The 922,746-nt window shown below is 65.3% G+C and carries 810 protein-coding genes, 14 tRNA genes, 2 other RNA genes, 23 pseudogenes and 3 riboswitches (2 of these 852 cut by a window edge); of the genes and pseudogenes, 539 read left to right on the top strand and 310 right to left on the bottom strand.

The window, feature by feature from the left end:
* On the top strand, nucleotides 1-979 hold the 3' portion of the coding sequence (locus AL755_RS16405; protein ID WP_054011920.1) for a sensor histidine kinase. Its footprint begins 497 nt before the window's first position; the window shows 979 of its 1,476 coding nt (coding positions 498-1,476); the start codon falls outside the window, past its left edge; its stop codon occupies nucleotides 977-979.
* 100 nt (nucleotides 980-1,079) lie between these two features.
* Here the strand turns inward: AL755_RS16405 and AL755_RS16400 are convergent, their stop codons facing one another.
* A complete protein-coding gene (locus AL755_RS16400) occupies nucleotides 1,080-1,328 on the bottom strand; it encodes a WhiB family transcriptional regulator (protein ID WP_054013127.1) in 249 nt (82 codons plus the stop codon).
* A gap of 233 nt (nucleotides 1,329-1,561) precedes the next feature.
* On the opposite strand from AL755_RS16400, the gene AL755_RS16395 reads away from it, so the two are divergent.
* Nucleotides 1,562-2,041 carry a hypothetical protein gene (locus AL755_RS16395; RefSeq protein WP_237762514.1) on the top strand — a complete coding sequence of 160 codons (480 nt, stop codon included), beginning with the start codon at nucleotides 1,562-1,564 and terminating at the stop codon, nucleotides 2,039-2,041.
* 28 nt (nucleotides 2,042-2,069) lie between these two features.
* On the opposite strand, the gene AL755_RS23535 is transcribed toward AL755_RS16395, so the two are convergent.
* Nucleotides 2,070-6,203, bottom strand: coding sequence for an FtsK/SpoIIIE domain-containing protein (locus tag AL755_RS23535; RefSeq protein ID WP_054011919.1), 4,134 nt, complete (start codon nucleotides 6,201-6,203; stop codon nucleotides 2,070-2,072).
* Nucleotides 6,204-6,469: 266 nt separating this feature from the next.
* Between AL755_RS23535 and glf the strand changes: the two genes are divergently transcribed.
* The 14 genes from glf (at nucleotide 6,470) to AL755_RS16325 (ending at nucleotide 22,495) form a co-directional block, all read left to right on the top strand.
* A complete protein-coding gene (gene glf, locus AL755_RS16385; protein ID WP_054011918.1) occupies nucleotides 6,470-7,654 on the top strand; it encodes a UDP-galactopyranose mutase in 1,185 nt (394 codons plus the stop codon).
* Nucleotides 7,655-7,668: 14 nt separating this feature from the next.
* Nucleotides 7,669-9,657, top strand: coding sequence for a glycosyltransferase (locus AL755_RS16380; protein ID WP_054013125.1), 1,989 nt, complete (start codon nucleotides 7,669-7,671; stop codon nucleotides 9,655-9,657).
* Nucleotides 9,658-9,663: 6 nt separating this feature from the next.
* Complete coding sequence (locus tag AL755_RS16375; RefSeq protein WP_054011917.1) at nucleotides 9,664-10,542, top strand: ABC transporter permease; 879 nt, start codon at nucleotides 9,664-9,666, stop codon at nucleotides 10,540-10,542.
* A 1-nt stretch (nucleotide 10,543) separates the two neighbouring features.
* Nucleotides 10,544-11,272, top strand: coding sequence for an ABC transporter ATP-binding protein (locus AL755_RS16370; RefSeq protein ID WP_054011916.1), 729 nt, complete (start codon nucleotides 10,544-10,546; stop codon nucleotides 11,270-11,272).
* Nucleotides 11,269-13,347, top strand: a complete 2,079-nt coding sequence (locus AL755_RS16365; protein ID WP_054011915.1) for an acyltransferase family protein — start codon at nucleotides 11,269-11,271, stop codon at nucleotides 13,345-13,347. The genes AL755_RS16370 and AL755_RS16365 overlap by 4 nt, the downstream gene beginning before the upstream one ends.
* A 232-nt stretch (nucleotides 13,348-13,579) precedes the next feature.
* Nucleotides 13,580-14,869, top strand: a complete 1,290-nt coding sequence (locus tag AL755_RS16360) for a nucleotide sugar dehydrogenase (RefSeq protein WP_054011914.1) — start codon at nucleotides 13,580-13,582, stop codon at nucleotides 14,867-14,869.
* A 5-nt stretch (nucleotides 14,870-14,874) separates the two neighbouring features.
* Nucleotides 14,875-15,810, top strand: coding sequence for a glycosyltransferase family 2 protein (locus AL755_RS16355; RefSeq protein ID WP_237762513.1), 936 nt, complete (start codon nucleotides 14,875-14,877; stop codon nucleotides 15,808-15,810).
* Nucleotides 15,807-17,252, top strand: coding sequence for a hypothetical protein (locus tag AL755_RS16350; protein ID WP_150117146.1), 1,446 nt, complete (start codon nucleotides 15,807-15,809; stop codon nucleotides 17,250-17,252). The genes AL755_RS16355 and AL755_RS16350 overlap by 4 nt, the downstream gene beginning before the upstream one ends.
* A 96-nt stretch (nucleotides 17,253-17,348) precedes the next feature.
* A complete protein-coding gene (locus AL755_RS16345) occupies nucleotides 17,349-17,948 on the top strand; it encodes an acyltransferase (RefSeq protein WP_054011912.1) in 600 nt (199 codons plus the stop codon).
* A complete protein-coding gene (locus AL755_RS16340) occupies nucleotides 17,945-19,036 on the top strand; it encodes a DegT/DnrJ/EryC1/StrS family aminotransferase (protein WP_054011911.1) in 1,092 nt (363 codons plus the stop codon). Before AL755_RS16345 ends, AL755_RS16340 begins: the two co-directional genes overlap by 4 nt.
* Before the next feature lie 3 nt (nucleotides 19,037-19,039).
* Nucleotides 19,040-20,032 carry a Gfo/Idh/MocA family protein gene (locus AL755_RS16335; RefSeq protein ID WP_054011910.1) on the top strand — a complete coding sequence of 331 codons (993 nt, stop codon included), beginning with the start codon at nucleotides 19,040-19,042 and terminating at the stop codon, nucleotides 20,030-20,032.
* Complete coding sequence (locus tag AL755_RS16330) at nucleotides 20,032-20,889, top strand: glycosyltransferase (protein ID WP_237762512.1); 858 nt, start codon at nucleotides 20,032-20,034, stop codon at nucleotides 20,887-20,889. The genes AL755_RS16335 and AL755_RS16330 overlap by 1 nt, the downstream gene beginning before the upstream one ends.
* Nucleotides 20,832-21,221 carry a hypothetical protein gene (locus AL755_RS24125; RefSeq protein WP_445290473.1) on the top strand — a complete coding sequence of 130 codons (390 nt, stop codon included), beginning with the start codon at nucleotides 20,832-20,834 and terminating at the stop codon, nucleotides 21,219-21,221. The genes AL755_RS16330 and AL755_RS24125 overlap by 58 nt, the downstream gene beginning before the upstream one ends.
* A gap of 125 nt (nucleotides 21,222-21,346) precedes the next feature.
* Nucleotides 21,347-22,495, top strand: coding sequence for a hypothetical protein (locus tag AL755_RS16325; protein WP_054011909.1), 1,149 nt, complete (start codon nucleotides 21,347-21,349; stop codon nucleotides 22,493-22,495).
* Nucleotides 22,496-22,585: 90 nt separating this feature from the next.
* Here the strand turns inward: AL755_RS16325 and wecB are convergent, their stop codons facing one another.
* A complete protein-coding gene (gene wecB, locus AL755_RS16320; protein WP_054011908.1) occupies nucleotides 22,586-23,650 on the bottom strand; it encodes a non-hydrolyzing UDP-N-acetylglucosamine 2-epimerase in 1,065 nt (354 codons plus the stop codon).
* Between the two features lie 174 nt (nucleotides 23,651-23,824).
* Here wecB and AL755_RS16315 point away from each other — a divergent pair, with 174 nt between their 5' ends.
* From AL755_RS16315 to AL755_RS16305, 3 genes are all read left to right on the top strand, one after another.
* Complete coding sequence (locus AL755_RS16315; protein WP_054011907.1) at nucleotides 23,825-24,463, top strand: glycosyltransferase family 2 protein; 639 nt, start codon at nucleotides 23,825-23,827, stop codon at nucleotides 24,461-24,463.
* Between the two features lie 4 nt (nucleotides 24,464-24,467).
* On the top strand, nucleotides 24,468-24,860 hold the full coding sequence (locus tag AL755_RS16310) for a DUF2304 domain-containing protein (protein WP_054011906.1): 393 nt from the start codon (nucleotides 24,468-24,470) through the stop codon (nucleotides 24,858-24,860).
* A gap of 129 nt (nucleotides 24,861-24,989) precedes the next feature.
* Nucleotides 24,990-26,120, top strand: coding sequence for a glycosyltransferase (locus AL755_RS16305; protein ID WP_150117145.1), 1,131 nt, complete (start codon nucleotides 24,990-24,992; stop codon nucleotides 26,118-26,120).
* A 165-nt stretch (nucleotides 26,121-26,285) separates the two neighbouring features.
* Here AL755_RS16305 and AL755_RS16300 read toward each other — a convergent pair whose 3' ends face one another.
* Nucleotides 26,286-27,680 carry a lipopolysaccharide biosynthesis protein gene (locus AL755_RS16300; protein WP_054011904.1) on the bottom strand — a complete coding sequence of 465 codons (1,395 nt, stop codon included), beginning with the start codon at nucleotides 27,678-27,680 and terminating at the stop codon, nucleotides 26,286-26,288.
* Nucleotides 27,681-27,948: 268 nt separating this feature from the next.
* Between AL755_RS16300 and AL755_RS16295 the strand changes: the two genes are divergently transcribed.
* The 3 genes from AL755_RS16295 to galE all read left to right on the top strand — a co-directional run bounded on the left by AL755_RS16295 (nucleotide 27,949) and on the right by galE (nucleotide 33,071).
* On the top strand, nucleotides 27,949-29,052 hold the full coding sequence (locus AL755_RS16295; RefSeq protein ID WP_160318922.1) for a glycosyltransferase family A protein: 1,104 nt from the start codon (nucleotides 27,949-27,951) through the stop codon (nucleotides 29,050-29,052).
* Nucleotides 29,053-29,183: 131 nt separating this feature from the next.
* A complete protein-coding gene (locus AL755_RS16290; RefSeq protein ID WP_150117144.1) occupies nucleotides 29,184-31,997 on the top strand; it encodes a GH25 family lysozyme in 2,814 nt (937 codons plus the stop codon).
* Nucleotides 31,998-32,057: 60 nt separating this feature from the next.
* Nucleotides 32,058-33,071, top strand: coding sequence for a UDP-glucose 4-epimerase GalE (galE, locus tag AL755_RS16285; RefSeq protein WP_054011901.1), 1,014 nt, complete (start codon nucleotides 32,058-32,060; stop codon nucleotides 33,069-33,071).
* Between the two features lie 68 nt (nucleotides 33,072-33,139).
* On the opposite strand, the gene AL755_RS16280 is transcribed toward galE, so the two are convergent.
* Together AL755_RS16280 and AL755_RS16275 are read right to left on the bottom strand one after the other, a co-directional pair.
* A complete protein-coding gene (locus AL755_RS16280; RefSeq protein WP_054011900.1) occupies nucleotides 33,140-35,107 on the bottom strand; it encodes a DUF6541 family protein in 1,968 nt (655 codons plus the stop codon).
* A gap of 122 nt (nucleotides 35,108-35,229) precedes the next feature.
* The gene (locus tag AL755_RS16275) at nucleotides 35,230-36,567 is read right to left on the bottom strand and encodes an alpha/beta hydrolase (protein WP_054011899.1); all 1,338 of its coding nucleotides are present in this window, start codon (nucleotides 36,565-36,567) and stop codon (nucleotides 35,230-35,232) included.
* Between the two features lie 179 nt (nucleotides 36,568-36,746).
* On the opposite strand from AL755_RS16275, the gene AL755_RS16270 reads away from it, so the two are divergent.
* The 13 genes from AL755_RS16270 to AL755_RS16210 all read left to right on the top strand — a co-directional run bounded on the left by AL755_RS16270 (nucleotide 36,747) and on the right by AL755_RS16210 (nucleotide 47,419).
* The gene (locus tag AL755_RS16270) at nucleotides 36,747-37,970 is read left to right on the top strand and encodes a CpaF family protein (protein ID WP_054011898.1); all 1,224 of its coding nucleotides are present in this window, start codon (nucleotides 36,747-36,749) and stop codon (nucleotides 37,968-37,970) included.
* Nucleotides 37,970-38,824, top strand: a complete 855-nt coding sequence (locus tag AL755_RS16265; RefSeq protein ID WP_054011897.1) for a type II secretion system F family protein — start codon at nucleotides 37,970-37,972, stop codon at nucleotides 38,822-38,824. The genes AL755_RS16270 and AL755_RS16265 overlap by 1 nt, the downstream gene beginning before the upstream one ends.
* Entirely contained in the window at nucleotides 38,821-39,759 is a 939-nt protein-coding gene (locus AL755_RS16260; RefSeq protein WP_054011896.1) for a type II secretion system F family protein, read from the top strand. The genes AL755_RS16265 and AL755_RS16260 overlap by 4 nt, the downstream gene beginning before the upstream one ends.
* 45 nt (nucleotides 39,760-39,804) lie before the next feature.
* On the top strand, nucleotides 39,805-40,083 hold the full coding sequence (locus tag AL755_RS24120) for a hypothetical protein (RefSeq protein WP_445290470.1): 279 nt from the start codon (nucleotides 39,805-39,807) through the stop codon (nucleotides 40,081-40,083).
* Between the two features lie 29 nt (nucleotides 40,084-40,112).
* Complete coding sequence (locus AL755_RS24115; RefSeq protein WP_237762510.1) at nucleotides 40,113-40,457, top strand: TadE family protein; 345 nt, start codon at nucleotides 40,113-40,115, stop codon at nucleotides 40,455-40,457.
* Nucleotides 40,438-40,893, top strand: coding sequence for a hypothetical protein (locus AL755_RS16245; protein ID WP_237762509.1), 456 nt, complete (start codon nucleotides 40,438-40,440; stop codon nucleotides 40,891-40,893). The genes AL755_RS24115 and AL755_RS16245 overlap by 20 nt, the downstream gene beginning before the upstream one ends.
* Nucleotides 40,890-41,354 (top strand): pilus assembly protein TadG-related protein, encoded by a 465-nt coding sequence (locus AL755_RS16240; protein ID WP_237762508.1) that lies wholly within the window; start codon nucleotides 40,890-40,892, stop codon nucleotides 41,352-41,354. The genes AL755_RS16245 and AL755_RS16240 overlap by 4 nt, the downstream gene beginning before the upstream one ends.
* A gap of 54 nt (nucleotides 41,355-41,408) precedes the next feature.
* Nucleotides 41,409-42,524 carry a peptide chain release factor 2 gene (gene prfB / locus AL755_RS16235; protein ID WP_054011895.1) on the top strand — a complete coding sequence of 372 codons (1,116 nt, stop codon included), beginning with the start codon at nucleotides 41,409-41,411 and terminating at the stop codon, nucleotides 42,522-42,524.
* 167 nt (nucleotides 42,525-42,691) lie between these two features.
* Nucleotides 42,692-43,582, top strand: a complete 891-nt coding sequence (ftsE, locus tag AL755_RS16230) for a cell division ATP-binding protein FtsE (protein WP_082369356.1) — start codon at nucleotides 42,692-42,694, stop codon at nucleotides 43,580-43,582.
* Complete coding sequence (gene ftsX, locus AL755_RS16225) at nucleotides 43,579-44,493, top strand: permease-like cell division protein FtsX (RefSeq protein ID WP_054011894.1); 915 nt, start codon at nucleotides 43,579-43,581, stop codon at nucleotides 44,491-44,493. The genes ftsE and ftsX overlap by 4 nt, the downstream gene beginning before the upstream one ends.
* A 78-nt stretch (nucleotides 44,494-44,571) precedes the next feature.
* The gene (locus AL755_RS16220; RefSeq protein ID WP_054011893.1) at nucleotides 44,572-45,993 is read left to right on the top strand and encodes a M23 family metallopeptidase; all 1,422 of its coding nucleotides are present in this window, start codon (nucleotides 44,572-44,574) and stop codon (nucleotides 45,991-45,993) included.
* A 74-nt stretch (nucleotides 45,994-46,067) separates the two neighbouring features.
* Nucleotides 46,068-46,538, top strand: a complete 471-nt coding sequence (smpB, locus tag AL755_RS16215; RefSeq protein ID WP_054011892.1) for an SsrA-binding protein SmpB — start codon at nucleotides 46,068-46,070, stop codon at nucleotides 46,536-46,538.
* A complete protein-coding gene (locus AL755_RS16210) occupies nucleotides 46,538-47,419 on the top strand; it encodes a cytochrome c oxidase assembly protein (RefSeq protein ID WP_054011891.1) in 882 nt (293 codons plus the stop codon). The genes smpB and AL755_RS16210 overlap by 1 nt, the downstream gene beginning before the upstream one ends.
* Here AL755_RS16210 and AL755_RS22950 read toward each other — a convergent pair.
* Nucleotides 47,416-47,736: a hypothetical protein gene (locus tag AL755_RS22950; protein ID WP_054011890.1), complete on the bottom strand. Its 321-nt coding sequence runs from the start codon at nucleotides 47,734-47,736 to the stop codon at nucleotides 47,416-47,418. The genes AL755_RS16210 and AL755_RS22950 overlap by 4 nt on opposite strands.
* Here AL755_RS22950 and AL755_RS16200 point away from each other — a divergent pair.
* A complete protein-coding gene (locus AL755_RS16200) occupies nucleotides 47,735-48,751 on the top strand; it encodes a glycoside hydrolase family 3 N-terminal domain-containing protein (RefSeq protein ID WP_107503871.1) in 1,017 nt (338 codons plus the stop codon). The genes AL755_RS22950 and AL755_RS16200 overlap by 2 nt on opposite strands.
* A gap of 91 nt (nucleotides 48,752-48,842) precedes the next feature.
* Nucleotides 48,843-49,209: a transfer-messenger RNA gene (ssrA, locus tag AL755_RS22525) on the top strand.
* Between the two features lie 151 nt (nucleotides 49,210-49,360).
* Here ssrA and AL755_RS16195 read toward each other — a convergent pair.
* The 4 genes from AL755_RS16195 to AL755_RS16180 form a co-directional block, all read right to left on the bottom strand.
* Nucleotides 49,361-50,758, bottom strand: coding sequence for an L-serine ammonia-lyase (locus AL755_RS16195; RefSeq protein ID WP_054011889.1), 1,398 nt, complete (start codon nucleotides 50,756-50,758; stop codon nucleotides 49,361-49,363).
* A 327-nt stretch (nucleotides 50,759-51,085) separates the two neighbouring features.
* The gene (locus AL755_RS16190) at nucleotides 51,086-51,784 is read right to left on the bottom strand and encodes a hypothetical protein (protein WP_150117143.1); all 699 of its coding nucleotides are present in this window, start codon (nucleotides 51,782-51,784) and stop codon (nucleotides 51,086-51,088) included.
* A complete protein-coding gene (locus tag AL755_RS16185) occupies nucleotides 51,781-52,515 on the bottom strand; it encodes a hypothetical protein (RefSeq protein WP_054011887.1) in 735 nt (244 codons plus the stop codon). The genes AL755_RS16190 and AL755_RS16185 overlap by 4 nt, the downstream gene beginning before the upstream one ends.
* Before the next feature lie 12 nt (nucleotides 52,516-52,527).
* Nucleotides 52,528-52,845 (bottom strand): hypothetical protein, encoded by a 318-nt coding sequence (locus tag AL755_RS16180; protein WP_192841694.1) that lies wholly within the window; start codon nucleotides 52,843-52,845, stop codon nucleotides 52,528-52,530.
* On the opposite strand from AL755_RS16180, the gene AL755_RS24310 reads away from it, so the two are divergent.
* The 4 genes from AL755_RS24310 to AL755_RS16165 all read left to right on the top strand — a co-directional run bounded on the left by AL755_RS24310 (nucleotide 52,814) and on the right by AL755_RS16165 (nucleotide 55,719).
* Nucleotides 52,814-52,936 carry a hypothetical protein gene (locus AL755_RS24310; RefSeq protein WP_272946719.1) on the top strand — a complete coding sequence of 41 codons (123 nt, stop codon included), beginning with the start codon at nucleotides 52,814-52,816 and terminating at the stop codon, nucleotides 52,934-52,936. The two genes, AL755_RS16180 and AL755_RS24310, sit on opposite strands and share 32 nt — an antisense overlap.
* Nucleotides 52,937-53,233: 297 nt before the next feature.
* Nucleotides 53,234-53,533: a DUF4193 domain-containing protein gene (locus AL755_RS16175; protein ID WP_054011885.1), complete on the top strand. Its 300-nt coding sequence runs from the start codon at nucleotides 53,234-53,236 to the stop codon at nucleotides 53,531-53,533.
* A 121-nt stretch (nucleotides 53,534-53,654) separates the two neighbouring features.
* Nucleotides 53,655-55,322 (top strand): AMP-binding protein, encoded by a 1,668-nt coding sequence (locus tag AL755_RS16170; protein WP_054011884.1) that lies wholly within the window; start codon nucleotides 53,655-53,657, stop codon nucleotides 55,320-55,322.
* Nucleotides 55,323-55,332: 10 nt separating this feature from the next.
* Nucleotides 55,333-55,719, top strand: coding sequence for a YrdB family protein (locus AL755_RS16165; protein ID WP_054011883.1), 387 nt, complete (start codon nucleotides 55,333-55,335; stop codon nucleotides 55,717-55,719).
* Here AL755_RS16165 and AL755_RS16160 read toward each other — a convergent pair.
* The 8 genes from AL755_RS16160 to AL755_RS16125 all read right to left on the bottom strand — a co-directional run bounded on the left by AL755_RS16160 (nucleotide 55,716) and on the right by AL755_RS16125 (nucleotide 64,277).
* Nucleotides 55,716-56,501, bottom strand: coding sequence for a metal-dependent transcriptional regulator (locus tag AL755_RS16160; protein ID WP_054011882.1), 786 nt, complete (start codon nucleotides 56,499-56,501; stop codon nucleotides 55,716-55,718). The two genes, AL755_RS16165 and AL755_RS16160, sit on opposite strands and share 4 nt — an antisense overlap.
* A 17-nt stretch (nucleotides 56,502-56,518) precedes the next feature.
* The gene (locus AL755_RS16155) at nucleotides 56,519-57,775 is read right to left on the bottom strand and encodes an Nramp family divalent metal transporter (RefSeq protein ID WP_445290465.1); all 1,257 of its coding nucleotides are present in this window, start codon (nucleotides 57,773-57,775) and stop codon (nucleotides 56,519-56,521) included.
* An 80-nt stretch (nucleotides 57,776-57,855) separates the two neighbouring features.
* Complete coding sequence (locus AL755_RS16150) at nucleotides 57,856-58,620, bottom strand: class I SAM-dependent methyltransferase (protein ID WP_054013118.1); 765 nt, start codon at nucleotides 58,618-58,620, stop codon at nucleotides 57,856-57,858.
* 104 nt (nucleotides 58,621-58,724) lie between these two features.
* Nucleotides 58,725-60,137, bottom strand: a complete 1,413-nt coding sequence (locus AL755_RS16145; RefSeq protein WP_054011880.1) for an aminotransferase class V-fold PLP-dependent enzyme — start codon at nucleotides 60,135-60,137, stop codon at nucleotides 58,725-58,727.
* A 57-nt stretch (nucleotides 60,138-60,194) separates the two neighbouring features.
* Nucleotides 60,195-60,308, bottom strand: a riboswitch (SAM riboswitch).
* A 96-nt stretch (nucleotides 60,309-60,404) separates the two neighbouring features.
* A complete protein-coding gene (gene hisN, locus AL755_RS16140; protein WP_054011879.1) occupies nucleotides 60,405-61,217 on the bottom strand; it encodes a histidinol-phosphatase in 813 nt (270 codons plus the stop codon).
* Between the two features lie 62 nt (nucleotides 61,218-61,279).
* A complete protein-coding gene (rsgA, locus tag AL755_RS16135; RefSeq protein ID WP_054011878.1) occupies nucleotides 61,280-62,410 on the bottom strand; it encodes a ribosome small subunit-dependent GTPase A in 1,131 nt (376 codons plus the stop codon).
* Nucleotide 62,411: 1 nt separating this feature from the next.
* Nucleotides 62,412-63,755, bottom strand: a complete 1,344-nt coding sequence (aroA, locus tag AL755_RS16130) for a 3-phosphoshikimate 1-carboxyvinyltransferase (RefSeq protein WP_054011877.1) — start codon at nucleotides 63,753-63,755, stop codon at nucleotides 62,412-62,414.
* Nucleotides 63,756-63,761: 6 nt separating this feature from the next.
* Nucleotides 63,762-64,277 carry a DoxX family protein gene (locus AL755_RS16125; RefSeq protein WP_054011876.1) on the bottom strand — a complete coding sequence of 172 codons (516 nt, stop codon included), beginning with the start codon at nucleotides 64,275-64,277 and terminating at the stop codon, nucleotides 63,762-63,764.
* 215 nt (nucleotides 64,278-64,492) lie between these two features.
* Here AL755_RS16125 and AL755_RS16120 point away from each other — a divergent pair, with 215 nt between their 5' ends.
* On the top strand, nucleotides 64,493-65,221 hold the full coding sequence (locus tag AL755_RS16120; protein WP_054011875.1) for a sigma-70 family RNA polymerase sigma factor: 729 nt from the start codon (nucleotides 64,493-64,495) through the stop codon (nucleotides 65,219-65,221).
* A gap of 2 nt (nucleotides 65,222-65,223) precedes the next feature.
* Entirely contained in the window at nucleotides 65,224-65,484 is a 261-nt protein-coding gene (rsrA, locus tag AL755_RS16115) for a mycothiol system anti-sigma-R factor (protein WP_054011874.1), read from the top strand.
* A gap of 29 nt (nucleotides 65,485-65,513) precedes the next feature.
* Here the strand turns inward: rsrA and AL755_RS16110 are convergent, their stop codons facing one another.
* From AL755_RS16110 to AL755_RS16090, 6 genes are all read right to left on the bottom strand, one after another.
* Nucleotides 65,514-65,960, bottom strand: a complete 447-nt coding sequence (locus AL755_RS16110; RefSeq protein WP_054011873.1) for a group III truncated hemoglobin — start codon at nucleotides 65,958-65,960, stop codon at nucleotides 65,514-65,516.
* Nucleotides 65,961-66,157: 197 nt separating this feature from the next.
* A complete protein-coding gene (locus tag AL755_RS24675) occupies nucleotides 66,158-66,232 on the bottom strand; it encodes a 50S ribosomal protein bL37 (protein ID WP_373366723.1) in 75 nt (24 codons plus the stop codon).
* A 101-nt stretch (nucleotides 66,233-66,333) separates the two neighbouring features.
* The gene (locus AL755_RS16105) at nucleotides 66,334-66,936 is read right to left on the bottom strand and encodes a PadR family transcriptional regulator (RefSeq protein WP_054011872.1); all 603 of its coding nucleotides are present in this window, start codon (nucleotides 66,934-66,936) and stop codon (nucleotides 66,334-66,336) included.
* Nucleotides 66,936-67,829 (bottom strand): DUF4097 family beta strand repeat-containing protein, encoded by an 894-nt coding sequence (locus tag AL755_RS16100; RefSeq protein ID WP_107503869.1) that lies wholly within the window; start codon nucleotides 67,827-67,829, stop codon nucleotides 66,936-66,938. Before AL755_RS16100 ends, AL755_RS16105 begins: the two co-directional genes overlap by 1 nt.
* A gap of 158 nt (nucleotides 67,830-67,987) precedes the next feature.
* Nucleotides 67,988-68,647, bottom strand: coding sequence for a GDSL-type esterase/lipase family protein (locus AL755_RS16095; protein ID WP_237762507.1), 660 nt, complete (start codon nucleotides 68,645-68,647; stop codon nucleotides 67,988-67,990).
* Between the two features lie 10 nt (nucleotides 68,648-68,657).
* Nucleotides 68,658-72,479: a multifunctional oxoglutarate decarboxylase/oxoglutarate dehydrogenase thiamine pyrophosphate-binding subunit/dihydrolipoyllysine-residue succinyltransferase subunit gene (locus AL755_RS16090; protein WP_054011871.1), complete on the bottom strand. Its 3,822-nt coding sequence runs from the start codon at nucleotides 72,477-72,479 to the stop codon at nucleotides 68,658-68,660.
* Between the two features lie 334 nt (nucleotides 72,480-72,813).
* Here AL755_RS16090 and AL755_RS16085 point away from each other — a divergent pair, with 334 nt between their 5' ends.
* On the top strand, nucleotides 72,814-74,313 hold the full coding sequence (locus tag AL755_RS16085; RefSeq protein WP_054011870.1) for a GuaB1 family IMP dehydrogenase-related protein: 1,500 nt from the start codon (nucleotides 72,814-72,816) through the stop codon (nucleotides 74,311-74,313).
* A 13-nt stretch (nucleotides 74,314-74,326) separates the two neighbouring features.
* Here the strand turns inward: AL755_RS16085 and AL755_RS16080 are convergent, their stop codons facing one another.
* Nucleotides 74,327-75,349 (bottom strand): LacI family DNA-binding transcriptional regulator, encoded by a 1,023-nt coding sequence (locus AL755_RS16080; RefSeq protein ID WP_054011869.1) that lies wholly within the window; start codon nucleotides 75,347-75,349, stop codon nucleotides 74,327-74,329.
* Between the two features lie 241 nt (nucleotides 75,350-75,590).
* Here AL755_RS16080 and AL755_RS16075 point away from each other — a divergent pair, with 241 nt between their 5' ends.
* The 23 genes and pseudogenes from AL755_RS16075 to AL755_RS15960 all read left to right on the top strand — a co-directional run bounded on the left by AL755_RS16075 (nucleotide 75,591) and on the right by AL755_RS15960 (nucleotide 103,468).
* Entirely contained in the window at nucleotides 75,591-76,439 is an 849-nt protein-coding gene (locus AL755_RS16075) for a sugar phosphate isomerase/epimerase family protein (RefSeq protein WP_054011868.1), read from the top strand.
* Nucleotides 76,440-76,541: 102 nt separating this feature from the next.
* Nucleotides 76,542-77,549, top strand: coding sequence for a Gfo/Idh/MocA family protein (locus tag AL755_RS16070; RefSeq protein WP_054011867.1), 1,008 nt, complete (start codon nucleotides 76,542-76,544; stop codon nucleotides 77,547-77,549).
* 318 nt (nucleotides 77,550-77,867) lie between these two features.
* Nucleotides 77,868-79,397: an ABC transporter substrate-binding protein gene (locus AL755_RS16065; RefSeq protein WP_054011866.1), complete on the top strand. Its 1,530-nt coding sequence runs from the start codon at nucleotides 77,868-77,870 to the stop codon at nucleotides 79,395-79,397.
* Nucleotides 79,398-79,472: 75 nt separating this feature from the next.
* Nucleotides 79,473-80,414 (top strand): ABC transporter permease, encoded by a 942-nt coding sequence (locus AL755_RS16060; RefSeq protein WP_054011865.1) that lies wholly within the window; start codon nucleotides 79,473-79,475, stop codon nucleotides 80,412-80,414.
* The gene (locus AL755_RS16055) at nucleotides 80,411-82,282 is read left to right on the top strand and encodes a dipeptide/oligopeptide/nickel ABC transporter permease/ATP-binding protein (RefSeq protein ID WP_054011864.1); all 1,872 of its coding nucleotides are present in this window, start codon (nucleotides 80,411-80,413) and stop codon (nucleotides 82,280-82,282) included. Before AL755_RS16060 ends, AL755_RS16055 begins: the two co-directional genes overlap by 4 nt.
* On the top strand, nucleotides 82,279-83,166 hold the full coding sequence (locus tag AL755_RS16050) for an ATP-binding cassette domain-containing protein (protein ID WP_054011863.1): 888 nt from the start codon (nucleotides 82,279-82,281) through the stop codon (nucleotides 83,164-83,166). Before AL755_RS16055 ends, AL755_RS16050 begins: the two co-directional genes overlap by 4 nt.
* Before the next feature lie 101 nt (nucleotides 83,167-83,267).
* The gene (locus tag AL755_RS16045) at nucleotides 83,268-84,104 is read left to right on the top strand and encodes a sugar phosphate isomerase/epimerase family protein (RefSeq protein ID WP_054011862.1); all 837 of its coding nucleotides are present in this window, start codon (nucleotides 83,268-83,270) and stop codon (nucleotides 84,102-84,104) included.
* A gap of 144 nt (nucleotides 84,105-84,248) precedes the next feature.
* Complete coding sequence (locus tag AL755_RS16040; RefSeq protein ID WP_054011861.1) at nucleotides 84,249-85,415, top strand: Gfo/Idh/MocA family protein; 1,167 nt, start codon at nucleotides 84,249-84,251, stop codon at nucleotides 85,413-85,415.
* Between the two features lie 97 nt (nucleotides 85,416-85,512).
* Nucleotides 85,513-86,559 carry a LacI family DNA-binding transcriptional regulator gene (locus AL755_RS16035; protein ID WP_054011860.1) on the top strand — a complete coding sequence of 349 codons (1,047 nt, stop codon included), beginning with the start codon at nucleotides 85,513-85,515 and terminating at the stop codon, nucleotides 86,557-86,559.
* 59 nt (nucleotides 86,560-86,618) lie between these two features.
* Complete coding sequence (uxaC, locus tag AL755_RS16030; protein ID WP_054011859.1) at nucleotides 86,619-88,043, top strand: glucuronate isomerase; 1,425 nt, start codon at nucleotides 86,619-86,621, stop codon at nucleotides 88,041-88,043.
* A complete protein-coding gene (locus AL755_RS16025; RefSeq protein WP_082369355.1) occupies nucleotides 88,040-89,479 on the top strand; it encodes a mannitol dehydrogenase family protein in 1,440 nt (479 codons plus the stop codon). Before uxaC ends, AL755_RS16025 begins: the two co-directional genes overlap by 4 nt.
* Nucleotides 89,480-89,807: 328 nt before the next feature.
* The gene (gene uidB, locus AL755_RS16020; RefSeq protein ID WP_237762506.1) at nucleotides 89,808-91,295 is read left to right on the top strand and encodes a glucuronide transporter; all 1,488 of its coding nucleotides are present in this window, start codon (nucleotides 89,808-89,810) and stop codon (nucleotides 91,293-91,295) included.
* 39 nt (nucleotides 91,296-91,334) lie between these two features.
* Complete coding sequence (manD, locus tag AL755_RS16015; RefSeq protein WP_054011858.1) at nucleotides 91,335-92,564, top strand: D-mannonate dehydratase ManD; 1,230 nt, start codon at nucleotides 91,335-91,337, stop codon at nucleotides 92,562-92,564.
* A 35-nt stretch (nucleotides 92,565-92,599) separates the two neighbouring features.
* Nucleotides 92,600-94,860: pseudogene (locus tag AL755_RS16005) on the top strand (gluconokinase, GntK/IdnK-type).
* A gap of 86 nt (nucleotides 94,861-94,946) precedes the next feature.
* Complete coding sequence (locus AL755_RS16000) at nucleotides 94,947-95,486, top strand: gluconokinase (RefSeq protein ID WP_237762504.1); 540 nt, start codon at nucleotides 94,947-94,949, stop codon at nucleotides 95,484-95,486.
* Nucleotides 95,487-95,500: 14 nt separating this feature from the next.
* Nucleotides 95,501-96,010 (top strand): redox-sensitive transcriptional activator SoxR, encoded by a 510-nt coding sequence (gene soxR / locus AL755_RS15995; protein WP_054011856.1) that lies wholly within the window; start codon nucleotides 95,501-95,503, stop codon nucleotides 96,008-96,010.
* Between the two features lie 95 nt (nucleotides 96,011-96,105).
* Nucleotides 96,106-96,639, top strand: coding sequence for a flavin reductase family protein (locus AL755_RS15990; RefSeq protein ID WP_054011855.1), 534 nt, complete (start codon nucleotides 96,106-96,108; stop codon nucleotides 96,637-96,639).
* A 210-nt stretch (nucleotides 96,640-96,849) separates the two neighbouring features.
* Entirely contained in the window at nucleotides 96,850-98,217 is a 1,368-nt protein-coding gene (locus AL755_RS15985) for a hemolysin family protein (protein ID WP_054011854.1), read from the top strand.
* Nucleotides 98,214-99,272, top strand: a complete 1,059-nt coding sequence (locus AL755_RS15980; protein WP_054011853.1) for a hemolysin family protein — start codon at nucleotides 98,214-98,216, stop codon at nucleotides 99,270-99,272. Before AL755_RS15985 ends, AL755_RS15980 begins: the two co-directional genes overlap by 4 nt.
* 80 nt (nucleotides 99,273-99,352) lie before the next feature.
* A complete protein-coding gene (locus tag AL755_RS15975; RefSeq protein WP_054011852.1) occupies nucleotides 99,353-100,270 on the top strand; it encodes a metal ABC transporter solute-binding protein, Zn/Mn family in 918 nt (305 codons plus the stop codon).
* Between the two features lie 50 nt (nucleotides 100,271-100,320).
* Nucleotides 100,321-101,136: a metal ABC transporter ATP-binding protein gene (locus AL755_RS15970; protein ID WP_054011851.1), complete on the top strand. Its 816-nt coding sequence runs from the start codon at nucleotides 100,321-100,323 to the stop codon at nucleotides 101,134-101,136.
* Nucleotides 101,133-102,011 carry a metal ABC transporter permease gene (locus AL755_RS15965; protein ID WP_054011850.1) on the top strand — a complete coding sequence of 293 codons (879 nt, stop codon included), beginning with the start codon at nucleotides 101,133-101,135 and terminating at the stop codon, nucleotides 102,009-102,011. Before AL755_RS15970 ends, AL755_RS15965 begins: the two co-directional genes overlap by 4 nt.
* Nucleotides 102,012-102,064: 53 nt before the next feature.
* Nucleotides 102,065-103,468: a lipase maturation factor family protein gene (locus tag AL755_RS15960; protein ID WP_054011849.1), complete on the top strand. Its 1,404-nt coding sequence runs from the start codon at nucleotides 102,065-102,067 to the stop codon at nucleotides 103,466-103,468.
* A 27-nt stretch (nucleotides 103,469-103,495) separates the two neighbouring features.
* On the opposite strand, the gene AL755_RS15955 is transcribed toward AL755_RS15960, so the two are convergent.
* Nucleotides 103,496-103,897: a Fur family transcriptional regulator gene (locus AL755_RS15955; protein ID WP_445290459.1), complete on the bottom strand. Its 402-nt coding sequence runs from the start codon at nucleotides 103,895-103,897 to the stop codon at nucleotides 103,496-103,498.
* A gap of 83 nt (nucleotides 103,898-103,980) precedes the next feature.
* On the opposite strand from AL755_RS15955, the gene AL755_RS15950 reads away from it, so the two are divergent.
* Nucleotides 103,981-104,637 carry an MBL fold metallo-hydrolase gene (locus AL755_RS15950; protein ID WP_054011847.1) on the top strand — a complete coding sequence of 219 codons (657 nt, stop codon included), beginning with the start codon at nucleotides 103,981-103,983 and terminating at the stop codon, nucleotides 104,635-104,637.
* On the opposite strand, the gene AL755_RS15945 is transcribed toward AL755_RS15950, so the two are convergent.
* Nucleotides 104,634-105,716: a PLP-dependent cysteine synthase family protein gene (locus tag AL755_RS15945; RefSeq protein WP_054011846.1), complete on the bottom strand. Its 1,083-nt coding sequence runs from the start codon at nucleotides 105,714-105,716 to the stop codon at nucleotides 104,634-104,636. The genes AL755_RS15950 and AL755_RS15945 overlap by 4 nt on opposite strands.
* 63 nt (nucleotides 105,717-105,779) lie before the next feature.
* Here AL755_RS15945 and AL755_RS15940 point away from each other — a divergent pair, with 63 nt between their 5' ends.
* From AL755_RS15940 to AL755_RS15920, 5 genes are all read left to right on the top strand, one after another.
* Nucleotides 105,780-106,631 carry a sulfurtransferase gene (locus AL755_RS15940; RefSeq protein ID WP_054011845.1) on the top strand — a complete coding sequence of 284 codons (852 nt, stop codon included), beginning with the start codon at nucleotides 105,780-105,782 and terminating at the stop codon, nucleotides 106,629-106,631.
* The gene (locus AL755_RS15935; RefSeq protein ID WP_054011844.1) at nucleotides 106,628-107,677 is read left to right on the top strand and encodes an NAD(P)-dependent alcohol dehydrogenase; all 1,050 of its coding nucleotides are present in this window, start codon (nucleotides 106,628-106,630) and stop codon (nucleotides 107,675-107,677) included. Before AL755_RS15940 ends, AL755_RS15935 begins: the two co-directional genes overlap by 4 nt.
* Nucleotides 107,678-107,685: 8 nt before the next feature.
* Nucleotides 107,686-108,114, top strand: a complete 429-nt coding sequence (locus AL755_RS15930) for an HIT family protein (RefSeq protein WP_054011843.1) — start codon at nucleotides 107,686-107,688, stop codon at nucleotides 108,112-108,114.
* 5 nt (nucleotides 108,115-108,119) lie between these two features.
* Nucleotides 108,120-108,830, top strand: a complete 711-nt coding sequence (locus AL755_RS15925) for a uridine kinase (protein ID WP_202813523.1) — start codon at nucleotides 108,120-108,122, stop codon at nucleotides 108,828-108,830.
* Between the two features lie 124 nt (nucleotides 108,831-108,954).
* Nucleotides 108,955-110,010 carry a matrixin family metalloprotease gene (locus AL755_RS15920; protein WP_054011841.1) on the top strand — a complete coding sequence of 352 codons (1,056 nt, stop codon included), beginning with the start codon at nucleotides 108,955-108,957 and terminating at the stop codon, nucleotides 110,008-110,010.
* A gap of 16 nt (nucleotides 110,011-110,026) precedes the next feature.
* Here AL755_RS15920 and hrpA read toward each other — a convergent pair whose 3' ends face one another.
* The 3 genes from hrpA to AL755_RS15905 form a co-directional block, all read right to left on the bottom strand.
* On the bottom strand, nucleotides 110,027-113,965 hold the full coding sequence (hrpA, locus tag AL755_RS15915; protein ID WP_054011840.1) for an ATP-dependent RNA helicase HrpA: 3,939 nt from the start codon (nucleotides 113,963-113,965) through the stop codon (nucleotides 110,027-110,029).
* 13 nt (nucleotides 113,966-113,978) lie between these two features.
* Nucleotides 113,979-114,938: a hypothetical protein gene (locus AL755_RS15910; RefSeq protein WP_054011839.1), complete on the bottom strand. Its 960-nt coding sequence runs from the start codon at nucleotides 114,936-114,938 to the stop codon at nucleotides 113,979-113,981.
* A 122-nt stretch (nucleotides 114,939-115,060) separates the two neighbouring features.
* On the bottom strand, nucleotides 115,061-115,555 hold the full coding sequence (locus tag AL755_RS15905; protein WP_054011838.1) for a MarR family winged helix-turn-helix transcriptional regulator: 495 nt from the start codon (nucleotides 115,553-115,555) through the stop codon (nucleotides 115,061-115,063).
* 60 nt (nucleotides 115,556-115,615) lie between these two features.
* Between AL755_RS15905 and AL755_RS15900 the strand changes: the two genes are divergently transcribed.
* Nucleotides 115,616-116,518 carry an EamA family transporter gene (locus AL755_RS15900; protein ID WP_202813522.1) on the top strand — a complete coding sequence of 301 codons (903 nt, stop codon included), beginning with the start codon at nucleotides 115,616-115,618 and terminating at the stop codon, nucleotides 116,516-116,518.
* Entirely contained in the window at nucleotides 116,460-116,948 is a 489-nt protein-coding gene (locus tag AL755_RS15895; protein WP_054011837.1) for a GNAT family N-acetyltransferase, read from the top strand. Before AL755_RS15900 ends, AL755_RS15895 begins: the two co-directional genes overlap by 59 nt.
* Before the next feature lie 26 nt (nucleotides 116,949-116,974).
* On the opposite strand, the gene AL755_RS22520 is transcribed toward AL755_RS15895, so the two are convergent.
* Together AL755_RS22520 and AL755_RS15885 are read right to left on the bottom strand one after the other, a co-directional pair.
* On the bottom strand, nucleotides 116,975-117,598 hold the full coding sequence (locus AL755_RS22520) for a maleylpyruvate isomerase family mycothiol-dependent enzyme (RefSeq protein WP_082369353.1): 624 nt from the start codon (nucleotides 117,596-117,598) through the stop codon (nucleotides 116,975-116,977).
* An 89-nt stretch (nucleotides 117,599-117,687) separates the two neighbouring features.
* Nucleotides 117,688-118,116, bottom strand: a complete 429-nt coding sequence (locus tag AL755_RS15885; RefSeq protein WP_054011835.1) for a GNAT family N-acetyltransferase — start codon at nucleotides 118,114-118,116, stop codon at nucleotides 117,688-117,690.
* Between the two features lie 547 nt (nucleotides 118,117-118,663).
* Here AL755_RS15885 and AL755_RS15875 point away from each other — a divergent pair.
* Complete coding sequence (locus tag AL755_RS15875; RefSeq protein WP_160318921.1) at nucleotides 118,664-120,400, top strand: HNH endonuclease; 1,737 nt, start codon at nucleotides 118,664-118,666, stop codon at nucleotides 120,398-120,400.
* Between the two features lie 48 nt (nucleotides 120,401-120,448).
* Here AL755_RS15875 and AL755_RS15870 read toward each other — a convergent pair whose 3' ends face one another.
* The 7 genes from AL755_RS15870 to AL755_RS15840 all read right to left on the bottom strand — a co-directional run bounded on the left by AL755_RS15870 (nucleotide 120,449) and on the right by AL755_RS15840 (nucleotide 127,038).
* Complete coding sequence (locus AL755_RS15870) at nucleotides 120,449-121,081, bottom strand: SAM-dependent methyltransferase (protein WP_054011832.1); 633 nt, start codon at nucleotides 121,079-121,081, stop codon at nucleotides 120,449-120,451.
* Between the two features lie 105 nt (nucleotides 121,082-121,186).
* Nucleotides 121,187-122,617: an MFS transporter gene (locus tag AL755_RS15865; RefSeq protein ID WP_054011831.1), complete on the bottom strand. Its 1,431-nt coding sequence runs from the start codon at nucleotides 122,615-122,617 to the stop codon at nucleotides 121,187-121,189.
* Between the two features lie 2 nt (nucleotides 122,618-122,619).
* The gene (locus AL755_RS15860) at nucleotides 122,620-123,186 is read right to left on the bottom strand and encodes an isochorismatase family protein (RefSeq protein WP_054011830.1); all 567 of its coding nucleotides are present in this window, start codon (nucleotides 123,184-123,186) and stop codon (nucleotides 122,620-122,622) included.
* 23 nt (nucleotides 123,187-123,209) lie between these two features.
* On the bottom strand, nucleotides 123,210-123,662 hold the full coding sequence (locus AL755_RS15855) for a MarR family winged helix-turn-helix transcriptional regulator (protein ID WP_054011829.1): 453 nt from the start codon (nucleotides 123,660-123,662) through the stop codon (nucleotides 123,210-123,212).
* A gap of 29 nt (nucleotides 123,663-123,691) precedes the next feature.
* Complete coding sequence (locus tag AL755_RS15850) at nucleotides 123,692-125,179, bottom strand: carboxylesterase/lipase family protein (protein WP_054011828.1); 1,488 nt, start codon at nucleotides 125,177-125,179, stop codon at nucleotides 123,692-123,694.
* 69 nt (nucleotides 125,180-125,248) lie between these two features.
* Nucleotides 125,249-126,211 (bottom strand): endonuclease/exonuclease/phosphatase family protein, encoded by a 963-nt coding sequence (locus AL755_RS15845; protein WP_054011827.1) that lies wholly within the window; start codon nucleotides 126,209-126,211, stop codon nucleotides 125,249-125,251.
* A gap of 35 nt (nucleotides 126,212-126,246) precedes the next feature.
* The gene (locus tag AL755_RS15840; RefSeq protein WP_054011826.1) at nucleotides 126,247-127,038 is read right to left on the bottom strand and encodes a helix-turn-helix transcriptional regulator; all 792 of its coding nucleotides are present in this window, start codon (nucleotides 127,036-127,038) and stop codon (nucleotides 126,247-126,249) included.
* A gap of 73 nt (nucleotides 127,039-127,111) precedes the next feature.
* Here AL755_RS15840 and AL755_RS15835 point away from each other — a divergent pair, with 73 nt between their 5' ends.
* Nucleotides 127,112-127,624, top strand: a complete 513-nt coding sequence (locus AL755_RS15835) for a VOC family protein (protein ID WP_054013112.1) — start codon at nucleotides 127,112-127,114, stop codon at nucleotides 127,622-127,624.
* Nucleotides 127,625-127,649: 25 nt separating this feature from the next.
* On the opposite strand, the gene AL755_RS15830 is transcribed toward AL755_RS15835, so the two are convergent.
* Nucleotides 127,650-128,114, bottom strand: coding sequence for a hypothetical protein (locus AL755_RS15830; RefSeq protein WP_054011825.1), 465 nt, complete (start codon nucleotides 128,112-128,114; stop codon nucleotides 127,650-127,652).
* 165 nt (nucleotides 128,115-128,279) lie between these two features.
* Nucleotides 128,280-128,352: transfer RNA gene (locus tag AL755_RS15825), tRNA-Arg, on the bottom strand.
* A 175-nt stretch (nucleotides 128,353-128,527) separates the two neighbouring features.
* Between AL755_RS15825 and AL755_RS15820 the strand changes: the two genes are divergently transcribed.
* Entirely contained in the window at nucleotides 128,528-129,799 is a 1,272-nt protein-coding gene (locus tag AL755_RS15820; RefSeq protein WP_054011824.1) for a CynX/NimT family MFS transporter, read from the top strand.
* Between the two features lie 52 nt (nucleotides 129,800-129,851).
* Here AL755_RS15820 and AL755_RS15815 read toward each other — a convergent pair whose 3' ends face one another.
* Entirely contained in the window at nucleotides 129,852-130,793 is a 942-nt protein-coding gene (locus tag AL755_RS15815) for a hypothetical protein (RefSeq protein ID WP_054011823.1), read from the bottom strand.
* A gap of 198 nt (nucleotides 130,794-130,991) precedes the next feature.
* Between AL755_RS15815 and argS the strand changes: the two genes are divergently transcribed.
* The 9 genes from argS to AL755_RS15770 all read left to right on the top strand — a co-directional run bounded on the left by argS (nucleotide 130,992) and on the right by AL755_RS15770 (nucleotide 143,306).
* Nucleotides 130,992-132,644 carry an arginine--tRNA ligase gene (argS, locus tag AL755_RS15810; protein WP_054011822.1) on the top strand — a complete coding sequence of 551 codons (1,653 nt, stop codon included), beginning with the start codon at nucleotides 130,992-130,994 and terminating at the stop codon, nucleotides 132,642-132,644.
* 5 nt (nucleotides 132,645-132,649) lie between these two features.
* The gene (lysA, locus tag AL755_RS15805) at nucleotides 132,650-134,113 is read left to right on the top strand and encodes a diaminopimelate decarboxylase (RefSeq protein ID WP_054011821.1); all 1,464 of its coding nucleotides are present in this window, start codon (nucleotides 132,650-132,652) and stop codon (nucleotides 134,111-134,113) included.
* 23 nt (nucleotides 134,114-134,136) lie between these two features.
* Complete coding sequence (locus AL755_RS15800) at nucleotides 134,137-135,486, top strand: homoserine dehydrogenase (protein ID WP_054011820.1); 1,350 nt, start codon at nucleotides 134,137-134,139, stop codon at nucleotides 135,484-135,486.
* On the top strand, nucleotides 135,486-136,589 hold the full coding sequence (thrC, locus tag AL755_RS15795; RefSeq protein ID WP_054011819.1) for a threonine synthase: 1,104 nt from the start codon (nucleotides 135,486-135,488) through the stop codon (nucleotides 136,587-136,589). Before AL755_RS15800 ends, thrC begins: the two co-directional genes overlap by 1 nt.
* Nucleotides 136,590-136,612: 23 nt before the next feature.
* Complete coding sequence (thrB, locus tag AL755_RS15790; protein WP_054011818.1) at nucleotides 136,613-137,614, top strand: homoserine kinase; 1,002 nt, start codon at nucleotides 136,613-136,615, stop codon at nucleotides 137,612-137,614.
* A 255-nt stretch (nucleotides 137,615-137,869) separates the two neighbouring features.
* Nucleotides 137,870-140,083 (top strand): transcription termination factor Rho, encoded by a 2,214-nt coding sequence (gene rho / locus AL755_RS15785; RefSeq protein ID WP_054011817.1) that lies wholly within the window; start codon nucleotides 137,870-137,872, stop codon nucleotides 140,081-140,083.
* A 291-nt stretch (nucleotides 140,084-140,374) separates the two neighbouring features.
* Nucleotides 140,375-141,448 carry a peptide chain release factor 1 gene (gene prfA, locus AL755_RS15780; RefSeq protein WP_054011816.1) on the top strand — a complete coding sequence of 358 codons (1,074 nt, stop codon included), beginning with the start codon at nucleotides 140,375-140,377 and terminating at the stop codon, nucleotides 141,446-141,448.
* Nucleotides 141,441-142,313 (top strand): peptide chain release factor N(5)-glutamine methyltransferase, encoded by an 873-nt coding sequence (gene prmC, locus AL755_RS15775; protein WP_054011815.1) that lies wholly within the window; start codon nucleotides 141,441-141,443, stop codon nucleotides 142,311-142,313. Before prfA ends, prmC begins: the two co-directional genes overlap by 8 nt.
* 72 nt (nucleotides 142,314-142,385) lie before the next feature.
* A complete protein-coding gene (locus tag AL755_RS15770) occupies nucleotides 142,386-143,306 on the top strand; it encodes an L-threonylcarbamoyladenylate synthase (protein ID WP_082369350.1) in 921 nt (306 codons plus the stop codon).
* On the opposite strand, the gene AL755_RS15765 is transcribed toward AL755_RS15770, so the two are convergent.
* Nucleotides 143,307-144,266, bottom strand: a complete 960-nt coding sequence (locus AL755_RS15765) for a glycosyltransferase (RefSeq protein ID WP_054011814.1) — start codon at nucleotides 144,264-144,266, stop codon at nucleotides 143,307-143,309. It lies immediately after the preceding gene.
* Between the two features lie 2 nt (nucleotides 144,267-144,268).
* A complete protein-coding gene (locus AL755_RS15760; protein WP_054011813.1) occupies nucleotides 144,269-145,168 on the bottom strand; it encodes a glycosyltransferase in 900 nt (299 codons plus the stop codon).
* A 182-nt stretch (nucleotides 145,169-145,350) separates the two neighbouring features.
* On the opposite strand from AL755_RS15760, the gene AL755_RS15755 reads away from it, so the two are divergent.
* From AL755_RS15755 to AL755_RS15685, 15 genes and pseudogenes are all read left to right on the top strand, one after another.
* Nucleotides 145,351-147,234 carry a polysaccharide biosynthesis protein gene (locus tag AL755_RS15755; protein WP_054011812.1) on the top strand — a complete coding sequence of 628 codons (1,884 nt, stop codon included), beginning with the start codon at nucleotides 145,351-145,353 and terminating at the stop codon, nucleotides 147,232-147,234.
* Between the two features lie 17 nt (nucleotides 147,235-147,251).
* Nucleotides 147,252-148,283, top strand: a complete 1,032-nt coding sequence (locus tag AL755_RS15750) for an MraY family glycosyltransferase (RefSeq protein WP_237762503.1) — start codon at nucleotides 147,252-147,254, stop codon at nucleotides 148,281-148,283.
* Nucleotides 148,284-148,401: 118 nt separating this feature from the next.
* Complete coding sequence (locus tag AL755_RS15745) at nucleotides 148,402-148,887, top strand: hypothetical protein (RefSeq protein WP_237762502.1); 486 nt, start codon at nucleotides 148,402-148,404, stop codon at nucleotides 148,885-148,887.
* Nucleotides 148,884-149,198 carry an AtpZ/AtpI family protein gene (locus AL755_RS15740; protein ID WP_054011809.1) on the top strand — a complete coding sequence of 105 codons (315 nt, stop codon included), beginning with the start codon at nucleotides 148,884-148,886 and terminating at the stop codon, nucleotides 149,196-149,198. The genes AL755_RS15745 and AL755_RS15740 overlap by 4 nt, the downstream gene beginning before the upstream one ends.
* Before the next feature lie 97 nt (nucleotides 149,199-149,295).
* Nucleotides 149,296-150,090 carry a F0F1 ATP synthase subunit A gene (gene atpB, locus AL755_RS15735; RefSeq protein WP_054011808.1) on the top strand — a complete coding sequence of 265 codons (795 nt, stop codon included), beginning with the start codon at nucleotides 149,296-149,298 and terminating at the stop codon, nucleotides 150,088-150,090.
* Nucleotides 150,091-150,166: 76 nt separating this feature from the next.
* Nucleotides 150,167-150,385 (top strand): ATP synthase F0 subunit C, encoded by a 219-nt coding sequence (atpE, locus tag AL755_RS15730; RefSeq protein ID WP_054011807.1) that lies wholly within the window; start codon nucleotides 150,167-150,169, stop codon nucleotides 150,383-150,385.
* A 47-nt stretch (nucleotides 150,386-150,432) separates the two neighbouring features.
* Nucleotides 150,433-150,993, top strand: a complete 561-nt coding sequence (locus AL755_RS15725) for a F0F1 ATP synthase subunit B (RefSeq protein ID WP_054011806.1) — start codon at nucleotides 150,433-150,435, stop codon at nucleotides 150,991-150,993.
* Entirely contained in the window at nucleotides 150,993-151,835 is an 843-nt protein-coding gene (locus AL755_RS15720) for a F0F1 ATP synthase subunit delta (protein ID WP_054011805.1), read from the top strand. The genes AL755_RS15725 and AL755_RS15720 overlap by 1 nt, the downstream gene beginning before the upstream one ends.
* A 118-nt stretch (nucleotides 151,836-151,953) precedes the next feature.
* A pseudogene (gene atpA / locus AL755_RS15715) lies at nucleotides 151,954-153,590 on the top strand (F0F1 ATP synthase subunit alpha).
* Between the two features lie 96 nt (nucleotides 153,591-153,686).
* Nucleotides 153,687-154,580 (top strand): F0F1 ATP synthase subunit gamma, encoded by an 894-nt coding sequence (locus AL755_RS15710; protein ID WP_054011804.1) that lies wholly within the window; start codon nucleotides 153,687-153,689, stop codon nucleotides 154,578-154,580.
* An 87-nt stretch (nucleotides 154,581-154,667) separates the two neighbouring features.
* A complete protein-coding gene (atpD, locus tag AL755_RS15705; RefSeq protein WP_054011803.1) occupies nucleotides 154,668-156,131 on the top strand; it encodes a F0F1 ATP synthase subunit beta in 1,464 nt (487 codons plus the stop codon).
* A 2-nt stretch (nucleotides 156,132-156,133) separates the two neighbouring features.
* A complete protein-coding gene (locus AL755_RS15700; RefSeq protein ID WP_054011802.1) occupies nucleotides 156,134-156,424 on the top strand; it encodes a F0F1 ATP synthase subunit epsilon in 291 nt (96 codons plus the stop codon).
* A gap of 10 nt (nucleotides 156,425-156,434) precedes the next feature.
* Nucleotides 156,435-156,866 (top strand): DUF2550 domain-containing protein, encoded by a 432-nt coding sequence (locus AL755_RS15695; protein WP_054011801.1) that lies wholly within the window; start codon nucleotides 156,435-156,437, stop codon nucleotides 156,864-156,866.
* A gap of 102 nt (nucleotides 156,867-156,968) precedes the next feature.
* A complete protein-coding gene (locus AL755_RS15690) occupies nucleotides 156,969-158,336 on the top strand; it encodes an alpha/beta hydrolase (RefSeq protein WP_082369348.1) in 1,368 nt (455 codons plus the stop codon).
* Entirely contained in the window at nucleotides 158,333-160,843 is a 2,511-nt protein-coding gene (locus AL755_RS15685) for a bifunctional lysylphosphatidylglycerol flippase/synthetase MprF (RefSeq protein WP_054011800.1), read from the top strand. Before AL755_RS15690 ends, AL755_RS15685 begins: the two co-directional genes overlap by 4 nt.
* A gap of 82 nt (nucleotides 160,844-160,925) precedes the next feature.
* On the opposite strand, the gene AL755_RS15680 is transcribed toward AL755_RS15685, so the two are convergent.
* The 3 genes from AL755_RS15680 to nucS all read right to left on the bottom strand — a co-directional run bounded on the left by AL755_RS15680 (nucleotide 160,926) and on the right by nucS (nucleotide 163,214).
* Nucleotides 160,926-161,129, bottom strand: coding sequence for a cold-shock protein (locus AL755_RS15680; protein WP_054011799.1), 204 nt, complete (start codon nucleotides 161,127-161,129; stop codon nucleotides 160,926-160,928).
* A gap of 103 nt (nucleotides 161,130-161,232) precedes the next feature.
* Entirely contained in the window at nucleotides 161,233-162,483 is a 1,251-nt protein-coding gene (locus tag AL755_RS15675) for an N-acetylglucosamine-6-phosphate deacetylase (protein ID WP_054011798.1), read from the bottom strand.
* Nucleotides 162,484-162,518: 35 nt separating this feature from the next.
* Nucleotides 162,519-163,214: an endonuclease NucS gene (gene nucS / locus AL755_RS15670; protein WP_054013110.1), complete on the bottom strand. Its 696-nt coding sequence runs from the start codon at nucleotides 163,212-163,214 to the stop codon at nucleotides 162,519-162,521.
* Nucleotides 163,215-163,297: 83 nt separating this feature from the next.
* On the opposite strand from nucS, the gene AL755_RS15665 reads away from it, so the two are divergent.
* Complete coding sequence (locus tag AL755_RS15665; RefSeq protein ID WP_054011797.1) at nucleotides 163,298-163,624, top strand: hypothetical protein; 327 nt, start codon at nucleotides 163,298-163,300, stop codon at nucleotides 163,622-163,624.
* A 10-nt stretch (nucleotides 163,625-163,634) separates the two neighbouring features.
* On the top strand, nucleotides 163,635-164,432 hold the full coding sequence (locus AL755_RS15660; protein ID WP_054011796.1) for an alpha/beta hydrolase: 798 nt from the start codon (nucleotides 163,635-163,637) through the stop codon (nucleotides 164,430-164,432).
* 11 nt (nucleotides 164,433-164,443) lie between these two features.
* Here AL755_RS15660 and AL755_RS15655 read toward each other — a convergent pair whose 3' ends face one another.
* Both AL755_RS15655 and AL755_RS15650 read right to left on the bottom strand, forming a co-directional pair.
* Nucleotides 164,444-165,427, bottom strand: coding sequence for a nucleoside hydrolase (locus AL755_RS15655; RefSeq protein ID WP_054011795.1), 984 nt, complete (start codon nucleotides 165,425-165,427; stop codon nucleotides 164,444-164,446).
* Between the two features lie 126 nt (nucleotides 165,428-165,553).
* Entirely contained in the window at nucleotides 165,554-166,873 is a 1,320-nt protein-coding gene (locus tag AL755_RS15650; protein ID WP_054011794.1) for an AI-2E family transporter, read from the bottom strand.
* A gap of 282 nt (nucleotides 166,874-167,155) precedes the next feature.
* On the opposite strand from AL755_RS15650, the gene AL755_RS15645 reads away from it, so the two are divergent.
* From AL755_RS15645 to AL755_RS15615, 7 genes are all read left to right on the top strand, one after another.
* Complete coding sequence (locus tag AL755_RS15645) at nucleotides 167,156-169,276, top strand: hypothetical protein (protein ID WP_160318920.1); 2,121 nt, start codon at nucleotides 167,156-167,158, stop codon at nucleotides 169,274-169,276.
* Nucleotides 169,277-169,337: 61 nt separating this feature from the next.
* The gene (locus AL755_RS15640; RefSeq protein WP_054011792.1) at nucleotides 169,338-170,273 is read left to right on the top strand and encodes a tetratricopeptide repeat protein; all 936 of its coding nucleotides are present in this window, start codon (nucleotides 169,338-169,340) and stop codon (nucleotides 170,271-170,273) included.
* An 83-nt stretch (nucleotides 170,274-170,356) separates the two neighbouring features.
* On the top strand, nucleotides 170,357-171,148 hold the full coding sequence (locus AL755_RS15635; RefSeq protein WP_054011791.1) for an ABC transporter ATP-binding protein: 792 nt from the start codon (nucleotides 170,357-170,359) through the stop codon (nucleotides 171,146-171,148).
* Nucleotides 171,130-172,713 carry a hypothetical protein gene (locus tag AL755_RS15630; protein ID WP_054011790.1) on the top strand — a complete coding sequence of 528 codons (1,584 nt, stop codon included), beginning with the start codon at nucleotides 171,130-171,132 and terminating at the stop codon, nucleotides 172,711-172,713. Before AL755_RS15635 ends, AL755_RS15630 begins: the two co-directional genes overlap by 19 nt.
* 166 nt (nucleotides 172,714-172,879) lie before the next feature.
* Entirely contained in the window at nucleotides 172,880-173,662 is a 783-nt protein-coding gene (gene nagB, locus AL755_RS15625; protein WP_054011789.1) for a glucosamine-6-phosphate deaminase, read from the top strand.
* 138 nt (nucleotides 173,663-173,800) lie between these two features.
* Nucleotides 173,801-174,118 (top strand): DUF3039 domain-containing protein, encoded by a 318-nt coding sequence (locus AL755_RS15620; RefSeq protein ID WP_054011788.1) that lies wholly within the window; start codon nucleotides 173,801-173,803, stop codon nucleotides 174,116-174,118.
* A gap of 106 nt (nucleotides 174,119-174,224) precedes the next feature.
* Nucleotides 174,225-175,997, top strand: a complete 1,773-nt coding sequence (locus AL755_RS15615) for a DEAD/DEAH box helicase (protein ID WP_054011787.1) — start codon at nucleotides 174,225-174,227, stop codon at nucleotides 175,995-175,997.
* Nucleotides 175,998-176,041: 44 nt separating this feature from the next.
* On the opposite strand, the gene AL755_RS22515 is transcribed toward AL755_RS15615, so the two are convergent.
* From AL755_RS22515 to AL755_RS15605, 3 genes are all read right to left on the bottom strand, one after another.
* On the bottom strand, nucleotides 176,042-176,377 hold the full coding sequence (locus tag AL755_RS22515) for a GIY-YIG nuclease family protein (RefSeq protein WP_082369347.1): 336 nt from the start codon (nucleotides 176,375-176,377) through the stop codon (nucleotides 176,042-176,044).
* A gap of 193 nt (nucleotides 176,378-176,570) precedes the next feature.
* A complete protein-coding gene (locus tag AL755_RS15610; protein WP_054011786.1) occupies nucleotides 176,571-177,191 on the bottom strand; it encodes an isochorismatase family protein in 621 nt (206 codons plus the stop codon).
* A gap of 11 nt (nucleotides 177,192-177,202) precedes the next feature.
* A complete protein-coding gene (locus AL755_RS15605) occupies nucleotides 177,203-178,546 on the bottom strand; it encodes a nicotinate phosphoribosyltransferase (RefSeq protein WP_192841623.1) in 1,344 nt (447 codons plus the stop codon).
* A 37-nt stretch (nucleotides 178,547-178,583) separates the two neighbouring features.
* On the opposite strand from AL755_RS15605, the gene clpS reads away from it, so the two are divergent.
* From clpS to rdgB, 8 genes and pseudogenes are all read left to right on the top strand, one after another.
* Nucleotides 178,584-178,889 carry an ATP-dependent Clp protease adapter ClpS gene (gene clpS / locus AL755_RS15600; RefSeq protein WP_054011784.1) on the top strand — a complete coding sequence of 102 codons (306 nt, stop codon included), beginning with the start codon at nucleotides 178,584-178,586 and terminating at the stop codon, nucleotides 178,887-178,889.
* Nucleotides 178,882-179,448: a DUF2017 domain-containing protein gene (locus AL755_RS15595; RefSeq protein ID WP_054013109.1), complete on the top strand. Its 567-nt coding sequence runs from the start codon at nucleotides 178,882-178,884 to the stop codon at nucleotides 179,446-179,448. The genes clpS and AL755_RS15595 overlap by 8 nt, the downstream gene beginning before the upstream one ends.
* A 94-nt stretch (nucleotides 179,449-179,542) precedes the next feature.
* The gene (murI, locus tag AL755_RS15590) at nucleotides 179,543-180,586 is read left to right on the top strand and encodes a glutamate racemase (RefSeq protein ID WP_082369591.1); all 1,044 of its coding nucleotides are present in this window, start codon (nucleotides 179,543-179,545) and stop codon (nucleotides 180,584-180,586) included.
* Nucleotides 180,583-181,379, top strand: a pseudogene (locus tag AL755_RS15585) (MBL fold metallo-hydrolase). The gene murI and the pseudogene AL755_RS15585 overlap by 4 nt, the downstream one beginning before the upstream one ends.
* Nucleotides 181,380-181,522: 143 nt before the next feature.
* On the top strand, nucleotides 181,523-182,134 hold the full coding sequence (locus tag AL755_RS15575) for a hypothetical protein (RefSeq protein ID WP_150117139.1): 612 nt from the start codon (nucleotides 181,523-181,525) through the stop codon (nucleotides 182,132-182,134).
* A 149-nt stretch (nucleotides 182,135-182,283) separates the two neighbouring features.
* Nucleotides 182,284-182,817, top strand: a complete 534-nt coding sequence (locus AL755_RS15570) for a hypothetical protein (protein ID WP_054011780.1) — start codon at nucleotides 182,284-182,286, stop codon at nucleotides 182,815-182,817.
* A 43-nt stretch (nucleotides 182,818-182,860) separates the two neighbouring features.
* Complete coding sequence (gene rph / locus AL755_RS15565; RefSeq protein ID WP_054011779.1) at nucleotides 182,861-183,607, top strand: ribonuclease PH; 747 nt, start codon at nucleotides 182,861-182,863, stop codon at nucleotides 183,605-183,607.
* Nucleotides 183,608-184,228 carry an RdgB/HAM1 family non-canonical purine NTP pyrophosphatase gene (gene rdgB / locus AL755_RS15560; RefSeq protein WP_054011778.1) on the top strand — a complete coding sequence of 207 codons (621 nt, stop codon included), beginning with the start codon at nucleotides 183,608-183,610 and terminating at the stop codon, nucleotides 184,226-184,228.
* 185 nt (nucleotides 184,229-184,413) lie between these two features.
* Here rdgB and AL755_RS24110 read toward each other — a convergent pair whose 3' ends face one another.
* Nucleotides 184,414-184,686, bottom strand: a complete 273-nt coding sequence (locus AL755_RS24110) for a hypothetical protein (protein WP_150117138.1) — start codon at nucleotides 184,684-184,686, stop codon at nucleotides 184,414-184,416.
* On the opposite strand from AL755_RS24110, the gene AL755_RS15550 reads away from it, so the two are divergent.
* Nucleotides 184,648-186,201, top strand: coding sequence for an NCS1 family nucleobase:cation symporter-1 (locus AL755_RS15550; RefSeq protein WP_054011776.1), 1,554 nt, complete (start codon nucleotides 184,648-184,650; stop codon nucleotides 186,199-186,201). The genes AL755_RS24110 and AL755_RS15550 overlap by 39 nt on opposite strands.
* Before the next feature lie 98 nt (nucleotides 186,202-186,299).
* Here AL755_RS15550 and AL755_RS15545 read toward each other — a convergent pair whose 3' ends face one another.
* Nucleotides 186,300-187,016 carry a VTT domain-containing protein gene (locus AL755_RS15545; protein WP_054011775.1) on the bottom strand — a complete coding sequence of 239 codons (717 nt, stop codon included), beginning with the start codon at nucleotides 187,014-187,016 and terminating at the stop codon, nucleotides 186,300-186,302.
* Between the two features lie 145 nt (nucleotides 187,017-187,161).
* On the opposite strand from AL755_RS15545, the gene AL755_RS15540 reads away from it, so the two are divergent.
* From AL755_RS15540 to AL755_RS15525, 4 genes and pseudogenes are all read left to right on the top strand, one after another.
* Nucleotides 187,162-187,587: a GntR family transcriptional regulator gene (locus AL755_RS15540; protein ID WP_445290442.1), complete on the top strand. Its 426-nt coding sequence runs from the start codon at nucleotides 187,162-187,164 to the stop codon at nucleotides 187,585-187,587.
* A complete protein-coding gene (locus tag AL755_RS15535; protein WP_082369346.1) occupies nucleotides 187,584-188,540 on the top strand; it encodes an ABC transporter ATP-binding protein in 957 nt (318 codons plus the stop codon). Before AL755_RS15540 ends, AL755_RS15535 begins: the two co-directional genes overlap by 4 nt.
* Complete coding sequence (locus tag AL755_RS15530; protein ID WP_054011774.1) at nucleotides 188,537-189,229, top strand: hypothetical protein; 693 nt, start codon at nucleotides 188,537-188,539, stop codon at nucleotides 189,227-189,229. The genes AL755_RS15535 and AL755_RS15530 overlap by 4 nt, the downstream gene beginning before the upstream one ends.
* A 61-nt stretch (nucleotides 189,230-189,290) precedes the next feature.
* Nucleotides 189,291-190,297 (top strand): annotated as a pseudogene (locus AL755_RS15525) (exonuclease domain-containing protein).
* Between the two features lie 15 nt (nucleotides 190,298-190,312).
* Here AL755_RS15525 and AL755_RS15520 read toward each other — a convergent pair.
* A complete protein-coding gene (locus AL755_RS15520) occupies nucleotides 190,313-190,678 on the bottom strand; it encodes a VOC family protein (RefSeq protein WP_054011773.1) in 366 nt (121 codons plus the stop codon).
* 93 nt (nucleotides 190,679-190,771) lie between these two features.
* Here AL755_RS15520 and AL755_RS15515 point away from each other — a divergent pair, with 93 nt between their 5' ends.
* Together AL755_RS15515 and AL755_RS15510 are read left to right on the top strand one after the other, a co-directional pair.
* Nucleotides 190,772-191,734 (top strand): helix-turn-helix transcriptional regulator, encoded by a 963-nt coding sequence (locus AL755_RS15515; RefSeq protein ID WP_054011772.1) that lies wholly within the window; start codon nucleotides 190,772-190,774, stop codon nucleotides 191,732-191,734.
* A 93-nt stretch (nucleotides 191,735-191,827) separates the two neighbouring features.
* Nucleotides 191,828-192,364, top strand: coding sequence for a DUF4395 domain-containing protein (locus tag AL755_RS15510; protein ID WP_054011771.1), 537 nt, complete (start codon nucleotides 191,828-191,830; stop codon nucleotides 192,362-192,364).
* A gap of 62 nt (nucleotides 192,365-192,426) precedes the next feature.
* Here AL755_RS15510 and AL755_RS15505 read toward each other — a convergent pair whose 3' ends face one another.
* Nucleotides 192,427-193,509 (bottom strand): ADP-ribosylglycohydrolase family protein, encoded by a 1,083-nt coding sequence (locus AL755_RS15505; RefSeq protein ID WP_054013107.1) that lies wholly within the window; start codon nucleotides 193,507-193,509, stop codon nucleotides 192,427-192,429.
* A 98-nt stretch (nucleotides 193,510-193,607) separates the two neighbouring features.
* Between AL755_RS15505 and AL755_RS15500 the strand changes: the two genes are divergently transcribed.
* The 7 genes from AL755_RS15500 (at nucleotide 193,608) to AL755_RS15470 (ending at nucleotide 202,019) form a co-directional block, all read left to right on the top strand.
* Nucleotides 193,608-193,964 carry a YidH family protein gene (locus AL755_RS15500; RefSeq protein ID WP_054011770.1) on the top strand — a complete coding sequence of 119 codons (357 nt, stop codon included), beginning with the start codon at nucleotides 193,608-193,610 and terminating at the stop codon, nucleotides 193,962-193,964.
* Between the two features lie 9 nt (nucleotides 193,965-193,973).
* Complete coding sequence (locus AL755_RS15495) at nucleotides 193,974-194,381, top strand: DUF202 domain-containing protein (protein WP_054011769.1); 408 nt, start codon at nucleotides 193,974-193,976, stop codon at nucleotides 194,379-194,381.
* A gap of 64 nt (nucleotides 194,382-194,445) precedes the next feature.
* Nucleotides 194,446-195,378, top strand: a complete 933-nt coding sequence (locus AL755_RS15490; RefSeq protein ID WP_054011768.1) for an aquaporin — start codon at nucleotides 194,446-194,448, stop codon at nucleotides 195,376-195,378.
* Nucleotides 195,379-195,503: 125 nt separating this feature from the next.
* Nucleotides 195,504-196,283 carry a hypothetical protein gene (locus tag AL755_RS15485; protein WP_054011767.1) on the top strand — a complete coding sequence of 260 codons (780 nt, stop codon included), beginning with the start codon at nucleotides 195,504-195,506 and terminating at the stop codon, nucleotides 196,281-196,283.
* 73 nt (nucleotides 196,284-196,356) lie between these two features.
* Complete coding sequence (locus AL755_RS15480; protein ID WP_054011766.1) at nucleotides 196,357-197,523, top strand: exonuclease SbcCD subunit D; 1,167 nt, start codon at nucleotides 196,357-196,359, stop codon at nucleotides 197,521-197,523.
* The gene (locus AL755_RS15475; protein WP_054011765.1) at nucleotides 197,520-200,624 is read left to right on the top strand and encodes an AAA family ATPase; all 3,105 of its coding nucleotides are present in this window, start codon (nucleotides 197,520-197,522) and stop codon (nucleotides 200,622-200,624) included. The genes AL755_RS15480 and AL755_RS15475 overlap by 4 nt, the downstream gene beginning before the upstream one ends.
* A gap of 75 nt (nucleotides 200,625-200,699) precedes the next feature.
* Nucleotides 200,700-202,019 (top strand): MFS transporter, encoded by a 1,320-nt coding sequence (locus tag AL755_RS15470; RefSeq protein ID WP_054011764.1) that lies wholly within the window; start codon nucleotides 200,700-200,702, stop codon nucleotides 202,017-202,019.
* A gap of 22 nt (nucleotides 202,020-202,041) precedes the next feature.
* On the opposite strand, the gene AL755_RS15465 is transcribed toward AL755_RS15470, so the two are convergent.
* The 3 genes from AL755_RS15465 to AL755_RS15455 all read right to left on the bottom strand — a co-directional run bounded on the left by AL755_RS15465 (nucleotide 202,042) and on the right by AL755_RS15455 (nucleotide 205,201).
* Nucleotides 202,042-202,749, bottom strand: a complete 708-nt coding sequence (locus AL755_RS15465) for an IclR family transcriptional regulator (RefSeq protein ID WP_054011763.1) — start codon at nucleotides 202,747-202,749, stop codon at nucleotides 202,042-202,044.
* A gap of 85 nt (nucleotides 202,750-202,834) precedes the next feature.
* Nucleotides 202,835-203,653 carry an alpha/beta fold hydrolase gene (locus AL755_RS15460; RefSeq protein WP_054011762.1) on the bottom strand — a complete coding sequence of 273 codons (819 nt, stop codon included), beginning with the start codon at nucleotides 203,651-203,653 and terminating at the stop codon, nucleotides 202,835-202,837.
* A gap of 153 nt (nucleotides 203,654-203,806) precedes the next feature.
* The gene (locus AL755_RS15455) at nucleotides 203,807-205,201 is read right to left on the bottom strand and encodes an amino acid permease (RefSeq protein ID WP_272946691.1); all 1,395 of its coding nucleotides are present in this window, start codon (nucleotides 205,199-205,201) and stop codon (nucleotides 203,807-203,809) included.
* 212 nt (nucleotides 205,202-205,413) lie between these two features.
* Here AL755_RS15455 and AL755_RS15450 point away from each other — a divergent pair, with 212 nt between their 5' ends.
* The 7 genes from AL755_RS15450 to AL755_RS15420 all read left to right on the top strand — a co-directional run bounded on the left by AL755_RS15450 (nucleotide 205,414) and on the right by AL755_RS15420 (nucleotide 212,282).
* The gene (locus AL755_RS15450; RefSeq protein ID WP_054011761.1) at nucleotides 205,414-205,785 is read left to right on the top strand and encodes a hypothetical protein; all 372 of its coding nucleotides are present in this window, start codon (nucleotides 205,414-205,416) and stop codon (nucleotides 205,783-205,785) included.
* A 97-nt stretch (nucleotides 205,786-205,882) separates the two neighbouring features.
* Entirely contained in the window at nucleotides 205,883-206,596 is a 714-nt protein-coding gene (locus tag AL755_RS15445) for an NUDIX hydrolase (RefSeq protein ID WP_054011760.1), read from the top strand.
* A gap of 72 nt (nucleotides 206,597-206,668) precedes the next feature.
* Nucleotides 206,669-208,021 (top strand): quinolinate synthase NadA, encoded by a 1,353-nt coding sequence (nadA, locus tag AL755_RS15440; protein ID WP_054011759.1) that lies wholly within the window; start codon nucleotides 206,669-206,671, stop codon nucleotides 208,019-208,021.
* Nucleotides 208,018-209,790 carry an L-aspartate oxidase gene (gene nadB, locus AL755_RS15435; protein ID WP_082369345.1) on the top strand — a complete coding sequence of 591 codons (1,773 nt, stop codon included), beginning with the start codon at nucleotides 208,018-208,020 and terminating at the stop codon, nucleotides 209,788-209,790. Before nadA ends, nadB begins: the two co-directional genes overlap by 4 nt.
* The gene (gene nadC, locus AL755_RS15430) at nucleotides 209,787-210,698 is read left to right on the top strand and encodes a carboxylating nicotinate-nucleotide diphosphorylase (RefSeq protein ID WP_054011758.1); all 912 of its coding nucleotides are present in this window, start codon (nucleotides 209,787-209,789) and stop codon (nucleotides 210,696-210,698) included. The genes nadB and nadC overlap by 4 nt, the downstream gene beginning before the upstream one ends.
* Nucleotides 210,699-210,703: 5 nt before the next feature.
* Complete coding sequence (locus AL755_RS15425) at nucleotides 210,704-211,867, top strand: cysteine desulfurase family protein (RefSeq protein WP_054011757.1); 1,164 nt, start codon at nucleotides 210,704-210,706, stop codon at nucleotides 211,865-211,867.
* Between the two features lie 121 nt (nucleotides 211,868-211,988).
* Nucleotides 211,989-212,282, top strand: a complete 294-nt coding sequence (locus tag AL755_RS15420) for a DUF1540 domain-containing protein (protein ID WP_054011756.1) — start codon at nucleotides 211,989-211,991, stop codon at nucleotides 212,280-212,282.
* 12 nt (nucleotides 212,283-212,294) lie between these two features.
* Here the strand turns inward: AL755_RS15420 and AL755_RS15415 are convergent, their stop codons facing one another.
* From AL755_RS15415 to AL755_RS15375, 9 genes are all read right to left on the bottom strand, one after another.
* Nucleotides 212,295-212,732, bottom strand: coding sequence for a GtrA family protein (locus tag AL755_RS15415; protein WP_160318918.1), 438 nt, complete (start codon nucleotides 212,730-212,732; stop codon nucleotides 212,295-212,297).
* Between the two features lie 162 nt (nucleotides 212,733-212,894).
* A complete protein-coding gene (locus tag AL755_RS15410) occupies nucleotides 212,895-213,728 on the bottom strand; it encodes a fumarylacetoacetate hydrolase family protein (RefSeq protein WP_054011754.1) in 834 nt (277 codons plus the stop codon).
* 40 nt (nucleotides 213,729-213,768) lie between these two features.
* Nucleotides 213,769-214,623 (bottom strand): MurR/RpiR family transcriptional regulator, encoded by an 855-nt coding sequence (locus AL755_RS15405; protein ID WP_054011753.1) that lies wholly within the window; start codon nucleotides 214,621-214,623, stop codon nucleotides 213,769-213,771.
* Nucleotides 214,620-215,555: a metallophosphoesterase gene (locus tag AL755_RS15400; protein ID WP_054011752.1), complete on the bottom strand. Its 936-nt coding sequence runs from the start codon at nucleotides 215,553-215,555 to the stop codon at nucleotides 214,620-214,622. The genes AL755_RS15405 and AL755_RS15400 overlap by 4 nt, the downstream gene beginning before the upstream one ends.
* Nucleotides 215,552-216,391 carry a phosphonate ABC transporter, permease protein PhnE gene (gene phnE / locus AL755_RS15395; RefSeq protein WP_054011751.1) on the bottom strand — a complete coding sequence of 280 codons (840 nt, stop codon included), beginning with the start codon at nucleotides 216,389-216,391 and terminating at the stop codon, nucleotides 215,552-215,554. Before phnE (AL755_RS15395) ends, AL755_RS15400 begins: the two co-directional genes overlap by 4 nt.
* A 1-nt stretch (nucleotide 216,392) precedes the next feature.
* On the bottom strand, nucleotides 216,393-217,217 hold the full coding sequence (phnE, locus tag AL755_RS15390) for a phosphonate ABC transporter, permease protein PhnE (protein WP_054011750.1): 825 nt from the start codon (nucleotides 217,215-217,217) through the stop codon (nucleotides 216,393-216,395).
* Entirely contained in the window at nucleotides 217,214-218,026 is an 813-nt protein-coding gene (gene phnC, locus AL755_RS15385; RefSeq protein WP_054011749.1) for a phosphonate ABC transporter ATP-binding protein, read from the bottom strand. The genes phnE (AL755_RS15390) and phnC overlap by 4 nt, the downstream gene beginning before the upstream one ends.
* 30 nt (nucleotides 218,027-218,056) lie before the next feature.
* Entirely contained in the window at nucleotides 218,057-219,082 is a 1,026-nt protein-coding gene (phnD, locus tag AL755_RS15380; RefSeq protein WP_054011748.1) for a phosphate/phosphite/phosphonate ABC transporter substrate-binding protein, read from the bottom strand.
* On the bottom strand, nucleotides 219,079-219,843 hold the full coding sequence (locus tag AL755_RS15375) for an HAD family hydrolase (RefSeq protein WP_054011747.1): 765 nt from the start codon (nucleotides 219,841-219,843) through the stop codon (nucleotides 219,079-219,081). Before AL755_RS15375 ends, phnD begins: the two co-directional genes overlap by 4 nt.
* A gap of 119 nt (nucleotides 219,844-219,962) precedes the next feature.
* Here AL755_RS15375 and AL755_RS15370 point away from each other — a divergent pair, with 119 nt between their 5' ends.
* A complete protein-coding gene (locus tag AL755_RS15370) occupies nucleotides 219,963-221,486 on the top strand; it encodes a M20/M25/M40 family metallo-hydrolase (RefSeq protein WP_082369343.1) in 1,524 nt (507 codons plus the stop codon).
* Here AL755_RS15370 and AL755_RS15365 read toward each other — a convergent pair.
* Complete coding sequence (locus AL755_RS15365) at nucleotides 221,483-221,971, bottom strand: MarR family winged helix-turn-helix transcriptional regulator (protein ID WP_054011746.1); 489 nt, start codon at nucleotides 221,969-221,971, stop codon at nucleotides 221,483-221,485. The two genes, AL755_RS15370 and AL755_RS15365, sit on opposite strands and share 4 nt — an antisense overlap.
* The gene (locus AL755_RS15360; protein ID WP_054011745.1) at nucleotides 221,949-223,079 is read right to left on the bottom strand and encodes an LLM class flavin-dependent oxidoreductase; all 1,131 of its coding nucleotides are present in this window, start codon (nucleotides 223,077-223,079) and stop codon (nucleotides 221,949-221,951) included. Before AL755_RS15360 ends, AL755_RS15365 begins: the two co-directional genes overlap by 23 nt.
* A gap of 202 nt (nucleotides 223,080-223,281) precedes the next feature.
* On the opposite strand from AL755_RS15360, the gene AL755_RS15355 reads away from it, so the two are divergent.
* Nucleotides 223,282-224,757 (top strand): MFS transporter, encoded by a 1,476-nt coding sequence (locus AL755_RS15355; RefSeq protein ID WP_054011744.1) that lies wholly within the window; start codon nucleotides 223,282-223,284, stop codon nucleotides 224,755-224,757.
* Between the two features lie 74 nt (nucleotides 224,758-224,831).
* On the opposite strand, the gene AL755_RS15350 is transcribed toward AL755_RS15355, so the two are convergent.
* The 4 genes from AL755_RS15350 to AL755_RS15335 form a co-directional block, all read right to left on the bottom strand.
* Nucleotides 224,832-225,767 (bottom strand): endonuclease domain-containing protein, encoded by a 936-nt coding sequence (locus AL755_RS15350; protein ID WP_054011743.1) that lies wholly within the window; start codon nucleotides 225,765-225,767, stop codon nucleotides 224,832-224,834.
* A 148-nt stretch (nucleotides 225,768-225,915) separates the two neighbouring features.
* A complete protein-coding gene (locus AL755_RS15345; protein ID WP_054011742.1) occupies nucleotides 225,916-229,158 on the bottom strand; it encodes an efflux RND transporter permease subunit in 3,243 nt (1,080 codons plus the stop codon).
* Between the two features lie 53 nt (nucleotides 229,159-229,211).
* Nucleotides 229,212-230,711: a malate:quinone oxidoreductase gene (locus AL755_RS15340; RefSeq protein ID WP_054011741.1), complete on the bottom strand. Its 1,500-nt coding sequence runs from the start codon at nucleotides 230,709-230,711 to the stop codon at nucleotides 229,212-229,214.
* Nucleotides 230,712-230,838: 127 nt separating this feature from the next.
* Nucleotides 230,839-232,521: an ABC transporter substrate-binding protein gene (locus AL755_RS15335; RefSeq protein WP_237762500.1), complete on the bottom strand. Its 1,683-nt coding sequence runs from the start codon at nucleotides 232,519-232,521 to the stop codon at nucleotides 230,839-230,841.
* 164 nt (nucleotides 232,522-232,685) lie between these two features.
* Here AL755_RS15335 and AL755_RS15330 point away from each other — a divergent pair.
* Nucleotides 232,686-232,770 (top strand) — tRNA-Leu (locus tag AL755_RS15330).
* 58 nt (nucleotides 232,771-232,828) lie between these two features.
* Here the strand turns inward: AL755_RS15330 and bcp are convergent.
* From bcp to AL755_RS15315, 3 genes are all read right to left on the bottom strand, one after another.
* The gene (gene bcp / locus AL755_RS15325) at nucleotides 232,829-233,302 is read right to left on the bottom strand and encodes a thioredoxin-dependent thiol peroxidase (RefSeq protein ID WP_054011740.1); all 474 of its coding nucleotides are present in this window, start codon (nucleotides 233,300-233,302) and stop codon (nucleotides 232,829-232,831) included.
* A 159-nt stretch (nucleotides 233,303-233,461) separates the two neighbouring features.
* A tRNA-Lys gene (locus AL755_RS15320) sits at nucleotides 233,462-233,534 on the bottom strand.
* Between the two features lie 73 nt (nucleotides 233,535-233,607).
* Nucleotides 233,608-233,680: transfer RNA gene (locus AL755_RS15315), tRNA-Lys, on the bottom strand.
* A 334-nt stretch (nucleotides 233,681-234,014) separates the two neighbouring features.
* Here AL755_RS15315 and ilvD point away from each other — a divergent pair.
* From ilvD to metG, 6 genes are all read left to right on the top strand, one after another.
* The gene (ilvD, locus tag AL755_RS15310) at nucleotides 234,015-235,763 is read left to right on the top strand and encodes a dihydroxy-acid dehydratase (RefSeq protein WP_054011739.1); all 1,749 of its coding nucleotides are present in this window, start codon (nucleotides 234,015-234,017) and stop codon (nucleotides 235,761-235,763) included.
* Between the two features lie 334 nt (nucleotides 235,764-236,097).
* Entirely contained in the window at nucleotides 236,098-237,987 is a 1,890-nt protein-coding gene (locus AL755_RS15305) for an acetolactate synthase large subunit (protein WP_054011738.1), read from the top strand.
* A gap of 2 nt (nucleotides 237,988-237,989) precedes the next feature.
* The gene (gene ilvN / locus AL755_RS15300) at nucleotides 237,990-238,502 is read left to right on the top strand and encodes an acetolactate synthase small subunit (RefSeq protein WP_054011737.1); all 513 of its coding nucleotides are present in this window, start codon (nucleotides 237,990-237,992) and stop codon (nucleotides 238,500-238,502) included.
* A 77-nt stretch (nucleotides 238,503-238,579) separates the two neighbouring features.
* On the top strand, nucleotides 238,580-239,605 hold the full coding sequence (gene ilvC, locus AL755_RS15295) for a ketol-acid reductoisomerase (protein WP_054011736.1): 1,026 nt from the start codon (nucleotides 238,580-238,582) through the stop codon (nucleotides 239,603-239,605).
* Nucleotides 239,606-239,890: 285 nt separating this feature from the next.
* Complete coding sequence (gene serA / locus AL755_RS15290) at nucleotides 239,891-241,486, top strand: phosphoglycerate dehydrogenase (protein ID WP_054011735.1); 1,596 nt, start codon at nucleotides 239,891-239,893, stop codon at nucleotides 241,484-241,486.
* A gap of 134 nt (nucleotides 241,487-241,620) precedes the next feature.
* Nucleotides 241,621-243,195: a methionine--tRNA ligase gene (gene metG / locus AL755_RS15285; RefSeq protein WP_054011734.1), complete on the top strand. Its 1,575-nt coding sequence runs from the start codon at nucleotides 241,621-241,623 to the stop codon at nucleotides 243,193-243,195.
* A 107-nt stretch (nucleotides 243,196-243,302) separates the two neighbouring features.
* Here the strand turns inward: metG and AL755_RS15280 are convergent, their stop codons facing one another.
* From AL755_RS15280 to AL755_RS15255, 6 genes and pseudogenes are all read right to left on the bottom strand, one after another.
* Nucleotides 243,303-244,301 carry a hypothetical protein gene (locus AL755_RS15280; protein WP_150117137.1) on the bottom strand — a complete coding sequence of 333 codons (999 nt, stop codon included), beginning with the start codon at nucleotides 244,299-244,301 and terminating at the stop codon, nucleotides 243,303-243,305.
* A 183-nt stretch (nucleotides 244,302-244,484) separates the two neighbouring features.
* Nucleotides 244,485-246,971 (bottom strand): ABC transporter permease, encoded by a 2,487-nt coding sequence (locus AL755_RS15275; RefSeq protein WP_054011732.1) that lies wholly within the window; start codon nucleotides 246,969-246,971, stop codon nucleotides 244,485-244,487.
* Between the two features lie 8 nt (nucleotides 246,972-246,979).
* A pseudogene (locus tag AL755_RS15270) lies at nucleotides 246,980-247,726 on the bottom strand (ABC transporter ATP-binding protein); the annotation flags it as partial.
* 122 nt (nucleotides 247,727-247,848) lie between these two features.
* The gene (locus tag AL755_RS15265; RefSeq protein ID WP_054011731.1) at nucleotides 247,849-248,553 is read right to left on the bottom strand and encodes a response regulator; all 705 of its coding nucleotides are present in this window, start codon (nucleotides 248,551-248,553) and stop codon (nucleotides 247,849-247,851) included.
* Nucleotide 248,554: 1 nt separating this feature from the next.
* Nucleotides 248,555-249,805 carry a sensor histidine kinase gene (locus AL755_RS15260; RefSeq protein WP_054013103.1) on the bottom strand — a complete coding sequence of 417 codons (1,251 nt, stop codon included), beginning with the start codon at nucleotides 249,803-249,805 and terminating at the stop codon, nucleotides 248,555-248,557.
* Between the two features lie 74 nt (nucleotides 249,806-249,879).
* Entirely contained in the window at nucleotides 249,880-251,391 is a 1,512-nt protein-coding gene (locus AL755_RS15255) for an SDR family oxidoreductase (protein WP_237762499.1), read from the bottom strand.
* 62 nt (nucleotides 251,392-251,453) lie between these two features.
* Between AL755_RS15255 and AL755_RS15250 the strand changes: the two genes are divergently transcribed.
* From AL755_RS15250 to AL755_RS15165, 18 genes are all read left to right on the top strand, one after another.
* Nucleotides 251,454-251,939 carry a MarR family winged helix-turn-helix transcriptional regulator gene (locus tag AL755_RS15250; protein ID WP_054011730.1) on the top strand — a complete coding sequence of 162 codons (486 nt, stop codon included), beginning with the start codon at nucleotides 251,454-251,456 and terminating at the stop codon, nucleotides 251,937-251,939.
* 39 nt (nucleotides 251,940-251,978) lie between these two features.
* Nucleotides 251,979-253,130: a polyprenyl synthetase family protein gene (locus AL755_RS15245; protein WP_054011729.1), complete on the top strand. Its 1,152-nt coding sequence runs from the start codon at nucleotides 251,979-251,981 to the stop codon at nucleotides 253,128-253,130.
* Nucleotides 253,131-253,132: 2 nt separating this feature from the next.
* Complete coding sequence (locus tag AL755_RS15240) at nucleotides 253,133-254,038, top strand: phytoene/squalene synthase family protein (RefSeq protein WP_054011728.1); 906 nt, start codon at nucleotides 253,133-253,135, stop codon at nucleotides 254,036-254,038.
* Nucleotides 254,039-254,094: 56 nt separating this feature from the next.
* Nucleotides 254,095-255,801, top strand: a complete 1,707-nt coding sequence (crtI, locus tag AL755_RS15235; RefSeq protein WP_082369585.1) for a phytoene desaturase family protein — start codon at nucleotides 254,095-254,097, stop codon at nucleotides 255,799-255,801.
* Nucleotides 255,798-256,130, top strand: coding sequence for a lycopene cyclase domain-containing protein (locus tag AL755_RS15230; protein ID WP_054011727.1), 333 nt, complete (start codon nucleotides 255,798-255,800; stop codon nucleotides 256,128-256,130). The genes crtI and AL755_RS15230 overlap by 4 nt, the downstream gene beginning before the upstream one ends.
* Entirely contained in the window at nucleotides 256,127-256,435 is a 309-nt protein-coding gene (locus AL755_RS15225; RefSeq protein ID WP_054011726.1) for a lycopene cyclase domain-containing protein, read from the top strand. Before AL755_RS15230 ends, AL755_RS15225 begins: the two co-directional genes overlap by 4 nt.
* Nucleotides 256,432-257,277, top strand: a complete 846-nt coding sequence (locus tag AL755_RS15220) for a prenyltransferase (RefSeq protein ID WP_054011725.1) — start codon at nucleotides 256,432-256,434, stop codon at nucleotides 257,275-257,277. Before AL755_RS15225 ends, AL755_RS15220 begins: the two co-directional genes overlap by 4 nt.
* Nucleotides 257,278-257,309: 32 nt before the next feature.
* A complete protein-coding gene (locus AL755_RS15215; RefSeq protein ID WP_054011724.1) occupies nucleotides 257,310-258,716 on the top strand; it encodes a cryptochrome/photolyase family protein in 1,407 nt (468 codons plus the stop codon).
* Nucleotides 258,717-258,759: 43 nt separating this feature from the next.
* Complete coding sequence (locus AL755_RS15210) at nucleotides 258,760-259,812, top strand: 3-isopropylmalate dehydrogenase (RefSeq protein WP_054011723.1); 1,053 nt, start codon at nucleotides 258,760-258,762, stop codon at nucleotides 259,810-259,812.
* Between the two features lie 174 nt (nucleotides 259,813-259,986).
* Nucleotides 259,987-261,099, top strand: coding sequence for a branched-chain amino acid aminotransferase (locus AL755_RS15205; protein WP_054011722.1), 1,113 nt, complete (start codon nucleotides 259,987-259,989; stop codon nucleotides 261,097-261,099).
* Nucleotides 261,100-261,232: 133 nt separating this feature from the next.
* Nucleotides 261,233-262,009, top strand: a complete 777-nt coding sequence (locus tag AL755_RS15200; protein WP_054011721.1) for a fumarylacetoacetate hydrolase family protein — start codon at nucleotides 261,233-261,235, stop codon at nucleotides 262,007-262,009.
* A 317-nt stretch (nucleotides 262,010-262,326) separates the two neighbouring features.
* On the top strand, nucleotides 262,327-263,772 hold the full coding sequence (locus AL755_RS15195) for an amino acid permease (protein ID WP_054011720.1): 1,446 nt from the start codon (nucleotides 262,327-262,329) through the stop codon (nucleotides 263,770-263,772).
* Nucleotides 263,773-263,921: 149 nt separating this feature from the next.
* Nucleotides 263,922-265,421, top strand: a complete 1,500-nt coding sequence (gltX, locus tag AL755_RS15190) for a glutamate--tRNA ligase (protein ID WP_054011719.1) — start codon at nucleotides 263,922-263,924, stop codon at nucleotides 265,419-265,421.
* A gap of 7 nt (nucleotides 265,422-265,428) precedes the next feature.
* On the top strand, nucleotides 265,429-266,199 hold the full coding sequence (locus AL755_RS15185) for an HAD family hydrolase (protein ID WP_237762497.1): 771 nt from the start codon (nucleotides 265,429-265,431) through the stop codon (nucleotides 266,197-266,199).
* Between the two features lie 138 nt (nucleotides 266,200-266,337).
* Nucleotides 266,338-266,409 (top strand) — tRNA-Gln (locus AL755_RS15180).
* An 89-nt stretch (nucleotides 266,410-266,498) separates the two neighbouring features.
* A tRNA-Glu gene (locus AL755_RS15175) sits at nucleotides 266,499-266,571 on the top strand.
* 118 nt (nucleotides 266,572-266,689) lie between these two features.
* The gene (locus AL755_RS15170) at nucleotides 266,690-268,459 is read left to right on the top strand and encodes a dynamin family protein (RefSeq protein WP_054011718.1); all 1,770 of its coding nucleotides are present in this window, start codon (nucleotides 266,690-266,692) and stop codon (nucleotides 268,457-268,459) included.
* Nucleotides 268,456-270,066, top strand: coding sequence for a GTPase (locus AL755_RS15165; protein ID WP_054011717.1), 1,611 nt, complete (start codon nucleotides 268,456-268,458; stop codon nucleotides 270,064-270,066). The genes AL755_RS15170 and AL755_RS15165 overlap by 4 nt, the downstream gene beginning before the upstream one ends.
* A gap of 104 nt (nucleotides 270,067-270,170) precedes the next feature.
* Here the strand turns inward: AL755_RS15165 and AL755_RS15160 are convergent, their stop codons facing one another.
* From AL755_RS15160 to AL755_RS15150, 3 genes are all read right to left on the bottom strand, one after another.
* Nucleotides 270,171-272,279 carry a family 20 glycosylhydrolase gene (locus tag AL755_RS15160; protein ID WP_054011716.1) on the bottom strand — a complete coding sequence of 703 codons (2,109 nt, stop codon included), beginning with the start codon at nucleotides 272,277-272,279 and terminating at the stop codon, nucleotides 270,171-270,173.
* Between the two features lie 151 nt (nucleotides 272,280-272,430).
* Nucleotides 272,431-272,964, bottom strand: coding sequence for a DUF1697 domain-containing protein (locus tag AL755_RS15155; protein WP_054011715.1), 534 nt, complete (start codon nucleotides 272,962-272,964; stop codon nucleotides 272,431-272,433).
* A 103-nt stretch (nucleotides 272,965-273,067) separates the two neighbouring features.
* On the bottom strand, nucleotides 273,068-273,787 hold the full coding sequence (locus tag AL755_RS15150) for an IclR family transcriptional regulator (RefSeq protein WP_054011714.1): 720 nt from the start codon (nucleotides 273,785-273,787) through the stop codon (nucleotides 273,068-273,070).
* 140 nt (nucleotides 273,788-273,927) lie between these two features.
* On the opposite strand from AL755_RS15150, the pseudogene leuC reads away from it, so the two are divergent.
* The 4 genes and pseudogenes from leuC (at nucleotide 273,928) to AL755_RS15130 (ending at nucleotide 280,730) form a co-directional block, all read left to right on the top strand.
* Nucleotides 273,928-275,477 (top strand): annotated as a pseudogene (leuC, locus tag AL755_RS15145) (3-isopropylmalate dehydratase large subunit).
* A gap of 11 nt (nucleotides 275,478-275,488) precedes the next feature.
* Nucleotides 275,489-276,088, top strand: coding sequence for a 3-isopropylmalate dehydratase small subunit (gene leuD, locus AL755_RS15140; RefSeq protein ID WP_054011713.1), 600 nt, complete (start codon nucleotides 275,489-275,491; stop codon nucleotides 276,086-276,088).
* A gap of 191 nt (nucleotides 276,089-276,279) precedes the next feature.
* Complete coding sequence (locus AL755_RS15135) at nucleotides 276,280-276,801, top strand: MarR family winged helix-turn-helix transcriptional regulator (RefSeq protein WP_107503866.1); 522 nt, start codon at nucleotides 276,280-276,282, stop codon at nucleotides 276,799-276,801.
* Nucleotides 276,798-280,730: an ABC transporter ATP-binding protein gene (locus AL755_RS15130; RefSeq protein WP_054011712.1), complete on the top strand. Its 3,933-nt coding sequence runs from the start codon at nucleotides 276,798-276,800 to the stop codon at nucleotides 280,728-280,730. Before AL755_RS15135 ends, AL755_RS15130 begins: the two co-directional genes overlap by 4 nt.
* A gap of 3 nt (nucleotides 280,731-280,733) precedes the next feature.
* Here the strand turns inward: AL755_RS15130 and AL755_RS15125 are convergent, their stop codons facing one another.
* Complete coding sequence (locus tag AL755_RS15125; RefSeq protein ID WP_160318917.1) at nucleotides 280,734-281,504, bottom strand: hypothetical protein; 771 nt, start codon at nucleotides 281,502-281,504, stop codon at nucleotides 280,734-280,736.
* A gap of 523 nt (nucleotides 281,505-282,027) precedes the next feature.
* On the opposite strand from AL755_RS15125, the gene murA reads away from it, so the two are divergent.
* The 6 genes from murA (at nucleotide 282,028) to AL755_RS15095 (ending at nucleotide 290,138) form a co-directional block, all read left to right on the top strand.
* Nucleotides 282,028-283,365, top strand: a complete 1,338-nt coding sequence (gene murA / locus AL755_RS15120; RefSeq protein WP_054011711.1) for a UDP-N-acetylglucosamine 1-carboxyvinyltransferase — start codon at nucleotides 282,028-282,030, stop codon at nucleotides 283,363-283,365.
* Between the two features lie 57 nt (nucleotides 283,366-283,422).
* Complete coding sequence (locus AL755_RS15115; protein ID WP_054013100.1) at nucleotides 283,423-284,220, top strand: lysophospholipid acyltransferase family protein; 798 nt, start codon at nucleotides 283,423-283,425, stop codon at nucleotides 284,218-284,220.
* The gene (locus AL755_RS15110; RefSeq protein ID WP_054011710.1) at nucleotides 284,217-285,254 is read left to right on the top strand and encodes an NAD(P)H-dependent glycerol-3-phosphate dehydrogenase; all 1,038 of its coding nucleotides are present in this window, start codon (nucleotides 284,217-284,219) and stop codon (nucleotides 285,252-285,254) included. Before AL755_RS15115 ends, AL755_RS15110 begins: the two co-directional genes overlap by 4 nt.
* A 3-nt stretch (nucleotides 285,255-285,257) precedes the next feature.
* On the top strand, nucleotides 285,258-286,400 hold the full coding sequence (locus tag AL755_RS15105; protein ID WP_054011709.1) for a D-alanine--D-alanine ligase family protein: 1,143 nt from the start codon (nucleotides 285,258-285,260) through the stop codon (nucleotides 286,398-286,400).
* A gap of 152 nt (nucleotides 286,401-286,552) precedes the next feature.
* Nucleotides 286,553-288,820: an alkaline phosphatase family protein gene (locus AL755_RS15100; RefSeq protein WP_237762496.1), complete on the top strand. Its 2,268-nt coding sequence runs from the start codon at nucleotides 286,553-286,555 to the stop codon at nucleotides 288,818-288,820.
* Nucleotides 288,821-288,992: 172 nt separating this feature from the next.
* Nucleotides 288,993-290,138 (top strand): methyltransferase, encoded by a 1,146-nt coding sequence (locus AL755_RS15095; protein WP_054011708.1) that lies wholly within the window; start codon nucleotides 288,993-288,995, stop codon nucleotides 290,136-290,138.
* Nucleotides 290,139-290,265: 127 nt separating this feature from the next.
* On the opposite strand, the gene AL755_RS15090 is transcribed toward AL755_RS15095, so the two are convergent.
* A complete protein-coding gene (locus AL755_RS15090) occupies nucleotides 290,266-290,754 on the bottom strand; it encodes a DUF3515 domain-containing protein (protein ID WP_054011707.1) in 489 nt (162 codons plus the stop codon).
* A 117-nt stretch (nucleotides 290,755-290,871) separates the two neighbouring features.
* Here AL755_RS15090 and AL755_RS15085 point away from each other — a divergent pair, with 117 nt between their 5' ends.
* Nucleotides 290,872-291,387 (top strand): hypothetical protein, encoded by a 516-nt coding sequence (locus tag AL755_RS15085; protein ID WP_054011706.1) that lies wholly within the window; start codon nucleotides 290,872-290,874, stop codon nucleotides 291,385-291,387.
* Nucleotides 291,388-291,493: 106 nt separating this feature from the next.
* Nucleotides 291,494-292,528, top strand: coding sequence for an LCP family protein (locus tag AL755_RS15080; RefSeq protein WP_107503865.1), 1,035 nt, complete (start codon nucleotides 291,494-291,496; stop codon nucleotides 292,526-292,528).
* A 20-nt stretch (nucleotides 292,529-292,548) separates the two neighbouring features.
* On the opposite strand, the gene AL755_RS15075 is transcribed toward AL755_RS15080, so the two are convergent.
* Nucleotides 292,549-293,733, bottom strand: coding sequence for a CaiB/BaiF CoA transferase family protein (locus AL755_RS15075; RefSeq protein ID WP_054011705.1), 1,185 nt, complete (start codon nucleotides 293,731-293,733; stop codon nucleotides 292,549-292,551).
* A 145-nt stretch (nucleotides 293,734-293,878) separates the two neighbouring features.
* Between AL755_RS15075 and AL755_RS15070 the strand changes: the two genes are divergently transcribed.
* Both AL755_RS15070 and AL755_RS15065 read left to right on the top strand, forming a co-directional pair.
* Nucleotides 293,879-294,721, top strand: a complete 843-nt coding sequence (locus tag AL755_RS15070) for an IclR family transcriptional regulator (protein WP_082369338.1) — start codon at nucleotides 293,879-293,881, stop codon at nucleotides 294,719-294,721.
* Between the two features lie 190 nt (nucleotides 294,722-294,911).
* Nucleotides 294,912-296,300, top strand: coding sequence for an FAD-binding oxidoreductase (locus AL755_RS15065; protein ID WP_054011704.1), 1,389 nt, complete (start codon nucleotides 294,912-294,914; stop codon nucleotides 296,298-296,300).
* A gap of 887 nt (nucleotides 296,301-297,187) precedes the next feature.
* On the opposite strand, the gene AL755_RS22510 is transcribed toward AL755_RS15065, so the two are convergent.
* The 3 genes from AL755_RS22510 to AL755_RS15055 all read right to left on the bottom strand — a co-directional run bounded on the left by AL755_RS22510 (nucleotide 297,188) and on the right by AL755_RS15055 (nucleotide 300,918).
* Nucleotides 297,188-298,156 carry a DUF2971 domain-containing protein gene (locus AL755_RS22510; RefSeq protein WP_160318916.1) on the bottom strand — a complete coding sequence of 323 codons (969 nt, stop codon included), beginning with the start codon at nucleotides 298,154-298,156 and terminating at the stop codon, nucleotides 297,188-297,190.
* Between the two features lie 196 nt (nucleotides 298,157-298,352).
* Complete coding sequence (locus AL755_RS15060; protein ID WP_202813521.1) at nucleotides 298,353-299,441, bottom strand: histidinol-phosphate transaminase; 1,089 nt, start codon at nucleotides 299,439-299,441, stop codon at nucleotides 298,353-298,355.
* 22 nt (nucleotides 299,442-299,463) lie between these two features.
* Nucleotides 299,464-300,918 carry a purine-cytosine permease family protein gene (locus AL755_RS15055; RefSeq protein ID WP_237762495.1) on the bottom strand — a complete coding sequence of 485 codons (1,455 nt, stop codon included), beginning with the start codon at nucleotides 300,916-300,918 and terminating at the stop codon, nucleotides 299,464-299,466.
* Nucleotides 300,919-301,144: 226 nt separating this feature from the next.
* Here AL755_RS15055 and AL755_RS15050 point away from each other — a divergent pair, with 226 nt between their 5' ends.
* Both AL755_RS15050 and hutU read left to right on the top strand, forming a co-directional pair.
* Entirely contained in the window at nucleotides 301,145-302,323 is a 1,179-nt protein-coding gene (locus tag AL755_RS15050) for an acyl-CoA dehydrogenase family protein (protein WP_054011702.1), read from the top strand.
* Nucleotides 302,324-302,552: 229 nt separating this feature from the next.
* On the top strand, nucleotides 302,553-304,232 hold the full coding sequence (gene hutU, locus AL755_RS15045) for a urocanate hydratase (RefSeq protein WP_054011701.1): 1,680 nt from the start codon (nucleotides 302,553-302,555) through the stop codon (nucleotides 304,230-304,232).
* Between the two features lie 62 nt (nucleotides 304,233-304,294).
* Here hutU and AL755_RS15040 read toward each other — a convergent pair whose 3' ends face one another.
* Nucleotides 304,295-304,711: a hypothetical protein gene (locus AL755_RS15040; RefSeq protein WP_054011700.1), complete on the bottom strand. Its 417-nt coding sequence runs from the start codon at nucleotides 304,709-304,711 to the stop codon at nucleotides 304,295-304,297.
* Between the two features lie 306 nt (nucleotides 304,712-305,017).
* On the opposite strand from AL755_RS15040, the gene AL755_RS15035 reads away from it, so the two are divergent.
* From AL755_RS15035 to AL755_RS14945, 19 genes are read left to right on the top strand one after another with little or no spacing between them, the layout of a single operon-like run.
* Entirely contained in the window at nucleotides 305,018-306,907 is a 1,890-nt protein-coding gene (locus AL755_RS15035) for a phage tail sheath family protein (RefSeq protein WP_054011699.1), read from the top strand.
* Nucleotides 306,908-306,916: 9 nt separating this feature from the next.
* Nucleotides 306,917-307,444 (top strand): phage tail protein, encoded by a 528-nt coding sequence (locus tag AL755_RS15030; RefSeq protein ID WP_054011698.1) that lies wholly within the window; start codon nucleotides 306,917-306,919, stop codon nucleotides 307,442-307,444.
* 6 nt (nucleotides 307,445-307,450) lie between these two features.
* Nucleotides 307,451-308,164, top strand: coding sequence for a T4 family baseplate hub assembly chaperone (locus tag AL755_RS15025; protein WP_054011697.1), 714 nt, complete (start codon nucleotides 307,451-307,453; stop codon nucleotides 308,162-308,164).
* On the top strand, nucleotides 308,161-308,973 hold the full coding sequence (locus AL755_RS15020) for a hypothetical protein (RefSeq protein ID WP_054011696.1): 813 nt from the start codon (nucleotides 308,161-308,163) through the stop codon (nucleotides 308,971-308,973). Before AL755_RS15025 ends, AL755_RS15020 begins: the two co-directional genes overlap by 4 nt.
* Nucleotides 308,970-310,250, top strand: coding sequence for a DUF4255 domain-containing protein (locus tag AL755_RS15015; RefSeq protein ID WP_054011695.1), 1,281 nt, complete (start codon nucleotides 308,970-308,972; stop codon nucleotides 310,248-310,250). The genes AL755_RS15020 and AL755_RS15015 overlap by 4 nt, the downstream gene beginning before the upstream one ends.
* Nucleotides 310,247-312,259 carry an ATP-binding protein gene (locus AL755_RS15010; RefSeq protein ID WP_054011694.1) on the top strand — a complete coding sequence of 671 codons (2,013 nt, stop codon included), beginning with the start codon at nucleotides 310,247-310,249 and terminating at the stop codon, nucleotides 312,257-312,259. The genes AL755_RS15015 and AL755_RS15010 overlap by 4 nt, the downstream gene beginning before the upstream one ends.
* Nucleotides 312,249-312,542, top strand: a complete 294-nt coding sequence (locus tag AL755_RS15005; protein ID WP_054011693.1) for a hypothetical protein — start codon at nucleotides 312,249-312,251, stop codon at nucleotides 312,540-312,542. The genes AL755_RS15010 and AL755_RS15005 overlap by 11 nt, the downstream gene beginning before the upstream one ends.
* Nucleotides 312,535-314,502 carry an eCIS core domain-containing protein gene (locus AL755_RS15000; protein ID WP_054011692.1) on the top strand — a complete coding sequence of 656 codons (1,968 nt, stop codon included), beginning with the start codon at nucleotides 312,535-312,537 and terminating at the stop codon, nucleotides 314,500-314,502. The genes AL755_RS15005 and AL755_RS15000 overlap by 8 nt, the downstream gene beginning before the upstream one ends.
* Before the next feature lie 22 nt (nucleotides 314,503-314,524).
* A complete protein-coding gene (locus AL755_RS14995; protein ID WP_150117135.1) occupies nucleotides 314,525-315,049 on the top strand; it encodes a hypothetical protein in 525 nt (174 codons plus the stop codon).
* On the top strand, nucleotides 315,046-315,696 hold the full coding sequence (locus AL755_RS14990; RefSeq protein WP_054011690.1) for a hypothetical protein: 651 nt from the start codon (nucleotides 315,046-315,048) through the stop codon (nucleotides 315,694-315,696). The genes AL755_RS14995 and AL755_RS14990 overlap by 4 nt, the downstream gene beginning before the upstream one ends.
* A gap of 2 nt (nucleotides 315,697-315,698) precedes the next feature.
* Nucleotides 315,699-316,019, top strand: a complete 321-nt coding sequence (locus AL755_RS14985) for a hypothetical protein (protein WP_054011689.1) — start codon at nucleotides 315,699-315,701, stop codon at nucleotides 316,017-316,019.
* On the top strand, nucleotides 316,012-317,139 hold the full coding sequence (locus tag AL755_RS14980) for a hypothetical protein (RefSeq protein ID WP_054011688.1): 1,128 nt from the start codon (nucleotides 316,012-316,014) through the stop codon (nucleotides 317,137-317,139). The genes AL755_RS14985 and AL755_RS14980 overlap by 8 nt, the downstream gene beginning before the upstream one ends.
* Nucleotides 317,136-317,642: a phage baseplate assembly protein V gene (locus AL755_RS14975; RefSeq protein ID WP_054011687.1), complete on the top strand. Its 507-nt coding sequence runs from the start codon at nucleotides 317,136-317,138 to the stop codon at nucleotides 317,640-317,642. The genes AL755_RS14980 and AL755_RS14975 overlap by 4 nt, the downstream gene beginning before the upstream one ends.
* A gap of 24 nt (nucleotides 317,643-317,666) precedes the next feature.
* A complete protein-coding gene (locus AL755_RS14970) occupies nucleotides 317,667-317,990 on the top strand; it encodes a hypothetical protein (protein ID WP_054011686.1) in 324 nt (107 codons plus the stop codon).
* Between the two features lie 8 nt (nucleotides 317,991-317,998).
* Complete coding sequence (locus AL755_RS14965) at nucleotides 317,999-318,361, top strand: GPW/gp25 family protein (protein WP_054011685.1); 363 nt, start codon at nucleotides 317,999-318,001, stop codon at nucleotides 318,359-318,361.
* On the top strand, nucleotides 318,358-320,997 hold the full coding sequence (locus AL755_RS14960) for a putative baseplate assembly protein (RefSeq protein WP_082369336.1): 2,640 nt from the start codon (nucleotides 318,358-318,360) through the stop codon (nucleotides 320,995-320,997). The genes AL755_RS14965 and AL755_RS14960 overlap by 4 nt, the downstream gene beginning before the upstream one ends.
* The gene (locus tag AL755_RS14955) at nucleotides 320,994-324,173 is read left to right on the top strand and encodes a putative baseplate assembly protein (protein WP_054011683.1); all 3,180 of its coding nucleotides are present in this window, start codon (nucleotides 320,994-320,996) and stop codon (nucleotides 324,171-324,173) included. The genes AL755_RS14960 and AL755_RS14955 overlap by 4 nt, the downstream gene beginning before the upstream one ends.
* The gene (locus AL755_RS14950; protein ID WP_054011682.1) at nucleotides 324,170-326,431 is read left to right on the top strand and encodes a hypothetical protein; all 2,262 of its coding nucleotides are present in this window, start codon (nucleotides 324,170-324,172) and stop codon (nucleotides 326,429-326,431) included. Before AL755_RS14955 ends, AL755_RS14950 begins: the two co-directional genes overlap by 4 nt.
* A 9-nt stretch (nucleotides 326,432-326,440) precedes the next feature.
* A complete protein-coding gene (locus AL755_RS14945; RefSeq protein WP_054011681.1) occupies nucleotides 326,441-327,820 on the top strand; it encodes a DUF6519 domain-containing protein in 1,380 nt (459 codons plus the stop codon).
* 57 nt (nucleotides 327,821-327,877) lie between these two features.
* Here AL755_RS14945 and AL755_RS14940 read toward each other — a convergent pair whose 3' ends face one another.
* Both AL755_RS14940 and AL755_RS24105 read right to left on the bottom strand, forming a co-directional pair.
* Complete coding sequence (locus tag AL755_RS14940; RefSeq protein WP_054011680.1) at nucleotides 327,878-328,666, bottom strand: GNAT family N-acetyltransferase; 789 nt, start codon at nucleotides 328,664-328,666, stop codon at nucleotides 327,878-327,880.
* Nucleotides 328,667-328,739: 73 nt separating this feature from the next.
* Nucleotides 328,740-328,973 (bottom strand): HNH endonuclease, encoded by a 234-nt coding sequence (locus AL755_RS24105; protein WP_082369584.1) that lies wholly within the window; start codon nucleotides 328,971-328,973, stop codon nucleotides 328,740-328,742.
* 512 nt (nucleotides 328,974-329,485) lie between these two features.
* Between AL755_RS24105 and AL755_RS14935 the strand changes: the two genes are divergently transcribed.
* From AL755_RS14935 to AL755_RS14910, 6 genes are all read left to right on the top strand, one after another.
* Nucleotides 329,486-330,502, top strand: a complete 1,017-nt coding sequence (locus AL755_RS14935; protein ID WP_054011679.1) for a thiamine-phosphate kinase — start codon at nucleotides 329,486-329,488, stop codon at nucleotides 330,500-330,502.
* A gap of 40 nt (nucleotides 330,503-330,542) precedes the next feature.
* Nucleotides 330,543-331,481: a DAK2 domain-containing protein gene (locus AL755_RS14930; protein ID WP_237762494.1), complete on the top strand. Its 939-nt coding sequence runs from the start codon at nucleotides 330,543-330,545 to the stop codon at nucleotides 331,479-331,481.
* Nucleotides 331,468-333,684, top strand: coding sequence for an ATP-dependent DNA helicase RecG (locus AL755_RS14925; protein ID WP_054011678.1), 2,217 nt, complete (start codon nucleotides 331,468-331,470; stop codon nucleotides 333,682-333,684). The genes AL755_RS14930 and AL755_RS14925 overlap by 14 nt, the downstream gene beginning before the upstream one ends.
* An 18-nt stretch (nucleotides 333,685-333,702) precedes the next feature.
* On the top strand, nucleotides 333,703-334,281 hold the full coding sequence (rsmD, locus tag AL755_RS14920; RefSeq protein WP_054011677.1) for a 16S rRNA (guanine(966)-N(2))-methyltransferase RsmD: 579 nt from the start codon (nucleotides 333,703-333,705) through the stop codon (nucleotides 334,279-334,281).
* A 213-nt stretch (nucleotides 334,282-334,494) separates the two neighbouring features.
* Nucleotides 334,495-335,889 (top strand): flotillin family protein, encoded by a 1,395-nt coding sequence (locus tag AL755_RS14915; RefSeq protein WP_054013095.1) that lies wholly within the window; start codon nucleotides 334,495-334,497, stop codon nucleotides 335,887-335,889.
* On the top strand, nucleotides 335,864-336,127 hold the full coding sequence (locus AL755_RS14910) for a hypothetical protein (protein ID WP_107503863.1): 264 nt from the start codon (nucleotides 335,864-335,866) through the stop codon (nucleotides 336,125-336,127). The genes AL755_RS14915 and AL755_RS14910 overlap by 26 nt, the downstream gene beginning before the upstream one ends.
* 699 nt (nucleotides 336,128-336,826) lie before the next feature.
* Here AL755_RS14910 and AL755_RS14905 read toward each other — a convergent pair.
* Nucleotides 336,827-337,015: a hypothetical protein gene (locus AL755_RS14905; RefSeq protein ID WP_054011676.1), complete on the bottom strand. Its 189-nt coding sequence runs from the start codon at nucleotides 337,013-337,015 to the stop codon at nucleotides 336,827-336,829.
* Nucleotides 337,016-337,339: 324 nt separating this feature from the next.
* Here AL755_RS14905 and AL755_RS14900 point away from each other — a divergent pair, with 324 nt between their 5' ends.
* Complete coding sequence (locus tag AL755_RS14900; RefSeq protein WP_054011675.1) at nucleotides 337,340-338,395, top strand: zinc-dependent alcohol dehydrogenase family protein; 1,056 nt, start codon at nucleotides 337,340-337,342, stop codon at nucleotides 338,393-338,395.
* A 105-nt stretch (nucleotides 338,396-338,500) separates the two neighbouring features.
* Here the strand turns inward: AL755_RS14900 and AL755_RS14895 are convergent, their stop codons facing one another.
* On the bottom strand, nucleotides 338,501-339,511 hold the full coding sequence (locus tag AL755_RS14895; protein ID WP_054011674.1) for a hypothetical protein: 1,011 nt from the start codon (nucleotides 339,509-339,511) through the stop codon (nucleotides 338,501-338,503).
* Between the two features lie 117 nt (nucleotides 339,512-339,628).
* Here AL755_RS14895 and AL755_RS14890 point away from each other — a divergent pair, with 117 nt between their 5' ends.
* A complete protein-coding gene (locus tag AL755_RS14890; protein ID WP_054011673.1) occupies nucleotides 339,629-340,057 on the top strand; it encodes a polyketide cyclase in 429 nt (142 codons plus the stop codon).
* On the top strand, nucleotides 340,050-340,514 hold the full coding sequence (locus tag AL755_RS14885; protein ID WP_054011672.1) for a MarR family winged helix-turn-helix transcriptional regulator: 465 nt from the start codon (nucleotides 340,050-340,052) through the stop codon (nucleotides 340,512-340,514). The genes AL755_RS14890 and AL755_RS14885 overlap by 8 nt, the downstream gene beginning before the upstream one ends.
* Before the next feature lie 48 nt (nucleotides 340,515-340,562).
* Here the strand turns inward: AL755_RS14885 and AL755_RS14880 are convergent, their stop codons facing one another.
* Both AL755_RS14880 and AL755_RS14875 read right to left on the bottom strand, forming a co-directional pair.
* A complete protein-coding gene (locus AL755_RS14880) occupies nucleotides 340,563-341,336 on the bottom strand; it encodes a spermidine synthase (RefSeq protein WP_192841622.1) in 774 nt (257 codons plus the stop codon).
* On the bottom strand, nucleotides 341,336-342,532 hold the full coding sequence (locus AL755_RS14875; protein WP_054011671.1) for an aminotransferase class I/II-fold pyridoxal phosphate-dependent enzyme: 1,197 nt from the start codon (nucleotides 342,530-342,532) through the stop codon (nucleotides 341,336-341,338). Before AL755_RS14875 ends, AL755_RS14880 begins: the two co-directional genes overlap by 1 nt.
* A gap of 224 nt (nucleotides 342,533-342,756) precedes the next feature.
* Here AL755_RS14875 and coaD point away from each other — a divergent pair, with 224 nt between their 5' ends.
* Nucleotides 342,757-343,272: a pantetheine-phosphate adenylyltransferase gene (gene coaD, locus AL755_RS14870; RefSeq protein ID WP_054011670.1), complete on the top strand. Its 516-nt coding sequence runs from the start codon at nucleotides 342,757-342,759 to the stop codon at nucleotides 343,270-343,272.
* A gap of 281 nt (nucleotides 343,273-343,553) precedes the next feature.
* Here the strand turns inward: coaD and AL755_RS14865 are convergent, their stop codons facing one another.
* Nucleotides 343,554-343,919 carry a hypothetical protein gene (locus AL755_RS14865; protein ID WP_054011669.1) on the bottom strand — a complete coding sequence of 122 codons (366 nt, stop codon included), beginning with the start codon at nucleotides 343,917-343,919 and terminating at the stop codon, nucleotides 343,554-343,556.
* Complete coding sequence (locus AL755_RS14860; RefSeq protein WP_054011668.1) at nucleotides 343,916-344,620, bottom strand: hypothetical protein; 705 nt, start codon at nucleotides 344,618-344,620, stop codon at nucleotides 343,916-343,918. The genes AL755_RS14865 and AL755_RS14860 overlap by 4 nt, the downstream gene beginning before the upstream one ends.
* Before the next feature lie 276 nt (nucleotides 344,621-344,896).
* Between AL755_RS14860 and AL755_RS22500 the strand changes: the two genes are divergently transcribed.
* The 5 genes from AL755_RS22500 to AL755_RS14835 all read left to right on the top strand — a co-directional run bounded on the left by AL755_RS22500 (nucleotide 344,897) and on the right by AL755_RS14835 (nucleotide 348,677).
* Nucleotides 344,897-345,376 carry a YceD family protein gene (locus tag AL755_RS22500; RefSeq protein WP_237762493.1) on the top strand — a complete coding sequence of 160 codons (480 nt, stop codon included), beginning with the start codon at nucleotides 344,897-344,899 and terminating at the stop codon, nucleotides 345,374-345,376.
* Nucleotides 345,377-345,434: 58 nt separating this feature from the next.
* The gene (gene rpmF, locus AL755_RS14850; protein WP_054011667.1) at nucleotides 345,435-345,638 is read left to right on the top strand and encodes a 50S ribosomal protein L32; all 204 of its coding nucleotides are present in this window, start codon (nucleotides 345,435-345,437) and stop codon (nucleotides 345,636-345,638) included.
* Nucleotides 345,639-345,701: 63 nt separating this feature from the next.
* Complete coding sequence (gene rnc / locus AL755_RS14845) at nucleotides 345,702-346,493, top strand: ribonuclease III (protein WP_082369335.1); 792 nt, start codon at nucleotides 345,702-345,704, stop codon at nucleotides 346,491-346,493.
* Entirely contained in the window at nucleotides 346,486-347,457 is a 972-nt protein-coding gene (gene mutM / locus AL755_RS14840; protein WP_054011666.1) for a bifunctional DNA-formamidopyrimidine glycosylase/DNA-(apurinic or apyrimidinic site) lyase, read from the top strand. The genes rnc and mutM overlap by 8 nt, the downstream gene beginning before the upstream one ends.
* 251 nt (nucleotides 347,458-347,708) lie before the next feature.
* Nucleotides 347,709-348,677, top strand: a complete 969-nt coding sequence (locus AL755_RS14835; protein ID WP_054011665.1) for a hypothetical protein — start codon at nucleotides 347,709-347,711, stop codon at nucleotides 348,675-348,677.
* A 192-nt stretch (nucleotides 348,678-348,869) separates the two neighbouring features.
* On the opposite strand, the gene AL755_RS14830 is transcribed toward AL755_RS14835, so the two are convergent.
* Genes AL755_RS14830 through AL755_RS14820 form a run of 3 tightly spaced genes read right to left on the bottom strand, consistent with a single transcriptional unit; the run spans nucleotide 348,870 to nucleotide 353,619 of the window.
* The gene (locus AL755_RS14830; RefSeq protein WP_054013092.1) at nucleotides 348,870-349,874 is read right to left on the bottom strand and encodes an NAD-dependent epimerase/dehydratase family protein; all 1,005 of its coding nucleotides are present in this window, start codon (nucleotides 349,872-349,874) and stop codon (nucleotides 348,870-348,872) included.
* On the bottom strand, nucleotides 349,874-352,579 hold the full coding sequence (locus AL755_RS14825; RefSeq protein WP_054013091.1) for an alpha/beta fold hydrolase: 2,706 nt from the start codon (nucleotides 352,577-352,579) through the stop codon (nucleotides 349,874-349,876). The genes AL755_RS14830 and AL755_RS14825 overlap by 1 nt, the downstream gene beginning before the upstream one ends.
* Nucleotides 352,580-352,593: 14 nt before the next feature.
* Nucleotides 352,594-353,619: a 3-oxoacyl-ACP synthase III gene (locus AL755_RS14820; protein WP_192841621.1), complete on the bottom strand. Its 1,026-nt coding sequence runs from the start codon at nucleotides 353,617-353,619 to the stop codon at nucleotides 352,594-352,596.
* 252 nt (nucleotides 353,620-353,871) lie between these two features.
* Here AL755_RS14820 and smc point away from each other — a divergent pair, with 252 nt between their 5' ends.
* Nucleotides 353,872-357,504, top strand: a complete 3,633-nt coding sequence (gene smc, locus AL755_RS14815; protein ID WP_192841620.1) for a chromosome segregation protein SMC — start codon at nucleotides 353,872-353,874, stop codon at nucleotides 357,502-357,504.
* 36 nt (nucleotides 357,505-357,540) lie between these two features.
* Here the strand turns inward: smc and AL755_RS14810 are convergent, their stop codons facing one another.
* Entirely contained in the window at nucleotides 357,541-358,002 is a 462-nt protein-coding gene (locus AL755_RS14810) for a GNAT family N-acetyltransferase (RefSeq protein WP_237762728.1), read from the bottom strand.
* Between the two features lie 91 nt (nucleotides 358,003-358,093).
* Nucleotides 358,094-360,046: an FAD/NAD(P)-binding protein gene (locus tag AL755_RS14805; protein ID WP_054011664.1), complete on the bottom strand. Its 1,953-nt coding sequence runs from the start codon at nucleotides 360,044-360,046 to the stop codon at nucleotides 358,094-358,096.
* A 307-nt stretch (nucleotides 360,047-360,353) separates the two neighbouring features.
* Here AL755_RS14805 and AL755_RS14800 point away from each other — a divergent pair, with 307 nt between their 5' ends.
* From AL755_RS14800 to AL755_RS14770, 7 genes are read left to right on the top strand one after another with little or no spacing between them, the layout of a single operon-like run.
* Nucleotides 360,354-361,487: an amino acid ABC transporter permease gene (locus AL755_RS14800; protein WP_237762492.1), complete on the top strand. Its 1,134-nt coding sequence runs from the start codon at nucleotides 360,354-360,356 to the stop codon at nucleotides 361,485-361,487.
* On the top strand, nucleotides 361,484-362,290 hold the full coding sequence (locus AL755_RS14795) for an amino acid ABC transporter ATP-binding protein (RefSeq protein WP_054011663.1): 807 nt from the start codon (nucleotides 361,484-361,486) through the stop codon (nucleotides 362,288-362,290). Before AL755_RS14800 ends, AL755_RS14795 begins: the two co-directional genes overlap by 4 nt.
* 12 nt (nucleotides 362,291-362,302) lie before the next feature.
* Nucleotides 362,303-363,316 carry an ABC transporter substrate-binding protein gene (locus tag AL755_RS14790; protein ID WP_054011662.1) on the top strand — a complete coding sequence of 338 codons (1,014 nt, stop codon included), beginning with the start codon at nucleotides 362,303-362,305 and terminating at the stop codon, nucleotides 363,314-363,316.
* Nucleotides 363,313-364,479 carry an LLM class flavin-dependent oxidoreductase gene (locus AL755_RS14785; protein ID WP_054011661.1) on the top strand — a complete coding sequence of 389 codons (1,167 nt, stop codon included), beginning with the start codon at nucleotides 363,313-363,315 and terminating at the stop codon, nucleotides 364,477-364,479. The genes AL755_RS14790 and AL755_RS14785 overlap by 4 nt, the downstream gene beginning before the upstream one ends.
* Nucleotides 364,457-365,296 (top strand): DUF1684 domain-containing protein, encoded by an 840-nt coding sequence (locus AL755_RS14780; protein WP_054011660.1) that lies wholly within the window; start codon nucleotides 364,457-364,459, stop codon nucleotides 365,294-365,296. Before AL755_RS14785 ends, AL755_RS14780 begins: the two co-directional genes overlap by 23 nt.
* Nucleotides 365,293-366,441 (top strand): LLM class flavin-dependent oxidoreductase, encoded by a 1,149-nt coding sequence (locus AL755_RS14775; protein WP_054011659.1) that lies wholly within the window; start codon nucleotides 365,293-365,295, stop codon nucleotides 366,439-366,441. Before AL755_RS14780 ends, AL755_RS14775 begins: the two co-directional genes overlap by 4 nt.
* 12 nt (nucleotides 366,442-366,453) lie before the next feature.
* On the top strand, nucleotides 366,454-367,899 hold the full coding sequence (locus AL755_RS14770) for an NtaA/DmoA family FMN-dependent monooxygenase (protein WP_054011658.1): 1,446 nt from the start codon (nucleotides 366,454-366,456) through the stop codon (nucleotides 367,897-367,899).
* A 152-nt stretch (nucleotides 367,900-368,051) separates the two neighbouring features.
* On the opposite strand, the gene AL755_RS14765 is transcribed toward AL755_RS14770, so the two are convergent.
* Complete coding sequence (locus AL755_RS14765; RefSeq protein ID WP_054011657.1) at nucleotides 368,052-368,831, bottom strand: CPBP family intramembrane glutamic endopeptidase; 780 nt, start codon at nucleotides 368,829-368,831, stop codon at nucleotides 368,052-368,054.
* Between the two features lie 179 nt (nucleotides 368,832-369,010).
* On the bottom strand, nucleotides 369,011-369,982 hold the full coding sequence (locus tag AL755_RS14760) for an ABC transporter substrate-binding protein (protein ID WP_054011656.1): 972 nt from the start codon (nucleotides 369,980-369,982) through the stop codon (nucleotides 369,011-369,013).
* Nucleotides 369,983-370,275: 293 nt separating this feature from the next.
* On the opposite strand from AL755_RS14760, the gene AL755_RS14755 reads away from it, so the two are divergent.
* From AL755_RS14755 to AL755_RS14745, 3 genes are all read left to right on the top strand, one after another.
* Entirely contained in the window at nucleotides 370,276-371,445 is a 1,170-nt protein-coding gene (locus tag AL755_RS14755; RefSeq protein ID WP_054011655.1) for an LLM class flavin-dependent oxidoreductase, read from the top strand.
* Nucleotides 371,446-371,590: 145 nt separating this feature from the next.
* Nucleotides 371,591-372,106: a flavin reductase family protein gene (locus AL755_RS14750; RefSeq protein WP_054011654.1), complete on the top strand. Its 516-nt coding sequence runs from the start codon at nucleotides 371,591-371,593 to the stop codon at nucleotides 372,104-372,106.
* Nucleotides 372,103-372,621, top strand: a complete 519-nt coding sequence (locus AL755_RS14745) for an NAD(P)H-dependent oxidoreductase (protein WP_054011653.1) — start codon at nucleotides 372,103-372,105, stop codon at nucleotides 372,619-372,621. The genes AL755_RS14750 and AL755_RS14745 overlap by 4 nt, the downstream gene beginning before the upstream one ends.
* 7 nt (nucleotides 372,622-372,628) lie before the next feature.
* On the opposite strand, the gene AL755_RS14740 is transcribed toward AL755_RS14745, so the two are convergent.
* Nucleotides 372,629-373,888 (bottom strand): MFS transporter, encoded by a 1,260-nt coding sequence (locus tag AL755_RS14740; RefSeq protein ID WP_054013086.1) that lies wholly within the window; start codon nucleotides 373,886-373,888, stop codon nucleotides 372,629-372,631.
* 98 nt (nucleotides 373,889-373,986) lie between these two features.
* Between AL755_RS14740 and ftsY the strand changes: the two genes are divergently transcribed.
* From ftsY to AL755_RS14700, 8 genes are all read left to right on the top strand, one after another.
* A complete protein-coding gene (ftsY, locus tag AL755_RS14735) occupies nucleotides 373,987-375,183 on the top strand; it encodes a signal recognition particle-docking protein FtsY (protein WP_054011652.1) in 1,197 nt (398 codons plus the stop codon).
* A gap of 543 nt (nucleotides 375,184-375,726) precedes the next feature.
* The gene (locus AL755_RS14730) at nucleotides 375,727-379,803 is read left to right on the top strand and encodes a choice-of-anchor G family protein (protein ID WP_054011651.1); all 4,077 of its coding nucleotides are present in this window, start codon (nucleotides 375,727-375,729) and stop codon (nucleotides 379,801-379,803) included.
* 111 nt (nucleotides 379,804-379,914) lie between these two features.
* Complete coding sequence (locus AL755_RS14725) at nucleotides 379,915-380,667, top strand: DUF5819 family protein (RefSeq protein ID WP_150117132.1); 753 nt, start codon at nucleotides 379,915-379,917, stop codon at nucleotides 380,665-380,667.
* Nucleotides 380,664-381,824 carry an HTTM domain-containing protein gene (locus AL755_RS14720; protein WP_082369331.1) on the top strand — a complete coding sequence of 387 codons (1,161 nt, stop codon included), beginning with the start codon at nucleotides 380,664-380,666 and terminating at the stop codon, nucleotides 381,822-381,824. Before AL755_RS14725 ends, AL755_RS14720 begins: the two co-directional genes overlap by 4 nt.
* Before the next feature lie 274 nt (nucleotides 381,825-382,098).
* Nucleotides 382,099-382,764, top strand: a complete 666-nt coding sequence (locus tag AL755_RS14715; protein ID WP_150117131.1) for a response regulator transcription factor — start codon at nucleotides 382,099-382,101, stop codon at nucleotides 382,762-382,764.
* Between the two features lie 184 nt (nucleotides 382,765-382,948).
* On the top strand, nucleotides 382,949-384,310 hold the full coding sequence (locus tag AL755_RS14710; RefSeq protein WP_082369330.1) for an ammonium transporter: 1,362 nt from the start codon (nucleotides 382,949-382,951) through the stop codon (nucleotides 384,308-384,310).
* Entirely contained in the window at nucleotides 384,307-384,645 is a 339-nt protein-coding gene (locus AL755_RS14705) for a P-II family nitrogen regulator (RefSeq protein WP_054011647.1), read from the top strand. The genes AL755_RS14710 and AL755_RS14705 overlap by 4 nt, the downstream gene beginning before the upstream one ends.
* Before the next feature lie 180 nt (nucleotides 384,646-384,825).
* Nucleotides 384,826-385,665 (top strand): type IV toxin-antitoxin system AbiEi family antitoxin domain-containing protein, encoded by an 840-nt coding sequence (locus AL755_RS14700; protein ID WP_150117130.1) that lies wholly within the window; start codon nucleotides 384,826-384,828, stop codon nucleotides 385,663-385,665.
* A 134-nt stretch (nucleotides 385,666-385,799) separates the two neighbouring features.
* Here the strand turns inward: AL755_RS14700 and AL755_RS14695 are convergent, their stop codons facing one another.
* Entirely contained in the window at nucleotides 385,800-387,200 is a 1,401-nt protein-coding gene (locus AL755_RS14695; RefSeq protein ID WP_054013085.1) for a glucose-6-phosphate dehydrogenase, read from the bottom strand.
* 453 nt (nucleotides 387,201-387,653) lie between these two features.
* On the opposite strand from AL755_RS14695, the gene ffh reads away from it, so the two are divergent.
* From ffh to AL755_RS14570, 25 genes and pseudogenes are all read left to right on the top strand, one after another.
* Nucleotides 387,654-389,228 (top strand): signal recognition particle protein, encoded by a 1,575-nt coding sequence (gene ffh, locus AL755_RS14690; protein ID WP_054011645.1) that lies wholly within the window; start codon nucleotides 387,654-387,656, stop codon nucleotides 389,226-389,228.
* Nucleotides 389,229-389,619: 391 nt separating this feature from the next.
* Nucleotides 389,620-391,299 (top strand): ABC transporter substrate-binding protein, encoded by a 1,680-nt coding sequence (locus AL755_RS14685; RefSeq protein ID WP_054011644.1) that lies wholly within the window; start codon nucleotides 389,620-389,622, stop codon nucleotides 391,297-391,299.
* Between the two features lie 101 nt (nucleotides 391,300-391,400).
* On the top strand, nucleotides 391,401-392,345 hold the full coding sequence (locus AL755_RS14680) for an ABC transporter permease (RefSeq protein WP_054011643.1): 945 nt from the start codon (nucleotides 391,401-391,403) through the stop codon (nucleotides 392,343-392,345).
* Nucleotides 392,342-395,683, top strand: a complete 3,342-nt coding sequence (locus tag AL755_RS14675) for a dipeptide ABC transporter ATP-binding protein (protein ID WP_054011642.1) — start codon at nucleotides 392,342-392,344, stop codon at nucleotides 395,681-395,683. Before AL755_RS14680 ends, AL755_RS14675 begins: the two co-directional genes overlap by 4 nt.
* Before the next feature lie 50 nt (nucleotides 395,684-395,733).
* The gene (locus AL755_RS14670; RefSeq protein ID WP_054011641.1) at nucleotides 395,734-396,492 is read left to right on the top strand and encodes an alpha/beta fold hydrolase; all 759 of its coding nucleotides are present in this window, start codon (nucleotides 395,734-395,736) and stop codon (nucleotides 396,490-396,492) included.
* Nucleotides 396,493-396,501: 9 nt separating this feature from the next.
* Nucleotides 396,502-397,014 carry a GNAT family N-acetyltransferase gene (locus AL755_RS14665; RefSeq protein WP_202813518.1) on the top strand — a complete coding sequence of 171 codons (513 nt, stop codon included), beginning with the start codon at nucleotides 396,502-396,504 and terminating at the stop codon, nucleotides 397,012-397,014.
* A 55-nt stretch (nucleotides 397,015-397,069) separates the two neighbouring features.
* Nucleotides 397,070-397,953: pseudogene (locus AL755_RS14660) on the top strand (VOC family protein).
* A 49-nt stretch (nucleotides 397,954-398,002) separates the two neighbouring features.
* Nucleotides 398,003-398,455, top strand: coding sequence for a hypothetical protein (locus tag AL755_RS14655; RefSeq protein WP_054011640.1), 453 nt, complete (start codon nucleotides 398,003-398,005; stop codon nucleotides 398,453-398,455).
* 210 nt (nucleotides 398,456-398,665) lie between these two features.
* Nucleotides 398,666-399,073, top strand: coding sequence for a 30S ribosomal protein S16 (gene rpsP / locus AL755_RS14650; protein ID WP_054011639.1), 408 nt, complete (start codon nucleotides 398,666-398,668; stop codon nucleotides 399,071-399,073).
* A gap of 1 nt (nucleotide 399,074) precedes the next feature.
* Nucleotides 399,075-399,316 (top strand): annotated as a pseudogene (locus tag AL755_RS14645) (RNA-binding protein).
* Nucleotides 399,317-399,467: 151 nt separating this feature from the next.
* A pseudogene (gene rimM, locus AL755_RS14640) lies at nucleotides 399,468-400,015 on the top strand (ribosome maturation factor RimM).
* Entirely contained in the window at nucleotides 400,015-400,815 is an 801-nt protein-coding gene (trmD, locus tag AL755_RS14635; RefSeq protein WP_054011638.1) for a tRNA (guanosine(37)-N1)-methyltransferase TrmD, read from the top strand. The pseudogene rimM and the gene trmD overlap by 1 nt, the downstream one beginning before the upstream one ends.
* A 100-nt stretch (nucleotides 400,816-400,915) precedes the next feature.
* Nucleotides 400,916-402,469, top strand: a complete 1,554-nt coding sequence (locus tag AL755_RS14630) for an MFS transporter (protein ID WP_054011637.1) — start codon at nucleotides 400,916-400,918, stop codon at nucleotides 402,467-402,469.
* A complete protein-coding gene (locus tag AL755_RS14625) occupies nucleotides 402,450-403,052 on the top strand; it encodes a TetR/AcrR family transcriptional regulator (protein ID WP_202813517.1) in 603 nt (200 codons plus the stop codon). The genes AL755_RS14630 and AL755_RS14625 overlap by 20 nt, the downstream gene beginning before the upstream one ends.
* A 244-nt stretch (nucleotides 403,053-403,296) precedes the next feature.
* Nucleotides 403,297-403,656: a 50S ribosomal protein L19 gene (gene rplS, locus AL755_RS14620; protein WP_054011636.1), complete on the top strand. Its 360-nt coding sequence runs from the start codon at nucleotides 403,297-403,299 to the stop codon at nucleotides 403,654-403,656.
* Nucleotides 403,657-403,668: 12 nt separating this feature from the next.
* Nucleotides 403,669-404,328, top strand: a complete 660-nt coding sequence (gene lepB, locus AL755_RS14615; RefSeq protein ID WP_054011635.1) for a signal peptidase I — start codon at nucleotides 403,669-403,671, stop codon at nucleotides 404,326-404,328.
* Nucleotides 404,329-404,387: 59 nt separating this feature from the next.
* Nucleotides 404,388-405,266, top strand: coding sequence for a signal peptidase I (gene lepB, locus AL755_RS14610; protein ID WP_054011634.1), 879 nt, complete (start codon nucleotides 404,388-404,390; stop codon nucleotides 405,264-405,266).
* Nucleotides 405,266-405,958: a ribonuclease HII gene (locus AL755_RS14605; RefSeq protein WP_054011633.1), complete on the top strand. Its 693-nt coding sequence runs from the start codon at nucleotides 405,266-405,268 to the stop codon at nucleotides 405,956-405,958. The genes lepB (AL755_RS14610) and AL755_RS14605 overlap by 1 nt, the downstream gene beginning before the upstream one ends.
* A gap of 62 nt (nucleotides 405,959-406,020) precedes the next feature.
* A complete protein-coding gene (locus AL755_RS14600) occupies nucleotides 406,021-406,353 on the top strand; it encodes a DUF2469 domain-containing protein (RefSeq protein WP_054011632.1) in 333 nt (110 codons plus the stop codon).
* A 164-nt stretch (nucleotides 406,354-406,517) separates the two neighbouring features.
* The gene (locus tag AL755_RS14595; protein ID WP_054011631.1) at nucleotides 406,518-406,874 is read left to right on the top strand and encodes a YraN family protein; all 357 of its coding nucleotides are present in this window, start codon (nucleotides 406,518-406,520) and stop codon (nucleotides 406,872-406,874) included.
* Entirely contained in the window at nucleotides 406,875-408,428 is a 1,554-nt protein-coding gene (locus AL755_RS14590; RefSeq protein ID WP_054011630.1) for a YifB family Mg chelatase-like AAA ATPase, read from the top strand.
* Nucleotides 408,425-409,657 carry a DNA-processing protein DprA gene (dprA, locus tag AL755_RS14585; RefSeq protein WP_054011629.1) on the top strand — a complete coding sequence of 411 codons (1,233 nt, stop codon included), beginning with the start codon at nucleotides 408,425-408,427 and terminating at the stop codon, nucleotides 409,655-409,657. The genes AL755_RS14590 and dprA overlap by 4 nt, the downstream gene beginning before the upstream one ends.
* A 55-nt stretch (nucleotides 409,658-409,712) precedes the next feature.
* The gene (locus AL755_RS14580) at nucleotides 409,713-410,234 is read left to right on the top strand and encodes an O-acetyl-ADP-ribose deacetylase (protein WP_054011628.1); all 522 of its coding nucleotides are present in this window, start codon (nucleotides 409,713-409,715) and stop codon (nucleotides 410,232-410,234) included.
* An 89-nt stretch (nucleotides 410,235-410,323) separates the two neighbouring features.
* Nucleotides 410,324-411,259: a tyrosine recombinase XerC gene (locus tag AL755_RS14575; protein WP_054011627.1), complete on the top strand. Its 936-nt coding sequence runs from the start codon at nucleotides 410,324-410,326 to the stop codon at nucleotides 411,257-411,259.
* Between the two features lie 226 nt (nucleotides 411,260-411,485).
* Nucleotides 411,486-411,989 carry a DUF3145 domain-containing protein gene (locus AL755_RS14570; RefSeq protein WP_054011626.1) on the top strand — a complete coding sequence of 168 codons (504 nt, stop codon included), beginning with the start codon at nucleotides 411,486-411,488 and terminating at the stop codon, nucleotides 411,987-411,989.
* Between the two features lie 65 nt (nucleotides 411,990-412,054).
* Here AL755_RS14570 and fabF read toward each other — a convergent pair whose 3' ends face one another.
* The 7 genes from fabF to aceE all read right to left on the bottom strand — a co-directional run bounded on the left by fabF (nucleotide 412,055) and on the right by aceE (nucleotide 421,617).
* The gene (gene fabF, locus AL755_RS14565) at nucleotides 412,055-413,314 is read right to left on the bottom strand and encodes a beta-ketoacyl-ACP synthase II (RefSeq protein WP_054011625.1); all 1,260 of its coding nucleotides are present in this window, start codon (nucleotides 413,312-413,314) and stop codon (nucleotides 412,055-412,057) included.
* A 132-nt stretch (nucleotides 413,315-413,446) separates the two neighbouring features.
* Nucleotides 413,447-413,692: an acyl carrier protein gene (locus tag AL755_RS14560; RefSeq protein WP_038462997.1), complete on the bottom strand. Its 246-nt coding sequence runs from the start codon at nucleotides 413,690-413,692 to the stop codon at nucleotides 413,447-413,449.
* 101 nt (nucleotides 413,693-413,793) lie between these two features.
* Nucleotides 413,794-414,858 (bottom strand): beta-ketoacyl-ACP synthase III, encoded by a 1,065-nt coding sequence (locus AL755_RS14555; protein WP_054011624.1) that lies wholly within the window; start codon nucleotides 414,856-414,858, stop codon nucleotides 413,794-413,796.
* On the bottom strand, nucleotides 414,855-415,799 hold the full coding sequence (locus AL755_RS14550; RefSeq protein ID WP_054011623.1) for an ACP S-malonyltransferase: 945 nt from the start codon (nucleotides 415,797-415,799) through the stop codon (nucleotides 414,855-414,857). Before AL755_RS14550 ends, AL755_RS14555 begins: the two co-directional genes overlap by 4 nt.
* Nucleotides 415,800-415,930: 131 nt before the next feature.
* The gene (locus AL755_RS14545) at nucleotides 415,931-417,190 is read right to left on the bottom strand and encodes a PucR family transcriptional regulator (RefSeq protein ID WP_054011622.1); all 1,260 of its coding nucleotides are present in this window, start codon (nucleotides 417,188-417,190) and stop codon (nucleotides 415,931-415,933) included.
* A gap of 189 nt (nucleotides 417,191-417,379) precedes the next feature.
* A protein-coding gene (locus AL755_RS24670; RefSeq protein WP_445290508.1) for an IS3 family transposase occupies nucleotides 417,380-418,680 on the bottom strand; the annotation gives its coding sequence in 2 pieces (ribosomal slippage) (nucleotides 417,380-418,263 and nucleotides 418,263-418,680; 1,302 coding nt in all).
* Nucleotides 418,681-418,869: 189 nt separating this feature from the next.
* Entirely contained in the window at nucleotides 418,870-421,617 is a 2,748-nt protein-coding gene (gene aceE / locus AL755_RS14530; protein ID WP_445290397.1) for a pyruvate dehydrogenase (acetyl-transferring), homodimeric type, read from the bottom strand.
* A 444-nt stretch (nucleotides 421,618-422,061) separates the two neighbouring features.
* On the opposite strand from aceE, the gene AL755_RS14525 reads away from it, so the two are divergent.
* From AL755_RS14525 to AL755_RS14495, 7 genes are all read left to right on the top strand, one after another.
* On the top strand, nucleotides 422,062-422,481 hold the full coding sequence (locus AL755_RS14525; RefSeq protein ID WP_054011621.1) for a DUF3052 domain-containing protein: 420 nt from the start codon (nucleotides 422,062-422,064) through the stop codon (nucleotides 422,479-422,481).
* On the top strand, nucleotides 422,481-422,957 hold the full coding sequence (locus AL755_RS14520) for a peroxiredoxin (RefSeq protein WP_054011620.1): 477 nt from the start codon (nucleotides 422,481-422,483) through the stop codon (nucleotides 422,955-422,957). Before AL755_RS14525 ends, AL755_RS14520 begins: the two co-directional genes overlap by 1 nt.
* Nucleotides 422,958-422,959: 2 nt before the next feature.
* A complete protein-coding gene (locus tag AL755_RS14515; protein ID WP_054011619.1) occupies nucleotides 422,960-423,907 on the top strand; it encodes an NAD-dependent protein deacetylase in 948 nt (315 codons plus the stop codon).
* Nucleotides 423,908-423,993: 86 nt separating this feature from the next.
* Nucleotides 423,994-424,069: transfer RNA gene (locus AL755_RS14510), tRNA-Val, on the top strand.
* 444 nt (nucleotides 424,070-424,513) lie between these two features.
* Nucleotides 424,514-425,317, top strand: coding sequence for an IclR family transcriptional regulator (locus AL755_RS14505; RefSeq protein WP_054011618.1), 804 nt, complete (start codon nucleotides 424,514-424,516; stop codon nucleotides 425,315-425,317).
* A gap of 132 nt (nucleotides 425,318-425,449) precedes the next feature.
* Nucleotides 425,450-426,805, top strand: a complete 1,356-nt coding sequence (locus AL755_RS14500; protein WP_054011617.1) for an MFS transporter — start codon at nucleotides 425,450-425,452, stop codon at nucleotides 426,803-426,805.
* 92 nt (nucleotides 426,806-426,897) lie between these two features.
* Nucleotides 426,898-427,761 (top strand): class I SAM-dependent methyltransferase, encoded by an 864-nt coding sequence (locus tag AL755_RS14495; protein WP_082369325.1) that lies wholly within the window; start codon nucleotides 426,898-426,900, stop codon nucleotides 427,759-427,761.
* Between the two features lie 80 nt (nucleotides 427,762-427,841).
* Here the strand turns inward: AL755_RS14495 and AL755_RS14490 are convergent, their stop codons facing one another.
* The gene (locus AL755_RS14490; protein ID WP_054011615.1) at nucleotides 427,842-428,906 is read right to left on the bottom strand and encodes a D-2-hydroxyacid dehydrogenase; all 1,065 of its coding nucleotides are present in this window, start codon (nucleotides 428,904-428,906) and stop codon (nucleotides 427,842-427,844) included.
* A gap of 80 nt (nucleotides 428,907-428,986) precedes the next feature.
* Between AL755_RS14490 and AL755_RS14485 the strand changes: the two genes are divergently transcribed.
* The 4 genes and pseudogenes from AL755_RS14485 (at nucleotide 428,987) to gndA (ending at nucleotide 433,339) form a co-directional block, all read left to right on the top strand.
* Nucleotides 428,987-429,880, top strand: coding sequence for an NAD(P)-dependent oxidoreductase (locus AL755_RS14485; RefSeq protein ID WP_054011614.1), 894 nt, complete (start codon nucleotides 428,987-428,989; stop codon nucleotides 429,878-429,880).
* 55 nt (nucleotides 429,881-429,935) lie between these two features.
* Nucleotides 429,936-430,706, top strand: a complete 771-nt coding sequence (locus tag AL755_RS14480) for an SDR family oxidoreductase (RefSeq protein ID WP_054011613.1) — start codon at nucleotides 429,936-429,938, stop codon at nucleotides 430,704-430,706.
* Between the two features lies 1 nt (nucleotide 430,707).
* Nucleotides 430,708-431,758, top strand: a pseudogene (locus tag AL755_RS14475) (L-idonate 5-dehydrogenase).
* A gap of 144 nt (nucleotides 431,759-431,902) precedes the next feature.
* Nucleotides 431,903-433,339: an NADP-dependent phosphogluconate dehydrogenase gene (gene gndA, locus AL755_RS14470; RefSeq protein WP_054011612.1), complete on the top strand. Its 1,437-nt coding sequence runs from the start codon at nucleotides 431,903-431,905 to the stop codon at nucleotides 433,337-433,339.
* Between the two features lie 123 nt (nucleotides 433,340-433,462).
* Here the strand turns inward: gndA and AL755_RS14465 are convergent, their stop codons facing one another.
* Complete coding sequence (locus AL755_RS14465; protein WP_054011611.1) at nucleotides 433,463-433,942, bottom strand: DUF4188 domain-containing protein; 480 nt, start codon at nucleotides 433,940-433,942, stop codon at nucleotides 433,463-433,465.
* Nucleotides 433,943-434,009: 67 nt separating this feature from the next.
* Between AL755_RS14465 and AL755_RS14460 the strand changes: the two genes are divergently transcribed.
* Together AL755_RS14460 and AL755_RS14455 are read left to right on the top strand one after the other, a co-directional pair.
* Nucleotides 434,010-434,585, top strand: coding sequence for a TetR-like C-terminal domain-containing protein (locus tag AL755_RS14460; protein WP_237762491.1), 576 nt, complete (start codon nucleotides 434,010-434,012; stop codon nucleotides 434,583-434,585).
* Nucleotides 434,586-434,723: 138 nt separating this feature from the next.
* Nucleotides 434,724-435,605 (top strand): SDR family oxidoreductase, encoded by an 882-nt coding sequence (locus AL755_RS14455; RefSeq protein ID WP_054011609.1) that lies wholly within the window; start codon nucleotides 434,724-434,726, stop codon nucleotides 435,603-435,605.
* Nucleotides 435,606-435,706: 101 nt separating this feature from the next.
* Here AL755_RS14455 and epsC read toward each other — a convergent pair whose 3' ends face one another.
* The 3 genes from epsC to msrA form a co-directional block, all read right to left on the bottom strand.
* Nucleotides 435,707-436,294 carry a serine O-acetyltransferase EpsC gene (gene epsC, locus AL755_RS14450; protein ID WP_054011608.1) on the bottom strand — a complete coding sequence of 196 codons (588 nt, stop codon included), beginning with the start codon at nucleotides 436,292-436,294 and terminating at the stop codon, nucleotides 435,707-435,709.
* A 130-nt stretch (nucleotides 436,295-436,424) separates the two neighbouring features.
* Entirely contained in the window at nucleotides 436,425-437,360 is a 936-nt protein-coding gene (gene cysK / locus AL755_RS14445; RefSeq protein ID WP_054011607.1) for a cysteine synthase A, read from the bottom strand.
* Between the two features lie 101 nt (nucleotides 437,361-437,461).
* Nucleotides 437,462-437,986: a peptide-methionine (S)-S-oxide reductase MsrA gene (msrA, locus tag AL755_RS14440; protein WP_054011606.1), complete on the bottom strand. Its 525-nt coding sequence runs from the start codon at nucleotides 437,984-437,986 to the stop codon at nucleotides 437,462-437,464.
* 74 nt (nucleotides 437,987-438,060) lie between these two features.
* On the opposite strand from msrA, the gene AL755_RS14435 reads away from it, so the two are divergent.
* Nucleotides 438,061-439,182: a Nif3-like dinuclear metal center hexameric protein gene (locus AL755_RS14435; protein WP_237762490.1), complete on the top strand. Its 1,122-nt coding sequence runs from the start codon at nucleotides 438,061-438,063 to the stop codon at nucleotides 439,180-439,182.
* Nucleotides 439,183-439,234: 52 nt separating this feature from the next.
* Nucleotides 439,235-439,972 (top strand): zinc ribbon domain-containing protein, encoded by a 738-nt coding sequence (locus AL755_RS14430; protein WP_054011605.1) that lies wholly within the window; start codon nucleotides 439,235-439,237, stop codon nucleotides 439,970-439,972.
* Nucleotides 439,973-440,083: 111 nt separating this feature from the next.
* On the opposite strand, the gene AL755_RS14425 is transcribed toward AL755_RS14430, so the two are convergent.
* Nucleotides 440,084-440,848: a YaaA family protein gene (locus AL755_RS14425; protein WP_054013080.1), complete on the bottom strand. Its 765-nt coding sequence runs from the start codon at nucleotides 440,846-440,848 to the stop codon at nucleotides 440,084-440,086.
* A gap of 199 nt (nucleotides 440,849-441,047) precedes the next feature.
* On the opposite strand from AL755_RS14425, the gene AL755_RS14420 reads away from it, so the two are divergent.
* The 6 genes from AL755_RS14420 (at nucleotide 441,048) to AL755_RS14400 (ending at nucleotide 446,019) form a co-directional block, all read left to right on the top strand.
* Nucleotides 441,048-442,526 (top strand): glyceraldehyde-3-phosphate dehydrogenase, encoded by a 1,479-nt coding sequence (locus tag AL755_RS14420; protein ID WP_082369323.1) that lies wholly within the window; start codon nucleotides 441,048-441,050, stop codon nucleotides 442,524-442,526.
* A gap of 42 nt (nucleotides 442,527-442,568) precedes the next feature.
* Nucleotides 442,569-442,948, top strand: an RNA gene (gene rnpB, locus AL755_RS22100) — RNase P RNA component class A.
* Nucleotides 442,949-443,312: 364 nt separating this feature from the next.
* Nucleotides 443,313-444,050 (top strand): hypothetical protein, encoded by a 738-nt coding sequence (locus AL755_RS14415; protein WP_054011604.1) that lies wholly within the window; start codon nucleotides 443,313-443,315, stop codon nucleotides 444,048-444,050.
* 135 nt (nucleotides 444,051-444,185) lie between these two features.
* Nucleotides 444,186-444,734, top strand: coding sequence for a GNAT family N-acetyltransferase (locus tag AL755_RS14410; protein ID WP_054011603.1), 549 nt, complete (start codon nucleotides 444,186-444,188; stop codon nucleotides 444,732-444,734).
* Between the two features lie 176 nt (nucleotides 444,735-444,910).
* A complete protein-coding gene (locus AL755_RS14405) occupies nucleotides 444,911-445,753 on the top strand; it encodes an HNH endonuclease family protein (protein WP_082369322.1) in 843 nt (280 codons plus the stop codon).
* 77 nt (nucleotides 445,754-445,830) lie between these two features.
* Complete coding sequence (locus tag AL755_RS14400; protein ID WP_054011601.1) at nucleotides 445,831-446,019, top strand: hypothetical protein; 189 nt, start codon at nucleotides 445,831-445,833, stop codon at nucleotides 446,017-446,019.
* Here the strand turns inward: AL755_RS14400 and AL755_RS14395 are convergent.
* The 3 genes from AL755_RS14395 to AL755_RS14385 form a co-directional block, all read right to left on the bottom strand.
* Complete coding sequence (locus tag AL755_RS14395; RefSeq protein ID WP_054011600.1) at nucleotides 446,016-447,623, bottom strand: peptide chain release factor 3; 1,608 nt, start codon at nucleotides 447,621-447,623, stop codon at nucleotides 446,016-446,018. The two genes, AL755_RS14400 and AL755_RS14395, sit on opposite strands and share 4 nt — an antisense overlap.
* Before the next feature lie 118 nt (nucleotides 447,624-447,741).
* On the bottom strand, nucleotides 447,742-448,602 hold the full coding sequence (locus AL755_RS14390; protein WP_054011599.1) for an acyltransferase domain-containing protein: 861 nt from the start codon (nucleotides 448,600-448,602) through the stop codon (nucleotides 447,742-447,744).
* Nucleotides 448,603-448,642: 40 nt separating this feature from the next.
* Nucleotides 448,643-450,085, bottom strand: coding sequence for a sugar porter family MFS transporter (locus AL755_RS14385; protein WP_054011598.1), 1,443 nt, complete (start codon nucleotides 450,083-450,085; stop codon nucleotides 448,643-448,645).
* 260 nt (nucleotides 450,086-450,345) lie between these two features.
* Between AL755_RS14385 and AL755_RS24665 the strand changes: the two genes are divergently transcribed.
* A protein-coding gene (locus AL755_RS24665; RefSeq protein WP_445290508.1) for an IS3 family transposase occupies nucleotides 450,346-451,646 on the top strand; the annotation gives its coding sequence in 2 pieces (ribosomal slippage) (nucleotides 450,346-450,763 and nucleotides 450,763-451,646; 1,302 coding nt in all).
* Nucleotides 451,647-451,841: 195 nt separating this feature from the next.
* On the opposite strand, the gene def is transcribed toward AL755_RS24665, so the two are convergent.
* From def to orn, 3 genes are all read right to left on the bottom strand, one after another.
* A complete protein-coding gene (gene def / locus AL755_RS14370) occupies nucleotides 451,842-452,414 on the bottom strand; it encodes a peptide deformylase (protein ID WP_054011597.1) in 573 nt (190 codons plus the stop codon).
* A gap of 87 nt (nucleotides 452,415-452,501) precedes the next feature.
* Nucleotides 452,502-452,577, bottom strand: a tRNA-His gene (locus AL755_RS14365).
* Between the two features lie 169 nt (nucleotides 452,578-452,746).
* Nucleotides 452,747-453,349 carry an oligoribonuclease gene (gene orn, locus AL755_RS14360; RefSeq protein WP_082369321.1) on the bottom strand — a complete coding sequence of 201 codons (603 nt, stop codon included), beginning with the start codon at nucleotides 453,347-453,349 and terminating at the stop codon, nucleotides 452,747-452,749.
* Nucleotides 453,350-453,464: 115 nt separating this feature from the next.
* Here orn and mptB (AL755_RS14355) point away from each other — a divergent pair, with 115 nt between their 5' ends.
* On the top strand, nucleotides 453,465-454,961 hold the full coding sequence (gene mptB / locus AL755_RS14355) for a polyprenol phosphomannose-dependent alpha 1,6 mannosyltransferase MptB (RefSeq protein WP_054011595.1): 1,497 nt from the start codon (nucleotides 453,465-453,467) through the stop codon (nucleotides 454,959-454,961).
* Nucleotides 454,962-455,086: 125 nt separating this feature from the next.
* Here mptB (AL755_RS14355) and AL755_RS14350 read toward each other — a convergent pair whose 3' ends face one another.
* Nucleotides 455,087-456,415: a glycosyltransferase 87 family protein gene (locus AL755_RS14350; protein WP_082369581.1), complete on the bottom strand. Its 1,329-nt coding sequence runs from the start codon at nucleotides 456,413-456,415 to the stop codon at nucleotides 455,087-455,089.
* Nucleotides 456,381-457,784 carry a glycosyltransferase 87 family protein gene (locus AL755_RS14345; RefSeq protein ID WP_082369320.1) on the bottom strand — a complete coding sequence of 468 codons (1,404 nt, stop codon included), beginning with the start codon at nucleotides 457,782-457,784 and terminating at the stop codon, nucleotides 456,381-456,383. Before AL755_RS14345 ends, AL755_RS14350 begins: the two co-directional genes overlap by 35 nt.
* A gap of 249 nt (nucleotides 457,785-458,033) precedes the next feature.
* Here AL755_RS14345 and mptB (AL755_RS14340) point away from each other — a divergent pair, with 249 nt between their 5' ends.
* Entirely contained in the window at nucleotides 458,034-459,584 is a 1,551-nt protein-coding gene (mptB, locus tag AL755_RS14340; protein WP_082369319.1) for a polyprenol phosphomannose-dependent alpha 1,6 mannosyltransferase MptB, read from the top strand.
* Here mptB (AL755_RS14340) and AL755_RS14335 read toward each other — a convergent pair.
* Nucleotides 459,581-460,282: a DNA alkylation repair protein gene (locus tag AL755_RS14335; RefSeq protein WP_054011593.1), complete on the bottom strand. Its 702-nt coding sequence runs from the start codon at nucleotides 460,280-460,282 to the stop codon at nucleotides 459,581-459,583. The genes mptB (AL755_RS14340) and AL755_RS14335 overlap by 4 nt on opposite strands.
* A 61-nt stretch (nucleotides 460,283-460,343) precedes the next feature.
* Here AL755_RS14335 and map point away from each other — a divergent pair, with 61 nt between their 5' ends.
* The 7 genes from map (at nucleotide 460,344) to AL755_RS14300 (ending at nucleotide 465,973) form a co-directional block, all read left to right on the top strand.
* Entirely contained in the window at nucleotides 460,344-461,111 is a 768-nt protein-coding gene (gene map, locus AL755_RS14330) for a type I methionyl aminopeptidase (protein ID WP_054011592.1), read from the top strand.
* A 165-nt stretch (nucleotides 461,112-461,276) separates the two neighbouring features.
* Complete coding sequence (locus tag AL755_RS14325) at nucleotides 461,277-462,113, top strand: putative protein N(5)-glutamine methyltransferase (protein WP_237762489.1); 837 nt, start codon at nucleotides 461,277-461,279, stop codon at nucleotides 462,111-462,113.
* A gap of 79 nt (nucleotides 462,114-462,192) precedes the next feature.
* The gene (locus AL755_RS14320; protein ID WP_054011590.1) at nucleotides 462,193-463,560 is read left to right on the top strand and encodes a glutamate decarboxylase; all 1,368 of its coding nucleotides are present in this window, start codon (nucleotides 462,193-462,195) and stop codon (nucleotides 463,558-463,560) included.
* 73 nt (nucleotides 463,561-463,633) lie between these two features.
* Nucleotides 463,634-464,455, top strand: coding sequence for an oxidoreductase (locus AL755_RS14315; protein WP_054011589.1), 822 nt, complete (start codon nucleotides 463,634-463,636; stop codon nucleotides 464,453-464,455).
* A gap of 60 nt (nucleotides 464,456-464,515) precedes the next feature.
* Nucleotides 464,516-464,947, top strand: coding sequence for an ASCH domain-containing protein (locus AL755_RS14310; RefSeq protein ID WP_054011588.1), 432 nt, complete (start codon nucleotides 464,516-464,518; stop codon nucleotides 464,945-464,947).
* Between the two features lie 157 nt (nucleotides 464,948-465,104).
* Nucleotides 465,105-465,491: an ArsR/SmtB family transcription factor gene (locus AL755_RS14305; protein ID WP_054013076.1), complete on the top strand. Its 387-nt coding sequence runs from the start codon at nucleotides 465,105-465,107 to the stop codon at nucleotides 465,489-465,491.
* Nucleotides 465,488-465,973 carry an SRPBCC family protein gene (locus AL755_RS14300; protein WP_054011587.1) on the top strand — a complete coding sequence of 162 codons (486 nt, stop codon included), beginning with the start codon at nucleotides 465,488-465,490 and terminating at the stop codon, nucleotides 465,971-465,973. Before AL755_RS14305 ends, AL755_RS14300 begins: the two co-directional genes overlap by 4 nt.
* On the opposite strand, the gene AL755_RS14295 is transcribed toward AL755_RS14300, so the two are convergent.
* Nucleotides 465,970-466,434 (bottom strand): SRPBCC family protein, encoded by a 465-nt coding sequence (locus AL755_RS14295; protein WP_054011586.1) that lies wholly within the window; start codon nucleotides 466,432-466,434, stop codon nucleotides 465,970-465,972. The genes AL755_RS14300 and AL755_RS14295 overlap by 4 nt on opposite strands.
* A 99-nt stretch (nucleotides 466,435-466,533) precedes the next feature.
* On the opposite strand from AL755_RS14295, the gene AL755_RS14290 reads away from it, so the two are divergent.
* Nucleotides 466,534-467,403 carry an SGNH/GDSL hydrolase family protein gene (locus AL755_RS14290; RefSeq protein ID WP_054011585.1) on the top strand — a complete coding sequence of 290 codons (870 nt, stop codon included), beginning with the start codon at nucleotides 466,534-466,536 and terminating at the stop codon, nucleotides 467,401-467,403.
* A 9-nt stretch (nucleotides 467,404-467,412) separates the two neighbouring features.
* Nucleotides 467,413-468,336 carry an oxygenase MpaB family protein gene (locus AL755_RS14285; protein ID WP_054011584.1) on the top strand — a complete coding sequence of 308 codons (924 nt, stop codon included), beginning with the start codon at nucleotides 467,413-467,415 and terminating at the stop codon, nucleotides 468,334-468,336.
* 62 nt (nucleotides 468,337-468,398) lie between these two features.
* Here the strand turns inward: AL755_RS14285 and AL755_RS14280 are convergent, their stop codons facing one another.
* A complete protein-coding gene (locus AL755_RS14280; RefSeq protein WP_054011583.1) occupies nucleotides 468,399-468,749 on the bottom strand; it encodes a hypothetical protein in 351 nt (116 codons plus the stop codon).
* 237 nt (nucleotides 468,750-468,986) lie between these two features.
* On the opposite strand from AL755_RS14280, the gene AL755_RS14275 reads away from it, so the two are divergent.
* Both AL755_RS14275 and AL755_RS14270 read left to right on the top strand, forming a co-directional pair.
* Nucleotides 468,987-469,442, top strand: a complete 456-nt coding sequence (locus tag AL755_RS14275; protein WP_054011582.1) for a hypothetical protein — start codon at nucleotides 468,987-468,989, stop codon at nucleotides 469,440-469,442.
* 83 nt (nucleotides 469,443-469,525) lie between these two features.
* Complete coding sequence (locus AL755_RS14270; RefSeq protein WP_054011581.1) at nucleotides 469,526-469,951, top strand: VOC family protein; 426 nt, start codon at nucleotides 469,526-469,528, stop codon at nucleotides 469,949-469,951.
* Nucleotides 469,952-470,016: 65 nt separating this feature from the next.
* Here AL755_RS14270 and AL755_RS14265 read toward each other — a convergent pair whose 3' ends face one another.
* Nucleotides 470,017-471,072 carry an SDR family oxidoreductase gene (locus tag AL755_RS14265; RefSeq protein WP_054013075.1) on the bottom strand — a complete coding sequence of 352 codons (1,056 nt, stop codon included), beginning with the start codon at nucleotides 471,070-471,072 and terminating at the stop codon, nucleotides 470,017-470,019.
* A gap of 168 nt (nucleotides 471,073-471,240) precedes the next feature.
* On the opposite strand from AL755_RS14265, the gene AL755_RS14260 reads away from it, so the two are divergent.
* A complete protein-coding gene (locus AL755_RS14260) occupies nucleotides 471,241-472,284 on the top strand; it encodes an LLM class flavin-dependent oxidoreductase (RefSeq protein WP_054011580.1) in 1,044 nt (347 codons plus the stop codon).
* Between the two features lie 59 nt (nucleotides 472,285-472,343).
* On the opposite strand, the gene AL755_RS14255 is transcribed toward AL755_RS14260, so the two are convergent.
* On the bottom strand, nucleotides 472,344-473,087 hold the full coding sequence (locus tag AL755_RS14255) for a PASTA domain-containing protein (RefSeq protein ID WP_054011579.1): 744 nt from the start codon (nucleotides 473,085-473,087) through the stop codon (nucleotides 472,344-472,346).
* Between the two features lie 240 nt (nucleotides 473,088-473,327).
* On the opposite strand from AL755_RS14255, the gene AL755_RS14250 reads away from it, so the two are divergent.
* The 4 genes from AL755_RS14250 to AL755_RS14235 all read left to right on the top strand — a co-directional run bounded on the left by AL755_RS14250 (nucleotide 473,328) and on the right by AL755_RS14235 (nucleotide 476,723).
* Nucleotides 473,328-473,783 carry a DUF6623 family protein gene (locus AL755_RS14250; protein ID WP_054011578.1) on the top strand — a complete coding sequence of 152 codons (456 nt, stop codon included), beginning with the start codon at nucleotides 473,328-473,330 and terminating at the stop codon, nucleotides 473,781-473,783.
* A 166-nt stretch (nucleotides 473,784-473,949) separates the two neighbouring features.
* Nucleotides 473,950-474,867, top strand: coding sequence for a hypothetical protein (locus AL755_RS14245; protein ID WP_150117129.1), 918 nt, complete (start codon nucleotides 473,950-473,952; stop codon nucleotides 474,865-474,867).
* A gap of 10 nt (nucleotides 474,868-474,877) precedes the next feature.
* Entirely contained in the window at nucleotides 474,878-475,765 is an 888-nt protein-coding gene (locus AL755_RS14240; protein ID WP_054011576.1) for a hypothetical protein, read from the top strand.
* Between the two features lie 193 nt (nucleotides 475,766-475,958).
* Nucleotides 475,959-476,723 (top strand): C1 family peptidase, encoded by a 765-nt coding sequence (locus AL755_RS14235; RefSeq protein WP_054011575.1) that lies wholly within the window; start codon nucleotides 475,959-475,961, stop codon nucleotides 476,721-476,723.
* 48 nt (nucleotides 476,724-476,771) lie between these two features.
* Here the strand turns inward: AL755_RS14235 and AL755_RS14230 are convergent, their stop codons facing one another.
* Both AL755_RS14230 and AL755_RS14225 read right to left on the bottom strand, forming a co-directional pair.
* On the bottom strand, nucleotides 476,772-477,308 hold the full coding sequence (locus AL755_RS14230) for a TetR/AcrR family transcriptional regulator (protein WP_054011574.1): 537 nt from the start codon (nucleotides 477,306-477,308) through the stop codon (nucleotides 476,772-476,774).
* Nucleotides 477,305-479,443, bottom strand: a complete 2,139-nt coding sequence (locus tag AL755_RS14225; protein WP_237762488.1) for an MFS transporter — start codon at nucleotides 479,441-479,443, stop codon at nucleotides 477,305-477,307. Before AL755_RS14225 ends, AL755_RS14230 begins: the two co-directional genes overlap by 4 nt.
* Nucleotides 479,444-479,674: 231 nt before the next feature.
* On the opposite strand from AL755_RS14225, the gene AL755_RS14220 reads away from it, so the two are divergent.
* Entirely contained in the window at nucleotides 479,675-481,573 is a 1,899-nt protein-coding gene (locus tag AL755_RS14220; RefSeq protein WP_054011572.1) for an FAD-binding monooxygenase, read from the top strand.
* A gap of 56 nt (nucleotides 481,574-481,629) precedes the next feature.
* Here AL755_RS14220 and AL755_RS14215 read toward each other — a convergent pair whose 3' ends face one another.
* Nucleotides 481,630-482,529 (bottom strand): LysR family transcriptional regulator, encoded by a 900-nt coding sequence (locus AL755_RS14215; protein ID WP_054011571.1) that lies wholly within the window; start codon nucleotides 482,527-482,529, stop codon nucleotides 481,630-481,632.
* 84 nt (nucleotides 482,530-482,613) lie between these two features.
* Between AL755_RS14215 and AL755_RS14210 the strand changes: the two genes are divergently transcribed.
* The 4 genes from AL755_RS14210 to AL755_RS14195 all read left to right on the top strand — a co-directional run bounded on the left by AL755_RS14210 (nucleotide 482,614) and on the right by AL755_RS14195 (nucleotide 485,736).
* Complete coding sequence (locus tag AL755_RS14210) at nucleotides 482,614-483,525, top strand: EamA family transporter (RefSeq protein WP_054011570.1); 912 nt, start codon at nucleotides 482,614-482,616, stop codon at nucleotides 483,523-483,525.
* Between the two features lie 160 nt (nucleotides 483,526-483,685).
* Nucleotides 483,686-484,099, top strand: coding sequence for an SgcJ/EcaC family oxidoreductase (locus tag AL755_RS14205; RefSeq protein ID WP_054011569.1), 414 nt, complete (start codon nucleotides 483,686-483,688; stop codon nucleotides 484,097-484,099).
* Between the two features lie 48 nt (nucleotides 484,100-484,147).
* Nucleotides 484,148-484,483 (top strand): YciI family protein, encoded by a 336-nt coding sequence (locus tag AL755_RS14200; protein WP_054011568.1) that lies wholly within the window; start codon nucleotides 484,148-484,150, stop codon nucleotides 484,481-484,483.
* On the top strand, nucleotides 484,483-485,736 hold the full coding sequence (locus tag AL755_RS14195) for an RNA polymerase sigma factor (protein ID WP_054011567.1): 1,254 nt from the start codon (nucleotides 484,483-484,485) through the stop codon (nucleotides 485,734-485,736). The genes AL755_RS14200 and AL755_RS14195 overlap by 1 nt, the downstream gene beginning before the upstream one ends.
* Before the next feature lie 36 nt (nucleotides 485,737-485,772).
* Here the strand turns inward: AL755_RS14195 and AL755_RS14190 are convergent, their stop codons facing one another.
* The 17 genes from AL755_RS14190 to AL755_RS14115 all read right to left on the bottom strand — a co-directional run bounded on the left by AL755_RS14190 (nucleotide 485,773) and on the right by AL755_RS14115 (nucleotide 502,200).
* On the bottom strand, nucleotides 485,773-486,216 hold the full coding sequence (locus AL755_RS14190) for a GNAT family N-acetyltransferase (protein WP_054011566.1): 444 nt from the start codon (nucleotides 486,214-486,216) through the stop codon (nucleotides 485,773-485,775).
* Between the two features lie 39 nt (nucleotides 486,217-486,255).
* Complete coding sequence (locus AL755_RS14185; RefSeq protein ID WP_192841617.1) at nucleotides 486,256-487,077, bottom strand: aldolase/citrate lyase family protein; 822 nt, start codon at nucleotides 487,075-487,077, stop codon at nucleotides 486,256-486,258.
* Nucleotides 487,062-487,847 (bottom strand): 2-oxo-hept-4-ene-1,7-dioate hydratase, encoded by a 786-nt coding sequence (gene hpaH, locus AL755_RS14180; protein ID WP_054011565.1) that lies wholly within the window; start codon nucleotides 487,845-487,847, stop codon nucleotides 487,062-487,064. Before hpaH ends, AL755_RS14185 begins: the two co-directional genes overlap by 16 nt.
* A 162-nt stretch (nucleotides 487,848-488,009) precedes the next feature.
* A complete protein-coding gene (gene hpaD / locus AL755_RS14175; protein ID WP_054011564.1) occupies nucleotides 488,010-489,083 on the bottom strand; it encodes a 3,4-dihydroxyphenylacetate 2,3-dioxygenase in 1,074 nt (357 codons plus the stop codon).
* Nucleotides 489,084-489,110: 27 nt separating this feature from the next.
* Complete coding sequence (gene hpaE, locus AL755_RS14170; RefSeq protein ID WP_107503861.1) at nucleotides 489,111-490,616, bottom strand: 5-carboxymethyl-2-hydroxymuconate semialdehyde dehydrogenase; 1,506 nt, start codon at nucleotides 490,614-490,616, stop codon at nucleotides 489,111-489,113.
* 49 nt (nucleotides 490,617-490,665) lie between these two features.
* Nucleotides 490,666-491,382 carry a GntR family transcriptional regulator gene (locus tag AL755_RS14165; protein WP_054013072.1) on the bottom strand — a complete coding sequence of 239 codons (717 nt, stop codon included), beginning with the start codon at nucleotides 491,380-491,382 and terminating at the stop codon, nucleotides 490,666-490,668.
* On the bottom strand, nucleotides 491,379-492,851 hold the full coding sequence (locus AL755_RS14160) for a fumarylacetoacetate hydrolase family protein (RefSeq protein WP_054011563.1): 1,473 nt from the start codon (nucleotides 492,849-492,851) through the stop codon (nucleotides 491,379-491,381). Before AL755_RS14160 ends, AL755_RS14165 begins: the two co-directional genes overlap by 4 nt.
* A gap of 144 nt (nucleotides 492,852-492,995) precedes the next feature.
* Nucleotides 492,996-493,583: a TetR/AcrR family transcriptional regulator gene (locus tag AL755_RS14155; protein WP_082369318.1), complete on the bottom strand. Its 588-nt coding sequence runs from the start codon at nucleotides 493,581-493,583 to the stop codon at nucleotides 492,996-492,998.
* A gap of 169 nt (nucleotides 493,584-493,752) precedes the next feature.
* A complete protein-coding gene (gene betT, locus AL755_RS14150; RefSeq protein WP_054013070.1) occupies nucleotides 493,753-495,846 on the bottom strand; it encodes a choline BCCT transporter BetT in 2,094 nt (697 codons plus the stop codon).
* A gap of 265 nt (nucleotides 495,847-496,111) precedes the next feature.
* The gene (locus AL755_RS14145; RefSeq protein WP_054011554.1) at nucleotides 496,112-496,492 is read right to left on the bottom strand and encodes a cupin domain-containing protein; all 381 of its coding nucleotides are present in this window, start codon (nucleotides 496,490-496,492) and stop codon (nucleotides 496,112-496,114) included.
* 107 nt (nucleotides 496,493-496,599) lie between these two features.
* Entirely contained in the window at nucleotides 496,600-496,962 is a 363-nt protein-coding gene (locus AL755_RS14140; protein ID WP_202813514.1) for a cupin domain-containing protein, read from the bottom strand.
* Between the two features lie 50 nt (nucleotides 496,963-497,012).
* Nucleotides 497,013-497,438, bottom strand: coding sequence for a cupin domain-containing protein (locus AL755_RS14135; RefSeq protein WP_237762487.1), 426 nt, complete (start codon nucleotides 497,436-497,438; stop codon nucleotides 497,013-497,015).
* 356 nt (nucleotides 497,439-497,794) lie between these two features.
* Nucleotides 497,795-499,243 carry a purine-cytosine permease family protein gene (locus tag AL755_RS14130; protein ID WP_160318915.1) on the bottom strand — a complete coding sequence of 483 codons (1,449 nt, stop codon included), beginning with the start codon at nucleotides 499,241-499,243 and terminating at the stop codon, nucleotides 497,795-497,797.
* Nucleotides 499,240-499,404 (bottom strand): hypothetical protein, encoded by a 165-nt coding sequence (locus AL755_RS23525; protein ID WP_160318914.1) that lies wholly within the window; start codon nucleotides 499,402-499,404, stop codon nucleotides 499,240-499,242. The genes AL755_RS14130 and AL755_RS23525 overlap by 4 nt, the downstream gene beginning before the upstream one ends.
* Before the next feature lie 400 nt (nucleotides 499,405-499,804).
* A complete protein-coding gene (locus tag AL755_RS14125; protein ID WP_054011560.1) occupies nucleotides 499,805-501,229 on the bottom strand; it encodes an NAD(P)-binding domain-containing protein in 1,425 nt (474 codons plus the stop codon).
* 133 nt (nucleotides 501,230-501,362) lie between these two features.
* Nucleotides 501,363-501,743, bottom strand: a complete 381-nt coding sequence (locus AL755_RS14120) for a cupin domain-containing protein (RefSeq protein WP_054011554.1) — start codon at nucleotides 501,741-501,743, stop codon at nucleotides 501,363-501,365.
* 40 nt (nucleotides 501,744-501,783) lie between these two features.
* Complete coding sequence (locus tag AL755_RS14115; RefSeq protein WP_237762486.1) at nucleotides 501,784-502,200, bottom strand: cupin domain-containing protein; 417 nt, start codon at nucleotides 502,198-502,200, stop codon at nucleotides 501,784-501,786.
* A gap of 492 nt (nucleotides 502,201-502,692) precedes the next feature.
* Here AL755_RS14115 and AL755_RS23520 point away from each other — a divergent pair, with 492 nt between their 5' ends.
* Both AL755_RS23520 and AL755_RS14110 read left to right on the top strand, forming a co-directional pair.
* The gene (locus AL755_RS23520; protein WP_160318913.1) at nucleotides 502,693-502,860 is read left to right on the top strand and encodes a hypothetical protein; all 168 of its coding nucleotides are present in this window, start codon (nucleotides 502,693-502,695) and stop codon (nucleotides 502,858-502,860) included.
* A gap of 10 nt (nucleotides 502,861-502,870) precedes the next feature.
* Nucleotides 502,871-504,364, top strand: coding sequence for a glyceraldehyde-3-phosphate dehydrogenase (locus tag AL755_RS14110; protein ID WP_082369316.1), 1,494 nt, complete (start codon nucleotides 502,871-502,873; stop codon nucleotides 504,362-504,364).
* A gap of 233 nt (nucleotides 504,365-504,597) precedes the next feature.
* Here the strand turns inward: AL755_RS14110 and AL755_RS14105 are convergent, their stop codons facing one another.
* The 9 genes from AL755_RS14105 to AL755_RS14065 all read right to left on the bottom strand — a co-directional run bounded on the left by AL755_RS14105 (nucleotide 504,598) and on the right by AL755_RS14065 (nucleotide 513,821).
* Nucleotides 504,598-506,538, bottom strand: a complete 1,941-nt coding sequence (locus tag AL755_RS14105) for a primary-amine oxidase (protein ID WP_054011558.1) — start codon at nucleotides 506,536-506,538, stop codon at nucleotides 504,598-504,600.
* Nucleotides 506,539-506,617: 79 nt separating this feature from the next.
* Entirely contained in the window at nucleotides 506,618-507,619 is a 1,002-nt protein-coding gene (locus AL755_RS14100) for a heme-dependent oxidative N-demethylase family protein (protein ID WP_237762485.1), read from the bottom strand.
* Nucleotides 507,616-508,593, bottom strand: coding sequence for a PDR/VanB family oxidoreductase (locus tag AL755_RS24305; RefSeq protein ID WP_054011557.1), 978 nt, complete (start codon nucleotides 508,591-508,593; stop codon nucleotides 507,616-507,618). The genes AL755_RS14100 and AL755_RS24305 overlap by 4 nt, the downstream gene beginning before the upstream one ends.
* The gene (locus tag AL755_RS14090) at nucleotides 508,590-509,075 is read right to left on the bottom strand and encodes a dimethylamine monooxygenase subunit DmmA family protein (protein WP_054011556.1); all 486 of its coding nucleotides are present in this window, start codon (nucleotides 509,073-509,075) and stop codon (nucleotides 508,590-508,592) included. Before AL755_RS14090 ends, AL755_RS24305 begins: the two co-directional genes overlap by 4 nt.
* A gap of 8 nt (nucleotides 509,076-509,083) precedes the next feature.
* Nucleotides 509,084-509,464, bottom strand: a complete 381-nt coding sequence (locus tag AL755_RS14085; protein WP_054011554.1) for a cupin domain-containing protein — start codon at nucleotides 509,462-509,464, stop codon at nucleotides 509,084-509,086.
* A 498-nt stretch (nucleotides 509,465-509,962) separates the two neighbouring features.
* Nucleotides 509,963-511,411 (bottom strand): APC family permease, encoded by a 1,449-nt coding sequence (locus AL755_RS14080; protein WP_054011555.1) that lies wholly within the window; start codon nucleotides 511,409-511,411, stop codon nucleotides 509,963-509,965.
* Nucleotides 511,412-511,480: 69 nt separating this feature from the next.
* Complete coding sequence (locus AL755_RS14075) at nucleotides 511,481-511,861, bottom strand: cupin domain-containing protein (protein WP_054011554.1); 381 nt, start codon at nucleotides 511,859-511,861, stop codon at nucleotides 511,481-511,483.
* Nucleotides 511,862-512,355: 494 nt separating this feature from the next.
* Nucleotides 512,356-513,063, bottom strand: a complete 708-nt coding sequence (locus AL755_RS14070) for a cache domain-containing protein (protein ID WP_054011553.1) — start codon at nucleotides 513,061-513,063, stop codon at nucleotides 512,356-512,358.
* Nucleotides 513,060-513,821, bottom strand: a complete 762-nt coding sequence (locus tag AL755_RS14065; RefSeq protein ID WP_054011552.1) for a FadR/GntR family transcriptional regulator — start codon at nucleotides 513,819-513,821, stop codon at nucleotides 513,060-513,062. Before AL755_RS14065 ends, AL755_RS14070 begins: the two co-directional genes overlap by 4 nt.
* A gap of 371 nt (nucleotides 513,822-514,192) precedes the next feature.
* Here AL755_RS14065 and hxlB point away from each other — a divergent pair, with 371 nt between their 5' ends.
* The gene (gene hxlB / locus AL755_RS14060; RefSeq protein ID WP_054009521.1) at nucleotides 514,193-514,792 is read left to right on the top strand and encodes a 6-phospho-3-hexuloisomerase; all 600 of its coding nucleotides are present in this window, start codon (nucleotides 514,193-514,195) and stop codon (nucleotides 514,790-514,792) included.
* A gap of 73 nt (nucleotides 514,793-514,865) precedes the next feature.
* A complete protein-coding gene (hxlA, locus tag AL755_RS14055; protein ID WP_054009748.1) occupies nucleotides 514,866-515,489 on the top strand; it encodes a 3-hexulose-6-phosphate synthase in 624 nt (207 codons plus the stop codon).
* Nucleotides 515,490-515,949: 460 nt separating this feature from the next.
* Here hxlA and tal read toward each other — a convergent pair whose 3' ends face one another.
* The 3 genes from tal to AL755_RS14040 all read right to left on the bottom strand — a co-directional run bounded on the left by tal (nucleotide 515,950) and on the right by AL755_RS14040 (nucleotide 520,335).
* Entirely contained in the window at nucleotides 515,950-517,116 is a 1,167-nt protein-coding gene (tal, locus tag AL755_RS14050) for a transaldolase (RefSeq protein WP_054011551.1), read from the bottom strand.
* A gap of 153 nt (nucleotides 517,117-517,269) precedes the next feature.
* Entirely contained in the window at nucleotides 517,270-519,384 is a 2,115-nt protein-coding gene (gene tkt / locus AL755_RS14045; RefSeq protein WP_082369315.1) for a transketolase, read from the bottom strand.
* Nucleotides 519,385-519,678: 294 nt separating this feature from the next.
* A complete protein-coding gene (locus AL755_RS14040; protein ID WP_054011550.1) occupies nucleotides 519,679-520,335 on the bottom strand; it encodes a TetR/AcrR family transcriptional regulator in 657 nt (218 codons plus the stop codon).
* A gap of 197 nt (nucleotides 520,336-520,532) precedes the next feature.
* Here AL755_RS14040 and AL755_RS14035 point away from each other — a divergent pair, with 197 nt between their 5' ends.
* The 6 genes from AL755_RS14035 to AL755_RS14010 all read left to right on the top strand — a co-directional run bounded on the left by AL755_RS14035 (nucleotide 520,533) and on the right by AL755_RS14010 (nucleotide 527,375).
* On the top strand, nucleotides 520,533-522,272 hold the full coding sequence (locus AL755_RS14035) for an amidohydrolase (RefSeq protein WP_237762484.1): 1,740 nt from the start codon (nucleotides 520,533-520,535) through the stop codon (nucleotides 522,270-522,272).
* A 73-nt stretch (nucleotides 522,273-522,345) separates the two neighbouring features.
* Nucleotides 522,346-523,329, top strand: a complete 984-nt coding sequence (locus AL755_RS14030; protein WP_054011548.1) for an ABC transporter substrate-binding protein — start codon at nucleotides 522,346-522,348, stop codon at nucleotides 523,327-523,329.
* A 31-nt stretch (nucleotides 523,330-523,360) separates the two neighbouring features.
* A complete protein-coding gene (locus AL755_RS14025; RefSeq protein WP_054011547.1) occupies nucleotides 523,361-524,125 on the top strand; it encodes an ABC transporter permease in 765 nt (254 codons plus the stop codon).
* 3 nt (nucleotides 524,126-524,128) lie between these two features.
* Complete coding sequence (locus AL755_RS14020; protein WP_054011546.1) at nucleotides 524,129-524,902, top strand: ABC transporter permease; 774 nt, start codon at nucleotides 524,129-524,131, stop codon at nucleotides 524,900-524,902.
* A 71-nt stretch (nucleotides 524,903-524,973) separates the two neighbouring features.
* Nucleotides 524,974-525,774, top strand: a complete 801-nt coding sequence (locus AL755_RS14015) for an ABC transporter ATP-binding protein (RefSeq protein ID WP_054011545.1) — start codon at nucleotides 524,974-524,976, stop codon at nucleotides 525,772-525,774.
* Nucleotides 525,771-527,375 (top strand): sulfatase family protein, encoded by a 1,605-nt coding sequence (locus tag AL755_RS14010; RefSeq protein WP_054011544.1) that lies wholly within the window; start codon nucleotides 525,771-525,773, stop codon nucleotides 527,373-527,375. Before AL755_RS14015 ends, AL755_RS14010 begins: the two co-directional genes overlap by 4 nt.
* A 90-nt stretch (nucleotides 527,376-527,465) precedes the next feature.
* Here AL755_RS14010 and AL755_RS14005 read toward each other — a convergent pair whose 3' ends face one another.
* The 4 genes from AL755_RS14005 to AL755_RS13990 form a co-directional block, all read right to left on the bottom strand.
* Nucleotides 527,466-528,974: an APC family permease gene (locus AL755_RS14005; protein ID WP_054011543.1), complete on the bottom strand. Its 1,509-nt coding sequence runs from the start codon at nucleotides 528,972-528,974 to the stop codon at nucleotides 527,466-527,468.
* A gap of 204 nt (nucleotides 528,975-529,178) precedes the next feature.
* Nucleotides 529,179-530,588, bottom strand: coding sequence for an aldehyde dehydrogenase family protein (locus AL755_RS14000; RefSeq protein WP_054011542.1), 1,410 nt, complete (start codon nucleotides 530,586-530,588; stop codon nucleotides 529,179-529,181).
* A 146-nt stretch (nucleotides 530,589-530,734) separates the two neighbouring features.
* Entirely contained in the window at nucleotides 530,735-531,709 is a 975-nt protein-coding gene (locus AL755_RS13995) for an AraC-like ligand-binding domain-containing protein (protein ID WP_054011541.1), read from the bottom strand.
* A 171-nt stretch (nucleotides 531,710-531,880) separates the two neighbouring features.
* Nucleotides 531,881-532,468: a TetR/AcrR family transcriptional regulator gene (locus tag AL755_RS13990; protein ID WP_054011540.1), complete on the bottom strand. Its 588-nt coding sequence runs from the start codon at nucleotides 532,466-532,468 to the stop codon at nucleotides 531,881-531,883.
* Between the two features lie 142 nt (nucleotides 532,469-532,610).
* On the opposite strand from AL755_RS13990, the gene AL755_RS13985 reads away from it, so the two are divergent.
* Together AL755_RS13985 and AL755_RS13980 are read left to right on the top strand one after the other, a co-directional pair.
* Nucleotides 532,611-534,548, top strand: a complete 1,938-nt coding sequence (locus AL755_RS13985; RefSeq protein ID WP_054011539.1) for a primary-amine oxidase — start codon at nucleotides 532,611-532,613, stop codon at nucleotides 534,546-534,548.
* Nucleotides 534,529-535,008 (top strand): hypothetical protein, encoded by a 480-nt coding sequence (locus AL755_RS13980; RefSeq protein ID WP_150117128.1) that lies wholly within the window; start codon nucleotides 534,529-534,531, stop codon nucleotides 535,006-535,008. The genes AL755_RS13985 and AL755_RS13980 overlap by 20 nt, the downstream gene beginning before the upstream one ends.
* Before the next feature lie 57 nt (nucleotides 535,009-535,065).
* On the opposite strand, the gene AL755_RS13975 is transcribed toward AL755_RS13980, so the two are convergent.
* The 8 genes from AL755_RS13975 to AL755_RS13940 form a co-directional block, all read right to left on the bottom strand.
* Nucleotides 535,066-535,440, bottom strand: coding sequence for a hypothetical protein (locus AL755_RS13975; protein ID WP_054011537.1), 375 nt, complete (start codon nucleotides 535,438-535,440; stop codon nucleotides 535,066-535,068).
* 140 nt (nucleotides 535,441-535,580) lie between these two features.
* Nucleotides 535,581-536,930 carry an ABC transporter ATP-binding protein gene (locus AL755_RS13970; RefSeq protein ID WP_082369314.1) on the bottom strand — a complete coding sequence of 450 codons (1,350 nt, stop codon included), beginning with the start codon at nucleotides 536,928-536,930 and terminating at the stop codon, nucleotides 535,581-535,583.
* 20 nt (nucleotides 536,931-536,950) lie between these two features.
* Complete coding sequence (locus tag AL755_RS13965; RefSeq protein WP_054011535.1) at nucleotides 536,951-538,690, bottom strand: ABC transporter permease; 1,740 nt, start codon at nucleotides 538,688-538,690, stop codon at nucleotides 536,951-536,953.
* Nucleotides 538,691-538,933: 243 nt separating this feature from the next.
* A riboswitch (M-box (ykoK) riboswitch) is annotated at nucleotides 538,934-539,099 on the bottom strand.
* A gap of 94 nt (nucleotides 539,100-539,193) precedes the next feature.
* Nucleotides 539,194-539,967: an ABC transporter permease gene (locus tag AL755_RS13960; protein WP_054011534.1), complete on the bottom strand. Its 774-nt coding sequence runs from the start codon at nucleotides 539,965-539,967 to the stop codon at nucleotides 539,194-539,196.
* Nucleotides 539,964-540,695 (bottom strand): ABC transporter ATP-binding protein, encoded by a 732-nt coding sequence (locus AL755_RS13955; RefSeq protein ID WP_054011533.1) that lies wholly within the window; start codon nucleotides 540,693-540,695, stop codon nucleotides 539,964-539,966. Before AL755_RS13955 ends, AL755_RS13960 begins: the two co-directional genes overlap by 4 nt.
* On the bottom strand, nucleotides 540,692-541,285 hold the full coding sequence (locus tag AL755_RS13950; protein WP_202813513.1) for a TetR/AcrR family transcriptional regulator: 594 nt from the start codon (nucleotides 541,283-541,285) through the stop codon (nucleotides 540,692-540,694). Before AL755_RS13950 ends, AL755_RS13955 begins: the two co-directional genes overlap by 4 nt.
* A 29-nt stretch (nucleotides 541,286-541,314) precedes the next feature.
* Nucleotides 541,315-541,878: a TetR/AcrR family transcriptional regulator gene (locus tag AL755_RS13945; protein ID WP_054011531.1), complete on the bottom strand. Its 564-nt coding sequence runs from the start codon at nucleotides 541,876-541,878 to the stop codon at nucleotides 541,315-541,317.
* 92 nt (nucleotides 541,879-541,970) lie between these two features.
* Nucleotides 541,971-544,076, bottom strand: coding sequence for a phosphocholine-specific phospholipase C (locus AL755_RS13940; RefSeq protein WP_054011530.1), 2,106 nt, complete (start codon nucleotides 544,074-544,076; stop codon nucleotides 541,971-541,973).
* Between the two features lie 151 nt (nucleotides 544,077-544,227).
* On the opposite strand from AL755_RS13940, the pseudogene AL755_RS22490 reads away from it, so the two are divergent.
* Nucleotides 544,228-544,662: pseudogene (locus AL755_RS22490) on the top strand (DUF1990 family protein); the annotation flags it as partial.
* A gap of 16 nt (nucleotides 544,663-544,678) precedes the next feature.
* On the opposite strand, the gene AL755_RS13935 reads toward AL755_RS22490, so the two are convergent.
* From AL755_RS13935 to AL755_RS23515, 4 genes are read right to left on the bottom strand one after another with little or no spacing between them, the layout of a single operon-like run.
* Nucleotides 544,679-545,104, bottom strand: coding sequence for a glyoxalase (locus tag AL755_RS13935; protein ID WP_054011529.1), 426 nt, complete (start codon nucleotides 545,102-545,104; stop codon nucleotides 544,679-544,681).
* Nucleotides 545,105-545,155: 51 nt separating this feature from the next.
* Nucleotides 545,156-545,551, bottom strand: coding sequence for a VOC family protein (locus tag AL755_RS13930; protein ID WP_054011528.1), 396 nt, complete (start codon nucleotides 545,549-545,551; stop codon nucleotides 545,156-545,158).
* A 51-nt stretch (nucleotides 545,552-545,602) separates the two neighbouring features.
* Nucleotides 545,603-546,757 carry a hypothetical protein gene (locus AL755_RS13925; RefSeq protein WP_054011527.1) on the bottom strand — a complete coding sequence of 385 codons (1,155 nt, stop codon included), beginning with the start codon at nucleotides 546,755-546,757 and terminating at the stop codon, nucleotides 545,603-545,605.
* Nucleotides 546,757-546,933, bottom strand: a complete 177-nt coding sequence (locus AL755_RS23515) for a hypothetical protein (protein WP_160318912.1) — start codon at nucleotides 546,931-546,933, stop codon at nucleotides 546,757-546,759. The genes AL755_RS13925 and AL755_RS23515 overlap by 1 nt, the downstream gene beginning before the upstream one ends.
* A gap of 246 nt (nucleotides 546,934-547,179) precedes the next feature.
* On the opposite strand from AL755_RS23515, the gene AL755_RS13920 reads away from it, so the two are divergent.
* The 10 genes from AL755_RS13920 (at nucleotide 547,180) to AL755_RS13875 (ending at nucleotide 558,958) form a co-directional block, all read left to right on the top strand.
* Nucleotides 547,180-547,509, top strand: a complete 330-nt coding sequence (locus AL755_RS13920; protein WP_054011526.1) for a PadR family transcriptional regulator — start codon at nucleotides 547,180-547,182, stop codon at nucleotides 547,507-547,509.
* 2 nt (nucleotides 547,510-547,511) lie between these two features.
* Nucleotides 547,512-547,877, top strand: coding sequence for a DUF1048 domain-containing protein (locus tag AL755_RS13915; protein ID WP_054011525.1), 366 nt, complete (start codon nucleotides 547,512-547,514; stop codon nucleotides 547,875-547,877).
* Between the two features lie 24 nt (nucleotides 547,878-547,901).
* On the top strand, nucleotides 547,902-548,714 hold the full coding sequence (locus AL755_RS13910) for an ABC transporter ATP-binding protein (protein ID WP_054011524.1): 813 nt from the start codon (nucleotides 547,902-547,904) through the stop codon (nucleotides 548,712-548,714).
* A 10-nt stretch (nucleotides 548,715-548,724) separates the two neighbouring features.
* Nucleotides 548,725-549,486 (top strand): ABC transporter permease, encoded by a 762-nt coding sequence (locus tag AL755_RS13905; protein ID WP_054011523.1) that lies wholly within the window; start codon nucleotides 548,725-548,727, stop codon nucleotides 549,484-549,486.
* 139 nt (nucleotides 549,487-549,625) lie between these two features.
* Nucleotides 549,626-550,348, top strand: a complete 723-nt coding sequence (locus AL755_RS13900; RefSeq protein WP_054011522.1) for a GntR family transcriptional regulator — start codon at nucleotides 549,626-549,628, stop codon at nucleotides 550,346-550,348.
* Between the two features lie 169 nt (nucleotides 550,349-550,517).
* Nucleotides 550,518-552,710 carry an alkaline phosphatase family protein gene (locus AL755_RS13895; protein ID WP_054011521.1) on the top strand — a complete coding sequence of 731 codons (2,193 nt, stop codon included), beginning with the start codon at nucleotides 550,518-550,520 and terminating at the stop codon, nucleotides 552,708-552,710.
* 57 nt (nucleotides 552,711-552,767) lie between these two features.
* Nucleotides 552,768-556,742 carry a LamG-like jellyroll fold domain-containing protein gene (locus tag AL755_RS13890; protein ID WP_054011520.1) on the top strand — a complete coding sequence of 1,325 codons (3,975 nt, stop codon included), beginning with the start codon at nucleotides 552,768-552,770 and terminating at the stop codon, nucleotides 556,740-556,742.
* Between the two features lie 188 nt (nucleotides 556,743-556,930).
* Nucleotides 556,931-557,371: a tautomerase family protein gene (locus tag AL755_RS13885; protein WP_054011519.1), complete on the top strand. Its 441-nt coding sequence runs from the start codon at nucleotides 556,931-556,933 to the stop codon at nucleotides 557,369-557,371.
* Between the two features lie 89 nt (nucleotides 557,372-557,460).
* Nucleotides 557,461-558,054 carry a carboxymuconolactone decarboxylase family protein gene (locus tag AL755_RS13880; RefSeq protein WP_054011518.1) on the top strand — a complete coding sequence of 198 codons (594 nt, stop codon included), beginning with the start codon at nucleotides 557,461-557,463 and terminating at the stop codon, nucleotides 558,052-558,054.
* 10 nt (nucleotides 558,055-558,064) lie between these two features.
* Nucleotides 558,065-558,958: an RNA polymerase sigma-70 factor gene (locus tag AL755_RS13875; RefSeq protein ID WP_054011517.1), complete on the top strand. Its 894-nt coding sequence runs from the start codon at nucleotides 558,065-558,067 to the stop codon at nucleotides 558,956-558,958.
* A 24-nt stretch (nucleotides 558,959-558,982) separates the two neighbouring features.
* Here AL755_RS13875 and AL755_RS13870 read toward each other — a convergent pair whose 3' ends face one another.
* Together AL755_RS13870 and AL755_RS13865 are read right to left on the bottom strand one after the other, a co-directional pair.
* Nucleotides 558,983-560,185: an AI-2E family transporter gene (locus tag AL755_RS13870; RefSeq protein WP_107503859.1), complete on the bottom strand. Its 1,203-nt coding sequence runs from the start codon at nucleotides 560,183-560,185 to the stop codon at nucleotides 558,983-558,985.
* Between the two features lie 66 nt (nucleotides 560,186-560,251).
* Entirely contained in the window at nucleotides 560,252-560,974 is a 723-nt protein-coding gene (locus AL755_RS13865; RefSeq protein WP_054011516.1) for an MBL fold metallo-hydrolase, read from the bottom strand.
* A gap of 106 nt (nucleotides 560,975-561,080) precedes the next feature.
* Between AL755_RS13865 and AL755_RS13860 the strand changes: the two genes are divergently transcribed.
* Entirely contained in the window at nucleotides 561,081-561,767 is a 687-nt protein-coding gene (locus tag AL755_RS13860) for a hypothetical protein (protein WP_054011515.1), read from the top strand.
* A 4-nt stretch (nucleotides 561,768-561,771) separates the two neighbouring features.
* Nucleotides 561,772-562,338, top strand: a complete 567-nt coding sequence (locus tag AL755_RS13855) for a TetR/AcrR family transcriptional regulator (RefSeq protein ID WP_054011514.1) — start codon at nucleotides 561,772-561,774, stop codon at nucleotides 562,336-562,338.
* An 86-nt stretch (nucleotides 562,339-562,424) separates the two neighbouring features.
* On the opposite strand, the gene AL755_RS13850 is transcribed toward AL755_RS13855, so the two are convergent.
* A complete protein-coding gene (locus tag AL755_RS13850; protein WP_054011513.1) occupies nucleotides 562,425-562,772 on the bottom strand; it encodes a VOC family protein in 348 nt (115 codons plus the stop codon).
* Nucleotides 562,773-563,242: 470 nt separating this feature from the next.
* Here AL755_RS13850 and AL755_RS13845 point away from each other — a divergent pair, with 470 nt between their 5' ends.
* Nucleotides 563,243-563,605 (top strand): cupin domain-containing protein, encoded by a 363-nt coding sequence (locus tag AL755_RS13845; RefSeq protein ID WP_054011512.1) that lies wholly within the window; start codon nucleotides 563,243-563,245, stop codon nucleotides 563,603-563,605.
* A 467-nt stretch (nucleotides 563,606-564,072) separates the two neighbouring features.
* Here the strand turns inward: AL755_RS13845 and AL755_RS13840 are convergent, their stop codons facing one another.
* Complete coding sequence (locus AL755_RS13840) at nucleotides 564,073-565,917, bottom strand: sigma-70 family RNA polymerase sigma factor (RefSeq protein WP_082369312.1); 1,845 nt, start codon at nucleotides 565,915-565,917, stop codon at nucleotides 564,073-564,075.
* A 636-nt stretch (nucleotides 565,918-566,553) separates the two neighbouring features.
* On the opposite strand from AL755_RS13840, the gene AL755_RS13835 reads away from it, so the two are divergent.
* The 5 genes from AL755_RS13835 to AL755_RS13810 all read left to right on the top strand — a co-directional run bounded on the left by AL755_RS13835 (nucleotide 566,554) and on the right by AL755_RS13810 (nucleotide 573,530).
* A complete protein-coding gene (locus tag AL755_RS13835) occupies nucleotides 566,554-569,181 on the top strand; it encodes a DUF7927 domain-containing protein (RefSeq protein ID WP_054011510.1) in 2,628 nt (875 codons plus the stop codon).
* Nucleotides 569,182-569,289: 108 nt separating this feature from the next.
* Nucleotides 569,290-570,786 carry a SpaH/EbpB family LPXTG-anchored major pilin gene (locus AL755_RS13830; protein ID WP_237762483.1) on the top strand — a complete coding sequence of 499 codons (1,497 nt, stop codon included), beginning with the start codon at nucleotides 569,290-569,292 and terminating at the stop codon, nucleotides 570,784-570,786.
* Between the two features lie 128 nt (nucleotides 570,787-570,914).
* The gene (locus AL755_RS13825; RefSeq protein ID WP_054011509.1) at nucleotides 570,915-571,856 is read left to right on the top strand and encodes a class C sortase; all 942 of its coding nucleotides are present in this window, start codon (nucleotides 570,915-570,917) and stop codon (nucleotides 571,854-571,856) included.
* Between the two features lie 22 nt (nucleotides 571,857-571,878).
* On the top strand, nucleotides 571,879-572,400 hold the full coding sequence (locus AL755_RS13820) for a hypothetical protein (RefSeq protein WP_150117127.1): 522 nt from the start codon (nucleotides 571,879-571,881) through the stop codon (nucleotides 572,398-572,400).
* A gap of 572 nt (nucleotides 572,401-572,972) precedes the next feature.
* Nucleotides 572,973-573,530: a hypothetical protein gene (locus AL755_RS13810; protein ID WP_054011506.1), complete on the top strand. Its 558-nt coding sequence runs from the start codon at nucleotides 572,973-572,975 to the stop codon at nucleotides 573,528-573,530.
* 481 nt (nucleotides 573,531-574,011) lie between these two features.
* On the opposite strand, the gene AL755_RS23265 is transcribed toward AL755_RS13810, so the two are convergent.
* The 3 genes from AL755_RS23265 to AL755_RS13795 form a co-directional block, all read right to left on the bottom strand.
* Nucleotides 574,012-574,227: a hypothetical protein gene (locus tag AL755_RS23265; protein WP_237762482.1), complete on the bottom strand. Its 216-nt coding sequence runs from the start codon at nucleotides 574,225-574,227 to the stop codon at nucleotides 574,012-574,014.
* Nucleotides 574,228-575,126: 899 nt separating this feature from the next.
* Nucleotides 575,127-576,620, bottom strand: coding sequence for a leucyl aminopeptidase (locus AL755_RS13800; protein WP_054011504.1), 1,494 nt, complete (start codon nucleotides 576,618-576,620; stop codon nucleotides 575,127-575,129).
* Between the two features lie 38 nt (nucleotides 576,621-576,658).
* Nucleotides 576,659-578,335: an AbgT family transporter gene (locus AL755_RS13795; protein ID WP_082369309.1), complete on the bottom strand. Its 1,677-nt coding sequence runs from the start codon at nucleotides 578,333-578,335 to the stop codon at nucleotides 576,659-576,661.
* 848 nt (nucleotides 578,336-579,183) lie between these two features.
* Between AL755_RS13795 and AL755_RS13790 the strand changes: the two genes are divergently transcribed.
* On the top strand, nucleotides 579,184-580,974 hold the full coding sequence (locus tag AL755_RS13790; RefSeq protein WP_202813512.1) for an SLC13 family permease: 1,791 nt from the start codon (nucleotides 579,184-579,186) through the stop codon (nucleotides 580,972-580,974).
* 1,315 nt (nucleotides 580,975-582,289) lie between these two features.
* On the opposite strand, the gene AL755_RS13785 is transcribed toward AL755_RS13790, so the two are convergent.
* From AL755_RS13785 to AL755_RS13760, 6 genes are all read right to left on the bottom strand, one after another.
* Nucleotides 582,290-583,663: an MFS transporter gene (locus tag AL755_RS13785; RefSeq protein ID WP_054011502.1), complete on the bottom strand. Its 1,374-nt coding sequence runs from the start codon at nucleotides 583,661-583,663 to the stop codon at nucleotides 582,290-582,292.
* A 67-nt stretch (nucleotides 583,664-583,730) separates the two neighbouring features.
* A complete protein-coding gene (locus AL755_RS13780) occupies nucleotides 583,731-584,111 on the bottom strand; it encodes a RidA family protein (protein ID WP_054011501.1) in 381 nt (126 codons plus the stop codon).
* On the bottom strand, nucleotides 584,108-584,851 hold the full coding sequence (locus tag AL755_RS13775) for a hypothetical protein (protein WP_054011500.1): 744 nt from the start codon (nucleotides 584,849-584,851) through the stop codon (nucleotides 584,108-584,110). The genes AL755_RS13780 and AL755_RS13775 overlap by 4 nt, the downstream gene beginning before the upstream one ends.
* Nucleotides 584,844-585,836 (bottom strand): membrane dipeptidase, encoded by a 993-nt coding sequence (locus AL755_RS13770; protein WP_054011499.1) that lies wholly within the window; start codon nucleotides 585,834-585,836, stop codon nucleotides 584,844-584,846. The genes AL755_RS13775 and AL755_RS13770 overlap by 8 nt, the downstream gene beginning before the upstream one ends.
* A complete protein-coding gene (locus tag AL755_RS13765) occupies nucleotides 585,836-587,551 on the bottom strand; it encodes a hypothetical protein (RefSeq protein WP_054011498.1) in 1,716 nt (571 codons plus the stop codon). Before AL755_RS13765 ends, AL755_RS13770 begins: the two co-directional genes overlap by 1 nt.
* Nucleotides 587,552-587,553: 2 nt before the next feature.
* Nucleotides 587,554-588,972 (bottom strand): aldehyde dehydrogenase family protein, encoded by a 1,419-nt coding sequence (locus AL755_RS13760; RefSeq protein WP_272946715.1) that lies wholly within the window; start codon nucleotides 588,970-588,972, stop codon nucleotides 587,554-587,556.
* Nucleotides 588,973-589,131: 159 nt separating this feature from the next.
* On the opposite strand from AL755_RS13760, the gene AL755_RS13755 reads away from it, so the two are divergent.
* Nucleotides 589,132-590,019, top strand: coding sequence for a LysR family transcriptional regulator (locus AL755_RS13755; RefSeq protein ID WP_054011496.1), 888 nt, complete (start codon nucleotides 589,132-589,134; stop codon nucleotides 590,017-590,019).
* 115 nt (nucleotides 590,020-590,134) lie between these two features.
* Here the strand turns inward: AL755_RS13755 and AL755_RS13750 are convergent, their stop codons facing one another.
* The 4 genes from AL755_RS13750 to AL755_RS24660 form a co-directional block, all read right to left on the bottom strand.
* The gene (locus AL755_RS13750) at nucleotides 590,135-591,133 is read right to left on the bottom strand and encodes a LacI family DNA-binding transcriptional regulator (protein ID WP_160318911.1); all 999 of its coding nucleotides are present in this window, start codon (nucleotides 591,131-591,133) and stop codon (nucleotides 590,135-590,137) included.
* A gap of 122 nt (nucleotides 591,134-591,255) precedes the next feature.
* On the bottom strand, nucleotides 591,256-593,481 hold the full coding sequence (locus tag AL755_RS13745) for an arylsulfatase (RefSeq protein ID WP_054011494.1): 2,226 nt from the start codon (nucleotides 593,479-593,481) through the stop codon (nucleotides 591,256-591,258).
* Between the two features lie 5 nt (nucleotides 593,482-593,486).
* The gene (locus tag AL755_RS13740) at nucleotides 593,487-594,830 is read right to left on the bottom strand and encodes an MFS transporter (RefSeq protein WP_160318910.1); all 1,344 of its coding nucleotides are present in this window, start codon (nucleotides 594,828-594,830) and stop codon (nucleotides 593,487-593,489) included.
* A 457-nt stretch (nucleotides 594,831-595,287) separates the two neighbouring features.
* Nucleotides 595,288-596,094 carry a recombinase family protein gene (locus tag AL755_RS24660; protein ID WP_192841616.1) on the bottom strand — a complete coding sequence of 269 codons (807 nt, stop codon included), beginning with the start codon at nucleotides 596,092-596,094 and terminating at the stop codon, nucleotides 595,288-595,290.
* A 271-nt stretch (nucleotides 596,095-596,365) separates the two neighbouring features.
* On the opposite strand from AL755_RS24660, the gene AL755_RS13730 reads away from it, so the two are divergent.
* The gene (locus AL755_RS13730) at nucleotides 596,366-596,623 is read left to right on the top strand and encodes a hypothetical protein (protein ID WP_054011492.1); all 258 of its coding nucleotides are present in this window, start codon (nucleotides 596,366-596,368) and stop codon (nucleotides 596,621-596,623) included.
* 276 nt (nucleotides 596,624-596,899) lie between these two features.
* On the opposite strand, the gene AL755_RS13725 is transcribed toward AL755_RS13730, so the two are convergent.
* Both AL755_RS13725 and AL755_RS13720 read right to left on the bottom strand, forming a co-directional pair.
* Entirely contained in the window at nucleotides 596,900-597,604 is a 705-nt protein-coding gene (locus AL755_RS13725) for an NAD(P)-dependent oxidoreductase (protein ID WP_054011491.1), read from the bottom strand.
* 1 nt (nucleotide 597,605) lies between these two features.
* Nucleotides 597,606-598,472, bottom strand: a complete 867-nt coding sequence (locus AL755_RS13720; protein WP_054011490.1) for an SDR family oxidoreductase — start codon at nucleotides 598,470-598,472, stop codon at nucleotides 597,606-597,608.
* A 101-nt stretch (nucleotides 598,473-598,573) separates the two neighbouring features.
* On the opposite strand from AL755_RS13720, the gene AL755_RS13715 reads away from it, so the two are divergent.
* Nucleotides 598,574-598,963 (top strand): winged helix-turn-helix transcriptional regulator, encoded by a 390-nt coding sequence (locus AL755_RS13715; RefSeq protein ID WP_054011489.1) that lies wholly within the window; start codon nucleotides 598,574-598,576, stop codon nucleotides 598,961-598,963.
* A gap of 7 nt (nucleotides 598,964-598,970) precedes the next feature.
* On the opposite strand, the gene AL755_RS13710 is transcribed toward AL755_RS13715, so the two are convergent.
* On the bottom strand, nucleotides 598,971-599,810 hold the full coding sequence (locus AL755_RS13710; RefSeq protein WP_054011488.1) for an IS3 family transposase: 840 nt from the start codon (nucleotides 599,808-599,810) through the stop codon (nucleotides 598,971-598,973).
* Nucleotides 599,811-599,841: 31 nt separating this feature from the next.
* Entirely contained in the window at nucleotides 599,842-600,129 is a 288-nt protein-coding gene (locus AL755_RS24655) for a helix-turn-helix domain-containing protein (protein ID WP_160318909.1), read from the bottom strand.
* 422 nt (nucleotides 600,130-600,551) lie between these two features.
* On the opposite strand from AL755_RS24655, the gene AL755_RS13700 reads away from it, so the two are divergent.
* Entirely contained in the window at nucleotides 600,552-601,292 is a 741-nt protein-coding gene (locus tag AL755_RS13700; protein WP_054011487.1) for a hypothetical protein, read from the top strand.
* A gap of 1,095 nt (nucleotides 601,293-602,387) precedes the next feature.
* Entirely contained in the window at nucleotides 602,388-602,873 is a 486-nt protein-coding gene (locus AL755_RS22485) for a winged helix-turn-helix domain-containing protein (protein ID WP_082369303.1), read from the top strand.
* Between the two features lie 1,649 nt (nucleotides 602,874-604,522).
* On the opposite strand, the gene AL755_RS13680 is transcribed toward AL755_RS22485, so the two are convergent.
* Nucleotides 604,523-604,726, bottom strand: a complete 204-nt coding sequence (locus AL755_RS13680; RefSeq protein WP_054011483.1) for a cold-shock protein — start codon at nucleotides 604,724-604,726, stop codon at nucleotides 604,523-604,525.
* Between the two features lie 305 nt (nucleotides 604,727-605,031).
* On the opposite strand from AL755_RS13680, the gene AL755_RS13675 reads away from it, so the two are divergent.
* Entirely contained in the window at nucleotides 605,032-605,289 is a 258-nt protein-coding gene (locus AL755_RS13675; protein WP_054011482.1) for a hypothetical protein, read from the top strand.
* 39 nt (nucleotides 605,290-605,328) lie between these two features.
* On the opposite strand, the gene AL755_RS13670 is transcribed toward AL755_RS13675, so the two are convergent.
* Entirely contained in the window at nucleotides 605,329-606,012 is a 684-nt protein-coding gene (locus AL755_RS13670) for an ECF-type sigma factor (protein ID WP_107503856.1), read from the bottom strand.
* A 449-nt stretch (nucleotides 606,013-606,461) separates the two neighbouring features.
* On the opposite strand from AL755_RS13670, the gene AL755_RS13665 reads away from it, so the two are divergent.
* The 7 genes from AL755_RS13665 to AL755_RS23505 all read left to right on the top strand — a co-directional run bounded on the left by AL755_RS13665 (nucleotide 606,462) and on the right by AL755_RS23505 (nucleotide 610,835).
* Nucleotides 606,462-606,869, top strand: coding sequence for an Asp23/Gls24 family envelope stress response protein (locus AL755_RS13665; protein ID WP_054011480.1), 408 nt, complete (start codon nucleotides 606,462-606,464; stop codon nucleotides 606,867-606,869).
* A gap of 243 nt (nucleotides 606,870-607,112) precedes the next feature.
* Nucleotides 607,113-607,541 carry an Asp23/Gls24 family envelope stress response protein gene (locus AL755_RS22475; protein ID WP_337589554.1) on the top strand — a complete coding sequence of 143 codons (429 nt, stop codon included), beginning with the start codon at nucleotides 607,113-607,115 and terminating at the stop codon, nucleotides 607,539-607,541.
* Nucleotides 607,538-608,125: a DUF6286 domain-containing protein gene (locus tag AL755_RS13660; protein ID WP_054011479.1), complete on the top strand. Its 588-nt coding sequence runs from the start codon at nucleotides 607,538-607,540 to the stop codon at nucleotides 608,123-608,125. The genes AL755_RS22475 and AL755_RS13660 overlap by 4 nt, the downstream gene beginning before the upstream one ends.
* A 48-nt stretch (nucleotides 608,126-608,173) precedes the next feature.
* Nucleotides 608,174-608,791 carry a hypothetical protein gene (locus AL755_RS13655; RefSeq protein WP_150117125.1) on the top strand — a complete coding sequence of 206 codons (618 nt, stop codon included), beginning with the start codon at nucleotides 608,174-608,176 and terminating at the stop codon, nucleotides 608,789-608,791.
* 105 nt (nucleotides 608,792-608,896) lie between these two features.
* The gene (locus AL755_RS13650; protein ID WP_054011477.1) at nucleotides 608,897-609,142 is read left to right on the top strand and encodes a hypothetical protein; all 246 of its coding nucleotides are present in this window, start codon (nucleotides 608,897-608,899) and stop codon (nucleotides 609,140-609,142) included.
* Nucleotides 609,143-609,959: 817 nt separating this feature from the next.
* A complete protein-coding gene (locus AL755_RS13645) occupies nucleotides 609,960-610,502 on the top strand; it encodes a hypothetical protein (protein WP_150117124.1) in 543 nt (180 codons plus the stop codon).
* A gap of 162 nt (nucleotides 610,503-610,664) precedes the next feature.
* Entirely contained in the window at nucleotides 610,665-610,835 is a 171-nt protein-coding gene (locus AL755_RS23505; RefSeq protein ID WP_160318908.1) for a hypothetical protein, read from the top strand.
* A gap of 1,556 nt (nucleotides 610,836-612,391) precedes the next feature.
* Here AL755_RS23505 and AL755_RS13635 read toward each other — a convergent pair.
* The 7 genes from AL755_RS13635 to AL755_RS24300 all read right to left on the bottom strand — a co-directional run bounded on the left by AL755_RS13635 (nucleotide 612,392) and on the right by AL755_RS24300 (nucleotide 620,267).
* The gene (locus AL755_RS13635) at nucleotides 612,392-612,823 is read right to left on the bottom strand and encodes a VOC family protein (RefSeq protein ID WP_054011474.1); all 432 of its coding nucleotides are present in this window, start codon (nucleotides 612,821-612,823) and stop codon (nucleotides 612,392-612,394) included.
* A gap of 315 nt (nucleotides 612,824-613,138) precedes the next feature.
* A complete protein-coding gene (locus AL755_RS23260) occupies nucleotides 613,139-613,696 on the bottom strand; it encodes a hypothetical protein (RefSeq protein ID WP_150117123.1) in 558 nt (185 codons plus the stop codon).
* Nucleotides 613,697-613,931: 235 nt separating this feature from the next.
* Nucleotides 613,932-614,564 carry a hypothetical protein gene (locus AL755_RS13630; RefSeq protein WP_054011473.1) on the bottom strand — a complete coding sequence of 211 codons (633 nt, stop codon included), beginning with the start codon at nucleotides 614,562-614,564 and terminating at the stop codon, nucleotides 613,932-613,934.
* Between the two features lie 359 nt (nucleotides 614,565-614,923).
* Nucleotides 614,924-615,250: a hypothetical protein gene (locus AL755_RS13625; RefSeq protein ID WP_150117122.1), complete on the bottom strand. Its 327-nt coding sequence runs from the start codon at nucleotides 615,248-615,250 to the stop codon at nucleotides 614,924-614,926.
* A 346-nt stretch (nucleotides 615,251-615,596) separates the two neighbouring features.
* Nucleotides 615,597-616,139 carry a GrpB family protein gene (locus tag AL755_RS13620; protein WP_054011471.1) on the bottom strand — a complete coding sequence of 181 codons (543 nt, stop codon included), beginning with the start codon at nucleotides 616,137-616,139 and terminating at the stop codon, nucleotides 615,597-615,599.
* A 94-nt stretch (nucleotides 616,140-616,233) separates the two neighbouring features.
* Nucleotides 616,234-616,674: a hypothetical protein gene (locus tag AL755_RS13615; RefSeq protein ID WP_054011470.1), complete on the bottom strand. Its 441-nt coding sequence runs from the start codon at nucleotides 616,672-616,674 to the stop codon at nucleotides 616,234-616,236.
* 752 nt (nucleotides 616,675-617,426) lie between these two features.
* Nucleotides 617,427-620,267 carry an RHS repeat-associated core domain-containing protein gene (locus AL755_RS24300; RefSeq protein ID WP_160318907.1) on the bottom strand — a complete coding sequence of 947 codons (2,841 nt, stop codon included), beginning with the start codon at nucleotides 620,265-620,267 and terminating at the stop codon, nucleotides 617,427-617,429.
* Between the two features lie 918 nt (nucleotides 620,268-621,185).
* Between AL755_RS24300 and AL755_RS13595 the strand changes: the two genes are divergently transcribed.
* Both AL755_RS13595 and AL755_RS13590 read left to right on the top strand, forming a co-directional pair.
* Nucleotides 621,186-621,926, top strand: coding sequence for a hypothetical protein (locus AL755_RS13595; protein WP_150117121.1), 741 nt, complete (start codon nucleotides 621,186-621,188; stop codon nucleotides 621,924-621,926).
* Nucleotides 621,927-622,048: 122 nt separating this feature from the next.
* On the top strand, nucleotides 622,049-622,291 hold the full coding sequence (locus AL755_RS13590) for a hypothetical protein (RefSeq protein ID WP_054011465.1): 243 nt from the start codon (nucleotides 622,049-622,051) through the stop codon (nucleotides 622,289-622,291).
* Between the two features lie 506 nt (nucleotides 622,292-622,797).
* Here AL755_RS13590 and AL755_RS13585 read toward each other — a convergent pair.
* Both AL755_RS13585 and AL755_RS13580 read right to left on the bottom strand, forming a co-directional pair.
* Nucleotides 622,798-623,745: a ferritin-like domain-containing protein gene (locus tag AL755_RS13585; RefSeq protein ID WP_054011464.1), complete on the bottom strand. Its 948-nt coding sequence runs from the start codon at nucleotides 623,743-623,745 to the stop codon at nucleotides 622,798-622,800.
* A 1,192-nt stretch (nucleotides 623,746-624,937) separates the two neighbouring features.
* Nucleotides 624,938-625,900 (bottom strand): annotated as a pseudogene (locus tag AL755_RS13580) (IS481 family transposase).
* 442 nt (nucleotides 625,901-626,342) lie between these two features.
* Here AL755_RS13580 and AL755_RS13570 point away from each other — a divergent pair.
* Both AL755_RS13570 and AL755_RS24080 read left to right on the top strand, forming a co-directional pair.
* Nucleotides 626,343-626,906 (top strand): DUF6328 family protein, encoded by a 564-nt coding sequence (locus tag AL755_RS13570; protein WP_107503852.1) that lies wholly within the window; start codon nucleotides 626,343-626,345, stop codon nucleotides 626,904-626,906.
* 217 nt (nucleotides 626,907-627,123) lie between these two features.
* Nucleotides 627,124-628,271: pseudogene (locus tag AL755_RS24080) on the top strand (NRAMP family divalent metal transporter).
* A 186-nt stretch (nucleotides 628,272-628,457) separates the two neighbouring features.
* Here the strand turns inward: AL755_RS24080 and AL755_RS13545 are convergent.
* Complete coding sequence (locus AL755_RS13545; RefSeq protein WP_054011458.1) at nucleotides 628,458-629,048, bottom strand: YciE/YciF ferroxidase family protein; 591 nt, start codon at nucleotides 629,046-629,048, stop codon at nucleotides 628,458-628,460.
* 323 nt (nucleotides 629,049-629,371) lie between these two features.
* On the opposite strand from AL755_RS13545, the gene AL755_RS13540 reads away from it, so the two are divergent.
* A complete protein-coding gene (locus AL755_RS13540) occupies nucleotides 629,372-629,980 on the top strand; it encodes a flavodoxin family protein (RefSeq protein WP_054011457.1) in 609 nt (202 codons plus the stop codon).
* A 68-nt stretch (nucleotides 629,981-630,048) separates the two neighbouring features.
* Here AL755_RS13540 and AL755_RS13535 read toward each other — a convergent pair whose 3' ends face one another.
* The 8 genes from AL755_RS13535 to AL755_RS13495 all read right to left on the bottom strand — a co-directional run bounded on the left by AL755_RS13535 (nucleotide 630,049) and on the right by AL755_RS13495 (nucleotide 639,921).
* Nucleotides 630,049-630,858 carry a GAF and ANTAR domain-containing protein gene (locus AL755_RS13535; RefSeq protein WP_160318905.1) on the bottom strand — a complete coding sequence of 270 codons (810 nt, stop codon included), beginning with the start codon at nucleotides 630,856-630,858 and terminating at the stop codon, nucleotides 630,049-630,051.
* 1,087 nt (nucleotides 630,859-631,945) lie between these two features.
* Nucleotides 631,946-632,827, bottom strand: a complete 882-nt coding sequence (locus AL755_RS13530; RefSeq protein ID WP_054011455.1) for an alpha/beta fold hydrolase — start codon at nucleotides 632,825-632,827, stop codon at nucleotides 631,946-631,948.
* A gap of 171 nt (nucleotides 632,828-632,998) precedes the next feature.
* A complete protein-coding gene (locus AL755_RS13525; RefSeq protein WP_082369297.1) occupies nucleotides 632,999-633,649 on the bottom strand; it encodes a DUF1345 domain-containing protein in 651 nt (216 codons plus the stop codon).
* A gap of 533 nt (nucleotides 633,650-634,182) precedes the next feature.
* Entirely contained in the window at nucleotides 634,183-635,286 is a 1,104-nt protein-coding gene (locus AL755_RS13515) for an enolase C-terminal domain-like protein (RefSeq protein WP_237762479.1), read from the bottom strand.
* Between the two features lie 4 nt (nucleotides 635,287-635,290).
* Nucleotides 635,291-637,084, bottom strand: coding sequence for a thiamine pyrophosphate-requiring protein (locus AL755_RS13510; RefSeq protein ID WP_054011452.1), 1,794 nt, complete (start codon nucleotides 637,082-637,084; stop codon nucleotides 635,291-635,293).
* Between the two features lie 73 nt (nucleotides 637,085-637,157).
* A complete protein-coding gene (locus AL755_RS13505) occupies nucleotides 637,158-638,798 on the bottom strand; it encodes a GMC family oxidoreductase (protein ID WP_054011451.1) in 1,641 nt (546 codons plus the stop codon).
* Nucleotides 638,795-639,442: a gluconate 2-dehydrogenase subunit 3 family protein gene (locus AL755_RS13500; RefSeq protein ID WP_054011450.1), complete on the bottom strand. Its 648-nt coding sequence runs from the start codon at nucleotides 639,440-639,442 to the stop codon at nucleotides 638,795-638,797. The genes AL755_RS13505 and AL755_RS13500 overlap by 4 nt, the downstream gene beginning before the upstream one ends.
* Nucleotides 639,439-639,921 carry a hypothetical protein gene (locus AL755_RS13495; RefSeq protein ID WP_054011449.1) on the bottom strand — a complete coding sequence of 161 codons (483 nt, stop codon included), beginning with the start codon at nucleotides 639,919-639,921 and terminating at the stop codon, nucleotides 639,439-639,441. The genes AL755_RS13500 and AL755_RS13495 overlap by 4 nt, the downstream gene beginning before the upstream one ends.
* Before the next feature lie 142 nt (nucleotides 639,922-640,063).
* On the opposite strand from AL755_RS13495, the gene AL755_RS13490 reads away from it, so the two are divergent.
* Nucleotides 640,064-640,621: a MarR family winged helix-turn-helix transcriptional regulator gene (locus tag AL755_RS13490; RefSeq protein ID WP_237762478.1), complete on the top strand. Its 558-nt coding sequence runs from the start codon at nucleotides 640,064-640,066 to the stop codon at nucleotides 640,619-640,621.
* A gap of 1 nt (nucleotide 640,622) precedes the next feature.
* Here AL755_RS13490 and AL755_RS13485 read toward each other — a convergent pair whose 3' ends face one another.
* The 3 genes from AL755_RS13485 to AL755_RS13475 are packed head-to-tail and all read right to left on the bottom strand — an operon-like array spanning nucleotide 640,623 to nucleotide 643,817.
* Nucleotides 640,623-640,901, bottom strand: coding sequence for a hypothetical protein (locus AL755_RS13485; RefSeq protein WP_054011448.1), 279 nt, complete (start codon nucleotides 640,899-640,901; stop codon nucleotides 640,623-640,625).
* A gap of 34 nt (nucleotides 640,902-640,935) precedes the next feature.
* On the bottom strand, nucleotides 640,936-641,958 hold the full coding sequence (locus AL755_RS13480) for an SDR family oxidoreductase (protein WP_054011447.1): 1,023 nt from the start codon (nucleotides 641,956-641,958) through the stop codon (nucleotides 640,936-640,938).
* Between the two features lie 8 nt (nucleotides 641,959-641,966).
* A complete protein-coding gene (locus AL755_RS13475; protein ID WP_237762723.1) occupies nucleotides 641,967-643,817 on the bottom strand; it encodes a glycoside hydrolase family 15 protein in 1,851 nt (616 codons plus the stop codon).
* A 344-nt stretch (nucleotides 643,818-644,161) separates the two neighbouring features.
* Between AL755_RS13475 and AL755_RS13470 the strand changes: the two genes are divergently transcribed.
* The 6 genes from AL755_RS13470 to AL755_RS13435 all read left to right on the top strand — a co-directional run bounded on the left by AL755_RS13470 (nucleotide 644,162) and on the right by AL755_RS13435 (nucleotide 652,517).
* Nucleotides 644,162-645,616: a sugar porter family MFS transporter gene (locus AL755_RS13470; protein ID WP_082369296.1), complete on the top strand. Its 1,455-nt coding sequence runs from the start codon at nucleotides 644,162-644,164 to the stop codon at nucleotides 645,614-645,616.
* Between the two features lie 81 nt (nucleotides 645,617-645,697).
* Nucleotides 645,698-646,624: a diacylglycerol/lipid kinase family protein gene (locus tag AL755_RS13465; protein WP_054011445.1), complete on the top strand. Its 927-nt coding sequence runs from the start codon at nucleotides 645,698-645,700 to the stop codon at nucleotides 646,622-646,624.
* Nucleotides 646,625-648,424: 1,800 nt separating this feature from the next.
* The gene (locus AL755_RS13450; RefSeq protein ID WP_054013058.1) at nucleotides 648,425-650,746 is read left to right on the top strand and encodes an FdhF/YdeP family oxidoreductase; all 2,322 of its coding nucleotides are present in this window, start codon (nucleotides 648,425-648,427) and stop codon (nucleotides 650,744-650,746) included.
* A 27-nt stretch (nucleotides 650,747-650,773) separates the two neighbouring features.
* Nucleotides 650,774-651,352, top strand: a complete 579-nt coding sequence (locus AL755_RS13445; RefSeq protein WP_054011442.1) for a hypothetical protein — start codon at nucleotides 650,774-650,776, stop codon at nucleotides 651,350-651,352.
* Between the two features lie 31 nt (nucleotides 651,353-651,383).
* A complete protein-coding gene (locus AL755_RS13440; RefSeq protein ID WP_054011441.1) occupies nucleotides 651,384-651,710 on the top strand; it encodes a hypothetical protein in 327 nt (108 codons plus the stop codon).
* 243 nt (nucleotides 651,711-651,953) lie between these two features.
* Entirely contained in the window at nucleotides 651,954-652,517 is a 564-nt protein-coding gene (locus AL755_RS13435; protein ID WP_054011440.1) for a Dps family protein, read from the top strand.
* A gap of 210 nt (nucleotides 652,518-652,727) precedes the next feature.
* Here the strand turns inward: AL755_RS13435 and AL755_RS24650 are convergent.
* From AL755_RS24650 to AL755_RS13420, 4 genes and pseudogenes are all read right to left on the bottom strand, one after another.
* Nucleotides 652,728-653,138 (bottom strand): annotated as a pseudogene (locus AL755_RS24650) (PIG-L deacetylase family protein); the annotation flags it as partial.
* A 65-nt stretch (nucleotides 653,139-653,203) separates the two neighbouring features.
* Nucleotides 653,204-653,536, bottom strand: a complete 333-nt coding sequence (locus AL755_RS23255; RefSeq protein ID WP_150117120.1) for a hypothetical protein — start codon at nucleotides 653,534-653,536, stop codon at nucleotides 653,204-653,206.
* A gap of 371 nt (nucleotides 653,537-653,907) precedes the next feature.
* Complete coding sequence (locus AL755_RS13425; RefSeq protein WP_054011438.1) at nucleotides 653,908-654,105, bottom strand: hypothetical protein; 198 nt, start codon at nucleotides 654,103-654,105, stop codon at nucleotides 653,908-653,910.
* A 297-nt stretch (nucleotides 654,106-654,402) separates the two neighbouring features.
* Nucleotides 654,403-654,894: a hypothetical protein gene (locus AL755_RS13420; protein ID WP_150117119.1), complete on the bottom strand. Its 492-nt coding sequence runs from the start codon at nucleotides 654,892-654,894 to the stop codon at nucleotides 654,403-654,405.
* Nucleotides 654,895-655,208: 314 nt separating this feature from the next.
* On the opposite strand from AL755_RS13420, the gene AL755_RS24645 reads away from it, so the two are divergent.
* The 4 genes from AL755_RS24645 (at nucleotide 655,209) to AL755_RS13400 (ending at nucleotide 658,179) form a co-directional block, all read left to right on the top strand.
* Nucleotides 655,209-655,439: a DUF4235 domain-containing protein gene (locus tag AL755_RS24645; RefSeq protein ID WP_054011436.1), complete on the top strand. Its 231-nt coding sequence runs from the start codon at nucleotides 655,209-655,211 to the stop codon at nucleotides 655,437-655,439.
* A gap of 250 nt (nucleotides 655,440-655,689) precedes the next feature.
* Nucleotides 655,690-656,418, top strand: a complete 729-nt coding sequence (locus tag AL755_RS13410; RefSeq protein WP_160318904.1) for a hypothetical protein — start codon at nucleotides 655,690-655,692, stop codon at nucleotides 656,416-656,418.
* 318 nt (nucleotides 656,419-656,736) lie between these two features.
* The gene (locus AL755_RS13405) at nucleotides 656,737-657,006 is read left to right on the top strand and encodes a GlsB/YeaQ/YmgE family stress response membrane protein (protein WP_054011434.1); all 270 of its coding nucleotides are present in this window, start codon (nucleotides 656,737-656,739) and stop codon (nucleotides 657,004-657,006) included.
* A gap of 87 nt (nucleotides 657,007-657,093) precedes the next feature.
* The gene (locus tag AL755_RS13400; RefSeq protein WP_054011433.1) at nucleotides 657,094-658,179 is read left to right on the top strand and encodes a YihY/virulence factor BrkB family protein; all 1,086 of its coding nucleotides are present in this window, start codon (nucleotides 657,094-657,096) and stop codon (nucleotides 658,177-658,179) included.
* A 160-nt stretch (nucleotides 658,180-658,339) separates the two neighbouring features.
* On the opposite strand, the gene AL755_RS22920 is transcribed toward AL755_RS13400, so the two are convergent.
* Both AL755_RS22920 and AL755_RS24640 read right to left on the bottom strand, forming a co-directional pair.
* Complete coding sequence (locus AL755_RS22920) at nucleotides 658,340-658,642, bottom strand: hypothetical protein (RefSeq protein WP_054011432.1); 303 nt, start codon at nucleotides 658,640-658,642, stop codon at nucleotides 658,340-658,342.
* A gap of 168 nt (nucleotides 658,643-658,810) precedes the next feature.
* Nucleotides 658,811-659,038, bottom strand: a complete 228-nt coding sequence (locus tag AL755_RS24640; RefSeq protein WP_445290352.1) for a hypothetical protein — start codon at nucleotides 659,036-659,038, stop codon at nucleotides 658,811-658,813.
* Between the two features lie 853 nt (nucleotides 659,039-659,891).
* Between AL755_RS24640 and AL755_RS13385 the strand changes: the two genes are divergently transcribed.
* The 15 genes from AL755_RS13385 (at nucleotide 659,892) to AL755_RS23250 (ending at nucleotide 672,414) form a co-directional block, all read left to right on the top strand.
* A complete protein-coding gene (locus tag AL755_RS13385; protein ID WP_054011430.1) occupies nucleotides 659,892-660,158 on the top strand; it encodes a DUF7218 family protein in 267 nt (88 codons plus the stop codon).
* 28 nt (nucleotides 660,159-660,186) lie between these two features.
* A complete protein-coding gene (locus tag AL755_RS23620) occupies nucleotides 660,187-660,660 on the top strand; it encodes a hypothetical protein (protein ID WP_192841615.1) in 474 nt (157 codons plus the stop codon).
* A gap of 515 nt (nucleotides 660,661-661,175) precedes the next feature.
* On the top strand, nucleotides 661,176-661,907 hold the full coding sequence (locus tag AL755_RS13375; protein ID WP_054011429.1) for a GAF and ANTAR domain-containing protein: 732 nt from the start codon (nucleotides 661,176-661,178) through the stop codon (nucleotides 661,905-661,907).
* A 15-nt stretch (nucleotides 661,908-661,922) separates the two neighbouring features.
* Complete coding sequence (locus AL755_RS13370; protein ID WP_054011428.1) at nucleotides 661,923-662,192, top strand: hypothetical protein; 270 nt, start codon at nucleotides 661,923-661,925, stop codon at nucleotides 662,190-662,192.
* A 203-nt stretch (nucleotides 662,193-662,395) separates the two neighbouring features.
* A complete protein-coding gene (locus AL755_RS13365) occupies nucleotides 662,396-663,205 on the top strand; it encodes a GAF and ANTAR domain-containing protein (protein ID WP_054011427.1) in 810 nt (269 codons plus the stop codon).
* A 133-nt stretch (nucleotides 663,206-663,338) separates the two neighbouring features.
* Nucleotides 663,339-663,791, top strand: coding sequence for an N-acetyltransferase (locus tag AL755_RS13360; RefSeq protein ID WP_150117118.1), 453 nt, complete (start codon nucleotides 663,339-663,341; stop codon nucleotides 663,789-663,791).
* Complete coding sequence (locus tag AL755_RS13355) at nucleotides 663,791-664,165, top strand: hypothetical protein (protein WP_054011425.1); 375 nt, start codon at nucleotides 663,791-663,793, stop codon at nucleotides 664,163-664,165. The genes AL755_RS13360 and AL755_RS13355 overlap by 1 nt, the downstream gene beginning before the upstream one ends.
* A gap of 51 nt (nucleotides 664,166-664,216) precedes the next feature.
* Nucleotides 664,217-665,302 (top strand): FUSC family protein, encoded by a 1,086-nt coding sequence (locus tag AL755_RS13350; protein WP_150117117.1) that lies wholly within the window; start codon nucleotides 664,217-664,219, stop codon nucleotides 665,300-665,302.
* A 401-nt stretch (nucleotides 665,303-665,703) separates the two neighbouring features.
* Nucleotides 665,704-665,862, top strand: a complete 159-nt coding sequence (locus AL755_RS23615) for a hypothetical protein (RefSeq protein ID WP_192841613.1) — start codon at nucleotides 665,704-665,706, stop codon at nucleotides 665,860-665,862.
* Between the two features lie 22 nt (nucleotides 665,863-665,884).
* Nucleotides 665,885-666,730: a DUF1206 domain-containing protein gene (locus AL755_RS13345; protein WP_054011423.1), complete on the top strand. Its 846-nt coding sequence runs from the start codon at nucleotides 665,885-665,887 to the stop codon at nucleotides 666,728-666,730.
* A 363-nt stretch (nucleotides 666,731-667,093) separates the two neighbouring features.
* The gene (locus tag AL755_RS13340; protein WP_054011422.1) at nucleotides 667,094-668,515 is read left to right on the top strand and encodes an MFS transporter; all 1,422 of its coding nucleotides are present in this window, start codon (nucleotides 667,094-667,096) and stop codon (nucleotides 668,513-668,515) included.
* A 51-nt stretch (nucleotides 668,516-668,566) separates the two neighbouring features.
* Nucleotides 668,567-669,091: a universal stress protein gene (locus AL755_RS13335; RefSeq protein ID WP_160318903.1), complete on the top strand. Its 525-nt coding sequence runs from the start codon at nucleotides 668,567-668,569 to the stop codon at nucleotides 669,089-669,091.
* Nucleotides 669,092-669,476: 385 nt separating this feature from the next.
* A complete protein-coding gene (locus AL755_RS13330; RefSeq protein ID WP_150117116.1) occupies nucleotides 669,477-669,812 on the top strand; it encodes a hypothetical protein in 336 nt (111 codons plus the stop codon).
* Between the two features lie 256 nt (nucleotides 669,813-670,068).
* Nucleotides 670,069-670,275, top strand: a complete 207-nt coding sequence (locus AL755_RS13325) for a hypothetical protein (RefSeq protein ID WP_054011419.1) — start codon at nucleotides 670,069-670,071, stop codon at nucleotides 670,273-670,275.
* A gap of 942 nt (nucleotides 670,276-671,217) precedes the next feature.
* Complete coding sequence (locus AL755_RS23250) at nucleotides 671,218-672,414, top strand: hypothetical protein (protein ID WP_150117115.1); 1,197 nt, start codon at nucleotides 671,218-671,220, stop codon at nucleotides 672,412-672,414.
* A 1,050-nt stretch (nucleotides 672,415-673,464) separates the two neighbouring features.
* Here the strand turns inward: AL755_RS23250 and AL755_RS13310 are convergent.
* A complete protein-coding gene (locus AL755_RS13310; protein WP_150117114.1) occupies nucleotides 673,465-673,944 on the bottom strand; it encodes a hypothetical protein in 480 nt (159 codons plus the stop codon).
* 1,025 nt (nucleotides 673,945-674,969) lie between these two features.
* Between AL755_RS13310 and AL755_RS24635 the strand changes: the two genes are divergently transcribed.
* Both AL755_RS24635 and AL755_RS13300 read left to right on the top strand, forming a co-directional pair.
* Nucleotides 674,970-675,317, top strand: coding sequence for an immunity protein Imm33 domain-containing protein (locus tag AL755_RS24635; RefSeq protein ID WP_054011415.1), 348 nt, complete (start codon nucleotides 674,970-674,972; stop codon nucleotides 675,315-675,317).
* Nucleotides 675,318-675,732: 415 nt separating this feature from the next.
* Entirely contained in the window at nucleotides 675,733-676,128 is a 396-nt protein-coding gene (locus AL755_RS13300; protein WP_054011414.1) for a hypothetical protein, read from the top strand.
* A gap of 61 nt (nucleotides 676,129-676,189) precedes the next feature.
* Here the strand turns inward: AL755_RS13300 and AL755_RS22460 are convergent, their stop codons facing one another.
* On the bottom strand, nucleotides 676,190-676,921 hold the full coding sequence (locus AL755_RS22460; protein WP_237762722.1) for a phosphotransferase: 732 nt from the start codon (nucleotides 676,919-676,921) through the stop codon (nucleotides 676,190-676,192).
* Between AL755_RS22460 and AL755_RS24075 the strand changes: the two genes are divergently transcribed.
* Together AL755_RS24075 and AL755_RS13290 are read left to right on the top strand one after the other, a co-directional pair.
* On the top strand, nucleotides 676,811-677,110 hold the full coding sequence (locus AL755_RS24075) for a hypothetical protein (RefSeq protein ID WP_237762757.1): 300 nt from the start codon (nucleotides 676,811-676,813) through the stop codon (nucleotides 677,108-677,110). The genes AL755_RS22460 and AL755_RS24075 overlap by 111 nt on opposite strands.
* A gap of 176 nt (nucleotides 677,111-677,286) precedes the next feature.
* Entirely contained in the window at nucleotides 677,287-678,177 is an 891-nt protein-coding gene (locus AL755_RS13290) for a hypothetical protein (protein WP_082369287.1), read from the top strand.
* A gap of 160 nt (nucleotides 678,178-678,337) precedes the next feature.
* Here AL755_RS13290 and AL755_RS13285 read toward each other — a convergent pair whose 3' ends face one another.
* The 3 genes from AL755_RS13285 to AL755_RS13275 all read right to left on the bottom strand — a co-directional run bounded on the left by AL755_RS13285 (nucleotide 678,338) and on the right by AL755_RS13275 (nucleotide 681,155).
* A complete protein-coding gene (locus AL755_RS13285; protein WP_054011411.1) occupies nucleotides 678,338-679,417 on the bottom strand; it encodes an oxidoreductase in 1,080 nt (359 codons plus the stop codon).
* 532 nt (nucleotides 679,418-679,949) lie between these two features.
* A complete protein-coding gene (locus tag AL755_RS13280) occupies nucleotides 679,950-680,324 on the bottom strand; it encodes a hypothetical protein (protein WP_054011410.1) in 375 nt (124 codons plus the stop codon).
* Between the two features lie 198 nt (nucleotides 680,325-680,522).
* On the bottom strand, nucleotides 680,523-681,155 hold the full coding sequence (locus tag AL755_RS13275) for a hypothetical protein (protein ID WP_054011409.1): 633 nt from the start codon (nucleotides 681,153-681,155) through the stop codon (nucleotides 680,523-680,525).
* A 1,070-nt stretch (nucleotides 681,156-682,225) separates the two neighbouring features.
* On the opposite strand from AL755_RS13275, the gene AL755_RS13270 reads away from it, so the two are divergent.
* From AL755_RS13270 to AL755_RS13250, 5 genes are all read left to right on the top strand, one after another.
* Entirely contained in the window at nucleotides 682,226-682,804 is a 579-nt protein-coding gene (locus tag AL755_RS13270) for an RNA polymerase sigma factor (protein WP_054011408.1), read from the top strand.
* An 11-nt stretch (nucleotides 682,805-682,815) separates the two neighbouring features.
* On the top strand, nucleotides 682,816-683,328 hold the full coding sequence (locus tag AL755_RS23245; protein ID WP_150117113.1) for a hypothetical protein: 513 nt from the start codon (nucleotides 682,816-682,818) through the stop codon (nucleotides 683,326-683,328).
* A gap of 83 nt (nucleotides 683,329-683,411) precedes the next feature.
* Nucleotides 683,412-684,113 (top strand): hypothetical protein, encoded by a 702-nt coding sequence (locus AL755_RS23240; RefSeq protein ID WP_160318902.1) that lies wholly within the window; start codon nucleotides 683,412-683,414, stop codon nucleotides 684,111-684,113.
* A gap of 273 nt (nucleotides 684,114-684,386) precedes the next feature.
* A complete protein-coding gene (locus tag AL755_RS13260) occupies nucleotides 684,387-684,677 on the top strand; it encodes a hypothetical protein (protein WP_054011406.1) in 291 nt (96 codons plus the stop codon).
* A gap of 428 nt (nucleotides 684,678-685,105) precedes the next feature.
* A complete protein-coding gene (locus tag AL755_RS13250; RefSeq protein WP_150117111.1) occupies nucleotides 685,106-685,834 on the top strand; it encodes a hypothetical protein in 729 nt (242 codons plus the stop codon).
* A gap of 128 nt (nucleotides 685,835-685,962) precedes the next feature.
* Here the strand turns inward: AL755_RS13250 and AL755_RS13245 are convergent, their stop codons facing one another.
* Nucleotides 685,963-686,367: a VOC family protein gene (locus AL755_RS13245; RefSeq protein ID WP_054011403.1), complete on the bottom strand. Its 405-nt coding sequence runs from the start codon at nucleotides 686,365-686,367 to the stop codon at nucleotides 685,963-685,965.
* A gap of 176 nt (nucleotides 686,368-686,543) precedes the next feature.
* Here AL755_RS13245 and AL755_RS24630 point away from each other — a divergent pair, with 176 nt between their 5' ends.
* A complete protein-coding gene (locus tag AL755_RS24630) occupies nucleotides 686,544-687,044 on the top strand; it encodes a Clp protease N-terminal domain-containing protein (protein ID WP_150117110.1) in 501 nt (166 codons plus the stop codon).
* 62 nt (nucleotides 687,045-687,106) lie between these two features.
* Here the strand turns inward: AL755_RS24630 and AL755_RS13235 are convergent, their stop codons facing one another.
* Both AL755_RS13235 and AL755_RS13230 read right to left on the bottom strand, forming a co-directional pair.
* The gene (locus AL755_RS13235; RefSeq protein WP_150117109.1) at nucleotides 687,107-687,589 is read right to left on the bottom strand and encodes a hypothetical protein; all 483 of its coding nucleotides are present in this window, start codon (nucleotides 687,587-687,589) and stop codon (nucleotides 687,107-687,109) included.
* 148 nt (nucleotides 687,590-687,737) lie between these two features.
* Entirely contained in the window at nucleotides 687,738-688,154 is a 417-nt protein-coding gene (locus AL755_RS13230) for an ArsR/SmtB family transcription factor (protein ID WP_237762477.1), read from the bottom strand.
* A gap of 72 nt (nucleotides 688,155-688,226) precedes the next feature.
* Here AL755_RS13230 and AL755_RS13225 point away from each other — a divergent pair, with 72 nt between their 5' ends.
* Both AL755_RS13225 and AL755_RS13220 read left to right on the top strand, forming a co-directional pair.
* Complete coding sequence (locus tag AL755_RS13225; RefSeq protein WP_054011399.1) at nucleotides 688,227-689,216, top strand: zinc-dependent alcohol dehydrogenase family protein; 990 nt, start codon at nucleotides 688,227-688,229, stop codon at nucleotides 689,214-689,216.
* Between the two features lie 562 nt (nucleotides 689,217-689,778).
* The gene (locus tag AL755_RS13220; RefSeq protein WP_150117108.1) at nucleotides 689,779-690,087 is read left to right on the top strand and encodes a hypothetical protein; all 309 of its coding nucleotides are present in this window, start codon (nucleotides 689,779-689,781) and stop codon (nucleotides 690,085-690,087) included.
* Nucleotides 690,088-690,160: 73 nt separating this feature from the next.
* On the opposite strand, the gene AL755_RS13215 is transcribed toward AL755_RS13220, so the two are convergent.
* On the bottom strand, nucleotides 690,161-691,990 hold the full coding sequence (locus tag AL755_RS13215; protein ID WP_054011397.1) for a 2-isopropylmalate synthase: 1,830 nt from the start codon (nucleotides 691,988-691,990) through the stop codon (nucleotides 690,161-690,163).
* A 51-nt stretch (nucleotides 691,991-692,041) separates the two neighbouring features.
* On the opposite strand from AL755_RS13215, the gene AL755_RS13210 reads away from it, so the two are divergent.
* Together AL755_RS13210 and AL755_RS13205 are read left to right on the top strand one after the other, a co-directional pair.
* Nucleotides 692,042-692,740 (top strand): FadR/GntR family transcriptional regulator, encoded by a 699-nt coding sequence (locus AL755_RS13210; RefSeq protein WP_054013057.1) that lies wholly within the window; start codon nucleotides 692,042-692,044, stop codon nucleotides 692,738-692,740.
* A complete protein-coding gene (locus AL755_RS13205; RefSeq protein ID WP_054011396.1) occupies nucleotides 692,737-693,102 on the top strand; it encodes a cupin domain-containing protein in 366 nt (121 codons plus the stop codon). The genes AL755_RS13210 and AL755_RS13205 overlap by 4 nt, the downstream gene beginning before the upstream one ends.
* Nucleotides 693,103-693,310: 208 nt before the next feature.
* Here the strand turns inward: AL755_RS13205 and AL755_RS13200 are convergent, their stop codons facing one another.
* The 3 genes from AL755_RS13200 to AL755_RS13190 form a co-directional block, all read right to left on the bottom strand.
* Nucleotides 693,311-693,799 carry a hypothetical protein gene (locus AL755_RS13200; RefSeq protein WP_054011395.1) on the bottom strand — a complete coding sequence of 163 codons (489 nt, stop codon included), beginning with the start codon at nucleotides 693,797-693,799 and terminating at the stop codon, nucleotides 693,311-693,313.
* Between the two features lie 1,197 nt (nucleotides 693,800-694,996).
* Entirely contained in the window at nucleotides 694,997-696,391 is a 1,395-nt protein-coding gene (locus AL755_RS13195; protein WP_054011394.1) for a sensor histidine kinase, read from the bottom strand.
* Nucleotides 696,392-696,445: 54 nt separating this feature from the next.
* A complete protein-coding gene (locus AL755_RS13190; RefSeq protein ID WP_054011393.1) occupies nucleotides 696,446-697,177 on the bottom strand; it encodes a response regulator transcription factor in 732 nt (243 codons plus the stop codon).
* Nucleotides 697,178-697,348: 171 nt separating this feature from the next.
* Here AL755_RS13190 and AL755_RS23235 point away from each other — a divergent pair, with 171 nt between their 5' ends.
* Together AL755_RS23235 and AL755_RS13180 are read left to right on the top strand one after the other, a co-directional pair.
* Nucleotides 697,349-697,888: a hypothetical protein gene (locus AL755_RS23235; RefSeq protein WP_150117107.1), complete on the top strand. Its 540-nt coding sequence runs from the start codon at nucleotides 697,349-697,351 to the stop codon at nucleotides 697,886-697,888.
* A gap of 273 nt (nucleotides 697,889-698,161) precedes the next feature.
* A complete protein-coding gene (locus AL755_RS13180) occupies nucleotides 698,162-698,425 on the top strand; it encodes a hypothetical protein (RefSeq protein ID WP_150117106.1) in 264 nt (87 codons plus the stop codon).
* Between the two features lie 849 nt (nucleotides 698,426-699,274).
* On the opposite strand, the pseudogene AL755_RS24625 reads toward AL755_RS13180, so the two are convergent.
* From AL755_RS24625 to AL755_RS22900, 3 genes and pseudogenes are all read right to left on the bottom strand, one after another.
* Nucleotides 699,275-700,466 (bottom strand): annotated as a pseudogene (locus AL755_RS24625) (IS30 family transposase).
* Between the two features lie 131 nt (nucleotides 700,467-700,597).
* Nucleotides 700,598-700,930: a cupin domain-containing protein gene (locus tag AL755_RS22905; RefSeq protein ID WP_160318901.1), complete on the bottom strand. Its 333-nt coding sequence runs from the start codon at nucleotides 700,928-700,930 to the stop codon at nucleotides 700,598-700,600.
* A gap of 48 nt (nucleotides 700,931-700,978) precedes the next feature.
* Nucleotides 700,979-701,584: a TetR/AcrR family transcriptional regulator gene (locus AL755_RS22900; RefSeq protein ID WP_054011388.1), complete on the bottom strand. Its 606-nt coding sequence runs from the start codon at nucleotides 701,582-701,584 to the stop codon at nucleotides 700,979-700,981.
* A gap of 85 nt (nucleotides 701,585-701,669) precedes the next feature.
* On the opposite strand from AL755_RS22900, the gene AL755_RS13155 reads away from it, so the two are divergent.
* The 4 genes from AL755_RS13155 to AL755_RS13140 are packed head-to-tail and all read left to right on the top strand — an operon-like array spanning nucleotide 701,670 to nucleotide 705,187.
* Nucleotides 701,670-702,059, top strand: a complete 390-nt coding sequence (locus AL755_RS13155; protein WP_054013056.1) for an MmcQ/YjbR family DNA-binding protein — start codon at nucleotides 701,670-701,672, stop codon at nucleotides 702,057-702,059.
* Nucleotides 702,056-702,415, top strand: a complete 360-nt coding sequence (locus AL755_RS13150; RefSeq protein WP_054011387.1) for an MmcQ/YjbR family DNA-binding protein — start codon at nucleotides 702,056-702,058, stop codon at nucleotides 702,413-702,415. Before AL755_RS13155 ends, AL755_RS13150 begins: the two co-directional genes overlap by 4 nt.
* Complete coding sequence (locus tag AL755_RS13145) at nucleotides 702,412-703,734, top strand: replication-associated recombination protein A (protein ID WP_054011386.1); 1,323 nt, start codon at nucleotides 702,412-702,414, stop codon at nucleotides 703,732-703,734. Before AL755_RS13150 ends, AL755_RS13145 begins: the two co-directional genes overlap by 4 nt.
* 25 nt (nucleotides 703,735-703,759) lie before the next feature.
* Nucleotides 703,760-705,187, top strand: coding sequence for a carboxylesterase family protein (locus AL755_RS13140; RefSeq protein WP_054011385.1), 1,428 nt, complete (start codon nucleotides 703,760-703,762; stop codon nucleotides 705,185-705,187).
* Between the two features lie 1,476 nt (nucleotides 705,188-706,663).
* Here the strand turns inward: AL755_RS13140 and AL755_RS13135 are convergent.
* From AL755_RS13135 to AL755_RS24620, 5 genes and pseudogenes are all read right to left on the bottom strand, one after another.
* Nucleotides 706,664-707,467 (bottom strand): amino acid ABC transporter ATP-binding protein, encoded by an 804-nt coding sequence (locus AL755_RS13135; RefSeq protein ID WP_054011384.1) that lies wholly within the window; start codon nucleotides 707,465-707,467, stop codon nucleotides 706,664-706,666.
* Nucleotides 707,467-708,456 carry an amino acid ABC transporter permease gene (locus tag AL755_RS13130; protein ID WP_082369284.1) on the bottom strand — a complete coding sequence of 330 codons (990 nt, stop codon included), beginning with the start codon at nucleotides 708,454-708,456 and terminating at the stop codon, nucleotides 707,467-707,469. The genes AL755_RS13135 and AL755_RS13130 overlap by 1 nt, the downstream gene beginning before the upstream one ends.
* Nucleotides 708,453-709,355, bottom strand: coding sequence for an ABC transporter substrate-binding protein (locus AL755_RS13125; protein ID WP_237762475.1), 903 nt, complete (start codon nucleotides 709,353-709,355; stop codon nucleotides 708,453-708,455). Before AL755_RS13125 ends, AL755_RS13130 begins: the two co-directional genes overlap by 4 nt.
* 43 nt (nucleotides 709,356-709,398) lie before the next feature.
* On the bottom strand, nucleotides 709,399-710,007 hold the full coding sequence (locus tag AL755_RS24295) for a succinylglutamate desuccinylase/aspartoacylase family protein (RefSeq protein ID WP_272946714.1): 609 nt from the start codon (nucleotides 710,005-710,007) through the stop codon (nucleotides 709,399-709,401).
* Between the two features lie 146 nt (nucleotides 710,008-710,153).
* Nucleotides 710,154-710,360 (bottom strand): annotated as a pseudogene (locus AL755_RS24620) (succinylglutamate desuccinylase); the annotation flags it as partial.
* Between the two features lie 238 nt (nucleotides 710,361-710,598).
* Between AL755_RS24620 and AL755_RS13115 the strand changes: the two are divergent.
* The gene (locus AL755_RS13115; protein ID WP_054011380.1) at nucleotides 710,599-711,234 is read left to right on the top strand and encodes a GntR family transcriptional regulator; all 636 of its coding nucleotides are present in this window, start codon (nucleotides 710,599-710,601) and stop codon (nucleotides 711,232-711,234) included.
* 635 nt (nucleotides 711,235-711,869) lie between these two features.
* On the opposite strand, the gene AL755_RS13110 is transcribed toward AL755_RS13115, so the two are convergent.
* Nucleotides 711,870-711,942: transfer RNA gene (locus AL755_RS13110), tRNA-Arg, on the bottom strand.
* Nucleotides 711,943-712,128: 186 nt separating this feature from the next.
* Here AL755_RS13110 and AL755_RS13105 point away from each other — a divergent pair.
* From AL755_RS13105 to ettA, 3 genes and pseudogenes are all read left to right on the top strand, one after another.
* On the top strand, nucleotides 712,129-712,788 hold the full coding sequence (locus tag AL755_RS13105; protein ID WP_054011379.1) for a single-stranded DNA-binding protein: 660 nt from the start codon (nucleotides 712,129-712,131) through the stop codon (nucleotides 712,786-712,788).
* A gap of 43 nt (nucleotides 712,789-712,831) precedes the next feature.
* Complete coding sequence (locus AL755_RS24045; protein ID WP_237762474.1) at nucleotides 712,832-713,359, top strand: DUF6993 domain-containing protein; 528 nt, start codon at nucleotides 712,832-712,834, stop codon at nucleotides 713,357-713,359.
* Nucleotides 713,360-713,468: 109 nt separating this feature from the next.
* Nucleotides 713,469-715,149, top strand: a pseudogene (gene ettA / locus AL755_RS13095) (energy-dependent translational throttle protein EttA).
* 216 nt (nucleotides 715,150-715,365) lie between these two features.
* On the opposite strand, the gene AL755_RS13090 reads toward ettA, so the two are convergent.
* The gene (locus tag AL755_RS13090; RefSeq protein ID WP_054011378.1) at nucleotides 715,366-715,833 is read right to left on the bottom strand and encodes an anthrone oxygenase family protein; all 468 of its coding nucleotides are present in this window, start codon (nucleotides 715,831-715,833) and stop codon (nucleotides 715,366-715,368) included.
* Between the two features lie 169 nt (nucleotides 715,834-716,002).
* Between AL755_RS13090 and AL755_RS13085 the strand changes: the two genes are divergently transcribed.
* Complete coding sequence (locus AL755_RS13085) at nucleotides 716,003-716,590, top strand: TetR/AcrR family transcriptional regulator (RefSeq protein WP_054011377.1); 588 nt, start codon at nucleotides 716,003-716,005, stop codon at nucleotides 716,588-716,590.
* A gap of 147 nt (nucleotides 716,591-716,737) precedes the next feature.
* Complete coding sequence (locus tag AL755_RS13080) at nucleotides 716,738-717,973, top strand: MFS transporter (protein WP_192841612.1); 1,236 nt, start codon at nucleotides 716,738-716,740, stop codon at nucleotides 717,971-717,973.
* 188 nt (nucleotides 717,974-718,161) lie between these two features.
* On the opposite strand, the gene AL755_RS13075 is transcribed toward AL755_RS13080, so the two are convergent.
* The 3 genes from AL755_RS13075 to AL755_RS13065 form a co-directional block, all read right to left on the bottom strand.
* Nucleotides 718,162-719,415 (bottom strand): RNA polymerase sigma factor, encoded by a 1,254-nt coding sequence (locus AL755_RS13075; RefSeq protein WP_054011376.1) that lies wholly within the window; start codon nucleotides 719,413-719,415, stop codon nucleotides 718,162-718,164.
* A gap of 18 nt (nucleotides 719,416-719,433) precedes the next feature.
* A complete protein-coding gene (locus tag AL755_RS13070; protein WP_054011375.1) occupies nucleotides 719,434-719,808 on the bottom strand; it encodes a YciI family protein in 375 nt (124 codons plus the stop codon).
* Nucleotides 719,809-719,914: 106 nt separating this feature from the next.
* Nucleotides 719,915-720,823: an acyl-CoA thioesterase gene (locus tag AL755_RS13065; RefSeq protein ID WP_054011374.1), complete on the bottom strand. Its 909-nt coding sequence runs from the start codon at nucleotides 720,821-720,823 to the stop codon at nucleotides 719,915-719,917.
* A gap of 115 nt (nucleotides 720,824-720,938) precedes the next feature.
* Between AL755_RS13065 and AL755_RS13060 the strand changes: the two genes are divergently transcribed.
* Together AL755_RS13060 and AL755_RS13055 are read left to right on the top strand one after the other, a co-directional pair.
* The gene (locus AL755_RS13060; protein ID WP_054011373.1) at nucleotides 720,939-721,451 is read left to right on the top strand and encodes an acyl-CoA thioesterase; all 513 of its coding nucleotides are present in this window, start codon (nucleotides 720,939-720,941) and stop codon (nucleotides 721,449-721,451) included.
* Nucleotides 721,451-722,119, top strand: coding sequence for a hypothetical protein (locus AL755_RS13055; RefSeq protein ID WP_054011372.1), 669 nt, complete (start codon nucleotides 721,451-721,453; stop codon nucleotides 722,117-722,119). Before AL755_RS13060 ends, AL755_RS13055 begins: the two co-directional genes overlap by 1 nt.
* Here the strand turns inward: AL755_RS13055 and AL755_RS13050 are convergent.
* From AL755_RS13050 to pepN, 6 genes are all read right to left on the bottom strand, one after another.
* Nucleotides 722,116-722,697 carry a GrpB family protein gene (locus AL755_RS13050; protein ID WP_054011371.1) on the bottom strand — a complete coding sequence of 194 codons (582 nt, stop codon included), beginning with the start codon at nucleotides 722,695-722,697 and terminating at the stop codon, nucleotides 722,116-722,118. The two genes, AL755_RS13055 and AL755_RS13050, sit on opposite strands and share 4 nt — an antisense overlap.
* A complete protein-coding gene (locus AL755_RS24290) occupies nucleotides 722,694-723,191 on the bottom strand; it encodes a globin (RefSeq protein WP_082369572.1) in 498 nt (165 codons plus the stop codon). Before AL755_RS24290 ends, AL755_RS13050 begins: the two co-directional genes overlap by 4 nt.
* A gap of 125 nt (nucleotides 723,192-723,316) precedes the next feature.
* Nucleotides 723,317-724,015 (bottom strand): mechanosensitive ion channel domain-containing protein, encoded by a 699-nt coding sequence (locus AL755_RS13040; protein ID WP_054011369.1) that lies wholly within the window; start codon nucleotides 724,013-724,015, stop codon nucleotides 723,317-723,319.
* 189 nt (nucleotides 724,016-724,204) lie between these two features.
* Nucleotides 724,205-724,675 (bottom strand): OsmC family protein, encoded by a 471-nt coding sequence (locus tag AL755_RS13035; protein ID WP_054011368.1) that lies wholly within the window; start codon nucleotides 724,673-724,675, stop codon nucleotides 724,205-724,207.
* Between the two features lie 21 nt (nucleotides 724,676-724,696).
* Nucleotides 724,697-725,536 (bottom strand): SGNH/GDSL hydrolase family protein, encoded by an 840-nt coding sequence (locus tag AL755_RS13030; RefSeq protein ID WP_054011367.1) that lies wholly within the window; start codon nucleotides 725,534-725,536, stop codon nucleotides 724,697-724,699.
* Between the two features lie 251 nt (nucleotides 725,537-725,787).
* A complete protein-coding gene (gene pepN, locus AL755_RS13025) occupies nucleotides 725,788-728,337 on the bottom strand; it encodes an aminopeptidase N (RefSeq protein ID WP_082369571.1) in 2,550 nt (849 codons plus the stop codon).
* Between the two features lie 225 nt (nucleotides 728,338-728,562).
* Between pepN and AL755_RS13020 the strand changes: the two genes are divergently transcribed.
* The 4 genes from AL755_RS13020 (at nucleotide 728,563) to AL755_RS13005 (ending at nucleotide 732,082) form a co-directional block, all read left to right on the top strand.
* A complete protein-coding gene (locus AL755_RS13020) occupies nucleotides 728,563-729,585 on the top strand; it encodes a DUF1648 domain-containing protein (RefSeq protein WP_054011366.1) in 1,023 nt (340 codons plus the stop codon).
* A complete protein-coding gene (locus AL755_RS13015) occupies nucleotides 729,582-730,571 on the top strand; it encodes a hypothetical protein (RefSeq protein ID WP_150117103.1) in 990 nt (329 codons plus the stop codon). The genes AL755_RS13020 and AL755_RS13015 overlap by 4 nt, the downstream gene beginning before the upstream one ends.
* Before the next feature lie 62 nt (nucleotides 730,572-730,633).
* Complete coding sequence (locus AL755_RS13010; RefSeq protein WP_054011364.1) at nucleotides 730,634-731,107, top strand: ribose-5-phosphate isomerase; 474 nt, start codon at nucleotides 730,634-730,636, stop codon at nucleotides 731,105-731,107.
* Nucleotides 731,108-731,110: 3 nt separating this feature from the next.
* Nucleotides 731,111-732,082, top strand: a complete 972-nt coding sequence (locus tag AL755_RS13005; protein WP_054011363.1) for an Fpg/Nei family DNA glycosylase — start codon at nucleotides 731,111-731,113, stop codon at nucleotides 732,080-732,082.
* A 114-nt stretch (nucleotides 732,083-732,196) separates the two neighbouring features.
* Here the strand turns inward: AL755_RS13005 and AL755_RS13000 are convergent.
* Nucleotides 732,197-732,267: transfer RNA gene (locus tag AL755_RS13000), tRNA-Gly, on the bottom strand.
* 150 nt (nucleotides 732,268-732,417) lie between these two features.
* Between AL755_RS13000 and AL755_RS12995 the strand changes: the two genes are divergently transcribed.
* From AL755_RS12995 to AL755_RS12950, 10 genes are all read left to right on the top strand, one after another.
* A tRNA-Pro gene (locus AL755_RS12995) sits at nucleotides 732,418-732,490 on the top strand.
* A gap of 88 nt (nucleotides 732,491-732,578) precedes the next feature.
* Nucleotides 732,579-733,952, top strand: a complete 1,374-nt coding sequence (tig, locus tag AL755_RS12990) for a trigger factor (protein ID WP_054011362.1) — start codon at nucleotides 732,579-732,581, stop codon at nucleotides 733,950-733,952.
* 278 nt (nucleotides 733,953-734,230) lie between these two features.
* Nucleotides 734,231-734,851, top strand: coding sequence for an ATP-dependent Clp protease proteolytic subunit (locus AL755_RS12985; protein WP_082369277.1), 621 nt, complete (start codon nucleotides 734,231-734,233; stop codon nucleotides 734,849-734,851).
* A 34-nt stretch (nucleotides 734,852-734,885) separates the two neighbouring features.
* Nucleotides 734,886-735,560 carry an ATP-dependent Clp protease proteolytic subunit gene (locus tag AL755_RS12980; RefSeq protein ID WP_054011361.1) on the top strand — a complete coding sequence of 225 codons (675 nt, stop codon included), beginning with the start codon at nucleotides 734,886-734,888 and terminating at the stop codon, nucleotides 735,558-735,560.
* Between the two features lie 194 nt (nucleotides 735,561-735,754).
* Nucleotides 735,755-737,041, top strand: a complete 1,287-nt coding sequence (gene clpX / locus AL755_RS12975; protein ID WP_054011360.1) for an ATP-dependent Clp protease ATP-binding subunit ClpX — start codon at nucleotides 735,755-735,757, stop codon at nucleotides 737,039-737,041.
* 96 nt (nucleotides 737,042-737,137) lie between these two features.
* The gene (locus AL755_RS12970) at nucleotides 737,138-737,764 is read left to right on the top strand and encodes a mycothiol-dependent nitroreductase Rv2466c family protein (RefSeq protein WP_272946704.1); all 627 of its coding nucleotides are present in this window, start codon (nucleotides 737,138-737,140) and stop codon (nucleotides 737,762-737,764) included.
* Nucleotides 737,765-737,916: 152 nt separating this feature from the next.
* Entirely contained in the window at nucleotides 737,917-740,292 is a 2,376-nt protein-coding gene (locus tag AL755_RS12965) for a carbohydrate binding domain-containing protein (RefSeq protein WP_150117102.1), read from the top strand.
* Between the two features lie 477 nt (nucleotides 740,293-740,769).
* Nucleotides 740,770-741,915, top strand: coding sequence for a glycosyltransferase family 4 protein (locus tag AL755_RS12960; RefSeq protein ID WP_054011357.1), 1,146 nt, complete (start codon nucleotides 740,770-740,772; stop codon nucleotides 741,913-741,915).
* Nucleotides 741,912-743,252: a UDP-glucose dehydrogenase family protein gene (locus AL755_RS12955; RefSeq protein ID WP_054011356.1), complete on the top strand. Its 1,341-nt coding sequence runs from the start codon at nucleotides 741,912-741,914 to the stop codon at nucleotides 743,250-743,252. The genes AL755_RS12960 and AL755_RS12955 overlap by 4 nt, the downstream gene beginning before the upstream one ends.
* Nucleotides 743,253-743,266: 14 nt before the next feature.
* Entirely contained in the window at nucleotides 743,267-744,067 is an 801-nt protein-coding gene (locus AL755_RS12950) for an SGNH/GDSL hydrolase family protein (protein WP_054011355.1), read from the top strand.
* 56 nt (nucleotides 744,068-744,123) lie between these two features.
* Here the strand turns inward: AL755_RS12950 and valS are convergent.
* A pseudogene (gene valS / locus AL755_RS12945) lies at nucleotides 744,124-746,743 on the bottom strand (valine--tRNA ligase).
* Between the two features lie 106 nt (nucleotides 746,744-746,849).
* Here valS and AL755_RS12940 point away from each other — a divergent pair.
* The 7 genes from AL755_RS12940 (at nucleotide 746,850) to ndk (ending at nucleotide 754,438) form a co-directional block, all read left to right on the top strand.
* Nucleotides 746,850-747,371 carry a MepB family protein gene (locus tag AL755_RS12940; RefSeq protein ID WP_054011354.1) on the top strand — a complete coding sequence of 174 codons (522 nt, stop codon included), beginning with the start codon at nucleotides 746,850-746,852 and terminating at the stop codon, nucleotides 747,369-747,371.
* Between the two features lie 82 nt (nucleotides 747,372-747,453).
* Entirely contained in the window at nucleotides 747,454-747,825 is a 372-nt protein-coding gene (locus AL755_RS12935) for a DUF488 domain-containing protein (RefSeq protein WP_054011353.1), read from the top strand.
* Nucleotides 747,826-747,829: 4 nt separating this feature from the next.
* The gene (locus tag AL755_RS12930; RefSeq protein ID WP_107503848.1) at nucleotides 747,830-748,597 is read left to right on the top strand and encodes an SDR family oxidoreductase; all 768 of its coding nucleotides are present in this window, start codon (nucleotides 747,830-747,832) and stop codon (nucleotides 748,595-748,597) included.
* Nucleotides 748,598-748,874: 277 nt separating this feature from the next.
* Nucleotides 748,875-752,171 carry an isoleucine--tRNA ligase gene (gene ileS / locus AL755_RS12925; protein WP_054011351.1) on the top strand — a complete coding sequence of 1,099 codons (3,297 nt, stop codon included), beginning with the start codon at nucleotides 748,875-748,877 and terminating at the stop codon, nucleotides 752,169-752,171.
* Nucleotides 752,168-753,550: a bifunctional folylpolyglutamate synthase/dihydrofolate synthase gene (locus tag AL755_RS12920; protein ID WP_054011350.1), complete on the top strand. Its 1,383-nt coding sequence runs from the start codon at nucleotides 752,168-752,170 to the stop codon at nucleotides 753,548-753,550. Before ileS ends, AL755_RS12920 begins: the two co-directional genes overlap by 4 nt.
* Nucleotides 753,551-753,554: 4 nt before the next feature.
* The gene (locus AL755_RS12915) at nucleotides 753,555-753,986 is read left to right on the top strand and encodes a DUF4233 domain-containing protein (RefSeq protein WP_054011349.1); all 432 of its coding nucleotides are present in this window, start codon (nucleotides 753,555-753,557) and stop codon (nucleotides 753,984-753,986) included.
* A gap of 35 nt (nucleotides 753,987-754,021) precedes the next feature.
* Entirely contained in the window at nucleotides 754,022-754,438 is a 417-nt protein-coding gene (gene ndk, locus AL755_RS12910; RefSeq protein ID WP_054011348.1) for a nucleoside-diphosphate kinase, read from the top strand.
* A 72-nt stretch (nucleotides 754,439-754,510) separates the two neighbouring features.
* On the opposite strand, the gene AL755_RS12905 is transcribed toward ndk, so the two are convergent.
* A complete protein-coding gene (locus AL755_RS12905) occupies nucleotides 754,511-755,173 on the bottom strand; it encodes a vitamin K epoxide reductase family protein (RefSeq protein WP_192841674.1) in 663 nt (220 codons plus the stop codon).
* Nucleotides 755,174-755,537: 364 nt separating this feature from the next.
* On the opposite strand from AL755_RS12905, the gene AL755_RS12900 reads away from it, so the two are divergent.
* From AL755_RS12900 to AL755_RS12830, 15 genes and pseudogenes are all read left to right on the top strand, one after another.
* Complete coding sequence (locus AL755_RS12900) at nucleotides 755,538-758,780, top strand: Rne/Rng family ribonuclease (RefSeq protein ID WP_054011347.1); 3,243 nt, start codon at nucleotides 755,538-755,540, stop codon at nucleotides 758,778-758,780.
* Nucleotides 758,781-758,890: 110 nt separating this feature from the next.
* Nucleotides 758,891-758,989: riboswitch (TPP riboswitch) on the top strand.
* The gene (locus AL755_RS12895; protein ID WP_082369269.1) at nucleotides 758,980-760,560 is read left to right on the top strand and encodes a bifunctional hydroxymethylpyrimidine kinase/phosphomethylpyrimidine kinase; all 1,581 of its coding nucleotides are present in this window, start codon (nucleotides 758,980-758,982) and stop codon (nucleotides 760,558-760,560) included. Its footprint overlaps the riboswitch before it by 10 nt.
* A gap of 313 nt (nucleotides 760,561-760,873) precedes the next feature.
* Entirely contained in the window at nucleotides 760,874-761,182 is a 309-nt protein-coding gene (rplU, locus tag AL755_RS12890) for a 50S ribosomal protein L21 (RefSeq protein ID WP_054011346.1), read from the top strand.
* 53 nt (nucleotides 761,183-761,235) lie between these two features.
* On the top strand, nucleotides 761,236-761,493 hold the full coding sequence (gene rpmA, locus AL755_RS12885; RefSeq protein WP_054011345.1) for a 50S ribosomal protein L27: 258 nt from the start codon (nucleotides 761,236-761,238) through the stop codon (nucleotides 761,491-761,493).
* Nucleotides 761,494-761,633: 140 nt separating this feature from the next.
* Nucleotides 761,634-763,240: pseudogene (gene obgE, locus AL755_RS12880) on the top strand (GTPase ObgE).
* On the top strand, nucleotides 763,230-764,381 hold the full coding sequence (gene proB, locus AL755_RS12875) for a glutamate 5-kinase (RefSeq protein ID WP_082369267.1): 1,152 nt from the start codon (nucleotides 763,230-763,232) through the stop codon (nucleotides 764,379-764,381). Before obgE ends, proB begins: the two are co-directional and overlap by 11 nt.
* Before the next feature lie 20 nt (nucleotides 764,382-764,401).
* Nucleotides 764,402-765,682 (top strand): glutamate-5-semialdehyde dehydrogenase, encoded by a 1,281-nt coding sequence (locus tag AL755_RS12870; RefSeq protein ID WP_054011343.1) that lies wholly within the window; start codon nucleotides 764,402-764,404, stop codon nucleotides 765,680-765,682.
* 262 nt (nucleotides 765,683-765,944) lie between these two features.
* Entirely contained in the window at nucleotides 765,945-766,193 is a 249-nt protein-coding gene (locus AL755_RS12865; protein WP_054011342.1) for a hypothetical protein, read from the top strand.
* Nucleotides 766,126-766,860, top strand: coding sequence for a nicotinate-nucleotide adenylyltransferase (gene nadD, locus AL755_RS12860; protein WP_082369264.1), 735 nt, complete (start codon nucleotides 766,126-766,128; stop codon nucleotides 766,858-766,860). Before AL755_RS12865 ends, nadD begins: the two co-directional genes overlap by 68 nt.
* 7 nt (nucleotides 766,861-766,867) lie before the next feature.
* The gene (locus tag AL755_RS12855) at nucleotides 766,868-768,556 is read left to right on the top strand and encodes a hypothetical protein (protein WP_054011340.1); all 1,689 of its coding nucleotides are present in this window, start codon (nucleotides 766,868-766,870) and stop codon (nucleotides 768,554-768,556) included.
* A gap of 25 nt (nucleotides 768,557-768,581) precedes the next feature.
* Nucleotides 768,582-769,031, top strand: coding sequence for a ribosome silencing factor (gene rsfS, locus AL755_RS12850; RefSeq protein ID WP_054011339.1), 450 nt, complete (start codon nucleotides 768,582-768,584; stop codon nucleotides 769,029-769,031).
* A 32-nt stretch (nucleotides 769,032-769,063) separates the two neighbouring features.
* The gene (locus AL755_RS12845; protein WP_054013049.1) at nucleotides 769,064-769,813 is read left to right on the top strand and encodes a histidine phosphatase family protein; all 750 of its coding nucleotides are present in this window, start codon (nucleotides 769,064-769,066) and stop codon (nucleotides 769,811-769,813) included.
* A 100-nt stretch (nucleotides 769,814-769,913) separates the two neighbouring features.
* Nucleotides 769,914-769,989: transfer RNA gene (locus AL755_RS12840), tRNA-Ala, on the top strand.
* Between the two features lie 53 nt (nucleotides 769,990-770,042).
* Nucleotides 770,043-770,118 (top strand) — tRNA-Ala (locus tag AL755_RS12835).
* A gap of 53 nt (nucleotides 770,119-770,171) precedes the next feature.
* Nucleotides 770,172-770,247: transfer RNA gene (locus tag AL755_RS12830), tRNA-Ala, on the top strand.
* Between the two features lie 100 nt (nucleotides 770,248-770,347).
* Here AL755_RS12830 and AL755_RS12825 read toward each other — a convergent pair.
* Nucleotides 770,348-771,208, bottom strand: a complete 861-nt coding sequence (locus tag AL755_RS12825; RefSeq protein ID WP_054011338.1) for a hypothetical protein — start codon at nucleotides 771,206-771,208, stop codon at nucleotides 770,348-770,350.
* A 162-nt stretch (nucleotides 771,209-771,370) separates the two neighbouring features.
* Between AL755_RS12825 and AL755_RS12820 the strand changes: the two genes are divergently transcribed.
* The gene (locus tag AL755_RS12820) at nucleotides 771,371-771,871 is read left to right on the top strand and encodes a GNAT family N-acetyltransferase (RefSeq protein WP_054011337.1); all 501 of its coding nucleotides are present in this window, start codon (nucleotides 771,371-771,373) and stop codon (nucleotides 771,869-771,871) included.
* An 80-nt stretch (nucleotides 771,872-771,951) separates the two neighbouring features.
* Here AL755_RS12820 and AL755_RS12815 read toward each other — a convergent pair whose 3' ends face one another.
* Genes AL755_RS12815 through AL755_RS12805 form a run of 3 tightly spaced genes read right to left on the bottom strand, consistent with a single transcriptional unit; the run spans nucleotide 771,952 to nucleotide 777,665 of the window.
* Nucleotides 771,952-775,392: an error-prone DNA polymerase gene (locus tag AL755_RS12815; RefSeq protein WP_054011336.1), complete on the bottom strand. Its 3,441-nt coding sequence runs from the start codon at nucleotides 775,390-775,392 to the stop codon at nucleotides 771,952-771,954.
* 51 nt (nucleotides 775,393-775,443) lie between these two features.
* On the bottom strand, nucleotides 775,444-777,018 hold the full coding sequence (locus AL755_RS12810) for a DNA polymerase Y family protein (RefSeq protein WP_054011335.1): 1,575 nt from the start codon (nucleotides 777,016-777,018) through the stop codon (nucleotides 775,444-775,446).
* Nucleotides 777,018-777,665 (bottom strand): hypothetical protein, encoded by a 648-nt coding sequence (locus AL755_RS12805; RefSeq protein WP_054011334.1) that lies wholly within the window; start codon nucleotides 777,663-777,665, stop codon nucleotides 777,018-777,020. Before AL755_RS12805 ends, AL755_RS12810 begins: the two co-directional genes overlap by 1 nt.
* A gap of 110 nt (nucleotides 777,666-777,775) precedes the next feature.
* On the opposite strand from AL755_RS12805, the gene AL755_RS12800 reads away from it, so the two are divergent.
* From AL755_RS12800 to AL755_RS12785, 4 genes are all read left to right on the top strand, one after another.
* Nucleotides 777,776-778,504 carry a FadR/GntR family transcriptional regulator gene (locus tag AL755_RS12800; RefSeq protein ID WP_054011333.1) on the top strand — a complete coding sequence of 243 codons (729 nt, stop codon included), beginning with the start codon at nucleotides 777,776-777,778 and terminating at the stop codon, nucleotides 778,502-778,504.
* The gene (locus tag AL755_RS12795) at nucleotides 778,471-778,887 is read left to right on the top strand and encodes a YchJ family protein (protein WP_054011332.1); all 417 of its coding nucleotides are present in this window, start codon (nucleotides 778,471-778,473) and stop codon (nucleotides 778,885-778,887) included. Before AL755_RS12800 ends, AL755_RS12795 begins: the two co-directional genes overlap by 34 nt.
* 62 nt (nucleotides 778,888-778,949) lie before the next feature.
* Nucleotides 778,950-780,134, top strand: coding sequence for a class I SAM-dependent methyltransferase (locus AL755_RS12790; RefSeq protein WP_082369259.1), 1,185 nt, complete (start codon nucleotides 778,950-778,952; stop codon nucleotides 780,132-780,134).
* 171 nt (nucleotides 780,135-780,305) lie between these two features.
* The gene (locus AL755_RS12785) at nucleotides 780,306-781,517 is read left to right on the top strand and encodes an ROK family transcriptional regulator (protein ID WP_054011331.1); all 1,212 of its coding nucleotides are present in this window, start codon (nucleotides 780,306-780,308) and stop codon (nucleotides 781,515-781,517) included.
* A gap of 29 nt (nucleotides 781,518-781,546) precedes the next feature.
* Here the strand turns inward: AL755_RS12785 and AL755_RS12780 are convergent, their stop codons facing one another.
* The gene (locus AL755_RS12780; protein WP_054011330.1) at nucleotides 781,547-781,744 is read right to left on the bottom strand and encodes a hypothetical protein; all 198 of its coding nucleotides are present in this window, start codon (nucleotides 781,742-781,744) and stop codon (nucleotides 781,547-781,549) included.
* A 451-nt stretch (nucleotides 781,745-782,195) separates the two neighbouring features.
* Here AL755_RS12780 and AL755_RS12775 point away from each other — a divergent pair, with 451 nt between their 5' ends.
* Complete coding sequence (locus AL755_RS12775) at nucleotides 782,196-783,164, top strand: methylenetetrahydrofolate reductase (RefSeq protein WP_054011329.1); 969 nt, start codon at nucleotides 782,196-782,198, stop codon at nucleotides 783,162-783,164.
* Nucleotides 783,165-783,220: 56 nt separating this feature from the next.
* A complete protein-coding gene (gene metE, locus AL755_RS12770; RefSeq protein WP_054011328.1) occupies nucleotides 783,221-785,536 on the top strand; it encodes a 5-methyltetrahydropteroyltriglutamate--homocysteine S-methyltransferase in 2,316 nt (771 codons plus the stop codon).
* Nucleotides 785,537-785,608: 72 nt separating this feature from the next.
* Here the strand turns inward: metE and AL755_RS12765 are convergent, their stop codons facing one another.
* Together AL755_RS12765 and AL755_RS12760 are read right to left on the bottom strand one after the other, a co-directional pair.
* The gene (locus AL755_RS12765) at nucleotides 785,609-787,006 is read right to left on the bottom strand and encodes a sensor histidine kinase (RefSeq protein ID WP_054011327.1); all 1,398 of its coding nucleotides are present in this window, start codon (nucleotides 787,004-787,006) and stop codon (nucleotides 785,609-785,611) included.
* The gene (locus AL755_RS12760; protein ID WP_054013047.1) at nucleotides 787,003-787,692 is read right to left on the bottom strand and encodes a response regulator transcription factor; all 690 of its coding nucleotides are present in this window, start codon (nucleotides 787,690-787,692) and stop codon (nucleotides 787,003-787,005) included. Before AL755_RS12760 ends, AL755_RS12765 begins: the two co-directional genes overlap by 4 nt.
* Before the next feature lie 73 nt (nucleotides 787,693-787,765).
* On the opposite strand from AL755_RS12760, the gene AL755_RS12755 reads away from it, so the two are divergent.
* From AL755_RS12755 to AL755_RS12745, 3 genes are all read left to right on the top strand, one after another.
* The gene (locus AL755_RS12755) at nucleotides 787,766-788,998 is read left to right on the top strand and encodes a UDP-N-acetylglucosamine--N-acetylmuramyl-(pentapeptide) pyrophosphoryl-undecaprenol N-acetylglucosamine transferase (protein ID WP_054011326.1); all 1,233 of its coding nucleotides are present in this window, start codon (nucleotides 787,766-787,768) and stop codon (nucleotides 788,996-788,998) included.
* Entirely contained in the window at nucleotides 788,995-789,987 is a 993-nt protein-coding gene (locus AL755_RS12750; protein WP_107503847.1) for a GDP-mannose 4,6-dehydratase, read from the top strand. Before AL755_RS12755 ends, AL755_RS12750 begins: the two co-directional genes overlap by 4 nt.
* Nucleotides 789,988-790,137: 150 nt before the next feature.
* Nucleotides 790,138-791,601 carry an aldehyde dehydrogenase family protein gene (locus AL755_RS12745; RefSeq protein WP_054011325.1) on the top strand — a complete coding sequence of 488 codons (1,464 nt, stop codon included), beginning with the start codon at nucleotides 790,138-790,140 and terminating at the stop codon, nucleotides 791,599-791,601.
* Here AL755_RS12745 and AL755_RS12740 read toward each other — a convergent pair.
* Both AL755_RS12740 and AL755_RS12735 read right to left on the bottom strand, forming a co-directional pair.
* Nucleotides 791,598-792,044, bottom strand: a complete 447-nt coding sequence (locus AL755_RS12740; protein WP_054011324.1) for an SRPBCC family protein — start codon at nucleotides 792,042-792,044, stop codon at nucleotides 791,598-791,600. The genes AL755_RS12745 and AL755_RS12740 overlap by 4 nt on opposite strands.
* Nucleotides 791,998-792,972 (bottom strand): LysR family transcriptional regulator, encoded by a 975-nt coding sequence (locus AL755_RS12735; RefSeq protein ID WP_082369256.1) that lies wholly within the window; start codon nucleotides 792,970-792,972, stop codon nucleotides 791,998-792,000. Before AL755_RS12735 ends, AL755_RS12740 begins: the two co-directional genes overlap by 47 nt.
* 183 nt (nucleotides 792,973-793,155) lie before the next feature.
* Here AL755_RS12735 and AL755_RS12730 point away from each other — a divergent pair, with 183 nt between their 5' ends.
* The 11 genes from AL755_RS12730 (at nucleotide 793,156) to AL755_RS12680 (ending at nucleotide 802,660) form a co-directional block, all read left to right on the top strand.
* Nucleotides 793,156-793,704: a sugar O-acetyltransferase gene (locus AL755_RS12730; protein WP_202813578.1), complete on the top strand. Its 549-nt coding sequence runs from the start codon at nucleotides 793,156-793,158 to the stop codon at nucleotides 793,702-793,704.
* Nucleotides 793,701-794,261, top strand: a complete 561-nt coding sequence (locus AL755_RS12725; RefSeq protein ID WP_054011323.1) for a TetR/AcrR family transcriptional regulator — start codon at nucleotides 793,701-793,703, stop codon at nucleotides 794,259-794,261. The genes AL755_RS12730 and AL755_RS12725 overlap by 4 nt, the downstream gene beginning before the upstream one ends.
* Nucleotides 794,258-795,565 (top strand): MFS transporter, encoded by a 1,308-nt coding sequence (locus tag AL755_RS12720; protein ID WP_082369254.1) that lies wholly within the window; start codon nucleotides 794,258-794,260, stop codon nucleotides 795,563-795,565. Before AL755_RS12725 ends, AL755_RS12720 begins: the two co-directional genes overlap by 4 nt.
* Nucleotides 795,566-795,869: 304 nt before the next feature.
* Nucleotides 795,870-796,115, top strand: coding sequence for a glutaredoxin-like protein NrdH (nrdH, locus tag AL755_RS12715; protein ID WP_054013044.1), 246 nt, complete (start codon nucleotides 795,870-795,872; stop codon nucleotides 796,113-796,115).
* 152 nt (nucleotides 796,116-796,267) lie between these two features.
* Nucleotides 796,268-796,744 (top strand): class Ib ribonucleoside-diphosphate reductase assembly flavoprotein NrdI, encoded by a 477-nt coding sequence (nrdI, locus tag AL755_RS12710; protein WP_054011322.1) that lies wholly within the window; start codon nucleotides 796,268-796,270, stop codon nucleotides 796,742-796,744.
* 14 nt (nucleotides 796,745-796,758) lie between these two features.
* Nucleotides 796,759-798,879, top strand: coding sequence for a class 1b ribonucleoside-diphosphate reductase subunit alpha (nrdE, locus tag AL755_RS12705; protein ID WP_054011321.1), 2,121 nt, complete (start codon nucleotides 796,759-796,761; stop codon nucleotides 798,877-798,879).
* Nucleotides 798,880-798,992: 113 nt separating this feature from the next.
* Entirely contained in the window at nucleotides 798,993-799,970 is a 978-nt protein-coding gene (gene nrdF / locus AL755_RS12700) for a class 1b ribonucleoside-diphosphate reductase subunit beta (protein ID WP_054011320.1), read from the top strand.
* A 166-nt stretch (nucleotides 799,971-800,136) separates the two neighbouring features.
* The gene (locus AL755_RS12695; protein WP_054011319.1) at nucleotides 800,137-800,502 is read left to right on the top strand and encodes a YciI family protein; all 366 of its coding nucleotides are present in this window, start codon (nucleotides 800,137-800,139) and stop codon (nucleotides 800,500-800,502) included.
* Nucleotides 800,503-800,672: 170 nt separating this feature from the next.
* Complete coding sequence (locus AL755_RS12690; protein WP_054011318.1) at nucleotides 800,673-800,873, top strand: helix-turn-helix transcriptional regulator; 201 nt, start codon at nucleotides 800,673-800,675, stop codon at nucleotides 800,871-800,873.
* Nucleotides 800,870-802,066 (top strand): type II toxin-antitoxin system HipA family toxin, encoded by a 1,197-nt coding sequence (locus AL755_RS12685; protein WP_054011317.1) that lies wholly within the window; start codon nucleotides 800,870-800,872, stop codon nucleotides 802,064-802,066. Before AL755_RS12690 ends, AL755_RS12685 begins: the two co-directional genes overlap by 4 nt.
* A gap of 42 nt (nucleotides 802,067-802,108) precedes the next feature.
* Nucleotides 802,109-802,660, top strand: a complete 552-nt coding sequence (locus AL755_RS12680; RefSeq protein ID WP_082369248.1) for an NUDIX domain-containing protein — start codon at nucleotides 802,109-802,111, stop codon at nucleotides 802,658-802,660.
* Nucleotides 802,661-802,743: 83 nt separating this feature from the next.
* Here the strand turns inward: AL755_RS12680 and AL755_RS12675 are convergent, their stop codons facing one another.
* Nucleotides 802,744-804,375, bottom strand: a complete 1,632-nt coding sequence (locus tag AL755_RS12675) for an AMP-binding protein (protein WP_054011316.1) — start codon at nucleotides 804,373-804,375, stop codon at nucleotides 802,744-802,746.
* A gap of 40 nt (nucleotides 804,376-804,415) precedes the next feature.
* Entirely contained in the window at nucleotides 804,416-805,654 is a 1,239-nt protein-coding gene (locus tag AL755_RS12670) for an FAD-dependent oxidoreductase (RefSeq protein ID WP_054011315.1), read from the bottom strand.
* A gap of 152 nt (nucleotides 805,655-805,806) precedes the next feature.
* On the opposite strand from AL755_RS12670, the gene AL755_RS12665 reads away from it, so the two are divergent.
* The 3 genes from AL755_RS12665 to AL755_RS12655 all read left to right on the top strand — a co-directional run bounded on the left by AL755_RS12665 (nucleotide 805,807) and on the right by AL755_RS12655 (nucleotide 808,077).
* The gene (locus AL755_RS12665; protein WP_237762682.1) at nucleotides 805,807-806,439 is read left to right on the top strand and encodes a DedA family protein; all 633 of its coding nucleotides are present in this window, start codon (nucleotides 805,807-805,809) and stop codon (nucleotides 806,437-806,439) included.
* Between the two features lie 80 nt (nucleotides 806,440-806,519).
* Nucleotides 806,520-807,344 carry a thioesterase family protein gene (locus AL755_RS12660; RefSeq protein WP_054011314.1) on the top strand — a complete coding sequence of 275 codons (825 nt, stop codon included), beginning with the start codon at nucleotides 806,520-806,522 and terminating at the stop codon, nucleotides 807,342-807,344.
* A 4-nt stretch (nucleotides 807,345-807,348) separates the two neighbouring features.
* Nucleotides 807,349-808,077 carry a lipoate--protein ligase family protein gene (locus tag AL755_RS12655; protein ID WP_054011313.1) on the top strand — a complete coding sequence of 243 codons (729 nt, stop codon included), beginning with the start codon at nucleotides 807,349-807,351 and terminating at the stop codon, nucleotides 808,075-808,077.
* Here AL755_RS12655 and AL755_RS12650 read toward each other — a convergent pair.
* The 3 genes from AL755_RS12650 to AL755_RS12640 are packed head-to-tail and all read right to left on the bottom strand — an operon-like array spanning nucleotide 808,064 to nucleotide 810,068.
* Nucleotides 808,064-808,678, bottom strand: coding sequence for an MBL fold metallo-hydrolase (locus AL755_RS12650; protein ID WP_054011312.1), 615 nt, complete (start codon nucleotides 808,676-808,678; stop codon nucleotides 808,064-808,066). The two genes, AL755_RS12655 and AL755_RS12650, sit on opposite strands and share 14 nt — an antisense overlap.
* The gene (locus tag AL755_RS12645; RefSeq protein WP_054011311.1) at nucleotides 808,678-809,763 is read right to left on the bottom strand and encodes an S-(hydroxymethyl)mycothiol dehydrogenase; all 1,086 of its coding nucleotides are present in this window, start codon (nucleotides 809,761-809,763) and stop codon (nucleotides 808,678-808,680) included. Before AL755_RS12645 ends, AL755_RS12650 begins: the two co-directional genes overlap by 1 nt.
* Nucleotides 809,764-809,810: 47 nt before the next feature.
* A complete protein-coding gene (locus AL755_RS12640) occupies nucleotides 809,811-810,068 on the bottom strand; it encodes a mycoredoxin (RefSeq protein ID WP_054011310.1) in 258 nt (85 codons plus the stop codon).
* Between the two features lie 102 nt (nucleotides 810,069-810,170).
* Between AL755_RS12640 and AL755_RS12635 the strand changes: the two genes are divergently transcribed.
* Nucleotides 810,171-810,902, top strand: a complete 732-nt coding sequence (locus AL755_RS12635) for an SOS response-associated peptidase (RefSeq protein WP_082369246.1) — start codon at nucleotides 810,171-810,173, stop codon at nucleotides 810,900-810,902.
* 16 nt (nucleotides 810,903-810,918) lie between these two features.
* Here the strand turns inward: AL755_RS12635 and AL755_RS12630 are convergent, their stop codons facing one another.
* The 4 genes from AL755_RS12630 to AL755_RS12615 all read right to left on the bottom strand — a co-directional run bounded on the left by AL755_RS12630 (nucleotide 810,919) and on the right by AL755_RS12615 (nucleotide 813,919).
* Nucleotides 810,919-811,449: a hypothetical protein gene (locus AL755_RS12630; protein ID WP_054011308.1), complete on the bottom strand. Its 531-nt coding sequence runs from the start codon at nucleotides 811,447-811,449 to the stop codon at nucleotides 810,919-810,921.
* A gap of 12 nt (nucleotides 811,450-811,461) precedes the next feature.
* Nucleotides 811,462-812,757, bottom strand: a complete 1,296-nt coding sequence (locus AL755_RS12625) for an LCP family protein (RefSeq protein ID WP_054011307.1) — start codon at nucleotides 812,755-812,757, stop codon at nucleotides 811,462-811,464.
* 165 nt (nucleotides 812,758-812,922) lie between these two features.
* The gene (locus tag AL755_RS24040; protein WP_054011306.1) at nucleotides 812,923-813,294 is read right to left on the bottom strand and encodes a VOC family protein; all 372 of its coding nucleotides are present in this window, start codon (nucleotides 813,292-813,294) and stop codon (nucleotides 812,923-812,925) included.
* A 118-nt stretch (nucleotides 813,295-813,412) separates the two neighbouring features.
* Entirely contained in the window at nucleotides 813,413-813,919 is a 507-nt protein-coding gene (locus tag AL755_RS12615; RefSeq protein ID WP_054011305.1) for a GNAT family N-acetyltransferase, read from the bottom strand.
* Nucleotides 813,920-814,322: 403 nt separating this feature from the next.
* Here AL755_RS12615 and thrS point away from each other — a divergent pair, with 403 nt between their 5' ends.
* The 4 genes from thrS to pdxS all read left to right on the top strand — a co-directional run bounded on the left by thrS (nucleotide 814,323) and on the right by pdxS (nucleotide 818,592).
* The gene (gene thrS, locus AL755_RS12610) at nucleotides 814,323-816,332 is read left to right on the top strand and encodes a threonine--tRNA ligase (protein ID WP_054011304.1); all 2,010 of its coding nucleotides are present in this window, start codon (nucleotides 814,323-814,325) and stop codon (nucleotides 816,330-816,332) included.
* A 36-nt stretch (nucleotides 816,333-816,368) separates the two neighbouring features.
* Complete coding sequence (locus AL755_RS12605; RefSeq protein ID WP_054011303.1) at nucleotides 816,369-816,929, top strand: HIT family protein; 561 nt, start codon at nucleotides 816,369-816,371, stop codon at nucleotides 816,927-816,929.
* Between the two features lie 27 nt (nucleotides 816,930-816,956).
* Nucleotides 816,957-817,583, top strand: coding sequence for a phosphatidylinositol phosphate synthase (pgsA, locus tag AL755_RS12600; RefSeq protein WP_054011302.1), 627 nt, complete (start codon nucleotides 816,957-816,959; stop codon nucleotides 817,581-817,583).
* A 106-nt stretch (nucleotides 817,584-817,689) separates the two neighbouring features.
* A complete protein-coding gene (gene pdxS, locus AL755_RS12595; protein WP_054011301.1) occupies nucleotides 817,690-818,592 on the top strand; it encodes a pyridoxal 5'-phosphate synthase lyase subunit PdxS in 903 nt (300 codons plus the stop codon).
* 488 nt (nucleotides 818,593-819,080) lie between these two features.
* On the opposite strand, the gene AL755_RS12590 is transcribed toward pdxS, so the two are convergent.
* Together AL755_RS12590 and asnB are read right to left on the bottom strand one after the other, a co-directional pair.
* Entirely contained in the window at nucleotides 819,081-819,779 is a 699-nt protein-coding gene (locus tag AL755_RS12590; protein WP_054011300.1) for a GNAT family N-acetyltransferase, read from the bottom strand.
* Between the two features lie 128 nt (nucleotides 819,780-819,907).
* A complete protein-coding gene (gene asnB / locus AL755_RS12585; protein ID WP_054011299.1) occupies nucleotides 819,908-822,592 on the bottom strand; it encodes an asparagine synthase (glutamine-hydrolyzing) in 2,685 nt (894 codons plus the stop codon).
* A 93-nt stretch (nucleotides 822,593-822,685) separates the two neighbouring features.
* Between asnB and pdxT the strand changes: the two genes are divergently transcribed.
* From pdxT to AL755_RS12540, 9 genes are all read left to right on the top strand, one after another.
* Entirely contained in the window at nucleotides 822,686-823,414 is a 729-nt protein-coding gene (pdxT, locus tag AL755_RS12580) for a pyridoxal 5'-phosphate synthase glutaminase subunit PdxT (RefSeq protein WP_082369569.1), read from the top strand.
* A gap of 2 nt (nucleotides 823,415-823,416) precedes the next feature.
* Nucleotides 823,417-824,172 (top strand): YebC/PmpR family DNA-binding transcriptional regulator, encoded by a 756-nt coding sequence (locus AL755_RS12575; RefSeq protein ID WP_054011297.1) that lies wholly within the window; start codon nucleotides 823,417-823,419, stop codon nucleotides 824,170-824,172.
* Between the two features lie 3 nt (nucleotides 824,173-824,175).
* The gene (gene ruvC, locus AL755_RS12570) at nucleotides 824,176-824,763 is read left to right on the top strand and encodes a crossover junction endodeoxyribonuclease RuvC (protein WP_054011296.1); all 588 of its coding nucleotides are present in this window, start codon (nucleotides 824,176-824,178) and stop codon (nucleotides 824,761-824,763) included.
* A gap of 76 nt (nucleotides 824,764-824,839) precedes the next feature.
* A complete protein-coding gene (ruvA, locus tag AL755_RS12565; RefSeq protein ID WP_054011295.1) occupies nucleotides 824,840-825,475 on the top strand; it encodes a Holliday junction branch migration protein RuvA in 636 nt (211 codons plus the stop codon).
* Between the two features lie 3 nt (nucleotides 825,476-825,478).
* Nucleotides 825,479-826,603, top strand: a complete 1,125-nt coding sequence (gene ruvB / locus AL755_RS12560) for a Holliday junction branch migration DNA helicase RuvB (RefSeq protein ID WP_237762680.1) — start codon at nucleotides 825,479-825,481, stop codon at nucleotides 826,601-826,603.
* 171 nt (nucleotides 826,604-826,774) lie between these two features.
* Nucleotides 826,775-827,230, top strand: a complete 456-nt coding sequence (locus tag AL755_RS12555) for a preprotein translocase subunit YajC (protein WP_054011294.1) — start codon at nucleotides 826,775-826,777, stop codon at nucleotides 827,228-827,230.
* Nucleotides 827,231-827,326: 96 nt separating this feature from the next.
* The gene (gene secD / locus AL755_RS12550) at nucleotides 827,327-829,132 is read left to right on the top strand and encodes a protein translocase subunit SecD (RefSeq protein WP_054011293.1); all 1,806 of its coding nucleotides are present in this window, start codon (nucleotides 827,327-827,329) and stop codon (nucleotides 829,130-829,132) included.
* Complete coding sequence (gene secF, locus AL755_RS12545; protein ID WP_054011292.1) at nucleotides 829,132-830,124, top strand: protein translocase subunit SecF; 993 nt, start codon at nucleotides 829,132-829,134, stop codon at nucleotides 830,122-830,124. Before secD ends, secF begins: the two co-directional genes overlap by 1 nt.
* Before the next feature lie 250 nt (nucleotides 830,125-830,374).
* Nucleotides 830,375-832,657 (top strand): RelA/SpoT family protein, encoded by a 2,283-nt coding sequence (locus AL755_RS12540; protein WP_237762717.1) that lies wholly within the window; start codon nucleotides 830,375-830,377, stop codon nucleotides 832,655-832,657.
* Here the strand turns inward: AL755_RS12540 and AL755_RS12535 are convergent, their stop codons facing one another.
* The 3 genes from AL755_RS12535 to AL755_RS12525 form a co-directional block, all read right to left on the bottom strand.
* Nucleotides 832,658-833,242, bottom strand: coding sequence for a hypothetical protein (locus AL755_RS12535; RefSeq protein WP_054011291.1), 585 nt, complete (start codon nucleotides 833,240-833,242; stop codon nucleotides 832,658-832,660).
* 93 nt (nucleotides 833,243-833,335) lie between these two features.
* A complete protein-coding gene (locus AL755_RS12530) occupies nucleotides 833,336-834,808 on the bottom strand; it encodes a DUF349 domain-containing protein (RefSeq protein WP_054011290.1) in 1,473 nt (490 codons plus the stop codon).
* Between the two features lie 148 nt (nucleotides 834,809-834,956).
* Complete coding sequence (locus tag AL755_RS12525) at nucleotides 834,957-835,688, bottom strand: peptidylprolyl isomerase (protein ID WP_337589593.1); 732 nt, start codon at nucleotides 835,686-835,688, stop codon at nucleotides 834,957-834,959.
* Nucleotides 835,689-835,989: 301 nt separating this feature from the next.
* Here AL755_RS12525 and hisS point away from each other — a divergent pair.
* From hisS to AL755_RS12510, 3 genes and pseudogenes are all read left to right on the top strand, one after another.
* Nucleotides 835,990-837,335: pseudogene (gene hisS, locus AL755_RS12520) on the top strand (histidine--tRNA ligase).
* 263 nt (nucleotides 837,336-837,598) lie between these two features.
* A complete protein-coding gene (gene aspS, locus AL755_RS12515; protein ID WP_082369239.1) occupies nucleotides 837,599-839,377 on the top strand; it encodes an aspartate--tRNA ligase in 1,779 nt (592 codons plus the stop codon).
* A gap of 145 nt (nucleotides 839,378-839,522) precedes the next feature.
* Entirely contained in the window at nucleotides 839,523-840,362 is an 840-nt protein-coding gene (locus AL755_RS12510; protein WP_054011289.1) for a GNAT family N-acetyltransferase, read from the top strand.
* Between the two features lie 24 nt (nucleotides 840,363-840,386).
* Here the strand turns inward: AL755_RS12510 and AL755_RS12505 are convergent, their stop codons facing one another.
* Nucleotides 840,387-840,977: a Vms1/Ankzf1 family peptidyl-tRNA hydrolase gene (locus AL755_RS12505; protein WP_082369237.1), complete on the bottom strand. Its 591-nt coding sequence runs from the start codon at nucleotides 840,975-840,977 to the stop codon at nucleotides 840,387-840,389.
* 81 nt (nucleotides 840,978-841,058) lie between these two features.
* Here AL755_RS12505 and AL755_RS12500 point away from each other — a divergent pair, with 81 nt between their 5' ends.
* The 14 genes and pseudogenes from AL755_RS12500 to nusB all read left to right on the top strand — a co-directional run bounded on the left by AL755_RS12500 (nucleotide 841,059) and on the right by nusB (nucleotide 854,100).
* Nucleotides 841,059-842,516: a replication-associated recombination protein A gene (locus AL755_RS12500; RefSeq protein WP_054011287.1), complete on the top strand. Its 1,458-nt coding sequence runs from the start codon at nucleotides 841,059-841,061 to the stop codon at nucleotides 842,514-842,516.
* A 202-nt stretch (nucleotides 842,517-842,718) separates the two neighbouring features.
* Nucleotides 842,719-843,345 (top strand): 30S ribosomal protein S4, encoded by a 627-nt coding sequence (rpsD, locus tag AL755_RS12495; protein ID WP_054011286.1) that lies wholly within the window; start codon nucleotides 842,719-842,721, stop codon nucleotides 843,343-843,345.
* A 139-nt stretch (nucleotides 843,346-843,484) separates the two neighbouring features.
* Nucleotides 843,485-843,859 (top strand): DUF948 domain-containing protein, encoded by a 375-nt coding sequence (locus AL755_RS12490; RefSeq protein WP_054011285.1) that lies wholly within the window; start codon nucleotides 843,485-843,487, stop codon nucleotides 843,857-843,859.
* Nucleotides 843,860-843,908: 49 nt separating this feature from the next.
* Entirely contained in the window at nucleotides 843,909-844,145 is a 237-nt protein-coding gene (locus AL755_RS12485) for a hypothetical protein (protein WP_054011284.1), read from the top strand.
* A gap of 40 nt (nucleotides 844,146-844,185) precedes the next feature.
* Nucleotides 844,186-846,863, top strand: a pseudogene (gene alaS / locus AL755_RS12480) (alanine--tRNA ligase).
* A 7-nt stretch (nucleotides 846,864-846,870) separates the two neighbouring features.
* A complete protein-coding gene (gene ruvX, locus AL755_RS12475) occupies nucleotides 846,871-847,461 on the top strand; it encodes a Holliday junction resolvase RuvX (RefSeq protein WP_054011283.1) in 591 nt (196 codons plus the stop codon).
* Entirely contained in the window at nucleotides 847,458-848,687 is a 1,230-nt protein-coding gene (gene mltG / locus AL755_RS12470; protein WP_054011282.1) for an endolytic transglycosylase MltG, read from the top strand. Before ruvX ends, mltG begins: the two co-directional genes overlap by 4 nt.
* Entirely contained in the window at nucleotides 848,688-849,584 is an 897-nt protein-coding gene (locus AL755_RS12465; RefSeq protein WP_054011281.1) for a shikimate dehydrogenase, read from the top strand.
* A 29-nt stretch (nucleotides 849,585-849,613) separates the two neighbouring features.
* Entirely contained in the window at nucleotides 849,614-850,813 is a 1,200-nt protein-coding gene (gene aroC / locus AL755_RS12460; RefSeq protein ID WP_054011280.1) for a chorismate synthase, read from the top strand.
* Complete coding sequence (locus tag AL755_RS12455) at nucleotides 850,813-851,391, top strand: shikimate kinase (protein WP_054011279.1); 579 nt, start codon at nucleotides 850,813-850,815, stop codon at nucleotides 851,389-851,391. The genes aroC and AL755_RS12455 overlap by 1 nt, the downstream gene beginning before the upstream one ends.
* Nucleotides 851,388-852,479 carry a 3-dehydroquinate synthase gene (gene aroB, locus AL755_RS12450; protein WP_054011278.1) on the top strand — a complete coding sequence of 364 codons (1,092 nt, stop codon included), beginning with the start codon at nucleotides 851,388-851,390 and terminating at the stop codon, nucleotides 852,477-852,479. The genes AL755_RS12455 and aroB overlap by 4 nt, the downstream gene beginning before the upstream one ends.
* Entirely contained in the window at nucleotides 852,480-852,980 is a 501-nt protein-coding gene (locus tag AL755_RS12445) for a hypothetical protein (protein WP_054011277.1), read from the top strand.
* Nucleotides 852,981-853,090: 110 nt separating this feature from the next.
* Nucleotides 853,091-853,654, top strand: a complete 564-nt coding sequence (gene efp, locus AL755_RS12440; RefSeq protein WP_054011276.1) for an elongation factor P — start codon at nucleotides 853,091-853,093, stop codon at nucleotides 853,652-853,654.
* Nucleotides 853,654-854,100 carry a transcription antitermination factor NusB gene (gene nusB / locus AL755_RS12435; protein WP_054011275.1) on the top strand — a complete coding sequence of 149 codons (447 nt, stop codon included), beginning with the start codon at nucleotides 853,654-853,656 and terminating at the stop codon, nucleotides 854,098-854,100. Before efp ends, nusB begins: the two co-directional genes overlap by 1 nt.
* A 126-nt stretch (nucleotides 854,101-854,226) precedes the next feature.
* Here the strand turns inward: nusB and AL755_RS12430 are convergent, their stop codons facing one another.
* Nucleotides 854,227-855,624 carry a PrsW family intramembrane metalloprotease gene (locus tag AL755_RS12430; RefSeq protein ID WP_082369235.1) on the bottom strand — a complete coding sequence of 466 codons (1,398 nt, stop codon included), beginning with the start codon at nucleotides 855,622-855,624 and terminating at the stop codon, nucleotides 854,227-854,229.
* 163 nt (nucleotides 855,625-855,787) lie between these two features.
* Here AL755_RS12430 and pyrR point away from each other — a divergent pair, with 163 nt between their 5' ends.
* The 13 genes from pyrR to AL755_RS12365 all read left to right on the top strand — a co-directional run bounded on the left by pyrR (nucleotide 855,788) and on the right by AL755_RS12365 (nucleotide 870,997).
* Nucleotides 855,788-856,360 carry a bifunctional pyr operon transcriptional regulator/uracil phosphoribosyltransferase PyrR gene (gene pyrR, locus AL755_RS12425; RefSeq protein WP_054011273.1) on the top strand — a complete coding sequence of 191 codons (573 nt, stop codon included), beginning with the start codon at nucleotides 855,788-855,790 and terminating at the stop codon, nucleotides 856,358-856,360.
* The gene (locus AL755_RS12420) at nucleotides 856,357-857,373 is read left to right on the top strand and encodes an aspartate carbamoyltransferase catalytic subunit (RefSeq protein ID WP_054011272.1); all 1,017 of its coding nucleotides are present in this window, start codon (nucleotides 856,357-856,359) and stop codon (nucleotides 857,371-857,373) included. Before pyrR ends, AL755_RS12420 begins: the two co-directional genes overlap by 4 nt.
* The gene (locus AL755_RS12415; RefSeq protein WP_054011271.1) at nucleotides 857,370-858,695 is read left to right on the top strand and encodes a dihydroorotase; all 1,326 of its coding nucleotides are present in this window, start codon (nucleotides 857,370-857,372) and stop codon (nucleotides 858,693-858,695) included. The genes AL755_RS12420 and AL755_RS12415 overlap by 4 nt, the downstream gene beginning before the upstream one ends.
* Complete coding sequence (locus AL755_RS12410; protein ID WP_054011270.1) at nucleotides 858,695-859,207, top strand: PH-like domain-containing protein; 513 nt, start codon at nucleotides 858,695-858,697, stop codon at nucleotides 859,205-859,207. Before AL755_RS12415 ends, AL755_RS12410 begins: the two co-directional genes overlap by 1 nt.
* A gap of 29 nt (nucleotides 859,208-859,236) precedes the next feature.
* A complete protein-coding gene (carA, locus tag AL755_RS12405; RefSeq protein ID WP_054011269.1) occupies nucleotides 859,237-860,445 on the top strand; it encodes a glutamine-hydrolyzing carbamoyl-phosphate synthase small subunit in 1,209 nt (402 codons plus the stop codon).
* Entirely contained in the window at nucleotides 860,445-863,789 is a 3,345-nt protein-coding gene (carB, locus tag AL755_RS12400; protein ID WP_054011268.1) for a carbamoyl-phosphate synthase large subunit, read from the top strand. Before carA ends, carB begins: the two co-directional genes overlap by 1 nt.
* Nucleotides 863,782-864,612, top strand: a complete 831-nt coding sequence (pyrF, locus tag AL755_RS12395) for an orotidine-5'-phosphate decarboxylase (protein WP_237762679.1) — start codon at nucleotides 863,782-863,784, stop codon at nucleotides 864,610-864,612. The genes carB and pyrF overlap by 8 nt, the downstream gene beginning before the upstream one ends.
* A gap of 147 nt (nucleotides 864,613-864,759) precedes the next feature.
* Nucleotides 864,760-865,080, top strand: coding sequence for an integration host factor, actinobacterial type (gene mihF, locus AL755_RS12390; protein WP_192841673.1), 321 nt, complete (start codon nucleotides 864,760-864,762; stop codon nucleotides 865,078-865,080).
* A 17-nt stretch (nucleotides 865,081-865,097) separates the two neighbouring features.
* Complete coding sequence (gene gmk, locus AL755_RS12385) at nucleotides 865,098-865,703, top strand: guanylate kinase (RefSeq protein WP_054013039.1); 606 nt, start codon at nucleotides 865,098-865,100, stop codon at nucleotides 865,701-865,703.
* A 33-nt stretch (nucleotides 865,704-865,736) separates the two neighbouring features.
* Nucleotides 865,737-865,994: a DNA-directed RNA polymerase subunit omega gene (gene rpoZ, locus AL755_RS12380; protein WP_044575390.1), complete on the top strand. Its 258-nt coding sequence runs from the start codon at nucleotides 865,737-865,739 to the stop codon at nucleotides 865,992-865,994.
* Nucleotides 865,995-866,020: 26 nt separating this feature from the next.
* Nucleotides 866,021-867,349, top strand: a complete 1,329-nt coding sequence (locus AL755_RS12375; RefSeq protein WP_054013038.1) for a bifunctional phosphopantothenoylcysteine decarboxylase/phosphopantothenate synthase — start codon at nucleotides 866,021-866,023, stop codon at nucleotides 867,347-867,349.
* Nucleotides 867,350-867,470: 121 nt separating this feature from the next.
* Nucleotides 867,471-868,655: a methionine adenosyltransferase gene (metK, locus tag AL755_RS12370; RefSeq protein WP_054011265.1), complete on the top strand. Its 1,185-nt coding sequence runs from the start codon at nucleotides 867,471-867,473 to the stop codon at nucleotides 868,653-868,655.
* A 185-nt stretch (nucleotides 868,656-868,840) separates the two neighbouring features.
* Nucleotides 868,841-870,997 (top strand): primosomal protein N', encoded by a 2,157-nt coding sequence (locus AL755_RS12365; protein ID WP_054011264.1) that lies wholly within the window; start codon nucleotides 868,841-868,843, stop codon nucleotides 870,995-870,997.
* A 35-nt stretch (nucleotides 870,998-871,032) separates the two neighbouring features.
* Here the strand turns inward: AL755_RS12365 and AL755_RS12360 are convergent, their stop codons facing one another.
* The 8 genes and pseudogenes from AL755_RS12360 to AL755_RS12325 form a co-directional block, all read right to left on the bottom strand.
* Complete coding sequence (locus AL755_RS12360) at nucleotides 871,033-871,812, bottom strand: type 1 glutamine amidotransferase domain-containing protein (protein WP_054011263.1); 780 nt, start codon at nucleotides 871,810-871,812, stop codon at nucleotides 871,033-871,035.
* A gap of 99 nt (nucleotides 871,813-871,911) precedes the next feature.
* A complete protein-coding gene (locus tag AL755_RS12355) occupies nucleotides 871,912-873,147 on the bottom strand; it encodes a saccharopine dehydrogenase family protein (RefSeq protein ID WP_054011262.1) in 1,236 nt (411 codons plus the stop codon).
* Nucleotides 873,144-874,715 (bottom strand): APC family permease, encoded by a 1,572-nt coding sequence (locus tag AL755_RS12350; RefSeq protein ID WP_082369232.1) that lies wholly within the window; start codon nucleotides 874,713-874,715, stop codon nucleotides 873,144-873,146. Before AL755_RS12350 ends, AL755_RS12355 begins: the two co-directional genes overlap by 4 nt.
* 169 nt (nucleotides 874,716-874,884) lie before the next feature.
* A complete protein-coding gene (locus tag AL755_RS12345; protein ID WP_054011261.1) occupies nucleotides 874,885-876,339 on the bottom strand; it encodes an HNH endonuclease signature motif containing protein in 1,455 nt (484 codons plus the stop codon).
* Nucleotides 876,340-876,607: 268 nt separating this feature from the next.
* Nucleotides 876,608-877,659 (bottom strand): annotated as a pseudogene (locus tag AL755_RS12340) (glycosyltransferase family 4 protein).
* A gap of 53 nt (nucleotides 877,660-877,712) precedes the next feature.
* Nucleotides 877,713-878,648, bottom strand: coding sequence for an alpha/beta fold hydrolase (locus AL755_RS12335; RefSeq protein WP_445290503.1), 936 nt, complete (start codon nucleotides 878,646-878,648; stop codon nucleotides 877,713-877,715).
* 10 nt (nucleotides 878,649-878,658) lie between these two features.
* Entirely contained in the window at nucleotides 878,659-879,492 is an 834-nt protein-coding gene (locus AL755_RS12330) for an aldo/keto reductase (RefSeq protein ID WP_054011260.1), read from the bottom strand.
* Nucleotides 879,493-879,556: 64 nt separating this feature from the next.
* Nucleotides 879,557-880,519 carry a sugar-binding transcriptional regulator gene (locus tag AL755_RS12325; RefSeq protein ID WP_237762678.1) on the bottom strand — a complete coding sequence of 321 codons (963 nt, stop codon included), beginning with the start codon at nucleotides 880,517-880,519 and terminating at the stop codon, nucleotides 879,557-879,559.
* A 132-nt stretch (nucleotides 880,520-880,651) separates the two neighbouring features.
* Between AL755_RS12325 and AL755_RS12320 the strand changes: the two genes are divergently transcribed.
* The 8 genes from AL755_RS12320 to holA all read left to right on the top strand — a co-directional run bounded on the left by AL755_RS12320 (nucleotide 880,652) and on the right by holA (nucleotide 892,700).
* Nucleotides 880,652-882,463 (top strand): glycerol-3-phosphate dehydrogenase/oxidase, encoded by a 1,812-nt coding sequence (locus tag AL755_RS12320; RefSeq protein WP_082369230.1) that lies wholly within the window; start codon nucleotides 880,652-880,654, stop codon nucleotides 882,461-882,463.
* Between the two features lie 82 nt (nucleotides 882,464-882,545).
* Nucleotides 882,546-883,286, top strand: a complete 741-nt coding sequence (locus AL755_RS12315) for an MIP/aquaporin family protein (protein ID WP_054011258.1) — start codon at nucleotides 882,546-882,548, stop codon at nucleotides 883,284-883,286.
* A 127-nt stretch (nucleotides 883,287-883,413) separates the two neighbouring features.
* A complete protein-coding gene (gene glpK / locus AL755_RS12310; protein ID WP_054011257.1) occupies nucleotides 883,414-884,928 on the top strand; it encodes a glycerol kinase GlpK in 1,515 nt (504 codons plus the stop codon).
* A 356-nt stretch (nucleotides 884,929-885,284) separates the two neighbouring features.
* Nucleotides 885,285-887,789 carry a leucine--tRNA ligase gene (gene leuS, locus AL755_RS12305; RefSeq protein WP_445290516.1) on the top strand — a complete coding sequence of 835 codons (2,505 nt, stop codon included), beginning with the start codon at nucleotides 885,285-885,287 and terminating at the stop codon, nucleotides 887,787-887,789.
* A 65-nt stretch (nucleotides 887,790-887,854) separates the two neighbouring features.
* A complete protein-coding gene (locus AL755_RS12300) occupies nucleotides 887,855-888,874 on the top strand; it encodes a DegV family protein (protein ID WP_054011255.1) in 1,020 nt (339 codons plus the stop codon).
* 60 nt (nucleotides 888,875-888,934) lie between these two features.
* Nucleotides 888,935-889,765 carry a ComEA family DNA-binding protein gene (locus tag AL755_RS22440; protein ID WP_082369228.1) on the top strand — a complete coding sequence of 277 codons (831 nt, stop codon included), beginning with the start codon at nucleotides 888,935-888,937 and terminating at the stop codon, nucleotides 889,763-889,765.
* 320 nt (nucleotides 889,766-890,085) lie between these two features.
* The gene (locus tag AL755_RS12290; protein WP_160318898.1) at nucleotides 890,086-891,621 is read left to right on the top strand and encodes a ComEC/Rec2 family competence protein; all 1,536 of its coding nucleotides are present in this window, start codon (nucleotides 890,086-890,088) and stop codon (nucleotides 891,619-891,621) included.
* 71 nt (nucleotides 891,622-891,692) lie between these two features.
* Entirely contained in the window at nucleotides 891,693-892,700 is a 1,008-nt protein-coding gene (holA, locus tag AL755_RS12285; protein WP_082369224.1) for a DNA polymerase III subunit delta, read from the top strand.
* 145 nt (nucleotides 892,701-892,845) lie between these two features.
* On the opposite strand, the gene rpsT is transcribed toward holA, so the two are convergent.
* Nucleotides 892,846-893,106, bottom strand: coding sequence for a 30S ribosomal protein S20 (gene rpsT / locus AL755_RS12280; RefSeq protein ID WP_054011252.1), 261 nt, complete (start codon nucleotides 893,104-893,106; stop codon nucleotides 892,846-892,848).
* A gap of 172 nt (nucleotides 893,107-893,278) precedes the next feature.
* Nucleotides 893,279-893,809 carry a type II toxin-antitoxin system PemK/MazF family toxin gene (locus AL755_RS12275; RefSeq protein WP_054011251.1) on the bottom strand — a complete coding sequence of 177 codons (531 nt, stop codon included), beginning with the start codon at nucleotides 893,807-893,809 and terminating at the stop codon, nucleotides 893,279-893,281.
* 198 nt (nucleotides 893,810-894,007) lie between these two features.
* Between AL755_RS12275 and lepA the strand changes: the two genes are divergently transcribed.
* The 4 genes from lepA (at nucleotide 894,008) to AL755_RS12255 (ending at nucleotide 900,066) form a co-directional block, all read left to right on the top strand.
* The gene (lepA, locus tag AL755_RS12270) at nucleotides 894,008-895,864 is read left to right on the top strand and encodes a translation elongation factor 4 (RefSeq protein ID WP_192841672.1); all 1,857 of its coding nucleotides are present in this window, start codon (nucleotides 894,008-894,010) and stop codon (nucleotides 895,862-895,864) included.
* Nucleotides 895,861-897,090, top strand: a complete 1,230-nt coding sequence (gene hemW / locus AL755_RS12265; protein WP_054011249.1) for a radical SAM family heme chaperone HemW — start codon at nucleotides 895,861-895,863, stop codon at nucleotides 897,088-897,090. Before lepA ends, hemW begins: the two co-directional genes overlap by 4 nt.
* A gap of 66 nt (nucleotides 897,091-897,156) precedes the next feature.
* Nucleotides 897,157-899,313 carry a LuxR C-terminal-related transcriptional regulator gene (locus AL755_RS12260; protein WP_082369219.1) on the top strand — a complete coding sequence of 719 codons (2,157 nt, stop codon included), beginning with the start codon at nucleotides 897,157-897,159 and terminating at the stop codon, nucleotides 899,311-899,313.
* A gap of 3 nt (nucleotides 899,314-899,316) precedes the next feature.
* Nucleotides 899,317-900,066 (top strand): hypothetical protein, encoded by a 750-nt coding sequence (locus AL755_RS12255; RefSeq protein ID WP_054011247.1) that lies wholly within the window; start codon nucleotides 899,317-899,319, stop codon nucleotides 900,064-900,066.
* A 34-nt stretch (nucleotides 900,067-900,100) separates the two neighbouring features.
* Here the strand turns inward: AL755_RS12255 and AL755_RS12250 are convergent, their stop codons facing one another.
* Entirely contained in the window at nucleotides 900,101-900,493 is a 393-nt protein-coding gene (locus AL755_RS12250) for a DUF4870 domain-containing protein (protein WP_237762677.1), read from the bottom strand.
* Nucleotides 900,494-900,552: 59 nt separating this feature from the next.
* A complete protein-coding gene (locus tag AL755_RS12245; protein WP_054011245.1) occupies nucleotides 900,553-901,404 on the bottom strand; it encodes a DUF3097 family protein in 852 nt (283 codons plus the stop codon).
* A 247-nt stretch (nucleotides 901,405-901,651) separates the two neighbouring features.
* Between AL755_RS12245 and hrcA the strand changes: the two genes are divergently transcribed.
* From hrcA to AL755_RS12230, 3 genes are read left to right on the top strand one after another with little or no spacing between them, the layout of a single operon-like run.
* On the top strand, nucleotides 901,652-902,665 hold the full coding sequence (gene hrcA / locus AL755_RS12240) for a heat-inducible transcriptional repressor HrcA (RefSeq protein ID WP_054011244.1): 1,014 nt from the start codon (nucleotides 901,652-901,654) through the stop codon (nucleotides 902,663-902,665).
* A gap of 51 nt (nucleotides 902,666-902,716) precedes the next feature.
* Nucleotides 902,717-903,841: a molecular chaperone DnaJ gene (gene dnaJ, locus AL755_RS12235; protein ID WP_054011243.1), complete on the top strand. Its 1,125-nt coding sequence runs from the start codon at nucleotides 902,717-902,719 to the stop codon at nucleotides 903,839-903,841.
* Between the two features lie 6 nt (nucleotides 903,842-903,847).
* Nucleotides 903,848-904,621, top strand: coding sequence for a 16S rRNA (uracil(1498)-N(3))-methyltransferase (locus tag AL755_RS12230; protein WP_054011242.1), 774 nt, complete (start codon nucleotides 903,848-903,850; stop codon nucleotides 904,619-904,621).
* Nucleotides 904,622-904,672: 51 nt separating this feature from the next.
* Here AL755_RS12230 and AL755_RS12225 read toward each other — a convergent pair whose 3' ends face one another.
* Nucleotides 904,673-905,677, bottom strand: a complete 1,005-nt coding sequence (locus tag AL755_RS12225) for a GerMN domain-containing protein (RefSeq protein WP_054011241.1) — start codon at nucleotides 905,675-905,677, stop codon at nucleotides 904,673-904,675.
* Between the two features lie 395 nt (nucleotides 905,678-906,072).
* On the opposite strand from AL755_RS12225, the gene AL755_RS12220 reads away from it, so the two are divergent.
* The 5 genes from AL755_RS12220 to AL755_RS12200 all read left to right on the top strand — a co-directional run bounded on the left by AL755_RS12220 (nucleotide 906,073) and on the right by AL755_RS12200 (nucleotide 911,709).
* Nucleotides 906,073-907,188 (top strand): PhoH family protein, encoded by a 1,116-nt coding sequence (locus tag AL755_RS12220; RefSeq protein WP_054011240.1) that lies wholly within the window; start codon nucleotides 906,073-906,075, stop codon nucleotides 907,186-907,188.
* Nucleotides 907,185-907,658, top strand: coding sequence for an rRNA maturation RNase YbeY (gene ybeY / locus AL755_RS12215; RefSeq protein WP_054011239.1), 474 nt, complete (start codon nucleotides 907,185-907,187; stop codon nucleotides 907,656-907,658). Before AL755_RS12220 ends, ybeY begins: the two co-directional genes overlap by 4 nt.
* The gene (locus tag AL755_RS12210; RefSeq protein WP_082369214.1) at nucleotides 907,655-909,031 is read left to right on the top strand and encodes a hemolysin family protein; all 1,377 of its coding nucleotides are present in this window, start codon (nucleotides 907,655-907,657) and stop codon (nucleotides 909,029-909,031) included. The genes ybeY and AL755_RS12210 overlap by 4 nt, the downstream gene beginning before the upstream one ends.
* The gene (gene era, locus AL755_RS12205; protein ID WP_054011238.1) at nucleotides 909,024-909,989 is read left to right on the top strand and encodes a GTPase Era; all 966 of its coding nucleotides are present in this window, start codon (nucleotides 909,024-909,026) and stop codon (nucleotides 909,987-909,989) included. The genes AL755_RS12210 and era overlap by 8 nt, the downstream gene beginning before the upstream one ends.
* Before the next feature lie 121 nt (nucleotides 909,990-910,110).
* Nucleotides 910,111-911,709 carry an LCP family protein gene (locus AL755_RS12200; RefSeq protein WP_054011237.1) on the top strand — a complete coding sequence of 533 codons (1,599 nt, stop codon included), beginning with the start codon at nucleotides 910,111-910,113 and terminating at the stop codon, nucleotides 911,707-911,709.
* A gap of 81 nt (nucleotides 911,710-911,790) precedes the next feature.
* On the opposite strand, the gene AL755_RS12195 is transcribed toward AL755_RS12200, so the two are convergent.
* Nucleotides 911,791-913,755 (bottom strand): M13 family metallopeptidase, encoded by a 1,965-nt coding sequence (locus AL755_RS12195; protein ID WP_054013034.1) that lies wholly within the window; start codon nucleotides 913,753-913,755, stop codon nucleotides 911,791-911,793.
* 256 nt (nucleotides 913,756-914,011) lie between these two features.
* On the opposite strand from AL755_RS12195, the gene leuA reads away from it, so the two are divergent.
* From leuA to AL755_RS12175, 4 genes are all read left to right on the top strand, one after another.
* Nucleotides 914,012-915,754, top strand: a complete 1,743-nt coding sequence (gene leuA, locus AL755_RS12190; RefSeq protein ID WP_054011236.1) for a 2-isopropylmalate synthase — start codon at nucleotides 914,012-914,014, stop codon at nucleotides 915,752-915,754.
* Between the two features lie 115 nt (nucleotides 915,755-915,869).
* The gene (gene recO / locus AL755_RS12185; RefSeq protein WP_054011235.1) at nucleotides 915,870-916,622 is read left to right on the top strand and encodes a DNA repair protein RecO; all 753 of its coding nucleotides are present in this window, start codon (nucleotides 915,870-915,872) and stop codon (nucleotides 916,620-916,622) included.
* A gap of 5 nt (nucleotides 916,623-916,627) precedes the next feature.
* The gene (locus tag AL755_RS12180) at nucleotides 916,628-917,440 is read left to right on the top strand and encodes an isoprenyl transferase (protein ID WP_054011234.1); all 813 of its coding nucleotides are present in this window, start codon (nucleotides 916,628-916,630) and stop codon (nucleotides 917,438-917,440) included.
* Nucleotides 917,441-917,628: 188 nt separating this feature from the next.
* On the top strand, nucleotides 917,629-919,413 hold the full coding sequence (locus AL755_RS12175; RefSeq protein WP_054011233.1) for a DUF222 domain-containing protein: 1,785 nt from the start codon (nucleotides 917,629-917,631) through the stop codon (nucleotides 919,411-919,413).
* Here the strand turns inward: AL755_RS12175 and AL755_RS12170 are convergent, their stop codons facing one another.
* A complete protein-coding gene (locus AL755_RS12170) occupies nucleotides 919,414-920,391 on the bottom strand; it encodes an alpha/beta hydrolase (protein WP_054011232.1) in 978 nt (325 codons plus the stop codon).
* A pseudogene (locus AL755_RS12165) lies at nucleotides 920,388-922,051 on the bottom strand (FAD-binding dehydrogenase). The gene AL755_RS12170 and the pseudogene AL755_RS12165 overlap by 4 nt, the downstream one beginning before the upstream one ends.
* 87 nt (nucleotides 922,052-922,138) lie before the next feature.
* On the opposite strand from AL755_RS12165, the gene AL755_RS12160 reads away from it, so the two are divergent.
* On the top strand, nucleotides 922,139-922,746 hold the 5' portion of the coding sequence (locus AL755_RS12160; RefSeq protein WP_054011231.1) for a quinone-dependent dihydroorotate dehydrogenase. It continues 460 nt past the right edge of the window; 608 of the gene's 1,068 nt are visible here — the first part of the coding sequence; the start codon lies at nucleotides 922,139-922,141; the stop codon falls past the right edge of the window.

Genomic DNA, 922,746 nt, shown 5'->3' with positions numbered 1-922,746 from the left:
GGGTTCCCGCCGCGGTGCCCCGCGGGTGGGGGACGGCCTGCTGCGCCTGGACGTCGACGGCATCGTCCAATACGCCAGCCCCAACGGGGTGTCTGCGTTTCGGCGCCTTGGCGACGGCGAGTCGCTGGAGGGCAGGTCCCTGGCGGAGGTCACCACGGGGCTGCTCAAGGACCGGCGCATGGTCGATGAAACCCTCCCTCTGGTGGTCACGGGGCGCATGCCCTGGCGGACGGAGATTGAATCCCGCGGCGTCAGCCTGTCCCTGCGGGCCATTCCGCTGCGGGACGCCACCGAACGCTTTGGCGCCCTGGTGCTGTGCCGGGACGTCTCCGAACTGCGCCGCCGCGAGCAGGAGCTTGTCACCAAGGACGCCACGATCCGCGAGATCCACCACCGGGTCAAGAACAACCTGCAGACGGTGGCTGCCCTGCTGCGCATGCAGTCCCGACGCATGCACAGCGAGGAAGGCAAGCAAGGCCTGGAGCAGGCCATGCGGCGGGTCTCCACGATTGCCCTGGTGCATGAGACCCTGTCCCAGGGGCTGGCCCAAAGCGTCGATTTCGACGAGCTGATCGACCGGCAGTTCCGGCTTTCCGCCGAGGTCGCCTCACCATCCCAGCGTGTCCACACGGAAAAGAAGGGCGCCTTTGGTGAACTTCCCAGTGACTTCGCAACCCCGCTGGCCCTGGTCATCAACGAACTCGTCACGAACGCCGTGGAGCACGGCCTGCAGGACCGGGAGGGCACGGTCTGGCTCATGGCCAACCGGCACAAGAACCAGGCCGACGACGACGCCCTGACCGTTGCGATTGCCGATGACGGCGTTGGACTGCCCGCCGGACACATTGCCGAAGGCCTCGGCTTGCAGATCGTGCGCACGCTGGTGACAAGCGAACTGGGCGGAACCATCGAGTGGACACCGCGCGAGGGTGGCGGCACCGTGGTGACGCTGGAGATGGCGCTCATCCGCCGGCACTAAAAGGCGAAACCGGCTCGCAGCAACACTGGGACGCCACAAAAAAGGTCCGCACCACGTTCGAGACGTGGTGCGGACCTTTTGTAAGTGTTTGGCCGGCAGGCTAGCTGGCGCGGCGGGCGCGGGCGGCGCGGCGCTTCATGGCGCGGCGTTCATCTTCGCTCAGGCCGCCCCAGACTCCTGCATCCTGACCGGACTCAATGGCCCACTTCAGGCAGGTGTCGACGACTTGGCATCGACGGCACACGCTCTTTGCTTCCTCGATCTGCAGCAATGCCGGTCCTGTGTTTCCCACGGGGAAAAACAGTTCCGGGTCCTTGTCGAGGCAGGCTGCGCGACTACGCCAGTCCATGCTGATCACTCACTCCTTTTAGAACGGGAGGCTGTTTGTGAAAAATTTCACGTTTGGCCACATAAGAAAAGGGCCTCTATCGGCCCCTCTAGGTCATCGAGTTAAGCGTGTCATGTTAACTCTTTGTAAACAAGGGGTTTCGATGCATAACTTGGTGCCCAGTCGTGAGCGATGCGTCACAATGAATCAGGCGTTCATGGCTGTTCCTTGACTATCTCCGGTAGGGTGCAGTTGTGTCAAGACCTTCCATGAACCCGTCCGAACAGCCGGATCCGGCGCACCAAAACGGCCCGCAAACGGGCTCCGAGGCATCCCCCACGGCGAGGCCGCCGGGCGTCTATGTCATCGCGATCGTGGTGGCACTGGAAGCCCTGGCATTGGCCGCCGCCGGCATCTGGTTCATCGTCGGGGCCTTTACCCAGACCGCCCAGTCCCTGCCCAGCACGGTGTTCCTGATTGTGCTCGTGTTCGCCCTTGCGGCCGGCCTGGGCGCTGTGGCCGTCAACGCATTCAAGGGGTACAGGTGGACCCGGTCCGCCGCCTTTGTCTGGCAGTTGCTCATGGTGGCAATTGCCTTTCCGGCGCTGTTGGGCGGCTCCACGCTGATCGGCCTTGTCCTTTTGCTGCCGCCGCTGGCCGTCATCTATTTTTTGTTCACGCCCAAGGTTGTGGCATATTCGCTCCGCACCGGTGGCGGGCAGCCGATCCTGTAGTCCCCGGGCCGCCACAGCACGCGGCATGTCACGGTGGTCGCTCGTCGACAACGGGATATTGAAACCACTCGCACCGGCCGTGATCAATAGCTACGGCCCGTCCCGGAGGTTCGGCTCCGGCGGTGTCCAGCCGGACCCCGAGGAGGTCGCCGTCCCGAGGGCGGTTGGGACGCAGCACGATTCCTTGTTCGGCGCCGCGCAGCCCCCATTCGACGGGAAAGCGTGCCATCGTCATGGCGCGGTCCGAGACTGCCAGGAAGACCACAGCGCCGGCCGACAGGGCTTCTGTCAAGGCTGTGACTTGCCCGGGTTCCAGGGGGCCCGCATCATCGATACACATTATTTCCCCGGAGCGACCGGCCGATGAGAGGGCGGGGTTCAGGGCGAGGACGGCGGCCAAGAAGGTCGTCCTGCCCGTGCCGGGACTGCCCAGCACGGGAATCACCGTCCCCGCGGTGACGGCGAGTGCGACCGGAGATTTTCCGTCACCTCCGAGGCCCAGCACGATAGTCCGCATTGCGCCCGGACCCGCCCCCTGCCGGGCCGGGCCGCCGGACGTGCGCAGCATCGCGGCCCGAACCTGCCCCATCGTCAGGGCATCGGGAAGGTCAACAACCTCAAGGGGCGCCGGCGCTATGGCGGCGGCTTCCCCTGCCGGCCCGGGACCTTCCGCCGCCCGGGCCAGCTGCACGACATGGGCGGTGTCTGCCGGCCCGCCGGAAACGGCCGCATTGATCGGACCAAGGACCGCCGCCCGTCCGGGAATCGCTGAAAATGCGGGCATCCTGGGCCACAGCATCCGGGATTCCGGGCTCGCCCCGCAAGGTAGGAACAGCCGGTTGGGAATGGCCGCCATGAAGGGTGCCGACAGCAGTTCCCGCTCGCCACCGATAACGACTGCCAGGTTTGGCAGGCCGAGCCGGACAAGTTCGCCCATCGCGTCCTCCGCCCACGGCCATGGACCGGAGCGAAGGACGGCGGCCCACCGGCCCCAATCGCTCACGCACACCACGAGGGAGGATTCCGTGGCTGCGGCGGACTCAAGCAGGCGGGCCAGGAGCCGTGCCGCGGTTCGAGGCCTGTGCGGGGTTACGTAGCTGCCAACCCCGGCGGCGGTCGAGAGGGCAGCCAGGGAGCCGTCGCCGTCGAGGATATAAAGGAAGTGCCGCGGCGTGCCGCCACCGGGGAATCCTGCTTGCAGAAGACTCCGGGCCAACAGGGCAACAGCGGCCGAAGACTCGGGCCGCGGGCCGATGCAGGCAAGATGTGAGTGTTGCTGCGGCACCCATCGCAGGGGCGCCACCAATTGCCGTTCGGGGATGTCCGCCAGGCCAATCCCCGGTTCCGCCCACGTGTGATGCCTTCCCATTGCCACCACCTCGTCCATGACTGTGGGCAGCTCCGGTGCAACGACGGGCGGGGCGGCCCGCCGGTCCATCAGTTTCCATGCCCGCGTCAGCAATGCCGCCACGGCCGCAACATTGCTTTCGCACTGCGTGTCGCTGGTTCCGGGGCCAATGCAGACCGGCCCAGGGCCACCTGCCGGCCGGACGCCGTTCAACCGATCGACGGCAAACTCCGCGCGGGGTGGCGCGGAGTCGCGGGATCCCGGCACGCCAAGCGTGGCGGACTGGAACTCGGTGGGCCGGCCGCCAGCCCGGCTCATGAACGCCCGGCCAGGTGTGTCAACGCTGATGCCGGCAGCTGCGCCGGTGCCCACCACATCCACCGAGTCGTGGGCGGACTGCACCCGAAGACATACCGAGCTGGTCACATTGGCGCGGATGTCGGCATTCAATGCGCCCTGTGGACGTTGCGTGGCCAGGACAAGGTGCATGCCCAGCGACCGGCCGACGGAGGCAATGCGCATGAGTTCGGCCATGGCATCGGGGAATTCGTCCACGAGGACCCTGAATTCATCGACAACCACCACCAGGTGGGCCACGGAGTTGCCGCAGTCGCCGGGATGTCCCGCAGTCTTCCGCAGCGCAGCGCGGTAGGCGGTGCTGTCGGATGCGCCCGCTGCGGATAGAAGCTGTTCCCGCGTGTGAATCTCCGCCCGCAGGGACCCCAATGTCCTCTCCAGGGACCTCCCGTCAAGATCGGTCACCAGCGTGCTGGTGTGCGGCAACGCCTGCAACGGGCCAAGCCCCGCGCCGCCCTTGAAATCGATGAACAGGAATTGCAGGTCCGCCGGGGAGTGGGCCGCCGCCAAGCCGCCCACCAGCGTGCGAAGGAACTCCGACTTCCCGGACCCCGTGGTGCCGCCAACCAGGAGGTGCGGGCCGTCACGGCCCAAATCCAGATATTCGATCCCGGTGTCCGAGCGGCCAATCGGAACCGCCCCCAGCGGGCCGTCCAGGGCGTTCCGCCAAAGGCGTGCGATCTCCGGCACCGTGCAGCATTCCGGCAGTGGCACGCTTGAAGGTCCAATTCCGAGCGCCGCCAGCCCGGATGTGACACCTTTTGCCCTGAGCCGGCAGTATCGGTCAAAGACGGAGGAAGGGACGCCGTCGGGAACAAATTCCATCCCGGCCAGGCTGCCGGAGACATGGTCGCCGCTGGCCGCCAGGCGCACTGACGGCGCGCCGGGGTCATGTGCAACGGGGTGGCCGGCGGATTCCGATATGAACACCAAGGTGGCGACACCCGGCGGGCAGCTCGGCACGGATTCCTGCGGGGCATTGATAGTGACCAGAACGCACGGCACGTCGCCGGGTTGTGCGGCAGGGGCGGCCGTGGCGGCAAAGTTCGGTCTGGCCGGGGTGGCGGCGGGCGGACACAGGGACGCGATGGCGGCGAGGGCGGCGGCCGGTGTCACCGCGAGCCGAGTGTTGGGAAGGAACCTGGCGCATAGGGGCAACTCCGCCGCGGGGCCCAGCAGCACGGCGGCAATACCGGCTGCATCGAGCTGCATCAGGACGAAATTCAACAGGTGCGCCACGCTCACGTCGGGTCCGAAGATGACGAGCGGCCGATTTGACGGCGGCACCGTGACGGGAAGATCGGCAACCGCCGGCGGCCTGTAGCCGGGATCGGGCGGCGACAACGCCAGCCGGGCCGGCTGCCGCCCGGTCCCGACGCGAAGTTCCCACCGTGCGCCCGCCTGCCATGGCGGCTTGCACCGGTGCTCCGCAGCCAGGGCCATGAGGGTGTCCGCCCCGGGAAACGCCGCGGCCCGGCGGGAGGCGTCCAACGCCGTCCCTGCTGCGACCGCCGCCGAAAATTCCCTGCGCCGGCCTGCCCCGCCCAACAACGGGACCAGCACTGTGGCCATCCCCATGCCCGAAAATGCCAGGAACAGCCACGAGCCCGTCAGCCACGCCAGCGCCACGCCCATGACGAGGGGCAGGACGCCCGCGGCCGCCATGGCGCGGCGTCCGCGGAGCTGACCAGGCCCCGGCGGAAGCTGGACTGGCTCCAGGGCCGCCGCGCTCAAAAGCTGCGGGGCGCCCCCGGACCGTGCCGGGGGAGTCCCCGAGCTGCCAAGCGGCGTGGTCAATTCGATCGTAAAGCTGCTCATGCCGGCGCGGATGATGTCCCCGGCCTCCACGGTGACCTGCTGGCCGTGCCTGGTATTTATTGGTGGGGTTCCTCTTGACCTGACACCTCTTTGCGGACTCGCGCCTTCGGCGCTCGCATCCGGCCGCTGATGCTGCAGGATGAAACCGGCCGAGCCTGGTGCGGTCAGCAGTTTCATGGCGTGGCCGCCCACCACCAGGGTGCCGTGGTGCCGCGACAGCGACGGATCGGCAATGGTGATCCGGCACCGGCCGCGCCCCAGGCGGTAGCTGCCGCGTTGGAGCGCGAAGATGGCGCCGGCTCCCGGGCCCGAACGCACGGCCAGCACGGCGGACCCGACGGCGGCGGCATCCGCCTGCTGCCCCCGAAACCGTGACCGGACCGGTGCAAGACCGCCGGGCCAGACCACCGCCACGGCGCCGTCTTGCAGGGGAGAGCGGTTGAGGGACAGGGCCTCCACGTTCCGTCCGGCAACGGTGAACCGGCAACCCGGCCACCGGGCGGACAACGCGTCCCGCACCAAACAGCCGTCCGGAAACTCCCCATTCACCGGGCCGCCGTCCGGCAGGAGGATGCTCAGTTCCGTGGGTGGAAACGGGTCCGTTCCGGGACCTGCCACCGCGGTGATTTCCAAGCGCATCCGCAGTTCCCTTCCCCGGCGCCCGCCCCGTGGTGTGGCGGGTCTTGGGATGATCCTAGGTGAGGCAAACGAAGTCGCGGCGGCCGGCGTCGGGCATTGTCAACGAGACCGGCCCCGGGGTGCCCTGTGGAGGAATTCCGGGCCAAACGTGCCTCGAGTCATATCCACGCGACGCCAAGTTGCTATAACGGTCGGGTAACCTAGAACGGTAGACAGTGGCATTTCTGTGCCCATAAACCGCTACGCGGGAAACATCAGGAGAGTTTGTGAACGCTGACCTAGTCGTCGTCGGTTCGGGTTTCTTTGGCCTGACCATTGCAGAAAGAGCCGCCACCGAGCTGGGGTTGAAGGTGGCCGTTCTGGACCGCCGGCACCACATCGGCGGCAACGCATACAGCGAAAACGAGGCCCAGACAGGCATTGAGGTGCACCGCTACGGCGCCCACCTCTTCCACACCTCCAACGAACGCGTCTGGGAGTACGTGAACCGCTTCACCGCGTTCACCAACTACCAGCACAAGGTTTACACCTCCCACAACGGCGAGGTCTACCAGATGCCCATCAACCTGGGCACCATCAACCAATTCTTCCGTTCCTCCATGGGCCCGGGTGAGGCGCGCGCGCTGATCCAGGAGCAGGCAGGCGAACTGGCCGGCACCGACCCGGCCAACCTGAACGACAAGGGCATCCAGCTTATTGGCCGCCCCCTCTACGAGGCGTTCATCAAGCACTACACGGGCAAGCAGTGGCAGACCGATCCCAAGGATCTGCCCGCCGAGATCATCTCCCGCCTGCCGGTGCGCTACAACTACGACAACCGCTACTTCAACGACACCTACGAGGGCCTGCCGGTCAACGGCTACACCGCGTGGATCGAGCGGATGGCCGACCACCCGAACATTGAGGTCGTGCTGAACACCGACTTCTTCGACGACGGCGAGTACTCCCGCAAGGCCGTCTCCGGCCAGGTCCCGGTCATCTACACCGGCGCCGTGGACCGCTACTTCGACTACGCCGAAGGTGACTTGTCCTGGCGCACGATCGATCTGGAGCAGGAAGTGCTGCCGATCGAGGACTACCAGGGCTGCGCCGTCATGAACTACCCGGACGAGGAGCAGAAGTTCACTCGCATCCACGAGTTCCGCCACTTCCACCCGGAACGCGACTACACCAAGGACGCCACGGTCATCATGCGCGAATTCTCGCGATTCGCCGAAAAGGGCGACGAGCCGTACTACCCCGTGAACACCAGCGATGACCGCAGCAAGCTGCTGGCCTACCGCGACCTGGCCCGCGGCGAGAAGGACGTGCTGTTCGGAGGCCGCCTGGGCACCTACAAGTACCTCGACATGCACATGGCCATCGGCTCTGCGCTGAACATGTACGACAACAAGATCAAGCCGCACTTCACCGGCGGAGCAAAACTGCAAAGCGGAGGAGTTGACGCGTGAGCGTAGCCGAAAAGATGGAAAACACGACCATGGAAGCACCTGCCCGGCACTGGAACACGCTTCAACGCGTGATCCTGCCCAGCCAGAGCCAGATGGACACCGTCCCGCTCTACATGGACACGGGCAGCGCCACGGGCGTCCAGCTCCCCACCGTGGGCGGCGGCAGGACCGACAAGCCGGCACAGACGGTGTCCGGCCCCAACAAGGAAGTCCACGTTGAGGACTTCCTGTCCCGTTACTCGACGTCGGTGCGCCCGGGGGAGCGCGTGTCCTTCGGCACGTACTTCAACGCGTTCCCGGCCAGCTACTGGCGTCGCTGGACCACCGTGGACAACGTCCGGCTGTCCGTAAAGACCTCCGGTAGCGGCGCCGTCATCGTGTACAAGTCCAACGCCCGCGGCGCCCTGCAGCGGGTCGACTCGGTCCGTGTCGACGGCGATGCCACCAGCACTTTCGACCTGACCCTGAAGCCGTTCGGCGACGGTGGCTGGTACTGGTTTGACCTGGTCGCCGGTTCCTCCACGGTGGTCCTCCAGGAGGCCCAATGGCAGGCCGAGGGCGACGCCGCAACCCCCGGCAGCATCACCTTGGAAATCACCACTCTTAACAAGACCGATTTCTGCATCAACAACCTGCGCCTGCTGGCCGAGAACCCCCAGGCCCTGGCACACGTCAAGGAACTGATCCTGGTCGACCAGGGCACCGAGAAGGTTGCCGAGGCCGAAGGCTTCGCCGAGGTTGCGCAGGCACTCGCCGGCAAGCTGCGCATCATCAACCAGGACAACCTGGGCGGTTCGGGCGGCTTTGCCCGTGGCATGTACGAGGCCGTGGAGAACGGCAGCGACTACGCCCTGCTGATGGATGACGACGTCGTCGTCGAACCCGAAAGCATCATCCGCCTGCTGACGTTCGCGGACCTGTGCAAGACGCCGACCATCGTCGGCGGCCACATGTTCGACCTGTACAACCGGACGGTGCTGCACACCTTCGGTGAAATCGTGAACCCGTACACCTTCCAGCCGGACCTCCCCAGCGAGGAAATGACGCTGGGGCATGATTTCCTTGGCTCCAACCTGCGCCAGACCGGCTGGCTGCACCGCCGCACCGACGTGGACTACAACGGCTGGTGGATGTGTATGATCCCCACCAAGATCATCCGCGAAATCGGCCTCTCCCTTCCGGTGTTCATCAAATGGGACGACGCCGAATACGGTCTGCGCGCAAAGGCCGCCGGCTACCCCACGGTCTCCCTGCCCGGTGCGGCCGTATGGCACGTGTCCTGGATCGACAAGGATGACCTGGTCGGCTGGCAGGCCTACTTCCACGCACGCAACCGCTTCATTGCCGCGCTGATCCACAGCCCGTACGAATACGGCGGCAAGGTGGTTCGCCAGTCGTACGCCTTCGACGTCAAGCACCTTGTCTCGATGCAGTACGCCACGGCGCGCGGGCGCAACATGGCGCTGCGGGACCTGCTGAAGGGACCGGCCCAGCTGCACAGCCTGCTGCCCGGAAAGCTGCCGGAAATCCGCTCCATGATGAGTGAATACTCGGACTCGCAGTTCTCCCCGGACCCGGATACCTACCCGGCTCCGAAGATGGACAAGCCGCCCAAGCACGGCCACGGCGTCCGCCCGCCGTCCTACCTCGGCCTGCTGCCCTGGGCAGCCAAGACCGTGGTGCGCCAGCTTTCCGTACCCGTCGCCGATTCCAGCCTGGAACGTCCGCAGGCCAACGTGGCACACCAGGACAACCGCTGGTGGCGCATGTCCCAGTACGATTCCGCCGTGGTTTCCAACGCGGAGGGGACCGGTGCGTCCTGGTACAAGCGTGACCCGAAGAAGCTGCGTGAAATGATGGCCGAAAGCGCCCGTCTGCACGCCATGCTGCTCAAGGATTGGCAGAAGCTGAGCAGCCAGTACAAGGCCGCCCTGACGGACATCACCTCGATCGCTTCGTGGGAGAAGACCTTCGCCGCCCATAGCGAAAAAAGCGAGCACTAGCCAACCATGTCCCTATCAAACGATGAGCTGGTCCGTCCCGGTGTAAGCGGCGGGCTGTCGGACGTTGTCCGTGACCGGTTCCTGCTGAAGCTGCTGGTCCGCAAGGAACTGAAGGTCAGGTACCGGGGCTCCGTCCTTGGCCTGTTGTGGTCGTACGTAAAACCCGGTGTGCAGTTCATCGTGTTCTACGTGGCATTGGGTGTTTTCCTTGGCCTGGAGCAAAGTGCCACCAACCGCTCGGGCCTGCCCAATTACGCCATCTACCTGTTCTCCGGCATCATCCTGATCAACTTCTTCACCGAAGCCCTCGGCAACGCCTCACGGTCAATTGTCGGCAACGGCGGACTGATCAAGAAGATCTACCTGCCGAGGCAACTTTTCCCGGTTGCCTCGGTGTGGGTGTCGGCCGTGCACTTCTTCCCACAACTGGTGATCCTGCTGGTTGCCTGCTTCTTCTCCGGCTGGCACCCGACGGTGTTCCAAGTGCTGGCGTCAATTGCCGGGTTCATCATCGTCGCGTTGCTGGCCACCGGCTTGGGACTGCTCTTTGGTGCGGCCAACGTGTATTTCCGGGACTCGGAAAACTTTGTCGACATGTTGTTGATGATTGCAACCTGGGCCTCGCCGGTCATGTACTCCTGGACCATGGTCCAGCACAAGCTTGGCGAGGCCTGGTACACGGTGTACCAAATCAACCCCATCACGATCGCCGTGGAAACCTTCCACTATTCGTTCTGGCTTCCGACGACGGACGGCAGCGCCGGCGTGCCACCCCACCTTTTGACCCTGTGGATTCCCGTGGGACTGGTCGTTTCGGCCGCGGTCCTGCTATGGGGACAACTGACTTTCCGCCGGCTTGAAGGCCGCTTCGCGCAGGAGCTCTAAGATGACCACCGCAATTGAAGTCCGGGGCATTAACAAGCAGTTCGTGCTTCGCCACACCCGTTCGCTGAAGGAAGCCTTCGTCTGGTTCATCAAGGGCCGCAAGGGCGAGCTGTCGGAGAAATTCCATGCCTTGAAGGATGTCGACCTGATCGTCAACCAGGGGGAGACGGTGGCCCTGCTGGGCTATAACGGTTCTGGCAAGTCCACCCTCCTCAAGCACATTTCCGGCGTCATGATCCCGGACACCGGAACCGTGCGGACCCGGGGCCGGGTGGCCGGCCTGATTGAGGTTGGCGCCGGGTTCCACCACGACCTCTCCGGCCGTGACAACGTTTTCCTCAACGGCGCCATCCTGGGCATGACCGAGGAACAAATCAACGAGCGCTTCGATTCGATCGTGGAATTTGCCGAGATCGGCCAGTTCATCGACACCGAGGTGAAGTTCTACTCCTCCGGCATGTACCTGCGCCTGGCCTTCTCCGTGGCGGTGCACACCGACCCTGAGGTGTTCCTGATCGATGAGATCCTCGCGGTGGGCGACGAGCCGTTCCAAAAGAAGTGCATCGCCAAGATCAAGGAACTGGCGGATGAGGGCAAAACCCTCGTCGTCGTCAGCCATGACCTGGACCTCGTGTCAAAGATCTGCGCCCGCGGTGTGCTGCTGGATCACGGGGATGTCACCTTCGACGGCCCCATTGACCAAGCTGTTTCTAAGATGCGCGGCGAGTGAGCGGTCCGGCACCCACCGCAACGCCCAAGGTTCGCCGCGATGTGCAGGGGCTTCGCACCCTCGCCGTCGGGCTGGTAGTCCTCTATCACCTGTTTCCGGAGAAGCTGACCGGCGGCTTTGTTGGCGTGGACATTTTCCTTGTCATTTCCGGATTCCTGATTGTTGGTTCCCTGGTCCGGGGAGCAACGGCCACCGGCACGATCAACCTCGCCACGTTTTACGCCCGCCGGATCCGGCGGCTCCTGCCCGCCAGCACCGCAGTGCTGCTGGCCGTCATGGGTGCGTCGGTGCTCGTGTTGCCGCAAAGCCGGTGGCAGGATGTGTCCCGCGACATCGTGGCGTCGGCCCTCCAAGTCCAGAACTGGAACCAGGCCTTCGGCTCGGCCAGCTATGAAGCAGCCGGCGAACTGGTCTCACCCGTCCAGCATTTCTGGTCACTGGCCGTTGAAGAACAGTTCTACCTGGTCATTCCGTTGCTCCTTTTGGCGGCCGTCTTCCTTGGCCGGCTCATGAAGCAAAGCGCGAGGACCGCATGCCTGTGGTTCCTCGCCGTGCTGTGCGCTGCCTCGCTGGTCCATTCGGTGCTGTTCTCCGGTTCGAACCATGATCTTGCCTACTTCGCCACGACCACGCGCATGTGGGAGCTTGGGCTCGGCGGCATCGCAGCCCTGGTCCTGCCCTCGATCCAATTCACGCCGGCTCTCCGCGTGGCTGCCGGTTGGGCGGGCCTTGGCCTGGTGGCCCTGGGTGCGTGCACTTTCACGACGGCCATGGCATTCCCCGGATACATTGCCCTGGTGCCCGTGCTTGGCACCATCTTGATGATTTTCGCCGGCATGGGCGCGGACCCGGGAACTGCTCCCGGCCCGGCAAGCCTCAGCTACTACCTGAGTCTGCGGCCCGTCACCTACATCGGCGACATTTCCTACTCGCTCTATCTGTGGCACTGGCCCGTCATCGTCTTTTACATCCTGCTCCAGGGCCACCAACCCGGACTGGTGGGCGGGGCCGGACTCCTGGCGCTGAGCTTGGTCCTGGCGGCGCTGTCCCACCGCTTCATTGAACAACGTTTCCGCTACGGCAAGCCGTTCCGGCGGAATTCGGGCCGCCGGTTCCCGACCCGCGTGCGGAACCGTTCGGCGTATGGACTGGCTGCCGTACTGGTGGCTGTGAGCTGCGCGGCCGCCGTCGGCCCGTGGTCTGTGGTTGCCGAAAAGACGATTCAGTTGGTGCAGCTGGACAACGACCCCAACTATCCCGGGGCCATGGCCTTCGCCCCGCACCATCCGGCCGCGGTGCCGCCCAACGTTCCCATCAGCCCCGACCCCGCCATTGCCACGAAGGACGTCCCGTTGACGTCGAAGGACGACTGCGGCGTCTACGACCCCAAAAAGATCGATGATTCCCGGTGCTACTACGGCAGCCCGGCCGCCAACCGGACCATGGTGCTCGTGGGAGATTCCCACGCGGCACAGTACATTGACCCGATCGCGGCCGCTGCCGGCAGGAGCAACTGGCAGGTGCGGGCCATGGTCCGCAACGGCTGCCCCTTTTCGGCGGCACCACCGGCCAGCGCCACGACCACCTACACGAACTGTTCGAGCCAGAACGCCGTTTCGCTGAAGAAGATCCTCGCCATGAAACCGGACAGCGTGGTTGTTTCGGGAATGACGGACTTCGGCTACGGCAAGGCCCTGAAATGGCGATGGTCGAGCGAACGGACACTCGTGGACGGGTATGTGGCAATGCTCCGGCCCCTGCGGGACGCGGGCATCAAGGTCAGCGTCATTGCCGACACCCCGTATCCGGGCGTATCGGTTCCGGACTGCGTCGAAAAAAACGGTCCCTCGGCGCCTCGGTGCGATGTGCCCAACGTCGCTGTGAAGGACCCGCTGGTGATCGCGGCCCGCGAAGTGGGCGGCGTCACGACCATTGACCTCAAGGGCTACCTTTGCTCCCGATCCTCGTGCCCGCCGGTCGTGGGAAATGTACTGGTCTACCGGGACAACCACCTGACCGCGACCTTTGCCAGGACGCTTTCGGCGCCCTTGGAGAAGGCCCTGGCCATGAACTAAGTCCCTAGGGGGAGGCGCATCCGTGGCCCGCGGCGTCATTCCCGATTGATGTTCCGCGGACGGTATGCTGTATTGGGGTGCCGATCGTGGCACTCCGCGACGACGTCCGCACGGCGGGACACCGCTCCTGAACGGCGCGATCCAACCGCGCGAATCGACACCCTGGCAAAAGGCACGGGACTGGCTGATAGTCCGCCCGGCACCCAAGTTCGAAAGTAAAGGCAAACCCAACGTGAAGATTGCAGTCATTGCACTCGGTAAGATCGGCCTGCCATTGGCTGTCCAGTTCGCTTCAAAGGGTCACGACGTGGTGGGCGTGGACGTCAACCAGACCGTCGTCGACTTGGTAAACGCCGGAACCGAACCGTTCCCCGGCGAGGCGCACCTGCAGGAAATGCTCTCCGAGCTGGTCCCGGCAGGGAAACTGCGTGCGACGACGGACTACGCCCAGGCTGTCCCCGACGCCGACGCCGTGGTGCTTGTGGTGCCGTTGTTCGTTGACTCGGACGCACGCCCGGACTTTGGCTGGATGGACGTGGCAACCGCCGAACTGGCCCGCCACCTGACCCCCAACACCCTGGTCGCCTACGAGACCACGCTGCCCGTCGGCACCACCCGCACCCGCTGGAAGCCGGCGCTGGAGGATGGTTCCGGCCTGGTCGAGGGCAAGGACTTCCACCTCGTGTTCTCCCCGGAACGCGTGCTCACCGGCCGCGTCTTTGAAGACCTGCGCAAGTACCCGAAGCTGGTGGGCGGCCTGTCGGATGCCGGCGCCGCGAAGGCCGTCGAATTCTACGAATCCGTCCTGGACTTTGACGACCGCCCCGACCTCAAGCGCCCCAACGGGGTCTGGGACCTGGGCTCCGCCGAGGCTTCAGAGCTGGCCAAGCTGGCCGAGACCACGTACCGGGACGTCAACATCGGCCTGGCCAACCAGTTCGCCAAGTTCGCGGCAAAGACCGGCATCGACATCTACCAGGTGATCGACGCGTCCAACTCGCAGCCCTTCAGCCACATCCACCAGCCCGGCATCGCCGTCGGCGGCCACTGCATCCCGGTCTACCCGCGCCTGTACCTGTGGAACGATCCCGACGCCACCGTGGTGCGTGCGGCCCGTGCGGCGAACGCCGACATGCCCGATTACACCATCGGCCTCCTGGAAGGCGCGTTCGGCGACCTTGCCGGGGCACGCGTCGTCGTCCTTGGTGCGGCGTACCGCGGCGGCGTGAAGGAGACGGCGTTCTCCGGCGTCTTCGATGCCGTTGAGGCAATCTCGACCCGCGGCGGCACCGCCCTGGTCCACGACCCCATGTACACGGACGCCGAACTGAACAAGCTCGGTTTCGACGCCTACCACCTGGGCGAGCCCGTCGATGCCGCTGTGGTCCAGGCGGACCACGCCGAGTACCGTGAGCTGGCCCCGGCAGACCTGCCCGGCGTCAAGGTGTTCATCGACGGCCGCCGGATCAGCTCCGCCGAGAAGTGGGACGGCGTCACCTACCGCGTCATCGGCAAGGCATAATCTCTGTGACCATTCGGAAAGTGGCGATTGTCCCCTGCCATAACGAGGCAGGGGCAATCGCCAAGGTGGTCGCCGATCTTCGGGCGGCGGTGCCTGACATGGAAATCTATGTCTATGACAACGCCAGCACCGACGGCACGGACGACGTCGCCCGAGAGGCTGGTGCCCAGGTGCGGTACGAGACCCTCAAGGGCAAGGGCAATGTGGTCCGCCGTGCCCTGGCTGACCTCGACGCCGACGTTTACCTGTTGATCGACGGCGACGACACCTACGACGCGACGGCGGCTCCGGCCATGATCGCGACGCTTCTGGATGGTCCCTTTGACCAGGTGACCGGTGTCCGAACCCAACAATCGGAATCCGCCTACCGGGCCGGCCACGAACTGGGAAACAAGGCGTTCAATTCGGTCGTGAGCGGAATTTTCGGCTACCCCGTCGCCGACATGCTCAGCGGGTACCGGGTCTTCTCGCGACGGTTCGTCAAGTCGTTCCCCGCAGTGTCCAAGGCGTTTGAGATTGAAACCGAATTGACGGTCCATGCCGTCAACGCGCGTCTTCCGCAAACCGAATTCCCTGTCGGCTTCAAGGACCGGGCCGAGGGAACCGAGAGCAAGCTGCGCACCTATCAGGACGGTTTCAGGATCCTGACGATGATCCTGAAGCTTGTCCAAACGGAACGTCCCATGGCCATGCATTCCGTGATCGCCGCAATCCTCTTTGCCATCGGAGTGCTCCTGGGCATCCCGGTGATTGTCGATTTTGTCGACACCGGGCTCGTGCCGCGATTGCCGACGGCGGTGCTTGCCTCATCCCTGGTCCTGCTCTCCGTCCTGGCGCTGATGATCGGCATCATGTTGGAGGGCCTGCGCAAGGTCCGTCAGGAAAACATCCGGACCACCTATCTGAGCATCCCCGCGCCGACCGTGCAGGTTTCCCGATGAGGGGCGGCAAGCGGCTGGCCCCCAAGCCCAGTTCCGCCGGTCGTCGGAACCCATTGCTGCGCAAGGCCCTCCGGCTGGTGGGTCTTTTCGTGATCGGGGCAATAGCGCTGCAGGCCGTCTTCTTTGGCCTGCTCATTGTTGGCCAGCTGGTCCCGGACAAGCCCATTGTCGACGCGCTGGCCATTGCGGTCAACAACAAGACCTATGGTCCGGCGGGCATTCCTGACCGCATGGGCGGGACCGCCGATACCTTCACCGAGTGCGTGGTGGTCGGGACGGGCCTGGGCTCGGTGGACATGAACCCGGTGCAGCGTGCCGCGTTCATGCCGCGCATTGCCAATTGCGAGTCTGGCAGCGGCCAGATCCTCACCCTGGCCGAGGGCAAGGACCTGCCGCCGGACCAGGTGGCCGGTTACTACAAGTATTGGGCCGGTTACACGATTCTCACCCGACCGGTTTTGGCCTTCTTTGGCCTGGGTTCCTTGCGCATCGTGTCGGGAGCCCTGCTCCTGGGGACCGCGATCGGCGCCGTTTGGATGCTCGGATCACGGACGCGGAAGCTGGCCGCCGCGGCACTGTTGCTGCCGCTGGCCCTGGCCTCGAATCTGATGTCGACGCCGTCGACCTCGTTCAGCCAGGCCTTGTCGATCTCGGCAATATTCGCGGGCATCATCATTTGTTCGTGGGCGGCGTCAAAGTCGTTGGCGTGGGCGTTGGCCGGCGTCGGGGTGTCGGCGGGGCTCTTCTGCTACGTTGACCTGCTGACGACACCGGCCATCCCCTGGGTTTTCAGCACCGCAGTCGTGGCGGCGGTGACGTTCACCAAGACCCTGAAAGTCAAGGAGACTGCCATCGCCGGCATTGCCGCGGCCGTCATGTGGCCGGTGGCCTTCGGATTTACGTGGGTGTCGCGGTGGGTCATCGCGGCCCTGTTCCTGGGCGTACGGACAACCGTCGATTTCATCACCTCGAATGTCGAATTCCGGACAGGGGGGAGCCACACCGGCGTGACGCTGGGCTTTGGCAACCCCACCAATGCGAACTGGGCCTACTGGACCTCCCATATGCCCACGGCAACCTTCGTCCTGGTGGTCTGCCTGATCGTCGTGGTGCTGGCGATCGTGGTGGCATGGCTGCGGGCAGGATGGCGCAGGGCGCTGACAGGGCTCATGCTTTCCGCCTCCGGCATCTTCGTGTTCGTGTGGTACGAAGCCGTCAGCAACCACTCCCAGATTCACGCATTCTTCACCTACCGGGGGATCCCTGCAGCTTTGGGCATCCTCGTGTTTTCGTTTCTTCTGGTGGCCGGGTTGCCGCGCAAGCTGCCCCGGGCCACAGTGGAAAATGCCGTACCGTCCGGATCCGGCGAGGCTTCGGCGGCTCCGGTGGCGCAAACCACGGAGGACCCGCGAGCGGAAAGCTCGCTCGAAATGGCCACCTAACGGCCAACCCTTACGTCCAATTCCACTGATTCGACCAATGTGCATGGCATGTTGGGCCGCAAAGACGCTGCGGCGCCAACCGAGAGGAACGAAAGAATGACAACGATGATTGCGGCAACCGCAGACGTCTCAGAGGCTGCATCGTTGGGCGATGGCAGCAAGATCTGGCACCTCGCCCAAGTCCGCGAAGACGCCGTCCTCGGTGAGAACTGCATCGTTGGACGTGGCGCCTACGTCGGCACCGGGGTCAAGATCGGCGACAACACGAAGATCCAAAACTACGCGCTGGTGTACGAGCCGGCCGTGTTGGGAAAGGGCGTCTTCATCGGCCCCGCTGTTGTGCTGACCAACGACACCTACCCCCGTTCCATCAGCCCGGACGGATCGCTGAAGAGCGCCCACGACTGGACGCCGGTCGGCGTCACCATCGAGGACGGGGCGTCCATCGGCGCTCGTGCCGTGTGCGTGGCGCCGCTGACCATTGGCCGCTGGGCCACGATTGCCGCCGGTGCGGTGGTCACCAAGGATGTGCCCGCGTTTGCCTTGATGGCAGGCGTCCCCGCCCGCCGACTCGGCTGGGTTGGCAAGGCCGGATTCCCGTTGAAGGAAGACGGCGGATTTTGGGTCTGCCCGGAAACCGGGGCAAAGTATGTTGAAGATGGAATTTCCCTGAAAGAGGCAAAGGACAACGCATGAGCCAGGACTTCATTCCCGCAGCAAAACCGATCATTGGCGACGAGGAACGGGCAGCGGTCGACGCCGTCATGGCCTCGGGCATGTTGGCCCAAGGCAAGCAGGTGGCCGACTTCGAGACCGAGTTCTCCGATGTGCTCCTGGACGGCCGCGCCAGCGTAGCCGTCAACTCGGGCACCTCCGGCCTCCACCTTGGCCTGCTGGCCTCCGGTGTCGGCGCCGGTGACGAGGTCATCGTCCCGTCCTTCACCTTCGCCGCCACCGGCAACTCGGTGGCGCTCACGGGCGCCACGCCAGTGTTCGCCGACATCGAGCTGGACTACTACACGCTCGACGTGGCCCACGTGGAATCGTTGATCACCGAGAACACCAAGGGCATCATGCCGGTGCACCTGTACGGGCACCCGTTTGCGGCCGAGGCGTTCACCGCTCTGGCGGAAAAGCACGGCATCGACCTCTACGAGGACGCCGCCCAGGCCCACGGTGCCGCCGTGAACGGCAAGAAGGTCGGCACCTTCGGCAAGTTCGGCATGTTCAGCCTGTACCCCACGAAGAACATGACCTCCGGCGAGGGTGGCATGGTCTCGACGTCGGACGCCACGGTGGAACGAAACCTGCGCCTGCTGCGCAACCAGGGCATGGAAAAGCAGTACGAGAACGAGCTGGTCGGTTTCAACAACCGCATGACGGACCTGCACGCCGCCATTGGCCGGGTGCAGCTGACCAAGGTCATGGCCTGGACCAAGCAGCGCCAGGACAACGCCGCGTTCCTGACGGCAAACCTTGAAGGCGTCGGTACCCCCAAGGTCGCCGAGGGCGCCGAGCACGTGTACCACCAGTACACGATCCGCGTTCCCCAGGGCCGCGACGAGCTGCACGCCCGCCTGCGTTCGGAGTTCAACATCGGTTCGGGCGTGTACTACCCGGTCCCGAACCACCGCCTGCCCTCCTTCAACCGCACCGAGGACCTGCCCAACACGGAGATTGCCGCCAAGGAAGTCCTTTCCCTGCCGGTGCACCCGTCGCTGTCCCAGGACGACCTCGAGCGCATCGTCACGGCCGTGAACACCATCGTGAAGGCCGGTGCCTAGAGCATGGCGAATTTGCGCGTAGGACTCATCGGCCTGGGCATGATGGGCCGCCACCACGCACGGGTCATCCGTGAAGTGGAGGGCGTGGACCTGGTGGCCGTCGCCGATGCCTTCGGTGACCCGCACGGTGTGGCCAAGGAACTGCCCGTGCTGGGCAGCGTCGAGGAACTCATCGCCGCCGGCATCGACATGGCCGTGGCCGCAGTGCCCACCGGCATGCACGAGGAAGTCGGACTGGCCCTGGCCGCGGCCGGCGTCCACACGCTCGTGGAGAAGCCCATTGCGGCCAGCGCCCCCGCCGGCCAGCGCCTCGTGGACGCCTTTGCGGCCAGGGGACTCGTGGGCGCCGTGGGACACATTGAACGCTTCAACCCGGCCCTGCAGTCGCTGCGCAAGCGCATCGCCGACGGCGAGCTGGGCGAGGTCTACCAGATCGCGACGCGCCGCCAGGGACCGTTCCCGGCCCGCATCGCCGACGTCGGCGTCGTCAAGGACCTGGGCACGCACGACATCGACTTGACCGCATGGCTCGCCCAGAGCCGCTTCGAGTCGATCTTCGCCCAGACCACCACCCGCAGCGGACGCCCGCACGAGGACATGGTGGCCGCCACCGGCAAACTGGCCAACGGCGTCATCACCAACCACCTGGTGAACTGGCTTTCTCCCATGAAGGAACGCCTGACCATCGTCACGGGCGAAAAGGGCGCGTTCGTGGCCGACACCGTCACCGCGGACCTGACGTTCTACGAAAACGGCACGGTTGCCACGGAATGGGATTCCATGGCGGCGTTCCGCGGCGTGTCCGAGGGCAATGTGACCCGGTTGGCGATCGCCAAGCCGGAGCCGCTGCGCACCGAACACGAAGCGTTCCGCGACGCGGTCCTGGGACTGCGCAACGACGTCGTCACCATGGCCGAGGGCCAGGACACGCTGGTTGTTGCGGAAGCGGTGCTGGAATCCTCCCGCACCGGGCTGCCCGTTGGGATCCCGTCTTAGTGGCCGCACAAAAACCGTTGAAGGTCGTCGTCACCACCCGGCTCTACCCGCCGGAGGTGGGGGCGGCGGCCTTCCGCTTGAAGGCTCTCGTGGACGGCCTGGTGGGCCAGGGGGCCGAGGTTGAGGTCATCACCACGCGGCCGCCGAAGGGGACTGGGCCGTTCAAGCCGGCGTATGCGCTTCGCCGCTGGCCGGTGCTGCGCGACGCCGGCGGCAACGTCCGCGGCTACGTGCAGTACCTGAGCTTCGACATCCCCGCTTTTTTCCGCCTGCTGGCGGCGAAGGCCGACATCGTCGTGTCCGAACCGCCGCCCACCACGGGCGTCGTCGTCGCACTTTCGTCGCTTCTGCGCCGCCGCCCGTTCGTGTACTACGCGGCCGACGTCTGGACCGAGGCGTTGTCGGCGATGGCCGTCCCCGGAGCCGTCAAGCGGGCCATGGGCGCGCTTGAGGGCTTTGTGCTGCGCCGGGCCGTTGAGGTCATCGCCGTCTCGGAACCCGTTGCCGAACAGGTGGCGAAGTTCAAGGTGCCCGCCGAGAGGATCACCGTGGTGGGGAACGGCGTGGACACCACAGTGTTCAACCCGTCCGGCCCGTCGGCCTCCGCGGAGAAGCCGTACTTCGTGTACACCGGAACCATGAGCGAGTGGCAGGGTGCGGATATCTTCATCCACGCACTGCCGCTGGTCCGTGAACGCTTTCCGGACGCCGAAATCAGGTTCTTTGGCCAGGGTGCCGATGAGGAACACCTGCGCGTCATTGCCGGCGAGCTGGCCCGGGCAACGTCCACTTCGGTGGCGTGGTGCCGCCGGCGCAGGCCGCCGAATGGATCCGCGGCGCAACCGCAGCGCTGGTGAGCATCAAACCCGGCCAGGGCTACGACTTCGCCAAGCCGACCAAGATCTACGCCGCCGCCGGTTGCGGCACTGCGGTGGTCTTCGCCGGACAGGGCGACGGCGCCGCGATCGTCGAATCCGGACGGCTCGGTTGCGCTGCGGCGTACGACGCCCGCAGCGTGGCCGATGCCATGATCGCGGTGCTGGAGGACCCCACCCTGGGCGGGGCACAGACCCGCGAATCCCGGGTCGGCTGGGTTGCGGACAACGCATCCTTGCAGGCCTCGGGTCGCCTGGCGGCCGCCGCGGTTGCGAAAGCCGCCGCGGTTGCGAAAGCCGCCTCCACCGCGTGACGGGCGCGGCCGTGCCCACCAGGTGGCACGGCCCGGCGCCTGCCCGCGCCACCCGGCGCCCGGTCTGCCGGGCGCCCCATGCACTAAGCTGACAAACGGCCATATCTACGTAGCGAAGCGGACCAATGAAACCAAAGATTCTCTGCATTTCCTTCTCCGACATCAATGCCGACTCGCGTGTCCTGCGGCAATTGAATGTGTTGGCGGAGTTCGGCGATGTCACGACGCTCAGCTACGGAACCAAGCCCGCTGCCGCGGCCGAGCACCTCGCCATTGACACCGACCTGCCTTCCCTTCCCCAGACGCCGCTGGGTGTCCTGAAGCTTGCGCTGCACCTCCATGCGGGCTCGGAGCTGTCGGCACCCGCCGTGAAGGCGGCCCGGCCACTGGTGGAGGGGCGGTCCTTCGACCTCATCGTCGCCAACGAGACCAGGGCACTGCCGCTGGCGCATCTGCTCTCGGACGAGGGAAACAAGGCCCCCATCTGGGGCGACATGCACGAGTGGGCCCCGGAGGAACGGACCCAGGTTGCCTCATGGCGCATCCTCGTCAAGCCGCTCATGAAGTACATCTGCCAGAAGTACATCGCCAAGACCTCGGCCATCAGCTCGGTGAATGGTTCCATCGCCAAGTTGTATGACGAGAACTACGGCTCGCACTCGGTGGTCGTCCGCAATGCCGGCACGTTCCAGGAACTGGAGCCCTCACCGGTCAATCCCGACCGCATCCGCCTGGTCCACAGCGGCGCAGCCGTCCCCGGCAGGAACCTCGAGGGGATCATCGAGGCGGTCCGTTTGCTCGGCGACGCCTATTCCCTGGACCTGTACCTGATCAAGGCGCGCGACGGCGGACGGTACTGGGACCAGCTGAAATCGCTGACCGCGGGCATGGACCAGGTCACGTTCCACGACGCCGTCGCACCCCAGGAACTCTCGGCGACGCTCAACGAGTACGACCTGGGCATCTATACGCTGCCGCCGAAGACCGTGAACCAGCAGCTGATGCTGCCGAACAAGTTCTTCGACTTCATCCAGGCACGCCTCGGGGTCGTCTTCGGGCCGTCCCCCGAGACCTCGGCGATCATTCGTGAATACGAGCTGGGCGTCATCGCCGAAGATTTCACCCCGGAGGCATTGGCCGCCGCTATCAGCAGCGCAAGCGCCGACGACGTCAGGGGCTTCAAGGCCAATGCGCACGCGGCGGCCCGGGCACTGAGCTCGGACCAGGACGTGGAAGTCCAGCGCACGCTGGTCAAGGGCCTGCTGACCCGCTAGTCTTCCCGCACGCAAAACATAAAGGAACCCGGACACCTTGGTGTCCGGGTTCCTTTATGTTCGGCCCGGCTGGTGGCCGGGAGCCGTGGACTACTTGGCGAACTTCGCCAGGAGGGCGTCGACGGTGCGTTGGGCCGCGTGGCCGTCACCGTACGGGGCTTCGTCGGTCGGGGCCGGGGCGGAGCGCTCCACGACGCCGGCCAGCTGGCTCAGATCGTCGTTGACAAGCACGTTCCAGCCCAACTCCACGGTTTCCACCCATTCGGTTTCCGGGCGGATGGTGGTGCACGGAACGCGCAGCAGGAACGCTTCCTTTTGGAGTCCGCCGGAGTCGGTGACGACGCCGGCGCTGTTGGCAACGGCGTTGACCAGCTGCGGGTAGGCCAGCGGGTCGCTGAGCACCAGGGCTCCGATGTTCAGGTCGATGCCGTGGGTCTCGGCGAGGGCGCGCAAACGGGGGTGCGCCAGAAGCAGCACGGGCTTGCCCAGGGCCGAGAGTGAGTCAACGATCGCCTTCAGGCGGGCGGGGTCGTCCGTGTTGTCCGGGCGGTGGATCGTGCACACGTAGTAGTTGCCCTGTGTGACGCCGTCGGGAAGCGGCTGGCCGGCGCTGGCGAGCTGGTCGCGGACGCTGTACAGGACGTCGGTCATGACGTCGCCCACCATGACGGAGCGCGCGGACAGGCCCTCGGTGGCCAGATGATCCATGCCCACCTGGGTGGGGGAGAGCAGCAGGTCCGAGGCGTGGTCGGTCAACACGCGGTTGTGCTCCTCGGGCATCCGCCGGTTGAAGGAGCGCAGCCCGGCCTCCAGGTGCGCCACGGGGATGTGGATCTTCACGGCGGCGAGGGCCGCGGCCAGGGTCGAGTTCGTGTCGCCGTACACGAGCACGACGTCGGGCTTGGCTTCCTCAAATACGTTCTCCAGGCCGGTCAGCATGGAGCCGGTCTGCTCGCCGTGCTTGCCGGAGCCCACGCCAAGGTTGTAGTCCGGCGCGGGGATGCCCAGGTCCTGGAAGAACACATCGCTCATGAGTTCGTCGTAGTGCTGGCCGGTGTGGACGATGATGTGTTCGGCCCGGCCGTCCATCGCCTTGGCGATGGGAGCCAGCTTTACAAACTGTGGACGTGCGCCCACAACACTTAAAATACGCATAGGGACAGTTTAGGGGACGTGGGCGGATCGCTCCGGTACCTGGGGTTGGGTCGGTCGCCCGGGCCCGCCCGATCCCCGCCCTGCGGCGGGACCGCGCCATGGACCGACGGTTCGTTGCGGAGAGTCCCCGTATGGGACAATGGATTGGTGAGTCGAACTTGGATTGTCATACCGATGTACAACGAGGCGACCGTCGTTGGTTCCGTCATTGAAGGGCTAATACCGGTTTTCCCAAACGTTGTTTGCGTCGACGACGGCAGCACCGACGGATCGCAGGAAGCGGCCCGGGCAGCAGGTGCCGTCGTCGTTCAGCATCCCATTAACCTGGGCCAGGGGGCCGGGCTCCAAACCGGTATCGAGTATGCCCTCCAGGACCCCGAGTTGGGGTGCATCGTCACCTTCGACGCCGACGGGCAGCACCGGGTGGAAGACGCCCAGGCCATGGTGGCCCGCATCTACAGCGGTGAAGCGGACATCGTGCTGGGCTCCCGCTTCCTGGACTCACGGACCAAGATCTCGGCCATGAAGCGGATTGTCCTCAAGACGGCGGCCGTCCAGTCAAGGATGGCAACAGGGTTGCCCCTGACCGACGCGCACAATGGCCTGCGTGCCTTCAACCCGTACGTGGCACGGAAGCTGAACCTGACCCAGAACCGGATGGCACATGCGTCCGAACTGGTCCACCAGGTCGCCAAGATCAAGCCCAAGTGGGTGGAACATCCGGTGGTCATCATCTACACCGAGTATTCAAAAGCCAAGGGACAGTCGCTCCTGAACGCAGTGAACATTCTCGCCGAACTCTTTTTTAGGTAGACACATGCGCATCATTGTTCAAATACTGTTGGTCCTGGCCGTCATCCTGGTTTCGCTCGTGCTCATGCGGGGCGGGTCCAACGCCCGGCACCTGGCGATCCGCCGGCTCATGCTGATGATGTTCGGTGCAACAGCCGTGCTGTCCATCTTCTTCCCCGGAACCCTGACCCAGGTCGCCCGGTTCTTCGGGATCGGCCGTGGCACCGATCTGGTGCTCTACGGCCTGATTGTCAGCTTCCTCGTGTTCATGTCCACCACCTACCAGCGCTTCCGTCAAAGCGAAATCGCCATGACACGCCTGTCACGGCGGGTTGCGCTCCAGGAAACGGTCCGCCCCTGGGAATCTGCGGAGCAGCAGCACCTCCCGGCAGCACACCATGGGCCCGAACACGGCTAGTATCACGGCGCTCCACGCCGGAAATGCGGCATAAGTCATTCCGGCGGAGTGCGTCAAACAGGCAACGGCCAAGAACCCCACTTTGTGCCCAGCGATGGGCCGGACCATACTTCGGAAGGTGGGTTGTTCGTGAAGATCGCCCTGACCAAGGGAACCCTCTCTGTCCCCCCGACCTACTTTGCGTTGACTCACGCGCAAAAGATGTCGGGCGCGAACGACGGAGAGTTCTCCTTTAAGTTCTTTACCCTGGCCGCCAAGATCGAGGATCCCGAGATCGGCATCGAGGTCAGGGACTTTGCACCGCTTCGGCGGGAATCCATTTCCCGACGGCAGGTCTTCTTCCCGGCCGTCCTGCCCCTCATGGCGCGATCCATTGCGGCGTTTGAGCCCCAGGTGATCCATCAGCACTTTGCGACCTGGGCCGGCCCGGCGGTTTCAGCGTCCCGCAGGGCGGGGTCCCCGCTGATCACCACACTGCACGGCGCGGACGTCATGCTGGCCGGCCGGCAACCCCGCAACACCATGGAAAAATACCAGCAACGGACCATGAAGGCTGCGGCCACGGCCAGCGCACGCGTCCTTGCCGTGAGTGAATTCCTCGCCGACGCCGCCATTGCGGGCGGCTTTCCCAAGGACAAGCTGGTGGTCCACTACCAGGGGATTGACACTGACTGGTTCACGCCCGACACCACCGTGGTCAGGGAACGTCCGCAAATTCTCTTCGTCGGCACGCTCAACGACCAAAAGGGGATTCTGCAGGCGGTGGAGGCCTCCATCGGCCTGCTGGGCGAATTCGACCACGACTTCGTCATCGCCGGCGCCGGGCCGCACATGGCCGAGCTGCGCAAGCTTCAGTCCGACCACGGGCACCTGAAGTTGATGGGCAGGCTTGACCGGACCGCCGTCCGGGAACAAATGCGCCGCGCAACGGTGCTTGTCGCTCCGAGCCGGCTCAGCAAGGGCGCCCGGGAAGCCGCCGGGTTGGTCCTCTTGGAGGCGCAGGCCTGCGGTACCCCGGTGGTGGCCTACGACAGCGGCGGCATCGCGGAGATGGTGTCGCCCGAGAGCGGAACGCTGCTTACGGAAAACGACGTGGAAGGCCTTCGCCGCGCCCTTTTGGCCGTATTGGCCGACGATGTGGCCGCCCGGGCCGAACGCGGAGCCGTGGCACGAAACTTCGTGGTGGGCCATCGAAGCCTCGCCGCCAGCGTCTCGGAATTGACCGGACACTACCGGGACGTCAGCGACCCGACAGCGTAGGGTCAGCCGTCCCGCAAGCCGCCAGCTTGTGCAGTTTCGACGTTCCCTGCCGAGCCTCCCCATCAGGGCCATTTCATCGGCTGAGGCCTTTGGGTGCCCTTGTGCGACCAGGGTTGGGAGATCTTGGCGGACGCCCTTGATGTAGGTCTCCGACGGGCAGTTGTGTCAGTGCTCGACGACGCTGACGCGCGACTTGCGGCCAATCCCTCGCAGCGCCAGGACATCTTTGTAGTTGACGAGGGCCCAGACCAGCGCGAAGCCGATGGCCAGGAGCGCACCCTCCCATTTCGGCGGTTCCTCCATTGCGGTGTACACGAGGCCGCCCGTCAACAGGGCAAGACCGATGAAGAGGCGGACCATAAGCCCGGTCCAGCGTTGGGAATCCAAACGCCATGCCCACACCAACGGCAGCACCGAGGTGATGATGGTCGTGGTCAGGTAGCCAACGGCGACACCGATGACACCGAACGACGGCGAAAGGACCAGCCAAAGCACGAGGGCAAGTCCAAGGCCCACCGCGGCAACTATGGAAAGGATCCGCACCCCGCGCAGGCCGGTCGCGTTGAGCCGGTTGACTGCGGCGACGGGAAGAGTGGTGAACATAACGGCCAACAGCAGGATCGGGAGGATGTCCTTGGCATTGGCGAACTTGGCACCGTAAAGAATCTGGACCACCAGGGGGCTTGCCAGGCACAGGGCTCCGAAGACGCCAACCATGCTCACAATAAGTCCGCGGGTCACAGTGTCGGTGTGGGAACGCAAGGCTGCCTTGTCATCCCGGCCGCCGGCTTCGGCCATGGCCGGGAACAGGACCTGGCTCATGGTGCGGGCCAACATGGTGGCGGGTGTGGCCAGGCTCAGTGCCGCCGCGTAGAGGCCGGCGTCTTGCGCCGAACCGGCCAGGTGGGCCGCAACCATGGAGAGCTGGAGGAGTCCCGTGCTCGAGAGGGTGCCCAGGACGCCGTAGGCGACGTACTTGTTCATTGGCGCAACCAGCTCGGGGTCAAGCGGCACGGTGGGCCGCTTGGGCCAACAAACGATCGCGTAGGCCCCGTAGGAGATGGCCAAGGGCAGGAGCAGCAGGCCGTTGGCGTGGAAGATGAGCACGGCGGCAAGCATGACGATGGCGGCGACCGAGCCTGCCACATCCCAGGTTGCGGCACGCGCAATCTGGCCGGCACCGTACTGCACGCCGCGGGTGTAGGACCAGCCGGCATAGCCGAGGAGCAGCAGCCCTGCCCCTAGGGCGGTGAAGATATCGGTGTTTAGCGAGGTGAGGCAGAAGGCCACCGTGATGACGGCCAGTCCCAAAGAGGTCCAAAGCATCCGCCGGCCCAGGTAGCTCGCCACGGCCTGTGCCTGTTCGGGCCGGTCCGCGCCACGCATCTGTGCCACGAATCGTGTGGCGCCCTGACCGGACGACGTGGGCCATAGAAGGCTCAGGAACAGGGCCACGGATATGGCCGAGTTGACGCCGGCCAGGACCGCGACGCCCATGATCCGGCCAATGAGGACGCTGTAGAGGAACCGCACGAGACCCTGGGAAATGCTGCCCATCATGCCGAAAGCCCATCTCGTGGACAGGCTTTTGGTACTGGTTTTGGTCACGTCGGTTCGGGTGAAGGGTGATTGCACGGATGAACTCTCTGGCTGCTTTTTTGCGTTGGACGCCTGTCGGCCCCGCGGCCATGGGTCATTCTACCCGGTGCATCTGGGCCTTCGGGACGGCCCGTTGGCACCCGGCGGCAGGGCTTTATCCGGTTGTCGTGAATGCCCATTAGTATTTGAAAGCGTGACCCCGCACAGCGCAAGTGAAGAATCCGAGTCGATGCCCACATCAGTGTTCCCTTCGGAGGGGCCGCTCATTGACGTGGTGATCGCCGTGCACACCACGGCACGGCCGCTGGCCCGAGCCATTGAATCCTGCGGCCTTGACGGCCGGCCCGGAGTAGTCCGGGTCACCGTCGTCTGCCACAACGTCGGGTCTGCTGATATCCAAGAATCACTCGGCATGGCCCCGTCGCCCGGTTTGCGGTTCATCGAGCATTTCGACGGCCTGAACTCTCCGGCGGGCCCGAAGAATGCCGGGCTTGCCGCCGTCGAGGCGCCCTTCACCGCCGTCCTGGACTCCGATGACTACTTTGAGCCGGGTGCGCTCTCCCACTGGCTCGATGTCCTGGAAACGTCGGGAGCGGACGTTGTGGTGGCCCCCGTTCGCCATCAGGCGGGCGATCTGATCCGTACGCCCCGGGCCCGGATCGGCCGCGTCCACGGGCTCGATCCGGTCAAGGACAGGCTGGCCTACGCGACGGCCCCGCGCGGCTTGTGGCGCACCGAAACCGCTGCCGGCGTTGGCTTCCACTACACGGAAGGCCTGCGCACCGGGGAGGATCTCGAAGCCGGCCTGCGGTTGTACTTTTCCGGAACCCGTTTGGAGTTCCCGGCCCACGGCCCGGCCTATGTGTTGGGTGACGACGCCGAGGACCGGGTGACGGCTGATTTCCTGCCGTGTGCCAGGGAACTCGAGCCCGTCTCCCTCGTATGCGAGGGGTGGGCGGCGCGGCAGACGGCGTCTGTCCAACGGGCCGTGGCCATCAAGCTGGCGCGGACCAACCTGATAGGCGCACTGTCCCGGCGGGGCCCGGAATGGGACTGGTCGGCCCCCGACCTGGCTGCCCTGCGCCAGACAGCCGGCCAACTCCGTGAACTCTCGCCCGGCTATGCCTCGGTCCTGACCATCGCCGAAGGCAAACTGGTCGAAGCCCTCGGAAGTGACGCGGTGACCGGCGAAAAGCTCGCGTCCGTGATTGCCCATTACAAGCGAAGCAGTTTGGTGGCCCGGATTCTTAGCCCGTCGCTGCGTGGCAACCTCGATCCGGAAAGCAACCTCAGGCACGCCGTCAGGCTCTTGTTTGACCGGCGTCGCAAGTAACCCGGACACGGGTACCGACGCGCCCTTTGTTCGGCAGGGGCCTTGATAGGCTGAAAACCTCCAGAGACACCACCTTTCGCCTGCCGCGGGAGATGCAACCCATCACTCGTCCTGGACCACAAGGAGACAACGTGCGCCCGACATCGCTTTTGCCTGCCAAGCACCTGTCCAGGTTCAGGAAGTGTGGCCTGGGCATGCTCGTCGCCCTTGTCGCACTGGGCTTGTCCAGCCCCTCCTTGGCCGCCGCTGCGCCGCTGGGGGCGCCCCAGGAGGCTGCACCGCAGGAATCGGCGCAGGCCGCACTTTCCCCGACTGCCCAGGCCACGACGACGCCGACTGCCCAGGCAACGACGCCGGCAACGGCGTCGGCCACGTCAACCCCAATGCCACCTGCGACGACGCCGAGGCCGACCCCGGAGACACTGTCGACTCCGGAACCGTCCACCGTTGCCCCCACCACCGAGGCGGGCAGCGCGCCCGCGGCCCCGCAAGCCGCCGTGCCGGAAGTCTCATTGGCCCAGCGCGGCCCCTATGGCGCATACATGGGGCAAGGTTTGGCAAGTACCGCCGATTCCGCCAAAGCGGCCAAATCGGCGAGGATCGCCGCAGCGCCGATGGCGGTCGCGGCCGCAGGTCCTTCGGGCGTGCTCGGTGTTGATGTCAGCGGCCACCAGCCAAACATCGATTGGAAGCAGCAGGCGGGGTTGGGTGCAGCCTTCGCATATGTAAAGGCCAGTGAGGGGATCGACTTCAAGAGCCCCACATTTTCCGACCAGTATTCCGGCTCCTACAACGCGGGCCTCATTCGTGGCGCCTACCATTTTGCCCTGCCCCCCGAATCCAGCGGCGCGGCACAGGCAAATTACTTCGTCAAAAACGGCGGAGGGTGGAGCGCCGACGGGATGACACTCCCGCCGCTGCTCGACATTGAGTACAACCCCTACTACCAATACGGCAACGCCTGCTACAACATGAGTGCCAGCCAAATGGTGGCCTGGATCAAGGACTTCTCCAACCGCATGCTGGCCCTCACCAAGAGGCTGCCGATGATCTACACGACGGCGGATTGGTGGCAAACGTGCACCGGCAACAGCCAGGCATTTGCCAACCAGCCGCTGCACATTGCCGCGTACCCCAATGATTTGAACAACAACTTTCAATATGGGCCGGGCAGCCTGCCCGGTGGTTGGCCGGTGTACAGTGTCTGGCAATTCTCGGACAACTGGAAGCTGACCGGCGACAGCAATGTGTGGAACGGAACATACGCGAGCCTGCAAAAGTTTGCGCGGGGAGACGGCGCAACGCCGCCGCAACCCGGCGTGACCGACGGCATCCCCCTGACGGTGGGAATCGGCGACTTCAACTCCGACAAGCGATCCGACCTGCTGCAGACACGCCAGGACGGAACCCTGTGGTTCTACCCCGGAAACAATGACGGCACCTTTGGCAAGGCCATTCAAATCGGCACCGGGTTCAACGTCTACACCAAACTCGTCGCTCTGGGCGATTTCAATGGCGACGGCAAACCCGACTTTGCCGGAATCCGCAAGGACGGCAGCTGGTGGTTCTACGGCGGAACCGGCGTCGTCGATGCAAACAACAAAGGGTACCTACCCGCCATCAGTACCCCCACGCAGTGGGGCCAGTTCTCCTCAGTGACGGGGATCGGCGATCTGACCGGAGATGGGAAACCCGACGTCGCCGCAGTTGGCACGGATGGAACGCTGTGGCTGTTCCCCGGCACGGGCGTGGTCTCCGCCACGAAATCCGGAGTGGGAGCCGGCATCAAGATCGGCAACGGCGGCTGGGGCGCCTACTCCGGCCTTGTCCGTGGCGGCGACATCAACAAGGACGGCAACGACGATTTCCTTGCCGTGGGCACGGACGGATCCCTGTGGATGTATCCGGGCACCGGGAACGCCTCCTCGATCAGCTCGGGCTACTCCGCGCGGATCAAGCTCGGCAATTCCGGCTGGGACAAGTTTTCCACCGTCGTGGGCACCGGCGACCTCAATGGTGACGGACAACCCGACATCATCGGTCGGTACGCGGATTCCTCCTACGTGTTCTACGCCGGCAGCGCCGCGGGCAAGGACGGCTATGCCCCTGCCCGCAAGATCGGCACGTCCGGGTGGGACAGGTTCAAGCAGGTGCTGTCGGTGGGGGACTTTGACGGCGACGGGAAGCCTGACCTCCTGGCCGTGCGCAATGACGGCGTGCTGTTCTTCTACGCGGGAGATGGCGTGGGCGGGTACCAGCCGGGCAGACAGATTGGCACCGGCTGGGGAGTCTATACGGGCATTTACGGGGTGGGCGACTACAACGGCGACGGCCGGCCCGATCTCCTGGCCGTCCGCAGCGACGGATCGTTGTGGTTCTACGCAGGCACCGGAAAGGTCTACGCCGCGGACCAGGGCTATGCCCCGGCACTGAAGGTGGGCCGTTCCGGCTGGAACGCCTATTCCCAAATCATCGGCACGGGCGATATCTCCGGAGACCGCTATGTTGACCTGCTGGGCATCCGGCCCGACGGCTCGGTCTGGCTCTATGCCGGCAACGGAAATGTCAGCGCCACCTCCGAGGGCTATGCCCCGGCGGTGAAGGCCCCCGCGTCCCTGCTGGCCGGCGTGTCCCAGGTGGCGGCCGTGTTCGACTTCGACGCCGACGGCAGGAACGACGTCGTCGCGACCAAGTCCGACGGGTCCCTGTGGTTCTATGCGGGCACCGGAAAGCTCACTGACCAGTACGGCTTTGCCGCAGGGAGGAAGATCGGCAATTCGGGCTGGAACGCCTACCTTTCTCTCCTGGGGGTTGGCGACAGCGACGGCGACGGCGCACCCGACATGGTGGGCATCAACCGCAACGGTTCACTGTGGTTCTACGCGGGGACAAAAATGCAGGCACAGGCAATAACGCCGGGCGTCCGAAAAGGGAACATTCCTTAAAGTCGGGGCGGAGGCACCGTTCTTTCCGGCTCGAATTCACCACAAGATAGGGTTAAACGCATGAAAGTTTTGGTCACCGGCGGCGCCGGTTACATTGGGTCCCATACCGTCCTTTGCCTCCTGGAAGCCGGGCACGACGTCGTCGTCCTGGACAACCTGGCCAACTCCTCCGCCGAGTCGCTGAAGCGGGTCGAGGAACTCACGGGCAAGCACCCGGAGTTTGTTGAACTGGATTTGCTCGACGCCGCCGGCGTGGACGCATTGTTCGCCGAAGGCCGCTTTGACTCCGTGATCCACTTTGCCGGGCTCAAGGCCGTGGGCGAGTCCGTGGCGCAGCCGCTGCGGTACTACCAAAACAACATCGTTGGCACGCTGAACCTGCTGGCCTCCATGGACAAGCACGGCGTGCGGACCCTCGTATTCAGCTCCTCCGCCACCGTCTACGGCGCCAGCGAAGAAGTCCCGCTCATCGAGAAGATGCCGCTGGATGCCACCAACCCGTACGGGCGCACCAAGGAACAGATCGAGGACATCCTCACCGACCTCGGCGCCGCCGACCCCACCTGGCGGGTGGCACTGCTGCGCTACTTCAACCCGGTGGGCGCGCACGAGTCCGGCCGCATCGGCGAGGACCCCAGCGGCATCCCCAACAACCTGCTGCCATTCGTGGCCCAGGTGGCCGTGGGACGCCGCGAGAAGGTCATGGTGTTCGGCAACGACTACCCGACGCCGGACGGCACCGGGGTCCGGGACTACATCCACGTCATGGACCTTGCCGCCGGGCACCTGGCCGCACTGAACTACCTGCCCGGCCACGCAGGCGTGTTCCGCTGGAACCTGGGCACGGGCAACGGATCCTCCGTGTTGGAAGTCATCCAGGCCTTTGGCGACGCCGCCGGCAAGCCCGTACCGTTTGAGTTCGCCCCCCGCCGCCCGGGCGACGCCGCCGTCAGCTATGCGGACCCGTCCTCGGCACTGGCGGACCTGGGATGGTCGGCCCACCGGAACCTGGCCCAGATGTGTGAAGACCACTGGCGCTGGCAGCACAATAACCCGCAGGGCTATTCGGCGTAGCGGGACTGCACAAAAAATGGGCGTGACCTCATCCGTGGGATGAGGTCACGCCCATTCTTGTCTCCGGGCTAGTGCTTGCAGCCGTCGATCCGGTACAGCTTCGCGGGGCCCTGCTGGTCAATCAAGGTCAGCCCGGGTGTCTCGGCAAGCTGTGCCGACGTCGGGAACGGGTTCCTCATGCCGTTGATCTGTTTGCTGCCAAAATCCAGGACGAAATACGAATCCAAGGCGCGGACAGCCGAGCACACGGCCGGATTCGTCGCCAACTGGGTCAGGTGCTTGACGACCATTTGGTCATCCGGGGTAAGGGTTGACCCGACGGCCGGAAGAATGACCCGGCGGTTTTCCAGGGCATAGACCAAGGACGCCCCGGTGGCGGGACTGACGATCACGGTGGCGTCCGCCGGAATTGTCCGGTCCGTGCGGGCAATAAGCGCGGCCTCGTCCGTTGACAGCAGAGGAGCGTTGGCCGAGATCGAGTAGGCGCTGCGTGCGTGTGCGACCGTCGTGCGAATGGAGTCGTCCTGGGCCAGGAATCCGACGGCCAGGGCTGCGACCGTGCCGCCGGCCATGACTGCCATCCAGGGCTTGCGGCCCAACGCCGGCGTCAGCTTCAGCCGGCTGCAGAGCAGGTCGAACAACCAGATCGTGCCAAAAACGCACACTGCCAGGCCGGCTGCCGGGAGCAATGCGGCGAGGCGGTAGCTGTCGTTGTAGAACACCCCGGTCAGCGAGGATCGCTGTTCGCCGGCCTTGAAGCCCGACACGACGACAAAAAGGTAGACGCCGGCTGCCAGCATGCCCAGCAGCCAGAGATGGCGTCCGTTGCGGACAAGGGCATAAATACCAACCACCGTCAGCGTCGCGACCACCCAGGAGAGGGGCCGTCCCATGGGGGCATTGCTGATGGCTTCGCCCAACGCTTGTGGGACGGTCTGGATGGGCGGCCAGAAGGACGCCTTTGCACTGGGCCGGAAGGTAAGCCAGACGTATTTCAGGACCAGGTAAAACACGATTCCGGCGGCGACCGAGACGAACAACCAATACCATGACAGGGTGCGGGCAAGGCAGGAGCGGAGCTGCCGGTAGATCCACAGGGCAATCGCGGGAAGGGCAAACGCCCCCAGGACGATCGCGATGCTTGGATGGCTGAGCGCCACGCCGGGGAGCGCAAACACCATCAATACGGCAGCCCGGACTGCGCCCGGATTCCTGCCCTTCGACAGTCGCAGCACGTCCGCGATCAGGCCCATCATGACCGGCAGCAAGGTGATGGCAAGGAAGTTCGGGTACAGCACCCCGAAGTCCATCAGAAGATACGGGAAGGCGCTGAAGGCGCCCGCCAGGACACCCGTGACTAGGTAAACCGCGGGACGGCTGCCCAGTACCCGGGTGGCAAGGTACATGGCGGAAATGGTCCACACCGCCGCAGCCAGGATGATGTTCACCGCATTGACGCCGACAGGGATGGACGACCCCGAGGCCTGGACCACCAGCGCCACCAAATCATGCCAGGCTCCGGGGTAAAAGGACTTCGCCCCCGAGGTGCCCAGGTTGCCAAGATACAGCGAGGACCCGTTGCCGGAATCGAGGATGAACCGCACGGCGTTGAGGTGGAAAACGTTGTCGTAGGTCTGGGAAATGTTGCCGGGGTGGATGAAAATCGTCTTCAAGCGGTGACCGATCACAACCACCGCAACAGCCAGGCCGCCGAGGAGCCCGAGCCAAACCGGCAGAGGGGGCCGGACCCACAGCGGGGAGGATTCGCGCGTTCGGCGGATCTCCACGAGGTACCTCACGGCCCAGGTCACGGCCGAGGCACCGACAGTGACAAGTAGCAGGGCCGGGAGGGTCCAACGGACGTGGATTATTTGAGCCGCAATTGCACCGACCCCAACCAAGGTGATGGTCAACGGTGCGGACAGCGCCAGCCAGGTAATGCCGCGTGCACCGATCACGCGCGCCAGTATTGCTCCCGGGATGAAGACGATGGCCGCCGCGACGACAAGGGTGGGAAAGGTCTCAAGCCAAGTCATGAATTTTTGCTGTTCTCCTACGGGACGTCCGCCCAATCGTGCCCCGAGCCAGATCCCAGGCTCCTTGATTCTAACAAGCGGGCAGGCTGATCCCGGGCGGGCCGCGTTGGAAGCGTCGAACTTTAGTTGACGCCGAGCCGTCCCATCAGCCAATCCATGTTCTGGTAAACCCCGTACCGCCAGGCCGGCCAGGCGTGCCCGCCCGGCGCGAATTGCAGTTGCACGTCCATGCCGGCGTGGTGCATGGCCTTGTAGACCTCGATGCCCTGGGGCCGGTAGTGCTTGTCATTTGCGCCGACCGTGACGATGCCGGAGACTCCGGTGTAGCTGTGGATCCTGGCGCTGCGGTTCCGCAGCACATCGAGGGCGTCCTGCTTGGCAAATTCCGCCGAATGGCCGTCAAAATACTTCTCCACCAGGGTTGCCTGGCCCTGATCGATGGTCGGCTGCGACTCGCCGGAGCTGTCGATGAAGGTGGGATAGACGTGCGGGTAGTTCGTTGCCAGCGTCATGGCGCAGGTGCCGCCGTAGGAGAAACCGCCGATGGCCCACTGCCGCGGGGAGCTCGTCCCCGCGCCCAGGGTGCTCTTCACCCAATTTGGCACGTCGCGGGTCAGGTAGGTGGCGCTCTGGCCCTGGGCACTGTTCATGCACAACGGCGGGAAGTACGCCCACTTGCCACCGGCGTCGGGCATCACCACGACGGGGGCGAGGCCATGGTGGTCTGCAGCGTATTGGTCCATGAACTTGTTGATCTGCCCGCCGCGCAGCCAGTCGATGGAGCCGCCCGGCACGCCGTGGATCAACACCAGCACGGGCAGGTTGGGCCGGGGCGTCGCCAGGAATGCGGGCGGGAGGTAGACGTAGGCGCTCGAAACCGACTCGTGGGAGATCTTCCCGGGGATGGCAACCTTCAACACCTCACCCTTGGCGGGCATATTTGCCGGCGCCACCCAGTCCGCGGCCGTCACGGGCTTCGCCTTTACGGCCTCCTCAACCTGCGAGAGGGGATTCTCGGCCTGGAACTGGCCCATGGTCTTAATGGTTGTGCCGGTGTCCCCGTAAAGGGATCCGATCGTGGGGTAATACTCAAAACTCTGGTTGATCAACCCCGCACCACTCACCACCACGATTGCCGCCACCGGAAGCACCAGAAGACGTGCCCACCACCGGCGCAGGGAGACGATCTTGGGGACGGCCAGCAGGAGCGCAAACAGTCCCAGCCCGGCATACAGGTAGTTGCTGGTGGGAAGCGGTTCACCCCACAGGTTCCACACCTTCTCGGCCAGGTACCAGAAAACGAGTGTTGCTGCGGCGGCCAGCAACAGTGCAATGGGCATCCACAAGATCAGGTGCCTGCGATTGCCCCACGCGAGCCACAGCAGGCCCAGGATACCGGCGGCAAAGAAGATGGCCGGTGCCGGACCGTTGACGATGGGGAGCTGGGCGAGATTGTTCACCCGCCCAGAATAGTGGCCGCTCCATGAAGATTCGCTGGGAAACGCATGTGAAGAAGGCCACGGTTACCTCGGGACGTTGTCCACAGAAGCCAAAATTGCCAGTGGCGGGCCCCAATCCCGGGGGAGTAGGCTCCCCTTCTAGGGACAGGGCAGGGACCGCAATGAGGCGGGGAGGCAAGATGGATGCGCTCACACTGGTCGAGGATGAGGTTCGTGAACTCATCCGCCGCAAGGGCTTGGATCCCCTGCGGCAGGGCGGCGAGGTGCGCATCCTGGTGGAAGCCGCCGTCAACGACTACGGCGAAAGATCCCTGCTGGGTGCCGTCCCACCGCTTTTCCATGTGGGGGATGCCAAGCGGCACGTGTTCGACGCCGTTGCCGGCTTCGGCCCGTTGCAGCCGTTCCTGGATGACCCCGCAGTTGAGGAAATCTGGCTCAACGCGCCCGACGCGGTGTTTGTGGCACGCAACGGCGAATCCGAGCTGACGGGACTGGTCTTCTCCGAACAACAAGTGCGGGACCTGGTCGAGCGGATGCTCAAGAGCTCCGGGCGCCGGCTGGACCTCAGCAGCCCGTTCGTGGATGCGGCACTCCCCGACGGGTCCCGCCTGCACGTGGTGATTCCCGACATTACGAAGGCCCATTGGGCGGTCAATATCCGCAAGTTCACGGCGCGGGCCAGCAGCCTTGACCACCTGGTGGAGCTGGGGTCGCTCACCCCGGCGGCCGCACGCTTCCTGGGCGCCGCCGTCAGCAGCGGCCTGAACATCCTGGTCTCCGGTGCCACCCAGGCCGGCAAAACCACCATGCTCAACTGCCTGGCCGCCGGAATGGGTTCCCGGGAACGGGTGGTCACCGTGGAGGAGATCTTTGAACTTCAGCTGCCGTTGCGGGACGTGGTCGGCTTGCAATGCCGCCAGCCGAACCTTGAGGGTGCCGGCGAAATCCCACTGCGCCGGCTGGTCAAGGAGGCACTGCGCATGCGCCCCGACAGGCTCATCGTGGGGGAGGTGCGCGAAGCCGAGAGCCTGGACATGCTCGTGGCCTTGAATAGCGGCCTTCCCGGAATGGCGAGCGTGCACGCAAATTCCGCCCATGACGCCGTCGTGAAGATTTGCACGCTTCCGCTCCTGGCCGGGGAAAACATCACGGCGGCATTCGTGGTGCCCACCGTGGCAGCCTGCATCGACCTGGTGGTGCACTGCGTCAGGCTGCCCAACGGCAAACGCCGCGTGGGGCAGATCCTCTCACTGGGCCGACGCGTGGAAAACGGCGTCATCGAATCCGGACTGGTCTTCGACACCGTGGACGGCAGGCTGACCGCCTCCGAAACGGCCATGCCCGCCCCGGAAAAGTTCGCGGCGGCCGGCTACAACGTCGCCGCGCTCATGGGGGAGTCCTAGTGTCGGCGCTGGTGGGGCTGCTGGGCGGCTTGGGATTGTTCCTGATCTGGACCGCCTGCTGGCCGTCCCCGGAATCGACCGGGCACTCGGAGCGGCGCAGCCGGCTCGCCGAGCTCCTGCAGCAGGCCGGTGTGGCCCAGGTGAGTCCGGCATCCCTGGTGGCCAGCACGCTGGGCCTGGCCGCGGTGGCCACCCTGTTGGTCTTTGTCCTGACGGGTGCCGCACCCGTGGCCCTGTGCTTTGGCCTGTTCAGCGGCTACCTCCCGTTTGCGCTGTTGCGGTGGAGGGCACGACGCCGGTCCGCCGTCATGGCCGAACTCTGGCCCGACGTCGTCGATCACCTAAGGTCCGCCATCCGGGCCGGACTGTCGCTGCCGGAGGCGCTGATCCAGCTCGGCGACAAGGGGCCGGTGGAACTGCGGGCCGAATTTCTCGGCTTTGGCGCCGATTACCGTTCCACGGGACATTTTGAGCAGGCCCTGCAAAAACTCAAGGACCGGCTGGCGGACCCCGTCGCGGACCGCATCGTCGAGGCGTTGCGGCTCACCCGGGAGGTGGGCGGCACCGACCTTGGCCGGCTGCTCGGAACGTTGTCGGAGTTCCTGCGGGACCATGCCCGGACCCGCAGCGAACTGGAAGCGCGGCAGTCCTGGACCGTCAATGCCGCCCGGCTCGCCGTGGCCGCACCCTGGATTGTGCTCATGCTCATGGCCACCCGGCCCGAGGCGATCGGCGCGTACAACTCGCCCATCGGGTGGGCGGTCCTGGGTGGCGGGCTCCTGGTGTCCCTTGTCTGTTACCGGCTCATGCTGCGCATCGGTGCGTTGCCGCAGGAACGGCGGGTGCTGCGGTGAACAGCCACCAGGCCGCCGTCCTGGGTGCCGGGTTGGGCCTGGGCTTTGGGTTGTGGCTGGTTCTGATCCGTTTGCCGGTATTGCGGAAACCAACGTTTGCCGACAGGGTGGAGCCGCAGTTGCGCAGCGTCACCAGCCGCTCCAAACTGCTGGCACAGGAGGACGCCGGAGCGCTTTTTGGCCCGCTGGAACGCATCCTGCGACTGTTCCTGGCCGACGCCACAAAAAGGCTGGGCAGGTTCAACATCAGCGTCCACGGCCTCGGTGCACGGTTGGAGAAGGCCGGGCGCACCGAATCGCCGCTCGAGTTCCGGGCCGTTCAACTGCTGTGGGCCGGGGTTGGCATGGTGGCCGGGCTGCTCCTGTCGCTGGCCATGTTCTGGTCGGGGACCGGCAACGCGGCAGCCGGCCTGGCCATCACGGGCGGGCTGATGCTGGGAAGCTACGTGAGCTATGACTACTTGCTCGGCGCGCGCATCAAACGACGGCGGGCCCGGATACTTGCCGAATTTCCCGCGCTCGCAGAGCTCATAGCCCTGGCCGTCGGGGCCGGGGAAAGCGCCGGCAGCGCCCTGGACCGGGTGGCCCGTTCCTCCCGGGGCGAATTGTCCGGCGAGTTCGTCCAGGTACTGGCCCGCACCCGCACGGGAGTGCCCCTCGTGGAGGCGCTCGCCGAATTCTCCGCGCGCCTGGACGTCCCCGCGCTGAGCCGCTTTGTCGACGGCATCAGCGTGGCCGTCAATCGGGGAACACCGCTGGCCGACGTCCTGCGGGCACAGGCCCAGGACGTTCGTGACGTGGCGAAACGCGAACTCATGGAGTCCGCCGGTCGCAAGGAAATCGCCATGATGGTGCCGCTGGTCTTTGGTGTCCTGCCGCTCACCGTCGTCTTTGCCGTCTTCCCCGGCCTGGCCCTCCTTACTTTTGGCCTCTAATGCAGAGCGCCACCCATTCATCACCGCAAAGAAACCATCACAACTATGAGGGAAAACATCATGGAAAAGACCGGCACACCGAGGGAAATGCTACTGATCCTGCTCATCAGCACAAAACTTGCGCTGGGGCGTTGGCTGCGGCTCCTAGGCCGCAAGGTCTCCGTGCTGCGCCCGCGCCCCGTCACCGAAGGGACCCGCGGCGACGTTCCCGGCTGGGTCCTGATCACCTTGATGTCGGCAGTATTGGTGGCGGGGCTGCTTGCGATCGCCGGGCCCGCCCTGGAAAAACTGTTCAACGAGGCCATGGACCAGGTCCATCCCTAAGAGAGGCCGCCGAACGCGGTGCGGCTGTCGTGGACTTTGTCCTGGTCACGACCATCGTTACCATCATGTTCCTTGCCATGGTTCAGCTGGCCCTGGTGCTGCACGTGCGCAATACCGTGGCCGACGCCGCGTCGTCCGCGGCACGGTACGGGGCCCTGGCCGACAGGACCGCCCAGGACGCCGAGGAGCGCGCCAGGCTGCTCATTGAATCCGCCCTCGGCACCGACTACACCCAGGACGTCTCCGCCTCGGTGTCCACGGTCGACGGCGCGCCCGTCCTGACGGTCTCCGTCACCTCGCCGCTTCCCGTGCTGGGCTTGTTCGGCCCCGGGAGGGCCCTGGAAATGAGCGGCCATGCCGTCATCGAACGCTGAAATGCCGCACGCCCCGCCCGCCGACAACGGAGAACGGGGCAGCGCGATCGTGGAATTTGTATTCCTCGCCGTCCTGCTCATGATCCCGGTGGCCTACCTGATCCTTACCGTGGGCCAGGTGCAGGGAGGTGCCTATGCCGTCGTGGGTGCCGCGGACCAGGCCGCCAAGGTTTACGTCAGGGAGCCCGATGAGGCCGCCGCACGCCAGGCCGCCGGCGACGCCGTGGCGATGGCCATCACCGACATGGGCTTTGACGCCGACGCCGCAACGCTCACCATCAGCTGCGACGGTGGCTGCCTTACCCCGGGCACAGTGGTGCGGGCCAGCGTCACCTTGAAGGTTCCGCTGCCCTTCGTTGCCGCGATCCCCGGGATGAACCTGGATGCGACGACCGTGGAATCCTCGGCCATCCAAAAGGTTGGACGGTTCAAATGAAGCACGCCCGGGTCACCAGCCCCGACCGGCAGGAGGATGAGAACGGCCAAATCATGGTGCTCATGATCGGCTACGTGCTGCTGGCCCTGCTGCTCATGACGGTCGTTGCCGCCGGCTCCAGCCTGTACATCGGCCACAAGCTGTTGCTCTCGGCCGCCGACGGGGCCGCGCTCGCCGCCGCCGACACGTTCGTGCTCTCGGGCGGCACCGAAACCGTCGATCCCACTGCGCTGCTCACCGACCGGGGCGTCAATGCCGCAGCGGCAGCATACCTCGCGGACAACCAGGCTCCGGGCTCACTGTCCGGCGTTGAAATTGCGGAGGGCACCGGCTCCCCGGACGGGCACACCGCACAGGTCACCCTGACCGGCGTCGTCCATCCACTGTTCATCAACTTCCTGGTGCCCGGAGGCATCACCCTCACGGTGACGGGCACGGCCCGCGCCCACCTGGTTCGTTGACGCCGTGGCCCGGACCACCCCGGGCGGGGCGCACATGCCGTAGGCTAGAACATCATGGCTGAGATCGATTTTCCCGCAGAGATCCGGGCGCTGCGCGCCACCTACACCTCCATTGAGCAAGTGTCCGAGGTGGACAAGCTCATTGAAAATATTGAGGACCTGTCCGACCAGGCCGGCTCGCCCAACCTGTGGGACGACCCCGCCGCGGCGCAGAAGGTCACCTCAAAGCTCAGCCACGCCCAATCCAAGCTGGAAAAGCTTCGGAAACTCGAGGCCCGGATCGACGATCTCGAGGTGCTCGTGGAAATGGCCCAGGAAGAGGGCGACGCCGATTCCCTCGCCGAGGCCGCCAAGGAACTCCCCAGCCTGCAAAAGTCCCTGGAAGACCTTGAAATCGTGACGCTGCTGGCCGGCGAATACGACGAGCGCGAAGCCGTCATCACGATCCGCTCCGGCGCGGGCGGCGTGGATGCCGCCGACTTCGCCCAGATGCTGCTGCGCATGTACCTGCGCTGGGCCGAACGCCACGGCTACCCCACGGCAGTGCTGGACACCTCCTACGCCGAAGAGGCCGGGCTGAAGTCCGCCACCTTCGAGGTCAAGGCCCCCTACGCCTTCGGCACGCTCAGCGTCGAGGCCGGCACGCACCGCCTCGTGCGGATCAGCCCCTTTGACAACCAGGGCCGCCGCCAGACCTCCTTTGCCGCCGTCGAGGTCATCCCGCTCATCGAGTCCACCGACAGCATCGAGATCCCGGATAACGAGATCCGCGTGGACGTTTTCCGCTCCTCCGGCCCCGGCGGCCAGTCGGTGAACACGACGGACTCCGCCGTCCGCCTGACGCACCTGCCCACCGGCACCGTCGTGTCGATGCAGAACGAAAAATCGCAGATCCAAAACCGCGCAGCCGCCATGCGCGTGCTGCAATCGCGCCTGCTGCTGCTGAAAAAGGCCGAGGAAGACGCCCAGAAGAAGGCCATGGCCGGTGACGTGAAGGCATCCTGGGGTGACCAGATGCGCTCCTACGTGCTCAACCCGTACCAGATGGTCAAGGACCTGCGCACGGAACACGAAGTCGGCAATGCCGCGGCCGTGCTGGACGGGGAAATTGACGACTTCATCGACGCCGGCATCCGCTGGCGCGCGGACAACCGCAACGCCGCCCAATAGCAGAGAAGCACCTCCCAACCGTATTTTCGGCCGCCGACACACCGGGCGAGGAACCAACAAAGGCGCACATTGGTGCCTATAGTCGATACGCTGGTGGTTTCTTCCCCCAAACCAACGCCCAGGCACCGGCATGCCAGTACCGTTCGCTGGAAGGGCAACGAAAAGTCATGATTCGTTTTGAAAATGTGAGCATCGCTTACGACCGTAAGAGCAAACCCGCCCTGGACGATGTGTCGCTGGAAGTTGACCGCGGCGAATTTGTCTTCCTTGTTGGGTCCTCCGGCTCCGGCAAGTCCACGTTCCTGCGCCTTGTGCTGCGCGAATACAAAACCGAACACGGCCAGGTGTATGTGGCCGGGCAAAACGTGGCCAACGTCCCCAGCTGGCGGGTGCCAAAGTTCCGCCGCGGCATCGGCGTCGTGTTCCAGGACTTCCGGCTCATCAACACCAAGACCGTCTTCGCCAACGTCGCCTACGCCATGCAGGTCATCGGCAAGTCCCGCGCCGCCATCCGCATCGAGGTGCCGCGCGTGCTCGAACTCGTGGGTTTGGCGGACAAGGGCCACCGCAAGCCCACCGAACTCTCCGGCGGCGAGCAGCAGCGCGTGGCCATCGCCCGCGCCATCGTCAACCAGCCCGGCATCCTGCTGGCCGATGAGCCCACGGGAAACCTTGACCCCATCACCAGCGCCGGCATCATGGACATCCTGGACAAGATCAACCAAAACGGCACCACGGTGGTCATGGCCACGCACGACTTCGACATCGTCAACAACATGCGCAAGCGCGTCATCGAACTGCGCAACGGCGAGGTGGTCCGTGACGAGGCCCGCGCCCAGTACACCTCCATGATTCCCGTGGTGGCGGCCGCCGATCCCTCCGCACCTGCCCGCACGGACGACGCCGCGCCACAGACCCGCCGCCAGCGCGCAGTGAGCGCCGCCGTCGAAAGCGACGGACCCGCGGCGGAGGACTCCATGCCGCCGCGCCTGGAACGGAACAGGGACCGGGAGATCCCCGAAACCCTTGAAACAAAGACGAATGAGGACCAACCGTGAGACTTGCTTTCATCCTGAGCGAGTTGGGCAGCGGCCTGCGCCGCAACCTGACCATGGTCATCTCCGTCATCCTGGTGACGTTCGTGTCCCTGACCTTCGTGGGCGCCGCAGGCCTGCTCCAGCTGCAGATCGGCCAGCTCAAGGGCTTCTGGTACGACAAGGTCCAGGTCACCATCTACCTGTGCACCGACGTGCCCTCCAACACCAACTGCGTATCCGGGCCTGTCACGGCGGACCAGAAGAACACCATCCAGGGGATGCTGGAATCGGCGGCCGTGAAGCCGTACGTGGAAAAATGGAGCTTTGAAACGCAGGCCGAGGCGCTGACCCACTTCAAGGAGCAGTTCGCCAGCTCACCCATGGTGGACTCGGTGGAGGCCTCCAACCTGCCCTCCTCCTTCCGGATCAAGCTCACGGACCCGGAAAAGTACCAGATCATCAATGAATCCTTCGCCGCAACCCCCGGTGTCGACTCCGTGGTTGACCAGCGCAAGGTGCTCGAACCACTGTTTTGGTGGATGAACGTCGCCACGTTCGTGGCGGTGGGCATTGCCGTGCTGATGATTGTCTGCGCGGCCCTGCTGATCGCCACCACCATCAGGCTGTCCGCCCAGTCACGGGCCAAGGAAATCGATATCATGCGCCTGGTGGGCGCGTCCAAGACGGTGATTCAACTGCCCTTTGTGCTGGAGGGGGTGATCGCCGCCACCATCGGGGCCCTGTTTGCCTCCGGGGCGGTGTGGCTCATCGTCACCTTTGCCACAAGCTGGATCCAGGAAAACGGGTCCACGGGCATGCCGATGATCTCACCCGCCAAATCGCTGGTGATCTATCCGATCCTGATCCTGCTGGGGATTGTCCTGGCCGGCATAGCGTCGGCCGTCTCCCTCCGCAAGAACCTGAAGGTCTAGGCAACCGTCCCCCAGGGGCACGCCGGCACCACCACGAGCTTCACCCCACGGCCTTACAACACGAGGAGCAGTTCCACTATGGTTTCGACATCGGGCGTTCAGCCGGGACAGGTCGCCGGCCCGCGGCAGGGCCGGCGCTGGTATGGCCGGGTCGGTTCCTCTTTTGCCGTCCTGGCCCTGGTGGGCATGCTCGGAATCGTGCCGCCGGCGCACGCCGACAACCTCGATGACAAGGCCGCGACCTTGCAACAGCAGGCCGACGACGCGGCGTCCGCGCTTGAATTCGTCGACACGGGCATTGCGAAATCGGCCGCCGACCTGGTGACCTACCAGGGGCAGCTCCCCGGGGCACAGGCGGCGCTGGCCGATGCGCAGAACCGTGTGGGCGCCGCAACCGCCCAGGTCAACTCCCTGGCCGCGCGGGTCGACCTTGCGGAGCAAAGCAAGGACAAGATCACGGCCCAGATGGCCCTCGACGCCAAGAAGGCCGCCGAAACCAAGAGCCGGATCGGCCAAATCGCCGCCCAGTCCTACAAGGCCGGCGGCATTCCCGCCAACCTCGCCCTGATCCTGGGCGTGGGCAACAACGGCGACCTGGCCAACTCCATCGACCTGGCCGAGCAGGCCATGCGCAGCCAAAACGCCGCCCTGGAGCAGCTGACCAATCAAACGGCCACGAACCAAAACGCCCAGGCCCGACTGGCCGCCGTCGAGGTTGAGATCAAGAACCTGAAGGCCCAGGCCGAAGCAGCCCTGCAGGCCGAGCAGGCCGCCCGCGACCAGGCTGCCGCCAAGAAGGCCACCGTGGACAAGCTCATCAGCGACTCCGCAGCCATCAATGCCAAGCTTGAGGCGCAGAAGCCGGCCATCCAGGCGAAGATGAAATTGGTCGAGCAGCAACAGCAGGCCGTGGCCGCGCAGATCGCCGAACGCCAACGCAAGGAACGCGAGGCAGCGGCGGCCGCCGCCAAGGCCGAGGCCGAACGCATCGCGCAGGAAAAGGCGGCGGCCGAAAAAGCCGCCGGCAACAACGACTACGTGCCCCCGCCCTACGTGCCGCCGGCACCCGGAAACCCGTCCGCGTTTGGCCTGCAGCATCCGTTCGCGGGCATCCCCATCACCTCGGGTTTCGGCTGGCGTCAAACGCCTCCGGGCACGATCGACTTCAACGGCACGGGCGGCTATGTCCACACGGGCATTGACTTCGGCGCACCCTGCGGCACCCCCGTGTACGCCGCGGCCGCCGGAACCGTGGTCTTTGCCGGCTGGGATGTGTGGGGCGGCGGAAACGGCGTGAAGATCACCCACGGCGTGATCCAGGGCAACGCCCTGCTGACCGCCTACTACCACAACACCTCCGTGCAGGTTTCGGTGGGCCAGCACGTCAACCGCGGGCAGCTGATCGCGTACTCCGGCGGTACCGGGAACTCCACCGGCTGCCACGCCCACTTTGAAACCTGGCTCAACGGTGTGGCCGTCGATCCGATGACCCTGCTCTGACCGCAGGCCCGCAGTTGCTAAACTAAAGCTTCGCGCCGCAACTGCGGCACCAACCATCCATGAAGGAGCCCGTTGTGCCGAAGGAAAGTGGCCTGAAGGTTGTGGCCACCAATCGCAAGGCCCGGCACGATTATCACATCATGGACACCTATGAGGCCGGACTGGTCCTGATGGGTACCGAGGTGAAGTCGCTGCGCGAAGGCCGGGCGTCCCTGGTGGACGGCTTTGCCACGTTCTACAACGACGAGCTCTGGCTTGAAGCGGTCTACATTCCCGAGTACCTCAACGGCAGCTGGACCAACCACACGGCACGACGCCGGCGCAAGCTTTTGCTGCACCGCGAGGAGCTGGAGAAAATTGCGTCGAAGACGCGCGAATCCGGCTTCACCATAGTGCCGTTGCAGCTGTACTTCCTGGACAGTCGGGCCAAAGTTGAAATCGCCATCGCCCGAGGCAAGAAGGACTACGACAAGCGCCAGTCGTTGCGCGAAAAGCAGGACAACCGCGAGGCCTTGCGGGCCATGCGGGAGAAGAACCGCAGCTGATGCCTCCCCTGAGCGAATTCCTGCGAACCTGGACCCTTGACCCGTGGGCCCTGGGCCTGTTGCTTGCCGCCGGGGGACTGTACGCGTGGGGCCTGGTGCGGGCCGCCCGCGCCGGCGTCCGCTGGCCGCTGTGGCGCGTTGCCGCGTTCTTCGTGCTGGGACTGGGCAGCTACGCGGTGGTCAACTTTGGTTTCCTCGGCGCCTACTCGGCGGAGCTGAGGTGGGCGTTCTCCGTCCGCATCTCCCTGCTGCTCTTCGTGGTGCCCGCCGGCATGGCCCTTGGCCTGCCCATGGGCCTGGCCCGGGTAGCCATGCGTCCCGGCCGCTTGCGTACACGCCTCGGCGCGTTGGCGCGCCGGCCGCTGGCACTGTTCGCCAACAGTGCCGTGGCGCCGATCCTTGGCCTGGTGATTCTGTCCATGATGCTGACCCCGCTCGCCGGGATCACCCGCATCGACCCCGTCTGGGAAGGGCTGCTCAGCGTCACCATCCCGCTCTTGGGGCTTCTGATGGTGCTGCCCATGGTGGAGGAACGGAGCCGGGTCAGCACGGCATTGATCATGCTGCAGTTCGTGTTTGCGTTCATCGAACTGCTTGCCGACGCCATCCCCGGCCTGCTGATGCGCCTGAGTCCGGCGATTTTCGACGGCGTTGCCGCCCGGGCCGGCGGTGGCCCGTCGTGGTTCCCCCCGGCGCTGCGCGACCAGCAAATTGCGGGGGACTGGCTGTGGTTCATCGCCGAAATCATGGACCTGCCCGTCATGATCCTGATGTTCGTGCGCTTCGCCAAGGTGGACAAGGGCGAACGGAAGGTCCTGGACGAGATGAGCGATGAACAAATGGACGAGCTGAACGCCGCCCACCTGCACCTGCGCAACTAGGAGGCCTTTATGGCGCTGACCAAACGCCATTGGTGGATCATGGGGGCTGCCGCCGTGGTCATCGCCGTGGTGATTGGGCTCGTCATCAACGCCTCCGTCCCTCGCGCAACCACGGCTTCCGGGACCAGCCCCTCCGCCGCGCCAACTACGGCCGTACCGTCCCCGACCGTCCCACCATCGTCCGCGAGCACCTCCCCAAGCCCGATGCCGTCCGCCTCACCAAGCCCGACGCCGTCTGCTTCACCCGGCGCGACGCCGTCGGGCAGTGCGCCGAGCAGCCCGGCAAAGGATGCGGCGGCCCAAAAACTGGCCGCCATGACCCTTGAACAGCGCGTGGGCCAGGTGTTGATGGTGTCCTCGCCGGTCACGGGCGCCGACGCCGATTCGCTGTACGCACTGGACACCCTGCACGTGGGCAATGTGTTCATGAAGGGACGCAGCACGGCGGGTCAGGCCGGCATTGCCGCCGTCGTGCAGGCCGCGACGGCCCACGTCAACGGCGCACGCACGGCAGGGGTGCGGCCCTTCGTGGCGACAGACCAGGAAGGCGGGCTGGTGCAGATCATGCGGGGCCCCGGCTTCGACACCATGCCGGAGGCCATCGAGCAGGGGCAGCTTGCCCCGGACGTCCTGCAGGCCGACGCCACCCGGTGGGGACGGCAACTGGCCTCGGTGGGGGTCAATGTGAACCTGGCGCCCGTGCTGGATACCGTGCCCAGCGCCGCATTTGCCCCGCAAAACGCGCCGATCGGTGCCTTTGGCCGCGAGTACGGTTATACGCCCGCCACCGTCTCCAGCCACGGCGTGGCCTTTGCCAAGGGCATGCTGGCCGCCGGCGTCAGCCCCGCAGTGAAGCACTTTCCCGGGCTGGGCAGGGTCACCGCCAATACCGATATCGCCAAGGACGTCACCGACAACACCACGGTCCGCAACGATCCCTACATTGCGCCGTTTCGCGACGCCGTCAACGCAGGCGTGCCGTGGCTGATGATCGCCAACGCCTACTACCCGAAGATCGACCCCAAGAATCTCGCGCCGTTCTCCTCCGTGATCGTTAAGGACATGGTGCGCGGGGACCTCGGCTTCAAGGGCATCGTCGTCAGCGACGACATTTGTGACGCCGTCCAGGTCTCCGCCGTGCCGGTGTCCGAGCGCGGCGTCGACTTCCTGGCGGCCGGCGGCACCGTGGCCCTGTGCACCAACGAGGCGCTGCTGCCGCAGATGTACGCCGGCCTGCTGTCCGCCGCCAAGGATCCGGGCTTTGCCGCCACCCTGGACGCCGCGGCATTGCGGGTGTTGGAAGCAAAATCCGCCGCGGGCCTGATCGGCTAGTGACGGCGGGAATATCCCGGGCCCCGAATGCGCTAGGATAAGTAGTCCACGGACAGTACCAGTGACTGTGCGTGGGTTTGATAACACAATAGGGGATGATCGGTTTCGACGGTGTTTGTCGAGACAGGTGAAGCGGGTCGAGGATACAGGGTTATCTCGTAAACGATCTCTGTAAAACAATAAGTGCTGAATCAAATCGCACTGACTTCGCTCTTGCTGCCTAAGCAGTAAGACAGTCCGTCAGCCCGGGAATGCTCTCGTCCCGGATCCTGGCGTCATTTAGAGGGCCACTGCTCTAAGTTCTTGTTGTAGGCGCTTAGGGGACTCTTATACAACTGGGCCTGGCAGCTACTTGTTTGCGAGATAGCTGGGGCCGAGAAAAACCGCTGCAAACTGCACCCGGAGAAGCCCTGATGAAACAACATCGGACGGGAGTTCAATTCTCCCCATCTCCACATCCCTATTGGGGCCTGTTCCACGCCGTTGCGGCGGGGGACAGGCCCTTTTGTTTGCCCTGCGGCGGAGTGTTCCTCGTGGAACTGGTGGTGGGTTGTGCGGGGAACGGTGTTCCGCGCGGGACTGGTGGTGGGTTGTGCGGGGAAGAGGTTGTTAGCATTCGACGACGTTGACGGCGAGGCCGCCCATGGCGGTTTCCTTGTATTTGGAGGACATGTCCCGTCCGGTTTCCCGCATGGTTACGATGACTTCATCGAGGGAGACGCGGTGCTGGCCGTCGCCCCAGAGCGCCATTTTGGCGGCGTTGATGGCTTTCGCGGCGGCGATCGCGTTGCGTTCAATACAGGGCACCTGGACGAGCCCGCCGATCGGGTCACAGGTGAGGCCGAGGTTGTGTTCCATGGCGATTTCCGCGGCGTTCTCGACTTGTTCGGGGGTGCCGCCCATGACCTCGGCCAACCCGGCCGCGGCCATCGAGGACGCGGAGCCGACTTCGCCCTGGCAGCCGACCTCGGCCCCGGAAATGGACGCTTGTTCCTTATACAGGACCCCGACGGCGCCGGCGGCGAGCAGGAACTTCACCACCACCGCATCAACCTGCTCCGGGGTGGCCTCGGCCATCCCGGGCGTGTAGTGGGTGGCGTAGAACATGACGGCCGGAATGATCCCGGCAGCCCCGTTGGTCGGGGCGGTGACGACCCGGCCGCCGGAGGCGTTTTCCTCATTCACGGCCAACGCGACCAGGTTCACCCATTCCTGCCAGAACTTCGGATCCCGGTCCGGGTCCTCGGCCCGGAGCCGGGTGTGCCAGTCCGGGGCCCGGCGCCGGACCTTCAACCCGCCCGGCAGCAACCCGGTGCGGGCCAGGGAGGCGTTCTTGCAGTCCTCCATGACGTCGCGGATATGCAACAACCCGGACCGGATGTCCGTCTCGGGGCGGGAGATGCGTTCGTTGGCGAGCATCACATCACTAAAGTTCCCGCCCACGGCGGCGCAGTGCTCCAGCAGTTGGGCGGCGGTACGGAAGGGGTAGGGCAGCCGTGCCTTGGAGGATTCCAGTTCTGCGGCGGCTGCTTCGACTTCGCCCTCGCGGATGATGAAGCCGCCCCCGACGGAAAAGAACGTCGCCTCCGCCAACACCGCCCCGGCGGCGTCGCTGACGGCAAACTTCATCCCGTTCGTATGCCGGGGCAGGATGGTCAGGGGATGCAAGATGATGTCCTCGGCACCGTAGGCGAGTTCGACACTGCCGGCCAGCAATAACGGGTCACCGGCGGCGAACGCGGCCAACCGCTCATCAACCTCCGCCGGCAGAATCAACTCCGGCTCGCGCCCCTCCAACCCCAGCAGCACCGCCGTCATGGTGCCATGCCCACGCCCCGTCGCGGCCAGGGAACCGTACAGGTCCACCCGGACGGCCGCGACACGGCCAGCAAGTCCCTGCTCGGTAAGTTCACGGGCAAACGCCGCAGCGGCCCGCATCGGCCCCACGGTATGCGAACTGGACGGACCAATCCCCACGGAAAACAAATCAAAAACACCAACGGACATGACGGAAACACCTTTCTTGCGGTGCTGTGTCAGCGCCGACCTCGTGCCCCGGTTGCGGCCGCCGATCGGGCACCGCCATGTGCCACGGCCGCGCATCGGGCGGTCATGGTGGGACACCTCCAGTCTACGGCCACCGCGGGACGGTCGATCCGGGATGGCATAGTGTGGAGGCGATCGTTTGTCCAAACGGCGGACTTAAATGACTAAGTGGTGGCCGGGAAACCCTGCCACCACTTACCCCCAAAGTGTCCAGCCGGCCCGGGCAAGCCGCGAGCCGTTCACACATTCATTATTATGACAGACAGTAATGGAAAAGTGCATTTTGCGCTAGGGCTGTTTCAGCGGGTTCCGCAGAAACGACACCCACACGAGGATCAGCCCGGCGGCCACCAGCAGGATCGCCGCGAATGACAGGTCCGTCATGATCGCAAGCTGGTGCCACGGGGTCATCTGCACCACGGCCGTGGTGCAGACCAGGATGAACCCCGCGCACATGGACAGTGCCGCGGCCCGGTCCATGGCCGGACGACTCGAAAAGGCGGCACGCCACGTTGGCACCACGAGGGTGGCGGCCGCGTAGGCCAGATACAACTTGCCGAACCACATGTACACATTGACGGAGGTCTGGTCGAAGAATCCGACAAGTCCGGCGCTTGAGCCGTGCAGATCGGAGACGAAGTAGGTGACCCAGATGCCGGCCGAGCATGCCACCAACACCGAGATGCCCAGCGGCCCGCGAATGAGTGTTCGGCCGAGACTGGAGTTGTAGGCAGCTGAAATCTTTGACGCCAGGAGGAAGAAGACCGCGAACAGGCTCAGTCGCAGAACTACGTTGGCGAGGTTCACTCCGCCCAGCGCACCGTCCACCGGCAGGTAGATGGCCGGAATGCTCAGGCCAATACTGATGCTCATCATGGCGAAAGCCCAGAACAGGCCGCGGTTGCGGCCCCGCACCATGGCCGGAAAACGCCAAAGGGTGCAGCCAAGACAGACCGCCAGGGCCACCCACTGCAATATGCTGCTCATCCGAGGTTCTCCCACACTGATTGGGCCGCTGCGGTGTCTTGTTCCATGCGGCGCATTGTCTTGCCAAGGGCATCCAGGCGTTCGGCGGCCAGCGAAAGCAGGGTGCTGTTGGGCGTTTGCCGCAACATCCCTTCCCTTGCGCCCGCGGTCCAGCCCGCCTCGACGGGGGACAGGAAGCCCGTGGCCACCAGCCCGTTGCCCAGCCCCGCGCCGGCAATTCTCGAACAGGTGATGGCCAGTTCGGGGCTGAGCCGGTTGGCGGAGATCTGGGCCGAAAGGTTTTGCGGGGCGATGCCGGCCTCCCGGGCCACCCGCTGGCGAAGATCGCCCGGATCAATCGCGTCCAGCCAGGACCGGACGGATGCCCGATGCGGGATGGCGGAGAGGGCAACTGGCTCCGGCGCGGTGCCGGCGTCGGCAGCGGCACTGCGGCTGAGGATTTCGGCCAGCAGGTCCATGTCGGAGATCTGGCTCAACAGTTCCGCCGCCGACGGGGCCTTGACCCCGGTGGCAAGATCGGCGTACTCGGGAAACGCTGCGATCGACTCAAGCACCGGCAGTTGCAGGGAGCGTCCGACGGCGGCAACGGTCGCCATGGACACCCGGCCGCGGACCAGCTGCTGGGCCAGGGTGGAGCGTTTGATCCCGGCGGCACGGCACACCGCGGCGTGGCTGGTGGTTCCGGCCACGCCGTCGAGCCAGTGCTGGAAGAGTTTGGCGGGGACACTCACGGCGAAGGGCGCTTAGGAGTCCTGGGTGTCGACGATTCCACGGAACCGGCTCCCCACGCCGTCAAATTCGCTGCGCCGCCAGCCGTCCGCCGGCCACGGCAGCTCGTCATTGCGATGGAAGTCGCAAATGACGAAAGAAAACTCCGGCCACCACTTCTTGGGCCGGGCAACTTCGTGAAAATCGCACAGGTAGCAGCGCAACTCCACCCAGACGGGTCGTTTGCCCGTGGAATTGGCCCGTGACTGGGCCAGCCAGGCCGGCGGATTCGCATCAAGTTCGGCGACGTCGGCAGCTTTCATGCGCGACGGTATTCCGTTCCGCGCGGCCATCTCGGGCGGAATGTTCAACGCCTGGGCAATTTGCCGGCGGTTGAGCGAAGGTTGTGAGGAAGAGTTGTTTGCCATGTTCTATCAAGGATAGGGCGTACCACTGAACGCCGCGAATAGCCGGCACCGCGGCTGTTCCGGCGTCGCCCGTTTCCGTGCCCGCACGGGGCCAAAACGGCTCCCGGAGCACGTGAGACTTGACACAGTAAAACGTGATAAATGGGCGAAAACAAAGGTCTTTTGGCGCATTCGTACGAAAAAAGCTTTGGCGTACCCTATGCTGTGGGAAAACAAGAGGGAATTAAGGGCGCAAATCCTGCTTTGAGGGGCTAGGATGGGGCGCTGAAATACCCCGCCGAAATCACCAGCACCTCAGGAGTTTGAAAACCGCATGGCAACGGATTACGACGCACCACGCAACAAGGACGAAGACCACGAGACAGAGTCGCTGCAGGCTCTCCAGGTGCAGCGCGGCGGTGCCCAAACGGCACACATTGACGTGGAGGATTCCGACACGGCCGAAGGCATGGACCTGCCCGGCGCTGACCTCTCCAACGAAGAACTCGTTGTCCAGGTCATCCCGGCCCAGGACGACGAATTCACCTGTGCCTCCTGCTTCCTCGTCCGCCACCGCAGCCAGGTGGCCCGCGAAAAGAACGGTCTGCTGTACTGCAAGGACTGCGAAGGCTAAAACACCTCTGACGCATGCCCATTTGCTGCGGCCTTTTGAGCATGACGGCCGTACCATGAAAGCCGGAAGGGAAAACCCCCGGCTTCGTCCCGGGCATGCACCGCAAAGGGAGTGAAGAGTATTGTCAGCGCAGGATCGTGTAGCTGAACTGCTGGGCACCTTTGCCGCGCCCGGTGCCAATGCCGCAGAGCTGCTCTGCGACAGGCACCCGGCCGACGACGTTGCCCTGACGGTGATCGCGGACACCCTGGATTTTGTTGATGTCACGTACGGCGAACTGCACGAGAAATCCGTGCGGTTCGCTGCTGCGTTAAGGACCATGGGGGTGCGCCGCGGCGACCACGTGGCGACCCTGATGGGCAAGTCCGCCGAACTCGTCGTCGCCCTGTTGGGCATCTGGCGCCTTGGCGCCGTGGACGTGCCCTTGTTTACCGCCTTTGGCCATGACGCCATCGCGTTCAGGATGCAGGCCGGCGGGGCACGGCTGGTGGTGTGCGACGCCGCCCAACGCCCCAAACTGGTGCCGCCCGGGGGCGTCCCCAACGATGCCTCGCCGCTGGTGGTCGTGGCACGGGGCGAAGCCTTTGGCTTTGACGCCTCCTTCGCCGAAATGGTGGCCGGGACGGGCGCGTTCGCCACAACCCCGCAGGACGTCCCCGCCGAGTCCGACGCCGGCCCGGTCGCCGTGGGCGGCGACGGGGAAATCGTCCGGCTGTTCACCTCCGGAACCACCGGCTCGCCCAAGGGGGTGCCGGTCCCGCTGCGCAGTGTGGCCTCCTTTGTGGGCTACCAGGAGTTCGGGCTGGATGTCCGGGCCGGGGACGTGCTGTGGAATGCGGCCGATCCCGGCTGGGCCTACGGACTGTATTTCGCGCTGCTGGCGCCGCTGGCCACCGGAACCCGGACGTTGCTGCTTTCGGCGGGCTTCAGCCCAGAGCTGAGCTGGGCGGTCCTGCAGAAATTCGCCGTGACAAACTTCGCCGCCGCCCCCACCGTCTACCGGGCGTTGCGGGCGGGCTCCGCAACCGGAAGCGGCCATGCGCTGCGCCGGGCCTCGAGCGCCGGCGAACCCCTGACCCCGGACGTCATCGCGTGGAGCCGCGACGCCCTGGCCCAAACGGTGCGGGAACACTACGGCCAAACCGAGCTCGGAATGGTGGCCGGGAACGCCTGGCACGACGAGCTGCTGGCCCCGCTGCGCCCCGGCTCCATGGGAACATCGCTGCCCGGGTGGCGGGTGGACGTGCTCTCCAACGACGCCGATGTGCCCGCCGCCGACGACGAACCCGGCCGGATCGCCGTCGACGTCGCCAACAGCCCCTTCTTCTGGTTCACCGGCTATGCGGATGCGCCGGAAAAGACAGCCGGACGCTTTGCCGGCGACGGTGCCTGGTACCTCACCGGCGATGCCGGGCGGCGGGACGCCGACGGTTTCCTGTACTTCTCCTCCCGTGACGACGACGTCATCATCATGGCCGGTTACCGCATTGGCCCGTTCGACGTCGAATCCGTCCTGGCCGCACACCCCGCCGTGGCTGAGACCGCGGTCATCGGCACTCCCGACGAGCTCCGGGGTGAGGTGCTCGAAGCGTTCGTGGTGCTCAATGAATCGGTGGAACCCGGTGCCGAACTGGTGGCCGAGCTCCAACAGCTGGTCAAAACGAAATTTGCGGCCCATGCGTACCCCCGCCGGGTGCACTTCGTGGCCGAACTGCCCAAAACCCCCAGCGGCAAGGTGCAGCGCTATGTGCTGCGCCGCCAACGTGCCGCCATGACCGAGAACGACTGACAGGGAGCACGTGGGACGTCGCAGCGCGCAAGGAACCAAAGTTCAAGGCCTGGGCCTGAACCTGGCAACTGCATCAATCATTGTTCCGGCCGTGGGCTTTGCCCTGGAGGTGGCCATGGTGGCCGCCTTCCTCTTCTGGGGATTCAGGCAGGGCAGCCCCTGGAACCTGGTCCTGGGCATCGGCGTGCCGGCCCTGGTCGTGGTGCTGTGGGGGATCTTCATGGCCCCGCGCAGCGCGCGCAGGCTGCCGGCCGCGGCCGTCATGTGGGCCTCCCTGATCCTGTTCCTGCTGGCAGGTGCGGCATTGATTGCCGTCGGCGCCGTGGTGCTGGGCGCGCTCATGCTGGTGGTGGCGGTGGCGTATTTCGCCGCCGAATGGCTGCTGCGCGCCCGCTAAGAGGTTGCCTGGCGGGGTTCGGCGTGGGTGTTCATGAGGGAACCGCCCGTGAGCTCACCGACGGTGCAGCCCGGATGGGAGCCCTCCGTGGCCAGCCACAGCGAGGCCGCAGCCTCGTCGCCCAAATCCAGCCGGACGGCGTCGTCCCCGCCCCCGGGGCTGCCGGCGGATGGGAACTTGAGCACCTCCAAGGTGCCGCCAAAGGGGCGCCGGCCCACCACCTGAAGTTCCGTGTCCACGCCGATCCCGTGCTGTTCAAAGTAGCGCAGGAGCTCGGGGTCGTGGTCGCTGATGCGGCTGACCCGGCCGCGGTGGCCCGGATCAAGTTCGTCGAGGCGGTGTGAGGGCGGCATGATGACCCGGCCGTCGACGTCGGGAATGGGATCGCCGTGCGGATCCCGCGTGGGGTGGCCCAGCTTGGCGCTCATCCGTTCGATAAAGGTCTCCGAGACCGCGTGCTCCAATTGTTCGGCCTCGTCATGGACCTCATCCCACGTGTAGCCGAGCTCGCGCACCAGGTACGTCTCCAGCAGCCGGTGCCGGCGCACCATGGCCAGTGCCAGCCGGAGCCCGGTGTCCGTGAGGTGGATGGGGCTGTAGGGCTGGTGGTCCACCAGGCCCTGGTCCTTGAGCTTGCGGACCATCTCCGAGACGGAGGAGTTCGCCACCCCCAAGCGCACGGCCAGCTGCGTTGAGGTGATGGGTTTGTCCTGCCACTCCGTGAAGGCGTAGATGACCTTGACGTAGTCTTCGATGCTGGAGGACGTGGGGGGTTGTTTCACACCCTCCAGCCTACCGGTTACGCCCGTCCGGAGAACGTCAACCACAGCAGCACGGCGTTGAGCGCCACAATGAGCGCCACGCTGACCAGTGCGGCCAGCCGCAGCGCCACGCCGTCGCGGTGCACGCCCATGAGGGATTTGCTGGCGGTGAGCCGCAGCAGCGGAATCAGGGCGAACGGGATGCCGAAGCTGAGCACGATCTGGCTGGCAATGAGCGCCCAGGTGGGGTCCACCCCGGCACCGAGCAGGATCAGGGCGGGGATCAGGCTCACCATGCGCCGGGCCAGCAGCGGAAAGCGGACCTTGAGCAGGCCGTTCATGATGGAGGCGCCCGCATACGCGCCCACCGAGGTGGAGGCCAGCCCCGAGGCCAGCAGGCCCACGGCGAAGACGACCCCGATCACCGGGCCAAGGCTGTTGACGATGGCCGCATGGGCGCCCTCGATTGAATCGGTGCCGGCGACCCCGCCCAGGGTCGAGGCCGCCAGCAGCAGCATGCCGATGTTGACGGCGCCGGCCAGGAGAAGGGCGACGACGACGTCCCACCGGGTGGCCTTGATAATGCGCGCCAGGGACTGCGGAGTGCTGCGGGCGTCCGTGTGGCGGTCCCTGGACAGCTGGGAGTGCAGGTAGATGGCGTGCGGCATGACGGTTGCCCCGAGCATGCCGGCAGCCAGCAGGATGCTGTCCGATCCCTCGAAACGGGGCACCAGGCCGGAGAGGATCCCGGCCGGACTTGGCGGGCTGAGCACCAGGCCGGCCAGGAACCCCACCGTGATGATGACAAGGAGGACAATGATGAGCGATTCAAAATGCCGTTGGCCGCGCCGGTTTTGCACCGTCAGCAGGGCCATGGAGGCGACGCCCACGATCAGCCCGCCCACGGGCAGCGGCACGTGGAAGAGCAGGTTGAGGGCGATCGCGCCGCCCACCACCTCGGCAAGGTCCGTTGCCATGGCGACAATTTCCGCCTGGACCCAATACAGCCTGCGGGCTGGTGTGCTGAAGCGTTCGCCCAGCAGTTCCGGAAGCGACTTTCCCGTCACGACGCCGAGCTTGGCTGACTGGTACTGCACCAGCATGGCCATCAGGTTCGCCGCCACCAAGACCCAGACCAAAAGGTAGCCGTAGCTGGCTCCGGAGGTGAGGTTGGCGGCCACATTGCCCGGGTCCACGTAAGCGATTGCGGCAACGAACGCCGGACCCAGCAGGAAGAAGAGCCCGCCCTTGGCGCGCGAGGGCGCGCGCCCCCGGGTCTTGGCGGTATCTAGCAAGATGCATTCCTTCGATCGGCCTAAAGAATATTTTTAGGTATACCGAAATATTAGAATGACCGGCCCGTGTTTGTCGAGTGCTACGTGTGGGCCCGCCACGTCTGCGTCGTGTACGGCAGCTCAATCTCGGCGCCGGACGCATGGCCCAGATGGTCGTGGAGGTACCAGCGAAGATTCTCCAGCACCTTGGCGCGGATCGTCTCGTTGGCCTTCAGGTAATAGCTCCGGGACTTCACCAGCTCCATGAGATCGGCCGGGGTGAGTAGTTGCTGCCAGGTGGTTTCGTGGACTTCAAGTCCCTGCAATTCCGGCCCGACATGCGGGCGGAAATCGGGTTTGTGCACGTCGCCGGCGTGCATGATCCGGGCCAGCCTGTGCACCCAGGGGACACTGACGTCGAGTTGGTTCCACACCAAGCCGACCATGCCGCCGGGGCGGAGCACCCGGGCCAATTCCGTACTGGCGGCCAGGGGCTCGCACCAGTGCCAGGCCTGCGCCACCACGGCCAGGTCCACGGAGGAATCCGGCAGGCCGAGGTGCTCGGCCGTGCCGGTCAGTGCTGTCACCCCGGGAAGTTTCCGGCGCAACTGTGCCAGCATGTCCGCCGACGGGTCGACGGCGGCCACGTTCCATCCGCGTGCCGCCAACAGTTGCGTGTACTTGCCGGTTCCCGCACCCACATCCACGGCGTCCCGGATGGCCCCGGCGCTGTTTGCGAGCCAGTCGAGGGACTCCTGCGGGTAGCCCGGACGCACCTGTTCGTAGTGTTCGCCGCCTTCCAAGAAGGCGTCAGCCATTTCAATCCGTCGTGCCCCGTCAAAGACCGGTCCGCCCGCGCCTGCCATCATGCTCCGTACCGTTGGTTGTGCCGTTTCGCAGCTCCAACTTTATCCCGGGTGGCCGGGTGCAGACCGTTGAGGGGAGATGCCCCCCCTCAACGGTCTGGCGGTCAGTCGGTGGTGCAGGGGGCGGCGCCCGCCGTGCCGGGGGTGTTGGGCGCCCAGGCCGGGTAGCTGCGCGAATCGTTGGCGGGCACCCAGCGGCCGGCGTCCACCACGTAGTCCCAGCCCAGGCCGTCCGCCAGGAGCGTCCGGATCCCGGCGATCAGCCTGTCCGCGTCCTCGAGCCGGGAACCCACGCCAAAGCTGGCCCGCAAGGAGCCCGACGGCAGGCCCAGGCGGCGCAGCAGGGGGTGGGCGCAGAACTTGCCGTCCCGCACGCCCACGCCGTGTTCGGCCGACAAATAGGCTGCCACGAGTCCGGCGTCGTAGCCCTCCACCGAGAAGTTCACGACGCCGATGCTGCCGGCGTTAGGGTAGGTGTCGGCGTCGCTGAACAGGTGATGCACCGTGACGCCGTCGGTCTCGGACAGTCCCGCCACCAGGTGGGAGCGCAACTGCTGTTCGTGGGCGTGCCATTCGTCGGCGTCGAGCCCGGCCAGCACCTGGGCGGCCCGGGCCAGGGTGGCGGCACCCAGGACGTTGGGGGAGCCGGCCTCGTGGCGGGCCGGGCCCTCGGTCCAGCGCACGGATTCCAGCCGGACGTCCTTCACGGCGCCGCCGCCGGCCAGGTGCGGGGTGCCGGCGTCGAGCCAGTCGGGCCGGCCCACCAGCACGCCGGAGCCGAACGGGGCGTAGAGCTTGTGGCCGGAGAACGCCAGGAAGTCGATCCCGTCGCGGGCCATGTCGATGCGCCGGTGCGGGGCGAGTTGGGCGGCGTCGACCACGATGCGGGCGCCGTACTGATGGGCCAGGGCGGCAAGCTCGGCAACGGGGAGAACCTCACCCGTCACATTGGATGCGCCGGTCACGGCCAGCAGCACCACGTTTCCGGCCCGCAGTTGTGTCTCCACACGGGACAGCGTCGAGGCAAGGCTCTGCCCGGCCACCACCGAGCGGTGCGGCAGGCCCTGCCATGGCAGCAGGTTGGCGTGGTGTTCGATGTCCAGGTACAGGACCTCGCCGTGGGCGTTGGAGACGCCTTCCGTGAAGCCGTTGCCGGCAAGCAGCGACTGCACGCAGCCGGCCAGCAGGTTCAGCGAATCGGTGGTGTTGCGGGTGAAGATGACGGTGTCATCGGCCCGGGCGCCCACAAAACCGGCCACGATGTGCCGGGCGTTTTCGTAGACGGAGGTGCTGACCTGGGAGGCGAAGCCCGCGCCGCGGTGGACGCTGGCGTAATACGGGAGCACCTCGGAGAGATGGGCGGCAACGTCCTCCACGGCCGGCGCCGAGGCGGCATAGTCAAGGTTGGCGTACCGGACGTGCCCGCCGTGAATCAACGGCGCGGCCAGCTCGCTGCCCACCACGGGCAGCAGGGGTTCGGCGGCGACGGGGGCTTTTTCAAGAATGGCAGAACTCATGAGGCTTCCTTAAAGGAAGGACTTCACGTGCGGCGCCGACGAAGGCGCCGGATGGGAAATCCGCGCTTGCCATGACCGCTCCGGCCTGGCCAGGTCGTCACCCGGGGCACCCCGCCGCGAAAGGAGGGTTGCCGGCCAGCAAACCGGGGTTTAGCGCTGGCACTCGTGACCTATGCAAAAAAGGCTAGCCGATTCGCCGCCTCCGCCATATTTATTACGTTGCTTAACGGCACGGCCGGAGTTAACCCGGCCGTGCCATGTCATCCCCTAGAGGAGGTCGTCCCAGCCCGGGTTCAGGCGGCGCAGCACATCCGTGTGCAGGATGGAGTTCGTGGCCAGGGCGTTGCCGCCAAAGGGGCCGTCCACGCCGTCGAGCGAGGTGAAGCGGCCGCCGGCCTCGGTGACGATCGGCACCAGGGCGGCCATGTCGTACAAGTTCAGTTCGGGCTCGCAGGCAATGTCCACGGCACCCTCGGCCACCATGCAGTACGACCAAAAATCGCCATAAGCGCGGGTGCGCCACACGTCGTCGGTCAGGCGCAGGAAATCGTCGCGGTTTCCGCGCTCGGCCCAGCCCGTCAGCGAGGAGTAGGAGAGCGAGGCGTCGGAAAGTTCGGAGACGTTGGAGACCCGGATGCGGGTGGCCGCGGCCAGCGACTTGCCCATGTAGGCGCCCGTGCCCTCGGCCGCCCACCAGCGCTTGCCCAGGGCGGGGGCGCTGACGACGCCGACCACGGGGCGTCCCTCATCCACCAGGGCGATCAGGGTGGCCCAGACGGGCACGCCGCGCACAAAGTTCTTGGTGCCGTCGATCGGGTCGATGATCCAGCGGCGCGAGCCGTGGCCGCTGCTGCCAAACTCCTCACCCAGCACGGCATCCCGGGGGCGGACCCGGGAAAGCTGGCTGCGAATCGACTCCTCGGCGGCCTTGTCCGCATCCGTCACCGGCGTCAGGTCCGGCTTGGTCTCAATCTTCAAATCCAGGGCCTTGAAGCGGGACATCGTCAGCGAATCGACGGTGTCGGCCAGGACGTGGGCCAGGCGGAGGTCGTCGTTGTACGTCTGGGGTGGGGTCGTCATATGCAACACGCTATCGGTAGTTGGGCGAATAGTGCGGATTGCCGGGAGCACCCCGCCGCAGACTAGTCGATCGTGCCGAGTTCCTTGGCCTCCGCGCGGCCCTCGGTGCGGTCGCTGGTGCCCAGAAGTCGGCGCAGTGACGCCAGCCGCGCCGGGCCCGCGTCGCCGGCGTGGCCGTCGGCCACCCACGGGTCCAGGCCGCAGTTGACGGCCGCGGAATCGTGCTTGCAGCCGCGTTCGCAGTCGTCGGTGCCCGGTTGAAGGTCGGGGAAGGCCTGCAGGATCCGGTCGGCGTCCACGTGGGCCAGGCCAAAGGAGCGGATGCCGGGAGTGTCGATGATCCACGAGCGCGGTTCGCCGTCCTGGAGCCGCAGCGCCAGGGCCGAGGAGGAGGTGTGCCGGCCGCGGCCCGTGACGGCGTTAACGCCGCCGGTGGCCCGCTGGGACCCGGTCAGTGCGTTGACCATGGTGGACTTTCCGACGCCGGAATGGCCCACCAGCACGCTGACCTTGCCGTCAAGGTATTCGCGGAGCTGTTCGACGGCGCCGCCGGCCAGGAGGGCGGAGTCGCCGTCGTTGCTGCGGGCGTCGATGGCGGACGCAGCGTCGGCCGCGCCCAGGGAGGCCGTGCGGCTGATGACCACGGTCATGTCCAGGTGTTCGTAGTTGGCCAGCAGCTCGGCCGGATCCTTGATGTCGGCCTTGGTGATCAGCAGGATCGGGGCGATCCCGGAGTCATAGGCGGCCACCAGGGCGCGGTCGATGAAGCCCGTGCGCGGTTCGGGGTTGGCGGCGGCCACCACGATGACCAATTGGTCGGCGTTGGCCACCACAACCCGCTCGATGGGATCGGTGTCGTCGGCACTGCGGCGCAGCAGTGTGCGGCGCGTCTCCACCCGCACCAGCCGTGCCAACGTGTCGGGGTTGCCGGTGGTGTCGCCGACCAGGGCTACGAAGTCGCCGGCCACCACGGGGGAGCGGCGCAGTTCGCGGGCGCGTGCTGCAATGAGGATCCGTTCCGTGGGCAGGTCCTCATCGACAATCGCGGTGTACCGGCCGCGGTCCACCGTGATGATCCGGCCGATGACGGCGTCGTCGTGCGCGGGGCGGTCCTTGGTGCGTGGCCGGCTGCCTTTTTTGTTGGCCCGGACCCGGACGTCGGATTCGTCCCAGTTGCTGTAGTCGCGTGCCACCTTAGTTCCCGGCCGCGATCTCTGCCGGCAGTGTCCCGGCGGCGGTTTGGGTCACCAGGGCGGCCCACATCTGCGGGAATTCGGGCATGGTCTTGGCGGTCGTGGCAATGTCCTCGACCTCGACGCCGGGCACGGCCAGGCCGATGATTGCCCCGGCCGTGGCCATGCGGTGGTCCTCATAGCTGTGGAACAGCTCGCCCCGCAGGGGAGCGGGAGTGATGACGAGCCCGTCCGCGGTTTCGACGGCGTTGCCGCCCAGGGCGTTGATCTCCGCCACGAGTGCGGCGAGCCGGTCGGTTTCGTGGCCGCGCAGGTGGGCGATGCCGCTCAGCGTGGACGGCCCGGTGGCCAGCGCGCACAGGGCGGCGACCGTGGGGGCGAGTTCGCTGGTGTCGGCCAGTTCGACGCCGAGGATCTCGGGCCCGCCCGTGACGGTCAGGACGCCGTCGGCCAGGGTTGCGGATGCGCCAAAGCGGGTCAGGATTTCCACCCACTTGGCACCCACCTGGGTGGTGTTTTCGGGCCAGTTGCGGACCCGGACGGTGCCCCTGGTGGCCAGCGCGGCGGCCAGGAACGGGCCGGCGTTGGAGAGGTCCTGTTCCATGATCCGGTCGAAGGAACTGATGGGGCCCGGTGCCACGCGCCAGTGGTTGGGGACGGAATCGTCCACGCTGACGCCGAGGGAGCGCAGCACCTCCACTGTCATGGCGATGTGGTCAAGGCTTGGCACGGGCTTGCCCACGTGCTCAAGGTGCAGGCCGTTGGTGAAGCGGGCGCCCACCAGCAGGAGTGCTGAAACAAACTGTGAGGAGCCGCTGGCGTCAACCACCAGCCGGCCACCGGCCACCTCACCGGTGCCCTTGACCGTGAACGGCAGGAAGCCCTCGGAAACACCGTCACCGGTGACCTGGACGTTGAGCCCGTGCAGGGCGTCCACCACGGCGCCCATGGGCCGAACCCGGGCGGAAGGGTCGCCGTCGAACGCGGCGGTACCGTTTAGCAGCGCCGCGATGGGAGGCACGAACCGCATGACCGTCCCGGCAAGGCCGCAGTCGACGGCGGTTCCGGCCGCCAGCGGGGCAGCCGCCGTCAGCGGGGTGACCAGCAGGTCGGGACCGAAGTCGCCGTCGCCGGGCACCTCCTCAATCCCGGCTCCCAGGGTGCGCAGGGCGGCAACCATCAACGCCGAGTCCCGCGAATGCAGGGGCGCACGAAGCCTCGAAGGACCGTCGGCCAGTGCGGCCAACACCAAATATCTGTTGGTGAGCGACTTGGATGCCGGCACGGTGACGGTTGCGTCGAGCGGTGCGGGCGAAAATGGTGCGGGCCAAGGGGCTGCGGTCATGGGTGCTTACTGTCCTGTCACGTCGTGGGCAAGGGCTCGAACGCTCTTGTCCGCGTTTTTCAATTGCTTTGCGGTGGTCTTCTTGGAGGAATCCAGCATCTGCCCGGCACGCCAGGCCAGGCCGGGGCGTCCGGCCGTGTCAACGCTGGCCAGCAGGGCCCCGCCCAGCAGGCCGATGTTCTTGGCCAGCTTGCTGCGGCGGTTCGCCTTGCCTTCGGTCGTCGCGGTCTGGGCCGAGCGGTACTCCACTACCGTGGTCAGCCCGGCCGTCAGGGACAGCAGGACCGCGGCGGGGCGGGAAAACTTCCCCATGGCGAGGAGTACGCCGGCGCCCACCTGCGTGCCGGCCACAATGCGCGCCAGGGTTTTCTCGCTGGCATCCACGGGCAGCGCAGCGGACAGCCGGCCCAGGACGGGGGAAAGCTGTTCCGCCGTCTGGTCGGCATGCCGCAGGCGGTCAATGCCGGAGAGGATGAAAGACGAAGCGAGCATGGGGCGGGCAAGTGCGCGAACTATGGACAAGGCGGCCTCCTGGTTGGGGACGTGAACGCTCCGGTCGCGGCGGGAGCCGTAGTCCGGGGACGTTCATGCTTGATCTAAGTCTCGCACTTTGGTGCAGGGTTTGCGGAATATACGGCGCCGCGGCCCGGTTTGCATTGGTATGGATGGAACCGGGCACGGCCCGGCGGCGACTGGACAATGCTTGTTGATCAGGCGGCACGAGTGGAAAGGCGGCAATGCAGACTCTGACAGTAGACTTCTCTGTGATGAACATTTCCGAGCCTGAGCAAGCCCAAGAGACCGCTGCCGAGCCAACCGGCAACGTTCCAGTGGAGAATACCGACGCGGCCACGGTGGATGTTGCCACCGAAAGCGTTGAGGCGCGACGGGCCAGGTTTGAGCGCGACGCCATGCAATACGTGGATCAGTTGTATTCGGCCGCCATGCGCATGGCCCGGAACCCCAGCGACGCCGAGGATCTGGTCCAGGAGGCCTACACCAAGGCGTTCTCGGCGTTCCACCAGTACAAGCCCGGCACGAATCTGAAGGCCTGGCTGTACCGGATCCTGACCAACACGTACATCAACTTGTACCGCAAGCGGCAGCGTGAGCCGCTGCAGTCCAACGCCGATTCCATCGAGGACTGGCAGTTGGCGCGGGCCGAGTCGCACACTTCGCACGGGCTTCGCTCCGCCGAAGCGGACGCACTGGACCACCTGCCGGACTCGGATGTGAAGAACGCGTTGCAGGCCATCCCGGAGGAATTCCGGCTGGCCGTGTATTTTGCCGACGTCGAAGGCTTTGCGTACAAGGAAATCTCAGAAATCATGAACACCCCCATCGGCACCGTGATGTCACGGTTGCACCGGGGACGGAAGCTGTTGCGAGACATGCTGGCCGATTATGCAGTGGATCGCGGTTACGCCAAGGGCGGCCCGGAAGAACTTAAGGAAACGGAGAAATAATCATGGGCGATTGCCAGAGCCTGGGTGACTGCGACGACCAACGCATTGCCCGGATTTACGAATACCTGGACGGGGCCTTGTCCAAGGCGGACCTGACGGACATCAAGGCCCACCTCGATGGCTGCCCCGACTGCGCCCACGAGTACGATCTTGAATGCGTGATCCGCACCGTGGTGAAGCGCTCCTGCAAGGAAGCCGCACCCGAGACGCTCAAGGCCGCCATTTTGGCCCGGCTGCACGAAGGCAAGCCCGCCGGCGTCTAATGCCGGCGCCGCCGTTGTTCGGGAACCCGCTATTTGGGCGGGTCCGGGCGCACGGCGATGGTCCCGTATTCGCTGGCCCGCCGGCCCGTTACGCGGCGGTGGATGGATCCGGCGATTCGCTGGGCCTGCACCTTGGCGAGCTCGGCCTTTTCGCCACTGAACAAATCATCGACCGTTGCGCTCCACAGGTGGAGCCAACGGTCGAAGTGTTTGGCAGTCAGTGGTTGCCTGGCATCAAGGTCAAAGTGCACCTGCAGCGCATTGCGCTTGTACAGTCCGGCGCGGAACAGCACCGTCTGCCAAAAGTCGGCCATGATCGGCAGGTGCCCGGCCAGGTCCATGTGCGCCACCTCGGTGAAAATGGGGCCGATCAGATCATCGGCGAAAGCCCTTGCGTAGAAGGCCTCCACCAGCCGCAGGACGTCGTCCCGGCTCGAAATATCCGCTCTGCCGGAGGTGTTCGCGTTAACGCTCATGCCGCTACGGCCAGGATGATCAGCAGGACACGGGCGGGCATGGGCGGACTTCTCGCTTTTCGGAGTGGGAGTGGTTCCGTTCCATCCTAGCGCCGTCCGCCGCGACCCATTGGTGGGAGGGGCATGCCTGCGCAGGCATGAAAAAGCCCGCCTCCTCGCAAGCGAGGGGGCGGGCTTTTATGTTCATAAGTCAAGACTTACGTGTTGGGGCGCTTACCGTGGTTTGCGCCGCCACTCTTACGGTCCCGACGCTTGCGTGAACGCTTTGACATAGCTGCCTCCAATCATTGAAAAGATCCGAATAAGATCTGCCCTCTAGTCTCCCATAAGTGGCACTTGCTCGCCTAACCGGCACGCCACGGACGCCGCCGGTTCAGCCCTTCATGGTGGTGCGAACGGCGACGGCGGCCTGGTCCAGGATGGTGCGCAGGGTCTCGACGGTCAGCTCGCTCAGTTCCGCGGCGGCCGCCTGCAGGCGCAGGTCGACGCGCAGATCGTCGCGGAACTTTTGCAGCAACAGCTCCGATTCGCGCAGCCTGCGCTGTGTGGCGCCGGGGCCCGGGCGCGCCGGCGGCTCCTTGGCGCGGCTCTTGGCGGCTTCGGCCCCCGCGGCAAGGTCGGCCCGAAGGCTGCGCATGTTTTCGCGGATGTCATGGCGGAGATCGTCGGCCAGGCGCCGGACGGAGGCGGCAATCTCCACCTCCAGCCCCGCGAGTTCCTCGCGCCGGTCCGCAATTTCGGCCCGGCCCGCATCGGTCAGGGTGTAGATGGTGCGGCGGCCGTCAAGGGCCGTCTCCACCAGGCCCTCCTCCTGCAGCTTGGCCAGCCGCGGATACACGGTGCCGGCACTGGGGGAGTAGGTGCCGCCAAAGCGGTCGCTGAGTGCCTTGATGACCTCGTAACCATGCTTGGGGCCCTCCTCCAGCAGTGCCAGGAGGTACAGGCGCAGGGCGCCGTGGGCAAAGACGGCGGCCATCAGCTTCCCTCCCCGGATTCGTTGAAGCCGCCGTCGCCGGGCTCGCCGTCGCCGGGCCCGACGTCGGCAGGCCCGTTCTCGGCGGAACCGGCCGCCATTCCGTCGTCGGCCGGTTCGGCAAAGAGGACCGAAAGGTTTCCGGAGATCGTGGAGGTGCGCACTTCCAGGCGCGGCGCCTTGGCGCCGGCCGAGGTGTGCGTGGTCTGGCCGGGGTTGCTGAAGCGGTCTTCGCCCACCACCACGACTCCCGAGGCGCTGGACGCCGTGACGGCCACGCCCACGGTCTGTGGCAGCCGCACGGTGATGTCGCCGGAGACGGACTTGGCAACCAGGCTGGAAGGCGTGCCGAACACATCGAAGGTGGCGTTGGCCGAGACGGTGCTGGCGCGGATTGAATCCAGCCATCCCGACGCCGTTACTTCGCCCGAAACGCTCTTGGCCGCCAGGTGGCCGGTGTGGTTGCGGGCAATGATCTCCCCGCTGACGGTGTCCAGGCTCAGCATCCCGTGCGTGGCGTCGGACATCAATGACCCGCTCACGGTGCGCAGCGTGGTCTTGTGGCTCCCGCTGACCATGCCGTCGCCGTTCACCGTGGCGGCGTTGACAGTGGTCCCCGGCGGCACGGCGATGCTCATGACGGCCCGCGCGGTGGATTGGAAGTTGATCAGGCGGGTCAGCCAGTTGGCGGCGTTGAAGTGCTCCACCTTCAGCACGCCGTCGGCAAAGGTGACATCCAGCGGCTGGCCCTCCACCTCGCTGATCTCAAGCGTGGCCACCGGGCTTTCCGTCACGACAATGTCGAAGCGCCCCTTGACCAGGGCCAGGCGCACCTCCGACAAGCCGTCAAATTCAATGGTCAGGGGTTCGTCGACCGACCATGTCCGTTCATTCATTGCAACACCCCGTTCACGTTATATCGCGTTGTAGGAACACGATATAACGCGTTCTGGGGGATTTCAAGATATATCGCGAAACTTAAAAAGCTGACCCGCAGCAAAGATCGAAAACCACGTGGATTCTCGATCCCTGCTGCGGGTCGGCTGGGTGGGGCCTAGCCGGCCTCGGGGAGGTCCAGCCATTGGTGCCAGCCGCGGTGCAGCACCAGCCAGGCCATGAGGCCGTAGCCGGCCTGCCCGGGGGCGCCGCCGTTCACGGCGACGTCGTTTCGCCACTGTTCGTGGTTTTGCAGGGGGGAGAACGTGTCCACGTAGTGGTGCTTGCGCCGCGTGGTGACGTCGGCAAACGCCGTGTTCAGCTCCGCCAGTTTTCTGTTCAGGGCAGGGTCCAGCGACGGCGGCGGGCCCACCACGAACACCGGGATGTTCAGCTGGGTGGCGCCGTCGAGGATGTTCGCCAGGTTCAGCCGGCTGCGCGCCGTGGACAGGCCGTACTCGATGTCGCGACCGGAGAGGCCGATGACGAGCCGGTTTTCGTGGAAGTCGTCGAAACGCTTCCCCGCCTCCAGCAGCCAGCGGCCCGCCAGCGCCTCGGTGCCTTCCCGCGGGCTGGCCAGAATGTAAGGTTCAACGCTTACGCTCTCCTGCGGCGTCCTGGCAAGAACCCGGCCAAGCCAGCCCAGTGCTCGGGGATCGCCCACTCCGGCTACCAGCTCGTCTCCCACTGCCACAATTCGCAGTTCCCGCTTTTCCACGGCATCCCTTTCCTGGTCCATCAAATGAAAGATGCCCGGCCTGTCGAGCAGACCGGGCATCGTCACCGCTTTAGTTGCGTTCGAATGCTTGCTTGACGAGCAGCGTCTGCTCCACGGCGTGGTTCTTCGCCGAACCCGTTGCGGTGGATGCGGAGGCCGGACGGGAAACCCGCGTCAGCTTCTTGTCCAGCTCCGGGGCCAGATTCAGGCCCATGAACGGCCACGGGCCCTGGTTGGCGGGCTCATCCTGGGCCCAGACAACCTCGGCGTTCGGGTACTTCGCCAGTTCGGCCTTGATCTCCGCCAACGGCAGCGGGTAGAGCTGCTCGACGCGGATGATCACGGCCTTGGTGTCGTTGGCCTTCTCGCGGGCGGCGAGGAGGTCGTAGTATAGGCGTCCGGAGACCAGCACCACGCGGTCCACGGCGTTGGCGTCAACCTTGGCATGGTCGCCGATCACGGGACGGAAGCCGCCCGTGGTGAAGTCCTCCACGCTGGACGCGGCGGCCTTCAGGCGCAGCAGCTGCTTGGGCGTGAAGATGATCAACGGCTTGCGCGGCTTGCTGTAGGCCTGGCGGCGCAGCAGGTGGAAGTGCGACGCCGGCGTGGTCGGGTTGGCAACGATCATGTTGTCCTCCGCGCACATCTGCAGGTAGCGCTCAATGCGGGCCGAGGAGTGGTCCGGGCCCTGGCCCTCGTAGCCGTGCGGCAGCATGAGCACCAGCGAGGACCGCTGGCCCCACTTCTGCTCGGCTGAGGAGATGAACTCGTCCATGATGGTCTGGGCGCCGTTGGCGAAGTCGCCGAACTGGGCCTCCCACAGCACCAGCGCATCCGGGCGTTCCACCGAGTAGCCGTATTCGAAGCCCATGGCCGCGTATTCGCTCAGCAGGGAGTCGTAGATCCACAGCTTGGCCTGGTCCTCGCTGAGGCCGCCAATGGGGGTCCAGACACGGCCGTTGGCACGGTCGTGGAACACGGCGTGGCGCTGCACGAACGTGCCGCGGCGCGAGTCCTGGCCGGCGAGGCGGACGGGGACGCCTTCAAGGAGCAGCGAACCAAAGGCGGCGAGTTCGCCAAAGCCCCAGTCGATGCCGCCTTCGCGGGACATGGTCTCGCGCTTTTCCAGCAGGGCCTTGAGCTTCGGGTGGACCGTGAAGCCCTCCGGAATGGCCGTGTGGGCGGCGCCGATGCGTCCGAGCACCTGGGCCGAGATGGCGGTGACCTTGGGGTCGTTGACCCCGGAGTCCGCCTGCTGGGCGATGGGCCGCTCCAGGTCGGAGACGGCAGCGGCGTCCTTGGTGATGACCGGGATCGGGGACGTCTGGGCCGCGTGTGTTTCGGCAAAGACGCGCTCCAGGCGTTCCTGGTAGTCACGGAGCAGCTGGGTGGCTTCCTCTTCCGTGATGTCGCCGCGGCCGATCAGGGCCTCGGTGTACAGGCGGCGGACGGAGCGCTTGGCCTCGATCAGGTTGTACATCAGCGGCTGCGTCATGGAGGGGTCGTCACCCTCGTTGTGGCCGCGACGGCGGTAGCAGACCATGTCGATGACAACGTCCTTGCGGAAGCGCTGCTGGAACTGGTACGCCAGCTGGGCCACGCGCACCACGGCTTCGGGGTCGTCGCCGTTGACGTGGAACACGGGCGCCTGGATCATCTTGGCGATGTCCGTGGAGTACACGGAGGAACGCGAGGACGACGGCGACGTCGTGAAGCCCACCTGGTTGTTGACCACCACGTGGATGGTTCCGCCCACGCGGTAGCCGCGCAGCTGGGACAGGTTCAGGGTCTCGGACACAACGCCCTGGCCGGCAAAGGCCGCGTCGCCGTGCACCATGATGGGCAGCACGGGGAAGTTCTCGCCCTGGTCCAGGCGGTCCTGCTTGGCGCGGACGATGCCCTCAAGCACGGCGTCGACGGCTTCCAGGTGCGACGGGTTCGCGGCCAGGTAGACCTTGGTCTCGTTGCCGGCGTCGGAGGTGAACGTACCCTCCGTGCCGAGGTGGTACTTGACGTCGCCGGAGCCCTGGATGCTGCGAACGTCCTGGGTGCCCTCAAATTCGCGGAACACCTGAGCGTAGGTCTTGCCGGCAATGTTGGTGAGCACGTTCAGCCGGCCACGGTGGGCCATGCCGATCGCAACCTCGTCCAGGCCGTCGTCGGCGGCGTCGGAGATGATGGAGTCAAGCAGCGGAATCAGGGACTCGCCGCCTTCCAGGGAGAAGCGCTTCTGGCCGACGAACTTCGTCTGCAGGAACGTCTCAAAGGCCTCGGCCGAGTTCAGCTTCGAGACAATGCGCAGCTGCTCTTCGCGGCTGGGCTTGGAGTACGGGTGCTCAAGCTCGTCCTGGAACCACTGGCGCTGCTCGGGCTCCTGGATGTGCATGTATTCCACGCCCGTGGTGCGGCAGTACGCGTCACGCAGCACGCCGAGGATGTCGCGCAGGAGCAGCTTCTGTGCGCCGCCGAATCCGCCGGTGGGCCATTCGCGGTCCAGGTCCCACAGGGTCAGCCCGTAGGTGAGCACGTCAAGGTCGGGGTGGCGGCGCTGGACGTATTCCAGCGGGTCGGTGTCGGCCATCAGGTGGCCGCGCACGCGGTAGGAGTGGATCAGCTGCTGGATCCGGGCAACCTTGTTGATCTCGTCGGCCGGGTCCACCTGCAGGTCAAGGCTCCAGCGCACGGGCTCGTACGGGATGCGCAGCGACTCGAAGATTTCGTCGTAGAAGTTCTCGGCCCCGAGCAGGAGCTGGTGGATCTTCTTCAGGAATTCGCCGGATCCGGCACCCTGGATGACGCGGTGGTCGTAGGTGGAGGTCAGCGTTAGGATCTTCGAGACCGCGTTCTGGGCGATGATCTTGGGGCTGGCACCCTGGTACTCGGCCGGGTAGTCCAGTGCGCCGACGCCGATGATCGCGGCCTGGCCCTTGGACAGCCGCGGCACGGAGTGGACGGTGCCGATGCCGCCGGGGTTGGTCAGCGAAACCGTGGTGCCGGCGTGGTCGTCGGCCGTGAGCTTGCCGTTGCGGGCACGCTTGATCAGGTCCTCGTAGGTGTGCCAGAACTCGGCGAAGTTCAGGGTCTCCGCCTTCTTGATGTTCGGCACCATGAGCAGGCGGGTGCCGTCCGGCTTGGGCATGTCGATCGCGATGCCGAAGTTTACGTGGGGCGGCTGGACGGCCACGGGCTTGCCGTCGATGACGTCGTAGGAGACGTTCATGGAGGGGAAGGCGGCCAGTGCCTTGATGACGGCGTAACCGATCAAGTGCGTGAAGGAGACCTTGCCGCCACGGGCGCGGGCCAGGTTGGAGTTGATGACAAGGCGGTTGTCAATCAGCAGCTTCGCCGGGATGGCGCGCACGCTTGTGGCGGTGGGCACCTCCAGGCTGGAGATCATGTTCGCGGCAATGGCCTTGGCCGGTCCCTTGAGCACGGTTTCGACGGCCTTGTCGGGGACGGAGTTGTCCTTGGCGGTCTTGGGGAGCTGGGCCGGGATGGGGGTGGTGCCCGTGCGGGCGGCATCCTTGGCGGGGGCCGGCGGACGGGGTGCCGCGGGTGCCTTGGGGGCTGTTGCCGGAGCAGCGGGCGCCGCAGCAGCCGGTGCCGCGGCAGCTGCCGGGGCGGTGGCGGCCGGCGTCGTCGGTGCCACCGGGGCGGGCGTTGCCGCAGCGGGGGCCGGAACTACCGGGATCGGGGCCGTGACAGGGGCGGAATTGGCTGCAGTGTGGCGTCCGTTGCCGGCGGCCTCGTCGGCGTCGAAGGATGCAAAAAGTGGCCACCACTTTGTATCCACGGAGTTCTTGTCGGCCTGGTAGCGCTCGTACAGTTCATCGACGAGCCACTCGTTTCCGCCAAATTCCTCGGGTAGACGGTGGATGGATTGCTCTGGCACGTGTAATACGCCTCTTCCATGAGTTCTTGTTGCCCGCTATGCATAGGCCGTGCGGCGCAAAAACACCCGCAGAGGGATGCCTTCAGCCCCAAAGCCGCAGGACCTATTCGATCGATGGCAAAGGATCCTTCAAACCCTTACCGCCTGTAAGTCTAGTGAGCTTCGCAGGCTGCATGCCAATCTGGGCTTCGGCGCGTCCGCGGCGGGATCAAAATTCCGCATTTCCCCGTCACCGAACCGCCTTGGGCGCGCGTCTTGGCTAGACTCGGGAAGTGCCGCCACCTTGGCCCGACTGGCCGCTGCGGCAACCATCGACCCACTAGTTGGAGTGCACATGCGTTTTCTTACCCCGCCCGCCACGGACCTCACCTATTCGGACGTGTTCCTGGTCCCCTCCCGCTCCACCATCACCTCCCGGCTCGACGTCGACCTCTCCAGCGGTGACGGCACCGGAACCACCATCCCGCTGGTCGTGGCCAACATGACGGCGGTCTCGGGCAAGCGGATGGCCGAAACGGTGGCCCGGCGCGGCGGCCTTGCGATCCTGCCCCAGGACATTCCGTTGAAGGTGCTTGGCGCCGTCACCGAATGGGTGAAGATGCGGGACACCTTGTTTGAGACCCCGTTGACCATGTCCCCGGCCGACATCGTTGTCGACGCCGTCCACCTGATGACCAAGCGGGCCCACAACGCAGTGGTGGTGGTCGAGGACGGCGTATTTGTCGGCCTGGTGCGCGGTGCCGACTGTGAAGGCGTCGATAGGTTCTCCTCCCTGGCGTCCGTGATGCGCAGCAAGGCGCTGACGATTGACGCGACCCCGTTTGACGCCATCCGCGCCCGGGCGGATGCCGGCACCATGACCGCCGCCGAGGCCAAGGCCGAAACGGACCTGGCCCTGCGCGGAGCCTTTGCCATACTGGACTCGGCCGGCACCGACTTTGCCCCCGTGGTGCGGGACGGGCACGTGCTTGGCGCGCTGACCCGCACCGGTGCGCTGCGATCCACCATCTACCAGCCTGCCGTGGATGCCACGGGCCGCCTGCGGATTGGGGTCGCCGTGGGCATCAACGGCGACGTCTCGGCCAAGGCCGCGGCCCTCCTGGAGTATGGCGTCGACGCGCTCGTGGTGGACACGGCCCACGGGCACCAAAACAAGATGCTTGACGCACTGCGGGCCGTCCGCGGCCTGAACCCGGCCGTTCCCGTCGCTGCGGGCAACGTGGTCAGCGCGGCCGGCGTCCGCGACCTGGTGGAGGCCGGCGCGGACATCCTCAAGGTGGGTGTGGGACCGGGCGCCATGTGCACCACCCGCATGATGACGGCCGTGGGACGGCCCCAGTTCTCCGCCGTGCTGGAATGTTCGACGGCGGCCGCGGAGCTGGGCGCGCACGTGTGGGCCGACGGGGGAGTGCGCTACCCGCGCGACGTCGCCCTCGCCCTGGCCGCCGGTGCCAGCCAGGTCATGATCGGCTCCTGGTTTGCCGGCACCTTCGAGAGCCCCGGGGACCTGCAGGTCGACGCCGACGGGCGACGCTACAAGGAGAGCTTCGGCATGGCCTCCGCCCGGGCCGTGCAAAACCGGACCTCGGGAGACCAGGCCTTTGAGCGGGCCCGCAAGGGATTGTTCGAGGAGGGCATCTCCACCTCCAAGATGTACCTTGACCCGGCCCGCCCCGGCGTCGAGGACCTGCTGGACATGATCACCGCGGGGCTGCGCAGCTCGTTCACCTATGCGGGGGCGTCATCGCTGGAGGCGTTCCGCTCCAACGCGATCGTCGGCGTGCAGTCGGCTGCCGGCTACGAGGAGGGCCGGCCGCTGCCGCAGAGCTGGTAACCGTTGTGCGGAGCTAGTGCACGGGTGCCGGCCCGGTGGAGCCCCTGATGGTCAGGTGGGTCGGCAGCACGGCGTGGGTGCGCGGCGTCGTGCCGTAGCCGGGATTGAGCTGGCTCAACAGCATGGTCACCGCATCCCGGCCGGCCCGTTCCACCGGAGCCGTCACCGTGGTCAGCGGCGGGCTGCAGAAGTCGGCTCCAAAGATGTCGTCGCAACCCACGATGCTCATGTCCTCGGGTACGCGGACTTTCCGTTCGCGCAGCCGTTGCAACATGCCGATTGCAATCAGGTCATTGAAGGCGATGCCGGCGGTGGCCCCCGAATGCACCAGGGCGTCCGCCGCCGCGGCGCCCGAGTGCGTGCGCGGGGCGAAGGGACCCAACCGCACCACCTTGACCTGGCGTTCCTCGGCGGCCGCCGACAACGCCTCCCACCGGCGACGGCTGGAACTGGAGGTTTCGGGGCCGGCCAGGTACGCAATATGCGTATGGCCCAGCGAGATCAGGTGGTCCAGTGCCTGGTTGGTGGCGGTGGGCGTGTCGAGCATGACCGAGGGGACTCCCGGAACGTCGCGGTTGATGGTCACGATCGGCATCTTGGCGGCCATTTCCATCAGCGCCTCGTTGCTCAGCCGTGATGCCGTCAAAATGAGGCCGTCCGCTGTTTGCCGCAGTTGCTCGGCCGTGTTGACCTCCACCTCGGTGGATTCCTCTGTATCCACCAGCAACTGCCGGTAGCCGGCGGCCTTGAGCTGCAGCTGGGTGCCGCGGATGATGTCGAAGTAGAACGGGTTGGTGATGTCCGCGACCAGGACGGCAACGGCGCGGGTTTGGCCAAGGCTGAGGGCCTTCGCCTGCGCGTTGGGTACATAGTGCAGCTGCGCCGCGGCCGCTTCGATCCGGGCCCGGGTGCGGAAGTTGACGCGGCCCGGGGTGGACAGGGCACGGGAGACGGTGGACGCGGCAACACCGGAGAGGGCTGCAACGTCATGGATGGTGGCGGGACGGTCCGGCGAAACGTCGAGAGGCAAAGTCATGGAGGCACGTCCTAGGAGGGATTCTGGCAGAAGGCGCAGGGCCAGCCGAAACTGCCATTGTGATGGACGCCACTGTCCTGCAAGGCAACCATAAGGCTTGTTGCACCATTTTGGCAATCGGTTGTCAAAAGGTTTTCCATGCCTTAGGCTCACCATTACGCAATAAAGTGTGCAGTGCGGCACCCAGGCCGGATGTTTGGGCGCGTTTGCACCGTGTAAACCGAACCCCCTGGAGGCCCGCATGCCCAACGCCAACACCGCTACCTGGACCCTTTCCGGCTTCGGCGATGAAATCGATCCCGACCCCGCAGTGCAGGCGGCCGTCATGCTGGCACTCGGCGCCAAGCACATTGAAGTCCGCAGCGCCTGGGGCACCAACGTGGTCGAGCTCGAGCCTGGGCAGGTTGCCAAGCTCAAGGAAATCCTCGACGGCGCCGGCCTGACGGTTTCGGCCGTGGCCAGCCCCATCGGCAAGGTGGACATCAGCCTGCCGGCCGATCACGAGGTGGAGCGCCTGCGCCGCATCATCGGGGTCGCCAAGGCCCTGGACACGCGCTATATCCGCATCTTCTCCTACTTCCGTGCAGCGGAGCAGACGCCCGAAGAGATCCGCGACGCCGTCATGGAGCGCATGGCGCTGCTGGCCGCCGAAGCCGAGAAGGCCGGCGTCGTACTTCTGCACGAAAACGAAAAAGACATCTACGGCGACACCCCGGAGCGCGTCCTGGATCTGATGGAGACCGTCGGCTCGCCGGCCCTGCGCGCCGCCTGGGACAACGCCAACTTTGTCCAGGTGGGGGTCAAGCCCTACACCGACGCCTACGCCATGCTGCGCCCCTACCTGGAATACCTGCAGGTCAAGGATGCCGTTGCCGGCACCGGCGAAGTGGTGCCCACCGGCCACGGTGACGGCGAACTCGAGGAAACCCTTGCCGCCCTGCTGGCCGACGGGTACACCGGCTTCGCGTCGCTTGAACCGCACCTGGCCGCCCAGCACGAACTCGGCGGATTCTCCGGCCCGCAGGCTTTTGGCGAGGCCGCCCGCGCCTTCCGGGCCGTCACCGACAAGCTCGGCGTTGCCCTGGCCTGATCCCGGGACCGGGCGGCCAGGGTTCTAGCAGTGCCCGCGGACGGCATCGGCCATTTCAGCACTTTCCAGCAGCGAACTGTTCAACAGATTGAGGGAGTCCACATGACCCGGGTAGCCATCATTGGATGCGGCGACGTCGCCACCGTCCACTTCGACGCCATTGGCGCCATTGAGGGCGCGGAGCTGGTGGCCGTGTGCGACACCGACCCCGGCCGGCTGGCGGCCGCCGTCGCCGCCCGGGGTGTGCCCGGGTTCGATGACCACGTGGCCATGCTGGAACAGCTGCGCCCCGACGTCGTCCACGTCACCACGCCCCACAACCAGCACGTCCAGCCGGCCGTCGACGCACTGGAGCGTGGCGTCAATGTGATTGCCGAGAAGCCGCTGGCCAACACGCTGGCCGAGGGGCAACGGCTCGCCGATGCCGCCGCAGGCAGCTCCGCCCGGATCGGCATCTGCTTCCAGAACCGTTACAACGCCACCGCGCAAGCCATGCACAAGCTGCTGTCCACAGGGGAATTGGGCCGGGTTCTGGGCGCCTCCGGCACTGTCATGTGGCAGCGCAGCGCCGACTACTACCTCAACCGGCCCTGGCGCGGCACCTGGGAAGGCGGTGGCGGCGGGCTGCTCATGAACCAGGCCATCCACACGCTGGACCTGCTGCAGTGGCTCGTGGGTGAGGTCAGCGGCGTTCGCGGCCACACCGCCACCCACGCACTGGGCGACACGATCGAGGTGGAGGACACCGCCGAGATGGTCCTGGACCACGCCAACGGCGCCCGTTCCGTGTTTTACGCAACCCTGGCCAATCCCGTCAACGCCCCGGTCACGGTGGACGTGGTGACCGAAAAGGCCGTGCTGAGCCTGCGCGGGGACCTCACCGTGACCTACGACGACGGCCGGGTCGAGGTGGTGCCGGAACGTCGCGTGGAAAGCGGCGGCCGTGACTACTGGGGTGTTTCACACCGGCTCCTGATTGAGGACTTCTACTCCCAGCTGGGCCAGGACGGGCCGTTCTGGATCGACCCCGCCGAAGCACAGAAGACGCTGCGGATCATCAAGGACGTCTATGCCCAGAGCTATTCGGACGCGGTGGCGCAGATTTCCTGACCATTTCATCGACTTAGCCTTTCCCCTCCCAAAATGGGCCCCGTTCGGGGCCCATTTTGGCTTGTGGGCTGCCGCCGATGTGACGCTTTGTAAGGCATCCAAACAAGCGGTTGTCATCCACAGAGACCAAGTTTGAAGAGAATTTTTCTGATCCTCCGACACAAAATGCAAACTTTCCCGGAATCTTTTGACAATCGGTTGCCAAAAACTGCCAACCCCCGTAATGTGATCTTCACACGGGGGAAATGTGGCACACGCCACACATAAGTTTTCCGCTTATTCCGACATCCGTCCCTTATAGGAACCGAGGAGCCAACAATGAAGTTTGGTCCAAAATACGCTGCAGTGGCCGCCATTGCAGCGGCAACGATTGCCCTGACCGCCTGTGGCGGTGGCGGCACGGCCGGCGGTGGCGCCGCGGGCGCTCCGGCAACGACGCTCACTCTCGCAAGTGTTCAGGATTTGAAGACGTTCGACCCGACGGATGCGCACATCGGGCACACCATGCCGTTCTATCAGGCAGCCTATGACACGCTCATCCGCCGGGCACCCGATGGCAAGCTCGATCCGATGCTTGCCACGTCGTGGGAGTACAACAAGGACCAGACCGTCCTGACGCTCAAGCTGCGCACAGACGTCACCTTTAGCGACGGCACGAAGTTCGACGCCACGGCCGCCAAGGCCAACCTGGACCACTTCAAGACGGCCAACGGCCAGGACTCCTACCAGGGTGCCTCCATCAAGAGCGTCGCCGTGGTGGACGCGGCCACCGTGGCCATCACCTTGAACGCCCCCGACCCGGCGTTCACCTACTACCTGACCCAGGCCCTGGGCCTGCAGGCAAGCCCCAAGGCCATCGGGACCCCCGGCATCAAGACGGCCCCCGACGGCTCCGGTCCCTACGTCTTCGACGCCAAGGATTCCGTCAAGGGTTCGCAGTACGTCTTCACCAAGCGTGCCGGCTACTGGGACAAGGATCTGCAGAAGTTCGACAAGATCACCATCAAGTACCTGGTTGACCTGACTGCACGTACCAACGCCCTTGTCTCCGGCCAGGTTGACGCCGGGCTGCTGGACCCCAAGACGGGCAAGCAGGCCGAAGCCGCCGGCATGGTGGCCCACAAGTACCAGACGGACTGGCAGGGCCTGCTGCTCTTCGACCGTGACGGCAAGATGAACCCGGCTTTGGCTAACGTCAAGGTTCGCCAGGCCATCAACTACGCCTTTGACCGCAAGACCATCCTGGCCCAGCAGTACCTCGGCGAGGGAACGGTGACGAACCAGGTGTTTGGCCCCGCCAGCGGCGCGTTCGTCCAGGATCTGGACAACACCTACCCGTATGACCCCGCCAAGGCCAAGTCACTGCTGGCCGAGGCCGGATACGCCAATGGCTTCACCCTGACGATTCCGGTGTTCTCCGGCTACGAGAGCATCGTTGCGGTCATTACCCAGCAGCTCGGTGACATCGGCATCAAGGTGCAGGCGGAAACTGTCCCGCCGGCCAATATTGTCCCGGACATGGCGGGCGGCAAGTTCGCGGCGGCGCCGTTCCAGCTCTACCAGGGCGAGCCGTGGGTTGCCATCAACCAGATGATCTCCACCACTGCCTTGTACAACCCGTTCAAGACCCAGACCCCTGAGCTGACAACCCTGATCGATGCCGTCCAAAATGCCGGCGAGCAGAGCGGGGAGAAGGCCAAGGCCGTCAACGACTACATCACCAAGAACGCCTGGTTTGCCCCGCTGTTCCGCATCAACCAGATGTACTTCAGCAACAAGAAGATCGACGTCACGCCGCAGCTGCAGCAGGCCGTCCCGTCCATCTACAACTACGCGCCCGCAAAGTAGCAGCGCACGTGCCGGGGGCGGCCACCGCCCCCGGCACACCCTTCCATCCTTGACCCCCTCCACCGGGAGCACCCCATGGTTACCTTCATCCTCAAACGAATTGTCTCGGGCATCTCGGTGCTTGTCGCAATATCCTTTGTCACTTTTTGCCTCCTGTATTTCTCCAGCGCCAACATCGCCCGCAACATCCTGGGCGAATCCGCCAGCCCGGAACAGGTGGCGGCCAAGGAAGTTGAGCTGGGACTGCACCGGCCACTGCTGACCCGTTACTTCGAATGGGCCTCAAACGCCCTCCACGGTGACTTTGGTGCCTCGTGGTTTACGTCCGAACCGGTGATCAGCGCCATCACCACCCGCCTGCCCATCACCCTGACGCTCGTCAGTGTCTCCATTGTCTGTATCGCCATCGTGGCGACCCTCCTGGGAGTCGCAGCCGCCGTCAAGCGCGGCTGGATCGACCGCATGGTCCAGGGTGCCGCAGTGGTGGGCGACGCGATCCCCGACTTTGTTCTGGCCATCGTGCTGGTCTCGGTCTTTGCCATCAGCCTGAAGTGGTTCCCGGCCACCAGCAGTATCGCCCCGGATGCCGGTGCGTCCGCCTGGGTGGCTTCGATGACACTGCCCGTCATTGCCCTGCTCATCAACGGCATCGCCAGCATCGCCCAGCAGATCCGCAGCGCCGTCATTAAGCAGCTGGAAAAGGACTATGTCCGCACACTTCGCAGCCGCGGCATCTCCGAACGGGAAATCATTCTCAAGCATGTGCTGCGCAGTGCCGCGCCCGCAGGGCTGACTGTACTCAGCCTGAAATTCGTGGGCATGCTCGGCGGCGTCGTCATCATCGAACAAATCTTTGCGCTGCCCGGCATGGGCGCGCTGGCCGTACAGTCCACCAGCACCGGCGACATCCCGCTCGTCATGGGCGTGGTGCTGTACACGGTCATCATCGTCATCATCGTCAACCTGTTGGTGGACCTCATCAACGGCTGGCTGAACCCCAAGGTGCGTGTGTCATGAGCCTGACCCAACCCGCCGAGCTCGTCGGCCAAACCGGGACGGTCGTCCGGTCCCACGTCATTGTGAAGATCCTCAAGAACCCGCTGGGCCTGTCCGCCATCGTCGTGATCTTGTTCATGATCGTCCTGGCAGTTTTCGCCAACCTGCTGGCCCCCTTCGACCCGAACTTCGCCAACATCGGCAAGACGCTGGCCTCCGGCGACGCCGTCAACCTCCTCGGCACCGACAGCGTCGGACGGGACGTGTGGAGCCGCCTCGTGTTCGGCGCCCGCACCACGTTGCTGTCGGCCCTGTTGTGCGCCGCGGTCGCCATCGCCATCGGCCTGCCCTCCGGCCTCATCGCTGGATACTACGGCGGCAAGTTCGACGCCGTTGCGAACTGGGTGGTCAACGTCCTCATGAGCCTGCCCGGCATCATCGTGCTCCTGACCGTCCGCGCGGCCCTCGGCCCGTCCGTCTGGATCTCCATGGTCGCGTTTGGCATCCTGATCAGCCCCGGCTACTTCCGCCTGACGCGCACCGCCGTGCAGTCGGTCCGCAACGAGCTCTATGTTGATGCCGCCCGAGTGGCCGGCCTCAGCGACGCCACCATCATTTCCCGCCACATCTTCTCGGTGGTACGCGCACCGATCATCATCCAAACCGCTGTTATCTGCGGCGTCGCCATCGCCATCCAGTCCGGTTTGGAGTTCCTGGGCCTGGGTGACCCCGCCGTGGCCACCTGGGGCGTCATGCTCAATGAGGGCTTCAAGAACATCTACCTCAGCCCGCTCCTGCTGGTCTGGCCCGCCCTGGCAATTGGCCTGACCATCGGCGCCCTTGTATTGTTGGGCAACGCCATCCGTGATGCGCTCGAAGATGCCGAAAAGATCAAGGCACCCAAGCGGGGAAGCAATTCCGCACAGGCCGCCCTGGCCGCGAGCCGGAAGCGCCCCGACCGCACTAATGCGGCCACCGTCGAGACCGGCACTGAGCACCACCTGGTCAGGGTGTCCCACCTGGGCGTGGGCTACCCGCAGGCGGACGGTTCCATTAAGAAGGTCGTCGACGATGTCTCCTTCCATGTGGACCGCGGTGAAGTGCTGGGCATTGTTGGTGAATCCGGTTCCGGCAAATCCCAGACCGCCTTCTCGATCCTTGGATTGCTTCCCGACAACGCCCGGATCGTGGCGGGCAGCATCCAGTTTGACGGCCAGTACACGGTTGCGCCGACGGACGATCGCGTGAGCCAGGCACGGCTCAGCGACTTCCGGGGCAAACGGATTTCCTATATCCCCCAGGAACCCATGAGCAACCTGGACCCTGCCTTTACCATCGGCTACCAGTTGGTCACGCCCATGGTGCGTGTGCTGAAGATTTCCAAGGGCGAGGCCAGAAAGCGCGCCCTCCAACTGCTCGACGACGTCGGCATTCGGTTCCCGCAAAAGACCTTTGATGCGTACCCGCACGAGGTCTCCGGCGGAATGGCGCAGCGCGTGCTGATCGCCGGGGCCATCAGCTGCGAACCGGACCTGATCATCGCCGATGAGCCCACCACGGCCCTTGACGTCACGGTCCAAGCCGACGTTTTGGACTTGATTCGGGACTTGCAAATGCGCCTCGGCGTGGGCGTGATCCTGGTGACTCACAACTTCGGCGTGGTGGCCGATCTGTGCGACCGGGTGGCTGTCATGCAAAATGGCCGGATGGTTGAAGAAGGGGATGTCCGCGACATTCTGCGCAACCCGAAGGACCCCTACACACAAAAGCTCCTGGGCTCCATGCTTGAAGGCAAGGAACCCATGACCATGCTGGTGTCCGCCGGCATCACCGCCGCGCAGGCAGCAGCACGTGGCGACAATCCCGATGAGAAGGAGATGGCACTGTGAACACCACTGAAGTTCCGGGCACCGGTTCAGAGCTGCTCACAGTAACCGGTCTCGATGTTGAATACCCGTTGAAGGGTTTTCGGCGCAAGCCATTCAGGGCTCTGACCGACATCAACATTTCCATCAAGCCGGGCGAGACCCTGGGCCTGGTGGGGGAGTCCGGCTCGGGCAAGACCACCCTGGGCAGGGCCGTCTTGGGCCTTGCGCCAGTCACCCGGGGCACCATCACTTTTGAGGGCAACGACATCAGTCATGCCAGCCGAACCGAGCGCCGCCGGCTTGGCAAGGACCTGCAGGTGGTTTTTCAGGACCCTTACACCTCCTTGAACCCGGCCCTGCAGATTGGCGACATCCTGGCGGAGCCGCTGAAGGTCCAGGGCCAGGAACCGGCTGCGGCACGCAAACGGGTCAAGGAGCTGCTGGACCAGGTGGGCCTGCCATCCGACGCCGTCGAGAGGCTGCCGCGCGAATTCAGCGGCGGCCAGCGCCAGCGCGTGGCCATCGCCCGGGCCCTGGCCCTGTCCCCGAAGCTGATCGTGTGCGACGAGCCCGTCAGCGCACTGGACCTCTCCACCCAGGCCGTGGTCCTGGATTTGTTCCTGCAGATCCAGCGCGACACCGGAGTCTCCTACCTGTTCGTCTCCCACGACCTGGACGTGGTCCGGCACATCAGCCACCGCGTCGCCGTCATGTACCACGGGGAAATCGTCGAACAAGGCGGCGCCCGGCAGGTCACGACGGATCCGGAGCACCCCTACACCCAGCGCCTGTTGCTCGCTTCCCCCGTGCCCGACCCGGACCGGCAGGAAAAGCGGCGGGCGGACAGGCACCGGTTGCTGGAAATCCAGCGCCAACAAGATGTTCAGGCTGGCCTGCCGGTCTGACCGGCGGGACACTTGAAGGAATTACCCACAAGGAACAACGGCTTCCACCCGGAAGCCACCATCAATGGAGGAATGACGTGGCCGTAATAGGCGTACAAGCAATGATGCTCAAGGACAGCTTTGCCGAGGCGGGTGCGTTCGACACCCTCCGCAAGGTCAGCGAGATCGGCTACAACGCCGTCGAGATTTCACAAATCCCGATGACACCGGAAAATGTTGCGGAACTGGACCGCGCCCAAAGCGAACTGGGAATGGACGTGGCCTCGTTGTCCGTCATGATGGAAAAGCCGGTGGGACGGCCGGGGGAATCCCTCAAGGACGACTTCGAGAAGATCGTGGACGATGCCAAGCGCCTGGACACGAACTTGCTGCGCATCGGCATGTTGCCGTTCCCGGCCATGAAGTCGATCGACGCCGTGGTGGACTTCGCCAAGGAGACCAACAGCTACGCCGAACGGCTCGCCGAGCACGGCATCAGCCTCTATTACCACAACCACCACATCGAGTTCGCGAAGTTCAACGGCAAATACATGCTGGACATCATCAACGAAAACTCCCCGGCCATGGGCCTGGAAATCGATGTGCACTGGGTCCAGCGCGGCGGCCTCGACCCGGTCCGCACCCTGGAGAAGTACGCCGGCCGCACCGCGATGGTGCACCTGAAGGACTACCGGATCGGCGCCCTTGCCGAGGAGGCGTTCGGGATGCTCGACACCGGCGACTTCGCCGGCTTCATGACCGAATTCAAGAACGTGGTCCAGTTCGCCGAGGTGGGCGAGGGCAACCTCGATTTCGCCTCGATCGTGCCCGCCGCGGAGGCCGCCGGCGCACAGTACCTGCTCGTTGAGCAGGACGAGCTCTACGGGCGCACGGTGTGGGAAGCACTGCAAACCTCCCACGACAACCTGGTCGCAATGGGCTTCAAAGACCGCTTCTGACCGCTGGTCGAGCCTGGGCCCACGGCCGCGAGGGGCCCGCTGCGAGCTTGCGAGCAGTGGGAGCGGCTGGGGAGCGAGACCTGTGATTTCGACAAGCTCAATCACCGCACAAAGAACTTCAGCAACGAAAAGGAAACGATACAAGTGAGCAAGAAACTACGCCTCGGCATTATCGGACTCGGCCAGCAGGGCGGCATGTACGCCAAGTTGATCGCGGAAGGCAAAGTCCCGAACACGGTGATCGGCGCCATCGCCGACACCGATTCCGCCAAGCGTGACCTCGCCGGCGAGAACTACCCCGATGTGCACGTCTACGACGACTATGTGACCATGCTGGACAGCGGCGACGTCGACGCCGTCGTCACCTGCGTCCCGCACTACCTGCACCCGGAAATCGGCATCGCCGCGCTCAAGCGCGACATCCACGCCCTCGTGGAGAAGCCGGCCGGCGTCTACACCAAGCAGGTCAAGGAACTGAACGAGTTCGCCGCGAGCAAGCCGGAACTGTCCTTCGGGATCATGTTCAACCAGCGCAACAACCCGCTGTACAAGCGCCTGAAGGAGATCGTCGACAACGGCGAGATCGGCAACATCCTGCGCACCAACTGGATCATCACCACCTGGTGGCGTCCGCAGGGATACTACGACTCCAGCGCCTGGCGCGCCACCTGGGGCGGCGAGGGCGGCGGCGTCCTGGTCAACCAGGCTCCGCACCAGCTGGACCTGTGGCAGTGGATCTGCGGCGTGCCGAAGTCCGTCTTCTCCAAGGTCTCCTACGGCTTCCGCCGGGACATCGCGGTGGAGGACGAGGTCACGGCCATTGTCGACTACGGCAACGGCGCCACGGGCACCTTCGTCACGGCCACGCACGACATGGCCGGCACCGACCGCTTCGAGATCCTCGGAGACCAGGGCAAGATCGTGGTGGAGGGCTCCAAGACCGCCACCGTGACCCGGTTGAAGAAGCCCGAGCGCGAGCTCAGCAAGGGTATGGACATGTCCGACGTCATGCGCCTGTTCACGGGCCAGCTGAACATGGACGACTACCTGACCACCGAGGTCATCGAGTTCGATTCGCAGTGGGGTGCCCAGCATGCCGGCGTCCTGGAGAACTTTGCGGCGAACGTCCTGGACGGGACGCCGTTGCTGGCACCGGGCTCCGACGGCATCAACGGGGTCCGTTTGGCCAACGCCATCCACCTTTCCAGCTGGAAGGGCGAAGAAGTGGGCCTGGACTTCGACGAGGACGAATTCCTGTCCCTGCTCAACAAGCGCATCCGCGAAGAGGGCAAGTACCCCGAACGCGCCTAGTGGGCGGCGAATAGTTCAACAGAGGGGCCGGATATGCCGATATCCGGCCCCTCTGCCGGGTTACGATGGCAGTTGCAGCTACCGCCGGAGGACCTTCTTGAGCGACACACCCACTTCACCCCTCGACGCCGCAAAACACCGCGGCGGCAAATCCGCACCCACGATCTACGACATCGCCGCGCTTGCCGAAGTGAACCCCTCCACGGTGTCCCGGGCGCTGAGCAAACCCGGCAGGGTTTCGGCAAAGACCCAGAAGAAGATCGAGGATGCCGCGGCGCAACTGAACTACCGGGTCAACGTCTTTGCCCGGGCCCTGCCCACGGGGCGCACCAACACGATCGGGCTGATCGTTTCCGACATCACCAACCCCGCCTACTTTGACGTGATCCGCGGCGCCGAGGCCGCCGCCAGTGAGCGCGACTACACGTTGGTCCTTGCCGAGTCCGCCGAGTCAGCCGAGCTTGAAATGCGGGCCGCCCAACGCATGCTGGCCACTGCGGATGGCATCATCCTGGCCAGTCCGCGCCTCTCCGACGACGAAATCCGACTCCTGGCCGCAGACAAACCGATTGCGGTCATCAACCGCTCCGTGGATGGCGTCCATTCCCTCGTTGCCGACACGGACGCCGGCGTCACCGACGCCGTCCGCCATCTGGCCGCCCTGGGCCACACCTCGCTGGCTTATGTGGCCGGCCCGGAACGGTCCTGGATGTCCGCGCGGCGCTGGGAAAGCATCAAGGCCCGGTGCGACTGGTCCTCGATCGAGGTCACCGTGGTGGCCTCGGGCGTGCCCACGGTCGACGGCGGACGGCGCTCCGCCGCGGCGGTGCGGGCCAGCGGCGCCACGGGTGTGTTTTGCTACAACGACCTCATGGCAATTGGCCTCATGCAGGAGCTGCAACTGGCCGGCGTGCGGATTCCCGACGAGCTGAGCATCCTGGGCTTTGACAACATCTTCGGCTCCGATTTCACTACGCCGCCGCTGTCCACCATTAAATCCCCGCTGCGCCAGTCGGGCGACTCCGCGGTACGCCGCATCCTGGCCGATCTGGACGGCGTCGGCGACAGCGCACCATTGCCGCCGCTGAGCACGGAGCTGGTGCTGCGCGGCTCCACGGGACGGGCCGAACGCGAGGGAAACTGACTTCCGGCAACTTTTGGCAACCGGTTGACAAAATGGCGCGGCTGTCTCACGATTGATCTATGTCACAATCAATCGAGCAGTCCACGTCCCTAGCCGCCGATCCGGACCGCCTGCTTCCGGCCGACCCGGGAATGCGCAGCATCGCCCGCTCACTGTTGAGCGAGGTCGAGGCGCTTCCGATCATTTCCCCCCACGGCCACGTCGACGCGGCCATGCTGGAACTCGACACCCCCTTCCCGGACCCCGCAACGCTGCTGGTGAGCCCGGACCACTACGTCACCCGACTGATCCACGCCAGCGGCGTCCCCTTGGAGAAGCTGCGCATGGGCGGCACCACGGCCGTGGAACCGCGCGAGACCTGGCGTGAATTCGCCAAGGCCTGGCCCTTGTTTGACGGCACGGCCTCCGGCTATTGGATGCGCGATTCCTTCGAGCACGTCTTTGGCCTGAGCCGGGAGGTCAGCGCCGAGAACGCCGACGTACTCTTCGATGAGCTGGACGCCAAGCTCAAGAGCCCGGCGTTCCGTCCCCGCCAGCTGTTCAAGGACTTTAACATCGAGGTCCTGGCCACCACGGACGATCCCCTGGACGACCTGGCGCCGCACGCCGCCATCGCCAAGGACCCCACGTTCACCGGCCGGGTGCTCCCCACCTTCCGTCCGGACGCCTACATCAAGTTTGCCGCGGCCGGCTGGGCCGAACGCGTGCAGAAACTGATCGACGCGGCCGGTGACGGCGTGGGCGGCTACGCCGGCTACATCCGCGCATTGGAAAACCGCCGTCAGTACTTCGTGGAGCACGGCGCCGTCTCCGCCGACCACGGCGCCCGCACCGCACAGACCCTGCGGCTGGGCCAGGCCGAGGCGCAGGCGTTGTTCGAGAAGGCCCTGCGTGGGGAGGCCACGGCCGTCGACGCCGATGTCTTCGAGGCGCACATGATGTACCAGATGGCACGCATGTCCGTCAGCGACGGCCTGGTCATGACCATTCACCCGGGCGTCTTCCGCAACCACCACACGGCGTCCTTCAAGGGTTTCGGCGCCGACACCGGCCACGACATCCCGTTCGCCGTCAGCTACACCGAGGCGCTGCGGCCCATGCTGGAGGACTTCGGCACCGCACCCGGCTTCCACTTCATTCCGTTCACGATCGACGAGACCGTCTTCTCCCGGGAGATCGCCCCGCTGGCCGGCTTCTACCCGTCGGTGTTCATCGGCGCCCCGTGGTGGTTCCTGGACGCCCCGGACGCCATGCTGCGCTTCCGCTCCGCCGTGACCGAGACGGCCGGCTTCTCCCGGTCCTCCGGCTTCATCGACGACACCCGCGCCTTCTGCTCCATCCCGGCCCGGCACAACACGTCCCGGCGGATCGAGGCGAGCTTCCTGTCCCGCCTCGCGGCCGAGCGTCGCATCAGCGAGGCCCGCGCCCACGAAATCATCGTCGACATCGTCGACGCCGCACCCCGAAGGGCCTTCAAACTGTGAGCACCACCGAATCCGTCCAACCGCTGACCCGCGCCGCCGCCAACGTGGGGCCCGCCGCCCCCGTGCGGATCGTCCACCTGGGCCTTGGCGCCTTCCACCGCGCCCACCAGGCCTGGTACACCCAACACGCCTCGGACGCCGCAGAGTGGGGCATTGCCGCCTTCACGGGCCGCCGCCCCGACGCCGCCGTGGCACTCGCCGCCCAGGATGGCCTGTTCACGCTCATCGAACGGGCCGAGGGCGGCGACAGCTTTGAGCTGATGACCAGCATTGTCGAGGCCCACGACGGCGCAGACGTGGCCACCCTGGCCCGCCTGGTCGCCGCCCCGGCCACCGCAATCGTGACGCTGACCATCACCGAGGCCGCCTACAACCTGGCCTCCAATGGTGCGCTGGACACCGCGAACCCTGCCGTCGCCGCCGACATCGAAACCCTCAAGGCAGCCGTCAGCAACGACGGCGCCAACGACGGCGGCGAGCCCGGCTGGGCGGTGACCGCGGCGGGGCGCCTGGTCCAGGCACTTGACGCCCGCCGCCGCTCCGGCGCCGGTCCCATCGCCGTGGTCTCCTGCGACAACCTGGCCCACAACGGTGCAGCGGCCCGTGCCGCGATCGTCCCGCTGGCCGAGGCGGCCGACGCGGAGCTGGGTGCCTGGATCGCGGAAAACGTCAGCTTTGTCGGCACTTCCGTGGACCGAATCACCCCGCGCACCACCGACGCCGAGATTGCGCTTGTGGCCGCCGGGACAGGCTTTGCCGACTCCAGCCCCGTGGTGACCGAACCGTTTCGGGACTGGGTGCTCAGCGGCGACTTCCCGGCCGGGCGCCCGGACTGGGAAAGCGCCGGAGCCGTGTTTGTCGAGAACATCGAGGCCTTTGAGAACCGCAAGCTGTGGCTGCTCAACGGCGCCCACTCGCTCATGGCCTACGCCGGGCAGCTGCGCGGCCACACCACCGTGGCGCAGGCCCTGGCCGACCCCGTCTGCGAGGCCATGATCGAAGACTTCTGGGACGAGGCCGAGCGCAACCTGCCCGCCGAAGGCCTGGGCATCCCGGCCTACCGTGCGGCGCTGCGCGATCGCTTCAGCAACAGCCGCATTGCCCACTACCTGGCCCAGATCGCCATGGACGGCTCCAGCAAGCTCCGAATGCGCGCTGTCCCCGTGCTGAAGGCCGAACGTGCCGCCGGCAGGACCGGTGAGGCCGCCGCGCGCATGATCGCCGCCTGGGTGGCGTTCCTGCGCCAGGGCCGGCTCAACGGCGCGGAGATTGCCGACGCCGCCGCTGCGGAACTCGGTGCCGCCCTTGCCTTGCCGGCAGGGGAGGACCTGCGTGCGCTCGTGGCCATCCTGGACGCCGACCTTGCGGCCGAGCCGGAGGTTGTTGCCTTCCTGGCATCCCTCGCCTCGGACCGCTCGATGGTCCGCGCCGCCTAGCTACAACCGGTGATTTCGCGGGCCAAAGTGGCAAGCGATTGACAGTTGACCCCGGCCGCCGGTGCCTTCGGATTGTCCTCTGAAGGCGCCGGCGGCCTACTTGCGCCCGGGTTCGTGGGAAACATGTTAAGAAAATGTTGGCAAACGGTTGCCAAAAGTTGTCTGAGCTGATTTACTAATAGTAATTCAGCTCACAAACGGACGATGATGTTGCGACAAAGGTTCCTGGAAAAGGACCCGGGCGCTTGGGGTACATCTCACCACGGCCGTGGTGGCGCATAGTGCACACGGCCAACATATTGCCGGTGATTGGGTAAAGGAGCCCGTGATGACCATGACACAAGAAAAGACCAGTACCACCGCTGCAGACGGCGCCTCCGCGCGGCCGCTACGCAAGCTCAGCATTGTCGGCTATGGCGCCGGCGATGCCGCCAACAACCTGGCCTTCACAACGGCCACCATGTTCTTGCTGCTCTACTACACGGACGTCGCCGGCATCAGTGCCGCGGCCGCCGGGACGCTGCTGCTCGTGGTCCGCATTTTTGACGCATTCTCCGACATCGTTGCCGGGCGCTTCGTGGACAAGACATACCACAAGAAGCTCGGCAAGTTCCGGCCGTTCATTATGTTCGGCTCCGTGCCGTTGCTGCTGCTCAGCGTTGCAGCCTTCTCGATCCCGCAGATCGGTCAGTCCGGCATGCTGCTCTGGGCTTACGTCAGCTACGCGCTGCTGGGCCTCGCCTACAGCTTCGTGAACATTCCCTACGGCTCCCTAGCCGGGGCCATGACCCAGGTGGTGGGCGAGCGGGCCAAGCTGGCCAGCGCCCGCACCATCGGCGCCGTGGCCGTCGGTTCCTTCCTGGGCATCTTCATTGCGCCGCTGATGAAGGACGGGGCCAAGCTGCAGCCGCTCTTCACCACCATGACGCTCATCTTCGCCGTGGTCGGGACCGCGCTGTACATGTTCACCGTCTTCAGCACCCGCGAACGCGTGGTCCGTGAGGTCGCCAAGGTGTCGATGAAGCAGAGCCTTGCCACCTTGAAGGGCAATAAGCCGTTGCTGCTGCTGTGCGTGAGTTCCTTCCTTTTCCTCACCGGCCAGTTGGCCGTCGGCACGGTCCAGATCTACTACTTCCGCGATGTGCTGCACTCGCTGCCGCTTTACGCAGTCATGTCCATCGTGAACATTTTCCTGACATTCGGGATGGCCGGCTTCCTGCCCCGCTTGGTTCGTGCATTCGGGAAGAAGAACATCTACCTGGTTGCCGGAGTCCTGATGGGCCTTGGCGGGTTGATCGTGTTCTTCGCGCCCTCCAGCATGGTGTGGCTTGCATTCGCGGGCGTTCTTATCACCCAGGTGGGAATCCTGCTGGTCAGCATGCTGGTATGGGCACTCGAAGCCGACACCGTGGAATACGGTGAATGGAAGACCGGCGTCCGCACCGAGGGCATCACCTACGCACTGTTCTCCTTCACCCGGAAGACCGGCCAGGCCGTGGGCGGCGCGCTTGCCGCCTTCGCACTTGCCTGGGGTGGCTACACCGCAGGCGCAGCACAGCAAAGCGAGCATGCCATCTTGGGCATCCGTGCCGGCGCCGGGCTCCTGCCCATGGTGTTCGCCATTCTCGCAATAGTCGTCATGTTCATCTACCCGCTCACCGACGCCAAGCACAAGCAGATCGTCGCCGAGATCACCGAACGCCGCGAAGTACGCCTCGAGGCCTCACGCCAGGCAGTCGCCGGCAACGAACCCGGTGCATCGGCCCAGGCCGGTGACGACGACGGCCCGGCCGCGCCGGCAGCCCCCGCCAACTAGAACTCCACTCAGCAACCACCACCCTGGAAGGACCTCCTCGTGAAAATCGTTTCCGCAGAAGTATTTGTCACCAGCCCCAGCCGCAACTTCGTCACCCTGAAGGTGACCACGGATGAAGGCGTCGTGGGCATTGGTGACGCCACGCTCAACGGCCGGGAACTCGCCGTCGCCGCGTACCTGAAGGAGCACGTGGCACAGCTGCTCATCGGCAAGGACCCGCACCGGATCGAAGACACCTGGCAGTTCCTGTACCGCAGCTCGTACTGGCGCCGCGGCCCTGTCACGATGGCAGCGATCGCCGCCGTCGACATGGCCCTGTGGGACATCAAGGGCAAGATTGCCGGCATGCCGGTCTACCAGCTCTTGGGCGGCGCCTCCCGCAACGGCCTGCGGGCCTACGGCCACGCCTCCGGTGCGGACATTCCCCAGCTTTTCGACTCCGTCCGTGAACACCTGGAACTGGGTTACAAGTCCGTCCGCATCCAGACCGCCATCCCCGGCATCAAGGCCGTCTACGGTGTTGCCGCCCAGGCCCAGGCCTCGGGTGAGCGCTACGACTACGAGCCCGCCGGCCGCGGCGCGTTCCCGCAGGAAGAGGACTGGGACACCCGCGCCTACCTGCGCCACCTGCCCACCGTGTTCGAGGCGGTCCGCAACGAGTTTGGCCCCGAGCTTCCCCTGCTCCACGACGGCCACCACCGCATGACGCCCATCCAGGCCGCCAAGCTGGGCAAGTCGCTGGAACCGTATGACCTCTTCTGGCTCGAGGACTGCACCCCGGCCGAAAATCAGGAAGCCCTGCGCTGGGTCCGCCACCACACCACCACGCCGCTGGCCATCGGTGAAATCTTCAACACGGTCTACGACTACCAGACCATCATCAAGGAACAGCTCATTGACTATGTGCGGGCCGCCTCGACCCACTTCGGCGGCATCTCGCCGCTGAAGAAGGTCATGGACTTCGCCGCCCAGTACCAGATCAAGTCCGGCTTCCACGGCCCCACGGACATTTCCCCGATCGGTTTCGCCGCCCAGCTCCACGTGGGCCTGGCCATCCACAACTACGGCATCCAGGAGTACATGCAGCACTCCGACAAGACCAATGAAGTGTTCCAGCAGTCCATGACGTTCAAGGACGGCTACCTGCATCCGGGCGAGACCCCGGGCATCGGCGTCGAATTCAACGAGGAGGCCGCCAAGGCATTCCCGTACCAGCAGGCCTACCTGCCGTACAACCGCCTCGTTGACGGAACGGTCCACGACTGGTGACCCACGCACCGTCGCCTGCCCGGCACATTGTGGTCATGGGAGTCTCCGGCTGCGGCAAGACGACGATCGGCGCCCTCGTGGCGAACGATCTGGGCCTGCCGTTCACGGACGGGGACTCCCTGCACCCCATGGATAACATCGCCAAGATGGCCGCCGGCACGCCCTTGGACGACGACGACCGCGCACCATGGCTGCAAACGGTGGGCCGTGAGCTGGCCGGCTCCGCCAACGGCCTGGTGGTAGCCTGCTCCGCCCTGAAGCGGAGCTACCGGGACGCCATCCGGGAGCAGGCACCCGAGACGGTCTTCCTGCACCTGGACGGCAGCCGCGAGGTCCTCGGCTCCCGGCTCGAGGGGCGGTCCGGACATTTCATGCCGGCCACGCTGCTCGATTCGCAACTGGCAACGCTCGAACCGCTGGGCGCCGACGAGGCCGCCGTGGTGATGGACATTTCGGCGCCCGTTGAGGCCCTCGTGGCCGGCGCCGTCGTCCGGCTCCGCGGCACCGTGCCCGCCACCAACCTATAGACCCCAAAGCAAGAGGAGTAGCAGTGCCCTACGAAGTGGATTTGCGCGCAGCCCCGTTCAAGCTCGACGACGCCGGCGTGGCCTGGGTGGAGTCGACCATCGGGTCGATGACGCTGGAAGAGAAGATCGGCCAGCTGTTCATCAACCACAACAACGATTACTCCCCGGAGTACCTGGACGGGGTGCTGGAGAACTTCCACGTGGGCGGCATGCGGTACCGGCCCGGTCCCTCGGGGGCGGTGCAGGAACACATCCGCTACGCACAGTCCAAGACCAGGATCCCGCTGCTGGTGGCATCCAACCCGGAAATGGGCGGCGCCGGCAGCTGCGACGACGGCACCTTCGTCTCCACCCACCTGCAGGCCGGCTCCCACCCGGACAAATCCATTGCCCGGAAGATGGGGCAGGTGGCCGGTGTCGAGACCGCGGCGCTGGGCTGCAACTGGGCGTTCGCGCCCATCGTGGACATCCACTACAACTGGCGCAACACCGTCATCTCCACCCGTTCCTTCGGCAACACGCCCGAGGTGGTGGTGGAGCGGGCCAAGGAATACTTCGACGGCATCAGCGAATCCCCCACCGCCTGCGCCATGAAGCACTTCCCCGGTGACGGCATCGACGAGCGCGACCAGCACGTGGTCACCTCCTACAACACCCTTGGCTACGAGGAATGGAACCGCACTTACGGGCATGTGTACCGGGAAATGATCGGCCACGGCGTGCAGTCGATCATGGCCGGACACATCGGCGCCCCCGAGCTTTCCCGCCGCTTCCGGCCCGGACTTGCCGATTCGGACGTGCTCCCGACAACCCTGGCCCCGGAACTGTTGGGGGAGCTGCTGCGCGGCGAGCTCGGCTTCAACGGCCTGATCCTGACCGACGCGTCCCAAATGATCGGCATGACCCAGGCCATGAAGCGCAAGGACCTGGTGCCTGCGGCCATCGCGGCCGGCTGCGACATGTTCCTGTTCTTCCGCAACCCCGCGGAGGACTTCGGCTTCATGCTGGAGGGCTACCGCAACGGCGTGATCTCCGACGAGCGGTTGACGGACGCCCTGCGCCGGATCCTGGCATTGAAGGCATCGCTGGGGCTCCACACGGCGGACCGTGACACCCTGGTGCCGCCCGTCGCGGCGCTGGCCGCGATCGGTTCCCCGGACCACCTGGCCATTGCCGCGGAAATTGCCGACAAGACGGTCACCCTGGTCAAGGACACCGCCGCCAACCTGCCCATCACCCCGGCCACGCACAAGCGCATCCGGCTGTACGGGATCTCCGGCGGCTCCGACTTCACCCGCGCGGACCCCCTGGGCTATTTGGATGTGGTGGCGGAGGAATTGGAGCGGGCCGGCTTTGAGGTGCACACCTTCAAGACCGCGGACCAGCGCACCGAGGCGGGGGAGGAGGGCGTGAACTTCATGTCCGTCATCTCCGAGGAGGCCACGGCCGATTACGCGGACAAGTACGATGCCGCGTTCGTCTTCGCGAATGTGAAGGGTTTCGCCCAGGAGGCCGCCATCAGGATCAAGTGGTCCACCCCCATGGCGGCGGAAATCCCCTGGTACACCACCGAGGTACCCACCGTATTCGTTTCGCTGAACCAGCCCAACCACCTCATCGACATGCCCATGGTCAAGACCGCGATCCACGCCCACGCCGGCACCCGCGAGGCGATCCGGGCCACGGTGGAGAAGATCCAGGGGCTCTCCGAATTCCAGGGCACGTTCAACGAGAACGTCTTCTGCGATTCCTTCGACACCCGGCTCTAGCCCGATCTGCAACAAAGGCTGGCGCGAGCGGCCCGATGCGGCCGCCCGCGCCAGCCTTTGGTATACAAGAGAGTATGGATACGCCAGTGAACATCCCCGAAACGCCCAACGCCGAACGCGCCGCCACCCGAGTCATCGTCATGGGCGTGTCGGGGTCGGGCAAGAGCACCATCGGCGCGCTGGTGGCGGACGCCATGGACATCCCGTTCCTGGACGGCGATTCCCTGCACCCCATGTCGAACATCAGCAAGATGGCCGCCGGCACGCCCCTGACGGACGAGGACCGCTGGCCGTGGCTGGAAATCGTCGGCGACGAGCTCGCCGGAACCACCGCGGCAGGGATCGTCATCGCCTGCTCGGCACTCAAGCACAGCTACCGCGACGTGATCCGCGCCAAGGCGCCGGACACCATCTTCCTGCACCTTGACGGTTCCCTCGAGGTGCTCAGCTCCCGGCTCCAGGGCCGCTCCGGGCACTTCATGCCGCCGGCGCTCCTTGAATCCCAGCTGGCCGCCCTGGAACCGCTGGGTGCCGACGAACGCGCCGTCGTCATCGACATTTCGCACAGCATCTCCGAGATCCTCGCCCAGTCCGTCGCCGGCATTCGCCACACCGCGGGCAACTAGGCCGGAGCCAAGCCATGGAGCTCCCGGCCGTCCCCGCACCGGAGCCCGACGACGCCGGGCAGCCCCTCAATGCCGAACAGCCCCGTGCCGCCGAACTGCTCAGTGTGGGCCAGGTGGCCGAGCGCGGCGGCGTCAGCGTCTCCGCCCTGCACTTCTATGAACGCCAGGGGCTCATTTCGAGCGCCCGAACCGCGGGCAACCAGCGCCGCTACCCGAGGTCGGTGCTGCGCCGGGTTGCCGTGATCCGGGCCGCCCAGCGGGCCGGGATCCCGCTGGCACTGGTGTCCGAGGTCTTTGCCGAGCTGCCCACTGACGGGCTGCCCACGCAGGCGGACTGGCAGCGGCTCTCCGAACGCTGGCGCGAGGAACTCGACGCCCGCATTGCCGCGCTGGAAAAGCTGCGGGGGAGCCTTGGCGGTTGCATCGGCTGCGGCTGCCTGTCGCTGGCCGAATGCGGCTTTGTGAACCCGGATGACGAAGTGGCCGGCAAGGGTCCGGGCGCCCGCGCGTTCGACGGCGGCTGAGGTTGCCGCGATTTGACCTCAACTAATGTTGAGGTTCTAGAGTCGTAACTGGCCCGGGCATCCGCCACGGCCATGTTGAGAGGACTCCGAAGCACATGACGGCGCAGCCATTGGCCACCACGGCCCCCCAGGTCACCCGCGACTTCAAGGACGCCTTTGGCGGGCATCCGGCCGGCGTCTCCATCATCACCGCCGACATTGGCACGGGGCCCGTGGGCATCACCGCCTCCTCCGTGGCGTCGGTTTCCGCCGAGCCGCCCATCCTCGCCTTCTCCCTGGCCTCACAATCGGGCTCCGCGGCCGCCATCGCCGTGGCCGACACCCTCGTGGTGCACCTGCTCACAGCCGACGACCTGGCGCTTGCCCAGGCATTTGCCAGCCCCGTCGCCGAGCGATTCACCGGAGCCATGGACTGGAGCCGCCTCGAGACGGGCGAGCCCTTACTGGGACACGGCGGCTACGCACTGCGCTGCGAGGTGCTCAGCCGCACCCGGGCCGGCGGCTCCCTGCTGGTGGCGGCCGCCGTCGTTGGCATCATCGCCCCGGACACCCCCGGACACCCCATGGTCTACCACCGGCGCGGCTATCACGCCCTGGCCGGCCACCCGGCGCCAAACGCCCTCATGTAGACTGAAAAACCTATGGAAAGTAAATCTAGGGGCCGGCACAACGGTTCGCGGAGCGTCCAGTCACGCTCAAGCGCCACCGTTGCCCATGCCGGCAAATCCCGTACACGCGACCACCATACTTCTACGCCCGCACCGGTCGGCCCCAGCGCCGACCACCCCCCGCCGGCGCCCAACCCCCGGCGTTCAACCGCTGAAACGGGGGTCCTGTAAATGGAGTGGCTCCTTCTGGGCGCAGGCCTCCTGCTCATCCTCGGCACCGGGTTCTTCGTTGCCGTTGAATTTTCCCTCGTGGCCCTTGACCAATCAAGTGTCCAACGCGCCGTGGACGACGGCGACAAGGCCGCCGTGCCGCTGCTGCGCTGCCTGAAATCCCTTTCCACCCAGCTCTCCAGCTGCCAGCTCGGCATCACCTTGACGACACTGCTGACCGGTTTCCTCATTGAACCGTCGCTGGGCTCGCTCCTTGCCGTGCCGCTGGCCGGACTCGGGGTTCCCGAGGCGGCCGTGGCGCCGATCTCGCTGGCCACCGCAATGGTGGTTGCCACCTTGCTGTCCATGCTTATTGGCGAACTGGTCCCGAAGAACATGGCCATTGCGCGGTCCTTTGAAATCGGCAAGGCCGTGGCCCGCCCGCAGTTGGTCTTCACCGCCGTGTTCAAGCCGGCCATCGTGGTGCTCAACGGCTTCTCCAACAAGGTGCTGCACCTCTTCGGCATGGAGGCCAAGGAGGAAATCTCCGGGGCCCGGTCCCCGGCCGAGCTGGCCTCCCTGGTGCGCCGCTCGGCCGCCATGGGCACGCTCGATGAGGGCACGGCCCGTTTCGTGGCGCGTACGCTCAGCTTTGGCGAGCGCACCGCCGCAGACGTCATGACGCCGCGCATGCGCGTGGAAACCATCGAATCCGAACAATCCGTGGCCGACATCATCGAGGCCGCCCGGCGCACCGGATACTCCCGCTTTCCCGTCATCGGGGATTCCGCCGACAACATCCTGGGCGTGGTCCACCTGAAGAAGGCCGTCTCCATTCCGTTCCGCAAGCGGGCCACGATCGAGGCCGGCGCCATCATGACCGATGTGCTGCGCGTGCCCGAAACGGTCCACCTGGACGCCCTGATCCTGGAACTGCGCGAAGGCAACCTGCAAATGGCCGTGGTTCAGGACGAATACGGCGGAACCGCCGGCGTCACCACCCTGGAGGACCTCGTGGAGGAAATCGTCGGGGAAGTCTCCGACGAACACGACCGGACCAAGCCGGGCATCCTGCAAAGCGCCGACGGCAACTGGTTCTTCCCGGGCCTGCTCCGCCCGGACGAGGTCTCCGAGCGCATCGGGCCGCTGAACGTGCCCGACGAGGCCGGCTACGAAACCGTGGGCGGCTTCATGATGGCCGAACTTGGCCGCATCGCCGTGGTGGGCGACACCGTCCCCGTGGAAGGCGGCACCCTGGTGGTGGACCGGCTGGAACGGCACCGCATCGACCGGATCTGCTTCATTCCCGCACCGCAGCCGGACACGGGGGAGACCCCCATCGTGCCCGAAGCCGGCACCGAGGATTCCAAGGGCGGTGATTCGCTGTGAGCGCCGGAGCCGGAATTGCCTGGCTGGTGGTGCTGCTGTTGGGAAACGCGTTCTTCGTGGCCGCCGAATTCGCCATCATGTCCGCCCGCCGAAGCCAGATTGAACCGCTGGCCGACGCCGGGTCCAAACGCGCCAAGATCACCCTGGGCGCCATGGAAAACGTCTCGCTCATGCTGGCATGTTCGCAGCTGGGCATCACCGTATGTTCCCTGCTGATCCTGAACGTGGCCGAACCGGCCATCCACCACTTGCTCGCCGCACCCTTGCACGCGCTGGGCATCGCGGACAACATCTCCGGCCCGCTCGCCTTCGTGGTGACGCTGCTCATCGTGACGTTCCTGCACGTGACGTTCGGCGAGATGGTGCCCAAGAACATGAGCGTTTCCGCCGCGGACAAGGCGGCGCTGCTGCTGGCCCCGCCCCTGGTGGTCATCGGCAAGGTGGTGCGCCCCGTGATCGTGGCATTGAACTGGACCGCCAACCACATTGTGCGGTGGTTCCGGATCGAACCCCAGGACGAGGTCTCCTCCACCTTCACGCTCGAGGAGGTGCAGTCAATCGTGGCCGAGTCCACCCGCAGCGGACTCGTCGATGACCAGACGGGCCTCATCAACGGCGCCCTGGAGTTCTCCCGCCAAACGGCGCAGGGCATCATGGTGCCGCTGGAGCAGGTGGTGACCTTGCCGGCGTCGGCCACGCCCGTGGACTTTGAACACAAGGTGGGCAAGACCGGATTCTCCCGCTTTGTCTTCGCCGACGACTCCGGCGCCTTGCTGGGCTACCTGCACCTGAAGGACGTGCTGCCCATTCCGGTGGAGCGGTACGAGATGCCCATCGGGGAGGGGCGCGTGCGTTCCATGGTCAACCTGGCCGTGGACGAGGAAATCGAGGATGCGCTGGCCATCATGCAGCGCACGGGATCGCACGTGGCACGCGTCATTTCCGCCGAAGGGCGGACCGTGGGCGTGCTGTTCCTGGAGGACGTGATCGAGCAGCTGGTGGGCGAGATCCGCGACGCCACCCAGACGCACATCCACGAACGCCGAAAGGCTTGATGCGAATCATTCCCAATTAGGTTATGCTGATGAGAGTCTTATTGGTAATTATTCTCATTAGCAACCCTTGAAGGAATCACATGCGCCTCCGCCGCCCCCACCGAAGTGCCCTCATCGTGGCCCTTGCCGCGTCAGCTTCGTTGCTGTTGGGCGCCTGTGGGGGCGGCGCCTCCGCAGGTGGAGGCAACGACGGCAAGATCTCCGTGGTTGCCTCCACCAATGTGTACGGCAGCATCATCTCCGCGATTGGCGGGGACAAGGTCTCGGTGTACTCCATCATCGACCGGCCCGACGCCGACCCGCACTCCTACGAGGCAACGCCGCAGGACAAGCTGGCCATGTCCAAGGCGGCGTTCGGCGTGGAGAACGGCGGCGGCTACGACGACTTCTTCGGCCAGCTGGCCTCCGGCGTGCTCGCCGACGACAAGATCGTCAACGTGGCCTCGCTGTCCGGCATGGATACCGGCGCCGCGGACTTCAACGAGCACCTCTGGTACTCCTTCCCCGTCATGGACACGCTCGCCGACCAGCTGGTGGCCCGGCTGAGCGCGGCCGACCCCGCCGGCGCCGCGGCGTTCAAGGACAACGCCGCCACGTTCAAGAAGCAGCTTGGCGCCCTCGAGGGCCAGCTGGCAACGGTGAAGAAGAGCTACGACGGCACCCCCGCCGCGATCACCGAACCCGTGCCGCTGTACATGCTCACGGCGGCCGGGCTCGTGAACAAGACGCCCGAGGCCTACAGCAAGGCCGTCGAGGATGGCAATGACGTGCCGGCCGCCGTGTTGCTGAAAACCACTGCGCTGTTCAGCAGCCACGAGGTCAAGCTCCTGGCCTACAACACCCAAACCGAAGGCCCGCAGACGAAGGCCGTGCTCGACGCCGCCCAGGGCGCCGGGATCCCCGTGCTGGACGTTTCAGAAACCCTGCCGGCCAACACCAGCTACCTGCAATGGATGACCGCGAATGTCGGGAACCTGTTGAAGGCGCTGGCCGGATAACCTTGGACTACGGCAGTAAAACCCGCACCAGCACGAGCCCAAGGATAGTCATGCCCCCACCCGTGGTCAGTCTTCGTGACGCACGCCTGCGTTACGGCCAGCGAACCCTCTGGGACGGGCTGGACCTCGACATTGCCCCCGGCGAGTTCCTGGCCGTCCTGGGCGCCAACGGCAGCGGCAAGACCAGTTTTCTGAAGGTGTTGCTCGGCCTTTCCCCGCTCAGCTCGGGCACCGTTTCCATTGGTGGCGAGCCCGCCAGGCGCGGCAGCCGACGCATCGGCTACGTGCCCCAGCAAAAACACTTTTCCCCCGATACGCCCCTGCGGGCCCGCGACCTGGTGGGCCTGGGCCTTGACGGCCACCGCTGGGGCGTGCGCCTGCACGGGCGCGGCTACCGCGAACGCGTCGACACACTGCTGGCCAAGGTCGGTGCGAGCGACTACGCGAAAATGCCCGTCGGCATGCTCTCCGGCGGTGAACAGCAGCGGCTGCGCGTGGCGCAGGCGCTGGCCAGCGACCCTGAGGTCCTGCTGTGCGACGAGCCGCTGCTCTCCCTCGACCTGAACCACCAAAAGGCCGTCAGCGCCCTGGTGGGCCGGCAGGCCAAGGACCACCAAACCGCCGTCGTCTTTGTCACGCACGAGATCAACCCCATCCTGGACCACGTGGACCGGGTGCTGTACCTGGCCGGCGGCAAGTTCCGGATCGGCACACCCGAGGAAGTCATGACCACCGAAGTGCTCTCCGAGCTTTACGGCACGCACGTCGAAGTGCTCAACACCAGCGGCGGGATCGTGGTGGTGGGCCGGCCCGACTCCGTACTGGACGGCCACCTCGTGGACGACCGGCCGGAGGAGGCGCTGTGAACTGGCAGGACTATCTGAACTCGGTGTTCGACTTCACCAACTACGGGGAGCTGCTGCCCCTGTTCCGCGACTCGATCCTGGCCGGCGCCGTGCTGGGCCTGGTGGGCGGGCTGATCGGCACGTTCGTGATGATGCGGGACCTCGCCTTCGCCGTCCACGGCATCGCCGAGCTCTCCTTCGCCGGGGCGTCCTTTGCCCTCCTGATCGGCGCCGACGTCATTGCCGGGTCGCTCGTGGGGTCGGTCCTGGCCGCACTGCTGCTCGGGGTCATGGGGGTCCGCGCCCGCGGCAAGAACTCCGTGATCGGGGTGATCATGCCGTTCGGCCTGGGCCTGGGCATCTTGTTCCTGTCCCTGTACCAGGGCCGGGCCGCGAACAAATTTGGCCTGTTGACGGGCCAGATCGTCTCGGTGGACTCCAACCAACTGACCGTCCTGGCGTCGACTGCCCTGGTGGTCATCCTGGGGCTCGTGGCCATCTGGCGCCCGCTCACCTTCGCCAGCGCCGACCCCGACATTGCGGTGGCGCGCGGCGTGCCGGTCCGGGCACTGTCCCTGGCCTTCATGTTCCTGCTCGGAATTTCCGTGGCCCTGTCCATCCAGGTGGTGGGCGCCCTGCTGGTGCTTGCCCTGCTCATCACACCGGCGGCGGCCGCCCTGCAGGTCACGGCCGCGCCGAAGATGGTGGTGCTGCTCAGTGTCGCGTTCGCCATGATCTCCACCGTGGGCGGGATCATGCTGGCGCTGGGCGGGAGCATCCCGATCAGCCCCTACGTGACCACGTTGTCGTTCCTGATCTACGTCATTGCCCGCGTGGTGGGTGCGGTGCGGCGCCGCCGCGGCTGGTCCGCCCGGACTTCCGCGGCCACCGCCTGACAGGGACCAACTCGCCCTAACGCCGCAAGGAACTATGGGTTTAGCGTTGAGCCATGGACTGGTTCGGCGCCTCCGGCTACGACCTTGCCCGCTGGGTGCTCCAACGCGGCATCGCCACCGTCTACGTGATCGCGTTCGTCTCCAGCGCCCGGCAATTCCCGGCACTGCTGGGCACGCACGGGCTGCTGCCGGTGCCGCGCTACCTGGCCCGTGCGGGGCGGCCGCCCGGCCCCACGCTTTTCCGGTGGCGGTATTCGGACACCCTGTTCCGCTGGCTTGCCTGGTCGGGGGCGGCGCTGGCACTCGCCGTGGTGCTGGGGCTTCCGCAACGCGGCCCCGCCTGGGTACCCATGGCCGTCTTCGCCCTCTTGTGGCTGGGGTACATGTCCATCGTGAACGTGGGCCAGGTGTTCTACGGTTTCGGCTGGGAGATCCTGCTGCTGGAGGCCGGCTTCCTGGCCGCCTTCCTGGGCTCGGATGAAACCACGACGCCGGTCATCACCCTTTTCGCCTTCCGCTGGCTGGTGTTCCGGCTGGAGTTTGGCGCCGGCATGATCAAGATGCGCGGCGACCCGGCCTGGCGGGACCTGACCGCGCTGTACTACCACCATGAAACCCAGCCCATGCCGAACCCGCTCAGCTGGTGGTTCCACCACCTACCCAAACCGCTGCACAAGGTGGAGGTCCTGGGCAACCATGTGGCCCAACTCGTGGTGCCGTTCTTCCTCTTTGCACCGCAGCCGGTCGCCACCGTGGCGGCCGGCATCGTCATTGCGACCCAATGCTGGCTGGTGCTGTCGGGCAACTTTGCCTGGTTGAACGTCATCACGATCGTGCTGGCGTTCTCCGCGGTGGCCACCCCCACCGGGGCGGGCACGGCGGCCGGCGGGCCGGGCAGCCCGGCCTGGTTCGTCGCCGTCGTGCTGGGCATGGGCGCCCTGATGCTGGTGCTGTCCTGGTGGCCGCTGAGGAACCTGTTCTCCCGGAACCAGATCATGAACGGCAGCTTCAACAGGTGGCGGCTCGCCAACGCCTACGGCGCCTTTGGCACCATCACCAGGGAGCGGTACGAGGTGGTGGTGGAGGGTACCAACGGGGATCCGGACACCGGCGACTGGCTCGAGTACGGCTTCCACGGCAAACCGGGCGAGCCCGGGAGGATGCCGCGGCAATTTGCGCCCTACCACCTGCGCCTTGATTGGCTCCTGTGGTTCCTGGCGCTTGGCTCGCCCGGGCTGAACTGGTTTGTGCCGTTGTTGAACAAACTGCTCGACGCCGATCCGGCCACCCTGCGGCTGCTGCGCCACGACCCCTTTGCCGGGACACCTCCGGCCTGGGTTCGGGCGCGCATTTTCAGCTACCGCTACTCCACCTGGGCGCAGTGGCGGGCCACGGGGGACTGGTGGGTGCGGGAACCGCTGGGCGACTTCGTGCCGCCGTTCAGTGCCAGCGGCTAAGTGGCCGGAACTACTGAGCTTTCGGAACTACTGGGCGGCCGTGCACTCCGGGCACAGGCCGTAAATTTCCACGGTGTGCTGGACCTGGGTGAAGCCGTTTTCCTGGGCGACCCGCACGGCCCAGCTTTCCACGGCGGGCGCCTCGATCTCCACGGTCTTGCCACAGTTGCGGCACAGCAGGTGGTGGTGGTGGCTTGTGGCCGAGCAGCGCCGGTACACGGCCTCGCCCTCGCCGTTGCGCAGCGTGTCAACGAGGCCTTCATCGGCCATGGACGCCAGGATCCGATAGGTGGTGGCGAGGGAAACCCGGGTGCCGTCCTCGTGGAGCATGCGGTGCAACTCCTGCGTGCTGACAAAATCCACCAGGGTGTCCAAGGCGGCGCTGATGGCCAGGCGCTGCTTGGTGACGCGCTGTTCCTTCACCGGCACTTCCGACATGCTTGCCAACCCGCTTCCCATCTTTTAGTCCAATTATCCAGCCTAGCGCACGCGGCCGGGCATATGCTGGCTCCATGTTGCTGACGAAATTCACCCATGCCTGTGTCCGCCTCGAACAGGAAGGCCGGGTGCTGGTGCTGGACCCCGGTGTCTTCTCCGAAACCGCACAGGCGCTGGCCGGAGCGCACGCCGTGCTGATCACCCACGAACACCCCGACCACATCGACCAGGGCGCCGTCGTCGCAGCGCTCGAAGCCAACCCGGAGCTGCCGCTGTACGCCCCGGCCGTGGTGGCCGCCGCACTGCGCGGTGCAGCGCCCGCCGCAGCCGGCCAGATCCACGACGCCGCCGCGGGGGACACCTTCACGGTGGCCGGATTCGCGATTCGCTGCTTTGGCGGCCAGCACGCGCTGATCCACTCCTCGATCCCTGTGGTGGCCAACGTCGGCTACCTGGTGGACGGCTCCGTCTACCACCCGGGCGACTCCCTGACGGTTCCGGCGGGGGTTGAGGTAGGCACGCTGCTGGTCCCGGTCCACGCCCCGTGGTCCAAGGTGGCCGAAGTGATCGACTTCGTGGTGTCGGTGCGCGCGCTGCGGGCCTTCCAGATCCATGACGGGCTGCTGAACGAGACAGGCCTCTCGTTCACCGAATCCCACATTGGCCGGATCGGCGCCCAATACGGCACCGAGTACCGCCACCTTGCCCCCCTGGAGTCCGTGGAGGTCTAACCCCGCCAGATCCCCGTTTCAAAGAACGCGCCGATCGTGGCCAGGTGCGGGGCGGGGTCCAGGCCCTTCTCCGCCAGCCATTCGGGGTTGTTGTAGCTGCCCGCGTACCGTTCGCCGCCGTCGCACATGAGCGTGACGATGCTGCCGCGCTCCCCGTTGGCCACCATGTCGGCCACGAGCTGCCACACGCCCCACAGGTTGGTGCCCGTGGAGGGCCCGGCGGACATACCGGCCAGCTGGGCAAAGTGCATCATGGCGGCCACCGAGGCGGCGTCCGGGATCTCGATCATGTGGTCGATGACGCCCGGCACAAAGCTGGGTTCCATGCGCGGGCGGCCGATGCCCTCGATCCGGGAGGAGCGGCCCGTCACGACCGAGGGGTTGGCGTCCCGCCAGGCCGGGTAGAACGCCGAGCCCTCCGGGTCAACGACGGCCAGCCGGGTGGAGTGCCCGTGGTAGCGGATGTAGCGGCCAATCGTGGCGGAGGTGCCGCCGGTTCCGGCGCCCACCACCACCCAAGCAGGTTCGGGGAAGCGTTCGTGGGAGATCTGGGTGAAGATCGATTCGGCGATGTTGTTGTTGCCGCGCCAGTCGGTGGCCCGTTCCGCATACGTGAACTGGTCCATGTAGTGGCCGTTGGTCTCGGCGGCGATGGCGGCGGCCGCGGAATACACCTCGTCGGCGGCGTCCACGAAGTGGCAGCGCCCGCCGAAGCTTTCAATGAGCGCAACCTTTTCCGGGCTGGTGGAGCGGGTCATGACCGCCACGAAGTCCAGGCCCAGGAGCTGGGCGAAGTAGGCCTCGGAGACGGCGGTGCTGCCGGAACTGGCCTCCACCACGGTGGTTCCCTCGCTGATCCAGCCGTTGACCAGGGCAAAGAGGAACAGGGACCGGGCCAGGCGGTGCTTGAGGCTGCCGGTGCGGTGGCAGGACTCGTCCTTCACGTAGAGGTCCACGCCCCAGTGCGCGGGCAGCTCGATCTTGTACAAGTGGGTGTCGGCGCTGCGGTTGTTCTCGGCCTGGACCTTTTGCATGGCCTGGTGTGTCCAAGCCCAATCGGGCGCGTGCTGTGTGCTCATAACGCACAGCTTAACGTGACTTGCCGCGATAGCTTTAAGCAACATCTTTGTGAAGGAGCCCCCATGCCTGTTTTGACCACCGCCGACGAGCTGGCCGCCCGCCTGTCCGCCGGGACGCGCACCGTGCTGTTGGATGTGCGTTGGGTGCTCGGTGACCCGCACGGCCGTGAAGATTACCTGGCGGGGCACCTGCCCGGCGCCGTGTTTGTCGACATGGACACCGAACTTGCCCGGCACGGTGAGCCCCGCGACGGCCGGCATCCGCTGCCCGCCGAGGCCGACTTCCAGGCCACCGTGCGCCGCTGGGGCATCAACGCCGGGGACACCGTGGTGGTGTACGACGACGCCGGATCGGCCGCCGCCGCCCGTGCCTGGTGGCTGCTGGGTTACGCCGGGATCGAGGACGTGCGCCTGCTCGACGGCGGATTGGCGGCCTGGCGCGCCGCCGGCCAACCGCTCACCCAGGGTGAGGTCAAGGCCGAGCCGGGCGACGCCGTCGTCCGCTTTGGTGCAAAGGCCACGGTGGACACGCAGGGTGCCGGTGAGTGGCCGGGGCACGGGATCCTGCTCGATGCGCGGGCGGGGGAGCGGTACCGGGGCGAAAGCGAGCCCATGGACCCGCGCGCCGGCCACATCCCCGGAGCCGTCAGCGCACCCACCATGGAGAACCTGGCGGCGGGGAAGACTTTCCTGCCGGCGGCGCAGCTGCGTGAGCGGTTCGCGGCACTCGGCGTCCGGGACGGGGCCGAGGTGGCCGTGTACTGCGGCTCCGGCGTGACCGCGGCGCACCAGATCGCGGCCCTGGAAATTGCCGGGTTCACGGCGACACTGTACCCGGGATCGTGGTCCGCCTGGTCCAACCGGCCGGAGCTGCCGGTGGCGACGGGTGCCAACGGCGATAGTGTTGAACCATGACGCAAGCAAAAGCATATGCAGCAACCTCCGCCACGTCCGGGCTCAAGCCCAGCACCATCGAGCGCCGCGAACCCGCCCCCCACGACGTGGAGATCGCGATCGACTTCTGCGGGCTCTGCCACTCCGATGTGCACACGATCCGCTCCGAGTGGGGACCGGCCAGCTACCCGCTGGTTCCGGGGCACGAAATCGTGGGACGCATCAGCCGGCTTGGCACCGATGTCCTGGGCTTTGCCGTAGGGGATACCGTGGGCGTTGGCTGCATGGTGGACTCCTGCCGGGAATGCGACTCCTGCCTGGAGGGCTTTGAGCAGTACTGCGAAAACGGCAACACCGGCACGTACGGCGTGGCCGACAAGCGCAACGGCGGCGAGCTCACCCAGGGAGGCTACGCCTCCTCGATCGTGGTCGATGAGAACTATGTCCTGAACGTCCCGGCGGGCCTGGACCCGGCCGCCGTCGCACCCCTGCTGTGTGCCGGCATCACCACGTACTCGCCGCTGCGCTACCTGGACGTCCAGGACGGCGACAAGGTGGGCGTGATCGGCCTGGGCGGCCTGGGACACATGGCCGTGAAGATCGCCAAGGCCCTCGGCGCCACCGTCACCGTCTTCACCACCTCCCCGGCCAAGGCCGACGCCGCCCGCGAGTTGGGTGCCGACGCCGTGGTGGTCTCCAGCGACCCCGCACAGATGGATGCCGCCAAGCGCTCGCTGAACGCCATCATCGACACCGTGGCCGCCGTCCACGACCTGAACCCGTACCTGCGCACCCTTGACCGCGACGGCGCCCTGATCCAGCTGGGCCTGCCGTCCGAGGCCATGCCCGCCGTCGATCCCGGCCTGCTGATCCGCAAACGCCTGGCCTACGGTGGTTCCCTGATCGGCGGCATCGCCGAGACCCAGGAAATGCTGGATTTCTGCGCCGAACACGGCATTGTCTCCGACATTGAAATGGTGGACGCCTCGGGGCTCGATGAGGCATACGACCGCATGGTGGCCGGCGACGTGAAATACCGCTTCGTACTGGACAACTCAACCCTCTAGGAGCTTTTGTGAGCACGCTTTTTAGCAAGATCATCAACGGTGAGATCCCCGGCCGCTTCCTGTGGCGGGACGAGGACTGCGTGTCCTTTTTGACGATCGGCCCGCTGACCGACGGGCACGCCCTGGTGGTGCCGCGCCTGGAAGTGGACAAGTGGACCGACGCCGAGCCGGAGCTGGTCACGAAGCTGATGGCCGTGGCGCAGACCATCGGCCAGGCCCAGGTGGCGGCATTCGGGGCACCGCGGGCCGGGCTGACCATTGCCGGCTTCGAGGTGGAGCACCTGCACGTGCACGTGTTCCCCGCCTACACGCTGGAGAACTTCGACTTCGGCACGGTGGACAACCACCCGGACCCCGCTGTACTGGATGCCAACGCCGAGAAGATCCGCACGGCGTTGCGCGCGGCCGGCCACGGGGAGTTTGTCCCCGAGGCATGACGCCGGTGGCCGGACCTGGATCGGTGGTCGAGCTTGGACCGGTGGTCGAGCTTGTCGAGACCCTTGCGGCCGAGACGCCCCACGGCCACCGGGGGTTCACCCTGGTGGCCGTGGACGGCGTGGATGGCAGTGGGAAGACCACCTTCGCGGGCACCTATGCTGCCGCACTCCGGGCACACGGGCGCCCCGTCGTCGTCGTCCACGCCGATGACTTCCTGAACCTCCGGGAGGTGCGCCACCGCCGCGGGCGTGCCTCGCCGGAGGGGTTTTGGCTTGATACCTACGATTACGCGGCGCTGGAACGGTGCGTCCTTGCGCCGTTTGGCCCGCAGGGCAACGGCGTCTACCGGGCAGCGTCCTCGGACCACCGCCTGGACGTGGCCGTGGATTCGCCGCCCGTGCGGGCCCGCCGCGGAACCGTCTGCGTGGTGGAAGGCATGTTCCTGCACCGGGGCGAGCTGGCCGGCCGGTGGGACTACTCGGTGTTCCTGCACGTGCCGTTCACCGAGACGGCCCGTCGGATGGCCCTGCGCGACGGCTCACCGGGCGATCCAGAGCATCCTGCCATGCGCCGCTACGTCCGGGGACAGCGCCTGTACTTCGCCGACTCCAGCCCATGGCTGCGCGCCACCCGGGTCGTGGACAACACCGACCCCGCAGCCCCCTTTTTTGCTTCCTCCGCCAGCGCCGGGCCCACGCTGAAAACTCGTTCCTGAAATCTCCTGTGCGCCATTCCGCTTTCGGCTAGCATGCTGGCAACGTACTTTGTCGTCAGGGGGACCGGACCGTGAACATGCTGTGGCCGCGTAATGGTTGGTGCCGCGACGCCAAGTGGGTCCGATGAAGGACGACGCCCCCGACCATTACGCGGGCCTGCCCCGGTCGCCGTCGGGCCGGGTTCCGCAGTGGGTCCTCGACGAGGAGGCCGCCCGGCTCGTCGCCGAGGCCGGCCTCACGCCGGGCAGCGGGCCCGGCGAAGGGCCGGGGCCGGGACGGCCAAAGAAGTCCAGAAGCCCGCACCGTGGCCGTGCCCGTGGCCGGTCCCGCCGCCTGCTGCCGGCAGTCGCCTTGGCCCTGGCGGCCTCGTTTATTGTTAGCTATTTCGTCATGCCCACCCTCCTGCGCCAGGTGGGATCGGCCGTTGGCGGAGAGCAGTTCGACGCGCCACGGTCCGGTTTCAGCCTTACTTCCCAATGGGCTGCCGGATACCCGCCGCGCGGCGTCGAGGCGCAAAAACAGCCGTTGGGCAAGCCCGCCCCCGTGGCACATCCCAGTGAGTCCTACGACTTCATCGACGGCGATTCAAAGGAGAACTTTGTTGCCTATGACCCCTGCCGTCCCATCCACTATGTGACGCGTCCCGACAACGCACCCGCCGGCGGACGCGCCCTGATCACGCAGGCTGTGGCCGCGGCGTCGAAGGCAAGCGGGCTGGTGTTCATCGACGACGGCGACACCACCGAGGGCGACAGCAAGGACAGGAGCCCCTATCAGCCCGATCGGTACGGCAAACGCTGGGCACCCGTGCTGATCGTATGGGCCACAGCCGCGGAACAACCCCAATTCGCCATGAGCGCCGGTGTCGACGCGAAGAACGTGGTGGGGCTTGGCGGCAGCCAGGCCATCCTCGGGGACGCGGGAAGCGAAGTATTTGTCACCGGCGACGTCCAACTCAACGCCCCGGCCCTTGACGAAACGCTCGCGGGGCCCAAAGGAGCAGCCCTGGCAGGCGCCGTGATCGAACACGAATTGGGGCACGTTCTCGGACTGGGGCACGTGCAGGACCCCACCCAACTGATGTATGAACAAAGCCGGGACAATGTCACCGGTTATGCGGCGGGGGACCTCACGGGGCTCGCGCGGCTGGGCGAGGGAAAGTGCTTCCCCAACCACTAGCGGCGCCGGCTGTGCGCTAGGCCATCGCCTTGGCCAGTGCCACGCGGATCCGCTTCTCCGACACCGAGTACGCCGTGCCCAACTCCACCGCGAACAAGCTGACCCGCAGCTCCTCGATCATCCACCGCACATGTTCCAGGGCCGCCGTGGACCGCTGCCCGGGCACCAACGCCGCCACGGCGTCGTCGTACTCGTCCTCGAGCCGCTGCACGGCCGCCATCGACGCCGCGTCGCGGGCAACGTTGGACGGCAGTTTCTCGAGCCGTTTCTCGATCGCCGACAGGTACCGCGGCAGCTGGCTGAGCTGGGCAAAGCCCGTCTTGGCCACGAAACCCGGGTAGACCAGCAGCTCCAGCTGCTGGCGGATGTCGTTCAGGGCGCTGATCAACGGCAGGCTGGTGGTCTCCCGCAATTTCTTGCCGATGCGCAGGTTCGATGCCAGGACCCGTTCTACGACGGCGGTCACCGAGAACACCGTGTCAATCAGCTCGGCCCGGACCACCTCATACAACGCGTCAAAGTCCTTCTCGGTCCACGGCAGGGCCGCGGGCGTGAGCTTGTCGATCGTGGCCAGGGTGCAGTCGGCAATCAGGTCCGTGACGCTGCCGTGCGGGTTTTGGCTGAACGTCAGCTTCTCCGTGTTGCTCAGGTGGTCCAGCACGTACCGGTCCGGGGACGGCACCCGCAGGGCCAGCAGGCGGATGACGCCGCCGCGCATCGCGGCATCCGCCATGTCCTGGCGCTGGAAGACGCGGACGCCGGCCGCGGTGCCCTCATCGACCAGTGCCGGATAGCCCGTCACGGTGTGCCCGGCCACGAGCCGCTTGACCTCCCGCGGCAGCGCACCCACGGTCCAGCTTGTGAGGCCGGAGCGTTCCTGGATGCCGTCGGTGGTATCGGTGGTCGAGCTTGTCGAGACCCCCGATCTCGACAAGCTCGATCCACGGTCGGGGCTCGATCCACGGTCGGGGCTCGATCCACGGGGCGAGACCGTCTTCGGCGTGGCGCCCAGGGACTCGGCGATGGCGCGCCGCGTGGCGGGAGCCAGCTGTTCCTGGAGTTTAGCCAGGTCCTGGCTTTCCTCGAGGATCTTGCCGTTCTTGTCCACCACGGAAAACGTCATGCGCAGGTGCGTGGGCACGGCGTCCCAGTTCCAGGAGCCCGGGGGAATGACGTGTCCCTTGAGCCGGCGCAGGGCCAGTTCCAGGGACGGCTCCAGCGCGTCCACGGCCGGGTCGAAGTCCTCCGCCAACGCGGCGGCGGCCTGGCGTGCCACATCGGGTGCCGGGATGAAGTTCTTCCGGACGGCCTTGGGCAGCGACTTGATCAATGCCGTGACCAGTTCGGCGCGCAGCCCCGGGATCTGCCACCTGAACGGGGCCTCCTGGAGCTGGTTGAGGAACAACAGCGGCACCTGCACGGTGACGCCGTCGGACGGGTTGGGGGCGGAACCGGGCGCGGTCGGATGGAATTCGTAGCTGAGGGGCAGCTCAAATTCGCCCTGGATCCAGGTCTTGGGGAACGCGGCCTCGTCGAGCCCGGTTTCCTCGGCCATGACCACCTGGGCGTCAAAGTCCAGGAGCGCCGGGTTTTCATGCCGGGCACCCTTCCACCACTTGTCGAAGTGCCGTTCGGACACCACCTCGGCGCCCACGCGCTCGTCGTAGAACTCGAAGAGTGTCTCGTCGTCCACGCGCAGGTCGCGGCGGCGCATGCGGGTTTCCAGTTCCTCCACCTCGGCCAGCAGGGCCTGGTTGCGGTGGAAGAACTTGTGGTTGGTGTGCCAATCGCCCTCCACCAGGGCATGGCGGATGAACATCTCCCGGCAGAGTTCCGGATCGATCCGGCTGTACTGGATGCGCCGGTCCGGCACGATCGGCACCCCGTACAGGGTGACCTTCTCGTGCGCCATGACGGAGCCCATTTTCTTGGACCAGTGCGGCTCACTGTAGCTGCGCTTGACCAAGTCCGGGGCCACTTGCTCGGCCCACAGGGGATCGAACTTCGCGGCCACCCGCGCCCACAGCCGGGACGTTTCCACGAGCTCGGCGGCCATGACCCAGTCGGGGGACTTCTTGAACAGGGCCGAGCCCGGGAACACCATGAACTTGGTGCCGCGCGCGCCGGCGTATTCACGCTTGCGTTGATCGTAGAGCCCGATGTGGCTGAGCAACCCGGTCAGCAGGCTCATGTGGATGGCGTCATGGTTTGCCACGGGGTCGATGTCGCCGCCGGGGACCTTGATGTCCAGCGACTTGGCCATTTGGCGCAGCTGCGTGAACAAATCCTGCCACTCACGCACCCGCAGGTAGTTAATGAACTCGGCCTTGCACAGCCGGCGGAACGCGCTGGAGGACAGCTCGTTTTGCTTTTCCTTGATGTAGCGCCACAGGTTCAGGAAGCCGGTGAAGTCGGAGTTCGCGTCCACGAAGCGTTTGTGCTTTTCCGTGGCCAGCTGCTGCTTGTCCGTGGGGCGCTCGCGCGGGTCCTGGATGGTGAGGGCGGCGGCCAGCACCATGACCTCCGCGGCGACGCCACGCTTGGCGGCCTCGACGATCATGCGGCCCAGGCGCGGGTCCACGGGCAGTTGCGAGAGCTGGCGGCCGACGCCGGTGATGCCGCCTTCCGCGCTGACGGCACCGAGTTCGCGCAGCAGTGTGACGCCGTCGGTGATCGCACGGGAGTCCGGCGGCTGCACGAACGGGAACTTCTCCACGTCCTTGGGTCCCTTGGCAACTCCCATCGCGGTCATCTGCAAGATGACGGCGGCCAGGTTGGTGCGCAGGATTTCCGGGTCGGTGAACTCGCTGCGGGCGTTGAAGTCCTCCTCCGAGTACAGGCGGATGCAGATGCCGTCGGAGACGCGGCCGCAACGGCCCGAGCGCTGGTTGGCGGACGCCTGGGAGATGCGTTCGATGGGCAGGCGCTGGACCTTGGTCCTGTGCGAGTAGCGGGAGATCCGTGCCGTGCCCGTGTCGATGACGTACTTGATGCCCGGCACGGTTAGCGAGGTTTCGGCGACGTTCGTGGCCAGTACGATTCGACGCCGGGAGCCCGGCGTGAAAACGGCATGCTGTTCGGCCAGTGAAAGCCGGGCGAAAAGCGGCAGGATCTGCACGTCGCGCAGCCGCGGGTTTGTTTTGGCGCGGCCGTGCAGGGCGTCCGCGGCGTCCCGGATTTCACGCTCGCCGGAGAAGAAGATCAGGATGTCCCCGGGCGCCTCCCTGGACAGTTCGTCCACGGCATCGCACACGGCGTCCAGCGGATCCCGGTCCTCCTCGCTGTTGCCGCCGTCAAGGTGACGGTCGGCACCCGCGCCAAGTTCGTCGTCGTCCTCCCCGGGGGTGGCCGAGAGCGGGCGGTAGCGGATGTCCACCGGGAAGGTGCGGCCGGAGACCTCGATGATGGGGGCGGGGCCCTCGGCGGAGCCGAAGTGGTTGGCGAAGCGCTCGGGGTCGATCGTGGCCGAGGTGATGATGACCTTCAGGTCCCGGCGCCGGGGCAGGATTTGGCGCAGGTAGCCGAGGATGAAGTCGATGTTCAGGGAGCGCTCGTGGGCCTCGTCAATGATGATGACGGAGTATTTGCGCAGGAGCTTGTCACGCTGGATTTCCGCCAGCAGGATGCCGTCGGTCATGAGCTTGATCTTGGTTTGCGGACCCACGTGCCCGGTGAAGCGGACCTGGAAGCCCACCTCCGCACCGATCTCGACGTCGAGCTCGCTCGCGATGCGCTCGGCCACGGTGCGCGCGGCGAGGCGGCGCGGCTGGGTGTGGCCGATCAGGCCCTTCTCGGCCAGGCCCAGCTCCACGCACATCTTCGGAATCTGGGTGGTCTTTCCGGAGCCTGTCTCGCCGGCGATGATGGTGACCTGGTTGGCGGCGATTGCGGCCATGATGTCCTCGCGGCGCTCCGAGACGGGAAGCGCGGCGGGGTAGGTGATAGTCAAAGTCATGGTGCCACCCAGTTTATGCGGTTCCACCCCGGACCGCGCCCCTGATGGTCAGCGCGTCCCTGGCGGCAAGAACCAGCCCGACGACGCCGGCCAGGACCACCGCCACCCCCGCCACAATCGCGGCGATGCCCAAGGCGAAGAGCGGCTGCGCCGGGCTGGTGGCGCTTCCACCCGACGCAGCACCGTTGACCATGGCCAATCCGGCCATGAACGCCGTGCCGCCGAGGTAGGCCAGCAGGGCGCCGGTGACCAGCCGGGCGACGATGCGGGTGGAAATCTCCCGCCAGCGCCGGTCCAGGCCGGCCATCCGCGGATCCGGCAGCGACGGGGCGGTGGCAATGCGGCGCAGGGCCAGGAGCATCGACGCGGCCAGGGCCAGCATCACGAGCATCAACGGGACGCCATAAGACCAACCCGGATACGGGCTAGCCGCCGCGCTGCGGGTGGCATCGGCGAGGCGCAGGAGCCGGTAACCGCCCTGGCTGTCCGTGGCGGAAGTAAGGCCCGCGGTCACAAACACGGCCAGGTTTGCGGCCAGGACAAGCAGCGGAAGCGCAAGGGTCCATCGGCGCCGAAGGGAGGACTTCGCCGGGGGCACCGTCGGAGGCACCGTGCTTGCGCTCGCAGTAGCTGTCGCATAGGGCCGTGCCGGCGGCAGGGCCGAGAACAGCAACAGGCCCGCCGTGACGCAGGCGCCGGCCGACAGCGCCAGCGGCAGGCCCACTCGTCCCGCGACCGCAACCGAAGGCCGGAGCAGGGCGATAAACAGGATCACGGCAAAAATTGCCGAGACCATGCCGGGAAGCTGGGCCGTGAGCATGGCCCGGCCCACAGCCGCGTTCGACGGCGGTCCTGTCGGTGTGCCGGCCTTGACGGAACGGGGGGTTCTTTTGCGCGCGACCCAGGAAACAACCGAGGCAACGGAGTATGCCACGGCGGTGGCGACAAGGAGCAGGACAAGCAGGCGGTTCATGATGGACCCTTCAGGTATGGGGCCATTGAAGCATGACGCGCTGGGCGTGTGTGAATCGCGGCAGGCTGCGGCTTGTTTTGGCGGGCCTGTGGAGGACCCGATTCGGGACTCAGTGGGCAGTCTCAGCCGGCGGCGTCGGCGGAATCCGTGAGGCGCTGGAGCAGGGCGGCCAGCTGCTGCTGTTCGGCCACGGTCAACGCGCCCGTGATGGCGTGTTCGGCGGCCAGATGGTCCGGCAGTGCGGCGTCGATGACGGCCAGTCCGCGCGGCGTCAGCGTGACCAGGGTGCCGCGGCCGTCGTCGGGGTTGGCGGTGCGCTGCACAAGTTTCCGCGCCTCCAGCTTGTTCAGGCGCTGGGCCACGGCGCTCGTGGAGATCATGGCGTCGCGGGCCAGCGCGGCCGGCGTGAGGCTGAACGGGCTGCCGCTGCGCCGCAGGGTGGCGAGGACGTCAAAGGACGGAGAATCCAAATCGTGCCGGGCAAAGTTGGCCGCAAGGCGGGTATCGACGGCGGCCGCGGCGCGACCCAGCCGGCCGATCACGGCCATGGGGGAGACGTCCAGCTCCGGCTTTTCCTGATGCCATTGGGCAATGATGCGGTCCAGTTGCTCGGTCATGCACCCACTCTAGCAATTTGCTAAGACCTTAGCTATATTAACTAAGTGCTTAGCAAAAATATGACTTTGATCTTGATGACCGCCGTGGCTCCCATGCTGTGGGGGACCACCTACCTGACGACGACAGCGTTCCTCCCGGAGGGGCGGCCGCTGCTGGCTGCCACCCTGCGTGCCCTGCCGGCCGGACTGCTCCTGCTCGCCCTGGCCCGACGGCTTCCGCAGGGCTCGTGGTGGTGGAAGTCGTGGGTTTTGGGCGTGCTGAACATCGGCGCCTTCTTTGCGCTGCTGTTCATAGCCGCGTACCGGCTCCCCGGGGGAGTGGCAGCCATCGTGGGCGGCATCCAGCCGCTGCTGGTGGCGGTGTTGGCCAACAAGGTGCTGGGGGAGGCGTTGACGCTGCGACGGGTGGCGGCCGGCACCGTGGGGGTGTTTGGGGTTGCGCTCATCGTGCTGCAATCGCAGGCCCGGCTCGACGCCGTCGGACTTCTGGCAGCGGCGGGCGGCACGCTGTCCATGGCGGCCGGGACGGTGCTGTCCAAGAAATGGGGGCAGCCTGCCCCGCCGCTGGCGACGACGGCCTGGCAACTCATTGCCGGCGGGTTGACCCTGGCGGTGCTGCTGCTCCTGGTTGAGGGACTTCCGGCCACGCCGCTGACCGGGGTCAATGTCCTTGGCTATGCCTATTTGTCGCTTGTGGGAACCGCGCTGGCCTATGTGTGCTGGTTCCGCGGCCTGAGCCGCCTGCCGGCGGGCGCGGCGGCGTTCCTGGGGCTGTTGAGCCCCGTCGTCGCGATTCTCCTCGGCTGGCTCGTGGCCGGGCAGACGCTGGCTCCGTGGCAGTTGGTGGGCATCGCGGTGGTGCTCGGCTCCATTGCGGTCGGGGTAAACCTGAAAGGATGGAGCCATGATTCTCGCAAGCTTCACCCAGGCCGGCTCGACGTTCCAGCTGCGCCGGGCCGCTGAGTCCGACGTCGGCCCGATCATTGAGCTGATTGCCCGCGACCAGCTGCGGGCCTCCATTGAATCCAGCGACCCGGCCGACCGCGGACCCTATCTCGCCGCGTTCCACGCCATCGACGCCGACCCCGCGCAATTGCTGTGCGTCGTGGATTCGGCCGATGGAGAGGTGGTGGCGACCATGCAGCTGACGTTCATTCCCGGTCTGGCCCGTGCGGGATCCCTGCGGCTGCAGATCGAGGCCGTCCGGGTCGATGAACGACTGCGCGGCAACGGGCTCGGTTCGGCCATGATGGAGTGGGCCGTCGCGGAAGGCCGACGCCGGGGTGCGGCGCTGGTCCAGCTGACCAGTGACAATACCCGGCTCGACGCGCACCGCTTCTACGAGCGGCTCGGATTCGCGAAGTCGCATGCAGGGTTCAAGCTGCTGCTCTAGCGGTTGTCCTGGCGGTTGAGTGCGGCTTACCAGGGGCCCAGGGTGGATGTGGCATCCAACGGGCCCCGTCCAGCCAGCCATGCCATGAAGCTGCGCTGTTCGCCGGCCGAGCCAAGCCTTTCCGGGACCGTGGCAAGCAGTTCCTGCAGGTCCCAGGCCACATAGTCGTCGGGCCAGTCCTGGGGCGTGTAGCCGAGCCCAAGATCCACATGGTGCATCTCCACCTCGCGAAGCCTGTGCGCGGGGCAACCGGACACGCCGTAGTGGGCCCCGCCGAGGAAGTGTCCATTGGGCCATCCTGCTGCGGTGCCTTGGGCGAAAACCTCTTCCAGACGTGCGCAACTTTTTTCAAGATCGGCCTGGATCTCCCTTGAAGGGCGGCTGGATCCGTCCTCAATCTCGGCTTGCCGCTGTTCCGCCCCGTTCGCGTATTTGGGCACGTCTTCGCCTCGCAATGCCCCTGACACACGACGCGCGTGCGCGTCGGCGTTGCGGGCAAGATGGGTCAAAACGTGTCCAACGGTCCAGCCGGGCAAATTGCTCGGCGAGCTGATCGCCTCATCCAACAGCTGAGCCACGCTGCGAAGCAACCTGGCCTGAGCTTCGACGCAGAGCCTGGCTGCCTGCTCCGGATCATTTTCTAGATTCACTTCAACAGCTCACTTCTTGAACCCTAGTTTTAACCCCGCATTGGTGGAGCACATGCTGGTGGCACGTTGCCTCGACGTAGTCCGGCCCCTCAAGAACGCACCCATGGCAGTTCCATGCCACGGGAAGGATTGATTTCGGAGAATCCCGCCTGCTCATACAGACGCCTGCCCGGAGGGTCGGCTACGAGAGTGATGTAGGGATTGTCGGGGGCGTTGATGCGGATCTGTGCCACTAACGCATCCAAGACCTGCCGGCCCAAGCCGCGACCTTGGAACTGCGGCAGTGTAGCCATATCGGCAATGTGAAAGCACCAGCCACCGTCGCCGATGATCCGTCCCATGGCCACGGCCTTGCCTGTTTCCCGATCACGAATGTGGCAAAAGTACCAACTGCCCGTCAGGGCGCCTGCACCCTGCTCAGGGGTTTTCAGCGACAAGCCGCAGTCCCTGCGCAGGCTTAGGTACTCCTCGAGCGACGGAGGATTAGCAATCAGGTCAAAGGCGGCCAAATCAGACATGCGTCCAGTCTGTCATCCGGTCCCGATAGGCGAGGCGCCGTCAGGAGTTCGCCGGATTTGCTTGGCGGAGAACGACTTTCGCATTGACGGCCGCTGGCAGGATCACGTGCTGTTCCAAAGGATCCTCCCGGACGTGCTGGGCGGTTGATTCCTCCACAGCCGGTGCCTGGGTTGTGTTCTCCACAGATTCTCCGGAAGGGCCGTTTTTGCGTGGTTTGTGTCGGTGCCTCGATCTAGAATTTATGTAGCAGATAGATAAATCCTTCTCAAACATTAATTCTGATTCAGCATAGTTTCTGGTTAAGCGTTGTTTCTGTTTGATGGGTTCGCAGGGTTTCCGAGGATTCGCGGGCGGGTGATGGGCATGGCGGCACCGGAGTGGTTGGACCCCTCCCACCTCACTACCCCTGCGGACAATTCCACCAGCTTTGACGCCAGCCCAAAGGACTTTCTACCCGTAAACATCACACCGGTCCCGGGCCCCGCACCGGTGGTGGGATGTTGCGAATTACTGGTCGCGGCGTGTGGCACGTTTTTTGATCCGGTGGTGGTGGCGCAGCTCGATGCGGCCCTCGCCCACGTCCTCGCGGACCGGGCTGCCGTGCGGGCCGGCGACGCTGATGATCTGCTCCGCAACGCCCTGGGTGAGGGGCGGTCGTTGGAGGCGGTGGCGGATCTGGCCGGCCACGCCGGCGGCACCAAAACCGCCGCCACGAAGGCCGCGACCCGGGCCGGTGACGCCACGGCTGTCCTTGCCGCCCTGGGCGGGGTAGTGGAGGCGGGGGTGGGTTTTGACCCATTCGTGGTGGACCGGGTGGATCCCGGCGCCCTGGTCGATGTCATCTCGGCCGCTGAAGGGGCGAAGAACGCCCTGTGCGCGGTCCAAGCCCGGGCCGAAGTTCTCTTGATGGCCCAGCAACGCCTCACCCAGGCCCGGGCCGGGATCGAGACCAACAAACTCGGCCAGGGTGTGGGGACCCAAATCGGGTTGGCCCGGGCGGAGTCTCCGCATCGGGGACGACAACTAGGTGAACTCGCCCAAGTCCTGGTGCGGGAACTACCCCACACCCTCACCGCCTTGGGGACCGGAGTGTTGAATGAGTACCGGGCCGGAATCATCGCCCGCGAAACCGTCTTCCTCACCCAAGACCACCGAGCCGCTGTTGATGAGCTTCTCTGTGCCGACCCGAGACAACTATCCGGGTGGGGGAATCGTGAACTGGCCGCCCGGGCCCGGAACGCCGCCTACACCCTGGAACCGGAAGTCTTCGTGCAACGGTTGGAGAAGGCAGAAACCGACCGTTATGTTTCCCTGCGTCCGGCCGCGGACGGCATGACCCTGCTCACCGCACTCCTACCCCTACGCCACGGCGTGAAAGTCCTGGCGACCCTGACCCGGATCGCCGACAGCGCGAAAGCCGCCGGCGACGTGCGGGGCAAGGGCCAACTCATGGCCGACACCCTCCTCCACCGCCTCACAAACCACACCCCCTGCACCCCACACCCAAACCCGAAACCGGGACCCGCGGGACTGTTGGAACCCTCGGGCACTGATCGTCGGAATCCTCGGACCGGGGTCAGCGCGGTCACTGATGCGTGGGTGGCCAGCTGTACGCAGGTGGTGGAGCCGGAGATCCTGGTGGAGTTGATCATGACGGATAGGGCGCTCTTCGACGGTGCGAACGATCCCGCGATCCTGGCCGGCTACGACCCGATCCCAGCCCCGACCGCCCGCACCTGGATCCTAGGCACCACCACCAGCCGTGAAAGTAGTGGGAACAACGACGGTAGTGGAGACGGGCGTGGCGGGGGTCGGGTGTCGCGGGTGTGGTTGAAACGGCTCTTTACCCACCCCGACAACAACATACTGTTGGCCATGGATTCGAAAGCGAGGTTGTTTCCGGAGGGGATGAAGGAATTCCTGCGCCTGCGCGATCAACGCTGTGCGACGCCGTGGTGTGATGCGCCGATCCGCCAATACGACCACATCAAGGCCTACGCCGCCGGCGGACCCACCAGCACCAGCAACGGCCAAGGACTGTGCACCGCCTGCAACCAGATAAAGGAAACTCCCGGCTGGCACACCCACACAAACCACCCAGCAAACCCGGACCCCACCGTTGACCACTACGCCGACAACACCAGCCCAACCAACCACGGCACTACCGCCGACGGCGCCACCCTGCCCGGCACCCGAATCACCACCCCCACCGGCCACCACTACACAACCCAACCACCACCCCTCCCCGGCGCAACAGACAGGTCGTCAATCCAACGGTGCTGAAGCCGAATGGGTCGAGGCCAGTGTGCGTTGAGGCGGCCAACAATCGCTTTAGGCCAGGCGTTCGGCTTTCAGCACAACGTCGTGGACAGTGGTCTGTTCGCCGTCGTCCCCGGCCACATTCCGTGGACGGTCCTCGGCCACAAGAATGCGCCAGGCCGCGGGATCAAGGGAGGCGGCGACGTCATCGGCGGTGAAGAACAAGTCCGGGACATCAGGGCGGTGCGCGCCGGAATGCACGTCCGAGTGCGCGTGCCCCACGATCAACAGCGTTCCGCCGGGCGCCACTGCATCGGCAAGACGGCCGTACAAGGACTCCCGTGGCTCACGCGGAAGATGCATGAACTGGGCGGACACAAGGTCAAAGGCCCGAGCAGGGGGCGTCCAACCCAGCAGGTCGTGCCGAGCCCAGGTGATCAGGTCAGGCACGTCGTCGTTGGCGGCTCCGGCAACATGAGCGGCAGCCCGGTCCAGGGCCACCTGTGAAAAGTCGACGCCGGTGACGCGCCAGCCGTGCCGGGCCAGCCAGATGGTGTCCGCGCCTTCGCCGCTGCCAACGTCGAGCGCAGTCCCCGGCGGAAGTGCCGTGGCTTCGGCGACCAACTGCGGGTTGGGGTTGCCGCTCCATACCTTGGTGCTCGAGCCGTAACGGGTATCCCAAAATTCCGCATCAAATGTCGCCATTGTGGAATCACTTTCAGTTGCACGTTGTTGGTGCCCGGCTCGCCACGAACTCGCGAGCCGGAGGCTTGCTCCAAGTATTCACCCGCCAAGCGGTGGGAAGCGGATTCAGGCGGCCGCGTGTTTTTCCGGAACGGGCGTTTCAGCCTCGTCGGCGGCGTTGGCAAAGCGTGGGATGGCCTTGTCAACAAGCGTCAGGACCAACACTGCCGCGCCGATGCCGCCAATGACCCAGCCGAGGGTGTGGAAGCCGCTATCGGTGGCGGAGGCCCCGAACGTGATACTGATCAGGCTCGCCGAAAAGATTGCGCCAATGTAGCTGAAAGTCCGGTAGAGCCCGGAGGCCACGGCGATGTCATTGGCGGGAGTCTGCACGTACAGGGTGGCCTGGTTTGCGAATCCGCTGAAGCCGTTGCTGAAGCCAAACAGCAAGGACATGCCAATGAGCACCGGAATGCCGGATTCGTGGGTGATCAGCAGCATCACGGCCGCCGTCAGCATCAAGGCCACGCCGGCAAGGACCAGGGGCATGCGCACCCAGCCCTTGTTGGAGACGACTCGGGCAATGACGATGCTCAGCCCGGACAGCGGCAGCAGCACCAATCCCACGGTGGAGGGACTCAGTCCGGCGCTTTGTTCCATCCACTGGCTGGTTCCGTAGAGCGCCGTGTAAATGCCCAACCCCACCAGCATCTGCCGCAGATACGTCCGTTGCAGCGGCCGGTGTCGCGCCAGCATGCGCACATCGATCAGGGGCTTGCCGGCGCGCCGCTCCCAGAGGATCAGGGCCGTTCCCAGGACAAGGACGACGACGGCCAACCACCACTGCGGCCGGGCCAGGTCGGCAAGGAACACCAGCAAGGACGCGACGGTGCCGGCAAACAACATGATGCCGGGAATGTCGACGGCGGTCACCAGTCCCTTGAGGCCCCGGCGTGGTGCCGGGCCGTCCTTGGGCACGCCAACGAGCGTCAGGATGAAGGTGATCAGGGCCAGCGGCACATTGACCAGGAACAAGGCCCGCCAGCCAAAAGCCCCGGCCAACACTCCGCCCAGTGGCAGGCCGAACACCACGGTGATCTGGGAGGCAATGGAGAAGTTGCCCAGAACCCGGCCGGGAACGCCGTCTCCCGCGGCGTCAGCGCGTCCACGGACCAGGGCCATGGCGGTGGGGTAGGCGGCGGACGTACCCACCCCGATCAACGCCCGTGAAAGCAGCAGGAATCCAAATGCGGGTGCCGTTGCGCCCACCACTCCGCCAATGAAGAGGATTACGACTCCGGCCAAAAAGACCCGTCGCGGGCCAAACAGATTGGACAGTTTGCCCATGGTGGGCTGCATGATGGCGCTGCACAGGTACAACACCGAGATCAGGCTTGCCGTGGTGCCGGGGCCCGAATGGAAGTCAACACCGATGCCCACCAGGCCAGTGGCGATCATCGAGCTGTTGATCGGGTTCAGGGTTGAACCAAGCAACAGTGGGGAGATGAAACGCCAGCCGAAGGGTTTCGGCGGGCCCGCGGCGGAGGTGTCTGCCATGGTTAGGCCCGCGATGCGTCCAGGAGGTCGATGATCTCCCGCGTGGTACCGGTTTCGCCCAGGCGCGGGAAGATCCGGCTCACGCTGTTGGTGTGGGCGTCGGCATTCATGTCCGTCATGGCGTCGACGGCGAGGGTGACGTTGAAACCGTGCTCCTGGGCCTGGCGTGCCGTTGATTCGACGCCGATGCTGGTGGCAATGCCGACGACGACGAGCTGCGTGACGCCTTCGCCCTGCAGGATTTCAAGGAGCCCGGTGTTGCTGAATGCGCCCCACGTCCGCTTGGTGACAGTGTGGTCCGACACCTGCTGATTCAGCTCCGGAGCCAGATCCTCCCAGTCCGCCGGGCGTTCGCCGTTTGCGCGCGGCGCCTGTTCCGTTCGTCCGGGTGCGCCGCCGGCAACCGCCACCAGTACCACGGGAAGGTTGCGCTTGCGGAATTCCTCCGCCAGCAGTGCCGCGTTGGCGACGACGCCGGCCGCCGGGTGGGCGGTGGGCAGGCCGACAATGCCGTTTTGCAGGTCGACGACGATGAGTGCGGTCTTGGCGTCAAGGGTTGTCACTGGCATGGGGGTGCTCCTATAAGAGGGGGTTAGGAATTGGCGAGGCGGGTGAGAATGGCAACGCCTTTGGCGAGCTGCCCGGCTTCCTCGTCGGTGAGGTTGGCGGTGATGGTGCGAACCAGCCAGTCGTCCTTGGCGGCGCGGGCGGCCCGGACCGTTTCGACGGCAGTCTCGGTCAGGGACCAGATGGTTTGGCGCCCGTCGGAGGGATCGGGTGCTCCGCTGATCAGCCCTGCCGCGGCAAGAACGGAAAGCTTGGCGCCCATGGATTGCGGGCGCACGCCCTCGGCCCCGGCCAGGGTGGTCACGGTGGCCGGGCCGTCGTTTTCAAGCCTGGCAAGCGCGGCAATTTGTGACGGTGTGAAGTCGCCAAAGGCCTTGCCCTGGTTCATGCGTCGCCGCAGCTTGCCAATGACCACCCGCAGTTCACCGGCCACACGGGTGATGTCTTCGCCCCGGGGGTCGATGTCGTAGTCGCTCATGGCCTCACTCTAGGTGATGCAAAGCTAAACTACAAAGCTTCCTTTGTATCTCCCAGAATGGCGCGCCGTTCATCATCGCGCGGGGCTGCAACCACGGGGTTGGCGTCGCCGTCAAACATCTTCACGGGACGCTCCGCCGTCCAGGCCTGCCAGCCGGGGTCCCCGGAGACGGCGAAGTCCACCCACGCCTTGTGCATCGCAGTGGCCAGGGATTGTGGGGCGTCGGCTCCGGCCAGCCCGATTGAGTCACCGGAGGCAAGGTCGTCAAAGACAAACCCGAGCTCGACGGCGTGCGCGGCCCGCAGGTATTCCACGGGGCTGGGCCAGGAGAACTCGTACACATGGGTGGAGGCGCCGCGGGCCAGCCGGGCGTCGGCCACCTGGTTGACGGGGACGCGCAACAGCTTGTCCGTGGCCAAAGCGCCCAGGATTTCCCCCGTGACCGAATTGGGGCGGTTGCGGGTGAACAGCCTGACGGCGGCCGCGGAGATGCCCACCTTGCGGCGGGCCACGGCCAGGTGCAGCCGGTTGAGCTTCATGACGAGCCCCGTGGGGACCAGCCAGAGCCGGGCCTCATCCGTGGTGGTGCCGATCAACAACTCAATTCCGGCACCGGCCCCGGCTTCCAGCGCGTCCTGCGGATTGGCCGGCACCAGCTCCGGATCCAGCGCAAGGGAGTAACCCGTTCCGCCGGTGATGGGGGTGGAACCGGCCGTGGCGCGGGCCTGGGCGGCCAGCAGTTCCGCGGAGGAGACGTTCATGAACGCGGCCCGCGTAGCCGGGATGCCCAGGTCCTTGGCCATGAGGGCGGTGATCTTGCCGGCCTTGGCCCGGGGGAGTGCGGTGAGCGGCCCGCTTTGGATGATGGCCCGGCCAAACAGTTCCGGCGCCTCGGGGTGCGCCAGCAGCGCGGAAATGGTGTTGCCGCCAGCGGACTGGCCAAAGACCGTCACCCGCTTCGGATCCCCGCCAAAGCGCGAAATCTCCGCCCGCACCCACCGTAGCGCCGCCAATTGATCGGCAAGGCCCAGGTTCAGCGGCGCACCGTCCAGCACGGAGAAGCCCTCGGCGCCCAGCCGATAGTTGGGGGCAACAAAGACGATCCCGTCGCGGGCGAATGCCCCGCCGTCGTAGCCGGCCAGGGCATTGGAGCCGTGCTGCAGGGACCCGCCGTGGAACCACACCATGACGGGCAACAGCCCGGTTCCGCGATCCGCCGGGGTGGCGATGTTCAGGTTCAGGAACTCCTCGCCCGGGATGATGACGGTGGGGAGGATGCGGGCAAGCGCGCCGCCATAGGGATTCTGCGGCGCAGTGGGACCCGCCGAGGTGGCGTCGCGCTCGCCGGCCCACGCGGAAGGCGGCGCCGGCAGGGCGAACCGCAACGGGCCCAGGGGGGCGTCCGCGTAGGGGATGCCCAGGAACCTTTCAATGCCGTCACGGACCGTGCCGCGGACCCGGCCGGAGGAGGTGGTGACAAGGGGCGCGGACTCGGTGCCGGCGTCGTGCGTGGTCATGAAAGTCTCCTCATCGATCAACGAACGGTCCGCGCCGTTGCGCCCGGGATGGACTTACTGTATCGCGGCTCATAGGGTGAAACTGGTGCGCAGGGCGAGGTGGTCGCCAGCACCGGCGCGGAGCACAGTATTCGAGGTGGCGCTCATGCCGCGCTGGAGTACGTGGTCAAGGCGGGTCACCGGGAACGGGGACGCCGGCCAGGTGAATCCGGCCAGCCCCGCGTCCTGGCGGGGCTCGGCAAGGAGGTCCAGCAACGGGGCGAAGTGGCGGTCGGTTGAGGCGGCGTTGAAATCTCCCACGGCCACGATGCGCTTGCTGGGATCCGCCGCGATGGCCCGGGCAAGGCTGGTGAGCATGGTGTCCCGCTCGGCGTGGTCCGCCGGCCGCGCCGACGCCGCATGGACCACATAGATGCGCACGGTACCGGCGGGCGTGGCCAGATCGGCGGACAGCGCCCGGTTCCAGCCCAGGCCCAGGCCCTCCGGCCGGGCGTTGAGGATGGGGTAGCTGCTCCACAATCCCACGGTGCCCACCTGATAGGAGTACTCGTAGCGGGCGCCAAGTTCGGCCGCCACGGAGTCGCGGGCGGTGCCGGCGATCTCCTGCAGCGCCACCACCTGGGCGCCCGAATCGGCGAGGGTTTCAGCGGATTCGGCGGCCGTCCCGGAACCGGCCTGCAGATTCTGGCTGGCCACCGTCATCGGGGTCCCGGCGGTGTGCGGTACCGACCAGGCAAGGGGCACCATGCCGGGAACAAACATGAATGCCCAGACCAGGGCAGGCACAAGCACGACGACGGCAACGCGCTTGCGCCGGGCGGCAAGGGCCAGGAGCCCGAGTGCGGGGATCGCGGCACCCAGCCAGATCAGTCCGGAATCAAGCAACAGACCCATTCCGGCGACGTCAGGCACCTGCGCGTGGCCCAGCAACAGCAGGGACAGGGCGGCCGAACCCGGGACGACGGCGGCGCCGGCGCGAAGGCCGGCCCGGGACCGTGCCGGGGGATTAGGGTGTCGTGCAAGCAGTGCCATCCCCTCAAGGCTTTCACGGAAAAGTTGGAGAAAGCTTAACGGTCGCCGCCCACCGACCGCCGGTAGCTGCTCGGGGTGAACCCCAGGTACCGCTGGAAGTCCTTGCACAGATGAGCATGGTCGGCATAGCCAAGATCGGCGGCGATGTCCGCCAGCTCCGCCAGTGGTTCGGTGCGGGACCTGTCCGCGGCCTCCTGCAGGCGGCGGCGCCGAATGAGCGCCGACGGGCTCAGGCCCACATACTTCCGGGCCAGGCGCTGGAGCGTCCGGGGGGAGGTTGCCAAAACGTCCGCAACATCCTCAATCCGCAGCACCTCGGCGGAGCCGCCGATCACCTCCACCATTCGGTTTGCTGCACGAGCCTCGGCGGATACCGGCCCGACCGCTGCCGCCAGCCAGACCGCAAGGGCATCGGCCGCGCGCTGTCGGCGCTCGCCGGGGTCGGCGCCCGCCATGGCCGCCGTCACGGACGCTTGGAGCTCCGGGGCATCGGGGTGCAGCGATGTGTCCCGCAAACTGCCCGGGTCCGCGGTAAAGGCCGGAATCGCGGCAGGGCGCAGCAGTGCCCCCACTGCCCAGCTCCTGCCACTCAGGTCGCGGTGGGCCACCCGCGTGGTTGGTCCGGAAAATTCGACCCCGCCCGGCTCCACCACGAGGTTCGACGCCGGGAACGCGATCAGCTGCTGCCGCGAGGTGCGGCCGGGGTCGATGTCCCATTCGGGGATCCAAAACCATTGCACCAGCTCGGCAACCTCCGGCCCCGCCGGAAGTCGGTGAAAGTCCGGCAGGCGGGCCGGGTACAGGATGCCTTTGAATTGACTGGCCACGTTGTCGATTCTAGGGGGCGGGCTGTCGCGAATCTACAAGCGCAACGGCATCGGGAAACGTAGCGTTGTTGCCATGACAGATACCCAGAACATTGACCCCACCACCGCGGCCGACGGCCAGTTCACAACAGGAGGCATTCCCCACGGTTTCACGAGCCTCACGCCGTTCATCGCGGTCCCGAACGCCAAGGCGGCCGTTGCGTTCTACCAGGAGCTCTTTGGTGCGCGGCTGATTGGCTCCACCGAGTTTGGCGGGGTCGTGGTCCATGCGGAACTTGATTTCGGCCAGGGCCGCCTGCAGCTTGGCGAACCGAACCCCGACTACCACCTGGTGCCGCCGCCCGCCGGCGAAGACGACTGCTATTCGTTGGCTTACTACTCCGCCGATGCGGATTCGCTGGTGGCCCGTGCCCAGGCGGCGGGGGCGACGGTCCGCGAGCCGCTGGCAAACTTTGTCTCCGGTGACCGCTTCGCGAGCATCCGGGACCCGTTCGGGGTCCGCTGGTCCATCATGACGCGCGTGGAGGACCTGTCCGAGGAGGAGAGCGCGCGGCGAGTGGCAGAATGGGCCGCGACCCAGGGCTGAAACTCCGGCCCCGGCCGCGGCAGGCCTAGTACTCGCCCTTGATCACGAAGTAGGAGCCGCGGATGGTGCCGGCCAGTTTCGACTTTTGCCGGGCGAATTTGAAGCGGGTTGCGAGTTCCTCGGGAATGTCCATGCCGTCGGAGAGCTTGAAGCCCACCGCGCGTTTTGCGCCGTCCTCGATCCCGTACATCACATTGATGGACAGGCCCGACTCATAGAACACGTACGCCATGTGGTACCCCTCGACGTCGAACGAGCTTGCCTCGAGCGGGCGGGAGGAAATGACGATCTCGCGCTCCTCGGAGAGGATCCGGCTCACCCGGTCGATCACCTCCGGCATGTCTTCCGCCGGGCTGACCGTAAACACATGGTCGTACTTGTTCTTGAAGTAGCGTGCTTCATTCGCGCGCAGGCCGGCGAGGGCCTCCGGGACAGGGGACGATTCCACTCCGACGGTGGAAACGTTCACGAAGTCAACGGTGTACGGCATGTGTTCTCCCAAGGTGGTCCGAGCAGGCTGTGTACCGAAAGCGTACCCAAGACCGGCTCCCGGCCGTCCGTCTGCGGGGGAGTCACCCGCTGCGGCCGGAACGGGCAACAAAAAACGGTGTCCGGCTCTGCGAGATATTTCGCAAAGCCGGACACCGTCACAAAGTGCCCTCGATAGGATTCGAACCTACGGCCTGTTGCTCCGGAGGCAACCGCTCTATCCCCTGAGCTACGAGGGCGCGGCAACCGTGGTTGCCGAAGGGAACGTGAAAGAGCTTAGCAGGTGCATGCGGCACAAAGTAAAACCGGAGCAACTTCCGGGTGTCGGCCATGGCCGTCCACGTGGCGCAGGTCATCCCATTAAGGGCCGTATTTTCCGTCCCGGGGAGTTGCCGGCCCGGTAACGTTGTGGAAATGGTGACGAAACTGCCCCGCTCCGCTTGGCTCATCGCAGCAGGCATTATCCTCACGGCCATGACGCTGCGTGCCGCCGTCACCGTGGTGCCCCCGTTGATCTCCACGATCAACCACGACCTCCCCTTGGATGCCACCACCATCGGCATCCTGGGCATGTTGCCCACCGCCGCGTTTGCGCTGTTCGGTTTCCTGACCCCGTACGTGATCCGCTGGGCGTCGCTGGAGCGGCTGATCGTCGGCTCGATCCTGGTGGGCATCGTTGGCCAGATCGCCCGCGTGCTGGCCCCGAACACGCCGCTGTTCCTGATCTTCACGGTGGTTGCCTTTGGCGGCCTGGGCGCCGGAAACGTGTTGCTGCCGCCCTTGGTGAAGAAGTATTTCCCCACCAGGATCGGCCTCATGACGGCCCTCTACGTCACCGTCATGAGCATCGGCACGGCACTTCCGGCCCAACTAGCCGTGCCCATCGCCGACGCCGCCAACTGGCAGGTGTCGCTGGCCACCTGGGCCGGGCTGAGCGTCGTCGCCCTCATGCCGTGGCTCGGCGCGCTCGTTGCCGCCCCGCGCACGACGCCGGAACCGGCCTCCGCAGCCGCCGCGCCTGCCGCCGCGCCCGGTTCTCCGGAGCTGGTGGTCCACCAATCCGCAGCCAAGGCCGCTCCGGCGAAGATGAACCTCTGGCGCTCGCCCACGGCGTGGGGGCTGACGCTGATGTTCGGCTGCACCTCGTTGAACACCTACTCGCTCTTCGCCTGGCTGCCGGAAGTCTTGTTTGAGGCCGGCCTTGACCGCGCCAAGGCCGGCTCCATGCTGGCCCTGTTTGCCTTGCTCGGCCTGCCCCTGAGCCTGCTGATTCCGGTGCTTGCCACCCGGATGCGCAACCCGTTCCCGTTGGTCGTGTTCACGCTGGCCTGCTTCGTGGCCGGTTACCTGGGCCTGATGCTGTCACCGGCCAACGGCACCTGGCTGTGGGTGTCCCTGGCCGGTCTGGGCCCGGGCACGTTCCCGCTCGCCCTGCTGTTGATCAACCACCGCACGCGCACCCAAATCGGCACCGGCGCCCTGTCCGGCTTTGGCCAGGGGATCGGCTACGCGTTCGCCTGCACCGGACCGCTGTTCTTTGGCCTGCTGCACCAGTGGACGGGTTCCTGGACGGCCCCGTTCCTGTTCCTCTTTGCCACCCTGGTGCTGTTGGGCATCGGAGCCTTCATCATTTGCCGCCCCAGGATGCTCGAGGACGACTTCGAGCCGGTCCCGGCCCGCGGCTGAGCGCAGGACGGAACACGCGGGTTCGGGCCCGGCCGCGGTCCGGGTGAAGGTACTAGGTGGCCTGGCCGGCACCGGCCCGGACGTCGGCGTCTCGGACCGGATGCAGCGAGGCGGCCGGGATGGGCTTCAACAGCGGCCACTTGGGCAGGCTCCCGGACGGCAACCCCATCCTGGTCTCGGCCAGTCGGGTGGCCTTCGAGGTGGCGCGCCGTGACAGGCGAAGAAGGATGCCAACGCTTAGCAGCACCGCAGCCAGCGGCAACGACCAGAGAGCGCTTCCTGTAACTTCCGTGCCAATACACATCGTGATGGCAGAAACGGGAATCAAGCCAAAGCCGACGATGGAAGTCACAATGATCAGGCGCAGTGCCTTGGCACGTTCATTGCCGGCTTCGGGGCCAAGCACCCGGATGAGGGTTTCGCGCTGGGTCGGGGCTTTCCTTGCCTTGGAAAGTTGGACGTCGTTGGCCAGCTTGGCTGCAGCCGCCGTGCTCTCGGCCTCTCTGGGTCTCATTCGGGGCAGCGCTGCGATGCCTGCGCTCCGTGCCAAGGATGTCCGTTCGCGCAGGGTGTCTGTGTCCAGGCGTGTTTGGCCGGGCGCCCTGAGTTCAATGCCCGTTCGGGGCTCTAGTTGGGGAAGTGTCACGTAATAGAGACTGTATTTGCCGAAGCAATCCAGCGTGGTGTAGCCGTGCCTGTATTCCCTGCGACGGGCCCTGGTTGCCATGGCCGCCGTGAAGAACATGAAGAGCACACCCGTTGCATAGAGCGCGAGGGCGACGTCGGAAAAGGGATCATAGAAGATCCCGTTCGCCCCCATCGCGCCCATCACCATGCACGGGACCAGTGAGACCAGGAAGACAATCAGCGCCCTTCTCGCCAGGTAGTTCCACCTGGCGGCGCTCGGCGCGCGGAGCATGGCGCGTTGGACAGTGGGTGCCCACGAACCTGCCGGCCTGACACCCGGGCTGCGTCCGGTCAGGGTATCGCGCATCTGGTGCTTCCTTTGCTCGGGAGCGCCGGTGTAGCGGCCCGCAATTATTGGATCGCACCGAGGGTAACACCGGTAACCGGGAACAAGGGCCCACGCACAGGCATGGCGGCATCGGGCCCGGGGCCGTGCCGCGGATACTTTCGGCCACATTCCGGGCCGATTGCAGGAGCCTGCGGGCGGAACCGTACACTTAGAGGCGTGACTCCTGAAGAACTTTCTGCCGCCATTACCGCCTGCCTCAAAGACGCCGTCGACGCCGGTGAACTCACCGTTCCCGCCGAAGCGCTGCCCAAGGAGGTACGAGTCGAGCGGCCCAAGAGCCGCGAGCACGGCGACTGGGCCACCAGCATCGCACTGCAACTCGCCAAGCCCGCCGGCGTGCCCCCGCGCAAGATCGCCGAAGTGCTCAGCACCCGCCTGGCGCAGATCCCCGGAGTGTCCAAGGTCGACATCGCCGGCCCCGGATTCCTGAACATCACCGTGGACGCAGCCGCCGCCGGTGAACTCGCCAAGGCCATCGTCGAAAACGGCAATGCCTACGGCACCACCACGGCCATGGCCGGCACCAAGATCAACCTCGAATTCGTTTCCGCAAACCCCACGGGCCCCATCCACCTCGGCGGCACCCGCTGGGCCGCCGTCGGCGACTCCCTGGCCCGCATTTTCCAGTCGCAGGGCGCCGACGTCACCCGCGAGTACTACTTCAACGACCACGGCAACCAGATCGACAAGTTTGCCCGGTCCCTGCTGGCCAGCGCCAAGGGCGAGCCCGCCCCGGAGGACGGCTACGGCGGAGCGTACATCGAGGACATCGCCAAGGAAGTCATGGCGAACAACCCCGACATCCTGACCAGCGAGGACCCGCAGGAAGAGTTCCGCGCCCAGGGCGTGGACCTCATGTTCGCGGCGATCCGCGCCTCGCTGCACGAATTCGGCGTCGACTTCGACGTCTACTTCCACGAGAACTCGCTGTTCCAGGACGGCGCCGTGGAGAAGCTGCTGGAGCAGCTCAAGGGCTCCGGCAACATGTACCTGAAGGACGGCGCCTGGTGGCTGAACTCCACCGACTACGGCGACGACAAGGACCGCGTGGTCATCAAGAGCGACGGCAACGCCGCCTACATCGCCGGTGACATCGCCTACTTCAAGAACAAGCGCGACCGCGGCTTCGACCTGTGCATCTACATGCTCGGCGCCGACCACCACGGCTACGTGGCCCGCCTGAAGGCCGCCGCCGCCGCGATGGGCGACGACGCCGACCGCGTCGAGGTGCTGATCGGGCAGATGGTGAACCTGGTCCAGGACGGCAAGCCCGTGCGCATGTCCAAGCGCGCCGGCACCGTGGTCACCATGGAGGACCTGGTCGAGGTCGTCGGCACGGACGCCGCCCGCTACTCGCTGGCCCGTTTCTCCTCCGACTCGAACATCGACATCGACCTGGACGTGCTGACCAAGAAGTCCAACGAGAACCCGGTGTTCTACGTCCAGTACGCCCACGCCCGCACCTGCGCCGTGGGCCGCAACGCCGAGGCCGCGGGCGTCGACCGCAGCGCCTTCGACGCCGGCGCACTGAGCCACGCCACGGAGTCCGAGCTGCTGGCCGTCCTGGGCCAGTACCCGGGCGTGCTGGTCCAGGCGGCCGACTTCCGCGAACCGCACCGCGTGGCCCGCCACCTGGAAGTCATCGCCGGTGCCTACCACCGCTGGTATGACGCCTGCCGCGTCACCCCGATGGGCGAGGAAGCGATCACCGACACGAACCGCACCCGCCTGTGGCTCAACGACGCCGTGGGCCAGGTCCTGGCCAACGGCCTGAGCCTGCTGGGCGTCTCCGCGCCGGAACGGATGTAGGGCCCATGGCACAGCAAATCGACGCGGGCCTGGTCGCCGGATCGGTGCTGGCGCCCGAGTGGCTGCCCGCCGCGGGCGACGTCAACGAGCTGGTCCCGTCGATGTGGGCGAACGACGTCGACCGTGCCGGAGATGGTGAGCTCACCATCAGCGGCGTGCCCGTCAGCTCCCTGAAGGAGCAGTTCGGCACCCCGCTGTACGTCATGAGCGAGGGCGACTTCCGTGCCCGCGCCCGTGACTTCCGGGACTCCTTCAACGCCGCCTTCAAGGACATTTGCGGCGGTGTGGACGTCTACTACGCGGGAAAGTCATTCCTGTGCACGGAGGTGGCCCGCTGGGTCGATTCCGAAGGCCTGCGCCTTGACACCTGCTCCGGCGGCGAACTGGCCGTGGCCGTCCGCGCCGGCCTGCCGGGGGAGAAGCTGGGCCTGCACGGGAACAACAAGTCCAACGCCGAGATCAACCGGGCGCTCGACCTGGGCCTGGGGCGGATCGTGGTGGACAGCCTGCACGAGCTGCGCCGCGTGGCCGAGCTTGCGGCGGCGCGCACCACGACCGCCAACGTCATGCTGCGCCTGACGCCCGGCGTCCACGCGCACACGCACGAATCCATTGCCACGGCCCACGAGGACCAGAAGTTCGGCCTCAGCTTCATTGCCGAGGATCCGGAAGCGCCCGGCATGAGTGCCGCGGAGGCCGCGTCGAAGTTGGCCGTGGAGTCGGAGAGCGTGAACTTCCTGGGCTTCCACGCCCACATCGGCTCACAGATCTTTGAGGCCGAGGGCTTTGAGATTGCCGCGCGCAAGCTGCTCGCCTTCACGCACGAGATCCAGGTCAAGTACGGCATCACCTTGCCGGAGCTGGACCTGGGCGGCGGCTACGGCATCGCCTACACGGCCGTGGACACCCCGCGCCCGGCCGCGGAAATCGCCCAGGCCATGGCCGCCGTCGTCCGCGACACGTGCGCGGAACTCGGAATGGCTGCACCCAGGATCTCGATTGAGCCGGGCCGCGCGATTGTGGGCAGCTCCACCTTCACCCTCTATGAGACCGGCACCCTGAAAACGGTGCAGGTTGAGGTTGCCGGCCGGGACGGTGTGACGGCCCCGCGCCGCTATGTGTCGGTGGACGGCGGGATGAGCGACAACGCCCGCCCGGTGCTCTACGAGGCCGATTATTCGGCCGTCGTGGCCAATCGCGCCTCCACGGCGACGCCCGCTTTGTCCCGAGTAGTGGGCAAGCATTGCGAGAGCGGTGACATTGTTGTTAGAGATGTATATCTGCCCAATGACGTGGCGGCCGGGGATTTGCTTGCAGTTCCCGGAACGGGCGCGTACTGCTGGGCACTGGCCAGCAACTACAACTACGTGCCCCGTCCGCCCGTCGTAGCCGTCAAGGACGGCGCCGCACGTTTGATTGTGCGGGGCGAAACCGAAGAAGATTTGCTGGCACGCGATTTAGGGGCCTAGAGACCTTGACCGAAAGCACTACAGTGAACGCCGCCCTCACGGACCCGGCGTCCACCGACACAAAGATCCTGAAGGTGGCCCTGCTGGGAGCCGGCAACGTGGGCGCCCAGGTGGCGCGCATTTTGCTCGACGACGCCGACGCGCTTGCGGCCCGCACCGGAGCCCGCCTGGAACTGGCCGGCATTGCGGTGCGGAACATTGATTCGCCCCGTGACGTGGAACTGCCCCGCGAATTGTTCACGACCGACGCCTCCGCCCTGGTGCGCGGCGCCGACGTCGTGATCGAGCTCATGGGCGGGCTGGAACCGGCGCGCACGCTGATCCTGGAAGCCATTGAACACGGCGCCACCGTGGTCACCGGCAACAAGGCCCTGCTGGCGGTGGACGGCCCCAGCCTGTACGAGAAGGCCGACGCCGCGGGCGTGCAGCTTTCCTACGAGGCCGCCGTGGCCGGCGCCATCCCGATCCTGCGCCCCATCCGGGATTCGCTGGCCGGGGACAAGATCACCCGCGTCATGGGCATCGTCAACGGCACCACGAACTTCATCCTCGACCAGATGGACACCACGGGCGCCCAGTTTGCCGACGCCCTGGCCGAGGCCACCCGCCTGGGTTACGCCGAGGCCGACCCCACGGCTGACATCGAGGGCCACGACGCCGCGGCCAAGGGCGCCATCCTGGCCTCCCTGTCCTTCCACACGCGCTTTGCGCTGGAGGACGTCCACTGCCAGGGCATCACGAACGTCACGGCCGACGACATCGCGGCCGCCAAGGACGCCGGCTTCGTCATCAAGCTGCTCGCGATCGCCGAGAAGCTCGAATCCACCAACGACGCCGGCGAGGTCACCACGGGCGTCAGCGTCCGGGTGCACCCGACCCTGCTGCCGCGCGAACACCCCCTGGCCGCCGTGCACGGCGCCTTCAACGCGGTGTTCATCGAGGCCGAATCCGCCGGAGAGCTCATGTTCTACGGCCGCGGCGCCGGTGGCGTCCCCACGGCGTCGGCCGTGCTGGGCGACGTCGTCTCCGCAGCCCGGCGCATGGTGCTGGGCGGGCCCGGCCGGACCGAAACCACCACGGGCGTGCTGCCCGTGCTGGGCATCGAAAACGTCACCACGCAGTACTACATCGGCCTGGATGCAGCTGACCAGCCCGGCGTGCTGGCCAAGATTTCCGCACTCTTTGCCGAGAACGGGGTCTCGATCGAGACCATGCGGCAGACAGTGCACCGCGACGGCGGGGCCGGCTCAGCCGAACTGCGCATTGTCACGCACCGAGCCAGTGAGGCCGCCTTGGCCGCAACCGTCGAGGCCATCAGCGGCCTGGACATCATTAATTCCGTAACGAGTGTCTTGAGGGTGGAGGGAGTCTAATGGCTCACCAGTGGCGCGGAGTAGTCCGCGAATATGCAGAGCGTTTGCCGGTCACGGCGGAAACCCGCGTCATCACGCTGGGGGAGGGCGGCACACCCCTGGTGTACGCCCAGCACCTCTCGGCGCTGACCGGATCCGAGGTGTACCTGAAGGTCGAGGGCATGAACCCGACGGGTTCCTTCAAGGACCGCGGCATGACCATGGCCATGACGGCGGCCGTTGCCGCCGGCGCCAAGGCAGTGGTGTGCGCCTCCACGGGCAACACCTCCGCCTCGGCAGCCGCCTACGCCAAGCAGGCCGGCCTCACGTGCGCCGTCCTGGTTCCCGAAGGCAAGATCTCCATGGGCAAGCTGAGCCAGGCCGTGGCCCACGGCGCCACGATCCTGCAGGTCGACGGAAACTTCGACAACTGCCTCGACGTGGCCCGCAAGCTGGCCGAGTCCTACCCGGTGTTCCTGGTGAACTCGGTCAACCCGGCCCGCATCGAGGGCCAGAAGACCGGCGCCTTCGAAGTGGTCGACTCCCTCGGCGACGCCCCGGACTACCATGTGCTGCCCGTGGGCAACGCCGGCAACATCAGCGCCTACTGGCGCGGCTACAAGGAATACAGCGCCCCCTACGAGTCGGCCACCGCCGGCACGCTTGAGGCCGTCTCCACGCACACGCCCATCATGTGGGGCTTCCAGGCTGCGGGTGCCGCACCGTTCGTGGCGGGCCACCCCATCACGGAACCCGACACGATCGCCACGGCCATCCGCATCGGCAACCCGGCCTCCTGGGACATGGCAATCGCCGCCCGCGATGAATCCGGCGGACTCATCGATTCGGTGACCGACGAGGAAATCCTGGTTGCGCACCGCTGGCTCTCCGCCAAGGAAGGCGTGTTCGTTGAGCCCGCCTCCGCGGCAGGCGTTGCCGGCATCCTGAAGAAGCACGCCGCTGGCGAGGTTCCCTCCGGCAAGACGATCGTCATCACGGTCACGGGCCACGGCCTGAAGGATCCCGACTGGGCCCTGAAGAACACCGACGGCAGCGCCGTGGAACCCACCAAGGTGGAGTTCGACGTCGTCACCGTGGCCAAGGCCCTGGGCCTGGCCGACTAGCACCCGCCCCTTCCATGACAGGCATGCCCTTGACATCCCCGCACCCCGCCACCCTCGACGTGCCGGCCGCCGGACGGACGGTCACCGTCCGGGTTCCCGGAACCAGCGCCAACCTTGGCCCCGGTTTCGACTCCCTGGGCCTGGCGGTCTCGTTGTACGACACCTTGACGGTGAGCACACTTGACGGCGGGGATGCCGGGGCGCGCCTGGAATTTGATTTACGCGGCGAGGGCGTGGCCGAGCTGCCGCGCGACGCCAGCCACCTCGTGGTCAAGGCCATGGACCTGGCGTTTGCCCGGCTGGGCTACCGGCGCGGCGGCCTGCGCATCACCGCGGACAACGTGCTGCCGCACGGCCGCGGCCTGGGGTCCTCGGCGTCGGCCATTGTGGCCGCCATCTGCGCGGCCAATGCGCTGGTGAATGCGGCGGACTCCCGCGACCGGGCTTGGATCCTGCAGCTGGCCTCGGAGATGGAAGGGCACCCGGACAACGTGGCGCCGGCCATCTATGGTGCCGCCGCCATTTCCTGGCACGACGGCGGGGATTACTCCTCCGCACGGGTGGCGCCTTCGGCGGCCGTCATCCCTGTGGTGGCAATCCCCGACTATGAGGTCAAGACCGAGCTGGCCCGCCGCTTGTTGCCGGCCACCGTGCCGCATGCCGATGCGGCGGCGAACTCCGGACGTGCGGCACTGTTGGTTCACGCACTCAAGGACGCCCCCGAACTGCTGGCCGCCGGAACCCGCGACTACCTGCACCAGGACTACCGTGCCGAAGCCATGGCGCCCAGCGCCGATCTCGTGGCGACGCTGCGGGCCGGCGGGTATGCGGCGTTCATTTCGGGTGCCGGGCCCACCGTCATGACACTCGCCAATGGCGCCGCCGAGGCGGACGCCGTGGTGGAATTCATCAAAACCCGGAGCGGACATGCACAAACCCCGGGGAAGCCGGGCGTGTCGTGGCGTGTTCTGCGGCTCACCGTTGACCTTGATGGTGCTAAAGTAGAAGTGCATCCGGGTTCATAAGCGCCTCCGGCGTGGCTTATCTAAAGCCAGTGCGCCCAGTTTTGATGCCATCCTTTTCCAAGCCGCCCCCATGGGGACACCGCTTGGACGATTCAAGGGATGAATCACCAATCTCACCGCGTCAAACTTTTGAACGCGTGGGTTGGAACCTCAGCTGATCTTCCCGTCCCGGCCAGTGCGGCCGCGGCGGAGCGGCTGACATTAATCATCGCGACCCCGCTCAAGGGGTTCGCCATCGAGGGGGAAGGATCCTTCGTGACAGAAACCGTAACTTCAGCCGCCAGTTCCAAGGCAGCTGAGTTGGACGACACCGCACAATCCGCAGGCACCGCGAAGTCCGCAGGCCTGGCCGGATTGAAATTGGCGCAGTTGCAGGCACTTGCCGGCCAGCTGGGCATCACTGGTGGGTCCAGAATGCGCAAGGGCGACCTCGTTGCCGCAATTTCGGCGCACCAGCGCGGCTCTTCCGTGGCAGACCGCCCGGCACGCACGGCCAAGGCGGAGCCCGCCGCTCCGGTTGCCGAGGCCCCGGCCAAGCGCACCACCCGTGCGAAGGCCGACGCCGTTGCCACCGACGCGATCGAGGCACCGGCAGCCGTTGCCGAGGAACGCCCCGTTCGTGGCCGTGGCCGCAGCCGTCGCGCCGCCAGCAGTGACGGCATCATCACCACCGGCACCGACGCACCGGCCGCCGTTGTGGCCCCTGTCGTCGAGGCTCCCGCCGAATCCGGCACGGACGCCGACGGTGAGACCCGCCGCCCGACCCGCACCCGCAACCGCCGGGCACAAGGTGGCGGCCGCAACGCCGAAGCCGTCGACTCCGTCGCAGAGGTTCCGGCTGAAAAGGCCGCCAACCAGGGCGAAGCCGTGCAGGCCGAGAACTCCGCCGAGGACCGGAACGACGCCGGCGAGAACGCCGATCGCAATGATCGCAACGGCCGCAGCCAGCGCAACAACCGCAACCAGCGCAACAACGACCGCGCCGAGCGCCCGGCCAACGAGCGAAACGCCGGTGACCGCAACGCCAACGACCGCGCTGCCGGTGAGCGTCCGGTCAATGAACGCAGCGTCAACGAGCGCAATGCGAACGACCGCAATGACGATGAGGACGGCTCGCGCAACAACCGCAACCGCCGCAACCGTCGCGACCGCAACGGCAACGAGTCCAACGACCGCAACGACCGCGGCAACAACAACCGCAACGATCGCAATGATCGCAACGACCGTTTCCGTGACCGCAACGAACGCCGCCGCGGCCGCACCCAGGGTCCGGACTTCGACGACACCGAGGTGACCGAGGACGACGTCCTGCTGCCCGTGGCCGGCATCCTGGACCTGTTGGACAACTACGCGTTCGTCCGCACCTCCGGCTACCTGCCCGGTTCCAACGACGTCTACGTCTCCTTGTCCCAGGTCAAGAAGTACAACCTGCGCAAGGGTGACGCCGTCGTCGGTGCCATCCGCGCACCGCGCGAAGGTGAGGACCGCAGCCAGGCCCAGACCGCCCGACAGAAGTTCAACGCCCTGGTGCGCGTCACCAGCGTGAACGGCAAGAACCCGGACGAGCTCAAGGACCGCGTGGAGTTCTCCAAGCTGGTTCCGCTGTACCCGTCCGAGCGCCTGCGCCTGGAGACCGACCCCAAGAAGGTCGGACCCCGCGTCATCGACCTGGTCGCCCCCATCGGCAAGGGCCAGCGCGGCCTGATCGTCTCCCCGCCGAAGGCCGGAAAGACGCTGATCCTGCAGTCGATCGCCAACGCCATCACCATCAACAACCCCGAGGTTCACCTCATGATGGTCCTCGTTGACGAACGCCCCGAAGAAGTCACCGACATGCAGCGCACCGTCAAGGGTGAGGTCATTGCCTCAACCTTCGACCGTCCGGCCGATGACCACACCCAGGTTGCCGAGCTCTCCATCGAACGAGCCAAGCGCCTCGTGGAAATGGGCATGGACGTGGTGGTCCTGTTGGACTCCATGACCCGCCTGGGCCGTGCCTACAACAACTCCGCACCGTCCTCCGGACGCATCCTCTCCGGTGGTGTGGACTCCGCAGCCCTGTACCCGCCGAAGCGCTTCTTCGGTGCCGCCCGCAACATCGAAAACGGCGGCTCGCTGACCATCCTGGCCACGGCACTGGTGGAAACCGGTTCCAAGGCCGACGAGGTCATCTTCGAGGAATTCAAGGGCACCGGCAACATGGAGCTCCGCCTGTCCCGCCAGCTGGCTGACAAGCGCATCTTCCCGGCCGTGGACGTCAACGCTTCGGGTACCCGTCGCGAAGAGAACCTGCTCTCCCCGGAAGAGGTCAAGATCATGTGGCGCCTGCGCCGCGTGCTCTCCGGCCTGGAAATGCAGCAGTCCCTTGAACTGCTCACCTCCAAAATCCGTGAGACGCAGTCCAACGTCGAGTTCCTCATGCAGATCCAGAAGACCACCCTGGGTTCGAAGGCCGAACTGGACAAGTAGCTACCGTAACGAAACCGCCTCCGTTGTGAAGGGCCCTAGGCCCTTCACAACGACGGCGGTTTCGTGCGTTAACCGTAGTTTGAACTTGATGGGCGCCAAAGGCGAGGCAACAGCGCAGGCAGTGGAGCCGGAGTTTTTTGTAGTTCGGCGTAAAGGAGACCGTAAGGCCGCCCGCGGCCGTCGGTCGGATAGCCGGACGGAAAAACTTCGGTCCGCTGCCGGACCCAGCCACGCTTTCGGTCACCACGGTAGATGTAATTAGACTTGACGTACGTCGAGAGAGGTTTTGAAATGTTTGAATCCATCCACGGTTTGCTTGATGAGCATGCCGAGTTGCAGATGCGCCTAAGCGACCCTGCCGTCCACGCCGACCAGTCGCTGGCGCGGAAGCTGGGACGCCGCTATGCGGAACTGAGCGGAGTCGTGGAGGGATATCATCGGGTCGAATCGCTCACCGACGATCTCGCCGCCGCCCAGGAAATGGCCGCCGAGGACCCCGAGTTTGCCGCCGAGGTACCGGTCCTCCAGGAACAGCTTGCCGCCGCGCAGGAAAAACTGCGTCGCCTGCTGATCCCGCGCGACCCCGACGACGCCCGTGACGTGATCCTCGAGGTCAAGGCCGGCGAAGGCGGCGACGAGGCTGCGCTGTTCGCCGCCGACCTGGTCCGCATGTACACCCGCTACGCGGAAAACCGTGGTTGGAAGACCGAGATCATCTCCGCCACGGAGTCGGACCTGGGCGGGTACAAGGACATTTCCATCGCCGTCAAGGGCCGCTCCAACGACCCCGCCGAGGGCGTCTTTGCCCGCCTGAAGTTCGAGGGCGGCGTGCACCGCGTGCAGCGCGTGCCGGCCACCGAGTCGCAGGGACGCATCCACACCTCGGCCGCCGGCGTGCTGGTGCTGCCCGAAGTTGATGAGCCCGAAGAGGTAGACATCAACCCGAACGACCTCAAGATCGACGTCTACCGTTCCTCGGGCCCCGGCGGCCAGTCGGTCAACACGACCGACTCCGCCGTCCGCATCACCCACCTTCCCACGGGCATCGTGGTGGCCATGCAGAACGAGAAGTCGCAGCTGCAGAACCGTGAAGCCGGCATGCGCGTGCTCCGCGCCCGTATCCTGGCCCACCAGCAGGCCATCATCGACGCCGAGAACTCGGCCGTGCGCAAGTCGCAGATCCGCACCATGGACCGGTCCGAGCGCATCCGCACCTATAACTACCCGGAGAACCGGATTGCCGACCACCGCACCGGCTACAAGGCCTACAACCTTGACGCGGTCATGAACGGCGACCTGGAACCGGTGGTGCAGTCCGCCATCGAAATGGACGAGCAGGCCCGTCTGGACGCCCTGGGTGACTGACAACGCTCCGTCTTTGTCCGAAGCGGTGGCGCGTGCGACGGCGGCCCTTGCGGCCGCCGGCGTGCCGTCGCCGGCCGTGGACGCGCAGTTGCTCGCGGCGCACCTTCTGGGTGTTGGCCGCGGCGAACTGGCGGCCATGCTCTTCGGCACGGCCCCGGCGCCGGCCGGTTACGACGAACTCGTCGCACGCCGGGCGGCCCGGGAACCCCTGCAGCACATCACGGGGGTCGCGTACTTCAGGCACCTGGAGCTGGCCGTCGGCAAGGGCGTTTTTGTGCCCCGGCCGGAAACCGAATCCGTGGTGCAGCTGGGCATCGACGTATTAACACAGTTGCACCAGGAACGCGGTTCCGGCAGTGAAACCATCGCCGTGGACCTGGGTACGGGCTCCGGCGCGATCGCCGGTTCGCTGGCCACGGAGGTCCCCGGCGCCCGGGTGTTCGCCGTCGAGCTGAGCGATGACGCCTACCCCTGGGCCGCGCGGAACCTTGCCGGCACGAGCGTGACACTGGTGCACGGGGACATGCGTGACGCCTTTGCCGAACTGGACGGCACGGTTGACGTGGTGGTCTCCAACCCGCCCTACATCCCCGCCGACGCCATCCCGAGGGATCTTGAAGTCCGCCTGCATGATCCGCACATGGCCTTGTACGGCGGGGGAGCGGACGGCATGGAAATGCCTCGGGCCGCGGCCGCCACGGCGGCGCGCCTGTTGCATGCCGGCGGCTACTTTGTCATGGAGCACGCAGAGGTCCAGGCCGAACAAATGGCGGCCCTGCTCCGGGACAGCGGGCACTGGGAGAATGTCTCCACCCACACTGACCTGACGGGCCGGGACCGCGCCACCAGCGGGATCCGCCGTTAGCAGTTCGACGCAATGCGGCGAGATAGCCGCGCGCGTTCAAGTTCTTGGACGCAGTGATGAAAGAATGAACTCGTGAGTACCACTTCCTATAACTGCACCAACGACACCCAGCGCGCCGAAGGCCTGGCCCACGCCCAAAAGGCCATCGCGGCCAAACAGGTCATCGTCATGCCCACGGACACCGTGTACGGGATCGCCGCCGACGCCTTCTCCCCGCAGGCCGTCGCCACGCTGCTGGCAGCGAAGGGCCGCGGGCGCAACATGCCCCCGCCCGTGCTGATCCCGCGCATCGGCACCATGGAGGGGCTCGCCACCGACATTCCCGACGACGCCCGCAAGCTCGCGGAAAAGTACTGGCCGGGACCCCTGACATTGATCTTCCACGCCCAGCCGTCGCTGACCTGGGACCTGGGTGACACCGTGGGCACGGTGGCCCTCCGCGTGCCGGATGAGCAGCTGGCGCTTGACCTGTTGACCCTGACGGGTCCGCTGGCCGTCTCCAGCGCGAACCGCACCGGGCAGCCCGCCGCACAGACGGCGTCGGCAGCCCGTGAGCAGCTGGCCGAGTCCGTGGAGGTTTACCTGGAGGGCGGCTTCCGTCCGCTGGAAGGCACCGACGGCGTTCCGTCCACGATCGTCGACGCAACGGGCCTGCGCCTGCGCGTGGTCCGCGAGGGTGCCATCAGCCTGGCGGAAATCCAGCGGATGATCCCCAGCGCCCTGGGCAATGAGCCGGAGCCGGAAATGTGGTCCCCGTCGGCCGACGAGGAGACCGCTCCGGTGGAAGAGCCCGCAGAGCCTGCGGAACCCGCAGAACCGGCTGAGCCGGAAGAGCCTGCCGAGCCGGAAGAGCCCGCAGAACCGGCAGAGCCGGAAGAACCCGCGGAGCCGGAAGAGCCCGCCGAACCCGCGGAACCGGAAGAGCCCGACGAGCCGGCGGAACCGGAGATTTCGACGAGCTCAATCACCGAGCCGGAAGCCGGCAAGAGCTAGCTAGCGCTCCAGGGCCGGCATGGGTTTCCAGTCCGTGTCGGCCAGGAGCGGCCGGGAGGCCCGCCACCCGGCCCACAGCTTGGAACTGCCGCGCAGCGTCCGTTCCACGGCCACGAGCCGGAGCAGTTCCTTGCCCGCCGTCAGCGCCGTGCCCAGAGCGAACCCCGCACGGTTGAAGCGGCCGTGGGCGCGCAGGTACCCTGCCACCAGGCCGCGGTTGCGCATCACATAGAAGCGGCTCAGGTCCGAGGAGTCGTTGAGGTGCCGGATTCCCAGGTCCACGCTGCGCTGGGCGCGCGCCTTGCGCAGCACAAAGGCGTTGACGTAGACCACGGGGCGCGTGAGCGAAATCAGCCAGCCGTAGATGGCGTCGTCCCAGGTCAGGAAGAACCGGGGATCGGGCAGGCCCACGGCGGCCACGGCGTCGGCATGGACCAGCATGCCCTCAAAGCACCCCACGTTGGTGGGGAACTCGTTGCCGTGCGCAAAGACGTCGCCGCGCGCGGGCAGGAAAACGCCCAGGAACGAGCTGAAGTTGTGCTGCCAGAAGAACGGTGCACCGGAGGCGTCGTAACGGCGGCCCACCAGGGCGTCGTACTTGTCCATCCACGGGCCAAACGATTCAATTGCGTCCGGAAGCGTGGTGACGTCGTCGTCCATGAGCCACATCCACTGCGCACCCTCGGCCAGTGCGCGCTCCACGCCGGCGGAGAAACCACCCGATCCGCCCACATTGGTGGGCAGTTCCTGGTGGATCACGGGAACGGGCTTGGACAGGGCCGCGAACCGCTCCGCCGCGCCGGCAATGACGTCGGCGGTTGCATCGGTGCTGGCGTTATTGACCACGATGACGCCGTCGGGAGCCGGGCTCAGCTCCCCGATCGAGGCGAGGAGCTCCGTCAGGTAGCCTGCCCGGTTGAACGTGGTGATGACAATGAAAAACCGGTCACGACGACCCACTCCTAGAACACCTGGTCCTTGAGTGGACCAAACTTTGCCCCCCGCAAACCGGCCGTGTAGGCGCCGGCCCACTTGGCCAGGCCCTTCAGGTCGCCCGACTTCAGGAAGTACAGGGGGTAGCCGACGGCGTCCGCCACGAAGGAGCGCACCCTGCGGTGCTTGCGGGTCAGGTAGCCGCGGTTGCGGTAGTAGTAGAAGCGCTTGAACGGCGTCTCGGGCACCAGCACGTGGAAACGGTCGCCCATGACCTCCTTGACCTCGCCCCAGCCCGCGGGGTGGGTCAATGCCACGGTGGTCACGGTGCCGAAGCTGACCTTGGCCTGGCGCAGCCGGAGCATGAAGTCCACCTCGTCGCCGCGGATGAACAGGCGAAGGTCGGGCAGGCCCACCTTGAAAAAGACATCCGTGCGGATCAGTGCACCGTTGAAGAACTGGCCGACGTTTTCAATCAGGCCCAGCGGTTCCACGACGGAGCGCTCATGGGTGAGGTGGCCGTCGAGCCGGAACGGGAAGGAGAGCTTGCTCGGCTCGCCGGGCGCCACGATCAGCGGCACCACCACGTCGAGCCCGCGGTCCTTCGCGGCGGCCAGCAGCGTGGCCAGGCAGTCGGGATCTTCGGGGTGGGCGTCGTCGTCCATGATCCAGACCCAGTCGGCACCGGAGGCCATGGCGCTGAGGATGGCCAGCGAGAAACCGCCCGCGCCGCCCAGGTTGGCCAGTGAACGGATGTAGGTGACGTCCGGGGCGGCTTCGGCGGCAATGGTGTCCACCGCTTGCGAGCCCGAATCAACCAGGGAAATGGATACGGGGGCATGGGTCTGCGCCGACAATGCGCCCAGCAATGTGCGTACGTCCTGCGGCCGGTCAAAGGTGACAGCAGCCACGGCTACGGTATCGGACAAGTTGGGATCCTCTCGGCCTGTGCACACGCGCACGGCACGGCTAAACAATCAGCAATCGAAAAGAAGCGATTACTATCTTTAATAGCTTCCACTTTAGTACAGCCCGCATCCCTTGGGCCGACGGTGGATCACCGCAAGGCGCGTCCACACATTACCGGGCAGAAATCGGACTACGAATCACGTTGAATACGACGAGCAACCCTGCAAAGGGGAAACCCCCACACGGCCAGGCGGACGGCGATCCCAAACCACGGCTGTGGCTCTGGTCACAGGCGGCCCTGGATTCCATCTCCTGGGCGGTTGCGCTGCTCCTGGCCGTGCTCCTCCGGTACGAACTGGATGTGCGGCTGATCAACCCCGGCGGCATCGTGCTGCTGATCGCCGTGGCCGTGGCCACGCAGCTGATCGCGGGATGGTCGCTGTCGCTGTACCGCGGCCGCTACACCTTTGGCAGCATCAGCGAGGCGCGCGTTCTGGTGGCCACCACCCTGATCGTCGCCGTGGTGACGGCCATCTTCCTTTTCCTCACCGTCCAGGAAATCCACATTGCCCGGTCCGTGAGCGCCATCGCCTTCCCCTTCGCCGCCCTGATCATGGCCGCCGTGCGCTATGCCAAGCGGCTGTACGTCGAGGGCAAGCCGACCTTTGGCGAAGAGGCGCAGAAGACCCTCATCTACGGGGCCGGATTCCTGGGCAACTCGCTCGTGACCCGCATGGTCCAGGACCCGGAGTCGCCGTATGTGCCCGTGGGCCTGATCGACGACGACGCCGCCAAGAAGCACCTGCGCCTGAGCTCCGTGGGCGTGCTGGGCCGTGGCGACGAACTTCCCGAAATCATCAAGCGGACCCGGTCCACCGTGGTGGTGCTGGCCATCGCCCACCTGGACGCCAAGCGCATCCGCGAAATCTCGGACAAGGTGGCCGGGCTGGGCGTAAAGGTACTGGTGCTGCCGCCGCTGCAGGAAATGCTGACCACCAACACCAACCGGGACTTCCAGGGCGGCCTGACGGACTTCCGCGAAATCGACGTCCAGGACCTGATTGGCCGCCGCCCCGTGGACATCGAGGTGGAACAGATCGCCGGCTACATCAAGGGCAAGCGCGTGCTGGTCACCGGCGCCGGCGGTTCCATCGGCTCCGAGCTGTGCCGCCAGCTGAACGGCTTCGACCCCGCGGAACTGATCATGCTCGACAGGGACGAATCCGGCCTGCAGCACACCCAGCTTTCGATCGTGGGCCACGGCCTGCTCAACGACAACAGCACGGTCTTGGCGGACATCCGCGACGCCACTGCCATGGCCGAGATCTTTGCCGAACGGCGCCCCGAAGTGGTGTTCCACGCGGCGGCGCTCAAGCACGCCCCGCTGCTGCAGATGTACCCGAGGGAGGCCTGGCAGACCAACGTGTTGGGCACCCTGAACGTACTCACCGCCGCGCGCGACGCCGACGTCGAGACGTTCGTGAACATCTCCACCGATAAGGCGGCCAGCCCCACCACCGTGCTGGGCCATTCCAAGCGGGCCGCCGAAAAGCTGACGGCCTGGATGGCCGCGCAGACGTCCAAGCGCTACGTCTCGGTGCGCTTTGGCAATGTGATCGGCAGCCGCGGCTCCATGCTGCCGTTGTTCACCGACCAGATCAACAAGGGCGGGCCCGTCACCGTCACGCACAAGGACGTCACCCGGTTCTTCATGACGATTCCCGAGGCCTGCCAACTGGTGATCCAGGCCGGAGCCATTGGCGCCGGGGGAGACGTGCTGATCCTGGATATGGGGGACCCCGTGCGGATCATGGACGTCGCCGAACGCATGATCGCCATGTCCGGGCGGGACATCAAGATTGAAATTACCGGGTTGCGGCCCTCCGAGAAGCTGCACGAGCAGCTGACCGGCGACGACGAGGTCAAGGACCCGGATCAGCACCCCAAGATTTCTCACACGCACGCCCGGCCGCTGGCTCCGGCCGAGCTGGACCTTGGCCTGTGGCTGCAACGCTGCCGCGAGGAGGCGGGGGACGAGATCCCCAGCATCGACGAGTCCGACGGCGACATTGCGGCGGGTGCCTGATGGAACCCTGGGCTGTTGTGACCGTTGGCGCCATCGCGCTGCTGTTGGCGCTTGCGCTGCCCCTGGGGGTACGGCCGCTGCTGCAACGGGCCGGCGTGCTCGATGTGCCCAACGCCAGGAGCTCCCACCAGACCCCCACGATCCGCGGCATGGGCATCACCACGGCCGTGGCGCTGCCGCTGGCCCTCCTTGCGGCCGTGTTCCTGCCCCAGGGGCACGTTGCCGCCGGACAGGCGCGGGCCACGCTCATCGTGATCCTGCTCGTGGCCGTAAGCGCCGCCGCGATCGGCTGGATTGAGGACATCCGCGGGTTGGCCATCACCATCAGGGCGGGCCTGCAACTCGGTGTCGGCGCCGTTGCCACGGCGGCTGTTGCCGTCATCGACCCCGGAGCCCAACAACTGTGGTGGATCCCGGCCGGCGCCATCGCCGTGGCCGCGTACATCAACGTCACGAACTTCATGGACGGGATCAACGGGATCTCCGGAACCCACGGCCTCCTGGTGGGCGGCTTCTACGCCGCCGGCGGCGTCCTGAGCGACCACGCCTGGCTTGTCTACGCCGGCGTGGCGATCGCCGCCGCCTACGCCGGGTTCCTGCCGTGGAACCTTGGCCGGAACAAGGTGTTCCTGGGGGATGTGGGCAGTTACCTGCTCGGGGCTTCCATTTCCGTCACCGCGATGGCGGCATTCCTGGCCCACGTCCCGGTTGAATACATTTTCTCCCCCGTGCTGATCTACCTGGTGGATACGTTTGTGACGTTTCTGCGCCGGCTGTTGGCGGGGGAGCGCTGGTATGCCTCGCACCGCCAGCACGTCTACCAGCGGTTGAACATCGTGGGCCTGAGTCATCTGCAGGCTACCGGCGTGGTGTGTGCGGCCACCGTGGTGGTCAGCATCCTGGGATTCATTGCCGCACAAGGCCCGGCGATCGTGCAGATCATTGCCACGGCCCTGTGCGTCGTGGTGGTGCTGGCATATCTGCGTACGCCCACGATTTTCCTGCGTTTGTTACGTAAACGCAGCGCTGTGCGGGAAGCGGGGAAGTAAAGGGCGACCATGAATGTCGATCCACAGTTCTATCTCATGTAGAATTAGTGGTGGCGAATTACGCCCTTGCGTTTCATTGGCTTTCTTGCGAAAAAAGCCTCTCATGAAAAGAGTTTCCATGAAGGATAAGAGTGCCGCACGGGGCCCGGTTGGGGTCTCCGGCCCCTCTGCCACCCCTTGGCTGAACATCCTCAAAATGTGCCTGCTGGTCTCCGCCGGCGCCGTCCTCATCCTGGCCGTGCTGGCCCTGGTCTTCACCGGCTGGCCGGCAGTGGGCAGTGTTGCCTTCGGCGCCGTCGTGGTGGTGGCCTTCTTCGGCCTGAGCCTGCTGGTGGGCCACATCTACGGGAAAAAGAACCCCTCGGGTGCCATCGGGGTCTTCATGATCACCTACCTGGTCAAGGTGGTCGGCTTCGCCGTCATCTTGTTCACCCTCGGTGCCCCCAGCTGGCTGAACGGGCCCTGGTTCGCCACGGCCGGCGTCGTCGTGGTGCTTCTGTGGCAGGCCACCGAGGTTGTCACCTTCAGCCGCCAGCGGCTCCAGCTCTACAACGACCCTGCCGACGCCGACGGCGGAAACGCCTCCGGGGCGGGTCAGCCGTGAGCGGCGGCAATACCCCCGGGGAGCGCTATTCGGCTGCCTCCGGCAACCCGCGAAACCCCGATAACAACGGTGGCTACAATTCCGGAATGATCGTCTTTAGCTACATTATTGGCGGAATTGTGGTCTGGAGTTTGATAGGGTGGGTACTGGATATTTTGCTCGGAACGCATTGGCTGGTTCTGGCAGGGGCGTTCATCGGCCTCGCCGGCGGCTTCTATCTGTCCTTCGCCCGCCGGTTCAAATCGGCTCACACCAAACGCACGGATGGACGAACATCCGCAGCGGATGACGAAGGCTCCGAGCAACAGTGATACCACATTTTTTCAATAACGTTGGGGGCTGCGAAGCAACCTTCGCCTCAGTTCCCGAAACCCAGCCCAATTATGGACTCTGCAGAGAGGAAACGCGTTGATCGCGCTTACGCTCCCCGCCCAAGATGGTGGAAGCTTTACCCCGCCCAGCGTCGAAACCCACCTAACCCCGTTCTTCACCATTGGCGGTTTTGAATTCACCAAGCAGATGTTGCTGGTGCTGCTGTCCGTCGTGATCATCGCCTGGTTCTTCCTGGCGGCGGCCCGCAAGGGCAAGCTGGTTCCCGGCAAGCTGCAGTTCATCGGTGAACTGGGCTACGGCTTCGTCCGCAACTCCGTGGCCAAGGACGTCATCGGCGCCAAGGACTACAAGAAGTTCGTGCCGCTGCTGTTCGCGCTGTTCTTCTTCATCCTGCTGAACAACCTCTTCGGCGCCATTCCGTTCATCCAGCTCCCGAGCTTCTCGCACGTCTCGGGCGCCTATGTCCTGGCCGCACTGGTCTACGTGACCTGGATCGGCGTCGGCATCAAGGTCAACGGCCTGCGCTACTTCAAGCTCGCAGTGGTGCCGTCGGGTGTGCCGTGGTACATCCTGCCGCTGGTGGTCCCGATCGAGATCATCTCGAACTTCGTGGTCCGCCCCATGACCCACAGCCTGCGTTTGTTCGCCACGATGCTGGCCGGCCACTTGATCGTCATGATCGCCGGCTCCGGCATCGAATTCCTCATTCAGCAGGAAAACGTCCTGCTGCAGGGAACCTCTATTCTGGTACTTGTCGGCTCCGTCGCCATGTACATGCTCGAAGCTTTGATTATGGTCCTGCAGGCCTACGTCTTTGTCCTGCTGACCGCAATCTACATTGAAGGTGCTGTCCACGCGGACAGCCACTAACAATCAAAAAATAATTCCCCGCGGGGGATAACTTGAACCAAACAACCTGCCTACGGGCATCTTGAAAGGAAACACAATGACGGGTGAAATCAACGGCTCACTGAACCTTATCGGTTACGGTCTGTCCGCAATCGGTGGTGCTATTGGTGTGGGTCTGGTTTTCGCTGCCTACATCAATGGTGTAGCGCGTCAGCCGGAAGCTCAGCGTGTGCTGCAGCCCCTCGCCTTCCTGGGCCTGGCTCTGACTGAAGCACTTGCCATCCTCGGCCTCGTGTTTGCGTTCGTTCTCAAGTAAAGAGAATTTGAACCTTTTACACACGAGTAGATAAGGACGGGTGAAATATGAATAACCTCATGATTTTAGCCTCCGTCAACGCGGCGGATGCAGCGCCCAGCCCTCTGGCCGTCAACTGGTCTGAAGTACTGGTTGTTGCCGTCGGCTTCGCTCTTCTCATGTTCATCGTGGTCAAGTTTGTTGTCCCGATGTTCGAGAAGACGTACGCCGAGCGCACCGAAGCCATTGAAGGCGGAATTGCCAAGGCTGAAAAGGCCCAGGCCGAAGCCACGGCAGCGCTTGACGAATACAAGGCGCAGTTGGTCGAGGCTCGCACCGAAGCCAACCGCATCCGCGAGGAAGCCCGCACGGAAGGCGCCCAGATCCTGGCCGACCTGAAGGAAAAGGCTGCCGCGGAGTCCGCTCGCATCACGGAGCAGGCACAGGCAACCATCGCTGCAGAGCGTCAGGCTGCCGTTGTTTCGCTGCGCGCAGAGGTTGGCACGCTGGCTACGACGCTGGCGGGACGCATCGTGGGCGAGTCATTGAACGACGACGCACGCGCCAGCCGCGTGGTGGATCGTTTCCTGGCTGACCTGGAACAGCAGAGCGAAGGTGCTAGCAAGTAATGGCAGGTGTATCGAGCGAATCGCTGACCACAGCATTGGCTGAATTGGAAGCCGAGCTTCCCACAGCGTCGCTGTCGTTGGCTCAGGAGCTTTTTTCCATCCTGACGGTCCTGGACGGTTCGGCCGGCTTGCGCCGGTCACTGACCGATCCTTCCCGCACAGGTGTTGAGAAGTCGGCACTGGTCACCTCACTGGTCAAGGGCAAGGTTTCCGCCCAGGCGGAAGCAATCATTGGCCGTTTGGCAGCAGCCCGCTGGAGCGATGCTCGTGACATTGGCGATGCACTCGAGACCTTGGCCGCAACCGTGGCCATTGCTGTTGCAGAAAATCGGAGCGCATCTGCGACTTCCGGCAACTCCGTTTCCGGCGCCAGCGCCCTGGCAGCGTTGGAGAACGATCTGTTCTCCTTCAACCAGGCTGTTGAGTCCAGCCACGAGGTGCAGCGCGCCTTGGTGGAGCCGCAGGCAGCCGAGTCCGCGAAGGTGGACCTGGCACTGAAATTGGTTCCCGGCTCGTCCGAGGAAGCAAAGGTGTTGATCCGCCAGGCAGTTGTTCATCCGCGCGGTCTGAAGACCGTCAAGCTCATCGAACGGTTCGCCAATTTGGCGGCGGCACGCCAGCAGCGCTGGATTGCCACCGTCTCGGTGAGCCGTCCGTTGGAGCAGTCGCAGATTGATCGATTGCAGCGCGGGCTTAACTCCCTGTACGGGCGGGTGCTGAACGTGAACATCAACGTTGAGCCCTCACTCATCGGCGGCGTTCGTGTCCGGGTTGGTGACGAGGTAGTGGATGCCTCCGTCCTGGCCCGATTGGGCGAACTGCGCCGCCAGTTGGCTGGATAGCCTTAAAGCATAAAAAGTAAGAATCCAAACCGCCCGTCCACACAGGATGGGAAAGGTGCGAAAGCTAGGTCATCGTGAATCATGCGATGATCGCGAAATAGGAGAGCAGGGACTGCAGATGGCCGAATTGACCATCAACGCCGACGACGTCCGTAATGCGTTGAACGACTTCGCGGCGTCCTACGAACCGGGCAACGCCGAGCGCGTTGAGGTTGGCCGGGTTACCACCGCAGGCGATGGTATTGCCCGCGTGGAGGGTCTTCCCTCCGTTATGGCTAACGAGCTGCTTCGCTTCGAAGACGGCACGCTGGGCCTGGCCCAGAACCTCGACGTACGCGAAATCGGTGTCATCATCCTCGGTGACTTCACCGGGATCGAAGAAGGCCAGGAAGTTCACCGCACCGGTGAGATCCTGTCCGTGCCCGTAGGCGACGCCTTCCTTGGCCGCGTGGTTGACCCCTGGGTGCACCCATCGACGACTTGGGCGAGATTGTTGCCGAGACCACCCGTGCCCTGGAACTCCAGGCCCCCGGCGTGACGGAGCGCAAGAGCGTTCACGAGCCCATGCAGACTGGCCTGAAGGCCATTGACGCAATGATCCCGATCGGCCGTGGCCAGCGTCAGCTGATCATTGGTGACCGCCAGACCGGCAAGACCGCTCTCGCTGTTGACACGATCATCAACCAGAAGGCCAACTGGGCTTCCGGTGACACGAACAAGCAGGTTCGCTGCGTGTACGTCGCCATCGGCCAGAAGGCTTCCACGATCGCCGCTGTCCGCCAGACCCTGGAAGACCACGGCGCCCTGGAGTACACCACGATCGTGGCCTCCCCGGCATCCGACCCCGCCGGCTTCAAATACCTGGCACCGTACGCCGGTTCGGCCATTGGCCAGCACTGGATGTACGCCGGAAAGCACGTCCTGGTGGTCTTCGATGACCTGTCCAAGCAGGCCGAAGCCTACCGCGCCGTGTCCTTGCTGCTGCGCCGCCCGCCGGGCCGCGAGGCATACCCGGGTGACGTGTTCTACCTGCACTCCCGCCTGCTGGAGCGTTGTGCCAAGCTCTCCGACGAGCTCGGTGCCGGCTCGATGACCGGTCTGCCGATCATCGAAACCAAGGCAAACGACGTTTCCGCCTACATCCCGACCAACGTGATCTCCATCACCGATGGCCAGATCTTCCTGCAGTCGGACCTCTTCAACGCCAACCAGCGCCCCGCTGTCGACGTCGGTGTATCCGTCTCGCGCGTCGGTGGTGCCGCTCAGGTGAAGTCGATGAAGAAGGTTTCCGGTACGTTGAAGCTGGAATTGGCCCAGTACCGCGACATGCAGGCATTTGCCATGTTTGCCTCGGACCTGGATGCCGCCTCCAAGCAGCAGCTGACCCGTGGTGCACGCCTGATGGAACTGCTCAAGCAGGGCCAGTACGCACCGTTCCCGGTCGAAGACCAGGTTGTCTCCATCTGGGCCGGAACCAACGGCTTCCTGGACGATGTCCCGGTTGAAGATGTGGGACGTTTCGAGAAGGAATTCCTCGAGCACCTGCGCCACGGCACTTCCATCCTGACCACGCTCGCCCAGACCAACGTCATGGCCGATGAAACCGTTGCGGCGCTCAAGACCGCCATCACGGACTTCAAGGCCGGCTTCTTCGGTGTTGGCGACAACCACCTGGTAGGTGCCGGACACGAGGAGCACGCCGCTCTGGACGGTTCCGACGTCGACCAGGAGAAGATCGTCAAGCAGAAGCGCTAGCAGCTTTGCCGTTCCGGGCCCGCATGAAAATGCGGGCCCGGAACACGGGCAAGTTTTAGCACCTTTTGTGTAGCGAATTTCTAGGAAAGGAAAAGTATGGGAGCCCAGATCCGGGTCTACCGTCAGAAGATCTCATCGACCACGTCGATGCGAAAGATCTTCAAGGCGATGGAACTGATCGCTACCTCGCGCATCGGTAAGGCGCGTACCCGTGTGGCAGCATCCCTGCCGTACTCGAACGCCATTACCCGCGCCGTTTCTGCCGTGGCATCGCAGAGTGTCATCGACCACCCGTTGGTGACTGAGCCGGAGCAGATCCGCCGCGCCGCCGTCGTCATTGTTGCCGCCGACCGAGGCCTTGCGGGTTCCTATTCCGCGAGCGTTCTGAAGCAGGCAGAGCAGCTGAGCGAGCTTTTGATTGAAGAAGGCAAGGAAGTCACGTACTTCCTGGTCGGGCGAAAGGCGCAAGCCTACTTCGACTTCCGTGACCGCCCGTTTGCGCGCGTCTGGACCGGTGGCACGGATGCCCCCGAGTTCGAGACCGCCCAGGAAGTTGGCGCCGCGGTACTTGAGGCATTCGCCACGGATTACGAACAGGGCGGCGTGGATGAAATCCACATCGTATCCACTCGCTTCCAGTCGATGGTCGTGCAGGTTCCGCAGGTTGTTCGTCTACTGCCCCTTGAGGTGGTGGAGGAGAACGCAACCAGCGAGACCGACCTTCTGCCGTTGTACGAGTTCGAACCCGATGCGGAGCAGGTCCTTGACGCCCTGTTGCCGAGGTACATCGAGTCGCGCATCTTCAACGCCATGCTCCAGGCAGCCGCAAGCGAACTCGCAGCACGCCAGCGTGCCATGAAGTCCGCCGGCGACAACGCCACGGAACTGATCAAGAAGTACACACGACTGCGTAACACGGCCCGCCAGGCCGAAATCACCCAGGAACTGTCCGAGATCGTGGCCGGTGCCGACGCGTTGAACGCGTCCTAACCGATTGACCTCCCACGGGCCCGTCCCGTGCAGTTGCTGACCCAGCTAGACTTAACCCCACGCCATCTACTGATTGAAGTGAGAGAGATGACTGCCACTACTACAGAGCAGGTAGCCGCCAAGGCCGGTGCCGTCGGACGCATTGCGCGTGTCATTGGCCCCGTCGTTGACGTCGAATTCCCCGCGGGCTCCATCCCCGGCATCTACAATGCACTCGAGGCGCAGCTCACGCTCGCCGGAGTGACCCGCACCATCACGTTCGAGACCGCGTTGCACCTCGGTGACAACCTCGTTCGCGCCATCTCCCTGCAGGCCACCGACGGACTCGTCCGCGGCACGTCTGTCCAGGACACCGGTGCCCCGATCTCCGTCCCCGTCGGCGACGGCGTCAAGGGCCACATCTTCAACGTCCTGGGCAAGCCCCTGGACATCGAAGAGTCGGAGCTCACCACCACCGAGCGCTGGCCCATCCACCGCAAGGCTCCGGCCTTCGCAACCCTCGAGGGCTCCACGGAGATGCTCGAGACCGGTATCAAGGTCATCGACCTTCTCACCCCGTACATCAAGGGTGGAAAGATCGGCCTGTTCGGTGGCGCCGGTGTCGGCAAGACCGTTTTGATCCAGGAAATGATCACCCGTGTGGCCCGCAACTTCGGTGGTACCTCGGTATTCGCCGGTGTTGGCGAGCGTACGCGTGAAGGTAACGACCTCTGGGTTGAAATGGAAGAGGCAGGCGTGTTGAAGGACACCGCCCTAGTCTTCGGCCAGATGGATGAGCCGCCGGGAACGCGTCTGCGCGTGGCCCTGTCCGCACTGACCATGGCGGAGTACTTCCGCGATGTGCAGAACCAGGACGTGCTGCTCTTCGTTGACAACATCTTCCGCTTCACGCAGGCCGGTTCCGAAGTTTCCACGCTGCTGGGCCGCATGCCCTCCGCCGTGGGTTACCAGCCCAACCTTGCCGACGAGATGGGCCTCCTGCAGGAGCGCATCACCTCCACCAAGGGCCACTCGATCACGTCCATGCAGGCCATTTATGTCCCTGCTGATGACTACACCGACCCGGCTCCGGCAACGACGTTCGCACACTTGGACGCCACCACCGAGCTCTCCCGTGAAATCGCTTCCCGTGGCCTGTACCCGGCCGTGGATCCGCTGACCTCAACGTCGCGCATCCTCGACCCGCAGTACATCGGCCAGGCGCACTACGACACCGCCGTACGTGTGAAGCAGATCCTGCAGAAGAACAAGGAACTCCAGGACATCATCGCCATCCTTGGTGTTGACGAGCTCTCCGAAGAGGACAAGATCGTCGTGGCCCGCGCCCGTCGCATCCAGCAGTTCCTCTCGCAGAACACGTACACGGCCAAGCAGTTCACCGGCGTGGAAGGCTCCACGGTTTCCATCAAGGACACCATCGAAGGCTTCCAGATGATCTGCGACGGCGAAGTCGACCACATTGCCGAGCAGGCGTTCTTCAACGTCGGCGGCATGGATGACGTCTACAAGCAGTGGGCCAAGATCCAAGAGTCAACTGGATCGACCAAGTAGCCATGGCACAACTCGAGGTTGAAATCGTAGCGGCCGACCACCATGTGTGGGCGGGCGCGGCCAAGATGGTCAAGGCACGCACGAGCGATGGAGAGATCGGTATTCTCCCCGGACACTCACCCTTGCTGGCGATTTTGGCTGCGGGCGAGCTGGCCATCGAGCCCATCGACGGCAACCGCATCGCGGTGACCGTTGACGGTGGCTTCTTCTCGGTCGACAGCAATCGTGTCGTGATCGTTGCCGACAACGCGCAGTTGGAAGACAGCGCAGCGTCAAACGCAGGGAACCACTAGCAAGCAATTGATGAACGAACTCGGTACCCCGTTCATCGTCCTGGCAGGAGCATTCCTGCTGGTCGTTATTACACTGTGCCTGTTTGGGGTGCGCCGCATGCAATTGCGGCGCGCCCTGGGCACCGTGGACGCCTCCATTTGCGTAGCGAACAATCGCTGGCAGATGGGGGTTTGTCGTTATCAGGAGTCGGACCTTGAATGGTTCCGGCTCCTTTCGTTAAGCCCCCGCCCGCACCTGAAGATGGTGCGCAGCTCCATCGTGCTCGTGGGCCGGCGCACGCCCACCGAATCCGAGCTCACCCGCGTTCCGCCCGACGTCGTCATCGTGACCCTGGAATACAAGGGTGAGGCGGTGCTGCTGGCCATGAAGTTTGGCGCGTACGCCGGGCTGTCCTCCTGGCTCGAGGCCGGGCCCGTGGTGGGCATCGGAACGTGGCGCTAGCACACCGCGATTCTTCAGGACGCTCCCAGTAAACAGCACTAACATCACAAAGGTTGCCCGGGGAATAACGCGGGGTTGTTTATTTAGAGGGCAAGTGGTCTCGTGCTGAAATGGATTTACGGAATTGAGCTGGCCTCCGGGCCCGTTCCCGTCGTCGCCCTGGGTGTGGGCGCACTGGCCCTGGCCTACCTGCTGATCCGCAGGTCCCCCAAGTGGTGGATCTTCGCCGCCGTGAGTGCCGTGGCATCGGCCGCGGCCGCCATGGCGCTGTGCTGGGCCGTCATCAACGTCTGGTACTGGTGGCCCGAAGACCTGCCCACCACCATCGTGGTGTGCGTCGGCTTTGCCATCTGGGGCCTGGCCCTGGGACTGGCGACGGCGCTGCTTGGCCTGGGCCGGGCCGTCCGCCACGCGCGCACGGCACGCCACGGCGTATCCGGGCTCCCTCGCCAAACCTCCCCGGTGCGCCGCTTGACGGCCGTGGTGGCCGCGGTGGCCGTCCTGTCCGTCAGCGCCCTGCAGATCAATGCCTATTTTGGCGAGTACCCCACGGTGGGCAGCCTGGTGCACGGTGCGCCGATCCTTGCCGAGGGAATCCCGCACTACCTGACCAAGAAGGACGCCGTCCGCTACCGGGCGCTGCCCGTCAAGGACGGCTGGAGGACCCCGCGCGTGATGCCCGCCTCGGGTGACTTCCGCCAGGTCACCATCCCCGGCACCCGTTCGCACTTCGACGCCCGTCCCGCAATCGTGTACCTGCCGCCGGCCTATTTTGCCCGCAGCCGGCCGCTGCTGCCGGTCGTGGTGCTGGTCGCCGGGCAGCCGGGCGCGCCGTCGGACTGGCTCCAATCCGGGCACCTGGCCCAAACCCTGAACACCTACGCCCACGCCCACGACGGCCTGGCACCCGTGGTGGTCATGCCCGACCCCAACGGCAGCGAGACCGGCAACACGATGTGCATGAACTCGGAGCTGGGCCGGGTGGACACCTACATGGCCGTCGACGTGCCGCACTGGATCACCCACACCCTCAACGTGGATCTTAACCACCGGCACTGGGCCGTGGCCGGATTCTCCTACGGCGGCACGTGCGCAGTGCAGATGGTGACCCGCCACCCCAACGTCTACGGCTCCTTTGCCGCCATCTCGCCGGAACGCGAACCCGCCCTCACGGCAAACCGTGCCGTGACCATCCAGCGGGCTTTCAACGGGCACACGACGGCGTTTAATGCCGTGGTGCCGATGACCTTGCTGAAGGATCGGAAGTATCCTGAAATCGACGGCTGGTTCGCCTCCGGGCAGCAGGACCCCGTGTACATGAAGAACGTCGCAACGCTCGCATCCGCCGGTCGAAAGGCAGGGATGAAACTGACCACCACCTCCTTCCCGGGCGGACACTCCTGGGTGATGGTCAGCCAGGCCCTGCCCGTGGCCTTCGCGTTCCTCGGCGCCCGGCTGGGGCTGCAATGACGGCGGCGGTAACCGGCTGGATCCGGCGCATCCCCTTCACGCTGTTCGTGCTGGCGGCGACCCTTTTTGCGCACGCCGCCACCGGTACCCTGCTGCGGCCTCCGGGTGCCGCGCTGGCCGGTGTTGCCGGATTCCAAACCACCGACTTCTTCACGGGCCAGTGGTGGTCCATCTTCAGCACCATGTTCCTGACGCCGAACCCGGCGGCGCTCTTTGCCGCGGCCGCCGTGCTCCTTGGCGTATTGGGGCTGGCCGAGATCACCCTGGGGTCCTGGCGGACGGTGGCGGTGTTCTTCTCCAGCCAGCTCGGCGCCGTCGTGCTGATGACCGGGCTGGTGGGGGCCGGCACGGCCGTGCATCTGGAATGGCTTGCCGGCATGCGCGAGGCAACCCTGCTGGGCCCCTATGCCGCGTCTGTGGGCGCCCTGATGGTGGCCAGCCGGAGCATCAGCGTGCTGTGGCGGCGCCGGGTACGTGCCGTGACGTTTGCCGCGGCCGCGATGCTTTCCCTCTATGTGGGGCACGCCCAAAACCTGTTCATCCTGCTGGGCGCCGTCGTCGGCCTGGTGCTGGGCATGGCATTGCTGCCGGCTCGCAACCCCGCATACGCCTCGCGGTCCACCAGCCGCGAAGTGCGGACCAACCTGGCGATCGTGGTGGCCGTCTTTGCCGTGGGGCCGCTCATGGCGGAGCTGGCGCACGTCCCCGTGGGCCCGCTGGCCGTCATGCGGAACCTGATCGTGAACCCCGTGCCCACGCTGAACCAGTTGCAAAACAGTTGCACCGTGGGGGAGCCGGGGTGCCAGGGCATGGTGCACAGCATGGGCCTGCTGGGGCCCGGCGGACACCTGCTGGGGCTCGCTCCGATGTTGTTGCTGCTGGCCTGTGCCGAGGGGCTGCGCCGCGGAAACCGGCTGGCGCTCTGGGTTGCCGTCTACCTGCACGTGGTGATCGGTGTCATGAGCGGCATCTACCTGCAGGTCTTTGCCGGCTTTGGCCTGCCGCTGCGGCGCGGGCACCGGGTGGTCAGCGTCAGCGGCTCCGTCTGGGAACTGTTGCCGGTGGTGCTGGTGCCGTTCCTGATAGCCCTTGTCCTGGTGGTGTACCGGCGGCACTTCCACATCGACCCCAACCCGGAGGTGCGCCGGCGCGCCTTCGTGCTGCTGCCCTCGATGCTGGGCGTCTTCGTGGCGCTGTATTCCGTGGCGTGGTTCGTCGAGGGCAACATGGATGGCCCTCATGGCTGGGTGGGGTTGCTGGCCAGCCTGCCGCGGGTGCTGCTGCCGTATCCGTTCCCGTTCAGCTACGCCGCGGGCGTCTACCCGCACGGTTTTGCGTCCACGCTGCTCTTCAGCATTGGCGGGCCCGTCTTCTGGCTGGCGAGCGTGTTGAGCGTGCTCGGGCTGTTCGTCAGCCGACGGGTGCTGCGCGGCGCCGCAGGTACGGACAGGGCCAAGGCTGCGGAACTGGTGCGCCGCGGCGGCGATTCGCTGTCCTGGATGACGTTGTGGCCCAACAACAGTTACTGGTTCAACGCCGCCGGGACCGTGGCAATCGCCTACCAGCCGCACTTTGGTGTGGCCGTGACCGTTGGCGGGCCCGTGGGCGAGCCAGGCGATTACGCAGCCGCCCTGGACGAATTCCTCGAGTTCTGCACCGTCCAATCGCTCACGCCGTGCCTGTATTCGGTGACCGATGCGAATTGGCGCGGGCTTCACGACCGTGGATTCCGGCGTGCGGCCGTCGCCTCCGAAACCCTGCTGGATATTCAATCCATGGAATTCAAGGGCAAGGAATGGCAAAACGTGCGCACAGCCCTGAATAAGGCCGCGAAATTGAATATCACGCCCACCTGGTGCCGCTATTCGGAATTGTCCACGGGCCTGCGCACCCAGATCCACGAAATTTCCGAGGAATGGGTCTCGGAACGGGCCCTGCCCGAAATGGGGTTCACCCTGGGCGGGGTGGAGCAGCTCAAGGACGACGCCGTGCTGCTGTGCCTGGCCGTGGACGACTCCGGGCGCATCCACGGCGTCACGAGCTGGCTGCCGGTGTTCTCCAACGGAGAGGTGGTCAGCTGGACCCTTGACTTCATGCGGCGCAACACGGATGCGTTCAACGGCGTCATGGAGTTCCTCATTGCCGAGGCCGTGCTGCACTTCCGGGACAGGGTCTCCACGATTTCGCTCTCCGGAACGCCGCTGTCCATCAGCCCGGATACCGACAGCGATCCGGAGCCCGAGGACGACGAGCCGGCGAATCCCCTGGAAGTCCTTGAGGACACGTCCATGGAGCGGTTCCTGGCCCTGCTGGGGCGCACGCTGGAACCCGTCTACGGCTTTGCCTCGCTGGCCAACTTCAAACGCCGCTTCCAGCCCCAGCACCGCACCCTGTACATGATGTACCAGGACCCGTTGTCGCTGCCGGCGATCGGGCGGGCGGTGGGCGAGGCCTACATGCCCAACGTCTCGGTCCGCCAGCTGGCCAGGCTGCTGCGCAAGTCCTAATCGGCCGGCCCGTTCTTAGGTGAGGGCACGAATAAGGCCCCCGGCAACCGTGCCGGGGGCCCTATTCACGCGGGTTGGAACCCTAGAGCGTGGTCACGCCGGTGGCCTGCGGGCCCTTGGTGCCCTGGCCGATCTCGAATTCAACGCGGGCGTTTTCATCGAGGGTCTTGAAACCGCCGCTTTGGATTTCCGAATAGTGCACGAATACATCGCCCTCGGCATTGTCGGGGGTGATGAAGCCGAAGCCCTTTTCAGCGTTGAACCACTTGACGGTTCCCTGTGCCATTGTTTCTCCTCGTAAATGTTTCTGCATATCTAAAGACAGCACACAGCATGGCATGCATCACAGCATGGGTCAACGAGGTAAACATTCGTGACCGAATTATTAACTAGCGCAGCCATTCGCCGGCGCGCAGCACCTTCTGCAGCTCCAACTCGGCGTCGACAATCACGGCGTCGGCGCGCAGCCCGCGGCGCAGCGAGCCAACCTCGTCGGTCAGTCCCAGCACGGCGGCCGGCACCACGGTGGCGGAGCGCAGGGCGTCGGTGAGCGACACTCCGGCCTGCACGGTGCGGCGCACCACGTCCAGCAGGGTGGCCGTCCCGCCGGCAATGGAACCGGTGGCGTCCAGGGTGGCCACGCCGTTGGTGACGGTGACGGGGGAGGGCCCGAGCATGTACTGGCCGTCCGCGAGCCCCGCCGCCGCCATGGAGTCGGTGACCAGCAGGATGTTCTCCGCCCCCACCAGCGCAAAGACGGTCTTGACGGTTTCCGGGTCCAGGTGGGTGTTGTCGGCCACGAGTTCCACGGCGGCCTGCCCGGCTGCCGCGGCCCGCAGGCACGCGGCCACGGGGCCCGGGGCCCGGTGGTGCATGGGCGGCATGCCGTTGAAAAGGTGGGTGACGGTGGGGCGGCCGGAGACGCCGTCGAACCCGGTCGAGTCCAAACCGTCGCGGGCCTGCTCGAGGGAGGCGGCGGCCGTGGCCGTGTCCGAGTCGGTGTGGCCCACGGACGGGGTGATGCCGTGTGCTGTCAGCAGGTCCACGAGGTCCTCGGCGCCGGGGAGCTCGGGGGCGTAGGTCATGGTGATGATGCTGCCCTGGCCGGCCTCGATCAGTTCCGCCGTGAGGTCAAGGTCGGGGTTGAGCAGGAAGGCCGGGTTCTGTGCGCCGCAGCGGGCGTGCGAGAGGAACGGGCCCTCCAGGTGGATGCCGGCCAACAGGCCCTCGTCGGTCATTCTTGCGTAGATGCCGATGCCCTTGATGAGGTCGGCGGGGGAGGCCGTGACCATGCTGGCCAGCAGCGTGGTGGTGCCGGCCTTGTGCAGGAACTCCACGGCCGTGCGGGCGGATTCCTCGTTGCCGCTGGGGAAGTCTCCGCCGTTGCCACCGTGGTTGTGCAGGTCCACCAGGCCCGGGAGCACATAGTGCCCGGCCGGGATGGAGATGACGTTGGCGGCGTCCACGTCCTCGGCCGCGAAGTCGGGCTCGTCAAAGTGGTCGGCACGGCCGGCGTACACGATCCTGTCGCCGGCAATGGCGAGCAGGCCGCCCTCCACGACGCCGTGGTCGGTGATGATGGATCCGTGGATCAGTTTCTTTTCAAGGCGTGGGGCGGGGGTGCCGCTGGCAACAGTCATGCTGTTTAGTCTATCCAGCCGCCACGGCCCAACAGTTAGAAGAGCCGCGAGGCGCTGTCATCTACGCCGCGCATGGCGTCGTAATCAAGGGTCTTGCACTCGATTCCCCGGTCGGTGGCCAGGACGCGCGCCTGCGGCTTGATCTGCTGGGCGGCAAAGATGCCGCGCACGGGGGCCAGCAGCGGGTCCCGGTTGAGCAGTTCAAGGTAGCGGGTGAGCTGTTCGACGCCGTCGATGTCGCCGCGGCGCTTGAGTTCGATGGCCACCGTGGCACCCTTGGCGTCGCGGGCCAGGATGTCCACCGGGCCGATGGCCGTGAAGTACTCCCGGCGGATCAGCGAAAAGCCGTTGCCGAGCAGTTCGATCTGGTCAGCGAGCAGGCGCTGCAGATCGGCCTCCACGCCGTCCTTGATCAGGCCCGGGTCGGTGCCAAGGTCATGGCTGGACTCGTGGAGTTGTTCGTAGATGTTGATGATGAGTTTGTCGTCGGCCTTGGTGGATTGCACGATCCACTGCTCGGTCACGCCCTCCTCGAGTTCGCTGTCCGCGGCGGCCACGGTGCGCAGGGTGGCGGGCGGGCTCATCCAGTTCAGCGGCTTGTAGGAGCCGCCGTCGGAATGGACCAGGACGGAACCGTCGGCCTTGACCAACAGGAGCCGAACGGCCAGGGGAAGATGGGCTTTGAGGCGTCCGACGTAGTCGACGGAGCACTTGGCAATGACTAAACGCACGCCTCCCACTTTAGACGATGCCGGGGCGGCGGCCGCGCGGGCCCAAGTGGGCAGCACCGGCACCCGTGCGGCACAATGGTGGGATGCCCCGCTCAAACCATCCGCGCCGCCGTCGTACCAGCCAGGGCGGCGGGAAGGGCGACGACGAGGGCTTCAGCCTTGACCGCACACGGCTGGGCGTGCCGCAGCGCCAGTCCGCCCCCGACGGCGAATGGGCCGTGCGGTCCATCACGGCGGGCAACGCGCAAAAAACGTACACCTGCCCGGGCTGCAACCATGAGGTGGCGCCCGGAGTGGCCCACCTGGTGGTGTGGCGGGAGGATGCCATGTTCGGCGCCGAGGCCGGGCTGCGCGAGCGCCGGCACTGGCACAACAACTGCTGGCGCGGGCGCAGCTTCCGGTACAGATAGGCTGGTTGACATGGTTTTTGATCCCGCAACCCTTGCCTTTGTCGACACCGGCGCCCCGGCCGCGGTCCGTGCCGCCACGATCCTGCCCGCCGTGCGCGAAAACATTGAACTGACGACGGCGGACGGGCTGACCCTGGTGGGGGAGCTGGCCCTGCCGGCCGACGGCGTTGTCCGGGCAACGCTGATCACTCTGCACCCGCTGCCCACCCACGGCGGGTTCATGGACTCCCACGTCTACAAGAAGGCGTCCTACCGGCTGCCCGCCCTGGCCGGAATCGCGGTGCTGCGCTTCAACACCCGCGGCACGGCGTCCCCGCGCGGCACCAGCGGCGGCGCCTTTGACGAGGGGCTCGGCGAACGGCTCGACGTCGACGCCGCCGTGCAGTTCGCCGTGGATCGCAGACTGCCCAACCGCTGGCTGGTGGGGTGGTCCTTCGGCACCGAACTGGTGCTGAAGTATGGCGCCGTGCAGCCGGTGGCCGGCCAGGTCGAGGGTGCCGTGCTGCTCTCTCCGCCGCTGCACCGCGCCGTGGACACGGACTTGGCGGCCTGGGCGGCGTACGGGAAGCCGCTGACGGTCCTGGTTCCCGAGTTTGACGACTACCTCCAGCCGCCCGCAGCCCGCGAACGGTTTGCGGCCGTGCCGCAGGCCCGGCTGGTGGCCGTTGCCGGAGCCAAGCACCTCTGGGTTGGGGAGAAGTACGCGGCCCGGGCATTGAACGAGATCGCCTCCACGGTCCTGGGTGTCGCCGTGGAGCTGCCCACCGAATGGCAGGGCCCCGTCGCGGCGCTCCCCGCTACGCCCTAGGCTGCTTCTTCCTAGCTGGCGTCGACGGTCGCGGGGTAGTCGAGCAGGCTCTGCACCAGCAGGGGGGCCAACGGCTTGTCGGTGGCCAGGACCACCCTGCAGTTGGCGCCGGGCTGGTCCACGGGGCCCAGGCGCTGCCCGCGCAGGTCGCAGATGGTCTGGCCGCGGCCGGGCCCGTCGGTTGTGTCAACGATGACGTTGACGCGGGGGGCGTTCGTGGGGGTGATGCCGCCGACCGCGATGGCCGTGGCGAGGGGGTCGTGGAGTGCCGAGGCGCGGCGCCCGTAGAAGTCCACATAGAAGTCAAAGTAGAAGTCGAGGATCCGGCCCAGGGCGCTGACAAACGGGTGCCCCGCGTTTTCAAGCGCCTCGCGGTGGGATTCCTCCAGGACGTTTTCAAGCGTAATGTCGAGCGGGACAAGGGTCACGTCCCAGTCTGCGGCGATGGATTCCGACGCGGCTTCGGGATCGTTCCAGATGTTCGCCTCGGCGACCGGGGTGACGTTGCCGGCCACCAGAGCGGCGCCGCCCATGATGGTGAGGTCCTTGACTCGGGTGGGCAGTGTGGGGTCCAGGCGCAGGGCAAGGGCGATGTTCGTCATTGGCCCGATCGTGACGATCGAGAGCTCGCCGGCATGTTCGTGGGACAGTGCGATGAGCAGCTCGGCGGCACTGCCGCCGCGCGGTTCGATGTCCGCCGTGGGTAATTCCACGTTGCCCACGCCGTTGGCGCCGTGAATGTGCGGAACGCCGCCGTCGTACGGGTGGGCCAGCGGGTCATGGGCGCCCACTGCCACGGGAATGGTTCCCCGGCCGGCAAGCGCCAGCAGGTCAAGGGTGTTGCGGGCCCCTTGTGCGGCGGAGCAGTTGCCGCTGACGGTGCCAATGCCCACCAGATCGGTTGCGGGGTCGGCGAGCAGATAGGCAAGGGCCAGGGAGTCGTCGACCCCCGTGTCGCAGTCGAGGTAAACGGTGCGGGTTGCCGAGGGGGTCATGGGTGTTCCTTTTCACGAGGGGCTCGTCGTCGTCGCCGTCAAAGCTTTAGGTAAGATGTTATACCTAATGGCTGTGACCACCAACACCGCGCGGACCGCAGACCCTCCCCGCCAGCCCCGCTGCGCCTAGTGTTTGTCCTGGCGGGAGATGAATACTTCCTTGACCAGCAGCATGACGGCGGCGGCCGTGGGAATGGCGATCAGCGCCCCCAGGACGCCCAGCAGGCTGCCGCCGGCGATGACCGAGATGACGGCGACGGAACCCGGCACGGCCACCGCCTTTTCCATGATGCGGGGGGAGACGAAATAGGCCTCGAACTGCAGGTAGGCGATGTAGCAGATGGCGTAGATCAGGGCCGTTTGCCAGCCTCCCGTCAGGCTGACGGCTATGACGACGACGGCGGCGAGCATGCCGCCCACCAGCGGAATGAAAGCCAGCAGCGCCACCACGAACGCCAGCAGCACGCTGAACGGCACATGCAGGATCGACATGATGATGAAGGCATACGTGGCGTTGAGCACCGCCACGCACACCTGCCCAATGACGTAGTTGCCCACGCCGCGGGTGATTTCCTCGCTCAGTTCCTCAACCCGGGCCCGGCGTGAGCGCGGAGCGAGTCGGTAGCCCCATTTCTTGATGCCGGGCAGGGACGCCAGGAAGTACAGGCTCAGCACCAGGACGATCAAGGTGCCAAAGAGCCCGTTGGCGATGGTGGTGCCAACGCCAACCACGCCGCCAAAGATGCCGCCCACGGCCTGCGCGTTCTGGAAGAACTTGGCAACCTGGGCGTTGATGGTGTCCAGCACGTGGTACTGGACGTCCAAGTGCTGGAAGAAATCGGAGGTCAAAAAGTCGTTGATCCAGCCGGGGGCCTTGACCACCAGCTGGGTGGTCTGGTCGATGATGGTGGGGATCAGCGTGGCAAAGAAGATCGCCACGATTCCCAACAGGCCCAGCAGCACCACCACGATGCCCAGCGGCCGGGGCACCTTGCGGTTTTCCAGCCAGCGCACCACGGGGTCGAGCCCCAGCGAGATGAACAGCGCCGTGACGATCCACAACAGCAGTTGCGAGGTGTTGGTGATCATGTAGTTCAGGAACAACGCAATGCCCACGCCCACCGTGCCCATGAACCCGAAGTAGATGGGATGGCGGAACAGGCTGGCGCCCGGGGCGGAATCGACCGCCGCAGCGTCGGCGGCCACCGATTCCTCGACTGTCGGCAGGTCGAAACGGACGCGCGGGTGGGCGCCCGGCAGCGGCTGCTTGACCCGCTTGAGCAGCCAGGCGCGCAAGCCGTGGGCCGGTTCGGCGGCTTCGGCCTCTTCCGGGGCGGCGCCGTCGTCGGTTGCTTCGGCGGCTTCGGTGCCCTCGGGGGCGTCGTCGGGAAGGTGCGCCCCGGCGTCGGAAGACCCTGTGGCGTCTGGTTCGTGGGGGGAGCTCAAGGAAGGCTGCCTTCGTGTCCGGGGCGGGAGAAGAGGCCACCGGCCCCGACTCGTTGATGGTGGTTTGACATTATCAGCGCAGGGCCGCCGAAGCCGCCATTTGGCGCCCCCGGATGCGTGGGATTCCGGCACCGTCCGGCCCCGCAGGGCGCGCGGGTGAAGGTGAGATCAAGCTCGCAAAACGCCCCGCAAAGATAACGGTTCGGTTACCCTAGAACAAACGATCAAAGTAGTTGTCCGCCGATGTTAGGTATGTACTTGCGTTCAAAGATTGCAATTGTCTTGGCCATTTTGGGCCTTCTCGTCTTGGGGTCCGGGATTGGCCAGCGCACCATTTGGCTGCCCCCGGCGACCATCACCGCCGCTGTTTCGGGCAGTGTGGCGTCGGCTCCATTGACAGTCATTGGGCCCGAGGTGCTCAATGCGAAGGGCGGGAATTTCACCCTGAACATCAAGTCCGCGGGCCCCATCCAGCTTGCCGTGGGCCAGCAGCGCGACATTACCGGATGGATCGGCGACGCCGCCCACACCGACGTAACCGGCGTGAACTCCGACTTCTCCGCCCTGACCACGCAGAGCACGAAGGGCGCCCAGAAGGTTCCCAACCCCGCGGGCTCGGACATGTGGGTCAGCGAGGAAAAGGCCACCGGCGAGCTGAACTACACCTGGCAGGCTCCCGGCCACGGCGACTGGGCCCTGCTGGTCTCCTCGGACGGAACGGCCCCGGCCCCCACCGACATCTCCATCACCACCGCCAACGACGCCGGCACCCCCTGGGCCGTGCCGCTGATGATCATTGGTTCGGCCCTGCTGGCATTGGCCGCGCTGCTGTTCTGGATTGCACCACGCACCCCCAAGCCGGCCGTCGCGGCAGTGCCCGGCCGCCGCTCAGCCGGGCGGAACCCGTCCGATCCTGCCACTGGCGCCATGGAGGTTGCCAAGCTGGTGGCCGCCCGCGAAGGTACAACGGACGAGCCGAAACCGGCGACCATCGCCGACGCCCGCCGCGCCAAGCGCGCGGCTGCCGCGGACGACGTCGAAACGCCCGCCGCAGCGCCGGCACCCGACGCCGGCCACGCCGCAGCGCTTCCCAAGGACGTCTTTGGTCCCACGGAAACCCCCGTTGAGGGTGGCTCGGTTGAGCCCAAGGCCGACGACACGGTCGAGGACACGGCCAGCGACACCAAGTCCGAGTCCACGGTTGAGGCCGAGGACGACGACACCGACAGCGATGCCGGCACCCCGGGCGATTCCGGCCCGGCCGACGCCTCCGGTGAGGGCAACTCCTCCGCCAAGGATTCGGCCCCGGGGAAGCCTGAAAAGAACGAATTTGCGGTGGCCCCCGCTCGCAAGTTTGGCCTGTCCCTGAAGGCACGGTGGGGCGCCGCCCTGGCCGCAGTCCTGGTTGCCGGAAGCATGGGCCCGGCCGTCGCCGCGGATTCCACGACACCGGCCCCCACACCCTCGGCAAGTGCCACGGCTTCGGCAAGTGCCACCGCCTCGGCGACCGCCACAGCCGCCGCCACGGCAGGAGTGCCGGTGCTACTGGACAGCCAGGTCGAACGGATCGCCGTCGCCGTCGCCGGGGTGGTCAGCACCGGCGACAACGCCAAGAACGCCAAGGAGCTCGAGCCCCGCGTGGCGGGCATGGCGCTGGACATGCGTGCCGCCAACTACAAGATCCGTTCCAAGGATGCCAAGCAGGCCGCACCGGAGCCGGTCAACAGCTCCACGCTCCTCGCACGCGTCGTGACCACTGCGTCCACCTGGCCGCGGTCGGCCATGGCCGTGACCAGGGGTGCGAACAATTCCCTGCCGCAACTGCTCACGCTGGTGCAGGCAAGTGCGCGGGAAAACTACAAGCTGGTCCAGGCCACGCCCCTGCTGCCGGGCCAGACCTTCCCCACCGTGGACAAGGAAGGCTCCGCCGCGTTGCCCCTGGATTCGGCAACCGGACTGCTCATGAGTCCCAAGGACGCCGTGGCGGCCCTGAGCGACCGGCTGACCAAGGCCGACAGCAAGTGGAAGGCGAGCTTCAAGGAAAGCGTCTACATCACCAGCGCCCTTGACACGCAGGCCAACGTGGCCAAGGAAGCCAAGGACGCCAGCTACGTGTTCAGCCACACGGCCAACAACGACTCCACGCTCGCCATGCGCACCTCCGACGGCGGAGCCATGGTGGTGGTCGGCTACACCTTCGGCATCAATGCAACATCGAAGGCAGACGCCACGCTGACCATCGGCGCCGACGCGGCCGTCCTTGCCGGCGGCACGCAAACCACCAAGGGTTTCGTGCTCAGCTACGCGGAACCGATCGTCATGGTCATCCCGCCGGCAGGTGCGGGAAGCCAGATCACCATCGTCTCCGCCACCCGTTCGCTGGTCGGGGCCAAGTTCAGGTAGTGGTTTTTCGCCCGCGGCGTGAAATGGAATCGCCGCGGGCCGGCACAGTTAGAGTGGATTCATGAGCCAAAACAGTTCCATGCCCGCGAACCCGGCCGCCGGGATCAACCTGCGCGGCGCCGTCGACCTTTCCGCCCTGAAGGCCCGTGCCACCGCCCCTGCGGGCGCCCCCACGGGCGGTTCCCCGTACGCGGTGGACGTCAACGAGCAAAGCTTCCAGGAATTCGTGGGCCTGTCGCAGACCGTGCCCGTCGTCGTCTCGCTGGGCTCCAGCCGTTCCACCCAGTCGGCCGCGCTCAACGGGGTCCTGGAAAAACTCGTCACCGACTATGCCGGCCGGATCGCCCTGGGCCGGGTCGACGCGGACACGAGCCCGCAGATCGCCCAGGCGTTTGGCGTGGCGGCGCTCCCCACCGTGGTGGCCCTGGTCAAGGGACAGCCCGTGCCCCTGTTTGAAGGCGAGCTGCCGGAGGAACAGATCAAGTCGTTCCTGGACGAATTGCTCAAGGTGGCCGCCAGCAACGGCGTCACCGGCAACCTGGGCGGACTGCCCGACGACGCCGAACCTGCTCCGCTGCCGCCCCTCCACCAGGCCGCTTACGACGCCATCGAAGCCGGCGACCTGGCCACCGCCCAGGCCGCCTACGAGAAGGCCCTGGCCGAAATGCCATCCGACACGGACGCCAAGGTGGGCCTGGCCCAGGTGAACCTGATGCGGCGCACCGCGGAGATCGACACCGTGGCGGCCGACGCGTTCCGCACCCGCGCCGCCGGCGACCCCGACGACCTTGACGCCCACCTGGCCGTGGCCGACCTGGACGTCACGGGCGGCCACGTTGAGGACGCCTTCGCCCGGCTCGTGAAGTACATTTCGCTGCACTTTGGTGCCGAACGCGAACCCGCCCGCGTGCGCCTGCTCGAACTCTACGACGTGATCGGCGTCGGCGACCCGCGCGTCTCCACCTCCCGCCAGGCGCTGGCGAGGGCCCTGTTCTAAGCCGGAGGGCTCCGGCGCGGCCGGGGGCGAAGTCATCCTTTTGGATGGCGTAAGCAGGACGACCGGATTGTTAGGGTGGCGGCATGACCCAAAATCCTTCATCCACAGCCGCCGCCACCCGGCCCCCGGCACTGGCAATCCGGGGACTGGCCAAGCGTTTTGGCCCCAAGATCGCCGTCAACGGCATTGACCTCGACGTGCCGGCCGGCTCCTTCTACGGCCTGGTGGGCCCCAACGGCGCCGGCAAGACGACGTCGTTGTCCATGGCCACGGGCCTGCTCCGGCCCGACGCCGGGGCCGTGTGGGTGCGCGGCGTATCCGTCTGGGAGCAGCCACTGGAGGCCAAGCGCCTCATGGGCCTGCTGCCCGACGGCGTGCGGCTCTTTGACCGGCTGACCGGCGAGCAGCTCGTCTCCTATGCGGGCCTGCTGCGCGGCATGGACAAGGGCACCGTCACGGAGCGGGTCAAGGACCTGTTGTCCGCCCTCGACCTGTCCAAGGACGCGGGGACCCTGGTGGTCGACTACTCGGCCGGCATGACGAAGAAGATCGCGCTGGCCTCGGCGCTCATCCACGCCCCGAAATTGCTGGTGCTCGATGAGCCCTTTGAATCCGTGGATCCGGTGTCGGCGGCGAACATCCGCGACATCCTGGCCGACTATGTCAACAACGGCGGCACGGTGATTGTCTCCAGCCACGTCATGGACCTGGTCCAGCGCATGTGCGACCACGTCGCCGTCATCGCCGGGGGCAATGTACTCGCCGCCGGCACGGTGGACGCCGTGCGCGGAAGCCAAAGCCTTGAAGAGAAATTCGTGGAACTTGTCGGTGGCCGGAACCAAGGTGCGGGGTTGCAATGGTTGCGCACCTCCTAAGGCTCAAGCTCGCGCTGCTGCGCAACTCCCTTCGGCGCAGCGCCATGCAGGTGGTGGGACTGGTGTTCGCCGCCATCTACGGGCTGGGCGCCCTAGTCATGGTGATCGTGGCCCTGGTGCTCGTGGGCACACAGGGGCCCGCCGTCATCGGCACGGCCGTGATCCTCTCCGGCGCGGCCCTGTTCATTGGCTGGCTGGTGATTCCGGTCGTCGCCGCGGGCCTCGACATGACCCTTGACCCGGCCAGGTTCACCACCTTCGCCATCCCCATGCCGGTCATGCTCACGGGACTGGCGCTGTCCGGCTTCCTGGGCATCCCCGGCGCCGTGACCCTGCTGGCCTCGGTGGGCACCGCCGCCGCCTGGTGGCAGCACCCCGTTGCCGGCGTCGTCGCCGTTCCCTGCGGTGCGCTGGCGGCCTTGAGCTGCATCGTGGCCTCCCGTGCCATGACGTCGGCAAGCGCCAGCCTGGCATCCTCCCGACGATTCAAGGACATCAGCGGGATCGTGCTCCTGGTTCCGTTGCTGTTCTTGGGGCCCATCATCAACGGGGTCTCCGCGGGTGTCTCCAACTTTGCCCAGTACCTGCCCGCCCTGGCCAACACGCTTTCCTGGACCCCCTTGGGCGCCGTATGGGCCGTGCCTGCCGAGGTGGCCGCCGGGAACTTTGGGGCGGCCGGGCTGAAGTTCCTGATCGCCCTGGCCACGGTGGCCGTCCTGGCCTGGATCTGGCAGCTGTGCCTGGCCAGGGCCCTCGTCACCCCCGCCTACGCGGGCAGTGCGCGCCGCCGCGGCGGGAAGATGGGCTTCTTCAGCGTCTTCCCCGCGACCGCCGCTGGTGCCGTCGCCGCGCGGTGCCTCAGTTACTGGTTCCGCGACCCCCGCTACAGCGCCGGGCTGATCATGGCGCCTTTGCTGCCGCTCGTGTTTGTCTTTGCCGGCGCCAGGGCTGCCGGCGGGGACGCGATCGGCCTGGCCCTGGGACTTGGCGGCGCCTTTGCCGCATTCCTAGTGGTCTGGTCCATCTCCTCGGACATTTCCTATGACAACACGGCGTTTGCGCTGCATCTGGCCGCCGGCCTGCCGGGCACGGCGGACCGGGCCGGGCGCGCCATGGCCGCCGCCGTCCTGGCCCTGCCGCTCGGGGTGGTGTACGCGATCGTCGGGGCGGCGCTGGGGAACAGCTGGGCGCTGCTGCCGGCAACCCTGGGACTCCTGGTGGGCGTGGTGGGCAGCGGGCTGGGGCTTTCAAGCGTGTTTTCCTCGCGCTTCATCATGAATGTGCCGCTGCCCGGGGACAGCCCCCTGAAGTCCAAGCCGGGCAACAACTTCTCCACGATCCTGGTCCAGCTGGCGGGGTTTGCCGGCGTCGTGCTGCTGGTGCTCCCGGAAGGGGTGCTGACCGCCATGGCGCTGGCCACCGGCCGGCCGCTCTACGGCTGGCTGTCCCTGGTGGTGGGGCTGGTGCTCGGCGCCGTGTTCCTGGTGGTGGGGATCCGGCTCGGGGCGCGGCAATATAACCTCCGCGGACCGGAATTGTTGCTGGCCGTTTCTGTAGACCGCTGACTCTCGCTAAGGTGAATACCAGCGAACTCGTTTCGCCGGCAAAAGCGCCCTGTCCGTCCTCCGTCACCGGTGGATGCCGACGGGGCGTTCCTGCAACCCACTCCACCCAAGGCCGGAACACCCGTAGCGGCACCGGCGCCTTGAAGCCGTGAAAGGAACGTGTTTCATGGAGGTCATCATCCTCCCCAGCAGCAAGGAAACCGGCGCTCTCGCCGCCGACGCCATCGAGGCGCTGGTGCGCAGCAAGCCCAACGCCGTCCTCGGCCTGGCCACAGGTTCCTCCCCGCTGCCCATTTACGACGAGCTGGCCCGCCGCCACGACGAGGAGGGCCTGAGCTTCACGCAGGCCCACGGCTTCGCCCTCGACGAATATGTGGGCCTCCCGGTGGGGCATTACGAGTCCTACCGCGAAGTGATCCGCCGCGAATTCACGAACCGCGTGGACGTTGCAGCCGAAAACGTGCACGGCCCGGACGGTGCGGCCGATGACATCCTGGCCGCCTGCTCCGCCTACGAACAAGCCATCAAGGCCGCCGGCGGCATCGACCTGCAGATCCTCGGCGTCGGCACCAACGGCCACATCGGCTTCAACGAGCCCGGCTCCTCGCTGGCCTCGCGGACCCGGATCAAGACCCTGGCGGAGCAGACCCGCCAGGACAACGCACGGTTCTTCGACAGCGTCGACCAGGTCCCGCACCACGTCGTCACCCAGGGCCTGGGCACCATCATGGACGCCCGCCACCTGGTGCTCGTGGCATCCGGCGCCGGCAAGGCCGACGCCGTGCGCAACTTTGTCGAGGGCCCCGTCTCGGCCTCGTGCCCGGCGTCGATCCTGCAGTTCCACCCGCGCGCCACCGTCATCATCGACGAGGCCGCCGCCTCCAAGCTGGCCGGCGCGGCAACCTACCGCCACGCCTACAACAACAAGCCCACCTGGCAGGGCGTGTAGGGTTTCGCCCGCTTTTCGACGGCGTTTCGACGGCGGGAGGTGCCGGTGCCCACGGGGCCGCACCTCCCGCCGTCGAACTTTTTTAAAACCGGTGTGGTGACCGATCCCTCGGTGAGTCGTTTCGGCGGAACCGCTAGAATGGATTCCATGAGCTTGCCACCAGACCCCTTTGAAAACGATCCGAGGCACAGTACCGGCGGATCCACGGCCGTTATCGAGCGCGAGGAACTGCGCCAAGAGGTTGAACCCGGCGACAGCGAGCGGTTCTCGCACTATGTGCGCAAGGAAAAGATCATGGAATCGGCCATGACCGGTGACCCCGTGGTGGCCCTGTGCGGCAAGGTCTGGACCCCGGGGCGCGATCCCCACAAGTTTCCCGTGTGCCCCGATTGCAAGGCAATCTACGAGGGCATGAACCCCGGCAAGGGCAAGGGACCCAAGGGCCCCAAGGAATAAAGAGCAGCAACGGCAGTTTCAAAGGCGCGTAAATCCGTGCCTTGATTTGGCGTGCCTCCGCAGGGGCGCGCGCCACAGGAAGAAGTGATTTGATGGCGGAAAATTCGTGACGGAAACATTGTTTGGTGGCCCGTCGCTGCCTCCCGCCTACCCGGAGCGCGCGGCTTGGGGAACGGCGCAGAAACTGCGTGCATGGCAGAGCGAAGCCATGGAGAAGTACTTTTCGGAAAACCCGCGGGACTTTTTGGCCGTGGCAACCCCCGGAGCAGGTAAGACCACTTTTGCCCTGCACATCGCCACGCAGCTGATTGCCCGCGGCACCATCAACCGGATCACGATCGTCACGCCCACCGACCACTTGAAGCGGCAGTGGGCCGACGCCGCCGCCAAGGTCGGCATTTCGATCGACCCCAATTTCAAGAACGCAGACGGCCGCCACGGCCGGGGATTCATCGGCGTCGCCGTCACCTACGCCCAGGTGGCCAGCAAGCCGATGCTGCACCGGGCCAAGACCGAGGCCGCCCGCACCCTCGTCATCATGGATGAGATCCACCACGGCGGCGACGCGCTGTCCTGGGGCGACGGCATCCGCGAGGCCTTCGATCCGGCCGCGCGCCGCCTGGCCCTGACCGGAACGCCGTTCCGTTCCGACACGGCCGCCATTCCGTTCGTGGAGTACGCCGAGGACCGCGACGGGATCCGCCGCTCCAGGGCCGATTACACCTACGGCTACGGGGAGGCGCTCAAGGACCACGTGGTGCGTCCCGTTATGTTCATGGCCTACTCCGGGCAGATGCGCTGGCGCACCAGCGCCGGGGAGGAAATGGCCGCCACGCTTGGCGCGCCTGTCACCAAGGACATCACCTCCCAGGCGTGGCGCACGGCGCTGAACCCGGCGGGGGAGTGGATCCCGGCCGTGCTGGCCGCTGCCGACAAACGCCTCACCGAGGTCCGCCGCGCCGTGCCCGACGCCGGCGGCCTGGTCATTGCCACCGACCACGAGGATGCCCGGGCCTATGCGGGCCAGTTGAAGAAGATCACGGGCGAGTCGCCCACCGTGATCCTCTCCGACGACGCCAAGGCCTCGGATAAGATCGACGAATTTTCCGCCAGTGAAAAACGCTGGATGGTGGCCGTGCGCATGGTGTCCGAAGGCGTTGACGTGCCGCGCCTGGCCGTCGGTGTCTACGCCACGTCCACCGCCACGCCGCTGTTCTTTGCCCAGGCCATCGGCCGCTTCGTGCGTGCCCGGAAGCGCGGGGAGACGGCGTCGGTGTTCCTGCCGTCCGTGCCCAACCTGATGGAATTGGCAAACCAGTTGGAGCTTGAGCGCGACCACGCCTTGGACCGGCCGGACAAGGATCCCGACGGCTTCCAGGACGAGGACGCCGAGATGGAGGCCGCCAACCGTGAGGAGAAGGCCTCCGACACCCTGGAGAAGTTCAAGTTCGAGGCGCTCGAATCCCAGGCGTCCTTTGACCGGGTGTTGTTCGACGGCGGCGAATTCGGCACCGGCGGCGAAATCGGCAGCGACGACGAACTGGACTTCCTGGGCATCCCCGGGCTCCTGGATGCCGAACAGATGGGCGTGCTGCTGCGCCAGCGCCAGGCGGACCAGCAGACCCGGCGCAGGCGCAAGAGCGCGGCGGAACCGGAGCCGGAGGCCCCGCCCGTGGTGGACCACCGCATGCTCATGGACCTGCGCAACGAGTTGGCCAAGAACGTCTCCGCGTGGAGCGCCCGCTCCGGCATGCCGCACGGCATGGTGCACAGCGAACTGCGGCGCATGTGCGGCGGCCCGGCCGTGGCTCAGGCCAATGAGCCCCAGCTGCAGCAGCGCCTGAAGAAGCTCCAGGACTGGTTCCTCGGGCGGAAATAGCAGTCTCGGTGGTCGAGCTTGTCGAGACCCGTTCACCCGTAGGCTCACGGTGTCCCTGGTGGCTGGGCTGTTCCGGGTGGTCGGGCTGTGCCCGGTGGTCGAGCTTGTCGAGACCTTGAGAGTGCGGGCAGATCTTCAATCCGTCCCTCAATGAGTGCCTCGCGTTTTGCCCGGCTCCAGCCCTGGATTTGTTTTTCCAAGGCAAATGCCGTGTCGACCCGTTCATATTCCTGGGCCCAGACAAGCGTCACGGGTCTACGACGCCGCGTGTAGGCTGCACCTTCGCCAGCGTTGTGCTGGTTGAGTCGTCGGGCCAGATCGATGGTGCTGCCTACATAGTAGGAGCCGTCGCTGCATCGCAGGATATATACATGTGCCATGCGGCAAGACTGGCGTATCCGAGTCCGTGGATACACCGATAAGTCCCGGTTTGTGGTTAACCGCGCGTTTTCGACCCTTGTGGAGGAACGTACGAGGTCTCGACAAGCACGACCACCGGACGTGTGATCGAGCATGTCGAGATGCAAGGTTCGGCCACTGGGTCTCGACAGGCTCGACCACCGGACGGTCGGGTTACTTGACCTCTACGCCGGCGTCGCCGAGTTCGTCCAGCGCTTCTTCACTGGCGTCGTCGTCGATGCCCAGCACGTAGTCGCGCAGCACCGTGGTGTTGTAGCCGGCGTTGACGGCGTCCAGGGCCGTGGCGCGGACGCAGTAGTCGGTGGCCAGGCCCACGATCACCACGTCCTCGACGTCGTTCTCGCGGAGCCAGTCGTCCAGGCTGACGGGGGAGTCGGCGTCGTCGGGGTTCGCGGCCTCGTGGGCCTCGCGCTCACCAACCATGACCTCGTCCTCCGGCGCCAGGAGACCGTCGAAGCCGGAGTAGGCGGCATCGAACTTGCCCTTGCGGAAGTAGGCGTCGATGTCCTCGGTGTCCAGGTTGCGGTGCAGCGCGGCACCCTTGCTGCCGGCCACGCAGTGCACGGGCCAGCTGTTGACGAAGTCGGGGGTTTCGGAAAAATGGCTGCCCGGATCCACATGCCAGTCCTGCGTGGCGACGATGAAGTCAAAGTCCGGCGCGTCCGCGATCAGCTCGGTGATTTCGCCGGCCAGCTCCGCCCCGCCCGTCACGGGCAGTGAGCCGCCTTCGCAAAAATCGTTCTGCACGTCCACAATGATGAGGGCCTTGGCCATGGATGACTCCTTTAGTTCCGTACTGCTGAGGGTTGTTCGTAATCGGTGGGAATGACGGGTTCGCCGCGTTGCAGGCGCCGGGCGGCACCGGGCATCTCGGCCATGGAGGCCGCATGCCGGGCCGTGGCGCGCCGCACGCCTTCCGCGCCTGTCCAGCCGGGGGAGAGTTCGCCGTCGAACATGAATTGTTCAATGAGGGGGCGGTCGTTGCCGTCGTTCTCGGGCAGGGCACCGATCCCCACGAGTTCCGCAGTGGCAGTGCCACGCTCGTTGAGCCGGCGCAGCGCGTACTTCTTGCCGCCCACGCTGGCCTTGTTCTTCGCGGCCTTGGCGACGGAAACGAACTCGCCGTCGGGGCCTTCGCGGGAGACCAATTTGTACACCATGGACGCCGTGGGGGCGCCGGATCCGGTCACCAGGGACGTGCCCACGCCGTAGGAATCCACCGGCGCGGCGGCCAGTGACGCAATGGCAAATTCGTCGAGGTCGCTCGTGACCGTGATGCGCGTGTTGGTGTTGCCCAGCGAATCGAGCAGGGCGCGGACGTCGTGCGCCTGGGCCAGCAGGTCCCCGGAGTCCAGGCGCACCCCGCCCAGGGCCGGGCCGGCAAGCGCCACGGCCTTGCGCACGGCCGCTTCGACGTCGTAGGTGTCAACGAGCAAGGTGGTGTCCGTGCCCAGGGACTGCAGCTGGGCGCGGAACGCCTCCTCCTCGGAATCGTGCAGGAGCGTGAAGGAATGCGCCGCCGTACCCTGCGTCAGCACGCCGTAGCGCAGGCCGCATTCAAGGTTTGAGGTGCTGTGGAATCCGGCAATGACGGCGGCGCGCGAGGCAGCCACGGCGGACTCCTCCTGCGTGCGGCGCGAGCCCATCTCAATGCAGGGACGCGAGCCGGCGGCGGTGATCATGCGGGAGGCGGCGGAGGCAATCGCGGAGTCGTGGTTGAGGACCGAAAGCACGTAAGTTTCCAGGATGCACGCCTCGGCGAACGTGGATTCGATCGTGAGGATGGGCGAATTGGGGAAATACAGTTCGCCCTCTGCGTAACCATAGATGTTCCCGGAGAACTTAAAATCGGCCAGCCAGGCCAGGGTCGTGTCGTTGACCACGTTGTTGTCGGCCAAAAAATCCAGCTCGGCCGTGCCAAAACGGAACTGCTCCAGGCCCTCGAGAATGCGCCCGGTTCCGCCCACAACCCCATACCGGCGCCCGTCCGGCAGGCGCCGGGCGAAGGCCTCGAACACGCTGCGGCGGTGCGCGGCGCCCGAATGCAGGGCGGCCTGGAGCATGGTCAACTCGTAGTGATCCGTGAACAAGGATGTGCGGGGATGGCCCCATGCTGATGCAGTAGTCACGGAATTCACTTTAGTGGGGCAACACTAGAATGGACACATGAGTGTCAGCACAGCCCCGGAAACGGATCGGGACCTATCCACCCACGTACTTTCTACCCCCGACATCCCCTGGGAATTGATTGTTTGGAACGACCCCGTCAACCTCATGAGCTATGTGAGCTTCGTATTCCAAAGCTACTTTGGCTATTCCGAGGCCAAGGCCGAGGCGTTGATGATGCAGGTGCACAAGGAAGGAAAATCCGCGGTGGCCCACGGCACGAAGGAAAAGATGGAGGCCCATGCGGTCGCCATGCACGGTTTTGGCCTGTGGGCGACGGTTCAGAAGGGTGGCGGACGTGGCTAAGGCCTTCAACGCCGGGCGCCGCGGCATCACCGGCTTCCTGGAAACGGCCGAACGCGAGCTGCTGCGCAAACTCTTTGCCGACATCGTCACCATGCTCGAACCCGACACTCCCGCCCACGAGGACCCGCTCGCGGCCCTGATCGGCCTGGACATGGACGTCACGCCGCCGTCGGACCCCGCCCTGCGCCGGCTGTTGCCCGATGCCGTCAAGGACGACGCCGACTCCGCCCTTGAGTTCCGCCAGCTCACCGAACGCTCCTTGCGGGAGACGAAGATCGGTGCGCTGCGTGCGGCGTCGCTGGACCTGGAGAAGGAAAAGCTGGTCCTGGATCCGGACGCGGCAAAGCACTGGTCCATGGCGTTGAACGACGTCCGGCTGGTGCTGGCCGAACGCCTGGAAATCCGTGACGAGGCCGACGCCGAACGCGTCCACCAGGTGCAGGACTGGGGTGACGCGGAGGACGTGGAAAGCTACTTGTCACTCGTCTACAACTTTGTCTCATGGCTGCAGGAAAGCCTCGTCCAGGCGATGCTGGCGCAGCTCAAGAGCGCCAAGTAGCCCAAGGCGTGACGGGGTTTGTGTGGCTCTGTGACAAAACAGACGCGGCCAAATGTACCCGGGTGCCGTGCAAAGCATCTATTCTGAAACGATCATGAGCACAACACCCGGGGGCACTCCAGTCACAGCCCGCACCGGTGCAGGGATCGCTTCCGACCCGCACCCGATGGCGGACCGAGCCATTGGTATTTTTGATTCCGGCGTCGGTGGCCTCACCGTGGCGCGCGCGGTGATCGACCAGCTGCCCAACGAATCCATCCTGTACGTGGGCGACACGGCGAACGGCCCCTATGGCCCGCTGCCCATTGCCGAGGTCCGCGCCAACGCGCTGGGCGTCATGGATGAACTGGTTGACTCGGGCGTGAAGCTGCTGGTCATTGCCTGCAACTCGGCCTCCGCGGCCGTCCTGCGCGACGCCAGGGAACGGTACACGGCCCGCTACGGCATCCCCGTCATCGAGGTGATCCAGCCGGCGGTGCGCCGCGCGGTCGCCGCGACCCGCACAGGCCGTGTTGGCGTGATCGGCACCGTGGCCACGGTGGGCTCGCGGGCCTACGACGACACCTTCGCCGCGGCCCCCGATCTGGCCATCACCTCCGTTGCCTGCCCCGACTTTGTGCGGTTTGTTGAATCCGGCGTCACCGCCGGCCCCGAACTCCTCTCCACGGCCGAGGCGTACCTGGCGCCCCTCAAGACCGCCGGCGTGGACACGCTGGTGCTCGGCTGCACGCACTATCCGCTGCTGACCGGCGTGATCTCCTACGTCATGGGGGATTCGGTGACCCTTGTCTCCAGTGCCGAGGAAACGGCGAAGGACGTCTACAAGGCTCTGGTCAGCCACGACCTCGAACGGGTGTCCACGCTGCCGCCCACCCACAATTTCCTCTCCACCGGCGACGCCGAGCAGTTCGGCGTGCTGGCCCGGCGGTTCCTGGGGCCGGAGGTGCGCGGCGTGGAACAAGTCACGCACGTTTCGGCGCACTATCCCACGGGCTCCATTGCACGGATCACCCCCGACATGCTGGCCGCCGCGAAATCCGCAGCCGCCGCCGGGGCGCCGCGCATCTCAAATTTTGTAATGCAGGATTCGGGGGGCGCCCCGGCTGCCCCCGGCCGGTCGATGGGGGAACAGGCATGAAGTTGACGATCGTAGGGTGCAGCGGCTCCTTCCCGGGGCCGTCGTCGGCGGCCTCGTGCTACCTGCTGACGGCGCACGACGGCACCAGGCCGTGGCGGGTGTTGATGGACCTTGGCAGCGGAGCGCTGGGCGATGTGCAAAAGTACATGGATTTGGAGGACATTGACGCGATCTTCCTCACCCACCTGCACCCGGACCACTGCATGGACTTGTGCGGCTTGCACGTCGCCGTGCGATGGAGCCCCAACGGCTGGAACCGCGGACGGATTCCCGTGTGGGGGCCGGCCGCGACGGCGGACAGGCTCGCCACGGCCTACGGCCTGGACCTGGACCCCGGGATGCGCGAAGAGTTCGACTTCCAGCTGTGGAACGAACGCGAACCCGTCACGGTGGGCCCGTTCAAGGTGACACCGTACGCCGTCAACCATCCCATCCCGGAGGCCTACGCGCTGCGCGTGGAGGCTACGGAATACGACGGCACCGGCGTGGACAAGACCGTGACGCTGACCTATTCGGGGATACCGACTCCTGCGATGGACTTGAGGACGCAGCCCGAGACGCACACCTCTTCCTGTGCGAGGCAGCATTCGAGGAAGGCCGCGACGACGCCATCAAGGACGTCCACCTGACCGGCAAGCGCGCCGGTGAAGCCGCGACGGCGGCCAATGTGCGGCGGCTGCTGCTGACCCACATCCCCGTTTGGACCGACACCAATGTGGTGGTGAACGAGGCCCGCGGCAGCTTCGCGGGTGACGTCGCGGCCGCCGTCGCCGGCGTCCACTACAGCATTTAGGGATCCCACCCCGCACCGGTCCGCGGTGCGACACGGCCTGGTCTCCTTTGGATCACGGTTCGGCCATGGGGATTCCCGACCACTGCGCGGCTTTGGATACTTGAAGAAGCCAGGTGTTGTCGAAGGTGTTGGGATGGTGCGTCGTGAGGAAAATGCCGGTGTTGGTGGCGGCAGGCGTGGCCATGGCTTTGGCCGGATGTGCGCCCGCAACGGCCGGCCCGGGCGCTCCGGAACCGTCCGTAGAAGTGGTCGCCACGGCGTCGCCCGCCCCGTCCATCCGGATCTACCAGGAGTCGCACTTCAAGGGCAGCGGAACCATGAGCAAAACGACGGACCGGCTCCACGCCATCGTGGCGAGGAATCCAACGGTGTTTTCCGGCGACTGGTTCAGCCCCTCTGATCCGGGAATCTTCGTCGTGGGCGTGGCCCTGCCCCACGATCCGGCCGCCGTCGAACTGGAGACGCTGCGCAAAAGCCTTGATCCGTCGTCGAAAACCACCCGGACGGTGCCGGCAAAGTACTCCCTGGCGAAGCTCCTGCAAGTACAGCACGAGATTATGGAACAATACATGCCGCCCGCCGGCGACGTCCGGGGCTTGGGGCCGGACCCCATTAATGAGGCCGTGCTGGTGGACATCCTGCAGACGGATAAGGATCCGGTGCTGACCGGGAACGCCACGGTCAGGGCCCTTGCCGCCAAGTATGGGAGCCTCGTGGAATTCCAGGCGACCACAGGGGTTTCCGCTGTGGACTGATCTTTTGCGCGGAGTCGTCCTCGCGAGGGAGCCGGGTAATGAAAAGATCCTCCGAAATGATCACGACTATCGCCCCAACCATGACTAGGCTCACGTGTAAGCACCCGGGGAAGGCTTGCCCGGGCGGAACCGACGCGAAGGACTCCACCATGAGCAACATGCCAATGCCCAGCTACAACCCCGAATGGTCGGCGCAGCCCAACGTCCCGGCGCCCGTCCGACCCAAGCAAATCGGGTGGGCCTTCCAGCTCATCATTGCGGCCGCCGTGCTCAACGTCATTGCCGCCATCTTTGGCGTGATCAACGCAAGCTCGCCGGCCTTCCGCCAGCAGATCGCGGACCAGTTGGCCAAGAGCAACATCAACACCAATGGCCAGGACGCCGTCGGGATGGGCGTGGCCTTCGGGATCGGCTCGATCATTGTCGCCGGCGTCGTTGGCGTGATCCTCTACATCATCATCGGGATTTTCATCAACAAGGGCCACGGCTGGGCGCGGATCACCGGGCTCGTGCTGGCCGTCATCTCGCTGAGCCGCCTGGTCGGATTCACGTTCCCCGCCGGGATCTTCACGATTCTGCAGGTCCTGGCCGGCATCGTGGCCATCGTGCTGTGCTTCATCCAGCCGGGCGCCCAGTTCTTCACGGACCGGAAGAACTACAAGCTGGCCAACAAGATCCGCTGATTCCGGAATCCGCCCCGGGCCCCTCGGCCAGTAGGCTTAGTTCATGACGAATAGCGATTCTGCAATCCTGCGCGCCGACGGCCGCACCCCCGACCAACTCCGCGACATCAGCATCACCCGGGGCTGGTCCAAGCAAGCCGAAGGTTCGGCGCTGATCGAGTTCGGCAACACCCGCGTACTGTGCACCGCCTCCCTGACCGCCGGCGTGCCGCGCTGGCTCAAGGGCGAAGGAACCGGATGGGTCACGGCCGAATACGCCATGCTGCCGCGCGCCACGAACACGCGCAACTCCCGGGAGTCCGTCAAGGGCAAGATCGGCGGCCGCACCCACGAGATCTCCCGGCTGATCGGCCGTTCGTTGCGCTCCATCATCGACACCAAGGCCCTGGGCGAGAACACGATCGTCCTGGACTGCGACGTCCTCCAGGCCGACGGCGGCACCCGCACGGCCGCCATCACCGGCGCCTATGTGGCCCTGGCCGACGCGATCCGCTACGCCAAGGAACACAAGCTGATCGCGAAGAACGCCGAGCCGCTGATCGACACCGTCTCCGCCATCTCCGTGGGCATCATCGACGGGGTCCCCATGCTTGACCTGCCCTACGTCGAGGACGTGCGCGCCGAGACCGACATGAACGTCGTCGTCACCGGCTCCGGCAAGTTCGTCGAGGTCCAGGGCACCGCCGAAGGCGCCCCGTTCGACCGCGACGAACTGAACCAGCTGCTGGACCTGGCGCTGATCGGGACCACCCAGCTGGCCCAGATCCAGCGCGAAACACTGGGCAAGTAAGTGGGCGCGCCGAAACTGGTCCTGGCCACCCACAACCAGGGCAAGCTGCGTGAATTGCGCGAACTGCTCCGCGGCCAGGTGCCCGGGCTCGACGTTGACGTCGACGTGGTCGACGCCGGCGCCGTGGACGCGCCCGACGTCAAGGAAACCGGCGTCACCTTTGCCGAGAACTCCCGGCTGAAGGCCCACGAGGTCGCCAAGGCCACCGGAATCCTTGCCATCGCCGACGACTCCGGACTGGCCGTCGACGTGCTTGGCGGTTCCCCCGGGATCTTCTCGGCCCGCTGGGCCGGCCGGCACGGCGACGACGCCGCCAACCTGGCCCTGCTGCTGGCCCAATTGGGGGACATCGATGCCGGGCACCGCGGAGCCCGCTTTGTGTGCGCCGCGGCGCTTGCCAGCCCCGACGGCTCCCTGGACGTGGTCCGGGAGGGCACCCTTGAGGGAACCCTGTTGACGGAACCGCGCGGTGCCGGCGGCTTTGGCTATGACCCGATCCTGCAGCCGCTCGGCCTGGAGAAGTCCTGTGCCGAGCTGGCACCGGCGGAGAAGAACGCCATCAGCCACCGCGGCAACGCGTTCCGCGCGCTCCTGCCGCACATCGTGGCGGCCCTCTCCTAGCGGACACCGGGGCACTTTCCACCGCACTCAGGCGGCTTCCGACTTAAATGTCGGGGGCCGCCTTTGTGTTGCCCTTTGGACCTTCCTCGCTGCGCAAATACAGGGATCATCGGGTCTTCATGATCTGAACAACAATTTCATAATATGGAAACTAAATTTCTTGTTGCGGAATAGTGTGATTAGTCTTACACTTTTTTCACGGCCTCGATGACGAGGCCACAGCCAAATGATTGGTCCAGAACGATGAACGTTTCCACCCCTGCTGCGTTGAAGGCGAGTTCGGCTGCAGCCCGGCGCATCGAATCGGCAATGACGCCGTTTCGCTTGCGCCACGCGGATCGCCGCGAAGGCGTCCTCCATGTCATGAACGGCGAAAACATCGCCGCCCCGGCCGACTCCTTCGGCGAGAGAGGTTCAAAATGAAGATTGATCCGGACGCATCGTCCCAGCAGATCCACGGCACTCATCACGAGCATGTGGACCACATCCTGCACTACCCGCCGAGCGGGGAAGTCCCCGGCCTGCCCCGGATCAGCGCGACCCTGTACAACCAGGACCTCGCCCCCACGAAAAAAGAGGGCCGGCACTGGACGGGGTACAGTATCTTCACCCTGTGGGCCAACGACGTTCACAGCCTGGGAAACTACGGCTTCATCCTGAGCCTGTTCGCCCTGGGGCTGGGCAGCTGGCAGATCCTGCTGGCGCTGGCCATCGGCGCGGCGCTCCTCTTCATCCTGCTCACCTACTCCGGCTTCATGGGGCACAAGACGGGCGTCCCGTTCCCGGTCATGAGCCGGATTGCCTTCGGCATCCGCGGGGCCCAGCTTCCCGCCGCGGTTCGTGGCGCCGTCGCAATCGTCTGGTTCGGCATCCAGACCTACCTGGCCACACTGGTGCTCCGCGTCATGCTCATCGCCATCGCCCCGGGGCTGGCCGGCCTTGACCACAACTCCTTCCTGGGCCTGTCGACCCTGGGCTGGATCACGTTCCTGTTCCTCTGGGTCGTTCAGGTGGTCATCGTCCGCTTCGGCATGGACATGATTCGCAAGTACGAGGTCTTCGCCGGCCCCATCGTCTTGGTGACGCTCGTGGCCCTGGCGGTCTGGATGTTCTTCAAGGCCGGCATGTCGATCTCCTTCTCCACCAACCACCCGCTCACCGGCGGCGCCATGTGGCGCAGCATCTTCGGCGGCGCGGCACTGTGGGTGACCATCTACGGAACGTTCGTACTGAACTTCTGCGACTTCACCCGGGCCGCCAAGTCCCGGCGGGCCATCGTCAAGGGCAACGTCTGGGGCATCCCGATCAATACGATGCTCTTCGGCATCATCGCGGTGACCATGGCCGGAGCGCAGTTCAAGATCAACGGCCACATCATTACGAGCCCGTCGGACATTGTTGAGTCCATTCCCAACACATTCCTGGTGGTGGTTGCCAGCCTGGCGCTGCTGGTGCTGACCATCGCCGTGAACATGATGGCGAACTTCGTGGCCCCCGTCTACGCCTTGAACAACTTCTTCCCCAAGCGCCTGAACTTCGCCCGGGCCAGCCTGATCTCGGCCATCATCGGCCTGGTCATCCTGCCCTGGAACCTCTACAACAACCCCGTGGTCATCGTCTACTTCCTCGGTGGACTGGGCGCCCTCCTCGGGCCGCTGTTCGGCATCATCATGGTGGACTACTGGCTGATCCGCAAGGCACGCATCAACGTCCCGGCCCTGTACACGCTCGAAGACCACCAGCCCTACTTCTACAAGGGCGGCGTCAACCCGCGGGCCATCATCGCCTTCATCCCGGCCGCGGCCATCGCGATCGTGTTCGGCCTGGTTCCGTTCTTCAAGGACATCTCCGACTTCTCCTGGTTCTTCGGAGCAGGCATCGCCGGCTTGATCTACTATTTCAGCTCACCCAACCGCAATCCGCAGCTCGAGGACGTTTCGGGCGAAGCGATTGCCGTGGCCAGCGCCCACTAGGGCGGCACCCGGTAGGACAACAAAAACGGTAGGACAACAAAAAGGCGACCCCCGGCATTCAAGCCGGGGGTCGCCGTCGTTGTTTCAGGAAAAGGGGGTCAGGACTTCCTGGCCTTGCGGCTGGCAAGGAACGCCTTCGCAAACTCGATGATGATCGGGATGACCGAGAGCAGCACGATGATGATGAAGATGATGTCGAGGTTCTTTTGTACCCAGGGGAACCTGTTGCCAAGGATGAAGCCCAGCAGCGTCACGCCGCCGGCCCACAGGATGGCGCCGATGGCATTGAACAGGACAAAGTGGCGCATGTTCATGCGGGCCACACCCACAATTACGGGCACGAAGGTGCGCACGATCGGCACGAAGCGGGCCAGGATCAGCGCCTTGCCGCCGTGCTTTTCAAAGAAGGCGTGGGCGTTCTCCACGTGTTCCTTCTTGAAGAGCCTGGAGTCGGGCTTGTTGAAGATGGCCGGGCCGGCCTTGGCGCCGATCACATAGCCCACCTGGTTGCCGATGAAGGCGCAGATGATCAACAGGACCATCAACACCCCGATGTTCACGGGCATGTGGCCGGTGCTGGTCAACAGGCCTGCGGTGAACAGCAGGGAGTCACCGGGAAGGAAGAAGCCCACCAGCAGGCCGGTCTCGGCGAAGATGATGGCGCAGGCGATCACGACGACCCAAAAACCTATGGCCTCGTTGCCGAGGATGGTCATGGGGTCGAGCCAATCCGGCAGGATGCTCAACGTCGGGGCTGGGCCGTGGCCCAGCAGTGCGGGCGCGGCGAAGTCACTCAGAGCAGAAATAATCACCATTCCAGATTACGGTACCGGGCCAAAAGCGCTCCGATGCCGCACGGGGACCCCTTGACACCGCCCGCCAAGGTTGTATGGTTAGTTACATGAGTAATGAACCGGTGAAGCGGTACATGGCCCGGTTCTGCCGGGAAGGAAGGGTCCTGTGATTGACGACAGCAAACCGATCTTCCTGCAAATTGCCGAAATGATCGAGAACGACATTGTTGACGGTGTGTTGGCCGAGGAGGCGCAGGTTCCTTCGACGAACGAATTTGCGGCCTTCCACCGGATCAACCCGGCCACGGCGGCCAAGGGCGTCAACCGGCTGGTCGACGACGGAATCCTCTACAAGAGACGGGGAATTGGCATGTTTGTTGCCACGGGTGCCAGGGCCATGTTGCTGGGCCGGCGCCGGGAAGACTTTTACGAACAATTTGTCCGTCCGCTGGCCCGGGAGGCCCGGAAGCTGGGGATCGACGGCGGCCAGCTCGCCGAGATGCTGGGCCGGGAAGCCGCCGGGCAAGCGACCGCCGGACAAGGAACTGAAGGCCCTGGGATGGCAGTGAAGCAGAAGGAAGGTGCGCTATGAGTACGCCCATTGTCCACATAGGCAACGTGTCCAAAAAGTATCGCGACACGATGGCCCTCGACGGGGTCAGTCTCACCTTGGAAAGGGACAAGATCTACGGGCTGCTGGGCCGCAACGGGGCCGGCAAGACCACCCTGATGTCGATCCTGACCGCCCAGGGCTTTGCCAGCAGCGGCGAGGTGAGCGTCTTCGGCGAGGACCCCTACGAGAACGAAAAAGTCCTGCGCCGGATCTGCTTCATCAGGGAATCCCAAAAATACCCCGATGACTTCCACGCCAGGCACGCATTCAAGGCGGCGGCGCTCTTCTACGCGAACTGGGACAACGACCTCGCCCTGCAATTGGTGAAGGACTTTGAACTGCCGCTCAACCGGCGCATCAAGAAGCTTTCCCGCGGGCAGTTGTCGGCCGTGGGCGTCATTATCGGACTGGCCTCGCGGGCGGAGCTGACGTTCTTCGACGAGCCCTACCTCGGCCTGGATGCCGTGGCCCGCCAACTGTTCTACGACAGGCTCCTGGCCGACTACGCCGAATTCCCGCGCACCATCGTGCTCTCCTCGCACCTCATCGACGAGGTCGCGAACCTGCTCGAACACGTCGTCATCATCGACAAGGGCCGGATCATCCTCGACGACGACGCCGACCACATCCGCGGCTCCGCGGTCAATGTTGCCGGGCACGGCGCCACGGTTGAGTCGTTCGCGGCGGGCCGGACGGTGGTGCACAGGGAGGGCATCGGGGCCCTGCTGTCGCTGACCCTCGACGGCGCCCTGACCGCGGCCGAGCGCCGCGAGGCCCGGGAACTCGGCCTTGAACTGAGTCCGGTCTCGCTCCAACAGTTTGTCATCAGGAAGACCCTCGACGCCGGTGCCGGACTGGGGCTCGACGGCGAACCGGAACCGGACCCGGCCGCGCCCGCCACGAAGAACACCCGGATGGGAGCAGTACGATGAACCGCGCAGTGGGAGTTGCCAAAATGCAGCTCATCAACAAATGGACGTTTCTGGGCATACCCGCCGTCATCCTGGTGTCTTCCTTTGCCCTGACCTTGGCGATCTGGGCCATGATTCCCGATACCGCCGAGGGTGCGAAGTACTCCGGCGCCGGCCAGGCCGTGATGTGGTATTTCTTCGCCCTGGGCCTGCAGTCGATGTCGCTGACCTTCCCGTTTTCGCAGGGCCTGAGCATTAGCCGGCGGAACTTCTTCCTGGGCACCGTGGGGCTCTTCGCGGTGGTGGCGGCCGTGGTGGCGGGACTGTACGTGATCCTGGGCCACCTGGAAACGGCCACGCATGGCTGGGGCATGGACGGGCAGATGTTCGCCCTGGCGTGGATCGCGAACCAAAACTGGTTCATCCAAATGTTCTTCTACTTTGTTTTGATGATGTTCTTGTTCCTGCTGGGGTTCTGGGGAGCCACCGTATACAAGCGCTGGCAGGCGTCGGGCCTGCTGGTCGCCGGCATCGGGCTGGCCGTGGTGCTCGTGGGTGCCGTGGGACTCATCACCTGGCAGGCCTGGTGGCCGGCCGTCGGATCGTGGATGGCCGCACAGACCCCGGCCACCACGGGCCTGCTGGCCCTTGGATTCTCGGCGCTCTTGGGTGTTGGCGCCTACCTGACGTTGCGCCGGGCCACCCCGTAGGGGAGCGGCCCCAAGGCTGCCGTGATGCGCGCACCCCGGCGCGGAGCGGTAGCCTTGAAGCGTGCCTGTGGACTTTACTGCAATTGATTTTGAAACCGCCAACGGATTTAGGGGATCGCCCTGTTCCGTCGGTTTGACGAAGGTTCGCGACGGCCGGATCGTCGATGAGGGCTACTGGCTCATGCGCCCGCCGGAGGGCCACGACCACTTTGACTCACGCAACATCTCCATCCACGGCATCACCCCCGACGACGTCCTCGCCGCCCCCAGGTTCCGCGACGTGTTCGGCGAGGTCCAGGCGTTCATTGGCTCCGACATGCTCGTGGCGCACAACGCCGCCTTCGACATTGGCGTGATCCGCTCCGCCGCCGAAGTTTCCGGCATGGCCGCCCCGGCCTACGACTATGCGTGCACCGTGGTGTTGTCACGGAAGAACTATTCGCTGCCCTCCTACTCGCTGCCGTTCGTGGCCGAGGCGGCCGGGGTGCCGCTGGCCCACCACCACGACGCCGTGGAGGATGCCCGGGCGTGTGCCGGCATCATGGTGGACATTGCCGCCAAGCACGGCGCGTCTTCGGTGCGGGACGTCTTCACCTCGATGAAGCTGGCCATGCCGCACATCGACTCCTACGATCCGGCCACCGACGGCATGTCCAAGGCGACCCGCAGCGCGCTGGAGAAAATGGCGGAATCCGCGGCCCAGCAGGCCTCGGGCGCACCCCGCACCGGGCGTGGCGGCCGCTCCAGCTGGTCCACCGAAGGCCCCAACCCGGTCCCCAATGCGGCGGCCGATTCCACCCATCCGCTGTACGGCCAAACGATCGTCTTCACGGGGATTTGGCGCTGGCCCGCCCCGAGGCCAAGCTCCGGGCCTCGCACTACGGCGCCCAGTGCGCCAGCAGCGTGACCCGCAAGACCACCGTCCTGGTGGTGGGCGGCGGCTTTGCCGCCACGGACCTGCGCAGCGGCCGGCTCACCTCCAAGGCGGCGCGCGTCCTGGAGTTGCAGCAACGCGGCCAGGGCATCGAGGTGCTCTCCGAGGGCGAATTCATGCAAATGGTGGGCTAGCTGCGAAGCTCCAGCTCAGTCGACGGGGGACACTCGGATGAGGTTCCCGTCGGGGTCGGCGATGACGAAGGTGCGTCCAAAGACGTCATCGTATGGTTCCTCGATGACGGTGACCCCCTTGGCCGTCCACTGCGCATAACGGCTGTCGACGGCCGCCCGTGAACCCGACACCATGAGCCCGACCTCACTGGTGCGCGGCGAATCCGCCTTGAGCGTGTCGGCCCGGCCCGACCACAGGGCGAACAGCACGCCCGGGGCGACCTCGAACGGGACGTAACGGGGAGTGCGGACAACGGGTTCCATCTCGAACAGCTCGCCGTAGAACGCGGTGGAACGTTCAACGTCCGTGACGTAGATCAGGAACAGGTTTGGCGTGGCCATGATGGTCTCCTTGGTTGTTGGTGCCTGCTGACAATTCCCATACTGGCAGCAATACCTGACACGCCATGTCAGGTATTGGGCAATACTGAGGACATGAAATATCAGCGCCTGCTCTCGATGATGTTGCTGCTCCAAACCCGTCAGCGCATGACCGCCGCCGAGCTCGCCGGGGAGCTCGACGTATCGGTGCGGACCGTGCTGCGGGACGTGAACACCTTGGCCGAGGCCGACGTGCCGGTCTTCGCCGAACGCGGCCGCTATGGCGGCATCGTCCTGCTGCCCGGTTCGCAGCTTGACGTGGCCAGGCTCAGCCCCGCCGAGATCGATGCCTTGAAATTGCTGGGGCTGGACCCCGGGCAGGCACGCCAGCTCGGCGTCGACGCACCGGCGCGCACGGCCCACCGAAAGCTTGCCTCCCGCCGTCCCGTGACCGGCCATTCCCCGGTGCCCTTGCCTTTGTCCCTGTCCGAGTTGGTCGTGGTGGACAACCTGCCCTGGTTCAGCCCCGAGTCGTCAGGGATTGCCGTCGCCGATCTCGGCAGGGACCTTCAGTCCGGCCGGCGATTGCGGATCCTCTACCGGGGGAGTGCCGAACAAGGCCCTTCCTGGCGCACGGTCGACCCGTATGGCCTCCTGGCGAAGGCGGGCCGCTGGTATCTGGTGGCCGACGCCGGCGGGGCGCCGCGGTTGTATCTCCTGGACAGGCTCCAACGCTGGGAACTGCTGCCGGCCGGCCGGCGGCTGCGCGAGGGTGAGTCGCTGGCCCGTGTGAGCCGCCACCTCAGCGCCTCGGTGGAGAACCGCGACGGCGTCACGATCGTTGCGACGCTGGCCGCCGACAGGCTCGACCTTGCCCGACGGATCCTGGGCTCACGACTGACCGGCCACAAGCCGCTGGAGGCCGGCCGGGTGGAGATCACGCTCGCCTACGACCAGCTGGAAGGCGTCCGCCAGCTGCTGCAGTTCGGCACCCACCTGCGGGTCACGAGCCCGCCCGGGGCGCAGGCCGTGATGCGGGAGGCCGCCACCACCATGGCGGCGCTCTACCAAAGCTAGGGACGGGGCGGGCTGAGCGAGCAGGCCGGCCGGTTTTGTCATAGCGCGCAACAATCATTCCTTACGCGATGCCCGCGGTCCTACGCTGGGGACATGAGCTCCCTGTCCGACCGCATCCCCACCGCCACCGAATTCATCCAGGCGCCGCGCCCCGGCCGGCTCAAGCGGTTTTTTGCCTTTCCCAACCCCGTCAATGAGTTCGCCGCCCGGTTCACCGCCGGAATCGTGGTGGTGTTGTCCCTGACGGCCGTGCTGACCGGCCAGGTCTGGCTGGTGGCCGTCATCGCCGCAGGATTCGTGTTGCGCCTGGCCTTTGGCCCGCGCATCTCCCCGGCTGCGCTCCTGTCCGTGAAGGTGCTGGCCCCGCTCCTTGGCGAGCCCCGGCTGGTGCCGGGCCCGCCCAAGCGTTTTGCCCAGGGGATCGGGGCCGTCCTCACGCTCGCGGCCCTGGTGTTGCTGCTGGCTGGCGCGTCCCCGGCCGGCTGGATCCTGATGCTGCTGGTGGTGGTCGCGGCCTCGCTGGAATCGATGTTCGGCGTGTGCCTTGGCTGCATCATCTTCGGTGTGCTGGCCCGCCGCGGCCTCATCCCCGAGAGCATTTGCGAGGAATGCGCCAACATCCGCCGCTGACCCGCCATCAGGCACGACGCCGGAGTGTGTCGCAGGTGCCCGGCGCCACGCTCCGGGTGGCGTTAGCCGATTGTGAGCTTGATGAACTGCGCGCCCAGATGGTGCACCAACTGGGGTGCCTCACACAGCTGCAGCCAGGCCGGGGGGAGCGCGGCCTCGCCGTAGAAGGCGCCCAACATGTTCCCGGCAATCGACCCCGTGGAGTCGCTGTCGCCGTCGTGGTTGACGGCCAGGCGCACCGCGGCCAAAAAGTGCTCCACGGGGGACACCGCCGGGCCGGCGGTTGCCAGCACCGAATACAGGGCAACGGCCAGCGCCTCCTCGGCCACCCAACCCAGCCCCAGCGCGTCGGTGAGGGCGGCGCCGGACAGCGGCTCGGCGTCGTCCGCGGAAAGTGCAAGCGCGGCATCCAGGCGGGCCAGCAGCTCGGGTGCGGCATTCGGCTCCGCGGCGGCCCTGTCCCGGGCCGACTCGGCAGCCTCACGCAAGCCAAGGCCGCCGATGGCCAGGGCATGGATCAACCAGCTGAACGCGCCGGAGGATTGCCGGGCGGAGGGATGGCCGTGCGTCAAGGACGCGGCATCGGAGCTGATCTTGTAAATGGTCTCCGCCGGAATGTTGGGCAGGAGCCCGTACGGGGCCGAGCGCATCACGGTCCCGCAGCCTTTTGAATCAACGTTCAGCGGCCGGAACGAGGTGCCCATCTCACCCGTGGCCAGCGCCGAAACGCAGGCGTTGCCCGGGTGCCGCTGGTGGCGCAATACGCTTTGGCCATCGATCCAGCGCGGTGCCGGCTCGGGGGCATTGCCGGCCGCCGCAATGCCCTGGGTCTTGAGCCAGCGCAGGTAGGCAAGCCACTGGCAGGCGTTGATGTCGGCGCCCACGCCGTCCTGCGCCCACTCCAGGACCTCCACCAGTCCGTCAAGGGTGTAGAGCGTCATCTGGGTGTCGTCGGAGAAGTGCACGGCACCGTTCGCCTGGGACAAATCCACCAGCCCGGCCGGGCCAAACCTTGCCGTGATGTCGGCAAGCGAATCGAATTCCACCAGGTAGCCCAGCGTATCGCCGAGCGCGCCACCCATCAGCGTGGCCTGGACGCGGCTGGCAAAATTGGCGGGCGGGGCGTTGGTGGGTTCTGCTGCAATGGTCATGGCTCCAATTTACCGTTCCCTTCCCCCTTGCGTCCGCTCCGGCCCGCCGGACATTAGACTCATAGGGAGTACCCCACCTTACAAGGAGCATCATGCGCGAGCCGGCTTGGCGGCGGTCCGGAACAACCCCCGACTACAGGTTTTCCCTGGCCAATGAGCGCACGTTCCTGGCCTGGGTGCGCACGGCGCTGGCACTGCTGGCGGGGGCCGTGGCCATTGACCAGCTCGCACCGGAAATCGCACCGACCCTGGTAAGGATCATCCTGTGCATGGTCCTGGCGTTGATCGGGGCCGCGTTGGCGATTGTGAGCTACCGCCGCTGGGCGCACCAGGAACAAGCCATGCGCAACAACCAGGAACTGCCACACTCGTGGCTGCTGCTGGGCATGACGGTGGTGGTTGCCGGGGCCGCACTGGTTTTTGCGATCCTGATCCTGACCCGCCCCTAGGCGCCGAACGTGTCCACCCCCATCGCGCCACCCCGGGACCCGGGCCTGCAACCCGAACGCACGGCACTGTCCTGGCGGCGCACCATCATGAGCGTCATTGCCGCCGACATCCTGATCTGGCGGGGGTGGCTGCACGCGCTCACCAAGGAAAGCACGGGCGCCGCGCCGGCCGGACTTTTCAGCACCGGACTCTCCGACCATGTGGTGGGACTTGGCATCGCCGCGATCGTCGCCTGCCTGACCACCATCACCCTGGTGGCGTGTGCGGTGGGCCGGATCAGGGTGCTGCGCGCCGGCGTCGGGCAGCTGGAAATGCAGGGCGACATAGCCCCTTCGCCTCTTATGTTACGTACAGCATCGGCCGCTATAGTGGCTCTGGCTGTTGCGGCCATGGGTGCCCTGGTATTGGGCATGTAGTCCGCAAAACCGCGGCAACGGCGCCACAAAGACCAAACACTTCCAACCGAAGGACCACTCCACCATGACTACATCCGGATCGGCCCAGGCCCCGGTGCAGCCCTACCCGCTGAGCACCCGCATCGCCATTGAGGCGTTGGGCAGCTTCTTCATCGTCTTTGCCGGACTGGCCACGGCCCTGTTCAGCCCGACGGTGTCCACCGTCGCGTTCGCCTACGGCCTGGCCATGGTGGCGGCGCTGGCGGCGTTTGGGCATGTCAGCAACGGCTACTTCAACCCGGCGTTCTCGGTGGCGATGGCCGTGGCCGGGCGCATCAAGTGGGTTCCGGCCGTGCTGTACGTGGTGGCCCAGACCGTTGGCGCTATCCTCTCCGCCATGGTCTTGTATGTGCTGATCAAGGTCCTGCCCAGCGATGCGACGGGCGGGGTCGGCAAGATCTTCAGCTCCCTCGCCAACGGTTATGACGCACATTCACCGTCAAAGGTTCCGTTTGCCGGGGTGCTGATTGTCGAGGTCATCGCCATGGCCATCCTGGTGGCAGTGCTGCTCGGCGCCACCTCGGTGCGCAACAAGGGCACCCTGGGCCCCATCGCGATCGGCCTGGCGTTCGGCGTGGCCATGACCATCACGCTTCCCATCAGCAACGGTTCGCTGAACCCGGCCCGCGCCATGTCCGTGGTCTTCCTCTCCGACTCCTGGGCCTTGGGTCAGCTGTGGCTGTTCTGGCTGGCTCCGCTGTGTGGTGCCGCGCTCGCCGCCGCCATCTACCGCTCCTTCCAGTCCGTTGGCCCGGTTGCGGTCCCCGCCGTGGCTGCCGACGACGTCGCCGCCTCCGACGATGACGACGACGCCGTCGAGGCTCCCGACGCGGCCGAGGACGAGGCGGCCCTGCCGCGGCCCGTCCCGGCCTCCGCCACGTCGGCGGAAGCTCCTGCCGCCCCGGCAGCCCCGCGCAAGAACGAGGCCCAGGACTTCTTCGACTCCTCGGGCAAGTAGCCGCCGGGAGGGAAATGCCCTGATAAAAGTTTCTCGGAGCTATTCTCCGGTGAACCGCATTGCCTTAGAGTCTGCGATAGGCCGTCCACCCGGTGGGCGGCCTATCGTGCTCACCAGGGGGAACCATGACCGATCCGGTCCAGCCGGAAGACTCCGTCCCAGCCGTGGCGGCCTTACCGCCGGTGAAAAGCCCGCGGCCACGGTGGGTGGTGCCGCTGCTGATCGGTGTGAGTGCCGGTGCCGTGGCGGGTGCCGTGGTGGGTGCCACTGTTGTCTTGCCGGCTTTCCTTGATCTGCATCCGATACCGCCCCTTGCTTCCGCGCTCGCTTCGCCGTCGACCGCCGTTACGAGAGCCGTTTCGACCTCCGCGCCGAGTGCCGCCGCAGCGGCGGCGTCCCCTGCAGCGGGCAGTGCCAAGGCGTTCGTTTCCGAATCCGCGGGCTTTAGCGCCGTCTTCCCCGGAAAGGCCACCAAGGCCACGGAAGCTCAGCTCGGGGCCCATGTCGGCAATGTGCAGGGCTTCTTTGGCGGTGACGATATTCAATCTTTTACCGTGCAGGTTTTGGACCAATCGTGCGAGCTGTCGGCCGCCCAGGCTAAGAGCGGTATGGACCAGTCGAGCACCATGGGCGTGGCCTCCGCCGCCAAGCAGATCGACGCCACCTACGATGTCCTTTCCGAGACTCCCCGGGATCTTGACGGTCACCATGGCCTGCAGACCGACTTCACCCTCGACATGGGAACCGTGACCGTGACGGCCCGGACCCTGGTGGCGTACGCGGGGAAGCACTTCTACGCCCTGCAATTCGCATCCGCCCAGCCCGACGTCCCCGCCTGGGATGCGTTCATCAATTCCTTCAAATCCCTCGATCCCGACGGCACCCTGCCCGCCTGCACGGATTAGCGGCGCCGCAGGGCATGGGCGCCGCCCGGCGGCACTGGCCGGGAATGTCGGTGCCGTCGGATAGTTTTGAACCATGAAGTTGTTGCATACCTCGGACTGGCATCTGGGCCGGTCGTTCCACGGCGTTGGCACGCTGGCGGCCCAACGGCGCTTCGCCGACCAACTGCTGCACACCGTGGAGAGCGAACACGTCGACGTGGTGTTACTGGCCGGGGACGTTTACGACCGCGCCCTGCCCAACGTGGACGTCGTCAACCTTTTTGACGACATCCTGGCCCGGCTCAGCGCCGCCGGAGTGCCGCTGGTGCTCACGAGCGGCAACCACGACTCCGCCACCAGGCTGGGCTTTGGCGGCCGCATCATGGAACGGGCCGGGGTGCACCTGCGTACCCGGATCGCCGACCTCGCCACCCCCGTCATGCTGCCGCTGGGCGCCGGCACTGATGGACCGCAGCTTGCCATCTACGGCATCCCGTACCTGGAACCACGTCTGGTGGCCGAAGCGCTCGATGCCGACGCCGCCACCCACTTTGCCGTGACCGAGGCCGCCGTCGGGCGCATCAAGGCGGACCTGGCCCAACGCCCGGCCGGCACCGCCTCGGTGGTGCTGGCACACACCTTTGCCAGCGGCGGCATCACCTCGGCGAGCGAACGGGATTTGTCGATCGGCGGGGTCGGTGCCGTGCCGCTGGATCTGTTCGAAGGCTTCACGTACACGGGCCTGGGTCATCTGCACGGCCGGCAAAAGCTCAGCGAGTCCGTTCGCTACTCCGGCTCGCCGCTGCCGTATTCCTTCTCCGAGGCCGCCCACACCAAGGGCGCCTGGCTCGTTGACATCACCGAGGCCGGCCTTGGTGCCGTCCGGGCCATTGACTGGGCGCCCGAACGCGCACTTTCCCTGGTGCGGGGCAAGCTCGACGACGTGCTGGCGGGGGAGCAGTGGGCGGACGCAGAGACGCACTATTGCCAGATCACGCTCACCGACGACGACAGGCCGGCCAACGCCATGGAGCGGCTGCGCACCCGCTTCCCGCATACGTTGGTGCTGACCTTTGAGCCGGAGAATGCCAGGGACGCCACCGCGAAGTCCTACAGCCAGCGGGTCTCCGGGGCGGTCGATGAGCTGGATTTGTGCTGCGGTTTCCTAGACCATGTCCGCCACCGGCCCGCCGACGACGACGAACAAACGGTGTTGCGCGAGGCCCTGGCTTCCGTCCACGCCCTGGAGGCCGCCCAATGAGGATTCACCGCCTTGAAATCCAGGCATTCGGGCCGTTCGCCGGACGTGAATGCGTCGACTTCGACGCGCTCGGCGCCCAGGGTTTGTTCCTGCTCAACGGCTCCACCGGCGCGGGCAAGACCAGCGTGCTTGATGCCGTGGCCTATGCCCTGTACGGCCAGGTTCCCGGCGCACGCAACGGTGCCGTCAAACGGCTGCGCAGCCACCATGCCGCCGACGGCGTGGGCCCCGAGGTGGTCTGCGAATTCAGCGCCGGCGGCCGGCGCCTGGAGGTGCGGCGCAGCCCCGAATGGATGCGCCCGGCCAAGCGCGGATCCGGCACCACCCGCGAGCAGGCGAGCACACAGCTGCGCGAAAAGGTCGACGGAAGCTGGGTGCCGCTATCGCAACGCAACGACGAGGCCGCCAGTGAGATCCAGCGCCTGCTGGGCATGAACATGGAGCAGTTCACGAAGGTGATCCTGCTGGCGCAGGGCGAATTTGCCGCGTTCCTGCGTGCCAGCGCCAAGGACCGCGAGGAGCTGCTGGAAAAGCTCTTTGGCACCGAAATTTACCAGGACGTCGAACTCCGGCTTGCCGCGGACGCCCGGGACGCCGCGGCCGGGGTGGCCGACGGGATGGCGCGCCTGGCCGGTCACGAGGCCCTGGCCCGCACCCAGTCCCTGCAGGTCCTTGAGACCTCCGGACTGCTGGATGAGGAGACGGGGGAGACTCCGGACGACGCCGTTGACGGCGATGCCGCCAATGCGGAGGTGGCGCACGCCGGACTGGACTCCAGCGGCACCGAGTTGTTTGACTGGCTGGCCGAATCCATTGCGACCGCACAGCGGCAGCTTGGCGATGCCGTGGCGGACGCCGAGCAGAGGAACGAACAGGCAGTGGACGCCCTTGCGGCGGCCGAACAACGCCACGGCCGGCACGCAGTGCGCGACGCCGCCCTTGCCGAGCAGGCCCGGCTTGCATCCCTGGCACCGGACGCCGACGGCTGGCGTGAATCCATGAAACGCCATCGTGAAGCCGAGGTGCTGGCTGCCGTGGTGGCTGCGGCCGACAAAACCGCCGCCAGCCTGGACAACGCCGGCAAGCGGGTCCGGGCGGCCACGGAGGGGTTTGCCGCAAATGCGCTGGCCACGGCACTTGCCGGAGAGGCCGATGCCGCGGACCCCACCCTGGCGGCACTGGGCGCCTTGGACCAGGACCTTTCGGGGCAGCTGGCCACCGTCGCCGCGGCGGAACCAGGCGAACAGCGCCTCGTGAAACTGGCAGCCGAGCTGGCAGCCGGTGAACTGGCCCTTGCCAAGTCCGCCGCCGACGTTGCGGCACACCAGGGCGCACAATCAGACGGGCAGGCACGGCTGGCGGAAATCCGGACGGAGTTGGCGGTGCTGCGGGCGGACGCGGTCCCGCTCCCGCAGGCGCGGGAGCGCCACGGGAGCGCCCGTGAGCTGGTGGACAGCATCCTCGCCCACACGTCCCAAGCCGAGACCGTGGGCACGCTGGCCGCCGCCGACCTTGCAAGCCGTGAGGCCGCGCTGGCCGCCAAGGGCAGCTGGCTCGACGCCGTCGAACTCCGGCTGTCGCTGGCCGCCGGCGAGCTGGCGGCGACCCTGGTGGACGGCGAACCCTGCCAGGTCTGCGGCAGCACGGTCCACCCGGCACCGTCCACGCTGGCCGGCTCCGGCGCCGACGCCGTACAAGCCGAAAAGAAGGCCAAGGCGGCCCACCGGGAAGCGGAAACGAACGCGGAGGCGGCGCTGGCCGGGCTGTCCCGCGCCCGCCAGGAACTGGCCGTCCTGGCCGAACGCGGTGGCGGGAAGGACCTGGCGCAGGCGCGGGCCGACGTCGAACTCGCCAAGGAAGGCCTCGATGCGGCCATGGCCGCGGACGCCCGGCTGGCGGAGCTTGCCGCCGATTCCGAGGCCACCGAAACGGCCGTGGCCCGTGCACAGGAGGCCCTTTTGGCGGCCAGTGCGCAGGTGGCCTCGCTGACCGCGTCCAACGGGGCACTGGCCCAGGAAACCGGGCAGCTGGCCGACGGCTTGCTGGCGGCTCGGGCCGGCTACGATTCCCTCGCGCGACGGAGTGAAGCGATTGCGGCTGCCCGGCAGGTGATCGGGGACCTCCAGGATGCGCTGCGCCGCCGGGACTCCGCCGAAACGGCGGGGACCGAGGCCGCCGACGCGCTTGCCCTGGCCCTGGCCGGTGGCAGCTTCGCCGACGCCGCCGCGGTACGCGACGCGCGGCTGGCTGCGGGCGAAGCCGCTGCCGTCCAGGAACGGCTGGACGACTACGGCCGTGCGGGCACCCTGAACACGGCGCAGTTGAACTCCGCCGACGTTGCCGCCGCGGCCGTCGAGGCGGGCAAGGGCATCGGCGCCCCCACCGCGGCACAACTGGAGGAACTGCGCTCCGCCTCGAGGGGCTTCGCCGCCGCCGCGAGGGCCGCCGCCGTGCAGCTGGCGCTGGCTCGCAACGCCGGCGAACAACTGGCCGAGACCAGGGCCGCGTTTGAGCGCAGCGAGGCGTCCGTGGCGCCGCTGCGTGAAAGGGCCGCCCTGCTCGGCGGCCTGGCCGACGCCGTCCGCGGCGCCGGCGAGAACCAGTTGAAGATGACGCTCACCAGCTACGTCCTGGCGGCCCGGCTGGAACAGGTGGCCATGGCTGCATCGGCCCGCCTGTCCACCATGAGCGGCGCCCGCTACACGCTCAGCCACACCGACGCGCGGGCCGGCGGCAACCGGAAATCCGGGCTGGGCCTTGAGGTCGTGGATGAGTGGACCCAGCTGAGCCGGGACACGTCAACGCTGTCCGGCGGGGAGTCGTTCATGGCGTCGCTGTCGCTGGCACTGGGGCTGGCCGACGTCGTGCAACAGGAATCCGGCGGACTGGACATCGAAACGCTCTTTGTCGACGAAGGCTTTGGCAGCCTGGACGACGAATCGCTGGACCAGGTCATGGATGCGCTGGAAGGACTGCGTGACGGCGGCCGGGTGGTGGGCCTGGTCAGCCATGTGGCGGACATGAAAACCCGGATTCCCATGCACCTGCACGTGACCAAGGGCCGGAACGGATCAACACTGTCCCTGGGGCAGGCCGGGTAGACTGGAGGAAGAATTTGGGTTGGGTGTACCGGGAGGCCGGGACGGTACACGCCACTTTGTGCTGAGCGGATACCAATGACCTCCTCACTTCCCCCTGTTTCACGACCCCCCGCGGGGCATTCCACCGTCACGGAGGAAGCCCCCGCGCCGGAGAAAAAAGTCGGCCGCTACGCCATGCTGCCCCGGCTGGCCGGCACCTCCTACATTCCGTTGGGCCTTTTTGCCCGCGTCCCCCTGGCCATGCTCACGATTGGCGTGCTGACCCTTGTCACGGCCGTCAGCAAGTCCTACGCGATCGGCGGTTTTGCCGCCGGCGCCATCGGGATCGGCGCCGCGATCGGCGCGCCGCTGATCGGCTACCTAGCGGACAGGCTTGGCCAAAAGCCCGTCCTCATCGTCTCCGCCGTGGTGAACGCCGTGATCGTGGCTGCCGTGGTCGGGCTGGCCTACGCCATTGACGATTTCACCACGGGGGCAACCGTGGGCCTGCTGGTCGTCGCGCTGCTGGCCGGTGCCTCGTCCCCGCAGGTGGGCCCGTTGTCGAGGGTGCGCTGGATGGCGTTGAGCCGGAAACTGCCCAAGGAACAGCGCGGGCCGCTGGTCGATACGGCGCTGTCGCTGGAAGGCACCGCCGACGAGATCACCTTCGTGCTGGGCCCGGCCCTGGTGGGCCTGCTGGCGTCCCTCGTGGCACCGTGGCTGCCGCTGGTCCTGGCCGCCGTCATGACCATTTCGCTCGTGACCCTGTTCGCCATCCACCCCACCCACACCGCCGTGGCCCCGCGCCGCGCCGGCATGAACGGCAACGCCGGCTACGTGCCCAAGGACTCCGTCAACTGGTTCAAGGTGGCGGTTCCCGTGGCGGGCATGCTGTGCATGGGCACCTTCTTCGGATCCTCGCAAACGGCCCTGACGGCCTTTACCGGCGTCCACGGCTCGGTGGATCAGGCCGGGCTGATGTACGCCGTCATGGGTGCCAGCTCCGCCTTTGCGGCCCTGTCCGTCGCCTACTGGCCGGCCACGTTCAAGCACGCCTGGCGCTGGGTGCTGACGGCCGCGCTCATGACCGCCGGAACCGCGGCCTTCCTGTTGCCGGGGTCGCTGGGCACCATGATCATCGTGCTGTTGCTGGTCGGCATTCCGGTCGGCCCCACCATGGTCACCATTTTCAGCGTGGGCAGCGTCATCGCCCCGCCGCAGTGGATGGGCACCGTCATGACGGCCCTGGCCAGCGGCATCGTGGCCGGCACCGCACTGGGCTCCTCGATCGCCGGATCACTGGCGCAGTCCGTCGGCTACCATGCGGCCTTCATCGTGCCGATCGCGGCCGCCGGGACGTTGCTGGTGCTCGGCATCGTCACGGCAGTGGTGCTCCGCCGCCCGGCCAAGGCCTGACGGGCGCTGCCCAGCGGGGCGCTTAGGCCAGCGCGGATTCGATCCGCGACGCCGCGGCATGGACCGCCGTGCCGATAGTGCCGGGGTCCTGGTCGTTGCGGATGTAGACCACGGCCACGGCGGCCGGCCGGCCACCGGGAATCCGCACCGGCGCCGCCACCGAGGACAGGCCGGCAATGACCTCATCATGGCTCGTGGCATATCCGAGCCGTGCGGCCTCGGCGGCCTCGGGCCGGTACACCTGGCCCGGCGCCTGAATCCGCCATTGTTCGGGCGTGTAAAGGGATTGCAGGGCGATCCCGGGGGCGCCAACACCCACAGGGTGCCGGGTGCCGGGATGTTGGGCGAGGGTTGCGCCCGAGTGCCGCGGCTCGACGGCGGCCAGTGTCACGCACTCCTCACGGTCCCACATCACCACGAATGCGGTCATGGCCAGGCTTTGCGAAAGTTCCGTGAGTTCGGGCAGCGCGGCGCTTTGCAGGTCTCGCGAAACGCCCCGGGCCAGCACGGCGAGACCGGGTCCGGGGGCCAGCCGGCCCGCGGAGTCACGCACCACCAGGGAGTGGTCCTCCAGCGTGCGCACAATCCTGTACGCGATGGAACGGTGGACGCCCAGTTGCGTCGCGACCTCGGCAATCGTCAGCGGCCCGGGGGCCGCGGCAAGGATCTCCAGCGTCCGCACGCCCCGGGACAGTGTCTGGGAATGGGCCGGGCCGGGGGTCTCTGTCATGGATTCATCTTAGGCGGCACCGCCGTCGTCCTGGCATCAGGACCGCACCGCCATGGTGGTGGCGTGTTGGGTTGTGGTGCGGACTTTAGCCGAGGAAGGCGATCGCGGCGTCCTTGAAATCGCGGCTTGTCACGGCGTTGTTGTGCGTGCGGCCGGGGATGACGTGTTGTTCGGCGCGGCCGTTGAGGGCGGCCAGCTGCCCCATCGTCTTGGCACGTTCGTCGTGTTCGCCGGCCACGAGCAGTATCGGCATCTTCGGCACCGCGTCGGTGGGGTCGAACGGTTCCATCTTGATGGCCTGGATGAGCGCCAGGAGCGCGAAAATATCGTTGGAGGGGATCAGCTGGGCCATGCCCAGCAGCCACGCGGTGGATTCGTCGGCAATGGGTGTTCCGTCGTTGAGGAAGTCCTGCGCGGCGGCCAGGTCGAACTCGGCCAGCGGATCCTTCGGGTTGGGCCCGCCCAGCACCATCTTGCGCACCAGCTCCGGCTGGGTGGCACCAAATTCCCAGGCCAGCCGCGAGCCGAGCGAATAGCCGATCAGGTCGACGCCCGAGGCGGGGTCGCCCTCACGCAAAGGGCGCACGCCCATGTCGATGAGGATCTGCAGCAAATCCGCGCGGATCTTGCCAGGCGTGTAGGAGTCCAGGTCGATGGGGGAGGTGCTCCCGCCATGGCCGGGCAAGTCCACTGAAAGCACCCGGCGGCCGGCGCGGTTCAGGGCGCTGACCCAGCCGCTTTTCACCCAGTTCAATTCGATCGAGGAGGCAAAGCCGTGGATGAGGAAGACGGGCGGGAGGTTGGCTGGCTGCTCCGGATCAAAGGCGGCAACGTTGAGCCCGGGCAGGGATCCCTCGATCGTGTGGGCGGCCTCCGGGGCCGAGTGTTTGCCTTGGGCTGCCATGTGAACCGGACCTTTCCTTACGGTGGCGTGTGCCGCCGTCGTACGTCAACAGTAGCGAAAAGGTGCGGCGAACTGCGAACGGTATGCGCGCCGTTGAGCACACCGTCCACCTGAGACGCTAGTCACAATTTTGTGCGGATGCAATCCGGTCCGCTATTTGGCCACCACGCTGCGCTGGCTGCGTTGGGCCAGCCAGCAGGCGGCCGCGATGCCCGCGACCAGGGCAAAGGTGCCCAGGAGTTGGGTGCGGCTCGTGGCGCCGGTGAATCCGACGGCGAAAATGGCGGCCAGCAGGACCAATCCGACGATGGTCAGGGCCGGGAAACCACGCATGCGCAGTGGCAGCGGCGTGCCGTCGCGGTCGGCCCGGCGGCGCAGGATCAGCTGGGAGAGCAAGGCGGTGCCCCACACGATCAGGCACGTGGATCCGACGAGGTTGAGAAGGGCCGACAACACCCGGTCGGGAAACAGCAATTCCAACACGGCGGCGGCGAATCCGAAGGACACCGAGACGGCGACGGCCGCCAGCGGCACCCGCCGGGAGTTGGTGCGGGCAAAGATGCGCGGGGCCTCGCCCCTCTCTGCCAGCGAATAGATCATGCGTGACGCGCCGTAGAGGTTGGCGTTGAGGGCGGAGAGCAGGGCCGCGACGGCGATCAGGGTGATGGCCATGCCGGCCCATCGCACCCCGGCGGAGTCCAGGACGCCGGCGAAAGGTGATGCAAGATCGGGCGACGTCCACGGCAGAACGGCGGCGATGACAAAGATCGAGCCGATGTAAAAGACCAGGATCCGCCACACCACGGTGCGGATCGCGATCGTGACGCTGCGTGCGGGATCGGCGGTCTCGGCCGCGGCCACGGCCACGATTTCCGTGCCGCCAAAGGCAAAGACCACCACGAACAGCCCAGCGGCGATGCCGGAGAGGCCGTTGGGGGCAAAGCCGCCGTGATTGACGAAGTTGCCGAGCCCGGGGGAGGTGGCGCCCGGGATCAGGCCCAGCAGCAGGGCCACGCCGAAGAGCAGGAACATGATGATGGCCGCGACCTTGAGCAGGGCAAACCAAAACTCAAACTCGCCGTAGTTCTTCACGCTTGTCAGGTTGATGGCGGTGAAGACGGCCATGAAGATCAGTGTCAGCGCCCAGGCCGGCAAAACCGGCCAAACTGTGACGAGCAGGGCGGAGGCGCCCAGGGCCTCGGCCGCAATGACCACCACGAGTTGCAGCCACCAGAGCCAGCCGACGGTTGATCCGACCACCGGACCCAACGCCTTCTGGGCGTAGACGGAAAACGCGCCCGAGTTGGGATTGGCCGCCGCCATTTCACCGAGCGCCCACATGACAAGGATGATCAGCGTGCCGGCCACCAGATAAGACACCAGGACGGCGGGGCCCGCCTTCTGGATGCCTTCCCCGGAACCCAGGAACAGTCCGGCGCCGATGGCGCTGCCCAAACCCATCATGGTCAGCTGTCGCTGCTTGAGTGAATGGCCCAGGCCGCCCGTGGGGGCCTCGGTGGTGGCAGCGGGCGGCTGAATGTTCGTCAAGCGGATGCCTTCTTCATGATGCGGGCCATGCACGGCCTCCAACGGGCGAAGGGTTCCCTCCACTACCGAAATTATCCCCCACGGCCCGCTTACCCCCAAGTACGCCGGGACCGTCCGCCGGTAGCGTGTTCGACGGCGGCCGACGCCGGGTGGGGGTCGGGTGCCCGCCGGGTATTGCCCGCAAGGCCGCGGGGGAGCAGTGGCGGGCCCGGATGCGGTATCCGCTCCTGTGGGACACCGTGCGGACAACCCACCTCGATCAAGCCGAGCCGTCCCGCACTGTTGAAGCCGCGCTGGTGGGCCACGTGAACTACATTTTGATGAACACTTTTCGTGCCGGACGCATGCGCGGGGCGTTTCCCGGCGAGCTCACGGACCCGGCCACCGAAGCCCACCTCGAGGCCGGGGTCGACCTCACGATCGATGGCGCCGCCGTGCCCGGAATTCGGCTGAATTCGGACCCCGACGTGCTGGGACTGGGTGCGGATTTGGGCAACGGCTTCCTGACCGTGGCCGTCCCGCGGGAGTGGCTTTCGCTGCTCCGCCTGGAGTTTGTGACGCGCCCGCCGGGCGCCGGGCGCTGAAACTTTCTTACGCAAACATTTTGAAGCTGATGCCCCATGGTCGTAGAATCAGTTGTAGTCAACTTGACCCTAACTAACGGCGGGAGCTGGTGAATCCATGGAACGGCAACCTTTTGTGAGTGCGGCCAATGTCAGCGAGCGCCTTGCGCAGCCGCCGTCCCTTGCCATTTCAACCGTCATCTTCACCCTCCGCCCCAGCGCGTCCAGCGGCCGTCCCACGTTGTGGCTGCCCCTGGTGCGCCGCATCCGCGAACCGTTCAAGGACCAGTGGGCGCTGCCCGGCGGGCCCCTGACCCAGGCGGAATCGCTGCAGGACGCCGCGGCCCGGAATCTTCGGGAAACCACGGGCCTGGCGCCGAACTACCTGGAGCAGTTGTACGCCTTCGGCGGCCTCCACCGTTCGCCCAGCCAGCGCGTGGTCTCCATTGTCTATTGGGCCATGGTCCAATCCACCCAGGCCGCCCTGGCCCAGGAATCGGAAAACGTGAAGTGGTTCCGGGCCGACGGGTTGATGGACCTGGCCTTCGACCACAACGAGATTGTCGACTACGCCTTGTGGCGGTTGCGCAACAAGATGACGTACGGCAGCATCGCGTACCACCTACTGGGCGAAAAGTTCACGCTGGCCCAGGTGCGCGAGGTGTATGAGGCGGTTCTTGACCGCACCCTGGATCCGGCGAATTTCCGGCGCCAGCTCAAGCAGGGGGCGAACATCGAGGCCACCGAGGAGTACCTGCAGGGTGGAAAGCACCGCCCTCCCCGGCTCTACCGCTACACCGGCACGACGGCGCGGGATTCCCCCGTCCCGTAGTTCGCGGCGCCGGAAGCGCCCACCCCACACCCCATCAGCGTTTAGACCCTTGTCACCCCAACGGAGCATGCCATGTCATCAGTGAACACCACCATCCAGCTCATCACCCGCGAGGAAGCCGAACGCGCAGGCAAGCCCGGACGGGCCCAGGAAAGCTGTAGCACTGAACTGTCCAAGGGTCCGTGGGAGTTCGACCTTGCGGAGGCGCTGGCCGGCACCCCCGGCTATGGCCCCGGCGCCTCCGACGCGGACGTCGCCCCCGCCGCAACGCCCCGCCAGGGCCAGCTGCCGCAGGAATACAAGGACGCCTCCGACGACGACCTCACCGCTCGCATCATCGCGGCCAAGGCGGAACTGGGCGACCGTGTGGTGATCCTTGGCCACTTTTACCAGCGTGATGAGGTGGTTGAGTTTGCCGACTTCGTCGGCGACTCCTTCCAATTGGCCAACGCCGCGAAAACCCGTGACACGGCCGAGGCGATCGTGTTTTGCGGCGTGCACTTCATGGCCGAGACGGCCGACATGCTCTCCGGCCCGCACCAGTCGGTAATCCTGCCGAACCTGGCGGCCGGCTGCTCCATGGCCGACATGGCCGACCTCCCGTCCGTGGAGGCCTGCTGGGCGCAACTGGAGGACCTCTACGGCGCCGAGCCCGATGCCGACGGCCGCGTCCCCGTCATTCCGGTGACCTACATGAACTCCTCCGCGGCCCTGAAAGCGTTCTGCGGCGAGCACGGCGGCATTGTCTGCACCTCCTCCAACGCGGCCACCGTCCTGGACTGGGCGTTTGACCGCGGCCAGCGCGTCCTGTTCTTCCCCGACCAGCACCTGGGCCGTAACACGGCAAAGGCCATGGGGATCCCGCTGGAGCAGATGCCGCTGTGGAACCCCCGCATGCCGCTGGGCGGAAACGACACCGCCGTCATGGAGGACGCCAGGGTGGTGCTGTGGCAGGGATTCTGCTCCGTGCACAAGCGCTTCACCGTGGCCCAGATCGAGCAGGCACGCGCGGACTTCCCGGACGTACGGGTGATCGTGCACCCCGAATGCCCCATGGAGGTGGTGGACGCCGCAGATGAAGCCGGCTCCACCGACTACATCCTCAAGGCCGTCGAGGCGGCACCGGCCGGCAGCACCTTTGCCATCGGCACCGAGATCAACATGGTCAACCGGCTGGCCGCCCAATACCCGCAGCACACCATCTTCTGCCTGGACCCGGTGATCTGCCCCTGCTCCACGATGTACCGCATCCACCCCGGGTACCTCGCCTGGGTCCTGGAGGGCCTGCTGCGCGGGGAGGTCCTGAACCAGATCACTGTCCCCGAGGCCACGGCGGTCAACGCCCGGGTGGCGTTGGAGCGGATGCTGGCCGCCAAGCCGCGTGCGGCGCGGACCGCAGCCCCAGTGGGAGTGTCGGTCGCATGACGACCCGCAATTCGCACCTGGTGGTGGTGGGCAGCGGCATTGCCGGACTGTTCGCCAGCCTGCTGGCGGCCGAGGCCGGACTGCGCGTCACCCTCGTGACCAAGGGCGTGTTGGCAGCCAGCAACACGCACTTTGCGCAGGGCGGCATATGCGCCGTGCTGGGTGCCGATGAATCGGCACCCGGCGACAGCGTCGCCGCGCACGTGGCCGACACCCTGGCCGCCGGTGCGGGCCAGTGCGATCCGGAGGCCGTACGCGTCCTCTGTGCCGAAGCCGGTGCGGACATTCTTGCCCTTGAACGGTTCGGCGTTGTCTTCGACAAGGACCCGGACACCGGGCGACGCTCCCTGGGGCTCGAGGGCGCCCATTCGGCGGCCCGCATCCTCCACGCGGGCGGGGACGCCACGGGTGCGGCCATCGCCGACGGGCTGATCCGCTCCGTGCGCTGCGCCGAGCAATTGGGCACGATCCGCATCCTGGAAAACACCTTTGTCCAGGACCTGGTGCTCAGCCACGGCCGCGTCACCGGGGTGGAACTGCTCCATGGCGGCGGCCGGGAACGGCTGGGCGCCGATGCCGTCCTGCTGGCCAGCGGGGGAGCGGGACAACTGTTTGAGCACACGACGAACCCGTCCGTTGCCACGGCCGACGGTTTGGCCGCAGCCTGGCGGGCAGGGGCCGTGGTGGCCGATCTTGAGTTCTTCCAATTCCACCCCACAGCCCTCGCCGTTGGCGAGAATTTCCTGATCTCCGAAGCCGTTCGCGGCGCCGGGGCCGTCCTGCGCGACGGCGCCGGCAACGCGTTCATGACCGGCTACCACCTCGACGGAGACCTCGCCCCCAGGGACGTCGTCTCCCGCAGCATGGCAGCCCACCTGGCCCGCACCGGCCCAGGCGCCAGCTCCCTCCCGGGCGGCACCCTGTTCCTGGATGCCACGGGCGTCGAGGCGGCCCACGGAGCGGGCTACCTGGCCCGGCGCTTCCCCACGATCGATGCCAAGACCCGCGAGCTGGGCTTCGACTGGACCCGCCAATGGCTGCCGGTTGCCCCGGCCGCGCACTACTGGATGGGCGGCGTGGCCACCCACCTCGACGCACAAACCTCCCTGCCCGGGCTCTACGCCGCCGGTGAGGTCGCATGCACCGGCGTCCACGGCGCCAACCGGCTGGCATCGAACTCGCTGCTGGAGGGCCTCGTCTTTGGCCGGCGAGCCGTGCAGTCCTTCGTGGCCGACACCCAGGCCGGCGGGGACGGCGCCCACGCCCCAGTACCCGCCCCTGCCGTGACACAGGCAGCCACCCTGGACCTTGCCGGAACGGGGCACCAGAGCACCACTGAACCTCTCAACCGGGAGTCGCTGCGCAGGCTCATGGGCGAGTACGCCGGCGTGGTCCGCGACCGGACCGGCCTGCAAAAAGCCGCCGGACAACTTGCCGCCTGGCGCTCGCAGTCGGCGCTCCCCGGCGATCCATGGATCGCCGGGGAGCGCCCGGCCGAAGATCCTGCCACCCTCCAGGCCGGGGCGGAGCTGGAAAATCTCCGCCTGGTTGCCGAACTGCTGGTTCACGCCGCACTCGCCCGCACCGAATCCGTGGGAGCGCACTACCGCAGTGACTACCCGCCGGCTACGGCGTCAACTACGGAGCCAACCACGGCCACGGCCGCCGTTCCGGGCGGGCGGCGCACGGCCGCCTGGGTTGCCTCGCTCCCCGGTGAATTCACCCACATTCCCACCAGCCTTCCCGTTCTTGAAAGCGAAACAGTATGAACGCCGTCGAACTTGTCCCCTCAGTCCACAGCAGCGAAATCGTCCTGCCAACCCTGCCCCCGGCTGTTGTGGAGAACATTCTGCGCAACGCCTTTGTGGAGGACGCACCGTACGGCGACATCACCTCGGCGACCCTGCTGCCGGCCTCCGCCGTGGCCACGGCATGGCTTGTGGCCCGCGAACCGGGGATCTTCTCCGGCGGCGACGTGTTCACGGCTGCCATGACGATGACCGACCCCGCCGCAAGGGTTGAGCAACTCGTGGCCGACGGCACGGCGTTCAGTGCCGGGCAGCGGCTCATGTCCGTCACGGGACTGGCACGCGGTGTCCTGACGGCCGAGCGGATTGCGCTGAACCTGACCCAGCGCATGAGCGCCATCGCCACCCAAACCGCCGAGTACGTCAAGACGCTCGAAGGCACCAACGCCCGCGTCACCGACACCCGGAAAACCACCCCCGGGCTGCGCGTGCTTGAACGCTACGCGGTGCGCTGCGGCGGCGGCCACAACCACCGGTTCTCGCTCTCCGACGCCGTGCTGGCCAAGGACAACCACCTGGCCGTGCTCACCGGCGGCGACCCGGCCAAGCTGACCGCGGCGCTGCAGAGCGTGCGGGCCCAACTGCCGCACACCGTCCACTTTGAGGTCGAGGTGGACAGGATCGAGCAGATTGAACCCGTGCTCGCGGCCGGCGTGGACACGATCATGCTGGACAACTTCAGCAACGAGGAACTGGTGGTGGGTGTGGCCATGGTCAACGGCCGGGCCCTGGTGGAGGCCAGCGGCAATGTGAACCTCTCCACGATTGGCGCGATCGCCGCCACGGGCGTGGACATCATCTCCGTAGGCGCGCTGACCCACAGCGTCCGTGCCCTGGACCTCGGCCTGGACATCGCGATCGAGGCCTGAGCCGGATGATCTTCCTGGACGCCGCAGCCACCACGCCGGTCCGGCGTGAGGTCATCGAGGCCATGTTCCCGTTCCTGACGAACCAGTTCGGCAACCCCTCCAGCCATCACGAACTCGGCGAGGCGGCCGCCACGGCGCTGGCCGCGGCCCGGCAGGAGGCCGCCGCCGTCTTGGGCTGCCACGCCGAGGAGCTCGTGTTCACCTCCGGCGGCACCGAGGCCGACAATCTGGCATTGAAGGGCATCGCGCTGGCCCGTCGGGAGGCCGATCCGCGCCGCACCAGGGTGGTCATCAGCGCGATCGAGCACCCGGCCATTGCCGATTCCGCGGACTTCCTGCGCCGCGTCCACGGTTTTGCTGTCGACGTGGTCCCCGTGGACGCCGACGGCCTTCTCGAACCGGCCACGTTTGCGCAGCTGCTGGCCGGCGGCGACGTTGCCGTCGCCTCGGTCATGTACGCCAACAACGAGGTGGGCACGGTCCAGGACATCCCGGCATTGGCCGCCCTGGCCACGGCGGCAGGGGTGCCGCTGCACACGGACGCCGTCCAGGCAGGCGGCTGGCTGGAGCTTGCCCCGGCCCGGCTCGGCGTGGCCGCCATGAGCCTGTCCGGGCACAAACTTGGGGCCCCGAAGGGCGTGGGGCTGCTGTACGTCTCTTCGGGTGTGCAGATTGAGCCGCTGATCCATGGCGGCGGGCAGGAACTCGGGCTGCGTTCGGGCACCGAAAACGTCGCCTTTGCCGTGGCCCTCGCAACAGCGCTGCGGCTCGGGGAAGCGGGCCGGGGCGCCGCCGTCGAACGTGTCACGGCACTGCGGGAGGACTTTATCGCCACGGTGCTGGTCAGGATTCCCGACGCCGTCCTGACGGGGCACCGCACACGGCGGCTGCCGTCGGTTGCCTCCTTTTGCTTCCCGGGCACCAGCGGCGAATCCGTGCTGTTGGAACTGGAACGGCGGGACGTCATCTGTTCCTCGGGCTCCGCCTGCGCGGCCGGCAGCGACGAACCGTCCGCCGTCTTGACGGCCATGGGCGTGGCACGCGGCGTTGCCCAGACGGCGCTGCGGTTCAGCTTTGGCGCGGACGTCACGGCCGCGCAGTTGGATGGTGCCGCGGACGAACTGGTGGCGGCCGTCGAGCGGGTGCGGAAACTGGGCGCGCAACGCTGACACGGGCCGGCGGGGGCCTAAATACGGCATAAAACCGGCACTAATTAGTTGGCGCCGGGCGGGCGTAGGGTGGGTTTAAGCGGGCCGGTCCGGCCCGGAAAACCCAGCGGAGGAGCCCAACATGACTGTCACCGTCCCCGTCACCGAATGCGCCGTTGCCAACTGTTCCTTCAATGACCACACGCACTGCGGTGCCAGCGGGATCACGATTGGCGGGAACTCCGACCACGCCCAGTGCGCCACCTTCATCGACACCGGCGTCCACGGCGGACTGCCCAAGGTTTTGGCGTCAGTGGGGGCCTGCCAGCGCACCGAGTGCGTCCACAACGATCACTTGATGTGTGGTGCCAGCGAGGTCCGGGTGGGTCCCGGCGCCGACAACGCCGACTGCCTCACGTACTCGCATTCCGCCTAGCGGCCAGCCTGCTCAGTCGCCTGCTTTGCGCAGCCGCCGGAAGATCCAATAGCGCAGCATCAGGAACCGGGTCACGGCGGACAACACGTTGCCCAGGACGATCACGGCCAACTCCACCACGATTGAGGCGTGCGGGGCGATCACTTCCAGCAGCCACAGGCTGCCGCTGGTGATGCCCAACGCCAGGATCATGATCCACAGGCCGCGACGCTGGTCGCGCCACCAAAATTGCCGCCCGCTGACGCCGAAGCTGAAACGCCTGTTCAGCTCCGTGTTCAGGAACGAGCACAAAACCAGGGATATGGCGTTGGCCCATTGGGTGCCCAGGGCCGGACGCAAACCGGCGTACATGGCCATGGACGTGACGGTGCAAATGATCGCCACGATGCCGAATCCACGCAACTGTGCGGCCAAAACGGGGTAGCGGAGCCACACCGGTGACTTTCTCACGGGTGGTGCTCCCTTGGCCTCAGTGCCGGGCACTGGATTGAGGGCTGCTGGTTCGGCCGGAGTTGCGGTTGCCATAGGTAACCAATCTTGCCACCTGCCCTTGGTGCACACCAAAAAGCGGGGTGTGCGTTTGCTGTGAGTTCGCCGTGCCGCGGGCGCGTCTTACTCGCCCGCCACCACCGGGTTGCGGAGGTCCCCGATTCCGCCCACCCGGCACACCACCACGTCGCCCGGGGTGATTTGGCGGCATTCGGCCGGGAAGCCGGTCAGGATGACGTCGCCGGGTTGGAGCGTCATGAATCCGCTCAGGTACACCATGATCTCATCGACGCCCCAGCCAAGATCGTCGCTGGAGGCTGCGGCCAGCTCGGTGCCGTTGTGCACGATGCTGATGGCAACGCCGGCGTCGTCCAGGCCCACCACGATCCACGGCCCCAGCGGGGTGAAGGTGTCGGGGCTCTTGGCGCTGATCCACAGCTCATCGCTGCGCTGGGCATCGCGGGCCGAGACGTCGTTGCCGATCGTGAAACCCAGGATGGCGCTGCGGGCCGTCTCCAGGGTCAGGTTGCGTGCGGCGAGTCCGACGACGACGGTCAGTTCGGCTTCGGGGTCCACGTACCCCACGCCGGGGCTGAGTTTGATGGCCTCGCCGGGGCCGATGACGGAGCTTGCCGCCTTGTGGAACGCCTGTGCCGGCAGGGCCCGTCCCGGCGCACCCGTGTTGTGGGCCATGCCAAAGACGTTGGCAGGTGCGCAGGGAGCCAGGAACGTAAACTGGTCTTCACCGACGGTCCCGCCCACCTGCCAGCCTTCGCGTTCGGGGCTGTTTTGGTTACCCGCTGACGTGGGGAACGGGGTGGTCACGATCGTCCAGACCCGGCCGTCGGCGCCGTCAAAATCCACGGCGTCGTTGCGGACAAAGAATTGTTCCGGCAGCGGGGCCGCCGCGGCGTCGAGGGGGCGGACACGGGCAAGGCGGTATGGGCTCACAGTCATGAGGACATCCTACCTCCTGTTGAGGGGGTGGAATGTGCGCTTACTCACCAACATTGGCACTGATGACCTCCAGCGCCAGCGCCTTGGCCTCTGCCGCCCGGCTCCCCAGCTCCTCGGTCAGCGCGGCAATGAGCCCCTCCATCAGGATGGTTTGCGGGATGCGGGTGGTGACGGTGACCTCCTCGCGGAAGCTCAGCTCACCCATTCCCACCACCAGGGAATACCGGGCCAGGGCGGCCAGCGGGGACCTGGCAAACGCCGTGATGACCACCAGGGTGGCGCCGGCGTCCAAGGCGGCCTGGGCCACCCGAAGCGTGGAACTGTTGGCACCGCTGCCGCTGATGATCAGCAACAGGTCTTCGGGGCCCAACAGCCGGGCCGCAATTTGCTGGCCGATGACATCAACGGGGGATTCCGCTGGGCGGCCGATGGCGCTCAGCCGGGCGGCCATATCCTGGGCCAAGGGGGCGGAGAGTCCGTTCCCCACCACCAACATGCGGCGGGCCGCCGCGGTCGCCTTGACGGTTCCCGCCACGGCGTCCGGGTCCAGGAGGGCCGTCATGGAGGCGACGGCGCGGCCCACCTGGGTGAAGGTGTCTACCACCATGCCCGCGGGACCAACCCCGGCCGGCTTGTCCGGCGTGGCGGCGTACCCAGCATCCCGGGCCAGCAGGACGCGCAGCTGCTGGTAGCCGGAATATCCCAGGCTTTGGCACGTCCGCACCACCGTGGCCCGGGAGGCCCCGGCCAGTTCCGCGAGCTGCTGCGAGGAGAGCTCCACAATTTGTTCGGCATGCTCCAGCAGGGCCGCGGCGACGGCTTGTTCGGCCGGCAGCAGCGACGGCTGGACGGAACGGATGCGGGCCAGGACCTGGCCCGGGCTGTGGTCGATCACGGTGAAGTCCTTTGGTGGGCAGATGGTGCGGCGGGCGGGCGTGCGCTGATCCGTGCGGAGATCGCGGCCACTGCGGCGGGGTCCAGGTCAAAGATTACCGCCGGGGCGATCTCCGCGGGCAGCGGAACGGTTACGGGCAGGGCGCGCACCAGGGGGCGGCCGCCCGGGCCGGGCCGGAGGGTGATGAGCGTTCCGCCGCTTCCGGCGACCGCCCGTTCGCGGCCGGGGCCGGCCAGCACGGCGTTGCCGTTGACGATGCCCGGCGCCACCACCACCGGCACGGCGTTCGCGCCCACCTGCAGGAAATCACTCATGGGGTGATGGTAGTGGCCGCTGAGGACGGCCACCACATCGCTGCCGGCCAGGGCGTCGGCCAGCTCGGCGGGGTTTTGCAGTTCAATCCCGTGATGCAGGGCCGTCACCGGCGGTACCGGGGGATGGTGGACCACCACGATGGAACCCCGGGGCGAATCAACGGCGAGTTCGGCGCTCAGCCGGTCAAGCTGCGCGCCGTCCAGGAAGCCGTGGCTGCGGCCCGGGACGGAACTGTCGAGGGTCAGCACCCGGTACCCGGCCACCTCGGTGACGCCCGTGACGGGTCCGGCGCACTGCGTCGTCTCGCCGCCCGGGTGGCCGTTGCCCAGGACCTCCCGGAAACCGGTGCGTTCGTCGTGGTTTCCCATGACGTAGACGGCAACGGCGCCGTGGCGGGCGGCGAAGCCTTCCGTAAGCGTGCGCAGGGTGCGGTACGACGCCGGGGACCCGTCGTCGGACACGTCGCCGGACAGCACCACCAGATCCAGCGGTCCGGCATTCTCAAACGCGGCCAGGGTGAGCCGGAACGCAGCCACGGTGTCCACCAGGCCCGAGTGGAGGGTGCCGTCTCCGGTCAGGTGGGAATCACTGAGGTGCAGGATCCGCAGCCCGCTCATCGGGCGGCCTTCGGAGCCCGCCAGCGGCCGTGGATGAGCTTGGTCCGCACGGCGCCGGAGACCTGGTCGATGCCCATGGTGACCACCACGACCACGATCAGCAGCATGCCCACCGCGTCCCAATTGCGGAACTGCACGTTGTCCTGGAGCATCTTGCCGATGCCGCCCGCACCGATCAGGCCAAGGATGGCGGAGGCGCGCACATTGATCTCAAAACGGTAGAGCCAAAAGGAGAACACCTCCGGGGCGGCGGACGGCCACACGCCCCAGCGGATCAGTGCCAGCGTGTTGCCGCCGGTGGAACGGACGGCCTCCTTGGGGCCCGGGTCCACGCCTTCGAAGGCCTCGTACCCCCACTTGCCGAGCGTGCCGACCGAGCCCACGGCCAAAGCCAACGCCCCGGTAAACGGGGTCAGCCCGGTCACGGACAGGATGAGGATTGCGATGACCACCTCCGGAACGGCGCGGATCACGGCGAACACCAGCCGCAGCGGTGCGTTCACCGCCCTGGGTGCCAACCCGCGCGACGCCAGGAAACTCAGCGGCAGGGAAATGATGACGCCCAGCACGGTGCCGATCCACGCCATCTGGACGGACAGGATCGTGGCGCCCAGTGCCTCGCCGAACTTGCTCCAGTCCGGCGGGAGGAGCATCAGCCCAATGTACTTGGCCAGCTGGGACGGGAAGTCGGCAAGCGCCGACCATTTGATCTTGACCGACCAGAACGCGGCCACGATGACCAGGCTCAGGAGCAGCCACAACGTGGTGCGCAGCCGGTGGGTCGGTTTGACCGGTCGCAGGGACGGGGCGGAATAACGGGTTTTCAACTCTGTCATCTCACACCAGCTTCTTTCGCAGCCAGGATGAGACGGACTCCAGGACCAGCACCAGGAGCAGGATTTCCAGGATGATCATGGACAGTTCGTGGTACCTGAAGAAGCTGCGGACGTTGTCAATGAGGATGCCCAGGCCGCCCGCGCCGACCAGGCCGATCACGGTGGAGGCGCGGATGTTCAGCTCAAAGGTGTACAGGACCTGCGAGGCGAAACTGGGCAGGATTTGCGGCAGCATGGCCGCCCGGCTGGCCTGGGGCCAGCTGGCGCCGGCGGCAAGTGCCGCCTCCTGGGCGCCGGCGTCCTCGCCGTCCAGAGCCTCCGAGACCAGCTTGACGATGATGCCGATGTTGAACATGAACAAGGCCATGATGCCGGACAGCGCGCCCACGCCCACCACGGCCACCAGGATGGCGGCATAGAGGATGTCAGGGACGCTGCGGACCATGTTCATCACCAGGCGCACCCCGCGCAGCAGCCCCGACCGCGGGTTGGTGGCCCGGGACGCCAGGAACGCCAGCGGGAGGGACACCGCCGAGCCCGCAGCGGTGGCGATGACCGCCATCTGCAGGGTCTCCAACAGGGCCGGGATGGTCTTGGGGAAGAAGCCGTAATCGGGCTGGAGCAACTGGACGATGTTGGCGGTCGCGTTGTGCCAGTTCGTCCAGATGGCGGGCAGGTCGATCCGCACGCCGATTCCCGCCCAGAGGGTGATGCCGGCCAGGACGACGACGGCGGCACCCACCTGTGCGCCATGGCGCGGCTTGGTGGGGCGTGCCTGCCCGCCGGGGTGGCCGACCGGCGTGGCCGGTGTAGCGGCGGCGCTCATAGTTGCGGCCTTGCGTCCAGGACGTCCTCGGCCGTCAGGGAGCGGCCGTAGATGTTCTCGAAGACGGATTCGTCGGCGTCGGCGCCGGGTCCGTCAAAGACCACCTCGCCGGCGCGCAGGCCGATGAGCCGGTCGCTGTAGCGGCGGGCCAGGTCCAGGAAGTGCAGGTTGACCACCACGGTGATGCCGAGCTCGGCGTTGATGCGCTGCAGGTCCCGCATGACCACATGGGAGGTGGGCGGGTCCAGCGAGGCGACGGGTTCGTCGGCCAGGATGACCTTGGGCCGCTGCGCCAGCGTGCGGGCAATCGCCACACGCTGCTGCTGCCCGCCGGAGAGGCTGGAGGCCTTTTCATAGGCCTTGGGCACAATCTCCACCCGTTCCAGCGCACTCAGGGCGAGCTCGACGTCGTCGTTCTTCCACGCGCCGAGCAGGGTCCGCCAGGCGGGGGAGTGGTACAGCCTGCCCATGAGAACGTTGTTGATGACGGTGGTGCGCTTGGCCAGGTTGAAGCTTTGGAAGACCATGCCCACGTTGGAGCGCAGTTCGCGCAATTCACGGCCGCGCAGCTGGGCCCCGCCGCGGCCGGACAGTTGGTGGCTGCCCACCGTGATCCGGCCGCTGCTCAGCGGCACCAGCCCGTTGATGGTTCGCACCAGGGTGGATTTTCCCGCTCCGGAGAGCCCCACTATGCCCACCATTTCACCGGCGGGAATGCTGAGGTTGACCCCTTTCAGGCCGGTATAGCCGTTCGGGTAGGTCACTGTTACGTCGTCAAAGCGGATATCCGCCCCGGTGCTTGCCATCATGATCGCTTTCTAGTGGGCAGGGCTGGTGGATTAGCCCAGGCCGATGGAGTGGGCTGCCGCCTGGGTCTTCTTCAGGCTCGCCGGGTCTGCGGCCTTCATGCCGGTGATCTGGTAGATGGCGGTGAGAGCCTTGACGCCGTCCGGTGTTCCGGCATAGTCGAGCATGGCGTCACTGACCTTTTTCTGCCATTCGGGGCTGAGCTTGCTGGAGATCGACATGCCGTCGTTGGGGATCTCGTCGGTCAGCGCAAAAACGACCACCTTGTTGCCGACGTCGGGGGTGTCGGAGGCGACCACCTCACGGGCGTCCCAGTAGCTGAAGCCCACCTCGGCGTCGCCCTTTTCCACAGCCAGGACGGAGGCGTCGTTGGCGGTGACCTTGATGGGGGAGACGTCGTCCAGGGTGAGGCCGGCGGTCTTCATGGCGGCCACCGGGAAGATGTAGCCTGCCGGGGACGCGGGGGAGAGCATGGCCACTGTGGCGCCCTTGATCTTGGCGACCTGGTCAAGTCCGGCGGGGCCGTTGCCGGAGGCCGTGCCGTTGCAGTACAGCATGCCGTTGGGGCCCGGGGCCGGCTTGTCCGTGCAGTACTTGCCCGGGTTGTTCGTGAACATCTGGGCCGCGTAGCTGGACTTGCCCTTGCGGACGGTCTGCAGGGCCGGGACGGCGCCGTACTTGTCGCACGCCTGGCTCATCTGCAGCGAGGGAAGCATGCCGATTTGTGCCTGGTTTGCGCCGATCGCCTCCACGGCCGCCTGGTAATCCTCGGTGATGACGCCCTGGACGGGAATGCCCAACCGCGAGCTGAGGGCGGTTTCCAACGGCTTGACGGTGTCCACGAGCTTTTTGGCGTCACCGGAGGGCACCAGGGCCAGGGTCAATTTGGTGGGTGCTGCGGCCGAGGAATCGTTGGCCCCCGTGCACACGGCGGCCGAATCGGCGCCACCGGAGGCGGAATCGGCGGCATCCTGGCTGACGCCGCAGGACGACAGGGCAAGGGCTCCGGCCAGGGCGAGCGTGGCGAACGCTGAGAGCTTGATGCGAGTGGAAATCACAGTTGTGCCTTTTCTGGGAGGGAAGGGGACGTGCCGGGATGGGTGATGGTAAAGGCTGCCGGATCGGCGGCCCACTCGGTGATGCCGGGGTACAGCAGCTCAAAACGCGGCTCGCGCAAAGCGGCGTCCCCCGTGCGGTGGTTAAAACGGTCGATGAAGGCTGTGGCGCAGCCGTGGCGTGCGGGGGGCTCGATGTCGTTGACCCACACGTCCCCGACGCTCATCAGCTCCCGCGGCGGGCGGCCCGCCAACAGTTTCGGAAGCAGATGGATGAAACCGGCCGGCTTGCCGGCATCCGGAACAATGCCGTCAATGGTGCCGGCCAACCCCAGGGCGGCCAGGCTTTCGCCGACGCCCTCCAGCGGGGCATTGGTCAACACCATGCGGTGCGCACGTCCGGCCAGGCCGGCCAGGAAATCGGCCAGCCCGGGCGGTGTGGAAATTTCCACCTGGCCGGCGGCGAGCCGCTGCCGGCTTTGCGCATAGGCCCGGTTGAGCGCTTGCGCATCCACCAGGCCTTCGGCGAGTGCGGCAACGGCCGCATAGCCGTCCTTGAACTGTGCCGCCGCCGGGTCGTGCGCCAGGAAGGCGTCCAGCCCGTCCCGGAATGCCGGGGTTGCGGTGTCCGGGAGGAAATGGGCCACGGCGTCGGCATACGCCAGGACCGGCCCGTCACCCAGGCAAACGGTGCCGTCAAAATCCAAAATCAGCAACGGCAGCGGCTGGGATGCCGCCAGGTCAAGCGCGGAGGAAATGTTCACAGTGACAGCCTAGGGGGCCATGAACGCACTGTCCATGGAAATCGAGTTCATGAAACAACTGTTCACCGAGTGTTTACCGGGCCCGGCCGCCCCTCGGGACGGTGGACTAGACTGCACGCATGGAACGCGGAAGCCCACACTCCCTGACCCGAAACGTGTCCCGAACGCTTGCCGCCGCCGTAGCTGCCGGAGCCGTTGGCACTGCGGCCGTCATCGGTGCGCGCGCCTATCGCGGCGCGGCGGGGGACGCCGGCCTGCCGGCAGGCACAACCGCCCAACCGGCTCGCGGCACGGGCCCCCTTGGCGTGGAGTTTGCCCAACCCGCCGCGGACCAGCTCAGCGAGCTCATCCGTTTCAGGACGGTGTTTTCGCGGCGGCGTGACGAGATTGAACTGGAGGAGTTCACGGGCCTGGTCGACGCGCTGGAACGCCTCTACCCGGCGGTCCACGCCACGCTGCGGCGCGAGTTCGTCAACGGCCAGGCGCTGCTCTTCAGCTGGCCCGGCAGCCGCCCCGACGCCGCCGCCAGGCCCACGGTGCTGATGGCCCACTACGACGTGGTGCCCGTGGATCCGCGCGACGACTGGACCCATCCGGGGTTCTCCGGCCATCAGGACGGCCACCACGTCTGGGGTCGCGGCGCGCTTGATGACAAGGGTGCGCTGGTGGTGATCCTGGCGGCCGTTGAATCATTGCTGGCCGACGGCTTCGCCCCCGGCTACGACCTCTACCTGTCCTTTGGCAACAACGAGGAAACGGCTGGCGACAGCGCCCTTGCTGCGGCGGCCCTGCTCAATGAGCGCGGCGTGCGGCCCTGGCTGGTCCTCGACGAAGGCGGTGCCGTGGCCCTGAACGCGTTCCCGGGGCTGAAGCCGCCGGCCGCCGTCATCGGCGTCGCCGAAAAAGGCATCCTGGACCTTGAACTGCTGACCCGCAGCAGCGGCGGCCACGCATCGACGCCGTCAAAAATGGGGGCGACGGCACGCCTCGCCCGGGCCATCATGGCCCTGGAGGAGCACCCGTTCCCGCAGTCCATGCCCGAGCCGATCGTGGAGATGCTGCGCCGGATCGGCAGCAGGAGCGGTTTTGGCCTGCGCCTTGTCACGGCGAACATGTGGGCGTTCAAGGGACTTTTGACCCGGGCCTTTGACCTGCTGGGGGATGAAACCCGGGCCATGACGCGCACCACTGTCGCCGTCACCGAACTGGAGGGCAGCAAGGGCGCCAATGTGCTGGCCTCCACCGCCCGGGCCAACGCCAACATCCGCATCGCGGTGGGGGAGACTGTGGACCAGGTGGTGGAGCGGGTGCGGCGCATCATCAACGATCCCGGCGTGGAGCTCACGGTGCGCGGCGGCCACAACCCGTCCCCTATCTCCCCGTCCGACAACGAGCAGTTCGCGCTGCTGACCCGCGCCGTGGCCGCCTCCTACCCGGACGCCGTCGTCACCCCGTACGTGCAGACGGGGGCCACCGATTCACGGAACTTCACGGGCCTTTGCCCCGCCGTGTACAGGTTCTCGCCGCTCCTGATGGACGACGCCGACAGGGCCAGTTTGCACGCCGTCAACGAGAAGGTGCGTATCAGCTCCCTCGGTACCGGGGTGGTGTTCTACCGGGCGCTGGTCCAGGGGCTGGGCTAGCTGGTGTGCTGCGCGCCGGAGATGGAGGCGCGCAGCTTGCCGGTCAGCTCCAGCAGCGTTTTCATTTCTTCATCGCTGAGGCCCGCCTCCATCACTTCCATGATGTTGTGGACGTGGGCCCGGCCCACCTCCTTTTGCAGCGCGGCGCCGGCCTCGGTCAACCCGATCAACACGCCGCGGCGGTCATCCTCGGGTGTCCGGCGCTGGATCAGGCCGCGGGCCTCCAACCTGTCCACCAGGCGTGAGATGCTCGGCTGGGTCAGCAGCACGTTCTCGTTGAGCTCGTTCAGGCGCAGCCACCCCGTGGGGCAGCGCGAGAGGTTGAACAGCACGTCGTATTCACGGCTGCCTACCTTCTTGAAGTTCGGCTCCTTGTGCAGTTCGCGCATCACGGCCACCTGGGCGCGCAGCAGCGACTCCCAGGATTCGGTGGCCAGGCGGCGGTGGGCGGCGGCGGACACCTTAGCGCCCCGCCGTCGCGGCATTGGCGGCCGTTGTGTCGGCGCCGGCGGCTTCGGCTGCCAGCTTTGCTGCCCGGCGGGCTTCAAAGGTCGGCGCGTCCGGGATGTGGGCCGGGCGCCTTGCGGCAAACTCCGCACGGAGCGTGGGCAGCACCTCGGAGCCGAACAGGTCCAATTGCTCCAGCACGGTCTTCAGCGGCAGGCCGGCGTGGTCCACCAGGAACAGCTGGCGCTGGTAATCGCCAAAGTAGTCGCGGAACGACAGCGTCTTCTCGATCAGTTCCGCCGGGCTGCCCACCGTCAGCGGGGTCTGCGAGGTGAAGTCCTCCATCGACGGGCCGTGGCCGTACACCGGGGCGTTGTCGAAGTACGGACGGAACTCGTTGACGGCGTCCTGGGAATTCTTGCGGATGAAGAACTGCCCGCCCAGGCCCACGATCGCCTGGTCGGCCGTGCCGTGGCCGTAGTGTTCAAAGCGTTGGCGGTACAGGCCGATCAGCTGCTGGTAGTGCTCCTTGGGCCAGAAGATGTTGTTGGCAAAGAAACCGTCGCCGTAGTAGGCGGCAATCTCGGCCACCTGGGGCGTGCGGATGGCGCCGTGCCACACGAAGGGGGTCACGCCGTCGAGCGGGCGGGGTGTGGAGGTGAAGCCGCGCAGGGGGGTGCGGAACTTGCCCTCCCAGTTCACCACTTCCTCGTCCCACAGCCGGCGCAGCAGTGCGTAGTTTTCCACGGTGAGTTCCACGGAGTCCTGGTTGCTCTTGCCGAACCAGGGGTAGACGGCGCCCATGTTGCCGCGGCCCAGCACAATGTCGGTGCGGCCGTCGGAAAGGTGCTGGAGGGTGGCGAAATCCTCGGCGATCTTCACCGGATCGTTGGTGGTGATCAGGGTGGTGGAGGTGGAGAGGATGATCTTCTTGGTTTGCGCGGCAATGTAGCCAAGGATGGTAGTGGGGGAGCTGGGGTAGAACGGCGGGTTGTGGTGCTCACCCGTGGCGAAGACGTCCATGCCGATGTCCTCGGCGTGCTTGGCGATCGTGGTGATGGCCTTCAGGCGTTCGTGCTCGGTGGGGGTGCGGCCCGTGGTGGGGTCCATGGTGATGTCCCCGACGCTAAAGATTCCGAACTGCATGATGTGCTCCTTCATCTCCCGGCTGCTTGTCGAGATATATACGTTTGCATCTAATATACGGGTCAACGCGGGCGGTCCGCAAAATGTTCCCGCAGCCTCCGGGGTGTGGTGGAAGCGGATTTCCGCCATTGTTACCGGCGGGTACTAGGATGCTCTCATGTGGCGTGTAACGCGCATCACAAGCGGATGGAGGGGCAGGTACGTGGATTCATTGCAAAGCGGCACGGCACGCCGGGGGCTGCAGGCCGGCCCCACGGCCGCGGCCATCGTCGGATTCCTGGTGTTGGTGGAACTGACCAGCGGCATCCTCCAGGGCTACTACACGCCGCTGCTGACCGACATCGCCCGCTTCCTGGGCATCCACGACGCCGACGTCAACTGGTTCGAGGCCGCCCAGCTCATGGTCAGCGCCCTGGTGGTGCCGGTGCTGGCAAAGCTCGGCGACATGATCGGCCACCGCAAGGTGCTGCTGATCTCCACGGCCCTGACCGCTGCGGCGTCGTGGGGTGTGGCGTTTGCGCCGAACTTTTGGATCTTCATCATCGCCTGGGCGTTCCAGGGGTTCTACGTGGTCTGGCTGCCGCTGGAAATCGCCCTGATCTACAGCCGCTCGCATCAACGGCCCGACGGCGCCGCCCTCACCCGCAAGTCGGCGGGCATCCTCGTGGCCGGCCTTGAATTCGGCGTCATTGCCGGTGCCCTGGCCGGCGGGTTCATTGGTGACGCGCTGCCCGGCAAGTTGTGGCTGACCCTGATGATTCCGGCCATCGCCGTGACCCTCTGCTTCTTCGTGATCCTCTTCGGCGTCCCCGAATCCGCGAACCGGACCGGCGGGCGGATCGACATCACCGGCCTGGCGGCACTGTCCTTCTCGCTGCTGCTCATCACGGCCGGGTTGACGTTCATGCGCATCGACGGCCCCGGCACCTGGTGGGCGTGGGCCGCCGTCGTCCTGGGCCTTGCCTCGCTGGTGCCGTTCACCCGGCACGAACTTGGCCACCACGACCCACTCGTGGACATCCGGCTGCTGCGCCAGCCCAGCATGTGGCCCGTACAGTTGACCGCGTTCCTGTTCGGGGTCTCGGTGCTGGGCGCGCAGGCGCCGCTGTCCACGTTTGCGCGGACCGATCCGGCCACCACCGGGTATGGGCTCGGCGCCAGTTCCGGGCTCGTGTCCATCCTGATCGGCGTCTACGTCCTAGGCCTGCTGGCCGGCGCCCTGCTGTATCCGCTCGTCACGAAATGGACCACGCCGCGGATCACCCTGATGGGTGCCGCCCTCCTGGTGGCGGTGGGCTACCTGTTGTTCCTGCCGTTCCACGGGTCCATGGTGCAGGTGCTGACCAACATGGCGATCGCCGGGATCGGCAGCGGCGCGCTCGTAGCCGCCTTGCCGTCCGCCGCCGCAGCTGCCGCCCCGCTGACCCAAACCGGCATGGCGACGGGGCTGACCAACGCCACCAAGACGGTCGGCGGCGCCTTCGCCTCGTGCATTTTCGGGATTGCGCTGGCCGGCCAGGCGCTCGGCGCCTTGTCCTCGGGCGCCGGGAACACCGCGGCGCCGTTGGCCGGCTACATGCTGGTGTGGACCATTTGCGGCGTGACCGCACTGGTGGCCGCCGTCGCCCTGTACTTTGTCCCCAAGCTGGCCTTCGGCGCCACCCTCCCCACCTCCTGACGGTCTATGTTGCAGCTATTGGACCGAATCGGGCCAAAATGGCACGTTTTCGTCCAACAGCTGCAACATAGATCTCATGAGGGGCGCCAGCCGCGGTCCCACAACGCGTTGCGGACCTTGCGCACGGCTTCCTTGGCATCGTTGTCCATGTGGCGTTTCATGATGCGGACCTCTTTCCAGCCAGCCTTGGCGAAGTCCTCCTCGCGACGGATGTCCTTTTCCACCTGGTTGGGATCCGCATGGGTGGCGCCGTCATATTCAACGGCCACCTTGTACTCCGGATAGGACTGGTCGGGCGTGCGTTCGACGCCGTCCGCAAGCACTATGGTCGTGTTGAGCAAGGGCTCGGGCAGGCCGGCAAATCCACAGGCCAGCCGGAGCCTGGTTTCAGGTGGGGAATCGGAACCGACTCTTGCCAACCGCAGGGCCTCGCGCGCTTTGACGATGCCCGGCGTTCCCGGATGGCGCTCCAGCAGAACTGCCAGCTCGGCCGTGGTTGCGTATGGCTCGGTGCGACCTTCAAAAACAGGTCGGGGCAGACGGAGCAAATGGTCGGCCGCCACAACAAGTTCGTCGACCGGCATCTTCCGTGCGCAATCCAACCACGTCCGGGCGCGGGTCGTGATCCACAGACCGTTGAAGAGGCATACCTCGTCGTCCCTGAACATTGTCCTGTGCCCTCGCACGCCGCGACGTCGCGCAGGAACGTGTGGAAATTGGCGAGAGATGTCTACGAGATTGCCGTCGTCCTTGGGCAGATAACCGGGAATGCCCCAAATTGTGAGGGCGGTTGAGTGCGATGCCGCGGAATATCCTGTGACCAAAGTGTAGGGGCGGGTGAGGAGCGCCAGCGGGAGATCGGTGGCATCATTTAGTGTCTTGATGCCTCGGCTGAGCGAAACGACGCTCCGATGGCAAAGCTCCCCGTAGCTGGTGCCGAACTCCAGCGCTTCGGCAACGGTAAAGGGTGCCGAATGCAGAATCTCGGGGAGTCGGTCGAGCCGGGGCATGCCTTCATCATGGCAACTTCCGCAGTTGCTCGCTTGAAGTTATCCACAACCGTCCGCCGCGTGGATTCTGTGTTGCAGTTGTTGGACGAAAACAACCCGATTTCGCGGATTTTCGTCCAACAACTGCAACACAGACGCCAGGGAGGTGTCAGTCGGCGGCGCGGCGGCCGCGGACCTTCGGGATGGCGCCCGTGGTCCAGTCCTGGAACTCGGTCGGCGCCGCAGCCGCCGCAGCAGAGGCGCCGCCCGCCGGGGGAACCGGCTTGTGCACCCGGTGGAGCGCCTTGATGAGCTCGCGGCGTTCCTTGCGCCCCTCGATGAGCCGGTACAGCACGGGCACCAGGATCAGCGTCAGCGCAGTGGAGGAGACCAGCCCGCCCACCACCACGATCGCCAGCGGCTGGGAGATGAATCCGCCGCCGCCAGTAACACCCAACGCCATGGGAGTCAATGCAAAGATCGTGGCCAGCGCCGTCATGAGGATGGGGCGCAGGCGCTGGCGGGCGCCGTGCTCAATGGCGTCGGCCACGTTCATCGCGGGCCGGTCGCCGGACGGGTGCCGGTACTGGTTGATCAGGTCGATGAGCACAATCGCGTTGGTGACCACGATGCCCACCAGCATCAGCATGCCGATCAGCGACGGCAGGCCCAGCGGGATCCGGGTGATCAGCAGCAGCGCAATGGCACCGGTGGCGGCGAACGGGATGGAGACCAGCAGGATCAGCGGCTGGATCAGCGACTTGAAGGTGGCCACCATGATGACGTACACGATCGCGATGGCGGCCAGCATGGCCAGCCCCAGCTGCTTGAAGGAATCCGCCTGCTGGGTTGCCGCGCCGCCAATCGTGGCGATGGCGCCGGCCGGCAGCTTGACGGAATCGAGCTTCTTCGTGACCTCGGAGGTGACCGTTCCCAGTGAGTTGGCCTCGGGGGTGACGGACACGGTGGCGGTCCGCTGGCCGTTGGAGGAGGTGATGGTCAGCGGCGTATCGACCTGCTTCACCGAGGCGACGGCGGACAACGGGACGGGCCCGGCGGCGGTCGGAATCTGCGCTGCGGCCAGGGCCGCCACGGAATCAAATATCTGCCCGGTGCCCACCTGGACCTTGTAATCGGTCGTGTCGATCCGCACCGTGCCGGCCGGGATGGGGCTGACGGTGGCGGCCAGCAGCCCGGTGATCTGGGATTCGTCCAGCCCGGCGGCGACGGCCTTGGCCCGGTCGACGCTGACTTGGACCACCGGCTGCGCGGCCGCAAGATTGCTGCTCACGGACTGTGCGCCGGCCAAGCCTGTCATGGCCTTCACCAGGGTATCGGCCGCCTGCTGGAGTTCGACGCCGGTGCCCGCCTTCACCGTGATGTCCACGGTGTTTGAGGTGCCAAAGCCGCCGCCCGAGGCGCCCAGCGCGACCTTGCCGGCGTCCTTGATCCCGCCCAGGGCCGCACGGACGGTGTCCTGGAGCTTGACCTGGTCGGCGTCGGGGTTGGTGATGACCTGGAACGTGGCGCTGGAGGCGCCCGAGGACAGGAGCGCGGAGAAGCCGCTGGAGCTGTTACCCACGGTGACCTGGACGTCCTTGATCCCGTCAATCCCGCGCAGCGCCTTTTCGACCTTCGTGGCGGCCTGGTCCGTGGCGTCCAGGCTGGTGCCCGGGGGCAGCGTCTGGTTGACAGTCATGCTGTTCTGCCCGGTGTCGCCGAGCAAGTTGGTGGGCAGCAGGGGAGTCATGGCCAGCGTGGCACCGAGGATCACGACGCCGGCCACCAGCGTGTACACGGGGTGTTTTTGCGTTTTGGCCAGGATGGGCAGGTAGCCGCGTTGGAGCCAGGAACTGCGCTCCTTTTCCTCCACGGCGCGCAACAGGGCCTGCCCGCTCAGGGCCGTGCCGGCGTCGCCCGCAGAACCCGCAGCCTGCGGGGACTTCAGGAACCAGTAGGCAAGCACGGGCACGATGCTCAGCGACACCAGCAGCGAGGCCAGCAGCGCAAACGTCACGGTGAGTGCGAACGGGCGGAACAGCTCCCCGGCAAGGCTGCCCACGAACGCGATGGGCAGGAACACGGCAACGGTGGTCAGCGTGGAGGCCGTCACGGCGCCCGCAACTTCGCGGATGGCGGAGAGGATTGCGGTCTTCTTGTCCTCGCCGTAGCTGAGGTGCCGCTTGATGTTCTCGATGACCACAATGGAGTCGTCCACCACCCGGCCAATCGCGATGGTCAGCGCGCCCAGGGTCAGGATGTTCAGCGAATACCCGGTGGCCCACAATCCGATGAATGTGACCAGCAGCGACAGCGGGATGGAGATCGCCGTGACCAGGGTGGAACGCACGGAGAGCAGGAAGATCAGGATCACGACGACGGCGAAGCCAAGGCCCAGCAGCCCCTCCACCGTGAGGTCGTGGATGGACTTCTCGATGAAGGGTGCCTGGTCCAGGACCGTGGTGAACTTGGTGTCGTTGCCCATGGATGCGGCAAGTTGGGGCAGTGCGGCGTTGATTTCCTTGGACAGGGCCACGGTGTCCGCGTCGGGCTTCTTCGTCACCGAGAGGGCGAGGGTGGGATTGCCGTTGGTGCGGGTGATCGAGGTGGTGGGGTCATCGGCTAGGGCCACGCTGGCCACGGAGCCGATGGTGGGCGACTGGGCGTCGCGGCTGCCGGCCAGCGGCAGGGACTTGATGGACTCGATCGAGTCGACGGGGCTGCCGGCCTGGATGGGCAGGGTCAGGCCCTTGTCGGTCAACGATCCCACCGGCACCAAGGTCCCGTTGTTGGACAGCGCCTTGGTGATGGCGCCGGCGTTCAGGCCCGCGGCGGCCATCTTGGCCTGGTCCGGGAGGATCGCGATGTGCTGGGTGCTGGCGCCCGTGACGTCGGCGCCGCGCACGCCGTCGATCTTCAACAGCGCGGGAACGGCCAGGCGCTGCAGGTTCGTGTTCAGCGCCGACAGGTCCTGCTTGGAGGAGACGGCCAGGAACACGATGGGGAAGTCGGCGATGCTGCCGGCGATCGGCTGCGGCTGCACACCGGACGGCAGCTGCGCGCTGACATTGGAGATGGCCCGGTCAATCTGGTTCCGGGCCCTGTCCAGGTCGGTGCCGTAGGCAAAGGACAGGTTGATCGTGGAGACGCCCGTGCGCGAGGTGGACGTGCTGGTGTCCAGGCCCTCGACGGCGTTCAGGGCCGATTCCAGCGGCTCGCTGACCTGCTTGTCCACCACCTCGGGCGAGGCTCCGGGCATCGCGGAGACCACCGTGATTTGCGGGAACTCGATCGAGGGGATCAGTTCCTGCTTGAGCGAACCGAGCGTGATCACGCCGAACACCACCGCGAAGATGGTGATCAGCGCGATCAGCGCCCGGTTGCCCAGGGACAGTTGTGCCAAACGAAACATTAAAACACTCCCACTGCGTTATGCCGGTTCCGTTTGGCCCTGCGGGTGGAACCTTAGGCTTGGTCCGGATCCAACTGCAGCGCCGCCGCGGTCGAAGCCAGGGTTTCTTCGAACAACTCTGCGTTCTCGTTGAGCTTGGTGCCAAACGTCGGCATCATCTCGCGCAGTGCATCCTGCCATTCCAGCTTGAACTGGCGCGGGAAGCAACGCTGAAGCAGCTCCAACATGATCGGCACGGCGGTGGAGGCTCCGGGGGAGGCGCCCAGCAGTGCGGAGATGGTGCCGTCGGCCGAGGTGATGACCTCGGTGCCGAACTGCAGCACGCCGCCCTTCTTGGCGTCCTTCTTGATGATCTGCACGCGCTGGCCGGCCGTGATCAGTTCCCAGTCCTTGCCGTCGGCCTCGGGGAAGTACTCGTGGAGGGCGTCGACCTTGCCGTTGCGGGACTTGGTCACCTCGCTCACCAGGTACTTGACCAGGTCCAGGTTGTCCTTGCCCACGGCCAGCATCGGGATGATGTTGTTGGGGCGGATGGAACCGGGGAGGTCCATGTAGCTGCCGGTCTTCAGGTACTTGGTGGAGAAGCCGCCGTACGGGCCAAACAGCAGGGACCGCTGGCCGTTCACGTAGCGGGTGTCCAGGTGGGGCACGGACATGGGCGGGGCGCCCACCGACGCCTGGCCGTAGACCTTGGCGCTGTGCTGGCCGGCCACGGTCTCATCCGTGCAGCGGAAGAACTGCCCGGAGACCGGGAATCCGCCAAAGCCCTTGCCCTCGGCGATGCCGGAGAGCTGGAGCAGGTGCAGGGCGCCGCCGCCGCTGCCGATGAAGACGAACTTGGCCTTGATCCGGCCATGCTCACCCGAGGAGGCGTGCTTGAGGGTCAGGTCCCATTTGCCGTCGGAGGTGCGTGAAACGTTGGTGACGGACGTGCCGTAGTTGACCTCGACGTCGTTCTTGCCCATGTAGCCGAGCAATTCGCGGGTCAGCGCGCCAAAGTCGACGTCGGTGCCCTCGGCCGAGCGGGTGGCCGTGACCACCTCGGCCGGGTTGCGGCCCTTCATGACAAGGGGTGCCCACTTGGCGATCTGGTCCGGATCCTCGGAGTACTCCATGGAGGCGAAGACCGGGTTGGGCGACAATGCCTCAAACCGGGTCTTGAGGAACTTGCGGTGGTCCTCACCGATCACGAAGCTCATGTGCGGGACCGTGTTGATGAAGCCCTTGGGGGAGCCGATCATGTCCTTGGTGACCAGGTGCGACCAGAACTGGCGCGACAGCTGGAACTGCTCGTTGATGCCAATGGCCTTGGCCGGATTGACGGAGCCGTCCTTGGCGGCCGGGGAATAATTGAGCTCGCAGAGTGCGGAGTGGCCGGTGCCGGCATTGTTCCACGGACTGGAGGATTCCAAACCGGCTTCATTGAGCTGTTCAAACAGCGCAATGTTCCAGTTTGGTTCGAGTTGCTTGAGCATGGTGCCCAGCGTGGCGCTCATGATGCCGCCTCCGATGAGGACGACGTCAGCGTCTTTGGTGGTCGAAATGAAGGTCACAGTCAACTCCGGATAGAGGCTCTTCCTAGCGGTAGAAGCGTATCGCGGCAGGCACTGGATGCGTAAATCAAAGGAGCCACGTCACACCCGCGCACGGACCTGCGGCGCCGGCAGACCGCCGGTGCGACTATCCGGTGGGCGGTTTGCTGAGCACCACGTGGTTGAAGACCTCGTTGAGCACCGGGCTGAGCGGGTAGCTGGTGACCTTGTCCGAGAGCGCAATGGCGGAAATCGGGAACGCGAGCGGCACGGCCGGAACGCTGGTGGCGATGGCCTTGTTGATCGCGTCGTACGCAGCCGAACGTTCGGCGCCGTTGGGCAGGCTGCGGGCACGGGTGATCTTGGAGACCAGTTGCGGATCGACAAGACCCAGCTCGCCGTTGGAGGAGCCGAAGAGGGGCCCCACAAAGTTGTCCGGGTCCGCGTAGCTGCCGTTCCAGCCCATCAGGTCCAGGGCGTGGTCGCCGGGGCTCGTGACGGTGGCGGCGTAGCCGCTGTTCCAGTCCACCGGCACGGGAACGATGTTGAAGCCGATCGCGGTCAGTTCCCGGGCGATCTCGGCGTACACCTTTTCGGGCGTGGGCAGGTACGTCCGGGTCGTGTTGGTGGGGTAGTAGAACTTCAGCGGCTGGCCCTTGTAGCTGGAGGACGCGAGCAGTGCCTTGGCCTTGACCGGATCGTAGGGGATGCCCTGGGCGGCGTTGTTGAAGCCGCTGAGCTTGGGCGGGATGAACTGCGCCGTGGTGGCGGTGCCGGCAATGAAGAAGTTGTTGACCAGGGTGGATTTGTCGATCCCGGCCGCGATGGCCTCACGCACCTTCAGGTCCTTCAGCGCGGGGATGGCCTGGTTGATGCCCACGTACACCACGGAGAACGGATCCCTTTGCAGCACTTGCTTGCCGCTCTTGATGAGCTTGTCGAAGTTGCTCGGCGTCACGGGGTCGAAGCCGTCCAGCGTGCCGTCCTCGAGGGCGGCCAGCCGGGTTTCGGGTTGGTCGTAGGTGGTGAAGACGAGCTTGGTGATCTGGCCCTTCTCGCCCCAGTAGTTGGGGTTCGCCGTCATGGTCACGGTGGAGGGCCCGGAGGAGGTGAACATGAACGGGCCCGTGCCGACGGGGTGCAGCGCGTACTTGGAGACCTTGTTGCCGGAGAAAGTGGCATCGAGGGTGTTGGCCGTGCCCTTTTTCAGCGCGGCGGGGGAGGAGATGGCAAACGCAGGCATGGTCAACGCCTGCAGGAATCCCGTCAACGGCATTTTCAGCGCCAACGTCACCTCCAGTGGGCCGTCGGTGGTGCAGCTGTCGTAGAGGGAATTGGCGGCGTTGTCGGAGAACTGCTGGAACACCTGCTTGAACATGACCGCCGAACCGTCACCGCGCGTGGCCTTGGGCAGGGTGTACCAGCGGTTGAAGTTGGTGCAGACCGCCGCGGCGTCGAAGGCCGTCCCGTCCTGGAACTTCACGCCTTCGCGAAGCTTGAATGAATACTTCAGGCCGTCGTCGAGCGTCTTCCACGACGTGGCCAGGCTGGGCGCCGGTGCCCCCGTGACGGGGTCGATCGTCACCAGCCCCTCGAGGACCTGGCGGGTCACCCGGTAGGACTCCGTGTCCGAGACCAGCGCCGGGTCGAAGCCCAGCGGGTCCGCGCCGGTGCCGAAATTAAACGTGACCGGTGCCGTGCCGGCCGACGTCGTCGCGCTGGGGCCGGGGTCGGTGGTGCCCGTGCAGCCCGTTGCGGCGAGAAGGACGACGGCGCCAATGGCTGCCGCACGCAAGAGTGCCTTGGGTCGGTGGCCGGCCGGGATTGGCACGATGGGTGTTCTCCTTAGGGCGGGAATTCCGTCAGCCACTCATCTTAGTGGAGGTTTCCTTGCAAACGCCGGGCTGCGGCCACGGCGCCCGCCGGGGCGGGTGGCCGTTTGTCGCAGGCAGCCGGAATCGCCGGGTAGTATGGTTGACGTCTTCACGGTCTCATGCGCGAGTGGTGGAATTGGTAGACACGCAGGTTTTAGGTACCTGTGCCTTCGGGCGTAGGGGTTCAAGTCCCCTCTTGCGCACCAAGTGGAAAGGCCCCGCCGAGCTGAATCGGCGGGGCCTTTGCCGTGTGCCGGCTTACGCTCAGGCGTCGATCTTCAGGTCCCGGCGCAGCTTCGCCACGTGGCCCTTGGCGCGGATGTTGTATTGGGCCACGGCCACCCGGCCGTCACCGTCGACGACGATCGTGGAGCGGATCAGACCCTCGTAGGTGCGGCCGTAGTTCTTCTTCTCACCCCAGGCGGAATAGGCCTCGGCCACGGCGTGGTCCTCGTCGGCAAGCAGCGGGAACGGCAGTTCCTGGTTCGCCGCGAACGTGGTCAGCTTGGCCACCGGGTCGGGGGAGATGCCCACCACCTCGTAGCCTGCGGCCTTCAGGGAGGCCAGGCTGTCGCGGAAATCGCACGCCTGCTGGGTGCAGGCCGGGGTTGATGCGGCCGGGTAGAAGTAGACCACCACCTTGCGCCCGGCAAATTCCGCCAGGGACGTGGTGCCTCCGGTGGCGTTGGGGAGGGTGAAGGTGGGGGCGGGATCGCCGGCAACCAGGCGTTCGGTCATGGAAAGCTCCTCAGGAACGCTGCGAGGCAACGCGTGGGTGGACTGTAGGGTGTTGTTTCAGCCTAGGCCAGCCGGAGTCCGTGCCCCAACTTTTCCCGGGCAACAAAAAACCGCCCCAACACCGGTTTTCACCAGTGTTGAAGCGGTTTTTATTCCCTGTGCACCCCTCCGGACTTGAACCGGAAACCCATTGATTAAGAGTCAATTGCTCTGCCAATTGAGCTAGAGGTGCGTTCGTTGTCATTGCAGTGAAAAGAACCGCTCCAACACCGATATTCCTACCGGTGTTGGAACGGCCTTACCCGTGCACCCCTCGGGACTTGAACCCGAAACCCATTGATTAAGAGTCAATTGCTCTGCCAATTGAGCTAGAGGTGCATTTTTCACTGCTGGGAAGCACTTTGGTTTGTGTCCGCCGTGTTCCTCGCAACGACATGAAACTATACGTGGTTTTTGCCGGGGTGTGAAATCGAAAAGCCGCTTCCGGGGCATTTTGCGGCGCGGATCACTCGGAGTGGGGTCAAAAGTCGCGGAATCCTGCCATTTCGGCCGTGGAAATTCGCCCAAGAAATTTGCGCCACCCGGCTTGGTGGCGGCCGGGGCAATCGGCGAAGCCCGCATCGGAGCGCCTGATCGCGGCAAATTAGCCGAAGCGGACGGTGCTGACGCTTAAGCTGTGGCCCATCTCACTTTTCGGTCATAGACTGCCCCCATGAGCGTGGATACGAATTCAGCAGATTCCCAAGACTCCCTCGTCCGCACCGCCGACGGCCGCCCGGACATCAAACCCCGAAGCCGGGTCGTCACCGACGGCATCCATGCCACCCCCTCCCGCGGCATGTTCCGCGCCGTCGGCATGGGCGACGACGACTTCGCCAAACCGCAGATCGGCGTGGCGAGTTCGTGGAACGAGATCACCCCGTGCAACTTGTCCCTGAACCGGCTGGCGCAAGGTTCCAAGGAAGGCGTCTTCGCTGCGGGCGGGTTTCCCATGCAGTTTGGCACCATCTCCGTCTCGGACGGCATCTCCATGGGGCACGAGGGCATGCATTTTTCCCTGGTGTCCCGTGAGGTGATCGCCGACTCCGTGGAAACCGTCATGATGGCCGAGCGCCTCGACGGCTCCGTGCTGCTGGCCGGCTGTGACAAGTCCCTGCCCGGCATGCTCATGGCCGCCGCCCGGCTGAACCTCGCCAGCGTCTTCCTCTATGCCGGCTCCATCATGCCCGGCTTCGCCAAGCTCGAGGACGGCACCGAGAAGGAAGTCACGTTGATTGACGCCTTCGAGGCCGTGGGGGCTTGCGCGGCCGGCAAGATGAGCCTGAAGGACCTCGACTCCATCGAACGCGCCATTTGCCCCGGCGAAGGTGCCTGTGGAGGTATGTACACGGCTAACACCATGGCCTGCATTGGAGAGGCCTTGGGCATGTCCCTGCCGGGCTCGGCCGCCCCGCCGAGTGCAGACCGCCGTCGCGACATGTTTGCCCGCAAGTCCGGCGAAGCCGTGGTCAACCTCCTGCGCCAGGGGATCCGCGCCCGCGACATCATGACGAAGAAGGCCTTCGAGAATGCCATTGCCGTCACCATGGCGTTCGGCGGTTCCACCAACGCCGTGCTCCATCTGCTGGCGATCGCCCGCGAAGCAAACGTCGAGTTGACCCTCGATGACTTCAACCGCATCGGCGACAAAGTCCCGCACCTGGGCGACCTGAAGCCGTTCGGTCGTTACGTCATGTTCGACGTCGACAAGATCGGCGGTGTGCCGGTCATCATGAAGGCCCTGCTCGACGCCGGCCTCATCCACGGCGACTGCCTCACCGTCACGGGCAAGACCGTGGCGGAAAACCTGGCCGAGATCAACCCCCCGGATCCCGACGGCAAGGTGCTACGGGCCATGAACAACCCCATCCACAAGACCGGCGGCATCACCATCCTGCACGGTTCCATGGCCCCGGAAGGCGCCGTCGTGAAGAGCGCCGGCTTCGACCTGGACGTCTTTGAGGGCACCGCGCGCGTCTTTGAACGCGAGCAGGGCGCGCTCGACGCACTTGATAAGGGCGCCATCCACGCCGGCGACGTCGTGGTGATCCGCTATGAGGGCCCCAAGGGCGGCCCGGGCATGCGCGAGATGCTCGCGATCACCGGAGCCATCAAGGGTGCCGGCCTGGGTAAGGACGTGCTACTGCTGACCGACGGCCGGTTCTCCGGCGGCACCACCGGACTGTGCATTGGCCACGTCGCCCCTGAAGCCGTGGACGGCGGCCCCATCGCGTTCGTCAAGGACGGTGACAAGATCCGGGTGGACATTGCCGCCCGCTCCTTCGACCTGTTGGTGGACGACGCCGAACTTGCCGCCCGCAAGGTGGGCTGGGCTCCGGTGCCGGCCAAGTTCACCACCGGCGTCCTGGCCAAGTACGCCAAGCTGGTCAACAGCGCGTCCATGGGCGCCTATTGCGGGTGACCACAGAGTGGACTATGTGTCCACATGGTGAGATGGCCGGGCGTGCTGTTTGACACTCCGGAGCGGAAACCGAAAGACTACGGGTATGCAAATACAGCTCGTAGTCGTCCTTAGCTAGCGCGTGACGCAAAGTGGCCACACCCAAGGGCCACAATCCTCTGATACCCCAGAAGAAAACGTTGCTGAACGTGCATACCCCTCGATGAGAGCCTTGAGCGCTGAGGGGTTTTTTTGTTTCCAACACCAGTGGTAACTCGTAGTACGCGCAAGACACCCCTTGAACGCAACACCTGAAGATTTATCGAAGAGCATGAGTTCCGCAAAGGAAGAACCGATGAGTAAAGGATCGCCCGCCAGCCCTGCGCTGATGGCCAGCAAGTCCCCGGGGACTGCCGGCCACGCAGGCAGCAGCTCTGGCGCTGTCAGCCCGACCACCCCCGTCTCGCCAGTCCTGGGCCCCAACAATGTAGTGGCGCCCGTGACGATGACAGGCTCCGAGGCACTTGTCCGTTCGCTTGAAGAACTTGGCGTCAAGGACGTCTTCGGCCTGCCGGGCGGGGCGATCCTGCCCACCTACGACCCCCTCATGGCTTCCTCCCTCAACCACATCCTGGTCCGCCACGAACAAGGCGCAGGACACGCGGCCCAGGGCTACGCCATGGTCACCGGCCAGGTGGGCGTCTGCATCGCCACCTCCGGCCCCGGCGCAACCAACCTGGTCACACCCATCATGGACGCCCACATGGACTCCGTTCCGATGGTGGCCATCACCGGCCAGGTTGCCAGCAGCGTCATCGGCACCGACGCATTCCAGGAAGCGGACATCGTCGGCATCACCATGCCGATCACCAAGCACTCCTTCCTGGTCACGAACCCCAATGACATCCCCCGTGTCATGGCCGAGGCCTTCCATCTGGCCTCCACCGGACGGCCGGGCCCGGTCCTGGTGGACGTGTCCAAGGACGCCCAGGTGGGACAGATGACGTTCTCCTGGCCTCCCACGATCGACCTGCCCGGCTACCGCCCGGTCTTCCGCGGCCACTCGAAGCAGCTCCGCGAGGCCGCCCGGTTGATCGCCGCAGCCAAGAAGCCCGTGCTCTACGTTGGCGGCGGTGTGGTCAAGTCCCACTCCTCGGCCGAACTGATGGAGCTGGCCGAACTCACCGGCGCCCCCGTCGTCACCACCCTGATGGCCCGCGGCGCGTTCCCGGACTCGCACCGACTGCACGTGGGCATGCCCGGCATGCACGGCACCGTCTCCGCCGTGACCGCCCTGCAGCAATCGGACCTGCTGATCACCCTCGGCGCCCGTTTCGACGACCGCGTCACCGGCGTGCTCAGCAGCTTCGCCCCCTACGCCAAGGTGATCCACGCCGACATCGACCCGGCCGAAATCTCCAAGAACCGCACGGCCGACGTGCCGATCGTGGGCTCCGTCAAGGAGATCATCCCCGACCTGACCGCCGCCGTGAAGGCCGAGTTCGACGCCGTCGGCACTCCGGACCTCGGTGACTGGTGGGCGTTCCTGGGCAACCTGCGCGACACCTACCCCCTGGGCTGGACCGAACCCGAGGACGGGCTCATGTCCCCGCAGCGGGTCATCTCGCGCATCGGTGAACTGACCGGGCCCGAGGGTGTCTACGTGGCCGGCGTCGGCCAGCACCAGATGTGGGCCGCACAGTTCATCAAGTACGAGCGCCCTCACGCCTGGCTGAACTCCGGCGGCGCCGGCACCATGGGCTACTCCGTCCCGGCCGCCATGGGCGCCAAGGTGGGCAACCCGGACCGCGTGGTCTGGGCCATCGACGGCGACGGCTGCTTCCAGATGACCAACCAGGAACTGGCCACCTGCCGGATCAACAACATCCCGATCAAGGTGGCCATCATCAACAACTCCTCGCTGGGCATGGTGCGCCAGTGGCAGACGCTGTTCTACGACAGCCGCTACTCCAACACCGATCTGAACACCGGCCACGACACCATCCGCGTCCCCGACTTCCTCAAGCTCGCCGACGCCTACGGCTGCGTGGGCCTGCGCTGCGAACGCGCCGAGGACATCGACGCGACCATCGAGGCCGCCCTGGCCATCAACGACCGCCCCGTCGTGATTGACTTCGTGGTCAGCCCCGACTCCATGGTGTGGCCGATGGTGCCCTCCGGCGTCAGCAACGATCAAATCCAGGTAGCCCGGAACATGACCCCGGTGTGGGAAGAGGAGGACTAGAAATGACTCGACATACCCTTTCCGTACTTGTGGAGGACAAGCCCGGCGTGTTGACGCGGGTGGCCAGCATGTTTGCCCGCCGCGCCTTCAACATCAACTCACTGGCCGTGGGCCCCACCGAGGTTCCCGGGGTCTCCCGGATGACCGTGGTGGTCGACGCCAACGGCGACCTGATTGAACAAGTCACCAAACAGCTGAATAAACTGGTCAACGTCATCAAGATTGTTGAACTTGTTTCAGAGAACTCCGTGCAACGGGACCACATCCTGGTCAAGGTACGTGCGGATGCCGCCACGAGGCTGCAGGTCACCCAAGCCGCAGACCTCTTCCGCGCCTCAGTGGTTGACGTGTCCACCGACTCGTTGACCATCGAAGCCACCGGCCACCCGGACAAGCTCTCGGCACTGCTGAACGTGCTGGAGCCCTTCGGCATCCGTGAGATCGTGCAATCCGGCACCTTGGCCATCGGTCGGGGATCCCGCTCCATGAGCGACCGGGCACTCCGCGCATCCTAGCGCCCCCGCGGCCGGCAACGGCCGCAAAGAGTTTTGAAAACTAAGCAGTACTCACCACATATTCAAGGAGTTACACAGTGACCGACATGTTCTACGACGACGACGCCGACCTCTCCATCATCCAGGGTCGCAAGGTTGCCGTCATCGGCTACGGCAGCCAGGGCCACGCCCACGCACTGAGCCTGCGCGATTCCGGTGTTGACGTGCGCGTCGGCTTGAAGGAAGGCTCCAAGTCCCGTGCCAAGGCCGAGGCAGAGGGCCTGCGCGTCCTCAGCGTCGCCGAAGCCACGGCAGAAGCCGACCTGATCATGATCCTGACCCCGGACCAGGTCCAGCGCTTCGTCTACGCCGAGGAAATCGCACCGAACCTGAAGGCCGGCGACGCGCTGTTCTTCGGCCACGGCTTCAACATCCGCTTCGGCTACATCACGCCGCCGGCCGACGTCGACGTCGCCCTCGTTGCCCCGAAGGCTCCCGGCCACACCGTGCGCCGCGAATTCGAAGCAGGCCGCGGCATCCCCGACCTGATCGCCGTCGAGCAGGACTTCACCGGTGGCGCCAAGGCCCTGGCACTCTCCTACGCCAAGGGCATCGGCGGAACCCGCGCCGGCGTCATCGAGACCACCTTCACCGAAGAGACCGAAACCGACCTGTTCGGCGAGCAGGCAGTTCTCTGCGGCGGCACCTCACAGCTGGTCCAGTACGGCTTTGAAGTCCTGACCGAAGCCGGCTACAAGCCGGAAATCGCCTACTTCGAGGTGCTGCACGAGCTCAAGCTCATCGTTGACCTCATGTGGGAGGGCGGCATCGCCAAGCAGCGTTGGAGCGTCTCCGACACTGCCGAGTACGGCGACTACGTCTCCGGCCCGCGCGTCATCACCCCGGAGGTCAAGGAGAACATGAAGGCCGTTCTCGCCGACATCCAGAGCGGTGCCTTCGCAACCCGCTTCATCAACGACCAGGATGCCGGCGCACCGGAGTTCCTGGCGCTGCGCAAGAAGGGCGAAGAGCACCCGATCGAGGCCACCGGCCGCGAACTGCGCGGACTGTTCTCCTGGATCAGCAACAGCGACGACTACACCGAAGGCTCCGTAGCCCGCTAGTCCCCACTTGCCGGCCCGGAAAATCGCTGACGCGATTTTCCGGGAACCTGGCAAGCGTGGGCCCAATGCGTCGCGCCCCTTGCAGTTGTGGGCCCAACAGTCCGGGCGTAGTTTCCGGACTGTGACGGGCGTCGCTTGCGTCGCCGTCGTCGCTAATTGTTACGGCGAGGAAGCCGGGCTCCCATAAACTGGAGTCCGGCTTTTTTTGTTGCAAATGCACCAGCCGAACCATTCACCAAAATCCCCACAAGAACATTTTTTTAACGAGAGCTAAAGAGGTCACAGGTGAGCGCCACCAAACCAGTAGTACTCCTCGCTGAGGAACTTTCACCCGCCACGATCGAGGCCCTGGGACCCGATTTCGAGATCCGCAGCTGCGACGGGGCGGATCGAAACGAACTGCTCTCTGCAATCGTCGATGTCGATGCGATCCTGGTCCGCTCTGCCACGCAGGTGGATGCCGAGGCGATTGCCGTTGCGAAGAACTTGAAGGTCATTGCGCGTGCCGGTGTGGGGCTGGACAACGTGGACATCAAGGCCGCAACGCAGGCCGGCGTCATGGTGGTCAACGCGCCGACGTCGAACATCGTCTCCGCCGCCGAACTGACGATCGGCCACATCCTCTCCCTGGCCCGGCACATCCCGGCCGCCAGCACGGCGCTGAAGAACGGCGAGTGGAAGCGCTCCAAGTACACCGGCACCGAACTGCTCGAGAAGAAGCTCGGCATCATCGGCCTGGGCCGCATCGGCGCGCTCATCACCGAACGTGCCAAGGCCTTCGGCATGGACGTCGTCGCCTACGACCCCTACGTCACCTCGGCCCGCGCCGCCAGCCTCGGCGTGCAGCTGCTCACCCTCGACGAACTCCTTGAGCAGTCCGACTTCGTCACGATCCACATGCCGCGCACCCCGGAAACCCTGGGCATGATCGGCACCGAGGCCTTCGCGAAGATGAAGAAGACCTCCTACGTCATCAACGTGGCCCGCGGCGGACTCGTCGACGAAGCCGCCCTGAACATCGCCCTGCGCGAAGGCCAGATCGCCGGCGCCGGCATCGACGTGTTCGTCAAGGAACCGGCCACCGACGTGGACTTCCTGGGCCTGGACAACGTCATCGTCACCCCGCACCTGGGCGCCTCCACCGATGAGGCACAGGAAAAGGCCGGCGTCTCCGTGGCCAAGTCCGTACGCCTGGCCCTGGCCGGCGAACTGGTGCCCGACGCCGTCAACGTCGCCGGCGGCGTCATCGCCTCCGACGTCCGCCCCGGCATCCCGCTGATCGAGAAGCTGGGCCGCATCTTCACCGCACTCACCCACGCCTCGGTCACCCAGATCGACGTCGAGGTTGCCGGCGAGATTGCCGCCCTGGACGTCAAGGCGCTGGAACTCTCGGCCCTGAAGGGCGTCTTCAAGGACGTCGTCTCCGAGCAGGTCTCCTACGTCAACGCCCCCATCCTGGCCGAACAGCGCGGCATCAACACCCGCCTGATCACCACGCTGGAGTCCACCGACTACCGCAACGTGCTCACCATCCGCGGTGCGCTCTCCGACGGCGGCCAGATCTCGGTGTCCGGTACGCTGACCGGTCCCAAGCAGATCCAAAAGATCGTCTCGGTCAACGGCTACGACCTGGAAATCCCGATGAGCGACCACCTGCTCGTCATCTCCTACGCCGACCGCCCCGGCGTCATCGGCACCCTGGGCCGCCTGCTCGGCGAGAACGGCATCAACATCGCCGGCATGCAGGTGGCCCGTAACAGCGAAGGCGGTCAGGCACTTTCCCTGCTGACCGTGGACAGCTCCGTCCCGCAGACCGTGCTCGACGCCATCAAGGCCGAGATCGGCGCCACCATGGCCCGCGAGGTCGACCTGGAGGACTAGCGTCCCCACACATATAGAACGACGACGGCCCTAGTTTGAGCGGGCGGGGGACACCTCAGCGCCCGCGAAGGGGCCGTCGTCGTCGTTTTTGGTACGAAGCGGTGTTTTGGGCGGGTTCACGGTAAATTCGTAGGGTGACATCTACTGAATCGGCCAAGACGCCTTACTACCTCACCACCGCCATCACGTACCCGAACGGTGTTCCGCACATCGGGCACGCCTACGAGTACATCGCCACCGACGCCATGGCACGCTTCAAGCGCCTGGACGGATACGACGTGATGTTCTTGACCGGCACGGATGAGCACGGCATGAAGATTGCGCAGACGGCCGAGAAGGAAGGCATCACGCCCAAGGAACTCGTGGACCGCAACGCCGCCGTCTACAAGGAGGCGCACGCCGCCCTGGGCATCAGCTACGACCGTTTCATCCGGACCACCGACGCCGACCACTACGCTGCGTCGCAGGCCATCTGGAAGAAGATGGAGGACGCCGGGGACATCTACCTGGGCAAGTACGAGGGCTGGTACTCCGTCCGCGACGAGGCCTACTACGGCGAGGACGAGACCGAACTGCGCGAGGACGGCCTGCGCTACTCCAAGGTCACCGACACCGAGCTGACCTGGACCGAGGAGGAGAGCTACTTCTTCCGCCTCTCCAACTACCAGGAAAAGCTGCTGGCACTCTACGAGGAGCAGCCCGAATTCGGCGCCCCCCGCACCCGCTTCAACGAGGTCATCAGCTTCGTCAAGGGCGGCCTGGAGGACCTCTCCGTCAGCCGCACCACCTTCGACTGGGGCGTCCCCGTGCCCGGCAACGACAAGCACGTCATGTACGTGTGGGTCGACGCACTGACCAACTACCTGACCGGCGTGGGCTACCCGGACGAGAATTCCGAGGCGTTCCAGAAGTTCTGGCCGGCGGACGTCCACGTCATCGGCAAGGACATCTCCCGCTTCCACGCCGTCTACTGGCCCGCGTTCCTCATGTCCGCCGGGCTGGAACTGCCCAAGCGCGTCATGATCCACGGCTTCCTGCACAACAACGGCGTGAAGATGTCCAAGTCCCTGGGCAACGTGGTGGCCCCCGCCGACTGGGTGGCCCAGTACGGCCTGGACCAGGTGCGGTTCTTCCTGCTGCGCGAGGTCCCGTTCGGTGCCGACGGCTCCTACAACCACGACGCCGTCGTCGGGCGCATGAACTCCGACCTTGCAAACAACCTGGGCAACCTGGCGCAGCGGTCGCTGTCCATGGTGGCGAAGAACTGCGAAGGCGTTGTTCCGACACCCGGCGCATTCACGGAGGCTGACGAGACCATCCTGTCCGCGGCCCGCGAACTGCTCGAGCACTCCCGCCACGCATACCAGACGCAGGACTTCCACGGCTCGCTGGAGAAGATCTGGCACGTCCTGGGCGACACCAACGCCTACTTCGCCGACCAGGCTCCCTGGGTGTTGCGCAAGACCGACGTTCCCCGCATGGAGACCGTGCTGTACGTGACCCTTGAGGTGCTGCGCATGGTCTCGATCCTGATCCAGCCGGTCATGCCCGACGCCGCCGCGAAGCTGCTGACCGTTTTGGGCCAGGGCACCTCCGCGGACGACGCCGTGCGCCAATTTGCGGCCATCGGCTCGCCCCTGGTGGCCGGTACCGTGCTGCCCGCCCCGGCGCCGATCTTCCCGAAGTACGAGGAACCCGCCGAGGCGTAACCCGCATCCGCACCCACCCGCATCCGGAAAAGCCGGCGTTCGCGGTTAAAGCTGGCGTTAGACCACCAGCTTTAACCGCGAACGCCGGCTTTTTTGATCTGATGTGTTCAAGGTTGGCGAAGTCCGGCCTGGCGCAGCAGGAAAATGAACCTCTCCCGGTTCATCATTTCGTCCCACGTCCACCGGACAAAGCCCACGCCTTGGGCTCGAATCTGGTCCTCGCGAGCCTTCTCCGCCAGCACCCGGCCCTGGATGGACAGCCCGCCGCCCCAATCGGAGCGCAGGTATTTTCCTTTCCCGTCGAACTCGCCGGCCAGCCGCAGTTCCTCGAACCAGAAATCCACGTAGGCGTTGCTGCCGTCGCGCAGCACGAAATTCTTCTGCAGAATGGGTGCTGGAAAGCCCAGCATGTGCATCTTCGCCCGGCTGATCGATTCCCCGGCCGAGCCCGACAAATCGGAACTGAACGAGATGACTGCCAGGGCGCGCGCCATGGCGGCCTTGCTGGGGAGCAACGCTGCGGCTGCACGAAGCTCGTCAATCCGCATGGGGAGTCCTTGTGGGTGGCTGCCCTGCCACACTGGATCCCCGGGAACGGCTTCCACGCCGACCGGTGTGAAGTAATTGAAAACGTACTTGCGTTCCGGGGCTCGCAAACTGGAATCACACACCGCCACGGCCTGCGGAAACGGAAGGGCCAGGATGAGCTGCATGACGGTGGTGAGCTTGTCCGTGAGCAGGAAGGGTCCGCAACGGATCACGTTCTCGGTCAATGATCCACGGTGCCGAACCACACCGTTCTCGCTGCGCCCACCTGTGGTCACTTCCGTCATGACGTGAAGTTTCCGCGGTGTCCCGACCACCCACAGACCCCACAGGAGTGCCGCCGTCGCGTTGCACAGCACGGGTTGTCGCGGCGCCAGGTGTTGGAAAGCCAGGGCCCTGAGTCCACATTGCTGGTATGGCCGCAGCCCCTGCCAATCCGCGGAACTCACGTAGACGCCGCGGCGAATCCGGGTGAGCTCGCCCTTGTTGCAGCGGGCCACCAGTTTGCGACGGTCCTGCCCGACGTTTTCGTAGTCGGCCGGCAAAATCAGTTTTGGCATGCCCATGCCTTACAGGGTTCCACCGCAAATGGGTGTCGCGGAAGGGCCTCTCTCGCGATTGTGGATAACGTGGGCCGCCGGAGCGGACGCCACTTTAGAAAGGGACGGCGCTTGCGCAAAAGGCCGGCGGTAGACCACCGTCCTTTTGCGCAAGCGCCGTCCCTTTTCGCAGAGCGCCGGAAGCTAGTCCATGGCGAGGCCCTCAACGGGGGAGAGCTTGGCCGCGCGACGAGCCGGTACCACGGAGGCCAACAGCCCGGCCACCGCGGCAACGCCCACCACCAGCAGGATCTGGCCCCACGGAATGGTGGCCGTGACGGCCGTGAACTTGCCCAGCGCCGCCTGTGCACCGGCCCAGCCGTACAGTACGCCCAGTGTGGAGCCGATCACGGCGGCGACGCCGGCAATCAGCACGGCCTCCAGGGCCAGCATGCCGCGCAACTGACCGCGGGTGAGCCCGAGGGCCCGCAGCAGCGAGTTTTCCCGGGTCCGCTCCAGCACCGAAAGGGACAGGGTATTGGCCACACCAATCAGGGCGATGAAGACGGCCACGGCCAGCAGCCCTGTCACCACCAGCAGCAGCATGTTGATGACCTGGGTGAACATGGCCTTCTCCAACACGGCTCCGCTGACCATGTACTCCTCGACGCCCAGGGTCTTGGCGATGCTGGTGCGCAGGTCCATCATGGCGTTGGTGCTCAGCGACGGGTCGACGGAGATCCACACCTGCCCCGGAATGTTGGCGGCTTCCGCGGCGGGCAGCGGGGCAAAGGCGGCCAAGGAGACCAGGGCAGAGAAGCTGTCCGTCGTGGCCTGGCTGGCCGGGACCGTGGTGGTCTGGGTTCCGGCGGCGAGGCTGACGGTGGTTTCCTTGAAGCCCTTGGGCAGGATGACTCCGGTGCCCCGGGGCCGGTTTGCCGCGTTGCCCAACAGGGCCGTTGCATCGGCGGGGGCGATCCCGTAGGCGGGCATGGTGGCGCCATTGCTCGTGACAGTGCCAACGGCTTTCAACAGGACCGCTTTGCGCACGCCGGGAAGGGTCGCTGTCTTGGCCACCTCGGCGGTCGTGAGTGCGGTGCTGCCGGGGTTTTGCTGAGCCGTGATGTCCACGGGGTAGTGGCCGTCGAGTTGGCTTTCAAAGGCGTTCCGTGCGGTGGCCGCGCCGGTCATCATCATGGTCACCAAAGTGACGCCGATGAGCAGGGCCGACGCCGTCGCCGTCGTCCGCCGTGGATTGCGGACGGCGTTGGCGGCGGCCATCTTGCCCGGCACGCCCGCCGGGGCGGCCAGGCTCCCGGCCAGCCGGACCAGCTTGGGCACAAACAACGTGGCGGCCATGATGATGCCCACGAACGATGCGGCACCTGCCGGGACGGCCAGGATGAGCTGCGAGCTTAGCCCGCCGTACACCAGTCCCGCGCCGCCGGCCAGGATCAGCGCCACGCCCACGCCCAGCCGGATCTTGCCGGCGGAGGTGTGCACCGTGGCGTCCTCGGCGGGGCGCAGGGCCGCCAGCGGCGCGACCGCCGTGGCGGCGCGGGCGGGAACCAGTGCGGCGAGCACCGTCAGGGCCGTGCCCACCAGCAGGCCGGTGACGATGGCCGACGCCGGCACCCCCAGGGTGGCGAACGCAAAGTCGGGGTTGGTGCGCAGCAGGCCAAGGACGGCGGCCATGGTGCCGACGGCGGTGAGCACGCCCAGGACGGAGGCGGTGAAGCCCACGACGAGGGCCTCGACGATCACCGAATTGCGGACTTGCTTCCGGCTGGCGCCCACGCAGCGCAGCAGCGCCAGTTCGCGGGTTCGCTGGGCCACCAGTACGGAGAAGGTGTTGGAGACGACAAGGGCCGAGACCAGAAGTGCAACGGCGGCAAACGCCAGCAACACGATGGTCAGCTGGTCCTGCCCGCCGGTGAAGCCGGCGACCTGTTCGGTGGTCTTCTCGTCCGGTGTCAGGACACTGCTAGCGGGCAGGTCGAGGACTGCGGCGAGTGCCGTCTTTGCCTCCGCGATGCCCACGCCGGGCTTGAGGTTGAGCGTGATGCTGCCGTAGCCGGGCGTCGGGCCGCCCAGCTTGGTGACGGCGTCGGCCGTGCCAACGAACTGGGCGGTGCCGGATTGCAGGGGATCCGCGGACGCGGCCATGATGCCGGAAATCGTGGCCGCGAGTTTCGGCTCGGGTGCCACGGCGGATTCGCCGGCGGAAGGCTGGCTGGTCAGCGTTGCGGTACCGCCGACCTTGAGCCCGTTGCGGTCGGCCGTGACGGAATCGACCACCACCTGGTTGCCGGTGGCCGGCCAGGAACCGCTGAGCAGTTTCATGGGTTCCAGAGCGGGGGAGGAGGGCATGTTGCGGATGGTCCCGCCCGCCATGGCATTCCCCAATTGGGTCTGGATGCTCAGCGACCGCTGGGCGTAGGAGTTCGAAACAAGGGGTGACGAGGCAACCTTTTGGGCTGCCGCCGGCGCCAGGGGATCGAAGCCGGGAGGTGAAACCACCAGGTCCGCGGAGGCATAGGACTGGCCGATGCTCGCCTTGAGCGACGCCTTCGTGGACGCGTTGACCATGAGCGTGGCGGAAAGGAAGGCAACGGCGAGCAGCACGGCCAGCGTGATGGCGATGAAGCGCCGGGAATGGGTCTTGAGTTGGCTGAAGGATACCTGGAGCACGGCCTAGGCCCCAGGGATGCCAGCGAGGCCAGCACGGACTCGGCGGTGGGGTTCTCCAGCTGGCCCACGAGGGCGCCGTCGTTCATCAACACCACGCGGTCGGCGTAGGAGGCGGCCACGGGATCGTGGGTGACCATGATGATGCTCTGGCCCATTTCCCGGGAGGAGCGCCGCAGCATGCCCAGCACCTCGGCGCCGGAACGGGAATCGAGGTTGCCCGTGGGTTCGTCACCAAAAATGACGTCGGGGCGGGTCAGGAGGGCGCGGGCCACGGCCACGCGCTGCTGCTGGCCGCCGGAGAGTTCGTGCGGCTTGTGCTTGAGCCGGTCGGTCAGGCCCAGGGTTTCGGTGATGAACGCAAACCAGTCCTTGTCCACGGTGCCGCCGGCCAGCGCCACGGGGAGAGTGATGTTGGCTTCGGCGGTGAGCGTGGGCACCAGGTTGAAGGCCTGGAACACAAAGCCGATCCGGTCCCGGCGCAACTGGGTGAGCACCTTGTCGTTCAGCGCCGTCAGCTCGGTCTCGCCCAGGTGGATGGTGCCGGAGGTGACCGAGTCGAGGCCGGCCAGGCAGTGCATGAGCGTGGATTTTCCGGAGCCGGACGGGCCCATGATGGCCGTGAATTGGCCGGCGGGGAAGTCCAGGTCGACGCCCTTCAGCGCCGCAACCTCGGTCTCGCCGCGCCCGTAGCTCTTGCGCAAGCCGCGGGCCTGAACCGCCAGGGTGCGCTGGGATTTCTGCGTAATGATCGTCATGCATCCAGCGTATTTCCCGGCCCTGCCCCGGCGGATCGGAGCGGGGGTGGATATGTGGCCCACGTTCGACGCCGGTGCCTCCTACCAGGGGCGGAGAACCGCCGGCTCCCCACCCGCTTGGCCTAACCCGGGGAGACGATCCCGGTCTCGTAGGCGATCACGACCACCTGGACGCGGTCGCGGGCGCTCAGCTTGGCCAGGATGTGCCCCACGTGCGTCTTCACGGTCGCCTCGGAGACAAACAGCTGGGCCGCGATTTCCGGGTTGGAGAGGCCGTTGGCGATTAGCACGAACACCTCGTGCTCCCGCCCGGTCAGGCTGGCGACGGCGGCCGAGTGGGCGTCGTTGGCCGGGCTGGGGGCCGACAGCATGGGCGCCACATGGTCCAGCAGGCGCCGCGTGGTGGACGGGGCGATGACGGCATCTCCGGCAAAGACCGTGCGGATGGCGCCGAGCAGTTCCTCCGGGGGAGCGTCCTTGAGCAGGAAGCCGCTGGCGCCGGCCTGGATGGCGGCCAGGGCGTATTCGTCCAGGTCGAAGGTGGTCAGCACCACGATCTTCAACTCCGACAGCCACGACCCCGCGGGGGCCTGTTTGGTCCGCTCCATGAGGCGCCGGGTGGTTTCGATGCCGTCCATGCCGGGCATGCGCACGTCCATCAGGACCACGTCGGCGGCCGTCGCGGCGAGGGCGGCCAGTGCCTCGATGCCGTTCCCAGCCTCCACCACCACGGCGAGGTCGGGCTGGGAGTTGATCAGCATGCCAAAGCCGGAACGGACCAGTTGCTGGTCGTCCACGAGGGCAACGCGAATGGGGGTGTCTGTCATCTCAGGTCTCCGTGTAGGGGATAAAGGCGGTGATGCCGAAGCCGCCGCCGGGCAGTGGTCCGGCCGCCAATGTTCCATCGTAAAGTTTCACGCGCTCGGCCATGCCGCGCAGCCCGTTGCCGGCGCTCGGGGCGAGGTCCGGGGCGGGGGAGGCGCCGGCGTCGTACACGGGCAGCGGGCCCGTGGTGGCGAACGACGCCGAGGCCCCCCTGCCGTTGTCCATTACCGACACTTCCAGCCCGCGGGCGGTCCAGTTCAGCAGCACGGCGGCCTCCACCTGGGGGCCGGCATGCTTCATGACGTTCGTCAGGCCCTCCTGGACCACCCGGTAGGCCGTGAGTTCGGCCCCGGCCGGCAACATGCGCCGCGCCCCGCCCGTGACATCGTAGCTGATCATCAGGCCGGCGGCGCGGATGCCCAGGAGCAGTTCGTCCAGGTCCGTCAGGCCCGGCAGGGGGCGCATCGAGGCGTCGGCGTCGCCGCGCAACACGCCCAGCAGGCGGCGCATCTCCTGCAGGGAGGACCGGCCGGTTTCGGCAATGGTCGCCAGCGTGGCCGGGGCGATCTCGGGGCTGGCCGCGGCGGCGTAGCGGGCGCCGTCGGCCTGGGTGATGATGACGGACAGGGAGTGGGCCACGATGTCGTGCATCTCGCGGGCGATGTGGGCGCGTTCGTCGCTGGCGGCCAGCTGGCGCTCGTGCTGGGCCTCGATCTCCAGGCGGTGGGCGCGGTCCTCCAGCGCTTGTTCGCGGAGCCGTTTGGTGCGGGTCAGGTCCCCGGCCGTCCAACTGAACAGGACCAGGACCCACACCATGAGGATCAGCACGGCCCCGTAGGGCAGATCGGCGATCGAGGAGGAGGTGAGGTTGTAGAAGAACCGGGTGACCAGCATGATCGACCCCAGCAGCGCAAGAATCAGTCCGCCCAGGCTCGCCCAGCGGGGTCCAAACGCGGCCAGCGCGTAGACAATGATGGGGACGGCGATGTCGGCCGGCATGGGGGCGATGTCCAGCGCCCACTGGGTGATCGCGACGACGGCAATGATGGAGCCGGCCATGACGGTCCGGGTGCGGCGCCAGGCCACCGGAACGATCAGGGCCGTGGCGGCGGCCAAGCCCGCTGGAAGGCTGGCCCAGTGGGCGCCGCCGGCGCTGACGGCACTCAGCGGGGTCGCCACCAGCCACAGCACGGCCATGAGGACAAAGTCCACGGCAAAGCGGTGCCGCCGGAACCAGTCGTAGATGGAATGCATGATCACTCACTCCACTGTAGGCGCCCGGGTGCCGGCGGGCATCCTGCCCAGGGTGGAGATTCGCCCCCGCTGGTTCAGGGCCGCCGGGAGGCCGCAGCGGTGATGCGGTTCGCCATGTCCTTGAAGATAATGCCGTGGAACGGCAATACGGCCAGCCAGTACAGGCGCCCGGTCAAGCCTCTCGGGAAGAAGATGGCCCGCTGCCGGAAGACGCTTCCGCCGGCGCCACCGTCTTCCGGCTCCGCGGGCGTCACCTCGAACTCCAGCCAGGCCCGTCCCGGGACGATCATTTCCGCCCGAAGCCGCAGCAGCCGGCCCTGCTCAAGGGTTTCCACCCGCCACCAGTCGACGGCATCGTTGAGTTGGAGGTGTTGATGGCTGCGCCTGCCCCGGGCCAGGCCAACCCCTCCGGCCACCTTGTCCAGCCAGCCGCGCACGGCCCAGGCAAAGGGCAGGGAGTAGTAGCCGTTTGCCCCGCCGATCCCTTCCACCACGGCCCAGACCTGGCTGGCCGGGGCGGGTGTCGTCTTGGTCCTTTCATCCGTAAAGACCGTCAAACCGGCCCAGTCGGGGTCGCTGGGCAGCGGCTCGGCCGGGGCGCTGAGCGCGTGCGCCGTGGCCCAGGTGGTTTCCACGGTGTCCGCCGCGATCTTGTGCAGGGCCAATTCCACGGCCCGACCGTAGGTGGTCAGGCCGCCGTCGGGCTCCGGGATGTAGGCGGCAATGTCCCTTTCCCGGGCAACGCAGTCGTGCTGCAGGGATTCGACCAGGGGGACGGCCAGGCTGCGGGGGACGGGGGTCACCAGATTGACCCATTGCGCGGCCAGCCAGGGGGTGAGCACGGGCAGCGGAATGACCAGGGGCCGGCGGAATCCCGCGGCATCGGCATAGCTGCGCATCATCTCGGCGTAGCTAAGCACCTCGGGTCCGCCAATGTCGAAGGTCCGGTTGAGGCCGGCCGGCAGCTGGGCGGCGCCCACCAGGTAGTGCAGGGCGTCCCGGATGGCGATGGGTTGGATCGAGTTCATGACCCATTTGGGCGCCGGCATCACGGGCAGCACATCGGTCAAGTGCCTGACCATTTCAAAACTGGCGGAACCGGAGCCAATGACCAGCCCCGCCTGCAGCACGGCCGTCGGCGTTCCTGACGCCAGGAGGATTTCGCCCACCTCGGTCCGGGACGCCAGATGCCGGCTGAGCCTGCCTTGGGGATGCAGGCCCGAGAGATAGATCAGGCGCGTGGTCCCGGCGTCGCGCGAAGCCCTGGCCAGGTTCAGCGCGCACCGCCGTTCCACCCGTTCAAAATCCCAGGCCGCCCCGGTGCCTCCGGACATGGAGTGCACCAGGTAGTAGACGATGTCGGCGCCCCGGCAGAGCGCTGCGGCGGTGTCCGCATCCTCCATGGAGCCTTCGAGGATCTCCACCTGGCTGCGCCACGGAACGTCCCGGAGCTTGTCGCGCCGCCGGCTGAGGACCCGCACGTCGGCGCCGGACGCCAGGAGCAGGGGCACCAGCCGCCCGCCAATGTAACCGGTGGCGCCTGCCACTGCGATGGTGACCACGGCAAACAACTCCTTGCTAGACAAAACCACTTTGTTCCACCAGTATGTAATTAGATTTTCTTATTATCAATGGATGGAGCATCTTCATGGAGGACGGCAACAGTTGGCGGCCGCCGAGGCCGATGCACCAGGCCTCCGTGCTGGTCCGCCAGATCCTGGTCCTGAACGAGGTCATGGAATTCATCATGCGGCGCGAGATGGAGCTCAATGACACCGACTTCCAGGCCATGCAGCACCTGCTGCGGCAACGCTCCATCTCTCCCGGCGAATTGGCCCAGGCCCTGCATCTGACGGCTGCCGCAACCACCACCGTCATTGACCGTTTGGTTGCCAAGGGGCACGCCTGCCGCACGCCCCACCCCACGGACCGGCGCCGGACGCTGATCACCCCCAGTGCGGAATCGGTCCGCAAGACCATGGAGAAGATCATGCCCATGATCATGGATGTCGATGACAAGGTGCGCAGCTACGACGACGACGACCAGCGCGTCATCGTCGACTTCCTCGGCGGCATCGTGGCAGCCATGACCAAACGCGCGGCTGAGCTGGACCCCGGTGAAGCGCGACCTTAACCATCAACGAAGCCACTCGATGCCTAGGGATGCAAAGCCATGACACCAAGCAATGAGAACCCCGTCTCCCGTTCCGGTGAGACGCTTGTCGCCGCACGGAATGAGTTCACCGAGCGCGACTTCACGGAGGCGGACGCCGACACCGCCCCGTTGGACTGGGCAGCCTTCCAAGGGCTCGTCCAGGGTGTCCTGGACGCCCATTTTGCCTCGGAGGGCCGCCGCGCATCGGACCTTTCCCCGGCGTTTGGCGAATTGTTCATCCACCTGGCCGGCACGGTCGCCGGGGGAAAGTGGCTGCGGCCCAAGTTGATTTTCCGCAGCTACGCGGCGTTCGGCGGGCGGGACTGGAAGTCGTGCAGCGAACTGGCCGCAGCCTTTGAAATGCTCCATGCCGCCCTGCTGGTGCACGACGACGTCATTGACCGGGACTTTGTGCGACGCGGGGTCGACACCCTTGGCGCGGTGTACCGCGACATGGCAACGGCACAGGGTTTTGACGCACCCGACGCGGACCATGCAGGACACAGTGCCGCCATCATCGCCGGCGACCTGCTGCTGACCGGTTCGCTGCGCCTGGCCATGTCCGCCGCAAGCGGCCACCCCCAGGGTGCCGCGATCCTGGCAACCCTGCACGAGGCCATCTTTGCCGCCGCCGCCGGGGAACTTGACGACCTCCTGTTTTCCTTGCGGGAAGGCTCGCCGGAGCTGCCCGAGGTGCTGAATATGGAGCGGCTGAAAACGGCCGTGTACTCCTTTGAAATGCCGCTGCGCGCAGGTGCACTGTTGGCGGGGGAATCCCTGGCTACGGCGGACGCCCTCGCCGGCGTGGGCCGCGACATCGGGGTGGCCTATCAGGTGATCGATGACCTCTTGGGCACCTTTGGCCAGTCCGCCATGACGGGAAAATCGGTCGAGTCCGATCTGCGGGAGGGCAAGCGCACCATCCTGACCACCTTCGCCGCCGGTTCGGACGAATTCACCGCAACCCTGGCCGCGTTCCGGCGCGGAGACGCCGACGCCGAGGTGGTGCGCAGGACCCTGCGGGAGCTCGGTGCGGAGGAACGCGCGCTGGACCTTGCACAAACTCTCGTGGCCCGGGCCCTGGACAAGGCGGACGCCCTGGCGCTGCCGCAGTCCCTGGCCCTGGAACTCGCGCACATCTGTGACCACGTACTGGCGCGAAGGAGCTAACCATGGGAATCGATCCGCTCAGCCACTATTCGGAGACGGCCTCCCGCAGCGCCGGCGTGGTGATTGGCAGCTATTCGACGTCGTTCGGCCTGGCCTGCCTGCTGCTCGGTTCCAGGGAGCGCCGGGACATCGAGAACATCTACGCGCTGGTGCGGGTGGCCGATGAGGTGGTGGACGGCGCCGCCGAGGCTGCCGGGCTGGACCCGGCGGCCGTGTGCGCCCAGCTGGACCGGCTGGAACTCGAGACCGAACAAGCCCTGGCAACGGGATACAGCACCAACATGGTGGTGCATGCCTTCGCCCTGACGGCCAGGCGCACCTCCATCGACACCAGCCTGACCAAACCGTTCTTTGCCTCCATGCGTACCGATGTGAGCGTGAGCCGCCATACGCCCGACAGCCTCGAGGAGTACATCTATGGATCCGCCGAGGTGGTGGGGTTGATGTGCCTGAAAGTGTTCCAGGCCATGGACGGCGCCCCCGGCGGCCATGACGGGGAACTGGCCAATGCCGCCCGCAGCCTGGGCGCCGCGTTCCAGAAGGTGAACTTCCTGCGGGATTTGGGGGCTGACAGCTCCGGGTTGGGCCGCAGCTACTTTCCGGAGCTGGATCCGGCGGCCTTCGACGACGGGCACAAAATGGCGTTGCTCGCCGAGATCCGCCACGACCTGGCGGTTGCCAAGGCCGGCATGGTGTTCCTTTCCCCGCCCGCCAGGAGGGCCGTGCGGCTGGCGCACGACATTTTCCTGGCCCTGGTGGTCAAGCTGGAACGGGTTCCCGCCGCGGAGCTTGCCGGCCGCCGGGTCAGGGTGCCCGGCTACCGCAAGGCCTGCATTGCCCTTGCGGTGTGTGCCGGAAATTGGCGCACAGGGTCCGGCGCCGCCGGAACAGCGGCGGTGACACGGTGAGCGGGCGGCGCCGGCGGATCCGGCCCGCATTCTTGTATGCCGGATTTGCCACGCGCATGCTGGCCCAGGCCCGTGGCAGGCACCATGGGGTGAATCCCGACCCCTGCGTGGTGATCGGCGGCGGCATTTCCGGGCTCGCCACGGCGGGCCTGCTGGCACGCGACGGCCATGCCGTGACGGTGCTGGAAAAGCAGGAGGTGCTCGGCGGCCGGGCGGGCCGCTGGGTGCACAGGGGCTTCAGCTTCGACACGGGCCCGTCCTGGTACCTCATGCCGGAGGTGATCGACCACTGGTTTGCCATGATGGGTACCAGCGTGGCGGCCGAACTTGAGCTCACGGCCCTCGACCCCGCCTACCGGCTGTGGGACGGGGACGGCGCGGAACCCGTCGACGTCCGTACCGGCCGTGCACGCGCAACGGCCTTGTTCGAATCCCACCACGAGGGCTCGGGGGAGCGGCTGGCCGACTATCTGGATTCCGCCGAACTGGCGTACACCCTGGCCAAGAAGCACTTCCTCTACGACCCCTTCGGCTCGCTGCGGGGATTGGCCGCCCCGGCCGTGCTCCGCCATGCGCCGCGGCTGGCGCGCCTGCTGGCCACCTCGCTGGACCGCTTCGTGGCAGCCCGCTTTAGCAACCCGCTCCAGCAAAAAATCCTCGGATACCCGGCGGTCTTCCTGGGCACCAGCCCGTACAAGGCCCCGTCCCTGTACCACCTGATGAGCCACCTGGACCTCCAGGATGGCGTGCTGTACCCGCACGGCGGTTTTGCCGCCGTCGTCGATGCCATGGAACGGGTGGTGCGCCGGGCAGGGGTCCGGATCATCACGGGGGCCAATGCCACCGGGATCGTCACCGGCCCCGCCGGAAAGCGCACCCGCTGCGAAGCCGTCGCCTGGACCGATGCCGAGGGGGCCGGGCGCCGCACTCCGGCCCGGGTGGTGGTGGGCGCGGCGGACCTGCACCATATTGAGACGGCCCTGCTGCCGCAGGAACTGCGCACCCTGTCCGAGAGGAAATGGCGGCGCGCCGATCCGGGGATCAGTGCCGTGCTGGTGTGCCTGGGCATCCGCGGCGAATTGCCGCAGCTGGCGCACCACAACCTCCTGTTCACCCGCGACTGGCAGGACAACTTCGACCGGATTACCATGGGCCGCGAGCTTGCCGGCACCACCTCCCTCTATGTGTGCCGGCCCAGCGCCACCGACGCCTCCGTGGCGCCGGCAGGGGCCGAAAACCTGTTCCTGCTGATCCCCGCGCCCGCCATCCCCGGCTGGGGCAAGGGCGGGTACGACGGCGGCGGCTCACCCCAGGTGGAAAAGGTCGCCGATGCCGCGATCGCCCAACTGGCGCTGTGGACCAACACCCCCGACCTGGCGGATCGCATCGTGGTGCGGCGCAGCTATGGACCGGCCGATTTCCAGGACAACGTCAACGCCTGGCAGGGCAGCGCCCTGGGCCTGGCGCACACCCTGGCACAAAGCGCGTTCCTGCGCCCGGGAAACAGCAACGCGAAAGTGGCGGGGCTGTTCTATGCCGGAAGTTCCGTCCGCCCGGGCATCGGAGTGCCCCTGTGCATGATCAGCGCCGAGCTTGTGCTCAAGTCGGTGCGGGGAGACCGGTCCGGCGGGCCCCTGCCCGAACCCGCCAAGGAGGGCCATGCCGTTGCAAACCCGGATTCAACCGATGATCCAACGGCGACGTCAACCGCCGAGGTGCGCGGCGCAGCACGCCGTGCGGCAGCCGGGGCCGGGGGCGCATGAGCTATTTGTTGATCCTGCTGGCGCTGTTGGTCTGTATGGGACTGCTGGACGCCCGCTGGAAATTGTTCTTGTTTGCCCGGCCGTTGGCCGCCGCGGCCGTGCTGCTCCTGGGCACCGGCTTCTTCCTGAGTTGGGATGTCTCGGCCATCGCGGCCGGCATTTTCGTCCACCGCGAGTCCAGGCTCATGACGGGGATCATGATTGGGCCTTCGCTGCCGTTGGAGGAGGCCTTCTTCCTGTTGTTCCTGTGCTACCAAACCATGGTCCTGTTCACCGGCGCCCTGCGCCTGCTGCCCCGGAGGCGCCCAACGGACGGGAACAAACCATGAACTACGCCCAGCTCAACACGATCTTTGTGGCCGTGGCGCTCGCAGTTTTCGCAGCCGCGCTGCTTCGGCGACGTGCCAAGTCCGCCGTTGTGGCCGCCGTCGTCGTCACGATGGCGGTGCTGATGATCCTGACGGCCCTCTTTGACAGCGCCATGATCGGCTCGGGCCTATTCGACTATGGAGGCAACACCCTGGCCGGGGCCCGGGTGTGGCTGGCGCCCGTCGAGGACTTTGCCTACCCGCTTGCCGCCGCCTTGTTGCTGCCGGGCCTGTGGCTATTGTTCACGCAGGGGAGGCGCAAATGAAGAACCTGCTGGTGACCTCGAGGCCCGTCTCCTGGGTCAACACGGCCTACCCGTTTGCGGCGGCCTATCTGCTGGCAACGGGGCGGATCGACTGGGTCTGGGTGGTGGGAACCGTCTTCTTCCTGATCCCCTACAACCTGGCCATGTACGGCATCAATGACGTTTTCGACTACGAATCCGACCTCCTCAACGCCCGCAAGGGAGGCGTGGAAGGGGCGGTACTGGACCGCAGGCACCACCGATTCGTCCTCTGGGCATCCATCATCTCAACCGTCCCGTTCATCGCGGTGCTGGCCACCCAGGGCGGCGCCGCGGCGAACGCGGTCCTGGCGTTCTCGCTCTTTGCCGTGGTGGCCTACAGTGCGCCGGGACTGCGGTTCAAGGAACGCCCGTTCCTGGACTCCCTGACCTCCAGCACGCACTTTGTCTCCCCGGCCGTCTATGCCCTGGCCCTGGCCCATGCCCCCTTCACTGGGGGACTGTGGGCGTTCCTGGCGGCCTTCTTCCTGTGGGGGATGGCCAGCCACGCCTTTGGCGCGGTGCAGGACATTGTGCCGGACCGCGAGGGTGCAATCGCCTCGATCGGCACGGTGCTGGGCGCCCGGTTCACCGTATGGTTCGCCTTCGCGGCCTACGCCGGCGCAGGGGTGTTGATGCTGTGGACGGCGGCACCCTTCGCCGCGCTGCTGGCCGTGCCGTACCTGGCCAACATTGCGCCACACCTGGGGGTCGCCGATGCCGTCTCCGCCACGGCAAACGCCGCCTGGAAGCGCTTCCTCTGGCTGAACTACCTCACAGGCTTCCTTGTCACCCTGACCCTGATCTGGCTCGCCATGCGCTGAGCTGCCAACACCCGCCAACGAAAGACGCCTTCATGAATGCATCCCTGATCTGGTTCCGCGACGACCTGCGCGTGGCGGACAACCCCGCGCTGCTGGCCGCAGTCGCCGACGGTGCCGCCGCGGCCCTCTACGTCCTGGACGAGGAGTCGGCGGGCATCCGGCCACTGGGCGGAGCGGCCAAATGGTGGCTGCACCACGCGCTCGCGGACTTGCACACGGAGCTGGCGGGGTTGGGCATCCCGTTGATCCTGCGCCGCGGCCCCGGCGCCGAAGTGGCAGCCCGCGTGGCAGGGGAGCTGGGAGCCGGTGCCGTGTATTGGAACCGCCGCTATGGCGGGCCGGAACGCGCCGTGGACACAGCCGTCAAGGAATGGGCCGGCGCCGCGGGGCTGCACGCCGAAAGTTTCCAAGCCTCGCTCCTGCACGAGCCCTGGACCGTCCGCACGGGCGCCGGGAACCCCTACCAGGTCTTCACGCCCTTCTGGAAGGCGTTGTCGGCCAATGATTTCCGGGCACCCCTGGACGTGCCCGACGCCGGCCGCGGCTATGGCGGGACGTTGCCGGAAAGCGACAGTCTGGAGGGCTGGGCGTTGTTGCCCACCGCCCCGGACTGGGCGGCCGGCCTGCGGGAGGCGTGGACACCAACGGCGGCCGCCGGCCACGAGGCCCTGGCGGAATTCCTTGAGGACCGGGTTGCCGAGTACTCCGAGGCCCGCGACCGGCCGGACCGGCACGGCACGAGCCACATGTCGCCGTATCTGCGGTGGGGCCAGCTGAGCCCCTTCCAAGTGTGGGCCGCGCTGGCGGAGCGCCGCGAGCAGCTTTCCGGAACCGTGGGCCCGGCCGTTTACGCCGCCGAACTTGGCTGGCGTGAATTTTGCTGGCACCAGCTCTACCACCACCCGGATCTGGCCACGAACAACTTGCGCCCGCAGTTTGACCACTTCCCGTGGCGGAGGCCGGACGCGGACGTGGCGAACCACGGAGGCGGGCGGACCGGCGTCGAACATCTGCACGCCTGGCAGCAGGGACGCACCGGGATACCGCTGGTGGATGCCGGCCAGCGCGAACTCTGGCACACCGGCTACATGCACAACCGGGTGCGCATGGTGGCCGCAAGCTTCCTCGTGAAGAATCTGGGCATCCACTGGCGGGCGGGCGAACAATGGTTCTGGGACACGCTGGTGGACGCCGACGCCGCCTCGAACCCGGCCAATTGGCAATGGGTGGCCGGATCGGGTGCCGATGCCTCGCCGTTCTTCAGGATCTTCAACCCGCTCACCCAGGCGAAGAAATTCGATCCCAGCGGGGCGTATGTCAACCGGTGGGTGCCGGAGTGGCTGACACCGGAGTACCCGCAACCCATGGTGGATTTGCAGGAAACCCGCCGCGAAGCCCTGGACGCCTACGGCTCGATCAAGGAGCGTCTCAAATTGTGAGATCGGTTGACCATCATGTGGATGGTTTCGTTAGGCTGAAGGCATGAGCGCATCGATTGACATTGCTGTAATTGCCGGCGACGGCATTGGTCCCGAGGTCACCGCGGAGGCCGTCAAGGTCCTGAAAAAGGTGACCGCCGGCGAGGGCGTGGAGCTCAAGCTGACCGACTACGCCCTCGGCGCCGAGCACTGGCTGGCCACCGGCGAGACCCTGCCGGACGCGACCATCGAGGCCCTGCGCGGGCATGACGCGATCCTCTTTGGCGCCGTCGGTGCCGCCCCCGGCGACACGAGCATCCCCTCCGGCCTGATTGAACGCGAAATGCTGCTCAAGCTCCGCTTCAGCCTGGACCACTACGTGAACCTGCGCCCGTCTTTCCTGTACGACGGCGTCGCCTCGCCGCTGGCCAATCCCGGCACCATCGACTTCGTGGTGGTCCGCGAAGGCACCGAGGGGCCGTACGTGGGCAACGGCGGCGTGCTGCGCAAGGGCACCCCGCACGAGGTGGCCACGGAGGTTTCCGTCAACACCGCCTACGGCGTGGAGCGCCTGGTCCGCGACGGTTTCCGCCGCGCCAGCGAACGCCCCCGCAAGAAGCTCACCTATGTGCACAAGCACAACGTGCTGGTCTACGCCGGCCACCTGTGGAAGCGCACCGTGGAAGCCGTAGCGGCCGAATTCCCCGACGTCGCGGTCGACTACCTGCACGTGGACGCCGCCATGATCTTCCTGGTCACGGACCCCGCCCGCTTCGACGTCATCGTCACGGACAACCTCTTTGGCGACATCATCACCGACCTTGCCGCTGCCGTCACCGGCGGCATCGGCCTGGCCGCCTCCGGCAACATCAACATGGACCGCACCGCGCCGTCCATGTTTGAACCGGTACACGGCTCCGCTCCCGACATTGCGGGCAAGCAAATCGCAGATCCCACGGCGGCAATCCTGTCCGCGGCGCTCCTGCTGAACCATGTTGGCTACCCGGATGCGGCGGCAAAGATCGAGGCGGCAGTCGCCGCGGACATCGCCACCCGCAGCCCCGACGCGCCCCGCGCCACCAGCGCCGTGGGCGACGCCATCGCAGCCTCACTCTAGCGAGCCGGCCCCGGCTGGCAAGAGTAGGCTTGTGTCACTAGAGTGAGTGCACCGTAACTGAAAGCCGCGTGCTTGGAACGGCGGTGCACTACCACTCTCAGTGCGCTTGAATCTCAGCACAGACTCCGCCCCAGCTGGCAACAGCGACGACGGGCACAACCATGTGGAGGAAGCATGACCCAGACAGCCAGCGAGCTGACTTTTTCGCAGCAGCGCAACGAAAACCCCAAGAGCAGTGCCGAGCGCGACGCGATCCTGGCCAACCCCGGCTTCGGTGACTACTTCACCGACCACACGGCTGTCGTGGACTACAAGGTTGACGTCAACGGCGAGGGCGGCTGGTCCAATGCCCGCATTGAACCGTACGGCCCCATCGCCATGGACCCGGCCGCCGCGGTGCTGCACTACGGCCAGGAAATCTTCGAGGGCATGAAGGCCTACCGCCACGCCGACGGCTCCGTTTGGACGTTCCGCGCCGAGGCCAACGCCGCCCGCCTGAACGCCTCCGCCCGTCGCCTGGCCCTGCCGGAACTGCCCCCCGAGGTGTTCCTGGAATCCCTGCGCCAGATCGTGGCCATCGATCAGGACTGGGTGCCCTCCGGCGACGGCGAAGCCCTGTACCTGCGCCCGTTCATGATCGCCACCGAGGCCTTCCTGGGCGTGCGCCCGGCCCGCGAGGTCTCCTACCGCGTCATCGCCTCGCCCGCCGGCAACTACTTCGGCGGCGAACTCAAGCCCGTCTCCATCTGGCTCACCACCACTTTTGCCCGCGCCGGCGAAGGCGGCACGGGTGAGGCCAAGTGCGGCGGCAACTACGCCGCGTCGCTGGCCGCCCAGATGGAAGCCGAGGCCCAGGGCTGCAAGCAGGTCTTGTTCCTTGATCCGTTCAACGACAACGCCATCGAAGAACTTGGCGGCATGAACATCTTCTTCGTATTCAAGGACGGCCGCCTGGTGACCCCGGCACTGAACGGGCACATCCTGCACGGCATCACCCGCTCCTCCGTCATGCAGCTCGCCGCCGACCGCGGTCTGAAGGTCGAAGAACGCAAGATCACGATCGACGAATGGCGTGACGGCGTTGCCAACGGCGAGATCACCGAGGCGTTCGCCTGCGGCACCGCCGCCGTGATCACCCCCATCGGCGAGCTGAAGACGGCCGACGGCGTCATCGCCTCGCCGGGCTCCGGCATCGGCGAGGTCACCGCCGCGATCCGCGAGCAGCTGCTGGGCATCCAGACCGGCAGCACCCCGGACCTGCACGGCTGGCTGACCCGCCTGGCGTAATTTCCAGCCGCTTCGAAACAGACCCGGACCCGCGAAACAAGCGCTGCGCAGCGCCTGTTTCGCGGGTCCGGGTCTGTTTCACATTGGAGACGCAAAGCAAGCCGAAGGTGGCTTTCCCGATACACTGGGCACCATGCGAATCGCCCGTTTTGTAGTTGATAATGACCCCATGTACGGCATTGTGGAAGGGGAGCCCGGCAGTGAAGTTGTCACCGTCATCAAGGGCGACCCGTTCTTCAACGGCGTAGAACCCACCACCATCAAATACCCGCTCGACGACGTGCGCCTGGTGGCCCCGATCATCCCGCGCAGCAAGGTCATCGGCGTCGGCCGCAACTTTGCCGAGCACGCCCGCGAACTGGGCAACGAAGTCCCCGAGAGCCCGCTGCTGTTCCTCAAGCCCAACACCTCCGTGATCGGCCCGGGCGAACCGATCGTGCTGCCCGAATTCTCCGAGGAAGTCTCCTACGAGGCCGAGCTGTGCGTCGTCATCGGCCGCATCTGCAAGGACGTTCCCGAGGAGCGTGTGGACGAGGTCATCTTCGGCTACACCTGCGGCAACGACCTCACCGCCCGCGACGTCCAGGCCAGCGACGGCCAGTGGGCGCGCGCCAAGGGCTTCGACACCTCCGCCCCGCTCGGTCCCTGGATCGAGACCGAACTGGACCCCGACGACGTGGCCATCAGGGGCTGGCTCAACGGTGAGCTCCGCCAGGACGGCAGCACCAACCAGATGGTCCGCAGCGTCCGCGAACTCGTCTCGATCGTCTCCCGCGCGTTCACGCTCCTGCCCGGCGACGTCATCATGACCGGCACCCCGGCCGGCGTCGACCTGCTCAACGCCGGCGACCGCTACGAGATTGAGGTGGAGGGCATCGGCCGTCTCTCCAACCCCGTAGTCCGCCGCTGATCCCCAGGCGCTCCCACTCCTCGCAAGCTTGGAGCGGGTCCCTCGCGGCTGTGTGCCCAAAATAGAGGTCCTGCTTATTAGAAAAGCCGGGTGCCGCCGTCGTTAATTTCGACGGCGGCACCCGGCTTTTGCGTTGCCCGGAAGGGGCTGCCGGGAATCTGTAACCCCGGGCACTATGTACCAAGTGTTGTGTGAGTGGCACCACACCGCAAAAAAATCGTAGTACGCTAGACAAGCCCTTTGCGCCCCACGTCACAGGAAACCGTGCATTTTGGGGGTTTTGCCGGGCAGCACTCTTTCGACGTAAGGATTTTTGCGTGTCACAGAACGTCACCGACGAGGCCACCACGGGCCACGCCGCCGGAAGTATCACGGCCGAAGGCTACCAGCGGACGCTTTCGCGCCGCCACGTCACCATGATCGCCATGGGAGGGGCCATCGGCGTCGGACTCTTCATGGGAGCCGGCGGACGACTGGCCTCCACCGGCCCGGCCCTGATCTTCTCCTACGCCATCGCGGGCGTGATCGCCTACCTGTTGATGCGCGCCCTGGGGGAGCTGGTGATGTACCGGCAGACGTCGGGCTCATTCGTCTCCTACGCCGGTGAGCTGTTTGGCAAGAAGGGCGCCTACCTCTCCGGGTGGATGTACTTCATCAACTGGGCCATGACGGGCATTGCAGAGCTCATCGCCATTGGCCTGTACTTCCAATACTTCTTCCCCGGCGTCCCCGTGGAGATAAGCGCCGTCTGCGCCCTCGTGCTGTTGGTGGCCGTGAACCTGCTCAGCGTGAAGGCGTTTGGCGAGTTCGAATTCTGGGCCTCCTGCCTGAAGGTCGGTGCCATTCTCTCGTTCCTGGTGGTGGGCACCATCATGGTGGTCACCAACGCCCAGGTGGGCGCCGGCCACGCCAGCGTGACCAACCTCTTCAGTGTCGAAGGCGGCATGTTCCCCAAGGGCGGGCTCGTCATGATCCTGGTGCTCAACGCCGTGATCTTCGCCTACAACGCCATTGAACTCGTGGGCATCACCGCCGGCGAGATGCAAAACCCGGCCCGCGAAGTGCCCAAGGCCATCCGCGCCGTCGTGGTCCGGATCGTGGTCTTCTACGTCGGTTCCGTATCGCTGCTCGCCATGATCCTGCCCTCGGACCAGTACCACTCCGGCGAAAGCCCCTTCGTGACGGTGTTCGGCGCCATGGGCCTGGGCTGGGTGGGCTCGGTCATGAACTTCGTGGTCATCACCGCCGCACTGTCCTCCTGCAACTCCGGGCTGTACTCCATTGGCCGGATCTTCCGCACCATGGCCAACAACGGGCACGCCCCGCAGTGGCTGACCAAGATGTCCTCGCGCTATGTGCCGTACACGGCCATCCTGTCGATCGCCGGCGTCTACCTGGTGGGCATCCTGCTCAACATCTGGCTCGGCGGCTCGCACGCCTTCGACCTCGCGCTGAATACGGCCTCGATCGGCGTGATCTTCACCTGGGGCACCATCTTCGCCAGCCAGATCATGCTGCGCAAGAAGAAGGGCAAGGTCTCCTCGCTGCCCATGCCCGGCGCGCCGTGGACCAGCTGGGCCGGCCTCGTGGCGCTGTTGGCCATCACCGTGCTGATCGGCTTCGACACCATGACGAGCCCCGACGGCAGCGTCTACATGCTGGGCCTGTGGACCCTGTGCACCATCCCGTTCTTCGCCGTCATCCTGTGGTTCGGTTGGCAGTTCGTGAAGAAGAACGAACCCAAGAACGCCCTGTTCAGCTAACGCACGCGGTTCCTGCCACCGTTTCCGCTTTTCGCTTTCACCTATACGGGTGGCCGAAAGCGGAAACGGTGGCATTTTTCGCGAACGGGAGCCCTGCTGGGGCCGCAGCCGTCCGGAATGCGCCGTCGGGCGTCTAAACTGGAACCATCATGACTAACGCAGCCCAGATCCCCACTGTCACCGCCGAAACCCCCGTCCGCGTACGGTTCTGCCCGTCGCCCACCGGAACGCCCCACGTGGGCCTGATCCGCACCGCACTGTTCAACTGGGCCTACGCCCGGCACACCGGCGGCAAGCTGATCTTCCGCATCGAGGACACCGACGCCAAGCGGGACAGCGAGGAAAGCTACCTGCAGCTGCTCGACGCCCTGACCTGGCTGGGCATCAACTGGGACGAGGGCGTTGAAACCGGCGGCCCGCACGAGCCCTACCGCCAGTCGCAGCGCGGGGACATCTACCAGGACGTCATCGCCAAGCTGGTGGCCGGCGGACACGTCTATGAGTCCTATTCCACACCCGAAGAGGTCGAGGATCGTCACAAGGCTGCCGGCCGGGACGTTAAGCTTGGATACGACAACTTTGACCGTGACCTGACGGCCGCGCAGATTGACGCATTCAAGGCCGAGGGCCGCCAGCCCGCCCTGCGACTGCGCATGCCGGACAAGGACATCACCTTCACAGACTTGGTCCGGGGCGAGATCACCTTCAAGGCAGGATCAGTCCCGGACTACGCCATCGTCCGTCCCAACGGCGCACCGCTGTACACCCTGGTCAACCCCGTGGACGACGCCCTCATGGGCGTCACGCACGTCCTGCGCGGCGAGGACCTGCTCTCCTCCACACCCCGCCAGGTGGCCCTGTACGAGGCCCTGTATGCCGTGGGCGTGGCCCAGTACATGCCGTTGTTCGGCCACCTGCCCTACGTGATGGGCGGCGGCAACAAGAAGCTCTCCAAGCGCGACCCCGAATCCAGCCTGTTCCTGCACCGGGACCGCGGATTCATCCCCGAAGGCCTGCTGAACTACTTGTCGCTGCTGGGCTGGTCGCTCTCCGCCGACGAGGACATCTTCACGGTGGAACAGCTCGTGGAAAACTTCGACATCCACGATGTCCTGGGCAACCCGGCACGCTTCGACATCAAGAAGGCCGAGGCCATCAACGGCACGCACGTGCGCATGCTCGAGGCCACCGACTTCCGCAACCGCCTGGTCCCGTACCTGCAGGCCGCCGGCGTCGTGGGGGAGACCCTGACCGCCCGCGAGGAGGAAATCCTCACCGAGGCCGCCCCGCTGGTCCAGGAACGCATCACCCTGCTGGGCGAGGCCCCCGAGATGCTCGCCTTCCTGTTTAAGGCCGACGACGCCGTCGACGTCGCCGACGACGCCCGCAAGGGCCTGCCGGAGAACCTCACCGAGGTCCTGGACGCCGCCCTGGCCGCCCTGGCGCCGCTGGCGGACTGGAACGCCGAGGCCATCCAGGCCGCACTCAAGGATGCGCTCGTGGAGGGCCTCGGAGTGAAGCCCCGCCTGGCATTCGGGCCCGTCCGCACGGCACTGTCCGGACGCCGCATCTCCCCGCCGCTGTTCGAGTCCATGGTGATCCTGGGCAAGGACTCCTCCCTGGCCCGCCTGACGGCGTTCCGCGGCTAGGAATTCCGTGACCGGCACAGCTTTGAACAACACCCCCGCACCGTGCGCCGCCCTGGCGCCGGTCGGGGGTGTTTTGTTTGACATCGACGACACCCTGGTGGACCTGCACCAGGCCATGAAGGACGCCATGATCGCCGCCAGCCGGCCCCTCGTGGACGGATTTGGCCCCTCCGACTGGGACGCCTTCGCCGCGCTGTACATGGCGGACGCGGACAACTACTACGACCGTTTCGTGGCCGGCGAATTCACGTTCGCCCAACAACGCGGGCTGCGGGCCCGGGCCGTCTTTGCCCACTTTGGCATTGCCGGTTTCGATGACCGCGCGGAACAGGCCTGGATTGCGGACTTCGAAAAGGCCCAGCCCGGCTTCATCAACGCCTACCCGGACGTGGTGCCCATCCTGGATGCGCTGGACGCCCACGGCATCCCCTACGGCGCCGTCAGCAACAACGTCCATGCCTACCAGCGCGCCAAACTCGACATGGCCGGGCTGCAGCGCATCACCGTCCTGGTGGGCATTGACACCGTCAACGCAGCCAAGCCCAAGCCCGAGGCGTTCCTGGAGGGCTGCCGCCAGCTGGGCACCCGGCCCGGGGAAACCCTCTACGTGGGGGACAACTACCTGCTCGACGGCATCGGCTCCGTGCAGGCGGGGCTGCAGGGCATCTGGCTGAACCGCACGGGTGCGGTGGCGCCGTCGCACGCCGAGGACGGCCGGGTGCGCCGGATCGCCGGCCTGGCCGAGCTGGCTGCGCTGGCCCTGTCCACGGGGCTTTAGCCCATGTGACGCACGCCTCACGCAAAAAGCGCGTTCTCGTTTTGGACTCTGGCAAAAGGTCAGGTATAGTTTTATCCCGGCGCGAGGGCCGCTGAAGGGCCGGGAAACAACCGGAGCTTCACGGCAGAACGCCGCCATTGGGATATGGTGTAATTGGCAACACATCGGTTTCTGGTACCGACATTCTAGGTTCGAGTCCTGGTATCCCAGCGCTTGCAAAAGCCGTCTTATCGATTGGCGTGTGAAGCAAACTTCGGGTAATATTTCTGAAGTTCGTTGAGCAAAATCGAATGTATTAGGGCCCCATCGTATAGCGGCCTAGTACGCTGCCCTCTCACGGCGGTAACGCGGGTTCGAATCCCGCTGGGGTCACATTTGAAGGCCGGGAATCTGAAAAGATTCCCGGCCTTTTTCGTGCCCGCAGGCCGATTCGCCTTTGTAGTGACCATTGAACTGGCATGATGAAGCTGTGAGCCCCAGCAATTCGAGCATGTCCGACCCCAACGGCGACGCCGCGCGAGCGCAGCATGCCGCCATTTCGCTGCTCGAAGAGGTCCGCGCCGAACTGGCCGGGGTGGAATTTTCCTTGGAACTGCCGGGAGTCGAGCCGGCCCGCCGGACGGCCGGTGCCGCCCTTGGCCAGCTCGACGACTACATCCTGCCGCGCTACCGCAGCCTGGACGCCCCGCTGCTGGCCGTGGTGGGCGGATCCACGGGCGCCGGAAAATCGACCCTCGTCAACGCGCTCGTGGGGCACCCCGTCACGCGGGCCGGCGCCATCCGGCCCACCACCCGCCAGCCCATCCTGCTGCACCACCCCCGGGACGCCGCCTGGTTCACGTCCAACCGGGTGCTGCCGTCCCTTGCCCGGGTCAGGGGCGAACTGGCCGTGCCCGGCACCCCCTCCACCGAGGCCGGCGCCACGCCCGACGCCTCCGCCATGGCCTCGCTGGTACTCGTGGCCGACCCCGCCGTCCCGGAGGGGGTTGCGCTGCTGGATGCCCCGGACGTCGACTCCATCTCCGATGACAACCGGCAACTTGCCGGCCAACTCCTCGCCGCCGCCGACCTGTGGCTGTTCGTCACCACCGCCAACAGGTACGCCGACGCCGTGCCGTGGAAGCTGCTCGTCGACGCCGCCTCCCGCGACATCATGGTGGCGGTGGTCCTGGACCGCGTGCCCCCGGGCGCCGAGGACGAGGTTGCCGAGGACCTGCGGGCCATGCTCTCCCGCGCGGGGCTCGCCGAATCCAGGTTGTTCGTGGTGCCGGAGGCGGAGCTCGACAAACTGGGCATGGTGCCTGCCCGCGTGAGCGCACCCATTGCGGCGTGGCTGCGGGAACTGGCCGCGGACTCGGCCGGACGGGCCGAGATTGCCCGGCGCACGCTCAACGGCACCATCCGCTCGCTCGCGGACAAGGTGGGCGTGGTGGCCCGGGCCGCCACGGAACAGCATGAGGCAAGCCAGCAGTTGGCCGACGACGTCGTTGCCGCCTTTGATGACGCCGCCGCCAAGGTCGCCCGCGCCACCAGCGACGGCTCCCTGCTCCGCGGTGAAGTCTTGGCCAGATGGCAGGACTTCGTGGGTACGGGCGACTTCTTCCGTGCCCTGGAAAGCGGCATCGGCAGGATCCGGGACCGCGTGGGCGCCTTCTTCAAGGGTCAGCCGCCGCCCGCCGTGAAGGTGGAAACCGCCATCGAAACCGGGCTGCAGGCAGTCGTGGTGGACCAGGCCGCCCGTGCGGCCGAGGACGCAGACCAGCGGTGGCGGGCCGACCCCGCGGGCCGGGCACTGCTGGGCACGGAGGACCTCTCCGGCGTCACCGACGATTTCCCCGCGGCCGTGGCCGCCGAAATCCGGGCCTGGCAAGGAGACGTGCTCGCCATGATCCGCTCCGAGGGGGCCGCCAAGCGCTCCCAGGCGCGGTGGCTCTCCTTCGGGGTGAACGGCCTCGGCGTGGTGTTGATGGTCGTCGTATTTTCACTCACAGGGGGGCTGACGGGAGCGGAGATCGGGATCGCCGGGGGCACCGCCGTCGTCGGCCAAAAACTGTTGGAGGCGGTCTTCGGCGAGGACGCCGTGCGGCGCCTGGCCCACCAGGCCCGCCAATCACTGCAGGCCCGGACCACGGCACTGCTGGACACCCAGCAGCAGCGGTTCCTGGACCGGATAGGCCCGCTCCAATCGGGGGCCTCGCCGCAGGTGGAAAGGCTCGAGGAGCTGGCGCACAGGCTGGCCCGGCTGGGGGAGGGCGCATGAGCCGGCACCGCGTGGCGCGCACCGAGTCCTCTCTGGCGCGGCGCCTGGAGGCGCTCAACGAGGCCCGCGAACTGGGCGAGGGCCGCCTCGCGGACGCGGCGCTGCAGCGCGCCTACGACGTCCTGGAGCGGGCCTCCTCGCGCCGCTCGCTGAGCGCCGACCACACCGTGGTGGGCTTCTTCGGGGCCACTGGCAGCGGGAAATCGTCACTCTTCAACGCCGTGGCCGGAACGGATGCGGCCCGCGTGGCCGTCCGCCGCCCCACCACCAGCGAGCCGCTGGCCATGGTGTGGGGTGCCGCGGGAAGCGCGCCGCTGCTGGACTGGCTGGAAATCACCGATCGCCGCGAGGGAACCCCCGTGCCGGAGCTGGCGGACGACGCCGGCGGGCTGGTGCTGCTGGACCTGCCCGACTTTGATTCCGTGCAACTTGCCAACCGGGAAACCGTGGCCCGCCTTGCCGGCCAGGTCGATGTGCTGGTGTGGGTGGTGGACCCGCAAAAGTATGCGGACGCGGCGATCCACAATGACTTCATCAGGCCGTTTTCCACCCACGCCGCCGTGACGCTGGTGGTGCTCAACCAGATTGACAGGCTGGCGCCAGCCGAGGTGGCCCCCGTGACGGAGTCGCTGGCCGCCATCTTGGACCGGGACGGCCTGGCAAAGGTCACCGTGTTGCCCGTTTCCGCGGTTACCGGGACCGGGATCCGGGAACTGCGCGGGCGCGTGGCCGCCGTGGCCAGGGCCAAGGCGGCGCAATCGGCCCGGCTGGCAGCCGATGTGGTGGTGGCCGCCCGGGACCTCGGCGAGGCTTCCGGTGCAGGAGATGCGGCCGGAGTCCACCAGGAGGACCGCAAGGCCCTGGTGCGCGGACTGGAGCAGGCGGCGCATGTCGAGACGGTCGTGTCGGCGGTGCGGGCCTCCCACCGCCTGGACGCCACCCGGCAGACCGGCTGGCCCGTGACGCGGTGGCTCTCCCGATTCCGCAAGGACCCGCTGCGCCGGCTGAGCCTGCGCCGCGAGGGCGATTCCGGCGTCAACCGCACCTCGCTGCCGCCCGCCGGTGTCGCGGAACAGGCACAGCTCGATTCGGCCGTCCGCACCTTTGCCGAGGCCGCGTCCGAAGGATCCCCGGGGCCCTGGCGGGCCGCCATCCGTGCCGCCGCCCGCAGCAATCGCCCGGGCCTGCCGGACGCCCTGGACCAGGCCGTTGCCGCAACCGATGTGAAGGCCAATGCGCGGGCCTGGTGGTGGCCGGTGTTCTCGATCTTCCAATGGCTCGCGTTGTTCGCCGCCGTGGCCGGACTGGGCTGGCTGGGCGTTTTGGCACTGCTGGGTTATTTCCAAATGCCGGTGCCCGCCGCACCCAGGGTTGAGGGCTGGCCCGTGCCGACACTGCTCGTGGCGGCCGGCGTCGTGCTGGGAATCTTCCTGGCCGTGACCAGTAAATTCCTGGCCGCGGCAGGGGCCCGCGGCCGGGCCCGGCTGGCCCGCAAGCGCCTGCGCGAGAACGTCGGCGCCACGGCCGAAACCCTGGTGGTTGAGCCCGTCGAAGCTGAGATTGCCCGCTACCGGGCGTTCCGGAATGCGCTGGCCGCCGCACAATGATTTCGACAGGCTCAATCACCGGTCCTCGGGCTCAATCACCGGTCCTCGGGCTCAATTGCCGGTCCTCGGGTTCAGTTGCCGGTGGTCGAGCTTGTCGAGACCGGCTAGCCATGTTGCCCAAAGAACGGGGCGTGGCCCAGGAAGCGCAGGTACGGGTCAAACTCGGCGAAGGAGGCTACCGGGGCAGGTGAGTTCCAGACGGACTGCGCATGGATCCGCAGGCGGGGGAGCAGGGTCTGCGTCAAGAGCTCCTCGGGCGCCCAGCCGTGCGCATCGTCCCAAATGGGGAAGATCTGGCCCAGCGAACCCGGTTCGGCGGCAGGGGTCAACTGCTCGGGGTCCGACCAGCCGCGCGAGTACATGAACGGGCTCAAATACGTCTGCCACTGGTATTCCGGCAGCGGCTGGTTGATGGTCATATTGGGCTTCTGGGACTTATCCAGCGGCGGCCAGAGGTCGTGGTACAAATCCGAGGAGGAGCCGATCAGCTCGTAACCCTGGTGGATGAGCTCCTCGGCGGACAACGACTCGTAGATTTCGGCCCAGTAGACGATGGTGATGTCGCGGCTCAGCTCCACCACCGTGTTCTTGCCGTTGATCATGTCGTTCCACATCATGGTCCTGAAGCCGGCCTGTGCCAGCCCGGCTGCCACCTCGTTGAACAATTCCAGGTAGGCGTCAACGCTCGTGGCCTCCTGGTCCCCGGTGTGGGCCCGGATCCACTCCAGGGCATGGGGGTGGTCCTGGCCAAAGAATTCGTCGCCGCCCACGTGGACAAAGGGGCTCTCGAAGGTTTCACCGGTTTCGCGCAACACGTCGATCAGCAACTGGCGGACGTCGGCGCGCGAGTAGTCCCAGCCGGCCGCCTCGCCCTCGCCGCCGGGGAACATGTACTCCGGGTAGACCAGCGTGTCCATGTCGGAGTGGCCGGGGATGTCGAACTCCGGAATGACCGTCACGTGGTACTGCCGGGCGAAGGCCACGAGGTCCTTGATCTCGGCCTTGCTCCAGAACCCGCCGCCGGGGGTGGTGTCCATGATCTTGGGCAGCACCCCGCTTTCGATGCGCAGCCCCTCATTGTCCTTGACCCGCACGGAAAGCGTGTTCAGCTTCGTGTAGGCAAGGTCCTTGATCTGGTCCTTGAGCCAGTCGATCGTGTAGAACCGCCGGCCCGAATCCACCTGCAGGCCGCGATATTTCTGCTCCGTGAAATCGAGGACGGTTCCGGCCGGCAGAGCCGCCGCCGACTTCAGCGCCTGCACCAGGGTTGACCCCGTGTACAACGCCCCGGCCGCACCGCCTGCCACCACGCGCACGCCGTGCGTGGTGATGTGGAGTTCATACGCCTCCGCCGCTAGCTCCCGTGCCTTGGCGGAGGCACCGCTGAGGTCCACTTCGCCCAGGGTGAGGTGGACGGCGTCGGCCGGTACGTCCTCGCCCGAGACGGCCACCACGCCGACCTCCTGCCCGGCCCCGGACTCGGTGAGCTGGGCCGCGAGAAGCCGGGCAACGCCGTCGAGCACGCCGGCCGCTTCCACATCCACGGCGACGGCACTGACGCCGGCGGCAGGGGACCAGAGCCCTTCCGTGGGGGCGAACTGCCGGATCGCGGGGATGGTCACGGGGAACGTGTTCGCAGACGCCGGCGGCACCGCCCAGGTGGCAGGCGCTTCCACGGCGTGCGCTGCCGGGCCGATCCGGGTGACCGTCATGGAATCGCACCAGCCGGGGCCGGTGTTCTCGGCCAGGATGCAAAACGCATGGAGTTCGGTGGTGCGCGGCCCCGTGATGATGGTGGCCTCCACGGTTTCCCATTCGGTGCCGCCGCCGGGGGTGGTCATGCCCTTGTAGCGGTCGGTGATGGGTCCGCCGGCCGCGAATCCGCGGTAGTAGGGCTCGTTTTCGGCGTCAAAGATGCCCCAGATCAGGCCCGCGCCCTTGATGGTCATGGTGAGACGGTACTCGGTGTTGGGTTCGACGCCGGTGGCCACCTTGTTCACCATGCCGCGGCTGACAGCGTGGTTGCGGGCCGGTAGGGTGCCGCCGGGCGCGAGCAGCGAATCGCCCTCGAAGTGGAGCCCGATCTGCAGGGCCGAGCCGGTGCCGTCGGCGCCGGGCCGGACGAACCTGGCGTGGACCAGCGCCGTGTTCTCCAGGGACTGTTGGGCGAAGTCCGGATCGGTGAGGAACGATGCGGCGGGCTCGTGTGTCATGGCACAACTCAATCTCTGGGGGACGCGGTGATGACCGAAGCTACACGCCCCGCCAACACCGGGCCAAAACCCCTTCGCTTCCACTCGCGGTTGTTACTTCGACCCGTCATGAAGCGGGTGGACCATCCCTTTGAAGCGTGTTCGCCGGGCGTCAGGAACCCAGGGCGTCGCGCACCTTGAGCATGGTGCGCAAGTTGCGGGTCGTCGTCGTGCTCTTGTATTTGACCTTGGCGGAGAGCTTGCTGAACGGGCTGTCCAGGGTGCCGCCGGCCGGGGCCAGCCAGGCCAATGATTCGGGGCTGAGCCGGGCCAGGACGGTGTCGGGAAGTTCGCGGCCCAGCTGCTCCAGCTCGTCCAGGATGGCCGGATCCGAGGACAGGGTGAGGTAGCTGTGCTGTTCCTTGTTGTCGGCCGGGTATGGGCAGGCCTCGATGATGGCCGCCAATTGGGCCTGGTCCAGGACCACCACCCAGGCGTCGTAGCCGAAGTTTTCCCGCAGGCAGTTTTCCACGAGCGTTTTCACGGCCGGCCCATCCGTCCGGGCCGAGCAGACGACGTTTCCAGAGGCGAGCAGCGTCTTCACGCCAGTGATGGGAAGCGCGGTCAGGGCGGTGCGGAGATCGGCCATTTTGATGTTGATGCCGCCGACGTTGATGCCGCGCAGGAATACCCCGAAATTGGTCATGGCAAAACCCTACCTGCCGGGAAATCTGTGTTGCAGTTGTTGGCGTAAATATCCCTAAAACGGGGCATTTTCGTCCAACAACTGCAACACAGAATCCGGTGGGTTAGTCCGCGGACTTCCGCAGCGCCTCAGTGAGGATGCGGGAGGCGTTGCAGACAATCTCCGCGTGCAGGCGGCCGGGCTGGCGGGTGAGGCGCTCGATGGGTCCGGAGATGGACACAGCCGCGATGACCCGGCCCGACGGTCCGCGCACGGGTGCCGAAACCGAGGCGACGCCGGGCTCGCGTTCGCCCAGGCTCTGGCCCCAGCCGCGACGCCGGACGCCGGCCAGGACCGTGGGGGTGAAGCGGGCGTTGTGCAGGCCCTCGAGCAGGCGCTCGTGGTCCTCCCAGGCCAGCAGGACCTGTGCGGCGGAGCCGGCCTTCATGGTTAGCTGGGTGCCCACGGGGATGGTGTCGCGCAGGCCGATGGGGCGCTCCGCGGATGCCACGCACACGCGGGAATCGCCCTGGCGGCGGAAAATCTGCGCGCTTTCGCCGGTGGAGTCGCGCAACTGCAGCAACACGGGGCCGGCGGCCGCAATGAGGCGGTCCTCGCCGGCGGCAGAGGCCAGCTCCACGAGCCGGCTGCCGAGCACGAACCGCCCCTGCATGTCCCGGCTGACCAGCCGGTGATGTACCAAGGCAAGTGCCAGGCGATGCACGGTGGGACGGGCCAAACCGGTGGCCGCAACAAGCTGAGCCAAGGTGGTGGGTCCGGCCTCCAGTGCATCAAGCACGAGGGCTGCTTTATCGATGACGCCAACGCCACTAGAATTGTCCATGTAATGATATTGACGTCTCATTATGTGAGATGCAAATCGACGGGCTGGCTTCAGTGCCGACAACACTGGAACAGTGGGAATCAGACAAACCGTAAAAGAGCATCCGTGACCCCAAATTCCGGGGCCGGGCCGCTCAAGAGATGAAGGGAGCTGCTGTGTCCGAGGCAACCACACCCGAAGCGCGCGACTCAGCGCAGGTGCCGACCGTTTCGACATCGACTCCGCGGAAGACCGCGAAGACGCTGGCCGAAAAAGTTTGGCGCGACCACGTTGTCAAGCAGGGCGAGGGGGACGGCGACGCCGCCCAGCCCGACCTGCTCTACATCGACCTTCACCTCATCCACGAAGTGACCTCGCCGCAGGCCTTCGAGGGTCTGCGCCTGGCCGGCCGCCCGCTGCGCCGCCCGGACCTGACCATTGCGACGGAGGACCACAACACCCCGACGCTGGCCATCGACAAGCCGATCGCCGACCTCACGAGCCGCACGCAGATCCAGACGCTGCGCAACAACTGCGCCGAGTTTGGCGTGCGCCTGCACTCCCTGGGCGACGCCGAACAGGGCATCGTCCACGTGGTGGGTCCCCAGCTGGGCCTGACCCAGCCGGGCATGACGGTTGTCTGCGGCGACTCCCACACCTCCACGCACGGTGCCGTGGGCGCCCTGGCGTTCGGCATCGGCACCTCCGAGGTCGAGCACGTCATGGCCACCCAGACATTGCCGCTGAAGCCGTTCAAGACCATGGCCATCAACGTCGAGGGCACCCTGCGCCCCGGCGTGACGTCCAAGGACATCATCCTGGCCATCATCGCCAAGATCGGCACCGGCGGCGGCCAGGGCTTCGTCCTGGAATACCGCGGCTCCGCGATCCGGGCACTGTCCATGGACGCCCGCATGACCGTCTGCAACATGTCCATCGAGGCCGGCGCCCGCGCCGGCATGATCGCCCCGGACGAGACCACCTTCGAGTACTTGAAGGGCCGCCCGCACGCACCCGTCGGCGCCGAGTGGGATGCCGCCGTCGAGTACTGGTCATCCCTGACCACCGAGGACGACGCCGAATTCGACGCCGAGGTCTTCCTGGACGCCGACACCCTGGAACCGTTCGTCACCTGGGGCACCAACCCGGGCCAGGGCGTTTCCCTGAACGACGCCGTCCCCTCACCCGAGGACTTCGGCGACGAGAACGCGAAGGCCGCCGCCGAGCGCGCCCTGGCCTACATGGACCTGGAGGCCGGCACGCCCATGAAGGACATCCGTGTCGACACGGTGTTCCTGGGCTCCTGCACCAACTCCCGCATCGAGGACCTGCGCGCCGCGGCCGACATTGTCCGCGGCCGCGAAAAGGACCCCAACATCCGCATGATGGTGGTGCCCGGATCCGCACGCGTCCGGCTGGAAGCCGAGGCCGAGGGCCTGGACAAGGTGTTCCTGGACTTTGGCGCCGAATGGCGTTTTGCCGGCTGCTCCATGTGCCTGGGCATGAACCCGGACCAACTGGCCCGGGCGAGCGTTGCGCGTCGACCTCCAACCGCAACTTTGAGGGCCGGCAGGGCAAGGGCGGGCGCACCCACCTGGTCTCTCCCGTGGTGGCGGCCGCCACTGCCGTCCGCGGAACCCTCAGCTCGCCGTCGGACCTGGACCCGGTGGTCGAGCCTGTCGAGACCCCATCCGCAAGCAACGTAGCGTAAGGACCCCACCCATGGAAAAGTTCTCCACCCACACCGGTGTCGGTGTCCCGCTGCGCCAAAGCAACGTTGACACGGACCAGATCATCCCCGCCGTCTACCTGAAGCGGATCACCCGCACCGGCTTCGAGGACGCCCTGTTCTCCAGCTGGCGCAAGAATCCCGAGTTCATCCTGAACCAGGAACCGTACAAAGCCGGCTCGGTACTGGTGGCCGGCGCCGACTTCGGCACCGGATCCTCCCGCGAGCACGCCGTGTGGGCGCTGAAGGACTACGGCTTCAAGGCCGTGCTGTCCTCCCGCTTTGCCGACATTTTCCGCGGCAACTCCGGCAAGCAGGGCCTGGTTGCTGCCGAGGTGGCCCAGGACGACATCGAGCTGATCTGGAAGGTCCTGGAAAACGCGCCCGGCACGGACGTCACGGTGGACCTTGTGGCCAAGATGGTCACGGCCGGGACCGTTGTGGCCCCGTTCCAGATCGACGACTACACCCGCTGGCGCCTGCTGGAGGGCCTGGACGACATTGGCCTGACACTGCGCGACGAACCGGCCATCACCGCGTTCGAATCCACGCGACCGTCGTACAAGCCGACCACGCTGCCCGCGCGCACGTAGTCTCCGTTTTTCAAGCCGGCCCGTCCCATCCCTGGGGCGGGCCGACTTTTTGCCATGCGGGGGCCGTTGTGGTGATTCGCCCGCGGCCGGCCGGGAGCGGATCACCACAGCAGCCCCGCGCCGAATCGAAGCAGCAAATTCACAGCAAAAAATATGGTTCGATGACCGAACAAAGTGCTTACGCTTGACGCATGGAGAAGATCAGGGAGTTCCGCGGTGAGCCGGATCCTGCGGTGGCGGCAGTCAGGGCGTTGGTGCGCGTGTCCCGGTTGTTGGAACGCTCCCTGGGGGAGTTGAGCCTGCCGCACTACCGGGTGCTGGCGGCCGTGTCCGCCGGGGACGAGATCGCCTCACGGGTCGCGACCCGACTGGCGCTGGGCCGCCCGGCGGTGAGCGCCGCCGTCGCCTCCCTGTGCGAACGGGGGTTCCTTGACCGCGTCGACGTGGCGGCGGATCAGCGGGCCGCGGGCCTGCGGCTCACCGAAAACGGGTGGGCCGCGCTCTCCCGTGCCGATGCGGCGATGGCGGCGGAGCTTCGCAGTGTGACCGCCCGGACGGAGCAGCCGGCGCAATTGCTTGACACGCTGGGCTGGCTCAACGAAGCCGTCAGCGCGCGGTATGCCGAACAGCGGGACGCACGCGCCGCCGTCGTGCCCGGCACAGCGCCAACTGGCACGCCCGGGCCCAGTGCCGAGGGGTCTGCCCCGGCATGACCCAGGTCAGGGACCGCGGCCCCGCAACCGAAGTCCCGGCTCCACCGGACGGCTCGTCCGGCGGGCCCGGTTGGGTGCGCCGGTTGTGGGGCTACCTGATGCGCCACCGGGCGGACATGGTCATTTCCTTCGGGGCCGCCGTCCTGGGCAGCACGGCACAGACGATCGTCCCGCTGGTCACCCGGCAGATCGTGGACAACGTCATCCTGGTCCCCACATCGCCGCTGTGGCCGTGGCTGGCGCTGCTGATCTTCCTGGGCATTGCCACGTTCGGGTTTTCCTATTTGCGCCGCTACCGTGGCGGCCGGGTGGCACTGTCCGTCCAGTACGACCTTCGCAACGACATGCACCGGCACCTGCAGACCATGGACGCCGGCAACCTGGACAGGATGCCCACGGGACAGTTGGTGGCGCGCGCCAACTCCGACTCGGCACTGGTCCAGGGGCTGCTCTCCTTCCTGCCCATCATGAGCGGCAACATCCTCATGATGGTGCTGTCCATCGTCGTCATGCTGTACCTCTCGCCGCTGCTGGCCATCATCAGCCTCGTCATGGCGCCGGCCCTGTTATTTGTCTCCTACCGCATGCGTTGGCGCATCTTTCCGGCCACCTGGGACGCCCAGCAGCGTGAGGGGGACGTGGTGCAAATCGTTGACGAGGTGGTCAACGGCGTCCGCGTGGTCAAGGCCTTCGGGCAGGAACAGCACGAGATCGAACGGCTTGCCGACTCCGCCGGGAAACTCTATGGCTCGCAGATGCGTGCCACCCGCCTGCAGGCCCGGTATCAGCCGCTCCTGCAGGCCATCCCGTCGCTGGGGCAGGTGGCCGTGCTCGCCGTCGGCGGTTTCCTGGTCCTGCAGCACGACATCACCCTCGGCACTTTCCTGGCGTTCTCCACCTACGTTGCCCAGCTCATGGCGCCCGCCCGGCAGCTGGCCGGCCTGCTCACCATCGGCCAGCAGGCGCGCGCCGGGCTGGAGCGGATCTTCCAGCTCCTGGACCTCAAACCGGCCATCGCCGACGTCCCCAATGCGGTGACCCTTCCCGACGTCGCCGGTGACATCGAGTTCCGCGATGTGGGCTTCAGCTACCTGGGCGCGGCCGACGGCGGCGCGAAGACCGTGCTGGACGGCGTCAGCTTCCGGATCCACGCGGGGGAGCGGGTGGCGTTGGTGGGTCCCAGCGGCAGCGGCAAATCAACGGTCAGCCTCATGGTCTCCCGGTTCTACGATCCGCAATCCGGGGCGGTGCTGGTCGATGGCCACGATGTCCGGAACGTTGCCCTGAACTCGCTGCGCCGCCGGATCGGATCGGTGTTTGAAGAAAGCTTCCTGTTCTCCGACACCGTCAGGGCCAACATCGCCTACGGCCGCCCCGATGCCACCGACGCGGAGATCGAGGAGGCCGCCCGGATCTGCCAGGCGCACGGCTTTATCCAAGCCCTGCCAGCCGGCTACGACACCATGGTGGGCGAGCGCGGACTGATCCTCTCCGGCGGCCAACGCCAGCGGATCGCCCTGGCTAGGGCCATCGTGGCGGACCCCCGCATCCTGATCCTCGACGACGCCACGAGCGCCGTTGACGCACGGACCGAGGAAGCCATCCATGACGGATTGCGCGAGGTCACCCGCGGGCGGACCACGCTCCTGGTGGCCCATCGGCTGTCCTCCCTTCACCTCGCGGACCGGATCATCGTGTTCGACGGCGGCCGGATCACGGCCACCGGCACCCACGAGCGCCTGCTGGCCACAAGCGCAATCTACCGCTCCCTACTGACAGGCTTCGTCCAGGACGACGACGGCCCGCCGCTTGCAGGCGGGAGTATCGAAGCGCTTGCCGCCTATACGGCACGGAAGACCGCTCAGGCTGTGCCGGGACCAACATCGGGAACTACGGCAGCAGCGTGGGGAAGGCCCCAGGGATCTGGGACGGCCCCGGGCGCGGGCTCGGCCATAGGCGCGCCCAGTATCGGTGCCGGCCTGGGGCGCGGCGGGGGCGGCAGCTGGCGACGCAACCTGGCTCCCACCCCGGAACTGCTGACACGCGTGGCGGCGCTGCGGCCGGTGCGGGACGCCGCCGTCGTCGATCTTGGGAAGGAAACCCGGCCCAACAGGGACTTCAGCCTGTGGGGGCTGCTGCGTGAGTTCCGCCGCCCGCTGCTGCTGGGGCTGTTGCTGGTGGTGCTCGACGCCGTCGCCTCGCTGATTGGGCCGGTCTTGGTCCGCACGGGCATCGACCAGGGCGTCAGCCAGGGGCTTGAAACCGTCCTGTTCGCCGCCTCCGGCATCTACCTGGTCGCGACACTGGCCGACCTGATCATCGAGATCGGCGAGACGTTCGTCACCGGCCGCACGGCCCAACGCGTCATGCTGTCCCTGCGGATCAGGATCTGGGCCCAGCTCCAACGCCTCTCGCTGGACTATTACGAACGCGAGATGGCTGGGCGCATCATGACCCGGATGACCACCGACGTGGACCAATTTGAATCGTTGATCGAGAACGGGCTGCTGTCCGCGCTCGTCGCGTTCGTGACGTTCGCCGGCGTCGGCGCCGCCCTGGTGATCTTCAACGCCGAGCTGGCACTGTGCGTCTTTACTGTTGTGATCCCGCTGGCGATCGCGACCGTCCTGTTCCGGCGCCGCGCCGCCAAGCTGTACGACCAGTCGCGCGACCGCATCGCCGTCGTCAATGGCGACTTCCAGGAGAGCCTGGCAGGGGTGCGCGAATCCCAGGCGTTTGTGCACGAGGCCGTCACGATCGAGCGTTTCCAGGGCTTCGGCCGCCGCTACCTGGACTCCCGCATGGCCGCCCAACGCCTGGTGGCCACGTACTTCCCGTTCGTGGCGTTCCTCTCCGACGGCGCCGACGCCATAGTGCTCGGCGTGGGCGCGGGGATGGTGACGGACGGTGCGCTGACCACGGGTGCGCTGATCGCGTTCCTGCTGTACATCGACATGTTCTTCTCGCCCATCCAGCAGCTTTCCCAGGTATTCGACGCCTGGCAGCAGACCCGAGTTTCCGTGCTGCGGATCGGGGACCTCATGAAGATGGACACGCTCACACCCAACGCGCCGGATCCACAGGAGCCGGGCCGGCTGGCCGGCGAACTGGTGCTGGACGGCGTGCACTTCAGCTATCCGTCGGAGCCCATCCACCGCAGCGGCCGGCCGGCACTGCGCGGGCCTGCCGACGCCCACCAGCTTGGACCTGCCTACGCCGGGGTGTCCAAGCCGCCGGAAGCCATTCGCGGACTGGAACTGCGCATTGCACCGGGGGAGACCGTGGCGCTGGTGGGCGAGACGGGCGCCGGGAAGTCTACGGTCATGAAGCTGCTGATCCGCTTCTACGATCCGGACACCGGCAGCGTCCGTGCCGACGGGCGCGAGCTGCGCGGGCTGGACCTCACCGGCTACCGGCGCCAGCTGGGCTATGTGCCGCAGGAGGCGTTCCTGTTCACGGGGTCCATCCGCGACAACATCGCCTACGGCCGGCCCGACGCCGACGACGCCACCGTGGAGGCTGCCGCCCGCGCTGTGGGAGCCCATGATTTCATTGCCACGCTCGACGGCGGCTACCGGCATGAGCTGGCCGAGCGCGGCCGGTCCCTGTCCGCCGGGCAGCGCCAGCTCATCGCCCTGGCCCGGGCCGAGCTGGTCAACCCGGCCATCCTGATGCTCGACGAGGCAACCTCGAACCTGGACCTCGCCACCGAGGCCAAGGTCAGCGCCGCCATGCACAGGATCTCCAGCGGCCGCACCACCGTGGTCATTGCCCACCGCCTGCAAACCGCGCAGGCGGCTGACCGGATAGTGGTGCTGGACAACGGGCGGATCGTGGAGACCGGCTCCCACACTGAGCTGCTCCACCGTGGCGGAGCTTACGCCGCCATGTGGGAAGTCTTCGAACCGGGCGCTACGTCGGCCACCTGAAAACTACCGCGAGGGGAGACCGGCGTCGTGCAATAGGCGGATCAGGCGCTCAGGCGTGCGCAGGTCGTCCCATACCCATCGCACCACGTTGTAGCCGAGCGCTCGCAGCCGGTTTTCGCGATTCTTCTCCGCAACAACAACCTGGGAGGGCGTCAAGCCATCGAGGAAGCGCTGAGCCGAGTACTTTTCGTACCCGTCAAACTCCCCCAGAAGTTTGAATTCCTCCCAGTCGAAGTCGGGATAGCCGATGAGTCCGCGGTTGTCGTGAAACGGCAGCTGCAGTTCCGGGGTCGGGAAGCCGTGTTGAAGCATGATGGCCCGGCTCCAGGATTCGCCCGGAGATCCGGAGCGGATGTCTGCGAACTCCAGGGATCGCTTCACGCGCCCGCGTTGGCTGCCGCTGCCCAATTTGGCGAGTGAATCCAAAACCTCCTCGTCACGAATGGCACTGAGGAGGCCAAGCGGAATCCCCGGAAACAACTTGGGCAGCAGCAGCCTGTCCATGGCCGTCAGTCCCTGGGCGAACGTGCCCGTTGCGGCAAGATCCCTGGCGGTTTCAACCAGCGGGGTCGTGAGCAGCCCGTCAACGCACCAGGGAAGGGGATCGCCGGGGATCGGATTGTGCCGGCGCACACCGTACTCGTTACGACCGCCGGAGGAGGAAATGGGCAGCAGGCAGTGGACCTGCGCAGGGGTCTCCAGGAGTGGAAGGCCGAGGATACTGGCGGCCGATTCGTGGGAAAAGACCGGTGCACGGCGCGCGGAATCGTTCACGGCCTGGATCATCGTGCGGTAACGCTGCCACGGTTTAAGGGAATCCCATACGGGCGCCGGCAAGTAGAAACCCCGGCGGACACGGACGACGTCACCTCTGGCCGCACTTCGGGAGAGCCTGGTGGAACCGTGTTCGTCGTCGAACTTGTCTGGATGGGGCAGCCACGGTGGTGGCAGAAAGTGTTGCATGTCCCGATTCTGGCCGGCGGGAGATCTCCCGGGAATCGGACCGGGACCGAATGTGGATATCCGGGGAATCACGGTTGCCTGTGGAGGAACCGTCGGCCGCCGATACGGCTCCGGAAAACGGCTCCTCGGCGACCGCGCGGGAGTTCTCGATTTTCGCGGGTGGCATACCACCCGCGAAAATCGACAACTCCCGCGCAGACGGAATTGGCACCGCTCAACCCCGGAAACGAGCCCCCGCCGGGGCCATTTCGCCCATCCCCGGCTTAGAAACTATGCTTGTCTGAGGCTCCCGAGGGTTTGGGGAGCATCGTGTGGAATGAAGGAATAGGTGAACATGAGCAGGATTCTGACGGTCCGTGGAGGTGTCCCGCTCAAAGGGCGGGTCCAGGTGCGCGGTGCCAAGAACTTGGTTCCCAAGGCGATGGTGGCGGCGTTGCTGGGCAATGCCCCGTCCACTTTGCGCAATGTGCCGGAGATCAAGGACGTTGAAGTTGTCACGTCGCTCCTGCAGATTCACGGCGTCACGGTGGACAAGGACCCCGTCACGGGTGACCTCACCCTGGATCCGGCCAATGCGAAGATCGCCTCGAGCTCGGAAATCAACACCCATGCCGGCGACTCCCGCATCCCGATCCTGCTGTGCGGGCCGCTGATCCATTCGATCGGCCACGCGTTCATCCCCGATCTGGGTGGCTGCAAGATCGGCGACCGGCCCATCGATTACCACCTGGAAGTGCTGCGCAAATTCGGCGCCGTCGTGGACAAGACCGGCGGAGGCATCCTCATCTCCGCACCCAACGGCCTCAAGGGCACCAAGATTTCCCTGCCGTACCCCAGCGTGGGCGCCACCGAACAGGTGCTCCTCTCGGCAACCCGGGCGGAGGGCATCACCGAACTCAGCGGCGCCGCCACCGAACCGGAAATCATCGACCTGATCGCGATCTTGCAAAAGATGGGCGCCATCATCTCCGTGCAGACCGACCGCACGATCCGCATCGAAGGTGTGCAGGAGCTCCGCGGCTACGAGCACACAGCCCTGCCGGACCGCAACGAATCCGCGTCCTGGGCGTCGGCGGCGCTGGTCACCGGCGGCGACATCTACGTAGAGGGCGCCAGCCAGCGCGACATGATGACGTTCGTGAACACGTTCCGGAAGATCGGCGGCGGCATGGACATCCACGACGACGGGATCCGGTTCTTCCACCCCGGCGGGGACTTGAAGCCGTTGGTGTTGGAGACGGATGTGCACCCCGGTTTCATGACCGACTGGCAGCAGCCCCTCGTCGTGGCGCTTACCCAGGCCCAGGGCGTGTCGATCGTGCACGAGACCGTTTACGAGAACCGCTTCGGCTTCACCGAGGCCCTGATCCGCATGGGCGCCAGCATCCAGCTGCACCGCGAATGCCTGGGCAGCGTGCCGTGCCGTTTTGGCCAGCGCAACTTCACGCATTCGGCCGTCATTTCCGGCTCCACACCGCTGACCGGCACCACCATCGACATCCCGGACCTGCGCGGCGGCTTCAGCCACATGATCGCCGCCCTGGCAGCCCAGGGAACGTCCACGGTGACCGGCATCGACATCATCAGCCGCGGCTACGAACGGTTCACCGCGAAACTTGACGGCCTGGGCGCGGACTTCGACGTCCACGACTCCAAAAAGGCCCTGGTGTAGGCGGCCGTGAGCAGCAAAACCACCAAACCGGCCAAGCGCCCCTTCAAGCCCAAGGGCATGTCGCTGGGCACGCGCCTCTTCTTCGCCGTCCTGGCCGGTGTGGCCCGCTCCGCCATGAACGTGCTGACCGGCAAGGAATGGCACGGCCTGGAGAAGCTGCCCGTGGGCGAGGGCTTCATCGTGGTGCCCAACCACTGCACCGAGATCGATCCGATCGTGGTGGGGCACATGCTGTACAACCAAAACATCATGCCGCACTTCCTGGCCAAGGACGGGCTGTTCCGCACCCCCGTCCTGGGCGCAGTGTTGCGTGGCGCGCACCAGATCCCGGTGGAGCGCAGCGGCGCCGGCGCGGGCCAGTCCCTGACGGTGGCCAAGCGGGTGCTCGACGGCGGCGGCGCCGTGGTGGTCTACCCCGAAGGCACGCTGACCCGTGATCCCGAGCTGTGGCCCATGAAGGGGCGCACGGGTGCTGCCCGGCTCGCGCTGAGCACCGGCGCCAAGGTCATTCCGGTGGCGCATTGGGGCGCCCAGGAAGTGTTCCCCCGGTATGCCAAGAGCTTCAAGATCTTCCCCCGCAAGACCGCCCGCGTGGTGGTGGGCGATCCCGTTGACCTGAGCGAATTCATGGGCAAAACCGGTGATAAAGCCACGCTTGAGGCGATGACCGAGGTCATCATGGCGGACATCACCGCCATGCTGGAGACGCTCCGCGGCGAGAAGGCCCCCGCGCAGCGCTGGGACCCGTCAAAACACAACCAGGCAAGCCACGGCCGTTTCGTGGAGCGCGGGGCGTCGGAGAACAAGACCGGGAAGCACGACGACGGCACAACGGAAACAGGGGACGTTCAGTGAGCTATCTCGATGGGAAGGCGCCGGAGAAGATCGCCGTCCTGGGCGCCGGCAGCTGGGGCACCACCTTTGCGAAGATCCTCGGCGACGCCGCCAAGGGCACCGATCGCAGGATCGTGCTGTGGGGCCGCCGGGCCGAGGTGGTGGACCAGATCAACCTCCACCACCGCAACCCGCGCTACCTCTCCACCACGGAGCTGCCCGCCAACATCAGCGCATCCACGGACGTCGCCGAGGTGCTGGCCGAGGCTCAGTTGGTCGTCCTGGCCGTCCCCGCGCAGACCTTGCGGGAGCAGCTGCGCGCGTGGGCCGGGCACCTGGCCGCGGACGCCGTCGTCGTCAGCCTGATGAAGGGGCTGGAACTGGGCACCGACGCCCGCATGTCCGAGGTCATCGCCGAGGAGCTGGGCCTGGCCCCGGACCGGGTGGTGGTGGTCTCCGGACCCAACCTGGCCATGGAGATCGCCCGGCAGGAACCGACCGCCTCGGTGGTGGCCTGCGCGGATGAAAACACCGCCAAATGGGTGGCCAAGGTCTGCACGCCGCCGTATTTCCGCCCCTACACGAACAACGACGTGGTGGGTGTGGAAATCGGCGGCATCGTCAAGAACGTGATTGCGCTGTGCGTGGGCATTTGCGAGGGCCAGAAGGTGGGCGACAACACGAAGGCGTCGGTCATCACCCGCGGCCTGGCCGAAACCACCCGGCTGGCGCTGGCGCTGGGCGGCAGGGCCGACACGCTCGCAGGGCTGGCCGGCCTGGGCGACCTCGTGGCCACGTGCTCGTCGTCGTTGAGCCGCAACCACACGGCCGGGCGCATGCTGGGCGAGGGGCTGACGCTGGAAGAGGTCAACAACCGGATGACGCAGACGGCCGAGGGCATCAAGTCCGGCCGCGCCGTGTCCGATCTCGCCCGCAAGATGGGTGTCGAGATGCCCATCACCAATGCAGTGGTCGGTGTGCTCGAAGGTAAACTGACTGTCGATGATCTGGGGCCGCTCCTGCTGGCCCGCGAACTGAAATCCGAAGGCGAATAACGCGTGACTACTGAATCCACCGCCACCCCTGTGCCCGGACGCGTCCGGGTCGCCATCCTTTTTGGCGGGCGCTCCAGCGAGCACGCCGTCAGCTGTGTCACGGCGGCCGGCGTGCTGGGTGCCATCGACCGGACCAAGTACGACGTCGTCCCCATCGGCATCGCCAAGAACGGCCAGTGGGTTTTGGCCGGGGATGAACTGGCGGGCTGGTCGCTGACCGGCGAATCCCTGCCCGAGGTTGCCTCGGGCGAGCGGACGGTTTCCCTGGCCCAGCTGGGCGCGGACCAGCAACTGGTGGTGAGCGAGCCGGCCAAGGTGCCCGAGCAGCTCGGTGCCGTGGACGTGGTGTTCCCGTTGCTGCACGGCCCGTGGGGTGAGGACGGCACCATCCAGGGGCTGCTGGAGCTCTCCGACACCCGCTACGTGGGCGCCGGCGTGCTGGCCTCGGCCATCGGCATGGACAAGCACTTCATGAAGGTGGTCTTCGAGGCCGCCGGACTCACCGTGGGCCCGTACGTCGCCGTCACCGACCGCGAATGGACCGTCAACCCGTCGGCGGTGCGCGAGCGCGTGGCCGCCCTGGGCTTCCCCGTGTTCGTCAAGCCCGCCCGCGCAGGTTCCTCCATGGGCATTTCCAAGGTGGACTCCCTTGACGGTTTGGATGCCGCGATCGCCGAGGCCCGCGAACACGACCTGAAGCTGGTCATCGAGGCCGGCATCGTGGGCAGGGAAATTGAAATTGCCGTGCTGGAGGGCCGGGGGAGCGACGCCCCGCGAGTCTCCCTGCCGGGCGAGATCGCCATGGTCGACGGCGACCACCACGCGTTCTACGACTTCGCCGCCAAGTACGTCCAGGGCGACGCCGTGAACCTCAGCTGCCCGGCGGACATGCCGGAGGCCGACATCGCCCGCATCCAGGCGCAGGCCGCCGCGGCCTTCGACGCCGTGGGCGCCGAGGGCCTGTCCCGGGTGGACTTCTTCTACACGGCCGACGGCGAACTGGTCATCAACGAGATCAACACGATGCCCGGGTTCACGCCGAGCTCCATGTACCCGCAAATGTGGGCCGCCTCGGGGCTTTCCTACCCGGAGCTGATTGACGAACTCCTGCAGCTGGCGCTGAACCGGAAGACCGGCCTGCGCTAAGGGTTGTATAGACAACAAGTGTTCACTTTGCGCTCACCCGGCTGAAACTGTCGCGTGGCCTTCTTTTTGTACCGTCTTTTGTGTGCCATCAGGGGCACAAGAGACGGAAAGAGATCATGCGTTCATCACTTCGCGTTATCCGGCCACTTGTTATGACTACTGCCTTGGCAGTGTCGGCATTGGCTCTCATCCCCGGGGCCTCGGCCCAGGGCGACACCACTTATGAGGGCCTGCCGGCCGGACACAAAACCCAAAAATCACTCGTCATCGGCCTCGACGGTGCCGCATTCAGCGTCATGGCCGGGACCGAACTGCCCAATATCGCCTCGGTGCGCGCCGGGGGAATGAGCGCCACCAGCAACCTGTATGCGAACCCCATGGCCCCCACGGTGTCCGGCGCCGGCTGGTCAAGCATCGCCACGGGCGTCTGGCCCGACAAGCACCGTGTGGTCGACAACGGCTTTGGGGGCAACAACCTGGAGCAGTACACCGACTACCAAAACCGGCTGGAGCAGGCCGACCCCGCCACGTCCACGCTGGTGGTGGGAACGTGGGCGCCCATCCCGGAAATCGTCTTTGCCGCCGGCACGGACCTCGCCATTTCCGGCGGCTCCGATGAGAACACCACGGCCAAGGCCGCCGACTACTTGAAGAAGGGCAACCCCGACAGCACGTTCGTCCACCTCGACGACATCGACGGTGCCGGGCACAGCTACGGCAGCGCCAGCACCCAGTACCGGGACCAGCTCAAGACCACCGACGCCTACGTGGGAGAGATTCTCAACGCCGTCAAGGCCCGCCCCAGCTTCGCCGCCGAGGACTGGCTGATCATGCTGACCGCCGACCACGGGCACACCCCCACGGGCGGTCACGGGGGCAACACCCCGCTGGAACGCCAAACCTTCGTGATCGCCCAGGGCGCCGGGCTTCCCGCCGGCTCCACCCGCAACGACGTCAAGATCGTGGACATCGCCCCGACCGTGCTCAAGCACGAAGGCGTGGCCATTGACCCCGCCTGGAACCTCGACGGCGCACCCATCGACGAAATCGTCCCCGACGCCTTCGACACCCTGCGCGGCCAGCTGAAGACCCGCGCGGACGAGACAGCCGTGGCCGCCGACGTGAGCGGCTGGACGCACACGGCGCCCGAGGGCTGGAGCATCGACAACTCGGCCATGCCCGCCGGCGGAGTGACCGAATGGGCCGGCTGGTCCTTCGCCACCGACGAATTCTGGACCAACGTGGACAGGAACCAGGGCCGCGAGACCAGCGTGCGCAACCGCAACGTATTCGCCGTCGCCGACTCCGACGAATGGGACGATCTGGCGCACGCGCCGGGCAAGTTCGACTCCACTCTCGTCAGCCCGGCCTATCCGCTGAACGGTCAGACCGCGGCAACCTTGAGCTTCGCCAGCAACTACGTCATCGACGGCCCGCAGTCCGGTGAGGTGTTTGTCAGCTACGACGGCGCCGAGCCCGTGCTCGTGAAGGCGTACAAGCTGAACACCAACAAGGTGGAGAAGCTCGCCCTCGATGTGCCGGCCGGCGCGAAGACCGCGCAGATCCGTTTCAAGTACACCGGCACCAACAGTGCGTTCTGGACCGTTGACCAGGTGGCCGTGACCCAGGAGGCCTGGACCGTTCCGGTCACCACCGCCACCGTGCCCGCCCCGAACGCAGCCGGTTGGTACACGAAGGCACCCGCCGTCACACTGGGCACCGCACCGGCCATTGCCAAGGCGGCAGTCGCGGACTCCGCCCTGCGCACCGAATACCAGCTCAACGGCGCCGAATGGTTGCGCTACACGGCACCGGTCACGGTCCCCGAGGGTGTCACCGTCTTCAACTACCGTTCCGTCAACGGCGGCGGTGTCGCCGAGGAGACCAAGACCCTCGGAACCCTCAAGGTCGACACCACGGCACCCAAGGTCTCCGCAGCGGTGACCGGCCGAACCGTGGCGGCCACCGCCTCCGACGCCGGCTCCGGGCTGCGCAGCATCGAGTACACGCTTGACGCCGGCAAGAGCTGGCAGCCGTACACCGCTGCCGTAAAGGCAGGGGACAAGGCCCTGGCTGTGCAGTTCCGCGCCATGGACGTTGCCGGCAACTCGAGCCGCACGCAAAACGTGGGCGTCGCCGCGCTTGCGGTGGCAACTCCCGCTCCGTCAGCCCCCGCCACGGCTGCGCCGGCATCACCCGCGCCTTCCTCGGCGGCAACCGCCGCGGCTGTGACCAAGGCGCCGTCGGCCGATTCCTCGGCCGGCACCTCTGCCAAGCCGGCACTCAACCAGGACGCGGCGGCAGCCGGCCAGCTGGCACAGACAGGTGTCGCTGGCGGTTTGCTCGGCATTGCCGTTTTGGCTGCACTGGCCCTGCTGGCGGGACTGGCGATGCGCATGCGCATGCGTCGACGCGCCTAGCCACGCAGGCCCAAAGCGCGGCCCGGCGGCATAGTGCGATACAGCACTATGCCGCCGGGCCGCGCTACCGTATGGATGATCCACGGCTAAACTTGAGCGGTGGTTAGGCTTGCCCGCGGTGGTTAGGCTTGCCACGAACACCCCCACCCCAACGCCAGGAGCCTTCCGCAGCATGAGCATCGACCCAACGCCCGGCCCGGACGCCGCTGCAACCATCACCTGGACGCAGGACGGCGCCGATCACAGTGCGCTGTGGCGTTCGGCCAATGGTGCGCGGGCGCCCAGGAACGTGGTGCCGGTGGATGATTCACTCACGGCCGACGACGCCTACCGGCTCGCCGCCCAGGGCCAGGCCATGCTGTGGCAGGGCGATTACCACAATGCCCGCCAGTTGCTCTCGGCCATGGCCCGGCGCACCCCCGCCGGCAAGAAGCGCGACGGCGAAAACGTCGCCGACGCGTTCTACCGCTACCGGCAGGCCCGCTCGCAACGGGCCAGGATCCTCGGCCAGCTGCTGGTCCCGCTGGGAAGTGGGCCCGCCGTCGCTCTACGGCGTGCGCCGGATGTATCGCAGGCGTGGCTCGCGGCGGACGGGCCGGTTGACACTCCGACCGTAGCTCCCCTGCAGGATGTCCTGGGCGCCATTGGTGCGTATGAGTGGCGCAAGAACGGCCTCTACGTGGACGTGTTGGATGCCAAGATCTATCCGCATTACGGCACCTTTGCGCCGATCCGCAGCGAATACCTGGACCTCGTGGCGCAGGCGGCGTTGCCCTCCGCCGAGCTGGCCTTCGACATCGGCACGGGCACCGGTGTGCTGGCGGCCATTCTTGCCCGGCGCGGCGTGAAAAGGGTCCTGGCCACGGACAGCGAGCCCCGGGCCATTGCCTGCGCGGAGGAAAATCTTGCCGCGCTGGGTCTGGGAACCGTCGTGGAAGCGACGCTGACCAACATGTTCCCGGCCGGACACGCGCTCTTGATTGTGTGCAACCCGCCGTGGCTGCCGGGAACCCCGCACACACTGCTCGACAACGCAGTCTATGATCCCAAGAGCCGCATGCTCAAGGCGTTCCTGGCCGGGCTGGCCGATCATCTGGAACCCGGCGGGGAGGGCTGGCTGATCATCTCCGACCTGGCCGAGCACCTTGGCTTGCGGTCCCGCGAGGAACTCCTGGACTGGATCGAAGCCGCCGGCCTGGCCGTGTTGGAGAAGCTGGACACCCCGGCCCGGCACCCGCGGTCCATGGACCGCGACGATCCGTTCTTTGACGCCCGGTCACGGGAAATTACCTCGCTGTGGAAGCTCGGCGTGCGCTGAGCCGGGCGCGCAATGGTGCGCATTTCCAGCTCCTCGGCGCTTTCCCGGCTAATAGGGCGGATATAAACCGCCCATAAGCCGGCAAGGCGCATGTGTGCGAAGAATCCGCAGAAGTGGAGCGGCGGTGCTACTGTCCGGTGGGCAGGTTCTCGTCGCCGGGGCCCACGCAGGAGCGGGTGGCCGGAACCTTGGACGCGGCATTGGACAGCTCGGCCAGTACGGTGCTGGAGGGAATCTTGTTTGGGTCGATGACCACTTCGGTCGCGGGAACGCGGCCATAGGTGGTCAGCGTCCAGTTCGGGTTGCCCTCCTTGATGACCCAATCCACGCCGTTCACGCCCACGCACCTGTCCGTCGTCGGGCCCGGCGCCTGCACGCCGCAGCGCAGGATCACCAGTGAAGGATCACCCCAGGCCGCGGTGGCCTGACTCGTGGTGGTGCGGCGCTGCGCGTCGGCGAGGGAGTCGGGCAGCGCCACCATCATGGGTGCGCACGCCGGGCTGTTGGAATCCCTGGCCGCCGTAATATCCACCGACGGGGCACAACCGGTCAAAACCAACAGGGCTGACGCCGCACAGGGCACGGCGATTCGCCAGGAAATGAAATTCAAACGCATGCTTCAAGCCTAGCCGGTCTTGCTGGGAGGACCGTCCCGGCCAGTGAACGGCCACGGAGCTGAGAAATCCTCCCGGGCCATGGCCGCAGCCCGGGCACGGGGAGCATACTGGGGCTCATGAGCGACTCCGGAGCACCGGCATCCCTGCCCGCCGCCAGCACAGCCCTGGCCCGGGGCGTACGCCGGGGCGAGTTCGTGGCCGCCGCCGCCCTGCTGGCCCAATACCTGCTTGGCATGGTGGACAACCTCTTCGTGACCATCCCGGACCAGCATCCGGGCGCCAAGGCCGGCGAGTACTTTGGCGGCGTCGCGGCGGGAATCGGCTGGGCGCTGTCCGACGGCGGACCCTGGCTTGCGCTCCACGCCGGCCTTGGCCTGGCCCTGGTGGTGGTCGGCATCGGCCTGGTGGTCCAGACGGCCCGGATGGGCGACCGGCGGCACCTGGTGCTCACCGCCGTCGCGGCGCTGTTCATCCTGGGCGCCGGCTTCAACGGCGCCAGTTTCATCAACTACGGCCTCGACGTGAGCTCCCTGATCATGGCGATCCTGTGGGCCCTGGCCATGGCCTGTTACCTGCTGCTGCTGTACCTGCCGGGCCCCGGACAAACCCGGCCGGCCCGGCGGCGCAACTGATAGCAGCGCCGCCGGTACCGTCCGCGGTGCCGCCTGCGGTGCCGGTGTCATTACAAAGTGGACAACACCCGGGACAATCGGCGACGGCGGTGGCATGATGGCGTCCATGAGCGATGACGCCGCAGTCCAGCCGCCGCGCCGCCGGAAGCGAAAAGCCCGGCGCATAGTCCTGTGGGCCGTCCTCGCTGTGATTGTCGTGGCGCTGCTGGGCGGTGGCGCATTCGTCGCCAACCTGGCCCACACTTATGACACCAAGACGCAAAAGATCGTCGACCCCTTTCCCAACGAAACGGTCCGGCCCGTCAAGCCCACGGCGGGGGCGCCGTCGGAAGCGGTGAACATCCTGCTGCTGGGCAGCGACACCCGCGGCGCCGCGCTGGACCTGGCGGAGGAGGGCAAGCCGTCGGACCAGCGCTCGGACACCATGTTGTGGGTGCACATTCCGGCGGACCGGAAGCACATCTACCTGATGTCGATCATGCGCGACACCTGGGTGGATATTCCGGGCAGCGGGGATGCAAAGATCAATGCGGCCATGGCGTTTGGCGGGGTGCCGCTGGTGGTGCAAACCCTTGAAGGGCTGTTCAAGACCCGGATCGACCATGTGGTCATTGCCGATTTTGACGGCTTCAAGGCCATCACCGACTCCCTGGGCGGGGTGGTGGTGGACGTGCCCATCGCCTTCTCCTCCCATACGGCGGACCTCACGTTCAAGGCCGGCCCGCAAAAGCTCGACGGCGACCAGGCGCTCGCATTCGTGCGGGAACGGTACGCGTTTGTCGACGGCGACTACCAGCGGGTCAGGGACCAGCAAATCTTCCTCAAGGCCGTCATGAGCACCGTCATGACGCCCGCCACCATGACCAACCCGATCAAGGTCAACAACCTCGTCAACGAAGTCGCCCCCTACCTCAGCGTGGACAAGGGCCTGGACGGGGCCACCGTCGGGGCGCTCGCGCTGAGCCTGCACAACGTCCGCGGGCCCGACGTGGTGTCCTTTACCCTGCCCAACCTTGGCACCGGCACCAGCTCCGACGGCCAGTCAATCGTCGTCCCCGACTACGACGCCATTACGGCCATCGGCACGGCCCTGGGCAAGGACCAGCTGGGTGCCTACCTGACCCAGGCCAAACTGGGCTAACAGCTTGCCGGCGGCGAGAACTAGCGGCCGGTCCGCACGGGCCCGGCCGTCCATCCGTCGATCAAGGCATTGTGCTGGCCCAACGTCGGAGCGGGGGAGGGCGCCACGGAACCGGTCAGGCGCAACGGCGAGGCCAGGGTGCGGAAACCGTCCGATTCCGTGGCCACGGCCCCGCGGTGCGCGGCATGGTCGCTGCGCAGCGCCTGGCTCACGGTGGACACCTTCGACACGGGCACCTGGTGCGCCGACAGCAGCTCAATGGCCTCATCGGCGGTGAACGGCTGCAGGGCCTCCTCCAGGGCCGCCCGGAACTCCGACGGGAAGTCGTTGCGCCGGGTTTGCTCCCTGAAACGGTCGTCGGCCAGCCACTCCGGGCGGTTCAACGCCTCCGTCAGGCGGGGAAACAGCCTGTCCCCGGCAATGGCGACCGCAATGGCGCCGTCGCCGGTGAGGTAGGTGCTGAACGGCGTCGACATGGCATGGTCGTTGCCGCACGCCACGGGCTCCTCACCGTGCAGGGCCCGCATGCCAACGGATTCCAGCACCGAGACCAGGCTGTCCAGCATGGCCACGTCGATGTGCTGGCCGCGGCCGGTGTGGTGCCGCTCGTTGACGGCCGCCAGCGCGGCAATGGCGCCGTACAGGCCGGGAATCACGTCGCCGATGCTGATCCCGACCCGGGTGGGCTGCCCGCCGGGCCAGCCCGTGATGGACATCAGCCCGCTCATGGCCTGGGCAATGAGGTCGTAGGCCGGGGCCTTCGCCAGCGGCCCGTCCTGGCCGAACCCCGTGATGCTGACAATGACGAGCCGCGGGTTCTCCGCCATGAGCCGCTCCACGGACAGGCCCAGCCGCTCCAGGACGCCGGGCCGGAAGTTTTCAATCACGACGTCGGAGCGGCGCACCAGTTCCAGCAGGCGCCCGCGTTCGACGTCGTCCTTGAGGTCCATCGTTATGCCGAACTTGCTGCGGTTGAACAAGCGGTAATACGCGGACTCGCCGTTGTACCAGGGGCCAAAGTGGCGGGAGTCGTCGCCGTCGGGGCTTTCGACCTTGATCACCTCGGCGCCAAGATCGGCCAGGATCATGGCGCAGAACGGGCCGGCCAGCACCCGGGAGAGGTCCAGGACGCGCAGGCCCTCCAGGGAACCCGGACGTCCCAGGGCAGGAAGAAGGGGGAGGGGGGTGGCTGCTTCGGGGGTCATGTGCGTAGCGGTCCTTCGCGATCGGGGAGGGCCCGGCCGGGCGGTGTCCTGTCCACCCATCTGAGCATCGAAACCAGGCTTCGGGAGGAATGCGATGCGCCATTTCGTCTGTGATCACAGACGGGCCGCGGGATAGCATGGAGACATGAATTCACCCATTGTGCCGCCGCAGGTGCCGGCCGCCAAGAATGTGCTCTCGGTGCTGCGCTATGTGGCTTCCCAGGCCGGCCCGGTGGGGGCCGCCGCCATTGCGCGCGACGTGGGCCTGCCCCGCTCCACCACCTACCACCTGCTGGCGGCCCTCGTGGACGACGGATTCGTGGTGCACCTGCCCGAGGAACGCAAGTACGCCCTTGGCGTCACGGCCCACGAACTGGGCACCGGCTACACGCGCCAGGCCCCATTGCAGCGCATTGCCCGCTTCCCGCTGGCGCAGCTGGTGGCCCGCACCAAACGCACCGCCCACCTGGCCGTCATGCACGGCCGCGAGGTGATCTACGTGATCGAGGAGCAGGCCAAACGCCAAAGCGAGCTGGTGACCGACGCGGGAGTCCGCCTGCCCGCGCACCTGACGGCCAGCGGACGGGCCATGCTGGCCTCCATGTCAGCCGCGCAGCTGGCCGCGCTGTATCCGGGTCCGGAGGCCTTCCCGGCCCGGTACGAGACCGGCGTCCATTCGGTGGAGGCACTGAACGAGCTGCTGGCGCGGATCCGCGAGCGGGGGTACTCCTGGGAGCAGGACGAGGTCACCGACGGCTTTTCCTCCCTGGCCGTGGCCGTGCTGGACCGCAGCGGCTACGCCGTGGCCAGCGTGACGCTGACCGTGGCCAACCGGCCGGCCCTGACCACGGCGGCCGCCGCCCGTTATGCCGCCGAGGGCCTTGCCCCGGAACGGACCGTGCAGATCGACGACCTTGCCGCACAGTGGCTGCCCGAGGTGAAGCGCTGCGCCGCCGAAATCTCCCGGCGCCTGCGGCCCAGCGGCTGACCGGGCCAGGCCGATTCCGGCTGCCGGAAGCCCCTGCGTCCAGCCGTAACATTGCGGAGACATGTCTTGGATCCGAGATTTACCCGGTTCTTTGCAAAACGCACAGACGGGGCCTGGAACCATGGGTAACGTGGCCCTCAAACCATTCACAGCGGCCCAGCCGCCACCCAAGCCACCGAGGTTGCCCGCCATGACAGCACTTCCAACCACCGCCAACGCCGCTCTGCAGGAATTGCTGGCGGCCCTAGGGGAGAAGGTCACCACGGACGACGCCGTCCGTTCGGCACGCGGCCACGACAGGTCACACCTTCCCTGGGAGCCGCCGCTGGCCGTGGTGCGCTGCACCGGCACCGAGGACGTCTCCGCCGCGCTGGCGATCTGTTCACGCCACGGCGTCCCGGCCGTGCCGATCGCGGCGGGCACCGGACTGGAGGGCGGCGCCAACAGCACGGCCGACGTCGTCTGCCTCGACCTCTCCGGCATGGACAAGATCCTGCGCATCGGAGCGGCTGACCTCGACACCACGGTCCAGGCCGGCGTCATGAAAAGCGCACTCAACGCCGCGCTGGCCGGGCACGGACTCACGTTCCCCGTGGGGCCCGGCGTTGACGCCAGCGTGGGCGGCATGGCATCGACGGGCGCCAGCGGCACCACGGCCGTCCGCTACGGAACCCTGAAGGAGAACGTGCTGGGCCTGACCGTGGTGCTGGCCGACGGCACCGTCATCAAGACCGGCGGCCGGTCGCGCAAGTCGGCCGCCGGCTACGACCTGACCCACCTCTTCGTGGGCGCCGAGGGAACGCTGGGCGTCCTGACCGAGGTGACCTTGCGCGTCTACGGCATCCCAGAGGCCAGCGGCGTGGCCATCTGCGCCTTTCCCACGCTGGAAAACTGCACCGCCGTGGTGCAGGCAACGCTGGAGGCCGGGGTGCCCATCTCCCGGGTGGAACTGCTCGACGACGTCACCGTGGACGCGGTCAACAGTTACAGCGGGCTGGGACTTCCCGTCACGCCGACCCTGATCTTTGAATTCGAGGGCTCCCCGTCCGGCATCGCCGATCAAAGCGACATAGTGCGGGCCCTGGTGGAACGGCATGGCGGTACCGGCTGGGACTACGCCGACGAGCCCGAACGGATGGGGCGGATCTGGCGAGCCCGCCACGACGTGCTGCCGTCGTACGCGGCGTTGGTGCCCGGTTCCAGCACCTGGTCCACGGACGTCTGCGTGCCCATCTCACGGTTGGCCGAATGCATCACGCTGACCAAGGCGGATACCGACGCCCACGGCGTGCTGGCACCCATCGTGGGGCACGTGGGTGACGGCAACTTCCACCTGGCCTTCGTGCTGCCGCCCGGGGACCAGGACGCTGTGGATGCGGCCGCCGCCATCAACAGCCGCTTGGTGGACCGGGCGCTGTCCATGGGCGGCACCTCCACGGGTGAGCACGGGATCGGCCTGGGCAAGACGGCGTCCCTGGCCAAGGAACACGCCTCCGCCATGCCGGTCATGGCAGCGATCAAGAACGCCCTTGACCCGGCCGGCATCCTGAACCCGGGCAAGGTGCTGGCCCGGCCGTAACGGCCTCTTGGGATGGCAAAAGCCGAATACGAGCGTCGGGTCGCTCCGACCAAAAGTATCTTTGGGTGTCCAAGCACGAGATTTCCATTTTGCCCGGAAACTCACAAATGTGCTTGGGATCTTTTGGCTGTGACAGGCCGCATAACCTCTAGTTCGGACGCGATTCTGGACGGAGAAAGATCGATGTCTAGTTCGAAAAGTTACGCTGCAGACGCATTCTCTTGTCGAGCAGCGGCCCTAAGGCGCGCAGGCGCAAGTTGAAATCGCGTGAACATTACCATCGAACAATTCAAGTTGGTGCCATTGGTCTGCGAAACTTGCGCTTCGTTGCCCACACAGACTCAACGGCATGTTGAGCATGCCCCGTGCCCCATGCCGCATCCCCCAGGTGGTTGGGAAGGGAGCGTCGTATTGCGTTGAATGGACACTCTTAATCCCCAGCAAAATAGGCCGTCGTCTGCTTCTGCAAGTCTCCGATAAGCATCGAACTTGATCGTGAGAAGGCTCTACTCGACTGCAGACCCAGACTCTGAAGTCAGATACTAGTTCTACGGACCATAATTACCAATGGGGTGCGCAAGATCGTGAACCGTGCTCTTTGCCTCGTCCACGTCCTTTTCTAGATAGCAATGACCATCGATGTCTCCTAGCCCAGTCCGGGAGAGGCGGCCCTCCAGGGTCAACATTGGGATGCGTCCTGAGCGCTGAGCCAGAGCATGGTACCGTGCGTCACTCGAAGCTGGGCTCCTCTGTGGACCCACAATATGGACCGAAGCTCAGCTTTATTCCGTTGGCAATTTTAGTTACGAGCAAGTATCAAGAATGGGAAAACGGATACACGAATTTAGAATTGTAAAAGTGTGTGCGCCTGGTACTTCTGAGGTCATTCATCGACGGAATGGAACTTGGCTATGACGAATGGGAGGTTCGCCATATCCGGATCTTTGAAGCAAGTCAAAGACTCCAGACTCAGCTTCTTTCGGGTACGGCGTAGGACCTACAATTATCGCTTCAATCGGTAGCTTATTCATTCTTTCTGGTAGTCCCTGGTCACCGCTTCCCTGTCGTGGAGCGGGAATCCCCAATTCGACGTATGGGACGATGCCATATTTTCCGGGGCGGTGTTTTATGAACGGACCATCGAGGTGAGGCGATGTCCCACAAACGATCCGCTGTTCTTTTTCGTCGCGGAAGGCAGGATGCTTGAATACCTGAAGTGCTTGGGCAGTTTCTGACATCACGTCCAATTCAGCCTCACTTTGATTTAGACCGTCGAGCCTCTCCGTGGCAATCTTCTCGAATCTTCGAAGCGCATGAAGGGCCACTTCGGCCTGTGCTTCCAAGTTGTAGAGAGCAGGTTGCCATGAAAATTTCTCTGCACCGATCGCCTCCACCTCACTAGCGCGGCTTTCATACGCGTTGGGTGGCTGAAAACCGTCCATCATGCTTTCATCGAAAGCTCTCTGCTTTCGGATATTTAGTCCGATTGACCCGTTGATGCCGATCGCGAAGCCAGCCTCTGATCCTGCATAATTTCTCCACATTGTCAGGCTGTCCGGGTCGTTGCACGCACACGAGACAAATGTTTTGGGTCGATTAGTTAGCGCTGTCGCGTTTGCAAGATACAAAACGTCTTCTACGATGCGGGGGTCGAGTTCATTTTTGTAGAAATCAAGCAGTTTGACAAGCAATTCCGGCCCAGTTGAAAGCTCCTGTCTGTCGTTCATAAACGCAGCCGAACTTGCCCAAATTACATGGTTCTTAAGGATTCCATCCAGTCCCGAAGCCGTTGTGTAGTGCCATATGGTTTCGTCGCGCCAGATCAACTTGTCAGCATAAAGGAAGATCTTGGACACAGTTTCCGGAAGAGGCATACATCACATAGTAGCTCCATTGATCGCATTTCAAACCGATTGGTCGGACCTGAAAGTCTCGACTACCCGAGTGAAGTCCAGACTCGAGCCATGGCATCAGGAGAAGTACGAAATGTCTTGGAATCTCGCGTGTGCAAGATCAACGCCGGCCCCGGCTTTTGCGTTGGACTTTGCGCAGTTACCGGTCGTTGCCGGCGGCGAGCCAGGCATCGACGGCACGGAGCACGGCCGCCTCGGCGTCGCGGGATCCTACGGTGACGCGCACGCCCTCACCGGCAAAGCAGCGCACGCTGACGCCTTCGGCCAGGCAGGCCATTTCAAGCGATGCCGAACCATCGCCCACCGGCAGCCACAGGAAGTTGGCGCCGCTGTCCGGCAAGGTTAGGCCACGGTCGGCCAGCGCGGTGGCCAGGGCCGTGCGGCCCTCCACCACCGTGGCAACATTGGCGGCCAGGGCGGCGTCGTCGGCCAGCGCCGCGACGGCGGCCGCCTCGGCCACCGCATTCAGGCCAAACGGCGGCGACACGGCACGGACGTGGGCCGCCACGTCCGGATGCGTCACGAGGTAGCCGGCCCGCAGCCCGGCCAGGCCGTAGGCCTTGGAAAAGGTGCGCAGGATGACCAGGTTGGGGTGGTTGGCCAGCAGGGCAACGATTCGCGCGGAGGAGGCACCGGTGTCGTCCGTGAATTCCAGGTAAGCCTGGTCCAGCACCACCACAATGTGGGGCGGGATCCGGTCCAGGATGGCGTCCAGTTCGGCGTCCGCCAGCACTGTTCCCGTGGGGTTGTTGGGGCTGCACAGGATTACGGCGGCCGTGGACTCCGTGATGGCGCCCGCCATGGCGTCCAGGTCGTGGCGGTGGCCCGGCGCCAGCGGCACCGCGACGTCCAGCGCACCGGCCAGGCGCACCAGAATGGGATAGGCCTCATAGCTGCGCCACGCAAAGACCACCTCCGTGCCCGGCCCTGTGAACGCCGTCAAAAGCTGCTGCAGCACGGCCAGGGACCCGGCGCCGGTCACAAGCTGTTCCGGGGCGACGCCGAGCTGGGCGCTGAGCGCCGCGACAAGGGGGTCGCCCTGAAGCGACGGGTACCGCTGGCAGTGTGATGCGGCTTCCTCGATCGCGGCGAGCACGGCCGGTGACGGCGGCAGGAAGGACTCGTTTGACGACGCCCGCCACCGGGGCGGAACTGTCCCGCCGGCTTTTGAGTACACCGGCAGCGAAGCGACGAGCGGGCGGGGCGCGGGTCGGGTGTGCGTCATCATGCGGATTCCTCCTCGTGAGGGGTTAGGAGCTGGCGGAGGGCGTCGCGACGGAAGCGGCCACCGGGGCGTCGATGTCCACGGGGTAGATCATCGTGGCAGGGGGGCGCTGGAACTTCCGGGCCACGGGGTAGTAGACGGCGGCGGTGACCACCAGGCCCACGAGCCAGGAAATGTCCGCACCTCCCAGCAGGGGAGTGATGGGTCCGGTGTACATGGTCTGGGCCAGGAACGGGATCTGGACAATGACGCCGAGCGCGTACGTCAGCAGCGCCGGGACGTTCCAGGCGCCGTAACGGCCCTTGGGGTCATAGAGTGCCGGGACGTCGACCTTTTCCTTGGAGACCAGCCAGAAGTCCACCAGGTTGATGGAGCTCCACGGGATGAACACCATGAGCAGGAGCAGCACGAAGTTCTTGAAGTTGGAGATGAAGTCCGCCGACGCCGCGATGGCAATGATGACCGAGATGGTGATGAAACCGATCACGTAGGCAAAGCGCACCCAGGGAGCGAACCGCAGCTGGCGGGTGAAGGCGCTGACCGAGGTCAGGATGGTCATGTATCCGCCGTAGGCGTTGAGCGTGTTGACGGTCAGCTTGCCCACCACGACCACCAGGTACATGAGGACGGCGATGGCGCCGCCGCCGGAAAGCTCGCCCACGAACGCCACCTGGCCGTCCAGGAATTCATGCCCCTTCGGCATCGCGATGGCGGCAAAGAGGGCACCTAGCGTCATGGACCACTGCGAGCCCAGGACCGAACCGGAGAAGCATGAGAGGAACGTCTTGGTGGCCGGGGTGTTGGCCGGCAGGTAACGGGAGTAGTCGGCCACGTATGGGCCGTAGGTCAGCTGCCAGCCGGCGCTCAGCGATATAGCCAGCAGGAACGTGGGGAACGCGAAGCCGCCCACCCCCAGGACGGCGCCGACGTCGTGCTTGAGGAACAGCTGGACGGCAAGGTACGTGAAGCCGAGGATGCCCACGATCGTGGAGATGCGGCCCAGGGCATGGATGTACTTGTAGCCCAGGGTGGCGACCAGCACCGTCAGGGCGCCGAAGATGATGACACCCACCGCGGGGTGGCCCGTGGGGATGATCTGCCCCACGGCCTGGCCGGCCAGCACTGCGCCGGTGGCCGCGAAGCCCAGATACATCACGATCACCAAAACCAGCGGCAGCACGGCGCCAAAGACACCGAACTGGGCGCGGCTGGAGATCATCTGCGGCAGGCCAAGCTTGGGACCCTGCGCGGCATGCAACGCCATGACGCTACCGCCCAGCAGGTTGCCCAGGAATAGCCCGATGATGCCCCAGAAGGCGTCGGCGCCGAAGATCACGGCCAGGGCGCCGGTGACGATCGCCGTGATCTGCATGTTGGCGCCGAACCACAGCGTGAACTGGCCAAACGGCTTGCCGTGGCGCTCGCCGTGCGGCACGAAGTCGATGGAACGGCGTTCAATCACCGGTCCGGACTTCTTCACTGTTTGAATCCTTGACATGAGGTTCCTCCCTTGGAATCTGCGTGCTTCTGCTGCCCCATTAGTTCATTCATCTGACCATGCATGGCAGTGGTCCGGTGATCCGGGTCACGGATTACGTCTGCGATCACAGACGAACCGGCATTTTCTGTGATCCGGCCCATGAACGACGGCGGCCGGCGGCTATGTTCGGAAGACACCCCACCAACCATTCCGCAGGAGCAAACCCATGAGTGAAAGCACCACGCTGCCCTATGTGGACGGCGACTTCTTCTTCTTTGAAAGCCTGCTGCCCGCCAACGAACTGGCCCGCCTCGACGAGATCCGCGACTGGATGGAGGCCAAGGTGCGGCCCATTTCCCGCGACTTCTGGAACCGCAGCGAATTCCCCGTCCACCTGATTCCCGAGGTGGCCGCGCTGGACATGATCAGCCCCGTGCGCCGGCAGGGCCATTCACACCTTTTGGCCGGCATGGTCACCGCCGCCATCCACCGCGTGGACGCCTCCTTCGGCACGTTCTTCAGCGGTCACGACGGGCTGTTCACCGGTTCCATCGAACTGCTCGCCTCGGAGGAGCAAAAGGCCGCGTGGCTGCCGGACATCTATGCGCTGCGCAAGACCGGCGTCTTCGCCATCACCGAGCCGCTCGCCGGATCCGATGTGGCCGGCGGAACGCAAACCACTGCCGTGCGCGACGGCGACAACTGGATCCTCAACGGCGAAAAACGGTGGATCGGCAACTCCACCTTCTCCGACTACGTCATCGTCTGGGCCAAGGACGTCGCGGACGGCCAGGTCAAGGGTTTCCTCGTGGACACCGCCACGGCCGGGTTCACGGCAACGCTCATCGAAAACCGGATCGCCCTGCGCGCGGTCCAGAATGCCGACATTGTCCTGAAGGACGTCGTCGTGCCGCACTTCTACAAGCTGGCCGGGGCCAACAGCTTCCGGGACACCAACAAGGTGCTCAAGACCACCCGGGCCACGGTGGGCTGGCAGGCCGTGGGGCTGCAGATGGCCGCGTTCGACGTGGCCCGCAAGTATGCGGTGGAGCGCCGGCAGTTCGGCAAGCCGATTGCCGGCTTCCAGCTCATCCAGGAGCAACTGGTCACGATGCTCTCCAACGCCCAGGCCTCCATGGGCATGATGGTGCGGCTGGCCCAGATGGAGGACGACGGCACCACGCGCAACGAACACTCCGCCCTGGCCAAGGCGTTCGTCACCAAGTGCATGCGCGAAACAGTGGCACTGGGCCGGTCCATCCTGGGCGGCAACGGCATCCACGTGGATTACGAGATGGCGAAGATCTTCTGTGACGCCGAGGCCATCTACACCTATGAGGGCACCTACGAGATCAACACCCTGGTGGCCGGCCGCGCCATCACGGGAATCGCCGCGTTCGTCTAAAGCGGTCCCGGGGGCCGTTGTGGTGATCCGCCCCTGGTGGGCCATGTGCGGATCATCTCAACGGCCCCCGCGGCGTTCGGCGCGAGCCGTTCCGGCCGGTTGTCTTGGATCACAGACGGGCCGGGCGGAGAACCCCTAGGAATGGTTGCCGGGTGGGGCTTTGATGGGTACATAGGAAGTTTTGCCGGGGAGACCCGGCCATCACGGACCCACAGCTAAGGAACATTTCATGGCAACGATGCATGACCCCTCCCGCACCATCCGGGCCGCCCGCGGCACCGACCTTTCCGCCAAGTCCTGGCAGACCGAGGCGCCGCTGCGCATGCTCATGAACAACCTTGACCCCGAGGTGGCCGAACGCCCCGAGGACCTGGTGGTCTACGGCGGCACCGGACGCGCGGCCCGCTCCTGGGAGGCCTACGACGCCATCGTCGCCACGCTCAAGACGCTCGAGGACGACGAGACCCTGCTGGTGCAGTCCGGCAAGCCCGTCGGCGTGTTCCGCACCAACGTGTGGGCCCCGCGCGTGCTGCTCGCCAACTCCAATCTGGTGGGGGACTGGGCCACCTGGCCCGAATTCCGCAAGCTCGAGGCCGAGGGCCTGATGATGTATGGCCAGATGACGGCCGGCTCCTGGATTTACATCGGCACCCAGGGCATCCTGCAGGGCACCTTCGAAACCTTCGCGGCCATTGGCGAGAAGCGCTTCGGCGGCACCCTGGCCGGCACCCTGACCCTGACCGGCGGCTGCGGCGGCATGGGCGGCGCCCAGCCGCTCGCCGTCACGCTCAACGGCGGCGCCTGCCTGATCGTGGACGTCAGTGAGGAACGCCTGCGCCGTCGTGCCGGCAAGCGCTATCTGGACGAGGTCGAAACGGACCTGGACGCGGCCCTGGCCAAGGTGCTCGCGGCCAAGGCCGAGAAGCGCGCCCTGAGCGTCGGCGTCGTCGGCAATGCCGCCGAACTGTTCCCGGAAATCCTGCGCCGCCACCAGGCCGGCGAGTTCACGGTGGACATCGTCACGGACCAGACCAGCGCCCACGATCCGCTCTCCTACCTGCCCTCCGAGTACTCCATCGAGGAGTGGCACGCCGAAGCGGAGAATGATCCCGAGGGCTTCACCAAGAAGTCGCAGAACGCGATGGCCCGCCACGTGCAGGCCATGGTGGAATTCCAGGATGCCGGCGCCGAGGTGTTCGACTACGGCAACTCGATCCGCGACGAGGCCCGCAAGGGCGGCTACAACCGCGCCTTCGAGTTCCCCGGCTTTGTGCCGGCCTACATCCGCCCGCTGTTCTGCGAGGGCCTGGGCCCGTTCCGCTGGGTTGCCCTCTCCGGCGACCCCGAGGACATCCGCGTCACCGACGAGGCATTGAAGGAACTGTTCCCCGAGAACGCGCACCTGCACCGCTGGCTCGACGCCGCCCAGGAACACGTTGAATTCGAGGGCCTGCCGGCACGCATCTGCTGGCTCGGCTACGGCGACCGTGCCAAGGCCGGGGTGCTGTTCAACCAGCTCGTGGCCGACGGCAAGGTCAAGGCACCCATCGTGATCGGCCGCGACCACCTGGACTCCGGTTCGGTGGCCTCCCCGTACCGCGAGACCGAGGCCATGAAGGACGGCTCGGACGCCATTGCCGACTGGCCGCTGCTGAACGCCCTGCTGAACACCTCATCGGGCGCCACCTGGGTGTCCATCCACCACGGCGGCGGCGTCGGCATCGGCCGTTCCATCCACGCCGGCCAGGTCTCCGTGGCCGACGGTTCCGCACTGGCCGCGGAAAAGCTGGAGCGCCTGCTCACCAACGACCCCGGCATGGGCGTGATCCGCCACGTCGACGCCGGCTACGAGCGCGCCATCGACGTCGCCGCCGAACGCGGCGTCCGCATCCCCATGCAGGAGCAGTAACCTCCAGCGAACGTTCGACGTCGGGCTGCCGGCCGGTTCATCCGGCCGGCAGCCCGTGCTGCTTAACCAAGGGGCGGGTCCAAGGGAGTGCCGCCGGACGTGTCCCGGGGCGTCTCCAGCGGCAGCTCGGTCCACGTCACGGCCCCCTCGGTCAGGGGCTGCAGGACCTGTTCGTAGAATTTCTCCACGCCGTAACCAAGCGAATCCGCTACGTCCTGCCCGCCGGAGGTGAAGATGATCCGTGCTCCGCGGTCGTCCCGGTCGAGGATCCAGACGCCGTAGCCGCCCTCGTAGTAGTTGCCCGACGTGGCGTCGTCGGACTGCAGGCTGCCCAGCCAGTCACGCAGCAACGGCGCGAACTGTCCGGGCGGGGCATCGCGCAACGTCATGGCGAGACTGGCCGTCTTGTCCAGGTCCCGGTTGTCCGGCCCCCACACCCAGCTGTAGTTCATGGCGTAGCGGCGCGGCGAATTCGTCATGGCCGGCACACTACCACCGGTGTCATTCCAAGGTCCTTTTAGGGACCAATCTCCGTTATTGACACATTTGTGCAATTTACCCGAATTTTGCGCCAGGCCTTGCGTTCCACAACGAACCACATTCCCCGAATTACAGAGCTTCCGGACCCGGATAAAAGCAATAATTTTTGTTGACACAGTGACCCCGCGGGGCGCATTGTTTGAATTATTGTTCGTTCATCACGCAATTAACAGCTACGGCCGGTCCAGTTTTGGACCCCCGTCTAGCACCCCAAATTAAACAGCTCTTTTCTGGTGGGGGATCTCATGCCAGTCACAACAAGCTATCCGGGCGTCTATGTCACAGAAGCGTCCAGCGGGGTTCACACCATCACGGGTGTGGCGACTTCCATTACCGCCTTCATTGGAAGGGCCTCCCGCGGACCCGTCGATGCACCGGTCACCATCAACAGCTATTCCGATTTTGAACGCTCCTTCGGCGGGTTGTGGCTGGGGGGATCCCTGGGCTACGCCGTCCGTGACTTCTACCGCAACGGCGGCAGCCAGGCCCTGGTGGTGCGGATCTTCCACAACAACTTCGCCAACGCCGCGGCCCGGGCCAATGCCGTAGCCGCAGCTGCCGCCACGGCTGCCGCCGCCACGGGAACGAGTGCCCAGGCCGCCGCAGCGGCCGCCGCCACCAAGGCGGCCACCTACACGAGCGATCCGGAGATGAGCGCCGCGGCCCTCGTTGCCGCGGCCGCGCTGGCCGCCTCCACGGCCTCGGGTGCCACGGCCGCCACGGTCGGTGACGCCGCCACGGCCGCCGCCGCAACGGCCACCCTGCTCGATGCCGCGCAGCTGACCATCTCCACCCTGACGCTGAACGCGAGGTATCCCGGCGCATGGGGAAACAGCTTGCGGGCACGGGTGGAATACATCAGCGTCAACGGCGTCGTCCAGCCGGACGTCTTCAACCTGCTGGTCCGGGACGGGACCACCGGGCAGGTGGAAACGTTCCTGAACGTTTCCGTGCTGCCCGGCGACGTGCGGCGGGTAGACGTGGTGCTGGCGGGCGGATCCAAGCTTGTCACGGCCGCCGGGCTGCCGGCGTCGCGCCCGGATGTGAGCCCGGACCCCGACCCCACCCGGCACCAGTTCGACAAATGGGGCGACAACGCCGTCGCCGAGGTGCCGGCCGACAACACCACCACCCCGCCCACCCCCGCCATCCCGGCACTGCCCGCCACGAACGCGGTGGTGGCGCCCGCCGGCATGGCCAGTGACGGCGGCGCCCTGGTCACGGTCGATTTCAACGGCCCGGGCAAGCAATCCGGCAAGGCCGGGCTGTACGCGCTGGCCAACGCCGATCTGTTCAACCTGCTGTGCATCCCGCCCTACCTGAACGGTCCCAACGACGGCGACATCGACTACGACGGGCTGGTCCCGGACGCCGTGGCCTACTGCCAGTCGCGGCGGGCCGTGTTGCTGCTCGACTCCCCGCATGCCTGGGGGGACGCGGCCACCGCCGTCACGCAGTTCAGCTCGGGCATGATCAACACCACCAGCAACTACGCGGCCCTGTACTTCCCGCGAATACTCTCACCCGACCCATTGCGTGGGAACCAGCCCGGTGAACTGGTGCCCTGCGGCGCCATGGCCGGCATCATGGCCCGCACCGACAGCAGCAGGGGCGTGTGGAAGGCGCCGGCCGGGCTCGACGCGACCATCAACGGCGCGCAGGCCCTGACCGTGACCCTCAACGACGCCGAGAACGGCAACCTGAACCCGCTGGGCGTGAACTGCCTGCGCACCTTCCCGGCCGCAGGCACGGTGGCCTGGGGTGCCCGGACGCTGGAGGGCAACGACCAGCTGGCCTCGCAATGGAAGTACCTGCCGGTGCGCCGGACGGCCCTGTACATCGAGGAGAGCCTGTACCGGGGCACCCAATGGGTGGTGTTTGAACCCAACGATGAACCGCTCTGGGCACAGATCCGGCTCAACGTGGGCGCGTTCATGCACAACCTGTTCCGCCAGGGCGCATTCCAGGGCTCCACGCCCCAGGACGCCTACTTCGTCAAATGTGATGGCGAGACCACCACGCAAAACGACATCGACCTGGGCGTGGTGAACATCCTGGTGGGATTCGCCCCGCTCAAGCCGGCCGAATTTGTTGTCATCACGCTGGCGCAAATTGCCGGCGCAGTGCAGGCGTAGGAGGACACCATGGCACAGTTCAGCGTCAACGCCCAGCGTTTCGACCCCTACAAGAACTTCAAGTTCCGGATCAAGTGGGATGGCCGCTACGTGGCCGGAGTGAGCAAGGTCGGCGGCCTCAAGCGGACCACCGAGGTGGTCAAGCACCGGGAGGGCGGGGACCCGTCGTCGTCCAGGAAATCCCCGGGCCGCACCGAATACGACGCCGTCACGATCGAACGCGGCGTCACCCACGACACCGACTTCGAGGCCTGGGCGGCCAAGGTCTGGGACTTCGGCTCCGGGCTCGGCGCCGAGGTCTCGCTCAAGGACTTCCGCAAGGACATCATCCTTGAGGTCTACAACGAGGCCGGCCAAAAGGTGCTCGCCTACAACATCTACCGCTGCTGGGTGTCCGAATACCAGGCCCTGCCGGACCTGGACGCCAACGCCAACGCCGTGGCCATTGCGCACATCAAGCTCGAAAACGAAGGCTGGGAACGGGACCCCTCCGTCACGGAACCCACGGAACCAACCCTGAGCACGGCGAACGGGTGATGGACGGTGCCGGGGCCGGGGGCAGCCCAACTGCTGGAGGTGTGGGAGGAAGGTCTTGACCAGGAGCCGGCACGCCGCGCCCTGACGCTGCTCGCCGCCGCCTGCCCGCAGGAGACGCGGGAGGAACTGGCCGGCTGGCCGCTGGGCCGGCGCGACGCGGCGCTGCTGGCATTCCGGACCGAACTCTTCGGCCCGGACCTGGATGCCGTGGCCCAATGCCCGGACTGCGGGCTGGAGGTGGAACTGTCCTTCCCCGCGCTCACGCTGGCAGCAGGGGCGCCCGCGCAAGCCGTCACGGTGCAACGGGACGGCTACGAGGTCACCCTGCGCGCCGTCACCAGCGACGACCTGCTCAACCTGGTATCCGCCGACGCGCCCACCGCCCTGGTGCACCGCTGCGTGGCCGCCGCGACCGCGTCCGGCGTCCCCGTGGAACCGGCGGCCCTGCCGGCGGACCTCGTCGAAGCCCTGGGGGAGGAGTTGGCCCGCACGGACCCGGCCGCCACCACCGAACTGGCCCTCGAATGCCCCGACTGTTCCCGCCAATGGCTGGCGCCGTTCCACATCGCCTCCTGTCTGTGGGCGGAGCTGCACCACTGGGCCGGGCGCATGCTGCTGGACATCGATGCCCTGGCCCGCGCCTACGGCTGGAGCGAACACGAGATCCTGGCCCTGGCCCCGCGTCGCCGCCAGGCCTACCTGGAACTCGTGGCGCCATGAGCTTCGTGGCCGGCCTGCTGGGCCGCGAACGTCCCGCCATTTCCCGAGGCACCGGCGCTTCCGCAGCGTCTGCGGGCACGACGGCGGGCCTCGCCGTGCTGCCACGCCTCGCCTCCCGCTACGAAGAGGCCGGCGCCCCGCTGTGGCCGGGCAATGCCGCCCCCTTGTTGGAATCCGAGACGGAAACGGGTTCGGAAGCCGGTCCGGACCCGTCCCGTACCTCAGTCATAGCGCCGGCGCCGGCCGTCCAGCCGGGCGCCGTGCCGTCCATTTCACGCCCCGCCGCCCGGTCCGAGGACGGACCCGCACTTCGGCCGGCCCCCGTGGCACCCGGAAGCCGGGGGTACCCGCAGCCGGCCGTCCCTGCGAAGGAACGCGAGGATGCCACGACCCAACGCCTGGGTGTGGCCGCGCCGCCCGCACCCGCGCCGGCAGTCCGGCCGGTGCTTCGCCCCAAGGAACGGCCCGCCCCGGAACCCGCGGAACCTCGCCGCAGCGAAAGGGTGGCAGCGGCTCCCGGCCGGCCGGACGGCGTCGTGCGCGGGGAGGCGGTGACTCCTCCGGCACCCACACAGGCCGCACACGCCCGCCGGGAACCGGCCACGCTTGAGGCACGGGCCACCGGCACGTTGCGCCCCCGGCTGGAGCCGCTGATGCGCCGCGAAGCGGTGAGAGCGCCCGAACAGCACGTCCACGTGCACATCGGCCGGATCGAGGTCAAGGCCGCCACGGTGCCCGCGCCCCGCGCGGCAGCTCCGGAACGGCCCGCCCTGATGAGCCTGGACGAGTACCTGGCGGACCGGCCATGAGCAGCACCTGGGCGGTCGCCGTCGTGACCGCGGCATTGCGGAACCTGCTCCAGACCACCGTGCCGGCGCTGGACACGGTGCTTTCCGACCTCAGCGTCACCACGCGGACCCCGGACGTGGCGCGGAAGACCGTCACCGGCGCCTCCTTGAACCTGTTCCTCTTTGGCACGGCCGTCAACGCCGGCTGGCGCAACCAGGACCCGCCGCGGACCCGGCCGGGGGAGTCCGCCACGCCGCCCCTGGCCCTGAACCTGCACTATCTGGTGACCGCCTACGGCCGGGACGACACCGACCAGGACGCCGTGAGCCACCGGGCGCTGGGTGCGGCCATGAGCGTATTGCACGACCACTCGGTGCTCAGCCCCGACGAACTGACGGGCGCACTGGCCAACAGCGACGTGGCCGGCCAGCCCGAACGCGTGCGGATCACGCCGCTGCCACTCACGACCGACGATCTGTCCAAGCTCTGGACCGCCTTCCAAACCAATCTGCGCGTCTCCGCCGCCTACGAGGTGACCGTGGTGCTGATCGACAGCCACAACCCCGCCGACGCCGCCCTGCCCGTGCTCAACCGCGGCAATAACGACGACGGCGTGCAAACTGTGCTCGGCGCAGCTGCCGCGCTCACCGCCCTGGTGCCCCCGCGCTCTCAGGCCGCCGCCGTGCAGGGCCAGCCCGTGGTGGTCACCGGCAGCAACCTCACCGCCGTCGACACCGTGATTCGTTTCACCAGCATGTGGCGGCCCCTGCCGCCGGAACAGCCGCTGCCACCCGTGGAAGTGGCCCCGACGCCCGGCACCCAGCCCGGCCAGCTGGTGGTGGTGCCGCCGGACCTTGGCATCGATCCCTTCGCCTGGGGCCACTGGATGCCCGGCTTCTACACGGCCGCCGCCGTGACCCGCACGCCGGGCCGCCCGGCCGTGCTCAGCAACGCCGTGGCCTTTGCGCTGGCCCCGGCCGTGACGCTCACCCCGCACGCCCCCGCCACGGTCTCCGTGGGCGGCACGGCCACGCTGACCTGCTCGCCGCGCATCGGCGACGGCCAGGACGTGGTGGTGCTGTGCGACAGCATCCCCGCCACGGCCACCGTGACCAATCCGTCGCCGGGGGACCCGGGGTATTCCAGCACACCCTCCACCGTGACGTTTGCCGTGCCCGATCTCCCCGCGGGCCTGCACACCGTGCGGCTGCGGGTGGACGGCGTGGACAGCATCCCCGTCCTCTTCACGGGCGCGGTGCCGGCCTTCGACCCGGCCCAGCAGGTGAATATCACATGAGCACGCGGGAGGAATGGCTCGCGGCCAACGACTCGTTCCTGGCCGGGCGGACGGCATGGCTGCGACGTCGGCTCGAGGCCCTGGCGGCTTCGGCCTCCGGGAGTGCGTCCGGCTCGATCCCCGACGACGCCGGTCCGGCCGGTGACCCGGGTACGATCCCGCTGCTGCGCCTGGCCACGGCGTTCAAGCTGTCCGGGTTCGAGGCCAACATCCTTTTCCTCTGCGTCGCCGTCGAACTGGATCCGGACCTGGCCGCACTGTGCGGTGCCGCCGCCAGCCGGCCGGAGCTGCCGTATCCCACCTTCGGCCTGGCCCGGGCGCTCTTCGCGGACCCCGCATGGGACGCACTGTCGCCGGAGGAACCGCTGCGGTATTGGCCGCTGGTGTGCGTGGACGAGGCACGGCCGCTGCCGGCAGCCAGGCTGTACGCCGATCAGCGGATCGTTGATTTCGCCCTCGGCCTGGACCACCTGGACGAGAGGCTCGGTGCCCTGGCCTCGCACCTGCCACTCGTTCCGAACGGGCTCTCCGCGTCCCAGCACGAGGTGGCGCGGCGTCTCGCCACGCTGGCCACGGGCACGGGCCAGGGGCTGGCCGTGACCCTGCCGGGGCCGCACCGCGACGCCAAGGAGATGGTGGCCGCCGAGGCCGCGGCATCCCTGGGGTTGAGGCTGTTCACCCTCGACGCCGGCGACATCCCCGCCGACCCCGTCGACGCAGTGCGGTTCGCCCGGCTGTGGCAGCGCGAATCCGTGCTGTCCGGCGTCGCACTGTTCCTGGATGCGGCCGAGCTCGACGCCGCCGATCCCCAGGCCGGTGCCGTGCGCCGCTGGCTGGGCCATACCGGCGGACTGATCTTCGTGGCCGTCCACGAGCCCTGGCCGCAGCTCGGCGCGCTCGCCGTGGACGTGGCGAAGCCGACGACGGCGGAACAGGCGGAAGCCTGGCGGGCCGGCCTGGGCGGCGCCGGCAAGGCAACCGACGGCAATGCAACCGACGGCAATGCAACCGACGGCAGTCCAACCGACGGCAAGGCGGCGGAAGGCGCCGGACGGCTGGCCGCGACCTTCGACTTTGACCTGACGGCCATCACCGCAACGCTTGCCCGCGCCGAAACGGATGGCCAGTCCGGGCCCGACGCCGTCTGGTCGGCCGCGCTGGAAACCTCCGGACCGGCACTGGACCGGCTGGCGCAGCGGGTCCGGGCCACTGTGCAGCCGGACGCGCTCAAGCTGCCCGCCGCCGAACGGTCGCTGCTGGCCCAAATCGCCGGCCAGGTGGCCCACCGGGACACCGTCTACAACGGTTACGGCTTTGCCGCCGGCCTGCAGCGCGGCACCGGCCTGAGCGTCCTGTTCGCCGGCGAAAGCGGGACGGGGAAAACCATGGCGGCCGAGGCGCTCGCCAATGAATTGGGACTCCTGCTCTACAAGATCGATCTCTCGGCCGTGGTGAGCAAGTACATTGGCGAGACCGAGAAAAACCTCCGCAAGCTCTTCGACGCCGCGGAAAACGGCGGCGCCATCCTGTTCTTTGACGAGGCGGACGCCCTGTTCGGAATGCGCAGCGACGTCAAGGACAGCCACGACCGCTACGCCAACATCGAGGTCAGTTACCTGCTCCAGCGCATCGAGTCGTTCCGCGGCCTGGCCATCCTGGCCACCAACCGCAAGGACAGCCTGGACCAGGCGTTCCTGCGCCGGCTGCGCTTCGTGCTGGACTTCCCGTTCCCGGCGCTGCCCGAACGCCTGGCCATCTGGCAGGCCGTATTCCCGGCCGCGGCACCCGTGGGGGAGCTGGACTTTGGCAGGCTGTCCCGGCTGAACCTGACCGGCGGCAGCATCCACAACGTTGCCCTCAACGCGGCCTTCATGGCGGCCGGGGCCACGGGCACGGTCACCATGGATCTGGTGCTGGCGGCGGCCCGCGATGAAATCCGCAAGCTGGGCCGGCCCGTCAACGAAGGCGACTTCGCCTGGCACGGGGAGCTGGTGGACCATGGACATTGACGTGCAGATCGACCGGCTGGTCCTGGACGGCCTGGACCTGGGCCCGGGCGGTGCCGACGCCCTGGCGGCCGCGCTCCGGGCCGAGCTGACCCGAAGCCTGGCCGCCGCCGTCGGAGCCGGCCCGCACACACGGCCGACGCCGGTCCCGGCCGCGGGATTCCCGGCATCGGCGAACGCCGCCCGGCTGGTGCTGCCGCCCGTGGCCGTCACCGCGGGCATGCCGCCGGGACTGCTGGGCCGGCGGATCGGCGCCACGCTGGCCGGAGGGCTGCACCATGGCTGAAAAGATGGCACCCACCCTTGCCCCACCGATCCACCGGCCGGCGGTGGCGCGTGGCGGCACGCTGGCCCGCGAGCGCGCCGCGGACACCGTGGCCGCAAACGTGGCCACAAACGTGGCCACAAACGTGGCCACAAACGTGGCCACAAACGTGGCCGCAAACCCGGGCGGGCATGCCGGCAGGCCTGAACGGCACGAAAGCCGGGCACCCCTGGCCGAAACCACGCTGGCCGCCCTGGCCCGGGGCGCGGCACGCACCATGCAATCGACGGGGCAGCCGCTGCACACCGGCACGCGCACCACGCTGGAACGGGCCATGGGCGCCGACCTCGGTGCCGTCCGCGTGCACGCCGGCGACGCCGCCGGCCGCTTTGCCGCATCCCTGGGCGCCCGGGCCGCCACCGTGGGGCAGGACATCCTGGGCAGTGCCGAGAACCTCAACCCGGCCACCGCCGACGGACTGCGGCTGATCGGCCACGAGGCGGCCCACACGGTGCAGCAGCGAAACGGCTCCGCCCCAGCCATCCAGTTCGACGTCATCGACGACGTGCGCGACAAGCTCTCCTACGGCGTGCTGGACTGGGCCGTGACGGACTCGGACGCCATGGAGGCCCTGGCCGCCCTGGCTGCATTGCCCGCCCCCGCGCTGACGGCGGGCCTGGCCCGGCTGGAGCAAAAGTACATCGACCGCCTCATCGACAACCTTCCCGACGCCGCGAAAACCGGACCGGCCTACACGCGGATCATCACCGCGATCGGCGCCGCCAGGGCAGTCCCGCAGGCAGCCGACAAACTCAGCTACGGCCTCTTTGACTGGGCCGTCACGGATGCCGACGTCACGAATGTCTTCAACACCATGGTGAACCTGCCGGTGCCCGAACAGGAGAAATTCCTGCTGGGCCTGAATGCCGCCGGGAAGCTGGGGCGGCTGGTCTCCAACTCCACGGCGGCGCACCAGGCCCTGTACGTCCGGCCCTGGATCAGCACCCTGACACGCGGCCGGTTGACGGCGGACCAGCAGACCATCCTGCGGGTCATCGCCACCGAATCCTCCGACGGGGCCCTGGACACCCTGGTGCTGGCCGCCGGAATCCGCTTCGACGTGCCGGTGGGCCGCGGCATGATTGCCGGCTACCCCGCCTCCGACTGGACGGCCGATGCGCTGCGCGAGACCTACCTGGCGCTGGACAGCCTGCCCGATTCCCACGTGGCCCGCAACGCGGACTTCCGCCGGGTAGGCGCTTTCTCGCAGGGCCGCGACGCGCGCGGGGAGATCACCGGAGGCGTGTATTCGGGCGGCATCCGGGAGCTGGACATCAACGTCTCCGACACCGGCCTGAGCGCCACGGTGCTGCACGAGACCGGGCACTCGGTGGACAAACAGATGGGGTGGACCACCAGCATCCTCCCCACGGACTCCAAGCGGGGCGGCTGGGTGCAGTACGGCGCGACCATGAGCATCTGTGCCCACGACATGGTGGACGACTCCAATGCAGGGGTGTTGGGGCTGACCGCTCCCCAGCGCGCCGACGTGGAAACGGAGATGGTGACGGCCATGACCAACCGCAGCAGCGTGGGCCTGACGGCCAGGATTACGGCCCGGCCGTGGTTTGCCGGATTGGCCGCACCCGTGCGGGCCGGGGTCACCGCGGACCCCGCGCTCACGGCCGTCGGTACGGGCCTGGACCACCCGTGGTTCAAGCCCAACGGCGGCGACAGGATCGGCGCCCCGACCGCCCACGTCTACGAGGAGTCCTATGCCTCGCAATGGAACCGCTACGAATTCGCCGCCAGGACCCGGCTGCTGACCGACTACCAGTTCCGCGACCCGGGCGAATGGTTCGCCGAGGTGTACTCCTTCTACTTTGGCGGAGCGGACAAGCGCCGCCAGCTCACGGCCAAGGACCCGGACACGGCGGCCTACTTTGCGGCCAGCGTGGCACCCCTGGCCCCCTCGAGATGAGATGAGGACGATGGAGGAGGAAGTGAACGCACGCATCAAGGAGGCCGTGGCGCGGCGCACCCGGGAACTGGGCGGCCGCGGGAACATCGGCGCCGCCGACGTCTCCGTCACGCTGGACGCCGTGGACACGGCCCCCGGATGCCGCCTCTTCACCGCCACCTGGGGTGCGGGCCGGGATACCGGGAGCCTGGCCGGGCTGCTGCGCGACAACGACCCGCCGGACACCTTCCCCGGCCAGGCCTTCGGGAAACTGTTGGACCGGTGGAGCGGGGCTGCGCAACCGCCCGCCGCGGACGCCGTCGCCGCCGCGGCAGTGTTCCTCCTGGACTCGGATCGCCGGCGGATCCCCGTGCTGGCCCCCGAAGACCTTGCCGGGCACCCGGGCGCGGAACTTCCGGCCCTGCTCGGTGGGTCGCCGCTGCGGGGCGTGACCTTCTGGTGGTCCGACGGCGGCCGGCCGCCGGTCCGGGTCACCGTGGCGGACGACGGCGCGGGCAACGTGGCCGTGGCCGAGGACGTTGCCGGGCCGACGGGAGGCGCCGCATGAGCTCCCCACCCATCGCACCGCGCCTGGTCCGTGGCGGGATCGTGCTCGTGGACCCGGACACGGCCGCCGTCGTGCGGATCATCGCGCTCCAGTACAACCCGGCCACCCTGACCCGCACGCTGGCCATCCACGGCGCCGGCAAGGACACCCCCGACCGCTCCGAGGTGCTGCGCATCAAGGGCCCGCCCACCGAAACCATCAAGCTCGAGGCGGACATCGACGCCGTCGACCAGCTGGAGCTCGGCGCCGGCCCGGCCACCACCGCGGGAATCCTCCCGCAACTGGCAGCCCTGGAAACCCTGGTGTACCCCACCAGCGCGCAACTGCTCGCCAACAACGCCCTGCAGCAGGCCGGCAGGTTGGAAATCCTGCCCATGGAGGCGCCCCTGCCCCTGTTCGTGTGGAGCAAGAACCGGGTGATCCCCGTCCGGATCACCGAGTTCTCCATCACCGAGGAGGCGTTCGACGTCAACCTCAACCCGATCCAGGCCAAGGTCAGCCTCGGAATGCGGGTGCTCACGGTGGACGACGCCGGCTTCGACCACCGCGCAGGCAGCCTGTTCATGAGCTACCTGGCCCAGAAGGAACAGTTCGCCGCCGGCGGCCCGCAGGCCACGCTGGACACACTTGGAATCAGGGGGATCTAGCCATGGCCGCCAATTTTGCCGCCAACAGCCGCTACGCAACCACGGACACCCGGAGCTGGACGACGCCGGACGGCCAAGTCATTGCCTACCTGGCCCGCCGCTTCCTCCCGCACCCGGAAAACCTCGCGGGGATCGGCACCCACGTGGTGGTGGCCGGGGACCGGCTGGACAACATTGCCGCGGCGGCGCTGGGAGACCCGGAATTGTCGTGGCGGGTGGCCGACGCCAACCGGGCCATGCTCCCGCGCGAGCTCACCGCGGAGCCCGGCACCACGCTGCGCATCGCGCTGCCCGAAGGCGTCCCGGGGTTGCCCCATGTCTAGCTCACTGCAACTGGGGCTCATGGTGGGCCCGGCCATCGCCGTCCCGGTCCCCGGCGACGTCATCGAGGCGCTCACCAGCGTCGAAGTCGCTGCCGGCGACAATGGCCCCGGCGCCTTCACGCTGCAATTCACCATGAGCAACAGCTCCGTGCTCCCCACCCTGTTCCTCGTGGCCGGCGGGTCGCCGTTCCCCATTGTGCGGGTGGTGCTCACCGCCTCCCTCAACGGCTCCGTTACCGTGCTGGCCGACGGCGTCGTGACCCAGGTCCAGGTGCTGCCCGGCACCGACGCGGCGCACTCGATCCTGCAGGTCACCGGCGAGGACCTGACCAAGCTCATGGACAAGCTGGACCTGACCGGGCTGCCGTTCCCGGCCATGCCCGCCGAGGCGGCCGTGGCCATTGTGCTGGCCAAGTACCTGGCCCTGGGCGTAATCCCTCTAATCGTGCCCAGCATCATGCTCGACGTGCCGATCCCCACGGAGAAGATCCCCACCCAGCAGGGCACCGACCTGAAATACGTCACGGCGCTGGCCAAGAAGGTGGGCTACGTCTTCTATCTGGCGCCGGGGCCGCTTCCGGGCACCAGTACCGCGTACTGGGGGCCGCGGATCAAGGTGGGGGCGCCGCAACCGGCGCTGAACCTGGACATGGACTCCTTCACGAACGCCGTCTCCATCACGTTCACCTACAAGCCGCAAAAGTCCGTGCTGCCGCTCGTCTACATCCAGAACGAACAAACCCACATTCCCCTCGTCATCCCGATCCCGCCGATCACCCCGCTCAACCCACCGCTGGGACTAGTCAACCCGCCGCCGTCGAACACGCTGCCGCTGAAGGACACCGCCAAGTACACCCCGGCCCAGGCCATCATGGTGGGCATCGCCACGGCCGCGAACACGGCGGACACGGTGGAGGGCATCGGCACCCTGGACGTGTTGCGCTACGGGCGGCTGCTCGCCCCGCGCCAGCTGGTGGGCGTTCGCGGGGCCGGGCTGGCCTTCGACGGCCTCTACTACGTGGCCGAGGTGCGGCACTCGATCAAGCGCGGCGAGTTCACGCAAAAATTCACGCTGATCCGCAACGGGCTCATCTCGACGGTATCGGCGGTGGCGGCATGAGCGGGGACTACTACGGCAAGTTCCGCGGCACCGTGGTGCAAAACGTGGACCCCCAGCAAATGGGCCGGATCCAGGCGATCGTCCCCAGCGTCACGAACGTCATCCCCGCCACCTGGGCCATGCCCTGCGCACCGTTCACGGGCAAGCAATCGGGCGTATTCGTGGTCCCGGCCATCGGATCGGCCGTCTGGATCGAATACGAACAAGGCGATCTGGACTACCCCATCTGGACCGGCGGGTTCTGGGGCAGCGCCGCCGAGGTGCCCGCGATTGCGCTCGCCGGCAACCCCATCAGCCCCAGCATCGTGCTCCAGAGCGGGCTCGGGAACTCCATCACCATCAGCGACCTGCCCGGGCCGGCCGGCGGCATCATCATCAAGAGCGCCGGCGGGGCATCGATCATGGTCAACGAAACGGGCATCACCATCACCAACGGGGCCGCCACGATCGTCATGGCCGGGCCCACCGTCACCATCAACAACGGGGCGCTGGCCATCACCTGAGGGCCGCAACGAAAGGGGAACACCATGCCGGGACCACTGCTCCACGTGGGCGCCACGGTCATGTGCGCGCACGGAGGCCAGGCACAGGCCACCGCGCCCAACCCGCGCGTCACCGTGAGCGGCCAGGCCACCGTGACCGTGACACCGCCCTGGACCGTGGCCGGCTGCGCCATGCCGCCGCCGTCGGCCGGAAACGGCCCCTGCGTCACCGCCACCTTCACGACCTCGGCCACCCGGCTGATGTCCGGTGGCGTGCCGCTGCTGCTCGCGGACAGCCAGGCATTGTGCACACCGACGGCCACGCCCCTGCTGCCCGTCACCTTCCAGCTGCGGGCCACCGGGATCTGAGGGACGCCATGAACATCGACTACCCGTGGCACTTCGACCCGCAGGGCCGCACAGCCTCCACCGACGACGCCGACCACGTCCGGGACATGATTGAGCAGTTCCTGTTCACCAACCCCGGAGAACGGGTCAATCGACCCGATTTTGGCAGCGGCCTGCAACAGCTCATCTTCGGCCCCAACAGCCCCGAACTGGCCGCCGCCCTGCAATTCACCGTCCAGGCAGGGCTGCAACGCTGGCTCGGCGACGTCCTGACCGTGCAAACGCTCACGGTGGACAGCACCGATTCCACCGTCAGCGTGGACATCAGCTACGTGCTGGCCGGCGGCAGCGACGTCCAGACCGAAACCTTTACCTCGGGGGGTACGCCATGAGCACCGAAACTCCGTGCGGCGGCGCCTGCGGCAGCTGCCATGGCTGCTGCGGCACTGATGTGGCCCGGGCGGCCGCGTTTGCCAACCGTGCGCAGCGCAACGCGATCGACTACCTGGAGGTCTCCGACGACCAGCTGACCGTCTACGTGTACTTCATGGGTGCCGTGCCCGCCGTCGCGGGCGGCTCGGTGACGGACGGCCTGCGGACGGCCAATGTGCGCATCACCGGCGGCGACGCCGTGAAGGGCATCGTCGTGACCGGGCTGTACGTGCTGGAAGCCGGCGACGGCGGTGCCCCGGGGGATGATTCCGAGGCGGACCCGGCCGGGACCGCGCTCGCCGTCACGGTGGACCGCCGCGGCGACTTTTCCAGCTATACCCTCAGCCTGGGGGCCCCGGGCCAGGACGGCGGGTGGGCAACCGTGCCCGGCTTCAACCCCGACTTTTCCGCCGCCTGCTTCAGCTTCAAGGCCGCCTGCCCCACGGGCATCGACTGCCTCCAGCCGTGTGACGCGCCGGCCGCCGCGCCGCCTGACCCCTCCATCGACTACCTCGCCAAGGATTACGAAAGCTTCCGCACCCTCCTGCTGGACCGGCTCGCCACCACCATGCCGGCATGGCAGGAAACGCACGCGGCCGACGTCGGGATCGCGCTCGTGGAGGCCCTGGCCTATGCCGCGGACGAGCTGAGCTACTACCAGGACGCGGTCGCCACCGAGGCATACCTGCGCACGGCCCGCCGGCGGATTTCCGTGCGCCGGCACGTGCGGCTCGTGGACTACTACCTCCACGAGGGCCTGAATGCACGCGCCTGGCTCACCGTGTGGACGGACCGGGACACCCCTCCCGTGGACGCCGCCGAGATCTACTTCATCACCGGGTTCCCGGAACTGTCCGCGTCCCCCGGCACCGTGCTGACGGACGATCTCCTGGCCCAGCTGCCCGCCGGCGGTTACACCGTGTTTGAACCCGCGGACCCCGCCGCCACGGCCCTGGTGTTCCGGGCCGCCCACAGCGAAATTGCGCTGGACACCGGCGGCGAACCCCGGTGCGCCCTGCCCCGGGGATCCACCCAGGCCACCCTCGTCGACAAGGCCCTGTGGCGGCAGGCCAACCCGGAAGCACCGCTGCCCAGCCGCTGGGGCACCGAGGTCCCCGGGCAATCGCTGCTCCTGGCCGCGGGGGACGTACTGGTCTTCGAGGAGGTCCGCGGCCCCGTTACGGGGGACCCCGCCGACGCCGATCCCCACCACCGGCAGGCCGTGCGGCTGACCGCCGTGACCCCGCCGGCCGACGGCGGCTGGCTCGTGGACGTCGAATGGGCCGCCGCCGACGCGCTCACGTTCACGCTGTGCCTGTCCACCCGCACGGCTGCCCCCGACTGCACGCCGGTGGAGGGCATCTCGGTGGCCCGCGGCAACGTGCTGCTCGTGGACCACGGCCGGCGCGTGGCGGACCCGCCCTGGGACCCCGTCCCGACGCTGACCGTGACCGGCGAATGCTCCTGCGAGGGTGCCGCCGTGGAGGAAACCCGCATCGCCGCGGCCCTCACGCCCACCCTCGCCAAGGGCCCGCTCACCCACACCGAAGCGATGGTGCCGGGCGCCGCCGGCCCCGCCGCCGACTTCCTGGTGCGGGATCCGCGGCAGGCGCTGCCCGTCGTCGAACTTTCCTTCACGGACCCCGGCACGGGAACCGCCACCCTGTGGGAGCCGCAGCAGACCCTCCTGGAAAGCGGGCCCCGGGATCCGGTGTTCGTGGCGGAGATCGACGACGACGGCCGCGCCCGGCTGCGCTTTGGCGACGGCGCCCTGGGCGAGCAGCCGGCCGCCGGGCTGGTGGGAACGGCCCAGTACCGGGTGGGCAACGGCACCACGGGCAATGTGGGCCGCGACAGCATCGCCTTCATGGTGTTGCGGAACGCGGCCTGGAGCGGGGTCAACGTTCGGCCTCGGAATCCGCTGCCCGCCGCGGGCGGACTGGACCCCGAAACCGTGGCCGAAGCCAGGCTGCTGGCACCGGATGCTTTCCGGCGCAGCCTGCTCCGGGCCATCACGGCCGACGACTACGCGGCCCTGGCCGGGCTGCAGCCGGGCCTGCAACGGGCCGCCGCCCAACTGGCCTGGACGGGCAGCTGGTATGAGGCCAGGGTGGGCATTGATCCGTGGGGGAGCGAACAACCCGCGGCTCAACTGCTCGCCGCCACCAGCGCCGGGCTGGCCCCCTACCGGCGCATGGGACACGACCTCGCCGTCACGGTGGCGGACTACGTGCCCGTCGACGTGGCGCTCTCCGTGTGCGTGCTGCCGCACTACGTCCGCGGCGAGGTCCGGGGGCGGCTGCTGAGCGTGCTGGGCAGCGGCACCGCCGGATCCGGGACGCTTGGCTTCTTCAATCCGGACCGGCTGACCTTTGGCGGCGGCGTGTATGTCTCGGCCCTCGTGGCCGCCGCGCAAGCCGTACCCGGCGTCGAAAGCGTCGTGGTGACGCGGCTGCAGCGGCAGGGACACATTGCAAACCAGGAGCTGGAAAACGGCGTCCTGACCGTGGGCCCGCTGGAAATCGTGCGGCTCGACAACTCCCCGGACTTCCCGGACCACGGAATGCTCACACTGACCTTGGGAGGCGGGCTATGAACAATCCGGCAGCGGGATCTTCGGGCGGCGGTTGCGTCGGCCCGTGCCGCGGCTCATGCGGCTGCGGCTGCGGCTCGACGGCGTCCACCCCGGCAGCCACGGCCAACCCGCCGGGGCTCTCCGCCCTGGCCTACCGGGTGGGCACCCGGACCGCCTTCCTGGCGACCATGACGGCCCGGCTCTCCAGCGCCGACCACGCACCGCTCGCGGCGCTGCGCACCCGGGACCCGGCCGACGCCTCCATGGCATTGCTGGACGCCTGGGCCACCGCCGGGGACGTGCTCACCTTCTACCAAGAGCGGCTCTGCAACGAAGGCTATCTGCGCACGGCGACGGAACAGCGCTCGGTGCAGGAACTGGCCGCGCTGGTCGGCTGGCGCCCCCGGCCCGGCGTCGCGGCCACCGCGTACCTGGCCTATACGGTGGACCCCAACACGGCGGAGGTGCTCATTCCCGCGGGGTCCCAGGCCAACAGCATCCCCGCGCCGGGGGAGAGCATGCAGGCCTTTGAAAGCAGCGACGACCTTCCCGCCCGGGCGGCCTGGAACCAGCTGCGGCCCCGCATGTCCCGCGACCAGACGGCCGCCTCGGTCACCGCCGACGGCCTGTACCTGGCGGGCACGGCCACCAAACTGGCCCCCAACGACGCCCTGGTGCTGGATTTGGGCACCGGGACCGTGCAGGCCGTGCGGGTCAAGGCCGTCACCGAGGACCCCGCAGCCCAAGTGACGTACGTCGAGCTGGCCGACTGGCAGGGCGGGAACTTCGGCGCGGCCGTCCAGCGGCAGGCTCTCGCCGCGGCCCGGGAAGCCATGGCGCCCGCCGCGGGGACCGCGACGGCCACCCGCGTGGGCCTGATCCTCGACGGCGTGGAAAACCTCGCGGGCACGGTACCTGCCGCCGAACTTGCCCACCAGGCCGGCACAATCGCCCTGCCCGCACTGGGCCGGGAGCTGGCCGCGGCACGGGAGCGTGGTTACGCCCGGCTGATCCCGGCCCTGGAGGGCGCTCACGCAATTCTGTCCACCATCGCCGCCCCCAGGCCGCGCCCCTCCGCGGGAGCGGCTGCGGGGTGGGCGTCGGCGCGGACGGCGTTTCGCGCCGGCGGACGCGAGGAGAACCCCGTGGACATCCTGGTGGACGGCCTGCTCCGCCCCTCCTCCGTGCCGCCCGCCAACGCGCAGAAACTTGAACACTCCTACACGGCCACGTTCTCGGGCGCCGGCGAGGTATACCCGCAGCTGCTGTCGGGCCTGTACGCCAACCTGGCGCCGACATTGTTCCCGGCCCTCGCCGCGGAACACATCAGCAGTTCCACCACCTTGTCCGTATCCGTGCTGCGCCAACGCAGCCCCTTGTTTGGCCACAATGCACCGGTGCCCGGCTCCTTTAAGGACGGTGTCTTCGTCCCACCGACTTCCGACTGGGACCTGGCCCTGGACGAACATGCGAACGTGGCCTATCTGGACGGTACCCAGGCACTGCTCCAAAACGGCCAATATGTGGTGATGCAACACGGTTCCGACACCGACCCCGAAGACTTCAAGGCCGAACTGACGGTGATCAAGACCGTGCGCACCGGATCCCGCCGCGCCTACGGGCTCGCGGCCCCGGCCACCACGATGGTGCTCTCCGACGCCTGGTGGGAGCCGCGGGGGCGGGACTTCCCCGACGGGGCTGACACCATGGGCACCCTGCGCGCCTCCACCGCCTACGTCCAGCAGGAAAGCCTGGAATTGGCCCAGGAACCGATCACCGACGACGTGGCCGGCAAGGAATTGGAACTGGACGGGCTCTACGACGGCCTCACGGCGGGCCGCTGGGTGGTGGTCACGGGAGTGCGCACGGACCTGGCCGCGCCCGGCGTCCAGGGCGCCGAACTGCTCATGCTGGCCGCCGTCGCCCAGACGGGCCAAGGCGACGGCGACGGCGGGATCCTGGCGGGGGAGGACCGGCACACGTTCCTGACGTTCGCCCAGCCGTTGGCCTACACCTACCGGCGTGACACCGTGAGCGTCTTCGGCAACGTGGCCCACGCGACGCACGGGGCAACCCGGCAGGAAATCCTTGGCGCCGGCAATGCGGCGCTGGCCCTGCAACAGTTCACCCTCAAACAGGCGCCCCTGACCTATCTGGCCGCGCCCACGCCGGCCGGCGCCGCAAGCACCTTGGTGGTGCGCGTGAACGGGGTGCAGTGGCCGGAGGTGCTGTCCCTGGGCTACCTGGACGGCCCGCAGCGCGGATTCTTCACGAGCGATTCACCCACGGGCACCGCCACCATCACCTTCGGCAATCCGCCGCACGGCCAGCGCCTGCCCACGGGAACCGACAACGTGTGGGCCGGGTACCGCAGCGGCATCGGAGCCCCTGGCAACGTCCAGGCCGGGCAAATCAGCCAACTGGCCACCCGGCCCCTGGGCGTCACGGCCGTCACCAATCCCTTGCGGACCTCCGGCGGCGCCGACGCCGAATCCGCCGATCTGACCCGCAGAAACGCCCCGCGCTCCGTCACGGCCCTGGACCGGCTCGTGTCCGTGGGGGACTACGCGGACTTTGCCGCCACCTTCGCCGGGATCGGCAAGGCCAGCTCCGCGCTCCTGTATGCCGGCGGATCGGCCCTGCTCCAGGTGACGATCGCCGGCGTCGAGGACGTCCCCATCGACCCCGGATCGGACCTGTTCCGCAACCTCCGCAGCGCACTTGGCCTGTACGGCGATCCGCAGCTGCGCATCAACCTGGTGGCGCGCGAGGCGTTGGCGCTGGTGCTCAGCGCCAAGGTGAGTGTCTTGGCCGACTACGACTGGACCCTTGTGGAACCCGTCCTCCGGGCCGCCCTTCTTAGTTCCTACGGTTTCGATGCCATGGCGCTGGGCGAAGACGTGCCCACGAGCGCCGTGCTCTCCGCCATGGCCGCCGTGCCCGGCGTGGACTACGTGGACCTGGACATCTTCCACACGCTCCAAGCGGCAGACCTGACAGCCGGGGTGGCCAACCTTGCCGGCGGGCCGCCGTCGGACCCGGTGCAGCAAAACCTGCGCGGAACGGCCGGCCAACTACCGCGGCGCATCGCCGTCGCGCCGGACCGGGTGGAAGCCGGCGTGCCGCTTCCCGCCCAGCTCGCCTGGTTCCAAGCCGCTGTCCCGGACAGCCTGATCCTGAACGAGGTGAAGTCATGACCCGGCCGGCAGACTACCTGTACAACCTCCTCCCCGTCATCTACCGGATCCGCGACGCCGAACAGGGCTACCCGCTGCGTGAACTGCTGGCCGTCATGGATGGACAGGGCTCCCTGATCGAACAAAACATGGCCACGCTCTATGGGAACTTCTTCATCGAGACGGGCGAGGACTGGACCGTCCCCTACCTGGGCGATCTGGTGGGCTACGAGCCCGTGCACGACGCCGGGCTCCCCAGCACGGGTCCCGGCAGCGCCGCCCGCAACAGGATCCTGGCACCCCGGCGCGAGGCCGCCCACACCGTGAACTTCCGGCGGCGCAAGGGCACCCTGGCCGTGCTGGAACAGCTCGCGCTGGAAACCTCCGGCTGGCAGGCCCACGCCGCGGAGTTCTTCACCCTGCTGGGCTGGAACCAGCAGCTGAACCACCAGCATGCGGACCGCGGCGGAACCCTTTCCCTGCGCGCGGGCCGGGCCCTGGCCCTGCTGGACGGCCCGGAGGACCGCGCGGCCCATACCGTCGATATCCGCCGCCCCGGCTCCCACCGGACCCGGGGACGATACAACATTCCCTCGATCGGCCTGTTCGCCGCGCCCCTGAATTCCTATGGGCTTAGCGACGCCCCCGCCTGTTGCGTGGAAAAGGAGGGCAGCCAGTGCTTCACGTTCAGCGTGCTGGGGCACGACACCCCCTTGTTCACCCAGCCCGTGGAACAGGGCTCGGCCGATTCCCTCCGCCCCGAATTGCGCCTGCCCGAGGCCATCGGCCGCCGGGTGTTCGAGCACGTCGAAAGCCGCCGCCCGCCCAAGGCGCGGGCCTCGGCGTCGTACTTTGGGCCCGGCCGCAGCATCTCGGTGACGGCGTGGGGCTGGCGCGGGCAGGCCAAGGCGGCCCTGGCGCCCGACGACGTCATCCCGGCCAACCTGTCCGACTGGCACGCCTACAAGGCGCCGCGCAACAAGATCCTGGTGGATCCCGAACGCGGCCGGCTCCTGTTCCCGGCCGGACAACTGCCCCGCGGCGTCACCGTGGACTACCACTACGGCTTCAGCATGGACCTGGGCGGAGGGGAGTATCCGCGCCAGACCTCCCAGCCCGCCGGTGCACGGGTCTACCAGGTGCGCAAGGACGGCCGGCTGCCGGGCGAATACCCCACGGTGTCCGCCGCCTACACCCAGTGGTGCGCCGATCGCGATACGGCCGACCCGGCGTCGGGCACCACCTCCGCCGTCCTGGAGATCATGGACAGCCGCGCCTACGAGGAACGCCTGGAATTCCTGTTGGTCCCCGGCGAGTACCTGCAGCTGCGCGCGGCCAACGGGGCCCGGCCCGTCCTGCGGCTCCTGGACTACCGGGTGGACCAGCCCGATCCGCTGAGCATCACGGGCGGGGAGGCCGCCCGGTTCGTGCTGGACGGGCTGCTGGTGGTGGGCCGCGGCCTGGTGGTCAACGGACCGTCCGCCCGCCGCGGCGCCGGCGACGGCGAGGACCCCACCGGTGGCGGCGACCTGTGCGACGTCACGATCCGCCACTGCACCCTGGTGCCCGGCTGGAACCTTGACTGCGACTGCGTACCGCTTCGCCCCGAGGAGCCGAGCATCCTGCTGGATGGGACGCGGGCCGCGGTGCGGATCACCCGCAGCATCCTGGGCCCCGTACAGGTGCGCCGCGACCCGGACAACGGAAAGGCACCCCTGCTGGCGCTCGCCGATTCCCTGTGGGACGCTACCGATCCGTGCAACATCGTGCTCGGCGACGAGGTGGGCGGTACCGCGTTCAGCGCCCTGTGCGTGCAACGCTGCACCGTGATCGGCGACGTCCTGGCCCGCACCGTCACGCTGGGCGAGGACAGCATCTTCCTCGGCGCCATCGTGGCGGCCCGCCGCCAGCTTGGCTGCCTCCGGTTCTGCTATGTTTCCCCCGGTTCCGGGACCCCGCGCCGCTTCAACTGCCAGCCGGACCTGGTCCGCGAGGCCGCCGCGGCCTTGACACCGGGGGATCCCGCCGCGGCCGCCCTGGCCGCCGACCGGGAGGCGTTGCGGGTCCGTCCCGCCCTGGCCAGCCGGCGCTACGGCAACCCGGTGTATGGGCGGCTGGCGCCGGGGACCGCCGCGGAGATCGTGCGCGGAGCCTCCGACGAATCCGAGATGGGCGTCTTCCACGAACTTTTCCAACCCCAGCGTGCCGCCAACCTGCGCGCACGGCTGGACGAATACACCGTCGCCGGCTATTCCGCGGGCATCTTCTACACCAGATAGGGGCACATCATGAAGGGCGACTTCAGCCGGGACACCTTTGATCCGCGCAACCACTACACCCGCGTCCTCCTGCAACAGGGGCGTGTCCACCTCGATGCCGACTTCAACGAGCAGTCCGCCATCGCCGTGCACCGCCAGCGGCTCCTGGCGCTCGATGTCATCGGCCCGGAGGGAGGGCCGCGGGACAACGCCGGCTTCGCCGTCATCACGGACCCGGCCGTCGCCAAGGCACTGGGCAAGAAGCTCGTGCCGGGGGACTTCCTGATCGGCGCCGGCCGCTACTACGTCAACGGGGCCATGTGCCAAAACCCAACTGCCCTGCTCTACAGCGAACAGCCCGGCTACCCGTTCGACGATGCAACCACCACGGACAGCCTCGCCGATCTGCCCAACTACACCATCTACCTCGACGTCTGGGAGCGGCACATCAACGCCGTGGAGGACCCCGGCCTCCTGGAACCGGCCCTCGGCGGGCCGGACACCGCCACCCGGGCCCGGCTTACGTGGCAGGTGCGGGTACTGCCCATCAGTTTGCCCGACGACGGCACCGGTGTGGCCGGGCAGTTTGCTCGTGCCGTGCCGTTGCTGGCTGCGCAGGCGGAACCGCCCGCCACGAACAACGACCCCTGTTCGGTGGATCCGGCGGCCCGCTACCGGGGCCTGGAAAACCAGCTGTACCGGGTGGAAATCCACGCCTCCGGCCTTGCCGGCGTTCCGGGGACGGGCGCAACGTTCAAGTGGTCACGGGACAACGGCTCGGTGACCATGCCGCTGGCCGGCTCGCCCGCCACGGACCCGGTGTCCAACACCACCACCATCACGCTGGCCACGCTGGGCCGGGACACGGACCTGGGCCTGGTGGTGGGCGGCTGGGTGGAACTCGTGGACGACAACTCCACGCTCCGGCATGCCGCAGCGCCCCTGCTGCGCGTCCATTCGGTCGACCGGGATGATTTCAGCGTGGTGCTCGAGGGGCTCGCGGACCCGGCCACGGGCCTGGATCCCCGACTGCACCCGTACCTGCGCCGCTGGGACCACGACGGCGACCCCGCGTCCGGCGGGGCGGTGACCGTCGTCGAATCCGCCGCCGCGCAGCCACAGTGGCTGGACCTTGAGGACGGTGTACAGGTGTACTTCCCCGGATCGGATGGGGGAGCGCCGGGCGCCTACCGGACGGGCGACTACTGGCTCATCCCGGCCCGCACCGCCACGGGCGACGTCGAATGGCCCCGCGACGACGGGGCGGCCGACCTCAACCCGCAGCCGCTGCCGCCGCACGGCGAGGATCACGCCTATGCAGGGCTGTCCGGCGTCGGACCCAGCCTGGACGGGACACCGGGGGGAGTGTTCACGGAGTTGCGGAAGTTCTTTGCCCCGCTGGCCATGTGAACCATTGGCCCAGTGAACCGCTTGCCCAGTAAACCGCCGGCTGCGCGGGTCAGTCGGTCAGCGGGTCCATTCGTAGGGCGTCGTGGTGGAGACCTTGACCAGCCCGGAGCGCTCCAGGATGGGGCGGGAGAACTCCGTGGAGTCGCTGTGGACGAACTTCTTGCCCAGAGCCAGGGCCGAGCGGGCACGCTCCGCGGTCAGGGCCCGGTAGATGCCGCGCCTGCGGAACTCCGCCAGGGTGGCGCCGCCCCAAATGCCCACGAAGTCCGTGCCGGGCACGGGTTCCAGCCGGCCGGCGCTGACCATGCGGCCGTCCACCTCCGCGACCCACAGCTCCATGCCGTCGTTGCGGGCCAGGCGGGCCAGCAGGGCATCGGCGGTGCGCGTGTTGGTGGACTCGCCAAAGGCCTCGTCCGCCATGGCGCTCATGGCCCGCATGTCGTCGTCGCTCGTCACCTTCCGGAGCGTCACGCCGTCGGGTGTGGTGACGCCGGCGCACAGGCCCTCCAGCGGGCCCACCATGATGGATTCGGGCTCCCCAGCCACAAAGCCGTTGGCCAGCAGTGCCTCGTGCAGGCCCGGGGCATGGTCGTGGCCGCGGGCCTTCCATTCGACGTCGGAAATGGTCGGGTCGGCCACGAAATGGGCCAGCGCCTCCTCGACGAGGCTGTTGATTTCCGCGGCGCCGGCACCGGCCAGGTCCTGGTAGGTGATGAATCCGCGGCCACCGGCAAAGGTCACGAGCCGCAGGGGTCCAAGGGTGGTCACGCTTAGCGCGCTGGGGGTCTCCGCGTCGGTCCGGAGCTGGTGGTCATAGGCCTGCAGGTAACTCTGAATGTCAGTCATTGCGTTTGATCCTGTCAGCACGCGCCGGCCTCCGCAAGCGGTCCGCCCGGCCCGGACCCCGTGGCACCAGAATCTATCGACGCGTGGTCAATCCGTCAGACTTGAAACGGTTGCAGGGTCCACAAAGGATCTGCAGATTCTCGCTGGTGTTGCTGCCGCCTTTGGCCACAGGAATTATGTGGTCGAACTGCAACTCTGTGGTTGCCCCACAACCTCGGCACCTGCCCTCGTCCCTGGTCCAGATGTACTGCTTTAGATCGTCGGGAATCGATCGCCGTGCGGGCGCACTTCGCGGGGTGCTTCCCATGGCAACAGTCGCCTGGGCACGTTCGATTTGTTGACGTTGGCGTTGATTTCTCGTCACAAGCAATGCGTAAACCTGATGGGAGTTAAGCCCATCATTTTCCCAAAAGAACTTGTTCTGAAATTGCCAATATCTCCTGTCGCCGACTTGGGCCAGAAGAATCGGATGCCTTTTCTGTTTGACGGAGCGATCCGCGAATGCCTGCCTGGAGTAATGGCCCACAAGGTACGATTTCCTGCCAACGGTGACCTCGGCCGGACCCTTGCGAGTCCAAAAACCAGGCTTGTGAGCGATCCTGACATTGTCTGCCCTGCGTAGCATCCCCAAATACCTTCTTCTATACGGCTTTGAAGCCAGGATCTTGCTTCAATCAAGTGATTCTGAAAAAAGATTCTACTGGCCGCGAGCGAAGGGGTTGATCATTGGTCGGCTCGGTGACTAGGTACCTGCGGCTCCGCTGACCCGAGATCTCCCGTTCGGACGCCGGTGTCGGAGCAAGCCGCTACGGTTAAACCATGACCCTCACCGTGGACCAACTCTCCGAAGCCGAGCTCCTGGCCCGCATTTTCCCGCGCCTGCATGCCGGCACGTCCATGCTGCTGGGCCCGGGGGACGACTCCGCCATCATCGCCGCACCCGACGGCCGCACCGTCATCTCGATTGACACCCAGGTCCAGGACAAGGACTTCCGGCTCGCTTGGCCCAACGGCTACGCGACCACCGGTTTCGACGTCGGCTGGAAGGCCGCGGCGCAAAACCTCAGCGACATCAACGCCATGGGAGCCGTGCCCACGGCCCTCGTGGTCAGCCTCACCCTGCCGGGCACGACGCCGGTGGGCTGGGTCGAGGGGCTGGCCGACGGCCTGAGTGCGGCGATCGTGGCATTGGGTGCCAAATCGTGTTCCGTGGCCGGCGGGGATCTCTCCGGCGGCAGCGAAATCGTGGTCACCGTGGCTGTCACCGGATCGTTGGAAGGCCTGGCTCCCGTGCTGCGCAGCGGGGCGCGCCCGGGCGACACCGTGGCCGTCTGCGGCAACCTTGGCCTGTCGGCCGCCGGCTGGGCACTGCAGGAAAGCGGCATCGCCCCGGCGGACTATTCGCCGGCCATGCTTCGCGCCGCGGACCTTTTCAACCGGCCCGAGCCCCCGCTCCCGGCCGGACCTGCGGCGGCCCTGGCCGGCGCCACCGCCATGATGGACATCTCCGACGGCCTGCTCCGGGACGCCGGGCGGATTGCCGCGGCCAGCGGCACCCGGCTGGACCTGGACGACGTCGTGCTTGCCGAACTGGCCGCGCCGCTGGCCGAATGCGCCACGGCACTCGGGGCAGATCCGCTGCAGTGGGTGCTCACGGGCGGGGAGGACCACGGACTTTTATCCACATTCCCGGCGGGCGCTGCGCTCCCGCACGGATTCATTGGGATAGGCTCGGTTATGTCCCCCGACGCCGGCCAACCGCCGGTCACCGTGGGCGGACGGAACTTCAAAAGCGTCGTGGACGGCGCTGTGGGATGGGATCATTTTGCAGTCTAAGATTGCCGCAACTGCCCCCGTAATTCGGCGATGGCTGGCCATGGCCGAGCAGACGCTTGCCAATCACAGCGACCGGCTTAACGCCATCAACATCTACCCCGTGGCCGACGCCGACACCGGAACCAACCTGTACCTGACGGTCCGCTCGGCGTCCCAGGCCATCGCCGAGCTGGATAACCCCGACGTCGGCGCGGTCATGGCAGCCGCCGGGCGCGCGGCCATGGAACAGGCCCGCGGCAACTCCGGCACCTTGTTCTCCGTTTTCCTCAGCGCCATGGCCGAACCCCTCGCCGGCCAGAAACGGCTCAGCGCCCCGCTTGTGGCGGCCGCCCTGCACCGGGCCCAGCTGCGATCCTGGAGCGCTTTGAGCGAACCCATGCCCGGCACCATCCTCTCCGTCCTGGAAGCGGCCGCCCGCGGCGCCGCCCAGGTGGAAACCGTGCTGAACGGTGACGACTCCAACCACGCCCTGGGCAAGACGCTCGACGGCGCCGTCGCCGCCGCCCGGGAAGCCGTGGTGCTCACCGAAACCCAGCTCGGAGTGCTCGCCGAGGCGCACGTGGTGGACGCCGGCGCCGTCGGCCTGCTCCTGATCCTGGACTGCCTGCGCTCCGTGGTGGTGGGCCAGCCCATGCAGGAGGACCTGCTGGACGGATTGTCCGGCTACAAGCTCCAGGACCCCAACATCGCCCTGACCATGCCCGAACAAGCCGGCGTGGAGGTCATGTGCACCATCTACCTGACCCCGCTGGCCGCGGCCGGGCTGCGCATGCAGCTCGATGAACTCGGTGACTCCGTGATCATGAGCGCCGTCTCCGAACAGGCCGACGACGCCGGAGCGTACCCGTGGAGGGTCCACGTCCACGTGCCGTCGCCCGCCACGGCCCTCGACGCCATCCAGGCCGTGGGTGATCCAAACAACGTGAGCATTTCGGCACTGAGCCCGAACGCCGGCAACGACGCCCATGACCTCCTCTGAGCCGTCGGGCTCCCGCGCCGACCTTGGACTGGAGCTGGCCCGGCTGCTGGGCGCCGCAACAGCCGGACCGGTAGCCAAGAACCTTGGCATCAGCACAGTGGGGCAAATGCTGCACCAGTTTCCGCGCCGTTACCTGGCCCGCGGCGAACTGACCGACCTTGACCAGCTGCCCATCAACGAGGACGTCACCATCATGGCCCGGGTGGTGGAGCTGAACACCCGCTACATGCAGACCCGCAAGGGCACCATCACCGACGTCGTCATCACCGACAACTCGGGACGCCCCTCGGGGCTGCGCATCAGCTTCTTCAACGGCTACAAGGCCCAGAAGGAGCTCCGGCCCGGCACCCTTGCCATGTTTTCCGGGCACGTGAACCTGTACGGCGGCAGCAAAAGCCTGACCAACCCCGGCTACGTGCTGCTGGCCGACGACGAACTGGCCGAGCACGAGGTGGAACTGCAGGCCGCCAAACCCGTCCCGATCTACCCGGCCACGGCCAAGTTCCCCAGCTGGAAGACCGAAAAAGTCATCGAGGCGCTGCTGCCGGCCCTGGACCTGGAAAAGATCCCGGACCCCGTGCCGGCGGCCTATGCGGCGCGCGAAAAACTCATGCCGCTTGCCGATGCCTACGATCAAATCCATCGCCCGGACACCATGGAGGACTTCCCCAGGGCGCAAAAGCGTTTCCGCTACCAGGAGGCCCTGGCGCTGCAGACCTCGCTGGCACAGCGACGCCATGTGACGGTGCAGCAGGATGCCACGGGGCGTGAAGCGGTGCCCGGGGCGCTGCTGGACGCCTTTGACGCCCGGCTGCCCTACGAGCTGACGGCGGGCCAGCGGGACATCGGGAACCTGATCGCCGCCGAGGTCTCCACGGCCCATCCCATGCACCGGCTCCTGCAGGGCGAGGTGGGCTCCGGCAAGACGGTGGTTGCCCTGCGCGCCATGCTCCAGGTGGTCGACGCCGGCGGCCAGGCCGCGTTCCTGGCCCCCACCGAGGTGCTGGCCGCCCAGCACCTGCAATCGATTTCGGCACTTTTGGGCACCCTGGGCCAGGGACCCCTGCTCGGCGGCCCGCACGCCACCACCGTGACGCTGCTGACCGGTTCCATGCCGGCCGCGGCGCGTAAGAAGTCCCTGCTGGCGGCGGCGTCGGGGGAGGCGGGCATTGTGATCGGCACCCACGCCCTGCTGTCGGACAACGTCCAGTTCGCTGACCTGGGCCTGATCGTCGTGGACGAGCAACACCGCTTCGGAGTGGAACAACGCGACGCCCTCCGGTCCAAGGCCGCCAAGCCGCCGCACCTGTTGGTCATGACGGCCACCCCCATCCCGCGCACCGTGGCCATGACGGTCTTTGGCGACCTTGAGGTCTCGGAACTGGCCGAACTTCCGGCCGGGCGCGCACCCATCACCACCCATGTTGCCCCGCTGGCCGAACACCCCAGCTGGGAAGGCCGCGTTTGGGCGCGCTCCCGCGAGGAGGTCGATGCCGGCCACCAGGTGTACGTGGTGTGCCCCAAGATCGGCGACGGCGACTCGTTGGTCGAGCCCATTGAAACCCAGGGGCCCGGCGGCGACTCCCGGCCCATGGCCGCCGTGCTCGACGTCGTCGCCTACCTGCGTACGGTTCCGGTCCTGGCCGGAACCCGGATCGAGGCCCTGCACGGCCGGCTGGAATCGGCCGCCAAGCAAGGCACCATGGCTGATTTTGCCGCCGGCGACGTTGACGTGCTGGTCTCCACCACCGTCATCGAGGTGGGCGTGGACGTGCACAATGCCACCTTGATGGTGATCCTGGACGCCGACAGGTTCGGCATGTCCCAGCTGCACCAGCTGCGCGGCCGGGTGGGGCGCGGCGGGCACCCCGGAACCTGCCTGTTGGTGACCAGCCTGGAACCCGGGCACCCCAGCCGGCGGCGGCTGGCCGCCGTGGCCGCCACGATCGACGGTTTTGTCCTGGCCCGGGAGGACCTGGAACTGCGCCGCGAAGGCGACATCCTCGGCGCCCGGCAATCGGGCGGGTCCACAGGGCTGCGCATGCTCAGCGTGCTCCGCGACGAGGCCTTGATTGAACGGGCCCGGGCGGACGCCACCGAAATTGTTGAGGCCGACCCGTTGCTGGAACGGCATCCGGCCCTGAAACTTGAAATCGAATCGTACGTGAATGAAGAGAATGAGGCTTTCCTTGAACGTGGCTAGCAATGCGGAGACCGCCCGATGAGCCGGATCGTGGCCGGCGCGGCCGGCGGCATGCCGCTGACCTCGGTCCCCGGTGACGGCACCCGCCCCACCACGGACCGGGTCAAGGAGGCGCTGTTTTCCCGCCTCGAATCCATGAACATGCTCTCCGACGTGCGGGTGCTTGACTTGTACGCCGGCTCCGGCTCGCTGGGTGTGGAAAGCGCCAGCCGCGGGGCGAAGTCCGTGGAACTGGTGGAGTTCAACGAAAAGGCCGCCGCCGTCTGCCAGCGCAATGCCGAAATGGTCAACAAAGTCGTCGGTGGCAAGGTGGTTTCGGTGCAACGCTCCCGGGTGGAGTCGTTCCTGGCCCGCGTGGCCGAGGCCGGCGTCGACCAATGGGACCTGGTGTTCATGGACCCGCCGTACCCGCTGACAGAGGTGGAGCTGTCCCTGGTCCTTGAGTTGATCGGCCCGCGGCTGAGCCCCTATGGCGTGGTGGTGGTGGAACGGTCGGCCCGCACTCCGGAACCGGCCTGGCCGGCGTCGTTGCAGCTTTTCGCGGACAAGAAGTACGGTGAAACCCGGCTCTGGTTCGCCGAGCCCGCGGGGGACTGATCCCGCCCAGCGGGGTCAAGGGATCTTGCTAGGGGGCGGCCCAGTGGCATACGGTCAACGCTAAGCATTGCGCGTTACGTTGTGAGAAGCGGTCCGGGAAGTCCCGGCCCGTGATGCGCGTGTGATAACTACATAGACAGGCCGTTGGGTTTCCTTCCGTGTCGCAGCGGCGGGGCCGCTGCGACCGTTTCCTTCGTTGAAATGGACCGGATCATGGACCTTTTGCTGGCGTTCCTCCCACTGATCATCATCATTGTGGCCGTGGTGCTTTTGATCGTGGTGGTCCGGGCGGGCGTGAAGATGATGTGGCAGGTGGCCGAACCCAACGAGGCCCTGATCATCTCCGGCTTCTCGCGCGGACGGGCCGATACCGTCGACGGCATGGAGTTTCGGATCGTCACCGGCAAGGGCGCGTTCGTCATCCCCGGCCTGCAGACGGTCCGTGCACTGTCCCTGACGCTCAACGAGACCGAACTCCAGGTCAACTGCGTCACCTCCCAGGGCATCCAGGTGGTGGTCGAGGGAGTGGTGATCTTCAAGATTGGCGATTCCACCCCGTTCATCGCCAACGCCGCCCGGCGCTTCCTGGGACAGCAGGCCAAGATGGAGAGCCAGGTCTACAACGTCTTTGAGGGGCATCTGCGCTCCATCATCGGCAGCATGACGGTCGAGGAGATCATCCGCGAACGCGACAAGCTCGCCTCCCAGGTGCGCAGTGCCAGCGGCATTGAAATGGAGAAGCTGGGCCTCGTGGTGGACTCGCTGCAAATCAAGGATCTCCAGGATCCCACCGGGTACATCCAAAACCTTGCCAAGCCGCACATTGCCCAGGTGGTCATGGAGGCCCGCGTGGCCGAGGCCACCCGGAACCGTGAGGCTGCGGAGAAGGAAGCCGAGGCCGCGGCCCTGATCGCGGACGCCCAAAGCGTGTCGGCCATCAAGCAGTCGGCGGCGCAGGCGAATGCCGAGAGGGCCCGTGCCAATGCGGCCCAGGCCGGGCCGCTGGCGGATGCCACGGCGCGCCAGCAGGTGGTGGTGCAGGAAACCCAGGTCGCCATGCTCGAGGCCGACCGTGAGGAGCAGAAACTGCAAACCACCGTCCGCAAGCCGGCCGACGCCAAGGCCTACGCCCAGCGCACGGAAGCCGAGGCCCAGAAAGCGGCGGACATCAGCGCCGCCGAGGCGCGTGCCCGGAAGACCGAGCTGGAAGCGCAGGCCAATGCGACGGCGGCCTCGGCCATGGCCGGCGCCACCCGGGTCACCGGCGAGGCGGAGGCGGCCGCCACGAAGGCGCGAGGCGACGCAACGGCGTCGGCCATCAAGGCCAAGGCGCTGGCGGAGGCGGACGGCATCAAGGCCCGCGGCGAGGCGCTGAGCACCAACCAGGACGCCGTGATCTCCCAGCAACTGGCCGAAAACATGCCGGCCATCGTGGCGGCCGCGGCCGAGCCGTTCGCCCATGTTGGCCAGATGACGGTGCTCAACGGCGGCAACGGCGTCAACGAGATGGTGGGCGGGATCCTGTCCCAGGTGGGTGCCTACCTGCCGGCCCTGACCGATTCGCTGAAGAAGGGCAAAAGCGATGTCCGGCAGCCTCCCCAGCCGTAAGGACATGGACAGGTCGCTGACCGGGAAAGTGGGCCGGGTGAGCGGGCTGATCGGGCCCGGCACCGTGGGGGAGGTGATGGTTCCGTTCCACGGCGGCACCAACGCCTTCCACGCCCACCCCTATGACAAGACGAGCAGCTTCCCGGTGGGGGAGCGGGTGCTGGTCATGTACTTCGAACCGCCCAACACCGTCTACGTGGATCCGCTGCCGGAGTTTCTCAAGCACGACGACGGGTGACCGGCGCGGGTGATCGGATACACCGAGATCCCGCGTGCCGCTGGTTGGGTTGTGCGAGCCAACCGCAGCGTCGCGTGGCGAATATCGATGATTGTGTTGCTTCTAGTGCCGGGACTCACCACGGTCGTTCTCTTTTGAAGACCAAACCCGAAAGTGCTGACACGCCGAAGAGGGAGCAAAGTGCTCCCACGAAACCAGCGAACCCGTGACTCATCGGCCCGTTCACGAGGTAGAGACCGAGGCTGAGGCTGGCTACTCCAATGCCGATGCGCCACCTGCGGTTCACCTTCGGGTTTGGCTCGTATCTTGGGGCCCCGTACTTCCACGGGGTCCCTCTCACGTTTTCTGGCGGGTTCGGTTCAGGTCGGGCGGGCCCCTCAACAACGCCACCGCGTTCTCCCACCCACTGGCCAACTCCCACTTCCGGGCAGCGATCGTGCACGCTCCCTTCGATGTCCTCGAAGTCTGCAGGGGATCCCCTGTACATCATCTTCGAAAGGCTCACGTCGAAGTCCACGCGACCATCAGCCCAGTAGGCATCGTAGCGGACCACGCGTATAGGGTGATGAAGCCATCTTGAGGGTCGGATGAAAGGAGTCGCACGCACAGCGACGGGCTGATCCACGGTTTCAGGCATGAATTGATGGTTGCATATTTATTCGGTCCGTGTTCGCGCGGAGGTTTCCAGGGGCTGACGGTCTACGGTCCGTAGCGGCCCTTGCCGCGATCGATGTTCCGTCGAGCCTCCCGGATGGCCTTCGCCACGTCGGGATGCTGGGCTTCGATGTCGTTGGCGCTCTTGTCATAGCTTCGGAATGACCGGAACAACACCGGCAATAGACAAAGTATGCAGATCCCCGCGATGATCAAAATCGAAGCGATGTCCACGGAATTGCCTCCCCCTTTTAGTGGATCGAACAACAGGTCATGCGGTGGCCCTGTTCCGTTCGTCGTAGCTATGAGGCTAGCCTGTTTGAGCAGACTTCCTCGCGGGAACGCCACCGAGTCGCGGATCCGGATTGTCCGCAGTGTCCGGCCCCGGCGGTCCTTCGGTCGACGCCCTGAAAATGCCGTGGTCAACGCGGCCGGCTGTTGTGACCGGCACTGGAAGTGTGATCAGCACGTCCAAGATCTCTTCGCCCTTTGAGCAACTTTGGTGACCGATTGGAACTAAACTCGACTTCTACCCTGTCCACGACCCGAGGAACCATCATGCGCGCTACCATCATCCACGGCCCCGGCGACATCCGGGTCGAAGACCGCGAATACCCCACCATCCTGCAGCCCACCGACGCCGTCGTGAGGGTCACCGCCGCCTGTGTTTGCGGCTCCGACCTGTGGCCCTACCGCGGCGTGAAGCCGACCCACGAGCCCTCCGCGATCGGGCATGAATTCATCGGCCTTGTGGAAGGCATCGGCGACGCCGTCACCACCTTGGCCGTGGGCGACCTGGTCATCGCTCCGTTCGTGATCAGCTGCGGAAAGTGCCCGCAGTGCCTCAACGGCGTCACCGTAGCCTGCGATCACCTGGCCGGCTGGGGCGGCAAGGACGACGCCGGACTGGCGGTCGACGGCGGTCAGGGCGAGGCCGTCCGTGTCCCCCTGGCCGACTCAACACTGGTCAAGGTCCCCGGAATCACCGAGCCCGACGACGCCCTGCGCGCCAGCCTGTTGACCCTCTCCGATGTCATGGCCACCGGCCACCACGCCGCCCTCGCCGCGCAGGCCGGACCAGGCCGGACCGTCGTCGTTGTCGGCGATGGCGCCGTGGGCCTGTGCGGGGTACTGGCAGCCAAGCGTCTGGGCGCCGAACGGATTATTGCCATGTCCCGGCATGCCGACCGCCAGGCCATTGCCCGCGAATTTGGCGCCACGGATATCGTCGAAGAACGCGGGGACGACGGCGTGGCGAAGGTCCGCGAACTCCTCGGCGGGGTCCTGGCAGATTCAGTCCTGGAGTGCGTCGGCACCAAGGAATCCATGGAGCAGGCGCTGCACAGCGTCCGCCCGGGCGGGGCGCTGGGCTTTGTCGGCGTTCCCACGGGCGGTGCCGAGGTTCCTCTGCGCTACCTCTTCGACACCAACATCACCATCGGCGGCGGCATGGCCCCGGCCCGGACCTACATCCCGGAGCTGCTTGCCGACGTCCTGGCCGGCACCATCAACCCGGGCCGGGTGTTCGACGTCGTGATGCCGCTCGAGGAAGCACCCGAGGCCTACCGCGCAATGGATGAACGACGCGCCATCAAGGTCATGCTGACCCCCTAAGTGGGCCGTTTTTCCTGAAAGACTGCAGCCCCTCCGGGAGACGTTCCACGGAGGGGCTGCTGTCGTCTCACCGAACCACGCCGGCGAGATTGCCACATTGTTGGATCAGCCGTTGAGGGCCCGGTGCCGGTGATGGCGAAGCGCCAGTTGCACCGTGAGGCAGATCAGCGCGCCCGCGAGCCCGCCGCCGAATAGCAGGCCATCCACGGCAAGCGGACTCGGACTGCTGAGCAAACTGTCGTGGAATGCGAAAAGAGCGGGGCCGCTGATACAGCCCGCAACTAGCACGGGCGGCCAGAGCGACTTGAGGCCCGAGCGAGCGGGGACGATCCGCAGGAAACGGCCGGCCACCACGATGAAGGCGAAAAGCCCCGCCGCCGGAAGAGCGAAAGACAAAAGCACGAGCAGGGGCGGGTAGCCCTCGAGGAAGACCTTCGCCGCGACGAATGGAATCGCCAGCACACAAGAGAGCGCTCCGGCCGCAACAACGGGATGCGTACGAACGCGCGAGAACAACGTCTTATCTCCCCACCGCACGATCGCAACTGCCGTCCGCGGATGCCATCGCAGGCGCCAGGTGCAACCCAGGCCCAGGAAGACCATGTCCGCCAGCCAATCTGGCTGATCATCCATCCGGGCCCGTGTCCCGACGGCCCGGGTCGCAGCGACGACAAGCGTTCCGGACACGACGGTCGCCGCAGACATCGCCGCCAAAGCCGCAATCTGCCAGCCCGTCTCCGCATTCCACTGCACCCGGTGTAGGCCCAGCACGGTAGCGATCCACTCGCCGAGCTGCGTGATAGCGACGACGAGAAGAATTGCGAGGCTGAGCCGGAGCAGATCGGCGACCCTGCGGGCCGGCAGGGGCCGGTTCCGCCGGCACAGCAGCGTCCGGATTGCCCCCGCGGCCACCAGGACGGGAATGATGGCGAAGTCAAGGGAGACTAGCACGTCGAAAGGGTCGTCCTGCCAGGGCTGCCGCACGTCAAAAGCAGTAACTTCCTTGGTGGACCACGTCAGCACGGCGAACAGGATCGCCAAGCCCAGTGAGGCCATGATGGCGATGCCCGCCCGTGCGCGCACCCGATCACCAATCTCGAGCGTCGTTGCCTCCATGCGGGAATTCTACTCTTGCCAATCCGGCCCCTTCTTGAATCCAAATTCCCACGGACCTCTTGCGGCCCACAACCCCGGGGATTATAGTAAGCGCACATACTATTTGAAAGGTTCGCCATGTGGACGACAAATTATGCAGCTGAGACCACCGCCAACCCGACCGCTGTCTGGGACGCTCTCCGCGACCTCCATTCAGGAATCGCACTGGGACCCGACTCGGACAAGTTCGAGCTCCACGGTCCCTTCGCGGTTGGCACCCATCTCACGGTCACACCCCAGGGGCAGGAGCCGATGCAGTCGGTCATCGTCGAGCTGGAACCGGGCGTCGTCTATGCCGACCAGACCACGTTCGGGGACCTGCTGCTTACCTTCCGCCACGAGCTGGTGAGCACGGCTGCCGGCGGTACAGCTGTCACGCAAACCCTTGAGATCACCGGGGCTGGTTCCGACGACGTCGGCCCGGAGATCGGGCCCCAAATCAGCGCCGACTTCCCCTCCACCATGGCCGAACTCTTTGCCAGCGCCGAGAGCGGCCTGCGTGGCTGAACCGGATCTGGGTAGCCGCTTCGAGACTGCAGCCCAAAGCCCGGGCCTGGCGCTGTGGCAGGTGACGAATCGGTGGCAGGCGGTCATGCGGGCGGCGCTCAAGACCCACGACCTCACGCATGTCCAGTATGTCCTGCTGGCCTCCCTGGTATGGATGCAGGCCCATAACGGCGGGCAGCTCATTACCCAGACGGAGTTGGCCGAGTTCGCGGCCACGGACCGCATGATGACCTCCCAGGTTCTTCGCGCCCTCGAAGCCAAGCAGCTGATCAGACGGGACCACCATCCCAGCGACGGACGCGCCCGGGTGCTGTTTGCCACGGAGGCGGGCATGGGGTGCGCCCAGCGAGCCACCCGAGACGTCGAAGCAGCCGACCAGGGCTTCTTCTCGCCGCTGGGCGGAAAAACGAGCTCGTTTGTGGCCGAACTGGCGGTCCTTTCCCGCCACGAACCGTGACCGCCTCCCCGTTGGGAAGTGCCGGATCGTTGCCGCGCCGGCCACTCGCTATCCGGCGAGCTCGTCCAGTTCGATGCCGGACAGTACTGTTCCGGGGTGCGGGCCGGCTGCCAGCAGCGCGGTCGACCATTCGGACGGCCAGCCCTCGGCCCGGCCCAGCAGGATGACGTTGCCCGGGTAGCGCCGCGTGAACAGATTGGTGGTGCCGTAGGCGGCCACCCCGTTCATGGCCTCGCGCAGCGCCTGCGTCTGGCTGCTCACCAGCGTGAATCCGGGCTCGTCTCCCACGTTGACGGCCAGCACGCCGCCCGGCGCCAGCACGGCTGCCGCCTCGCGGTAGAACTCGGTGCATGCCAGGTGGGCGGGCGCCTCGGGACCGCTGAAGATGTCCAGGATGACGACGTCGAACAAGAGTCCCTCGGGAAGCTCACCGAGCGCCTCGCGGGCGTCGCCCACATGGCTGGTCAGATCGGTGCCGGCCGGCATGGGCAGGTGCTCAAGGACAAAATCGAGCAGTTCCCGCTCCAGCTCCACCGCGTGCTGGACGGAACCGGGACGGGTGGCCTGGATGTAGCGGGCCAGGGTCAGGGCGCCGGCGCCAAGGTGCAGGGCCGTGATCGGTTCCCCGGCGGGCTTCACCAGGTCCACGGCGTTGGCGATCCGGCGCAGGTATTCGTAGAACACATCTTCCGGGTGGGCCAGGTTCACCTGGGATTGTTCGGCGTTGTCGATGCTGAGCACGAACGCGTCCTCGTGCCACGGATCCTTGTCCAGGGTGGCGTGGACGCCGCTGGTGCGCAGGAACCTGCTGGCCAGCGCCATCAGAGCTTCCCCCGCAGGGTGGCGAGGCGCTCGGCGGCCTCGTTGAGCAGCGATTCCTTCTTGCAGAACGCGAAGCGGAGCAGTGATCGCGTCCGCTGGGCGCCGTCCGGGTGGCAGAAAACGGGGACCGGGATGGCGGCCACGCCAATGAGTTCGGGAAGGCGGCGGGCCAGGGCGGTCGCGTCGGTGATGCCGAGCGCGGAGGTGTCGGCGTTGATGAAATACGTGCCCTGTGAGGGCAGTACCTCCAGGCCCGCCGCCCGGAGGCCTTCGCTGAGGATGTCGCGCTTGCGCTTGAGCGTGGCGGCCGCGCCGGTGAAGAATTCGGTGTCCATACGCAGGCCGGCGGCAATGGCCGTCTGGAACGGCGTGCCTGAGGAGTACGTCAGGAACTGTTTGACGGTGCGGGCGGCGGCCACCAGTTCGGCGGGGCCGGACATCCAGCCGATCTTCCAGCCCGTGAAGGAGAACGTCTTGCCGGCCGAGGAAATGGTCAGCGTGCGGTCGGCGGCACCGGGAAGCGTGGCCACGGGTATGTGCCGGGGACCAAACGTGAGGTGCTCGTAGACCTCGTCGGTGAGGATCACGGCGTCGTACTTGATGGCCAGGCGCACTACCTCGGCCAGCACCTCCACGGGGAACATGGCGCCCGTCGGGTTGTGCGGGTTGTTGATGATGACCATCCTGGTGCGCGGGCTGAAGCTGTTCTCCAGCGTGGCCAGGTCCGGCATGAAGTCCGGGGCCAGGAGTGCGGCCGTGGTGTGGGTGGCCCCACTGAGGCCGATCATGGCGCCGTAGGAATCGTAGAACGGCTCAAAGGTGAGCACCTCGTCCCCGGCGCCCGCCAGCGACAGGACGGCGGATGCGATGGCTTCCGTGGCGCCCGTACTGATGATGACCTCGGTTTCCGGGTCCGGGGTGAGCCCGTAGAAGCGTTCCTGGTGTTCGGCGACGGCCGTGCGCAGCTCAAGGATTCCCTTGCCGGGGGCGTACTGGTTGTGGCCGGCGGCAATGGCCTCCCGGGCGATCCTGTTCAGCTCGGCCGGGCCATCCTCGTCGGGGAATCCCTGGCCCAGGTTGATCGCGCCGTGCCGGCCCGCCAGTGTGGTGATCTCCTCGAAAATGGTCACCGCCAGGGAGCCGTCGGGTCCCAAAAGGTTTGCGCCCTCCGCCGTGCGCTGCCATGGCGTGCTCATTTGCTGCTCCTTTGATGTGTGGACCGTTCTCTCCGACGACGCCGGCGCTCCGGTACCGCCTTAGAAGGGATCCCTGACGGATGTACGTCCTTGAATACGTTACCCGCCGCCACACGGGGCCGCATGCGGGCAGTCAACGGTTACCCGCCAGTACGCAACGTAATGGAACCGACATGAGGTCAAACGGCATGTTTTGGCTCCGTTCATCGGATAGATTCGTGCCTATGCGACGCGCCGTATGCCCCGGATCCTTTGACCCCATCCACAAGGGACACATTGAAGTCATAGCCCGAGCCACCGGCCTCTTTGACGAGGTCATCGTGGCGGTGTCCACCAACTATGCCAAGAAGTACAGGTTCACGTTGAACGAGCGCCTCGAAATGGCGCGGACGACTTTCTCGGCGCTGTCAGGGATCGTCGTGGAACCGATGGGGGAGGGGCTGCTCTCCGATTACTGCCACGCGCGCGGGGTGTCCGCCATCGTCAAGGGGCTGCGGTCGTCGTCGGACTTCGACTACGAGCTGCCCATGGCCACCATGAACCGGCAGCTTTCCGGGGTGGAGACCGTGTTCCTGCCCGGCGACAGCCGCTACCTGCACCTGTCCTCCACGCTCATCAAGGAGGTCCACTCGCTGGGTGGGGACGTGGCCGACTTTGTGCCGCGCGCCGTGCTGCGCCGCCTCCAGGGCGACGTCGGCCCCGACACGCGCCCGGTGCCCCTGATCCCGCCGAGCCTGTAACCCATCGCCGCGTCGAGTTAACCTGCAACTATGCGCCACTTTGAAAGTGGCGCATAGTTCGCTGCAAACTCAACGCAGGAGTCATGGGGGTTGGCGCGAATCCGAAGGCTTTGGCCTGAACTCTGTCCCGGACAGCGGCACATAAGCGTAGTATTCGGCGCCGGGCTCCCGCGAAAGCGCCAAGAGCCTGACCCGTTCGGCGCAAAACTCGCGACCGGTCTTACGCGGAACACTGTTCTGCGCAGGATTCGCCACCGGTTCAACGCGGAACGGTTCGGCCGTCAGTCGAGTCCTGGCGGATTCGGCCTAAACTCCGTCCCGGACAGCGGCGCATAGGCGTAGTATCCGACTCCGGGCTCCTGAGAAAGCGCCAAGAGCCTGACCCGTTCAGCGTCCGCGGCCGCCGCAATTCTGCGGAAAGTGTCCGCCGCCAAGGGGCTGCCTGCCGGGGATCGCGAGGCGAAGACGCGCACGGGAACCCCCAGCTCGTAGCTCTGGAACTCCACCTCAAACCCCTGGCCAAGTTCGTCCGCAAGGCGTTCCGCCACACCATTTCCCGCGGCCGTGAAATCCGCGGCGACGGCCGGCGACTTCCACGCCCATTCCGGAGTCAAGGACTGGTAATAGGAATCCTCCCAGTCCGTCATTTGCTCCACGAGTTCGGCAGGCAGCCCGGAATCGGCGTGGGGATGGGCTCGTGGAACCACAGCACTGTCCCTGCGCAATCGGGGTAAACGTGGATCCGCACCACCGGTTCTGTATCGCCGGTGGTCTCACCTTGCATGGCGACGTCCGCAGAAGGCGCCGTCTCCAACCCGACCACCACCCCGGTCACCAGCATCTGCGGCGAGCCGTGCCGTTCCTGAGGTCCAAGCCGCTCGCCATAGGAGCCCAGCGGTCGAAATTGCTGCTTGTGTTCCGGTGCCGGAATCCACGATCCGGAACCGGGTGAGTCAAGGACATACAGCAGGGAGGACTCCACCAGTGACGTGACAATTCCGTGCGCGGGCCGGAAGCCTCGCGGCGCGAACCCGTAGTCATCGGAGCGGACGATGCCCGTCACTGTCACCTGGCCGCTGACCGCCTGCGCAGGCCGCCAGTAGAAGGAAACGTCGCCGCAGCGCAGCTCAGTGGGGAAGGTCTCCGGATCCGCACGGTCGCCGGAGGGCAACGGGATGGCCGTTCCCCTGAGCGTGGTTTCCTGTCCAAAGCAGCCATAGTCCTCCCCGGCGTCGCCGTCGTCGGCTGCATGAAAGATCAGCACATGCTCAAGGGAACGCCCCAGGGCTGGGACCGGCAGATCGCCGTCGTCAATCTGCCAGCTGGGGATGTACACCGAAATCCGCATGTGCCCAATCTAAGCCCGCCGCGCCTGAGAGTTACATCACGCGCGGCATGCCATGATGGAGTCGACTCATCTGCCGTAACTGTCGTAGACTGGATAAGGCCGAATTGGCTTAGGTAAGCACTCGTTTTGATGCCCGTGATTATTCGGGCTAAGATGGTGCGTCGGTCATATGTTCATTCAGGAGTTCTCATTAGCGCAACCACGTTGGGCAACAAGTCCAACCATGGCACGCCCCTCACCATTGGTGTAAGGGAGCTTGGGCGAAGCCCGGGCAGCATGCGAACTTTCAATGAACGTGTACCTGTACCAGAGGATTTTGGTACCCCGCTCATCAAGGTGATTCCCGGAACCGAATTGGATCTGGAACTCCGTTTTGAGTCTGTCCATGAGGGAATCCTGGTTTCCGGAAGCGTGCTGGTCGATGTGACCGGCGAATGCTCCCGTTGCCTGGAGACCTTCGAGGATGAGCTTGAAGTTGATGTGCAAGAACTTTTCTTCTACGAGGAACCGCCCGCGGACTTCCTTGAACAAGAAGAAGATCAGCAACGTTGGGTCGAGCACGATTCTATCGATCTTGAACCGGTGTTGCGGGACGCAGTGGTAACCGCCCTGCCGTTCCAGCCGGTGTGCCGGGAAGACTGTGAGGGTCTGTGTTCCGAATGTGGAATTCTCCTCGCAGATGAGCCGGGGCACCACCACGAGGTCTCTGATCCTCGGTGGGCTGCCCTACAGGGCTTTACCGGCGAAGAAAACTAGCAAAAAGTTTCAACTCACGGGCACACGCCAGTGAGTTATCGAGAGAAAAGAGTTTGCCGTGGCTGTTCCCAAGCGGAAGATGTCCCGTGCCAATACGCGCGCACGCCGTTCCCAGTGGAAGGCCACCGCGCCTGCTCTGGTCAAGACCATCGAAAACGGCGAGGTTGTTTACAGCCTGCCGCACCAGGCCAAGGTCGTCACCGACTCCGCCGGTACCGCACTGTTCCTGGAATACAAGGGCCGTAAGGTTGCCGATGTCTAAGACGTCCGTTCGGCCGACCGGCCGTTCGTAAGTTGGTAAGAATAATTTTTGCAGGAGTTGCTTGTGTCCTCAGATCCGGAATCCCCGAAGCTTGAGGATGGGCACAAACTGCTGTTGAAGCGTCTCGGTGTCTCTATTGATGCCGGGACGCTTCGTCTTGCCCTCACGCACCGTTCCTACGCATACGAGAACGGTGGCATCCCCACGAACGAGCGCCTCGAGTTCCTCGGCGACTCCATCCTGGGCTTCTCCGTCACGGACGCACTGTACCGCGACAACCCCACACTTCCCGAGGGCGAGCTGGCCAAGCGCCGCTCCGCCGTCGTCTCCACCCGCGCCCTGGCCGGCATTGCCCGCAGCCTCGGCGTGGGCGAATTCATCTATCTGGGCCAGGGCGAACGCCTCACCAAGGGCCGAAACAAGTCCTCGATCCTGGCCGACACCATGGAATCCCTGATCGGCGCCACCTACTTGGATAACGGCATCGAGGTGGCCCGCGAGCTGGTCATGCGCCTCGTGGGACCGCTCCTGGCCGATGCCGACGTCCTGGGCGCAGGCACCGACTGGAAGACCAACATCCAGGAAATCTCGGCAGCCCGGCACCTGGGCGGCATCTCCTACGAAATCACCGGCACCGGCCCCGACCACGACCGCAGCTTCGAGGCCCGCCTGCTCATAGGCGGCCACCACTTTGGCACCGGCACGGGCCCGTCAAAGAAGGAAGCCGAGCGCGCCGCCGCCGCCGCCGGCTGGACGGTCCTGCAGGAACGCTTTGCCCCCAAGGATGCCACTGCCGTTTCCAAGCACGACGCCCGAACCTCCACTGCGCCGCCTGCAACCGGGAACGATGCCTGAACTTCCCGAAGTTGAGGTGGTCCGCCGCGGTCTGGCCAGTTGGGTCGCCGGGCGGACGATCACCGACGTCGCAGTGCCGGACCCCCGCTCCATCCGACGGCACGCCCTCGGCGCGGAGGACTTCCGCGGCAACCTCATAGGCGCCACCGCCCAGGATGTGGTGCGCCGCGGCAAATTCCTCTGGTTGCCGCTGCGCGATACCCCCGACGATGCTGCAACTCCGCCCCACACGGCGCTCGTGGCGCACCTGGGCATGAGCGGACAGCTGCTCATGGAATCCGCCGAGCAGCCCCACGAGAAACACTTGAAAGTACGGCTCACGTTGTCCCCGCGCCCGGACGCCCCCGGTGAACTGCGCTTCGTGGACCAGCGGATCTTTGGCGGGCTGTTCGTGACGTCCCTGGTGCCCACCTCCGACGGCGGCCCGGGCGGCTGCGGCATGGGCCCCTCCGGTGCGCCCGAGGGCGGCTGGCCGTTGATCCCGGCTGAGGCGGCACATATTGGCCGTGACCCTTTGGACCCGTTCTTCTCGGTGACGGAGCTGCATAAGAGGTTCCGGGCCAGGAAGACCGGCCTCAAGCGGGCGCTCCTTGACCAGGGGCTCGTCTCGGGCATTGGCAACATCTACGCCGACGAGGCCTTGTGGCTGGCCCGAATGCACTATGCCCGCCCCACGGATACCCTGCGACTGCCGGACACTGAGCGCATCATCCACGCCGCCCGCGACGTCATGTCCCGGGCACTGGACGCCGGCGGCACCAGTTTCGACTCGCTGTACGTCAACGTCAACGGCGCCTCCGGCTACTTCTCCCGCTCCTTGAACGCCTACGGGCGCGAGGGCGAGCCCTGCCCGCGCTGCGAATCACTGGGCTTGTCCACCAGGATCCGCCGGGACAGCTTCATGAACCGGTCCTCCTACAGCTGCCCCGTCTGCCAGCCCAAGCCCCGCAACGCCCGGCTCTAGGCGCCCGGGCCGGCGACCAACACTGCTTTTGTTGCCGAGAACTGACATACCGTCCCTGGCCGCGGACATAAAGCCAGTGTTCGGCCGGCAAAGCAGTTCTCGGTGAGGATTGCAGCTTTCGGCGCGGCGGGCGCGGCCCGGGTGCACGTCGCGCGGCATCTTGGATAACCTAGGCGCCTGAACGCCGGCGTTGTCCACATTCGGCCCCAGCGTCCTTGTTTGACATGTGGAGTTTGGCGAGACTGACATGCATGGACAAGGCGGAGCTGGGCGGACTTTTCGGCGCGAACTGGCCGAGCGGACGGACCATCGTCACGGGCAGTCAGCTTGGCGAGGCCGGGCTTGGCCGCCGCGTGCTGGCGGGCGGGGTCAAACACGGGCTCCTCCACCAACCCTGGCGCGGAGTCTACATTCCCCGGCACCTCTGGCTCGCCCTTCCACCGTGGGAACAGGACCGGTGCGCGCTGGTGGCCCACGCCGTGGCGGGCCGGGGAGTGCACGTCTATACACACTTCAGCGCGGCTCTGCTGCATGGTTTGACCGTGTGGGGTCGCGGCCGAGAGGTCCACGTCAACATCCCTCATCAGTCCTCGCCCTCGCGCCAACCTGCGGACGTCCACCACCATGTGGCCGCTCTGGGCTCCCAGGACGTGACCACGTTGTTGGTGCCCGACGCCGGCGCCGTCCGGCTGACCACCCTGGAACGCACCGTGGTGGACTGCGCCATGGCAGCCCGCTTTGACCAAGCGGTCGTGATTGGCGACAGTGCACTGGCCCGGGGCGTCGACCCGGCCAGGCTGCAGGAAACGCTGCTGACCATGGAGGGTCGGCGCGGCGTTCGGAAAGCACGCAGGGTCTTGGCGGCCCTCAACGGATCGAGCGAATCCGCCGGGGAGTCCCGCACCCGGCTGATCATTGCGGAGCTTCCCGTGGAGATGCCCGAACTCCAAATCACTGTCTTCGTCAATGGGCGCGAGTACAGACCGGATTTCGCGTGGCGGGACCGCAAGTTGATCGTGGAGTTCGACGGCGACACCAAGTACTTTGACTTCGGACCCACGGCTCGGGCCCTCGTGGACGAACGCGAACGCGAAAGCGCCCTCATCGAAGCCGGCTGGCATTTTGTACGAATCAAGTGGAAGCACCTGGAGCGCCCCGACGAGGTCAAGGCACGGATCCTGGCCGCCTACCAGGCATCCCGGCGCAACGAGGCGGCCTGAGGGGCGCGCAAAGCAATTACCTGCTGCGCGTAACCGGGCTGATTGCGGGCTTCACATCTCGAGAACTGCTTTTATTGCCGAGAACTGGATCGGAGTGCCGAACTGGGGACACAACGTCAGGGTTCGGTCGGAAAAGCAGTTCTCGGCGGGGATAGCAGCTTTCGGTGCCAAAACGGGCGCCGCGAAAACGCCTCAGCGCTTGTAGTACGCCGCCAGCCGGGCCAAACCCTCGTCGAGTGAGACGGGCGGGATCCAGTCGAGGACCTCGCGGGTGTGCCGCTGGTCGAACCAGTGCGCGGTGGAGAGCTGTTCGGCCAGGAACCGGGTCATGGGAGGTTCGTCCGTGACCCAGCCGCGCGTACCGGCCGCCGTCCAGGCCTTCTCAATGACCGACCCGGCACCGCGGGCCAGCCAGCCCGGCACCGTGAACGCCGGGGCGGGAACGCCGGCGGCCTCGCAGATCCCGGCAATCAGTTCGCCCACCGGACGGGGTTCGCCGTTGGTGACCACCAGGGCCTGGCCGTGGGCGTGATCCATGCGCTCGAGCCCGCGCACAATGGCCTCGGCCGCGTTGTCCACGTAGGTCGTGTCGATCAGGGCGCGGCCGCCGTCAAGCAACGGCAGCCGGCCGGCGCGGGCGCGCTCCACGACGCGCTCCACGAGCTGGGTGTCGCCCGGACCCCACACAATGTGCGGGCGGATGGCCGTGACACGGAATTCCGGGGAGTCCTCGGCGAGAGCGAGCTGTTCGGCCGTGGCCTTGGAACGGGCGTAAAAGCCGCGCGCCCGTTCGGGATCGGCGGCCCCTGCGCCGGCCCCCACAATCGAGGAGCCAAAATGGGCCACCGACGGTGAGGACACAAACACGAAGTCGCGCACGCCCGCGTGCCGGGCCGCGGCGAGCAGTTGGCGGGTGCCCACGATGTTCGTGGCCACGAACTCGCTCCACTCGCCAGTGAAGGAAACCTTCGCCGCCAGGTGGATCACCGCATCCATGCCGGCAACCGCCCGCGCTGCAACGTCGGGATCGGCCACCGAACCCTGCACGGATTCCCAGGGGTCGTGCACCACGCTGCGCTGCAGGGAACGGACACTGCGGCCGCGTTCGTGCAGCAACGCTGCGACGGCACGGCCCAGCAACCCGCTTGTCCCGGTGACCAGGACCCGCAGCGGCACCGTGCCCTGTGAGCCCGCCATCAGGGCCGTCCGGGTTTCCCGCCCGAGAGCATGGCCGAGGCCCACGCACCCAGGGCTGCCCGGTCGATCTTGGAATTGTGCCGGATGTCCGTGGGCATGGCGTCAATGACCAACACGGCGGATGCCTCAAGACCCTCGGCGCGGACGGCGGTGCGGACGGTGGCGGCCAGCGCGGTCTCGGCAAGGCCCGAGCGCTTGGCGGGCGGCTCGGTCTCCACGATCACCACGGCGGCCTGCGTCCCGGCGGGACCAACCCCGACGACGGCGGCGCGGGCCACCCCAGGCACCCGTTCGGCGGCTTGTTCGCCGGCAACGGGGGTGCGGACGCCGTGGGCCGTGGTCAGCAGATGGGCCAGCCGGCCTTCCACCCACAGGCGCCCGTCGGCGTCGAGATGGCCCACATCGCCGGTGCGGTGCCAGCCGGGAATCGAGGCACTGTTTTCCTGCGTGATCCACAGGCGGTCGTAACGGTCCTTCACGTGCGGGGCGCTGACCAGGATCTCCCCCGTCACCGACGCCTGCGCGGTGGGCTCGGCCGCCACGGTCCCGTCGCTGTTCACGGGCGCAATGGCCACCGTGGCGCCGCTGACCGGCAGGCCCACGCAGACCCCGTTGCCGGAGCCCGCCGCGTGAATGCCGGGCAGGTCGATGTCCGTCACCGGCAGCGCCTCGGTCATGCCGTAGGGGGTGTGCAGGGAGGCCGCCGGAACGAGTTCCTGCACCCGGTCCAGGAGCGTGGCCGCCAGGGGGGCGCCCGCGGAAAGCAGGAGTTCGACGCCGGCCAGGGCCTTTTGTTGGGCCGGCGACAGTGCCGCCACGGTCGCCACCACGTTGACGAGGGCGGCCGGTGAGGCAAAGACCACCGTGGCGTCAATGGCCTCAGCGGCATCTGCCAGGGCGGCCGCCGTCAGGGTGCGCGGCGCGGTGACGTCCATGTCCGGGGTAACGGACGTGGCGCCCAGGGCCGGACCCAGCAGGGCAAACGGGGCAAAGCCGGCCACGAGCGCGGTGCCCTCCGCCAACTTGTAAGTGTCCTTGAGGGTGTCGCGCATGGCGGCGAGTTGCCGGTGCGTGTAGACCACGCCCTTGGCAGGTCCCGTGGAACCGGAGGTGAACAACACGGCGGCGTCCGCGTCGGGGGAGGCCGGTGGCAGGGCCACGGCACCGCCGGCGAGCCGGACCACCCGGCCGTTGGCCAACAGCTGCGGGACCGTGGCGGCTACGTTGAGCATCTTGGCCTTGGCCAGGATGGCCGCATGGGAACCGCTGAAATCGGCCGCAGCGATCTTCACTCCCGGCCAGTTGTACAGGCGCGCGCCGGCCAGGGCACGTTCAATGCCGATCAGGAAGTCCGGACCGGCACCCTTGATGGCGCGGCCCAACCCTGCCGTGCCCAGCCCGGCGTCGGCCACAACAATCACGGCACCCAGGCGCAGGCAGGCATAAATAAGGGTGGTCAGCTCGATGCCGGGCGGCACCAGCAGGCTGACCCGGTGCCCGGAACGGACCCCCAGGTCGGCGAGGCCGGCGGCGAGGTCGTCCACGTCGCGCACCAGTTCGGACCAGCTGCGGGTGCGGGGTTCGGAACCGGCGGACGGCATGTCCACCACGGCCACGGACGTGTCCTCGCGGCGGGCGTCCAGCTCGGCCAGCATGGGCCGGTACGGCGTGGCAGTGGCGGGGTCGGCAGTGGCGGGTTCTTCGGCGGGTCTCGACGCGGCTCGACCACCGGCGTCGGAGGCCAGGACGTTCTTGGCCAGCCAGGCGAACGCGGGGGCGGCGATGTCCCGGTCCTCCTGGACCAGGTGGCTGGCGCCCTCAAAGCGGTGCACATCGGCTTGGGGGAGCCGGGTGAGCAGGTCGCGCAGGTACCTGTCGGAGAAGACGGGGTCCTTGGGGCCCCACAGCATGAGCGCCGGGACATCCAGGGTGCGGATGCCGGAGGACACCTCGTCCAGGGCGGCCCACGACGGATGCATCGGGGTGGCCGGAATGTCGGCCACGAAGTTGCCCACACCGGAGCGGCGCAGGGCCGTGCGGTAGGGGGCCATGAACGCGGCCCGGACCTCGGGTGCCAGGGCGGGTTGCGCCAAACCGTGGGTGACGCGCAGGAACGTTGCCGACGTCGTCGTGCCCCAGGAGTGGACGGCCGGGTGCAGGGCCAGTTTCAGCGCCGGCGGCAGCGTAAAGCCCGCCGGGTGGACGGCCGTGTTGGTCAGCACAACGCCGGCCAGCTGCGAGCGGTGCCGGGTGGCCCAGCCGAGGGAGATGATCCCGCCCCAGTCGTGACCCACCGTGGTCACCGGGCCGGAGAGCCCCAGTGCTTCGGTGAGGTCGCCGAGGTCGGTGATGCGGTCCTCGAGGCGGCGGAACGTGCCCGTCCGTTCGGAGAAGCCCATGTCCAGCTGGTCGACGGCGATGACGCGCCACGGTCCGCCGGCCGCCAGGGTCTGCGGGGACGTGGCGCCGGCCAGCAGGCTGCGCCACAGGTATGACCACGTCGGGTTGCCGTGCACGCACAACAGCGTGCCCACGGGCTCAAGGCCCGTGGCGGCAACGTCGGCGGCGTTGTCCAAAAAGTGCCATTGGCGCCGGATGCCGGGGGAGTCGACCGCGGCCGTGGACGGCACGGACAACGTCCGGCGCCAGCTGGAGCGCACGCCGGGCCACGGATCGGTACTGCCAAATTCGGTTCTGTCAACCACGGGTGAAATCTCCGCTACCACGCAATTTCCATCATGGCCGTGTTGAGTCCCGAGCCGACGCCCATGCACAGCACGCGGTCGCCGGGGTTCAGGCTTTGCGCCTCCTGCGCCAGCGTCATGGGCAGGGATGCCGGGCCCACATTGCCCCACTTGGGGAACGTGATCGGCACCTTGCTGCGCACCAGGTTGACGGCCTTGATGATGGCGTTGGTGTACGAGTTGGAGACCTGGTGGGTCACGTAGCGGTCCATCTTGCGCCAGTCCCAGCCGTCGGTGTGGGCTTCGTCCCAGGCGTTGGTGACCAGTTCCAGGCCGTTGTCCAGCAGGCCCTTGGTGTCGGTGAACATGCCGTCGGGGCCGCCCACGCACAGTTCGTGGTGTTCGGTGCCGGCGCGGGAGACGCCACCGAGGATCCGGTGTCCGCCCGGGTGCAGGTCCGCCGGGCCGATCACGGCTGCCGCGGCGCCGGAGCCCAGGGTCAGGGTGGCAAATTCGCGCAGGTAGTCCTCGCGGGTGGACGTTGCCGCGTTCAGGCGGCGGAACGTGGTTTCCTGGGTGGCCTGGGCGTCCTCGCCGGCCACGATCAGGGCGTACTTGATCTGCCCGGAGTCGATCATGTTCGCGGCCAGGGTGATGCCGTTGACAAAGCCCAGGCACGCGTTGGCCAGGTCGAAGTTCATGGCCGAGGACGGCAGGCCCAGTCCGTTGTGGATCTTCACGGCAACCGAGGGCTCAAGGTTGCGGCGGGTCACGGAGGTGTTGATCAGCAGGCCCACCTGGCCGGGCTCGATGCCGGCCTCGGCGAGGGCCTTGGCGCCCGCCTCGATGGCGGCGTCGTCGAACTCGGTGCCCGGCGCCCACCAGCGGCGCTCCTCCACGCCGGCGACGCGCTCCAGCAGGCGTTTGGACAAACGCAGCCGTTTCAGGCTCGGGGCCAGGCGCTCATCAAAGTCCGAGGAGCTGACCACCACGGGTGCCTCGACGCTGGTAACTGCGAGCAAGGCAGTGTTGTGGTGACGAAAGGTTGCGTTGCCGATCAAATTCCAGCCTTTTTCTTCTATGTTCCGCAGTGCCCGGGTACCGAACAACCGGTCTAAAATGGCCGCGATCGGGGGTATGGCATGCCAATGTCCCCGTCTCGGCATCAAGCATCAACCTTAACTATGCACCTTGCACGGGTGTTCCCGCACATGCGCCATGCCGTATACATGTGCCCGGCAGCCGGGGCGATCATCGATTCCACGGTAGATTAGGCTGGTGTTAGCGGTCCCGTCGCAGGAGTATGAAACAGTTTGCATCTTAAAAGTCTGACCGTGCGCGGCTTTAAGTCGTTCGCCTCGGCCACCACCTTCGACTTTGAACCGGGTGTGACGGCCGTGGTGGGCCCCAACGGCTCGGGCAAGTCCAATGTGGTTGACGCGCTGGCCTGGGTCATGGGCGAACAAGGTGCAAAAACGCTCCGCGGCGGCAAGATGGAGGACGTCATCTTCGCCGGGACCTCGGGCCGCCCTCCGCTGGGCCGGGCCCATGTGGCGCTGACCATCGACAACGCCGACGGCGCCCTGCCGATCGAATACTCCGAGGTCACCATCTCCCGGACCCTGTTCCGCACGGGCGGCTCCGAGTACGCCATCAACGGCACCGGCTGCCGGCTCCTGGACATCCAGGAACTCTTGTCCGACTCCGGGCTGGGCAAGGAAATGCACGTGATCGTCGGTCAGGGGCAGCTGGACAAGGTGCTCCATGCCACCGCCGAGGACCGGCGCGGCTTCATCGAGGAAGCCGCCGGAATCCTCAAGCACCGCCGCCGCAAGGAAAAGACGCTGCGCAAGCTGGATGCAATGTCCGCCAACCTGGCCCGGCTCAGCGACCTGACGGGGGAGATCCGCCGCCAACTGGCACCCCTGGGCAAGCAGGCCGCCGTGGCCCGCCGTGCACAGGCCGTCCAGTTCGACGTTCGCGACGCCAGGGCACGCCTGCTGGCCGATGACATCGTGACCCTTACGAACGCCGTCGAAAAGGACGTTGCGGATGAACGGGCATTGAAGGCCCGACGCGAACAGGTGGAGGCCGAGTTGCAGGCCGGCCGGGCCCGGCAGGCGGATCTTGAACAACTCGCCGCGGCCGCCACGCCCGTGCTCAATGCCGCCCGGGAAAACTGGTACCAGCTTTCTGCAACGGCGGAAAAGTACAAGTCGATGGCCGTGCTGGCCGCCGAACGCCACCGCCACCTGGGCGCCGCGGACGCCGTCCCCGATCCCAGCCGGGACCCCGACAAGCTGGCGGGGCAGGCCCAGCGCCTGCGGGACGAGGAAGCCGAACTGGACCTGGCGCTGGAGGAACGGCGCTTCGGGCTGGAAGCGGCCGTCGAAATCAAGGAAGACGCCGAATCGGCCGTACGCGCCGAGGAACAGCGCGTCCGTGAGCTCCTGCGCGCCACCGCCGACCGCCGCGAGGGCCTGGCCAAGCTGGCCGGCCAGGTCGCCTCGGTGCGTTCCCGCGTGGAATCGGCGGAGGCGGAAATCGGCCGCCTGCACCAGAGCAAGGCCGCCGGCACCGAGCGGCACGGCGCAGCCGCACGCGAGTTCGCGGCCCTTGAATCCCAGGTGGCCGGCGTCGAGGAGGGCGAGGAGCGCCTGGACGCCGACTACGAGGAGGCGGTCGAGGCCCTGGCGGCCATCGATGCCACCATTGCCGAACTGTCCGCGGCGCAGCTCGCCGCGGACCGGGAACGCGATTCGCTCACGGCCCGCCGCGACGCCCTGGCCGTCGGGCTGCTCCGCAAGGATGCCTCGGCCCACCTGCTCGCCTCGGACCAGCCGGGCGTGCTGAGCTCCGTTGCCGAACTGCTGACCGTTGCGGCGGGTCACGAGAGCGCGATTGCCGCCGCCCTGGGCGCCGCGGCGGAGGGCGTGGCCATGGCCGATTCCGCCTCCGCCCTGGCCGCGCTGGAACGGGTGAAGAACGACGACGGCGGCCGGGTCACCCTGCTCGTGACCGGCGACTCAGGAACCGCCACCCCGGCTTCGGGAGCCCCGCTGGCGGCCGAGGTTGCCGACGCTGTGGGCAGGGTGGACGGCGCCGTGGCGGCACTCTCCCAGGTCAGCGGACCCGACAGTGTCGCGGCCGTGCTGGACGCACTGCTTGACGGCGTCGTGCTGGTCCCCGACCTTGCCGCAGCCGCAACCCTGCTGGCCGGGCATCCGCGGCTGACCGCCGTCACGGCCGACGGCGACGTGCTGAGCGCCTTCTCGGTGCGCGGTGGCTCGGCCACCGCGCCGTCGCTGCTGGAACTGCAGGCCGCCGTCGACGAGACGGACGCGCAGCTGCTGGCCGTGACGGCCGAACGCGAACGGTTGCGTTTTGCCCTGGTCGCGGCAACGGCGCAACGTGCCGGGGCCGCGGCGGCGGAATCTGCGGCGCTTGCCGCACTGCACGACTCCGATGCCCGGCTGGCCGCCGTGGCGGAACGATTGGGCACGCTCGGAGCCACCCTGCGATCGGCCGCGGGGGAGTCCGAACGCCATACCCAGGCCCTGGCCGTCGCTGCTGCCAACCTGGAACGCGAACAACAGTCCCTCACAGAAATCGCCGCCCGGCTGGCCGCCGCACAGGATGCCCCGGCGGACGCCGAGCCGTCCATGGACGACCGCGACACGCTTGCCGCGGCTGCCACTGCGGCCCGAGCCGTGGAAATGGAATCCCGGCTGTCGCTGCGCAGCACCGAGGAACAGCTCGTGGCCGTGCGAAACCGTGCCGCGGCACTCGAACGGGCGGCGGCCACCGAGCGCATGGCCCGCGAACAGGCGGCCCAACGGGCCCGGCGTCGGGCCTTCCAGGCGAAGAAGGCGGCCGCAGTGGCGGCAGCAGCCGGGCACATCCTGCACTTTGTCCAGGCCTCGATCGAGCTGGCCGGGCAGGAACGCGACACCGCCGAGGAGGAGCGCGCCGAACGGGAGGTGGCGCTCATGGCGGTCCGCGCCACCACCGTGGAGCTGGCCGCGGAACTGGCCACCCTGACCGATTCCGTGCACAAGGATGAACTGGCCCGGGCGGCCCAGCGGCTGCGCATCGAAGCGTTGGAAAACAAGTCCATCGAGGAACTCGGGCTCACCGTGGACCACCTCATCACCGAATACGGACCCGACACCCTGGTTCCCTTGGGCCCGGGCGAGGTGACGGACAAGTGGGCGGCCCTGCGCGTGGAGGTCGACGACGACGGCGCCGAGATCCGCGAGGGAACCCCGTTTGTTCGGGCCGAACAGGAAAAGCGGCTCAAGCGTGCCGAGCGCGACCTGGCCGCCTTGGGCAAGGTCAACCCCTTGGCGCTGGAGGAATTTGCGGCCCTGGAGGAACGCCACCAGTTCCTGTCCAGCCAGCTGGAGGACCTGAAATCCAGCCGCAAGGACCTGATGGACATCATCAAGGAAGTCGACAAGCGCGTCGAGGAGGTCTTCACCTCCGCCTACGCCGACACGGCCGTGCAGTTCGAGCGGGTCTTTGGCCGGCTGTTCCCGGGAGGGGAGGGACGGCTGGTGCTCACCGACCCGTCCGACATGCTCACCACGGGCATCGAGGTGGAGGCACGCCCGGCCGGCAAGAAGATCAAGCGGCTGTCCCTGCTCTCCGGCGGCGAACGCTCGCTGACGGCCGTGGCGCTGCTCGTGGCCATCTTCAAGGCCCGGCCGTCGCCGTTCTATGTCATGGACGAGGTGGAGGCGGCCCTGGACGATACCAACCTGGGCCGGCTCATCACCATCTTCGAGGAACTGCGCGAATCCAGCCAGCTCATCATCATCACGCACCAAAAACGCACCATGGACGTGGCCGACGCCCTCTACGGCGTCTCAATGCGCGGCGACGGCGTCTCCACCGTGATCAGCCAGCGGATGGACCACGCCGCCGCCCCAACTGTGGCGCAGTAGTTGCTCATTCCGCGGGGTTTTTCAGCAACAAGTGCGTCATAGTTGGGGAAGGGGCTTCGTAAACGCCAGGAACGGCAGCGTGGCCGGATCGGCGTCGACGTCGAACAGCGGCTGGTACCCGGTGTTCAGGTACAGCGCCCTCGCCTCGGGCTGGCGCGGACCCGTGGTCAGGTACACCTCCGTGTAGCCAAGCGCCGCGGCGGCGGCCTCCAATTCCACCAGCACCCGCCGGGCCAGGCCGCGGCGGCGGTGGTCCGTGTGCGTCCAGATCCGTTTGAACTCCGCCGTGCCGGGCGAATGGCGGCGGAACGCGCCACCCGCCACGGACTGGCCGTGTTCTTCGAGGATGATCAGGGCGCCGTGCGGTGCCGCGAATTCGTGCGCCGGGTACTTGTTCAACTCCTTGACCGCCGATCCCGGGCCGAACAGGTCCGCGTAGCGGCTTTCGTATTCGACGGCGAGCTGGTCAAGCAGAGGCCGGACGCGAGGATCGTGCATGGGCAGGGACAGGACGGTCACCTCCGTATTTTCCCGGCGGGTGTCCTCCCTGTGTAGGTCTTCGCTGTGCAGCTCTTCCCTGGGCGCGGTTTCAAGGGGCATGGCTGGGGTTCCTTCCGATCAGGGCGGGTTGCGGGGTGGTTTCCTGGCGTGCCGCAAGGCTTTGCAGCACGGTGCGGGCCAGGGCGTCGTTTTCGCGGAACGGCGCCGCGTTGCTGTTGGGGCGGGCAAAGGCACCGGATCCCCAGGCCGAGGTGCCCGGCCCGACGGCGAAGATGTGCTGCTGCGGTTCGCCACGGGGTCCCACCACGTTGCGGGTGGGTGTCACCAGCAGCCGGCCCGTGGCGACGGTGCCGTCGGCCGTGAGCAGTTGTTGCTCGCTCACCTGGCCGGCGGCGTGGAGATTCGCCAGCACCGGATTGGCCGAGCGTACCACCGTGGGCTCGGGCAGCCGGGCCTCGATGAACGCCTTGGCACGCACCTCCCCGGCCACCTGCGCGGACGTCGCCACAAAATCTCCCGTGGCTTCATCGACGGCCACGGCAAGCCCGGGGCCCAGGAAATGCAGCAGCCCGGCCCGGTGAAGGGCCTGGATTTGGCGCAGCCGGTGCGGGGGCGGGCCCGAGTCGACGAAGCTGAAGAAGCCGTGCCACCAGCCGTGCACCGCCGCCTGGGACGCGGCGCTGAGCCGTTCGGCGGGGACCAGGGCGCCCAAATTCATGTACGCCGTCAGGAGTCCCAGGAACAGGGCCAGCGTCTCGGGGTGGTCCCCGCCGTCGCGCACGCGCAGGTCGTTCGCGATGTGCGCGGACACCGCCTCCTGGACTGCGGCGTTGTTGGCGAACTGCCGGCCGGCCAACGGATGGTCAAGGTGTTCGAAGTCCAGCCGCAGTGCGGGATCCGGCACGGCGCCGTCCACGAGGGAAACGCGTTCCGGGGCGTACCAGTCCAGGGCCTCGAAACGGTGGGAGAACTCCTCCCACCCCAGGCTGACCCGTTCCGGGCTGCCCGTGAACAGCTCACGGTAGTACGCGTGGGCGGCGTCCTTGGCGATGAGCGGCCACAACTGGGTGTGGAAGTCGAGCTCGCCGTGCGTGGACAGCAGGGCGTCCACGGCGTCCCTGGTGAAGAACCGCGGCGCGCCCGGCGCCTCGCCGCGCAGTGTGGCGGTGATCTTTGAGTGGTACGGCACGCCGCGGCGTGATCCGGCCCAGAGCCGAGGTTCGGCGCCGGAGGGCACATAGCGCAGTTCGCCGTCGTCGTGCTCGTCAAAGCGCCCGCCCCGGCCCTCCATGAGCAGCACCACCAGGTCCACGAACGCCAGTCCCATGCCGGAGACAATCACGTCGGATCCCGGGGCAAGGGCGCCGTAGTCGACGTCCGTCGTGTAGGCGGGGGCCGCATGGAAGCCGCCGTGCCGGGCCGCAAACGCGGACCACTCGGCGGAGCGGCCGTCAGCCTCGGCGTCAGTGTGGCCCACGGCCAGCACGACGACGTCGGCCGGGACAGTGGCGCCCCCGGCCAGCCGGACCAGCCGACGGCCCTCGGGCGAATGGTCGTCCGAGATGCCAAAGGCGGTGTCCTTGTGGATCGTGACCTCGGCGTGCGGGGCCAGCGCGGCCACGGCCCGGCGGAAGAACCACTCCAGGTAGGCGCTGTTGAGGCGGCGGGTGGGGAACGATTCCGGACTCAACGCCACAGCCTCCGCGAGCAGTTCCGGGGACAGCGCCGGGGCGTTGGCCAGGGTGCCGGCAGCCACCGAGGCGGCCCAGGCGGCCAGGTCCGGGCCGTCCGCGGCGGGGCCCTCGCACACCACGGATGCATCGGTGAACATGGTCACGTCGCCGGCCGTGGAGTTGAGCATGAGCGATGCATTTTGTTCGTAGCGCCAAATCCGCCCCGAACCGGGAGTGAACGGCTCCACCACATGGATCTGGAGCGGCCCCGCCAGGAGGTCCGGCGCGTTGGCGCCCAGGCGTTCCAGCAGACCGGCCGTGCGCGGGCCGCCGCCAACAAAAACCACTGTTGGGGTGTGTGCGTTCATGGTGTCTCCTGGATTTGCCGGTTGCTTGTTCTAGAGGTCCCGTTGCGGATTCCGGCCCGTGTCCGGGAACCCGTCACACGACGGTGGGAGTCCCCATGCTAGGCAGCCGTGGACGGCCTTTCACAGGCGCCGGTCATGCCCGTTCACCCCGCGTCACGGCGGGTCAATGAAGGCAAAAAACCGACATATGACGCCGTGCGACCGATGGTGACGCAGTGCAACGGCCGCCTTGGAACGGTCCCGTTCCGGCACCTAGATTTGCAGCCATCGAACAACCGAACATCCATTGGAAGAAGCGAGGTGGCACATGAGCGCTACATCAACAGACAGCGCTGCGGCAACGAACAGCGTTGCAACAACGGGGGGTGCCCAGGTGACGGACCCGCCGGCTCCCGGCATCGGTGCCGGTCCAGTTGCCGGCGCAGGCTCCGGCACGGACCATCCTGGCGACGAGGCACGGGACCTCGGCACGCCAACCCGGCCCGGCCCCAACCACAGAGGAACCAACTCCACAGGCCCCATCTCCACGGCCACCGACTACACGGGCTACCGGCTGGTCGCCGCGAAACACCCGTGGCGCTGGGTGGGCACCGTGGTGGTCGCCCTGGGCGTGGCCGCCATCGCATGGTCGCTGGCCACCAACCCGCGCTGGGAATGGGGCGTCTTGGCGGAATGGTTCACGGCCGAATCCGTGCTGCGCGGACTGGGCGAAACCCTGAAGCTGACGGTCATCGCCGGCACCCTCGGATTTGTCCTGGGATTCGTGCTGGCCCTCATGCGGCTCTCCGCGTCGCCGTTGCTGGTCTCGGTCTCCTGGACGTTCTCCTGGATCTTCCGGTCCACCCCGCTGCTGGTGCAAATGCTGCTCTGGTACAACCTGGGCTACCTGTACGAGAAGGTCAGCCTCGGCATCCCGTTCACCAGCATCAACTTCTTCGAGGTGCAGACCACCACGCTGATCAGCCAATTCGCGGCCGCCGTCCTGGGCCTGACCCTGAACCAGGCAGCCTACTCGGCTGAGATCATCCGCGGCGGCATCCTCTCCGTGGACCAGGGCCAGTTGGAGGCCGCGTCCGCACTGGGCATCCCGGCCTGGCGCCGGTCCACCCGGATCGTGCTGCCGCAGGCCATGCGATCCATCCTGCCCACGGCGTTCAACGAGATCATCGGCCTGGTCAAGGGCACCTCCATCGTGTACGTGCTGGCCTATTCGGAGCTGTTCTACACGGTCCAGGTCATCTACAACCGCACCCAGCAAGTCCTGCCGCTGCTGCTCGTGGCCACGCTCTGGTACATCGTGATCACGTCCGTGCTGAGCGTCTTCCAGTACTACATCGAACGGCACTACGCCAAGGGCGCGGTGCGGACACTGCCGCTGACCCCGCTGCAAAAGGCCCGGAAGTTCTTCACCCTCCGCACCACCGTTAGGGACCTGCGATGACCATCACCGAAACCCGCCCCGCAACCCGCGGCCTGGTCGAAATCACCGACATCCACAAGAGCTACGGTGCCGTGGAAGTGCTCAAGGGCGTGTCCCTGACCGTGCAGCCTGGTGGCGTGGCCGTCATCGTGGGCCCCTCCGGATCCGGCAAGTCCACGCTGCTGCGCACCATCAACCACCTGGAAAAGGTCGATTCCGGCTACATCACCATCGACGGCGCCCTGGTCGGGTACCGGCAGCGCGGGCACACCCTGCATGAGCTCCGCGAAAAGGAGATCCTCAAGCAGCGCACCGAGATCGGCATGGTGTTCCAGAACTTCAACCTGTTCCCGCACCTGACGGCGCTGGAGAACGTGGTGGAGGCGCCCGTCGTGGCGCAGGGCAAATCCAAGGCCGAGGCCCGCCGCCGCGGCCTGGAACTCCTGGACCGGGTGGGGTTGAAGGACCGTGCCGGCGCCTACCCCCGCCAGCTCTCCGGCGGCCAGCAGCAGCGCGTGGCCATCGCCCGCGCGCTGGCCCTGGACCCGAAGATCCTGCTCTTCGACGAGCCCACCTCCGCCCTTGACCCCGAACTCGTCAACGAGGTCCTGGACGTCATCCGCGAACTGGCCACCTCCGGCACCACGCTGGTCATCGTCACCCACGAGATGGGCTTTGCCCGCGACGTGGCCGACACTGTGATCTTCATGGACCAGGGCCGGATCGTGGAGCGCGGCACCCCGGCGGAGGTCTTCGGCAACCCCCAGGAGGAACGCACCAAGAGCTTCCTCTCCAAAATCATCGAACCAGCTTTCAACATCTAAGGACCACACCCCATGACTGATCTCTTCCCGCGCCGCCCGCGCCTGCGCAGCAAAACCGGACTACCCGCCGTCGTCCTCACCACGGCACTTGCCGCGGCGGCACTGCTGAGCGGCTGCTCCGACCCCGGCGCACAGGCTTCCATCAACCAGCCGACGACGGCGGCACGCAACGGTGTGGTCTACAACAGCTCCCCGAACCAGGACAGGATCCGCGACCAGAAAGACCCGGCCGCGGCAGCAAAAGTCCCGGCGGCCATCTCCAAGGACGGTGCGCTCACGGTGGGCACCACGGCCGGCTCCGTGCCGCTGAGCTACTACGCAACCGACAACAAGACCCCCATCGGCTCGGAGATCGACATCGCCCAGCTGGTGGCGGACAAGCTCGGCCTGAAATTGGACGTCCAGGTCACCTCGTGGGAGAACTGGCCGTTGAAGACCCAGTCGGGGGACTTCGAGGCCGTGTTCTCCAACGTCGGCATCAACAAGGACCGGGTCAAGCTGTTCGACTTCTCCAGCTACCGGGCCGCGTTCATGGGCTTCGAGGCCAAGAGCACCGCCACCTATGACATCAAGGGTGCCGAGGACATCTCCGGGCTGAAGATTTCCGTTGGCTCGGGCACCAACCAGGAGAAGATCCTGCTGGCCTGGAACAAGCAACTCGAGGCGGAGGGCAAGAAGCCGGCCGTGCTGCAGTATTACTCCTCCGACGCAGACACCATCCTGGCCCTCGCCTCCGGGCGGACCGACCTCAACCTGGCCCCGTACCCGTCCGCCGTGTACCTGGCCAACACCCGCACCGACCTGAAGATCGTGGGCAAGGTCAATGCCGGCTGGCCGAACGAGACCCTCGTTGCCGCCGTCACGCTCAAGGGCAACGGCCTGGCCCCGGCCATCACCGACGCCCTGAACTCCGCCATCAAGGACGGTTCCTACGCGAAGGTTCTGGCGCGCTGGGGCCTCACGGATGAAGCCGTCCCGGCCGCCACCACCGTCAATGAAGCCAATTACACGCCGGGTGCCAAGTGAAATTCCAGGTCCTTGACATCATCCCGCACCTGAAAAACCCGGTGACGGGGGAGATCGTCTCCACCGCCGACCGGCTCAACCAGGTGGTGCGGACCGCCCGCCTGGCCGAGGAACTGGGTTACGACAGTTTCTCGGTGGGGGAGCGCCACGCGGGGGAGTTCATCTCCTCCTCGCCCACCACGGTGCTGGCCGCCATCGCCGCGGTGACTTCCACCATCCGGCTGCAAAGCGGTGTCACCGTGCTCTCGGTGCTGGACCCCGTCCGGGTGGCGGAGGACTATGCCACGATCGACCAGCTCAGCCGGGGACGGCTGGAATTGGTCATCGGCAAGGGCAACGAGGTGCTCCAGTACCCGCTCTTCGGGCTGTCCCTGGATGACCAGTGGGAGCTGCTCGCGGAAAAGTACGGGCTCCTGCGCCGCCTGTGGCGGGAAGGGGACGTCACGTGGTCCGGGCGCTTCCGGTCCCCGTTGACGGAGCCAACGACGACGACGCCGCGCCCCTTCGCCGGGGCGCCGCGCGTCTGGCACGGCTCGGCCACGTCCCTGGCGTCCGCCGCACTCGCAGCCCTGTGGGGAGACCCCCTGTTCACGGCGAACGCCATCCAGCCGCGGGAGAACTACAAGGTGCTGATCGACCATTATTGCGAGGAATATGCGCGGCACGGCCACGATCCCCGGCACCAGTATCTGGGTTCGGGCAGCGGGGCCGGCGGCGTGTTCCTGGCGGACACCACCCAGGAGGCCAAACGCCAGTTCGGCCCCGTCTACGAGGCGCTGACGTCTGGCCGGAACGTGCCCGGCAACAATTCGCCATACCGGGACATCGACCACGCCGTGGCCGAAGGACCCGCCCTGGTGGGCAGCCCCGAGCAAGTCATCGACAAGATCCTGGGCTATCACGCCCTGTACGGCCACGACCTCCAGTCCATCTCGCTGCCCACCACGCTGCCGTTCGAGCAGCAGCTGGAGCTGTTGGAACGTTTCGCCACCGACGTCATCCCGGCCGTCCGGGTCGCCGCCCCCACCACCCTGTGGGAGCCCGGGGACCCCTACGCCGGACGCCCCGCCTTTGCCGGCGCCCGGGAAGCGGACGCCGCCACCATCATCGCCACCGACCACGCCAACCATAGGAGCAACCATGTCCTTGCACACATCCACTGAAACCCGGGCGGACACCTTCGCCACCGACTGGCAGCACTGGCACGCCAACCATGAGCACCTGCGCAGCGACCCCCACGGCTTCCTGGCCGTCACCGAGCTGCATTGGCTGGGGACCGAGGCCACGGCGCTCGCCGGCGCGCCGGGCACCTGGCGGGTGGAGGACGACGTCGTGCGCGTCGCCTTGGGCGAGGGGGACAGCCTGCGCCGCGACGGCGTGGAACTGAACACCGGCACCGGCGAACTCGCCTTCGGACCCATCGCGGAGCGCGACGGCTTCAACCTTGGCTACGGCGAGACCGTGCTGGAACTGGCCAAGCGAGGCGGCGAGTACATCCTGCGCCCGCGGGACCCTGCGAACGCGCTGCTGCGCAACTACCAAGGCACGCCCGCCTACGCCCCGGATGAAGGGTTTGCGGTGCCGGCCCGCTATGAGCCGTTCCGGCAGCCGCGCGAGACCACGGTGGGTGCCGCCGTCGAAGGCATCCACCACGTCTATCAGGCCCCCGGCCAGCTCCGATTCCGGCTCGGCGGACAGGAACAATCACTCACCGTGTTCAACGGGCACGCCCCCGGCACGTTCACCGTGCTGTTCACCGACGCCACCTCCGGGGTGACCACCTACGCGGCCAACCGCTCGCTGACGTTCTCCGCCCCGGAGACCGGCGGACCCGTTGTGCTGGACTTCAACCGGGCCGTGAACCTGCCATGCGCCTACACGGACCTGGCCACCTGCCCGCTGCCACCGGCGGAGAACCACCTCACGGTGGCCGTCGAGGCCGGCGAAAAGACCCCGCTTGAGCGCGAGGGCTCCCTGTGAGCGCCGGCGATCAGGCCCGGGCGGGCTTCCTGGCCCTGGAGCTCGACGGCGACGGCGCCCATCCGGCCGCCTGGCGGGCCGCCCGGCACGCGCCGGCGGACCTCCTGACGGGGGAGCGCGTCCGCTCCACCGTGCTGGCGGCGGAATCCGCGGGCTTCCACGTGGCGACGTTCTCCGACGGGCCCCTGTCTCCGGGTGGTGGCGCTGATATTGGGGGGCGCCTCGATGCGGTGCAGCGGGCCGCGTTCGCCGGACCGCTGACCCGCAGCATCGTGCTGGTCCCGGAGGTCGACACCGTCTACACCGAACCGTTCCATGTAGCCACCCAGCTGGCCAGCCTCGACTACGTCTCCGGGGGGCGCGCCGGCTGGCTGGTCGCCGCCGGCGGCACCGAACGGGAGGGGGCCGCCGTCGGACGGGACATTGTGGACGGTGCGGCGCTGGCACTGGAGGCCGCGGCGTCCGTTGAGGTCAGCCGACGCCTGTGGGACAGCTGGGAGGACGACGCCGTGATCCGCGACGTCGAGACCGGCCGATACCTTGACGTGGACAAGCTCCACTACGCCGACTTTGAAACCGGCGAGGACTTTCCCGGCGCTGGATATTCGGTCAAGGGTCCGGCCATCATTCCGCGCCCGCTGCAGGGGCAGCTGCCGGTGCTCGCGCCCGCAGGCTTGGTGGCGACCGGGCTCGCCGCGGACAATTCTGCGGCCGGGATCGACGCCGTCCTGATTTCCGCACCGTCACTGGGACAACTGGCCGCCGCGGTGGACAACCTCCGCGAACGTTCCGAGGGTGCCGTGGCGGTCATCGCCGAGATCGACGTGGTGCTGGACGCCCGCGGCCAAAGCGCCGCCGAACGCGTGGCCCAACTGGACGCCCACACCCCGTGGCACAGTACCCGGGCCCGCTACACCGGTGACGCCGCCGGCCTGGTGGAGCTGCTTGCCGACGTGTTGGCCAAGGCCGACGGCGTCCGCCTGCACCCGGCAGTGCTGGACGTGGACCTGGATGAGCTGTCCCGGCTTGTCCTGCCCGAACTGCGCAGGCGCGGCGCGCTGGCCCCCGTGGTTCCGGATGCCACGTTCCGGGAGCTGCTGGGACTGGGCCGCCCGGCCAACCGCTACGCAAGCGTCGGAAACTAGGAGGAGAGCGACATGAGCGAAAACCAAGAGATCGGCCACGGCTTCAAGCCCAGTGGCCAACTGCAATTCGGCATCTTCTTCCAGGGCGTCAACTCCGGCACCATCTGGAAAGCCCCGGAGTCCGGCTCGCAAACCGAGTTCGATTCCTTCCGCCGGCTCGCCCAGACGGCAGAGCGGGGACTGTTCGCGGCCTTCTTCCTCGGCGAGGGGCTGCGGCTGCGTGAACACCTGGGCCGGCCCCACGCGCTGGACGTGGCCGGCCGCCCCGACGCCCAGACCATGCTGGCCGCGCTCGCGGGCGTGACCAATAAGATCGGGCTCGTGGCCACGCAGAACACCACCTACAACGACCCCGCCCACCTGGCCCACCGGCTCTCGAGCCTTGACCTGATTTCCGGTGGGCGGGCGGCGTGGAACGTGGTCACCACGGACAATGCCTGGACGGGGGCCAACTTCCGCCGCGGCGGCTACCTCGACCACGCCGATCGGTACACCCACGCGGAGGCGTTCGTGGAGACCGCGAAACGGATCTGGGACGCCTGGGACGGCCATGCCATTTCCGGTTCCGAGACGGCCCCGGCCTGGCAGGCACCCGGCTCGGTCCGGCGCGTTCGCCACGACGGCCGGCACTATAGCGTGGATTACACGCCGCGGCTGCCGCGCAGCGCCCAGTACCGCCCCGTGCTATTCCAGGCCGGGGACTCGCCGGAGGGGCGCGACTTTGCGGCCCGCCAGGCCGACGTCATCTTCTCCGCCCATCCGGCCTACGACGGCGCCGTGGCCTTCCGCCGCGACATCGTGGCCAGGACCGTGCGGGCCGGACGCGGTGCCAACGATGTGAAGATCATGCCGGCGAGCGAGTTCATCCTCGCGGCCACGCCGTCGGAGGCCCTGGAGAAGAAGGAGTGGGTCCGCAGCCTGCAGATCGGCCCGGAGCAGGCCCTCGCCTACCTTGAGCAGTTCTGGGGCAGGGAGCTGTCCGGCTACGACCCCGACGGGCCGCTGCCGGAGATTGACCCCGTGGTGGTTGAGACCTCGGAGACCAGGGGCAGCGGTTTTCACGGGGCGAAGGCCCGCCAGCTCGCCGACCAGTGGCGGGCGGAGGCGAAAGACAAGGGGCAATCGATCCGGCAATTCGTCTCCGGCAAGACGAGCAGGGTCGACGCCACGTTCACCGGCTCCTACACGGATGTTGCCGATACCCTGGCCCGCTACGCCCAGACGGGTGCGGTGGACGGCTTCAACATCTCGCCGTGGCTGGTTCCCAGCGGCCTGGATGAGATCGTGAACCACCTGGTGCCCGAGCTGCAGGAACGCGGCGTGTACCCGACGGAGTACGCCGGGCACACGCTGCGCGAACACTTGGGCCTGCCGGTGCCGGTGCGGTCTCGGGAGGCTGACGACGATGCCGCCGGCGGCCTCAAACTGGAACTGGCCGTGGGGCAGCAACAACTGTAGGGACATCGCAGGAGGGATGGGCTCCGCCCCACCACCCCCGACGCCGTATCACTTTTGGCAGCTTTTCCGCCAACGCTTGTGCAGCGATTGCACAGGCGTTGACGGGAAATGCACCAAAAGTGATACGGCGTCTGAGTTGGCGGCGGGTGCTGTCAGTGGGCGGCCGCGGCGGAACCCACGAGGGCGATCGTGAAGATGGTCCAGTCGTTCAGGACGTGCGCACCGAGTGACACGAGGATGTTCTTGGTCCTGATGTAGGCGAGGGTCAGGACCAGCCGGGCTGCTCCGATCACAAGGAATGCTTGCGCAAAGTTCCAGCCATAGGTGGGCAGATGGGCCGCGCCGAACCAAGCCGCCGTGATCAGCCAGGCAAGGATGACCGAGGTGTTCCTGGAAAGCTTCGCCTTGGTGAAGAGCAGGTACATGACGGCGAGGAACGGCAGGATCGTGAAGAGCTCCTCGCCGAGGAGCTGGACGCCGGTGCCCACATAAAAAGAGATGATCTGGGCCGGGCCGCCGTCGAGGAGTCCGTTGGTTGCCGGGTTGGCATTGGCGCCGAAAATGGCCATGACAACGAGGCCGACGATTCCTGAGACCGCAAGGTTCAGGAGCCAGAAGAAGACCATGTTCAGGTAGTCGGCGGGGGCCAGTTTCTTGAACAATGCTTTCCAATGGTGTCCCGTGAAAGCCACCAGCGCCGCGAGCGGAATGGCCGCGAACAGGAAGCGGGGAACGAGCGCCTGGAGGTCATTGGCGGCCGGGTAGAACATCAGGGCCGCGATGCCGGCAACGCAGGCCAGGACCAGTACTCCCCATTTCCAGCCGGCCATATCAACGGGGCTGCCGTTGTAGTACGGGAATTCCCGGCCATCGGCGCGTTCCATCAGGCGCCCAAACCTTTGTTGGCGCTGTGTGGTTGTCTCGGATGCCATCAAGGCTCCTCAAAAGGGGTCTCGGTGATGCGGCCGCGGCCTTCTTGCCGGCAGACTCTTGCTGCAAAACTACTCGACGCGCGCCAGGGGAATCCAGCGAATGGGGGAAATGCAGACGGCCGGGTAGGGACTTTTCCCACCCGGCCATCGGTTCCCGCAGCACGGTTCCCAAAGCGCAGTTAGCTCTTGGGCAGCCCCGGCGGGTTCAGCTCGGATTCCTTGACCGCTTCCTCGGACAGGCCCCAGCGGGCCAGGATCTTCGCGTAGCTGCCATCCTCGATCAGGTGGTTCAGGCCGGCCTGCGCGGCGGCGGCCAGCCCGTTGCCCTTCTTCGTGGTGACGGCGATGTTTGCCTTCAACGGCCAGCCGCCGTCCACGAGGCCCACGAGCTTCGTCTTTTCATCCGTGGCCGCCTTGTACGCTGCCGTTGCGTTGGGCCCGAACGTCAGGTCGGCACGGCCGGACTGCAGGGCCAGTGTGGAGGCTGAGTCGTCGTCGTAGTACTGGAAATCGACCGGCGCCAGGCCGTTCTTGCGGTTCTCCTTGTCCCAGGCGAGCAGGATCGCCTCCTGGTTGGTGCCGGATCCCACGATGATCTTCTTGCCGGCCACATCCGGGGCGGACTCAACCTTGGTGATGGGGCTGTCCGCCTTGGCATAGAACCCCAGCTTGTCCTCCCGGTAGCTGGCAAAGTCGAACTTGAGCTTGCGCTCCTCGGTGACCGTCACGTTGGAGATGACGGCCTCGTACTTGCCGGACCCCACGCCCAGCGGCCAGTCCGCCCACGCCGTCGGCACGATGTCCGGCTGCAGTCCCAGCGATTGGGCCAGAGCGACGGCGATATCCACCTCATTGCCGACGGGCGTCTTGTTGTCGGTGGCGTATACGGCCAGCGGGGCGGCGAAGGGGCTGACCGCCACCGTCAGTTTGCCGTCCTTCTTGATGTCCGCAGGCACCAAAGCGGCCGCCGCCGGGTCAACGGTCACGGGCACCCGGTCCTGATTCGGGGACAGGTTGAACACCTTGCCCCCGGACGTGGTGGACGGTTCGGGGGCGGCGCTGGCGGAGGGATCGGAGCAGGCCGCCAGGCCCAACAGTGTGGTTGCCGCCAGGGCGACGGTCAGGGCTGATTTTGCGGTGAGACGTGTCATGGTTTCCTCTGCGAATCGGTGGAGCATTGATGGTGATGCCAGCAACTATCCGGCAGTGGGCAAACCGGATCCAAAGCGCCGGAAACCCGCGGATACACGGGGTAACGGCCGTTCGTGGGGAGTATCGCGGAGACACAAAATGGCCCTCGCAGCCGCGGTTTTCCTGCTGCGAGGGGGCGGAACATTACGGTTTGCAACGGCCGCACCCGGCGCATGTGAAACGCTCGATGTACTTGGCCCACCGGCCGCAACACCGGGTGAAACCGCCCCACCCCATGCCCGCAGGAGGCACCATGACCCGCATGCCCGCACCCGGTTCCGGATTTGCGCCCACCGGCAGGCTCCATTTGGGCGTCAGCCTTCCGGGTCCGGCCGCCCATACAAGTTTTGAGCAACTCCGCACCGCCGCCCAGACGGCCGAACGCGGGCACTTTTCACTGTTGACCCTCGACGAGCGGTATTGGCTGGCAGGGGATCCGGGCGCCGATATCGCCGCGGATCCGGCAGGCTCCAACGACGTCGGCACCCTGCTGGCAGGTCTCGCGGCCGTGACGACAGGCATTGGACTGGCCGCGGCGGTGGCGCCGGATCATGACGATCCGGCGGACCAGGCCGCACGGATCGCCACCCTTGACCAGCTCTCCGGTGGCCGCGCAGCCTGGCAGCTGTTGCCCGACGGCGAGGACCCTGCGGACTTCCTGCCGGCCGCGGAACGGCTGTGGGACGCGTGGTCGGCGGCGGCAAATGCTCGGAACACCCGGCCGGGCCCCGTCAAGCCGCTGGGATCGTTTGAGCACGGCGGCCACCAGTTCAGCGTGGGCCTGGGAACCGGGAACCGGCCCGCGGCGCCTTACCGCCCCGTTGTCGTCCTGCCGGGCCACACCGAGGCTGAGCGGCTGTTCGCGGCCCGCCATGCCGACGTCGTCGAGACGGGCCCGGCCGGGCTGGGCGACGCGCTGGCCCTGAGACGCGAGCTGGCCGCCGATTGCCGTGACGCGGGCCGTGACGCCGGAAACGTGCTGATCCTCCAGGCAGCCACATTTGTCCTGGCCGAGACGGACGGGGAGGCCGTGGAGAAGGCCGAATGGATCCGGGAACAGCTGCCGGAATCGGCCTGGGACCAGGTGGCGTTCGTTGGCTCGTACCAGGGGGTTGCCGATGAACTGTTGGACTTCGCCAGGACCGGGGCCGTGGACGGGTTCACCGTCATGCCGTGGATGTTTCCCCACGAGCTCGAGGACATCGTGAACCACCTGGTTCCCCAGCTTCAACTGCGCGGCATTTATCCCGCGGACCACCCGGATCCGGCCGGCACCTCCCTTCGCGCCCGGTTGGGTCTGCCGGACACCCCCCACCCGGCCGGCAACCGGAGCACGCAGGCCGTGCCTGTCATGCAGGTGGAGGACCTGGAGGACATCCACCTGGACATCCGGATGGAGCTGGTGGTCGCCAAAGTGCCGTGACGGATTGCGGCGGGTGGTGCGGAATTGTTACGCCGCGTAACGGCATGTTGACCGGTGTTGAGCCGTGTTTCCGTGCATTTCCCCGGCCTTGGAACACCCGGTGCGGGGGTGGTTGTGTGGCATTACCGCCTTGAAAGGACTCGCCATGACATCCCATCCACCCGTCACCCCGCAGCAGTTGCGCAACGTCCTGGGGCACTTTGCCACGGGCTTGACCATCATCACCGCGGCCACCCCGCAGGGCCCGGCCGGATTCACCTGCCAATCGTTCGCGTCGCTGTCGCTGGAGCCCGCCCTCGTCACGTTCAGCCCGGCCCGGACGTCGTCGACCTGGCCGTTGCTGCGGGCCGCGGGCAGTTTCACCATCAACATCCTGCCCGCCGAACACGAGCACCTGTCCGGACAGTTCGCCCGCTCGGGAGCCGACAAGTTTGCCGGCGTCGGCCACTCGCCCTCACCGCTGGGCAACCCCGTCCTGGACCAGGCGCTGGCCTGGGTGGATTGCGAACTGCACGAGGAGTTCGACGGCGGCGACCACACCATCGTGGTCGCGGCCGTCCGGGCGCTGGCCGCACGGGCCGAGGCCGAACCGCTGCTGTTTTACAAGGGCTCCTACGCCCGGGTCAGCAACAGCCCGGCCCTGCTCGGGGCACTCGCATGATCGTGCTTGGCATCGATGGAAGCCCGTACGGGCCGGGCAAGACGGCGGCGGCCGTCGCGACGGTCCTGGCCGGTGCCGCGGACGCCGGCGCGCAGACGGAGCTGATCCGCCACGACGACCCGGAGGCCGTGGCGCGCATTGCCGCGGCGGACGCCGTCGTCTTCGGCAGCCCCACCTACCGGGCCTCGCACACGGCGGTACTGCGGACGCTGCTGGAGAAGATCGACCGGAAGGCCGGCGACGAGCCGCTCGCCGGAACACCCACCGCGATCGTCATGACCGGCGCATCCCCGGCGCACTTCCTGGGCACCCGCGAACTGGCGGCGACGCTGTCCGGATTCTTTGGCACCCAGGTCCTGGCCCCGGAGCTGTTCCTGCACGGCGGCGACTTCGACGGCGGCGCACCGGCAGGCCGCGCGGCAGAGTTGTGCACGCTGCACGGGCAGGCCCTCGTGGAATTGGCCGCCGCCGTTGGCGGTTCCGTGGCCCTGCGGGCGCTGAAGCCGGTGGTCTAGCCGGACGCTAGGGTTTGCCGCCGGCGGAGAGGGGCGCCACCACGTCCTTTTGGGGGTCCCTGGCCGGCAGCCACAACAACAGGCTCAGCAGGGAAACTGCGGCGGCCATGGCGAACGCCGGCGCATAGGAAAAAGTGTCCACCAGGAGGCCGGCGGCAATGGGGCCGATGATCGCACCCAGGTCCGAACTCATCTGGAAGGTGGCCAGCACCTTGCCGCCGGAGCGGTTGTTGCCAATGACGTCGGCCACAGTGGCCTGCTGGGCCGGCCCCATGAGCCCGCTGCCCAGGCCGGCGATGGCCGAGACCACAAAGAACCAAAATTCATTGCCGGTCAGGCCCAAGACGGCCATTGCCGCGCCGTTCACGGCCAGGCCGGAGAGGATCATCGGTTTCCGGCCCCAGGTATCGGCCAATTTTCCGGAGAACGTCAACGCCACGGCCGTGCCGATGGCAAACACCGCCAGGGAAATGCCGGCCACCTCGGGTCCGGCGCCCAGGGCGGCCGAGGCAAAGAGCGGCACCAGCGCCATGCGGATCCCAAACGCCGACCAGCCGTTGGCGAAATTGGAGGTCAGCAGGGCCCGGTAGGCGGGGATGCCCAACGCCGTGCGCAAGGGCAGTACTTCCTTGCGTGCCGGCACGGACGCACCGGACTGAGCCGGCACGGCCTTGGCGGCGGGCAGTTGCGTGGCCACCAGGATTGCCACCAGCACCAGGGCTCCGGCATAGACCAGGAATGGCAGCTGCAGGCCAAAACCGGCCAGGAGCCCGCCCACCGCTGGGCCGGCAATGTTGCCGAGCAGGAATGAGCCCGCATACAGGCTCGACACCCGGCCGCGGGCCTTCGGCGGAGCCAGCCTGATCAGCAAGCCCATCGCGGCAACGGTGAACATGGTGGAGCCGATGCCGCCAAGCCCGCGGAAGAGCAGCAGCTGCCAGTAGCTGTGGGCGAAGGCGCAGGCCGCCGACGACGCGCCCACAATCAAGATCCCCAAAATGTAGGTGCGGCGCTCACCCAGGCGTTCCACCAACACGCCGCTGAGCGGGGCGAAGATGAGCCGGGTGAAGGCAAACGCGCTCACGACGACGGCGGCCGCACCGACGCTGACATGGAAGCTTTGCGCGAACTGGGGCAGCACTGGGGCCACGATGCCAAAACCAATGGCAATCAGGAAGGCGGCGGCAACAAGGACCTTGATCTCGCGGGGGAGCTTTTCGCCTGGTGTGAGGGCGCGGGGATTGGGGGCAAGGGAATTGGAGGACATCAGCATTGAGTTTGCCACAGCAACGGGTGGCCGCCGCAACTGCGGCGACCACCCGTTGCCCAACGCGGCTCGGAGGGGCTGCGTGAGAGACTGGGGAGGTGAACGAATCTCTTGCCATCATCTTGTACATCGTCATTGGGCTCGCCGTCATCGGCGGCCTTGTCCCTGTCTTCCTGAAGGCACGGCGGAACAGCCAAAACTACACGGGACCGCGGGACGCCAATGATCCCGCGCCCCAGGATCTTGACGGGCCGGCTACTTCGTCGGCCGGCACGCTGCTGGAGGAGCGCCCCGAAGCCCCGGCGCCGGCGTCGGACCTTGAGGCGGTTGTTGAGCCCGAAATTCCGGCGGCCCCGGCGCTGGAGAAGCCGCTTCCCGTCGAGGGGCGGCTGGTGCGCCTGCGTGCCCGGCTCTCAAAGTCGAACAATGCCCTCGGCAAGGGGCTGCTGGCACTGCTGTCACAGGACTCCATTGACGAATCCGTGTGGGAAGAGGTTGAGGAGACCCTGCTGCTGGCCGACATCGGCACGGACTCCACTATGGAACTCGTTGACACGCTGCGTGAGCGCGTGAAGGTTTTGGGCACCCGCAGCCCGGAACACGTCCAGGCAATGCTCCGCGAGGAACTGATCAAGCTCGTGGACCCGTCCATGGATCGAAGCCTGAACATTGCTCGCCACGATAACCGACCGGCCGTCTTGATGGTGGTGGGCGTGAACGGCGTGGGCAAGACCACCACCGTCGGCAAGCTGGCCCGCGTGCTGGTTGCCGAGGACAAGGACGTGCTGCTTGGCGCGGCCGACACCTTCCGTGCCGCCGCCGCCGAGCAGCTGGCCACCTGGGGCGCCCGCGTTGGGGTGCCCACCGTGAAGTCCGACGTCGATGGCGCCGACCCTGCCTCCGTCGCCTTTGAGGCCGTGAAGGCCGGGATTGAGCAGGAAGTCGATGTGGTCATGGTCGACACCGCAGGCCGCCTGCAGAACAAGGTTGGCCTGATGGATGAGCTGGGCAAGGTCAAGCGCGTCATTGAAAAGCAGGCCACCGTTGATGAGGTGCTGCTGGTCCTGGACGCGACCACGGGGCAGAACGGCCTGACCCAGGCCAAGGTCTTCTCCGACGTCGTCAACATCACCGGGATCGTGCTGACCAAACTGGACGGCACGGCCAAGGGCGGGATCGTCGTCGCCATCCAAAAGACGCTGGGAGTTCCGGTCAAGCTGGTGGGACTGGGCGAGGGCGCCGACGACCTGGCTCCCTTCGATGCCGAGAGCTTTGTGGACGCATTGCTGTCCTAGCCGCCGCGCCGGATCTTCGTCCGGCACCCCTAGCATGTGACGAACCAAACACCAAAAGTGCCCGCCTCGGCGGGCACTTTTTTGTCTTCGGATTCGTAACGATCTGGTCACGAAAGGATGAAGGCTGGACCTTTGTCGTGTTCTTGAAACGGAAAGATCCGCGTCGATTATCCGGATGGCTCACGATTGGACGCATGAACTTTGCCGAAAACATTGCGGGTTTGCGCCGCCTTGTGAAAATTGTGCGAAAGTTCCCCAATCGCACTTTCGACGGGTGTCTTATTTCCTTTAGCCGGTTGGCTACTAATTATATGGCTGGCGGTCAGTAAAACTTGGACAAGTGAGCCCGTTATTACTCCGGTCGAATACATAGTTTTGAATTGGGGCGGTCTGTCATCGCGCCCTACTTTTCGAAAAGTGTAATGGGGAAGGAATCAATTGAGTATTAATCAAAAGAATCGCGAGAGCGGGCGAAATTCACGCCTGCGCCGCGGTCGGGGATGGCTGGCGGGCGGTGTCGCCGCCAGTATGGTTCTCTTGCCCATGGCCGGCGCAAACGCGGCGCCCGCCGATAATTCGGAGGCATTGGGTCAGGTTCTCTCAACTGACCTGTTTGGCTTGGACCTGCTGGGGGCGGCCTACTCGCAAGCCGGCAACCCCAGCAACGTGGGACCGAAGTTTCAGCCAATTGACCTGAGTGTCCTGGGGGCCCAAACGGGGTTGAACCTGGACCTGGGAGGGCTGAATCTGCCGCTGCTTAAGACGGCTGCGAACCAGAACGGCCTGCTGGACCTGGGCGCGCTCGGGGCCCTGAACAGCTACGCAGCTGCACCGGCGGCCTCGAATGCCGTCGCGGGCGCCGGCGTCGTTGACGCGAATGGCGCGCTTGACCTCGCGGCCGCCGCACCCGGCGCCAGGGGCAATGCCGAAGTCAACCTGACCAGCCTGCTGGCCCAACTCGGGCTTGATCCGGTTACCAGCCCCGTCGTCAAAGACCTGAAGCTGGAAATCGGTGCGCTTGGTTCATCCGGATCAAAGAAAAAGACGGTAGTTGCTTCCGACTACGTCGTGGCGGATGCCAAGGTAACGATCAACAGCCCGGTGGTGGGCAAGCTGGCCACCACCCTGGGCACCACGATTGACGGTGTGGGAACCACGCTGAACAGTGTTGTTGGGACCAACGGTTCCCTTTTGACAGCCATCAGCAGCATCGTTGATGCGGTCAACTTGAATGTTGGAGTCGCGAAGGTCAAGCTCGGCCCGACCACCATCGCTGCCCCCGGCATCAACACGGCGCTGAAGGGTGTCAAGGACAACTTGATCACCAAGAACGTGAGTGACCCGAAGGGTATCGCGTCCATCAACCTGGGCAATGGGATCGTCACGATCGACCTTGCCAAGGCATTCGACGCAGCCAACGGCCTCAATGGCCAGGCGCCGAACACGCCCGTCATCAACGCCAAGACGCTCGCGGCGATCACCACCGCGCTCGGACTGGCAGTTGACGATTTGACCGCGACCGTGACCCAGGAGGTCAAGAACGCGATCAATTCAATCGGCCTCACGGTGCAGACGAATGCGGATGTGACCACGGTTGTGTTGGGTTCCGTCGGAAAGGGCAATGTAACCATCAACGGGACCCTCGGAGATTTCCTTGGCACTTCCGGGACAAAGCCGGTGGTGACATCTGATCTCGTACTTTTGGGTGGCATTTCCCTCGGGTCCATCATCACTGCCTTGGCTAGTACGCTTCTCCCCGCACTCACGCCCGTCATTGGCGGCGTGCTGAACCCGATCCTCAACGGAGTTGGCGGGCTTGTTGGCGCCGTCACGGCACCGGTTCTGACGGGGCTTTCGCCGGTCATCAACACCACTCTCGCCCAGGTTGTCCAGCTGACGCTCAATGCTCAGCCCACCGAGGAAACTCCTGCGAAGCCGGGCCTCTTGGGTGCCGGATCATTCTCCGTGACTGCATTGAAGCTGACGGTTCTCCCGGGAGTCAATGCTGCCACGGTGAACCTGGCGTCGTCGTCGGTTCGCGCACTGGACGCAGATCCGGTCCTGGTGCCGACAGTGATTGCAACGCCGAAGATCGTTAAGGATGGCGCAACCACCAAGGTGACCGGTGCCAACTGGCCTGCGAACACGGCCGTTACGATCCAGCTTGTGGATGGACAGGGCGCTAACGTTGGCGCACCTTTGGTCGTGACGTCATCTGCGACCGGCACCATCGACGGCACGCTGACCGTCCCCGCGGGTACCAAGGCTGCCAAGGACTTCAAGGTCAAGGCCAGCACCGCGGCGAATGACAAGGCCGAAACGGCTTTGGAGGTCACCAACGATTCGCCCACCGATGTGAACACGGCCGACAACACGACGGCTAACACCGGCGTGAACACGCAGACGAATACGACTGCCAACACGACGGCTAACACCGGCGTGAACACGCAGACGAATACGACTGCCAACACGACGGCTAACACCGGCGTGAACACGCAGACGAATACGACTGCCAACACGACGGCTAACACCGGCGTGAACACGCAGACGAATACGACTGCCAACACGACGGCTAACACCGGCGTGAACACGCAGACGAATACGACTGCCAACACGACGGCTAACACCGGCGTGAACACGCAGACGAACACGGCCACTAACACGGCCGCGAACGGTGCTGACAACAAGGACGTGAACACAGCTGCGAACACGACGGTCAACACCGGCGTGAACACGCAGACGAACACGGCTGCGAACACGGCTGCGAACACGAACGTGAACTCCGCCGCGAACACCAACGTCAACACCCAGACGAATACGACTGCCAACACGACCGCTAACACCGGCGTGAACACGCAGACGAACACGGCCAGTAACACGGCCGCGAATGGTGCTGACAACAAGGACGTGAACACGGCCGCGAACACGACGGCTAACACCGGCGTGAACACGCAGACGAACACGGCTGCGAACACGAACGTGAACTCTGCCGCGAACACCAACGTTAATACCCAGACGAATACGACTGCCAACACGACGGCTAACACCGGTGTGAACACGCAGACGAACACGGCTGCGAACACGAACGTGAACTCCGCTGCCAACACCAACGTCAACACGCAGACGAATACGACTGCCAACACGGCTGTTAACACGCAGGCGAATGGCGCGGACAACAAGGACGTGAACACGACCGCTAACACGGCCGCGAACACGAACGTGAACTCTGCCGCGAACACCAGCGTCAATACCCAGACGAATACGACTGCCAACACGACGGCTAACACCGGCGTGAACACGCAGACGAACACGGCCGCGAACACCAACGTGAACTCTGCCGCGAACACCAGCGTCAATACCCAGACGAATACGACTGCCAACACCACCGCTAACACCGGCGTGAACACGCAGACGAACACGGCTGCGAACACGAACGTGAACTCTGCCGCGAACACCAACGTGAACACGGCAGCCAACACGTCGACCAACACGGCCGACAACACTGTTCGCCAGGACTTCGACTTGGTTCCTGCGGTTGTCACCGTTGGCCAGAAGTCCATTGTTGTGGGCGAGAACTACACGCCTAAGGGAACGACTACCGTCAAGATCACCGATCGCGACACCGGTATCGTCACCGAGCTCACGAATGACCTGGCAGTTGAAGCCGATGGCACCATCGACTACTCAATCGCAACCAAGGACCTGAAGGCGGGGACCTACAAGGTCACCGTCATTGACAACACCACGGGCAAAGCCACAAGCAAGTACCTGGTTGTCAACGATCCCGCCATGCCCCTGGTCAAGGTGGATGTCACGCCCAAGACCGTCGTCAAGGGTGATTCCACGCTGCTGACAGGCATCAAGTTCTCGGCAGGCAAGACGGCGACCGTCGTCCTGGCACCGAGTGGCGCCAATGCCGGCACGGTAACCCCCAAGGCTCTGGCCGGTCCGGTTGGAACCGTCCTGACCGAAACGCTGGAGATCGACGGTGAGGGCAAGATCGCACTGCGGATTGCCACCACCAACCTGGCCCTGGGCGACTACCAGCTGCTGGTAACCGACAACGCAACGGGCGCGACCGACATGACCAGCTTCACCGTCATCAAGGTCACGGACAACACCGCGAACAACACGGCCGCCAACACTTCGGTGAACACGAACGTGAACACCGCTGCCAACACTTCGGTGAACACCGCAGCGAACACTTCCGTGAACACCGCAGCAAACACCTCGGTGAACGCGAATGTGAACACCGCGGCGAACACTTCGGTGAACACGGCTGCCAACACGAACGTGAACACCGCAGCGAACACCTCGGTGAACGCGAATGTGAACACTGCCGCGAACACTTCGGTGAACACGGCTGCCAACACGAACGTGAACACCGAGGCGAACACCTCGGTCAACACGCACGTGAACACTGCCGCCAACACCTCGGTGAATTCGGCAACCAACACCAACGTGAACACCGCAGCCAACACTGCTGCGAATTCACAGGGCAACGGCTCGCTGGCCCAGACGGGTGCAGGCTCAACCGGCCTGATCCTCGGCGGGGCGGCACTGCTGCTGCTCATCGGCATGGGCGCCCTTGCGATCAATCGCAAGCGCAAGAATGCCTAACAACTAGCATGACCGGACCGGGGCCCATCCACACGGATGGGCCCCGACTCTGCACCCAAGATTTAGCCGCCATTTCAAGCATTGGCGGAAGCACTCAAAAGAAGGCAATTCGTGAAGATTAGGCGTATCGGACGACTTTCCACAGTCGTCCTGATCATCGGGGGACTCCTGGCCGGAGCGCACATGGCTGCGACCTTGGCATTCACCGGTCCGCAGACACCGCTGAAGGACTCCCTCCAGCCGGAATTGAACAAATACTTCCTTGGCCCCCTTGACCAGGGGTGGAGCCTCTTCGCCCCCGGCGTGTACTCGCAGGACGAGTACTTCCTGATGCGGGGATGCCTGAGCTCGGAAACCGTTTGCGCCAAAGGCGCCAGCGGTGGTGCCGTGTTCTCGGACTGGCAAAACGTTACCGAGCAGGAAATGGAATCCGCCCGGTTCAACATCTTCTCCAACAGAGGCACAAAACAGTCCAAGGTGGTCAACGCCCGCTTCTGGATGGCAGCCGACAAGCTCTCAAGCGAGCAATCCAAGATGGCACAGGGCAACCACATTGCCGGCCAGCCCGTCTTCGGGGTTGACCTGAACTCGCCGGCGGCGGCCGAAAAGTACGGTGCCGCGGACCTCAACACCTTGATGAACTACCAACGTCTCGAGGACGTTGCCGTGGGGTTCGCCTCCCTCAAGGCGCTTGAGTTGTGGGGCGGAAAAGCCTCCCTGGTCGAAGTGCGGATGCGCAGGGACCCCGTCGTCCCCTTCGAACAGCGGAACGACGCAGTGGACAAACCCGAATCCAGCTTTATCTACATTGGCTGGCGTGACGTGATGAAATTCGACGATAGTGCAATGGCGGCCTGGAAATGACACTTAAAAACTCAACCACACCGCCGGTGGCAAGCCCCGAGGCCACAGGCTCCGAGTCCGAACCAGCCGAAAGCCCCGCAACAATTCGAGGCTGGATCAAGAAAAACCGATACGCGCCGGTGAAGCTCATCAACATGATCACCGAATGGTTCACCGGCAACCGGCATGCGGACTACGGCCTGGCGGTCATGCGGATCGCATCCGGGTTCCTGGTCCTCGGCTGGCTTGTCCTCAACATCCCCGTGGCCGCCCGCGTCTGGGGCCCGGGCTCGGCCTATTGGGACGGCTACCGGGAAATCCTGGGCTACCAGTGGCCGCTCAACCTCCTTCGCCATGCCGGCACCGGCCCGTTCTGGCTCTGGTACGTGGCAGCGATCGTGCTGGCGCTGGCGTTCCTCCTCGGCTGGCGAACCCGCATCGTCACACCCTTGCTGTTCGTTTTCTACGCGGGGATCAATGCCCAAAACGTCGCCATTGCCGACGGCGGAAACTACTTCTTCCGCATCATGTTGATCTACCTGATCTTCGCCGACGTCTCACGGCGCTGGTCGCTGGATTCCCGCCGTCGTGCCCGGAAGAACTCCAAGGAAACCGAAGTGGGCACCGTACTGCACAACCTGGCACTGTGCCTGGTGGTCGCGCAGCTGTGCACCGTCTACCTCGAGGCCGGTCTCTACAAGGTCCAGGGTTCATTGTGGCAAAACGGCACGGCCATGTACTACCCGCTGAAGTCCGATTTCTACGGCGTATTCCCCGCATTGTCCGATCTGGCCACCCATTTCAGTTGGACAGTGGTGTTGGTGACCTATTTCAGCGTGCTGATCCAGATCGCATTCACGTTCATGCTGTTCAACAGGATTACCCGCCGCATTGCACTGCTCGGAATCCTCTGCATGCACCTGGGAATTGCAATCCTGATGGGCCTGCCGTTCTTCTCCGGAATCATGGCCTCAGCCGACGCGGTGTTGGTCTCCGGCGCCACCTGGGTGTTGATTGCCGGCTGGCTGGGCCGCGGCCGCCGCTCCCTGCTTGGCCGGTTGCGGGGCGGCCGGTTTGCGAAGAGTTCGACGCCGGCCACACCGGGCGTTGCCGAAACCGCGCCCGAAGATGACGCAAAAGACGACTCTGTTACGGTGCCTGACAGCGTGCGTGTTTAGCCGCGCATGTCGGCATGGTGGCACCGTTGGGCGCATAGACGTAACAACTCGGCTCGCCAACGGTGCCACCACCGCGTGCCACCTATTAATTGGGTGCCAACACGCTAGTCTTGGGGCAGGGGTTGTAAGGGGGAAACTTCAGCGCCTGCTTGGCATTAATATGGTTCCTTGGGAAATCGAAAGATTTGTTTCAGGCCAGTGGATTTTTGTTAATGATGCGGCGCGATTTCATTACCGCGCTGAATCGATTTTCGATCGTATTTAGGCGGTTAAAGTGAATTTGGGGCTTCTGCAAAACGTCTCGGCCATTCGTATGGCCGTCGTCGGATTTAACTACATCACCAGCCTGGGACTGGCGCAGCTCCTGGTGGAGGCGCCGCACCTGGACGTCGCAGGATCCTCCACCGAGGTCGGCGGCGCGCTTGAGCTCATGGAATCCGGCCCGCTGGACATTGTCCTGGTGGACTCCGGCATGGACCGGGCCGAACTTATCAATACCTGCACAACCCTCGCCGCCGTGCCGAACCCGCCCCGCGTGGTGGTCATGGGAGACGTCGACTTCAAGCTCGCGGAGCTGTTGTTCCTCGAGGGAGCCTCCGCGATCCTGCATCTTGGCCGAATCGCCGAAGACCTGCCCACGTTGCTGCGCGTCATTCACGGGGGAGGGGCATCAATGCTCAACGCCGAGGCGCTCGATGCCCTCAAGGACCGCGACTACCACTGCAACGTCCTCCACAAGGAACGTTTCGAGGGTTTGAATGCCCGTGAGCGTTCGGTGGCCGAGGGGATCGCCGAAGGCCTGACCAACCTGCAGCTGGCGGCGGCCATGCACGTCAGCGAAGCCACCGTCAAACTCCTGGTCTCCACGGTCATGAACAAGTTGGGCGTGGAAAACCGGGTGCGGATCGCCGTCTCCGTGACCAAGGCCAAGTTCCTCTAGCAACCGCGAAACACGCCCGAAACATGCCGGCCGCCCAGAGTTAACGTGCGGCCCCGGAACGTAACATCGGCGAAATTATTGCCGTTCACGGCCGAAACACGCCTGCACCATGGTTGTAAGTGTCCAGTTTGCACAGCCCCTCCCCAGGGGCCGCAACTTCACTCGCAACGAAAGGCCAGCCACCATGAACACTGGCGATACAGCGTGGGTCCTTGTCTCGGCGGCCCTGGTGCTCCTGATGACGCCGGGCCTGGCATTCTTTTACGGCGGCATGACCCGGGCCAAGGGCGTGCTGAACATGATGATGATGAGCTTCGGCGCACTGGCCCTGGTCGGCGTCCTGTGGGTCCTCTTCGGTTACTCGATCGCCTTCGGCAAGGACGTGGCCGGCGGCTTCTTCGGAAACCCGCTCGAATACTTCGGCCTGGAGGGATTGCTCGACACCGGCAAGGGAATGCCGCTGGTCGGCACGGTCCCGGCCATGGCGTTCGTCGCCTTCCAAGCCGTCTTCGCCATCATCACCGTGGCCCTGATCTCCGGATCCATCGCGGATCGCGCCAAGTTCGGCGCCTGGATGGTCTTTGCCGGCATCTGGGTCACCGTGGTCTACTTCCCGGTCGCCCACTGGGTGTTTGACTTCAACAAGGACAGCAACGGCAACGCGACCGGCGGCTGGCTTGGACAGGGCCTCGGCGTTATCGACTTCGCCGGTGGTACGGCCGTCCACATCAACGCAGGCGCCGCCGCACTGGCCCTCGCACTGGTCCTGGGCAAGCGCAAGGGATTCGGCAAGGACCCGAGCCACCGCCCCCACAACCTCCCGCTGGTCATGCTCGGTGCCGGTTTGCTGTGGTTCGGCTGGTTTGGTTTCAACGCCGGTTCCGCACTGGGTGCCAACGGCGCCGCCAGCTTCGTCTGGATCAACACGCTCGCCGCCCCGTGTGCCGCCATCCTGGGCTGGCTCGTCGTGGAGAAGCTGCGCGACGGCCACGCCACATCTTTGGGTGCAGCGTCCGGCGCCGTCGCAGGCCTTGTCGCGATCACCCCCGCGTGCTCCGCGCTGACCCCCGTTTGGTCGATGGTGCTTGGCCTGCTGGCCGGCGTCGTCTGCGCACTGGCCGTCGGCCTGAAGTACCGCTTCGGCTTCGATGACTCGCTCGACGTCGTCGGCGTCCACCTCGTGGGCGGCATCTTCGGCACCCTGTTCATCGGTCTCGCCGCCGACCCCAGCGCACCGGCAGCCGGTCAGGGTCTGTTCTACGGCGGCGGCATGGAACTGTTCGGCAAGCAGGCGATCGGCGCGTTCGTGGTCCTGTTCTACTCCTTCATCTTGGCGTTCATCATCGGTTGGATCATCAACAAGACCATGGGCTTTAGGATCAGCTCCGAACAGGAGAGTGTCGGCATCGACGTTTCCGTCCACGCCGAATCCGCCTACGACTTCGGCGGCCGCGTCTCCGGCAGCTTCCACCCCACGTCCACACCCCTCCCCGTTCCGCACCACATGGATGAGGTCATCTCCGCCGACGAAAAGGTAGACGCATGAAAATCATCACCGCCATCATCCGGCCCGAACAGCTCGACGACGTCCGCAGCGGGCTTGAAAGCTACGGCGTCCAGGGACTGACCGTCAGCGGCGCCCACGGCTACGGCCGGCAGCGCGGGCACACCGAAATCTACCGCGGCGCCGAATACACCGTGGACCTCCACCCCAAGGTCCGGATTGAGGTGCTCGCCTCCGACGAACAGGCCTACGACCTCGTGGACATCATCGTCGCCAGCTCCAACACCGGCAGCGCGGGAGACGGCAAGGTCTGGATGGTCGAAGTATTCGAAGCCGTCAGGGTCCGCACGGGCGAACGCGGCGTCGCCGCCATCTAAAGTCCCTCGTTCCGTCCGACGACGCCGGCACCTGGGTGGGTCAGCAATCCCGCCCGGGTGCCGGCGTCGTTCTTGGCTGCCCCGGGCATCGCGTCCTCCACAGGCGGCTTGGCAGCCGGGAGTGTCCACAAGTTGGGCAGTGCGCCCTCTCTTGGCTGTCTGGCCGGGAACAATGGCGGCATGGACGGTTCACAGGGACGGAAAACCCGTCAAGTGGTTGCGGCAATCGCGGCGGGCGGCAAGGTGGGACGGCAAAAGGACCTGCTGGCGTGCGGGCACTCGGAATGGAGCCTGCGGCAGGCGGTCAAAGCAGGGATGATTATGAGAATCGCGCCCGGTTACTATGCGCTCCCGGACGCCGATCCGCTGGACCTCCACCTGGCCCGGCACCAAGCCCGGAAGACGTGCTTTTCGAAAGCGGCGGAGCTGGGCCTGTGGATCCTCAACCCCGTGCCGCAACCCCACGTCGCGGCAGCCCACGGGCGGCCCGTTCCCGGTTGCAAGGTCCACAGGGTCAAGGGCGGCCAAACGCTCATGGACATCCTGCGCCAATGCGTGGGCTGCGGTTCGGAACTTGAGGCCCTGGCCGTGCTGGAATCGGCCGTCGTGCTCAAGCAGTGCACCGTGCACGAACTCCGCACCGCCTTCAGCCGCCGCGGCGACGGCGCGGCCCGGGCCGTCATCGCGATGATCGACCCCCAATCCCAGTCAATCGTGGAAACCGCAGCCCGCTACCTACTCAAGAAGGTTGGCTACAACGTGCAGGGACAGGCGTCCGTGTGGGGCGTGGGGCACCTCGATTTACTGGTTGAGGGGATCCTCGGGGTGGAGCTCGACGGCGAGAAATACCACAACACGCCCGAAGGCTGGGCGGAGGACCTGCGCCGTGACAACCTGCTGGTCATCAATGGCGTGTGGAAGTTGCGCATCCCTGCCGCCGTGGTGCTCTACAACCCGGATTTGATGCTGCTGTGGGTTGAGCGGGCGTTGGACCGCATCGAGACCGCCTCCCCGCGTTGAAACATGCGCACGACACGCGGGCGCGGCCTGCGCAGCCCCCGTGGGGGCGCAAGCCCCGCCCGCGTGTCGTGCGCATGGTCCAAGAGCAGTTGCGGCGTGCGCAGCACTCGGAACGGGCGCTGCGCAGGGTGCAACTAGTCGTGGCTCGTGGTCCAGCCGTCCGGGCCCGTGGATCCGGCGGCGTATTCCTCCATGGGAACCGTGCCGGCTTTCCAGGCGGCGAACGCCGGTTCCACAATGCGCCAGCAGTCCTCGGCCGTGTCGCCGCGGACGGACAGCAGGGGATCCCCGTTGAGCACGCCTTCAAGGACTTCGCCGTAGGGCAGGAGCGGATCGCTGGCCAGCTCGGTATGCAGGTTCACCCGGTCCAGGGTGAAGAGATCGCCGGGGCCGTTGACATCCAGGTCGAGGGTGAGGGTGTCCGGGCCAAAGCCGATGTGCAGGCGGGTGGGGGAGTCGGTGCCGGTGAATCCCGCCGGCAGATGGGGCACCGGCTTGTAGGTCACCACCGCCTCCTTGCGGGTGCGCCCGAGCGCCTTGCCCGAGCGCAGCACAAACGGCACCCCGGCCCACCGCCAGTTGTTGACGTACACCTCGACCTCGGCCAGCGTCTCGGTGTCGTTGGCCGGGTCAACCCCCTCCTCGGACAGGTAGTCCGGCACCTTGCGGCTGCCGATGGTCCCCTTGGTGTACCGGGCGCGGCGGGTGGAATCGGTCAGGTCCGGCTTGAAGGAGTTGCCAATCGTGCTGGCCCGCAGCACCGCGGCAATGCTCGAGCGCACGTCCTGGTGGCCCAGGGTGGCGGGCGGTTCCATGGCCATGATTGCCATGATCTGCAACAGGTGGCTTTGGATCATGTCCTTGCCGGCGCCGGCGTGGTCGTAGTATCGCGCGCGGTTCTCGAGCGTCAGGTCCTCGTCGAAGATGATCTCGACCTTGGCAATGTGCTCGCCGTTCCACAACGGTTCCAGGAGGCGGTTGGCAAAGCGCAGCCCCATGATGTTCAGCACCGTGGACTTGCCCAGGAAGTGGTCCACCCGGTGGATGTGGTCCTCGGCCACCAGCTTTGCCAGCGTCACGTTCAGCGCACGGGCGGATTCCTCGCTCGAACCGAACGGCTTCTCCATCACCAACCGGGTGCCGGCAGGCAGCTCCTTCTTCCGCAAGACCTCGCAGGCCTTCTGGCTGATGGCGGGCGGGAGGGCAAAGTACAGCGCAACGGGCCCCTCCACGGTGGCCAGCAATTCGCCCAGGGCGCCCTTGGCCGTCACGTCGACCTGGTGGTAGCTGCTGTCCTTTTGGACCTTGGCGAGTTCCTTGATGCCGTCCTTGGTTGACTGGCCGTCATCCGCCAGGGCGCCGGCGAAACTGCCGGTGAGCCGCTCCTGCCACTGTGCCGCACTCCAGTCGTCGCTGCCTGCGCCCACGAGCGTAATGCCGGGAGCCCGGCCGGAAGCGATGAGCCCGGCAACTCCGGGCAGCAGCAACCGCCCCGTCAGGTCGCCGGAAGCGCCCAGGATCACGAGCGTCTTGATGCGCTCGCCCGTGGCCGCCGGCTTGGCCGCCGACGCCGGCAACCCGTCCGTCTGAGCGGCGGGAGCCGGTGCTGCGTTCCCGGCGGAACGGCGTCCGGACGGGCGTGCGGCGGTGGACTGGGGGCTGGGCACTCTTGTCGTTTTCGTCACGAACCCAGCATGCCACTTTGGCCCGGGAAATCCGCGCCTTGGATCGCGGCCGTGTTGAACAACGGCCCGCCACGGCTTCCGGGATTACATTCGACGACGGCCCGGTCCGGCGTGCAGCGAACGGCCCCGGCTGTTGCTATCCTTGATAGTTGAGTCCCACAGGAAAGGGAGCGGGTGCGTTTTCCAGCGCCCCGCCGTTCTCATCCTGCAATTCGAACGCCGCACCTGCCGAACGCGGCTTGGCCGTCACAGGCCGGGCCGCGCGGGTGTTGGCAGTACCCCGACGAAAGAAGCACACGGCGCGTGTTCAACTCCCTATCTGACCGGTTGACAGCAACATTCAAGAACCTGCGTGGCAAGGGCCGGCTGACCGAGGCCGACGTCGACGCCACGGTACGCGAGATCCGTCGCGCCTTGCTGGATGCGGACGTTGCCGTTCCGGTCGTGCGCGAATTCACCGCCAAGGTCCGCGAACGCGCCCTGGGTGCCGAGGTCAATGAGGCCCTGAACCCGGCCCAGCAGATCGTCAAGATCGTCAACGACGAGCTCGTGACCATTTTGGGCGGGGAAACCCGCCGCATCAACCTGGCGAAGAACCCGCCCACCGTCATCATGCTGGCCGGCCTCCAGGGTGCCGGTAAGACCACCCTTGCCGGAAAGCTGTCCAAATGGCTCAAGGGCCAGGGCCACAGCCCGCTTCTGGTCGCAGCCGACCTGCAACGCCCCAACGCGGTCAAGCAGCTCCAGGTCAACGGTGAGCGCGCCGGCGTGCCCGTGTTCGCCCCGCACCCCGGTGTCAGCAGCGAATTCGAGGCAGCCACGGGAGACCCCGTATCCGTGGCCCGCGCCGGTGTGGCCGAGGCACGCGCCAAGCTCCACGACGTCGTCATCGTCGACACCGCCGGCCGCCTCGGCATCGACGCGGAACTGATGCAGCAGGCCGCGGACATCCGCGCCGCCATCAACCCCGACGAGGTCCTCTTCGTCATCGACGCCATGATCGGCCAGGACGCCGTCAACACGGCCCAGGCGTTCAACGAGGGCGTCAACTTCACCGGCGTCGTGCTGTCCAAGCTCGACGGCGACGCCCGCGGTGGTGCCGCCCTGTCCGTGGCCTCGGTGACCGGCAAGCCCGTCATGTTCGCCTCGACCGGTGAGAACCTGGACGACTTCGAACTGTTCCACCCGGACCGCATGGCCAGCCGCATCCTGGACATGGGCGACGTCCTGACGCTCATCGAGCAGGCTGAAAAGAACTGGGACAAGGGCGAGGCCGAGCGCATGGCCCGCAAGTTCGCCGACCAGGAGGACTTCACCCTCGACGACTTCCTGTCCCAGATGCAGCAGATCCGCAAAATGGGCTCCATGAAGAAGATGCTCATGATGATGCCCGGCGCGGCAAACATCCGCCAGCAGCTGGAGAACTTCGACGAGCGCGAGATTGACAGGGTCGAGGCGATCGTCCGCTCCATGACCCCGCACGAGCGCGTGGCACCGAAGATCATCAACGGTTCCCGCCGCGCCCGCATCGCCCGCGGCTCCGGCGTCCACGTCTCCGAGGTCAACGGCCTGCTGGAGCGGTTTGGCCAGGCCCAGAAGATGATGAAGAAGATGGCCCAGGGCGGCGGCATTCCGGGAATGCCCGGCATGCCCGGAACGGGCGGTTTCGGCGGCGCCCGCAAAGGCAAGCAAAACGCCAAGAAGAAGCCGCGCTCCGGCAACCCGGCCAAGGCCGCCGCGGAACTGAAGGCCGCCCAGGAGAAGGCCAACGCCCCCAAGGCGCTGCCCACGGGCGCAGCGTTTGGGGCCGGTGAGAGCGACTTTGACCCGGCAAGCCTGAACCTGCCGAAGGGTTTTGAGAAGTTCCTGGGGAAGTAGGGAACAGCTAGATTCGTTGCAAACACCGTCCTGACGGCGTTTGCACAGAGGGCCCGCCGGGCTCCACCAGTGGTGGATTCGGGCGGGCCCTTTATTTGCCGAATTGCACGCTGACAGCACGGCACTTCGGGTCTAGACTGCCTCATAGGAGTCACACCAAGACCAAGTAGATCTTCGTGCGTGGGGCTCTGCCAGGAGGCGCATGATGAAACATTTGCGAACTCATGGGGGGAACCGGAAGCCAATCTTCCGGCTGTTAGGAATCATTGCAGTTGTATTTTTGGCTTTGACCGGCTGTTCGTCAGGAAACGGTTCGTCAAACTCGTCAAGCTCGGCAAACCCACCAGGAAAAGCGGCTAACACCGCCACGTTTGCAGACCCGCCGAACACCGTGCCAAATTGGATTTTCCCGTTTGCCCCGATCGCCGACTTCTCGGTATCGAACTCTTCCTACCTTCAGTTCCTGATGTACCGGCCGCTCTACTGGTTCGGCAACAACGGTGCAACGGGTGTGGATGATTCCCTGAGCCTCGCGGCGGAACCGGTTTACAGCAACGGCGGCAAAACCGTCACCATCACCCTCAAGCCCTACAAGTGGTCCGACGGCAGCACGCTGACCTCTACCGATGTCATGTTCTGGTTCAACATGCTCAAGGCGGAGAAGGCCAATTATGCGGCCTACACGCCCGGGCAGTTCCCGGACAACATCACCTCGGCGTCGGCACCGAATGCCACCACGGTCGTCTTCAACACCGACAAGGCCTACAGCCAGCAATGGTTCCTGGCCAACCAACTGAGCACCATTACCCCGATGCCGGTCGCATGGGATGTAACCGCCGCCGGTACCAAGAGTGACTGCGCCACCAACGAGGCGGATTGCAAGGCCGTCTACAACTACCTGATCACTCAGGCGAAGGACCTTCCCACCTATGCCACCAATCCGCTGTGGCAAGTGGTTGACGGACCATGGAAGCTGAGCAGCTTCAGCTCCGACGGAAACGTCACCTTCGTTCCGAACACCACGTACTCGGGACCGGTGAAGCCAACGTTGAAGAAGTTCATCGAAGTGCCGTTCACCACCGATGACGCCCAGTTCAATGTGCTGCGTACCGGGTCGACCATCGATGTCGGCTACCTGCCAACCCAGGACCTGACCTCACCCAAGCCGGCCAGCTCGGGACCTGCCGAGGCCGGGCCGAACCCGTTGAGCAGCAACTACACGCTGGCACCGTGGTTCCTGTACGGGATCAACTACTTCCCGATCAACTTCAACAACCCGACCGTTGGGCCCATCTTCAAGCAGCTGTACTTCAGGCAGGCACTGCAGTCCATCGTGGACCAGGCAGGCGTCCTGAGCTCGGCCGCCAAGAACTATGGTGTCCAGACCACCGGTCCGGTGCCGCTGTTCCCGGACAGCCCGTTGATTTCCTCGGTGGAGAAGACCAACCCGTATCCGTTTAGCATCTCGGCCGCCGGCAAGTACCTCTCGGACAACGGCTGGACCGTGAAGGCCGGGGGCGTGACCACGTGCACGAAGCCCGGAACCGGTGCCGGCGAATGTGGTGCCGGAATCACCTCGGGTGAACCGCTGACGTTCACGCTGCAGTACGTGAGCGGCCAGCAGACCATCACCACGGCCATGCAGTCCATGAAGTCCAACGCGGCCCAAGTGGGCATCACGCTGAACATCGTGCCCGCACCGTTCAACACCGTGACCGGCACAGCCGTTCCGTGCTCGGGTGCCACCTGCACCTGGCAGATGGGCAACTGGGGCGGTGGCTGGGTTTACTCCCCGGACTACTACCCAACCGGTGAACTGCTGTTTTCCACGGGAGCAGGGTCAAACAGCGGAAGCTACTCGAACCCCGCCATTGACAAGCTGATCCAGTCCACCACAACTGAGAGCGGGACGGCCGTCATGCAGGCCTACGAGAACGCTCTGGCAAAGGATCTGCCGGTTGTATGGCAGCCGAATTACACCTACAGCCTGACCGAAGTGGCCAACGGCCTCCAGGGCGTAACTCCGCTGAACCCGTACAGCGCCCTCAACCCGGAGAACTGGCACTACTGAGCCACTCCCGCGGGACAAAAAAGTTAAAGTGACTCGGATGTAAGAGACATGGCGGCGAAGACTATGCACGAAAACACCACGCTGGCTAAAGAGTTGGCATCATGATCGGCTATATTCTTCGCCGCCTTGCCCAGTCCATTGTTGTGGTCCTGGTGGTCACCATCATCGTCTTCATCCTGCTGCACCAACTGCCGGGAGGGGCGGCCCGTGCAATCCTGGGACCCCGGGCCACAGCAGTACAGATTGCAGAATTCAACCAGCAGAACGGATACAACCGGCCGCTGTTCATCCAATATTTCACCACCTTGGGCCAATGGCTCTCGGGCAACTTCGGATTCTCCGTCAAGCTCAATCAGTCAGTGAGTTCACTGCTGGTCCAGCGGCTTCCGAAAACCATTATCCTCAGCCTTCTCTCCCTGCTGTTGACGGTGATCGTGGCAGTCCCGTTGGGCATTTACCAGGCCGTGCACCGCAACAAGTCCTTCGACTACATTGCAACCGGCCTCTCGTTCATCTTCTACGCGGCCCCGACCTTCTTTATCGGCCTGATCATGATCGAGATATTCTCGCAGAATTTGGGCTGGTTCCCACCCGAGGCCCCGCAATCAAACGGTGTCGGGCCAATTTTCCAGGACTTTAGCGGGATGGTGCTGCCCGTTGTCACCCTGGCCCTGCTGAGCATCGCCGGATTCTCCCGATATATGCGCTCATCCGTCCTGGACAACATCGACCAGGACTATGTGCGCACAGCAAAGGCCAAGGGTGCCACCTCCACCAGGGTGCTGTACCACCACGTGCTGCGCAATGCCATGATTCCCATCATCACCCTGTTGGGCCTGTCGCTGCCGGCGCTCTTTGCCGGGGCGCTCGTCACCGAATCGATCTTCAACTTCCCCGGCATGGGGCTGCTGTTCTGGCAGGCCGCCCAGGCCTCGGACTACCCCGTCGAACTGGGCGTCGTGATCATCACGGCGTTCGCGACGGTGGCCGGCAACCTGCTGGCCGATGTTTCACTTGCCGTCATTGATCCGAGGGTAAAGCTATGACAAGCATCCGCCCGGGCGCCGGGGAACCGACGGCCGTTATCGAGGAAAATCCGGTCGACCCGGCACTGCCGGTGGGCGCCACGGGGCTGCCGGTCGGCAAAGCGAAGAGCATGTTCCGGCTTGGCTTTGAGGTGTTCATCCAAAACAAGCTGGCCATCGTCGGCCTGGTCGTGATCGTCATTGCCGTGCTGTTTTGCTTCGTCGGGCCGCTGGTCTACCGCACCGACCAGGTCACGGTAAACCTGCTCAACACGAACCTGCCGCCCGGGCCCGGGCACCCGCTGGGCACCGATCAAACCGGATATGACCAGCTGGGCCGGATGATGGTTGGCGGGCAGGCCTCGCTGATGATCGGTTTCGCGGCGGCCATTATCGCCACGATCGTCGGCACCGTCTGGGGTGCCATCGCCGGCTTCTTCGGCGGCTGGGTGGACTCGATCATGATGCGGATCGTCGACGCCATCCTGTCGATTCCGATCCTGTTCCTGCTCCTGTTCCTGGTCACGATCGTCCGGCCCAGCATCCCCGTCATGATCTTTGTTTTGGGCCTGACAGCCTGGCTGGTTCCGGCCCGGTTGGTGCGCGGCGAGTCACTGACGCTGCGGGTGCGTGAATACGTCCAGGCGGTCCGGGTCATGGGCGGCACGTCCTGGCATGCGGTGCTGCGGCACATCATGCCCAACGTTGTGGGCACCGTGATCGTCAACGCCACCTTCCAGGTTGCCGACGCCATCTTGCTGATCGCCTACCTTGGCTACCTTGGGTTGGGCATTTCCCCGCCGGCCACCGACTGGGGCGGCATGCTCAGCAACGGAACGGCGTTTGTGTTCACGAACTACTGGTGGTTGATCTACCCCCGGGCATTGCCATCATCCTCGTTGTTGTTGCCGTCAACCTGGTGGGCGACGGCCTGCGCGACTCCGTGGAAGTGCGGCTGCAACGCCGCTAAAGGCCACCGCAACTTTTCAACCATCCACGATGGACCCAGCGTCAATGAAGGGGAGGCCGGAATGCCGCTCTTGGAGATACGCAATCTCAGCACGGACATCCGCTTGAGCAAATCGGTGGTGCACGCACTCGACCAGGTCACCTTGCACGTCGACGCCGGTGAGTGCCTGGGCCTGGTGGGGGAGTCCGGCAGCGGCAAGACCATGACCGCGATGTCGATCGAACGCCTCCTGCCTCCCGGCGGGCGCATCGTCAATGGCGAGATCCTCTTTGACGGCGAGGATCTGGTCCAGCTGGATGAGAACCGGCTCCGGGAGATCCGCGGCGGCGACATCGGCATGATCTTCCAGGACCCCATGACGTCGCTGAACCCGGTCATCACCGTGGGCGACCAGGTGGCCGAGCCGCTCATGATCCACCGCGGCATGGGCAAGGCCGAGGCGTTGCGGGCAGTGGTGGACATGTTCGGACTGGTGGGAATCCCCAGCCCGGCCCAACGCATCAAGGACTACCCCCATCAGCTCTCCGGCGGGCAACGCCAGCGCGTCATGATCGCCATGGCGTTGATCTGCCAACCCAAGCTGCTCATTGCCGATGAACCAACCACGGCGCTGGATGTGACGGTGCAAAAGCAGATCCTTGAGCTGGTGGCCCGGCTGCGCACCGAGTTCCAGATGGCCATGATCCTGGTGACCCACGACCTCGGCGTCATCGCCGGCAGCGCTGACCGCGTGGTGGTCATGTACGCCGGAAAGATTGCCGAGATGGCTGATGTCCACACCTTGTTCGCCTGGCCAAAGCACCGCTACACGGACGCCCTGTTCGAGGCCCTGCCGGAACGGGCCGCCGGCACGGGCGAACGCCTGTACTCCATCCCGGGGCTTCCTCCAGATTTGACCGAACCCCCGCCGGCTTGCCGCTTTGCCCCGCGGTGCCGCTATGCCGTGGCCTCCTGCCGCGCCCAGGTGCCGCCCATCAGCACCATCCAAACCCCCAACGGCCCGCAGGAATATGCCTGCTTCGTGCCACGCACCACGCCCCTGGACGTGCCGGAGTCGGCCAAGCTGCGCACCGCCGTGCCCGAGCTGGCCCGCGTCGAGGCGGCCGAGCTGGAGGAGGGTATGGCCCTTTCGATGGTGACGAACGACGGCGAACCCCACCGGGGTGCGCACGCCGGCGGTGTGGGCGCGGACTCCCCGGATGCGGCCAAGGTCCCGGCCGACGGCGCCCGGCCCGCTGCCGGCACGTCGCCGTCGGACGCGCGGTCCTGGGTGGCCCCCGAGACCTTCATCCCCGACGACGGGATCCCGCTGCTCCAGGTCAAGGGGGTCGTGAAGGACTTTCCCGTCACTGCCGGCGCCATCCTGCGCCGCCACATTGGAGACATCAGCGCAGTTGCCGGCGTCACGGTATCGATCCCGCGCGGGAAGACACTGGGCCTGGTGGGGGAGTCCGGCTGCGGCAAGACCACCCTGGGCCGCATGGTGGTGGGTCTCGACGTGCCCACCGGCGGCAGCATCCTGTTCCGCGGGCGGCGCATCAGTGCGCTGCGCGGCAAGGAAGCCAAGGAGGGGCGCCGCAACGTCCAGTTCATGTTCCAGGACTCCTATGCCTCCCTTGATCCGCGCATGCGCGTGCGGTCCATCCTCCGCGAACCGCTGGACATCCAGCACGTGGGATCGCCGCGGGACCGCAACGATCGCGTTGATGAACTCCTGGCCGCCGTGGGCCTGCCGGCCCGGGCCGCCGAACGCTACCCGCACGAGTTCTCCGGCGGGCAACGCCAGCGCATTGGCCTGGCCCGGGCACTGGCGCTGCAACCGGGCCTGATCGTGGCCGACGAACCCGTCTCCGCCCTGGACGTGTCAATCCAGGCGCAGGTGCTGAACTTGATGAAGGAACTCCAGCACGACCGGGAACTGACGTACCTGTTCATCAGCCACGACCTGTCGGTGGTGCGCTACCTCTCCGACGTCATCGCCGTCATGTACCTGGGCAAGATGGTGGAAGTGGGCCCGGCCGCCGAGATCTACTCCCACCCCCAGCACCACTACACGCGCGGGCTCATCGACACCATCCCCATCCCGGACCCGGTGATCGAACGGAAGAAGGCCAAGCTGGGTGTTCGCGGCGAGCTGCCCTCGGCCATGAACCCGCCCAGCGGCTGCCGTTTCCGCACCCGGTGCCCCATGGCGCAGGAGATCTGCGCCAAGGTGGAGCCGCCCCTGCAACCCGGCGGCGGCCAGGTGCCCATGCCGGCCGAAGACGTGGAGGCGGCCACCGCCACCGCCGCGGCAGCCGGGACGGTGCCCCACCTGGTGGCCTGCCATTTCCCCATCAATGGACACGCGGCCGTGGACACCTTGGTGGACGAAGCCGCCACACCCTGACCCGCCCGGGCGCGCACGCCGGTGTCAGCCGTATCCGGTAACCTGCTGAAATGACGAAAACCCGGATTGTGTTTGTGCACGGGATCGACGGTTACGGAGCCGCGGCCTGGCCGGCCCAGCATCGACTGGCCGGGCGGTACGACTGCTTGTTCCTGAAGCGGAGCGGATTCGATGCCGTGGAACCGCCCGCCGCCACCGACTTTGCCGCCGATGCCCGGATTGTCATTGACGCGCTGGGAACCGGCGGGCACGTGGTGGCGCACGCCCAGGGCGCCATCGCCGCCGTGATGGCCGCCGTCGAACGTCCCGAACTGGTGCGCTCGCTGACCCTGCTGGAGCCGTCGCTGCTGTCCATGACCGCCGAACTGCCCGCCACCACGGCATACCGCGAACACCTCGAACCCCTGTATGCCCGGCGGGATCAGCTCGGGGACATCGAATTCACGGTCGAGTTCAACCGGCTGACGGCATCCATGACCTCCACGGCCAACGGGAGGGCGACCGCGTTGGCGGTGCCCCGGACCACGCCGGCGGAATCGGCGGCGCGCACCGCCGCACGGGTCCGCCTTCAAGTGCCGGTCTGGGAGGCGCCGCTGCACATCGTGCCGGGCGTGCCCACCCTGGTGCTGACCGGCGGATGGGAGCCCCTGTATGAGGAGATCGCCGAATACCTGGCCGGAACCGGTGCCCGGCACGCCGTCACCCGGGGCGGGCACCGGCCCCAGGATTCCGAGCCCGGCGCGGAACTGCTGGAAGCCTTCATTCGGGAGACGGGCGCATCCGGGCCCGGTGTCGGCGCCCACAACTAGACTGGGGCCATGCTGGAAGTCAGGCCCGCGGCACTGAGTGAGTTCTCGCTCCTGCCTGCCCTTGAGGCCGAGGCGGATGAAGTCTATGCCACCGTGGAAAACCCCCTGCCGTACGGCGACTTTCCCCCGCCCGCCACAGCCGCCGACTATGCCGCGGCGTTCCACATCATGGTGGCCGGGCGCCCGCCCGTGGCGTTTGTCCGGCTGGAAATCGTCGACGGGCGGGCGCACCTGGAACAACTCGCCGTCGCCCCCGACCATGGCCGCCAGGGCCTTGGCAGGGCATTGGTCACTGCCGCAAAGGCATGGGCCCAGGAGGCCGGCTTCCATGAAATGACGCTGTGCACCTTCGCCGAGGTGCCGTTCAACGCACCCTTTTATGCCAGTTGCGGTTTTGTCGAGGTGCCGGACGGGCTGCTGACCCCGGAACTGGCCGCAATCCGCCGCGCGGAGGTCGCCGCGGGGCTCGACGCGCTGGGCCGCAGGATCGCCATGCGTGCCATCCTGGCACCCCGGGAATAACTTGAAGCTTCAAGTAGTTTGCTAGGATATGAACACAACAAACCTTGGAGCAGCCATGACCACCACGCACGACCTACTTTCCGCCGACCTGCAGATGGGCACCGTGATGCTCAAGGTGGGCAACATGAACCTCATGAGCAACTACTACCAAAAGGCGCTCGGCCTGGACATCGTGGCCGAAGCGGACGGTGGCCAGTACCTGGGCCGCGGCAGCACCCCGCTGGTGCACCTGCAGCCCGCCGGCGGCCTGCACGTCCCCGGCCGCGGCGAGGCGGGCCTGTTCCACACGGCCCTGCTCTTCAACGACCAGGCCGCCCTGGCCGCTACCGTGGCCAGCGCCGCCCAGTACGACCCCCAACTGTTTGCCGGCAGCGCCGACCACCTGGTGTCCGAGGCCTTCTACTTCACCGACCCGAGGGCAACGGCATCGAACTGTACTGGGACCGCCCCCGCTCCGAATGGTCCTGGAACAACGGCACGGTCGAGATGGACAACGTTGCCCTGCCGCCCCAGCACTACCTCACCCAACACCTGACCGAGGCCTCCGTGAGCGGCCAGCGCGACGCAGGTGCCGACATCGGGCACGTCCACCTGCAGGTGGGCGACGTCGCCACGGCGGAAGAATTCTATGTGAACACCCTTGGCTTCGAACGCACCGCCGGCTGGCACGGCCAGGCCCTGTTCGTCTCCGCCGGCGGCTACCACCACCACATGGCCATGAACGTGTGGAACAGCCGCGGCGCCGGACCCCGCAAGGACACCCTGGGCCTGGGCGAGGTGCTCATCAAGCTCCCCGGCACGGACGACGTCGGCGCCCTGGCCGAGCGTTTGACCCACCACAAGATCGCCGTCGCCAACACCGGGGCCGAGATCCGCTTCGAGGATCCGTGGAAGAACCAAATCCGCGTTAGTGTGGAGTCAGCACCTGCCGCAGCGTAGCGCCGGCCCACCGCCGGCCGGCGCGGCCCATCCACCGAAAGGCATCCGAGTGGCCATTTACTCCGAGTTCTTCATCGCCGACCATCACCAGGCCGTTGCGCGCGCCAAGGCGCGCGAGGCCGGCAAGTCCCCGGCCATCGACGTGCCGGTGCTGCCCACCCCGGGCCTGAGCGACTTTGAAATTGAGGTCCTGGGTGAGCTGGCCGTGAAAAAGGTGCACGCCACGGGCGTCGCCGCCGAGCTGAGCCTCGTCGACATTGAGCTGGATACGCTCTTTGCCGTCCCCGACGCCCTCCTTGAGGTGTTCGCCGAGCTCAACGCTCCGGAGGACCCCGAGGACGTCACGGACCTGGCCGCCGAATGGGCCGCCGCGGAGGAAATGGAATCCACGCCCGCCGTGACCGACCCCCTGCTGCGCGCCCTCACGGCGATGTCGGCCTCCGCCCTGGAAGCTGCCGCGGACAACCCCAAGATGGGCCTGTTCTTCTTCTCCGCGGAGTAGCCGGCGCCGGTCGTGGCGCACAACACGGAGAGTGGTGAACGTAACGCGTCGCGCGGATGCCCGATCATCTGGCATAATGGACGGGTACTCGATCCGCGCGGCCCCTCTCTCCGTGTGATGATCCTGTCCTTAGAAATCCGCCGATCGGCCCGCCCCACGGGAGCGTGAAACGGAGTTCGCCCCTTTTTCGAACCAGGAGTAACCACAAAAGTGGCCGTAAAGATTCGCCTTAAGCGCTTTGGTAAAATGCGTGCACCGTACTACCGCATCGTTGTCATGGACTCTCACTCAAAGCGTGACGGTCGTGCCATCGAAGAGATCGGCAAGTACCACCCCACCGAGCAGCCTTCCTTCATCGAGGTCGACACCGACCGCGCGCAGTACTGGCTCTCCGTCGGCGCCCAGCCGTCCGAGCCCGTTGCCAAGATCCTGAAGATCACCGGTGACTGGCAGAAGTTCAAGGGAATCAAGGGCGCCGAAGGCACCTTGAAGACCAAGGTAGCGAAGGTTCCCTTCGTTGCACCCGAGGCCACCAACCTTGTTGTCAAGGAAGCCATCACCAAGAAGGCCAAGAAGGCCGACGCTGATGAGGCTGTAGAGAGCACCGAGGCTGAGTAGGTTGTTGGCTGAAGCGCTGGAGCACCTTGTCCGGGGATCGTTGATTCCCCCGAAGATGTCAAGGTGAGCGTCAAGAACAACCGCCACGGGGAATCCCTCGAGGTGCGCGTTCATCAAGACGATCTGGGCCGGGTTATTGGCCGCCAGGGCCGCACCGCCCGTGCCTTGCGCACGGTGGTTGCCGCACTGGCCCACGGTGAGCCGGTCCGCGTTGACGTAGTCGACACGGACCGCCGCCGCTAACCTGCCGCCACGGAACTTTGCCCCGCTCGCGCGGAGCAAGTAGTTTTCAGCAGTAAAGCCAAACGTTTGGCCCCGGCACCATAATGGTGTCGGGGCCAAATTGCTTTCCCCCAGCTTTTCCCCTTTTAAGAAGCACGTACTAGGAGTACACATGCAGGTTCAGGTTGCCCGTATTGGCAAACCCCACGGCATTCGCGGCGAAGTGACAGCACTTGTCCTCACCGACGCCCCCGATTCCCGTTTGCCGTTGGCACCGAATTTGTTGTGCAGCCGGCCAGCCTGGGAACCCTGACGGTGCGCAGCTCACGATGGAACAAGGACATTCTGCTCCTGGGTTTCGAGGGTACCAACACCCGCAACGACGCCGAACTGCTCCGCGGCGCCACCCTTTTCTTTGAGTCCGACGACGACGAGGACGACGACGCCTGGTACGAACACGAGCTGCTGAACCTTGAGGTGCGGGTCGGCACGCAGAAGGTGGGCAAGGTGACGGGCCTGCGCACCCACGCCGTACAGGACCTGCTCCTGGTGAAGGACAACGACGGCGACGAGGTGCTGGTGCCGTTCGTGGACGAGATCGTCCCCGAGGTGAACATCGAGGAAGGGTACATCCTGCTGACCCCTCCGGCCGGGCTGTTCACCGTCAACAAGGAAGCCACCGAGAACGACGAGATCGATCCGGAAGGAACGCAGGCGTAATGCGCTTTGATGTTGTCAGCATCTTCCCCGAATACCTGGCGCCGCTGGAACTGAGCCTGATCGGCAAGGCCCGCACCGACGGCCTGCTGGAACTGAACGTGCACGATCTGCGCGGCTACACCGCCGACCGCCACCGCACCGTGGACGACACCCCCTACGGCGGCGGCGCCGGCATGGTCATGAAGCCCGAGCCGTGGGCGCAGGCACTGACCGACATCGCGGAAAAGTCGCCAGCGGCAGGTGCCGGACGCCGGCCCACCTTGATCGTCCCGTCCCCGGCGGGGGAGGTGTTCACCCAAAAACTGGCCTATGAACTGGCCGAGGAAGAGCACCTGGTCTTTGCCTGCGGCCGGTACGAGGGCATCGACGAACGCGTCCTGGAGTGGGCGGATGAACACTACACGGTGCGTCCCGTCAGCCTGGGCGACTACGTGCTCAATGGCGGGGAGGTCGCCGTCCTGGCCATGGTGGAAGCCATTGGCCGGCTGATTCCCGGTGTCGTCGGCAACCCGGAATCCCTCATCGAGGAATCCCATTCCGACGGACTGCTGGAATACCCCGTCTACACCAAGCCGTCGAGCTGGCGCGAGCGCGAGGTGCCCGAGGTGCTGCTCAGCGGCAACCACGGCAAGATCGCCAAGTTCCGCCGCGAACACCAGCTGCGCCGCACGGCCGCCCGCCGGCCGGATTTGCTGGACAAGCTGGACGCCTCCAACTTCAGCAAGACCGAACGGAACATCCTCTGGGAACTCGGGTACGCCGTCGTCGATGGCAGGGCAGTGCGCCGCGAGGACGACTGAGCCTAGCGGCGCCAATTAAGCGCGCCGGATCCATTGCCCCCGTAAAATTACGGGAGTAACATTCACTTTGGGAGCAACTACCAAAGTGGAGGTAACTACCATGAGTGGATTCTCGTCAAAGAAGTGGTGGGCCCTGCTCGCGTTGAGCCTGGCGGTCATGGCCGTGAGCCTGGACTCCACGGTGCTCAGCGTGGCACTGCCCACCCTGGCAACAGTTTTCAAGGCCACCGAATCGGACCTGCAATGGTTCACCTCCGGTTATCTGCTGGTCCTGGCCGCCGTCATGCTTCCGGCCGGGCTGCTTGGGGATGCGTTTGGCCGCAAACGCCTGTTGCTGACAGCCCTCGGACTCTTTGGCCTCGGCTCGGCTGCGTGCGCATTCGCCACCACCACCGCCGAGTTCATCGTGGCCAGGATGGTGCTGGGACTGGCCGGAGCCGCGATCGTCGTCATGGTGCTGGCGGCATTCACCGTCCTGTTCACGGAAGAGGAACGGCCCAAGGCGATTGGAGTCTGGGCTGCCGCGAACTTCCTGGCCCTGCCGCTCGGTCCCATCCTGGGCGGCTGGATGCTCACCCGCTTCTGGTGGGGTTGGGTCTTTTTGGTCAACATCCCCGTGGCCGCGTTGGGCCTTGTCGTGGCGGCGTTCCTGGTGCCCGAATCCCGGGCCGCCGATCGCCCCGGCCTTGACCCGGTGGGCGTATCCCTCTCCACGGTGGGGCTGATTTCCCTGGTTTACGGCTTCATCCGGGCCGGCGAGGACGGCTGGGGTGACGCCGTGGCGCTCGTGGCCATTGCCGCCGGAGCCGCGCTCCTGGTGGTCTTTATGCATTATGAGGCACGCCTTGGCCGCAAGCCCGGCGGCAGGCCACTCATCGACGTTGGCTTGTTCGGCTATCCGTCCTTCACCTGGGGAGTTGTCTTGTCCGCGGTTGCCGGGCTGGCCATGATCGGGTCGTTGTTCACCATGCCGCAGTACTTCCAGGGCGTCCTCGGGGCCGACGCCCTCGGCTCGGGTTTGCGCCTGCTTCCCCTCGTGGGCGGGTTGCTGGTGGGGACCCTCCCGGCCGCCTGGGTCGTCAAGGCCGTCGGGGCCAAGGTGTCCGCGGCCGCCGGGTTCATGCTGCTGGGCCTGGGAATGGGGATCGGCACCCTGACCACCATTACCTCCGGCACGCTGTTCCTGGCCGGCTGGCTCGCCCTGGTGGGCGCCGGCATGGGACTCGTGATGGTGACGGCAAGCTCGGCGGCACTCTCCCAGCTCGACGCCGACCGCAGCGGAGTGGGCTCCGCAGTGCTGCAGGCCGTCAGCAAGGTCGGTGCGCCGCTCGGGGCGGCCATCCTGGGCAGCGTGTTGCGCTCCGCCTACCAGGGAGCCCTGGCCGGACATGACCTTGGCCCCGCGGTCGCGGCCGCCGCCCGGCAAAGCGTCTTTGCCGGCGTCGCCGTTGCAGCGCACAGCAACCAGGCCGCCGTCGACGCCGTCCGCACCTCCTTCACCACCGGCATCTCCGCAGCACTCTGGGTCTCGGTGGCCATCTCCGTCATGGGAGTTGTCCTGGCCCTGCTGTTCATGCCGCGAGGCGGCGCGGACCGGGATAAACTCGAAAAAACACGAGCCAAGGAGGCCCGACTTGTCGCTGGAGACGCCTAGCCTGCCCACCGGGCTGCGGGAACGAAAACGCGCCAAGATGCGCCAGGACATCCAGGCCGTAGCCCTGCGTCTGTTCCAGCAGCAGGGCTACGAGGCCACCACCATGGAACAGGTGGCCGACGCCGCACTGGTCTCCGCAAGTACGCTCTACAGGCACTTTCCCACCAAGACCGACCTGGTGCTCCGCGACGAACTCGACCCGCTGCTGGACGCCGCCTTTGCCGCCCAGCCCCCGGAACTGAGCACCGTCCAGGCCATGGTCGGGGCCATGCGCGAGGTGGTCAAGCACCTCTCCCGTGACGAGGTCGACGGCGTGAAGGAGCGGGCGCAACTCTTCTGGGGCGTCCCGGAGCTGCGTGCCGCGGCCCTGGGCCAGCTCATGGACGCCATGGAGCAGGTGGCCCGGTTGGCGGCAGCCCGCACGGGCCGGGACGTCGTCGACCCGCAGATCCGGGCGCTGTCCGGAGCGGTCGTCGGCGCTTCCATAGCGGCCCTGGCCGGCGTGGCCGACGATCCCGCCGCCGATATCTTCGAGGTCGCTGCAAGCTATCTTGACCACATTGAGGCCGCCCTGCGCCTGTAACACGGGCGCCGGCAACCCGGATGCAATTCGTCGCCCGGGCCGTCCCTGTGGCAGAATTGTAAGGAGGTGCCAACTGGGCGCGCTCCTGCCACAGGGGGAGTGTTCGTCAACAGCACGGCCCACCGGAAATCCACCCATGGATTTCCGGTCGACTAACTTTCGGTTTCCATGACAGGCCTTCGCGCCGTCCATGAAAATCGTGACACAAAGTAAATGACCTGTGGCGTTTACCTGGAGTGAGAAAATGCATCTTCTCGATTCTGTTGACGCAGCCAGCCTGCGCAGCGACATCCCCGCCTTCCGCGCCGGTGACACCCTCAACGTTCACGTGAACATCATTGAAGGTTCCCGCTCGCGTGTCCAGGTATTCAAGGGCTTCGTCCTTGGCCGCCAGGGCGATGGCGTCCGCGAAACCTTCACGGTCCGCAAGGTCTCCTTCGGTGTCGGCGTGGAGCGTACCTTCCCGGTACACTCCCCGGTCATCGAAAAGATCGAGGTCGTCACCAAGGGTGACGTTCGCCGCGCCAAGCTGTACTACATGCGCAACCTGCGCGGCAAGGCTGCCAAGATCAAGGAAAAGCGCGACAACCTTCCCACCAAGTAAGGGATTCGCACTTTGAACCAAGCGAAACGCCGGCCCAGGAAACTGGGCTGGCGTTTTGTGGTTATAGCCGTCGTCGTGGCCTTTTTGCTCATTTCGCTGGTCCGCAACGTGTGGATGGACGTGTACTACATCCCGTCCGCGTCCATGGAACCGCTGCTGCTCACGGGCGACCGGGTGCTGGTCTCGCGCACCGATTTCGCCACCGCCCCCATCCAGCGCGGCGACGTGGTGGTCTTCGACGGGCGCGGATCGTTCACGCCGCTGAACTCGGGCAACGATCCCATCACCGACGCCGCCATCGGGGCCGGGCAATGGCTGGGCCTGGTGCCCAACAACAACATCTACGTCAAACGCGTGCTCGGCGTGGCCGGGGACACCGTGAAATGCTGTTCCGCCCAGGGACAGCTGGAAGTCAACGGCGTACCCATCTCCGAAAGTTACCTTTATCCCGGGGACGTGCCCAGCGAGTTGAAGTTCGACGTGACGGTTCCGCAGGGTAAATTGTGGCTCATGGGTGACCACAGGGACGTATCCTTGGATTCGCGGTCGCTGCTGGGCATGCCCGGCGGCGGGCTGATAGATACCGACCGCGTCATTGGCCGGCCGTGGGCCACCGTATGGCCGCTGGGCCGCATCCACGTCCTGGAACGCGACGCCGTACGCGCACCGTGAGTTGTGCGTGACACTGCGGCACTGGATTTTTTGAACTGAACTTTAAGGAAACGACGTATATGTCACACAATGTGCCCGGCGAGCCAGAAGAGTCCGGCCACGACGGCGGCGGCCGCGCAGCGGAAACGCCGTCCCACGGCTCGGAGCGGCACGGCCACGCGGCCCGCCACGTCCGCGGCGCGGAGCCGGCGGAAGACGCCGCCGGCTCAAGCACTGCCGTCCGCCTGGGCCACGGCGCGTGGGCGTGGAGCAAGGAAATCGTGACGATCCTTGCCATCGCGATTGTGCTGTCGTTCCTGATCAAGACGTTCCTGTTCCGGGCGTTTTTCATCCCGTCGGGCTCCATGGAAAATACGCTGGAGGTTGGTGACAGGATTTTCGTTAATCTCCTGGTGCCCGAACCCTTCGCACTCAAGCGCGGCGACGTCGTCGTCTTCAAGGACACGCAGGGCTGGCTTGCCGGCGAACCCACCACCCCGCCGGGGCCCTTTAGCTGGATTGGGGATGCGGCAACCTTTATCGGTCTGGCCCCCGACAGCTCCCAGCAGCACCTGGTCAAGCGCGTGATCGGCTTGCCCGGGGACCATGTGAAGTGCTGTGACTCGGCCGGCAAGCTGATCATCAACGGGAAATCCATCACCGAGCCGTACCTGTTCCCGGGGGCTGCGCCGTCGGACACCACCTTTGACATCACCGTCCCGGCCGGGCACCTGTGGGTCATGGGCGACCACAGGAACGATTCCGCCGATTCGCGCGCCCACATTGCCACCGGCACCGAGTTCGTGCCGATCTCCGACGTCGAGGGACGCGCCGTCGTCATTGCCTGGCCGGTGACCCGCTGGGGGATCCTGGGCAACTACCCGGACGTGTTCAAGGACGTCCCGGCACCCCAAAGCACCAGCCAGGGCTCCCCGCAAGCCGTCCCGAGCGGCCAGTAGTGGCCGCCGCGCCCCCCACCCTCGAATGGGAACGTGAACTCGCCGCCCAGGGCTACACGCTGGTGGCCGGCTGCGACGAGGTGGGCCGCGGCTCCCTCGCCGGCCCCGTCAGCGTGGGACTGGTGGTCATCGACGCCGCCACGGCCGTCGACCTTCCCGGCGTGAAGGACAGCAAACTGCTGCGCGAACCCGTCCGGCAGGCGCTGGTGCCCGCCATCGAGGAATGGGCCAGCGCCCACGCCGTGGGCCACGCCTCGGCAGCCGAGATCGACGCCGTCGGCCTGGTCGCAGCCCTGCGTCTGGCCGGAACCCGCGCGCTGGCCACCGTCGCCACGGAGCTGCTGCCCGACTACGTGATCCTCGACGGAAACCAGGACTGGCTGTCCATCCCCGCCCAGTCGGACCTGGGCTTCGGAGCTGACTTGTTCTCCCAGGAAGCACCCCAGGACGCACCCTCGGGGGCGACCATGACCGTGCGCACCCGCATCAAGGCGGACATGACCTGCCTGTCCGTGGCGGCCGCCAGCGTGCTGGCCAAGGTGGAACGGGACGCCATGATGGTGGCCCTCGCCGAACAGTTCCCGCAGTTCGGCTGGGACGGCAACAAGGGGTACGCCACGGCCGCCCACCGCAGCGCCATCGCCGAACACGGCGCCACCGACTTCCACCGCAAGACCTGGCGGCTGGTCTAGTTTTCTCCACGGGCGTACGGCCCCGTTCGCTGGCAGTGCCCCAAGTGATGGATGATGGAACCATGAGCGCTGAGGATCTGGAAAACTACGAAACCGACATGGAGCTGCAGCTCTACCGCGAGTACCGCGACGTGGTGAATCTCTTTAGCTATGTGGTGGAAACCGAACGGCGGTTTTACCTGGCCAACCACGTTGACCTGCAGGCCCGCTCCGCCGACGGCGAAGTGTATTTTGACCTGACCCTCCAAGATGCCTGGGTGTGGGACGTCTACCGCACGGCACGGTTCGTCAAAAGCGTCCGGGTCATCACCTTCAAGGACGTCAACGTCGAGGAATTGATCAAGTCCGACGACCTCCAAATTCCCAAGGACGGGCAACTGGGCTCACTGGGCTAGCTCCTTTTCAGGGAGGACGACGGCGGAACCTGCGTTCCGCCGTCGTCCTCCTTTTTGTTGCCCATTCCTCCACAGGGTGACTGACGTTGCCGGCCGTCCACATTTTGCCCCGGGGTACTGCCGGCGGGGCTCATTGTTCGCCACGCTGGGACGTGGAGGTTGCCATGAAAGCAAAAGACGTGCTGGGCCAGTCGGGTGAACGGGTGGCCGCGGACTACCTTGAGGACAAGGGCATCCGGGTCATCGACAGCAACTGGCGCTGCCCGGCGGGGGAGATCGACCTGGTGGCCCTGGACGGGGCCGAGCTGGTCATCGTCGAGGTGAAGACGCGCCGCTCCCGGCGTTACGGGGACCCGTTGGAGGCGGTGACGGCGGCGAAGCTGGCGCGGTTGCGCACCCTGGCGGTGTTGTGGGCGCGTGAGCACAGGCATGTGATGGGCGGGCTGCGGATCGACGCCGTCGGGATCATCATGGATGGGCGCACGGAGCCGCACATCGACCACCTCAAGGGGGTGGCCTGAATGGGGATGGGCCGGGCGTTGGCGGTGGCCCTGGTGGGGCTCAACGGGCACGTCATCGAGGTCGAGGCCGACATTGGCCAAACACTCCCGGCGTTCATCCTGCTGGGGCTGCCGGACGCGTCGCTGACCGAGGCGAAGGAGCGGATTAGGTCGGCCGCGCAAAATTCCGGGATTCCGTTGAGCCGGCGCAAGATCACCGTCAACCTGGTGCCGGCCTCGCTGCCGAAGAAGGGTTCCGGCTTTGACCTGGCCATCGTCATGGCGGCACTGAATGCGGCCGGCGACGTCCGGCGGACCGGCGGAACGGTGTTCATCGCCGAACTTGGCCTGGACGGCCGGCTGCGCCCCGTCAGGGGAGTCCTGCCCGCGGTGTTGGCCGGCGTGGCCGCCGGCCGCCGTGAATTCGTGGTCGCGGAGGCAAACCTGGCCGAGGCGGAGCTGGTGGTGGGCGCCAAGGTGCGCGGCTACGGTTCGCTGGCGCAGGTCGCCGCGGACTTTGACGCCAATCCACAGGACCTGTGCGATGCCGAACCCGACCCGGCCGCCGCACTGCCGGGCGGTGAAACCCAGCCGGCACCGGAGAATGCCCAGGCGCCCGTGGACCTGGCCGAGGTGGCGGGGCAGGCCGAGGCGAGGCTGGCGCTGGAGATCGCGGCGGCGGGCGGCCACCACCTGATGATGGTGGGCCCGCCGGGCTCGGGGAAGACCATGCTGGCCGAACGACTGCCGGGCCTCCTGCCGCCGCTCAACGACGCCGAAGCCTTGGAAGTGACGGCCATCCACTCCCTGGACCACGCAGGGGCGGGCATCACGGCGCTGGTGCGCCGACCACCCTATGAACGGCCGCACCATTCGGCCAGCACGGCCTCGGTGATCGGCGGCGGCAGCGGCATCCCGCGCCCCGGAGCCGCATCCCGGGCGCACCGCGGCGTGCTGTTCCTCGACGAGGCACCCGAATTCGACAAACGGGTCCTCGACGCCCTGCGCCAACCGTTGGAAAGCGGCGAGCTCGTCCTGCACCGCGCGGCGGGAACGGCAGCCTATCCCGCACGTTTCCAGCTGGTCCTGGCCGCCAACCCCTGCCCCTGCGGGAAGGCCGTGGGCAAAGGGGCCGGCTGTGACTGCACCCCCATGGCCCGGCGGCGCTACTTTGGCCGGCTCTCCGGACCGTTGCTGGACCGCGTGGACATCCAATTGCAACTCAACCGGGTCCAGCTGGCCCAACTGGCCGATTCCAGCCCCCGCGAGAGCACCGCACAGGTGGCCGTGCGGGTGCAACAGGCGCGCGATCTCCAGCAGCTGCGGCTGCGCCCGTTTGGCCTGGTCCACAATGCCGACCTCACCGGCAGGATCCTCCGCGGCCCACTTCGTCTGGACCCCAGGGACACCGCGCTGCTCGATCGGGCCATGGGCACCGGAACGCTCACGGCGCGCGGCTACGACCGCGTGCTCCGCCTCGCCTGGACGGTGGCCGACCTTCGGGGACTGGACCGGCCCGGCACCGACGAGGTGGGCCTGGCATTGACACTTCGACAACGAGGAGAGAATCCATGAACGCACCGGCAAGCGGGCAACGCCCGGCGGATCCGTCCCTGCGCCTGGCCAGGGCGGCCCTGACCCGGCTCATCGAGCCCGCGGACCTGCCTGGCATGGCCTTGATCGCCGTGGCCGGGCCGGAGGACGCCCTGGCCTTTATCCGCAGCGGGGCGGCCTCCAGTGCCGTCCTGGAACAGGAAATGACGGCCGTGCTCGCCGGGGCCGGTACCGGACGCTGGCAGGGCCTCGCCGAGGCGCTGGGGCGGTGGCGTCCCCGGCTGGCGGACCTGGCCCCGGAACGCGACCTGCGGGTGGTGGAGCGGTACGGCGGCGGGCTGCTGGTTCCCGAGGACCCCCAATGGCCGGCCGCCCTGGCCGATCTCCAACTATCCGAACCCATCGCCCTGTGGATGCGGGGGCACGTGTGCGTCATCCCCGAACAACGGCGATGCATCGCCCTGGTCGGCTCACGGGACAACACCAGCTACGGCGCCAACGTGACCCTGGAAATCGCCGCATCCCTGGTCCAGCGCGGCTTCACCGTCATCAGTGGCGGAGCTTACGGCATCGACGCCCACGCCCATCGGGGAGCCCTCGGCGCGGCCCCGGCAAAGGCCGGGTACGGTGCGCCGCACCAGCCGCCCACGCTCGCCGTCATGGCCGGCGGCGTCGACAGGTTCTACCCCTCGGGCAACGAGGACCTCCTGCGCACGGTTGCCGAGAGCGGTGCCATCGTCGCCGAGGTCCCGCCCGGCACCAACCCCACCCGTTACAGGTTCCTGCAGCGCAACAGGCTGATAGCCGCCTTGTGCGAGGTGAGCGTCGTGGTCGAGGCCCGCTGGCGCTCGGGGGCGCTCAATACCGCCCACCACGCCGACGGGCTGAGCCGTACAGTGGGGGCGGTTCCCGGTTCGGTGTATTCGGCGAACTCGGCCGGCTGCCACCGGCTGCTGCGCGAAGGCGGCGCCGTCTGCGTCACGGATGCCGCGGACATTGCCGAGCTGGCCGGAGTGTCCGGGGCCAACCTGGTACATGAACCGGAGTCCGCGCCCGCACTGCATGACGGGCTCGGCGTGGCCGATCTGTTGCTGCTCGACGCCCTGCCGCTGCACTCGGCAAGCACCGTCGAGAAAATCAGTGTCGTGGCAGGGTTGGGAGCGGCCTCCGTACTGGCCGGGCTGGGGCGCCTGGAACTGATGGGCCTGGCCCAAAGGAGCCCCAGTGGCTGGAAACGCGGCGGCAAGTAGCCGGTATCAACGGGCCCCATGGTCGAGGGAGGCGCGGGGTTGCTAGCGTGGGTCCATGGAGATCACCATCATTCGTGCGGACATCACCACCCTTGACGTTGACGCCGTGGTCAACGCCGCCAACTCATCGCTCCTGGGCGGTGGCGGCGTCGACGGAGCCATCCACCGGGCGGCCGGTCCGGAGCTGCTGGCGGAATGCCGGGAGCTGCGGCGCACCAGGTATCCGGACGGGCTGGCCATGGGGGACGCCGTGGCCACAGGAGCCGGAATGCTCAAGGCGACCTGGGTCATCCACACCGTTGGCCCCAACCGCCATGCCGGCCAAACGGACCGGACCCTGCTGCAGCGATGCTTTGCCCGTTCCCTGGACCTCGCGGGGCAGCTCGGTGCACATTCCGTGGCCTTTCCCGCGATTGGCGGGGGAGTGTACGGGTGGTCGGCGGCGGACGTTGCCCACGCTGCCGCCGACGCCTTTGCCGCCGCGACGGAAACTCCGGACCATGCCCTCCCGCGCAGCGTCGTCGTTGCCGTTTCCTCGGCGGACATGGAGGCGGCGTTCCGGGCGGCCCTGGGCTGACCGGCGTCCGCGGGCCATCCGGACGCCGTCGCAGGATGGTTGCAGCGCGCCAACTTGCCCCGCCGGTGCGAACAGCGCACAGTGGGTGTGTGGATCATGACGAACGGGCGCGCCTGCCCGCACCCCTGGCACAAGCCGCGGACGGTTTTGAACGTTACCTGGTGGCAGAGCGGGGCCGCTCGGTCCACACCGTCCGCGCCTACCGCGGGGATGTCGACGCACTCCTCCTCCACGCCGTCACCGAGGGCATCAGCACCCTGGCCGGGCTGGACCTTGCCCTGCTGCGACGCTGGCTGGGGGAACAAAGCGCGGCGGGCCTCTCCCGCTCCACCCTCGCCCGCCGGGCCGCCACGGTCCGCAGCTTCACCGCGTGGGCGCTTCGGGAGGAACTGTTGGAACTTGATCCGGCGCTCCGCCTCAAGGCACCCAAACGCGAACAAACCCTGCCGGCCGTCCTGCAACAGCAGCAGATCCGCCGGCTCATGGATGCCCTGGCCGCCGAAGCCGCCGCCGGGGAACCCCTTGCGCTGCGCAACCACGCTATGGTGGAACTGCTCTACGCCGCCGGCATCCGGGTGGGGGAGCTTGCCGGAACGGACGTGGACGATCTCACCATGGAACGGCGCACACTCACGGTACTCGGCAAGGGAAACAAGGAACGCGTGGTCCCGTTCGGTGTTCCTGCGGCCCGGGCCGTCCAACGGTGGCTCGAGGTGGGGCGGCCGGCCCTGGCTGCCCCGCACAGCGGGCCCGCACTGTTCCTGGGCAAGCGCGGCGGACGGATCGACCAGCGCACCGCCAGGAGCGTCGTCGCGACCGTGCTCGATGCCCTGGGCGACACCTCCGCGACCGGCCCGCACACGCTGCGGCACTCCGCCGCGACACACCTCCTCGACGGTGGTGCCGACCTGCGCGCCGTCCAGGAGATCCTTGGCCACAGCTCCTTGGCCACCACGCAGCTCTACACGCACGTATCGGTGGAGCGGCTCCGGGACAGCTACAAACAAGCCCATCCCCGGGCCTAGAACCAGGCTCTCGCGGCACTTTCGGACTTACGGTGGCGTAATTGGCGCCGCTACGGCACAATGATAGGGAGCCACGGCACCGAGAACAATAATCGACCGCCAGGGCTTGATTTGCCACCACGGAAGGCCAGGCAATCCGGGCAGGTTCACACCATGCCGCGCAACACATGATTCATCCGTTGAGAAGGTCGTTGGGGAAGACGCACCTACTGCAATGGAGGATGGAATGAACGTCGTTATGACGCGCGGTGTCTTGTTTGTGCACTCAGCCCCGGCTGTCATGTGCCCACATATTGAGTCATCCATCGCAGGCGTGATGGATCAGCGCACGGATCTGCAGTGGACTGCACAGCCCGCGGCGCCCAATGTGCTGCGCACCGAATACGCTTGGACGGGCCCCGCAGGCACCGGCGCCCGGCTTGCCTCCGTGTTGCGCGGCTGGGCCAATGTGCGTTACGAGGTCACCGAGGAACCGAGCCCCGGCGTCGACGGATCCCGCTGGTCGCACACCCCCGAGCTGGGCATCTTCCACGCCGTCACCGACGTCCACGGCAACATCATGGTCTCCGAGGACCGCATCCGCTACGCCTACGAGGCCGGCAAGGGTGAACCCTCCGCCGTCTACCAGGAGCTGTCGCTGGCCCTGGGCGAGGCCTGGGATGAGGAACTCGAACCCTTCCGCCACGCGGCCGCCGGCGCCCCCGTGCGCTGGCTCCACCACGTCGGCTAAACCCTTCGGCACAAAAATGCGGCGCCCACCAATTGGTGGGCGCCGCATTTGTACAGGGCGAAAGCCTAGGCCATCTCGACCTTGGGGCCGGTGCTGCGGATCGCAACAACGGCGTTGTGGCCGCCAAAGCCGAACGAGTTGTTCAACGCCATGATCTGGCCCTCGGGCAGTTCGCGCGGGGTACCGGTCACCACGTCCAGCGGGATTTCCGGATCCTGGTTTTCCAGGTTGATAGTGACGGGAGCCAGGCGGTGGTAGACGGCCAGGACCGTCAGCACGGACTCGACGGCGCCCGAGGCACCCAGCAGGTGGCCGGTCTGGGACTTCGTGGCGGAGACGCACACATTGTCCACGTGGTCACCGAGGGCGGCGCGCAGCGCCGTGTACTCGGGACGGTCGCCCACGGGCGTGGAGGTGGCGTGCGCGTTGACGTGCACCACGTCCTCGGCCTGGGCGCGGGCGTCAAACAAGGCAGCCTTCAGCGCACGCGTGGCACCGAGTCCCTCGGGGTCCGGGGCGGTGATGTGGTAGGCGTCGGCCGTGACCGAGGTGCCGGCCAGTTCGCCGTAGATGCGGGCGCCACGGGCGATCGCGTGCTCCTCGGCTTCGAGGACCAGCGCACCGGCGCCTTCACCCATGACAAAGCCGTCGCGGCTGACGTCGTAGGGACGTGAGGCACCTTCGGGGTTGTCGTTGCGCTTGGACAGTGCCTGCATGGAGGAGAACGCAGCCATGGGCAGCGGGTGGATGGCGGCTTCGGCGCCACCGGCCACGACGACGTCGGCCTTGCCGGAGCGGATCAGTTCAAGGCCCAGGTGCAGGGCCTCGGTGCCCGAGGCACAGGCGGAAACGGGGGTGTGCGCACCGGCGCGGGCACCAAGGTCCAGGCTCACGGCTGCGGCCGGGCCGTTGGGCATGAGCATGGGAACCGTCATGGGCAGGACCCGGCGCGGACCCTTCTCACGCAGGGTGTCCCAGGCGTCCAGGAGCGTCCAGACGCCGCCGATGCCGGTGGCGAAGGCCACGGCCAGGCGGTCGTGGTCGATCTCCTCGAGGCCGGAGTCCTTCCAGGCTTCACGGGCGGCAACCACGGCGAACTGGGTGGACGGATCCATGCGCTTGGCTTCGACGCGGCTGAGCACGTCGGTTGCGGGAGTCGTGACCCGGGCGGCGAAATGTACGGGGATGTCGTACTTTTCCACCCAGTCATCGGTCAGGGTGTGGGCGCCGGAAACACCCTTGAGGGCGTTCTTCCACATGGTCGGGACGTCTCCGCCGATCGGCGTGGTCGCTCCCAGTCCGGTGATGACAACTTTGCGGGCCATGGTTCAACTCTCTTGAAAAATAATATGTACAGGACAGTCACGAAGGTGCTGTGGGTGGCCGGCACCCAAGAAGTGCCGGCCATCCACCATGCCCTGTGTCGCTCTAGCGGAAAGGGCAGCTGCTGCGCTAAATTACGCCTGAGCGCCGGCGATGAAGCTGACTGCGTCGCCCACGGTCTTGAGGTTCTTGACTTCCTCGTCCGGGATCTTCACGTCGAACTTCTCTTCGGCGTTGACCACGATGGTCATCATGGAGATCGAGTCGATGTCCAGGTCGTCCGTGAAGGACTTGTCGAGCTCGACTGCCTCGGGGGCAAGGCCGGTCTCTTCGTTGACGATTTCGGCCAAGCCGGCCAGGATTTCTTCGTTGCTAGCCATTGATGGCTCCTTCTCTTATTTGTTTCACTGCGATCAAGGACTTTGATCTTTTCAGGCAGTATTGATCAAACCACGGTTATGGTTTGCTGTTCTGTCCGTTTCTAGGGCAGGCGCACCACTTGGGCGCCAAACACCAGACCGGCACCAAAACCGATCTGAAGCGAGAGCTTACCGGAGAGTTCCGGATTCTCGGCCAGCAGGCGGTGTGTTGCCAGCGGGATGGACGCCGCGGAGGTGTTGCCGGCGTCGGCGATGTCACGGGCGATGATGACGGATTCCGGCAGCTTCAACTGCTTGGCGAGCTCGTCAACAATGCGCATATTGGCCTGGTGCGGTACGAAGGCGCCCAGGTCCTCGGCGGTGACGCCGGCAACCTCGAGTGCCTTCTTGGCCATCTTCGCCATCTCCCAGACAGCCCAGCGGAACACGGTCTGGCCGTCCTGGCGCAGGGTGGGCCACAGGCTGGCCTGGGTCTCGCCGGCGGCAGCCAGGTCAAGGTCGGTGCCGGCGCGCATGCCCTCTTCGGCGAAGTCGCGGATGTCCAGCTGCGAGTGGGTCATGCCGATGGCGTCCCACTTGCTGCCGTCCGAACCCCAGACGGAGGGGCCGATGCCGGGCTCATCGGACGGGCCGATCACCACGGCTCCCGCGCCGTCGCCGAGCAGGAAGGAGATGGTGCGCTCGTGGTTGTTGATGACGTCGGAGAGCTTCTCGGCGCCAATGACCACGACGTACTCGGCGGTGCCCGAACGGACCAGGGCGTCGGCCTGGGCAATGCCGTAGCAGTAGCCGGCGCAGGCAGCGGAGACGTCGTAGGCGGGGGCGGGGGAAGCGCCCAGCCGGTCGGTGATGAGCGCGGCGGCCGACGGCGTGGCGTACGGGTGCGTCACGGTGGAGACGATGACGGCGCCCACCTGGGACGGCTCGATCCCGGCGTTTGCGATGGCTTCGCGGGCCGCGGCCTCGGCCATGTCCACCACGGAGACGTCACGCGGGGCGCGGTGGCGGGTGATGATGCCCGTGCGCTGCTGGATCCACTCGTCGGAGGAGTCAATCCACTGGCAGACGTCCGCGTTCGTCACAATGACGTTGGGGCGGTAGGCGCCAATGCCCAGGATCCGGGTCCCTTCGCGTACGGGGTTTTGTTTCAGCGTCGGCGTGCTCACTCGGTTCCTTCTTCCCGCTTGGCGGCCTCGGCTGCCAGCAGTTCCTTGGCGGACTCCAGATCTTCGGGAGTTTTCACTGCAACGGTGGCAACGCCGGTCATGCCGCGCTTGGCAAGTCCCGTCAACGTTCCGGCCGGTGTGAGTTCAATCAGCGATGTGACGCCCATGGCGGCCATGGTGTCCATGCAAAGGTCCCAGCGGACGGGCCGGGAAACTTGGGCGATGAGCGACTCAAGTGCCGCCGCACCGCTGGGTACCACGCCGCCGTCGTAGTTGGAGAGCAGCGGCACCGTGGGCGTGTGCGTGGAAAGCGACGGAGCCAGGGCCTGAAGGCCGGCAACGGCCGGGGCCATGTGGTGGGTATGGAATGCGCCGGCAACCTGGAGCGGGATCACGCGGGCCTTGGCCGGCGGGGCGGCCACGAGGGCGGCGATCTGCTCCAGGGTGCCCGCGGCGACCGTCTGGCCCTTGGAGTTCATGTTGGCCGGCGTCAGGCCGGCGCCGGCGATTGCGGCCAGGACCTCCTCCGGGTCCCCGCCAACGACGGCGGCCATTCCGGTGGGCGTGGCGGCGGCGGCAACAGCCATGCCGTTGGCCCGTTCGCGCACGAACGTCATGGCGTCGGCGTTGCTCAGGGTTCCGGTGATTGCCGCGGCCGTGATCTCACCGACGGAGTGGCCGGCAACCACCACGGGCAGACCGGCCAGCGGTGCGTCCAGCAGGGCCTCGGCGGCGATCAAGCCGGCGGCGACGATCAAGGGCTGCGCAATGGCGGTGTCCTTGATGGTTTCCGCGTCAGAGGTGGTGCCGTGGGTCAGCAGGTCGATGCCGGCCGCCTCACTGAGGGAAGCCAGTTTTTCCTCTACGCCGGGGCGTTCAAGCCAGGGCGAAAGGAAGCCGGGAGTTTGTGAACCCTGTCCAGGGCAGACGATTGCAAGCACATTAACCAGCTTTCCAAACTTGGGGGCGTTTGCACGGTGTTTCGGTACACCAAGCTCACAGGGTGGATTTGTAGGAAGTCTACAATAAGTGCGGTTTGCCTCCCGCACCGGGCGCGAACGTCGGACCAGTGTCAGCCCCGGCCCCCGGGACGCTCCGCGGACGAGCGGACCGGCGGGGCGAGGCGTCCCACGACCAGCGCGGTTTGGAGCACGAAGGCCTCCCGGGGGATCAGCGGGTCCCATCCGGTGACGTCACACACCCGGCGGAGCCGGTAACGGACGGTGTTGGAGTGGACGAACAGGTCACGGGCCGCAGCCTCCAGGGAGTGGCCAAGCTGCAGGTAGCTGCTGAGCGTCTCCTCGAGCCCGTTGGATGCCGCCACGAGCGGCCGGTAGATGTTGGCCAGCAGGGCCCGCCGGGCGGAATCGTCACCGCCGATCACGCGCTCGGGCCACAGATCGTCGGCGGACACGGGCCGGGGTGCCGCGGCCCAGCCCTTGGCAACGGCCATCCCGGCAAATGCCGCCTTGGCCGAGGCCGTGGCGTCCGCGAGGGTTTGTGCCATGGGCCCGTAGACAACGGAACCGGGGGCGAACAGCTCGCTGAGCCGCAGGTACGCCGTTTCCGGGTCCGACACGTCGCCGAGCACCAGGATCAGCCGGTCGCCCTGGATTCCCACCATGGCGTCGGCGGCAAACCGGCCGGCGGCACGGCGCACGGAGGCGAGGTAGGTGGGGTTGGCCTCGGACGGGGCCTGGCCCACCATGATCGTGAAACGGCTGTGGGACGTCCAGCCCAGGGCGGAAATGCGCGACTGCAGGGCGTCGATGTTCTCGCCGCGCAGGATCCCATCCACCGCCAGCGCCTCAAGGCGGGTGTCCCAGGCACCGCGGTTTTCCGCGGCACGGGCGTAGACGTCGGCGGCGGCAAAGGCCACCTCGCGGGAGTACCGCAGCACGGCCTCGCGCAGGCTCACCTGTTCATTGGCGCTGGCCAGTTCCGGGACCCGGTCCTCCACCACCTGGACCACCGTGCGGATCAATTGAAGGGCCCGCTGCAGGCTGATGGAGCGGGTAAGCTCCGTCGGCGCCGTGCCAAAGACGTCCGAGAGGACCCAGCTGGGCGAGGAGGGATGTTCATACCAGGACACAAAGGCCGCAATGCCGTTTTGCGCCACCAAACCAAGGGAGGAGCGTTCATCGGCACTGAGCCGCCGGTACCAGGGCAGGGTGCTTTCCAGCTCACGCAGCATGGTGGTTGACAGCGGGCCAATATTGGCGCGCAAACGCTCGAGCGTTTCGGAGGTGTTCGCGGCCGCCGGGGTGCGCCGTGCCGGTGCCGTCGCTCCGGCGGACGGAGTGAGTGCTGCATTGGTGTTCTTCGGTGCCATTCCTTGAGGATATGTCCTTTAAGCTCCGGGACCCCTAATTGTGTGAATACGACAACTCGGGCGCCGTCCCTGGATACGCCGAAGGGGCCGGTGCCACCAAGTGGTGGCACCGGCCCCTTCGGGGTTGGTGTTTAGTTGGGCCCACGCTCGTGAACTGGTCCCCGAATGTTGGACTTGGTAAATAAGAGTCTAGGTAGCGAGTGCCTGGGCCCGGTATTCCATCGGGCTCAGGCACTCGAGTGTTAACGAGATGCGGTCTTTGTTGTACCAGCGGATGTAGTCCTCGAGTTCAGTGATGAAGCTTTCGGGGCTGGTGTGTTCTTGGTGGTGGAACATCTCTTCTTTTAAGTGTCCGAAGAAGTTCTCCATCACTGAGTTATCCAGGCAATTGCCCTTGCGGGACATCGATTGGGTCATGCCGGCGTTGCTGAGCAGCTTCTGCCAGCTGGCGTGTTGGTACTGGAATCCTTGGTCCGAGTGCACCATTGGTGCCTCACCCGGTCCCAGAGTGCTGATCGCCTCGCTGAGCGATCGGTTGGTGAAGGCCGTGTTGGGCGACTCGGAGACCGCGAAGGAGACCACGGAGCGGTCGAACAGGTCCATGACCGGGGAGAGGTAGACCTTGCGGTCCGCGACCTTGAACTCGGTCACATCGGTCACCCACGTCAGGTTCGGTGCCGCGGTGACGAACTGGCGCTTGAGTAGGTTTTCAGCGATCTTGCCGACCTGGCCCTTGTAGGAGGAATACCTGCGGCGACTGCTGCGGACCTTGCAGACCAGATTCTCGGCGCGCATCAGCTTTAACACGGTCTTCTTCGCCACCTGCCATCCCTGGCGGCGCAGGAACGCATGGATGCGTCGGTGCCCGTAGCGGCCCTTGGCCTCGGTGAAGACCTCGTGGATCCGGGCACGGAGTTCTGCGTGCCGGTCAGGGGCCGTGAGCGCGGCCTGGCGGTGGAAGAACGTAGAGCGGGGCAGCCCGGCCGCGGCCAGGAGCAGGGGCAAGGGGTGAGAGGCCCTGAGGGCGATCACGGCGCTAACCTTCAACGCGGTGGTTGGTTCCTCAGGGCCCGTACTTTTTTTAGGTAGGCATTCTCGGCCTGCAACCGCTGGTTCTCAAGGCGCAGCTTCTCAAGCTCGCTAACCTCGGTAGGCAATTGGTCCACGGCGGTGTGTGGGCGGCCCCTCGGCCGGGGCTTGAGAGCGTCCTCACCGTCCTGGCGATACCGCCGAACCCAGCTTTGAACGAGTTTCGGCGAACTCAAGTGATACAACTGGGCCAGTTCCGTCGATGTTGCTTCAGCAGCGAGGAACTGACGAACCACCTTGATCTTGAACTCAAATGAATACGCTGGCACAGCCGGTCGTCTATCCAAAGCGGCCCTACCCCAAATCTTGAAACGTTGCTCCAAGCGCTTACAGGCATCCCTGCTGACCTGCAGCCGAGAAGAAACCGCACCATAGCCGAAGCCTTCCTCGAACAACCCTATGGCAGCAACCCGCTGCCGAGCACTCAACGAACTCCGCGAATCCATAAAAAACTCCCCGAAAGTAAGGAACCGAATTAATCAGTCCAACTTTCGGGGAGCAGTTCACTCGGCAGGAGCGGATTGGTGGGCCCACACTCGCCAGGTTCCCGCTAAATCGCGTCAGCGATTTAGCGGGCCGGCGAGTGGGGTTTAGCTGTCGCCGCCGGCGTTGCCGGTGGTTCCTGCGTTGACGTTGTGGAGGTCGTATTTTTGGATGGCTTGTTGGGGGAGGGTGGGGTCGATGGTGCCTTGGTGGGCGAGCATTTGGAGGGTGCGGATGACGACGGAGTGGGAGTCGATTTTGAAGTGTCGTCGTGCGGCTGCGCGGGTGTCGGAGAAGCCGAAGCCGTCGGCGCCGAGGGTGGCGAAGTCGTTGGGCAGGAATTGGCGTACCTGGTCCGGGACGGCTTTCATGTAGTCGGTGACGGCGATGACGGGGCCGGTCGCGTTGGCCATTTTCGCTGTGATGTAGGGGGTGCGGGGGGTTTCGTTGGGGTAGAGGAAGGCGTGTTCTTCGGCGGCGAGGCCGTCGCGTCGGAGTTCGGTCCAGGAGGTCACGGACCAGATGTCCGCGGCGACTCCCCATTCCTCGGCGAGGATGTGTTGGGCTTCGATGGCCCAGGGGACGGAGACGCCGGAGGCCAGGATTTGGGCTTTGGGGCCTTCGATGGTGGCGGTTTTGAGGTGGTAGATGCCGCGGGTGATGCCCTCGGTGTCGATGTTTTCGGGGGCGGCGGGTTGGAGGATGGGTTCGTTGTACACGGTGAGGTAGTACATGACGTTGGGGTCGGTGGAGGCGGGCCCGTACATGCGCTCGAGGCCGGCGCGGATGATGACACCGATTTCGTAGCCGTAGGCGGGGTCGTAGGTGATTACGGCCGGGTTGGTGGAGGCCAGGATTGGGGAGTGTCCGTCGGCGTGTTGGAGTCCTTCACCGGTGAGGGTGGTTCGTCCGGCGGTCGCGCCGATGATGAAGCCGCGGGCCATTTGGTCTCCGGCGGCCCAGAACTGGTCTCCGGTGCGTTGGAAGCCGAACATGGAGTAGAAGACGTAGATCGGGATCAACGGTTCGCCGTGGGTGGCGTAGGCGGTGCCGGCGGCGGTGAACGCGGCGACGGAGCCGGCTTCGTTGATGCCGGCGTGCACGATCTGTCCGGAGACGGATTCCTTGTAGGCCAGGACGAGGTCGCGGTCTACGGAGAGGTAGTTTTGGCCGTTCGGGTTGTAGATTTTCGCGGTCGGGAAGAACGCGTCAATGCCGAAGGTGCGGGCTTCGTCGGGGATGATCGGGACGATTCGGTTGCCGAAGTCCTTATCGCGCATGAGGTCTTTGAGTAACCGGACGAAGGCCATGGTCGTGGCGGCGTGTTGTTTGCCGGAGCCACGGTTGGCGACTTCGTAGGTTTTATCCCCCGGCAGGGTTACCGGTGTGTGATTGTGGCGGCGTTCGGGGACGAATCCGCCTAGCGCGGCGCGGCGTTCCATGAGGTATTGGATTTCGGGGGAGTCCGGGCCGGGGTGGTAGTACGGGGGCCGGTACGGGTCTGCTTCGAGTTGCTCATCGGTGATGGGCAGGTGCAGGTGGGTGCGGAAGTCCTTCAGGTCCTGCAGGGTGAGTTTCTTCATCTGGTGCGTGGCGTTGCGGGCCTCGAAGTGGGTGCCCAGGCCGTAGCCCTTGACCGTGTGGGCCAGGATCACCGTGGGCTTGCCCTTGAACTCGCTCGCGGCCTTGTAGGCGGCGTAAACCTTGTGGTAATCGTGCCCGCCACGCTTGAGATTCCAGAGCTCGTCGTCGGAGAGGTGGGCGGCGAGTTCCTTGGTTTGCGGGGTTTGGCCGAAGAAGTGCTCACGGACGAAGCCACCGGATTCGGCCTTATACGTTTGGTAGTCACCATCAACGGTGGTGTTCATGACATCGACCAGGGCCCCGTCGGTATCGCGGGCGAGCAGGTCATCCCACTCCCGACCCCAGAGGACTTTGATGACGTTCCAGCCGGCACCGCGGAAGAACGCTTCGAGTTCCTGGACGATTTTGCCGTTGCCACGGACCGGGCCATCGAGGCGTTGGAGGTTGCAGTTAACGACGAAGTTGAGGTTATCGAGTTTATCGTTCGCGGCGAGTTGGAGCAGGCCACGAGACTCGGGCTCATCCATCTCACCATCGCCCAAAAACGCCCAGACTTGCTGGTCGGAGGTGTCTTTGATGCCGCGGTTATGCAGGTACCGGTTGGACTGGGCCTGGTAGATCGCGTTCATCGGGCCGATACCCATCGACACGGTCGGGAATTCCCAGAACTCCGGCATCAGGCGCGGGTGCGGGTAGGAGGAGAGGGCGTGGCCTTCCTTGGACTTTTCCTGACGGAACCCATCCAAGTCCTCCTCCGACAGGCGGCCTTCGAGGAAGGCGCGGGCGTACATGCCGGGGGAGGCGTGGCCCTGGAAGAAGATCTGGTCTCCGCCACCGGGGTGGTCCTTGCCGCGGAAGAAGTGGTTGAAGCCGACCTCGTACAAGGTCGCGGCCCCGGCATAGGTGGAGATATGCCCGCCGACACCAATATCGGGGCGCTGGGAACGATGGACCATGATCGCAGCATTCCACCGCAACCACGCCCGATACTTCCGCTCGATCTCTTCACTACCCGGGAACACCGGTTCCTGATCGGCAGGAATCGTATTCACATAATCCGTCGTCACGACCATCGGCACGCCAACACTCTGCGCACCAGCGCGCTGAAGCAGCGACCGCATAATGAACTGGGCACGCTCAGTACCCCGATCCGCAATCAACGCATCCAAAGACTCCAACCACTCGGCAGTCTCATCCGGATCACGATCAGGCAACTGATTAGTCAACCCGCTCAGGATATGGGAGTTATTGTCTCCTGAAGCCACGTTCAACCTCTCTTAAAAGCAATGTGGGTCGCCCAGCGCTGTGGCCCTGAGCGTTTACCAACACTCTAGACCGCCGCCGCCGGATGTGTGTAGCCGGGATTGCTGCGTGAAGACGGCCTGTGCGAGGGGCGCCGTCGGCGCTAAATATGGTTCCGAAAAGGCGGCCGGCGCACTCCGCCGCCGTCGTGCCTATAGAAGGTGGAAAAAGGGGTGCAAACTACGCGCCGTGCCACGGTCCCCCCAATTCCCGTGCCGCTTCGATGCCCGCAATCGGCCGAACCCGGGGTAACGTAAATCACGTCCCATCGGGTGTTCCCGGCACCACATTGATGCAGGGCGGCAGGGTTTGCCGTTCTGCGGCGCGGTGTAGAGCCAAGATGGGCGCACCCCCTAGACTGGGACAGGTAAAACGTAAACCAACGCGGAAGCGTTGAACGCAGGAGGAATCACGTGAGCGACGCCGACGCCGGCACCGTAGCCAAGGTGGCAGGCAATTTGGGGTTCAAGGATGGGGATCTCATCCAGGAACTCGGATACGACGAAGACGTTGATTTTGACCTTCGCGACGGCATCGAGGACCTAATTGGCTCCGAAATGTTTGACGAGGACGACCACGACGTGGTTGACGCGATCATTTTCTGGTGGCGCCAGGACGACGGCGACCTCGTTGACGCGCTGGTGGATTCACTGACCACCCTTGATGAGGGCGGGATCGTGTGGATCCTCACCCCAAAGTCCGGCCGTGACGGCTATGTGCCGCCGGCGGAAATCCAGGAAGCCGCCCCCACGGCAGGTCTGCACGTGACCACCACGGCGGGCGTTTCCACAGACTGGGCCGCTACACGCCTGGTCCCGCGCAAGCGCCAGTAATGAACGACGCCGGCACGCACCGGAGCCCGGGGGTGGGGGACACTGCTCCCGACTTTGAGCTGGCCAACCAGTTTGGTGAGCCCATCTCCCTGGCGGCGCTGCGAGGCTCCACGGTGGTGTTGGTGTTCTACCCATTCGCCTTCTCCGGCATTTGCACCGGTGAGCTGTGCGAGTTGCGGGACAATTTCGGCCAATTTGCCGCACCCGATGTTCGGCTGCTGGCGGTGTCGGTGGACAGCAAGTACACCCTGCGCGCCTACGCGCAGGCCGAGGGGTATTCCTTTGACCTGCTGGCCGACTTTTGGCCGCATGGTGCGGTGTCCCGTGCCTACGGCGCTTTCGACGCCGACCGCGGCATGGCAGTCCGGAGCACCTTCGTGATCGATGCCTCCGGTGTCATCAAGGACGCATTCACCACGCCCACCGGCCAGGCCCGGCCCCTGGAACGGTACCGGCAGGCGTTGGCGGCGCTGTAACCATGGACGGCGTGCGCCCCGGAATCGGTGAGACGGGTTTTGTCCGGCCCGGCGCCTCCGGTTTGGACGCCGTCGACGGCGCCACCTGCGGTGCCACCCGGCTGACGGACGGGCAGGCCGCGGGCCTGGACCAGGTGCTCGCGCTCTTTGCCGGCAAACCTTTTGCCCTGCTGACGGGTGCCGGCCTGAGTACCGACTCGGGGATCCCCGACTACCGCGGTCCCAACGCGGCGCCCCGCAAGCCGGTGACCTACCAGGAATTCACGGGGGATCTCTCGCTGCGCCAACGGTACTGGGCCCGCAACCACCTTGGCTGGGCGCAGATGCACCGCGCCGCGCCGAATGCCGGCCACTTTGCCGCCGCAGCGTTGGAACGGCAGGGTGCCCTGACCGGCATCATCACCCAAAATGTGGACAGGCTCCACGAAGACGCCGGAGCGGCTAACGTGGTGGACCTGCACGGCCGTTTCGACCGGGTGGTCTGCCTGCAATGCGGTGAGGTGTATTCACGGGACTTCATCGCCACCATCCTGGGCGAATTGAATCCGGGCTTCCTGGCGGCCGTTGAGGCGGCCGGCGGAGCGGGGAGTGCCCCGGACGCGGACGCCGACCTGGAAAGCGAGGCGCTGATTGCCGCGTTCAGGATCGCCTCCTGCCCCCTGTGCGGCGGCATGCTCAAACCCGATTTTGTGTTCTTTGGCGAAAACGTACCCAAGGACCGGGTGGAACGTGCCTTTGCCATGGTCGATTCCGCCGGGGCCCTCCTGGTGGCCGGCTCCTCGCTGACGGTGATGAGCGGACTGCGATTCGTGCGAAAAGCCGTCAAGAACGGTGTGCCCGTTGCCATCGTCAACCGGGGTGCCACGCGCGGGGACGAATTGGCCGACATCAAGCTGGAGGCCGGCGTGGGGGAATCGCTGAGCTACCTTTCCGCCGCGCTGGGGCCCTGATTGGCGCAACGGTACAACATCGGGTACAGTAGTTTCTCGTTGGTCAGCCCGACAAGCGCACAGCTTGGAAGTCGAATCAATGAAATGGGTCTTTAGCTCAGCTGGTAGAGCGCCACGTTTACACCGTGGATGTCATCGGTTCGATCCCGGTAGGACCCACCAGCAAACCCGCTGGACCAAGGAATTTTCCTTGGTCCAGCGGGTTTTTTGCGTTTGACGGCGACGGCCGAACCGGAACGGACGAAGCAGCCCGCAGTGTCGACTTAAAGTGAAAGGCTCCTCGCCACAGCTATTGGGGGACGCTGTGGAGAGGAGCCAGTAAGAAAAATATATCCGGTCTTCATCGCAAATGCAAACCGCTGACCCGTTTTGTGAAAACGTGTCGTTAAAGTGGAGGACCCTCCACTGTGGCTATTGGGGGACGCCACAGTGGAAGGTCTGCACACGAATATACATGGATTGCCGCTCGCGCACAAGAGTGGACGTCCCACCTCTTCCCTTGGACAGTATGATGGTTAGTGTTCACTGCAATGAACCGTGTTTATTGTGGTGGCGGTGCGATGCTGCATGGATCGCGCCTCGTGATCCCCAGTGCAGAGGAATGACATGACTGAAACGCAGGCCCGCGCCCTTCGTGGTGCTGAAACCCTGGGAACATCGTCCCCCGCCCCGGCGGTGACCCGTGCCGCGGCGGTCCTTGATGTCATTGCCCAGTCCGACGCCGGCCGGCTCACGCTCAGCGACCTGGCCCGCGAACTGGGGATTCCCAAGTCCTCCACCTCAAACCTCCTTCAGGCGCTTGAGGACTCCGGACTCATCACCCGCGTGGGCGCCGACTATGCACTGGGCATCAAACTCGTTGAACTCGGCGCGGCCTACCTGAGCCGCCGTGACGAGGTCCGGGAGTTCTACCGCTTCTGCGAGCAGGCGCCGACGCTCAAGGGGGAGACCGTTCGCATTGCGATGCTCGACGGCACGAACGTCATCTACCTGGCCCGCTATGAGGGCCACCCCGCCGTGCGCCTGACCTCCAATATTGGCGACAAGATGGCCGTATCCCTGTGCGGGGTGGGCAAGGCGCTGATTGCCCGGCTCCACGACCATGACCTTGAGGAACTGTTCCCGGACGATTCACCCCTTCCGGTCATGACGCCGAAGTCGCTGACGACGGGCGCCGAACTCAAGCGGGAAATCGCCGTGATCCGAGAACTCGGCTACGCCCAGGAGGATGAGGAGTCCACCCTGGGTGTGGTGTGCCTTGGCGTTGCCGTGCCCACGAGGGGCGCCCACGGTCCGAGCCTTGGCGTATCCGTCACGGCGTTGAAGGCAACTTTTACGCCGGAATTGCGCGATTCCATGGTGGCGGAGTTGAAGGAGCTGGCCCGAACCCTGGGCAATCCCATGGGTTAGGGGAAAAGTTACGGCGGGCGCCTTGGCATGCCGTTCACTATGTTGTACGCTGTTCAACATAGTGATCGACATCTCAGGTGTCGTTGTCACCGCCAGGCCAATGGAGGCCTGCGCCGTTTCAAGGGAGAACAAGTGACTACTCATCAGCCTTCGCGGACCACCACCGCGGCAGACCCGGACTCTACTCCGGTTGACCCCGACCAGCTGCGGCGGGCGACGCTGGCCAGCTCTGTTGGCTCGGCGCTCGAATACTACGACTTCTACATTTACGGCCTGGCCACGGCACTGATCTTCGGGCCGCTCTTCTTTTCGCCGCTGGGCGATGCCGGCGCCCTGATCGCCTCCTTCGCCACCTATGGAGTGGGTTTCGCCGCCCGTCCCTTTGGCGGACTGGTCTTTGGCTATATCGGCGACAGGTTCGGCCGCAAGCAGGTCCTGCTGCTGACCATCGGCCTGATGGGCACCGCATCCTTCGCGATCGGCCTGCTGCCCACCTACAAGCAGGCCGGGATGGTCGGCGCCATCTTGCTGGTGCTGCTGCGGATCCTCCAGGGCCTGGGTGCCGGCGCCGAGCAGGCGGGCGCCACCACGCTCATTTCCGAGGTGGCCCCGCGGAAGCGGCGCGGCTTCTTCGCCGCCCTGCCGTTCGTCGGCATCCAGGTGGGCACCCTGCTCGGTGCCGGCACCTTCGCCCTGCTCGGCATGGCCAACCCGGCCGTCCTTGAAGGCTGGCTGTGGCGGGTACCCTTCCTTGCCAGCATTATCCTGATTGGTGTCGCCGTCTTCATCCGCCTGCGACTCAAGGAGACTCCCGTCTTCCAGGAGCTGGAGAAGCACAAGAACGTCAACAAGAACCCCATCGGCGTGCTGTGGCGGACGTCCAAGAAGAACGTGCTGATCGGCATCGGCCTGCGCATGGGCGAGAACGGCAACTCCAGCATCTACTCCACCCTGTTGGTGGCATTCATGGCCGGCAAGGGAGGCGTCTTCGATGGCGACAAGTTCATCGGCCCCACCGGCCTGCTGATCGCCGCCGGCTTCTCCGCCGTCATGGTGGTCGTCTTCGGCGCCCTCTCCGACCGGGTGGGCCGGGTCAAGGTGTACCGCTACGGAGCCCTTTTCCAGGCTGTCTTCGCCATCCCGGCGTTCTACCTGATCTCCCTCGGCAACGTCACCCTGGTGTGGGTGGTCATGAGCGTCGGCATCGCCCTCGGCGTGCAGTCAATGCTTGGCCCGCAGTGCGCCCTGCTGCCCGAGCTCTTCGGTTCCACCCACCGCTTCACCGGCGTGGCCATGAGCCGGGAGATCTCCGCCGTGTTTGCCGGCGGCATCGCGCCACTGGTTGGCGGCGTCCTGCTGGCCGCGACCGGTCACTCCTGGGTGGTCCTGGCCGTGTACTCCCTGGTCCTGGCGGGTATCTCCTTCGTCACCACGTTCTTCACCCCGGAAACCGTAGGCCGTGACCTGGTCCAGACCCGGGACGCGTAACGCGTAGCAGTACCAATGGAAGGCGCCTGCTCCGGCAGGCGCCTTCCGGCGTTAAGGGCCAGGGCTGCGGACCCCGCCGCTATGATCGAACCATGGACGGCGAAGGTGTTGGACCGGACGGCGCAGCTGCGCGAAAGGTTGAGCAGGACAGGGTAGCTGCGACGTCATTGTGGATCGCGGCGGCCCGGGCCGCCGAAACCGCCCGCCAGGACAGCCTTTTTAGCGACCCGTGGGCGGAATCGCTGGCGGGGGAAAGGGGCCGGGCCATGTTCGCCGCGGCCCCGGAGAATCCGTTCCTGCCCGTGCGGACCCGCTACTTTGACGACCGGATCCGTCAGGCCTGCCGGCCCGGCACCCAGCTGGTGCTGCTCGGGGCCGGAATGGACACCCGGGCATTCCGTCTGCCCTTGCCCGCCTCATGCGCGGTCTACGAACTCGACCAGGCCGGCGTGCTGGAGGCGAAAAACCACGTCCTTGACCGCGCTCACGCCGCCTGCGCCCGGACGTGCATTGTGGCCGATCTGGCGCAGCCCTGGATGCCGCTCCTGCATGCGGCGGGATTTGACCCGCGGCTACCCACTATCTGGATCGCCGAGGGTCTGCTGTTCTACCTCAGCGCCGCCGCCGTGGACAGCCTCCTGGCGGATACCGCCGAGATGTCCGCGCCGGGCTCGGTCTTCCTGGCCGACACCTTCGGCACCGGGCTGCTGGAGACGCCGGCCCTGGCGCCCCTGGTCCTGGCGCGCGACAAAAATGGTCGCGAACTGCCGTTTTGCACCGACGACCCGGGGGCGTTGTTCCGCTCGGCAGGCTGGTCCGGCGTCGACGTCGTCCAACCCGGGCAGCCGCGGGCCGACTACGGGCGCTTTCCACACGGCGCCGAAACCCGGACTCCCGACATGCCGGCCACGCTGCGCACCTACCTGGTGGCGGCGTCCGTGGGGCCCGCCGACTGAGGAACGGGCTGCCGGGAACAACGCACCGAGGGAGCCCCCGCAAAGCGGGAACTCCCTCAGGAAAAGCGGGCGCGCAGGGCCTAGTAGAAGTGCACGGGGTCCACCACGTGCAGCAGTGGTTCCCCGGCCTGGAAGCTGGCGAGGTTGTCGATGAACCGCTCGGCGATGAGGCGGTTTTCGGCGTCGCTCAGGGCGGAGGTGTGCGGTGAGACCATGACGCGCGGGTGGTTCCACAGCGGGCTGGTCTCCGGCAGCGGCTCCACGGCGAAGACGTCGAGGCAGGCGTAGGACACCTGGCCGTTCTCCAGGGCCGCCAGCAGTGCGTCCTCGTCCACCACGGTGCCGCGGCCCACGTTCACGAACACGGTGCCGGGCTTCATGGCGGCGAAGACCTCGGCGTTGAGCATTTTCTCTGTGTACGGGGTGCCCGGCAGGGTGTTGACGACGGCGTCGGCCGTGGCCACAAGCGCGGGCAGCCCGGCCGTGTCCGTCACGGTGTCGATGCCGTCGATGGCCTCGAGGTTCCGCTTGGTGCCGCTGACCTTCATGCCCAGGGCGCGGGCCAGCCGGGCAGTCTCGAGGCCGATCTCGCCCAGGCCCGTGACCACCAGGGTGGACCCATTGACTAGGCGGGTGGGCGTGCGCAGTTCCGGCCAGTTCTTGGCGGCCTGGTCCCGGGCCATCTCGGCCGTGCGCTTGAAGCCGTTCAGGATGCCCATGACGGCAAACTCGGCCAAAGGCAGCGAGTGCACGCCGGCCGCCGTGGTGACCGTGATCCGCTCCAGGGCTTCGGGCTCCAGCTTGGCGGCCTTGACGGCTCCGCCGGCTCCGGCGGCCATGGCCTGGATCCACTGCAGCTTTTCACTGCCGGCAATCTTGGCCAGACCGGCCGGGCTCTCGTTGGGTAAGCCGTACAGGACATCCGCGCTGTGCAGCATTTCCCAGTACCGTTCCTCCTGCGCGGGGGTCCGGCGGAAGGCGGGATCGCCGGAGTGGTCGGCCGGGAAACGCTCCGGCGGAAGCAGCTCCGGCTCATACAGGACGGTGACGGACGGGTGCGCGGCCCGGATGCTCTCGACATGCTCGGCTTCAAGCGGAACGGCAATCGCGACGGTGAGATTCTGAGGTGTCATGGTGTTCATCATACTGAATTGTGGATAGAATGCTGAACAGATGTGACGAAATGACGTCGGTCAACCACAAAGTAGTGAGGACTGTTGTTCAAATGACGCAACCCACCATCGGATTTGTCGGCCTCGGCTACATGGGTGCCCCCATGGCGGCGAATTTGCTCGACGCGGGCTGGCCCGTGACGGCCTGGAACAGGTCCCCGGCCGCCCTTGAGGCACTGGCGGCCCGCGGATCCCGCACCGCCGCGACCGTGGCAGAATTGCGCGACGCCGGCGTCATCATCTTCATGCTCCCGGATCTCGGCTTCATCGAAGACGCCGCGGCGCCGCTGCTCGACGCCTGGCGGGCCGTTCCGCCTGCGCCCGGCACCGTCGTCGTCGTCATGAGCAGCGTGTCGCCGCAGGGCGTGCGCGGCTTCGGGGACGCCGTGGTCCGGGCCAGCGGCGGCAACGCGGCCGTGGTTGACGCGCCCGTCAGCGGCGGCACCGTGGGCGCCCAAAACGGCACGCTCGCCATCATGGCCGGCGGCGACCAGGGCGACTTTGACCGCATCCGGCCCGTCCTCGACGCCATGGGCACCACCGTGCGCCTGCTGGGCGGGCTTGGCGCGGGCTCCCTCGCCAAGGCCTGCAACCAGCTCTTGGTGGGAACGACGACGGCGGCCCTCGCCGAGGCCGCCGAGCTCGCCGAACGCTCCGGCATGGACGTCGCGGCCCTGTTCGAGGTGCTGGCCGGCGGACTCGCCGGCAGCCAGGTGCTTACGCTCGCCGGGCCGCGGATCATCGCCAAGGACTACACGCCCACCGGCCCGGCCAAGTTCATGCACAAGGACCTCGGCTTCGTACTCGAAAGCGCCGCCGTCGCCGGTTCCGCGGTGCCCATGGCCACGGCGGGGCACGCGCTCTACGGGACGTTGAAGGAGCAGGGGCTCGGGGACATGGATTTGACCGTCGTCAGGGAGACCATTGCCCGGCTCGGCGGCCACTAGAACCCGCACGTTTTCCGCCAGTAAAGTTTTCGACCAAAACAGCTAAGGACAAGTAATGAGTGGACTCTTTGACCTGACCGGGCGCGTTGCCCTGGTGACGGGATCCAGCCGGGGGATCGGCAATTCGCTGGCCCGCGGGTTGGCCGAGGCCGGTGCCACCGTGGTGCTCAACGGCGTCAACACCGAACGGCTCGCGGCCGCAGAACAGGCCATGGCCGCCGATTTTTCCCCGGGACAGATCCGCTCCCATGCCTTCGACGTCACGAGCGACACGGCCGCCGCCGACGCGATTGCCTGGATCGAGGCCAACGTCGGCCCGCTGGACATCCTGGTCAACAACGCCGGCATCCAGCACCGCGTCCCGCTGCTGGACCTCGACGTCAAGGACTGGAACCGGGTCATCAACACGGACCTGACCAGCGCATTCCTCGTGGGCCGGGAGGCGGCCCGCGGCATGCTGGAGCGCGGCCGCGGCAAGATCATCAACATCTGCTCCGTCCAGACGGACCTGGCCCGGCCCACCATCGCCGCCTACACGGCGGCCAAGGGCGGCTTGCGCAACCTCACCCGGGCCATGACGGCCGAATGGGCCGCCGGCGGCCTGCAGATCAACGGGATCGCCCCCGGCTACATCCACACCGAAATGACGCAGAACCTGGTCGACGACGAGAAGTTCAACTCCTGGATCCTGGGCCGCACCCCGGCACGCCGATGGGGGACCGTCGCCGACCTGGTGGGTCCGGCGGTCTGGCTGGCCTCGGACGGCTCAAACTTCGTCAACGGCCAGACCATCTTCATCGATGGCGGCATGACGGTGGTGGTCTGAGATGGTGACCTTTGAGCTCCCCGCCAGCGCCCCCGCCGTCGTGGCCCACGGCAAGGAGGACCTCCGCATCGACGAGGTTCCGTTGACCGCCCCCGCCGCCCATGAGGCCGTCGTCGAGATCGCCTACGGCGGCATCTGCGGCTCGGACCTCCACTACTGGCTGCACGGTGCCGCCGGAGAGTCCATCCTGAAGGATCCCATGGTGCTGGGCCACGAGGTGGTGGGCGTGGTGGCCCGCGCCGCCTCCGACGGCACCGGCCCGGCCGCCGGAACGCCCGTGGCCGTCCACCCGGCGACCCCGGCCCCGGCGCGGCCAAATACCCGGCCGACCGTCCCAACCTGTCCCCGGGGTGCACCTACCTGGGCAGTGCCGCACGCCACCCCCACACCGACGGTGCCTTCCTGCGCTACGCCAACCTGCCCACCCGCATGCTCCGGGAGTTGCCGCCCACCCTGCCGCTGCGCCGGGCCGCCCTGGTGGAGCCGGCCAGCGTGGCCTGGCATGCCGTCTCCCGGGCCGGCGACGTGCGCGGAAAGTCGGTGCTCGTCGTCGGCTGCGGACCCATCGGCACCCTGGCCGTGGCCGTGCTCAAGCGGGCCGGCGCGGCCCACATCACCGCCGTCGACATGTATGACAAACCCCTGGAAATCGCCATGGCCGTGGGGGCGGACCGCGTCCTGAAGGCGAGCGACGCTGACGCCATCGCGGCCGTGGAGGCCGACGTCGTCATTGAGTCCTCCGGAAACCACTTCGGCCTGGCCTCGGCCATCAACGGGGCCGTGCGCGGGGGCGGGTGGTTATGGTGGGGCTGCTGCCGTCCGGGCCCCAACCCGTGGCCATCTCCCTGGCCATCACCCGGGAATTGGAACTGCTGGGATCCTTCCGCTTCAACGACGAAATCGATGAGGTCATTGCCGCGCTGGCCGACGGCTCACTGAAGGCCGATCCCGTGATCACCCACGAATTTGCCCTCAAGGACGGGCTGGACGCCTTCGAAACAGCCAGGAATTCGGCGGTTTCGGGCAAGGTCCTGCTCAATTTCGGGGCCTGAAACCACGCCCCCGGGCGAAGTTGACTATAACTTGAACAAATGTTCCAGCGGTGCAATATTCACCGACCCATCATGAAATCGCATGGGGAAGCTGCACGGTCACCGATAAGCTGGTCGAAACCGCTTGTCATCATTGGAGGAAGAATGTCTGCACAAATCGGCGTCACAGGACTGGCCGTGATGGGCGCAAACCTGGCCCGCAACCTTGCCCGCAACGGATACACGGTAGCCCTGCACAACCGTTCCGTCGAAAAGACCGATGCCCTGCTTGCCGCACACGGCGACGAAGGCAGCTTCGTGCGCACCGAGACCCTGGCTGAGCTTGTCGAGTCGCTGGAGAAGCCGCGCCGCGTCCTCATCATGGTCAAGGCCGGCGGCCCGGTTGACTCCGTGATCGATCAGCTGGTGCCGCTCATGGAACCGGGCGACATCATCATCGACGGCGGCAACTCGAACTTCCAGGACACCCGCCGCCGCGAAGCGGACCTGGCCAAGAAGGACCTCCACTTCGTGGGCGTCGGCGTTTCCGGCGGCGAAGAGGGCGCGCTGCTCGGCCCGTCCATCATGCCCGGCGGTTCCAAGGAGTCCTATGACGCCCTGGGCCCGCTGCTGGAGAAGATCTCCGCCAAGGTCGACGGCCAGCCCTGCTGCGCCTGGATCGGCACCGACGGCGCCGGCCACTTCGTCAAGATGGTCCACAACGGCATCGAATACGCGGACATGCAGGTCATCGGCGAGGCCTTCGACCTGCTCCGCAGCGCCGCAGGCATCGAGCCGGCCGCACAGTCGGAGATCTTCGCCAAGTGGAACGAAGGCCAGCTGGCCTCCTTCCTGATCGAAATCACCGCCGAGGTCCTGGGCCACGTGGACGCGAAGACCGGCAAGCCGCTGGTTGACGTGATCGTCGACTCCGCCGGCCAGAAGGGCACGGGCCGCTGGACGGTCCAGTCCGGCCTGGACCTGGGCTCGCCCATCTCCGCCATCGCCGAGTCCGTGTTTGCCCGCGGCCTCTCCAGCCAGCGCGACCAGCGTGCCATCGCCCAGGACGTCCTGGCCGGCCACGAGGTCTCCGTTGACCTGGGCGCCGACTTCGTCGAGGACGTCCGCCAGGCACTCTACGCGTCCAAGCTCATCAGCTACGCGCAGGGCATCGACATGCTCACGTCCGCCGCCAAGGAATACAACTGGGACCTGAAGCTCGACGAGATCGCGTCCCTGTGGCGCGGCGGCTGCATCATCCGCGCCGAGCTGCTCAAGGACATCACCAAGGCCTACGCCGCCGCCAACAAGCCCGCCAACCTGCTGTTCGCCCCGGCGTTCGCCGCGGAAATTGCCGAGGTCCTGCCGGCCTGGCGCCGCGTGGTGGCCACCGCCGTCCAGCTGGGCATCCCGGTACCGGTGTTCTCCTCCTCGCTCGCGTACTACGACGGCCTGCGCCGCAAGCGCCTGCCCGCCGCCCTGACCCAGGGCCTGCGCGACCTCTTCGGCGCCCACACGTACAACCGTGTCGACATCGAGGGCACGTTCCACACGCAGTGGAGCGGCGACAAGACCGAGATCGAAGCGGTAGACACCCACTAATCCCCACGCCCGTGGGCCCATACCGTGGGCTCAACTGTGACGCAGTAGTTGCTGGAAAACCATGAGTTTTCAGCAACTACTGCGTCACAGTTGTTTAAGGGGACGTACGACGGCGGAGCGCGGCTAGGCGCGGCCCATGCGTTGGCGGGCGGTGCCCGTTCCGCGGCCGATCGGTGTTTGTCGGGTTGCCGCGGCGAGGCCAAACAACGGCATGTCACTGTAGACCGTCTCCTGGTCCTTTACGTTGACTTGGTAGGTCTCGTGCCAGATGCCGACGTCGCCCGTTCCGGCGGACTCCCTCATGAAACGGCGCCAGGGCTCCAGATGCGGGGCATCACGATCGGCGGCAAAGCGCTGCAGGTGTTCGGGGCTCTGCCAGTAGGACAGCATTAACGTGGTCCGTCCGAACCAGCTGTGGAAGCCCAGAAGTCCTGACTCCGGATAGTCCATGAGATGTTTGAGCATGCGGGGCATGGCTGAGGCGGCCTGATAGGTGGGTCCAAGTGTCCACCATCGATTGGCGCGCATGCCGATCAGGAAAACAGTAACCGCGTCAGTGTCCGGAGACGCGGTGAACCGGCCCGGAAGTACGTGCTGTGCCATGGGATTCTCCTTGCGGGAGCCGTTTAATAACGCTGTTATGAAACGATGTTATGGCAGGATGGAAGGCATGGCAAGACCTATTCTCCATAACGATGAAGTGCGCTCCAGGCTGCTGGAGGAGGCTGCTGCGCTGGTGGCTGCCCGCGGTGTTGCCTTGGTGAGCCTGCGCGATATTGCCAGCGCGGCGGGCACATCCACTGCTGCCATCTACTCACTCTTTGGTGGGAAACGCGAACTGCTGACGGCCGTCGTAGATGACGGATTCGCGTCATTCGCGGCATCCCAGGCCGCAGCGGCACCCGAAGGGCTCCTGTCGCTGGGCCGGGCCTACCGCCGATGGGCGCTGGAGCACCCGTCCCTGTACTCACTGATGTTCACCGGATCACTGGGTGGCGTGGTTGACTGCCCGCCCACTCCCGAAGTCGCCAATGATGCCATTTCTCCTTTGGTGGCCGCCGTTACCAGCGGGCTGTCCGCATCCGGTTCCGCCGAGCCGCCCGCCGCCGTGGCCGGCGCCATTTGGGGTCAGGTCCATGGACTGGTCGGTCTTGAGCTGGCCAACACCCCGCTGCCGGGTGGTGATTGGGCGCAGGCGTACGAGGTTGCGCTACGAGGGATCGCCCGGGCGTATCTTGAGGCGTGAAAGCGCCGTGCGAAACGCACTGGCCACGCTCTTCCCATCGATAGCGCAGGGGGTGCGGAAAGAAGTTCCCGTAAAGCGATGACAGTGGCTGACATGCGGCGTTACACTGATGACAGCCACTGACATTAGGAGCTTTTCATGCAGATATTCATCACGGGCGCGTCCGGCTGGATCGGCTCGGCGGTCGTCCCCGAACTCATCAACGCGGGCCACCAGGTCCTTGGGCTTGCCAGGAGCGACTCCGCGGCCGCCGCCATCACGGTGGCGGGCGGCGAAGTGCTGCGCGGCGGACTCGATGACCTGGACACCCTGCGGGCCGGGGCAGCCGGCTCCGACGGGGTCATCCACCTTGCCTACGTCCATGACTTCAGCCGGGCGGACGATGCGGCAAAGGTGGACGGCAGCGCCATCACCGCACTGGGTGCCGCCCTTCTCGACTCGGGCAAGCCCCTGGTCATCGCCTCCGGGACACCGATGATCCCCGGACGGGCCGCTACAGAGCGGGACGATCCTGCGTGGGCAGGCCCCATGGCAGCCCGGGCCGAAAACGCCAGGGCGGCCCTGGCCCTGGCAGCCCGCGGCGTGAGATCGTCCGTGGTGCGGCTGCCCCGTTCGGTGCACGGTGACGGTGACCTCCACGGCTTCATTCCCCGGCTGGTGGGCCTCGCCCGAGAGTCGGGTGTCTCCGGGTACGTGGGGGACGGCTCCAGCCGCTGGCCTGCAGTCCACGCAAAGGATGCCGCGCGGCTGTTCCGGCTCGCCCTCGAAGCGGCACCGGCCGGATCGGTGCTGCACGCCGTGGGCGATGAGGGCGTTGCCGTCCGTGACTTCGCTGGCGTGATTGGCCGCCGCCTTGGCCTGCCCGCGGCCTCCAGGCCCGCCGAGGACTTCGGCTTCCTGGGGGCGCTCCTCGGGGTCGACATGTCGGCATCCAGCACCCTCACCCGGGAGCTGATGGGGTGGCAAGCTGTGCAGCCGGGGCTCCTTGCGGACCTCGAGCAGGGGCACTACTTCGCCTGAGCGGCCGTCGTCGTCCTCATGGCGCCGTCGTCCTTAAACACCTGTGGCGCGGTGACTTCCGGAAACCGGTAGTCACCGCGCCACAGGCGGCCAAGGCGGGGCTAGATCCACATGGCGGGATCGATGTATTCGGCCGGGTCCACGGCCGGGGCCATTTCACGCTTCTCGTCCCGATGCCGCCACGTCGCCGGGATTCCGGTGATGATGGAATTGGCGGGCGCATCCTTGACGACGACGGCGTTGGCCCCCACCGCCGAATCGTCACCGATGTAGATGGGGCCCAAAACCTTGGCGCCGGCACCAATGGTGACCCGGTTGCCGATGGTGGGGTGCCGCTTGACCTTCGCCAGGGAGCGGCCGCCCAGCGTGACGCCGTGGTAGATCATGACGTCCTCGCCGATTTCCGCGGTCTCCCCGATCACGACGCCCATGCCGTGGTCAATGAAGAACCGCTTGCCCACTGTGGCGCCCGGGTGGATCTCGATCCCCGTGGCGAAACGGGCCAGTTGGGACAGGGCGCGCGCCGGGAACCGGAGGGACGGGTTGGCCCACATCTTGTGCGTGAGCCGGTGTATCCAGATGGCGTGCAGCCCGGAATAGACAAAAAAGTTCTCCACGGAACCGCGGGCCGCCGGGTCATGTGACCGGGCGGCCTCGAGGTCCTCGCGCAATCTTGCGAAAAATCCCACAGACTTCTTTCCTGTATGAAGGTGTGCGGCCCCGTACCTGGGCCCCAGTTTTGGGGCCCGAGTTTGGGCCCCCGCTGTCCAGGTTCCTGATACATCGCGCCAGCGATGTGTCAGGCCGGACAGTAGGGGATTAGCCGCGGATGTCGTCGTAAAGCACGGTGGAGATGTAGCGCTCACCGAAGTCGGGCACCACGGCCACGATCAGCTTGCCGGCGTTCTCTTCGCGCTTGGCAAGCTCCAGGGCTCCCCAAACGGCGGCGCCGGCGGAGATGCCGCCGAGGATGCCTTCCTGGGTGCCCATGGCGCGGGCAACGGCCACGGAGTCCTCCAGGGTGGCGTCGAGGACTTCGTCGTAGATGCCCTGGTCGAGGACCTCGGGGATGAAGTTGGCGCCCAGGCCCTGGATCTTGTGCGGGCCGGGTGCGCCGCCGTTGAGGATGGCGGAGTCGATCGGTTCCACTGCCACGATCTTCACGCCGGGCTTGCGGGACTTCAGGAGCTGGCCGGCGCCCGTGATGGTGCCGCCGGTGCCGATGCCGGCCACCAGGATGTCAATGGCGCCGTTGGTGTCTTCCCAGATTTCCTCGCCGGTGGTGGCGCGGTGGATGTCCGGGTTGGCCTGGTTGGCGAACTGCTGGGCCCAGATGGCGTTTTCCGTGTTGGCCACGATTTCCTTGGCCTTTTCCACGGCGCCGCGCATGCCCTCGGAGCCCGGGGTCAGCACGATCTCGGCACCGAAGGCGCGCAGCATGACCCGGCGTTCGGTGGACATGGTCTCGGGCATGGTCAGGATGACCTTGTAGCCGCGGGCCGCACCCACCATGGCCAGGGCGATTCCGGTGTTGCCGGAGGTGCCCTCAACGATGGTTCCGCCGGGCTTGAGTTCGCCGGACTTTTCCGCGGCGTCGACAATGGCCACACCGATGCGGTCCTTGACGCTGTTGGCCGGGTTGTAGAACTCGAGCTTCACGGCGACAGTGGCGTTCAGGCCCTCGGTGAGTCGGTTCAGGCGCACCAGCGGCGTGCCGCCAACAAGCTGGGTGACATTGTCGTAAATACGTCCCATGGAAGGTCCTGTTCTAAGAATTTCAAGGAATGACGGCCACGCGAACCGTGTGGCCCAAAAGTGTACTTATGCGCCAGCGTAACGAGCCGGATGCCCGGTTTCTACGCGGTGAGCCACTCTGCGTAATGTTTTCTCACTTTGGCGATCTTTGGGTTGATAATGACCTGGCAATAACCCACTCCCGGGCGTTGTGCGTAAAAGTCCTGGTGGTAGTCCTCGGCCTCATACACGTCTCCCAACCGGGTCACCTCGGTCACGATCGGATCGCGCCAGTTGGGCTGGTTGCGCACAATCGCGGCACGGAATGCGGCCTCGTCCTCGGCGTTCGTGTAGAACATGGAGGACCGGTACTGGGTGCCCGTGTCGTAGCCCTGCCGGTTCAAGGTGGTGGGGTCGTGCTGGGTGAAGAACATGTCCAAGATGACGTCGGCCGGAATCACCGTCTCGTCGAAGGTCACCGCGACCACTTCCGCGTGCCCCGTCATGCCGGAACAGATCTGGTCATAGGTGGGGTAGGGAATGGCCCCGCCGGTATATCCGGACACCACCGATTTCACCCCCTTGGTCATTTGGTACACCGCATCCAAACACCAGAAGCAACCGCCGCCCAATACAAAAGTTTTCACATCCATGTATAAGTCGGGTGCCGGCGATTTGATTCCCGGGCGTGGCCTGCCCCACTGCGCACTAAGCTAGAAACATGAGCATGGAACCAAGCGATCCCAGGCACGACGGCGAATCAGGCCCGGGTGCCCCCGGTGCCGAGGCGCCGGCCGGCTATGTTGCACCCGAGGACGCCACGGAGCACGCGGATCTTGACCTAGCCGTCGCCGATTCCCGCGATGAGCAGTTCGACGACGAGCTGCCCGAGGACGAACTGCCCGAGGACGGCGCCCTTCCGGAGGCTCCGGCGTCGTTGGCGGCCCAAAGCCTTGCCGCGCCCGCGGCAGGAGGCACCGCCGAGCTCGGCGCGGAGGAGCTGGACACCCCCACGTTGTCCGAGGTGCTGCTGGCCGTGGAGGAACTCTGGCCCGAATCGCTAGCCGAGGATTGGGACCGTGTGGGCCTGGTTGCAGGACGCCCGGATGCCGACGTCGACCGCATCATGTTCGCCGTGGACCCCACCCTCGAAGTCATTGACGAGGCCCTTGAGTGGGGCGCCAAACTGCTCATCACACACCATCCGCTGCTGCTCAAGGGCGTGAACTCGGTGGCTGCAACGTCCGGGAAGGGCCGTGCCGTGCACCGACTAATCGAGGGCGGCTGCGCGCTCCTGACCGTGCACACCAACGGTGACAGTGCCGTGGGCGGGGTGTCGGACGTCCTGGCCGACGCCTTGGGCCTGGTGGACGCCGCCCCCCTGATGCCCGCCACGCATGGCCTGGTGGAGGAGGGGATTGGCCGGGTGGGCATGCTGCCGGGCGCCGAAAAGCTTGGCGACCTCGCCGCCCGGATCTTCCTGACCCTGCCGTCCGTGGCCGGGGGAGTGCGCGTGGCCGGAGACCGCGACGCGCTGGTCCACAAGGTGGCCGTGTGCGGGGGCGCCGGGGACAGTTTGTTCGACGCCGTCCGGGCCAGTGACGCCGACGTGTTTGTGACGGCGGACCTGCGTCACCATCCGGCGTCGGAAGCCCGTGAAGCGAGCTCGGACGGCCGGCCCTACCTGATAGACCTTTCCCACTTCGCCAGCGAGTGGCTGTGGCTTCCCGCCGCCGCCCAGGCGCTGGGCAATGTGTTGGCGGACCAGGGGTTCGAGGCGGAATTGGCGGTCAGCCAAACCAACACGGATCCGTGGGACTTTATCCTGACGCCCGGCAACTAGGCTGGCATCAGGGAACGTAGAACATCAATGTTGGTCCAGCAGGAGGAAATACATGGCTAAGGCAGCACCGGCGGAACAAATGCGCCTTTTGGACATTGCGGTTTTGGACGGCAAATTGCGTGGCCTGGACGTCCAGGCGAAAGCGTTGAAGGAAGACCCCCGGCTGCCCGATCTGCACGCGGGCGTCACGGTCGCGAAGAGCGATCTGGTGGTCCTGGACACCGCCGTCAGCGACGCCACCCGCGCCCTGACCAAGTCCGAGGACGACGTCGCCGCGGTCGCGGCCCGCATTGCCAAGGACGACGCCAAGCTCAACAGCGGTACCGGACTCTCCAAGGACCTGGTGGCACTCCAAAGCGACATCGAATCCCTCACCAAGCGCCGGGGGGAGCTGGAGGACGTGGAGCTCGAACTTATGGAAAACCTCGAGGCCGCCACCGCCCGCCAGGGAGCGCAGCAGGCGCTCGTGGCGCAAATGCAGTCAGTCCTCGACGAGGTGGTGTCGGAGATCCGCGGAAAGCTTGGCGCGTTGCGTATGGAACGCGATGCCACCGCCGGCGAACGCGCCGAATTGGCAGCCACCTTTGAGCCGGCACTGCTGGCGATCTATGACCGCACGCTGGCCAAGTACGGCGTTGGCGTGGCACGGCTCTTTCACGGCACCTCCGAGGGTTCCGGCATGCAGCTGAGCCCCGGCGACCTCGCCGCCATCAAGAATGCGCCCGCCGACGACGTCGTATTCTGCCCGGATTCGGGCGCCATCCTGGTCCGCTCGCCCGAATGGAACTAGCCCACCGCTGAAATAGCCCCCCGCGTCTATGTTGCAGTTGTTGGACGAAAAACCCCGAAAATCGGGCAAATCGGTCCAACAACTGCAACATAGACCTGGACGAGGGCGTTGTCAGTCCTCGAGGATGATGTTGAGCATGTGGGCCTTGCGGGCCGTGCCGGGCACCAGTTCAACCTGCCACTTTTCGGCGGCGGCCTTAGCCAGCTGCTCCGGCGTCTCGGGAGCCTTGCCGCGCCGGGTGAGCAGGTGGCGGGCCAGTTCGCCGCGCGTGTGCTTGGCGAAGTGCGAGACCACCTTGCGGGTGCCGTCCCGTTCCGTGAACACATTAACGGCCACGGTGCGTTCGGGTGCGGGCACCCACGCCGCCGCGTAGGTGCTCGACCGGCAGTCCACCAGCAAGTGCGCCGTGCTGAAGTCCTCAAGTGCGCGGGCCAGCTTGGGTTTCCAATAGCTTGCCAGTTTTCCCACGCCCGGCAGGCCCACCGACATCGAGAGCCGGTACGCCGGGATCCTGTCCGCGAACCCCACGGCGCCCCACAGCCCGGAGACAACCACGACGGCGTCGTCCGCCTTGCGCTTCTGGGTGGGCGTCATGCTGCGGTAGCCCAGGGCGTCGTAGAGGACCCCCGTGTAGATGCTGTGCGCCGGGGCGGCGGGTTCATGGGCCAGGCGGGTGTTGCGCAGCACCTCGTGGGACAGCGACGCGCCCACGCCCAGGTGTGCCAGCGCGTCGTCCTGGGCGGAGACGGCGGCAAGGGCTTCGGCCACATCCTGCCGTGCCGCCGTCAGCTCCGGAAAGTGGAGTTGTTCCAGGTCAACGGGGTCGCCGGCGTCGGCGGGGGTCTTGCCTTCGGACGGGGGAAGCAGAATCAGCACCATGAGAGCTTATCGGTAATGAACGGTGGGGCCATGCGACCGAGGGGCCCGCTGCTAGCGAAGCAAGGTGTGGAGGTCGTGGGTGGGGATAGACCGGTCTAGTGAAGTGCCTCACGGAACTCGCGGGTAACCGTGTGGCGCTGCCTAAGATGGTCTCGGCCTAAACCAAGGGTGTTTTGGGCTAGAAAAGGTTATTTACGTGACAGTGAACAGTGACGCCGCGCTCGATTCATGGATCCAGCGCGAAACCATGGCGGAAGCAATGATTCCGTTGATTGGCCGCCTCTACCGCGAAAACAATGTGGTGACGAGCATCCACGGCCGTTCCCTGATTAACCAGTCCGTCATCAGCCTGCTCAAGGCGCACCGCTTCGCGCGGCAGATTGACGAGGTTGAACTTCCCGTTGAGGAAACCCTGCCGCTGCTGGAAGCGTTGGTGACCCTGCAGCTGGGCGCCGCATCCGTCGACCTCGCCCGCTTGAACGCCCGTTACAAGGAGGCCGGTGCCGGCCAGACCCTGGAGGCGTTCCTGCGCACGGAACTGGCCGACGTCGTCGACCGTTTCGGCTTTGACGAGCGCGACTGCACCGACGTGGTGCTGTATGGCTTTGGCCGGATCGGGCGCCTGCTGGCCCGCATCCTCATTGAGCACTCCGGCGGCGGGCACGGCCTGCGCCTGCGCGCCATCGTGGTGCGCCGCGGCTCCGACGCCGACCTCACCAAGCGTGCGAGCCTGCTGCGCCGCGACTCCGTGCACGGTCCGTTCAACGGAACCATCACGGTCGATGAGGAAAACAACGTCATCCTCGCCAACGGCACGGCCATCCAAGTTATCTACTCGGATGACCCCACCTCCATCGATTACACCGCGTTCGGGATCAACAACGCTCTGGTGGTCGACAACACCGGCCGCTGGCGTGACGAGGCCGGGCTGTCCCAGCACCTGCTGAGCCCCGGCGTCGCCCGTGTGCTGCTGACCGCGCCGGGCAAGGGCGCACTGAAGAACATCGTGCACGGCATCAACCACGGCACCATCACGGACGACGACGTCATCGTCACCGCCGCGTCCTGCACCACGAATGCGATCACGCCCGTGCTCAAGGCGCTCAACGACAAGTTCGGCATTGTGCACGGCCACGTCGAGACGGTGCACTCGTTTACGAACGACCAAAACCTGACCGACAACTTCCACAAGGGCGACCGGCGCGGACGTTCGGCGGCCCTGAACATGGTGCTGACCGAGACGGGTGCCGCCAAGGCCGTCGCGAAGGCCCTGCCGGAGCTGGAAGGGAAGCTGACGGGCAACTCCATCCGCGTCCCAACCCCGGACGTGTCCATGGCGATCCTGAACCTGACGCTGGAGAACGGCACCACCAAGGACGAGGTCAACACCTACCTGCGTGACATGTCGCTGAACTCGGAACTGCGCAAGCAGATCGACTACATCGATTCCCCCGAAGTGGTCTCCACTGACTTTGTGGGCTCCCGGCGTGCCGGCATCGTCGACGGCCTGGCCACCATCAGCACCGACAAGAACCTGGTGCTCTACGTCTGGTACGACAACGAATTCGGCTACAGCTGCCAGGTGGTCCGCGTCATGGAGACCATGACCCGGGTGCACCCGAGGGCATTCCCGGACGCCGCTCCGGTGGGCTTCGAACGGGTGGGCGCGCTGTAGCGTCCCGGCAGTTCCTTCCGGACGGTACACTAGGTAGCTGGATAGGGCAGCTGGGCAACCGCGAGTCGCGCAAGTGATTCGAGGAACGTCCGGGCTCCACAGAACGGGGTGGTGGGTAACGCCCACTCGGGGCAACCCGCAGGAAAGTGCCACAGAGAATAGACCGCCCGCCGGCCGCAAGGCCGCGCAGGTAAGGGTGAAACGGTGGTGTAAGAGACCACCAGTTCCCCAGGTGACTGGGGAAGCTCGGTAAACCCCACCCGGAGCAAGGCCAGACAGGGCATGACTGAGGGCTGTTCGCCCGAGTGCCTGGGTAGGCTGCTAGAGGGCGTCGGCAACGGCGTTCGTAGATGGATGGTTGCCTCTCCGCAGCGGGTAACGGCTGCGGATGACAAAACCCGGCGTACAGGCTGCCCTATCCACAAAATGGCGTCTTTGCCCCTGAATTTCAGGGGTTTAGGCGCCATTTTTGTGCCGAATACCCTCAAATTGCTACTAGGGAGCTTTCCTATCTTTTTGGGGTTTTGAGGACACCTTCAGGGTTGAAACTCCCTGAATACTCCCCGGCTATTGGTGGCTGGTAAGGAAAGGCGTCGTGGCCGCAGTATTGGCTGCAAGTGGCCCAGATTTTCGGGAAGTCGTATGCGTGCCATCTAATTGTCAGGCGCGCAACAGGAATGCGATCGGGGACATCCTGGCTGTTATTCTTGTGCTTCATCTCACGCATATTATTCCTTTGGGGGAACAATGTCTCGACGCATTTTTGTGCCGCTTATGGCGCTAACCATGGCAGCCGGGCTCGCCGTTTCCGGCAGTCTGACAGCGAACGCTGCACCGTTCACGACGGCATCGCCGATGGCAGCGGCGCAGGCCACCAAGCCAGTAGTGACGAAAGTCGCAATCAATAAGATCCCGACCATCAAGGTGGACAAGAAGACCAAGCGGGCTGTGGTCAAGCCGGTCGTCAAGTCGTCCGGTCAGGTTCAGATCGCGTCTTCCAGGATCACCGTGAAGCAAGGTAGCCGGATCGTGGCGAAAAACGTGCCCTCGGCCAGCCTGGCGGCAGGTAAATATCAGGTCACCACCACGGCAAAATTCAAAACCTGGACCAACAAGACGACGACCAGGGACGTCAAGTCGACAACGCTGGTGTCGAACGGCAGCAAGCTCGTCAAAATGAACTGCAAGGTTGTCAAGGTTGAACCCCACTACACCGAAGGGTACGACGTTGACTTGCTGTTCCTGGAATGCACCGGTGCGTTCGATGGTGTCTACAAGGCCCGAGCCGGGTATTTCCCGTATACGGACAACAACTGGTACGTTGCCGGCCAAATGATTTGGGGTGATTCGTTTCCGGAAGAACCGAACATCCGCCCGATCCTTGGATCACGGTTCACCACGAATGTGTATCCCTTGGAACGCAAGGTTTACAAGACGACAATAACGAAGAAGTCGACCGTCACCAGGGTTTGGTCCAAAGAGCAAGCTAAGGTTTTGGCGCAGACCCTGTCCGTAGTGAAGTAGATGGTTCCTTGTCTGACGAATCGGCTTGGCCCACCAGGGCCAAGCCGATTTTCATTGCCCGGGCCGCCGCAGCCGCGCTGCGCCGTGTGACGGCCGCAACTGACGTGCGCCCAGGCTGTGCGTAGACTGGCGGGCATGTTGATACGTGAGGCAACCACCGCCGACTGGCCGGGAATCTGGGCCGTCCTCGAACCGATCATCCGCGCCGGGGAGACCTACACCTTCCCCCGGGACGCGCACCAGGACACCATCCGCACGGCCTGGATGCCCGCGGATGCTGCCGTTTCCGAGAACGACGCCGCAACCCCGGCCCGCCCGACCCGCACCTTCGTCGTCACGGAGGAGACCGGCGGGACTTCGGCTCCGATGATCGTCGCCAGTGCACAGCTGCACCCCAATTTTCCCGGCGCCGGCAGCCACATTGCCAACGCGTCCTTCGCCGTTCATCCGGACCACGAAGGAAAGGGTTATGGCCGGCTCCTGGCGCACCACGTGCTGAATGCGGCATTCGCCGATGACTACGCAGCCATGGTGTTCAACGCCGTCGTCGAATCCAACACGGGCGCCGTGTACCTGTGGGAGTCGCTCGGCTTTGGCATCATGACCACCATTCCCGGTGCGTTCCTCCACCCCGTCCTCGGCCCCGTGGGCCTGCACACCATGTACAAGGCGCTGCACGCCTAAACCCCTGGAATCTGTGTTGCACACGATGGACCGGAATGCGCTTTCCCATGGCATTTTCGTCGAATAACTGCAACACAGACCGGGGTGTGGATAACCGGCGGCACGATTCCGCCCGACTGCCTAGAGTGGAACCATGGTGATCCGGACCCGGCCGCGGGCCCGGGGAGAGGACGGCCATGTCACGGCATGCGGTGCAAACACGGCATCACGACCCGCCGACCCGCGCCGTCCCGCGGTCATCGGGAAAAGGCGGCCGCGGCACGGTGCGCGGCCTCCTGGCGGCTATCGCGGTCCTCGGCGTGCTGCTGTTGTGCCTGGTGGCCGGCTGGCTGAACGCCAGCGGACGGTGGCCGTTCGAGGCCGACGCCGGTCCGCCTCCCGTGGAAAGCACCCCGCCGCCCGGGCTGGGCAAGCCGGCCGTCGTCGTGGGTCCGGCCACGGCCCTGGCCGTCCTGGACACGCTGCCGGTCAAGGGCAAGGCCCCGGCCACCGGTTACGACCGCACCGTCTTCGGGGAGGCCTGGCTCGATGCGGACGCCAACGGCTGCGACACCCGCAACGACATCCTGCGCCGCGACCTCACGGACATCACCTACAAGGCCGGATCGGAGTGCCTGGTGGAGGCGGGCACCCTGCACGAACCATACACCGGGAAGATCGTGAAGTTTGCCCGGGGTGCGGACACGAGCGCCGCGGTGCAGATTGACCACGTGGTGGCCCTGGGCAACGCCTGGCAAACCGGGGCGCAGGCCCTCACCGCCGTCCAGCGCCAAAGCCTCGCCAACGATCCGTTGAACCTGCTCGCCGTTGACGGCCCGGCCAACCAGGAGAAATCCGATTCCGACGCCGCAAGCTGGCTGCCGCCGGCGAAGAAGTTCCGCTGCCAGTACGTGGCCCGGCAGATTTCCGTGAAGGCCGCGTACCGGCTGTGGCTGGCGCCGGCGGAAAAGGAGGCCATGAAACGGGTGCTCGGGGCCTGTCCCGGACAGCGGGCGCTGCCCTCCGGGTACCTGAACTAGGCGCCAATCCCTGACACGCTGCATGCCACCGTGGGCAGGTATTGGCGGGGGCACCCAATTGGTGCAATGATGCCGCTATGAGTGAAACAGAGTTCAATAACCCGGTAAAACTAGCCCAAGACAACCTGGACGAGGCCAACCGCCAGCTGACCCGCGCCACCAACGATCTGCGCGACGGTTTCATCACCCAGGCGCGCATGGACCAGCTCCATGAACTGCGTGACCTGGCCGCCGAGGACCTGCAACGGGTCGTGCGGGAAAACTAGTCCCGCGCGGTCCCGATTTCGGTCAACGGCAGGTCCGGGTAGTTCTTTTCAACCCGGCGCATGGCCCAGATGTCGTTGAACAACGCCAGGAATTCCCCGTCGCTGCGCTCAAGCACCTCGGCGCCGTGGACGGTGCTCAGCGTGGCGGCGGCGTCCGGTGTCGTCAGCCGGGCCAGGGAGTAGGGCAACCGCTCCAGGCGCATGGGGGCGTTGAAGTCGTGGTGCATGCGGTCCTCGACCACCTCGAACTGCATGGGTCCGACGGCGGCCAGCACGGGCGCCTGGTCTCCGCGCAGGTCCGAGCGCAGCACCTGGATGACGCCCTCGTGCTCGAGCTGCTCGATGCCGCGGCGGAATTGCTTGTACTTGCTGGGGTCCTTGGAGCGGGCCACCTGGAAGTGCTCGGGCGCGAACAAGGGGATGGCCGGGTATTCCACCGGCTCCTCCACGAACAGGCTGTCGCCCACGCGCAGGGCCGAGGCATTGACGAGGCCGACGACGTCGCCCGGGAACGCAGTGTCGATGACTTCACGTTCGCGGCCAAAGACCTGCTGGGCGTACTTGGTGGCAAAGGACTTGCCGGTGCGGCCCTGGGTGACCACCATGCCGCGTTCAAACATGCCCGAGCACACGCGGATGAACGCCACGTGGTCGCGGTGGGCCTGGTTCATGCCGGCCTGGACCTTGAACACGAAGCCCGAGAACGGGGCCTCCACGGGGCGGGTGCCGCCCGTGACGTCGGGCCGCGGCGCCGCCGGGGGAGCATAGTCCACCAGCGTGTCCAGGATCTGCTTGACGCCAAAGTTCAGCGCAGCGGAGGAGAACAACAGCGGGGTGGCCTTGCCGGCGTAGAAGGCTTCCAGGTCGAGGGGGGCATCGGCGTCGACCACCAGGGAGGCCTCGTCGATGGAATCGTCCCAGGCAACGCCTTCGGACTCGGCTGCCTGCTCCGGCGTGAGGTATTCGGTCAGCGCAATGTGGGCGCCGGAGCTGTTGCGGGCAAACTTGGCGAATTCGTTGCGCTGGATATCCCAGACGCCGCGGAAGTCGCCGGCAATGCCGATGGCCCAGGTCAGCGGCATGGGCGTCAGGCCGGTGCGTTCGGTGATCTCGTCCATCAGTTCCAGCGGGTCCAGGCCGGGCCGGTCCCACTTGTTGATGACCGTGATGATGGGAAGGTTGCGCTGGCGGCACACCTCGAAGAGCTTCATGGTCTGCGTTTCCAGGCCCTTACCGGCATCCACCAACATGACGGCGCAGTCGACGGCGGCCAGCACCCGGTACGTGTCCTCGGAGAAGTCCGCGTGGCCCGGGGTGTCGAGGAGGTTGATGACGGTGTCCCGGTAGGAGAACTGCAGGGCCGCGGAGCTGATGGAGATGCCGCGGTCCTTTTCCATCTGCTGCCAGTCGGAGACCGTGTCCTTGCGGTTGGACTTGCCGTTCGTGGCGCCCGCCGTGCCGATGACCTTGGCGTGCAGGGCCAGGGCCTCGGTCAGGGTCGACTTGCCGGCATCCGGGTGGGAGATGACGGCGAAGGTGCGACGCCGGCCCGCCTGGCCGGTGATTTCGGTGGCGCGGGCGGGGGACTGGACCGGAGTGGACACAAGACTGCTTTCTGGCGGCGTAGGTTTTTCGTGGCTGGGTCTAAACAGCAACTCCCAAGTTTACCGCAGCCTTGCCCGGCCCGCGGTGCACCGGCGACGGACGACGGCGGCGCCCGGGTTAGCGGGGAAGCACCAGGTAGCCGAAGCCCAGCTGCCAGGTGCCCCCGGCCGCGATACGGTCAAGGACCAACCGCTGAAGGGCTGTTGCGCGAGGCAGTTCGTCCAGGTGGTCCATGCTGCGTGTGCGGAACGTGAAGTACACGGCGTCGCTTGGTTCGTCGCGCGGTTCGCCGTAGGGGGTGAAGAGGGCGGCGAAGCGGTGGATGTTGGACCACTCGTCAATGTTGGCGGCAAGGTACGGGTCCAGCAGCCAGGACTCACAGTTGGCGGTCGCCACAGGCTGGTCCGGGAAATGCGTGGCGAAGAACGGCACTGCCGCCGCCAGGCTCTCGGCCACCGCGACCGTGCTGAGGCCGCCGCCTTCGGGGATGTGGACGCCCAGGATCCACTCGCCGTCGGACACGCCCGGAATGGCGGCGGCGGGCTGGTGGATCAGGTATTGCAGGCGCCCCAGCTGGAAGATCCTGCCGGCGAAAACATGGGTGAGCCACTTGTACGTGTCCATGCCGAAGCTGCCGTGCACTCGACGGTTGATGGCCATTTGGCGGCCGAAGTCCGCCAGCGTGTCCCGGGTGACGGCGTCGGGAATGTCCTTGCGGGCATGCCATTCCAGCAGGGCCGGCACAAACCGGAGCATGGCCGCCAGCCAGTCCCGTTCCGTGACGGGAAGCGTGGCGGTGCCCAGCTCCGGCACGGAGTCGTCGGGGCTGCCCAGCCGGGCTGCCAGGTAATCCTGGACCACGGCCGCCGTGGGGCTGATGGGCCCCTCCAGCAGCGGCAGGCATCCGGCCCTGTCCTCTGGGGCAACGTCGAGGTAGTCAAGGGTCAACTCATGGCTCACGGCCGTGTGCGGGATCATCAAACCAGCTTAGCGAACTACCTACCACCATGAGGTCCGGCTACTTGGCGGGCTTGACCTTCTTCACGAACAACGTCTCGGCCTGCTCCAGGGACATGCCGTTGGTTTCCGGGACCTTGAACATGACGAAGAAGAACGACGCCGCCGCAAACAGCGCGTACATGCCGTACGTCAGCGGCAGGGACGCCGCGGCCATGATGGGGAAGCTGAGCGTGATCAGGAAGTTCGCGATCCATTGGGCGGCGGCCGCCAAGCCCAGGGCGCGGGCGCGGATGCGGGACGGGAAGATCTCACCCAGGAGCACCCAGACGAGGGGACCCCAGGAGGCGCCAAAGCTGATGACGAAGACATTGGCCGCCACGAGGGCCACGGGGCCCCAGGCGCCAGGCAGGCTGACGTCCTTGCCGGATCCCGTGGACGAGGCGAACGCCAGGGCCATGACGCCCAGGGACACGGCCATGCCGATGGATCCGGTGAGCAGGATGGGGCGGCGGCCGATCCTGTCCACGAGCGCAATGGCCACCAGGGTGACAAGGATGTTCACTATCGCGGTGACGACGGAGATGGTCAGCGAATCCTTTTCCTGGAAGCCAACGGCCCGCCACAGGGTGGTGGAGTAGTAGAAGATGACGTTGATGCCCACGAACTGCTGGAGGACCGAGAGGATGATGCCGATCCACACCACCGGCAGCAGGCCCAGGCGTTTGCCGCGCAGCGAGCCTTTCTTGGCGGAGAGCGAATCCTCCTTGACCGCCTCCTTGATTTCGCGGATGCTGCGCTCAATGTCGTCGTCGGGGGCAATCGTCGCGAAAACCTTGGCGGCTTCCTCCTCCTTGCCCTTCAGCACCAGGAAACGGGGCGACTCGGGCAGGACGAACGCGATCCAGCCGTAGGCGATCGCCGGGATGGCGCCGGCCAGGAACATCCAGCGCCAGGCGGGCAAGCCAAACCACAATTCCTTGACGGCGCTGCCCGCGGCGTTGGCAAACAAGGCGTCGGAGAGCAGGGCGGCGAAGATGCCCACCGTGATCGCCAATTGTTGCAGTGAGGCGAGTCGACCGCGGTGGCGGCGCGGGGAGATTTCGGAAATGTAGGCGGGGGCGATCACCGAGGCCAGGCCGATGCCAAGCCCGCCAACGAGGCGCCAGAAGATCAGGTCGAGCACGTTGAATGCCAGCCCGGTGCCGATGGCGCTGACCAGGAACAGCAGGGCGCCGAGCTTCATGGCGGGCAGGCGGCCCTTGGCGTCGGCGATCTTTCCCGCCATATAGGCGCCGACCGCGCAACCTAGCAGGGCGACGGCGACTGCGAAGCCGGTCAGCGCGTCGCCGAGCTTGAATTGGCCCTGGATGGCGTCAACGGCACCGTTGACCACGGAGGAGTCAAAGCCGAAGAGAAATCCGCCCACGGCCCCTGCCACGGCCAAGCCAACGACTTTCCGCGGGATTCCGGTACTTGCGCCCTGGTCTTTCGTGGTGGCCATGATTTCCCCTCACCGATTGTCCGCGCATTCGGCAGGTCAACTCACTCCTGCCGGCGTGGATCACGCTTGAGAGGCACGATACTCCTGCCGGGCCGCACTGGCCACGCGACAGGCACGAAGACGGACAGGGGAGTCGCTGGGTGGGCCCACGCTTGTGAACTGCTCCCCGAAAGTTGGACTGATTAATTCGGTTCCTTACTTTCGGGGAGTTTTTTATGGATTCGCGGAGTTCGTTGAGTGCTCGGCAGCGGGTTGCTGCCATAGGGTTGTTCGAGGAAGGCTTCGGCTATGGTGCGGTTTCTTCTCGGCTGCAGGTCAGCAGGGATGCCTGTAAGCGCTTGGAGCAACGTTTCAAGATTTGGGGTAGGGCCGCTTTGGATAGACGACCGGCTGTGCCAGCGTATTCATTTGAGTTCAAGATCAAGGTGGTTCGTCAGTTCCTCGCTGCTGAAGCAACATCGACGGAACTGGCCCAGTTGTATCACTTGAGTTCGCCGAAACTCGTTCAAAGCTGGGTTCGGCGGTATCGCCAGGACGGTGAGGACGCTCTCAAGCCCCGGCCGAGGGGCCGCCCACACACCGCCGTGGACCAATTGCCTACCGAGGTTAGCGAGCTTGAGAAGCTGCGCCTTGAGAACCAGCGGTTGCAGGCCGAGAATGCCTACCTAAAAAAAGTACGGGCCCTGAGGAACCAACCACCGCGTTGAAGGTTAGCGCCGTGATCGCCCTCAGGGCCTCTCACCCCTTGCCCCTGCTCCTGGCCGCGGCCGGGCTGCCCCGCTCTACGTTCTTCCACCGCCAGGCCGCGCTCACGGCCCCTGACCGGCACGCAGAACTCCGTGCCCGGATCCACGAGGTCTTCACCGAGGCCAAGGGCCGCTACGGGCACCGACGCATCCATGCGTTCCTGCGCCGCCAGGGATGGCAGGTGGCGAAGAAGACCGTGTTAAAGCTGATGCGCGCCGAGAATCTGGTCTGCAAGGTCCGCAGCAGTCGCCGCAGGTATTCCTCCTACAAGGGCCAGGTCGGCAAGATCGCTGAAAACCTACTCAAGCGCCAGTTCGTCACCGCGGCACCGAACCTGACGTGGGTGACCGATGTGACCGAGTTCAAGGTCGCGGACCGCAAGGTCTACCTCTCCCCGGTCATGGACCTGTTCGACCGCTCCGTGGTCTCCTTCGCGGTCTCCGAGTCGCCCAACACGGCCTTCACCAACCGATCGCTCAGCGAGGCGATCAGCACTCTGGGACCGGGTGAGGCACCAATGGTGCACTCGGACCAAGGATTCCAGTACCAACACGCCAGCTGGCAGAAGCTGCTCAGCAACGCCGGCATGACCCAATCGATGTCCCGCAAGGGCAATTGCCTGGATAACTCAGTGATGGAGAACTTCTTCGGACACTTAAAAGAAGAGATGTTCCACCACCAAGAACACACCAGCCCCGAAAGCTTCATCACTGAACTCGAGGACTACATCCGCTGGTACAACAAAGACCGCATCTCGTTAACACTCGAGTGCCTGAGCCCGATGGAATACCGGGCCCAGGCACTCGCTACCTAGACTCTTATTTACCAAGTCCAACATTCGGGGACCAGTTCACTTGCCAGGGTTTCGCCGGGGTTTGGGCCCACGCGCCCGAGGGACCCGCTCTTTGTCGCGCCCCGCGCGGCAAAAAGCGGGAGGGCGTGGGAGGGCCCACGCTTGCCAGGTTCCCGAAAAATCGCGCCAGCGATTTTCCGGGCCGGCAAGTGGGGACTAGTGGCCGAAGGGGTCGGGGTCCACGCCCGGCATCCAGGTCAGCCCGGGAACGCCCCAGCCGTTTTCCTTGCGGGCGCGCTTGGCCTTGCGGGCGTAGCGGTCGTTGAGCCGGTCTACGTAGAGCTTGCCGTCGAGATGGTCGTACTCGTGCTGCATGCACCGGGCGAACCAGCCGGTGGCTTCAAAATCCAGGGGGTTGCCGTCAACGTCAAAGCCGCGCACCCGCACCCATTCGGCGCGCTTGAGCGGGAAGTCGATGCCGGGCACGGACAAACAGCCCTCTACCTCGTCGTCGGGGTCGGGGTTCTTGCCGGAGATCTTGCCCACGGTCAGCGTGGGGTTCACCAGCACGCCCCGGTCGGGAACGCCGTCGTCGTTCTCCATCTTGTACGTGAAGATCCGCAGCCCCACGCCGATCTGCGGCGCGGCGAGGCCTACGCCGTTGGCGGCATCCATGGTCTCGAACATGTCCGCCACGAGCGATTTGAGGGCGTCATCGAAGGCGGTGACTTCATCGGCCCGGCGGTGCAGCACGGGTTCGCCCAAAATTGTCACGGGGTGGATGGTCATGGGGGAGTCCTCTGTCAAAAACGGCGGGGAATGAAAAACACCCCGATCAAGTGACCGGGGTGTTTCGTGTTCCTTGAAGAAACACCTTGGGGTGAGATACGGGGGTTGAACCCGCGACCTCCTGGACCACAACCAGGCGCTCTGCCAACTGAGCTAATCCCACCATGCGCCACCGTCAGGCAGCCACACCGTGAAGTGTGCCCTGCGCTTTTGGCAACGACGAAAACTCTACCGGATCTTCGGGGCGTTCATAACCAAAAACGGCCCATTTTGGGAAAAAGTGATTCAGATCGCTTTTTGTTGCCCCGAAAATCCTTGGAAAATCGCGGAAGTCAGTCCTGGATCTTGGCCGCAATCTTTTTTGCGGTGGCCGAATCCGGTCCCGGCGCGGGCACGAAAACGGCTTCCCGGTAGTAGCGGAGCTCGTTGATGCTGTCCTTGATGTCGCCCAGGGCGCGGTGCCCGCCCGTCTTGGCGGGGGACTGGAAGTAGGCACGGGCAAACCAGCGGCGGGAGAGTTCCTTGATCGTGGAGACGTCGATGACCCGGTAGTGGAGGTGGTCGACAAGTTCGGGCATGTCGCGGGCCAGGAACACCTTGTCGGTGCCGATCGAGTTACCGGCAAGGGGCGCCTTGTTCGGCTGGGGCACGTACTTCTTGATGTAGGCGAGCACCTGCTCCTGGGCGTCCTCCATGGTGGTGCCGGCGTCGAGCTCGTCGATCAGCTTGGAGGAGGTGTGCATGTTCCGCACGAAGTCGCTCATCTGCGCGAGTGACTCGCCGGAGGGCTTGATGACCACGTCAACGCCCTCGCCAAGAATGTTCAGCTCGGAGTCGGTCACCAGCACCGCCACCTCGATCAGGGCGTCATTGACGGCATCCAGGCCGGTCATCTCACAGTCAATCCACACAATGCGTTCATTAGTAATAGGCACCCGTCCAATGTACCGCTTTCGGTCCGGGCACAGGCGGCACTGCTAAAATCGCCGTACCCCGCCATCTGGCCGGGACAATTGATGCTGACTGATTTTTGACGGCCGGAGGCCTGCGATGACTGCCCTGCCCCGTGCGTCCACTCCGCGTGTGCGGGAACTCGCACGCCCGCGGATTGCGATCTGGGAAGGATTGCTTGGCTCGGTCCTGATGCTGCTCGGATCCGTCGGCGTGGGGTGGATTGCCAACGGCTCACCACTGATCCGCAATTCGATTGTCATTGCGATGCGCACGGACGGATCCGGCGTGATTGTCTCCGTCATCCTGCTGACGGTGGGCGCCATGGTGATGCTGCGCTCCTGGTTGCGGCTGGGCCAGCGGTTGGCGGGCTGGGGCCCTGGTGCGTTGCGCCACGTGGTCAGCGCGGTGGTGGTGTGGGGCGCCCCCTTGTTCCTGGCGGTGCCGATCTTTTCCCGCGACGTCTACGCCTACACCGGCCAGGGACGCCTGATGGCCGAGGGCATGAACCCCTACACCACGGGCATCTCGGCGCTAAGTAACTGGTTCATGCTGGGCACGGATCCCTCCTGGGCGGAAAACCGCACCCCCTACGGCCCGCTCTTTTTGTGGCTGAGCCGCGGCGTGGTGGGCATCACCGGGGCGCAGCCGGATGTTTCGGTGCTGTTGTTCCGCCTGTTCGCCTGCGTCGGCGTGGCCCTGTGCGTCATCTACGTCCCGAAACTGGCCGAACTCCACGGCATTGGCGGCGCCCGTGCGTTGTGGATTGTGGCGGCCAACCCGCTGTTCCTGATTTCGTTCGTGGCCAGTGCCCACAACGACGCCTTGATGCTGGGGCTGGCCGTGGCCGGCACCTACTATGCGGCCAGCGGGCGGCCGGTGCGCGGCATCGTCCTGGTGACGGCGTCCATTGCCGTCAAACCCATCACGATTGTGCTGCTGCCCTTTATCGGCTTGTTGTGGGCGGGCCATGCGGCCGGCTGGGGGCGGCGATTTGCCTGCTGGGCGGGCACTGCGGGCATTTCCGCGGTGCTGCTGTTCCTGGCCGGCATCCCCGACGGGCTCGGATTTGGCTGGACGTGGGCCATCCTGGATGGAACCCCCGGATACACCGGGTACTCGCCGTCGGGGTTCCTCGGGCAATTGGTGGAGATGGCCGCGAACGGGGTGGGGCTGGACGGCGGAGCCGTGGCCGGCGGGTTCCGGACCTTGCTGACCCTCGCAAGCGTGGCAATAGCGGCCTGGTTGGTGCTCTTTGGCGACTCCCGGCGCGTGGTGCGCAGGCTCGGCCTGGCGTTTGCCGCCGTCGTGCTGCTGGCGCCGATCATCCAGCCCTGGTACGTGCTCTGGTTCCTGCCGTTCCTGGCCGTGACGGGCATCCGCAACAACTGGCAGATTAAGACCCTGTACGTGGTGACGGGATTCTTCGTAGTGTTTGGCGCCCAGGACCAGGTGTTTGTCTGGAATTTCGTGTCAACCCCCGTGGCGGCCGCGTCGTTGGCCTATTGGGTGGCCATTGGTGCCGTGGTGTACCTGTTGGTGGTGGACGTGCACACGCGCAAGCTGCTGTTCAACCGCGTACCGGCTCCGCACTGACGCAGCGGGCGTAGCCGAAGCGTTCCACGCCAAACCGGCCGTGGGTTTTGCGTGGAACAGTGTTCCGCGCAAAACCCACACCGGGTTCAACGCGGAACGGTGCGCTGCCCCGGAGCGGGCGGCAGCTAGCTCGGCAGGGGAGCGAGCCGGGCCTTCCGGCCAAGCTCCACGGTGCGTCGCACGGCCCACGCCAGCAAGGTCACGAGCAGCACGTTGCGGATGGTCAGCACGGCCGCCATGATCGGGTTGGCATGGATCAGCGGGGTGTAGAACAGCGGGTAGATGACGAACGTGGTGAACGCGATGCCCATCAGCAGCATGGCCGGGACCTTCCACCGCTCCCAATGGTGCGTGAGCCCGGCAACGACCACGGGGGCCAGCCAGATGATGAACTGCGGGGAACCGACCTTGTTGAACACGATGAACGCGCTCACCATCAGCAGGGAGCCTTCGAGGATCAGTTCCTCGCGCTCGGCGCCGCGCCGCAGCGCCCAGATCATGAGCGCCGCCCCGGCCACCGTGGCCAGGATGAGCAGCGGCTGCATGAGCGTCGCCGCCAACGGTGCGCCCGGCCCGTAGACCTCGGTGGAATTGATGGCCACGTTGTCGGCAATCCTGGACCCGCCCACATTGAAGACGCTCAACCACACCCACGGCGTGGAGAACGTGGCCTCCAGCTGCATGCCGCGTTCGCCCTGGTTCACGGCAAACTCCAGCAGGTGGGAGCCGGCCCCGCTGAGAACCGTGGCACCGGCGACGACGGCGCTGACCGCGACACCCGCCAGCAGCACCTGCACCCGCTTGGTGCTGGCAATGAGCAGGGGCGCGATGACGGCGGCCGGCCACACCTTGATCCAGGTGGCGACGGAGAGGAGGACGGCGGCCACCACGGGATGGTCGGCCGCGTACAACAGGGCGATGATCACGATGGGCGCGGTGATGCCCTCCACCCGGGCAAAGCTGAGGTATCCCATGAAAACGGTGAAGAACAGCCAAAACCAGGCGGGGGCAATGCCGCTTTGTGCCCGCTTGCCGCGGGTCAGGTACGCCATGCCCACGGCGTTCAGGGCGGTGACAATAAGCGTCCAACCCAGCAGGTACAGCGACGGGCCAAACACGTTGGCGGCGAAGATGGGCAGCTGGGCCAGGACGGGGTAGACCCATGGGCTGATGGCATCGCCCAGCTGCGCCGGGTTGTAGCCGAGCAACGCCCATTCGCGGTATTGCGCGGTGTCGCTGAAGGTCTCCCCGTGGACGATGAACGTCATCATCCAGGCCAGGAAGTACAGGTGGACGGCGGTGAAGCCCCACCACACGCTGGCGGGGGTGCGGAACCATGCCAGCACCTTGGGCGGGAGGAACTGGTTGCGCAGGGCCGTGGCGCGTTGGAGCGTCCTGACGGAAAGTGGCGTGGAAATCTTAGGACTCCCCGCCTGCGGTGCGGTCAGGGGCATCCGGTGCCGGGGCCGCCGGGGCGGAGGCCGGCGCGGCCGGGGTGCCGATCAGGGAACGGGCGGCCGCGGCGGAGGAGGTGCGCCCCATCAGGAACAGTTGCCGCACGGCCCACACAAAGAGGACCACGAGCAGCAGGTTGCGCAGCGAAAGGACGCCGGCCATGACGGGGTTGTTATGGGACAGCGCGTCATAGAACAAGGGGTACACCACAAAGGTCAGGGCGCCGATCACGATGAGCAGGACGGCCGGGACCCGCCACATCCTTGCGCTGTAGGCCAGGCCCACGGCAACGGCGGGGGAGAGCCACACCATGAACTGCGGGGAGCCGACCTTGTTGAACACCACGAACGCGGTGGCCAGGGCCAGTGCGCCGAGCAGCAGCAGTTCGGTGCGGTCAACGCCGCCGGCCACCCGCTTGCCCGTGTGCAGGGCCCAGAAGATCAGCCCGGCCACCACCAGGGCGGCGAGCACCAGCAGGGGCTGCATGAGCACGCTCATGATTTCCGTGCCGGGACCATCCACCTGCATCGAGTTGATGTCCTGGTTCATGTACATGTGCGCCCCGCCAATGCCGAAGACGCTCATCCACAGCCAGGGGGTCGTGAACGTCGCCTCGAGCTGCATGCCGCGATCGCCCTGCTGGGTCAGGAAGTTCAACAGCTTGGGCAGCGAGCCCATGGAGAACGCAATGCCGACTACGACGGCGGTCACCAGCACGCCCGCCAGCACCACGCGCATGCGCGCCTTGACCACCGTGAACAAGGCCAGCACGACGGCGGCCGGCCAGACCTTCATCCAGGTCGCCGCGCTGAGGATGAAGGACGCCAGGAACGGGGCGGACACGCCCAGCGACAGCGCAATGAGGACCACGGGGGCAGTGAACCCGTCCACCCGGGCAAAACCAAGCCAACCCAGCAGAGCCGTGAACGAGATCCACCACAGGGCTGCCGGGATGGCCTTGCGGTTCCGGCCCCAGCTGGTGAGTTTGGCCACAGCAAGGGCGTTCAGGACGGTGATCATCAGCACCCACAGGAACAGGAAGGGCCCGCTGCCAAACATGTAGGCCACCGCCATGGGGGCCAGGGCCAGGATGGGGTAGACCCAAGGGCTGGGACCCGTGATGCGGGTTTCGTCGAAGCCCACTGCGGCCCAGTTGCGGTAGATGAAGGTGTCGCTGAACGCCTCGCCCCGGGAGGAGAGGATGGCGGCGAAGACCAGGAAGAACAGGTGGACGGCGGCGAAAACAGTCCACAGGCCGGCCGGTGACGTCAGCCAGGCCTGGGCCGGTGCCGGCAGGATTCGGTCCCGGAACCGGGTGAGCGCGGCAAAAAATGTGTCCGTGGAGATGGCTGGATCCTTCTCAAGCATGGTTGGCGAGGCAGGCATTGGCGGCGCTGGAGGCGCGGGGCCGCCAATGGCCACGATTCCCGGGCAACTGTTCGGCGGAAATGGGTAGAATGCCAAGAACGGTGTCCTTCGGCTTTTTACATATTAGCGCAGCCGGAAATCCAACCACGGCTTCCGTGGCCCGGCACACGCGGGGGAAACGTGAGAGGCGAATGCCCGTGACAGTTCAGGAGAGAACGTTTGACCAGCCCGAGTATTGCTGATCACGAGATGAGGAGTCCGGTGTCGGCCAAGGACCCTGTGCGCCGCGGCACCGTGCAGTCGGCGGTGTGGCAAGGCTTTGCCGGTTCCGTCATGCTCCTGCTGGGGTCCCTCGGCGTGGGCTGGCTGGCCAGCTCGTCCTCCCTGATCCGGACAACCCTGCTCATTGTCGCCAGGACCACCCCGGCGGCCGTCATCATCTCCACCGTGCTCGTGTGCCTCGGTGCGCTGCTGATGATCCGGGCCTGGGTGCGGCTGTACCAACACCTGCGCGGCTGGGATGCGAGTTCGACGCCGGTGCTGCGGAAGGCGCTGATCCTGTGGACGGCGCCGTTGATGCTTGCACTGCCCCTGTTCAGCCGGGATTCCTACGCCTACATCGGCCAGGGCCGGCTCATGCAGCAGGGGCTGGACCCGTATACCAACGGCATCTCGGCGCTGAGCAACTACTTCCTGTTGGGCCCGGACGGCCTGTGGACGGAGGCCCCCACCCCGTACGGCCCCATCTGGCTGTGGATCGAACAGGGCGCGGTTGCCCTGGCGCACGGCAGCCCCGAGCTGACCCTGATTCCGTTCCGGCTGGCCAGTCTCCTGGGCGTGGTCCTGCTGGCCATCTATGTCCCGCGAATCGCCGAGCTGCACGGTTTCAACCCGCACCGCACCCTGTGGCTGGTGGTGTTGAACCCGGCCGTGTTGATCAACTTCGTCGGCAGCGTGCACAACGATTCGCTGATGCTGGGACTGGTGGTGGCCGGTCTCTACTATGCCTGCGTCAAGCACCCCGTCGTGGGAATCCTGTTCATCACGGCGTCGGTGGCCATCAAGCCCATCACCTTGATCGCGCTGCCGTTCGTGGGCCTGCTGTGGGCCGGTTCCCAGGCCGGCTGGGTGCGCAAGTTCGGCCTGTGGGCGGCCACCCTGGGAATCTCCATGGGTGTCATGGCCGTCATGGGAGTGGTCAACGGGCTGGGCTTCGGCTGGCTCGCGGCCTTGAAGACGCCCGGCACGGTATGGATCTGGTACGCCCCCGTGGGCCTGCTCTCCAACACCGTCGGGTTCGTTGTCACGCTGCTGGGCGGTGCCGGCGCGGCCGTGACCAGCGTCATCCAAACCATTGGCCAGGGCGCCTCAATCCTCTTGGTCGCGGCAATTGCGTTCTGGCCGGTGCGTCCGGCCGGACCCATGGCGGACCCCGACGTCGAACAGCGGTACGGCCAGGCCGTGTTGCGCCGCATGGCCTGGGCGTTTGCCGCCGTCGTGCTGCTGGCGCCCATGATCCAGCCCTGGTACATGACCTGGCTGCTGGCCTTCTTTGCCGTGACGGGCCTGAAGGACGGCTGGCAACTGCGCACGGTGTCCTACCTGACGGTCTTCTTCACCTTGATCGCCCTGACGGACCAGCTGAGCGTCTTCCAGTGGATCCCCATCGGGATCATCCGCGCGGTGGCCATTGTGGTGGGCGTGCTGGCAGCGTTTTGGGTCATGTTCTGGGACAAGAAATCCCGGGACATGTTTGTGACCCTGAAGGGGGCAGGGAAGACGGCGGCGGTTCACGCCTAGCCGTGCAGGTGCTTGAGCGCCTCCCGGCGTGAAAGCGGGCTGAGTCGGCTCTCGCGGCTCGCCACGTAATTGAGCACCCAGGCGGGGTCGGTCCGAGCATATTGCCGCAGCGCCCAGCCGATCGCCTTGCGCACAAAGAATTCCGTGTCGGCCAGGTTCGGTTCCATGACATCGCGCAGCAGGGCCGTGTCGGTGGCGGCCTTGGCCGGCAGTTGGGCGATGATCGCGGCCCTGCGGAACCAAAAGTTCCTGTGCCCGCTCCACTCGCGCAACAACGGATCCATGGTGTCCCGGTGCGCCAACAACAGCTCGCACAGCCGTGGGGCCACGCTGTCCACATAGTCCCACCACTGGCCCGTCTCGATGACGGCCGTGTAGAAGGGGAGGAGCCCCAGCTCGCCCCGGGCCAGGCGTGAATCGGTGAGCATGATGGCCGAATACCGTTCCTCCCGGTGCACCGCGCCGTCCCACAGGATCGCCGCCGTGGCATGGAGCTGGGCCACATCCGTGAACGGGTGGGTCTTGGCCAACCCCCGCACGGTCTTCCGAACCGTGGGGGACGGCACACCCAGGTACGGCATGGCGGACTTCATGTACGCCGCCATCCCGGCCGCCTTTTCCGGCAGGGCGGCCGCTGCCAGGGCGGGACCCAGGGCGGCGAGGAAGGGGGCGTTGGGGACAACGGTGTCGTGCGGCATTCTCACAGCTTAACCCGCGCTTTAGTACTGTGGATTCCCCACGCGGGACGAAGGGACACCCATGGGCCGGATCAAGACGGCAAGCGAAATATCGGCACTGCGCGAAGCCGGGCGCGTCGTGGCGCGGGCACTCGAGGCGGTGCGCTCGCAGGCCGGCGTGGGGGTCACGCTCAAGGAGCTCGACGCCGTCGCCGCGGACGTGTTTGCCGCGGCCGGTGCGGTGCCCGCATTCCTGAACTACCACCCGAAGTGGGCGCCAACGCCCTACCCGGGCGTGATCTGTGCCAGCGTCAACGACGCCATTGTGCACGGCATCCCCACGAACTACCGGCTGGCCGACGGCGACCTGGTCAGCATTGACGCCGGAGCCTTCCTCGACGGCTGGTGCGGGGACTCGGCCATCAGCTTCACGGTGGGCACGGCCCGGCCGGAAGACGCCGCGCTCATCGAGGCAACGGACGCGGCACTGGCCAGGGGCATCTCGGCGGCCAAAGTGGGCAACACCCTGGGCGACATCGGCCACGCCGTGGGCAAACTGGCCCGCCGCGCCGGCTACGGAATCCTCGCCGACCACGGCGGCCACGGCGTGGGCCGGGCCATGCACGAGGATCCGCATGTACCCAATGACGGACGTCCGGGCCGGGGCATGAAACTGGCCGAGGGGCTGGTCATCGCGATCGAGCCGATGCTCATCCTGGGCGGCAAGGACGATTACCGCCACGATCCGGACGGCTGGACGCTGCGCACGCCCAAGGGCAAGAGGGCGGCGCACAGTGAACACACCATTGCCGTCACCGCCGACGGCCCCGTGATCCTGACACTGCCGTAGGGGCTGTACTGGTCTCGCGAAAGCTGCAACGGTTGCCGAGAACTGCTTTTGTCGCCGCCCGGGCCGGCCGGACAGCAGTTTTGGGCGCCAAATGCAGTTTTCGCGGTAAATGCCGCAAGCGGCGGCAATCCGCGGGCATAGCATGGGGAATCTATGGAGCCTTCTGTGGATCTTCCCCTTGAACGAATCGTGCGCGCCTTGCGCACGGCAGGCTGCGTGTACGCCGAGGATGAGGCCGCCATTCTTCTCGAGGCGGCGCGGTCGCCCGCCGAGCTGGACGGCATGCTTGCCCGCCGGGTGGCCGGCCTGCCCCTGGAACACCTTGTGGGGTGGGCCCAGTTCCACGGCATGCGCATGGCCGTGGCGCCGGGGGTGTTCGTGCCGCGGCTGCGCACCGAGTTCCTGGTTGGTGAGGCCGCCCAAATACTTCGCGAGGTGGTGGGGACACCCCGGTCAGGATTGCCGCAGGCGGCGCCGGGTGCCGCCGTCGTGCTTGACCTGTGTTGCGGCAGCGGGGCCGTGGGAGCAGCCCTGGCGCGGGACATCGACGGCCTGGTGGTGCATGCGGCGGACATCGATCCCGCGGCGGTGGCCTGTGCCGCCGAAAACCTGGCGGCATACGGCGGGAAAGCGTATTGCGGCGATCTGTTCGACGCCATCCCGCCGGCGTTACGGGGGCACTTCGACGTGATCGCCGCCAACGCCCCGTACGTGCCCACCGACGCGATTGCCTACATGCCGCCCGAGGCCCGGCTCTTTGAGCCCGACGCGGCGCTCAACGGCGGCGTCGACGGGCTGGACATCCAGCGGCGCATCGCCGCGGCGGCCGCCGGCTGGCTGCGGCCCGGCGGATTCCTGCTCGTCGAGACAAGCGTCCGGCAATCCCACGCCAGCGCGGCCATCATGGAGGGGCACGGTTTTTCCGCCGGAATCCGCCACAGCGAGGAGCTGGACGGCACGGTGGTGGTGGGCCGGCTCGGTGCCCCGGTGTCGTTCCCCTGAGGCCGGGTCCTTCTGAAAGCGTGCCGAATTGGCTAGCCTCGTTACTACGGAGTAGATCGCCTATGCAAGGGAGTCATCCATGAGCCTGCACAAACACCATCCCCGGTCCGACGCCGACATTGTGGACTCCGCGTTTGACGGCGGAGTGGGGACGATCCCCAAGCACCGGCTGCCGCGGGGAAGCCAGGACGCCGACGCGGCCATGAGGTTCATCCAGGATGAGCTCATGCTCGACGGGAATGCGCGGCAGAACCTTGCCACCTTTGTCACGACCTGGATGGAGCCGCAGGCGACGACGCTGATCAGGGCGTCGCTGGAGAAGAACATCATCGACAAGGACGAGTATCCGCAGTCGGCCGAGATTGAACGGCGCTGCGTGAATATCCTGGCCGATCTTTGGAATGCACCCACCCCCACGGGAGGGGCGGACGCCGTGGGTTGTTCCACCACGGGCTCCTCGGAGGCCGCCATGCTGGCCGGGATGGCGTTGAAGTGGCGCTGGCGGGCCCGGCGGGAGGCTGCCGGCCTGGACGCCGGCAAGCCCAATCTGGTGATGGGCGCCAACGTGCAGGTGTGCTGGGAGAAGTTTGCCCGCTACTGGGATGTCGAGGCCAGGCTGGTGCCGCTCGACGGTGCCACGCACCTGACCGCCGCCCAGGCGGCCGCCGCCTGCGATGAAAACACCATTGGCGTGGTGGCCGTGCTCGGCTCCACCTTCGACGGATCCTACGAGCCGGTTGCGGAAATCGCCGCGGCGTTGGATGCCCTGCAGGCGGACACCGGGCTGGACGTGCCCGTCCACGTTGATGCGGCGTCCGGGGGTTTCATTGCCCCGTTCCTTGACCGGGAGCTGAAATGGGACTTCCGCCTGGACCGGGTGAGGTCCATCAACGCCTCCGGCCACAAATACGGACTGGTCTACCCCGGGGTGGGCTGGGTGCTGTGGCGCAGCGAGGCCGATCTGCCCAAGGACCTGATCTTCAGCGTCGACTACCTGGGCGGCTCCATGCCCACCTTCGCGCTGAACTTCTCCCGCCCGGCCGCCCAGGTCATCGCCCAGTACTACACGCTTGTCCGGTATGGCTTTGAAGGGTTCCGGAGCATCCAGCAGCACTCACGCGACATTGCCCGTACCATCGCCGACGGCGTGGGGCGGCTTGGCCCGTTCACGCTCCTCAGCCACGGGGAGGAGCTTCCGGTGCTGGCGTTCAGCCTGACGAAGCCGGACGGCTACACGGTCTACGACCTCTCGCACGAACTGCGCAGCTACGGCTGGATCGTGCCGGCCTATCCGATGCCCGAGGGCATGGCCGACGTCGACGTGCTGCGGGTGGTGGTGCGCAACGGCTTCACCTTCGACCTGGCCGCCATGTTCCTGGCTGATCTTGCCAAGTCGGTGGACAGGCTCTCCGGTGCCGCGCAGGCACGCGTGGCGTTCCACCACTAGCCGGGCAATTCGCAGGAACGTCGGTTAGGTTCACGGACGCGACCGATCCCACCAACACTCCAGGAGTACACGCATGTCCGAGAAAGTAGCGTTCGTCACGGGCGCATCGTCAGGAATTGGCCAGGCCGCGGCAATCGAGTTGAAGAAGCAGGGTTTCACCGTCTATGCGGGGGCGCGGCGCACCGAGCGCATGGAAGTCCTGCGAGTCCAGGGCATCAAGGTGCTGTCCCTCGATGTGACGGATGACGCGTCGGTCAGCGCGGCCGTGGCGCTGATCGAGCAGGACGCCGGCCGGCTCGACGTGCTGGTCAACAATGCCGGTTATGGGTCGTACGGTTCGGTCGAAGAAGTCCCCTTGGAGGAGGGCCGGCGGCAGTTCGACGTCAACGTGTTCGGCGTCATGCGGCTCACCCAGCTGGTCATTCCGCTGATGCGGCGCCAAGGTGCGGGCCGCATCATCAACGTCACGTCCATGGGCGGGAAGATCGCCACCCCATTCGGGGCCTGGTACCACGGCACCAAGTTCGCCCTCGAGGGCATGAGCGACGCCCTCCGGGTCGAACTGAAGCCGTTCGGGATCGACGTCGTCGTGATCGAACCCGGCGCCATCAAGACCGAATGGGGAGGCATTGCCGCCGACCACCTGCTGGAAACTTCCGGCCAAGGGGTCTATGCGACGGCGGCGCGGAAGTTCGCGGCCACGCTCACCTCGGGCATGGCCCATACCCGCGCATCCGATCCCTCGGTCATTGCCGCGCCAATCCTTGCCGCGGCCACTGCGCGCCGGCCCAAAGCGCGGTATGTTGCCGGGTTCGGGGCGCGGCCGATCCTGGTCCTGCGGCGGATCCTTCCGGACCGGGCCTTTGACGCCGTGGTGGTTCGCGGCCTCGGCTAGCGGGGCCCCGGTACTTGAGGGCCCAGTGACGGGACCGGCGCCGGGCCTAGACTGGGCCCTATGCTTTCGGACGAGGACGTAGCCGGCCTGCCCATCGAGGAGTACGCGTTTCCCGGACCACTCCGGGACGCCCTGGTCGGTGCCATCCTGGCGGGGAAGAAAATCAGCACCACGTCCCTGGTCATCGAATACCAGCTGGAGGGGGCGGCCCTTCCCGAGGTTGGCCAACGCGGCGCCGTCATTGATTCCCTGGGGCGGGCCGTGTGCATCACCGAGGTTGTCGACGTCCGGGTGGTGCCGCTGGCCGCCGTCGACCTGGCGCACGCCGTGGACGAGGGCGAAGGCTACGAATCCGTGGCCGAGTGGCGATCGGGCCATGAGGACTTCTGGCACAGTGCCGAATTCCGGGCCGAGATGCCCGACCCCCACTTCGCCGTCTCCGATTCCACCGAGGCGATCCTGGTCCGCTTCACGGTGATCAAAGCCGCTTAGCCTTCTGGCAGGTACGTGCCGCGAAAGCTTATCCAAAACTCTTGACGGCCCGACGCTGCGGGGTTACTTTTAAAGAGTCAACCAGTTGGTTGATAAACGAGTTGGTTGATTAATGGGCTGATTGACTAATGAATCAGTTGATTGAGGCGGAGTGATCATGCAGGACCAGGGTGCGGTGGACGAGCGGCTGAACATGGCCTTCATGGCCCTGGCCGATCCTGTTCGCCGGAGCCTGATTGCCCGGCTCTCCCGCAGCTCGGCCACTGTCAATGAACTGGCCGAACCGTTTGAGCTGACCAAACAGGCGATCTCCAAACACATCCAGGTGCTTGAACACGCCGGGCTCATCACCCGAACCCGCGACGGCCAGCGCCGCCCCTGCCACCTGGCGCCGGCGGCCCTGGAGGAACTCACCTCCTGGATCGACGGGTACCGGCTCGCGGCCGAAGCCCGGTTCCGGCAATTGGACGCCCTGCTGGCCGGCATGTCCACCGCCACTACGCAAACACGGAATACTCAAACACGAAACGAGGAACAGTCATGAGCACGTTCAATGCCCTTGTTATCACCGCCGAACCCGGTGTGCCCTTTGTGGACATGGTGCGGGAGGTGGACGCCCCCGTGGCCGACGTCTTCCGCGCCCACACCGATCCGGCGCTCGTGGCCCAGTGGGTGGGTCCCCGGGAGCTGACCATGAAGATCGACTCCTGGGATCCCAAGATTGGCGGCACCTGGGCCTTCACCCACACGGATCCGGAAGGGAACGTTTACGGCTTCCGCGGCGTCTTCCACGACGTCGTTCCCAACCAGGGCATCGTGCGGACCTTCGAATTTGACGGCTTCCCGGGCCACACCAGCCTGGAACGGGTGGAGTTGGAAGACCTTGGCGGGCGCACCCGCATCCGCTCCCACAGCGTGTTCCAGTCCCAGGAGGATCGGGACGGCATGGTGGCGTCCGGCATGGAAAGGGGCGTGCGGGAAGGCTACGAGCGCATGGACGAACTGCTGGGCTTACGGGCCTCCTAGGCCTGTTCGCCCACAGCCTTGCCCAGGGCGGCGAGCCCCTTTTCAAAATCGCCGCCCACCAACTTGTCCATGTTCATGAACAGCATGAAGACCCGGTTGATGCCCTTGCTCTCACCGGTCATGCTCCAGGTGACCCGGGTGCCGGCGCCTTCAGGGGCAAAGGTGAACGTCGTGGGATTGACGGCCTTCATGGGCTTGGTAAATTCGAGCCGGATGCCGATCTTGGCCGGCTCGTCGGCTTCCACGATTTCCATGGTGCCGGCGCCGGCCTTGCCGTTGCCCTTCCACGCATACTGTGCGCCCACGCCGGTGACGGGGCCGTTGTACGTGCGTTGCATGGAGGGGTCGATGTTTTCCCAGGGCGACCATTTTGTCCATTCCCGGAAGCTGTTCACCAGGGGAAAGATCTCTTCGGCGGAGGCCGGGATAAGGGCGCTGCGTGCGACGCTAAATGATGACATGTGCCCAGCTTAAACTGTGTGGGCGGCCACGTCTGCGGCCCTGGGCAAATTACCCCGCCCGGTTGACTTAAAACGGCCATTTGGGTGCAGGATGGGGCCATGGGATATCAAGAAAGCACGGGGGTCGGCGGGGAACCCGCCCAGGCCCCGTACCGGACCGGCCGGCACCCCTGGCACCGGTTTGTGGCCCTGGGCGACTCGTTCACCGAGGGGCTCGGCGATCCGCAGCCGGACGGACCCCACGAATTCCGTGGCTGGGCCGACCGGGTGGCGGAGGAACTGAGCACCGGCCAGGGCGACTTCGCGTATGCCAACCTGGCGGTCCGCGGCATGCTGCTGCGCCAGGTCGTGGACACCCAGCTGCCCCAGGCCATCTCCCTGCACCCGGACCTGGTCTCGATCCAGGCAGGCGGCAACGACCTCCTGCACCCCGGCGCCGACCCCGACAAGCTGGCCGCCGTCATGGAACAGGCCGTCATCGAACTGCGGTCCCTCGACGCGACAGTGGTGATCTTCGTGGGCCCTGACTCCGGCCGCTCCACCGTGATGGGGCAGTTCCGGACCAAGATCGCCATCTTCAACGAAAACGTCCGCAGCATCGCTGAACGGCACGACGCCGTGGTCGCCGATCTGTGGGCGCTGACCGAACTCCACGACAGCCGCATGTGGAGCGCGGACAGGCTGCACCCCTCAGCTCTGGGACACCATGCGGTAGCAGCCATGGTGCTGGACACCCTCAACGTCCCGCACGGACTCCAGCCCTTGACGCCAAAGCCGCTGCCGGCCCAGGGCTGGCGGCAAGCCCGTGCCGGAGATCTCCTCTGGGCCAGGGAGTACTTTGTGCCGTGGGTGCTCCAGGGCATCAGGAACCGGTCCCACAGCGACGGATTCCAGGCCAAGCGCCCGCTTCCGGCCCCCGTGTTTGGCACTGCCGTGCCGCCGGTGCGCAGCCGCCCCGGACAGCAGTAGGGCGGATAGGTGGAGAACATCCTCCAGCGGTGGCGGCGTGAGCTGCGTGGCACGTTCAGCGCCAATTCCCCCACCGTCCCCCAGTGGGAACTGGACCTTGCCAAGGGCGACGACGGCGGCTACTTTGGTCCCGGATCGGCCGCCTGGGCGGTTCACGGGTCAATGACGCCGGTGGTGGCCGGCATCCAGGCCCTGCTCATCCAGGCACTACACCCGGGCGCCATGGCCGGCGTCCACGACCACTCCGACTACAAGGGAGACCCGCTGGCGCGGCTGGCGGGAACCATCCGTTGGATCTTCACCGTTACCTTCGGGGACACCGCGGCGGCGCAGAAGGCCTCGAACAAGGTCCTGGCCATCCACACCTTCGTCAAGGGAAGCTATACAGCCAACGACGGCACCGGCATTCCCTATACCGCCAACGATCCGGACCTGCTGCGCTGGGTGCATCTGGCCTTCACCGAGGCATTCCTCGCCTCCCACCTCGCCCTCGGTAGCCCGATTCCCGGAGGGGCGGACGCTTATGTGGCCGACTGGGCCGTGGCCGGGCACCTGATGGGGGTTGTGGACCCGCCCCTGACCGCACAGGCATTGCGCGATCAACTGGCCGTTTTCGCCCCGGCCCTCCGCTACGACCAGCGCGTGGCCGACACCGTCGCCTTCCTGCGGAACCCGCCGCTGCCGCGCTCGCAGCAGGCGGGCTACAGGGTCCTTTTTGCCGCCGCCGTCGCCACCCTGGCCCCCGAATATCGGGCCCTGCTCATGCTTGAGAGCCCGCAGCTGGGGCCCATACCGCTTCCGGTTCGGACCAGCGCCAGGGCCGTGCTCGGCGTCGTGCATCTGGGATTGGGGAAAATGGGTCCCAGCGAAACATCCGCCCGGCAGCGGCGGCGGAGGTTGGGGCTCGACGCCGGAATATCCGAGCCCCACTAGCCGTGACCTGACGTCCTAAAACACCGGTGCGCTAAAACATTGGCCCCTAAAATACCGAGGCCCTAAAGTGCGTCGAGCTGGTGGGCGGTGCGGCTGAGATAGATGTGCCGGTCGTCGACGTGGTCCACGGTGTCCAGGCTGGCAAACCTACTGCCCGACCACAGGCCATGGCCGGAAATCTTCACGAAGCCCGAACGGAACAGCCGGGCCGACATTTCCTTGGGAACGCGGGGGGTGACACCAAAAATGGCTGTCAGCATGAGGTTGATGGGGTCCTGGGTGGACGCGCTGGCCGCCAGCTCAAAGTCGGCGATCTTCTCGTTGGCGGGTTCCACATGGCTCACCTTGCCGATCTCGTGTCCATCCGAGTCAACCACCAACATGCCCTTTGCGACATGGTCAAATGTAATCATTGCGGGAACCTCCTTGAGCCGATAACTGCACTATATATCCGCCCATGAGAAAGTGTCTGAAAAGAAGCTGGCAATTTCAGATTGTCCCGAAAGTCCCAAAAATCCCGCCGTGTGGCATGCACGGGCCATGGCCGGTTCTCACAGCAGACACTCGATGTGTGTGCAGTGCCGATACAGGGAATCCACGTTTACTGAAAAAGCAAGCACAACCGCAGCAGTAAAACGAGGAGACCTTCGGTGAACGAAAACAGCATCAACAACGGTGACGGCGCCCCGGAAGCGGCCGGTGGCGGAGCGCCCGTTCCCGACGGCTCCCTTCCTATGCAGCCACAAGCAACACCAACACAGCCCTATCCCGCCCAGCCGGCCCCGCAATACCCCGCTCCCCAGTACATGGCCCCGCCGGTGCCGCATTCCCAGCACACGCCCCACGGAGCGCCGAAGACGAAGGCCAGGAAGGGGTGGTGGACCATCCCCAAGGTGGTGGTTGCCGGCGCTATCGCCGTGCTGCTCGCAGGGGCCGGGGGAGGCGCCATCGGCTACGGGATCGGCGAGGGAGGTGCCGGCCACCACGGCTTTGCCAACGGCCAGTTCAGGGGCGGCCACTACCGCAACAACTTCGGTACCGGACCCAATTCGGGAAGCCAGTCGACACCGGCCCCGGACTCGGGCAGCAGCAACAACAATCCTTAAGCGTTCCAGACCGGATCGCACGCCAACCCCTACCCAGTCCGCGGGTGGGGGTTTAGCCTTGAAGTGGGCAAAGCCCGGCAACTATGAGCTCAAGCGTGGAGGTACTCGTGTTGGACAACGGCAAGCCATTCAACTTGGAAAACAGCAAGGCGTTTAGCGGGTTTTCGGTCTCGGACACGGACGAGGCGCACACATTTTATGCCGAGTCGCTTGGCCTTGACGTGACCGAGGACAACGGCATGCTCACCCTGCACCTGGGCGGCGGCGGACGGGTAATTGTCTACCCGAAGGGCGAGGCCCATCAGCCGGCGTCGTTCACAGTGCTCAACTTTCCCGTCCACGACATCGAGGCGGCGGTGGGAGCCCTCACCCATGAAGGGGTGGAGTTCAAGCATTACGACGGAACCCCCATGGAGACGGACGCCCTGGGGATATTCCGTGGCGGAGGCCCGCTGATCGCCTGGTTCGCGGATCCGTCCGGCAATATCTTCAGCATCATCCAGGACTAGAACCGCCCAGTACTAGCGGCGTTGGGGACCGGAACGAGGTAGGCGCCTGCCCGGCGGGCGGGCGCCTACTTGGTTCCGCCCGTGCCAACAAGTCCCAAATCCAGCAGGCTTTGCGCCGTCGCCACCAGTGCGTCCTCGTTCGAGAGCGGCGCCCATCCCAGGACCCGGCGCGCCTTTTCGTTGGAGAGGTGCTTGACCTCGCCGAGCCTGGGCACCACCTCTTCGGCCAGCGACTTGTTGAAGATGGCCACCGCGCGCACCAGCAGGTCCGGCAGGACCCGGGTGGGCACCTTGGCGGCGTCGGTGCCCAGCCGGTCGCGGAGCGTGCGGGCGATCTCGGCCATGGACATGGAGTCCCCGGCCGAGGCCAGGAAACGCTGCCCCGCTGCCTCCGTGCTGACCATGGCCAGCACGTGCAACGACGCCACATCCCGGACGTCCACGATCCCCGAGGACACCTTTGGCAGTCCCGGAACGTCGCCGTTCATGAAGCGCTGGACAATTTGGACCGAGCTGGAAAGCCTGGGCCCCAGGGCCGGCCCAAAAATCCCCACCGGGTTCACCACGGCCAACTCCATCGCGGAGCCCGAGCCGTCGCCGTCGTCCATGAAATCCCACGCTGCGCGCTCCGCCAGCGTCTTGGACTTGATGTAGGCGCTGACGGGGGAGTCCGGGTTGGTCCAGTCCTCCTCCGTGTAGGGCCGGTCGCGATCGGGCCCGCCGTAGCCGATCGCCGCGAACGACGACGTCACCACCACCCGCCGCACGTTCGCCGCCCGCGCGGCACCAAGCACCCGCAGGGTTCCTTCCCGGGCCGGAACAATCAGCTCGTCCTCGTCTTTGGGCATGGTGGGCGGAAACGGAGAGGCCGTGTGGAGAACATAGTCCACGCCGTCGACGGCGGCCGGCCAGCCGGCGTCGTCGGTCAGCTCGGCCGCAACAAAGGAGAGGTTGGCGGACGGGGCGCCGCCACCGCGCCGGACCAGCGCCCTCACCTCCTCCGCCCGGTCAAGGGAGCGGATGGTGGTCCTGACCCGATAGCCGTCCGCGAGGAGCCGCACAATGCAGTGGGCGCCAAGAAACCCCGAGCCGCCAGTGACCAGGACCAGTTCATTTCCCATGCGCGCTACCCACTTCACAGCTCGTTCCGGTGTTGGCTTCCATCATCCGCCTTGATCGCGCCGGTCCGCCAGAGCCGTAACGCGACCCAAATCTTCCGCGGTTGCATAGATGATCTGCGTGAAATACGATCTGTAGTGCAACATACTTTTCGAGTCTTGGAGGCAGCAGTGGAAATTGGCGCATACAGCTTTGGTGACACCCCGCTGAACCCCGGTGGAACTCCCCGTTCCACGGCGGAGGGCATCCGCAACCTTTTCGACGCGATCGTCCACGCCGACGCCGTGGGCCTGGACTACTTTGGCGTGGGGGAGCACCATACCGTGTCCATGCCCGCCTCCTCGCCCGGCGCCATGCTGGCGGCCGCCGCGGCAGCCACCAAGACCATCAAACTCGGCAGTGCCGCAAGCATCATCAGCACCGACGACCCCGTGCGGGTATTCCAGCAGTTTGCCACGGCCGACGCCGTCTCCGGGGGCGGTCGGATTGAAATCACGGCGGGCCGCGGATCCTCGGTGGAGACGTTCCCGCTCTTTGGCTACGATCTTCGCGACTACGACCAGTTGTACTCGGAAAAGCTGGACCTGCTCATGGCCATCAACGATGCCGCCGGCGAAAACGTCAGCTGGAGCGGATCCGTCCGTCCCGACATTGACAACCTGGCCGTCGTGCCGCGCCCCGTCAACGGAAAGTTGCCGCTGTGGATCGCCACCGGCGGCAGCCCGGCGTCGTCGGCGCGCGCAGGACGCCTGGGCCTGCCCGTCTCCTACGGCATCATTGGCGGCGCCCCGCACCGGTTCGCCCCGCTGGCGGAGCTGTACCGCCAATCCGCGGCGCAGGCCGGGCACTCGGGGGAGGACATCAAGGTGTCCGTCGCGGCGCTGGGCCTTGTTGCCCCCACCAAAAAGGAGGCGCTGGAGCGGTTCCACCCCGGCTGGTACAACCTCAATGTGGAAATGGGGCGCCTGCGCGGTTGGCCGGCACCGGACAAGGGCGCCTACCTGGCCCAGGCCGACGCCCCCGGCGCCTACTATGTGGGAAGCCCCGACGAAGTGGCCGAACGGATTGTCCACCTGCACGGCTACCTCGGGCATGTGCGGCACTTCCTGCAAACCGACATTGGCGGCTTGCCGCACGATCACCTGAAGGAGTCCATTACGTTGCTGGCCACCGAGGTCAAGCCGCGGGTTGAGCGCTTGCTTGCGGCGAAGTAGCCGCCCAATCCCTGCGTTGGCTTCCGGCCTTGCGCAAGGCCGTGGGCCGTGAGTGGGGACTAGTCAAAGAAGACTGTCACCGTTGTGCCAATCTGGGCGGCCGAATTTGCCGGGGGATCCTGCTTGGTGACGGAATCCTTCTTCCCGGGTACCACGCTGTCCCGATTCGCATCGGGTTCCTGGTAGGGGGACGGATTAAGTTTGAAGGTCGTGGTGCCCAGAGCGGACTTGGCCTCGGCCAGGCTCATCCCGACGAGGTTGGGAACCGTGTCGGTCCCCACGGACGCCTGGAGGATGTCGGATCGGGCCTGGTTGGCCGCAGTCAGTACGTCCTGGCGGGCGGCGTCGGCCGACTTTGCGGAGAAATAGAACGCTATGGCGGCGCCCACCGAGGCCGTAATGCCGCCGACCAGGGCACTGCGGAGCGAGGTGTCCATGATCCCGAAGGAAAGCACCGTCAGCAGCAACAGCCCCACCACCAGGGTCACGGCCATCCAACTCCGAATGAAACTCTCGCCATGGGCCGCCGTGACCCCGCCGGCCGGAGGGGCTGCCGCCCCGGCAGCCGTGCCGGTGGGCGCGGCCGCTTTCGCGCCAGCCGTGGCTTCCCTCCCGGCCAGGAGGACGAAGTAGGTCACGGCCACGATGGTCACGGCCACGATGGCCAGCGCCCAGAGCGATATCGGTGCGCTCAGGGAGTCGGGCATGGTTGTCGGGGCGGACGGTGTGGGCGTGGGGGTTGGGTCAAGGAGGGCGATTGCCAGGCTTGGATGGCTGAATGCTGACATGACTGCACTGGACATCTGTGCCTCCCGGGCCGGTTGTCCCTGGTGGATCCGGGGCGCCGTCCGCTGGTACCGGAGCGCTTGCTGGGCGCGGTGATGGAGCGAATTTTACGCCGAAATCGGGTCAATGTAATTAGTTGTGGTCCAATTTGGCGGTGTTCAAACTTGGTGTTTGACGCCGGAATTTGCCCGGCCCATACTGATCCCACTGGCGGTCCCGCCCATCACGGCATGCCGCCGCTTCGACGGGGGTGCGCGATGTCACTTTATGCAAGCTGGGTCCACGGGAACGCGGTAACCGTGGAGAGTCCGGAAAACCTCACCCGGGTGGGCCATTACGGCTGGGGCGGTGACATGGCATTCATCCCGGGAAAGGCCAGCTGGCTGCACATTCCGCTGCCCACTCCCGTGATTGTCGGGGACCAGCGCTCCACGGTGCAGAAGTTGTTCCTGATGTTCATGACCGATTCCTGCAGCATCCGCCAAGTGCATTTTTATGACGGCTCGTCAAAGATCGAGGAATTGAACAACCTGAATCTCGCCGGCGAGCACCGTTCCTCCCTGGACGCGCAGAACACCTTCCACCTTTCATCCCCGCACACCGTGGTCTGGGGCCTTGGCATCACGTTCTTTGTGCAGGCGGATATCGGATTTGATTCAAATATCTCAACGCGGCTGATTGTTGCCTCCGCCGGCGGGGACTTCAACGCCTGATCGACTCCTTGGAGCGGCCGGAACCTTGGTGGTGGGGCCCAAGGCCTTGATTCCCCGCCCCGGAACGCCCGTTCCAGGCCTGCCAACGAGCTACATTGCGGACGAATCGATCGTTGCGAAGCCTTGCAGCGGCGCGCATACTGAACCTGTCCGGTGGGAGGCCCACATGGTCCGGAGGTCGAAGCAGTTACTTCAAGCTGTCGCCGCAACCGCCCTCGCGGGTGGCTTGGCCCTGCTGTCGCTGGCGGCATGCTCCGTCCAGTCCGAGGGGTCGGCATCGAACCAGGCCGGACAAGGCGTCGTGACGGCATCCACGGATCGGGGAGTGGTGGTGCCCGGCCCGGCAGACCCGGGCGGCGCCGGGGGAAATGCCGCCGGCCTGCCCGGCTGGGTTCCGCCGGGTCCGGCCGATCCCGCAGATCCGCCGCCGGACGGCTGGTATGCACCCCTGGTCGCCAAGGACTGCCAGTCGATGCCCGGGGTGGATACCAGCGGGGACGGCGGCGCTATCACCCTGGTCACGGCCGCCTTCGACGTGTGCATCGCGGTGACCACCAACAGCGCCGACGCCTGGGACGCGGCATCGGCCGCCGTCGAATCCCTCACCGTCCCTTCGGGGTCCGGCTGCCTCGAGACCGCAACCTTTGCCGTTCTGGGCAAGGTGCTGGCCTATCACCTCGCCCACGCCGGAACGCCGGTGGAGACCGTCCCCGGAACGGGTACGGCGTGCCCGCTGGGGCTGACCGGGGTCACCGAGCAAAACGGCGATCCAAGCGCGGTCAACCCCCAGGTCCCGGCACCGGGTGGCACCGAATTGCGGTTGATGGGCCGTTTCCTGGCCGTGACCTCGGTGCTGGTGAACGGCCTAAGCGTCCCCGTGAGCCGCCTCGCCGAAAACCACTTTGACTTCACGGCCCCGCCCGCGGCGGTGCCCGGTCCCGTGACCGTGACGGCCGTGGGGCCGGACGGGGCTGCCCTGCCCGGCAGTGCCACGTTCACCTATCTGGCATCCGCCGGTCAACCGTCGACGAGCTCGGATGCGTCCGCCGAACCGACGACGCCGGACACCATGGGTACACCCTAGGCGGGCCGTCATGGCGGACAATGAAACCTCGGCGTTTTCCAAGGCCATCGCGGCGGTGTCGGCTTTTGGCCCGCCCCTTGCCGTCATCACCGCGCTGCTGGTGTACTTTGGCTGGGCACGCTCGGACGCCCAGGCCCGGGCCATGGGCCTTGACGTCAGCCTCTTCGGCTACTCGGTGCAGGACTATGTCCTGCGCAGCATCCGGTCGCTGTTCGTGCCGTTGGTGCTGCTCGCCGCCGCCGCAATCCTCTGGGTGGCGCTGGACCGCTGGGTCACCGGTGCGGAGATGGCCGCCCGCCACCATCACGCCGTGCGGCGTTGCGGCCTTGCGGCGATCGCCGTGGGAACCGCCGTCGCAACCGTGACCTTTGCTTCGACGTTCCTCCAAGGTGGTGCGGATGCATCGTTCCTGCCCTATGTCATGGCCGCCGGGGTGCTGCTGGCCGCCTGGGGCAGCCACGTGCGCCGGCAGGTTCCGGCGTCGGCCGCCCACGCCGCAGCCGGAACCACCCCGTCCGGAACCGCCCCGTCCGCTTTAAAGAACAGGTCCCTGGAATCCGTGCTCGTTTTCAGCGTGGTGACGCTGCTGTTGTTTTGGGGCACGGCCGACTTTGCCCAGGCGGTGGGCCGTGGCCTGGCCGTCCAGGTGGAACAAAACGTGGGGACGATGCCCCGGGCCGCCGTCTACAGCGACGCCCGGCTGGCCATCGGCGTCCCCCAGGTCACGGAGACGTCCCTGGGTACGGCGGCTGCCCCGCTGTACAAGTACCAAGGGCTGCGCCTGCTGGTGGTCAGCGGCGGAAACTACTTCTTCCTGCACAACGGCTGGACGCTGCGCACCGGCACCGTGGTGGTGCTGCCGGACGATCACTCCATTCGGGTGGAATTGGGAAACTAGAGCCCCGAATCCGCCCAACGCCCGCGTCGGGCCTGTCGGACGCATGGACCCACCGCTCGTGGACGGTTTTCCGGGCCGGAGCCGGGGGCAAAAGTGGTGCTTGACTCATGGGCCAAGCCGGAGGAGCCTCATCATTATCCATGCTGTATGAGGTCTCATCGGGCCACGGCATGGCAGAGGAGGGAATATCACCATGGCCAGAACCAACTCCCGATACGGATGGGTCCCCGACCTTCCGGACCAGCGCGACTTTCACTTTGCGGCGACCGCGGCCGTGCAGGCGGCACTGCCGCCGTCAATCGACCTGAGGGGCTCCTGCCCGCCGGTCTATGACCAGGGCCAGCTGGGCTCATGCACCGGCAACGGGGTGGCCGGGGTGGTGCAGTTCGACGCCATGAAGGAGGGCCTCGCGGATACGTCCACACCGTCGCGGCTCTTCATCTACTACAACGAGCGTGTCATCGAAGGAACGGTCAAGTCCGATTCCGGTGCGCAGATCCGCGACGGCATCAAGACCGTCGCCACCACGGGTGTGTGCGACGAGACCCTGTGGCCCTACGACATCACCCAGTTCGCGCACAAGCCGACGGCGGCCTGCTACAAGGCGGCCAAACTGCAGCGCGCCATCCTCTACTCCCGGGTGGGCCAGACGCTCAGCCAAATGAAGGGATGCCTGGCCTCGGGATTCCCGATCGTGTTTGGCTTCACGGTCTACGACAGCTTCGAGAGCGCCACGGTGGCCAGCACCGGAGTGGTCCCCATGCCGGCGGCCGGCGAAAGCGTGCTGGGCGGGCACTGCGTGGTGGCCGTGGGGTACGACGACGCCAGCCAGCGCTTCACCATCCGCAACTCCTGGGGCACCGGCTGGGGCATGGCCGGCTATGCCACCATGCCCTACGCGTACCTGCTCAGCTCGTCGCTGGCCAGCGACTTCTGGACGTTGAAGTCCACCACCTAAAACACCACCGGAGCGCTCAACTTTGGGAGCGTCCCATCCTTCAAGTGCTCAGTCGATGATGCCCTGGATCAGGGCGCCGTATTGCTGGACCAGCTGTTCCGTGGACATTTCCTCCTCGGACAGCAGGCCCAGCGTGCGCAGCCCCGTCCCCAGGCCCATCACGACGCACACCGCCAACTGGGATTTTTGCAGGCCCGGGCTGGTGTCCTCGATTTGCCGGGCGACCCAGGACACGTACTTGTGCCGCAGTTCGGTTTTGGCCGCCTCCTGGTCAGGGGAGTCCTGGACCAGCAACGACACCTTGGCCCAGGGCTCCGACTCGTCCGCTTCGCGTCGCGCCAGGATTCGGCGCACCAGGGTGAAGCCGAGGGGTTCGCCCTCGCCGGGGTGGAAATCCGGCGTCGGCACTTCGGGGGCGGCCGCCGCATACAGCTGCGCCTTGCTGCCCATGACCTTCATGACCATGGCGGGGGAGTAGCCGGCACGGGCGGCCACATCCTTGATGGTGACGGTGCTGTAGCCGCGTTCGCCAAAGAGTTCCCGTGCCGCATCAATGATGATGTCCCGGGTGCTTGCTTCACTCACGGCACGGCCGCCAGGGAGCCGTCGGAATGCTTGGCGTAGCTCTCGAAGTTGAAGTCGGCCACCGTGGAGTGCGCCGTAATGACGATCGGCTTGGACTGGGAGTGTTGGCCCGTGGGTTCCAGGCACGTGAGGATGTAACGTCCCGGCGCGGGCAGCGGCACCTCGAAGTAGCCCGACGCGGAGGTGGCTGTGGAGACCACGAACTCGCCCGTGGGCTTGATGAGCGTGACCACCGCCTGCTCAAGTGCACGGCCGGCGGCATGGGCGCTGCCCGAAAGCGTCAACCGTTGGGCAAGCCGGATTTGCTGGGTGCTGGAGGAATCCGCAAACTCCAGCACCTGGGAGGTCGGGGACCAGCCGTCTGCGCTGGAAATCACCAGGTAGCGGCCCGGGGCAGGCAGCACCAGCGAGTAGCGCCCGTCGTTGTCCGCCCGGCTCCAGTCGGCAGGCTCACCGTTGGTGTGCAGGGCGTTGACCACGGCCTGCCGGATGGGCTGCGAATCGCCGCGCACCACGGTTCCGCTGACCACGATCTCGTCCTCGGTGGCGCTGCGCAGCTCCACGGCGGCGCCCTCGGCCGCAGTTTCGGGGGCCGCGGCAAGGCCCGGTGTGCGCTCGCCCTGGGTCGTCGCGGGTGCCGCACCGGAGCCGGCAGGCTTCACGGCCGCCGCACCGGCAGCGGCCGGACCGGGCGTGCCGGGCGACTTCGGAATGAACACGGAGACGCCGATCGACAGGAGCGCTGCAATCGCCGCGTACCAGAACACGTCCCGGAAGGCGTCCACGGTGGGCAGCGACACCGGCCCTACGTGGACCACCACCGATGTCAGGACGGCCGCCACCACGGCCGACATGGTGGAGGTACCGACGGCGCGCAGCAGCGAATTCAAACCATTGGCCGAGGCCGTCTCGGTGATCGGCACCGAACGCATGATCAGTGTGGGCATCGCGGCGTAGGCAATCGCGGTACCCATGCTGACCACGGTGGCGCCCAGGATCACCATCCACACCTCGCCGGTGAGGAAGACGCGGGCCACGTACGCGACGGCCAGGACCGCCGATCCCACAATCAAGGTCGCCTTCGCGCCGTACTTTTTGGTGATCGCGGCGGACACCGGTGCCAGGGCCACCATGGCCAGGCCCGACGGCACCATGCACAGGCCGGCAACCACCACGCTGAGCCCGAATCCGTAGCCGCCCACCGCGGGCAGCTGCAACTGCTGGGTGGTGCTGAGCATGTTCGCATACATGGAGAAGCCCACCAGGATGGAGGCGATGTTGGTCAGCAGCACGGGCCTGCGGGCGGAGGTGCGCAGGTCCACCATGGGCTGGCTGACGCGCAGTTCATAGGGGAACCAGGCGGCCAGGAACACCGCGGTGCCAATGAACAGCAGGATCACCGGCTCGCTGCTCCAGCCCCAGTCGCCGCCCTTGGAAATGGCCAGGAGTAGCGACACCAGTGCGGCCGTCAGCAACACTGCACCGACGACGTCGAACTTGCCCTTGGTGCGCACGGACGACTCGGGGACCACCGCCAGCACGGCAATGATGAGCAGCACGCCGATCCCTGCGGAAATCCAGAAGATGGCCTGCCACCCGAGGGATTCGTAGATCACCCCGGCCATGGGCAGTCCCAGTGCACTGCCGATGCCCAGCGTTGCGCTCATCAGCGCCACGGCGGACGCCACCTTTTCCCGGGGGAGTTCATCACGCATGATGCTGATGCCGACCGGGATCAGCGACGCGGCAAGGCCCTGGAAGGACCGGCCGATCAGCAGCGTCAGCAATGTCCCGCCAAGGGCGGCAATCAGGGAGCCGATGACCATGGCAACCATGGCGACCACCATCATCCGTCGCTTGCCGAACATGTCCGCCAGCCTCGAGACGATGGGGGTGGCGATGGCGCTGGTCAGCAGGGTCACCGTCACGAGCCAGGACGCGTTGTCGGGGGAGGTGCCCAGGATCTTGGGGAAATCGGGCAGCAGCGGAACCACCATGGTTTGCTGCAGTGCCACCACGGTTCCGGCCAGGCACAGGATCGTAACCACCAGCGAAGTGCGTTTGGGAGGGGCTTGCTTGCGGGACGACGCAGCGGGGGGACGTGGGGTGGCGGCGGTGGCCAAATGCGATGGCACGGTATTCCTTAGCGAACGAGGCAGGGCGGTGAACGGCCGTTCACCATTTTAGTGAACCACCGTTCACCCCGCCGGGTCAACTTGTATTGCAGCGGTCACATTGAGGAGTTTCACGCCGCGCCCGCCGGAAAGTATTGCATGTGATGCCGTGCACATTTATGCTGAATGTGCGTTATTAGAACTTGATGTTCATATAACGAACAAAGTCCGGAATGTCGTAAGGAGAGTCCAGTGCAGTTCCACCACCACGGATATGTATCCGGTGATCCCCGCATTCAGCCGGCCGCCGGGACCGGGATCGACCGCCCCGAGGAACTGCCCGGGGAGGTGGATGTGCTCATTGTCGGCTCCGGCCCGGCCGGGATGCTGGCCGCGGCCCAACTCTCACAGTTCCCCGGCATCACCACCCGCATCGTGGAGCGCAGGGACGGTCGCCTCGCGATTGGCCAGGCGGATGGCATCCAGGCGCGCAGCGTCGAGACGTTCCAAGCCTTCGGGTTCGCCGAGCGCATCATCGCCGAGGCCTACCGGATCACCGAGATGGCATTCTGGCGGCCGGATACGGAGAATCCGCGGAACATCATTCGCGGCGGCCGTGCGGTGGATGACACCACCGGGATCAGTGAATTTCCGCACCTGATCGTCAACCAGGCGCGCGTGCTTGACTACTTTGCCGAGGTCGCCGCCCACTCGCCCACCCGCACGACACCCGACTACGGCTGGGACTTCCAGGCCCTCGAGGTTGCCGGCGAAGGGGACCATCCGGTCAAGGTCACGCTGGTCCGCAGCGCCGGCCCTGAGGCGGGTACCGAGAAGATCGTCCACGCCAAATACGTCGTTGGCTGTGACGGTGCGCGCAGCAAGGTCCGGGACGCGATCGGCTGCACCATGGCCGGCGACAAGGCGAACCACGCCTGGGGCGTCATGGACATCCTGGCCGTCACCGACTTCCCCGACATCCGCACCAAATCCGCCATCCAGTCCCACGACGGCGGGTCCATCCTGCTGATTCCGCGCGAAGGCGGGCACCTCTTCCGCATGTACGTCGATCTGGGCGTGGTGCCCGAGGATGACAAGGGCGCGGTCCGCAACACCAGCATGGAGCAGATCATCGCCCAGGCCAACCAGATCCTGCACCCCTACACGCTGGACGTGCGCAACGTCGCCTGGCACAGCGTGTACGAGGTCGGCCACCGGCTCACCGACAGGTTCGACGACGTCGTGCCTGCGGACCTTGGCACCCGCACCCCGCGCGTCTTCATCACCGGCGACGCCTGCCACACGCACAGCGCCAAGGCCGGCCAGGGCATGAACGTGTCCATGCAGGACGGTTTCAACATCGCCTGGAAACTGGCCCACGTGCTGGAGGGCCGAAGCCCGGAATCCCTGCTGTCCACCTACTCGGCCGAGCGCCAGGTCGTGGCAAAGAACCTGATCGACTTCGACAAGACCTGGTCGACCATGATGGCCAAGAAGCCCGAGGAGTTCGATGACCCGGCGGAGCTCGAGGACTTCTATGTGCGCACCGCCGAGTTCCCGGCCGGCTTCATGACCGAGTATGCCCCGTCGCTCATCACCGGATCCACGGCCCACCAGGAGCTGGCCGCCGGATTCCCGGTCGGGAAGCGCTTCAAGTCCACCCTGGCGTCCCGCGTCTGCGACACCAACCCGATCCACCTCGGGCACCATGCCACGGCCGACGGCCGCTGGCGCATCTACGTCTTTGCCGACCGTCCCGAAGCCGGTGCCGCATCGGCCGTGACCGACTTCGCCCGGTGGATTTCGACGGCGCCCGACTCACCCCTTGCGGCCACGCCGAACGAGCTCGACGCCGATGCCTGGTTTGATGTCAAGGTCATCTACCAGCAAAGGCTCGACGACATCGACATCAACGCCGTGCCCGCGGCGTTCAAGCCCCTCGTGGGCCCGTTCGCCCTCATCGACTATGAAAAGGTCTATGGGACCATCGACGGCAATGACATCTTCGAGGCGCGCGGGCTGAGCCGCGACGGCGTCGTGGTCGTCGTTCGCCCCGACCAGTATGTGGCCAACGTCCTGCCACTCACGGCAACGGCCGAGCTGGGGGAGTTCTTCGCACAGATTCACGGGTCCGGGAAAACCGCCCGGTAGCCGGAGGGACCCGCTGGTCAACCGTTCCGGCCGGCCCTGCCGGCCAACCCTGCTTGTCAGGCTTGGCGGAGCCGCTCGAGCACGAGCGCCAGGGCCGGCCAGGCGCTGCGACCGCTGCGGCAGTGGGCGTAGGAGCGCAGTCGTACCTCGGGATTGCGCAGTGGCAGGATGGCAATGCCGTCCCTGGGTGGGCGGTCCACGGGGAGAAGCCCCACGCCCAGTCCCGCAAGGATCAGGTCCTCCACCAAATCCAGGCTGTCGGCCTGGTGGCGCAGGGCCGGGGCGAACCCGGCCATGGAGCCAATGATGCGCAGCACCGTCTCATCGGCCCCGTTGCGGGAATTTCCAATCCAGTCCTGTTCCTGGAACGCGGCGAACACGGCGGCGGCGTCGCGGGGCCCGGGCTGCCCGGCGAGCCGTTCGGCGGCGGCACCAGGCACGCCCAACCCCCATTCCGTGCTCCAGAGCGGCAGGGTCTCCAGGCCGCTGCCGAGCTGATCGGGCGCGAGGTTGTAGTCGTAGCTCAGGGCAAGGTCGACGTCGTCCGCGACCAGTTGCTTGAGTGCCTCGGCCGGTTCGTGCTCGAACACCACGATCCGCACCCGGGGATGGAGATCGGCCAGTTCTCGGATGATGGGCATCAGGGTGAGGCGAATCGCGCTGGCAAAGCCCGCCACCCGCAAGGTGCCCGAGGGTTCCGACCCCGGGTCCAGGTCCAGCCGGGCCGCGTCGACGGCGGCGAGGATGACCTCCGCATGCTGTGCCAGCCGGCGCCCGGCCGGGGTAAGCCGCACGCCGCGCCCGTCCGGTTCCAACAGTTGGGCGCCGGATTCCTTGGCGAGCTGCGCGATTTGCTGGGAAACCGTGGAGGTGGTGGTGCCCATGCTCTCCGCCACGGCGCGCATGGAGCCAAGTCGGGAAAGTTCGAGCAGGTAGTGCAGGCGTCGGGTCTCCATGGCCTCCATTGTGCAGGATTTATAAACAATATGTTGAATATTGTCACGTGGACACGAATGGATGCATCGCTGTCTACTGGAGGAATGATCTCGACAACAGCACGCAGGAATTCCCCCGGCATGGGCACGCTCATGGCGTTTGCGGCCATGAGCTGCGTGCAGCTGGGGCTTGCTGTCTCGGTGGGGCTGACCGGCCGGCTGGGTTCGGAGGGTGTGGCCTGGTTGCGCCTGGCCGGGGCTGCTGTCATTATCGTGGCCATCGCCCGCCCGTGGCGGATTCGCTACAGCCGCGGCACGCTCGGCATTTGCGTGCTGCTGGGCCTTTCCACGGCGGGGATGACGCTCGGCTTCATGTTGGCGATCGCCACCATCCCGCTGGGCACCGCCAGCGCCTTGGAATTCATGGGTCCCTTGACGGTCGCCGTGGTGCAGGGCAAGGGAGCGGCTCGCTGGTGGGCCGTGGTCGCGGCGGCCGGCGTGCTTTGCCTGACCGAACCGTGGAGCGGAGGGGTGGAGCCGGCCGGAGTGCTCTTTGCCCTCATGGCCGCGGCCTGCTGGGCAGCCTATGTGCTCCTGACCCAGCGTGCCGGGGACGCCGTGGAAGGCATTGGAGCCCTGGCGATTTCCCTGCCGGTTGCTGCGCTGGCGGCCACGCTGGTCGTGGGTCCTTCAGTGCTGGGCCGGATGGACTGGCAGTTGGTGTTGATCGGTTTGGCGTTGGCGCTGCTGTTGCCGGTCATCCCGTTCAGCTTGGAGATGCTTGCGCTGCGCCGGCTGACTACCGCGGCATTCGGCACGCTGATGTGCCTTGAACCGGCCATTGCCCTGGCCGTGGGGCTCGCAATCCTGGACCAGGTGCCGCGACCGGCGGCGCTTGCCGGCGTCGTGCTGGTGATTGCCGCAGGCATCGGGGCAACCCGTGCCGGTAGGCGCGGCCCCGCCGGACCGGGTGAAGCAAAACGTGCCCTGGGCATGGCGGCAGACGCACAACGCTAGCCAGGGACCCACAGGTTTCCCTGCCAGGGCCGACGCCGGACCCAGGAAGGCAATTCTCATTAAATGTTTGCCAACGTTGTCGATCCGCGCTCCCTGTGCGCGTCGTATGAGTGTGGCCCCGAAAGAAACGGGCCGTTCGATAGCGAAAAAAGGAAAACACATGGTGAAGAACCAGCTCCCCGACGCACCCACCGAGGCCGTCGAGCAGATCGAGGCCCTCTTCGAGGAGATCTACGCTGCCTGGGCGGACAATGATGCGGATGCCTTCGTGGCGTCGTATCGGGACGATGCCACGGTGGTCATGCCCGGCGTGTACCACCGCAACAAGGAGGAGATCCGCGCGTCCATGGCGGCCGGCTTCCGGGGGCCGCTGAAGGGTTCGCGTGCGGTCGATGAGCCGATGGGCATCCGCGTTTTGGGGAACGGCACGGCGATCGTGGCCAGCAAGGCCGGCATCCTCATGGCGGGAGAGTCCGAACTCCCCGCCGGCCGCGAGGTCATTGCCACGTGGGTGCTGGTTCGAGAGGATGGGAACTGGTTCGTCGCCTCCTACGCCAATGCGCCGGCCCACTGAAAATCGCAGCAGCAGCCCAAATCGGCGTTCAGGCAGAGGGAGTACGACGTGCCAAAGTACCTAATGATGATCTTCCAGGAGGACGTGGTGGCCGGCGAAGCCGCGGGGGAGGGCGTCAGCGACGAGTACCTCGCGTTCATGCAGCGCCGCGGGGCCCATCTGCTCAACGGGGCCGCACTGGAACCGGCGGAGACGGCCACCACCGTCCGGCCAGATGGGGCCGGCGGGCACTCCGTGACCGACGGCCCCTTCGCCGAGTCGAAGGAGGTGCTCGCCGGCTACCACCTCATCGAGGCCGCCGACCTGGATGAGGCCCTCGCGATTGCCAAGGACGTTCCCGCCGGCATCGGGGTCGAGATCCGTCCCGTGCGGGTGGCCAGCTGATGGCTCCGGCCGCCGGCTCGGAGGTGGCTGCGGCGGTTGCGGAAGCGCACCGCCTGGAGTGGGCGTTCGTGCTGGCGGCCACCGTGCGGGTCGCCGGTGACATTGATGCGGCGGAAGAGGCCGTCCAGGACGCCTACGCCGGCGCCTTGGCCACCTGGGGAACGCGCGGCATTCCGGCGAATCCGGGGGCATGGCTGACCGTGGCTGCCCGGCGTCGGGCGCTGGATATGCTCCGGCGGGCCGCGACGGCACGGCGGGCACTGCCCAAACTCCTGGACCCGGACGGCAACCACTACGAGGATCCCGGCGCGGACACGGCCGAGATTCCCGACGACCGCTTGCGCCTGATCTTCACCTGCTGCCACCCCGCCCTGGCGCAGGACGCGCAGGTGGCCCTGACGCTGCGGCTCCTGTGCGGGCTCTCGACGGCGGACATTGCCCGGGCCTTTCTGGTCACGGAAGCGACCATGGCGGCGCGGATCACCCGGGCCAAGAAGAAGATCGCCGCCGCGCACATCCCCTACCGGGTTCCCGAGGGCGAGGAGTTGCGCGAGCGCGTGGACTGCGTGCTGTCCGTCGTGTTCCTGGTGTTCACGACCGGGCACACCGCCCCCTCCGGGGCGGAGCTGATGCGACGGGACCTCGCCGAACGCGGCCATGAGCTGGCGAGGATGCTCCGCGTCCTGCTGCCGGGCAACCGCGACGTCGCCGGGCTGCTTGCGCTGGTGCTGCTCACCGACGCGCGCAAGGATGCGCGGCTTGACGGGCACGGCGGGCTGGTGTTGCTGGAGGACCAGGACCGGTCACAATGGGACCGCCCGGCCATCGCGGAAGGGGTGGCGCTGCTGCGAGAGGCGCTGGGCCGGCGGCCGCCGGGCCGCTTCGCCCTTATGGCGGCCATCGCGGCGGTCCACGACGAGAGTGCCTCCTGGTCCGACACCGACTGGCAGGAGATCCTGGGCCTCTACGAGCTACTCGCCGAGACGTGGTCTTCCCCTGTGGTCAAGCTCAACCGGGCCATCGCCGTCGGCTTTGCGGTGGGCTATGAGGAAGGTTTGGCGGAGCTGGATGCGCTAGGGGCGGAGCCGCAACTGGCCCGCTACCCGTACCTTGCCGCCGCACGCGCGGACTTCCTGGCCCGGATGGGCCGCCACGACGATGCCCGGCTCGCGTTCGAGGAGGCGTTGATCCTCACCGGGAACGACGCCGAGCGGCGTTACCTGCTGGCCCGGCTGAACGGCCCAACGGGCTGATTCCGATGCAGGGTCCTGCGGGACGAAATTGGTTGCCTATTCGGTGAAGGTGAAGATCGTGACGGGGGAAGCGGCGGCTCCCTGGGCCCGATAGAAGTCGAGCGCGCCCGTGTCCTCATCATCGGCCGGGACAAACACTTCGCTGATCCCCTGGAGTGCGGCGGCCGTGCGGAGTTGCTGCACCAGCAGGGTGGCGACGCCCTGCCGTTGGTGATCCTCACGGACGGCAAGGTCGTAGATCAGCACCTCCGACGACGCCGTGCGCGTCATCGGCAGCGTGTGGGCGGTGAGTCCGCCGATGACGTCGGCGCCATCAAGGGCCGCAACGGCCCAAAATGATTCCCGGCCGAGCAGCCCCGTGAGGTACTCGTCGGAGACGGGCTCGCCGGCCTCCTTGAACACCGCCGACATCATGGCAAACATGACCCCGGCCAGGGCCTCGTCGCCCGGGACCAATCGCCTGATGAGAATTTCGCCCATGGCACGATCATGCCACGCCGCCACCCGGGCATCCAGCCTTCAGTAGCTCGACGGGGTCTTGGCCGGCCCAGCCACCGGCTCCTGCGGGATGTACTTTGCAGCCAGGGCCTCGCTGCCGCGCGCAAGGAGGGCGACGTCGGCGCCCACCAGGATGAAGTCGACGCCGGATGCCAGGTAACGCCGCGCGGTGGCTTCGGCGAAGGCGTTGACGCCCACCGGCTTGCCGGCCGCCTTGACCAACTTGATGACGCCCTCGACGGCGGCCACCACGTCCGGGTGGTCCTGCTGCCCCAGCAGACCCATGGACGCGGCCAGATCCGACGGCCCCACAAAAACGGCGTCGATCCCGTCCGTGCCCGCAATGGCGGCGGCATTCGCCACGGCCTCCACGGATTCAATCTGCACCACCACCGTGATGGTCTCCGAGGCCCGCAGGAGGTAGTCGGGAATCCGGTTCCACCGTGCCGAGCGCGCCAGCGCCGAGCCCACGCCCCGGATGCCCAGCGGCGGGTAGTGGGCGGCGGCAACGGCGGCCGCGGCGTCGTCGGCCGTGTGGACCATGGGGATCAGCAGCGACTGCACGCCAAGGTCAAGGTACTGCTTGATCACCACGGGATCGTTCACGGGCGGGCGGACTACGGCGGTGACCGGGTAGCCCCGCACCGCCTGCAATTGCGCCAGGATGCCTTCAAGTCCGTTGGGGCTGTGCTCGGCGTCGATCAACAGCCAGTCCAGCCCGGCCCCGGCGCAGATCTCTGCCACGAGCGGGCTGGCCGAACACACCCACATGCCGGCCAAGGGGCGGGTCGCGGCGGCCAAATCGTCCTTGAAGGACGGGTCGGGTGCTATTCGAAACGGCATGTGATGCTGCCCAGCTTTCCGTAGTCGGCAAAGACCGTGTCCCCGGGGTTGACCCACATGGGCCGGGTGAAGGAGCCGGCCAGGATGAGCTCGCCGGCCTTGAGGGTGTCCCCGTGCGGGGCGATCTTGTTGGCCAGCCAGGCCACGCCCGACGCCGGGTGGTTCAGTACCCCCGCTGCCACCCCGGTCTCCTCCACCGCCTGGTTCTTGTACAAGATGGCGGCCACCCAGCGCAGGTCGACGTCGTCGGGCCGCACCGGTGTCCCGCCCACCACCATGGCACCCATGGCGGCGTTGTCGGAGATCGTGTCCACGATGGTCCGGCCCTCCATCTCGATCCTTGAATCCAGGATCTCCAGGGCCGGCACCACATACTCGGTGGCTCGCAGCACGTCGAAGATGGTGGCATCCGGGCCGCCGACGTCCTCCTTCAACAGGAACGCCAGCTCCACCTCGATGCGCGGGTGCGAATACTGCTTCCACTCCACCACGGCGCCGTTCTCCAGGATCATGTCCTTGAAGATGATCCCGTAATCCGGCTCCGTGATGCCCGTGGCATATTGCATCGCCTTGGACGTCAGGCCGATCTTGTGCCCGCCCAGCACCCGCCCGGCCGCCTCGCCGCGCTGCCGCCACAGGCTCTGCACCCGGTAGGAATCCTCCACCGTCATCTCCGGGTACCGCGCCGTCAGCCGAGGCACCGGCACGCGGCTCCTCCCGGCCTCCACAAGCTCGTCGGCAATCCGGGCAATGGTGTCATCATCAAGCATGGTGTCTCCTACTTAGTTTCGAATGCCAAGAGCCGGCGCTGCAACCGCCGGGAGCCGGTGGGGCATTTTGCCCGCGGGAGTGGCTTCGGGCACCCGCGAAGCGGGCGGCGGGTAAATGCCCCACCGGCGACGGCGGTCTGCGCGCCGGCGAAGGCATTCGCACTAGAGCTGGTTGCCCATTTTGAAGCCGCGCTCCTCGCCCGGTTCGCGGGTGTAGGAGAAGCCGTCGGCGCCCACGGTGACGGCCATTTCGGAGGCATCGGTGCGTTTGATGACGGGCTGGGGGTTGCCGTCCAGGTCCAGGACGAGGGAGGCCTCGGAGTACCAGGACGGGACTACGGGGTTCCCCCACCAGTCGCGGCGCTGGTTGTCGTGGACGTCCCAGGTGACGGTCGGGTTGTCCGGGTCGCCGGTGTAGTAGTCCTGCGTGTAGATTTCCACGCGGTGGTCGTCCGGGTCAAGGATGTACAGGTAGAAGGCGTTGGAGACGCCGTGCCGGCCGGGGCCGCGTTCGATCCGGTCCGAGATGCGCAGGGCGCCCATCTTGTCGCAGATCTGGATGATGTTGTGCTTCTCGTGCGTGGCGAAGGCAACGTGGTGCATGCGGGGGCCGTCGCCGCCGGTCAGGGCGGTGTCGTGGACGGTCTGCTTGCGGTGCATCCAGGCGGCGTAGGTGACGCCGTCGGAGTCCTTGATGTCCTCGGAGACCCGGAAGCCCAGGTCTTCGAGGTACTTGCGTCCCTTGGGGACGTCCGGGGTGACCTGGTTGAAGTGGTCCAGGCGGACCAGTTCGCCGGCCGTGTAGAGGTCGTAGCGCTGGGTGAGCCGCTCCACGTGGGTGGTTTCGTAGAAGAACTCGTAGGGGAAGCCCAGCGGGTCCTCCACCCGGACGGCGTCGCCGATGCCCTTGACGAAACCGTCCTTGCGGCGCTCGGTGCGGCAGCCCAGTTCCTTGTAGTACGCCTCGGCGGCGTCCACCTCGGCGGGGGACTTGACCCGGAACGCGGCGACGGCGACGGCGGCAACCGGGCCCTGGCGCAGCACCAGGTTGTGGTGGATGAACTCCTCCAGGGAGCGCAGGTAGATGGTGTTTTCGTCTTCCTCGGTCACATGCAGGCCCAGCACGCCCACATAGAATTCGCGGGACTTGGCCAGATCGGTGACCACCAGCTCCATGTAGGCGCAGCGCACGATGTCCGGGGCGGGCACGGAGGGGGTGGGGATGAAGTCGGTCATGGGGGTACTCCTCTTTGAGTGGGGTGGTCAGTTGGCGGCGGAGGCGCCGAATTTGGGGGTGTGGACCGTGCCCAGGGTGATGTGCACTGCCTGCTGGTCCGTGTAGAAGTCGATCGAGCGGAAGCCGCCCTCGTGGCCCAGGCCCGAGGCCTTGACGCCGCCGAACGGGGTACGCAGGTCCCGGACGTTGTGGGAATTGAGCCAGACCATGCCGGCCTCCACGTTCTGGGAGAAGTTGTGGGCGCGGGTCAGGTTTTGCGTCCAGATGTAGGCGGCCAGGCCGTACTTGACGCCGTTCGCCAAAGCCAGCGCCTCGTCGTCGTTCTCAAACGGGGTAATTGCCACGACCGGGCCGAAGATCTCCTCCTGGAAGATGCGCGCCTCGGGGGCGACGTCGGCAAAGACGGTGGGGGAGACGTAGTTGCCGGTGTCCAGGCCCTCGGGGCGCCCGCCGCCGGCCAGCAGCCGGCCCTCGGACTTGCCGATCTCCACGTAGCTCATGACCTTGGCGTAGTGCTCCGGGTGGACCAGCGCGCCCACCTCGGTCTTGGGGTCATGGGGGTCGCCCACCACGATGTTCCGGGCCCGGGCGGCGTACTTCTCGCAGAATTCATCGTAGATGCTGCGCTCCACCAGGATCCGGGATCCGGCCGTGCAGCGCTCGCCGTTGAGCGAGAAGACGCCGAACAGGGCGGAGTCGATCGCGGCGTCGAGGTCGGCGTCGGCAAAGACCACGCAGGGGCTCTTGCCGCCCAGCTCCATGGACAGGCCCTTGAGGTTGGTGGCGGCGTTGCGGAAGATGGTCTGGCCCGTGGTGGTTTCGCCGGTGAAGGAGATCAACGGCACGTCCGGGTGCTTGACCAGGGCGTCGCCGGCGTCCTCGCCCAGGCCGTTGACCAGGTTGAACACGCCGTGCGGCAGGCCGGCCTCCTCAAAGATGGTGGCCCACAGCGAGGCGGAGAGGGGGGTGAACTCGGCCGGCTTGAGCACCACGGTGCAGCCAGAGGCCAGGGCGGGGGCCAGCTTCCAGGATTCCAGCATGAACGGCGTGTTCCAGGGGGTGATGAGCCCTGCAACGCCGATCGGCTTGCGGTTGACGTAGTTGATCTGGGATCCGGGGACCTTCATGGCGTCGTCGAACTGGGCCACGATCAAGTCCGCGAAGAAGCGGAAGTTCTCCGCGGCACGCAGCGCCTGGCCGCGGGCCTGGGTGATGGGCAGGCCGGAATCGAAGGTTTCCAACTCGGCGAGCCGGGCCTCCTGGGCCTCGACGGCGTCGGCGATCTTGTTCAACACCCGGGCGCGTTCGCGGGGCTTCATCCGCGGCCAGGGACCGTCCTTGAACGCCTTGGTCGCGGCGGCCACGGCCAAATCAATGTCGGCCTTTTGTCCGGCGGCAGCGGTGGCGTAGTTGCTGTTGGATACCGGGTCCAGCACGTCGAAGGTTTCGCCGCCGACGGAGTCGACAAACGCACCGTCGATGTAGTGCCGGATGTGGGTGGGAAGGTTTTCGGGGAGGTAGTGCTCAGCCATGGGTGGGTTCCTTTGCATCATTGGTGAGGAAGTGTGGAGGGAGCGACGTTTAGTAGGTCCGGGCCAGGGTGGCGGCCCGGTCGGGGGAGCTGTGTGCCAGATAGGCGTCAAGGGTGGCGGTGCGGTGGGCGCGGGCGGCATGTTCAATAGCGTCAGCCGAAGCGCCGCTTTCCAGCAGCGCCAGCAACGCCTCATGTTCGGTGACGGATTCGCGGGCCCGGCCGGGGACGTAGCTGAAGGTGGAGTTGCGCAGCGCCTGGAGCCGGTTCCACCCGCGGTGCACCAGGTCCAGGATGTGCGGATTGGGGCAGTTTTCAAACAGGACGCTGTGGAAATCCAGGTTCAGCGCCGTGAAGCGCACGGGGTCAAAATGCTCCAGGCAGTCACGCATCTGGGCGTTGACGGCCCGGGCCCGGGCGATGTCCGCCGGTGTGATCAGGGGGGCGGACAGCGCGGTGGCGGCGCCCTCCACGATGGCCAGGGTCTGCATCGTGTAGAGGTACTCGGTGGGCTCGATGCCGGCCACGGTGGCGCCGACGTTGCGCTCAAACGTCACGAAGCTTTCGGCCTCGAGCCGGCGGATCGCCTCGCGGACCGGCACCACGCTGAAACCGAGGTCCTCGGCCAGCTTGGCCAGGACCAGCCGGTAGCCGGGGGAGTACTCGCCGCCAAGGATCTTGTTCTTGATGGCCGAGTACGCGCGCTCAGACTTGCTGCCTGCGGCCTCATCGCCGCCTGCCGGGGTGCCGCCTGCCGCGGCGTTCACGGCCGGGCCGCCGGGTTCGGGTGGCTTGCGGCCCACTCGGCGAATTTCGCCCTCCAGGCCGCGTTCATCGGGTACAGGCCCTCCACGCCGTGGCCCCGGCTGACCATTTCGGCGATGAACGTCTCCTCGTGCTCCTGCGCGATCGCGGCGTCGGCCACTTCCTCCGCCAACGACGGCGGGATCACCAGCAGTCCGTCCGCGTCGCCGACAATGATGTCGCCGGGCTGGACGGTGGCGCCGCCGCAGGAGATGGTCAGGTCGGTGTCCCACGGGATGTGCCGGCGGCCCAGCACGGCGGGGTGGGCGCCGGTGAAGAAGGTGGGCATGTCGAGGGCGGCCACGGCCGCCACGTCGCGGACACCGCCGTCGGTGACGATGGCCGCGGCGCCGTTGATCTGTGCGCGCAGCGCCAGGATGTCGCCCACCGTGCCGGTGCCGGCCTCGCCGCGGGCCTCCATGACCAGCACGTCGCCGTCGTTGAGGGTATCGATGATGCGCTTTTGGGCGTTGTAGCCGCCGCCGTGCGTCTTGAACAGGTCCTCGCGGTTGGGCACGTAGCGCAGGGTCCGGGCGGTGCCGGCAATCCGTACTTCGGGGCGGGTGGATTTCAGCCCGTCGATGCTGACGTTGTTCAAGCCGCGCTGGCGCAGCTGCGCGCTGAGGGTGGCCGTGCCGACGCTTGTCAGCTTGCGCTTGAGCTCGGCGCCCAGGCCCTTCGGCGCCAGGCCGGCGGCCTCGGCGGAGCCCCAGGCGTCCTCGCGGTCGGCATCGGTGGTCTTTGGTCCGTTGCCGTAGTCGGCGAATGCGGCGGTGCCCTGCACGACGGCGGTGCGCAGCCGGCCCGTGCCCAACCCGGCGTCAAGGGAGTCGACCTCCACCTCGACGACGTCGCCCGGGACGGCCACCGAGGAGCCCGCCGGGGTGCCGGTGAGGATGACGTCGCCCGGCTCAAGGGTCATCAGCTGGGAGAGGTCGGCGATGATCTGGCTGAACGGGAAGAGCAGCCCGGCCGTGGTGTCCTCCTGGACCAGCTCGCCGTTGACCCAGGTCCGCACCCGCAGCGTCGCCGGGTCCAGGCCGGCCGCGGGGATGAGTCCGGGACCGAACGGGGTGAAGCCGTCGCCGGATTTGGAGCGGACGTTGGAGCCTTTGTCGGCGTACTTGAGGTCGTAGACGCCGAAGTCGTTGGCAGCCGTCACCTGCCCCACATGGGTCCAGGCATTTTCAGGGCTGACCCGGCGGGCCGCCGTGCCGATGACCAGCGCGACCTCGCCCTCATAGGCCAGCAGTTCGCAGCCGGCCGGGCGCTCAATGTCGGATCCGCCCAGGCTCAACGACGACGACGCCTTCAGGAAGTAGGACGGCTTGGCCGGCGTCCGCCCGCGCTGGTCGGCCCGCGACCGGTACGCCACGTGGACGGCGATGACCTTGCCGGCCTGCTTGACGGTTGCTGCGGTGACTTGTTCCACGGATCACTCCTGGGGTGGGGACTGGCATGGTGACGCTTCGCATCATCAAGTACGAAATCGTATATGATCTAGCATGCGTTGTAATCCATGTCACGTCAAGCCCGTGGTGAAGGTTTTTTTGTGGCCCCGTGCCCTGTTGGAGCCCTAGACGCCGGCCTTGAGCAGGAGGGCGTCAATCATCATGAAGAAATGGTCGCGGTGATCGGACGCTTCGGGGGCGGTCATGCATTGAATGGCCGCACCGTCGAAGATCATCAGGAATGACCTAACGAGGGTATTGAAGCTTATGAGGCATTCCTCGCCCTTGTTTTTTGCCGCGGTGGAGAAGATATTCCCCAGGTTTACTTCATAGGCTGGGTAAATCTTTCCGGCCAATGGGCTGACGGCGGCATTGCGTGTTGCCCACAGAATAAGTTCGATTTCGGAAAGAATGCTCGCCGGTTCTTCCTCCAGGGCGCGCCAGTACCCTTCGGCCACTTGTTCCACCGCCATGCGGAGTCCCAAATCCACCGCCACGTCATCGGAAAAACGGCTCAGGTTCTTGAACCAGGCCTCCGCGGCCGCGTCCATGAGCTCTTCCTTATTGCCAAAGCAATAATGCGCCGTGGCCAAGGGGGCATTCGCCTCCTTGGCTATTGCCCGAATGGTTACCGACTGAACGCCCTCGCGACGCATGAGCTCAACTGTCGCCGCAATCAATTGTTCTTTTCGATCTTCAGCGGAAATCCGCATTGCTCACTCTCCAGTCTCCCCGGTTGGGCTCGGCAGGGACACTGCCATACAGCAAGACTATTGTGTCAGTCATAAAAAGCACGTTTCGTGGGCGCGTGGACGGCCATCCTGACCCGGCAGGCCTGGTCCGGCCTGCCGGGTGGGCGGATCCTTTATGCAGGAGTGCGGCCTATCGCTCGTCGTCCTTTCCGGCTTCCACCGGCGGGGTGAGTACGGACGCATAGTCGTGCTCGCTCGAGTAACTGAGGAAGCCAAGGTGGGACTCGTAGCGGGCCAGGACGTCGTCGATCATTTGCTGGTGCGTTGCATCCATCAGGTCGTAACCCTCCGAGCCGGTCTGCGAGAAGACTTCCGCGCGATAGTAGAGACCTGATTCGTGGGACGTGCGCCCGCCGAATCTCGGCACGGGAGCTTCCACGGCCTGGACCTGGTAGAGGAAGTCCCGATGGTCCGCAATGGCGACCGACAGCCCGTAGCTGGAAATGCCCGTGTGTTCGTTCGGGGCAATATCCAGGGCGGCCCGGTAGCCCTGCTTGGTGAACTCCCCGAGGACGTCTTCGAGTGCCGGCTGAACCGTGTTTTCCATGAACTCGGTGATCTGGGCCTTCGACGGGAAGGAGCGCATCCCGGCCAGCCGGTGGTGCCAGGTGCGTTCGGGTGCCATGCCGCCGTGCGCCGGCCTCGCCTGCCGAAGCAGCGCCCGGCCCTCGCGGTGGGCCCGCTCCATCCGCAGCGCCTTCGCGAAGGAGGCCATCACCAGCCAGGCGATGATCGTCACCGGCAGGGCAAAGATCAGTGTGGCGTGCTCCATGGTGGTTACCCCACCGGCCACCAGCATTGCGATGGTGAGCAGCGCGGTCAGCACGGCCCAGAAGATGCGCAGCCACTTGGCCCCGTCCTGCGAAGGATCCTTGATGGTGGAGGAGAAGTTGGACATCATCATGGCGCCGGAGTTTGCACTCGTTAGATAGAACAACATGCCCGACAACGTGCCCAGGCCAATCAGGAGGGGTGCCCCGGGGAACATCTGGAGCAGCGCGTACCACCCTTTTTCCGGGCTGTTCATGGCCAGTTCGGCAAACTTCGTGTTGCCGGCCAGGACCTCGTGGATTGCGCTGTTGCCGAAGATGCTCACCATCAAAAAGTCGCACAGGACGGGGGCGGTGATCGCGGCGATGACGAACTCGCGCAGCGTCCGGCCGCGCGAGATCCGGGCCAGGAACAAGCCCACGAACGGGCCCCAGGCAAGCCAGAAGGCCCAGAAGAACAGCGTCCAGCCGGCCATCCATTGCGATCCGCCCGGATCGTAGGCGAACGTCTGCAGCGTGCGGCCGGGCAAGGTGACGGCAAACTGGCCGATGTTCTCAATCAAGGCATTGAGCAGGAACGATGTCTGGCCGGTCACCAGGATGTACAGCAGCAAGGCGGCGGCTACCCAGATGTTCAGCTCCGCGACCCAGCGGATCCCCTTGTCAACGCCGGACGTGCATGCCGCAATGGTCAGTACGACGGCGACAATCACCAGGGCGATCTGCAGGGCAAGGCCCTGCTCCAGTCCAAAGATGATGGAGAAACCGACATCCAGCAGGACCACGCCAATCCCCATGGCCGTGGCCACGCCGAAAACGGTGCCCACCAGGGTGACGACGTCGATTGCGTCGCCGAGGCCGCCCTTGACCCGCTTGCCGAGCAACGGGTACAGGACTGCCCGGATCGACAGCGGCGTGCCCCATCGGTAGGCGAAGTAGCCCATGGCCATGCCAAGGAGCGCGTACATGGCCCAGCCGGCCACCCCGTAGTGGAACATTGTCCACACCACGGCGTCTTGGGCTGCTGCCGCCGTCTGGCCCTTCCCCTCCGGCGGCCTCATGTACTGGGTGATGGGGCCGGTGACGGAGTAGAACAGCATGTCGATTCCCACGCCGGAGGCAAACAGCATGGCCACCCAGGTGAAGAGTTTGTATTGCGGGCGGGAATGGTCCGGACCCATCCGGACCGAGCCCTCCTTCGACAGTGCCACCCACAGCACAAAGACGATCACGACGGTGACGGTGAGGACGTAGAACCAGCCAACGTTCTGTGCCACCCAGGCCGTCACCGTTTCCATGGTGCCCTCTGCATTGCCGGGCACCAGTATCGCCCAGAGGGAGAAGGCGATGATGATGGCTGAGGCGATGAGGAAGACACGCCAGTTGACCCTGGGTCCGGTGTATCCCAGGGGTTTGGCGGGTTTCTGCTCAGAATCCTTGTCGATGCTGGTGATGCTCACGGGTCCAACTCCAATTCCTCGTTGAATTGCTCATTGAATTCTTCGTTGTTGCTGCTTGAACCAAGGTGCGGCAGGGTGGTGCCCACGGCATTTTCCCGGCCGGTCATGGGGGAGGTCCCGGCACTTCAAAGGTGCTCCTTGAAGTACCGGGACCTCCAACTTCCGGGTCCGGAGCCAATCCGCAAGCTCCGCTCCCGGCGCTTCCGCCGCCCCTTTCGCCAGTGACGGCGCGGATGCGGAGGATGGATGCTATTGCACTTTAGGGTGCGAAGGTGCGGTCGCCGGTGAAGAAGCCGAGGCCGTAGTCGGGGGTTTCGAATTTGACGGTGGTGCCTTTGGGGAAGAAGAGGACGTCGCGTTCTTTGGCGTGGGTGGTTTCGCCGGTGGTTTGGTCGGTGAGGATGAAGTGGCCTTTGATGACGACTTTCATTTCGTCGTAGGTGTAGGTGTAGACGACGGGTTCGGAGGCTTTGAGTTCGAAGAAGCCGGCGCTCATGACGGTGCCTTCGGGGTTGTGGAGGGAGTCGCCGATGGCGGCTTCGCTGCCGGGGAGGTTCATTGAGGGTAGTCCGAGGTAGCCGTTTTCGACTTTGTGGATGGCGCCGGCTTTGGTGAGGGTGCCTACGAGGGTGGTTTCCATGGTGTTCTCCTGTTAATGGTTGTGGTGAGTGAGAAGAGGGTTATTTGCCTGGCCGGGGATGCGCATGGTTGGCTGCGTATTGCTGGCAGGCGGGGTTTTTGAGGTGCTTAGAAGATTACGTAGAGTTTGCGCAGCGTCTCGTGGATCTCCCAGTTGCCGCTCCAGCCGCGGGGGATGAAGAGGGTGTCACCGGGGCCGACCAACTTGGGTTCCTCGCCGTCCGCCGTGACGGTCATTGATCCGGAGAGAACATGTACGAACTCGTTGGTTTCAAGGACCCAGCGGGAAGGTCCCGCGGTGCATTCCCAGATGCCGGAGTCGGTACCGTTCTGGTCCTTCCAGAGGTAGCGGCCGCGAGTGTCCATCTGAGCTCCGGTCGCTTCGGGGCAGGGGCCCCAATCGTCCAGCTCCGAAATGTTCGCTGCGTCGCGGATAAGTTGGGCGGAGATGGTGGCTGTATTTCCAGTCACTGTTTTTCCTTTCGTTTTCGCCATCAGTTATTTCTGCCGAGTGCGGGTCTTTAGCCTTCTTGTTCCTTGTTGAGGGTTTCGTAGCGGAAGGAGTGGGATTCGAGTCCTTCGGGGTTGGGTCCGTAGATGGTGACCATGCGGGCGTAGACGGGGGCCCAGTAGCGGCCGGTTTGTCCGGGGTTGACGCGTGCGCTGTCGCCGGGGCCGAGGATGACGGTTTTGCCTTCGCTGTGGATGTGGAGTTCACCGGCGAGGACGAAGTTGGTTTCGGTGTGGGGGTGGAAGTCTTCCCAGGCGCAGGCTTCGAGTTCCCATTCGGAGAGGATGAAGTCGTCCCAGGCGCCGATGGGTTTGGCGTTGATGAAGCGGCAGCGCAGGCTTTGCCATTTGTCTTCCATGGGGCTCAGCGGCGTTGCCGGCCAGAAGTCGATGGCTTCCCTGGTGGCCAGGGTGGGCTGAGGGGTGGTTGTGGACATTGTCTTTAACCGTTTCTCTAAAGGGGGGTTCTGCTCGGGGAGCAAGCCTTGGGGGAGTGTGTGAGGCGTCATGGACGAGATGTGGATGTCATCTTCGTGAATGGTCCGCGGTAGCGTGATGTGGATCACTTTGCTGACAAAAGAATGACACGAACAATTGTTCAAGTCAACTGTTCGTGTCATCTTTGTTGAAAACTCGTCACAACCTCAGTGCGTAAGGGACTGGGCTGTTTTGCGGGCAGTGCCCACCACGGCACGGGGGAAGGATGGCCGGTGTGGCGCGGCCATCCTTCCCCGTGACGGGTGCCGTTCAAGAAGCCGCAGGGGTCTTCGTGCCCGGGAACCGCTCGCTGCGCTCAGCCCTTGGTCAGCGCATCCCGGGTATCGCGCGGCAGGCTGCGCGGCCCAAATACCTTGGGTTGAAACTGGGCAAGGAGCAGGTAGACGACGCCCGTGGACAGCGTTGCCGGCAGCGAAGCGGTCGTGAAGGCAAACAGCGGAGAGGAGGCAAAGGTGATCGGGTCGAGGATCAGCAGGTAGACCACGACGCCGAGGGCCATGCTGGCAAAGCCGGCCACATTGATGCCCTTCCAATACCAGTACGCGGTCCCCGGACCGTCCATGTACAGGCCGTCCAGGTCCAGGCGTTGCTTCCTGATGATGAAGTAGTCAACGATTTGCAGCCCACACAGCGGACCGAAGACCACGCCCGATAGCGTGAGGAACGCCCCGAAGTTGTCATAGAAGGGCTCCGCCAGGAAAACGATCAGGACCGCAGCAGTCAGTACCGCCGCCGTCGTGGCCCCCCGCCAGCTAAGCCGGGCGTCGATGGAGGGCTGCTGCTTGAGGGAGAGCGCCGCCGTGTACGTGCCAACCATCGTCGTGCCAATGTTCGCGACGATGATGAACGCGAAGGCCGGCAGAGCCACCCAGACGCCGCCGATCTTCAGCAGCCCGGGGAGCGGGTTTCCGCCGGAATCGGGGAAGGCCAGCCCGGTGTACAGGCCAATGAGACAGATCACCGAGAGCGAGAGGCCGAGCCCCAGCGTTACCGGCCGCACGGACTTCTTCGTACTCTTGGCGAACCGCGTCATGCCACCGATAAACGGCCACCAGGACAGGGCCGTGGCAAGCATGAGCTCCACCGCCGTCGTGTAATCCAAAAGCTTGTTGCCGCTGGCGGCGCTCGGCTTGGCGTCGAGGAGGGCGCCCAGGCCGACCTTGGAAACGATCACGACGATGACCATGACCCCCAGCACAAGCACCGAACACGCAACGATCACGCCGATCCGGCGAAGGATGCCGGGACCGCGGCTGATCAAGCCCCAAACCACCGCAAGGCAGGCCAGGCTGCTCAAGGTTTCGGCAATTGCCCCGTTGCCCTCGCTGACCACGCCAAGGGAGACCAGCAGCAAGGCGGCGGACTTGCCACTGAAGATCATCAGGGTCGTGCCCCACCCGACGGTGAAGAGAAAGGTGAGGGCCACTGCGAAGAGGGAACCCCGGGTGCCAAAAACCGGCCGGGTTGAGCGCACGGCCTCCAGCCCATACCGCGTCGCCATCGGCACCGTGGCCAGGTACACCAGGAACATTCCCGCCATCATGGACGCGATCATCACGATCGAGCCCTGCATGGCCGGCAGATAGAAGGACACATATCCGCCGATGATGAAACACCATGTGGCCACGGCGGTCTGGGAGGAACTGAAGAACAAGGCCCTGGAGCTCCAGTTCCGCTCACGCCCCAGCAGGGGAAGCGATCCTTCGGTTCCCGATGTCGAGACTTCGTCCTTGGTCTGGCTCACAGGAACCACCCGATTATCAGGGCGATAACGGGAAACGCGACGGTGATGGCAAGCAGGGTTCCCATGTCGGCGAACCTGTAGGGGGTTTCCAGTGTGCCGGATTGCCATTCGGCCAGCCTGGTGGCGAGGTCTTCTCTGTATTGCTCTTGGATTGTGCTCACGGTGTGCCCACTTTCAATGCGTTGGAGTAGTGCTGAACCTCGGCGGTTCCGAGAAGTGCGTTGAATTCCCAACAAATATCGCCCGGGGGCTAACTCCGCCGCGGTGTCCGGGAGAAAATCCCGGCGATACTGGTGGGCCTCTGCGTGTCTTCTGTCATTGGCAATGGGTCACCACTGCGTGGTTGCGGGGTGAGAAGAGCCCGGTAAAAGAAGATCGTCACGCCGGAATCTGCGGGAGCCGGAGGGTGCGTACCCTTCCGGCTCCCGCATCTGGCAGGCCACGAAACGCGGCCGCAGGATTATCAGAATGCCGGCGATGATTTTCAAAGACGCCGATGACCATCACCGATCCAGGCTTACTGGATGGGGAAATGTTCCCGGTTGGGGGCGTCTCGTTTTCCTAACTGGATTCGTGCTGGTGTTGCCTTGAGCTAGCTGGCGCCCACGGCGACGGAACACGCGTGTCGGCGTCCAGGTCTTGCGAGGGGCCGTTCAAGTAGCGCTCCATGGAGTCATCCATGGCGTTGAGCCAGCGGGTGTGGTGTTTGGTCGCCATGGTGCCGGTGACCACCGAGCGATGGACCATGTCGCGGTACCCCAGGATGTCCCTTTCCTTGTGGCCCATCCAGTCCTTGAACAGCTGGGAGACGGCGTCCAGGTCAAAGGGCGGGTAGTCCGTGGCGTCAATGAGCTCCCGCAGGTAGTCCGACTGGAAATCGGCCTCCGCGTTGTGGTCCGGCAGTGCGGCGAGGCGGTCCAGCCACACCTGGATGTCGGCTTCTCGCGCCGCCAGCGACGGCAGCGAAATGACGCCGGTCATGACGTCGCGGGCGAACCAGGCCTGGGCGTCAAACATGTTGAAGGTGTAGTACTGGTCCTGCGCGCCAAGGTAGAACAGGTTGGTGTTTTGCTGCCACACCACGCCCTTGTAGAGGTTCGCCGGATACAGCACGTTGGGGGATTTGAGCGAGAGTTCGCTCGGCAGGAACGGGTACTTGTGCTGGTAACCCGTGCAAAGCACGACGACGTCGAACTCGCCCTGGGTGCCGTCGCTAAAGTGCGCGGTGCGGCCCTGGAAGTCGGTGACGAGCGGACGCTCCTGCGTGTTCTCCGGCCATTTGTAACCCATCGGGGCCGTGCGGTAGCTAAAGGTGATGGATGCGGCGCCCATCTTGTGGGCCTGCATGCCAATGTCCTCCGCGGAGTAGCTGCTGCCGATCATGAGCAGGTGCTTGCCGTCAAAGCGCTCGGCGCCGCGGAAATCGTGGGCGTGCAGGACCTCGCCCGGGAAGGTCTTGATGCCCTTGAACTCGGGGACCGACGGGACGGAGAAGTGGCCGGTGGAGACAACGAGCTTGTCGAAAATGTGGGTCTTCGTGGTGCCAGTCTTGAGGTCCTCGACCGTCAGCGTGAACTCCGCCGTGTCCTCGTCGTAGCTGACATGGCGGGCAACGGTGTTGAACTGGACGTACTTGCGGACATCGGACTTTTCCACACGCCCCTTGATGTAGTCGAAGAGGACCTCGCGGGAGGGGAAGGAGGAAATGGGGCGGCCGAAGTGCTCGTCAAAGGAGTAGTCCGAGAACTCCAGGCATTCCTTTGGGCCGTTGGACCACAGGTGGCGGTACATGCTGGTGTGGACGGGCTCGCCGTGTGCGTCCAGGCCCATTCGCCAGCTGCTGTTCCATTGGCCACCCCAGTCGTCCTGCTTTTCAAAACACAGGATCTCGGGGATGGCGGCGCCCTTTTGACGTGCCGATTCGAACGCCCGCAGTTGTGCCATGCCGCTGGGGCCTGCACCAATGATTCCGACTCGTAGTGTCATTACTTTCTCCTTTTCTAGTGGATCTTCTTCTTGGGTCACAGATTGCGAAGCTGGGAGTCGCCGTCAATGCCAGGGCAGCGACCAGGCGTGGGACGGCAGCAGTCCTCTTTGACGCCGGGGTGCATGGTGGGTCTTAGGGTGCGAAGGTGCGGTCGCCGGTGAAGAAGCCGAGGCCGTAGTCGGGGGTTTCGAATTTGACGGTGGTGCCTTTGGGGAAGAAGAGGACGTCGCGTTCTTTGGCGTGGGTGGTTTCGCCGGTGGTTTGGTCGGTGAGGATGAAGTGGCCTTTGATGACGACTTTCATTTCGTCGTAGGTGTAGGTGTAGACGACGGGTTCGGAGGCTTTGAGTTCGAAGAAGCCGGCGCTCATGACGGTGCCTTCGGGGTTGTGGAGGGAGTCGCCGATGGCGGCTTCGCTGCCGGGGAGGTTCATTGAGGGTAGTCCGAGGTAGCCGTTTTCGACTTTGTGGATGGCGCCGGCTTTGGTGAGGGTGCCTACGAGGGTGGTTTCCATGGTGTTCTCCTGTTAATGGTTGTGGTGAGTGAGTAGGGAGTTACTTGGTGTTGAGGGTTTCGTAGCGGAAGGAGTGGGATTCGAGTCCTTCGGGGTTGGGTCCGTAGATGGTGACCATGCGGGCGTAGACGGGGGCCCAGTAGCGGCCGGTTTGTCCGGGGTTGACGCGTGCGCTGTCGCCGGGGCCGAGGATGACGGTTTTGCCTTCGCTGTGGATGTGGAGTTCACCGGCGAGGACGAAGTTGGTTTCGGTGTGGGGGTGGAAGTCTTCCCAGGCGCAGGCTTCGAGTTCCCATTCGGAGAGGATGAAGTCGTCCCAGGCGCCGATGGGTTTGGCGTTGATGAAGCGGCAGCGCAGGCTTTGCCATTTGTCTTCCATGGGGCTCAGCGGCGTTGCCGGCCAGAAGTCGATGGCTTCCCTGGTGGCCAGGGTGGGCTGAGGGGTGGTTGTGGACATTGTCTTTAACCGTTTCTCTAAAGGGGGGTTCTGCTCGGGGAGCAAGCCTTGGGGAGTGTGCGTGAGGCGTCATGGACGAGATGTGGATGTCATCTTCGTGAATGGTCCGCGGTAGCGTGATGTGGATCACTTTGCTGTCCAAACATTGACATGAACTGATGTTCAAGTCAACCGTTCGCTTTAAGTTTTTTGGATTAATATTCCAAAAACCCCGGCGCCGCTCCTGACTTGTTTTGCCCCCCTCTGCGAAATGGGCCCGGCCTCGGGTTTGGCGCGACAGTAAACGCGGGATGTCTTGGCCGGCACCCAAAGACGTCGATGTCGGTCTGGAAGCCCCATGGAGGCTGCATTGCCACTCATTTGCTCAGTCTATTTGCGGGCGGTCCGCACACATCCCCATGCAAAAGGGTAGTTAAGACTAGTCAAAGTGGTGTTTCCCCTACCCAAAAATGACAGGAGGATGGACTGAAGGCCACATCTCAAGGAGGAGAAGTGAATCTAGACGTCCTGGCCGAGCCCGTCTCGGAAAAAACCACGAAAGCCCCGCCCACATCGCCGTGGGCCGCCGGCACAGTCTTCCCGGCCGAACGGCGGGAGCACGCGGACCCTGAAAGGTCCCTGCTCCACCTTCGGTCCGCCCAGTACAGATTGCAGAAATAGAGGTATTCCGATGCTACAAACCACAGATTCCTGCCTTGACACCTGGATGAGCCGGGAAGCCCTTGCCGAGTCCATGATTCCGGTAATCGGCCGGCTGTACCGCGAAAACAACGTGGTGACCAGCATTCATGGCCGAAGTTTGATCAACAATTCCACCATGAACATCCTCAAGGCGCACCGCTTCGCACGCCGGATCAACAAGGTCGAATTGCTCCCGGAGGAGACTGCCCCACTGTTGGACACTTTGGCGCAGCTTCAGCTTGGCCCGGCCGCAATCGACATCGCGCGCCTGAACCAGAAGTTCAAGGACGAGGGAACCGGTGTCACCCTGGAGGAGTTCCTTCGTTCCGAGCTCGCCGAGATCGTCGACAAACACGGCACCGGCCACGGTACCGGCACCGACGTCGTGCTTTATGGCTTCGGCCGGATCGGGCGGTTGCTGGCCCGGCTCCTTGTCGAAAAGGCGGGTGGCGGTGATGGCTTGCGCCTGCGGGCCATTGTGGTTCGTCGCGGGTCCGGCAACGACCTGACCAAGCGTGCCAGTTTGCTGCGGCGCGACTCGGTCCATGGACCCTTCGAGGGCACCATCCGGGTTGACGAGGACGCCAATACCATCACGGCCAACGGGGTCCGGGTGCAGGTCATCTATTCGGACAGCCCCGCGACCATCGACTACACGGAGTATGGCATCAACAACGCCCTGGTGGTGGATAACACCGGCCGATGGCGTGATGCCGAAGGTCTCTCCCAGCACCTGCAGAGCAAGGGTGTTGCGCGGGTATTGCTGACTGCGCCCGGCAAGGGTGAACTGAAGAACGTCGTCCATGGCATCAACCACGACACCATTGTGGATACGGACCGGATCGTGTCAGCGGCATCGTGCACCACGAATGCCATCACACCGGTCCTGAAGGCCATCAACGACAGGTTCGGTGTGGTCCACGGCCATGTGGAGACCGTTCACTCCTATACCAATGACCAGAACCTGATCGACAATTTCCACGCGGGTGACCGCCGCGGCCGTTCCGCCGCGCTTAATATGGTGATCACCGAGACTGGTGCCGCCACAGCCGTGGCCAAGGCGCTGCCCGAGATGCTCGGCAAACTCACGGGCAGTTCCATCAGGGTCCCCACCCCGAACGTTTCCCTGGCCATTTTGAACCTGAGCCTGGAGAACGGAACCACCAAGGAGGAAGTGAACAGCCACCTTCGTGAGATGTCGCTGCACTCGAACTTGCGCAGGCAGATCGACTTCGTTGACTCGCCCGAGGTGGTTTCCACGGACTTCGTCGGCTCGCGCCGTACGGGCATCGTGGACGGCCTCGCAACGGTTTCCACGGACAAGAACCTGATTCTCTACGTCTGGTACGACAACGAGTTCGGCTACAGCGCCCAGGTGGTCCGCGTCATGGAGCAGATGGCCGGCGTGAAACGGCCGTCCTTCCCGGCGACGGACGTCGTTCAAGAGGCCATCTCGGTCCTTGCCGCCCTGCGAACACCATAAGCTGAACCGCCGCCCGTGCCTTGGCCCGCTGACTGCAGGGGGCCAAGGCACAGTCGTGTGATGGGTGAAGGGCCCATGGCTCTAGGGATGGCAATCACCAGACGCGCCCGCAAGGCGTTGGCCCCAGACAGCTAATGGCTGGCGACATCTGTCGCCAGCCATTAGCTGTGCCCCGATTGAAGAGCTGTATTCTTGTATCCCCAGGAACGCCTTTACGGTTCAGCTGCGAGGTGTTAGTTCTCGTTGCAGCAGGTGCTTTCATTGCTTGTTGTGGCGGCCTGGGTGAGGTCGGGCAGGTTCAGTGCGGGGTTTTGGTCGAAGAAGCCGTGGGGTTCGAGCATGAAGCCGATGTTCTGGCGGGGCATGACGGGCCAGTCTTCGAGGCGTACGACGTGGTGCATGCCGAAGGTGTACCAGACCACGAGGTCTTCATCGACGATGTTCCGGTCGTTTTTGGTCCATTCGGGCAGGCCGTCGCCGCCGGTGGACTGGTTCGGGTATTCCCCGGCCGGGAAGCGTTCGTCCCGGTTGTAGGGGGTGACCCAGAGGTTGTTGCGGGCGAACTGGGCGCGCTGGCTCACGTGGGAGCGTTCGTCCGCGGCGAGGGTGATCGCGTTGGTTGGGATCAACCGGTACGCGACGGGCTCGTTGACGAGGTTCTTGCTCTCGTGGTTGACGACCTTCCAGAAGCGGTGCTTGGCGACGTCGGCCTTACGGATCGCGGCTTGTTCGGTTTCCAGGAGCCGGTCCACGGCCCGGAACGCCGTCAACGTCGGGTTGTCTTCCGGGATTTCGGTATCGACTTCGTAGACGGAGTTCCGCAGCCCGTCCAGTTCAAAGTCCATCCGCACGTTGAAGAGGTGCTGGTGGATGGGGGCGTAGAGACCGTCGTTGTTCAACGCCTGACCATACGGGGTTCGCTGGTCCGGGTGCTGGGCGGCGGTGGAAAGGATACCGGTGGCCTTGACGAGGAACTCGATGCTGCCATCAAGGAACAGGTGCCAGTAGAACGCGTACTCGTAATTCGCGACCGTGGCGATGAAGGAGATGACGAGTTTACGGTTGCGTCGAACCTCGGCGGTGCCCTCCCGGAAATCGAAATGCTTCCACAAGATGCTGTCGTCTTCTTCGTGCATGCAGATCGCGTTCTTGATCGTCATCGGGTTGCCGTGGCTATCGGTGGTGATCCCGTCGAAGTACTGGATCTCACCCAGGCAATCACAACCAAGCTTGAGGGAATTGGCCATGTTACCGATGTTGTACTCACCGGAATCAAAGGCGTTCTTCTTCGCCTGCACCGGGGCCGGGTCACCATAGGGGACCACCATCTCCGCCAGCGAGGCACGGTTGATCACGGGACGTTCGGTGTCCTTGTTCCGGAACCGCAACTGATGGAGCACCAGGCCCTCACGCGGGGTGAACCCGACCCGGAAGGACCAATCAGCCCAGGTCACATGGTTGCCGGTCACGGTGAAGGAGGCACCCTCGGGCTGGGTGATCGAGAGCGGCTTCAGATCCGTCCGGGCCGGGCCCACATACTTGGGCAAGTAATTACCGGAGGCCGCCGGGATCGGGATGACCTCGTTGTCCTCGATCCGGGCCACCGTGCCCGAACTCAGATCATAAATGACCACCAAGTTCTCGATCGGGTGCGCGTACGGGCTATCGTCGGGATCCTGCCGGACGAACACCAGGGCCCGCATCAGCCGCCGGCCCTGGGCATCCTCACCGAACCAACCCACCGACCACGGCTCGAAACACACCAAATCCAAATCCGTCAAACCACGTGCGTTCAACGCCTCGACCACGCGCGGGTCCTTCTTACAGTTCTCCTCACACTCGGCAAACTCATCCAGCATGAAGGGCGGCTGAATGCCGGCCGCCAACTGCGTCCACCGGGTCACGAGCCCCGCATCAAGATTCACGATCGCCTCATACGCACGCCCGTCCGCCCGATCAATAAGGACCGCGTCCGCCTCACGCTCAGTCACCGTCCCGTTCCGCAAATCCTCCTTCGACGGCTCACGCATCTCAACACTGATATAACGGAACGTCTCCGCCCCCGCCGGACCATCCTTCAAAATCGACACAGCCCGGGAAATCTCCGCACGCGACAACTGATCAAGAGGATGCGAAACGCCTAAAACGGTTTGAACTTCGGTGTTGGCAGTCATAATTTTCTCCTTGTTTCGATAATTCAGATGAGGTTCGGTACAGCATGGCAACTCAAAGGCACAACAAGCCGGCTCGGAATCAGCCGTTCAGAAGCCAGGACGATGCGGCTTTGCGGTAGCGGCTGATTCCCTTGTATTCGGCCATGTCTTCGGGAAGTTCGGCCAACACGTGGCCCAGGCGTTCGCGCCAGAGGGGTACTTTTGCGATGTCGGTGAGGGGCAGAAGGTAGCTCCTGATCAGGAACAACACCGCCCCGGAGTGTGGGAGGCAGATCAGGTGCTGAATTTCCACTCGCAAGTGGAGCCTATTCGGCAGCTCGGGGTCCGCAGCTATGGTTCCACGGTCGGGAGCCCAGATCGGGTAGGTTTCGGTGGAGGTGTCCAGGCGGCGGTCCACGGTCATGGTCCAGTTGGTTCTGCGGTATTGTTCCCCGGGTTGCAACCGCAGGAGGAACTGATGTGCCCGATTGATGACGGGTTCGTCATTGACCCGGGGGACCGGGGCATGGACTTCCATGAATTTCATGCCCACGTCGAATCCAAAGGACCAGTCGGCCGCGAAGGTGACCAGACCGGCGTCGAGCCACAGCGTATCCTCGCGGGGGTCAAGGAAAACGATGTCGTCCTGGATTTGGCTGCCCAGGAACTGCAATGGCCCCATGGGAAGCGAATCGTCGTCGCCGACCGTGAATTCCAACTCTAGGTTCTGCAGGGCATTCGCCCAGCGGCAGGCATTTCCGTCACGCTGGTAGGACATCGTGTCCGGGTTTTCTTCGGCCATGGCGGGCAGCAAAGTGGTGATGGCATCCCAGACGGCGGGGCGCATGTGGGGGAGGACCTGGGTGCGAGTGGGATCCTTCTCCAGCACCTCGTTGCGGTCCCGGAGGTCTTGAAGATAGAACTCGTCGACGTCGATAAGGAACGATCCCCAGGAACCGGCCTCCGTCTCCACTAGTTTCCGAGCGGGCTCGACATTGGCGCTGTAACGGTAGCTGTCACCGGAAAAGGGGAACGGAAAGTGCCTGATCCGTTCCGGAAGGACCCCGGATTCGAGTTCATTGTCGATGATGGTGGTAGTCACAGGTCCAACTCCAATTCTTCGTCGAGGCTGCGGGAAACGCAGCACATCATGGTGGTGTTCTCAGCCTTTTCCTGGTCGGTCAGGTAAAGGTCCCTGTGCTGGGGCGTCCCTCGAAGTACCGAGAGGGAGCATTCCCCGCAAATGCCCTTGCGGCACATGTTGGGGATGCTTTTCCCCGCATTCTCCAGTGCCTCCAGCAACGAAACACCGGCCGGAACTTCCAATCTGGTGCCACTGCGGGTCAGGTTCACCGCGAACGGTTCGCCGTCGTCCAGTTCGGCTGCGCCAAAGGCCTCCGAGTGCAGCCGGGCCGCCGGCCACCCATGCTCGCGTGCCTGGTCCAAAACGTCGTCCATGAAGGCCGCCGGCCCGCAGACGTAAAGGTGGGTCCCGAGCGGCTGGTGCGTGAGGCTTTCAGCCAATACCTTCTGGAAGCTGGCCCGATCACTGCATTCGGTCAGGCCATCCCCCAACAATTCCCTGGCCTCCTCGACATGGGCCCCGGCGCCGGGCCGGTGTACGTAGATAAGGTCCGTTGCCGTGCCCCACTCGACCGCCGAGCGGGCGTGCGAAAGCACAGGGGTGATGCCGATCCCTGCCGCAACAAGGAGCTGGTGCGTAGCATTCGCCACAGGGGCAAAAGCGCTGCGGGGACGCGAAACCTGGACAAGGTCGCCCACTGAGAGGCGATGCATGGCCTGCGAGCCGCCGGCCCCGTCCTCGACTTGCAGGACCGAGATGATGTACTCAAACGGCGTGCTGCCCGATCCGGTGAGCGAGTAGGCATTGACGCCCGCACCGTACTGGACCACCAGGTGACTACCCGGGACGTAGGCGGGAAGCAGCCCCCCGGCGAGATCGGCAAAGGTGATGCTGACAATGGAATCCGTCTGCCTGCTGATGTTTGTCACCTCGAGCAGTAGTCCTCCCTTGACTGCGGGGTGGGCCTGGTCCAGGAGCGGGGTGGTGGTCATGCTGCCTCCTCGGCGTGAGCTGAGAATCCCAGGTATGCGCCCATGCGGCGGGAGAAGTGGTTGCTGATGGCCAGGGTGGTGGTGCATCCTGGGCAGTCCAGTTCGGTGCCGGTGGCTTGGGTGGTCATGGTGGTGGTGCGGCAATGCGCGCAAAAAAGGACGAGGGGTCCGGTTTCTTCACCGAGGAGGGTGATTTCCTCTTCGACGAGTCCGCATTCCGTGGCGGTTGCGGCTGCTGCTTTGATGTCGGCTGGGGGGCCGGCGAGGACAAGACGGACTCCGACGTGTGCGCTTTTGAGGCTGCTGGCCAATTGCGTGAGGGTTGTCGGGGTTGCCGTAATGAAGTGTAGGTCGCGGCGGAGCTTGGCACTGGTTTCGTGGTGTGTGGCGGTGTTTGTGGTGCCGAAGGTTGCGTAGATGGTGCCGCGGTAGCCTGGTTCGCAGTGTGTGGGTTCTGCTGGGGTGCTGGGTGCGGGGTGCATGGTGGGTCTTAGGGTGCGAAGGTGCGGTCGCCGGTGAAGAAGCCGAGGCCGTAGTCGGGGGTTTCGAATTTGACGGTGGTGCCTTTGGGGAAGAAGAGGACGTCGCGTTCTTTGGCGTGGGTGGTTTCGCCGGTGGTTTGGTCGGTGAGGATGAAGTGGCCTTTGATGACGACTTTCATTTCGTCGTAGGTGTAGGTGTAGACGACGGGTTCGGAGGCTTTGAGTTCGAAGAAGCCGGCGCTCATGACGGTGCCTTCGGGGTTGTGGAGGGAGTCGCCGATGGCGGCTTCGCTGCCGGGGAGGTTCATTGAGGGTAGTCCGAGGTAGCCGTTTTCGACTTTGTGGATGGCGCCGGCTTTGGTGAGGGTGCCTACGAGGGTGGTTTCCATGGTGTTCTCCTGTTAATGGTGTGGTGACGGTACGGGTTACTTGCCTGGGCCAGGGATGTGCACTGACGGATGCGCATGAGTGGAAGGCGGTACTGAAGGTCAGTTTGAATCCCGACGGGAGATTCGGGAGGGACCGTCTGTAACCTCGATGTTTCTGGAGGACCAGTTGAGCTCAGCTCCGAGCCCTTTTGGTGTGATGCAGGTCACGAACGTTCGTCCCACATGCAAAGCTACGCCACCTAATTCATCTAGTCCAGTCTTTTTTATGATTATTAACTAGGGATATTTAAGTGCCCGCCCTCCATGGCGGTTGAAGGCGGGCTTGAGCCGGTCGGAGACAAGCTCGCGCCGGTTTTCCTCGGGCGCAAAGAAAGGTAGGCAGGCCGTTTGGCAACGGCCTGCCTACCCTTCTTTGAAGCCACGGTTCAAGGGACGTGCGCCTGGATCGTCGCCAACGGCGCTAATAGTCCCACGCCACTGGAGATGCCGACCAAACTGTCAGTCGACGCTAACCAGCGCCCTCTGTACCTTGTTCTTCGAGCGCTTCGCTTCATGTTGGGAATACAGCCAGATGGGTATGTAGAGGGCCAGGACGACGAAGCTGACCCAGGTTGATGCCCAGCCGACCTCCTGGCTGTTCAGGTAGATCACGCCGGCCAGGCACAGGGGCAGATTGAACAGGCCGAAGATCATGGCCACATGCTTCCATCCCCTGGGTGCCTTGAAGGGTCGTTCCAGATTGGCAAAGGCAGGGTCCTTCCTGGCCTTGACGTAGGCGAACAGGCTGATGCCGTTGGCGCAGGTGTAGCCAATCGCCGAGGCCCCAAGAATTGCCTCGGGAGTTCCCATCGAGATCAGGATCAGGTTAAAGGCGCCGATCACCACCATGGCAACAAACGGGGTCCCGTGGCGATTCAGCTTGCTGAGTGCCTGGGGAAGGTTGCCTTCCGTCGCCATGGAGTGCATGGCGCGGGAAGAACCCAGATAGGCCGTTTGGATGATCAGGATCATGGCGAAGATCAGCATGATGATGGTAATCATGGAACCGGCGCCACCAAAGACCGCATGGGCCACCGGAATGAGGGGAGATACGGACTCGGCCAGTACGCCCTTCACTCCAATGACGCCGATCACCGAGGATTGCACCAGCACGAACAGGACGAAGCAGATGATGCCACAGGCAAACAGCGCTTTTGGAACATCCTTGGACGGATTCTTGTACTCGGGGCCGTAGATGGCTGCCGTTTCCCAGGCGCAGGCACTCCATTGTGCAATCGCGAAGATGCCAAAGAGAATCAGGATATGGTGCAGATCCCAGGCCCAGTCGCTCGGCCACCAGCTGCCGGTGATATTGGACAGTTCCACGTGTCCGGTGGCAAAAGGTGCCACGGCCAGGATGATCAGCGGTATCAGTGATAGCGCCGCCAGGATGTAGCCCAGGAGGGCGCCATCCTTGAGGCCGAACCAGTTGACGGCAAACAATCCGGCGAAAATCACCACGCCCGACATCAGCGAGAGCTGATACGCCGTGAATATCTCGCCCAGCACCGGAAACAGCCCGTGCAGGTAACCGCCGACCAAAATGGAAAAGATCGCCATTACCGGGTTCCAGGCAAACCAGTAACTCCAGGCGCTAAAGCCGCCAATCAGCTTGCCCTTGTCATACTTCCCGTGGAAGTTTTCGGTTCGAAAGACGTGCTGCGCAAAACCCGGCAGCCCGGAGGCCTTCGGGAAGGTGGTGGCCATTTCCGCATACGCGGTGCTCTGCATGAAACCTTGAAAGACCGACAAACCCCAGATGAGAATTGCTGCGGCGGAGACCCACATCGGAAGATAGCCCAGGGACGGAAGGATGAGCAGGGGGACGCCCAGCGCAATGGCCAGGCCCTGTTTCCAGTCGATCGATCGTTCCAGGTGATCGACTCCGCCGGAACGGTTTTCACTCATGGCAAGCTCCCTTGGGTCTTTGGTGTGTGGGTTCTGCTGGGGTGCTGGGTGCGGGGTGCATGGTGGGTCTTAGGGTGCGAAGGTGCGGTCGCCGGTGAAGAAGCCGAGGCCGTAGTCGGGGGTTTCGAATTTGACGGTGGTGCCTTTGGGGAAGAAGAGGACGTCGCGTTCTTTGGCGTGGGTGGTTTCGCCGGTGGTTTGGTCGGTGAGGATGAAGTGGCCTTTGATGACGACTTTCATTTCGTCGTAGGTGTAGGTGTAGACGACGGGTTCGGAGGCTTTGAGTTCGAAGAAGCCGGCGCTCATGACGGTGCCTTCGGGGTTGTGGAGGGAGTCGCCGATGGCGGCTTCGCTGCCGGGGAGGTTCATTGAGGGTAGTCCGAGGTAGCCGTTTTCGACTTTGTGGATGGCGCCGGCTTTGGTGAGGGTGCCTACGAGGGTGGTTTCCATGGTGTTCTCCTGTTAATGGTGTGGTGACGGTACGGGTTACTTGCCTGGGCCAGGGATGTGCACTGACGGATGCGCATGAGTGGAAGGCGGTACTGAAGGTCAGTTTGAATCCCGACGGGAGATTCGGGAGGGACCGTCTGTAACCTCGATGTTTCTGGAGGACCAGTTGAGCTCAGCTCCGAGCCCTTTTGGTGTGATGCAGGTCACGAACGTTCGTCCCACATGCAAAGCTACGCCGCGTAATTCATCTAGTCCAGTCTTTTTTAGAAAATTTCACATCTCGCATCGATAATGTTTTGAGGGGTCACGAAGCGCCCGCGAGCCGGCCGCCTGAGCGGACTCACTGCCGTTGAGTGGCCTGCGCCACATAGAGCATAGGGCATCGCAGGGCCGGCGGAAGTGGACCGCATGAATGTGGCAATGAGTGACGGCGGCCATGCGCCGACGGTGCAGCTGATGTGACCCCGCGGGCCCCCTTGCCCGGGGGTGAAACGCTACACGGAGTGGAGAAGCGATAGCCCAAGGTGGGGGACATCCAGGGTCAATAGGCTCTGGTTTGGCGCTACGGATTTGATCCGCTGGCCGGCCAGGTATTTCCCGGAGTTGCCGAGAATGACCCGGTTGCTGGCGTTGACGAGGGCGGCGTCGCCCGGGATGACGCGCAGTTTTGGCATGATGAGTGGTTCCAGATCCTTGACCCGAATGTCGCATCCGGCCACCCCGGCAAACTTTCCATGGATGGAAAACGGCGCCGCGAAGGTGAGGATGTATTCCTCGAAGCCGAGATAGTCGACATATGGGCCCCAAAGGGTCTGTTTGCCCGTGGAAGCGGCGGTCGAGAAGAACGGAAGCTTTTCGTAGTCGTAATATCGATCGCTGCCCGGAGTTTGGTCAAAATCGAGCCTGCCGATCGTCCCGGATTCCTTGCGGGACCACCAATCCCAGGCCGGGCCGCCGGCCTCAACGGATTCCGCGGCGAAGAAGGTCCCTGCGCCAACGGCAAAAGCGTTCCGTGTCAGGAATTCTCTCGTCGATGCTTCCAGGCCGGCAAGCGCGGTCGTATCAGCCTTGGAATGGCCGGCGGGATTTCCTTCAAGCTGCGTGGAAACGTTTCTTGAAAGTGTCTCGACTTCTGTGCAAACCCGGCCAAACCACACGGTGAGGGCATCGGCGGCCTGTGCGACTTCGGTGGTTTGGTTCATTTGCCATCCTGAACTGATTGGGCGTACCCGAGAGTGAGTTTCGTGTCAATGAGGTGGAAGATGCTTCGCCTGATGTGCTCGAGCACCAAATTCTGCGCCTTATCGGGCTGGTCCTCGGCCACCGCCCGAACCAACTCCAAGTGTTCAGCGGTTGCCGTTTCGGGGTCAAATGCCATGGCTAGGGGGGTCCACAACTGCTGGACCGTTTCTTCCTGGAGACGTATTTCGGCGGCGGTCAGCCTTGGCGATTGCGCCGACACCGCCAATTCGATGTGGAATCGGCTGTCAGCAGGTGCGCGCACTTCCGGGCTTGCCGCGAGTACCAATGCCCGTGCAAGCTCCCGAAGCCGATCGATGTCGTGTGGTTCCGCACGTTCACATGCGAGCCGGACGGTCGCGGCCGATATGGCCGAATGTTCGTCCCCGATGTCGCGAATTTCGGAAATGGACGTTGAGAGAAACCAATCCCGGATGGCATCTGTCTGGGGTTGAGGCTGGTTGACGATGAAGGTTCCCCCGCTCCTGCCCCTGCGGGTCTCAACGACTCCCTGTTCGCGCAGCTCTCCCAACGCTTCACGAAGGGTCGCGCCGCCGACGCCGAACATCTCCGACAGCTCCGCTTCGGGGGGCAGGCGTTCGCCTATCTTGAGCAGCCCGAGGGCAATGGCTTTGGTAAGTCTGTCGACAATCGCATCGGCCCGCTCGATTTCGGGCAGGGTTCGGTAGATCTGTGACTGGAATTGGGTCGGCGAGGCCAAAAGTCTGCGCTCCGAAAATGGGAAACGGGTCGGGTCGGTTCTAAGCAGTGCGAGAAGTACTTACGGGACTTTGATCGTTGCTACGAGTGTATGCAAATAAATCCATCATTACAGCAGCTTTCAGCCGGATTGGCCTCCGCGGACGGCTGAACCAAGCGCGGGGAGGGTGGATAACGCCGCAATCCGGGGCTGTGTTTTTCTGGTCAGCCTGTGGGTGTGGTGTGGGTCTCCAATCCTAAAGTGTAGTCAGAACTGTCAGAAAACAGTGTTACTCCTATCCGTTTGTTTCGACAGGATGGTTATCAGTTAGCAGGTATCCATTCGGTTCCCGGTTGTCGGGGGTGGTGGATCGATCAGGAAGGGATGTAGTTGTGAGTTCTGTAGCAGTGGCACCGCGTTCGGTGCATAGTAGCGCTGATGATATTGTCCGTAATCTTTCCCTGGTTCGTGATGAGATCGCGGACACGGCGGCGAAGATCGATGAGCATGAGGTGGCGGGCCTGGCCGGTCATTTGAGCCAGAACGGGCGGGTCTTTATCGCCGGTGCGGGCCGGAGTGGTTTGGTGTTGCGGATGGCCGGGATGCGGTTGATGCATCTGGGGTTGACGGTCCATATTGTCGGGGATACCACGACGCCGGCCATCAGTGCCGGGGACCTTCTTCTGGTGGCGTCGGGGTCCGGGACCACGGCCGGGGTCGTGAAGGCGGCGCAGACCGCGGCGAAGGCCGGGGCCCGGATCGCGGCCTATACGACGAATCCGGTCTCCCCGCTGGCCGAGCTGGCTGATGCGTTGGTGATCATTCCGGCGGCGCAGAAGACCGATCACGGCTCGAACCTTTCCCGCCAGTACTCCGGTTCCTTGTTTGAGCAGGTGTTGTTCCTGGCGACCGAGGCGGTGTTCCAGTCGTTGTGGGACAACACGGACGTGCCGGCCGAGGAGCTTTGGCTCCGCCACGCCAACCTCGAATAACCCCCAGACTTACCCCCTAGTTTTCCACCCTGTTTTTTTACCCATGTAGTTCCCTAGAGAAAGAAGCATGATCATGAAACTCCAAGTAGCGATGGACCTGTTGACGGTCGAAGATGCCCTCGAGTTGGCGAACCAGGTTGCCGAGTACGTGGACATTATTGAATTGGGTACTCCCTTGATCAAGGCTGCCGGGTTGGCTGCGGTGACCGCGGTGAAGAACGCGCACCCGGATAAGATCGTTTTCGCCGATATGAAGACCATGGATGCGGGCGAGTTGGAGGCCGATATCGCGTTCAAGGCCGGCGCCGATCTGATGACGGTGCTGGGTACTGCCGATGATTCCACGATTGCCGGGGCGGTCAAGGCTGCCAAGGCCCATAACAAGGGCGTCGTGGTGGATTTGATTGGTGTGGCCGATAAGGTCACCCGGGCCAAGGAAGTTCGTGCCCTGGGGGCGAAGTTCGTCGAGATGCATGCCGGCCTGGACGAGCAGGCCAAGCCCGGCTTCGATCTGCGCGGGCTGCTGACCGCGGGCGAGGAGGCCCGTGTTCCGTTCTCCGTTGCCGGTGGCGTGAACCTGAGCACCATCGAAGCCGTCCAGCGTGCTGGTGCCGACGTCGCCGTCGCCGGTGGCTTCATCTACAGCGCCCAGGACCCGGCCCTGGCCGCCAAGCAACTCCGCGCCGCCATCATCTAACCCCCACCAAGAGTGGCGCCCCACCCAAAACAACGGGGCGCCACCTCTTTGACAGTAGGACCCCTGACAATGTCAGGGGTCCTACTGTCATTGACACGCGTGGCTCGGTCCGGGATAAGAACCTGGGGGCAGTGCGTGGCGTGTCGGGTAAATCCTGCAAGCTCTCGGCAACACCTCCACTCCACCCGGTGAGCACATGCCCGGTAGCGTCGAGTTATCGGCAGGCGTTCAGTGCCTGGTGTTGAAGCCGCGTCGCGCCGCCGGAGCACATTTCAACCCGAGCACCTTCAACGCGTCACGCACCTCGATGGACCGTGATCAGCCCGGATGATCCCGAGGCGGCACACGCGTTTACCGCCCCGTCCTTGCCATCGGCTGATGGCGTGGGCGAGGCGGTAGCGGCGCTGTTATGTAGTTGTACTAGGGAGTCCTCGGCTTCGTAGCCGATCTTGCTTGTGGTTTAGGTTGCGTTGCGTGCGGTGGTGAGGGCGGTGTTGATGTCGGTGAGGAGTTCTTTCCAGCTGGTGACGAATTTTTGTAGGCCTTCGGTTTCGAGTTGTTCGACGATGGTGTCGTAGGAGATGCCCTGGTCTTCGAGGGCGTCGAGGGTGGTGGCGGCTTGCTGGTAGTGGCTGGTGATGGTGTTGCCGGTGATGGTGGCGTGGTGGTAGGTGGCGTCGAGGGTTTTTTCGGGCATGGTGTTTACGACGCCGGGGGCGGCGAGTTCGGTGACGTAGAGGGTGTCGGGGTAGGCGGGGTCTTTGACGCCGGTGGAGGCCCAGAGGGGGCGTTGGGGGCGGGCGCCGGCGGCGGCGAGAACGGCCCAGCGTTCGGTGCTGAAGAGTTCTTCGTAGAGTTGGTAGGCCAGGCGGGCGTTGGCGAGACCGGCTTGGCCTTTGAGGGCGCGGGCTTCGGTGGTGCCGAGGGTTTCGAGGCGGTGGTCGATTTCGGTGTCGACGCGGGAGACGAAGAAGGAGGCGACGGAGTGGATCGTGGTCAGGTCGTGGCCGTTGTCCTTGGCTAGTTTCAGGCCGGCTTGGAAGGCGTTGATGACGGCGCTGTAGCGTTCCAGGGAGAAGATCAGGGTTACGTTGACACTGATCCCGGCGCCCAGGGTCGCGGTAATCGCGGCCAGGCCTTCCAGGGTGGCCGGGATCTTGATCAGCACGTTGGCTTTGTTGACCTTCTTATAGAGTGCCTTGGCTTCGGTGATGGTGGCTTCGGTGTCCCAGGCCAGGCGTGGGTCGACTTCGATACTGACCCGCCCGTCCACACCGTTAGTGGCCGTGTAGAGCGGGGCGAAGAGATCGCAGGCGTCGGCGACGTCGGCGGTGGTGATCTCAAAGATCGTTTCTTCGACGCTGGCGCCCTGGGCGGCCAGGGCGGTGATCTTTTCCTGGTAGTCGGTGCCGGAGGTGATCGCGGCCTGGAAGATCGAGGGGTTGGTGGTGACCCCGACGACGTTCTTCTCGGTGATGAGGCGTTGGAGGCTGCCGCTGCTGAGCCGGGCCCGGGAGAGATCATCGAGCCAGATCGACACCCCGACCGCAGAAAGCAGCGCAGTCGGAGTCTCGGTTGTGGTCGGGGTTGTGGTGGGGGTTGGGGTGGAGGTGGTGGTGGTGGTCATGGCGGTTTCTTCCTTCAAAAAGGGGAGGGGTGCGTGGAGGGGGTGGGGGTGCGGCCGGCACCCCGGACCACCCACAAAAAAGGTTGGGGGAGTGGTCCGTGGTGCCGGCCGCATGTTGCTGGGTGTTGTTGGGTGCTGTGGTGCGGGGGCGTGTTAGTTGGTGTTTGCTGCGGTGAGGGTGTTTTTTGCGGCGGTGGTGACGGCGTGGGTGGTGATGCCGAATTCCTGGAAGAGGCGCTTGTAGTCCGCGGAGGCGCCGAAGTGTTCCAGGGAGATGGACTGGCCGGTGTCGCCGACGAATTCCTTCCAGCCCAGGGCCAGGCCGGCTTCGACGGAGACCCGGGCTGTGACGGCGGCCGGGAGCACGGACTCCTTGTAGGCGGGGGTCTGCTGGTTGAACCATTCCACGCAGGGCATGGAGATGACCCGGGTCGCGATCCCCTCGCCCTGGAGTGCTTCACGGGCTTCGATGGCGAGTTGGACTTCGGAGCCGGTCGCGATCAGGAGCACCTGCGCCGGGACGGTGACCCCGTCCCTCGACGCTTCGGCTAGCACGTATCCGCCACGGGCGACGCCGGCGGTGGAGGCGAAGGTATCACCGGTGGCCGGGCCGGTGCCGCGGGGGTAGGTGGGGACGTTTTGGCGGGTCAGGATAATCCCGGCCGGGTTCTGGTGGTTGCCCAGGATGGTTCTCCAGGCGGCGGCGACTTCGTTCGCGTCCCCGGGACGGACAACGTCCAGGCCCGGGATCGCGCGCAGGGTCGCGAGTTGTTCCACGGGCTGGTGGGTGGGCCCGTCCTCTCCCAAACCGATCGAGTCATGCGACCAGACATAGATGGAGGGGACCCCCATCAGGGCGGAGAGGCGGATCGCGGGGCGCTGGTAATCGCTGAAGATCAAGAAGGTGCCCGAGAACGCCCGGGTCGGACCCCCCAGGTGGATGCCGTTGACGATGGAAGCGGCGGCGTGTTCCCGGATGCCGAAGTGCAGCACCCGCCCGTACGGGTTGCCCTTCCACGCGTCCGTGGAACGCGAGGCCGGGATGAATGAGGGGGAATTTTCGATGGTGGTGTTGTTGGATTCGGCCAGGTCGCAGGACCCGCCCCAGAGTTCGGGCAGGACGGGGCCGAGTGCGTTGAGGACCTTCCCGGACGCCGCCCGCGTCGAGACATCCGTGCCGGCTTCGAAGACCGGCAGCACCGTATCGAGGTTGGCGGGGAGTTCCTTGGCTTCGATCCGCGCCAACAACGCCGCGTTCTCCGGATTGGCCTCCTGCCAGGCCTGGAACGCGGTGTTCCAGGCGGTGTGGGCGGCGGCACCCCGGGCAGCGACGGCACGGGCATGCGCCACCACCGCCGGGTCAACCTCGAAGGACTGGGCCGGGTCGAAGCCGAGCACGGTCTTCAACGCGGCGACTTCCTCGGCGCCCAGGGCGGAGCCGTGGATTTTGCCGCTGTTCTGCTTCTTCGGGGCCGGGTAGCCGATAATGGTCCGCAGCGAAATGATCGAGGGCCGGGTCGTGTCGGCCTTCGCCGCAACCAGGGCCGCATGAAGGGCCCGGACGTCCTCGACATACTCGCCCGTCTTCGTCCAGTCCACGCGTTGGGTGTGCCAGCCATAGGAGGCGTACCGGGTCAGGACGTCCTCGGTGAAAGCAATATCGGTATCGTCCTCGATGGAGATATGGTTCTCGTCGTAGACCACCACCAGGTTCCCCAATTCCTGGTGCCCGGCCAGGGAGGACGCCTCACTGGTGACGCCTTCTTGGAGGTCACCGTCGGAGGCAATCACCCAGATCGTGTGATCAAACGGACTCGTGCCGGCCGGGGCGTCGGGGTCCATGAGGCCGCGCATGCGCCGCTGGGAATACGCGAACCCGACCGCGGACGCCAGGCCCTGCCCCAACGGGCCCGTCGTGATCTCCACCCCCGGAGTGTGCTTGTACTCCGGATGCCCCGGCGTCAACGACCCCCACGTCCGCAACGCCTGCAAATCCTCCAGTTCCAGGCCGTAACCGGAAAGGAACAGCTGAATGTACAAGGTCAGGGAGGAATGCCCGGGAGAAAGAATGAACCGGTCCCGCCCCGTCCACTCCGGCACGGCCGGATCATGACGAATCACCTGCTGAAAAAGCAGATACGCCGCCGGAGCCAACGACATGGCCGTCCCGGGGTGGCCGTTACCGACCTTCTCCACCGCATCCGCGGCCAACACCCGGGCCGTATCCACCGCCCGCCGATCAAGCTCCGTCCAGGAAAACGGGGCCAACCCCGCACCGGGAACGCAAACAGCAGGAATGGATGGTGAAAGTACCGCAGTCGTTGGATTCACGATTCTAGATCCTCTTCGAGTAAGTCAACAACCCCACAACAGGGTCGACTGGATGATGCCTGGCTACATCCATCGTCTCGAATCAAACAGAGAGGAGGAACACTGATTTCTGACAGTTCCCACTACCCAAAAGAACAGCAACCACCCCAACCACACCCACAACCCAACCACCAACCCCACCCAAACAGGCAGCCAAGCTTCGTCAAAGGGTGGGCAATAGTAGTCCTGTCACTAGCACCAGCCGGACCGCCCGTCGTCGAGCCGGCTACTAGCTCGCGGGGAGTAGCTCAACACCTTAGACAGGCCGAGCGCCAGGAGCCGTACCAGTTCCCGGGACCGGTCGTCGTTGGGGTCGGCCAGGTGCTGCATGCTGATGCCGTCAATGCCGGAGATAAACAGCCGGGTGACCTGCTCAAGGTTGCTCGGAATCTGTTCGCCGGCTGCCGTTGCGGCCTCCGTGAACAGGCCCATGGTCGAGTTGATCCAGCCGTCATACATGGATTGGTTCATCGCCAGCGCCTCGGACTGCTCGGTGTCCCCGACCCGGAAGCGGCGCAACAGGAGTTCAAAGGTGGTCACCTGCTCGTGCGGATTGCCGAGCATCCTGTCCCAGATGCGCAGGGCGTGGGCCTCCATGACATGTGCCAGCCCCGCCGTGGTGGAGGGGACGGGCGCCAGCGCGGTGGCGTAGTCGCGGCTGAGGTAGTTGTAGACCTCCTGGAGGAGCTCATCCTTGTTGCGAAAGCAATAGTGCAGCGACGCCAACGGCGCATTGGCCTCCGCGGCTATGCGCCGCGTCGTTGCGGCGGCAACGCCATGGTCGGCAATGACCCGGGCGGCCGACCGGACAAACTCACTCCGACGGTCATCGGCTGAAATGCGCGCCATGATTCCTCCCCTCTGCAACAGCACACGGACGATCCGTCTACTGCAAGGTCTCTGTGGCGGCGTCCGGGGAGCGCTTGTGGCGTTACCGAACGTCTGCCCTCAGGCTACAGAAATAATTCTACGTCTTGATCTAGTCAAGTGACCAAGTCATCTGACATACTCATACAACGTTAGCTGGATCACAGAGAGGTGATGGCGTGTTGACCCCATCGACAGCAAGCAACCAGGCACCCGACATGGTGTTGTTCGGCGGCTCCGTCCTGAGCGGCGAACTGTCAGACGCGGCGTCCCTCGCAACGGACGGCAACCGTCCCACAGCCCTCGCCGTCACCGGCGGAATCGTCTCGGCAATTGGAGGGGAGGAGCTCCGTGAACTCGCCGGGCCGTCCACCCGCCTCGTGAACCTGAACGACGGCGCAGTGATTCCGGGCATCAACGATGCCCACCTGCATTTGATGGGCACTGCCATGAGCCTCTTTGGCTATGTGAATATTGGGTCCGCCGTCGCCGCCGACTGGGGCCAGGTGGCGAAGATCCTGCGGGAGACCGCGGTGCCCGCCGACGGATGGATCCGCGCCCACGGCTGGGACTCGTCAACCCTGGGACCCGGCGGCACCGAGGCCTTGCTGGACTGCCGCGAGGATGTCCCGGTGGTCGCCTTTGACCAGACCGGACACCAGCTGATCGCCAACCGCGCCGCCTTGGCGTTGGCCGGAATCACCGCGGACACCGCCGACCCCGCCGGCGGTGTCATCGCTCGATTCCCCGACGGCACCCCCACGGGACTGCTCCAGGACGGGGCTGCAACCCTGATGAACAACGCGCTGCCCGATGTTCCCCGGCCCGTACTGCACGCCGCCCTCCTGAAGGCGCAGACGCTGCTGCACTCCCAGGGAATCACCTCCCTGACCGAACCCGGTCTGGGCCCGGGCAGCCCCGGACTGTTCGACGGCTCGGGCACCACGGGTGCGCTTGAACTGCTCGGCGACATGGCCCTGGCCAACGAGCTGAGCCTCCGGGTCGCAGTGCTCATGCTGTTCGCCGGGACCGGCGGGGTCAGCGCCGACGCCGTCGAACGGGGCCTCGCCTCCGGGCTGGGATCAACGTACAAGGACCGGGGGATCGACCCCCGCCGGCTGGCGATCGCCGGCGTGAAAATCTTCTCCGACGGCATTCCGCGCAGCAACACCGCCTGGATGAGGGAGCCCTACGGGGCCGAATGCACCCACGGGCACCTCGTCGTCGCCGGCACCAGCGACGAGGAACGGGTGGCCGAGCTGGGCAGGATCCTGGCCATGATCGACGACGCCGGCCTCCAGGCGGGCATTCATGCCACCGGGGACGCCGCCACCGAAACGGCCATCGAGCTGCTGGGCGGCTTGGGACCCGGCCGGGCACGGGACGCCCGGCACTACATCATCCACGGGGCCTTCAGTTCAAACGCCACCCTGGACACGATGAAGGAGATGGGCATTGGCTACAGCACCAACCCCTCGATCAGGGCCACCGCCGGCGATCTCATGCGCGAGGTCATGGGCGAGGAGCGTTTCGCCCGGCACCAGCCGCTGCGCTCCGCCCTCTCGGCCGGCGTCCAGCTGAACCTCGCCTCCGATTCGCCCGTCACCTCCACCGACTGGCGGCGGACCATTATTGCCGCCGTCCGCCGCAGCACCCCGGCCCGCCCGGGCCTGGCCTCGGACCCGGAACGCATCACCTCCCTTGAGGCGCTGGCGGCCATGACGTCCCTGCCGGCCTGGCAGGACCACGCCGAAACGTACAAGGGAACTTTGCGCCCCGGCATGGTGGCCGACCTTTGCGTGCTGGACGGACCCTGGCCCGACGACGACCGGATCGAGGAACTCCTGGAGCGCCGCGTGGTCCTCACCGCCGTCGGCGGGCGGGTCGTGCACGAACACGCCCCAGCCGCAACACCCTAAGACCTTCTCCCGCAGCAACAACGCAGCACCCCACCCCCACCAACAATTTTTGACCAAACCCTAGGAGCCCCCCATGAAGCTACGAGTACCCATCGCCGTTGCCGGTCTGCTTGCCCTGGCCCTGACCGGGTGCAGTTCGGGATCGGGCGGTTCGGCGTCGGACAGCAACGGCGTCACCACCCTGAAGGTCGGCACGATCGGCCTCAGCTCCGACGCCGCACTTCAGATCGGCATCACCAAAGGCTTTTTCAAGGATGAAAAGCTCAACGTCCAGGTTTCCACCGTGGCAAACCCGCCGGCCGGAATCGCCGCCGCGCAGAGCGGACAACTTGCGCTCACCTATGCACCGTCGATTCCCGTCATCAACGCCATCAGCCAGGGCGTCCCGCTAAAAGTGGTCGCCGGGGCCGACGGCTATGAGCCGTCGTCCGAGCAGCCCAAGGACCTGAGCAAGGTCGATGACACCGGATTGTTCGTGCCCAAGGGCAGCTCGATCACCTCGGCCAAGGACCTCGACGGCAAAACGATCGCCGTTCCGGCCCGCAAGGCGCAGATGGAGGTCACCATCACCCAGGTCATCAAGGACGCCGGCGGCGACCCGTCCACGGTGAAGTGGATGGTGTTGGACTTCGCCTCCGCCGTGCAGGCGTTGAAGACCGGCCGGGTCGACGCCGCCGCACTGGTATCGCCGTTCACCTCGGAGGCAGTCACGGACGGCGCCACGCTGCTGGCCTCGCCCGGTGTCGCCTTCTTCAAGGAAGGTGCCGTGGGCCTGTACGTTGCCGGCCAGTCCACCGTGCAAAGCGAAACCCCGTCGCTTGAAGCCTTCCAGCGGGGAATCTACAAGGCCAACGCCTACTGCGATGCGCACCTGGCCGAGTGCCAGCAGGTCGGCGCGGACCTGACGAAGCAGCCGCTGTCCGTCATCCAGGCAGGCGGCGTCACGTACTGGCCCACCGCGGTTGCCCCCGAGGACCTTTCCCGCGTCAACACCCAGCTGGTCCAGCTCGGCTTCCTTGCCAAGCCCGCCAATCTCGACAACGTCATCCTGAAGTAACTCCGGGACAAGGGATCCGAAGGTAGCAACCATGAAAACCTCTCAAGTCACCAGGGGAGCAATTGGCCTTGCCTGTGCCGCCCTGCTCTGGCAGCTTGTGGCGATGACGCCGTGGGGCGCGGCCATGCCGACGTTCACCGCGACCCTGGCAAAGCTGGCCACCGACGTCTCCGGCAGCGACTTCTGGATGGCCCTGGCGGAGACGGTCGGCGTCGCACTCCTGGGACTCGTGAGCTCCGCCGTCGTCGGCATCCTCGTCGGCATCCTGATCGGCAGCTTCCCGGCATTCCGCTACGCCACGCTGGCCGTGCTGGAATTCCTCAAGCCCGTCCCGCCGATCGTGATCCTGCCGCTGCTGGTTTTGATCCTTGGCCCGACGGCGAAAATGGCGTGGCTGCTCGTCTTCTTCGGCTGCGTGTTGCAGATCGTCATGCAGACGGTCGACGGCGTCCACGACACCGATCCGGTCGCCAAGGACACGGCGCGATCCTACGGCATGGGGCGCATCGAGATCCTGGTCCGGGTGGTGCTGCCCAGCGCCATGCCATTCATTGGGACGGCCATGCGGGTGGCCGCCCCTGTCGCGTTGATTGTGACGGTGGTGGCCGGCCTGCTCGGCGGCGGGCCGGGCCTGGGCAACAGCATCCTGCTGGCCCAGAATGCGGGGGACTACCCCTCCCTCTATGCCCTGGTTTTGGTCCTTGGACTGCTGGGCCTCGTCTTCATCGGCCTTGCCAGGACCGCGGAGCGCAAGCTCCTGCACTGGCATGCCTCCTACCGGGAAGCGGTGGTGTGAACCATGCGTAAGACCCTCTATATCGCCTTGGGTGTTGGCACCCCCGTAATCCTTCTTGGACTGTGGTTTGCCGTCTCGGCCGGCTCCACCAACACCTTCTTCCCGCCACTGTCCACCATCCTTGTCCGGTTCCAGCAGCTGTGGATCTTCGCGCACTTCTCCTCCGACGTGCTGCTGAGCCTGCGCAACCTGCTCATCGGCTACGCCATCGCCGTGGTGGCCGGGATCGGGCTGGGATTCCTGCTGGCCATGATGCCCCGGGTCCGCGGCTACGTTGACCCCGTGATCCACCTGTTCAGGGGCATCCCCGCGGTGGCGTTGATCCCGATCCTGATCTCGCTGGTTGGCTTCGGCATCGAAATGCGGATCGTCAGCATCGCCCTGGCCGCGGTGTTCCCCACCTTGATCGCCACGGTGGACGGCCTGCGCGGCGTGGACTCCACGCTGAAGGATGTCAGCAGTGTCTACCGGCTCACGGTTTCGGAACGGCTGACCCGGGTGTACCTGCCCGCGGCTGGCCCGCAGATTGCCTCCGGCATGCAGGTGAGCCTCCAAACGGCCTTCGTCGTCATGATCGCCAGCGAGATGCTGGGCCCGTCCGACGGCATCGGGGCCATGACCCTGCTGGCACAGCAGAGCTTCATGATTGCCGACATGTGGTCCGGCATCCTGTTGCTGGGCGTCATCGGCTTCGCCGCCAACATGATCTTTGAACTGGGCCGGCGGCGCGTGCTCGCCTGGTACATCGGATCACGCAAGATGGCCAGGGCCGCCTGATGCCGATCCGGACCACAGCCGCCCTCCGCGGCGCCACACCATCGACCACCCCCGAGCGAGCGAGACGTGCCATGACTAACGAAGCAACCCGACAGCAGCGCGAACATCCGCGCCTGGACGTGAAGGCCCTGGCCAAGTCCTACGGCACCGGCGCCAAGGCCAAGGTCATCATCGAGGACCTGACCTTCACCGTGGAAACCGGTGAGGTGGTGTGCATCGTGGGCCCCTCCGGCGTTGGCAAGACCACGCTGCTCAAATGCCTGGCCGGCCTCCAATCGGCCACCAGCGGAAGCGCCGCCATCGACGGCCGCGTGATCGACGGCCCGCCGCCGGAAATGGCCCTGGTGTTCCAGGACTACAACCGGTCCCTGATGCCGTGGCTGACGGTCCGCAAGAACCTGGTGCTGCCGCTGCGCCACCTGAAGCTGCCGGCCGCCGAGGTGCGAGCCCGCTGCGACAGCGCCCTGGAGGCCGTGGGGCTGACCCATGCCGAACAGCAATATCCCTGGCAGCTTTCCGGCGGCATGCAGCAGCGTGTGGCCATTGCCCGGGCCCTGGCCTACCGCCCCGAGATCCTTGTCATGGACGAACCCTTCGCCTCCGTCGACGCGCAGACCCGCTTCGACCTGGAGGACCTGTGCCTGAAGATCCGCAAGGACTTCAACATGACCATCCTGGTGGTCACGCACGACATCGACGAGGCCGTCTACCTCTCCGACAGGGTGGTGGTGCTGGGATCCAAGCCGGCCCGCGTGCTCAAGACCATCGACATCGACCTGCCCTCGCCCCGGGACCAGATCACCACCCGCTCGCTGCCGCAGTTCGCCCAGCAGCGCACGGACGTGCTGTCCCTGATCAAGCGGCCCGCATGAGCGCCCCGCAGGCGGAAGGCCGGCGGCCCAACGTCATCGTGGTCGTGGCCGACCAGCTCCGGGCCGACCACCTCGGCTTTGCCGGAAACCCCGTGGTCAAGACACCCAACCTTGACCGCCTGGCGGGCGCCGGTGTTGTCTTTTCCGAGGCCACCGTCGCCAACCCGACCTGCTCACCCAACCGGGCGAGCCTGTTGACGGGCCGCTGGCCCTCGGCCCACGGCACCCGGTGCAACGGCATCACGATGGACCCGAACGCCAGCACCATGGTGCGAAGCATGGCGCGCGACGGCTACCGCACGGCCGCCGTGGGCAAGCTGCACCACCAAAACATGGGCTGGCCGTTCGAGGACGAGCAGCGGACGGAAATCCAGGCCACGGACCCGCTGCTGCTCAGCGAGGTCCACCGGGACGCCGTCGAATTCGACCGGGAGCCCGGTTGGGACCGCTGGGAAAACCGGGCCGACCACGAGGCCGCGTTCATCCGCATGCCCAAGGACTACTACGGGTACCAGGATGTTGACCTGGTGATCGGCCACGGCGACAACCCCGGCGGCCACTACCTGCATTGGGCGCTCGAGCATGGCCTGGATCCGCGGACCGTGGGCGGTGCGGCCAATGCGGCGGCCGCATACCCGGGCTGGAGCCAGGTGTATGAAACCGCCGTTCCGGCCGAGCTCCACCCCAGTGCATACATCGCCGGGAAGGCCGTGGAACGCATCGGGGCGCTGGCCGGCACGAACGATCCGTTCTTCCTGTTTGTCTCCTTTCCCGACCCGCACCACCCGTTTTCCCCGCCGGCGGGGTACTCGGACCTGTACCGTCCCGAGGACATTCCGCTGCCGGTGGGATTCAACCAGGACCACGGCGCCTCGCCGGAGCACATCCGCGCACTCGCCGACCATCGGGGTGAGCCCGGCCAGGATTCAACCATGACGTGGGCCGTGACCGAGGACCAGTACCGGCATGCGGCCGCAGCCCAATACGGGCTGATCACCTTGCTCGACGAGCAGATTGGCCGGATCCTCGCTGCCGTGCGGGACCACGGGATCGAGGACGACACGATAATTGTGTTCACGAGTGACCACGGGGACCTGCTGGGCGATCACGGCCTGATGCTCAAGCACTTCACCCACTACCGGGCCCTGACCAATGTGCCCCTGGTCATCAAGGCGCCGGGCGTTGTACCGTCAAGCAGCAATGCCCTAGCCAGCACCGCCGACCTGGCCCCTACATTGCTGGAGCTCAGCGGCACCCAACCCTTCCGCGGCATCCAGGGGAAGTCCCTGGCGCCGATCCTGAAAGGGGAGGCGCGGACGGTCAGGGACGCCCTGATCATCGAGGAGGACCAGCCGTTCGGGCTGCCCGGCCTGCCGGGACCGGTGCGGATGCGGACCATTCTGACGCCCCGGGCCCGCCTGACCCGGTACTTCGGGACCCGCATAGTGGAACTTTTCGACCACACCAGCGATCCGGATGAAATGCACAATGTTGCCGCCGATCCGGCCCATGACGGGCTCCTGCGGGAACTCACGGAATTGATGCTCGAGGAGACCATGGCCATGACGGTCATGGGAACCCGGCTGACGGCGTCGGCCTGAGCAATGCCGGCGCCGGCGGCCCACCATGCGCCAGGGGCGCCCGGCATCAACCGGGCGCCCCTGGCGGGAACGGGTCACGAGCGAATGGGCCTAGGGTTCCTGGTTGGGGTCCGGGGCGCCGCCAAAGCCGATGCCCCGGTAAATGTCCGGGCGGTCCCTCTTCAACCGCAGCCCCCACAGCAGCCCGGCAACCCCCGGGACCACCACCAGCGCCGGCAGGATCCAGGAAAGCGGGGAAAATCCCTCGGAGCCGATCAGCACATTGAAATTAACCACGATCAGCACAAAAACGGTGCCAAGGGTGAGCGTGGCCAGGGCCGGGGCAATGACCCTGGTCCACAGGGAGTATCCGCTCCCATGCTTGCGGAAGTAGCCGATCACGGCAATCGAAATGAGCACCAGCAGGAGCACCAGGCCGAACGCGGCGGTATTCGTCAGCCAGGTGAAGAACGTCAGCACCGGGTAGAGCTCGCCGAGTGCGGAGCCGATCCCGGCAAGAGCGAACACGGCCAGCATGACGAGGGCCAGTACGGACTGCGTGAGGGAACCGGCCACCGGGGCGTGCCGGGCATTGACCCGGGCAAATCCGCGCGGCAGCACGCTTTCGCGACCCAGCGAGAAAACATACCGGGCCACGGCGTTGTGGAAGGCGATCAACGCGGCCAGCAGGCTCGTGATGAACAGGACCTGGGCGATGTCGGAAACAATTACCGCGCCGTGTCCGGAGAGGAAGACGAACAGCAGGTCGGGGCCGAACTTTTGGGCCTCGCCAATGATCTGGCCCGGGCCCGTGCCGATGGTCATGGCCCAGCCGGAGAACGCGTAAAAGAGCGAGATGACGCCGACGGCGATGTAGGTGGCCCGCGCAATGGACCGGGTGGGGTCCTTGGCCTCTTCACTGTAGATCGCCGCGGACTCAAAGCCCATGAACGCCGCCATGCTGAAGGCCAGTGCCGCGCCAACGCCGGCCGTGAACAGGTTCGACGGCGCCAGTCCGGCTCCGCTGACCCCTTCCGGGCTGACGGCGAAGGAGACGATGTCGAAGATGATGACGGCAACGAACTCCAGTCCCACCAGGACGCCGATGATCTTGGCGGACAGGTCCACCTTGTTGATGCCGAGCCAGCCAACGATGACGAAGCCCACCAGGGCCGTCACCCACCATGGCAGGTTCAGCCCGAACTTGCCGTTGATGAAGGAGGAAGCCGCGAATCCGAAGAGGCCGTAGATGCCGATCTGCATTGCGTTGTAGGAGATCAGGGCGACCCAGGCGGCCCCCACCCCCGTGGCGCGCCCCAGGCCCTGGGCGATGTAGGCATAGAACGCTCCGGCATTGCGGATGTGCGCGCTCATGGCCGCGTAGCCCACGGCGAACAGGACCAGGCAGACCCCCAGGACAATGAAGGACAGGGGGATGCCGACGTTTCCGGTGACGGCGAAGTTGCTGGGAATTCCGCCGGCAACCACCGTCAGGGGAGCGGAGGCGGCGATGATCATGAAGACAAGGGCGGGTACGCCAAGCGTGCGTTTGCTCAAGCCATTGCTGGTCCCGTCGCCGGCAATCGTGCCGGTGGTCGGGAGGGTCGTTTCGGATGACATGAAAACCTCCAGTGGGAGAATAAAGATGACTTGAGTGTGGCAGCCATCACAATCGATGTCTTGTTGTTTACGGCACCGCGGTTGACTTCCAGCGCAGGACTTCCGCATGGTGCAGGGTCCTTGATGGCGCCTGAAACGCAGGAGCAATGGCAAGAGGGCCGCCGTCACGGAAGGTGACGACGGCCCCAGCGGTCCGAAGGTGCTCTAGCCGTTGATCACCTGGGGGACACCCAGTGACTTGAGGCCCTCGACGCCAAATTCGAGGCCGTAGCCGGATTGCTTTGCCCCGCCGAACGGGATGCGCGGGTCAATGGCGCCGTGCTTGTTGATCCAGACCGTGCCGGACTGCAGGCGCGCCGCCACGCTGCGGGCGGCTTCCAGGTCGGAGGACCAGACGGAGGCCCCGAGGCCGACGTCGAGTGCGTTGGCCATGGCGACGGCGTCGTCAACGGAGCTGTAGCGGATGATCGGCAGGGCCGGGCCAAACTGCTCCTCCGCCACGAGCGGGTTGTCATTGTCGATGTCCGCCACCAGGGTGGTCGGGTAAAAGTAGCCGGGCTGGCCCTCCTGGGGGTTCCCTCCCAACAACACCCTGGCGCCGGAGTCCTTGGCGGCCTCCACGAGCCGGGCCACGATGTCGTATTGGGCCTTGTTCTGCAGAGGGCCCAGCACGTTGGCCTCATCCAACCCCACGCCCATGGGAACGGCGGCCGCGACCGCCGTCAGCGCCTCGCACACCTCGGTATAGATGTCCTCGTGCACGTAGAGGCGCTTGAGGGCGGCACAGGTCTGGCCGGTGTTGATGAAGGCGCCCCAGAACAGGTCCTCGGCGATGGCCCGGGGATCGGCGTCGGGGAGCACGATCCCGGCATCGTTGCCGCCCAGTTCAAGGGTCAGCCGCTTCACGGTGCCGGCCGAGGACTTGATGATGGCCTTGCCCGTCGCGGTGGATCCGGTGAACATGATCTTGCCGATCGCGGGGTGCTCAGACAACCGGGCGCCCACCTCGCGGCCGCCGCAAATCACGGAAAGCAGCCCTTCCGGAAGTTCCGCGTTGATCACGTTGACGAGCGCCAGCACGCTCAGCGGCGTGTATTCGGACGGCTTGACGACCACGGCGTTGCCCATGCGCAGCGCCGGTGCGATCTGCCAGACGGTGATCATCATGGGCCAGTTCCAGGGCCCGATGGCGCCGACGACGCCGATGGGCCGGTAGTAGATTTGGGCGTGAGTTGCGCCGTCGTCGACCACCGTTTCCGGCGCCAGCTCGGTGGTGGCGGTGGCGCGCAGCCAGGCGGCGCAGGCGCCCACCTCAAAGCGGGCATTGGGGCCGTTGAGCGGTTTGCCCTGCTCGCGGGAGAGCAGGCGGGCAAGTTCCTCGGCGTTGCGTTCCACGGCGTCGGCCGCCTTGAGCAGGGCGGCGCTGCGTCCCTCGTGGCCCAGTGCGGCCCAGGCGGGTTGGGCTGCGACGGCGGCCGCGACGGCGCGTTCCAGGTCCTCGACGTCGTGCACCGGTGCGTCGCCGACGGCTTCCCCGGTGGCCGGGTCAAGCAGGGTGCGGGTCTTGCCGGAGGACGGCGCAATCGCGGTGAGGAGGTCGGCGTACGTTTCCATGAAAACTCCACTTCGAGTCGGTAGGTGCAAGGCCGGGGCGGCGCTGCCCGTTGCATCAAGTCTGCCGGGGTGCCGACGCGGCGTCTTGTCGATCCGCGAAGGCAAGTTGTCGCGTGGCGAACAACCTCGGCAGCCGGGCGCGGGGCTTAGTGGTGGCCGCCGCCGGTGCGGCGGTAGGAGCTGGGAGGTTCGCCGAACGCGGAGCGGAAGATCCGGCTGAAATGCGCGGCGTCCACGAACCCCCAGCGGGCAGCGATGGTGCTGACGGAGCGGTGCGCCAGCAGCGGGTCACGCAGCTCGCGCCGGCAGTTCTCCAGCCTCCTGGTGCGGATCCAGCTGGCCACGGTGGTGCCGGCCTCCTGGAACACGTTGTGCAGGTGCCGGGTGGAGATGAAGTGCGCCGCGGCAACGGCGGCCGGGGAAAGGTCCGGGTCGGCTAGGTTTGCCTCGATGTAGCGGCGAATGTTGGCGAAAAGCTCGCCGTGGTGGTGCTCGGCGTCGTCGCCGGGGCCGTCCAACTCGGCGGCAAACAAGGTACTCAGCAGGTCGATCGTATTGTGGGCCAGCCGGTGGCCGCTGGGTCCCGAAAGGACATCGAGATTCTCGGCCAGCCGGGTCATGAAGGGGTTGATCATCTGCCCAAGACCCTGATCCGCCGCCATCCGCCGGGCCGTCAGCCGGCCGACCGCCCCGACGGGCAGGTCCAGGGCGTCGTGCGGGAACATCAGCACCAGCATGCGGAAATCCGAGTCAAAGGCCAATGTGTAGGGGCGGTGGGTGTCGTAGACTGCCAAGTCCCCGGGGTGCAGCACGGCCTCGCGCTGGTCCTGCACCAGCATGCCGCTGCCGGCCAGCTGCAGATTGAGCTTGAAGTAGGGGCGGTGTGAACTTTCGATGAGCGCGGGGGTGCGGTGCACGCTGTGCCCCGAGGCGGTTACCTCGACGACGGACAACTCATCGAGGAGGCGGGAGCGGAGCTGGCCGTGGAATTGCCCGGAATTGCGGGTGCGCACATGCAGCGGAACGAAGGACTCCGAGATGACCTCACGCCACGCGGGAAAAGTATGGGCGACGGCGGTGCGGATCGCGGCGTCGGTTCCGGGTGCGGCGGTGACGGACATTGCTAATCCTTTGGGTGGTGCATGGCCCGGCGGGCGGAGTGTGACGGGCGACACTTTTGACCACTCTAGCCGTTCGGTTGGCAGCTGTCACGTTTTTTCGACGACCGGCGAATATAAAGAAGTGCCTGTTTCGGATCGGAGCCGTCCCCGCCGGCCTCAATCGCCGGTCGGTTACTTCAGCAGCTCCAGGTAGGCGTCCAGCTGGTCGGTCAATTGCTTGGGTAGGTGTTCATCGGGCGACATCGCAGCGATGATCTGGGCGCCCAGCAGCATGCTCATCAGCTGGTTGACGATGTCCTCGTCGCGTATGGCGGCCGAAACTTCGCCGCGGTCCCGCGCAGCGCGCAGGTGTTGGTCCAGGGTGGCCCGCCATTCGTCCATGGACTGCTCGTGCAACTGGGCCTTGGCGGGGTCGGTCAGGGCTTTTTGCCAAAACGGAATGACGATCCGTGCCTCGTTGATGCGGTCCTCGTCGAGGGGGAGCACCTCCTGGCAAAACGCCCGCAACGCGTCCAGGCCCACCAGGCCGGACGCCCGCTCGGCAATGCGCTCGTTGGTCCTGTTGAACACGTGCCCGAACGCAAAGGTGATCAGGTCGTCCTTGGTGGGGAAGTAGGGCTTGAGCGCCCCGTTGGCAAAGCCGGCCTCGGTGGCGATTTCCCGCATGGTGGCGCCTTCGATGCCATGCCGGGCAATGATGCGCCAGGTGGCGTCCACGAGCTCCAGGCGGCGCAACTCGTGATTGACAATCTTTGGCACTAGGACTCCCCCGACGGGCCGGTGTGGCGAACAATTATGGGCAAGGCCCTTGTGATGCATCTTACGTGTGAGTATTCTCTACAACCATAGAATAAAAAATGTGCGGCCGGTCACCGGCCGCCAAACTACTGGAAGGGCGCCCATGACTGCCGCCACCGACCTCACACCCCATTCGCTGGCCACGGCCGCAGAGATCACCGCGGTCCGGGACATCCTGCAGGCCGCCGGACTGCTGGGGGAGCAGGCACGCATCGCCTACCTCGGCCTGCTCGACCCGCCGAGGGGCGCCGCCCGGAACTCGGTTGACCGCCGCTTCCGAGCCTTCCTGCACGACGTTTCCGGTGCCGCGCCCCGCGACGTGGTGGTCTCGGTGACCCGGGGCGTGGTGGAATCCGCCGTCCAGCTGAATACCGCCGAAACCGGGGAACTTCCCGTCCTGGAGGAGGAATTCGAGGTGGTGGAGGAAATCCTGTCCACCCATCCCGAATGGCTTGCGGCCCTCGCAGCGCGGAACCTGGACGTCGCCAAGGTGCGGGTTGCCCCGTTGTCCGCCGGCGTCTTCGAATACCCGGAGGAATCCGGCAGGCGGATCCTGCGCGGGCTCGCATTTGTGCAGGACTTCCCGGAAGACAGCCCCTGGGCCCATCCGGTGGACGGACTCGTGGCCTACGTCGACGTCGTCAGCAAGACCGTCGACACCGTCATCGACTTCGGCGCTGTCCCGATTCCGGCCGAACACGGCAACTACACGGACCCGGAACTGACGGGCCCGCTGCGGGAAACCCAAAAGCCCATCAGCATCACCCAGCCGGAAGGGCCCAGCTTTGCCGTGACGGCCGGCAACCACGTCGAATGGGAGAAGTGGAGCCTGGACATCGGCTTCGACGCCCGCGAAGGGATCGTCCTGCGCAACATTGCGTTCGACGACGCCGGCCGCCGGCGCCCCATTATCAACCGGGCCTCGATCGCCGAAATGGTGGTCCCGTACGGTGACCCGTCCCCGGTGCGGTCCTGGCAAAACTACTTCGATACCGGCGAATACCTGGTGGGCCAATATGCGAACTCGCTGGAGCTCGGCTGCGACTGCCTCGGCGAGATCACCTACCTGAGCCCTGTCATCAGCGACGCCTTTGGCAATCCGCGCGAGATCCGCAACGGCATCTGCATGCACGAGGAGGACTGGTCCATCCTGGCCAAGCACTCCGATCTGTGGACGGGCATCGACTACACACGCCGCAACCGCCGCCTGGTGATCTCCTTCTTCACCACGATTGGCAATTACGACTACGGCTTCTACTGGTACCTCTACCTGGACGGCACGATCGAATTCGAGGCCAAGGCGACCGGCGTCGTCTTCACCAGCGCACACCCCGGAAAGGGCTACCCCTTCGCGTCCGAGCTGGCGCCCGGGCTCGGTGCGCCCTACCACCAGCACCTGTTCGGCGCCCGCCTGGACATGGCGGTGGATGGATTCGCCAACCGGGTCGAGGAGGAGGACGTGGTGCGGGTTCCCATGGGCCCCGGCAACGAGCGCGGCAACGCCTTCACCCGCCGGCGTACGGTTCTGGCCACCGAGCAGGAGGCCGTCCGTGAGGCCGACATGCGCAGCGGCCGGACCTGGGTGATCTCCAACCCCGAGTCGCTGAACCGATTGGGCGAACCGGTGGCGTACAAGCTCCACCCCCAAGGCCAGCCCATGCTGTTGGCCGATCCGGCGTCGTCCGTGGCCCGGCGGGCGGCCTTCGCCACGAAGGACCTGTGGGTGACCCGGTTCGCCGAGGACGAGCGCTACCCCACGGGCGACTTCGTCAACCAAAACAGCGGCGTGGCCGGACTGCCGGCCTTCATCGCCGGAGACCGCGCCATCGACGGCGAGGACATCGTCGTGTGGCACACCTTCGGCCTGACCCACTTCCCCCGCATGGAGGACTGGCCCATCATGCCCGTGGACACCGTCGGGTTCAAGCTGCGCCCCGAGGGATTCTTTGACCGCAGCCCGGTGCTGGACGTACCCGCCGGCATCAAGGCCGGAGCGGGCCATCACGACGGGGCGCCCGGTGATGACCACTGCCAGTGCTGAGGTGACGGGCGCCCGGACGCCGGGGACGATCGGCGGGACGGTCCGCGTCAGGGCGTGTGCCACAGTCGCGGCCGCCTCCGTCGTCGCACACCTGTGGATGGCGTGGGCGCACCGGTCGATGCCGTGGGAAAGCGCGTTGATGGTCCTCATGGCTGCGGCGTGCCTCCCGTGCGCCGTTGCCGTGTGGCGGCGCGGCCACGACCGGGCCGTGCAACTGCTCTTTGCCATGGCCCTGGTAATGGTCGCCGTGCACACCACACTGCTGCTGGCACCGGGCGCCATGGCAGGGCAGCAGCACGGCGGCATGGGATCGATGGGGATGGACTCGATGGGGATGGCGGCGAACGCGCCGGCCTCCCACACGGGAGCCATGCTGGGCGTGATCGCTTTGGAACTTGTGGTTGCCGCACTGGCCGCCTGGGCCATGCGTAGCGCACGGTCTTGTCCGCGCAGCGCCTGATCCGGCAGAGGCTGAACCCTCAGCGCCTGACTCGTCGGTGCGTGACCCGGCGGCCTTCTAGATCCGTCGCGGACCGAGCCAGCCGCCAATCACCATGGCGGCCAACGGGAGCAGCGGGGCCCTCAGCACGATGCTGACGGCCGTGGCGGCAACGAGGAATGCCGCGGTGGCTGCCCAGATCACGAACTTCCTGTGGCGCCTGTACCAGCTGGGTCGGGCTGGGGACGGCGGCGGCACCGTTGCCCCGTGCGCGGTGCAGGGTTGTGCCGGGATCAGTTCCACCAGGGCCGGAGGAACGTGGGTGATCGCGGAGATTTCCGCGGGCGCCCAGCCGTGGGCCTTCATGTGCGGGATCGCCAGGGTGCGCATGCCGGGGGCGTGGTCGGATCGGCCCGGCCCGGCGGGTCCCTGCTGTGGCGTATTCAGAGTCATCGCACCTCCCCGGCTCATCCCTTGGGCGTGGTGGTGCCCGGAACCGGATCTCTCACATTTTACTCCGGTTCCGGGCCGTGGGACCTGTTTGGTCCCGCGTTGAAAGGCCGCCATTCCGGCGAGTGGCGGCCGAAGCCGGGCTAGCGGGCCGCCGGTTGCTCGGGCTGCCCGGCCATGGCGGCGTCCGGGTGGGTGGGCAGCAGCAGGCGCTCGGAATCGGCGTCGTACTCGTACAGTTCGGCATAGCGGCCCCAGTCGATGGCGGTGTCCAGCTGCGCCCGGGCGTCGTCGTCGCTGTAGCCGCGGCGCAGCTCGGCGAGCACGGTCTCGGACCGCAGGGCGCCGTCGTCGCTGTGCCGAAGCTGGCGGACAATGCTGCGCACCAGCGGCGCCTGCTCCACGGCCAGCGTGGCAAACTGCTCCTTGGCGCGCAGCACATCCGCGGCCGCATAACGGCGCCCCTGTTCACTCAAGCGGAGCCGGCCGTCCTGCGGGTAGGCAAGCTTGAGCAGTTGCGCGGCGTCAACCAAAGGCAGCAGGTCATCGAGTTCGTAGCGGAGCTGGTCGGCGATCTCGGCCAGGCCCTCGTTGCCGCCGCCGGCGTTGAGGAGCTCCAACAAGCCGCCGAGCTCGCCCGTGCTGGCCTTGGGCAGGGGCGCCTGAATCTCCGTGGGCTCGGCGCCGAAGGGCGTGGCCGGGGTGGTGGTGCGGGCGGCGGACGCCTGGCCGGTCAGGATCCCGTAGACCTGGTCCACCAAGGCCTCGAAGGCGGGGCTGCGGCGGTCGCGGGGATGGGCCAGCTCGATCGACAGCTCGGCCTTGATGCGGCCCGGGTTTGAATCCAGCACCAGCACCCGGTCCGCCAATTGGATGGCCTCCTCGATGTTGTGGGTGACGATCAGGGCGCTGCGCGTGGGGAAGGTGCCGTCATTCCACAGCCGGATCAGCTCACCACGCAGGTTCTCGCTGGTGAGCACGTCCAGGGCGGAGAACGGCTCGTCCATGAGCAGCAGGTCCGGCTCCACCACCAGTGCCCGGGCGAAGCCCACCCGTTGGCGCATGCCGCCGGAGAGCTCCTTGGGGTAGGCGGTTTCAAAGCCGTCCAGGCCGATCATGTCGATGGCGCGCAGGGCCCGTTCGCGGCGCTCGGCCGACGGTACGCCGCGCGCCTGCAGGCCGAGCTCCACGTTTTCCTGGACGGTGAGCCAGGGCAGGAGCGCGAAGGACTGGAAGACCATGGCGACGCCGGGGTTGGCGCCGTTGAGGATCTCGCCCTTGTAGGAGACGGTTCCGGACGTGGGGGAGGCGAGGCCGGCGATGCAGCGCAGCAGGGTGCTCTTGCCCGAGCCGCTGCGTCCCAGCAGAGCCACGATTTCGCCTTCGTTGACGCGCAGGCTGACGTCGTCGAGCACTGTGAGGTGGCCGCCGTCGGTGGCGAAGTCCATGCCGACGTTGCTGACGTTGATAAGGGTTTTGGGGGTGGTGTTCATGGGTTCCTCCTGGAGGGGAATCAGCTAAGCGAGAAGCGGGTTTCGGCGAGCTCGTACAGCCTGCGCCAGAAGAGCCGGTTGAGGCCGACCACGTAGACGGACATGACGATGACGCCCACCAGGACCTTGCCGAAGTCACCGGTGGTGGTGGCCTCGGTGATATAGGTGCCCAGTCCCGAGGCGGTCAGCGTCTGGTGGTTGTAGGTGACGATTTCGGCGACGATCGCCGCATTCCAGGCCCCGCCGGCTGCCGTGATGCCGCCCGTGACGTAGGACGGGAAGATCGCCGGCAGGATCAGCTTCCGCCACCGCTGCCACCGCGAAACCCGCAGACTGTCCATGGCCAGGCGCAAATCGTTGGGGATGGCGCTGGCCCCGGCGATGACGTTGAAGAGGATGTACCACTGGGCGCCCAACGACATCAACAGGATCCCGCCGTAGTTCAGCGAGATGCCGGAGAACACGAAGAACGCGATGGCGAACGGGAAGAGGAAGTTCGCCGGGAAACTGGCCAGCAGCTGCACGATGGGTTGGGCCAGCCGGCTGATCTTCGGGTTCATGCCGATCCACACGCCCACGGGCACCCACACGATGGTGGCCGCGAGCAGGATCACCAGGACCCGGGCAAAGGTGAGCGTGCCCAGCCCGAACGCCTCCGCAAAGGCGCCAAGTCCCGCCGTGCCCTGGACGAAGGTGAACGCTTCGTAGACGCCGTAGAGAACCATGGCGCCAACGACGACGGCGAACGCCGCGTCCCCGCCGCGCCTCACCAGGGCGGGGGTGTGGAGCGGGTGCTCGGCCAGCCCGAAGGGCCGCGTTCCCGAATCCAGGAGCCGGCCAACGGGCCGGAGTCCGCGGGAGATTACGTGCGGGATCGAGGACCGGCGCAGCATGTCAAGGACCACGCTGCGCGGACGTTCGACGGCGACGGTGTCCTCCTGCCGGAACTTCTCGGCCCAGGCCACCAGGGGACGCCAAAACAGGAAGTTCACGCCGATGACCATGATCGCCATGGCCAGGATGGCCCACCAGACCCGGCCCAGCTGGCCTTGTTCGACGGCGGCGGCCACATAGGCTCCCACGCCGGGCAGGGCATAGTCGTGGTTGTTGACGGAGATGGCCTCCGAGGCGGCCAGGAAGAACCAGCCGCCGCCAAAGCTCATCATGCCGTTCCACACGAGCGGGATCATGCCGGCCGGCACATCGAGTTTCCAGAAGCGCTGCCATTTGGTCAGGCGCATCAGCCGGGCCGCCTCGTCCAGTTCCCTGGGCTGGCTGACCAGCGCGTAGTAGAACGCGAAGGTCATGTTCCAGGCTTGGGAGGTGAAGATGGCGAAAATTGCGGCGCATTCCAGGCCCAGCGTGGAATGCGGAAACAAGGCGATGAAACCGGTCACGGTGACGGACAGGAAGCCCAGGATGGGCACCGACTGCAGGATGTCCAGCAGCGGTAACAGCACCTTCTCGGCACGGCGCAGGCGTGCGGCGGCAATGGCGTAGACAAAGGTGAACACCACGCTGGCGGCCAGGGCAATGAACATCCGCAGCAGGGACCGGGCCGCGTAGTAGGGAAGGTGGGACGGGTCGGTGGAGATTGCGGCCGGGGCGTTGGCAATGTTGAAGGGGGCGTTCAGCCCCGGGCCGAGGCGCACGAGCACGAACAGCAGCACCAGGACGGCGCCGCCAACAAGGAGGTCAACCCCGTTCAGGGTGGGGCGCCGCAGGATTCCGGCGCCGGGAAGGGGACGAATGGCAGGCATGAAAAACTCCGCACGGGAAAGCCCCGTCAGCCTTCAATGGCCGTCTACGGCGTCGAGGGGAGGCTGCGGGAAGTGGGGGTGGATGATGTGTAGCGCGAATGCGGGCCAGGTTTCAAAACCCTCACCTCCTTAGCGTCAGTGCCACGGTCCATGCCGCGGCGCGTTCGTCATGTCAGTTTTGTCATGTCGGCGAGGCAACGCAGGGGGAGCGCCAAGGCAGGGCAAAAAAGGGCCTGCCGGCGGCGAACACCTCCTCGTCAGAGCTTTGGCACTGCACGGCGTAGCCCTGGGGGCAGCCACTTGGGGTCACCCCTTAATCCGGGGAGACCTGTCCTGACCTGGGGTGTCTTTCGACAGGGAAGGTCAGTGGCCTGTGTCCATGCAGAAGCCTCACCGAACAAGGTGTTGCAACAAGACGAACGTAACCCTTCCGGGCGCGCCCGTCAAATGCGGAGCCAATGACACCGAACAGCCGGCATGGGAAGCTCGGTTGGCAGGCTCGTTCACAGAGTCAACCGCCGCCACATCCGCAGCGTCAGCCACAGGGCGAGGGCTGCAACCGGCAGCGCCAGCAGCAATTGCAGCACCGCCGTGGCACCCAGGGCAGCGCCGCCGGCCGCCGCCCACAGCCCCGGTGCGGCGAAGGGAAACCAGCCCCCGATGCCCGTGATCACCGCCACCTGGGCCAGCGCGACGACGGCGGTGACGGCGCCGATTGCCGCCAGGTAACCGCGCCCCACCGTTGCGACGCAGGCGCACGGCAATGCCAAAAGTCCCGTCAGCAAGGTCACCAGCAGGAGCCGGCCGGCGAGGGCCGCCACGTTCGCCGCGGGTGCGTGGAAGCCGAGGAGCCAGCCGGCGGCCAGCACTCCGGCTGTCAGGGCCAACGCCATGGTGCCGATCCAAGCCGCGATGATGGTGAACTTGGCGGCGGCGATGGCCGGTCGGGACACGGGGATGCCAAACAGGGCGGTCGCGGTGCCGTCGGTGAATTCCCGCCCGAACATCCACCCGATGACCACGCCGAAGCCGAGCAGGCTTGCCACGGCGCTGACTTGGGTGGCGCCGTCGAACAGGCCGGTCCAGCCGCGGTCGGTGCTGATGGTTGCAGCCTTTGCCGCGAACGCGCCTGAACCGCCCACGGCCAGCACGGATGCCAGCGAAATCAGCAGCAGGCCGCACACGAGCAATGCACTGGTCACGAGTGTGACGGGGGCGGCGCGGAACTTGGTCCATTCCACGGCCAGGGCGGCCCGCCACTGCGCGGCGGCGTTCACAGCGACCGCTCCACATCGGCGTAGACCAGTTCGAAGAAGCGCCGCTCAATGTCCGGGGCGTCCGGTTCCAGGCCGCCAATCGTGCGCCCGGCGTTGATCACGGTAATCCTGTTCGCCATGCGGGCCACCTCGTCGAGATGGTGGCTGGAGACGAGCGCCGCCATCCCCTGCGCCACCCGGCAGGTGATGGCCGTCCGGACTGCGACGACGCCGGCCGGGTCCAGTGCGTTGGTGGGCTCGTCCAGGACCACGATCGATGGATTGTCGATCAGGGCGGCGGCCAGGCCCAGCCGCTGCCGGTTGCCCAGGGACAACGCGCGGGAACGCTTGCCCCACCAGGGCGTCAGCAGCAGTTCCTCCGCCATGCGGCTCGCGGCGGCCCGCGCGGACTGTGCGGTGAGGCCGGCAAGCCGACCGGCGATGCGCAGGTTCGCCTCCACCGTCAGTTCCGGGTAGGCCAGCGGGGTTTCGATGAGGTGGCCCACGCCGCGCCACTCGGCCGAGGTGAGCCTGCCGACGTCGCGCCCGCGCACCCGGACGGTGCCGCCGCCGGCCCGGGTCATGCCGAGCACCAGGCGCATCAGGGTGGTCTTGCCGGCTCCGTTCAGCCCCACCAGGGCATGGATCTCACCGGCGGAAACCGTCAGGTTGATGTCGCTGAGCACGTCTTCCTTGCCGTAGCTTTTGGCAACGGCGGTCAGTTCAATGCAGGGCATGGTTGGGTTCATTTCGGTGCCTCACTATGCTGCCCGGCCAGGGCCAGTTGCCCCAGGGCCGTCTCAATCCGCACGCCCAGGCCGCCGGAGTCTGTGCGGGCCCACTCAAAGAGCGCTGCCGTGATGGCGCCCAGGCACGCGCCGGCGGCCACCTCGGCCTCCAGCGGGGGCGTGCCGGTGCTGCGCAGCGCGGCGACGATGACCTGGTGGGTCAGCTGGTTGTTTTCCCACATCCGTGCCCGCAGCGAGGGGTGTGCGTCGACGATCCGCACGCGTTCCCAGGTGTCATCCCTGTCGGGTTCGGGCAGTTCCGCCCACGCCTGGAGCAGCCCGCGGCGGGCCCGCTCCAGCGCTGGCAGGGCGGCGGGCTGTTGGGCCACGGTCGCACCGATCAGCGGGTCGTACGGGTCATCGAACAGCACGGAGCTTTTTGACGGAAAATGCCGGAAGAAGGTCATGGCTGACACTCCGGCCTCCGCGGCAATCTGCTCCACCGTTGTTGCCTCGTAGCCGTGCAGCCGAAACAGCCTGACGGCCACGGTCTGCAGCTGTGCCTTGGTGCGTTCCCGCTTGCCCATGGGAATAATGTTAGTCACTAACATTATTGTCCGGCAAGGGCTTTGACGAGGATTCAGCCCGCCGTGACGGCCTTGAGCGCGTCGAGGGCTTCGCCGACGATACGCGTGAAGGTTCGGGTGTTGTCGGCTGCGATCCACTGCTGGAACGCCACGTGGAATACCGTGGTGCAGCTTTGGGCGGTGAGGCTTGCCGCGGGTTCGCCCACCCCTCGCTCACGCAGGCTCGCGGCAACGGCCGCGGAGAGGCCGGCAAGTTTGATCAGCTCGCGTTCCTGGAGTCCGGGGCTCGTATTGATGATGCGTTGGCGTTCCTGGGACCAGCGGCGGCGCGGCTCAAAGTCAAGCGCGGCGGCGTGGAGCGCGGCCGTGATCGTTGCCAGGGGGGAGGCGCCCTCGGGGGCCAGGGCAACCGAGGAGATAAACAGTTCCTGGAATTTGTCCTGGCCGAAGAAGAGCACCTCACGCTTGTCGGTGAAGTGCCGGAAGAACGTGCGTTCGGTCAGGCCCGCCCGTTCGGCAATGTCGGCAACAGTGGTTTGCTCGAAACCATGCTCCACGTAAAGCTCCATCGCGGCCAGCTGGAGGCGTCCGCGGGAATCGGGCTGCCATCTGCTCATGGCCCCATCCTACCTAATGACAGTCGGTGACATGACGGGCGGCGTCGGTGGTACCGGCAGGAGGTGCCCGCCGGTACCACCGATCCAGGACCCTAGCTGCGGCGGAGGCCTGCTGCCGGGTCGCTGAAGCTGGGCTTGCCGTTCTCCCGGTGCCCTGCGAAGCGGCGGAAATAGGCCGCCGCTTCGTCATCCGTGACGGTCACGTCGAACCAGCCGTAGCTGTCCGCCAGGTCGATCTCCACCGACACGGTCTTCCGTGGCGGAACGGTCACCTTGCGGACCTTGTCGCGGCTGTAGGAGTTTGCCACGCGGACCTTGCGCGGACGGTTTCCGGAGTTGACCAGCACCAGGGTGCCGCCGCCGTCGTCGATCCCGGCAGCCACTTCATCGGCATCCGCCAGGGATCCCTTGAATTCGGCGAGGTACCCGTTGGCGCCCCAGACGGACAGCGCATAGGCGGGGCTGTTGGCCCACGAGTCCCGGACCGTGTCGGCCGCGGCCACCTGGTAGCGGCGGGGCGCATCGGCGGGGGACAGGCCGTTGCGGACCTGGAAGTACGCGCCGGACTTGCCGCGGTTGGCAAATTCAAGGCGCAGCTCGGTTCCGCTGACGCGGGCCAGTTCGACGCCGAAACGGTAGGGGAGCGGGCGGGCCGGGCGCACGCCGGGGTCCTGGACGGGCATGGCCTGCGGGGTCTGCACAGAGAAGGGCCGGCCCTGGCCGTGGATCGGGGCCGGCGGAGTCATCGCCTGGAAATCGGCCTGCTTGCGGGAGAAATCGAAGGCCGACGTCAGGTCGCCCACCACGGAGCGGCGCCAGTCGCTGATGTTGGGCTCGGCCACGCGGAAGCGCTTTTCCAGGAAGCGGATCACGGAGGTGTGGTCGAACACCTCCGAGCACACCCAGCCGCCCTTGCTCCACGGCGAGACCACCACGAGGGGCACGCGGGGGCCCAATCCAATGGGTTGGCGGCCGTGGGGGTCGGCGCCGGGCACCAGCGGGCTTGCCTCGCCGGGGTGGAGGTCAAGGTCGAGGATTTCATCGGCCAGGCTGGCGGCCAGGGAGGTGGAGACCAGGCCGTCGGTGCCCGGGCGGTTCGTGACCGGCGGCATGGGCGGCACCACGTGGTCGAAGAAGCCGTCGTTCTCGTCGTAGTTGAGGATCAGGGCGGTCTTGGCCCAGACCGCCGGGTCCGCGGTGAGGGCGTCGAGGACCGTGTCGATGTAGTAGGCGCCGTCCGTGGGGGATGCGGACGGGTGCTCGCTGTACTTGTAGGGCGAGACCACCCATGAGACGGCCGGCAGGGTTCCGTCCAGGACGCTCTGCTTCATTTCGGCCAGGGTGTGGGTTGAGGCGCCGTTGTCCACGAGCGGGCCGCTGGCACCCTGAGCCCTCTGGAAGTTGGCAAAGAACTCCAGGGAGTTGTCGGTGTAGTTGTCCGTGGGTTGGCCCGCCACGCCAGTGCCGCCCTGGTAGACGCGCCAGCTGATGCCGGCGTCCTGGAGCCGCTCCGCGTACGTTGTCCACGTGTAGCCGTTGGTGCCGTTCCGCTCGCCGAGCCCCGGGCCGTTCGGCTTTGTGCCCATGCGGTTTTGCGGGTCGAGGGTGCCGGTCCACAGGGCAATCCGGTTGGGGGCCGTGTCGGCGTGGACCGAGGCGAAGTACGCGTCGCAAATCGTGAAGTTGTTGGCGAGCGAGCGGTGGAAGCTGTTTTCCTTCTCCGTCAGGTATGCCATGGTCAGCACGTCCTGCTTCTGGTTGACCCACTGGTCCCAGCGGCCGTTGTTCCAGGCCAGGTGCCCGCTGCTCCAGCCGTGGTCGGTGCCGGCAATATTCTCGCTGGTCCGCTCCGAATTGAGCGGAAACGGCAGCACGAAGCTGGACCCGGCCGGCAGGCCGCGGGCGTTGTAGCGGGCGGTTTGAACCTCGGCAGGCGGCTGGTGCCACACGTCCTGGCCGTTGGGCAGGAGCCATGGGCGGGGGTCGCCAAAGCCGCGCACACCGCGCATCGTGCCGAAATAGTGATCAAATGACCGGTTCTCCTGCATGAGGATCACGACGTGCTCGACGTCGTTGATGGTTCCCGTGCGGACGTTGGGTTCGGCGGCAAGTGCCCGGGTGATGGATGCGGGCAGCGCCATGGACGCGGCAGCGGCGGCCACGCCTCCCAGGAGGGTGCGGCGATTGATGCTGGTCATTGCGGGGGTCTCATCTCTTGTGGTGCCTGTGGGACTCCATGACACTCGCACCCCGTGGGGAACCGGACGCAAATGGTCGCAGGACATGGGATGAACAGTGTGGGAAATTGCTCCCGCCGTGCCCCGGCCGACGCAATGGCATGCTGGTTCCATGACGAATCCGCTCCTCAACCACTGGCCCCCAACGGGTGCCGGCCACCGCCGTTCCGAAGTGTCCGCCTGGTTGGGCAGTGGTGACGCCGTCTGGGCGCGGGCCAGTGCGGAGGTGCTGCGGTGGACCGTGAAGACCCGCAGCGGATTCACGGTGGATTCGACGGGGCCGGTGCGGATCGGCGAGCGCGTGCACATCACGGTCCGGCTCCTGGGCCTGGTGATCGTGGAGCCGGTGGAGGTCGTGTCCGTGGTTGCCGGGAGTGACCGGGTTGGTTTCGCCTACCGCACCCTGCCCGGGCATCCGGTGAGCGGCGAGGAGGCGTTTGTTGTTCACCGTGAGGGCGCCGAGGTGTACGTGACCATTCGGTCCCTGACGCGTGCGGCGCCCCAGCAACCCTGGAGGGCGCTCTACCCTGCGCTCCGGATCGCGCAGAAGATGGTCCGCGGGCTCAGCCCGCGCGGTCGACGCCGGTGTCCGGTGACAGGAACTCGAGCCGGTTTCCGTGGGTGTCCCAGGCGTAAAACCGGCGAATGCCGGGGAAGTTATTGTCCCATTCCACCAGATGGCCGTGGCTCACGATCCGCGCTGCCAGCGCATCTAGATCGCGCGCCAGGATGCCCGGGTGGGCCTTCTTTTGCGGCTGGAAATCGCTCTCGACGCCCAGATGGATTTCGAGCCGGTCAGCCCTGAGCCACAGGCCGCCGCGGGCTGCCAGGACGGGTGGTTTCTGGACTTCCGTCATGCCCAGGACGCCCACATAGAACTCGCGGCAGGCGTCCTCGCCGCCCGCCGGCAGGGCGAGTTGGACGTGATGGAGCCCCAGGCCGAGGCCCGTGCTTGCCGGTTCGGCGCCATACGGTTGGACGGCGCTCATTGCTGAGCCACGGACGGTGCGATGCCCCGGGGCAAGGTGGTCTCCTGCACCTTAGCCGGCGGTGACGCTGAGCTGCCAGGAGACGCCAAAGCGGTCGCTGAGCCATGCGTAGCGTTGGGCGAAGGGGTATTGGCCGGGCGGCATCATGACGGAGCCCTGCTCGGACAGTTGGCCGAACAACGCATCGAGTTGCGCCTCGTCCTTGCAGTCGAAGAAGAACGACACCGACGGGGTGAACCCGAATGCGTGCACGGGCGGGCTGTCGATGCACCTAAAGGTCTGGTCGGCGATCCGGAACGTGGCGCCCCTGACGGTGCCTGCCCGGGCCGGATCTTCCGGCCCGTTCCGCTCGATCCGAAGGATCTCGGCATCGGGGAAGGTGGAGACATAGAAGTCCATGGCCTCCTCGGCCTGGCCCGTGAACATCAAGAATGGAGTGATCGTCATGGGCCCACTATACAAAGCCGGCGTCGTGCCTGCGAGGGAACCCGGAGGGCGTCACCCGATCCGCCGGCGGCCCGGCATTTGCGGATCCTCCGGCCTGGTCTCCTTAGAGGTGCGGTTCTTGGGCCGGTACGGCAGGACCGGTTCAAAGGTGAACCGCCGCGGCCCGCTCCACATAGAGGGAGGGGCGTCGATCGCGAAGGCGATGGCGTAGGCCACTCGTTCGTAGTTGGCGCGCCAGCCCTTGAAGTGCGGCCAGGCCTGGTCGGCGCTGACTTCAACGGGGAAGTCGACGCCGCGCAGCATCTCCACGGCCCCCTGGAAATCGTCGAAGGTGATGTTAAGCGGGGTGTCGGGGTCGACGTCGTCCTCGACCGGGATGTGGATGGCCCGGGCCACCTGGTTCATGCAGGTGAAGCCCATCCGCAGCACCAGGCGGGCGCGGGTGTTGGGTACGGTTCCGGGGCTCAGGGACAGTTGCAGTGCCGCGGCGTCCATCACGCTCAGCAGGGAAATGAGCCAGTTCGATTGCGGTGCGGGGGAGCGGAACCAGACCAGCGTGAGGTAGGTGCTGTGGGACTCGGCGACGTCGGCGGCCCAGCGTTCCCAGGTTTGGTAAAGTTCGGCCAGCTCGCTGACGCCACCGTGCGCGTCCCGGCCAAAGCGGGTGCGGACCAGCAGCTCCGGCCCCCATGCCGGTGAGCCGGCCCGTGAGACCAGCAGCGTGACGTCCGCTTCGCGCCGGTTGAACGCCGCATAGAGGGTGGGCAGGTAACTGACCTGCAGGGCGATGACCGTCAACCCGGTATAGGCGGCGGCGTAAACCAGCACGGTGTTGCCAACGTTGTTAGGCGCCGCGTAACCCAGCGTGAACATCGCCGATCCGGTCTCGGACGCGGCCCGGAAGATGTCGCCGTCCACGAACGGCAGCAGCAGGAGGCCGTAGGAGACGTAGAAGAGGACCATCCACACCAGGAGCCGGACGAACAGCGACATCGGGGCCTGCCAGGACAGGATCCGGTCGCGCATTTGGTAGGAAGTGACGGGCCGCAGCACCCCATGGAACACGTTCATGGTGGCCAGTCCCGTCACCCGGGACAGGACGCTGTGCAGGGGCCGCGGCACGATCAACGTTCCAATGACGCTGATCCAGGTCATCAGCACGCCAATCGCCCCGGCGGCAAAGCACGCCCAGATCGCGACGTCCACTAGGCGCTTTCGGTACCGTCCGGCTGATCGCTTTCCCCGGGTTCGACGCCGGTGCCCTCCGCCGGCTCCCGGCCCGCCTCCCCGGTCCCGGGCGCGGGCATTTCATCCTCCGGCATGGGGGCACCGTAGCCGCCCTCGTGAATTTCGGCGTGTTGTGTGGGTTCTTGCTGGTCCATCACTTGTCCTCCTCCGTGGAGCCGCGCAGGCCGTTGGGTGCCGGGAACGGACGCCCGCTTCGGCATGCGCTACTCAAACTGTAGCCACGGCTTGCCCCGGTTGCCACAGGAATTTTGCGTAGTTGTCGTGTTGCCGACCGCCGTGGAATTCGCGCCAAAAATTTCTTGGCGGCCCCTTGCGCCGCTAGTACCTAGTGCTACTATGTACTAGTAGTTAGTAATGCTGAGTAGCTAAGGAGGTGTCCCATGGGGAAGCAAATGACGGAGATGCTCAAGGGAACCCTTGAGGGCATCGTCCTTGCGATCCTGGCCGTTCGTCCCGCGTACGGATATGAGACAACGGCGAGGCTGCGGGACCAGGGCTTCACCGAGATCGCCGAAGGGACCGTCTACGCGATCCTCGTGCGGATCGAACGCAACGGCCTGGTCGACGTGGAGAAGGTTCCGTCGGAGAAGGGCCCGCCACGCAAGGTGTATTCCCTCAACGCCCAAGGTCGTGAATACCTTGACGAGTTCTGGAGGACCTGGAGCTTCCTCGCTGAACGTCTTGCACAGCTCCACGAAGGAGAAGACTAGAAATGGCTGCAAAGTGGATCGAGCTGGTTACCGGATCACTCGAACAAAAGAAGCAATACCGCCAACACAAGGCCCGCATGGAGAGCCTGCCCGAGCCCTACGGCACCACTGCCAAGGCGCTGATGCGGTACTTCATGTATACCGGCGGCGTCACGGACGGCGAGACCGCACTGAAGATGATGGGCGACTTCGTCGACCTCTGGGAGCGTGCCGCCGTCGACGGAACACCCGTGCGGGCAATCGTCGGCGAGGATCCGGTCGATTTCGCCGACACCTTCGCCCAGGCCTATGACGGCAAGACCTGGATCGACAAGGAACGGGACCGGCTGAACAAGGCCATCGACGGCGCCACCGGCGCCGAACAATAACCCTTCGGATGTAGGGAGAAGCAGATGACAACCCAACAGGACCAGGCACCCGCAATCCACGTGCGGGAGCTGACAAAGTCATACAAGAACGTGGAGGTGCTGCGCGGCGTGGACTTCGACGTCGCCCGCGGCAGCATCTTCGCCCTGCTCGGATCGAACGGGGCGGGCAAGACCACCGTCGTGAACATCCTGGCCACACTCCTCAAGGCCGATTCCGGCACGGCCGGCGTCAACGGCTTCGACGTCGTCACGCAGGCGCCGGACGTGCGGGAGTCCATCAGCCTGACGGGACAGTTTGCCGCCGTCGATGAGATCCTCACCGGCCGGGAAAACCTGGTCCTGGTGGCCAGGCTGCGGCACCTGAAGAACCCCGGCACCATCGCCGATGGCCTGTTGGCGCGGTTCTCGCTGACCGACGCGGCCACCCGGAAGGTGGCGACGTACTCGGGCGGCATGCGCCGCCGGCTCGACATCGCCATGAGCCTTATCGGGAACCCGCCGGTCATCTTCCTCGACGAACCGACCACGGGGCTCGACCCCCAGGCCCGCATCGAGGTGTGGCAGGCCGTGAAGGAACTCGCCGGCCACGGCACCACCGTGCTGCTCACCACGCAGTACCTGGACGAGGCCGAACAGCTCGCCGACAGGATCGCCATCCTGAACGAGGGCCGGATCATCGTCAACGGCACACTGGCGGAGCTGAAGGCACTGCTTCCGCCCGCCAAGGTCGAATACGTCGAGAAACAACCCACCCTCGAGGACGTCTTCTTCGCCATCGTCGGTGACGCAAGCAAGGACGACGACGCCGGCAACCCCCGCGTCGCCACGAATGAGTGAGGTAAGTGCAATGAACAAGCATTTCTTCGGCGACACGGCAGTCCTGCTGGGACGGTCCCTGCGCCACGTCACACGCAGCATGGACACCATCATCACCACGGCACTCATGCCCATCGCCTTCATGTTATTGTTCGTCTACGTGTTCGGCGGCGCCATCAAACACGGCTCGGGCCCCTACGTGACCTACCTGTTGCCCGGCATCCTGCTCATCACGATCGCCTCGGGCATCTCCTACACCGCCTACCGGCTCTTCCTGGACCTGCAGACCGGCATCTTCGAACGATTCCAATCCATGCCGATCGCACGCTCCTCGGTGCTGTGGGCCCATGTCCTCACCTCACTGGTGGCGAACCTGATCTCGATCGTCGTCGTCGTGCTCGTGGCCCTCATCATGGGCTTCCGCTCAGGGGCGGGAGTACCCGCCTGGCTCGCCGTGGCCGGCATCCTGGTCCTGTTCACCCTGGCCCTGACCTGGCTGGCCGTGATCGCAGGCCTGACCGCGAAATCCGTGGACGGTGCGAGCGCATTCTCCTACCCGCTGATCTTCCTGCCCTTCATCAGTTCGGCGTTCGTGCCCACCGCCTCCATGCCGGGGCCCGTACGCGCCTTCGCCGAGAACCAGCCCGTCACCTCCATCGTCGACACGATCCGAAAGCTGCTCGCACAGCAGCCCGTCGGCGGGGACATCTGGATCGCACTCGCCTGGTGCGTGGGCATCCTCGCCGTCGCCTACGCCGTCGCGGTGACAAGCTACCGGCGCAAGACCGCCTAAGCCGTGTGGCCCGCCGCGCTCGCCGTCGGCGGGCGCACGGCGTCGTCTGGGAAGATAGGCGCATGAGAAGAACGAGCCGCGACGGGCGCCCGGGTCCACGCCGGTCGATCACCGCCGGACCTTCGCGAAATGGCGGCCGGTGACCGCCGGGTATGCGGCGATCGCCGTCGAGCTGCGGCAGCGGATCGAGTCGGGGGAGTTCGCCGTCGGCAGCCGGATTGCCAGCGAGGCCGCGCTGGCGGCGGAGTACGGGGTCACCCGCAGCCTGATCCGCCGGGCGATGGCACAGCTGGCACGGCAGTCGCTGGTCCGTTCCAGCCCCCGCGGCGGCTGGTTCGTCCAGGCACCCCACCAGGCGCAGGGCTTTGAGCGGATGCAGTCGTTCACCGAATGGGCGCAGGCGGGCGGCCGTGTGCCGGGCGGGCTCGTGGCGTTGAAGGAGCGGCGGCCGGCGAGCGCCCGTGAGGCCCAGCAATTGCACGTGGGCCTGGGTGAGCCGCTGCTGTGCGTGACCCGGGTCCGTTCACTGGATGGCAGCCTGGTGATGATTGAGCGTTCCGTTTGGGCGCCCTGGGTTGCCCCGTTGATTGATGTCCTGCCCGACGACGCCGTCTCGACCACCGCTGCGCTGGCTGCTGCGGGCATCCGGGTGGCGTTGGGGAACCACCGGATCGAGGTTGCGGCCGCATCCAAGCAGGATGCGGAGCTGTTGGGGGTGCGGCGATCAAGTCCTTTGCTGCAGGTCAGCCGCGTCACCACCACCAGCGACGGGCGGGTCATCGAGCTGGGGGAGGACCGTTACCGGGCGGGGACCATCGCGTTCAACGTGAACGCGGGGGAGAGCACGCGCGCGCTGGTGTAGCCGGCGGGGACGTCACGGAAGTGCGGGAAGGGACCCAGTGCGCACACTGGGCCCGCCGATGTTGTAGGACGTGGCGGGTTATCCCCTTTTGATTCCTTCTGTTCACCAAGGGTTGGTTTTGGGCTGTTTCTCTGTGAACGGCCCAGACCTCCCCGAACTAAGGAATCCCATGTCCAGCGAGCCCAAAGAATTTACCCCCGACCCGTACGTGCGCAAGGAGAGCGTGCCCCCGGAAGTCCTCCGCTCGGGGCTTTCGCGTCGCGGCATGCTCAAGGCGCTGGGGCTGTTGGGCAGCGTGGGGACGCTCACCGGCACCGCGGGCGCCGCCTGGGCGCAATCCGGCACGGGAACAAACACCGCCGGCCTCAAGACGGCGGGGACGAACGCCGCACCGGTGAAGTACGCGCTGCCCGCCGGCTTCAAGGGCGACATCACCGACATCAAGCACGTGGTGGTCCTGGTGCAGGAAAACCGCGCCTTTGACCACTACTTCGGCGCGCTGCCGGGCGTGCGCGGCTTCAACGACAAGCAGGCGCTGCGCTTCCAGAACGGCGCCGACGTCTTCTCCCAGCCCAACGGCTCGTCGTTCGTCAAGCCCACCCGGGTCACCACCGTCGCGGGCACCACCACGGGCCTTGACCACTCGTACTCCGGCGGATTGGGAGCCTGGAACTCGGGCCGGTACAACAACTGGATCGGTGCCAAGGGCGCCCCCACCATGCAGTACCTCACGGGCGAGGAAATCCCGTGGCAGTGGTCGCTGGCCAGCGCCTACACGATCTGCGACAACTGGCACTGCTCGGTCATGGGCCCGACCACGCCGAACCGCCTCTACCACTGGACCGGCACCTCCAACGGCGTCACCGGCAACGGCGGCGAATCCGACGGCAACCGCACCTGGCAGACCTACCCCGAGGCGCTGCAGAACGCCGGCGTCTCGTGGCGCATCTACGTTGACAACACCAACAACGGCAGCAGCTGGGTGGGCGACTACACCGACAGCCCCATCCGCGGATTCTCCGCCTTCACGACTTCCGGCTCCACGGCCACCGACCTTGCCAACAGGGCCGACCCCGTGAAGAACGCGCCCGGCACCGGCCTTGTCTGGCGTGCCGGCTCCGCCCCGTACGCCTCCACCGGCACGCCGAACAACGACAGCGACGCCAACCTCAACGGCGTCCTGAAGGACTTCATCGCCGCCTGCCAGCCGGCCGCCGCCAACCCGCTCCCGCAGGTCTCCTGGATCGTGGCCCCCTACAGCTGGTCCGAACACCCCTCGGCAAACCCCGAGCACGGCGCCCACTTCAGCAACCGCGTGATCCAGACGCTGCAGGGCAACCCGGACCTGTGGAAGAGCACCCTGCTGATCATGACGTTCGACGAGAACGACGGCTACTTCGACCACGTCCTGCCGCCGTACGCCGAGCCCGGCACCCCGGGGGAGTACTCCGGCAGCACCCCCATCGGCTACGGTGCCCGGGTCCCGGCCATCCTGGTCTCCCCGTGGACGCGCGGCGGCTGGGTCAGCGGCGAGACGTTCGACCACACCTCCATCATCCAGTTCCTGGAGAAGTGGACCACCGCACAGGGAACCCCTGCCCTCAGCACCACCATCACTGACTGGCGCCGCGGCATCAGCGGGGACCTGACCAGCTCCATGGACTTCGCGAACCCCATCTTCGACACCCCGTCGCTGCCGGACACGGACGCCCTCGTGCAGATCGCCCGCGCCGGCGGCACCATCAGCACCCAGGTGCCGGCCGCCGACAAGTGGGACGGCGGCACGCTGCGCCACCGCCCGCTGTCCTTCCACCCGCACGGCTCCTTCGTCGAGGACCGCAACAGCGGCACGGTCAGCGCCAAGCTCAGCCTCGTTGGCGGGCCCAAGGGCAAGACCGTCAGCCTGCAGGCCTTCCCGGACAAATACGCCGCCTTCTCCAACACCCCATACACGGTCTCGGCCGCCAAGTCCGCCAGCCACAACTGGGACGCCTCATCCCGCGACGGCAAATACGCGTTCTCCGTCTACGGACCCGACGGCTTCGTCCGCTCCCACGCCGGCACCGTGCTCCCGGCCGGGCAGAACAACGCCGGGGTGCCGCGCGTCGACGTCGACCTTGTCTCCGGCGCGGAGCCGGTCGTGAAGATCACGCTGCGCAACGACGGCCTGCAGCCCGTGCACTACGCACTGGCGGCCAACGACTACCTGGGCGGCACCCGCAGCATCTGGGTCCACCCCGGCAGCAGCGAATCGATCAACTGGCCCACCTCGGAGGGCTACTACGACGTGATCCTCACGGCCGACACCGGCACCGGCTGGCAGCACCGCTACGCTGGCCGCGTGGCCCAGCTTTCGGCCTGACCCACAGCCACCCAGTCACCCAATCCACCCGACCCACCGAGCCAGCTGGAGAAGCTTATGGCCGCATCCCCCCGCCCCAACTCCACCATCCCCATACCCCGATCCCGTTCACACCGCCTCATTGCTGCGGGCACGACGGCGGCAATCGTCGTCGCCAGCGTCGTCGGCGTGGCCTACGCGGCCTCGGCCGCCCCGGCCTACGACCCCGCGGATGCCATCAAGCCCGTGGCCTCGTACACCTTCGACGGCGACACCGGGACCACCGTCACCGATTCCTCCGGCAGCGGCAACAACGCCGTCTGGAAGGGCACCCCGGCATATGTGACCGGCGTGTCCGGCCAAGCCGCATCCGTCAGCGGCGGGGCCAACTACCTGAAACTGCCGCTCGTGGCGGGGCAGACCGATGCCTCCGCAAGCTTCTCCTACGAATTCTGGATGTCGGAGGCAAGCCGGACCTCCTACGGCCCCATCGTCAGCAACCAGAACTTCGCCTCCTGCAACAACAAGGGCCTTTCCCTGTACAACCAGACCACCCCGGGCGTGCTCGAGGCGTGCTGGGGCCAGACCTCCGGCGGCACCAAGGAATACGTCCACGGCGCCACCCCCAACATCCTCAACGCCTGGCACCACGTGGCCGTCGTCGTCGACCGGACAGCCAACACGGCAACGTTCTACGTGGACGGCGTACAAAAGTCCACCGCACCGGCAGGCTCGATCACCGCCTCGGCGGCATTCAACAGCGGCCTGGCCTTCAACATCGGCGGCCTGGGCGGCAGCGAGAACGACACCGGAGACGGCTACGTCAACGCCTCCATCGACAACTTCTCCTTCTTCAACGCCGCCATCCCCGGCGCCCAGGTGGCCGCCGACTACACGGCGAGCAAGCCGACCACCGTCAACTACACGGTGGCCTTCAACGGCAACGGGTCCGACGGCGGCACCACCGCCTCGCAGAACCTGGCCGCGGGGCAATCCGCGGCACTGACCGCCAACGGCTTCACCCGCTCCGGCTACAAGTTCATGGGCTGGGCCACCAACGCCTCCGGCCCCGTCGTGTACAAGGACGCGCAAAGCGTCACGGACCTGGCCACGAACCCGGGAGCCACCGTCAGCCTGTACGCGGTCTGGAACCGCTACCGCGCGGTCGGCGACACTGTTGCCCCCGTTGTCTCCTACGACTTCACGAACGACTCCGGCACCACTGTGACGGACAGCTCCGGCAACGGCAACGCGGGTACCTGGTCCGGGACGCCGTCGTACGCAAGCGCCGTCAGCGGAAATGGCGCCTACGTCAACTCCCCGGCCGGCAGCAACAAGGGCGTCAACTTCTTCTCGCTGCCGCTGGTCGCGGGTCAAACCGACGCGTCCGCAAGCTTTTCCTATGTGTTCTGGATGAATGAGGCGGCCACGAGTTCCGACTCGCCCATCGTGTCGAACCAGGACTTCCTGCACTGCTACAACAAGGGCACCACGCTGTACAACACGGCGGGCAACCCGGGCATCCTGCGTGCCTGCTTCGGCCAAAACGGCACCTCGACCTCGCAGAACTACCTGGCCAACGTCAGCGCCAACTCGGTGATTGGCGCCTGGCACCAGGTGGCGATGGTCGCGGACCGCACGGCCGGCACCATGACCACGTACGTCGACGGCGAACAAACCGCGCAGAGCACGGCACTGACCAGCGCGTTCAACCTCATGAGCGGGCGGCCCTTCGCGGTCGGCGCCGAAGGCTCGGGCACCGACACGACCGACGGCTTCATCAACGCCACGATCGACAACTTCGACTTCTACAACGCGCCCATCAGCGCCGCGCAGATCCAGAACGAGTACGCCGCGGTCAAGGCGAACACGGCGGTGTCGAACACGGGCTCCACGATCGACAAGGGCTTCGTGACCGACACCTTCCGCGCCCCGCAGGTCCGTGAGGGCGGGACGGTTTCACAGCCGGTCTCGGGCCTGTGGAACGGCAATGCCGTCACGTCCTACACGAAGGTCTCCGGCGATGACTGGCTCAGCGTCGGCACCGACGGAACCGTCACCGGCACGGCCCCGTCCGGCGCCTCCCAGGACCCGGGCACCATCACGGTGAAGGCCACCGACGGCACCACCACCTCCCAAATCACGGTGGAGGTGGGCGTCATCGGCGCCAAGGAGGCCCCGCAACTGGCCACCGCCACCTGGAACCTCTGGGATGCCGGCAGCCACGTGAACGATTCCACGTTCAAGGACCTGGCGGTCATCGCGTCGAACGGACTCGACGTGATCGGCGTCCAGGAGGACAACGGCACCGTGGCCACCGCGCTTGCCGCGGCCCTTGGCTGGCACGCCGTCGAGGGCGCCGGCGGAGTGGGCATCATCTCCGCCTACCCGCTCGACGCCGATGCCGCGGCAAGGGCGGCCACCGCCGTCGCTGTTCCCGCAGTCGGTGCGACGGCCCATGTGCTGGGCCAGGATATCCGGGTGTGGAGCGCCGGGCTCGACGACGCCGCTTACGGTCCCGAGGCCGCCTGCCAAGGCGGTGTGAGTGACCCCGCAGCGCTTGTTGCGGCCGAGAAGGGCACCGACCGTTTCACCCAGGCGCAGGGCGTTGCCGCGGCCGTCGCCCATGACGTGCCCGCGGCCGGGGCCACTCCCGTGATCGTGCTTTCCGATCTCCAGTCGCCGTCCGCCAGCGACTGGACGGCGGCCACGGCCGGCGCCCACTGTGGTGTCGGTCCGGTCGCCTGGCCGGCCCCGGCCCTGCTGGACGCCGCCGGTCTGCATGATTCGTTCCGCGTGGCCAACCCGGACCCGGCGACGGCTGCCGGCACCACGTGGTCGCCGCTCGTGGCCACCAACCCGTCAACGGGCACGCCCGAGCCGCAGGACCGCATCGACTACATCCACTTCGCGGGCGATTCGCTGAAGGTCCTTGGCTCCAACACGCTGGTGGCCGGCTGGCCGTCGGTCAAGAACATCCCCGGGAACAGCTGGACCAGCAACCACCGCGCGGTGGTGACGACGTTCAGCGTCGGCACGCCGGTTCCGCCGAAGCCGGCACCCGTGGTGTCCGTGGCGAAGCCGTCGCTGGTCCTCCAGCTGGGTGCAACGCCCACGGCGGCCGAGTTGCTCGCCAAGGTCGGTGCCACGTCGACCACCGACGGCGCCACCTTTGCCCTGGACAGCAGCACCATCGACTTCACGAAGACCGGCAGCTACACGGCAGACGTCACGGCGACCGATCCCGCAACGGGCAAGGTGTCCGAGCCGGCCGGCGTGACCGTGAAGATCGTGCCCGTGGTCAAGGTGACCCTGGCTCAGACCGCTGCGGACATTGCGCTCGACGCCGGCAAGGACCTCACCGAGGCCGACGTCGAGGCGGCACTCAAGCCCGCTCTCAACGTGCCGGGCACGATTACGATCGACCTCTCCAAGGTCAAGCAGGGCGCCTCCGGCGCCTACCCGGTGACCATCACGGGCACCGACGACGACGGCTTCACCGCATCGGTGGACGCGCAGCTGACCATCACGGTTGCGCCGACAAGCACCGAATCGCCGAGCGCGACGGCCTCGCCTTCCGCGGAGCCAACCGATTCGCCGAGTGCAACGGCCACGGCGTCCCCGTCAACCGATCCGACGGATGCGCCGACTGATTCGCCGAGCGCGACCGCCACGGCATCGCCGACGACGGACCCGACAGCAGATCCGACGGATTCGCCAAGCGCAACGCCCACGCCAAGTACGTCGGCAACCGCGTCGGCCAAGCCGAGTGCCACCGCGACGGCCGCTCCGAGTTCGTCGGCCGCACCGAGCGCCTCGGCGTCCGGCAAGCCCGGCAAGCCGACGGCGTCGTCGTCGGCCTCGGTGAAGGCCTCCGCCGGTGCAACCAAGGCATCGTCGAACGTGACGAGCGCCAAGGGGCAGGGTTCCGACCTCGCCAGCACGGGTGCGAACGCCGGACTGCCGCTGGCCCTGGCCGCGCTGCTCCTGCTCCTCGGGGCGATCGCGCTGGCCGTCAGGCTCGTCGTCATCCGGAGGCGCGAGGCCGAGTAGCGTGGCTGTCCATCAGGCGTGAAACAGACTCCGGCCCGCGAGAAGGTTGTTGCCCAACAGCTTCCTCGCGGGCCGGGGTCTGTTTCGCGTTCTGGTGAGATGGAAACCGGATCCTTGACGCTGATGTGCATCAGGGTGAATCATGGCGACGACCGCCAAATTTCACCTTCACAGCCAGGAGAACCGTCATGCCCATGATCGATGTGTACGCAACGGCCGGCACCTTCGCCGACAAGCACCAGCTTGCCAAGGACCTCGCCACCACGTTGATGGGGATTGAGGCCGTGCCGAACATCCCGATGTTCCGTCAAAACACCGCGGGCTTCGTCCACGATTTGCCGGAGGGCGACCTGTCGAACGTCGACGGCGACTCGAACTACGTGCGGGTCCAGGTGCTGACGAATGCCGGTGCGCTGGACCGGGACAAGCAGCTGGCGGTCGTTGCCCAATTCACCGAGCTCGTGGCCAAGGCCGCGGGCGACCCCACGTTGACCGAACGCACCTGGGTCCTGCTGACCGAGGCGGTTCCCGGCGGCTGGGGCCTCGCCGGGCACGCCAATACCAATGATGAACTCATCGCGGCCGCGCGCAAGCAGATCGGCGAACTGCAGGCTAAAGCGGGGCAATAGTCGCAGTTTCCGCAGGAGATGTCACACGCGGGCGCCGGGCGGTGTCTCAATGTCGAAGGAATCGAAACACCCACGACATAGGAGCAGTCATGAACAGCGAAACCCGCATTCCCCCGATCGAGGTCACCGGCGCTTTCGGAGCGCTCGTGAAGTTCGGGGCCCGCCGGATGATCGGCCGCGTACCCGACTCGATCGGGGTGCTGTGGCACCACAAGACGGTCATGAAGGACTCCATGGGCATCGGCCGCAAGGTGGAAGGCTGGCACGAGCTCGCCCCGGACCTCGCGACGTATGCGGCCATGGCGTCCGCCGCCACGATTGGCTGCAGCTTCTGCCTCGACTTCAACTACTTCATGGCCCACAACCACGGACTTGACGAGGCGAAGGTCCGCGAGGTGCCGCGCTGGCGGGAATCGACGGTCTTCACGCCGCTCGAATGCAGGGTCATGGAATACGCGGAGGCCGCGAGCCAGACGCCGCCCGCCGTCACCGACGAGCTATCGGACGCGCTCCTGGCGGAAATCGGACCGGCGGCACTCGTCGAGCTCGCCGCGCGGGTCTCGTTCATGAACATGACCGCCCGCATGAATGTCGCCCTTGGCATCCATTCCGAGGAATTCGCGGACGCGTGCGGCCTGGCCCCGCTGGCGGTGCGGTCGACCGTCCCGGGCACCCCGGAGTAGGCTCCCGGATATGAGCAGTCCTGCGCCCGCCGGGGAGGATCCCTTCGTTATCCACCGGAGGCTGCTGTTCACCATCGCCTACGAGATGCTCGGCTCGGCCGCGGACGCCGAGGACGTATTGCAGGAGTCCTGGCTCCGCTGGCAGGAAGTGGACCGCTCGGAGATCCGTGCCCCGCGGGCGTACCTGGTGCGCGTCGTGACGCGGCAGGGGCTCAACCACCTGCGCGCGGCGTCGCGGCGCCGCGAGGACTACGTGGGCGAGTGGCTGCCGGAGCCCCTGCTCACGAGTCCCGACGTGGCCGACGACGTCGAACTCGCGGAAAACCTCTCCATCGCGATGCTGACAGTGCTTGAAACCCTGGTGCCGGCCGAACGCGCCGTGTTCGTCCTGCGCGAGGTTTTCGACGTGCCGTATGACGAGATCGCCGACGCCGTCGGCAAGACGCCGGCGGCCGTTCGGCAGATCGCGCACCGCGCCAAGGACCACGTCCAGGCACGGCGTCCGAGGGTTCGCGTGGTTCGTTCCGAACACGAGGAGGCCGTTGAACGGCTCGTGGCCGCCCTCAACACCGGCAATATCCAGGGGCTCATGGACATCCTTGCGCCCGATGTCGTTTCAGTCGCCGACAGCGGCGGGAAAGTTCGCGGCGCTGCGCGGCGGCCCATCGTCGGGGCGGATCGGCTGGCCCGGTACCTCGTGGGCGGGATGGCGAAGGCTGCGGGCGACCTCGCCGTGACCACCATGCGGGTCAATGGCCGTCTCGCCTTCCGGATGGAGCTGAACGGGCAGTTGGTCGCCGTCGCGAGCGTCACGGTGGAGAACGGAAAGGTGACGCAGATCTTCTCCACCGCCAACCCGGACAAGCTCGGCCGGCTCGAGCAGGAGACCGCACTGAGCCGATGACGGCCTGCCTGGGGGATGTCCTGGCTACGCCTCGCCACCCTGGGGCTCGGCGTCGTCCGGCGGCTCGGCTGCCGCCGTCGTCGTTCCGGGTGACATCGGCACCAGCGCATCCCGTCCCGTCCAGATCTTGATGATCGACCAGCCGACGGCGGTGAGCGGCACGGCGAGCAGGGCGCCGGTCAGCCCCGCCAGGGTGGTGCCGGCGGCGAGGGCGAGCAGGATCGCCAGGCCGTGGATGCGCAGGACCTTGCCCATCAGCAGCGGCTGGAGGACGTGGTGTTCGAGCTGGTTGGCGCCGACGAGGACGATCAGCACGATCAGGGCCGGCACGGGGCCGTTGAAGATCAGTGCCACCACCACGGCGAGGGTGCCGGCGGCGGTGGCGCCGATGATCGGGATGAATCCGCCGATGAACACGAATACGGCCAGCGGCAGTGCCAGGGGCACGCGCATGATGGCCAGGGCCAGGCCGATGATGAGCGCGTCGGTCAAGGCCACCAGTGCGGTGCCGCGCACGTATCCGCCCAGCACCACGGAGCCGTGATCGGCGGCGATGTGGGCCTTGGTGCGTTGGGTCGTGGGGAGGAAGCTGAACAGGAAGTTGCGGATCTTCTCCCCGTCCTTGAGGAAGAAGAACAGGATCACGGCCATCAGAACCGTCCCGACGGCGACGTCGGCGGCGACGCGCAGGCCGGTCAGTGCTTCGTTGCCAAACGTGGCGCTGAGGATGAATTTTTGCAAGGTGTCACGGATGGAATTGATCTGGGCGTCGGTGACCGGGTAGGGGCCCTGGACGAGCAGCCCGTGCAGCCGGTCGATGCCGATGTCGGCCTGGGCCACCAGGTCCTTTGACTGGGAGCGGATCAGGAATACGATCCCGGTGATGACGCCGCCGAACACGGCGAGGATCGCCACAAATGAGGTCAGCACCGCCAGGGCCCGGGGCCAGCGGTGCCGGCTGAGCCAATGGACCATGGGGCCGATCGCCGAGGCAAGGATCAGTGCCAGGAGGATGGGGGTCAGGACCAGCGGGACCCGGGTGAGCCCCCAGATGACCACCGAGACCAGGGTCAGGACCAGCAATGCCTGGGCGGAGCGGATCGCCGAGCGGCCCAGTCCGTCGCCCCAGATCACGGGCAGGCCCTGGGTGAATCGCCCGCCGCGGGTATTGACCGGGTTCACCGGGAGCGGGGGCTCCGCCGGACCGCTGGATTGTGTGTGCGCCATGGAGGCAATTCTTGCACCGTTCCGCCGAGTGCGCGTGCTTGGGCCAGTCCTACGATGGGCGCGTCATCACGACGGCGTCGCTGCCGCGGCCCTGACCTCGCGGACCGCCTCCGCGCCCCCGCCGTTCCAGGGTGTGCCGTGGCCGGGCAGCACCCAGGTCACGTTGAGTGACTCCAGTTTGCTGAGGGAGTCCAGTGCCTTGATTGGGTCATCGGTGAACGGCGCCGGTTGGGGGCCGGTCTTGCCGGTCAGGACGTGGCGGGTCGTGAGGGCGTCGCCGACGAAGACGGCGTCGACGGCGGGCACATGGACGCCGATGCTGCCGGGGGAGTGGCCGGGCAGCCCGATGATCCGAGGAGCGCCCGGCAGATCGAGCACGTCACCGTCGTGCACGGTGGCGACGTCGGCCAGGTACTTTGCGCGCATCCCGCCCTTGCGCAGCGCATACCAGAGGAACCGGGCCGTCGCGCCGGGCTTCATCTTGCCCCAGGACGGTTTTGAGGAGACCTCGCCACGGGCGCGGGCGGCGTCGGACTCCTCCACGTAGATCGGCACGCCGTGGTCGCGTCGAAGGCGTTCGGCGAAGCCGATATGGTCCGTGTCGCCGTGGGTCAGGACGACGGCGCGAATGTCGCCGACCGCCCGGCCCATCGACGCCAGCTCCTTGATGAGGTCCTCCCACTGCCCCGGGAGCCCGGCATCGATGAGGAGCACCCCATCCGGGGCGTTCACGAGGTAGGCGGCGACGATGTCATTGCCGACACGGTGAAGTGATGGTGCAAGTTCCATGTGTTCGTCCTTCGATAGTTCGCGGGAACGTTGAGGCTCATGACTCTTGACTGGTTATCAATAGTAGCCGTAAAGTTAATATCATTAACCAACGAGAGGATGCGTCATGACCACGAACTTTACGCCTATCCGTCCGGAGGCCGCCGGGAAGACCTGGGCGCTGCAACGCACGGCTCTTGCGGGCTTTGGCTTCACGCTTTCCTGGCTCATTGGGCTGTCCGTTTTTGCCGCATCGACCACTGTGGTCTCGACCGGTGCCGAGATCATTGCGGCCTACCGCGGGCGCGCGGCTGCCGGCGTGCTCCAGTACCTCTTCACCGAGGGGTTGCCACCTGTCGCGATCCTGGTTGTCGTCGGGGCGCTGGCGCGCTGGGCCCGTGGGGCTGGATACCGGCGACTTGCCAAGGCCACCTGGGTGGCGGCACTCGTCGCCTCGATCATCTCGTTCGCGCAGTTCGTATTCGGCGTCGTTCTGGTGACGGTGGCAGTGCCGGCCGGTGACGCGGCAATCAGCGCACTTCTCTCGGATTCGGTGACCAGGCTCGACGGTGCCAAGATGCTGCTGTTCGCCGGCATGGCCATCACGACGTTCGTCTACCTGGCCCGGGCTCAGCACGGTCAGCTGCTGTGGCTTCGCATCGTCTCTTTGCTACTGGCCGTGACCATCACGGTCTCGGGCCTGGGCTATCTGTTCATGGTCACCTCGCTCGCGACGGCGGCCGATGCTTCGCTCCCGCTCCTCCTCGTCTGGGTGACCGGGTTCGCCATTGTGCTCGGCCGTAGGGGACACTGAAGCAGTGCCACGAAAAGGTCTTTCTCATTCACAGGTAGTCGCCGAAGCTGCCGTCCTTGCCGACGAGGTGGGGCTCGATCAGCTGACGTTTGCCGCGCTTGCAAAACGGCTCGACATTTCCTCCCCGGCCCTTTACAAACACGTCGACGGCCTGGACCGGCTCCGTCGTGACTTGACCCTTCTGGGCCTCACCGAACTGTGCGGAAAGATCCGTGGGGCGGCGGTCGGCAAATCGAAGCGTGACGCTCTCCTGGCCGTCGCGCAGGGGTATCGGAACTTTGCCCTGGCGCGGCCGGGGCTCGTAAACACGGTGCTCCGCGCTCCGGCGGCCGGAGACCATGAGCATGAAGCCGCGGCTGAGGAGGCGATGACAATCCTCCGTCTGGTGCTCGCAGGTTACGGCCTCTCCGAGGATGACACGATCCATGCCGTTCGGGCACTGCGCGTGGTCATGCACGGCTTCACCAGCCTCGAGGCTGCCGGAGGGTTTGGGATGAGCCAGTCGCTCGACGAAACCTACCTCCGACTCATTGACGCGTTAGATCAGTCGTTGTCGGGCCGGCACGGTTAGCGACTGCTGAGCTTGCTGACGCGCGTCCGGGGAAGTGGCCTCGGACCGGTTGGCGAAGCGCGCCGGCGCACCGGCGCTCCCTTCGGTCAGGCCTGACCCTTCGGACGCCAAACGCCGAAGCGATTGCCTTGCGGATCAACGAGGTGCGCGAACTCGATGGCTCCGTTATCAACGAACGGGACGGCGATGCTGGCGCCGAGCGCCTCGGCCCGGGTAATTGCGGCCTTCACGTCCTCGACCTGCACGTAGAAGATCGCCCAAGCCTGTCCACCCATCGACGCCGTGTCCCACAGGCCGCCCTGGTCGGAGTTCACCATCTGGTAGCCGACGGGGGATTGCTCACCGAACCCCCAGTCGAAGAGCGAGCCGTAAAAGGTTCGTGAGGAAACAGGGTCGGGGGAGCCGATCTCGAAGTAGTTCACGACGTCAGCCATCGTCATCTCCATATCGCAATTTGAAGCAAGGGAACGGGCAGGCCGCGCGGCATTGTCAGCCGAGGGGGCCGGCACCAATTGTTCGCAGGCTACACCCTGGCAGACTCCGCGGGCTATCGAAACTTCAATGGATTTTGCTATCAGTCAGAATTGCGGCAAGGGCAAAACCCGGCCAGCTATCCGCACAGGCAGCGATGGCCTCCAGGAATGGCTGTCCAGCATCACGGCCCGGACAGCCGCCACGACCAATCAAAAGGGATAGTTCTGACCATCCTGAATGGGCGTTACCTCCTGCTGAAAATGACTGGACGATGAATACTAGGCCCACCTTTGGAGGAGGAGATTTGGCCCTCATGACCGATCCTTCCCCTGCAGGACCGAAGATTCCATCGCGGCTTGATTGAGCCGTGCCGACACCATAAATACGCCGGAGATGATGCCGGTGTGAAGCAGTAGAAAGGTAAGTTGAAATGAGCGTAACTTTCAAGCCCCGCGAGCTCTTCGAAGAGAAGCTGGACGGATCTCCCTTGGGTCCCCCGTTGGCAGAGGTGATTGGCAAGGAGATTCCTACGAGGATCGCCATTCCGTTTACCAGTGACGACTCACGCATCCTGTCCGGAGTGTGGGAAGCCGATCCGGGCCTCTCGCGATGGGAGTTCTTGGAGCGCGGCGAGGCGATTCATGTCCTTGAAGGCCGCATGGTGGTGACCGAGGATGGCGGTGAACCCATCACCGTGGATGCCGGAACCTCCGCGATTTTCCCCATTGGATGGCAGGGAACCTGGGAGATCAAGGAACGCATCAGGAAGTTCTTCGTGATCTTCACAGCCTGACCGCTCGACCTCTCCTGACCAATGGCCGGGTCAGCCAACACGCTAAGGATGAGGTCTGGGCCCTGGCATGCGGTGTTCAGGTCTTGAGAGAAAGTGCACCCCATTTGTGGTTGGCCGGAGGGTATTTGACCCTCCGGCTTGCCCATGTCCCGAACTGATGGCTTGTTCGAAGCGGCTCTGGCCTGCGAGATGAAACCGCAGCTCAGGGCCGCTTTGTTGGTCTCCACGAAACGTCAGTATTCGCCATATTCTTGGTCGACTTAGAAAAGTAGAAGATGAGAATTGCGGTGGTGTCGTCGGCACCTTTCGATATTCGCGTCCAGCAATCTCCGAAAACACGATCATTCGCCGTGAACCGTTCCGGGTTTGATGCCGCTGTCTCGTTCTGACCGGAATTTGCCACGAAGACGTTACTGCCTGCCAAGAAAGAGCCGCACTCGTCCCGAACATGGGCTGTGGTCGCTTCCCTAGGGCACCAGGATGGCCGTAGTGATCGTCGCCCCGTGGAGTCCTTGGGCGGTGTCAACGAACCTCAGCCCGAGGGTATGGGGTCCGGATGCCAAAGGTGGTAGATCACGAGTCAACGGCTGGCCATTCATAGGGTGGTAATTCCCTGTTGGCTTGCCATCGATAATTGCTTCAACTGTGGACCCCGCAGGGCCGTCGAACTCGACCTGCCTAACCCCATTGGCGGTTGTCAGGGAGATGACGGTGGGGGTTTGCAACTGGACGGGGGAAGTTGGTGGCGTGGGGGCCGAGGTAAGGGCGTTCGAGGTTTCGTAGGCGGCGAACTGCACGGTTCCGTTGGGCCCAGGGACGGCTTCAGGTGTCACTGACCACGCACCGGCAGCGTCCACGGTGGCTGTGGATACCTCCTTGCTGTTGGCGAGTAGGTGCACGAGGGTGCCGGGGACTCCGGTGCCCCTCAAAAGCGGCAGGAACAGCCCCCGATCCACCGTCGAAACGATGGCAGGCTTCGCCAACGCCACCGTTGGAATCGTGGGTGCGGGCGTCGGTGTCGGAGTTGGCGAGGGACTTGCGGTCGGCGACGGCGTAGTTGGCGGCGTAGGTGACGGACTCTTTGTTGGCGCCGCTGTCCGTTTCGGCGTCGGGCTGGGAGCCGGGACCAACAGGGCGGATGGTTGGTGTACCACAGTTGGGCTGGTGGCTTCCGGTTGGGACACGGGCAACTGGACCAAGGGTGCGGGAGTAGCCCGGGGAATTGGCTGGGGCACTGACGCCGGGGTACCAGTAATCGGCCTGTCGTGGCCGGCAATGGTGGTGCGCGGTGCGGGAGAGGACTGGGCGGGGGTGCTGGTCTGTGACGCGGCAGCATTGATGGTGATACCTGGCTCGGCTGCGGAGTCTTTGGCTGCCGGAGTCATGGCAACGGCGGCAGCAACGATCACACCGACGGCCACGGCGGCGGTGAGGACGCTCAGTCTTACGCGGTGGCCATTCAACGGACGGCTTGCCGCAGCCCAGGCAGGCGCGGTACTTCCCAGCGGAGTGCCGAGAGCAATGGCGCCCTTCAGGCCCGCGGTGGCCGGTCCAAGGAAGAGCGGCAGCAGAACCAGGCCGAGGTTCCGTCCGACCTGATCGAGTTCTTCAACAAGGATGGAGCATTTGATGCAGGTGGTCAGATGTTCTTGGACGCGGTCTCGATTGCGTTGGCTTAGTGAGTTGCGGTTGTACTTGCCCAAGCGCTCGACGGTCCATTGACAGTTCTTATCCGCCTGGGCGTCGTTGAGGTGTGCTTGTAGCCAGGACACCCGCAGCCCCTCGCGTGCACGGTACGTCAGGGCCGCGATCGTATTGGCGGTCATTCCGAGTAGGGGAGCAATGTCGCGCGGAGTCATTCCCTCGACTTCGGAGTACCAGAGCACCGTGCGCCATTCGGGTCGGAGGCTTGCGAAGGCGCGTCCGGTGATGGATTTGTCGATGATCTGGTTTTCAAACGAATCTTCGGGATCGGAAACGTAGTCAAGAATATCGAGATCCGTCGTAGCGCCATGAGGAGACTTCCAACTCATGGAAATCGAGCGCAGCACTGTGTACAGGTAAGCGCGGAACACTTCACGAGGCCCGGCATTGCTGCGAATAGCAGTGAGAATCCGCAGGAACGCTTCCTGCACGAGGTCTTCCGGGTCGTGGTCGCTGGTGAGGGAGGTTGCGGCTCGCAGGGCGGCTTGGCGGTGACGTTCCCAGAGCTCGCCAAAGGCTTCGTTGTCGCCGGCGCGGGTGCGTGCGACCAATTCAATATCCGAGGGCCTGATCGGAGCTTCCTCAGTTGGTGGGAGTTGGGTATCCATGGGATCGCCGTTCGTGAAAAAAGACGCTGAAAATCTGTCACCCCAAGATTGGGGCCGCCGTGCCAAGCGCTTGGAGTCAGGACAAAAGAGAGCACACGAAGCAATGAAAATCAGTCGAGACGGGGTATCTGCGCGGTCTTGGCCGGTGGTTTCCAACGTCTAGCGAGTTAATTTAGCACGGTTGAGCGGCTCCAGCAGCCTCATGGGCGCAGCCGCCCCCTGACGCGTCCTGCCAAGGAGCAGGATTAATTAATCTTTTGCGAATCCGCGTCATGATCCCGCTGCCGAACCACTCTTTACTGATGAATGCCCTTCATTTAGTCCTTCCGGGGTCCGGTCGGGCCGGGATGAATGGGCCGGGCGAGGGAAGGGGGTTCTCGCCGGCGATGACGTTGATTGAGTAGAGAGAAGAACGCAATGCAGGTTAGTCGGACTCCGTCGGGAGCTGCCGGTGCGCGCCACGGGCGAAGAGGGTTGGTGTCCTTATTTACGCTTTTCCTGTGCGTAGCGATTGCGGCCATTGGTCTGACGACCGTAGGCATCCTGGGTTCCTCGACGCCGGCATCTGCCAATCCCGGTAGTCCCGGCACGACGTCGGCGCCCGTGGTCACGTTCTTGGAGAACTTTGAGAATGGCATGACCAACGTCGCGACCGGCGCGAAGTCGTACACCACCACCAATGGAGCCACGCAGTATGTTGGGGCAGCGGGTCAAACGTACACGGGCTCAACCGACTGGATCAACGGCAACCGGTGTAACGGCGTCATCCTCAGCTATAACAATTCCATCGTGCCGGCGTGGGCGGCAACGCCCCTGCTGAGCAATAAATGCAGCACGGTTGCAGGAGTCCAGAGCTACAACGGTATTCGAACCCTGGCCCGGGCCATGGGTGTCTACACGGGATCCGGGGACAACGAACACATCGTTTCCGGCTACACCGAATGCCAGCTCGACGCCCTGGGCAACACCAGCAACTGCGACACGATCGGCAGTGGCGCCACCAACGGTGTGATGTTCCAAACCACCTCGACGCTGCCGGTGACATCTGGGCACTTTTACACCTTCGGCGTCGACACCGTCTACGGCAACTGCGCCAGCCCTGCCAGCACCACCGTGCAGGCCAGCGACCCGCAGTACCAGTTCCAGCTGGTGGACAGCACCGGAGCCGCAACGAACATCGGCAGCGTCCTGGATGGCTGCCGCCCGAGCGCCACCCGCCAGCAAATCACCGTCAACCGCCCCCTCGCAGTAGGGGCCGCGACCACCATGGCCACCTATGTCAGTTCCCTGGTGGCAAACGCGCCGTTCCAGTACAACAGCACAACCCTCGGCATCAAGATGTACAACGCCTCCGGAGTGACCAATGGTAACGACGGCGGATTCGACAACATCAAATTGCTCGACGTCACCCCGCAGCTGGACAAGTCGTTTAGCCCGGCCACGATCAGCCAGGGCCAGAACACTGTCCTGACCTATACGGTGACGAATACCAGCGATCTGCTGGCCAAGAACGGCTGGCACTTCGTGGACAAGCTGCCCGCTGGCTTGTCGGCCAGCGGCGCGTTGGGCGGCAGCTGTGTCAGCACTGCTTCCAGCATCACCGCCGGCACCGTGGATGTGACCGGCAACCTGGCCGCCGGCAGTGCCTCGTGCACCATCACCGTCACGGTCACCAGCAACACTCCGGGCACCTACAACAACTCCGGCTGCGTGGCGAACAACGGCACCGCGATCCCGAACTGCACCAACAACTTCCCGACCATCACGGGCATCAACCCGCCCGGGACGGCGCCGCTGACTGTGCTGCCCGTCGTCGACCTTTCCATCACCAAGAGCGCCACCCTGGCCCAGTACACCCCGGGCAGCCCCATCACGTATACGGTGACCGTCCACAACAACGGGCCCAGCGACGCCATCAACGCGGTCCTGACTGATCCGTTGCCGGCGTCCGTCACGGGCGCCAACTGGACGTGCGCTGTCACCGCGGCGGGCACGGCGAATCTGCCGCCTACCACCGGGCCCACCCAGTGTGGCGCCGCCAGCGGCACGGGCAGCATCACTGACACCGTGCGCATCAATACCGGCGGAACCCTCAAATACACGGTCGCGGGAACGGTGGCCTTGGCAACCACCGGCAACCTGGTCAACAAGGCCACGATTGTCCCGGCCGCCACGACCAGCATCCCCAACATGCCCGGAGGCGGCCCCAACCCCGTGACGGGCTCCACCACCGTGGTGACGACGGTGGATACGAATTGTCCGCCGAGCCCGGGAGCCGGTTGTTCGGCCACGGTGACGACCCCGCCGGCCCCCGGTGTGTGGAATGTTGCCAAAACGGCCACGGTCAACGGGGCCACGCCGGCCACCAATGTGGTCCAGGGCGGTGACGTGATCACCTACACCGTCAAGGCGACCGGTGTCAGCGGGCTGAGCAGCAACGCCGTCCTGACGGACAACCTGAGCAACGTCCTGGACGACGCCACGTTCGTCTCCGGATCGGCAACGCTGACCGTTGGCGGGGCGGCACCGGTTTCGGTGCCCAACCCGGTGGCCCCGGGAAACATACTCACCACGGGGAAGTTCAACCTCACCCCCGGGGTGGTGGCGAGCCTGAGCTACCAGGTCACGGTCAAGGCCGGTGTGTGGAACAAGCAGCTGATCAACGTCGTCACCGGCACCGGTGATACCCCGCCGACCACCTGTGCTGTTGGGGTTACCCCGGTGGCGCCCGTCTGCACCACCACGCACATCACCCCGGCGAAGGTGCTGATCGCCAAGATCGGCGAATCCGGAAACGCCGTTTGGGTCCCCATGGCAGGTTCGTCCTGGTCCGTGTCCAATGACAACGCCGGGCACGAGGGCACCGCCTACACGGGGTCGGGCGTGACCGCCGTGGTTCCGGCAGCGACCGGCCAGTTCCAGCTGCAGAACATTCCCGTGGGCACCTACTGGCTTTCTGAAACCGCCGCGCCGGCAGGGTTCAGCCTGTTGGCCGAACCGGTGCAGTTCACGATTGCCGCGAACGGCGCAGTGACCATTGGTCAAGGCGCCGGGGGCGGAGTCGTCACCTCGGCCGACGTCGATGGTGACGGAATCTTCACCATCACCGTCCGTGACGTACCCGCCCTGAAGATGCCGGACGCCGGCGGAACCGGAACCCTGCCGTTCATGGCAGGTGGATCGGTGTTGCTGCTGGCAGCCGTGGCCCTGTTCGTGGGCAGCCACCGCCGCCGTCGGAGGTCCACCGGATCGGATGGGCGGTAAATGAGCGCCCTGTTTCCGAACCCGCCCCCGCCGGCGACCCACAGACTCTCTCCCGTTCAAAGAAGCACACACATGATGAATCAATCTGAAAATAGAAAGCAGACCACAGTGGTTAAGAACAAGAAGCTCGGGCTCTGGCGGACCACCGCCGTTGCCATCGCCGGAGCGGTGGTGGCAATGTCGCTCTCCGTTGTCCCCGCGTCCGCTGCGACCGTCAATCCAGGCACTGTTGACGGAAGCCAGGTCGGCTCCATTACGGTGCACAAATTCCAGCGGCCCAATACCCCTACCGGCCTGCCGGCCAACGGCACCCAGGTTTCCACCACCGGGTTGACGCCGCTTGCGGGGATTGGCTTTACGATCCAGCAGGTCAACACGATCGACCTGACGACGAATGCCGGCTGGCAGTCGGCAAACACCCTGAGCAACACCTTCGATCCGGCTAACGCCGCAGGCTCCATCACGAGCAAGGGCTACACGCTCGGAACAGCCACGGTTAAGACGACGGACAGTACCGGAACGGCTGCCTTCACCGCCCTGCCCCTGGGTCTGTACCTGGTGCAGGAAACCACTTTCCCGGCCGGTGTGACACCGTCGGCTCCCTTCCTGGTGTCGGTTCCGTTGACGGATCCGAACAACGAGAACGGGTGGCTCTACAACGTCCACGTGTACCCGAAGAACTCGATCACGACCGCGACGAAGACCGTCCAGGACGCCTCCGCCGTCAAGCTTGGCGACGCCGTGAATTGGACCATCACCGGTGGCATTCCCACAGACGCGGTCATCGACGGCTACAAGATCGCTGACAAGTTGGACGCGAAACTCACCTACGTTGGTGCCACCGTGACCTTGGCCGACGGCACCGCCATCACCGCCGGCACGGACTACAACGTGGTCTTCGACGCCCCCAGCAACACCGTTTCAGTGGTCTTCACCGCCTCCGGACGTGCGATCCTGGCAGCCCACAACACCACCACCGTCAAGGTCGCCGTCAACACCAAGGTCAACACCATTGGCGAGATCGCCAACACGGCCCTGGTCTACCCGAACAATGCCAGCATTGTCGGCACCCCCGGCAACCCCGGCCCTGTCGTTACCCCTCCGGTCGTGACCAAGTGGGGCAACATCACCGTGCAGAAGGTCGACCAAAACGGTGCGCCCCTCGCCGGCGCCTCCTTCTCCGTCTATGCCAACCAGGCCGACGCGAAAGCCGGCACCAACCCGATCACCCTCGGCGGACAGACCGTGTTCACGGTTGGCGCCAACGGCCAGCTCACCATCACCGGCCTGCGCTACTCCGACTTCGCCAACGGTGCCACCGTGGCTCCGGGTGACGCAGGCTACATCACCTACTACCTTGCGGAAACCACGGCACCGTCCGGCTACGAATTGCTCGCCGCACCCGTGTCGTTCCTGGTGAACGCAGCCACCACCGCCGTCGGCGTTGACCTGCAGGTCAAGAATGTGCCCTCCAACTCCGGTTTCCAGCTTCCCTTCACCGGTGGCCCCGGAACCACCGTCCTGTACGGTGCGGGCGTTTTGATCCTCGCCGGTGCAGTGCTGCTGTTCGCTCGCAGCCGCCGCAGCAGCCGCAGCAACGGCTAACGTCCGAACAGCTGAAGCTGTAAGGAACTGACACACCAGCAATGGGGGAGAGCGGTTCACGCCGTTCTTCCCCATTGTGCTCGGTTCACGCGTAGAGCACTTTCCCTCCCCTTGTTTTAGGAAGATCGATGACCCAACTCCAGTACTCGCCGCGGCGGCTTGCCCGGCCGCCCCAACTCTGGAGCCTGCAACGACTCGCGATCGTGCTCATCGCCACCATCGGCGTCGGCGTCCTGCTGTACCCGACAGCCGCGGCCTGGTTCTCGGACCGGGTCCACGACACGCAAATCAGCGGCTACGCCACCACGGTCAAGGACCTGGCCCAGACTGAGCAACAAAGACTCCTGGCCCAGGCCCACCAGTACAACGCCGAGCTCCCGGCCGGCCCGCTCCGGGACCCGTACTCGTTGAACGAAAACGGGGAGACGGAAACTGTTGGCTCGGGTTCGGCAGCGTACAAGAAGATGCTCGCGGTGGATCCGGAAGGCATGATGGGCACCATCAGCATCCCCGCCATCAGTACGAATCTGCCGGTCTTCCACGGCACCGACGAAGCCACCTTGGCTAAAGGGGTGGGGCACCTTTTCGGGTCCTCTCTTCCCGTGGGCGGTACAAGCACCCACGCAGTGCTGACGGCCCATTCCGGGTACGTCAACTCCACCCTGTTCGACTCACTGAAAAGGGTGGTCACCGGCGATGTCTTCAGCGTCACCGTGCTGGATCAGACCATCTACTACAAGGTCGACCAAATCAAGACCGTGCTCCCCGACGAGACCGAGGATTTGCGGCAGGTCAAGGGCAAGGATTACATCACTTTGGTGACCTGCACACCCACCGGCGTGAACACCCACCGGCTCCTGGTCCGGGGCGAACGCATTGCGGACCCGGTAAAAGCCAATGGTCCGCAAACCGTGGCGAACAATGTCACCAACCCGGGCTTCCCGTGGTGGGTCGTCATCCTGGTAGGCACCGCCGCCGGCACGATCATCCTCACCCGCCCGCAAGGCCGGCGAGTCCGGAAGCAGAATCAACGATTAGAAGAGATTGAGTGGCACAACGATGACCTGTGAATCAGTTGTCGGAGCGGCTGAAATGCCGAGCGACGACGAAGCCGCACCCAAAGAAGCCAGTATCCGCGCCGCCTTTGAACCGCCACGGACCCCGGAACTTTGCCCCTTGGCCGGGTTCTTTGCCCATCGCGGAGCCACCGAAGTAGCCGGCATCAGTCTGGTGCACATGGCAGGGCAGGAATCAGTGGCTGCCGGGGACCTCATCACGTTCACCGCATGGATCTTGAATGCCACGGCCGAGGCGCTCACCGACGTAACTTTGCACCTCCACTCGTTTACTAACGAGCACGGAGACCAGCTTGGCTACCGGACGGAGCCCCCGGCCTCGGAAATGATCGGACGAACCCTTGGCCCCAGGCAAGCGCTGAAGTACCACTTCAGCTATGTGGCGACTGAGCGGGACGTCGAGGAACCAGGTTTGCTGATCAGCGCCCTCAAAGCAAACCTCGTGACACCACGCCAGGGACGGCTTTTCAGCGAATGCGATGCCTTGGTCTCCGTCGCCGTGTCGGGTGCTCAGCCGCTGACCTTCCAACACAGCTGACCCCAGGTTCCACGGCCCTCAGGACCCGAAATAGAAAGGCCGAACCGATCCCTCTTTCCGCAGACGATCCCGTCCGTGAACAAGCGTTGGTCCCTAAGGAATTGCAGCGCCCCAAAGACCTTGTGCATCAACTGCACGCAGCCCACGCAGTGGCAGGCGAATCCGAAGGTTGCCAGCGCATTAGTGATCTATTTGTCGAAGCAACTCACCAAGAGCTTCGACGCTTGCAACAAGGCTACAACGCCGGCCGTCCCTGGCCCGACCGACCAGAACCGAACTCAGCAAGCACCCACGTCCTCGGCTCGCAATGGGCAGCCATGCCCATTGCGGCCTCCTCGACGCAGTCAGATCCTGGAAGGTGACCCCATTAAGACTGAAGTCAAGATCCCTTACAGCGCCGACAGTTTCACTGTCGAAGCCGAACGTATTCCGGCCCTCTTCGACCTCCCCGTCGTGCGTGTTTCAGTCGGAGAACGTCACGTAGCACTCACCCCCGATGAGGCTATCAAACTCGGGCAGGCGCTCCTGGAAGCGTGTTCCGAACAGCAATGAGACTAACAAGGAAGAATTCTTTGACTTCAACAGCACCCAAGGATCCGACAACGGAGCTCGCTGCTCTCCTCGCCATGAGGGGATGGCAGATCAACGCTGATCTCAGTCCGGCAGAATGCCCTGTCTGGGACTTTCTGCCCAGCATGCCGCGTAGCGATTCCTCTGGCCCGCAGGGACATCCCACGGGAATCTTCATTCACACCCCCGAGGAAAAAGGGTTTTGCTGCGTCGAGCCGGCGAGCTGGTCGCCGCTGCGAAATCCGTACGTCAGGACCTTCCGGGGTGCAGCTGACTTGATTGCTTGTCTGCCGCAGATCGAACACTGGCGCGCCCCGGCCGCCCCCACCCACGCAACCCCCGCAGAACTTGCACGGATGCGGGCCACCGGCGAGATTACCACCGAGGAGTTGATGTACTCCCTGGACCACTTTCCTTATCGAACCAGGCATCGAGCGTCCTTCGGCGAACTGCGCCTCATTCGGGATGTCGGACTCTTGACCCCGCAGGAATTCGTGCTGCTGACCGCATCAAAGCAGCAATCACGCCTAATAACTACGCATCACGGCACGCAAGTGTGAGATGCAGCTGTCCCATCCCAAGGGAGCGTGGACTGGTTGCGTCATGATTTGTCTGTTCGGGACTCTTTAAGCGTGGGGGATGTCTTCTCTCCTTTCAGGTCAGCATGAGGTCCTGAAGGGAAGGATCGCATCCCCCGCCACAGCCCAAGTTTCGCAGCGAACGACGAGACCAGGGCTGGACTCGACCCCTGCTGAAGCTACAAGGCCCAGGCATCAGGGTGGAAGGCGTGAGGCAACGGAGACACGGGTTCGACCGCACATTACTCGCGGACACAGCCGAGCCCTGACCTCCGTTGCCTCGCGCCGGTGGGTGTTGGGTGGCTACCACCCATAACGGAACCGTCGGATTGATCGGGAGCAAATTGCCGTCACTCGTTGGCGATTACCCTCACCGGGGTGCAGGCCGCAGAGGCAGGGTCAGCCGCTTGGCGGGTATCAAGGTTGATGCCGGTTTTTGCAGTCTGTAAGTCCCCATGTCCCATCAACGGCGGTCAGTGGGTGAGCTTGATTGCTCGCGGATCAGCATCTGTACCAGCGTCTGGGACTGTCCTGCCTCGAGCGCGGCGACGCCGGCACAGACAAGACGCTCAAGGACTTCTTCGAAGGTGATGACACGCCATCGCGCAGATGTCCTGGCCCAGGTGTCGATGGTTTCCCGAACATGTGGGGCCTCATGACCGGGGGTCATGATGACCAAGTGGTCTTCTCGATCTCGCTGGGCTTCGCGGTCTGCGCCGTCATCTTGGCACATCGCATACCAATCGGACTGGATGCCAAGCTCGAGCCCGTTAAGTGGATCCACCCGTGGCAAGACTTGGATCTGGACTGAAGGCGGCATGCTCGGAAACCAGTCCGAACCGTTGGAGTAGCCGCTGACATCCGCGAAACTCTTGGTTGGGTGGGTTCGGTAATGAATTTCGCTGGGGAATCCGAAGACTCTGCCCCCCTAGCCAAGGGTTGTTGCTCAAACTAAGACCCAACAAGGATCGGATCGGTGGCTCGTCGATCCCCGGATACATATCGGGACCTCCTCCTAGGACGGTGACGAGGGCGCCGGCCGAGAAGTGGATCTGTGCCTGGGGAACAATCGGTAGCAGTAGTTCGACGGCGGTTTCAGTCATGGATGGCCTCAAAGTCGCGGGGAGTGAACAGGTAGGCAGAGGCAAGCTCCGTTCGCCGTGGGGGCAGGCCGACGGCGACGAGAAGCGCGCATCTCCTTGTTAAGAGCCCGGTTTTGCGGGATTATGACGCGGGATATCCGTCCTTGCCGCAAGAAGAGGTGTCCTGGCAAAAGGGCAGACCGATTTGCCCCAATGACGCTATTTGGTGATTCACGTTTCTGTGGGCCACTGGCCGCTGGAGCCGCCAGGCAGACCACACTGCCGGACCTCGGTTGCTCGGTGACGTGGCGCGATGTTTACTTCGGCGGTGGCTCCGGTGGGCAGGGGTTAGCCGACGCGCGTCATGGATGAAACAAGCCGCGTCAGTTCGGGCGTTGGCGGCAGGAAGCAATGATTATGGGTTTGGTGTCGAGGCGGACGGTCGTCTTGAAGTAGTGCAACTGCCAACGAACAGGTCATGCGACCTGGCTGCGGACTAGCTTGTCTCGGGTGAGGTGAACCGCAGTGCCAGTTCGGCCAGCAGCCGTGTGCCGAACGCTGTTGGTCCGCGGGGGATCCACCGGCTCGTTGTCGGAGCCTGCGCCGTTCCTGCGATGTCTATGTGTGCCCAAGGGGTTCCGGCCACGAATTCCTGCAGGAACAGCCCGGCGGTGATCGAGCCGGCATTAATACCGCCGATGTTCTTGATGTCGGCAATGTCGGAGTCGAGGTCGGCGCGTAGACGCGGAGGCAGTGGCAGCCTCCAGACCGGCTCATCCGTGGTTCTTGCCGCCGCTTCAACCTGGGAGAGGATGCTCTCGTTATTGCCCATCACTCCGGCGATTTCTGTGCCGAAGGTGCGCAGACAGGCTCCGGTGAGGGTTGCAATGTCGACGATGGCGTCCGCACCGGCCTCTACGGCCAGTACCAGCGCGTCCGACATTACCAAGCGGCCCTCGGCATCGGTGTTGAGCACCTCGACGGTTTTACCGCCACGCGTGATGAGCACGTCACCCAATTGCATGGCCGAACCTGACGGCATGTTGTCCGTGCACATCAGGTACCCGGTGACCTCGGCCGTGCAGCCAAGCGAGGCAAGGGTCGTCATCGCCCCGAGGATGTCGGCCGCCCCCGTCATGTCGTTTTTCATCTGGGAGTGCGAAAGGTCCCCGGGTTTGAGGCTAATGCCGCCGGAGTCGTACATGACGCCTTTTCCCACGAGGGCCAGGTGCCCTGAAACAGTTCCGCTTGGCCGGTAGTGGAGCACGATCATGCGCGGTGGCTCCACCGACCCTTTGTTCACACCCAGCAGTCCTCCGCAGCCAAGTTCCACCAAGGCAGCTTTGTCATAAACCTCAACCTCGAAGCCGAATTCCGCCCCGAGGGACACGGCAACCTCTGCCATCCGCGTCGCGGTGAGCATCCCGGCCGGACTGGTGGCGAGGTCTCGGGCGAGCATAGTTGCGCGTGCCGTGACGCGTCCGCGCTCGGCGCCGGCTCGTGCGTCGGCCAAATCCGCTTCGTTGACGACGAGCGCAAGTTCCTCGACCCTGACGCTGGCCGCTGGTGTGGTTCGCAGGTCAAAGTGGTAGCGCGCCAGCAGGACGCCCTCGACGACGGCGGCGGCCGCGGCACCGACGTCGAGGTTTGGAAGGTCCTTGAGGAGAATAGCCAGGCGCCGCGCAGTGACGGTTTCGCTTGCGAAGGCAGCCGCGGCGTCTCGGACGCCTGTGACGTCCAGGGAACCGGCTTTGCCTATGCCGACGGCAACAAGTGTGACTGGACTAGCGGGGACGGTTAGCGCCGCACCGATCTTGGCGTTGAACCCGGCTCGGGTGAGCGCATCGATGTCGACTCCAAAAGAGGCCGGTGCAGGCCCATCGATGGGCACCGGCACACCGATGGCATCGACGTCTGGGGTCTCACCGGTGACAACTTGTACGGTAAAGGGGGCGGTGTGGGAGGGGATGACGGCGTCCGTGGTGTTCATCGCGGGCATACCTTTCTCAGGATTGGTCGGAAGTTGATTTACATGTTCACCGGGGCGCCGGGACCCCACGGAATGCCAAGCAGGAACCAGGCGGCGAAGAGGACGACCCAAGCAACCAGGATCCACAGTGTGTACGGGACCATGAGGGCAATCACCGTGCCGATTCCGGCGTCCTTCTTGTAGCGTTGGGCAATTGTGACGATAAAGGGCATATAGACCATCAGCGGGGTAAGCACGTTCATGGGCGAGTCACCCACCCGGTAGGCGGCCAGTAATGTTTGGGGGGCGACATTGAGTGAAGCAAAGATGGGCAGGAATATCGGTGCGAAAATCGCCCATTTTGGTACCAGGCCGGGAAGGATGATGTCCAGTATGAAAATCACCAAGATAAAAGCGATCAGTAGCAACACGGCCGGGATGCTGGCCCGTTCGAGAAGTTGGGCGGCCTCGACGGCGGCAATTGTGGGCAGGTTGGTCCAATTGAACAAGGCAATGAACTGGGCGATCATCAAGAACATGATGAGCAATCCGCCCAGGCTGCCAAACGTCTTTGCAATTGCCCCCACGACTTCGTCGCCACCGCGGAGTGTTTTGGCGCCTATGCCGTAAAAGATCCCGCAGATCAGAAATGCCAGCGAGATGATGAAGATCAAACTTGCCATGAAGGGTGTGGGGCCGATCAATTGTCCCGTTTCGGTGTCACGCAGTGGTGCTCCCGGCGGCAGCGAGATCGCCAACACACCGATGACGACGACGACGAAGGCCCAGAGAGCGAATTTGAGGCCGCGGGATTCGGCCGCCGCATCAATCTGCTCCCCGGAATCTGCCGCGAGTGGGTCGGCCATCTCGTATTTACCCAGCCGGGGCTCGACGATCCTCACCGTGACCAGCACGGCCACCAAGGCCAAAACGATCGAGGAGACGATGCTGAAGTAGAAGTTGGCGGTCACGGAGAGCGGTTGCGCACCGATGTTTCCCAAAGCCTCGTTGGTGATCTCGGTAATCATTGAGTCAGAAGGGGTGATCAGGAGATTGACCCCAAAAATGGCACCAACGCCCGCGAAGGCCGCAGCCATGCCGGCCAACGGATGCCGTCCGACCGACAAGAATGCCGCGGCCGAGAGGGGTATCAAGATCAGGTACCCGGCGTCGGAGGCCACCGAGGACAGCACCCCAACGAAGATCAAGATGAAAGCGAGCGACCAGCGCGGGGCCACCTTCACGATCTTGCGGATGAGGGCCGCCATGAGGCCCGCATGCTCGGCGACGCCGACACCGGCCATGGCGACAAGGACTACGGCAACGACGCTGAAAGCCGCAAAGTTGTCCACGAAGGAGGAGAAGAAGACGCGCAGGCCGTCGGCGGAGAGCAGGTTCTGGACGGCGAATGTTTGCTGGCTCACCGTATATTCAGGAAGTGTCACCGCCATGCCGGTCGCCGTATCAAAAGGCACAATCGTCCCACCGAGTGCGTCGTTGAGATGTTGGAGCTGTTCTGTGGGGACCGGCGTCATGACCTTGTCGGTGACTTTGACGTTGGCCCACGACAGGATTGCCGACAAAATCGCGACAAGTGCAATGAGGTATACGAACATGATGGTTGGGTTGGGAATCTTGTTTCCCAAACGTTCAATCGAATTCAGGAATCGCCCGGATTCACTACCTTGGCTGGTGCCTGGTGATTTAGCCGCGCTACTTGCCCCATTTGATGACACGGAAGACTCCTGAACTAAGGTGGAGTGCCATCGGAACTGATGACACTTGATCGATTCGGGCCTTTTCAGCACAGCCTAAGAGGGTGCCAAGGCAAAAACAAGAGGATTCGATGACTTGCAACAAGTGCAGGCGAAACGCGTTGGGCCGTGTGAGGTCGCGCCTTTGCAAAGCGGTTGGCCGTGCTGCATGTATCCGGTGCATTGACGGATGCCGGGCTTACCCCTGTGAAAGCATCACTGATTGGATAGGGCATATTTCTGGCCCAGAGATGGATACGCGATGATTCGCCCCGTCATCTGCGCATTGGCCTTAGATTCCAAAACGAAGTAAATTATTTGAGCGACGCCGGTCCGCCCTGCGGAGGTCTCCTCGTGATCGGTGGATCTAGGATTTCAAGGTTCGCCGGATGCAAACCCTTTCAAGGGAACGAAAATATTGCACGAGGCCACGCTGAACTTCCGTAAAAGACTTTTGGTCCATCGTCGTATTCTGTTTGTTTTTGCCCTACCTCATCTTGCTGTTCCAGATTGAGGGGGCATCCTCCGCGATGCCAGCCTCTCGGGAAGTTACAAGGCACTGGAAACTCTCTTCCTACTGGTGGCGCCGGTTGTTACTGCGCTGATTTACATCTTCGACCGCGACGGCGGCAGCGGAATGGCTGAGCGGAGCGTCGCCTCCTTGCGAACGGGGTCGCAGCTCGTGCGGGCGATCACGTCATGTGTCCTCCCGTGGTGAGATCTTGAGTGCGATTTTCCAGTAGGACAGTCGGTTCCTTTTCTCTCGGAATGGGTACTTTCTGCGGAGAGCCATTGTCGTTAGCCTGAGAGCTATGACGGACACGGGCACTATGCTGGTCATCTTGGCGCTGACTATTGCGATTTTTGTGTGGAACAAATTCCCGGTCGAGGTCGTGGCGATCAGTGTGACGCTTGCCCTCTTGGGTGCGGGAATTATCAATATCGACGACGCTTTCGCGGGTTTCGGTTCCGGGACCGTGGTTCTCATCGCGGCCCTGTTTGTCGTAGCCGAGGCGATTGATGCCTCCGGAGTCACGACGTGGCTTGGGGGAGTGCTGATAAGGTTCGCCGGCTCCAGCAAGATCAGGCTTCTTGTTTTGGTTATGCTGTTCACCGCTTTTCTCTCAGCCATCATCAGTGTCAACGGAGCGGTCGCGGCGCTCCTTCCCATGATCGTCGTCCTCGCCGTGCGCCTGGGGCGTGAGCCTGGCCAGCTGCTGATGCCGATGGCCTTCGCGGCCCACGCCGGCTCCCTCCTGGTCTTGACCGGTTCCCCGGTGAACATATTGATCCTCGAGGCGGCTATCAGTTCCACCGGGCGCCGAATCGGTTTCTTCGAGTTCGCGCTGGTCGGGGTGCCACTGCTGATTGGCACCGTCATCATTGCGGTCACCCTGGGTTCAAGGCTGCTTCCGCAACGCACGCCGGAGGAGTTGCCCAAGGACTTGAGTGCTCATCCAGCGGTCCTTCTGGAGCAGTACTGGCCAGGTGAACAAGACCTTGCACGGCTTCGAGTGCCGAGCGGAGCGCCGAGAATAGGGGATGCGGTCGCCGAAGTGATGACCGGCGGTGATGGCGGTGTGCACCTGCTGAGCGTTCAGAACGCTCAGGGGAAGCCGGCCACTACGGGTGAATTGTCCGCCGGCGATTATCTTGTGGTCAGGGGAACACCGTCAGACATCGCGGCGTTTGCCAGAGACAATGGCCTTGGCACGGAGACTAACAACGACCAAGCTGCCTACGGGTTGGTGAGTAAGTCATTTGGTGTGGCCGAGGTTGTGGTGTCGCCGCGCTCCACACTTGTCGGAACCGAGGTGTACCCGGGAATGGTTACCGTGAGTGGATCACTGGTGGTTCTGGCCCATCAGCGAGCCGGGAAGCCCTCTGAAACCAGGGTCAACCAAGTTAAGGCGGGCGACATCTTGCTGTTACAGGGAAGTTGGTCGGCGCTGGATAGGCACACGCGGGACCAAAACGTGCTGCTCGTCGATTCACCGGACGCGATCCGCCGTCAGACGGTACCTCTCGGACCGGGCGCCGTGCCTGCCCTTGCCATCCTGGCCGCCATGGTCGTCTTGATGACCACCAACTTGGTGCCGGCCCCGGTCGCGGCACTGCTGGCCGCGATGGCCATGATCCTGGCTCGGGTTGTGACGGTGGGGCAGGCCCACCGGGCCATGTCCTGGCAAACGCTGATCTTGGTGGCCGGGATGATCCCACTGTCCACCGCTATTACCCGCACCGGTACGGCGGAACTGCTGGCACACGGGATCGTCTCCCTCACCGGTGGGGGGAGTCCCTACCTGCTGCTGGCCGGGATCTTCCTGGTCACTGCCGTGTTGGGACAACTCATCAGCAATACAGCGACTGCGTTGATCATCATCCCCATCTCCCTATCCGTTGCCGCGGAGGCCGGAATCTCGCCGATTACGGTACTGATGTGCGTCAGCGTCGCCTCATCGGCCGCCTTGCTGACTCCCATCGCCACACCTGCAAACATGATGATCATGCGTCCTGCGGGGTACAAATTTGGTGACTATTGGAAACTAGGCCTGGTCATCATGGCCTTGTATTTTGTGGTGTCCGTGTTCCTGGTCCCTGTGTTCTGGCCGTTACGTTAACCTTGACATTCTCGCTATTTCACGGCCACCCGCCGGAATCCTAGCTTCACGGAGACGCAGTGCCTTTTGGAGGCAGCCATTGGACGGGTCTGCTTGGGCCGGCAATACATCCTCTACAACCCAGCCAGACCATGGTGGGTTCGACGTCGACCGGCGCCGCGATGCGGCTGCGTGGGCTCTGTCCTGCGTACAGACCTCTTCGCTCCACTGGTTCAAACAAGAGTTCGGCGATTGGACGATACTCGTATCCCACCAAAGCTGGATCGTGTGACGCTCCAACGAGTTCACCTCTGCTCGAGCGAACTGCATCAGCCTTGACGAGCACCGCCTGAAGCATGGCGGCGGTGCTTTTACCTCAGTCCATGCGGTGTCTGTGCGGGTGCCATGGGTGTGCTCAAGGGCAGCCTTCCTGCGTCCTATGAGATGGCTAAAGGCGTGATTGCGCCGTCAGCGGCGTATCGATTTGTGCTTTGAATGATGGTCCTAGTGCTTCAACGGACTCATCCAGGTCGGGCCGGAATGCGTTACGGTTCGAGCCGGACATCCAAGCGTCGGTCCCACTTGCTGTGTGATCTCAGGACACGGTTGCCACTCCGGTTGAGCAGTGATTGCCAGCGAAACCCGGCATCTGCTGCAACCAAGGAAAAGAGTGCGTTCACCACGTTGAACATCGCAAACTGGCCGTCTACAACCTAATGGCGGACGAGAGATCCGAGCGTACGGCTCTTTAGGTCGCCTTCGCAATCCAGCGCGACCGAGGGTAGAAAAGCACCATGATCCGAGACCGGGGTGTAATTAAACGTCCTCACACGGCATGTGAACGACGTCTCGAGAGATAGTGGGAACCATGAACCGAGACATCACAGGGTTCCCCGGGTGAGAATTGAGCCTACGACCAAGAGAAACTCACCATCTGGACGTCATTGAGTATCGGCGACCATCAAAATTCGCTTATTCTCGAGAATTTTCGTCCGTTTTGGTTCCTACGACATGTCAGTAATCATCGTAGTTTTCGTTTGAATTAGATGGGTAAAAGATGGGTGCTTTTTGGCCCCTGCGAATTCTTCCGGGATTCGGCTGCATGAATCTTCAAAAGCAGGTTCATCAGCGATCCTCGAGGCAGTGCAGATCACCGTCCGTGACTATCAGTTTACGCTGAGTCCTGGTCCAGGGCGCTGGCGGGCGGACTCGAGATCGGGACGCCATTAGTGTTTGCCAGGGACTGAAGATCGGCCATTGTGACTGTTAGAACGTGTTGGGAAGCACTAGACACTTTCCCAACACGTTCTTAGTGCACTGTTGCGCTGTTGTGAACTTATGCGTTTAGTGCGGCTGCGTCTTCGAGGTTTTTGCCCTTGGTTTCGGGTGCCATGAAGTAGCTGGCACCAGCGCCTATCAGGGCGATGCCGGCAGCGATCCACATGGTTCCGGAGAGGCCTAAGTGGGTCAGGGCCAGGGGTGTGGCGAAGGTGCCGATGGCGGCGCCGATGCGGCTGGTTCCTGTGCACAGGCCCACAGCCGTAGCACGTACCTTGGTGGGGAAGAGCTCGTTGGGGTAGATCCATTCCAGGATGGAGGGGCCGCCGTTGAATATGGCATAGACGGCGAAGGCCAGGGCGATCAAGCCCAGGGGAGCGGTGGGGAAGATCGCCAGGAACAGCAGGCCGACGCCGGAGAGAAGGAATCCCCAGATGAGGACCGGGCGGCGGCCTAACTTATCAACCAGGAGGAGTGCGACGACGTTGCCCACCAGGAAGAACAAGTTGATGAGGCCGTAGCCGATGTTGGCTGCATTTCCGGAGTCGAGGTGGAAAAGGGATAGGATCTGTGGTCCAAATGCGTAGATCGAGAACAGGGTCACTATGGTGCAGGTCCAGAAGATGGAGATGAAGATGACCCGGTTCAGGTATCCGCCGGTGAGGACCATTGAGAAGGCCTTCTTGGTGCTGAGCTTGACCGCGTTGGGGTCGTGGGCGGTGATACCTTCCAGGGTGGCGCCCTCGCCGATGGCCTTCTTCAGGATGGCAAGAGCCTCTTCCTGGCGTCCCTTGCCCACGAGCCAGTGGGGGGATTCCGGGATGGTGGCCCGGGCGATGAGGATCAAGACGGCCGGCACGGCCGAGGACAGGAGCATCCAGCGCCAGCCGTCCTCGAGGGAGAGCAACCAGTAGCCGACGAACGCGGCGACAGTGGCCCCGACGAACCACATGGCGTTGAGGCCACCGAGCAGGCGGGCGCGCCAGTTCGCGGGGACGAATTCGGCAACCAGGGCGGTGGCGATGGGGTAGTCGGCGCCGACCGCGATGCCGATGAGGAGGCGCAGGGTGAATAGTTGCCAGGGTTCGTTGACCCAGAACTGCGCGATGGAGAACACGATGATCGCAATCAGGTCAATCGTGTACATGAGCTTGCGACCGATTTTGTCGGTGATATTCCCAAAGACAAGCCCACCAATGAAGACCCCGATCAGCGCGGAGGCGCCGATGAGTCCGTTCCACCACTCATTCATCTGCCATTTCGGAATGATCTGGACCAAGGCGATGCCGATAATGGCCAGGATGTAGCCGTCCAGGAATGGCCCGCCCGAGCTGAAGAGTGTCAGGCGCTTGTGGAACGCGTTCAGCGGCGCTGAATCGATGGTGGTTTGGGATGTGGTTGATGGAGTGGGGGACGGTGCGTGGGAGATCATGGTGGTTCCGATCTGAGCTAAGGGAAAGCGACGGTGGTAACCCAACAGATGCGTGGCCGTGGTTCGGTTAGGCAGTTGCGGCTGCGATGGCATCGATTTCGATGCGTTTCTCACCACGGAAGCGGGCAATCTGCACGGTGGTCCGGGGAGGCAGAGGACGGCCGCTGAGCCGGGTGAGGTAGGCGGCGTTGTAGTCTTCGAACTCGTCAAGGTCTGCGAGGAAGACGGTGAGTTTGAGAAGGTGGGACAAATCTGAATGTGCCGCCAGCAAGGCGTGTTCCAAGTTATCGAACGCCTGGGTGACTTGCTCCGCAATATGGGCAGGACACGATCCGTCGGGACGGGTGGGTACCTGCCCGCAGAGAAAGATGATGCCGTTCACGGCAGCCGTCGCTGAGTAGGGCCGCGGCTTGCCGTCGGAGAACTGGGTACGGTCGATGGTGCTCATTGGTCCGCCATCAGGTAGTTCCGGGAGAGCTGGTACATGCGGTGCCATTGTTCGTCACGTACTTTCAGGGGTCTCTGGGTGATGCCGGCGTCCTGTTGGATTGCTTCGGCGTGGTAGGGGAGGACGACGACGACCGTTTCGTTCCCGTCAGCGGTGGGTAACAACGACGCGGCGATGGCCTCGCTGGGCGGTTCCGTCGTCGTCGTGATGGCACCATTGCGGACGCTGAGGTATTCGGTGCCGCCGGTGCCGGTTGCCGCGGCGGTAGTGATGGCGATGATGATGGTGCGCTGCAGACGGGCGCTGTAGCGCAGCAGGAGATCGTTCCACAGTGGGCGCGGGATGCCCGCAACAGTGGTCCGTGCTACCCGGACTTCCTCGGCACTGCCACTGCAGGCGAGGTCCATCAGCTGGATCGCTGAACGCAGTGCGGGTTGCCCCGGGCAGTTGAGTTCATACACAGCGACACCGGCCCACGATGTCGACTGGGTATCGGCAGGAACCATTGGCTGCGTCCAGTCCGCTTCGAGAAGTTGTTCCAGCAGGGCCAGACCGACCTGGGCGTCGGCTTCGGCCCGCAGCACGGCTAATCCGCCTTCCTGGGCTTCGGCAGGATCACCTCCTGCGGCGCACAGTGCACGAAAGGCCGTTTCGATGATTTCGCGGGGCTGGACAGAGACAAGGCCAGACCCTTGAACATCGGCTGTGTCACCGGCCACGGCATAGGTCTTGTCAGACATGAGCACCCTCTTTCGTGTTGTCCATGACGTCGGTGAAAAGGCGGCTAAAGTTTCCGCCCAGAACTGCCGCGACGGTGTCATTGGAGAGCCCCGCGGCGAGGAGCCCCTCGGTGAGGCGTGGAAAATCTTCGGGCCCGGTGAACCAGTTGGGCCAGTTCGGCCAGGTGGGTGCCTGTTCCGGTGCCGTGGGCTGCCAGCGTCCGTGGCGGAGCCAGCCGACGAATTCGTGGTCCCAGCCACGGGTGCAGTCGCTGCCCAAGCCGATGTGGGAGGGTCCGTACTGGTCCACCATGCGGGCGACCATGGCGGAGAAGCCTTCGATGGTCACGTGTTCGCCGCCGCTGACGGTCGGGTAGAGGCAGCAACCGATAACGCCGCCGCGGTCGACGAGCGGTTGGATGACATCGTGGGGCTTGTTCCTGGGTGTGTCGAAGAACCAGAGGGGGTTGGAATGGGTGATTGCAACGGGCACGGAAGAGGCCTCGATCGTCTCGCGGCTGGTCCGGTATCCGACGTGGGAAAGGTCGATGAGCATGCCGACCCGGTTCATCTCCGCCACGACGACACGGCCATAGCGGGTGAGTCCGGAGTCTTCGGTTTCGAAGCATCCACCGCCGAGCAGGTTCTGGTTGTTGTAGGTCAGCTGGGCGATGCGAACACCGAGTCGGTGGAAGAGTTCCACATACCGGTAGTCGTCCTCAAACGGGCTGGTGTTTTGGAAACCGAGAAAGACAGCGATCTTGTTTAGTTGTTTGGCGGCTTCGATGTCGGCGCCGCTGGTCGCCAGGAAGATAAGGTCGGGGTTGCGGTTGGCCAGTTCGAGCCATTGGGCGATGGAGCGGATGGTTTCACTGGCATTTTCCCAGACGGCGCAGGTGACGTTGACGGCGCTGACCCCGCCTGTGCGCAGTTCCTCCAGGACCGGCCGGCTCCAGTTGCTGATCTGAAGGCCGTCGACGACGGTTGCCTGCTGGTGCACACTCATTAGTTCTCTCCTTCGGGCGCCAGCGGAAACAGCCAGTCGTCATCGTCGGTCCCGTTCAAGATGTCCGCAACACGTGGTGCGCCACTGAACAAGGTGACGCGGACCCAATCAGTTGACTGCGGGCTGAAGTTGTTCATCCCATAGGTGGCCAGCTGGAAGCGTTGAGTGCTCAGTGGCAGGAAGTCGGCGTCCAGGAGGTTGTCCTGCAAATCCCTGTAGTAGTAGTCCCGGGTTTGCTGGATCCGTTCGGCAGCGAATCGGTGTTCCGGATGGGCCAGCAGGAATTCAGCCACGCTGGACTTGTCGGGGAATAATTCCAGATCGGTGGTCAGGGCATTGACACGGCGGGCGACGTCGGTGCAGTGCTCCACTGTGCCGGCTGCCATCGCTGCGCGCAGCGCCCGCCGGGGTTCTTCACTGTCCGCGGATGAGTACCAGTAGTAGCTGGCGCGTTCCGGGGTGGCAAAGTCGTAGTTGTGAGTCCAGGCGTAGTTCTGATCCAGCAGCCGCCCCAGTGCATGGCAGCTCATGGCCGGGTCGAAGGCCGGTGGAGTTGTCACGGTGAGCAGAGCCTCAGCTTCTTCATCAAAGTCGGTCTGGAGTTCGATGACGATTGAGGCGAAGAGGCCACGGGCTTCCGGGCTGAGGTTCGTTGCTATTTCGTGCAGGCGTGCGAGTACTGGGGTGGCTTTCGCTTCGGAGGTCATAAATGCTTGGAGTTCGGAGAGGAGGCGGCGAAGTTGGGGCCTGATCGATTCCGTCGAGAGGAACGGCATAGTTTTGAGTTCGGATTTTTCTGCCAGGTGCCGGTCCGCTCTCGTGAGGAGTTCAGCGATTCGGCCCAGGTTCGGGTGGTCGGGGCTGTAGCAGGCTGCGAGCCCCGCGGCGAGGGGAATCTCGCGGAGTTTGCACCAGGCGTCCAGGTAGCCTGGATGGTTGACGAGGAACGGCACCATTCCCAGGCCGGTGGCGTTGCCCAACCCGAAGTATTTGCCCCACGCCGCATCGAGGGGAACGGCCACGGTGCCCGCGGCCTGGGCCTTGGCCCTGGCGACGTGCTCCACCAGGTCCATGCTGAGCTCGCGCAGCAGCCAGGCTGTGAGCATCTGGGAGCGGTAGGGGACGGACAGCGGATGGTTTGACGGGAAATTGTCTAGTTCCTTAAGCCCGAATTTGCCGTTGCCGTAAAACGCGGTGCTGCGTATCAGGTAGGGGCTGGGACCAAGCGCTGCGACATCGGGCTGATTCCCCGTGGCAAGGCAGTCGCTTACGTAGTCGAAGAAGCGGGCGCTGCGGTTGGCCCGGGTCATGATGATCGTTTCCGGGTCGGTGCGGCCCTGTTCCTGGACGGGGATGTTGCGGCGCAACTCCGCTTCACGCTGCGGGGTCAGTTCGCCCTCCACGAGGGCGGCGGTGACATCCCAAGCGTTGGCGATCACCCGATCGGTGCGTTCGCTTTCCTCCAAGGCCTGGCAGAAGGCAATGAACGTCAACTCAAATCCTTCGGCATTCACTGTGTACACGGCCGTCCCCCGGCCCTGGCCATCCAGGTCCAGGCGTGTCTTGGCCACAGTCCAGCGGTGCGCGGCCGCGCGGCGGAGCATGGTGCGGGCAAAACTGTGCCGGGTGCCCCAGGCTCCGTTCATGTCGGAACCGCAGAGGACGACGTCGGGGGCGCGGAGGTCACAGCGGGTCTCTTCGTCTATCAGGTTCATGGTCATGCCTTCTCGGGGGCCAAACGCAGGTAGGCGGTCTTTTCATGGGTGAAGAACGTTGCGGCGGCGGCACTGTTTTGTTCTCGGGGACCGGCAAACGTCGAATCTTTCATGCCGCCGAACGGGGCGTGAAGTTCGGAGCCGGTGGTGGGGGCGTTGACCTTTACCAGGCCGGCCTGCAGCTGGGAAACGCAGCGGCGAATGGATCGCTCATCACTGCTGAAGACTGCGGCGGTGAGGCCGAACGCCGTACCGTTGGCGAGGTCAATGGCTTCATCAAGGGTGTCCGCGTGCAGCACCGTGGTGACGGGACCGAAAACTTCTTCCCGGCAGATGGTCATGGATCGGGGGCCGGTCAGCACTGTTGGCGCGACGTAGGACCCGGCCCCGGCCGGCACTGTTGCCTGGGCCAGGATTTCACCGCCTTCTGCCAGTGCCTGGCGGATTGCGGCATCGATTTCATCGCGCGCCGACGCGGAGACAACGGGGCCGATCTGAACGGACGGATCCGTGCCCGGTCCAAGAATGAGGGCTGAAACCTTTTCCTTCAGCCTCGACAGGAACTCCTCATGCCCGTCGCCGACCAAGATGACTCGTCGCGTGGCCGTGCATTTCTGGCCTGTGGACCCCATCGCGGCGTTAACGACGCTGGTGGCGGCCAGTTCAACATCGGCGTCGGGAAGGATCAGTGTTGCGTTGTGACCGCCGAGTTCGAGCTGCAATTTGGCTCCGCGTTCGCAGACAATGCTCCGAATGTGGTGCCCCACCGGCACGGAGCCCGTGAACGTGACTCCACCGACAATGGGGGAGGAAACCAGTTCAGAGCCCAGCTGGCCCGGACCCAGGAGTAGGTTGACAACGCCAGTCGGGATGCCGGCGTCGGCCAGGGCTTCCATAAGCATGACGGAGACCCCGGGCGTGTTACTTGCCGACTTCCACACCACCGTGTTGCCGTGCAGGAGGGCCGGTGCAATCTTCCAGGCAGGAATCTGCAGGGGGAAGTTCCAGGGGGTAATGACGCCGACAACGCCCAGTGGACGCCGTACCGTCAGGATTCGCTCATCGGGATGGCTGGACGGGTATTCAGTTCCCACCGGATTGCGGGCCGATGCGCCATGGTAATCGAATGTATCGGCCGACGCGGCAACTTCCATTCGCGACTCCGCGAGGGTTTTACCGTGCTCTGCCGTCATCATCACGGCGATCTCCTCGGCCCGTTCACGGATCGCGGCCGCGGTGGCGGCCAGGAAGCGTCCACGGGCCAGAATGCCCAACTGGTCCCATGCCGCGGATACGGCATTGGCGGAATGGATCGCCTGGTTCAGTTCCTCAGAGCCGGCCTGATGGTAGGTAGTTACCACCTCCTCCGGCAGGGCCGGGTTGTACCGGGACACGAGCGCACCTGATCCTTCAACCCACATACCGTTGATGTAACTCGTAGCGGGTTTGGTCAATACGGGCATTATTGGTCCTCTGTTCCATTCCGATCTGTGACTTCTCTCACGGACAACGTTAGACGTCCAGACCTTCGGACTGAAGTATCTATTTCGCTCCGATCAATATCCATTTAGTCTTGGTTCATGAATCTTAGGCGGCTTGAACTATTCGTAGCAGTGGCGGAAGAACTCCACTTCAACCGGGCGGCCCAGCGGCTTCACATGGCTCAGCCGCCGCTAAGCCAGCAAATCCGCAAGCTGGAGGAGGAATGTAAGGTCGCCCTCTTCGTACGAAATTCTCGAAACGTGGAGCTGACTGCAGAGGGCGAGGTGCTGTTGCGGCATGCGCGCAAGGTTCTGGCGCAGTACGCGGCAATGACGGCAGCACTTAGCCACGCAAAGAACGGGGAACTTGGGCGGCTTCGGCTCGGCTTTGTTTCGTCAGCAGCAATATCCATAGTTCCTGCCTTGGTCCGGCAGACACGCTCTCGATGGCCTGGAATTGAACTTCAACTCCGCGAGGAAACGACGGACGTGCAGTTGGAACTTATTGGTGCCGGCGCCCTCGACGCTGGAATTGCCCGCGAAGTCCGATCAGTTCCTGGCATTAGCGCAACGACGCTGCTCCAGGAGCCGCTGATCGTTGCCGTAGCCTCCGATCACCGCTTGGCTTCCAGAGCTCATGTCCGCTTGAGGGAACTCCACGGCGAAACGTTCATCGCTTTTCCCCGAAGTCGCATCTCGCGGCTCTTCGACCACATTTCCGCGCTACTCCATGCAGTGGACGTCGACTTCGACATCTCCCAGGAAGCCGTACAATTCCCCACCATCCTTGGCCTGGTCGCCGCTCACCTGGGCATAGCCATAGTGCCGGAATCCATGCGCGCGTTCGCCATTCCCGGGCTCGTGTACCTTGACCTCGATGACGACAGCGCCACGTCAACAGTCAGCTTCATCTGCGCAACGGACGCGGTCGACTCGACGCTCATCACAAATGTCCTGCAAGCATACAAAGAATTGGCGACCCCCTAATCATCCGCCACAAGCTCTGGAGGATCACCCTCATCTCCGGTGATGCCCTCCTGCAGGGCCGGGCAATAGGGCCTTTAGGCGTTCGGCCAACCAGAGGTCGCCGGCGGAAACCGCATTACGACGACGCGGAGGACTCCCTAACTGTCAGGTGCGGCACCAGCGTCCGTGCAATGACGGCTTGGCCCTCGATCGCATCGATCAGGGCCGATGCCATGGCCTCGCCCTGAACGCCGATGTCGGTTCCTGCGGTGGTCAGGCCAGGCCTGAGCTGCTCCGCCAGCTGCACCTCCTCGCAGGCCACCAGGGCCACCATGTCAGGAATGCTCAGGCCGCTGTCCGCCAAGGCAGAGATGGCACCGAGCGCGATCGGTATGTTTGCCGCGACAATTCCCTGGGGCATGGTCGCACCATCCAACAGCCTCGCCGTCTCGCGCTGGGCCGACGTGCTGTTGAAACCGGCATCGAGCACCATGGTGTCTCCTTCGCTGTGGCCAGTTTCCAGGCAAGCTCTCAGGTAGCCGGCGCGCAGCAAAGTGGAGATGACGGAACCCTTGGATCCGCCGAGGAGGGCTACAGGCCACCGTTCCTGAGCCAGCAGGTGTTTCGTGGCGAGATAGCCAATCTCTTCAAAAGGGGGGCTGACAGTGAGTGCCATCGACGAGTCTGGCTGAGCCGAGCCCAGCAGGACGAGGGTCCCTTTGGCCTCGGCGGCATCAATGGCGGCCCGTATTCCAGGTGTTTCGATGGCATCTCCGGTGGCCAGCATGATGCCATCGACGCCTTGCAGAGGCAGTACAGTCAGGAGTCGCTGTAGCCGGTCCATGCTGTGATCGAGATCGCAGAGCAGCACGCTGTAGCCGCGATCCTCGGCAGCATGCGCAACCGATTTGGCCAATTGACTGTGGAACGGCTGGGAAATGTCGCCGACCAGGAGCGCAACAGTGTTCGAACGTCCGCTGCGCAGACTCCTCGCGGCGGCATTGGGACTGTAGGACAGGTCCTGAACCGCTCTCATCACCCGCTCCAATGTGGCAGCGGCTACCGATTCCGGGGCCGTAAACACCCTGGACACGGTAGCTCGTGAGACTCCTGCATGAGCGGCGACGTCCAGCATGGTCGCGGGTCCTTGATGATCTGTTGCCATAACTCCCGATCGTATCGACTATCCGGGTCCCAGAGCCAATGCACCGGGCGGCCCACCTTGAGGTTGCCACCCGGTGCCCGGCCCAAGGCCGCCTACTCTGTGGCGGCCATCAAATCCGCAAGGTCTTCCAGGTCGGGGCCGGTATCAAATCGAAGCACGACACGGTCTAAGACGCTGCCGGCCATGGCAAACGGCGCTACGTAGTCCGGCGAGACGGTGCTGACGGGGTCGGCCCCGACATCCATGCCCCAGAAGGACAGGTGGCCGGATACCTGCGGCACAACGGCCCGGCCCGTGACGATTCCCTGTTGGACAAGTTCGACGGTGGCCGACCTCCCTTCATGCCGGATGAGCCTGAAGCCCACCGTCGTATCGCCTTCGGGGATGGGGGCATCGGCTTTGAGCACCACCCTGGTTCCCAGATGGTTGTGCTCAAAAGTTGCCGTCCCGTTGCGGATGTAGAGGACATAACCACCCCGGATATTACCGCTGGCCAGTAGGACGCCCTCCGTGCTCGACTCGAAGCCGGTCAAATAGGCGTTGACCTCCATGGACCTGTCGCTGCCGGCGATCGCGCTGGCGAACGGGACATGGCTCTGCCCCGGGCGGAGCACAATCTCTCTGCAGTTGATGAGGCCCGAGGGGCCGCGCGCTGTCAGCAAGTCGTAGAGGGTCCTGTCATCCAGGGGGAAGGCCCCGACGCTGTGTGCCTGGTTCCACCACAGGGCCTTTAGGTTCTCCACCTTTTCCGGGAATTCCTCGGCCATGTCAATGGATTCGGAAAAGTCAACGGCACCGTTGTACAGGCGCCACTTGTCGTCATCGAAGGACTCTCCGCTAACATGTTCGGTCACGGCCTTCCATCCCTTGTGCCAAATGGCCCGGTGCCCCAGCATTTCCCAGAACTGGGTGTCGCGGCGGGCTGGTCCGGTAGCTTCGGCCAGAGAGTCGCGCAGGCTGGCGCCGTCGACGTCGTCGGGCATCTCGATCCCGGCCAAATCCAACAACGTAGGCATGATGTCGATGGCGTGGACGAACTGGTTGCGCACACCGCCGCTTTCCTTGATCCCGGCGGGCCAGGAAAAGACCAGAGGGGAGCGGACGCCGCCCAGGTCAACAAATTGCTTGTACCGGCGGAACGGTGTGTTTCCTGCCATGGCCCAGCCCTCCGGGTAGTGGGCGGGCCCCATGGCGGTGCCCAAGTCGGGCAGCAGTTCGAGTTGCTCGGCGGCGGGGCGATTAGTGCCCGAATAAGGCGCGTTGCAGTCGACGTCGCCGGTCGGACCACCTTCCCGGGAGGCGCCGTTGTCCGACATGACCAGCACAATGGTGTTCTCCTTTAGGCCCAGGGATTCCAAAGTCTCCAGCAGGCGTCCGATCTGCGCGTCGGCGTGCTCCAGGAAACCGGCAAAGGCGGCCTGGAGATGGGTGAAGACCTCGCGCTCGTCATCGCTGAGCCCGTCCCAGCGGCGAACACTGTCACTTGGCTCCGTCAGGATTGTGTTGGCCGGGACGACGCCCAGTGCCTTCTGTCGTTCCAGACGCTCGGCCCGGGTGATGTCCCAGCCCTTAGCGAAGACCGGCAGGTATTTTTCGATGTACTCCCGCGGAGCCTGGAACGGGGCGTGCGTAGCGCCCAGTGCGAACTGGAGGTAGAACGGTGTCTCGGGGCGGAAGGCGACATGGTCCTTGATGAAGGTTGCTGCGTGGTCCGCCAGATCCTCGCTAAGGTGGTAACCCGGGGTGGCTGGCGGAGCGACTGAGTGGTTGTCCTGGATGAGCTCGGGTGCGTATTGGTCGGTGCACCCATCCATGAATCCGTAGTACTTGTCGAATCCCCGGCTCAGCGGCCAGTTCTGGAACGGGCCGGCGGGGGTGATCTCGTGTAGCGGGGCCAGATGCCACTTGCCGGCGAGGTAGGTGCCATAACCTTTGCTGCGCAGTATTTGCGGTAACATCGCGACATCCGGGCGGATGGCGCCGCGGGAATTGGGGAATCCCGTGTCGGCGTCGGCAAGGAACCGCATGCCCACGGAGTGGTGGTTTCGGCCCGTCAACAGGCTGGCCCGGGTGGGGGAGCACAGTGGGGTGACATGGAAGTTGTTGTACCGTAGCCCGGTTTGGGCCAGTGAATCAATGGCGGGTGTGTTGATCTCGGAGCCGAAGCAGCCAAAGTCCGACCACCCGGTGTCGTCCAGTATCACCATGACAACGTTGGGTTTCCCGGCCAAGTCGGCCGGTGGGGTGGGCCACCACGGCTGGGATTCCGCGACGGTGGTGCCGATGGTGCCCTGGAAATCATGGGCGTCTGTATTCACAATAATCAGCTTTCTGAAGTGCTAAAGGTTCGTGCCCGCAGGGATGCCTTTCGGGAGGTCAGGTAGATGGCACTGACGAGGGCGATGATGGCGACAATGACCAAATATGTGGAGATTGACCAGGTTGCTCCGCCAGCGTTGTTCTGCAGTGCCTGGGCGATGAGGGGGCCGAATCCGCCGCCGATGACGGTCGCGACCTGGAAGCCGATGGACATTCCCGTGTAACGCACTTTCGGCTCGAGTACGCCAGCGAACAGTGAGGCCTGTTGGCTAAAGAGTGTGCCGACGATCATGCCGTTGCAGACCATCACGATGAATAGCGCCGTGACGCTCTTGGTTTCCATGAGCCAGAACATGGGAAATGCCCAGAGTGCCAGCACCACGGTGGCTGTGACCAGGACACGGCGGGAGCCGATCCGATCTGCGATCAATCCGGCCAGCGGGGTCATGATGAGGTTTGCCATTGATGCGGCGATGTTTGCGGTTAGAGCAATGGTCGGACTGATGCCGAGGGTTACCGTGGCGAATCCGAGGATAAAAACACCCTGGATAAAACCGAGGGTGGTATCGGAGACATGGAGGCCGATCATGGCCAGAATCTGCTTCGGGTACTGGCGCAGTACCACTCCCAGCGGAAGTTTGGTCCTGGCTGGCGCGGAAGCTACAGCCTTCTGGAAGTCAGGCGTTTCCGTCAGGCGCACCCGCAGAATGAGACCGAATATCACCAACAGAACGCTGATCAGGAAGGGAATGCGCCACCCCCAAGCCAGCAGATCAGCTTTGGACATTGAGGCCGTAAGGATGGCGACGATGCCACTGGAGAGAATGACGCCGATCGGCGCGCCGGCCTGGACGAGGCTGCCGAAGAATCCGCGCTTAGACTCCGGGGCGGACTCGACCGCGAGCAGCGCCGCTCCACCCCACTCGCCACCCAGTCCAAATCCCTGAATGAAGCGCATCAGCACCAGAAGGATGGGCGCCCAAACACCAATCTGGCTGAAGGTTGGGAGACAGCCGATCCCCACTGTGACTCCACCGGCGATGAAAAACGTCAGCATCAACATCGGCTTGCGGCCGAACTTGTCGCCCAGATGCCCGATGACAATTCCGCCCAGTGGCCGGGCAATAAATCCGACGGCAAAGGTGCTCAGCGCCAATAGCGTGGCCAGCGCAGGATCGCCTTTAGGGAAGAAGATGGCACCGAAGACCAAAACCGCCATGGGGCCGTATACAAAGAAGTCGTAATACTCCAGAACGGATCCGACCATGCTTGCCATGGCTGCTGTCCAAGGCGTCGTCGGTGGCTTGGTGGCCACGGCCTGACGGGACTGAAGTTTTTGGGGGTTCATGCTGCTCCTCATTGAGTCACTCAAGAATAGGATCGATCCCAAAACTAAACAAAAGTTGGAATCAAGGACGTGAGATCGATCTCATCAATGTAGGTGTTGAGATCGATCCCGTCAATACTTTTGCGTGCATTGCCTGTTTCAGATGGCCGGGTTCGTAAATGCGGTTGACGGCTGCGCCGATCCGGCCCGAGTCGATAGTGGGTGTTGGCTGCGGACCTGAACCCATTGATGCAAACGGTTAGGGCAGTTCCGTGAGCCATCGTCCACCGGCACCCGGTTGGCGACGTTGGCAAGGAGTATGGACTGATTGATCCATACTCCTTGGATATGAGCGGCGCGATCGAAGGGGCGGTGATGAGAATCGGTCTGGAATTGATCGTCCAACCAAGTCAGGGTCGCGTGGTGCCAGGATCCACGCCGCCTACCTTCGATAACCACGCCAGTGCACTCCGTAGAGTCATGACCGGTTGGTGAGCGGCCGCCGCGTCGGCGCGCTCACAGGCCTTATGGATAAGAAACAGATCAAGCCCGACCAACGGGGAGAAGAGGGCCAGAGTTTCGGGCTGAGGTGGAGGGCGCAAAGAGTTTCAGTGAGATCGTCGACTCCCCGGAAAGGCATGCATGCCGCTGTCTCATGGAAGGAAGGTGTGCAAGTGGCCACATCCACCTGCTGGGAATAGGGAATCGCACCCCGGAACCCAGCAGGATCGAGAATGCCGTATTCGCGGGCCAGGGCCGCTTTCGTGTCCCCGGCTGCTGCGCGCCGGGCCAGTTCGGCTTCCTGCTCGGCGGAGAGTGCTTTCTCGCGTCTGCGATAGGAGCCTCTCTTCTTGGCTAGGGCGGTGCCTTCCCTTTGGCGTTCACCAATGTGGGCCCGCTCGGCCTCCGCAAATGCTCCTATGACAGAGAGCATGAGGTTTGCCAGGGGTGAGCCTTCGCCGGTGGAGAAGAGGTTTTCTATAAGGAGCTCGATGCGGGCGAGTCGGCTGGTCAATTTTTGCACCATGGAGTGCACGTCATCGAGGTTGCGTGCCAGCCGGTCCTTGCTGCGCACAACTATGGTGTCGCCGTCGAGGACGGACTTTAACAGTTCCTCGAACTGCGGCCGCTTCGTGTCCTCGCTGGATGTTTTGTCCGTGAACACTCTGCTGAGCTGGATGTTCTCCATTTGCCGTTGCGGGTTCTGGTCCAGGTTGCTGACCCGAATGTATCCAAGACATTGATCGCTCACTCTTGCACCTCCACGATTGAGCGAGACTGTCATGATGAAATCTGAGATCTGCAGCAAAATGTGTCAATAAATGTAGATAGTGACTCCAGTCTGACGGCATCACGGGGCCGTGTCTGACTTCTGGTTGGGGCACACCTCAATCAGACGACAATACGGTCGGCGCCGGAAATCCATGCTGTGGTCACCGGAAAATGAAAAGGTCTGAGTTGTGACTGGTAGCTCGGAGTTCGGCAATAACCCTCCGTTTCATTCTGGACATCACTATGGGATCCTATAGACGTTACATCTCGGAGGAGGCTGCGTAGTGATCGACGGTGACGGGAAGATCAATGCCTACCTGTCCTCTTGGCGGGTCTATTCGATCAACGACGACTACCTATCCAAGCGTCCGGAAGACGAACAGGATCGGTTGGGGGTCATCAGTGGCCAGCCGAAGGATGGAGACACTCTAACGATCCGTTTTGGCGGCCTCCCTCCCGGCTACCACGACACAAAGAAACAAGTAGGCGCCAGCTTGAGTGCGCTTTTGAACTGCTCCCCGAAAGTTGGACTCGGTAAATAGGAGTCTACGGGGCCTGAGGATGATCCCTACGAGAATTCACGTCAAGAGGAACAACCGCACGGGGTGTCCCAGTTAGCGCCTGGGCGTTTTCTTGGGCAGTGTATTCGACAATCTGACACCTGCAGAAGTACGCAGTTTCGAAAGTTCCCGAAGTAGTCTGCGCTTGTTTCGGTGAGGCCCCCCTACAGACAACGTGGCGCAGTGCGGTCGCTTTAGGAAAATTACACGATTCGCCACCACGAGCCAACGTGGATTCGTATCGAGTCCCGGGGCAGATCAGCAAGAGGGGGGCGGCGATCGACCGCCGCCCCCTCTCCTGTTTCTGGCGTTAGACGCGCCTCCGAGATGTCGCCCGCTAGGGGTGGACGACGGGCAGGATGAATTGGCGGGGGTAGCGTCGCTTCTCCGCCTCGTCGACCAAGAAGGTGGCGAGGTTCTTCCGGCTGATCCCGGCACCTTCATTCCCTTGTGAAGTGAGGTAATGCCGGTCGGCGTACCGGTGGTGCTGTTGTTGGACAGTATGCCGGGTCGCACGATCTCCCACTGCAGGCTCGTGGCGGTGAGGATTTCCTCCATCCTCGCCTTGTCGGCATACATCCGGCCCAGTAGAGCGTTCATGAAGATCCGGGCGACCGGATTCTGGAACTGTGCGCTATCGCCAATTCCGAACCCGGTCACCACGATCACCGGTGTCCTTCTCCCTGTCATTGTCTCGAGGAGCGCGGCCGTCGCGTCGCTGAACAGCGTCGTCGTACCGAGCTTCTTGGTGCCGAGGGTGACAAGGACTTCGTCCGCGCTGGCTGTCACCCGGCGGACGTCGTCCACTGATGTGGCGGTGCCCTGCACGACGGTCAGGTTCTCAGCGGCCGGCAGTGCGTCGACTGATCGAGACAGGGTGGTCACCCTGTGTCCGCGGGACAGGGCAGCGTGCACTGTCGCTAGTCCGACTCCGGCGGAGGCGCCGATGACCGTGATGTTCATGCTAGGAGGCGGCGACGGCCGCGCGCACGGCGTCAGCCGGGGTGGTGGTCGGTCGTCCGATGAGCGTGCGGAGGTCATTGCCCTGAACCAGGAGTTCGCCGCGGGCGAGTCCCTGATCTGCGTCCGCGAGGATCCCGGCGAAGGCCTCCGGGATGCCGAAGGAGGTCAACAGGCCCACGTACTCAGCGGCGGGGAGGTCCTTGTAGACGACGGTGGTGCCGGTGACGGCCGTGATCTCGGCGGCAAAGTCGGCCATGGTGAACGCGGCGTCGCCGCCGAGTTCGTAGACCTTGCCTGCCTGGTTCTCGCCGAGCAGGACTGCAACTGCGGCTTCTGCGAGGTCGCGGCGGGTGGCGGCGTTCACCTGGCCGTTGCCGCCGGCGCCCATAAGCACGCCTTGTGCGAGGGTTCCCTGGAGCTGCTCGGTCCAGTTCTCGAAGTAGTAGCCGTTACGCAGCAGGGTGTAGGGAACGCCGGCGTCAGCGAGGATCGCCTCAGTCGTCTTGTGGTCTTGGCCCAGGATCGTGGAGTTGATGTCTGCGTTCGCGTTGCTCGTGTAGGCGAGCAGCTCGACTCCCTCTGCCTTCGCGGCCTCGATCACTGTGCGGTGCTGACCGGGGCGATCCTTGCAGACCTCGGAGCTAGCAATCAGGAGGACCTTGGTAGCGCCGGTGAGGGCCGCGGCCACGGAGGCCGGGTCGTCGTAGTCCATCGCTGCGACTCGCACGCCCTGGGTAGCGAAGTCCTCGAGCTTCTCGATGGACCGGCCTGCGGCGACGATCTCGGTCGCGGGGACGTTGCTATCCAGCAGTGCCTGAAGAACGTTGCGGCCGAGCTTGCCGGTCGCGCCGGTGATGACGATAGTCATGGTGTTTCCTTTCGAGGTTCTTACGTTGTCATTGCTCACAACCACCCCATTCTGGATTTACTTCCCAATAGAGAGTACGCACTTTAAGGTAAGGTACATATATGACAGTTAGTACCTCCCCCGCGAGCATCCCCACGATCTTCACCGACGGCGTTTTCATGGCGGGCTGCCCCAGTCGAACAGTGCTGGAGCACGTCACCAGTAAGTGGGGCCTTCTTCTGTTGATCGCTCTGTCCGAGGGCGAGCAGCGCTGGAGCGCCCTGCGTCGGCGTGCCGACGGCATTAGCGAGAAGATGCTGGCCCAGACCCTGAAGACCCTCGAGCGAGACGGCATCGTCAACCGACACGCGCAGGCCACTATCCCGGCGCGCGTGGATTACAGCCTGACCGGCCGGGGCCAGGAACTGAGCGCGCTGCTCGTTCCTCTCGCCGCCTGGGCCATCCAGAATGCAGGCGACATCATCAACGGGCAGGACTCTACCGCGACCTGACGCGAATCTACGCAGCCAGTGCCTGGGCCCGATATTCCATTGGGCTCAGGCACTGCAGCGTTAACGAGATCCGCTCGTAGTTGTACCAGTGGATGTAGTCGTCCAGCTCGGTGAGGAACCCGTCGGTGTCGGTAAAGTCTTGGCGGTGGAACATCTCGTCCTTCAGATGACCGAAGAAGTTTTCCATCACCGAATTATCTAGGCAGTTGCCCTTGCGGGACATGGATCGGGCCATGTTGGCGTTGCTGAGGAGTTTTTGCCGGCTGGCGTGCTGGTATTGAAATCCCTGGTCTGAGTGCATCATCAGGGTCTCGCCTAGGGTCAGGGTCCCGATCGCCTCGATCAGTGATTCGTTGGTGAAGGCAACGCTCGGAGATTCGGAAACCGAGTAGGAAACGATAGAACGGTCGAACAGGTCCAGGACCGGTGAGAGGTAGACCTTGCGTTCAGCGATTTTGAACTCGGTCACGTCGGTCACCCATTTGGTGTTCGGCGCCTGGGCGTCGAACTCGCGCTTGAGCAGGTTGTCGGCGATTTTGCCGACTTGGCCCTTGTAAGAGGAATATTTGCTGCGGGTACGGACCTTGCAGACCAAGTTCTCCTCACGCGTCAACTTCATCACGGTCTTCCGTGCGATTTGCCAGCCTTGGCGCGTCAGGACTGCGTGGATGCGCCGGTGCCCATAGCGGCCTCTGGCTCTGGTGAAGACCTCTTGGATCTTGGCTCGAAGCTCAGCGTGCCGGTCCGGAGTTTTCAGGGCCGCTTGGCGGTGGAAGAACGTGGAACGAGCCAACCCAGCTGCCTGTAGCAACAGTGGCAGGGAATGGGATGCCTTGAGGGCAATCATAGCGCCACCTTTGAGTGCCGTGGTTGGTTCCTCAAGGCTCGTGCTTTTTTAAGTAGGCGTTCTCCGCCAGTAGACGCTGATTCCCTGGACGCAGCTTCTCCAGCTCGCTGACTTCACCCGATGGGGTGGGAGGGGCAGATTTGGGTCGCCCCTTGGCCTTGGGTTGCAAGCCGTCTTCGCCATGGATTCGATAGGTGTGGACCCACGTGCGCAAGAGCGTTGGAGAACTGAGCTCGTGCTTGAGGGCTAGCTCGGACTGGGTTCCTTCACCATTCAGGAACTGGCGAACAAGCGCGAGTTTGAACTCAAAGCTATACATCGGCCTGGTCGGTTTACTTTCCAATGTCGCCCTACCCCAAATCATGAATCGTTCCCGAAGACTCCGAGCGGCCTTAGCGCTAACGTTCAATTTTGAGGCTACCGCGTAGTACCCGAATCCCTCCTCGAATAGATCAAGGGCGGTCAACCGCTGAGCGGCGGTCAAGGAACTTTGTGGACGCATGAAAAACTCCCCGGAAGTAAGGAACTGAATTGATCAGTCCAACTTTCGGGGAGCAGTTCATTTTTGACGGCCCCTTCAACTCTGCCGAGGACAGTCTCGATGCCAGGGACAAATTCATCGATAAAGCCGCAGATGAACTCCCGATTTAGGATCCTCCCGGCAAGACATGGCTCACGCTGGAACTTCGGAGGTATGTCCGTCTCAAAGACGCAACAGGCAGTCGCTACCTCTGGAATGACATGAGCGAGTGTGGCCCGCTCATTGATGACTTCAGAGCCGAGATGCTGATGGCGTTCGACGTGCTGTCAGCGGGTCTCTGTGCGGTACTTCCGAACTCGCTCAACAACTTGCTCGACAACGTGCAGAAAGACCGGGAGTACATCTACATCGGTGCGGATGGGAAGGGACCAACCTTCGTGCCTCGCTTGGAAATGGGCGCGCCCATAGTCTCTGTGGGGCGCGAGTGGGCAGAAATTTCGGCGGGCTTGCTCGACCAGGTTGTTGAAAAAGCCCGGCCTCTAATCGAATTAGGTGATCGAGCGATCACTGCCCCCGCCCGGTGGCTGACGGCGGCAAGGCGTGAGCCGGATGATCCCTTTCGCCGATTCATGTTTGCGTTTTTTGGCCTGGAGATGTTGGCCGCGAAATTTTACAAAGCAGACGGCAAGAGAACGGTCAAGGGAATCGAGTCCACGGTTAACATTCCGCTAACTGAACTTTTCTGGCCCCTTCCGGACGACGAATCGAGGGATCCGTGGAGACGTACCATGTTCAAGTTCGCCATCATGGCGGTGGCATTGTCCGATAGGGCCCGCGAAGACATCGACTCGTTCCGGCCGCTGATGAAGAGCAGAAATGAAATTGCGCACGGTTCCAATGTGGATATCCAGACATTGCCGGCAACGGAAGCCGAGGCCTTATTCGGGCGCTATTTGGGCCTCGTATTCCAAAGCATGAATGAAGCAGCCACTTCCCGTTGACGCCACCGATCACCTCGGTTTGAAGTTCTTCCCTGCACCTTGCGACGCTCATTCGGCTCAGGTCCTTAACCGCAGAGGTCTCCACGACTGACATGTCTTGGCCCATACCACGGGGGTTTGTGCTGTGCGCGGGCATCATTGGCGCTTAGCAGCCCCAAGGCTAAAGGGGCCGCTAAAATGATGTCGTTCCGGTCAACAAGGTCTAATCGAAGTGCAAGGTTGAGAACTTCAGGCGTTGCTTTCGGTCATCGGCTCGAGACTTACCAATTCCGCTAGCCTCCCGAAGAGAGTTCCTCTCCGTGCGCTGTCCGACCCTCCTGCTAGATCTAAGAGAAGGACGAAGATGGCTGAACCGGACTGGTTTAGCGTGGACGAGGCCGCCCACGCGCTGAAAGCCTAAGACCAGGGATCGGACGTCGACCCGGCCGTTTGGGAGGAAGACACCCCGAAGCTGAGCGCCAGGACTACCGCTGGGAAGCAGCCCGTATCGCAATTGTGCTGGAAATTCTCATACGAACCGCATCGACCTAAGCGAAGAGAAGAAAGGAGACTGGTCATGCAAATGAAGTTTTGGAGTTACAAGACAAAAGCCGCGATGACCGCGGTTTACGGAGTCCTGACCGTCGTTTGTTCGCGGGATACGTCTTCTTTCCAGTCTGGGCATGACAGCCTGGGGCACCGTCCCAGCCTTTGTGATCGCACTCTGCAGCCTAGCGATGGCCCTTGCTTGTGGGCAGCTTGTCTTCTTTGAGCGACGAATCCACAACGGCTACCCGTATCCGAGAACAGTGCTTGCAACCGACTTCAAAAGCAACCATGGAGGGGAATCGTGGTTACTAACGAGGCCGTATTCCTTACCCGGTACGTTGCCACCGTAAAAGAGTGACGAGGGCGTGGAAGCGGCGTTCCTCGTTGCAAGTGTGAACAGCTTCGGATCACGCGATAAAACGGGAGTGATGCTGGCTAATGGGATACCCAATGCACCAGCCAGCCAGCTTGGAGCCACGCGACGCACTTGCGTGCGTTGCACCGCAATCACCGTTTTGACCGTCGGGCACTTGTCCCATCACTGGGACATATGATAGTGTCCCAGTTATGGGACAACGTAAAGATTATCTTGAAAATGATTCAGAGTGGCATGCCTCGCTTACTCGGGCTGAACGACTGAACCGCTGGTGGTGCAGTGCCTCTTTCGGGCTTGCGTTGAGTGGCAAGGCCTCGCGTGGGCTGGCAGCGAGTGAACGGGCTGTGGCAGTTGCAGAAGCGGCCCGGGATCTTGTGAGGCACCAGGCGATCTATGCACTTCTTAAGGAAGGGCTTAGCGTGCGGGACATTGCAGGGCAACTTCAGCTCTCCAAGAGTCAGGTTGGGCGTATTGTCAAGATTTTAATGAAGGATGGTCAGCTTGAAGACTTGACGATCCTTCCACCTCAGGGTTTGGACGATGAAGTACTGACGCTGGTACTGGGGGCATGGGGGATGTCCGACCTGACCAGTGCGATTCAGGACTATCCACGGGGAACCATCGAAACTATGGAATCTAAGCGAACGAACTTCGGGGGAACGAACGGCCACCAATAAGGACCGGTTCTGACAAATTCTGAATGGAAGGGCTATTCATTTGGATCTTATGGCACAGTTTGTGTCGCCGCAGACGGAGCGGGGGCCACACGCCAGGTGAAACCCAGACTGGGGTCTCCCCATCACCCCGCGGTCCGATCGGTGCTTGCGCCCAGTGCGCCGGTTTTTCGAACGTAAGGACTCCCGGAGATTCCCCAGAAATTAGATCTCGTTTGACGTTCCCACCGTTGGACTTCGCGCGGATGAAGGTGACGCTCCCATCGGCGAAACCGTTGATCGGGAGTCTAGCTGCGGTGCCCGCGATGGGCTGGCTGGTGGGTGGTGTTGGGGGATTGATGGCAGCAACTCGTCTTGATCTCCCCTAGTGGCCTCTGTGGAGTGGGGCTATTCTGAAGGCGTACTGTCGGCACGCGCTGGCGGAACAGCACTCGGGCAGTGGGGGATTGTTATGGGTCTGGGTGGGACGAACAAGGACGCCGCCGGTGAAGTGGCCGGCAATGACGGGTTGAGGGTTGACGGTAACACTGATCAAGATAAGGCGGAACTGAGGCAAGCTGCTGAAAATGCCGAGGATATGTTCAAAAAGCACTGACAGGCGCGGGAGGACCCCGACAGAGGGTTCGTGCTCTGTTCGGGCTGGGCCGGCCGGCCAGTAGTCATGGGGTAGAGGTTGCCCGGGGGTGGCCATCGACCAGGTAAGAGTTCCGAGGGGCACTAATCCGCCTACATTGACGCCGATATAGCAGGAACCGCCACTTCCCCCTCCAGAAACAGCGATGGAGCGCACTCACCGAGCACCAACGGCATATTCGAGAAAGGTTCGACCTTCATGAATGAAGAACCAGCATCGCTGCCAAGTCTGCCACCGCCTGATCCGGAACCTGTATGGCCACCGACGGAGCCGTTTCCGCCTGGGCCGCCTCCCCGTCGCCCTCCGGATCCAACCGAACCAGTCGACCCCGACGGGCCGCAGGAACCGACAGGCCCCTTCCCTCCTGATCCTTTCTTGCCACCGGTTCCTCCCGTTCGCTAACTCCCGAACGTGGAAGTACCACAGTTGGCTGCGACCGTAATTGGTCCATGACGCACAGTTTCACTGATGAAAGAGGGCAGCCCATGGCTCCTGAAACCCCTATTCCGGCCGAGGAGAACACACCTCTAGACAGCAGCGCCCGCCTCTTGGCTCGCCGGGGCCGAGACGAGCTACTTCTCGTTGAGGGCATCGGTGGGCCAGCCAGACTGCCGGTGAAATACTCGGCGGATAGTTGCTTGGACGTGGAAGGGAAGAATCTCCACCCCCAGGTTGGTCACATCGAATTTGTCGACCCTGGGGTTGTTGTTGAGTTTCCCGGGTGGCCGGGACTCGACCCCGACCGGGAGTATGTGCACTGTGGGGAACCCATGACGATGGGCTCGACCGCCAGAGGTCCCGTCACCTCAACGTTGTTGAGTAGCCCGGTCGAGAAACGACGCCTGGAAATCTATCTGAGGACACGAGTCCTACACTGCCAGTGCGGGTTTCAAATGGAATTTCCCCGACCCGCACGGGGCTAGAGCCTCCAAGATGCACGATGGATCTTCTGGCCAATCGTCGCAACGGCGCGCTGGCAGGAAACGCGGCGCCGTCCTCAAGCCGTGGTCAGCGGCGGTTATAGGGGGCGAATGTTTTCTGCCTGGGGTCCCTTGGGGCCCTGGACCAGATCGAATTGGACTTTCTGGTTCGCTTCCAGTGTCCGGTACCCGCTACTGGCGATGGCGGTGTAGTGAGCGAAAACCATCCGGGACTGATCATCGGCGGTGATGAAGCCAAACCCTTTCTCAGAGTTAAACCATTTAACGATGCCTTTGGCCATGACTTCATTCCTTCATCAGATCCGCAACGCCTGCCCCCAGGAGAACAGTCGTGGACGTCTTTGTCGTATGCACCCTCAATGTACGGTGCCCCGCACCGGGCGAGCAAGAAAACGGGCTCCTGGCCGACCAGTTCCTTCGGGAATCGCTGGGATCCTGGGCCAAGGTGGCAATGCTCCGGGGAACTATGCTCCGGTTGATAGTTGTGTGCAGGCAGGGGGTGCTTTGGGCCCTATATTTAATGACTGGGGGGACTGCTCCCCAGGGTCGACATTCGCTGACCACCCCGCAATGACAGGAACCCTTGATGGGCCCGACTGTTCCCTTAGAACTCAACCTTGACGTCACGACCGAGCACGGTGCCACGGTCACCGTTAACGTCACTATCACCTACCCGGAAGGCCAAGGCCTCTACGCCATAGCGGCTCTGGAGGAACTAGCCGGCACTACCAAGTCTCTTTATCGTGAAATGGCGGCCCGGAAGGATGCCTCCACTCTTCGAGCCCTCGCCACTTTGGCACGAACCCCCAACATCACCGAAGGTCAGCCGTTGGAGCGTTGCTGAGGGTGCCGCCCGTTAGCCCAGCGCAGGGCACGGTTCTCGCTAGGACTGTTCGGGGTCCTGTGTGAACAGGTGCCGGGGTACCTTCTGCGCCCCAGGCCCGGGCAGTGGCTCTCCGGTATTTGCTGGGTTGGTGCGCCAGCTGGTCATCTTGTACAGCCCGTCCCTGATCGCGCCAAGGACGGTGGATTCATCCACGCTAAGAGTGGCGCCTATTTCTGTGGTGTCGAGTCCGTCGAAGTAGCCAAGACAGATCGCGTCCCGTTCCAGGGGGCTTAGCCCTGCCATGGCGGCTGCGGCAGCCCCGACCATCACCGGTGCGTCAACACTGGTTTCTGGGTTTCCTGCCGGGTGTGGTGGCGGGTTCGCTGCCGCGGCACGACCAAGGGTGCCAGCTTGTTGGTCATGGCGCCGGTGGACGGCTACTTGGTGGGCGAGGGCCATCACCCAGGCCAACCCGGACCCCTCCGAGGAATTATAGGCGGGTGCCGTGGTCCAGAGGGCGAGGTAAATGTCGCACACAATCTTGTCGGAGCCGGCGGTGTTGTGGAGAATCCGCTTCACCAGTGGGTACAAATGATCCGCAGTTGCCGTGTAAAGGTCCGCAAACGCCCGCTTGTCTCCAGCGGCAACAAGTTCAAGTAACTCGGAAAGATCCGTGTGGTAACTGCTCGTGCGAATCAAGGGCAACTCTTTCAGAACTCGAGACCCAGTACAGCTGTGCACTGACTGTAAGCGTCACACGGTACCGGCCACCAACGGAAGGGTGTGCCGTGCGGCGTTACCTCATCGATACACAAAGAATCGATCTCAGGCGGATCTGTTGATCGCTGACGGGTGACCGGTGATGCGCCGTCGTCGGTACAGTCCGTGCTGCTGGATACCGGCAAGTGCCCCTACCTGTCGCGCTCCCCTTTGGCTCTTGGAAGGGGTGAGGAGTTTGTCTCTTGGAAAGCTTGTGGAGGATCCGGCGCAACTTTTTTGAAAGAATTTTGGTTTTGTACCGTGAGGTTTTGCCGGTGGGATACGCCTTAGCTCTGTAAGCACGATCACGAATCCGATCATGAGGAGATGTTTTCTATGACAGAGGCAAGCAGAAGCGCCGGTAACTCCGGCGCCGTCATGGCCACCCGGAGGAGCAAAAGCGCAACGATCCGCAAAAGCAGCCCAAGACGATGGATGCACTGCATACCGAACGTGGGGACACCACGATCGAGGAGACCGTGGTGCAAAAACTCGCTGGCATGGCCACTCGTGAGGTTCCCGGTGTGTACGCGATGGGCAGTGCAGGCCGCCGGGCTTTTAGTGCGTTGACCGAACGTATCCCCGGTTCGCAGACAAACGTCAGCGGCGGCGTGAGCGTGGAAAAGGGTGAACGCCAGACTGCCATTGATGTCACCATTGTCATCGAGTATGGGGTCTCGGTGGTCGACGTCAGTCAGGGAATCCGCCGCAACGTCATTCAGTCAGTGGAGCATGCCACCGGCCTGGAAGTACTGGAAGTGAACATCAATGTCACTGATGTGCACCTGCCTGATGACGACCAGCAGGATCAGCAGGAGCAGAAGGCTGATCTTCAGTAAGTGCAGGGATCCCGGGCGGGAGTCCCCGCCCGGGGAGGGCTACGGGCCGGTGAGGAGAGGAATGGCTATGTCTACTACACGTTGGTGCCTGACCATAGGTTTGGTGCTGGGAATAGTTTTGGGCTTCGGCGGGTGGTGGGCGCTGGGGGCTGCTCTCGTCCTTGGCTTCATCGGCCTGACGGTTGGCCGGGTTGCCGAAGGGAAACTGAATATGCAAGCCCTGTTCGGTAGGGCATCGAGTCGATGACACCGCCAGGATCCCATGTCCGACCAGTCGCTAGAGGCGGTGCCGATGCCGAGACGTTCGCCGAGATGGCGTCGCGAGGACAAACCGTACTGGCCGATAAAGTGATCGAAAAGATTGCCGGACAGGTCGCCCGGGATGAATCCCCTGCCGTCGGTTCCTCCGGAGGCTTTCTGGGTATCGGCGCCCATGCTGATCTCTCTGCACGACCCAAAGCACGCGTTGAGCTCAGTGGGAACATTGCCACTCTTAGTGTGGAAGTCGGGCTCGTGTATCCGGTGCCGTTGCGCCAAGCCACCGAGGCAATACGTCGACGGATCAGCACACGGGTGACGGAGTTGACCGGGGTTCAGGTGCGTCAGGTTGATATCCAGGTCTCTTGGCTGACCACCAGAGCCGACACTGCCGGAGGAAGGAAGCTGCTATGAGTCGGCCCGACCAATATTCATCCCGCCTACGTCACCGGCCTAGCCGTACCATTCCTGCGCTCATTGCCGCCCTTGTGTTTCTTGGTCTTGGCGTTGCTTTGCTCTGGTTGACCATTGCGCGGCTGGTCAATGGTCACTGGCCCACCCTTTTGCAGGGGCCACGCGACTGGCTCGCCTCGCTGATCTGGAATGCCCCCTCCCTTTGGGGAATCGGTGTAGTCGCTGTCGTGGTGGGTGTGCTCTTGATGCTGTGCGCCATCATTCCGGGAGGGTTCAATGCCCTAACGGTGCAGGACTCCGGGCTCAACGAGGGGAAGCTAGAGCCAGCGGCGCGCGAGCAGGAAACGGTGATGACTCGCCGGGCAGTCGCCCGCCTGGCCAAGGCTCAGTGCGGACAGATCGATGGTGTTGGTTCCGCATCGGTGACAGCAACCGCAGGGCGAGTCCATCTGAGCATCCAAACACCCCTGCATGAACCCGGTGACTTGGGTACTCGGATCACGGCCAGCGTCCGGGCCCGCCTGAAGGACACGGGGCTAGAACCGGTCCCGCGGATCACGACCACCATTCACCCCCGGCGGTGAGATCATGCCCGTACCTTTACGCCCTCGATTGTTGAAGGAAGGATTCCGATGAGACAGAGCCCAGGAACTATGAACCGCATCTGGTTAGCGATCTTAGGTGTGGTGGTCCTGATCGCCGGTATCACCTTGCTCTTACAGGCCAGCGGCCAGTTGCAGCGCCTCCTCCAGAGCACCCCATCAGGAACCCGTGTGGTGACCGGTAATCTACATGCGTTCTTCGCCGCACCATCGGTGGAGGCCATCTTGCTGATCGCCGGAGTCATTGCCGGTGTGCTGGGACTGCTGTGGATACTCGGCCAAATCCCGCGCAAGAATGCGGCAGGGAGCTATCGTCTGCAGGGTGAGGACGCTGGCGGATTCACCGTCTGCGACCCGGACGTCCTAGCGTCCGCCGTTGAAAACCAGGTCAACACCCTGCCCGGCGTTATCTCCTCCTCCGTGCTGCTGCGCGGCAGCGCGGATGCCCCGGACCTGACCCTGAAAGTCACGGTCAATGACAGGGCAAACATCCAAGAGCTCATCCACCGTATCGAGACCAGCACCTTCCCGGACCTGGCCACCGCCTTGGAAGCACCACTACAGCGCACCCGAATACTAGTTGACGTCAGCGCACGCACTCAACGCACGGGAACCGTGGTGCCCTCCACCGGCACGATCGTCGGATAGGACGCGCCTGGGTCGTCGTCCCAACACCCTCCATCATTCATCAACCATCATTTATCGAAGCAAGCCGGGGTTGCGACGCTTGTCGTCCCGGGCAAAGGAGCAGTCATGAAAGCCAAAATCACGTTTCTCGCTGGAATGGCGACCGGGTATGTTCTCGGCGCCAAAGCCGGTACGCAACGCTACGAAGATCTCAAGAACATTGCTGCGAAGCTATGGCACAGCGAGCCCGTGCAGGGCAGCGTATCCCTCGTGGAGGACACGGTCGGAAAGGACGCAGCCACGGCCACCAAAAAGGTCACAGCCAAGATGGCCCGAACCCTTCGCCGCCAAGCCAAAAAAGCCCGCCGCTAACAGACACAGTCACAGCCCCGCGGGCCCGGACATGACTGGCTCGACCTAGTACGGGATACTGCTGCGATTGCCCTTGCAAATGTGCTGCATCCGCTGATGTTCTGAATCCTGCCGTTGAGCCCGATCGCACTCGTCGATCACTGCGGCCCGCATTCCAAGTCCCCACCACCGTGAATGCTTCCGGCAGGAGTTCGTGGAGGAAAGTGCCCGGTTCGGGACTACTAGGTTTTGCTGCCATGGATAGTCTGGAGGCAGGGTGCATAGAGTTCGTCTTATGCCAGACCGGAAACCAGTTGGGCGTCTGCGGCGCTTCACTGATGCGTGGGGGGTTACTGACCCCGGAGAACCCTTGGGGACCTCGATCCCTGGCTATATGTTGGCATTCGGAATCGTCACTCTAGGTGTCGGTCTCGTGTGGCTAATTCCTGCCATCATCAACTGCCGGGCAGGCAAGGCCGACTTCTGGCACCTCACACTTGGAATTATTTACTTGTGCCTTTCGAACGTCGGTTTCCTTCGCTGGCGTCGACCTCGGAACCGTAGACCTGGCCCCGATGAGTAGGTATCAAGAAACGATCAAAAACGGCGCCCGTTCCCGTGATCCGCTGATGGGTCGTCGCTCAAGGATGAGATGTTGGACCCGGCGGGTCCCGTAGCGGTGTATTGGCGCCTCCGGTGCGCCAGGACGGACGACCGCGGGACTTTCAATACGGCCAACGTTCTTCGAGGCGTGCCCATCTCACAACAGAAACGTCTACCGGACACCGTGGACGTCCATGGCAACCTTGTGACTACTATTGGCGACATGAGGTCTTGGATGAAGAAGCATCCGGTCGTTGTTGGTTCCATATGCGTGATTGTCGTTTTTGTCATTCAACTGACACTTCTAATGGTTTGGCATAAGCCGTTAAAAGAGGCCACACTGCAGGCATCCTTATGGACCGGATTCATGGCGCTTTGGTGGTTTATCCCCCAGGGTATGCGACGCCGGACAGCTCGTAAATTGGAAGCGAAAGGCCAATTCTTGGCCTACATTCGATACCCCCAAGCCCGCCCAGGATCTTTAGATTCCATCTGGGACCAAGGAATTCTCACCCCAAGTTTGGGAGTATTTAGATTTCAGCCCGCGCTTTACGACACCCTTGAGCCCTCCGGGGGTGCCAGAACGTTCACTGTTGTAGAAGTGTCGCGGGAACTCAGGAAACTCAAAAGGCTTGATTCAACGTACATAGGAGTTCAGGGTTGCCGAGCCACGACCGTCACCACCGACCTGGAAGTCATCGATATAGCCGCGAGTCCGGCAGCGCTCCAGAAAATCATTGAGCATGTTGCCCCGCCGAGGAAGTCCGACATTCCCTAGAACGTGCCCTATGTGGAACCTCCTGCGGGATGGCAAGATCCACCGAACACGGTGCTCCCCCAAACCGACGAAGCATGAGCGGTGAAGTTCCCAAATCGCTACTACGCTTGTAGCCTTCAACCCATGAGTCAGGTTCGGCGTTCTAAGAGACTTCAACCCAAGATGACGCGCGGCAGTTTCCGCGTCCTGCTGGTTGTGTGGACCGCGTGGACTGTATTGCAGCTGGCTATTGTGGTGTTGCGCCTCGCCACCCTCAAGGTGTGGGGTCTGGGCGACTACACGTACCTTTCGGGGCTGCTTTTGGGCATCGTGAGCCTGTCTTACCTCTTGTAAGTTCGTCATCATGACGGCCACTTCAGGGATAAGGAAGTTGCAGAGCAGGATGATTGGGAACGACGTGGACGAGCATTGTGACGCCTATGGCCTACCCTCCTGCTAGGGGGCCAAAATTCCGAATGCTGAGGCCGCCCGTCAAAGGAACATTCTGCGGGATAGCTGCAATGACAGTAGTCGCAAACTTTCCAAATAGGGCTGGATGACGAGGGCGACGGGCTCTAGGGAGCATTCGAGGTGACGGTTGCAGGGCCATCCGAAACAAAATTAGGCGCTAAGACGACGGGCCCTAGCGATGGTGTCTGCAATGTCATTCATTCCGAGTCGACGAAGTTCCGCGAGATAGGCGGGCCACGGGGGAACATTGCTCCTTTACGGATTGGCACAAGGCCCAATGTAGAGGCCTCCGCCTGGCCCGACTGAGAGGCCTCCGCCTGGCCCGACTGAGAGGCCTCCGCCTGGCCCAACAGAAAGCCCGCCGCCTCTACCGACGGATAGTCCTCCACCGGCACCGATGTACTCGCCGCCGCCTGGGCCAATATAGAGATCACGAGGCCGTCCAACATTGTTCATGACCAGAGTCTATGGCAGTGTGACCGCATTCGACCCACAGGTCCACGCCATCCCGTTGCCGACATAGGAATTGACTCGGCGCGGGGAAAATAGACATAAATGCGGTTTAAGTTCAAAAGCTGATCTAGGCGAGTACGACTGTGCCTCAAGGGGAACGCTAAGCGAACAATCGTGACTCAGGCTGATCACTTTGTCCGGAGCGTCAAGTCGCTGCTCAGAGAATGTGGCGGGAGTCTACTGTGCTATTTCAGGACTACTATTGGCAGCATGAGGCCTTGGATGAGGAAGCATCCAGTTGTATTTCGTTTCGTGCTCCTTATTGCCGTTTTTGCCATTGAGCTGGTTCTCCTACTGGTGTGGCGTAGACCATTGGGGAGGCTGCGCTCCAGGCCTCCTTGTGGACTGGTGCCATGGCAGTTTGGGGGGCCATCACTTTTGGTAGCCGACGAAAGTCTGAACGTGAACTCAAAGTCAAAGGGCAGATTCTGGCCTATATTAGGTATCCGAATTCCCGTCCCGGATCTCTGAGTGGATTATGGAACCGAGGAGTCATCACTCCGAGTTCGGGGGCGCTGGAGTTTCAGCCAGCCGTATACGACACATTGGAACCCTCCGGACGTGCCACAAATTTCGTCGTGTTGGATGTGGCGCCCGAAAGACGGACGCTCCGAGGCAAAGAGGCACGATACATAGGAGAGATGGGCTTCCAGGCAATATCGGCGACCACGGAAAACGAAGTTATCGACATCGCCGCGAGCCCGGAATCACTTCAGAGGATCATTGATCGACTGGCCCCGCCTTCCGAGTCAACTGAAACGAACTAACAGGTTTCCAAGGGGAAATCCGTACGGGACGATTGGGGTGTCCCGATCGAGGTTCGTCAAGCGGGGACGCCTGAGCGTTGCCTGGGATGTGGCTGGAAGTCGGTGACGGGTGCCCAAGTCGTCACCGCTCGCGTCGGCCAGTGCGGTGGTGTTATCAGCTCATCCCAGGGGCGCGGTCAACTCGATGTTGATGTTGTCGGGGTCTTGGAATGACAGGATGGCAATGCCGGCATCGCTCAGATCGGTCACCTCGCCGTGCTCGATCCCGGCGTTGTCCAACTCGGTTGCGGCCGCCTCGAGTGCGGTCCGTGATTCGACAGCGAAACTCACGTGATCCAACCCTGTGACATCAGGGTTGAAGGCCTCGGTGCCCGCCGGGCGTAGTCCGAACAGTGTGCCCTGAGGCGTCTGGTAGATCACGCCGCCGTAAAACTGTTCCGGGGACTGCCGCACTCCGGGATCATCAACCTGCGCGGAAGTGTCCACCGCCACCTGCCATCCGAAAAGTTGGTCGTAGAAGTCCTTGGATCGGCGGATGTCAGTGACAGTTAGGCGGACGTGGGCGAAGCCTGTGCTTGAGACGAGTGTCATGCCTCCGGACTCTACACCTACCGGCCAAGCATGTCCCCACATCGACGTCTCGATTCCGGAGGCACGCTCGGATCAGGCCGGGGCACGGTGTAGCAAAGGAGCCCGATCTTGAACGTGCACCCGTTGGAACTGTCGACGTGACTTTGCCCCTCCCGCGAGGGGACGGCCCTCGGGATACCGAACCATCAGACCCACGATGTTAACCACCAGAGATAGCTCGTTTCACAGGGGAGCGTCCTGCGGGACACCTGTTTACTTGAGGGCTGATTGGTCGTCATTGCCTAGGATGCAGCATGACTGCTTCGGTTGCTTGGGTCATGGTTGCTCTGGTGTGTTGTGACTTGGCTTTGTTCCGGCTAGGGATGATTCGATCGTGTCCAGTGAGTTTTCTTGGCCGGCGATTTCCAGCGGGCCCTCGCTTGTTTCTAGGGGAAGGACGATGGTGTTCGTTCCAAAGCGATTGAATTTCTCCCATTTGGTGGCAGGCAGCCGCGGACCAGCGCTGGGATGGACTTTGAGGGTGAAGGGCGTGCCCCGTGCTATGAGCGTCCCGCCCAAAGTCGGATGAATTGTTAGGGCACCGATGTCGGGGGCTATGAGGACTGATTTCCACTTCCGAAATCGATTTCCCGCTGGGGCTGCTGGGCGACGAATGAAACGGGATACCTGCCCTTGTGCGGAAGTTCGCGCTATGGATTTCCGGCGTCGGCGGAAAATGACCAGGCAGACCAGACTCATCCAGGCGAGCCAAATAATCGTTGACAACCCTGCTACCTCGAGAGGCTCTCCCGACAGACATAGATAGCCAAAAAATGCGCCACCGGTACCAATGGCGTATAGAGCCAGATACCACCGACGTTTATTCTTGGTCATGCCTGAGTCTATGGGCTGAGGGGCAAACTAGACAGGACCCACAGTCGCTGCCTAAGAACTACACCGACGCCGGTCCCACTGATCAAATGAAGAGTGCGTGAAGGATCCACCGGCTATCTGCCCGGACCTCGCTTCCCATAGGCGGAACGATCACTGGGACGGGTTCGGGCCTCTTTGCCGCCACACGGCCGGGTGGCGGACATGGCTTGCCGAGCATTGGCGTTTTGGAAGCGGATCAGAAGGCCGGGGTGGTCGTCAGAAATCGGCCGGCCCGCCGGAAGTCGCGGATCAGAAACACCATCCCGGTTATCGTTGCGGCCACCGCTGCCAGCATGAGCCAGGCAAGGGGTGCTGCCTGCCCGGCCCAGTTCGCCGTTAGGGAAGCGAACAAGAACAAGTTGCTGGGCATCAGGAGAAATAGTCTGGCCAGGCCCTTGCGCTGCTGAACGGCGCCCGCCCGGGCGACCGAAAGGTGTTCTCTGTCGATAGGGGCCTTTCCTGCGATCTGGCGGTTGATCTGTTTCCGCTCCTCGCTCTCCAACGGAAACAGAATGTCGCCGCTAGGTAAGCGTGCTGCAGGTGACACCTTCTTGGCGTTGTAGATTAGCCCGCCAATGACGGTGCCGGCCGCTGCAAGGACTAATCCCAAAGCCAGATACTGGGGCCAGGCCGACGGGTTGCCTCGGAATAGCAGCAGGCCGAGCGCAGTTCCGGCCACGATCAAGACAAGCACGCCGGCCGGGAAGTACCGGATATAGTAGGTTCTTACTGCCTGGCCTAAGCCAAGGTCTTTGACATCCTGGGCATTTCTCATGGCCCGCGACCAACGGTCATTGGACTCTGCCAAGAGATCATCAAGCCCGCTCATCGTCTTCTTCCCAAGAATTCCGTCAAGGCCGGCCCTGCCAAGGGATCGACGCCGGAAACAGCTGGGCCGATGTTCATATCCTGACCCATTCTCTCCGGTGTGCCAATGATCCTGGTTTACAACTTCCTGCGGAGGCCACCGGCCCGGCTTACTCGATTGTCACTCGTCTGGGAAGTTGTGAATGAATTTCGGGTCAGGGCATACCCACATCAAGTGTCCTGATGAACTTGGCAATGGACCTTTAACTGATTGCTCCGAGTCCGTAGGGGAACCGTCTAAAGGACACATTCACCTCCGAAGGTTGGCTTGAGTGGGTCGGGGCGGCCACTCAAGATCTCCGGCAGTTCAACGGGTGGCAACTATGCATCGCCTTTGGCGACGAGTGCCCAGATTCCCGCTTCCGCTTCGCCTTGGACATCAACGCTGAGGCCTCCAGCCAGTGCAATTTGCTGGACCCCGGTGATCTTCTTGGTCCCCGCAGTGCAGTCGACTTCAGTCTTTGTCCCAGAATCGAGGGTGAGCGTGACGCCACCTTCGGGGACTTGGCAGGTGAAGTAGACAGTGAAGGGTCCCTTGCCGGAGACGTCTGGGAAGCTTACTCGGTTCGGTACCTCTGAAATGTCACCGCCAGTAGCCACTAGCCTGGCGCCCGCAGCAGACTCGGTAGACGTTTGCAGGGCTTCCATCAAAGCCACACTATTCGTTTCCTGCGCACTGGCGGCATCGGCTGATTGTGTGTCGTCAGGAGCCGGAGTCCCGATACAACCGGTCAATGCGAGTACCAAGCAGGCCACGCCAGCAATCGCGATTCGTGAAAGTATCAACTGCAAATTCCCCCAAATTCCGTTCTCAGCCTAACTGTCAACCAAGGCTACGCGACCCCGGGCACCTCACATGGCCGCGAGTGGGCAGCTTCAACTGGCCGCTAACATTCGCGAAAGTGTCGCCCGCGCACCGCAAACCGAACGCTCTGCGGTACTGGCTCATTGGATCGACGTGTCCCATTCAATTGCTACCACCGACGCACACGTCTTAGGGGCGATTGTTCAGCTCGTAGATCTGCTGCTTCTCCTCAGCCGTGAGGTCCGAGGCCGCCAGCACGTCCTGAAGTACTTCAGACTTCCCTGCTACGTAGCGAGACATTTCCATTTCCGAATCGCTCGCGAGTTGCCTCTTCACTTGTGCATAGCGGTTTCGGAGCTCAGAATCCTGGCGGAGTGTGTTGCGCACTGCCAGGTGGTTACGAACGTGCAAGGTGTTTTCGACGCCGACGTACACGTGGCGAACTGGGTCCTGATCGGGTGCGATGAATGCCTCACGGTCGGTCACACCCAGGTCTCCCTCGTGGGCATAGCCGGCCGCTGTGAGTGCGGTGATCGCGGCATTCACATCCTCGCGACGCACAATAATGTCGACATCGAGGACCGGCTTCGCAAAAAGCCCCGGAACCGCGGTGGAACCGACGTGCTCGATCGCGACCACGGGCACACTTTGCAGCCATGACCGAAGTTCGTCAGCAAGGTCGTCAAACTGCTTTGCCCAGTCTGACGAATAGGGCACCACTTCAATATTCATCGGTCAAGGCTACAACAAAGCAATCCACGTGCTTCGCAGCCAACAAACCGGTCGGTTGCTGGTCCCATAACCGGAACGATGAACGGGACATATTTTAAGATTGCAGGCCGTCAGGGTGCTGCGTGGTTACCCTCTTGGCCAGTTCCACGACCGTCGCGCTCATTTCGTCCGATAGCTTTAGCACGTCGTACATGCCTGTAACCGTCCGGTCCCCACTGCAGGCGGTAATGCTGGTCCCGCCGTCGATTTCATCGACCCGAAACTGGACGCCGGTCACGGATTTCAGGTGAGGGGCGGCATCCTTGTGGAACCAAGCCCCACCTGTCCAGTCGCGCCCGATTTTGACCCACATGTCTTGGCCAACCGTCGTTGTGCTGAGCCCCGTCTGATCGAACTCCCGACTCAGGGATGCCAGGGCCGCGGCGAAGGGCAAAGCGGTGGTCCATTGTTCGGATTTCTTGAACCGCTCTCCAAGGGCTCTGAACTGCAGCAGAATCCATAATCCAACCATGCTGGGCCACAAAGCGGTCGTCACAAGGGCCTCCGGTACAGCCGCAAATCCGAAGGCGACGGCGGCAACGCCGAACGCGGCAATGACGGCTAGGCCGTGTGCACATAGATCCGCCTAAAACCCCTAGATTACGCCTGAGGGCACCTTCAGGAGTACCAGGCCTAGATCCTGTTTTGTGGTCGAGATGCGCGCATGGCCAATGTCCGTGCCAGAACTGTGCCGAAAGTTTATTTCGTTCGTCGGCATGAGAAGCGTCTTCTGGTAAAGCTTTTTGGGCTGGACAAGTTACCCGGAATCCTGGCACCTTTGGTGGCGGGGACGCGGCCCCGGCCGACGGCACCTCTTCCGATGATGTGGAACGGTTTGTTCTTGAGTGGGCGGGTAAAGCAGGAGAGGAGCCTGACCTTGAAGCGATCCATTTTTACGTCAAGTTCGAGCAGAGACTATATCTGGGCGGCTCATTCGGGCTGATGCGGTTGTTCTTCTTGGTCGTCGTCAGAGATCGAGCCACCGTCAAGAGAGTTTTCTCCCGGTGGTGGACCATCTCGAACTTCGCCGAAACCTCCATACTTTCGTTCAGAGTCCTGATCCCATCTTCTTCGTCTCTTTCCATAGAGGCCTGACACTGTCGCCGCAACAACGAGCATGAGAGTGATAAGCAGGGCTCCATTCCCTCCCCAAATTACTGTTGCAATTGTGACACCGATTACATAGACGACTGCAATCAGAATGTAGCCCGACCGTTTGCTCATTAAGAGACCTCATTTCTCCTGTTTTCAACCATTCAAGAATCCCAAACCTCCTGTGAGAATCCCGCCAACAGCGCCCCCAATTGCCCCGTTTATTACATCACCCTGAACACCAGTACTACTATCCCCGTTGAGGATACCTGCAGTTCCCGCTCCAATTCCGCCGCCGACAGCTCCGCCGAGGGCTCCGACAGCAAGCACACAACCGACCCCTGCGGATGCCGCACACAGTCCGGCGAAAAGGGTTCCTCCAATAATTGCACCTGCCGCGATACCGAGGACATCTCCAATTGTGATTGATCCGAGTGGGTCTGCGAGGTTGATGGGGTTGTTGGCGGCGTAGGCGTAGCGGTTGGCGTTGGCGGGGTTCAGGGGTGTGTCGAGGGTGTCTTGTTGGGTGAAGCGTCCGGTGGTGGGGTCGTAGTAGCGGGCCCCGTATTTGACCCAGCCGGTGGTGCGGTCTTGGGTGCCTTGTTTGAAGAGGTAGGGGTTTTGGGGGACGCCGTTGCCGCCGGCGGTTTGGGTGAGGGTGGGGACGCCATAGGGGTCGTAGCTGTAGGTGAAGCCGGGGTAGGCGGCGGTGGTGGTGACTCCGATCGGGTTTCCGGTGCCGTCGTTGACGTACAAGGATTGCAGGCCGGAGGAGGTGCGGAGCATGAGGGGTTCGCCGGTGACGGGGTCGTGTTCGATGTAGGCGGTATTCGCGTTCTCGTGGACTTGTTCAATGATGGGTAGGCCCTGGGCATCGGTGCGCCCGTAGGTGTAGGAGTAGGTCGCGGTGGGGGTGGTTTGGGCCAGGAGTTCGTTTTGGGAGGCGCCGGCGTAGCTGTAGGTGTAGGTGGTGCCGGCCTTCGTGGTGGTGGCGAGTTGGGAGGCCCCGTTGTAGGTGTAGCTCCCGTTGGGGTCTTTGGTGAGGTTCCCTGTCCCGTTGTAGGTGTAGCTGGTGTTGGTGATTTGGTTGCCGGCGTTGACGGTGAAGGACTGGTTGGTGGTGGTGGCCCCGGTGGTGGTGGTGGTGGCCCCGGTGGTGGTGGCGGTGAGTCGGTTCCCGCGGGAGTCGTAGCTGTAGTTGTAGGTGATGGCGGGGGTGGTGCCGCCGGTGGTGGCGGCTTTGGTGAGCCGGTTCGCCCCGTCATAGCTGTAGGCGGTCACGGAGCCGGTGAGGTTGTCTTTGGCCCATTGGATATTGGCCCGGTCCGCACTGGCCGTCGTCGGACACGACGGGGCGGTGGAACCGAAAGCGTGACAGTAGGAAATATCCAGGACGGTGGTGTTGGAGCTGTTGCCGGTACCTTGGGCGGCGGTGGTGCGGGAGACCCGCCCGGTGGTGTCGTAGTCGGTGTGGGTGTGCGCGGACCAGACGGTGTGGGCGGGGTTGGTTTGTAACCAGGTATCGGTGCGCCGGCCCCGGTCATCGGTAGCAAATCCCAAGGTCCCGGCGTTCGGGACACCGCCAAGGTTTTGCAGGTACGTCAACGAGGTGGGTGTCCCGGAGTCGTCATAGGCGTAGCTGGTGGTGCCACGGGTGTCGGTGGTCGAGGCCAGGTTCGAGGCCAGGTCGTAGGCGTAGGCGATGGTGCCCCCTCCGGCGGTGTTGACCCGGGAAGTCAACCGACCCATCTGGTCATAACTGTAGGTGGTGGTCCCGGCCCCGTCGGTGCGGGTCAGGATCTGCCCGTTCTCGTTATACGTGTACCCGATGGACGGGGTTGTGTCGGAGAACATGGTCCCGGCCAATCGGCCCACGGCGTCGTAGCTGTAAGTCAAGGTCGTCCCGGCACCAGTGGTCTGGGTGGATAGCCGTCCCCATTGGTCGTAGCTGGAGGATTGGGCGTTAAGGGAGGACCCGGTCACCGGTGTGACCGTGGTCAACTCATGGTTGCCGTTATAGCCGTAGAGGGTTTTGTTGGCCCCGTTGCCGGGCGCCAACGCGGTGGCCACGGTGCCATCGGTGTTGTACGTCAGCGTCGCGGTCGCGGCGAGTGAGTCAGAGGAGGTCAGGGCGTTTCCGGCCCCGTCAAAGGTGAACAGCGAGGTGTCCCCGGCGTCACTGGTGGAGGAGGTCGGTAAATACTTCGTCGACGCGGCGGTGTTTCCGTAGGCGAACTGGGCGGTGGCCCCGCCGGGGGCTTGGGACTGGGTCAGGGATTGGCCCGTGTTCGCCCCGAAGGTGTTCGTCGTGGTCCCGGCCGTGGTGCCGGTGCCCTGGGTCGTGGTGAGGGTGTCGAAGTCCGCTGTGTAGGTTCCGGCGCGGGCCCGACTCATCGGATCTGTCGCCGCTAACACTCTGCCCGTGGTCGATAGTGTGTAGGTGGTGTGCGGGCCGGTCGCGACAGCAACACTTTGGTTGGTATTCGGGCCGGCCAGCAGGGTTTGGGAGCTCGAGGGGTAGGTCAGACGGGTGATCGAATCCCCGGGCGAGCCGGCAGAACCATTGACTTGTTTGATCGTGGTGACACGGCCGGTGCTGTCGTAGCTGAGGTTCGTGACCCCGCCGGCCGGGGAAGTAATCGTGGTGACGCGATTGGCGGTGTAGCCGAAGGTCGTGGTCTTTCCGGCCAGGTCCGTGAATCCGGTCAGGTTCTGCGACCCGTCCCGGGCGAACGATACCGACCGGTTAGAGGCCCCGGAGGTTTGGGAAATCGAGTTCAACAACCCGCTCGTGGAATCGTAACCGAGGTTCGCGACCCTGGCCCCGGCCACACCCTTCGTTGAGGTCACAACACGGGGCCGCCCGGAGGTCCAGATGATCGTGGTGGGGTTACTGTTGCGGTCGGTGATCTTCGTGGTTCTCCCGTCCGTATCGAACGTCACCACACTCGCACTCGTCCGCGAGGTCAGGATCCAGCCTGTGGTGCCTGTCTTCACCAGATCGGCTTTCACCCCGACAGGGGAGGTGTACGCCGTCGTTGAACCCGTCACCGGGGTGAACAGGGCCGAGTATCCATCCCCGGAGGTAAAGAGCACCCCGGTCGGGGCTGTGGAGAGGGACCCGGCCGAGCCTAGGGCCAGGGTCCAGCGGGGGCGACCAGCCCGGCGGTACCGGTGTCGGCGGAGAGGGAATTGAAACTCATCCCCAACCCCACAGTGCCGCTCACCCCCGGCAACGACAGAGCGCTCACGGCCAAGGCGAGGTTGCCGGTCCCGACGTCGATGGAGCCACTGACTTGGTCACTGATTTGCACCGGCAACCGGGTGGCTCCCGGGCGGGCACCCAACAACCCCAGAGTGGACACATCCCCCGTCGGTAACGCGGCGAATGACGGGGCGGCAGAGCCTAGGCCCACCGCCAACACCAACCCCAAGGTCACCGTACTGGCCAGGGAGGTTCGCCCCACCCACCTCCACCGCCCGGGGTAAGAGCCCCGCTTCATCGAATCCGGCATGACTTGTGGCTGGCGCAACGTCTTCATTGACATCATGGTCCCCTCAAACCCAGGCAAAGTGATGGGCTATGTCTACGCCCACTTCCACCAATTTGGCAAGGATCACAAAACGAAAGCCGGTCCGGCAGACCAATCCGGTCCGTGGATTCAGGATCCGCCCCCCGTGCTCGTTCATCCCGGAAACAACAGGCAAACCCTGGACCTTTTTGGCCCTGCCATCAGGAACGCGCCAGCCGTTGAGGGATGGGACCGGAGCGCGTCATCGGGCGGGGGAGGGGCCAGGATCTACGGGTGCATGGTTTTGACGTCAGGGCACGGGGGGTCTGGGCAAAGGTGGAAAAGAAGCCTAGGGTAACAATCACTGGGGTCCGCTGGTCACTTCTTCTGATTGGGGCATGACATGAATACCCGTTTGGCACCCTATGGACTTGTTTTTGCCGCGGCACTGGCGCTGACCGGCTGCGGCAACGCTGGGACGGCCGGATCTCCTGCATCGACCGCCATGGCAGGAAGCGCGACCACAGCCTCGGCAATGCCGTCGGCTTCCGCGACCGCGAAGACCTACACGGACACGGAGCTCGCGTCGCTGATTTCCTCGTTGAAGGATCCTGCGGGGCAGGCGTTTACGGTGATCCCGGCCGCCCAAATCGATCAGGGATTGCAGGTGGCACGGCAATTGCTGAAAACCGCGACGATTACCCCGAAGGCGTGTGGGGTGCTGGCGACTAACAATTCCCAGGTCCCCGAGGGTAGCAGCTATGCGGCCGGCAATAGTCTCTCCGCGGCTGATAAGACCAGCATTAGTGTCACCGTATTCGCGGTCAAGGATGCTTCCTCCCTGTCCGAGCAGCTGACGGCAAGTCAGAAGGCCGCGTCGCAGTGCTCCACGGTGACTATCACGGTCGCTGGGAAGAAGACCACCTCCAAAGTCACCCCGGTCCCAGTAACCACTACCGGGGACACCTCGCTGGGTTCGTTGGCCAGCGAGACAGCCCCGACCGGGCAGAAAGTTACCGCTCTCACCGTGACCGCTATCAAGGGCAATCTCGCCGTCACGGTCGTTAAGACCGGGGCTGCGATCACCCCGGCCGCCAGCGGTGAACTCGTCAAACTCGTGGACACCGTCCTCGCCAAGCAATAGCGTCCACGTCGGTATCATTCCCGGCCGTGGGCACGAATCCGAATTTTGCAGCCGCGTCCGTCGTGGCCTAACCTGTGGATTCAGGCCCACAGGGGCCCAGAACTTATTGGGGGAAGAAACACATGGCTGACATAGCAACGGTCCTGGCAGCGCTGAGGGTCGAAGAACTCATCGAAATCAAAGCACTCGGGCCCAAAGGGCACCTGGGTCGGCATCTCATTGATGCTCTTGACCGGGCCGCCGGTGGACCAGGTGCCGGGCGGGGTTTCTACATCCTCGATGGCACCGTTAACCACACCGGCGGACAAAACTATATCCTCCGCAACGACGTGAGCGAACAGATCTTCCAGGCCGAGACCGCCTAGAACAAGACTGGCAACGCAGGACAGGAGGGCCCTTCCCCGGAGCCGGGGGAAGGCCCTCACCCGTCCACGGCTGGGCCTAGATTGTGGCGGCTACGCCTTGTAGAAGGGGTGCCGTCTCGGTTGAGGGCAGGGAGTGGTTACAGGGGGTGGATGTTCTCAGCCCGGGGGCCTTGCTGGTTCTGCCCCAACGACCGGTACCCGCTCCTAGGAAAGGCCATCTAGTAGGAACAAAGCACGCAGACATGTACTCGTGGGAGAAGGAGACGTATTCCTCCTCAGCGTTGGGCAAACTAGCAATGTCTGGTGTGAAGACTGTGTTCCCTCGTCCGACTGAACTCTTCCGCAATGATCTTGCGTCGGCGGCGCAGCGCTATCTGCGGTCGGGCATGGAGGGGTGAGACTCGGCGGGCGGGCCTATGTGGTCAGGGCTGGAGGCGACGACGGGTGCACCGTCTCCGATTTCCCGGAGGCGGTGCACCCGTGGTGGCTTGTTTTCGTGGGGCGGTTTAGTCGTCACCGTCGCGGTCGTTGTCTCCGCTGGTGTTGATGGTGCCGTTGACGCCTTGGGGGAAGAACCCGCCGGAGCGGACCTTCTCGCCGGTCAGGTAGACGATGTTTAGTACTTGGGCGGTGGTGCGTCCGAAGGCGATGCCGTTGGCGTCGGTGGGGACCAGGTTCGCCATGCCGTTGAGCACGATGGGCTGATCGTCGTCGGTGCGGCCGTCGACGGCGTCCCTGAGGTTGGAGATGTTCACCGTTGGTGCGGCAAGGCCCATCTCCAACAGGGTGCTGCGGATGATGCCTGCATGGTAGGCTTCCACGGCGAGGATCCCCGCAGCGGCGTCCAGGTAGGTCTTGTTGGTGACCAGGGGTGCGGCGCCCTTGTAGGCGGTGACGCCAACGTCTTCGAAGACGAAGGCTCCGAGGAGGAAGTTTTGTTCGTTCGCGTAGACGTTGAATTTTTCTCCCTTCTTGATTAACCCGGCGGCGATGGCGGCCGCGGTGAAGCTGTCATCGATGTTGATGCTCGGGCGGGAAACCGCGACCGATCCGAGGGCACCGCGCAGGAAGGCGACATGGGACTTTTCGTCGCTAGCGATTTCGGTGGCGATCTGGCGGATCCGCCGTGTCTTGAAGGGAACAGCGTGGCCGCCATCGACGTGCCCGCGGCGTCCGGTCCCTGTTGTGAGGTTCTCGGGGAGACCGTGTCCAGTGACCGCTCGGAGATAAAACTCGGCTTCGAGGTATTCCAGGTTCAGCGCGAAATTCAAGATAGAGGCGTCACTGGGACCCTTGGAGGGGGCGGCATCGGCGGCGCTAGCGGTGGCTGCTGCCAGGGCGGCAATCCCGAATCCGGCTCCCGTGAGTCCAGCCACCCGGAAGAAATTGCGTCGATCGGAGGGCGTTTCAGCACTACGGGAAATGGCTTCGGCAATGAATTTTTGGTCAAACATTATCGGTCTCCAAACGTTGGGATATCGCTATGGATAGTGCCGAGACCGTGACCCAAACGTTACACCCGGACCTTAGGGCAGGGGAAGGCAATCCAGGAATATTCCGGCCACCCACTGGTATCCCGTTGCTTTCAGCCAGTCGCACTCACCCGCGATTGAGCGCTGCATTCCAGCCTGCAGAGAGTTGGATTCACCCGCAGGTTGCGGTGATGAGTGCCCCCAAACCGCAAATACTTGCCGCCGTTGCCAGCAATTCATCACGGTAGGTTTCTGGACATTCCAGCCACTCGGCCAGAAACATCGGGCAAGCAAGCAGTGAGAATTCACGAGACCGACGGGCGACAGTCACCCGCCCGTCGATAGACCGACGCCATGACCATTACCCACTTGTTGGACCACTTCCACGTCCCAGTGCCAGGTCTTCAGTCATTAGAAGATTTCGCGGTCGCTTGGACCAAATTTTGGGGTGCAGCGGACCTGCGATCCGGCCCGACTGCGACAGACGAAAGCCTCTACCAGGCAGCCTTAATCAGCAAAGCGGTGGCGGCGATGGCATCGCCAAAGGCTGCGCAGATCGGGCTAATCTATTTCGATCAGGACGTCAACACCATCTTGAAGAGTTGGAGACTTCAGGATGAGCAGTTAGGCTCGGGAGCGTCCGCCGATCGGATACTCATGAGTCACACCTCCGGCATCGGAGACGGCACTAGCCTTCAAGGGTTTCTACCGGGCAAACCGCTGTTGACAGTTCAATTAATCCTTGAGGGGCTGGACAGATCGATGGCTGTAGTCCTTCCAGGGACAGGGCGTCGGTGTAGCGGATCGACGTGTACTGGCTGCCCGCGTCCGAATGATGAAGCAGCCCGTCCGGGACAGGCCGGCCTGCGTGTTGGCGCCGCCACAGTGCCATACGCACGCACTGTTCCACGAACGCTTTGTCCTTGATCGTGGAGGTCTCCGGTCCACAATGGCACACGAGTGCAGATCAATGAGCAAGACAACATATACAAACCCGGGGTAGACCAGGATATTCGTTGCTGTGGTTGGCCAAATCGGCACTGCTGCACTTGCTCGTCGGCCCTCTAATCATCAACAAGTTGTCGATGCAAGGGGTCCAAACCGCCTTGATTATTGGATTCTGCGGCGACGAGACCGTCCATCATCAGCCTGACGTACCCGTTGGCTAAGTGTATTACCCATGAAGGTTGGGTACGCGGTCTGCTGGTGTGAGGCCTTTGAGTGAGGTGTGTCCTCGTTGATGATTGTAGTAGTGCAGCCAGTCGGGGAATGCTGCGACTCTCTCGGTCTCTGAGCGGTAGGGTTTCGCGTAGGCCCATTCCTCGAGCAGGGTGCGGTTGAAGCGTTCGACTTTGCCGTTGGTTTGGGGCCGGTAGGGGCGGGTGCGTTTGTGGGTGATGTCTGTTCCCAGGGCGTCGGCGAAGGTATGGGAGCGGTAGCAGGAACCGTTGTCCGTCAGGACCCGTTGCACGGTAATCCCGGCACTGGTTGAAGTAGTTGTTGGCGCGTTCCCAGAACCCGGCCGCAGTTTCCTTCTTCTCATCGGTGAGGATTTCGGTGTAGGCCAGTCGGGAGTGGTCATCGACTTCCGTTATGCAGGTACGCGTAGCCGGGCTTGCGGTTGGCTTCCGTGCGGGTCTTGTTCCGTTTCCCCGCGGCTTTGCCGAGGACTTTGTGGCCGCCACCGTCCGGGATGCGCCCGAGTTTCTTGATATCGACGTGGATTAGGTCCCCGGGAGCGGGGTGTTCATAGCGGCGGATCACCCGTCCGGTGGCCCGGTCCAGCCAGGAAAGTTTCGCTAACCCGTACCGGGCCAGCACGTTATAGACCGTGGAGGGGTGCAAGCCCAGCAGGTAGGCGATCCTGGCCGGGCCCCAGCGCCGGTTCACTCGCACCCCAATAATCCTTCGCTCGATACGCTCCGGAGTACGTCGCGGAGAGTTCTTGGGTCGGGAGGAACGATCGGCCATGCCGGCCTCACCGTGTTCCCTGAAGCGGGCCGCCCACCGCGCCGCGGTCGTCGCCGAGACCTGAAAACGCTCCGCGGCCCGACGCACGGGCCACCCGTCCTCCACAACGCACCGAGCCAGCATCAGCCGGCCCCTCGGAGCCAAAACTAGCGTTAACATGGGACATGAAGAAAACCTCCGGGCTGAGTAAATGGATCTCTAGACAAGTTCCACCTCACCCAGAGGTCTTCTTTTTGTCACTCAGCCACGCCGCACGCCACTAACGTCCCGGGGTAATACAGCTAAGCCTCGGGGATCCTGCTAAACGAGGTGGCGTCCGGACTTATCTGAATGCTTCTCGTCACACCCACTCAACGGGAGGAGAAGATTGCAAACGTTAGTCAGGATGCGCCCTGGTACGGGCCGGACAGGCTGCCGATCTGGCGGGCACTTGAGTTTCCGGAACGGTCGCTGGCGCTGCAGGCGGACGCTACCTGGGATGGGGAATGCTCCGGATGCGGGGCGATTTTCGGGCTGCTCCGGTAGTTCGCGCGTATAATTACTGGAGGTTTAGTACCAAGCCTGTGAATGCCGTTCCGCTCTTCGGAACACATCGAATAGAGGCCCTCATGGCCCGGCTGATCCACGATGACTTTGAAAACTCTGTCCACGTGCCACAGGATTCCCCGTCTCGGGGTGGAATTGACGCCGGGGACGGGCGCCATGAAACTCGCAACGAACAGCGCGACCGGAACTGGGATGACCTGCTGCAGGAATTGCGGGTGATGCAAACCGGAACTCAGATTATTGCCGGATTCCTGCTCACGCTGCCGTTTCAGCAGCGCTTTGCTTTCCTTCCCACTCCAGCAGTGGTCTTGTACCTGTCTCTGGTGATTGTTGCGGCCGGGGCGACGGGCTTGATGCTTGTTCCCGTGGCGGTACATCGTGAACTGTTTGGGCTAAGAATCAAGGAGCGCTTGGTGGTCGCCGGGCACCGTGTGGTGCAAACCGTGCTGTGGCTGGTCGGCACCTTGGTGGCGGGAGGTGCCGGCTTGATCTTCTACGTGGTTCTCGGTGCGCTGGCGGCGGCACTCGTCATGGGATTGCTGATTATTGGCCTCGTGTTCGCACTAATCGTGTATCCGAGGCTGTTGCGTTCGATGGGACGGGACAAAGAGGGGACCTTGTCATGAGCGGGATCCGCGTGCCGGACACACATGACGAGGTGGGAACGGCGGACGATCAGCCTGCGACCCAGTCCCGGTCCGGGCACAGGAATCCTCTGCTGCGCTTCCTCAAGATTTTGGGGCCGGGTGTGGTGACGGGAGCGGCCGACGATGATCCCTCGGAATTGCCACATATTCGCAAGCCGGCGCCGCCTACGGAAACGGCCTGCTCTGGACAGTTCCGGTGACGATGCCGATGATGATGGCCGTCCAGGAGATTTGCGACCGAATGGCTTTGGCCACAGGGGACAGCGTAGGGGCGCTCATTCGGCGCAAGTTCACCCTCGGTTTCAGGATCGAGATCGGGGTGCTGGTGGTGGCGCTGATTGCGGCAAATTGCCTGAATCTGGCAGCGGATCTGAACGCCATCGGTCTGGGCATGACACTTTTGAGGGCTGGCCCGGGCTTCTTCAGGACAGCGATCGCCTGCGTCGGCACCATTGTGGCCGTAGCTTTTGGCTCCTTTGAATGGATCGGGCGGACTTTCAAACGGCTGTGCCTGGGGCTCCTGATCTATGTAGGTTTCCTATTCGTCTCAGGCGTCAATTAGGCCGACGTCGGCCGTGGCCTGCTGGGGTTGCAATTCCAGCTCTCGCTGGCGTACTTGGGGCTGATAGTGGCCGTGTTGAGCACCACGATTTCCCCGTGCATGTTCTTCTGGCAGTCGGCCCGACGTATCGAGGAACTCCGTGTCGAATCCAGGGAAGGCGACATGGCACCGGCATTGAAGAACCGGCCCCGCAGGGAGGCCGATCGTACGTTGCGCAATGGCCGGGTCGACGTCTTCCCGGGAATGGTGTTCAGCGCTCTGGTCATGTTCGCCATCATCGCTTCATCCGCGGCGACCCTAGGCACACAACACAAGACAGTCAGCAGCGTCGCCGATGCGGCCCAGGCCCTAGAGCCCGTGGCGGGTAGCTATGCTGGAACCCTTTTCGCGCTAGGCTTCATCGCTCCGGAATGCTTGCGGTTCCCGTCCTTGCAGCCTCCGGCGTCGTTGGACTCATGGGACTGTTGAACAAGAACTGGAGATTGGATCGCAAACCAAGTAAAGCTCCAGCGTTCTATTCACTGCTTGGGGCCGGAATGGTCCTTGGCACGGTCCTCGCCGTCATCGATACCAACCCCATCGGGCTGCTAGTTCTTAGCGCAGTGGTCAATGCCACCACGGCCGGACCGTTCCTGATCATCATGATGCTCATTTCACGGGACCGGAAAATCATGGGCAAATACCGCAATCGCGCGCTCTCCACCATCCTGGGCTGGGCAACCACGGCCGTCATGTGCGTGGCGGGCGTCTACGGGATCTGGTTCACCGTCACGGGCGGCTGACTGGCAGGGGTCCCGCACCGCACTGAGCAGTCCGGCCGGCCGACCGGACCCCGCTGCCAGTCCCTGATCCACACGGATGGGTCTCCCCGCCCGGGCGTAGGGAGTTCGCGGCGCCCAGACGTCACTACTGGGGTCTGTGGTGGCCTTCAACTTCCAGCTGCCCCAAGTCCAAATGCTCGATTGGAGCTAGATGCTGGACGGCGGAAGGAAGGGCGGGACCCCTGCGGGGGCGATCCCACCGAGTCCGTCAAAACCTGTTGCCGCATCCGGGGAGTCCGTTTCCTCGACGGCGACTCCCGCGTGTGCAATCGATGTCGCGGCCTTCTTGATCTTGTCAATGGCGGCCTGTTCCTGGTCCAGGTTTGCCCGCAACAGGGCCACCACCTCCGATGCACCCCGGGCGTCGGCGTGGGTGATCAATGTTTCGTAGACGGCCGTTTCGTAGTGCTCGGTCTCGAGGGCGCCGGCGAGCACCACGGCATCGAGGAGGCTGTCGTCGGTCTTGGCGATGGATGACTTGCCTTCTTTGGCCAAGCCCTTGGTGGTGGGCGAGGGGGAATCGTTCACGTCTTCGCCGAGCAATTCGAAGCACTTCTTGAGGTTTTCAATTTGCTGGCGGGTTTCCGCTGCGTGTTCCTGGAACAGCGTTTTGAGTTCGCTGCGCTGGGCCGTCGTCTCCAACTCGCCGAGCATTTCCAAAGAGTCGTACTCCATGGTCAGTGCTGAGCCGAGCTTGTAGCTGAAAATTTCTTCGGGCGTGGTGAAATGTTCAAACATGGGGGTCCTCCACAATGGTTGGATGGTTGTGGAGCGGGCAGCTACCGGAAGGGTAGTCGTGATGACTGGCAACCGATGGTGATCTGGACACTCCGCACACGCCGATGGCTGCTTCATCTGCTGTTTCCGACTCTAGACCTTTGAATCCGAAGAAGCTACGGGCCGTCTCGCCGGCTGCCGGCAATGAGTGCGGGGACAAGCAGTCGACAGCCTCCGATGTGGAAGTGGGCCGGTGGCGCTGCCCGGTCATGCGTGGTGTACTGCAATAGAGGCACAATAACGCGATAGACCCCCAATACCCCTATTTCACCGGGAACGGACTTATGACCGATCTTTCAGCTCTCGCCATTATTTGCACGCTTTCCCCATCACCGGCGGCATCCAGTAGTGAACTGCTCGCGCAGCATGTGTTGGGTGAACTTGAAAGCCACGGAGTCGCCACATCTTCACTTCGTGTGGTGGATCACAACGTCAAGCGGGGCGTGCTTGTGGATATGGGCGATGGCGACGCTTGGCCCTCCATCAGGGAGCAAATCCTTGCCGCGGACATCCTGGTGCTGTCCACACCTATCTGGATGGGCCACCCGTGCAGCGTTGCCCAACAGGTCATGGAACGGCTGGATGCCGACCTGTCCGAAACCGACGCCCAAGGCCGCCCCATCATGTACGGCAAAGTCGCGACCGTCGCGGTGGTCGGCAATGAAGACGGGGCCCACAAAACTATCGCTGACATGATGCAGGGCCTCAACGACATTGGATTCACCCTGCCTGCGCAAGGTGGAACCTATTGGGTGGGCGAAGCCATGCAAACCATTGACTACAAGGACCTCGAGAAGGTTCCTGACCTGGTGGCTTCAACCAACGACGGCCTTGCACGCAACGCCGCCCATCTCGCCCGTTTCCTGCGCGAAGACAACTACCCGGCCGCTTGAATGCCGCCCGGTGGGTTAGTTGCCTCCTTAGGCCAGGCCAGGCCAGGCCACGGGTGCAGGCGGGGCGCCTAGCTGTCGAAGTGGGTGGTCACGTTGGTTTTGGTGAGCCAGTTGACGATTTCTTCGGCGATGATCCTGATGTTTTCGTTCCGTGAGGTGGCCGCCTTGCACAGGAGCTCAAGGGCTGTGTCTTGGGGGCAGTGTTGTTGGCCCATGATCACGCCGATGGCGAGGTCCACGACAGTCCGGGCATTCATGGCGTTTTGAAGGTCCTCGGCCTTCTGTTGTTTAACGCCGATCCGGACGGCCAATCGGAGGGCACCTTGTGCCTGCCTGGCGTATTTTTTGGCGCTGGCCGCCATGTCGTCGTCGAAGGCATGCGGGACGGTGGAGTAGAAGCTGATAGACGCCGCTGCCCCGTCGCCCAGTATGAGTGGAACAGCCAGGACGCTGTTAACTCCACGGTCTATGAGTCCTTGGCTGTACAAAGGCCACCTCTGGTCGGTGAGGGCCTCGTGGATAACGATGGTGCGCTCTTGCTTCAAAGCCGCCAAGGATGGGTTCTGTTCCGTGTTATCGAGAAGCTCGTTGAGCAGCTGGGCTCTGGCAGTGTTTCCTGTTCCGGCGAGCGTTCGGTGGCGTTGGTAGAGCATTACGGCACACTCGACGGCGGCGGGCTGGTCCTCGGCGGTGGCCAGGGTTGCGGAGTAGTCGCAGAGTAGGAGGAGGAATTCAGTGAGGTCGGTACTATCGATGACAAGTTCTTGAAGGTGTTCGGCCACCGTGAGGCCCGGGCCCGGTGGCGATTGTTCTTTCGCGGTCTTGCACGGGGCGGGCGTGTTGTTGGGGTGTGTCTGATCGATGGTTGGCGTGGTCATCAACAGTCCTCTAGCCGGCGTGCCGGGGATCGTTCCCGAACGCATGGGGTGGTGTGTTTCCTGCTATCAGCAGGTCCCTTCCCCACCGGAAGATGGGCCATATGGTGACAGGTGTCCGTAGCTTGAACGCCTTCCCCTATTCTATGTTCTCTGGTGGTGACTGGCGCGTTCTATCTTCCTCGAATTTGTCGGGGTATCACGTACCGTGGAGCCGTCATTGAGGCGGGATCCTTGGTCAGGGAACGGTGCTGATGGCGTCGTCGGTCGACAGCGGTTTTGTGGGAAATTGTCACAATCGAGGATGGCCCGAGGCTCCGTGAGGCAAAGGTCGAGATGGCGTGAACAGTAAGCAGAATGATGGCGGCAACGATCGTTGTTTCCAGGAAGACCGGCGGGAGCAGTTCCCCGAATCAATGGGTCGGAATCGACATTTGAAATCCGCAATGGCATCGCAAGACGGAAGTTTCAACCGTCACCGCCGGTGCGTCAGCTAAATCGTCGTCGTCAACTTTCAACGTTGTGTAGTGAAGTTCTCCTGCCAGCATCGGTTCGCCACAGTGAATGTACTTTCCCCCAATTTGCAATACGTTTGACGTGGTAGATGTCGCCGCCAGCAACCTGCCTACGCTCTTAAACGGAGCGTCGTGTGCGTAAAACGATTCGCAAGCCCCGCAGCTGTATTCAATACTGACCTGATCGACGCAACCGGTTGTCATGGGTCCTAAGGACTCCAAAATCAGGCTATCGGGGTTGTGACACTTAGGACAGCTGAGGTCTGGCTCGGGGGCGTCCGGGTTGTCACTGGGAAGATGCAGGGAATCGTTGGCCGTCATCGGAAAGGTCCTCACTGAGCGGACTATAATCAACAAGTGGTGGATTCTTCACACAGCTCTGGCCCTGCCAGTTGATGTTTCCCAGCCCATTGCTTAGGCCGTCGATCAAGTCTGCAGGCCACTCTAGTCGGTTCCGAGTGCTTTGCACAGGAGTCGCACTAACTCCAAGTAGACCTAGGGTGGCCAGGTGTAGAGAATTTCGCGCCGGCCCAAAAGAGTCCGTGATTAATCTACTTGTCAGTTTCACGAACACCTCAATCGTTTCCAAAGAAACGTGCAAGCACATCGGTCAGCGCGTCCGGTGCCTCCTCGGCGATGTGGTGTCCTGAGTCAATGCCGTGTCCTGAGTCAATGCCGTGTCCTCGAACGTCGGGCGCCCAATTGCGCCAGATAGCGAGCGGATCCCCATGCAATCGTTCCAGATCGTCTTGTAAAGACCACAACACCAACAAGGGGTTCTCGACCCTTCGCCCGGCCGACCGGTCGCCCTCTTCGTCGGCGCGGTCGATGTTTAGCCCGGCCCTGTAGTCCTCAAGCATGCCTCGCACCACATCCGGGTTTCGGGTGGCGGCCCGCCATTCGTCGTAGTTTTCGCGGCCCATACTTTCTGCATCGCCGTGGTACCAGCCGTCCGGATCGGCATTGATGACGCGTTCGGGAGTGCTGGGCTTGGCGAAGAAGAACCAGTGCCACCAGCGTGTTGCGAAGTCGACGTTGATTCGCTCGAGATGTTCGACGATCCGCAGGCCGTCCAGCAGAACGACCTTGGTCAGTCTTTGGGGATGATCCAGCGCCAATCGGAAGGCGACGTAACTGCCGCGGTCATGGCCGGCGACTGCAAATTTCTGGATTCCGAGCGTGTCCATCAAGGCCACAAGATCGCGAGCCATCGCGCGTTTTGATGCCGGCGCGTGGTTTATCGCGGCCGCCGGCCCGCATGAGGCACCGTAGCCCCGAAGGCCGGGAACCGCAACGCGAAAGCCGCGAGCGGCTAGAGCGGGCGCGACCCAATGCCAAGTTGAGCCTGTCCGTGGGTGCCCGTGTAAGAGGAGCACTGCGGGCCCGTGCCCGCCGTGGCGCACATGAACAATTCTCTCGCCGACATCAATGTCCTCAACAATGAAATTCTCGAACATGGCACCACTATTCATCCGGGCTCCTGACGGCTCAATCGTCCTCGCCAAGGACAACATGGCCTTGCACATAGACACAGCCACCAAGAATCCCACCGTAAGCGAGCACAACATGTCAAGAGAGAAGTTCTCCTCTCAAATGTCCACTACAAGCTTGGCCTGCTAGTCCGGACACTAGCCAACGAGCCCCGCGACCAAGTTAATCGTGGTCGCCAAAATGATGGCACCGAGCAGGTAGGAGAGGAGTGCATGGCGCAGTGCTGTGGACCGAATCGCATCCGTTTTCAGATCGGTGTCGGAGACCTGGAACGTCATGCCTACGGTGAAGGCCAGGTAAGCGAAGTCACGGTAGTGGGGCGGGGTCTCCTCATTGAAGTCGACTCCTTTGTGATCGCGGTAGTAGAGGCGGGCGTATCGGAGGGTGAACATGGTGTGGATGAGGAACCAGGACAAGGCCACGCTCGCCAGGGCCAGGCCAAGGATTGCCGCTTTCGAGCCTCCTTGGGCTGAGCCGGCGTTCAAGAGAATCAGGACGACGCCGCCGAAACTTGCCATTGTCGCAGCCAGGAGGAGCACGTCCGAACTCGCTTGGCCGGGGTCTTCCCGGCCGGCGTGGGCGGCGGTGCCCGCCGGATCCAGTCGACCAATGATGGCCCAGACCCAGCACAAAAACGTGAGCGACGCGGCATCCCATCCCAGTGACGGGGCAAAATCCCAGGAACCGAAAAGTCCCACTGCCAGCGCGGCGGCAACGCCGATCGCCGCCATGACTGCCAAGCGAATCCGGGAGTGGTGGGAGCGCCTGTTGAAGCGTTGCATGCTCATGGCCTTATTGTGGCACCTGGCCCTTGCCTGTGGGGCTGATTGAGTGCGACGGCCAAGATCCCGGGGCACTTATCTTGCGGACCGCCCCTCCGTCCGGACGGAGGGGAACCTCCATTTGAAACCCGCAGCGGCACCGCAGGACTTGCATGGGGGAACGCCTGGGAGGTTGCCACGAATCGTGGTGGGGACCCATCCGCGCGTGGGGTGTCGGCATCCGGTCGCCGGTGGGCGTCATGGGCTCACCACAGTGGAGGTACCCGGCCGCCTTTTCGTTGACGAGTGGGATGCCGAAGCTTGCCAGGACATTGGATTCCATTCCGGCTTTGGGGGTCAAATGTCCGTAAAAGCTCTCGCACCCGGCACAGACGTAGCTGACATCGACGAGGTCGAAGTGGTCGGGAACCTCCACCACGGCCTCGAAATTCAAGTACTCGTCAGTACCACACCGGCAGCACCACGGCAGGTCCCTGTGACTGGACGGTGGTGGTTCCTGCGGCTGGGGGGCGGACGGGTCCATGGCAGTGCCTCGGCTCTCAGGCGATCCGGTAGGGGACCATGTCGGCGGTGCGCAAGGCCAGCCCGTTGCCGGCGTCGGAGGTGGGTGTGAGAGTCCCGCCTGCCGGGTCCAGACAGCCGTCGAAGAACATCGTTTCTATGCGGACGTGGTCGTGGAACCACTCCAGATGCCGGAAGTTCGGCGTGGCTGCTCCCACGTGAACGCTCAAGTGCGGGGCGCAGTGGCCGGAGACTTCCAATTCGTGGGCCGCAGCGACGGCGGCGATCCGCAGCCATTCGCTGATACCGCCGCACCGCGAAACATCTGCCTGCACACAATCGAGGGCATTGGCTGCGCACATTCGTTGGTAGTAGCTCAGCTCCGTACCGTATTCGCCGGCGGCAACGTCGGCATCGACCCGATCGCGGACCTCCCGCAACCCGGCCAGGTTCTCCGAGCTGACGGGTTCTTCCAGCCAACGGATGTCCAGGCCTTCGGCCTTGGACATGAGCCGGATGGCCTGTTTGGCGCTGTAGCCGCCGTTGGCATCGACGAATAGTTCGACGTCGTCACCGACAGCCTCTCGAGCCTGCCGCATCCGCACCAGGTCACGGGCCTCCCGGGTCCCGCCGGATTCGCCTATCTTGATTTTGACCCGGGGGATCCTTTGGTCGTGAGCCCAGCCGGTGAGTTGGGATTTGAGCTCCCGCTCGTCATAGGTGGTGAAGCCGCCGCTGCCATAGACGGCCACCTCACCCCGGACGGCCCCGAGGAGCCGGTGCAGGGGCAGCCCAAGGAGCCTGGCCTTGAGGTCCCACAGTGCACAATCGACTGCGGAGATGGCGTAGCCAACTGCGCCGGGGCGGTTGGCGTTGCGCACCGCGTGGGCCATCGCGCCCGCGGCGGCGCCCACGTCCAGGGCAGACAGGCCGACGACGGCGGGACTGAGCAGTTCGGTGGTTAGGGCTGCACAGGCTGCCGGGGCGTAGGTGAAGCCGAGCCCGGTGGCGCCGCCCCCGTGAGCCTGGACAAGGACCATGGTGGTGGAGTCCCAGGCAAAGGTGCCGTCTGCTTCCGGGGCATCCGTGGGCACCCGGAACGCAGATACCTCCAGCTTCTGGATCATCGGATCGGACTTCACGGCCTTAGTTCTCCTTGTGGGGGAGGAATTCCTGTAGCTTCGTTTTGACGCCCTCCACGATGATTCCCAGGGCGCTTTGATCGCCCTTGAGTACTGCCTTCGCGCTATCCAGGGCCTGCTCGAAGGTTGCGTGCGGTGGGATCGGCGGGACGTCGGGGTCAACCCGAACGTCCAGGACGGTGGGGCGGTCCGCGGCCAGGGCCCGCTCCCAGGCCGGGCCGACGTCGTCCGGGGAATCCACGTAGATGCCCTGCAATCCCAGAAGTTCAGCGAACTCGGCGTAGGGGATATCCGGGAGGGTTTGGGACTCGGTGAATGATGGTGCACCTTCCATGGCGCGCATCTCCCAGGTGACCTGGTTCAAGTCGTCATTGTGGAGGACGGCGACGATAAGGCGGGGGTCGGACCATTCCTTCCAGTAGTGCTTGATGGTGATCAGCTCGGCCAAGCCGTTCATTTGCATGGCCCCGTCCCCTGCGAAGACGATTACGGGTCGCTCCGGGGAGCCGAACTTGGCGCCGATGCCGTAGGGAACTCCGGGGCCCATGGTGGCCAGGTTGCCGGAGAGTGAGCCGCGCATGTTGCCATGGAATTTCAGTTGCCGAGCATACCAGTTGGCTGATGATCCGGAGTCCGCCGTGACAATGGCGTTCTCCGGCAGGCGGGGGGAGAGCTCGGAGAACAGGCGCATGGGGTTGATGGGTTTGGCATCGACTTTGGCCTCCATCTCCATCGTCTCCCACCATCGGGTGACGTTTGCTTCGATGGTTTCGAGCCAAGTGCGGTCCTCCTTGCGGACCAGCAGCGGGATCAGGGCCTGCAGCGTGGCTTTCGCGTCGCCAACAATATTGGTTTCGTAGGCGTAGCGCATCCCGATCATTTTGGCGTCGACATCGATCTGAACGCCGCGGGCCTGGCCGGGTTTGGGCATGAACTGCGTGTAGGGAAAGCTGGAACCAATGGTGAGCAGCGTGTCGCAGTCCGCCATGAGTTCGTAGCTGGGCCGGGTGCCCAGCAGGCCGATGGATCCAGTTACGTAAGGCAGCTCATCGGAGAGGACATCCTTGCCCAGCAGGGCTTTGGCGACGCCGGCGCCGAGTAAGTCGGCCACCTCCTGGACTTCCTTGCGGGCGTCCCGGGCACCGGAGCCCACCAGCATGGCCACCTTGCTGCCGGCATTGAGCAGTGCCGCAGCCTCCTTGAGTCCTTCATTGTCAGGGATGATGGTGGGCCAATGCACCCCGAGGCTCGAGGGCACCATCTTGAACGCGTGGGTGGGGGGCGAGTACTCCAGGTCTTGCACATCCGAGGGGATGATGATCGCGGTGGGTGCCCGTTCGGCCATGGCGATCCGGATGGCGCGGTCCAACACATTGGGTAACTGCTCCGCAACGGTGACCAGCTGGACGTAGTCGCCAGCAACGTCCTTAAACAACGTCACCAGGTCGACTTCCTGCTGGTAGGAACCGCCAATCGCCGATTGCGCGGTCTGCCCGACGATGGCCACCACCGGAACATGGTCAAGCTTTGCGTCGTAGAGCCCGTTCAGGAGGTGGATGGCCCCTGGGCCGGAGGTCGCCATGCAGACACCGAGCCGGCCGGTGAATTTGGCGTAGCCGACCGCCTCGAACCCGGACATTTCCTCGTGTCGGGACTGAATGAACTTCGGCTGGTTTTTCGCGCGCCCAAACGCCGCCAAGGTGCCGTTGATGCCGTCTCCGGGGAAAGCGAACACGTGCTCCACGCCCCATTCGCGTAGTCGTGCCAGCAGATAGTCCGAGACTGTTTCCTTTGCCATGCTTCTCTCCTCCAACGATGGGTGTTCCCAAGGGTCGCGGACGCGGCCGCGGCCTTGGTCTTGTTTTTGGGTCTTAGTTCTGCCGGTTCGGCCCTCCGTTGATGAGGAGCCGGTCGGCGGCGCGGGCGGCTACGGCCATGATGGTCAGTGCCGGATTGGCGCTGCCTTGGGTCGGCAGCACGCTGCCGTCTGTGATGAGCAGGTTTTCCACGGCGAAACTGCGGCACTCCCCGTCAACGACGCCGTCCTCTTCCCTGGCGGCCATGCGCGCACCGCCCACCAGATGGGCGTAGCGGTCGATCGTGATGACCTCATCGGCGCCAGCCGCTGTGAGGATGAGCTCCATTTGTTCTTGGGCCGCCTTCATCAATGCCTGGTCGTTCCCGCCCTGGGAATAGCAGAAATGCGCCACCGGAAGCCCGTAACGGTCCTTCTCCCCGGAGAGGGTGACCCGGTTGTCGGCATTCGGCAGGAACTCGCACAAGGCGCCCAGGCACGCCCAATGGACGTAGTCGCTCATGTAGTTGCGCAGGGATGCACCCCAATGACCCTGGGCCATGACGTGTTCGGCCCAGGTGATGGGCAGGGGCGAGACGGTTTGGATGGAAAATCCGCGCTTATAGGGTTTCGCGGGGTCGGTTTCATAGAATTCTTCGCTGCTCACCTCCGGCGGCGGACCTTTCCACATCCGCACCTCGGCGTCGAAACGCCCGGCCGTCTGGGGTGCTCCCTGAACCATCAGGTAACGACCCACCTGGTCAAAGTCGTTGCAAAGCCCCTCCGGGAACCGCGGGGTGGCGGAGTTCAGGAGCAGGCGGGGTGTTTCGATGGAATAGCCGGCAATTGCCACCATGCGGGCCCGCTGAAAACGCGCCACGCCCTGGCGAATGTAGTGCACGCCGGTGGCCCGGCCGGTTCGTGCATCCACTTCGACCCGGGTGACCATGGAATCCGGACGCACCTCGGCACCATGGGCGAGGGCATCGGGAATGTGGGTGATCAGGGGTGAGGCCTTGGCGTTGACCTTGCAGCCTTGAAGGCAGAACCCACGGTAAATGCAATGGGGACGGTTGCCGAAGCGGCCGTTGGCGATGGCAACGGGGCCCACCTTGGCTGTGATCCCGCAGGCCTGGGCGCCGCGCAAAAAAAGCTCCCCGTTCCCGGAGACCGGGTGGGGCCGGTGCGGATAACCGTGCGGGTCTCCCCAGGGCCAATGCTCACCGGCAACGGGCAGTTCTTCCTCGATGTCCTCGTAATAATGCTTGAGGTCCTGATACTGGAAGGGCCAGTCGGCTCCCACCCCGTCCAGGGTGTGGGTGCGGAAATCGCTGGGGTGAAATCGGGGCACATAGCCGGCGTAGTGGACCATGGAACCGCCCACGCCGCGGCCGGAGTTGTTGGATCCCAGCGGCACCGGGTCATGTCCGGCGATGACGCGAGGTTCCGTCCAATAGAGGTGGTGTGAACCAGCCTCATCACTAACCCAGTCGCGTTCCGGATCCCAAAACGGACCCGCCTCCAGCGCCACGGCCCGCCACCCGGCCCTCGCCAGGCGCTGGAGCAGCGTGGAACCGCCCGCACCCGCACCAACTATGACGATGTCGACCTCATCCTCGTCAGCGAAGCAGCGCATTTGCTCCCGCAGGCCGTGGTTGGTGCCCGGCCCGGCAGGAAGGAGCCACGCCGACTCGTTGCGATCACGAAGGGCACTCATGAGGGTCCCGCCTTCGCTCGTGTCGGGTCATCAAGCGGGTGGATATCCCGCACCTCGAACGGCTCCCTCGCATCCAACCCCAGGTTCTTATAGCCGCGTGGATAGGCTGGTCCGGCAAAGCCGATTTCGTCCCACGCCCAGGGGTGGGAGTAAAACGCGGTGCACGCGTAGCGAGTCCACAAGCTCCACACTTGTTGCGCAGGCATCCCATGCCACGGGCCTTCGCCGCGGTTTTGGATACTCTGCAGGAGGCGGGCCTGCTCGTTCCAAGCGGCCGTTGCGAACACCGCGCCGCAGCGAAGAAGAGCATCCTCATCAAGTGCCGCCAAGGTTCGCGCCCAAGCCTGTGCATCTGATGGCATGTCTTCGTAATGCCAGCCATCGGTCTCCTTTGCCGCCAGGCGGGCGTCGACCAAGGCCACCACGGGGACGCGCGGTTCCTGGCGCTGATCCAAAAGCTGGTTGCACAAGGCACCGGCGGCCGCCTCCTGGGCGGGAGTGAAGAAGCGGATGTCCGAGGGCCGGCCCAGGCGGCCCATGACGACGGCGGAGGTCGCCGTGTCCCAGTGCTTCGACTGGCTGGCGGAACTAAATCCGGGGAACCGGGCGCCGCCGTCGTTCGCGGCAAGTGGCAGGGTGCTCACTTTTCCCGCCTCAGCACCGCAGCCACAATGCCCATACCACCCACCAGGGTCACCAAGAGTGGGGCGAGCAGGGGTGGACCCATTTCCATGTTGTAACGCAGGTTCTTGAAGCCGCCCGGTTTTTGCGCAATCCCGCGGGCATGAAAGTAGGTTCCCTGGAGCCCGTTGGCGACAATGACGGCAGAGGCAAGCGGCAGCGCGGTTTTTGCCATCCGCTTGCTGCAGACCCCCGCAACGCCGGCCGCAGCCCCCACAGGCCCCAAAATCACCGGCACCCACATCCATTTATTGCCAAAACTTGCCTTGTCATGTTCAAAATAGATCTCCGCGGCGGTGACCAACGCCCCAGCGGCCGTGAGTGCCGCGAGTGAACGCTCAAAACGGCCGGTTTCAACATTGCGCACCATCTTGTCGATCCCGTGGATAATGTCGGCAGGTTCTATCCCCGAGGTGCGTGTGGGGCTTGCTAGATTTTTCATGGGTTGTTCCTCAGTGGTGGTGGGGGTGCGGGACGGTATTAGGGGTGCTTGTGGGGGCGGCAGACCGGGGTTTGTGGCCCGCAAATACTCAATTCCGCGCAAGCATTGCATATACGCAACGAAATGATGGATACTCGAAGGCGTGAAACACCTTGATTCCCCCGGCCTTGCCAGTGACAGCTCGGCCGCCGAAGGTATCGCAGCGGAGTCCGCCGGCGATATCGACGCGGCGATGCGCGCCGCCCGCGTCTTCCTTGCCGTCATCGCCCAATCGGTAGCGGAAGTTGAACACCGGGTCACCTCCACGCAACTACGGGTCTTGGTCTTCATCGCAACGCATGGGCCGCAAAACCTCGGGGCGGTGGCCGTCGATCTGGGCGTGCACCCCTCCAACGCCACCAGGACCTGCGATCGGCTGGTTGCTGCGGGCTTGCTGGACCGCCGGGACAACCCAGCCGACCGGCGATATTTGCTGCTCGCCCTCAGCGCGAAGGGCAAAGCCCTGGTGGATGGCGTGATGGAACACCGGCGCGCAGCCATTGCCGCCGTGATGAACAGGATGCCCTCCGCATTGCGCCGCTCCATGGGGCCGGTGCTGGACGCTTTTGCCCGGGCCGCCGGGGACGTCACCGATGACGAGCGTTTCGCCTTGGAATTGCGGGACAGACCCCTTCGGGGGCGGTCCGGGCCTAGGATCTGAATCACCGGGCCTCCAACGCGGCAAGCGTCGAGGCAAGGGTGGCATCAACGCCGGCTGGCTTGCGCCACCGTTGATCAGCACAGGCGACGGCGACCATGGTTCCGGCATGGGCCAAGTCAACGAGGGCACCACACCGGTGTGCGGTGGTTCCGGCCCGTGCCAACAACAAGGCCTGGAGCACATGCCGGGTGCCGAGGACTCGCATGAGCACAACGGTGCCGGGAGACGGCGCTGCTCCGGTGGCGACCCGGTAAAGCAGCTGGGCCGGACCAGCTGGCACAATCCGTAGCTACCCCGGATGATCTCGAGTGTTTTCATCGACGCACCTGACGACCCAGGAGTATCCCCGTCGCTGCGGCTATTCCGAGGACCGCGACGCCGGCCCCCACCGCCAGCACGCCGTGATGGTGGGACGCCCAGAGTTGGGCGCTTCGCGGAGTGGAACGGGCGTCGAAGGCACCGTGTGTGCCAAAGTCGGCATTAGCATCCTCCGGCTCCCAAAGATTTTCCGGTTGGTCCGACGGTCGCGTTTCGCTGGTTTGCTGCGAGGCGTACCCCGTTCGGCCTAAGTAGGCATCCAAGAGCCCGGGTGCCACCGCATTGGCCAACAACGTGGCAGCTGTGCTGCCGCCAACCCAATACTCGCGCCGCCGCGGATGGTTGGCGGCAAAGACGACCGCACGGGCCGCCACCTCGGGTTGATAAATAGGGGGGACCGGTTGCGCTTTCTTGGGCAGCCGGGACAGAACCCAGGAGAATTGTGGCGTGTTAACTGCGGGCATCTGCACCATCGTGGTGCGGATGCCGCTGTGCTCGTGGAGCAGTTCGCAACGCAACGATTCATTGAAGCCCTGGATGGCATGTTTGGCACCGCAGTAGGCGCTTTGCAACGGTATTCCCCGGTAGGCCAAGGCGGATCCAACCTGGACGATCGTGCCCTGGTTGCGGGCGCCCATGCGGTGCAAGGCGGCCATGGTGCCGTAAACGTAGCCGAGGTAGGAGACGGCGGTTACCCGCGCGAATTCATCCGGCTTGATCTGGGTGAAGGGTGCAAAGACGGAGGTGAAAGCCACATTGACCCACACGTCAATGGGACCTAGTTCTTTCTCCACCCGGTCCGCCGCGGCATCGACGGCGGCGGAATCCGACATGTCCACGGAAATCGTCAACGCCGTCCCTCCGGCCGCCGCCACTTCCGCCGCGGCGCCGTCGAGCCCGGCCTGGCCCCGGGCCAGCAGGGCCACCGTGGCGCCCCGGCGCCCAAAGGCGATGGCGGTGGCCCGGCCGATCCCGCCGCTGGCTCCAGTCACGACAACTATCTGGTGAATGGTTTCCATTGTTTCTCCTAAAGGTTGATCCGGTTCGGTACCGGTGGCGTGGCAAGCCGGCTTGCGGCCTCGAGCAGGGCGGCATGGACGAATGCCTGTGGGAAATTGCCGCGGAGCTGGCGCTGTTCGACGTCGTATTCCTCTGTGAACAGGCCGGTCGTTGCGCAGGCGGCGCGGTTGCGTTCAAACCAACGCATTGCCTCCGCTTCACGGCCTTGCTGGTGTGCGGCCATCGCCATGTCGAAGCCACAAAGGAGAAATGCACCTTCCGCCTGATTGAGGGAACGTGCATCCTGTCTGAACCTGTAGACATAGCCGTCGCGGCTCAGCTCGGACCGGACGGCCTCCACCGTGGCCAGACTGCGGGGGTCAGCCACCGGGATGGCGCCCCGCAACGTTGGCAGCAGCAGGGCCGCATCGACCCGGTCGTCGTTCGGGCTGCGCTGCCACCGGCCGCTCGGGTGCAGGCAATCGGCGGCCGTGGCGGCAACAATCGTGTCAGCCAACGATGTCCATGGCACGCCCTGGGCCGGCGGGGCATGGACAGCCATGGCCCGCAGGCCCGCGGCACAGGTCAACCGTGAGTGGGCCCAATGGTCATTGTTGAGCTCCCAAATTCCGGCGTCGGGCTCCTGCCAGCGGTCCGAAATGGCTTGCACCGCCACCTCGGCGGCCCGCCAGTTTTCCAGATCCAAGTGGTCGTAGCCCGCTGCGGCCGCAAGGAGCAACAGGGATTCGCCGAAGGCATCCAGCTGGAATTGTTCATTGACCCAATTCCCAACTTTCGCGGACCCGCCCGGATAGCCGGGCAGAGCGAGTGAGGTTTCGTCCGGAACCCGCCCCCCGCTGACTGTGTAGGCCGGTTTCAGGCCGGGCCCATCCTCCAGGAGCCTGGCGGTGATGAAACGGACGGAGTCATCAAGGAGCGAATAGTCCCCGCATGCGGCAATCGCCTGGCCCGCGTAGCACTGGTCGCGGATCCACGCGTAACGGTAGTCGTAGTTGCGTTTCTCCTGGGCACGTTCGGGCAAGCCAAGTGTGGCTGCCGCGACCATGGCCCCACTGGCTGCGGTCATGCCACGCAACACGGCATAGGACTGGCGGGCATCGTCGGGCGCTATGGTTTCCGACAGCATTGGGACGGCATCATGCCAGCTGGCTTCTGTTTCAGCCCAAGCGACGCGGGCATCCACCGGTGCCGAGGTGAACGGCAGCTCGGACAATTCCAAAACGAAATCATGAGCCTCGCCGGGGGCCACCTCGAGACGAAGGTGAAGCACGCCCTCACACACCGTGGCCTCTGGGGCCCCGCTCAGGCGGATGTGCAAGGGGCCGCTACGAGCCGTCCAGATCCCGTCCGCACATTTGAGCCGTGTCATGGCGTGCCGGCCAAACCCGGCCGCAACTTCAAAGACCACATTCATTTCCGCCGGACCCGAGACCGCATGCACGCGTCGCAACAACACTGCCCGATGCGGGTCGGCTGGTTGTGCCAGGGCCTCCCGGCATTCAATGATTCCATCGGTGGTAACCCAGCGGCTCTTCCAAATCAGTGTCCCTTCCTGGTAACTGCCGCCCCAGACGTACCGGTCACAGGCAGGCGTCACCGCGAAACTGCCGCTGCCACCAATCAGGGAGGAAAAGGACGCCGCACTGTCCCACCGAGGGGCGCACATCCAGGCGACATCCCCGCGGGGGCCGATTAATGCCGACCGTTCGCCGTCGGCAATCATGGCATATTCACGCAGCACGTGCGGGGATTGGGGGCTTTGCGTTGTTGCCGACATATTTCCACCGTAAGCGCAATGATTGCGATAGCGCAAGAGCTTGCGGAGCGCCCCCACCACCCAAAGGGACCAAAACACCACCAAAATCCCGCATCATTGCTGCACTGATCCGCAACGAAAATCCAGCCAAAATTGCCATGCCATTTCCCCTGGACGCAATGGACTTTGCGCTGAAAAGCGATCATTGCGGGCTTCTTTGTGCCGGAGTATGTTTGATGTGTCCACGCCAGTTGAGCAGATGTCTGGTGATGTTCACGCCAGCAAGGGCGCATCCACCGGACGGCACGAGTGCCGGGATCGGAAGCCGCTCCGCCCACGAAGTTTCGCAACCTCACGGAACGGAATGCCACCTCCCGTGCTCCACATGCCACGGCGGCCCAGCCTTGCTGAAGTGCCAACGATCGGATTAGAAAGCCGGTAGGGAAATGGCTACTTCTTCATCTGCGCGCCCGGGGCACCCCAGCGCCAGTTCGTCCTCAAAGTCTTCAAAGCAGGGGAAAGTAGTGGGGGTGACTGTTGCTGCAGCCCTAGGTGGGTTGCTGTTTGGGTTCGATACATCGGTCATCAACGGGGCAGTAAATTCCATCCAAGCCACCTTTGCCCTCAGTCCGGCGGTCCTTGGATTCACCGTGGCCGTCACCTTGATCGGATGCGCCATCGGGGCCTGGTTTGCCGGCCAGCTGGCCGATGTATGGGGCCGAAAGCCGGTTATGGTACTCAGCGCCTCATTGTTCGTGATCAGCTCCATCGGATCCGGTTACGCATTCGCGGTGTGGGACCTCATGCTGTGGCGCACGATCGGGGGGCTGGCCATCGGAATCGCTTCCGTCATCGCCCCGGCCTACATAGGTGAGATTGCGCCGGCCAACAGGCGCGGTGCCCTGAGTTCCCTGCAACAACTGGCAATCACCCTTGGCATTTTCATTGCTTTGCTATCCGACGCAACTTTTGAACGGTCCGCCGGTGGCGCGGGTGATGTTCTTTGGTGGGGATTGCCGGCATGGCGGTGGATGCTCTTGGTTGGGGTCCTCCCCGCGCTTATATACGGGGCACTGTCCCTGACCATTCCAGAGTCACCACAGTTCCTCATTCGTAAGGGCCGGGACCAGGATGCGCTGAGGGTCATCCAACACACCACCGGTTCGCCGAATCCGCCTCAGCGTGTGGAGGAGATCAAGGAAACCCTGGAAAATCAACGCCATTCCAGCTATCGGGACTTACGCGGTCCCGCCCTCGGCATCCAGCCCGTTCTGTGGATTGGAATTAGCATGGCGGCATTCCAACAGCTTGTAGGCATCAACGCCATCTTCTACTACTCCACCACGTTGTGGCAGTCTGTCGGATTCAGCCAGCAGGACTCGTTCACCACTTCCGTCATCACGGCCACGATCAATGTGGTGCTAACGTTCGTCGCCATCTTGTTCGTTGACAAGGTCGGACGCAAGAAGCTGCTCCTGGTCGGGTCCGTCGGCATGTTTGTGGGCCTCGTCGCGGCTGCCGTCTCCTTCGCCCAAGCCACCGGTTCCGGAACCTCCATTACACTGCCATCGCCATGGGGGGCTGTCGCCCTGGTCGGAGCCAACCTGTTCGTGATCTTCTTCGCCGCCACGTGGGGCCCGGTAATGTGGGTGGTCCTTGGCGAGATCTTCCCAAACAAGATGCGGGGTCTGGCCTTAGGGATAGCCACCGCCTTCAACTGGGTCTTCAACTTCCTGGTCACCCTGCTCTTCCCGATCCTGAGCCAGGCAGTGGGACTCGGATTTGTTTACGCCGGATTCGCCCTGTTTGCCGCACTGTCCTACTGGTTCGTGAAATCCCTGCTTCCCGAGATCAAGGGCTTGGAACTTGAGGACAAAAACAAATTGCTCCGGCACAGCTAGGAACATGCCACCCCGGACCGGTCTTTCCAGCTCTCGGCATGAGTCCCCACTAAAGGTCTTCGATCGGCAGGAGAATCACTGATGTCACAACCAAGGGCCGTCCGGCCCAATCGCGCGGCTCTCATCGTCAATCCGCTAAAGTGCAAAACCATCGATGTGCGGCAGATAGTGAGCACGGCATGTACCGGGGAGGGATGGGCGGAGTCGCTGTTCCTGGAAACCACTGCCGATAGCCCTGGAGTGGCCCAAACACGACACGCCCTGTCCGAAGGGGTGGATCTGGTGATCGCCGCCGGGGGCGACGGCACGGTTCGTTGCGTGGCACAGGCCTTGCAGAATACGGGCACCGCATTGGGCCTCATTCCCCTCGGAACGGGAAACCTGCTCGCTAGGAATCTAGGCCTAAATATCAGCAACCCGGGGGCCGCTGCCCGAGAGGCGCTCAGGGGAAGCGATCATCCCATCGACGTGATCGGGGCGATCCTGGATCAGGACAAGGCGCAGCAGCTGTTCGTTGTGATGGCCGGTCTGGGATTCGATGCAGCGGTCATGGCGGATACCAATGTCAATCTCAAGGAGTCGCTTGGGTGGCTGGCGTACATCGAGGCCGGGATTCGCAAGCTGCCTGGCCGGCCCGTAAAGGCATCGATCAGCATCGATGGCGGACCGGCGTCGGCCCACCGGTTGCGAGGCATCATGAGCGGCAACTGCGGGAAACTCCAAGGAGGGGTTGAAATCTTCCCGGGTGCACGGTTCGACGACGGCAGCTTTGACCTAATGACCCTCGCCCCCAGTGGGACGTTTGGCTGGATGGGTGTGCTTGCCGGGCTGCTGAGCCGCGGACGAAGCAAGGACCCTTCCATCCAGTACTTCCGCGGCAAGAAGGCCGAAATATCCCTAGCCAAACCACAAGCCCTCCAGTTGGACGGAGACCCCCTCGGCGATGTGTCACATGTGATCCTGACAATTGATGCGGGGGCACTGCTGGTAAGGAAATTCTGGCCATGACGCCGATGCGCCGTCCTCACGGCCAGCCGGTCCCGGTGCGGGGTTTGTTGGCGGTGCCGCATCCTTCCGCTCCCCGGGCGGTGACTTCAGGCAGACCAAATTCAGGCAGACAATTGATGTCCGCCGGTGCCGCGGTGCAAGAATCTTTCCGGGCCACCGCGGGGTCGCGGGCCCGAATCGAGCCAAGCCCGTAATCCCGCAGGATCACGGAATTCCAGTTCGTCAAGATAGGCTTGGCGAAGGGTCACGATGTAGGCCTGCAGCGCCAGGGATTCCGCGCCCTCCAGCCATCCGTAGCTGCGGCTCCAGGCCTGGCAGAGGTCATGGTTGTCGTAAGCCTTGATGGGCGGTGCGAAGACGGCCGCCTCAACAGGGACCCTGGGAGTGGATTCCGGTTCGGGGGTGGAGGGGGCCGCCAGTGGAAGATGGGCTGTCCTGCTGATAATGAAGTTCACGGTCAAGGGAGAAGTGAGGAAAAACGCCAGTATCAGAGGCCAAAGCCACGCGCCGAGAACGGTGTCGAATCCAGCGACAGCGAGGAACCCGACGCCAGCGGATAGGGCATGGATGGCCGCCCGGCGGTGAGGGCTTCGCGTGAGTGTCTTGGCGGGTCCTACAGGGGTGGTGCAGTACGAAACCACGGCACCCCCGGCGGCTCCGGTACACAAAAGTGTCATCGTCGATGAAAGCGGATAGGCAACGGCTGCCAAACATGCTCCCATGACTGCCATTGACTTAAAGGCCGCAAGCCATAGCCGCATATACAGATTCACGGGGCATCATCGCCCAGCGGGCATTCCGGATTTTCACCTATGGGAGTGGGCTGCACACCTGCGCGCAGCCCATGTCCGGCCACTGGCCATCCCCGAGCACTCCACGGTATCCCGATGGCTGGCATCACTGACTTATTGCTGGAGTTCATCATGGCAGGCCCGTCGAATTGCGTTGGATCGGCCTGCCTGCTGGGCTCTAATTCATCACTTTTAGACTATCGCTCCGGCTGCGCTGTGACTAGAGCTTGCAGGACCGCAATTATTGCGGGATTCAACTACCGCGACCGGTCCAAGCTAACAGCGCGGGAATCCGTCCGCGGGTGGGTAGTGCTGTTTCACAAGCGGGCGAGGTCCATGGAAAGACGAATATGCGCGGACCTTGCAGCAACCGCCGAATGGTTGGGCATTTTGGGTCTCACCCGGGCGGCATTGTTTCCTTTTGCGGGTTGGGCGAGCACAATGGCGTCCATGAGTGAACTGTATACGGCCTCACGGCCGGTCATCTCAGATGCCGCAGTAATCAGCGCCATTCGGGAGGCCACGATAGAACTGCACGAGATTTTGGGCGCGCATGGAATCGACATGTCTTTTGAAGCCATAGCGCTCTTGGGTCACACCGAGTCCTGGGACAGCGATGGAAAGCGGTGGGTTCACGTCATGTGGGCCACTGACGATGCTGAGTAGCCGTAAGCCTTGAGGCCGCCGGGCGATGAAAGGATTGCCGTCTTGACCCGGCTGAGCCGTTGGCTCAGATGGCTTGGCTCTGGCTTGAGCCAACCGACCCATTGCGGAGGTGTTTCGAGCTGTCCTGACCGAGCGAAAATAACAGGGTAGGGACTATTTCGCAAAGATTGCGACTTTGTGATAGTTGCGAATCGCAAATCTTTTTGGTTGAATTCCCGGCAACCATTGCGGCCATCCAAGGGGGGCTGCTATACCGAAACTAAGCACAACTTTCGCACCAAGGTCTGCCGCGCAACCGCCAAGGCACCTGTGCGTGGAGCCTCCAGTGAAGAAGGTGCCTGGCATGAAAGGCAGCAAACCACCAGTAGCAGACCCGACCGATGCCGAATTGCAGGTGAGCGAGCCGAAGCGGTGGGCGGCCGGCTGGCCCAGCCTATACGAATCCCTGCCGCTTGCGTTGACCGAGATGGGGGTGGATCGGTCGTTCAAGACGCTAACGGCCCTCAATCAGAACCGCGGCATTGACTGCATGAGCTGTGCGTGGCCGGACCCGCCACATCGCAAGGTGGCGGAATTTTGTGAAAACGGGGCAAAAGCTATCAGCTGGGAGGCAGACCTGCTGAAAGTCCCGGCGTCGTTCTGGACGGACCACACGGTCTCATCGCTGCGCGACCGTAGCGAATACTGGCTTGGCCAGCAAGGCCGTTTAGTCGAGCCGATGTACAAAGCCTCGGGGGAGGACCACTACCGGCCGATCGGCTGGGACGATGCCTTCGCCGTCATCGCCAGGGAGTTGAAAGCCCTTGATTCACCCGACGAGGCAACGTTCTACACGAGCGGGCGCACCAGCAACGAGGCGGCCTTCGAATACCAGCTGTTTGCCAGGGCTTTCGGCACCAACAACCTGCCGGATTGTTCGAACATGTGCCATGAATCCACCGGTGCCGCCATGGGAGAGGTCATCGGCGTTGGCAAGTCCGCGATTTCCTACACGGACTTCGCCAAGGCGAACCTGATCATCATTATGGGCCAGAACCCCGGTACCTGCCATCCGCGGATGCTGACTGCACTGGAGGAAGCCAAACGCGGCGGCACGAGCATCGTCGCGGTCAATCCGCTCCTGGAGGCCGGGCTGATCAATTTCCGGAACCCGCAGCGGCCCCGTGGCTTAATTGGAAAGGGCACCGATCTCGCGGACCAATACCTGCAGATCCGCCTTGCCGGGGACATGGCCCTGATGCAGGCGGTCTCCAAGCGCGTCCTCGACGCCGAAAAGGCCGCCCCGGGGACGGTCCTTGACCACGCATTCCTCGCCAAGCATTGCGATGGACTGGAAGAATTCCGCACGTATCTGGAGGACCTTGACGAGGCTGATGTACTGGCTGCCACCGGCTTGGAAACCAAGGAAATTGACGAGCTGGCGAACCGCTACTTGAAGGCGGAGAAGGTTATTATCACGTGGGCGATGGGCCTGACCCAGCACAAGAAGGCGGTCCCCACGATCAAGGAGATTGTTAATCTGATGTTGCTGCGAGGCAACATCGGCAAGCCCGGGGCCGGACCGTCGCCCATCCGAGGCCACAGCAACGTCCAGGGCGATCGCACCATGGGCATCTGGGAGCAGATGCCGCCAGAGTTTCTGGACGCACTGCAAAGTGAGTTTGGTTTCAATCCACCACGGGAGCCGGGCCTGGACGTCGTCGACAGTATCCGCGCCATGCGTGACGGCAAGGTCAAGATCCTCTTCGCCATGGGTGGCAATCTCGTTTCGGCAGTTTCGGATACCGACGTCGCGCAGGCGGCCATGCTGAAAACCATCCTGTCCGTGCAGGTCTCCACGAAACTCAACCGCTCCCATGCGTTTGTTGGAGATCAGGCACTGATCCTGCCGACGCTTGGCCGTAGCGAGATCGACCTGCAGGCCGGCGGACCGCAATTCGTCACGGTGGAAGACACCGTCTGTGCCGTGCACGGGTCCGCCGGGCGGATCGAACCCATTTCGACGGCGGTCCTCTCCGAGGTCGCCATCGTCTCCCGGCTTGCCCGCGCCGTCCTCGGCTCGGACCACCCGGTGAACTGGGCCGGCTTCGAGGCCAGTTACGACACCCTGCGCGAACACATCTCCCATGTTTGCGACGGCTGCGAAGACTATAACGCCAAGGTCCGCCAGCCTGACGGTTTCGTGCTCCCGCATCCTCCCCGCGACACCCGAACCTTCCCCACCGCTACCGGAAAGGCCATGATCACCGTCAATGAGCTGGAGACCATCGAGGTTCGGGAGGGCCGCCTGCTGCTCCAAACCATCCGCTCACACGACCAATTCAACACCACCATGTACGGTCTCAACGATCGGTACCGCGGGGTGAAGAAGGGCAGGCACGTGCTCCTGGTCAACCCCGAGGACCTCGCGGAATTGGGTTTGGCTGACGGCGACTATGTGGATGTTCATGGCGAGGCGGCCGACGGCGTAGACCGGGTCATGACCCAACAGCGCATCATCAGCTACCCGACGGCCCGCGGCTGTGTCGCAGCCTATTTTCCCGAGGCAAATGTCCTCGTCGCACTGGACGATGTGGCCGAAGTGAGCAATACGCCCATTTCCAAATCAGTCGTCGTTCGGCTTGAAAAGGTCGCCGCCCCGTCCTTTGCGACTGGTCACCATTGATTCGCATACTCGCCAAAGGTTTCAGAGATGTCATTTGAAACATCCACATTCGTCCCCCTGGCGCTCGGGTTCTTTGGACTCGGCACCGGCTACCTGATCTACGGACCCCAGGAAATCTTCCATTGGCCCAAACGCGACGTGGCCGTGGACAAATCCACCGGAATCTGGGGCATTTGGATGCCCGGCTTTTGCCAACTCCTCACCGGCATCTACCTCTTTGTCGGCCTGACCTGGTTCCAGGTATTCAAGGACCCGCCCCTCTACATGGCCGCCCTCGCCTTCTCCGCGTATGGAATCCACTGGTTCGCCTTGGGCTTCAACCGTTGGCAAGGCAGCGATCCCCGCCCCAATGCGGGAATGTCCGTGGCCTTCACCCTGATCTCAGTTCTGGGCCTCGTGGTGTTCTTCAAAGCCGGAGACTGGCCCGTTGCCCTACTATTTTGCGGATTGACTGCCGTGTATGTCAGCGACTTTGTGCACAGCATCGGTGTAAAAGCCGGAGAGCGCGCCCTGGGCCTTTTTCACATTGTCACGGGCCTATGGCTGATGTACCTGACATTCGCGACCGTACTCAACCTGGCCTCGGGCATGCATCTGCCCCTGTAGCCCGGAAACTCTCCAGCGAAAGGAAACGGCCATGAACAACTTGATCCATCAGGATGACCTCAATCCCCTGATCCAGAACGGTGGCACCGTCCACGACCGCTCAGGTGAACAGATCGGCACACTGGGAAGGTTTTACGTGCCCGACGGTACCCACGAGGCGGCATGGGTAACGCTGGCCCCCGGGTTGTTCTCGACGTCTGAGACTTTTATCCCGCTGGATAGTGCCTGGATCGACGGTCTGGCTCTATATGTGACTTTTTCAAGGGAGAAGATCGAAGCGGCTCCGCGGCAGAACCGGGACGGCGTGCTCACTGGAGACGAAGCCCGGGAACTGGTGGCCTACTACGGGGCCCCGTGACGTCGGACGGCCCCGTGGTGCGCGGGCCAAGCACAAGTACGTCATGGTGCAGCTTTGGGAATCGTGTTGCTTAGGCAATGCCCCACGACAGCCATGGAGAGGCAATTAAATTGGTTGGATCCCAGCAACCGCACGGCCTGTGGCCGAATTCCGCCCCGCAGTGCGGTGGCAATGCGGTGGTGCACTCGTTACGGTGGAAAGTAGGACGGTCAATTGAAATTGGCCGCTTTGAGAGGAGTTCCAATGGTTTCCAAGAAGACTTCCACCGCCAAATTTACTGTCCCGGGTCTGTCCCTGAAGGATGGACATCACGTGGCAAAGATCCTGCAGGGTAGGTTGTACGCCCTGAATGACCTACAACTTACACTCAAGCATGCACACTGGAATGTAGTGGGCAAGGACTTTATCGGTGTCCACGAAATGCTCGATCCCCAAATTGAACTCGTCCGGGCCATGATTGATGAAACCGCCGAGCGCATCGCCACCCTGGGGGTGTCCCCGAACGGGCTTCCCGGTGCCATGGTTAAGGAGAGGTCCTGGGACGACTACTCCGTAGGCCGGGCTTCGACCACCGAGCACTTATCCGCGCTGGACATCGTTTACGACGGCATCGTCGCCAGCCACCGGGACGCCATTGCCGCCACAGGGGATCTCGACCCCGTCACCGAGGACATGCTGATCGGCCAGACAGCGAAGCTTGAACTCTTTCAGTGGTTCATGCGCGCACATCTGGAGAACGACGGCGGCAACCTCCGGCACGACGAGCCACCGAGCCACAAGAGCGGTACATCGGCCGCCAAAAAGTAGGCGGCGGCTGAACTGGCGCCTTCGCCCTTGTTGTTCTTTGCCACGCATCGCGGACCGCTCGCCGTCTTTGAGCTCCAGCCGGCGTAGCGCAGGCCACGGAACTTGATCATTGGTACGGTCGCCGTCGGCAGTGATAGGCAAGGCCCAATGCCATATCCATATGGGGTACTCCAGGAACAGGCTGCCTGTTGCTTGGGCGGCTCGTGCGGCCGCGACACCGGCGCCATCGTGGTCCGTGTGGCCGTCATTTGACCAAGGTGCCACGATCAAGGTGGTGCCGGGACCCCCGGCCGTTGCCGCAATTTCCGCTTCCAGTTCCAAGGCATGAGCGGCGACGTCTCCATCGGGGATGCCCAAAACCCGGTGATGAGCCCCGGGAGCCACAATTGCCAGGGCTTTTTGCAACTCGTCGGATCGCAGTTTGGCGAGGTCTGCGGAGGAGTGCGTTGGAGAGCCGGGGTGCGATCGTTCGCCCAGCGTGGCCACCAATACGTCCGTGGCGACGCTGTGGTCCGTTGCCCGTTTGAGCAGCCCGGCTGCGCTCAGCGTCTCGTCGTCAGGATGTGCAGCCACGACCACCAGACGCGCAAGGGATCCCCAACCGATGTCCAGGGCTGGCATGGCGGCAAGTGCGGTGCTTCTCAACCAATCGGATTCAAGTGCGGAGTCCTGGTTGTGCGTGAACTTCACCATGGTGACTCCTGGGGTGATCCGCCCGGGTTGAGCGCCAGCAGTGCGGCTCCGTGCGCTGCCAAGGACCGCTCAGCATGGTCCTGTCGGAGATAGAGCTCGAGGTCAGCCACGCGCTGGAGGTGGGCGCCTTCGAAGGCCAGCGGCTCCGGGCCCATGCCGTGGGCGGCCACCGACAGCACGGCTTCGGCGGCACCAACGACCGTGGCCCGCAGACAGGCGGACCTTATGCCAGCTGGGATGGCATCCTCGTCAGCACCTTTGCTGGCATCAGCAGTGACGGCCGCCGCCTGGAATGCCGCCTGGGCGGACCACACCGCTTGGTCCATCCGGCCCAGGTGCCAGAGTGCAACTTGGTCTGGGTTCCGTGAGCGAGAATGCTCGTGCGAGCGCCTGGCCACTGCTAACGCGGCACCGTGCCAAATGGCGGCAACCCTGGCCCCTACCCAGGCAAATCCGGGCCTGCTGAGATACGAACCAGGTGCTCCTACCGGCACTGCCGGGACGTTGTTGAAGGACAATCCTGCGCTGGGAATTGTGGGCAGGCCCAACGTCAGCCAGGGCCGTTGGTCCCGGGTGATTCCGTGGCTGCGCAGATCCGCGGCGAAAAGTTGGACCAATTGTCCGTTTCGTGCAGTGACTAGGGCTTGGCTCAGGCTGTCCGCAAGTGAGCACCAGAGGGCTTGTCCCCGGTCAGGTGCTAGCCGTGGCTGTCAGAGGCGGTCAGCACCTCTCCCGGAGCCTGTGCGGCGAACACGCCCCATGTGGACCCTGCAATGTTGAGGTCCCCCTGTCCCGCTTGGGCAAGGATTGACAAGGCATCAAGGTGGGGTTCGATGATGCGCGCAGCGCTCAATCCGGCCGCACCCAGGGTTGCCAACTCCTGCCAGAGGGACAAGGTTTCGCCTTCTGGGGTCGGGGGGTGAAGGCCCCATTGTCCGTGCCAGCTCAAGCGTGGCGGCCACGTCCCCGTTGGATCGCTCTGCAGAGGGGTGTAGGTCATCGAGCCTGGCCTGTGCTTGGCCCGCCCCGCGCAATGTTGACGCATCCAAGAGCACTCCACCATGCTGCGGGAGCTCACGCCCGGGGGGCCGGCGCCTCGCGGTTTCCGCGTCATATGGTTTCGCTGTGAACTTCAGTGGAAATGAAACCGGATCCTCATGTTATTGGGGTGTGTGGGCTTGGACGACGCCGGTTAGGCGCTGCCACCTGATGCGTCGGCGTCCGATTCAGAGGAGAAGGACTCCCGGTCGTTACGGGCGGGCTCGGTATTTCCGTCATCCAGGGGCGCATCAGTGGAGGGTGCTTCAATCGGGGATTCATCGCTGGGGTCCACACGGGCACCGAGGGCATCCGCTGTGGCAAGCTCGTCGCGGAACTGTTCGTCAGCTCCGCCGAACCTCCCCGCTTCGGGCTCGCCATCGCTGCCTGCATCCTCATCGTCAAAGAAATTCTTCTCCGGGGCTCCCAAGCTTCCGTCGCTGGTCAAGGATTCGACATCGCTTTCTTGATCACGCAGGGTCGGATCCGGTGATCCGGGGTTGGTGTCTGCGCTTCCGGGCACTTCGTCCTCGGGAAGCGGGGCTCCGTAGCCGCCTTCAGCTTTGGTGGGGTCGTTTTCGCCATTGGTGGCGTCGTCGCTATTCATGGAGTTCTCCTTCGATTGTTGCTCGACTCGAATGGTCATGACGTGAGCGGTCACGCCGGGATGGATTCGCTGCTGTAAGGGGCCTCTAAGCGCAGGCTGGCTACGGCCAGGCTGAAAAGCCCTGATGTGGGCCGGGAACCCCCGCTGCTTGGGGCCATGTGCCGCGTGTTGCTGGCGACGGGGTGCAGGACGGGCCACCCTGGGGCGGGCCTGCCGCGTGAAGCAATTCAGGCCTGAACGGCTGGACCGTTGATTCCACTGTAACCACATGCGGCAGCTTGCGAAAGCCTCCTCGGTTCGGAACAGTGGGTGGTGAAGGCAACATCGTTCTGAGCAGAAATGGAGGCCATGCCATGAAAATCCTGATCAAGCTTTTGGGTGTCGGCGCAAGCCTCGCGGTGGGCGCCGGGGCCCGCAGGGCGTTGGGGGCTGTCTGGCGCAAAGGTACCGGGAACAAACCTCCCAACGAAGCCACGGATTTACGCAACCCCATGGCCGGTGTGTTGGTGTTTGCGCTGGTAACCGCAGTTTCCGGGGCCGTTACCGGGTCGTCACCCAGCGGCTTGGGAAGAAGGCAGCGGTGAGGTTGGAGGCGAACGCCAAGGACGGATAGCAGCTTAGCTTTCTCCGGTCGTCCAGGTGGTCCAGTTCAGCGGGTGGCATGAAAGGGCAACTTTCCCAGAAATTGCCGCCAGCGATTCCGGGTAAAAGCCACTTTGGCCTCAATCATACGACGGTAATATATTGCATGAGATTTTCAACTTAACGCCCAAAATCAACACTAGAGTAAAAATATGGGAGACCACCGGAATCCTTCTCTGATTGAGGCGCCACATGAAAAATCGAATCGTTCCATACAGCATCGCAATTGTCGCAGCGATGGCTCTGGCAGGTTGCGGCCAAGCCGGTACAGTGGCTGGTTCCACGACGTCTGGGAGTACTGCGGCAACAACGTCGGCCATGGCTTCCCCCACGGAAAAGGACTACACCAATAATGAGCTGGCCGCGATCATTGCGAAGCTCAAAGACCCCAGCGGTAGGGCGTTTACGGTAATTCCAGCCGCCCAGATTGATCAAGGGCTGGAAGTGGCAAGGACGCTGCTCAAAACTGCGGTGATTACACCAAAAGCTTGCGCAGTGGTGTCGACCAACAATGCCCAGGTTCCTGAAGGCAGCACCTACGCGGCCGGGGCGAGCCTTTCAGCAGCAGACAAAACCACCATTACCGTTACTGTGTTCGCCGTCAAGGATGCATCGGCCATGTCTGCCCAGTTGGCAGCAAGCGAGAAGGCAGCCTCGCAATGTTCAACGGTGACGGAGTCCGTGGCGGGGAAGAAGTCCACCGTCAAGGTTACTCCGGTCCAGGTTTCCACGAACGGAGACAAGTCATTGGGTGCTCTGACCAGCGAGACGGCGCCGACTGGCCAGAAAGTCACCTCACTCACCGTGACTGCTGTCAAGGGCAATCTGGCGGCGACGGTCGTTAAGGCCGGTGCTGCAATTACATCGGCCGCGAGCAACGAACTCGTCAAGCTGGTCAACACCGTCCTTGTCGGCCAATAGCGATACCCATTGCATAAGTCCCAAGGCAGGCGCCACGACCAAGGGGCATGAGGCCCGAATTTGGCTTGCGGGAATTTGCGCGGTGCAGGGCGTTGCGCGAACTGTGGTTGAATTCCGACGGTACCTTCTTTATGGTGGGAAGGAAGTGGCCGCTCAATATTTGCCGCCCTGCGAGGAGTGTGAATGGTTCCCCATAAAACTTCCGGAGAAACTATAAAATTCTGTGACTCTCACTCAACGCTTGAGGCCAAATGGGGACAGCCTTCTCCCAAAATTGAAAACATCCACATAAAATACAACGTTTCTCCAGGAGGATTCGTGGGCTTCATCGGATGGATTATTCTCGGCCTGATTGTGGGCGCCATTGTCAAGGCCATTATGCCCGGACGTGTCGGTGGAGGCTGGATCACCAGCCTCATCCTGGGCGTCGTCGGCGCAATCGTTGGTGGGTGGATCGGTAACCTGATTTTCGGATCCGGAGACATGAGATTCTGGAACCTAGGTTCGTGGATTCTGGCCATCATCGGCGGTGTAGTGGTCGCAGGCGTGTATGGGGCAATTACGGGACGCTCGAAGAGCAGGGCTTAGACAAACCATTTCCCGGAACTGTTGCAGGCCGGAGCGAAGAGCGGCCTGCAACATCGTTCTGATCCCGAAGACTCGAAGGTGGCTGCGATGGCGAAGGAAAAGAACCACGTCCCAAGTGAACTAGAGCACGAATCCGGGCTCCCTGGCGACGACCCAAAGCCGGGCACACCTGTGGACACGCACCTATCGAAGTGGCGGTACGTGGCGAAACGGACGGTTCGCGAATTCACCAAGGACGCCTGCCCGGACATGGCCGCAGCGCTTACCTACCACGGAGTGTTGTCCATCTTTCCAGCCATGCTTGCCTTGGTATCACTGCTGGGATTGGTCGGGCAGGGTGAAAGAACGACGGCGACGCTACTTGACGCGGTAAGAAACGTGGCACCGGACTCCGTGGCGGTTTTGAAAGGCCCCATTGAGCAGATGACGCACGCCAACGGTGCGGGTTTTGCCTTCGCTGCAGGCATTGTGGTGGCGTTGCTTTCAGCGTCCGGTTACGTGGGATCGTTTGGGCGGGCCATGAACAGGATCTACGAAATCGATGAGGGTCGGCCCGCGTGGAAACTGCGCCCGGTGATGCTCTTGGTGACACTCGTCGCCGTCCTTCTGGTGGCGTTAATGGTTTTGATGTTGGTCCTTTCCGGGCCCGTGGCCCAAGCGGTCGGGGACGCCGCCGGCATGGGCGGCACGACCGTGGCGATCTGGAACGTGGCCAAATGGCCCGTGATCGCCATCCTCGCCATAGTCGTCATCGCGTTGCTATTCCATGCAACCCCGAACGTACGGCAACCCAAATTCCGCTGGATCAGCCTGGGATCGGTCATCAGCCTCGTTGTCTTTGTCGTGATCTCCGTAGGTTTCGGCTTCTATGTCGCCAATTTTGCCCACTATAACAAGACCTACGGCACCATTGGCGGGGCCATCGTTCTGCTTCTGTGGCTATGGATTCTGAACATGTCGCTCCTATTTGGCGCCGAGTTTGACGCCGAGCTGGAGCGCGGACGAGAACTAGTGGCGGGTATCGCCGCAGAGGAAACCATCCAGTTGCCGCCCCGCGATAGCAAGGGGAGCGTGAAACGGCTTTGGAAGGACGCCGAAGAGATTTCGGTGGGACGTCGGCTGCGCAGCCAGAGAAAAGCCGCCCCGGCGGACCCTAGCGATCCCGAACGATAAGCGAGGCAAGGCCGGACCGTGAATGGCTATGGCCGGCTCACCTCAGCGGTGCCCGTTCACGCCGACACGTGACGAACAAGAAGCCCACCTTTCTCATACAAAAGTGTCGACCTCATGAGGTGCCCCCTTCCATGGACCCTGGGTCCGCTCTCGGAGCCCGTCAAAAGTTTAGGGAAGGTTCATCGGCGGTCGAAGGGGTCATAATAACGTCTTCGATGCCATCGTGCTTTTCAGCTTGCCTCTCGACGGTGCGCAAATTGGTGGCCACCTCGGATTCGGGGCGGTTCCCGGCGAGGTCGACGGCGCCTACCAGGCAGAGCTTGCGCGATCCAATGAATTCCAGGTGCAGGTAGGTGATGTGGACTCTTTCCGTATCCTCTAGCAACTGACGCGTTAGGGCCCCTCTAACTTCGGCGGTGACAGCTGGGCCCACCAGGAAGCGCCTGCTTTCCTGGATCAGCACTACGGCGATACACCCCAACAGCAGTCCCCACCTTAATGGATCCCAGTGCGTCCGGCACGGGGGCGCCTGTCAATTGGCGGGCCAAGATCCCGGCAAATGCCAAAAGGATGCCCGTCAGGTCCGCCCCGTCCTCGGCAAACACGGCTCGGGTTGTGGTGTCCGAACTGTTCAGTACCTGCTCAAATCCGTCTCGACCGTGTTTCCGAGCATCGCCTTGATCCTGCCGCAGGGCCTGGCGAGAGGAGAGACTCTCCAGGAAAAAGGCGACGCCCAGTACCACATTGGCCACCGCGAACTCCGCTCGGCAAAGAAGAGGGATATCTGGTTACCCGTGTTCGCCCAGGAGTGCTCCGACTCGACCACCATGGAACCCGAACCCGTTGTGAGTGAGGCCACCGTTTTAGCCACCGCCACCAAAAAGTTATAAATAGCGCAAAGAGCACAGTGGCTCCCACCTTGTGCAGGGCTTTCGTGGAATCGGAACGCCCCCGGATCTCGCCAAGCGGTGCTCCTTGATATGGGTGTGCAGACTATTTGCGCAGGGGCATGCCCATCACTTCACTTTGCGTCGCCATGGCATTAGATGACGGGTGGGGCGGCGGGGAGGAATGGGTCCGGGGGAGGGATTGTGCCGGGCTCAGGTTCGGGCACTTTGGGTTCGAGCGGGCCGAGGGGTCCATCCGGCACCGTGGGATCAGGGCTTGTCGGGAACGGTTCGGGAACGGGACGCTCCGGATCGGTTGGCTGTTGGTCGTTCATCGCTCAAGCCTTTCGTTGATCGCGGGTGATTTCGGCGGAATGCTGAGGATTTGTCCAATCATCGGCAAAAATGCCTCTCTATTGCCCATGCTAGCGAGCCCGTCGGTGTGCGTCCACGGCCAGCTCAAGTCCTTGGGGGCAAATACGGTGCCGACGCCCTTGCGGCCCTCGTCGACCTCGGCAGACGCCTTCCGGGGCGGGACATGGGCATGGCAATTCCCGCCAGAAGTCGCTACAGTCGGAAGTAGCGGATGAAGCAGCCATCGGCCCGTGGAGCACAGTTCCGGCCCGTAGGTTTCCAATAGCTCACAGCACAATTTGGATGGTCCACTTTTCCCCCTTTGCGGGTGCCAAGACTAAAGAACATATAGGGCAAAACATGCCGGTTCATGTCGCTATCGCCGTCAATTCATCGCGAGGACGGAAGGGAACTTGGTGCGCCGGCCTGGAGTAAAGCCTCGGACGATGCGCTGCAGGAAAGGACAATGACATGCCACAGGAGAAAAGTTCCAGCATAAAAGACCCCGAGATGTATGAGGCCCTGCGTGAGGATGGAGCCTCGGCCCAGAAGGCCGCCAGAATATCAAATGCGGCAGCCAGGGATGGTCGGACCTCAGTGGCTCGCAGGGGCGGAAGATCAGACGCCTACGAGGACTGGACGTTACAAGAACTCAGGGCAAAGGCCAAGCAAATTGGCTTGAGCGGCTATTCGAAACAACGCAAGCAGGAACTCATCGAGTCGCTGCGCGACTCGTAGTGGCTTCTTACCGGACCAGGAGAATGCGATGGACGAAAGCGATAGTGAACCCGTGGAGATTTCGACGCGGATGGGCCCGGGCGAATGGACCCCGGAAACGTTGACCGAATTGGTCGGGTCCTACCAGCACAAGCTGTGGGAAATGGGTGCCGCCGAGGACGAGATTGAAACATCCGTCGAAACGTCGGCGGACGGTTCTGCCAAGGTCAACCTCAGCTGGTGGCGCACGGAAGTGCAAGCCTTTGCAGCCACCGGACAGACCATGATGGAAGAGTCAGATAACTCTCGCGGACACGGCGAGATCATTCGTCCAGGGGAGACCACCCGGGACTCGAAGGGGCTGGGTGCCGTGTTCGGTGATGCCGAACGCTCTCCCATTGATGGCCCTCCAACCGGCTGTGCGGTGAAATCCAAGGATGACCAGAAAGCTCCGGACTATGTTCTCTACACGGGCGAGGATGGCAAGAGCTACGTCAAGGATGCGGGTCAGGCCAAGGAATGACCAACGTTCCTCAACGCCCGTCTGTCGACGGCACGGTAGCAACGCGGGAGCCACCTATGAACAGGGGTTAAACAAGGATGAATGCAATGGGTATCGGCGACAAGATGGACGCTGCAAAGGACAAGGTCACTGGGAAGGTCAAAGAGATCGTTGGCAAGGCCCGGGGAAAGGTCCCAGGAAATGGAAGGCAAGATTGAGCATGCCAAGGGCAAGGTTGCAGACACCAAGGCGCGCTTGAAGGATGAGGTGGTGGACCGTCACAGCGACGACACCGAGGGCGGCGCACGCAGCATCTAAGCGCGAATAGGGGCAAGCATGAGTGGGGTGGCGGGTCCAACCGGGTCGCCATCTTTAATGCCGCGCTCCGGTGGGGCGCAACTCCCACCTCACCGCTCTTTTCCGTCATGGGAAGGCGCCGTCTACGGGGAACAAAAGTGCCCGGCCGTGTGTAGTCTTGGAGTAGGGATTGATGAAGGTGCGATGCTCCACGAGCGTCCCGACAGGAGGAGCTCACCGTGATCAACGCAGAAGAGGCACTGCCACTCGCCAACGAGCTTGCCGCGGTTGCCGCCCGAGCCTCCGGGCTTCTCCTGAGTGAAAAAACCGTCGCCGAAACCCTCAAGCTCATCACCGAAGCAGCCAAACTCAGCTTCCCTGACGCAGTGGGGGCCGGGGTAACGCTTATTGATGAAAATGCTCGCAAGATAAGTATGGCTGCCTCCGATCCCATCGTCGAGGAGGCCGACGCCCTGCAGTACGCCCTGGAAGAAGGACCGTGCCTTACGGCTTGGGCTACGGGGGAGACTGTGGTGGTCGATGACGTCGCCACCGATCCGCGCTGGCCGCGGTGGTCCCAAAGCGTTGCCACCTTGGCGGTAACTGCCTGCATCAGTGTGCCCATGAAGTCTGGGGGGCAATCCTTTGGTGCGGTTAAGGTGTATTCGGATACAGCCTGGGCGTTTAATACCAGTGCCCGGAGGGTTCTGGAGCTGTTGGTGGCCCAGGCCACGGTCCTCCTGGAGCATGCGCAGACGGCGGAAGGTGCCCACCGTCTTAGCCAGGATTTGCAACACGCCCTGCGTTCGCGTGACCTGATTGGCATGGCCAAGGGCCTTGTCATGGAGCGCGATGGGGTGGGCGAAGAGGACGCCATGCAGAGGTTGATGAGACTGGCCGTCGCGGATCGCGCGACGCTCAGGGATACGGCGGTGCGGCTAGTAGAGGCGGCTGTCCGGCACGTCAAGTAGCGGCTGGGATCGGCAATGGGGATTGGCGATGAAGAAAAGTTCGCGGAACTTCGGTGGGCCTTGGCCCTTGCAGAGTTGACCGTGGGTGAACTCTGGCTGAAATATTTTGCACTTGGCGGCTCCGCGGGTCAGTTTGAGTTGGAAGCGTATATATGTGCGGTGCATTCGTTTCCGCCCCTCGAACGCGACCTGCTGGCGCAGGCGTTCAATGAACAATTCATGAGCCTGCCCGTTGAGGTCAGGATCCCGTACTCCTCGGACCCGGATGAGGAACAAGATCCTTAATTGCCCGGTCGCGTCAGCGTGTTACTTTCATTTCGATGCTGGAAGTATTGAATGCGCCTAGAATATAGATAGGCGTCCAAGCAGCGGAAGCCTGAAAATCCGGGGCCTTTGCCGTGAGATGGGTGGAAGCCTATTTGGTGGCAGAAGTACTCGGCACCGAGTGTCCACGGATACTTCCACGGACGCCGTACAAAGGATCATTGATGACGACGAACGTATCCGATGACGAACGGCCCGACGGCATTCCCACACCCGCCTTCGCTGCCACCATTCAGGAATCGGAGCCTGACGGGCCTGATGTGACCGTCTCGGAGCAGCTGCAGGGGCTCGTCATTGAAAGTGTCGATGTAGCAGATTTCTTGCGTGAACTTTGCGAATACTCCGCCGCGCTGGCCATGGTCGATGGTGGTCCTGCCTTGGACTGCGCCGTGACGTTGTACCGGCGTCGAAGGGCACTGACAGGAACAGGAAACACCGCCCGGGCGCACATGCTCAATGAGCTCCAGGAACGCATGGGACAGGGCCCCTGCTTGACGGCACTCCAGGAAGAACGCACTGTGGTGATCCGAGAAACGCTCACGGACGGACGTTGGCCGGAGTACGCCCAGGAACTGTTCAAGGAAAACGTCCACAGTGTCTTGGCCGTTCCCTTGATCCTTGACGAAGGGGCTGCCGCCTCGATCAATTTCTTTTCCTCCGTTCCGGATGCGTTTGACGAAGGCATAGTAGCCAGTGCTGAGCAGTATGCCGGCCAAGTCCAGATGGCTCTGCGATTGGCTGTCCGGATCGGCGTCAAGCAGCAAACAGCGGACGACCTTCAGGAAGCCATGAAATCGCGAACCACGATTGATTTGGCGGTGGGGGTCATTATGGGTCAGCAGCGTTGCTCACAAACTGTGGCGTTTGAGATTCTCAGTAGGGCTGCATCCTCAAGAAACCAGAAAGTGCGTGATGTTGCCCAGGAGATGTTGGCGAATCTCAGTCAGGTCAACGTCGCAACACATTTTGACTGATGGCTTACAGGGCTTGAATTACCTGTGAGCTTCCGGCATGGGTCAACACGCACCCTTGTTTTGTGCCCGGCAGCTTTGTAGGCTGGAGGTGGTCGAGCAGAGGACCACCAACCCAACTACTGATGGGCATGTCATGGAAACCTCTGCACTCACTTACACTGCAACGTCTCTCTCGTCGGCGTACACCCTGGCGGCACAGCGACCCTCATCATGGGCGAGGCCTGAACTAGCTTTTTCCCACAACCAGCAGTTGTCGCAGATCGAGGTGTATCGCGCGGGCCAGCTGGCCGGGTTCACTCGGTACACCATGCGTGGCGCGGATATGTGGCTGTTGTTCACACATCTGACTCAAATGTCCGATTCGCACACAACTGACGCCCTCATCCGTGACGTCCTTGACGACGCCACGCGGCGGCGGATTGCCGTCCACCCGTACTGCACCATCACTCGCGAATTCATGCGCGCAAACCCCGGCTACATAGTCTTGGTTCCGGGCGCCGTTCGTGACCGCTTCCGGCTGAATGAGCCGGAGCCCGCCGTGAAGCATCGCACTTTGGTGCTATCGCATGGAAAGGAAGACCACTGATGTCATCGATGCAGTTGATTTGGATTATTGTCGGGATCATCGTCTTGTTGGTCATCGTTGGGATTCTCTCTGCGCTCGGCCGCAGGCGTGGCCGTGTTTCAGCGGTACACCAGCAGGCAGCGGATCGGCAGCAGGCCGCAACCCTGCGGACGGCTGCCAGGGACACGGAGTTGGATGCGCGCGAGTCCCAGGCCTCTGCCGCGGGCACTTCGGCCGAGGCCGAACAGGCAGAGATTGACGCCGAACGGTTGCGGATCGAGGCCGAGGAACATCGCACGGCCGCCAGTGCCCAAACCGAAGAGTCCACCCGTGCTCGTCGCCATGCCGATGCCATCGACCCCGACGTCGATCGGAAGAACGACGGCGATGCGTAGGCTAGACCCTCCGAGTACAGGCGGGTGCCCATAATCCCCAAGGGCAAGGCCTTGGCGAGCCTCAAGGTGTGGGTGAAGTCGACGGTCACCGGCCAGCGAATGCTTCTGGCCGCCAAGACTGCATTGGCTGTCGGTGTCGCATGGTTTCTCGGCACTCATGTCCCTGGTGCCGCCGACAAGTATCCCTACTATGCCCCACTGGGGGCTTTGGTCAGCATGTACCCGACCTTCATGGGTTCGGTACGAGCGGGTTTCCAGACCCTGATTGGCTTGTCGCTGGGCATCGTACTCGCCGCGGCAGTCTTGATTCTGGGAAGTCCCAACATCCTCACGATCTCCCTCGCCGTGGGCGCGGGGGTGCTCTTGGCGGGCCAGCCCCGTTTGGGGGCCGGACGGGAATATGTGCCGGTCGCGACGCTTTTGGTCTTAATTCTTGGCGGGCGAAACGCAGACGCCTTTTCGGCTGGCTACGCAATACAAATGGGTCTGGGCGTCATGGTGGGATTGGTCATCAACGTAATCATCTTTCCGCCGCTGACCCTTGATGCAGCGCGGCTGCGCATTTCACGAGGCCGCAAGGTGCTCATCAACCAACTCGAAGACATGGCCAAAGCGCTTTCAGAACACTGGCCGCCGGAACATGAGGATTGGGCGAGCCGCCATCAGGTCCTCGAATCATCCGTGAGCGAGATCCGTGGTGCCGTCCACGGCGCCAGCGAAAGCCACAAGGCGAATCCGCGTGCCTACCGCCGCTCGCGGCATCGGAGGGTCAGGGAGAGCATCGGTGACATGAAGGTAGTGGAAAACATCACTGTCTATGTTCGCGATGTCACTGAGGTACTCGCCGGTGTCATCTGGTCAGGACCCCTTGACGTTCACCTCAAAACGGAACTGGTCGAGCCGGTCGGCAACTGCCTGACCTCTGTCGCCGGGCTGCTACAAGAATGGGAGGATGGCAGGCTGGGAGAGGGCTCGTTCGACGACGCCAATGACGCCCTGCGGAACCTCACCGCCGCCCTTGTGACCGCAGACCGCAACCAGGCATTCACGCTTAATCCGGGGGCCTCCGTCGCACTGGATGTGCAGCGAATCCTGGTTGCGTTGCGTCGCCGGGTCCAGAACCCCACTGGAAGCTGAGCATGCCGGTCGATGACCTGCTCCCTGACAGGGAGGACAAGACCAAACTAAACGGGCGCCGAGAGACAAGCGATGTCCGCAATCATTGCGCATGGCGTCGTTTGGGCATAGCGTTAAAAGCTAGCCGCGGATGCGGTGAAGAGTTGCCGGCCATTGCCGGGGAATCCGTTCCTTGGTGTTTCACCGGAATTCTTGCAACCCGGGAAGCAGCCCCCGATAGCGACCTCAAGTGTTACTTCAATGCTGCACAGCTCCCTGGCCGGTTGGGTCCAATTGCACACAAACGGCGGCTACAGGGCTATGGTCCGGCAAATGGATGAGGACACTCGAGGCGAATCTTAGTGAAGCATTAGCGTCAACGCGCCGGCAAGGATGGTGCGAACGCAGTGGAGGTGGGAAAAATGGTTGGACTCATTGTCCTGCTGCTTGTCGTCTGGGCGATTGTGGCAGTTTTGGGATTCACTTTAAAGGGGTTGTTCTGGCTGGCGATTATTGGCATTGTGCTGTTCATTGCCACAGGGGCCATTGGATGGACCCGCCGAAACGCGCTGCATCGGTAGTGGCACCGGACAAGGCTGAACGATGAAAGGGGACCTGGAGGACGCCACAGAGACTGCCGAACGCGTCAAACGGTCCACCCTCTTCACGGTGGCCGCGCGGAGCGGCTTCGCAGTCAGCGGGCTCCTCCACATCCTGATCGGCTATCTCGCCATTCGGATTGCGTTGGGGGCGACTGGCGCGCAGGCAGACCTCAGTGGTGCCGTGGGCGGGATCGCCGCCCAAACTGGCGGGCAGGTGATGTTGTGGGTGGCCGGCGCCGCGTGTTCTGTCCTGTGCCTGTGGCATTTGGCCAACGCTCTCCTCGACCACGGTCCGCTCAAGGGCAGGGGGCGCCAAAGGCGGAAGGGCGGCGCAGGGCGGGCCCTTTCTTCACTGGCCCAAGGAATTGCTTTTGCCCTCGTGGCCGGCACCTTCGTGGCGTTTGCCTTGGGTCACGGGAGCAACAGCAGCAAGTCGACCAGCGACTGGACCGCTGAACTCATGAAACTTCCGTGGGGCCCAAAGATTGTGATCGGGCTCGGCGGAATAGTGGCGATCGTCGGCGTCGTTTTTGTTATCCGGGGGCTCATCCGCTCCTTCCGCAAGGAACTTTCCCTGCCTCCTGCCGGACCTGTCCGGAAGTTTGTTACCGTCCTGGGCATGGTTGGCTATGTGGCAAAGGGAATCGTCTTGTTGCTGGTTGGGCTATTGCTGGTCATGTCCTCGCTTCAGGCTAAGCCCCGGGAATCGACGGGAGTGGATGGTGCGCTCAAGGCCCTGCGGGCGCAGCCCTATGGCGTGTACGTTCTGTCGTTCGTGGGGGCGGGACTCATCTGCTACGGTCTTTATCTTATGGTCAAGGCCCGGTATCTGGACATGCGGGGGTGACGCGGAGCTCTTTCGACTGGGACTTCGCCGTGGATGAATTGTGCCTTGTCGCCGAATTGGTCGTCATGACGGGCCTTTCAGGGACAAACAGCGCAGAGGTTCGTACCGCTTTCGCGAGGATGAATCCGGTGTCTCGTTGATGTATTGCGGGTCCCCCTGCACCGGAGTAAATTTGACAGTGTTCACGCCAGCTGAGCAGATGCTTGGTGTTCACGTCAGCAAGGCGGTACCCGCGCGACGGCACTTGGGCCGAGCATGGAGGCTACCCCGCCGACGAAGATGTCCTATCTTTCGGGGTGAACCGTGACCACTACTGCCCACAATGCCGCATCGCAACCGGTGAGAAGCTTGGTGCCTGCCCGCATGGACCGGCTGCCATGGACGAAATTCCATTGGTCGGTCATCATTGGCCTAGGTGTCTCATGGATTCTTGATGGCCTGGAAATTCAGATTGTCGCCACCGCCGGGTACCAGCACGCATTGCACATGTCCACAGCCCAGGTTGGCCTTACCGGCACCATCTACCTCGTTGGCGAAGTCGTCGGAGCCCTGTATTTTGGCCGGCTCGCGGACAAGCTGGGGCGGAAAAGGCTGTTCATCCTGACCTTGGCGATCTATCTGGTGGGCAGCGGTATTGCCGGTCTGGCCCCGGCCATGTGGTTCCTGTGGATCTTCCGCTTTGTCGCCGGCCTCGGCATTGGCGGGGAATACACGGCCATCAATTCCGCTATTGACGAGTTGATCCCGTCGCACTACCGTGGGCGGGTCGACATCGCAGTTAACGGAACCTACTGGGCTGGCGCCGCCATTGGCGCCACAGCCAACCTCTTCCTCCTGGCAGACCCCGGGTTCGCCAACAGTTGGGGATGGCGCATCGGGTTCTTCATCGGTCCGTTCCTCGGCCTGATCATCATCTATCTTCGCCGCCACATCCCGGAAAGCCCCCGCTGGTTGATGACGCACGGGCGGGAGAAGGAAGCCGAAGAGACTGTCGACATGATCGAGGCCGGCATTGTGGCCGACGGGCACGAACTTGACGAGGTCGACGACGACCTGGCTCTGGAGGTCATCCCCATCAAGAGCGTCCCCTTCCGGCAGGTGTTCCATACGTTCGTCCGAAAATACCCCAGGAGGACCTTTCTGGGTCTGAGTATGATGATCACCCAGTCATTCCTCTACAACGCCATCTTCTTCACCTATGCACTGGTGTTGCAGAACTTTTACCATATTTCACTGAGCGGCATCACGTTTTACTTCTTCCCGTTTGCGCTCGGTAACCTGGCCGGACCACTTATTCTTGGTCCCCTTTTCGACACTATCGGTCGACGGAAGATGATATTTGCCACCTACGCGCTGTCGGGAATCGTTCTGGCCGTATCGGCCGCCCTTTTCCAGGCAGGGGCGCTGACCGCGCTCACCCAGACAATATTCTGGTGCGTCTCCTTCTTCTTCGCCTCCGCTGGAGCCTCCTCGGCCTACCTGACTGTGAGTGAAATCTTCCCCCTGGAGCTGCGGGGCCAGGCGATCTCCTACTTCTTTGCCATCGGCCAGGCTGTTGGCGCCTTTGCCCCCGCCTTGTATGGCGCTTTGATCGGGGACGGCTCCTCGCGGGGACCTCTGGCCGCGGGCTACTACCTTGGCGCGGGAGTCATGATCGTCGGCGGATTCATTGCCTTGTTCTTTGGCATCAACGCCGAGCGGCAATCGTTGGAGTCCATCGCGGATCCCTTGTCAAAGGTCCAGCGACCGACCGGCGGGACACAAGAACAGACTGCCAACCGCTGACGCCCAGTTAGAGCGGTCGGCACGCAAAGAGCCGTGAGAAAGGACAGCACAGTGAACAATGTTGTGGTCGGAGTCAGTGCTACCAGCGGTTCCCCGGAAGCACTGAGGTGCGCAGCGTCAGAAGCGAGATGGCGCGGCGTCGGGCTCGTGGCTGTCCAGGCTTGGCGCACACCAAGGGCGCCCGCGGCGCCCGGCGGCCGTCCGCCCGGGGTGACCCTTGACAACGTTGCCGCATTCGCGCAAGCGGAGGATGAGCTCAAGGCTCGGGTGGCCGAGACCTTGGGGACCGGGGCGGATGTCAGGTGCAAGCTGGTGCGGGGAGCTCCCGGCAAAGTCCTGGTGGACGAATCCGCCCAGGCCTGCCTCCTGGTGGTGGACGCTCCCCGCACCTGGGTCATGTCCCGGTCGCCACTGCTGGCCCACCGGCTGGTTTATAACGTGAAGTGCCCCGTCCTGATCATGCCACCGGCCCAGACAGGAGGAGCAGATTCGGTCTTGAAGCGGGGCGGCAAGGTGCTCGCTGCGAATGCCGCAAAAGCCGCGGCAACAGCAGGCCGGCCAGGACTGAGGTTCTAGCGACGGTACTATTCCTCGCTGTGAGACGTGTGGAGGCAATGGCATATCAAGATCTCGACGGAAAGTGCTACCAATATTAACACTCCATGACGGCACAATTCGGCCTATTAGGCCACTCGTGGGACCGTGGAAAACGAACCGAGGGCAGTTTCGATGACAGAGTTCAAGGCAGGAACACTTCCCTGTCCGGACTGGTCGATATTGTGGTGTATATGGCCGGGCGTCCGCAGGTAGTCATTAATTCCCAGGTTTTGCAAGGACTGTAAGCTGGTTCGAATCCCACCTTGGGCATGCTAAACCCCTGATCGCAAACAAGAACGATCTCACGCGTATCGCTCAGGCATATCAAGCAGAACTGGTCGCTCAACGTCTCTCCAGAGGCGACGTGCAATACATTACTGAAACCATGGTTCCACTCGTCGAGAAGCTAGCTGGCTCCTCGCAGGACGGCGACTCGGAGAAAACAGCCCAGATGATGGAATCCATCAAACCCTTTCTGTCGATTGAGAAGGTTAACGTCCTTCAGCTGCTCGGATTCGACTTCCGAAAGGCGATCGGAGCACCGCTCACGCAATTAGTTGAACGTGCCATCCTGTCCAAGGCCCCGGGAGGTGCGGCTCTCGAGATTCAGCGGCTGCAACTTGAGCGTGAGGTCAGATATATAGCGTTAGCACAAGTTCCAGCAGCGCATGCCCGACTTGCGGCATTGTATGGCAAGTAGTTCTCCTGCAGTCTTGGCAGCGTTACAAATAGACGTCACAGGCCGAGGCCTCTAGTTGAAGTTTCCGCGTCTGGGACGGGCCTGACATCTGGCTGGTCAGATTGAAAGCGGTCGGGCTTGGACGTGCAGCGCCTCTTTTCGGGCATGGGGGTTTGAGGCGAACTTGCCGACCTACGTAGGGTGATTGTTGGAAGCTTCGGCGTCGGGTTGTTTGCTGTTTTGGGGCAAATCCGTTGATCGCCGGCGTTGTTGGGCCATGAGTACGGCGATCACGACGAACCAGGAAAAGGGCCAGCTGGCTGCTCGGGAAGTCCGCCACAGGCTTGGGGTCCGCAGAGAGGACCGGATCCGAAACTTCAGGGACATCGGCCTGGCCGAGCTGCCCTTGCAGTTCTACGCTGGCAGCGAGCTTTGGTGCCACGTGGTCATGGGCGCCGCTGAGACCACCTCCTGGCCTAAATGATTACCGTCACCGGCAAGAAAGCCGGGCCCTGGGAACCCAAGAAACTCCGGCCCAGGCGGTTAAGATCGGCCGGAAAATCGCCGCCCACGCCCGCCACGCAACCCTCCATCTCGTCTCCACAGCACCGTAAGTGGAGCCACTGCGCACAGGGCTGAATTGGATCACGGTGCCGAGTCCGCCATAGGTGCAAACCTCAGCCATCCGCACCCACACAGGAACAAATCCAGCGCCACCGTGACCGGCGCGGAACCCGTCGCCGAAAATGGCCACACGGTCAGCGGACAGAATGTCAGACCCAAATGCCCAGATAGGAATAGACAGGCAGACGGTCAGCTCTGACCAGCCAGAAACCCCACACCATGAAAGTTTGGGGATAACTAGGCGAGCTTGTATTCGACACGCAACGGAGAGTGCCGAGAATGGTGCTAATGTGGTTATTGTTATGTGTTTATCTAATTGTGCGCTTTGAGCGCATAACTTTCCCTTGTGTCGCAAGGGGCGAGTAGCGCGGCAGAACTGATTCAAAGAGATCGGTGCCAACAAGCTAGGCCGAGGGGGATCATGGAGGCTGACGAATGGTCAGACAGGAAGAGCTTCACGCCTGGAATCATTATGATCCTAGCTGGCGCCATCACAACGACGTTGACGTTTCTAATGCTGTTTATCGAGCAACGACGAGGGTTGGACGCCTACTGCTGGACGGATTTCGGACCAATACTTCCCGGTGCGGACGATACTCACCTTCCGGTTGGTGAATTCAGCTGGTTGCCGTTAGGTACGGCGTGCAAGTACTTTTATTCAGATCTCGGAACGTATAAGACATATGATCCGGGATGGGCTTACACATTCTTTTTGTGTATCGGCATTCTGCTTGCACTTCTTGGGATCATAATTACTTTCAAAAGACTAAAGAATTAAAGCAATCATTAATAATGGGGGAAAATGAAACATAGAATTCTTTTAGCATGTTTCGCGGCAACATCGCTGGTTTTAGGCAGTTTAGGCAGTTTAGCCAGTTCGGCCAATGCGGAAACGCCCATACCGCCATCAACCATCCAAGCAACATCCACTGCTGTGTACTTCCCATTTGATCACCGTGTTTCACTTGCCGATGCTGTGTCTGTGGCCATAGGTACTAAAATGAAGAATATTGTCAGCTACAAATTCGAGACTCAAACTCAGGTTGGCGAATATGGAACAGGTGGCGGTCAGACGCCGACCGACTTTCTTGCCAAATTCAAGGAAAATTACGGGACAGTGCCGTCTTTTATTGGCATCTCCGTCATGTCGCCCCTCGATGCGACAACAAAACGTCCCACGTTAACGTCGCGCACCCTTGCGACCGGAAAGCCCGTGGCGCCTCTCAATGCGATGAGTGCGGCGGCGGTTGCCAAATACAGCCCCGACGCAACACAATCGGAAATCATGGTGCCGCAGGCCAAGGTTTCAGGTGTTGCCCCTATGGCTGCGGCCTCAGCGGAATGGCGACCAAACAACGTTGAAGTCCAAGTTCAAAGATTCGGCGCACGTACATGGCTGATACAGCGGGCCTCATGGAGTGCCGGGGCGTCTCCAGCGAATGTCCAAGATGGTGCCGGTCTTGAATTTGAGGTAAACCTGTACAACACAGCTACGTCCGATGCTCGGCCAGCATGCAACGGAAACTACAAAGACCACTTCATTGCAAAAAATTATGGCTGGAATTGGATTGCGATCAGCAATCCTGCACAGCGATTGAACGCTGTACAGCCGTATGCGGACTATAATGATCTTTCCGATCCGTGCAATCGGAATTCGATGGCAATTGGCATTCGATATCCGAGAGGCATTCCGCAGGGAAATAATAGCATCTATTCAATTACGCTTATTATTGATGCTCCCAACGGAGATATGCCTTCAAGCAAAGTAGGCGGTTTGGTTCAGCAGGTTTCTGATTCGGCATGTTTCGCCTTCTTTTGGATGGCACTTACAGACTGCATGGGATTGACATCCCTTCCGACGAGTCAGCCATTGGCCAGAATGACGTTGAACGAAACCAAGAATTGGGTCGCTGCGCCGAACCTATGCTGGGATTCACCTAATTTTGGGACTACGCCAGCTACCCTTCAAGTACCTTCGAGGCCCGGTGGCTGCTACTAGCATTTTCTTCAAGACTCGGTTGCCTTGCAGTCCATATTAGATTTTTGTTACAACCTCGTGGAACAATAGGTCCTTGATATAAGCGGTGCTAGGCGAATCTTCTATGGTTTATGCTAGAGGGGTTTGATGCTTCCTGAACAATTGTCGGGCGATGAATCTCCAGAGGTAACGGTGGATAAACTTGCTACTCGTGCATTCGGAGGTGCGTCGCCCGACGTATTTCTTGATGCGCTCGTCAAACATAATTCGGGATCGAGAGATTGAGCACAGTGCCCTGTTCAGTCGTCGGTGGCCGTGGCGATTGAGTCAGTGCCTGGTCTTGTTGCCTAAGGAGGCCGGGTTTGGGTTCACGTCGGCCAGCGCGGCGAAGGCCGCTTCCCGTAGCACGGCCATGGTGTGAGCAAGAGATGAGGGTATGGGCTGGGGTCTGCCGTCGGTCCCACCCGACGGTAGACCACCCCAGACCAAGGACGGCAAGGGAGCTACTAACGCACACGCCGGCAATGGAGCCGATTCCTCTAGCCAACCTCGAAGGAAATACAGACCAGTATCGGCGGGTGCGCAAGCTACTACAGTCTGAGCTTGGCCCGTCCACGTTGTCGATCTCCAAGAACGGGCAACTGCTACCCGAGCCGGCTGGCCGTTAGCAGTTCCTTCTGGGAACCTTGGCCGGCTAGCCGATGTGTTCTAGATTGTAGTGATGATGTTTCCGAAAAAGGGACAGATCTGGACTTATCGTGAAAGAGGCAGGTTCCTCAGCGTGCTCTGGGGGATACCGCTCATTGTCTTGTTGATATTTGGGATCTACCTCGCCGCAGCAAAATCGAACTGGCTTGTTCTCATAGTGTCGTTCATCGGCATAGTAGGTCTGGCCATGTTCTTTTTCAGCAATGACCGAAGTCATCGTGGTGAACCGTAGTTGCTGAATCGTCTCGTCAGGCGGGGCCGGGGTTCGGGGCGCGGAACCATTGGAATTTGGACATGAATCAGCCGCAGCAGCGCATCCCTAGGGGGACCGATAGCGGGACGGCCTCGGCCTTGCTTGGGAGTCTATGGCTCCCGGGCAGTCCCCTTACGCTGTCGTGATCGAAGTCGGAGCAAGTTGTAGGTCACCCAAATCGTGCCAATGATTGGCAGGAGAGGGAACGTGGGTCTGCCTTCAGCGATGAGGAAGGCGAAAACGGCCCAAAGAACAGAGGTGATGATGGCGATGGAAATCAAGGACTTCGGGGTGACCGGATAGGACGGTAGGGCGATGCCTTCGGCACGGAGTCCGCGGGCTTCAATCACTGCCCCTCGGATCAATGGACCGAACACAGCAGCCAATCCTGCGACTGTCACGAGGAGGCGCCAAGGTTGTGGAACGTCCAAAGCATCCAGTGCGGCGCCCTGCAGCAAACCCAAGACAAAGAACCACCACAGTCCCCAAACAACCAGTCGCCTTCGTTTTGGAGGCATGCCCTCCAACGAATCAGACGGTCGGGATTGCCAGTCGTACTTGGTACCGTTCTCGTCTTCCTTCGGGTCCATAAGCATCAGCCTAGCTTCATGACCCATGGGTACCTTCTGAAGAGGCTGGGGTATCGGCGGGAGCCTTCCCTGGATGATTTCCTTTGGACCTCAAAGCCCAAGGAACTGTCCACAGTTGGGGGCCAAGTCGGGCTAGATGTAACGGATCTCTGGGAGCCCCAAGGTAGCCTAGATCCGCTCGTCCCGCAGTACGAACCTGCTGCGGGACACCACCTGAACTTGCCCCGAAGGGCCTGCACTCTTGGTGGCCCAGTTTGCATCATTGCACTTTCTTTGGAAAGCCGTAGACACCTGCCCATAAGCATGCGTAGGGTTCGCTTTAGGTCAATTTCTTGACACCGCACAAAGCCTAAATGGGTGTGAGGCAATCATGCGCAAAGGACGATGGGTCGCCGTCATTGGACTGTCATGTTGTCTTGTCGGAGGAGCGGATTCCGAGGCCGTAGCAAATACATTTATGCAGCTGACTAGTTAAACACCTCTCAGGAGACTCAAATTGTCTACAGCAATAATATTGGGCGGAATTGTCGGTGTTTTATGCGCTCTTATCGTATTGTTTATGTTCAATCGACGCAAAAAGTAGACCCGTGAGTTGGTATGTGCTGACGTATGAGATCACCAAGTAAGCCGTAAGGACGCGCCGGCGACGACTGCCGCCCCCACGGTCTGTGCCAAATGGGACGGGACTCAGGTGCAGTGGCAGGTTGCGTCATGGCATTACCACAATGGCTGAGGCGGGTTGGTTGGTGCTGCCGCGATTGGTACCTTACTTCGTTGGACAGAGGCGGCCGTCTAGAACGGGGCAGTCCGTAGCCGGAACCCTCTGCGGGACGATCCCACGCTGCGGTGCCAATCCAGTCAAATTTGGCATTGTCCACTGCCGGCCACGCATGACGGTCTAGGTAGTCGATTGTCAGGCTGGAGGTGCTTCCTGTCCGGAATCGGACAAGGTCTGTCTCTTGTCGAGACCACCGTGGCAAGCTTGGGTATGCAATCGAGAATTTGTATCGAAACGTGGGGATCAGATGAACGGTGTGTCCAACCAGCAGCTCGATGTTTGTGTACGTGTCGGTGCTGAGCCTCTGGCTAGTCCTTCGGCTATGAAAGTCGGGATTTCCCGGAATGTTCAAGACGGCGTAGTGCCGATCAATGGCCTGCGGCATATTCCGGTGGGGGATACGACGGGTTGGTACATTTGGGCAGGGGAGGAACTGTCGGAGGACAGTGATTTCTTTGTTCCGTTGCATGTCTCCCACTTGGCGAATTGGTGCCCGCAAGTGATTGACTATCTGGCTCTGCCTCCAGGGTCACGGTTTCTGCTTGCCCCTGGCCACGAGGACATTTGGTTCGATGCAGCGATTGTCCACGATTGACCCAACGATTTATCGGCGGCCTGCAGGACTCCTGATGCTCCGAGACGCTAGAGATGCGCGGCCGAGCACGGGGTCCTTTAAGGGGTCCGCCGGCCTGCTCACGCGTTGCGTCAGGCTATAGGGTGAACTCAGTATCCGGTTCTCGAGTCAGGCTCGTCCTGCTGGCTGGGAAGCCGACTCCTGAAGTGTCGTGGCCATGAGGCGGACATGCCCGCATCTGATCCGTCGGCCTGGGCGCTAATGTCGACAACTTAACCGTCTTTGAAAGCAGGCACCATGAACGCGGGACAGCAGCATGCGCATCCAGGACGGGGACCTGGACACTCGGACCCGATGACCATCAACGACATGCGTCGAATCTTCCGCGAAGAGATGAAACTGGCCGGTTTCAAAAAAAGTAGGATCCATAACCTGGATGCTGGAATTTGAGGAAATCTCCTGGGTCTACAGCCTCACCAAAGACCGGTACGGCAACAGAATGACGCTCTACATTGGTATTGACATCAAGGAGATCAGTGACGGTACGCCGCCAACAAACTACATTGATTGCCCCATCACGGGAGATGTGGTCAATTTTCAACCGTCGATCGGTCACGACCACAGGACCATCACTGACCTGTTTAATGCGGAGGTCGATTTCGACGAGGATGAGCGTGAGGCTGAGCAAAGGTGCATATATAAGACTTCCGCCAGGTTTTCCGCGGAGCGGACCACGCTGTCAAGCATTCAAGCCTTGCTGAAGAACCGCCAACTCCCAGGCGTTGGAATCACACGGGTGGCACAGCCACTCATCGAAGGAAGCACGCCGTAACTGGTGGCCGAGATCGAGCCGGGGCAACCTGAGCCCGCTGGTTATGTCATTTCGGGAACCTTTACCGGACGCCTGCGCGGTGAAGTCGTTCCCTTCCCTGCCGGGTGAGCGCGTCCAGCGTGACCGGCGGGGAGTGGAAGAGGCTTTCGCCGCGGGCGTTGTGCAGTGCGGGCCACAGGCTCGCAGCCCAGGCAACTTCACGCTCCTCCTCGGTAAACGACCTGCCCCGCGCCAGCTGGAAGGAGCCGATGAATTCCTCCGACCATTCGATGGGTGCCAGTGTCGGGATGGTGGTGCTGGCAAAGGCGCCGGATGCTGCTCCGACAATGGCCGCTTCCGGGAGTGCGACAAGGCTGTCCCAATCATGGACCGCCCAGGGGTGATCGTCGTTCCAGCGTAAGTTTTGGCTCTCCCAGTCACCGTGCCCGACAACCAGGGGCAACTCTGCCCGTGCTAGGCGTTCGGAGACGGCACGGGCAGTGGCGTGCACGCGATCAGGCACCAGGTCCTGGTCCATTGCGTCGATTGCTGGATTGGGCGGCCATAAGCGGCCTGTTGGGGGATTCCAGTGCATCCACGGCGGGGGTGGGCCAAGTCCGGTTGGAGACTGTGTTTCAAGAATTCCCGTCAAGTTCGCTAAGAGTTCGGCAGATCGAGCCGCGAAGGGACGACCGCCGCCGGCATGCATCGTACCGCCGGGTCGCCATGTCTCAGCGCTGACTACCAGGCCGGGCCCGAGCTGGTCCGCGTCTGTGACGGGCCGGGCACACGGGAAACCGGCATCTGCCGCGATGCGCTGAAGTTGAAGGCATCGGTTGATCCTGTCGATGGAATCCGCCCGTACTTTGACGGCAACAATGCCGAGCTCGTTGGAATCGTAGCGAAACTGGGTGGACATTTCACCGCCAGCGTCGGCCTGCAACGGCGTGAGGGTGCCGGGACCGAGCGCACGAAAACACCATGCCCCAACTGGGACGGGTAGCTCCGGTGTCTCCATCGTTTGATTCTACAAACAGGGACTCCGCAGCTGGAGCCAAAAGGTGGCTATCGCTCACAGAGTCGCCTTCTGCTTCCACCCCGGAACAGGAACCCCGTGCGGCACAGCGGTGCGGGTATAGCCCTGCACTGGATCGATCGTCCGGCTACTATGCTGGCGTCATGGAATCCTTGACCAATGCTGATCCTGGTGAATGGCTCAGGTCGCTCCTTGATACCAAGTGGCATGACATGCACACGGTCGTTCCGCGAGGCTTCCTTGCCTACGCGAGGATCTTCCATCCGGTTGAGCGAGACCGTCCGAAAGACACCGGAACCTGGCACGGTCATGCCCGAACGGATGTCTACCCTCTTGAATGTGAAAAGGTTTCTTGGGCAGCAGTGGCGCAGGCATTCGGCACCCATATGCACCCGCTGGCTCAATTTCACCGCGTCCTTGGCACGGAATCGAATGGGCAAGAAATTTTGGATGCCGCGGGCTGGCGCTATTCGGCACCCCGGACCGGCAACCTTGCACCGGAAACACTGGCGGCGGCTGCCGTCCACCTCGGCAAGCACACGTCCACACCCGATCAGGGCGTGTCCGCCGTCTGGGAAGGGTGGGGAGGCCTGACAAGTTCCGCCGGATACGCCGAGCTTGCTGTTTCCAGCGACGGCGTTCACCTGGAAAATAAGGTCGCTGCCGCGACTCTAGGCAGCGGACCGGGGTCGGGCCTGCTGCAAGCGGAGGTAGTCAACGGAGAAACACTTGACCTGCCGGGGCGCGCCTACTACTTGTTCAATGCTGCGCCACAGTTTTACATAGATTCTGACTGGGTGAACCATGTGCCCTGGCACCATTCCCCGGGATGGCCGCAGTCACCGAACATTCTGTGGCCTACGGACGGACAGTGGGTCTTAGTGACAGAAATCGACTTCGACTCTACGGTGATCGCTGGCAGCCCTGAGCTCATATCAGCGCTCGTGCAAGACCCGACCATCGAAGCACTCCCACTGCAGGAGGGTGCGGACCTGACTTGGGACGCCGACATTCCCAACCGGCCGGTGAGGTAGCCAGCCCTGTCGCAACCGAGTCCGGAGAAATTCTCGACATTCGTCGCCGACAATCCGTGCCGGCACAATGTAGTGATCCCGAATACGGAACGGCATACGGGACATTGTGATCCATCGATAGCTGTCGATAGTGTCTGGCTCGTGGAGGAGTTGAGTGGCGTCAGTCTTGCACTAGCTGAGGCCAGTTGGTTGCGAAGTATGACACGAACGGATCTGCGAGTTTTTCTGAGCGGAGGTGGTCCCGTGTCACGGGGAATGACGGTGCGCGATAGCCGGGGTCGGCAATGGCCCGAAGGGAGAAGGCGTGGTCGGCGATGGCTGCCTTGCCGATGTAGGCGAGGTCAGCCCCCTGGTCGAGTACCCGCTTTACCGCCGCTGCGCTAGTTAGGTGCCCAGCGACACCGAGGGCTGTTCCGTGGCGTGGCAGGTCGAGGAAGTGCTCGAGGAGCGTTCTGCCGCCTTCCGGGGCATTGGTGGGAGGCTTCGCAACGTCCCACAACGACAGATCCAGGATGTCAATGTCCCCACTGGCGAAAAGCTCGCCGACGAGTTGGACCATGTCCGTCAAGACCAAGCCGTAGCGTTCGACGGAGAGTCGGAGCCCGATGTGAAAGCCCGGGCCAGTGCGTTCCCGGACCGCATGTACAACCTCTTTCACGAACCGGGCTCGCCCGGTGGGATCAGTCCCGTACCCGTCCGCTCGGAGGTTGTTTGAGGCGTCGAGGAACTGGCCGACCAGGTAGCCGTGGCCTCCGTGTACTTCGATGCCGTCGATGCCGGCTTTCTCGGCGCGTGCTGCGGCCTCGGCGAAGTCCTCGACCGCTTGCTGCACTTCACCGGTCGTCATGCCTCGCACCCCGGTCTGCGCATCATCCCACGGACCCATGACCTCCTGGCCGGACAGCGCCTTTTCCGCACGCACGCCTCCGTGGTGGAGTTGCACGGAGGATCGCGCACCGGCGGCGGAGACGGCGGCGGCAAGGCGTTCCAGCCCGGGGAGGTGCTCGTCGGAGGAGATACTGAGCTGGCCGGGCCAGACCTGGCCTGCCGGGTGCACATATGCGGCCGCGGTCTGCAAAAGGCCGAACCCTCCCTCGGCGCGGGCGACCAGCCAGGCGAGCTCGTCATCTGAGAGGGTCCCGTCCGGATTGCTCTGCTGATTGGTCATGGGCGCGAGGACCAGGCGATTGGGCAGAGGGTGCCCATGGCGCAGATCCAGTGGGTCGGACAGATACGTCATGTGGCTCCTGTGGGATGCGGATTTACCTTGTCTGCGAGAGCGAGTCCCGGTTCGAGGTCGTCCGGGAGGTCTCGGAAGGCCGCCAAATCCGAGGTGATCCCGCCAACGAGCTTGAGCGTCGCAACGGACCTGATCGCCTCGTAGATGATACCGATACTGTACATCGAACAGCATCCAGCCTTCGGGAACGGTCGGAGCCTAGCACCCGTCCGGATGGTGCGGCCGCACCATCCGGACCCCGGGGACGTGCACCGAAGTCGAACTCTCCCACTAGCATGTCCCGCTCTCCAACGGTCATCGGGACGGTTGAAGACCCTGAATCTGCGAACTAAGGGGACTTAGGCAGTCCCGACCATGCCGGCTCCTAGTTTTGCCGTCTAGGTTTTTAACAAGCCGCACCCCGGTCGCAGACAGCCTTCCGGGGTGCGGCTTACTTTTCGTTCAGCTTGTCGGTGAGTGCAGGGGCCGGCCGCTCCGTATCATCGAGGGTGATGAACCGATGCTGATCTGCAACGATTGCCACCCGCGATTGCTAGTCGGTGGTTGGGCGTTTGCCTTCGGCGATTGCTTTGGCTCGGATCGCGTATTCCTCCTCGGTGATGGCCGTCAGCCCTCGACACGTTCCATCGTGGAACGCGGTGAAGCCAAAGGCGAAGCTCCACGGGGATTCTTCAAACCCGACCCACTCTGTGAGGATGTGCATGCCGTTGGGATCGGTGATTCGCCCAGGATGCCCTCGGTAGAAAAAAAGAGGCTCTCCTTCTCGGCGGTCAACATTGATGTCATCCCCAAGCAGGGCAACAGCCTGTCCTACGCGAAACAGCTCAGAAGGAAGCGGCGGGGGTTCATTTTCAGGAGTTAGTGTCACGTTGAGTCCAATCTGGGCATCGAAGATCATAGGCAACATAGTCTGTCCTTAACGAGTCCAGGGGCACGGAGAACCGTTTCGGAGGGGACTCGCCCGGGATTTCCCTGCCCCCAGAATCTTGCCAGGGCGTCTCTGCTTCAATCGCGGAATGCTCTTCGGGACTTTTTCCAGTGTTCCGTTCGGCACGCTGTTTGCCGGCGGGCTTGGACAGCGAGTAATCGATGCCTCGGGCGCGGATCAATCTTCAGATGTCGATACTAGGAAGCGGCCTGCCCGACGAAAGTCGCGGACAAGAAGCACAATCGATATCAGCCAAACTGCCACTAGCATCAACATGATCCAAGCTAGTGGTTTTTCCTGTCCGGCCCAGTTGGTTGCTTGGGCCGTGAAGAGGAACACGTACGCAGGCGCGAGCACAAGTTGCCTGGCCAGACTTTTACGCTGCTGCACGGCGCCCGCCCGGGCCACCGATAGGTGTTCTCTCTCGATGGGGGCCTTCCCAGCAATCTGGCGGGTGACGTGTTTTCGCTCCAGATTCTCCAACGGGAGCAGGACGTCGCTCCTATAGGTGAGTGCCGCAGGCGATACTTTCTTGGCGATGTAGACGAGCCCGCCAACGAGGGCGCCAGCCATGGCAAAGAGGAGCCCAAAGGCCAGATTTAAGGACCAGGAGGAACCGTCTCCCCTGAATACTATTGTGCCGAGCACAGTGCCAGCCGCTACCAAGACAAGCGCGCCGGCCGGAAAATACCGGAGGTAGTACGTTTTTACCGCCTCACCCATGCCGAGGTCTTCAACGTCCCGGGCATTGTTCATGGCCCGTGACCAGCGGTCATTCGCCTCAGCCAGAAGGTCATCTATCCCGCTCATCGCGATCTTCCCTGGAATCCCGGTGAGGCCGGTCTAGCCAGGAAATTGGCCACCGGAACCGCTGAACCCATGATTACATCCTGACCTACTCCCGCCCATAAACCAACGGGCTACTGAGTAAAGTTTCAGCGCCCGAAGGGGAACCCTTTACGGGGCATTTTTACGTCTCTAGGTTGTCTCGAGTGGATCGGGGCGGCAGGCGAAAATCTTTGACGGTTCAACGTGAGGAGAATATGACTCCCTTTTGGCGACGAGTGCCCAGATTCCCGCTTCGCCTTCGCCTGAACATCGACGCTGAGGCCTCCGGTCAGTGCAATTTGCTGAACCTGGTGATCATCTTGGTCCCATCACAGCGATTGACCTCACTACGTTGGGACGGTTCGAGTCCGTCGACCTGGGTGAGCCCGTTTCTATGCAGGCTCCGCAAGATTGACTGCCCGTCGACATTGGAAACATCGCGAGGTTGCCGGTTGCTAGCATTGGGGCATGCGAACCGCTTCAGCTGTGGCCGTCCTTGCACTTGCAAGCCTGCTTCTTTGCTCGTGTTCGCCCGGAGGTGTGAGAATTCCAGTGGGTTATGTAGACCTTCCTCAATGTCCGCCAGAAGTGTTCGAGGCCGAACGATTGTCCGACCTTGGAGAACCAGGCTGCAATCTGCAAGGGTCTTCTATCGTTCTCCCTGATGGGTCTACGCAAAGAATCGGAGAAGTAGGAGCCGTCCAAAGCCAACATCTAATGTCTGTCTGTGGGTCCCAACACGCTGAGTATTTGGTTGTGAATTGGGGAATTCCTGGCGTCGGAGTCAGCAAAATATTGCCTGGAGAAACAGTCAGTTGGACAACTAGCGAAGCAGCGCGGCACCTTCAGGAGCAACAGCTTCGGCTTTAGCCCTACAAGCACCTGAGACTGGGAAGCGCCCGCGTCCCAGTCTCCTGCGTGCCCCTGACTCAACCTCGATCGTAGAGCGCTGTCGCGGCGATGGGGCAAAGTCCTAAAGATTCTGAGACGATTTCGATTCAGCGGACATAAGTAGTCGTAGGAACAACGCGTTGATCAGGAATTAGGGGGATATGTCGCAGGGTGCAGGAGTTCAGATGGGGCCGGAGATGGTGCCTGACGTCGACTTGCTGACTCTCGTTCAAACCGGCGACCAGCAGGCATTTCGATCCATCTATGACCGCCATGTTGATGCCGTGGCACTGGCTGCCTTACGTTTCCTCGGGTCGAGAGAATTCAGCGAGGACGCTGTGCAAGCAACGTTTATCGTGTTCTGGCAGAGGTCCAACGAGGTGGTGCTCGCCGACACTTCGCTGATGCCGTGGCTTGCAACGGTCTGTCGGCTGCAGTGCCGGAACATACAAAAGAAGGAGGCCCGGCGTCGACACATTCCACTCGACAGCGTCCTGCACCTTGCTAACGGTGAGAAATCACTGGAGGACCGAGCCGTTGATGCAGCCTTGATCCGGAGCATGGACCACGAGATTTCTAAGATGTCGACAATCGATGCAGAGATTTTCCGGCTCTGTCTGGTCGAAGGGTTCAGCTATGACGGTGCGGCCGAAACTTTGGGAGTCACCCGGTCGGTGGTTCGCAACAGGCTCTCTCGCTTGAAACTAAAACTTCGAGCCTTTCTCACCGCGAGGGCATAAAAGGAGGAACGATGACAGACATAGAAAAAGGTTCGTGGCCTTCAGAAACCGACAAGAACCGCATGTGGGACGCAACCCAGACAGGCATTTCCCGCCGGGTCCGCAACGCCCGCCGACGCAAAGTGTCCCTGTTGGCCGGCGCTACGGTCCTGACCCTGGGCGTCACCGTTGGTGCATTCATTCTTCCGGCAACGCACCAGCAGTCGCTAGCCACCATTCGCTGCTACATCGGAGAATCCACGACGTCCGAGTATTCAACTGTGCCCCTACCGGACGGGCATAACCCACTGAGCAATTCTGCGGCCATCACCAGCTGCGGGACGACTCCGAACTATGAAAAAACGAAAGCAAAGCACATGTACGAAGCAAGCAAACAAGGCGATGAAGCCCCTAATTCTGCGTTTGCTGTCTGCCTTCAACCCGACGGGGTCATTGCCGTATTCCCGCTCACAACACGCACGGGAACGCCACCGACACCCGCGGCACTGTGCCACACACTTGATCTCCAACCAATGACCCAATAACCCTTCGTGGTACCGACTGTTTCACGGCACTCTCTACCCGCCGTGTCCACCACGTGCCCTGACATCGAATTGAGGCCATCTCAATGCGCAATCGAATAGTTCTTGCCAGCATCATCCTTGGAAGCATGACGGGCCCAGCTCTCATTGGGCCGCCCGTGCAGGCCGAAGGTATATCCGCGCGCGGTGCGGATCAGTCCGCTTCGTCACTCACCGAGGCAGCACTGTCGCTGTCGCCCAATCTTCCTCCGCCTCCTCACATCGTGCCGCAACGGGCTAAGCCGGTCCCGCAGGGACAAACACCAGAAGAGTTTCAGCAGGCCTTGGGTGTTCCGCTAGGAGATGCTGGCGGTGGTACACATGCGGCACTGTTGCAGAATACCGAAGCGGCTAAAGCCAGCCTTGTTAAGGACGGTTACGCGGTCAATCAAACCCGATTGAACTACAACTCCATGTCTGCGGACATCTTCATCGCCTACAAGACTGTGACCGTCACTGACAGGGCTGCTGCGCTATCTGTGGCAAATGGGGCGCCGATCAATTTCATCACTGTTACGCGATCCGCGGCCGAGGGTGAAACACTGCAAGCCCGCCTTAGTGCCGACACGGCTGCCCTCACTAAGCAGGGAATAATCATCAGCACCACAGGACTTGTTGAGGACGGAGCCACCGTTCTGGTCACGCTCATCAACGGGACGGCGGCCCAGACCGACTACCTGCTGAAAACTTACGGGCCGACGGGACTCAGTGTCAGCATTGCAGCCGGCCCGATTCCCTATGAAAGTTAACTCAGAACCTCGCCGACAGGCTACCTAGGACCGCCGGTTATTTCCAAGGGACCGGCGCCTTAGACAACGAGCACCTCGTTGTCGTAGCGGATTGTGTTCGGTGCAGCCCGCATTCCCTATTGGGAACCTTGACCGGACGAAATACGGCACTTTGGACGCGTGAATGCCAAAATCGGATCAGATGCAGCGAGTAACGGCGGCAGCATCGGGAACTGCGAGCTCGTGTGTGCCTGACCCCTTCCCAAATACTGACGCTGCTTGTAGCGTCAGCGCATGAGCGAGGCTGAGGGGCCCAGAAGATTACAACCCAAGATGACCCGGGGTGGCTTTCGCTTTCAATTTGTCCTGTGGTCGATTTGGACGGGGCTTCAGCTAGTAGTACTCGTCATTCGTCTGGGCATGGGGTCTGTTTGGGATCCGGTGGATTACCTGGTCCTCGCCGCGTTGATCCTCGGGGTAGTCTTCCTGGTTTTCCTTTTGTACGTTCGTCATCATGATGGCCATTTCTGGGATGAGGAAGAGGCCACAAGAGATGATTGGGATCGGCGGGGCCGGGGGCTATGATGCCGGTGAAACCGGTGTGATCGGGTGAGTTGCCCACTGCGCAAAGCTCTCAAGTAGTGGTGGTTCAGACTCGCGTCCTGAATTCACAAACAGTCCTGCAAGACGGTCGGATTCCGCGGCACCGAACCATTGGAATTTGGGTGTGAACCGCCAGCGTCCGCCCGTCCGGCAGAGGAACCTCCTGCGGGACGGTTTCAGAGCCCAGAAGACGATGGCTGACCGGTTCGGTGTCGGGTTGCTGCCCAAGAGGCGCGCGAGGGGAATAGGTCGCGGCTATGTTGTGCACGGGCTGGTCTTTCCGGCGCGCGACGCCGTCGTTGCCAGGGTTGTGTACGCCATGATGAACCGCCCGCCCATCGAGTCGATGGCGGCACCGACGTGTCAGGCGGCACGGGGCAGACCCAGTTCAGGTGAGCTCGTATACGCTCATGAACATGTCGAAGCGAACGCGAACGCCGGATCCAAATGACTTAGTCACACACGCCGTACCGGGCTCTTCGATGCGGGACACACCGCAATTCGTGGAGATCCCCGGCGCCAGGAGAAAGCAACAGCTGAAGTTGTGGGGGCTTGTTGGATTCCTGCTCGTGATTTTTGCCGTGGCCGTCGTTTTGCCCGTAGCAACCGCAGACGCGGCGACGGAGGAGAAATTGACGTTCTTCGCCGTCGTTGGTGCCACAATCCTGGCGGTAGTACTGGTGCTGGCCCTGATCGTCCTGCTCATAAGTATCTACATGCGCGGTAAGCAAGCAGCCGCGATAGTCCTGCGACCCGGTGCGACTGCGTTCATCACCCAGCGCACGCCCGAGCTCCTGGCCGTACTGAAGGCAATTGGCATTGACCAACCGCGCCTTGGCCTGCAACCGGCGGTCACGGTTGGACCAGAAGGAATCGAATTATGGGGGCCTCGACGCGCCGGTAGACCGCGCGTCACCGTACGGTGGGGCGATATCGCTTACGTTCACCCGGACCACTTTGTCATCTTCAACGGCCGAAGGAGCTTCCCTGTGCTGACCATGCAGGTAGTACACAAGGGCAGTGGTCACTTGCTGGAGATGCCGTTGCCGATCAGTGGACGCAACGGACGCGCCTTTGCCCGAATCGGCCGTGCCAATGCACTACTCGGAGCCTTCGCCCGCTACGCCGACGTCGGCTGACGATAGCCACTGGACTGCCTGGAACAACGGGTCTGCATTGCCGAGTCGCCGTTTTCCGACGTCGTTTCCACGATCGCCCCTGCCCGATTACCGAACGGGCTACGGGACATCGGTGGAAAGGTTTCGGGTCACTTGCTGGCGATGAGTTCGATTTCGAATCCGTCGGAGTTCACCAGGTAGGCGGCGTAGTTTTCGGGTCCACCTGCGTAGGGATATTTCTCCGCAAATAGCGGCTGCCAACCATGGAGTTGGCTCTCCTCCAGCAGTGCATCAACGTGTTGTTCACTTCCGGCATGAAATGCTAGGTGATTCAATCCGGCCGCGGTTCGCTGATGATCTTCGCTAGTCAACGCCGGCGACTCCTCCGCAACGATGTAGGTGACACCTCGCCGCCAGCTAGTACCCCGGTCCCAATTCTGATAGATCGTGTATCCCAAACTCGTCAGAATCCAGCCCCACTCATCCCTGGCACGTCCAAGACTCGGCACCCACAGCTCTACATGGTGCAAGGCGCCCATTGATTCATCTTCCATCTCACAAGTTTCACACGAGCAGGAATCCCCGAAATTCGTTGGGACCATTTGAATGCGTGCCGACGCTGCGGTACGTCCGATTGCCGTATGTCGAACCTCCTGCGGGACGTGCGCTCTTCCGCGCATCGGGAGGCGCGCCCGTGGTGCTGGCCCGCCGCGAAGACTACCCTAGGGGCATGGGCCGTTCGACGGAGTTTGGCAACCACACCGACAGGGCTGTGCGGGTGGTGGTCCTGGCCCAGGAAGAGGCAAGGGTGATGATGCATGACGCGTACATCGGTCCCGAGCATTTGCTGTTGGGGCTTGTGCACGCTGAACCGGACGCGGTGCAGACGGCACTGGGCGTCTGGCCCGATGACGTGCGTGAGGCGATAATGCGTTTCGCCTCCCCTGGTCCGCTGGACACCTCAGCATCATTCCCGTTCACCCCCGAGGCTTTAGACGCCCTCATGGCCGCGCAGCGCGCCTCGCGGGAGTTTCCTTCGGATCACGTCGGGATCAAGCACCTGTTGTTCGGGGTGCTGAGTGTCCATGGCGACCGCCTGGATCGGGCACTGGAGGATGCGGGTGTGGACCGGGACAGTGCGCATGCACGGGTAAGGGCGGCGCTTGCGCAGGGGCGGTCGACTGGCCTGGGCGGGGCAACAGGCAGCGATCGCCCGCCCACGTCCGGCTGACGTGTAGTTGAATCAGGAAGCAGGGCTAGTCCGTCGCGCAGTGGAACCTTCAGCGGGCAGTTCTAGTCGCGGGTGTCAGGCAGTCGCTTCTTCTGGATGGAGGTGTAGATGTGGGTGAAGTAGACGCCGTACTCGCTATCGTCCGAGAACTCCGATATGTCCAGATCGCCACTTGCCTCGAACTCGGACCACAGCCTGTGGCCAACAGACTCCCAGATAGTCGGACCGCAACCGCAACACCATGGGAACTCCTTAGACATCCAACCCAGGACGAACCGAACCGTAGTGTCAATCTCAGCATTCGATGTGAGGAAGGCAAACAGCTCGGGGAAAAGAGATTTTTCGTAGTTGTAGTCGGGTAAGCCGGTCAGGAAGTCAGGTTCACTGCAGGACAACCATTCAATGAATGCGAGCCTGAGCGCGGTTCGTTTGTCCGGAGGAAGGAAGATCCAGCGGTCAACTAACGCGTTGCGCGATGCGGAGAGTGCTCCAGGGTTCTCCAACTCAATTGCTTCTCGCAACGACAAGGGCCATTTCTCATTCACGTCCCGATTCTACGGCACCTTGTTTGCCTGACTTTGGCGCTGTCCGGTAGGGAACCCTCTGCGGGACGAGTGAAGCGGCATGTGGTGCATTTGTGACTGATAGTGGTGACCGCGGTTGGAGTGTTCCCGTTAGGTTGGGTGCGCGTGGTCAGCTGGGCTGTTTCGCGCCCGTCGTTTCATAGGTGCAGGCGATGAGGAGGCCTGGGAAACGCGCGTTGAGATCGTCGCTACGCAGGGCGTTCATCCGTGAGGTTCCGACGTAATACTGCCGGATGACCCCAGCGTCGCGGAGCACGTTGAAGTGATGGGTCGCCGTCGAACGGGCCACCGGCAGGTCGAATCCGCCGCACCGGATATCCCCTTGGGATTGGTGGAGCTGGACGGCGATGCTGCGCCGCACCGGGTCGACCAACGCCTCCAGGACACGTTGCAGCGTAATTTCCTCCGTCGTAGGGTGCTCCGGCACCCGGCCACTCGACTGCGACACCGATACCCCTCCATTTAATAAAGATCGTTCTGCCAGGGTCCAGCTTAACGTCTTCCCGTCTCTACTGTCGATGGTCATCGAAGTTTGACATCCATCGGCATTACGAATCAGACTGGGTGCGATCACCTGGTTTTTTCGAGAGGGCGTTCCATGAACAGAGTTATCCGCTTCCACCACACCGGAGGACCCGAAGTCCTCACCATCGACAATGTAGAGGTCCCGCAGGCCGGACCTGGCGAAGTGCGTATCAAGCCTCGCGCGCTTGGCCTGAATCAGGCCGACGTCATGTTCCGCACCGGCAACCACTTCTTCGTCCCCAAGTTCCCACAAGGGCAAGGTCTTGAAGCCGCCGGGCTTATCGAGTCGGTTGGCCAGGGCGTGACTGGGCTCGCTGTGGGCGATGCCGTGAGTGTGGCCCCCGCGTTTCCCGTGCCGGATTACAACCTCCACGGAGAGCTGGTTATCGCCCCTGCCCGTGCCGTTGTAAAACATCCGGCGGAGCTGTCTTGGGAAGGTGCAGCGGCCCTGTGGATGGCTTACTCGACCGCCTATGGTGGCTTGATCGATGTTGCCGGGCTGCGGGCCGGGGACGTTGTTGTCATCCCGGCGGCTTCGAGCAGTGTCGGCCTGGCCGCGATCCAGATCGCAAACATGGTGGGGGCGCGTCCTGTCGCCTTGTCCCGTACCTCTGCAAAGCGCGACCTGCTGCTTCAAGCCGGGGCCGCAGACGTCATCGCGACGGAGGAAGAAGAAGTCACGGAACGATTGCAGGAAGTCGCCCCCGAGGGGGTGAATGTGATCTTTGATCCGGTGGGCGGAGCGCTGTTGGGGGCCCTCGCGGCCTCGACCGCGCAGTACGCAACGATTGTGATCTATGGGGCACTGAGCGGCGAACCAACCGAGCTGCCGGTGCTCTCGCTCCTACAGAAGAGACTTACGATCCGCGGGTTCGACATGGTGGAGGTTGTCGGTGACGATGATCGCCTCGCCAAGGCTGTCGCATTCATCAACGACGGCATTGCCTCTGGTGCGCTCAATCCGACCGTTGATCGGACATTCCCTTTCGACCAGATTTCAGACGCATACGCGTATCTGGAAAAAGGAAGCCACACCGGCAAAGTAGTTGTGACCGTACCGTAGGGGGCGTCTCTAGCCATACAGGCCGGTAACGGACTCTAAAGGTTTGGACTTCTGACTTTCTCATTTTTCGAAAGCAACTGAATTGGGTACCAAAGAAGTGTGCACTCCGCTTGCGCGTACCGTAAGCCGGTCCCATTGGGGAACGTCTAACGCGCGATCTGGGCAGGATTCCTTAGCTCGCTAGATCAGAAGCGGCAGATTCGACCAGCTCGCTAAGGAATACCCGGTGGTCTAGCCCGGTCGTTGGTGCAATGCCCGGCGGAAGTTCCGTCATGAAATCGTAGTGTCCGACATTCTCATGAACCCGGAAACTCACCGAGGCGGGCGCCGTCCGCAACAACTCGGCCGTCGCAGCAGGAGTGATGGCGTCATTCGCTCCGGAGTGGACGATGATCGGTTGGTGAACTTGCGCTAGTGCGTCTGGCGCTCGGAACCATCCCACGGTCGGTGCATACAATACCAATCGTGACACTCGTTCCTCTGTCGTGACCGCGATCGCTTGGCCGTCTCGAGTCCACGGTTGCCCGCCAGCGAGACACAGCGCTGCCCAGCCTCCGACCGAATGACCAGCGGCGACTACCGGAAGATGATCGTCTCCATAGTCCGAAAGCATTGTCTTCAGGCCGACCACACGTTCTTGAAGTTGCTGCGTGGTTACAGTGCGCGGATCGAATCGTTCGTGCCTGGGGGCAAGCACCACAAACCCGGCATCGAGAAATCCATCGAGCAATCCTCTATATCGCCTTGGCTCGCCTCCCGCGCCTGGTCCGAAGAGAACGATGCCGCGTGGTTCTTGCGAAGGCTCGAGGACAAACATGTCCAAAGTATAGATGTAGCCAATGTCGCGTGGGTGTGCATGACACCCGAGTAGTAGTTGCACCTAAATTAGTCGTGGACTGGAGAGCTGTGCAGACGCCTTCAGAAATTCTCCTATGTCATTCTCTCTAATAGATATTGGCCGGCCCAGGGCTGGCTGGCAGATTGGTGCCACTCCCGCCGGACCGCTCCCGATCTTTCCCTGTTGCCGCGGCGTTGAGCACGGCGAGGACGGTGGCGTCTAGCACTGAGCGATGGCGCCCCGCGGCCCAGTTCGTCTCGGACCCGTGCTGATATTCGAGGAGGGTGAGAGCATCACTGTCGTTGCCGGCAGCGAGCGATGTCTGGTGCAGTGACACGATCTCGATAGGCATGCCGCCGGTGCTGAGCAGGAGTGTCGTCGCTTCCACCAGCCCGACGTCGCTGAATGTGGCCGCATGTTCGGTGCCATCGATCTCGACCCGGAGCGCGGTCCGAGTCGTGCCGCCGGTCGTAGTGATTTCAAGTTCGAGTAGCTCGATCGCCGGGGCATTCGCGGTGAGGTAGCTGCGTTCGAAGACCCTGAGTAACTGCGCGGCGTTGAGTTCAAGGCCGGTGTCGTCGGCGTGCTGCTGAACGTGACGGGAGAAGTCGATTTGGAGCCGACGTGGCATTTCGATGCCGTAGTCCCGCTCGAGCAGGTAGGCGATGCCGCCCTTGCCCGATTGGGAGTTTACCCTGATGACGGCCTCGTAGCTGCGGCCAAGATCTCCGGGGTCGATGGGGAGGTAAGGTACCCGCCACGGGAGTTGATCAGCGGAAATGCCTGTTGCTTCTGCGCGGGAGCGATGTTCGGCGAAGCCTTTCTTGATCGCATCCTGGTGGGTGCCCGAGAACGCGGTGTGGACCAGGTCTCCGACGTAGGGGTGCCGAGGGTGGACCTCGATGCGGTTGCTGTGCTCGACGACGCGGCGGATGTGGTCAATGTCGGAAAAATCGATCATCGGGTCAATGCCTTGCGCATGGAGGTTCAGGGCCAGGGTCGCCATGTCGACGTTGCCTGTTCGCTCGCCGTTGCCGAAGATGCAGCCCTCCACCCGTTGAGCGCCAGCGAGGACGGCGAGTTCGGCGCACGCGATGCCAGTGCCGCGGTCGTTGTGGGGATGAACTGAAAGGATTACCGCGGAACGCCTGTCGAGGTTCCGGTGCATGTACTCGATCTGGTCCGCATACACGTTCGGAGTCGCTGCCTCGACAGTCGCTGGGAGGTTGAGGATCACGGGGCGATCAGGGGAGGCATCCCAGAGGCCTGTGATGGCGTTGCAGAGTTCGAGGGCGTAGTCGGGTTCGGTGAGGTTGAAGACTTCTGGCGAGAACTCGAATCGCACGCCGTCGAGGTCGCCAGCGAAGTCAAGCACGTCACGACCGCCGCCGAGGATCAGTTCCCGCAACGATGGACGATCATGGCCGAGCACGACATCCCGCCAGAGTGGGGCTGTCGGCGTGTACATGTGGATGACCACTTGGTTGCGGATGCCCCGGATCGATTCCACCGTGCGTTCGATGAGGTCACGACGTGCAGGGGTGAACACTACGATAGTGACGTCTTCGGGTGCGATGTCACTCTCGGCGATCAGCCGCACGAAGTCATAGTCTGTCTGCGACGCGGACGGGTACCCGACTTCGATTTCCTTGTACCCCATCGAAACCATGAGCTCGAAGAAGACCCGCTTCCTGCTCGGGTCCATCGGCTCGGCCAATGCCTGATTCCCATCGCGGAGGTCGACGGGGACCCAGAGCGGGGCTTCCGTCAGGCGCCGGGTTGGCCACTCGCGGCCGAGAATGGGCACCTCCACCCGTGCGAAGAGATCTTCATACCGGGACGAGGGCATCTGGGAATGGCGCTGCCGATTCCAGTGCGGCGAAGAGCTAGGAACCGGACCTGCCGGCGTGGACAGAGGAGAGTCGGAGAAGATCATCCCGAAACGATAACACAACTCCTCAGACAAGCTGAGGAGTATGCTTTGTTTATGGATATGAGTTCAGTTCATCGTGAATCACTTTCCGACCAGGTAGCACGTCTCCTCCTCGAACGAATTCAAGCGGGAGAGTGGGAGGTTGGGCAGAAATTGCCAGGAGAGACGACGTTAGGCCCACAGCTTGGTGTGGGCCGCTCAACGGTAAGGGAGGCGATCCGTCAGCTATGCGGACAAGGTGTTCTGCTGACCCGCCAAGGTGCTGGTGTGTTCCTGCACGCAGTCAACCCGGCTGAGGACTGGGACGCGCTGGTGACCCGGACGAACATCACGTCCATCCTTGAGGCACGCATCGCCATCGAATGCGAAGCAGCAGCGCTAGCCGCTGAACGCCATACGCACGAGGACATGCTCGCCATTCGCGCGGCACTCAAGCTTCGTGATGCCGACCGCATCACGATCGAGGTCAGGGTGGACTCCGACACCGCGTTGCACCGAAGCATCGTTGTTGCAAGCCATAACGAAGTTCTCACCGAACTCTTCGATACCTTCGCCGCACGGAGCCGCGATGCGATGATCCTGATGCTCAAGCTCAACAACGAACCAGGCACCGAACACGACCAATTCACCCACCAGGCAATCGTCGAGGCAATCGCAACCCGAGATGCAGGCGCTGCCTCCGAACTAAGTCGCACCCACCTCGTCGCCCTCCGCGACGGAGTCACTCACCATCAGAATGGAACACCATCATGACCGAGGATGTCCGCAATATCACCGCAGCACTTGCCAGCATCACAGAACACTGGCAACCACACCGGCTCACCAACATCAACGACTACGACGTGAAAGTCGTAAAGATCCAAGGCGAATTCGTCTGGCACAGCCACCCAGAAACAGACGAACTGTTCTTGGTCCTCGCAGGCGAGCTCACCATCCAGCTCCGAGACCGCGACATCACCCTCGGACCGAACGATATCTACGTCGTACCCAAAGGCATTGAACACTGCCCGAAAGCGAAGGGGGAAGTACATGCACTGCTCATAGAACCGGTAGGAACAGTAAACACAGGCAACACCGGCGGCAACATGACAGCCGAACTCCGCGAACTCAACTAAACTGCCCGCACGTAGCATCCTCACCCTCAACGAGATGCGCCGCCCTGTGCACCTGCCGTAGACCGGTCGGACATCGATACACAGAGCCTCGGAGACACAAGCGAGTAAAGTCAGTGACAGATCGTCCCACAGAGGAACCTCGACTGGGGCGAGGAAGAGGCTATTATGCCGATGCTTTGGACCCAGTTCAGATTTCTGGGCGGTTCCTCTAGCTAGGTGGCCACGTCCCGCTGAGGAGGGTCTTGGCTTCATCGACGATAAGCCCCTGAAAGTGTTCGCGTTCTACATCCCATGAGGGGTGCCAGTCGTCCCATTCGCTGACCCGGCCAACAAGGGGTTGGAGTGATTTCGGATAGCCCAGCTCGTCCCAGCGGTCCCAGATGAACTTTCCGGCGACTTCTGGCTGGGCACTTCCATCGACGATGGCCTCGCACAGCCAACGGACCAAGCGCCAACGCGTACTCTGTGAGTCGATGGGCGATGGGGGAGCGAGATCCAATTCAGTGGTGACCGCGCGGAAGAGTTCTTGCGCTTCGCCTTCCTCTCTGCGCGAGAGCCCGGCCAGGAGGGGGAGGGACGGCGAGTCTACGCCTTCCAAGAGTGCGCGCACGGCAGTATCAATCAACACGTCTGCGCCGACGGTCTCATTGAGCGCCGACCGGATGGCGTATCCGCGGAGGTCCCTGAGTGCGTTCATGAGTCGAGCCTCTCAAAGATAGCGGTGATGGGCATCCTCGTTGCACACGCGGTGCCGCTCGACCAATGAAATTGGCTCCCATGATTCCCAAACAGGCAAAACCGGGCAGTCCCTTTCCGAGGTGTCCCGTAGACCGGGCTGCCCCACACGGGAACCCTCTGTGGGCAGTTATGTCTGAGGTTCAAATCATCGTACTTCCAATTCCGTCACTAGAGTTGACCCATGGAAGCGCGCAACGTGGGGCCCGCGGCGAAGCGTTACACCCGAATCGTCTGGATTGGGGGCATGGCGTCCATATTCATAGGTGGGCTAATAGCGATATCTCTCCGCCTCAGTCCATTCATCACAATGGGGGTTCCGGTACTCCTGCTGTTGTTGGTGACAATACCGCTAGGTAGGGCCGCCGCTCGTGAACGCAAACGACGGTCAGACGGAGACTAGAGAACCGTCATTCAAGCGCTTGAGAAGTGGACCGTCTCTCAACAGGAACGGTTTGCGGGAAGTTGAAGGATGCCAGATACCCTATGCACCGGAATCGCAGCCATTCCGGCAGACTAGCTGTATTCAGACGTCTCGCTAGAGAGCTTCAGGCAGCTTCCAATCGGCTATGGCTCTGATTTTCGTCTCTTCAAAGTAAGCAGCAACCCGATAATTCCTGACACTGACAGGAGAATGCCTGCAATCCGCCCAAGCCAAGACTCGCTCGCTATGGCCAGCACGATGCCGCAAAAAACGATCGCTGCCTGAATCCAGATCAATGTATTTGCCCCGATTCCTCGGATCTGCGGCGAGTAATTGCAATGCCACCTGTGGAAGGCATCCTAGCCCGGATGGCTCTGAAGTGCCCACGATGAGTTGGGCGATGATCATTCCAGAATGGCGAATCCTGTGTACCGGACACCGAGCCACCTGTGGGACGGGTATTGGGAATGGCTTGTGCCCTGGACTGCCGGCGACTATGTGTCTGAAATCTCCACCGGGTGCCGCGTCGTCCTCGCGAACAAAATACGCATCCGGGGTGTGTTGCCCTCACTGATGCAAGGGGGGGGCTTGCCACAATAGCCATAGCCAAACAGTGGGTATCACTGTTCGTGCCAGTTTCAGCATCTTTGCGGTGTACCGGTCGCTCTCCGGGTCCATCACCGGCCGCTCACTGGGTGCGCGTCCGCAGGTAGCATGACTTGTGCTGCTGGCGGTTCATTGTTCCTGGGGGCTGCGCGGTAGTCGGATGCAAAAGCACGCGCCGTCGTCGGTGGAGACTGTCGGCTCTACCGAGAGCTGCACTCCGAGCCGTTGTGCCAATCGGGCGGCGATGGAGAGACCGAGCCCGCTGCCCACCGGCCGCTGGCCAGCATAGCGGCGGTGAAGCACTCCTCGTTCGAACGCCACGGCCGCGTCCTGGGCGGTCAGTCCGGGGCCGTTGTCCCGCACGTCAACCGCGACGACGTCGGGCAGGCCTGCCGGGGCTGCCGCCGAATACTCCAGTCTGACTTCAATTACCAGGGGTTTTCCTGCCGGCGTCACCCGCAGCGCATTACCCACCAGGGCGTCGATGATCTGCCGCAAACGCTGTCCGTCCGTGGTGACAGCAACGACTTCGCCATTTGCTGGCAGGCGGAGTTGAAGCGGCACGCCGGCTTGGGCGGCGGCACCGTGCCAGGCTTCCTGCACCTGTTTTAGAATTCCCTCAACATTCACGGGCCCAACTTCCAAGGCGAAATCCTCGGCCTCCAGGCGGGCTAGCGCCAGCAGATCGCGGACAAACCCGTCCAGCCGGTCTGTTTCGGCGGCCAGGACCTGCCCCACGCGTGCCACGTCTTCCGGCAGGACGAGTCCGTCCACCATGGCTTCTGCGTAGCCGCGCACCGCCGTCAGCGGCGTGCGGATCTCGTGGGTGATAGAGAGCAGGAATTCGTGCTGGCGGTCCTCGCTGGCTATAAGGGCTTGGTCCAAGGTGGTGATTGCCTCGCCGATCGCCCGCACCTCCGTCATCCCGGAGGGCGCCAGCTCTACTGTTCGCTCACCAGCAGCGATCCGGCGCGCGACAGCTGCGGTCCGCACCAGGGGCCGGGAGAGCCGCCGGGCCAGCAGGGTGCCGGCCAGGACTGCAATCAGTAGCCCGATGCCGAGGGCCAGAAGGGTTCGTGTTAGTAATTGGGCTGACTCTGCGTTGATGTCCTGAAGGGATCGGGTCAACACAATGCCGCCGCCTCGTTTAAGCGCACGGGCCTCCAGCAGTAGCTCCCCGCCATTGGTGGACAGTGTCCGGGAGAGGTTCTGCCCGGTGAGCACCTGCCCGATCTCTGCCGGTGCCAGGAGGTGCTGCGCGGGTCCCGTGACGGTTCCGGAAGCGGTGATGGTGGAGAGCTTGTATGTTTGCGGCCCCAGCACGGAGCGCTCCCTGACATCAAGGGCGCGCGAGGCCGCGGGGGCCGCCGCGTAGGCATCCGCTTGCCTGGCAAGCTGCTGCCGTGCCGAGTCTACGGTAGCGGCCCGGATGAGCGGAAAGGCAACGAGGCCGGTGACCAGTACGGCCAGAATGGCGACGGCGGCCGTCACCAGCGTGATGCCCCGCCCACCGAGTGAAACCACGCCCTCGGGGTGGAGGGGCGGTCTGCGGTTAGGGGGACTGGGCGTGCGCGGCCGTTATCTTCCATGCTCGCCGTCTCTGTCCGGCAGGCTGCGGGCTGTGTAGCCGACGCCGCGCAGGGTTTGGATCGGGCTGGCGGCGCCCAGTTTGGACCGGAGTGCGGCGATCTGGACGTCAACGGTCCGCCCGGGCGTGTAGCTGGCCTGCCCCCAGACCGCGGAGAGGAGCTGTTCGCGGCTGTAGACGTGGCCGGGGGTGGCCAACAGGTAGGCCAGGACATCGAATTCCCGGGCAGTCAGTTCCACCGGCAGACCGTCCGCGTCGACGGTGCGGTTGCCCGGGTCTAGAGTCACGGATCCGACACGAAGCACCCCGCTGCCCCTGCGTGCCGGGCCGCGGCGGAGCACCGTCTTGACTCGGGTAACCAGCTCGCGAGGAGAAAATGGCTTGGTCATGTAGTCATCGGCGCCTAGCTCCAAACCCAGTATCTTATCCACTTCCTCGTCTCGTGCGGTGACAAAGATGATGGGGGTCCAGTCGTCCTGGGCGCGCAGCAGGCGGCAGAATTCGATCCCGTCCATTCCCGGCAGGCCGATGTCCAGTACGATGGCCACCGGCCGCTGGCTGCGGATCACTGCCAGTCCCGCTTCTCCGCTTGCCTCGATGTGGATGCCAAAGCCTGCCCGGCGCAGGTACAGGCGCTGGACGTCGGCGATTGCGCCGTCGTCCTCCACTATCAAGACGAGGCCGCGGGTCTGTGGGGGTGCCGGGTCGGTGCCTTGTTCCATGGTTCCATTGAACCCTTGTGCAGACTGGTGTGGGGGCTACGCCGCGCATTCTTTACCTGGCCCTTACATTCCTTATACGTGGAACGGATACCCGTCCGCCACACTGAAATCACCACCCACCGAAGCGCAGTGCGAGACACAGCAATCTCCGCAATTTACTAGGGAGTAATCATGAACATTGACCACACCACGCCGGCCTCTGCTGCGGCGCCCGGGAGGCGGTGGCGCAAGCGCACGGCAGCCGGGGCCGCCGGTGCCCTGCTCCTTGGAGCCGGAATCTTCGGGGGGACGGCTGCTTTTGCGTCCGGACCCTCGCCAACGGCCAGCACGTCAGCGCCGGCCGCCGGAGCGCACGCCACGGCCGGTACACAGGGTCTAAAGACCGCTGCTAAGAATCACGCCAAAAGCCCGGAGGTGCATCTGCTCCGCAAGGAGTTGCGTATCGACATCCAGGCGAAGACCGGGTACGGCGACAGAGCCCATGTGGTGGCGTTTGCCCTCATCCACCGGCCGGCCGCGTTCGCCAAGCTGCCGACGCAACTGAAGACCGACTTGTCGACCCTTGAAGCGGCTCCGGCTGCATCCCGCGACGCGGACGCGGCCCTGATCAAGTCAACCGCGCTCAGCGGTGGTTACGGCGCGACAATCCAAAAGGAAGCCCAGGCCATCACGGCGAAACTCGCCTCCGTCCCGGCAACGACGGCCCCCTGAAAGCCCGGGCCGGCAACCAGCGCGCCGCAACACCCTGCGCTCGTGCCGGCCTGCGGCGCCGTTCGATCCACGCACCACCGGCATGCGGGACATGCCTTCGCGGGAGAGCCCCAAGAGAGGATCAATCGTTTGGCCACTTTGCCGACACCATGGCCGCCATGATCTGTTCTGACCCCGGCGATCGGATCAAACCTTGCACGGGTCACTTTGTGAGGCCCTGAGAGCATCAGTAGTGCATAGACAGGTCCATGCACGTTACGTAGTGTTCTTCTTATGTCAGATGAGAAACCGGTGGGGCGTGGACGTCGGTTCACCGACTTCCTTGGCCTGACCGAACCGCAGTACGGTAGAAGGGATCCACACTTTTTCGCTTTTCTAGGATTTGGTTCTGCTACTCTTGCCACCGTTTTCTTGGTTCTCGTCGTCTTCATTTTTATTTCTGAAGGTAAAGTCCATATTCTAGGGCTCATTTTCGGGATTCTGTTTTTGGGATTGGGTATCAAGTACTTCATTCTTTGGCGGCGGGCCCACAATTGAACATCTGTCATTGGCAGTTAACGCGCTTGCCCGAGATTCTATGTGCACTGTGCTCCGTTTGTTGGCAGGACACCGGTCTGTGCTGAGGGCATTCCAGTAGGGATTCCATGGATCTATCGCCAGCTAGGAAAGCGCTGAGGCAGTTAATCAATAGCATGCAGTGTGTCGATGGACGTTGCAGAACCGTCATGCAAGGGCTTGAGACGTGGACCGTCTCTCAACAGGAACCTCTTACGGGATCTCTCAACTGGAACCTCTTACGGGAAAGGTGCCTTGGGTGTAAAAGAACCAGTCCACAGGTGGTGGGCATGACTCATGAGCCGTTGTATCCCCTCTGCAGGGCTGCGAGGCTCTTGCTGGGTTGATCACGTTTCGTCTTGTCGTCGTTGTTGAAGGTGGCGCATACTCAGACTGTGTCCGTGGGAAAGGAACTCTGTGAAATTTCTACTCGTTGTGTGGTCGCTACTGGCAATCATTTCGGTGATAGAACTGATCCTCCACGCAAACACGGCCCTAACCATTAGTAGCGCGCTGATGTTGATACTCAGCGTCATCGCAATCATCTACACGATAAGACGCATTCGCTTGCAAAAGGGCCTCAATCTCCATCAGTAACTGCGATTTACTGAACGATTTCTGACGTGAAATCGAAGACCGCAGCTTCGCTTTGAGGTCTTCGATTTCCGTTTAGTGCGACCTCAAAGAATCGATTCAGTGGTGCCCTGGCCAGCGTCGTCCCGTATTGGCGTGGGCAAACCGTTCCATAAGCCGGCCGGCGGCCAGTCGCCGGATCATGCCGTAGATTCCTTGAGGCTACGTTTCCCGTTTCTCCGTAAGGGAACTGCGAATTCAGGCGGTCGTCGCACCAGGGGGTTTCACTGGTTCCGATAGTAGCCGTTCCATGGCTTGTGCGGGGGTGATTCCACCCAGGACCTTGCGGGGCCGGTCGTTGAGCTCGGTGGCGACTTCCAGCAGCCGCTTCGGTGAATGTACGGACAAATCCGTGCCCTTGGGAAAGTACTGGCGCAAGAGCCCGTTGGTATTCTCGTTGGTTCCGCGCTGCCAAGGCGAATGCGGTTCGCAGAAGTAGATGTCCATTTTCGTTGCCAGGGTGATCTGCCGGTGCTGGGCCAGTTCGGTACCCTGGTCCCAGGTCAGCGACTTGCGCAGGTGCTCCGGCGGGCGTTGATGGTCTTCACCAACCCCTCCCGGACGGCGATGGCGCCGTGGTCGTTGGGCAGGTGGACCAGCAGCGTGTATCTGCTTTGCCGTTCCACCAACTTGGCGATCGCCGAGCGGCAGTTCGACCCCAGCACCAAGTCCCCTCCCAGTGCCCCGGCACAGCCCGGTCATCGACCTCGGCGGGTCGTTCGCTGATCAGGACCATGTCCGGGATTTTGCCGGGCCGGTTTCCGGCGGAGCGTCTCGGTCGCCTGATTGCGCGGCTGGTCCTCAGGTGTTGGTGCAGGTCGGCATGCAAATGTCCGCGTCCCTGCACATACAGCGCCTAGTAGATCGTTTCGGGACTTACTCGCATCTGGGCCCGGTCCGGGAACCTTGCGGTGAGATGGTCGCTGATCTGCCTGGGACTCCACTTCACGCACAGCTTGGCCTGCATCAGGTCGGACAGTTCCACGTCGTCGAACTTGCTGCCCTTGGGCCGGCACCCGCGCAACTCGGCTTTCTTTTGTGCCGCATGCGGCGCATACGTCCCACGGCTCCGCACGCCCCTCGCAGGGCCGTTGCGGCGTAGCTCCCTGCTGGTCGTCGAGGCGGAGCGGTTCATCTGCACCGCGATTGACCGTGCGTTGGAGCCGGACAGGTGAAGGTCGGCGATCCGCAGTCGCTCATCCAACGACAGGTACCGGCCCGAGGGCTCAGGTTTCTTCCGCGGGATCCGCCCGCCGGTTGCTTGACGCCAACGGCGCCCGGTTCGTCGATCCACTCCTAAAACGTTGCACGCCGCAATCAACGTCGAGCCCTGGGCCATCAGCACCCAGAACCGGGCTTCCTTGGCAATACGTTGCGTCTTCGAATGCATGCACTACACCTCACAATAAATGGGGCGGTGCGACGACCGATTGAACTCGCCGTCCCCGCTACGGCACTGACATAATTGGCAGCCCAAACGGTGATACTTCGATTCCGGGCACCACGGACTTTGGTGCACGGCTACACACTGGGCAGCGATAAACCCTGATCAGTCGTTTGGTTTACCTGGCGGCCGTTGTAGTCGTTGACTGTGATGTGCTCGGCCCACGGGGTGGTCATGGACGGGTCTTCAAAGTTTTGGAGCATGGCGATGTGTTCCATGAAGCAGCCGGTGGCGGCGGCGTGCCAGTGCTCCTCACCGGGTGGGGTGTTGATCATCTCGCCGAGGCGGACAAAGATGGCGCTTCCGTCCCGGGTACCGAATCGGCCTACTCCTTGGGTGACACGGAAGTACAGGCCGAGTATGTGGGAGTGCAAGGCGGTGCAGGTTCGGGGTGTGATGCGGCCGGTCACGACAACCATCGCTTGACAGTCGGCGGCCCGGAATTCGCCGCTTTGATGTCAGGCAGGGGGATGCTCTTTCTGTGGTGCTTGTTCGGTGACAGCGATGGTCATGAGGGCTTGGTAGGCGCTGCGTACCGTGCCCTCATCGAGTGGATTGTCATCGTGGAGGGCGCGGTAGCTCCACCACCCCCACATGAGTGCGTCGACAGCTCGGGCTGCTCCGTCCGATAAGGAGCGGCGGAGGACCACGAGAGACTCCTTCTGAAAATCACGGAGGAGGTCGGCAACGCGCGGACTGCGTGCCCCGTAGAGGTGCATCTCCTCATACAACCGGATGTCGTCGAGTGTCGGGGCCGTTGAGCCGCACGTGGCGGCCACGAGCGCGTCAACGACGTCAGTTTCGGTGCGGGCGTTGCGCAGTGGTGCCGCGTATCGCGGTTCAATTTCATCTCGGAGGGTCTCGAACGCGCTGACGATCAACGTTTCCAGATCCGCGAAGTAGTACGTCGTCGACCCAAGCGGCACGCCGGCCTGCGCGGCGATACGTCGATAGGACGCCGCGTGCACGCCTTGCACAGCGATGACTTCCAGTGCAGCCTGGAGGATCTTGGCCCGGCGCTGGGGGTCGTTCGGCTTGCCCTTTCGCAAGGTCTTCTCTTCCATGTTTGTCTTTGATGCCAGGTTAAGTATGTACGATGGTACGCACATTGCGATAGCCTTACTTACGCAGAGACCTCAGGAGGTGACCATGAGAGATGACATGCTGCAGCAGCATGCCCGGAACCGCGTCGATGAGCTCCCGGGCACTGAACTCGGGTACCCCTTTGGGCCCGACTGGGAGGTGTTCAAAGTCCGCGGCAAGGTCTTCATGCTGATCACCGACATCACAGAGGAACCAATCGTGATCATCAAGGCCGACCCGGAAGACAGCAAAACTCTCCGCGAGCACCAGAAGGACATCACCCCGGGATACCACATGAACAAGAAGCACTGGATCACCTTGAATCCAGGAGGGGACCTGCACAAGGCTCTCGTCGAGGACCTCGTCACCGAGTCCTACCTGCTGGTGGTCGAGAATCTTCCTCGCGCGAAACGCCCCGTCGATCCCGAGATCTTCAGCGACCGGAGGGGCCTGTGACCCTTTCGGGAGAGCAGTTACAGCAGCAGGCCCGCGATACCGCTGTATCGCTCGAGAACGTCACCAATGGACGCCCGTTCACTCCGCACCTGGAAGTGTGGAAGGTGCATGAGAAGGTTTTCCTCATCGTGACCGACGACGATCCGAACCTGCAGATCATCACTGTGAAAGCCGAGCCCCACCGCGGGGACGCGCTCCGCCGCGACTTCGACACGATCACCACTGGCCGCTATTTTAGCAAGCAGCATTGGATCTCTATCGGCCCCGGCGCCGGGATCACGACCAAGCTGATCGGAGACTTGGTATGCGATTCCTATGACCTCGCCGACAACTCCTACCGGAAGCAGCAGTCGTGAGTGAGACGCCGTCGTTATTCGAGGTGGACGACTCCTCGCGGCCGCTGGCTGATCGGCTCCGGCCGCGCACCCTGCACGAGGTCCTCGGGCAGGACCATGTTCTCGGGGCTGACGCGCCGATCGGGCGCATGGTCGACGCTCAGAGACTTGTATCGATGGTGCTGTGGGGACCACCCGGGTGCGGGAAGACCTCGATCGCAAGGCTCCTTGCCGTACAGACCAACCTTGCGTTCGAACAACTTTCCGCCACTTTCTCCGGCGTCGCGGACCTTCGTAAAGTCTTTCAGCAGGCGCAGCGCCGGCGCGAGGTCGGTCAAGGTACCCTGCTGTTCGTCGACGAGATCCACCGCTTCGACCGCGCCCAGCAAGACTCGTTCCTGCCCTACGTCGAAGACGGCACCGTCGTCCTTGTCGGCGCGACCACGGAGAACCCAAGCTTTGAACTCAACGGCGCGCTGTTGTCCCGATGCCAGGTTTTTGTTCTGAAGCGCCTCGACGACGCCGCGCTGGGCGCCCTCATCACCCGTGTCGAAGCACTCATCGGTCGACCGCTTCCGCTTACTGATGCGGCTCGCGAGGCGCTGACGGCGATGGCCGACGGTGACGGCCGGTACTTGCTGAACATGATTGAGCAGGTGCAAGCCCTGCCCGCACCCGTGAACCCGGCCGCCCTCGCCGCGGCCGTGCAGAAACGGGCACCGCTGTACGACAAAGCGCAGGAAGGCCACTACAACCTCATCTCTGCCCTCCACAAATCGATGCGCGGTTCCGACCCGGACGCAGCCCTGTACTGGTTGGCACGGATGCTCGACGGCGGCGAAGACCCCCTGTTCATCGCCCGCCGCATCACCCGATTCGCCACCGAAGACATCGGCATGGCCGACCCGAACGCCGTCCAACAGGCCCTCGCAGCCTGGGATGTCTACGACCGCCTCGGTTCACCCGAGGGAGAACTCGCCATCGCCCAAGCCGTCATCTACCTCGCAACCGCACCGAAATCGATCGGCGTATACCGCGGATTCAACAAGGCGCACGCCGCCGCGAAACGCACCGGATCACTCATGCCCCCTGCACACATCCTCAACGCCCCGACCCGACTGATGAAGGACCTCGGCTACGGCGACGGCTACCAATACGACCCCGACACCGAGACCGGTTTCTCTGGCGCAAACTACTTCCCCGACGGCCTGCCCCGGGAGACATTCTATGAACCCACCACACTTGGGTACGAGCGCGCCATCACCGAACGGCTGCGCCACTGGGCCCAGCTCAGGAACGGCGACACCAGCGGCCCCACTCCCGAATTCGACGCCGGCTAATTCATCCTCGGAAGGAAACCACCTTATGACCGATAGTGCACCCACGAACGCCGTCCGCACCTGGCTCGGAATCCCCTACGCCACTGCCAAACGGTTCCGCCGCCCCACCGTCCTGCCGTTCAACCCCGAGTTGCCGTACGACCAGAAAGGTCCCGCACCACTCCACCCCGGGGACACGAGCTGGCTCGAAGCCGACAACGGATTCAGCGAGGACTGCCTCAACCTCAACGTCTGGGCGCCTGAAGACGTTAACGCCAAGCCCCTCCCCGTGATCGTCTACATCTACGGCGGCGGGTTCGAAATGGGTGCCAATACACAGACCACCTCCAACGCCTCTGGTCTCGCCTCCACCGGACGGGCGATCGGAGTGTCCCCGAACTACCGGCTCGGCCCGTTTGGATGGCTCTCCCTCTCCCACTACGGTGGCGCACTCAAGGAAGCCACGAACCTCGGCCTGCAGGACATCATCACCGCGTTGCAATGGGTAAGGAAGAACATCGCCCAGTTCGGCGGAGACCCGAACAATGTCACGGTCACCGGCCACAGCGGCGGCGCGTACTCGACCATCGGTCTCCTCGCCGCCCCTACAGCCGACGGACTCTATCATCACCTGGCCGCGTTCTCCGGCGGAGCCTCACGCATCGTGCCCGCTTGGTGGGCAGAAGAGCTCGCGCTCACGTTCCTCACCGAACTCGGTATCGAAGACGACCCCGAGCAACTACTGACCCTGGACGGAAAACTCCTCGCTGAAACACTGATCAAGGTCAGCCCCCGCGACATCGGGGACCGTCACGGCGTCGACAACACCACCATCGGCATCGTCGATGACCACACCCAGCCCGGTGCCGTGCTCACTGGACCGCCGCTGCGGGTCCTCGAGACCGGTAAGCACCGCGACGTCGACGTCCTCTTCAGCAGCGCCACAAACGAAGCGGACTGGTGGGTCATCAACAAAAGCGACGACTTCGACCCCGGCAGCATCGAGAACCTCGTCACCGAACTCGCCACCAAGAACCGCATCCCACGGAGCCGCGCGCGGAAAATCATCGCCGCGTACGACGTCGACGATCGCGCTCCGGTCGAAGTTCGCGGAGCCCTCTTCACCGACTACTTCTTCACCCTCCCCGCCGCCCGCGGAGCACTCGCGCACGCCGCAGCCGGTGGAAGCGCACACCTACTCGCCATCGGCCCCGCCAAGGGAGCGCACGCCGTGCATGGCACGGAGATGTACGGCATCGTCGGCCAGGAACGCCCAGGCGCCAGCGAGGAGCAGACCATCCGCGACACCTTCGTCCGCGACGCCCTGCTCACTCTCGCCTCGGGACGCATCGACGAGCTGTGGGCCGCAGTGACAACTGACCCCACCACGAAGGGCATCGGCAGCCCACCCTACGATCCCACCACCCACGCGGGCGAGGTCCTCCAGACGTTCGACGGCATCGAACGCACCTGAGCCCCCGGCGCCCCAGGCCGGCGCATTTATCCGAGGGGTCCTCCTAGCGACAGTCTCCAATTCGTGCTGAATTTGCCGAGCGGGCCAGGGCAAGCCACTCGTGGTGTTCGACGAGTTCCTCATGAATCCAGCGGTTCAAAAAACGGGGGGTCTAGACGCGACAGCCCCCGCAGCGCCTCACATCATGATGGTCTTGCGTGCACCGGGATAGCATTCAACGCCGTGATAAAACTGCCAGTTATCGTGGCTATTCACACACGTAACCCACCACTACCAATCAAGAAGTGACCGTCCCGTATGCCAGCCTTCACGAACTGATGCGAGCCCCGATGGAAATAGGCCGGGCCTGTCTGGACGGTCCTCAGCTCATCATTTGCCGACTGCGTTCAGTGCAGAGAATACGGCGATCGAAGGCCCGCTTGTTGCCGATAACTGTCTGGCCGCGTTCGGGAAATTGAGAACCGCGGAATCTAGGCACTTTTCGTAACTGAATGTTGAAAATGATGGGCGTCAGGTGCTGAAAAAGATGACCAGGGCCGTTTTTGCCTCTAAGTTGGCTCTGACCCGCGGAACATAACCGCAGGTCAGAGCCATGTTGTGCCCCGGGCCGGACTCGAACCGGCGGCCAGGAGAAACTCAGGAAACTTATGTCAATCTTCGCTGATCGTCGTGAAAAACCGCTAGTTCCCGGGGGAGTGCGGGACGTCGGACCCCTTTGACATGCCAACACTTCGCGTGGCTTGTCGTTCAAAGACGTAAGTAAAACGTGACGTGTGTCCGCCAGATTTCCCCGAAGCGCCTCGTGGCGGCCTGTTCGCAGGTTTCGCGGCATGGATGTTGGCAAATCGTTGGCCATGAAAAGACGGTCGTCTTGCTCGATCAGAGGTCGTTTTCGAGGGGGTATTTTCGCTCTGATTGGTCAGACCGCCAGAGCGTTCCACGAAGCTGGCCAATTGGTGCCGTTTTGCCCGGGGAGTGGATGTAGAGGTCGGGCAATCTCCCTGTTGACAGGAACGTCAACGGCGCGCCGGAGATGTGAATTGCGATCGTTTTGAGGTGCCAATTTGCGACCTCAAAATGGGCTGCCAGAACACTTCGGGGAGTCAAAGTGCGAATGCCCTGGATGCTATGGAATGCCCCATCGGTTAGCTGGATAGGTAGAGGTGGATGTTCACAGAAACCTTGATGACCTGGGCTTGGCGGTCCGTGACAGTGAGGTCGGTTGGAGAAGATGAGAAGGAGGTCGCTAATCCCGAAATACGCGAGCTGTGTCGGAATCAATGAGTGAATGCTGAGGGTCCCATCTCCTTACTGCGGGGTGCAGCTCCCTCGAGGGGGGCGGCGAGCCGTGAGGATTTGCGGGAGCTGCACGCCAGGATCCACAAAGCCGTGGCGCTTTAGACGAAACGGTGGCCGTCCTTCACCGAACATGAGTCTGGTGAAGGACGGCCACCGAAGTGTTCGACCACCGGAGCGTTAGAGGACGCGGCTGAGGAATTCCTGGGTGCGGTGGTGTTGGGGGTTGGCAATGATCTCGCGGGGGTCACCGGATTCGACCACGACGCCGCCGTCCATGAACGTGAGGGTGTCGCCGACTTCGCGGGCGAATCCGATCTCGTGGGTTACCACGATCATCGTCATGCCGGACTTGGCGAGGTCCTTCATGACCTCCAGGACATCGCCCACCAGCTCCGGGTCCAAGGCGGAGGTGGGCTCGTCAAAGAGCATCAATTCCGGTTCCATGGCCAGCGCCCGGGCGATCGCGACGCGCTGTTGCTGGCCGCCGGAGAGCTGGGCCGGGTAGAAGTTCGCCCGGTCCCCGAGCCCCACCCGGTCCAACAGTTCCAGGGCCTTGAGTTTCGCGGCGGCCTTTGATTGGCGTTTGACCTGGGTGGGGGCCTCGATCACGTTTTGCAGCGCGGTCTTGTGCGGGAACAGGTTGAAGCGTTGGAACACCATGCCGATTTCCCGGCGTTGAGCGGCGATCTGCTTGCTGTTTAGATTGTGGAGTTTGCCGTTGACCTCGCGGTAGCCGATCAGGTCGTCGTGGACGTGGATCCGCCCGGCACTGATGGTTTCGAGCAGGTTGACGCAGCGCAGCAGCGTGGACTTGCCCGATCCGGAGGGTCCGATGATGACGGAGACTTCCCCGGGCTTGACGGTCATGTCGATGCCACGGAGTACGTGGTGCTCGCCAAAGTACTTGTGCACGCCCTCGATCCGGACCAGGGGGGCGCCGGCGGCCGGGGTGGTGGCGTACTGCCGTGTGGTTTCAGACATTAGAGGCCACCTTCGGTGTCGTCGGTGGGGTGGGTGATGTTTTCCGCGTTCGGCGGGGCCTTGTGGGCGGCTGCCGCGGCGGCGGTCGCTTTTACGGGGGCCTTCATGACGTTGTCCACTCCCTTGCCGAAGTGGCGTTCGACGAAGTGCTGGCCGACCATCAGGATCGAGGTGATGACCAGGTACCAGAACGCGGCGACGATCAGCAGAGGGATGGGCAGGTAAATCCGGTTCGCGATCGCACTGGTGACGAAGGTCAGATCGTAGGTGAACGGGACGGCCAGCACCAGGGACGTGGTCTTGAGCATGCCGATGGTTTCGTTACCGGTGGGCGGGATGATGACACGCATGGCCTGGGGCAGGATGATTCGCCACATGACCTTGCCCTTGCGCATGCCCAGGGCCTCGGCGGCTTCCATCTGGCCGTTGTCCACGGATTTCAGCCCGGCCCGGAAGATTTCCGCCAGGTAGGCGGATTCGTTCAGGCCCAGGCCCAGGATGGCTGCGACGGTCGCGGTTACGACATCGGCGGTGGTGAAGGAGAACAGTTCGGGCCCGAATGGGACGCCCGCACTGATCTTGGGGTACAGGACCGAGACTAGGCCCCAGAAGACGAGCTGCGTGTAGACGGGGGTGCCGCGGAAGAACCAAACCCACGTCCAGGACACGTAGCGAAACAGGGGGTTGTCGGATTGGCGCATGAACGCCAGCAGAATCGCCAACACGATCGCGATGACCATCGACGTCACTGTCAACAACAATGTCCAGCCGATGCCCCGAATGACCAGGACGTCGAAGAGGTAAAGGCGGACTGTGGACCAGTGGAACTGCGGGTTGGTCCAGACCGAGTGGATGGCCTCGACCAGCGCGGCGACAATAATCACGCCGGCCAACCAGCGGCCCGGGTGGCGAACTGGAACAGCCCTGATGCGGGGAATCTCATCCAAAGCGACGTAGGGCGAGGGCGCTGTAGCCCGTGTTTGTGTCATTGGGTGACCTGGGGGTTGACCACGGCCTCTTTGATGGAGAGGACTCCGACTCCCCATTGGTCCATGATCTTGCCGTAGCTGCCGTCGGCAATGAGTTTGTTCATCACTTTTGCCACTAGGTCCGCCAGGGGCAGGTCGTCCTTGGCGATGGCGATGCCGTTGTGGTCAGGGTTGTACAACTCTCCCAGCATTTCCAACTGCCCGTTCGTCTGGGTAAGCGCGTAGGTGATGGTGGTGCCGCCGGAGACCATGGCGTCGATTCCGCCGCTGACCAGGCGGGTGGTGATGTCTGACTGGGTGGGTAGGCTAACTACGTCTATGGCGGGCTTGCCGGCCTTCACGCAAGCGGCGGAACGACCCGAAACATCCGGGTCTGCCTGCACTGAGCCGGTCTGTACGCCAACCTTCTTGCCACACAAGTCATCGAGGCTGATGTGGTTAGGGTTGCCCTTCTGTATGGCCCAGATGGATCCTGCCGTGAAATAGTCCACGAAGTTTACGGCATCCAATCGCTTCTTGGTGATAGAGAAGCCGCTCATGCCGAGGTCGTATTTGGCGCCCAGTGCGGGCAGGATTGTTGAAAACCCAGCGGTCTCGAAGTTAACCTTTAGCCCCAATGTGGTGCCAATGGCCTTAGCTAGGTCAACGTCGAAGCCCATGGGTGTCTGTCCGTCTGCGCCTCCGAGGAACTCAGCCGGAGGGTACGTGGTGTCCGAGCCGATCGTCAGTGATCCGGTTGACTTGATGGATGCTGGAACAAGGGCAGCCAGTGCGTCATCTTTCGCCACCGAAGTCGGGTCGAAGCTGGCTGTTCCCGAAGTTTGGCCGGTTGTCGGTGTGCCCAGGTTTTGGGAGGCGGTGGTGCAGCCGCTGGCGGCAAACATGCTGGTCAATGCCACAGTCGCCACCAGTGCAAGGCGGATCCGTCGTGATGCTCTCATTTCAATTTTCCAATCGTGAGTGGGCGCGGAGGGGAACACCAATGTTCACCAACGTGGTCCCGGTCTGGACAAGGGTGGGGTGGCGTAGCGTGCAGACGAGTCCGTCCAGGTGGGCCCGGTATTCCTGCCATGGCCGGTCCAGTTCCTCAATGAAGTGGACGCGGCCAACGAGGTCGCCGACGGCAACGTGCTGGCCAAGGTCGACGGAGGGTTCGAACAGTCCTGCCCCACGAGCCATGACGGCCGAGTCGGCTCTCAGCTCAAGGTAGGTGATGCCGTCGTCGGCCCCGGCGGATCCGTCGGCATCACGCCCGCTGTGGGAGGCGGAGTCGTCAGACCCCGACGGTATGGGAAGGACTCCAACGTGCGCCAGCAGCCGGTGGAGTCCGGTGCGTGCTTCCGCGAGGACCCGGCGGTTGACGGTCCCACGGCCGGCAAGTTCAGTGGAGATCATCGTGACGCCCACACGGTCGGCGGCGCCACTAATTGAGCCGGCGACGAAGTCGGGCTTGACCACCACACAGTAGGGCTGCCCGAACGCCTCGACAGCTGCCACCTTTCGGGACCATTTGTCCTCGGTGGGGCCGGCGTAGACGAAGGCTGAGGGGATGTATTCGTTGACTGAGCCTCCGGAGTGGATGTCCAGTGCGAAGTCCGATAAGGGAGTAGGAGACCCTCGATGATCTGTGCAATCTGGTCGGTGGGGCCTCCGGCGGAGTTGCCGGGCAAGGCGCGGTTGAGGTTGGCGCCGTCCACCTGGGACACGCGGCGTCCCTCGCGGACGGCCGGGAGGTTCAGGGACGGAAGAACAATGATGCGGCCATGGACTTGGGCCGGATCGATCCCGCGGATGAGCTCATGGAGAAGTACTTGGCCTTCGTATTCATCCCCGTGGGTGCCGGCCGTTAACAGGATCGTCGGGCCGGCCGTGCCATTCAGACCGGAAATGACCGCAATCGGCACGGGGATGACAGCGCCGTCGTGTTCGTTGTCGGAATGCACGATGGCCAAGTGGCCAAGTTGCTTGCCCGGGGCGGCAAAATCAATGCCGACGATCCGGTCGATAGTATGGGGATTCACTACGCTGTATCCAATCTGTAAGATTGGATACAGCGTAGCCGCGGGATACGGTGAAGTGCAATACTTTTTCTGAGTTGGTCAGGAAAAATTCCCGGCGGCCCGATTTTAGGAGGAAAACAACATGAATGATGTCGGCATCCGTGATCCCCGTCCGCTGGCTGAACGAGTCTACGAGCGAGTATGCGATGAAATCGTCTCGGAGCTCATTGCCCCCGGGGCGCAACTCATCCAGGACCAGTTGGCGGCAAGGTACGAGGTTTCCCGGATGCCGGTTAGGGATGTGCTGGCACGGTTGGAGCACGAGGGAATGGCCGATTTCATCCCGGGGCGCGGCTACTTTGTGAAGGTCCTGGGCGAACAGGACATTATTGACGTTTACGAGGTGCGCCGCGAGATTGAGGCGCTGGCGATCCGCCGTTTCAACGGCCGATATACGCCGATGGAACTCGCTCGGCTCGAGATGTCGCTGGCTGAGGCAGACGCAGTTCGGGACGCGGATTTCGATGCAATCTTCCGCACCAGCACCGACTTTCACTTGGCACTGGTAGATCCATGCCCAAATAGATACCTCTTACAGTCCTTGCAAGCGATTTGGGAAAACCCTGTGCAGCGTCGCATCATCCGCTTCTACAAAAATGACCCCGCCAAGGCCGCTGGCGTTGTAGCCAAACACCGCCGCCTCCTGGACATGGCACGCAAGGGTCAAACAGACCAGCTGATCAAGCACTTGGCAAGCTGTCATAGCCCCCTGAGCTAGCGATGGAGCCTTGGCGCGTGGACCAGGGCCCAGACAACGACGTTGGGCTTGTGCCCCTGGCCACGGCGCTGACCTCCAATGTGGCCGGGGTCGTGCCCTGATCGACTCAGAGAGAAGCCGTTACACAGCAGCGCATCAACCATCATCGGTACTAAAAACGAGGTGGAAAACCCGCTCGAGACCACAGTGCAGGCCTGCACACGTCCAGAGCCGACCACGGCAGACGACCCGACGTACGACAACACCTACTAACTACCGTTGGGACGTGTTCCGAGCGCCAAATAGGGTTGAAAGAGTAGAGCCACTCTCCGGAAGCTGTGCACGCTCGCGGCCCAAAGCTTCCAGCCTCAGCGCAAGGTGTTGCCCGGACGCTGGCACGCTGAGCCGTGAGCACGGTGATCGCAGGTCCTATTTGGTGCCGGTAACTGCCCGGCCGCGTTCGGGGCAGCAAGAACCGCGGAATCTAGACACTTTTGCCACTTAACGCTGAAAATGATGAGTGCTACGCGCCGAAAAAGATGACCCGAAACTCAGGAAAAGTCTGTTGAACTAGATGAGTAAAAGATGAGTTGGGGCAATTTTGGTCCCCGCAGCTCTTGACTTTTGAGGCATAACCGCAGGTCAGGGCCATGTTGTGCCCCGGACTGGAATCGAACCAGCGACCAAGAGATTAGAAGGCTCCTGCTCTATCCGCTGAGCTACCGAGGCGCGGCCCGTCAAAGAAGGGCCTTGTCTAAATTATCAGGTTTGCCGCCGCATCTCCTCCTCCACAGCTGAGCGCTCATGAGGTGTTGTCCACAATCGCGGACAGGCCACTGGTTGCGACTCTCGCGGAGGCGTTAGCTGGAAGCAACCAACCAGCTCCGCAGCAGCGGCCCAGTGAAAGGTAATCCCATGGCCAACTTTCTCACCATCCGAGGGTTCGTGTGTTCAGCAGTCGAAGTCCGAACCACTGCGTCCGGCCTCGTAGTGGGCCACTTCCGCATGGGCTCCACCCACCGTCGCCAGGATCCCATCACCAACGTCTGGGCCGACGGCGACACCAACTGGTTCCGCATTAACATCTTTCGCGCCCTGGCCCAGAACGCCGTCGCCAGCATCCACAAGGGCGACCGCATCATCGTCGTCGGAAAGCTCCACATGGTCAGCTACATCCGCAAGGACGGACACCCGGGGCTCAGTGTTGAAATTGACGCCGAAAGCATTGGCGCCGACCTTCAGTTCGGCACCGCCTTCTATGCCCGGTCCGGCGCGTTGCGGCAGAGTGGCGCGACCACGAGCCAGTACGACGGCGGCACCCAGGGCTACGGTCCCACCCCAGCAACAGGAGACGGAACCGCCTACGTCGCCCCCGACAGTGCGGAGGACTACGGTGAGGACGGCGACCCCGACGGCCTGGAGTCGAGCGCCGCGGCAGACGGCGGGCAATTGGAAGGGGACGCCAAAGGAGCGATCGATGACGCGACGGACCCGGATGCGGAGGCCGCCCCGGGCGACGATGAACTGGTTGACGAAGAAACCGGCGAATTGCTGAAGGAAAAGGCGCCGTTCTGACATGGAGGTCAGCGAGACCTGCCCGTCATGACAGAATGGCGGGGTGACTTTGGACAACATGACACCCCGCCAGGCAAAGCCGTCCGCCACCCGTCGCCTGCGCGCGGCCGGAACGGTATTGGTTCTCGTGGCTTCGCTTGCTGCGTCGGGGTGCTCACTGCTTCCCTCGTCCAATGACTCCAATGACTCCAACGATCCGGCCACCACGGCGGCGACAAGCGCATCAGCCGCCGCGCCAAAAGCCAAAGCCGATGCCAAGCCGACGCAGCCGCCCACGGCGGGCGAGGCGCTTGCCGACAAGGTCAAGGCCTCCCTGACCGCCCTTGGCAACAACACCAGCTCCCCGAACAGGGAACAGATGATGACCGCCATGCTGGACGCCGGCGCCGTCAAGGAAAAGGTGGAAATCTCCATCGATAGGACGCCCACCGGCCTGGCCGTGGACGCCATCGAGGCCGCCGCGCCCGTCGCCAAGGAATGCGTCATTGGCCAGGTCCGTGACGGCAAGGCGGCCGTGACAATTCTGCCGTTGCTCGCCTCGGGACGCTGTTTTGTCGGAGATCAACACTAGCCATACTCCGTCGGCAACCCCGCTCACGGGTGCCGCCTCAAACGCACGCTACGAACACTAGTGGCGAACAAATGTGAGATATGGTCCCGCACCCACTAGCCTTAGGTGTATGGCGGAATTTATTTACACGATGACCAACGCGCGCAAAGCGGTTGGCGAAAAACTCATTCTTGACAACGTAAGCATGTCCTTTTACCCGGGTGCCAAGATCGGCGTCGTCGGTCCCAATGGTGCCGGTAAGTCGACCATCCTGAAGATCATGGCAGGGTTGGACACCCCTCCAACGGTGAAGCCCGCCTCAGCGCCGGCTACACCGTGGGCATCCTGCTCCAGGAACCGCCGCTGAACGAGGAAAAGACTGTCCTGGGCAACGTCCAGGAAGGCGTTGGCGAGATCTACGGCAAGATCCAGCGCTACAACGAGATCTCCGAGGAAATGTCCAGCCCCGATGCTGACTTCGATTCCCTCCTCGAGGAAATGGGCAAGCTGCAGGAAGCCATCGACGCCGCCGACGCATGGGACCTCGATTCCCAGCTCGAGCAGGCCATGGATGCACTCCAGTGCCCGCCCGGAGACTCCGACGTCACCGTTCTCTCCGGTGGTGAGCGCCGCCGCGTTGCCCTGTGCAAGCTTCTGCTCCAGAAGCCTGACCTGCTGCTCCTCGATGAGCCCACCAACCACTTGGATGCCGAGTCCGTCAACTGGCTCGAACAGCACCTCAAGAGCTACGCCGGCGCCGTCCTGGCCGTAACCCACGACCGGTACTTCCTGGACCACGTGGCCGAGTGGATCGCCGAAGTCGACCGCGGCCACCTGTATCCCTACGAGGGCAACTACTCCACCTACCTGGAGAAGAAGCGCGCCCGTCTGGAAGTCCAGGGCAAAAAGACGCCAAGATGGCCAAGCGTCTCACTGAGGAACTTGAGTGGGTGCGCTCCAACGCCAAGGGCCGCCAGACCAAGTCCAAGGCCCGTCTGGCCCGCTACGAGGAAATGGCTGCCGAGGCTGACCGCACGCGCAAGCTTGACTTCGAAGAGATCCAGATCCCGCCGGGACCGCGCCTCGGCGGCGTCGTCCTCGAAGCCAACAAGCTGCAAAAGGGCTTCGGCGACCGCGTCCTGATCGACGGACTCTCCTTCACCCTGCCCCGCAACGGCATCGTCGGCGTCATCGGCCCGAATGGTGTGGGTAAGTCCACCCTGTTCAAGACCATTGTTGGCCTGGAACCGCTCGACGGCGGCGACCTCAAGGTGGGCGAGACCGTCAAGATCTCCTACGCCGACCAGAGCCGCGGCGGCATCGACCCCGACAAGACCCTGTGGGAAGTCGTCTCCGACGGCCTCGACTACATCCAGGTCGGCAACGTCGAAATGCCCTCCCGCGCCTATGTTGCAGCCTTCGGCTTCAAGGGCCCGGACCAGCAGAAGAAGGCCGGTGTGCTCTCCGGTGGTGAGCGCAACCGCCTCAACCTGGCCCTGACCCTCAAGCAGGGCGGCAACTTGCTGCTCCTCGATGAGCCCACCAACGACCTCGACGTGGAAACCCTCAGCAGCCTCGAAAACGCGCTGCTCGAATTCCCCGGCTGCGCCGTGGTGGTATCGCACGACCGTTGGTTCCTGGACCGAATCGCCACCCACATCCTGGCCTATGAAGGCACAGACGAGAACCCGGCCAACTGGCACTGGTTCGAGGGCAACTTCGACTCTTACGAGGAGAACAAGGTGGAGCGTCTCGGCGCCGATGCGGCCCGCCCGCACCGCGTCACCCACCGCCGCCTGACCCGCGACTAATCCCCACGCCCTCCCGGAGCTCGTACCTCGCTCCGGGGCCCTCGGGCGCGTGGGCCCAGCACCTGCCGACCTGGATAAATCGCTCCGCGATTTCCCGGGAACCTGGTAAGCGTGGGCCCAACCAAAAGTAATGGCCGGTTCCTTTTGAGGAACCGGCCATTACTTTTTGGCGCAGTGCGGAAGCGAAGACTTTCGGATGCATGTGGGGGAGAGGCGCTACGCCGCGGCCAACTGGGCGGCGATGGACAGCACGAAGAACGCGAAGGCAAGAATCGCTGCCGAGGAACGCAGGATATCCAGCTGCTCCCAGCGCCGCACCTTCGCCTGCCAACTCTCGGGCGGCGCGTCGTGGTGCCATGCCCCGATTTCGATGTTGATCGGCACGGTCCCCAGGGCCGTCACCAGCACCAGGACCAGAAGTGCCGCGGCGGCCGCCCAACGGAAGCCCCAGCCCGGCCCGGAGCCGGCGAAGATCAGCGTGGCCGCACCCGCAAGAACGGTAGGCACCAGGATCGACGGCACCACAATACGCAGGCGTCGGATCAGCCCCTGCCGCGCAAGGATCTGTGCAGGCTCGTCAAGAATGGCCAACGACGGGTGCACCCCATAGCGCACCACGAATTCCTCGCCCGCCAACAGTCCAGCCAGGAAAAGGGTCACGAACTGCAGCGTCATCAGCGCCATGGCATGGCCCCGTTGCCACGAGGATCGGCAAGGGCCGGTTGAACGGTGGATCGGATCATGATGTTCTCACCTACAGGTGGGGCTGCGAATGAAGGGGCACTGAAGGAATATCAGGCCATAAACACGCAGCCTACCGACCGGCAGGTAGGTTGTCCAGTATGCTGAAATCATGGACGAGAAAACGCAGCGCAGCGGCAGGGACACCAAGGCGGAGGCACAACGGGTAGCCCTGGCCCTCTTCAGCGCGAAGGGCTACGAGGCAACCTCGCTGCGGGAAATCGCCGACCACCTCGGCATCAGCAAGGCATCGCTCTACTACCATTTCAAAAGCAAAGAGGACATCGTCACCTCGCAGATGACCTCCCGCGGCAATGAGGCCGCCGAACTCCTCGCCTGGACCCGCACTCAACCCGCCAGCCCCGAGCTATTGGAGCGAACGGTACTCCGCTGGGTCGACGGCACCACCATCGACAAACTACGCGGCATCCGCTTCATCAACACCAACCCCGCCCTCATGCGCACCATGAAGGACGGCCCCGGCGTCGGCACTCTCCGCGAGAGCCTCAGCGAGATCGCGGAATTCCTCGCCGGCGACCAGGCGGATCCGGCCCGGATCCTCCTGATCCGCATGGCCTTGCTGAGCATCAACTCCGCAGCCAGCGCAGCAGCCGGAACACCCACGTCCGATGAGGACATCGTCGAGGCGGCAAGGTCCATGGCTCGGGCCCTGCTCGCCGAACTCCGTTCCCTGGACTAAAAATGTACGACGCCGGCACGCACCCGGGTGCCCGGGCTGCGGACCCGCTCGGGTCGCCAAGTGCGGGGCAACGACCCCGCAAAGGGCGAGTTCCAGTGTTTGGACACGTTTTCATCCGGCCCGATGCACGAGCGTAGCGTTGCCGTCATGCCATCGAAAACACCCGCCAAGACCACGGCCATTGGTTCCCCGCAACGTGCGGGGAGCCTGACACGCGCCTGGTGGATGCTTGGGATTGGCGTTGCCGCGCAGACGGCCGGCACCGTTTTCGTCAGCGCACCGGCCTTCCTGATTCCCATGCTCCACCAGGAACGGGGACTGTCCCTGGCTCAAGCGGGCTTGTTGGCGGCGGCCCCCACCCTGGGCATGGTCCTGACGCTGATCCTCTGGGGTGCCCTCGCCGATCGAATCGGCGAGAAATGGGTCATCGCAGGAGGACTGGCCCTGACTGCACTGGCCACGATGGGGGCCATGGCAGCGCAGGGCTATGTGGGGCTCGGGATCTTCTTCATCCTGGGCGGCATGGCCGCGGCCAGTACCAACGCGGCCAGCGGACGCGTCGTGGTTGGCTGGTTCCCCAAGGACCGCAGGGGGCTGGCCATGGGGATCCGCCAGATGGCACAGCCGCTCGGCGTGACGGTGGCAGCGGTGACCGTCCCGACGCTCGCCGCGGGCCCTGGGATCGCCGCGGCCCTGGCCGTCCCTCTGGTCCTGACTGCCGTGCTGGCCGTGGCCTGCGGCATCTGGATCGTCAATCCGCCGCGTCAGGCTAAGCCAGTCGGTTCCGCAGTAGTGGCAACGGCGAATCCGTACCGACGCAACAGCTTCCTGTGGCGGATCCACGCCGTGTCGATCCTGTTGGTGGTGCCCCAGTTCACGCTGTCGACGTTCGGCCTCGTCTGGCTCGTCACCGCGCTGCACTGGGACGCTTTGGCCGCCGGCATCCTGGTGGGTGTGGCCCAGTTCGTAGGCGCTGTTGGCCGGATTGGTACCGGGATCCTGAGCGACCGCGTGGGCAGCCGGGTCAGGCCGTTGCGCTGGGTGGCGGTCGCCGCGGCCATTGCCATGTTGGTCTTGGCCGCCACCGATGCGGCCCACTGGGGTGCGGCCGCCGTCGTCATGGTCATCGCCACGACCATCAGCGTCGCCGACAACGGCCTTGCGTTCACCTCGGTTGCCGAGATGGCCGGCACGGCCTGGGCCGGGCGGGCCCTGGGCGCACAGAACACGGGGCAATTCATTGCGGCCTCGGCGGTGGGCCCGGCCATCGGCGCGCTCATCGGGGTTGTTGGCTACCCGCTGGCATTCGTCGCCGCCGCGCTCTGCCCTCTCGTCGCTGTCCCGCTGATTCCCCGGGCCGACGCCGAACACGATCACCTCTAGCGAGCCTGGGTCTCGACAAGCTCTACCACCGGGGTCTCGACAAGCTCGACCACCGGGTTTCGACAGGCTCGACCACCTGGGTCTCGACAGGCTCGACCACCGGGGTCACGACAAGCTCAACCACCGGTTTCGTTGATCGAGCTTGTCGAGATCCTGGGTTTCGACAGGCTCAACCACCGAGGACAGGCTCAACCATGCGGCTCCGGCAAGCCTGCTAACCGGCGCTGTAGATATGCACGGTCGTCGGCACTGAGCTCGCCGGCCAGCGCCTGCCGGTAGGCCTCAGCGGCGTCGGCGAACCGTCCCAGCCTGCAGAGCAGTTCGGCGCGGGCCGCCCAGGCTTGGCCCGCCAGCGCGCTGCCAATACGCGGAGCCAGCTCCGCCAATTCGTCCAGCGCGGCTTCGGGCCCGACATCGGCGCTGAAGCCGCGGACGATAATGCGGTTCAGCGCCACGGACGGTGCCGGCCACACCTCGTAGAGCCGGTTGTACAGCCGCCCGATGGCGGGCCAATCCGTCGCCTCCCAGGACGGCGCCGCGCTGTGCAGTCCGGAGATACCCGCCTGCAACGCAAAGCGGCCGCCGCCCGGCAATGCAATGGTTGCCAGCCGCAAGCCCTCGGCGATCAGCTTTTGATCCCACGCGGACCGGTCCGCGTCGGCCAAGGTGACGGGAACGGCGTCGTCCGCCAAGGGAAGTTGGCGTGCCTCGGTGAGCAGCATCAGCGCCAGCAGGCCCTGCGTTTCCAGGTTCCTCGGCAAAAGTGCGGCGAGCTCGCGCCCCAGCTCGATGGCCGTACCGCGGGTGGCCGCGGCGGTGAGCTCGGTGCCCGCCGGGATGGCGTGTCCTGCTGTGTAGAGCAGGTAGATGGTGGTCAACAGGGTGTCGAGGCGCGGTAAAAGGTGCTCGGCAGTCACCAGATCCGCACCGGCAGGATCGGCCCGTGCATCAAGGGTGGCCACCTTTTTCTTGGCCCGGGTCAGCCGTGCCGCCATGGTGGCCTCGGGAACCAGGAAGACGCCGGCGATGGCCCGGGTGGTTGCGCCGCAGACAAAGCGCAGCGCCAGTGCCGCCCGGTCCTCCTCGGACAGCTCCGGGCGGGCGAGCAGGCCCATCAGCAACAGGCGTTCATCACCGGAAAACATGAAATCCTCCCCGGAAGTACTGGAGGTGACGGCCGCGTCAGTCCTGGCATCACGCGCAAGGTCCGGCAGCATGCGTTGCAGGGTTTGGCCCCGGCGGAGGCTGTCCACGGCAATCCTGCGCGCCGTGGTGGTGATCCACGCCGACGGGTTGCGGAGAGGAGTGCCCGCGGTGAGCGCCCGCACGAACGCCTCCTGGACGCAGTCCTCCGCCAATGCGAGGTCGGAGGTGTACCGCGCAACTGCGCCCACAATCAGGGGCCAGTCGCGCCGGTACGCGTCCTCAAGGGAGGTGTCCACACCTCATTAAAGCGCGGTTCAGACGGCGGATGGGTAGGAACTGGCGTGTATCACCGGGTACAGTTCCACGGATCCGCCGGTGGGAATCATGCCGGCCAGGTGGTGCGCCTGGGAGTCGTCCGGCAGTTCGAGCAGGTAGAAGCCGTGGTTGACTTCCTTGCTCTCGGCAAACGGGCCGTTGGTGAAGATGGCGGGCCGGCCGTGGGTGCTCGGCTGGATGTGGACGGCGTTGTCGGCCTGCAACCCGCCGGTGTTCAGCACGCGGCCGCCGGCGGCCGCAACGGCGTCGACGAAGGCGGCGTGGGCCGCCATGGTGTCGGTCCACATCTTTTCCGTCACCGTGTCCGGGTCAAAGGTGTGTTCGCGAATGATGGCCATGAATTGCACGCTCATGATGACTCCTCAACAGGGGCTGCGGCCAGCCTGGGTAGCGCACTATTTCGCCAGTCTACGCCGGAGCAATTCAGGGCGGTGAGCGGCCGCCGCCCGAGAACAGCTGTTACGTGTCGGCCAGGTCCTCGTCCGGAATTCGGATCATGCCTTCCTGCGCCACGGAGGCCACCAGGACGCCGTTTTGGTCGAAGAAGCGGCCGAAGTTCAGGCCGCGGGCGCCGGATGCGCTGGGGGATTCGGCCACGTACAGCAGCCATTCGTCCACCTTGACGGGCCGGTGCCACCACATGGCGTGGTCGAGGCTGGCGACGCTCAGCCCGGGCTTGCTCCAGTTGATGCCGTGCCTGCGCAGCGACGGTTCCAGCAGCGTGTAGTCGCTGACATAGGCCAGCGCGGCGCGGTGCAGGTTTTGGTCCGCCGGCATGGGCCCGGTGGTTTTCACCCAGACGGCCTGGTGCGCCACGCGCTCGCCCCGGACGGCCAGGTAGATGCTCTCGCCGACGTGGCGGATGTCGAAGGGCCGTTCATACGCCCACGATTGCGCCACGGGGTGGTCGATGCTGCCGAGGATATCGGCCGCGCTGGGCACGTCCTCGGGTCCGGGCACGTTCAGGGGCATCTCGGCCTGGTGGTCGATGCCGTGGTCTGGCACCTGGAAGGAGGCGATCATCGACAGGATCGTTTGGCCGCCCTGGTAGGCGTGCGTGCGGCGGGCCGAGAAGGAGCGCCCGTCGCGCAACCGCTGGACGCCGAAAGTAATGGGTGAGGCCGCGTCCCCGGGCCGCAGGAAATATCCGTGCATGGAGTGCACCAGCCGGTTTTCGTCCACGGTCTTGCTGGCCGCGATCAGTGACTGGGCCAGCACCTGGCCGCCAAAGAGGCGCGGATGGACGGCACTTTCCTGCCCCAAACCGACAAAGATGTCCTCGTCGGTTCGCGCGCCGTCCGCCGTCGACAGGTTCAGCAGGCCCAGCAGCGTCTCGATCGGCGTCGCATCCGGGGAAATTTCGTTCATGGTGTGACTCTATGTGTCCGCCCGGCCCCCGGACAAATGGCCTCCGCCCTCCCCGCGGACGCCCGGTAGGACCGCCCAATTGGTGGCCGGGGTGCCGCTTTGAGAAGATGAGGGAATGGCCCAGGTAATCCAAATTCCCCTCCAAGTTCGATTCGGCGACATTGACGCCTACGGCCACGTGAACAACGTGACGTATTTGCAGTACCTGGAGGACGCACGGGTCCAGCTGATCCACACCCCGCTTGGCGCGTCCGCCGCCCCCGGCACCTCAGCCGAGACAAGTTTCAACGACCTCATCGATGACGACCACTTCGTCCTGGTAGGCCGCAACGAAATCGAGTACCTGGCGCCCATCTCGTTCCGGCCCCAGCCCGTCTACGTCAACATCTGGATCACCCGGATCGGCGGTTCCAGCTTCGAATTCGGCTACACCGTCACGGAAAAGGACGGCTCCACGATCTACGCCCAGGCCGCCTCCTCGATGGTTCTCGCTTCCCGCACCACGGGCCGTCCCATCCGCCTCGGCGACGCCCAACGCCACGCCCTGGAAACCTGGCAGGGCAATGACGTCCCGTTCCGCCGCCGCCCAGCCCAAGCGGCCGTCGCCGCGACCGAAGGAGCACTCTAATGCCCACAGCCACCAACACGGACGAGTTCCGGCTCGCCGACGCCGGAACCGTCGCGGACCTGCGCACCTTTGTCACCCGGGCGCGTACGGCGGACGACGGCGGGATTCGGCTTCAGGGGGCCGGTCACGTCCTCGCCGCGTATGTGTGCGTCATGCGGGCCAAGCTCCTGGGGGAGGGCACCCCCACGATCCTGGGCCTGCGCACCATGGCCCTGGCGACGCCGTCGACCATGGACCTGACCGTCAGCCTCGCCTCCATTGCCGACCGGCTGGCCCGGATGGACGAAGACGACCTCGCGCTGCCGATCCCGCCCATGACGATCAATGAGTCGTGGGCCGCCGTCAGCGCCCCGCGCGGGGCATGGGAGCAAATTACCGTGATTGACGCCGAGACGCTTATCAAGGCGGCCAAGGACGGGGTGAAGGAGATCGGCCAGATCATTCCCGTCAATCCCGGGGCGCTCATCGTGAACAACGCCCGCGCGGCCGTGTGGGGCCGGCCCATGGCCGGATTCGAGCACGACATACCGGCCGGGGCAGCTTTCGCCGCCTACGCACTGGGCTTCGTGGCTCCCGGTGAGACCGCTGCGGTCTTCACCTCGCACCGCTGGCTGCGCCTGAGCACGAGCCGCGGCCACATCTTGGTCCGGCCGACGGCGACCTTCTAGCCCTGGGCTCGGGTCTCGACGGGCTCGACCACCGGGTGGGCGCGGGCGTCGGCCAGGAGTTGGGCGATGACACCGGACTTGGCTGCCGCGTAGTAGTTCATGTCGGGCCAGCTTTGCCCGGCCAGCCGTTTCTTCGTCTCGGCATAGAGCGCCCGGGCCGGTGCACTGCTGCGCAGCCAGTCGCGCAAGGTTAGGTAGTCCACCGATTCCTGGCGCCCGGGCGCGTAGAGGTGGATGTGCACGTTCTTCGCCGGCGTGCGGAACATGCGGTGGTCCGGCTCGCGAACCCGCAGCACGAAGCCGGCGTGTTCCATCGCCGTCAGGTAGGAGTCCTCGTCCTCGACCGATGCGACGGTGAGCAGGATGTCGATGATTGGTTTCGCGGCCAGGCCCGGAACCGAGGTGGAGCCGATGTGGTCCACCGACAGCGCGAGCGGACCCAGCGCCTGGCCAATCACCTCGGCGAGCCGGACAAACCTGGCCGGCCAGCCGGCGTCGTACTCCACGACCTCAATGGTGACGTGTTCGCGCCCGCCAATGAGCACCGAATCCAGCAGGGCGTCGAACTCGTCCGTCACGGCGTGGGGGCGCTTGAGGCCGAATTGACCAGGGAGTGGGCGGCGCGTTCCAGGTAGTCCCAGAGTGTGGCCTCATGCAGCGGGGAGAGGTGGATGGCGTCGACGCCGGCGCGCATGTGCAGCAGCCAGCGGTCCCGGGCCTCCGGGGTCACGGCGAACGGCATGTGGCGCATGCGCAGGCGCGGGTGGCCGCGCTCCTCGAGGTAGGTGCGCGGTCCGCCCCAGTACTGTTCCAGGAACATGAGCATGCGGCGCTCGGAGGGGCCCAGGTCCTCGTCCTCGTACAAGGGGCGCAGCAGCTCGTCGCCGGCGATGCCCTGGTAAAAGACATGGACCAGCTTGGCGAACGTTGCGTGGCCGCCGATCTGGTCGTAGAACGTGTCCGCGCCGGTGGCCTCGTCCTTTTCGCCGGGTGCGGTTGCAGGCGCGGTGGCCGCAGTTGGAACCGCTGCCGGGGCCGCGGCCGACGACGCCTCCGCGGCCCGGCCGCGCATCACCGGGATAGGGAGCATGCGGGCCAGCGGCTCGCCAAAACGGGACGGAATGGGGATGCCGGCAGCGTTGTCGGCAGGTGTTGACTCGGTTCCGGGGGTCTTTGGGGTGTGCTCGGCACTCATGGCTAGCCGTCGGCTTTCTGTGGTTGCGGTTGGGTGGGGTCGACCAGGCCGGCCGGCCCGCCGTCGTCGTTGTCCGGACCGGCCTCGGGGTCAACGTAATCGCCCTGGGAGCGATTGCCCAGACGCAGGATTTCGCCGTTGCGCAGGTACCAGATGGTGCCGTCGTCGGAGCGGACCCGGGTGATGCGCAGGCCCACGGATTCGACGGTGCCGATGACCTCGCTGGTCTGGATGACGTCGCCGATCCCGTACTGGTCCTCCAGGGTGATGAAGATGCCGGCCAGGAAGTCGCGGACCAGTTGCTGGGCGCCGAAACCGATCGAGACGCCCACCACGCTCACGCTGGCAAGCAGCGGTGTGAGGTTTACATGGAACGCCAGCAGCACGTAGAAGCCGACCACCACCACGATGATGACGGTAAGCACCGAGTTCAGCAGCGATCCGATGGTCTCGGCCCGCTGGGTGCGCCGTTCGGTATCGAGGTTCTTCAGCACGGGGTTGAAGGTGCGCAACACCGGCTGGGCCCACGCCAGGCCCTTGCTCTTCCACGGCGGCTGGGCCGCCTTGACACGGTGTACCAGGCCGCGGATCAGGTAGTGCACGGCAAGCCACACGATGAGGCCAATCGCTATGGCGATCCCCGCGTCCTTGAAGTGGAACCAGATCGTGTTGACTTGGTTGTCGAGTGTTGCCGTTATCACGCGTTAATCACCTGGTGTCTTTCCGTCCGTCAGGGAATGTCTTGCGTGGTTAAGCCTAGCGGCCGAGGGGCCCCAAGTGAGCGCACGGCGGCGAGGGTCCCGCCGCGAGCTTGCGAGCGGTGGGAGCCGCTGGGGACGCAGCGAGCTTGGGGAGGGCGCTAGGCGCTAGCGGCCGAGGGTGAACGGGCGTTACTGAAGCAGGCCCGGAGCGTGGTGCACGGGAAAGTTGACGCTGCGGGCAATGAAGCACTTTTGCGAGGCCTCGGCGTGCAGGCTCAGGGCGAGTTCCGCCGTGGCAGGATCCGCCACCGCGATCTGTGGGTTGAGCGTCACGGAACTGAACTGGCCGCTGCCGTCGGGGTTGAGCACCATGGTGCCGGTGGCCCTGTCCTCGTACTTGGTGACAACCACGCCATGCAGGACGGCGACATGCAGGTAGGAGAGCATGTGGCACTCGGACAGCGCCGTCACCAGCAGCAATTCCGGGTTCCAGCGCTCCCGGTCTCCATGGAATGTTCTGTCCGCCGACCCCAGCAAGGTGGGCACACCAACGGCCGTGACACTGTGGTCGCGGCCGTAGGCCCTGTAATCGGACGTTCCGGTTCCCTTGTTGCCGGTCCAGAAGACGTTGATTTCGTAGTGGTGTTCGCTCAGTCCCATATGGCCAAGCGTAGCGGGCTGTCAGAGGAACGGGCGGATGGCGGCGGCGTAGCCATTGAGGTAGCCGGCGGCGTTTGGGTGGAAGGGGAAGTTGTTGCTGCCGAACGGTGCCGGGTAGTTCAGCCAGGGGTCCGCCGATGGCAAACTGTGGCCGGCGAAGCGGTATGCCACCGGCACGTAGGCGACGCGGTTGGACAGCGCGGTCACGGCCAGGACGCCGTTGAGCAGATCGGTGGAGGCGTTGAGGAGTTTCGCGCCGGCAACCTGGGTGGCCGTAAACGTCGGTGCGGTCATGTTTTGCGGTTCAAGGAGGTGCGGGTAGCCGAGGTAGAGGATCTTCGCCTGGGGTGCCTTGGCCTTGATCGCCTTGAGCATGGCGGTGGCGCTCTTGGGCAGCTTCGTCATGAGGACGATGGAGTTCGCGACGGCCGCCTTGCACGCCGCCGCGGTCGACGTCGGGAGCAGGCAGGTGGCCACTGCCGTCGTCCAGCCGACGTCGTTGCCTCCGGCCGTGAGCGTGATTAGTTTCGTAGTGGCGGGAAGCTGCGGCACCTCGAGGGCGGTGACTTCGGTGGTGGTGAATCCGGCGCAGGCAATGTTCGTGAGCGTGTCCCCGGTCATGGCGGCGACGTCGTTGCCGTAGCCGTTGCTGCTCTGGAAGCAGGGTGGGATCTCGGTGTTGTTGCCGGCACCCGAGCCGGCCGAGTATGAATCGCCCATGACCGTGTAGGTGACCGTGGTCTGGGCGGTTTGGGTTTGGGCGTTGGCCGGGGCTCCGGCAATGCCGGCAACCATTCCCAGCGAGAGGAGCGCGACGGCTCCGGCGCGGGCGGAAATTCCCTTGAAATGGTGTGTGAACATGCCCCGAAACTACTCCCGAAACCGACCCGGGGATAGACTTTGGTCAGTGTTAGATCGCGCTCCTGCGCGCCTGTGGAGGAGCCGCTCAACGCCAAGCAAAAACACCCCCAAACGCAGTTGAAGGGGCAGATCTCCGCGGAGATCCGCCCCTTCAACGTTGGGCCCACGCGCCCGAGGGCCCCGACGCGAGCTTGCGAGCGTTGGGAGGGCGCGGGGATTATCTGGGCTCTCAACGTTGGGAGGGCGCGGGGTTAGGCGTCTGCGGCCTGTGCCTTCAGTGCGCGGACCACGCCGTCGCGGCTTTCCACCACGAGGCGGCGCAGCGCCGGAGCCTCGTCGCCCAGTTCAGCCAGGAACGCATCCGTGGCGTCCAGCGTGGATTGTGCCACCAGCTGCGAGGGGTACAGTCCCGTGACGATCGTGGAACTGATCTCGTAGGATTTCTGCGCCCACACGGTGCGGATCGCGGCAAAGTACTGCGCCACGTACGGCTCCAACAGATCGGTGTCCCACACGCGGCCGAATCCGGCGATCGCGGCACGCTGCACGGCGTTGGCCGCGTCGCCCCGTTCGACGACGGACGCCCACGTGCGTGCCTTGGACTCGGGGGTGGGGATGGCTGCCGACGCCGTTGCCGCCGCGAGCTGTCCGGTCTGGGTGTTGTCCGCGGCGAGTTCGGTGTCGATGTTGCCCTGTGCCGCACGGCCGCCGGCCACCAGGGAGGTCAGCAACTCCCAGCGCAGATCCTGGTCAATCGTCAGACCGTCGAGGACCATGGAGCCACCCAGGAGGTCCTGGACGATGTCGAGCTGGACGTCGGACTGGGCCAGGGACGCGAACGCCTTGGCGAACTGCAGCTGCGCGTCCGAGCCCGCCGCCGCGTCCTTCGCCAGCGTCCAGATGGTGTCCGCGGCCGCCACGGCGGTTGCCTCCCGGTGTTCCGGGGCCACGTAGAAGTGCAGCGTGCTGGCCAGTTGGCGCAGCAACACCATGATGACGGTCGAGTCGGTTTCGTGCCCAACGTTTGCCAACACCAATTCGACGTACTCGCGGGCGGGGGTTTCGCCGTCGCGCGCGGCATCCCAGGCCGACGCCGAGACCACTGTGCGCGGCAGCGAGTCGCGGAAGTCCTTCAGGTGCGCCTTGGCTGTGTCCAGGGAGGCCGGGTCGAGCCGGATCTTGGCGTAGGCGAGGTCGTCGTCGTTGAGCAGGATCAGCGCCGGGCGGACCAGGCCCACCAGCTCGGGGACCTCGGTGACTGCGCCATCCACATCCAGTTCCACCCGGTGCGTGCGGACCAGCTTGCCGGCGTCCTCGCCGTCGGCGGCCAGGTTGTAGAAGCCGATGGCGGCGCGGTGCGGGCGCAGCACGGGGTGCTCGGCCACGGCGGACTGCAGGATCGAGAAGGAGGTGATGACGCCGTCGTCGTCCACCTCGACGGCGGGCTTGAACGTGTTCACCCCGGCGGTCTCGAGCCACATCTGCGTCCAGGACTTCAGGTCGCGGCCGCTGGCGGCTTCCAGCTCCACCATAAGATCGGGAAGTTCGGTGTTGGACCAGGCGTGCTTGGCGAAGTAGGCGCGCACGCCGGCCATGAACTCCTCCTGGCCCACCCAGGCCACCAGCTGGCGCAACACCGAGGCGCCCTTGGCGTAGGTGATGCCGTCAAAGTTCACCATGACGTCCTCAAGGTCCTTGATCTCGGCCTTGATGGGGTGGGTGGAGGGCAGCTGGTCCTGGCGGTAGGCCCAGGACTTCTCCAGCGAGGAGAACGTGGTCCAGGCATCCACGTACTTGGTGTTCTCCGCGGCGGCCAGGGTGGACATGAACTCGGCGAAGGATTCGTTGAGCCAGAGGTCGTTCCACCAGCGCATCGTGACGAGGTCGCCGAACCACATGTGGGCGAGTTCGTGCAGGATGGTGATGGCGCGGCGTTCCACCATGGCGTCGGTGACCTTGGAGCGGAACACGTAGCTTTCCAGGAACGTGACGGCACCGGCATTTTCCATGGCGCCGGCGTTGAACTCGGGCACGAACAGCTGGTCGTACTTCGGGAACGGGTACGGGGTGCCGAACTGCTTCTCAAAGAACTCGAAGCCCTGGCGGGTCAGTTCAAAGACGTTGTCCGCATCCATGAACTGCATGAGCGACTTGCGGGCAAACACGCCCAGCGGGATGACCCGGCCGTCGGAACTGGTCAGCTCGCTGCGCACGGACTCGTACGGGCCGGCGACCAGTGCGGTGATGTAGGAGGACATGGTCAGCGTGGGCGCAAAGTGCCAGGTGGCGCGGCCCTCGCCGGCCGCGGCGGGCTCCGGGGTGGGGGAGTTGGAGATGACGTCCCAGTGGGAGGGGGCGGTGACGTGGAAGGTGAAGACGGCCTTCTGGTCGGGCTGCTCGAACACGGCAAACATGCGCCGGCTGTCGGGGACCTCGAACTGCGAGTACAGGTACACCTCGCCGTCCACGGGATCCACGAAGCGGTGCAGGCCCTCGCCCGTGTTCATGAACAGGGCATCGGCCTCAACCGTGAGCACGTTCTCGGCGGCGAGGTTCGGCAACTGGATGCGGACCCCGTCGGACACCGTGGCCGGGTTCAGCTCCACGCCGTTGAGCGTGACCTTGTGGACTTTGTCCGTGACGGCGTCAATGAACGACGACGCCCCTTCCGTCGCGCTGAACGTCACGGTGGTGGTGGAACCGAAGGTGGCTTTCGTGGCGGTGAGGTCCAGCGTCACGTCATAGCTCTTGACGGTGAGGGTGGCGGTGCGCTCAATGGCTTCGGCGCGGGTCAGGTTCATACCGGGCAAGGTGATGCCTTCCGTTCGGTTGTCGGTGGACAAGGTGCCGGACAAGGTGGCCCGCCGGCGAGGTGTGAAAGTATTCTTTCACTTAAATCTGTGGGGCGCGTCTCACGGGACCGGCGATTTGGCTTTGGGCGGAGTTGTCCGCGGGCCCGTGGTAGGACAATGTTGAGATAAGGACTTTGAGCAACAACGGAAAGCGGGCGTTTTTACGTGGGGGAGATGGACCGGGGCATGGCCGGGGAGAAGACGTACAACGCCCGATGGCTGTTTGCCGTGGTGGGCGGACCCTTGCTGCTGGGCTTGGCGGCCGCCGCCTGGATGTTCACCGTGGCGGACAGGCTGCCGGCCGAGCTGGCGTCCCACTGGAATTCCTCGAACGAGGTGGACGGGTGGATGTCCCTGCCAGGTGCCGCCTGGATGGCCGTGGCGATGGGTGCCGTGGGTGCGCTCATGGCTTTGCTGGCCATCTGCTCCCGTTCCCAGTCACTCATGGTGGCCCGCCTTGGTGTGGGATTCGGCGTTGCCCTGGGAGTTGGCCTGGTGGCACTGTCGGTTGCGATCGTCGCCGGGCAGATGGACCTCGTGGATACCTCGAAGGCCGGCCTTTCCGCACCCGTCATGGCGGTGGGCATCGCGCTCGCCGTTGTGCTTGGCTGCCCTGCCGGCTGGCTGTACCGGCCCGGCGCGGTGGACAGGATGCCCAGCGTGGAGGTGCAATCCGTGGCGGCCGGGCTGGCGAACACGCCGGTGCCCGAGGATGTGGCGCACATGGCCGCCAACGGGGAGGCGCTGACCGTCCACGTATCCATGGGTGCGTGGAAGTGGCCGCTGGTCCTCGGGACCGGCGGCGTGGTCGCCGGGAGTACGCTGGCCATCTCGCCGTGGCTGGCGCTGCTCGGCGTGCCCATGGCGCTCCTGGTGTGGGCGTTCTGCCAGGGCACGGCCGTCATTGGCCCCGGCGGCGTGAAGGTGCTGGCGTCCGGGTTTTGGAAACTGATGCCCGCCACGTACAAGGACATCCGTTCCGCCGCCGTGCAGGACATCAAGGCCATGGACTTTGGCGGCTGGGGCTACCGGCTGGGCGGTGGATCCACCGCCTTCATCACGGGGAGCGGACCGGCACTGGTACTTGAAACCGGATTCCACCAGCGCCTCGTCATCTCCATGCCCGACGCCGCCACGGCCGGGCGGGCTGCGTCGCTGGTCACGGCATACCTTCTGTCCGGGAGCGTGAAGCAATGACGCCGTTGCGCCCCGGCCGCCGGGAACGCCACATCGACGCCCGGGCGCTGCGCTTTGCCATCATCTTCCCGGCGCTGCTGTCCGTGGGACTCGTGGTTGGCGGGGTTTTGGTGGGTACCGGGCTGGACCGCGGCGTGGTGCTGCCCACGGGCGGGGACCCCGTGCCCTTGGCCGTGTTCCTGGCGGTGGCCGTAGTGGTGACCCTGCTTCTCGGGGCGGGCGTGGGGAGCCAGGGTGCCCGGACCCTGCTGCCCCGAAACCTGCGCCGGGTGCTCCTGGGCGTGGCCATGGCGCTGCAACTGGCATCCTGCACCTTGTTCGTGGCGGCCCTGTTGGGCCAGTCCGGGCAGGGTGGCGCCCCCGTGGTGCGCGTTGACAGTTACGTAGTGCTGATGGGAAGCGGCTTTGCCGCCGCCATGGGACTGGTGCTGGCCCTGACCTTCAAACCCGACGAACAATGGACCTCCGCCGACGACGCCGCCCTGGCCCGGGCGCTGGAATCCGCGGCCGATCCCATGGCAGCCAACGACACGCTGGCCTACACGCTCCACCCGCGCAGCTCGGTGGTCATCATGATCCTGCTGGCCGGCGTGTTTCCCGGCGCGATCCTGAGCCTGGTCAGCGGCTGGTTCATGGCGGGCTTCCTCCTCGCGGCACTGCTGACCGTGGCCGCCCTGACCGCCACCGTCCACGTGGACCGCAGCCGCCTGATGGTCAAGCTGGCAGGGGTCCTGCCCGTGATCGTGGTGCCATGCACCGACGTCGACGCGGCCGTGTCCCTGGACATAGTTGCCCGCGACTACGGCGGCTGGGGCCTGCGCAAGCACGGCGGAAGCGAATCCTTCCTGGCCGCCTCGGGTGCCGCCGTCGTCGTGCGCGCCGGGCAGGCCGGCCGGGTCGTGGTGGGCGCGCCGAACCTGGACACCGCCGACGACCTGTCCGCGATCCTGAACCGCCGGGCCGGCAAGGGACCCGAGCGCCACTAGCCCCCACGTTTGGGTAGGCTTGTGTGGTCTGTACCCCAACAAATCTTTGAGAAGGACCACTCATGCGCGTTCACATTGCAACCGACCATGCCGGCATGGAGCTTAGCGCCCACCTCATCACCGCGCTGGCGGCCAAGGGGTACGAGATGATCGACCACGGGCCGCAGGCCTACGATGCCGAGGACGATTACCCGTCGTTCTGCATCAACGCGGCCTTGGCGGTCGTGGCGGACCAGGAAGCCGGCGTGGATGCGCTGGGCATCGTTTTGGGTGGTTCGGGCAATGGTGAGCAGATTGCCGCGAACAAGGTCAAGGGTGTACGTGCGGCGCTGGCCTGGAACCTGGATACGGCCAAGTTGGCCCGTGAGCACAACAACGCCAATGTGGTGGCCGTGGGCGGCCGCCAGCACAGCGTTGAGGAGGCCACCGAGCTGATCGAGGCGTTCCTGGCCGAGCCGTTCAGCGACGCCGAACGCCACGTGCGCCGCATCGGCAAGATCGCCACATACGAGACCACCGGCGTCGTAGTCGAGTAAGCAATGCCCGAGGGACATTCCGTGCACCGGCTGGCCCGCCAGTTCGGTGACGTTTTTGGGGCGGCAACGCTGGCGGTGAGCAGCCCGCAGGGGAAGTTCGCCGCCGGCGCCGCCCTCCTCGATGGCCAGGTGCTCGAACACGCCCAGGCGCACGGCAAGCAAATGTTCCTGTACTTCTCGCACGACCACGTCCTGCGGGTGCACCTGGGCCTCTACGGCGCCTGGGATTTTGGCGGCGACTCCACCTTCACGGGAGCCTCGAGCATCGGTGCTCCGCGCCGGGTTGGCGAACAGGAAATCGCCGATGATTCCGGCACTGGGGGAGTGGGCGGGTACACGGGCCCGCCCGAGCCCAAGGGCGCCGTCCGCGTCCGCCTGGTCTCCGAGCACGGCTGGGCCGACCTTCGCGGCCCCACGGCCTGCGAGGTGCTGGCGCCCGCGGAGGCTGCGGCCGTGCGGGCCAAGCTGGGACCGGACCCCCTGATCAACGCCGCAGGCGACGCGGACGAGTTTGTGCGGCGCATCCGCAAGAGCGGCACCGGTATCGGCCTGCAGCTGATGAAGCAGGATGTCCTGGCGGGCGTGGGCAATGTGTACCGGGCGGAGGTCCTGTTCCGGCTCGGCCTGGACCCCCAGCTGCCGGGCACGTCCCTGTCCGCCGACGAGGCGCAGGCGCTGTGGGCCGACGTCGTCGCGCTCATGAACGACGGCGTCCGGGACGGCAGGATCATCACGACCGAACTCGCGGACCGCCCTTCCGGGCTCGGCATCGCCGTTGGCCGGGCCTCAGGGTGGCGGGACGACGGCGGCGGCAGACCGGGAACGGCGTCGAGCGTCAACAGGGAAGTCCCGGTGGAGGACGCCCACTATGTGTACAAACGCAACGGCCTGCCGTGCAGGCACTGCGGCACGGTCATCGCCATGGCGGAACTCGGCGGTCGCAAACTGTATTGGTGCCCGAGCTGCCAAGGCTGAACGCCGGTGATCGAGACACCGGTGATCGAGCTTGTCGAGATCTCGACAAGCTCGATCACCGGCATTAACAAGAAAATCCCCGGCCAACAGGCCGGGGATTTCCATTTATTTCGGAGGGGGCGACGGGAATCGAACCCGCGTAATCAGTTTGGAAGACTGAGGCTTTACCATTAAGCTACGCCCCCATGTTTCCCGGCTTTCGGCCGAACAACTCCTCGATACTAGCAACGCGCACGGCGCGCCGCAAATCGAACGGGACGCCCCGGCACGGCCCGCGCCGGGCGGGGGTAATTGTGCATCCACGAACTTTTGCCCGTAGACTGTTGCGGGCACTACGGGGCGTAGCGTAGTGGCTAGCGCGCCTGCTTTGGGAGCAGGAGACCGCAGGTTCGAGTCCTGTCGCCCCGACTCAGCATTATCCGGTTCACGTTTGGTCAGTGACTGCCCATGTGCTGGTGCCTAACATCCACCAACAGACCATCAGGAGTACCACGCTGTGAAGAGCGCTGTCGAAAACCTCACGCCCACTCGGGTAAAGCTCAATGTTGAGGTTTCCTTTGAGGAATTGAAGCCCAGCATTGCCGAGGCTTATAAGACGATTGCCACACAGGTCCAGGTGCCTGGTTTCCGCAAGGGCAAGGTCCCCAACAAGCTGATCGATCAGCGCGTTGGCCGCGGCTACGTCTTGGAAACCGCCATCAACGAGGGCCTCAACGGCTGGTACCAGAACGCCGTTGTGGAAGCAGGCATCAGCCCGCTCAGCCGCCCCGAGGTTGAAATCACCGAAGTTCCGGACCCCACCGCCACCGACGGCGAACTGAAGTTCCACGTCGAGATCGACATCCGTCCGGAAATCGAACTGCCCGACTACGCCGGCATCGCCGTCGAGGTCGAAGCCGTTGAGGCAACCGACGCCGACACCGACAAGGCACTCGACGAGCTGCGCGGCCGCTTCGGCACGCTCAAGCCCGTTGACCGCCCCGCCGCCGACGGTGACTTCCTCACCATCAACATTGCCGCCAAGATCGACGGCGAAGAGGTTGACTCCGCGTCCGACCTGTCCTACCAGATCGGTGCGGGCAACATGCTCGACGGCCTGGACGAGGCAGCAACCGGCCTCTCCGCCGGCGAAGAAGCCATCTTCGAGACCAAGCTGGCCGGCGGCGAGCACGCCGGCGAAGCCGCACAGGTCACCGTGAAGGTCACCGCCGTCAAGGAGCGCGAGCTTCCCGAGGCAAACGACGACTTCGCCCAGCTGGCTTCCGAGTTCGACACCATCGCCGAACTCCGCGAGGACCTGGCCAAGCAGGCCGCCGACTCCAAGATCGTCGAGCAGGGTGTCGAGGCCCGCGACAAGGTCCTGGACAAGCTCGTTGAGCTCGTCGAGGTTCCGGTTCCGGATTCCGTGGTTGCCGAGCAGCTCGAGCAGCACTTCCGCCCGGAGAACTCCCACGGCGCCGAGGAGCACGACACCGAGGAGCACCGCGCCGAGGTCAAGGAAAACACCGAGCGTGCGTTCCGCAACGAGATCATCCTCGACGCTGTTGCCGAGAAGGAAGAAATCGGTGTCAGCCAGGCCGAGCTGATCGACTACATCGTCTCCTCCGCCAGCCAGTACGGCATGGACCCGAACCAGTTCGCGCAGATGCTCGACTCCTCGGGCCAGGTCAACATGATCGTTGGCGAAGTCCGCCGCCGCAAGGCACTGGCCGCCGTCCTGGCCAAGGCCGCCGTCAAGGACACCACCGGTGCCGACGTCGACCTGACCGACTTCGTCTCGGTTGCTTCAGAGGAAGAAGAAGTTGTCGCCGGCGAGGATGAGGTCATCGAGCCCACCGCAGTCGTGGATCCGGGCGAGGCCCGCATCTAATTTCCCCTCACAGGGAAAGCATGAACCACACCGTTGCCGGTTCCCCCCACGGGGAGCCGGCAACGGCTTTTTTGTGCCCAATTCACGGCGGGTCCGCGGCGGGACGCCATCCGTGCGCCGTCAGCGAACAGTACGGTTTTGCGAAACAAATCCGGGCCAAAAACGGCTACTGTCCAAGTAGTGAAGATTAGTGATGAGCCGCATTGGGCTGGGCGTTCCGGAAATTGCCGGACACGGTCATAGCCCAACGGATCGCACGAAGGAGAGGTAAGTCCACCATGGCACAGCACACCACACCGACGATGGCCAGCGCGGATCCGTCAGGTCAGGATCAGTACATCTACAACCGCCTGCTCAAGGAGCGCATCATCTGGCTGGGCTCGGAAGTCCGCGATGACAACGCCAACCTCATCTGCTCCCAGCTCCTGCTGCTCTCGGCAGAGGACCCGGAAAAAGACATCTACCTTTACATCAACTCTCCCGGCGGCTCCGTCACCGCCGGCATGGCCATCTACGACACCATGGAGTTCATCCCGAACGACGTCGTCACGGTCGCCACCGGCCTGGCCGCCTCGATGGGCCAGTTCCTGCTCTCCTCCGGGACCAAGGGCAAGCGCTACGCCACCCCCAACGCCCGCATCCTGATGCACCAGCCCTCCGGCGGCATTGGTGGCACGGCGTCTGACATCAAGATCCAGGCCGAACTGATCCTGCACATGAAGAAGGTCATGGCCGAGCTGACTGCCGAACAGACCGGCCAGCCCGTGGAAACCATCCTGAAGGACAATGACCGCGACAAGTGGTTCACCGCCCAGGAAGCACTGGAATACGGCTTCTTCGACAAGATCAGCCGCCACGCAGGAACCGTTGCCGGCGGCGGCGGAACCAACGCCAAGTAACGCCACGCCAAACGAATTTTCAGGAGCAAACACAATGACTTACAACTTTGGCAGCACAGCTTTTGGCCACACCGCCGGCAACCTGCCCAGCAGCCGCTACGTCCTCCCGCAGTTCGAGGAACGTACGCCCTACGGTTTCAAACGCCAGGACCCGTACACGAAGCTCTTCGAGGACCGCATCATCTTCCTCGGCGTGCAGGTTGACGACGCTTCCGCCGATGACGTCATGGCCCAGTTGCTGGTCCTTGAGGCCACCGACCCGGACCGCGACATCACCATGTACATCAATTCCCCCGGCGGATCGTTCACGGCCATGACGGCCATCTACGACACCATGCAGTTCATCCGTCCGGAAATCCAGACCGTCTGCCTGGGCATGGCGGCCTCCGCGGCCGCCGTGCTGCTGGCGGCCGGTGCTCCCGGCAAGCGCCTTGCACTGCCCAACAGCACGGTCATGATCCACCAGCCGTCGCTTTCGAGCGGCCAGGGTGGCCAGGCCTCCGACCTGGAAATCCAGGCCCGCGAGGTGCTGCGCATGCGCGAGTGGCTGGAGCAGACCTGGTCCAAGCACTCCAACCGTTCCGTCGAGGAGGTCCGCGCCGACATTGAGCGCGACAAGTTCCTCACCGCGGCCGAGGCGCTCGACTACGGCCTGGTCGACGAGGTCCTGAACTCCCGCAAGATCAAGCCGGCAGCCATCTCCCGCTAAGCAAAGCGGATTCCACGCCGGGGCGGCGCAGCATTTGTGCGCGGTCCCGGCGTTTGGCTTCCCGATATTGTCACCGGGTTGCCTTAGAGTATATGTAGTATGCGAAACGCGGCCGGCATGGCCGTTCCATTGGAATTATTGGCATGAATAACGGTCCGGGCACCCGCCCGGGTTGTTAATGGAAGGATGCACCCATGGCCAGGATGGGCGAAAGCACCGATCTGCTGAAGTGTTCCTTCTGCGGCAAGAGCCAAAAGCAGGTCCGCAAACTCATTGCCGGACCCGGTGTGTACATTTGCGATGAATGCATTGAACTGTGCAATGAAATCATCGACGAGGAACTGGCCGAGGTAGCCGACCTCGACGCCTTTGAACTGCCCAAGCCGCGGGAAATCTTCGACTTCCTGCAGGAGTACGTCATTGGCCAGGAACCGGCCAAGCGCTCCCTCGCGGTTGCCGTGTACAACCATTACAAGCGCATCCAGTCCGGCCACGCCGTGAAGTCCACCACCCTGGCCGGCGGCGTCCACGACGAGGTCGAGATCGCCAAGTCCAACATCTTGTTGGTGGGCCCCACAGGTTGCGGCAAGACCTACCTGGCCCAAACCCTGGCCCGCCGCCTGAACGTGCCGTTCGCCGTCGCCGATGCCACAGCGCTCACGGAGGCCGGCTATGTCGGTGAGGACGTGGAGAACATCCTCCTCAAGCTCATCCAGGCCGCCGACTTCGACGTCAAGAAGGCCGAACAGGGCATCATCTACATTGACGAGATCGATAAGATCTCCCGCAAGTCCGAGAACCCCTCGATCACCCGTGACGTCTCCGGGGAGGGCGTGCAGCAGGCGCTGCTGAAAATCCTCGAGGGCACTGTCGCCTCGGTTCCGCCGCAGGGCGGCCGCAAGCACCCGCACCAGGAATTCATCCAGATCGACACGACCAACGTGCTGTTCATCGTGGCCGGCGCCTTTGCCGGACTCGAGGACATCATCGGCGCCCGTGCCGGCAAGAAGGGCATCGGCTTCGGCGCCCCGCTGAGCGCCATCAAGCAAACCGAGGCAAGCTACGCCGACGTCATGCCCGAGGACCTGCTCAAGTTCGGCCTGATCCCCGAATTCATCGGCCGGCTCCCGGTCATCACCACGGTGACCCAGCTGGACCGCTCCGCGCTGATCCAGATCCTGACCGAACCCAAGAACGCGCTGATCAAGCAGTACCAGAAGATGTTCTCGCTGGACGGTGTTGAACTTGAGTTCGACGACGGCGCCCTTGCCTCGATCGCCGACCTCGCCTTGGCGCGCGGCACGGGGGCGCGCGGCCTGCGCGCCATCCTCGAAGAGGTGCTGCTGCCCGTCATGTTCGACCTCCCCAGCCGCGAAGACATCTCCACCGTGGTCATTACCGCCGACGTCGTGAACAAGCTGGCCGAGCCCAGCCTGATTCCCCACGAAGTGGTCGCGAAACGCCGGAACAAGTCCGCCTGATTCGCTGTTGAACAAAAGGTGAGGGCAACGCCCCACGCGATTTGCAGTGCCTGCGACGCAGTGTCAAGAACGCAATGCCAACAAGAGGAGACTTCCGTGTCTATAAATGCAGTGTCCGCCCCGGAGAAGGCAGACTTTTGGTTTGACCCGCAGTGCCCCTTCGCCTGGGTGACGTCCCGGTGGATCGGCGAGGTTGAAAAGGTCCGGAACATCTCCGTGGACTGGCACGTCATGAGCCTTTCAGTGCTCAACGAAGGCCGGGACGACCTCCCCGAAACCTACAAGGAAATGCTGGACAAGGGTTGGGGCCCGGTGCGCGTGATCATCGCCGCAGCGGCCGAGCACGGCAACCAGGTCATCAAGCCGCTCTACGACGCCATGGGCACCGAGATCCACAACAACGGCAACAAGGACCTGGGCGACGTCATTGCCAAGGCCCTGGCAGAGACCGGCCTGCCGGCAAGCCTCGCGGCTGCCGCAGACACCGATGCCAATGACCTCGCCCTGCGCGCAAGCCACCAGGACGGCATCAGCCGCGTTGGCCAGGACGTGGGCACCCCCGTGGTGGCCTTCAACGGCACCGCGTTCTTTGGCCCCGTCATCACCCGAATTCCGCGGGGCGAGGAAGCCGGCAAGCTGTGGGACGCCACCGTCACCCTGGCAAGCTTCCCGTACTTCTTCGAGATCAAGCGCAGCCGCACGGAGAGCCCGCAGTTCGACTAATACGGCACCCGAAGTACCCCCTGTGACGCGAAGGAAAGCGATTTCCTTCGCGTCACATTCGTTTTTGTGCCCCTTGATCTCGATAGCTTTGACGCGCTGATGAATATTGATTCTTTCGGCGCAAAATCAATCAAGATCAATAGGGGTACGTTTTGAAGAATTCTCGTTTGGGCGCCGCCGCGGCCATGGTGGCGGGGGCCGCGCTGGTGGGCGCCGCACTCGCTGCGGTGCCGGCGTCGGCCGCAGTGCCTGAGGCCATCCACGTGGACTGCTCGGCGCCTGCCGCCGGCACCGCCACCGGGAGCATCGACGCTCCCTTCACCACGCTGGAGCAGGTCAACGCGCTGACCCTGGCGCCCGGTGACCAACTGGTGTTCAAGCGCGGCATGACCTGCGTTGGCACGCTGGCGCCGCAGGGGAGCGGCACCGCCGCCAACCCCTTAACGATCGGCGCCTACGGAGCGGGCACCGCGCGGCCCGTGATCGACGGGAACGGCGCCGTTGACACCGTGGTGTTGCGCAACATGGAGGGCGTGGAGCTCTCCGGGCTGGAAGTGACCAACGCCAAGGGGCCGTCGTCGCTGCGTCGTGGCGTCTACCTGCTGCTGGAGGATTTCGGAACCGCCCGGCACGTGGTGGTGGACAATATGTACGTCCACGACATCAACGGCAACGACGCCAAGGACGTCAAGGGCAGCGGTGGAATCCTTGCCTCGGTGGCCGGTACGGCCAGGGCCAGCAACTACGACGGCCTGCGCATCACCAACAACCGGGTGGAGCACGTCAACAGGACGGGCATCGCCGCCGTCGCCAGCCTGTGGTCGGAACGGCCCGAGGTGGGGGACACCGTCATCACCCGGCCCTGGACGGCCAACACTTCCGTGGTGATCAGCAACAACAGCGTCCTCGACACCGGAGGCGACGGAATCGTCCCACAGACGGCACTGGACGCCGTGGTGAAACACAACCGGGTGGACAAGTTCCAGCAGCGCTCGGCCGGCTACAACGCCGGCGTCTGGCCCTGGAACTCCGACGGCACGGCGTTCCGCTACAACGAAGTCTCCGGCGGCAGCACCACCCGCGACGGCATGGCCTTCGACATCGACCAGGGTACGGACGGGACCCTGTTTGAGTACAACTACAGCCACGACAACGCCGGGGGCTTCTTCCTGATGTGCAACGCGGCAGGCCGGGTGGCCAATGCGGTGGTGCGCTACAACATCAGCCAAAACGACTCCTTCCGCGGCATCGAGACGTGCTCGGCCGGTATCGAAAGCGCGGCCTTCTACAACAACACGATCTACATTGGACCGGGCATCTCCCAAACGGTCATCAATGAGAACAATGCCAACAAACGCAACATCGCCTTCAGGAGCAACATCGTGGTCAAGGAAGGCGCGGGATCGGCATCGCTGAACCTGCAATCCGGCGGTGTCACGCTGGCCGGGAACAGCTTCATCAACGTGGCAGGATCCGCGGCCGACACCACGGCGGTCCCGGGCGATCCCCGCCTGCTGGACCGTGGCACGGCGACGTCCATCGACGCTGCCCTTGGCTACCGGCTCCACGCCTCCTCACCGTTGCTCTCGGCGGGCCTGGGCATTGCCAACAACGGCGGCCGGGACTTCTTTGGCAACGCCGTGCCGGCAACCGGCCCGGTATCCGTGGGCGCCTACAACGGTCCGGGCGTCGCCGGCCCGGCACCAAAGCCCATCCCGGGCCCGGCCGCCCCCGCGCTGACGAACGGCGGCTTTGAAAGCGCACTGGACGGTTGGTCCACCAGGAATGCCGCGGCAGTGGCCGATCCGGCACCCCATGCGGGCGGCTTCAGCGCCAGGCTCACGGCACCGGCGGGCAACTTCGCAACGCTGGAACAGACCCTCAAGGGGCTCGAGGTGGGGCACAAGTACACCGTCTCCGGCTGGGTGAAGTCCGACGGCGGCGCAACCGCCCTGGGCGTCAAGGCCGCGGGACTCACTCCAAGTCCGAGTGTGCTGGTCACCGCAAGTGACTGGACGAACGCTACCTTCGACTTCGTCGCCACCAGCACCTCGGCAACCGTGTTCTGCTACCGCGAGGCGGTGGGCACTGCCTACTGCGACGACCTGACGTTTGCCAACTTCGTGGAGCCGGACCCCGAACCCACGGTTGAGCCGACCGCCCCGCCCACCGCAACCGAGGAGCCCACGGCATCGCCCACCGCGAGCGATGATCCGACGCCGGACCCGACATCCAGCACCGATCCCACAGTGGCGCCGACCGCGACGGATGAGCCGACTGCGACAGTTGAACCGACCACCTCGCCGAGCGCAAGCATTGACCCGACGGTGTCCCCGTCCGTTCATTCCACGCAGGCTGGCAGCACGGGACCGGCAGAGGCATCGCCGTCGGCCTCCACCCCAAACCCCGCGGGGGAACTTGCCGAGACGGGTGCCAACGGTACCGCGATGTCCGGGTTGGCGCTCCTGGCCCTCTGCCTGGGGTTGATGCTGACCGTTGCCGTCCGCCGCAGGACCGGGCAACACTAGCGGCCCGTTTGGCCATGCCGGGGGCTGGTGAAGACCGATGAAGTCACGGTCTTCACCAGCCCCCGGTGTTTCCCCCTCGACCGCCGGCAAATTACAGCGCTGTAATTGCCACCACACCCTTGCCCCGGGCACAAAACAGGCGAATAATTGCACTTACTCCACCCCTCGGGTTGGGGGATGGATTCCAGAGATTCAGTGACAGAACCGATTGATACATTGAGACACCGCCCAGGCGGCAGGCTCAGGAACCAAGGAACTGGATGCCGGTGACGCGGCAAAAGGCACTGAAAGGCCATGGAATCCGCCAGACCGCGAACCGTCACAACGCGGCTAGTAAGTCGAAGCCCCACCAACGGCGAAACGCTGATGGGGCTTCCCCTTTGCCCCGGGACGCCCGGGACGGCCATTAACCCACTCTTCACCGTGACGTTCACCAACTGATCCGCCCCGGCCATCTCAGCCCGCCACTGTGGTGGTGTGAAGGTTGCCATTGTTGCTGAATCGTTCCTGCCGGAAATGAATGGGGTCACCCATTCCCTGTTGAAAATCCTCCAACACCTTGAGCGGCGGGGGGATGACGTCCTGGTCATCGCCCCGTCAACATCCGCCGCCGTCCCGGACGTCATGGAGGGCGCCACAGTGCGGCGCCTGCCCTCCGTGCCGCTGGCCGGGTACCGGAACGTCAGGGTGGCCATGGGCGGAGTGGCCAGGATCAAGTCCATCCTGGCCGCCTACGAGCCCGACATCGTCCATCTGGCCTCTCCCTTCGTCCTGGGTTGGCGGGCCGTGCGCGCCGCCCAGGCACTGGGCCTGCCAACCGTGGCCATCTACCAAACCGACGTACCCGGCTACGCGGCAAAATACGGGATGCCGTTCCTGGAAAATTGGGCCTGGACCCGGGTGGAACGCATTCACCTGGCGGCCACCCGGACCCTGGCCCCCTCCACTGCCGCCATGGACCAGTTGCGCGGCCACGGCATTCCACGGGTTGAATTGTGGAGCCGCGGCGTGGACACCGAACGCTTCCACCCGCAACGGCGCAGCGCGGCCTTCCGCACAATGGTTGCCCCCAACGGGGAACGCGTGGTGGGCTATGTGGGCCGGCTGGCGCTGGAGAAACAGCTCGAAGACCTCCGCGCCATCGCCGACATCCCCAACACCCGTCTGGTCGTCGTCGGCGACGGCCCCCAGCGCAGCGCCCTGGAAGAACTGCTTCCCGGCGCCCACTTCACCGGATTCCTTGACGGCACGGACCTTGCCGCCGTCGTCGCCTCCTTTGACGTGTTCGTCCACCCCGGCGAGCTGGAAACCTTCTGCCAAACCATCCAGGAAGCCATGGCCTCGGGGGTGCCGGTGGTTGCCACCGGACGCGGCGGGCCCCTTGACCTGGTGGATTCCTCCCGCACCGGCTGGCTCTACGAACCCGGCGACCTGGCCGGATTCCGGGGCTACGTCACCGACCTGGTGGGGGATGAGGCGAAACGGGCGGCCTTCGGAGCGGCCGCCTTCACCAAGGTCCAGGGCCGCACCTGGACCCGGGTCTGCGAGGAACTGATGGACATCTACCGCCAAACCATGGCCGCGCCCCTTCCGCGGGTGCCGGCATTGAAAGGGAGCAAATGAGAATCTCCGTTATTGGTTGCGGGTACCTGGGCGCCGTCCACGCGGCCACGCTGGCCGACCTTGGCCACGACGTGGTGGGACTGGACACGGACGCCGGCCGGATCGAGCAACTCGCCGCGGCGCAGGCGCCCTTCCACGAACCGGGCCTGCCGGTGCTGCTCGAGGCCGGACGGCGTTCGGGCCGGCTTCGCTTTGCCACCGACCCCGCCGCACTGGCCGGCGCGGACGTCCACTTTCTGTGCGTGGGAACCCCGCAAGCCAAGACCACCTTTGAGGCGGATCTCTCCCACGTGGTGGCCGCCGTCGAGGCCCTGCGCCCGCACCTGCGTCCCGGCGCCGTTGTGGTGGGCAAATCGACGGTGCCGGTGGGGACGGCCGCGCGGCTCGCAAGCCTCATCGCGGACACCGGGGCCGTGCTGGCCTGGAATCCGGAGTTCCTGCGCCAGGGCAGCGCCGTGCGGGATTCCCTCGCCCCGGACCGTTTGGTGTACGGCATCCCCGAAGGACCGTACGGGGAGGCCGCGCGTGCAATGCTCGACGCCGTGTACGCACCCCTGCTGGAACAAGGGACCCCGCGGCTTGTCACCGACTACGCCACGGCCGAACTGATCAAGACGGCGGCCAATGCGTTCCTGGCCCTGAAGATTTCCTACATCAACGCCGTCGGCGAGTTTTGTGAATCGGCCGGTGCCGACGTCGTCGCCCTGTCCCGGGCACTGGGCCACGATGCAAGGATCGGCGGCACCTACCTGCAGGCGGGCGCCGGATTTGGCGGGGGATGCCTGCCCAAGGACCTGCGCTCCTTCCGCGCCCAGGCCCACCAGCGCGGCGTCGAGCCGCTGGAGGAGCTCTTGTCCCTCGCGGACGGCATCAACGCCGACGCCAGGTACCGCCTGGCCGAGACTGCGGTGCGTCTGTGCGGCGGCGACATCGCGGGCCGGCGCGTGACAGTCCTCGGGGCCGCCTTCAAACCCAACACCGACGACATCCGCGATTCCCCGGCCCTGGACATCGCGCTGCAATTGGCGGCCCAGGGCGCCACCGTCACCGTCAGCGACCCGCAGGCCGGGCCCAACGCATGGCTGCAATACCCGCACCTGGACTTTGAACCGGACCCGTTGGCCGCACTGGGCGGCGCCGAACTCACGGTGCTCCTGACCGAATGGGCGCAATTCACCACGCTGGACCCCGCGGCGGCGGCCGCCGTCGTTGCCAATCCGCTCATGCTCGACGGGCGCAACGCCCTTGACCCGGCGGCCTGGCGGGCTGCGGGATGGCAGTTCCATGCGGTCGGGGTGGGTCTGGCGGAGGCCGGTGCCGCACCCGTGTTGCTGTAGCCGGGCGGTTCGGAGTGCTCTATGTGGCCCTCGGGGATTCCTTCACGGAGGGAGTGGGGGATCCCAACAAACACCTGCCGCACGGCGTGCGCGGATGGGCGGATCGGGTCGCGGAGGGACTGGCGGCCCATGAGCCGGGCTGGCAGTACGCCAACCTGGCCATCCGCAGCAAACGGCTGCGCCACATCCTTGCCGAGCAGCTGGCACCGGCCTTGGCCATTCAACCGGACCTCATCACCATTTATGCCGGCGGCAACGACATCATGGACTTTGGCACGAAGGCCGCTGACATCCTGGCGCAGTTGGAGGCCCTCGTGGCACCCCTGGCCGCCAGCGGGGCGCGGCTGCTGCTCTTCACCGGCTATGACGTGGAGGTGTCCGCCGTGCTCTCCCCGCTGCGGCGCAAGAACCACCTCTACAACGACGGCGTCCGGGACATCGCGGACCGGTACGGGGCAGTCGTGGTGGACTTTGCCGGCTTTGACGCCTACCGGAACCCGCACTTTTGGTGTGCCGACCGCCTCCACATGTCCAAGGCCGGCCACAAGTACATGGCCGGGAAGGTGCTGGACATCCTCGACGTGCCCCACGGGATCGTGCCCCGGCACAAAAAGGAAGGTCCCGCCCGCACCTTCAAACAGTGGGGACGGGACCAATACCTTTGGATCAACGACTGGGTGCTGCCCATGTTCGCCCGCAAACTGCGCGGGGTGACACTGGGCGACACCCTGAGCCCCCGCTGGCCCGAACCCGTGCGGGTGCCGCGCAGGAAGGGCCTGCGGAAGCTCGCGCGGGTCTCGGCTCCCGGCGATTGAGCTTGTCGAAATCCTAGGGCCTCGACAAGCTCGCCCGCCGGTGAGCGAACTTCGCGTTAGGCCTGGACGGACTCCTCGGCCGGGGCCAGGACGACGTCGCTGACGCCGAGTTCGCCGTCGCCCTCGGCAACCGTCAGGTCCACGGCGTTGGCCGCGGCCTTCAGGTCTCCCAGGCCGGCCAGCAGCTGGGCCGCCTGGACCGGACCGGCCGTGACCGTGGCGGAGAGCACCTGGGTGCGCTGCTTGACCTTGGCCTCGGACTTGGCCTTGCGGATGCCGCCGAGCGCGTCGCCCACGGTGGCCAGCATGGTGGTGTCGCCGTCGTTGACCTCGACGGCGGTGGGCCACTGGGCGCGGTGCACCGAACCGGCGCGCCACCACCCCCAAACCTCTTCCGTGGCAAACGGCAGGAACGGGGCAAACAGGCGCAGCAAGGCGTCCAGCGTGGTGGCCAGGGCGGCCAGCACGGAGGCCTGCTCGGCATCGCCGGCCGCACCGTAGGCGCGGTCCTTGATGAGCTCCACGTAGTCGTCCGTGAAGTGCCAGAAGAAGCTCTCGCTGATCTGCAGGGCCTTGGCGTAGTCGTACTTCTCGAACGCTGACGTCGACTGGCGGACGACCTCGGCGAGCTGGGCCAGCACGGCCCGGTCCAGGGCGTTCGTGACGCGGGCGGCGTCGCCCGTGACCACATTGGCCTCCGTGGCGCCGAGGTTCAGCACGAACTTCGAGGCGTTGAGCAACTTGATGGCCAGGCGGCGGCCGATCTTCATCTGCGCAATTTCGTAGGCGGTGTCGGCACCCAGCTTGGCCGATGCTGCCCAGTAGCGGACGGCGTCGGCGCCAAAGTCGTTGAGCACGTCGGTGGGGACCACCACGTTGCCCTTGGACTTGGACATCTTCTTGCGGTCCGGGTCAAGGATCCAGCCGGAGATGGCCGCGTGCTTCCACGGCGCATTGCCCTGCAGGGCGTCGGCGCGTACAGCCGAGGAGAACAGCCAGGTGCGGATGATGTCGTGGCCCTGGGGGCGCAGGTCGAAGGGGTAGACCTTGCCGAACAGGTCCTCGTCCCGGCTCCAGCCGCCCACGATCTGCGGGGTCATCGAGGAGGTGGCCCAGGTGTCCAGGACGTCGGCGTCGCCGATGAACCCGCCGGCCTCGTTGCGCTGGTCCTCGCTGTAGCCGGGGGCTGCGTCCGCGGCGGGGTCAACCGGCAGCATCTCGCTCGTGGGCAGGATGGGGTTGTCGTAGTCCGGGTTCGCATCGGTGTCCAAGGGGTACCAGACGGGGATCGGCACACCGAAGAAGCGCTGGCGGGAGACAAGCCAGTCGCCGTTCAGGCCGGCAATCCAGTTTTCGTAGCGCGAGCGCATGAACGCCGGGTGGAAGTCGATCTCGTGGCCGCGCCCGATCAGGCGTTCGCGGCGGTCCTCGTCGCGGCCGCCGTTGCGGATGTACCACTGGCGGGAGGTGACCACTTCCAGCGGCTTGTCGCCCTTTTCGAAGAAGTTCACGGGGTGCATGATCTTCTTCGGCTCGCCGTCCAACAGGCCGGCATCGCCCAGCAGCTCCACGACGCCTTCCTTGGCGCTGAAGACGGTCTTGCCGGCGAAGGCGGCGTAGTTGGCGCGGCCCTCCTCCGTGGTGATCCACTCGGGGTGTCACCGAGGATGCGGCCGTCGCGGCCCACGATGGCGCGGGTGGGCAGCTGCAGTTCACGCCACCAGGTGACGTCGGTGAGGTCGCCGAAGGTGCAGACCATGGCGATGCCGGAGCCCTTGTCGGGCTTGGCCAGGGCGTGCGCGCGGACCTCGACCTCGACGCCGAACAACGGCGAGGTGACCTTCTTGCCGAACAGCGGCTGGTAGCGCTCGTCGTCGGGGTTGGCCACGAGCGCCGAGCAGGCGGCCAGCAGTTCGGGCCGGGTCGTCTCGATGTAGATCTTGGTGCCGTCTTCGGCGAAGAACGGGTACCGGTAGTAGGCGCCGGCAACCTCGCGGTCCTCCAGCTCGGCCTGGGCCACGGCCGTGCGGAACGTGACGTCCCACAGGGTGGGGGCCTCTGCCATGTAGGCGTCGCCGTTGTCCAGGTTCGCCAGGAAGCCGCGCTGGGACACTGCGCGGGACTGGTCGTCGATGGTGCGGTACGTCAGGTCCCAGTCCACGGACAGGCCCAGGGTCTGGAACAAGTGCTCGAAGACCTTCTCGTCCTCCACGGCCAGCTCTTCGCACAGTTCGATGAAATTCTTGCGGGAGACCACGTCGAAGTCGCGCTGGTTCTTGGCGGGCGTGGCCGGGGGCGGTAGCCGGCGTCGTACGGGATGGCCGGATCGCAACGCACGCCGTAGTAGTTCTGCACGCGGCGCTCGGTGGGCAGGCCGTTGTCATCCCAACCCATGGGGTAGAAGACGTTCTTGCCGTTCATGCGCTGGAAACGGGCCAGCACATCGGTCTGGGTGTAGGAGAACATGTGTCCCACATGCAGGGAACCCGATGCCGTGGGCGGGGGAGTGTCAATGGAGTACACCTGCTCCCGGGTGGTCTCACGGTCAAACTTGTAGGTGCCCTCCTCGAGCCACCGCTTGGTCAGGGACTCTTCCAGTCCCTCCAGGGCGGGCTTGTCGGGAACGTTGCTTGTGGTGGGTGCGGGCGTGTCTGTGCCCGGAATGTTGTCAGCCATGGCCCAATTCTTTCATGACTTGCCCGCAACGCCGGATTTGGGCCGGCGCGGGTTGGCGTTGCTACGATGCACGCAACAAATCTTGCGCTCTCGAAAGGCGGCTCCCATGGCCAAGGCGCCCGGCCCCGCCGGCATCCTCCCCGGATTCCTGGCCGCCAAGTCGCGCGTGTTCGATCCCGCCGGCCTTGACTGCGCCGACGTGGTGCCTGAGCCCGAAAGCTCCGACTACTGCGCCCACATCCTCACCCTCGGCGGCCGGTCTGCGGTGTTCCGGGCCGCCAAAACGACTCCCACGAAGGCGGGCCACTTTGTGACCCTGTGGCTGCGCTCGGCGGCCGGCCCCATCAGGCCCTTTGACGCGGACGACGGCGTTGAACAGTTCATCGTGTCCGTCACCGATGGCGAGCGGCACGGACTCTTCGTGTTTCCCGCCCCCGAATTGGCCGCTCGCGGCGTCATGAGCGTGGACGGCAAGGGCGGCAAACGGGCCATCCGGGTCTACGCGCCCTGGGTCCAAACCTCCAGTGCACAGGCGGCACGGACGCAGGCCTGGCAGCTGCGGCACTTCCTCCACGTGGACCCTGTTCCAGTGGATTTGGTGCTCGCAAAGGAATTGTTCGCCGCCTGACCGTCGCTTTTGCGCCGAACCCGCGGCGGGATGAGCGCATAAGTTCACGGGTGTCTTCCCGGGGCGGGTCTAGGATGCGTGCATGGGTGCTGTGCGGATTCTGCGGGTGTATGAGGCGCCGGAGCCGGGGGAGTTCCGGATCCTGGTGGACCGGTTGTGGCCGCGCGGGGTTGCGAAGGACCGCATCGACTTCTGGCTCAAGGACGTGGCGCCGTCCGCCGAGGTGCGCAACGCCTTCGGCCACCGGCCGGAGAACTTTGCGGCATTCGTCCGGGACTACCGGGCGGAACTGTCCACCAATCCGGCCGTGGACCAGCTCCGGACGCTGCTGGCCGGGCACCCCAATGCCGTACTGCTGTATGGCGCGAAGGACACCGTGCAAAATCAGGCGGCCGTGCTCCTTGGTTTCCTCAACGCCGACTTCCTCAAGGGTGGGCCCGCCACGCTAGATTAGTTGCATGAGTGAAAACACCCCCAAATCTTTTCAGCACGCCGTCGTGACCGGAGCCAGCACCGGCATTGGCGAGGCCACCGTCCGCAAGCTGCGCGCCGACGGCTGGACCGTGGTCGCCGTGGCCCGCCGCGCGGACCGGCTGGCAAAACTTGCCGAGGAAACCGGCGCCCTGGCCTTCGCCGCGGACGTCACCAAGGATGACGACGTCGAAGCCCTGGTGCGCTTCGTGGCGGAGCACGGCGGACTGGACACCCTGATCAACGTTGCCGGCGGCGCCCGCGGCGCGGACCGGATCGTCGACGCCAAGGACGACGACTGGGACTGGATGCTCCAGGTCAACGTCATGGGCACCCTGAAAATGACCCGGGCGTTCCTGCCGGCCCTGCGCGCCCACGGCCACGGCACCGTGCTGAACCTGACCTCCACGGCCGCACTTGCCGCCTATGAGGGCGGCGCCGGCTACAACGCGGCAAAGTTCGCCCAGCGCGCCGTCACCAACGCGCTGCGCCTGGAAGAGGCCGAGAACAACATCCGGGTCATCGAAGTGGTGCCCGGCCTGGTGCAGACCGAGGAGTTCGCGCTTAACCGTTTCTCCGGTGACCAGGCCGCCGCAGCCAAGGTGTACGAGGGCGTCGAGAACCCCCTGACGGCCGGCGACGTCGCGGAGGTGGTGGGCTACGCCGTCGGCCTCCCGCACCACATCAACCTGGACGAGGTCGTGGTCCGTCCCGTCGCGCAGGCCGCCAACCACAAGCTGATCCGCAAGGGCTAGCATTCCCGTCCGAGGGCCGGGCGGCCGCCAAGGTGCGCCCGGCGCCGGACGTCCCCTAGAATGGGGAACAAAGCGTTGACCCGGCCATCACCGGTGAGCTTCCGGAAGAACCCGCCCCGCGCAGCAACGCACGGGGCGCCAGTAGAACCGGACGGGTAAGCCCGTCACAGCAGTTAATGAGCGGCCGCACCCGGAAACGGGCGCGGTAAGCGAGGTGGTACCGCGGCGCAAGCCGTCCTTGCATCCTGAAACGAACGCCCACAACCAGGATGATGTGATGACCCACTTCCCCAAGGCAACCGCGGCCCACGGCCTGCACGCCGATTCGAACCATGTGCCAGCTTCCGTGCGTTTCCCGGAGGTGGAGGAACTCGTCCTGAAGTACTGGGAGCAGGACGGCACCTTCCAGGCCAGCATCGACGCCCGTGACGCCGGTACGGACGGCTCCAACGAGTTCGTGTTCTACGACGGCCCGCCCTTCGCCAACGGCCTGCCCCACTACGGGCACCTGCTCACCGGCTACGCCAAGGACCTCGTGGCCCGCTACCAGACCCAGCGCGGCCGCCGCGTGGAGCGCCGCTTCGGCTGGGACACGCACGGCCTGCCCGCCGAACTGGAAGCCATGAAGCAGCTGGGCATGACGGACAAGCAGCAGATCGAGGCCATGGGCATCGACAAATTCAACGACGCCTGCCGCTCTTCGGTCATGAAGTACGCCGGCGAATGGCAGGAATACGTCACCCGCCAGGCCCGCTGGGTCGACTTCGACAACGACTACAAGACGCTCAACGTCGAGTACATGGAGTCCGTGCTGTGGGCGTTCAAACAGCTCCACTCCAAGGGCCTGACCTATAACGGCTACCGCGTGCTGCCGTACTGCTGGAAGGATGAGACCCCGCTCTCCAACCACGAGCTGCGCATGGACGACGACGTCTACAAGGACCGCCAGGACGCCACCGTCACCGTCACGTTCCCCATCCTGGCCGGCGAGAGCGCCGTGTCCAAGGAACTGGCCGGCGTCAGCGCCATCGCCTGGACCACCACGCCCTGGACCCTGCCCACCAACCAGGGGCTCGCCGTGGGGCCCAAGGTGAGCTACGCCGTGATGCCCGTTGGCCCCAACGGGATCTCGACAAGCTCGACCACCGGAAACAAGTCGGCGGAGAAGTTCCTGCTGGCCGCCGACCTTGTGGGTTCCTACGCCAAGGACCTCGGGTACGACGACGCCGCTGCCGCCACCGCCGCGATCACCGCCAGCTATGTGGGCGCCGACCTTGAGGGCCTGAAGTACGAGCCGCTCTGGGACTACTTTGCCGACGACGAAAAGTACGGCACGGCCAAGTCCTGGCAGTTCCTGGTGGCCGACTACGTGACCACGACCGACGGTACCGGCATTGTCCACCAGGCCCCCGCCTACGGTGAAGAGGACCAGAAGGTCTGCGAGGCGTACGGCATCCCCGTGGTGCTCTCCGTCGACGAGGGCGCAAAGTTCCTGCCCCTGTTCGAGGGCGGGCCGCTGAACGACATCGCCGGCGTGCAGGTCTTTGACGCCAACAAGACCATCACGCGCGTCGTGAAGGACGCCGGCCGCCTGGTCCGCCAGGCCAGCTACGTGCACAGCTACCCGCACTGCTGGCGCTGCCGCACGCCCCTGATCTACCGCGCCATCTCCTCCTGGTACGTCGAAGTGACCCAGTTCAAGGACCGCATGGTGGAACTGAACCAGGACATCAACTGGATCCCCGGCAACGTCAAGGACGGCCAGTTCGGCAAGTGGCTCGCCAACGCCCGCGACTGGTCCATCAGCCGCAACCGCTACTGGGGTTCGCCCATCCCGGTGTGGCAGTCCGACGACCCCGAATACCCGCGCACCGACGTCTACGGCTCGCTCGCCGAGATGCAGGCCGACTTTGGCCGCCTTCCCCTGAACAACGAGGGTGAGGTGGACCTGCACCGCCCGTTCATCGACGACCTCACCCGGCCCAACCCGGACGACCCCACCGGCAAATCCACGATGCGCCGCGTGGAGGACGTGTTGGACGTCTGGTTCGACTCCGGCTCCATGCCCTACGGCCAGGTCCACTACCCGTTCGAGAACGAGGACTGGTTCAACACCCACAACCCGGCCGACTTCATCGTCGAATACATCGGGCAGACCCGCGGCTGGTTCTACATGCTGCACATCCTCTCCACCGCGCTCTTTGACCGCCCGGCGTTCCGCAACGTGATCAGCCACGGGATCGTGCTCGGCTCGGACGGCCAAAAGATGTCCAAGTCGCTGCGCAACTACCCGGACGTCTCCGAGGTGCTGGACCGCGACGGCTCCGACGCCATGCGCTGGTTCCTGATGTCCAGCCCCATCCTGCGCGGCGGAAACCTGGTAGTCACCGAACAGGGCATCCGCGACGGCGTCCGCCAGGTGATCCTGCCCCTGTGGAACGTGTACAGCTTCTTCACCCTGTACGCGAACACGGCCAACAACGGTGCCGGCTACGATGCGAAGCTCCGCTTTGACGGATATACCGACACCATGGACGAGTACCTGCTGGCCAACACGGGCGATTTGGTCCGTGAACTGACCGCCAAGCTCGACGACTACGACGTCTCCGGCGCCTGCGATTCACTGCGCAGCTACCTGGACATGCTCACCAACTGGTACGTGCGCCGCAGCCGCAGCCGCTTCTTCGACGAGAACAGCGACGCGTTTGACGCCCTCTACACGGCACTGGAAACCGTGTGCCGGGTGGCCGCCCCGCTGCTGCCGCTGGTCTCCGAGGAAATCTGGCGCGGGCTCACCGGCGGCCGCTCCGTCCACCTGACGGATTGGCCCAACGCCGATCTGTTCGTCCCCAACGCCGCCCTCGTGGAGCAGATGGACCGGGTCCAGCAGATCTGCTCCACCGGCTCCAGCCTGCGCAAGGCCGCCAAGCTGCGCGTCCGCCTGCCCCTGGCCGGACTGACCGTGGTGGCCCCGAACGCCGCCGCGCTCGACGGCGGGGCCGCCGTGGTTGCCGAGGAACTGAACATCCGCAAGGTCCGCTTCATCGATGCCGCCGACGCCTCCCCGGAGGAATTCGGCATCTCCTCGAAGCTGGTGGTCAACGCCCGCGCGGCCGGCCCGCGCCTGGGCAAGAACGTCCAGCTGGCCATCAAGGGCTCCAAGAGCGGTGACTGGTCGGTGACCAACGGCGTGGTCACGGCTGGCGGCCTGGAACTGGAGCCCTCCGAATACACGCTCGAAACCGTGGTGGCCGACGCGGCCGACGGCGCACAGAGCGCCGTTGCCATGCTGCCCGGCGGCGGGTTCGTGGTCCTGGACACCGAATTGACCGACGAGCTGGAGGCTGAAGGCACGGCCCGCGACATGATCCGCGCCGTCCAGCAGGCCCGCAAGGACGCCGACCTCCACGTCAGCGACCGCATCCGCACCATCATCAGTGCCCCGCAGAACATTGTGGACGCACTCCACGCGAACTCGGAGCTGGTGAAAAAGGAGACCCTCACGGTGACCCTTGAACTGGTCCCGGGCGACGTGGACACCACCATCTCAGTTGAACGGACAGTTGCCTCATGACCACCCAACACGACGAATTCTCGGTGGAGAGCGTTTACGCCGAACTGCTGGGCCGTGCCCCGGAAAACAAGATGGAGCCCCGCCTGGCCCCCTTGTTCCGGGCCATGGAGATCCTCGGCGAGCCCAACAAGGCCTTCCCGATCATCCACATCACCGGCACCAACGGCAAGACGTCCACGGCCCGGATGATCGAAGCCGGGCTGCTGGCCCACGGCCTGCGCACGGGCCGCTACACGAGCCCGCACCTGAGCCGGGTCACCGAACGCATCAGCATCGACGGCGCTCCCGTGGCCGACACCACCTTCGTGCGGATCTGGGACGAAATCCACCCCTACCTGCTGATCGTGGATGCCGAACTCGAGGCCGCCAACGAAACCCGGCTGACCTACTTTGAGTGCCTGACGATCCTCGCCTACGCCATCTTCGCCGACGAGCCCGTCGACGTGGCAGTCGTTGAAGTGGGCTTGGGCGGCATCACCGACGCCACGAACGTTGGCGACGGGCAGGTCGCCGTCATCACGCCCATCTCCCTGGACCACACCGAACTGCTCGGTGACACCACCGGGGCGATCGCCGTGGAGAAGGCCGGCATCATCAAGGAGGGCGCGTTCCTCATCAGCGCCGCCCAGCCGGTCGACGCCGCCCAGGTGCTGTTGGAGCGCGCCCAGGAGATGCATGCCACCTACCGTTTCGAGGGTGTCGAGTTTGGCGTGGAATCGCGCACCATCGCGGTGGGCGGGCAGATGATCACGCTGCAGGGGCTGGTCGGGCGCTACCCGGAGATCCTGCTGCCGCTGCACGGCGAGCACCAGGCCGAGAACGCCGCCGTCGCGCTTGCCGCGCTCGAGGCGTTCCTGGGCGGCGGCGAGAAGGAACTGAACCTGGACCTGGTCCAGGAGGGCTTCGCCAACACCACCTCGCCCGGTCGGCTCGAGGTGCTGCGCACGTCCCCGACCATTGTGGTGGACGCCGCGCACAACCCCGCCGGCATTGCCGTCAGCGCTACAGCCCTGCAGGAGGCCTTTTCCTTCAGCAAGCTCGTGGTGGTCCTGGGCGTCCTGGCGGACAAGGACGCGGAGGAAATCCTGCGCACCCTCAAGGAGTCCTACGGCGAGGAGGCGGCGGAAATCTGCCTCACGCAGTCCAACTCCCCGCGCGCCATCCCGGCCGGAGAACTGGCCGAAATGGCCGTTGACCTGGGCTGGGACGAGGACGACGTCCACATTGCCGAGAAACTCGACGACGCCATCGAATGGGCCGTGGAGCGGGCCGAGGCCAACAACGATCTCGCCGGCGGCGTCCTGATCACCGGCTCCATCACCGTGGTGGGGGAGGCCCGCATCCTGCTGGGCCGCCCCGGGGAAAAGGAAGGTGCCTAGGACCATGGCACGACTGACCAAGGCGCAGCGCGAATGGCGCCCGGGCATGCCCAAGAAGGCCCGTTCCACCAAGATGCTCTTCGCCTCCACGGTTCTGGTGCTCGAGGCGTTCGTGGCGCTCTTTGCCGGGCTGGCGCTCTTTGGCGCCACGGGTAAGAACCCTGTCTACCTGCTGGTGGCCGGCGTCCTGGCCGTGCTGATGATCGTCACCTGCGCATTCGTGGGCAAGAAGTGGGGGCCGGCGGTTGGCTGGATCCTGCAACTGCTGCTGATTGCCGCCGGTTTCTGGGAAACGGCCATGTTCGTGGTGGGCGTGCTCTTCGCCCTCGCCTGGTGGTACGCGCTGCACGCTGGCAGCCGCATCGACCGGGAAAACCGTGAACGGGCCCGCGTCCAGGCCGAGTGGGATGCCGCCCACCCCGAGCCCGTAGACTGATAACAACACCAAAACCAACTGAAAGTGGATCAACTGTGAGCATTGAGCGCACCCTTGTACTCGTCAAGCCCGACGGCGTTGCCCGCAACCTCTCCGGCGCCGTTCTGGCCCGGATTGAAGCCAAGGGCTACACGCTGGCCGAGCTGAAGAAGGTCAACGCCACCCGCGAGCAGCTCGAGCAGCACTACGAGGAGCACGTGGGCAAGCCGTTCTACGAACCCCTCGTCGAATTCATGCTGTCCGGCCCCGTCGTGGCGGCCATCTTTGAGGGCCACCGCGTGATCGAGGGCTTCCGCGCCCTGGCCGGCACCACCGACCCCACCACGGCCGCCCCCGGCACCATCCGCGGCGACTTTGGCCGCGACTGGGGCCTGAAGGTCCAGCAGAACCTGGTGCACGGCTCGGACTCCGTGGAGTCCGCAGAGCGTGAGATCGGCATCTGGTTCGCCTAGGAACCGCTGAAACAAAAAAGGAAGGGCACCTCCCAATTGGGGGGTGCCCTTTCCGTTCGTTTAGCCAGTTATTTATGCGTTGGAGCCGATGATCAGGTACATGAACTTGAAGAAGATCGAGGCCAGCACACCCAGGTAGACCAGGCCCATGATGATCCAGGCCCAGTCCTTGAGGAACTTGGTCAGGCCCGCGGGCGCCGGGATTACCCCATGGACGATGTTCCGCATGGTGAGCCATATAAACAGCGGGATCATCATGGCCCACACGATCATGCAGTACGGGCACAGGGTGGCAATGACGTAGACGGCCTGGAACCAGAACCAGCACACCAGGGCGAAACCGGCCGTGACGCCCGCCTGCAGGCCAAGCCAGTACCAGCGGCTCAGCTGCGCGCCCGCCAGCAGCACCACGCCGGTGGTGATGATGACGACGAAGGCCGCAACGCCGATGAACGGGTTCGGGAAGCCCAGGATCGCCGCCTGCGGGGTCTTCATGACATTGCCGCAGGAGATCCAGGTGTTGACGTCGCAGCTGAGGTTCTTGTTGGGGTCGGCGTACAGGGCAAGGCGTTCGAGCACCAGCGTGGCGGAGGCCAGCCAGGAAACCAGCCCCGTGACAATCAGGAACCAGCCGAACGGTTTGGCCCGCGTCAAGGCGGGCAGTTTCTCATCCGTTGGACGGCGGGTGGAGACGCTGGAGGCAGGCATGGTGTCCTTTTCAAATCGACCGGTCATCGTGTCCTGATTCTAGCGTGGCAAACTTGGCGCGCCGCGCTCCAATCAATCCCTCGGCGGGGCGCGTATGAGACAATGGTGGTGGCTGATCGGCGATCCACATGCGCCCCTCAGTCCGATGGCACGCCCAGGGGACGGCCGGTGACGACGCTTCATTTCATGGCAGCCATCCACCAGGTCCGTTTCACGCAGATTAGTGCGGTTCCGGCAAACCATCGGCTTTTCGGAGCTTGCGCACCCAGAAGTTGGTGCCGCCCGGGAGGTAATTAGACGACTTCCGTCAACGCCTGCGGGTGTTGACACATCAGCCGTTGGCGGCACTCGATGTGGGAGTGTCGCAGCGGCGCAAAGGTTAACGCCACAAATGGACAATGAACAACCCGCAACAGAAGCAAATGCAACCGCAGAGGGCACGGCGCCGGCGCCGGCCAAAGTGAGTCGCAGCCGACGCGCGTCGGCGAAGGTAACGTCAACGGCTCCCGTTGAGACCGCATCAGTTGAGACCGCAGTTGCCGTCGACGCCGAGGTCCCGGCCAAGAAGGCCCCGGTTCGCCGCAGCCGTTCCAAGAAGACCGTCGAACCCGCAGACGCCGCGGACGTCACCGAAACGGTGATCCTCGAGGCCATTGCAGAGCCGGCACCGGCCGAAAAAGCCCCCGCCAAGCGGGCCCCGCGACGCCGTGCCACGGCACCCGTCACCGCACCGGCCACGACTCCCGTCGAGGAGCCGGTTGCCGCCAGTACCGTGCAGGCCGAGACCGTCCAGCTCGAGGCCGTCCAGGGCGAGCTGACCCTGGAAACCGAGCCCGCCGCCCCGGCCAAGAAGGCACCGGCCCGTCGCCGCACCACCAAGAAGGCCGACGCAGCCGTGGACGCCGAGGCAGCGCCGGCCGAAACGGCCGTGAGCGAAACCGTTCCCGCCGAGGCTGTTGCCGCAGGGGAAGCCCCGGCAGCCAAGACCACCCGCAGCCGCCGCAAGCCGGCCGCAAAGAAGGTTGAAGCCGCCGAGCCCGAAGCCGCAACCGTTGAAGCAGCTGTCGAGGCAGCACCCGAAACGGCGTCTCCGGAAAATTCTGCACCGGAAGCGGCCGCACCCGAAACGGCAGCCGCAGCGGACGCTTTGTTCCTGGCTCCGGCCGCCGGCATGTCGGCCCTGTTCCTGGCCCCCGACCTCAGCCTGGCCGTCCCCGCGCCGGCCGAGTCCACGCAGGATGCGGACGACGCCGAGGACCACGAGGACGCCGATTCCCGCCCGCGCCGCGGACGCAACCGCAACCGCCGCAACAAGGCCGCCGAAGCTTCCGAGGAATCCTCCGACGATGACGCCTCGGCCGAGGACGGTGAGGCCGACGGCGTCACATCCCGTCGCCGTCGTCGTCGCCGCCGCGGCGAGCAGGACCTTGAACTGACGGGTGGCACGGACGAGGACCCGCCCAACACCGTCACCAAGGTGCGGGCTCCGCGCACGCCGGTGGAATCGTCGTCGAGCGCGTCCAACAGGGTCACGAGCCTGCGCGGCTCGACCCGCCTGGAGGCGAAGAAGCAGCGCCGCCGCGACTCCCGCGACTCCGGCCGCCGCCGCACGGTCATCACCGAGGCCGAATTCCTGGCCCGCCGCGAATCCGTGGACCGGGTCATGGTGGTGCGCCAAAACGATGACCGCATCCAGATCGGTGTCCTGGAGGACGGCATCCTTGCCGAGCACTTTGTCTCCAAGACCCAGCAGGACTCCCTGATCGGCAACGTCTACCTGGGCAAGGTCCAGAACGTGCTCCCCAGCATGGAAGCGGCCTTCGTTGACATTGGACGCGGCCGCAACGCCGTGTTGTACGCGGGCGAAGTTGACTGGGACGCCGCCAACCTCAACGGCCAGCCGCGCCGCATCGAGAACGCGCTCAAGTCCGGCGATTCGGTGCTGGTGCAGGTCTCCAAGGATCCTGTGGGCCACAAGGGCGCCCGCCTGACCAGCCAGATCTCCCTGCCGGGCCGCTACCTGGTGTACGTGCCGGGCGGTTCCATGACGGGCATCTCCCGCAAGCTCCCCGATGTGGAGCGCAACCGCCTCAAGCGCGTCCTGAAGGACCACCTGCCCGAGAACGCGGGCGTCATTGTGCGCACCGCCGCCGAGGGTGCCAGCGAGGAAGAGCTGACCAACGACATCAACCGCCTGCGCGCCCAGTGGGAAGGCATCAACAACCGTGCCTCCTCCAACAAGACGCTGGCCCCGGAGATGCTCTACGCCGAGCCCGACCTCACCATCAAGGTGGTCCGTGACGTCTTCAACGAGGACTTCACCAAGCTGATCGTCTCCGGCGAGGAAGCCTGGGACACCATCGAGGCCTACGTGACCTATGTTGCCCCGGACCTGCTGGACCGCTTGGAGAAGTGGACCAAGCCCGAGGACATCTTCGGTGCCCACCGCATCGACGAGCAAATCTCCAAGGCCCTCGAGCGCAAGGTGTTCCTGCCCTCCGGCGGCTCCCTGGTGATCGACCGCACCGAAGCCATGACCGTGGTGGACGTCAACACGGGCAAGTTCACCGGCTCCGGCGGCAACCTCGAGGAAACCGTCACCAAGAACAACCTCGAAGCCGCCGAGGAAGTGGTCCGCCAGCTGCGCCTGCGCGACATTGGCGGCATCATCGTCATCGACTTCATCGACATGGTCCTTGAATCCAACCGCGACCTGGTGCTCCGCCGCCTGGTGGAATGCCTGGGCCGCGACCGGACCAAGCACCAGGTCGCCGAGGTCACCAGCCTTGGCCTGGTGCAGATGACGCGCAAGCGCATGGGTACCGGCCTGCTGGAAGTCTTCGGCGAGCAGTGTGAAACCTGTGCCGGCCGCGGCATGGTCACCCATGAGATTCCCGTGGAGCACCGCCGCGTGCACACCGTTGCCGCCGAGCAGCACCACCCGCAGCCGGTGCGTAACGATCACCGCGAGAGCGAACGCACGGCCAACCGCTCCACCCGCAGCGAACGCAAGCGCAACCGCAACCGCAACCAGCAGGGCGACGCCGAGGCGACGGATGCCGTCGAGGTCCAGGCGCCCGTCCATGACGACGCCACCGAGGCGGAGAAGGCCCAGAAGGCCACTGCCGCCCGGGCTGCGTTGGCCAACATTGCCGCCGCGGCCGCTGCAGCGCACCACGAGGACCACCACGAGCACCACGAGGCCGTGCCGGTGAACACCCTGCCCACGAGCCTGGGTGACACCGCGACGCTGACCCTGGGCGGGGAAGCCGTGGAGCTGCCGCGCGGACACCACCAGGACGACGCCGACCACCTCGCCGACCCGGCCGCCGCACTTGCCGGACTTGCCGAGGCACTCGACCAGCTCTCCGGCCCGCACGATGCGGCAGCGGAGCACGATGCCGCCGGCGGGAACCGCTCGCGGTCACGCCGCGGACGCCGCAACCGCAGTGCCCGCAGCGCCCAGGGCGGTGCGGAGACGAGCGTTGAAACGTCCGACGCCGTCGCGCACGCCCACGGATCCCCGGCGCACAGCAGCGCCGCCGTGGAACGCCCGGCGCCCGCAGTGGCCCAAAAGAAGGCGGCGGAGCCGATCATCATGTTGGGTGTCGGCGTCCCGGCGTCCGAGCTTTAGCCCGCACCCTTAGCTGACCCGCAACAGTGGTTGGAATTTCAAGTTTCGTTGAAATTCCGGCCACTGTTGCGGGTCAGTTTTCGTTAAGGGCGGGCAACGGAACTAGGCTGGAAAAAGACACGGGGTGCCGGACTATCAGGGCCGGCTGAGAAAAGACCCGTTGAACCTGTCCGGTTAGCACCGGCGAAGGGATGTCCGGATGAATCACAACACCTCAACTGTGCCTGTCATTGCATTGCCTAATACTGCACGGCCTAATACTGCACGGCCCGCGACGGCGTCACCCGCTTCCGGGGTGCCCGGCACCGTGGTGCGACACCCGCGCGTGCTGAGCATCGCCGGTTCCGATCCCTCCGGAGGGGCCGGCATCCAGGCGGACATCAAGGCGATTTCCGCCCACGGCGGTTACGCCATGGCCGCGATCACGGCGTTGACGGCACAAAACACCCGCGGTGTGGCGGACGTGCACGTGCCGCCGGCCGAGTTCCTGGGCCGCCAGCTTGATGCCCTGTCCGCGGACATCACCCTCGACGCCGTCAAGATTGGCATGCTTGGCACTGCCGAGGTGATTGCAACCGTGGGGGAGTGGTTGGCGGAAACCCGGCCCGCCGTCGTCGTCCTTGACCCCGTCATGGTTGCCACGAGCGGCGATTCCCTTGCCGGGGAGGGCACCCTGGAGGGCCTGCGCGGCCTGCTGGCCCAGGCCCACCTGGTGACCCCCAACCTGCCCGAGCTGGCGGCGCTGCTCGGTGAGCCGGAGGCCGGCAATTGGGAGGCGGCCCTGCAGCAGGGCAAGGTGCTGGCCGCCTCCGCCGACATCCACGTGCTGGTCAAGGGCGGGCACCTGGCCGGGCCCGAATGCCCGGACGCCCTGATCGGCCCCGACGGCGCCATGGCCCACTTCAGCTCCGGCCGCGTCGACACGCCCAACACGCATGGCACCGGCTGCACCCTGTCGGCAGCCCTGGCCACGGTGCAGGTCACCACGGGAGATTGGGTGCTCACCGTGGAACGCGTCAAGCAATGGCTCACGCGGGCGCTGGAGACTTCCGCCGAGCTGGTCGTGGGGCACGGGCACGGGCCCGTCAACCACTTCCATGAGCTGTGGGAGTCGGTGCCGCCCGCGGCGGGCGCCTTTGGCCGCGAACTCTGGGCGGACGCGGCCGGCCCAATGGCCGCCATCCTTGACCTTGACTTCATCAAGGACCTGGCCGACGGCACGCTTCCGGAAGCCCATTTTGCCTACTACCTGGCGCAGGACGCCATGTACCTGAACGCGTATTCGCGGGTGCTTGCCCGGGCCAGCGAACTGGCCCCCACCGAGGAGGAGCAGCGTTTCTGGGCCGGTGGGGCGCAAAATTGCCTGGCCGTGGAGCTGTCCCTGCACCGGGACTGGCTCAGCAAGCACCCCGCCACGGTGGAACAGGGGCCCGTGACGAAGCACTATGTCGACCACCTGCAGGCGGCCGCGTTTGCCGGCAGCTATGGCGAAGTCGTGGCGGCCGTGCTGCCCTGCTACTGGCTGTACGCCGAGGTGGGCCGGGTGCTGCACGCCGATTACACCAGCCGCAGCGCCGGCCACCCCTACGGGAGCTGGCTGGAAACCTATGCGGACGAGGCGTTTGCCCAGGCCACCGAAACGGCCATTTCGATCGTCGACGCCGCGGCCCGCCGAGGCTCGGAACAAGAACGTGCCCGCATGCGCACGGCCTTCGCGCACTCGGCCCAATACGAGGTGGACTTCTTCGACGCACCCCGGCTGCACGCCGTAGGTGATTAACGCCACGGACCTGGGGCGGAAAAACACGGCGCGTCGCGGCTTATGAATACACCCGGGGGCACAAAGCAGGCTAAGGTGGTTCTGCACGGTTCCGTTGAACGGGCGGGGCAGGCGGATTACGGTTCGTTTACTCCCTGGTCGATGGCGCGGAACCAGTCTCATTTGCGGCCGGAGCAAGAGTTAGCGTATTCTTGATCTTCGGTGCTTACGCCAACACTTAGGGCAACCACTCCATGGTAGAACTCCATTGAGGTCCACGGCGTTGAGGCACATAAATTCTTTGTTATAAACGTCGAGAGAAGTGAGTTCCCCAGTGGTGTACGCGATTGTCCGCGCAGGCGGCCGTCAAGAAAAGGTTTCCGTCGGAGACTACGTGACCATGAACCGCGTCCCCGGTGGAGTTGGCAGCACGCTTGAGCTGCCCGCTTTGCTCCTGGTCGATGGTGAGACAATCACCACCGCCGCGAAGGACCTGGCTAATGTGAAGGTTACGGCTGAGAAGTTGGAGGATCTTCGTGGACCGAAGATCGTCATCCAGAAGTTCAAGAACAAGACCGGCTACAAGAAGCGTCAGGGCCACCGTCAGGAACTGTCCAAGGTCAAGATCACCTCGATCGCTTAATCAAGCGAACCTGTAGATCCTCTTAAACTTAAGTCAAAAGGTAGGCATTTCAAATGGCACATAAAAAGGGTGCGAGTTCCACTCGCAACGGTCGTGACTCCAACGCTCAGTACTTGGGCGTCAAGCGCTTCGGCGGTCAGGTTGTCAAGGCGGGCGAGATCATCGTTCGCCAGCGCGGCACCCACTTCCACCCGGGCGAGGGCGTAGGTCGCGGAAACGACGACACGCTGTTCGCACTGGAAGCCGGCGCTGTCGAGTTCGGTGCGCGTCGTGGACGTCGCGTCGTGAACATCGTCGCAGCTGCGGTCTAATATTTCAGTAAAACCTCGTGGAGCGGGCCGCATGGCTCGCTCCACAGGCTTTTAACAAGCACACGCTTTGCATCTAGGGGTCAAACCCCACGCGGACTAGAATTGGTGCGCACCAGCAAGTACTAATCAAGGAGAATTCATTGGCCAGCTTTGTTGACCGGGTTGTATTGCACGTATCCGGCGGGACAGGCGGCCATGGCTGCGTCTCGGTCCACCGGGAGAAGTTCAAGCCCCTCGGCGGACCCGATGGTGGCAAGGGCGGCGACGGCGGCGACGTCATCCTGCGCGTGAGCGCCCAGACCACCACCCTCCTTGACTACCACCACGCACCCCACCGCCACGCCTCCAACGGCGGCCCCGGCATGGGTGACTGGCGCGACGGAAAGATCGGCGAATCGCTGGTCTTGACCGTCCCCGACGGCACCGTCGTCAAGGACAAGGCCGGAAACGTCCTGGCCGACCTCGTCGGCGAAGGCTCCGAATATGTTGCCGCGGCCGGCGGCCAGGGCGGGCTCGGCAACGCAGCACTGTCCTCGCTCAAGCGCAAGGCCCCCGGATTCGCCCTGCTCGGCATCGAAGGTGACGAGCGCGACGTCGTCCTTGAGTTGAAGTCGATCGCCGACATCGCCCTGGTTGGCTTCCCGTCCGCCGGAAAATCCAGCCTGATCGCCGCGATGTCGGCCGCACGGCCCAAGATTGCCGACTACCCCTTCACCACCTTGATCCCGAACCTGGGCGTGGTCCAGTCCGGCGACGTCCGCTTCACGATTGCCGACGTCCCGGGCCTCATTGAAGGCGCCAGCGAGGGCAAGGGCCTGGGCCACCACTTCCTGCGCCACGTGGAGCGCTGCGCCGCCCTGGTGCACGTGCTTGACTGCGCCACCCTGGAAGCCGACCGCGACCCGATCTCCGACCTCGCCGTGATCGAAAGCGAACTTGACCGCTACGCCGTCGACATGAGCTTCGCCGGCGCCGACGGCGACGTGGTGCCGCTCAACGAGCGCCCCAAGCTCATCGCCCTGAACAAGGTCGATTCCCCCGACGGCCGCGACATGGCCGGATTTGTCCGTGCCGACCTCGAGGCCCGCGGCTACCGCGTGTTCGAGGTCTCCGCCGCCAGCCACGAGGGCCTGCGCCAGCTGGGCTTCGCGATGGCCGAAATCGTCCAGAGCGCCCGCGACGCGATTGCCGCCGCCCCCGTGAAGGCAACCCCCGTGGTGCTGCGCCCGCGCGCCGTCAATGCGGTCCCGTTCACGATCCGCCGTGAAGAGAAGAACCTCGAACCGCTGTTCCGCGTCATGGGCGAAAAGCCCGAGCGCTGGGTCCGCCAGACCGACTTCCAAAACGAGGAAGCGATCGGCTACCTCGCTGACCGCCTGGCCAAGGCCGGCGTGGAGACGGGCCTGTTCAAGGCCGGCGCCACCCCCGGGGACACCGTGGTCATTGGCGGCGAAGACGGCATGATCTTCGACTGGGAGCCGACCATGATGGGCGGCGCCGAGCACCTGGCCGCCCCCGCGGCACCGACCTGCGCCTGCTTGACCTTGGCGACCGCCCCACGCGTGCACAAAAGCGCGAGGAGCAGCAGGACCGCCGCGACGCCAAGGCTGCCGCCCGCGCCGAGCTGGAAGCCGAGCGCAAGGCCGGCGTCTGGACCGAGTCCACCAACCGCAAGCACGTCAAGGACGCCGTCATCGAGGCCGACCTTGACGCCGAGGGCGGTGCGTCGGACAACGATGGGCTCTAACGTGGAGGCCGGCCAGACGGTCGCCGAGTCACGCTCGGCGATCGCCTCGGCCGCAAGGATCGTGGTGAAGGTCGGCTCGTCGTCGCTGACCTCGGTGGCCGGCGGAATCTCCGAGGCCGCCCTCAAGGCGCTGGTGGATGTGCTCGCGCGGCGCCGCCTGGCGGGCACGGAGATCATCCTGGTCTCCTCCGGCGCCATCGCCGCGGGCCTCCTTCCGCTGGGCCTGGCCCGCCGTCCCAAGGACCTGGCCACGCAGCAGGCCGCGGCCAGCGTGGGCCAGGGCTTGCTGATGGCGCACTACAACAGTGCGTTCATCGGCCACGGCGTCACGGTCTCCCAGGTCCTGCTCACCGCCGAGGACCTGACCCGCCGCCGCCAATACGTCAACGCCCACCGGGCGCTGGAACGGCTGCTGCACCTGGGCGTGGTGCCCATCGTCAACGAAAACGACACCGTAGCCACGCACGAGATCCGCTTCGGCGACAACGACCGCCTGGCGGCCCTCGTGGCGCACCTGGTCAAGGCCGACGCCCTGGTGCTGCTCTCCGACGTCGACTCCCTCTATGACGGCCCGCCGTCCGAGGGCGCCGTGCGCATCAGTACGGTGGATTCCCCCGAAGACCTCGAGGGCATCGTGATCGGCAGTGCAGGCAAGGCCGGCGTCGGCACCGGCGGCATGGCCACCAAGGTCCAGGCCGCATTGATCGCCGCCGAAACCGGCATCCCCGCCCTCGTCACCTCGACGGCGAACGCCGGGGCGGCACTGGCCGGCGAGGACGTGGGCACCTGGTTCAGCATCAACGGCAGCAAGCGCCCCGTGCGCATGCTGTGGCTGGCCCACCTTGCCGACATCCGCGGCCGCCTGGTGCTCGACGACGGCGCGGTCCGGGCCGTGCGGGAGCGGCACAAGTCCCTGCTCCCGGCCGGCATCGTCTCCGTCTCCGGCGACTTCGACGCCGGCGACGCCGTGGAGATCGCTGATACCGCCGGCAACGTGATCGCGCACGGCCTGGTGAACTACACCTGCGCCGACCTGCCCCAGATGCTGGGCCGCTCCACGAAGGAGCTGGCCCGCGAATTGGGCCGGGAATACGAACGCGAGGTAGTGCACGTGGACGACTTGGTGCTCCTGGCCACATAAGCGTGCCTTACACTTAAGCCATGACCGAGCAGATTGTTGAACAAAGTGTCGTCGCCGGGATTCGTGAAATCACGGACCGGGCCCGTTTGGCCTCGCGCCGCATGGCCGGTGCCAACCGCGCCCTGAAGGACAAGGGCCTGCGCGCCATGGCCGCCGCCCTCCTTGCCCAGCAGGAACCCATCCTGGCCGCCAACGCCCGGGATCTTGCCGCGGGGCGGGAGAATGGCACGTCGGCGGCCATGCTTGACCGGCTCACGCTGACCCCGCCGCGCATCCAGGGCCTCGCGGACGCATTGGAAAACCTGGCGTCCCTGCCCGACCCCGTGGGCAATGTGGTCCGCGGCCAAACACTGCCCAACGGCCTGCGCATGCGCCAGGTCAACGTTCCCCTGGGTGTCGTGGCGGCCATATACGAGGCACGCCCCAACGTCACCGTCGACATTGCCGGCCTTGCGCTCAAGAGCGGCAACGCCGTGGTCCTGCGCGGCGGAACAGCGGCCGCCCACACCAACGACGCCCTGCTGGGTATCCTGCGCGACGCGCTGGATGCCGTGGGCCTGCCCGCCGACGCCGTCCAGTCGGTGGACAAGTACGGCCGCGAAGGCGCCAACGTGCTGATGCGCGCCCGCGGCCAGGTGGATGTGCTCATTCCCCGCGGCGGACGCGAACTGATCCAAACCGTGGTGCAAAACGCGGCCGTCCCCGTCATTGAAACCGGCGAGGGCAATGTGCACATCTTCATTGACAGCAGTGCCAAGGAAGATATGTGCGTGGAGATCCTGCTCAACGCCAAGACCCAGCGGCCCAGCGTGTGCAACACCGTCGAAACACTCCTGGTCCACAAGGACTCCACCGTGTTGCCGGCCGTGCTGACCGCCCTGCACCACGCCGGTGTCCGCCTCCACGTCGACGAACGCATCGCCGCGGTGGTTCCCGCCGGCGTTCCCAGCACCCCGGCCACCGACCATGACTGGGCCACCGAATACATGGACCTCGACCTTGCCGTGAAGATGGTGGACTCGCTGGAGGACGCCGTGGCGCACATCCGCACCTGGACCACCGGCCACACCGAAGCGATCCTCACCAACGATCTCGCCAACGCCGAGACGTTCATCGCCGAAATCGACTCGGCCGCCGTGATCGTCAACGCCAGCACCCGTTTCACCGACGGCGGGGAACTGGGGCTTGGCGCCGAAGTGGGCATTTCCACGCAAAAGCTGCACGCCCGCGGCCCCATGGGCCTGGGCGAGCTGACCACCACCAAGTGGATCGTCCAGGGCGAGGGCCAAGTCCGGGGCTGATCCCCACCTGCCGGCGTGACCCGTTTTTCACAAGGGACGGCGTTTGCGGTTTCGGCCGGCGGTATACCGCCGGCCGAAACCGCAAACGCCGTCCCTTCCTGAAGGGGTGTCCGTTCCGGGTTAACCGGGCCGCGCGGGCAGTTCCCGGCGCGGCAGGTGTGCCAGTGCCGGCGGATACCACGTACCATTAGAGGGAATCCAAGCCACGTTTGGCCGGTCGCAGCGAAATTGTGTCCGGCTACCAACCCATAGGGGAGAAAACATGCTGACCCAGCTTGCCGGCGTCGTCCTTGCCGAAGCAGCCGCCCACGAGGAAGCCGCGCCGCTCATTGCGCCGCCGTTCGTCATTGGCGGGACCATGTTCGTGTTCCTGATGCTGCTGATGTTCATCTGCGTGTCCTTCATGAACCTGGGCAACCGCCACTCGGCCGTCCCCAGCACGGATGACCCGCACCGCCAGCACACCAACAAGCACGGCCACGGCGACGAGACGGATTCCTCCCATCACTAAGGGAACCCGCGTGGTGCCTTCCCTGGAAGGCGCCCGCGACCGTCTCCGCGTTGGAGTCATGGGCGGCACGTTTGATCCGATCCACCATGGTCACCTCGTCGCAGCCAGCGAGGTTGCGAGTGTATTTAAGCTTGATGAAGTCATCTTCGTGCCCACGGGGGAACCCTGGCAGAAGGCAAACCGGGAAGTCAGTGCGGCCGAACACCGCTACCTGATGACGGTCATCGCCACTGCCGCGAACCCCCGTTTCACGGTCAGCCGGGTCGATATTGACCGCCCCGGCCCCACGTTCACGATCGACACCTTGCGTGATTTGAAGCGGATGCGCCCCGAGGCGGACCTGTTCTTCATCACCGGCGCCGACGCCATGGCCCAGATTATGTCCTGGAAGGACAATGACGAGCTGTGGGATTTGGCACACTTCGTTGGCGTGACGCGCCCGGGCCATGAGCTCGACGATATGGGTCGAAGCGACGTAAGTTTGTTGGAAGTGCCCGCCATGGCGATCTCCTCCACTGATTGCCGCACCCGGGTTCAAGAGCAAAATCCCGTCTGGTACCTGGTTCCGGACGGCGTGGTTCAATACATCGCCAAGTATGGGCTGTATGTTCAACCACATGGCGACACCGCGGGAAGCGTCCTATCGGTGACTTCTAGTACTGAATGAGTAAGTGATGAGCAAGGAAACGGAGCCGGCTCGCAGCCGCAGGGAAATGCGGGTGGCCAAGTCGGAACAAGCCAACAGCGCGACGGTGCAGCCGCCCGCGCCGGTTGTTGCCGCCAAGGACACCGCAGCCAAGCCGGTGGCCGTACCGGTTGCTGCCGTCGCGCCCGAGGCCGAGCGCCACGGCCGGCGCACGCTTTCCGCGGAGCCGGTCGCACCAACCGCCGACGACGGTCCCTCGGGCAAGGACGCCGCCACGGCGGCCCCGCGGGAACGGTCCTCCCAGACGCGTGCCCGTGACCGTGCGGCACTGCGCGCCTACAAGGAACTTGTTGACGCCGCCCCCGCCGTACCGTTGCCGTCCCGTCGCGCCCTGCGCCAGGCCCAGCTCGACGCCGAACGCGCCCCCATCACCAGCATCAACCCCGTGGTGCCGCCGGCAGTGGTCCCGGCCAAGCCGACTCCCGCCGTGCCCGCTACCGGCGTTGCCGCGCCCGGCAAGCCCGCTACCGGCGTTGCCGCGCCCGGCAAGCCCGCTACCGGCGTTGCCGCGCCCGGCAAGCCCGCTCCGGGTGCGGCCGCCACAAAGCCGGCACCCGCCAGCCCGGCACCGGCCCGGCCCGCACCCGTGCAGGGCCCCGCACCCGTGCAGGGCCCCGCGGCAGCTGCCAAGACCGCTCCCGGCACGCCTGCCGCCGCTGCGCCTGCCGCCGTCAAGCCGGCACCGGCCAAGGCACCCACCGTGCAGCCGGTGCGCACCCGCGCGGGCCGTCGCGCGGCGGAAGCCGACTTTGCCGGCCCCATCCCCGTTGTTGCGCCCGGAACCCAGGCGCCTGCAGTTCAGGCGCCCGCTATTGCACCCGGCCCGGTGGCGACACCAGCGGCCGCGTCCACGACGGCTCCCGCCGGGCAGCTTCCGCCCGCCCCGGCCACGCCTCCCGTGACGGGTCCACAGGACACGGCCTCCGCCAACTACCCGCCCACCCAGGGCCTGGTCCCCGGTGGCGGCTACCACGCGGTCTCCGTGGGCCCAACCCCCGCGGCGCCGCCGACTCCCAGCGCCGAGGAACTGCGAATCCTGGCCGAGGAACGCGCCAAGGCCGAACGCGAAGCCATCCTGAAGCAGCGTGCGGCAGCCCGTGAACGGCTGGCCCAGGAGAGCGCCAAGAGCCGGCGCACGGCAACCGACCCCACGGCCACCAACAACCTGGCCATGGTCACGCCCCTGGAGTTCATCGAGGTGCCCGGCCTGGACCGTCCGGTGCTGCGCCCGCCCTCCACCACGCACGTGCCGATCGTGACGATGTCCTCGCCCAAGGTGCCGCCGGCCCGCAAGGAAGGCAGCGGCCGGAGCAAGGACGCGGAACGCTTTGACGCCGCCCTGTCCGCCAGGGCGTCGCACCGCCCCGGGCCGGGAAACCGCCCGCTCACGGGCGGACGCAGCGGCACCATCAAACGCGCGGAGGCCCTGGTCGCCGTCGGGCAGGCCGACGACGCGGCCCAGACGGCCACAGTGACCCGCACCCAGATGCCGCCCATGCCCGCGGACTATGCCCACGGGCTGGAGCCGTTGGATGCCGTGACGGCGGGACTGGGACGAACCCAACGCAATATGCTCATTCAATGGGGCAGCATCATTCTTGGCGGCGCGGCTTGTATTGCGCTGGCCGTCATGATCATCACCGGACTAGGCCACTAGTGCCGGATCTATCAAAGGAACGTTAGTGACCGCAACAGAACACTCCATCGAGGTGGCCCGGGCTGCAGCCCGGGCGGCATCCGACAAGCTGGCCCAGGACGTGATTGCCCTTGATGTGAGCGACCGGCTCGCCATCACGGACATCTTCTTCATCGCCTCCGCTTCAACGGAGCGCCAGGTCAACGCCATCGTCGACGGCATCGAGGACGAGCTCCACAAGTTCGGCATGCGTCCGGTGCGCCGTGAGGGCCGTTCCGCGGGCCGCTGGGTCCTCTTGGACTACGCCGACATCGTGGTGCACGTCCAGCACGAGGAAGACAGGATTTTCTACGCCCTGGAACGCCTCTACGCCGACTGCCCCGTGATCGACCTGCAGCTGGCCGAGTCGGACCCGTCCGTCAAGCGCGAAAGCGCAGAAAACACCGAAGACGCAGCGTCCGCCACCGCGGAGCAGGAGAGCGTGGAAGCGGAGTAATTCGCCCCACCACGATGGAAGGACGCCTGGCCATGACCGGTACCACCGCCCCGACCTCGTCAATTTTGCAGCCCGCCGGCATTCGCCGGCGGGTCGTTTTTTGGCGCCACGGACGTACCTCCTGGAATGCTGCGGGGCGCTTCCAGGGCCAGAGCGACATCCCGCTCGACGACGTCGGGCAGCTCCAGGTGGCACGAGCCGCGAGCCTGCTGGCCGGAAAACTCACGGCCACGGCGGGGGAGTCCCACATCAGCATCGCCTCCTCTGACCTGGCCAGGGCCCTGGACACCGCCCAAGCCTTGGGCGGGCTGACGGGTGCCGCGGTTTCCGTGGACCCGCGGCTGCGCGAAACCTTCGGGGGCGCCTGGGAGGGATTGACCTTCGAGGAGATTGAGCAAAGGTACCCGGCCGAGGTCAAGCTCTGGCAACTCGACGAACCGCACGTCCGTGCCGGCGGAGGTGAGACCCGGGTGGAGGTGGCCGAACGCATGGTCGCGGCAATCCTGGCCGCTGTCGCCACGGTGCCCGACGGCGGCACCCTGGTGGTGGCAACCCACGGCGGTGCCGCCCGCGTGGGGCTGGCGAAGCTGCTGGGGCTTCCGGAGCATTTGTGGCGCACCTTGTCCGGACTTTCGAACTGCCATTGGTCGGTGGTCGAACAGGCGCAGCCGTCGGTTGCGGGTGCGGGGGAGTGGCATTGGCGGCTTACCGAGCACAATGTTGGGACCCTTCCGGAGCCCTACGAGGTGCCCGAAGATTTCTCCGTTCCGGTGGAGGATTGAGCCCGCGGGAGCCTCGATTTGGCAGCTGACGGAAACGTGTTCTAGGATTGACGAGTTGCTTTGCCCAAGACCGACAAGTCAAGGGAAAAGGCAAGTGTTTGGGGCTGTGGCGCAGCTGGTAGCGCACCTGCATGGCATGCAGGGGGTCAGGGGTTCGAGTCCCCTCAGCTCCACCAAACAAACTGGTTCATTCCGGTGGTTTGAAATGAAGTACGGCAATAAAGTGTTTGGGGCTGTGGCGCAGCTGGTAGCGCACCTGCATGGCATGCAGGGGGTCAGGGGTTCGAGTCCCCTCAGCTCCACCAAACAAACTGGTTCATTCCGGTGGTTTGAAATGAAGTACGGCAATAAAGTGTTTGGGGCTGTGGCGCAGCTGGTAGCGCACCTGCATGGCATGCAGGGGGTCAGGGGTTCGAGTCCCCTCAGCTCCACCAAACAAAAGGTCCGGCCAAATCCGTTATGGATTTGGCCGGACCTTTTTTGCGTCGCGATGCCTTGGCTCGACGAGGCTGGGCCGAGTTCGCGGAGTGCGGCTTAGTTGCCTGTGAGTTTCCCGACGACCTTGATCGTCGTCGCCATGGCATCGCCATACTTGGTGATGAGTCCGGCGATCTTCCCCAAGATGTCCTTCGGTGCTTCTGGCGAGTCGGACTCATTTAGCTCTTGTTCAAGAAGGTCGGCATGAGTGATCAGTCGGGCGGCAAGAACTGCATCCGTGGTGAGGTGGGCGTCAATCCTGAGGACGCGCACCAAATTGGTGAAGAGTTCAAGGTCATTGGACGTTGAGTGCTGTTCGATGTCGACGTTCGACATCGTGGCGTCCCGGCCTCCTTGGACAACACCCGAGACTGAACCGGCACGAGCCTTGATGACATTGTTGGTCTTGTGCGTGATGTCGTGGCTATCGACGGTCATTTCCAGCCTTTCGATGAGGACACCCTTGCCGGTCATTTTGCTGTTCACCATGAGTAACCAGTCTTCATCACTGAGGATGAGCACTGAAGGTGGCAGGCAAAAGAAGTCGTTCCAAGCGGTGCAGATAAATCGTGTGAATTCGTTGGTGTAGGTCTTCTTCCCGCCGCTGACGATCCCTGTCTTGAGGAGGTCCTCAACGAGGGCCGTTCTCACATGGCGCGGTACGCCCATTCCTTTCCAAAATGGTGTGATGGTCACTTCCGTTTTTTGGTTCTTGCTTTTGCCTTTGATGGCATCGATGAGTTGTCCCTGGATTTCCAGGGCGTCGCCAGCGGGAATTTCCTGCCAGGCCTTCTTGATGAGTCTGCGGCGATTGAGTGTGCTGCTCACCAGGATGACCACGGCCAGCACCAGGGCGACTCCGGCGAGGCACGCTGCGAGTATGAGGAGATGGCTGAGCCCATCAGGTAGTTCCTTCATCTTGTGCTCCATTCTTAGCAGGGACTTTGGAAGTCGGCGGTCCGACGAAAGCCGCCGACAGGTGCTGCGTCTGTCTTGAGGTCAACCTACAAGGAGGCACTGACACTATTTCGCTAGTTGCGTGCCCTTATGATGCTGATTCCCGGGTGACAGACTGGGGCGATGGAGCACCAGCAATCACATGATCACCCGTCCATCGTGATCCGGCCCTATGGGGAATCGGATGCCGCAGCAACCCTGGCGGTGTTCATTGCCGCGGTGACAGAGACCGCCTCCGCCGACTACACGGCGGAACAGGTACAGGCATGGGCGCAGCCGGAACGGCGCGACGTGGGAACCTGGCACGCCGCGATGCTGGCCCGGAACAGCGTAGTAGCCACGATCGAAGGCGAACTGGCCGGCTTCTCGGATGTGGGCCCCGACGGTTACGTTGACATGATGTTTGTCTCGCCGCGCCACCAGCGGCGCGGCGTGGCAAGGCAGCTTCTGGCGCACGCGGAGGCGCACGCACGCAGTAACGGGACACCCGCCCTCTCGGCCGACGTGAGCATCACGGCCCGCCCCTTCTTCGAACAGCACGGCTTCACGGTCGAAGCGGAACAACACCCCGTGAAGGCGGGGGTTGAGCTCACCAACTACAAGATGCGCAAGCAATTGCCATAGCGATGCCTTGAACCTTGATGCCTTGAACCTTTGATACGTCTGACCTTGATGCCGCGCGGCGGATGCCCGTCAATCCACGGCTAGCTGAAGTCGCGGGACGTGAGCTTCACCGCCAGGGCCAGGGGCTCGAGCCTGTCCGCTATCAAGTTGGTGACACCTTCGGGTGAGCGTTCCAACAGCCCCCGGATGACCAGGGCATCCGATTCCAGGGCCACCCGGCGGTGCCGCTCCCACAGGCCCACGCTGCAGATGACGTTGAGAATGCCGGTTTCGTCCTCAAGATTGACGAAGGTGATGCCCTGGGCCGTCTGGGGGCGTTGGCGGTGCGTGACGATCCCCGCCACCTCGATCCGGGTGCCGGACTCCTTGCCGGGGAGCCCGTCGATCCGCACCACGCCCCGTGAATCCAGCTCGCTGCGGACATGGCGCATGGGGTGGTCATCGGTGCTGATGCCCGTGGCCCAGACGTCCTGGGCGACCAGTCCGGCGTCGGAAAGCTCGGGAAGCAGCGGCGGCTGGACATAGGGTGAGGTCCCCGGTAGTTGCCCCTCCCGCACCAACGCGGCGGCCCCGGCCTGCCAGAGGGCCTCCCGGCGATTCATGCCCAGCGAATCAAGCGCCCCGGAGGAGGCAAGGGCCTCGAGCTGGTCGGCGTTCAGGCCGGCCCTGCGCGAGAGTTCCGCCATGCTTTGATAGGGGCCGTTGGCCTCGCGTTCGTCCACGATCCGCTGCGCCGTACCGTTGCCCAGGGACGTGATGCCGTCCAAGCCAAGGCGCACGGCATGGGTGGCGTCCCTGCGATGCCGGTGGTCCTGTGCCGGTGCACCCTGCCGGAACGGGCCAATGGGGGGTTGGTGGAAGTCCAGGCACGAGTCCATGCCGCGTTCCGGCGTCGTCCGCGGCCCCGCACCCTCGGCGGGCTCAAAACCGTCCGCCACCTCGAGGCTCGCTTCGGCGCGTGAGCGCAGGATGTCCGGCCGCAACACCTTCACCCCGTGGCGCCGGGCGTCGGCCACGAGCGTCTGCGGTGAATAAAATCCCATGGGCTGGGCCCGGAGCAGGGAAGCCAGGAAAGCCCCCGGATAGTGCAGCTTCAGCCAGGAACTTGCATAGACCAGCACGGCGAAGCTGAGGGAGTGGGATTCGGCGAAACCGAAGTTCGCGAAGGCCTCGATCTTGGCATAGATCTGCGCGGCGTCCTCGGGCGCTATCCCGTTGTCGGCCATCCCGGCAAAGAGCTTCTCCCGCAACGAACCAATCTTCTCCACGCCCCGCTTGGAGCCCATGGCGCGGCGCAGCAAATCCGCGTCCTCGCCCGTGCAGCCGCCCACGGCCACGGCCATCTGCATGAGCTGCTCCTGGAACAACGGCACCCCCAGGGTCCGCTCCAGGACGGGTTCCAACAACGGGTGCAGGTACGTCACCTCCTCCTGGCCGGTGCGGCGGCGAATGTACGGGTGCACGGCACCGCCCTGCACCGGGCCCGGACGGATCAACGCGATCTCCACCGCGAGGTCGTAGAATTCCCGCGGCCGCAACCGCGGCAGGGTGGCGATCTGGGCCCGGGACTCCACCTGGAACACCCCGACGGAATCGGCTCTGCACAGCATGTCGTAGACGGCCTGTTCCTCGCGGGGCAGGGTGCTGATTTCCCAGCGCTCAGCGAAGGTTTCATCGATCAGGTCAAAGGAATACTGCAGGGCCGCGAGCATCCCCAGCCCCAGCAGGTCGAACTTCACCAGCCCCATCCACTCGCAGTCGTCCTTGTCCCATTGCAGCACGGTGCGGTTCTCCATGCGGGCACGCTCAATGGGGACCACCTCGCCCACCGGCCGCTCGGTGAGGACCATCCCGCCGGAGTGGATGCCCAGATGGCGGGGGAAGCCCAGGACTTGTTCGGCCAGCTTGAGCACGGGGACGGGAATGTCCTCCTCGCTGGTGCCCGGGGCAAGGCGGCTTCGGCTGTCGGTGAGTTTTGACCAGGCGTCCTGCTGGCCCTGGCTGTACCCCAGCGCCTTCGCCATGTCCCGGACGGCATTCTTTGGCCGGTAGGTGATGACGTTGGCCACCTGGGCGGCGTTGAAGCGCCCATACTTTTGGTAGACGTACTGGATCACCTCCTCGCGCCGGTTGGAATCGAAATCGACGTCGATGTCGGGTTCCTCTTCGCGCAGGCTCGAGAGGAACCGCTCGAACGGAAGGTCGTAGAAGATGCTGTCGACGGCGGTGATGCCCAGTGCGTAACAGACCGCGGAGTTCGCCGCCGAACCGCGGCCCTGGCACAGGATGCCCCGGGAGCGGGCAAATTGCACAAGGTCGTGGACGATCAGGAAGTAGCCGGGGAAGTCCTTGGCTTCGATCACGGCAAGTTCCTTCTCGATCCGGGCATGGACCCGCTCGCCGGCTCCCGGATACCTGGCGGCAACGCCTTCGCCGACAAGGTGGCGGAGCCAGGAAATGAGGGTGTGGCCGGCGGGGACGTCGAGCTTGGGAAGTTTTGGGCGGGCCGCCCGCAATTGGAAGGACAGGTCATCGGCAAGCTCGACTGTCCGTTCGAGCGCGCCCGGGTACTGGGCAAAGCGTGCGGCCATCTCGGCGCCACTGCGCAGATGCGCGCCGTCGCTGGCGGGGAGCCAGCCGTCCAGTTCCGCCATGCTGCGCCGTGACCGGACGGCCGCCAGCGCCGTGGACAGGGGATACCCGGCCGGGGTGGCATAGTGCACGGCATTGCTGGCGATGAAGGGGACACTGGCCTTCCTTGCAACCTTGACGAGGGCGTCGTTGTGCCCGGAGTCCAGGGGATTGCCGTGGTCGAAGAGTTCCACCACGACGTTTCCATGCCCGAACCGCTCCAGCAGCAGCCCAAGTTCCCGGGCCGCGCCCTTCTCGCCGTCGGTGGCAAGGGCCCTGCGCACGGCGCCTTTGCGGCATCCCGTCAGTACCAGGCAGTGGCCGTGGAGGGATTGGGCCAGGGCGTCAATGTCATAGACGGGCCGGCCCTTCTCGGCACCCTCGGCCAGATGGGCCGCCGTCAGGGCGCCCGCCAGGCGATGGTAGCCCTCCTCCTTGCGGGCGAGCAGCAGCAGGTGCTCGCCTTCCGGATCGGCCTCGCCGTGTTGGGGTTTGCCCAGTCCCAGGGACAGTTCACTGCCGAACACCGTGTCCAGTTTGTAGGCTTCGGCGGCCTCCGCCATCCGCACGATCCCATAGAAGCCGTCGTGATCGGTCAGCGCGAGGGCGCGCAGGCCCAGCCGCACCGCCTCCTCGACCAGTTGTTCCGGCGAGGAGGCGCCGTCAAGGAAGCTGTAGTGCGAATGGGCGTGCAGCTCGGCGTAGGGTATGGCCCTGCCGCCCGGGGCGTTGGGCCGTTCGGGCCCGAGCAAGCCGGGGCGGTAGGGGCCGCGTTTCCCCGACCAGGCCGGGCTGTCACCGCCGTCGCCCGTGCCCGCTCCCGGCCGGGCCCTGCCGGAGAGCAGGCTTTCAAACTCGGCCCACGGGATCGAGGAATTGTTCCAGCCCATTGTCTTTGCCTTTCACATGCTGCTTGTGCCCTTGGTTCTCCCAAAGGGCCATTAGTCGTAGCGGGCCTCGGCCCACCACCCCTTGCCGTCGTGGAGGAGCAGCCAGGCCTCCCCGTTGCCGTCCACCAGCTGGAGCCGCTCCGCGCTGAGGCGGCGGTCGGCATCCCACCACCGTTGCCGCAGGGGCCAGGGACCGGCCCACTCGGCCACGGTCCGGTGGCGGGTGCGGCTTCCCGGGGGAAAAAACCACTGCGGGGCGGAGACCAGGGCTCCGCGGGGATCCGTGCGGACAGGGCTCTTCTCCCCGTCCAGCAGGCGAACCGGCAGGGGGGAGGCGAAAACGGTGGCCGGCTGCGGGTCCGGGATCTTCCCGGGCCACGGCCGGCCGGCCTCGGCCGCCGTCGCCGCGGGCACAGCGTCACCCCAGGGCGCCAGGGTGCGGCGCTCGCTGAGCATCCTGCCCCCGGTGATCGCCGGAACCAGCACCCCCTCGTGTCCGAGCATGCTTTGGATCCGGCTGAGGCCGTGATGAATCCGCTCCCCGGCACCGTCCCCGAACAAGGTCTGCCCGTGGTGGGAGATTGCATCGACGCGTCCGGGAATGAGGTCCACCCGTGTCACGGCCGAGCCGAGGCCTTCGTTGGCCCGGCCCGGGGTCTGGGGGTTGAGCTGCCAACGCACCCGGTCCACCACGTCGCCCGCCGTGAAGTGCCGGGGATGGCCCCACGCCCGTTCCGAGCGGGCGCCGGAATCGTCCGTGACCACGATCCGAAGCTCCGTGCAGAGCAGTCCTTCGTGTTGCAGCCCGGCGATGAAAAGGTCAGCCGTGGCCCGAAGGTGGAAGGCGATCTGGTCCACCCGGTCCAGGCCGGGTTCGAATTGCGCATGTTGTTCAAGTTTCCGTGGCGGTTTCCGCGGTGTCACCCTGCGCGGATCCCGGCCGCTTGCCATGGCATGGGCGAGTGCCCCGGCGGCCCCAAACCGGGCCCGGACGTCCGTGCCGGAAAGGGCCGCGAAGTCCCCCAGCCTAAGGATGCCAAGGCGTTTGAGCAGGGAGGTCAGCTTGGCGTCCCCCAGCACGTCCACGGGGAAGCGGCTCAGGAATTCCTTGGACGTCCCCGGCGACAGCACCCTGAACGGGGAGGCCTGCGTGGTGCTGCGGGCCGCCTGTTCCGCGGCAAACACGGAATCGGCGATCCCCACCCGGGCTTCCATGCCGAGCCCGTCGGCCGATTCGAGGACGGCGCCCACGGCGGCCTCCTCGCCGCCGTAGTACCGGGCCGCGCCCCCGGCCCGGACGGCGCACAACCCGGGGCGGAGCACCTCCACGCCGGGGATCCGTTCCTCCAGGGAGGCCACCAGCGGCTCAAATTCCCGGGCGTCCCGGACGGGGTCCGCCAGGCACACCACCAGGGCGGGGCAGCGGGTCTGCGCCTCCCTGAGCCGCAGGCCGCGGCGGACGCCGGCCGCCCGGGCTTCCACGGAGCAGGCGGCTACGAGGCCCTGGGCAATGACCGCTGCGGGCCCGTCCTGGGGCAGGTCGTCGGTGAGGCGGGCGGCGACGAGAGGCCAATCCGGAAACCAGGTGACCAAAACGCGCGGGGGAGTCCCGGTCGGCGGGGTCATCACGCCCCCAGGCTGTGCAGGCCCGCGGGGACGCCGCCGGCCAGATTTACAGAGGCCCGCCGGGATCCGCCCCGCAGGGCTACGTCCAGGCGAAGTTGTTGCCGGGTGAAATGCCCGCGCCCCTGCGCCAGTCCCTCCCACTGGTACCCGTCGACCTGCAGCACGGCCTCGCTTTGCGGCCAGGGTCCCAGGACCAGCAGTACGGAGCTTTGTTCACGGAGCCGGGCGCCAAGCCTGGCTGCCTCGGCGGGTGCGACGTGGCCGGGAGCGCAGGCGAGCACCACCGAGAGCACGTCGGTCAACGTCGCGACCACCGTCATCCACCGTTCCCCGGGTTCGGGCACCAGCACCAGCCGGTCCAGGTCGATGCCGAAGCCCGCGGCGGCCTCCACCCCGAAGTCGGGCAGGCCGGCCACCCCGCACCAGGCGCCCTGGAGGGACGGGCCGGCCAGCAGGGCCATGGCCAGGGACATGGAGCCCTGCAGGGAATACACGGAGCCCGGACGCAGGCCGCCCGGTATGACGCCGTCGAGCACGGGCAGCACGGGCAGGGAGGGTTCGCCGCCCCGCCTGCCCTGCATGAGGTGGATCTGGGCCTGCAAGCCGTCGCGCAACGAGGCCTGCGCGGTTGAATTGGCAGGAGACATACTTCAATATTCGAACACATGTTCGAATTAGTCAATTGCCGGCAAAGGCTTCCCGGCGAGCGCCGCGCCACTGTATACAACGGCCCCGCAAACAATGCGAAAATGGTGCAGTGACATCCGATGAATCCCCCGGCGCCCCCGCCGCCCGCAGCTACGAGGCCGTTCTCCGCAGCATCGAAACGGACCTCAAGGGCGGCAAAATCAAGGTCGGGGACCAGATCCCCGGCGAGCGCGCGCTGGCCCAAATCCACGGTATCTCGCGGGCGTCGGTCCGGGACGCCATCCGCATCCTTGAGGTCATGGGCGTGGTGCGCACCGCCGTCGGCTCCGGCCCGGCGTCCGGCACCGTGGTCATTGCCAACCCCTCCGCGGGTCTTGGCTCCGCGCTGCGCCTGCACATGGCCACAAGCCTCTTCCCCGTCGCCGACATTGTGCAAACCCGCATCATGATGGAAACCTGGGCGGCCCGCGAGGCGGCCGCCCGCAGCCACGACGCCGCGGTGATCGAACAGGTGCGCGGCCTCATGGCGGCCATGGACAACCCGGACCTCGAGCGGGAGGCCTTCCACGTGCTCGACGCGCAATTCCATGTGCTGCTCAGCTCCCTGGCCGGCAACGTGGTGATCACCGCCATGATGGAATCGCTGCGCCTGGCCATCCAGGGCTACGTCAGCGACGCCATCGACTCCGACGCCATGTGGCAGCAGATGGTGCCGGCGCTCCGGCAGCAGCACCGGGGCATCGTCACCGCCGTCACCGGCCACGACGGCGAGGCCGCCGCCGCCGCACTGAAGGAGCACATTGAATGGTTCCACGCACAGACGCTGCCGATGCCATGAGGTGCCCCTGCAACAGCGGTGACACGTACGAGGCCTGCTGCGGGCGCTTCATTGACGCCCCCGAAGGCGCCGGTTACCCGCCCACGGCCGAGGCCCTGATGCGCTCGCGCTACACCGCCTTCGCCACGGGCAATGCCGCCTACCTGCTGCGCACCTGGCACCCCGACACCCGCCCGGCCTCCCTCGAACTGGACCCGGAACAGCAGTGGTACCGGCTGGACATCCTGGAAACCAGCGCCGGCGGCCCGTGGGACACGGACGGGGTGGTCAGGTTCACGGCCCGCTACCGGTACGACGGCGAACGCGGCGCCCTGACCGAAACCAGCCGGTTCCTGCGGCTGGGCCGGCAATGGCTCTACCTGGACGCCCTGGACATCAGCTAGCGTCCAGGCGCGGCTAAACTGGTGCAGGCGCCCCGCTCTCCGGGGACGGATGAAAGGGCAGTATGAACGGCACGCAGTACCTTGGCCCCACCGACCCGGAAACCGGGGGCTTCGACTTCACGGCCCTTCGCCGGTTCCCGGACATCGAGGCGGAGAACCTGTTCGCCCACGACGCCACCGACGAACTCATCCACGCCGAAGCCGCCGATGCCCTCGCCCAACTGGCCGCAACGGGCCTGGACGGAAGCGTCGCCGTCGTGGGGGACCGCTACGGCGCCCTGACCCTGGCCGCGGCAGCCACCCACGGACTCACCGGCATCCGCGTCCACCAGGACCCGCTGTCCGGCGAACTGGCGCTCGCAGCCAACGCCGAACGCCTGGGCCTGGCACAATCCTTCACCTCCGCCCCGCTGACAGGGGAGCTCTTTGCCGGCGCGCGCGTGGTGCTGTGGCAGCTCCCGCGCGGGCTGGATGAAATCGCCGAGGTCGCGGCCTTGATCGCCGCCCACGCGGACCCCGGCGTGCAGGTCTTCGCCGGCGGGCGCGTCAAGCACATGACCCTGGCCATGAACACGGTGCTGGGGAAGTACTTTCAGGCCCTGGTGCCGGGCCGGGCCTGGCGCAAGTCCCGCCTGCTCACCGTTGCCGGGCCGCGGCCCGATGCGCCGGCGTCGGACTTTCCGCACAAGGAATTCAACGATTCGCTGGGCCTGTGGCTGTGCGCGCACGGGGCAACCTTTGCCGGCACGAAACTGGACATCGGCACACGCTTCCTGCTGGATTTTGAACCGGACATGCGCCGGGACGCCGTCACCGCGATCGACCTTGGCTGCGGCAACGGAACCATCGCGGCCGCCCTCGCCGCGGCCCGGCCCGATCTGCACGTGAGCGCCACCGACCAATCCGCGGCTGCCGTCGCCTCGGCCGCCGCCACCGCGGAGGCCAACGGCCTGGCCGGGCGCATCACGACCGTCAGGGACGACGCCCTGGCCGGCTTCGAGCCCGGCTCGGCCCAGCTGGTGGTCCTCAACCCGCCCTTCCACGTCGGCGCCACCGTCCATGCCGGCATCGCCCTGAAACTCTTCGACGCCGCCGCCCGCGTCCTGGCCCCGGGCGGGGAACTGTGGACCGTGTACAACCGCCACCTTGACTACCGGGCCCAGCTGGACGCCCGGGTGGGCCCCACCACGATCACCGGCCGCAACAGCAAATTCACCGTGGCCGTCTCCGTCAGGACCCGGGACTGACCCGCCCCGTCCGTGGCGTGTGCGGTGTGCGGCGCGCAACACGGTAATCTGTCACGGGGGGAAATGGGGGTGCACTTGTCGGCACCCTGAATCGTTCATGGTCTAGGAGATGTGTTGGGTTTTCCCGAGGTTGGTTTCCCGCAGCGGCGTCGTGGCACGAATTTACCCAAGATGGGTGACTTCAACCAGGCGGTCATCCTGGACTCGATTCGCCGCTCCGAGGAGGGCCTGAGCCGGGTGGAACTGGCAGCCTCCGCCGGACTGGCCGCACAAACCGTGTCCAACATTTGCCGCCGGCTCCTGGACGCCGAACTCATCATGGAAGCGGGCAAGGAAACCTCCGGCCCCGGCAAGCCCCGCACCATCCTGCGCCTGAACCCCCGTGGCATGTACGCGGTGGGTGTCCGCATCGACCCCGCCCTGACAAGCTTCGCCCTGATCGACGCCGTGGGAACCGTGCTGGCCTCCCGTGCGCGGCAAACCGATCTGCGCAGCACCCCGGCCGACGCCGTTGCCGCCATGGGGGAGGAGATCCGCACCCTGATTGCCGGCTCCGGCATCGACGAGTCCCGGATCGCCGGGGTCGGTGTTGCCACCCCCGGCCCCGTCGACGCCGCGAACGGCACCGTGGTGGCCCCGCCCCACATGCCCGGTTGGACCAGGGTGCCGCTGCGCGACATCCTGGCCGAGGCCACCGGGCTGCCCGTGGTCATGGACAAGGACGTGACGGCGGCGGCCGTCGCCGAACTGTGGACCGGGTCCGCAGGCAGCGCCCCCAACTTTGTCTTCGTGTACATCGGCACGGGGATCGGTGCCGGCCTGGTGCTGGGCGACGAAGTGATCCGCGGCGCGTCCGGCAATGTCGGGGAAATCGGCCACATCATCACCGACCCCGACGGGCCCGAATGCGACTGCGGCCGCCGCGGCTGCGTCAAGGTCACCAACATGCCCGAGACCCTGGTGGCCGAGGCCCGGGAACTGGGCGTACTGCCCGCGGCCGACCCGCTGCACCCGGGCTCGCTGCCGGAGGAGCTGGCCGCCCTGGCCGCGGCCGCAGCGGACGGAAACCCCGACGCCGCCGGGGTGCTGGCCCGCTCGGCCAGCCGCCTCGCCGGGGCGGTTTCGGTGCTCACGAACCTTTTGGATGTGGACCGGGTGGTCTTTGGCGGCCCGTTCTGGCCGGACCTGGCACCCACGTACCTGGCCCAGGTGCCCGGGCACCTCAAACGCCTCAGCGTCACCACCAATGTGCATTCCGTGGACGTAGCCGGCACCAAGGTCAGCATGGGGGAGGGCGCCTTTGGGGCGGCCTGCCTGGTCATGGAAAAAACCTTCAGCCCCAACGCCGCCCAGCTGCTGCTGGACGCGAAGCCGGCAAACTAGCCGGCCTGCAAACCAGCCAATAAATCCAGCTAGTCCACGTCCTCCACGATCTGCCCGAACGGGATGGAGTCGTCAAGGTGGGCCTGGAGCACGCCCGGGTCCATGACGACCCGCACGCCCTCGCGCCCATCGGCGGTGGACTGTTGCAGAATCGGCCTGATGGTGGCGATGAACGCCTCGTCCTTGTCCTGCAGGTACTCTTCGTAGGCAGCTGGCAACTGTTTCATGCTCACACCCTAATACCGCGCCCCCGTCCTGGACAGGGCGCGGCGGGAACTTCCGGCGGGTTTGCCCCGGCGTCGCACCTCGCCGTGTGAGCCGGACAACGCCGGAAAGTTCGGCGTAACCGCACTATGTTGCCTCGGATGAATCAAATTGACGGTCATGTTACGTAAAAACGTGCTGAAATTCGACGCCGGGTTTGCCGGGTGGCGCACGCATGCGTAAAGTTGGTAACACGTTAGTTCCTCAACGTGTGTCAGCGACCCCTGTCATGGACAGGGGTGTGGGTGCCCCCATGTGGGTCTGACATTTGCTGGCGGAGCACGTCAAGAACGGCCATGCGCCGTGACCGTATTGACGTTTGCCCGCCCCCACCTCAAGAAACTTGCTGTGCACGCCATGGGTGTTCTAGACACCGTTGGAGTTGCCCGGCAACCCATCGTCAAGGATCAGCAAATGTCCCCACCCAGCCTTATTCAGGCGACAGCTTCAACACCCGCCAGCGCCCCGATCGCGCTGTCCTATGAACTGTTCCCGCCCCGCAATGAAGCCGCAGCAGCCTCGCTGTGGGCCACCATCCGGGAACTGGAAAGCACCAACCCCGACTACGTCGCCGTCACGTACGGCGCCAACGGCAGCAACCGGGACACGGCCCTCGAGCTTTCGCACCGGCTGCTGACCGAGACGTCCCTGCGGCCCCTGGCGCACCTGACCTGCGTGGGCACCACGGCCGACGAGCTGGCCGAAATCATCTCGGAACTGCTGGACCACGGGGTGCGCGGCATCCTGGCGCTGCGCGGGGACCTGCCCAAGGACCCCGCGGCGGCCCGCAAGCCCGGCTCGCTCGCCTACGCCCAGGATTTGATTGAACTGATCCGCCGCGTGGAGCAGCGCCGCTCGGCCCTGCTGTGCGCCGGCAAGGTTGCGATCGGTGTGGCCGCCTACCCGGCCAAGCACCCGGAATCGCCCTCCATCGAGCACGACGTTGAGGTATTGCTGGCCAAGCAGCGCTCCGGCGCCGACTTCGCCATCACCCAGGTGTTCTTCCACGCCGACCAATACAAGGACCTGGTGACCCGGGCCCGCCGTGCCGGGGTCAGCATCCCGATCATTCCCGGCGTCATGCCGTTGACAAGCCTGCGCCGGGTGGAACGCCTGGGCGTGCTGACCGGCGTCGAACCGGACCCGAAGCTCCTTGACGCGCTGGGCCGGGCCGACGACGCCGCCGAAAGCCGCCGGATCGGTGTGGCCGCCACGGTCGACCTGGCCCGTGCCGCCCTCGACGCCGGCGCCCCCGGCATCCACCTTTATACGTTCAACGAACACGCAGCCGCGCTGGACGTCCTGGACAAACTGCAACTGCTGCGCCCCAGCCGTCCCGCCGTGGGACGCCGCCCCGCCGCCCCCGAACTTGTGCAGGCCTGAGACCCTCCCGGCCCTGTAGTAAAGAACCCGCATCAATAACCCGAAGGATAAACCCCATGAGCAACACCCCCACATTCCCCGCTGCGTCCCTCCTCGGCTACCCGCGCATCGGCCGCCGCCGCGAACTGAAGAAGGCCATCGAAGCGTTCTGGGCCGGGTCCATCGACGAGGCCGCCCTGGACACCGCCGCCAAGGAAATCCAGCTGACCACCGCCCGCCGCCTCTCCGACCTGGGCCTGAACGAGGCCGCCGCGATCCCCGGCACGTTCTCCTACTACGACCAGGTCCTCGACGCCACGACGCACATCGGCGCCGTCCCGGCCCGTTTCGGCGAGCTGCGCAACGCCGCCGGCGAGCTGGACATCAACGCCTACTTCACCCTGGCCCGCGGCACCGTGGAGCAGCAGCCACTGGAAATGACCAAATGGTTCGACACGAACTACCACTACCTGGTGCCGGAAATCGGCCCGGAGACGAACTTCTCCGTGACCTCCAACCGCATCGTGGAGCAGTTTGAATTCGCCAAGGCCAACGGCTTTGTGACCCGCCCCTACCTGGTGGGCCCGGTCACCTACCTGCTGCTGAGCAAGGCCTCCGACGACGCCCCCGCCGGCTTCTCCCCGCTGTCCCGCCTCGAGGACGTCCTGCCCGTCTACGCGGAACTGCTCTCCCGCCTGGCCGCCGCCGGCGCCACCTGGGTCCAGCTGGACGAGCCCGCCCTGGTTGCCGACCAGGACGTGCCGGTCGCCGAGATCCAGGCCGCCGTGGCCCGCAGCTACGAGGTCCTCACGGCCGCAGCCGTGCGCCCGGCCATCCTGGTCTCCACCCCCTTCGGTGCGCTGAGCGAACTGCTGCCCACCCTGGCTGCCGCCAACATCGAGGCCCTGCACATCGACGCCTTCAAGGGCGCCGTGCCCTCCACCGACGAGCTGGCCCTGCTGGCCGGCAAGACAGTGGTTGCCGGCGTCGTGGACGGCCACAACATCTGGCGCAACGACCTCGCCGCCGCCGCCGCCAAGCTGGACGCCCTCAAGGCCGCCGGCGTGGACGTCACGGTATCCACCTCCACCTCCACCCAGCACGTCCCGCACGACGTCGAGGAAGAGGTCAAGCTGTCCGCCGAGCTGCGCAGCTGGTTGGCGTTCGCCGACCAGAAGGTCACCGAAGTGGTGACCCTTGCCGGCCACCTGGCGGACCCGGCGTCGTCCGCCGCGGCCATCGCCGAAGCCTCCGCGATCATCGCCTCCCGTGCCACCGCGGCCGGCGTCAAGCGCCCCGAGGTGCGCGCCCGCCTGGCCGCCCTGACCCCGGCCGACTTCAACCGCTCCGACTTTGCCGTCCGCGAGGCCGCCCAGGAAGCCGCCCTGCAGCTGCCGCCGCTGCCCACCACCACGATCGGCTCCTTCCCGCAGACCAGCGAGATCCGCAGCGCCCGTGCACGCGCCAACAAGGGCGCCATCACGGCCGAGCAGTACTCGCAGCTGATGAAGGATGAGATCAAGCGCGTCGTGGACCTGCAGGAAGAACTCGGCTTTGACGTGCTGGTGCACGGCGAGCCCGAGCGCAACGACATGGTCCAGTACTTCGCCGAGAACCTCGAGGGCTTCGACGTCACGGTCCACGGCTGGGTCCAGTCCTACGGCAGCCGCTGCACCCGCCCGTCCATCCTGTGGGGCGACGTGACCCGCGAGAAGGCCATCACGGTGGAGTGGGCCGAATACGCCCAGTCGCTGACCAACAAGCCCATGAAGGGCATGCTCACGGGCCCCGTCACGATCCTCGCCTGGAGCTTCGTCCGCGACGACCAGCCCCTGGGCGAGACCGCCAACCAGGTGGGCCTGGCCTTGCGCGACGAGATCGCGGACCTCGAAGCCGCCGGCATCAAGGTCATCCAGGTGGACGAGCCCGCCCTGCGCGAGCTGCTGCCCCTGCGCAAGGCCGACCAGGCCGCGTACCTGGACTGGTCCGTGAACTCCTTCCGCCTCTCCACCGCCGGTGCCGTTGACGGCACCCAGATCCACACGCACCTGTGCTACTCCGAATTCGGTGTCATCATCGACGCCATCGACGGCCTGGACGCCGACGTCACCTCCATCGAGGCCGCCCGCTCCCGCATGGACGTCGTGAATGACCTCGAAGCGCACGGCTTTGGCCGCGGCGTGGGTCCGGGCGTCTACGACATCCACAGCCCCCGCGTCCCCGGCCAGGCCGAGGTCTCCGAACTGCTGGGCACCGCCGTCAAGCACGTCCCGGCCCGCCAGCTCTGGGTCAACCCGGACTGCGGCCTGAAGACCCGCGGCTACGCCGAGACCGAGGAATCCCTGCGCAACCTGGTGGCCGCCACCAAGGAAGTCCGCGCACAGCTCGTCTAACGCGCTGACCGTTTGACGTTCGACGGCGTTCCCCACCCCCTTTCGCGGGGGAGGGGAACGCCGTCGTTCTCTTTAAGGTGTGGACGCAGCTGCCAGGGGAAGGTGTACCGTGACCGCGGCGCCCACGCCGGTGTTGGCCGCCTCGATGGTGCCGCCATGGGCCAGCACCGTCTGCTTCGCGATGGCCAGCCCCAGCCCGGAGCCTGGTAGCCCCCGGGCCGTGGCCGAGCGGTAGAAGCGCTCAAAGACCATGCCCAGTTCCTCGCCGGCAAAACCGGGCCCACGGTCCTGGACAGTGATCTCCATTTCCTGCCCGTGGGTGGTGGCCGTGACCGTGACGGTTTCACCGGGCGGGCTGAACTTTCCGGCGTTGTCGAGCAGGTTGTTGATGAGCCGGGCCAGCCGAGGTGCGTCGCCGGACACCAGGCAGAGCGGCTCGGCCGCCTCGGGGCCGTCGTCGTGGGCCTTTGCAGGGGAAGCAAGCCGATACGTGATGCCGGGCCGGTTTTGCGCGGCCCGCTCAAGGCAATGCCGCAGCAGGCTCTGCATTTCGACGTCGTCGGCGGCGATGTGCTCCTCGCCCCGGGCCAGTTCAATGAGGTCCTCGACCAGGGCGCCCATGCCAACCATTTGGCGCCGCACGCCGGCCTGGAGATCCGCACGCAGGGTGTCGGTGAGGTCCGCCCGCTCGAGGAGTTCCAGGTTCGTCCGAAGGCTCGTCAAAGGGGTGCGCAGCTCATGCGAGGCGTCGGCGACAAGCTGGCGCTGGGCGTTCTGGGCCGATTCAAGCTCCGCCAGCATGGTGTTCATGGCGGCGGCCAGCCGTCCCAATTCGTCGGTGCCCTCGACGCCGATCCTGTGCCCGGCGTTCCGGGTGGCGGCGACCCGCTCCGCCGTCTCGGTGAGGCTGCGCACGGGACGCAAGCCGTGCCGGGCGCTGAGGTAGCCGCCGATCCCGGCAATGAAGACTCCCACGACGGCGAAACCCACCAGGATGATGGCGAGCCTGGCAATGGCCGTGTCCACGGGTGCCGTGGGCAGGCCTGTCAGCAACGCCCGGTCCTCGCTGAGCGGGGTGACAAGCATCCGGACCCCTGCGCCGTTGACCGTGGTGTTGGCGTAGAACGGGCGGTGGGTGCCGGCGGCCACTCCGAGTGCGGCGTCGGTGACGGGCAGGTCCTTGCCGTTGTCCCCGGGCGCGTCCTTGCTGCCGATGACCTTGCTGCAGGCCGGGGAGCCGACGACTTCGCAGTAGCCGCTGGCCGTCCAATCGGTCTTTGCCTCCACGAGCCTGGTGACGCGGGTTGATTCGCTTTGCAGCGACTGGTCAAGCTGGTCCTTCATTTCACTGCTCGTGAACAGGTAGATGAGGCTCGTGAAGGCGACAATGACCACGGCCATGACCAGGGCGATCGTCATGGCCAGCCGGGTCCGCAAGGTCCACGGCCGGCCGGGAAGGTGTCGGGTCACTGTTCGGCCATCCGGTAGCCGATGCCGCGGACGGTGTGCACCATGCGGGAGCCGCCGCCTTCCTCGAGTTTCCGTCGCAGGTAGGACACATACACCTCCAGGGCGTTGGAGGCGGGCCCGAAGTCCGTGTCCCAGATGGCGTCGGAGATCTGGGAGCGGGTGAGCGTCTGGCCCGCGTGTTCGACCAGCACGCGCAGGAGCGCGAATTCGGTGTGGCTGAGCTCGATGTACCGGCCGGCCCGGGTGGCGCTCCGGCTCTCCGGATCCAGGGTCAGGTCCGCGTATCCGAGCGCGCTGACCGGTTCGGGGTAGGCGCGGCGGACCAGGGCGCGCAGCCGGGCCAGGAGTTCGGCCAGGTCGAAGGGTTTGCCCAGGTAGTCGTCGGCTCCGGCGTCCAGGCCTTCGACGCGTTCGTTGACGCTGACCCGCGCCGTGAGCATCAGGATCGGGACCCGGTCGCCGGCGGCCCGCAGCTGGCGGCACAGGGTCAAGCCGTCCGTGCCGGGCATCGTGACATCGACGACCAGGGCATCCGGGTCTTCCCGCAGCGTCACTTCCAGGGCTTCCAGCCCGTTGGTGGCGGTCAGGACCTCATATCCCTCCAGGCCCAGGGCGGTGCCCAGGGACAACAGGATCTCGGGATCGTCATCCACCAGCAGGATGCGGCACGCGGCGGTCGTCGTCATGATCACCGAGTTTAGCCGGACGGTGCGGGATGGATTTAAGGAATGGCTCATAATCGCCGGCCACGCTTGGGCCATGACAACTTTCAACGCCACACAGGCAGCTTCCGGACCCCGGGCGGACCCGGCCGGTCTTCGGATCGTCATCGGCGCAGGGGGCACGGGCGGGCACATCTACCCGGGACTGGCCATTGCCGACGCCATCCACAAACGGGTTCCGGACGCGGAGATCAGCTTTGCCGGCACCGACCGCGGCCTGGAGGGGGACCTCGTGCCAAGGCATGGGTACGAACTGGCCACGAGCACCATGATCCCGTTCGCCGCCTCCATGGGGTGGCGCCGTTTCGCGTTGCCGGCATATCTGCTCAGGGCCGGGATTGACTGCGCCCGGCGCTTCCGCAGGGACGGGGTGGACCTGGTGATCGGCATGGGCGGCTACCCCAGTGCCCCCGCCATTGTCGGGGCCTGGCTGGCGGGGGTTCCACGGCTCATCCACGAATCCAACGCGCGTTCCGGGAAAGCCAACCAGCTCGCGGCCGTGCTGACCCGCCACATCGGCATCGCCTTCGACCACGCCCAAAACCACCTGCCCACCCGGGGCAGGGAGATCCGCCGGGTGGGAGTGCCCCTGATGCCCGCCGTGGCGGCCATGGACCGCACCTCGCTGCGGGCCGGGGCCCTCCGATCCCTCGGCGTGGCACCGGGGCAACGGCTCGTCGTCGTCAACGGCGGCAGCCAGGGTGCCCGGAGCCTGACGACGGCGGCCATCGAACTGGCGGCGCTGTGGCGGGACCGGACGGACATCATGCTGCTCATCAAGACCGGCCCCGCCGACTATGAATCCACGGTTGGGCGAATCGACGCAGCCGGGGCGGGCCGGAACACCAGGGTCGTGGCCTATATGGACCGGATGGATCTGGTCTACGCCGCCGCCGATGTGATGGTGGGACGTGCAGGTGCCGCAACCGTCGCCGAACTGGCCCATATCGGCCTGCCCGCGGTACTCATTCCCCATCCATGGGCGGCCGGGGACCACCAGCGCCACAATGCCGAGGTCCTCGTCGACTGTGGCGGCGCCGTCATGGTGGCGGACAGTGAACTCACCGGGGTCAGGCTGGCCGGCGAACTGGGCGTGCTGTTGGCGGACCCCGAAGAGCTGGAGCGCAGGGCCCAGGCGATGCGCTCGGCCGAACACGCCCGGGCGGCCGACGCCATGGCGGAGTGGGCCATCGAACTGGCACGCAACCACCAAGCAGCCCGCAGCCAAACCCAAACCCTTCATTCCCCAACACCCAAGGAGACACCATGATGAACGAACGCAACCATTGGGCCGGCCGGCTCGTCCTGGTCACCGGCGCGGAAGGATTCATCGGCTCAACGCTTGTCGATGAACTGGTGCAGGCCGGCTGCCGGGTCCGGGCATTCACCCACTACAAGCCCTACGCCGAGAAGGGCTTCCTCGCCGGGTATGCGGACCACCCCAACGTGGAGCTGCTGACGGGGGACGTGCGGGACCCCGTCAGCGTGTACGCCGCCGTCGAGGGTGTCGATACCGTCTTCCACCTGGCGGCGCTGATTGGCATCCCCTACAGTTACACGGCACCGGATTCCTATGTGCAAACAAATGTGGTGGGCACGCACAACGTCCTCGCCGCCTGCCGCCGCTTTGGTGCGCGCCTGGTCCACACCTCCACCTCCGAGGTCTACGGCACGGCCCTGACGGCACCCATCAGTGAAAGCCATCCGCTCCAGCCGCAATCGCCCTACTCGGCCAGCAAGATCTCGGCCGACATGCTCGCGCTCTCGTATTGGCACAGCTTCGAGGTTCCCGTTGCCATCTGCCGGCCCTTCAACACCTACGGACCCCGGCAGTCGGCCCGGGCCGTCATCCCCGCGATCCTGCAACAACTGCACGGGGGAGCCACGGAGATCAAGCTCGGCTCGCTCACCCCCACCCGCGACTTCACCTTCGCCACCGACACCGCCCGCGGCTTCATGGCCATCGGTGCCAGTGAGAAGGCCCTTGGACGTGCCATCAATCTGGGGACGGGGAGCGAAATCAGCATTGGCAGGCTCGTGGAACTGCTGATTGAGATCTCCGGCAGGGATGCACGCATCGTCAGCGACCCGCAGCGGATGCGCCCCACGGGCAGCGAGGTGCACCGGCTGCTCTCGGACAACTCCCTCGCCAAGGAACTCACGGGGTGGGAACCGGAAGTCACCTTGCGGGCAGGGCTCGAAGCCACCTCCCGCTGGATCCAGACCCGAGGCGACGTCAGCGCAAGCTACGCCGTGTAGGCGGAGGGGCGGCCGCCGTTGACCGTTCGACGGCGGCCGCCCGCCGCTGCCCTCCCAAACGGCAAATTCGAATAAATATTCGAATTTTTTACAATGGCCGAAAACCGCACTTTCCGGGGTGTGTCGATCCCCGGGGAGTAGATTGTGTCCATGAGCGCACAGCAACTGGACCTGACCGCCACCACAACAATCGCCGCAACGGTGGACGCCGCCCGTGCACTGTTCAACACAGGGGCCAGCAAGCCGCTGTCCTGGCGCCTGAACCAGCTCAAGGCGTTGAATCAAATGCTGCTGGACCACCGCGAGGACTTCCTGGCCGCGCTCGCAGCCGACCTTGGCAAACATCCCACCGAGGCCTGGCTGACCGAAATCGGCTTCCTCACGGCGGAGATCAGCCATACGATCAAGCACCTGGACCAATGGCTCGCCCCGCGCAAGGCGGCCGTGCCGCTGTCCCTCCAACCCGCCAAGGCATCCACCGTCCTGGACCCGCTCGGCGTCGTCCTCGTCATTGCCCCCTGGAACTACCCCCTACAACTCCTCCTGGCACCGGTCATCGGCGCGCTCGCAGCCGGGAACGTCGTCGTCGCCAAGCCCAGTGAGCTCGCGCCGGCAAGCTCGGCGGCACTGGCACGCTGGGTCCCCGACTACCTGGCAGGTGCCGTCTCCATCGTGGAGGGCGCCGTGCCGGAAACCACCGCGCTGCTCCAGCAGCGCTTTGACCACATCTTCTACACGGGCAACGGCCGCGTGGGAAGGATCGTCATGGCCGCCGCCGCGAAGCACCTGACCCCGGTCACCTTGGAGCTGGGCGGCAAGTCCCCGGTGTTCATCGACGAGACCGTCGACATCCGCGCCGCCGCCGCCCGCCTCGCCTGGGGCAAATTCATGAACGCCGGTCAAACCTGTGTGGCCCCCGACTATGTGCTGGGCACCGACGCGGCCCTGGCCAAGCTGGCCCACGAACTGCCCGCCGCCATCCACGCCCTCTACGGGCAGGACCCGCAACACAGCCTCGACTACGGACGCATGGTCAACGACGCCGCCTATACGCGCGTGACCGGACTGTTGGCCGAAGACCTCAAGGACGACGCCGGCTCCGCCCTCGTCAGCGGCGGTGGCAGCGACGCCGCAACCCGCTACATTGAACCGACCGTGATCCACGTCGACGCGCACGCCGCACTCATGGACGCGGAGATCTTCGGACCCGTGCTGCCCCTGGTCACCGTCTCCTCAACCCGGGAGGCCATCGACTTCATCAACGGACGGGACAAGCCGCTCTCCCTGTATGTCTTTAGCGAAGACCCGGGGGTGCGGGACGCCTTTACCCAGGAGACGTCATCGGGCGCCCTGAACTTCGGCGTCCCCGTGGCCCACCTCTCCGTCCCCGGCCTGCCCTTCGGCGGGGTGGGGGAGAGCGGCATGGGCAACTACCACGGACGCCACTCCCTCGACACCTTCTCCCACCACAAGGCGGTCTTGGAGAAGACGCTGGCACCGGACACGCTGACGCTGATCTACCCGCCCTTCGGACGCGTCAAACACCAGCTCATCAAACGGTTCGTGGCACCGGCAAGGAAGTTCCGCAAGAATACGGCAACACCCAACGACTAGGACTCCCTGCACAAATAGGTGTTGCGCTCGCCGATAAGCTTCTCCAGGTACCGGCCCAGCACCAGGCGCTCGGCCAGCCTGCCCACGATCCCGAACGGCGCCGTGAAGGTGATGGTGTCCGTCATGGTGGTCACGCCGTTCGCGGCGGCAAAGAGGTGCTCGTGGTGGAAGGCCTTGAACGGGCCCCGCACCTGGTGGTCCACGAAGCGGTGGGGGGCATCCAGGGCGGAGATCACGCTCGTCATGCGGAAGCGGACGCCAAAGTGCCGGGCCCGCCACGTGACGGTTTCGCCGAGCCCGATCTGGCCCGCAACCACGCCGGCCACGGCACTCTCCCCGGAGCCCGCCATCGACGCAACATGGTCATCGATGTTCAGGGAGCGCCGAAACAGCTCCTCAACGGAAATGTCCGTGGTGGTGGTCAGCGTAAAACGTACCGTCATCGTCCCGCCCCACCGTGCTGGTGCGCGTGAGCTCGTGCAGGATCCCTGCAAGCTTGTCCACAAAAACCTCAATCCGTGCCGTGCGTTTGTCGTTGATGATCAGGGCGAAAATGTTGCGGGCCAGGCGAATCTCCGGCACGTCCAGCACCACCACGTTCTCGGGCCGGCGCGCCAGGGCGAGCTCCGGGACCAGGGCGGCCCCCAAGCCCACCGAGGCAAGTTCGAGGCTTGCGTTGAAGTCGTCGCTGTAGGCGGCCACGCGGGGATGCAGGTTGCAACTGGCGAACAGCCGCTCGATCACGGTCGCGTCGCTGGTCCCGGGGTGGTGCATGATCCAGGGCATGTCGGATAATTGTGCGGCGGCCACCTCGGCGCCGGCCCGGATGCCCCAGGACTTGGGCAGCACCACCCGGAAGTTGTCGTCGCCAATCCACTGCCGGTTGATGGTGTTGGGCCATGCGAGCCCGGCCTGGCCCACCTGGTAGACCAGGGCGACGTCCAGGTCGCCGCCGCTGCGCAACCCGGCGATGGTCTGCTGCGGCTCGCCGACCGAGACGTGCAGGTTGATGCCAAGGTCGGGCCAGAGCGGGCTGCGCAACAGCCGCGGCAGTACATAGGTGGCCAGTGACGGGAAGATGCCCAGCCGCAGTTCCTGGCTGGTGCCGGCCTCGGTGCGTGAGCTGGCCGCGAGCAGCGCGTCAATGTCGGTCAGGACCTTTGCGGCATGCCGGCTCATCACGAGCGCGGCATCCGTGGGCAGGACGCTGCGGGCGCTGCGGGCAAAGAGCGTCACTCCTGTGTCGCGTTCCAGGGCGGCCATCTGCTGTGAAACGGCCGACGCCGTGTACCCCAGTTGCGTGGCGGCCGCGGCGAAGGATCCCCGGCGGACCACCTCGAGCAGGGTCTTCAGGTGGATGGGGTTGATCACGCAGGCTCCTTCGCGCACCGATGTGGCTTGTCCTGCAAGCATAAGCGCAGGCGGGGGATGGCCCGGGTGCCACACGTAGGCGTTTACAGGCATCCGGTCCTATGTGTACATTTGTACACATAGTAGTCGACCGGACGGAAGAACCCCTTGAACCCTGAAATAGACACCCGAGACGGCCGCACCATGCGCGAACGCATGGAAGCGGGAGACCTCTACCAGGCCGTTGACCCGGAACTCGGCGAAGCCGCACGGCGCGGCATGCTCCTGGCCGAGGAGTATTCGCGCACGTGGACGGCCGACCCCGCGGCGGCCAGGGAAATCCTGGAGGAACTGCTCGGCTCCTGCGCCCCCGACGTCGAAATCCGCCCGCCCCTGTACGTGGACTACGGCAGCTACATCACGATCGGTGCCGGAACCTTCATCAACTACAACTTCACGGCCCTCGACGTCGCACCCATCACGATCGGCGCCGACGTCATGATGGGGCCGAACGTGCAACTCCTGACACCCACCCACCCCACCGACCCGGAGCTCCGCCGCGCCAAGTGGGAGGCCGCCAAACCCATCACCATCGGCGACAACGCGTGGCTCGGCGGGGGAGTCATCGTGCTCCCCGGCGTCACGATCGGCGAGAACACCGTGGTGGGCGCCGGAAGCGTCGTGACCCGCGACCTGCCCGCCAATACCGTGGCCGTCGGCAACCCCGCACGGGTAGTGCGGACCCTGCCGTGACCCCGGGGGAGCCGGCCACCCGCCGCCACGAACCCGACCGGCGCGAACGGCTGATCGACGTCACCCTCGACGTCATTGCCGAACACGGCGTGGCCGGCACCACCCACCGCAAGGTCGCCGAGGCGGCCGGCGTCCCGCTGGGCTCCATGACCTACCACTTCGACGGCATCGACGACCTCCTGGCCGTCGCCTTCACCAAGCTCGCCACCATGACCGCCGACGGTTTCGAACAAGCCCTCGCCGCCGCGGACAGCAAGGCGGAGGCGTGCGAGGCCGTCGTCGCCCTCATCACCGGCGACCTCCTGGGTACCCGGCGCAACGCGCTCCTGACCTACGAGCTCTACGCGCTTGCGGCCAGGCGCCCCGGCTTGCGCCGGGTCACCGACGCCTGGATGGCCCGCAGCCGGGCCGCCCTGGCCCGGCACTTTGACGACAACACCACGGTGATGCTCGATGCGCTGATCGAGGGGCTCTCCATCCACCGGGTGCTGGCCATCTCCCCGCTCTCCGAAACCACCGTCCGCGAGGCGGTCCACCGAATGGTCGGCACGCCATGAGCCCCACCGCCGTGAGCCGCACCGCTAAGGCTCCAACTCGGGAGCAGCGCAGGGCGCGGGTGGCAGTTGCCGCCCTCTTCTTCACCAACGGCGCCTTGTTTGCCAACCTGATTCCGCGCTACCCGGCCATCAAGGTCGCCCTGGGCCTCTCCAACGCCGAGTTCGGACTTGCCGTAGCGTGCTTCCCCGCCGGCGCCCTGGCCGCGGGGCTTGCCTCCGGATTCCTGATCCGCCGGTTCCATTCCTCCCGGGTTGCCGTGGCCGGAACCGTGTTGACGGCCGTGGGCATCATGCTGGCCGGCATGGCACCGTCCGGGGTGGTCTTTGCCGTGGCACTCTGCCTGGGCGGCGCCATGGACGCCATCACGGACGTGGCCCAAAACTCGCACGGCCTGCGGGTACAAAAGCTGTACGGCCGCTCCATCCTGAACTCCTTCCACGCCGTCTGGAGTGCGGGCGCGGTGTTCGGCGGATTGATGGGAGCGGCCGCGGCGGGGCTGGGCGTCCCGCTTGGACTGCACCTGGCCGTGTCGGGGGCGTTCTTTGCGGCGATCGCGCTTTCCTGCCTGGGCCTGTTGTTGGCCGGACCGGAGCCGCGGGCGGTTACCGGGGTCGACGTCGGCCCCGGCGCGCCGGGTGGTCCGGTCGCGGCCCGCCGCCCGCATCGCGTGCGCACCTACCTGATCCTGGTGGCCCTGGTGGTGATCGCCGCGGGCAGCACGCTCGTGGAGGATGCGGGCAGCACCTGGTCCTCCGTCTACCTTTCGGGCAGCCTTGGTGCGCCCGTGGCCCTCGCCGGCATGGGTTTCGTGGCCCTGGTCGGTGCCGAATTCCTCGGCCGGCTCGTGGGGGACCGGCTCGTGGACCGCTGGGGCCCGCGGGCCGTGGCACAAGCGGGCGGGGTGATCGTGTCGATCGGCATGGGAGTCGCCCTGCTGGTCCCCACGGTGCCCGGCACGATCGCCGGCTTCGCCGCGGCCGGCCTGGGCGTGGCCACCCTGGTGCCCGCCGCCATGCACGCCGCGGACTCGCTGCCCGGGCTCCCCGCCGGCACGGGGCTGACGGTGGTGAGCTGGCTCATGCGCCTGGCGTTCCTGTTCTCGCCTCCCATCGTGGGCGCCGTTGCCGACGCCACGAGCCTGCGAACGGGCCTCTTGGTGGTGCCGCTGGCCGGCGTCATGGTCCTGGCGTTCTCACCCGTGCTGGCCCGGCGTCCCGCACCACATGTAGCCGGCACCGACACCACCGGCGACACCACCGGCGACACGCCGGAACCGCTCGACACGCCGTCCGAAATTAAGTGATTAACTACTCCACAGCCTGTGGATAGACGGGGGTTAAAGCTTGGATTTCTGCGCTTTTAACTCTTTAAAGCTGTGGACTACCGGTGCATAAAATGACATACTTGTAATACATCATGTTGGGGTCGTTCCCGGAGGCTTGCACTACATGTAGTATCAAATACAGCAAATCAAGCAATTCGGGCCAACGCCCGGCACGCTGGTGAGGCCCTAGCAAACGTTGTCAGGACACACCGACAGTAAGCAGGCCGCACGCGGCCGCAAAAGCTACCTCAAGACAGCGCTTTACGACAAGGGGATCTCGATCATGACCGTCACGGTTTACACCAAGCCAGCATGCGTCCAGTGCAACGCCACCTACCGGGCTTTGGACAAAAAAGGCATCACGTACCAGAGCGTGGACATCACGGCCGACCCCGCCGCCCTGGAGCGGGTGCTGAGCCTTGGCTACCAGCAGGCCCCCGTCGTCATCACCGACGCCGACCACTGGTCGGGCTTCCGCCCGGACAAGATCGCCGAGATCAACCAGGACGCCACGTCGAACGTAGCGTGACCTCCGGCGGGACAGGCGCCCGCCGGCAATAATTTCATGCGCCCAGGCGCATCAGGGTGGGGCTGACCGTCACAAGGTCGGCCCCACAGCAGCAAATAAGTACCGCAGCCATTATGTGCAGCAGCAATTAAGTACCGCAGGAAGTGAAAAGCATGCCAGCCGTAGCAGCACCCCTCGCTGTTGCCCGGGAAACCGAGCGGCGCACATGGAGCCGTTTGGTCTACTTTTCCTCCACCTCCGAGAACACTCACAGATTTGTTGAGAAGTTGGGAATGGAAGCGGCACGGCTGCCCGTTTACACCCATGAAGACACACTGGTGGCCCAGGAGCCCTATGTGCTGGTCCTGCCAACGTATGGCGGGGATGCCGGCCACGGGGCAGTGCCAAAGCAGGTCATCAAGTTCCTCAACGTTGAGGCCAACAGGGGCCTGATCCGCGGCGTCATCGGCGCCGGGAACACGAATTTTGGAGAAACGTATTGCCTTGCCGGGGACATTGTCTCGGCGAAGTGCAAGGTACCGCATTTATACCGTTTTGAACTGATGGGCACGTCGGAAGACGTGGACCGCGTTCACGAAGGATTGGAAGAATTTTGGACACGATTGTCACAGCTCAAGGCGCAGCCGTGAAGGCGTCAAAGGATATGCCCGCAGCGTGGGAAGGCCTTGGCTATCACGAGCTGAACGCCATGCTCAACCTGTACAACTCCAAGGGCGAGATCCAGTTTGACGCCGACCGCGCCGCCGCGCGCCAGTACTTCCTGCAGCACGTGAACAACAACACCGTGTTCTTCCACGACCTGGAAGAAAAGCTGGACTACCTGGTGGAGAACGAGTACTACGAGCGCGAGACGCTTGACCAGTACACGATGAGCTTCATCCGCGACCTCTACAACCACGCGTACAAGAAGAAGTTCCGCTTCGAGACGTTCCTGGGCGCGTTCAAGTTCTACACGTCCTACACGTTGAAGACGTTTGACGGCAACCGCTACCTGGAGCGCTACGAGGACCGCGTCTGCATGGTGGCCCTGCACCTGGCCCGCGGCGACGAGGCCCTGGCCATGAAGATGGTCGACGAGATCATCGGCGGCCGCTTCCAGCCGGCCACCCCCACCTTCCTGAACGCCGGCAAGCGCCAGCGCGGCGAGCTGGTCTCCTGCTTCCTGCTGCGCATCGAAGACAACATGGAATCGATCGGCCGCTCCATCAACTCCGCACTGCAGCTGTCCAAGCGCGGCGGCGGCGTGGCGTTCGCGCTGACCAACATCCGCGAGGTCGGCGCCCCGATCAAGCAGATCGAGAACCAGTCCTCCGGCGTCATCCCCGTCATGAAGCTCCTCGAGGACAGCTTCTCCTACGCCAACCAGCTGGGCGCCCGCCAGGGTGCGGGGGCCGTGTACCTGCACGCCCACCACCCCGACATCAACCGCTTCCTGGACACCAAGCGTGAAAACGCCGATGAGAAGATCCGCATCAAGACCCTCTCCCTGGGTGTTGTGGTTCCGGACATCACCTTTGAGCTGGCCAAGCGCGACGAGGACATGTACCTGTTCTCCCCGTACGACGTCGAAAAGGTCTACGGCGTGCCGTTCTCCGACATCTCGGTCACCGAGAAGTACTACGAGATGGTGGACGACGCCCGGATCAAGAAGACCAAGATCAAGGCCCGCGAGTTCTTCCAGACCCTCGCCGAGATCCAGTTCGAGTCCGGCTACCCGTACATCATGTTCGAAGACACGGTGAACCGCGCCAACCCGATCGACGGCAAGATCATCATGAGCAACCTGTGCAGCGAGATCCTGCAGGTTTCCCAGCCCACCAGCTACCACGATGACCTCTCCTACGACGAGACCGGCAAGGACATCTCCTGCAACCTGGGGTCGTTGAACATTGCCAAGGCCATGGACTCCCCGGACTTCGGCAGCACCATCGAGACCTCCATCCGCACGCTGACCGCGGTCTCGGACATGTCCAACATCACCAGCGTCCCGTCGATCGCCAAGGGCAACGACCAGTCGCACGCGATTGGCCTGGGCCAGATGAACCTGCACGGCTACCTGGCCCGCGAGCGGGTCCACTACGGCTCCGAAGAGGGCCTGGACTTCACGAACATCTACTTCTACACCGTGGTGTACCACTGCATCCGGGCGTCAAACCTGATCGCCATGGAGACCGGTTCCACCTTTGCCGGTTTCGAGAAGTCCAAGTACGCCTCGGGCGAGTTCTTCGACAAGTACACGGACCAGGAATGGGTTCCGGCCACGGCCCGCGTTGCCGAGCTGTTCGACGGCATCCACATCCCCACCCAGGATGACTGGCGTGAGCTGAAGGCCTCCGTCATGGAGCACGGCATCTACAACCAGAACCTGCAGGCCGTCCCGCCCACCGGTTCCATCAGCTACATCAACAACTCCACGTCCTCGATCCACCCGGTGGCCTCGAAGATCGAAATCCGCAAGGAAGGCAAGCTGGGCCGTGTGTACTACCCGGCCCCGTACCTGACCAACGACAACCTGGAGTTCTACCAGGACGCGTACGAGCTTGGTTTCGAAAAGGTCATCGACACCTACGCCGCCGCCACGCAGCACGTGGACCAGGGCCTGTCCCTGACGTTGTTCTTCAAGGACACCGCCACCACGCGTGACATCAACAAGGCCCAGATCTACGCCTGGAAGAAGGGCATCAAGACCATCTACTACATCCGTCTGCGCCAGCTCGCGTTGGAAGGGACCGAAGTAGAGGGTTGCGTCAGCTGCATGCTGTAGCACCGCACAACTGAAGAGCACGACGGCGGGAGTCACCCGCCGTCGTGCCTTTGGCTTAAGATTGACTGGGCCCTGAGCGGCCACCGAGATTCATACAAGGGAGAAAAGCCACCATGACACCGGACAAGCTGAAGTTGGCGAGCCACGTTGCGGCCATCAACTGGAACCGCATCCAGGACGAGAAGGACGTTGAAGTCTGGAACCGACTGGTCAACAACTTCTGGCTGCCGGAAAAGGTGCCGCTGTCCAACGACGTCCAGTCCTGGGCCACGCTGACCCCGGACGAGCAGCTGCTCACCATGCGCGTGTTCACCGGCCTGACCCTGTTGGACACCCTGCAGGGCACCGTGGGCGCCGTCTCGCTGATTCCGGACGCCATCACCCCGCACGAGGAGGCCGTCTACACGAACATTGCGTTCATGGAATCGGTGCACGCCAAGAGCTACTCCTCGATCTTCTCCACCCTGTGCTCCACGAAGGAAATCGACGAGGCCTTCCGCTGGTCCGTGGAGAACCCGAACCTGCAGAAGAAGGCGCAGATCATCGAGTCGTACTACTACGGCGACGATCCGCTCAAGCGCAAGATTGCCTCCACCTTGCTGGAGTCCTTCCTGTTCTACTCCGGCTTCTACCTGCCCATGTACTGGTCCTCACGCGCCAAGCTGACAAACACGGCCGATTTGATCCGCCTCATCATCCGCGACGAGGCCGTGCACGGCTACTACATCGGCTACAAGTACCAGAAGGGCCTGGAGGGCCTCTCCGAGGAGCGCAAGGCGGAGCTGAAGGAATACACCTTCGAGCTCATGTACGAACTCTACGAGAACGAGGTCCAGTACACGCACGACCTCTACGACGCCGTGGGCCTGGCCGAGGACGTCAAGAAGTTCCTGCACTACAACGCCAACAAGGCGCTCATGAACCTCGGTTACGAGGCCATGTTCCCGTCCGCCGTGACCGACGTGAACCCGGCCATCCTCTCCGCCCTGTCCCCGAACGCCGACGAGAACCACGACTTCTTCTCCGGCTCCGGCTCCTCCTACGTGATCGGCAAGGCCGTCAACACCGAAGACGAGGACTGGGACTTCTAAGCCCCTTGGCCTGGATGCGCGCAACCCGACCGGTTTGGTCGGGTTGCGCGCATTTCTTGTTTCCGGGTTTGCCATGAATTGGCCGGCCACCCCCTGTCGGTGGGCGGGGACGCGTGGGTAAGGTGGCAGGGAACCGCCCAATCGACGCCCGGCAGGAGAAACAAAAATGACGCAGTACATGATCTCGGTTGGCCACGACACGGCCGAGGCTCCCACCATGGAAACCATGGATCCGGCAATCATCCAGCCGATCATTGCCGCGGTCGACGCATTCAACAAGAAACTCCAGGCCGAAGGCGCCTGGGTTTTCGCCGGCGGCCTGCATCCCATCCAGACCGCCACCACCGTCGACAACACCGGCGCCACGCCCGTGGTGACCGAAGGACCCCATATCGAATCCCGGGAGTACCTGGGTGGCCTTTGGGTCATCGAAGCCCGCGACCTCGATGCCGCACTTGGCTGGGCCAAGGAAGCGTCCAAGGCGTGTGCGGGGCGGGTGGAAGTCCGGGCCTTCCAGGAGGAGCCCGCCTGAGCTACGAGAACCCGCCCGAGCGGCACTATCTTGCCGGTTGCCGTCTCGGGCACGCCGAAAACCTCTGGGGTTGCTCCTTTCGGCAGCATATTGCCGAAAACTAAAAAATGGTGCAGGATTGCAGGTATGAATGCCGCAATCGGCATGATCTTGCCGCCTGGAGGAGTGTCGTGGAGAGTGTTTCAGCAGTTGCCGCCGGTATCCGCGCCGCCCGGAAGGAAGCAGGCCTCACCCAAGAGGACCTGGCCAACCTCGCCGAAACCTCGGAGCGGACCATTCGCGCCATTGAAACAGGAACTGGAAATCCGTCCCTGCGCGCCGTGGCGGCTGCGGCCAATGTCCTGGGGCTTCGCCTGACGGTCACCCGATGACGGATGACCTCCAGCACCTCAAGCTCATTCGCGAAGCGGACGTCTACAAAGGCGGAGCCTTGGCGGGCCACCTTGCGCGCACCGACCAGGGCGGTGTGCGCTTTGCCTACCGTGACGACTACGTTGCCGGCGGGAAACCGCCCGTGGCGTTCTCGCTGCCCCTGTCCGCGGCGGCGGTCGAGACCCGGAACGGGGCCCTGCCGCCTTTCTTTGCGGGCCTTCTGCCCGAGGGACACCGGCTGACGGTCCTGAAGAATGCGGCCAAGACAAGCCTCGACGACGAACTCTCGCTCCTGCTGGCCGTTGGCGCCGACGTACCCGGCGACGTCCAAGTGGTCCCGGCAGGGGCTGTGCCCGCCGAACCGGAGCCGCTGGCGGACACCTCGCGTCCGGAGGAGCTGGACTTCGCGGCGCTGGCGAATTCCGTGGACCTGCACGGCCTGCCGGGCGTCCAGGACAAGGCCAGTGCATCCATGCTGACCACGCCCCTGTCCCTGCGCGGCATGCGCTATTTGCTGAAGCTGGATCCGCCGGAGAATCCGCACCTGGTGGTCAATGAGGCGGCCCACCTGGTCGGGGCCAAGGGATTGAAGATTCCCGTGGTGACGAGCCGGGTCATGAGTGACAGGAACGGTCTCGACGGCCTGCTCGTGGAACGCTTCGACCGGATCAAGGGAGCAGCCGGGAGCTGGGTCCGGTTGCCCCTGGAGGACGGGACGCAGGTCCTGGGCCTGCCGCCCGCCTCGAAATACAGCGTCACCGCCGAGGACGTTGCGATGGCCCTGGCCGCGCACTGCCAGGCCCCCGTGGTGGCCAAACGCAATGCGTATCTGCAATTTGTCTTCGCATGGTTGACCGGCAATGGAGACCTTCACGCCAAGAACCTTTCGGTCCTGGGCGGCACGGAGGGCGCCTTCGCGATGGCCCCCATCTACGACGTGCCCTGCACGCTCCTCTACGGGGACAACACCATGGCCCTGTCCATTGCGGGAAAGTACAAGAACCTCAAGGGCCGGCATTGGGCGGAATTTGCGGACTCCCTGGCGTTGCCCCGGAAGGCTGCGGAAGCCGCCAACACGCTGGCCCTGAACGCTGCCGGTTCCATCCGGCTGGAGGAGCTGCCGTTCAGCGGGTCCCCGCTCCGGGGCGCGGAGCGGGAACTGCGGTTCAGGCGTGCGGAGTTCATGGACTAGCCCGGAACCCTCCGGCCGTGCGGTGTTGGTACCGTTGGATCCATGGAGCAGGAAAATTCCCACACAGGCACGCATTCCGCCGCCGCGGCCCGGTTCATCCGGGATGCCGCGGCCGTTGTTCGTCCGGGAGGCCTGGGCGGTCCACGGGATCCCGGAGACGCCTGGGTTGAGGGGGATCGGGGCAAGTTCTGGGGCCGCTTTGGTTCGGCCGGCCTCCTGGTGTTCGACGCCGGCCGCGGAGTCCTGCTCCAGCACAGGGCGCTCTGGTCCCACCAGGGCGGCACCTGGGGACTGCCCGGCGGTGCCCTGCACCAGGGCGAGGACGCCGTCGACGGCGCCCTCCGGGAAGCCCGCGAGGAGGCCGGCGTGCCCGCGGAGAACGTGGAACTGTTGTTCACCTCCGTCTTTGATGTGGGCTACTGGAGCTACACTACGGTCGCCGTCCGTGCCGTGACGCCCTTCGAGGCCGTGATCAGCGATCCGGAAAGCCTGGCCCTGGAATGGGTCCCGGCGGCCGAGGTTGCCAACCGGTCCCTGCATGCGGGTTTTGCCGCCTCCTGGCCCGGGCTCCGCGAGCGGCTGCACAACTCCTAGGCATCTGCGCGGGAGTCATCGATTGTCGCCGGTGGCAGGCCACCCGCGAAAATCGATGACTCCCGCGGATCCCGCTCCTGGTCTTAGCCCAGCCCCAGCAGCTCCACCGTCGTGGCCCGCATGTCCATCTTGCGCACCTTTCCCGTGACGGTCATGGGGAACTCGTCCACCACGAGTACGTAGCGCGGAACCTTGTGCCGGGACAGGTGGCCCTCGCAGAACGCCGCCACGGCCGCCTGGTCCAGCGGCGCCGCCCCCGGCTTCATCAACAGCCAGGCGCACAGCTCCTCGCCGTACTTTTCATCCGGGACGCCGATCACCTGGACGTCGGCAATGTCCGGGTGCTGGTAGAGGAACTCCTCAATTTCGCGCGGATACAGGTTCTCGCCGCCGCGGATCACCATGTCCTTGATGCGCCCCACAATGTTGACGTAGCCGTCCCCGAGCATGACGGCCAGGTCCCCGGTGTGCATCCACCGGGCCGCGTCGATGGCGCCGGCCGTCTTTTCCGGATCGTTCCAGTAGCCGAGCATGACCGAATAGCCGCGGGTACAAAATTCGCCGGGGGTTCCGCGCGGCACCGTCAGCCCCGTGACGGGGTCCACGATCTTCACCTCGAGGTGCGGGTGCACCCGGCCCACGGTCTCGGTGCGGTGGGCGACGTCGTCGTCGGCCATGGTCTGCATCGACACCGGCGAGGTCTCGGTCATGCCGTAGGCAATGGAGACTTCGGACATGTGCATCTCGCTCACGCACCGCTTCATGACCTCCACGGGGCAGGGCGAGCCGGCCATGATGCCGGTGCGCAGGCTGGAGAGGTCGTAGGTGGCGAAGTCGGGGAGGTTTTGTTCGGCGATGAACATGGTGGGCACCCCGTACAGGGCCGTGCACTTTTCCGACTGGACAGCGCGCAAGGTGGCGGCCGGGTCGAAGGCCGGCGCCGGAATGATGATGGCGGCCCCGTGCGAGGTGGCGCCCAGATTACCCATGACCATGCCGAAGCAGTGGTAGAACGGCACGGGCACGCACAACCTGTCCTGTTCGGTGAAGTTGATGGTCTCGGTGACGAAGTAGCCGTTGTTGAGGATGTTGTGGTGGCTGAGCGTGGCGCCCTTGGGGAAGCCGGTGGTGCCCGAGGTGTACTGGATGTTGATGGGGTCGTCGGCGCCCAGCCCGGCCAGGGCCTGTTCGACGGCGTCCGCCGGCACTGCCGCGGCCCCCGCCACCAACGCGTCCCAGGAACCGGTGCCGATGTACACCACGTCCGTCAGCTCCGGGCATTCGGGCCGGACCTGGTTGATCATGGCCTCGTAGGCGGAGCCGCGGAACTCGGGAAGCGCCACCACCATGCGCATGCCCGATTGCTGCAGGGCGTACTTGAGTTCATGGGCCCGGTACGACGGGTTGATGTTGACGAGGATGGCGCCGATCTTCGCGGTCGCGTATTGCACCAGCACCCACTCGGGGACGTTGGGCGCCCAAATGCCCACCCGGGTCCCTTTTTCGATGCCGGCGGCCAGCAGTCCGCGCGCCAATACGTTGACGTCGGCATCGAGTTGCGTGTACGTCCACCGGCGGCCCGACGCGACGTCCACGAGCGCCTCCCGGTCCGGAAAGCGCGACGCCGTACGGGCAAAATTCCCGCCGATGGTCTCGCCCAACAGGGGAGTCGTGGAAATGCCGGACGTGTACGAATCGAGAACATCGTTGGTCATGGTTTGATGCTAGCGCCGGAACCGGGAGATGTGCGGGAAATCACAGACGATGTTTGGGCCTCTGTGCGGTGCCCCGGATGGTTTCCGGCCGGAAGCCGCGGCCCACCAGGCGGGCCATCACGGGCCGGGCAGTCCTGGCGGCGAGCGTGGCGAGCCGGGCCTGCCACGGCGCCAGCTGTTTTAGCCTGCCCGTTGCCCCGCCGGAGATCACCGCGTGGACCCGTTGCTGCAGGGGCTGCATGAGGCGCACGGGCCATTCGCGCCGCTGCTGCACCGCCGCCATGGCAGCATCCGTGGAGCCGCCGGCCAGCAGCGGCGGGGCCAGGTACCGGGCGGCGGCCACGGCGTCCTGGACGGCGTAGTTGACGCCGACGCCGAAGACGGGGCTCATGGCGTGGGCCGCGTCGCCAATGCACAGCAGCCCGGGCACCGACCAGTCCTCCAGCCGGTCCACCTGCACGGACAGCAGCTTCACCTGGTCCCAGTCTTGCAGGGAGTCAAGGGTCGTCGCCAGGAAGGGGGCGGTGGTGCGGATCCGCTCACGGAAGGCGGCCAGGCCACCGGCCCTGACGGATTCGAAACCGTCTTTGGGGATCAGCATGCCCATTTGGTAGTAGTCGATGCGTGGAATGGTGATGACCAGGGTCCCGTTGCGCAGGTACCCCAGCGTGTCCGGTGGCGGCGACGGGGGTGTGGGGAGGCGGAACCACAGCACGTCGATCGGGACGCCGCGGGCCTGCGGGTGCAGGCCCGCGGCCTGCCTCACCGTGGAGCTGCGGCCGTCGGCGGCAACCGTCACGGGCGCCGCGATGTCCAGCGGGCCGTCCGGCCCCTGCGCCCGGACCCCGGAAACCGTGGTGCCGCTGCGGAGCAGCCCGGTGGCCTCGGTGCCCATCAGAAGATGGAAGTTCGGCAATTCCCGGCCGGCCTCGGCCAACAGGTCCAGGAAGTCCCATTGCGGCATGAGGGCAATCCGCTTGTTGGGCCCGCGCAGGGTGCCGAAGTCGATGGGTCGCAGCCGCGTTCCGCCCACCACCAGGTCCAAGGTGGTGATGCTGCTCTGCGGGATTGCCAGGAACTTGCTCCGGAGGCCAAGTTGGTCGATCAAATCCAGGGTGGAGGGGTGGATCGTGTCGCCGCGGAAGTCCCGAAAGAAGTCGGCGTGCTTTTCCAGGACCGTGACGTCGACTCCGGCCCGGGCCAGCAGCAGGCCAAGCATCATGCCGGCGGGTCCGCCGCCGACCACGCAGCAGCCGGTATTCCTTGCCGGTCCCGTCATTACGTGTCTCCCCGGATTGTCTTTTCTGTGGTGCGTCCTTGATGCTATGCCCCGGCGGGCGGCGGGGACAGGGCCCTTCTTCGGGGCTCCGTGCGGGGCGGATCACTCCGCAAGAATTAGGGGAACCTTGCCGGCCTTCGTTACGATGGAAAGTGGCTATTGGCGCAGGAATCTGTGACCAAATTATTTTTCACCCCAGGGGGTTCCACGCGCTCATGATGGACAGCATCGGCTCCCTTCCGTTCATTTGGGCATTTTGCATCCTGTTCGTCATCGTGATGCTGCGCTCCAACGCGACCTATTGGGCCGGGCGCGGCGTTGCCGCCGGCGGCCGCAAGACCAGGATGCAAAAGTACCTCGACTCCCAGGCCGTGCTCCGGGCGGAGAAGGCCATTGCCCGGTGGGGCGCCCCGGCCGTCAGCGTGAGCTTTTTGACCATTGGCGTGCAGACCGCCGTGAACATGGCCGCGGGCCTGGGCCGGATGCCGCTGCGGCGCTACATCCCGGCCACCGTGGTTGGCTCGCTGGCCTGGGCCACCATCTACGCCACGATCGGCCTGGCCGCCTTTGATGCCGCCGTCGCGGCCGCCGCCGGATCGCCGTTTGCACTGCTTGCCCTGCTGGTCCTCGCGGTTGCGGCGGTGTTCACGGTCCGCCGAATCCGGCGCTCACTCCGCCGGAAGCTGGCTGCAACCGCCCCGGACGACCGCCTGGCCACGCCGTCGGAGCCCGCCACCTCACCCGCAACAGCATCGCCCGCCGCCGCGCACGAGCCGAACTCCTAGGCCTCCCGGCGCGGCCCGGCGGGCCCGCCGCCGTCGTTCGCGGAAAACACCAAGGCCAGGGTGCCGGTAAAGTCGTTGGCATGCAGGAATCCACTTTGTCGACGGCCAGTGACGCCACGTCGTACTATCGCCACCTGGGCGGCAACCAGTTCGAGTCAACCATCCACACGCAGGGTGCCTGGAACCCGCACGAACAGCACATGGCCCCCGTATCCGGGCTGCTGGTGCACGTGCTGGAGCAGTTCGCGCCCCGGGAGGGCATGCGCCTGGCCCGGTTCAACTTCGACATCCTCGGCCTGATCCCGGCCGGACCCTTCACCGTCGAGGCCACCATGCTGCGCCCCGGCAAGACCATCGAACTGGTCCAGGCCGAGCTGATCGCCCACGGCCGCCCCGCCGTACGCGTCACGGCCTGGCGCATGCAGACCGGCGACACGACGGCGGTCCAGGCGTGCGAGGACGCGTCCTTGGGCAGCCCCGAGGACGCCGAACCGTGGGACGGCATGACGATCTGGCCCGGCGGCTTCATCAGGTCCCTGGAAGGGCGGGTGGCTCCCGGCCATCGGCCCGGGCGGGGCCGCACCTGGCTGCGCAGCCCCTATTCCATGCTCGACGGCGAACCCACCTCGGCGCTGGTCCGCCTCCTGGGACTCGTGGACAGTGCCAACGGGATCTCGACCCGCGTGGATCCGGGTCCCGGCAGCTACATGTTCCCCAACGTCGATCTGTCCCTGCACATCCACCGCGAACCGGTCGGGGAATGGTTGGGGCTTGAAACGCGGGTGACGTTCGCCGGCGACGGGATCGGCCTGACGTCGGCGGTGCTCCACGACGAGACGGGCCCGTTCGGCCGGTCCGAACAAATACTTACCGTCCGCCCCGTCCCCGCAGTTAAGGAAGGCTAGCAAAATGAGCAGCAACGAACGCGCCCTGCTGGCGCCGGTACTTTCGGTTCACCGGCAAACCCAATCGCTCGGGGCCGGGGCCGACCTGAATCGCGGGCTGGACCTGCTGGCCGAGGTGAGGGACGGGAAACGGCCGGCCATGCTGCGCCTGTACCGCCCCGAACCCACCGTCGCCTTTGGCCAGCGGGACACCCGGCTCCCCGGTTTCGCCGCCGCAACCCTGGCGTCGACGGCGCGCGGCTTCGTGCCCGCCGTGCGGCGGGCCGGCGGCCGGGCCGCCGCCTACCACCAGGGCACCCTGGTGGTGGACCACATCCAGCCCGAGGCGGACGCCATTGCCGACGCCAAACCGCGGTTCGGCTTTTTCGGGGAGCTGTTCACCGAGGCGTTGCGCTCACTTGGCGTGGATGCCGGCGTCGGGGAAATCCCGGGGGAGTACTGCCCGGGCGAATACAGCGTGTTTGGCCGTGGCGCGACCGGTGCCGTGAAGCTCGTGGGCACCGCCCAGCGCGTCGTGTCGGGGGCCTGGCTGTTCAGCTCGGTGATCGTGGTGGAAAACTCCGCACCCATCCGTGAGGTGCTGGTGGACACGTACAGTGCGCTGGGCCTTGACTGGGATCCGCGCACCGCCGGTGCCGCCGAGGACCTTGTCCCCGGCGTCACCGTCGACGCCGTTGAGGCGGCCGTGTTGGCCGCCTACGCCCAGCATGCGGAACTGCTTACAGAGCCGTAATGCCCGGAGCCTCCGCGGCGATCGTCGTGGAGTCACCGTGCCCGGTGTTGACCACCGTCTGCGCCGGAAGGGTCAGCAACCGCCCCCTGATGGAGGCCACGATGGTGGGGTGGTCGCTAAAGGACCGTCCCGTGGCGCCGGGCCCGCCCTGGAACAGGGTGTCCCCGGTGAAAACCGTGCCCAGTGACTCGGCATAAAAGCAGGTGGAGCCGGGGGAGTGGCCCGGCGTGTGCAGTGCCGTCAGGGTTGTGCCCGCCACCTCAAATGTGTCCCCGTCGCTGATGTGCCCGTCCGGGCTGGTGCCGGGGTAGACGGCGTCCCAGAGCATCTGGTCCGCCGGGTTCATGAGCACGGGTGCGCCCGCCAGCGCGGCAAATTGCCGGGCAAAGCGGATGTGGTCGTCGTGCCCGTGGGTCAGCAGCACCGCCTTCACGGTGCGCCCGCCCACGGCCTCGAGGATCGCCGCGGGGTCGTGGGCCGGGTCGATCACCAGGAGCTCGGCGTCGTCGCCCACCAGCCACACGTTGTTGTCCACATCCCAGGTGCCGCCGTCGAGCGAGAACGTGCCCGAGGTGACCAGCCGCTCGATCCGCGCCGCCACTAGAGCACCACCACGGAGCGCAGCACGGTGCCGTCGGCCATTTTGGCGAAGGCGGCCTCGATGTCGTTGATGGTGATGCGTTCGGTGACGAATGCGTCCAGGTCCAGCCGGCCCTGTTTGTACAGGTCTATGAGCAGGGGGAAGTCGCGGGACGGCAGGCAGTCGCCGTACCAGGACGACTTCAGCGACCCGCCGCGGCCAAACACGTCCAGCAGCGGCAGCTCCAACACCATCTCCGGCGTGGGCACGCCCACCAGGACCACGGTGCCGGCAAGGTCGCGGGCATAGAACGCCTGCTTGTACGTCTCCGGGCGTCCGACGGCGTCAATCACCACATCCGCCCCGAACCCGCCGGTGAGTTTCTGGATGGCGGCCACGGCGTCCTCCTCCGCGGAGTTGACCGTGTGCGTGGCGCCCAGAGCGCGGGTGGCCAGAAGCTTTTGCGGATTCCTGTCCACGGCGATCACCGTGGTGGCCCCGGCCAGTGCGGCGCCGGCGATGGCTGCGGCGCCCACTCCGCCGCAGCCGATCACGGCCACGGAGTCCCCACGCTTGACCCCGCCGGTGTTGATGGCGGCACCCAGCCCGGCCATGACGCCGCAGCCCAGCAGTCCCGCCGCGGCAGGATCGACGTCGTCGTCCACCTTGGTGCACTGGCCGGCGGCGACGAGCGTCTTTTCAATGAACGCGCCGATGCCCAGGGCGGGGGAGAGGACGGTACCGTCCTCGAGGGTCATCTTCTGTGTGGCGTTGGCCGTGTTGAAGCAGTACTGGGGCTGGCCCTTGGCGCACGCCCGGCAGGTGCCGCAAACGGCGCGCCAGTTCAGGATGACCCGATCGCCCGGCGCCACGTTGGTGACGTCCGGGCCTACGGCGCTGACCACTCCCGAGGCCTCGTGGCCCAGCAGGAACGGGAAATCATCGCTGATGCCGCCTTGTTTGTAATGCAGGTCGGTGTGGCAAACACCGCTGGTGAGGATGTCCACCAGGGCTTCGCCGGGTCCGGGATCCGGGACCAGGACGGTCTCGAGGGTGACGGGCGCGCCCGCACTGCGCACTACCGCGCCTTGAACCTTGTGAACCATGTGTCTGCTCCCCTTGCGATCGACGGGCCCGGCGATTGGCCGCCGGGCTAGACGCCCAGTTTAGCCATGACGTCGTTCAACGAGGGGTTGGTGGCGGCCGAGCCGTCCGGGTAAATGATGGTGGGGACGGTCTGGTTGCCGTTGTTGAGCTGTTCCACCAGTTCCGCGGTGCCGGGGGTCTCCTCGATGTTGATCTCGGTGTAGCCGATGCCCTTGGCCTCCAACTGCTTCTTCAAACGCTTGCAGTATCCGCACCAAACGGTGGAAAACATGGTGATGGTGCCGGCTTCGGGGGTGTATTCCACAGTTTTGCTCCTACGCGTCAATTTGGGGTGAGTACTCTTCACAACGCTACTTGGTGGTGGCGGTATTCCCAGCTTTGTGGCGTTCGTGCCACCATGGAAGGCATGTGTGGACGATACGCAATGACCTGGACCGTGGGGGATTTGGTGGCCGAGCTGGAGGCCGAGGCCGACGCAAACCTTGAACTGCGGGCCTCCTACAACGTTGCGCCCACCACCGACGTGCCGATCGTCCTCGAACGGCTCGTCGACGGCGAACCGCACCGCCAGGTCCATGTTGCGCAATGGGGGCTGGTGCCGCGCTGGGCCAAGGACGCCTCGGTGGGCGTGCGGGCCTTCAATGCCAGGACCGAAACCGTCCTGGACAAGCCCACTTTCCGTTCCGCCGTCAAGGCCCGGCGGTGCGCGGTTCCCGTGGAGGGCTACTACGAGTGGAAAAAGCTGCCGGACGGCAAGGGAAAGCAGCCGTACTTCGTGCACAGCCAGGACGGCTCGCTGACCACTTTCGCGGGCCTCTACGAATGGTGGAAGGACCCGGCCAAGGCGGACGGGGCCGAGGACCAGTGGCTGCTCTCCTGCACCATCCTGACGATGCCGGCCCCGCCCGACGGCGAACTGGCCACCCTGCACGACCGGCTGCCGGTGCCCATGGACGCGGACACGATGGACGCATGGCTGGACCCGGCCGCCGGGGAGGCCGCAACCCTGGTGGCTCTGGTGTTGTCCCGGGCCTACGGGGTGGCCGAGGGCTGGATCCTGGACCCGGTGAGTGCGGCCGTGGGCAATGTGCGCAATGACGGCCCGGAACTGATCGAGCCGATCGAGCCGATCGTCTAGGCGGTGGGTGGCCGGCCTAGACGAGGGTGAAGAAACACAAGGCCACGGCGATCGCGGCCACGGCCTCCTGGGTGCCCAGAATGGGCCGGATCTTCTCGCCCGAACCCTCGGGCATGGCGAAGGTGCCCAGAAGCCAGGCCGCAGCGGCAAAGATCAGGGTCACCCCGGCCATGGTGTGCAAAAGGATGTTTCCCAGCAGCTCGCCCGTGCCGTGCTCGTGGACGCTCTGCAGGGCCAGGGTGATCCACAGCGCCGCCGCGGAAAAGAGCAGCCGGTAGGCCGCCGTTCCCCGCCCGCCGCCCGGCACCGGCGTGGCCTTGCCCGCCGGCGCCGCAACCCGCCACAGGAACCAGAGGCCCACGCAGCCCAGGGCCGCGGCCGGGGCAACGCCGCCGATCCATTGCCAAAGTGCCGCCGCGGGAGCCAGCGCGGCCACGGTGACGGCCACGCCGTCGACCCTTGCCGGCCCGGTGCGCGCCGTAAAGATCCTTGCCAGTCCGGCGAGGACGACAGCGGCCAAAAGTATTGCCAGGGCAATGTGCATCATGAGTCGGGTTCCCTATTTCACGCAGGCGATGGAGCCGCCCTGCAGCGCCCCCGTCCAGTCGGAGTACACGGTGGGGGCCTTGGCGGCCGGCTTGGCGGTCGAGGAGGTCGGGGCCTTGCTTGCCGGTGCCTGTGCCGGCGCCGGCACCGACGGCGAATCCGCGGCTGGCGCCTTCGTGACCGGCGCGGTGCCGGCCGCCTTGGGAGGGGCCAGGAGTTCCTTGACGGTGGCCTGGACGTTTGCGACGTCCACGGTGTTGATGGACTCGCCCGAGGGCGAGGTGCCAAAGCCCGTGATGGGCAGGGTGCTGAAGGAGATGTTGCCGCCCGTGATGGAGCCGGCCTGTTGGGCGAGGTCGATCAGGTTCAGCCCGGAGTCGACCACGATGTTGTGGCTGACGGCGTTGAGCACGCCTTCCATCTTCGGAATGTCGGTGAAGGTGCCCGCCTGCTTGAGCTGGTGGATCACCGAGACGATGAAGGCCTGCTGGCGCCGTTCCCGGTCAAGGTCGGAGAAGCTGTAGCTGGGGTCGGTGGTGTCCCTGCGCTGGCGGACAAACGCCATGGCCTGCTTGGCGTCGATTTGTTGGACGCCCTTTTTGAAGTCGGCGCCGGAGTACGTGTCCTGGGTGGCACGGTTCAGGCACACGGTGATGGGTGCCACGGCCTCGGCCACCTGGTAGAAGCCGGCCATCGTGACCTCCACGAAGTGGTCTATGTGGACGCTGCCCAAAAATGCGGAGACCGTGGCCAGCTCGGCGTGGCGTCCGGCCTCGCGGGCCTGCTGATAGCTCGCGTTGTCGTTGGGCTTGCCCGCCTTGAGCAATGCGGTTTGCTCGGCAGCGAGCCCGTACCCGTAGGCTTCCTTGATCTTGGCCGAGATGGACTGTCCGGGGATCCCCTCAACCTGGACGTAGTCGTCGCGGGGGATCGAAATCGCTGTCGCCTTCGCGCCGTCCGCGGGGATGTGGATGAGCATGAGCACGTTGGCGTTGTAGCCGCCGATGCTTTGATCCCCGGCGTCGAGGGCACTGTAGAGTGCCGCGGAAAGGGGTTTGCCGTTCTCGTCGACCCGGGAATCGAGCCCCATGACCAGAATGTTGGTGTCCTTGCCCAGCTTGGGCACACCCGTCAGGCCCTCAAGGGCGTTGGAGCGCATCACGTCGTTGTTGGCACGGACGGCGATGAACACCACATAGCTGGCAACGGCCAGGACCACGATCGCCACGGCGGCCACCACGCTCAGGAAAATCCGCTTGCGTCGCTTCCTGTGGCTGTCGCGTGTCAACAGTTGCTCGTACAGGCTCATGGCTTTGCTCCTCGCCGCGCGCCCCAAGCCGCTTTGTTCGCCCCGGCCCAGTGCCGGCAGCTCCCATACTCACACGCGGCGCTGGGAGAATTGCCCCGAAGGACGCGTAATTGCGGAAAGTCCCAGCCGATTCCCAGCCGGTGTCAAGGTGGCGCGGCGGAGCCCTCAGACGGTGACGTGGCCGTCGTCGTTGACCTGCCAGGTGGGGTTGAAGGCGATCTCCCAGCGGAAGCCGTCGGGATCGGCAAAGTAGCCGCTGTACCCGCCCCATTCCTGCCGGCGCGGGGGATTGGCGACGGCGGCGCCCGCGAGGCGTGCCTGCGCAAGCACGGCATCGACCTCCGCGGGGCTGGCCACGTTTTGGCTCAGCGTGATGGGCGCGATGCCATGGCCGGGGTCCAGTGTGCCGGGGTCCGTGCCCAGCTCGGCGGCCATGCCGGCGCGGTTCCACAGCGAAAGGATCAGGCCGTGGTTGACCTGGAGGAAAATGACCTGCCCGGGCACTTCCTGGTGCGGGGTCCAGCCCAGCCCGTCCACATAGAACTCACGGGACCGCGCAACGTCGCTGACCCGAGCGAAATGAACGTCAGCTTTTGATCCACTGTTTTTTCTCCACTGTGCGTGTCCTAACCGAAGGGGTTCAGTTCGAAGGGGTTCAGTCGTCGTTTTCTTCCGGTGACCAGCGCCGGAAGTCGAGGGACAGGTACAGGGCGAGTGCGGCGGAGTTGGAAGCCTCCACCCGCAGGGCCACATCCCGTTGGCCGTCGTTGAACAAGGTGTCCATGGTGGCCAGCACCAGGTCCTCGGCCAGGCCGCGGCGGCGGTGGTCACGATCGGTGAACAATTCGATGATGAAGGGCGCCTCGGGAGTGTCGTCACCGATCGCGCGCTCAACGACGAGGACCGCGGCGACGATCTTGCCGTCGTCATCCAAGGCCACATGGGAGGCGTTGGGCAGGAACTGCCCGTATTTTCCCGTCAGGGACGCCTGCATGTCCTCCATGGCGGCCTGCAGCGAGTCGCCGGCCAGTCCGGGGTCGTAGGCCGTGAAGTACAGTTCGCCGAGGCGCGGCAGGTCGGATTCTTTGACGGTTCGGGACGTAGTCTTAAGCTCCCGCTCAAGGGGTGTGGTTTTAGCGATGAGGGTGACCATGTCCGTCATGGAACGCTCCTTAGAATCGTTTGTGGGCCTGCTGCGGGGTGCGCCTTCCGACCATAAGGCCATGGTAGGCGTCTCCAGCGCTGACATCTATCTAAATAACGCATTGGGTCCCGTTCTCATGCCCGGACCTTGCGAAATTCTTCCCAATTGGCGGCTTCGTGCCGCGTGAAGCGAGCGTACACTTAATTCGACTCGAATGTATGTACTAGCCGGGTTGCGTTACGGTGAACTGCCGGAGAACTCGTGGTGGCAGTCCTTGCGCCGCTGACGGTGCGCTGCTCCCTGCCAGGGCGCGGGCGGGTTGGTCGCTTCCCGGCCGAACCGATACGATCAATATGGCTCACAGCAACCCCCGTATGTTGCTTAAACATGGAGCCGTACATGACAAATCAAGGAGTTAACCGTGCCAGTGGATACACAGATCACCATTCAAGTCGACGGCGTAGCGACGACGGTGGCCACCGGCACCACCGGAGCGGAGCTGTTCTTCGAACGCCGCGAGGTCGTTGTTGCCCGTGTTGACGGGGTTTTGAAGGACCTGGACCAGCCGTTGGCCGAGGGCGCCGTCGTCGAGGGCGTCACGATTGACTCCCCGGACGGGCTGAACGTGCTCCGCCACTCCACCGCCCACGTCATGGCCCAGGCCGTGCAGCAGCTGCGCCCCGACGCCAAGCTCGGCATCGGACCGTACATCACCGACGGTTTCTACTTCGACTTCGACGTCGCCGAGCCCTTCACGCCCGAGGATCTGAAGACCCTTGAAAAGATGATGCTCAAGATCGTCAACCAGAACCAAAAATTCGCCCGCCGCGTGGTCACCGAGGACGAGGCCCGCGAGGCCATGGCCAACGAACCCTACAAGCTTGAACTGCTGGGCAAGGCCTCCGACGCCGACGCCGCCGGTGAGGGCGTGAACGTCGAAGTTGGCGCCGGCGACATCACCATCTACGACAACATCGACCGCAAGAGCGGCGACGTCTTGTGGTGCGATCTGTGCCGCGGCCCGCACCTGCAAAACACGAAGCTGATCTCCAACGCCTTCGCCCTGACTCGCAGCTCCGCCGCGTACTGGCTGGGCAACCAGGCCAACCAGCAGTTGCAGCGCATCTACGGCACGGCCTGGCCCACCAAGGACGCCCTGAAGGCATACCAGGAGCGCATCGCCGAGGCCGAGCGCCGCGACCACCGCAAGCTCGGCGTCGAACTTGACCTGTTCTCCTTCCCCGACGAGCTGGGCTCCGGCCTGCCCGTCTTCCACCCCAAGGGCGGCATCATCCGCAAGGAGATGGAGGACTACTCCCGCCAGCGCCACGTGGACGCCGGTTACGAGTTCGTCTACACGCCGCACATCACCAAGGGCCACCTGTACGAGGTGTCCGGCCACCTGGACTGGTACCGCGACGGCATGTTCCCGCCCATGCACGTGGACGCCGAACTGAACGAGGACGGCACCGTCCGCAAGCCCGGCCAGGACTACTACCTCAAGCCGATGAACTGCCCCATGCACAACCTGATCTTCCGCTCCCGCGGGCGTTCCTACCGCGAACTGCCGCTGCGCCTGTTCGAGTTCGGCTCCGTGTACCGCTACGAGAAGTCCGGCGTGGTGCACGGCCTGACCCGCGTGCGCGGCATGACACAGGACGACGCCCACATCTACTGCACCAAGGAGCAGATGAAGGATGAGCTCACCACCACGCTGAACTTCGTGTTGGGGCTGCTGAAGGACTACGGCCTGGACGACTTCTACCTGGAACTCTCCACGAAGGACCCCGAGAAGTTCGTCGGCGACGACGACGCCTGGGAGGAAGCCACCAACACGCTGGCCGAAGTTGCCCAGGCCTCCGGGCTGGAACTGGTGCCGGATCCGGGTGGAGCCGCGTTCTACGGCCCCAAGATCTCCGTGCAGGCCAAGGATGCGCTGGGCCGCACCTGGCAGATGTCCACGATCCAGCTGGACTTCAACCTGCCCGAGCGCTTTGAGCTCGAATACCAGGCCGCCGACGGCACCCGCCAGCGCCCCGTCATGATCCACCGGGCCCTGTTCGGCTCCGTGGAACGCTTCATGGGCGTGCTGACCGAGCACTACGCCGGCGCGTTCCCGGCCTGGCTCTCACCCGTCCAGGTGGTGGCCATCCCCGTCGCCGAGGCGTTCAACGACTACATGTACGACGTCGTCGCCCAGCTGAAGAAGGCCGGCATCCGTGCCGAGGTGGACATCTCCAGCGACAGGTTCCCGAAGAAGATCCGCACCGCCAGCAAGGACAAGATCCCGTTCGTGCTGATTGCCGGCGGGGACGACGCCGACGCCAACGCGGTCTCCTTCCGCTTCCGTGACGGCAGCCAGGACAACGGCGTGCCCGTTGAAGAGGCCGTGTCCCGGATCGTCGAGGCCGTCCGCAACCGGACCGCCTAGGTCCCGGACAGCGACGCGAAACAAAGGAAGCAATACGTGAGTGAGCAGGGTGCGGCGTCCATTCAGGATGACTTTGAGCTTCCGGGGGTGCCCGACGCCTTCCAACGGCTCTGGACGCCGCACCGGCTCGCTTATGTAAAAGGTGGCCAGGAGCAGGTCACCGGCAAGGACGACTGCCCGTTTTGCGTGGCACCGTCCCGCAGTGACGAAGAATCGCTGATAGTTTACCGCGGCGAACTGGCCTATGTGGTGCTGAACCTGTTTCCGTACAACCCCGGCCACCTGCTGGTGTGCCCGTACCGGCACGTGCCCGACTACACGGACCTGACGCTGGCGGAGACGGCCGAGTTTGCCGCCCTGTCCCAGCAGGCCATGCGCGTGCTGCGCGCGGTGTCCAACCCGTCGGGCTTCAACCTGGGCATGAACCAGGGCGTGACCGGGGGAGCGGGCATCGCCGCGCACCTGCACCAGCACATCGTGCCGCGGTGGGGTGGGGACGGGAACTTCCTGCCCATCATCGCGGGTACCAAGGCCATCACCCAAACACTCGGCGACGCCCGTGACCAGGTGGCCGCCGCCTGGGCCGGCGTCGAGTAGGAGTGTCGAATTGAATAAGGTTAGCCAATGCTGAACAAGTATGCCCGCGCACTCTTCGCGGCAATCTTCACCCCCGTGGCCGCGCTGCTGGTGCGCCTGAAGGTGTCCCCGGACGCCGTCACGATCGTGGGCACGCTCGGCGTTGCCGGCGGCGCGCTGATCGGCTACCCCCTGGGCCAGCTGTTCTGGGGCACCGTGGTGATCACCGTCTTCGTGTTCTCCGACATCATCGACGGGCTCATGGCGCGCATGTTGGGCCGTTCCGGAAAATGGGGTGCCTTCCTTGACTCCACCCTGGACCGGGTGGGCGACGGCGCAGTCTTTGCCGGCATCGTGATCTGGTTCTACACCGGTGGAAACAACCACTTCATTGCCGCCATGGCGCTGACCTGCCTGGTGCTCGGCTCCATCGTCTCCTACGCCAAGGCACGCGCCGAGGGGCTGGGGATGACCGCGAACGTCGGCATTGCCGAACGCTCCGACCGGCTCGTCGTGGTCCTCGTGGCGACCGGGCTGGTGGGCCTGGGCATCCCCGAAGCCGTGCTCGCCGTCGTGCTTGTCCTGCTGGCCGCGGCAAGCCTCGTGACGATCTTCCAGCGCGTGGGCACGGTACGCCGCCAGGCCCTGGGAACCACCCTTCCCGCCGAGAAGTAACACTGGTTCAAAGCTGCCCCATTTTGGGGAATAGAATGAACGTACCCGTGCGGCGTGTCACGTTGGCGGGCAAGAAAATTTTTCGTTCCTTCCCAGAGGGGTTTTTGTGTCTACTAGCGACGTAACATCGGTAACCGGCAGCAGCCGTGTCAAGCGCGGCATGGCCGAGATGCTCAAGGGCGGCGTCATCATGGACGTTGTCAACGTTGAGCAGGCCAAGATTGCCGAAGATGCCGGCGCCGTTGCCGTCATGGCCTTGGAGCGCGTTCCGGCAGACATCCGTGCGCAGGGCGGCGTGTCCCGCGCCAGCGATCCGGACATGATCGACGCCATCATCGCTGCTGTCTCCATCCCGGTCATGGCGAAGGCCCGCATCGGGCACTTCGTCGAGGCCCAGGTCCTGGAATCCCTCGGCGTCGACTATGTCGACGAGTCCGAGGTCCTGACCCCGGCCGATTACGAGCACCACATCGACAAGTGGAACTTCAAGGTTCCCTTCGTCTGTGGCGCCACGAACCTCGGTGAGGCGCTGCGCCGCATCAACGAAGGTGCCGCGATGATCCGTTCCAAGGGTGAAGCCGGCACCGGCGACGTCTCCAACGCCACGGGCCACATGCGCAAGATCCGCGCCGAAATCGCCAAGCTGGCAGCCCTGCCCGAGGACGAGCTGTACGTGGCCGCCAAGGAACTGGCCGCTCCGTACGAACTGGTCAAGGAAATTGCCTCGACCGGCAAGCTTCCCGTGGTGCTGTTCACCGCCGGCGGCATCGCCACCCCGGCCGACGCAGCCATGATGATGCAGCTCGGCGCGGACGGCGTGTTCGTCGGCTCCGGCATCTTCAAGTCCGGCAACCCGGCACAGCGTGCCGCCGCCGTCGTGAAGGCCACCACGTTCTACGATGACCCCTCCGTCATCGCCGAGGTCTCCCGCGGCCTGGGCGAGGCCATGGTGGGCATCAACGTCGCCGACATCCCCGAGCCGCACCGCCTGGCCGAGCGCGGCTGGTAACCACCGCCGCCAACGCCGTATCACCTTTGGCGTGCTTCTCGGCGACGCCGTATCACCTTTGGTGAGAAAATAGGCAACGCCGTATCACCGCAACGCAAACAGTTGAGGGAGATTCATTTCTCCCTCAACTGTTTGCGTTGCGGCCGGTTGCACTTCCCCGGTTCAAGGTCTCCCACCCGGACTTGGCCATTAACCGGCTTGCCCGCCTTTCTGGTGACGCCGCTGGCACACACGACGGCGTACCCAGCCTGGGCGCCTTGGCCGGCCTCGGGTGCCTCTTCGATGGGCTCAGCTCCGGCCGTCACCGCCGCGCCCCGAAGCCCCTTCGCTCCCGTGACCGAGGACGGGGCTATCCGCCTGCGCAGCGCGATCAAGGTGCAGTTCGTGCCACGCCAAAGGTGATACCGCGTCGCTGAAAAGGCTGCCAAAAGTGATACCGCGTCGGCCGGAAACGGACCAAAAGTGATACGGCGTCGGGGGAGTGCGGGCTACTGGGGCAGGTGGTACCACCAGGTCTGGCCCTTGCCGATGAGCTCAAAACCGAAATTCTTATAGAGCCGTTGGCCCAGCGGGGTCGCATTGAGCAGCAGGTGCTCGGCGCCGGCGTCGAACGCCGCCTCGGACAGTTTGTGCAGCATGGCCGTACCCAGGCCCGTGCGGCGGTGTTCGGGGGCAACCTCCATGTCGAAGATCCCGGCCAGGTTCTTCTTGCGCTCTCCCTGCGGCATGTACGCGTAGCACTGCCCCGCCACCTCGCCGTCCACACGGGCGGTGGCCAGCCATGCCTGCCGCGGCTCCAGGACGCACACCTCGCCCACGGGGTCGTTGATGACCACCCTGGGGTCCGCCTGCTCGCTTGCGGCCACCACGCCTTCCAGGTCCAGCGGCAGCGTCATCCACCATGGCTGCCAGCCCGGCTCGAAACGGTGCTGGGCCAACATGGCTCCCTTCACGGCGGCGTTCATCCACACGCCCACCACGGCTGCCCCACGGCGCTGCGCCTCCGCCAGCGCCGGCAGCAACCCGGCCTCGGTGATCTCGGTCGGGAACATGCACAGCATCTCCCGGGTCTTCGGCAGCCAGACCCACTCCATCTGGTGCGTGCCAAAGGACCGCCCGCCCGTCGATTCGGCCAGCGCCTTGAACCACGCATGCTGCGTGCGCTGGCAATCGGCAAGGGTAACCATGAAATATCTTCCGTCTGTTAATGGGGTCTTAATCGTGAGTGGCGCGCACCCGAAGCTGGGTGTCGGACCCCGCGAAGCGGGCGGGGGTCCTACACCCAGCGAAGGGTGCGCGCCACAGCGCGTTGTTGCTACTTCTGCGTGAACACCAGTGACATCGGAGTGGTCTCGGTGGTCTGGCCCTGCGGGTTGTCGCGGAAGATGTTTTCCAGGACGTTCTTGGGCAGCTTGGTGTCGTGGCCCAGGGCCACCACGCCAAGGTCGTTGGCGTCCATGATGGCGACGCCGGCGAAGGACGCGGCGTATTCGGCCGGCACGGTTTCGCGGACCAGGGCGCTCAGTCGCGTTGCCACGCCGTCGGGGTCCAGGGGAGCGTACTTCACCGAGTGGGTGGAGGTTCCTACCTGGTAGCCGGCCGCGCCGTCGATCGCGTTGATGTTGTGGCCAACGACTTCGTAGAACACGCCGGACTTGCCCTGGAGCTTGCCCAGCACGCTGCGGGCGGACGCGTACATGATGCGGGGCAGGCCCACCTCATCGATGGCCAGCTGCATGGACCAGGGGCTGGCCAGGCCGATGCCGCCCGGGTTGCGGGTGACGAACTTGCTGAAGAAGCGCGCGGCGCCGGAGACCTTGATGTCCCAGACGGGGATGGACCGGCCCTGGGTCATGGCGACGATCTTTTCCGAAACGAACAGGTACCACGGGGTGTCTGCGGTGGCGGTGCCGTGGTCCCCGCCGGCAGTGGGCAGGCCGTCGAAGAAGCGCTTCACATAGCCCATGATGGCCGGGTCGAAGTCGGTTTCCTTGTAGAAGACCTCGGTGCGCAACGGGTAGCGGCGGAACGTGCCGGCGTTGTCGGGAACCGTGATGTCCAGTTCCTTGTCCGCGTTGGGGATGTAGTCGCTCTTGCCTTCGATGCCGGCCTTGACTTCCGGCACGTCAAAGAATTCACGCAGCCACAGCTCGGTGTTGAGCAAGCGCCAGAACACCATGGTGGAACCGGCGGACTTGCCGCTGAGGTATTCCTCGAACGCGTAGATGATGGCGTCCTGGTTCCAGTACGGGCGTGCCTCGAAGGAGGAGGAGAGGAAGATTTCGTAAATCCGCTCCTTCATTAGCGAGAACCATTCGGCCTCCGGCGTGGTGAAGCCGATCTTGTTGCGGCGGTTGCTGATCATCTCCGGCAGCAGATCGCGCGTGGCGTCGCGCAGGATCCGCTTGTTCCAGCCGCCCTTGATGATGGACTCATCGGAGAGGCTGAACAGGAACTTGACCACTTCCTTGTCCAGGAACGGCACGCGGCCCTCCAGGGAGAAGCGCATGGTGTTCTTGTCCTCGTAGCGCAGCACGGCCGGCAGCGACTTGTGGAATAGGTCGTCGATGAGGCGCAGCTTCAAGTTGTCCGGGATGTTGGAGAACTTCTCGCCCTTGAACTTGGCAGTGAATTTCTTATCCAGCAGCGGGGCGATCCCCGCGGCCTTCTTGAACGTCAGGGCGCCCTGGATGCGGAACCGGGCCAAGCGGAACAGGATGTCGGAGCTGGAAATGAGCTCCTTGGCGAGCTTGCCGTTCTGGCCGTTCTTCTTCAGCTGGCGCAGGTAGGCGAAGTAGTAGGGGATGTAGCCGGCCATCATCTCATCGGCGCCCTGGCCGTCCAGCAGCACGGTGACGTGCTTGGAGGCCTCGCGCATGACCTGGTACTGGGCGTACGGGCCGGAGGAGATGATGGGCTCCTCCATGGTGCGCACAAAGTCCTCGAGGTCTTCGACGAACTCGGAGGCCTGCGGGAGGATCTTGTGGCTGATGACGTTGCCTTCGCAGCGTGCCAGCACGGCGTCGGCGTACTTTTCCTCGTCGTTGATCGAGTTCGGGAAAATCGCGGAGAACGTCTGCTGCTTGGCACCGAGGGAATCGGTGGCCGCGGCGTTTTCGCTCATGAGCTTGTTGATGGTGGCGACGACGGCGGAGGAGTCCAGGCCGCCGGAAAGGGCCGTGCCCACGGGCACCTCGGACTGCAGGCGCAGGCGCACGCCTTCGGTGAACCGCTCCCGGTATTCCTCGATGACGGCCTTGGAGTACGGGGTCTCGATTTTGGCCAGTTCGGCCAGTTCTTCCTTGAAGCGGGTGTACGGGCTGATCGTGACGGTACCGGCGGGGCCGGCTTCGGTGTCAACCGTGTTCAGCACGAGCTTCTCGCCGGGCATCAGCTTGTGGATGCCCTCGAAGAAGGTCTCCGCTTCCTCGTCGTGGATGCGGAACTGCAGGTAACGGTAGAGGATCCGCTCGTTGACCTTCTTCTCCGCCTTGCCGGCGGCAAGCAACGGCTTGATTTCAGAGCCGAACAACAGCGTGGGGGCCTCGGTGGTGCCCGAGGTCGCGTAGTACAGCGGCTTGATGCCGAAGTGGTCGCGGGCCAGGACCAGGCGGTTGTTCTTCCGGTCGTGGATGGCAAAGCCGAACATGCCGTTGAACTTGTCGAAGGCGGCGTCGCCCCACTCCTCGTAGGACTGCAGCACCACTTCGGTGTCGGACTTGGTGGAGAACGTCCGGCCCAGGGCCTCAAGTTCGGTGCGCAGGTCCAGGTAGTTGTAAACCTCGCCGTTGTACACCAGCACGGTTTCGCCGTCGGCGCTGAACATGGGTTCCTGGCCGTGGGCAACATCGATGATGGAGAGGCGGCGGTGTGCCAGCCCCACGTTCCCCTGGGTGTAGATACCCTCACCATCGGGTCCGCGGTGCACAATGCACGCGTTCATCTCCTGCAGAAGAGTTTCGTCTTCCCCATAACCGTAGTAACCGGCGATTCCGCACATACTTGGTTTACCTCATCTTTAGTACGTCAGTCCTCGGTCAATCGTACTTGCTTGCACACCGCGCCCCGGCCAAGCGTCGCGGCGCGTATGGTGATGCAATCATGTGACTTTGCGCCCATCTATGATGGAAAAGTGACTCTTTTGGACCTTGAAAAGCAACCATCCACCACGGGCGGGCGGCCGCTCGTCGGCGTCCTGGCCCTGCAGGGCGACGTGCGCGAGCATGTCCGTGCCATCGAAGCGTGCGGGGCCCGCGCCGTCGGCGTGCGCCGTGTCAGCGAATTGGCCCAGGTGGACGGGTTGATCCTGCCCGGTGGGGAATCGACCACCATCGACAAGCTGACCCGGATCTTTGGCCTGCGCGATCCCCTGCGGGAGCGCATCCAGGCCGGAATGCCCGTGTACGGCAGCTGCGCCGGGATGATCCTGCTTGCGGATCAGATTGCCGATCCCGCCACCGACATGGGCGGCAACGCCCAGCAGACTCTGGGCGGCCTGGACATCACGGTGCGCCGCAATGCGTTTGGTCGGCAGGTGGATTCCTTTGAGACAAACCTCGATTTTGCGGCACTGGAACCGGCCGACAAGCCAGTCCATGCCGTGTTCATCAGGGCCCCGTGGGTGGAGCGTGTGGGTGCCGGCGTCGAGGTGCTTGCGAGTGTTGAAGTCCCCGCGGGCGCACACGACAGTAGAATTGATCCAGAAGTCCGTGCGGTCGCCGTTCGTTCGCAGCATTTGCTGGCCACCTCCTTCCATCCGGAAGTGACGGGTGAGCGCCGCATCCACGAACTGTTTATTCGAATGATTAGAGGAGAAGCGTAACCATGTCAGGCCACTCCAAATGGGCGACCACGAAGCACAAAAAAGCCATCATTGACAGCCGTCGTGCCAAGTCCTTCGCCAAGCTGATCAAGAACATCGAAGTTGCCGCCCGTGGTGGCGGAGCCGACCTTGCCGGCAACCCGGCACTCGAATTGGCTGTTTCAAAGGCCAAGAAGACCTCGGTCCCGGCCGACAACATTGACCGCGCCATCAAGCGCGGCGCGGGTCTGCTGGGCGACGCCGTCGACTACCAGACCATCATGTACGAGGGCTACGGCCCGCAGGGCACGGCCGTGCTGATCGAATGTCTGACCGACAACAAGAACCGGGCCGCCTCCGAGGTCCGCCTGGCCGTGGGCCGCAACGGCGGCAACATGGGCGACCCCGGTTCGGTGGCCTATATGTTCACCCGCAAGGGCATCGTGGGCCTGCCCAAGAACGGCCTCACCGAGGACGACCTCCTCATGGCCGTCCTGGACGCCGGTGCCGAGGAGGTCAAGGACGAGGGCGCGAACTTCGAGATCATCTCGGACACCGCCGACCTGCCCGCGATCCGCGCCGCCCTGACCGAAGCCGGCATCGAGTACGAGACCGATGAAGCCGGTTTTGTGCCGTCCATGCAGGTTGAGTTGGACGTGGAAAATGCCCGCAAGTTCATGAAGCTCTACGACGCGCTGGAGGACCTGGACGACGTCCAGAACATCTACTCCAACGCCGACATCAGCGCCGAGGTCCTGGCCGCCCTCGACGAGGACTAGGCTCTGCGTGTATTAGGTGTCGACCCCGGCCTGACCCGTTGCGGTTTGGGCGTGGTGGATGTTGCCGCCAACCGTACGGCCACCCTGGTGGCCGTCGGTGTGGTGGGCAGCTCGCATGAACTTTCCCTTGACGCCCGGCTGCTGGTCATCGCGGATGCGATTGACCAGTGGCTGGCTGCGTTTAAGCCGGATGTCTTGGCCATCGAACGGGTCTTCGCCCAAACCAACCTCAGCACCGTCATGGGGGTTGCGCAGGTTTCCGGCGTCGTCATGGTCGCCGCTGCCCGGCGCGGCATTCCGGTGGCCATGCACACGCCGTCGGAGGTCAAGGCGGCGGTGACCGGCAACGGCCGCGCCGACAAGGCCTCCGTGACGGCCATGGTCACCCGGCTGCTGCGCCTCGATGAGCCGCCCCGGCCCGCGGACGCCGCCGACGCCCTGGCCCTGGCCATCGCCCATGCCTGGCGCAGCGGCAACGCCTTTGCTGGCAACAAGCAGGGCACGACGGCGGCCCAACAGTTGTGGCGCGAGGCCGAGGCAAAGTCGCGGGTCACCAAGAACAAGGAAAAGCCCGGCGCCAAGTGGAACTAGTTGTTCGTAAGTATGTTCGATACCATGGATGCAGCTTGGTCGTAAGTACGCCAAAGGCATGTCAGGAGCAGCAGCAATGATCAGTTTTGTCCGCGGACCGGTGGCCCAGCTTTCCCTGGCCCAGGCCGTCATCGACGTCAACGGGGTGGGCATGCTGGTGCATGCAACCCCCAAGACCCTGGGCGGGCTGCGCGTGGGGGAGGAATCGACGCTCACCACCACCATGATCGTGCGCGAGGACTCCATGACGCTGTACGGCTTTGCCGACGCGGACGAGCGCGAGGTCTTTGACGTGCTGCTCAGCGTCAGCGGCATCGGCCCCCGGCTGGCCCTGGCGGTGCTGGCCGTGCTGGAGCCCGAATCCATCCGCCGGGCCGTGGCCGACGCCGACGGCAAGGCGTTCACCAAGGTTCCCGGAGTGGGGCCCAAGGTGGCCGGCCGGATCGTGCTCGAGCTCAAGGGCAAGCTGGTGCCCACCGCCGGCGCCGGCGTCCCCTCCGCGCCTGCCGCAACCGCCATGGCCTGGAAGGACCAGGTGGTGGCCGCCATGACGAGCCTTGGCTGGAATGAGAAGGACGCGCTGAAGAGTATCGACGCCGCCATGGCCGCGGAGCCCGAACTGGCCGACGGCGGCAACGTCCCGGCCATCCTGCGCGCCACCCTGCGCTGGCTGGGCCAGGACGGCGCCCGCCAATCAAGCCGGGTGCGCTAAGCCATGGGCGGGAACAACGACATTCCGCTGCTGCCGGGCCAAATCAGCATCGGCGCAACCGCCGGTGGCGCCGCACTGCCGCCGTCGGCCGAGCTTGCCGCTGCCCCGGAACCGGAGGAGCGCGAACTCGAGGCGGCGTTGCGGCCCAAAAACCTCGACGACTTCGTGGGCCAGGAAAGGGTCCGCAAGCAGCTGGCCCTGGTGCTGGCCGCGTCCAGGATCCGCGGCCGCAGCGCGGACCACGTGCTCATGTCCGGCCCGCCCGGGCTGGGCAAGACCACCCTGGCCATGATCATTGCCGCGGAGATGAATGCGCCGCTGCGCATCAGCTCCGGTCCGGCCATCCAGCACGCCGGCGACCTCGCCGCAATCCTGTCCTCCCTGACCGAGGGGGAGGTGTTGTTCCTGGATGAGATCCACCGCATGTCCCGCCCGGCCGAGGAAATGCTCTACATGGCCATGGAGGATTTCCGGGTCGACATCATCGTCGGCAAGGGCGCCGGCGCCACGGCCATTCCGCTGGAACTGCCCCCGTTCACCCTGGTGGGTGCCACCACGCGGGCCGGCCTGCTGCCCGGGCCGCTGCGGGACCGCTTCGGCTTCACCGGCCACCTGGAGTTCTACTCGGTGGCCGAACTCGAACTGGTGCTTCGCCGGTCCGCCGGCATGCTGGATCTGAAACTGAGCAGCGCCGGCTTTGCCGAAATCGCCGGACGCTCCCGGGGGACACCCCGTATCGCGAACCGACTCCTGCGCCGCGTGCGCGACTGGGCGCTGGTGCACGGTATAGAAACCATCGATGCCCGGACGGCGTCGGCAGCCCTGGACATGTATGAGGTCGACGCCAGGGGACTGGACCGTCTTGACCGTTCGGTGCTCGAGGCGCTGGTGGGAAAGTTCAACGGCGGCCCGGTGGGGTTGTCCACCCTGGCCATCGCCGTGGGGGAGGAGCCGGAGACCGTGGAAACCGTGGCCGAACCATTCCTGGTGCGCGAAGGCCTCTTGGGACGCACGCCGCGGGGCCGCATTGCCATGCCGGCGGCGTGGGACCACCTGGGCCTGAAAATGCCCGGCAACGCCGTGGCGGCCGCCATGCTGCCCTTCGACGAGGACGATCGTGATGACTAACACGCGCCGGCACGCGTTTTTGAGCGCGTTTGCCCGGCGGATTGTTCATATTTGATCAATCCGGAGCGTTTTATCACTCGACGTCCAGCTTTACCCACTAGACTGGTATGACGTCCGGCACGTTTACTGCTGCCGGGCACCCACATTGACTTACATGAATGGAACCTCGCTGTGTCCCTGACGAGCATTTTAGCCGCCGACCAAGCCGCCCCTGCCGGAGGTTTCGGCATCATGAACTACGTCTTGTTCGCCCTTTTCGCCGTGGTGATCGTGATGATGTTCCGCAAGCAGAAAAAGGCCAAGGCCGCCGCTCAGGAGAAGCAGACAAAGCTTGGAGCCGGCGTTGACATCATGACGAACTTTGGCCTGTTCGGCCACGTGGTCGAGGTCGACCACGAGAACAACAAGATCCAGCTGGAAATTTCCCCCGGCGTGGTGGTCACGGTGCACAGCCAGACTTTCGCCAAGGTCGTTGAGCCGGCCGAGGAGTCGTTGGAGAACGTTGACGCTTCCGTTCCCGACGACGTGTCCTCGCTGACCCAGGGCCATGACAAGCGGGATGTGGCAGGGGAGTCCGCCGAGGAAACCCTGGCGCGTTTGAACAAAGACAACAACAAAGACAACTAAGGCACATTCGGGTTTGGCGCTGCTGTGGCGATGACATCATCGCCGCGGCAGTATTGCCATGTTCTCTACACCCGTGACCAATAGAAGGATCTCTTGATGGCACGTACCGGCCCGACGAAGGTCGCCCGCAGGACACTGTTCGCGCTTTTGGCGCTCATTATTGTTTGTATCATCACCATCGGCGCGGGCGTGCTCTCCGGCGCCACGTCCTGGGCACCCAAGCTCGGCCTGGACCTCGAGGGCGGCACGGAGATGATCCTCACGCCCAAGGCCGAAGGCACGACGGCGATCAGTTCCGATCAGCTGAACCAGGCCGTGTCCATCATCCGACAGCGCGTCGACGGCTCCGGCGTCTCCGAAGCCCAGATCACCACCGAGGGTGGGCGCAACGTCGTCGTGCAGTTGCCGGGAACCCCCACGCAGCAGCAGCGCGACCTCATCACGGCCTCGGCCAACATGAACTTCCGTGCCGTCATCATCTCCAGCAACTCCCCGGCCGGTGCCGTGGCCAAGGCAGACCTGACCCCGGCCGCCAAGCTGAGCACCTTCGTTGCGGCCAATGTGCTGACGCCGAACCCGGACCCCAAGGCGAAGCCGGCCAACGCCAGCGACTCCAACTGGATCACCCCGGCGCTCATGACGCAGTACGAGCAGACCAGCTGTATTGCCCCCGTCACGGAATTGCCCGCCAACTCCGATCCCAACAAGCCGATCGTGGCTTGTGAGGGCGACAACGGCTTGAAGTACATCCTCGGCCCGGTGGAGATTCCCGGTAAGTACATCAAGACCGCGTCCTACGGTTTGCAGCCGGGCGCCCAGGGTGTCACGACCAACACCTGGTCGGTCAACCTGACCCTTGTCAGTCCCCAGGGTTCCGACGCTTTCAAGGCCGTGACCCAGCGCCTGAACGGCAAGTACCTGGTCAACCAGAATGATCCGCAGGCACGTTTCGCGATCGTCCTTGACGACAACGTCATCTCGGCCCCGGCATCCCAGGCAGTCATCACCAACGGCCAGTCGTCCATTACGGGCAACTTCACCGAGACCAGCGCCAAGACGCTGTCCGACCAGCTGAAATTCGGCGCCCTGCCCATCAGCTTCACGATTCAGTCCTCGGAAACCATCTCCGCCACGCTGGGTCTCCAGCAGCTGGAAATGGGCCTGCTCGCGGGCCTGATCGGCCTGGGCCTGGTGGTCATCTACTCACTGTTCCAATACCGCGCACTGGGCCTTGTCACCATTTTGTCCCTCGTGATTGCCGGCAGCCTGACCTACCTGGCCATCGTGCTGCTGGGCTGGAGCGAGAACTACCGGCTGTCGCTGGCCGGTGTGGCGGGCATCATCGTCTCGATCGGCCAGACGGCCGACTCGTTCATCGTCTACTTTGAGCGCGTCAGGGACGAGTTGCGCGACGGGCGCGGCCTGGCCGCCGCCGTCGACAACGGCTGGCTGCGTGCCAAGCGGACCATCCTGGCCTCCAAGGCCGTGAACATCCTGGCTTCCGTGGTGCTCTACTTCGTCTCCGTCGGAAACGTCAAGGGCTTTGCCTTCACGCTCGGCCTGACGGCCGTGGCCGACCTCATCGTCGTGTTCATGTTCACGCACCCGACCCTGCTGTTGCTGGCCCGCACCAAGTTCTTTGGCGAGGGACACCACTTCTCGGGCCTGGACCCCCGCCAGCTCGGCGCCATCCCGCTGTACCGCGGAGCGGGACGCTTCCGGACTCCGGAGGAGTCCCTGGCCGTGGCCTCGGGCAAGAACGCGCGTGCCGCCGGAGAAGCCGAACGCCGCCAGACCATTGCCGAACGCCGCCTGGCCGCCAAGGAAGCCGAAATGGCGGGCAGCAGGGGATCAGGCTCTGCCAAGTCCCAGTCCGGCGATGACGCCAAGGAGAGCAACTAATGAAAAGTTTCGCCACATTCGGCAATGAGCTCTACACGGGCGAACGGTCCTACCCGTTTGTCGCCAAGCGCAAGATCTGGTTCGGCATCACCGGCGTGCTGGTCGTGCTTTCGGTCCTGATCCCGATCCTCGTCGGCGGCTTCAACTTCAGCATCGAGTTCAAGGGCGGCTCGCAGTTCACGATCTCCAACGTCGCCAACACGAGCCCCACGATCGGCCAAAGCGCCGTGGCCAACACGGTGCCCGGTGCGGACGCCGTGGTGACGAACCTGGTCGGCAAGACCATGCAGGTCCAGACCAACCAGCTCAGCGACCAGGACACCGTCAAGGTGGCCGACGCGCTGCAGGCCGCCTACGGCGTGACCACCAAGGACGTCACCTCGACGTTCGTCGGCCCCTCCTGGGGTGCCGACGTGTCGCGACAGGCCATCATCGGCTTCATCGCGTTCGTCGTCCTGGCAACGCTGCTGATGGCGTTGTACTTCAGGACCTGGCGCATGTCCGTGGCGGCCATCATCGGCCTGCTCGTGGTCATGATCGTAACGGCCGGAATTTACGGCGCCTCGCGGTTCGAGGTCTCGCCATCGGCCATCATCGGCTTCCTGACGATCCTGAGCTACTCGCTGTACGACACCGTGGTGGTGTTCGACAAGATCAGGGAAAACACGGCGGACATTTCCAGTTCCACCCGGCGGACGTTTGGCGAGGAAGTCAACCTGGCCATCAACCAAACGCTGGTCCGCTCCATCAACACCATGATGGTGGCAGTGCTGCCCGTGGGATCCATCCTGTTCATCGGCACCTTGCTCCTGGGCGCCGGAACCCTGCAGGACCTGTCGCTGTCGCTGTTCATCGGCATCATCGTGAGCACCTTCTCCACGATCTTCGTGGCCGCTCCCATGTACGCCTGGCTGCGCCAGGGCGAGCCGGATTTGGTCAAGCAGGCCAAGAAGGTCCAGTCCCGCCGTGCGGCGGAGACGGTTGACGCCTAGGCTCTTGCGTTAGTTTGCTCCGGGCGGCCGGGATCGGGTTGCACTGCACCCCGATCCCGGCCTTTTTGTGTTTGGTCTCTGGTGCCCGTGCGCCGGGATTACACTAGGTAAATGCGTGTTGCGCCCGCATCCGCCACGGCGCGGAGGCCAAGGGCGCAACGGATTCGAGGGAGGGACGTGAGTTGTGAGCGAACCATCACCCTCGCATGATATTTTGGCCGGCCAGGGCGCCGCCGACGACGCCGGCAATGTGGTCGCGCCCCGCCGCGGCGTGGAGGTCCGCCCCACGTTTCCGGGTCGGCGCGAGCGTACCCGCTCCCGCCTGGCGCGGCTGGCCGGGTGGTCCACGGAGAGCTATTCACCCATCCTCGAACCGTTGCTGCGCATTGTGCGCGTCAACAATCCGAAGGAAGACTTCGAGCTGATCCAGCGGGCATTCACCGTGGCCGAAAAATGCCACGAGGGACAAAAGCGCAAGAGCGGGGACCCCTACATCACCCACCCCGTGGCGGTGGCGACGATCCTGGCCGAACTGGGCATGAGCGGGACCACCCTGGCCGCGGCACTGCTCCACGACACCGTCGAGGACACCGACTACGCGCTTGACCAGCTGCGCGATGACTTTGGTGATGAGATCGCGAAGCTGGTGGATGGCGTCACGAAGCTCGACAAGGTGGAGTTCGGCGCGTCGGCGCAGGCCGAGACGGTCCGCAAGATGGTCATCGCCATGGCCCAGGACATCCGTGTCCTGGTGATCAAGCTGGCGGACAGGCTGCACAACGCGCGCACCTGGCGGTTTGTCTCCGCCGAGTCATCGGGCAAGAAGGCCCGGGAAACCCTGGACATCTTTGCCCCGCTGGCCCACCGGCTCGGCATGAACACCATCAAGTGGGAGCTCGAAGACCTCTCCTTCGCGGCGCTGTACCCGAAGGTGTACGAGGAAATCGTGCGCATGGTCCAGGACCGTTCACCCGAGCGGGAAAAGCAGCTTGGCGCCATCCGCCGACAGATCAACGACGACCTGAAGTCCGCGAAGATCAAGGCCGAGATCACCGGCCGGCCCAAGCACTACTACTCCGTTTACCAAAAGATGGTGGTGCGGGCCAAGGACTTTGACGACATCAACGACTTGATGGGCGTCCGGGTGCTCGTTGACACGGTGCGTGACTGTTACGCGGCGCTGGGTACCGTCCATGCGCGCTGGAACCCGCTTCCGGGCCGGTTCAAGGACTACATCGCGATGCCCAAGTTCAACATGTACCAGTCCCTGCACACCACCGTCATTGGCCCCGATGGCAAGCCGGTGGAAATCCAGATCCGCACGCATGAGATGCACCAGCGGGCCGAATACGGTGTGGCCGCGCACTGGAAGTACAAGACGGGGAACAAGAGCCCGGTCTCCGGCCAGGAGGACATGAACTGGCTGCGCACCCTGGTGGACTGGCAGCAGGAAACCTCCGACCCCAACGAGTTCCTCGATTCGCTGCGGTACGAGATGAACGCCCGGGAGGTGTTCGTCTACACACCCAAGGGCCAGGTCATCGCGCTGCCGTCGGGGTCAACACCCGTCGACTTCGCCTATGCCGTCCACACGGAGGTGGGCCACCGGACCATCGGCGCCCGCGTCAACGGCAAGCTGGTTCCGCTCAACAGCGAACTTGAACACGGCGACACCGTGGAAATCTTCACGTCCAAGGCCGAGGGCGCCGGCCCCAGCCAGGACTGGCAAAACTTCGTCAAGAGCGCCCGGGCCCGCAACAAGATCCGGCAGTGGTTCAGCAAGGAACGCCGCGAGGAGTCCATCGAAAAGGGCAAGGAATTGCTCACGAAGGCGATGCGCAAGCAAAACCTTCCGCTGCAAAAGATGATGACGCACGACGCCCTCATGGCCGTGACGCAGCATTTCCGTTACGTCGACATCGCCGGCTTGTATGCGGCCGTCGGAGACGGACACACCTCCGCGCAATCAGTGGTTGAACGCCTCATGGACCTGCTGGGCGTCAACGACGACATCGAGGACATCGCCCCGCCGCTGGCCACCCACATGTCAAACGCCCGTTCACGGGTGTCGGACTCCGGCGTGATCGTGCACGGCGTCGGCGAGGTGCTGGTCAAACTGGCCCGGTGCTGCACCCCCGTGCCGCCGGACCCGATCGCCGGCTACGTCACAAAGGGCTCCGGCGTCTCGGTCCACCGCGAGGACTGCCCCAATCTCCAGCACCTGAAGAACGAGCCCGACAAGCTCGTCGAGGTCGAATGGGCGCCCACCCAGTCCGGCGTGTTCCTCGTGGAGATCCAGGTGGAGGCCCTTGACCGCAAGAGCCTGCTCTCGGATGTCACCAGGGTCCTGGCTGAAAGCCACGTCAACATCCTGGCGGCCAGCGTCAACACCTCCCGCGACAGGGTGGCGTTGTCCCGGTTCGCCTTTGAAATGGGCGATCCCAAGTACCTGCACCACGTGTTGAACGCCGTGCGGCGCATTGACGGCGTCTACGACGTGTACCGGGCCTCGGGAACCACCCGCCGCAACTAACTACGCCCTCGGCGCGATCATCGCGTCCAGGAGTGCCTGTGCCCGGCGTTTGCCGGGCACGTGGGCCGCGACGGCAATGGCGGTCCTGATGCGTCCCAGCGGGCACGCCAGCGAGGGCGTCGCGGCGATCGCGGCCAGCACCGCGCGCGCCTCACCTTCCGGCGCGTACATGGCCACGTCACGTGCCGTCCGCAAAGCGTTCGTGACGAGCGCGCCTCCCAGCCGTTCGACGTCGTACGGGTCCAGGCGGACTTCATGGAGCACGCAGCCGCTGTTTGCCGGCAGCGCCGTGGTCCTGTGGCCGCTGGCCACGAGCAGTGCGACGGGCGTGCGAGGGGGAGGAGCGCAGCCATGGATCCACGCCGCCGCGAGCCCGCCAAGGGCGGCCCGGCCGGCCAGGGCCGCCGGAGCGTGCTGGGCAAGCGCCGCGGCGCGCAGTGCGGGGGACTCGGGCACACCGACGGGGCGGAACGCCTGGCCAAAGACCGCCGTCAGTACGCCGTCGAGGGCCATGGCGTACAGCTCCGCAACGGTGAACGCGGCGCCGGGAACCAGGAGGCCCTCAAGGACGGGTGAATCAGTCATGATCCCAGACTGCACCCGTGCGCGGGCAGCACAAAGGCCCCCGGTCCGGATTGTGGACAACCCGGCCCGAGGGCCCCTTGAAGTGCCGAACCCTTAGGAGAAGTCCTCGGCGGCCTTGCGGATCTGCTCGAGCCACAGTTCGCGGGCGGCCAGTGCGTCGGTGGCCTTGGCGACCTTGCGGGCGTCTCCGGCCTTCTCGGCGGCGGCGAGGTCTTCGCGCAGGCCGGCGATGGTCGCTTCCAGCTGGCTCAGGGCGCTGGAGGTGCGGGCCTTGGCTTCGGGGTCGCTGCGGCGCCAGTTGTCCTCATCGGCGGCGCGGACGGCCTCTTCAACCTTGCGCAGGCCCGCCTCGACACGCTGCATGTCGGCGCGGGGCACCTTGCCGGCTTCTTCCCAACGGTCGCGGATGGACTGCAGGGCCTTCTTGGTCGAAGCCAGGTCCTTGATGGGCAGCAGTGCCTGCGCCTCGGTGATGAGGGCTTCCTTGACCACCAGGTTGGCGCCGAATTCCTCATCGAGCGCGTCGTTGGCCTGCTGGCGGGCGGCGAAGAACTTGTCCTGGGCGGCACGGAAGCGGTTCCAGAGGGCGTCGTCGTCCTTGCGGCTGGCGCGCGGGGACGCTTTCCACTGGTCCATGAGGCGGCGGTACTCGCCAGCGGCGTAGCCCCATTCGGTGGAGGTGGCCAGCTCCTCGGCGGCGGTGATGAGCGCCTCCTTGGCGTTCTTGGCCGTCGCGTTGTTGTTGTCCAGCTGCGAGAAGTAGGCGCGGCGGTGGCGGTCGAAGATGGTCCGGGCGCTGCGGAATCGCTTCCACAGGCCTTCCTCGGTGGCGCGGCCAAGGCGCATGCCCGTCTTCTGGGCCTGCTTCCAGGCTTCGAAGAGCTCGTTCATGCGCGCGCTGCTGACCTTCCACAGAATCGTGGTGGGGTCCTCGCCGGCAATCGTCTCGGCCTCGGTCACGATGGCTTCGCGGGCGGCCAGCTCGATGCCGCGGGCGGCGTCGTGGGCGGCGCGTTCCTGGGCGTGGAGTTCCTTGATGGCCTCTTCGAGGACGGCCAGGCGGGCCAGGGCCGCGTTGACGTCGCCCACCGTGTTGCGCTCGGCGAGCTGCTCACGCAAGTGCGTGACGGTCTTGTTCATGTCGGTCGTGGCGGCCTTGGCCTCCACGCGCTGCTCCAGCAAGGTGATCTGGGCGGTGATGTCCTCGAACTTGCGGGCAAAGTAGGCCAGGGCCTCGTCCTTGCTGGCGCCGGGGTATTGGCCCACGGGGAACTCTTCGCCGTCCAGGAGCAGGAAGACGTGTCCGTCCTCCTCGGCCCGGCCAAACTTGGCGGCCTCCTCCAGGTTGACGGGGGCTGCAACCGGCGGTGCCGGTGCTGCCGCCGCAACCGCGGTGGGGGCCGAGGGTGCCTTGGGGCGGGCGGCAAATGCGGCCGGGGAAGGCGCCGCTACCGGCGCCGCCTCGGGCGTGCCTTCCGTCTGGTTCACGGGAGCCGCCGCCGTTGTTGCGTCGCCGGACTCAGTGATCGTGGCCGTTGTTTCGTCGGATTGTTGACTGTGTGTCACCGCTAAAAGTCTTTCGCTGGAGGGAAATCTGGCAGGTCAAAAAAGCAAATCGATGTGGCCAGGATCGAACGCGCTGTTATCCACGGGGCGTGAACGCCTCATGGAATGTGTGGCCGTTTCATTTACTTCAGCGTAAACGAGTCTATCGTCACCTTGGTCTTGGGTGCACCGTCGGCGGCGCCGTTGGTCCCGGGGTGATGCCGCCGGCGGCAATTTCCGTGACCACGTCAAGGCCGCTGGTGACCTTGCCGACGATCGTGTATCCGCCGGTGTCCTGGGGGAGGGTGGTGTCCTTGAACGTGATGAAGAACTGGGTGCCGTTGCTGTAGGTGCTGGCCCCGCGGGCGACGGCGATGGTGCCGGCCGGGTAGCTGCCATTGGCGGGGGAGTTCTCCACCGGGCCCCACTGGTAGGTGGGATCGGCGGCGCCGTCGCCCTTGAGGGAGCCGCACTGCAACACGCCGAAGTTGGTGGAGTCGGCCAGCCGGTGGCAGTTCTTGCCGGCAAAGAAGTTCTCCGCCGTGAGCGACTTGAACACGGCCGCGGCCTGCGGGGCCTTGGTGCCGTCAAGTTCGACGCCGAGCGGCTTGCCGTTGAGCGTGAGGGTTCCCGTGAACGTCTTGCCCTTTGCCGTGGAGGCCAGCGGCACCGTGGGGCTGTTCGTCGGTGCGGCCGTCGCGGTCGCGGATGAGGTGGCCGTGGCGGTTGGCGTGGCGCTGGGATCCGCGGCAGCGCCGGCGTCGTTCTTGGAACCGGAGAAGACCGTCAGCGCCAGGACCACGGCGAGGGCGATCACGGCAGCCATGGCAATGACGGCAATGAGGTTGTCACGCTTGCGGCGGGTCAGCTGGGTTTCGCGCAATTGCTGGTTCGCCTCCATCCGTGCGATCCTCGCCTTTGCCTCACGGCCGTCCTTTTTGTTGTTTGCCAACGGTTGCTCTCCATCACTGTGAAACTATGGGTGCTCTCCCGTGCGGCGGCAACGCCGCAGGGGCTGGTTAGGGGCGGCCCGGGAAACCTTATAAAATGGCAGCCGGATGTCAGTGTACCCATGTATTGCGCAGCATTTGCGTACGTGGTCGCTGTGCCGCACACCATTACTTTTTACGCGCACCGGGGTTTGCCGGCCTTGAAGCAAAAGGCCGGCCCCGCTTCGCACGCATGTTAGGAGAGCTCCACCCATGGCACGCAACGCTTCCCTGTCAGGTTTCCCCGAGTGGCTGCCACAGGAGCGGCTGGTGGAGCAGCATGTGCTGGACACGCTCCGGCGCACCTTTGAACTCCACGGCTTCAGCTCCGTGGAGACCCGCGCCGTCGAGACCGTCGGCCAGCTGCTGCGCAAGGGTGAGATCGACAAGGAGGTGTATGCGCTCTCCCGCCTCCAGGACGACGACGGCAATGCCGCCTCGGCCGCGAAGGACGACCCCAACCAGCTGGCCCTGCATTTTGACCTGACGGTGCCCTTTGCCCGCTACGTGGTGGAGAACGCCGGCTACCTGGCGTTCCCCTTCCGCCGCTACCAGATCCAAAAGGTGTGGCGCGGCGAACGCCCCCAGGAGGGCCGGGCCCGCGAATTCACCCAGGCCGACATCGACGTCGTGGCCGACGGCGAACTGCCGTTCCGGTACGACGTGGAACTGGCCCTGGTGATCGCCGAGGCACTCTCCGCACTGCCCATCCCGGCCTTCAAGCTGCGCATCAACAACCGCAAACTGGCCGAGGGCTTCTACCGGGGATTGGCCTCACGGACACGGCCGGCGTGCTGCGCAGCATCGACAAGCTCGAAAAGATCGGTGCCGACGCCGTCGCAACGCTGCTCAAGAACGAGCTCGGCGCCACGGAGGAGCAGGCCGCCAAGGCGCTGGCCCTGGCCTCGATCCGCACGGAGGACACCTCCTTCGTGGCGGCGGTGCGCGCCCTGGGCGTCACCGACGAGCTCATGGAGGAGGGCCTGAACGAACTCGAACAGGTCATCGCGGCCGCCGTGAAGAGCGCGCCGGGCTCCGTTGTGGCCGATCTCTCCATTGCCCGCGGCCTGGACTACTACACGGGCACGGTCTACGAGACAGTCCTGGTGGGCCACGAGGCCCTGGGCTCCATCTGCTCCGGCGGCCGTTATGACGCATTGGCGTCCAAGGGCAACCGCAAGTTCCCCGGCGTCGGGCTGTCCATTGGCGTCACCCGCCTCGTGGCACGAATCCTCAGCCAGGAGTTCGCCGCCGCGTCCCGCAGCGTGCCCACCGCCGTGCTGGTCACCCTGGCCGACGAGGACAGCTGGAGCGCCGCCCAGGACGTCGCCGCCGCCCTGCGTGCCCGCGGCATCTCCACCGAGGTCGCCGCCAAGGCCGACAAGTTCGGCAAGCAGATCAAGTACGCCGACCGTCGCGGCATCCCCTACGTCTGGTTCACCGACGACGACGGCGCCCACCAGGTCAAGGACATCCGCTCCGGCGACCAGGTTGCCGCCGACCCCGCCACCTGGATGCCGCCGGCTGCGGACCTGACCCCGCAAATCGTCGTCGCGTAGCTGGACGCAGGGACCGGCAAGGCCCAGCGTCTCCGTGGTCACCCCCGGCGACGGCCCACTGTTTTTACGTCCGACTATCCGACCGACGGCCGCGGCCGGCCTTACGGTCTCCTTTACGTCGGACTTTCAAAAACAGCGGCTCCGTCGCCTTGCCGGTCAGGTCTGGTCCGTTGCCCGCATGCTGCGCGATCAACGGTAAACTTCTAGACAAATCACTTTGCGGCCGCATTCGCGGGCCGTTCATCACCATTGAAAGGAATGCTGTGCTGCGCACACATGACCTGGGCTCCTTGCGGGCTGAGCATATTGGAGAAACTGTAACCCTGACGGGGTGGGTTGCCCGCCGTCGTGACCACGGTGGCGTGGCCTTCCTTGACCTGCGCGACGCGTCCGGCGTGGCGCAGATCGTGGTCCGTGAGGAAGCTGTCTTCCATTCACTGCGCAACGAGTTTGTCCTGCAGGTCACCGGCACGGTTTCGCGCCGCCCGGAGGGCAACGAGAACCCGGCCCTGGCCACGGGAGAGATCGAGGTGATGGCGGACGACGTCGTCGTACTCAACGAGGCCGCACCGCTGCCGTTCCAGGTGGACGAGCACGTGGAGGTCGGCGAGGAGGCCCGCCTGAAGCACCGCTACCTGGACCTGCGCCGTCCGGGCATGCAGCGCAACCTGCGCCTGCGCTCCGAGGCCAACCGGGTGGCCCGCGAGCTACTGCACGAACAGGGCTACATCGAGATCGAGACGCCCACGCTGACCCGCTCCACCCCCGAGGGTGCCCGCGACTTCGTGGTGCCGGCACGCTTGGCACCGGGTTCCTGGTACGCCCTGCCGCAGTCCCCGCAGCTGTTCAAGCAGCTCCTGCAGGTGGGCGGCTTTGAAAAGTACTACCAGATTGCCCGCTGCTACCGCGACGAGGACTTCCGCGCGGACCGCCAGCCCGAGTTCACCCAGCTCGACATCGAGGCCAGCTTCGTCGACCAGGACGACATCATCGCCCTGGGTGAGAAGATCGTCTCCGCCCTGTGGAAGCTGATCGACGTCGAGATCCCGCTGCCGATCCGCCGCATGACGTACCGCGACGCCATGGCCCGCTACGGCTCGGACAAGCCCGACCTGCGCTTCGGCCAGGAATTGACCGAGATGACGGAATTCTTCAAGGACACCGAGTTCGGCGTCTTCAAGGCTCCCTACGTGGGCGCCGTCGTCATGCCCGGTGGCGCCGCACAGCCCCGCCGCCAGCTCGACGCCTGGCAGGAATGGGCCAAGCAGCGCGGCGCCAAGGGCCTGGCCTATGTGCTGGTCAAGGACGAGGGCGAGCTGACCGGCCCCGTCGCCAAGAACCTGACGGACACCGAGCGCGCCGGCCTGGCCGACGCAGTGGGCGCCAAGCCCGGCGACTGCATCTTCTTCGCGGCCGGCGACGTATCCTCCTCCCGCGCCCTGCTGGGTGCCGCCCGTGTTGAGATCGGCCACCGCACCGGCCTGATCAACCCGGCCGACTGGGCATTCGTGTGGGTTGTCGACGCCCCCATGTTCGAGCCCGCCTCCGACGCCGTTGCCTCCGGTGACGTGGCCGTTGGCGCCGGCAAGTGGACCGCAGTGCACCACGCGTTCACCTCGCCCAAGCCCGAGTTCATGGACACCTTCGACACCGACCCGGAGTCGGCGCTGGCGTTTGCCTACGACATCGTGTGCAACGGCAACGAGATCGGCGGCGGTTCCATCCGTATCCACCGCAACGATGTGCAGAAGCGCGTCTTCGAGGTCATGGGCCTCTCCGCCGAGGACGCCGAGGAGAAGTTCGGCTTCCTGCTGGAGGGCTTCAAGTTCGGCGCCCCGCCGCACGGCGGCATCGCCATCGGCTGGGACCGTGCCGTATCCCTGCTGGCGGGCGTGGATTCCATCCGCGACGTCATCGCGTTCCCGAAGTCCGGCGGCGGCTACGACCCCCTGACGGCGGCCCCGGCCCCGATCACGGCGCAGCAGCGCAAGGAAGCCGGCGTTGACTTCAAGCCGGAAGCCAAGAAGGACGACGCCAAGTAACTCCGGCGCCAAGGAATAACGACGTCGGGCAACTTTCGACGTCGGGCATCACCCGCACGCTGCCGGCCGCCCCTCTGGGTGGCCGGCAGCTGCGGTTTAACGGCGCGGACACGGCTCCGCCGAACCCGCGCCGTAGGATGTTTCAATGACGGATCCTAAGACCACGCCCGGGGTGCTGGACACCCTTGAAATCTTGATGGACGAGGCCTGGCGGGCGCCGGAAACGGAAAACCGGGACGGTTGGATGCTGCGATCGGCAGGATCGGTCACCCAGCGGGCCAACTCCGTTTGGCCGGCGTCGTCACCGGCAAAGATTGACCTCGCCCTGCGGGACGCCGTCCAATGGTACTCAAGCCGCCGCCAGCCCGTCATCTTCCAGCTCACGCACAGGCCCGAGAACGCCGCACTCGAGGCGCTGCTCGACCAACACCGGTACTCCCGCCAGTCCGAGACGGTCATCATGACGGCCCCCGCCGGAGCGCCTGCGCTGGCCAATACGCCAGCGCCCGCCGGGCGCGACACCGGCGTAAAGATTGTCCTGGCCGACACCCCGTCCGAGCAGTGGCTGGACCTGTGGTGGCGCGTGGACGGCAGGGGAGGCGCAGCCGAGAGGCACATTGCCCGGTCCATCCTGTTGGGCACGCCCTCGGTCTACGCGACAGCCGTGGACGGGAGCGGCGCCGCCATCGGCACCGGCCGAATAACGCTTGTCGAGACTTTGGGCGGGGCCGGCTTGGGTGGGGATAAGTGGGGCGGGGTCTACGGTATGGCCGTGCACCCGGAGTTCCGTCGCCGGGGCGTGGCCACCGCCGTGCTGTGGGCCCTGCTCGACGCCGGCCGGGCGGACGGGGCGGCGAACTTCTGGCTCATGGTCACCGCCGCGAACACTGGCGCCCAGGGACTGTATGGGCACGCCGGATTCGTTGAGGCCGGCCGCTACCACTACCGTCAGGCGCCCCTGCACCGGGCGCCCAGCGCCTGCTGAGGGGCAGCATTTAGTGCGCGGGAGTTAGTTTTGTGGTGGGTCGGTGACACGGATGCGCACGGCACAAAAGTCGGCGGCCGCCTTTTGCAGCACGGCATGGTTGGGATCGGCCACCGCCAGTGGGGCCAGGTGCGGCCGGTTCGCGTAGGACCGCAGGGACGGCGCGGCCAGCACGGCAGCTACCAGCGGCTTGTCCCCGCCCGTGGCCAGGTATTCGAATCTCGCTCCGGCAAAGATCCGCGCGGCTTCCTCGGCGGCCTTCGCCGCCAGTGCGCCGGCCTGCCGGCCGCCCTTTCCCACCTTGTGTGCCAGCAGTTTCCCGCCCGCCGAAACGCCCACGGCAAAACCGCCGCGCCGGGCTAGTACGATGCCCAGCGACCGTTCCTGCGACGCCAGGGACACCAGTCGCTCCACCAGATCCGTGCCGCGGCCGGGCCGGCCGTCGTCGGGCCAGGGTGGCGACAACAACGCCGTGGCGCCATCACCCATGGCCAGGAGCACGCCGTCGTCCGTGTCTCGCTGGGTGTCCAGGCCGCCGTGCGCAGCGGAAAAGCGCTCCACCCAGCCGGGGAGGCGGGCAGCGGTTACCAGGGTGGTGCGCGTCGAGTCGGTCACGCCTTTCAGCCTAGTGCCGCCGCACGGGCGCATTTTCGCCGCCCGGGCCGGAGGGTCGGCCCGTGGCGATAGCCTAGAGGGGTGCGAGACCTTTTTGACACCACCAGCGACGACGACTCCGACGACGGCGACGACTTTGGCGTGGCCGCGGCCGGCGACGGCAAGCCGGGCCGCCCGCGCAGCCCGCTGGCCGTGCGCATGCGCCCCCGCACCCTGGAGGAAGTGGTGGGCCAGCAACACCTGCTGGGCCCCGGTTCGCCGCTGCACGTGCTGGCCGGCGGCGGGGGAGCCGGCGGACCCGCAGGGCCGTCCTCGGTCATGTTGTGGGGCCCGCCCGGAACCGGCAAGACCACCCTGGCCCACGTGATCGCCCGCGGCCCGGGACGGAAATTCGTGGAGCTCTCGGCCATCACCGCCGGGGTCAAGGACGTCCGCCGGGTCATGGACCAGGCCCTCACCGACAGGGACCTGCACGGGCGCACCACCGTCTTGTTCCTCGATGAGATCCACCGCTTCAACAAGGCCCAGCAGGACGCCCTGCTGCCCGGCGTGGAAAACCGCTGGGTGGTGCTCATCGCGGCCACCACTGAGAACCCGTCGTTCTCCGTGGTGGCGCCGCTGCTCTCCCGCTCCATCCTTCTCACGCTCAAGCCGCTCACCAACGCCGACATCGAGGGACTGCTGCTGCGCGCGGCCGAGGATCCCCGCGGCCTGGACGGCGCCGTCACGCTCAGCGACGAAGCCCTTGACCATTTGGTGCGCCTGGCCAGCGGGGACGCCCGCCGCGCCCTGACCACGCTGGAGGCGGCCGCCGGCGTCGCGCTTAACGAGGCGAGCGGCGGGGCGGCCGACACTCCCGTCCTGGTGGACCTTGGCATTGCCGAACGGGCCATTGACGCCGCCGCCGTCCGTTACGACCGCGCCGGCGACCAGCACTACGACGTCATCAGCGCCTTCATCAAGTCCGTGCGCGGATCCGACGTCGACGCCGCCCTGCACTACCTGGCCCGGATGCTGGAGGCGGGGGAGGACCCCCGCTTCATTAGCCGTCGCATCATGATCTCCGCCGCCGAAGACGTGGGCATGGCCGATCCCACGGCGCTGCAGACCGCCGTGGCCGCCGCCCAGGCCGTCGCCCTGATCGGCATGCCCGAGGCCCGGATCATCCTCGCCGAGGCCGTGGTGCATGTTGCCACCGCGCCCAAGTCCAACGCCGCCTACAACGGCATCAATGCCGCGATCGGCGACATCCGCGCCGGTAAGGGGACCACCATTCCGGCCCCGCTGCGCGACGCCCACTACCCGGGCTCGGCGGCGCTCGGCCACGGGCGCGGCTACATCTACTCCCACGACTCACCCCATTCCATCGCCACCCAGCAATACCCGCCGGACGACCTCGTGGGACGGAACTACTACGAACCCACGGGCAACGGGGTGGAGCGGGACCTCGGCGTCCGGGTGGACCGGCTGCGCTCGATCATCCGCGGCAGCGGGAATGGCGGCAGCACGGGCGGCGGGGGCCCGGCGTCGGGCAAATAGGGGCGCAGGTGGTAGAGTTGATGGCGCACTGGCAAGCCCCGGCTCCATGCCCAACACCTCGACCCGCACCACCGCGTAAAGCGGCGCGGAGACGGCTGTGGTTGGTCATGCCCGGGTGCTGTAGCGAAAAGGCCGCAATAGCCCCAACTCTCCACAATGGAGGCCAGGACAAACACTTATTGCAAATATTGGAAGGACACAAGTGGCTAACAACACACGTGCCCGCCGGCAGGCCCGCCTTTCGCGGTCCCTCGGCATTGCTCTGACTCCGAAGGCAGCCAAGTACCTCGAGCGCCGTCCGTACGGCCCCGGTGAGCACGGCCGCGCCCGCAAGAAGCAGGACAGCGACTACGCGGTACGCTTGCGCGAAAAGCAGCGTCTGCGCGCCCAGTACGGCATCCGCGAAGCACAGATGACCCGTGCCTTCGAAGAAGCCAAGCACACCAAGGGCATGACCGGTGAAAACCTGGTTGAAATCTTGGAAACCCGTTTGGATGCCCTGGTCCTGCGTGCCGGCTTCGCCCGCACCACCGCCCAGGCCCGCCAGCTGGTTGTTCACCGCCACATCATGGTCGACGGCGCCCGCGTGGACCGCCCGTCGTTCCGCGTTGCCGAGGGTCAGCTGATCCACGTGCACCCGCGCAGCCAGACCATGACCCCGTTGCAGCTTGCTGCAGCAGGTGCTCACCGCGACGTGCTCCCCGCCGTTCCGGCCTACTTGGACGTGAAGCTGGAGAGCCTGCAGGCTCGCCTGGTTCGCCGCCCCAAGCGCGCCGAGGTTCCCGTAACCTGTGAAGAGCAGCTGGTCGTCGAATTCTACTCACGCTAAATTCACTGGCGAAGTAGGGCCGGTTCACCCCGGCTTGACACTACAAAGCAGCCCGCGGCACGCGCCGCGGGCTGCTTTGTAGGTAGTAAGGTACTCATGGGTAATCATTCGTTGGACAAGTGAAATGAGGCGGCCCTCCATGACTGGTGGAGACATTGCGGGACTGATTGCGGCGGGCGTGTTCGCCATACTGGTCGCGCTGCTGGCCGTGCCGATTTTCAAGCTGGGCAAGGTCTTTGACGAAATCCGCGTTACGATCCGCCAAATTGGCGACGGCACCACGCCCCTCATCGACGAGGTCACCAGCACCGTCGCCACCACCAACACGCAGTTGGGCAAGGTGGACGGAATCTCCAACAACATCTCGGACGCCACGGCCAACATCTCGGCGCTCTCCTCCCTGTTTGCCGCAACCCTCGGCTCGCCGCTGATCAAGGTTGCCGCGTTCTCCTACGGGGTGCGCCAGGCCTTCGCCGGCCGCGGCAAGCCCAAGACCGCCCGCCGGAGCCGCTGAGCGTGAACCGCCGCGACGATACCCCACAGCCCCTGGAGCGTAAGAACCCATGAAAAAAATCTTCTGGCTCGGCGTCGGCATCACCATTGGCGTGGTGGCGGCCCGCAAGATCTCCGCCGCCAAGGGCGCCCTGGGCCCGGCAGGCCTCAACCGTGCCGTGGGCCGGATGAGCGACTCCGTCCACGACTTTGCCGATGCGCTGCGCGACAGCATGGACCAGCGCGAAACCGATCTGCGTGCCGCCCTGGGGCTTGACCCCGAGCGCCCGGTCGGGCCCCGCCACTAATTTTGTAAAACGTAGAACTACCGAAGGAGCCACCAGGCTAATGAAATCCCACGAAATTGCGGATCGCTGGATCACGTTCTTCGCCGGCAAGGGCCACACCCCCGTGCCCTCCGCGTCGTTGATCTCCTCGGATCCGTCGCTGCTGTTCACCGTGGCCGGCATGGTGCCCTTCATCCCTTACCTCACCGCCCGTGAGGTGCCCCCGTACAAGCGCGCCACAAGCGTGCAAAAGTGCATCCGCACCGGCGACATCGACGAGGTCGGCAAAACCGTCCGGCACGGCACCTTCTTCCAAATGTGCGGCAACTTCTCCTTCGGCGACTACTTCAAGGAAACCGCCATCCCGTACGCCTGGGAGCTGCTGACAAGCTCCGTGGCCGACGGCGGTTTCGGCCTTCCCGTGGACCGCCTCTGGGTCACCGTCTACAACGAGGACGACGAAGCCCTGGCGATCTGGCGCGACAAGGTCGGCGTGCCCGTCGACCGGATCCAGCGCATCGGCAAGGAGGACAACTACTGGTCCACCGGCCAGCCCGGCCCGGCCGGCCCGTGCTCGGAAATCTTCTACGACCGCGGCCCCGAATACGGTGTCGAGGGCGGCCCCATCGCCGACGAGACCCGATACATCGAAATCTGGAACCTCGTGTTCATGCAGTACCAGATCGACAACGTCACCTCCAAGGTCGACTTCGATGTCGTCGGCGAACTGCCCAACAAGAACATCGACACGGGCCTTGGCCTGGAACGCCTCGCGATGATCCTGCAGGGCGTGGAGAACATGTACGAGACCGACCAGGTCCGCCCCGTCCTGGACAAGGCCGCCGAACTGGCCGGCAAGGACTACACCTCCACCGAGGACCCGGCCGATCCCCACCACACCGACGATGTCCGCCTGCGCGTGGTGGCCGACCACATCCGGTCCTCCCTCATGCTGATCTCCGACGGCGTCACCCCCTCCAACGAGGGCCGCGGCTATGTGCTGCGCCGCCTGATCCGCCGCGCCGTGCGCGCCATGCGCCTGCTCGGCGTGGAAACCGCCGTGCTGCCGGAACTGCTACCCGTCTCCCGCGACGCCATGAAGGGCGCCTACCCGCTGGTCGAGACCGATTTTGCCCGCATTGCGCGCATCGCCTACGCCGAGGAAAAGTCGTTCCTGCGCACCATCGCCAGCGGCACCGCCCGCCTCGAGGAGGCCGTGAAGGAATCCAAGGCGGCCGGTGCCAACCTCTCCGGTGCCGAGGCCTTTGCGCTGCACGACACCTACGGCTTCCCGATCGACCTGACCCTGGAGATGGCCGCCGAGGCGGGCCTGGCCGTCGACGAGGCCGGGTTCCGCTCCCTCATGCTCGAGCAGCGCCAGCGCGCCCAGAAGGACGCCAAGGCCAAGAAGAGCGGCCACGCCGACCTCTCCGTGTTCCATGAACTGTTGGCCAAGGGCGAGACCGTGTTCACGGGCTACACCGAGCTCGAGGGCAGGGGCGCGTGCGTTCCATCCTCTCCAACGGCACGCCCGTGGCACACGCGGGCATGGGCGAGGAAATCTCGATCGTGCTCGATGAGACCCCGTTCTACGCCGAGGCCGGCGGCCAGGCCGCCGATACCGGCCTGATCACCGGTGACGGCTTCGTCGTCGAGGTCCTGGACGTCCAAAAGCCCGTCAAGGGCCTGAGCGTCCACAAGGCGATCGTGCGCGAAGGCGAACTGCCGGCCGACGCCCTGGTGCGTGCCGCCGTCGACCGTGAACGCCGCCACGCCGCCGAACAGGCCCACACGGGCACGCACATCGTGCACGCCGCCCTGCACCAGATCCTCGGCCCGGAGGCGCTCCAGCGCGGCTCTTTCAACAAGGCCGGCTACCTGCGCTTCGACTTCTCCTGGGGTGAGGGCCTGAGCGCCGCGACCCGTTCGGAGATCGAGGAAGTGGCCAACATCGCCATCCGCAACAACTTCCGGGTGGACACCAAGGTCATGGACCTGGACGCCGCGAAGGCCCTGGGTGCCATGGCGCTGTTCGGCGAGAACTACGGTTCCGAGGTGCGCGTCGTGGAGATCGACGGCGCCTGGTCGCGCGAACTCTGTGGTGGCACGCACGTGGACAGCACCTCCCGGATCGGCTCCCTGACCCTGTTGGGCGAACAGTCCGTCGGCTCGGGAAACCGCCGAGTGGAGGCCTTCGTGGGCATGGACGCGTTCCGCCACCTGGCCGCCGAGCGCGCCCTGGTCACGTCCCTGACCGACATGCTCAAGGTCCCCTCGAACCTGTTGACCGAACGCGTGGCCGCCACCCTGGCCAAGCTGAAGACGGCCGAGAAGGAACTCGAGCGCCTGCGCAAGGAACAGCTCACCGCAGCCGCCGGAAACCTGGTGGGTACGGCAGTGGACGCCAACGGCGTTGCCGTGATCGCCCACGACGCCGGTGAAGTCTCCGGCGCCGACGACCTTCGCGGCCTGGCCCTTGACCTGCGCCAGCGCCTCGGCTCGGCACCGGCCACCGTGGCCGTGGCCGGCGCCAGCAACGGCCGTCCCGTGATCCTCGTGGCCACCAACGAAGCCGCCCGCGATGCCGGCGTCAAGGCCGGGAATCTCGTGAAGATTGCTGCCGGCGTGCTCGGCGGCGGCGGCGGCGGCAAGCCCGACGTCGCCCAGGGTGGCGGTACCGATGTGGCCGCCATCTCGGCCGCACTGGCGGCGGTCACGGACGCCATCAGGAACCGCTAAGGAATCCATGGAGCAGCGCAACTACAAGCAGGGCGTGAAGCTGGGCATCGACGTGGGCATGGTCCGCGTCGGCCTGGCGTCCTGCGACCCCGACGGCATCCTTGCCACCCCCGTCAAGACCCTCAGCCGTGACGCGAAGAAAAACAGCGACGTCAGGATTGTGGTCAGGGAGGTGGCCGAAAGGAACGCCGTGGAGGTGTTTGTGGGGTTGCCGCGCACGCTCAAGGGCGCCGAAAAGGGGTCCGCGGAAATGGCGCGCAGCTATGCCGCCGTGCTCGTGGAGGCGCTGCACAAGGCCGGACTCGAGGTGCCTGTGCGGCTCATCGACGAACGCCTCACCACCGTCAGCGCGCACCAGGCACTGCACGCGGCTGGCCTTGACAGCCGTGAGCATCGTAAAATAGTGGATCAAGTAGCGGCCGTTGGAATTCTGCAACAGGCCATCGACATGCAAAAGGCGCGCAATGCCACTGTTGGGGAACTGGTGCGCGCCGAACTGCCGGGCATCGTGGGGGATGCCGGGCCGTCTGGAAAAGAAGAGGATTCCACCATCTCCATCTCAACGCCAGCATCACCTGCCGAGGGAGCAAAGCCATGAGCGACGCTTTCCGCGGCAGCACCCACCCCGCACACTTGATCGATCCCCACGAGGACGTCGACCACGAGTGGCATGACGACCACGCCTGGACCCAGGAGCAGGAGGATGCCCACGACTACTACGTCGAGGAGCCCCTGCCCTCGCGGCGCAGCACCCGTGTGTCCAAGCGGGTGCGCAAGCGCCGCCGCACCGTCATCTTCCTGATCGTGCTGGCCCTCTTCGCCGCCGTCGTCATTTTCCTTGTACAGGCCATCAAGCCCATGCTGGGCGGCTTCGAGGCCGCCGACTACCCGGGCCCGGGAACCGGCACCGTGCAGATCATGGTCCCGGACGGCGCCTCCGCCCGCACCGTCGCCACCGACCTGCGCACGCAGGACGTGGTGGCCAGCGAGCAGGCGTTCCTTGACGCACTGGCCGCGGCCAACGGCACCGGATCCCTGCAGCCGGGCTCCTTCGACATGCGCAAGCAGATGAAGGCCTCCGACGCCGTCGCCGTGCTGCTGGCCGGCGACAAGTCAAAGGTCCACTACGCGGCCATTGCGCAAAACCTGCGCCTCAACGAAACCCTTGAGCAGCTCGCCAAGGGCACCGGGATACCGCTGGCGGAATTCCAAAAGCTGGCCAACGAGCCCAAGCTCTTCGGCCTGCCCGCACAAGCCAAGAACCTCGAGGGCTACCTCACGCCCGGTGAATACCGCTTCCCGATCGAACTGGACGCCAAGGGTGTCCTGAGCGAGATGGTCGACGCCACCAAGAAGAACCTCGCGGCGGCCGGCGTCGCAGCCGGCGACCAGTACCGCGTGCTCACGGTCGCCAGCATCATCGAGTTCGAGGGCAACGAGGCCAACTACGCCAAGATCTCCGGGGCCATCGAAAACCGCATCAACAACCCCAACGGCGAAACCCGCGGCTTCCTGCAGTCCGATGCCACGGTGGCGTACGGGCTGGGCATCAAGTCATACAACCTGAGCCAGGCCCAAAAGGACGACAAGTCCAACCTGTACAACACCTACGCCAATCCCGGCCTGCCCGTGGGACCCATCGGTTCACCGGCCGCCACGGCCATCGAGGCCGCGGCGCACCCGGAAACCAACCCGTACTACTTCTGGGTCACCGTGAACCTGAAGACGGGCGAGACCCTCTACGCCGCAACCTATGCAGATCACCTCAAGAACGTGGCCCAGTACACCGCCTGGTGCGAGGCCAACGCGGGAGAATGCAAATAAATGGCAGGTTTTCGCCAAGGAGCCGTGCTGGGGCACCCCATTGGGCACTCCAAGTCACCGGCCATGCACATCGCCGCGTATGCGGCGCTGGGCCTTGACTACAGCTACCGGGCCATCGACCTGCAGGAGGACGGCCTGGCCGGCTTCCTGGCGGAGGTCCGGGCCGACGCCGACTGGTACGGGCTCTCGGTGACCATGCCGTTGAAGAACGAGGCAGCCGTCCTGGTGGACGAGCTCACCCCGGTGGCCCGGATCCTGGGCTCCGTCAACACCGTCGTGGCCGGCCGGAACGACGACGGCGGCACCCGCCTCAGCGGTGACAACACCGACGTGGCCGGGCTCGTCAACGCGCTCCGGCACGCCGGCGTTGCCCGGCGGCCGCGCGCGGCCGTGCTGGGCGGCGGCGGCACCGCCGTCTCCGCGCTGGCCGCCTTTGCCGCCCTCGGCACGGATACGGTCGACGTGTATGTGCGCAACGCCGGGAAATCGGCGGGCCTGCACGAGGTCGGTGGGGAACTCGGGATCGCCGTCGAGCTGCTGCCCTTCGACGGCGCGGCCTCCGCCCTGGCCGGCTACGACGTGGTCATCTCCACGCTCCCGCCGCGGGGAGCCGACTCCCTGGCGGCGGACTTCCTGGCCACCGCACCGGACACGGCCGGGTGCTGCCTGCTCGACGTCGCCTACGACCCCTGGCCCAGCGCCCTGGCCCAGGCCTGGGAAACCGGCGGCGGCACCGTGGTTCCGGGGATTGAGATGCTTTTGTATCAAGGCGTGGAACAGGTAAAACTGTTTGCAGCGGCCGGCGGATTCGGCGATCGCGCACAGCAGCGCGTCGGCGACGTCATCAATGTGATGTGCGACGCACTTGGGCTGACTCGACGACCCCCACACGATTAGCACGAACAGAACATGGCAGGATGGACAGTATGTTGCGTTGGTTGACCGCCGGAGAATCACATGGCCCGGCACTTGTGGGAATTATTGAAGGCGTCCCGGCAGGGGTTGAGCTCACCAGCGCCCGAATCCAGGACGCCCTGGCCCGGCGTCGGCTCGGCTACGGCCGCGGCGCCCGGATGAAGTTCGAACAAGACGTCGTGACCATCCTCGGCGGCGTGCGGCACGGCCTGACCCAGGGCGGCCCCGTCGCCATCCAGATCGCCAATTCCGAATGGCCCAAGTGGGAGGCGATCATGTCCGCGGACCCCGTCGACGCCGAAACCCTCGACGGCCAGGCCCGCAACGCGCCGCTGACCCGCCCGCGCCCCGGCCACGCCGACTTCACCGGCATGCAGAAGTACGCCTTCTCCGAGGCCCGCCCCGTCCTGGAACGCGCCAGCGCCCGGGAAACGGCCACCCGCGTGGCCCTCGGCGAGGTCGCCGCCCAAATCCTGGCCGCCGTCGGCGTTGAACTGGTCAGCCACACGGTCCAGATCGCCACGGTCGCGTCCCCCGAAGACGCCGCACTGCCCGTCCTCACCGACGTCCCCGCACTCGACGCCGACCCCCTGCGCTGCTTTGACGCCGCCACCTCCGCCGCCATGGTGGCCGAGGTCGACGCCGCCCAAAAGGCCGGCGAGACCCTTGGCGGCGTCGTCGAGGTCCTCGCCTACAACCTGCCGCCCGGACTGGGCAGCTATGTGCACTGGGACCGGCGCCTGGACTCCCGCCTGGCCGGTGCCCTGATGGGCATCCAGGCCATCAAGGGCGTGGAGGTCGGCGACGGCTTCGCCACCGCGGCACGCCGCGGCTCGGCCGCCCACGACGAGATCGTCCGCGACGACGAGGGCCGGATCATCCGCACCTCCAACCGCGCCGGCGGCATCGAAGGCGGCATGAGCATCGGAGACGTCTTGCGCGTCCGCGCCGCCATGAAGCCCATCGCCACGGTTCCGCGCGCCCTGAAAACCATTGACGTCGCCACCGGAGAACCCGCCAAGGCCCACCACCAGCGCTCCGATGTGTGTGCCGTGCCCGCGGCCGGCGTCGTCGCCGAAGCCATGACCGCCCTGGTGCTGGCCGACGCCCTCATGGAGAAGTTCGGCGGGGACTCCATGGCCGAAACCAAGCGGAACATGGACAGCTTCCTCGCGTCGATCCCGGCAAATCTGGACACGCTGGGCCACTGATGACCGAGGGGACCGAGCCTGCCGGGACGCCGCGTTTCCGGCCCGCCCGCCCCATTGTCATGATTGGGCCCATGGCTGTGGGCAAGTCGGTCATTGGCGCCGAACTTGCCCGCACCCTGGGACTTGACTTTATCGACTCCGACCAGCGGATCGTGGCCAAGCACGGCCCCATTCCACGGATCTTCGCCGCCCGCGGAGAGCACCACTTCCGCCAGCTGGAGGCCCGCGCCGTGGCCGAGGTGCTGGACACCGACAAACCCAAGCCCGTGGTGCTCTCGCTGGGCGGCGGCGCCGTCCTGGATTCCGGCACCCAACAGCTGCTGGCCCGCGCCACGGTGGTGTTCCTGCGCGCCAGCATAGAGACCGTGCGTGAACGCATCATCCGCAACACGGGACGGCCCCTGCTGGCGGCGGACCCCGTGGAAACCTGGTCCCGCCTCGCGGCAGCCCGCGGACCCGTCTATGCCCGACTGGCCGACGTCACCCTCGACGTCAGCAACTCAAGCGTGCCGGAGCTCGTAACGGAGCTCATTGACACTTTGACCGAAGAATCAAGGAAAGAGAACCCCGCACCGTGAACAACGAAAATACAGTCATCAAGGTCACCGGCTCGGCAGCCGCGGACAACTACGACGTCGTCGTTGGCCGCGGGCTCCTCGCCAACCTCCCTGACTTGCTGGGGGAGCGCGTCAAGCGCGTCCTGGTCATCCACCCGCGCGCCCTGCGCCTGACCGGCGACGCCGTCCGCGACGAACTGGCCGCCGCCGGCTTCACGTCGCTGACCGCCGAGATCCCCGACGCCGAGGAAGGCAAGCACATCCAGGTCGCCGCCTTCTGCTGGCAGGTCCTGGGCCAAAACGACTTCACCCGCTCCGACGCGATCGTGGCCGTAGGCGGGGGAGCGGTGACCGACGTGGCCGGCTTCGTGGCCGCCACCTGGCTGCGCGGGGTCAAGGTCATCAACATGCCCACCTCGCTGCTGGGCATGGTCGACGCCGCGGTGGGCGGCAAGAACGGCATCAACACCGCCGAAGGCAAGAACATGGTGGGCACCTTCCGTGCCCCGGCCGGCGTCCTGGTGGACCTTGACACCCTCGACACGCTGCCGCCCAACGAGCTGATTTCCGGCATGGCCGAGGTGGTCAAGTGCGGCTTCATCGCCGACCCCGTGATCCTGGACCTGGTCGAGGCCAACCCCGACGCCGTCAAGGACCCGCGCTCGGACGTATTGCGTGAACTGATCGAACGGGCCATCGCCGTCAAGGCCAAGGTGGTTTCCGAGGACCTGGAGGAAGCGGGCCTGCGTGAAATCCTCAACTACGGGCACACGCTGGGCCACGCGATCGAACTGGCCGAACGGTACTCCTGGCGCCACGGCGCGGCCGTGTCCGTCGGCATGATGTTCGCCGCGGAGCTCTCCCGCAGCGTGGGCCGGCTCAGCGACGAGGGATTCGAGCGGCACCGCCGGATCCTCGAACAGCTTGGCCTGCCGCTGACGTACCGCAAGGACCGCTGGGCGGCCCTGCTGGACGGCATGCGCCGGGACAAGAAGACCCGCGGGGACCTGCTGCGCTTCGTGGTCCTGGACGGCATCGGCAAGCCCGGCATCCTGGACGTGCCCGACACCTCCCTCCTCTTTGCCGCCTATCAGGAGATTGCTTCCTAGATGGGGCTCAAGGACTGGCCGTCGGCGGGCTTCCCCGGAACCGCAGTCAACCCCCAGACGCTGCTGCCCGAGGTGGTGGATGAGGAAGCGTGCGCCGCGGCGCTGGAAACCACCGACGACGCCGCCGACCACGTGTTCGTGCTGCTGGCCCGGGGACTGACCGCCGAGGCCGCCGAGATGGCCGCCGACGCCCGCCTGGCCGATCCCGAATCACTGCGGCTGCAGGTCCTGGACGCCGAGGTGCTGCGGGCCACGAAGCACTTCGACCGGGCCGAACGGGTGCTCAAGTCCCTGCTGCCCGCCGTGGCCGACACGCCCCTGGAGGCATGGGTCAGCCAACAACTGGGCAAGGTGTATTTCTCCAGCGGAAACTTTGCCGCCGCCGCCAGGAGTTTCTCCGCCGCCCTGGAAAAACGGGTGGCCTCCGGTGCGGACGCCGCGGCCATCTACTCCTCCACGGTTTCCCTGCAACGCGCCCTGGATCTCGCCGAGCAACAGTAAGATCACATGTGGTTGTTGGCACATCCGCGTCGCTGCGTTAACGGCACGCTTGCGCCGTACGGTAATATGGTCAATGGATTTTTGATAACACTTATACGTAAGAGGCTACTGTGGCAACGACTAACGACATCAAGAACGGCACCGTTCTCAAACTTGAGGGCCAACTGTGGAACATCATTGAGTTCCAGCACGTCAAGCCCGGCAAGGGCGGCGCCTTTGTCCGCACCAAGATGCGCAACATCCTCTCCGGCAAGGTCGTCGACAAGACGTTCAACGCGGGCCTGAAGATCGAGACGGCCACCGTTGACCGTTCCGACTACCAGTACCTGTACGCGGACGGCGAAGACTTCGTCTTCATGGACACCCACAACTACGACCAGTTGACGGTCTCCCACGAAGTGGTCGGCGACGCCACCAACTTCATGCTGGAAAACCTCAACGTCACGATCGCCCTCCACGAAGGCGCACCGCTCTACATCGAGCTGCCCCCGTCCGTGCAGCTGCGCATCACCTACACCGAGCCCGGCCTGCAGGGCGACCGCTCCTCCGCCGGCACCAAGCCCGCCACCGTGGAGACCGGCTATGAGATCCAGGTTCCGTTGTTCGTCGACAACAACACCCTGGTCAAGGTCGACACCCGCGACGGCAGCTACCTGGGACGTGTCAGCGAGTAGTGGCAAGCAGTCAGTCTAGCCAAAACGGCAAACCCAACTCGGCGCGCAGCAAGGCCCGCCGCAGGGCCCTGGACATCTTGTTCGAGGCGGAGCAGCGCGACGTCACGGCCATGTCCGCCATGACGGCACGCCGTGTCGTCGCAGACCAGATCATCAACGTCTACACGGTCGACCTGGTCGAGGGCGTCACCGCCATGCAGGAAAACATCGACGAATACCTGCAAACGTATTCGCAGGGCTGGACTCTTGAACGCATGCCCGCCGTCGACAGGATCATCCTGCGCATCGGCGCCTGGGAACTGTTGTTCAACGACGACGTCCCCGACGCCGTCGCCGTCAGCGAAGCCGTGGAACTGGCCAAGACCCTTTCCACCGACGAATCCCCGCAGTTCGTCAACGGCCTGCTGGGCCGCCTGCAGCAGGTCAAGCCGACCCTGCTGGCATAGGCCCACGCTTGCCAGCCCGAAAAACCGCTGGCGCGGTTTTTCGGGCTGGCAAGCGTGGGCCCAACGCATCGCGTTTAGGCAACGCAAAAGACCCGCATCGGAGTGCTCCGGTGCGGGTCTTTTGTTTTAGGGTCCCGGTGCCTGGATTGTCGGAGCCTGAATCGTCGGCGCCTGGAACGTCCTGGCCTGGTAGACGGCGGCCGAATGCCGGCCCAGCAAGTCGCTGCGCGCGGCCGTGGCCGCGTTCAAGAGCGCCAGCTCCTGCACCCGGGCCCGGGCAAACCTGGCCGCCGCGGCACTGCCGGGCGCACCCTTGGCGTCCACCAGCAGCCTGTTGCGGGTGAAGGCCAGCCGGGTGGCCACCCGGATGAACTCCTTCATGGTGCTGCCGGCCCCAAAGGTCCTGGCCCAGTGCAAGGCCCTGCGTCGCCCTGCTCCCGAGGCGAGCATGGGCACCTCCTGCTGGCTGAACCAGCCGGGCGGGACGTAGTCGGACAGGCGCCGTCGGGTCAGCCTCGCCTCCGAGCGGCGCAGGAGGAGGATTCCCGTGATGAACAAGGCGAAAATCGGCACCTGCAGCACCAGGTACATCAACACGAAGCTGTCGCCAACAAAGGTCACGGCATTCCACAGCCCGTGCAGCAGCATGGCCGGGACCAGGCCCAGGACCCAGGCGCCCAGCACCAGGGGCGTGCCGCCGTACCTGGCCGCGTAGCCCACGCAAACGCCCAGCGCCCCGGTGAACATGACGTGGGCAAACGGGGACATCAGGCCGCGCACCACAAAGATCGCCAGCAGCCCGCCGGCGGCGTCGTCGCTGTCCCGCAGGGCCTGGCCAAAATAGAGGATGTTCTCGGTGAAGGCGAAACCGGCGGCAATGATGCCGGCGTAGACCAGGCCGTCGACGGGACCGTCAAAGGTGCGCCGGCGCAGGAAGAACAACAGCAACACCCCGGCCCCCTTGCAGACCTCCTCGACCAGCGGTGCCTGGATCACGGCGCCGACCACGTCGGGATCGGCCTGCGCGTTCCCCGCCATCAGCAGCGGCTGGACCCAGCTGCCCACCACCAGGGTGGTCACCACCGCCATGCCGGCGCCCCAGCAGAAGCCGAACAAAAGCGCCGTCGTCGGTTCCGGCTCCCACCGATCGACCCACACCAGCGTGAGGACGCAGATGGCGAGCGGGATCAGCGCCAGGGCGCCGCAGATCAGGAACACGCTGGCGCCGATGGACAGCGCAAACACCGCCAGGGTGCCCACTGTGACAAGCGCCAGCACGCACAGCAGGATGATGTTTGTCACTTTCAACCCGGTGCCCTTGGGCCTTTTGTTGTGCGGCGCGGGGGCCGGGTGGGACCAATATTCCGGTGACGGCGACAACGCGGAGCCTGGAGGGTGCGGGCCTGCCGGGTCAACGGTGTGCGCCGCGGCGAAGTGCGGGGCCCCGGACGGCGGCGTTCTCGGGTACGGGGGATGCGACGGCGTGTCCGCCGGGGTGCTTTGCCAGGGCCCGGGATCAGTCATGGAACCAACACTAGGGCCATGGGGTGCGCGCACCAAGGGGGCGCGCGTGCGAAGCGGGTGCGGGGACTAGGGAGCCGGGATGGGGTGCCCCGCTGTGATAGTTTTGGTGGTGCAATCATCCTTTTAATTCCGTCCTGTGAGGCGGGGAAAGGGGACGCGAGAAATGAGCAGCTCAACAGCTCAGGCCAACGCGTCGCGGGTCGTCCTGACCGCGGCAGACATTGACCGTGCACTCACTCGTATCGCCTATGAAATCCTTGAGGCCAACAAAGGCTCCCAAGACCTGTTGCTCCTAGGCATTCCTCGCCGCGGCTTTCCGCTGGCACAGCGGCTCGCCGCGAAACTGGCCGCCACCGATCCCAGCATCGACGACGCCGCCATCGTGGGCCAGCTTGACGTCACCATGTTCCGTGACGACCTCGCCCACCAGCCCACGAGGGCACCGCAACCCACCCAGCTTCCCGTCTCCGGCATAGACAACAAGGTCATCGTGCTCGTCGATGACGTGCTGTACTCCGGCCGGACCATCCGTGCCGCCCTGGACGCGCTCGTGGATCTGGGCCGGCCGCAGGCCGTGCGTCTGGCCGTCCTGGTGGACCGCGGACACCGCGAACTGCCCATCCGCGCGGACCATGTGGGCAAGAACCTGCCCACCTCCTCGAGCGAAAAGGTGCGGGTGCACCTGGTCGAGACCGACGGCGGCGCCGACGAAGTGGTCATTGAGGCCGGCGCATGAGGCACCTGCTTGACACGGAGGGCCTGTCCCGCGAAAACGCCATCGCCATCCTGGACACGGCCCAGGAAATGTCGGCCGTGGGGGAGCGGGAAGTGAAGAAACTTCCGGCGCTGCGCGGACGCACGGTGGTGAACCTGTTCTTCGAGGACTCCACCCGCACGCGGATCTCCTTCGAGGCCGCCGCGAAGCGCCTCTCCGCCGACGTCATCAACTTCAGCGCCAAGGGCTCCTCCGTCTCCAAGGGCGAGTCCCTGAAGGACACGGCCCAAACGCTCGAAGCCATGAGCGCCGACGCCGTCGTGATCCGCCACTGGGCCTCCGGCGCCCCGGCCCGCCTGGCCACCTCGGGCTGGATCGACGCGGCCGTGATCAACGCCGGCGACGGCACCCACGCCCACCCCACCCAGGCACTCCTGGACGCCTTCACGATGCGCGCCCACTGGTCCAAGCTGGCCGGCACCCCGTCTGTGGGCGGCGACCTCGCCGGCATGCGCGTGGTCATCGCCGGCGACGTACTGCACTCCCGGGTGGCCCGCTCCAATGTGTGGCTGCTGCGCACCTTGGGCGCCCACGTCACGCTCGTTGCCCCGCCCACCCTGCTGCCGGTCGGCGTCGAGCACTGGCCGTGCGAGGTCAGCTACGACCTCGACGCCACCCTCGACGCCGGCGTCGACGCCGTCATGATGCTGCGGGTCCAGGCGGAACGGATGAAGGCGTCGTTCTTCCCCTCCGCCCGGGAGTACGCCCGCCGCTGGGGCTTCGACGACGCCCGGCTGGCCAGGCTCGACGCCCTCAAGCTCGAGGACACCATCATCATGCACCCCGGCCCCATGAACCGCGGCCTGGAAATCTCCTCTGCCGCCGCGGATTCACCCCGCTCCACCGTGCTGGCCCAGGTCCGCAACGGTGTTTCGGTACGCATGGCGGCCCTGTACTTGCTGCTCTCCGGCGAGCTGCGCGAACCCGCCGCCACCAGTCTTTCCACCCCGCAAGCCGCAAAGGACCACCGATGACCAACGCAAGCTACCTGATCCGCCAGGCGTCCATCCTGGGCGCCACGACGGCCGACCTGCTGATCACCGACGGCGTTATCACGGCCGTGGGCGAAGACCTGCCCGCCGACGTCGTTGCCGGCGCCACCGTCATCGAGGCCGCCGGCCTGGTGGCGCTGCCCGGCATGGTGGACCTCCACACGCACCTGCGCGAACCCGGCCGCGAAGACGCCGAGACCGTCGAAACCGGCACCCGCGCCGCGGCGCTGGGCGGCTTCACTGCCGTCCACGCCATGGCCAACAGCTCACCCGTGGCCGACACCGCCGGCGTCGTGGAGCAGGTGTACTCGCTGGGGCGCGAATCCGGCTGGGTGGACGTGCGTCCCGTCGGCGCCGTCACCGTGGGCCTGGCCGGCACGCAACTGGCCGAGCTGGGCGCCATGGCCGATTCCCGCGCCCGCGTCCGGGTGTTCTCCGACGACGGCATCTGCGTCAGCGATCCGGTCATGATGCGCCGGGCCCTGGAATACGTCAAGGCCTTCGACGGCGTGATCGCCCAACACGCGCAGGAACCACGCCTGACCGAGGGCGCCCAGATGAACGAGGGCAAGGTGTCGGCAGTGCTGGGCCTGGCCGGCTGGCCCGCCGTCGCCGAGGAATCCATCATTGCCCGCGACGTCCTGCTGGCCCAGCATGTGGGTTCCCGCCTGCACGTCTGCCACGTTTCCACGGCAGGCTCCGTGGAAATCATCCGCTGGGCCAAGGAACGCGGCATCAACGTCACCGCCGAGGTCACCCCGCACCACCTGCTGCTGACCGAGGAACTCGTGCGCAGCTACAACCCCGTCTACAAGGTCAACCCGCCGCTGCGCGCCGACGAGGACGTCCACGCCCTCCGCGCCGCACTGGCCGACGGCACGATCGACATCGTGGGCACCGACCACGCCCCGCACCCCAGCGAAGCCAAGGAATGCGAATGGGCGTCCGCGGCCATGGGCATGACCGGGCTGGAAACCGCCCTGTCGGTGGTGCAGGAGACCATGATCGAGACCGGGCTCATGGGCTGGGCGGACTTCGCCCGCGTCACCTCCACCGCCCCGGCCGCGATTGGCCGCCTCGCGGACCAGGGACGCCCGCTGGAAGCCGGCGAGCCGGCCAACATCGTCCTCGTCGACCCGGCCGCCCGCTGGAACGTGGATCCGGCCGCGATGGCCACGAAGGGCCGCAACTCGCCGTTCTCCGGCATGGAGCTGCCCGGCAAGGTCGTCGCCACGTTCTTCCGGGGCCATCCCACGGTGCTCGACGGCGCGCTGAACACGCCGTACCGGGACGGGGCCAACTAGTGGGGGACCGCACAGTACCGACCATCCTGGCGATCGCGCTCGTCGTCGTCGTCTTCGCCCTGATCGGCTGGGGCTGGCGGAACAAGCTCAAGAGCCAGGCCGCGGTGGCGCCGCTGCCCGAGCTGCCCGGCGAACTGGGCCCGGCCTCGCTGAGCGTCCCCGGCCAATACGTGGTCACCACGGCCACCGGGGACTGGCTGGCACGGATCGCCGTGCACGGCCTGGGCGTGCGCACCCCGGCCGAGCTGAGCATCCACCCTGAAGGCGTGCTGCTGAGCCGCTCCGGCGCCGCAGACCTCTTCATTTCCACCGAGGCCCTGACCGAGGTCACCACGCAGGCCGGCATGGCCGGAAAATTCGTGGAAAAGGACGGCCTGGTGGTCCTGAGCTGGACGCTGGGCAGCACGGCTGTTGACACCGGGTTTAGAACCACCGAAGCTGTTGCAAAACGCCCGCTGGTCGATGCCCTGAAAAAACTGCTGCCCAACGGCGGCACCGATGAACTTTCCTGACGCAGACATGAAAAGAAAGAACAAAACGAATGAGTGAAGCAACTATGGCTGCACAGGCCGAACCCGCCGTGGAGACCGCGGCCCTGCTGGTCCTCGAAGACGGCCGGATCTTCCGCGGCCGCAGCTACGGCGCCCAGGGCAGCACCTTGGGCGAGGCGGTCTTCGCAACCGGCATGACGGGTTACCAGGAAACCATCACGGACCCCTCCTACGCCCGCCAGCTGGTGGTCCAGACCGCCCCGCACATCGGCAACACCGGCGTGAACGACGCCGACGCCGAGTCCCGGAAGATCTGGGTCGCCGGCTATGTGGTGCGCGACGCCGCCCGACGCCCGTCCAACTGGCGCTCCGAGCGCAGCCTGGACGAAGAACTCATCAACCAGGGCATCATCGGCATCCAGGGTGTCGACACCCGTGCCATCACCCGCCACCTGCGTGAGCGGGGCGCCATGCGCGCCGGCATCTTCTCCGGTGCCGCCGCCACCGCCCCCGAGGCCGAGCTGCTGGCCCAGGTGCTGGCCGCCGCCCCCATGGAGGGCGCCCGCCTGGCCGAGGAGGTCAGCGTCAGCGAGGCCTACGTCGTCGAACCCGCCGACCATGGCTGGGAAGGCGAGCCGAAGTTCAGCATCGCCGCAATCGACCTGGGCATCAAGGCCATGACGCCGCAGCGCTTCGCCGAGCGCGGCGTGCGCGTTCACGTGCTGCCCGCCACCTCCAGCTTCGAGGACGTTACGGCCGTCAACCCCGACGGCGTGTTCCTCTCCAACGGCCCCGGCGACCCCGCCACCGCCGACTCCCAGGTGAAGTTGCTGCGCCAGGTGCTCGACGCCGGCACGCCGTTCTTCGGCATCTGCTTCGGCAACCAGATCCTGGGCCGCGCCCTGGGCTTTGGCACCTACAAGCTGCGCTACGGCCACCGCGGCATCAACCAGCCCGTCATGGACCGCAAGACCGGCAAGGTGGAGATCACCAGCCAGAACCACGGCTTCGCCGTCGACGCACCCAAGGACGGCCCCGTGACCGCTCCCGAGGAGCGCTTCGGCCGGGTCGAGGTCAGCCATGTCTCCCTCAACGACGACGTCGTGGAGGGCCTGGCCTGCCTGGACATCCCCGCCTTCTCCGTCCAGTACCACCCGGAGGCCGCCGCGGGACCGCACGACTCCGCGTACCTGTTTGACCGTTTTATCGACCTGATGGCCAGCACCGCCGCCGCGACCCAGACTGAGGAAAAGAACTAATGCCCAAGAGAGAAGACCTGAAGAGCGTTCTGGTCATTGGCTCCGGTCCCATTGTGATCGGCCAGGCCGCCGAGTTTGACTACTCGGGCACCCAGGCGCTGCGCGTGCTCAAGGACGAGGGCCTGCGGGTCATCCTCGTCAACTCGAACCCGGCCACGATCATGACGGACCCCGAGTTCGCCGACGCCACCTACGTCGAGCCGATCACCCCCGAGGTGGTCGAGAAGATCATCGCCAAGGAACGCCCCGACGCCGTACTGCCCACTCTGGGCGGGCAGACGGCCCTGAACACGGCCATCGCGCTGGACAAGAACGGTGTGCTGGCCAAGTACAACGTGGAGCTGATCGGCGCGAACATCGCCGCGATCGAACTCGGCGAGGACCGCGAGAAGTTCAAGGGCGTCGTTGAGCGCTGTGGCGCCGAGTCTGCCCGCAGCCACATCATCCACACCATGGACGAAGCCTTCGAGGCGGCCAAGGACCTTGGCTACCCCATGGTGGTCCGCCCCTCCTTCACGATGGGTGGTTTGGGCTCCGGCCTGGCGTACAACCCGTCCGACCTGGAACGGATCGTCGGCCAGGGCCTGCAGTACAGCCCCACCACCGAGGTCCTGCTCGAGGAGAGCATCCTGGGCTGGAAGGAATACGAGCTGGAGATGATGCGCGACAAGAACGACAACGTCGTTGTTGTGTGCTCCATCGAAAACTTCGACCCGGTGGGCGTCCACACGGGCGACTCCATCACGGTGGCCCCGGCCATGACCCTGACGGACCGCGAGTACCAGAACCTGCGCGACATCTCCATCGCCGTCATCCGCGAAGTGGGCGTCGACACCGGTGGTTGCAACATCCAGTTCGCGATTGAACCGGACACCGGCCGCGTGGTCGTCATCGAAATGAACCCGCGTGTTTCCCGCTCCTCGGCCCTGGCCTCCAAGGCCACGGGCTTCGCGATCGCCAAGATCGCCACGAAGCTTTCGCTCGGCTACACGCTGGACGAGATCCCGAACGACATCACCCAGAAGACGCCGGCCTCCTTCGAGCCGACCCTGGACTACGTGGTCGTCAAGGTGCCGCGCTTCGCGTTCGAGAAGTTCCCGGCCGCGGACCCCACCCTGACCACCACCATGAAGAGCGTCGGCGAAGCCATGGCCATGGGCCGCAACTTCACCGAGGCCCTGCAGAAGGCGCTGCGGTCCCTGGAGCAGAAGGGCGCGAGCCTGGACTTCAGCTCCGTCAACGAGCTCGACGTGCCGGAACTGATCGAGGCAGCCAAGCGGCCCACCACGGAACGCCTCTCCCAGGTCCAGCGTGCCCTGCTGGGCGGTGGCACCGTCGAGGAGCTGTACGCAGCCACCGGCATCGATCCCTGGTTCCTTGACCAGCTGGTGCTGCTCAACGAAGTCTCCGCCACGATCCGCCAGGCCACCGCGCTGACGCCGGAAATGCTCAAGCTGGCCAAGCGCCACGGCTTCTCCGACGCCCAGATCGGCGCCCTGACGAACAACTCCGAGGCCGTGGTGCGCGGCGTGCGCCAGGCCCTGGGCATCCGCCCCGTCTACAAGACGGTGGACACTTGTGCGGCGGAATTCAACGCCTACACCCCGTACCACTACTCCTCCTACGACGAGGAGGACGAGATTGCGCTGCACGCCAAGCCGTCCGTGATCATCCTCGGCTCGGGTCCGAACCGCATCGGCCAGGGCATCGAGTTCGACTACTCCTGTGTGCACGCCTCCATGGCGCTGCGCAAGGCCGGCTACGAGACCGTCATGGTCAACTGCAACCCGGAAACCGTTTCCACCGACTACGACGTCTCCACCCGCCTGTACTTTGAGCCGCTGACGCTCGAGGACGTGCTGGAGGTCATCGCGGCCGAGGAGCGCACCGGCGGCGTCATGGGCGTGTTCGTCCAGCTCGGCGGCCAGACCCCGCTGAAGCTGGCACAGGAACTGGCCGACGCCGGCGTCCCCATCCTGGGCACGTCCCCGGAAGCCATCGACCTGGCCGAGCACCGCGGCATGTTCTCCCGTGTCCTCGACGAGGCCGGCCTGATCGCGCCGAAGAACGGCACCGCCGTGTCCTTCAACGACGCCAAGAAGATCGCCGACGAGATCGGCTACCCCGTCCTGGTGCGCCCGTCCTACGTACTGGGTGGCCGCGGCATGGAAATCGTCTACGACGAGGCCAACCTCTCCCGCTACATCAAGAACGCGACCGAGATCACCGAGGCCCACCCGGTGCTGATCGACAGGTTCCTTGAGGACGCCATCGAGATCGACGTCGACGCGCTCTTCGACGGCAAGGACATGTACCTTGGCGGCATCATGGAGCACATCGAGGAGGCCGGCATCCACTCGGGCGACTCCGCCTGCGTGCTGCCCCCCATCACGCTGGGCAAGGACGTGCAGGACCGCGTCCGCGCGGCCACCCGCGCCATCGCCGAGGGTGTTGGCGTGCGCGGCCTGATCAACATCCAGTTCGCCCTCGCCTCCGACATCCTGTACGTGCTCGAGGCCAACCCGCGTGCCTCGCGCACCGTGCCGTTTGTGTCCAAGGCCACGGGCGTGCAGATGGCCAAGGCCGCGGCGCTGATCGGCACGGGCGTCTCGATCGCCCACCTGCGCAGCGTCCACCACATCCTCCCCGAGGTGGGCGACGGCGGAACCCTGCCGGACAACGCGCCCGTCGCCGTGAAGGAGGCTGTCATGCCGTTCAGCCGTTTCCGCACCCCGGAGGGCCACGTCGTGGACTCCCTGCTGGGCCCGGAAATGCGCTCCACCGGCGAGGTCATGGGCATCGACAAGCACTTCGACACAGCGTTTGCCAAGAGCCAGGCCGGCGCCAACGGCGCCCTGCCCGTCTCCGGCAAGGTCTTCGTCTCGGTGGCCAACCGCGACAAGCGCTCCATCATCATGGCCGTCAAGCGCCTCGCCGACCTCGGCTACGAGATCGTCTCCACGGGAGGCACGGCCGACGTGCTGCGCCGCAACGGCATCGCCTCCACCACGGTCCGCAAGATCGCCGAAGGCAGCTCCGCGGAGGGCGAAGGCACCATCGTCGACCTGATCAACAACGGCGAGATCGACATGATCTTCAACACGCCCACCGGCGGCCAGGCCCGCGGCGACGGCTACGAAATCCGTGCCGCAGCCGTCTCCAACGGCAAGCCCTGCATCACCACGGTGGCCGAGTTCAACGTGGCCGTCCAGGCCATGGAGGCGCTGCGCACCTACGAGTGGGACGTCACGAGCCTGCAGGAACACGCCAAGGTTCTGTTGGCGGGTCAGGCCGCACAGAACAGCCAGGCGGAGCAGCATGCCCGGGCGGCACAGGATGCCTAGCCCATTCGGGGCCCGGCTTGCCGCGGCCATGACGGCCCGCGGGCCGTTGTGCGTGGGCATCGACCCGCACCCGGCCCTGCTGGCGGCCTGGGGCCTGGACGACTCCGTCGAGGGCCTGCGGACGTTCTCGATGACCGTGCTGGAGGCCGTGGCTCCACTGGCAGCCGCCGTGAAGCCGCAGGTCGCCCTCTATGAGCGCCACGGCTCGGCCGGCCTGGCCGTGCTCGAGGAATTCCTCGCGGCCGCCGCACAGGCGGGGGTGCTGACGATTGCCGACGCCAAGCGCGGGGACATCGGCTCCACCATGGCCGGCTACGCGGACGCCTGGCTGCGGGACGGATCGGCGCTGGCCGCCGACTCCGTGACGCTGAGCCCGTACCTGGGCTTCGAGTCGCTGCGTCCGGCCCTGGACATGGCGGCGGAAGCCGGCAGGGGCGTGTTTGTGCTCGCCCTGACGTCGAACCCCGAGGGGGCTTCCGTCCAGCACGTGGGCGGCGCCAACTCGGTGGCCCGGCAGATCGCCGTCGCGGCCGGCGTCGAGAACCGCCGCTATGCCGGGGACGCGCTTGGCTCCGTGGGCCTCGTGGTGGGGGCAACCGTGGGGACCGCCCTGACGGACCTTGGCATTGACCTGGCTGCCGTGCACGGGCCCATCCTGGCGCCCGGCCTGGGCGCCCAGGGTGCCACGGGTGCCGATATGCGGGCCACGTTTGGGGCCGCCTACCCGGCAGTCCTGGCCACCTCCAGCCGTGGAATCCTTGCCGCCGGACCTTCCGTGGAGGCATTGCGCGCCGCCACCGAGGCCACACTGCTGGGCCTCTAGCCCTGAGCAACAAGCAGGGGACGCAGGCACTGCCGGATTGATTTTCCCGCCCCAGTGCGGATAAGTTCGACTACACAGCCGAGCCGTAAAGGTTCGAACCGAATTTTTCGCACTGGGGTGCCGCCAACGGCCATGAGGAGTCTTTTCGTGAATTTGCCGCCATTGTCGCAAACCGAACGCGCGGAAGCTCTCAAGAAGGCCGCCGCAGCCCGCACCATCAGGAGCGGCATCAAGCGCGAATTGAAATCCGGGGAAGTGTCGGTCGCATCGGTGATCGCCGCGGCAACCGTCAACCCCGCCCTGGGCCGGCTGAAGGTAACAGACTTATTGGAAGCCCTTCCGGGCATTGGAAAGGTACGTGCAACAGTGATTATGAGCGAGCTGGGGATTGCCCCAACCCGCCGCGTGCGAGGCCTGGGTGTACACCAGCGCCGGACACTTGTGGACTACCTGGGACAGAAGCTGTGAGCCGGCGCGACGCCGTCGTGCACGTACCGGGCGAGAACACCCTCAGGACCAAACCCCGCACCGGTGTAACGGTGCTGGCCGGGCCCACGGCCGTTGGCAAGGGCACCGTGTCGACGTTCATCCGCGACAACTACCCCCAGGTGTGGCTGTCGGTCTCGGCCACTACCCGCAAGGCAAGGCCCGGCGAAGAGGAAGGCGTGCACTACTTCTTCAAGTCGCCGGAGGAGTTCGACGAGCTCGTGGCGCGCGGGGAACTGCTCGAGTGGGCCGTGGTGCACGGACAGAACCGCTACGGCACCCTGCGCAGCACCGTCGAGGCGGCCGTGGCCGCCGGCCGCTCGGTGCTCTTGGAGATCGATTTGCAGGGCGCCCGGCAGGTCAAGGAGGCCATGCCGGAGGCCGATTTCGTGTTCCTTTCCCCGCCCAGCTGGGACGAACTCGTCCGCCGGCTAGTGGGACGCGGCACAGAAACAGCCGAAGAACAGCACCGGCGGCTGGAAACCGCTAAACTGGAACTTGCTGCCCAACCGGAGTTTGACTACACCATCGTCAACGATGATGTTAGCCGCGCCGCAGCCGAGCTTGTCACCTTGATGGGTCTTACGCCCAGTCACGTTGACTGACCGGCGTCACCCTCACACATTTTGGAGAAGTAATTGACTACACAACCCGAAGGCATCATCAACCCTTCCATCGACTCCCTGCTTGAAGCGGCGGACTCGAAGTACGGATTGGTCATCTTTGGTGCCAAGCGTGCCCGTCAGATCAACGCCTACTACGCACAGCTCCACGAGGGCTTGTTCGAGTACGTCGGCCCGCTCGTCGACACCAAGCTGAACGAAAAGTCGCTTTCCATCGCCTTCCGTGAAATCGACGAGGGCCTGCTGGTTTCCACGCCGGTCGAAACCGCGTAAGCGAATCTGTCTCAACGGTGACCGTACTGAACATAGTTCTGGGGGTGGGCGGCGGCATCGCCGCCTACAAGTCCGCCTTGTTGCTGCGCCTCTTCACCGAGGCCGGCCACAAGGTTACGGTCATCCCCACGGAGGCGTCCACGAAATTTGTCGGCGTCGCCACCTGGGAGGCCCTGAGCGGGCGTCCCGCCACCAATGACGTCTTTGACGCGGTGGACCAGGTCAACCACGTGCGAATCGGCCACGAGGCCGATTTGATCGTGGTGGCCCCCGCCACGGCCGACCTCCTGGCCAAGGCCGCCGGCGGCCAGGCAAACGATCTGCTGACCACCACGCTGCTCATGGCCCGGGGCCCCGTGCTCTTTGCCCCGGCCATGCACACCGAAATGTGGCGGCACGCGGCAACTCAGGCCAATGTGGCCACCCTGCGCTCCCGCGGCATCCATGTCCTGGACCCCGCAGTGGGCAGGCTGACCGGCCCGGACACCGGCCCCGGCCGGCTCCCCGAACCCGAAGCCATCTTCGCCGCCGCGCTAGCTCTTGTGCCGGGAGTCCTCGTGGCGGAATCGGCCACCACCGATGCAGCCACGACCGATGTAGCCACCTCTGATGCGGTCACCCCCGTGCCAGATACGGCAGCCGCTGTGGCAAATGGCGCGGCTGCGCTCTACGGCAGGCACGTCGTCATCACGGCCGGCGGCACCCGCGAACCCCTTGACCCGGTTCGCTTCCTCGGCAACAAGTCTTCCGGCAAGCAGGGCGTGGCCCTGGCCGAATCCGCCCTGGCCGCCGGCGCAACCGTGACCTTTATCCACGCCCACATGGATGTCGCGCCACCCGCCGGGGCAACCCTGCAGGCCGTCGAGACGGCCCTGGAACTGCGCTCGGCCACGCTGGCCGCCGCCGGCTCGGCCGACGTCGTCATCATGGCCGCCGCCGTGGCGGACTTCCGCCCCTCAAATGTGTCGACCGGGAAGATCAAAAAACGCGACAACGTCGCCGATCCCGTCATCAACCTTGTCCGCAACCCCGACATCCTGGTGGAGGTCGTGGCACACCGTGCCGCCCAAAACCAGCGGCAGCTGATTGTCGGCTTTGCCGCCGAAACCGGCGACGCCGAATCCGACGCCCTGGGCTATGCGCGGGAAAAACTGCGCCGCAAGGGTTGCGACCTGCTGGTCGTCAACGAGGTCGGCCCGGGGGAGTCCGGCGCCGAGAAGGTCTTCGGCCAGGACGCCAACCGCGTGCACATCCTTTCCCTCGACGGCGCTGCCCCTGTGCAGGCCGCCGGCAGCAAGCGCACGGTGGCGGACGCCGTCGTCGAACTCGTAGCCGAACGCCTTGGCCCCGGCTAGTCTGTAGTTGTCCGGCTAGTCCCAAGCGGTCAAAGCAGTATCAGTGTTGCCGTCCATGTCTTATCCACCGTGTCCCGCGGAACGAACCCAGTAAAGTAGAAACGTGACTTCAGCGAACCCCATGCGCCTGTTTACCTCCGAATCCGTGACCGCAGGCCACCCGGACAAGATCTGCGACCAAATCAGCGATGCCATCCTTGACGCGCTCCTGGCCGAGGACCCCAATTCCCGCGTGGCCGTGGAGACCATGGCCACCACCGGGCTGGTGCATGTGGCCGGCGAGGTCACCACCAACGCCTACGTGGAAATCCCGGCGATCGTGCGCAACACGATCCTCGACATCGGCTACGACTCCTCCGCCAACGGATTCGACGGCGCACGGTGCGGCGTCTCCGTCTCGATCGGCCAGCAGTCCCAGGACATCTTCGACGGCGTGTTCAACGCCCTGGAGGTCCGTGAAGGCACCGCGGTGGATGAATACGACACCCAGGGTGCCGGCGACCAGGGCTTGATGTTCGGCTACGCCAGCAACGAGACCGCGTCGTACATGCCCACCCCCATCTTCCTGGCACACCGGCTCTCCGAACGCCTGACGGCAGTGCGCAAGTCCGGCGAGCTCGCCTACCTGCGCCCCGACGGCAAGACCCAGGTGACCATCGGCTACGACGGCGACACCCCCGTCTCCGTGGACACCGTGGTGATCTCCAGCCAGCACGCCGAAGGCACCTCGCTCGAGAAGCTGCGCGCCGACCTGGCCGAGTTCGTGATCGCCCCCGTCCTGGGTACCTCGGGCCTGGACCTGAGCGCCATCAAGATGTACCTGAACCCGGCCGGCCCGTTCGTGGTGGGCGGGCCCGTGGGCGACGCCGGCCTGACCGGCCGCAAGATCATCGTCGACACCTACGGAGGCATGGCCCGCCACGGCGGCGGCGCGTTCTCCGGCAAGGACCCGTCAAAGGTCGACCGTTCCGCCGCCTACGCCATGCGCTGGGTGGCCAAGAACGTCGTAGCCGCCGGGCTTGCCAGCCGCGCCGAGGTGCAGGTTGGCTACGCGATCGGCAAGGCCAACCCGGTGGGCACCTACGTGGAGACGTTTGGCACCGAAACCGTTGACCCGCGCCGCATCGAGGCCGCCATCAAGGACATCTTCGACCTGCGCCCCATGGCCATCATCAACGACCTTGACCTGAAGCGCCCTATCTACGCCAAGACGGCCGCGCACGGCCACTTTGGCCGCGACGATCCGGACTTCACCTGGGAAAACCTGGACCGGGTGGACGCGCTGAAGACATTCTTCAACGCCTGACACTTCCGTAATCCACAGGCTTTCGATATACACAGCTAAGCACAGGCCGCCGACCAAACGTCGGTGGCCTGTGCTTAGCTGGTTTCAGGACACAAACACCGGCCAAATTCGGCCGTACATCAGCACGGCCATGAATCGGCGAGGCCATGAATCGGCGCGGCCGCAAATCAGCAAGGGAGGACGCCATGGAACAACCACCGGAACACGGCGTCCAGTTGAGCCTTCTGGGCGGTTTTGTCGGACGTGAGCGCGTGGCGGATCCTCACAGCGGGGTGGAACTTGCCCGCGAACTCCCCGTGGCCCGGGTGGTCATCGACTCCCCGCTGCCGCACCTGGACAGGATCTTCGACTACTCCGTGCCGAAGGAACTCGACGCCGTGGCGCAGCCGGGCGTGCGGGTCAGGGTCAAGTTCTCCGGCCAGGACCTCAACGGATTCCTGGTCGAGCGGGTTGGTGAATCCGACAGTGAACGGCTGATCCCGCTGGCGCGGGTGTATTCGGCCGTGCCGGTGCTGACCCCGCACGTCATTGAGCTGGCGCGCCGCGTGGCAGCACGGTGCGCCGGGACGGTGGCCGACGTGTTGCGCGTGGCTGTCCCGCCCCGGGTGGCCAGCCTTGAAAAGGGATACCTGAAGGTGGCCGCGGAATGCGAGGCCGCAATGGCTGCCGGTACAGCTGCTGGAAATGCCGGCGGGCAGGTTTCCGGACCCATCCCGGCCGAGCCGCCGCCCGCCGCCCATCCCGGGGCCTCCCTCTTTTCCGGGTACACGCACGCCGAGGAGTTCCTGGCAGAACTGGCCATGGGAGCCTCCCCGAAGGCCGTGCTGTCCGCCCTGACCGGATTTGGGCCCGGCTCCTGGCACCACCAGATCGCCCAGGCCGTGGCCTACTGCCAACTTTCCGGCCGGGGAGCGATCGTGGTGGTGCCCGATCTGCGCGACCTTGACCTGGTGGACAAGGCGTTCAAGGCGGTGCTGCCCGCGGACAGTTACGTGAAGCTGACGGCCGACGACGGCCCCACGCTGCGCTACGACAACTTCCTGCGCGTGCTCTCCGGGGATGTGCGCATCGTGATCGGCACCCGATCGGCGGCCTACGCCCCGGTGGCCGATCTGGGCCTGGTGTGTTGCTGGGACGACGGCGACGAACTCCACATTGAACGCCGCGCCCCTTACCAGCACAGCCGTGACGTGCTGCTGCTGCGCTCGGAGGCGGAGGGCGCCGCCGTACTCATGGCCGGGCACAGCCGCAGCTGTGAATCGCAACGCCTGGTGGCCACCGGTTGGGCCATGCCGCTCGTGGCGCAGCGGACAGTGGCCCGCTCCGCGACCGCCAGGGTTATCAGCACGGCCGACAGCTTCGAGCAGGAACGCGACCCGCTGGCCGCGCTGGCACGGTTACCGCACCGGGCCTGGGAGACCGCCAGGTCCGCCCTTGCCGCCGGCCCCGTTCTGGTTCAGGTGGCGCGCACCGGATACGCCCCGGCGCTGGCCTGCCAGCGTTGCCGCGAGGTGGCGCGGTGCACCAACTGCACCGGACCGCTCATGCAATCCCGGGCCGACGGTTCCGCCCAGATCCTGGTGACCTGCCGTTGGTGCGGCGAAGCCGAGACCCATTTCAGCTGCCCCACTTGCGGCAACCAGACGTTGCGGGCCATCACCGTGGGTGCGTCCCGCACGGCGGAGGAGCTCGGCAGGGCGTTCCCGTCGGTGCCCGTGATCTCCTCCTCCGGGGACCACATCAAGGCCGTGGTGCCTGACCGTCCGGCGATCGTGGTGGCCACCGTCGGGGCGGAGCCTGTGGCGCTGCACGGATACGCGGCGGCCCTGCTACTTGACGGTGATTCCCTGCTGCGGCGCGAATCGCTGCGCTCGGGCGAGGACACCCTGAGACGCTGGATGAACGCCGCGGCCCTCGTGCGCCCCGCCAAGGACGGCGGCACCGTGGTGGTTACGGCGGAGGAGTCGGTGGAAGTTGCTGCACTTGTCCGCTGGGACCCGGCGGGCTATGCCGAACGCGAGTTCACCCTGCGGCACGAGCTGATGCTGCCGCCGGCAGTGCGCATCGCGTCCCTGACCGGGGACGAGGCCGACGTTGCCGCGTTTGCCGCGGCCCTGGACCTTCCGGAGGCGGTGCGGGTCATTGGACCGGCACCGCTGGCCGGTACGCGGCAGGGCGGGCCGGACCCCGACGACGCACCGCCCTACCGCACCCTGCTGTTCTTTCCCTACGCAATCGCCGGCACCGTCACCGCGGCCATGCGGTCATTGAAGGCGGCCAATGCGGCGCGCCGGGTGGGATCCCCCGTGCAGGTTCGCTGCGACGGGGTCGACGTCATCTAGGACCGTTCCGCGCGGTGCTGTGTTGATACGCGGTCTTAGTGCTCCGCCTCTGCCGCAGCCTTCTTCTTGGCGCTCTTCTCGGCGTCCTTCTCCGCGCGCAGGACCTCCGCGTCGTGTTGTTCCTCTGCCTTTTCATGGTGGATGACCTCGGCGAAGAGCTTCTCCATCTCCTTCGCGACGCCGGCGGCCGAGGCCGGGTTCTGGCCCGTCACCAGCCGCTCGTCCACCACCACCATCTCCTCAAAGTCGCCCGCGGAGACGACAATGGCCCCAAGCTCCGCAAGCCGGTCGGCCAGGAAGAACGGGATGACCTTGTCCTTTCCCGCGGCAACCTCCTCGGCGTTGGTGAAGGCGGCCACCCTCCGGCCCTGGACCAGGTTGAGTCCGTTCTTTTGTTTGACGTTCAGCAGGCCGGCCGGTCCGTGGCAGACCGCGCCCACCAGGCCGCCGGAGTTGTAGACGCTGGCAACAATTTTCTGCAGGCCTTCACTTTCCGGGAAGTCCCACATGGTGCCGTGGCCGCCCACGAGGTAGATGGCGTCGTACTGCCCGGGATCGACCACGTCGACGCGGGCCGTGTTGTAGAGGCCGGCGCGCGTGGCCTCGTCATTCGTGAAGGCGAGCTGGATGGGGTCGTGCGTGTCCACCTCGTCGCGCGGTGGTTGGCCGCCCTTGATGGAGGCGAAGTCGACGAAATGCCCGGAATCCTTGAAGACTTTCCAGGGATGTGCTGCCTCGGCGACGTTGTAGCCGGTCTTCTCTCCCGTATCGGCAATCTCGGAAACGCTGGTCAGTACCATGAGGATTTTCTTCATGAAGTGCTCCTTCCGTCCAGTTCCCACCCTAGGCGCGTGGGCGGCAAGCTGCCAGTCCGGGGCGGATTCGCCAGGCGTGTCCCGACGGGCGGACGTTCTCTAGAGCGTTTCCTCGCGGACATGCCACGGTGAGCCGTAGCCGGCAGGCTCGGGGGCGGCGAGCAGCTCAAGGAACGGATCGGCGTCGAACGCCTCCGGCCCCAAGACTCCCGCACCGGTCCAGGTTCCGGCGGCCAAAAGTTCCAGGGCGACCACGGGGTTGACGGCGGTCTGCCACACCACGCACTGGCTGTCGTAGTTTTCCATCGACCAGGCGTTGTCCACCACATGGTACAGATACGTCCGGCGCGGACGGCCGTCCTTGCCGGTCCCGGTCACGAGCAGCCCGGCACAGGTCTTGCCGGTGATCTTCGGGCCCAGGCCGGCCGGATCAGGCAAACATGCCGCCACCACGTCACGCGGGCTCACGTGGACACCCTTGACGTTGACCGGCGTCGTGGAGTCCAGCCCAAGCTTGTGCAGCACGCGCAGCACCTCGATGAATTCGTTGCCGAGGCCGTACTTGAACGTCACCGTTTTGGCTTGAACCCAGCGCGGCATGAGCAGCACCTCCTCATGCTCCACGTTGACGCACTCCACGGGTCCGATCCCGTCGGGAAAGTCAAAGACTTCGGGATCGCTGAACGGTTCGGTCGTCGTCCAGCCCGCGTCCGCCGTGTAGATGACCGGCGGGTTAAGGCACTCCTCAATGGTTGTCCAGATGGAGAAGGAGGGCGCGAAATCGTACCCGGCCACCACCAGGTTGGCGCCGTCACGGACGCCGAGCTCGTCGATATCGGAGAACAAGTGCTTCTGCGCGTAAGCGGCGAACACGTCGGAAAGACCCGGTTCGACGCCGATCCCCACCAGGGCCAGCCGGCCGGCGGCCTCCCATTCCCCGGCTAGGTCAAATTGCAGGTCGCCAAGTTTTACGCCGGTCAGCTCGTACGGCTGCTCGGGGTGCGGGGTGGAGAGTGACATGGCCATGTCGAGATAGGTGGCCCCGGCAGTGCCGGCGGCGGTGAAGATCGGCATGACAAACCGTGGATCCACGGCGTTGAAAACGTGCGTGATGCCGTGTTCGGTGATCGCGGCAGCCACGGCGTCGGAGTTGGAGGCGTCAAGTGCCAGCGCACTGAAGCGGTGTCGCTGGGCGGCCGGGACGGCTTCCACCACGGCTTCCGCACGGGCGAGAGCGTAGTCGGCCACAATCCACGCATCAAAGAAGTTCCTTCTTGCGGCGATCTTTGCCGCAGCCCCGCCCACGCCGCCGGCCCCGACGCACAGGACCCTCATGCCACCTCCTCCTCGGCGTGGGTGCGGCGGGGGAGTGTCTCACCACGGAAGAAGTGTGGCCGCCGGAGCCGCCAGATGAGCATCAGGATGACGCCCAGCAGCAGGCCGCCTACCCCCACCACGGCCTCGGCGCCAATACCGAAGATCGTCACGTTGTTGCCGTTGGCGTCCAGCAGCCAGTCCGGCTGGGCGAAGTTGTACAGGCCGTATACGAACACGAATGCCAGCATCAACCCGCCGGCCATCGGGAACACGCCGCGCATGACGAAGTTTCGGAACGATTTTGTCAGGGTACGGCGGTAGTACCAGGTGCAGGTAAACCCCGTCAGCCCATAGTAGAAGGCGATCATCAGGCCGATGGAACCGATCAATGCCAGCAGCAGGGACGGGCTGATGAACGTGAAGATCAGGTAGAAGACCGCGGAGACAACACCCATGCCGATCGTGGACCAGGTGGGCGTCAGGTACTTCGGATGCATCCTGGCGAACTGTTCCGGGAGCGCCTTGTAGACGGCCATCGACAGCGACGTCCGCGCCGTCGGCAGGATGGTCGTCTGCGTCGATGCGGACGCCGAGGTCAGGATGGAGAAGCCCAGCAGCGTCATGAGGATCGAGCCGAGTACGCCCCCACCAAACAGGGTGGGCCCGATCGCGGAGAACACGTCGCCGGAGTTGTCCGGGTTCGCCAGCCCAATCCCCTTGTCGCCGACGCCGGCAAAGGCGACCGCTGCCACCGTCACCACTGCGTAGGTCGCCAGCAGCAGGAAGGTGCTGATCACGGCCGCCCGCCCGGGGGTCTTGCCGGGGTCCTTCGTCTCTTCGTTGACGGACACCGCGCTGTCCCATCCCCAGTAGATGAAGATGGCCGTCAGCATGGCCGGGGCGATCGTCTGGCCAAAGTCGAGGGTGAAGGGGTTGAACCAGTCCCATTGCGGCACCAGGGAGTAGGGTTCTGCCGTGCCAGAATAGACGCGGGCCAGGGCAAACACGGCGAAGAAGACCAGGATCACCACTTCGAAGGACAGCAGTACGTATTGCACACGGGCCGAGATCTCAATGCCCCGGTAGCAAATCCAGGTCATGAGGGCAATCCACAAGAGGCCGGCGATGGTTGTGGCCACCGTGTTTGACGAAAGCGCAGCGACGCCGGGCAACCCGAAGCCGCCCACGAACGTAAACGAGTAAGACCCCGCAATCTGCGCCAAGTTGGACATCACGATCACGTCGGCAATGATGATGCCCCACCCGCCCATCCAGCCCGTCACGGGGCCAAAGGCGCGGGATGCCCACGTGAAGGTGGTGCCGCAGTCGGGCTCGGCCTTGTTCAACTCCTGGTACGCGACGGCGATGAGGTACATCGGAATGAAGGCCAGCAGGACGATGCCCGGGGCCTTGACCCCGGCCACCAGGCTGCCGCCGACGACGATGAACCCCAAGCTGGCGGCGAGGCTGTAGGCGGGGGCCGTGGAAGCCACCCCCACCACAATGGAGGAGACGAGGCCAAGTGCCCCGCCTTTTAGTCCCTTGCTGTCGACTTCCCTTGATCCAGTATCTGGTGTGGTGGACATGCACGTTCCTGCCGGTCGGGCCGGAAGATCCGGCGATCCACAAGCCCAACCTCCCCACCCAGCGTCAAGGGGTCGGTCTCACTACATATCGCACATAATGCCGCTGCATGCGGATGGGCGCAAGTATTTTCTTGATCAGTGCCCGGCGCTCGAACATTTTGCCGTGGCTTCAAGATTCTTCCGTCAGTTCTTCGATGGCCCCGATCGCAATCGAAACCGGTATGAGCGGGGGAGTTGAGGCCTTTGCCGACGGCGGGCAGGAGTATCCGGCGGGCGAGATCCATGCGGGCTTTTCGCCGGGTGACCCGTTCAATTCCGGTGTCCATCCGTCCAGGATCTTCGATTCCGGGCCCCTTGCCAAGTCCGGGCCCTGCCGCGTTTTGGACACGGCCCTTCTCCCGTCGCGGGCCTTGCGGTCCTTGAAGTGCTTGAGTCGATGGTGGACGCCACATTCGCTCGACAGGTTTTCGGGAACTGACGCACCGCCGTCCTCCCAGGCAAGAAGATGGTCCAGTTCGGTGTCATCCGTGACCGTGTTGCAACCCGGGAAGGAACAGGTGCCGTCCCGTGCGTGCAGCAGGGCCCTGACCGCTCCCGTGACGCGGTATTGTTTCGGGTCCATCGACAAATACTCGTTGGTGCAGGGGTCCACCATGATCCGGTACACCGTGGGACACCCGCCGGCCAGCTCCCGTGCCATGCGGGGCGGGATGGGCCCGTAGCCCTCGAGTTCGGCCGGTTCGATGGAGCAGCCGAGCAAGGTCAGCAGCGGCACTGTCACCAAAACCTGGGCCCGCGGGCGTGGCTGCCCGCCCGGGCCGCTGTCGCTTGCCTGCGTGCTGCCGGTTTCCAGCAGCCATTCCGAAAGCACGTCGACGCGCAGCTGCGTCAGCGTCCGGTGTTCGCCGGGGCCTTGGAGGGTGCGCGCCGTGCGGCTTGCCTGGTTCCAGATTCCCTGTGCGGAGTCCGCGGGCAGGAACATCGAAAGCCAGGACATGCCGTCGCGGTCCGGCAACAGCACCAGTTTTCGGTCGGCAGCGGCCTTCGCATGCCGGGCGGCCAGGCTTTCGGGGTGGGTCCGTTCCCTGAGGCGCCTGGCCTGGAGGAGGAATTTTGCCGTTGTCGTCCCGGGCGCCAGCTCCAGCAATTGGTGCTCAAAGCCGCGCAGCGATTCTTCCGGGATTGCCTGTTCCCCGGACGGGCCTTTGATTCCCTCGAGGGTTTCGAGGTGATCCAGGACCACTGTGGCGTTGCGCCATGAGATGGAGCCGGCGGACAGTGCGTCCAAGGTGTCCGGGTGGGCCCTGACCAGGGCGATGCTTTGCCTTTTTAGTTCCCCTCCCGATCGTTGGGGGAGCGTCAGCGCGGCGCAGAGTTCGGCCGTTGTGGAGATTGCCAGGATCTCCCGCTGCCATGGGTCAAGCCCGGCCACGACGCCGAGCCGGGTGGACGCGGCATCGAGTCGTTCGACCGTCCTCGCCTTGAGCGCCGCGAGCCCGGATTCGATAAGGGCAAGGCTGCGCAGCGTCGAGACCGCGCACAGGTATTCGGCCTCGGCCAGCGCTTCGGGCGAGTCAATGCCCAGGTCTGCGGATGAGATGGGCGGCCGGCGCTCCGGCGCCAATGGGTTGGAAGATCAACCTCCCGAGACAACCCCGCGGGAGGGGGAGCCGGCGGCTGAGCAACCGGGTAGGAGGCGACGATTCCAGGTGCCGGCGACCACGATCCCGCGGAAGGCTGCTTGCCTTCGCTGCCGGGGTTCACCGCGTGCTGGACTTTCTCCATATGACTATTTTAGAACCCGAAGGGGAACTGGTAAACGGTTAAAACAAATATATGGATAAGTTCTAGAACGGGTGTGCCTGTGGAGGAATCAATCGCGCATGGAATGCCTAGCGGCGAAGCTCCCCGGCGATCTCCAGCAGTTCCCGTGCGGAGGCCTCCCAGCTGAACGTGGCCGCCTGCGCCACGGACGCCGTCGAACTCGCGGCCCACGCAGGCTGCGAGTCCAGGGCGAGCACGGCCGCGGCGAAGGCCGTGGGGGAGTCGGCCGGCACATAGTGTGCCGCGTCCCCTCCCACCTCACGGAAGATCTCGGTGTCGGCCACCACCACGGGGGTGCCCAATGCCATGGCCTCCACGAGCGGCAGGCCGTAGCCTTCGGCCTTGGAAAGTGTGACAAGTGCCGTGGTGCGCAGGAGGAGTTCGTCGTATTCGGCGTCGGTGACCCCATTGTGGAAGACCACGGCGGCGCCGGCCGGAACCTGTGCCTCCAGTTCGGCCCGCCGCTCCGGCGTGATGCGGCTGAGCAGGTTCAGGGTGAAGCCGGGCAGTTCCGCCATGCCGGCAATGAGCGTCTCGACATTTTGTACGGCATGAAGGAGCCCATATACGTCAATGACTTTTCCGGCACGACGGCGGGATCGCGCGGCACACGGTTGCCCTGGGGTGCGTTGCCCACGATCTTGACGGGCCGCTTCGTCAAGCGGTGCCGGCGCATCAGGCCCAGGGTCGTGTTGCTAATGGTCGCAACCACGTCGGCCCGGTTCAGCAGCACCCGCTGGGGCCAGTACGCCTTGTGGTACAGGCGCCACAGCACCCGCACGGGCGCCGGCAGGAAACCGGGAGGGGCCGGGTGCTCGTAATAGATGAGGTCGTGCAGGGTCAGCACCAGCGGGTACTTCCTGCCCCAGCTGCCCATGGTTTGCATGGGACAGAACACCAGGTCGGCGTCGAGCTTGTTCACGTGCCGGGAGACCAGCAGTTCCAGCGGGGACAGCGGCGAGTTGATCTTGACCCAGGGCAGCTCGGGCAGTAGCGCCAGCTGCCGTTCGTCGTGGATCAGCATGGTCACGTCGGCATGGGGTGCGACGGCGGCCATGAGGGACGCGCCGTAGCGGCTGATCCCGTCGTGGTGGTCCAGCCGGGTGAAGCGGGCGTCCATGACGATTTTGGGCCGGTCGGGGCGGGGGAGTGGTGTGGGGGTGTTGCCGTGGCTCACGGGGCGGGGTGCCTTTCGAGGAAGTCGATGATGGCCGCTGCCGCCGGGGCCGGTGTTTCGTAGTGGATGAGGTGGCCCACGTCGGGGATGACCACTAGTTCGCCCTGGGGCAGCAGATCCTTCAGGACGTGTTGCGTGGGCAGCGTGGCGATCTCGTCCTGAGCGCCGGCAATGAGCAGGGTGGGGAGGGCCAGTTGCCCGGCCACCTCGCGGACCGTGCCGCCAACCGATGCCTGGAAGGATTCCAGCAGCATGTCCCGGTTGGCGAAACCGCTGAAGTACGCGTGATGTTGGCCGTGAATGAACGCCAGCAAATCCGGATCCTTGGTTTTGGCCATGGTCACGCTCATGACCCGCACAATGAGCTTGCTGCGCAGCAGGGCGTTGCCCAGCGCAGCCGGAAGCTTGGCCGAAGCCCAGTAGTAGAACACCGCAAGCTTGGTCATGACGCCCTTGGGGCCCTCGAGGGCCGGTGCCGCGATCGGGTTGACCAGGACCAGCGGATACACCCGGCCCGGGTGGGATGCGGCGAAGTGGCTGGCCACGATGGAGCCGAAGGAATGGCCCAGCAAGACGGTGCCGGCACCCAGCGCCAGCGTGTCCAGGAAACCGGCAAGGAACTGCCCGTACCCGTCAATGCTGTGTGCCGTGCCGGCAAAGGCGGGGGAGCGGCCGAACCCCGGCAGGTCGGGCATGATGACCCGGTGTTCGGGCAGCAGCTCCACGACCCGTTCCAGCCCGTGGTGGTCGCCGCGGAAGCCGTGCACCATGACGATGGTGCGGCTTTCCGGCGTCCAGTCCCGCGGGGCGTAGTCCCAGTAGTGGACGGCCGTGCCGGCTACGTCCACCGTGTGCTCGTTGACGCGTCCGGCCAGGTCCACGGTGACGGGCTTGCGCACGGGTGCGGTGTTTTCCTTCACTTTCTCATCCACCGGTCCGCGCCTACTTCATGGCGCCGGGGTCGGAGCCGGAACGCCGGCCGCTGTCCATGGCGGCCAGGGTGTCCATCTCGGTCCCGCTGAGGACAAAGTCGAAGACGTTCAGGTTTTCGGCAATCCGGGCCTGGCTGCTGGCCTTGGGGATCACCAGGTGGCCGGACTGGACGTGCCAGCGCAGCACGATCTGCGCCACGGACTTCCCGTGGGCCGCGGCCAGTCCCGCGAGCGTGGCGTCCTCCAGCAGTCCGCCGCGGGCCAGCGGGCTCCACGCCTGCGTGGCGATGCCCAGCTCGGCGTGCAGGGCGCGCAGCTCGCGCTGTTGCAGCCACGGGTGCAGTTCAATCTGGTTGACGGCCGGCACCACGTCCGTGGCGTCCATCAGCCGGTGCAGGTGCTCGGGTTCGAAGTTGCTGACGCCGATGGCCCGCACCCGGCCCTCGCCGTACAGCGTTTCCAGGGCCTTGTAGGTGGGGATGTAAAGGTCCTGGGCCGGGCAGGGCCAGTGGATCAGGAACATGTCGAGGTACTCAAGGCCCAGCCGGTCCATGGATTCGCCAAACGCGGCCAGCGTTGAGTCGTACCCCTGGCGGTCGTTCCAGACCTTGGAGGTGACGAAGATCTCCTCGCGCGGGAGCCCGCCGTCCACGGCGGCCCGGACGGCTTGGCCCACACCTTCCTCGTTGGCGTACAGCGCCGCGGTGTCCACGGTGCGGTAGCCGGCGTCGAGCGCCGTGGAGACAAGGTCGGCGCAGTCGGGGGCGGGAACCTTGTAGACGCCGTAGCCGAGCGCGTCAATGAGGACGCCGTTGTTCAGGGGGACTTTGGGAGCCAAATGCATATGGATGACTCTACCGAAGCATTGCGGCTCCGGCGTGTGCGGCGCGGCCGTGCGGGTGCGCCGGCTACAGCCCGTCCAGGGTGTTCAGGAAGCCGAAGATCGGGTCGGTCGAGCTGCTTTCCGCCTCGACCAGCTCGCGGGCCGTGCTTTCGTCAAGGATCAGGTCGGTGGCGAGGCCGGCCGCGAGGGCGCCGCGCAGCCCCTTGATTTTCCTGGCCCCGGAGACGACGCAGATACGACGCCGGACCGTGCGCAGGCTTGCCAGGCTGGGCCCGCTGGAACGGTCGTTGAGGACGATGCCCGCATCGCTGCCGTCGTCGCGGAAGAAGACCGTCGCGACGTCCCCGGCCACGCCGGAGGCCTCCAGGGCATCGAGGTCGGTGCCGTCCAGGTATCCGCCGGAGTAGACGTGGCTGGGGACGTCGGCATTCATGGAGCCCACGCCGAAGATGGCGATCGTCATCCGTTCCTGCAGGTCGAGGATGCGCCGGACGCTGCGTTCCTGCCACATCATGCGCTTGGTTTCGGCGTTGTCGAAGAAGGCCGGGACCGGGAATTGCTCCACCTTGGCGCCGTAGGCGGTGCCAAAGCGCCGGATGATCTCCGAGGCGTAGGTGATGCCCGTGGTCTGGGTGTTCCCGGCCCCGTTGAGCTGGACGATCGTGGTCCCGTGGGTGGTCTTTCGGGTCAGGTGCCGGCTGACGGCGCTGAGCGTGGATCCCCAGGCCACGCCGATCACGGCGTTGGAATCCACGAGCGGGGTGATGGTGCGGGCGGCCTGCATGCTGACCCGTTCCAGCACGTCCATCTCATTGAGGGTGTCGGCCACGGGGACCACGTGCACGTCCACCTTGTAGCGGGTGCGGATGGCCCGTTCCAACTCGGGCGCCCGGTCCGACGGCGTCTTGATCTGGATCTGCACCAGGCCGCTTTCCCGGGCCGCCGAAAGGAGCCGGGAGACGGTGGATCGGGAGGTCCGCAGCTCCCTGGCAATGGCGTCCATGGTCTGGTCCTGCAAATAGTACATTTGTGCAGCCCGGAGGGCGTCGGACTGCTTTGTTCGCTTGCTGGGCACGATCCGTCGGACCTTTCTGCACGTTTGTGCAAACATGTTGACTATATTTTCCAAGTATTCCAACAATAATGGGAACAGGCGCCCATGGCGCAACAAATACGGGGCTCGAATGAGGTCAACTTGAGAATCCTAGGCAATGCCGGCAAGAACGAATCATCCAACAATGGTGCGGTGTCAACGCGGCCCCAAGTGGCGGCCTTGCGTGAACGCCCGCAGGCGAAGGTCTTGATTATCGGCGGCGGCATCAACGGCGTCGGCACGTTCCGTGACCTGGCGCTGCAGGGAATCGACGTTGCACTGGTGGAGCGCGGCGACTACTGCCAGGGCGCCTCCGGAGCCTCGTCCCACATGATCCACGGCGGCATCCGCTACCTCGAAAACGGTGAGTTCCGCCTGGTCCGCGAGTCCGTCGTCGAACGCAACCGCCTGCTGAAGATCGCCCCGCACTATGTCAAGCCGCTGCAGACCACCATCCCGATCTTCAGCACGGTCTCCGGCATCATGGCCGCCCCCCTGCGCTTCCTGACCCACAAGCAGGGAAAGCCGCAGGAGCGTGGCGCCGTCCTGATCAAGGCGGGCCTGACCATGTATGACGCCTTCTCCCGCGACGGCGGCAGCGTCCCCCGGCACGAGTTCAAGGGCCGGAGCAAGGCGCTGGCCGAGCTGCCCGCCCTGAACCCCGGCATCAAGTACACGGCCACGTACTACGACGCCTCCGTGCACAACCCGGAGCGGCTGACCCTTGACGTCCTCCAGGACGGCGAGAAGGCCGGCGTAACGGCTGACGGCACCGCCAAGGCACGTGCCACCAACTACCTTGCGGTCACCGCGATCACCGACGACGGCGTCGAACTGACGGACCAGCTCACGGGCGAATCCTTCACGTTCACGGCGGACGTCATCGTCAACACGACCGGTGCCTGGGTCGACCAGACCAACCAGGCCATGGGCGCCGTCACGAAGTTCATGGGCGGCACCAAGGGCTCCCACATCGTGCTGGACCACCCGGAACTGCTGGCCGCCTGTAACGGTCGCGAGATCTTCTTCGAGCACACCGACGGCCGGATCGTGCTCATCTACCCCATGGGCGACCGCGTCCTGGTCGGCACCACCGACGTCAACGCGGACATGAATCAGGACGCCGTCTGCACCGAAGCGGAGATCGATTACTTCTTCGACCTGGTGGGCCACGTGTTCCCGGACATCGCGGTCACCCGTGAGGACATCGTCTACAGCTTCTCCGGCGTGCGCCCGCTGCCGCGCCACGACGAGACCGCCCCCGGGTTTGTCTCCCGCGACTACCGGATCGAACGTGCCGACCGCGCCATTGCCGGCGCCACCGTGCCCGTGCTGAGCCTGGTGGGCGGCAAGTGGACCACGTTCCGGGCCCTCTCCGAGCACATGAGCAACGACGTCCTGGCCATCCTCGGCGTCGAGCGCAAGATGTCCACCGCGAAACTGGCCATCGGCGGCGGCGTCAACTTCCCGGCCAACGACGCCGGCATCGAGGCCTGGATCGCCGCCCACGTGAGCGACACGATCGACGCCGCCCGGGCCGGTGTGCTGCTGACCCGCTACGGCACACGGGCCGACGACGTGGTGGCCTACCTTGCCGCCGGCGAGGACGCCGCCTTTGAGTCGACCCATGAGCTGAGCGTCCGCGAGATCGCGTTCATGGTGGAGAACGAACAGATCGGCCACCTGATCGACGTGCTGATCCGCCGCACCTCCCTGGCCTTCCGCGGCCTGGTCACCAGCGAATTGCTGGCCGAAACGGCGGCGGCCCTCGCCGGGCCGCTGGGCTGGAATGCGGAAACCAGCCAGCGCGAGATTGCCCATGCCCAAGATGTTCTGGCCCGTTTCCACGGTGTCCAGGTGCAAAGCTTGATCGCCTAACAGCCCCTGGGGCGACGGGGCTCAAGAGTGGCGGGGCATGCACGCCCTGCCATCTAAATTGAATAACAAGAAGGAGTCAAAGATGTCTCTTGGAATTATTTACCTCTCCGAGGTGATGGGAACCATGATGCTGACCCTGCTGGGTTGCGGCGTTGTGGCAAACGTTGCCTTGAAAGGGACGAAGGGCAACGCCGGTGGGTTCCTCCTGGTGAACTGGGGTTGGGGCCTTGCCGTCATGAGCGGTGTGTTTGTCGCCGCGAAGTCCGGCGCCCACCTGAATCCGGCCGTTACGGTTGGCGTGATCGCCAGTGGCGCGAAGGACTTCGTCCCCGGAGTGCCGGTCAGCTTCGGCTCCACGCTGACCTACTTCGGCGGTGAAATGACGGGTGCCTTCCTCGGCGCCGTCGTTTGCTGGCTCGCATACAAGCAGCACTTTGACAGCGAGCCCGACGCCGCCACCAAGCTCGGCGTGTTCTCCACCGGCCCGGCGATCCGCAGCTACGGCTGGAACGTCGTCACGGAAATCATCGGCACCTTCGTGCTGGTCTTCGTGATCCTGCACTTCGGCGGCGGCGTGACGGGCCTTGGCCCGCTGCCCGTGGCCCTGTTGGTGGTCGGCATTGGCGCCTCACTCGGTGGGCCCACCGGCTACGCCATCAACCCGGCCCGTGACCTGGGGCCGCGCATTGCCCACGCACTGCTGCCCATCAAGGGCAAGGGCTCCAGCGACTGGAGCTACGCCTGGGTCCCGGTTGTCGGCCCGCTGATCGGCGGCCTGCTCGGCGGACTCATGTCGCAGTGGCTTCCCCTCATCGTCAAATAGGCCTCATCGTCAAATAGGCACTGTCAAGTAAGCACTGTGTCGAGTAAGCACTGTGTCGAGTAAGCACTGTGAAGAAAAGGTCCACGCAACAATTTCGCACCGGCAGCACTAAGTAAAGGAAACAAGGATGTCTCAATACGTTATTGCCATTGACCAGGGAACCACCAGCAGCCGGGCCATCGTGTTCGACCACGACGGCAACATTGTCTCCACCGGCCAGCTGGAGCATGAGCAGATCTTCCCGAAGGCCGGCTGGGTTGAACACAACGCCACCGAGATCTGGAACAACACCCGCGAGGTGATTGGTACGGCACTGGCGCAGGCCAACCTGACCCGTCACGACATCGTCGGCGTCGGCATCACCAACCAGCGCGAGACCGCCGTCGTCTGGGACAAGAACACCGGCGTCCCCGTGTACAACGCAATCGTCTGGCAGGACACCCGCACCCAGCCGATCGTCGACGAGCTCGCGGCCGACGGCGGCGTCGAACGTTTCAAGGCCAAGGTTGGCCTGCCGCTGGCCACGTACTTCTCCGGCACCAAGATCAAGTGGATCCTGGACAACGTGGAGGGCGCCCGGGCCAAGGCCGAGGCAGGGGACCTCCTGTTCGGCAACACCGACAGCTGGGTCACCTGGAACCTGACCGGCGGACCGGACGGCGGCGTGCACATCACCGACGTCACCAACGCCTCCCGCACCCTGTTCATGGACCTGGAAACCCTCGCGTGGGATGAGGAAATCCTGGGCATCTTCGGCGTGCCGAAGTCCATGATGCCCACCATCAAGTCCTCCTCCGAGGTCTACGGCACCGTGCACACCTCGCAGCTGCTGCGTGAGGTCCCCGTGGCCGGCATCCTGGGTGACCAGCAGGCCGCCACGTTCGGCCAGGCGGCGTTCCAGACCGGCGAAGCCAAGAACACCTACGGCACCGGCTGCTTCCTGATCTTCAACACGGGCGAGGAAATCGTCCACTCGAAGAACGGCCTGCTCACCACGCTCGGCTACAAGCTCGGCGACGCCAAGCCGCACTACGCGCTGGAGGGCTCCATCGCCGTCACCGGATCCCTGATCCAGTGGCTGCGCGACAACATCGGCATGATCAGCTCCGCCCCCGAGGTTGAGGAGCTGGCGGCAGCGGTGGAGGACAACGGCGGCGTGTACATCGTCCCGGCGTTCTCGGGCCTGTTCGCACCGTACTGGCGTTCCGACGCCCGCGGCGCGATCGTGGGGCTGACCCGCTTCGTGAACAAGAACCACATCGCCCGGGCAGCCCTGGAGGCCACCGCCTTCCAGACCCGTGAGGTGCTCGACGCCGTCAACGCCGACTCCGGCGTGGACCTGACCGAACTGAAGGTCGACGGCGGCATGGTCGCCAACGATGCCCTCATGCAGTTCCAGGCCGACATCCTCGGCGTGCCGGTCATCCGCCCCAAGGTCACCGAGACCACGGCACTTGGTGCCGCCTATGCCGCCGGCCTGGCCGTCGGCTTCTGGAAGGACCTGGGCGAGCTGTCCAGCAACTGGGCCGAGGACAAGCGCTGGGAGCCCAACATGGACCCCGCCGAGCGCGACCGCCAGATGCGCCTCTGGAAGAAGGCCGTCACCAAGTCCATGGACTGGGTCGACGACGACGTGAAGTAGTCCGCTCGGCGCATGCGCCGCAGCAACCTTCGTCGAGAAGGGCGCCCGACCGCCTTCTCGCCTTTGGTTGCCGTGGACCGTCCGGCGCAGAACTCGCGGCCGGTTTTGCGCAGAACACTGTTCTGCGCAAAACCGGCGCCGAATTCGGTGCCCGCCGATACGCCGCCGTCGACCTCGCAACTTAGTTTTGTATGTGCGCTAAAGTAGAAAGATGCATACCGAGCTCCTCCTTAGATAGCCGCAAATACCTTTGCGGCCGCCCCTTGCTGAGTCGAGGGCTTTTGTGTGTAAAGAGCATGACAGCGTAAATAGCTTGACTATGCAAGAAGCCATTGATGAACGAAAAGGCAGGGTACGTGAGCGTGCAGTCCCAGACTGAAGAGAACAGCGAAGAAGGCGTCTACAGTTTCGCCGCGATGGAAGCCAAATGGCCGGCCATCTGGGACGAACTAAAGGTCTTTACGCCCCTTGACGACGGCTCCAAGGAACGCCGCTACGTCCTTGACATGTTCCCGTACCCCTCCGGCGACCTCCACATGGGCCACGCCGAGGCCTTTGCCATGGGCGACGTCGTCTCCCGCTACTGGCGCCAGCTCGGCTACGACGTGCTGCACCCGATCGGCTGGGACTCCTTCGGCCTGCCCGCGGAGAACGCCGCCATCAAGCGCAACGCCCACCCCAGCGAGTGGACCTACACCAACATCGACACTCAGGCCGAGTCGTTCAAGCGCTACGCCATCTCCGTGGACTGGTCACGCCGCCTGCAGACCTCCGATCCCGAGTACTACCGGTGGACGCAATGGCTGTTCAAGCGCTTCTACGAGCGCGGGCTGTCCTACCGCAAGAACTCCCCGGTCAACTGGTGCCCCAAGGACCAGACCGTGCTGGCCAACGAACAGGTCGTCAACGGCGCCTGCGAACGCTGCGGCACCATCGTCACGAAGAAGTCGCTGAACCAGTGGTACTTCAAGATCACCGATTACGCGGACCGCCTGCTCGATGACATGGACGCGCTGAAGGGCCACTGGCCGGACCGCGTGCTCGCCATGCAGCGCAACTGGATCGGCCGCTCCGAGGGCGCCCACGTCACGTTCGCGATCGAGGAAGCCGGCGACGGCAAGCCCGCCCAGGACCTGACCGTCTTCACGACCCGCCCCGACACGCTGTACGGCGCAACGTTCTTCGTGGTCGCCGCCGACGCACCCCTCGCCCTGGACCTGGTCACGGCCGAACACGCCGAGGCGCTCAGCGACTACCGTGAGCAGGTCAAGGCGCTCAGCGACATCGAGCGCCAGTCCACCGAACGTCCCAAGAGCGGTGTCTTCACGGGCCGTTATGCCGTGAACCCGCTCACGGGCGAAAAGTTGCCCGTCTGGGCCGCCGATTACGTGCTGGCCGACTACGGCACGGGCGCCATCATGGCCGTCCCCGCGCACGACCAGCGCGACCTCGACTTCGCCAAGGCCTTCGGGCTGCCCGTCCGCGCCGTCCTGGACACCGGCGAGGAAGACCCCGCCGTCACCGGCATCGCCACCACGGGCGAAGGCACGCTGATCAACTCCGGCGAGCTCAACGGCCTGTCCAAGGCCGAAGGCATCCCCGCCGCGATCGAAATCCTGGAAAAGCTGGGCACGGGCAAGAAGTTCGTGAACTTCCGCCTCCGCGACTGGCTGCTGTCCCGCCAGCGCTTCTGGGGCACGCCCATCCCGATCATCCACTGCGCCGAGTGCGGCGAGGTGCCGGTGCCGGATGACCAGCTGCCCGTGCGTCTGCCGGACAACCTGCGCGGCGAGGACCTGTCCCCGAAGGGCACCTCCCCGCTGGCCGCGGCCGCGGACTGGGTCAATGTGGACTGCCCCACGTGTGGCGGCGCCGCCAAGCGCGACACCGACACCATGGACACGTTCGTGGACTCCTCCTGGTACTTCCTGCGCTTCGCCTCCCCGCAGTACACCGAGGGCCCCTTCGACCCCGAAAAGATCAACGACTGGATGCCCGTGGGCCAGTACGTCGGCGGTGTCGAGCACGCGATCCTGCACCTGCTGTACGCGCGCTTCTTCACCAAGGTCATCCACGACATGGGCATGCTGGACGCCACGGAGCCGTTCAGCGCACTGCTCAACCAGGGTCAGGTGCTCAACGGCGGCAAGGCCATGAGCAAGTCGCTGGGCAACGGCGTGGACCTGGGCCAGCAGCTGGACAAGTTCGGTGTTGACGCCGTGCGCCTCACCATGGTCTTTGCCGGCCCGCCGGAGGACGACGTCGACTGGGCGGACGTTTCGCCGTCGGGCTCCGCGAAGTTCCTGGCCCGCGCCTGGCGCCTGGGCAACGACGTGGCCAGCGAGCCGGGCACCGACCCCGCCGCGGGCGACGCCGCCCTGCGGTCGCTGACCCACCGCACCGTCAACGACGCCAAGTCGCTGCTGGAGGGGCACAAGTTCAACGTGGTGGTGGCCAAGCTCATGGAGCTGGTCAACGCCACCCGCAAGGTCATCGACTCCGGCGCCGGCGCCGCGGACCCCGCCGTCCGCGAAGCCGCCGAGGCCGTCGCGATCGTGCTGAGCCTGTTCGCCCCGTACACGGCCGAGGACATGTGGAACGCGCTGGGCCACCCGGCATCGGTCGCCAACGCCGGCTTCCCGGCCGTTGACGAATCGCTGCTCGTGGAACAGAGCGTCACCGCGATCGTGCAGATCCAGGGCAAGGTCCGCGACCGCCTGGAGGTGTCCCCGGACATCACCGAGGACGCACTGCGCGAGTTGGCGATGGCCTCCGAGGCCGTGCAGCGGGCACTTGACGGCCGCGACATCCGCACGGTGATCGTGCGGGCGCCTAAGCTGGTCAACATAGTTCCGGCTTAGCATTCATGGTGCCTCCCCGGCCCCGTTGGGATCGGGGAGGCACTTTTTTGTGGGAAGGGGTGGGCATGGCTGAGGCAACGGGCGTTTCGCGCCAGTGGTGGCGGCAACAGATGGGCAGGCTGCGTGCCCGGCCGGCCGCCTCCGGGCCTGGTGTGCCGCCGGCGCCGAGGATCGCCGTCGTGACCGATTCCGCTGCGGCGCTGCCGCCGGAATGGGTGGCGGAAAACGCCCCGGGCGCCCGCCTGTGGATTGTTCCCATGCCGGTCATCATTGGCGAGGACGTCTTTTCCGACGACGACGCCGAACTTGAGGCCCACATGTCCCTCGCCCTGGCCGCGGGTGCCGCCGTGCGGACGTCCCGGCCGTCGCCGGGCCAGTTCGACCGGGTGTACCGGGAAATCGCGGACGCCGGATTCGATGCTGCAGTCTCCTTCCACATTTCCGGAAAGCTCTCGGGCACCCTCGAGGCGGCCGGGCTGGCGGCCGGGCGGGCGCCGCTGCCCGTTCACGTGGTGGATTCGGGCACCGTGGGCATGGCCCAGGGCAGGGGAGTCCAGGCCGCCGTCGCTGCAACGGCGGCCGGCCTGCCCGCGGACGGTGTCATCGCCGCCGCTGCGGAGGCGGCAGCCGCGACCAAGGTCTACTTCTACGTCCCCAGCCTTGAACAGTTGCGGCGCGGCGGACGCATCTCGCTGGCGTCATCCTGGGTCGGCACCATGCTGGACATCAAGCCCCTGCTCGGCATCCGCGACGGGGCCGTGGTGCCGTTGGAGAAGGTGCGCACGGCGGCCAAGGCCGTCGCCCGGCTGGAGAAATTGGCGGCCGACGAAATTGCGTCCCGGACACCGGGCCAGGTCCTGGTCAGCCTGCACCACTTCGGCAACGAGGACCAGGCCCGGGCCATGGGTGAGGCCCTGCAGTCGGACTGCCCGGGGCTCGGGCGTGCCAGCCTGACCCGGCTGCCGGCAGTCCTGGCCGCGCACGCCGGACTCGGCGTACTCGTGGTGGTCGTGGCGGACACGCCCGCTCCTCCACTGTCGGTTCTTCCGCAAGTGGTTCCTCCACAGAAGGGGCCCGCGCACTAGAGGTCCACAAACCGCTCCGCGGCCCGCTTGCACGGCCCCGGCCGTGGCTACCGTGTGGGTATGAGGGGCGACGCCGAGGAACCAGTCTGGACCCCCGCAACCGCGCGGGACGCTGCGGACGGGACGGGGCCTGCCGCGCGCCGGGGCCCGCGCTGGATCATCTCGCTCCGGGCCCTGGTGGTGGTGCTGGCGATGGCCGCGGCCGCCGTGGGCGTCTTGTGGCTCCAACAGGCGTCCGTTTCGGACGCATCGGGCCAACTGGCCGCCACCGAGCCCGCCAAACTGGCCGTGCCAACCCTCGGTGGTGCATCGGCGGGTACGGTGGCGGGTGCGGCGGCGCCAAGCTCCGGCGCGGCGCCATCGGCCCCCATCCCGTCCGGCACTTTTCCTTCGCGTGCGACTGGCCCTGCGGGCACTGGGAGTGTGCTGGTCCACGTGGTGGGCGCGGTGAAACACCCGGGCGTCGTGAGCCTGCCCGCGGGAAGCCGTGTCTTCCAGGCGATCGCCGCCGCAGGGGGAGCCGTGCCCGGCGCACAGCTCTCGGCGATCAACCTGGCGGCCATTGCAGCCGACGGAACCCAGATCCTGGTGCCGACCGTGCAACAGGCCGCGAACGCCGCGGCAAATGCGCCGGTAGGCACGGCTGCCGGGTCGGACGCCGGCGCGGGCACCACGAAGGCGGCCGGACCCGCGGCGGGCCCCATCAATATCAATACCGCCACCGCGGACCAGCTTGACGGGCTCCCGGGGGTTGGCCCCGTCCTTGCCGGGCGGATTGTCGCCTGGCGGACGGATCACGGGCCCTTCAGCTCCGTGGATGCCCTTGATGCCGTATCGGGGATCGGTCCGAAGATGCTGGCCACACTCCGGCCCCTGGTCACGGTTCAATGAGGGCCCAGGACCCACGATGGGCGCATTTTGCCCGGGCCGCTCTCGCCGAACCCGGCGAGCCGAAACCCCCTGAAGCTGACTCCGACGTAGCTGGACCCGGTGGGGCCAGGCCCCGTGACACTGAACGCCGCCCGGTCGCGCGCCGTTTGGGCGCCGCCAGGGCGATGCTCGCCACCCTGGCTGCGCGCAGGGGGAAAGCCGTTTCGGAGGGGCCGCGGCGGCGCGCCGACCTTCGGCTGTTCCCGGCGGTGGCGGCCGCCTGGACCGGTGCCGCTGTGGCCATCGGGATTCCGTGGATGTTTTCGGCGATTGGCGCTGGCGTGAGTGTGCTTGCCGGGACCGGCCTCGGAGCCGTCATGGTGGTGCGACGGCGCCGCCGGGACGCCGCCGTGGGTGCGGCCGGGCGGGGTCCCGGCCCGGGGCCTGCGGCCATCCTTGCCCTGAGCGTCCTGGCCACGGTGCTGCTGTCGGTCGGCGTGCGGCAGTTTGTTTCCGCCAACCAACCCTTGGCCAGGGCTGTAGCCGAGGGCGAAGAGCTGTCCCTGACCCTGCAGCTGACCTCTTCGCCCCGGCCGCTGGAAACCGCACAGGGTCCCCGCCAGTTCATCTTCGACGCAGTGGTGCGCACGGCCACCGCCCACGGCCGGCAAATGAGCGGACGACTGGCGATTCGGGTCGTGGCGGGAGCGGCGTGGGAGCACGTGCCCGAGGGCGCCACGGCCACCACGGCCGGGAAGATCGTGCCGGCGGGGTTGCGGGAAAAAGTGGCCGGCTATTTGCGGCCCGCAACAGCACCGCAGCAGGTTCACGGCGGCGGTTCCTGGGCGCAGCCCATCCGTGCGGCCTGGGTGTCCTCATCCCACCGGGTGTGGGGCCAGCTGTCGAAGGACACCGCGGGGCTGCTTCCCGGCATGGTCATGGGGGACCGGAGCGGGGTGGCACCGCCGCTGGCGCAGGCCATGAAGACCGTGGGGCTCACGCACCTGACCGCCGTCAGCGGCGAAAATTGCTCGCTCGTCCTGGCCGCCGTGCTGCTGATGTTGCGCTCGGCGCGTGTGCACCGTGTCCTTGCGGGAGGGCTGGCGGTCCTGGGGTTGCTGGGGTTCGTGGCCGTGGTGGGCCCGGATCCGAGCGTGCTGCGCGCTGCCGTCATGGGCGGCCTGGGCGCTCTCGCCATGGTCGGCGGCCGGCCGGGTCGGGTGGGTGCCCTGCTGTCCATCAGCATCGTGGTCCTGCTGGTCGAGGATCCGTGGCTGGCCGTCGACTATGCCTTCACGTTGTCGGTCTTGGCAACACTGGGCTTGCACGTGTTGGGCAGGCGTTGCGCCCAATGGTTGGGGGCGTGGATGCCGGCGTGGCTGGCCCAGGCCGTGGCCATACCCTTGGCAGCCCAACTATTTTGTGCCCCGGTCATCGTGCTCCTCCAGGCCAGATTCACGCCCTACACCATCCCGGCCAACATGGCAGCGGCCCCTTTGGTTGCTTTGGTGACCACGGTGGGGACCCTTGGCATGGTCGTGGCGACCGTTGTGCCGTTCCTGGCCGATGTCTGTGCCGGCATCAGCGGGGTTGGTGCGTGGTGGGTGGGCACGGTGGCCCAATGGATGTCGGCACTTCCGGCCGCCAGCCTGCCGTGGCCCGCGGGCCCGGCGGGCATGGTCCTCATGGCCCTGATGAATTCCGCCGTCGTCGCATTTCTGCTTGCCGTGGTGGAACGCCGCCGGGCTCGGGCCCTGCTCCGCGATGCCCGGGCACGGCTTCCGCGGCGATGGCGGTTCCTGACCGAATTTGGCGTGTTGACTGCGGTTGCGACGCTGGCCGCGGGGCTGTGGACTGCCGCCATGGTGGGGTTGTGAACGGCTTTGGGAATCCCGGAGCAAGGTGGCAGAGTTGATGCAGTGACTACACCATCGATCGGAACCACTCCGTGAGCCCCGCAGCAAGATCCGCTCCCCGCGCGGCAGGGGCCGCCGATTGGCGTGACGTGCCGATCGCACCGGTCGTGCTGTTCTTTGGCCCCGAGGACTTCATCGCCAGCCGTGCCGTCGATGGCCTGCGCAAGAAGCTGCGGACCCAAAACCCCGACCTCGAACTCACCACGCTCGACGCCGCCGGCTACACGGCCGGCCGATTGGGCATGATCGCCAGCCCGTCCCTGTTCAGCGAGCCAAAACTGATCGAGGTGGCGAACCTCGCGTCCATGACGGACGACTTCCTGATCGACGCGCTGGCCTATCTTGCGGATCCCGCGCCGGATGTGACCGTGGCGCTCTCGCACAGCGGCGGAACACGCGGCAAGAAGCTCCTTGACGCACTCAAGGCCGCCGGCGCCCCCCGCATCGAATGCCTGGCCTTGAAGAAAGACCAGGACAAGGCGGCGTTCGTGGGTGCGGAGTTCGGCCTGGCCAAGCGCCGCATCGACGCCGCGGCCGTCCGGGCCCTCGTGGCCGCCGTCGGCGCGAACCTCTCGGAGCTGGCGGCCGCCTGCCAGCAGCTGATCTCGGACACCACCGGCATGGTCGATGTCGATGCCGTGGACAAGTACTATGGCGGCCGGGTGGAGGCCACGGCCTTCAAGGTGGCCGATGCCGCCCTGGCCGGCAACGGGCCCCTCGCGCTCTCCACGCTTCGCCACGCATTGGCCACGGGCGTGGACCCCGTACCCCTCGTGGCCGCCCTGGCCATGAAGATCCGCCAGGTCGCCAGGGTCCACTCCGCCCGCGGAAGCTCGGCGCAACTGGCCCGGGACCTGGGCATGGCGCCCTGGCAGGTCGATGCCGCGCGACGCGACGCCGGGCACTGGACGGGGGAGGCGCTCGTCGCCGCCATCAAGGCGCTGGCGGAAGCCGACGCCCAGGTCAAGGGTGCCGCCAAGGATCCCGTCTACGCCGTGGAGCGCGCCGTCACGCTGATCGCCACCTCGGCCCGGAGGTAGGACGCGGGCGGTAGGACGACGGCGGTCATAAAGGTACGGCGCGCACAAAAGGCGGCGTCCACAAAAGACCTAAGCCGTTAAAAACGTTGGGCCCCCGCCAATGGCGGGGGCCCAACGTATGAGTTGCGAAGCAGATCAGCTTCTCTTAGAGGGCGTTAACCTTCTTGGAGATGGCCGACTTGCGGTTGGCAGCGTTGTTGGCGTGAATAACGCCCTTGCTGACAGCCTTGTCCAGCTTACGGCTTGCATTCACCAGGGCAACCGTAGCTGCATCCTTGTCAGCCTTGGCCACTGCCGTGTTTACTGCACGGATAGCGGTCTTCAGGCCGGACTTCACCGAGAGGTTGCGCTGACGCGCCTTCTCGTTGGTGAGGATGCGCTTCTTCTGGGACTTGATATTAGCCACGTTGTATAACTCTCTTTTGATACGAAAATACGGTCGTAGAGGGCGTAGCTTGACCGTTGACAGCGGCGTGGGGATGCTCGAATTATGGTGAACGTCTGGCCAAGCTGTTGTGACCGCCGACCTGCACGGACACACACATTGAAAAGTCTAGCAGATCGGCACCTTCGTCCCGCTATTTCCAACCGTGGCGGCGGCGCAGGCCGTCGGCCACTACCGCGAAGCGCCGGGCGTCGAGGACCGCGCCCTCACGGCGCATGTCGCCCTCGGCAATTTGCAGGACCCTGTCAAGCTTGACCTCGCTGGGTCGGCCCTGGCGGTCCCAGGCTCCCGTGCCGATCTCGACGTAGTCGTTGTTGCCGCGGTGATCGTTGCTGTGGTCCTTGCTCGTGAGCATCAAGGCCAGCAGGCGCTTGCCGTTCCGGGCCACCACCAACACCGGCCTGTCCTTGCCTTGGCTGGGGTCCTCCTCAAACGGCACCCAGGTCCACACGATCTCACCCGGGTCGGGGGCGCCGTCGGGCTTGGGGGAGTAGGCCACGGTGGCGGTGCCGGTGAAGTCGCCCGCGTACGGCCGCGCCGGGCCGCGAGCGGGCGTCGTCGTCGTTCGCGCAGGCCGCGGCGCCGCGGGGGCCTTGCCGGGTTTCAGGAGCGCGCCAACAAGGCCGCGTAGCAGGCCAAAGATACGGTCGGAGGTGGATGCCATGGACTTTACGATAGCCAATGCGGGCCCGTGATGGCTCGAGGCGCCCCGCAGCGCGCCGGGACGGTTCTGTATGGGGGGCCGAAACGTGGGAGACTTGAGGCAAAGCGTGTTCGTCCTTTCAAGGGCCGGACACCACCCCTGCGCGGTCCGGTTCAGCAACCGGTATTCGTCGCGTCCATGCAACAGTAAGGAACCCTAGTGTCACCCATGGCCCGCACTGCCCCGGTGCCCGCCGCGACCGATCCGGCGATCATCAGGAACTTTTGCATCATCGCTCACATCGACCACGGGAAATCAACCCTGGCCGACAGGATGCTCCAGCTCACCGGAGTGGTCAAGCAGCGTGACATGAAGGCGCAATACCTGGACCGCATGGACATTGAGCGTGAGCGCGGCATCACGATCAAGTCCCAGGCTGTCCGCATTCCCTGGGAAGTGGACGGCACCGCGTACTGCCTGAACATGATCGACACCCCCGGGCACGTCGACTTCACGTACGAGGTCTCCCGTTCACTGGCCGCCTGCGAAGGCGCGATCCTGCTGGTGGACGCCGCGCAGGGCATCGAGGCGCAGACCCTCGCCAACCTGTACCTGGCGATGGAAAACAACCTGACCATCATCCCGGTGCTGAACAAGATCGACCTTCCGGCCGCGCAGCCGGAGAAGTACGCGGCGGAGCTGGCCAACCTGATCGGCGGCAAGCCCGAGGACGTACTGCAGGTCTCCGGCAAGACCGGCATGGGCGTGGAGGAACTCCTGGACCAGATTGTCCGCGAGCTGCCCCCGCCCGTGGGCGACCCCAACGCGCCGGCCCGCGCCATGATCTTCGACTCCGTGTACGACACCTACCGTGGCGTGGTCACCTACGTGCGCGTGGTGGACGGCAACCTGAGCCCGCGCGAGAAGATCCAGATGATGTCCACCCGTGCCACTCACGAACTCCTGGAGATCGGCGTCAGCTCCCCGGAGCCCACCCCCGCCAAGGGCTTGGGCGTCGGCGAGGTGGGCTACCTGATCACGGGCGTGAAGGATGTGCGCCAGTCCAAGGTTGGCGACACCGTCACCACCTTCCACAAGCCCGCCACGGAGTCGCTGGGCGGCTACCAGGACGCCAAGCCCATGGTGTTCTCGGGCCTGTACCCGCTGGACGGCACCGATTACCCGGTGCTCCGCGACGCGCTGGAAAAGCTCATGCTCAACGACGCCGCGCTCATCTACGAGCCGGAGACCTCCGCGGCCCTGGGCTTCGGTTTCCGCGTGGGCTTCCTGGGCCTGCTGCACCTGGAAATCACCCGTGAACGCCTGGAGCGCGAACACAACCTCGACCTGATCTCCACCGCCCCCAACGTGGAGTACGAGGTCACGTTGGAGGACAAGAAGGTCCTCCACGTCACGAACCCCAGCGAATACCCGTCGGGCAAGATCGCCGAGGTGCGCGAGCCCATGGTGTCCGCCACGATCCTGGCACCCAGCGAATTCGTTGGCGCCATCATGGAACTGTGCCAGACCCGCCGCGGCATCCTTGGCGGCATGGACTACCTCTCCGAGGACCGGGTGGAGATCCGCTACCGCCTGCCCCTGGCCGAGATCGTGTTCGACTTCTTCGACATCCTGAAGTCCAAGACGCGCGGCTACGGCTCGCTCGACTGGAAGGCCGACGGCGATCAGGTCTCCGACCTCGTCAAGGTCGACATCCTGCTCCAGGGCGAACAGGTTGACGCGTTCAGCGCCATCACCCACCGCGACAAGGCCTACGCCTACGGTGTCATGATGACCGGCAAGCTCCGCGAACTCATCCCGCGCCAGCAGTTCGAGGTGCCCATCCAGGCCGCCATCGGTGCCCGGATCATCGCCCGTGAAAGCATCCGCGCCATCCGCAAGGACGTCCTGGCCAAGTGCTACGGCGGTGATATTTCCCGTAAGCGCAAGCTGCTGGAAAAGCAGAAGGAAGGCAAGAAGCGCATGAAGATGGTGGGCCGCGTCGAGGTCCCCCAGGAAGCGTTCATCGCCGCCCTGACCACCGACGAATCCTCGAAGGACAAGTCAAAAAAGTGACACCCAGCGCCTTGCCCCTTGGCGATCCGGCCCCGGCCGACGGCATCCTGCCCGCGCAGGCTGCCGTCGGGGCTTCGGAGCGCAAGTTCAGCCTCTACACGCACATCCCGTTTTGCGCCGTGCGGTGCGGCTACTGCGATTTCAACACCTACACGGCCACCGAGCTGGGCGGAGGCGCGTCCCAGGACGCGTACGCGGCAACGGCCGTGCGGGAGGTTCAGTTTGCCGCCCGCGCGCTGGAGGCATCCGGCGTCCCGGCCCGCCCGTTGAGCACGGTGTTCTTTGGCGGCGGCACGCCAACGCTGCTGCCCGCCGGCGACCTGACGGCGATCCTGGGGGCCGCCGTCGAACAGTGGGGCATCGAGGACGGCGCTGAGGTCACCACCGAGGCCAACCCGGATTCCGTGACGCGCGAATCCCTGCAGGAACTGCGCGACGGCGGATTCACGCGGGTGTCCTTCGGCATGCAATCGGCCGTGCCGCACGTCTTGAAGGTGCTGGACCGCACGCACAAGCCCGAACGGGTGCCGCAGGCGGTCGCCTGGGCCCGCGAGGTGGGGCTCAACGTCAGCGTTGACCTGATCTACGGCACGCCGGGGGAGTCCATCGCGGACTGGGAGACGTCCGTGCGCACGGCCTTGAGTTACGAGCCGGACCACATTTCGGCGTATTCGCTGATCGTGGAGGAGGGCACCAAGCTGGCCGCCCAAATCCGCCGCGGCCAGGTGCCCAACATCGACGACGACGACCACGCCGTCAAGTACGAGCTCGCCGACTCACTGTTCAGCGAGGCCGGGCTGGGCTGGTACGAGGTCAGCAACTGGGCCCGCACGCCGCAGGACGCCTGCCAACACAACCTCGCCTACTGGCGCGGCGACGACTGGTGGGGGATCGGCCCCGGCGCGCACTCCCACGTGGGCGGCGTGCGATGGTGGAACGTCAAGCACCCCACCGCCTACGCGAACCGCCTCGAGAAGGGTGAATCCCCGGCCGCAGGACGCGAAACCCTGGACGCGGACACGCGCGCCATGGAACGGATCATGCTCACGTCCCGGCTGGCCGAGGGCTTGGCGATCAATTCCCTCAGCCCCGCCGGACGCAAGGCCGTGGCCGGGCTCATCGCCCAGGAACTCGTTGACCCGTTGCAGGCGTTCGCCGGCACCCTGGTCCTGACGCTCAAGGGCCGCCTGCTCGGCGACGCCGTCACCCGGGCGCTCCTGGACTGACTCCCCGGGTGCGTTCTGTGGGGGCAAAGGCCCGGCTGACCGGCAAATACCGCGGTAGATTGGGGTATGCCAACTTTGGTGGCCCCGGCATTGGTTGTCAGCGCTGAGCAACGCGCCGAACTGACCACGATGGCGGCGTCCACGGCGTTGCCGGGCCGCGTGATCCTGCAGGCAAGGGCCATGCTGATGGCGGCGGACGGCGTGGCGAACGCGCGGATCGCCCGGTCCTGCACGGTTCACCCGGACACGGTCCGCCGCTGGCGGGCCCGGTTCGCGGAGGGCGGTCCCGGCGGGCTCGGGGTGATCGCCGCGGGCCGCGGACGTAGACCGCAAATCCCCGCAAGCACCATCGCCGAGGTGCTCCGCCTGACCCGCTCCGAACCACCCCCTGGCGGCGCATTGCACTGGAGCACCCGCAGCTTGGCGGCCAGGGCGGGGATCGGCAAGGGGGCTGTGGCCAGGATCTGGGCGGAGCACGATCTGAAGCCGTGGATGACCGGCCCGATCCCCATCCACGGCGCAACCTGCGCACACGCCGACGAGGCACCCTTGCAGCGCGCCATGTTGCGCGGCGACATTCCCGAAATCCGGCGCCTGGTCGACGCGGGCCTCGCCGGCGAGGAGGCGCCTTCACCGCGCCGGGCCCGGTTGCTGGCGGGGCGGTCGTTCGCACGCATCCTCGATTCGGACTTCACTGCCGCGAACGACGACGCCCAAGCCGGCCTGGCCATGGGCTTCGAACACCTGTTGTTCCGGGCCTTGGCGGCATGGTCCTCCGGAATGGGCGGGCTGGAGCGCGGCGGATCCGACGTCGCCTCCGCCGAATCTGCGGCCGCGGCGGTCCTGGAGCTCAGCGACGAGGAGCTTTCGGGTGAAAACTGGGCGGCGGCACTTGTGGCCGAGGCCGCCATGTCGGTTGGCCGGCTTGACCTGGCCGAGTCGGTCGCCGGTCGGGTGTGGCTTGCCTCGGCGGATACCGCTCCGCCCGAGGCGGTCTTCGCCGGCCAAACCCTGGCCCGGGCCCTGTTGTTCCAGGGACGGCTCGCGGAGGCCGGCACCCTGGCCCAGGACGTCGAACAGGCAGCCCAACGCCACGGACTGCTCGCGCTGCAACTGATCGTCCGGGGCTCCATCGCCTACCTCGACGCCCTGCACGGCCATGACGAGGAGGTGGCCAACCATGCCGCAGACATCGAGGCACTGGCGGCGCAATGCCCGCACAGCTACCTGGTGGCCGGTGCCATGGTGCTCACGGCCTACGCACTGGCGACGGCTCAACACGGACAGCCGGCGGCCACCGTCCTCTTGCGGGGTGCGGGCGGCCCGCTGCTGCCGAACATCCAGCTCGTGGACCGCGCCTACGGCTATGAACTGCTTGTCACGGCGGCACTGAGCCTCGGCGACATTCCGGCGGGCAGGGCGTGGGGTGAACTCGCCGAGGCACTGACAGGGTTGCCCCGTGGGGGCATGGCCGCCGCCGCGATCGGACGAATCGAGGCACGATTGGCGGTTGCCGACGGCAAAGTGGTGGCCGGGGCCGTGCTGGCGGGGCAGGCCGCGGTGACTGCCCTCGGGAACACGGGCCACCTCGACGAGGCTCGCGCCCGGCTGCTGGCAGGTTCGGCGCTGTTGGGCGACGCGGCCGACACCTGGCCGGCCCGGCTTGCCCTCTCCAGTGCCCGGGACCAGGCAACGCTGCTGGGAGCCACATCGCTGGCGTTGCTGGCCCGCCGCGACCTGCGCAGCATCGGGCTGCGCCTGATCGGAGAGCCCCAGGCACCCATGACGCCCCGGGAACGGGAGGTGGCCGAACTGCTCCTCACGGGCGCCACCAATATCCGGATCGCCGCCATACTTGCGGTATCGCCGCGCACCGTTCAAAGCCATGTGGCCCGCGTGCTCAAGGTCCTCGATCTGCCCTCCCGGGCCGAGGTGCCCCGGGTCCTTCACTCCGACGGCGACAAGGATTCAGTGACCCGCCTTCGCTTGACCCCGCGGCAGTGCCAGGTGGCCGACCTCATCAGCCGCGGCTACACCAACGACGGCGCCGCCCGAGCCCTGCACGTCTCGACCAAGACCATCGAAAAACACCTCGGCGACATCTACCGCCGCCTCGGAATCGACTCCCGCACGGCACTGGCCGCCCACTGGTCCACCCAGCAGGAGGGACGGATCTCCGCCATTCCCCTACTACCGCCGGCGCTGCCCGGGAACGACCATTGATTTATGGACACAGAATACCCGGACCGGCCCACGGAACCGGAGCACATGAGTGTTGCCGGCATGCTTACCGAACTGACCATGCCCACCAAACCGCCAAGGACACGGCCGACCACCCCTCGCCGCAAGCGCCGGGTACTCGCCATGGGAGCCTGTGTCCTGGGTCTGGCCTTGGTGAGTGGATGCTCCTCGGGGGGAGCCGCCGCCACGAGCACAAATCCGGGCCAGGCCCCTGCCGCCACCACGGCCCCCGCCGCGAGCACTACTGCGAGCACTTCCGCGGCGGACAGCACCACGCCGGCGTCGGCTCCCGCGCAATCCGGTGGGTCGAATGGGGCGGCGAACGCCGTCAACGTCTGTGCCGTCTTCCCCGCCGCGGCTGCGTCCAAAACCACCGGACTGGACTTGACGAACGCCAAGGAAAACGCATTAGGCACCGGAATATCCAGCTGCAGCTACACCAGCAACGGGACCACCGCCGCCGACATTGAGTCCGAGCTCAACATCACCGTCTACGCAAGTTCGAGTTCCGTGGCGCTTGATGCGCTCAAGGTCAGCCTCGACGGATCCGCGTCCCAGGTGGCACCTACGGTGCCCATCACGGGTGTGGGCGGGAAGGCCTACGCCGGTGCCGACGGCACGATCGCCCAAGGCGGCAACGACGTCGTCCAGGTAGCCGGACTGGTCTTTGACATCAAGGGCGACCACGCGGCCAGCGGCGCCACCGCCAAGGCAGTCCTCGCCGCGATCGGCTAGCGCGCGATCGGCTAGCGCAGGCCTGGCTGCCCGGTTACTTGATGCGGCGCAGGTTCAGGGCGTAACGATAGGGGTTGCCCTTGTTGACCTGGATGGCCGCGATGACCGACCAGACGGTCAGAACCACCCAGATCAGCAGTGCGAGCATGGAGAACGGGGTGCCGGCGCCCGGGTCGAAGGCGGAGACCACGATGCCCAGCAGGTTCAGTACCACGGCAATGATGGTGGGCGGCAGCGTGAAATTCAGGGCCTCGCGGGATTCCTGGGCCGTAAACGGGCCGCGGTCACGCATGTACCTGTAGATCAGCGCGGACGGTATGCAGCCAAGGATGCCGCCGCAGTGTGCCAGGAAGGCCCACTGCTTGTCTTCGGCCGGGGTTAGTGGGGGCTTGGCCGGATTATTGGATTGTTGCACCGGATTGCTCACTTGTAACTTGCCTCTCAACCTGCGAATACTGCCGCGCCGGCGTCGTGCCTGCGCATTAACTAGGATACGGGTGCCGTGAGGAAATCAATGACCTCTTCGACCCGACCCAGCAGCGACGGCTCAAGATCGGCGTAATTGTTCACCCGCGACAGCAGCCGGGCCCAGCCCAGGCCAATGTCCTCGGCGGTGGTGTGCGGCCAGCCAAAAGCGCGCAAAATGCCCACTTTCCACTCCATGGTGCGCGGAATGACGGGCCAGGCCGGGATTCCCAGCGTGGCCGGCTTGATGGCCTGCCATACGTCGACATAGGGGTGGCCCACCACCAGCACATTGTTACGGGCGGCCGGGGACTTCATGAGATCCGCCACAATGCGCGATTCCTTGGAGTTCGGCACCAAATGGTCCACCAGGACGCCCAGCCGGCGGTTGGGGCCCGGCGCGAAATCCTTCACGGCGGCGGTCAGATCGTCGATCCCACGCAGCGGCTCGACGACGATGCCCTCCACCCGGAGGTCGTCGCCCCACACCTTCTCCACGAGCTCGGCGTCGTGCTTTCCCTCCACCCAGATCCGGCTGGCCTTGGCCACCTGGGCGCGCAGCCCTTCAACCTTGACCGAGCCGGACGCCGTCCGGGTCTTCTGCGGGGCCGCGGCGACGGGAGCAGGGGCCACCACTTCGACGGGTTCTCCGTCAATCAGGAAGCCAAAGCCCAGCGGAAACGCCCGCACCTTGTCCCGCCGGTCGGCCAGTTCCATGATGTGCATGCCGCCGGACTTCTCAATCCTGACGACGGCGCCCACCCAGCCGGTCTGGACGTCCTCGACCACCAGGCCGCGCGCCGCCGGAACCTTGCGGAGCACCCGGGCCTTGGGTGCGGCCAGGTCCTGCGGACCCCAATCGTTGTAGTGCACTTGTCTGCTCGCTCTTGTTGTGTTCGTACTGCGCTGCATGTACGCCGCTGGCTGAAAAACCCATGCTAGCAAGCGGGTCGGGGCCCGGGCTGGCGCGCCGTGCCGGGAATGGTGCTTGCCCGAAGGTATTAGACTTAGCACTTGAGTGGGTAGAGTGCTAACGGCGCTGTTTTGGCCGCATGGGGCCAGCCGCCCTACAGGAACGTACAACCCTGGAATCGCCAGGTTCGCGAAGGAGGTGCAAGGCATGAGTGAACCACGCAAGTTGGAAGTGCTGCGCGCCATCGTGGAGGACTACGTTCATTCGCGCGAGCCCGTCGGATCCAAGGCCCTGGTTGAACGGCACCGGCTGGGCGTTTCCAGTGCCACGATCCGTAACGACATGGCCGCGCTGGAGGAGGAGGGGCTCATCGCCGCCCCCCACACCAGCTCCGGCCGCATCCCCACCGACAAGGGCTATAGGCTCTTCGTCGACCAGATTTCCTCCGTCAAGCCGCTTTCCGCCGCTGAGCGCCGGGCCATTTCCGTGCTGCTGGACGGTTCCAGCGATCTCGACGACGTCCTTGACCGCACGGTGCGCACCCTCGCGCAACTGACCAACCAGGTGGCGGTGGTCCAGTACCCGCGCTCGGCGAAGACCACGGTCCGGCACATTGAATTTGTCTCATTGGGTCCGCGGCAGGTCTTGATCGTGTTGATCCTTGCCTCCGGCAAGGTCGAACAGTGCGTGATCGACGCCGGCGTCGAGGTTGAGGACCCCGCACTTGCCCGGCTCCGCCAGGTATTCCTCGGCGCCGTCTCCGGCCTGACGGTGGCCGCCCTGCCGGGCGCCCTGGAGCAGATTCCGGGACTGGTCCCGGCCACCGAGAAGGACGTGGCGCACAAGCTGGCGCACGGCCTGGGTCAGCTGGCGCAGGCCGCCCGCGAGGACAGGATCGTCCTTGCCGGCACCGCCAACCTCGCCCGTTCCAATGTTGACTTCCCGCTGAGCATCGGCCCCGTCCTCGACGCGCTGGAGGAGCAGGTGGTGCTGTTGCGCCTGCTTGAACAAATGGCGCAGGACTCCCTGGGCATGGCCGTGAGCATTGGCCGGGAAAACCCGCATGACTCCCTGGCGGAGGCATCGGTCGTGGCCACCAGCTACGGCCCCGGGGAAAGCGCAAAACTTGGCGTGGTGGGGCCAACCCGGATGGACTACCCCAACACCATGTCCAGCGTTCGGGCCGTGGCCCGCTACCTGTCCAGGATTTTGGCCGGCTAGCCGGCCAGCAAAGACGAACTTCGTACACGTTCCATAGAAGAGAGCAAGACTTTGAGCAACCACTACGACGCACTGGGTGTCTCCCGCGACGCAACCCCGGAGGAGATCAAAAAGGCCTACCGCAAGCTGGCCCGCAAGCTCCACCCGGACGTCAACGACGCCCCGGACGCCCAGGACAAGTTCAAGGCCGTCACGCACGCCTATGAGGTCCTCTCGGATCCGCAAAAACGCCAGGTCTACGACACCACCGGCAACGAGAACGGCAATGGCGGCGGCGCCGGCAACTTCGACGGCCAGGGCTTCGCGTTCCAGGACATCTTCGAGACCTTCTTCGGTGGGGGCGGCCAGGGCCACGGCCCGGCGTCGCGCATGCGCCGCGGCCAGGACGCGCTCATCACCGTTCGCGTGGACCTCAGCGAGGCCGTATTCGGCGTCAACAAGAAGCTTGAAATCGACACGGCCGTCACGTGCACCACCTGTGAGGGCAGCTGCTGCCGCCCCGGCACGCACCCCGTCACCTGCGACGTCTGCCGCGGCAGCGGCCAGATCCAGCGCCCCATGCGCTCGATCCTGGGCAACGTGATGACCCTGGCTACCTGCAACTCCTGCCAGGGCTTCGGCACCCGCATCGAGGACCCCTGCAACGAATGCATGGGCGAGGGCCGCGTGCGCAGCCGCCGCACCCTGACCATCAAGGTCCCGGCCGGCGTTGCCACGGGCACCCGGATCCAGCTGTCCAACCAGGGCGAGGCCGGCCCGGCCGGCGGCCCCTCCGGCGACCTGTACGTCGAAATGAAGGTCAACAACGACCCCGCGTTCATGCGCGAGGGCGACGACCTGCACGCCACCCTGAGCGTGCCCATGACGGCCGCGGCCCTGGGCACGGAACTGACCCTGGAGACGTTCGACGGCGAACAGCCCATCAGCATCAAGCCGGGCACCCAGGCAGGGGAGGTCATCAACCTGCGCAACCTTGGCGTCACGCACCTGCGCGGCTACGGCCGTGGTGACCTGAAGGTCCACATCCACGTCGAAACCCCCACCAAGCCGGACGCCGCCCAGGAGGATCTGCTCAAGCAGCTTGCCGCCCTGCGCGGGGAAACGTTCACCGAAGGCAAGCTGGTCAGCAGCGGCGGCATGTTCGCCAAGCTGCGCGACAAGCTCGGCAACCTCTAAGGCACCGTGAGCAACCCCGTCTTCTACGCCGAACCGGCGGAACTGGCACCCCTGGCCGCCGGCGATTCCTTCAGCCTCGCCGGCGCCGAGGGCCGCCACGCCGTCACCGTCAAAAGGATTTCTCCGGGGGAGCCGGTTGACCTGTGCGACGGCGCGGGGCTGCGGCTGGTGTGCACCGTCACGGCCGCCGGTGCCGGTGTCCTTGATGTTCGCGTCGAGACCGTCGTCGGCGCCGAAGCCGAACCGTTCGAACTTGTCCTGGTCCAGGCCCTCGCCAAGGGCGACCGCGACGAGCTTGCCATTGAGACGGCCACCGAACTGGGCGTCGACGGCGTCGTGCCCTGGCAGGCCGAACGCTCGATCGTGCGCTGGAAGATGGACAAGGCCGTCAAGGGCCCGGTCAAGTGGCGCAACGTGGTGGCCACGGCCGCCAAGCAGGCCCGGCGCTCACGGGTCCCGTGGGTGGGGGAGCTGGTGGGAACACCGGGGCTTCTCGAACTCATCGGATCCGCCGACCTTGCCCTGATCCTCCACGAGGACGCCGTCAACTCATTGCCCGGGGTGGTCCGCTCCTGGCGCGCAGGCGCGGGGGATGGCGGCGGCGAGCCGGCACGGGTTGTCATGATCGTTGGCCCCGAAGGCGGCATGAGCCCGGCGGAGGTAGAAGCATTCCTGGCCGCCGGAGCGCAGACGGCACTGCTGGGCCACCACGTGCTGCGGTCCTCCACGGCCGGTCCGGCCGCCGTGGTGCTGCTCAGCCACGAATTGCAGCGCTGGTAGGAAGCCCCGGCGGGGGACGTCCCGGCCCAGGAAGTTTTGGCTTGGGGAAATCTAGCCGGGACTCGGGGCGGCGCCGCGCTCACCCAGGGTGACCACCTTGGTATCCACGCCAAGCCGGGTGCCCGGGTTCGCGGGGTCGGGGATGAAAACCGACAACTCGTACGTGCCCAGCGGCGGCACCAGGTTGAAGCTGAAGGTGCCCAGCACGTTGGGTCCCTGCGGGACCGCCACCGTGCCGGAGAGGTACACCTTGCCCGGCTTGCCGTTTTCCACAACCGCCAGGCTCCAACCCAGCACGCCGGTGGCGGAAATGCCCTGGCCGCTGACCCGCAACGGCAGGGTCGAGTAGGTGGAAGCGTCGGCGGGGTCGATGATCCAGACGGGGGCCACGAAAGAGCTGTCCCGGGTCAGCGGCTTCGTGAGCGGCACGTGGCCAAAGGCGTTGTAGCCGGTGTGGCCGTCCACGAGCACGGAAACCTGGATGGTCGTGGAGGAGTCGATGAGCCCGGCCATCGCGGCCGCGGCCGTTGCCGTATAGACCAGTTGCGCCACGGACCGCTCGGCGATGCCCTGGTCCACTTTTTGGCCAAAGGCGTCCGAGGACACGTCAACGGTGATCACATTCTTCGCCGAAACCGACGCACCGAGCCGGGAGGGCTTGTTCCAGACCGAAAAGTAGTCGGAATCATTGGGGCGCTCGGTCATCATGGCCCGCAACGCCGCAACGATGGGGTCATCCGTGGAGGGCGCCGCCACGAACTCCCGGTACAAGAAGACCGAGTCATTGCTGTGGCCCAGCCAATAGACCGGAAGCGTCTGGCTGGTAGTGGGTGTTTCCAGAGGGGCGCTGGTGACAAGGCCGGCGGTCCCGGCCGCGGCGTCGGCCGCGGAGCTCGCACCGGATCCCGAGGTGGGCATGGAGGCGTCGGTGTGCGCGGTGGAGGAAGCCGAACAGCCGGTGACCGCCAGTGAAAGGGACAGTACGACTCCGGCCCACAGCGCCGAACGGTGCCGACGGGCGGGTCCTGCGGCCGCCCGCAGTCGGCCGTCCGGCACGCGGGCGTGCGTTCGTGGCGGCTGCGGAGATGAAGACCTGGGGATGACGTGCTCGCTGTTCAGTGGAATGTCGTGGGGCCGCGTTGGCGGCGATTCTCTAGCCCAAACCATCCCCAAATGTCTTTGAACCTCCATAAGCTTGGCACAGTCACGGCGGCAAATGCCGGGAAATTGGCCCAATCCCGGCGAACTGAAACCGTATCGAAACACGATTGTGACGTATGACTTAATCGGGGCGCGGTCGAACCCGCCGGGCGCGATCGGGAGCTGGTGCCCATTCCCCACGGCGCGGCCGCGGTGGACTAAGATTGACCGTAGGACCTAACAGTGCACAGCAACCGGCTTTTTGCCGGTACCACCGAGGAGAGAAACGCAGGCCGGGACCGGCCGAACTTATGCCAGAGACAACAGCAAGCCGCCACGAACAGTTTCCGGAACCCGGCACTGGGCGGTTTTTCCCGCATTCAGTGGATGGCACGCGCACCGAGGTTGTGCACTTTGCCTCCGGAACCCAGATGGTTGACACGCTCGGTGCCGAGGATGAGGGCCTGCGCATCGTCGAGGGCCTGTATCCGTCGGTGGCCTTCCTGGCCCGCGGCAACGACCTCACCATCACCGGCCCCAGCGCGGTTGTCCCGCGGATCATGCACCTCATGGAGGAGGCGCGCGCCATGGTGGCCCGCAACACCACCATGAGTGCCGCGGTCTGGGAGCAGCTGACCACCATGCTCAAGGCCCGGCCCGACACCTCGGTGGTGGACATCCTCACGCAGGACATTCTCTCCAGCCGCGGACGGACCATCCGCCCCAAGACGCTGAACCAGAAGAACTACGTCGACGCCATTGACCGCAACACCGTGGTGTTCGGCATTGGCCCGGCAGGCACGGGCAAAACCTACCTGGCCATGGCCAAGGCCGTGCAGGCGCTCCAGCGCAAGGACGTCAGCCGCATCATCCTGACCAGGCCCGCCGTCGAGGCGGGGGAGCGGCTGGGCTTCTTGCCCGGAACCCTCAGCGACAAGATCGATCCGTACCTGCGGCCCCTCTATGACGCCCTGCACGACATGATGGACCCGGAGACAATTCCGCGGCTCATGGCGGCCGGCACCATCGAGGTGGCACCGCTGGCCTATATGCGCGGGCGCACGCTCAACGACGCGTTCATCATCCTCGACGAGGCCCAAAACACGACGCCGGAACAAATGAAGATGTTCCTCACCCGGCTCGGTTTTGGCTCCAAGATTGTTGTCACCGGCGACATCACCCAGGTGGACCTGCCCAGCGGCACCCGTTCCGGGCTGCGCGTGGTCGAGGAGATCCTGCGCGATGTCGAGGACATCAACTTCTCCATCCTTGACGCCGAGGACGTGGTCCGCCACCGCCTGGTGGGTGCCATAGTCAACGCCTACAACCACTGGGATGAGGAGCACCACACGCTCGTCAGCCCGCACACCGTTTCCGAACGCAATGTCCCCGACCGCACCACCTCCAAGGATTACCGCACCCCATGAGCATCGAAATTAACAATGAGTCCGGCGTCGATGTTCGCGAGGAGGAGCTGGTCAAGCTGGTCCGGCACATCCTGACCCAGATGCACGTCCATCCGGAGACGGAACTGTCCATCATCATGGCGGACGTGGAGAACATGGAGAAGCTGCACATCGAGTGGATGGACGAGCCGGGCCCCACCGACGTCCTCTCCTTCCCGATGGACGAGTTGCGCCCCGGCACGCCCGAACAGCCGACGCCGGCCGGCCTGCTCGGCGACATTGTGCTCTGCCCCGTGGTGGCACAGGAACAGGCCGTGGCGGCCGGGCATTCCATGGAGGAGGAGCTGCTGCTGCTGACCACCCACGGCGTGCTGCACCTGCTCGGCTACGACCATGCCGAACCCGAGGAAAAGGCCGAGATGTTCGGCCTGCAACGTGAATTGCTTTCCAGCTTCCTGGGCAAGGACGCCCCCAGGGAGACAATGCAGTGACGATTGTCGCCTTGCCGATCATGGGGGTGATCTTCGCGGCCATCGCCGCACTGCTGACAGCCATTGAGTCGGCGCTTAGTTTCTTCCCCCGGCACGACGCCGACGCCGCCTCCGGCAGGGGTGTATCGGTGGCAAAGATCCTCGCCGCACCCATGCCGCACCTGAACGCCCTGCGCTTTTGGCGGGTCTGGTTTGAGATGGCGGCCGCCGTGGCAGTGGCCTTGTTCCTGATGGCCCTGCTGGACAACGAATGGCTGGCCGGCCTGGTCGCCACGGTGATCATGGCGGCAATCGGCTTCGTGCTGGTGGGGGTCTCGCCCCGCCGCCTTGGCCGCCTGCACTCGGCCGCCCTGGTGCGCCGCACGGCCTGGCTGGTGCACTTCCTGTTCAGGATCCTCGGTCCAATTCCGGGATGGTTCGTCAAGCTCGGCAGCGCCGTGGCCAAGGACGCGCCCGGAACCGACGACGCCTTCGTCACGGAGGAGGAGTTCCGAGAATTTGTGGACCGCGCGAGCGATTCGGAAATGATCGAGGACAACGAGGCCGAACTGATCCAAAGCGTCTTCGACCTGGGCGAGACCATGGTGCGTGCCGTCATGGTTCCGCGGACGGACATCCGCAGCATTGAACAAGGCTCCAGCCTTGAGGACGCCATGGACGTGTTCCTGGATTCCGGCTACTCCCGGGTGCCCGTCATTGGCGAAAGCACCGACCACATTCTGGGGATCCTGTACCTGAAGGACCTGGTGGCCACCATGCACCGCCTGGGCGACGGCGACGCCCGGCCCAAGGTGGAAAACCTTGCCCGCAGCGTTCGCTACGTGCCCGAATCCAAACCGGTTGACGATCTCCTGAAGGAATTGCAGGTCGAGTCGACCCACGTCGCGATCGTGGTCGACGAGTACGGCGGCACGGCGGGCCTGGTGACCCTGGAGGATTTGATCGAGGAGATCGTCGGGGAGATCGCCGACGAGTACGACTCGGTGGCACCGGAGGTCCAGGGCCTGGGGCAGGGCCGCTACCGCATCCGGGCCCGCATGGCCGTGGATGACCTCGGCGAACTGTTCGGCAAGGAACTGGACGACGACGAGGTCGACACCGCAGGCGGGCTGCTGGCCAAGCATCTGGGCCGGATTCCCACGGTGGGCAGCACCGTGGACGTGTCCGGAATCCGCCTCGTGGCGGACCGCATGGAACCGGCGCGAAACCGGATCAGCCACATTATTGCCAGCGCCATCGGCGAGGTCGAAAATGGCATTAACAGCAGTGTTTCGTTGCCCGAAGCCCGCACCCAAGATTTGGCCGACCACGACGGCAACACGCCGTCGGGCGCCCGCACCACCAAGGAACACCACAGGAGTAACCATGAGTAAGCAAAAGGGAAAGCTGGCCATGCCGGCACCCAAGGATGAAGGGTTCCGGGCCGGCTTCGCAGTGCTTGCCGGCCGGCCCAACGCCGGCAAGTCGACACTGACCAACGCCCTGGTCGGGCAGAAGGTCGCCATTACCTCGGCCAAGCCGCAAACCACCCGGCACACGATCCGCGGGATCGTCCATCGCGAAACCTTCCAGCTGGTCCTGGTGGACACACCAGGGCTGCACCGCCCGCGGACACTGCTGGGCAAGCGCCTCAACGACCTGGTGGCCGACACCCTCTCCGAGGTTGACGTGATCGGCTTCTGCCTGCCCGCCAACGAGAAGATCGGCCCCGGCGACCGCTTCATCGCCCAGCAATTGGCCAACGTCGGCAAGAAACCGGTGGTCGCCATTGTGACCAAGACCGACACCGTGGACCGCCAGGCCGTCACCGACCAGCTGATTGCCGTGGACAAACTGGGCCGCGAGGTCATGGGCGAGGACGGTTTTGCCGCCGTCGTGCCTGTCTCCGCCGTGGAGGACTTCCAGGTGGAGACCCTTGCCGGGGTCTTCGCCGGCTTCATGCCGCTGTCCCCGGCCCTGTACCCGGACGGGGAACTGACCGACGAGCCCGAGGCCGTCATGGTGGCGGAGCTGATCCGCGAGGCCGCCCTCGAAGGCGTGCGTGACGAATTGCCGCACTCGCTGGCCGTGGTGGTCGAGGAAATCGTGCCCCGTGAGGGCCGCACCGAGGGCCACGAGCTGCTCGATGTCCGCGTGAACCTGTATGTGGAACGCCCCTCGCAAAAAGCCATCATCATTGGCAAGGGCGGCGCCCGGCTGCGCGAGGTGGGCACGAACGCCCGCCATGCGATCGAGGCGTTGCTGGGCACCAAGATCTACCTTGACCTGCATGTCAAGGTAGCCAAGGATTGGCAGCGCGACCCCAAACAGCTGGTTAAACTAGGGTTTTGACATTGGCGCACCGCCCCCTCGCGGTGCGCCAATTCCATGGGCGGGCCGAGGCATGGGGGATCTTCCCAGCCTCGGCCGGTAAGCTCAATGGAGTTCTTTGTTCTTAATGAAAGGTTCATCCATGGGGCGACGCCGTGCCGAAACGGCGGCAGATAAAGCTGCCGGCACCTCACATCGTGAACCTGTGGGGGACGCGTCACCCGTTGGCCGGCACTTCGGCCCGCGCCGCAAGGCTCCGCTCTGGCTGAAGATCACCGCCGTCACACTGTGTGGGGCGCTGGTTCTTGGCCTGGGCACCGCCGGGGCGATGCTGTGGAAACTTCAGCAGAACGTCACCACGGCACCCCTGGACGCGAGCGTCAACGGGAACAAGTCCAAGACGTCCGCCGAGGACACCGGATCCCTGCAGATCCTCATTCTCGGCACGGACACGCGTGCCGGCAAGAATGATGAGTACGGTACGACGGCCGACTCCGGCGGCGAAGGCAACTCGGACGTCATGCTGCTCATGAACATTTCGGCTGACAACTCCCAGGTGTCGGTGACGAGTTTCCCGCGCGACCTGATGGTGCCGATCCCGGACTGCAAGTCCGCCGTGACGGGGCAGATCGTGCCCGGCCAGGCGATGGGCCAGCTCAATTCCGCCCTGGCCGCGGGTCCGGGCTGTACCGTGGCCGCCATCAACGAGCTCACCGGCCTGACGATCGACCACTTCATGCTGGCCGACTTCACGGCCGTCAAGGAGCTCTCCAACGCCATCGGCGGCGTTCAGGTGTGCGTGAACCATGCGATGTACGACGTCGACGGCTCCTTCCTGAGGCTGCCCGCCGGCAAGAGCCTAGTCAAGGGCGAACAAGCCCTCGCCTTCCTGCGGACCCGCCATGCCTTCGGCGTCTCCAGCGACCTCGACAGGATCAAGGCCCAGCAGTACTTCCTGGGCTCCATGGTCCGCAAGGTCAAGAGTGAAGGCACGCTGACCAACATCCCGCTGCTGTACAACCTGGCCGACGTCGTGACGAAGAACCTGACCATCGACGAAGGCCTGGCGAACATCCCGGCCATGATCGGCATCGCCAACAGGCTCTCCAAGATCGACCTGGCCAACGTTGCATTCGTCACCGTGCCCACCGAACCCTATGTCTATGACATCAACCGGGTGCAGCTGGCCGAACCGGCCGCGGGACAGTTCTTTGCCGCACTGCGCACCGACACCGCGCTGACCAAGGTCAAGCCCAAGGCGACACCGAAGCCCAGCAGCGGCTCGACGGCGTCGGCCACCGGCACCGCCACCGCGCAGGCCACGCCAAGCACGGCTGCGCCGACCACCAAGGCCCCCGCGTACGACAAGGCCCTCCAAGCGGTCAGCGTCGCCAACGCCTCCGCCGTCGTCGACCGCTCCACGGAGATCATGGCCTCGCTGGCCAAGGCCGGATTCACCGGCACCTGGTCCGCCGGCGACATTGCCGCCAGCAACAAGACCCGGGTCCTGTACGGGGCGGACATGAAGGACGTCGCCACGGACGTTGCCAAGATGTTCAAGATCCCGACCTCGGCCGTCGTCTCGGACCCCACCATTTCGGGTGTCCAGCTTGTCATCGGAACCGACTGGTCGAGCGGCACGCAATACGGCAAGATCGTCGTCCCGAAGGGGATCGTCTCCAGCACGGCGGCCCAGGACAATGAGTGCCTGACGGTCAACCCGGCCTACTACACGTACTAACAGGCTCAAGGGCCCGGTAGGGGCAAGAAGACAAAAGTGATGGCCGCCGGAAATCCGGCGGCCATCACTTTTTCCTGCTGATTACCAGATGCTGACCCGGTCGGCCGGGTCCAGCCAGAGGGCGTCGGCCTCCGTGGTGCCAAACGCCTCATGGAACGCGTCGAGGTTGCGCACCACGGCGTTGCAGCGCCATTCCGACGGCGAATGCGGGTCCACGGTAATGCGGCGCACGGCCTCTTCGTGGCGGATCTTGGTGCGCCAGCATTCGGCCCAGGAGAAGAAGAACCGCTCGGCGCCCGTCATGCCCTCGATCACCGGGATCTCTGCACCGTCAAGGCTCAGGCCGTAGGCCTTGTAGCCGATGGCCAGCCCGCCCAGGTCGCCGATGTTTTCGCCCAGGGTCAGTTCGCCGTTGACCTTTTCGCCGGGAGCGGCGATGGGGGAGAGGGCGTTGTACTGGTCCACGAGCTTGCCCGTCAGCTCCTCGAAGGCTGCCCGGTCGGCGTCGGTCCACCAATTGCGCAGGGCACCCGTGCCGTCGAACTTCGAGCCCTGGTCATCGAAGCCGTGGCCGATCTCGTGGCCAATCACGGCTCCGATGCCGCCGTAGTTCGCGGCGTCGTCGGCGTCGGCGTCAAAGAACGGCGGTTGCAGGATCGCGGCAGGGAACACCACTTCGTTCATGGTCGGGTTGTAATAGGCGTTGACGGTCTGTGCCGTCATGAGCCATTCCTCCCGATCGATCGGAGCCCCGATCTTGGCGAGTTGGCGGGCCAGTTCAAAGGCGTTGCCGCCTTCGATGTTGCCGATCAGGTCACCGGGGACGATCTCCAACGCCGTGTAGTCGCGCCACTTGGACGGGTAGCCGATCTTCGGGGTGAACGCGTCCAGCTTGGCCTGCGCCCTGGCAATGGTTTCCGGGCTCATCCAGGTCAGGGCGCTGATGCTTTGGCGGTACGCCTCGATCAGGTTCGCCACCAGCACCTCCATGCGTGCCTTGTGCGACTCCGGGAAGTGTTCGGCCACGTACAGCTGGCCCACGGCCTCGCCCAGGACTCCCTCGACCAGGGCCACACCGCGCTTCCAGCGTTCCCGGATCGACGGGGTGCCGCTCAGGATGGTGCCGTAGAACGCAAAGTTGGCGTCGACGAACGCGCTGGCAAGGTACGGGGCGGCCGCGGAAATGGTGCGCATGGCCAGCCAGGCCTGCCAGTCGGCCAACCGGTCCTCGGTCAGCAGCGCAGCCTGGCCCCAGAAGAAGTCCGGCGTGGCCACGACGAGCTCGGCACACTGCCCTGCGGTGACCCCCAGGGCCTCCAGCCACAGCTCCAGCGCGGGCAGCAGGTCCAGGGCGTCGGCCTTGTCCATCAGGTTGTAGGTCTTTTGCGGATCGCGCAGGGTCACCTTGTCCCAGTGCGTTGCGGCAATCTCGGTCTCCAGCGTCATGATCCGCGCGGCCTTCGCGGCGGCATCGGGTACGCCGGCCAGGCCCAGCATGGTTTCCAAATGGGCAAGGTAGGACTCGCGGATCGCGGCGAACTTCTCCTCGCGGTAGTACGACTCGTCCGGCAGGCCCAGGCCCGCCTGGTAGACGTGCAGCAGCGCGCGGTCCGGATTGCCGGCGTCGTTGTTGACGTAGGCACCAAACAGGCCGTCGCCGCCGTCGCGGTCAAGCTCGCCCATCAAGGTCACGACGCCGGCGATCGAGTCCGTGCCCGCAATGGCCGCCAGCTTCCCGGCCAGGGGAGTAGCGCCGGCAGCCTCAACAGCTTCCTCATCCATGAACCCGGCATAGAGGTCGCCGATCTTTGCCGCGACCGAGCCGGACTCCGCGCCGGGGGTTGCCGCCGCCTCGCCCGCGCGTTCGATGATCGCCTTCACGGCGGCCTCGGCCTCATCCCGCAGGGTGACAAAGGAGCCCGTCATGGCGCGGTCGTCGGGAATGATTTCCCGGGCCAGCCATTTCCCGTTCACATGCCCATACAGGTCATCCTGTGGCCGGACGGCCGGGTCGATATTGCTGCGGTTGATACCGGAATGGGTCAAGAGAATCGGGTCCCCTAAGGTCGTTTCGGACGTGGTGTCGGCGGGCGGTGCCGCCCACATAGTGAGCTCTTTCACTATCATCCTACGGGCCGTGCTAGGGTAAAAATGTGCGCACTGGAATGCTTCTTCTTAGCTGCCGCGGCGAGGCCTCAACCACGTTGACATGATCAACCTGGAGCAACGGCCCACCTCGCTGCGGTGTTTGTGCTGTCCGGCCTTGCTTCCAATACGTTGAACAAGATTAAGGTCACCTCCAATGCGAAATGCACAAAAGCCCTCGGGAATGCCGGTCCACCGCTACGTTCCGTTCCAGGACCAGATCAATGTGTCCCTGCCGGACCGCACCTGGCCGGACAAGGTCATCACCAAGGCCCCGCGCTGGTGCGCCGTGGATTTGCGTGACGGAAACCAGGCCCTGATCGACCCCATGAGCCCGGGCCGGAAGATGAAGATGTTCCAGCTGCTGGTCAAGATGGGCTTCAAGGAAATCGAGGTCGGTTTCCCGTCCGCCTCCCAGACGGACTTTGACTTTGTCCGCCAGCTGATCGAGGGCGGCCACATCCCGGACGACGTCACGATCCAGGTGCTGACCCAGGCCCGCGAACACCTGATTGAGCGCACCTACGAATCCCTGGTGGGCGCCAAGCAGGCAATCGTGCACCTGTACAACTCGACGTCCGTGCTGCAGCGCCGGGTCGTGTTCAACCAGGACGAGGACGGCATCCTGGACATCGCACTGCAGGGCGCACGCCTGTGCAAGAAGTACGAGGAAACCCTGCAGGAAACGCACATCACCTACGAGTACTCCCCGGAGTCCTTCACGGGAACCGAGCCGGAATACGCGCTGCGCGTGTGCAACGCCATCGCCGATATCTTCGAGGCCTCCGCCGACAACCAGGTCATCATGAACCTGCCGGCCACGGTTGAAATGGCCACCCCCAACGTCTACGCCGATTCCATTGAGTGGATGAGCCGGAACCTGCACCCGCGGGAGGGCATCATCTTGTCCCTGCACCCGCACAACGACCGCGGCACCGGCGTGGCCGCCGCCGAGCTCGGCTACCTGGCCGGGGCCGACCGCATTGAAGGCTGCCTGTTCGGCAACGGTGAGCGCACGGGCAATGTGGACCTGGTGACCCTGGGCCTGAACATGTTCACGCAGGGCATCGACCCCATGCTCGACTTCTCCGACATCGACGACATCCGCCGCACCGTGGAGTACTGCAACCAGCTGCCGGTCGCCGAACGCACCCCCTACGGCGGAGACCTGGTCTTCACCGCGTTCTCCGGTTCACACCAGGACGCCATCAAGAAGGGCCTGGAGGCCCTGGAGGCCGACGCCGCCGCGGCCGGCAACGCCGTCGCCGACCACACCTGGGCCGTGCCCTACCTGCCGATCGACCCGAAGGACTTGGGCCGCAGCTACGAGGCTGTGATCCGGGTGAACTCGCAGTCCGGCAAGGGCGGCGTGGCGTACCTGCTCAAGAACGAACACAACCTGGACCTGCCGCGCCGGGCCCAGATTGAATTCTCCGGGGTCATCCAGAAGCAGACCGACACCGTGGGCGGCGAGGTCAGCGGCGACCAGCTGTGGACCATCTTCAACGACGAGTACCTGCCGGCGGAGACCTCCAGCAACGCCTGGGGCCGCTACCGGATCGGTTCCTTCACGACGTCCACGGACGACGACGGCGAGATGACGCTCATCGCCAAGATGACGATCGACGGCGTCACCGCCACCCGCACGGGCACCGGCAACGGTCCCATCGCGGCCCTGCTGGGCATCCTCGGCGAGGACGGCGTGGACGTGCGCGTCCTGGACTACACCGAGCACGCCCTGAGCGAGGGCGGCGACGCCCGCGCGGCCGCGTTCGTGGAATGCGCCGTCGGTGAACGCGTGCTGTGGGGCGTCGGCATCGACGCGAACACCTCCACTGCCTCGCTGAAGGCAGTCATCTCGGCCGTCAACCGCGCCATCAGGGACGCCCAGGCGGCCTAGCCCCCACCTCCCCGCTGCTGCAACGCCACGACCCCGCCACCTTGTGTGCGGGGTCGTGGCGTTTCGCGGCGTGTGGGGGGAGGCGGGTGCATGGACAAGGTGGGAGAATGTAGGGGTGTCCAATCAATCTTTCGCCGCGCGCACCTACCGGGATGACGCCGTCGTCCTGCGCACCCACAAACTGGGGGAGGCGGACCGGATCATCACCTTGCTGACCCACCACCACGGCCAGTTGCGGGCGGTGGCCCGCGGGGTCAGGCGCACCAGCAGCAAGTTCGGGGCCCGGCTGGAACCGTTCATGGTGGCCGATCTGCAACTCGTCAAGGGCCGCACGCTGGACATCGTCACCCAGGCCGTGGCCAAGGGCAGCTACGGGGACAACATTGCCGCGAACTACGACCGCTACGTGGTGGCCGCGGCCATGGCGGAGACCGCCGAACGGCTCACCGACGTCGACGGCGAAACCTCCGGCGCCCACTACCTGCTGCTGGTGGGGGCCCTGGCCTCGCTGAGCCGCGGCGCCCACGCGCCCGCACTCATCCTTGACTCCTACCTGTTGCGGGCCGTGTCGATCGCCGGTTGGGCTCCCAGTTTTGGCGACTGCGCCCGGTGCGGGGAACCCGGGCCGCACGGGGCGTTCAACGCGTCGCTGGGCGGCGCCGTCTGCCACGAGTGCCGGCCCCCGGGCTCGCCCGCGCCTGCCCCGCAAACCATGTTCTTGTTGGCCTGCCTGCTCAGCGGTGACTGGGCCGGGGCGGACGCGTCCGAATCGATTCACCGGAACGAGGCCGCCGGCCTTGTGGCCGGTTATGTCCAATGGCATCTGGAACGCACTGTGCGTTCCCTCAGACTTGTGGAGCGTGCGTAGTACCCATGGCCAAACGAAGCAGCAGAAGCAGCGCGAAACCGCCCGTGGTGGCCCCCTGGGCGCACCAGTCGGGTGCCGTCATGCCCGACATCCCGGCGGAACTCGTGCCAAACCACGTGGCCATCGTCATGGACGGCAACGGGCGCTGGGCCAACCAGCGCGGCCTGCCGCGCATTGAGGGCCACAAGGCGGGGGAGCCGGCACTGCTGGACGTCATGGCGGGCGCCATTGAAATGGGCATCAAGTATGTGAGCGTGTACGCCTTCTCCACCGAAAACTGGAAGCGGTCTCCCGAGGAGATCCGCTTCCTCATGGGATTTAACAAGGATGTGCTGCGTCGCCAGCGCGACCAGCTTGACGCCTGGGGAGTGCGGGTCCGCTGGGCCGGGCGGCGGCCGCGGCTGTGGGGCTCGGTCATCAAGGAACTCGAGGTGGCCGAGGAGCACACCAAGGACAACGACACCATTACGTTGACCATGTGTGTTAATTACGGCGGCAGGGCGGAGATTTCCGACGCCGTCGCCGCACTGGCCGCAGACGTCGCCGCCGGCAAGCTCAGCCCGCGGTCCGTGACGGAGAAGACCATCCAGAAGTACATGTACCTGCCGGATGTTCCCGACGTCGATTTGTTCCTGCGCTCCAGCGGCGAACAGCGGTTGTCCAACTTCATGCTGTGGCAAAGCGCGTATGCGGAGTTTGTCTTCATGGATACCTTGTGGCCCGACGTCGACCGCCGCACCTTGTGGACGGCCGTGGACGAATACGCACGCCGGGACCGCCGCTACGGCGGTGCCGTGGACGCGGCCGCCAAGGCCTAAGGCCGGAGGCTCGTCCGCTTATCAATTCACCGTCCTAGTGACCGGGGAAAGAAAAGTCTGGTCGAGGGATTGTGGCGCCGCTGCAGTTCGCGCGATGTAGGGCATCGGTAAGGGCCTTCGTTCACAGCCAATAATATTTAGTTCTAGTAGCTATTTATTTACTCGTTCATATGTACTAAAATAGAATCATGGGCACCATCCACCGGCCCGGTTTAGAGAGGGGCTCCAGCCCCTCCGGTCCGTCGATTCCGTTTCTCCGCCCCGGCCGCGTGCCGGAGGCCGATGCTTACGGGCCCGGCGTTGGTGTTGATGCCGTGTTCGCCCGGCTGATCGCCACCGATCCTTTTGCCGATGACCCCCGGATGGAGAATGTGACGTGGGTTGGCCCGGCGCGTGCGGCCACGGTCGAGGAATGGGCGGGGCTCACCGGCCTGGACGCGGCCCCGGTCTACGTTTCTTTGCCGCCTACGGACGTTCAGGGGCGGCTGGAGTTGGTGCGGGCGTCCGTCCCCGACCATCCCAAAGCTCCCCGGCCCAATAATCCGGCCGGTATCCGTTGGACGCCGGCGGCCGGCGCGGATGCGCTGGACGGCCTGGATCCTTCCGGTCTGGCGGACAACGACCTGCTCGACTACGCCCACGCGGCAAATCGCCTTGCCGCCTTCGCCCAGGCCATGGAAGCGACAGCCCTTGCGGCCTTTGCTGCCCGCCGGCCGCCCTTGGAGGGCGAAACCCGCCGGGACCGGCATCCGGACACCTCGTTCTGGGCGGCCGGGGAACTTATGGCGGTCTACGCGATCGGAGAAGGTGCCGCCGCGCGTCGCATGGACGACGCCGAGACTCTCGTCAGTGCACTGCCGGCCACTCATGCCCTGTTGAGGCAGGGACTGTTGGACGCGGTTCGCGTCCGGGCGATCCGCCATGGACTGGAAAACGTGCCCGAGTCGCTCTTCCCCGTGCTGGAGCCTCTGTTCCTGCCCGGCGCCTCACGCATGAACCCGGCCTCACTCACCCGCAAGATTCGGCGCCTTGCCGAGAAGCATAATCCGGAGCCGCTGACGGAACGTCACAACAGGGCCGCGGTGCAACGACGTGTCTGGTTCACCCCGCTTCCGGATGCCATGGCGCAGATTGGCGCAGTTCTTCCTGCCGTTCCGGCCTTGGCGTTGTTTGAGTCATTGCAGGCCTGGGCGCTCAACGCCCAACGGGAGGGCAATCCCAGCACGGCCCTGACTCCTACGGGGAGACCATCTCGGAGCCTGGACAACTACATGGCGGACTGCTTCCTGGACCTGATCCACCAGGCCTTCCTGCACCCGGGCCGCAATGGCGGCAATCGTGATTGCAGCGACGTGGCAGGGCCTGATCGAGCGTTTCTCGGGCCGACGGATGGGCAGGCTCCCTGTAACTCCACCTTCGTTCCAAGGATTCCGGCCAAGGTAGCCGTCGAAGTCCCCGTCATGACCCTGCTCGGACACACCGAAGAACCCGGAAATCTGGATGGATACGGACCCATTCCAGCAGACCAGGCCAGGGAACTGGCCGCCGGCGCCAAGTCCTGGCAACGCATCCTGACAGATCCCGAGAGGGGAACCCGGCTGAGCATTGGTCGTGGGTCGCATAAGCCGCCGGCGGACATGGTGCGCCTGGTCCGCCTCCGCGACCCCGTCTGCACAGGCATCGGCTGCGACCACCCGGCCCGCTCCTGCGACATCGACCACACCATCCCTTTCCATCAAGACAGATACGGACCCGACGGCACCCTGCTGCCCAAAGGCGAAACGAGCGTCGAGAACCTGCGTCCACGGTCCAGGTACTGTCACCGGCTCAAAGACGATCCAATAACCGGATGGACAGTGGAACCGGCCGGTCCGGGCATCACCAGGACCATCACGCCCACGGGCCGTGAATACCTCCACAGTCAAAACGACGGCGACGGTCCAGAGCCGTCTGACGCACCCTGCCCGTTCTAGTCAGCCCGCGTAACCGCGCAGCCACCGCTCCAGCCGCCGGTAGGCGTCATCCCGAACTGCGGGAGTGGAAAGGAACACCTCATGCAGCGCCCCGTCAATGCGTTCCACGCTCACGCTGTTGCCCAGGGAAAGTGAGCGGAGCGCCAGGGTGCGAACATCGAGCACCACGTCGGCCCGCAGCATGGCGTCACTCCAGACGGGACCAAGCAGGCTCCGTGAGGACAAAAGCACCAGCACCGGCATGGGCAGCCCAAGTCCGCCGGCCACGGTTCGCTGGGCCGCCAGGATGGCCCGCATCCACCCGGCCCGGACCGGGAAGGCCTGTGGGGGCCGCATCCGCCTGTCCACGGCCCACTCGCCGTAGGCCTCCTTGCTGATGCCGCGCCAATAAAAGGTGCGTTCGGGAACCCGCATCCGTGTCAACGGGCGGAAGTCGGCAACAGGCCGGACCAGGGGAGTGGCCGCACGCCGGATCGCGGCGCCGCCCTGGATCTCCAACCACGGGCTGTTGAGCACAAGGTGGCTGACCAGGGCAGGGAACTTGTGTGCCCACAAGGTGGCGATGAGGCCGCCCGTGGAATGGCCCACCAGGACAAGTTGGCGGGGCTGGTCGCTGCCGGCGTCGTCGGAAATCACCGAATGGGCCCGCAGGATCTCCTCGTCATAGTCGGCGAGGTCGTCCACGTAGCCGCCCAGTTCGGCCGACACCAGGCTGCGCCCGTGGTTGTGCAAATCCAGTGCATAGAATTCATAGCCGTGCCCCGTGAAGAACTCCGCCAGGCCGGTGTTGTAAAAGTAGTCGCTCCAGCCGTGGAGGTAGAGCACGGCACGCCGGGTTCCGGTGGTACCGCTCTCCGGCCGGTGCCGCACCAGGGTTGCCCGGCGGGGGGAGCCGTCGGCGCGGGGCACCTCCAACGCCATGGACTGGTAATCAGCTCCGAGGATGTCGGTGGCCCAGACCTGCGCGGGGCGGCTCATGCGGCTGCGGCGCTGCGGCCGGCCGTGCGCCCGGAGAACAGGCAGCCGCCCAGGAAGGTGCCCTCCAGCGAGCGGTAGCCGTGCAATCCACCGCCGCCAAAGCCGGCAGCCTCGCCCGCGGCGAACAGACCGGGGATGGCGGCGCCGTCGGGCCCCAACACACGGGAGGACAGATCCGTTTGCAGGCCGCCAAGGCTCTTGCGGGTCAGCGTGGACAGGCGCACGGCGATCAACGGGCCGTGTTCGGGCGCCATCATGGCGTGTGGCGGGACCACGCGCATGAGTTTGTCGGTGGCGAAGCGGCGCGCCTCCCGGATCGCATTCAGCTGGGTGTCCTTCCCCAGGCCGCTCAGGACCTGGCGGTCCCGGGCGGCAATCGTCTGGTGCAGCCTGTCCGGGTCGATCAGGTCGGCACCGATGAGGGCGTTCATCTTGCCCGCCAGTTCCACCGGAGTGGCCGCCTGCAGGAAATCGATGCCGCGGTCGAGGAACTTTTGCACCGGCCCCGTGGCACCGGGAAGCGCCCGCTTGGCCAGCAGTTTGACGTCCCTGCCCGTGAGGTCGGGATTTTGTTCGGATCCGGACAACGCGAATTCCTTGCTGATGATGGTCTTGTTCAGCACGAACCAGGAGTGGTCATGTCCCGTGGTGCCCAAATGCCGCAACGTGCCCAGGGAATCAAATCCCGGGAACAACGGCACGGGCAGGCGCCGTCCGGTGGCGTCGAGCCACAAGGGGACGGCCCGGAGAGGATCCTGATGCCGTGGTTGGGCCACACGGGGTCGGGGTTGTGGATGCCCTCGGGGTAGTGCCACATGCGGTCGGTGTTGACGAGTGCTCCACCGGCGGCAGCAACCGCTTGCTGGAATTCCCCGTCCACCGATGCCGGGACACCGGTGAGCATGTAGCCGGGGCTCCCGCCGCCGGGCCACTGGGAGCGCACCATGGCGTGGTTTCCGCCGATGCCGCCGGTGGTGACGACGACGGCGCCCGCGGACGCCGTGAAGTCGCCGGAAACCTCCCGGCTGCTCGCAACGCCCCGTTCCACACCGGAGGGGACAAGGACTTCACCGCGGACGCCCGTGACGGCTCCGTCGTCGAACACCAGCTCCGTGGCACGGTGGCGGAAGGCAAGGCGAACCTTGCCCGCGGCAACACCCTCGGCGATCTTGGCAAGGAACGGCTCCAGGATGCCGGGGCCCGTGCCCCAGACCACGTGGAAGCGTGGCACGGAATTGCCGTGGCCCTCGGCGTCGTAACCGCCACGCTCGGCCCATTGCACCAGCGGGAAGAACCGGACGCCCAGTGCGTGGAGCCACTGGCGTTTCTCGCCGGCGGCAAAGTTCACATAGGCCTCCGCCCATTGGCGCGCCCAATGGTCCTCGGCCCGGTCGAAGCCGGCCGAGCCAAACCAGTCGCCCATGGCCAGTTCCACGCTGTCCTTGACGCCGAGGTGGCGCTGCTCGGGGGAGTCCACCAGGAAGAGCCCGCCAAAGGACCAATGGGCCTGCCCGCCCAGCGACGCCTCCGGCTCCTGGTCGAGCACCAGCACCGTGCGGCCTGCGTTGTATGCCTCGGCCGTGGCGACCAGTCCGGAAAGGCCCGCGCCGACCACCACGACGTCGGCCCGCAATTGCGTCTGTGCTCCATTGCTTCCCATGGCGCCATGCTAGCGCCTGTTGGGAGGGTGCGTCCGGTGGCTGGGTGCGTTTTGCAGTTGCGCCGCCAAGACGGAAAACTAGGAGGCATGCGAATTTATCCCACCTTCTTCCGGCTCTGTTTCTCCTGGATGGACGCCGAACGGGCGCACAAGATCGGGTTCACCCTGATCAAGACCGCCCACACGGTGGGTGCCGGCGCCGTGCTGCGCCGCATGTTCGCCCCGTCGCCGACCCTGCAGACAACGGCGTTCGGCATGACGTTCCCCACACCGTTTGGCCTGGCCGCCGGTTTCGACAAGGAAGGGCACGGCATCAACGCCCTGGCCAACCTTGGCTTTGGCCACGTGGAGGTGGGCACCATTACGGGTGCCGCCCAGCCCGGCAACCCGCAACCGCGGCTGTTCCGCCTGGTCGAGGACCGCGCCGTCATCAACAGGATGGGCTTCAATAACGACGGCGCCGCCGCCGTTGCGCCGCGCCTGGCCAAGGCGTTGGCGGAGTTGGGCAAGAGCTACCCGGCCGTGCGGCCCATCGTGGGCGTCAACATTGGCAAGACCAAGCTGGTGGAACTTGAGGATGCGCTGGAGGACTACCTGGTCAGCGCCCGCACCCTGGCGCCGTCGGCCGACTACATGGTGGTCAACGTCAGCTCGCCCAACACGCCGGGACTGCGCCTGCTGCAAAACGTCGAAAC

Origin of the sequence: Arthrobacter sp. ERGS1:01 (assembly GCF_001281315.1) — a bacterium.
Taxonomy (GTDB): Bacteria; Actinomycetota; Actinomycetes; order Actinomycetales; family Micrococcaceae; genus Specibacter.
This window is presented reverse-complemented; position numbering and strand designations above follow the sequence as displayed.

Coding starts and splice junctions, on each gene's coding strand:
- AL755_RS16400 (WP_054013127.1), bottom strand. CDS start 1,328: ATGGACTGGCGTAGTCGCGCAGCCTGCCTCGACAAGGACCCGGAACTG.
- AL755_RS23535 (WP_054011919.1), bottom strand. CDS start 6,203: ATGCGCTTGGAAATCACCGCGGTGGCAGGTCCCGGAACGGACCCGTTT.
- AL755_RS16380 (WP_054013125.1), top strand. CDS start 7,669: ATGGAAAACACGACCATGGAAGCACCTGCCCGGCACTGGAACACGCTT.
- AL755_RS16375 (WP_054011917.1), top strand. CDS start 9,664: ATGTCCCTATCAAACGATGAGCTGGTCCGTCCCGGTGTAAGCGGCGGG.
- AL755_RS16370 (WP_054011916.1), top strand. CDS start 10,544: ATGACCACCGCAATTGAAGTCCGGGGCATTAACAAGCAGTTCGTGCTT.
- AL755_RS16350 (WP_150117146.1), top strand. CDS start 15,807: ATGAGGGGCGGCAAGCGGCTGGCCCCCAAGCCCAGTTCCGCCGGTCGT.
- AL755_RS16345 (WP_054011912.1), top strand. CDS start 17,349: ATGACAACGATGATTGCGGCAACCGCAGACGTCTCAGAGGCTGCATCG.
- AL755_RS16340 (WP_054011911.1), top strand. CDS start 17,945: ATGAGCCAGGACTTCATTCCCGCAGCAAAACCGATCATTGGCGACGAG.
- AL755_RS16335 (WP_054011910.1), top strand. CDS start 19,040: ATGGCGAATTTGCGCGTAGGACTCATCGGCCTGGGCATGATGGGCCGC.
- AL755_RS16325 (WP_054011909.1), top strand. CDS start 21,347: ATGAAACCAAAGATTCTCTGCATTTCCTTCTCCGACATCAATGCCGAC.
- wecB (WP_054011908.1), bottom strand. CDS start 23,650: ATGCGTATTTTAAGTGTTGTGGGCGCACGTCCACAGTTTGTAAAGCTG.
- AL755_RS16315 (WP_054011907.1), top strand. CDS start 23,825: ATGTACAACGAGGCGACCGTCGTTGGTTCCGTCATTGAAGGGCTAATA.
- AL755_RS16310 (WP_054011906.1), top strand. CDS start 24,468: ATGCGCATCATTGTTCAAATACTGTTGGTCCTGGCCGTCATCCTGGTT.
- AL755_RS16300 (WP_054011904.1), bottom strand. CDS start 27,680: ATGATGGGCAGCATTTCCCAGGGTCTCGTGCGGTTCCTCTACAGCGTC.
- AL755_RS16295 (WP_160318922.1), top strand. CDS start 27,949: ATGCCCACATCAGTGTTCCCTTCGGAGGGGCCGCTCATTGACGTGGTG.
- galE (WP_054011901.1), top strand. CDS start 32,058: ATGAAAGTTTTGGTCACCGGCGGCGCCGGTTACATTGGGTCCCATACC.
- AL755_RS16280 (WP_054011900.1), bottom strand. CDS start 35,107: ATGACTTGGCTTGAGACCTTTCCCACCCTTGTCGTCGCGGCGGCCATC.
- AL755_RS16270 (WP_054011898.1), top strand. CDS start 36,747: ATGGATGCGCTCACACTGGTCGAGGATGAGGTTCGTGAACTCATCCGC.
- AL755_RS24120 (WP_445290470.1), top strand. CDS start 39,805: ATGAGGGAAAACATCATGGAAAAGACCGGCACACCGAGGGAAATGCTA.
- AL755_RS16245 (WP_237762509.1), top strand. CDS start 40,438: ATGCCGTCATCGAACGCTGAAATGCCGCACGCCCCGCCCGCCGACAAC.
- AL755_RS16240 (WP_237762508.1), top strand. CDS start 40,890: ATGAAGCACGCCCGGGTCACCAGCCCCGACCGGCAGGAGGATGAGAAC.
- prfB (WP_054011895.1), top strand. CDS start 41,409: ATGGCTGAGATCGATTTTCCCGCAGAGATCCGGGCGCTGCGCGCCACC.
- ftsE (WP_082369356.1), top strand. CDS start 42,692: ATGATTCGTTTTGAAAATGTGAGCATCGCTTACGACCGTAAGAGCAAA.
- AL755_RS16220 (WP_054011893.1), top strand. CDS start 44,572: ATGGTTTCGACATCGGGCGTTCAGCCGGGACAGGTCGCCGGCCCGCGG.
- AL755_RS16210 (WP_054011891.1), top strand. CDS start 46,538: ATGCCTCCCCTGAGCGAATTCCTGCGAACCTGGACCCTTGACCCGTGG.
- AL755_RS16200 (WP_107503871.1), top strand. CDS start 47,735: ATGACCCTTGAACAGCGCGTGGGCCAGGTGTTGATGGTGTCCTCGCCG.
- AL755_RS22950 (WP_054011890.1), bottom strand. CDS start 47,736: ATGGCGGCCAGTTTTTGGGCCGCCGCATCCTTTGCCGGGCTGCTCGGC.
- AL755_RS16195 (WP_054011889.1), bottom strand. CDS start 50,758: ATGTCCGTTGGTGTTTTTGATTTGTTTTCCGTGGGGATTGGTCCGTCC.
- AL755_RS16190 (WP_150117143.1), bottom strand. CDS start 51,784: ATGAGCAGCATATTGCAGTGGGTGGCCCTGGCGGTCTGTCTTGGCTGC.
- AL755_RS24310 (WP_272946719.1), top strand. CDS start 52,814: ATGCGCGACGGTATTCCGTTCCGCGCGGCCATCTCGGGCGGAATGTTC.
- AL755_RS16180 (WP_192841694.1), bottom strand. CDS start 52,845: ATGGCCGCGCGGAACGGAATACCGTCGCGCATGAAAGCTGCCGACGTC.
- AL755_RS16175 (WP_054011885.1), top strand. CDS start 53,234: ATGGCAACGGATTACGACGCACCACGCAACAAGGACGAAGACCACGAG.
- AL755_RS16150 (WP_054013118.1), bottom strand. CDS start 58,620: ATGGCAGGCGCGGGCGGACCGGTCTTTGACGGGGCACGACGGATTGAA.
- AL755_RS16145 (WP_054011880.1), bottom strand. CDS start 60,137: ATGAGTTCTGCCATTCTTGAAAAAGCCCCCGTCGCCGCCGAACCCCTG.
- hisN (WP_054011879.1), bottom strand. CDS start 61,217: ATGACGACCCCACCCCAGACGTACAACGACGACCTCCGCCTGGCCCAC.
- aroA (WP_054011877.1), bottom strand. CDS start 63,755: ATGACCGCAGCCCCTTGGCCCGCACCATTTTCGCCCGCACCGCTCGAC.
- AL755_RS16120 (WP_054011875.1), top strand. CDS start 64,493: ATGCAGACTCTGACAGTAGACTTCTCTGTGATGAACATTTCCGAGCCT.
- rsrA (WP_054011874.1), top strand. CDS start 65,224: ATGGGCGATTGCCAGAGCCTGGGTGACTGCGACGACCAACGCATTGCC.
- AL755_RS16110 (WP_054011873.1), bottom strand. CDS start 65,960: ATGAGCGTTAACGCGAACACCTCCGGCAGAGCGGATATTTCGAGCCGG.
- AL755_RS16105 (WP_054011872.1), bottom strand. CDS start 66,936: ATGGCCGCCGTCTTTGCCCACGGCGCCCTGCGCCTGTACCTCCTGGCA.
- AL755_RS16100 (WP_107503869.1), bottom strand. CDS start 67,829: ATGAATGAACGGACATGGTCGGTCGACGAACCCCTGACCATTGAATTT.
- AL755_RS16095 (WP_237762507.1), bottom strand. CDS start 68,647: ATGCCCGGTCTGCTCGACAGGCCGGGCATCTTTCATTTGATGGACCAG.
- AL755_RS16085 (WP_054011870.1), top strand. CDS start 72,814: ATGCGTTTTCTTACCCCGCCCGCCACGGACCTCACCTATTCGGACGTG.
- AL755_RS16080 (WP_054011869.1), bottom strand. CDS start 75,349: ATGACTTTGCCTCTCGACGTTTCGCCGGACCGTCCCGCCACCATCCAT.
- AL755_RS16075 (WP_054011868.1), top strand. CDS start 75,591: ATGCCCAACGCCAACACCGCTACCTGGACCCTTTCCGGCTTCGGCGAT.
- AL755_RS16070 (WP_054011867.1), top strand. CDS start 76,542: ATGACCCGGGTAGCCATCATTGGATGCGGCGACGTCGCCACCGTCCAC.
- AL755_RS16065 (WP_054011866.1), top strand. CDS start 77,868: ATGAAGTTTGGTCCAAAATACGCTGCAGTGGCCGCCATTGCAGCGGCA.
- AL755_RS16060 (WP_054011865.1), top strand. CDS start 79,473: ATGGTTACCTTCATCCTCAAACGAATTGTCTCGGGCATCTCGGTGCTT.
- AL755_RS16055 (WP_054011864.1), top strand. CDS start 80,411: ATGAGCCTGACCCAACCCGCCGAGCTCGTCGGCCAAACCGGGACGGTC.
- AL755_RS16045 (WP_054011862.1), top strand. CDS start 83,268: ATGATGCTCAAGGACAGCTTTGCCGAGGCGGGTGCGTTCGACACCCTC.
- uxaC (WP_054011859.1), top strand. CDS start 86,619: ATGTCACAATCAATCGAGCAGTCCACGTCCCTAGCCGCCGATCCGGAC.
- uidB (WP_237762506.1), top strand. CDS start 89,808: ATGACCATGACACAAGAAAAGACCAGTACCACCGCTGCAGACGGCGCC.
- soxR (WP_054011856.1), top strand. CDS start 95,501: ATGGAGCTCCCGGCCGTCCCCGCACCGGAGCCCGACGACGCCGGGCAG.
- AL755_RS15990 (WP_054011855.1), top strand. CDS start 96,106: ATGACGGCGCAGCCATTGGCCACCACGGCCCCCCAGGTCACCCGCGAC.
- AL755_RS15985 (WP_054011854.1), top strand. CDS start 96,850: ATGGAGTGGCTCCTTCTGGGCGCAGGCCTCCTGCTCATCCTCGGCACC.
- AL755_RS15975 (WP_054011852.1), top strand. CDS start 99,353: ATGCGCCTCCGCCGCCCCCACCGAAGTGCCCTCATCGTGGCCCTTGCC.
- AL755_RS15970 (WP_054011851.1), top strand. CDS start 100,321: ATGCCCCCACCCGTGGTCAGTCTTCGTGACGCACGCCTGCGTTACGGC.
- AL755_RS15960 (WP_054011849.1), top strand. CDS start 102,065: ATGGACTGGTTCGGCGCCTCCGGCTACGACCTTGCCCGCTGGGTGCTC.
- AL755_RS15950 (WP_054011847.1), top strand. CDS start 103,981: ATGTTGCTGACGAAATTCACCCATGCCTGTGTCCGCCTCGAACAGGAA.
- AL755_RS15945 (WP_054011846.1), bottom strand. CDS start 105,716: ATGAGCACACAGCACGCGCCCGATTGGGCTTGGACACACCAGGCCATG.
- AL755_RS15940 (WP_054011845.1), top strand. CDS start 105,780: ATGCCTGTTTTGACCACCGCCGACGAGCTGGCCGCCCGCCTGTCCGCC.
- AL755_RS15935 (WP_054011844.1), top strand. CDS start 106,628: ATGACGCAAGCAAAAGCATATGCAGCAACCTCCGCCACGTCCGGGCTC.
- AL755_RS15920 (WP_054011841.1), top strand. CDS start 108,955: ATGAAGGACGACGCCCCCGACCATTACGCGGGCCTGCCCCGGTCGCCG.
- hrpA (WP_054011840.1), bottom strand. CDS start 113,965: ATGACTTTGACTATCACCTACCCCGCCGCGCTTCCCGTCTCGGAGCGC.
- AL755_RS15910 (WP_054011839.1), bottom strand. CDS start 114,938: ATGAACCGCCTGCTTGTCCTGCTCCTTGTCGCCACCGCCGTGGCATAC.
- AL755_RS15905 (WP_054011838.1), bottom strand. CDS start 115,555: ATGACCGAGCAACTGGACCGCATCATTGCCCAATGGCATCAGGAAAAG.
- AL755_RS15900 (WP_202813522.1), top strand. CDS start 115,616: ATGACTTTGATCTTGATGACCGCCGTGGCTCCCATGCTGTGGGGGACC.
- AL755_RS15895 (WP_054011837.1), top strand. CDS start 116,460: ATGATTCTCGCAAGCTTCACCCAGGCCGGCTCGACGTTCCAGCTGCGC.
- AL755_RS15885 (WP_054011835.1), bottom strand. CDS start 118,116: ATGTCTGATTTGGCCGCCTTTGACCTGATTGCTAATCCTCCGTCGCTC.
- AL755_RS15870 (WP_054011832.1), bottom strand. CDS start 121,081: ATGGCGACATTTGATGCGGAATTTTGGGATACCCGTTACGGCTCGAGC.
- AL755_RS15865 (WP_054011831.1), bottom strand. CDS start 122,617: ATGGCAGACACCTCCGCCGCGGGCCCGCCGAAACCCTTCGGCTGGCGT.
- AL755_RS15860 (WP_054011830.1), bottom strand. CDS start 123,186: ATGCCAGTGACAACCCTTGACGCCAAGACCGCACTCATCGTCGTCGAC.
- AL755_RS15855 (WP_054011829.1), bottom strand. CDS start 123,662: ATGAGCGACTACGACATCGACCCCCGGGGCGAAGACATCACCCGTGTG.
- AL755_RS15850 (WP_054011828.1), bottom strand. CDS start 125,179: ATGACCACGCACGACGCCGGCACCGAGTCCGCGCCCCTTGTCACCACC.
- AL755_RS15845 (WP_054011827.1), bottom strand. CDS start 126,211: ATGGCACTGCTTGCACGACACCCTAATCCCCCGGCACGGTCCCGGGCC.
- AL755_RS15835 (WP_054013112.1), top strand. CDS start 127,112: ATGACAGATACCCAGAACATTGACCCCACCACCGCGGCCGACGGCCAG.
- AL755_RS15830 (WP_054011825.1), bottom strand. CDS start 128,114: ATGCCGTACACCGTTGACTTCGTGAACGTTTCCACCGTCGGAGTGGAA.
- AL755_RS15820 (WP_054011824.1), top strand. CDS start 128,528: ATGGTGACGAAACTGCCCCGCTCCGCTTGGCTCATCGCAGCAGGCATT.
- AL755_RS15815 (WP_054011823.1), bottom strand. CDS start 130,793: ATGCGCGATACCCTGACCGGACGCAGCCCGGGTGTCAGGCCGGCAGGT.
- lysA (WP_054011821.1), top strand. CDS start 132,650: ATGGCACAGCAAATCGACGCGGGCCTGGTCGCCGGATCGGTGCTGGCG.
- thrC (WP_054011819.1), top strand. CDS start 135,486: ATGGCTCACCAGTGGCGCGGAGTAGTCCGCGAATATGCAGAGCGTTTG.
- thrB (WP_054011818.1), top strand. CDS start 136,613: ATGCCCTTGACATCCCCGCACCCCGCCACCCTCGACGTGCCGGCCGCC.
- prfA (WP_054011816.1), top strand. CDS start 140,375: ATGTTTGAATCCATCCACGGTTTGCTTGATGAGCATGCCGAGTTGCAG.
- AL755_RS15745 (WP_237762502.1), top strand. CDS start 148,402: ATGAAGGATAAGAGTGCCGCACGGGGCCCGGTTGGGGTCTCCGGCCCC.
- atpE (WP_054011807.1), top strand. CDS start 150,167: ATGACGGGTGAAATCAACGGCTCACTGAACCTTATCGGTTACGGTCTG.
- AL755_RS15725 (WP_054011806.1), top strand. CDS start 150,433: ATGAATAACCTCATGATTTTAGCCTCCGTCAACGCGGCGGATGCAGCG.
- AL755_RS15720 (WP_054011805.1), top strand. CDS start 150,993: ATGGCAGGTGTATCGAGCGAATCGCTGACCACAGCATTGGCTGAATTG.
- AL755_RS15710 (WP_054011804.1), top strand. CDS start 153,687: ATGGGAGCCCAGATCCGGGTCTACCGTCAGAAGATCTCATCGACCACG.
- atpD (WP_054011803.1), top strand. CDS start 154,668: ATGACTGCCACTACTACAGAGCAGGTAGCCGCCAAGGCCGGTGCCGTC.
- AL755_RS15700 (WP_054011802.1), top strand. CDS start 156,134: ATGGCACAACTCGAGGTTGAAATCGTAGCGGCCGACCACCATGTGTGG.
- AL755_RS15695 (WP_054011801.1), top strand. CDS start 156,435: ATGAACGAACTCGGTACCCCGTTCATCGTCCTGGCAGGAGCATTCCTG.
- AL755_RS15685 (WP_054011800.1), top strand. CDS start 158,333: ATGACGGCGGCGGTAACCGGCTGGATCCGGCGCATCCCCTTCACGCTG.
- AL755_RS15680 (WP_054011799.1), bottom strand. CDS start 161,129: ATGGCACAGGGAACCGTCAAGTGGTTCAACGCTGAAAAGGGCTTCGGC.
- AL755_RS15675 (WP_054011798.1), bottom strand. CDS start 162,483: ATGACTGTTGCCAGCGGCACCCCCGCCCCACGCCTTGAAAAGAAACTG.
- AL755_RS15665 (WP_054011797.1), top strand. CDS start 163,298: ATGCCCCGCTCAAACCATCCGCGCCGCCGTCGTACCAGCCAGGGCGGC.
- AL755_RS15660 (WP_054011796.1), top strand. CDS start 163,635: ATGGTTTTTGATCCCGCAACCCTTGCCTTTGTCGACACCGGCGCCCCG.
- AL755_RS15655 (WP_054011795.1), bottom strand. CDS start 165,427: ATGACCCCCTCGGCAACCCGCACCGTTTACCTCGACTGCGACACGGGG.
- AL755_RS15640 (WP_054011792.1), top strand. CDS start 169,338: ATGAGCCAAAACAGTTCCATGCCCGCGAACCCGGCCGCCGGGATCAAC.
- AL755_RS15635 (WP_054011791.1), top strand. CDS start 170,357: ATGACCCAAAATCCTTCATCCACAGCCGCCGCCACCCGGCCCCCGGCA.
- AL755_RS15630 (WP_054011790.1), top strand. CDS start 171,130: ATGGTTGCGCACCTCCTAAGGCTCAAGCTCGCGCTGCTGCGCAACTCC.
- nagB (WP_054011789.1), top strand. CDS start 172,880: ATGGAGGTCATCATCCTCCCCAGCAGCAAGGAAACCGGCGCTCTCGCC.
- AL755_RS15620 (WP_054011788.1), top strand. CDS start 173,801: ATGGATTCCATGAGCTTGCCACCAGACCCCTTTGAAAACGATCCGAGG.
- AL755_RS22515 (WP_082369347.1), bottom strand. CDS start 176,377: ATGGCACATGTATATATCCTGCGATGCAGCGACGGCTCCTACTATGTA.
- AL755_RS15610 (WP_054011786.1), bottom strand. CDS start 177,191: ATGGCCAAGGCCCTCATCATTGTGGACGTGCAGAACGATTTTTGCGAA.
- clpS (WP_054011784.1), top strand. CDS start 178,584: ATGAGTGTCAGCACAGCCCCGGAAACGGATCGGGACCTATCCACCCAC.
- murI (WP_082369591.1), top strand. CDS start 179,543: ATGAGCACAACACCCGGGGGCACTCCAGTCACAGCCCGCACCGGTGCA.
- AL755_RS15570 (WP_054011780.1), top strand. CDS start 182,284: ATGAGCAACATGCCAATGCCCAGCTACAACCCCGAATGGTCGGCGCAG.
- rph (WP_054011779.1), top strand. CDS start 182,861: ATGACGAATAGCGATTCTGCAATCCTGCGCGCCGACGGCCGCACCCCC.
- AL755_RS15550 (WP_054011776.1), top strand. CDS start 184,648: ATGAAGATTGATCCGGACGCATCGTCCCAGCAGATCCACGGCACTCAT.
- AL755_RS15545 (WP_054011775.1), bottom strand. CDS start 187,016: ATGGTGATTATTTCTGCTCTGAGTGACTTCGCCGCGCCCGCACTGCTG.
- AL755_RS15535 (WP_082369346.1), top strand. CDS start 187,584: ATGAGTACGCCCATTGTCCACATAGGCAACGTGTCCAAAAAGTATCGC.
- AL755_RS15530 (WP_054011774.1), top strand. CDS start 188,537: ATGAACCGCGCAGTGGGAGTTGCCAAAATGCAGCTCATCAACAAATGG.
- AL755_RS15520 (WP_054011773.1), bottom strand. CDS start 190,678: ATGGCCACGCCAAACCTGTTCCTGATCTACGTCACGGACGTTGAACGT.
- AL755_RS15515 (WP_054011772.1), top strand. CDS start 190,772: ATGAAATATCAGCGCCTGCTCTCGATGATGTTGCTGCTCCAAACCCGT.
- AL755_RS15510 (WP_054011771.1), top strand. CDS start 191,828: ATGAGCTCCCTGTCCGACCGCATCCCCACCGCCACCGAATTCATCCAG.
- AL755_RS15500 (WP_054011770.1), top strand. CDS start 193,608: ATGCGCGAGCCGGCTTGGCGGCGGTCCGGAACAACCCCCGACTACAGG.
- AL755_RS15490 (WP_054011768.1), top strand. CDS start 194,446: ATGACTACATCCGGATCGGCCCAGGCCCCGGTGCAGCCCTACCCGCTG.
- AL755_RS15485 (WP_054011767.1), top strand. CDS start 195,504: ATGACCGATCCGGTCCAGCCGGAAGACTCCGTCCCAGCCGTGGCGGCC.
- AL755_RS15480 (WP_054011766.1), top strand. CDS start 196,357: ATGAAGTTGTTGCATACCTCGGACTGGCATCTGGGCCGGTCGTTCCAC.
- AL755_RS15475 (WP_054011765.1), top strand. CDS start 197,520: ATGAGGATTCACCGCCTTGAAATCCAGGCATTCGGGCCGTTCGCCGGA.
- AL755_RS15470 (WP_054011764.1), top strand. CDS start 200,700: ATGACCTCCTCACTTCCCCCTGTTTCACGACCCCCCGCGGGGCATTCC.
- AL755_RS15465 (WP_054011763.1), bottom strand. CDS start 202,749: ATGACAGAGACCCCCGGCCCGGCCCATTCCCAGACACTGTCCCGGGGC.
- AL755_RS15460 (WP_054011762.1), bottom strand. CDS start 203,653: ATGGCAGCCCAAGGCAAACACTCGGCCCCGGAGGCCGCCCACACGATC.
- AL755_RS15450 (WP_054011761.1), top strand. CDS start 205,414: ATGCGGTATCCGCTCCTGTGGGACACCGTGCGGACAACCCACCTCGAT.
- AL755_RS15445 (WP_054011760.1), top strand. CDS start 205,883: ATGGAACGGCAACCTTTTGTGAGTGCGGCCAATGTCAGCGAGCGCCTT.
- nadA (WP_054011759.1), top strand. CDS start 206,669: ATGTCATCAGTGAACACCACCATCCAGCTCATCACCCGCGAGGAAGCC.
- nadB (WP_082369345.1), top strand. CDS start 208,018: ATGACGACCCGCAATTCGCACCTGGTGGTGGTGGGCAGCGGCATTGCC.
- nadC (WP_054011758.1), top strand. CDS start 209,787: ATGAACGCCGTCGAACTTGTCCCCTCAGTCCACAGCAGCGAAATCGTC.
- AL755_RS15425 (WP_054011757.1), top strand. CDS start 210,704: ATGATCTTCCTGGACGCCGCAGCCACCACGCCGGTCCGGCGTGAGGTC.
- AL755_RS15420 (WP_054011756.1), top strand. CDS start 211,989: ATGACTGTCACCGTCCCCGTCACCGAATGCGCCGTTGCCAACTGTTCC.
- AL755_RS15410 (WP_054011754.1), bottom strand. CDS start 213,728: ATGACTGTGAGCCCATACCGCCTTGCCCGTGTCCGCCCCCTCGACGCC.
- AL755_RS15400 (WP_054011752.1), bottom strand. CDS start 215,555: ATGAGCGGGCTGCGGATCCTGCACCTCAGTGATTCCCACCTGACCGGA.
- phnE (WP_054011751.1), bottom strand. CDS start 216,391: ATGACAGAGTTGAAAACCCGTTATTCCGCCCCGTCCCTGCGACCGGTC.
- phnE (WP_054011750.1), bottom strand. CDS start 217,217: ATGAGCGCCGCCGCTACACCGGCCACGCCGGTCGGCCACCCCGGCGGG.
- phnC (WP_054011749.1), bottom strand. CDS start 218,026: ATGATGGCAAGCACCGGGGCGGATATCCGCTTTGACGACGTAACAGTG.
- AL755_RS15370 (WP_082369343.1), top strand. CDS start 219,963: ATGGAACGCGGAAGCCCACACTCCCTGACCCGAAACGTGTCCCGAACG.
- AL755_RS15365 (WP_054011746.1), bottom strand. CDS start 221,971: ATGCCGCGACGGCGGGGCGCTAAGGTGTCCGCCGCCGCCCACCGCCGC.
- AL755_RS15360 (WP_054011745.1), bottom strand. CDS start 223,079: ATGCAGTTCGGAATCTTTAGCGTCGGGGACATCACCATGGACCCCACC.
- AL755_RS15350 (WP_054011743.1), bottom strand. CDS start 225,767: ATGCCCCGGCTCGACCGACTCCCCGAGATTCTGCATTCGGCACCCTTT.
- AL755_RS15345 (WP_054011742.1), bottom strand. CDS start 229,158: ATGTTTCGTTTGGCACAACTGTCCCTGGGCAACCGGGCGCTGATCGCG.
- bcp (WP_054011740.1), bottom strand. CDS start 233,302: ATGACCGAACGCCTGGTTGCCGGCGATCCCGCCCCCACCTTCACCCTC.
- ilvD (WP_054011739.1), top strand. CDS start 234,015: ATGAGCGTGGATACGAATTCAGCAGATTCCCAAGACTCCCTCGTCCGC.
- AL755_RS15305 (WP_054011738.1), top strand. CDS start 236,098: ATGAGTAAAGGATCGCCCGCCAGCCCTGCGCTGATGGCCAGCAAGTCC.
- ilvN (WP_054011737.1), top strand. CDS start 237,990: ATGACTCGACATACCCTTTCCGTACTTGTGGAGGACAAGCCCGGCGTG.
- AL755_RS15280 (WP_150117137.1), bottom strand. CDS start 244,301: ATGCCAAAACTGATTTTGCCGGCCGACTACGAAAACGTCGGGCAGGAC.
- AL755_RS15265 (WP_054011731.1), bottom strand. CDS start 248,553: ATGACAGACACCCCCATTCGCGTTGCCCTCGTGGACGACCAGCAACTG.
- AL755_RS15260 (WP_054013103.1), bottom strand. CDS start 249,805: ATGCATTCCATCTACGACTGGTTCCGGCGGCACCGCTTTGCCGTGGAC.
- AL755_RS15250 (WP_054011730.1), top strand. CDS start 251,454: ATGGAGGACGGCAACAGTTGGCGGCCGCCGAGGCCGATGCACCAGGCC.
- AL755_RS15245 (WP_054011729.1), top strand. CDS start 251,979: ATGACACCAAGCAATGAGAACCCCGTCTCCCGTTCCGGTGAGACGCTT.
- AL755_RS15240 (WP_054011728.1), top strand. CDS start 253,133: ATGGGAATCGATCCGCTCAGCCACTATTCGGAGACGGCCTCCCGCAGC.
- crtI (WP_082369585.1), top strand. CDS start 254,095: ATGCTGGCCCAGGCCCGTGGCAGGCACCATGGGGTGAATCCCGACCCC.
- AL755_RS15230 (WP_054011727.1), top strand. CDS start 255,798: ATGAGCTATTTGTTGATCCTGCTGGCGCTGTTGGTCTGTATGGGACTG.
- AL755_RS15225 (WP_054011726.1), top strand. CDS start 256,127: ATGAACTACGCCCAGCTCAACACGATCTTTGTGGCCGTGGCGCTCGCA.
- AL755_RS15220 (WP_054011725.1), top strand. CDS start 256,432: ATGAAGAACCTGCTGGTGACCTCGAGGCCCGTCTCCTGGGTCAACACG.
- AL755_RS15215 (WP_054011724.1), top strand. CDS start 257,310: ATGAATGCATCCCTGATCTGGTTCCGCGACGACCTGCGCGTGGCGGAC.
- AL755_RS15210 (WP_054011723.1), top strand. CDS start 258,760: ATGAGCGCATCGATTGACATTGCTGTAATTGCCGGCGACGGCATTGGT.
- AL755_RS15205 (WP_054011722.1), top strand. CDS start 259,987: ATGACCCAGACAGCCAGCGAGCTGACTTTTTCGCAGCAGCGCAACGAA.
- AL755_RS15200 (WP_054011721.1), top strand. CDS start 261,233: ATGCGAATCGCCCGTTTTGTAGTTGATAATGACCCCATGTACGGCATT.
- gltX (WP_054011719.1), top strand. CDS start 263,922: ATGACTAACGCAGCCCAGATCCCCACTGTCACCGCCGAAACCCCCGTC.
- AL755_RS15170 (WP_054011718.1), top strand. CDS start 266,690: ATGTCCGACCCCAACGGCGACGCCGCGCGAGCGCAGCATGCCGCCATT.
- AL755_RS15165 (WP_054011717.1), top strand. CDS start 268,456: ATGAGCCGGCACCGCGTGGCGCGCACCGAGTCCTCTCTGGCGCGGCGC.
- AL755_RS15160 (WP_054011716.1), bottom strand. CDS start 272,279: ATGACACACGAGCCCGCCGCATCGTTCCTCACCGATCCGGACTTCGCC.
- AL755_RS15155 (WP_054011715.1), bottom strand. CDS start 272,964: ATGACCAATTTCGGGGTATTCCTGCGCGGCATCAACGTCGGCGGCATC.
- AL755_RS15150 (WP_054011714.1), bottom strand. CDS start 273,787: ATGGACAATTCTAGTGGCGTTGGCGTCATCGATAAAGCAGCCCTCGTG.
- leuD (WP_054011713.1), top strand. CDS start 275,489: ATGGAAAAGTTCTCCACCCACACCGGTGTCGGTGTCCCGCTGCGCCAA.
- AL755_RS15135 (WP_107503866.1), top strand. CDS start 276,280: ATGGAGAAGATCAGGGAGTTCCGCGGTGAGCCGGATCCTGCGGTGGCG.
- AL755_RS15130 (WP_054011712.1), top strand. CDS start 276,798: ATGACCCAGGTCAGGGACCGCGGCCCCGCAACCGAAGTCCCGGCTCCA.
- murA (WP_054011711.1), top strand. CDS start 282,028: ATGAGCAGGATTCTGACGGTCCGTGGAGGTGTCCCGCTCAAAGGGCGG.
- AL755_RS15115 (WP_054013100.1), top strand. CDS start 283,423: ATGTCGCTGGGCACGCGCCTCTTCTTCGCCGTCCTGGCCGGTGTGGCC.
- AL755_RS15100 (WP_237762496.1), top strand. CDS start 286,553: ATGACTACTGCCTTGGCAGTGTCGGCATTGGCTCTCATCCCCGGGGCC.
- AL755_RS15095 (WP_054011708.1), top strand. CDS start 288,993: ATGAGCATCGACCCAACGCCCGGCCCGGACGCCGCTGCAACCATCACC.
- AL755_RS15090 (WP_054011707.1), bottom strand. CDS start 290,754: ATGCGTTTGAATTTCATTTCCTGGCGAATCGCCGTGCCCTGTGCGGCG.
- AL755_RS15085 (WP_054011706.1), top strand. CDS start 290,872: ATGAGCGACTCCGGAGCACCGGCATCCCTGCCCGCCGCCAGCACAGCC.
- AL755_RS15080 (WP_107503865.1), top strand. CDS start 291,494: ATGAGCGATGACGCCGCAGTCCAGCCGCCGCGCCGCCGGAAGCGAAAA.
- AL755_RS15075 (WP_054011705.1), bottom strand. CDS start 293,733: ATGACCCCCGAAGCAGCCACCCCCCTCCCCCTTCTTCCTGCCCTGGGA.
- AL755_RS15070 (WP_082369338.1), top strand. CDS start 293,879: ATGAATTCACCCATTGTGCCGCCGCAGGTGCCGGCCGCCAAGAATGTG.
- AL755_RS15065 (WP_054011704.1), top strand. CDS start 294,912: ATGACAGCACTTCCAACCACCGCCAACGCCGCTCTGCAGGAATTGCTG.
- AL755_RS15060 (WP_202813521.1), bottom strand. CDS start 299,441: ATGATGACGCACACCCGACCCGCGCCCCGCCCGCTCGTCGCTTCGCTG.
- AL755_RS15050 (WP_054011702.1), top strand. CDS start 301,145: ATGAGTGAAAGCACCACGCTGCCCTATGTGGACGGCGACTTCTTCTTC.
- hutU (WP_054011701.1), top strand. CDS start 302,553: ATGGCAACGATGCATGACCCCTCCCGCACCATCCGGGCCGCCCGCGGC.
- AL755_RS15040 (WP_054011700.1), bottom strand. CDS start 304,711: ATGACGAATTCGCCGCGCCGCTACGCCATGAACTACAGCTGGGTGTGG.
- AL755_RS15035 (WP_054011699.1), top strand. CDS start 305,018: ATGCCAGTCACAACAAGCTATCCGGGCGTCTATGTCACAGAAGCGTCC.
- AL755_RS15030 (WP_054011698.1), top strand. CDS start 306,917: ATGGCACAGTTCAGCGTCAACGCCCAGCGTTTCGACCCCTACAAGAAC.
- AL755_RS15020 (WP_054011696.1), top strand. CDS start 308,161: ATGAGCTTCGTGGCCGGCCTGCTGGGCCGCGAACGTCCCGCCATTTCC.
- AL755_RS15015 (WP_054011695.1), top strand. CDS start 308,970: ATGAGCAGCACCTGGGCGGTCGCCGTCGTGACCGCGGCATTGCGGAAC.
- AL755_RS15010 (WP_054011694.1), top strand. CDS start 310,247: ATGAGCACGCGGGAGGAATGGCTCGCGGCCAACGACTCGTTCCTGGCC.
- AL755_RS15005 (WP_054011693.1), top strand. CDS start 312,249: ATGGACATTGACGTGCAGATCGACCGGCTGGTCCTGGACGGCCTGGAC.
- AL755_RS15000 (WP_054011692.1), top strand. CDS start 312,535: ATGGCTGAAAAGATGGCACCCACCCTTGCCCCACCGATCCACCGGCCG.
- AL755_RS14990 (WP_054011690.1), top strand. CDS start 315,046: ATGAGCTCCCCACCCATCGCACCGCGCCTGGTCCGTGGCGGGATCGTG.
- AL755_RS14985 (WP_054011689.1), top strand. CDS start 315,699: ATGGCCGCCAATTTTGCCGCCAACAGCCGCTACGCAACCACGGACACC.
- AL755_RS14980 (WP_054011688.1), top strand. CDS start 316,012: ATGTCTAGCTCACTGCAACTGGGGCTCATGGTGGGCCCGGCCATCGCC.
- AL755_RS14975 (WP_054011687.1), top strand. CDS start 317,136: ATGAGCGGGGACTACTACGGCAAGTTCCGCGGCACCGTGGTGCAAAAC.
- AL755_RS14970 (WP_054011686.1), top strand. CDS start 317,667: ATGCCGGGACCACTGCTCCACGTGGGCGCCACGGTCATGTGCGCGCAC.
- AL755_RS14965 (WP_054011685.1), top strand. CDS start 317,999: ATGAACATCGACTACCCGTGGCACTTCGACCCGCAGGGCCGCACAGCC.
- AL755_RS14960 (WP_082369336.1), top strand. CDS start 318,358: ATGAGCACCGAAACTCCGTGCGGCGGCGCCTGCGGCAGCTGCCATGGC.
- AL755_RS14955 (WP_054011683.1), top strand. CDS start 320,994: ATGAACAATCCGGCAGCGGGATCTTCGGGCGGCGGTTGCGTCGGCCCG.
- AL755_RS14950 (WP_054011682.1), top strand. CDS start 324,170: ATGACCCGGCCGGCAGACTACCTGTACAACCTCCTCCCCGTCATCTAC.
- AL755_RS14945 (WP_054011681.1), top strand. CDS start 326,441: ATGAAGGGCGACTTCAGCCGGGACACCTTTGATCCGCGCAACCACTAC.
- AL755_RS14940 (WP_054011680.1), bottom strand. CDS start 328,666: ATGACTGACATTCAGAGTTACCTGCAGGCCTATGACCACCAGCTCCGG.
- AL755_RS24105 (WP_082369584.1), bottom strand. CDS start 328,973: ATGGGAAGCACCCCGCGAAGTGCGCCCGCACGGCGATCGATTCCCGAC.
- AL755_RS14935 (WP_054011679.1), top strand. CDS start 329,486: ATGACCCTCACCGTGGACCAACTCTCCGAAGCCGAGCTCCTGGCCCGC.
- AL755_RS14930 (WP_237762494.1), top strand. CDS start 330,543: ATGGCCGAGCAGACGCTTGCCAATCACAGCGACCGGCTTAACGCCATC.
- AL755_RS14925 (WP_054011678.1), top strand. CDS start 331,468: ATGACCTCCTCTGAGCCGTCGGGCTCCCGCGCCGACCTTGGACTGGAG.
- rsmD (WP_054011677.1), top strand. CDS start 333,703: ATGAGCCGGATCGTGGCCGGCGCGGCCGGCGGCATGCCGCTGACCTCG.
- AL755_RS14915 (WP_054013095.1), top strand. CDS start 334,495: ATGGACCTTTTGCTGGCGTTCCTCCCACTGATCATCATCATTGTGGCC.
- AL755_RS14910 (WP_107503863.1), top strand. CDS start 335,864: ATGTCCGGCAGCCTCCCCAGCCGTAAGGACATGGACAGGTCGCTGACC.
- AL755_RS14900 (WP_054011675.1), top strand. CDS start 337,340: ATGCGCGCTACCATCATCCACGGCCCCGGCGACATCCGGGTCGAAGAC.
- AL755_RS14895 (WP_054011674.1), bottom strand. CDS start 339,511: ATGGAGGCAACGACGCTCGAGATTGGTGATCGGGTGCGCGCACGGGCG.
- AL755_RS14890 (WP_054011673.1), top strand. CDS start 339,629: ATGTGGACGACAAATTATGCAGCTGAGACCACCGCCAACCCGACCGCT.
- AL755_RS14880 (WP_192841622.1), bottom strand. CDS start 341,336: ATGGCGCTGGCCAGCAGGTTCCTGCGCACCAGCGGCGTCCACGCCACC.
- AL755_RS14875 (WP_054011671.1), bottom strand. CDS start 342,532: ATGAGCACGCCATGGCAGCGCACGGCGGAGGGCGCAAACCTTTTGGGA.
- coaD (WP_054011670.1), top strand. CDS start 342,757: ATGCGACGCGCCGTATGCCCCGGATCCTTTGACCCCATCCACAAGGGA.
- AL755_RS14865 (WP_054011669.1), bottom strand. CDS start 343,919: ATGACGGACTGGGAGGATTCCTATTACCAGTCCTTGACTCCGGAATGG.
- AL755_RS14860 (WP_054011668.1), bottom strand. CDS start 344,620: ATGCGGATTTCGGTGTACATCCCCAGCTGGCAGATTGACGACGGCGAT.
- AL755_RS22500 (WP_237762493.1), top strand. CDS start 344,897: ATGCGAACTTTCAATGAACGTGTACCTGTACCAGAGGATTTTGGTACC.
- mutM (WP_054011666.1), top strand. CDS start 346,486: ATGCCTGAACTTCCCGAAGTTGAGGTGGTCCGCCGCGGTCTGGCCAGT.
- AL755_RS14835 (WP_054011665.1), top strand. CDS start 347,709: ATGGACAAGGCGGAGCTGGGCGGACTTTTCGGCGCGAACTGGCCGAGC.
- AL755_RS14830 (WP_054013092.1), bottom strand. CDS start 349,874: ATGGCGGGCTCACAGGGCACGGTGCCGCTGCGGGTCCTGGTCACCGGG.
- AL755_RS14810 (WP_237762728.1), bottom strand. CDS start 358,002: ATGCACGATCCTCGCGTCCGGCCTCTGCTTGACCAGCTCGCCGTCGAA.
- AL755_RS14805 (WP_054011664.1), bottom strand. CDS start 360,046: ATGAACGCACACACCCCAACAGTGGTTTTTGTTGGCGGCGGCCCGCGC.
- AL755_RS14800 (WP_237762492.1), top strand. CDS start 360,354: ATGAGCGCTACATCAACAGACAGCGCTGCGGCAACGAACAGCGTTGCA.
- AL755_RS14795 (WP_054011663.1), top strand. CDS start 361,484: ATGACCATCACCGAAACCCGCCCCGCAACCCGCGGCCTGGTCGAAATC.
- AL755_RS14790 (WP_054011662.1), top strand. CDS start 362,303: ATGACTGATCTCTTCCCGCGCCGCCCGCGCCTGCGCAGCAAAACCGGA.
- AL755_RS14780 (WP_054011660.1), top strand. CDS start 364,457: ATGTCCTTGCACACATCCACTGAAACCCGGGCGGACACCTTCGCCACC.
- AL755_RS14770 (WP_054011658.1), top strand. CDS start 366,454: ATGAGCGAAAACCAAGAGATCGGCCACGGCTTCAAGCCCAGTGGCCAA.
- AL755_RS14765 (WP_054011657.1), bottom strand. CDS start 368,831: ATGGCATCCGAGACAACCACACAGCGCCAACAAAGGTTTGGGCGCCTG.
- AL755_RS14760 (WP_054011656.1), bottom strand. CDS start 369,982: ATGACACGTCTCACCGCAAAATCAGCCCTGACCGTCGCCCTGGCGGCA.
- AL755_RS14755 (WP_054011655.1), top strand. CDS start 370,276: ATGACCCGCATGCCCGCACCCGGTTCCGGATTTGCGCCCACCGGCAGG.
- AL755_RS14750 (WP_054011654.1), top strand. CDS start 371,591: ATGACATCCCATCCACCCGTCACCCCGCAGCAGTTGCGCAACGTCCTG.
- AL755_RS14745 (WP_054011653.1), top strand. CDS start 372,103: ATGATCGTGCTTGGCATCGATGGAAGCCCGTACGGGCCGGGCAAGACG.
- AL755_RS14740 (WP_054013086.1), bottom strand. CDS start 373,888: ATGTCCTCCAATTCCCTTGCCCCCAATCCCCGCGCCCTCACACCAGGC.
- AL755_RS14730 (WP_054011651.1), top strand. CDS start 375,727: ATGGCCGGCGCAAACGCGGCGCCCGCCGATAATTCGGAGGCATTGGGT.
- AL755_RS14720 (WP_082369331.1), top strand. CDS start 380,664: ATGACACTTAAAAACTCAACCACACCGCCGGTGGCAAGCCCCGAGGCC.
- AL755_RS14710 (WP_082369330.1), top strand. CDS start 382,949: ATGAACACTGGCGATACAGCGTGGGTCCTTGTCTCGGCGGCCCTGGTG.
- AL755_RS14705 (WP_054011647.1), top strand. CDS start 384,307: ATGAAAATCATCACCGCCATCATCCGGCCCGAACAGCTCGACGACGTC.
- AL755_RS14700 (WP_150117130.1), top strand. CDS start 384,826: ATGGACGGTTCACAGGGACGGAAAACCCGTCAAGTGGTTGCGGCAATC.
- AL755_RS14680 (WP_054011643.1), top strand. CDS start 391,401: ATGATCGGCTATATTCTTCGCCGCCTTGCCCAGTCCATTGTTGTGGTC.
- AL755_RS14675 (WP_054011642.1), top strand. CDS start 392,342: ATGACAAGCATCCGCCCGGGCGCCGGGGAACCGACGGCCGTTATCGAG.
- AL755_RS14670 (WP_054011641.1), top strand. CDS start 395,734: ATGACGAAAACCCGGATTGTGTTTGTGCACGGGATCGACGGTTACGGA.
- AL755_RS14665 (WP_202813518.1), top strand. CDS start 396,502: ATGCTGGAAGTCAGGCCCGCGGCACTGAGTGAGTTCTCGCTCCTGCCT.
- trmD (WP_054011638.1), top strand. CDS start 400,015: ATGCGCTTTGATGTTGTCAGCATCTTCCCCGAATACCTGGCGCCGCTG.
- AL755_RS14630 (WP_054011637.1), top strand. CDS start 400,916: ATGAGTGGATTCTCGTCAAAGAAGTGGTGGGCCCTGCTCGCGTTGAGC.
- rplS (WP_054011636.1), top strand. CDS start 403,297: ATGCATCTTCTCGATTCTGTTGACGCAGCCAGCCTGCGCAGCGACATC.
- lepB (WP_054011634.1), top strand. CDS start 404,388: ATGTCACACAATGTGCCCGGCGAGCCAGAAGAGTCCGGCCACGACGGC.
- AL755_RS14600 (WP_054011632.1), top strand. CDS start 406,021: ATGAGCGCTGAGGATCTGGAAAACTACGAAACCGACATGGAGCTGCAG.
- AL755_RS14595 (WP_054011631.1), top strand. CDS start 406,518: ATGAAAGCAAAAGACGTGCTGGGCCAGTCGGGTGAACGGGTGGCCGCG.
- AL755_RS14590 (WP_054011630.1), top strand. CDS start 406,875: ATGGGGATGGGCCGGGCGTTGGCGGTGGCCCTGGTGGGGCTCAACGGG.
- dprA (WP_054011629.1), top strand. CDS start 408,425: ATGAACGCACCGGCAAGCGGGCAACGCCCGGCGGATCCGTCCCTGCGC.
- AL755_RS14580 (WP_054011628.1), top strand. CDS start 409,713: ATGGAGATCACCATCATTCGTGCGGACATCACCACCCTTGACGTTGAC.
- AL755_RS14570 (WP_054011626.1), top strand. CDS start 411,486: ATGAACGTCGTTATGACGCGCGGTGTCTTGTTTGTGCACTCAGCCCCG.
- fabF (WP_054011625.1), bottom strand. CDS start 413,314: ATGGCCCGCAAAGTTGTCATCACCGGACTGGGAGCGACCACGCCGATC.
- AL755_RS14560 (WP_038462997.1), bottom strand. CDS start 413,692: ATGGCTAGCAACGAAGAAATCCTGGCCGGCTTGGCCGAAATCGTCAAC.
- AL755_RS14545 (WP_054011622.1), bottom strand. CDS start 417,190: ATGGCACCGAAGAACACCAATGCAGCACTCACTCCGTCCGCCGGAGCG.
- AL755_RS14520 (WP_054011620.1), top strand. CDS start 422,481: ATGAACGACGCCGGCACGCACCGGAGCCCGGGGGTGGGGGACACTGCT.
- AL755_RS14515 (WP_054011619.1), top strand. CDS start 422,960: ATGGACGGCGTGCGCCCCGGAATCGGTGAGACGGGTTTTGTCCGGCCC.
- AL755_RS14505 (WP_054011618.1), top strand. CDS start 424,514: ATGACTGAAACGCAGGCCCGCGCCCTTCGTGGTGCTGAAACCCTGGGA.
- AL755_RS14495 (WP_082369325.1), top strand. CDS start 426,898: ATGGACGGCGAAGGTGTTGGACCGGACGGCGCAGCTGCGCGAAAGGTT.
- AL755_RS14490 (WP_054011615.1), bottom strand. CDS start 428,906: ATGATGAACACCATGACACCTCAGAATCTCACCGTCGCGATTGCCGTT.
- AL755_RS14485 (WP_054011614.1), top strand. CDS start 428,987: ATGACGCAACCCACCATCGGATTTGTCGGCCTCGGCTACATGGGTGCC.
- AL755_RS14480 (WP_054011613.1), top strand. CDS start 429,936: ATGAGTGGACTCTTTGACCTGACCGGGCGCGTTGCCCTGGTGACGGGA.
- gndA (WP_054011612.1), top strand. CDS start 431,903: ATGTCTGCACAAATCGGCGTCACAGGACTGGCCGTGATGGGCGCAAAC.
- AL755_RS14465 (WP_054011611.1), bottom strand. CDS start 433,942: ATGGCACAGCACGTACTTCCGGGCCGGTTCACCGCGTCTCCGGACACT.
- AL755_RS14460 (WP_237762491.1), top strand. CDS start 434,010: ATGGCAAGACCTATTCTCCATAACGATGAAGTGCGCTCCAGGCTGCTG.
- AL755_RS14455 (WP_054011609.1), top strand. CDS start 434,724: ATGCAGATATTCATCACGGGCGCGTCCGGCTGGATCGGCTCGGCGGTC.
- cysK (WP_054011607.1), bottom strand. CDS start 437,360: ATGGGACGTATTTACGACAATGTCACCCAGCTTGTTGGCGGCACGCCG.
- AL755_RS14435 (WP_237762490.1), top strand. CDS start 438,061: ATGAGCATGGAACCAAGCGATCCCAGGCACGACGGCGAATCAGGCCCG.
- AL755_RS14430 (WP_054011605.1), top strand. CDS start 439,235: ATGGCTAAGGCAGCACCGGCGGAACAAATGCGCCTTTTGGACATTGCG.
- AL755_RS14415 (WP_054011604.1), top strand. CDS start 443,313: ATGGCAGCCGGGCTCGCCGTTTCCGGCAGTCTGACAGCGAACGCTGCA.
- AL755_RS14410 (WP_054011603.1), top strand. CDS start 444,186: ATGTTGATACGTGAGGCAACCACCGCCGACTGGCCGGGAATCTGGGCC.
- AL755_RS14405 (WP_082369322.1), top strand. CDS start 444,911: ATGTCACGGCATGCGGTGCAAACACGGCATCACGACCCGCCGACCCGC.
- AL755_RS14400 (WP_054011601.1), top strand. CDS start 445,831: ATGAGTGAAACAGAGTTCAATAACCCGGTAAAACTAGCCCAAGACAAC.
- AL755_RS14390 (WP_054011599.1), bottom strand. CDS start 448,602: ATGATCCCGCACACGGCCGTGAGCCATGAGTTGACCCTTGACTACCTC.
- AL755_RS14385 (WP_054011598.1), bottom strand. CDS start 450,085: ATGGCCACCACGAAAGACCAGGGCGCAAGTACCGGAATCCCGCGGAAA.
- def (WP_054011597.1), bottom strand. CDS start 452,414: ATGACCATCCACCCCGTGACAATTTTGGGCGAACCCGTGCTGCACCGC.
- mptB (WP_054011595.1), top strand. CDS start 453,465: ATGACTGCCCTGCCCCGTGCGTCCACTCCGCGTGTGCGGGAACTCGCA.
- AL755_RS14350 (WP_082369581.1), bottom strand. CDS start 456,415: ATGCCCCTGACCGCACCGCAGGCGGGGAGTCCTAAGATTTCCACGCCA.
- AL755_RS14345 (WP_082369320.1), bottom strand. CDS start 457,784: ATGCTTGAGAAGGATCCAGCCATCTCCACGGACACATTTTTTGCCGCG.
- mptB (WP_082369319.1), top strand. CDS start 458,034: ATGAGGAGTCCGGTGTCGGCCAAGGACCCTGTGCGCCGCGGCACCGTG.
- AL755_RS14335 (WP_054011593.1), bottom strand. CDS start 460,282: ATGCCGCACGACACCGTTGTCCCCAACGCCCCCTTCCTCGCCGCCCTG.
- map (WP_054011592.1), top strand. CDS start 460,344: ATGGGCCGGATCAAGACGGCAAGCGAAATATCGGCACTGCGCGAAGCC.
- AL755_RS14320 (WP_054011590.1), top strand. CDS start 462,193: ATGAGCCTGCACAAACACCATCCCCGGTCCGACGCCGACATTGTGGAC.
- AL755_RS14315 (WP_054011589.1), top strand. CDS start 463,634: ATGTCCGAGAAAGTAGCGTTCGTCACGGGCGCATCGTCAGGAATTGGC.
- AL755_RS14310 (WP_054011588.1), top strand. CDS start 464,516: ATGCTTTCGGACGAGGACGTAGCCGGCCTGCCCATCGAGGAGTACGCG.
- AL755_RS14305 (WP_054013076.1), top strand. CDS start 465,105: ATGCAGGACCAGGGTGCGGTGGACGAGCGGCTGAACATGGCCTTCATG.
- AL755_RS14300 (WP_054011587.1), top strand. CDS start 465,488: ATGAGCACGTTCAATGCCCTTGTTATCACCGCCGAACCCGGTGTGCCC.
- AL755_RS14295 (WP_054011586.1), bottom strand. CDS start 466,434: ATGTCATCATTTAGCGTCGCACGCAGCGCCCTTATCCCGGCCTCCGCC.
- AL755_RS14290 (WP_054011585.1), top strand. CDS start 466,534: ATGGGATATCAAGAAAGCACGGGGGTCGGCGGGGAACCCGCCCAGGCC.
- AL755_RS14280 (WP_054011583.1), bottom strand. CDS start 468,749: ATGATTACATTTGACCATGTCGCAAAGGGCATGTTGGTGGTTGACTCG.
- AL755_RS14270 (WP_054011581.1), top strand. CDS start 469,526: ATGAGCTCAAGCGTGGAGGTACTCGTGTTGGACAACGGCAAGCCATTC.
- AL755_RS14265 (WP_054013075.1), bottom strand. CDS start 471,072: ATGGGAAATGAACTGGTCCTGGTCACTGGCGGCTCGGGGTTTCTTGGC.
- AL755_RS14255 (WP_054011579.1), bottom strand. CDS start 473,087: ATGTCCAGTGCAGTCATGTCAGCATTCAGCCATCCAAGCCTGGCAATC.
- AL755_RS14250 (WP_054011578.1), top strand. CDS start 473,328: ATGTCACTTTATGCAAGCTGGGTCCACGGGAACGCGGTAACCGTGGAG.
- AL755_RS14245 (WP_150117129.1), top strand. CDS start 473,950: ATGGTCCGGAGGTCGAAGCAGTTACTTCAAGCTGTCGCCGCAACCGCC.
- AL755_RS14240 (WP_054011576.1), top strand. CDS start 474,878: ATGGCGGACAATGAAACCTCGGCGTTTTCCAAGGCCATCGCGGCGGTG.
- AL755_RS14235 (WP_054011575.1), top strand. CDS start 475,959: ATGGCCAGAACCAACTCCCGATACGGATGGGTCCCCGACCTTCCGGAC.
- AL755_RS14215 (WP_054011571.1), bottom strand. CDS start 482,529: ATGGAGACCCGACGCCTGCACTACCTGCTCGAACTTTCCCGACTTGGC.
- AL755_RS14210 (WP_054011570.1), top strand. CDS start 482,614: ATGATCTCGACAACAGCACGCAGGAATTCCCCCGGCATGGGCACGCTC.
- AL755_RS14205 (WP_054011569.1), top strand. CDS start 483,686: ATGGTGAAGAACCAGCTCCCCGACGCACCCACCGAGGCCGTCGAGCAG.
- AL755_RS14195 (WP_054011567.1), top strand. CDS start 484,483: ATGGCTCCGGCCGCCGGCTCGGAGGTGGCTGCGGCGGTTGCGGAAGCG.
- AL755_RS14190 (WP_054011566.1), bottom strand. CDS start 486,216: ATGGGCGAAATTCTCATCAGGCGATTGGTCCCGGGCGACGAGGCCCTG.
- AL755_RS14185 (WP_192841617.1), bottom strand. CDS start 487,077: ATGCCGTTTCGAATAGCACCCGACCCGTCCTTCAAGGACGATTTGGCC.
- hpaH (WP_054011565.1), bottom strand. CDS start 487,847: ATGCTTGATGATGACACCATTGCCCGGATTGCCGACGAGCTTGTGGAG.
- hpaD (WP_054011564.1), bottom strand. CDS start 489,083: ATGACCGACTTCATCCCCACCCCCTCCGTGCCCGCCCCGGACATCGTG.
- hpaE (WP_107503861.1), bottom strand. CDS start 490,616: ATGGCTGAGCACTACCTCCCCGAAAACCTTCCCACCCACATCCGGCAC.
- AL755_RS14155 (WP_082369318.1), bottom strand. CDS start 493,583: ATGCGGATTTCCGCTGAAGATCGAAAAGAACAATTGATTGCGGCGACA.
- AL755_RS14145 (WP_054011554.1), bottom strand. CDS start 496,492: ATGGAAACCACCCTCGTAGGCACCCTCACCAAAGCCGGCGCCATCCAC.
- AL755_RS14135 (WP_237762487.1), bottom strand. CDS start 497,438: ATGTCCACAACCACCCCTCAGCCCACCCTGGCCACCAGGGAAGCCATC.
- AL755_RS14125 (WP_054011560.1), bottom strand. CDS start 501,229: ATGACACTACGAGTCGGAATCATTGGTGCAGGCCCCAGCGGCATGGCA.
- AL755_RS14120 (WP_054011554.1), bottom strand. CDS start 501,743: ATGGAAACCACCCTCGTAGGCACCCTCACCAAAGCCGGCGCCATCCAC.
- AL755_RS14115 (WP_237762486.1), bottom strand. CDS start 502,200: ATGTCCACAACCACCCCTCAGCCCACCCTGGCCACCAGGGAAGCCATC.
- AL755_RS14110 (WP_082369316.1), top strand. CDS start 502,871: ATGCTACAAACCACAGATTCCTGCCTTGACACCTGGATGAGCCGGGAA.
- AL755_RS14105 (WP_054011558.1), bottom strand. CDS start 506,538: ATGACTGCCAACACCGAAGTTCAAACCGTTTTAGGCGTTTCGCATCCT.
- AL755_RS24305 (WP_054011557.1), bottom strand. CDS start 508,593: ATGACCACCACCCCGCTCCTGGACCAGGCCCACCCCGCAGTCAAGGGA.
- AL755_RS14090 (WP_054011556.1), bottom strand. CDS start 509,075: ATGCACCCCGCACCCAGCACCCCAGCAGAACCCACACACTGCGAACCA.
- AL755_RS14085 (WP_054011554.1), bottom strand. CDS start 509,464: ATGGAAACCACCCTCGTAGGCACCCTCACCAAAGCCGGCGCCATCCAC.
- AL755_RS14080 (WP_054011555.1), bottom strand. CDS start 511,411: ATGAGTGAAAACCGTTCCGGCGGAGTCGATCACCTGGAACGATCGATC.
- AL755_RS14075 (WP_054011554.1), bottom strand. CDS start 511,861: ATGGAAACCACCCTCGTAGGCACCCTCACCAAAGCCGGCGCCATCCAC.
- AL755_RS14070 (WP_054011553.1), bottom strand. CDS start 513,063: ATGAACCAAACCACCGAAGTCGCACAGGCCGCCGATGCCCTCACCGTG.
- hxlA (WP_054009748.1), top strand. CDS start 514,866: ATGAAACTCCAAGTAGCGATGGACCTGTTGACGGTCGAAGATGCCCTC.
- tal (WP_054011551.1), bottom strand. CDS start 517,116: ATGACCACCACCACCACCTCCACCCCAACCCCCACCACAACCCCGACC.
- AL755_RS14040 (WP_054011550.1), bottom strand. CDS start 520,335: ATGGCGCGCATTTCAGCCGATGACCGTCGGAGTGAGTTTGTCCGGTCG.
- AL755_RS14030 (WP_054011548.1), top strand. CDS start 522,346: ATGAAGCTACGAGTACCCATCGCCGTTGCCGGTCTGCTTGCCCTGGCC.
- AL755_RS14025 (WP_054011547.1), top strand. CDS start 523,361: ATGAAAACCTCTCAAGTCACCAGGGGAGCAATTGGCCTTGCCTGTGCC.
- AL755_RS14020 (WP_054011546.1), top strand. CDS start 524,129: ATGCGTAAGACCCTCTATATCGCCTTGGGTGTTGGCACCCCCGTAATC.
- AL755_RS14015 (WP_054011545.1), top strand. CDS start 524,974: ATGACTAACGAAGCAACCCGACAGCAGCGCGAACATCCGCGCCTGGAC.
- AL755_RS14010 (WP_054011544.1), top strand. CDS start 525,771: ATGAGCGCCCCGCAGGCGGAAGGCCGGCGGCCCAACGTCATCGTGGTC.
- AL755_RS14005 (WP_054011543.1), bottom strand. CDS start 528,974: ATGTCATCCGAAACGACCCTCCCGACCACCGGCACGATTGCCGGCGAC.
- AL755_RS14000 (WP_054011542.1), bottom strand. CDS start 530,588: ATGGAAACGTACGCCGACCTCCTCACCGCGATTGCGCCGTCCTCCGGC.
- AL755_RS13995 (WP_054011541.1), bottom strand. CDS start 531,709: ATGTCCGTCACCGCCGCACCCGGAACCGACGCCGCGATCCGCACCGCC.
- AL755_RS13985 (WP_054011539.1), top strand. CDS start 532,611: ATGACTGCCGCCACCGACCTCACACCCCATTCGCTGGCCACGGCCGCA.
- AL755_RS13980 (WP_150117128.1), top strand. CDS start 534,529: ATGACCACTGCCAGTGCTGAGGTGACGGGCGCCCGGACGCCGGGGACG.
- AL755_RS13975 (WP_054011537.1), bottom strand. CDS start 535,440: ATGACTCTGAATACGCCACAGCAGGGACCCGCCGGGCCGGGCCGATCC.
- AL755_RS13970 (WP_082369314.1), bottom strand. CDS start 536,930: ATGAACACCACCCCCAAAACCCTTATCAACGTCAGCAACGTCGGCATG.
- AL755_RS13965 (WP_054011535.1), bottom strand. CDS start 538,690: ATGCCTGCCATTCGTCCCCTTCCCGGCGCCGGAATCCTGCGGCGCCCC.
- AL755_RS13955 (WP_054011533.1), bottom strand. CDS start 540,695: ATGAACCCAACCATGCCCTGCATTGAACTGACCGCCGTTGCCAAAAGC.
- AL755_RS13950 (WP_202813513.1), bottom strand. CDS start 541,285: ATGTTAGTGACTAACATTATTCCCATGGGCAAGCGGGAACGCACCAAG.
- AL755_RS13945 (WP_054011531.1), bottom strand. CDS start 541,878: ATGAGCAGATGGCAGCCCGATTCCCGCGGACGCCTCCAGCTGGCCGCG.
- AL755_RS13940 (WP_054011530.1), bottom strand. CDS start 544,076: ATGACCAGCATCAATCGCCGCACCCTCCTGGGAGGCGTGGCCGCCGCT.
- AL755_RS13935 (WP_054011529.1), bottom strand. CDS start 545,104: ATGAGCGCCGTCCAACCGTATGGCGCCGAACCGGCAAGCACGGGCCTC.
- AL755_RS13930 (WP_054011528.1), bottom strand. CDS start 545,551: ATGACGATCACTCCATTCTTGATGTTCACGGGCCAGGCCGAGGAGGCC.
- AL755_RS23515 (WP_160318912.1), bottom strand. CDS start 546,933: ATGGACCAGCAAGAACCCACACAACACGCCGAAATTCACGAGGGCGGC.
- AL755_RS13920 (WP_054011526.1), top strand. CDS start 547,180: ATGGGGAAGCAAATGACGGAGATGCTCAAGGGAACCCTTGAGGGCATC.
- AL755_RS13915 (WP_054011525.1), top strand. CDS start 547,512: ATGGCTGCAAAGTGGATCGAGCTGGTTACCGGATCACTCGAACAAAAG.
- AL755_RS13910 (WP_054011524.1), top strand. CDS start 547,902: ATGACAACCCAACAGGACCAGGCACCCGCAATCCACGTGCGGGAGCTG.
- AL755_RS13905 (WP_054011523.1), top strand. CDS start 548,725: ATGAACAAGCATTTCTTCGGCGACACGGCAGTCCTGCTGGGACGGTCC.
- AL755_RS13895 (WP_054011521.1), top strand. CDS start 550,518: ATGTCCAGCGAGCCCAAAGAATTTACCCCCGACCCGTACGTGCGCAAG.
- AL755_RS13890 (WP_054011520.1), top strand. CDS start 552,768: ATGGCCGCATCCCCCCGCCCCAACTCCACCATCCCCATACCCCGATCC.
- AL755_RS13885 (WP_054011519.1), top strand. CDS start 556,931: ATGCCCATGATCGATGTGTACGCAACGGCCGGCACCTTCGCCGACAAG.
- AL755_RS13880 (WP_054011518.1), top strand. CDS start 557,461: ATGAACAGCGAAACCCGCATTCCCCCGATCGAGGTCACCGGCGCTTTC.
- AL755_RS13875 (WP_054011517.1), top strand. CDS start 558,065: ATGAGCAGTCCTGCGCCCGCCGGGGAGGATCCCTTCGTTATCCACCGG.
- AL755_RS13870 (WP_107503859.1), bottom strand. CDS start 560,185: ATGGCGCACACACAATCCAGCGGTCCGGCGGAGCCCCCGCTCCCGGTG.
- AL755_RS13865 (WP_054011516.1), bottom strand. CDS start 560,974: ATGGAACTTGCACCATCACTTCACCGTGTCGGCAATGACATCGTCGCC.
- AL755_RS13860 (WP_054011515.1), top strand. CDS start 561,081: ATGACCACGAACTTTACGCCTATCCGTCCGGAGGCCGCCGGGAAGACC.
- AL755_RS13850 (WP_054011513.1), bottom strand. CDS start 562,772: ATGGCTGACGTCGTGAACTACTTCGAGATCGGCTCCCCCGACCCTGTT.
- AL755_RS13845 (WP_054011512.1), top strand. CDS start 563,243: ATGAGCGTAACTTTCAAGCCCCGCGAGCTCTTCGAAGAGAAGCTGGAC.
- AL755_RS13840 (WP_082369312.1), bottom strand. CDS start 565,917: ATGGATACCCAACTCCCACCAACTGAGGAAGCTCCGATCAGGCCCTCG.
- AL755_RS13835 (WP_054011510.1), top strand. CDS start 566,554: ATGACCAACGTCGCGACCGGCGCGAAGTCGTACACCACCACCAATGGA.
- AL755_RS13825 (WP_054011509.1), top strand. CDS start 570,915: ATGACCCAACTCCAGTACTCGCCGCGGCGGCTTGCCCGGCCGCCCCAA.
- AL755_RS13820 (WP_150117127.1), top strand. CDS start 571,879: ATGCCGAGCGACGACGAAGCCGCACCCAAAGAAGCCAGTATCCGCGCC.
- AL755_RS13800 (WP_054011504.1), bottom strand. CDS start 576,620: ATGAACACCACGGACGCCGTCATCCCCTCCCACACCGCCCCCTTTACC.
- AL755_RS13790 (WP_202813512.1), top strand. CDS start 579,184: ATGCTGGTCATCTTGGCGCTGACTATTGCGATTTTTGTGTGGAACAAA.
- AL755_RS13785 (WP_054011502.1), bottom strand. CDS start 583,663: ATGATCTCCCACGCACCGTCCCCCACTCCATCAACCACATCCCAAACC.
- AL755_RS13780 (WP_054011501.1), bottom strand. CDS start 584,111: ATGAGCACCATCGACCGTACCCAGTTCTCCGACGGCAAGCCGCGGCCC.
- AL755_RS13775 (WP_054011500.1), bottom strand. CDS start 584,851: ATGTCTGACAAGACCTATGCCGTGGCCGGTGACACAGCCGATGTTCAA.
- AL755_RS13770 (WP_054011499.1), bottom strand. CDS start 585,836: ATGAGTGTGCACCAGCAGGCAACCGTCGTCGACGGCCTTCAGATCAGC.
- AL755_RS13765 (WP_054011498.1), bottom strand. CDS start 587,551: ATGAACCTGATAGACGAAGAGACCCGCTGTGACCTCCGCGCCCCCGAC.
- AL755_RS13760 (WP_272946715.1), bottom strand. CDS start 588,972: ATGTGGGTTGAAGGATCAGGTGCGCTCGTGTCCCGGTACAACCCGGCC.
- AL755_RS13755 (WP_054011496.1), top strand. CDS start 589,132: ATGAATCTTAGGCGGCTTGAACTATTCGTAGCAGTGGCGGAAGAACTC.
- AL755_RS13750 (WP_160318911.1), bottom strand. CDS start 591,133: ATGCTGGACGTCGCCGCTCATGCAGGAGTCTCACGAGCTACCGTGTCC.
- AL755_RS13740 (WP_160318910.1), bottom strand. CDS start 594,830: ATGAACCCCCAAAAACTTCAGTCCCGTCAGGCCGTGGCCACCAAGCCA.
- AL755_RS24660 (WP_192841616.1), bottom strand. CDS start 596,094: ATGACAGTCTCGCTCAATCGTGGAGGTGCAAGAGTGAGCGATCAATGT.
- AL755_RS13725 (WP_054011491.1), bottom strand. CDS start 597,604: ATGAACATCACGGTCATCGGCGCCTCCGCCGGAGTCGGACTAGCGACA.
- AL755_RS13720 (WP_054011490.1), bottom strand. CDS start 598,472: ATGACTATCGTCATCACCGGCGCGACCGGCAAGCTCGGCCGCAACGTT.
- AL755_RS13715 (WP_054011489.1), top strand. CDS start 598,574: ATGACAGTTAGTACCTCCCCCGCGAGCATCCCCACGATCTTCACCGAC.
- AL755_RS13710 (WP_054011488.1), bottom strand. CDS start 599,810: ATGATTGCCCTCAAGGCATCCCATTCCCTGCCACTGTTGCTACAGGCA.
- AL755_RS24655 (WP_160318909.1), bottom strand. CDS start 600,129: ATGTATAGCTTTGAGTTCAAACTCGCGCTTGTTCGCCAGTTCCTGAAT.
- AL755_RS13700 (WP_054011487.1), top strand. CDS start 600,552: ATGAGCGAGTGTGGCCCGCTCATTGATGACTTCAGAGCCGAGATGCTG.
- AL755_RS22485 (WP_082369303.1), top strand. CDS start 602,388: ATGGGACAACGTAAAGATTATCTTGAAAATGATTCAGAGTGGCATGCC.
- AL755_RS13680 (WP_054011483.1), bottom strand. CDS start 604,726: ATGGCCAAAGGCATCGTTAAATGGTTTAACTCTGAGAAAGGGTTTGGC.
- AL755_RS13675 (WP_054011482.1), top strand. CDS start 605,032: ATGGGCCCGACTGTTCCCTTAGAACTCAACCTTGACGTCACGACCGAG.
- AL755_RS13665 (WP_054011480.1), top strand. CDS start 606,462: ATGGATGCACTGCATACCGAACGTGGGGACACCACGATCGAGGAGACC.
- AL755_RS22475 (WP_337589554.1), top strand. CDS start 607,113: ATGACACCGCCAGGATCCCATGTCCGACCAGTCGCTAGAGGCGGTGCC.
- AL755_RS13660 (WP_054011479.1), top strand. CDS start 607,538: ATGAGTCGGCCCGACCAATATTCATCCCGCCTACGTCACCGGCCTAGC.
- AL755_RS13655 (WP_150117125.1), top strand. CDS start 608,174: ATGAGACAGAGCCCAGGAACTATGAACCGCATCTGGTTAGCGATCTTA.
- AL755_RS13650 (WP_054011477.1), top strand. CDS start 608,897: ATGAAAGCCAAAATCACGTTTCTCGCTGGAATGGCGACCGGGTATGTT.
- AL755_RS13645 (WP_150117124.1), top strand. CDS start 609,960: ATGAAGAAGCATCCGGTCGTTGTTGGTTCCATATGCGTGATTGTCGTT.
- AL755_RS23505 (WP_160318908.1), top strand. CDS start 610,665: ATGACGCGCGGCAGTTTCCGCGTCCTGCTGGTTGTGTGGACCGCGTGG.
- AL755_RS13635 (WP_054011474.1), bottom strand. CDS start 612,823: ATGACACTCGTCTCAAGCACAGGCTTCGCCCACGTCCGCCTAACTGTC.
- AL755_RS23260 (WP_150117123.1), bottom strand. CDS start 613,696: ATGACCAAGAATAAACGTCGGTGGTATCTGGCTCTATACGCCATTGGT.
- AL755_RS13630 (WP_054011473.1), bottom strand. CDS start 614,564: ATGAGCGGGCTTGATGATCTCTTGGCAGAGTCCAATGACCGTTGGTCG.
- AL755_RS13625 (WP_150117122.1), bottom strand. CDS start 615,250: ATGGAAGCCCTGCAAACGTCTACCGAGTCTGCTGCGGGCGCCAGGCTA.
- AL755_RS13620 (WP_054011471.1), bottom strand. CDS start 616,139: ATGAATATTGAAGTGGTGCCCTATTCGTCAGACTGGGCAAAGCAGTTT.
- AL755_RS13595 (WP_150117121.1), top strand. CDS start 621,186: ATGAATACCCGTTTGGCACCCTATGGACTTGTTTTTGCCGCGGCACTG.
- AL755_RS13590 (WP_054011465.1), top strand. CDS start 622,049: ATGGCTGACATAGCAACGGTCCTGGCAGCGCTGAGGGTCGAAGAACTC.
- AL755_RS13585 (WP_054011464.1), bottom strand. CDS start 623,745: ATGTTTGACCAAAAATTCATTGCCGAAGCCATTTCCCGTAGTGCTGAA.
- AL755_RS13570 (WP_107503852.1), top strand. CDS start 626,343: ATGGCCCGGCTGATCCACGATGACTTTGAAAACTCTGTCCACGTGCCA.
- AL755_RS13545 (WP_054011458.1), bottom strand. CDS start 629,048: ATGTTTGAACATTTCACCACGCCCGAAGAAATTTTCAGCTACAAGCTC.
- AL755_RS13540 (WP_054011457.1), top strand. CDS start 629,372: ATGACCGATCTTTCAGCTCTCGCCATTATTTGCACGCTTTCCCCATCA.
- AL755_RS13535 (WP_160318905.1), bottom strand. CDS start 630,858: ATGACCACGCCAACCATCGATCAGACACACCCCAACAACACGCCCGCC.
- AL755_RS13530 (WP_054011455.1), bottom strand. CDS start 632,827: ATGTTCGAGAATTTCATTGTTGAGGACATTGATGTCGGCGAGAGAATT.
- AL755_RS13525 (WP_082369297.1), bottom strand. CDS start 633,649: ATGAGCATGCAACGCTTCAACAGGCGCTCCCACCACTCCCGGATTCGC.
- AL755_RS13510 (WP_054011452.1), bottom strand. CDS start 637,084: ATGGCAAAGGAAACAGTCTCGGACTATCTGCTGGCACGACTACGCGAA.
- AL755_RS13505 (WP_054011451.1), bottom strand. CDS start 638,798: ATGAGTGCCCTTCGTGATCGCAACGAGTCGGCGTGGCTCCTTCCTGCC.
- AL755_RS13495 (WP_054011449.1), bottom strand. CDS start 639,921: ATGAAAAATCTAGCAAGCCCCACACGCACCTCGGGGATAGAACCTGCC.
- AL755_RS13480 (WP_054011447.1), bottom strand. CDS start 641,958: ATGGAAACCATTCACCAGATAGTTGTCGTGACTGGAGCCAGCGGCGGG.
- AL755_RS13470 (WP_082369296.1), top strand. CDS start 644,162: ATGGCTACTTCTTCATCTGCGCGCCCGGGGCACCCCAGCGCCAGTTCG.
- AL755_RS13465 (WP_054011445.1), top strand. CDS start 645,698: ATGTCACAACCAAGGGCCGTCCGGCCCAATCGCGCGGCTCTCATCGTC.
- AL755_RS13450 (WP_054013058.1), top strand. CDS start 648,425: ATGAAAGGCAGCAAACCACCAGTAGCAGACCCGACCGATGCCGAATTG.
- AL755_RS13445 (WP_054011442.1), top strand. CDS start 650,774: ATGTCATTTGAAACATCCACATTCGTCCCCCTGGCGCTCGGGTTCTTT.
- AL755_RS13440 (WP_054011441.1), top strand. CDS start 651,384: ATGAACAACTTGATCCATCAGGATGACCTCAATCCCCTGATCCAGAAC.
- AL755_RS13435 (WP_054011440.1), top strand. CDS start 651,954: ATGGTTTCCAAGAAGACTTCCACCGCCAAATTTACTGTCCCGGGTCTG.
- AL755_RS23255 (WP_150117120.1), bottom strand. CDS start 653,536: ATGGACCAAGCGGTGTGGTCCGCCCAGGCGGCATTCCAGGCGGCGGCC.
- AL755_RS13420 (WP_150117119.1), bottom strand. CDS start 654,894: ATGACCATTCGAGTCGAGCAACAATCGAAGGAGAACTCCATGAATAGC.
- AL755_RS24645 (WP_054011436.1), top strand. CDS start 655,209: ATGAAAATCCTGATCAAGCTTTTGGGTGTCGGCGCAAGCCTCGCGGTG.
- AL755_RS13410 (WP_160318904.1), top strand. CDS start 655,690: ATGAAAAATCGAATCGTTCCATACAGCATCGCAATTGTCGCAGCGATG.
- AL755_RS13400 (WP_054011433.1), top strand. CDS start 657,094: ATGGCGAAGGAAAAGAACCACGTCCCAAGTGAACTAGAGCACGAATCC.
- AL755_RS13385 (WP_054011430.1), top strand. CDS start 659,892: ATGCCACAGGAGAAAAGTTCCAGCATAAAAGACCCCGAGATGTATGAG.
- AL755_RS23620 (WP_192841615.1), top strand. CDS start 660,187: ATGGACGAAAGCGATAGTGAACCCGTGGAGATTTCGACGCGGATGGGC.
- AL755_RS13370 (WP_054011428.1), top strand. CDS start 661,923: ATGGGGATTGGCGATGAAGAAAAGTTCGCGGAACTTCGGTGGGCCTTG.
- AL755_RS13365 (WP_054011427.1), top strand. CDS start 662,396: ATGACGACGAACGTATCCGATGACGAACGGCCCGACGGCATTCCCACA.
- AL755_RS13360 (WP_150117118.1), top strand. CDS start 663,339: ATGGAAACCTCTGCACTCACTTACACTGCAACGTCTCTCTCGTCGGCG.
- AL755_RS13355 (WP_054011425.1), top strand. CDS start 663,791: ATGTCATCGATGCAGTTGATTTGGATTATTGTCGGGATCATCGTCTTG.
- AL755_RS23615 (WP_192841613.1), top strand. CDS start 665,704: ATGGTTGGACTCATTGTCCTGCTGCTTGTCGTCTGGGCGATTGTGGCA.
- AL755_RS13345 (WP_054011423.1), top strand. CDS start 665,885: ATGAAAGGGGACCTGGAGGACGCCACAGAGACTGCCGAACGCGTCAAA.
- AL755_RS13340 (WP_054011422.1), top strand. CDS start 667,094: ATGGACCGGCTGCCATGGACGAAATTCCATTGGTCGGTCATCATTGGC.
- AL755_RS13325 (WP_054011419.1), top strand. CDS start 670,069: ATGAGTACGGCGATCACGACGAACCAGGAAAAGGGCCAGCTGGCTGCT.
- AL755_RS23250 (WP_150117115.1), top strand. CDS start 671,218: ATGAAACATAGAATTCTTTTAGCATGTTTCGCGGCAACATCGCTGGTT.
- AL755_RS13310 (WP_150117114.1), bottom strand. CDS start 673,944: ATGGACCCGAAGGAAGACGAGAACGGTACCAAGTACGACTGGCAATCC.
- AL755_RS24635 (WP_054011415.1), top strand. CDS start 674,970: ATGAACGGTGTGTCCAACCAGCAGCTCGATGTTTGTGTACGTGTCGGT.
- AL755_RS13300 (WP_054011414.1), top strand. CDS start 675,733: ATGCTGGAATTTGAGGAAATCTCCTGGGTCTACAGCCTCACCAAAGAC.
- AL755_RS24075 (WP_237762757.1), top strand. CDS start 676,811: ATGCATCGTACCGCCGGGTCGCCATGTCTCAGCGCTGACTACCAGGCC.
- AL755_RS13290 (WP_082369287.1), top strand. CDS start 677,287: ATGGAATCCTTGACCAATGCTGATCCTGGTGAATGGCTCAGGTCGCTC.
- AL755_RS13285 (WP_054011411.1), bottom strand. CDS start 679,417: ATGACGTATCTGTCCGACCCACTGGATCTGCGCCATGGGCACCCTCTG.
- AL755_RS13280 (WP_054011410.1), bottom strand. CDS start 680,324: ATGTTGCCTATGATCTTCGATGCCCAGATTGGACTCAACGTGACACTA.
- AL755_RS13275 (WP_054011409.1), bottom strand. CDS start 681,155: ATGAGCGGGATAGATGACCTTCTGGCTGAGGCGAATGACCGCTGGTCA.
- AL755_RS13270 (WP_054011408.1), top strand. CDS start 682,226: ATGTCGCAGGGTGCAGGAGTTCAGATGGGGCCGGAGATGGTGCCTGAC.
- AL755_RS23245 (WP_150117113.1), top strand. CDS start 682,816: ATGACAGACATAGAAAAAGGTTCGTGGCCTTCAGAAACCGACAAGAAC.
- AL755_RS23240 (WP_160318902.1), top strand. CDS start 683,412: ATGCGCAATCGAATAGTTCTTGCCAGCATCATCCTTGGAAGCATGACG.
- AL755_RS13260 (WP_054011406.1), top strand. CDS start 684,387: ATGAGCGAGGCTGAGGGGCCCAGAAGATTACAACCCAAGATGACCCGG.
- AL755_RS13250 (WP_150117111.1), top strand. CDS start 685,106: ATGAACATGTCGAAGCGAACGCGAACGCCGGATCCAAATGACTTAGTC.
- AL755_RS13245 (WP_054011403.1), bottom strand. CDS start 686,367: ATGGAAGATGAATCAATGGGCGCCTTGCACCATGTAGAGCTGTGGGTG.
- AL755_RS24630 (WP_150117110.1), top strand. CDS start 686,544: ATGGGCCGTTCGACGGAGTTTGGCAACCACACCGACAGGGCTGTGCGG.
- AL755_RS13230 (WP_237762477.1), bottom strand. CDS start 688,154: ATGACCATCGACAGTAGAGACGGGAAGACGTTAAGCTGGACCCTGGCA.
- AL755_RS13225 (WP_054011399.1), top strand. CDS start 688,227: ATGAACAGAGTTATCCGCTTCCACCACACCGGAGGACCCGAAGTCCTC.
- AL755_RS13220 (WP_150117108.1), top strand. CDS start 689,779: ATGACCAGCGGCGACTACCGGAAGATGATCGTCTCCATAGTCCGAAAG.
- AL755_RS13215 (WP_054011397.1), bottom strand. CDS start 691,990: ATGATCTTCTCCGACTCTCCTCTGTCCACGCCGGCAGGTCCGGTTCCT.
- AL755_RS13210 (WP_054013057.1), top strand. CDS start 692,042: ATGGATATGAGTTCAGTTCATCGTGAATCACTTTCCGACCAGGTAGCA.
- AL755_RS13205 (WP_054011396.1), top strand. CDS start 692,737: ATGACCGAGGATGTCCGCAATATCACCGCAGCACTTGCCAGCATCACA.
- AL755_RS13200 (WP_054011395.1), bottom strand. CDS start 693,799: ATGAACGCACTCAGGGACCTCCGCGGATACGCCATCCGGTCGGCGCTC.
- AL755_RS13190 (WP_054011393.1), bottom strand. CDS start 697,177: ATGGAACAAGGCACCGACCCGGCACCCCCACAGACCCGCGGCCTCGTC.
- AL755_RS23235 (WP_150117107.1), top strand. CDS start 697,349: ATGAACATTGACCACACCACGCCGGCCTCTGCTGCGGCGCCCGGGAGG.
- AL755_RS13180 (WP_150117106.1), top strand. CDS start 698,162: ATGTCAGATGAGAAACCGGTGGGGCGTGGACGTCGGTTCACCGACTTC.
- AL755_RS22900 (WP_054011388.1), bottom strand. CDS start 701,584: ATGGAAGAGAAGACCTTGCGAAAGGGCAAGCCGAACGACCCCCAGCGC.
- AL755_RS13155 (WP_054013056.1), top strand. CDS start 701,670: ATGAGAGATGACATGCTGCAGCAGCATGCCCGGAACCGCGTCGATGAG.
- AL755_RS13140 (WP_054011385.1), top strand. CDS start 703,760: ATGACCGATAGTGCACCCACGAACGCCGTCCGCACCTGGCTCGGAATC.
- AL755_RS13135 (WP_054011384.1), bottom strand. CDS start 707,467: ATGTCTGAAACCACACGGCAGTACGCCACCACCCCGGCCGCCGGCGCC.
- AL755_RS13130 (WP_082369284.1), bottom strand. CDS start 708,456: ATGACACAAACACGGGCTACAGCGCCCTCGCCCTACGTCGCTTTGGAT.
- AL755_RS13115 (WP_054011380.1), top strand. CDS start 710,599: ATGAATGATGTCGGCATCCGTGATCCCCGTCCGCTGGCTGAACGAGTC.
- AL755_RS13105 (WP_054011379.1), top strand. CDS start 712,129: ATGGCCAACTTTCTCACCATCCGAGGGTTCGTGTGTTCAGCAGTCGAA.
- AL755_RS13090 (WP_054011378.1), bottom strand. CDS start 715,833: ATGGCGCTGATGACGCTGCAGTTCGTGACCCTTTTCCTGGCTGGACTG.
- AL755_RS13085 (WP_054011377.1), top strand. CDS start 716,003: ATGGACGAGAAAACGCAGCGCAGCGGCAGGGACACCAAGGCGGAGGCA.
- AL755_RS13080 (WP_192841612.1), top strand. CDS start 716,738: ATGCCATCGAAAACACCCGCCAAGACCACGGCCATTGGTTCCCCGCAA.
- AL755_RS13070 (WP_054011375.1), bottom strand. CDS start 719,808: ATGAGCGTGCAATTCATGGCCATCATTCGCGAACACACCTTTGACCCG.
- AL755_RS13065 (WP_054011374.1), bottom strand. CDS start 720,823: ATGAACGAAATTTCCCCGGATGCGACGCCGATCGAGACGCTGCTGGGC.
- AL755_RS13060 (WP_054011373.1), top strand. CDS start 720,939: ATGGCCCAGGTAATCCAAATTCCCCTCCAAGTTCGATTCGGCGACATT.
- AL755_RS13055 (WP_054011372.1), top strand. CDS start 721,451: ATGCCCACAGCCACCAACACGGACGAGTTCCGGCTCGCCGACGCCGGA.
- AL755_RS24290 (WP_082369572.1), bottom strand. CDS start 723,191: ATGCGCGGCCGGGCCGCGGAGGCGTCGTCGGCCGCGGCCCCGGCAGCG.
- AL755_RS13035 (WP_054011368.1), bottom strand. CDS start 724,675: ATGGGACTGAGCGAACACCACTACGAAATCAACGTCTTCTGGACCGGC.
- AL755_RS13030 (WP_054011367.1), bottom strand. CDS start 725,536: ATGTTCACACACCATTTCAAGGGAATTTCCGCCCGCGCCGGAGCCGTC.
- pepN (WP_082369571.1), bottom strand. CDS start 728,337: ATGAACCTGACCCGCGCCGAAGCCATTGAGCGCACCGCCACCCTCACC.
- AL755_RS13020 (WP_054011366.1), top strand. CDS start 728,563: ATGGACCGGGGCATGGCCGGGGAGAAGACGTACAACGCCCGATGGCTG.
- AL755_RS13015 (WP_150117103.1), top strand. CDS start 729,582: ATGACGCCGTTGCGCCCCGGCCGCCGGGAACGCCACATCGACGCCCGG.
- AL755_RS13010 (WP_054011364.1), top strand. CDS start 730,634: ATGCGCGTTCACATTGCAACCGACCATGCCGGCATGGAGCTTAGCGCC.
- AL755_RS13005 (WP_054011363.1), top strand. CDS start 731,111: ATGCCCGAGGGACATTCCGTGCACCGGCTGGCCCGCCAGTTCGGTGAC.
- AL755_RS12985 (WP_082369277.1), top strand. CDS start 734,231: ATGGCACAGCACACCACACCGACGATGGCCAGCGCGGATCCGTCAGGT.
- AL755_RS12980 (WP_054011361.1), top strand. CDS start 734,886: ATGACTTACAACTTTGGCAGCACAGCTTTTGGCCACACCGCCGGCAAC.
- clpX (WP_054011360.1), top strand. CDS start 735,755: ATGGCCAGGATGGGCGAAAGCACCGATCTGCTGAAGTGTTCCTTCTGC.
- AL755_RS12955 (WP_054011356.1), top strand. CDS start 741,912: ATGAGAATCTCCGTTATTGGTTGCGGGTACCTGGGCGCCGTCCACGCG.
- AL755_RS12940 (WP_054011354.1), top strand. CDS start 746,850: ATGGCCAAGGCGCCCGGCCCCGCCGGCATCCTCCCCGGATTCCTGGCC.
- AL755_RS12935 (WP_054011353.1), top strand. CDS start 747,454: ATGGGTGCTGTGCGGATTCTGCGGGTGTATGAGGCGCCGGAGCCGGGG.
- AL755_RS12930 (WP_107503848.1), top strand. CDS start 747,830: ATGAGTGAAAACACCCCCAAATCTTTTCAGCACGCCGTCGTGACCGGA.
- ileS (WP_054011351.1), top strand. CDS start 748,875: ATGACCCACTTCCCCAAGGCAACCGCGGCCCACGGCCTGCACGCCGAT.
- AL755_RS12920 (WP_054011350.1), top strand. CDS start 752,168: ATGACCACCCAACACGACGAATTCTCGGTGGAGAGCGTTTACGCCGAA.
- AL755_RS12915 (WP_054011349.1), top strand. CDS start 753,555: ATGGCACGACTGACCAAGGCGCAGCGCGAATGGCGCCCGGGCATGCCC.
- AL755_RS12905 (WP_192841674.1), bottom strand. CDS start 755,173: ATGACCGGTCGATTTGAAAAGGACACCATGCCTGCCTCCAGCGTCTCC.
- AL755_RS12900 (WP_054011347.1), top strand. CDS start 755,538: ATGGACAATGAACAACCCGCAACAGAAGCAAATGCAACCGCAGAGGGC.
- AL755_RS12895 (WP_082369269.1), top strand. CDS start 758,980: ATGAATCACAACACCTCAACTGTGCCTGTCATTGCATTGCCTAATACT.
- rpmA (WP_054011345.1), top strand. CDS start 761,236: ATGGCACATAAAAAGGGTGCGAGTTCCACTCGCAACGGTCGTGACTCC.
- proB (WP_082369267.1), top strand. CDS start 763,230: ATGGGCTCTAACGTGGAGGCCGGCCAGACGGTCGCCGAGTCACGCTCG.
- AL755_RS12870 (WP_054011343.1), top strand. CDS start 764,402: ATGACCGAGCAGATTGTTGAACAAAGTGTCGTCGCCGGGATTCGTGAA.
- AL755_RS12865 (WP_054011342.1), top strand. CDS start 765,945: ATGCTGACCCAGCTTGCCGGCGTCGTCCTTGCCGAAGCAGCCGCCCAC.
- nadD (WP_082369264.1), top strand. CDS start 766,126: ATGACCCGCACCGCCAGCACACCAACAAGCACGGCCACGGCGACGAGA.
- AL755_RS12855 (WP_054011340.1), top strand. CDS start 766,868: ATGAGCAAGGAAACGGAGCCGGCTCGCAGCCGCAGGGAAATGCGGGTG.
- AL755_RS12845 (WP_054013049.1), top strand. CDS start 769,064: ATGACCGGTACCACCGCCCCGACCTCGTCAATTTTGCAGCCCGCCGGC.
- AL755_RS12825 (WP_054011338.1), bottom strand. CDS start 771,208: ATGAAGGAACTACCTGATGGGCTCAGCCATCTCCTCATACTCGCAGCG.
- AL755_RS12820 (WP_054011337.1), top strand. CDS start 771,371: ATGGAGCACCAGCAATCACATGATCACCCGTCCATCGTGATCCGGCCC.
- AL755_RS12815 (WP_054011336.1), bottom strand. CDS start 775,392: ATGGGCTGGAACAATTCCTCGATCCCGTGGGCCGAGTTTGAAAGCCTG.
- AL755_RS12810 (WP_054011335.1), bottom strand. CDS start 777,018: ATGACCCCGCCGACCGGGACTCCCCCGCGCGTTTTGGTCACCTGGTTT.
- AL755_RS12805 (WP_054011334.1), bottom strand. CDS start 777,665: ATGTCTCCTGCCAATTCAACCGCGCAGGCCTCGTTGCGCGACGGCTTG.
- AL755_RS12795 (WP_054011332.1), top strand. CDS start 778,471: ATGGTTCCACGCACAGACGCTGCCGATGCCATGAGGTGCCCCTGCAAC.
- AL755_RS12790 (WP_082369259.1), top strand. CDS start 778,950: ATGAACGGCACGCAGTACCTTGGCCCCACCGACCCGGAAACCGGGGGC.
- AL755_RS12785 (WP_054011331.1), top strand. CDS start 780,306: ATGGGTGACTTCAACCAGGCGGTCATCCTGGACTCGATTCGCCGCTCC.
- AL755_RS12780 (WP_054011330.1), bottom strand. CDS start 781,744: ATGAAACAGTTGCCAGCTGCCTACGAAGAGTACCTGCAGGACAAGGAC.
- AL755_RS12775 (WP_054011329.1), top strand. CDS start 782,196: ATGTCCCCACCCAGCCTTATTCAGGCGACAGCTTCAACACCCGCCAGC.
- metE (WP_054011328.1), top strand. CDS start 783,221: ATGAGCAACACCCCCACATTCCCCGCTGCGTCCCTCCTCGGCTACCCG.
- AL755_RS12760 (WP_054013047.1), bottom strand. CDS start 787,692: ATGACGACGACCGCCGCGTGCCGCATCCTGCTGGTGGATGACGATCCC.
- AL755_RS12755 (WP_054011326.1), top strand. CDS start 787,766: ATGACAACTTTCAACGCCACACAGGCAGCTTCCGGACCCCGGGCGGAC.
- AL755_RS12750 (WP_107503847.1), top strand. CDS start 788,995: ATGATGAACGAACGCAACCATTGGGCCGGCCGGCTCGTCCTGGTCACC.
- AL755_RS12745 (WP_054011325.1), top strand. CDS start 790,138: ATGAGCGCACAGCAACTGGACCTGACCGCCACCACAACAATCGCCGCA.
- AL755_RS12740 (WP_054011324.1), bottom strand. CDS start 792,044: ATGACGGTACGTTTTACGCTGACCACCACCACGGACATTTCCGTTGAG.
- AL755_RS12730 (WP_202813578.1), top strand. CDS start 793,156: ATGCGCGAACGCATGGAAGCGGGAGACCTCTACCAGGCCGTTGACCCG.
- AL755_RS12720 (WP_082369254.1), top strand. CDS start 794,258: ATGAGCCCCACCGCCGTGAGCCGCACCGCTAAGGCTCCAACTCGGGAG.
- nrdH (WP_054013044.1), top strand. CDS start 795,870: ATGACCGTCACGGTTTACACCAAGCCAGCATGCGTCCAGTGCAACGCC.
- nrdI (WP_054011322.1), top strand. CDS start 796,268: ATGCCAGCCGTAGCAGCACCCCTCGCTGTTGCCCGGGAAACCGAGCGG.
- nrdE (WP_054011321.1), top strand. CDS start 796,759: ATGCCCGCAGCGTGGGAAGGCCTTGGCTATCACGAGCTGAACGCCATG.
- nrdF (WP_054011320.1), top strand. CDS start 798,993: ATGACACCGGACAAGCTGAAGTTGGCGAGCCACGTTGCGGCCATCAAC.
- AL755_RS12695 (WP_054011319.1), top strand. CDS start 800,137: ATGACGCAGTACATGATCTCGGTTGGCCACGACACGGCCGAGGCTCCC.
- AL755_RS12685 (WP_054011317.1), top strand. CDS start 800,870: ATGACGGATGACCTCCAGCACCTCAAGCTCATTCGCGAAGCGGACGTC.
- AL755_RS12680 (WP_082369248.1), top strand. CDS start 802,109: ATGGAGCAGGAAAATTCCCACACAGGCACGCATTCCGCCGCCGCGGCC.
- AL755_RS12675 (WP_054011316.1), bottom strand. CDS start 804,375: ATGACCAACGATGTTCTCGATTCGTACACGTCCGGCATTTCCACGACT.
- AL755_RS12670 (WP_054011315.1), bottom strand. CDS start 805,654: ATGACGGGACCGGCAAGGAATACCGGCTGCTGCGTGGTCGGCGGCGGA.
- AL755_RS12660 (WP_054011314.1), top strand. CDS start 806,520: ATGCAGGAATCCACTTTGTCGACGGCCAGTGACGCCACGTCGTACTAT.
- AL755_RS12655 (WP_054011313.1), top strand. CDS start 807,349: ATGAGCAGCAACGAACGCGCCCTGCTGGCGCCGGTACTTTCGGTTCAC.
- AL755_RS12645 (WP_054011311.1), bottom strand. CDS start 809,763: ATGGTTCACAAGGTTCAAGGCGCGGTAGTGCGCAGTGCGGGCGCGCCC.
- AL755_RS12635 (WP_082369246.1), top strand. CDS start 810,171: ATGTGTGGACGATACGCAATGACCTGGACCGTGGGGGATTTGGTGGCC.
- AL755_RS12630 (WP_054011308.1), bottom strand. CDS start 811,449: ATGATGCACATTGCCCTGGCAATACTTTTGGCCGCTGTCGTCCTCGCC.
- AL755_RS12625 (WP_054011307.1), bottom strand. CDS start 812,757: ATGAGCCTGTACGAGCAACTGTTGACACGCGACAGCCACAGGAAGCGA.
- AL755_RS12615 (WP_054011305.1), bottom strand. CDS start 813,919: ATGACGGACATGGTCACCCTCATCGCTAAAACCACACCCCTTGAGCGG.
- pgsA (WP_054011302.1), top strand. CDS start 816,957: ATGCTGAACAAGTATGCCCGCGCACTCTTCGCGGCAATCTTCACCCCC.
- AL755_RS12590 (WP_054011300.1), bottom strand. CDS start 819,779: ATGGTTACCCTTGCCGATTGCCAGCGCACGCAGCATGCGTGGTTCAAG.
- asnB (WP_054011299.1), bottom strand. CDS start 822,592: ATGTGCGGAATCGCCGGTTACTACGGTTATGGGGAAGACGAAACTCTT.
- pdxT (WP_082369569.1), top strand. CDS start 822,686: ATGCAATCATGTGACTTTGCGCCCATCTATGATGGAAAAGTGACTCTT.
- AL755_RS12575 (WP_054011297.1), top strand. CDS start 823,417: ATGTCAGGCCACTCCAAATGGGCGACCACGAAGCACAAAAAAGCCATC.
- ruvA (WP_054011295.1), top strand. CDS start 824,840: ATGATCAGTTTTGTCCGCGGACCGGTGGCCCAGCTTTCCCTGGCCCAG.
- ruvB (WP_237762680.1), top strand. CDS start 825,479: ATGGGCGGGAACAACGACATTCCGCTGCTGCCGGGCCAAATCAGCATC.
- secD (WP_054011293.1), top strand. CDS start 827,327: ATGGCACGTACCGGCCCGACGAAGGTCGCCCGCAGGACACTGTTCGCG.
- secF (WP_054011292.1), top strand. CDS start 829,132: ATGAAAAGTTTCGCCACATTCGGCAATGAGCTCTACACGGGCGAACGG.
- AL755_RS12535 (WP_054011291.1), bottom strand. CDS start 833,242: ATGACTGATTCACCCGTCCTTGAGGGCCTCCTGGTTCCCGGCGCCGCG.
- AL755_RS12525 (WP_337589593.1), bottom strand. CDS start 835,688: ATGGAGGCGAACCAGCAATTGCGCGAAACCCAGCTGACCCGCCGCAAG.
- AL755_RS12510 (WP_054011289.1), top strand. CDS start 839,523: ATGACGGATCCTAAGACCACGCCCGGGGTGCTGGACACCCTTGAAATC.
- AL755_RS12490 (WP_054011285.1), top strand. CDS start 843,485: ATGACTGGTGGAGACATTGCGGGACTGATTGCGGCGGGCGTGTTCGCC.
- AL755_RS12485 (WP_054011284.1), top strand. CDS start 843,909: ATGAAAAAAATCTTCTGGCTCGGCGTCGGCATCACCATTGGCGTGGTG.
- ruvX (WP_054011283.1), top strand. CDS start 846,871: ATGGAGCAGCGCAACTACAAGCAGGGCGTGAAGCTGGGCATCGACGTG.
- mltG (WP_054011282.1), top strand. CDS start 847,458: ATGAGCGACGCTTTCCGCGGCAGCACCCACCCCGCACACTTGATCGAT.
- AL755_RS12465 (WP_054011281.1), top strand. CDS start 848,688: ATGGCAGGTTTTCGCCAAGGAGCCGTGCTGGGGCACCCCATTGGGCAC.
- aroC (WP_054011280.1), top strand. CDS start 849,614: ATGTTGCGTTGGTTGACCGCCGGAGAATCACATGGCCCGGCACTTGTG.
- AL755_RS12455 (WP_054011279.1), top strand. CDS start 850,813: ATGACCGAGGGGACCGAGCCTGCCGGGACGCCGCGTTTCCGGCCCGCC.
- AL755_RS12445 (WP_054011277.1), top strand. CDS start 852,480: ATGGGGCTCAAGGACTGGCCGTCGGCGGGCTTCCCCGGAACCGCAGTC.
- AL755_RS12430 (WP_082369235.1), bottom strand. CDS start 855,624: ATGACTGATCCCGGGCCCTGGCAAAGCACCCCGGCGGACACGCCGTCG.
- pyrR (WP_054011273.1), top strand. CDS start 855,788: ATGAGCAGCTCAACAGCTCAGGCCAACGCGTCGCGGGTCGTCCTGACC.
- AL755_RS12420 (WP_054011272.1), top strand. CDS start 856,357: ATGAGGCACCTGCTTGACACGGAGGGCCTGTCCCGCGAAAACGCCATC.
- AL755_RS12415 (WP_054011271.1), top strand. CDS start 857,370: ATGACCAACGCAAGCTACCTGATCCGCCAGGCGTCCATCCTGGGCGCC.
- carA (WP_054011269.1), top strand. CDS start 859,237: ATGAGTGAAGCAACTATGGCTGCACAGGCCGAACCCGCCGTGGAGACC.
- carB (WP_054011268.1), top strand. CDS start 860,445: ATGCCCAAGAGAGAAGACCTGAAGAGCGTTCTGGTCATTGGCTCCGGT.
- pyrF (WP_237762679.1), top strand. CDS start 863,782: ATGCCTAGCCCATTCGGGGCCCGGCTTGCCGCGGCCATGACGGCCCGC.
- metK (WP_054011265.1), top strand. CDS start 867,471: ATGCGCCTGTTTACCTCCGAATCCGTGACCGCAGGCCACCCGGACAAG.
- AL755_RS12365 (WP_054011264.1), top strand. CDS start 868,841: ATGGAACAACCACCGGAACACGGCGTCCAGTTGAGCCTTCTGGGCGGT.
- AL755_RS12360 (WP_054011263.1), bottom strand. CDS start 871,812: ATGAAGAAAATCCTCATGGTACTGACCAGCGTTTCCGAGATTGCCGAT.
- AL755_RS12355 (WP_054011262.1), bottom strand. CDS start 873,147: ATGAGGGTCCTGTGCGTCGGGGCCGGCGGCGTGGGCGGGGCTGCGGCA.
- AL755_RS12350 (WP_082369232.1), bottom strand. CDS start 874,715: ATGTCCACCACACCAGATACTGGATCAAGGGAAGTCGACAGCAAGGGA.
- AL755_RS12330 (WP_054011260.1), bottom strand. CDS start 879,492: ATGCATTTGGCTCCCAAAGTCCCCCTGAACAACGGCGTCCTCATTGAC.
- AL755_RS12325 (WP_237762678.1), bottom strand. CDS start 880,519: ATGTACTATTTGCAGGACCAGACCATGGACGCCATTGCCAGGGAGCTG.
- AL755_RS12320 (WP_082369230.1), top strand. CDS start 880,652: ATGGCGCAACAAATACGGGGCTCGAATGAGGTCAACTTGAGAATCCTA.
- AL755_RS12315 (WP_054011258.1), top strand. CDS start 882,546: ATGTCTCTTGGAATTATTTACCTCTCCGAGGTGATGGGAACCATGATG.
- glpK (WP_054011257.1), top strand. CDS start 883,414: ATGTCTCAATACGTTATTGCCATTGACCAGGGAACCACCAGCAGCCGG.
- AL755_RS12300 (WP_054011255.1), top strand. CDS start 887,855: ATGGCTGAGGCAACGGGCGTTTCGCGCCAGTGGTGGCGGCAACAGATG.
- AL755_RS22440 (WP_082369228.1), top strand. CDS start 888,935: ATGAGGGGCGACGCCGAGGAACCAGTCTGGACCCCCGCAACCGCGCGG.
- AL755_RS12275 (WP_054011251.1), bottom strand. CDS start 893,809: ATGGCATCCACCTCCGACCGTATCTTTGGCCTGCTACGCGGCCTTGTT.
- AL755_RS12260 (WP_082369219.1), top strand. CDS start 897,157: ATGCCAACTTTGGTGGCCCCGGCATTGGTTGTCAGCGCTGAGCAACGC.
- AL755_RS12255 (WP_054011247.1), top strand. CDS start 899,317: ATGGACACAGAATACCCGGACCGGCCCACGGAACCGGAGCACATGAGT.
- hrcA (WP_054011244.1), top strand. CDS start 901,652: ATGAGTGAACCACGCAAGTTGGAAGTGCTGCGCGCCATCGTGGAGGAC.
- AL755_RS12220 (WP_054011240.1), top strand. CDS start 906,073: ATGCCAGAGACAACAGCAAGCCGCCACGAACAGTTTCCGGAACCCGGC.
- ybeY (WP_054011239.1), top strand. CDS start 907,185: ATGAGCATCGAAATTAACAATGAGTCCGGCGTCGATGTTCGCGAGGAG.
- era (WP_054011238.1), top strand. CDS start 909,024: ATGAGTAAGCAAAAGGGAAAGCTGGCCATGCCGGCACCCAAGGATGAA.
- AL755_RS12200 (WP_054011237.1), top strand. CDS start 910,111: ATGGGGCGACGCCGTGCCGAAACGGCGGCAGATAAAGCTGCCGGCACC.
- leuA (WP_054011236.1), top strand. CDS start 914,012: ATGCGAAATGCACAAAAGCCCTCGGGAATGCCGGTCCACCGCTACGTT.
- AL755_RS12180 (WP_054011234.1), top strand. CDS start 916,628: ATGGCCAAACGAAGCAGCAGAAGCAGCGCGAAACCGCCCGTGGTGGCC.
- AL755_RS12175 (WP_054011233.1), top strand. CDS start 917,629: ATGGGCACCATCCACCGGCCCGGTTTAGAGAGGGGCTCCAGCCCCTCC.
- AL755_RS12170 (WP_054011232.1), bottom strand. CDS start 920,391: ATGAGCCGCCCCGCGCAGGTCTGGGCCACCGACATCCTCGGAGCTGAT.